General features: G+C 39.5%; 786 protein-coding genes, 11 tRNA genes, 2 other RNA genes, 1 pseudogene and 1 riboswitch (1 of these 801 running past the window's edge). Of the genes and pseudogenes, 517 read left to right on the top strand and 283 right to left on the bottom strand.

The annotated features are described in order from the left end of the window. Positions 1-186: 186 nt before the first annotated feature. The 3 genes from nagX (at position 187) to AC27JP_RS04545 (ending at position 6,030) form a co-directional block, all read left to right on the top strand. On the top strand, positions 187-1,350 hold the full coding sequence (gene nagX, locus AC27JP_RS04555) for a transmembrane glucosamine N-acetyltransferase NagX (protein WP_487112491.1): 1,164 nt from the start codon (positions 187-189) through the stop codon (positions 1,348-1,350). A gap of 256 nt (positions 1,351-1,606) precedes the next feature. Beyond that, on the top strand, positions 1,607-2,824 hold the full coding sequence (locus AC27JP_RS04550) for an efflux RND transporter periplasmic adaptor subunit (protein WP_487112489.1): 1,218 nt from the start codon (positions 1,607-1,609) through the stop codon (positions 2,822-2,824). A 2-nt stretch (positions 2,825-2,826) separates the two neighbouring features. Beyond that, on the top strand, positions 2,827-6,030 hold the full coding sequence (locus tag AC27JP_RS04545; protein WP_487112487.1) for an efflux RND transporter permease subunit: 3,204 nt from the start codon (positions 2,827-2,829) through the stop codon (positions 6,028-6,030). A 111-nt stretch (positions 6,031-6,141) separates the two neighbouring features. Here the strand turns inward: AC27JP_RS04545 and AC27JP_RS04540 are convergent, their stop codons facing one another. Beyond that, positions 6,142-6,981 (bottom strand): 2OG-Fe(II) oxygenase family protein, encoded by an 840-nt coding sequence (locus tag AC27JP_RS04540; RefSeq protein WP_487112485.1) that lies wholly within the window; start codon positions 6,979-6,981, stop codon positions 6,142-6,144. A gap of 171 nt (positions 6,982-7,152) precedes the next feature. Between AC27JP_RS04540 and AC27JP_RS04535 the strand changes: the two genes are divergently transcribed. Both AC27JP_RS04535 and AC27JP_RS04530 read left to right on the top strand, forming a co-directional pair. Next, on the top strand, positions 7,153-7,440 hold the full coding sequence (locus tag AC27JP_RS04535) for a hypothetical protein (protein ID WP_487112483.1): 288 nt from the start codon (positions 7,153-7,155) through the stop codon (positions 7,438-7,440). A 280-nt stretch (positions 7,441-7,720) separates the two neighbouring features. Then, positions 7,721-10,276 carry a sensor domain-containing phosphodiesterase gene (locus tag AC27JP_RS04530; RefSeq protein ID WP_487112481.1) on the top strand — a complete coding sequence of 852 codons (2,556 nt, stop codon included), beginning with the start codon at positions 7,721-7,723 and terminating at the stop codon, positions 10,274-10,276. A gap of 135 nt (positions 10,277-10,411) precedes the next feature. Here AC27JP_RS04530 and putA read toward each other — a convergent pair whose 3' ends face one another. Continuing rightward, positions 10,412-14,236 (bottom strand): bifunctional proline dehydrogenase/L-glutamate gamma-semialdehyde dehydrogenase PutA, encoded by a 3,825-nt coding sequence (putA, locus tag AC27JP_RS04525; protein ID WP_487112479.1) that lies wholly within the window; start codon positions 14,234-14,236, stop codon positions 10,412-10,414. A gap of 152 nt (positions 14,237-14,388) precedes the next feature. On the opposite strand from putA, the gene AC27JP_RS04520 reads away from it, so the two are divergent. The 5 genes from AC27JP_RS04520 to AC27JP_RS04500 all read left to right on the top strand — a co-directional run bounded on the left by AC27JP_RS04520 (position 14,389) and on the right by AC27JP_RS04500 (position 20,314). Beyond that, positions 14,389-14,871 carry a winged helix-turn-helix transcriptional regulator gene (locus tag AC27JP_RS04520; RefSeq protein ID WP_487112477.1) on the top strand — a complete coding sequence of 161 codons (483 nt, stop codon included), beginning with the start codon at positions 14,389-14,391 and terminating at the stop codon, positions 14,869-14,871. Positions 14,872-15,051: 180 nt separating this feature from the next. Beyond that, complete coding sequence (locus tag AC27JP_RS04515) at positions 15,052-16,743, top strand: M28 family metallopeptidase (protein WP_487112475.1); 1,692 nt, start codon at positions 15,052-15,054, stop codon at positions 16,741-16,743. 71 nt (positions 16,744-16,814) lie between these two features. Beyond that, positions 16,815-17,657, top strand: coding sequence for an HDOD domain-containing protein (locus AC27JP_RS04510; protein WP_487113455.1), 843 nt, complete (start codon positions 16,815-16,817; stop codon positions 17,655-17,657). A gap of 229 nt (positions 17,658-17,886) precedes the next feature. Next, entirely contained in the window at positions 17,887-19,311 is a 1,425-nt protein-coding gene (locus tag AC27JP_RS04505; protein WP_487112473.1) for a sodium-dependent transporter, read from the top strand. 109 nt (positions 19,312-19,420) lie between these two features. After that, positions 19,421-20,314 (top strand): class I SAM-dependent methyltransferase, encoded by an 894-nt coding sequence (locus AC27JP_RS04500; RefSeq protein WP_487112471.1) that lies wholly within the window; start codon positions 19,421-19,423, stop codon positions 20,312-20,314. Between the two features lie 71 nt (positions 20,315-20,385). Here AC27JP_RS04500 and AC27JP_RS04495 read toward each other — a convergent pair whose 3' ends face one another. Together AC27JP_RS04495 and AC27JP_RS04490 are read right to left on the bottom strand one after the other, a co-directional pair. Continuing rightward, on the bottom strand, positions 20,386-21,000 hold the full coding sequence (locus AC27JP_RS04495; protein ID WP_487112469.1) for a LysE family translocator: 615 nt from the start codon (positions 20,998-21,000) through the stop codon (positions 20,386-20,388). Between the two features lie 16 nt (positions 21,001-21,016). After that, positions 21,017-21,868: a DNA ligase gene (locus tag AC27JP_RS04490; protein WP_487112467.1), complete on the bottom strand. Its 852-nt coding sequence runs from the start codon at positions 21,866-21,868 to the stop codon at positions 21,017-21,019. A 181-nt stretch (positions 21,869-22,049) separates the two neighbouring features. On the opposite strand from AC27JP_RS04490, the gene AC27JP_RS04485 reads away from it, so the two are divergent. Further along, complete coding sequence (locus AC27JP_RS04485) at positions 22,050-22,562, top strand: hypothetical protein (RefSeq protein ID WP_487112465.1); 513 nt, start codon at positions 22,050-22,052, stop codon at positions 22,560-22,562. A gap of 145 nt (positions 22,563-22,707) precedes the next feature. Further along, the gene (locus tag AC27JP_RS04480) at positions 22,708-22,947 is read left to right on the top strand and encodes a PGPGW domain-containing protein (RefSeq protein WP_487112463.1); all 240 of its coding nucleotides are present in this window, start codon (positions 22,708-22,710) and stop codon (positions 22,945-22,947) included. Positions 22,948-23,018: 71 nt separating this feature from the next. Here the strand turns inward: AC27JP_RS04480 and AC27JP_RS04475 are convergent, their stop codons facing one another. After that, the gene (locus tag AC27JP_RS04475) at positions 23,019-23,729 is read right to left on the bottom strand and encodes a DUF3581 family protein (RefSeq protein ID WP_487112462.1); all 711 of its coding nucleotides are present in this window, start codon (positions 23,727-23,729) and stop codon (positions 23,019-23,021) included. A 132-nt stretch (positions 23,730-23,861) separates the two neighbouring features. Continuing rightward, positions 23,862-24,173: a GIY-YIG nuclease family protein gene (locus tag AC27JP_RS04470; protein WP_487112460.1), complete on the bottom strand. Its 312-nt coding sequence runs from the start codon at positions 24,171-24,173 to the stop codon at positions 23,862-23,864. A gap of 133 nt (positions 24,174-24,306) precedes the next feature. On the opposite strand from AC27JP_RS04470, the gene AC27JP_RS04465 reads away from it, so the two are divergent. Both AC27JP_RS04465 and AC27JP_RS04460 read left to right on the top strand, forming a co-directional pair. Beyond that, positions 24,307-25,107 (top strand): DUF2797 domain-containing protein, encoded by an 801-nt coding sequence (locus AC27JP_RS04465; RefSeq protein ID WP_487113453.1) that lies wholly within the window; start codon positions 24,307-24,309, stop codon positions 25,105-25,107. Positions 25,108-25,308: 201 nt separating this feature from the next. Then, on the top strand, positions 25,309-26,154 hold the full coding sequence (locus tag AC27JP_RS04460) for an HDOD domain-containing protein (RefSeq protein ID WP_487112458.1): 846 nt from the start codon (positions 25,309-25,311) through the stop codon (positions 26,152-26,154). Between the two features lie 37 nt (positions 26,155-26,191). Here the strand turns inward: AC27JP_RS04460 and AC27JP_RS04455 are convergent, their stop codons facing one another. From AC27JP_RS04455 to AC27JP_RS04445, 3 genes are read right to left on the bottom strand one after another with little or no spacing between them, the layout of a single operon-like run. After that, positions 26,192-27,244 (bottom strand): 2-oxoacid:ferredoxin oxidoreductase subunit beta, encoded by a 1,053-nt coding sequence (locus tag AC27JP_RS04455; protein ID WP_487112456.1) that lies wholly within the window; start codon positions 27,242-27,244, stop codon positions 26,192-26,194. Positions 27,245-27,255: 11 nt separating this feature from the next. Further along, positions 27,256-29,115 (bottom strand): 2-oxoacid:acceptor oxidoreductase subunit alpha, encoded by a 1,860-nt coding sequence (locus AC27JP_RS04450; RefSeq protein ID WP_487112454.1) that lies wholly within the window; start codon positions 29,113-29,115, stop codon positions 27,256-27,258. Continuing rightward, a complete protein-coding gene (locus AC27JP_RS04445) occupies positions 29,112-30,902 on the bottom strand; it encodes an FAD-dependent oxidoreductase (RefSeq protein WP_487112452.1) in 1,791 nt (596 codons plus the stop codon). Before AC27JP_RS04445 ends, AC27JP_RS04450 begins: the two co-directional genes overlap by 4 nt. Before the next feature lie 312 nt (positions 30,903-31,214). On the opposite strand from AC27JP_RS04445, the gene glnK reads away from it, so the two are divergent. The 3 genes from glnK (at position 31,215) to AC27JP_RS04430 (ending at position 33,957) form a co-directional block, all read left to right on the top strand. Next, complete coding sequence (gene glnK / locus AC27JP_RS04440; RefSeq protein WP_487112450.1) at positions 31,215-31,553, top strand: P-II family nitrogen regulator; 339 nt, start codon at positions 31,215-31,217, stop codon at positions 31,551-31,553. 10 nt (positions 31,554-31,563) lie between these two features. Beyond that, positions 31,564-32,829, top strand: a complete 1,266-nt coding sequence (locus AC27JP_RS04435) for an ammonium transporter (protein WP_487112448.1) — start codon at positions 31,564-31,566, stop codon at positions 32,827-32,829. Between the two features lie 204 nt (positions 32,830-33,033). Next, positions 33,034-33,957 carry a Dyp-type peroxidase gene (locus tag AC27JP_RS04430; protein ID WP_487112446.1) on the top strand — a complete coding sequence of 308 codons (924 nt, stop codon included), beginning with the start codon at positions 33,034-33,036 and terminating at the stop codon, positions 33,955-33,957. 32 nt (positions 33,958-33,989) lie between these two features. Here the strand turns inward: AC27JP_RS04430 and argR are convergent, their stop codons facing one another. After that, complete coding sequence (argR, locus tag AC27JP_RS04425) at positions 33,990-34,463, bottom strand: transcriptional regulator ArgR (RefSeq protein ID WP_487113451.1); 474 nt, start codon at positions 34,461-34,463, stop codon at positions 33,990-33,992. Between the two features lie 193 nt (positions 34,464-34,656). Here argR and mdh point away from each other — a divergent pair, with 193 nt between their 5' ends. From mdh to lpxC, 24 genes are all read left to right on the top strand, one after another. Continuing rightward, positions 34,657-35,592 (top strand): malate dehydrogenase, encoded by a 936-nt coding sequence (gene mdh, locus AC27JP_RS04420; protein ID WP_487112444.1) that lies wholly within the window; start codon positions 34,657-34,659, stop codon positions 35,590-35,592. A 127-nt stretch (positions 35,593-35,719) separates the two neighbouring features. Next, the gene (locus AC27JP_RS04415) at positions 35,720-36,271 is read left to right on the top strand and encodes a hypothetical protein (RefSeq protein WP_487112442.1); all 552 of its coding nucleotides are present in this window, start codon (positions 35,720-35,722) and stop codon (positions 36,269-36,271) included. A gap of 204 nt (positions 36,272-36,475) precedes the next feature. Beyond that, on the top strand, positions 36,476-37,348 hold the full coding sequence (locus tag AC27JP_RS04410) for a collagenase (RefSeq protein WP_487112440.1): 873 nt from the start codon (positions 36,476-36,478) through the stop codon (positions 37,346-37,348). Between the two features lie 70 nt (positions 37,349-37,418). Next, a complete protein-coding gene (locus AC27JP_RS04405) occupies positions 37,419-37,898 on the top strand; it encodes a YcxB family protein (RefSeq protein ID WP_487112438.1) in 480 nt (159 codons plus the stop codon). A 279-nt stretch (positions 37,899-38,177) separates the two neighbouring features. Beyond that, positions 38,178-38,738, top strand: a complete 561-nt coding sequence (locus tag AC27JP_RS04400; RefSeq protein ID WP_487112436.1) for a PA domain-containing protein — start codon at positions 38,178-38,180, stop codon at positions 38,736-38,738. A gap of 199 nt (positions 38,739-38,937) precedes the next feature. Then, positions 38,938-39,951: a Fe(3+) ABC transporter substrate-binding protein gene (locus tag AC27JP_RS04395; RefSeq protein WP_487112434.1), complete on the top strand. Its 1,014-nt coding sequence runs from the start codon at positions 38,938-38,940 to the stop codon at positions 39,949-39,951. Between the two features lie 36 nt (positions 39,952-39,987). Then, positions 39,988-41,616: an ABC transporter permease gene (locus tag AC27JP_RS04390; protein WP_487112432.1), complete on the top strand. Its 1,629-nt coding sequence runs from the start codon at positions 39,988-39,990 to the stop codon at positions 41,614-41,616. Further along, positions 41,613-42,719, top strand: a complete 1,107-nt coding sequence (locus AC27JP_RS04385) for an ABC transporter ATP-binding protein (protein ID WP_487112430.1) — start codon at positions 41,613-41,615, stop codon at positions 42,717-42,719. Before AC27JP_RS04390 ends, AC27JP_RS04385 begins: the two co-directional genes overlap by 4 nt. 285 nt (positions 42,720-43,004) lie before the next feature. Further along, positions 43,005-43,463, top strand: coding sequence for a division/cell wall cluster transcriptional repressor MraZ (gene mraZ, locus AC27JP_RS04380; RefSeq protein ID WP_487112428.1), 459 nt, complete (start codon positions 43,005-43,007; stop codon positions 43,461-43,463). 50 nt (positions 43,464-43,513) lie between these two features. After that, positions 43,514-44,455: a 16S rRNA (cytosine(1402)-N(4))-methyltransferase RsmH gene (gene rsmH, locus AC27JP_RS04375; RefSeq protein ID WP_487112426.1), complete on the top strand. Its 942-nt coding sequence runs from the start codon at positions 43,514-43,516 to the stop codon at positions 44,453-44,455. A gap of 15 nt (positions 44,456-44,470) precedes the next feature. Next, positions 44,471-44,785, top strand: coding sequence for a cell division protein FtsL (ftsL, locus tag AC27JP_RS04370; RefSeq protein ID WP_487112424.1), 315 nt, complete (start codon positions 44,471-44,473; stop codon positions 44,783-44,785). Between the two features lie 21 nt (positions 44,786-44,806). After that, complete coding sequence (locus AC27JP_RS04365) at positions 44,807-46,564, top strand: peptidoglycan D,D-transpeptidase FtsI family protein (RefSeq protein ID WP_487112422.1); 1,758 nt, start codon at positions 44,807-44,809, stop codon at positions 46,562-46,564. Further along, positions 46,557-48,176 (top strand): UDP-N-acetylmuramoyl-L-alanyl-D-glutamate--2,6-diaminopimelate ligase, encoded by a 1,620-nt coding sequence (locus AC27JP_RS04360; protein ID WP_487112420.1) that lies wholly within the window; start codon positions 46,557-46,559, stop codon positions 48,174-48,176. Before AC27JP_RS04365 ends, AC27JP_RS04360 begins: the two co-directional genes overlap by 8 nt. Beyond that, a complete protein-coding gene (locus AC27JP_RS04355) occupies positions 48,173-49,573 on the top strand; it encodes a UDP-N-acetylmuramoyl-tripeptide--D-alanyl-D-alanine ligase (protein ID WP_487112418.1) in 1,401 nt (466 codons plus the stop codon). The genes AC27JP_RS04360 and AC27JP_RS04355 overlap by 4 nt, the downstream gene beginning before the upstream one ends. After that, a complete protein-coding gene (gene mraY, locus AC27JP_RS04350; RefSeq protein WP_487112416.1) occupies positions 49,573-50,655 on the top strand; it encodes a phospho-N-acetylmuramoyl-pentapeptide-transferase in 1,083 nt (360 codons plus the stop codon). Before AC27JP_RS04355 ends, mraY begins: the two co-directional genes overlap by 1 nt. 64 nt (positions 50,656-50,719) lie before the next feature. Further along, entirely contained in the window at positions 50,720-52,111 is a 1,392-nt protein-coding gene (murD, locus tag AC27JP_RS04345; protein ID WP_487112414.1) for a UDP-N-acetylmuramoyl-L-alanine--D-glutamate ligase, read from the top strand. Next, a complete protein-coding gene (gene ftsW, locus AC27JP_RS04340) occupies positions 52,111-53,361 on the top strand; it encodes a cell division protein FtsW (RefSeq protein WP_487112412.1) in 1,251 nt (416 codons plus the stop codon). Before murD ends, ftsW begins: the two co-directional genes overlap by 1 nt. Before the next feature lie 16 nt (positions 53,362-53,377). Further along, the gene (gene murG / locus AC27JP_RS04335; protein WP_487113449.1) at positions 53,378-54,472 is read left to right on the top strand and encodes an undecaprenyldiphospho-muramoylpentapeptide beta-N-acetylglucosaminyltransferase; all 1,095 of its coding nucleotides are present in this window, start codon (positions 53,378-53,380) and stop codon (positions 54,470-54,472) included. Positions 54,473-54,501: 29 nt separating this feature from the next. After that, positions 54,502-55,941: a UDP-N-acetylmuramate--L-alanine ligase gene (murC, locus tag AC27JP_RS04330; protein ID WP_487113447.1), complete on the top strand. Its 1,440-nt coding sequence runs from the start codon at positions 54,502-54,504 to the stop codon at positions 55,939-55,941. Then, on the top strand, positions 55,938-56,873 hold the full coding sequence (locus AC27JP_RS04325) for a D-alanine--D-alanine ligase (RefSeq protein WP_487112410.1): 936 nt from the start codon (positions 55,938-55,940) through the stop codon (positions 56,871-56,873). The genes murC and AC27JP_RS04325 overlap by 4 nt, the downstream gene beginning before the upstream one ends. Positions 56,874-56,875: 2 nt before the next feature. Next, the gene (locus AC27JP_RS04320; protein WP_487112408.1) at positions 56,876-57,655 is read left to right on the top strand and encodes a cell division protein FtsQ/DivIB; all 780 of its coding nucleotides are present in this window, start codon (positions 56,876-56,878) and stop codon (positions 57,653-57,655) included. A gap of 5 nt (positions 57,656-57,660) precedes the next feature. Beyond that, positions 57,661-58,896, top strand: a complete 1,236-nt coding sequence (gene ftsA, locus AC27JP_RS04315; RefSeq protein ID WP_487112406.1) for a cell division protein FtsA — start codon at positions 57,661-57,663, stop codon at positions 58,894-58,896. 78 nt (positions 58,897-58,974) lie between these two features. Continuing rightward, positions 58,975-60,138: a cell division protein FtsZ gene (gene ftsZ, locus AC27JP_RS04310; protein WP_487112404.1), complete on the top strand. Its 1,164-nt coding sequence runs from the start codon at positions 58,975-58,977 to the stop codon at positions 60,136-60,138. A 136-nt stretch (positions 60,139-60,274) separates the two neighbouring features. Next, positions 60,275-61,192 (top strand): UDP-3-O-acyl-N-acetylglucosamine deacetylase, encoded by a 918-nt coding sequence (lpxC, locus tag AC27JP_RS04305; RefSeq protein ID WP_487112402.1) that lies wholly within the window; start codon positions 60,275-60,277, stop codon positions 61,190-61,192. A 125-nt stretch (positions 61,193-61,317) separates the two neighbouring features. Here lpxC and AC27JP_RS04300 read toward each other — a convergent pair whose 3' ends face one another. Continuing rightward, positions 61,318-61,779 (bottom strand): DUF721 domain-containing protein, encoded by a 462-nt coding sequence (locus tag AC27JP_RS04300; protein ID WP_487112400.1) that lies wholly within the window; start codon positions 61,777-61,779, stop codon positions 61,318-61,320. 77 nt (positions 61,780-61,856) lie between these two features. Here AC27JP_RS04300 and AC27JP_RS04295 point away from each other — a divergent pair, with 77 nt between their 5' ends. The 3 genes from AC27JP_RS04295 to mutT all read left to right on the top strand — a co-directional run bounded on the left by AC27JP_RS04295 (position 61,857) and on the right by mutT (position 66,051). After that, on the top strand, positions 61,857-62,711 hold the full coding sequence (locus AC27JP_RS04295; protein ID WP_487112398.1) for a M23 family metallopeptidase: 855 nt from the start codon (positions 61,857-61,859) through the stop codon (positions 62,709-62,711). Positions 62,712-62,837: 126 nt separating this feature from the next. Further along, on the top strand, positions 62,838-65,516 hold the full coding sequence (gene secA / locus AC27JP_RS04290) for a preprotein translocase subunit SecA (protein WP_487112396.1): 2,679 nt from the start codon (positions 62,838-62,840) through the stop codon (positions 65,514-65,516). Between the two features lie 136 nt (positions 65,517-65,652). Further along, on the top strand, positions 65,653-66,051 hold the full coding sequence (gene mutT / locus AC27JP_RS04285; RefSeq protein WP_487112394.1) for an 8-oxo-dGTP diphosphatase MutT: 399 nt from the start codon (positions 65,653-65,655) through the stop codon (positions 66,049-66,051). A 41-nt stretch (positions 66,052-66,092) separates the two neighbouring features. Here the strand turns inward: mutT and yacG are convergent, their stop codons facing one another. The 9 genes from yacG to AC27JP_RS04240 all read right to left on the bottom strand — a co-directional run bounded on the left by yacG (position 66,093) and on the right by AC27JP_RS04240 (position 74,532). Then, entirely contained in the window at positions 66,093-66,329 is a 237-nt protein-coding gene (gene yacG / locus AC27JP_RS04280) for a DNA gyrase inhibitor YacG (protein WP_487112392.1), read from the bottom strand. A gap of 72 nt (positions 66,330-66,401) precedes the next feature. Continuing rightward, positions 66,402-67,148, bottom strand: a complete 747-nt coding sequence (zapD, locus tag AC27JP_RS04275) for a cell division protein ZapD (RefSeq protein ID WP_487112390.1) — start codon at positions 67,146-67,148, stop codon at positions 66,402-66,404. A gap of 91 nt (positions 67,149-67,239) precedes the next feature. After that, a complete protein-coding gene (coaE, locus tag AC27JP_RS04270) occupies positions 67,240-67,845 on the bottom strand; it encodes a dephospho-CoA kinase (protein ID WP_487112388.1) in 606 nt (201 codons plus the stop codon). A 35-nt stretch (positions 67,846-67,880) separates the two neighbouring features. Beyond that, positions 67,881-68,762: a prepilin peptidase gene (locus tag AC27JP_RS04265; RefSeq protein ID WP_487112386.1), complete on the bottom strand. Its 882-nt coding sequence runs from the start codon at positions 68,760-68,762 to the stop codon at positions 67,881-67,883. Between the two features lie 131 nt (positions 68,763-68,893). After that, entirely contained in the window at positions 68,894-70,150 is a 1,257-nt protein-coding gene (locus AC27JP_RS04260) for a type II secretion system F family protein (protein ID WP_487112384.1), read from the bottom strand. Positions 70,151-70,326: 176 nt separating this feature from the next. Continuing rightward, a complete protein-coding gene (pilB, locus tag AC27JP_RS04255; RefSeq protein ID WP_487112383.1) occupies positions 70,327-72,033 on the bottom strand; it encodes a type IV-A pilus assembly ATPase PilB in 1,707 nt (568 codons plus the stop codon). 110 nt (positions 72,034-72,143) lie between these two features. After that, a complete protein-coding gene (locus AC27JP_RS04250; protein ID WP_487112381.1) occupies positions 72,144-72,623 on the bottom strand; it encodes a pilin in 480 nt (159 codons plus the stop codon). Between the two features lie 499 nt (positions 72,624-73,122). Beyond that, on the bottom strand, positions 73,123-74,010 hold the full coding sequence (gene nadC / locus AC27JP_RS04245; protein WP_487112379.1) for a carboxylating nicotinate-nucleotide diphosphorylase: 888 nt from the start codon (positions 74,008-74,010) through the stop codon (positions 73,123-73,125). Then, entirely contained in the window at positions 74,011-74,532 is a 522-nt protein-coding gene (locus AC27JP_RS04240) for a retropepsin-like aspartic protease family protein (RefSeq protein WP_487112377.1), read from the bottom strand. 71 nt (positions 74,533-74,603) lie between these two features. On the opposite strand from AC27JP_RS04240, the gene ampD reads away from it, so the two are divergent. From ampD to AC27JP_RS04200, 8 genes are all read left to right on the top strand, one after another. Beyond that, a complete protein-coding gene (gene ampD, locus AC27JP_RS04235) occupies positions 74,604-75,200 on the top strand; it encodes a 1,6-anhydro-N-acetylmuramyl-L-alanine amidase AmpD (RefSeq protein WP_487112375.1) in 597 nt (198 codons plus the stop codon). Between the two features lie 57 nt (positions 75,201-75,257). Next, positions 75,258-76,136, top strand: a complete 879-nt coding sequence (gene ampE / locus AC27JP_RS04230; protein ID WP_487112373.1) for a beta-lactamase regulator AmpE — start codon at positions 75,258-75,260, stop codon at positions 76,134-76,136. A gap of 467 nt (positions 76,137-76,603) precedes the next feature. Next, positions 76,604-77,380 carry a pyruvate dehydrogenase complex transcriptional repressor PdhR gene (pdhR, locus tag AC27JP_RS04225; RefSeq protein WP_487112371.1) on the top strand — a complete coding sequence of 259 codons (777 nt, stop codon included), beginning with the start codon at positions 76,604-76,606 and terminating at the stop codon, positions 77,378-77,380. A 106-nt stretch (positions 77,381-77,486) separates the two neighbouring features. Then, positions 77,487-80,162, top strand: a complete 2,676-nt coding sequence (aceE, locus tag AC27JP_RS04220; RefSeq protein WP_487112369.1) for a pyruvate dehydrogenase (acetyl-transferring), homodimeric type — start codon at positions 77,487-77,489, stop codon at positions 80,160-80,162. 18 nt (positions 80,163-80,180) lie between these two features. Continuing rightward, complete coding sequence (gene aceF, locus AC27JP_RS04215) at positions 80,181-81,839, top strand: dihydrolipoyllysine-residue acetyltransferase (RefSeq protein ID WP_487112367.1); 1,659 nt, start codon at positions 80,181-80,183, stop codon at positions 81,837-81,839. Between the two features lie 261 nt (positions 81,840-82,100). Continuing rightward, entirely contained in the window at positions 82,101-83,531 is a 1,431-nt protein-coding gene (gene lpdA, locus AC27JP_RS04210; protein WP_487112366.1) for a dihydrolipoyl dehydrogenase, read from the top strand. 301 nt (positions 83,532-83,832) lie between these two features. Continuing rightward, complete coding sequence (locus tag AC27JP_RS04205; RefSeq protein ID WP_487112364.1) at positions 83,833-84,564, top strand: hypothetical protein; 732 nt, start codon at positions 83,833-83,835, stop codon at positions 84,562-84,564. 152 nt (positions 84,565-84,716) lie between these two features. Beyond that, positions 84,717-85,058: a hypothetical protein gene (locus AC27JP_RS04200; RefSeq protein WP_487112363.1), complete on the top strand. Its 342-nt coding sequence runs from the start codon at positions 84,717-84,719 to the stop codon at positions 85,056-85,058. Between the two features lie 109 nt (positions 85,059-85,167). Here AC27JP_RS04200 and AC27JP_RS04195 read toward each other — a convergent pair whose 3' ends face one another. Then, positions 85,168-87,975, bottom strand: a complete 2,808-nt coding sequence (locus AC27JP_RS04195) for a bifunctional aconitate hydratase 2/2-methylisocitrate dehydratase (protein ID WP_487112361.1) — start codon at positions 87,973-87,975, stop codon at positions 85,168-85,170. Positions 87,976-88,400: 425 nt separating this feature from the next. Here AC27JP_RS04195 and acnB point away from each other — a divergent pair, with 425 nt between their 5' ends. Next, positions 88,401-90,992, top strand: coding sequence for a bifunctional aconitate hydratase 2/2-methylisocitrate dehydratase (acnB, locus tag AC27JP_RS04190; protein WP_487112359.1), 2,592 nt, complete (start codon positions 88,401-88,403; stop codon positions 90,990-90,992). Between the two features lie 306 nt (positions 90,993-91,298). On the opposite strand, the gene AC27JP_RS04185 is transcribed toward acnB, so the two are convergent. Together AC27JP_RS04185 and AC27JP_RS04180 are read right to left on the bottom strand one after the other, a co-directional pair. Continuing rightward, positions 91,299-91,898: a hypothetical protein gene (locus AC27JP_RS04185; protein ID WP_487112357.1), complete on the bottom strand. Its 600-nt coding sequence runs from the start codon at positions 91,896-91,898 to the stop codon at positions 91,299-91,301. Between the two features lie 235 nt (positions 91,899-92,133). Next, positions 92,134-92,799: a substrate-binding periplasmic protein gene (locus tag AC27JP_RS04180; RefSeq protein ID WP_487112355.1), complete on the bottom strand. Its 666-nt coding sequence runs from the start codon at positions 92,797-92,799 to the stop codon at positions 92,134-92,136. Positions 92,800-93,425: 626 nt separating this feature from the next. Between AC27JP_RS04180 and AC27JP_RS04175 the strand changes: the two genes are divergently transcribed. The 4 genes from AC27JP_RS04175 to AC27JP_RS04160 all read left to right on the top strand — a co-directional run bounded on the left by AC27JP_RS04175 (position 93,426) and on the right by AC27JP_RS04160 (position 99,643). After that, a complete protein-coding gene (locus AC27JP_RS04175) occupies positions 93,426-93,806 on the top strand; it encodes a YacL family protein (RefSeq protein ID WP_487112353.1) in 381 nt (126 codons plus the stop codon). A 150-nt stretch (positions 93,807-93,956) separates the two neighbouring features. Next, positions 93,957-95,225: an efflux RND transporter periplasmic adaptor subunit gene (locus AC27JP_RS04170; RefSeq protein WP_487112351.1), complete on the top strand. Its 1,269-nt coding sequence runs from the start codon at positions 93,957-93,959 to the stop codon at positions 95,223-95,225. Then, the gene (locus tag AC27JP_RS04165; RefSeq protein WP_487112349.1) at positions 95,225-98,380 is read left to right on the top strand and encodes an efflux RND transporter permease subunit; all 3,156 of its coding nucleotides are present in this window, start codon (positions 95,225-95,227) and stop codon (positions 98,378-98,380) included. Before AC27JP_RS04170 ends, AC27JP_RS04165 begins: the two co-directional genes overlap by 1 nt. Positions 98,381-98,569: 189 nt before the next feature. Further along, on the top strand, positions 98,570-99,643 hold the full coding sequence (locus tag AC27JP_RS04160) for a WD40/YVTN/BNR-like repeat-containing protein (protein WP_487112347.1): 1,074 nt from the start codon (positions 98,570-98,572) through the stop codon (positions 99,641-99,643). Between the two features lie 2 nt (positions 99,644-99,645). Here the strand turns inward: AC27JP_RS04160 and AC27JP_RS04155 are convergent, their stop codons facing one another. From AC27JP_RS04155 to rapA, 3 genes are all read right to left on the bottom strand, one after another. Next, on the bottom strand, positions 99,646-100,686 hold the full coding sequence (locus tag AC27JP_RS04155) for a DUF3530 family protein (RefSeq protein WP_487112345.1): 1,041 nt from the start codon (positions 100,684-100,686) through the stop codon (positions 99,646-99,648). Positions 100,687-100,914: 228 nt separating this feature from the next. Next, positions 100,915-101,598, bottom strand: a complete 684-nt coding sequence (gene rluA / locus AC27JP_RS04150) for a bifunctional tRNA pseudouridine(32) synthase/23S rRNA pseudouridine(746) synthase RluA (RefSeq protein ID WP_487112343.1) — start codon at positions 101,596-101,598, stop codon at positions 100,915-100,917. Between the two features lie 24 nt (positions 101,599-101,622). Continuing rightward, entirely contained in the window at positions 101,623-104,535 is a 2,913-nt protein-coding gene (gene rapA, locus AC27JP_RS04145) for an RNA polymerase-associated protein RapA (protein WP_487112341.1), read from the bottom strand. A 518-nt stretch (positions 104,536-105,053) separates the two neighbouring features. Here rapA and AC27JP_RS04140 point away from each other — a divergent pair. Further along, positions 105,054-106,433, top strand: coding sequence for a PhoH family protein (locus AC27JP_RS04140; protein WP_487112339.1), 1,380 nt, complete (start codon positions 105,054-105,056; stop codon positions 106,431-106,433). A gap of 183 nt (positions 106,434-106,616) precedes the next feature. Next, positions 106,617-109,895, top strand: a complete 3,279-nt coding sequence (locus AC27JP_RS04135) for an ATP-binding protein (RefSeq protein ID WP_487112337.1) — start codon at positions 106,617-106,619, stop codon at positions 109,893-109,895. A 7-nt stretch (positions 109,896-109,902) separates the two neighbouring features. Here AC27JP_RS04135 and AC27JP_RS04130 read toward each other — a convergent pair whose 3' ends face one another. After that, on the bottom strand, positions 109,903-110,862 hold the full coding sequence (locus AC27JP_RS04130) for a hypothetical protein (protein ID WP_487112335.1): 960 nt from the start codon (positions 110,860-110,862) through the stop codon (positions 109,903-109,905). 154 nt (positions 110,863-111,016) lie between these two features. On the opposite strand from AC27JP_RS04130, the gene AC27JP_RS04125 reads away from it, so the two are divergent. After that, positions 111,017-112,795, top strand: coding sequence for an acyl-CoA dehydrogenase C-terminal domain-containing protein (locus tag AC27JP_RS04125; RefSeq protein WP_487112333.1), 1,779 nt, complete (start codon positions 111,017-111,019; stop codon positions 112,793-112,795). Between the two features lie 315 nt (positions 112,796-113,110). Next, positions 113,111-113,839, top strand: coding sequence for a response regulator transcription factor (locus AC27JP_RS04120; protein WP_487112331.1), 729 nt, complete (start codon positions 113,111-113,113; stop codon positions 113,837-113,839). A 400-nt stretch (positions 113,840-114,239) separates the two neighbouring features. Here AC27JP_RS04120 and AC27JP_RS04115 read toward each other — a convergent pair whose 3' ends face one another. Further along, the gene (locus AC27JP_RS04115; protein ID WP_487112329.1) at positions 114,240-114,899 is read right to left on the bottom strand and encodes a hypothetical protein; all 660 of its coding nucleotides are present in this window, start codon (positions 114,897-114,899) and stop codon (positions 114,240-114,242) included. Positions 114,900-115,406: 507 nt separating this feature from the next. On the opposite strand from AC27JP_RS04115, the gene AC27JP_RS04110 reads away from it, so the two are divergent. The 7 genes from AC27JP_RS04110 (at position 115,407) to AC27JP_RS04080 (ending at position 120,143) form a co-directional block, all read left to right on the top strand. Further along, positions 115,407-116,702 carry a hypothetical protein gene (locus AC27JP_RS04110; RefSeq protein WP_487112327.1) on the top strand — a complete coding sequence of 432 codons (1,296 nt, stop codon included), beginning with the start codon at positions 115,407-115,409 and terminating at the stop codon, positions 116,700-116,702. Continuing rightward, a complete protein-coding gene (locus AC27JP_RS04105; RefSeq protein WP_487112325.1) occupies positions 116,702-117,454 on the top strand; it encodes an MlaA family lipoprotein in 753 nt (250 codons plus the stop codon). Before AC27JP_RS04110 ends, AC27JP_RS04105 begins: the two co-directional genes overlap by 1 nt. A gap of 79 nt (positions 117,455-117,533) precedes the next feature. Further along, positions 117,534-118,286, top strand: a complete 753-nt coding sequence (locus tag AC27JP_RS04100; protein WP_487112324.1) for a MipA/OmpV family protein — start codon at positions 117,534-117,536, stop codon at positions 118,284-118,286. Positions 118,287-118,387: 101 nt separating this feature from the next. After that, positions 118,388-118,669: a hypothetical protein gene (locus AC27JP_RS04095; RefSeq protein WP_487112322.1), complete on the top strand. Its 282-nt coding sequence runs from the start codon at positions 118,388-118,390 to the stop codon at positions 118,667-118,669. Positions 118,670-118,824: 155 nt separating this feature from the next. After that, a complete protein-coding gene (locus AC27JP_RS04090; protein ID WP_487112320.1) occupies positions 118,825-119,598 on the top strand; it encodes a 1-acylglycerol-3-phosphate O-acyltransferase in 774 nt (257 codons plus the stop codon). Continuing rightward, complete coding sequence (gene rraB, locus AC27JP_RS04085; protein ID WP_487112318.1) at positions 119,598-119,948, top strand: ribonuclease E inhibitor RraB; 351 nt, start codon at positions 119,598-119,600, stop codon at positions 119,946-119,948. The genes AC27JP_RS04090 and rraB overlap by 1 nt, the downstream gene beginning before the upstream one ends. Positions 119,949-119,984: 36 nt before the next feature. After that, a complete protein-coding gene (locus AC27JP_RS04080; protein WP_487112316.1) occupies positions 119,985-120,143 on the top strand; it encodes a hypothetical protein in 159 nt (52 codons plus the stop codon). 504 nt (positions 120,144-120,647) lie between these two features. Here AC27JP_RS04080 and AC27JP_RS04075 read toward each other — a convergent pair. Together AC27JP_RS04075 and AC27JP_RS04070 are read right to left on the bottom strand one after the other, a co-directional pair. After that, complete coding sequence (locus tag AC27JP_RS04075) at positions 120,648-123,746, bottom strand: efflux RND transporter permease subunit (RefSeq protein WP_487112314.1); 3,099 nt, start codon at positions 123,744-123,746, stop codon at positions 120,648-120,650. Further along, positions 123,743-124,885: an efflux RND transporter periplasmic adaptor subunit gene (locus AC27JP_RS04070; RefSeq protein ID WP_487112312.1), complete on the bottom strand. Its 1,143-nt coding sequence runs from the start codon at positions 124,883-124,885 to the stop codon at positions 123,743-123,745. The genes AC27JP_RS04075 and AC27JP_RS04070 overlap by 4 nt, the downstream gene beginning before the upstream one ends. A gap of 325 nt (positions 124,886-125,210) precedes the next feature. On the opposite strand from AC27JP_RS04070, the gene AC27JP_RS04065 reads away from it, so the two are divergent. Continuing rightward, the gene (locus tag AC27JP_RS04065) at positions 125,211-125,819 is read left to right on the top strand and encodes a TetR/AcrR family transcriptional regulator (protein ID WP_487112310.1); all 609 of its coding nucleotides are present in this window, start codon (positions 125,211-125,213) and stop codon (positions 125,817-125,819) included. A gap of 12 nt (positions 125,820-125,831) precedes the next feature. Here AC27JP_RS04065 and AC27JP_RS04060 read toward each other — a convergent pair whose 3' ends face one another. Next, on the bottom strand, positions 125,832-126,848 hold the full coding sequence (locus tag AC27JP_RS04060; RefSeq protein ID WP_487112308.1) for a LacI family DNA-binding transcriptional regulator: 1,017 nt from the start codon (positions 126,846-126,848) through the stop codon (positions 125,832-125,834). A 216-nt stretch (positions 126,849-127,064) separates the two neighbouring features. Here AC27JP_RS04060 and pgi (AC27JP_RS04055) point away from each other — a divergent pair, with 216 nt between their 5' ends. From pgi (AC27JP_RS04055) to AC27JP_RS04005, 11 genes are all read left to right on the top strand, one after another. Then, entirely contained in the window at positions 127,065-128,705 is a 1,641-nt protein-coding gene (gene pgi / locus AC27JP_RS04055) for a glucose-6-phosphate isomerase (RefSeq protein WP_487112306.1), read from the top strand. A 348-nt stretch (positions 128,706-129,053) separates the two neighbouring features. Then, positions 129,054-131,645, top strand: coding sequence for a TonB-dependent receptor (locus AC27JP_RS04050; protein WP_487112304.1), 2,592 nt, complete (start codon positions 129,054-129,056; stop codon positions 131,643-131,645). Positions 131,646-131,781: 136 nt separating this feature from the next. Then, entirely contained in the window at positions 131,782-133,353 is a 1,572-nt protein-coding gene (locus AC27JP_RS04045) for a tryptophan halogenase family protein (protein WP_487112302.1), read from the top strand. Between the two features lie 9 nt (positions 133,354-133,362). Next, entirely contained in the window at positions 133,363-134,913 is a 1,551-nt protein-coding gene (locus AC27JP_RS04040) for a tryptophan halogenase family protein (RefSeq protein ID WP_487112300.1), read from the top strand. 19 nt (positions 134,914-134,932) lie between these two features. Further along, positions 134,933-135,628 carry a SapC family protein gene (locus AC27JP_RS04035; protein WP_487112298.1) on the top strand — a complete coding sequence of 232 codons (696 nt, stop codon included), beginning with the start codon at positions 134,933-134,935 and terminating at the stop codon, positions 135,626-135,628. Positions 135,629-135,710: 82 nt separating this feature from the next. Next, entirely contained in the window at positions 135,711-138,383 is a 2,673-nt protein-coding gene (locus AC27JP_RS04030) for a family 20 glycosylhydrolase (protein WP_487112296.1), read from the top strand. A gap of 181 nt (positions 138,384-138,564) precedes the next feature. Continuing rightward, positions 138,565-139,464 carry an N-acetylglucosamine kinase gene (gene nagK, locus AC27JP_RS04025; protein WP_487112294.1) on the top strand — a complete coding sequence of 300 codons (900 nt, stop codon included), beginning with the start codon at positions 138,565-138,567 and terminating at the stop codon, positions 139,462-139,464. A 92-nt stretch (positions 139,465-139,556) separates the two neighbouring features. After that, positions 139,557-140,570, top strand: coding sequence for a glucosamine-6-phosphate deaminase NagB-II (gene nagB-II, locus AC27JP_RS04020; protein WP_487112292.1), 1,014 nt, complete (start codon positions 139,557-139,559; stop codon positions 140,568-140,570). Further along, positions 140,570-141,718, top strand: a complete 1,149-nt coding sequence (nagA, locus tag AC27JP_RS04015; protein WP_487112290.1) for an N-acetylglucosamine-6-phosphate deacetylase — start codon at positions 140,570-140,572, stop codon at positions 141,716-141,718. Before nagB-II ends, nagA begins: the two co-directional genes overlap by 1 nt. Positions 141,719-141,778: 60 nt before the next feature. After that, positions 141,779-143,086 carry a sugar MFS transporter gene (locus tag AC27JP_RS04010; RefSeq protein WP_487113445.1) on the top strand — a complete coding sequence of 436 codons (1,308 nt, stop codon included), beginning with the start codon at positions 141,779-141,781 and terminating at the stop codon, positions 143,084-143,086. A gap of 224 nt (positions 143,087-143,310) precedes the next feature. Beyond that, on the top strand, positions 143,311-143,532 hold the full coding sequence (locus AC27JP_RS04005) for a TIGR02922 family protein (RefSeq protein WP_487112288.1): 222 nt from the start codon (positions 143,311-143,313) through the stop codon (positions 143,530-143,532). 98 nt (positions 143,533-143,630) lie between these two features. Here the strand turns inward: AC27JP_RS04005 and ccmE are convergent, their stop codons facing one another. The 5 genes from ccmE to ccmA are packed head-to-tail and all read right to left on the bottom strand — an operon-like array spanning position 143,631 to position 146,509. Continuing rightward, on the bottom strand, positions 143,631-144,143 hold the full coding sequence (gene ccmE, locus AC27JP_RS04000; RefSeq protein ID WP_487112286.1) for a cytochrome c maturation protein CcmE: 513 nt from the start codon (positions 144,141-144,143) through the stop codon (positions 143,631-143,633). Positions 144,144-144,161: 18 nt separating this feature from the next. After that, complete coding sequence (gene ccmD, locus AC27JP_RS03995) at positions 144,162-144,392, bottom strand: heme exporter protein CcmD (RefSeq protein WP_487112284.1); 231 nt, start codon at positions 144,390-144,392, stop codon at positions 144,162-144,164. Beyond that, positions 144,382-145,137, bottom strand: coding sequence for a heme ABC transporter permease (locus AC27JP_RS03990; RefSeq protein ID WP_487113443.1), 756 nt, complete (start codon positions 145,135-145,137; stop codon positions 144,382-144,384). Before AC27JP_RS03990 ends, ccmD begins: the two co-directional genes overlap by 11 nt. Positions 145,138-145,141: 4 nt before the next feature. Continuing rightward, on the bottom strand, positions 145,142-145,825 hold the full coding sequence (ccmB, locus tag AC27JP_RS03985; protein WP_487112282.1) for a heme exporter protein CcmB: 684 nt from the start codon (positions 145,823-145,825) through the stop codon (positions 145,142-145,144). A gap of 12 nt (positions 145,826-145,837) precedes the next feature. Continuing rightward, the gene (gene ccmA, locus AC27JP_RS03980) at positions 145,838-146,509 is read right to left on the bottom strand and encodes a cytochrome c biogenesis heme-transporting ATPase CcmA (protein WP_487112280.1); all 672 of its coding nucleotides are present in this window, start codon (positions 146,507-146,509) and stop codon (positions 145,838-145,840) included. A gap of 360 nt (positions 146,510-146,869) precedes the next feature. Between ccmA and AC27JP_RS03975 the strand changes: the two genes are divergently transcribed. Together AC27JP_RS03975 and hemH are read left to right on the top strand one after the other, a co-directional pair. Then, on the top strand, positions 146,870-147,421 hold the full coding sequence (locus AC27JP_RS03975) for a glutathione peroxidase (RefSeq protein ID WP_487112279.1): 552 nt from the start codon (positions 146,870-146,872) through the stop codon (positions 147,419-147,421). Between the two features lie 9 nt (positions 147,422-147,430). Then, positions 147,431-148,450, top strand: coding sequence for a ferrochelatase (hemH, locus tag AC27JP_RS03970; RefSeq protein WP_487112277.1), 1,020 nt, complete (start codon positions 147,431-147,433; stop codon positions 148,448-148,450). A 115-nt stretch (positions 148,451-148,565) separates the two neighbouring features. Here hemH and AC27JP_RS03965 read toward each other — a convergent pair whose 3' ends face one another. From AC27JP_RS03965 to pepA, 4 genes are all read right to left on the bottom strand, one after another. Beyond that, positions 148,566-148,775: a cold-shock protein gene (locus AC27JP_RS03965; RefSeq protein WP_487112275.1), complete on the bottom strand. Its 210-nt coding sequence runs from the start codon at positions 148,773-148,775 to the stop codon at positions 148,566-148,568. 308 nt (positions 148,776-149,083) lie between these two features. Next, positions 149,084-151,954, bottom strand: coding sequence for a valine--tRNA ligase (locus tag AC27JP_RS03960; RefSeq protein WP_487112273.1), 2,871 nt, complete (start codon positions 151,952-151,954; stop codon positions 149,084-149,086). A gap of 22 nt (positions 151,955-151,976) precedes the next feature. Beyond that, the gene (locus AC27JP_RS03955) at positions 151,977-152,453 is read right to left on the bottom strand and encodes a DNA polymerase III subunit chi (RefSeq protein WP_487112271.1); all 477 of its coding nucleotides are present in this window, start codon (positions 152,451-152,453) and stop codon (positions 151,977-151,979) included. A 31-nt stretch (positions 152,454-152,484) separates the two neighbouring features. Next, a complete protein-coding gene (gene pepA, locus AC27JP_RS03950) occupies positions 152,485-153,990 on the bottom strand; it encodes a leucyl aminopeptidase (RefSeq protein ID WP_487112269.1) in 1,506 nt (501 codons plus the stop codon). Positions 153,991-154,244: 254 nt separating this feature from the next. Here pepA and lptF point away from each other — a divergent pair, with 254 nt between their 5' ends. Together lptF and lptG are read left to right on the top strand one after the other, a co-directional pair. Next, entirely contained in the window at positions 154,245-155,378 is a 1,134-nt protein-coding gene (lptF, locus tag AC27JP_RS03945) for an LPS export ABC transporter permease LptF (RefSeq protein ID WP_487112267.1), read from the top strand. After that, positions 155,378-156,445 carry an LPS export ABC transporter permease LptG gene (lptG, locus tag AC27JP_RS03940; protein WP_487112265.1) on the top strand — a complete coding sequence of 356 codons (1,068 nt, stop codon included), beginning with the start codon at positions 155,378-155,380 and terminating at the stop codon, positions 156,443-156,445. Before lptF ends, lptG begins: the two co-directional genes overlap by 1 nt. A gap of 28 nt (positions 156,446-156,473) precedes the next feature. Here lptG and AC27JP_RS03935 read toward each other — a convergent pair whose 3' ends face one another. Beyond that, the gene (locus AC27JP_RS03935; protein WP_487112263.1) at positions 156,474-156,974 is read right to left on the bottom strand and encodes an RDD family protein; all 501 of its coding nucleotides are present in this window, start codon (positions 156,972-156,974) and stop codon (positions 156,474-156,476) included. A gap of 157 nt (positions 156,975-157,131) precedes the next feature. On the opposite strand from AC27JP_RS03935, the gene AC27JP_RS03930 reads away from it, so the two are divergent. From AC27JP_RS03930 to AC27JP_RS03920, 3 genes are all read left to right on the top strand, one after another. Then, positions 157,132-157,542, top strand: a complete 411-nt coding sequence (locus AC27JP_RS03930) for a hypothetical protein (RefSeq protein ID WP_487112261.1) — start codon at positions 157,132-157,134, stop codon at positions 157,540-157,542. A gap of 114 nt (positions 157,543-157,656) precedes the next feature. After that, positions 157,657-157,741: transfer RNA gene (locus AC27JP_RS03925), tRNA-Leu, on the top strand. Between the two features lie 467 nt (positions 157,742-158,208). Beyond that, positions 158,209-158,691: a hypothetical protein gene (locus AC27JP_RS03920; RefSeq protein ID WP_487112259.1), complete on the top strand. Its 483-nt coding sequence runs from the start codon at positions 158,209-158,211 to the stop codon at positions 158,689-158,691. A 331-nt stretch (positions 158,692-159,022) separates the two neighbouring features. On the opposite strand, the gene AC27JP_RS03915 is transcribed toward AC27JP_RS03920, so the two are convergent. After that, positions 159,023-159,406: a hypothetical protein gene (locus AC27JP_RS03915; protein WP_487112257.1), complete on the bottom strand. Its 384-nt coding sequence runs from the start codon at positions 159,404-159,406 to the stop codon at positions 159,023-159,025. A 224-nt stretch (positions 159,407-159,630) separates the two neighbouring features. On the opposite strand from AC27JP_RS03915, the gene AC27JP_RS03910 reads away from it, so the two are divergent. Continuing rightward, positions 159,631-160,521, top strand: coding sequence for a helix-turn-helix transcriptional regulator (locus tag AC27JP_RS03910; protein WP_487112255.1), 891 nt, complete (start codon positions 159,631-159,633; stop codon positions 160,519-160,521). Here AC27JP_RS03910 and AC27JP_RS03905 read toward each other — a convergent pair. Next, on the bottom strand, positions 160,518-161,294 hold the full coding sequence (locus AC27JP_RS03905; protein WP_487112253.1) for a hypothetical protein: 777 nt from the start codon (positions 161,292-161,294) through the stop codon (positions 160,518-160,520). The genes AC27JP_RS03910 and AC27JP_RS03905 overlap by 4 nt on opposite strands. A gap of 31 nt (positions 161,295-161,325) precedes the next feature. Further along, positions 161,326-161,850: a hypothetical protein gene (locus AC27JP_RS03900; RefSeq protein WP_487112251.1), complete on the bottom strand. Its 525-nt coding sequence runs from the start codon at positions 161,848-161,850 to the stop codon at positions 161,326-161,328. Positions 161,851-162,132: 282 nt separating this feature from the next. Between AC27JP_RS03900 and AC27JP_RS03895 the strand changes: the two genes are divergently transcribed. Next, positions 162,133-162,789 (top strand): hypothetical protein, encoded by a 657-nt coding sequence (locus AC27JP_RS03895; RefSeq protein ID WP_487112250.1) that lies wholly within the window; start codon positions 162,133-162,135, stop codon positions 162,787-162,789. A 76-nt stretch (positions 162,790-162,865) separates the two neighbouring features. Here AC27JP_RS03895 and AC27JP_RS03890 read toward each other — a convergent pair whose 3' ends face one another. The 5 genes from AC27JP_RS03890 to AC27JP_RS03870 all read right to left on the bottom strand — a co-directional run bounded on the left by AC27JP_RS03890 (position 162,866) and on the right by AC27JP_RS03870 (position 166,383). Continuing rightward, positions 162,866-163,396 (bottom strand): hypothetical protein, encoded by a 531-nt coding sequence (locus AC27JP_RS03890; protein WP_487112248.1) that lies wholly within the window; start codon positions 163,394-163,396, stop codon positions 162,866-162,868. 494 nt (positions 163,397-163,890) lie between these two features. Next, positions 163,891-164,400, bottom strand: coding sequence for a hypothetical protein (locus AC27JP_RS03885; protein WP_487112246.1), 510 nt, complete (start codon positions 164,398-164,400; stop codon positions 163,891-163,893). Positions 164,401-164,425: 25 nt separating this feature from the next. Beyond that, positions 164,426-164,734: a YkvA family protein gene (locus tag AC27JP_RS03880; protein WP_487112245.1), complete on the bottom strand. Its 309-nt coding sequence runs from the start codon at positions 164,732-164,734 to the stop codon at positions 164,426-164,428. After that, positions 164,735-165,094 carry a hypothetical protein gene (locus AC27JP_RS03875; RefSeq protein ID WP_487112243.1) on the bottom strand — a complete coding sequence of 120 codons (360 nt, stop codon included), beginning with the start codon at positions 165,092-165,094 and terminating at the stop codon, positions 164,735-164,737. Positions 165,095-165,186: 92 nt separating this feature from the next. After that, complete coding sequence (locus AC27JP_RS03870) at positions 165,187-166,383, bottom strand: tyrosine-type recombinase/integrase (protein WP_487112241.1); 1,197 nt, start codon at positions 166,381-166,383, stop codon at positions 165,187-165,189. 193 nt (positions 166,384-166,576) lie between these two features. Between AC27JP_RS03870 and AC27JP_RS03865 the strand changes: the two genes are divergently transcribed. Then, positions 166,577-166,867 carry a hypothetical protein gene (locus AC27JP_RS03865; protein WP_487112239.1) on the top strand — a complete coding sequence of 97 codons (291 nt, stop codon included), beginning with the start codon at positions 166,577-166,579 and terminating at the stop codon, positions 166,865-166,867. Between the two features lie 120 nt (positions 166,868-166,987). Further along, positions 166,988-168,163, top strand: coding sequence for a phospholipase D family protein (locus AC27JP_RS03860; protein ID WP_487112237.1), 1,176 nt, complete (start codon positions 166,988-166,990; stop codon positions 168,161-168,163). A 47-nt stretch (positions 168,164-168,210) separates the two neighbouring features. Here AC27JP_RS03860 and AC27JP_RS03855 read toward each other — a convergent pair whose 3' ends face one another. The 5 genes from AC27JP_RS03855 to AC27JP_RS03835 form a co-directional block, all read right to left on the bottom strand. After that, entirely contained in the window at positions 168,211-169,848 is a 1,638-nt protein-coding gene (locus AC27JP_RS03855) for an Eco57I restriction-modification methylase domain-containing protein (RefSeq protein WP_487112235.1), read from the bottom strand. Between the two features lie 150 nt (positions 169,849-169,998). Next, a complete protein-coding gene (locus AC27JP_RS03850; RefSeq protein WP_487112233.1) occupies positions 169,999-170,346 on the bottom strand; it encodes a hypothetical protein in 348 nt (115 codons plus the stop codon). A 135-nt stretch (positions 170,347-170,481) separates the two neighbouring features. Then, positions 170,482-172,437 carry a DUF927 domain-containing protein gene (locus AC27JP_RS03845; protein ID WP_487112232.1) on the bottom strand — a complete coding sequence of 652 codons (1,956 nt, stop codon included), beginning with the start codon at positions 172,435-172,437 and terminating at the stop codon, positions 170,482-170,484. Further along, on the bottom strand, positions 172,434-172,694 hold the full coding sequence (locus AC27JP_RS03840; protein ID WP_487112230.1) for a helix-turn-helix transcriptional regulator: 261 nt from the start codon (positions 172,692-172,694) through the stop codon (positions 172,434-172,436). The genes AC27JP_RS03845 and AC27JP_RS03840 overlap by 4 nt, the downstream gene beginning before the upstream one ends. 261 nt (positions 172,695-172,955) lie before the next feature. Continuing rightward, on the bottom strand, positions 172,956-174,107 hold the full coding sequence (locus AC27JP_RS03835; RefSeq protein WP_487112228.1) for a tyrosine-type recombinase/integrase: 1,152 nt from the start codon (positions 174,105-174,107) through the stop codon (positions 172,956-172,958). A 949-nt stretch (positions 174,108-175,056) separates the two neighbouring features. Here AC27JP_RS03835 and AC27JP_RS03830 point away from each other — a divergent pair. The 9 genes from AC27JP_RS03830 (at position 175,057) to AC27JP_RS03790 (ending at position 186,777) form a co-directional block, all read left to right on the top strand. Next, complete coding sequence (locus AC27JP_RS03830; RefSeq protein ID WP_487112226.1) at positions 175,057-175,983, top strand: AraC family transcriptional regulator; 927 nt, start codon at positions 175,057-175,059, stop codon at positions 175,981-175,983. A 133-nt stretch (positions 175,984-176,116) separates the two neighbouring features. Further along, positions 176,117-176,614: a YHS domain-containing (seleno)protein gene (locus AC27JP_RS03825; protein ID WP_487112224.1), complete on the top strand. Its 498-nt coding sequence runs from the start codon at positions 176,117-176,119 to the stop codon at positions 176,612-176,614. Between the two features lie 70 nt (positions 176,615-176,684). Beyond that, the gene (locus tag AC27JP_RS03820; protein WP_487112222.1) at positions 176,685-177,083 is read left to right on the top strand and encodes an MAPEG family protein; all 399 of its coding nucleotides are present in this window, start codon (positions 176,685-176,687) and stop codon (positions 177,081-177,083) included. Positions 177,084-177,315: 232 nt separating this feature from the next. After that, complete coding sequence (locus AC27JP_RS03815) at positions 177,316-179,544, top strand: tetratricopeptide repeat protein (protein ID WP_487112220.1); 2,229 nt, start codon at positions 177,316-177,318, stop codon at positions 179,542-179,544. Between the two features lie 979 nt (positions 179,545-180,523). Beyond that, on the top strand, positions 180,524-183,097 hold the full coding sequence (locus tag AC27JP_RS03810) for a M9 family metallopeptidase (protein ID WP_487112218.1): 2,574 nt from the start codon (positions 180,524-180,526) through the stop codon (positions 183,095-183,097). A 186-nt stretch (positions 183,098-183,283) separates the two neighbouring features. Then, complete coding sequence (locus AC27JP_RS03805) at positions 183,284-184,552, top strand: hypothetical protein (RefSeq protein WP_487112217.1); 1,269 nt, start codon at positions 183,284-183,286, stop codon at positions 184,550-184,552. A gap of 31 nt (positions 184,553-184,583) precedes the next feature. Further along, positions 184,584-185,624, top strand: a complete 1,041-nt coding sequence (locus AC27JP_RS03800; RefSeq protein ID WP_487112215.1) for a hypothetical protein — start codon at positions 184,584-184,586, stop codon at positions 185,622-185,624. A 32-nt stretch (positions 185,625-185,656) separates the two neighbouring features. Further along, entirely contained in the window at positions 185,657-186,091 is a 435-nt protein-coding gene (locus AC27JP_RS03795; protein ID WP_487112213.1) for a hypothetical protein, read from the top strand. A gap of 53 nt (positions 186,092-186,144) precedes the next feature. Next, entirely contained in the window at positions 186,145-186,777 is a 633-nt protein-coding gene (locus AC27JP_RS03790; protein ID WP_487112211.1) for an N-acetylmuramoyl-L-alanine amidase, read from the top strand. 12 nt (positions 186,778-186,789) lie between these two features. Here AC27JP_RS03790 and thiE read toward each other — a convergent pair whose 3' ends face one another. From thiE to thiC, 5 genes are read right to left on the bottom strand one after another with little or no spacing between them, the layout of a single operon-like run. After that, positions 186,790-188,388 carry a thiamine phosphate synthase gene (gene thiE / locus AC27JP_RS03785; RefSeq protein ID WP_487112209.1) on the bottom strand — a complete coding sequence of 533 codons (1,599 nt, stop codon included), beginning with the start codon at positions 188,386-188,388 and terminating at the stop codon, positions 186,790-186,792. Then, on the bottom strand, positions 188,388-189,191 hold the full coding sequence (locus AC27JP_RS03780) for a thiazole synthase (protein WP_487112207.1): 804 nt from the start codon (positions 189,189-189,191) through the stop codon (positions 188,388-188,390). The genes thiE and AC27JP_RS03780 overlap by 1 nt, the downstream gene beginning before the upstream one ends. 3 nt (positions 189,192-189,194) lie before the next feature. After that, positions 189,195-189,413, bottom strand: coding sequence for a sulfur carrier protein ThiS (gene thiS, locus AC27JP_RS03775; protein ID WP_487112205.1), 219 nt, complete (start codon positions 189,411-189,413; stop codon positions 189,195-189,197). 3 nt (positions 189,414-189,416) lie between these two features. Continuing rightward, the gene (gene thiO, locus AC27JP_RS03770; RefSeq protein ID WP_487112203.1) at positions 189,417-190,619 is read right to left on the bottom strand and encodes a glycine oxidase ThiO; all 1,203 of its coding nucleotides are present in this window, start codon (positions 190,617-190,619) and stop codon (positions 189,417-189,419) included. 17 nt (positions 190,620-190,636) lie between these two features. Continuing rightward, positions 190,637-192,595, bottom strand: a complete 1,959-nt coding sequence (thiC, locus tag AC27JP_RS03765; protein ID WP_487112201.1) for a phosphomethylpyrimidine synthase ThiC — start codon at positions 192,593-192,595, stop codon at positions 190,637-190,639. A 95-nt stretch (positions 192,596-192,690) separates the two neighbouring features. Continuing rightward, a riboswitch (TPP riboswitch) is annotated at positions 192,691-192,789 on the bottom strand. 177 nt (positions 192,790-192,966) lie between these two features. Between thiC and AC27JP_RS03760 the strand changes: the two genes are divergently transcribed. The 5 genes from AC27JP_RS03760 (at position 192,967) to AC27JP_RS03740 (ending at position 197,285) form a co-directional block, all read left to right on the top strand. Beyond that, on the top strand, positions 192,967-193,515 hold the full coding sequence (locus tag AC27JP_RS03760) for an RNA polymerase sigma factor (protein WP_487112199.1): 549 nt from the start codon (positions 192,967-192,969) through the stop codon (positions 193,513-193,515). Positions 193,516-193,527: 12 nt separating this feature from the next. Beyond that, a complete protein-coding gene (locus AC27JP_RS03755) occupies positions 193,528-194,010 on the top strand; it encodes a hypothetical protein (protein ID WP_487112197.1) in 483 nt (160 codons plus the stop codon). Positions 194,011-194,021: 11 nt separating this feature from the next. Continuing rightward, complete coding sequence (locus tag AC27JP_RS03750; protein ID WP_487112195.1) at positions 194,022-194,915, top strand: PDZ domain-containing protein; 894 nt, start codon at positions 194,022-194,024, stop codon at positions 194,913-194,915. Positions 194,916-195,105: 190 nt separating this feature from the next. Beyond that, positions 195,106-196,092 carry a PDZ domain-containing protein gene (locus tag AC27JP_RS03745; RefSeq protein WP_487112193.1) on the top strand — a complete coding sequence of 329 codons (987 nt, stop codon included), beginning with the start codon at positions 195,106-195,108 and terminating at the stop codon, positions 196,090-196,092. 215 nt (positions 196,093-196,307) lie between these two features. Continuing rightward, positions 196,308-197,285: a tetratricopeptide repeat protein gene (locus AC27JP_RS03740; RefSeq protein ID WP_487112191.1), complete on the top strand. Its 978-nt coding sequence runs from the start codon at positions 196,308-196,310 to the stop codon at positions 197,283-197,285. Between the two features lie 88 nt (positions 197,286-197,373). On the opposite strand, the gene AC27JP_RS03735 is transcribed toward AC27JP_RS03740, so the two are convergent. Next, on the bottom strand, positions 197,374-198,765 hold the full coding sequence (locus AC27JP_RS03735; protein ID WP_487112189.1) for a sigma-54-dependent transcriptional regulator: 1,392 nt from the start codon (positions 198,763-198,765) through the stop codon (positions 197,374-197,376). A 3-nt stretch (positions 198,766-198,768) separates the two neighbouring features. Continuing rightward, complete coding sequence (locus AC27JP_RS03730) at positions 198,769-200,079, bottom strand: HD domain-containing phosphohydrolase (protein WP_487112187.1); 1,311 nt, start codon at positions 200,077-200,079, stop codon at positions 198,769-198,771. Between the two features lie 248 nt (positions 200,080-200,327). Between AC27JP_RS03730 and AC27JP_RS03725 the strand changes: the two genes are divergently transcribed. Beyond that, positions 200,328-200,867, top strand: a complete 540-nt coding sequence (locus tag AC27JP_RS03725; RefSeq protein WP_487112185.1) for a heme NO-binding domain-containing protein — start codon at positions 200,328-200,330, stop codon at positions 200,865-200,867. Continuing rightward, the gene (locus AC27JP_RS03720) at positions 200,843-202,336 is read left to right on the top strand and encodes a sensor histidine kinase (RefSeq protein ID WP_487112183.1); all 1,494 of its coding nucleotides are present in this window, start codon (positions 200,843-200,845) and stop codon (positions 202,334-202,336) included. Before AC27JP_RS03725 ends, AC27JP_RS03720 begins: the two co-directional genes overlap by 25 nt. 3 nt (positions 202,337-202,339) lie before the next feature. Here the strand turns inward: AC27JP_RS03720 and AC27JP_RS03715 are convergent, their stop codons facing one another. Next, positions 202,340-203,170, bottom strand: coding sequence for a hypothetical protein (locus tag AC27JP_RS03715; RefSeq protein ID WP_487112181.1), 831 nt, complete (start codon positions 203,168-203,170; stop codon positions 202,340-202,342). Between the two features lie 288 nt (positions 203,171-203,458). On the opposite strand from AC27JP_RS03715, the gene AC27JP_RS03710 reads away from it, so the two are divergent. The 8 genes from AC27JP_RS03710 (at position 203,459) to bamJ (ending at position 217,700) form a co-directional block, all read left to right on the top strand. Beyond that, entirely contained in the window at positions 203,459-204,244 is a 786-nt protein-coding gene (locus AC27JP_RS03710) for a DUF1194 domain-containing protein (RefSeq protein ID WP_487112180.1), read from the top strand. After that, positions 204,241-204,678: a hypothetical protein gene (locus tag AC27JP_RS03705; protein ID WP_487112178.1), complete on the top strand. Its 438-nt coding sequence runs from the start codon at positions 204,241-204,243 to the stop codon at positions 204,676-204,678. The genes AC27JP_RS03710 and AC27JP_RS03705 overlap by 4 nt, the downstream gene beginning before the upstream one ends. A 159-nt stretch (positions 204,679-204,837) precedes the next feature. Continuing rightward, positions 204,838-205,731: a mechanosensitive ion channel family protein gene (locus tag AC27JP_RS03700; RefSeq protein WP_487112176.1), complete on the top strand. Its 894-nt coding sequence runs from the start codon at positions 204,838-204,840 to the stop codon at positions 205,729-205,731. 19 nt (positions 205,732-205,750) lie between these two features. Further along, positions 205,751-206,455, top strand: coding sequence for a pseudouridine synthase (locus tag AC27JP_RS03695; RefSeq protein WP_487112174.1), 705 nt, complete (start codon positions 205,751-205,753; stop codon positions 206,453-206,455). Positions 206,456-206,878: 423 nt separating this feature from the next. Further along, positions 206,879-208,942 carry a winged helix-turn-helix domain-containing protein gene (locus AC27JP_RS03690; RefSeq protein ID WP_487112172.1) on the top strand — a complete coding sequence of 688 codons (2,064 nt, stop codon included), beginning with the start codon at positions 206,879-206,881 and terminating at the stop codon, positions 208,940-208,942. 650 nt (positions 208,943-209,592) lie between these two features. Beyond that, positions 209,593-213,417, top strand: a complete 3,825-nt coding sequence (locus AC27JP_RS03685; RefSeq protein ID WP_487112170.1) for a S8 family serine peptidase — start codon at positions 209,593-209,595, stop codon at positions 213,415-213,417. Between the two features lie 61 nt (positions 213,418-213,478). Beyond that, complete coding sequence (locus tag AC27JP_RS03680) at positions 213,479-217,063, top strand: S8 family serine peptidase (protein ID WP_487112168.1); 3,585 nt, start codon at positions 213,479-213,481, stop codon at positions 217,061-217,063. A gap of 163 nt (positions 217,064-217,226) precedes the next feature. Continuing rightward, positions 217,227-217,700 (top strand): BamJ family beta-barrel-assembly machinery protein, encoded by a 474-nt coding sequence (gene bamJ / locus AC27JP_RS03675; RefSeq protein ID WP_487112166.1) that lies wholly within the window; start codon positions 217,227-217,229, stop codon positions 217,698-217,700. A 67-nt stretch (positions 217,701-217,767) separates the two neighbouring features. On the opposite strand, the gene AC27JP_RS03670 is transcribed toward bamJ, so the two are convergent. The 3 genes from AC27JP_RS03670 to AC27JP_RS03660 form a co-directional block, all read right to left on the bottom strand. Then, the gene (locus tag AC27JP_RS03670) at positions 217,768-219,141 is read right to left on the bottom strand and encodes a sigma 54-interacting transcriptional regulator (protein WP_487112164.1); all 1,374 of its coding nucleotides are present in this window, start codon (positions 219,139-219,141) and stop codon (positions 217,768-217,770) included. 68 nt (positions 219,142-219,209) lie between these two features. After that, positions 219,210-219,767 carry a hypothetical protein gene (locus tag AC27JP_RS03665; protein WP_487112162.1) on the bottom strand — a complete coding sequence of 186 codons (558 nt, stop codon included), beginning with the start codon at positions 219,765-219,767 and terminating at the stop codon, positions 219,210-219,212. After that, positions 219,767-221,275, bottom strand: a complete 1,509-nt coding sequence (locus AC27JP_RS03660; protein WP_487112160.1) for a HAMP domain-containing sensor histidine kinase — start codon at positions 221,273-221,275, stop codon at positions 219,767-219,769. Before AC27JP_RS03660 ends, AC27JP_RS03665 begins: the two co-directional genes overlap by 1 nt. Positions 221,276-221,637: 362 nt before the next feature. On the opposite strand from AC27JP_RS03660, the gene AC27JP_RS03655 reads away from it, so the two are divergent. From AC27JP_RS03655 to AC27JP_RS03620, 8 genes are all read left to right on the top strand, one after another. After that, entirely contained in the window at positions 221,638-221,940 is a 303-nt protein-coding gene (locus AC27JP_RS03655) for an EF-hand domain-containing protein (RefSeq protein ID WP_487112158.1), read from the top strand. Positions 221,941-222,042: 102 nt separating this feature from the next. After that, positions 222,043-222,393, top strand: a complete 351-nt coding sequence (locus AC27JP_RS03650; protein ID WP_487112157.1) for a hypothetical protein — start codon at positions 222,043-222,045, stop codon at positions 222,391-222,393. A 61-nt stretch (positions 222,394-222,454) separates the two neighbouring features. Continuing rightward, a complete protein-coding gene (locus AC27JP_RS03645) occupies positions 222,455-223,066 on the top strand; it encodes a fumarylacetoacetate hydrolase family protein (protein ID WP_487112156.1) in 612 nt (203 codons plus the stop codon). Positions 223,067-223,159: 93 nt separating this feature from the next. Beyond that, positions 223,160-223,387: a glutaredoxin family protein gene (locus AC27JP_RS03640; protein WP_487112154.1), complete on the top strand. Its 228-nt coding sequence runs from the start codon at positions 223,160-223,162 to the stop codon at positions 223,385-223,387. Between the two features lie 129 nt (positions 223,388-223,516). Further along, positions 223,517-225,382: a diguanylate cyclase gene (locus AC27JP_RS03635; RefSeq protein ID WP_487112152.1), complete on the top strand. Its 1,866-nt coding sequence runs from the start codon at positions 223,517-223,519 to the stop codon at positions 225,380-225,382. 100 nt (positions 225,383-225,482) lie between these two features. Continuing rightward, positions 225,483-226,607, top strand: coding sequence for a hypothetical protein (locus AC27JP_RS03630; RefSeq protein WP_487112150.1), 1,125 nt, complete (start codon positions 225,483-225,485; stop codon positions 226,605-226,607). Between the two features lie 42 nt (positions 226,608-226,649). After that, positions 226,650-228,770, top strand: coding sequence for a 5-histidylcysteine sulfoxide synthase (gene ovoA / locus AC27JP_RS03625; protein ID WP_487112148.1), 2,121 nt, complete (start codon positions 226,650-226,652; stop codon positions 228,768-228,770). 19 nt (positions 228,771-228,789) lie between these two features. Beyond that, positions 228,790-229,944, top strand: a complete 1,155-nt coding sequence (locus AC27JP_RS03620) for a pyridoxal phosphate-dependent aminotransferase (RefSeq protein WP_487112146.1) — start codon at positions 228,790-228,792, stop codon at positions 229,942-229,944. Positions 229,945-229,972: 28 nt separating this feature from the next. On the opposite strand, the gene trhA is transcribed toward AC27JP_RS03620, so the two are convergent. Next, positions 229,973-230,608: a PAQR family membrane homeostasis protein TrhA gene (trhA, locus tag AC27JP_RS03615; protein ID WP_487112144.1), complete on the bottom strand. Its 636-nt coding sequence runs from the start codon at positions 230,606-230,608 to the stop codon at positions 229,973-229,975. A gap of 249 nt (positions 230,609-230,857) precedes the next feature. Then, positions 230,858-231,076 carry an EF-hand domain-containing protein gene (locus AC27JP_RS03610; protein WP_077286225.1) on the bottom strand — a complete coding sequence of 73 codons (219 nt, stop codon included), beginning with the start codon at positions 231,074-231,076 and terminating at the stop codon, positions 230,858-230,860. Between the two features lie 453 nt (positions 231,077-231,529). Between AC27JP_RS03610 and AC27JP_RS03605 the strand changes: the two genes are divergently transcribed. Then, complete coding sequence (locus AC27JP_RS03605; protein ID WP_487112142.1) at positions 231,530-234,622, top strand: TonB-dependent receptor; 3,093 nt, start codon at positions 231,530-231,532, stop codon at positions 234,620-234,622. A 106-nt stretch (positions 234,623-234,728) separates the two neighbouring features. Here the strand turns inward: AC27JP_RS03605 and AC27JP_RS03600 are convergent, their stop codons facing one another. After that, the gene (locus AC27JP_RS03600; protein ID WP_487112140.1) at positions 234,729-235,400 is read right to left on the bottom strand and encodes a hypothetical protein; all 672 of its coding nucleotides are present in this window, start codon (positions 235,398-235,400) and stop codon (positions 234,729-234,731) included. 126 nt (positions 235,401-235,526) lie between these two features. Here AC27JP_RS03600 and AC27JP_RS03595 point away from each other — a divergent pair, with 126 nt between their 5' ends. The 10 genes from AC27JP_RS03595 (at position 235,527) to ribBA (ending at position 245,716) form a co-directional block, all read left to right on the top strand. After that, the gene (locus tag AC27JP_RS03595) at positions 235,527-236,978 is read left to right on the top strand and encodes an alpha/beta fold hydrolase (protein ID WP_487112138.1); all 1,452 of its coding nucleotides are present in this window, start codon (positions 235,527-235,529) and stop codon (positions 236,976-236,978) included. A gap of 33 nt (positions 236,979-237,011) precedes the next feature. Beyond that, positions 237,012-237,758 carry an ABC transporter ATP-binding protein gene (locus AC27JP_RS03590; RefSeq protein WP_487112137.1) on the top strand — a complete coding sequence of 249 codons (747 nt, stop codon included), beginning with the start codon at positions 237,012-237,014 and terminating at the stop codon, positions 237,756-237,758. After that, a complete protein-coding gene (locus AC27JP_RS03585) occupies positions 237,755-238,918 on the top strand; it encodes an ABC transporter permease (protein WP_487112135.1) in 1,164 nt (387 codons plus the stop codon). Before AC27JP_RS03590 ends, AC27JP_RS03585 begins: the two co-directional genes overlap by 4 nt. A 40-nt stretch (positions 238,919-238,958) precedes the next feature. Continuing rightward, positions 238,959-239,555 carry an RNA polymerase sigma factor gene (locus tag AC27JP_RS03580; protein WP_487112133.1) on the top strand — a complete coding sequence of 199 codons (597 nt, stop codon included), beginning with the start codon at positions 238,959-238,961 and terminating at the stop codon, positions 239,553-239,555. Continuing rightward, complete coding sequence (locus AC27JP_RS03575; protein ID WP_487112131.1) at positions 239,552-240,223, top strand: hypothetical protein; 672 nt, start codon at positions 239,552-239,554, stop codon at positions 240,221-240,223. Before AC27JP_RS03580 ends, AC27JP_RS03575 begins: the two co-directional genes overlap by 4 nt. Before the next feature lie 313 nt (positions 240,224-240,536). After that, positions 240,537-241,793, top strand: coding sequence for a serine hydroxymethyltransferase (gene glyA, locus AC27JP_RS03570; protein WP_487112129.1), 1,257 nt, complete (start codon positions 240,537-240,539; stop codon positions 241,791-241,793). Between the two features lie 460 nt (positions 241,794-242,253). Next, positions 242,254-242,709, top strand: a complete 456-nt coding sequence (gene nrdR, locus AC27JP_RS03565; RefSeq protein WP_487112127.1) for a transcriptional regulator NrdR — start codon at positions 242,254-242,256, stop codon at positions 242,707-242,709. Between the two features lie 33 nt (positions 242,710-242,742). Further along, entirely contained in the window at positions 242,743-243,870 is a 1,128-nt protein-coding gene (ribD, locus tag AC27JP_RS03560; RefSeq protein ID WP_487112125.1) for a bifunctional diaminohydroxyphosphoribosylaminopyrimidine deaminase/5-amino-6-(5-phosphoribosylamino)uracil reductase RibD, read from the top strand. Positions 243,871-243,936: 66 nt separating this feature from the next. Then, complete coding sequence (locus AC27JP_RS03555; protein WP_487112123.1) at positions 243,937-244,596, top strand: riboflavin synthase; 660 nt, start codon at positions 243,937-243,939, stop codon at positions 244,594-244,596. Between the two features lie 10 nt (positions 244,597-244,606). Then, on the top strand, positions 244,607-245,716 hold the full coding sequence (gene ribBA, locus AC27JP_RS03550) for a bifunctional 3,4-dihydroxy-2-butanone-4-phosphate synthase/GTP cyclohydrolase II (RefSeq protein WP_487112121.1): 1,110 nt from the start codon (positions 244,607-244,609) through the stop codon (positions 245,714-245,716). 299 nt (positions 245,717-246,015) lie between these two features. Here the strand turns inward: ribBA and dxs are convergent, their stop codons facing one another. Genes dxs through xseB form a run of 3 tightly spaced genes read right to left on the bottom strand, consistent with a single transcriptional unit; the run spans position 246,016 to position 249,056 of the window. Continuing rightward, complete coding sequence (gene dxs / locus AC27JP_RS03545; protein ID WP_487112119.1) at positions 246,016-247,896, bottom strand: 1-deoxy-D-xylulose-5-phosphate synthase; 1,881 nt, start codon at positions 247,894-247,896, stop codon at positions 246,016-246,018. 22 nt (positions 247,897-247,918) lie between these two features. Then, positions 247,919-248,809: a (2E,6E)-farnesyl diphosphate synthase gene (ispA, locus tag AC27JP_RS03540; protein WP_487112117.1), complete on the bottom strand. Its 891-nt coding sequence runs from the start codon at positions 248,807-248,809 to the stop codon at positions 247,919-247,921. Next, positions 248,802-249,056: an exodeoxyribonuclease VII small subunit gene (xseB, locus tag AC27JP_RS03535; protein ID WP_487112115.1), complete on the bottom strand. Its 255-nt coding sequence runs from the start codon at positions 249,054-249,056 to the stop codon at positions 248,802-248,804. Before xseB ends, ispA begins: the two co-directional genes overlap by 8 nt. 234 nt (positions 249,057-249,290) lie before the next feature. Here xseB and pomA point away from each other — a divergent pair, with 234 nt between their 5' ends. The 3 genes from pomA (at position 249,291) to thiI (ending at position 252,584) form a co-directional block, all read left to right on the top strand. After that, positions 249,291-250,055, top strand: coding sequence for a flagellar motor protein PomA (pomA, locus tag AC27JP_RS03530; RefSeq protein WP_487112113.1), 765 nt, complete (start codon positions 249,291-249,293; stop codon positions 250,053-250,055). Positions 250,056-250,064: 9 nt separating this feature from the next. Then, positions 250,065-251,009, top strand: coding sequence for a flagellar motor protein MotB (locus tag AC27JP_RS03525; protein WP_487113441.1), 945 nt, complete (start codon positions 250,065-250,067; stop codon positions 251,007-251,009). 120 nt (positions 251,010-251,129) lie between these two features. Next, positions 251,130-252,584, top strand: a complete 1,455-nt coding sequence (gene thiI / locus AC27JP_RS03520) for a tRNA uracil 4-sulfurtransferase ThiI (RefSeq protein WP_487112111.1) — start codon at positions 251,130-251,132, stop codon at positions 252,582-252,584. Between the two features lie 63 nt (positions 252,585-252,647). Here the strand turns inward: thiI and AC27JP_RS03515 are convergent, their stop codons facing one another. Beyond that, the gene (locus tag AC27JP_RS03515; protein WP_487112109.1) at positions 252,648-253,547 is read right to left on the bottom strand and encodes a ketopantoate reductase family protein; all 900 of its coding nucleotides are present in this window, start codon (positions 253,545-253,547) and stop codon (positions 252,648-252,650) included. Positions 253,548-253,552: 5 nt separating this feature from the next. Further along, positions 253,553-253,912: a VanZ family protein gene (locus AC27JP_RS03510; RefSeq protein WP_487112107.1), complete on the bottom strand. Its 360-nt coding sequence runs from the start codon at positions 253,910-253,912 to the stop codon at positions 253,553-253,555. 207 nt (positions 253,913-254,119) lie between these two features. Here AC27JP_RS03510 and AC27JP_RS03505 point away from each other — a divergent pair, with 207 nt between their 5' ends. Further along, on the top strand, positions 254,120-254,602 hold the full coding sequence (locus AC27JP_RS03505) for a YajQ family cyclic di-GMP-binding protein (RefSeq protein ID WP_487112105.1): 483 nt from the start codon (positions 254,120-254,122) through the stop codon (positions 254,600-254,602). A 267-nt stretch (positions 254,603-254,869) separates the two neighbouring features. After that, positions 254,870-256,216, top strand: coding sequence for a sodium-dependent transporter (locus AC27JP_RS03500; protein WP_487112103.1), 1,347 nt, complete (start codon positions 254,870-254,872; stop codon positions 256,214-256,216). A 262-nt stretch (positions 256,217-256,478) separates the two neighbouring features. On the opposite strand, the gene AC27JP_RS03495 is transcribed toward AC27JP_RS03500, so the two are convergent. Both AC27JP_RS03495 and AC27JP_RS03490 read right to left on the bottom strand, forming a co-directional pair. Then, a complete protein-coding gene (locus AC27JP_RS03495) occupies positions 256,479-257,183 on the bottom strand; it encodes a TIGR01621 family pseudouridine synthase (RefSeq protein ID WP_487112101.1) in 705 nt (234 codons plus the stop codon). Next, complete coding sequence (locus AC27JP_RS03490) at positions 257,183-258,541, bottom strand: Na+/H+ antiporter NhaC family protein (protein ID WP_487112099.1); 1,359 nt, start codon at positions 258,539-258,541, stop codon at positions 257,183-257,185. Before AC27JP_RS03490 ends, AC27JP_RS03495 begins: the two co-directional genes overlap by 1 nt. Before the next feature lie 346 nt (positions 258,542-258,887). Here AC27JP_RS03490 and gshA point away from each other — a divergent pair, with 346 nt between their 5' ends. Together gshA and AC27JP_RS03480 are read left to right on the top strand one after the other, a co-directional pair. Then, a complete protein-coding gene (gshA, locus tag AC27JP_RS03485) occupies positions 258,888-260,456 on the top strand; it encodes a glutamate--cysteine ligase (protein WP_487112097.1) in 1,569 nt (522 codons plus the stop codon). A gap of 577 nt (positions 260,457-261,033) precedes the next feature. Beyond that, on the top strand, positions 261,034-261,657 hold the full coding sequence (locus AC27JP_RS03480; RefSeq protein ID WP_487112095.1) for a transglycosylase SLT domain-containing protein: 624 nt from the start codon (positions 261,034-261,036) through the stop codon (positions 261,655-261,657). A gap of 822 nt (positions 261,658-262,479) precedes the next feature. Here AC27JP_RS03480 and AC27JP_RS03475 read toward each other — a convergent pair. The 3 genes from AC27JP_RS03475 to AC27JP_RS03465 form a co-directional block, all read right to left on the bottom strand. Further along, on the bottom strand, positions 262,480-263,763 hold the full coding sequence (locus AC27JP_RS03475; RefSeq protein ID WP_487112093.1) for an HlyC/CorC family transporter: 1,284 nt from the start codon (positions 263,761-263,763) through the stop codon (positions 262,480-262,482). A gap of 79 nt (positions 263,764-263,842) precedes the next feature. Then, entirely contained in the window at positions 263,843-264,643 is an 801-nt protein-coding gene (locus tag AC27JP_RS03470; RefSeq protein ID WP_487112091.1) for a cytochrome C assembly family protein, read from the bottom strand. Positions 264,644-264,748: 105 nt separating this feature from the next. Further along, positions 264,749-265,831, bottom strand: a complete 1,083-nt coding sequence (locus AC27JP_RS03465; RefSeq protein WP_487112089.1) for an SO_0444 family Cu/Zn efflux transporter — start codon at positions 265,829-265,831, stop codon at positions 264,749-264,751. Positions 265,832-266,039: 208 nt separating this feature from the next. Between AC27JP_RS03465 and ffh the strand changes: the two genes are divergently transcribed. From ffh to AC27JP_RS03415, 10 genes are all read left to right on the top strand, one after another. Then, complete coding sequence (gene ffh, locus AC27JP_RS03460; protein WP_487112087.1) at positions 266,040-267,437, top strand: signal recognition particle protein; 1,398 nt, start codon at positions 266,040-266,042, stop codon at positions 267,435-267,437. Between the two features lie 353 nt (positions 267,438-267,790). After that, positions 267,791-268,039, top strand: coding sequence for a 30S ribosomal protein S16 (rpsP, locus tag AC27JP_RS03455; RefSeq protein ID WP_085298228.1), 249 nt, complete (start codon positions 267,791-267,793; stop codon positions 268,037-268,039). 28 nt (positions 268,040-268,067) lie between these two features. Beyond that, entirely contained in the window at positions 268,068-268,598 is a 531-nt protein-coding gene (rimM, locus tag AC27JP_RS03450) for a ribosome maturation factor RimM (RefSeq protein WP_487112085.1), read from the top strand. A 43-nt stretch (positions 268,599-268,641) separates the two neighbouring features. Continuing rightward, positions 268,642-269,427, top strand: coding sequence for a tRNA (guanosine(37)-N1)-methyltransferase TrmD (gene trmD / locus AC27JP_RS03445; protein WP_487113439.1), 786 nt, complete (start codon positions 268,642-268,644; stop codon positions 269,425-269,427). A gap of 12 nt (positions 269,428-269,439) precedes the next feature. Continuing rightward, positions 269,440-269,793, top strand: a complete 354-nt coding sequence (gene rplS, locus AC27JP_RS03440; RefSeq protein ID WP_487112083.1) for a 50S ribosomal protein L19 — start codon at positions 269,440-269,442, stop codon at positions 269,791-269,793. A 312-nt stretch (positions 269,794-270,105) separates the two neighbouring features. After that, a complete protein-coding gene (locus tag AC27JP_RS03435; RefSeq protein WP_487112081.1) occupies positions 270,106-270,741 on the top strand; it encodes a PEP-CTERM sorting domain-containing protein in 636 nt (211 codons plus the stop codon). A gap of 281 nt (positions 270,742-271,022) precedes the next feature. After that, positions 271,023-272,966, top strand: a complete 1,944-nt coding sequence (gene acs, locus AC27JP_RS03430) for an acetate--CoA ligase (RefSeq protein ID WP_487112079.1) — start codon at positions 271,023-271,025, stop codon at positions 272,964-272,966. A 357-nt stretch (positions 272,967-273,323) separates the two neighbouring features. Continuing rightward, positions 273,324-274,394, top strand: coding sequence for a 3-deoxy-7-phosphoheptulonate synthase (locus AC27JP_RS03425; RefSeq protein ID WP_487113437.1), 1,071 nt, complete (start codon positions 273,324-273,326; stop codon positions 274,392-274,394). A gap of 15 nt (positions 274,395-274,409) precedes the next feature. After that, positions 274,410-275,552 carry a bifunctional chorismate mutase/prephenate dehydrogenase gene (gene tyrA / locus AC27JP_RS03420; protein ID WP_487112077.1) on the top strand — a complete coding sequence of 381 codons (1,143 nt, stop codon included), beginning with the start codon at positions 274,410-274,412 and terminating at the stop codon, positions 275,550-275,552. 22 nt (positions 275,553-275,574) lie between these two features. Further along, positions 275,575-276,051, top strand: coding sequence for a thioredoxin family protein (locus tag AC27JP_RS03415; RefSeq protein ID WP_487112075.1), 477 nt, complete (start codon positions 275,575-275,577; stop codon positions 276,049-276,051). 164 nt (positions 276,052-276,215) lie between these two features. On the opposite strand, the gene AC27JP_RS03410 is transcribed toward AC27JP_RS03415, so the two are convergent. The 5 genes from AC27JP_RS03410 to AC27JP_RS03390 form a co-directional block, all read right to left on the bottom strand. Next, positions 276,216-276,887, bottom strand: a complete 672-nt coding sequence (locus tag AC27JP_RS03410; protein ID WP_487113436.1) for a TSCPD domain-containing protein — start codon at positions 276,885-276,887, stop codon at positions 276,216-276,218. 53 nt (positions 276,888-276,940) lie between these two features. Beyond that, positions 276,941-279,130, bottom strand: coding sequence for an adenosylcobalamin-dependent ribonucleoside-diphosphate reductase (locus AC27JP_RS03405; protein ID WP_487112073.1), 2,190 nt, complete (start codon positions 279,128-279,130; stop codon positions 276,941-276,943). Positions 279,131-279,571: 441 nt separating this feature from the next. Next, a complete protein-coding gene (locus AC27JP_RS03400) occupies positions 279,572-281,092 on the bottom strand; it encodes a methyl-accepting chemotaxis protein (RefSeq protein WP_487112071.1) in 1,521 nt (506 codons plus the stop codon). Positions 281,093-281,180: 88 nt separating this feature from the next. Beyond that, the gene (locus AC27JP_RS03395) at positions 281,181-281,777 is read right to left on the bottom strand and encodes a hypothetical protein (RefSeq protein WP_487112069.1); all 597 of its coding nucleotides are present in this window, start codon (positions 281,775-281,777) and stop codon (positions 281,181-281,183) included. Between the two features lie 86 nt (positions 281,778-281,863). Further along, a complete protein-coding gene (locus AC27JP_RS03390; protein WP_487112067.1) occupies positions 281,864-282,613 on the bottom strand; it encodes an AsmA family protein in 750 nt (249 codons plus the stop codon). Between the two features lie 229 nt (positions 282,614-282,842). On the opposite strand from AC27JP_RS03390, the gene AC27JP_RS03385 reads away from it, so the two are divergent. The 4 genes from AC27JP_RS03385 (at position 282,843) to AC27JP_RS03370 (ending at position 288,302) form a co-directional block, all read left to right on the top strand. After that, complete coding sequence (locus tag AC27JP_RS03385) at positions 282,843-283,901, top strand: efflux RND transporter periplasmic adaptor subunit (protein WP_487112065.1); 1,059 nt, start codon at positions 282,843-282,845, stop codon at positions 283,899-283,901. Beyond that, positions 283,898-286,993, top strand: a complete 3,096-nt coding sequence (locus AC27JP_RS03380) for an efflux RND transporter permease subunit (protein WP_487112063.1) — start codon at positions 283,898-283,900, stop codon at positions 286,991-286,993. The genes AC27JP_RS03385 and AC27JP_RS03380 overlap by 4 nt, the downstream gene beginning before the upstream one ends. Before the next feature lie 317 nt (positions 286,994-287,310). Then, a complete protein-coding gene (locus tag AC27JP_RS03375) occupies positions 287,311-287,712 on the top strand; it encodes a hypothetical protein (protein ID WP_487112061.1) in 402 nt (133 codons plus the stop codon). 134 nt (positions 287,713-287,846) lie between these two features. Continuing rightward, on the top strand, positions 287,847-288,302 hold the full coding sequence (locus AC27JP_RS03370) for a hypothetical protein (protein ID WP_487112059.1): 456 nt from the start codon (positions 287,847-287,849) through the stop codon (positions 288,300-288,302). A 56-nt stretch (positions 288,303-288,358) separates the two neighbouring features. On the opposite strand, the gene pheA is transcribed toward AC27JP_RS03370, so the two are convergent. The 3 genes from pheA to AC27JP_RS03355 form a co-directional block, all read right to left on the bottom strand. After that, positions 288,359-289,537 carry a prephenate dehydratase gene (pheA, locus tag AC27JP_RS03365; protein WP_487112057.1) on the bottom strand — a complete coding sequence of 393 codons (1,179 nt, stop codon included), beginning with the start codon at positions 289,535-289,537 and terminating at the stop codon, positions 288,359-288,361. Between the two features lie 339 nt (positions 289,538-289,876). Continuing rightward, positions 289,877-290,260 (bottom strand): MAPEG family protein, encoded by a 384-nt coding sequence (locus AC27JP_RS03360; protein WP_487112055.1) that lies wholly within the window; start codon positions 290,258-290,260, stop codon positions 289,877-289,879. Positions 290,261-290,289: 29 nt separating this feature from the next. Then, positions 290,290-292,725, bottom strand: coding sequence for a penicillin acylase family protein (locus AC27JP_RS03355; RefSeq protein ID WP_487112053.1), 2,436 nt, complete (start codon positions 292,723-292,725; stop codon positions 290,290-290,292). Positions 292,726-292,905: 180 nt separating this feature from the next. Here AC27JP_RS03355 and AC27JP_RS03350 point away from each other — a divergent pair, with 180 nt between their 5' ends. From AC27JP_RS03350 to msrQ, 8 genes are all read left to right on the top strand, one after another. Continuing rightward, positions 292,906-294,204 carry an aminotransferase class V-fold PLP-dependent enzyme gene (locus AC27JP_RS03350; protein ID WP_487112051.1) on the top strand — a complete coding sequence of 433 codons (1,299 nt, stop codon included), beginning with the start codon at positions 292,906-292,908 and terminating at the stop codon, positions 294,202-294,204. Positions 294,205-294,208: 4 nt separating this feature from the next. Continuing rightward, positions 294,209-294,823, top strand: a complete 615-nt coding sequence (locus AC27JP_RS03345) for a nucleotidyltransferase family protein (RefSeq protein ID WP_487112049.1) — start codon at positions 294,209-294,211, stop codon at positions 294,821-294,823. Between the two features lie 52 nt (positions 294,824-294,875). After that, positions 294,876-295,346, top strand: coding sequence for a (2Fe-2S)-binding protein (locus AC27JP_RS03340; RefSeq protein WP_487113434.1), 471 nt, complete (start codon positions 294,876-294,878; stop codon positions 295,344-295,346). 2 nt (positions 295,347-295,348) lie between these two features. After that, entirely contained in the window at positions 295,349-297,604 is a 2,256-nt protein-coding gene (locus AC27JP_RS03335; protein WP_487112047.1) for a xanthine dehydrogenase family protein molybdopterin-binding subunit, read from the top strand. Positions 297,605-297,736: 132 nt separating this feature from the next. Beyond that, the gene (locus tag AC27JP_RS03330; RefSeq protein WP_487112045.1) at positions 297,737-298,288 is read left to right on the top strand and encodes a DUF2058 domain-containing protein; all 552 of its coding nucleotides are present in this window, start codon (positions 297,737-297,739) and stop codon (positions 298,286-298,288) included. Between the two features lie 52 nt (positions 298,289-298,340). Beyond that, a complete protein-coding gene (locus AC27JP_RS03325; protein WP_487112043.1) occupies positions 298,341-298,703 on the top strand; it encodes a glutaredoxin family protein in 363 nt (120 codons plus the stop codon). A 97-nt stretch (positions 298,704-298,800) separates the two neighbouring features. Further along, on the top strand, positions 298,801-299,805 hold the full coding sequence (gene msrP, locus AC27JP_RS03320) for a protein-methionine-sulfoxide reductase catalytic subunit MsrP (protein ID WP_487112041.1): 1,005 nt from the start codon (positions 298,801-298,803) through the stop codon (positions 299,803-299,805). After that, entirely contained in the window at positions 299,805-300,446 is a 642-nt protein-coding gene (gene msrQ, locus AC27JP_RS03315; protein ID WP_487112039.1) for a protein-methionine-sulfoxide reductase heme-binding subunit MsrQ, read from the top strand. The genes msrP and msrQ overlap by 1 nt, the downstream gene beginning before the upstream one ends. Before the next feature lie 107 nt (positions 300,447-300,553). Here the strand turns inward: msrQ and AC27JP_RS03310 are convergent, their stop codons facing one another. After that, positions 300,554-300,835 (bottom strand): peptidylprolyl isomerase, encoded by a 282-nt coding sequence (locus AC27JP_RS03310; protein ID WP_487112037.1) that lies wholly within the window; start codon positions 300,833-300,835, stop codon positions 300,554-300,556. Between the two features lie 413 nt (positions 300,836-301,248). Between AC27JP_RS03310 and AC27JP_RS03305 the strand changes: the two genes are divergently transcribed. The 3 genes from AC27JP_RS03305 to AC27JP_RS03295 are packed head-to-tail and all read left to right on the top strand — an operon-like array spanning position 301,249 to position 303,442. Further along, positions 301,249-301,800 (top strand): RNA polymerase sigma factor, encoded by a 552-nt coding sequence (locus AC27JP_RS03305; protein ID WP_487112035.1) that lies wholly within the window; start codon positions 301,249-301,251, stop codon positions 301,798-301,800. Further along, entirely contained in the window at positions 301,790-302,494 is a 705-nt protein-coding gene (locus AC27JP_RS03300) for a hypothetical protein (RefSeq protein ID WP_487112033.1), read from the top strand. The genes AC27JP_RS03305 and AC27JP_RS03300 overlap by 11 nt, the downstream gene beginning before the upstream one ends. Before the next feature lie 3 nt (positions 302,495-302,497). Then, the gene (locus tag AC27JP_RS03295) at positions 302,498-303,442 is read left to right on the top strand and encodes a hypothetical protein (RefSeq protein ID WP_487112031.1); all 945 of its coding nucleotides are present in this window, start codon (positions 302,498-302,500) and stop codon (positions 303,440-303,442) included. 126 nt (positions 303,443-303,568) lie between these two features. On the opposite strand, the gene AC27JP_RS03290 is transcribed toward AC27JP_RS03295, so the two are convergent. From AC27JP_RS03290 to AC27JP_RS03270, 5 genes are all read right to left on the bottom strand, one after another. Further along, on the bottom strand, positions 303,569-304,066 hold the full coding sequence (locus AC27JP_RS03290) for a hypothetical protein (protein ID WP_487112029.1): 498 nt from the start codon (positions 304,064-304,066) through the stop codon (positions 303,569-303,571). Positions 304,067-304,456: 390 nt separating this feature from the next. Then, positions 304,457-306,637 carry a malate synthase G gene (locus tag AC27JP_RS03285; RefSeq protein WP_487112027.1) on the bottom strand — a complete coding sequence of 727 codons (2,181 nt, stop codon included), beginning with the start codon at positions 306,635-306,637 and terminating at the stop codon, positions 304,457-304,459. Positions 306,638-307,026: 389 nt separating this feature from the next. Then, entirely contained in the window at positions 307,027-307,740 is a 714-nt protein-coding gene (locus tag AC27JP_RS03280; RefSeq protein WP_487112025.1) for an LrgB family protein, read from the bottom strand. Positions 307,741-307,751: 11 nt separating this feature from the next. After that, complete coding sequence (locus AC27JP_RS03275) at positions 307,752-308,120, bottom strand: CidA/LrgA family protein (protein ID WP_487112023.1); 369 nt, start codon at positions 308,118-308,120, stop codon at positions 307,752-307,754. 24 nt (positions 308,121-308,144) lie between these two features. Next, entirely contained in the window at positions 308,145-309,080 is a 936-nt protein-coding gene (locus AC27JP_RS03270; protein WP_487112021.1) for a LysR family transcriptional regulator, read from the bottom strand. Between the two features lie 341 nt (positions 309,081-309,421). Here AC27JP_RS03270 and AC27JP_RS03265 point away from each other — a divergent pair, with 341 nt between their 5' ends. After that, complete coding sequence (locus AC27JP_RS03265; protein ID WP_487112019.1) at positions 309,422-311,017, top strand: isocitrate lyase; 1,596 nt, start codon at positions 309,422-309,424, stop codon at positions 311,015-311,017. A gap of 122 nt (positions 311,018-311,139) precedes the next feature. Here the strand turns inward: AC27JP_RS03265 and AC27JP_RS03260 are convergent, their stop codons facing one another. The 9 genes from AC27JP_RS03260 to tkt form a co-directional block, all read right to left on the bottom strand. Continuing rightward, positions 311,140-312,582, bottom strand: coding sequence for a PepSY-associated TM helix domain-containing protein (locus AC27JP_RS03260; protein ID WP_487112017.1), 1,443 nt, complete (start codon positions 312,580-312,582; stop codon positions 311,140-311,142). A 13-nt stretch (positions 312,583-312,595) separates the two neighbouring features. Next, positions 312,596-313,165, bottom strand: coding sequence for a hypothetical protein (locus tag AC27JP_RS03255; RefSeq protein WP_487112015.1), 570 nt, complete (start codon positions 313,163-313,165; stop codon positions 312,596-312,598). Positions 313,166-313,172: 7 nt separating this feature from the next. Further along, positions 313,173-315,308 carry a TonB-dependent siderophore receptor gene (locus tag AC27JP_RS03250; protein ID WP_487112013.1) on the bottom strand — a complete coding sequence of 712 codons (2,136 nt, stop codon included), beginning with the start codon at positions 315,306-315,308 and terminating at the stop codon, positions 313,173-313,175. A gap of 463 nt (positions 315,309-315,771) precedes the next feature. After that, entirely contained in the window at positions 315,772-316,551 is a 780-nt protein-coding gene (locus AC27JP_RS03245) for a DUF481 domain-containing protein (RefSeq protein WP_487112011.1), read from the bottom strand. Beyond that, positions 316,541-317,371 (bottom strand): mechanosensitive ion channel domain-containing protein, encoded by an 831-nt coding sequence (locus tag AC27JP_RS03240; protein WP_487112009.1) that lies wholly within the window; start codon positions 317,369-317,371, stop codon positions 316,541-316,543. The genes AC27JP_RS03245 and AC27JP_RS03240 overlap by 11 nt, the downstream gene beginning before the upstream one ends. Before the next feature lie 168 nt (positions 317,372-317,539). Next, a complete protein-coding gene (gene fba / locus AC27JP_RS03235) occupies positions 317,540-318,604 on the bottom strand; it encodes a class II fructose-bisphosphate aldolase (protein WP_487112007.1) in 1,065 nt (354 codons plus the stop codon). A 416-nt stretch (positions 318,605-319,020) separates the two neighbouring features. Continuing rightward, on the bottom strand, positions 319,021-320,199 hold the full coding sequence (locus tag AC27JP_RS03230) for a phosphoglycerate kinase (protein ID WP_487112005.1): 1,179 nt from the start codon (positions 320,197-320,199) through the stop codon (positions 319,021-319,023). A gap of 67 nt (positions 320,200-320,266) precedes the next feature. Then, positions 320,267-321,280, bottom strand: coding sequence for an erythrose-4-phosphate dehydrogenase (epd, locus tag AC27JP_RS03225; protein WP_487112003.1), 1,014 nt, complete (start codon positions 321,278-321,280; stop codon positions 320,267-320,269). A 178-nt stretch (positions 321,281-321,458) separates the two neighbouring features. Continuing rightward, positions 321,459-323,444 carry a transketolase gene (gene tkt, locus AC27JP_RS03220; protein ID WP_487112001.1) on the bottom strand — a complete coding sequence of 662 codons (1,986 nt, stop codon included), beginning with the start codon at positions 323,442-323,444 and terminating at the stop codon, positions 321,459-321,461. 298 nt (positions 323,445-323,742) lie between these two features. Between tkt and AC27JP_RS03215 the strand changes: the two genes are divergently transcribed. Next, a complete protein-coding gene (locus AC27JP_RS03215) occupies positions 323,743-323,892 on the top strand; it encodes a hypothetical protein (protein WP_487111999.1) in 150 nt (49 codons plus the stop codon). A gap of 125 nt (positions 323,893-324,017) precedes the next feature. On the opposite strand, the gene AC27JP_RS03210 is transcribed toward AC27JP_RS03215, so the two are convergent. Then, positions 324,018-324,093: transfer RNA gene (locus AC27JP_RS03210), tRNA-Arg, on the bottom strand. Positions 324,094-324,182: 89 nt separating this feature from the next. Continuing rightward, complete coding sequence (locus AC27JP_RS03205) at positions 324,183-325,328, bottom strand: flagella assembly protein FlgT (protein WP_487111997.1); 1,146 nt, start codon at positions 325,326-325,328, stop codon at positions 324,183-324,185. Positions 325,329-325,552: 224 nt separating this feature from the next. On the opposite strand from AC27JP_RS03205, the gene AC27JP_RS03200 reads away from it, so the two are divergent. Together AC27JP_RS03200 and AC27JP_RS03195 are read left to right on the top strand one after the other, a co-directional pair. Beyond that, the gene (locus AC27JP_RS03200; RefSeq protein WP_487111995.1) at positions 325,553-326,200 is read left to right on the top strand and encodes a FlgO family outer membrane protein; all 648 of its coding nucleotides are present in this window, start codon (positions 325,553-325,555) and stop codon (positions 326,198-326,200) included. 31 nt (positions 326,201-326,231) lie between these two features. Then, on the top strand, positions 326,232-326,696 hold the full coding sequence (locus tag AC27JP_RS03195; RefSeq protein ID WP_487111994.1) for an LPP20 family lipoprotein: 465 nt from the start codon (positions 326,232-326,234) through the stop codon (positions 326,694-326,696). Positions 326,697-326,845: 149 nt separating this feature from the next. On the opposite strand, the gene AC27JP_RS03190 is transcribed toward AC27JP_RS03195, so the two are convergent. The 3 genes from AC27JP_RS03190 to flgA form a co-directional block, all read right to left on the bottom strand. Beyond that, positions 326,846-327,277, bottom strand: coding sequence for a flagella synthesis protein FlgN (locus AC27JP_RS03190; RefSeq protein WP_487111993.1), 432 nt, complete (start codon positions 327,275-327,277; stop codon positions 326,846-326,848). A gap of 24 nt (positions 327,278-327,301) precedes the next feature. Beyond that, the gene (flgM, locus tag AC27JP_RS03185; RefSeq protein ID WP_487111992.1) at positions 327,302-327,616 is read right to left on the bottom strand and encodes a flagellar biosynthesis anti-sigma factor FlgM; all 315 of its coding nucleotides are present in this window, start codon (positions 327,614-327,616) and stop codon (positions 327,302-327,304) included. Positions 327,617-327,690: 74 nt separating this feature from the next. Then, a complete protein-coding gene (flgA, locus tag AC27JP_RS03180; protein WP_487111991.1) occupies positions 327,691-328,383 on the bottom strand; it encodes a flagellar basal body P-ring formation chaperone FlgA in 693 nt (230 codons plus the stop codon). 167 nt (positions 328,384-328,550) lie between these two features. Between flgA and AC27JP_RS03175 the strand changes: the two genes are divergently transcribed. From AC27JP_RS03175 to AC27JP_RS03060, 24 genes are all read left to right on the top strand, one after another. Beyond that, a complete protein-coding gene (locus AC27JP_RS03175) occupies positions 328,551-329,486 on the top strand; it encodes a chemotaxis protein (RefSeq protein WP_487111990.1) in 936 nt (311 codons plus the stop codon). 37 nt (positions 329,487-329,523) lie between these two features. After that, positions 329,524-330,354 (top strand): CheR family methyltransferase, encoded by an 831-nt coding sequence (locus AC27JP_RS03170; RefSeq protein WP_487111989.1) that lies wholly within the window; start codon positions 329,524-329,526, stop codon positions 330,352-330,354. Positions 330,355-330,417: 63 nt separating this feature from the next. Then, the gene (gene flgB, locus AC27JP_RS03165; RefSeq protein ID WP_487111988.1) at positions 330,418-330,816 is read left to right on the top strand and encodes a flagellar basal body rod protein FlgB; all 399 of its coding nucleotides are present in this window, start codon (positions 330,418-330,420) and stop codon (positions 330,814-330,816) included. A 2-nt stretch (positions 330,817-330,818) separates the two neighbouring features. Then, on the top strand, positions 330,819-331,238 hold the full coding sequence (gene flgC / locus AC27JP_RS03160; RefSeq protein ID WP_487111987.1) for a flagellar basal body rod protein FlgC: 420 nt from the start codon (positions 330,819-330,821) through the stop codon (positions 331,236-331,238). A gap of 19 nt (positions 331,239-331,257) precedes the next feature. Next, positions 331,258-331,944 carry a flagellar hook assembly protein FlgD gene (locus AC27JP_RS03155; protein ID WP_487111986.1) on the top strand — a complete coding sequence of 229 codons (687 nt, stop codon included), beginning with the start codon at positions 331,258-331,260 and terminating at the stop codon, positions 331,942-331,944. Between the two features lie 29 nt (positions 331,945-331,973). Next, positions 331,974-333,347: a flagellar hook protein FlgE gene (gene flgE, locus AC27JP_RS03150; RefSeq protein WP_487111985.1), complete on the top strand. Its 1,374-nt coding sequence runs from the start codon at positions 331,974-331,976 to the stop codon at positions 333,345-333,347. Positions 333,348-333,530: 183 nt separating this feature from the next. Beyond that, positions 333,531-334,274 carry a flagellar basal-body rod protein FlgF gene (gene flgF / locus AC27JP_RS03145; RefSeq protein ID WP_487111984.1) on the top strand — a complete coding sequence of 248 codons (744 nt, stop codon included), beginning with the start codon at positions 333,531-333,533 and terminating at the stop codon, positions 334,272-334,274. 22 nt (positions 334,275-334,296) lie between these two features. After that, positions 334,297-335,085: a flagellar basal-body rod protein FlgG gene (gene flgG / locus AC27JP_RS03140; protein WP_487111983.1), complete on the top strand. Its 789-nt coding sequence runs from the start codon at positions 334,297-334,299 to the stop codon at positions 335,083-335,085. Positions 335,086-335,101: 16 nt separating this feature from the next. Continuing rightward, a complete protein-coding gene (gene flgH, locus AC27JP_RS03135; protein WP_487113432.1) occupies positions 335,102-335,809 on the top strand; it encodes a flagellar basal body L-ring protein FlgH in 708 nt (235 codons plus the stop codon). An 11-nt stretch (positions 335,810-335,820) separates the two neighbouring features. Further along, complete coding sequence (locus AC27JP_RS03130) at positions 335,821-336,915, top strand: flagellar basal body P-ring protein FlgI (protein ID WP_487113430.1); 1,095 nt, start codon at positions 335,821-335,823, stop codon at positions 336,913-336,915. A gap of 19 nt (positions 336,916-336,934) precedes the next feature. Continuing rightward, a complete protein-coding gene (flgJ, locus tag AC27JP_RS03125; RefSeq protein ID WP_487111982.1) occupies positions 336,935-337,927 on the top strand; it encodes a flagellar assembly peptidoglycan hydrolase FlgJ in 993 nt (330 codons plus the stop codon). Between the two features lie 53 nt (positions 337,928-337,980). Further along, a complete protein-coding gene (gene flgK / locus AC27JP_RS03120; protein WP_487111981.1) occupies positions 337,981-339,978 on the top strand; it encodes a flagellar hook-associated protein FlgK in 1,998 nt (665 codons plus the stop codon). Positions 339,979-339,989: 11 nt separating this feature from the next. Continuing rightward, on the top strand, positions 339,990-341,195 hold the full coding sequence (gene flgL, locus AC27JP_RS03115) for a flagellar hook-associated protein FlgL (RefSeq protein ID WP_487111980.1): 1,206 nt from the start codon (positions 339,990-339,992) through the stop codon (positions 341,193-341,195). A gap of 135 nt (positions 341,196-341,330) precedes the next feature. Then, a complete protein-coding gene (locus AC27JP_RS03110) occupies positions 341,331-342,149 on the top strand; it encodes a flagellin N-terminal helical domain-containing protein (RefSeq protein WP_487111979.1) in 819 nt (272 codons plus the stop codon). Between the two features lie 253 nt (positions 342,150-342,402). After that, a complete protein-coding gene (locus tag AC27JP_RS03105) occupies positions 342,403-343,218 on the top strand; it encodes a flagellin N-terminal helical domain-containing protein (RefSeq protein ID WP_487111978.1) in 816 nt (271 codons plus the stop codon). 84 nt (positions 343,219-343,302) lie between these two features. Then, positions 343,303-343,767, top strand: a complete 465-nt coding sequence (locus AC27JP_RS03100; protein ID WP_487111977.1) for a flagellar protein FlaG — start codon at positions 343,303-343,305, stop codon at positions 343,765-343,767. A 28-nt stretch (positions 343,768-343,795) separates the two neighbouring features. Then, positions 343,796-345,154 carry a flagellar filament capping protein FliD gene (gene fliD / locus AC27JP_RS03095; RefSeq protein ID WP_487111976.1) on the top strand — a complete coding sequence of 453 codons (1,359 nt, stop codon included), beginning with the start codon at positions 343,796-343,798 and terminating at the stop codon, positions 345,152-345,154. A gap of 39 nt (positions 345,155-345,193) precedes the next feature. Further along, the gene (gene fliS, locus AC27JP_RS03090) at positions 345,194-345,628 is read left to right on the top strand and encodes a flagellar export chaperone FliS (RefSeq protein ID WP_487111975.1); all 435 of its coding nucleotides are present in this window, start codon (positions 345,194-345,196) and stop codon (positions 345,626-345,628) included. A gap of 1 nt (position 345,629) precedes the next feature. Beyond that, positions 345,630-345,947, top strand: a complete 318-nt coding sequence (locus AC27JP_RS03085) for a hypothetical protein (protein WP_487111974.1) — start codon at positions 345,630-345,632, stop codon at positions 345,945-345,947. Positions 345,948-346,008: 61 nt separating this feature from the next. Further along, complete coding sequence (locus AC27JP_RS03080) at positions 346,009-346,995, top strand: NAD-dependent 4,6-dehydratase LegB (protein WP_487111973.1); 987 nt, start codon at positions 346,009-346,011, stop codon at positions 346,993-346,995. 23 nt (positions 346,996-347,018) lie between these two features. Beyond that, positions 347,019-348,182: a UDP-N-acetylglucosamine 2-epimerase gene (gene neuC, locus AC27JP_RS03075; protein WP_487111972.1), complete on the top strand. Its 1,164-nt coding sequence runs from the start codon at positions 347,019-347,021 to the stop codon at positions 348,180-348,182. A 21-nt stretch (positions 348,183-348,203) separates the two neighbouring features. Continuing rightward, complete coding sequence (gene neuB / locus AC27JP_RS03070; RefSeq protein WP_487113428.1) at positions 348,204-349,286, top strand: N-acetylneuraminate synthase; 1,083 nt, start codon at positions 348,204-348,206, stop codon at positions 349,284-349,286. Between the two features lie 106 nt (positions 349,287-349,392). Beyond that, positions 349,393-350,454, top strand: coding sequence for a nucleotidyltransferase family protein (locus AC27JP_RS03065; protein ID WP_487111971.1), 1,062 nt, complete (start codon positions 349,393-349,395; stop codon positions 350,452-350,454). Then, positions 350,447-351,175 (top strand): acylneuraminate cytidylyltransferase family protein, encoded by a 729-nt coding sequence (locus tag AC27JP_RS03060; protein WP_487111970.1) that lies wholly within the window; start codon positions 350,447-350,449, stop codon positions 351,173-351,175. Before AC27JP_RS03065 ends, AC27JP_RS03060 begins: the two co-directional genes overlap by 8 nt. A 66-nt stretch (positions 351,176-351,241) precedes the next feature. Here AC27JP_RS03060 and AC27JP_RS03055 read toward each other — a convergent pair whose 3' ends face one another. Genes AC27JP_RS03055 through AC27JP_RS03040 form a run of 4 tightly spaced genes read right to left on the bottom strand, consistent with a single transcriptional unit; the run spans position 351,242 to position 356,569 of the window. Continuing rightward, on the bottom strand, positions 351,242-353,725 hold the full coding sequence (locus AC27JP_RS03055) for a 6-hydroxymethylpterin diphosphokinase MptE-like protein (protein WP_487111969.1): 2,484 nt from the start codon (positions 353,723-353,725) through the stop codon (positions 351,242-351,244). 10 nt (positions 353,726-353,735) lie between these two features. Further along, complete coding sequence (locus AC27JP_RS03050; protein WP_487111968.1) at positions 353,736-355,334, bottom strand: B12-binding domain-containing radical SAM protein; 1,599 nt, start codon at positions 355,332-355,334, stop codon at positions 353,736-353,738. A gap of 1 nt (position 355,335) precedes the next feature. Continuing rightward, positions 355,336-356,361: a 6-hydroxymethylpterin diphosphokinase MptE-like protein gene (locus AC27JP_RS03045; RefSeq protein WP_487111967.1), complete on the bottom strand. Its 1,026-nt coding sequence runs from the start codon at positions 356,359-356,361 to the stop codon at positions 355,336-355,338. Positions 356,362-356,392: 31 nt separating this feature from the next. Further along, on the bottom strand, positions 356,393-356,569 hold the full coding sequence (locus tag AC27JP_RS03040) for a hypothetical protein (RefSeq protein WP_487111966.1): 177 nt from the start codon (positions 356,567-356,569) through the stop codon (positions 356,393-356,395). A gap of 260 nt (positions 356,570-356,829) precedes the next feature. Between AC27JP_RS03040 and AC27JP_RS03035 the strand changes: the two genes are divergently transcribed. From AC27JP_RS03035 to AC27JP_RS02875, 33 genes are all read left to right on the top strand, one after another. Continuing rightward, positions 356,830-358,308 carry a sigma-54 interaction domain-containing protein gene (locus tag AC27JP_RS03035; protein WP_487111965.1) on the top strand — a complete coding sequence of 493 codons (1,479 nt, stop codon included), beginning with the start codon at positions 356,830-356,832 and terminating at the stop codon, positions 358,306-358,308. Positions 358,309-358,534: 226 nt separating this feature from the next. Continuing rightward, positions 358,535-359,731, top strand: a complete 1,197-nt coding sequence (locus AC27JP_RS03030) for a sensor histidine kinase (protein WP_487111964.1) — start codon at positions 358,535-358,537, stop codon at positions 359,729-359,731. Beyond that, a complete protein-coding gene (locus AC27JP_RS03025) occupies positions 359,731-361,071 on the top strand; it encodes a sigma-54-dependent transcriptional regulator (protein ID WP_487111963.1) in 1,341 nt (446 codons plus the stop codon). Before AC27JP_RS03030 ends, AC27JP_RS03025 begins: the two co-directional genes overlap by 1 nt. Before the next feature lie 255 nt (positions 361,072-361,326). After that, entirely contained in the window at positions 361,327-361,668 is a 342-nt protein-coding gene (gene fliE, locus AC27JP_RS03020; protein ID WP_487111962.1) for a flagellar hook-basal body complex protein FliE, read from the top strand. Positions 361,669-361,721: 53 nt separating this feature from the next. Beyond that, on the top strand, positions 361,722-363,452 hold the full coding sequence (gene fliF / locus AC27JP_RS03015) for a flagellar basal-body MS-ring/collar protein FliF (RefSeq protein WP_487111961.1): 1,731 nt from the start codon (positions 361,722-361,724) through the stop codon (positions 363,450-363,452). Beyond that, positions 363,445-364,500, top strand: coding sequence for a flagellar motor switch protein FliG (gene fliG / locus AC27JP_RS03010; protein WP_487111960.1), 1,056 nt, complete (start codon positions 363,445-363,447; stop codon positions 364,498-364,500). The genes fliF and fliG overlap by 8 nt, the downstream gene beginning before the upstream one ends. Positions 364,501-364,538: 38 nt before the next feature. After that, a complete protein-coding gene (gene fliH / locus AC27JP_RS03005) occupies positions 364,539-365,336 on the top strand; it encodes a flagellar assembly protein FliH (protein WP_487111959.1) in 798 nt (265 codons plus the stop codon). Between the two features lie 29 nt (positions 365,337-365,365). Further along, positions 365,366-366,730 (top strand): flagellar protein export ATPase FliI, encoded by a 1,365-nt coding sequence (fliI, locus tag AC27JP_RS03000; protein WP_487111958.1) that lies wholly within the window; start codon positions 365,366-365,368, stop codon positions 366,728-366,730. A 15-nt stretch (positions 366,731-366,745) separates the two neighbouring features. Next, entirely contained in the window at positions 366,746-367,180 is a 435-nt protein-coding gene (gene fliJ / locus AC27JP_RS02995; protein WP_487111957.1) for a flagellar export protein FliJ, read from the top strand. A 119-nt stretch (positions 367,181-367,299) separates the two neighbouring features. Continuing rightward, positions 367,300-369,285: a flagellar hook-length control protein FliK gene (locus AC27JP_RS02990; RefSeq protein ID WP_487111956.1), complete on the top strand. Its 1,986-nt coding sequence runs from the start codon at positions 367,300-367,302 to the stop codon at positions 369,283-369,285. 79 nt (positions 369,286-369,364) lie between these two features. Further along, on the top strand, positions 369,365-369,904 hold the full coding sequence (gene fliL / locus AC27JP_RS02985; protein WP_487111955.1) for a flagellar basal body-associated protein FliL: 540 nt from the start codon (positions 369,365-369,367) through the stop codon (positions 369,902-369,904). A 47-nt stretch (positions 369,905-369,951) separates the two neighbouring features. Further along, entirely contained in the window at positions 369,952-371,013 is a 1,062-nt protein-coding gene (gene fliM, locus AC27JP_RS02980; RefSeq protein WP_487111954.1) for a flagellar motor switch protein FliM, read from the top strand. Between the two features lie 121 nt (positions 371,014-371,134). Continuing rightward, positions 371,135-371,527 (top strand): flagellar motor switch protein FliN, encoded by a 393-nt coding sequence (gene fliN, locus AC27JP_RS02975; RefSeq protein ID WP_487111953.1) that lies wholly within the window; start codon positions 371,135-371,137, stop codon positions 371,525-371,527. 6 nt (positions 371,528-371,533) lie between these two features. Then, positions 371,534-372,001, top strand: coding sequence for a flagellar biosynthetic protein FliO (gene fliO, locus AC27JP_RS02970; protein WP_487111952.1), 468 nt, complete (start codon positions 371,534-371,536; stop codon positions 371,999-372,001). Continuing rightward, complete coding sequence (gene fliP / locus AC27JP_RS02965; RefSeq protein WP_487111951.1) at positions 371,985-372,782, top strand: flagellar type III secretion system pore protein FliP; 798 nt, start codon at positions 371,985-371,987, stop codon at positions 372,780-372,782. The genes fliO and fliP overlap by 17 nt, the downstream gene beginning before the upstream one ends. After that, positions 372,782-373,051 carry a flagellar biosynthesis protein FliQ gene (gene fliQ, locus AC27JP_RS02960; RefSeq protein ID WP_487111950.1) on the top strand — a complete coding sequence of 90 codons (270 nt, stop codon included), beginning with the start codon at positions 372,782-372,784 and terminating at the stop codon, positions 373,049-373,051. The genes fliP and fliQ overlap by 1 nt, the downstream gene beginning before the upstream one ends. Before the next feature lies 1 nt (position 373,052). Next, positions 373,053-373,838: a flagellar biosynthetic protein FliR gene (gene fliR / locus AC27JP_RS02955; RefSeq protein WP_487111949.1), complete on the top strand. Its 786-nt coding sequence runs from the start codon at positions 373,053-373,055 to the stop codon at positions 373,836-373,838. Beyond that, positions 373,838-374,968, top strand: a complete 1,131-nt coding sequence (gene flhB, locus AC27JP_RS02950; RefSeq protein WP_487111948.1) for a flagellar biosynthesis protein FlhB — start codon at positions 373,838-373,840, stop codon at positions 374,966-374,968. The genes fliR and flhB overlap by 1 nt, the downstream gene beginning before the upstream one ends. Before the next feature lie 145 nt (positions 374,969-375,113). Beyond that, the gene (gene flhA / locus AC27JP_RS02945; RefSeq protein ID WP_487111947.1) at positions 375,114-377,216 is read left to right on the top strand and encodes a flagellar biosynthesis protein FlhA; all 2,103 of its coding nucleotides are present in this window, start codon (positions 375,114-375,116) and stop codon (positions 377,214-377,216) included. Positions 377,217-377,262: 46 nt separating this feature from the next. Continuing rightward, entirely contained in the window at positions 377,263-378,816 is a 1,554-nt protein-coding gene (flhF, locus tag AC27JP_RS02940) for a flagellar biosynthesis GTPase FlhF (RefSeq protein ID WP_487111946.1), read from the top strand. Between the two features lie 42 nt (positions 378,817-378,858). Then, complete coding sequence (locus AC27JP_RS02935) at positions 378,859-379,701, top strand: MinD/ParA family protein (RefSeq protein WP_487111945.1); 843 nt, start codon at positions 378,859-378,861, stop codon at positions 379,699-379,701. Positions 379,702-379,723: 22 nt separating this feature from the next. Beyond that, positions 379,724-380,437 (top strand): RNA polymerase sigma factor FliA, encoded by a 714-nt coding sequence (locus AC27JP_RS02930; RefSeq protein WP_487111944.1) that lies wholly within the window; start codon positions 379,724-379,726, stop codon positions 380,435-380,437. A 51-nt stretch (positions 380,438-380,488) separates the two neighbouring features. After that, positions 380,489-380,872, top strand: a complete 384-nt coding sequence (gene cheY, locus AC27JP_RS02925; protein WP_487111943.1) for a chemotaxis response regulator CheY — start codon at positions 380,489-380,491, stop codon at positions 380,870-380,872. A 30-nt stretch (positions 380,873-380,902) separates the two neighbouring features. Further along, the gene (locus AC27JP_RS02920; protein WP_487111942.1) at positions 380,903-381,646 is read left to right on the top strand and encodes a protein phosphatase CheZ; all 744 of its coding nucleotides are present in this window, start codon (positions 380,903-380,905) and stop codon (positions 381,644-381,646) included. A gap of 13 nt (positions 381,647-381,659) precedes the next feature. Further along, positions 381,660-383,777: a chemotaxis protein CheA gene (locus tag AC27JP_RS02915; protein ID WP_487111941.1), complete on the top strand. Its 2,118-nt coding sequence runs from the start codon at positions 381,660-381,662 to the stop codon at positions 383,775-383,777. 31 nt (positions 383,778-383,808) lie between these two features. Continuing rightward, entirely contained in the window at positions 383,809-384,936 is a 1,128-nt protein-coding gene (locus tag AC27JP_RS02910) for a protein-glutamate methylesterase/protein-glutamine glutaminase (RefSeq protein ID WP_487111940.1), read from the top strand. Then, positions 384,929-385,675, top strand: coding sequence for a flagellar motor protein (locus tag AC27JP_RS02905; RefSeq protein ID WP_487111939.1), 747 nt, complete (start codon positions 384,929-384,931; stop codon positions 385,673-385,675). The genes AC27JP_RS02910 and AC27JP_RS02905 overlap by 8 nt, the downstream gene beginning before the upstream one ends. Then, positions 385,672-386,661, top strand: coding sequence for a flagellar motor protein MotB (locus tag AC27JP_RS02900; RefSeq protein ID WP_487111938.1), 990 nt, complete (start codon positions 385,672-385,674; stop codon positions 386,659-386,661). Before AC27JP_RS02905 ends, AC27JP_RS02900 begins: the two co-directional genes overlap by 4 nt. 15 nt (positions 386,662-386,676) lie before the next feature. After that, the gene (locus tag AC27JP_RS02895; protein ID WP_487111937.1) at positions 386,677-387,453 is read left to right on the top strand and encodes a ParA family protein; all 777 of its coding nucleotides are present in this window, start codon (positions 386,677-386,679) and stop codon (positions 387,451-387,453) included. Positions 387,454-387,457: 4 nt separating this feature from the next. Then, positions 387,458-388,243 (top strand): chemotaxis protein CheW, encoded by a 786-nt coding sequence (locus AC27JP_RS02890; RefSeq protein WP_487111936.1) that lies wholly within the window; start codon positions 387,458-387,460, stop codon positions 388,241-388,243. An 86-nt stretch (positions 388,244-388,329) separates the two neighbouring features. Further along, entirely contained in the window at positions 388,330-388,821 is a 492-nt protein-coding gene (locus AC27JP_RS02885) for a chemotaxis protein CheW (RefSeq protein ID WP_487111935.1), read from the top strand. A gap of 62 nt (positions 388,822-388,883) precedes the next feature. Further along, complete coding sequence (locus AC27JP_RS02880) at positions 388,884-389,354, top strand: DUF2802 domain-containing protein (protein ID WP_487111934.1); 471 nt, start codon at positions 388,884-388,886, stop codon at positions 389,352-389,354. Positions 389,355-389,521: 167 nt separating this feature from the next. Beyond that, entirely contained in the window at positions 389,522-390,319 is a 798-nt protein-coding gene (locus tag AC27JP_RS02875; RefSeq protein ID WP_487111933.1) for an MlaA family lipoprotein, read from the top strand. A 29-nt stretch (positions 390,320-390,348) separates the two neighbouring features. On the opposite strand, the gene AC27JP_RS02870 is transcribed toward AC27JP_RS02875, so the two are convergent. After that, positions 390,349-390,657 carry a DUF6170 family protein gene (locus AC27JP_RS02870; protein ID WP_487111932.1) on the bottom strand — a complete coding sequence of 103 codons (309 nt, stop codon included), beginning with the start codon at positions 390,655-390,657 and terminating at the stop codon, positions 390,349-390,351. Positions 390,658-390,958: 301 nt separating this feature from the next. Between AC27JP_RS02870 and ribH the strand changes: the two genes are divergently transcribed. The 4 genes from ribH to AC27JP_RS02850 are packed head-to-tail and all read left to right on the top strand — an operon-like array spanning position 390,959 to position 393,316. After that, a complete protein-coding gene (ribH, locus tag AC27JP_RS02865) occupies positions 390,959-391,423 on the top strand; it encodes a 6,7-dimethyl-8-ribityllumazine synthase (RefSeq protein ID WP_487111931.1) in 465 nt (154 codons plus the stop codon). Between the two features lie 12 nt (positions 391,424-391,435). Further along, positions 391,436-391,852, top strand: a complete 417-nt coding sequence (gene nusB, locus AC27JP_RS02860) for a transcription antitermination factor NusB (protein WP_487111930.1) — start codon at positions 391,436-391,438, stop codon at positions 391,850-391,852. 18 nt (positions 391,853-391,870) lie between these two features. Further along, on the top strand, positions 391,871-392,842 hold the full coding sequence (gene thiL / locus AC27JP_RS02855) for a thiamine-phosphate kinase (protein ID WP_487111929.1): 972 nt from the start codon (positions 391,871-391,873) through the stop codon (positions 392,840-392,842). A 3-nt stretch (positions 392,843-392,845) separates the two neighbouring features. Beyond that, positions 392,846-393,316 (top strand): phosphatidylglycerophosphatase A family protein, encoded by a 471-nt coding sequence (locus tag AC27JP_RS02850; protein WP_487111928.1) that lies wholly within the window; start codon positions 392,846-392,848, stop codon positions 393,314-393,316. A 260-nt stretch (positions 393,317-393,576) separates the two neighbouring features. Here the strand turns inward: AC27JP_RS02850 and serA are convergent, their stop codons facing one another. From serA to AC27JP_RS02830, 4 genes are all read right to left on the bottom strand, one after another. Then, positions 393,577-394,806: a phosphoglycerate dehydrogenase gene (serA, locus tag AC27JP_RS02845; RefSeq protein ID WP_487111927.1), complete on the bottom strand. Its 1,230-nt coding sequence runs from the start codon at positions 394,804-394,806 to the stop codon at positions 393,577-393,579. A gap of 98 nt (positions 394,807-394,904) precedes the next feature. After that, on the bottom strand, positions 394,905-395,561 hold the full coding sequence (gene rpiA, locus AC27JP_RS02840; protein ID WP_487113426.1) for a ribose-5-phosphate isomerase RpiA: 657 nt from the start codon (positions 395,559-395,561) through the stop codon (positions 394,905-394,907). A gap of 178 nt (positions 395,562-395,739) precedes the next feature. After that, positions 395,740-396,345, bottom strand: a complete 606-nt coding sequence (locus AC27JP_RS02835; RefSeq protein ID WP_487111926.1) for a 5-formyltetrahydrofolate cyclo-ligase — start codon at positions 396,343-396,345, stop codon at positions 395,740-395,742. A gap of 209 nt (positions 396,346-396,554) precedes the next feature. Continuing rightward, positions 396,555-397,997, bottom strand: coding sequence for a peptide MFS transporter (locus AC27JP_RS02830; RefSeq protein WP_487111925.1), 1,443 nt, complete (start codon positions 397,995-397,997; stop codon positions 396,555-396,557). Between the two features lie 352 nt (positions 397,998-398,349). Here AC27JP_RS02830 and AC27JP_RS02825 point away from each other — a divergent pair, with 352 nt between their 5' ends. The 41 genes from AC27JP_RS02825 (at position 398,350) to rfbB (ending at position 446,867) form a co-directional block, all read left to right on the top strand. Next, positions 398,350-401,067: an SLBB domain-containing protein gene (locus AC27JP_RS02825; RefSeq protein WP_487111924.1), complete on the top strand. Its 2,718-nt coding sequence runs from the start codon at positions 398,350-398,352 to the stop codon at positions 401,065-401,067. Positions 401,068-401,136: 69 nt separating this feature from the next. Next, a complete protein-coding gene (gene tviB, locus AC27JP_RS02820; RefSeq protein WP_487111923.1) occupies positions 401,137-402,417 on the top strand; it encodes a Vi polysaccharide biosynthesis UDP-N-acetylglucosamine C-6 dehydrogenase TviB in 1,281 nt (426 codons plus the stop codon). 92 nt (positions 402,418-402,509) lie between these two features. Beyond that, positions 402,510-403,547: an NAD-dependent epimerase/dehydratase family protein gene (locus tag AC27JP_RS02815; RefSeq protein ID WP_487111922.1), complete on the top strand. Its 1,038-nt coding sequence runs from the start codon at positions 402,510-402,512 to the stop codon at positions 403,545-403,547. A 235-nt stretch (positions 403,548-403,782) separates the two neighbouring features. Further along, on the top strand, positions 403,783-404,844 hold the full coding sequence (locus AC27JP_RS02810) for a Wzz/FepE/Etk N-terminal domain-containing protein (RefSeq protein WP_487111921.1): 1,062 nt from the start codon (positions 403,783-403,785) through the stop codon (positions 404,842-404,844). Between the two features lie 13 nt (positions 404,845-404,857). Continuing rightward, complete coding sequence (wecA, locus tag AC27JP_RS02805) at positions 404,858-405,886, top strand: UDP-N-acetylglucosamine--undecaprenyl-phosphate N-acetylglucosaminephosphotransferase (protein ID WP_487111920.1); 1,029 nt, start codon at positions 404,858-404,860, stop codon at positions 405,884-405,886. A 208-nt stretch (positions 405,887-406,094) separates the two neighbouring features. Next, on the top strand, positions 406,095-407,213 hold the full coding sequence (gene wecB / locus AC27JP_RS02800; protein WP_487111919.1) for a non-hydrolyzing UDP-N-acetylglucosamine 2-epimerase: 1,119 nt from the start codon (positions 406,095-406,097) through the stop codon (positions 407,211-407,213). A gap of 26 nt (positions 407,214-407,239) precedes the next feature. Further along, positions 407,240-408,508: a UDP-N-acetyl-D-mannosamine dehydrogenase gene (gene wecC / locus AC27JP_RS02795; protein WP_487111918.1), complete on the top strand. Its 1,269-nt coding sequence runs from the start codon at positions 407,240-407,242 to the stop codon at positions 408,506-408,508. Between the two features lie 37 nt (positions 408,509-408,545). Then, positions 408,546-409,559 carry a UDP-N-acetylglucosamine 4,6-dehydratase (inverting) gene (pseB, locus tag AC27JP_RS02790; protein WP_487111917.1) on the top strand — a complete coding sequence of 338 codons (1,014 nt, stop codon included), beginning with the start codon at positions 408,546-408,548 and terminating at the stop codon, positions 409,557-409,559. Positions 409,560-409,567: 8 nt separating this feature from the next. Next, on the top strand, positions 409,568-410,728 hold the full coding sequence (gene pseC, locus AC27JP_RS02785) for a UDP-4-amino-4,6-dideoxy-N-acetyl-beta-L-altrosamine transaminase (RefSeq protein ID WP_487111916.1): 1,161 nt from the start codon (positions 409,568-409,570) through the stop codon (positions 410,726-410,728). Further along, positions 410,725-411,399, top strand: a complete 675-nt coding sequence (gene pseF / locus AC27JP_RS02780) for a pseudaminic acid cytidylyltransferase (RefSeq protein ID WP_487111915.1) — start codon at positions 410,725-410,727, stop codon at positions 411,397-411,399. Before pseC ends, pseF begins: the two co-directional genes overlap by 4 nt. 11 nt (positions 411,400-411,410) lie before the next feature. Further along, positions 411,411-412,517: a UDP-2,4-diacetamido-2,4,6-trideoxy-beta-L-altropyranose hydrolase gene (pseG, locus tag AC27JP_RS02775; RefSeq protein WP_487111914.1), complete on the top strand. Its 1,107-nt coding sequence runs from the start codon at positions 411,411-411,413 to the stop codon at positions 412,515-412,517. Further along, positions 412,510-413,154 carry a formyl transferase gene (locus tag AC27JP_RS02770; protein ID WP_487111913.1) on the top strand — a complete coding sequence of 215 codons (645 nt, stop codon included), beginning with the start codon at positions 412,510-412,512 and terminating at the stop codon, positions 413,152-413,154. The genes pseG and AC27JP_RS02770 overlap by 8 nt, the downstream gene beginning before the upstream one ends. Positions 413,155-413,176: 22 nt before the next feature. After that, positions 413,177-414,118 carry a hypothetical protein gene (locus AC27JP_RS02765; RefSeq protein ID WP_487111912.1) on the top strand — a complete coding sequence of 314 codons (942 nt, stop codon included), beginning with the start codon at positions 413,177-413,179 and terminating at the stop codon, positions 414,116-414,118. A gap of 14 nt (positions 414,119-414,132) precedes the next feature. Further along, entirely contained in the window at positions 414,133-415,182 is a 1,050-nt protein-coding gene (pseI, locus tag AC27JP_RS02760; protein ID WP_487111911.1) for a pseudaminic acid synthase, read from the top strand. Next, complete coding sequence (locus AC27JP_RS02755; protein WP_487111910.1) at positions 415,179-415,847, top strand: PIG-L deacetylase family protein; 669 nt, start codon at positions 415,179-415,181, stop codon at positions 415,845-415,847. The genes pseI and AC27JP_RS02755 overlap by 4 nt, the downstream gene beginning before the upstream one ends. A gap of 206 nt (positions 415,848-416,053) precedes the next feature. Continuing rightward, the gene (locus AC27JP_RS02750; protein ID WP_487111909.1) at positions 416,054-417,373 is read left to right on the top strand and encodes a BFO_1060 family glycosyltransferase; all 1,320 of its coding nucleotides are present in this window, start codon (positions 416,054-416,056) and stop codon (positions 417,371-417,373) included. 91 nt (positions 417,374-417,464) lie between these two features. Next, positions 417,465-418,970 carry an oligosaccharide flippase family protein gene (locus AC27JP_RS02745; RefSeq protein ID WP_487111908.1) on the top strand — a complete coding sequence of 502 codons (1,506 nt, stop codon included), beginning with the start codon at positions 417,465-417,467 and terminating at the stop codon, positions 418,968-418,970. A 42-nt stretch (positions 418,971-419,012) separates the two neighbouring features. Next, complete coding sequence (locus tag AC27JP_RS02740) at positions 419,013-420,725, top strand: hypothetical protein (RefSeq protein WP_487111907.1); 1,713 nt, start codon at positions 419,013-419,015, stop codon at positions 420,723-420,725. 1 nt (position 420,726) lies between these two features. Beyond that, positions 420,727-421,587, top strand: a complete 861-nt coding sequence (locus AC27JP_RS02735) for a nitroreductase family protein (protein ID WP_487111906.1) — start codon at positions 420,727-420,729, stop codon at positions 421,585-421,587. Between the two features lie 13 nt (positions 421,588-421,600). Then, positions 421,601-423,499 (top strand): asparagine synthase (glutamine-hydrolyzing), encoded by a 1,899-nt coding sequence (asnB, locus tag AC27JP_RS02730; protein ID WP_487111905.1) that lies wholly within the window; start codon positions 421,601-421,603, stop codon positions 423,497-423,499. Positions 423,500-423,503: 4 nt separating this feature from the next. After that, a complete protein-coding gene (locus tag AC27JP_RS02725; protein WP_487111904.1) occupies positions 423,504-424,706 on the top strand; it encodes a glycosyltransferase family protein in 1,203 nt (400 codons plus the stop codon). A 10-nt stretch (positions 424,707-424,716) separates the two neighbouring features. Then, positions 424,717-425,904 (top strand): O-antigen ligase family protein, encoded by a 1,188-nt coding sequence (locus tag AC27JP_RS02720; RefSeq protein ID WP_487111903.1) that lies wholly within the window; start codon positions 424,717-424,719, stop codon positions 425,902-425,904. 10 nt (positions 425,905-425,914) lie between these two features. Continuing rightward, the gene (locus AC27JP_RS02715) at positions 425,915-427,054 is read left to right on the top strand and encodes a glycosyltransferase family 4 protein (protein WP_487111902.1); all 1,140 of its coding nucleotides are present in this window, start codon (positions 425,915-425,917) and stop codon (positions 427,052-427,054) included. Further along, positions 427,047-427,520, top strand: coding sequence for an acyltransferase (locus AC27JP_RS02710; protein WP_487111901.1), 474 nt, complete (start codon positions 427,047-427,049; stop codon positions 427,518-427,520). The genes AC27JP_RS02715 and AC27JP_RS02710 overlap by 8 nt, the downstream gene beginning before the upstream one ends. Positions 427,521-427,575: 55 nt before the next feature. After that, entirely contained in the window at positions 427,576-429,696 is a 2,121-nt protein-coding gene (locus tag AC27JP_RS02705) for a bi-domain-containing oxidoreductase (protein WP_487111900.1), read from the top strand. A gap of 99 nt (positions 429,697-429,795) precedes the next feature. Next, complete coding sequence (locus AC27JP_RS02700) at positions 429,796-431,451, top strand: heparinase II/III family protein (RefSeq protein WP_487111899.1); 1,656 nt, start codon at positions 429,796-429,798, stop codon at positions 431,449-431,451. Between the two features lies 1 nt (position 431,452). Then, positions 431,453-432,664, top strand: a complete 1,212-nt coding sequence (locus AC27JP_RS02695) for a glycosyltransferase family 4 protein (RefSeq protein WP_487111898.1) — start codon at positions 431,453-431,455, stop codon at positions 432,662-432,664. A 94-nt stretch (positions 432,665-432,758) separates the two neighbouring features. Then, positions 432,759-433,664 carry a UTP--glucose-1-phosphate uridylyltransferase GalU gene (gene galU / locus AC27JP_RS02690; RefSeq protein ID WP_487111897.1) on the top strand — a complete coding sequence of 302 codons (906 nt, stop codon included), beginning with the start codon at positions 432,759-432,761 and terminating at the stop codon, positions 433,662-433,664. Positions 433,665-433,791: 127 nt separating this feature from the next. Then, complete coding sequence (gene mntA, locus AC27JP_RS02685) at positions 433,792-434,175, top strand: type VII toxin-antitoxin system MntA family adenylyltransferase antitoxin (protein ID WP_487111896.1); 384 nt, start codon at positions 433,792-433,794, stop codon at positions 434,173-434,175. A 112-nt stretch (positions 434,176-434,287) separates the two neighbouring features. Next, entirely contained in the window at positions 434,288-434,506 is a 219-nt protein-coding gene (hepT, locus tag AC27JP_RS02680) for a type VII toxin-antitoxin system HepT family RNase toxin (RefSeq protein WP_487111895.1), read from the top strand. A gap of 77 nt (positions 434,507-434,583) precedes the next feature. Continuing rightward, a complete protein-coding gene (pgi, locus tag AC27JP_RS02675) occupies positions 434,584-436,236 on the top strand; it encodes a glucose-6-phosphate isomerase (protein WP_487111894.1) in 1,653 nt (550 codons plus the stop codon). Between the two features lie 130 nt (positions 436,237-436,366). Further along, positions 436,367-437,266 (top strand): sulfate adenylyltransferase subunit CysD, encoded by a 900-nt coding sequence (gene cysD / locus AC27JP_RS02670; protein ID WP_487111893.1) that lies wholly within the window; start codon positions 436,367-436,369, stop codon positions 437,264-437,266. Positions 437,267-437,356: 90 nt separating this feature from the next. Next, positions 437,357-438,763 carry a sulfate adenylyltransferase subunit CysN gene (gene cysN / locus AC27JP_RS02665; RefSeq protein ID WP_487111892.1) on the top strand — a complete coding sequence of 469 codons (1,407 nt, stop codon included), beginning with the start codon at positions 437,357-437,359 and terminating at the stop codon, positions 438,761-438,763. 39 nt (positions 438,764-438,802) lie between these two features. After that, complete coding sequence (locus AC27JP_RS02660; RefSeq protein WP_487111891.1) at positions 438,803-440,533, top strand: SLC13 family permease; 1,731 nt, start codon at positions 438,803-438,805, stop codon at positions 440,531-440,533. A 133-nt stretch (positions 440,534-440,666) separates the two neighbouring features. After that, the gene (gene cysC / locus AC27JP_RS02655; RefSeq protein WP_487111890.1) at positions 440,667-441,266 is read left to right on the top strand and encodes an adenylyl-sulfate kinase; all 600 of its coding nucleotides are present in this window, start codon (positions 440,667-440,669) and stop codon (positions 441,264-441,266) included. Positions 441,267-441,335: 69 nt separating this feature from the next. After that, positions 441,336-442,292 carry a DHH family phosphoesterase gene (locus AC27JP_RS02650; RefSeq protein ID WP_487111889.1) on the top strand — a complete coding sequence of 319 codons (957 nt, stop codon included), beginning with the start codon at positions 441,336-441,338 and terminating at the stop codon, positions 442,290-442,292. Between the two features lie 73 nt (positions 442,293-442,365). Next, positions 442,366-443,379: a UDP-glucose 4-epimerase GalE gene (gene galE, locus AC27JP_RS02645; RefSeq protein WP_487111888.1), complete on the top strand. Its 1,014-nt coding sequence runs from the start codon at positions 442,366-442,368 to the stop codon at positions 443,377-443,379. Positions 443,380-443,417: 38 nt separating this feature from the next. Then, positions 443,418-444,296 carry a glucose-1-phosphate thymidylyltransferase RfbA gene (rfbA, locus tag AC27JP_RS02640; RefSeq protein ID WP_487111887.1) on the top strand — a complete coding sequence of 293 codons (879 nt, stop codon included), beginning with the start codon at positions 443,418-443,420 and terminating at the stop codon, positions 444,294-444,296. Continuing rightward, the gene (gene rfbC, locus AC27JP_RS02635) at positions 444,296-444,844 is read left to right on the top strand and encodes a dTDP-4-dehydrorhamnose 3,5-epimerase (protein WP_487111886.1); all 549 of its coding nucleotides are present in this window, start codon (positions 444,296-444,298) and stop codon (positions 444,842-444,844) included. The genes rfbA and rfbC overlap by 1 nt, the downstream gene beginning before the upstream one ends. Positions 444,845-444,861: 17 nt before the next feature. Then, the gene (rfbD, locus tag AC27JP_RS02630) at positions 444,862-445,743 is read left to right on the top strand and encodes a dTDP-4-dehydrorhamnose reductase (RefSeq protein WP_487111885.1); all 882 of its coding nucleotides are present in this window, start codon (positions 444,862-444,864) and stop codon (positions 445,741-445,743) included. Positions 445,744-445,766: 23 nt separating this feature from the next. Beyond that, positions 445,767-446,867 (top strand): dTDP-glucose 4,6-dehydratase, encoded by a 1,101-nt coding sequence (gene rfbB / locus AC27JP_RS02625; RefSeq protein WP_487111884.1) that lies wholly within the window; start codon positions 445,767-445,769, stop codon positions 446,865-446,867. Positions 446,868-447,232: 365 nt separating this feature from the next. Here the strand turns inward: rfbB and AC27JP_RS02620 are convergent, their stop codons facing one another. Beyond that, positions 447,233-448,456, bottom strand: coding sequence for an EAL and HDOD domain-containing protein (locus AC27JP_RS02620; RefSeq protein ID WP_487111883.1), 1,224 nt, complete (start codon positions 448,454-448,456; stop codon positions 447,233-447,235). Between the two features lie 233 nt (positions 448,457-448,689). Here AC27JP_RS02620 and putP point away from each other — a divergent pair, with 233 nt between their 5' ends. Continuing rightward, positions 448,690-450,171 carry a sodium/proline symporter PutP gene (gene putP / locus AC27JP_RS02615; protein ID WP_487111882.1) on the top strand — a complete coding sequence of 494 codons (1,482 nt, stop codon included), beginning with the start codon at positions 448,690-448,692 and terminating at the stop codon, positions 450,169-450,171. Between the two features lie 143 nt (positions 450,172-450,314). On the opposite strand, the gene AC27JP_RS02610 is transcribed toward putP, so the two are convergent. The 8 genes from AC27JP_RS02610 to AC27JP_RS02575 form a co-directional block, all read right to left on the bottom strand. Beyond that, positions 450,315-451,028, bottom strand: a complete 714-nt coding sequence (locus AC27JP_RS02610; protein WP_487111881.1) for a DUF3379 family protein — start codon at positions 451,026-451,028, stop codon at positions 450,315-450,317. Beyond that, on the bottom strand, positions 451,021-451,587 hold the full coding sequence (locus AC27JP_RS02605) for a sigma-70 family RNA polymerase sigma factor (protein WP_487113424.1): 567 nt from the start codon (positions 451,585-451,587) through the stop codon (positions 451,021-451,023). Before AC27JP_RS02605 ends, AC27JP_RS02610 begins: the two co-directional genes overlap by 8 nt. A gap of 193 nt (positions 451,588-451,780) precedes the next feature. After that, positions 451,781-453,457 (bottom strand): BatD family protein, encoded by a 1,677-nt coding sequence (locus AC27JP_RS02600; protein WP_487111880.1) that lies wholly within the window; start codon positions 453,455-453,457, stop codon positions 451,781-451,783. Further along, a complete protein-coding gene (locus AC27JP_RS02595; protein ID WP_487111879.1) occupies positions 453,451-455,328 on the bottom strand; it encodes a vWA domain-containing protein in 1,878 nt (625 codons plus the stop codon). Before AC27JP_RS02595 ends, AC27JP_RS02600 begins: the two co-directional genes overlap by 7 nt. 1 nt (position 455,329) lies before the next feature. Continuing rightward, on the bottom strand, positions 455,330-456,349 hold the full coding sequence (locus AC27JP_RS02590) for a vWA domain-containing protein (protein ID WP_487111878.1): 1,020 nt from the start codon (positions 456,347-456,349) through the stop codon (positions 455,330-455,332). After that, positions 456,346-456,915, bottom strand: a complete 570-nt coding sequence (locus AC27JP_RS02585) for a DUF4381 domain-containing protein (protein WP_487111877.1) — start codon at positions 456,913-456,915, stop codon at positions 456,346-456,348. The genes AC27JP_RS02590 and AC27JP_RS02585 overlap by 4 nt, the downstream gene beginning before the upstream one ends. Further along, the gene (locus AC27JP_RS02580; RefSeq protein ID WP_487111876.1) at positions 456,903-457,907 is read right to left on the bottom strand and encodes a DUF58 domain-containing protein; all 1,005 of its coding nucleotides are present in this window, start codon (positions 457,905-457,907) and stop codon (positions 456,903-456,905) included. Before AC27JP_RS02580 ends, AC27JP_RS02585 begins: the two co-directional genes overlap by 13 nt. A gap of 12 nt (positions 457,908-457,919) precedes the next feature. Then, positions 457,920-458,876: an AAA family ATPase gene (locus AC27JP_RS02575; protein ID WP_487111875.1), complete on the bottom strand. Its 957-nt coding sequence runs from the start codon at positions 458,874-458,876 to the stop codon at positions 457,920-457,922. A gap of 251 nt (positions 458,877-459,127) precedes the next feature. Here AC27JP_RS02575 and fadI point away from each other — a divergent pair, with 251 nt between their 5' ends. The 3 genes from fadI to AC27JP_RS02560 all read left to right on the top strand — a co-directional run bounded on the left by fadI (position 459,128) and on the right by AC27JP_RS02560 (position 462,985). Further along, entirely contained in the window at positions 459,128-460,435 is a 1,308-nt protein-coding gene (gene fadI / locus AC27JP_RS02570) for an acetyl-CoA C-acyltransferase FadI (protein ID WP_487111874.1), read from the top strand. Next, positions 460,435-462,579 carry a fatty acid oxidation complex subunit alpha FadJ gene (fadJ, locus tag AC27JP_RS02565; protein WP_487111873.1) on the top strand — a complete coding sequence of 715 codons (2,145 nt, stop codon included), beginning with the start codon at positions 460,435-460,437 and terminating at the stop codon, positions 462,577-462,579. Before fadI ends, fadJ begins: the two co-directional genes overlap by 1 nt. Positions 462,580-462,787: 208 nt before the next feature. Then, on the top strand, positions 462,788-462,985 hold the full coding sequence (locus AC27JP_RS02560; protein ID WP_487111872.1) for a hypothetical protein: 198 nt from the start codon (positions 462,788-462,790) through the stop codon (positions 462,983-462,985). 230 nt (positions 462,986-463,215) lie between these two features. On the opposite strand, the gene AC27JP_RS02555 is transcribed toward AC27JP_RS02560, so the two are convergent. From AC27JP_RS02555 to AC27JP_RS02545, 3 genes are all read right to left on the bottom strand, one after another. Next, complete coding sequence (locus AC27JP_RS02555; protein ID WP_487111871.1) at positions 463,216-463,527, bottom strand: hypothetical protein; 312 nt, start codon at positions 463,525-463,527, stop codon at positions 463,216-463,218. A 142-nt stretch (positions 463,528-463,669) separates the two neighbouring features. Further along, positions 463,670-468,184: an EAL domain-containing protein gene (locus AC27JP_RS02550; protein WP_487111870.1), complete on the bottom strand. Its 4,515-nt coding sequence runs from the start codon at positions 468,182-468,184 to the stop codon at positions 463,670-463,672. A 266-nt stretch (positions 468,185-468,450) separates the two neighbouring features. Continuing rightward, positions 468,451-471,243 (bottom strand): insulinase family protein, encoded by a 2,793-nt coding sequence (locus AC27JP_RS02545; protein ID WP_487111869.1) that lies wholly within the window; start codon positions 471,241-471,243, stop codon positions 468,451-468,453. Between the two features lie 186 nt (positions 471,244-471,429). On the opposite strand from AC27JP_RS02545, the gene sixA reads away from it, so the two are divergent. Beyond that, positions 471,430-471,906 carry a phosphohistidine phosphatase SixA gene (gene sixA, locus AC27JP_RS02540; protein ID WP_487111868.1) on the top strand — a complete coding sequence of 159 codons (477 nt, stop codon included), beginning with the start codon at positions 471,430-471,432 and terminating at the stop codon, positions 471,904-471,906. Positions 471,907-471,933: 27 nt separating this feature from the next. Here sixA and smrB read toward each other — a convergent pair whose 3' ends face one another. Then, complete coding sequence (gene smrB, locus AC27JP_RS02535; RefSeq protein ID WP_487111867.1) at positions 471,934-472,476, bottom strand: endonuclease SmrB; 543 nt, start codon at positions 472,474-472,476, stop codon at positions 471,934-471,936. 95 nt (positions 472,477-472,571) lie between these two features. On the opposite strand from smrB, the gene prmB reads away from it, so the two are divergent. The 4 genes from prmB to AC27JP_RS02515 all read left to right on the top strand — a co-directional run bounded on the left by prmB (position 472,572) and on the right by AC27JP_RS02515 (position 476,913). Continuing rightward, complete coding sequence (prmB, locus tag AC27JP_RS02530) at positions 472,572-473,501, top strand: 50S ribosomal protein L3 N(5)-glutamine methyltransferase (RefSeq protein ID WP_487111866.1); 930 nt, start codon at positions 472,572-472,574, stop codon at positions 473,499-473,501. 61 nt (positions 473,502-473,562) lie between these two features. After that, positions 473,563-474,654, top strand: coding sequence for a chorismate synthase (gene aroC / locus AC27JP_RS02525; protein WP_487111865.1), 1,092 nt, complete (start codon positions 473,563-473,565; stop codon positions 474,652-474,654). A 56-nt stretch (positions 474,655-474,710) separates the two neighbouring features. Further along, complete coding sequence (locus AC27JP_RS02520; protein ID WP_487111864.1) at positions 474,711-475,880, top strand: MFS transporter; 1,170 nt, start codon at positions 474,711-474,713, stop codon at positions 475,878-475,880. A gap of 22 nt (positions 475,881-475,902) precedes the next feature. Further along, positions 475,903-476,913, top strand: a complete 1,011-nt coding sequence (locus AC27JP_RS02515) for an FAD:protein FMN transferase (RefSeq protein ID WP_487111863.1) — start codon at positions 475,903-475,905, stop codon at positions 476,911-476,913. Positions 476,914-477,021: 108 nt separating this feature from the next. Here the strand turns inward: AC27JP_RS02515 and AC27JP_RS02510 are convergent, their stop codons facing one another. The 3 genes from AC27JP_RS02510 to AC27JP_RS02500 are packed head-to-tail and all read right to left on the bottom strand — an operon-like array spanning position 477,022 to position 482,370. Next, the gene (locus AC27JP_RS02510) at positions 477,022-478,620 is read right to left on the bottom strand and encodes a hypothetical protein (RefSeq protein WP_487111862.1); all 1,599 of its coding nucleotides are present in this window, start codon (positions 478,618-478,620) and stop codon (positions 477,022-477,024) included. Positions 478,621-478,642: 22 nt separating this feature from the next. Beyond that, positions 478,643-481,078: a LamG domain-containing protein gene (locus AC27JP_RS02505; RefSeq protein WP_487111861.1), complete on the bottom strand. Its 2,436-nt coding sequence runs from the start codon at positions 481,076-481,078 to the stop codon at positions 478,643-478,645. Beyond that, the gene (locus tag AC27JP_RS02500; RefSeq protein ID WP_487111860.1) at positions 481,078-482,370 is read right to left on the bottom strand and encodes a hypothetical protein; all 1,293 of its coding nucleotides are present in this window, start codon (positions 482,368-482,370) and stop codon (positions 481,078-481,080) included. The genes AC27JP_RS02505 and AC27JP_RS02500 overlap by 1 nt, the downstream gene beginning before the upstream one ends. A 398-nt stretch (positions 482,371-482,768) precedes the next feature. Between AC27JP_RS02500 and AC27JP_RS02495 the strand changes: the two genes are divergently transcribed. From AC27JP_RS02495 to AC27JP_RS02425, 15 genes are all read left to right on the top strand, one after another. After that, entirely contained in the window at positions 482,769-485,462 is a 2,694-nt protein-coding gene (locus AC27JP_RS02495; RefSeq protein WP_487111859.1) for an HzsA-related protein, read from the top strand. After that, positions 485,462-486,250, top strand: a complete 789-nt coding sequence (locus tag AC27JP_RS02490; protein WP_487111858.1) for an SH3 domain-containing protein — start codon at positions 485,462-485,464, stop codon at positions 486,248-486,250. Before AC27JP_RS02495 ends, AC27JP_RS02490 begins: the two co-directional genes overlap by 1 nt. Continuing rightward, positions 486,220-486,891 carry an outer membrane beta-barrel domain-containing protein gene (locus AC27JP_RS02485; RefSeq protein ID WP_487111857.1) on the top strand — a complete coding sequence of 224 codons (672 nt, stop codon included), beginning with the start codon at positions 486,220-486,222 and terminating at the stop codon, positions 486,889-486,891. The genes AC27JP_RS02490 and AC27JP_RS02485 overlap by 31 nt, the downstream gene beginning before the upstream one ends. A 46-nt stretch (positions 486,892-486,937) precedes the next feature. After that, the gene (locus AC27JP_RS02480; RefSeq protein WP_487111856.1) at positions 486,938-487,474 is read left to right on the top strand and encodes a TlpA family protein disulfide reductase; all 537 of its coding nucleotides are present in this window, start codon (positions 486,938-486,940) and stop codon (positions 487,472-487,474) included. A gap of 2 nt (positions 487,475-487,476) precedes the next feature. Then, the gene (locus AC27JP_RS02475; RefSeq protein ID WP_487111855.1) at positions 487,477-487,773 is read left to right on the top strand and encodes a DUF4266 domain-containing protein; all 297 of its coding nucleotides are present in this window, start codon (positions 487,477-487,479) and stop codon (positions 487,771-487,773) included. Continuing rightward, on the top strand, positions 487,760-488,905 hold the full coding sequence (locus AC27JP_RS02470; protein ID WP_487111854.1) for a DUF3570 domain-containing protein: 1,146 nt from the start codon (positions 487,760-487,762) through the stop codon (positions 488,903-488,905). The genes AC27JP_RS02475 and AC27JP_RS02470 overlap by 14 nt, the downstream gene beginning before the upstream one ends. Positions 488,906-488,952: 47 nt before the next feature. Next, positions 488,953-489,522 (top strand): AraC family transcriptional regulator, encoded by a 570-nt coding sequence (locus AC27JP_RS02465; RefSeq protein ID WP_487111853.1) that lies wholly within the window; start codon positions 488,953-488,955, stop codon positions 489,520-489,522. A gap of 26 nt (positions 489,523-489,548) precedes the next feature. Continuing rightward, positions 489,549-491,801, top strand: a complete 2,253-nt coding sequence (locus AC27JP_RS02460) for a tetratricopeptide repeat protein (protein ID WP_487111852.1) — start codon at positions 489,549-489,551, stop codon at positions 491,799-491,801. After that, positions 491,801-495,004, top strand: coding sequence for a tetratricopeptide repeat protein (locus AC27JP_RS02455; RefSeq protein ID WP_487111851.1), 3,204 nt, complete (start codon positions 491,801-491,803; stop codon positions 495,002-495,004). The genes AC27JP_RS02460 and AC27JP_RS02455 overlap by 1 nt, the downstream gene beginning before the upstream one ends. Positions 495,005-495,068: 64 nt before the next feature. Beyond that, the gene (locus AC27JP_RS02450; RefSeq protein WP_487111850.1) at positions 495,069-495,788 is read left to right on the top strand and encodes a tetratricopeptide repeat protein; all 720 of its coding nucleotides are present in this window, start codon (positions 495,069-495,071) and stop codon (positions 495,786-495,788) included. A gap of 10 nt (positions 495,789-495,798) precedes the next feature. After that, a complete protein-coding gene (locus AC27JP_RS02445; protein ID WP_487111849.1) occupies positions 495,799-496,128 on the top strand; it encodes a hypothetical protein in 330 nt (109 codons plus the stop codon). A gap of 87 nt (positions 496,129-496,215) precedes the next feature. Beyond that, positions 496,216-496,917, top strand: coding sequence for a MotA/TolQ/ExbB proton channel family protein (locus AC27JP_RS02440; RefSeq protein ID WP_487111848.1), 702 nt, complete (start codon positions 496,216-496,218; stop codon positions 496,915-496,917). A 4-nt stretch (positions 496,918-496,921) separates the two neighbouring features. Continuing rightward, positions 496,922-497,482: a biopolymer transporter ExbD gene (locus AC27JP_RS02435; RefSeq protein WP_487111847.1), complete on the top strand. Its 561-nt coding sequence runs from the start codon at positions 496,922-496,924 to the stop codon at positions 497,480-497,482. Beyond that, positions 497,482-498,042, top strand: coding sequence for an ExbD/TolR family protein (locus tag AC27JP_RS02430; protein WP_487111846.1), 561 nt, complete (start codon positions 497,482-497,484; stop codon positions 498,040-498,042). Before AC27JP_RS02435 ends, AC27JP_RS02430 begins: the two co-directional genes overlap by 1 nt. Positions 498,043-498,045: 3 nt before the next feature. Then, positions 498,046-499,035 carry an AgmX/PglI C-terminal domain-containing protein gene (locus tag AC27JP_RS02425; protein ID WP_487111845.1) on the top strand — a complete coding sequence of 330 codons (990 nt, stop codon included), beginning with the start codon at positions 498,046-498,048 and terminating at the stop codon, positions 499,033-499,035. Positions 499,036-499,143: 108 nt separating this feature from the next. Here the strand turns inward: AC27JP_RS02425 and lipA are convergent, their stop codons facing one another. The 13 genes from lipA to leuS all read right to left on the bottom strand — a co-directional run bounded on the left by lipA (position 499,144) and on the right by leuS (position 512,829). After that, positions 499,144-500,112 (bottom strand): lipoyl synthase, encoded by a 969-nt coding sequence (gene lipA, locus AC27JP_RS02420; RefSeq protein WP_487111844.1) that lies wholly within the window; start codon positions 500,110-500,112, stop codon positions 499,144-499,146. Next, positions 500,102-500,761 (bottom strand): lipoyl(octanoyl) transferase LipB, encoded by a 660-nt coding sequence (lipB, locus tag AC27JP_RS02415; RefSeq protein WP_487111843.1) that lies wholly within the window; start codon positions 500,759-500,761, stop codon positions 500,102-500,104. Before lipB ends, lipA begins: the two co-directional genes overlap by 11 nt. Positions 500,762-500,836: 75 nt before the next feature. Then, complete coding sequence (ybeD, locus tag AC27JP_RS02410) at positions 500,837-501,100, bottom strand: DUF493 family protein YbeD (protein ID WP_487111842.1); 264 nt, start codon at positions 501,098-501,100, stop codon at positions 500,837-500,839. Positions 501,101-501,429: 329 nt separating this feature from the next. Then, a complete protein-coding gene (locus AC27JP_RS02405; RefSeq protein WP_487111841.1) occupies positions 501,430-502,617 on the bottom strand; it encodes a serine hydrolase in 1,188 nt (395 codons plus the stop codon). Between the two features lie 209 nt (positions 502,618-502,826). Continuing rightward, the gene (locus AC27JP_RS02400) at positions 502,827-503,789 is read right to left on the bottom strand and encodes a septal ring lytic transglycosylase RlpA family protein (RefSeq protein ID WP_487111840.1); all 963 of its coding nucleotides are present in this window, start codon (positions 503,787-503,789) and stop codon (positions 502,827-502,829) included. Between the two features lie 28 nt (positions 503,790-503,817). Then, positions 503,818-504,933 (bottom strand): rod shape-determining protein RodA, encoded by a 1,116-nt coding sequence (gene rodA / locus AC27JP_RS02395; RefSeq protein ID WP_487111839.1) that lies wholly within the window; start codon positions 504,931-504,933, stop codon positions 503,818-503,820. Next, a complete protein-coding gene (gene mrdA, locus AC27JP_RS02390; RefSeq protein ID WP_487111838.1) occupies positions 504,933-506,936 on the bottom strand; it encodes a penicillin-binding protein 2 in 2,004 nt (667 codons plus the stop codon). The genes rodA and mrdA overlap by 1 nt, the downstream gene beginning before the upstream one ends. A gap of 3 nt (positions 506,937-506,939) precedes the next feature. Further along, complete coding sequence (gene rlmH, locus AC27JP_RS02385) at positions 506,940-507,410, bottom strand: 23S rRNA (pseudouridine(1915)-N(3))-methyltransferase RlmH (protein WP_487111837.1); 471 nt, start codon at positions 507,408-507,410, stop codon at positions 506,940-506,942. A gap of 11 nt (positions 507,411-507,421) precedes the next feature. Then, on the bottom strand, positions 507,422-507,739 hold the full coding sequence (rsfS, locus tag AC27JP_RS02380; protein WP_487111836.1) for a ribosome silencing factor: 318 nt from the start codon (positions 507,737-507,739) through the stop codon (positions 507,422-507,424). A gap of 120 nt (positions 507,740-507,859) precedes the next feature. Next, positions 507,860-508,519, bottom strand: coding sequence for a nicotinate-nucleotide adenylyltransferase (gene nadD / locus AC27JP_RS02375; RefSeq protein WP_487111835.1), 660 nt, complete (start codon positions 508,517-508,519; stop codon positions 507,860-507,862). Continuing rightward, complete coding sequence (holA, locus tag AC27JP_RS02370) at positions 508,506-509,549, bottom strand: DNA polymerase III subunit delta (protein WP_487111834.1); 1,044 nt, start codon at positions 509,547-509,549, stop codon at positions 508,506-508,508. The genes nadD and holA overlap by 14 nt, the downstream gene beginning before the upstream one ends. Positions 509,550-509,582: 33 nt before the next feature. Continuing rightward, positions 509,583-510,089 (bottom strand): LPS-assembly lipoprotein LptE, encoded by a 507-nt coding sequence (locus AC27JP_RS02365; protein ID WP_487111833.1) that lies wholly within the window; start codon positions 510,087-510,089, stop codon positions 509,583-509,585. 145 nt (positions 510,090-510,234) lie between these two features. Beyond that, positions 510,235-512,829 carry a leucine--tRNA ligase gene (leuS, locus tag AC27JP_RS02360; RefSeq protein WP_487111832.1) on the bottom strand — a complete coding sequence of 865 codons (2,595 nt, stop codon included), beginning with the start codon at positions 512,827-512,829 and terminating at the stop codon, positions 510,235-510,237. 319 nt (positions 512,830-513,148) lie between these two features. On the opposite strand from leuS, the gene AC27JP_RS02355 reads away from it, so the two are divergent. The 20 genes from AC27JP_RS02355 to AC27JP_RS02260 all read left to right on the top strand — a co-directional run bounded on the left by AC27JP_RS02355 (position 513,149) and on the right by AC27JP_RS02260 (position 539,011). Next, on the top strand, positions 513,149-513,634 hold the full coding sequence (locus AC27JP_RS02355) for a zinc ribbon-containing protein (RefSeq protein WP_487111831.1): 486 nt from the start codon (positions 513,149-513,151) through the stop codon (positions 513,632-513,634). Between the two features lie 120 nt (positions 513,635-513,754). Then, a complete protein-coding gene (locus AC27JP_RS02350) occupies positions 513,755-516,145 on the top strand; it encodes an AAA family ATPase (protein WP_487111830.1) in 2,391 nt (796 codons plus the stop codon). Between the two features lie 621 nt (positions 516,146-516,766). After that, positions 516,767-517,252, top strand: a complete 486-nt coding sequence (gene ndhC, locus AC27JP_RS02345; RefSeq protein WP_487111829.1) for an NADH-quinone oxidoreductase subunit A — start codon at positions 516,767-516,769, stop codon at positions 517,250-517,252. 38 nt (positions 517,253-517,290) lie between these two features. Further along, on the top strand, positions 517,291-517,890 hold the full coding sequence (locus AC27JP_RS02340) for a NuoB/complex I 20 kDa subunit family protein (protein WP_487113422.1): 600 nt from the start codon (positions 517,291-517,293) through the stop codon (positions 517,888-517,890). A 120-nt stretch (positions 517,891-518,010) separates the two neighbouring features. After that, positions 518,011-519,768 carry an NADH-quinone oxidoreductase subunit C/D gene (gene nuoC, locus AC27JP_RS02335; RefSeq protein ID WP_487113420.1) on the top strand — a complete coding sequence of 586 codons (1,758 nt, stop codon included), beginning with the start codon at positions 518,011-518,013 and terminating at the stop codon, positions 519,766-519,768. Positions 519,769-519,848: 80 nt separating this feature from the next. Next, positions 519,849-520,367, top strand: coding sequence for an NADH-quinone oxidoreductase subunit NuoE (gene nuoE / locus AC27JP_RS02330; RefSeq protein ID WP_487111828.1), 519 nt, complete (start codon positions 519,849-519,851; stop codon positions 520,365-520,367). Next, positions 520,367-521,770, top strand: coding sequence for an NADH-quinone oxidoreductase subunit NuoF (nuoF, locus tag AC27JP_RS02325; RefSeq protein WP_487111827.1), 1,404 nt, complete (start codon positions 520,367-520,369; stop codon positions 521,768-521,770). Before nuoE ends, nuoF begins: the two co-directional genes overlap by 1 nt. 1 nt (position 521,771) lies before the next feature. After that, the gene (nuoG, locus tag AC27JP_RS02320; protein WP_487111826.1) at positions 521,772-524,762 is read left to right on the top strand and encodes an NADH-quinone oxidoreductase subunit NuoG; all 2,991 of its coding nucleotides are present in this window, start codon (positions 521,772-521,774) and stop codon (positions 524,760-524,762) included. Continuing rightward, positions 524,752-525,726 carry an NADH-quinone oxidoreductase subunit NuoH gene (nuoH, locus tag AC27JP_RS02315; RefSeq protein ID WP_487111825.1) on the top strand — a complete coding sequence of 325 codons (975 nt, stop codon included), beginning with the start codon at positions 524,752-524,754 and terminating at the stop codon, positions 525,724-525,726. The genes nuoG and nuoH overlap by 11 nt, the downstream gene beginning before the upstream one ends. Beyond that, complete coding sequence (nuoI, locus tag AC27JP_RS02310; RefSeq protein ID WP_487111824.1) at positions 525,726-526,271, top strand: NADH-quinone oxidoreductase subunit NuoI; 546 nt, start codon at positions 525,726-525,728, stop codon at positions 526,269-526,271. Before nuoH ends, nuoI begins: the two co-directional genes overlap by 1 nt. A 51-nt stretch (positions 526,272-526,322) precedes the next feature. Next, positions 526,323-526,853 carry an NADH-quinone oxidoreductase subunit J gene (gene nuoJ, locus AC27JP_RS02305; RefSeq protein ID WP_487111823.1) on the top strand — a complete coding sequence of 177 codons (531 nt, stop codon included), beginning with the start codon at positions 526,323-526,325 and terminating at the stop codon, positions 526,851-526,853. Next, the gene (gene nuoK, locus AC27JP_RS02300; protein WP_487111822.1) at positions 526,850-527,158 is read left to right on the top strand and encodes an NADH-quinone oxidoreductase subunit NuoK; all 309 of its coding nucleotides are present in this window, start codon (positions 526,850-526,852) and stop codon (positions 527,156-527,158) included. The genes nuoJ and nuoK overlap by 4 nt, the downstream gene beginning before the upstream one ends. A gap of 3 nt (positions 527,159-527,161) precedes the next feature. Further along, entirely contained in the window at positions 527,162-529,045 is a 1,884-nt protein-coding gene (nuoL, locus tag AC27JP_RS02295; RefSeq protein WP_487111821.1) for an NADH-quinone oxidoreductase subunit L, read from the top strand. After that, a complete protein-coding gene (locus AC27JP_RS02290) occupies positions 529,042-530,472 on the top strand; it encodes a complex I subunit 4 family protein (RefSeq protein WP_487111820.1) in 1,431 nt (476 codons plus the stop codon). Before nuoL ends, AC27JP_RS02290 begins: the two co-directional genes overlap by 4 nt. Positions 530,473-530,476: 4 nt before the next feature. After that, a complete protein-coding gene (locus AC27JP_RS02285; RefSeq protein WP_487111819.1) occupies positions 530,477-531,976 on the top strand; it encodes an NADH-quinone oxidoreductase subunit N in 1,500 nt (499 codons plus the stop codon). Positions 531,977-532,160: 184 nt separating this feature from the next. Beyond that, the gene (locus tag AC27JP_RS02280) at positions 532,161-532,982 is read left to right on the top strand and encodes a DUF4097 family beta strand repeat-containing protein (protein ID WP_487111818.1); all 822 of its coding nucleotides are present in this window, start codon (positions 532,161-532,163) and stop codon (positions 532,980-532,982) included. Between the two features lie 389 nt (positions 532,983-533,371). Continuing rightward, positions 533,372-535,138, top strand: coding sequence for a DEAD/DEAH box helicase (locus AC27JP_RS02275; RefSeq protein WP_487111817.1), 1,767 nt, complete (start codon positions 533,372-533,374; stop codon positions 535,136-535,138). Between the two features lie 370 nt (positions 535,139-535,508). Then, a complete protein-coding gene (hppD, locus tag AC27JP_RS02270) occupies positions 535,509-536,552 on the top strand; it encodes a 4-hydroxyphenylpyruvate dioxygenase (protein WP_487111816.1) in 1,044 nt (347 codons plus the stop codon). A 617-nt stretch (positions 536,553-537,169) separates the two neighbouring features. Next, entirely contained in the window at positions 537,170-537,937 is a 768-nt protein-coding gene (locus AC27JP_RS02265; protein WP_487111815.1) for a hypothetical protein, read from the top strand. Between the two features lie 123 nt (positions 537,938-538,060). Next, on the top strand, positions 538,061-539,011 hold the full coding sequence (locus AC27JP_RS02260) for a hypothetical protein (RefSeq protein ID WP_487111814.1): 951 nt from the start codon (positions 538,061-538,063) through the stop codon (positions 539,009-539,011). A gap of 371 nt (positions 539,012-539,382) precedes the next feature. Here the strand turns inward: AC27JP_RS02260 and suhB are convergent, their stop codons facing one another. Next, a complete protein-coding gene (gene suhB / locus AC27JP_RS02255) occupies positions 539,383-540,186 on the bottom strand; it encodes an inositol-1-monophosphatase (protein ID WP_487111813.1) in 804 nt (267 codons plus the stop codon). A gap of 398 nt (positions 540,187-540,584) precedes the next feature. Here suhB and trmJ point away from each other — a divergent pair, with 398 nt between their 5' ends. The 11 genes from trmJ to AC27JP_RS02200 all read left to right on the top strand — a co-directional run bounded on the left by trmJ (position 540,585) and on the right by AC27JP_RS02200 (position 551,593). Continuing rightward, on the top strand, positions 540,585-541,334 hold the full coding sequence (gene trmJ, locus AC27JP_RS02250; protein WP_487113418.1) for a tRNA (cytosine(32)/uridine(32)-2'-O)-methyltransferase TrmJ: 750 nt from the start codon (positions 540,585-540,587) through the stop codon (positions 541,332-541,334). Between the two features lie 66 nt (positions 541,335-541,400). Then, entirely contained in the window at positions 541,401-542,210 is an 810-nt protein-coding gene (cysE, locus tag AC27JP_RS02245; protein WP_487111812.1) for a serine O-acetyltransferase, read from the top strand. A gap of 160 nt (positions 542,211-542,370) precedes the next feature. Then, positions 542,371-542,880 (top strand): Fe-S cluster assembly transcriptional regulator IscR, encoded by a 510-nt coding sequence (gene iscR, locus AC27JP_RS02240; protein WP_487111811.1) that lies wholly within the window; start codon positions 542,371-542,373, stop codon positions 542,878-542,880. 29 nt (positions 542,881-542,909) lie between these two features. Beyond that, positions 542,910-544,124 (top strand): IscS subfamily cysteine desulfurase, encoded by a 1,215-nt coding sequence (locus tag AC27JP_RS02235; RefSeq protein WP_487111810.1) that lies wholly within the window; start codon positions 542,910-542,912, stop codon positions 544,122-544,124. Positions 544,125-544,143: 19 nt separating this feature from the next. Further along, a complete protein-coding gene (gene iscU, locus AC27JP_RS02230; RefSeq protein ID WP_487111809.1) occupies positions 544,144-544,527 on the top strand; it encodes a Fe-S cluster assembly scaffold IscU in 384 nt (127 codons plus the stop codon). 14 nt (positions 544,528-544,541) lie between these two features. Further along, entirely contained in the window at positions 544,542-544,865 is a 324-nt protein-coding gene (iscA, locus tag AC27JP_RS02225) for an iron-sulfur cluster assembly protein IscA (RefSeq protein ID WP_487111808.1), read from the top strand. A gap of 27 nt (positions 544,866-544,892) precedes the next feature. Next, positions 544,893-545,420 (top strand): co-chaperone HscB, encoded by a 528-nt coding sequence (gene hscB, locus AC27JP_RS02220; protein WP_487111807.1) that lies wholly within the window; start codon positions 544,893-544,895, stop codon positions 545,418-545,420. Between the two features lie 129 nt (positions 545,421-545,549). Beyond that, positions 545,550-547,424 carry a Fe-S protein assembly chaperone HscA gene (hscA, locus tag AC27JP_RS02215; RefSeq protein ID WP_487111806.1) on the top strand — a complete coding sequence of 625 codons (1,875 nt, stop codon included), beginning with the start codon at positions 545,550-545,552 and terminating at the stop codon, positions 547,422-547,424. 4 nt (positions 547,425-547,428) lie between these two features. Further along, a complete protein-coding gene (fdx, locus tag AC27JP_RS02210; RefSeq protein ID WP_487111805.1) occupies positions 547,429-547,767 on the top strand; it encodes an ISC system 2Fe-2S type ferredoxin in 339 nt (112 codons plus the stop codon). A gap of 446 nt (positions 547,768-548,213) precedes the next feature. Then, positions 548,214-549,458 carry an HlyD family secretion protein gene (locus AC27JP_RS02205; RefSeq protein WP_487111804.1) on the top strand — a complete coding sequence of 415 codons (1,245 nt, stop codon included), beginning with the start codon at positions 548,214-548,216 and terminating at the stop codon, positions 549,456-549,458. Next, positions 549,458-551,593: a peptidase domain-containing ABC transporter gene (locus tag AC27JP_RS02200; RefSeq protein ID WP_487111803.1), complete on the top strand. Its 2,136-nt coding sequence runs from the start codon at positions 549,458-549,460 to the stop codon at positions 551,591-551,593. Before AC27JP_RS02205 ends, AC27JP_RS02200 begins: the two co-directional genes overlap by 1 nt. 152 nt (positions 551,594-551,745) lie before the next feature. On the opposite strand, the gene AC27JP_RS02195 is transcribed toward AC27JP_RS02200, so the two are convergent. From AC27JP_RS02195 to AC27JP_RS02185, 3 genes are all read right to left on the bottom strand, one after another. Then, on the bottom strand, positions 551,746-551,970 hold the full coding sequence (locus AC27JP_RS02195; RefSeq protein WP_487111802.1) for a hypothetical protein: 225 nt from the start codon (positions 551,968-551,970) through the stop codon (positions 551,746-551,748). A 266-nt stretch (positions 551,971-552,236) separates the two neighbouring features. Continuing rightward, on the bottom strand, positions 552,237-552,458 hold the full coding sequence (locus tag AC27JP_RS02190) for a hypothetical protein (protein WP_487111801.1): 222 nt from the start codon (positions 552,456-552,458) through the stop codon (positions 552,237-552,239). 280 nt (positions 552,459-552,738) lie between these two features. Continuing rightward, the gene (locus AC27JP_RS02185) at positions 552,739-552,984 is read right to left on the bottom strand and encodes a hypothetical protein (RefSeq protein WP_487111800.1); all 246 of its coding nucleotides are present in this window, start codon (positions 552,982-552,984) and stop codon (positions 552,739-552,741) included. A gap of 195 nt (positions 552,985-553,179) precedes the next feature. Here AC27JP_RS02185 and AC27JP_RS02180 point away from each other — a divergent pair, with 195 nt between their 5' ends. The 3 genes from AC27JP_RS02180 to AC27JP_RS02170 all read left to right on the top strand — a co-directional run bounded on the left by AC27JP_RS02180 (position 553,180) and on the right by AC27JP_RS02170 (position 559,557). Continuing rightward, positions 553,180-554,397, top strand: a complete 1,218-nt coding sequence (locus AC27JP_RS02180; RefSeq protein WP_487111799.1) for a lanthionine synthetase C family protein — start codon at positions 553,180-553,182, stop codon at positions 554,395-554,397. A gap of 15 nt (positions 554,398-554,412) precedes the next feature. Further along, positions 554,413-557,559: a lantibiotic dehydratase gene (locus AC27JP_RS02175; RefSeq protein WP_487111798.1), complete on the top strand. Its 3,147-nt coding sequence runs from the start codon at positions 554,413-554,415 to the stop codon at positions 557,557-557,559. Positions 557,560-558,102: 543 nt separating this feature from the next. Continuing rightward, positions 558,103-559,557: an MBL fold metallo-hydrolase gene (locus AC27JP_RS02170; protein ID WP_487111797.1), complete on the top strand. Its 1,455-nt coding sequence runs from the start codon at positions 558,103-558,105 to the stop codon at positions 559,555-559,557. Positions 559,558-559,565: 8 nt separating this feature from the next. Here the strand turns inward: AC27JP_RS02170 and AC27JP_RS02165 are convergent, their stop codons facing one another. The 5 genes from AC27JP_RS02165 to AC27JP_RS02145 form a co-directional block, all read right to left on the bottom strand. Beyond that, the gene (locus AC27JP_RS02165) at positions 559,566-561,419 is read right to left on the bottom strand and encodes a winged helix-turn-helix domain-containing protein (RefSeq protein WP_487111796.1); all 1,854 of its coding nucleotides are present in this window, start codon (positions 561,417-561,419) and stop codon (positions 559,566-559,568) included. A gap of 306 nt (positions 561,420-561,725) precedes the next feature. Continuing rightward, on the bottom strand, positions 561,726-562,376 hold the full coding sequence (locus tag AC27JP_RS02160; protein WP_487111795.1) for a CatA-like O-acetyltransferase: 651 nt from the start codon (positions 562,374-562,376) through the stop codon (positions 561,726-561,728). A gap of 213 nt (positions 562,377-562,589) precedes the next feature. Then, on the bottom strand, positions 562,590-563,510 hold the full coding sequence (locus AC27JP_RS02155) for a TIGR02285 family protein (protein ID WP_487111794.1): 921 nt from the start codon (positions 563,508-563,510) through the stop codon (positions 562,590-562,592). A gap of 89 nt (positions 563,511-563,599) precedes the next feature. Beyond that, positions 563,600-564,565 carry a sensor domain-containing diguanylate cyclase gene (locus AC27JP_RS02150; protein ID WP_487111793.1) on the bottom strand — a complete coding sequence of 322 codons (966 nt, stop codon included), beginning with the start codon at positions 564,563-564,565 and terminating at the stop codon, positions 563,600-563,602. A gap of 414 nt (positions 564,566-564,979) precedes the next feature. Further along, positions 564,980-565,936 carry a sensor domain-containing diguanylate cyclase gene (locus AC27JP_RS02145; protein ID WP_487111792.1) on the bottom strand — a complete coding sequence of 319 codons (957 nt, stop codon included), beginning with the start codon at positions 565,934-565,936 and terminating at the stop codon, positions 564,980-564,982. Between the two features lie 196 nt (positions 565,937-566,132). Here AC27JP_RS02145 and AC27JP_RS02140 point away from each other — a divergent pair, with 196 nt between their 5' ends. From AC27JP_RS02140 to AC27JP_RS02130, 3 genes are all read left to right on the top strand, one after another. Further along, complete coding sequence (locus AC27JP_RS02140) at positions 566,133-566,483, top strand: YciI family protein (protein ID WP_487111791.1); 351 nt, start codon at positions 566,133-566,135, stop codon at positions 566,481-566,483. A gap of 71 nt (positions 566,484-566,554) precedes the next feature. Beyond that, a complete protein-coding gene (locus AC27JP_RS02135) occupies positions 566,555-567,772 on the top strand; it encodes an RNA polymerase sigma factor (RefSeq protein WP_487111790.1) in 1,218 nt (405 codons plus the stop codon). Between the two features lie 182 nt (positions 567,773-567,954). After that, positions 567,955-570,492: an acylase gene (locus AC27JP_RS02130; RefSeq protein ID WP_487111789.1), complete on the top strand. Its 2,538-nt coding sequence runs from the start codon at positions 567,955-567,957 to the stop codon at positions 570,490-570,492. A 62-nt stretch (positions 570,493-570,554) separates the two neighbouring features. On the opposite strand, the gene AC27JP_RS02125 is transcribed toward AC27JP_RS02130, so the two are convergent. Then, the gene (locus AC27JP_RS02125; RefSeq protein WP_487111788.1) at positions 570,555-571,169 is read right to left on the bottom strand and encodes an MlaC/ttg2D family ABC transporter substrate-binding protein; all 615 of its coding nucleotides are present in this window, start codon (positions 571,167-571,169) and stop codon (positions 570,555-570,557) included. A gap of 150 nt (positions 571,170-571,319) precedes the next feature. Then, positions 571,320-571,904 carry a TetR/AcrR family transcriptional regulator gene (locus tag AC27JP_RS02120; RefSeq protein WP_487111787.1) on the bottom strand — a complete coding sequence of 195 codons (585 nt, stop codon included), beginning with the start codon at positions 571,902-571,904 and terminating at the stop codon, positions 571,320-571,322. A gap of 546 nt (positions 571,905-572,450) precedes the next feature. Here AC27JP_RS02120 and AC27JP_RS02115 point away from each other — a divergent pair. The 6 genes from AC27JP_RS02115 to AC27JP_RS02090 all read left to right on the top strand — a co-directional run bounded on the left by AC27JP_RS02115 (position 572,451) and on the right by AC27JP_RS02090 (position 579,585). Continuing rightward, on the top strand, positions 572,451-573,383 hold the full coding sequence (locus AC27JP_RS02115; RefSeq protein ID WP_487111786.1) for an aldo/keto reductase: 933 nt from the start codon (positions 572,451-572,453) through the stop codon (positions 573,381-573,383). Between the two features lie 170 nt (positions 573,384-573,553). Then, entirely contained in the window at positions 573,554-573,964 is a 411-nt protein-coding gene (locus tag AC27JP_RS02110; RefSeq protein WP_487111785.1) for a hypothetical protein, read from the top strand. A 213-nt stretch (positions 573,965-574,177) separates the two neighbouring features. Continuing rightward, the gene (locus AC27JP_RS02105; RefSeq protein ID WP_487111784.1) at positions 574,178-574,954 is read left to right on the top strand and encodes a TetR/AcrR family transcriptional regulator; all 777 of its coding nucleotides are present in this window, start codon (positions 574,178-574,180) and stop codon (positions 574,952-574,954) included. Positions 574,955-575,155: 201 nt separating this feature from the next. Beyond that, positions 575,156-577,507 (top strand): efflux RND transporter permease subunit, encoded by a 2,352-nt coding sequence (locus tag AC27JP_RS02100; RefSeq protein ID WP_487111783.1) that lies wholly within the window; start codon positions 575,156-575,158, stop codon positions 577,505-577,507. A gap of 20 nt (positions 577,508-577,527) precedes the next feature. Next, positions 577,528-578,340, top strand: a complete 813-nt coding sequence (locus tag AC27JP_RS02095; protein ID WP_487111782.1) for an outer membrane lipoprotein-sorting protein — start codon at positions 577,528-577,530, stop codon at positions 578,338-578,340. A 6-nt stretch (positions 578,341-578,346) separates the two neighbouring features. Further along, the gene (locus tag AC27JP_RS02090) at positions 578,347-579,585 is read left to right on the top strand and encodes a hypothetical protein (RefSeq protein WP_487111781.1); all 1,239 of its coding nucleotides are present in this window, start codon (positions 578,347-578,349) and stop codon (positions 579,583-579,585) included. Between the two features lie 90 nt (positions 579,586-579,675). On the opposite strand, the gene AC27JP_RS02085 is transcribed toward AC27JP_RS02090, so the two are convergent. Then, positions 579,676-581,169 carry a peptide MFS transporter gene (locus AC27JP_RS02085; protein WP_487111780.1) on the bottom strand — a complete coding sequence of 498 codons (1,494 nt, stop codon included), beginning with the start codon at positions 581,167-581,169 and terminating at the stop codon, positions 579,676-579,678. Between the two features lie 382 nt (positions 581,170-581,551). On the opposite strand from AC27JP_RS02085, the gene AC27JP_RS02080 reads away from it, so the two are divergent. Then, complete coding sequence (locus AC27JP_RS02080; RefSeq protein WP_487111779.1) at positions 581,552-583,288, top strand: winged helix-turn-helix domain-containing protein; 1,737 nt, start codon at positions 581,552-581,554, stop codon at positions 583,286-583,288. A gap of 74 nt (positions 583,289-583,362) precedes the next feature. On the opposite strand, the gene AC27JP_RS02075 is transcribed toward AC27JP_RS02080, so the two are convergent. Then, on the bottom strand, positions 583,363-584,673 hold the full coding sequence (locus AC27JP_RS02075) for a M24 family metallopeptidase (RefSeq protein ID WP_487111778.1): 1,311 nt from the start codon (positions 584,671-584,673) through the stop codon (positions 583,363-583,365). 284 nt (positions 584,674-584,957) lie between these two features. Here AC27JP_RS02075 and ggt point away from each other — a divergent pair, with 284 nt between their 5' ends. The 4 genes from ggt to AC27JP_RS02055 all read left to right on the top strand — a co-directional run bounded on the left by ggt (position 584,958) and on the right by AC27JP_RS02055 (position 588,222). Continuing rightward, a complete protein-coding gene (gene ggt / locus AC27JP_RS02070; RefSeq protein ID WP_487111777.1) occupies positions 584,958-586,712 on the top strand; it encodes a gamma-glutamyltransferase in 1,755 nt (584 codons plus the stop codon). Between the two features lie 137 nt (positions 586,713-586,849). Then, on the top strand, positions 586,850-587,101 hold the full coding sequence (locus AC27JP_RS02065) for a hypothetical protein (RefSeq protein WP_487111776.1): 252 nt from the start codon (positions 586,850-586,852) through the stop codon (positions 587,099-587,101). 136 nt (positions 587,102-587,237) lie between these two features. After that, positions 587,238-587,714: a hypothetical protein gene (locus AC27JP_RS02060; protein ID WP_487111775.1), complete on the top strand. Its 477-nt coding sequence runs from the start codon at positions 587,238-587,240 to the stop codon at positions 587,712-587,714. 103 nt (positions 587,715-587,817) lie between these two features. After that, positions 587,818-588,222 carry a hypothetical protein gene (locus AC27JP_RS02055; RefSeq protein WP_487111774.1) on the top strand — a complete coding sequence of 135 codons (405 nt, stop codon included), beginning with the start codon at positions 587,818-587,820 and terminating at the stop codon, positions 588,220-588,222. 88 nt (positions 588,223-588,310) lie between these two features. Here the strand turns inward: AC27JP_RS02055 and AC27JP_RS02050 are convergent, their stop codons facing one another. From AC27JP_RS02050 to AC27JP_RS02025, 6 genes are all read right to left on the bottom strand, one after another. Then, positions 588,311-589,168, bottom strand: coding sequence for a CPBP family intramembrane glutamic endopeptidase (locus AC27JP_RS02050; RefSeq protein WP_487111773.1), 858 nt, complete (start codon positions 589,166-589,168; stop codon positions 588,311-588,313). A 323-nt stretch (positions 589,169-589,491) separates the two neighbouring features. Beyond that, positions 589,492-589,824, bottom strand: coding sequence for a PBPRA1643 family SWIM/SEC-C metal-binding motif protein (locus AC27JP_RS02045; RefSeq protein ID WP_487111772.1), 333 nt, complete (start codon positions 589,822-589,824; stop codon positions 589,492-589,494). Between the two features lie 151 nt (positions 589,825-589,975). After that, the gene (locus AC27JP_RS02040; protein ID WP_487111771.1) at positions 589,976-591,388 is read right to left on the bottom strand and encodes an alpha-amylase family protein; all 1,413 of its coding nucleotides are present in this window, start codon (positions 591,386-591,388) and stop codon (positions 589,976-589,978) included. Positions 591,389-591,725: 337 nt separating this feature from the next. Beyond that, entirely contained in the window at positions 591,726-592,328 is a 603-nt protein-coding gene (locus tag AC27JP_RS02035) for a PilZ domain-containing protein (protein WP_487111770.1), read from the bottom strand. 22 nt (positions 592,329-592,350) lie between these two features. Next, positions 592,351-592,965 carry a TetR/AcrR family transcriptional regulator gene (locus tag AC27JP_RS02030; protein ID WP_487111769.1) on the bottom strand — a complete coding sequence of 205 codons (615 nt, stop codon included), beginning with the start codon at positions 592,963-592,965 and terminating at the stop codon, positions 592,351-592,353. Then, on the bottom strand, positions 592,965-594,191 hold the full coding sequence (locus AC27JP_RS02025; protein WP_487111768.1) for a threonine/serine exporter family protein: 1,227 nt from the start codon (positions 594,189-594,191) through the stop codon (positions 592,965-592,967). The genes AC27JP_RS02030 and AC27JP_RS02025 overlap by 1 nt, the downstream gene beginning before the upstream one ends. A gap of 226 nt (positions 594,192-594,417) precedes the next feature. Between AC27JP_RS02025 and AC27JP_RS02020 the strand changes: the two genes are divergently transcribed. Next, on the top strand, positions 594,418-594,591 hold the full coding sequence (locus AC27JP_RS02020; RefSeq protein WP_487111767.1) for a hypothetical protein: 174 nt from the start codon (positions 594,418-594,420) through the stop codon (positions 594,589-594,591). A gap of 19 nt (positions 594,592-594,610) precedes the next feature. On the opposite strand, the gene AC27JP_RS02015 is transcribed toward AC27JP_RS02020, so the two are convergent. Beyond that, positions 594,611-595,375: an NRDE family protein gene (locus AC27JP_RS02015; protein ID WP_487111766.1), complete on the bottom strand. Its 765-nt coding sequence runs from the start codon at positions 595,373-595,375 to the stop codon at positions 594,611-594,613. A gap of 148 nt (positions 595,376-595,523) precedes the next feature. Here AC27JP_RS02015 and AC27JP_RS02010 point away from each other — a divergent pair, with 148 nt between their 5' ends. After that, entirely contained in the window at positions 595,524-596,294 is a 771-nt protein-coding gene (locus AC27JP_RS02010) for a class II aldolase/adducin family protein (RefSeq protein ID WP_487111765.1), read from the top strand. A 58-nt stretch (positions 596,295-596,352) separates the two neighbouring features. Beyond that, complete coding sequence (locus tag AC27JP_RS02005; RefSeq protein ID WP_487111764.1) at positions 596,353-597,537, top strand: mandelate racemase/muconate lactonizing enzyme family protein; 1,185 nt, start codon at positions 596,353-596,355, stop codon at positions 597,535-597,537. 94 nt (positions 597,538-597,631) lie between these two features. Here AC27JP_RS02005 and AC27JP_RS02000 read toward each other — a convergent pair whose 3' ends face one another. From AC27JP_RS02000 to AC27JP_RS01985, 4 genes are all read right to left on the bottom strand, one after another. Next, complete coding sequence (locus tag AC27JP_RS02000) at positions 597,632-598,090, bottom strand: Lrp/AsnC family transcriptional regulator (protein WP_487111763.1); 459 nt, start codon at positions 598,088-598,090, stop codon at positions 597,632-597,634. 83 nt (positions 598,091-598,173) lie between these two features. Then, a complete protein-coding gene (locus AC27JP_RS01995) occupies positions 598,174-599,178 on the bottom strand; it encodes a diguanylate cyclase domain-containing protein (RefSeq protein WP_487111762.1) in 1,005 nt (334 codons plus the stop codon). Between the two features lie 72 nt (positions 599,179-599,250). Continuing rightward, entirely contained in the window at positions 599,251-600,126 is an 876-nt protein-coding gene (locus AC27JP_RS01990; protein ID WP_487111761.1) for an amidohydrolase family protein, read from the bottom strand. Between the two features lie 5 nt (positions 600,127-600,131). Beyond that, the gene (locus AC27JP_RS01985; protein ID WP_487111760.1) at positions 600,132-600,857 is read right to left on the bottom strand and encodes an SDR family NAD(P)-dependent oxidoreductase; all 726 of its coding nucleotides are present in this window, start codon (positions 600,855-600,857) and stop codon (positions 600,132-600,134) included. Positions 600,858-601,114: 257 nt separating this feature from the next. On the opposite strand from AC27JP_RS01985, the gene AC27JP_RS01980 reads away from it, so the two are divergent. Continuing rightward, positions 601,115-601,543 (top strand): hypothetical protein, encoded by a 429-nt coding sequence (locus tag AC27JP_RS01980; RefSeq protein WP_487111759.1) that lies wholly within the window; start codon positions 601,115-601,117, stop codon positions 601,541-601,543. 674 nt (positions 601,544-602,217) lie between these two features. After that, a complete protein-coding gene (locus AC27JP_RS01975; protein ID WP_487111758.1) occupies positions 602,218-602,619 on the top strand; it encodes a MerC domain-containing protein in 402 nt (133 codons plus the stop codon). A gap of 149 nt (positions 602,620-602,768) precedes the next feature. Here the strand turns inward: AC27JP_RS01975 and AC27JP_RS01970 are convergent, their stop codons facing one another. Beyond that, on the bottom strand, positions 602,769-604,298 hold the full coding sequence (locus AC27JP_RS01970; protein WP_487111757.1) for a dipeptidase: 1,530 nt from the start codon (positions 604,296-604,298) through the stop codon (positions 602,769-602,771). 656 nt (positions 604,299-604,954) lie between these two features. Between AC27JP_RS01970 and AC27JP_RS01965 the strand changes: the two genes are divergently transcribed. Both AC27JP_RS01965 and AC27JP_RS01960 read left to right on the top strand, forming a co-directional pair. Beyond that, on the top strand, positions 604,955-606,046 hold the full coding sequence (locus tag AC27JP_RS01965; RefSeq protein WP_487111756.1) for an efflux RND transporter periplasmic adaptor subunit: 1,092 nt from the start codon (positions 604,955-604,957) through the stop codon (positions 606,044-606,046). Between the two features lie 8 nt (positions 606,047-606,054). After that, a complete protein-coding gene (locus tag AC27JP_RS01960; RefSeq protein WP_487111755.1) occupies positions 606,055-609,198 on the top strand; it encodes an efflux RND transporter permease subunit in 3,144 nt (1,047 codons plus the stop codon). A gap of 105 nt (positions 609,199-609,303) precedes the next feature. Here AC27JP_RS01960 and AC27JP_RS01955 read toward each other — a convergent pair whose 3' ends face one another. The 6 genes from AC27JP_RS01955 to AC27JP_RS01930 all read right to left on the bottom strand — a co-directional run bounded on the left by AC27JP_RS01955 (position 609,304) and on the right by AC27JP_RS01930 (position 615,237). After that, on the bottom strand, positions 609,304-610,284 hold the full coding sequence (locus tag AC27JP_RS01955) for a helix-turn-helix domain-containing protein (RefSeq protein ID WP_487111754.1): 981 nt from the start codon (positions 610,282-610,284) through the stop codon (positions 609,304-609,306). 255 nt (positions 610,285-610,539) lie between these two features. Continuing rightward, a complete protein-coding gene (gene soxR, locus AC27JP_RS01950) occupies positions 610,540-611,007 on the bottom strand; it encodes a redox-sensitive transcriptional activator SoxR (RefSeq protein ID WP_487111753.1) in 468 nt (155 codons plus the stop codon). A 94-nt stretch (positions 611,008-611,101) separates the two neighbouring features. Beyond that, on the bottom strand, positions 611,102-611,908 hold the full coding sequence (locus tag AC27JP_RS01945; protein ID WP_487111752.1) for a DUF4198 domain-containing protein: 807 nt from the start codon (positions 611,906-611,908) through the stop codon (positions 611,102-611,104). 8 nt (positions 611,909-611,916) lie between these two features. Then, positions 611,917-612,450, bottom strand: coding sequence for a DUF2271 domain-containing protein (locus AC27JP_RS01940; RefSeq protein ID WP_487111751.1), 534 nt, complete (start codon positions 612,448-612,450; stop codon positions 611,917-611,919). Positions 612,451-612,468: 18 nt separating this feature from the next. After that, positions 612,469-613,068, bottom strand: coding sequence for a PepSY-associated TM helix domain-containing protein (locus AC27JP_RS01935; RefSeq protein WP_487111750.1), 600 nt, complete (start codon positions 613,066-613,068; stop codon positions 612,469-612,471). A 99-nt stretch (positions 613,069-613,167) separates the two neighbouring features. Beyond that, positions 613,168-615,237 (bottom strand): TonB-dependent siderophore receptor, encoded by a 2,070-nt coding sequence (locus AC27JP_RS01930; protein ID WP_487111749.1) that lies wholly within the window; start codon positions 615,235-615,237, stop codon positions 613,168-613,170. Between the two features lie 336 nt (positions 615,238-615,573). Between AC27JP_RS01930 and AC27JP_RS01925 the strand changes: the two genes are divergently transcribed. Then, positions 615,574-615,954, top strand: coding sequence for a VOC family protein (locus AC27JP_RS01925; RefSeq protein ID WP_487111748.1), 381 nt, complete (start codon positions 615,574-615,576; stop codon positions 615,952-615,954). A 37-nt stretch (positions 615,955-615,991) separates the two neighbouring features. Here the strand turns inward: AC27JP_RS01925 and AC27JP_RS01920 are convergent, their stop codons facing one another. The 3 genes from AC27JP_RS01920 to AC27JP_RS01910 form a co-directional block, all read right to left on the bottom strand. Further along, a complete protein-coding gene (locus AC27JP_RS01920; RefSeq protein WP_487111747.1) occupies positions 615,992-617,083 on the bottom strand; it encodes a PepSY-associated TM helix domain-containing protein in 1,092 nt (363 codons plus the stop codon). An 88-nt stretch (positions 617,084-617,171) separates the two neighbouring features. Then, complete coding sequence (locus tag AC27JP_RS01915; RefSeq protein WP_487111746.1) at positions 617,172-619,304, bottom strand: TonB-dependent receptor; 2,133 nt, start codon at positions 619,302-619,304, stop codon at positions 617,172-617,174. Positions 619,305-619,597: 293 nt separating this feature from the next. Beyond that, positions 619,598-621,661 (bottom strand): TonB-dependent receptor plug domain-containing protein, encoded by a 2,064-nt coding sequence (locus AC27JP_RS01910; protein WP_487111745.1) that lies wholly within the window; start codon positions 621,659-621,661, stop codon positions 619,598-619,600. Between the two features lie 221 nt (positions 621,662-621,882). On the opposite strand from AC27JP_RS01910, the gene AC27JP_RS01905 reads away from it, so the two are divergent. Next, positions 621,883-623,541 (top strand): methyl-accepting chemotaxis protein, encoded by a 1,659-nt coding sequence (locus AC27JP_RS01905; protein ID WP_487111744.1) that lies wholly within the window; start codon positions 621,883-621,885, stop codon positions 623,539-623,541. Between the two features lie 92 nt (positions 623,542-623,633). On the opposite strand, the gene AC27JP_RS01900 is transcribed toward AC27JP_RS01905, so the two are convergent. The 7 genes from AC27JP_RS01900 to AC27JP_RS01870 form a co-directional block, all read right to left on the bottom strand. Further along, entirely contained in the window at positions 623,634-624,602 is a 969-nt protein-coding gene (locus tag AC27JP_RS01900; RefSeq protein WP_487113416.1) for a dihydrodipicolinate synthase family protein, read from the bottom strand. A 452-nt stretch (positions 624,603-625,054) separates the two neighbouring features. Continuing rightward, on the bottom strand, positions 625,055-625,825 hold the full coding sequence (locus AC27JP_RS01895; protein WP_487111743.1) for a substrate-binding periplasmic protein: 771 nt from the start codon (positions 625,823-625,825) through the stop codon (positions 625,055-625,057). A 73-nt stretch (positions 625,826-625,898) separates the two neighbouring features. Beyond that, positions 625,899-627,257: a sensor histidine kinase gene (locus AC27JP_RS01890; RefSeq protein WP_487111742.1), complete on the bottom strand. Its 1,359-nt coding sequence runs from the start codon at positions 627,255-627,257 to the stop codon at positions 625,899-625,901. A gap of 1 nt (position 627,258) precedes the next feature. Then, positions 627,259-627,918 carry a response regulator gene (locus AC27JP_RS01885; protein WP_487113414.1) on the bottom strand — a complete coding sequence of 220 codons (660 nt, stop codon included), beginning with the start codon at positions 627,916-627,918 and terminating at the stop codon, positions 627,259-627,261. Positions 627,919-627,920: 2 nt separating this feature from the next. Then, the gene (locus AC27JP_RS01880; protein ID WP_487111741.1) at positions 627,921-630,956 is read right to left on the bottom strand and encodes an efflux RND transporter permease subunit; all 3,036 of its coding nucleotides are present in this window, start codon (positions 630,954-630,956) and stop codon (positions 627,921-627,923) included. Positions 630,957-630,965: 9 nt separating this feature from the next. Then, positions 630,966-632,084, bottom strand: a complete 1,119-nt coding sequence (locus AC27JP_RS01875) for an efflux RND transporter periplasmic adaptor subunit (protein ID WP_487111740.1) — start codon at positions 632,082-632,084, stop codon at positions 630,966-630,968. Beyond that, a complete protein-coding gene (locus AC27JP_RS01870; protein ID WP_487111739.1) occupies positions 632,074-632,829 on the bottom strand; it encodes a MipA/OmpV family protein in 756 nt (251 codons plus the stop codon). The genes AC27JP_RS01875 and AC27JP_RS01870 overlap by 11 nt, the downstream gene beginning before the upstream one ends. A gap of 572 nt (positions 632,830-633,401) precedes the next feature. Here AC27JP_RS01870 and AC27JP_RS01865 point away from each other — a divergent pair. Continuing rightward, entirely contained in the window at positions 633,402-634,082 is a 681-nt protein-coding gene (locus tag AC27JP_RS01865) for a hypothetical protein (RefSeq protein ID WP_487111738.1), read from the top strand. 74 nt (positions 634,083-634,156) lie between these two features. On the opposite strand, the gene AC27JP_RS01860 is transcribed toward AC27JP_RS01865, so the two are convergent. After that, a complete protein-coding gene (locus tag AC27JP_RS01860) occupies positions 634,157-635,170 on the bottom strand; it encodes a phage integrase (protein ID WP_487111737.1) in 1,014 nt (337 codons plus the stop codon). Between the two features lie 23 nt (positions 635,171-635,193). Further along, entirely contained in the window at positions 635,194-635,685 is a 492-nt protein-coding gene (locus AC27JP_RS01855) for a hypothetical protein (protein ID WP_487111736.1), read from the bottom strand. Between the two features lie 317 nt (positions 635,686-636,002). Here AC27JP_RS01855 and AC27JP_RS01850 point away from each other — a divergent pair, with 317 nt between their 5' ends. Further along, positions 636,003-636,200: a hypothetical protein gene (locus AC27JP_RS01850; protein ID WP_487111735.1), complete on the top strand. Its 198-nt coding sequence runs from the start codon at positions 636,003-636,005 to the stop codon at positions 636,198-636,200. A 71-nt stretch (positions 636,201-636,271) separates the two neighbouring features. Here the strand turns inward: AC27JP_RS01850 and AC27JP_RS01845 are convergent, their stop codons facing one another. Beyond that, the gene (locus AC27JP_RS01845) at positions 636,272-636,997 is read right to left on the bottom strand and encodes a hypothetical protein (protein ID WP_487111734.1); all 726 of its coding nucleotides are present in this window, start codon (positions 636,995-636,997) and stop codon (positions 636,272-636,274) included. A 254-nt stretch (positions 636,998-637,251) separates the two neighbouring features. Between AC27JP_RS01845 and AC27JP_RS01840 the strand changes: the two genes are divergently transcribed. The 16 genes from AC27JP_RS01840 to AC27JP_RS01765 all read left to right on the top strand — a co-directional run bounded on the left by AC27JP_RS01840 (position 637,252) and on the right by AC27JP_RS01765 (position 648,029). Further along, on the top strand, positions 637,252-637,443 hold the full coding sequence (locus AC27JP_RS01840; protein WP_487111733.1) for a hypothetical protein: 192 nt from the start codon (positions 637,252-637,254) through the stop codon (positions 637,441-637,443). Between the two features lie 448 nt (positions 637,444-637,891). Beyond that, positions 637,892-638,149, top strand: coding sequence for a hypothetical protein (locus tag AC27JP_RS01835; RefSeq protein ID WP_487111732.1), 258 nt, complete (start codon positions 637,892-637,894; stop codon positions 638,147-638,149). 218 nt (positions 638,150-638,367) lie between these two features. Beyond that, on the top strand, positions 638,368-640,230 hold the full coding sequence (locus tag AC27JP_RS01830) for an ATP-dependent nuclease (protein WP_487111731.1): 1,863 nt from the start codon (positions 638,368-638,370) through the stop codon (positions 640,228-640,230). 124 nt (positions 640,231-640,354) lie between these two features. After that, a complete protein-coding gene (locus AC27JP_RS01825; RefSeq protein WP_487111730.1) occupies positions 640,355-641,062 on the top strand; it encodes a hypothetical protein in 708 nt (235 codons plus the stop codon). Between the two features lie 113 nt (positions 641,063-641,175). Continuing rightward, positions 641,176-642,132, top strand: coding sequence for a hypothetical protein (locus tag AC27JP_RS01820; protein WP_487111729.1), 957 nt, complete (start codon positions 641,176-641,178; stop codon positions 642,130-642,132). 634 nt (positions 642,133-642,766) lie between these two features. After that, on the top strand, positions 642,767-642,991 hold the full coding sequence (locus AC27JP_RS01815; RefSeq protein ID WP_487111728.1) for a hypothetical protein: 225 nt from the start codon (positions 642,767-642,769) through the stop codon (positions 642,989-642,991). A 115-nt stretch (positions 642,992-643,106) separates the two neighbouring features. Then, a complete protein-coding gene (locus AC27JP_RS01810) occupies positions 643,107-643,442 on the top strand; it encodes a hypothetical protein (protein WP_487111727.1) in 336 nt (111 codons plus the stop codon). Between the two features lie 123 nt (positions 643,443-643,565). Continuing rightward, positions 643,566-643,730 carry a hypothetical protein gene (locus tag AC27JP_RS01805; protein WP_487111726.1) on the top strand — a complete coding sequence of 55 codons (165 nt, stop codon included), beginning with the start codon at positions 643,566-643,568 and terminating at the stop codon, positions 643,728-643,730. 313 nt (positions 643,731-644,043) lie between these two features. Beyond that, positions 644,044-644,391 carry a hypothetical protein gene (locus AC27JP_RS01800; protein ID WP_487111725.1) on the top strand — a complete coding sequence of 116 codons (348 nt, stop codon included), beginning with the start codon at positions 644,044-644,046 and terminating at the stop codon, positions 644,389-644,391. 128 nt (positions 644,392-644,519) lie between these two features. Then, entirely contained in the window at positions 644,520-644,843 is a 324-nt protein-coding gene (locus AC27JP_RS01795; protein ID WP_487111724.1) for a hypothetical protein, read from the top strand. 119 nt (positions 644,844-644,962) lie between these two features. After that, a complete protein-coding gene (locus AC27JP_RS01790; protein WP_487111723.1) occupies positions 644,963-645,403 on the top strand; it encodes a hypothetical protein in 441 nt (146 codons plus the stop codon). Between the two features lie 114 nt (positions 645,404-645,517). Next, positions 645,518-645,853 (top strand): hypothetical protein, encoded by a 336-nt coding sequence (locus AC27JP_RS01785; RefSeq protein WP_487111722.1) that lies wholly within the window; start codon positions 645,518-645,520, stop codon positions 645,851-645,853. A 123-nt stretch (positions 645,854-645,976) separates the two neighbouring features. Further along, positions 645,977-646,306, top strand: a complete 330-nt coding sequence (locus AC27JP_RS01780) for a hypothetical protein (protein ID WP_487111721.1) — start codon at positions 645,977-645,979, stop codon at positions 646,304-646,306. A gap of 124 nt (positions 646,307-646,430) precedes the next feature. Then, positions 646,431-646,769, top strand: coding sequence for a hypothetical protein (locus AC27JP_RS01775; RefSeq protein WP_487111720.1), 339 nt, complete (start codon positions 646,431-646,433; stop codon positions 646,767-646,769). Positions 646,770-646,879: 110 nt separating this feature from the next. Then, positions 646,880-647,209, top strand: coding sequence for a hypothetical protein (locus tag AC27JP_RS01770; RefSeq protein WP_487111719.1), 330 nt, complete (start codon positions 646,880-646,882; stop codon positions 647,207-647,209). A 601-nt stretch (positions 647,210-647,810) separates the two neighbouring features. Further along, complete coding sequence (locus tag AC27JP_RS01765; RefSeq protein ID WP_487111718.1) at positions 647,811-648,029, top strand: DUF7661 family protein; 219 nt, start codon at positions 647,811-647,813, stop codon at positions 648,027-648,029. 322 nt (positions 648,030-648,351) lie between these two features. Here AC27JP_RS01765 and ssrA read toward each other — a convergent pair. Further along, positions 648,352-648,702, bottom strand: a transfer-messenger RNA (tmRNA) gene (gene ssrA / locus AC27JP_RS01760). Between the two features lie 106 nt (positions 648,703-648,808). Next, on the bottom strand, positions 648,809-649,300 hold the full coding sequence (smpB, locus tag AC27JP_RS01755; protein WP_487111717.1) for an SsrA-binding protein SmpB: 492 nt from the start codon (positions 649,298-649,300) through the stop codon (positions 648,809-648,811). 151 nt (positions 649,301-649,451) lie between these two features. On the opposite strand from smpB, the gene AC27JP_RS01750 reads away from it, so the two are divergent. Continuing rightward, positions 649,452-649,883 (top strand): SRPBCC family protein, encoded by a 432-nt coding sequence (locus AC27JP_RS01750; RefSeq protein WP_487111716.1) that lies wholly within the window; start codon positions 649,452-649,454, stop codon positions 649,881-649,883. Between the two features lie 60 nt (positions 649,884-649,943). Next, positions 649,944-650,324, top strand: coding sequence for an RnfH family protein (locus AC27JP_RS01745; RefSeq protein WP_487111715.1), 381 nt, complete (start codon positions 649,944-649,946; stop codon positions 650,322-650,324). A gap of 81 nt (positions 650,325-650,405) precedes the next feature. Here the strand turns inward: AC27JP_RS01745 and AC27JP_RS01740 are convergent, their stop codons facing one another. From AC27JP_RS01740 to nadK, 3 genes are all read right to left on the bottom strand, one after another. Beyond that, positions 650,406-650,753, bottom strand: coding sequence for an outer membrane protein assembly factor BamE (locus AC27JP_RS01740; RefSeq protein WP_487111714.1), 348 nt, complete (start codon positions 650,751-650,753; stop codon positions 650,406-650,408). Positions 650,754-650,858: 105 nt separating this feature from the next. Continuing rightward, positions 650,859-652,523: a DNA repair protein RecN gene (gene recN / locus AC27JP_RS01735; protein ID WP_487111713.1), complete on the bottom strand. Its 1,665-nt coding sequence runs from the start codon at positions 652,521-652,523 to the stop codon at positions 650,859-650,861. Between the two features lie 173 nt (positions 652,524-652,696). Next, positions 652,697-653,578, bottom strand: coding sequence for an NAD(+) kinase (gene nadK / locus AC27JP_RS01730; protein WP_487111712.1), 882 nt, complete (start codon positions 653,576-653,578; stop codon positions 652,697-652,699). Positions 653,579-653,761: 183 nt separating this feature from the next. On the opposite strand from nadK, the gene grpE reads away from it, so the two are divergent. From grpE to AC27JP_RS01710, 4 genes are all read left to right on the top strand, one after another. Next, a complete protein-coding gene (grpE, locus tag AC27JP_RS01725; protein WP_487111711.1) occupies positions 653,762-654,397 on the top strand; it encodes a nucleotide exchange factor GrpE in 636 nt (211 codons plus the stop codon). 231 nt (positions 654,398-654,628) lie between these two features. After that, positions 654,629-656,557: a molecular chaperone DnaK gene (gene dnaK / locus AC27JP_RS01720; protein ID WP_487111710.1), complete on the top strand. Its 1,929-nt coding sequence runs from the start codon at positions 654,629-654,631 to the stop codon at positions 656,555-656,557. A gap of 330 nt (positions 656,558-656,887) precedes the next feature. Next, positions 656,888-658,027: a molecular chaperone DnaJ gene (gene dnaJ / locus AC27JP_RS01715; RefSeq protein ID WP_487111709.1), complete on the top strand. Its 1,140-nt coding sequence runs from the start codon at positions 656,888-656,890 to the stop codon at positions 658,025-658,027. Positions 658,028-658,389: 362 nt separating this feature from the next. Then, entirely contained in the window at positions 658,390-659,061 is a 672-nt protein-coding gene (locus AC27JP_RS01710) for a hypothetical protein (RefSeq protein ID WP_487111708.1), read from the top strand. Between the two features lie 65 nt (positions 659,062-659,126). Here the strand turns inward: AC27JP_RS01710 and AC27JP_RS01705 are convergent, their stop codons facing one another. Next, positions 659,127-659,597, bottom strand: coding sequence for an Lrp/AsnC family transcriptional regulator (locus AC27JP_RS01705; protein WP_487111707.1), 471 nt, complete (start codon positions 659,595-659,597; stop codon positions 659,127-659,129). A gap of 245 nt (positions 659,598-659,842) precedes the next feature. Between AC27JP_RS01705 and nhaA the strand changes: the two genes are divergently transcribed. From nhaA to AC27JP_RS01680, 5 genes are all read left to right on the top strand, one after another. After that, positions 659,843-661,039, top strand: coding sequence for a Na+/H+ antiporter NhaA (gene nhaA, locus AC27JP_RS01700; protein ID WP_487111706.1), 1,197 nt, complete (start codon positions 659,843-659,845; stop codon positions 661,037-661,039). 59 nt (positions 661,040-661,098) lie between these two features. Beyond that, the gene (locus AC27JP_RS01695) at positions 661,099-661,971 is read left to right on the top strand and encodes a prohibitin family protein (protein WP_487111705.1); all 873 of its coding nucleotides are present in this window, start codon (positions 661,099-661,101) and stop codon (positions 661,969-661,971) included. Positions 661,972-662,219: 248 nt separating this feature from the next. Beyond that, positions 662,220-662,807: an elongation factor P hydroxylase gene (locus AC27JP_RS01690; RefSeq protein ID WP_487111704.1), complete on the top strand. Its 588-nt coding sequence runs from the start codon at positions 662,220-662,222 to the stop codon at positions 662,805-662,807. A gap of 23 nt (positions 662,808-662,830) precedes the next feature. After that, positions 662,831-663,964: an ATP-NAD kinase family protein gene (locus AC27JP_RS01685; protein WP_487111703.1), complete on the top strand. Its 1,134-nt coding sequence runs from the start codon at positions 662,831-662,833 to the stop codon at positions 663,962-663,964. A gap of 95 nt (positions 663,965-664,059) precedes the next feature. Further along, entirely contained in the window at positions 664,060-664,332 is a 273-nt protein-coding gene (locus tag AC27JP_RS01680) for a YfcL family protein (protein WP_487111702.1), read from the top strand. Between the two features lie 15 nt (positions 664,333-664,347). On the opposite strand, the gene mnmC is transcribed toward AC27JP_RS01680, so the two are convergent. After that, positions 664,348-666,351, bottom strand: a complete 2,004-nt coding sequence (gene mnmC, locus AC27JP_RS01675) for a bifunctional tRNA (5-methylaminomethyl-2-thiouridine)(34)-methyltransferase MnmC2/FAD-dependent 5-carboxymethylaminomethyl-2-thiouridine(34) oxidoreductase MnmC1 (RefSeq protein WP_487111701.1) — start codon at positions 666,349-666,351, stop codon at positions 664,348-664,350. A gap of 179 nt (positions 666,352-666,530) precedes the next feature. On the opposite strand from mnmC, the gene fabB reads away from it, so the two are divergent. Further along, the gene (gene fabB, locus AC27JP_RS01670) at positions 666,531-667,742 is read left to right on the top strand and encodes a beta-ketoacyl-ACP synthase I (RefSeq protein WP_487111700.1); all 1,212 of its coding nucleotides are present in this window, start codon (positions 666,531-666,533) and stop codon (positions 667,740-667,742) included. A 301-nt stretch (positions 667,743-668,043) separates the two neighbouring features. Here fabB and AC27JP_RS01665 read toward each other — a convergent pair whose 3' ends face one another. Continuing rightward, positions 668,044-669,102 carry an NAD(P)/FAD-dependent oxidoreductase gene (locus AC27JP_RS01665; protein ID WP_487111699.1) on the bottom strand — a complete coding sequence of 353 codons (1,059 nt, stop codon included), beginning with the start codon at positions 669,100-669,102 and terminating at the stop codon, positions 668,044-668,046. Between the two features lie 113 nt (positions 669,103-669,215). Here AC27JP_RS01665 and AC27JP_RS01660 point away from each other — a divergent pair, with 113 nt between their 5' ends. The 11 genes from AC27JP_RS01660 (at position 669,216) to purF (ending at position 682,780) form a co-directional block, all read left to right on the top strand. Further along, a complete protein-coding gene (locus AC27JP_RS01660; protein ID WP_487111698.1) occupies positions 669,216-670,109 on the top strand; it encodes a LysR family transcriptional regulator in 894 nt (297 codons plus the stop codon). A gap of 116 nt (positions 670,110-670,225) precedes the next feature. Continuing rightward, entirely contained in the window at positions 670,226-670,615 is a 390-nt protein-coding gene (locus AC27JP_RS01655) for a 5-carboxymethyl-2-hydroxymuconate Delta-isomerase (RefSeq protein WP_487079469.1), read from the top strand. A 44-nt stretch (positions 670,616-670,659) separates the two neighbouring features. Further along, positions 670,660-671,787, top strand: coding sequence for a 4-phosphoerythronate dehydrogenase (locus AC27JP_RS01650; RefSeq protein WP_487111697.1), 1,128 nt, complete (start codon positions 670,660-670,662; stop codon positions 671,785-671,787). A gap of 14 nt (positions 671,788-671,801) precedes the next feature. Continuing rightward, positions 671,802-672,827, top strand: a complete 1,026-nt coding sequence (locus tag AC27JP_RS01645; protein WP_487111696.1) for an aspartate-semialdehyde dehydrogenase — start codon at positions 671,802-671,804, stop codon at positions 672,825-672,827. A 276-nt stretch (positions 672,828-673,103) separates the two neighbouring features. Further along, complete coding sequence (locus tag AC27JP_RS01640) at positions 673,104-676,655, top strand: FimV/HubP family polar landmark protein (RefSeq protein ID WP_487111695.1); 3,552 nt, start codon at positions 673,104-673,106, stop codon at positions 676,653-676,655. A gap of 302 nt (positions 676,656-676,957) precedes the next feature. Then, entirely contained in the window at positions 676,958-677,740 is a 783-nt protein-coding gene (gene truA / locus AC27JP_RS01635) for a tRNA pseudouridine(38-40) synthase TruA (RefSeq protein ID WP_487111694.1), read from the top strand. A gap of 158 nt (positions 677,741-677,898) precedes the next feature. After that, positions 677,899-678,756, top strand: a complete 858-nt coding sequence (accD, locus tag AC27JP_RS01630; protein ID WP_487111693.1) for an acetyl-CoA carboxylase, carboxyltransferase subunit beta — start codon at positions 677,899-677,901, stop codon at positions 678,754-678,756. Positions 678,757-678,766: 10 nt separating this feature from the next. Next, complete coding sequence (gene folC, locus AC27JP_RS01625; RefSeq protein WP_487111692.1) at positions 678,767-680,041, top strand: bifunctional tetrahydrofolate synthase/dihydrofolate synthase; 1,275 nt, start codon at positions 678,767-678,769, stop codon at positions 680,039-680,041. 18 nt (positions 680,042-680,059) lie between these two features. Further along, complete coding sequence (locus AC27JP_RS01620) at positions 680,060-680,683, top strand: SPOR domain-containing protein (RefSeq protein ID WP_487111691.1); 624 nt, start codon at positions 680,060-680,062, stop codon at positions 680,681-680,683. Between the two features lie 71 nt (positions 680,684-680,754). Next, the gene (locus AC27JP_RS01615; protein WP_487111690.1) at positions 680,755-681,237 is read left to right on the top strand and encodes a CvpA family protein; all 483 of its coding nucleotides are present in this window, start codon (positions 680,755-680,757) and stop codon (positions 681,235-681,237) included. Between the two features lie 25 nt (positions 681,238-681,262). Further along, positions 681,263-682,780 carry an amidophosphoribosyltransferase gene (gene purF / locus AC27JP_RS01610; RefSeq protein WP_487111689.1) on the top strand — a complete coding sequence of 506 codons (1,518 nt, stop codon included), beginning with the start codon at positions 681,263-681,265 and terminating at the stop codon, positions 682,778-682,780. Between the two features lie 185 nt (positions 682,781-682,965). Here purF and AC27JP_RS01605 read toward each other — a convergent pair whose 3' ends face one another. Further along, a complete protein-coding gene (locus tag AC27JP_RS01605) occupies positions 682,966-683,565 on the bottom strand; it encodes a Yip1 family protein (RefSeq protein ID WP_487111688.1) in 600 nt (199 codons plus the stop codon). 213 nt (positions 683,566-683,778) lie between these two features. Beyond that, positions 683,779-684,060, bottom strand: coding sequence for a hypothetical protein (locus AC27JP_RS01600; RefSeq protein WP_487111687.1), 282 nt, complete (start codon positions 684,058-684,060; stop codon positions 683,779-683,781). 180 nt (positions 684,061-684,240) lie between these two features. Here AC27JP_RS01600 and miaE point away from each other — a divergent pair, with 180 nt between their 5' ends. Together miaE and AC27JP_RS01590 are read left to right on the top strand one after the other, a co-directional pair. After that, positions 684,241-685,020 carry a tRNA isopentenyl-2-thiomethyl-A-37 hydroxylase MiaE gene (miaE, locus tag AC27JP_RS01595; RefSeq protein WP_487111686.1) on the top strand — a complete coding sequence of 260 codons (780 nt, stop codon included), beginning with the start codon at positions 684,241-684,243 and terminating at the stop codon, positions 685,018-685,020. Between the two features lie 168 nt (positions 685,021-685,188). Beyond that, positions 685,189-687,075, top strand: coding sequence for a DUF885 domain-containing protein (locus AC27JP_RS01590; RefSeq protein ID WP_487111685.1), 1,887 nt, complete (start codon positions 685,189-685,191; stop codon positions 687,073-687,075). A gap of 185 nt (positions 687,076-687,260) precedes the next feature. Here AC27JP_RS01590 and lpxH read toward each other — a convergent pair whose 3' ends face one another. Both lpxH and AC27JP_RS01580 read right to left on the bottom strand, forming a co-directional pair. Next, positions 687,261-688,019 (bottom strand): UDP-2,3-diacylglucosamine diphosphatase, encoded by a 759-nt coding sequence (gene lpxH, locus AC27JP_RS01585; RefSeq protein WP_487111684.1) that lies wholly within the window; start codon positions 688,017-688,019, stop codon positions 687,261-687,263. 24 nt (positions 688,020-688,043) lie between these two features. After that, positions 688,044-688,535 (bottom strand): peptidylprolyl isomerase, encoded by a 492-nt coding sequence (locus tag AC27JP_RS01580; RefSeq protein WP_487111683.1) that lies wholly within the window; start codon positions 688,533-688,535, stop codon positions 688,044-688,046. Positions 688,536-688,748: 213 nt separating this feature from the next. On the opposite strand from AC27JP_RS01580, the gene cysS reads away from it, so the two are divergent. Then, positions 688,749-690,131, top strand: a complete 1,383-nt coding sequence (gene cysS, locus AC27JP_RS01575) for a cysteine--tRNA ligase (protein ID WP_487111682.1) — start codon at positions 688,749-688,751, stop codon at positions 690,129-690,131. 86 nt (positions 690,132-690,217) lie between these two features. On the opposite strand, the gene folD is transcribed toward cysS, so the two are convergent. Continuing rightward, complete coding sequence (gene folD / locus AC27JP_RS01570) at positions 690,218-691,072, bottom strand: bifunctional methylenetetrahydrofolate dehydrogenase/methenyltetrahydrofolate cyclohydrolase FolD (RefSeq protein WP_487111681.1); 855 nt, start codon at positions 691,070-691,072, stop codon at positions 690,218-690,220. Positions 691,073-691,349: 277 nt separating this feature from the next. On the opposite strand from folD, the gene AC27JP_RS01565 reads away from it, so the two are divergent. The 14 genes from AC27JP_RS01565 (at position 691,350) to AC27JP_RS01500 (ending at position 705,840) form a co-directional block, all read left to right on the top strand. Then, positions 691,350-691,426: transfer RNA gene (locus AC27JP_RS01565), tRNA-Pro, on the top strand. Between the two features lie 171 nt (positions 691,427-691,597). Further along, a tRNA-Arg gene (locus AC27JP_RS01560) sits at positions 691,598-691,674 on the top strand. A 7-nt stretch (positions 691,675-691,681) separates the two neighbouring features. Further along, positions 691,682-691,757 (top strand) — tRNA-His (locus AC27JP_RS01555). Positions 691,758-691,787: 30 nt separating this feature from the next. Further along, positions 691,788-691,864, top strand: a tRNA-Pro gene (locus AC27JP_RS01550). 278 nt (positions 691,865-692,142) lie between these two features. Then, a complete protein-coding gene (tig, locus tag AC27JP_RS01545; protein ID WP_487111680.1) occupies positions 692,143-693,450 on the top strand; it encodes a trigger factor in 1,308 nt (435 codons plus the stop codon). 127 nt (positions 693,451-693,577) lie between these two features. Beyond that, on the top strand, positions 693,578-694,177 hold the full coding sequence (gene clpP, locus AC27JP_RS01540) for an ATP-dependent Clp endopeptidase proteolytic subunit ClpP (protein WP_487113412.1): 600 nt from the start codon (positions 693,578-693,580) through the stop codon (positions 694,175-694,177). Between the two features lie 105 nt (positions 694,178-694,282). After that, complete coding sequence (gene clpX, locus AC27JP_RS01535; protein ID WP_487111679.1) at positions 694,283-695,560, top strand: ATP-dependent protease ATP-binding subunit ClpX; 1,278 nt, start codon at positions 694,283-694,285, stop codon at positions 695,558-695,560. A 146-nt stretch (positions 695,561-695,706) separates the two neighbouring features. Continuing rightward, positions 695,707-698,055, top strand: a complete 2,349-nt coding sequence (lon, locus tag AC27JP_RS01530) for an endopeptidase La (protein WP_487111678.1) — start codon at positions 695,707-695,709, stop codon at positions 698,053-698,055. Positions 698,056-698,346: 291 nt separating this feature from the next. Next, complete coding sequence (gene hupB / locus AC27JP_RS01525) at positions 698,347-698,619, top strand: nucleoid-associated protein HU-beta (protein WP_085299093.1); 273 nt, start codon at positions 698,347-698,349, stop codon at positions 698,617-698,619. Between the two features lie 442 nt (positions 698,620-699,061). Continuing rightward, positions 699,062-700,321, top strand: a complete 1,260-nt coding sequence (gene ccmI, locus AC27JP_RS01520; protein ID WP_487111677.1) for a c-type cytochrome biogenesis protein CcmI — start codon at positions 699,062-699,064, stop codon at positions 700,319-700,321. 153 nt (positions 700,322-700,474) lie between these two features. Continuing rightward, positions 700,475-702,460: a heme lyase CcmF/NrfE family subunit gene (locus AC27JP_RS01515; RefSeq protein ID WP_487111676.1), complete on the top strand. Its 1,986-nt coding sequence runs from the start codon at positions 700,475-700,477 to the stop codon at positions 702,458-702,460. 4 nt (positions 702,461-702,464) lie between these two features. Beyond that, positions 702,465-703,016, top strand: coding sequence for a DsbE family thiol:disulfide interchange protein (locus AC27JP_RS01510; protein ID WP_487111675.1), 552 nt, complete (start codon positions 702,465-702,467; stop codon positions 703,014-703,016). Between the two features lies 1 nt (position 703,017). Further along, positions 703,018-703,527, top strand: coding sequence for a cytochrome c-type biogenesis protein (locus AC27JP_RS01505; RefSeq protein ID WP_487111674.1), 510 nt, complete (start codon positions 703,018-703,020; stop codon positions 703,525-703,527). Between the two features lie 402 nt (positions 703,528-703,929). Then, positions 703,930-705,840 carry a SurA N-terminal domain-containing protein gene (locus AC27JP_RS01500; RefSeq protein ID WP_487111673.1) on the top strand — a complete coding sequence of 637 codons (1,911 nt, stop codon included), beginning with the start codon at positions 703,930-703,932 and terminating at the stop codon, positions 705,838-705,840. Positions 705,841-706,099: 259 nt separating this feature from the next. Here AC27JP_RS01500 and AC27JP_RS01495 read toward each other — a convergent pair whose 3' ends face one another. Genes AC27JP_RS01495 through pspF form a run of 6 tightly spaced genes read right to left on the bottom strand, consistent with a single transcriptional unit; the run spans position 706,100 to position 712,515 of the window. Then, positions 706,100-706,885 carry a peptide ABC transporter ATP-binding protein gene (locus AC27JP_RS01495; protein WP_487111672.1) on the bottom strand — a complete coding sequence of 262 codons (786 nt, stop codon included), beginning with the start codon at positions 706,883-706,885 and terminating at the stop codon, positions 706,100-706,102. Then, positions 706,882-707,874 (bottom strand): peptide ABC transporter ATP-binding protein, encoded by a 993-nt coding sequence (locus tag AC27JP_RS01490; protein WP_487111671.1) that lies wholly within the window; start codon positions 707,872-707,874, stop codon positions 706,882-706,884. Before AC27JP_RS01490 ends, AC27JP_RS01495 begins: the two co-directional genes overlap by 4 nt. After that, on the bottom strand, positions 707,874-708,767 hold the full coding sequence (locus AC27JP_RS01485) for an ABC transporter permease subunit (protein WP_487111670.1): 894 nt from the start codon (positions 708,765-708,767) through the stop codon (positions 707,874-707,876). Before AC27JP_RS01485 ends, AC27JP_RS01490 begins: the two co-directional genes overlap by 1 nt. Then, the gene (locus AC27JP_RS01480) at positions 708,757-709,806 is read right to left on the bottom strand and encodes an ABC transporter permease (RefSeq protein ID WP_487111669.1); all 1,050 of its coding nucleotides are present in this window, start codon (positions 709,804-709,806) and stop codon (positions 708,757-708,759) included. Before AC27JP_RS01480 ends, AC27JP_RS01485 begins: the two co-directional genes overlap by 11 nt. Next, entirely contained in the window at positions 709,787-711,400 is a 1,614-nt protein-coding gene (locus AC27JP_RS01475) for an ABC transporter substrate-binding protein (RefSeq protein ID WP_487111668.1), read from the bottom strand. The genes AC27JP_RS01480 and AC27JP_RS01475 overlap by 20 nt, the downstream gene beginning before the upstream one ends. 8 nt (positions 711,401-711,408) lie before the next feature. Further along, complete coding sequence (gene pspF, locus AC27JP_RS01470; protein ID WP_487111667.1) at positions 711,409-712,515, bottom strand: phage shock protein operon transcriptional activator; 1,107 nt, start codon at positions 712,513-712,515, stop codon at positions 711,409-711,411. A gap of 191 nt (positions 712,516-712,706) precedes the next feature. On the opposite strand from pspF, the gene pspA reads away from it, so the two are divergent. The 28 genes from pspA to AC27JP_RS01330 all read left to right on the top strand — a co-directional run bounded on the left by pspA (position 712,707) and on the right by AC27JP_RS01330 (position 748,891). Next, positions 712,707-713,378, top strand: a complete 672-nt coding sequence (gene pspA, locus AC27JP_RS01465; RefSeq protein ID WP_487113410.1) for a phage shock protein PspA — start codon at positions 712,707-712,709, stop codon at positions 713,376-713,378. A 53-nt stretch (positions 713,379-713,431) separates the two neighbouring features. Beyond that, complete coding sequence (gene pspB / locus AC27JP_RS01460; protein WP_487079532.1) at positions 713,432-713,659, top strand: envelope stress response membrane protein PspB; 228 nt, start codon at positions 713,432-713,434, stop codon at positions 713,657-713,659. After that, on the top strand, positions 713,656-714,132 hold the full coding sequence (gene pspC, locus AC27JP_RS01455) for an envelope stress response membrane protein PspC (RefSeq protein ID WP_487111666.1): 477 nt from the start codon (positions 713,656-713,658) through the stop codon (positions 714,130-714,132). The genes pspB and pspC overlap by 4 nt, the downstream gene beginning before the upstream one ends. Before the next feature lie 275 nt (positions 714,133-714,407). Beyond that, entirely contained in the window at positions 714,408-715,838 is a 1,431-nt protein-coding gene (locus AC27JP_RS01450) for a YcjX family GTP-binding protein (protein WP_487111665.1), read from the top strand. Then, the gene (locus AC27JP_RS01445; protein WP_487111664.1) at positions 715,835-716,851 is read left to right on the top strand and encodes a YcjF family protein; all 1,017 of its coding nucleotides are present in this window, start codon (positions 715,835-715,837) and stop codon (positions 716,849-716,851) included. The genes AC27JP_RS01450 and AC27JP_RS01445 overlap by 4 nt, the downstream gene beginning before the upstream one ends. Positions 716,852-717,053: 202 nt before the next feature. After that, positions 717,054-717,866, top strand: a complete 813-nt coding sequence (gene phhA, locus AC27JP_RS01440) for a phenylalanine 4-monooxygenase (RefSeq protein WP_487111663.1) — start codon at positions 717,054-717,056, stop codon at positions 717,864-717,866. 9 nt (positions 717,867-717,875) lie between these two features. After that, complete coding sequence (locus tag AC27JP_RS01435; protein ID WP_487111662.1) at positions 717,876-718,214, top strand: 4a-hydroxytetrahydrobiopterin dehydratase; 339 nt, start codon at positions 717,876-717,878, stop codon at positions 718,212-718,214. 111 nt (positions 718,215-718,325) lie between these two features. Then, positions 718,326-719,876, top strand: coding sequence for a transcriptional regulator TyrR (gene tyrR / locus AC27JP_RS01430; RefSeq protein WP_487111661.1), 1,551 nt, complete (start codon positions 718,326-718,328; stop codon positions 719,874-719,876). Between the two features lie 50 nt (positions 719,877-719,926). Continuing rightward, positions 719,927-720,568: a maleylacetoacetate isomerase gene (maiA, locus tag AC27JP_RS01425; RefSeq protein ID WP_487111660.1), complete on the top strand. Its 642-nt coding sequence runs from the start codon at positions 719,927-719,929 to the stop codon at positions 720,566-720,568. 65 nt (positions 720,569-720,633) lie between these two features. After that, a complete protein-coding gene (locus AC27JP_RS01420; protein ID WP_487111659.1) occupies positions 720,634-721,494 on the top strand; it encodes a DUF3014 domain-containing protein in 861 nt (286 codons plus the stop codon). A gap of 15 nt (positions 721,495-721,509) precedes the next feature. Next, positions 721,510-722,094, top strand: a complete 585-nt coding sequence (locus AC27JP_RS01415) for a 1-acyl-sn-glycerol-3-phosphate acyltransferase (protein ID WP_487111658.1) — start codon at positions 721,510-721,512, stop codon at positions 722,092-722,094. 89 nt (positions 722,095-722,183) lie between these two features. Continuing rightward, positions 722,184-722,280, top strand: an RNA gene (gene ffs, locus AC27JP_RS01410) — signal recognition particle sRNA small type. 612 nt (positions 722,281-722,892) lie between these two features. Then, positions 722,893-723,456 (top strand): Pvc16 family protein, encoded by a 564-nt coding sequence (locus tag AC27JP_RS01405; protein WP_487111657.1) that lies wholly within the window; start codon positions 722,893-722,895, stop codon positions 723,454-723,456. Then, positions 723,453-724,190: a hypothetical protein gene (locus AC27JP_RS01400; protein WP_487111656.1), complete on the top strand. Its 738-nt coding sequence runs from the start codon at positions 723,453-723,455 to the stop codon at positions 724,188-724,190. The genes AC27JP_RS01405 and AC27JP_RS01400 overlap by 4 nt, the downstream gene beginning before the upstream one ends. A 115-nt stretch (positions 724,191-724,305) precedes the next feature. Continuing rightward, positions 724,306-725,793 carry a phage tail sheath family protein gene (locus AC27JP_RS01395; protein ID WP_487111655.1) on the top strand — a complete coding sequence of 496 codons (1,488 nt, stop codon included), beginning with the start codon at positions 724,306-724,308 and terminating at the stop codon, positions 725,791-725,793. Positions 725,794-725,836: 43 nt separating this feature from the next. Next, positions 725,837-726,271: a phage tail protein gene (locus AC27JP_RS01390; protein ID WP_487111654.1), complete on the top strand. Its 435-nt coding sequence runs from the start codon at positions 725,837-725,839 to the stop codon at positions 726,269-726,271. Positions 726,272-726,284: 13 nt separating this feature from the next. After that, positions 726,285-726,725 (top strand): phage tail protein, encoded by a 441-nt coding sequence (locus AC27JP_RS01385; protein ID WP_487111653.1) that lies wholly within the window; start codon positions 726,285-726,287, stop codon positions 726,723-726,725. A gap of 13 nt (positions 726,726-726,738) precedes the next feature. After that, positions 726,739-726,906 carry a DUF5908 family protein gene (locus AC27JP_RS01380; protein ID WP_487111652.1) on the top strand — a complete coding sequence of 56 codons (168 nt, stop codon included), beginning with the start codon at positions 726,739-726,741 and terminating at the stop codon, positions 726,904-726,906. Positions 726,907-726,924: 18 nt separating this feature from the next. Continuing rightward, entirely contained in the window at positions 726,925-727,605 is a 681-nt protein-coding gene (locus tag AC27JP_RS01375) for a CIS tube protein (protein ID WP_487111651.1), read from the top strand. Next, the gene (gene vgrG, locus AC27JP_RS01370) at positions 727,602-729,338 is read left to right on the top strand and encodes a type VI secretion system tip protein VgrG (protein WP_487111650.1); all 1,737 of its coding nucleotides are present in this window, start codon (positions 727,602-727,604) and stop codon (positions 729,336-729,338) included. The genes AC27JP_RS01375 and vgrG overlap by 4 nt, the downstream gene beginning before the upstream one ends. Before the next feature lie 23 nt (positions 729,339-729,361). After that, positions 729,362-729,655: a PAAR domain-containing protein gene (locus tag AC27JP_RS01365; protein ID WP_487111649.1), complete on the top strand. Its 294-nt coding sequence runs from the start codon at positions 729,362-729,364 to the stop codon at positions 729,653-729,655. A gap of 3 nt (positions 729,656-729,658) precedes the next feature. Beyond that, positions 729,659-730,066, top strand: coding sequence for a GPW/gp25 family protein (locus tag AC27JP_RS01360; protein WP_487111648.1), 408 nt, complete (start codon positions 729,659-729,661; stop codon positions 730,064-730,066). Beyond that, a complete protein-coding gene (locus AC27JP_RS01355) occupies positions 730,063-733,731 on the top strand; it encodes a hypothetical protein (RefSeq protein WP_487111647.1) in 3,669 nt (1,222 codons plus the stop codon). Before AC27JP_RS01360 ends, AC27JP_RS01355 begins: the two co-directional genes overlap by 4 nt. Beyond that, complete coding sequence (locus tag AC27JP_RS01350) at positions 733,731-737,093, top strand: hypothetical protein (RefSeq protein WP_487111646.1); 3,363 nt, start codon at positions 733,731-733,733, stop codon at positions 737,091-737,093. The genes AC27JP_RS01355 and AC27JP_RS01350 overlap by 1 nt, the downstream gene beginning before the upstream one ends. A gap of 100 nt (positions 737,094-737,193) precedes the next feature. After that, positions 737,194-740,505 carry a carboxypeptidase-like regulatory domain-containing protein gene (locus AC27JP_RS01345; RefSeq protein WP_487111645.1) on the top strand — a complete coding sequence of 1,104 codons (3,312 nt, stop codon included), beginning with the start codon at positions 737,194-737,196 and terminating at the stop codon, positions 740,503-740,505. 15 nt (positions 740,506-740,520) lie between these two features. After that, the gene (locus tag AC27JP_RS01340; protein ID WP_487111644.1) at positions 740,521-741,948 is read left to right on the top strand and encodes a contractile injection system tape measure protein; all 1,428 of its coding nucleotides are present in this window, start codon (positions 740,521-740,523) and stop codon (positions 741,946-741,948) included. Positions 741,949-741,950: 2 nt separating this feature from the next. Next, positions 741,951-747,470: an eCIS core domain-containing protein gene (locus AC27JP_RS01335; RefSeq protein ID WP_487111643.1), complete on the top strand. Its 5,520-nt coding sequence runs from the start codon at positions 741,951-741,953 to the stop codon at positions 747,468-747,470. Between the two features lie 32 nt (positions 747,471-747,502). Continuing rightward, positions 747,503-748,891, top strand: a complete 1,389-nt coding sequence (locus tag AC27JP_RS01330) for an ATP-binding protein (protein ID WP_487111642.1) — start codon at positions 747,503-747,505, stop codon at positions 748,889-748,891. Between the two features lie 167 nt (positions 748,892-749,058). On the opposite strand, the gene AC27JP_RS01325 is transcribed toward AC27JP_RS01330, so the two are convergent. The 3 genes from AC27JP_RS01325 to AC27JP_RS01315 all read right to left on the bottom strand — a co-directional run bounded on the left by AC27JP_RS01325 (position 749,059) and on the right by AC27JP_RS01315 (position 750,835). Continuing rightward, on the bottom strand, positions 749,059-749,319 hold the full coding sequence (locus AC27JP_RS01325) for a late competence development ComFB family protein (RefSeq protein ID WP_487111641.1): 261 nt from the start codon (positions 749,317-749,319) through the stop codon (positions 749,059-749,061). A gap of 119 nt (positions 749,320-749,438) precedes the next feature. Further along, complete coding sequence (gene priC, locus AC27JP_RS01320) at positions 749,439-750,065, bottom strand: primosomal replication protein PriC (RefSeq protein ID WP_487111640.1); 627 nt, start codon at positions 750,063-750,065, stop codon at positions 749,439-749,441. Continuing rightward, a complete protein-coding gene (locus AC27JP_RS01315) occupies positions 750,053-750,835 on the bottom strand; it encodes a sulfite exporter TauE/SafE family protein (protein WP_487111639.1) in 783 nt (260 codons plus the stop codon). Before AC27JP_RS01315 ends, priC begins: the two co-directional genes overlap by 13 nt. 618 nt (positions 750,836-751,453) lie before the next feature. Between AC27JP_RS01315 and AC27JP_RS01310 the strand changes: the two genes are divergently transcribed. Together AC27JP_RS01310 and AC27JP_RS01305 are read left to right on the top strand one after the other, a co-directional pair. Further along, positions 751,454-754,297, top strand: coding sequence for a TonB-dependent receptor domain-containing protein (locus AC27JP_RS01310; protein WP_487111638.1), 2,844 nt, complete (start codon positions 751,454-751,456; stop codon positions 754,295-754,297). 628 nt (positions 754,298-754,925) lie between these two features. Then, a complete protein-coding gene (locus AC27JP_RS01305) occupies positions 754,926-757,748 on the top strand; it encodes a TonB-dependent receptor (protein ID WP_487111637.1) in 2,823 nt (940 codons plus the stop codon). A gap of 285 nt (positions 757,749-758,033) precedes the next feature. On the opposite strand, the gene AC27JP_RS01300 is transcribed toward AC27JP_RS01305, so the two are convergent. Further along, positions 758,034-758,315 (bottom strand): hypothetical protein, encoded by a 282-nt coding sequence (locus AC27JP_RS01300; protein ID WP_487111636.1) that lies wholly within the window; start codon positions 758,313-758,315, stop codon positions 758,034-758,036. 418 nt (positions 758,316-758,733) lie between these two features. Here AC27JP_RS01300 and AC27JP_RS01295 point away from each other — a divergent pair, with 418 nt between their 5' ends. The 16 genes from AC27JP_RS01295 (at position 758,734) to AC27JP_RS01220 (ending at position 775,507) form a co-directional block, all read left to right on the top strand. Continuing rightward, positions 758,734-760,005, top strand: coding sequence for a class I SAM-dependent methyltransferase (locus AC27JP_RS01295; protein WP_487111635.1), 1,272 nt, complete (start codon positions 758,734-758,736; stop codon positions 760,003-760,005). A gap of 608 nt (positions 760,006-760,613) precedes the next feature. After that, positions 760,614-763,229: a TonB-dependent receptor plug domain-containing protein gene (locus tag AC27JP_RS01290; protein ID WP_487111634.1), complete on the top strand. Its 2,616-nt coding sequence runs from the start codon at positions 760,614-760,616 to the stop codon at positions 763,227-763,229. A gap of 596 nt (positions 763,230-763,825) precedes the next feature. After that, complete coding sequence (locus AC27JP_RS01285) at positions 763,826-764,605, top strand: DUF3450 domain-containing protein (protein WP_487111633.1); 780 nt, start codon at positions 763,826-763,828, stop codon at positions 764,603-764,605. After that, positions 764,605-765,948: a MotA/TolQ/ExbB proton channel family protein gene (locus AC27JP_RS01280; protein WP_487111632.1), complete on the top strand. Its 1,344-nt coding sequence runs from the start codon at positions 764,605-764,607 to the stop codon at positions 765,946-765,948. Before AC27JP_RS01285 ends, AC27JP_RS01280 begins: the two co-directional genes overlap by 1 nt. Continuing rightward, positions 765,948-766,472, top strand: a complete 525-nt coding sequence (locus AC27JP_RS01275; RefSeq protein ID WP_487079566.1) for a MotA/TolQ/ExbB proton channel family protein — start codon at positions 765,948-765,950, stop codon at positions 766,470-766,472. Before AC27JP_RS01280 ends, AC27JP_RS01275 begins: the two co-directional genes overlap by 1 nt. Before the next feature lie 12 nt (positions 766,473-766,484). Then, positions 766,485-766,886, top strand: a complete 402-nt coding sequence (locus AC27JP_RS01270) for an ExbD/TolR family protein (RefSeq protein WP_077285343.1) — start codon at positions 766,485-766,487, stop codon at positions 766,884-766,886. 3 nt (positions 766,887-766,889) lie between these two features. Continuing rightward, positions 766,890-767,507: an energy transducer TonB gene (locus tag AC27JP_RS01265; protein ID WP_487111631.1), complete on the top strand. Its 618-nt coding sequence runs from the start codon at positions 766,890-766,892 to the stop codon at positions 767,505-767,507. Between the two features lie 2 nt (positions 767,508-767,509). Continuing rightward, positions 767,510-768,769: a tetratricopeptide repeat protein gene (locus AC27JP_RS01260; RefSeq protein WP_487111630.1), complete on the top strand. Its 1,260-nt coding sequence runs from the start codon at positions 767,510-767,512 to the stop codon at positions 768,767-768,769. Positions 768,770-768,940: 171 nt separating this feature from the next. Further along, complete coding sequence (locus tag AC27JP_RS01255) at positions 768,941-769,063, top strand: hypothetical protein (RefSeq protein ID WP_487111629.1); 123 nt, start codon at positions 768,941-768,943, stop codon at positions 769,061-769,063. A 21-nt stretch (positions 769,064-769,084) separates the two neighbouring features. Further along, positions 769,085-769,468 (top strand): response regulator, encoded by a 384-nt coding sequence (locus tag AC27JP_RS01250; RefSeq protein WP_487111628.1) that lies wholly within the window; start codon positions 769,085-769,087, stop codon positions 769,466-769,468. Between the two features lie 54 nt (positions 769,469-769,522). Further along, positions 769,523-770,068 (top strand): adenine phosphoribosyltransferase, encoded by a 546-nt coding sequence (apt, locus tag AC27JP_RS01245; protein WP_487111627.1) that lies wholly within the window; start codon positions 769,523-769,525, stop codon positions 770,066-770,068. A 9-nt stretch (positions 770,069-770,077) separates the two neighbouring features. After that, positions 770,078-772,369, top strand: coding sequence for a DNA polymerase III subunit gamma/tau (dnaX, locus tag AC27JP_RS01240; RefSeq protein ID WP_487111626.1), 2,292 nt, complete (start codon positions 770,078-770,080; stop codon positions 772,367-772,369). Between the two features lie 63 nt (positions 772,370-772,432). Further along, positions 772,433-772,762, top strand: coding sequence for a YbaB/EbfC family nucleoid-associated protein (locus tag AC27JP_RS01235; protein WP_487113408.1), 330 nt, complete (start codon positions 772,433-772,435; stop codon positions 772,760-772,762). Positions 772,763-772,877: 115 nt separating this feature from the next. Continuing rightward, complete coding sequence (locus AC27JP_RS01230; protein WP_487111625.1) at positions 772,878-773,495, top strand: DsbA family protein; 618 nt, start codon at positions 772,878-772,880, stop codon at positions 773,493-773,495. Between the two features lie 476 nt (positions 773,496-773,971). Beyond that, positions 773,972-775,042, top strand: coding sequence for a beta-ketoacyl-ACP synthase 3 (locus AC27JP_RS01225; protein ID WP_487111624.1), 1,071 nt, complete (start codon positions 773,972-773,974; stop codon positions 775,040-775,042). Positions 775,043-775,117: 75 nt separating this feature from the next. Further along, positions 775,118-775,507 (top strand): acyl-CoA thioesterase, encoded by a 390-nt coding sequence (locus tag AC27JP_RS01220; protein ID WP_487111623.1) that lies wholly within the window; start codon positions 775,118-775,120, stop codon positions 775,505-775,507. A gap of 80 nt (positions 775,508-775,587) precedes the next feature. On the opposite strand, the gene AC27JP_RS01215 is transcribed toward AC27JP_RS01220, so the two are convergent. The 6 genes from AC27JP_RS01215 to AC27JP_RS01190 form a co-directional block, all read right to left on the bottom strand. Beyond that, positions 775,588-775,827 carry a hypothetical protein gene (locus tag AC27JP_RS01215; RefSeq protein WP_487111622.1) on the bottom strand — a complete coding sequence of 80 codons (240 nt, stop codon included), beginning with the start codon at positions 775,825-775,827 and terminating at the stop codon, positions 775,588-775,590. 144 nt (positions 775,828-775,971) lie between these two features. Next, positions 775,972-776,259, bottom strand: coding sequence for a hypothetical protein (locus AC27JP_RS01210; RefSeq protein WP_487111621.1), 288 nt, complete (start codon positions 776,257-776,259; stop codon positions 775,972-775,974). A gap of 147 nt (positions 776,260-776,406) precedes the next feature. After that, complete coding sequence (locus AC27JP_RS01205; protein ID WP_487111620.1) at positions 776,407-776,601, bottom strand: hypothetical protein; 195 nt, start codon at positions 776,599-776,601, stop codon at positions 776,407-776,409. A 44-nt stretch (positions 776,602-776,645) separates the two neighbouring features. Then, complete coding sequence (locus AC27JP_RS01200; RefSeq protein ID WP_487111619.1) at positions 776,646-776,888, bottom strand: hypothetical protein; 243 nt, start codon at positions 776,886-776,888, stop codon at positions 776,646-776,648. Positions 776,889-776,972: 84 nt separating this feature from the next. Further along, positions 776,973-777,947 carry a methylenetetrahydrofolate reductase gene (locus tag AC27JP_RS01195; RefSeq protein WP_487113406.1) on the bottom strand — a complete coding sequence of 325 codons (975 nt, stop codon included), beginning with the start codon at positions 777,945-777,947 and terminating at the stop codon, positions 776,973-776,975. Positions 777,948-778,105: 158 nt separating this feature from the next. Beyond that, complete coding sequence (locus tag AC27JP_RS01190) at positions 778,106-779,065, bottom strand: tRNA-dihydrouridine synthase (RefSeq protein WP_487111618.1); 960 nt, start codon at positions 779,063-779,065, stop codon at positions 778,106-778,108. 146 nt (positions 779,066-779,211) lie between these two features. On the opposite strand from AC27JP_RS01190, the gene AC27JP_RS01185 reads away from it, so the two are divergent. The 3 genes from AC27JP_RS01185 (at position 779,212) to AC27JP_RS01175 (ending at position 780,795) form a co-directional block, all read left to right on the top strand. Beyond that, a complete protein-coding gene (locus tag AC27JP_RS01185; RefSeq protein WP_487111617.1) occupies positions 779,212-779,619 on the top strand; it encodes an HvfA family oxazolone/thioamide-modified RiPP metallophore in 408 nt (135 codons plus the stop codon). Positions 779,620-779,736: 117 nt separating this feature from the next. After that, positions 779,737-780,402 (top strand): SDR family oxidoreductase, encoded by a 666-nt coding sequence (locus tag AC27JP_RS01180; RefSeq protein WP_487111616.1) that lies wholly within the window; start codon positions 779,737-779,739, stop codon positions 780,400-780,402. A 21-nt stretch (positions 780,403-780,423) separates the two neighbouring features. Beyond that, the gene (locus AC27JP_RS01175) at positions 780,424-780,795 is read left to right on the top strand and encodes an MGMT family protein (protein WP_487111615.1); all 372 of its coding nucleotides are present in this window, start codon (positions 780,424-780,426) and stop codon (positions 780,793-780,795) included. A gap of 59 nt (positions 780,796-780,854) precedes the next feature. Here the strand turns inward: AC27JP_RS01175 and kynA are convergent, their stop codons facing one another. The 9 genes from kynA to AC27JP_RS01130 all read right to left on the bottom strand — a co-directional run bounded on the left by kynA (position 780,855) and on the right by AC27JP_RS01130 (position 790,037). After that, positions 780,855-781,766 carry a tryptophan 2,3-dioxygenase gene (gene kynA / locus AC27JP_RS01170; RefSeq protein ID WP_487111614.1) on the bottom strand — a complete coding sequence of 304 codons (912 nt, stop codon included), beginning with the start codon at positions 781,764-781,766 and terminating at the stop codon, positions 780,855-780,857. A gap of 4 nt (positions 781,767-781,770) precedes the next feature. Beyond that, the gene (locus AC27JP_RS01165; protein WP_487111613.1) at positions 781,771-783,159 is read right to left on the bottom strand and encodes an FAD-dependent oxidoreductase; all 1,389 of its coding nucleotides are present in this window, start codon (positions 783,157-783,159) and stop codon (positions 781,771-781,773) included. Then, positions 783,159-784,439 (bottom strand): kynureninase, encoded by a 1,281-nt coding sequence (gene kynU, locus AC27JP_RS01160; RefSeq protein WP_487111612.1) that lies wholly within the window; start codon positions 784,437-784,439, stop codon positions 783,159-783,161. Before kynU ends, AC27JP_RS01165 begins: the two co-directional genes overlap by 1 nt. Positions 784,440-784,502: 63 nt before the next feature. Beyond that, positions 784,503-785,351, bottom strand: a complete 849-nt coding sequence (locus AC27JP_RS01155) for a cyclase family protein (RefSeq protein WP_487111611.1) — start codon at positions 785,349-785,351, stop codon at positions 784,503-784,505. Between the two features lie 58 nt (positions 785,352-785,409). Next, positions 785,410-786,420, bottom strand: a complete 1,011-nt coding sequence (locus tag AC27JP_RS01150; RefSeq protein WP_487111610.1) for an amidohydrolase family protein — start codon at positions 786,418-786,420, stop codon at positions 785,410-785,412. 21 nt (positions 786,421-786,441) lie between these two features. Continuing rightward, positions 786,442-787,017, bottom strand: coding sequence for a 3-hydroxyanthranilate 3,4-dioxygenase (locus tag AC27JP_RS01145; protein ID WP_487111609.1), 576 nt, complete (start codon positions 787,015-787,017; stop codon positions 786,442-786,444). 2 nt (positions 787,018-787,019) lie between these two features. Continuing rightward, positions 787,020-787,460: a RidA family protein gene (locus AC27JP_RS01140; RefSeq protein WP_487111608.1), complete on the bottom strand. Its 441-nt coding sequence runs from the start codon at positions 787,458-787,460 to the stop codon at positions 787,020-787,022. A 335-nt stretch (positions 787,461-787,795) separates the two neighbouring features. Then, a complete protein-coding gene (locus AC27JP_RS01135) occupies positions 787,796-789,238 on the bottom strand; it encodes an aldehyde dehydrogenase (protein WP_487111607.1) in 1,443 nt (480 codons plus the stop codon). Between the two features lie 10 nt (positions 789,239-789,248). Then, complete coding sequence (locus tag AC27JP_RS01130) at positions 789,249-790,037, bottom strand: SDR family oxidoreductase (protein ID WP_487079614.1); 789 nt, start codon at positions 790,035-790,037, stop codon at positions 789,249-789,251. A 573-nt stretch (positions 790,038-790,610) separates the two neighbouring features. Here AC27JP_RS01130 and AC27JP_RS01125 point away from each other — a divergent pair. Beyond that, complete coding sequence (locus AC27JP_RS01125) at positions 790,611-791,945, top strand: amidohydrolase (RefSeq protein ID WP_487111606.1); 1,335 nt, start codon at positions 790,611-790,613, stop codon at positions 791,943-791,945. 105 nt (positions 791,946-792,050) lie between these two features. Here AC27JP_RS01125 and AC27JP_RS01120 read toward each other — a convergent pair whose 3' ends face one another. From AC27JP_RS01120 to tpx, 3 genes are all read right to left on the bottom strand, one after another. Beyond that, positions 792,051-792,827 carry a substrate-binding periplasmic protein gene (locus AC27JP_RS01120; protein WP_487111605.1) on the bottom strand — a complete coding sequence of 259 codons (777 nt, stop codon included), beginning with the start codon at positions 792,825-792,827 and terminating at the stop codon, positions 792,051-792,053. Positions 792,828-793,030: 203 nt separating this feature from the next. Then, positions 793,031-793,498, bottom strand: a complete 468-nt coding sequence (locus AC27JP_RS01115) for an Hsp20 family protein (RefSeq protein WP_487111604.1) — start codon at positions 793,496-793,498, stop codon at positions 793,031-793,033. Between the two features lie 331 nt (positions 793,499-793,829). Then, positions 793,830-794,477 (bottom strand): thiol peroxidase, encoded by a 648-nt coding sequence (tpx, locus tag AC27JP_RS01110; RefSeq protein WP_487111603.1) that lies wholly within the window; start codon positions 794,475-794,477, stop codon positions 793,830-793,832. A 214-nt stretch (positions 794,478-794,691) separates the two neighbouring features. Here tpx and AC27JP_RS01105 point away from each other — a divergent pair, with 214 nt between their 5' ends. Both AC27JP_RS01105 and AC27JP_RS01100 read left to right on the top strand, forming a co-directional pair. Continuing rightward, positions 794,692-795,801: a response regulator gene (locus AC27JP_RS01105; protein ID WP_487111602.1), complete on the top strand. Its 1,110-nt coding sequence runs from the start codon at positions 794,692-794,694 to the stop codon at positions 795,799-795,801. A 2-nt stretch (positions 795,802-795,803) separates the two neighbouring features. Beyond that, positions 795,804-796,766: a GGDEF domain-containing protein gene (locus AC27JP_RS01100; RefSeq protein ID WP_487111601.1), complete on the top strand. Its 963-nt coding sequence runs from the start codon at positions 795,804-795,806 to the stop codon at positions 796,764-796,766. 76 nt (positions 796,767-796,842) lie between these two features. Here the strand turns inward: AC27JP_RS01100 and AC27JP_RS01095 are convergent, their stop codons facing one another. The 13 genes from AC27JP_RS01095 to AC27JP_RS01035 form a co-directional block, all read right to left on the bottom strand. Beyond that, a complete protein-coding gene (locus AC27JP_RS01095; protein ID WP_487111600.1) occupies positions 796,843-797,208 on the bottom strand; it encodes a VanZ family protein in 366 nt (121 codons plus the stop codon). Next, on the bottom strand, positions 797,205-798,872 hold the full coding sequence (locus tag AC27JP_RS01090) for an amidohydrolase (protein WP_487111599.1): 1,668 nt from the start codon (positions 798,870-798,872) through the stop codon (positions 797,205-797,207). Before AC27JP_RS01090 ends, AC27JP_RS01095 begins: the two co-directional genes overlap by 4 nt. A gap of 137 nt (positions 798,873-799,009) precedes the next feature. Beyond that, the gene (locus AC27JP_RS01085) at positions 799,010-800,224 is read right to left on the bottom strand and encodes an ABC transporter permease (RefSeq protein ID WP_487111598.1); all 1,215 of its coding nucleotides are present in this window, start codon (positions 800,222-800,224) and stop codon (positions 799,010-799,012) included. A gap of 12 nt (positions 800,225-800,236) precedes the next feature. After that, complete coding sequence (locus AC27JP_RS01080) at positions 800,237-801,547, bottom strand: ABC transporter permease (protein WP_487111597.1); 1,311 nt, start codon at positions 801,545-801,547, stop codon at positions 800,237-800,239. A 31-nt stretch (positions 801,548-801,578) separates the two neighbouring features. Continuing rightward, entirely contained in the window at positions 801,579-802,280 is a 702-nt protein-coding gene (locus tag AC27JP_RS01075) for an ABC transporter ATP-binding protein (RefSeq protein WP_487111596.1), read from the bottom strand. 86 nt (positions 802,281-802,366) lie between these two features. Then, complete coding sequence (locus AC27JP_RS01070) at positions 802,367-803,644, bottom strand: efflux RND transporter periplasmic adaptor subunit (protein ID WP_487111595.1); 1,278 nt, start codon at positions 803,642-803,644, stop codon at positions 802,367-802,369. 312 nt (positions 803,645-803,956) lie between these two features. Next, positions 803,957-805,495 carry an apolipoprotein N-acyltransferase gene (lnt, locus tag AC27JP_RS01065; RefSeq protein WP_487111594.1) on the bottom strand — a complete coding sequence of 513 codons (1,539 nt, stop codon included), beginning with the start codon at positions 805,493-805,495 and terminating at the stop codon, positions 803,957-803,959. 21 nt (positions 805,496-805,516) lie between these two features. Further along, on the bottom strand, positions 805,517-806,395 hold the full coding sequence (locus AC27JP_RS01060) for a CorC family transporter (protein ID WP_487111593.1): 879 nt from the start codon (positions 806,393-806,395) through the stop codon (positions 805,517-805,519). 175 nt (positions 806,396-806,570) lie between these two features. Next, positions 806,571-807,044 carry an rRNA maturation RNase YbeY gene (gene ybeY, locus AC27JP_RS01055; protein WP_487111592.1) on the bottom strand — a complete coding sequence of 158 codons (474 nt, stop codon included), beginning with the start codon at positions 807,042-807,044 and terminating at the stop codon, positions 806,571-806,573. Further along, the gene (locus AC27JP_RS01050; RefSeq protein WP_487111591.1) at positions 807,034-808,110 is read right to left on the bottom strand and encodes a PhoH family protein; all 1,077 of its coding nucleotides are present in this window, start codon (positions 808,108-808,110) and stop codon (positions 807,034-807,036) included. The genes ybeY and AC27JP_RS01050 overlap by 11 nt, the downstream gene beginning before the upstream one ends. A 72-nt stretch (positions 808,111-808,182) precedes the next feature. After that, complete coding sequence (gene miaB, locus AC27JP_RS01045; RefSeq protein ID WP_487111590.1) at positions 808,183-809,640, bottom strand: tRNA (N6-isopentenyl adenosine(37)-C2)-methylthiotransferase MiaB; 1,458 nt, start codon at positions 809,638-809,640, stop codon at positions 808,183-808,185. 132 nt (positions 809,641-809,772) lie between these two features. Beyond that, positions 809,773-812,433, bottom strand: a complete 2,661-nt coding sequence (locus tag AC27JP_RS01040; protein WP_487111589.1) for a triple tyrosine motif-containing protein — start codon at positions 812,431-812,433, stop codon at positions 809,773-809,775. 166 nt (positions 812,434-812,599) lie between these two features. Beyond that, a complete protein-coding gene (locus AC27JP_RS01035; RefSeq protein WP_487111588.1) occupies positions 812,600-813,049 on the bottom strand; it encodes a hypothetical protein in 450 nt (149 codons plus the stop codon). A gap of 119 nt (positions 813,050-813,168) precedes the next feature. Here AC27JP_RS01035 and AC27JP_RS01030 point away from each other — a divergent pair, with 119 nt between their 5' ends. Both AC27JP_RS01030 and AC27JP_RS01025 read left to right on the top strand, forming a co-directional pair. Beyond that, positions 813,169-813,822: a 2OG-Fe(II) oxygenase family protein gene (locus AC27JP_RS01030; RefSeq protein WP_487111587.1), complete on the top strand. Its 654-nt coding sequence runs from the start codon at positions 813,169-813,171 to the stop codon at positions 813,820-813,822. A 30-nt stretch (positions 813,823-813,852) separates the two neighbouring features. Beyond that, positions 813,853-815,019, top strand: a complete 1,167-nt coding sequence (locus AC27JP_RS01025; protein WP_487111586.1) for an FAD-dependent oxidoreductase — start codon at positions 813,853-813,855, stop codon at positions 815,017-815,019. Positions 815,020-815,193: 174 nt separating this feature from the next. Here the strand turns inward: AC27JP_RS01025 and AC27JP_RS01020 are convergent. The 9 genes from AC27JP_RS01020 to AC27JP_RS00980 form a co-directional block, all read right to left on the bottom strand. Continuing rightward, positions 815,194-815,278, bottom strand: a tRNA-Leu gene (locus AC27JP_RS01020). A gap of 54 nt (positions 815,279-815,332) precedes the next feature. Then, positions 815,333-815,407: transfer RNA gene (locus tag AC27JP_RS01015), tRNA-Gln, on the bottom strand. A gap of 69 nt (positions 815,408-815,476) precedes the next feature. After that, positions 815,477-815,551: transfer RNA gene (locus tag AC27JP_RS01010), tRNA-Gln, on the bottom strand. 52 nt (positions 815,552-815,603) lie between these two features. Then, positions 815,604-815,688: transfer RNA gene (locus tag AC27JP_RS01005), tRNA-Leu, on the bottom strand. Positions 815,689-815,713: 25 nt separating this feature from the next. Further along, positions 815,714-815,790 (bottom strand) — tRNA-Met (locus tag AC27JP_RS01000). A 205-nt stretch (positions 815,791-815,995) separates the two neighbouring features. Further along, the gene (locus AC27JP_RS00995) at positions 815,996-816,349 is read right to left on the bottom strand and encodes a DUF3718 domain-containing protein (RefSeq protein WP_487111585.1); all 354 of its coding nucleotides are present in this window, start codon (positions 816,347-816,349) and stop codon (positions 815,996-815,998) included. 280 nt (positions 816,350-816,629) lie between these two features. Next, a complete protein-coding gene (gene ychF / locus AC27JP_RS00990) occupies positions 816,630-817,721 on the bottom strand; it encodes a redox-regulated ATPase YchF (RefSeq protein ID WP_487111584.1) in 1,092 nt (363 codons plus the stop codon). A gap of 32 nt (positions 817,722-817,753) precedes the next feature. Further along, entirely contained in the window at positions 817,754-818,338 is a 585-nt protein-coding gene (pth, locus tag AC27JP_RS00985; RefSeq protein WP_487111583.1) for an aminoacyl-tRNA hydrolase, read from the bottom strand. A 127-nt stretch (positions 818,339-818,465) separates the two neighbouring features. After that, positions 818,466-819,095, bottom strand: a complete 630-nt coding sequence (locus AC27JP_RS00980) for a 50S ribosomal protein L25/general stress protein Ctc (RefSeq protein ID WP_487111582.1) — start codon at positions 819,093-819,095, stop codon at positions 818,466-818,468. 430 nt (positions 819,096-819,525) lie between these two features. On the opposite strand from AC27JP_RS00980, the gene AC27JP_RS00975 reads away from it, so the two are divergent. From AC27JP_RS00975 to AC27JP_RS00955, 5 genes are all read left to right on the top strand, one after another. Continuing rightward, positions 819,526-820,995: a NarK family nitrate/nitrite MFS transporter gene (locus AC27JP_RS00975; protein WP_487111581.1), complete on the top strand. Its 1,470-nt coding sequence runs from the start codon at positions 819,526-819,528 to the stop codon at positions 820,993-820,995. Further along, entirely contained in the window at positions 820,964-822,844 is a 1,881-nt protein-coding gene (locus AC27JP_RS00970) for a bifunctional protein-serine/threonine kinase/phosphatase (RefSeq protein ID WP_487111580.1), read from the top strand. Before AC27JP_RS00975 ends, AC27JP_RS00970 begins: the two co-directional genes overlap by 32 nt. 183 nt (positions 822,845-823,027) lie before the next feature. Further along, positions 823,028-825,646, top strand: a complete 2,619-nt coding sequence (gene nirB, locus AC27JP_RS00965) for a nitrite reductase large subunit NirB (protein WP_487111579.1) — start codon at positions 823,028-823,030, stop codon at positions 825,644-825,646. A 10-nt stretch (positions 825,647-825,656) separates the two neighbouring features. After that, complete coding sequence (gene nirD / locus AC27JP_RS00960; protein ID WP_487111578.1) at positions 825,657-826,049, top strand: nitrite reductase small subunit NirD; 393 nt, start codon at positions 825,657-825,659, stop codon at positions 826,047-826,049. A 114-nt stretch (positions 826,050-826,163) separates the two neighbouring features. After that, entirely contained in the window at positions 826,164-828,887 is a 2,724-nt protein-coding gene (locus AC27JP_RS00955; protein ID WP_487111577.1) for a nitrate reductase, read from the top strand. Between the two features lie 86 nt (positions 828,888-828,973). Here the strand turns inward: AC27JP_RS00955 and AC27JP_RS00950 are convergent, their stop codons facing one another. The 3 genes from AC27JP_RS00950 to lolB form a co-directional block, all read right to left on the bottom strand. Beyond that, complete coding sequence (locus AC27JP_RS00950) at positions 828,974-829,921, bottom strand: ribose-phosphate pyrophosphokinase (protein ID WP_487079910.1); 948 nt, start codon at positions 829,919-829,921, stop codon at positions 828,974-828,976. Positions 829,922-830,043: 122 nt separating this feature from the next. Next, positions 830,044-830,910, bottom strand: coding sequence for a 4-(cytidine 5'-diphospho)-2-C-methyl-D-erythritol kinase (gene ispE, locus AC27JP_RS00945; protein ID WP_487111576.1), 867 nt, complete (start codon positions 830,908-830,910; stop codon positions 830,044-830,046). A gap of 10 nt (positions 830,911-830,920) precedes the next feature. Next, positions 830,921-831,535, bottom strand: a complete 615-nt coding sequence (lolB, locus tag AC27JP_RS00940; RefSeq protein WP_487111575.1) for a lipoprotein insertase outer membrane protein LolB — start codon at positions 831,533-831,535, stop codon at positions 830,921-830,923. A 256-nt stretch (positions 831,536-831,791) separates the two neighbouring features. Between lolB and hemA the strand changes: the two genes are divergently transcribed. From hemA to kdsA, 7 genes are all read left to right on the top strand, one after another. Further along, entirely contained in the window at positions 831,792-833,060 is a 1,269-nt protein-coding gene (gene hemA / locus AC27JP_RS00935; protein WP_487111574.1) for a glutamyl-tRNA reductase, read from the top strand. Between the two features lie 179 nt (positions 833,061-833,239). Continuing rightward, positions 833,240-834,328, top strand: a complete 1,089-nt coding sequence (gene prfA / locus AC27JP_RS00930) for a peptide chain release factor 1 (protein ID WP_487111573.1) — start codon at positions 833,240-833,242, stop codon at positions 834,326-834,328. A 50-nt stretch (positions 834,329-834,378) separates the two neighbouring features. Then, on the top strand, positions 834,379-835,221 hold the full coding sequence (gene prmC, locus AC27JP_RS00925) for a peptide chain release factor N(5)-glutamine methyltransferase (RefSeq protein WP_487113404.1): 843 nt from the start codon (positions 834,379-834,381) through the stop codon (positions 835,219-835,221). Positions 835,222-835,258: 37 nt separating this feature from the next. Then, positions 835,259-835,633, top strand: a complete 375-nt coding sequence (locus AC27JP_RS00920) for a SirB2 family protein (protein WP_487111572.1) — start codon at positions 835,259-835,261, stop codon at positions 835,631-835,633. A 38-nt stretch (positions 835,634-835,671) separates the two neighbouring features. Then, the gene (locus AC27JP_RS00915) at positions 835,672-836,472 is read left to right on the top strand and encodes a tetratricopeptide repeat protein (RefSeq protein ID WP_487111571.1); all 801 of its coding nucleotides are present in this window, start codon (positions 835,672-835,674) and stop codon (positions 836,470-836,472) included. Positions 836,473-836,547: 75 nt separating this feature from the next. Continuing rightward, positions 836,548-837,810 carry a DUF819 family protein gene (locus AC27JP_RS00910; protein ID WP_487111570.1) on the top strand — a complete coding sequence of 421 codons (1,263 nt, stop codon included), beginning with the start codon at positions 836,548-836,550 and terminating at the stop codon, positions 837,808-837,810. 56 nt (positions 837,811-837,866) lie between these two features. Continuing rightward, entirely contained in the window at positions 837,867-838,709 is an 843-nt protein-coding gene (gene kdsA / locus AC27JP_RS00905) for a 3-deoxy-8-phosphooctulonate synthase (RefSeq protein ID WP_487111569.1), read from the top strand. A 121-nt stretch (positions 838,710-838,830) separates the two neighbouring features. Here the strand turns inward: kdsA and AC27JP_RS00900 are convergent, their stop codons facing one another. Beyond that, positions 838,831-840,165: a dicarboxylate/amino acid:cation symporter gene (locus tag AC27JP_RS00900; protein ID WP_487111568.1), complete on the bottom strand. Its 1,335-nt coding sequence runs from the start codon at positions 840,163-840,165 to the stop codon at positions 838,831-838,833. Between the two features lie 182 nt (positions 840,166-840,347). Here AC27JP_RS00900 and AC27JP_RS00895 point away from each other — a divergent pair, with 182 nt between their 5' ends. Next, on the top strand, positions 840,348-842,573 hold the full coding sequence (locus tag AC27JP_RS00895) for a beta strand repeat-containing protein (protein ID WP_487111567.1): 2,226 nt from the start codon (positions 840,348-840,350) through the stop codon (positions 842,571-842,573). A gap of 134 nt (positions 842,574-842,707) precedes the next feature. On the opposite strand, the gene AC27JP_RS00890 is transcribed toward AC27JP_RS00895, so the two are convergent. Further along, positions 842,708-843,814 carry an arginase family protein gene (locus AC27JP_RS00890; protein WP_487111566.1) on the bottom strand — a complete coding sequence of 369 codons (1,107 nt, stop codon included), beginning with the start codon at positions 843,812-843,814 and terminating at the stop codon, positions 842,708-842,710. A 400-nt stretch (positions 843,815-844,214) separates the two neighbouring features. On the opposite strand from AC27JP_RS00890, the gene topA reads away from it, so the two are divergent. After that, positions 844,215-846,890, top strand: coding sequence for a type I DNA topoisomerase (topA, locus tag AC27JP_RS00885; protein ID WP_487111565.1), 2,676 nt, complete (start codon positions 844,215-844,217; stop codon positions 846,888-846,890). A gap of 231 nt (positions 846,891-847,121) precedes the next feature. Here the strand turns inward: topA and AC27JP_RS00880 are convergent, their stop codons facing one another. Together AC27JP_RS00880 and AC27JP_RS00875 are read right to left on the bottom strand one after the other, a co-directional pair. Next, positions 847,122-847,502, bottom strand: coding sequence for a ribosome recycling factor family protein (locus AC27JP_RS00880; protein ID WP_487111564.1), 381 nt, complete (start codon positions 847,500-847,502; stop codon positions 847,122-847,124). Between the two features lie 60 nt (positions 847,503-847,562). Further along, on the bottom strand, positions 847,563-848,327 hold the full coding sequence (locus AC27JP_RS00875) for a hypothetical protein (RefSeq protein WP_487111563.1): 765 nt from the start codon (positions 848,325-848,327) through the stop codon (positions 847,563-847,565). A gap of 265 nt (positions 848,328-848,592) precedes the next feature. Between AC27JP_RS00875 and cysB the strand changes: the two genes are divergently transcribed. Next, entirely contained in the window at positions 848,593-849,567 is a 975-nt protein-coding gene (gene cysB / locus AC27JP_RS00870; protein WP_487111562.1) for an HTH-type transcriptional regulator CysB, read from the top strand. 87 nt (positions 849,568-849,654) lie between these two features. Here the strand turns inward: cysB and AC27JP_RS00865 are convergent, their stop codons facing one another. The 3 genes from AC27JP_RS00865 to pabB all read right to left on the bottom strand — a co-directional run bounded on the left by AC27JP_RS00865 (position 849,655) and on the right by pabB (position 853,201). Next, positions 849,655-851,031, bottom strand: coding sequence for an L-serine ammonia-lyase (locus tag AC27JP_RS00865; protein ID WP_487111561.1), 1,377 nt, complete (start codon positions 851,029-851,031; stop codon positions 849,655-849,657). A 140-nt stretch (positions 851,032-851,171) separates the two neighbouring features. Next, positions 851,172-851,741, bottom strand: a complete 570-nt coding sequence (locus AC27JP_RS00860; RefSeq protein ID WP_487111560.1) for a CoA pyrophosphatase — start codon at positions 851,739-851,741, stop codon at positions 851,172-851,174. Positions 851,742-851,794: 53 nt separating this feature from the next. Then, entirely contained in the window at positions 851,795-853,201 is a 1,407-nt protein-coding gene (gene pabB, locus AC27JP_RS00855; RefSeq protein ID WP_487111559.1) for an aminodeoxychorismate synthase component I, read from the bottom strand. A 209-nt stretch (positions 853,202-853,410) separates the two neighbouring features. Here pabB and AC27JP_RS00850 point away from each other — a divergent pair, with 209 nt between their 5' ends. Together AC27JP_RS00850 and AC27JP_RS00845 are read left to right on the top strand one after the other, a co-directional pair. Next, positions 853,411-854,937 (top strand): fumarate hydratase, encoded by a 1,527-nt coding sequence (locus AC27JP_RS00850; protein WP_487111558.1) that lies wholly within the window; start codon positions 853,411-853,413, stop codon positions 854,935-854,937. 212 nt (positions 854,938-855,149) lie between these two features. Then, positions 855,150-857,186: a S9 family peptidase gene (locus AC27JP_RS00845; RefSeq protein ID WP_487111557.1), complete on the top strand. Its 2,037-nt coding sequence runs from the start codon at positions 855,150-855,152 to the stop codon at positions 857,184-857,186. 374 nt (positions 857,187-857,560) lie between these two features. On the opposite strand, the gene AC27JP_RS00840 is transcribed toward AC27JP_RS00845, so the two are convergent. Beyond that, complete coding sequence (locus tag AC27JP_RS00840) at positions 857,561-859,042, bottom strand: hypothetical protein (protein WP_487111556.1); 1,482 nt, start codon at positions 859,040-859,042, stop codon at positions 857,561-857,563. A 157-nt stretch (positions 859,043-859,199) separates the two neighbouring features. On the opposite strand from AC27JP_RS00840, the gene AC27JP_RS00835 reads away from it, so the two are divergent. Beyond that, positions 859,200-859,424 carry a TIGR02922 family protein gene (locus AC27JP_RS00835; RefSeq protein ID WP_487111555.1) on the top strand — a complete coding sequence of 75 codons (225 nt, stop codon included), beginning with the start codon at positions 859,200-859,202 and terminating at the stop codon, positions 859,422-859,424. A gap of 68 nt (positions 859,425-859,492) precedes the next feature. Then, positions 859,493-860,935, top strand: coding sequence for a DNA recombination protein RmuC (locus AC27JP_RS00830; RefSeq protein WP_487111554.1), 1,443 nt, complete (start codon positions 859,493-859,495; stop codon positions 860,933-860,935). A 13-nt stretch (positions 860,936-860,948) separates the two neighbouring features. Here AC27JP_RS00830 and AC27JP_RS00825 read toward each other — a convergent pair whose 3' ends face one another. After that, a complete protein-coding gene (locus AC27JP_RS00825; RefSeq protein ID WP_487111553.1) occupies positions 860,949-862,070 on the bottom strand; it encodes a GGDEF domain-containing protein in 1,122 nt (373 codons plus the stop codon). 175 nt (positions 862,071-862,245) lie between these two features. On the opposite strand from AC27JP_RS00825, the gene AC27JP_RS00820 reads away from it, so the two are divergent. Next, positions 862,246-863,436 (top strand): GGDEF domain-containing protein, encoded by a 1,191-nt coding sequence (locus tag AC27JP_RS00820; protein ID WP_487111552.1) that lies wholly within the window; start codon positions 862,246-862,248, stop codon positions 863,434-863,436. A 78-nt stretch (positions 863,437-863,514) separates the two neighbouring features. Here AC27JP_RS00820 and AC27JP_RS00815 read toward each other — a convergent pair whose 3' ends face one another. Further along, positions 863,515-864,852, bottom strand: a complete 1,338-nt coding sequence (locus tag AC27JP_RS00815; RefSeq protein WP_487111551.1) for a sodium-dependent transporter — start codon at positions 864,850-864,852, stop codon at positions 863,515-863,517. A 455-nt stretch (positions 864,853-865,307) separates the two neighbouring features. Here AC27JP_RS00815 and AC27JP_RS00810 point away from each other — a divergent pair, with 455 nt between their 5' ends. The 4 genes from AC27JP_RS00810 to AC27JP_RS00795 all read left to right on the top strand — a co-directional run bounded on the left by AC27JP_RS00810 (position 865,308) and on the right by AC27JP_RS00795 (position 868,544). Further along, complete coding sequence (locus tag AC27JP_RS00810; protein ID WP_487113402.1) at positions 865,308-865,958, top strand: MBL fold metallo-hydrolase; 651 nt, start codon at positions 865,308-865,310, stop codon at positions 865,956-865,958. A 53-nt stretch (positions 865,959-866,011) separates the two neighbouring features. Continuing rightward, positions 866,012-866,869, top strand: coding sequence for an ion transporter (locus AC27JP_RS00805; RefSeq protein WP_487111550.1), 858 nt, complete (start codon positions 866,012-866,014; stop codon positions 866,867-866,869). 325 nt (positions 866,870-867,194) lie between these two features. Beyond that, positions 867,195-867,641, top strand: a complete 447-nt coding sequence (locus AC27JP_RS00800; protein WP_487111549.1) for a hypothetical protein — start codon at positions 867,195-867,197, stop codon at positions 867,639-867,641. 180 nt (positions 867,642-867,821) lie between these two features. Further along, a complete protein-coding gene (locus AC27JP_RS00795; protein ID WP_487111548.1) occupies positions 867,822-868,544 on the top strand; it encodes a winged helix-turn-helix domain-containing protein in 723 nt (240 codons plus the stop codon). Between the two features lie 260 nt (positions 868,545-868,804). Here the strand turns inward: AC27JP_RS00795 and AC27JP_RS00790 are convergent, their stop codons facing one another. Further along, positions 868,805-869,692: a hypothetical protein gene (locus tag AC27JP_RS00790; protein WP_487111547.1), complete on the bottom strand. Its 888-nt coding sequence runs from the start codon at positions 869,690-869,692 to the stop codon at positions 868,805-868,807. A gap of 191 nt (positions 869,693-869,883) precedes the next feature. Here AC27JP_RS00790 and AC27JP_RS00785 point away from each other — a divergent pair, with 191 nt between their 5' ends. The 5 genes from AC27JP_RS00785 to AC27JP_RS00765 all read left to right on the top strand — a co-directional run bounded on the left by AC27JP_RS00785 (position 869,884) and on the right by AC27JP_RS00765 (position 876,720). Continuing rightward, positions 869,884-870,630: a flagellar basal body L-ring protein FlgH gene (locus tag AC27JP_RS00785; RefSeq protein ID WP_487111546.1), complete on the top strand. Its 747-nt coding sequence runs from the start codon at positions 869,884-869,886 to the stop codon at positions 870,628-870,630. 8 nt (positions 870,631-870,638) lie between these two features. Next, positions 870,639-871,835 (top strand): flagellar assembly protein T N-terminal domain-containing protein, encoded by a 1,197-nt coding sequence (locus AC27JP_RS00780; RefSeq protein WP_487111545.1) that lies wholly within the window; start codon positions 870,639-870,641, stop codon positions 871,833-871,835. A 95-nt stretch (positions 871,836-871,930) separates the two neighbouring features. Continuing rightward, the gene (locus tag AC27JP_RS00775; protein ID WP_487111544.1) at positions 871,931-873,268 is read left to right on the top strand and encodes a hypothetical protein; all 1,338 of its coding nucleotides are present in this window, start codon (positions 871,931-871,933) and stop codon (positions 873,266-873,268) included. Between the two features lie 43 nt (positions 873,269-873,311). Next, positions 873,312-873,767 (top strand): hypothetical protein, encoded by a 456-nt coding sequence (locus AC27JP_RS00770; protein WP_487111543.1) that lies wholly within the window; start codon positions 873,312-873,314, stop codon positions 873,765-873,767. A 124-nt stretch (positions 873,768-873,891) separates the two neighbouring features. After that, positions 873,892-876,720 (top strand): response regulator, encoded by a 2,829-nt coding sequence (locus AC27JP_RS00765; RefSeq protein WP_487111542.1) that lies wholly within the window; start codon positions 873,892-873,894, stop codon positions 876,718-876,720. Positions 876,721-876,737: 17 nt separating this feature from the next. Here AC27JP_RS00765 and AC27JP_RS00760 read toward each other — a convergent pair whose 3' ends face one another. The 6 genes from AC27JP_RS00760 to ygjK all read right to left on the bottom strand — a co-directional run bounded on the left by AC27JP_RS00760 (position 876,738) and on the right by ygjK (position 882,049). Then, positions 876,738-876,890 carry a helix-turn-helix transcriptional regulator gene (locus AC27JP_RS00760; protein WP_487113400.1) on the bottom strand — a complete coding sequence of 51 codons (153 nt, stop codon included), beginning with the start codon at positions 876,888-876,890 and terminating at the stop codon, positions 876,738-876,740. Between the two features lie 55 nt (positions 876,891-876,945). Beyond that, a complete protein-coding gene (locus AC27JP_RS00755) occupies positions 876,946-877,404 on the bottom strand; it encodes a hypothetical protein (protein WP_487111541.1) in 459 nt (152 codons plus the stop codon). A 281-nt stretch (positions 877,405-877,685) separates the two neighbouring features. Then, positions 877,686-878,231, bottom strand: a complete 546-nt coding sequence (locus AC27JP_RS00750) for a DUF1697 domain-containing protein (protein WP_487111540.1) — start codon at positions 878,229-878,231, stop codon at positions 877,686-877,688. A 39-nt stretch (positions 878,232-878,270) separates the two neighbouring features. After that, a complete protein-coding gene (locus AC27JP_RS00745) occupies positions 878,271-878,588 on the bottom strand; it encodes an Mpo1-like protein (protein ID WP_487111539.1) in 318 nt (105 codons plus the stop codon). Positions 878,589-878,599: 11 nt separating this feature from the next. Continuing rightward, positions 878,600-879,226, bottom strand: a complete 627-nt coding sequence (locus tag AC27JP_RS00740; protein WP_487111538.1) for a LysE family translocator — start codon at positions 879,224-879,226, stop codon at positions 878,600-878,602. Positions 879,227-879,523: 297 nt separating this feature from the next. After that, the gene (gene ygjK, locus AC27JP_RS00735) at positions 879,524-882,049 is read right to left on the bottom strand and encodes an alpha-glucosidase (RefSeq protein WP_487111537.1); all 2,526 of its coding nucleotides are present in this window, start codon (positions 882,047-882,049) and stop codon (positions 879,524-879,526) included. 478 nt (positions 882,050-882,527) lie between these two features. Between ygjK and AC27JP_RS00730 the strand changes: the two genes are divergently transcribed. From AC27JP_RS00730 to AC27JP_RS00690, 9 genes are all read left to right on the top strand, one after another. Beyond that, on the top strand, positions 882,528-883,784 hold the full coding sequence (locus AC27JP_RS00730; RefSeq protein WP_487111536.1) for an efflux RND transporter periplasmic adaptor subunit: 1,257 nt from the start codon (positions 882,528-882,530) through the stop codon (positions 883,782-883,784). Between the two features lie 9 nt (positions 883,785-883,793). After that, the gene (locus AC27JP_RS00725; RefSeq protein WP_487111535.1) at positions 883,794-884,522 is read left to right on the top strand and encodes an ABC transporter ATP-binding protein; all 729 of its coding nucleotides are present in this window, start codon (positions 883,794-883,796) and stop codon (positions 884,520-884,522) included. 25 nt (positions 884,523-884,547) lie between these two features. Further along, positions 884,548-887,043, top strand: coding sequence for an FtsX-like permease family protein (locus AC27JP_RS00720; RefSeq protein ID WP_487111534.1), 2,496 nt, complete (start codon positions 884,548-884,550; stop codon positions 887,041-887,043). A 135-nt stretch (positions 887,044-887,178) separates the two neighbouring features. Beyond that, positions 887,179-888,552 (top strand): sigma-54-dependent transcriptional regulator, encoded by a 1,374-nt coding sequence (locus AC27JP_RS00715; protein WP_487111533.1) that lies wholly within the window; start codon positions 887,179-887,181, stop codon positions 888,550-888,552. 19 nt (positions 888,553-888,571) lie between these two features. Next, the gene (locus AC27JP_RS00710; protein ID WP_487111532.1) at positions 888,572-889,912 is read left to right on the top strand and encodes a sensor histidine kinase; all 1,341 of its coding nucleotides are present in this window, start codon (positions 888,572-888,574) and stop codon (positions 889,910-889,912) included. Positions 889,913-890,208: 296 nt separating this feature from the next. Beyond that, the gene (locus tag AC27JP_RS00705; RefSeq protein ID WP_487111531.1) at positions 890,209-890,493 is read left to right on the top strand and encodes a DUF3667 domain-containing protein; all 285 of its coding nucleotides are present in this window, start codon (positions 890,209-890,211) and stop codon (positions 890,491-890,493) included. 8 nt (positions 890,494-890,501) lie between these two features. Then, positions 890,502-890,789: a hypothetical protein gene (locus tag AC27JP_RS00700; protein WP_487111530.1), complete on the top strand. Its 288-nt coding sequence runs from the start codon at positions 890,502-890,504 to the stop codon at positions 890,787-890,789. Positions 890,790-891,355: 566 nt separating this feature from the next. Continuing rightward, positions 891,356-893,536, top strand: coding sequence for an OsmC domain/YcaO domain-containing protein (locus AC27JP_RS00695; RefSeq protein ID WP_487111529.1), 2,181 nt, complete (start codon positions 891,356-891,358; stop codon positions 893,534-893,536). A 181-nt stretch (positions 893,537-893,717) separates the two neighbouring features. Continuing rightward, a complete protein-coding gene (locus AC27JP_RS00690; protein WP_487111528.1) occupies positions 893,718-894,149 on the top strand; it encodes a hypothetical protein in 432 nt (143 codons plus the stop codon). Positions 894,150-894,348: 199 nt separating this feature from the next. Here AC27JP_RS00690 and AC27JP_RS00685 read toward each other — a convergent pair whose 3' ends face one another. Then, on the bottom strand, positions 894,349-895,161 hold the full coding sequence (locus AC27JP_RS00685) for an enoyl-CoA hydratase/isomerase family protein (protein WP_487111527.1): 813 nt from the start codon (positions 895,159-895,161) through the stop codon (positions 894,349-894,351). Positions 895,162-895,306: 145 nt separating this feature from the next. On the opposite strand from AC27JP_RS00685, the gene AC27JP_RS00680 reads away from it, so the two are divergent. The 4 genes from AC27JP_RS00680 (at position 895,307) to AC27JP_RS00665 (ending at position 898,827) form a co-directional block, all read left to right on the top strand. After that, entirely contained in the window at positions 895,307-896,257 is a 951-nt protein-coding gene (locus AC27JP_RS00680; protein ID WP_487113398.1) for a LysR family transcriptional regulator, read from the top strand. A 522-nt stretch (positions 896,258-896,779) separates the two neighbouring features. Then, on the top strand, positions 896,780-897,247 hold the full coding sequence (locus AC27JP_RS00675) for a hypothetical protein (protein ID WP_487111526.1): 468 nt from the start codon (positions 896,780-896,782) through the stop codon (positions 897,245-897,247). Positions 897,248-897,343: 96 nt separating this feature from the next. Beyond that, on the top strand, positions 897,344-898,141 hold the full coding sequence (locus tag AC27JP_RS00670) for a hypothetical protein (RefSeq protein WP_487111525.1): 798 nt from the start codon (positions 897,344-897,346) through the stop codon (positions 898,139-898,141). A gap of 122 nt (positions 898,142-898,263) precedes the next feature. Continuing rightward, positions 898,264-898,827, top strand: coding sequence for a dihydrofolate reductase family protein (locus AC27JP_RS00665; protein WP_487111524.1), 564 nt, complete (start codon positions 898,264-898,266; stop codon positions 898,825-898,827). A 191-nt stretch (positions 898,828-899,018) separates the two neighbouring features. On the opposite strand, the gene AC27JP_RS00660 is transcribed toward AC27JP_RS00665, so the two are convergent. Continuing rightward, entirely contained in the window at positions 899,019-900,341 is a 1,323-nt protein-coding gene (locus AC27JP_RS00660; RefSeq protein WP_487111523.1) for a hypothetical protein, read from the bottom strand. Between the two features lie 506 nt (positions 900,342-900,847). Between AC27JP_RS00660 and AC27JP_RS00655 the strand changes: the two genes are divergently transcribed. Then, positions 900,848-902,584 carry a nitrilase-related carbon-nitrogen hydrolase gene (locus AC27JP_RS00655; RefSeq protein WP_487111522.1) on the top strand — a complete coding sequence of 579 codons (1,737 nt, stop codon included), beginning with the start codon at positions 900,848-900,850 and terminating at the stop codon, positions 902,582-902,584. Between the two features lie 243 nt (positions 902,585-902,827). Here AC27JP_RS00655 and AC27JP_RS00650 read toward each other — a convergent pair whose 3' ends face one another. After that, positions 902,828-903,625 (bottom strand): DUF2989 domain-containing protein, encoded by a 798-nt coding sequence (locus AC27JP_RS00650; RefSeq protein WP_487111521.1) that lies wholly within the window; start codon positions 903,623-903,625, stop codon positions 902,828-902,830. A 312-nt stretch (positions 903,626-903,937) separates the two neighbouring features. On the opposite strand from AC27JP_RS00650, the gene AC27JP_RS00645 reads away from it, so the two are divergent. Further along, positions 903,938-904,294 carry a hypothetical protein gene (locus tag AC27JP_RS00645; protein ID WP_487111520.1) on the top strand — a complete coding sequence of 119 codons (357 nt, stop codon included), beginning with the start codon at positions 903,938-903,940 and terminating at the stop codon, positions 904,292-904,294. Between the two features lie 298 nt (positions 904,295-904,592). Here the strand turns inward: AC27JP_RS00645 and AC27JP_RS00640 are convergent, their stop codons facing one another. Further along, positions 904,593-906,077 (bottom strand): cytochrome c peroxidase, encoded by a 1,485-nt coding sequence (locus AC27JP_RS00640; RefSeq protein WP_487111519.1) that lies wholly within the window; start codon positions 906,075-906,077, stop codon positions 904,593-904,595. 299 nt (positions 906,078-906,376) lie between these two features. Beyond that, entirely contained in the window at positions 906,377-906,931 is a 555-nt protein-coding gene (gene ubiT / locus AC27JP_RS00635) for a ubiquinone anaerobic biosynthesis accessory factor UbiT (protein ID WP_487111518.1), read from the bottom strand. 233 nt (positions 906,932-907,164) lie between these two features. Between ubiT and ubiU the strand changes: the two genes are divergently transcribed. From ubiU to AC27JP_RS00615, 4 genes are all read left to right on the top strand, one after another. Beyond that, positions 907,165-908,160 carry a ubiquinone anaerobic biosynthesis protein UbiU gene (ubiU, locus tag AC27JP_RS00630; protein ID WP_487111517.1) on the top strand — a complete coding sequence of 332 codons (996 nt, stop codon included), beginning with the start codon at positions 907,165-907,167 and terminating at the stop codon, positions 908,158-908,160. Between the two features lie 22 nt (positions 908,161-908,182). Continuing rightward, a complete protein-coding gene (locus AC27JP_RS00625; RefSeq protein ID WP_487111515.1) occupies positions 908,183-909,064 on the top strand; it encodes a U32 family peptidase in 882 nt (293 codons plus the stop codon). 74 nt (positions 909,065-909,138) lie between these two features. Beyond that, the gene (locus AC27JP_RS00620) at positions 909,139-910,284 is read left to right on the top strand and encodes a JmjC domain-containing protein (RefSeq protein WP_487111514.1); all 1,146 of its coding nucleotides are present in this window, start codon (positions 909,139-909,141) and stop codon (positions 910,282-910,284) included. Positions 910,285-910,372: 88 nt separating this feature from the next. Beyond that, positions 910,373-911,062 (top strand): pseudouridine synthase, encoded by a 690-nt coding sequence (locus tag AC27JP_RS00615; RefSeq protein ID WP_487111513.1) that lies wholly within the window; start codon positions 910,373-910,375, stop codon positions 911,060-911,062. Positions 911,063-911,083: 21 nt separating this feature from the next. Here the strand turns inward: AC27JP_RS00615 and bla are convergent, their stop codons facing one another. Continuing rightward, entirely contained in the window at positions 911,084-911,881 is a 798-nt protein-coding gene (gene bla / locus AC27JP_RS00610; protein WP_487111512.1) for a subclass B1 metallo-beta-lactamase, read from the bottom strand. 381 nt (positions 911,882-912,262) lie between these two features. On the opposite strand from bla, the gene AC27JP_RS00605 reads away from it, so the two are divergent. Continuing rightward, positions 912,263-912,553, top strand: coding sequence for a hypothetical protein (locus tag AC27JP_RS00605; RefSeq protein WP_487111511.1), 291 nt, complete (start codon positions 912,263-912,265; stop codon positions 912,551-912,553). A 62-nt stretch (positions 912,554-912,615) separates the two neighbouring features. Here AC27JP_RS00605 and AC27JP_RS00600 read toward each other — a convergent pair whose 3' ends face one another. The 5 genes from AC27JP_RS00600 to mfd all read right to left on the bottom strand — a co-directional run bounded on the left by AC27JP_RS00600 (position 912,616) and on the right by mfd (position 919,798). Then, on the bottom strand, positions 912,616-913,326 hold the full coding sequence (locus AC27JP_RS00600; RefSeq protein WP_487111509.1) for a substrate-binding periplasmic protein: 711 nt from the start codon (positions 913,324-913,326) through the stop codon (positions 912,616-912,618). Positions 913,327-913,484: 158 nt separating this feature from the next. Next, positions 913,485-914,234 carry a substrate-binding periplasmic protein gene (locus tag AC27JP_RS00595; protein WP_487111508.1) on the bottom strand — a complete coding sequence of 250 codons (750 nt, stop codon included), beginning with the start codon at positions 914,232-914,234 and terminating at the stop codon, positions 913,485-913,487. Positions 914,235-914,270: 36 nt separating this feature from the next. Further along, a complete protein-coding gene (locus AC27JP_RS00590; RefSeq protein ID WP_487111507.1) occupies positions 914,271-914,561 on the bottom strand; it encodes a DUF1244 domain-containing protein in 291 nt (96 codons plus the stop codon). Between the two features lie 42 nt (positions 914,562-914,603). Beyond that, complete coding sequence (locus tag AC27JP_RS00585) at positions 914,604-916,145, bottom strand: CsiV family protein (protein ID WP_487111506.1); 1,542 nt, start codon at positions 916,143-916,145, stop codon at positions 914,604-914,606. 137 nt (positions 916,146-916,282) lie between these two features. Then, positions 916,283-919,798, bottom strand: coding sequence for a transcription-repair coupling factor (gene mfd, locus AC27JP_RS00580; RefSeq protein WP_487111504.1), 3,516 nt, complete (start codon positions 919,796-919,798; stop codon positions 916,283-916,285). 300 nt (positions 919,799-920,098) lie between these two features. On the opposite strand from mfd, the pseudogene AC27JP_RS00575 reads away from it, so the two are divergent. The 3 genes and pseudogenes from AC27JP_RS00575 to AC27JP_RS00565 all read left to right on the top strand — a co-directional run. Beyond that, a pseudogene (locus tag AC27JP_RS00575) lies at positions 920,099-920,548 on the top strand (YehS family protein); the annotation flags it as partial. A 335-nt stretch (positions 920,549-920,883) separates the two neighbouring features. Further along, positions 920,884-921,348 carry a hypothetical protein gene (locus tag AC27JP_RS00570; protein WP_487111503.1) on the top strand — a complete coding sequence of 155 codons (465 nt, stop codon included), beginning with the start codon at positions 920,884-920,886 and terminating at the stop codon, positions 921,346-921,348. A 153-nt stretch (positions 921,349-921,501) separates the two neighbouring features. After that, on the top strand, positions 921,502-922,488 hold the full coding sequence (locus AC27JP_RS00565; RefSeq protein WP_487111501.1) for a YeiH family protein: 987 nt from the start codon (positions 921,502-921,504) through the stop codon (positions 922,486-922,488). Here AC27JP_RS00565 and AC27JP_RS00560 read toward each other — a convergent pair. Further along, a protein-coding gene (locus AC27JP_RS00560) for a PA4780 family RIO1-like protein kinase (protein WP_487111499.1) crosses the window boundary here: on the bottom strand, positions 922,485-922,746 show its 3' end. 605 nt of this gene lie beyond the right edge of the window; 262 of the gene's 867 nt are visible here — the last part of the coding sequence; the start codon falls outside the window, past its right edge — the gene reads right to left on this strand; it ends in the stop codon at positions 922,485-922,487. The genes AC27JP_RS00565 and AC27JP_RS00560 overlap by 4 nt on opposite strands.

The raw sequence follows: 922,746 nt of genomic DNA, 5'->3' as shown, positions 1-922,746 counted from the left end.
CTTTTTGGTACAAGCGCTTAAGCTTTTTAATTCATAACAAATTGTAACGGCTAGCGGCAAGTGAGGGGATTTTGCTTATTTGCTATTCAAGATATTAATGATTATTATAATTCAAACAGAAATGACAGCGCTGTCTTTCTCTTGGGGATCTCTAGTGCTGTTTTAAATGGAGTATTGTTAAGCCTGATGAATATTAATGATAAAACGGTAAGTCAGCACAGCGGTGGCTATGAAAACAGTAAACCAGCAAGAATACTTTCTGTCGATGCTTTGCGTGGCTTTGACATGATTTGGATTCTTGGTGCAGAAGGAATTTTTGCTGCGCTATTTGTTGTTACCGGGTGGTCATGGCTGCATACGCTATCACTGCAAATGCAGCATTCTGTCTGGCATGGTATTACTGCCTATGATCTAATCTTTCCATTATTTATTTTTCTAGCTGGTGTTAGTCTTGGCATCAGTGCTAAGCCGATTATTCAGTACCCACCGGACAAAAGAACAGCAATGCTTATCAGTAGTATCAGGCGTTTATGCTTACTGATCTTACTCGGAATAGTATACAATCATGGTTGGGGAACAGGTATACCCGTACAAGTTGACGAAATACGTTTTGCCAGTGTGCTTGGACGTATTGCTATTGCTTGGTTTGTCGCGGCAATGCTGTGCTGGTATGTCAGTGAGAAAGGCCAGTGGTTGATTGCTGGCACTATCTTAGTAGGTTACTGGCTATTACTTGCTGGCGTCGAAATTTCCGGTTTTGGTGCTGGTGACTATAGTACTAGCGGCGCATTAAATGCCTGGTTTGATATGAAATTCCTGCCGGGGGTAAGTTATCAAAATTTAGCAATTGACCCTGAAGGTGTATTGTCAAACATTGCCTCTATCGTCAATGCTCTCGCTGGAGTATTTGTTGGCCGTATGATGATACGTCACGCGTCTGATCCGTTAATGCTGATGCAACGTATAGTGATATTTGCTGTTATCTGCTTAGCTGTGGGCTTTGCTTGGCACTTAACTTTTCCAATTAATAAAACCTTATGGACCAGCTCTTTTGTTTTAGTTACCGTTGGCTACAGTAGTTTACTGTTAGTGATTTTTTATTACCTTTTTGATGTTTTAAAGCTAACAAAGTGTGCGACATTTTTTGCGGTGATTGGCTGTAACTCAATTATCATTTATTTGGCAACTAGCATTATTAATTGGCAGTACATTAGTAAAAGCTTATTTGGTGGTGTGATTATGCACTTCGACAATGGCTGGAGCATGCTACTAGAGCTCTTTTGTATCGTGTTTTTACAATGGTTATGTCTATATTGGCTATATCGACGAAAAATATTTATAAAAGTTTAACTTTTTAGTGAAAAAAACTAACTTGTAATAAAAGTCACATTTATTTTGTGGCTTTTTTATTTTGCGAATAAAAATATTTTAATTTAACTTGTTGTTATGTAGGGTTTTTTAATTGTTTTTGTGCTGTGGTTACAAAACGGCGCGGATATTGTAACAAGCATTTACAACTTTGTTAGTTTTTGTAGTCGATGATTTCTGTATCCTGTCTGCAATATACTAATTATTATAAAAATTTATACATTGTGAGGACATTATAGTGACACGGAAAAAACAGATATTCATACCTATTGTCATTTTAATTGCAGGTTTTTTGATGTTTATGCTTTTTTCAAGTATGAAAAAACCGCCTGAGGAAAAAGAAGAAGTTGATAATACGCCAATTGTTGCTGTTGAGCCGATTTCTGTTGTGCCAATGACATTACAAGTTGAATCTTATGGTGTTGTTAAACCTAAATATGAAACTGAGCTTGTCGCACAAGTTAATGGCCAGATTGTTGAATTGTCAGAAACTTTTGTCCGTGGTGGCTTTGTTAAAAAAGGGCAATTATTAGCACGTATTGATCCTAATGATTATGAAGCGGCATTAATTGATGCTGAAGCCAATATGGCATCAGCCCGAGCGGCACTTGAAACAGAACGCGCACAAGGTCGAGTAGCAGAGCAAGAATGGAAACGCATTACAAATACCTCTCCTACAGAGTTAAGTTTACGTAAACCTCAGTTGGCACAAGAACTTGCCCGTGTAAAAGCCGCGCAAGCATCAGTGTTAAGAGCTAAACGTAATTTAGAGCGCACACAACTTAGAGCACCTTATGACGCTATGATCGAAAGCCGCAATGTTGGTTTAGGTTCTTTTGTTGCTATGGGCAGTATGGTTGGTAAATTATTAAGTACATCAATTGCTGAGGTGCGTCTGCCGGTTGCTGATAACCAACTTGAATTTTTGGTTGCGCAAGGTGACGGTGCAGCGGTTAATTTAATTGGTACTTTTGCCGGTAGTGAAATGATTTGGCCTGCGAAAATCGTCAGAAGTGAAGGTGTAATCGATAGTAAAAGTCGCATGAGTTATCTTGTTGCTGAAGTTCATGACCCATACGCACTTGTTGAGCGTAAAAATGAAACGCCAGTGCGTTTTGGCTCTTATGTTACCGCAAAAATTTTAGGCTTAGAAATTGCCCAGGCAACAAGTATTCCACGTCACTTAGTCGATAATAATCGTGTTGCAATTATGGATAGTGACTCTAAGCTGCATTACGCAAAAATTGATATTGTCCGTCAAGAGGGGAGAAATGTTATTGTTTCGAATGGCCTTGCTGATGGCGATCAACTGATTGTTTCTGCACTTGATTACCCTATTGATGGTATGAAGTTAGCGTTAATAGGTGACAAGCAAGAAGAAAGTGAAGAAGAACAAGTTGATAATGCTGACGGTGACACGCAAGTAGCGTTAATTGACAGCGATTCAGGAGAATAGTTATGACAACTGTTGCCCCAGAAAAAAAAGCTGAAATAGATCATACAATTGACACTAATAAAGGCTTAATTGCCTGGTTTGCTCGTAATAGTGTTGCTGCAAATTTATTAATGATTTTTATTTTAGTGGGTGGTTTTTTAACCATTCAAACCATTAATAAGCAGATGTTCCCGCAAGTTAAAATTAATTGGATTTCTTATGCTGCGCCTTACCCAGGTGCGGCACCACAAGAAGTGGAAGAAGGCATTACTATTAAAATTGAAGAGGCTTTGGAAACCGTTCAAGGTCTTAAACGAGTTATTACCTATTCTAATCGCGGCTATTCTAATGGCTGGTTTGAAGTTGAATTAGACTATGATCCACAAGTGGTCTTAGAGGAAGTCAAATCGGCAATTGATTCGATATCGAGTTTCCCGGATGGCATGGAACGGATAAAAATTGAACGTGAAAAGTTTCGTCAAGAAGTTATGTACATTAGTTTGTATGGTGACTTAACTAATGGTGAGCTGAAGGAGTTAGGTCGAAAGGTTCATAATGAAATTCAACAATTACCGCTGATTAATATCTCAGAATTATTCACCGGTTTAGATTATGAAATATCAGTAGAAGTAAGCAAAGATAAGCTTCGTGAATATGGTTTGAGTTTTAATGACATTGCTAAGGCAGTGCGCAGTTATTCACGTAACATGTCTGCGGGACAAATTCGTGCTGAAAATGGCTATATCAACCTTCGTGTTGAAAATCAGGCCTATCGTGGTCATGAATTTGAGCAAATTCCCGTGGTAACGTTAGAAGATGGTACACGTATCCTGTTAGGCGAAGTGGCAACCATAGTTGATGGCTTTGAAGAGGGCCTACAATATTCTAAATTCAATGGCAAAAATTCAGTCACTTTATTTATTGGTGCGGCTGATAACCAAAGCATTACCAATATAGCTGAAGTTGTTAAACAATACGTAGAGAAAAAAGCAGACGTTTTACCAACCGGTGTTAAATTAGAAACTTGGGTAGATATGACTTACTACCTTGAGGGTCGCTTAAACATGATGGTAGACAACATGAAAAGTGGTGCAGTATTGGTATTCTTGATGCTAGCGCTATTTTTACGTGTTCGTTTGGCGTTTTGGGTGATGATGGGCTTACCAGTATGTTTCTTAGGTACGTTGTTATTTATGCCTTTGGAATTTATCAATGTAACTATCAATGTTATTAGCTTATTTGCCTTTATTTTAGTGTTAGGTATCGTGGTTGATGATGCGATTGTGATGGGGGAAAGTGCCCATGATGAAATTGAAGAGCATGGTCACACTACCGATAATGTTATTCGTGGTGTCAAGCGTGTAGCTATGCCGGCAACCTTCGGTGTTTTAACCACTATAGCGGTGTTTTTGCCTTTCCTTTTTGGTGAAGGTCCATCTTCTGCATTTGGTAAAGCCATTGGTTCTGTGGTGATCCTTTGTTTAATTTTCTCGTTAATTGAATCGAAGCTAATACTTCCGGCGCATTTAGTAAAAATGAAAATTAAAGAATTTAATCCTAAAAACCCTTTAGACAGATTAAGGGCATGGGTTGATACCAATTTAAAAGTATTTATTGAGAAAGTATATCGCCCATCATTAGCCTTGTTCCTTGAGTATCGCTACGGGGTATTGATGTTCTTTATTAGTTTAATGCTAATTAGTGCCGGGTTATTTGCAGGTGGCTTTGTGCGCTTTGTTGGTCAGCCGAAAATTCCACATGACTTCCCTAGAGTAACAGTGGAAATGAATGTTGATGCCTCAGAAAAAGCAACTTTAGATACCTTACTAAATATTCAGGGTGTGATTAATCGTATAGATAAAGATATTGAAGTTAAATATGGCAATTCAATGATTTCAGATATGCAGGTTGATTTACGCAGCAGAACCAGTGGCCAGTTGATGGTGAAATTGGTTGTTCCTGAGCAAAGACCTATTAATACCTTTGAGCTTGCTGATATGTGGCGTGAAGCTATTCCCAATTATCCAGGAGTTAAGTCATTAACCATTGGCGATAACCTGTTTGGTGGTGGCAGAGATGATGGTGATATTGCCTTTAGATTAGAGAGTAAAGATGACGCTGATTTATTAGCGGCGGCGAAAGAATTAAAGGCTAAATTAAATTCATTAAAAGGCATTGGTGATGTCAATGATAGCCGTCAAACTAGTGCCAAGGAAGTGCAGTTTGAGTTAAAACCATTAGCATATAGTCTAGATCTAAGTTTAGCGGAAATTGCCTCACAAGTGAGCTACAGCTTTTATGGTTTAGAAGCTCAACGTATTCTTCGTGACAGCGAAGAAATCAAGGTTATGGTACGTTATCCGCTTGAGCAACGAAGCTCTGTAGGGCATGTTGATGATGTTATGATTAAAGCGCCTAATGGTGCAGAGTTACCACTGTCGGAACTTGCCGTGATTACCTTACAAGAAGGTGTTACTCGTATTCGTCGCGAAAATGGTAACCGTACTATTAATGTTTGGGCGAGCGTTGATGCTGAGCAGGTAGAACCTTTTAAAGTGGCTAAAGATATTCGCGATAATTTTATTCCAGAGTTATTGAGAAAATTCCCACAAGTGAAAAGTGAAGTGTCGGGTAGCATTCAAGAAGAAATGGAAAGTGCAAATGACCAATTACGTGACTTTGTTATTTCATCTTTAATTATCTTTTCGTTACTAGCGATTCCATTAAAGTCATACTCACAAGCGACCATGATTATGGTGGTAATTCCATTCGGTATTATCGGTGCGGTATTAGGGCACTTTATCTTAGGTATGGACTTAAGCGCCTTGTCTGTGATGGGGATATTAGCTGCTGCAGGTGTTGTCGTTAACGACTCCTTAGTGATGGTAGATTATGTTAATAATGCACGAAAACGTGGTGAACGATTGAAAGATGCAGTCATGCATGCCGGTACTAAGCGTTTTAGAGCGATTATGTTGACTTCAATTACTACCTTTATCGGCTTAGTACCAATCATCTTCTTTGAAGTGAGCGCACAGGCAAAAATAGTTATTCCAATGGCGGTGTCATTATCTTTTGGTGTGCTATTCGCAACAATTGTGACTTTGGTGCTTATTCCGTGTCTATATTTGATTATTGAAGATATTAAGTCGTTATTTAGACGGAAAAAGAAAGTGCAACAGTTAGAAACTGTAGAGTTAGATAAACTTAAAGTGGAAACATTGTAAGTTAATCACTAACGAGTATTTGCCAAATGACAAAAAAGCCATCACATTGTGATGGCTTTTTTAGTAGTTTAATATGACCTGATACTATCTATTCTCAAGTGGTCACTTAGGTTATTTAACCCCAAGTTCTCTTAACCTTTCTAATAGGTAACTTTCTTGTGTATGTTTTTCAGAAAGTACCACTTCGTTTCGTGGGTGCAGGAAAAGTGGTAATGAAATACGTGACTTACCTGAATTTGCCCCTGTTGGGTTAATAACGCGATGACTAGTTGAAGGGAAGTAGCCTTGTGAAGCCTCTTGCAGCATATCGCCAATGTTGATAATCAAGCTACCAAAATCACAAGGCACATCGGCCCACGCACCATTTTGTTGTTGCACTTGCAAACCTGGCTCGTTGGCCGCGGGTAATATTGTCAGCAAATTTATATCTTCATGGGCGGCAGCGCGAATTGCACCTGGCTCTTCGGTACCATCGAATGGCGGATAGTGCAGCACTCTCAATAAGGTGTTAGGGGTATCCATAATCATATTCGAAAGTGGCTCAGAATAGTGCTTAGCTACGTCTGCAGGGCTGTGTTTTTCAACCCAGTCTAGCAATTCGCTGGCTAAATCAGAGGCCATTTTATAATAATTAAGAATATCTTCTTTTAGTTGTTGAGGAATGCGGCCCCAAGGGTAAATGTGATAATACTCTTTAATGTCTTTCTTGGTGTGCCCTTTCGCTGTTTCCGAAATTTCAGGGGCAAAATAGCCATCTTGCTTTTCTGGATCAAAGGCGAATTTTTGCTTTTCATCATGAGTAAAAAACTGATACCAGTCTTGATATATTTTCTCGACTAATGACTGTTCAATGGGGTGATTCGTTAGTACGCCAAACCCGGTATTTCGTAAACTTTCAACAAATTTTTGTGGTGCGTCACTGGCACGATAATCAACAACTTGTACTTGCATAATTTTCCCCTTATACAAAATCTTAATGATTAAACTTTATTTTTACGTATTATATACCCAAACTAAAGGGAAGTGGATGATAACAATAATCTACACGGCAAAGTCTGCTGCAATGGCATAAAGTCGTTTCCTACAATAACCATTAATTTTTTAGCAATATAAGTGAAGTAAATGATGAAACAATTAGCTTTGATAGTTTCCGGGGTATTATTTTTTTCAGGTTGTAGTTCCAATAATAATATTTGTGAAGATGCGACACTTGCTGCCGAGCAAGTACAACAATGTCAGTCGCTACATAAGCAAATCATTAATGCTAAAAATAAGCCGTTAATTCGTACCGAATTAGAGCGTAGGTATCAACAGGACTGTATAGATATTCGCTTTTATCGTGATGATAAACAGGCTGGTGTTTGTGGTAATAAAGCCGAGGTTGCTGATGCGCAAAAGCTGATTAATTAGCGCCTAATTCAATGTGATCAATCGCACAGTCTAGTTCTATATTTTCGAATCGCGGAATATTTCAAAATTTACATTGAATTTATTTTCGGTTATTAAGGTAACACTTTAGAAGTAATTGCTTTACTTCTAAAGTGTTAAGTGAGAAGTTAAGTCGGCAGCTAATGGGCTCGTTTAGCGACAATTTTAATTTGTTTCGTTACTGTGCCGTCTTTATAGATACGTCTTGCGTTGCGCTTATTGACTGCTTTATAAAATTAAAATGTGCTGTATGGTGGAAAATTTGAAGGATCCTTTAGAATCAACAACGAATGCAGAGTTAGCGAAAGAATCTATTGCATTGCTGAGTAAGTATCAGAAACTTCAAGATCGCTATACGGCATTATTAAAGCTTAACCAATTATCTTCTGATTGTGCCAATCTCGATACTTTTTTTACCCAAGTTCACCATTCCATAGCCTCTATCATGAGTGCGAATAATTTTTATATCGTTTTATATGACCAAACTATGGCGACATTAGATCTGGTTTATCATGTTGATGAAAATGACGAGATGGAAAAGCGCAAATACCCGATGAGCCAGTTTAAAGGTTCAATGACCTCGTATGTTATTGAAACTGGCAAAGCACTTTTAGCAACACCAGAAGTTATCTCAAAATTAGAGCAAGAGCAGAAAATAAAAGCTATTGGCACTGCTGGTATTGACTGGTTGGGTGTGCCTTTGATGCATGACGGTTTTGTGATTGGTGTGATGGCGGTGCAAAGTTATTCAGCGGCCACGCGCTATCAAGAGTCCGAGTGTGACTTGCTGGCGTTTACTGCCCAGCACATTGTCACCGCATTGACACGGGTGCAAGATAGAGAGCGGTTAAAAACGGCGGTTGATGCCCGAACACGAGAATTGATGCAACAAATACGTGATCGAGAAAAAGCTGAGTTACTGCAAGAGTCGCTGTACCGTATTTCTGAATTAACCAATGATCCCAATCTGGACATTGAAACCTTTTACAATATGGTCCACAACATTATTGGCCAGTTGATTAACGCCGAAAATTTTTACATTGCGAAATATAATAGCGTTAATGATGAAATATATTTTGCTTATTATTTAGATCAATCTCCTGATCATATTGTAAAGGCATTTGAGCCACGTAAGGCTGGAAAAGGGCTGACAGAATTAGTATTAAAAAGCGCTGAAACGGTTTTGCTTGATAGAGCTGAAATGCTGAAACTGTATCACGAAAATAAAGTCGCTAAGCCGCAAACTGATGTGGTGTCCTGGTTAGGTGTGCCATTAATTCATTCTGGTGAAGTTTTGGGGGCCATGGTATTACAAAGCTATCAGCGCTCAATATCTTTTACTGAACAAGATGCCGAGCTACTACGCTTTGTCTCCCGCCACGTTGCTTCGGCCTTGAAACGCAGAGAAATAGCCGATTATGAACGTAAAGCCCATGAATTATTGGAACACCAAGTTAAGTTAAGAACCGTTGCCCTTGAAGACGAGATAAAGCAACGTAAAGAAGCAGAAGAAAAGCTTAAGCACGCCGCTTCCCACGACATATTAACTGGCCTACCTAACCGTGCTGTTTTTACCGATTTATTAAATCATGCCATTGCTTGCAATAAGCGTCGGCCTGAATTGAAATTTGCCATACTATTCCTAGATTTAGACCGATTTAAGATGGTTAACGATAGTTTAGGCCACCATGCCGGTGATAGTTTATTAAAAGAAATAGCGCTCGCCCTAGTGGAAATGGTTAGAGACAAAGATACTGTCGCGCGACTCGGTGGTGATGAGTTTGTCATTTTAGTTGAAGACTTAGAAAATAGTGAAGAAGCCTACGATATTGCCAAACGCATTACCGAATTATTATCCTCACCTTTTATCATTGAAAACCAACCTGTTTTTATCGGTACCAGTATCGGTGTTTTATTTAACAATGAGCGCTACGATAGTGCCGATACTATGCTTAGAGATGCTGACATTGCCATGTATCATGCCAAAGATAAGGGCAAAGGGCGATATGAAGTCTTTGATTCGAGCATGCATAAGAAAGTGCAAAATGCTTTGTTACTGGAAGCTGATATTCGCGAAGCCATCGATAACCGAGAGTTTGAACCTTACTTCCAACCGATAGTGCAAATGGTTGGTGAAAAAATTATTGGCTTTGAAGCCTTGGCGCGCTGGAAAAGTACTAAGCGAGGTTTAGTGTTTCCGAATGACTTTATTCCGTTAGCAGAAGAGACTAACTTAGTCATGGCAATTGATATGCAGATTTTAGAAAAGTCTTGCCGGCAATTAAAAATTTGGCAACAGCGCCTCGGCTTAGACCATCTTTACGTTAGTTGTAATCTGTACTGTAATCACTTCTTTAGCTTAAGTTTACCGCAAGATATTCAGAATATTATTGATAAAACCGGTGTGCAGCCCCATCAAATTCGAGTCGAGTTAACTGAACGTGCCTTGTTGGAAAATAATGATGTTGTGCTGAAGAATATGCGCAGCTTAAAAAAAATGGGCGTGAAGATATTACTCGATGACTTTGGCACCGGCTATTCAAGCTTAAGTTATTTGCATCGTTTTCCAATGGACGTGCTAAAAATAGATAGATCTTTTATTGAAAATGTTCATGAAAAGGGCAACCATCAAGCGATTATCAAAACCATTATTGATTTAGCGGCTAATTTAAATATGGCCACGGTTGGTGAAGGCATTGAAAATAAGGCTGATGCTGAATTGTTAACCGAAATGGGCTGTATTTACGGTCAAGGGTATTATTATTTTAGGCCGTTGCCTGGTGTTGAAATAGAAAAATTTTTGCCCAGTAACTGTTAGCTGTTTCCTGCTTGCACTTGAGTTAACATCAAACCCACTCCGCAGACGTTTTGTTAAAAGATAATTTAGTGCTAAAAAAACCACCAATATGCTTACAAAGATGGTTTTTTATGGTTTATTTCAGGTCAGAAATTATTAACCAACATTTGATTCCATGGTCATCAGTGAGGCGTTACCGCCGGCGGCCGTGGTGTCAACAGTGACTGTTTTTTCTGTCACCATGCGTTCAAATAAGCTTTTGTTTGTGTAAGCGGTGATCAGTGGCAATATTGCCCCCTTTCTTGCGGCGATAGTTTCGCCAATCAACTTCTTCAGTGGACTTGCATTATCAATCACTGCACCTGCTAATGCCGGTACATTAAGTAATGTTGGTAAGTTGCCTAAAGTTACAACCTGAAAAACGCTTGCAGGTAAACCAGCTTGCGTTAACAAGTTGGCAATCGCATTAGTTTCTGTCAGGTATTGCTTATCGACTAAAGCGATCACACAATTTCCAGCACTTAATGCCGATACAACCGACATCATCCAAAATTCAAATGGCGTATCGCTACAACGAACACAAGCCAAAGTACCACGAGATTCTAAATGGAGAATATTTGATTCACCTGTTGGCCCAGGCAATATTGTTGGCGCTGCTAAATGTTTTTCTATCAGCAATAATTGTGCACGTAAAGCCGTTAAGGTTGTTGATAACTCGCCTTCTTGAGCAACAACAGCCTTGTTGGTTGCAAGCTGTGCTAACAATTGGCGGATAATTGATACTTTAGTATTTAAAGAGGTGAAGCTCCATTTTACTTCGGCACTTTTGGCTTTGCGTGCTTGTTGCTCAACAGCGTTGCTATTAGATGCCGCTTCTGCAATATCAGCATTCAACGTGGCTTGCATATCGTCTGATAAGGCCACATCTGCAATGGTAACTTTGTCTTTAACTAAACGTGTTAAATACATTGGTCCACCTGCTTTCGGCCCCGTTCCTGATAAGCCACGACCACCAAAAGGTTGTACACCAACAACAGCGCCAATCATATTACGATTAACATAAACGTTACCAGCGCGTGAGCGTGCCGCCAAATAACGGCTTTTTTCTTCGATGCGAGTATGAATACCCATAGTTAAACCAAAGCCGGTGCCATTAATTTGCTCAATAACATTTTCGAGCTGATCAGCACGGTAGCGAACAACATGGACAACAGGGCCAAATACTTCTTTTTTCAGTACTGATAAATCACTGATTTCATATAGTCTAGGTACGAAAAAGTTATGTTGTTCTTCACCAATACTGCTATCGAGTGTTGGTGCTTTACAGGCATAATGTAAGCGGCCATTATTTTGTAAGTAATCAACATGTTCGTTTAAAGCGCCAAGGGCTTTTTTATCAATAACTGGGCCAACATCTGTACCTAAAAAGGCTGGGTCGCCAAGGTGTAGTTCCTGCATTGCGCCTTTGATCATGGTGATGATTTTATCAGCAACATCTTCTTGCACGAATAGTACTCGTAATGCGGAACAACGTTGTCCGGCACTTTGAAAGCCTGAGGCAACAACATCATCTACCACTTGCTCTGGTAATGCCGTTGAGTCAACAATCATACAGTTTTGGCCGCCGGTTTCGGCAATCAGTGGCACTGGATCACCTGTTCGTTCGGCAAGTTTTTGAGAAATCCAGCTGCCAGTTTCAGTCGAGCCAGTGAACATAATGGCTTGAATACGCTCATCAGGCACTATGGTTTGGCCAACTTTACTACCACGGGCAATAACTGGTTCTACAACGCTGTTTGGTAATCCGCACTCGTGCATAATTTCAATGGTACGTAAGGCCACTAAGCTGGTTTGCTCTGCTGGTTTTGCCACTACGGTATTACCGGCAACTATGGCTGCTGACACTTGCCCTAAGAAAATAGCGAGTGGGAAGTTCCAAGGACTAATACAAAGTACCACGCCTCGAGACTCTAAACTGCCATCGGCTAAAAGTTCTTCTGCACGAGCGGCATAATAACGACAAAAATCTACCGCTTCTCGTACTTCTGCAACACCGTCAGGAATAGTTTTTCCGGCTTCTTTGGTACAAAGGGCAATTAATTCATCACGATGAGTTTCTAATGCATCAGCAGTTTTTAGCAAAATTGCGGCACGTTCAGCCACCGGAGTTGCTGACCAGCTAATAAAGGCATTATTCGCGCGCTCAACAATGGCTTGCATTTCGGTTTCATCAGCATGTTTGATATAACCAATTACTTCGTTAAAGTTTGCCGGGTTTGTAACTGCTTGTGCGCCTTCAACCGCCGTTGATTGGGATGCTTTTTCGAACCAAGTCGTAATGTTAGTTCGCATTGCCGTTAATTCATCAATGGTTGTTAAATCAATACCTTTTGAGTTTACTCGGCCAACATTATGTTCGTGTTGGTATATTTCAATTGATTGTGGGATCTGCGGGTTGTATTTATTCCGCCACGCTTGCACAGTTTCAACAGGGTCAGTCAATAATGACTCTACCGGAATGTTTTCATCAACAATATTGTTAACAAATGAGCTATTCGCACCATTTTCAAGTAAGCGACGAACTAAGTAAGCCAGTAAATCTGAGTGTTCGCCAACTGGGGCGTAAACACGACACTGAGCGCCTTTGCCAGTGACAACTTGGTCGTATAATGATTCACCCATGCCATGTAAACGTTGGAATTCGTAGCCTTGAACATCGCCAGCAATTTCTAGAATAGTGGCAACGGTATAAGCATTGTGTGTGGCAAACTGTGGAAAAATACTGTCGCGATATGCTAGTAGTTTTTTCGCACAAGCTTGATAAGAAACGTCTGTTGACGGTTTACGAGAGAATACTGGAAAGTCATGATAACCTTCCACTTGTGCTTCTTTGATTTCGCTATCCCAGTAGGCTCCTTTCACTAAACGCACCATCATTTGGCGACCTGCTTGCAATGTTAAATCGCGTACCCATTCGATAACGTCAATACCACGCTTTTGATAAGCTTGTACTGCAATACCAAAACCATTCCAACCATCAAGATCTTTATCTAAGAATACCGCTTCGATTATATCTAAAGAAATATCTAAGCGATCGGCTTCTTCGGCGTCAACCGTAAAGCCAATATTATAGGCTTTTGCTGCCAGTGCTAATTCTTTCAAACGTGGAATGAGTTCTTCAATGACGCGTTCACGGTGTGAGAATTCGTAACGCGGGTGAATAGCCGATAACTTGATAGAAATCCCAGGGCTTTTTTCTGGCCCTTTACCTTTGGCAGCAACACCGATGGCGTCAATGGCATTCATATAGCTGTTAAAATAACGGTCGGCATCAGGCATAGTACGCGCACCTTCACCTAGCATATCGTATGAGTAAGTGTAGCCTTTTGCTTCGACATCAATGGCACGTTCAATAGCACCGTTAATGGTGTGTCCCATAACAAATTGAGTACCCATGATTTTCATGGCATAACGCACAGCTTTACGAATAACCGGCTCACCTAAGCGACCCACGGTTTTCTTAAGTAAGCCAAACTGGTTTTGCTTATTGCTGTCAGTATAGTTAACTAATTTACCTGTTAGTAATAAGCCCCAAGATGATGCGTTAACGAATAACGAGTCACTATTACCTATGTGTGAACTCCAGTCACCTTCGGCTAACTTGTCACGAATTAAGTCGTCAGCCGTTAATTTATCTGGCACGCGTAGCAAGGCTTCTGCCAAACACATCAGTACCACACCTTCTTCGGTAGAAAGTGAGAATTCATTAAGCAAAGCATCAACGCCACCTTTACCTACTTGATCCTTGCGAATATTAACCACTAAGTTACGGGCATATTCCCAAGCACGAGATTTAGCATCTACGCTGATTTCGGCAATAGGCAGCAATTTTTCTAGTATAGTATTTTCGTCTGCGCGGTAATTATCACGAATGGTTTGACGTATTGTGCTGACATTATTAAGTGTGCCGTTAAATAGCATAGTAACTCCTCGTTTGGTTCGGTTAAGTTGCTTTTTATATTCAATATTAGCTGCGCATTTTAATGATAATTCAACAGAATGTGTTGGCGTTTTTGCGGTTTTTGCGGTAATTTATTCTGTATTTAGTTCTTTTTGCCATAAAAAATACCGCCATGAATAATGATAAAGTAAGAAGTTTAGACCGAATTGATTTAACTATTTTAGACGTTTTGCAAAAAAATGGTCGAATTTCAAACAGTGAATTATCTAAAAAAGTTAATTTAAGTGCTAGTCCATGTTTAGAGCGTGTTAAACGTCTTGAGCAAGATGGTTATATTGAACGTTATGGTGCATTTTTAAACGCCAGCAAATTAAAGTACGGTATGTCGGCATTCATTCAAGTGACACTAGACCGAACAACGGCGGACATTTTTAATGATTTTCGCGAGCAAGTGATTAAAATTAAAGAAGTTGCCGAATGTCATATGGTGGCGGGCGGATTTGATTATTTACTGCAGCTGCGTTTTGAAGATATGGAAGCATTTAGAAAATTGTTAGGAATGATTGTCGAACTGCCAGGCGTGTCGCAAACACATACCTATATGGTGATGGAGCATATTAAGCGTTACTCCGGTGTTCCTATCTTTGAAAAATAAGTTCTTGTGATGCAAAGTTATGGCAACATTTTGTTAACTATCACTTTATTGTATATCGCTAGGTAAGCTAGTTTTTTATGTTTACACTCGATATAGTGTTGAAGAGCTTGGCTGTTGACTATTCTGAAATTTGAGTACGCTTTCAGTCAAATATAAAAATAATACCTTCAAGAGAAAGCCATGAGATTTCCGCTTATTAAAACGGCCAAATTGTTTACCTTATTTACCATTACCACTATGGCACTGTTTGCATGCAATAAGCAGCAAACTATTGGGCAACAGCAGGTTGAAGAAATACCTAGTCAAGTTAACGCTGAGAATATTAAAGCCCATATAGAGTTTTTGGCGGATGACACTTTACAGGGCCGAGATACTGGTAGTAACGGTTATCAAATCGCCGCCAATTATGTGCAATCATACTTTAAGCAGCTAGGGCTTATACCATTGGGCGAAAATGTCGCTGTTGAGCCGCGAGGTTTTGAACAACAAGTTACATTAAGAAAAAGCTATTTAATCGACGGCTCTGCAGTAGCAACAATTCATGGCATAAACGGTGATGCTGAATTGACTTATGGCAAAGAATTTCTCATGTCAGGTTCAAGCTTGCGACAAGATACGAGCATAACAGCGCCAACCGTGTTTGTCGGTTATGGCGTGATCTCCGATGAATTTGGTTACAACGATTATCAAAATCTTGATGTTAAAGGCAAAATTGTCGTGGCGTTATCTGGTCGGCCTGACGATTTACCGTCAGAGGAAGGAGCTCATATTGGCTCTGGAGCCGAAAAAAGTCGTCATGCGGCTGAACGTGGGGCGGTAGGTTTTATTACCGTTCATACGCCAAAGCGCGAGAAAGTTCGAAGCTTTGAAAAATCAGCTCAGTATGCCAATACTCCTAGTTTAAGTTGGTTAACAAAAGACGGCACTCCGTTTGGTAAACACCCAGAAATTGTTGCCGGTGCTTATATTCAACATGAAGCCGCAAAAACCTTATTTGCCAGTGCGCTAACAGAGCTTAACGACATTTTTATCGCTGATGATAACAATAGTGTCATTAAAGGCTTTGATTTACCGCATAAAGTGACCTTGAAAAACCGCTCTCGTCATGAGCAGGTTTCTAGCCCGAATATTATTGCCGCCATTGAAGGTAGTGATGAACAGCTGAAAAATGAATATGTGGTTTTCAGCGCGCATTTAGATCACATTGGTATCAGTGAGCACAAAGATGAAGCTGATACGATTAACAATGGCGCGTTAGATAACGCCTCGGGTGTCGCCATTTTACTTGAAACGGCACGTTTGCTTGCTGAAATGCCGATTAAGCCCAAACGCTCCGTATTGTTTGTTGTGGTGACAGGGGAAGAAAAGGGCTTATTAGGCTCTAGTTATTTCGCCAATAACCCTACCGTTCCTGTGACCCAGCTGGTTGCTAACGTCAATTTAGATATGCCATTGATTTTATATCCCTTTGCGGATGTGATCGCGTTTGGTTCAACCCATTCAACCATGGGAGACATTGTTGAAACGGCGGCGAAGAAAATTGATATAGAATTGAGTGAAGATCCGATGCCAGAGCAAGCACTTTTCACCCGCAGCGACCATTACAGTTTTGTTAAGGCAGGAATTCCGTCGGTATTCTTAATGACCGGCTTTAAATCGACAGATGAAAATATTGATGGCGGTGCAATTTTTGGCGACTTCTTAAAAAATCATTACCATCAACATAGCGATGAAATAACTTTGCCAATAAATTATGCGGCAGCAGCAAATTTTGCCTTGGTGAATATGATGATTGGTATAGAAATCGCTAACCAATCGGCACGACCAAAATGGCATGACGGTGACTTTTTTGGTTTAACTTTTGCGCAATAACAAGAGTTAAGCTTTATTTTTTGCATACAGCAAGTGGTAATTTCACTTTTAAATAAGGATGGTTAGAATTGATGAATGCTCACGAATATGCCATGCAGGCCAACGGTTCTTTTGCGTTGCCAGATGCGTGCTTTAAAGTAAAAGCTTTGATGGAAAATGATAATTCCACGATTGAAGATTTTGCCAATGTCATCAGTGTCGATCCTTCGATGACCTCGCGTTTATTGCAAATTGCCAATAGTGCGATTTATAGTTTTCCGGGTGAAATCAGTACCATTTCGCGAGCAATTACGATTATAGGTACACAAGCTATCTACAATATGATGCTGGTTGATGTTGCCGCGACGGCATTTAAACACTTCTCCAACCAATCAATAGATTTAAAACGGTTTTGGCATATGAGCGTTTTTTGCGGCTTAGCAACCAAGAACTTGGCGATAACCTCAGGTATTCGAGATATTGAACGCTTGTTTGTTGCTGGCTTATTGCAAAATTTTGGTGAGCTTATTGTTGCTAAAATTTCCCCTTCGCTTGCCAAAGAGTGTGAAGGCTACGGAGAAACTTTGCTACCTTGGCAGTTACAACAACAAGTGTTGGGCTTTACTTATACCGATGTGTCGGCTGAATTATTAAAAATTTGGCAAATTCCAGAAAAAATAATTTTACCGATTCGTCATTATAATAATGCGCAAAGTATTCAAATAAATAAAGACGTTAAGGTTTTGTATTTGGCATCACGGCTGGCATTGGTGGAATGTCATCCAGATGTTTTTAGTTATGATGATACGGTTGATGCCAAGCTGTGTCAGTCTTTAAACATTACCACCAGTGATCTTGAAGATGCGGCAGATTTTGCCAAAATTGAAGCGGAAAATATTCTTAATATTATGAATGCGACATTTTATGTCCAATAAATATTTCGCTAATCGTGATAGAGAAAACACTGCAATAATTTATATACACTTTGCTTCGTATTAAGCCATAGCAAAACAAGACATTAATAAAAAAGCCTGCTAGCATCAGTCAGCGTTTGTATTAGTGAAACGCGAATAAATGGGCATTTTATAGCGAAACGAATAAGTTTAGCTATAACACAAAACTAACAATTATTAGCCCAGCAAAAAATTACAATGAAGGACATTTATGAGTACAGAAAGAGAACATTTTAGTTCCCGCTTAGGGTTTATTTTGGCTGCTGCTGGCTCAGCGGTTGGTATTGGTAATCTGGTAGGGTTTCCCGTTAATGCCGCCAAAAATGGTGGTGGCGCATTTTTATTAATGTATGCTCTTTTTGTTTTCTTGATTTGTTTGCCGGTAATGATTGCCGAAATGGCAGTTGGTCGCAAAACAGAGAAAGAACCTGTTGGTGCTTATAAAACCTTAAGTGGTGGCAGCAAATCGTGGGGAGCTGCTGGCTTTCTCGGCGTGTTAACTCCGTTTATGATTGCCGTTTTCTATATGGTATTAACGGTATGGATATTTGGCTACATCGCCTTAACCTTGACTGGTAATCTAGATTATTTGGCAAGCAGCAATGGTTTTGGTGAATTTGTTAATAGTCCGTATTTATTTGCCGCCATGTTTGTGGTTGCGGGCATAATTAACTTTATTCTGGTCGCTGGTGTAAAAGATGGCATTGAGCGGGCATCGAAAATTTTAATGCCAACGTTGTTTGTTATGCTACTGATCATGGTGGCTTATGTCTTAACCTTAGATAATGCAATTTCTGGGGTAAAATTCTTTTTAATTCCTGACGTATCTAAGCTTACCCCTGCCGTGATAAATGGTGCGCTATCTCAGGCCTTTTTCTCGCTGTCGTTAGGGATGGGGATATTAATTACCTACGGCTCATATATTAACCGTAAGACGGATATCGTCGGTTCAGCAAAGCTTGTTGCGATTACGGATACTGCCGTTGCATTTACTGCCGGTCTAATGATATTACCAGCGGTATTCTCATTTAATCCGAACGTTGATCCTGCTCAATTAAGTGATAGTTCAGTTTCCTTAATTTTTACATTTTTACCTAAAATATTTTTAGCGTTACAAACATCGATTGGCTATATCGGCGCGAGTGCGGTTGCGGCCTTTTTCTTCATTTTAGTGTTTTTTGCAGCAATTACTTCCTTAGTATCAATTTTGGAAGTGCCAGTTTCCTATTTAGTGACGGAAAAGAAACACAGCCGTAAAAAAGCCTTATCAATATTATTAATGACAGCTGGTATATTGACTGTTTTTGCTACGTTATCGTTTGGTATGGTGTCTTTCTTTACTGAGTTTACTTCCTATGCTGGCGGTGTGCGTTCGTTTTTTGATGTGGTTTACGATATTTTCTACGATACTATTTTGCCACTCAATGGTTTCTTGCTGTGTGTGTTTGTTAGCTACCGTTGGAAGAAACATCAGCTTTCAGAAGAGTTAGCCTTAGGTAATGAAAACTATAAAGGCTCTTGGGTAGAAAAATACATTAACTTTTCGTTAGGTACCTTTATTCCGGTGATCGTCTTTGGTATTTTTGTGAATACGGTGGCGCAGAAATTTTTTGCTTATAGTATTTTTGGCTTCTAAGCCATAGCCCATACGCTTTATTTGATTGCGATAAAGCAATTTAAATAAACCCGAAAGCCGGATAATTTGTTATTATCCGGCTTTCTTTTTTTGTTAGACAGCTTTTCTTATGATTGAGTTTATTCAAACACCTGACTTTACTGAAAGCCAACGTTTATTTCATGGCCGTGGTCACGCCTATCCTGATTTGTCGCACGTCAATGTCGACTGGCTAGCTCCGGTAATTTTAATTACTTTATATCAAGAAGTTGAAGCGCAGTGGCTGGCTGAACAAGTTGAAAAATTACGGACACTAACCGATCAGTGCCAGTCGATTCAAGTGCAATATCGTTGCCGAAAATTTGCTCCTTGTGAATTGCTGTGGGGAGAGAATATTAGCAACTTGCAGGTGATTGAACATGGATTAAAATATCATATTAGCTTAGGTAAGGCGCAAAATTCTGGGTTATTTCTCGATATGCGCAATGGCCGAGAATGGGTTCAGCAGCGCAGCGAAAACAAACGGGTGTTAAATTTATTTTCTTATACCTGTGCATTTTCTGTTGCTGCTCTTGCAGGTGGCGCTAGTAAAGTTGTCAATATTGATATGAGTAAAAGCTCATTGGCTAAAGGCCGTGAAAACCATCGTTTGAATCAGCAAGATTTAACAAAGGTGATTTTTGAAGGTGTTGATATTTTTAAATCTTATGGTCGACTTAAAAAGCATGGTCCTTATCAGCTGTTGGTGTCTGATCCGCCGTCATTTCAAAAAGGCAGTGTTGATATTGCCAGAGATTACAAAAAAATTATTCGACGTTTACCTGATTTAATGTCTGAAAATGGCGATGTATTATTGTGTTTAAACTCACCAGATTTAGACGAAGCATTCTTGCTAAATGAAGTGGCAGCAGAATGCCCAGAATGCGTTTTTCAGTATCAGCTTGATACACCTGAGGTATTTAAAGAGGCGGAGCAAGGTAAGGGTTTAAAATGTTTATACTTTATTTATAAGCCTACTGAATAAACAAATTGAACGAATATAGAGTTCTTCTACATTAAGTTCAATTTGTGTCGTTATTGAACGATAAACTTGTTCTAATTCAGTACTACGCGGGCGGCAAGCAATATTAGAAAGCTTCCCGTTATTTTGTCCACTATATGACTATTGGCTTTTAATTTTTCCAAAATAGGGCCTCGAGACATAGTGTAGGCGATAATTACATACCACAGCATATCGATAAGGCCGACGGTGCCGGTCATAATCGCTTTTTGCTGCCAACCAGCATTAGCATCCACAAACTGGCTAAACAGTGCTAAGAAAAATATTGCCAATTTAGGGTTTAAAAATGCAATCAGAAAGCCATCACGCCAGCCATTAATTGTTGGGTCTAGCACATCACTTTTGTTAGCAAATTGAATGTTCTGCTTTTTGCTCATTAGTGCCTTTATACCTAGATATAAAAGAAATGCCGCTCCTGCATATTTGATTGCATTAAATAACATTGGTGATTGGACAATTAACACACCTATGCCCGTTGCCGTAATTGCCGCATACAAAGCCACGCCAATGCCATGACTAATTGCTGTACTATAACCTTGAGTAGCACCGCCATTTAAGGTGTTTTTGATCACTAATGCCAAACTTGGGCCGGGTGAAAGCGCCCCTAAAATGCAAATAACTACCAGCGATAGCCATAAATGAAATTCCATAATTTAATCTTAAACCTTAATGTTGTTCTTTAATGCGAAGAAAGCTGGCAAATCTTGGCACACCTCGTTGCGTTTTACCAATGTATTTGTAGGTTATTACACTGCCAATTTTAGGTGGTTGTTTGCGTTGTTGATCGGAAAAGCCACTGCCAATTTTAAATAGTATGCCTTCAGGCGTTTTTACTTTGATTGCGCCAAGTAAGCCTTGATATTTGCCTTTCCCCGGCATGTGAGCAATCACTTCTGCTTCGGCATCTTGATGTTTCTTTAGTTTTAAGAGATTTCTACTACGACCGCTTTGATAAAGTGCAGAGCCAAGGTGCAGCATCAAACCTTCGCCATTATTGTCAACAACTTGATTTAATAGTGCGTATAAGCTTTTAGTGTTTGCTATTTTTTGTTGTTTTATCATGCTTAGATGTTGCGATTTTGTTGCCTGAATGACTTGCTCCATCAGGTGTATTCGCTCAGTAAAGTTCGTTTTTTGATGTGGTAAATCAAACACCATAAGTTTGAGTTTTCGCCAGCATTCGCCATTTGACCTGGTAGTTCGAACACAAGCGCTAATTTGTTCGAACTTTGCTCTGGCACTCCATAATTCACCATCTAACGCGATTTTCGGCCAATTTTCAGTGAACCAAAGCGGCGGAGACAGCAAGTTGCCACTGCGAGTTAATAATTGCTGACCATTCCAATAACCTCTAACACCATCAAGTTTCTCACTGACCCAATATTGCTCTATAGCAACCGGCTTTTGATAATGGCTGGCGAGTTGTAATTTAGGCTTTTGTTGAGCAAGTGCGTAAGGCAAATAGCAAAGTAATAATGCGGTCGTTATCGCATATCGTTTGATGGCTGATTGAAACATCCGTGTTCCTAACAAAATTGAGCGTTACTCCATTATAGACGTTTTTCAATATTGTGAGATATGGCAGTTCTATAGCGTTAAATTGACCTTACTTTAAGGCTAAAATAATTGTTGGGGTCGAATTTTCTTCAATGTTGACTACACTGTTTGCATTCAACCTGAATTCAATGGACGATATCAGATGAAACGATTATTAGGTGTCAGTATTATTTTGCTGCTGTTAATGCATTCAATGCCTGTTATCGCGGCTAAAAAGCATTGTCAGAGTTACCGACAAAAACTCGACAATATTCAATCACAACAGCGGCAAGGAAACTCGCTCAAGCGTAGCAATAGTTTGGCTAAAAAAGAGAAAAAAGCCCGCGATACTTGGTGGCGCTGTGAAACTGGAAAATTAAAACCTAAGTCTAAAAAGAAGAAAGTTAAGCTTAAATCTAAGAAAAAACCAAGTAAAAAATACTATAAAACCGATAAAAAGCAGCATAGTAAACTGGCTAAAACCCTAGTGCCATTTGCCAATAGTAAAGCTATTGTTGTCAAGGCCAAGTATCAAGGTGAAAAACTTCAGGCATGGTTAAAGTACTATCGGCCAGAGAAAAAGTGTGCGCGACCTAAATCGACACAAATATTTGCCGCATGTGTTGAAGATAAGCGTCGTCAACAAGGTGAATTTGAAGAAAGTTATTTAAGATAAATGCCCGATATCTAGCAAAATTGACCAATTTAAGAGAACGGGCTTAACTAGGGATGTTATATCTCTTTGTAAATAAAGAATATTTTAGTTGGAATAACTATTGCTTTTGATCGCTATTATTATAAATAGTAAAAAAGAGTGCGATATGCGAGAAAAATTAAAACGAACAACGCTAACAATATTAGGCTTTTTATGTCTTTTAATTGGTTGCGTTTTTATTTTGTTACCAGGCCCGGCGGTGATATTTATTCCCTTAGGGTTAGCGCTGTTAAGTATGGAGTACGCTTGGGCTAAGAATTGGTTGAGAACAAGTCAGCGATATTTTCGACAAGCGGCGGTGAAAGCTGATGATGGTTTACGCTGGTTAGGAAGAAAATTGCGTTGATAGGACAACTTTTTGCCGTCACAACGGGTAATTTTTTGATTACCCGTTTAGATACTGATGACGGCATTAATTTATTTTGCTAAATATAATGCTTTTTTGTCGTTGTATTGCGCCACTATAGTGTCAATTGTTGCTTGACAATAATCTCGTAAGCCGCTGAGCAACATGAACTTCTTGCCATGACCAATCACTTTCCCTTGAGACACTAAATCGAATGATAAACAGGCATTACCGCGTTTACCTTCGATATCTAATGTTGTTGAGGATAACTCTAATGCCACTTCTTGAAATTCAGTACTATCTAAATGGATAGACATGCTCTCATACATGATCATTGGGCGCGCAGGGTTGATCATGACATTATTTTCCTTCATTAAGCCAACCAGAATATGCGGAAATGTATGGCCTGAAAATTCGACATAGGCACGCGTTAATGCTTCAATTGCTTGGCTGTTTTTAGTGTGTTCACCAGCAACCGTCATACGTAAATATTCTTTTTGCTTGTCGTCGATGATACTTGCCGACGAGGTAATATCATTTGGAAAATTTAAAGCGATACCATCGGTAACCATACCGGAAAAAGTAAAACTCATTTCCTGATGCAAACCAGCACGTTCTAATACTAATGAAAAGAGTAAATCGCCAGGTACACAAAAGCGCTTCGCATTGATATCGTGTAATGGATTAAAGTCATCGGCAATTTGTTTAGCGAAGTCACTCGCTTGTTGGCGGGTAAAGCTAATTTTATTATCAGAAATACTGCAATAATTCTCTAAGAACATAGGTATTTGTCTTCATTAATAGCGGTTGAAATCGGCGCCATTCTAACAGTATGCTTAAGCAAAATCGAAATTTATTGTCATTTAATAGACAAAGCAGACCAGTAAAATCAAGGGCTTTAAGCGAACAGCTGTTTAGTTTTTTCGTTCTTGCATTTCGGTATAAGTGCCAACCAATTGCTCTTTTTTAGCTTTAGTAAGTTTCTTAAGTTGGTATTCACGGCGGCTGGCTTCTTGTCTGTTAAGTTGAGGCTCTGAGTACACCAAGCGAACCGGACGGCGAACACGTGTGTATTTTGCGCCTTTCTTATTGCACTCATTGTGTTCGATTACACGTCGTTCGAGTGAGGTTGTGATGCCACCATATAGGCTATTATCTGCACAACGGAGTAAGTATACGTACCACATAATCAATTTAACTTTAGAGTAAACTACACCTTCTATCATCGCAATTTTTCTTGGTTTATTCGAGATAAAATTAAATTAGTGCTAGCTGAGCTAATATGATTTTTATATCATGAACGGCTAAATAATGATGGGTTGAATTATGCAACAAATAGAAACTGGTGCGCTACGAAAAATGCGTGCGCAATTATCCGCTGATGGCACTGTGCAGTATCGTATGGTGATAGGTGAGCAAGAAGTTGAACTTAATTCACTTATTGGTAAGCAAATATCCTTGCATTATAGTGGTCATATCGATTGTCAGCATTGTGGTAAAAAAACCAAAAAAAGCTATTCTCAAGGGTATTGTTTTCCATGCATGCAAAAACTTGCACAATGCGACATGTGTATTATGAAGCCAGAAACTTGCCATTACGACAAAGGTACTTGTCGTGAGCCGGAATGGGGAGAAAGTAATTGCTTTATTCCGCATTATGTTTATTTGGCCAATACTTCAGGTTTAAAAGTGGGGATTACCCGCCATAGTCAAATTCCAACCCGTTGGATTGATCAGGGGGCCACTCAAGCATTGCCTATTTTTAAAGTAAGCACTCGCTTACAGTCAGGGTTGGTTGAAATAGCTTTGGCGGAGTTTATTGCTGATAAAACTAATTGGCGAGCTATGTTAAAAGGTAGTGCAGATGCCGTAGATTTAAAAGCTATTGCTGAAGAGTTGAAGCCAAAAATCGCCGAAAAACTAGCAAGCTTAGCGCTGACATACGGTGAAGGTGCCATTGAAGAATTAGATCAAGAGGTTGTTGATTTACATTTTCCGGTGCAAGAGTATTTAACAAAAATATCGTCATTTAATTTTGATAAAACAGCTGAGGTTTCTGGCCTATTATTAGGTATTAAGGGGCAGTATTTAATTTTCGACTCCGGGGTGATTAATATCCGCAAATTTACCTCTTATCATGTAAGTTTGCAGATTAATTAATTAATTCATCTATATTTAGGTGGAGTAGGCTAACTTAATATTGCTGATTTCAGTGGATTTTTTACCACGTCAAGTTAACCTATAGCCAGTGTGACAAAGGTTTTTGCGCTTCAAGGTTACGATATATTGAAATCGGTAATTAAAATTTAACGAACCATAAAATCTGCGGACAAACGACGGTGCTATGGTAGGAATAAAATAATGAATATAAATGACTATGCAGAACAGGCCAGCGATATTTTTGTGCTTTCCGACTCTTTTGTTCGTATTAAAGAACTGATTGATGATGAAAGCTCAACCATTGACGATATCGCCGATGTTATTTTATTAGATCCTGCCCTAGCGGGTACTATTTTGAAGTTGGCGAATAGCTCGTTTTTTAATTACCCTGGAAAAATTGATACTGTGTCTAAAGCTGTGCTGGTGCTAGGGATAACAGAAGTTTATAACCTAGTAATTGCTTTTTTCACCAGTAAAGCCTTTAACAAGCTAACCGCGGAGCAAGATTATTTAGATAATTTTTGGTGCAAAAGTGTCGATTGTGCACTGATAATTAAATTTATTGGCGTTAAGTTAGCTATTCCTAATGCTGAACGGTTATTTATTTTAGGCTTGTTGCATAATTTGGGTGAATTAGTGGTTCAACAATTATCGCCAGAGAAAGTTTATGCCGCCAATATGATTTCCAGCTCGGAGTTACCTTGGCATAGGCAAAATGCCGTTCTGGGATTTAGCTTCGGTGATTGTGCTGCTGAATTGTTAAAACAATGGCAGTTACCATTTACAATTATTGAGCCTATTCGTAATCAAGATAATGATGACTTTGAGTTTAGTAGTGACGAAAGTAAATTATTATATCTCGCTAAACGTATTATGTTGACGAACTATGATTGTAAGTCTCATCCTGTGGAATTGTTGTTGAATGAAAACGCTTTACAACAGTTGCCTATTGACCAAAATATGTTGCAGGGCGCGAGTAATTTTTGTGATCTCGAGCGCTTAAGTATTTTGGCAATATTAAACCCAAGTTCAGCGATGATTTATTAAACCTTGTCAGATAAGCGAAATTTTACCTGTCGATAAGTTAGCGAAAGCTATCATTAATACTGGCTAGCACTCTATTCCCCGGACAAAGTAGGTCTTGGTTTAATTGATTTAATGGCGTATCTGACGAGTTATTAATGTCATGAAAGCTTTCGCCATTGGGGTCTAAATAAAACAGCCCGGTTAAAATTTCTCCCTGTTGTTTATGGTGTTCAATGTCATTAATCGCTTTCATGGCATTCTGGGTATCATAGTCCGCCTGCAATTTATGAATGCGCATTAATGAACCGTCGTGCAAGCAAACATCTTCACACACTCCTGCTTGGCAATCGCTGGTGATCTCTGTTTTGACCGGAATAAAATCAGTTATTGCTGCGGTCGTTATGTGTTCATGGACATAATCGTAAGAGCGGGTTGAACCGGCATGATTATTAAAGGTTACACAAGGTGATACGATATCTAAAAAGGCAAAACCTTGATGGCTAATTGCTGCCTTAATCAATGGCACTAGCTGTTTTTTATCTCCTGAAAAGCTACGGGCGACAAATGTTGCGCCTAACTGCAATGCCATCACACACAAATCGATATCAGTAAATAGACTTAATTCACCGGTTTTGTTGGTAACACCTTTGTCGGCTGTTGCCGCTAGCTGGCCTTTGGTTAAACCATATACGCCGTTGTTAGCAACCATATAAAGCATATTAAGCTGCCGCCTGACAACATGGGCAAATTGCCCTAAACCGATGGAAGCACTATCACCGTCCCCCGACATAGCTAAATAGGTTAAATCTCGATTAGCCAGGTTTGCTCCTGTTGTTACCGACGGCATACGGCCGTGCACAGAGTTAAAACCGTGGGCTTTATTAAGAAAGTAGTTTGGGGCTTTTGACGAGCAGCCAATGCCTGACATTTTAGCCACTTGGTGTGGTGGCAAAGATAATTCAAAACAGGCTTGAACTATGGCTGAAGTAATAGCGTCATGACCACAACCGGCGCATAACGTTGATAAAGCGCCTTCGTAATCGCGATAGGTTAAGCCTAAATCATTGACGGGTAAACGCGGGTGATGAAATTTTGATTTTTGGTAACTCATGTTAAAACTCCTTAGCCGGTTTTAGTGACAGATGATTGCGTTGCAAAATGTTCGAGGACATTATTAACGACAAATGAGCTTGTTAATGGCAGACCATCAAAGTTTGCAATGGCGTTGAGCTTTTCTGGAGCAATAGATAACTCGTTGCTGAGCAGTGTTCGCATTTGGCTGTCGCGATTTTGTTCAATAACAAAAATGTCTTGGTGATCATTAATGAAGTCGACAATTGCATCATTAAATGGGAATGCTTTGATACGCATGGTGTCAACGGATAAACCATGATCTTTTAATTGTTGTATGGCTTCAGGTATGGCATGACTGCTAGTGCCAAAAAATATTAAGCCTATTTTCGCTCGACTTTTCGATTGCACTATCTCAGCAGCTGGCAGCAAGTTCACCGCATGAGCAAATTTTTTCGTTAATCGCTGCATATTATCTACGTAATCAGCAGACTTTTCGGTGTAGCCAGCATATCGGTTTCGAGAAGTGCCACGGGTGAAAAATGCGCCTTTATCAGGGTGGGTTCCGGGCAATGTTCGATAACATATGCCGTCGTTATCGACATCAAGATACCGGCCATACTCATCCAATTCATCTAATTGCTGAGCAGAAAGTACTTTACCTAGCTGGTAACTTTGCTGATCATCCCAGGTAAATTCGGCAGTTAAGTGATCATTCATGCCTAAATCTAAATCACTCATGATAATAACTGGCGTTTGTAGTTGATCTGCCAGATCAAATGCCTGAGCAGACATGGTGAAGCATTCAAAAGGGTCTTGTGGAAATAATAGTACTTGTTTGGTATCACCATGCGAGGCGTAGGCACAAGCTAAAATGTCTGATTGTTGAGTACGGGTGGGCATGCCCGTTGATGGACCAGCACGTTGCACGTTTACAAGCACCATGGGAATTTCCGCAAAATATGCTAGGCCTAAAAACTCAGTCATTAAGGAAATGCCCGGGCCACTGGTGGCGGTAAAAGCTCGCGCGCCGTTCCAGCTAGCGCCAATGGCGATACCAATAGCGGCCAATTCATCTTCCGCTTGTACTAGCGCATAATTTTTTTTGCCGGTGGCGGGATCGATTCTCAGCCGAGCACAATAGCTGGCAAACTTTTCTACCACGGATGTTGATGGCGTAATGGGATACCAACCGACAACTGTTGCACCGCCATAAACCGCTCCAAGTGCCGTGGCAGTATTGCCATCAACCATAATGCGATTATTGATTAATTTTCGACGCTCTACTTTTATTGTTAATGGACATTGAAAATGCTGGTGAGCGTATTGATAGCCTAATTCTAGGGCATAGATATTGGGGGTAATTAACTTGTCTTTACCGCGAAATTGTTCAGTCACTAAGGTTTTCAAAACATCAAAATCAATATGCAGCAACGCCGCAAGTGCACCGACATAGATCACATTTTTAAAAAGCTGGCGTTGGCGTGGATCTTGATATTCTTTTTGGCAAATGGCGGAAATAGGAATGGCAAGGTAGTGAATATCATCGCGAATTTCACTTTCCTGCAGAGCACGAGAAGAGTCGTACAGTAAAAAGCCGCCACTGGTTACGCTGTCAATGTCGTCTGCTAAGCTTTGGGCATTCATAGCAACAACTATTTCAGAGCGACCGCCGCGCCTTGCTAGGAAATTATTTTCGTTAATCCTGACTTCATACCAAGTCGGCATACCCTGAATGTTGGACGGAAAAATATTTTTTGCACTGACTGGAATGCCCATACGAATAATTGCTTTGGCAAACATATTGTTGGCACTTGCTGAGCCAGTGCCATTGGTATTGGCAAAACGGACGACAAAGTCATTGACGCTGTGACAAGTATTAGGCAGCGAGGTTACAGATATTTGGCTCATTTTATGGTTGCTCCAATATTGTCGATGGTTAGCTTTTTCATGTCCCATGCACCAGTGGGGCAGCGCTCTGCACATAGGCCACAATGTAAGCAAACATCTTCGTCTTTGATCATAATGCGGCCGGTTTTTAATGCCGGCGATATCAATAACTCTTGTTGTGGGTTAATTTCTTTCACACGAAGCTTTTCTAATATTTGCTCAGCGTCATTTTGCGTATTCTCATCAACGTCAACAAAGTTGATACAGTCCATTGGACAGATGTCATCACATGCCGAGCATTCAATACAGGTTTTTTCGTTAAATACAGTATGGACATCACAGTTCAAGCAGCGATGGGCTTCTTCTAATGCCAGTTTTTCATCGAAGCCTAACTCTACTTCGGTATTCAATTGCTTTACCGCCTCTTCCCAGGCGATATGCGGTACCTGATTACGTTGCTCGTGGCTAATGGCACTTTGATAACTCCAGTCATGAATGCCCATTTTTTGGCTGATCAGGTTAAAGCCTACTTCAGGTCGTTCTTGCTGAGTATTTTTACCTTGGCAAAATAAATCGATGGAGATTGCGGCTTGATGGCCATTGGCAACGGCACTAATAATATTTTCCGGCCCAAATGCTGCATCGCCACCAAAAAATACCTGAGGCAATGTAGATTGCAGTGTTTGCTTATTAAGTGCGGGTTGTTGCCATTTGTTAAATTTGATGCCGATATCACGCTCAATCCAAGGGAATGCGGTGTCTTGACCTACCGCGACTAAGACTAAATCACATTCAACTAATATAGTTTCGCCAGTCGGGAGTAAAGTTCTTTTACCTTGCTTGTCATAGCTTGAAGTCACTTTTTCAAATAGCACACCAATGAATTTACCGTCAGTCATCACATATTCAATTGGGGTATGATCAGCTTTAATGGTGATACCTTCTGCTTGCGCATCTTCTTTTTCCCAAGGGGATGCTTTCATGGCATCAAAACTTGAACGAACCAGCACAGTTACTTCATTGGCACCGAGTCTTTTTGCTGTTCGACAACAGTCCATTGCCGTATTGCCGCCACCTAGTACCACCACACGTTTTGGCGCTTTTTCGGTATGCTTGAAGCTAACATTGGACAACCAATTGATACCAATTTCGATATGGCTAGCAGCTAAGTCATGGCCCTGAATTTCTAACCAACGGCCCGATGGCGCGCCGGTACCAATAAAAATGGCATCAAATTTAGCTTGCAGCAGCTTTTCTAAACTTGATATTTCTTCACCAAAGTGGCATTCAACGCCCATTTTTAGAATGTAATCGAGTTCTTCGTCTAATACCGATTCAGGTAATCTAAAGGCGGGTATTTGGCTACGCATCATGCCACCGGCTTTTGCATCACGTTCATATACCACCACTTCATACCCCAACGGCAGTAAATCTCTTGCTACTGTTAAAGAAGCTGGGCCAGCACCAATCAAGGCGATGCGTTTGCCGTTTTTTTGCTGTGGAATGGCTGGTAAGTACGAATAAATGTCTTCTTTGTAATCGCTGGCGACCCGCTTTAAACGACAGATGGCGACGGGCTCATTTTCAACGCGAGTGCGTCGACAAGCCGGCTCACAGGGTCGATCACAAACTCGGCCTAATACGCCCGGAAAAACATTCGATTGCCAGTTAATCATATAGGCATCGGTATAGCGTTTTTCTGCGATTAAACGAATGTATTCAGGGACAGGGGTATGAGCAGGGCAAGCGTGCTGACAATCGACGACTTTTAAGAAGTGCTGGTATGAAGAAGTATCGGTGTTTTTCAATAGCTTATTCCTTAGCAGTAACCTGATTAAATAATCTACACCCAAAGCGGAGGCAGTTAAACACTTTTCGTTATTTAATAAATAATTTTTTTAATACTAGGGCGCTTGTCAGTGTGGTGATTTGCTAAGTAGCCGAATGCTAGGTTTGTTCTCACTGAACTTGCACCAGCAGTTAACAAGCGCGGCGCTTTACGCACTGCAATGGTGCGACACTAATTTCATAGAATGCATTATCTTACTGTTTTAAAAGATTAAATTGTTTTGGCACAAGGATTGATACCTAGTATTCAAGACATAAATAAGGATTAAAAAATGAAATTAGTCAGCGCAATAATAAAGCCTTTTAAACTTGATGATGTCAGAGAAGCGATTTCTGAGATTGGTGTCGAAGGTTTAACTGTCAGTGAAGTCAAAGGATTTGGCCGCCAAAAAGGCCATACCGAGTTATATCGTGGTGCAGAATATCAAGTAGATTTTCTACCAAAAGTAAAACTTGAAATTGCCGTCAATGATGACGTTGTTCAACGACTTGTTGAAGCGATTAGCCAAGCAGCCTATACCGGAAAAATTGGTGACGGCAAAATCTTTGTTTATGACCTTGAGCAAGCCGTGCGTATTCGTACCGGCGAGCAAGATGTAGAAGCGATTTAGGAGCAGCACGATGGAACAAAATATTTTTCAACTTCAATACGCCATGGACACATTTTATTTCTTGATTTGTGGTGCCTTAGTGATGTGGATGGCTGCGGGTTTCTCTATGCTTGAGGCTGGTTTAGTTCGCGCTAAAAATACCACAGAAATATTAACTAAAAATGTCGCGCTATATGCGATTTCTTGCATGATGTATTTAGTTATTGGTTACGACATTATGTACGGCGGCGGCATGTTTTTATCAGGCATTGAAACAGTAGACCCTGCTAAAGTATTAGCTGATTTCTCGGCGCGAGAAGATGGTTTTACAGGGGCAGCAATATACTCAGCCGCTTCAGATTTCTTTTTCCAAGTGGTCTTTGTGGCTACCGCGATGTCGATTGTTTCTGGCGCGGTGGCTGAACGCATGAAGTTATGGGCATTTCTCGCTTTTGCTGTGGTATTAACTGCGGTTATTTATCCGATGGAAGGCAGCTGGACCTGGGGTGGTAATGCCGTATTTGGCTTGTATACCTTAAGTGACTTAGGCTTTTCTGATTTTGCCGGTTCAGGCATTGTGCATATGGCCGGTGCTGCAGCGGCATTAGCGGGGGTATTACTGCTAGGTGCCCGAAAAGGTAAGTACGGTGCTGATGGCCGAGTAAATGCAATTCCCGGTGCTAATTTACCGATGGCAACCTTAGGGACATTTATTTTATGGATGGGCTGGTTTGGTTTTAATGGCGGCTCAGTGTTAAAGCTTGGTGATATTGCCAGTTCTCATTCTGTCGCTATGGTGTTTCTCAATACCAACGCAGCGGCGGCGGCGGGCGCTGTATCGGCACTGATATTAGCCAAACTGCTATTTAAAAAGGCAGACTTAACCATGGCATTAAATGGTGCGCTGGCGGGGTTAGTGGCAATTACAGCTGAGCCGTCAACGCCGACGCCAATGCAAGCTACCTTGTTTGGCGCGATTGCTGGTATCGTGGTGGTGTTCTCAATTATCAGTTTAGATAAGTTGAAAATTGATGATCCTGTTGGCGCCATTTCAGTGCATGGTGTTGTTGGCTTACTAGGATTATTATTGGTGCCGTTAACAAATGATGCATCAAGCTTAACTGGGCAACTAATTGGTGCCGCAACCATATTTATTTGGGTGTTTTCTACTAGCTTGATTGTCTGGTTTGCTTTGAAGCAGCTGATAGGTATTCGAGTGAGTTCTGAAGAAGAGTATGAAGGTGTCGATAAGTCAGATTGCGGTATGGAAGCCTATCCAGAGTTCACGCGCGGCTAGTTGAAGGTAGAAATTATATCGCGTCGAGCGAATAGATGATCAGAACACCAAGGTAGCTTTACCTTGGTGTTTTATTTTGATATTTCCCAGATAATGTCGGCGTAGATCAAGCTCGCTGAAATAATTCGTAAAGTTTTACTGTTATCATTAATAAAATGTGTAAAATTACCTTATTAATTTAGATGTTTATAAACGGATAACTTTATGGCTAGAGAGCAATTTGGTGTGTGTGCCGAGCCCAGCCTTCACGGATACTATTTATTATTTAATGCTTTGGATGATAAAAATTCATTTATTCGGCAGGCGTTATCACGCTTACCGGCACTATTTGATAAATATGCCGATCGTTTTTCAGAAGCTAATCTTGCTGGTGTTATCGCCATAGGGACTAATTATTGGGATGAAATTTACCCGAAAGGTCGGCCAAAACACTTAAGAGCATTTCCTGAAATGGCGGTAGATGACCGTGTTGCACCGGTTTGTAATTACGATATCTATATCGAAATTCGCAGTGATCGAGGTGATGTTAACCATATTGTTGCCACGAAAGTTTGCGAATTGTTAGCCGACAGCGTTGAATTGGTTGAACAAGTTCGAGCATTTCGCTTTTTAGATGGTCGAGATCTAACGGGGTTTGTCGATGGTACGGAAAATCCACAAGGACATCATCGCCGCCGAGTTGCACTAATAAATGAAGAACAAGATGCTGAATTTTCTTCCGGTAGTTATCTGCATATTCAGCGTTATCGTCATAATTTAAATTTATGGAATTCTTTAGAAGTAAAAGACCAAGAAGATGTTTTTGCCCGTACTAAGGTTAATAACGAAGAATACTCGGAAGAGAATAAAGCACCAACCTCACATATTAAACGAGTAAACTTGAAAGACAGTGAAGGCAAGAGTATTGAAATATTGCGTCAAAGCATGCCGTATGGTGATATGAAGTTGCAGGGGCTATTTTTTGTTTCCTATTGCCATTCTCCTGAGCCTTTTGAGTTAATGCTGGCAAGTATGATTGTTGGTGACGGCCATGGTCATAGCGACCATATGTTGAAGTATACCCAAGCTGAAACAGGCGCGGCCTTTTTTGTTCCTAGCTTGAATATTCTGGCGGAACTGGGAGAGTAATTTTTTAGTTTGTGTTTTTTTAACCTAAGCTTTTAGCTTAGGTTTTTTAAGAACAGCTCTTCAAGCTTAATGATGGTTAGTTTAATTTGAGTCACATCTGTTGGCGCGATGAAAATAGTATCATCACCAGCAATAGTGCCGAGTACACCATCACTTTTACTTAAGCTATCGAGCAAACGCGCGATTAATTGCGCCGCGCCCGGGCTAGTGCGAATAATGATCATGACATCATTGTGTTCTATATCTAATACCAGTTGCTTAAGTGGACTCTTTGCCGTTGGCATACCTAGTTCTGCCGGTAAACAATAAACCATTTCTTGGCGAGCGTTACGGGTGCGCACCGCGCCAAACTTACTTAACATGCGTGATACTTTAGATTGACTAATATTTTCAAAACCTTGAGATTTTAAGGCATCGGCAATATCACCTTGCGAGCTAAACTGCTCTTGCTTTAATAGGTCTTTAAAGGCTTGTACTAAGGCTTCTTGTTTTTGTTGTCCGCTCATCATGATCCGCTATTTTATAAATATATTTGTCGAGAATTATTGACTTGTAATACCTAAGTATTATTTCACAATTTCCATTATACGTTATCCTTATAAGCCAATACAGATGAATAATCATTGTTTTTTGGCCACTTATACTATATCTTTTGGCCAACAAAATATTACGTAATTACTCAAATTTCGGAGACATCAAATGAAAGTTGCTGTGCTAGGCGCTGCTGGTGGTATCGGCCAAGCGTTATCTTTACTATTAAAAACTCAATTACCTGCCGGTTCTGAATTATCTTTATATGACGTTGCACCAGTTGTTCCGGGTGTTGCTGTTGATTTATCACACATCCCTACTGCCGTTAAAGTTGCAGGTTTTGGTGCTGATGATTTAGCTGCTGCGCTTTCAGGTGCTGATATTGTAATTATCCCAGCGGGCATGCCACGTAAACCAGGTATGGATCGTGCTGACTTATTCGCTGTTAATGCGGGTATTATCAAAACGCTAGCAGAAGGCATAGTTGCAAATTGTCCGAAAGCGTTAGTGGGTATTATTACTAACCCAGTAAACGGCACGGTACCAATTGTTGCTGAAGTATTTAAGAAAGCCGGTACTTACGACAAAAACCGTGTGTTTGGTGTAACAACGCTTGATGTTATCCGTAGTGAAGCATTTATCGCCGAATTAAAAGGCATGGATGTAAACGATGTTAAAATTCCAGTGATTGGTGGCCATTCAGGTACCACAATTTTACCACTTCTTTCACAAGTTGAAGGTGCGACATTCTCTGATGAAGAAGTTGCAGCATTAACGCCACGCATTCAAAATGCTGGTACTGAAGTAGTAAATGCTAAAGCTGGCGGCGGCTCTGCAACACTATCAATGGGGGCAGCTGCTGCTCGTTTTTGTTTATCTTTAGTTAAAGGTTTACAAGGTGAAGACGTTGTAGATTACGCATACGTAGAAGTTGAAGGCGGCGATGCACCTTACTTCGCTCATCCTGTGCGTTTAGGCGTTAATGGTATTGCGGAAGTATTACCATACGGTGAGTTAAGTGCATTTGAGCAACAAGCAAAAAATGACATGTTAGCGACATTAAAAGCAGATATCCAAGAAGGTGTTGATTTTATCAACGGCTAATCTTGTTAATATTTTGCTTAAAAAACCGCGTTTATCGCGGTTTTTTATTGCCTGAAATTCATCTACGGCATTGCTATATTCTTGTGAATGGTCAAAATATACAAAGAAGTATTTAGAAGGAAATTAAATGAGTAAGCCCAATAAGCGTAAATGGCTATTAATACGTGAAAACTTTGTATTTCAAATTAAATTGATGCTAGATGCCGTGCGCGACTTATTACTGAGCCCGGTGGCAATTATTTGCACTGTGCTTGATTTAATTAAAGGAAACCATGTTGGTAATGGCTATTTTCAACGCTTAATGAACCTAGGTCATCAGAGCGACCATTGGCTGAATTTATTTGGTGATCTTCCTGAGGGTCTAGATACAAACCAAGCAAATGCAGTGGCTGCTGAGCAAAATAAGCAGGCTGGTAACGTAAACAATAAAACCAGCGGTGAGGTTGATAAAAATGTTGATAATTTGTTTTTAAAAGTCGAAGCCTTATTGGTTGAACAACACCAAAATGGCGAGTTGACCATAGCGGCGAAACAAAAGCTTAACCATTATTTTGAAAAAATACTTTCTCGCAATAAAACCAGTTCAGACAACGATGATATGCAGCCAGCAGATGCGTTGACAAACGACCTTGAAACCTCAGCTACTACGACCAATTTTATTGATGAAAAACATCAGTAACTTTTATTCCCGTTAACATTAAGTATGATTTGCTAAGCACCATATTTGCATTGCTAGACAACATTGCTTTATTCATTGCAAGTCCGGCTTTTTTGTTGCTTTTCATTGATGATTTTATATATTATATTGTATGCAATTTATTTTAATAAGGATAATAAGTTGAATATTAAAAACCATCAAAGGAAAGTTCAAAAGTTAATACTCTTGAGCACTTTTACTTCATTGTTGGCCTATGGCGGTGGAGAAAATTCAGTTGACGAGCTTGCGGCTGTTACAGACGTGTTGACACAATCGACTGAATGTAACGAAACCATAGTGATCCGCTCACAATCACTTGATAAAGCGCAATTAGACTCAGCCTGTATGTTGTTAATTGCTCAAGAGGATAAATTTCATCAAGTTTTTAACACGAGAGGCAAGCCAGTTGCAGATGACAACAATGTAAAAATGAGAGCTAATATTTATTCCAGCCGCGATGAATTCGTAAAATATGCGACTGCACATTTTAATATGCCGACTGACAATGGTGGCATGTATTTAGAAGGTTACCCCGATAAAGCCAATAACCAAGCCGAATTTGTTGCTTATGAACGCTCAGGAAAAATTTGGAATTTAAAGCATGAATATATTCATTATTTAGATGGTCGTTTTAATAAATATGGCGATTATTGTAATGGTTTGCATGACGATCACGCTGGGCCAGAGTTTTGTCCCACGCCAAACTTAGCTTATCCGCATATTGTTTGGTGGGCTGAAGGTTTAGGTGAGTATTTGGCCTGGGGTGATAATAACCCTAAAGCTATAGCATTGGCGAAAGACAACAGCTTTGCCTTAAGTGAATTATTTAATACCAGTAGTAATGAAAATACCGGCTCAGATCGGGTTTACCGCTGGGGCTATTTAGCGGTACGTTTTATGATGGAGCAACATCGTGATTTAATTGATGAGATGCTGGTGCATATTCGTCGTGGTAATTGGCAAGCTTACCAAAGGTTGATAAAAAGTTGGGGCACAAGACTAGACGGTGAGTTTAGTACTTGGTTAGCAACATTAAACATAGCTGAAAAGAGTCAATAGTATTTATCAATGGTTATGGGTAAAATGCTACTAACCTTAATTGATCAAAAATGTTGTTGTAGCACTTCTTATGCAAAATATACCAGAGCCGTTAAATTATCAATCAACCTTTATTTTGGATAAGTCACATTTTACTGAATGTTATGAAGAATCTGTTGTGCCACAGCCTTTTTCATCACTTTACCTAAAAGCGTTAGTAATGCTGATAATAGGGGCAGGCTTAGTGCTTTTCTCCGACATTAATCCTTACGCGGCGTGGTTTATCTTTTCACTTGGTATTTTAGAGGCTGTAAGCACCTACTATCGTAAACCTTGGTGGGTGATGCGGCAAATGCTAAGTAAGGTGGCAAAGGCAGAAGTTACCATCGAAGTGACTGACGAATATATTCGAACACATTCCTTCTATAACGACAACAAAATGTATTATTGTGATATCGATAGCATAGTGGCAACTGAAAAAGGTTGGTTGATCAGCCATAAGTCAGGGCGACATTACATAGCAAATCGCTGCTTAACTGAGCAGGTAAAGCGATTTTTACAAGCTAAATGATGAATACTTAGTCAATTACTTATCAATTTAGGGTATATTTTTTCTCAAAAAATCCCTGTAACCACGTATTTGTTCTAATTTTAGTCATTAAAACAACACCTTAAATTTAATTATTGTTTATTCGTTTTCGAGGTTTATTTTCAGGCAAATATGTACCAGAATGATCTTAGTTACATATGTAAATGAAATTAACAAATAATTAAAATAAATAATAATTGTCATCCACGTTTAACAATAAAAAATAATAATTAACGTGCGGCTGTTTACTAGGTGAAAAACGTGAAAAACGTGAAAAAGTTACAACTGGGAATAATGATGGTGCTTTTAGCACCATGTCTGCTATTACAAGCACTCGAGTTAAATACCATAGGTGTTCAACCACACCTTATCTTACAAAAGAATGCTGCGGATGGAGAGCGTACCTTTATTAGCAACTTTCAAGGTGAGCCCAACTGGAGAAGACCACCGAAAAATATTGCTGGTCACTTACTTAGCAAGCAAGGAAATGTGACTGCACAAGTGGTGCTAGCTGAAAATTATCAGACCGATATTAGCACCAAAAAGAATAAGTATTGTCGAGAACCATTTGCCAAGGGCACTTTTAATGGCGAAATAGTTATTTGTCAACAAAGTGATAATTCGGTAAATGCTATTGCGGAGAACCTAAAGCAAGCAGGCGCTGCCGGCATGATTATCCAAGCCACGTCATTAGAAAATATCGAAAGTAATACCGTAGAAGCAATACCTAGTATCAGTTTGAATTTAGATGCTTATTTTTTGTTGAAAAATTGGGTTAAATTCAGCGAGCCAGGTACTGCTATTGCGACTATTGGCGATTAATCACCACTATATCAATAACAATTTATTTGAAGCTGCGAGTAGCGGCAGCTTTATTAAATTTATGCGTTGATTTGCCTTAAATCAAAGTTAAATGAGAATAATTCTCAAAAACCTTGACAGTCACATTTATCTTCATTAGTCTGGCGGAAAATTTAGTTATTCAAATTATTCCATTTTCTGAATTATTTAGGCGGGCTTCATGTTAAATAAAATCTGTTTTTCTTTTCTTGTTTTACTAGCGTTATTCACGACAAGTTATCATGTATCGGCAAGTGAAGAAGTTAATGTTTACTCGTACCGCCAACCGTTTTTAGTTAAACCGCTTTTCGATAAATTTACGAAAGAAACGGGTATTAAAGTCAATGTTGTTTTTGCAAAAAAAGGCATGGCTGAACGACTAACTCGTGAAGGGGAATACAGCCCAGCAGATATCTTATTGACCACAGATATTAGCCGTTTAATTGAATTGCAAGATAAAGGTTTGCTCCAAGCCGCTACATCGGCTGAGATGACATCAGCTATTCCTAAGCAATTTAAAGCTTCTGATGATACTTGGTACGCGTTAACAACTCGTGTTCGTAACATCTACTCGGCCAAGCGATTAGGAAAAATAGACTTTAGCTATGAAGATTTAGCCGATAAAAAGTGGCAAGGAAAAATTTGTACACGTAGCGGTAAACACCCATACAATGTTGCCTTAGTCGCATCAATGATCGCTGAACATGGTGAAGCTAAAACATTAACTTGGTTAAAACAAGTGAAAGCGAATTTAGCCCGTAAACCTCAAGGTAGTGACCGCGCACAGGTTCAAGCAATTCATCAAAAATTATGTGATTTATCTTTAGGTAATAGTTATTACTTTGGCAATATGCTTAAAGATGAGAAGCAAAAAGTTTGGGCTGATGCTGTTTATATTAATTTCCCTAATCAAAGTAATCGCGGTGCCCACGTTAATATTTCAGGCATGGGGATGGCAAAATACGCGCCGAACAAAGTGAATGCTTTAGCGTTAATGAATTTCTTGGTGTCAGAGCCGGCACAGAAAATGTATGCTGAAACTAACATGGAATATCCGGTACGCCCGGGTGTCAAACCGTCTAAGTTAGTTGCCTCTTGGGGCGAGTTCAAAGCAGATAACCTATCGCTAGAAACGATTGCGATGCAACGCAAAGCGGCATTGGCATTATTAGACAAAGCAAAATTTGATTTATAGTTTGCTCGCTTGATAGATGAAAAAAGTTAGTTTGTTGTGATCACAGGTAATAAAAGCACCAGCTGGAAAATTTCTAGCTGGTTTTTTGCATTAGCACTAATGATACCTGTGCTAGTGATGATTGTTGCTGGCATTAATGCTTCTACTGATTTGTTTTTGCATTTATGGTCAACCGTATTGCCTGAATACATTAGCAATACCTTATTGCTGGGTATATTGGTCGCTATATTATCGTTAGGTTTTGGAGTTCCCGCCGCGGCATTAATCAGTCAAACCAATATCGTTATGGCCAAGCAACTACGGTGGCTGCTGATGCTACCGTTGGCAATGCCAGCTTACCTTGTTGCTTACCTTTACACGGATTTATTTGATTATGCTGGGCCTGTGCAAAGAGCTTTGCGTGCTTGTTTTGGTTGGCAAACTCCTAATGATTATTACTTTTTTGATATAAGAACCTTAGGCGGTGCAGCTGTTGTTATTGCGTTAGTGCTTTTTCCTTACGTATACATGTTAACCCGTACCGCATTTGAAAGTCAGGATAGAAACTTATTACGGGCAAGTCGTTTACTTGGCTGTACAGAAAAACAAAGTTTTTACCAAATTGCCCTGCCTTTAGCACGCCCTGCTATTGCCGTATCGCTAACCTTAGTGGTGATGGAGACATTGGCTGACTTTGCCACCGTGCAATACTTTGCCGTGAATACCTTAACGACGGCGATTTATGATACTTGGTTAGGTTATGGCGATTTTGCTGCTGCCAATGCGTTAGCCAGTATGCTGATGTTATTAGTGTTATTTGTGGTGGTGGCAGAACAAAAAGCTCGGGCAGGGCAGCGTCACCAATCAAGCCGACCTAATACCGAGCAAGAGTTAAAAACCCTTTCTATGCCACAACAAGTTATGGCCAGTATGTTTTGTTGGGCTTTAGTTGTCGCAGGCTTTTTGCTACCTTTGGCGTTATTGATTGTTATGGCCGTTGATTATGCCGATTACTCGCAGTTTCTGAGTTTAGTTGATACCGGTAAGAACAGTATCAAAGTTGCTGTTTATAGTGCAACTATTGCCACTTTGATCGCACTTTTCTTGGCGCTATTTCATCGCTTACATCATAGTAAATGGCGTATGATGCCCTTGCATGTCTCTGGCTTTGGCTATGCAATTCCGGGCACAGTGCTAGCGATGGCAATGCTTGCGACCTTTGGGCCTTTAGATCATATCATTAATGATGTGGCTAAATATTTTGACTTTAAAGCACCGGGTTTAATTTTATCAGGTACTGTCTTCGCCATTATATTTGCATATGTGGTCAGGTTTTCAGCCATTGCCAATGGTACAATCTCGGCAGGTGTTGGGCAAATTCCGAAGTCGTTAGATTTAGCACCGGCAAGTTTAGGCACTAAACTGTTGCCAATGGTATTACGTGTACATCTACCCTTGTTAAGGTCATCAATACTGGTCGCTTGGTTGTTAGTTTTTGTAGAAGCGATGAAAGAGTTACCTGCGGTATTGTTACTGAGGCCCTTTAACTTTGAAACCTTAAGTACACAAATATACCAACTTATTTCAGATGAAAGGTTAGAGCAAGGCGCGTTAGGGGCAATTTTAATTGTACTGTTTGGCTTGTTACCCATTATTTTTCTTAATCGCCAAAAGGATAGCAAGTGAACGAACTGGTCAAAATTGACAATTTAGCAGTTGAATTGCAAAACAAAGCCATTTTATCTGATGTTAAATTGTCATTGAATAAAGGCGAAATACTAGGACTCGTTGGCCCTAGCGGTTGCGGTAAAACCACTTTACTTAATACCTTAGCGGGTTTTATTGAACAATCGGATGGTGAAATCTCTATTCAACGTGAAAGCCAGCCGGCAATCATCATTTCTCAGCAAAGCATGCTACCAGCAGAGCAACGTAACATCGGCATGATTTTCCAAGATTATGCGCTATTTCCGCATTTATCTGTTGGCGAAAATATTTGTTTTGGTATTAAGAAGCTTGAAAAGTCGGAGCAACAAAGTCGATGTCAGGAATTGTTGAACTTACTTGAATTAACTGAGCTTGCTGAACGATATCCTCATCAACTATCTGGTGGACAACAGCAACGCGTTGCTATTGCTCGTGCGTTAGCACCACAGCCCAGTTTATTATTGCTTGATGAACCCTTTTCCAATATTGATGCAAGATTGCGTCATGAACTAATGATAGAAATTAGGCAGTTGTTAAAGCGTTTGAATATGACGGCTATTTTTGTCACTCACAATAAAGATGAAGTCTTCACTTTTGCCGATAAAATCGCCGTGATGCATCAAGGAAAAGTCTTACAAGTTGGTGCACCAGCGTTAGTTTGCCAACAACCCAATAGCTGGCAAGTGGCAGACTTTTTGCAATTAGGCAGTTGGTTGCCGGTAGAAGCCATCGCCATTGAAAATGACTGGAAACTGAAATCAAATATTGGCTCGTTAACAAACAAAGCGATTAGTAATTTCGATGAGTTAACTAGGGAGCAAGCCGAACATAGCAGCGCTCGTTATCAATTATTAGTTAAGCCCAACAACATTACCTTATGTTCTGAGCAAGCCAATAATGTTATTATTGAACATATTGGTGTTACTGAGCAGGGCTATCATTATATGTTAAATAGTCTTGAGCAATCCTCAGCGCTGTCATTTTTACAATTGAGTTTTTACAGCCAACAATTGTTTAGTGTCGGTACGGAATTGTCGATCAAGCTGAAAGGCGAGCAATTTCTTTTATATTCTGTTGATTAATTCCACAAAAAGACAAGATCCTGCGCCACTGTCGCTAATTTGTGACAGATAAATAACTTATGGTACGAAGAATCTTTAAATTTTCAGTCAAATTTGGGTATTAGATCCACAAAAGCCCACAAATTCATTAACTTCCTCCCGAGCCTTTATTTTATAGGCGATCAGCGTGATCAATTTGCGAAAACTTTGCTTGACATAAGTTTGCTTTACTCACTAAACTGTATCAATGTGGGGAAAAGTGGGAAATAGTGGATCAACTGAGATCTAAAAACACTAAAACGGAATATGTATAGAGGCGCAAGCGCAATAACGCTCGATAGTAAAAATCGAATAACGATACCTACGCGGTATCGCGAGGAGCTTATTGCCGATTGCCAAGGAAAAATGGTCTGTACGGTTGATATTCAACATCCGTGTTTATTGTTATATCCACTACCCGAATGGGAAGAAATAGAGTTAAAACTGTGTAATTTGTCGAGTATGAATCCACAAGAAAGACTATTGCAGCAAGTATTGCTCGGTAATGCTTCCGATTGTGAAGTTGATAAAAGTGGTCGTTTATTAATTAACGGGCCATTACGTCAACACGCAGGACTTGAAAAAAGCTTAATGCTAGTCGGGCAATTGCGAAAATTTGAAATTTGGAGCGAAAGTGCTTGGCAAGCTCAAATGCAGCAAGGCATAGCAAAAATTCAGTCAGGTGAAATTGAACTGACTGAGCGCTTACTCGATTTATCATTGTAATAAATCAGTGAATGACATTAATAAAAACCAATTGGCGTTAACAAAATCTAATGCAACAAGATAAATCACATATTTCAGTATTGCTTGAAGAGTCGATCACCGGTTTGGCGATAAAGCCCGATGGTGTTTATATCGATTGTACCTTTGGTCGTGGCGGGCATTCGGGATTAATCTTGGATAATTTAGGGCCAAATGGCCGTTTAATCGCTATTGATAGAGATCCTACGGCAATTGCTGCGGCAGAAAAGTATGCCGATGACGATAGATTCATTATTGAGCATTTTGGCTTTGCGGATTTACAGGCAATTGTTGAAAAACATCAATTGCTAGAAAGAGTTGACGGCATACTTCTAGATCTGGGGGTTTCATCGCCACAATTAGATGAAGCTGAGCGTGGCTTTAGCTTTATGAAAGATGGTCCGCTAGATATGCGTATGGATACCAGTAGCGGACAAACTGCGGCACAATGGCTGGCCGTCGCGGATGTGGAAGATATAACTTGGGTACTGCGCACTTTTGGTGAAGAAAAGCACGCTTGGCGAATTGCCAATGCCATTGTTGATAGCCGTGAAGAGAGCCCGTTAACTAGAACAGGCCAATTGGCACAACTGATTAAGAAAACCGCGCCACAGCGAGAAATTAAAAAACACCCAGCAACGCGCAGCTTTCAAGCGATTCGTATGTATATCAACAGCGAACTAGAGCAAATTGAAAAAGCATTAGCTGCATCGCTTAACGTGTTAAAAGCAGGTGGCCGTTTAACCGTGATCAGTTTTCATTCGCTTGAAGACCGTTTAGTGAAGCAATTTATGAAAAAGCATTCGCAAGCGAAAAAAGTGCCACGTGGATTACCTATCAGTGAAGAAGAATTAAACAAAGGCAAGAGCTTGGCTTTAGTCGGTAAAAAGTTGAAACCAACTAAAAATGAAGTTGAAGAGAATGTGCGTTCTCGTAGCTCAGTTTTAAGAGTTGCAGAGAGATTAGCACGCTAGTAATGGTGCCATAGAATGACAACCAAGAAAGTTGTGTTAGCACTAGACATATGGCACGACATTCAGCGCCATTTACTGATTTACGGTATTTTACTTTTAGTTGTTGCTTCAGCATTTTCGGTGATTTATTTCACCCATTTAAACCGACAAACAACCAGTAAAATAGAAGTGTTGTTAACAGAACGAGACGCGTTGGAAAATGAATGGCGTAACTTGTTATTAGAGCAAAATAGTTTAGCAGAGCATAGTGCGATAGAAAGTAGAGCCGAGAAGCAACTTAATATGGCGCGGCCGGATGCAAGTTCGGAAATTGTTATTAAATTACCATGATTTATTACCAAGAGTAGAGTAGTGAAGAAATCAACACAATATAACCCAAATACAGTAGCATGGCGTTTTTACGTTGTGTTAGCTGCGGTTGTGTTGATTTATGCTGGGCTAATGGCTCGTACAGCATATATCCAAGTGATTGAACCCGATATGTTGAAAAAGCAGGGGGACAACCGATCGCTGCGTACCAATACTAAAACCGTGCAACGAGGCTCTATTGTGGACCGAAATGGTCATGAACTTGCGATAAGTGTGCCGGTGGAAACGGTTTGGGCCGATCCTAAAATTATTTTTGAAAGCAATGCACTGAGCATGGATAAACATTGGCAAGCATTGGCTGATGTGCTGGGTCAAAACGTTAATAAATTAAAAGTCAGAGTGACAAAGAATCCGCGTAAACGTTTCGTTTATATCGAACGAAAAGTTGCGCCTGCTATGGCTAACTATATTCGAGAGTTAAAAATTCCCGGTATCCATTTGCGTAAGGAATCTAAGCGCTTTTATCCTACCGGCGAAATAAGCTCACACATAGTTGGCTTTACCAATGTTGATGACAAAGGCATTGAGGGCGTTGAGCGTGTTTACGACCAATTATTGACCGGTGAAAACGGCGAAAAAAAATATCGTAAGGATGCTAAAGGTCGAAAAATTGAAATACTTTCCGTTAAAGAAGCAACGCAACCAAAAGATATTACGCTGAGTATTGATCAGCGTATTCAAGCGTTAGCTTACAGTGAGTTAAAAGGTGCGGTGAAAGCGTTCAAGGCTACGTCAGGCTCAGCAGTTGTCACTGATGTTAATACCGGTGAAGTGTTGGCGCTAGTTAATAGCCCTTCATATAACCCAAATAATAGAACAGGTGTCGCGATTCATCGTTTTCGCAATCGGGCGATTACCGATATTTATGAACCCGGTTCGACAATGAAACCGTTAACGGTATTGACGGCATTGGAATTTGGCAGTGTAGAAAAAGACAGTATTGTTGATACCTATCCGGGTTGGATGCGCTTGGGTGGCAGTCGCGTTTCAGATCCTAGATATTTGGGCAAAATTACCTTACCTGAATTGTTAGTGCACTCATCAAACATGGGTACAACAAAACTTGCACTATCGGTACCGAAAGATTATTTGATCGATAAGTTTTTTGATGCCGGCTTTTCTGAAGACACTGGCACTGGTTTAGTGGGTGAAAGCTCAGGCATGATGCATGATAGATCGCGTTGGTCAAAGTTTGAACTAGCAACATTGTCATGGGGACATGGCGTGGCCATTACCCCTATTCAGTTAGCGCGCTTTTACTCCACGCTAGGTAATGGTGGCATTAAAAAGCCATTAACTATTTTAAAACAAGATCAACAAGGGCTAGCGAACGAAGACCATGAGCGGATTTTTTCCACTGAGCATAGTCAAAATGTCGTAGAAATGCTGGAACATGTGGTGAATGAACAATATACCGTTGCGAAAGTGGATGGTTATCGTGTCGGTGGTAAAAGTGGTACCGCGATTAAAGCTTTTGCTGGCGGTTATGGTAATGACTATGTTGGCTTGTTTGCAGGCGTAGCGCCTATTTCTGATCCCGCAATAGCTGTGGTGGTGGTGATTGATGATCCCGGAGGGGATCTCTATCATGGCGGTGAAGTGGCCGCGCCGGTATTTTCCCGAATAATGAAAGGGGCACTGCGGCTACTGAATGTTCCACCTGATGCAAATGCTAGTATTACCGCACTGCAAGCAGAGCCTAAAATTGAGAAATCCCTTAAGGAGCGTGACCATGTCTGATCACGCTTTACGCGTTTATAATCGCCCAACAATATTGGCCGCAATAGAGGCGGTTTTATTGCTAGGGAAAATTACCCTAACGGCCCAAGATCGCGCTGAGTTTCAGCACAGATTTGCGGGTAAAGCTTGCGCTAATTTAGTTAATGATACCCGTGCTATAGAAACTGGAGATGTATTCTGCGCGGTTATTGGCACTGTGCGTGATGGTCGAACGTTTATCGAGCAAGGCATCGCAGAAAATTGCGCCATGGTGCTGCAAGAAACGCCTAATAAAACAGAGCACGGACAATTAAACTGGCTAGCTCGTGTTGGCGAACAATCAGTTCCTGTGCTTTCTTATTACCAACTTAATGAGCAATTGTTTTCTGTCGCGAAAGCATTTTATGGCATGCCGCAAGAAAAACTAAATATTATTGGTATTACCGGCACAAATGGCAAAACCAGTACCAGTCAAATCATTGCTAATTTACTCGATCAATGTCAGCGAGATTGTACCGTTATTGGCACCACAGGCGCGGGTAAGTTAGCGCAGCTGCAAGCTATTGAAAACACCACCCCAGGTGCAACACAGTTGCAACAGTTACTCGCGCAATTTGCTGAACAATCAATAACTGATGTCGCCATGGAAGTCTCCTCGCATGCGCTATCGCAAAAACGAGTCACCGCTGAGCTATTTAACATTGCGGTTTATACCAATTTAAGCCGTGATCACCTCGATTATCATCACACTATGTCAGCTTACGCTGATGCTAAATATGCCATATTTTCAAATGCGGCTGAGCAAGTGGCCGTGCTAAATGGTGATGATCAACAAGCAAAAATATGGCTGGAAAACTGGCCAAGTACACAACCTTTTATTGTTTACGGACGTAATAGCGATATTGGTCAATATTCACGTTTTGTACAAGCTCAAGATATTCGCCATCGTGCTGATGGTGTCAGTTTTGAGTTATGTACTGAGCAAGGGCAATGTCAAATTGACAGTCAACTGTTGGGTGATTTTAACGTTGAAAACTTGTTGGCGGCCATTGCTGTGTTGCTTGTAGAGAATATTACGCTTGATACTGTAGCCCACGCTGTCCGTAATTTGTCACCCATTATTGGCCGAATGGAGGCATTTGCGAGTGCCGGTAAACCAACGGCTGTAGTTGACTACGCTCATACACCTGATGCTTTGTCGAGTGCACTTGATGCTTGTCGGTTACATTGTCACGGTAAACTTTGGGTCGTTTTTGGCTGTGGTGGTGATCGCGATACCGGAAAACGTGCGCTAATGGCTGAGATTGCTGAACGTAAAGCTGATCAAATAATTATTACCAACGATAACCCCCGTACAGAAAACCCCGAGGCAATTGCACAAGCAATTTTAGCGGGTTTATCAACCACGGATAATACGCAAAAAATATTAGACAGAGAGCAAGCGGTGCTGACAGCATTAACACAAGCTGGCACTAATGACCTAGTGCTGTGTGCCGGTAAAGGCCATGAAGATTACATTATTTTCGGTAATAAAAAACATCATTACGATGAACGCGCGGTTGTGGGTTCCTTTTACGCTCCATCTCGTTCAAGTTCAGCGACTCATTCTGCTAAGAAAGAGGAAAGGTTATGATCCCATTAACGTTAAATGAACTTGCTCAAGCAAGCAATGGTCAGTTAGTTGGTAAAGATCAAACCATCAATGCGATTAGTACCGACAGTCGTGCCTTGAACGCTGGCGATGTCTTTTTAGCGTTGAAAGGGCCAAACTTCGATGGCCACAAATTTGTTAAGCAGGCGAGTCAACTTGGTTGCAGTGCTGTTATTGTTCAGCAATTAACGGATGACCTTGGTATTGCGCAGATCCTCGTTGAAGACAGCCATAAAGCCTTAGGTCAAATTGGCGCGTATGTGAAAAGTAAAGTAGCACCAAAAACTGTTGCCATTACCGGCAGTAGCGGTAAAACAACCGTAAAAGAAATGGTTGCTGCTATTTTGGGGCGTTTAGGCAATGTGTTAGCAACTCAAGGTAACTTCAATAATGACATTGGTGTGCCACTCACCTTATTGCGTTTAGAGCACAAGCATGATTTTGCTGTGGTGGAATTGGGGGCTAACCATATTGGTGAAATTGCTTACACTTCAGCACTAGTGAAGCCTGATGTTGCCATAATCAATAATATTGCCGCTGCTCACCTTGAAGGGTTCGGTGATTTATGCGGTGTGGCACGGGCAAAGGGTGAAATTTTTCAAGGTTTAATTGCTGGTGGTGTTGCGGTTTATAATCAAGACAGCCAATGGGCGCATAAATGGCAATGGCGTTTAGCGGATAAACAAGTACGACGCTTTTCATCGCAAGGTTCGGCAGACTGTTACAGTCACGAAGAAGTTTTAGATGATAATGGCTGTGCCAGCTTTAAGCTAGCAACGAATAAAGGCAGTACATACATCGAACTAACAGTGCCTGGCCATCATAATGTTTGTAATGCCGTTGCTGCCGCCACTATCGCGTTAGAGTTTGGCGCCAGTTTAGATGATATCCGTTTAGGTTTAGCGGAAATGGCACCAGTAAAAGGGCGCTTGAATTTACATCAACTAAATAACAATACCAAACTAATTGATGACACTTACAACGCAAATGTTGAATCGATTAATGCTGCCTCAGATTTACTTGCCAGTTACCCGGGCAGACGTGTGTTGATTTTGGGCGATATGGGCGAGTTGGGTAGTGACGCTCGTCGTTACCATCAAGAAGTTGGTGAGCATGCGAAAGCTCAAGGTATTGATGATTTATTAACGCTAGGCGTGTTAAGTCAAAGTACCTCTGATGCTTTTTATCACGGTAAAGATACACCTGCTCAACATTTTAGTATTAGAGAGAAATTATTGTCCCGATTAACAGAATTGCTTCAAGGTGAAGCTCAACAAATTACCATTTTAGTTAAAGGTTCGCGCAGTGCTCATATGGAATACGTAGTGGCTGATATTATTAATTGGCAAAGCAGCCAAACTACGCAGGAGCAAGCATAATGTTACTTTGGTTAGGTGAGTATCTCACTCAGTACTTTTCATTTTTCAACGTATTTTCATATTTAACTTTTCGGGCCATTGTTTCGACTTTAACCGCGTTGGCAATATCATTGTATTTTGGCCCTAAGTTGATCCGTGCATTGCAAAGAATGCAAATTGGTCAAACGGTGCGTGATGATGGTCCAGAAAGTCATTTATCAAAGTCAGGCACGCCAACCATGGGCGGAATATTAATTCTCGCTTCTATTGTTACTAGTGTGCTGCTGTGGGCGGACTTAAGTAATACCTATGTTTGGGTGGTGCTATTTGTCGTCGTGAGTTTCGGTTTGATAGGCTTTGTTGATGATTATCGTAAAGTTATTCGCAAAGACTCAAATGGCTTAATTGCTCGTTGGAAATATTTTTGGCAAACGGTTGCAGGCTTAGCAACAGCGATATTTTTATATCAGTTTTCCCAAAGCCCTGAAGAAACTACCTTGCTAATTCCATTTATTAAAAATGTTTTACCGCAGTTAGGCTTGCTATATATCGGCTTAGTGTATTTTGTCATCGTGGGTACCAGTAATGCCGTGAACCTTACCGATGGTTTAGATGGTTTGGCGATAGTACCAACCATTATGGTTGCTGGTGCTTTTGCTGTATTTGCTTATATGACAGGTAATGCCGTTTTTTCTGATTACTTACACATTCCACATATTGCTCTAGCCAGTGAGTTAGTGGTGGTGTGTACCGCTATTGTTGGTGCTGGACTTGGTTTCCTATGGTTTAACACATATCCAGCACAAGTATTTATGGGTGATGTTGGATCATTGGCATTAGGGGCGGCATTAGGCGTAATTGCGGTACTTGTTCGCCAAGAGTTGGTGCTTTTCATTATGGGCGGAGTTTTTGTGATGGAAACCCTGTCGGTTATTTTACAAGTGGGTTCGTACAAGTTACGTGGCCAACGAATTTTTCGTATGGCACCGATACATCATCATTACGAATTGAAAGGCTGGCCGGAGCCAAGAGTGATTGTCCGTTTTTGGATCATTTCATTGGTGCTAGTTTTGATTGGTTTAGCAACATTGAAGTTGCGTTAGTAAAAATAAATATCGAGCATCAATATGGCTCTTAACATTAGAATAAAAAGGTAAAAATAGACGCGTGAATAATCAATTGCAACAGTCGGTAACGACGCAATTTGACAATAAAAAAGTGGTGATCTTGGGGATTGGGATTACTGGCTTATCGTGCGCGCGTTTTTTGCATCGTCATCATATCGCATTTGCTGTAAATGATAGCCGTGACATGCCTATTTCTCCTGGTGACTTTAAACATCAATTTGCTGATAACACTTTAATTTTAGGGCGATGGGATCAGAAATTGATTGCGCAAGCGGATGTCTTAATCGTTAGCCCGGGCATAGATATTACTGATGCGGTGATTAATGATGCCATTACAGATGAATGTGATGTTATTGGCGATATTGAATTATTTTGCCGATTAACTAAAACACCAATTCTTGCGGTGACCGGCTCAAATGGTAAATCAACTGTGGTGTCTATGTTGAACCATGTTGGCAATACCTTAGGCTACAAAGTGCAGTTGGGCGGCAATATTGGCCTACCTGTGTTAGATCAAATTGAACAAGCGGCAGATTTTATTGTTTTAGAGTTGTCAAGTTTTCAGTTAGAAACCGTGACCAGCATGGCGGCGTTGTCGGCAACGGTATTGAATATTAGTGATGATCATTTAGATCGTCATAAAACCATAGAAAACTATGCTGCGATTAAGCAAGGTATTTATCGCCATTGTCAAACGGCTATTTACAACCGAGACGATGCCGCAACAATACCGTCGTCGGCTTATGCCGAGAGCGCGCAGTTAAGCTTTGGTAGTGATCAGCCCAGTGCCGGACAGTTTGGACTTGGCATTATCAAGGGTGAAAGTCAGTTAATGTTCGGGGACTCTACGTTAATTGCAATGAAAATGATGCCACTGCAGGGTATTCACAATGCCCTAAATTACTTGGCAGTATTAGCGTTAGGCAAAGGTGCTGGTTGGAATTTACAAGCGATGTTGTCGAGCTTACAGACTTTTAAAGGTCTTGCTCATCGTTGTGAAGTGATTGAAAGCCAAGATGGTATCTGTTGGGTTAATGACTCAAAAGCAACCAATGTTGGTGCAACATTAGCCGCCATTGAAGGTTTAGCACCAACATTAGCCAATAATAAGTTAATTTTAATTGCTGGCGGTGATGGCAAAGGTGCAGACTTTTCACCACTGACAAAAGCGTTGACAGAACAAGTAGAGCATCTGATCACCTTAGGTAAAGATGGCCGTGCGATTGGTCATTTACGCTTACCCAGTCAGCAAGCAAAAACCACTCATGTTGACAGTTTAGCGGAAGCGGTTAAGTTAGCACGTCAATACGCTAACCAAGGCGATATGGTGTTGTTATCGCCGGCGTGCGCCAGTTTGGATATGTTTGCAAATTATGTTGAACGTGGTGTGGTATTTATTAAGTCGGTACTGTTAGCTAAGGAGCATAAATAATGTCTGCTTCTTTTGCTAATTTATCGCAATGGTCATTACCGACATGGTTGAAAATGGAGTCATCATCTGTTTCAACTTTCGATCGTAGTTATCTGATCCTTGCGTTAAGTATGTATATGATTGGCCTAGTGATGGTGGCAAGTTCGTCAATGCCAGTGGCGGAACGATTATTCGATAATCCATTTCATTTTGTCGTTCGCCATATGATTTATATCTGTTTAAGTATTGGCATTGCCGGAATAGCGCTGCAAATTCCGATGAGCCGTTGGCATCAATATAGTGGCAATTTATTACTGTTAGGCATTGTTTTGCTTGTGGTGGTGTTACTGATTGGCCGCACGGTTAATGGTTCAACACGTTGGATTGTTCTTGGCCCAATTACTGTGCAAGCCGCTGAGCCGGCAAAACTCTTTTTCTTTTGTTACTTATCGGCTTACTTAGTAAGGCGCCGTGATGAAGTGATGGAAAACATTAAAGGTTTTGCTAAACCTTTGGTTGTTTTTGGTGTGTTAGGTGGACTGTTATTAATGCAGCCTGATTTAGGCACCATAATTGTCATGTTCGTCACCACCTTTGGTTTGTTGTTTTTAGCTGGAGCTAAATTATGGCAATTTATCGCTATTGCCGGTGTCGGAATTAGCTTGTTGTCGATGTTAGCGTATTTTTCACCGTATCGTTGGGCGCGAGTTACTGGCTTTTTAGATCCATGGAAAGACCCTTTTGGCAGTGGCTATCAATTAACGCAGTCATTAATGGCCTATGGCCGTGGTGAATCTTTTGGCCAAGGCTTAGGCAACAGCGTTCAAAAACTTGAGTATTTACCAGAAGCTCATACTGATTTTGTTATGGCAGTATTAGCAGAGGAGTTTGGCTTTGTTGGTATTAGCGTCATTTTATTACTGAGTATGGCCTTAGTTTTTAAAGCACTATTGTTAGGTCGAAAAGCGGTTAACCAAGAGAAATATTTTGAAGGCTTTTTCGCTTATGCAATAGGTATTTGGTTATGTTTCCAAGCCGCAGTGAATATTGGCGCAAGCGCTGGCATAGTGCCTACTAAAGGCTTAACCATGCCATTAATAAGTTATGGTGGTAGCTCCATGATCATCATGACTATTGCCGTAGTTATTCTTATCCGTATCGATCATGAAATTAGGCTGCAAAGCATCCAAGCAACAAGCAGAAGCAGTGGCGTTAAAAAGAAAGTTAGAAAAGTGAAAAAGAATAATGTAAAGGAGGGCGAAAATGACTGAACAAGTAAATAGTGCAATAAGTCATGCAGTAAAACGTCCGACTATTTTAGTGATGGCAGGTGGCACCGGCGGCCATATTTTCCCAGGCATCGCTGTAGCAGAAGAGCTAGTAAAAAAAGGCTGGAAAGTACATTGGCTAGGTACCGCTGAGCGTATGGAAGCGGAAATAGTGCCTAAGCAAGGTTATCCCATCTCATTTATTAATATTGCCGGAATTCGCAATAAAGGTTGGCAGACTTGGTTAAAAACACCATTTAAAATACTGCAATCTGTGATGCAATCGATCCGCGTTTTACGCGCCGTTAAACCCGATGTGGTTTTAGGCATGGGCGGTTATGCTAGCGCGCCGGGTGGTGTTGCTGCTTGGCTATTACGTATTCCTTTAGTCTTGCATGAGCAAAACGCGGTAGCGGGCATGAGTAATCGTTTTTTATCTCATATTGCCACTAAAACCTTAAGTGCATTTCCTGGCGCTTTTAGCGAGCGCGTGACCCCGAATGTTGTCGGTAATCCATTACGTAGTGACATTATCGCCATTGAAAAAGTGGTGCCAGAGCAACCAGCCACCAGCAAAAAAGTACTCGTGGTCGGTGGCAGTTTAGGTGCAAAGGTTCTAAATGACGTGGTACCGCAGGCGATGAAGCAAATTAAAGTGCAAAGTATCGATGTTTGGCACCAAACTGGTGGTGGTAATGAACAGGCGGTATTAACCAGTTATCAAGATTTTGGTTTACCAGAAGAAAAAGTAAAGGTTACCGAGTTCATTGATGATATGGCCAGCGCTTATCAGTGGGCAGATGTAGTAATTTGCCGAGCGGGTGCATTAACGGTATCAGAATTAGCAATGGCAGCAAAGCCAGCGATATTCGTGCCTTTACCCCATGCTGTTGATGACCACCAAACTAAAAATGCTATGTATTTAGTCTCCTGTGGTGCGGCAAAATTAATTGCCCAGAAAGAATTTAACGGTACAACTTTAGGACAAATGCTAAACAGCTTGTTTATTTCAGACAAAGTCGTGCAGCAAATGTCAAAGGCCGCCCATAATGCTGCGCATGCAGATGCAACAAGTCAAGTTGCCCAAAGCTGTATCGAGGTTGCCGAATTATGAGTAAGAGTATGACATCAGATAAAAGTAATATGAAAACACCGACAAATAGCTATAACCGAGTGCCAGAAATGCGTCGGGTAAAAACCATACATTTTGTTGGCATTGGTGGTGCGGGTATGGGCGGTATCGCAGAAGTATTACTCAATGAAGGCTATCAAATTACCGGCTCTGATATTGGTGAAAACCAAGTGGTGAAAAGACTAACGGCGTTAGGGGCGAAAGTAACCATAGGTCATCAGCAAAATAATGTTGATGGCGCTAGTGTTATCGTGGTTTCAACCGCGATTGATAGTGAAAACCCCGAGTTGATTGCCGCCAATGAAAAAAGAATTCCGGTGGTACGTCGTGCCGAAATGTTAGCTGAGCTGATGCGTTTTCGACACGGCATCGCGATAGCAGGTACGCATGGAAAAACTACGACAACTAGCTTAATTGCCAGTATTTTTGCTCAAGCAAACTTAGATCCAACCTTTGTTATTGGTGGCTTGCTTAATAGTGCCGGCACCAATGCTCGTTTGGGCAGTAGCCGTTATTTAATTGCTGAAGCCGATGAAAGTGATGCGTCTTTCTTGCATCTACAACCTATGGTTGCCGTGATCACCAATATCGACGAAGACCATATGGAAACTTATCAAGGTGACTTTGAAAAACTTAAAGATACCTATATCGAGTTTTTACATAATCTACCGTTTTATGGTTTAGCCGTAGTTTGTTTAGATAACCCTGTGGTACGGGAAATTTTGCCACGTATTGGCCGACAAGTGATCACTTATGGTTTCTGTGAAGATGCGGATGTAAGAGCAAGCCAATATCAGCAAAGCGCTGGCATGAGTTCATTTGTTGTCGAACGTAAAGACGCAGCGCCATTAAAACTTAGTGTTAATTTGCCAGGTGAACATAATGTACTAAATGCTTTGGCAGGCGTGGCTGTAGCAATCGATGAAGGTGTCGAAGATCACGCTATTCAACAAGCTTTACAAGGCTTTGCCGGTATTGGTCGTCGTTTTGAGAAATTAGCAACATTAAGCACAGAGCAAGGTGAAATGTTACTTGTTGATGATTATGGTCATCATCCAACAGAAGTTAAAGCCACTATTGATGCGATGCGTAATGGTTGGCCAGAAAAAAGATTGGCGATGGTTTTTCAACCTCATCGTTACTCGCGTACGCGCGACCTTTATGAAGATTTCGTAGAAGTACTGTCAGAAGTAGATTGCTTGTTTTTATTGGATGTTTACGCTGCAGGCGAGACGCCAATTGCTAATGCTGATAGTAAAAGCTTAGCGCGTAGTATTCGCCTGCGCGGTCAAATTGAGCCTATTTATGTTAGTGATAGTAATAAATTAGCAGAGTTAATGGCGGCACAGTTACAAGACGGTGACATGGTTATTACCCAAGGCGCAGGTAATATTGGCGCGATAGCGCGTAGCTTAGTTAGTGATGAAAAATTAATGGTGGCAAAATCATGAAACCGTTAATGAAGCAAAAATTGGCCGTATTATATGGCGGAACATCAGCTGAGCGTGAAGTGTCGCTTAACTCCGGTAAAGCCATTGCTAATGGTTTAGAGCAGGCGGGTTTTAATGTTCAGCTTATTGATACCCAAGATTACTGCTTAAGTGACTTAGCAACCTTAGACATTGACCGAGTTTTTATTGCCTTGCATGGTCGAGGCGGTGAAGACGGCTGTGTGCAAGGTGCACTGCAGTATATGAATATTCCTTATACTGGCTCTGATGTTTTAGGCTCAGCGTTATCTATGGATAAAATTCGTAGTAAGCAGGTTTTTCAAGCGATGAACTTGCCTACTGCGCCGTTTGCCATAGTTAATAAAGCAGAATATCAGCGTCAAGATGCCGAGCAGATATTGCAACAGCTTGGTTCCGTGGTGATGGTAAAACCTGCTAATGAAGGCTCAAGTATTGGCATGTCTAAAGCAGAGAATGCTGATGCCTTGCATAACGCCTTGATTGAGGCCTTTAATTACGACCAACAAATATTGGTAGAGGCTTGGATACAAGGGCCTGAATATACCGTGGCAATTTTGGGGCAAACCCCTATGCCGGTTATTCATATGGAAACGCCACATGTTTTTTATGATTATGATGCAAAATATAAATCGACCAGCACCCAATATCATTGTCCATGCCACTTATCTGCTGATGAGGAAGCGGAATTGCAATCCATAGCATTAAAAGCCTTTAACGCCACAGGAGCAAAAGGTTGGGGACGAGTTGATGTTATGCGTAATGTGCAAGGACAGTGGCAGCTATTGGAAGTGAATACGGTTCCGGGGATGACAGAAACATCACTAGTACCCAAAGCGGCGAAAGTACACGGTTTGAGTTTTAGTGAGCTGGTAACAAAAATTGTTGAAATTAGCGCAGCAGGTAACGCGTAAAGATGGCAAAGGCAATTAAGCAGCAACTTCCCTTAGTGGAAGAGACAGAAAAACTACACTGGACCTTTTGGTTGGGTGTAGCGTTTTTTGTTGCGGTAATTGTTGCAATATTGTCATTTAGCATTTTTCTTAATAAACGTTTAAGTGCTGAAGAAAGTGCGCCAGTTACTGCTATCGCAATTGCAGGGGAAATGCCGTATACCACACGCGCTGATATTGAGAATGCCATTGAGCAAGTCAATTTAGGCAATTTTTTTAATTTAGATGTCAATGATGTACAGGAAAAGGTCGCGAAACTACCTTGGGTATATTCAGTTTCAGTAAGAAAAAAATGGCCAGACGAATTAAAAATTTATGTTGTTGATCAAAAGCCTATTGCCCATTGGAATGGTGATTTTCTGATTAACGAAAACGGCAACGCCTTTCAAGCAGATATTACTCGTTTGGGTAATAAGTTGCCGGCATTTTTTGGCCCAGAAGGCAGTGAAAAACTAGCCTTAGAGAATTTTGAAAATTTAAATAAATTACTCGATTTTAGTCAACTAGCAATCGAAGAGTTAGTACTAACAGAGCGCTTTGCATGGCAGTTAACATTGGATGATGGCGTTACCATTAATTTGGGCCGCGATAGTCGTGTTGAACGAATACAGCGCTTTATGGATGTATATTCGCAAATAAAATTAAATAAAAAAGCAGGGCAACAAGTTGATTATGTTGACCTGAGATACGATACCGGCTTAGCCGTTGGTTGGAAAACCGTAAATAACAAAGAAAGAGTTTAGCGTTAATGTCAAAAATAACTGAAAGAAATTTAGTGGTTGGCTTAGATATTGGAACTTCAAAAATTTCAGTAGCCGTAGGTGAGATCACCCCCGACAATCAACTCAGTATCGTTGGTGTTGGCAATCAACCTGCCCGAGGCATGGATAAAGGCGGCGTTAATGACTTGAACTTGGTTATTCAATCAATTCAACGGGCAATCAACGAAGCAGAGTTGATGGCCGATTGTCATATAACCTCGGTGTACTTAGGCATTTCAGGTAAGCATATTAGTTGTCAGAACGAAAATGGCATGGTGCCAATTAATGACAAAGAAGTGCTACAGGATGATGTTGATAACGTTATTCATACTGCCCGCTCGGTGCCTATTTCTGCTGAACGTCGCATGCTACATGTGTTGCCGCAAGAATATAGTATTGACTGTCAAGACGGCATTAAAAGCCCTATTGGCATGTCAGGTGTACGAATGGAAGCAAAAGTTCATATTGTTACCTGTGCTAATGATATGGCGAAAAACATTGTCAAATGTGTTGAGCGCTGTGATCTAAAAGCGGACCAGCTGATTTTCTCGGCATTAGCATCAAGTTATGCGGTGTTAACTGATGATGAAAAGGAGCTTGGCATTTGTGTGGTTGATATGGGTGCAGGCACTATGGATATCTCAGTATTTACTGGTGGTGCACTGCGTCATACCGCAGTGATCCCTGTGGCTGGTAATCAAGTGACTAGTGATATTGCGAAAATATTTCGCACGCCATTAAGTCACGCGGAAGACATTAAAGTGCAATACGCCTGTGCGCTGCGTCAAATGGTTAGTATGGAAGAGAATATTGAAGTACCAAGCGTTGGTGGACGCCCTGCACGTTCTATGTCTCGACATACTTTAGCTGAAGTGGTTGAACCTAGATATCATGAATTGTTTGAATTAGTGCAAGAAGAGTTACGTGAATGTGGCTTAGAAGATCAAATTGCCGCAGGTTATGTCTTAACCGGTGGTACAGCGAAAATGGAAGGGGTAGTGGAATTTGCCGAAGAAGTCTTCCAAATGCCAGTTCGAGTCGCGCAACCTACAGATGTTTGTGGATTAAAAGAATATGTTAACGATCCAACATATTCAACGGTTGTTGGTTTATTGCATTACGGCATGCAAGCGAACTTACAACAAAATAACGAGCAAAAGAAAAGTGAATCAGTCGGTAGTATTGGCTCACGGGTTTTAGCTTGGTTTAAAGGTGAATTTTAATTAATTGCATCGGCAGTTAATTGGAAGTAATGAAAGAGTTTTGGTGGAACAAAACGTATTAAAAATCGGAGAAATAAAATGTTTGAATTAATGGAAGACCATAACGAAGAAGCTGTCATCAAGGTGATTGGTGTTGGTGGCGGTGGTGGCAATGCTGTAGAGCACATGGTTTCACAAACCATCGAAGGTGTTGAATTTATTACCGCAAATACTGACTCACAGGCGCTACGTAATTCAGCGGCTAATGTCACTTTGCAATTGGGCCATGATGTTACAAAAGGCTTAGGGGCAGGGGCCAATCCAGAAATTGGTCGTCGCAGTGCTGAAGAAGACAGAGAAACCATTAAAGAAACCCTGCAAGGTGCAGACATGATCTTTATCGCCGCAGGCATGGGTGGAGGTACTGGTACAGGTGCAGCACCTGTTGTTGCGGAAGTTGCGAAAGAAATGGGTATTTTAACAGTTGCCGTTGTCACTAAGCCATTTCCATTTGAAGGTAAAAAACGCATGAACTATGCCGATCAAGGTATTGAGTTCTTATCGAAAAGTGTTGATTCACTGATCACCATTCCAAATGAAAAACTATTAAAAGTTTTAGGCCCAGGCACGAGTTTACTGGATGCGTTTAAAGCGGCAAATAATGTTTTATTAGGTGCAGTGCAAGGTATTGCGGAACTTATTACCCGCCCAGGACTCATAAATGTGGATTTCGCCGATGTTAGAACGGTAATGTCTGAAATGGGCACGGCAATGATGGGCTCTGGTCTTGCATCAGGTCCTGATCGCGCGGAAGAAGCGGCAGAAGCGGCTATTTCAAGTCCACTACTTGAAGATGTAGATCTTGCAGGTGCTCGTGGTATTTTAGTTAATATCACCGCCGGTATGGATATCAGTATTGATGAATTCGAAACGGTTGGTAATGCGGTTAAAGCGTTTTCTTCAGAAAATGCCACTGTGGTTGTTGGTGCGGTTATTGACCCTGAAATGACAGAAGATTTACGAGTAACGGTTGTTGCTACCGGTATTGGTGCTGAACGTAAGCCTGATATTACCTTAGTTAATCCGGCGCCAGTGGCTGAGCCACAAGTGGTTGGTGGTGATTATGTACCAAGTGCGCAACCAGAAGTGAAGGCTAACCCTGTCACTATGCCGGAAGCGAATGCCCAAGTACAAAAAGTGGCGGCGACTGAACTTGATGACTATTTAGATATCCCAGCATTTTTGCGTAAACAAGCGGACTAATACTTGCTTGCTAAGTTAGTAACTTAGGTAATAAATGTTGAACTTTTGATTTTGTTAGGCTTTTTTGCTATATTACGCCTCCACTTAATTCCGGTGGCTGTTAATAGAGTGGAATATAGGCTTAAGAAGGCTATTTATGATTAAACAACGTACGATTAAAGAAAGTGTCTCTGCCATTGGTGTAGGGTTACATAAAGGTGAAAAGGTGCAGATCACTCTCCGTCCTGCGCCTGCTAACACTGGTATTATTTTTCGCCGAGTTGATTTAGACCCTGTTGTCGATATTCCAGCGACTCCAGAAGCGGTTGGCGAAACAACTTTATGTACATGTTTAGTGAATGAGCAAGGTGTTCAGATTTCCACCGTCGAACACTTGCTTTCTGCTGTTGCAGGTTTAGGAATTGACAACCTAGTTGTTGAGGTTGATTCACCTGAGATTCCAATTATGGATGGCAGTGCTTTACCGTTTGTCTATTTAATTCAATCGGTTGGCATTGAAACATCAAATGTTGCTAAGCGTTTTTTACGTATAACTAAAGCGATTCGTATCGAAGAAGGTGATAAGTGGGCCGAATTGAAACCTTATGAAGGTTTTCGGGTTAATTTTGCCATTGAATTTGAGCATCCTGTGATCGCTAATACTTGCCAAACTATGAGTATGGACCTTTCAAGCTGTTCTTTTATTAAAGAAATTAGTCGCGCCCGCACTTTTGGTTTTATGAAAGATATCGAATTTTTACGTTCTCATAATCTTGCCTTAGGTGGAAGTTTAGAAAATGCGATTGTTTTAGATGAATATCGTATGCTGAACAAAGATGACTTACGTTACGATGACGAATTTGTTAAACATAAAATTCTTGATGCCATTGGTGATTTATACATGGGCGGTGTCAGCATTTTAGGCGAGCTAAATGCCTTTAAATCTGGGCATGGTTTAAATAACATGTTACTTCGTGAAGTATTTAAACAAACGGAGTCTTGGGAATGGGTGACGTATGAAGATACCGTTGAATCACCGATCCAATTTCAAGAGTTGAGCGCAACGCCATTTTAATTTAATGCTTATTAATTAGCTTCTATAAAGCCAATCATATGATTGGCTTTTTTGTTTTTAAAGGGATGAAAATTTTCAGCAAACGCTACTTATTCAGAGTTCTGGCTACTTATTCAGAGTTCTGGCTACTTATTAGCGTGAGCAGCTAACCTCTCTAATTTTTTACGTAAACTCTCTGGTGCATTTTTCGCAACTTCTAATAACTGTGCCGCGGTTTTCTTTGAAATAGTGGAGTTGTTCGCTTCTGGTAACACAGTTTTTGCGGGTATTTTAGTGCGATAAGGCGTCACTTTAATCTCAATTTGATTAAATTGATTTTCGGTAACTTGCGTCAACTCTCGACAAATATTCATGCGCTCAAATTGCAACCTTTGGCTCCATACCGCAGAATTTACCTCAATAACTAAGGACTTCCCTTTAAAATTGGCTATTTTCCAGACATCTTCTGGCAGGTCGGGGCATATTTGTCGTACAATGTCCGACAATATGGTTAAAGAGTTGGTTTTTGCTGCTATTTGTGCCAAAGTGCCTGACGTTGAATTAAACAGGGCTGACATATCTGTAGGTATTTTTGATTTACGTGCCATAAGTCAGCTCTTGAACAAACGATGAATAAGATATGAGTTTAACACTACTATACCGCGGAAAAAATGTTAGATTTTCAATGAAGCTAAATAAACTTCATTGGCTGTCAGCGTTGGCCGTATTTGCACTGGTTTCCGGCTTTATTGTCCATTTAGTCGCTTCCTCAGATGATATTCCCGCAAGCCCTGCTAGTCAGTTTGCTAGTTTACCTAATTTAGAACACCCGATTGTTAATACTGAACAGGTAACCGCAGTTACGATGAAATTGGCTGAATTACAAAGCCAAGTTCTGCGTTTGAATGCCTTGGGTGACCGGTTAGCGGAAGATGCTAGTATTCCGGACAATGAATTTAATTTTGAACGATTACCACCGAGCGGTGGCCCTATGATTCAAAGTGAAACTGTGCCGCAAAAAAACTTAGCAGAACTGCTGTTAAATATCTCCGAACTCGAATATTCATTAGCTCATGAAGAAAAACAGTTAAAAATGCTTGAATCTATCACTTTGGGTCACCATATAGAGAATACGCGTTATTTGTCTGGTCGACCAATAACCAAAGGTTGGCTATCGTCATATTACGGCACGCGCAAAGACCCTTTTAGTGGTAAGCCCGCAATGCATAAGGGTGTTGATTTTGCTGGTAGTGAAAATGCTAATATTATTGCTACCGCATCAGGTGTTGTTAGTTGGGCGGGTGATCGTTATGGTTACGGACAGTTAATCGAAATAAATCATGGTGATGGTTTGAAAACTCGCTATGGTCATAATAAAGAACTGACGGTTTCAGTTGGTGATGTTGTCACCAAAGGTCAAGTTATTGCGAAAATGGGCAGCACAGGGCGCTCAACCGGCCCTCATGTGCATTACGAGATTTTACGTAATAATACTCAAATTGACCCAATGAAATACGTATATAGAAAAGCAAAAAAATAGAATTAGTTCGAATTTCAGTTGTTTAAAATACAACTGCGATTACAATGCTAGGCAACTTTATGTGATCGGTCCCACCGGTCATTTTATTTTCAGCGGAAGATTATCTTCTCAATATGGTTTAACACGATGTTTGTAAAGTTAATGACAAAACTGTTTGGTAGTCGAAATGATCGATTACTTAAACAAATGCGCAAAGAAGTACAAAAAATTAATGCTCTAGAACCGGTTTTTGAAGCGTTAAATGACGAAGAATTAAAAGCGAAAACCACTGAGTTTAAAGAACGTTTAGAGCAAGGTGAAACGCTTGATGCTATTTTACCTGAAGCCTTTGCAGTGGTTCGTGAAGCGAGTAAACGTGTCTTTGATATGCGTCATTTTGACGTACAAATGATCGGCGGTATGGTACTTAATTCTGGCAAAATTGCCGAAATGCGTACCGGTGAAGGTAAAACCTTAACGGCGACATTACCATCATACTTAAATGCCTTAACAGGCAAAGGCGTGCATGTTATTACCGTGAACGATTACTTAGCAACGCGTGATGCTGATTGGAGTCGACCATTATTTGAATTTTTAGGTATGACAGTTGGTTGTAATATTGCCGGTATGGCGCCAGGTGATAAGCAAGCTGCTTATAACTCAGATATTACTTATGGTACCAACAATGAGTTTGGTTTTGATTACCTACGCGACAATATGGCGTTTTCTCCGGAAGAAAGAGCACAAAAGCCATTAAACTTTGCTGTTATTGATGAAGTTGATTCGATATTAATCGACGAAGCACGTACACCACTGATTATTTCAGGCCAAGCCGAAGATAGCTCAGAACTTTACCGAAATATTAATCTTGTTGTGCCAACACTAGAGCAACAGGAAGAAGAAGATAAAGAAGGTGAAGAAAGTACTGGTGACTTCACTGTCGATGAAAAAGCCAAACAAATATATTTAACCGAACGTGGTCAAGTTCGCATTGAAGAAATCATGCTGGAAAAAGGCTTGATGCAGCAAGGAGATTCACTGTTTTCTGCCGCCAATATCACCTTGCTTCATCATGTTATGGCAGCACTACGTGCCCATAAATTATTCCAAAAAGACGTTGATTATATTGTTAAGGATGGCGAAATTGTCATTGTTGATGAGCATACTGGTCGTACGATGGAAGGTCGTCGTTGGTCAGAAGGTTTGCACCAAGCTGTGGAAGCGAAAGAAGGTGTCGATATTCAAAATGAAAACCAAACTCTTGCTTCAATAACGTTCCAAAACTTTTTCCGTATTTACGAAAAACTGTCGGGCATGACAGGTACAGCAGATACTGAAGCGTTTGAGTTTAACCATATTTATGGTTTAGAAACCGTGGTTATTCCAACCAATCAACCTATGGTACGTAAAGACTTACCTGATTTGATTTATTTAACTGCTGAAGAAAAGTTTGAAGCGATTTTAGAGGATATTAAAGATTGTGTTGAACGTGGTCAGCCAGTATTAGTCGGTACTATTAGTATTGAAACGTCTGAATTTTTATCGTCATTTTTGAAAAAATCAAAAATTAAACACAAAGTACTTAATGCTAAATTTCATCAACAAGAAGCTGAAATTGTTGCTGATGCTGGTAAAGTTGGTGCGGTAACTATTGCGACTAACATGGCGGGTCGTGGTACCGATATCGTACTTGGCGGTAACTTAGGAGCTATGTTGGCAAAGCTTGATAATCCAAGCGATGAGCAAATTGAAAAATTAAAAGCGTCATGGCAAGAAGAGCACAATAAAGTATTGGAGCTAGGTGGTTTACATATTGTTGCCACCGAGCGCCATGAATCTCGTCGTATAGATAACCAATTACGTGGTCGTTCTGGTCGTCAAGGTGATGCGGGTTCAACGCGCTTCTATCTGTCAATGGAAGACGGCTTAATGCGTATTTTTGCTTCTGAGCGTATTACTAATATGATGCGTAAATTGGGCATGGAACGCGGTGAAGCGATTGAGCACCCTTGGGTGACTAAAAGCATTGAAAATGCGCAACGTAAAGTTGAAGGTCGTAACTTTGATATTCGTAAACAACTATTAGAATTTGACGATGTATCAAATGATCAACGTAAAGTTATCTATGAGCAACGTAATGAGTTGATGGACGAAGCTGATATTGCTGATGTAATTAAAGCGATCCGTGCTGATGTCGTAAATGGCTTAATTGATCAGCATATTCCACCACAATCTTTGGAAGAAATGTGGGACGTTGAAGGCCTAGAAGAACGTCTTAAAGGTGAATTAACCATTGAACTACCGATAGCTAAGTGGTTAGAAGAAGATACTAAGTTACACGAAGAAACTTTACGTGAAAAAATTGCTGAGCAAGTTGAAGCAAGCTATAGCGCGAAAGAAGAAATGGTTGGTGCTGAGGTGTTACGTCAATTCGAAAAAGCGGTAATGTTACAAAGCTTAGATTCGCATTGGAAAGAGCATTTAGCGGCTATGGATCATTTGCGTCAGGGTATTCACTTACGTGGTTACGCACAGAAAAACCCTAAGCAAGAATATAAGCGTGAATCATTTGAATTGTTCTCTGAATTACTTGAGAACTTAAAATATGATGTTGTCGGCATTTTAAGTAAAGTGCAAATTAAAGCAGAATCTGATGTTGAAGCGGTTGAAGAACAACATAGAAAAGCTGACGAAGCACCAAAAGAGTTTAAGCATGAATCTGCTTCAGCGCCTGAGCAAGCCGCTATGCCTCGTGTTGGTCGCAATGAGCCTTGTCCATGTGGCTCAGGGAAGAAATATAAGCAATGTCACGGTAAATTAAGCTAATATATGCCGAACGACCGTTGTTAATAAATGCCAGTCTATTGACTGGCATTTTTATGTTCAGAAATCTCATAGAGATCTTATTTTTCGAGGCATTAGTGCTCGTTAATAAACAACAAAATTAATTAAGGTTTTTATAATGACTAAAACTGTTCATGTTGCTGTAGGTGTTATTAAACAGGAAAATAAGTTTTTCCTCACCAAACGACTTGCTGATAGCCATCAAGGCGGTAAGTGGGAGTTTCCAGGCGGTAAGGTAGAGGCTGGTGAAACGGTGCACGAGGCGCTTTATCGCGAGTTAAAAGAAGAAGTTGCCATTGATACACTCACTTGTACACCATTAATGCAAATCAATCACGATTACGGCGACAAAAAAGTATTATTGGACGTATTTGTTGTTGATAACTTTACCGGCCAAGCAAGCGCCTTAGAAGGCCAGCAAGAGGGATGGTTTACTTTAGCTGAATTTGTGGACTTACAATTCCCAGCAGCAAATCAAGCCATTATTGAAGAATTACAGCAGCGTTACCCAAGTTAGGTAAGGATTTACATTGTAACGGTAACGCTAATGCAAGAAAGCTATTCAGGTTCAACAAAAAACTTATTGTGTTGCAGGAATTGATCTTCTAATGCATCTAACATTTCTTCATTTAATTCGACCGCACCTTGTATCGGTTGGCTAATTTTATGATTTTCATCTGCCCAATCGCCAACATCAATTAACTGGCAACGTTTACTACAAAATGGACGGTGTTGACTTGCTTCCTGCCAAATCACTTCATTTTTACAGGTTGGGCAAGGGACTTTTAAGGTCATATCAATAACTGCTATGAGAAATAGTTAACACTATTATAAGAAAATTATCGGCTAGCGGCTAGTCGTTTGCTATTAACAGCGAGCCAGTTGAAATGTTATTGCCTGTTTAGCGTATTTTCTCCCAGACTCCTCACAGGGCAGCATAAAGCGAATTGAATAACGAAAGCGGTTACCACTAATGGTAGGATAGCAGGCTACACCACATGGGACTTTTATGCGTAATAAAATCAAACCTTCACCGCTATCTTGATAAAAACCACTTTCGGATGCGATAGTTTCAAATTTAGCCCGTTGGCGCACAAATCGTAAAATCAATTTAAGCGCGTCGTTTATCTGTTGTAAGTGAGCAAGCCATTGCTGGCATTCTTGTTCGACTTGCTTTGTTGGTTGGTTAAGCCAAAATTGCAGTTGAGGTAAATCAAAGTGTGAGTTTCCACCTTGGATGGCGAAACGTTGTTTAAGTCCGATCAGAAATTTATCGTCTTTAAGTTTTAACCAATGTGGAGAGGCTTTCTTGAGCTGGCTAGATAAGGCAACCGTGTTGCTTAAATTCTCTTCAATGACTGCACTGTCAACATCAGGGATTTGTGACCAAATGACAAGATTTTGCTCAAGCTTTTCTAGATCTTTTATCATATCGCCACGAATGTCATTGCGCTCTAAGGTATCAAGAATAGCAAAAATCGATGAAAAGAAGGTATTGTGACTGGTAACAATACTATGCTGTAAACAATCCGATGTTTGAGTGAATAGTTGCTCAAGTTTCAAATAGTTACGTATACGCTCGTTGAGCGGATGTTCATATAGTATTGAAGTCATTAGCTAGCAAAATTGATGATAATGTCTTTATAGTAACCATAGCAAACTAAAATGGCGAATTTTTTATCAAAAACACGAATTTATCGATTATTTAGTTTTGACAATAGTTGAGATATTGTTGATTTAATTGCATAACTTGTTGGTGAATTTCGTCTAGACTGGCATTGTTATTGTCGATAATATCATTGGCAAAACTGCTCCGCTCTTGTCGTGACATTTGGCTGGCAATGATACGTTGAACTTCTTCACTTGAACTTGGGTCTCTTGCTATGGTTCTTGCAATCTGAGTTGGTTGGTCAATATCAATGACCAAAACGCGGTTAACGAGTTTATGTAAACCGTTTTCCAGCAAAAGAGGTGCAACGAGAATACAATATTCACTACGGGCTGTGGCAAGCTGACTAACCATCTCTTGGCGTATTAACGGATGCAGTAAGTTATTTAACCACTGTTTATCATCAGGGTTGCTAAAAATGCGGGTCCTTAATTTTGCTCTGTCTAGTTGTCCTTGCTGAGTGATATAGTCAGCACCGAAATGCATCTCAATTGCTGCTAATGCAGCACTGTCTGGTTCTACTACTTCTCTAGCAACGACATCGGCGTCGATAATATCAATACCTAATTTGGCAAATATATTACTGATGGTTGTTTTGCCGCTACCGATACCACCGGTTAAGCCTATAATATATTTAGACATACATTGCTTCTCTACGAAAAAATCTGCTTATGTTATTACAGATAACTTAAATACCAAGCCCAGATGCCATTGCCCCACAGTAACGTGATCCAGCCGGCAATCGCTAAATAAGGACCAAAAGGAATTGCTTGTTCACGTTGATGATTTTTAAACACCATCATACTGATCCCTATAATTGCGCCAACAGCTGATGCCATTAATATCAGCAAAGGGAGTAATTGCCAGCCTATCCATGCGCCAAACACGGCAACTAGTTTGAAATCACCATGTCCCATGCCTTCCTTACCAGTAAGTAATTTGAATAGCCAAAACACGCTAAATAAACTCATATAGCCAGCCACTGCACCAATTACTGAATCGCTGAGCGGTACTATGGCACCATCAATATTGACCAATAAACCAAGCCATAGTAGTGGAAGTGTGATCTGATCTGGCAACAACATATGATCAAAATCTATCAAAGTTAAGCAAATGAGCCCCCATGTTAATATCAAAAGAAACAGCGTGGTATACGTAACACCATAGTGCGCCGCAATAACGGCACTTAGAATTGCTGTCGCTGATTCAACTAAGGGATAGCGAAACGATATTTTTGCGCGGCACTGGCTACATTTTCCACGTAAAACTAGCCAACTAATTACCGGGATATTTTCATAGAAGCGAATTTTGTGCTGACATGAAGGACAACTTGAACTAGGTTTCGAAAGTGTCATTACCTCTTCAGCCTTGTCAGTATTGTTTTTTGCTAATTCATCAGCTAAAAATTCACGGCACTCTCTTTTCCAACCTTGTTCAAGCATTTTGGGAAAACGATAAATAACCACATTGAGAAAGCTGCCGATCATTAAAGAAAAAACAAAAGTAACACCAAAGAAAAATGTTTGGTTATTGTTCATTAAGGAGATGAAATCAGTCAAAAGAAAAGCCTTGATAATTAATGTGAGTTAGTTCCGCCTCTACTTAGGCAGCTTATGCTATTTTATCGCATTAAAAAACGATGGCCAGCATCGTTTTTTAATTTCAAGTCAATTATGCTAATAACGACATACTATACAACTTGGCCAATTTGGAATATCGGTAAATACATCGCAATAATTAAACCACCAATTACTACGCCGAGTACAGCCATTATCATAGGCTCTAACAAGGTTGTTAAATTGTCTACTGCGTTGTCGACTTCTTGTTCATAAACCGTCGCCACCTTTGACAGCATATCATCAACCGCACCTGACTCTTCTCCAATAGCCACCATTTGAATAACCATATCAGGAAATATCGCACAATTCCGCATGGCTAAATTCATTTGCATACCCGAGGTGACTTCAGCACGAATTTCTAAAATGGCATCACGAAAAACGGCATTGCCAGAAGCGCCTGCAGCAGATTCTAATGCATCAGGAAGCGGTACACCAGCAGCAAAAGTAGTTGATAAAGTTCTAGCATAACGAGCAACCGCAGCTTTTTTCAAAACATCGCCAACAACGGGAATTTTTAATATTTTTTTGTCGACACTATCGCGAAAACTTAAGTTGTTCATATGTGCTTTTTTAAATAAATAGCCAGCGAGAAATATTCCTGCTAAACCAAAGTACCAGTAGGCTTGCATAAATTCAGAAATAGTAATCACTAATTGCGTAAATGCCGGCAGTTCCGCGCCAAAGCTGTTGAAGATATCTTGAAAGACTGGCACCACAAAAATTAACAAAATAGCAGTCACAATGAAAGCGACTACAAGCACTGAAATAGGGTAGGTCATAGCTTTTTTAATTTTTGCTTTTAATGCTTCGGCTTTTTCTTTATAGGTGGCAACACGATCGTAAATAGTTTCTAATGCACCTGATTGTTCGCCGGAGTTGACCAAATCGCAATACAAATCATCAAAATAGGCTGGATGCTCACGTAAGCACTCAGATAAGGGGATACCGGATTGTAATTTATTGCCTATAGTGCCTAATAACTTTTGCATATTGCCATTATTATGGCCGGAGCCTATCATTTCAATAGTTTGCACTAAAGGCACGCCCGCACCTAACATAGTTGCTATTTGGCGAGTTACAACGGCAATATCGGCTGGTAGAATTTTCTTATCGCCACCTAAACCAAATAATGGCCTGGCTTTTTTACTAATCTTACCTGGTGTGATGCCCTGTTTACGTAATTGAGCTTTTAACTCTAGCATGCTGGTGGCATTCAGTTCACCACCAACCTTTTTCCCCTTACGATTTAGCCCTTGCCACTTATAGACATCAAGTGCTTTAACTTTACTTTTTTTGTCTTTGGTTTTTAGTGTGGAAGAAACAGCCATTTGTTCACCCTAATTTTATAGTATATTAATATTGTTAGTGTTATTGGTGAGTTCTGTCTAAATATCGATATTACACTTAGCTTATATCTATTCTCTTAGCTTGGCAATTTTACTGAATATCTTTGTAGTCAGGTTTATTGAAATCTCAAGTTGCCTTATTGACGTTAATTTTAGGGTTAGGCGTTTGTTACACGATTAATTTCTTCTAGGCTCGTTACCCCTAATGCAGCTTTTTCTAAACCTGATTGGCGCAAATTGTTGTAACCCTCTTTTTGACACTGTGCCGCGATATCAAGTGAGTTAGCACCACTCATAATTAAATTAGCGGTTGTTTCGCTAATCTTAATTACTTCATAAACACCTACCCGACCTTTATAACCACCGGTACAGAGATCACAACCGACAGGTTTGTATAAGGTGATATCATTAATTTGTTCTGGTAAGAAGCCCTGTTGTAATAGCTCACTTTCAGGAATAACTTCTTTTTCTTTACATTGAATGCACAGTCTACGCGCTAATCGTTGTGCGATGATGATAGTAACTGAACTAGCAACGTTATAGGAAGGAACACCCATATTCAATAAACGAGTCAGTGTTTCGGCTGCGGAATTGGTATGAAGTGTTGATAATACTAAGTGACCAGTTTGCGCAGCCTTAATTGCTATTTCGGCGGTTTCTAAGTCTCGAATCTCACCCACCATAACAATATCCGGATCTTGACGTAAAAATGAACGCAAAGCGCTGGGGAAGGTTAAGCCAGCTTTGGTGTTAATTTGTACTTGGTTGATGCCTTCTAAGTTTATCTCTACTGGGTCTTCCGCCGTTGAAATGTTACGTTCGTCGGTGTTTAAAATATTTAAGCCCGTATAAAGAGAAACGGTTTTACCTGAGCCTGTCGGCCCTGTCACTAATATCATACCTTGTGGTTGGGCAAGGGCGTCCATATAAATTTGTTTTTGTTCAGGTGCGTAACCTAACATGTCAATGCCTAGCATGGCACTTGAAGAATCAAGAATACGCATAACTATTTTTTCACCCCACATAGTCGGTAGGGTACTGACACGAAAATCGATAGACTTCTTTTTAGACAAAGCAAGTTTTATACGGCCATCTTGCGGCACTCGTCGCTCTGCAATATCAAGCTTAGACATCACTTTTAAGCGCGCCGCCATACGCGAGGACAAGGCGACAGGAGGTTTAGCAACTTCAGTGAGTATGCCGTCAATGCGAAAACGGATACGGTAAGACTTTTCATAAGGTTCGAAATGTAAGTCTGATGCACCTTTACGGATGGCATCGAGTAATATTTTGTTGATATAGACAACGATTGGCGCATCTTCTTTATCGCCACCACCAACATCATCCTCTTCTTTACGCTCTTCTTGTACATCAATGCCTGCTAATTCTTCTGCATCCATATCCGATATGTCAAGAGCATCACTGTCTTCTTCCAATATTTTTTCAATGCAAGTTGCTAGAGCTCTTTCGTTGGCAAGAACTAACTCTGTAGAAAAACCGGTATTGAATTGAATTTCTTCTAAGGCGTCTAAATTTGTCGGATCTGACATGGCAACGAATAACACTTTGCCACGTAAGAACAATGGCAAGGCATTGTGCTTGCGCACCAGCTTTTCGTTGCGGACACCGTCGGGAATTAGAGATATATCGAAATTAGTTAAATCGATTAATGGGTAGCCAAAACTTTTGGAGAGAATGTCAGCAATGCTTTCTGCATTTAAGCCTTTATCTTCAACCAAAAATTGAACGAATGGTTTTTTTTGGCTAAGGAAGTCAGCACTAATTTGTTCAATATGCTCAATCGAAACAAGTTGGTGTCTTGAGAGGGCAGATAAAACGCTAGATTGCTGGTGAAGTCCTTTCATAACACCTTGGTGTGAATAATATTTATTGAATAAACTAAGTGTAACCTAATTTTTATTAGAAAAACAAAAAAAGCTCCTATAAGGAGCCTTTTTGTTTTTCTAGTGCATCATTAACAAAGATTTACACCCGCACAGCTGCCGCCTTGGTCCCACGTGATTGCTGAACCTACTACCGTACCAGTTAATATATAAGTGTATGCTGTTGCTCCATCATCTCCAAACTCTGCTTCTGAAGTTGCTGTAATAGTAATTAAAGCTGCAGCTCCCGCAATAGCAACTGTATCTACAGCATCACCATTTGCCCATCCATTATCAGCACCATCATTGCCATCCGCCGTAGTATGGCAGTTCCCAGCTGCTCCGCCGTTAGTTTGTACGCAGACTTCTACGGCAGTTTTTGCTGGAGTTGTTGCTAGAACAATTTCAGAAAACTCTGCTCGTTGCGCATAAGTATTATAAGCCGGTAATGCCACTGCTGCTAAAATACCGATAATCGCTACTACGATCATCAATTCAATAAGGGTAAAACCTTCAGCTTTTTTCTTCATAGTTAAGTTTTGTAATGTCTTTTTCATAATTTGTAATTCCATACATTATTACGGGGGCTGAATTGATACTGCGACAAAATTTGCCAAATGTAAAACATTGTGTCGATTTTTTTTTATTTTTTTAGACTTTTTTTACAAATTCGATGACTTTTTCACTATTTAACAAAATATTAACCCTAAGTTCCCGTTATGGTTAGAGTTAAGTATAACCTGGTCTCGGGATAAAAAAATGCTACAGCAGTGCTATTAAAACCTATTTCTACGTTGTTCAAGTTGCCAATAACACGTTATTGGACACACTAATACCTTGAACGAGACATAAATACCACTACTGTAGATTGAGTGTTGATAATGCTTTGAAGATAGTTATTTTTTTCATTCTCATTATCCCGAGTTCGGGTTATATACAAAGAATGTAGGGTTAAATAGCTTGTTAGTTATGGGCTTGGATGTGTAATTTAGATTATCTTGAGAAATGTATATGGGCACTTAAGGTTATTGTGCCCGTAACAAAGTCCTGTGTCTTAATTGACTATATTTTTTAAACAAAACGCATTGATAAATCAACGGCATTTACGTGTTTGGTAAGTGCGCCCACTGAGATGAAATCAACCCCAGATTTTGCGTAATCCTTCAGGGTGTTTAAAGTCATATTGCCTGATACTTCTAACTTGGTTTTGCCTTGAGAAATTTCAGCGGTGAGTTTTACCGCTTGTTCGATCATCTCAGTAGTAAAATTGTCTAGCATAATGATGTCACTACCGGCATTTAATGCTTGCGTTAATTCATCGATATTTTCAACTTCAACTTCAACGGTTTTATCGCCATGGTTAATACGTGCGGTGCTAATGGCCTTTTCAATACCGCCACAGGCGGCAATATGATTTTCTTTAATTAAAAAAGCATCAAATAAGCCAATTCTATGGTTAACGCCGCCACCGCATGTTACTGCGTACTTTTGTGCACTTCTAAGGCCGGGAATGGTTTTTCTAGTATCGAGTAATTTAGTTGCCGTACCTTCAAGATGCTTAACATAGGTGCTAGTGACAGTTGCTGTGCCGGAAAGGCTTTGTAAAAAGTTTAAGGCGGTGCGCTCACCAGTTAATAAAATTCGAGCATTGCCTGATAACTCAAATAGTGTGGTATTGGCCTTTACGGTTTGACCATCGTTAACAAACCAAGTTATTTTGGTCTCAGCTTGGTAGATGTCGTCCAGCTGTTTAAAAACTTCACTGACCCAAGCGACACCACAAATAACACATTCATCACGGCTAATAATATTAGCAACGGCTTGATTTTCAACAGGGATTAATTCTGCGGTGATATCGCTGCTATTCGCCAATTCGTCGTAGTTATTAACGCCTAAGTCTTCGCATAAGGCCCATGTGATGGTTTTGGTGATATCGTTCTGTAGTGATACTGGTAACATCTAAAATTGCTCTCGTAAAATAAGTTGCTTTCCGGTTTGGCGGAATTCTACTCTTTTTAAGGCGCTCATGCCCAATAGAATTTCATCTGCATCCATACTCGGATTAATATGTGCCGCGACATTATACAGGTAGATATTACCAATGCGTAATTCATTTATCGTCGTTTGGTATACCGAGATACTGCCATTTGCTGTTTGAACGCGATACTTGTTGCCCGCTTGCAATGATAATTTGTCTGCAATATGTGCTGGAACCGAAACTTGTGTGGCGCCGGTATCGAGTAAAAAAGTGACTTTAGTATCATTAATTGCACCTGTGGTGACATAATGTCCTTGACGATTTTGCTGTAAGATAACTTCGGCTTTACCATTACTTTGTAATGATACTTGAGGGTCTTGATTCGGATTGTATTGGCCGTCTAGTAGATCTTGAAAAACAAAAACTAATAAAGCGATACCAATAAACCAGGCTATCCATACAAAGCTTTTGCCAAAACTTGTGCTGACGTCTTTATTACTCATATTGGTCCAAATATTAGGTTAACAGCTTGTTCTAGTACGAACTTTACTATGTAATAGCTTAACAATAAATAATGAGTGAACTATTGTTGTCAATTATGCAAAGCCAACAGAAAAATTTTCCCAAGTTAGCCATTGAAAATGGTTGGCTGAAGAATACTGAAATTCAAAAGTCTAGTCATTTTGAGCCGAGAAATGCTGGGGATACTGTTAGTTTATTGGTTGTGCATAATATCTCACTACCCCCTGGGCAGTTTGGTGGTAACCACATTACTGATTTTTTTCTCGGTAATTTAGATCCCTCAGTAGACCCATTTTTTGAAACTATATATAAAGTGCGAGTATCCGCACATTGTCTAATAAGGCGTGATGGCCAGATTATTCAATATGTATCCTTTGATGATAAAGCCTGGCATGCTGGCGTATCGGCATATAAAGGCCGAACACATTGTAATGATTTTTCAATTGGGATAGAGCTGGAAGGAACGGATGATATTCCCTATACTATAGAACAATATCAGCAACTTAGTGCCTTAACTAATCAGTTAATGATTTCTTATCCAGAGTTAAAGGGTAATATTACTGGTCATTGTGATATTGCGCCAGAGCGTAAAACAGATCCTGGGCCATCATTTGATTGGTCGTACTTTCGTAAATTTATTGCGAAATAGAGTTTAGATAACACTTTATTTCTATTTTTTATTTTAATCTATGTTGGATAAAGAAATATGAGCTTAATTAGTTTATTGATTGCCCTAGTTGCCGAGCGCTATTTATCTTCAAGCACTTGGCAGTTCAATACCTTCTATCAAAGATACCTTGGTGCTATTAAACAAACTAAAGTATTTGCTGACTTTCGCCGCTCGATTGGCATGTCATATGCTGTTATTTTTCTTCCCGTTTTGGCTTGCTATTTCTTAATGGCGGAAATTGACAATGTCCTTTTACATTTAATCGCCTCAACATTAATTTTAATTGTTTGTTTTGGTTGTATGAAAACCCGCGAGGCATACAAAAGCTATTTGGTGTCAGCGTTTAAAGGTGAAATGACCAGCTGTGAGTTACACCATATGCAATTACATCAAGATAAGAATATAGCCAACATGGGTTTTGGACAAACGCTAGTGTGGCTAAATTATCGTTATTTTATCGCAGTAATGCTGTTTTTCGTTTTGTTTGGTGCTGCAGGTGCACTTTTTTATCGTTTATTAACGACGGTAAATGAATATGGCAATAACTCAGAAAAGCAAACTGAGGAGTCAAATGACACTGTTGCTGAAGTTGATGACGCGCAACAAGATGTCAGCCAAGCGAATCAGCAACTATTATTTTGGGTTGATTGGTTACCTGTGCGCTTAGTTGCTTTTGGTTATATGTTTGTTGGCCACTTTTCGAAAGCCATGCCGGTGTGGTTAGAAAACTTATTTGAATTTGAAAAAGCGCCAAGTAAAGTATTGATCGCGGTTGCTGAAAAGTCAGAAGATTTTATGGTTGATGCTGATGATTGCACCTTAGAGCCGTGTTTATTGGTTAAACTGGCTAAACGTACATTACTGTTATTTCTCGTGGTTATTTCAGTACTCATTTTAACCGGTATTATTAACTAGTTAATATTTCTTACGGCCTATGTTTTGCTGGCGAATATAGGCTGCTGAGTTAAAGTAAAGAATTACACGACTAGCAGGTAATATTTTACATTCGCTGTTGTCTTTTTTCTTAAATTGATGAAAGACAACGGTTGAGTGATTAAAGCTCGTATAACTTCACCCCTTAGTTAATTTCCATTTATTAAATTTAAGCTGTTAGTTCGCTTAACATGATCAGCTATTGCTAAGTTTACCTTTTACATCAATGTATCTCTTTCACTTTATTCATTTCCAACAATTTAATTCAATATAGAAAGGCATTTATCGTTGTCTTTTCTGTTCAAAAATCGACCGTTAGTTTACAACGCTGGTACTATTTGCTACATTATGACTCGTTATTTTAATTGGTCAGACCAATTTACCAGTTGAATGTTTGGTAAGTTGCAATGAATTTAGATACAAAATATCTGAATATTAAAGGGTTTTAAATGTCTATTCCGAGTATTAAAAAGCCGGTAAAACAAGCTAAGTTGTCTGATGTTATTCAGTCTCAGCTTGAGACGATGATCCTAGAAGGTAGTTTAAAGCCTGGGCAAAAACTGCCTGCTGAACGTGAGCTGGCCAAACAATTTGATGTTTCTCGCCCGTCATTACGTGAAGCTATCCAAAAATTAGAAGCAAAAAATCTGGTAACGCGACGCCAAGGTGGTGGCACTTACGTCAATGAAAATATTCTCGGTGGTTTATCCGATCCATTGTTTGCCTTGATGGCGAATAACAATGAATCACAATTTGATTTATTGGAATTTCGTCACGGTATTGAAGGTATGTCTGCTTATTATGCTGCTATGCGGGGTACACAAGCCGATTTTGATGAAATTCAGCGCAAGCATGACAATATTGGTAGTGCTCAACTGGAAGAAAACTATCGTATTGAAGCGGAAGCCGTTTTTGAGTTTTACCTAGCTATTTGTGCGGCCAGCCATAATGGCGTGATTTTGCAATTGGCCAATAGCATGGCACCGCTATTAATTGACAATATTGAACAGAATTTAACGATATTGGCAAAACGCCCCGATGTGTTTAGCCAAATATCAGATTATCGTACTCGCTTAATGAGTGCGATTATCAGTGGCAAACCTCAAATCGCTTGGGGCGCTAGCCATCGACATTTAGCCTTTATTGAAGAGGTGTTATTGAAAATGTCACAAGAAAATAGTCGTATGGAGCGTTCCATGCGACGAATGAAACAAGCAAAATTTTAGAATTTTTGAACATTTAAAACGAGTTGAGGATATCTGAGAAAAAGCGGCTATCTTTAAACCAACAATATTAACTAACTTAAACATAACAATTGGAGACTAAGTAATTATGTCTGAGCTCCCAAATTTAGATATTGATTCATTGGAAACCCAAGAGTGGTTAGAATCAATGGATTCTATTCTGGAAAATGAAGGTCCAGATCGCGCACACTTTATTTTAGAAAAATTGATTGATCGCGCTCGTCGCAGTGGTACGCATTTACCGTTCGATGCAAAAACAGCTTATGTAAATACTATTCCTCCAGGGCAAGAGCCACACATGCCAGCTGACCAAACCATTGAAGCGCGTATTCGTGCCGCAATTCGTTGGAATGCGCTAGTTTTAGTACTTCGTGCTTCGAAAAAAGACTTAGAGCTGGGCGGTCATATCGGTAGTTTTGCTTCTTCTGCAATGTTATATGATGTTGGTTTTAACCATTTCTTTAAAGCGGCTTCAGAAAAAGATGGCGGCGACTTTATTTTCTCACAAGGTCATATTGCTCCAGGTATTTATGCTCGTGCATTTATGGAAGGTCGTCTAACTGAGTCGCAAATGGATAACTTCCGTCAAGAATGTGATGGTGAAGGTTTATCTTCTTATCCACATCCGCATTTGATGCAAGACTTTTGGCAATTCCCGACAGTTTCAATGGGCTTAGGTCCACTACAAGCTATTTATACTGCACGTTTCCTGAAATACTTAACTGATCGTGGTATTAAAGATTGTTCAGGCCAACGTGTTTACTGTTACTTAGGTGACGGCGAAACAGATGAGCCAGAATCATTGGGTGCTATTGGTTTAGCGTCTCGTGAAGGTTTAGACAACTTAACATTCGTTATCAACTGTAACTTGCAACGTTTAGACGGCCCAGTTCGTGGTAATGGCAAAATTATTCAAGAACTTGAAGGTACATTCCGTGGCGCTGGCTGGGAAGTTGTTAAGGTTATTTGGGGTTCATACTGGGATGCACTAATTGCTCGTGACACTTCAGGTAAACTTTTACAATTGATGGAAGAAACGGTTGATGGTGAATACCAAAACTGTAAAGCGAAAGGTGGTAAGTACACGCGTGAAAACTTCTTCAATAAGTACCCTGAAACTGCGGCACTTGTGGCGAATATGTCAGACGAAGATATTTACCGCTTAAACCGTGGTGGTCATGATCCTGTTAAAGTTTATGCGGCATATAAAAAAGCGCAAGAAACTAAAGGTCGCCCAACAGTTATTTTAGCTAAAACCGTAAAAGGTTTTGGTTTAGGTGCCTCAGGTGAAGCACTTAACATTGCACACAATGTTAAGAAAATGGATGTTGAATCAATTAAGCATTACCGTGATCGTTTTAATATGCCAATTAGCGATGATGAAATTGCTGACTTACCATTCTACAAGTTCCCTGAAGACAGCGAAGAGTTTAAATACTTAAAAGCACGTCGTGAAGCATTAGGTGGTTCATTACCAGCTCGTCGCGAACAGGCAGAAGAGAGCTTAGAAATTCCACCATTAAAAGCTTTTGATGCTATTTTGAAAGGCTCTGGCGAACGTGAAGTTTCATCAACAATGACGTTTGTTCGTGTATTAAATGCCTTATTAAAAGATAAGAAAATTGGTAAGCGCATTGTGCCAATTATTCCTGATGAAGCACGTACCTTTGGTATGGAAGGTTTATTCCGTCAAGTGGGTATTTACGCTAACGAAGGACAAAAATACGTTCCTCAAGATGCTGACCAAGTGGCTTACTACCGTGAAGACAAAAAAGGCCAAGTACTACAAGAAGGTATTAACGAACTAGGCGCTATGGCGTCTTGGGTTGCTTCAGGTACTTCTTACTCAACCTGTAATGCGACAACTATTCCTTTCTACATTTACTACTCAATGTTTGGTTTCCAACGCGTTGGTGACTTAGCATGGGCAGCGGGCGACAGCCAAGCACGTGGCTTCTTATTAGGTGCTACGGCAGGTCGTACCACGCTAAACGGTGAAGGTTTACAACATCAAGATGGTCATTCACATGTGCAAGCGGGTTTAATTCCTAACTGTGTTACTTACGACCCAACCTACGGTTATGAAGTTGCGGTTATCGTGCGAGATGGTTTGCGCCGTATGTATGAAAATAATGAAAATATTTTCTACTACTTAACCTTAATGAACGAAAGCTACCAACACCCAGCAATACCTGACAATAAAGACGTTGCTGATGAAATTATCAAAGGTATTTACAAGCTTGAAACAGTGACAGCGAAAAAAGCGCAAGCTAATGTGCAATTAATGGGCTCAGGTACTATTTTAGAAAAAGTACGTGAAGCAGCACAAATTCTAAGCGCTGATTACGGTATTTCAAGTGACGTTTATTCAGTAACTTCATTCAATGAATTAGCACGTGACGGACAAGATGTAACACGTTGGAATATGCTTCACCCTGAAAGCAAGCCAAAGCAAGCTTATATTTCTACAGTAATTACTAAAGAAAATGGTCCTGCAATTGCAGCAACCGATTACATTAAAAACTATTCAGACCAAGTTCGTGCCTACATTGACACAGAATACCGTTGTTTAGGTACTGATGGTTTTGGTCGTAGTGATAGCCGCGCGAATTTACGTACTCACTTTGAAGTGAATGCTGCTTATGTTGTGGTAGCTGCGTTATTTGAATTGGCGAACCGTGGTGATGTTGAACGTTCAGTGGTTTCTGAAGCCATTAAACGCTTCAATATTGACACTGAAAAACTTAACCCACTTTACGCATAAGCGGTACGGAGAATTATTATGTCAGATAGTCAAAAAATTCTAGTCCCTGATGTTGGTGGCGAAGAAGTTGAAATTATTGAAATTTGTTTTGCAGTGGGTGACTCACTTGAAGCGGATGAAGGTATATTAACGGTTGAAACTGATAAGGCGTCAATGGATATTCCAGCACCTTTTGCTGGCACATTGAGTGCATTATTAGTCAGTGTTGGTGACAAGATTAAAGAAGGTGACGTCATTGCCGAAATGACACCTGCTGGTGAAGCAGCAAGTGCAGAGACTGTTCCTGAAGAAGACGTTGTTGAAGCTCCGGCGCCAGTGGTTGAAGAAGCACCAGTCGCTGCTGAACCAGCACCTGTTGCCGCAGTTGCAACCGCAAGTGCTGTAATCGACGTTGCTGTACCAGACATTGGTGAAGACGGCGAAGTTGATGTTATCGATGTGCTTGTTGCCGTTGGTGATGTAATTGAAGCAGAAGACGGCTTAATCACCTTAGAAACTGATAAAGCAACCATGGATGTGCCTTCTTCACATGCGGGTACGGTTAAAGAAGTGCTTATCAATGTTGGTGATAAAGTTAAACAAGGCTCATTGGTGATCAAGCTTGAAACCTCAAGTGGCGCACCGGTTGAAGTTGCTGCACCAGCCGCTGAAAAAGTTGTTGAAGCGCCAAAAGCTGCGCCAGCGCCGGCTGCTAAGAAATCAGCGCCGGTACCGCATCATCCACAAGCCGGTAAAGTTTCGTCATCGGGCAGTATCTATACGTCACCGTCAATTCGTCGTTTAGCTCGCGAATTTGGGGTTGATTTAACGCTAGTGAAAGGCACAGGCAATAAAGGTCGCATTTTAAAAGAAGACGTGCAGTCATATGTTAAGTATGAACTTTCTCGTCCGAAAGCGAATGCAGGCAGTTCAGTTGCTGCTGGTGAAGGTGGTTTACAGGTTGTTAGTGCGAAAGCGATTGATTTCTCCAAGTTTGGTGAAATTGAAACTAAAGCACTTACCCGTATTCAGAAAATTTCTGGACCATTCTTGCACCGTAACTGGGTAACGATTCCACATGTTACGCAATTTGACGAAGCTGACATCACAAATGTTGAAGCTTTCCGTAAAGAACAGAATGTTATTTGTGAAAAGAAAAAGTTAGGGTTTAAAATTACGCCACTGGTGTTTATTTTAAAAGCTGCGGCTGATGCATTACGTGAGTTCCCAACGTTTAACTCAAGCTTGAGCGAAGATGGTGAAAGCCTAATTTTGAAGAAGTACATCCACATTGGTGTCGCGGTTGATACACCAAATGGCCTGGTTGTACCGGTCGTACGTGATGTAGATAAAAAAGGTATTCATCAATTATCTCGCGAGCTGTTAGAAATCAGTATTAAAGCGCGTGACGGTAAATTGAAAGCAGCTGATATGCAAGGTGGCTGTTTTACCATTTCTAGTTTAGGTGGCATTGGTGGTACAGCGTTTACGCCGATTGTTAATGCGCCAGAAGTGGCTATTTTAGGTGTTTCAAAGTCTGAAATGAAACCTAAGTGGAATGGGACAGACTTTGAGCCTAAGCTTATGTTGCCATTATCAATGTCTTACGACCATCGTGTAATTGACGGCGCATTGGCAGCACGCTTTACTGTGCATCTATCAAATGTCATGAGCGATATTAGAACACTGATATTATAGTTAAACATAATTTGATATCTATCAGCGTTAAGTAGTAATAAGTGGGTAAAATGAAAGTTGTTTAGTTAATTTTCATTTTCGCCTACTTTTCGCTATTAATTGCTGATTAAAAGATAGCGATCCTTGTGCGGTTTAAGTAAAATTGCCGCCAAGACATATACAAAAAAGTGTTGAAAATGCTTGCGGTTAAACCCGTTTAACATCATTCAGCAAATATAGGCTGGCATAACCAGCAATAAATACATCAATTTTGAGGTTAGCATGAGTAACGATATTAAAACTCAAGTAGTAGTTTTAGGTGCGGGTCCTGGTGGCTATTCAGCAGCATTTCGCGCAGCAGATTTAGGTTTAGACGTAGTATTAGTTGAAAGCCGTGAAACGCTTGGTGGCGTTTGTTTAAACGTAGGTTGTATCCCTTCAAAAGCACTATTACATGTTGCTAAAGTGATTGATGATGCGGCAGCAATGGCGTCTCATGGTGTTACTTTTGGCGCACCTCAAATTGATTTAGATAAAATTCGTGACTGGAAAGAAAGCGTAATTGGCCAATTAACCGGTGGTTTAGGCGGTATGTCTAAAGCTCGTAAAGTTAAAACTGTGACAGGTTACGGTAAATTCACTTCTGATAAAACTATCGAAGTTGAAGGCGCAGACGGTAAAACAACCATTACTTTTGATAACGCTATTATTGCTGCGGGTTCTTCTGTAATCGACTTACCATTCATTCCAAATGACGACCCACGTGTTATTGACTCAACTGGCGCATTAGAACTTAAAGATGTACCGGAAGAAATGTTAGTGCTTGGTGGCGGCATCATTGGTTTAGAAATGGGTACTGTATACTCAGCACTAGGTTCAAACGTATCTGTTGTTGAATTTGCAGACCAACTAGTACCAGCTGCTGATAAAGATATTGTTAAAATTTACAACAACTACAACAAGAAAAAGTTCAACATTATGTTGTCGACTAAAGTTGTAGCAGTTGAAGCAAAAGATGACGGCTTATACGTTACTTTTGAAGGTAAAAAAGCACCAGCAGAGCAAGTACGTTACGACAAAATTTTAGTTGCTGTTGGCCGTAAGCCAAATGGTCACTTAGTTGCTGCTGACAAAGCTGGCGTAAATGTTGATGAGCGTGGTTTCATCAATGTAACTAACGAGCTTCGTACTAATGTACCTCACATCTTCGCTATTGGTGATGTTGTTGGTCAACCTATGCTTGCGCATAAAGCGGTACATGAAGCACATTGTGCAGCTGAAGTTATCGCTGGCAAGAAACATGTATTTGACCCACGTTGTATTCCTTCAATTGCTTATACTGATCCAGAAATGGCTTGGGTTGGTGTTACTGAGCGTGAAGCAAAAGAGCAAGGTTTAAACATTGAAGTTGCTAACTTCCCGTGGGCTGCTTCTGGTCGTGCAATTGCCTCTGCGCGTACTGAAGGTAAAACTAAGATGATCTTCGAAAAAGAAACTGGTCGTGTTCTTGGTGGTGCTATCGTAGGTATTAACGCTGGCGAAATGCTTGGTGAAATCTGTTTAGCCGTTGAAATGGGCGCAGATGCTGAAGATGTTGGTTTAACTATTCATGCTCACCCAACATTAAATGAATCAATCGGCTTGGCGGCAGAAATCTTTGAAGGTTCAATTACTGATTTACCAAATGCTAAAGCCGTTAAAAAGAAAAAGTAATTTCTATTTTAGCTAACGTTTTACGTTAACTTGTTAAAAAGCCAGCTAATTTGCTGGTTTTTTTATGCATAAAATTTTTGTTATAATTCTCTACTAATTATCTCTTTTCAAAAAAATGAGATGTGTTCAAAATTTAATCTCACTTTGCTATCGGCTATTTATCAATTCTTTATCATTTCTTTGCTATGTCTAGGCTCCCCCCTTGTAGGAATATTATTTCTAGCGCTAAGTTAAACAAGCTTACTTAATAAAATATTTTTTGAGTGGCTTGTAATAAACATAATTTAAAAGGAATAATAAAATGTTAAAAACAACTTTCTCAGCAATTACTGCTCTATTAGTGTCAAGTGTATCATTGGCGAATGAAGTAGTGGCAAACCCAGCGTGGGATTTAGATCGTTTAGACCAAACGACAACGTCGCTAGATGGACAATATGTAAAACCACCGGTGAATACTGAATGTAAAACCCTACATGTGGTGACTCTTGAAAATGATACCCCGGCATTAGAGACACTGCTTCAAACTGCTCTGCATAGCTGTGTGGGTTTGCAATATCATTTTGTTGGAACTAACGGGGCGTCAATTTCTATGCTTAGCAATAAACTTGATGAAATAGCAAGTTCTGCACCAACGGGTGATGTCGTATTAGTGAGGTTAGCAAGCTCTTATAATAGCAGTTTCAATAGTAGCGTAGATAATCTATGGAATTCAGGCAAAATGGTTGTTGTTACTGCGGGGGCACAGAATGGAAATTCTTGTAACTATTCTCCTCAATCTGCCAGTGGTGTATATGTTATAGGTGATACTTTAATCAATGACATGAAAGTTAGTAACTCAAACTATGGCTCATGTATTGATGCCTATGCTCCTGCTAGTTTTGAGGGCGCTGGGGCTGCAAATACTGCGGCGACAATGGCAAATTGTGGTGCTGCAACAGGTGTAATAGACCCAACTTACATGCGAGGTCAAATGACAGCAAAGGGCACTACCAATACGGGCATTACTATTGTGAACAATACTTGGTGTCGTTAGTCATTCATTGATTTAATCAACTCTCCCACTTTTTAAGGCCAGCTAAACAGCTGGCTTTTTTCAAATTGACGATAGGAAACAACACCTTTGTAAAGCTATACTTGCTATCATTCGTGACAGTAGCTTCATTTTTGCTTAATAAGGAAATTCGAATGGTAAGAAAATTAATCTGCTTAGGGTTTGTGCTGACCTTGGCCGCATGTGCTAGTAATGTGAAAACCGTTAATGGCGCTTCACAATGGGATTTTGATCATCAAGTGCAGTTTAAGCAAACTGATTTGAAAAATGGCAATTACCACCTGCAAGTTATTGCTAAGCAAGATACCGAGTTTAGTAAACTTGCCACTTTCTTAATGCGTAGGTCTTTACGTATCTGTAAAAGTTATGGTTTTAAAATTGAAGTGTTAAAAGGCGTTGAACGCTTTGATGATAAGTTGTCATTCCCAAATATGATCATGCCATCGCTATCTGCCAATATTGAATGCCCGCATTAATAGTATTTTTAGTCTCAAATAAAAAAGGCGACTTATTTAAAATAAGTCGCCTTTTTCCTGTCTAACTTTCATTTAAAAAGCAGGCGTTTCCTACTTGATAAAATGGTTATTATACCACTTTAACGGGTACTGCTTGAGCGGTGTACTTAGTGGTCATCTCTTCTGTAGGAGGAGTAAACTTAGTTAGGTCGATACCTTCAACTGCACTCTTGTATTCGTCCATAGTCGGGAAACGACCTAGAACAGTTGAAAGCACAACTAAAGGAGTAGAACCCAGTAGTGACTCACCTTTTTTCTCTGCAGTATCAGCGACAACACGACCTTGGAATAAACGCGTTGAAGTAGCAATAACCGTATCACCAGGTTCAGCTTTTTCTTGGTTACCCATGCATAAGTTACAGCCTGGACGTTCAAGATACATGATGTTTTCGTACTTAGTACGTGCTTCGCCTTTCGGTTTAGCATCGTCAAACTCAAAGCCTGAGTACTTAGTCAGAATATCCCAATCACCTTCAGCTTTTAATTCATCAACAATGTTATACGTTGGTGGAGCTATAACAAGTGGTGCTTTAAATGATACGCTACCGTTTTGCTTTTCAATGTTACGTAACATTTGTGCGATGATTTGCATGTCACCTTTGTGTACCATACAAGAACCAACGAAACCTAAGTCTACCGGCTTGTCGTTGTAGTATGAAACTGGGCGAATAACATCATGGGTGTAACGCTTAGATACGTCATCGTTATTGACATCAGGATCAGCAATCATTGGCTCTTCAATTGCGTCAAGATCTACAACAACTTCTGCGTAGTACTTAGCCGCATCATCTGGTGCTAGTGCAGGTTCAGTGCCTGATTTAACTTCTTCGATACGTTTGTCAGCTAAAGCAATTAGGCCTGCTAAGGTACCGGCTGCGTTTTCCATACCTTTGTTGATCATGATTTGAATACGGCTCTTAGCCAATTCAATAGACTTGATCAATGTTTCATCGTTAGAAATACAAATTGAAGCTTTTGCTTTCATTTCTGCAGACCAATCAGTGAAAGTAAAGGCTTGATCAGCCATTAATGTACCGATATGAACTTCGATAATACGACCTTGGAAAACGTTCTCGCCACCAAACTGCTTAAGCATTTGCGCTTGCGTTGAGTGCACAACATCACGGAAATCCATGTGGCCTTTCATGTTACCTTTAAAGGTAACTTTAACGGACTCAGGGATTGGCATTGCTGATTCACCAGTCGCAAGTGCGATAGCAACCGTACCTGAATCGGCACCAAAGGCGACACCTTTTGACATACGGGTATGTGAGTCACCACCAATAATAATAGCGCGGTCATCAATGGTGATGTCATTCAATACTTTATGAATAACGTCAGTCATTGAATGGTAAACACCTTTTGGATCACGTGCGGTGATTAAACCAAACTTGTTCATGAATGCCATTAATTTAGGGATATTTGCTTGCGCTTTGCTATCCCAAACTGATGCTGTGTGACAACCGGATTGGTAAGCACCATCAACAATTGGAGAAATAGTAGAAGCAGCCATGGCTTCTAATTCCTGACATGTCATAGGGCCAGTGGTATCTTGTGAACCAACAATGTTTACTTTAACACGAACGTTTGAACCGGCATGTAAAGGCGAGTCAGATACAACACCAACCGCGTTACGGTTAAATATTTTCTCTACCGCTGTTAAGCCTTGACCTGCATGTGAAATTTCTTTTGAAGCTGCATATACATTTGCAGGTTTTACACCTAAAGCTTCTGCAGCAAATGTTTGTAGTTTCTTACCGAAGGTAACGGCGTACGAGCCACCTGCTTTCATGAACTCTTGTTTTTGCGGAGTAAATGCAGAAGAAACGTCAACGAGTTCTTTGTCACCGTTGTATAGCTTCTGTGCTTTTGTGTCGATAGTTAATACTGTACCTGTTGCTACAGAGTAAGCTTCTTCTAGAACTGCATCACCGTTTTCATCAACTACCGTGTTACCGTTAGCATCGACTTTCTTAACCCAGTTTTTAAGGTCAAGACCAATACCACCAGTAACATCAACCGTGGTTAAGAAGATAGGAGCGATACCGTTAGTACCTGCTACAACTGGCGCAATGTTAATGAATGGAACGTAAGGACTTGCTTGCTTACCGGCCCAAAGTGCTACGTTATTTACACCTGACATACGAGAAGAACCAACACCCATAGTACCTTTTTCAGCGATAAGCATGACTTTCGCGTTAGGGTGCTTAGCTTGTAGCGCTTGAATTTCTTGTTGCGCTTCTGGTGTGATCATACATTGGCCGTGTAATTCACGGTCAGCACGTGAGTGAGCTTGATGACCAGGAGATAATAAGTCAGTAGAGATATCACCTTCACCAGCAATGTAAGTTACAACATCAATTTTTTCCGCAATATCAGGTAATTTAGTGAAAAATTCTGCTTGTGCGTAGCTTTCTAAAAGATCTTTGGCAACGGTATTACCTGCTTTGAAAGCGTCTTCAAGGCGAGCTGTGTCAGCGTCGTATAAGAATACTTGAGTTTTTAACACGTCAGAAGCTTGTGTCGCTAAATTAACGTCGTTACCTAATGCTAGGTCAAGTAGTACTTCAATTGAAGGGCCACCTTTCATGTGTGAAAGTAATTCAAAAGCAAAGGTAGGAGTGATTTCTGCAACAACTTCATTTGCTAAAATAATTTCTTTTAAGAAGGCAGCTTTAACACCAGCAGCACTAGTTGTACCCGGAAGTGTGTTGTAGATGAAGAAATTTAACGAATCAGCACGGTGCTCGTTTGCTTGATCTTTAATTTGCTCGATGATTTCAGTTAATAATTCGGCACTATCAATTGGTTTAGGCGCTAAACCTAGGTCATTTTTACGACTTTCAATTTCTGCGATGTAATCTGTATAAAGGCTCATTTGACACTCACTTTAACGATAAAATACTAACAACAAAGTCATTAGCCAGGATAAATATTGGCGCTATTTTACCTGATTTTAAAGCTACTATGAATCATTTGATTAAATAAACAGTATTCACATGATTTATACCCGATAGATGTTTTAATTATGTTGCTCATATAATGAGCGAGTCGAAATATTCATTGGCGATAATTGATTTTAAACATCGATAATTATCTGCATTTCTGGTCTATGCTTAGTTATAAAAATTGTGATTCACTCTAATCAATTAGTCGTATATCAATTGATTTACTCATTCGAGTATAATTTTACCTAACTTTTTAGTCTCAAATACCTAGCCTATTTTATTTACATGGACCTAAAAAAGAATGGTGGAATGTATTAGATAAGGTTAGTTATCACTAATAACAGAGGTGAACATCGTGCTGCAAAATTATCGTAAACATATAGAAGAACGCGCCGCAGAAGGTATTGTACCTAAGCCATTAGATGCAGAACAAACTGCCGCTTTAGTTGAATTGGTTAAAAACCCACCGGCAGGTGAAGAAGTATTGTTAGTTGATTTATTAACTAATCGTGTGCCTGCGGGCGTTGATGATGCTGCGTATGTTAAAGCGGGATTCTTAGCTGCGGTAGCAAAAGGTGAAACTAGTTCAGCTATTTTATCGGCTGAAAAAGCCACGGAATTACTCGGCACTATGTTAGGTGGCTATAACATTCAACCTATGATTGACTTACTAGACAACGCAGCGCTTTCAGCAATCGCCGCTAAAGGTCTGTCAAATACCTTACTTATGTTTGATGCCTTTTATGATGTTAAAGAAAAAGCAGAAGCGGGTAATGTAGCGGCGAAACAAGTTATGCAATCTTGGGCAAACGCAGAGTGGTTTACCTCAAAAGAGAAAGTTGCGGAAAAAATCACTGTTAAAGTATTTAAGGTAACCGGTGAAACTAACACTGACGATTTATCACCAGCACCCGATGCATGGTCTCGTCCTGATATTCCATTACACGCGAAAGCCATGCTTAAAATTGAACGTGATGGTATTAACCCTGATGAAGATGGTGTTGTTGGCCCCATCAAACAAATTGAAGCGCTGCAAGAAGACGGCATTCCACTAGCTTATGTTGGCGATGTAGTTGGTACAGGTTCTTCTCGTAAATCTGCAACTAATTCTGTTTTATGGTTTATGGGGGAAGATATTCCTTGTATTCCTAACAAGCGCAGTGGTGGTGTTTGCTTAGGTGGCAAAATCGCGCCAATTTTCTACAACACTATGGAAGACTCAGGTGCATTACCGATTGAGTTAGATGTACAAAAAATGCATATGGGTGATGTTATTGATATTTATCCATACGAAGGTGTAGTTAAAAATTCGGCGGGTGAAGTAATTTCTGAATTTGAACTTAGCCCAGTGCTATTAGATGAAGTGCGTGCGGGGGGGCGTATTCCACTGATCATAGGTCGAGGCTTAACTAGTCGTGCACGTGAAGCATTAGGGCTAAAAGCGACTGATTTATTTGCGAGCCCAGTTGCCCCAGAAGCTTCTACGAAAGGATTTACTTTAGCGCAGAAAATGGTGGGTAAAGCTTGTGGTATTGACGGTGTTCGTGCGGGTCAATACTGTGAACCTAAAATGACCACAGTTGGCTCTCAAGATACTACCGGTCCTATGACTCGTGACGAATTGAAAGATTTAGCCTGTTTAGGTTTTTCTGCTGATTTAACTATGCAGTCTTTCTGTCATACCTCAGCTTATCCTAAGCCTGTTGATGTTATTACTCATCATACCTTGCCTGATTTTATGATGAATCGCGGTGGTGTTTCACTTCGGCCTGGTGATGGTGTAATTCATTCTTGGTTAAACCGTATGTTATTGCCAGATACCGTTGGTACTGGTGGTGATTCACATACTCGTTTCCCGTTAGGTATTTCTTTTCCTGCTGGCTCTGGTTTAGTTGCATTTGCCGCAGCGACAGGAGTTATGCCACTTGATATGCCTGAATCAGTTTTAGTGCGTTTTAAAGGTGAAATGCAACCAGGTATCACCTTACGTGATTTAGTGCACGCTATCCCTTATTACGCTATTAATAACGGTTTATTAACGGTTGAGAAAGCGGGGAAAGTTAATGAGTTTTCAGGTCGTGTATTAGAAATTGAAGGTCTTAAAGGCTTAACAGTTGAACAAGCATTTGAGCTTTCTGATGCTTCGGCTGAGCGCTCTGCCGCAGGTTGTACCATTAAACTTGAAGAAGAAGCGGTTAAAGAATACTTAACCTCTAACATTGTCATGCTTAAGTGGATGATCAGTGAAGGTTACGGTGATGTTCGCACTATTACCCGTCGTATTAACGGTATGCAAGCATGGCTAGCTAACCCTTCGTTAATGGCAGCTGATGCTGATGCAGAATATGCTCATGTTATTGAAATTGATTTAGCCGACATTAAGGAGCCAATTGTTTGTTGCCCTAATGATCCTGATGATGCGAAATTATTGTCTGAGGTGGCTGGCGTTGCAGTTGATGAAGTCTTTATTGGTTCATGTATGACTAATATTGGCCATTTCCGCGCCGCAGGTAAGTTAATTGACGGTTTCGGCGGTTCGCTACCAACTCGCATGTGGGTGACACCACCGACTAAAATGGATAGTGCACAACTGAAAGATGAAGGTTATTTTAATATTTATGGTAAAGCTGGCGCTCGTGTAGAAACCCCAGGTTGTTCATTGTGTATGGGCAATCAAGCACGGGTAGGTGATAATACTACCGTACTGTCTACTTCAACTCGTAACTTCCCTAATCGTTTAGGTAATGGTGCAAATGTTTATTTAACCTCAGCTGAGCTGGCTGGGGTTGGTGCTATCTTAGGTAAACTGCCTTCGCCTGCTGAGTACATGGAATATGCATCGAAAATTGATGCCACAGCAGCTGATACCTACCGTTATTTGAACTTTGATAAAATGGATGAGTACACAACAAAAGCAGAGAGCGTAATCTTACAAGTAGAAGCTTAATTTGAAAATTTCTAGTCGCTTGTTGAAAAAATAACGTCGTTAGAAGTGCTCAGTTGGCTGCTAATATAAGCAATTAAGCTGCGCGCTTCTTCCCTGTTCTTTATCCACCTAGCTTAAAGAAAGTATTCAAATATATTCTTCAATGCCATTTTTAGTGGCATTTTTATGTTCTGGACTGTGCATGTTAAGGCTTATCTCAATGGTTTTCTCTTTTGAACTATTAGTGATATCTTAGCGCTTTGATTAAAAGTCAGTTTTTACTTCTGATTAAAACTAGAACCTATATCCAGTTAGGCAGTATCATAATTACTTACCCAGCTTGGCTTTTACTTTTTTCATGTGTTCTCGAAAGCTTTTATCAAACTTAGATTCACCACAATTAAAGTGCTGAGTTGAAGATCCTTCACTGAGTCCGTAAACACTCATATCTTGGGTTATAGAGCAGGTACCATCATCACCTTTAGTAATGGCGATTCCTGAGCCCATATTTTTGGTATTTTTTTCGCGTTCTTTTTCTTCATCTTTTAACGGGACAGAATGAGGTACCGTTTTAGGTTTGCTATTAAAGACTGACGGCGGTTGGTAGCTTTGATATGAGCTATCAGTCGGTGCGTTGGCACTGCTATTAAGCTTACTGCGTAATCTTTGAAGCTGTGTAAAGCTATCTAATTTCTTTTTTGGCGCTAGCGGTAAAGGGGTTGGCAACGATTCTTTGGGCTGAGATGGTGTTGGTGGCGGCGTCTTTTCTGCTGTATTACTTTTTTCATTGTCAGGTTTTGTTACAGGTAATGGCGGCACTATTTTCTTTGTGGTCTCTTGCGTTTCTTTTGGTTCCGGTACTTTTTCTAAAATCTTATTTTGCAGCAATTGTTCTCGCGCAGGTTGTTTATTCGACTCTTTTGTCACAAGTGATTCCACTTTTGGCGCGTGATATAAAAAACTTTTAATGGCTTCTGTTTTTTTGGGGGGAAGTTTTAGTGGTGTCGTTGCTTGAGTTAAGACAATAACAATGACAATTATTAAGTGGATTAATAATGAAAAAATGACTGCTGTGTAAGTTCCGTTTCGCACAAATATGATATAAATAAACTTCTTATAGGTAGTAGATAGACGCTGTAATGGCTGGGAAGTTCAAATGAAATTAGTTACTTTTCTTGGTGTTGCTAATTATCTTTTGCATCTCGCCATTATCAAATAGCGCTTGTAAGGAATGAGATAAGTTTGTGATTTCTGTTGCTAGTGGGGATCTCTTGGAAATAGCAATGTAAGAGCCGACTCCTTTGTCATAGGAAAATTTTGCTAATTTAATTCCGGCTGAATAGACATTTTTATCCACTAAAGGGGTGATGGATTCTTCACGCTCTAAAAAAGTATCGATACGTCCTTTTAACAGCATGTCGATCAGCTGTTGATGGGTCGTTAAGGGGATTTTGCTGATTTGTGTGTCGTGATCAAATTTATCAAAATATGACGCACCACGTAATACGCCTATTCTTAAAGGCTGCAAATCTTCATAGTTATCTAAAACTATGTCATTACTGGTGCGTATGTAAAACCGTAACGGTAAGTGTTGTATTTTAATTGGTGGAGTAAGGTAAGTTATAAACTCTTCTCGTAAAGCTGTTTTTCTTACCGCAATAATCATATCTGCTTGGCCAGCTTGCATTAGAGAAAAACAACGCGCAATGGGGCAGTAAACAAAGTGAGCTTTTTTGCCTGCTTTAGCCGCTAGTGCTTTGCCAATTTCAATGTTTTCACCAACAAACTCACCATCGACAATGTCTGAAAATGGCGGTTCAATATGCATTGCTATGTTTATAGTCGGCTCTTCATTCGCAATAATTATTGGTGAAAATGCCATAAGAGTATAAAAAATAGCGTTAATAAATTTTTTAATAACTAAGGCCTCGTGCTATATCAAAGGTCAGATGGCTTTGAAAACAAAAAATGTAAACTTGCCGCAGCTATTTTATCAGTTTTACGCTTTAGTCTCGTGATAAAACACTACGATTTGCTACAATTAGGTTAGGGGCTGTTGATCTTTCAGTTTATAACTCTGTTGCATTTGAAAAAGCTGACTATCAAGGCACTTAATGTAAAATCTGGTTATTCCAAATGCACATTAAGTACAGGTTATTAGTTCTAAACATAACCTAAGTATCTACATCCATGTAGGCAACACTGAGAGGCAATTTTTCACGGCAACCCTAAGGGCTATGACTAATTTTCAGCCTAACTTCGTTGAAAAACGTTAAAGTAGCACAACTACATTGCACGTTTTTCGCCTTGTTATCTTTAAAATTAGTCGATAGCAGAAACAAAAATGAAAGATCAACAGCCCCTGGCATTATCTAAATATATAAATGTCTCTAATTAATATAGTAGATTTTCAAGGATAGGGCTTTCTATCGCATTTTTCAGTATGAGGTATTTATGGAATATCAATTTATCGACGATCCTATTACGGGCACTGCAATAGCCCGATTTTCACTTGAGCACGAAGTTATTGGTCCATGGCTAGAGGTTGAAGTGGGCACCAACCCAACTAAGTTAGCGCAGCTATTATCAGCTATGAATGATATTGAGCATGATAAACAATCTGAAATTACTATTACCGGTAGCGAATATAGTGTTAGTTTTAGCCGAGGCGACGTTACCGTGCAAACCAATGCCAGTATGAATGGGGTTGAGGTGTTACCTGAGGCGCTAACCGATGAAAATATTGATTTTGACCAACAAGACTCATCTTCCTGTGGCAGTGAAGACTTTCGTGAGCTGCTGCTATCGTGGGCAAAGTTTGTACAAAAATACTAAAATTAAAGATTAATGAGTAGTTAGTAATATTTACAATTATTTACTGGCTTAACACTTGGTTAATAACTGTTGCTAAGCTACTATATTTCTTATGTTTTGGCATTTAGCCAAGTTAGTAAAAAATCAAAAAATATTCATAGAGAATAAATCATGAGTTCCGCATCAGAGAATAATAATAAAAAAGCCCGACGTATGATCCCATTACGTTATGTCTTGACCCCAATTGCCATCATCTTAATCGCTGTTGTTGGTTTAATTATTGTGGCGGCTTTAGCACCGAAACCCGCTAAAAAGCCTGCCATTATAAAAGCCCCTCTGGTTGAAGTGCAAAGCATTGAAAGACAAGATATTCGCTTTACAATCGCTAGTCAGGGTAGTGTTTCTCCACGCACCCAAACAAATTTGGTCTCTGAGGTATCAGGACAAATTACCTCGGTAAATGACAAATTCAATGTCGGTGGTTTTTTCCAAAAAGGGGAAGTGCTACTGAGCATTGATGACATCAGCTATCGTGTTGGTTTATTGCAAGCCCAATCAAGGCTTGATGCCGCAAAAGCGGTATTAGTTGAAGAGCAAGCGCGAAAAGAACAAGCAGAAGATGAGTGGCTATTAACCGGAAAGACCCTATCTGAAGCGCCAGTACTTGCGTTACGCTTACCACAATTACAAAAAGCTAAAGCTGATGTGAAAGCGGCTGAAGCCGATGTGATTGACGCTGAGGTGAAACTTGCCCGTACTCAAATACGAGCACCGTATGATGCCATGATCAAAGAGAAGCAAGTTGAAATTGGACAATATGTTTCGACAGGCTCTACGCTAGCGATGACATTTGCGGTTGATTATGCGGAAGTCAGACTACCTATTAAGCAACGCGATGTTGAATTTTTGAACTTACCTAAAATTAATCAATTAGAAAGCAGCGGCTCGAAAGTGGATATTTTTTATCAATTAATGGGGGCACAGCACCAGTGGCAATCGAATTTAACGCGCTATGAAGGTGAAGTTGATAGTCGCAGTCGAGTGCATTATGTTATTGCTCAAGTTGATGATCCCTACAGTGTTTTATCAACCAGTGAACACCATGAATTACGCATCGGTACTTTTGTTAATGCCAGTATTTCCGGCAAATTAGTAACTGATATCGTCGCCATACCTCGTGATGCTCTGCACGGCGCCAATAAACTTTATTTGGTGGATGATAATAATAAGCTTCATATTCAAGAAATTAGTGTTTTACGTAACGATGCCGACTTTGTTTACAGTCATGATACGTTTGCATTAGGACATAGATTAATTACCACACAAATGGAAACGCCTGTTGAAGGCATGACTTTGCGTATTGTTGGTGAAGAAATAAATGACCCAGCAGCTGAAATCGCAAGTCAACCAGAGTTAGCAGAGACGCAAGGTGAAGACTAATGCGAGAATATAACGCTCCTGCCAATGAGGAAAAATTAACCGGTATTATTGCTTGGTTTACCCATAATAGTGTGGCCGCAAACTTGTTAATGGTCTTCATTTTAGTTGCAGGCTATTTTTCCTATCAGGGCATTAATAAAAAAATGTTTCCTGAATTTAACCCTAACAGCATTCAGGTGATGGTACCGCACTTAGGGGCGGCGCCTGAAGAAGTTGAGCAATCAGTAATTCTTAAAGTGGAAGAATCACTGGAAGATATTGAAGGTATCAAACGCATAACCGCAACCGCCCAAGAGGGCATTGGCATAGTGACGATAGAGCTGCAATCGGGCTACTCAATGTCAGAAAAGCTTGATGAAGTACAAATGCAAGTTGATGCCATTACCACCTTTCCTGAACAAACTGAAAAGCCCATTATTAGTAAACAGGAATTTAAAGGTCAGGTAATGTGGCTGTCGGTTAGCGGTTCAATGGATAGGCGTGCTAGGCAAGTTATGGCGCAAAATATTCGTGATGAAGTTATGGCCTTACCTAGCGTTAATAGCGCTGATATTGTCGGTAGTCGTGACTATGAAATTAGTATCGAAGTTTCAGAAGAAAAATTACAACAATATCAACTTACCTTTGATGAAATTACACAAGCAGTAAGAAGTTCTTCCGTTGACTTAGCTGGCGGCACGATAAAAACTCGTGGTGGCGACATTTTATTGCGCGCTGAGGGACAAGCGTATACCGGCCAAGAGTATGGTGATTTAGTATTAAGAACTGATAGCAATGGTACTCGGCTGTTATTGGCTGACGTTGCTAATGTTAAAGATGGTTTTGTTGAACAGGAAGACTTTGCAACTTTTGATGATGAAAACACGTCAAGTATCATGGTGCAATCAACCGGTGATCAAAATGATCTGGAAATTGCGGCGCAAGTGCGCAGTTATGTTGATGAAAAAAATGATCAACTGCCTGAAGGGGCAAAATTAACGGTTTGGGGCGACAGCTCGTATTATCTTTCAGAACGTCTCGACATGATGATCAACAATATGTTGATGGGGGCTTCATTAGTCTTTATCGTGTTAACGCTTTTCTTGAGGATCAAAATTGCCTTTTGGGTAATGTTAGGTATTCCCATTAGCTTTTTCGGTGCGTTATTAATGATGCCACTGCTCGGTGAGTGGTCGGTATCTATCAATATGTTAAGCCTTTTTGCTTTTATTATGGTGCTGGGGATTGTCGTAGACGATGCCATCGTTATTGGCGAAAGTGCCTATGCCGAAATAGAGCAATACGGTCATTCTCGCGACAATATTATTCGTGGCACTTTACGCGTAGCTATGCCGGCAACATTTGGTGTACTCACCACCATTGCCGCATTTACTCCTTTGTTATTTATTGATGCTAGTTTTGCTGCTTTTTTTCGGGCAATTTCGATTGTAGTCAGCTTTTGTTTGGTGTTTTCACTGATCGAATCTAAATGGATTTTACCTGCCCATTTAGCGCATATGAAATATGTTCCTTTAGTCGAGGAAAAAGCTAACTTTTTAGAGCGTTTTCAAATGCGTTTTAAAGAAAAGTTAGATAACTTTATTCATTCAGTATACAAGCCATATCTGGAAAAAGCCTTGGTTGCTCGCTATAACACTATGGCGGCATTTATCGCGATTTTAATTTTATCTATTGGCTTAATTGTCGGCTCATTTGTCAAACTTGAAGTTTTTCCGAATATCCCCAGTGATTTTATTCAAGGCAATATTACTATGGTTGATGGCTCTGCAGCGCATCAGCGTAATAAAGCTATTGAAAAGGTTAAGCAGGCAATTGAAACCGTTTCGCAGCAGAATAAGTTTAATGGCGTTAATTTTGTTAAACATGAAATGATTTTTACCAATGGCAATACCAGCGCTAGTGTACTTTTAGAGTTAGTAAAACCGGATCAGCGCGAGTTGAACGCCTATGAAATTGAAAAGTTATGGCGTGATGAAATAGGTGAAATTCCAGGAACTAAGGAATTACGCTTTTTTGCTGGTACTAATGCTGGCGGCGGTGCAGCAATAGAATTTCAATTGACTGGAAAAAATGATGTTGAACTAGAAGCCGCCGCGGAAGCGATTCAAGCCCAGCTTAACAGCTATGATGGTGTCTATGATGTGCGACATTCTTTCAGTCGAGGCAGTCAAGAAATCAAACTTAGTATTAAGCCTGAAGCTGAAGTGCTAGGTTTGAATTTGTCGAGTTTGGCGAAACAAGTACGACAAGCCTTCTATGGCGATGAAGCTCAGCGCATTCAGCGTGGTCGTGATGAATTGAAAGTGATGGTGCGTTACCCTGAGTCGAGTCGTTTATCGGTATCTGATTTGGAAGATATGTGGATTCGAACACCGAATGGCGAACAAGTACCATTTTATCAAGTAGCGAATATAGAAATTGGTCAAGGCTTTTCAACCATAACCCGCATTAATCAAAAACGTTCAATCACTATTTCTGCCGATATTGATAGTGAAAAAGTTGAATCGCGTAAAATCGTGACAGAAATGAATGAGACTTACTTGCCGGAAATTTTGGCCGATTATCCAAGTGTGCAATATGGCATTGAAGGCGCAAGTAAGGATCAAGCTGACTTTCTTTCTCAACTTGGCTTTGCAGCAATCGGTGCTTTGTTTTTAATTTACGGTTTAATCGCTATACCGACTAAGTCTTATAGTCAGCCGTTAGTGATCATGTCAGTTATTCCGTTTGGTATTATTGGCGCTATTATCGGTCACTGGTTACTTGGCAGAACCATTAATATGATGTCGATGTTTGGTTTTATCGCGTTAACGGGCGTTGTGGTGAATGATAGTTTGATCATGGTCGACTTTATCAATAAAGCAAAAGGCTCAGGCATGCGTATGATTGATATTGTTAGCCAAGCCGGCACTCAACGCTTTAGAGCTATTCTGTTAACCTCTCTAACGACCTTTTTTGGTATCTTCCCATTGTATTTTGAAGGAAGTTTGCAAGCACAGTTTATTATTCCAATGGCCATTTCATTAGGTTTTGGTATTGTATTTGCGACGGTGATCACCTTGTTTTTGATTCCAGCCCTGTATCTTATTAAAGAAGATATCGCTAATTTATTTAGACGGCGTCAGGCACAGAACATAGAGCCGACTCACTATTAGTGACTTAATATAATTGGGTGATTAAACTGGCTAAATTCAAAGCGCCGCTTGCAACATGACTTAGTGTTGCAAGCGGCGCTTTTTTATTGCTAAGGTGATGAAAAACACCATACAGGTTTAGTGCTTGATAATATTATTAAAAATCGTAATAGTAAGCGTAGATATTCAGCGCAATTAATGAAGGCCTTAATGTTAAGTCGAACCATCAAAATTTTTTCTTATAGACAGCTATTATTATTACTTTTAGCCAGTTTTTCATTTTTATCGACGGCCGAAATTGAAGCAAAGTGGCAACGGGTAGATATCAACAAGAAGGTATCTCTACGAGGCAGTGCTGTCAGCGGCAATGCCTTGTGGGTTAGCGGCAGTAATAATAGCGTTTTCGTCAGCCAAGACAATGGTATTACTTGGGCAGAACGCTCGGTAAAAGCGTCACCGAAAACCGACTTTCGTGATATTGCTTTGTTTGATAAAAACACTGCCATTGTTATGGGGGCAGGTGAAGGTAGTCAATCAGTTTTATATAAAACAACTGACGCCGGCAAAACCTGGCAAGTATTGAAACAAAATAAAGACGCCAAAGGTTTTTATGACTCGATTGCCTTCTGGGATGAGCAGAGGGGCTTATTGCTAGGTGATCCTGTTGATGGTTTTTACCTGGTTGAAAAAACTCAAGATGGTGGCAAAACTTGGCGGCGTATTGCTAAAACGAAGTTACCAATCATGTATGATAAAGAGGCCGCTTTTGCAGCCAGTGGTAATACTATTATTACTGGAGAAAATGGTAAGGCATGGCTGACTACCGGTGGCTTTTCCGCCTCGGTATATTACAGTGAAGATTTTGGTGAGAACTGGCAAAGACAAGCTGTGCCTTTATTTGATGATACGCAAACCGCCGGAGGTTATGGTTTAGCACTAAATCATGAGCAACAAGTATTTGTTTTAGGCGGCGATTATCAGCAAAGGTCAACTCGCTATAACAATATTGCGACCTTTATCAAGGAAACGTGGCAGCGAGTTGCTGCCAAACAACGGGGGCTACGTACGGCCATGAGCTGTCTTAATGAGACTTGCATTGCAACCGGAAAAACCGGCAGTGACATCTCTATTGATGGCGGTAAAACCTGGCAAGCATTTGACGATAAAAACGCCGCTGAGGGGAGTCGTGGCTTTTACACTCTAGCCAGCGGCAAAGACGTCATCCTCGCGGCTGGTGTCGATGGTAAAGTTGCTGTTTATCTTAAACCTCAACAACATAGATAGTTTTACCAGCCGATAGATTTAAGCCAACCTATTATTTCTCGGGTTAGTGAATGCTTTGGATAGTAAGCGGTCACTTGGTTGCTGAGCTGTTTTTGCCGAAAGTAGACTTTCATTTCATTTTTAGCGCGATCTTTCCTGTTTTTGGCATTAGCTAGTACCAAGTGATGGTCACGCTTTAAATATAAATCGAATACCGGGTAGTCAGAAATAGCCACTTGCTCAGCGAGTGTGGCATTTTCAGTTATGGTTGGCATGTAACTACTCAACATGATTATGGCACTTGGTGGCTCTATTAGCTTACTTTGCACCATGTCGACCATTAAGGCGGCATGTTGTCCTTCGGCTATCGTTATAATAGCTCCAGGATAATTTTTTGCTTTCTTGTTAAGCTCAGTCACAATTGCCGATAATGTTTGCTTATAGTCAGTCAAGCTTGTTTTATCTTGCTCTAAACGCTCTTCTGCAGTTAATGCTCGTGACGGATAGTTTTCTAGCTGGTGCGGCGGATGTAAAGTAAGAATAGTCCATCCATGCTCGGGCATATTCTGACGAATTTGCTTAATGGCGCTTGGACTAGCGGCACTTTGTTGCCAGTCGGGAATTAACATTATCACGCCTTTATTGATTGCGGTCTTATGTTTATCCGTCAAGATAAGAAATTCATCAGTACCAACTAACATAGCGTCAACATTATCGTTTTTAATATAATGCTTTATATCTTGCTGTTGCTGCTTAAAGGCGTCTACCGGCGCGTTTATTATACGTTTAGTTTGCTTTTCTTCAGTGGCTTCTGTGCTAGTGTTAGCTTCGTTGTCAGCAACATTTTTGTCGCTTGTTTTGTTCTCATTTTCGTTAATATTGCTTGAGTTTTCAGTGGCTGATTTCTCATTGTTTGTTTTAGCCGCGTCACTTTCAATTACTGGTTTTTCAGTGTTAGCTGCTTTTTCTTGCTCAGCGGCGATTGCTGCTGTGAAGAGAAAGTTAAGGGTCAGGCAACAGACGATTATGATTGAATTTGACGTCGTTCGAGAAAGTGCAAACAAATTGAGAGTCCTTAGGATAAATTAATACATAACCTGAACTTGGAATAATGAAAACATAACTATTTCAAAGTATTATCAACGCTGAAACAACGTAGAAATAGGTTTTAATAGCGCTGCTTCAGCATTTTGCTTATCTCGAGCTCAGGTTACATAGCAAGATTTTCTATTGTAACTATTTTATCGACGAGAATCTTGTTTGCTTTAGCATCTACTCCCAAGTGAGGTTAGTTAATCAAATGGGCAGGCTTTTGAAAAGGTTAATACTTGTTGTGAAATCGGATGGCTAACTTCTAACATTTCAGCATGCAGTTGCAAGCGATTACTGACGGTTAATGCTTGTGCATGCGCATAAAGGCGATCACCTAAGATAGGGTGGCCTAGTGCCAGCATATGCACTCTTAGTTGATGAGAACGTCCAGTAACAGGAGTAAGTTCTACTAAAGTGGTTGTTTGGCCATCTATGTTGTCGCGATAATCGAGCACCTTGTAATGGGTGAGTGCCTTTTTGCCGTGCTCATAGTCGACTTTTTGTTTTGGGCGATTAGGCCAATCACAAATAAGAGGTTTTTCTACAGAGCCCGCTTTATCAGATACTTTGCCAAAAACGCGGGCAATATACCGCTTTTTTGTTAAACGCTTTTCAAACTGTCGGCTGATATCAACATGAGCGGGTTTGTTTAATGCCATTAAAATAATACCTGACGTTGCCATATCTAAACGATGAACCACAGTCGCAGTTGGTAGCACTTTCATGACTCGGTTTTGCAGGCAATCTTGATGTTCAGGCAAGCGCCCAGGTACCGTGAGCAAACCACTTGGTTTATTAAGCACAACCAAGTCATTATCTTGATAAATAATATCAAGATACGGTGACATGGGCGGCTGATAAATAAAGTCTGGGTTAGCACTCATTTCAATAGATCCTTAATTCATTTGCTATTGGCTAACGACGATTAAACGAATCGCTTCAAACTTAATTAGTGCTTTTTCAATATATTCCGCTAAAGCAGATTTTTGCATGCTAATAAAGTCAATTTCTTGTTGGCGGACGCTTGGGTTAATTGCTTTTAGCGCCGTTAAACGTTGATGCTCTTCATCCATTGCCGTTTGCATACTTTGCAGTGCTTTTTGTTGAATAGTACTCACTTGTTGTTCGGCGTGCGCTTCGGCTTTAGTAACCAGCGGAGTAACTTGGCTTTTCAGTGCTTTAACCAACTGTAATGCCACCTGTTTTTTCACTGGAGACAATTGTTGATCTAATACAGCTTCACTGACTTTATCGGCCAAGTCATTGCCACTTTTGTCAACCAAAATTCGAATAGGTGTGGTTGGCAAGTAACGGCCAAGTTGTAAGTTACTCGGTGCAATGGCTTCTAAAGTAAAGATACATTCGAGGAAAAAAGTGCCCGCTGGTAATGCGGGGTTTTTCAAAAGTCCAATGCTGGCATTGCCGATTTCATCGGAAAGCACTAAGTCCATGGCGCCGCGCACCATAGGATGATCCCAAGTGATAAGCTGATAATTCTCACATGCTAAGGCGGTATGGCGATTAAAGGTGATGGTGGTGCCATCTTCTGGTAAGCACGGAAAGTTGCCGGTCAGCATATGTTCACTAGGTTGCAGGGCAATAGAGTTATCAGCTTTATCGTCTTGTTGAATACCAAAGACATCTAAAATTTGAAACATAAACTGTGGTAAGTGAATTTGTTGATCAAGTTTTTCGATTTTCTCAACTAAGGCATCAGCTCGACCTTGGCCAGAGGAGTGCAGTTCAAGTAGTTTATCACGGCCTGACTCTAAATCTTGTTTGATTGCTATGTGTCTTTCGTGACTTTGGTTGATAAGTTGCTCTGCCTCAGCAGACTCCCAATTAGCACTGAGTGCTAATTCAAACAGTTTTTCGCCAAAGGATTGATAAACCGCGTGGCCGGTAATACAAGTATGCTCAAACGCATTCAGGGCATGTTTATACCACTTAAATAATAAGCTTTGTGGTGAATCTTCAAAGAAAGGTACGTGTAATCGAATAGTTTCTGACTGACCAATACGGTCTAAGCGACCAATGCGCTGTTCAAGTAAATCTGGATTGCTCGGTAAATCGAATAATACTAAGTGGTGAGCAAATTGGAAATTACGTCCTTCACTACCAATTTCTGAACACAATAATACTTGTGCGCTGTCTTCATCTTGTGCAAAGTAAGCTGCTGCACGGTCACGTTCAAAAATACTTAATCCTTCATGGAATACTGCCGCGCGAATACCTTCTTTAACACGTAGCGCAGTCTCTAAGTCGATAGCGGTTTGCGCATGAGCACATATCACTAATACTTTTTCTTTTTTAAGCGATTGCAGTAAATCAATTAAGTAGTCGACACGTGGGTCAATATCATACCAATCTTCATGGCTGTCTAAAGAAAACAATGTTTCTGGCGTGAATAGTAATTTAGCTTGCTTGGTGGTTTTTAAGTCTTCAGCCGTACCAGACAATAATAATTCGTTAATAGATGTTTGGTAGGCTTCAGGCATAGCAAGAGCCGTGGCATGCAGTTCACGCTTTGGGAAACCTTTAATGGTATTACGACTGTTACGGAATAAAATACGGCCTGTGCCGTGACGATCTAATAATTGCGATAAAATGTGCTGGCGGGCGCTGTTTTGTTTCGCTTGGTCTGTTTGATTTATATCGACGATATGTTCGCTAACGTCCGCCTCTTTTAGTAAAACGGTTAAGGTGTTAATTTGCTCTGGCGTTACCGCTTCATTGGCCACTAAAGTGTTCGCGGCATCAGCAACTTCGGTGTAATGCTGTTCTTCTTCGGTAAACTTTTGGTAATCGAAGAAGCGATCTGGGTCAAGCAGTCGTAAACGAGCAAAGTGACCTTCATGGCCAAGTTGATCTGGCGTGGCGGTTAGTAGCAGTACCCCTGGAATAGTTTGTGCTAGTTGTTCAATGCACTGGTATTCAATACTGGCGTTATCTTGTTGCCAATTTAAATGGTGCGCTTCGTCTACCACCATTAAATCCCATTCTTCTGCAATTAAGGCTTCGTACCAATTTGGATTTTTTGTCACAAATCCTAAGTTAACTAGTACCAATTGCTCGGAACTAAATGGATTATCATATTCACCGTTATTTGAGGTTTCTTGACAACGACTTTCATCAAAAATACTAAACTGCAAATTAAAGCGGCGTAACATTTCCACTAACCATTGATGCATTAATGATTCTGGCACAATAATAAGCACACGTTTGGCACGGCCGGTAACTAGTTGCTGGTGAATGATTAAGCCAGCTTCAATGGTTTTACCTAAACCGACTTCATCGGCTAATAAAACTCGCGGTGCAAAGCGGCTGCCGACTTCTTCGGCGATATATAATTGGTGTGGTATTAAGCTAACGCGACCGCCGCTTAAGCCCATTAAATCTGATTGTTGCTGACTAAATTGGTGGTGTAAACAGTCTTTACGCAGGCGGAACCAATCTAAGCGATCGATTTGGCCATTTAATAATCGGTCGTGTGGTTTATTAAATTTAATGAAATGATCTATCATCACTTCTTTTAATGAGCAGGCTTCACCTGTGTCTTGTCGAATACCGTGGTAAGTCAGTAAGTTGTTTGATTCTTCAAAAGACTCAACATTAAGTAACCAACCTTCATGGCTTGGTATGTTGTCGCCTTCGTTAAATATTACTCGGGTCAGTGGGGCATTATCGATGGCATATTGCCTAGCATCACCAGTAGCAGTAAAGACGATAGTAACAAAGCGACCTTCGACAGCGGTTACTGTCCCTAGTCCTTGATCTGACTCACTATCACTAATCCAGCGTTGTCCAGGGTAAAATGACATAGAAAAACTCCAACTTAATAGCTTGCGCTATAAATACACGACCAAAAAAAGGGCGCTATAGTACCGTTAATCATAGAAGCGATCATTAAATAAATCCGAAAAACGTGACTTTTTTTGCTTAAAAATAACAGATTGGAGTTTGGGAGAATTTGCTCAGGAGAGCTAATTAGCATAACTACCTACAATGTCATAAATTAATCTAGATAAAAAGCTCTTTTTTATCAAATAAAAAATTGAAATTTTAGACGATAAAGTCACTTGCTTGCGGTTAGATAAACTGTCAAAGTGGAAGAGAATACTAAGTGGCTTAATTCACATTATCCATTGGTATGAGTTTGTGTTGTCAGGATTGCTAGCACAAACGACTTTACTGCACTAACAAGTAGTAAAAAGAAATAAAATTGTTTTGGTTAGATGAGTTATCAACTTTTAGTGGTTTCTGGCAGCATGTGCTTTAGTGATTACTTTATTGAAGCTAAGTGTGCTGTGGAACCTTCAACTTGGTAAAGGATTTTCATATGACAGCAGAAAAAATAATTTACGTTTTAGACACCAATATCTTATTACACGAACCCTTCGCTTTTCTCTCTTTCAAAGAGCATGATGTTGTCGTTCCGATGACAGTATTAGAAGAATTAGACTCAATAAAAGACCGCAATAAAGACGTTAGCAGAGACGCCAGAGTGGCAATACGGGCATTAGAAGATACCTTAGCAAATGCTTCTCCTGAAGAGGTGCTTGCCGGTGTTAAGTTACCGGAAAATGATGAACAGCATCCCAGTGGTTGTTTATCTATCTTCAATGATTACGCACTCGATGAAGATAAAGTCAAACTCTCTTTCAATGAAAATGATAATCGCATCATCAGTACCGCTATTTATCTGCAAACCGAAAAGCCACAAAACAAAGTGGTATTAGTAACCAAAGATATTAATATGCGCTTAAAGGCAAAGGGGGCAGGTTTAGCCTTTGTTGAAGATTATCGTACTGATCAGTTGATAGATGATATTCAATTTTTAACCAAAGGTTATCATCAATTTGATGGTGATTTTTGGCAACATGTTAATGAGTGTGAAAGCGAAACCGAAGGCCGAACCACCACGCATTATATTAAACGAGATTTACTGCCCAGCAGCTATATGAATGAATACTTTATTGATGAGGGCGAGCACTTTGCCGGTAAAGTCACGGGTTGGGACGAAGAGAACTTAGCGATAACTGATTTAAGCCGTGAACGTTTAATGTCAAAACAAGCTTGGGGTATTCACCCAAAAAATATTTACCAAGGCATGGCAATGGATGCCTTACTCGACCCAAATATTGATTTAGTGATCCTTACGGGGCCGGCTGGTTGCGGTAAAACCCTGCTGGCGTTGGCATCGGCATTAGAGCAAGTAATAGAGCGTGGTTTGTATGATAAAATTATTGTCACACGCAGTACACCAGAAATAGCTGAGTCTATTGGCTTTTTACCTGGCACAGAAGAAGAGAAAATGGCGCCTTGGCTCGCTGCTATTACCGACTCGCTGGAAGTATTACATAAACAAGACGAAAATATGCATGGCAGTCTTAATTATATTATGGACAAGGCTAATATTCAGTTTAAGTCTGTTAACTTTATGCGCGGTCGTAGTATTCAAAATGCCTTAGTGTTGCTCGATGAATGCCAAAACCTGACCGCGTCACAGCTAAAAACCATCATTACACGGTGTGGCGAAGGCACTAAATTGGTGTGTTCAGGCAATTTAGCGCAAATTGATAGCAATTATTTGACCGCAGTAACTTCAGGTCTCACCTACATTGTGGAAAGATTTAAAGACTTTCCCGGTAGCGCCACCATTAACCTTAACGGTGTTGTTCGAAGCCGCTTAGCATCATTTGCTGAAGAAAATTTATAACCTGTAAATATCTAGATGATATTAGCCGTATACATAGGTTAATATCATCGGGTATCATTTCTGCACTATTTAGGTTGTTAACGTTAGTGAAAATTAGCGTTAACAACATGAATATATCAATAATAAGGCATAAGCCAATTTGCTTAATTTTCCATAATAATAACGTATAAGCTGGGCGCGATCGTGTTTACTGAAGGTTCAAAAGAACAACTATTTCAACGATATAATAAATCTGTTATGGCAGTTTTTGCTACTATTATGCTGTTGACTTTTATTGTGACCTTTTATCGCTTTTATTTGGCTCGTTTAGTGCAAAATGACAATAGGATCACTGAATTATCAGCGCAAGCGGCGCAATTAAATAGCCGCTTAACCCGTACCGTTGAAACCTTAACGGGTATGAGGGAATTGGCGGAATATTATTTACAGTTTCCCGAAGAATTACCCAGTAAAATGCCTGAGTTACGACAAGATGGTAACTACTTTTATCTTAATAAATCGAGACAAAGCCTAGCGAATCAATCTCGTATACTGTCCGGTAATATTACCGGTATTGGCAGAATTTCCAACTTTAATTCGTCATTCAAAAAAGAGCTGATCATGGCAAATGCCCTGACCCCGGCATTTGTTACCGCGCAAGAATCTATCTCAGAAGCCAACTGGCTATATTATATTTCAATGCGCCGTTTCGTAAATTTATATCCTTGGGTGTCACGCAGTGTTTGGCAATATAGTGATCAAAGCTTAACCAATAGTTTGATGTTGAAGATTCAGACCGCAAAACATAGAGATGATAAGTTTTGGTCACGACCTTATGTAGATTCTGCAGGTAAAGGACTAAATGCGGCGCTGGGCATGGGGGTATATTTAAATAACGACATGCTGGGTGCTGTGCTTATCGATATTAATACCGCAGGTTTATATGACTATCTTCCTAAAGTGCTCGATGATGACCACGGCTATATTATTGTTGATAAGCACAGCCATGTCTTGCTACATAAGAAAAATGATAATTTGACCTTAAGCACCCGCACAGCATTTAGCGAAACGGCGCCAGAGCGATTAAATCAATTAAGCTATCAATCCTTGCTTGATATTGAGCCTAGCTCAGAAATTGGTGATTGGGTATTACAAAGACAAATGTTACCGGTAAACGACTGGGTGCTATTGGAATACCAAAAGAAGTCGAACTTTTATGCTGCAATAAATTATCGTTTTCTCGCCATATTTGCCGGGTTATTTATCGGTTTGTTAACCTTGTTAGTGATTATTTACTATGTGACCCACCGCACGTTTATAACCCCTTCGAAACAATTTATTAGTCATATTGAAAATTGTTCTGCGGGCGACCCGGGTAAAATTAAGCCGCCGGATGAATGGCGTCATTGGTTTAAAATTGTTGAAGATTTATTTGGTGAAAATCGTAGTTTATTTCAGCGCTTGAAAGATCAAAACATCGAACTGGATTTAAGAGTAAAAGAAAAAACGCAGGCATTGCTTAACAAAAGTGAACAGCAGCAACGAGATTATGCCTTGTTACGTTCGGTAATGGACGCGATTCCTGATTATATTTTTTTCAATGATCAACAAGGGCATTTGATTGGTTGTAATCAAGCGGTTGAAAAGCTGTTATTGCAAAAAGAAGTTGATGTTTTAGGCCGTAACATCAAAAGCTTTATTGCTCAAGCATTGGGGGATGTTGTCTCAGACAGTATCTATGCCAATACCCAAGTCATGATTGAAAAAGTTGAGCAACAAACGATTTCGACAATAAACGACACCTATGAGGTTTATCGAGCGCCATTTTTTGGTGAGGAAAGCCTAGCTTTAGGTAATATTATTTTAATTCGAAATGTTAGCCAGCAATATGAAATTAACCAAGCATTGCAGCGAGCGAAAAACCAAGCAGAGCAGGCTAACAAAATAAAGAGTCAATTTTTGGCCAATATGAGTCATGAAATTCGTACCCCTATCAATGCAATTCAGGGGATGTGTTTTCTATTGCAGCAAAGTCAGTTAAATAAAGTTCAAGAGCAATATTTATCAAATGCCGAAATGGCATCTAAGAGCTTACTATTTCTTGTTGATGAACTATTAGACTCGGCAAAAGTTGAGTCGGGTAATATGTCAATTCATCTCGACAACGCAGAAATTGAGGAGATTGTTTCTCAAGCGATCAATCTAAACATTTCTTCAATCCGAGATAAAAAATTATCTTTTAATGTTTCTATTGATAGCGCAGTGCCATTGCGATTAAACACCGATAGTATGCGCTTAGTACAAGTTTTGAGTAACTTGCTCAATAATGCGATTAAGTTTACTGAACAAGGACAAATTGACTTATCTGTGAGTGTGGAAGCTGGCGTTGGTAATGCTGAAAACTCAAGCCAGAGCAGAATTTTATTTGCGGTAAAAGATACTGGAATAGGTATTGATAAGTCCAAACAAGCCAGTTTGTTTGAAGCCTTTAAACAAGCAGATGAGTCAATGACTCGGGAGTATGGTGGCACAGGTTTAGGCTTGTCTATTTGTCAGCATATTGCGCAATTACTCCATGGTGAGATAAGTATTGAAAGCGAGTTAGGTGCTGGTGCTGAATTTACCTTAGCAATACCCTTGGCATACGCCACAGGTAGTGCAATGTTTCCCGATGGCATACAGTCGCTTAGGCAGGTCTTAGCGAACTATTCGTTGGTGAGTTTTGCTGTTGCTATTCCGGCAAGTTTACAGCAAAACTTGCACGACATTGAGCAAAATATTATTGCGATAGAAAACATTAAAGAACTGAAACCGCTAAGTGAAAATTCTAATAGCATATTGTTGCTTGATAGCTCACATATCCAGCATGGTTTTAGTGAGCATGATATGGAGATAATTAGCCGAAGCGTTGCTATTGTTGCCTTATGTCAGCCAATTTCTAGCGCGATCTCTAAACAACTGCTTGCTCAGTTTAGCAACTATAATATTCCGTATTTACTCCTAGAATTGCCGCTGTACCGTCAGGCTATAGTGAAAATAGCGCAAGAAGTTAATAAATTACCATTAATTACCAAACATCAAGAACATGCTCCAGTTACAGCTCAGCCAGAAGCATCGTTAGCGGCTATGCGAATATTACTGGTGGAAGATAACTTGGTGAATCAATTGGTGGCAATTAAGCTGCTAGAGTCAATGCAAGTTAAGGTTATTGTCGCCAATAATGGTCAAGAAGCATTAAATATTTTGTCTCAGGAAAAAGTAGATTTGGTGCTGATGGATATTCAGATGCCAGTGATGGATGGTTTAACCGCAACTCAACATATTCGTGCCCAGCAACAATTTAATGACTTGCCTATATTGGCCATGACAGCACACGCGCGTGAAGAGGATAAGCAGCAGTGTTTAGCGGCGGGAATGAATTTACATTTAGCTAAGCCTATTACCCTAAAAGTGCTACGAGATAGTATTTTGTCAGTTATTTAATAAAATATTATGACTCTGAGTTAGCAAAAAAGGGCTCGGCATAATAGCGACCATTACGTATGGCAAATTCAGACTCGGCTGATATTTCACCGACATTCATCAATGCCGGTCCGGTTGGCTCAGCTAAAACATATTGCAGTCCATCAACATCAATGGTCAATTCATCGCCCTGAGCGGGCATATTAATCGCCAGTAATGCATGGTTGTCGATAAAGACGAGCATCATTTTAATGCGTGGCATTAACGATCTAAAAATGGCGGCAGTTAATGTCACTTTGCTGTCACAGTCACCTTGGTTCTCCCATAATGTTCTTAACGGAGGGTTAAAGCCTGCGCCACTGGAGGATACTCTAGATTCTAAGGTTGCATATGGAATATTTTGCACAAAGCCCAGTACATAGTTACTGACTTTACGGACGTTTTGTATTGAAACTCTATCAAGGATAAGTGGCTTTAAAGGTTTAAAATCAAGCACGGATTCTTTTGCAATACGTGCATGATCTGGTTTAATCGCCAAACTACGATCATAAGACCTAAATTGCTGATAAAAATTATTGTGTAAATATTCTTGCAGCAAATCTTTTTCAAGTTTTCCAATACTTTGAAAAGCCTGATCAAGCGCTTTTTGATCTTGGCTTTTTAGCTCAATTTGCATTTCATCGCCTGCGCCTAGAAACGAAACATGTACGCCGGCTGTTTTTTGTTGACTGAGTGATTTCTTAATACCTTGGTCAACATACTTTTTGGCATGGCTGGCTTTATAAGCTTTAAAATTTCTGAAACGATCAAATAATAGTTGTTTTTCAATGGCAAAACTTAACGATTGCATTTGTTGATTTTGATCTTGCCACTGATAACTAAATTGCACGGTATTATCGACAGTTTCTTTAGTAAAACTAAGTTGTTTGGCTGACAACGAACCATGACAAAATAAAACTAAAATAGTAGACGCAGCAATAAATTTCACAACAAACCTTATAACTCAAATGCTCACAGCACAAGCTTACTTTAAATTTTACTTGCATGCGAATTTCTAGTTAGCACTTTACTTTTACTGTGTTTAATATATATTCAAACAACTGTTTTAATTATTTGTTTCAATCGTGCGTTCGGAGAAGATGATGGCTGACTATCAAGTGCCCTTAAGAGATATGAGTTTTTTATTGTATGACGTATTTAAGGCTGACCAACTTTGGCAGTCATTACCTACTTTGGCAGAACGCGTTGATAAGGAAACCGCGGAAGCTATTTTGCAAGAGTGCGCAAAAATAGCCGAGCAAGAAATTGCCCCGTTATCACGTAATGGTGATGAAGTAGGTGTCAGCTTTGACGACGGCAGAGTTTCCACGGCACCCGGTTATAAACAAGCTTTTGACACTTACGTTCAAGGTGGCTGGACATCATTAGGTGGCGAACCTGAATTTGGTGGTATGGGTATGCCTAAAATGCTTACCGCTTTTCATGAAGAAATGCTCTGTTCTGCGGACATTTCCTTTTCATTGTACCCAGGCTTAACTGCGGGTGCTGGCTTATCGTTAGCCAAGCATGGCAGCGAGGAGCTAAAAAATCGTTACTTAACTCGCATGTATGCAGGGGACTGGAGTGCGACTATGTGTTTAACAGAGTCACATGCAGGTACAGATCTTGGCATGATCAGAACCAAGGCAGTTCCCCAAGAAGATGGCAGTTATTTAGTGACCGGAACGAAAATATTTATCACCGCTGGTGAACATGACTTAACCGACAATATTGTACATTTGGTGTTGGCGAAATTACCAGATGCACCCGCCGGGCCTCGCGGAATATCACTATTCTTAGTGCCAAAATTCCTAGTGAATGAAGATGAGTCTTTAGGTGAGTTTAACCATGTAAGTTGTGGCTCAATAGAACACAAGATGGGGATTCATGCCTCCGCCACTTGTGTGATGAATTTTGATAGTGCAAAAGGCTACTTAGTTGGTGAACTAAACAAAGGCCTTGCCTGCATGTTTACTATGATGAATTTTGAGCGCATAGGTGTTGGTATTCAAGGGCTAGGTGCTGCGGTACGTTCGTATCAAAATGCGTTGGAATATGCAAAAGATAGAATACAAGGACGCTCGCTTACTGGCGTGAAGTCACCTGATGCTCAGGCAGACTCATTAATGGTGCATGGTGATGTTCGTCGAATGTTATTAAATATGAAAGCGATGAATGAAGGTTCACGTGCGCTTTCTACCTATATTGCGATGCAACTTGATATTGCCACCTATGGCAGCGGTGAAGCGCAACAAAAAGCGGAGCAGTTAGTGGCATTAATGACGCCGATAGCGAAAGCGTTTTTTACCGATTTAGGTTTTGAAAGTACCGTCGCTGGACAGCAAATTTTTGGTGGTCATGGATACGTGCGTGAATGGGGTCAAGAACAATTGGTGCGTGATACTCGTATTTCGCAAATTTATGAAGGCACCAACGGTGTGCAAGCTATGGATTTAATGGCGCGAAAAGTGGCTGGCAGTAAAGGGCAATTAGTCAGTGTATTTATCGACGAAGTAGAAAATTATATTTCGCAATGTACATCAAAACAGATGCAAGAGTTTATTCAACCGTTAGCGAGTGCAACCGCTGATTTAGCAAAATTGACGCAAGATATATTAGCTTCGGCGCAAAGTAATCCTGAAGAATTAGGTTGTGCTGCTAACGATTACTTGCAGGTGTTTGGTTATACCGCAATGGCATTTGTTTGGGCGAAAATGGCCGAAGTTTCATTTGCTGCCGATGAAAGCAGTGCATTTCATCAAAGTAAACTTCATACCGCACGTTACTTTTATGCTCGATTGTTACCACGATGTAACTCGCTAATAGCCTCAGCAAAAGCAGGTAGCCAAGCAATGTTTGATATGTCAGAGGAGTTATTTTAAGCGTCTTGCCTAATTTTTCTTCGAACGAGCCAATTCGGTAAAATGAATTGGCTTTTTTTTGCAAAAAAACAGGTAGAAAAGTTTATTACAGGGTAAAATTTACCGAACAGCTCGTTTGGTTGCGCTCTTCATAAAAGTCATTGATACAACAAACTAAATTCTCTAGGTCAATAGCGTTTACCCATCCTAAATCAAGGTCTTTTGTATGTCGGTTACATAATGTTACTGTGGTAGCAACATTATCATACCTTATTGTAGCTGTTAGACATTTATACTTTGCAAATCGGACTTGCCAATTTTTTTGTGGAATAGATTATGTTTGGTTTGAAAAAAGAAACACCTGTTGAAAGCAATATGAAAAAGATATTGCTTATCGAAGACGATCGTATGGTCTCGAATTTAATTAAATCCTTTTTAGAAAAATCTAACTTTATCGTGCATCAAGTCTTTCGTGGTGATTTAGCGCGAGATGCAATTGGTCAATTTAAACCCGATTTGGTGATTTTAGATATTGGGTTACCTAAGTTAGATGGTTTTCACGTTTGTCATGAACTTAGAGAAGTATATGATGAGCCGATTATTGTGTTAACGGCACGTGAAACCGATGAAGAACAAATCAGTGCCTTCAAGTTAGGTGCCGATGATTTTATTACTAAACCTGTGTCGCCGAATGTACTAAAAGTGCGACTTGATGCCATGTTACGCCGCAAGCCCGCGAAAGAAGAACGGCCATTACATGCCATTAGGGTTGGCAATATTGCTTTATATCCACAAGCCAATAAATGTGAAATTGATGGGCGACCAATTCGGTTAAGCTCATTTGAATTTCAGTTGCTAGCCTTGTTGTTACGTAACGTTGGTCGAGTAATGACCCGAGACGCAATATATAATGTACTGTTAAATCGTGAATATAATGGTGTTGAGCGCACGGTTGATGTTCGGATTTCAAAACTACGTGATAAATTAATCAATGACGGCATGCAATGCGCCCGCATAGAAACGGTGTGGGGCAAAGGCTATATCTTAAATGAAACTGCCGGTTAAGCGAAAAGTACTGTAGCGATTACTTTGGTGCAACTGACAAGTGATAGATTAAAAAAGGCCAATTTTATTGGCCTTTTCTGTTTTTACTCCCACGCTAATAGTTGGTCATTGAAGATCAACAGCTTCTAGGGTCTGTTGATCTTTCAGTTTATAACTCTGTTGACCTTGAAAAACTGGCTATCAAGGCACTTAATGTAAAATTTGGTTGTTCCAAATGCACATTTAGTAACACTGAGAGGCAGTTTTTCAAGGCAACTCGAAGAGCTATGACTAATTTTCAACCTAACCTCGTTGAAAAACGTTAAAGTAGAGCAACTACATTGCACATTTTTCGTCTTGTTATCTTTAAAATTAGTCTATAGCAGAGGCAAAAATGAAAGGTCAACAGACCCTATTAATACTAAAATGAGTAGGTTGTACCAATGAGAGCCATTTTCTGGGCTTTTTCTTCTCGCAATAACGTGTTGTTTTTTTCGCTGGTTAAATGGCTTGTTGTTACGGCACCAATTAAACTCCAATGATTTGATAAATCAAAGCTGCCAATAAGTCCAATAGTTGCACTGGTTGATTGTTCATTGTTAGCAGTGTAAACCGCAGGTTGTAGCCGCGACTCTATATTAATAAAGCTTGGGGTTGATTTAATACTTTCAATACTGGCGGTGACCGATATATCAAAGCGGCCTTTATTGACAACACTATAGGCACTATGCAAAAACGCTTTGAAACTATGTTGGTTAATATTGCTTGCTCGGCTATAACCGGTTTCGGTACGAAATCGGCCGAATTGATATAATTCATGTTGAGATAAAGTTAACGCTAATAGCTGCTTAGATAGCAATGTGGCATGATGATTTGATAGTACGTAATTATTTTTTAAACTGTACAAGCCAGTTTGAAATCTTAAGTCTATTTTTTGCTGTAAATGCTTCATCTCATCAATGGCAAATAGCTCTTCTAGCTGCTGGTTATTGCTAGCACCATTAATACTTAAAGATGCATTTTCAATTGTCGATAGTTCCGATTCTTTAAAAGAACTTAACGTCGGGGGGAAACGAGGCATTTGCCTTGTTGCCTTGTCTAATATTGTTTTAGAAGCATTGCTTGCAAACGATGGCTGTTGCGCATAGCTCATACCGCTACATAGAATTAGTAGAAACAGTATGCTGTAACATAAGCTGAAGGCTGAAACCGATCTCATATTATCCCCTTTACGTACTAAATTTACCTTAAGGCAAGTTTGAAAACTGCGTAAAAATTGGTGTGGATGCGCTTGTTATTATTTTCGCGCGATAATTTAACTATAGACAATGAATTGCTCGCCGCGAGAAAAAATAATTATTTTTCCGTTTCCGTATTAATTTAGATGCTTTTATTGCTGTAGAGGCTAGAATGTTAATTATCTTTAAAAAAGCTAAAACTCTTTAAATTTCATGGGCTATTATAGTTTTTATCGTTAGTCCATGATGAGCTTTGGAGTTAACAGCATTAACAGAGAATGTATGTGAGTCTATAAGAACCTTGTCTCTGTGCATCTAAATTTAAGTAATGATTGTTAAGGAGAATATGAGTGCGTTTTGTCACTGTTGTATTGGTTACTTTGCTTGCTGCGTGTAGCAATATCCCCCAACCTGAAGTTGTTACCAAACCTGTTTGTGATTTAGCCTATTCTCGCTATCAAGCGACGGTTACTGGATATTGTCAGGAGCCGAAAGCTGATTTATTAGCGTCAGTTCCGCTGATCAACAAGAGCATCACGATAAAGCCTTTAGCACAAATTCCTGAGGTGTTTTGGTTCAATAAGAAAATGAATTATTCGTTATTGAAGCAAGACGTTACCGCGCCACTTATTTTTGTTATTGCTGGTACTGGTGCAGGCTTTGACAGTGCTAAGATGATCAACTTACAAAAGAATTTTTATCAGCAGGGTTATCATGTTATTTCTCTGTCTTCACCGACTTTTGCTAATTTTATCGTTAATTCGAACAACACTAAATATATGCCGGGTAACTTATCCCACGACGCGGAAGAGTTGTACGATGTCATGGAGTTGGTTTGGCAACAAGTGCAAAACGAAGAGCAAGTCAGCGCTTCTTCATTTGCAATTACCGGCTATAGTTTAGGTGGCGCGCACTCAGCATTTGTTTCGTTACTTGACGAAGAGAGAAAAGTGTTTAATTTTGAAAAGGTTTTGCTCATTAACCCACCTGTGAGTTTATACAACTCCGTGAGTATTTTAGATCAATACTTTGACTTACGTAGCAATCGACAAGCGGCAATCGCGATGTTTGATGAAATATTTGCCCGTTTTTCTGATGGTTATGCCGCGCAAGAATCTTCGAATTTTGATCAAGACTCAATTTTTAGTTTATTTAAAAATGCACATTTAACTGAAGCGGAATTAAAGCTCTTAATTGGCGCATCATTTAGAATGTCATCATCTGATATGATATTTGCGTTAGATGCTAGTTTTAATAGCGGTGCAATCACCTATAAAAATCATGATATTGATAAGTTTGAAAGTTTAACTCACTCAATGCAGCGCGCCAGCGATATTACTTTTGTCAATTATTTTGAAGGCGCGATGTTACCGCGAGCGCAGTTGGAAAATGCCAACATCACCAAAGACGACCTCATTCATCGCTATAGTTTATACGCCATTGAAGATTACTTGAAAACTGCAGATAAAATTCACTTAGTCACCAATAGTGATGACATTATTTTGGCTCCTGGTGAGGTCGATTATTTACAAACGTTATTTGCTGAACGCGCGAAGATATTTGCTCGTGGTGGTCACTGCGGCAACATGGACAGAATCAGCTTTGTTGACCATGTAAATGCTACGTTTAGCCCAGGAGTGCAGTAATGTCAGTACTAAAAATTCAATGTAGTAAAGCGGGCTGTATTTTATTGGCTTGCTTATTAATGGCTTGTTCGGCCGTGCCTAAGCTTGAAAAGGATGCAGTAAGCCCGAAAGTCCCGCTACCTAACGAGCAAGATCTAGGGTTAATGAACGCGTATGCTGATCCTTGGGAAGGTTTTAACCGTCGGATGTATTATTTCAATGCTAAAGCGGATAAGTATGTGTTGTTACCAGTAGTCGCTGGCTACAAAAAAGTCACTCCTGACTTTATTGAAACAGGTATAAGTAACTTCTTCAATAATTTAGGTGAAATTCCAACCTTTATAAATTCGCTATTACAATTGAAAATAGCGGTTGCCGGTGAAACCTTCGGACGTTTTGCGCTTAATTCAACGGTTGGCTTAGCGGGCCTTTTTGATGTGGCAACACCGGCTGGTTTAGTTGAGCAAAATGAAGACTTTGGCCAAACATTAGGCTATTGGGGAGTCGATACAGGTCCTTACTTAGTGCTACCGCTATTGGGGCCATCGTCATTACGTGATGCCACAGGTTTGGTTTTTGATAGCCTCGCCTATCAGCAAGCGGTTGATGAACTCGGCATGAAAGCAGATGAAGAGTTATTTTTATCACTGTTACAAAGTATTGATGCCAGAGCGTCATTGCCATTTAGGTATTACGCTTCAGGATCCGCATTTGAATATGAAAATTTACGCTTACTTTATATGAAATATCGCGAAATTCAGATTGCACGTTAATCTTGCCGTCATATCTTTACGTATAATAAATTTATCGTAGCGGTGTTTTGTCATAACAACAATTAGGATGATGTTTACAATGAAAATTTCTTTACTCGCGTTAGCACTTTTTTCTGGTTCGTCACTAGCAGCTAGCATTAATGACGTTAACCGATTACCCGATACCGGAGCACAGGCTAAAAAAGGCCTACATGGCCAAGTGGGATTAGCCGTTGCCAGTCTACCTGAGTTTGTTGGTAGCGATGAAAGCAAAAGTGCGGTTTTGCCAGTAATCAATGTTCAATACAACGATAGGTTTTATTTCAAGTTTAACCGTTTAGGTGCATGGTTTTATAAAAATGACAACGGTTTTCGTTTTGGCGGCGTAGTGACAAGTCATAGTGGTTATGACAAAGAAGATCTTAAAAATAGTGAACTAGCGCAAACCTGGGGTGATCGTGATGCCTCTATTATGGCGGGGCTCAATGTCGCTTATCGCTACAAAAAGCTTAATCTTGACGCTGGCTATGTTACAGATGTTTCTGATAATGCGGATGGCGCTAAATTTTATGCCAGTGCCAACTACACCATATTTGCAGATAGGCAAAAAACGTTAACATTAAATGCCCGTATTGAACGCTTAGACAAAGATATGGTCGGTTATTATTACGGTATGGATGATGCCACGGTTAATGCGACTATAGGTGTTATTGGTACCTATAAACTATCGAAAAACTGGGCTGCCATTGCCGCGTTAACGGCAACGAGTTTAGGCGATGAAATATCTGATAGTGTTATCGCTACAGATGATAAAACTAATGTCGCATTACTTGGTGTGGTATATAACTTTTAGCCTAAGGTCTGTTGATCTTTTAGCCCGTAGCAGCAACTAAAATGAAAGATCAACAGACTCTATTACGGCAAGTTTTTCAATTCATAAAAAATAGGGTCAATATGCATATCGATAAAGCTAAAAAAAGAATAGCAAAGTTAGTTAAAGCAGGCTTTAAGGGCTACCCTCAAATAACGATTGTTTATTTTGGTAAAAATGCTGATTGTGCAACGCAGGTCGCTGTTCAGTTTATGTTAGACGAAGCGGCTGAAGTTCAGGAACAGCGCTTTACTAGCGACACTGAAGCGAGAGACTGTGAGGTGATACAAACGACTTTAGTGAAAATTATTGAACGGGCTAATGTTAACTCTGTGATCGAAGCGGCTGGTGTTTCGGCTCTATAGCCTTGTCGTCTATATCTTTTCTGCAAATTTAGCGTCGCCGTATTGATTTGCCAATGCGTTTGAAACGAATAGACAACAAAAAGCTCGCGTGTAGATTTAGCTATTTGTGAATTTAAAGGTATAATCACGCCTCATAAATTTTCTAGGACTGCCTTTTGTTAGCTGTTATTCGTATTATCTTGATGACTATTGCCTTAATCATCATCTCTATTTGCTCTTGTTTGTATTGTTTAATTCGCCCATTTCATCGTGACAATGTGCACCATACTGCAAAATATATGGGCAAAGTTTCAAAGCTCTTAGGGTTAGAGGTTGAGGTTCGCATTCCTGATTCAGTGAAAGATATTGGTCCGGTTGTTTATATTTGTAATCATCAAAATAGTTATGATATTTTCACGGTGAGTGGCGCGGTGCAGCCCGGCACGGTTAGTGTTGGCAAAAAGAGCTTAAAGTGGATCCCGTTTTTTGGTCAAATGTATTGGTTAACGGGTAATATTCTTATTGATCGCAATAATAAAAATAAAGCCATGAATACCATAGATATGACGGCAAGAAAAATCCGAGAGAAAAAATTATCGGTTTGGCTTTTTCCGGAAGGTACACGCAGCTATGGTCGCGGATTGTTACCCTTTAAAACCGGAGCGTTTCGTACCGCGGTAAAAGCCGAAGTGCCGATTGTACCTATCTGTGCCAGTAACACCCATAAGACAATTAATTTAAATCGGTGGAACAATGGCAAAATGATTATTGAGCTTTTGGAGCCGGTTAATATTTCAGTTGATGATCGAGATAAAGTTAGAGCTATTGCTAACCAAACTCGTGCCAAAATGGCAGTGAAGCTTGAAGAGCTTAATAAAGAAACCGGCCATGAAATTGTCATGCCAAAAGATAAAAAGTCAAATGAAGAACAACCGAGTGAGATAAAATAATGATAGATGAAGAATTGCAGCAGTGGCAAGAGCATACCGAGCAATTAATTGCCGCATTAATTGAAGATGGTACCAATGAAGAAGTTCATCATACTATTGAGCATCATTTTTCTAGTGTTGATTTTGAGGTGTTAGAAAAGGCTGCTGTTTCAGCATTTAAGATGGGCTTTGAAATTGAAGAGCCAGAAGAAGCTGAGCTAGAAACCGGTGAGAAAGTATTCGCTTTTGATATCGTCACAGAGCAAGCATTAGACTTTGATATTATTTTTGAAGAAACAAAAATCATGTTTGAATTAGCAAAACAATGTAAAGTTGATTATGATGGTTGGGGAACATATTTCGAAGAATAATTGAGCAACTAAATAAATATTAAAGTAGGTTACCCGATGGAATGGTTAGAAACGTTATTAAGACCCGAAACATTATCACTATTGATCCCCATTGTTGCCATTGTCGGTGCTTTCGCAATCGCAGGGCTAAAGGCCCATCATCGGCATCAAGAGCGGATTGAAAAAATTAAGAGTGGTTTTAATCCTGACTCATAAAAAAACGCAAAGTGGTAACACTTTGCGTTTTTTTATGTTCAGGCCGTTCTTAGCCATCCTTAGCTTCACGGCATTAGTGTATCCATGCACGTCGATGAACGTTCAGTTTTTTGTTCCAGACAAAAACTAAGTACCTGCACCCATGCAGGCAATGTTATGGTTCCATGGACGGAAAAGAATGACGATGTTCAGGCCGTTCTTAGTCATCCATAGCTTCACGGCATTAGTGCATCCATGCACGTCGATGAACGGTCAGTTTTTTTGTTCCAGACAAAAACTAAGTGCCTGCATCCATGCAGGCAATGTCATGGTTCCATGGATGGAAAAGAATGACGATGTTCAGGCCGTTCGTAGCCATCCATAGCTTCACGGCATTAGTGTATCCATGCACGTCGATGAACGGTCAGTTTTTTTGTTCCAGACAAAAACTAAGTACCTGCATCCATGCAGGCAATGTCATGGTGTTATCAATGTCAAAGAATGAAACGATTAACTAGCTCTACGTTAGCCATTCGATAACGCCAACGGTGCTTGCTTGGTGAGTTCAAATGCATTACGTTGGCTAAATAGTGAAAATGCTGCTGGTACAAAGATAAACGACAATATTGTGGTTAATACGGTACCGCCAGCAACAGCAACAGCAAATGGTGGCCAAAAGCCTCCACCCGCTAAAATTAATGGCAAGAAACCACCAACAGTGGTGATCGTTGTTGAACTTATATGGCGAGCACAGCTTTGCACACAGCGTATAATTTCTTTACTATCCCCTTGTACCGCTTTTTCATTCATTTTTAATTCAGCAATGATCACTATCGCGGCATTTATTGCTAAGCCCATTAAACCGAGCAAACCAATAATAACGGTAAATCCGAACGGGTAATCAAAAATATAAATGCTTAATAATCCTAAACCAATTGATTGAAATGCAGATAAAAAGATAATGGCGCTCAAGCGAAATGAGTTAAACGACAAAACCACAACGGTTAATAATAAGGTCATGATTAAACCAACACTAGCGAGTAATTTCCCGACCGCTTTATTTCGCTCTGCCGACTCACCACCTAGCTCAAGTTGATAGCCAGTTGGCAATTGATAATTCGCTTCTGCCATTTTTTCTTTAACGCGATTAAGAACGACTGATGGTAATACGCCAGCCCTAATATAAGCTTCTATTACGTTTACCCTGACGCCATTACGATGTGGAATAGCACCACGGCTTGCTTTTACTTCTAAATTGGCAATTGCTGTCAGTGGGATGGCTTGGTTGCCATTGGGGTTAATAATATTAATGCTTTCTAGCGCAGCTAAATCGTCGCGTTTATCATTGCCTATTCTTACTCGCACCGGAATTGATTCGGTTGACTCGATAATTGAACCATCGCGCTTGCCGGATAATGTGGTGTTGAGTTGCGCGGCCACTTGTACTAACGACAAACCGGCTAAATTCGCTTCTGCTTCGTTAATCTCTATCCATACTTTTGGTGTGCCGGGTTGCAGTGTTGAGCGACTGTGAGTGACATCCTCTGTTTGCGCCATAAAAGCACGAATGTCGTCACCAATAGTTTTTAAACGATCTAAATTTGGCCCATATACACGTAGTTCAACGGGTGCGTTAAATGGCGGGCCTTGCTCTAATTTTCTGACCAGAATTTGTGCCGTTGGTATCATGTCATCGAGGGCTATTTGAATTTCTGGGATCAGACGATTAGCGTCTTGAAAGCTGTCAGCCGTTACCATCGCCTGGCTATAGTATTGCGCGCCATCTTTTGATGGAATTAAATTGTAATAAAAAGATGGAGCATTCTTGCCGATAAACCAATGCACTGATTTAATGCCGTCAAGTTGCTCTAAATATGCGGTAAGTTCAGCACTGGTGCGTTCAGTATTTACAATGCTACTTTGCGCGGGTAAAAATAATTCAATTTGGAACATATCTCGATCTGAGGCCGGAAAAAACTGCTCAGAAAGTTGTTTTGCGGCAATAAAGCCAAACAGTGGTATACAAAAAACTAAAGCGATCACGGTTTTTCTGTGCTTGAGTGACCAAGTTAACACAGTGATAAACCACTGATTAAGCGCCGGAATGGTGATGCCGTGCTGATACCAACGATTTTCTCCATGGCTATTTTTACTAATGAAGCGTCCGGCTAAGCCCGCAACTATGGTATGAGAAATAATATAAGAGCCAAACAATGAAAAAATAACGCTAAGTGCTATGCCGCCAACAAACTCACCAGCAGGACCTGGCATGAGTACAATTGGCATAAAGGCCAATACCGTGGTTAATGTTGAGCCAAGTAACGGTAACCAAAGGTGATTGACCGCATTTGACACCGCATCAAGCCGACGCTGGCCATTTTCTCGGTTAGTTTTTATGGTGTCAGCCATCACTATGGCATTATCGACCATAATTCCTAAGGCAACGACTAAACCTGTTACCGACATTTGATGAATAGGTAAACCATAAAAATTCATCACAGATAAGGTAAACAAAACTGTCAGTGGCAAGGAAAGCGCAACAATTATTGCCGCTTGCCAACCTAAGGTGATCAGTAACACAACCGCGATGATAGCAAAGCCTACCGCGATATTGCTGACTAAGTCACTTAGGCGTGTTTGTGTATAGCTACTTTGATCAAAAATAACGTCTAAGGATATGTTGCTTGGTAAGGTTTTGGCAAACGCCGTCAGTTCTTTTTCAACCGAAGCACTCCATTGATCGATACGTAAGTTAGGTAGCATTCGTGTTGCAACCACCACCGCTTGCTTGTTATGAACCATAGCAATTTCAGTGGGAGGATAATTAACCGTTTTAACAACCTCAGCAATATCACCTAAGCGCAGTAAATTGCCATTTTCGTCTGATTTTATTGAAATATTACTGATGCGCTCAGTATTGTTTAGCGCACCGGTTAATTCAATTTGCATTTGGTTAAATTGATTGGTTAATTGACCAGCCGATACTTTGGCATCGGCACTGCCGATTGACTGAGAGATTTCCTGTGCCGAAAGGTTGAGTTGACTGGCGATAAGTGGGTCAATTTCTACCAACACTTCTTCAACTCCGCGACCAAAAATATTAACAATATCGGTACCGTGCACAAGTTTTAGTTGGTTTTGTAATTCATTAGCATATCGGCCCAACATCGCCATGTTTTCGGTGCCATCACCTTGCCAATTAAGCGAGATAATTTGCGTATAAGCGTAACCACGATCATCCTCCAAAATCGGTGTTAATGTGCCGGTTGGAAAGCTAGGATTTAAATCGTTGAGTAAGTCTCGCACTCGCGACCAGATTGGCTTTGTGTCAGTAATTTCATCTTGTAATTGTACTTTTACAATTGAAATTCCCGGCCTAGAGGTTGAGGTCAATAAGTTAATTTCGGGCAGCTTTCGTAACTTTTGCTCAATTTTTTCACTGATGAGCACTTCTACACGTTCAGCACTAGCACCGGGAAATTGAGTGATAACACTGGCTACGCGGTTGGTGATCCTAGGGTCTTCTGTACGAGGTAAATTAGTTAGTGCGCCTAAACCGGCGACAATTAGTAGCACAATAACCAATGACATTAATCGGCCATTTTTGACAAAAGAACGGATCATAATTCATTGCCTGCTTTAGCGGTTTGATTATTACCGACTGGTGCTTTTTTTACTATTTGCCCTGGTACATAACGATGTACGCCGGCAACAATGACTTGCTGCGGTGTTAAAGGTAAGCCCGTAATATAAACGGCATCGAGCGTAGAATATTTTACCTCAACTGTTGTGGCCTTAATGGCAAACAAGTTGTTTGAGTCCTGACTCACTTGAAATATATTCCACTGGCCACGGATGCCGTCGGTTAACGCTGCTAATGGTAGCCAAAATCCCATTTGATTTACTCGTTGAAGAATTTTTACTTTTGCTAATTGGCCGTTGTAGAAAGCTGATTGGCTAGCAACGGCTAAACGTAATTCAACCGTGCGACTGATTTGGTTAACTTGTTTACCAATAACCAGCACTTCAGCTGAAATGTCCTGTTGGCCAAGCTCAACATTAAGTATTTGGCCAATGGCTAATTCGCGAGCCACTTTCACTGGTACACCGACAGATATTTCGTGGTGAGCTTGTTTGAATAACTCAAAGGCTGTTTGATTAGCGCTGAATATTTCACCTTCGGCAACAGAGCGTGTGCTTACCACTGCATCAAATGGAGCATGCAGTTGTGCTTTTGAAATTTGATAGTTAATTGTGGATTTATTAGCTTGCTGGCGAGAGAGATCGGCGTTAATCACTTTCTTTTCGGTTTCTAATTCATCTAAGGTTTGTTTCGAACTATAACCCTTGGTATTTAACTCATTAATACGAGCTAAGTTTAAGCGATTTAACTCAGCTTGTGCGTTCAATTGACGAATACTGGCATCAATTTCCTGTAATTTTATCGCCAGCAATTCGGTATTAAACTCGGCCAGTAATTGGCCTTTTTTTACTAAATCACCACTGTCAACATACACTTTTTCAACTTTACCACTGTATTCGAAACTAAGTGAAGCGAGCTGTTTACTAACCACCTTACCAATATATTCTCGCGATACTTGATAAAACTCACTCGGTGATATTGTTTGAATATCAGCACTTTGATGATAATTGCCGTTTTGCTCAGTAACATCATCTGATTTTGAGCAAGCGCTAAGCAAAGCAGCAGCAAAAAAGAGGCTAACAACTGAAAATGGTGATTTAGCACGTTGAAATGTAGACACGAAATAAGCCTTAAAATAAAAACTATTAACTAGACTGTTGAGTCTAGTTTAATCAAACTAGACTGTCCAGTTCATTTTGTTGTATGTTATAATGCAATTGTAAATTTTTATGTACTAATTCAAGCTAAGGTTTGCTTATCGTTTATTGCTCATTCATTGGAAAAGATATTGTTGAAGATAGGAATTAGTTGTTGTTAGCCGCAATTAGTTTGTATTATGCAATTATGCGGTAAGTGAATTTTTTAACAGGCATAATTTGCTACAAGTGATGTAGTCTTTGTTTGAATTAATTTTAGTATTTTAATTGATAGTGGTGAGCGGTTGTATGGTAAATGTTCGAAGTAAAAGTGAAAGTAAAAGAAAACAAATACTAGATGCCGCTACGATACTTTTCACCGAGCAAGGTTATAGTTCAACCAGCATGGATTTGATAGCGAAAAATGCTAACGTCTCAAAACAAACGGTATATAGTCACTTTGGCAACAAAGATGAATTATTTGCTGCGTCGATAAAACAAAAGTGCGACTCCTATCATATGACAGAGATTTCTGTTGCCGATGCCAGTGAGCCTGCGGAAATATTGTTTGTTCTAGCCAAACGTTTTTTGGCGATGTTAACTTCCAAAGAAGCTATAGCTATACATAAAATTTGTGCATATGAATCTAAATCGTACCCGCAACTGTCTGAGTTATTTTACCAAGAAGGCCCTGAGCGTATTGCCAATAAAGTTGCGCAGTTAATGGCTGATTTTCATAATAAAAATCAGCTTAATATCCCTGAGCCAAAATTTGCAGCATTACAGTTTTTAAATATGGCGAAAGGGGAATGTTGGATGCGGGTTGAGTTTAATACCAAAAAGCAAATATCGGAAGCTGAGGTCGATAGCTATTTACGCTCGAGTATCGCCATGTTTATTAAGGGATACTCGATATAATTACAGCAAGGCTTATGATGCTGCTGCGGTTGAGTCGCGCACCACTAGTTTAGGCGTATATAGTTGAGTTTCTTGGTTAACTTTTTGCTTACGAGAGCGGGCAATAAGTAAATTGGCGGCATCTTCGGCAATTTTTTGATTCGGTTGATCTGCTGTGGTTAATGTTGGCCAAGTTTGACGTGAGAACGGACTGTTTTCAAACCCCGTTATCGATAATTGCTCTGGAATAGACATACCCATTAAGCGTGAGGCAAATAGTGCCCCCGCCGCTATTTCATCATTACAGGAAAATATTGCGCTGGGTTTTTCTGCTCTGCTAAGCAAGTCTTTGGCACCATTGACGCCAGATTCAAAAGAATATTCACCATTAATAATAAGTGATTCGTCTATCATTATGGCATTATCTGCTAATGCTTGTTTATAGCCTCTAAGACGTTCCACGGTGGATCTATGCTCAGCTTCACCCGCAATAAACCCTATGGTTTTATGACCTAAATCGATTAGATGTTGAGTGATGCTATGTGCCGCAGCGTGGTCGTTAACCATAATACAAGGGGCAATTTCATCTGGGGCAATATCGCCTGAAACAATTCTAACAACCTCGATATCAAGGTCTATCATTTGCTGTACAAAATCAGGTTGCTCTGAAAATGGTGGTGTTAGCACTAAGCCGGCAATGCGTGAATGTTTAACCATTTGGGTGATTTCGTCGAGTAGGTTATCAGCCTTGGCATCACAAGGGTGAATGAGCAGTTCAAAGCCTTGCTTTTTGCACGCCGACAAAATGCCATTTTGCATATCGATGACGTAGTAGGCATTTGGGTTGTCGTAAATGAAGGCAACACTAAATGATTTAGTCCCTGCTAAGTTTCTCGCGGCTAAATTCGGCTGATAGTTTAGTTCCTCTACAACCGCCATAACTTTTTCACGAGTCGGCTGTCGTACTGAAGGTTCATTATTCATGACGCGAGATACAGTCTTTATCGAAACGCCTGCTTGTTTGGCTACATCATTAATGGTTGCTTTCATTTGAAGGTAAAGCCTTAATTTGTTCTTTTCAAAAAATTCATTATTGCGCATAAGAGTATTGTTTCTCTTGGCAGTCAGCAACCTTAATCGTGAATTTTTAATCTAAAAGTTATCTGTAGTTCGAAAGGTCGCTGAAATATTTAATAATTGACAGCGCTGTCATTTGTTAATAAAGTGCAATCAATAATTCAATCTTTGTTCGTTTAGAGGATAAAAATGTCGAGTCGCCAATTATTAACTAGCTGGAAGAAATTAGCTAAACATGCTGATGATATGAAATCACAGCACATGAATGATTTATTTGCTAAAGATGAACAGCGTTTTGAAAAGTTCTCAGTTCAATTGCCAAATATGCTGCTCGATTATTCAAAAAATCTCATTGATAGCGAAACAAAACAAAGCCTTATTGAACTAGCCAAAGAGTGTGAGTTAGAAAGTTGGCGCAATAAAATGTTTGTCGGCGAAAAAATAAATAAAACTGAAGATAGGGCCGTTTTACATACCGCATTGCGTGGCTCAGTGGATAAAGAGCTAATTTTAGATGGTAAAAATATTAGTCAGCAAGTGAATGAACAATTAGAAAAAATGGCATTATTTGTCGAGCAAGTTAGGCAAGGTCGCTGGCTTGGCTACTCAGGTAAACGTATCACAGATATTGTCAATATCGGTGTTGGTGGCTCTAATTTAGGCCCACAAATGGTGACCGAAGCATTAAAGCACTACAGTGATAATTGCGTCAATGTTCACTATGTTTCAAATGTTGATGGTGCTCAGATTGCGGAAATTTTACGTCCCCTTGAGCCAGAAAAAGTGCTGTTTATTGTTTCCAGTAAAACCTTTACCACCACTGAAACTATGACCAATGCCAAAACGGCGATTAACTGGTTAACGGCAGCATCTTTCGATGAAAAGGCTGTCGCTAAACACTTTGTCGCTGTTACCGCTAATACCGCTAATGCGATGTCATTTGGTATTAAACAAGAAAATGTTTTTGATATGTGGGACTGGGTTGGTGGCCGGTTTTCATTATGGTCGGCAATTGGTTTAGCCATAGCATTAGACTTAGGATTTGATAAATTTAAACAGCTATTAGCCGGCGCAAACTCGATGGATAGCCATTTTCTTTCGGCACCATTAGAGCAAAACATGCCAGTGATTATGGCACTGCTCAGTGTTTGGAATACCACTTTTTTAGGGGCCAAATCTCAAGCCATTTTACCTTATGATCAAACTTTGCATATGTTGGCGGCATATTTGCAACAAGCGGAAATGGAAAGTAATGGTAAGTCTGTAACTTGGGACGGCGAAGAAATTAATTATCCAACAGTGCCATCAATTTGGGGAGAGCTGGGTATTAATGGCCAGCATGCCTTTTACCAATATTTACACCAAAGTAATAATGTGGTTCCCGCCGATTTTATTGGCTCAGTTGCCAGTGTTACGCCAGTTAAGGGGCATCATGAAACCCTTATGGCTAATTTCTTTGCGCAAACGCAGGCATTAATGACCGGCGTTGATGAACAGCAAGTTCGAGAAGATTTAACGGCAAAGGGAAGGTCGGTAGATTATGTCGATAAAGTTGCACCACATAAGGTTCATAAAGGTAATCGGCCAACCAACACTTTACTACTTAAGCGTATTGACCCACATAACCTAGGACAACTCATTGCTTTGTATGAGCATAAAATTTTTGTACAAGGCATTATTTTACAAATTTGTTCTTTTGATCAGTGGGGAGTAGAGCTTGGCAAGGGCTTAGCCGCTAATATTCAACAAGAATTGGAAAGCAAAACTCTCTCCGATAACCATGACTGTTCAACTAGGCAGTTGATGAATTATTACCTCGCAGCTCAATGACAATAAAATTTTTTAAAGTGTAGGAGGTTAATAGCCTCCTTTTTTATGCACTTTTATCGAATAGTTACGCAGTTTCTATTGTTTTATTCATTTTTTGTGAATACTAAATTACTATTTATGCTTATTTTTAAGTAAATGATTATGAAAAAAATAAAATTTAATTTCTTTATTATCAAATGATTAGTGAAAAACCATAGATTAATTTGTAATCAACTGTAGCCAAAATGAAAATTATTGTGTAAGGTTTTAGTTAGCCAATGACAACGCTGTCATGAATTAAAGACAGCGCTGTCTTCAACAAGGTTATACAAAATAACTACTATATAAAACGTGTGTAAGGGAAAGTCGATGTCATCTAAAACATTTAAAAAAGGCGTGTTGGCGAGCAGTATCGCTATGGTTCTTGCTGGTGGTGCTTCACCATTTGCAATGGCTGCAGAAGATAATGCCGCTAACGCCGAGCAAGAAGTAGAACGAATTCAAGTTACCGGTATTCGCGGCTCACTTAAAGAGGCGCTCAACCAAAAACGCTTTGCTGATGCGGTTGTAGACTCCATTTCAGCTGAAGACATTGGTAAATTCCCTGACCGCAATATTGCTGAATCACTACAAAGAATTCCAGGTGTGAGCATTGTTCGAAGTTTTGCTGGTGAAGGTGGTGATGTTTCTATCCGTGGTACCAACTCAGAGCTAACTCAAGTTAGCATGAATGGTAATTATGTTGCTTCAACAGGTTGGTTTTCTCAACAAGCAGCAAAGCGCTCGTTTGATATGGACTTATTACCACCAGAGCTAGTTGCTGGTGTTGATGTTTATAAATCACCAACAGCAACTCTTGATGAAGGTGGCGTAGGCGGTACAGTGGTCGTGCGCACTCGTAAGCCTCTAGAATTAGACGCAAACACGCTATTTCTATCTGCTGAATATCAAGACAATAGTATTGCTGATGAAAATGGCCAAGGCTTTACTGGCATGTATAGCTGGAAGAACAATGATGAAAACTTTGGTATTTTGGCTGCCTTATCAACATTAGAAACTATAGGTCGTGCTCACAAAGCTGAAAACTATATGGATGATGGCTGGGCCGGTGCTGGTATTGCGGAGTTTGCACAAACCCGTGAACGTGATGCAATTGATTTAACACTTCAGTATGCGCCATCTGATTCACTATCGATGAACTTACACTACTTTCATGTGGATTTAGATGCCGCAAACAGTAACCAAAACTATTTGATTATTGCTGGAACTCAACCAGTAGAGTATGTCGATGCTGATGGCGTAACTCAACCAGGCTTTAATGATAGAGTTACTGGTGCAACAAGTTTTGGGCCTAATAATGGTTTTGCCTTAAATGGTAATTATGCAGGTGCGCCGTTTGATGATCAAAACACTCGTAATGCTAAAATGGATACCGAAGTATTAGCCTATGAAATAGAGTATAGCGCTGATGCTTATACGGTTAATGCCAAAATAGGTACTACCGAAGCAACGGGTGGTGACGGTGGTAACTACAATGCTGGTTGGGTTTCAAGTAATAGCGATCTTTCAATTGATTTTGATATGACGGGTAATGGGGCAATGTTATTGTCACCAAATGGCACTGATGCTAGTGATCACTCAGAGTACATTTTGAATAATGGTGCTGTTACTGCTGGCTTCCGTAAAGATGAAGAAACTTTTGCTCAAGTTGACTTTAACTTTGATGTTGACTGGGGACCTGTTTCGAATTTTAAAACCGGTGTTAAATTACGTGACCATGAATTTACCAGCTACTCAAATGCCTGGACGTTTGATGATAGTTTAACTACTGGCATTACTAAAGCATCATTTGCCGACGGCCACTTTAACCACTCTGGCGTTGGTTTGTTAGCGGGTTCACCAACCAATATTGCACGAGTAAGTGGTGACAAATTACGTGCTCATTACAATGCACATAAAACAGGTGAAAGTTTAAATACATCAAGCTATGGTGTTATTAAAGAAGATATTTTTGCCATGTATGTACAAGGTGATTTCAGTGGTGATGATTATCGAGGTAACTTAGGTTTACGTTATGTTGCTACCGATACTTCAGCTGATTATTATGGCTATATCGATACCACAAGAATTGAAACAGAAAAAAGTGACTATAGTGATTGGTTACCAAGCTTTAACTTAGCATTAAACCTAACTGACAATGTTATTTTACGTATGTCAGCAGCTAAAGTTATTAGTCGTCCTAATTACACCTTCTTAAACCCAGCGGCTAATATTCCGTCTTCTAATTCGGGAGCAGCATCAATAAATATTACTCGTGGTAGTATTAAGCTTGACCCATATCGTGCAACACAGGCCGATATTGGCTTGGAATGGTACTTTAATGACGAATCTTTGTTATCAGCAACCTTGTTTAATAAAGATATCCGCTCATTTATAGTCCCTGGTGCCAATGAAAGTAGAATACAGGCGAATGGTACTACCTATATTGTTAGTGAGCCAGGTCAAGGTCTTGGCGGTGAACTCCAAGGTGTTGAAGCTCAATATCAACAACAGATGGGTGAGTTTGGCTGGTCTGCAAACGTAACTTATACCGAAGGCTTTGGCTTACAAGAAGAAAATGATGCCATCGTTGAGAAGCCACTATCTGGTTTATCAAAGCTTAGTTATAACCTAAGTGCTTACTTTGAAAATGATATGTTCTCAACACGTGCCGCATATACCTACCGTGATAGCTTTATTTCGCCTTCTACTGGTATTGGTGGTGACACAAACTGGGATTCTTACGGCATTTTTGATATGAATGCTACATGGCATGCCACTGAAAACTTAGATGTGAGTATTGAAGGTACGAACTTATTCAATGAAACAACAACGCAACGATTTGGTGAAGGTTACACCGCAATGCGTTTAGCAGCAGATAATGGTCGTAATATCTTCTTGAAAGTTTCATATCGTTTATAAGCTGTAACCTTAAACTTGGAAGGGAACTCTCCCTCCCTTTCAAGTTTATTTTAACCTCAAATTAATTAAACTCTTTCCTCAATTGAATCGTTTTGCTATAGCTAATGTTTGATTCACCGTACTATGAGAAAATAAAATGACCGCAACAAATGATCATATCCTTATTATCGGTGGTGGCACTGCAGGTTGGTTAAGTGCTGCAATACTAGCTAAAAGCCTCAATAGTAAATTGCAGGAAGGTGTTCAAGTTACCTTAGTCGAATCGCCTGATATTCCAATTTTGGGAGTTGGTGAGGGAACTTGGCCAAACTTAAGAGCAACACTGCGTAAAATTGGCGTTAGTGAAACTGACTTTATTCGTGAATGTGATGCGACGTTTAAACAAGGTGCTGAATTTGTTAATTGGACAAAGTCAGCAAATGAGAATGAACAATCAAGCTACTATCACCCGCTAAGTACCGTTAGCCATTCATCTTATGACTTTAACCTCGCGCCATACTGGTTAATGCAAGATAAAGATTCCCGAAAACCTTATGACAGAGCTGTTGCTTCACAAGCCAGGCTATGTGATGCCGGGAAGGCTCCTAAACAAATTGTTATGGCAGAATACAGCGCCGCTCAAGAATATGCTTATCACCTCAATGCGAATAAATTTGCCCACTTTTTAAAACAACATTGTATAAACAAGCTAGGTGTCAAATTTGTCAGTGCCAATGTGACCAAAATAGTGCGAGATGAAGATGACTTTGTGTCTTTAGTTGAAACTGATCATGAGTCAGAAAAAACAATATCCGCTGATTTTTTCATCGACTGTAGTGGTGCTAAAGGTTTGATCATCAAGCAAACCTATAATATCGATTGGCACGACATAAGCGATGTTATCTTCAATGACACCGCGTTAGCTGTGCAAGTTCCTTATAAAGATAATCAAAACGCAATTAAAACCCACACAGTTGCGACAGCGCAAACTGCTGGCTGGATATGGGATATTGGTTTGCAAGAGCGTCGAGGTGTAGGGCATGTTTATAGCAGTAAATATATCGATGAAAGCCAAGCAAGAAAACAACTTATTGATTATATAGGCAGTGATTATTCAGAAGATCTTAGTATTAGAAAAATAAAGCTAAATCATGGTTACCATAAAAAGTTTTGGCATAAAAACACGGTTGCTATCGGAATGTCTGCAGGGTTTGTTGAACCTTTAGAAGCGTCGGCTATTTATTTGTTTGATGCCGCTGCAAATATGTTAGCAGCACAGTTTCCACGTACTCGTGAGCAAATGTCTTATGTTGAAGAAAAATTTAACCAACATTTTACTATGCGCATGGAAAGAACGGTGGAATTTATTAAATTACATTATTGTGTTTCGCAACGTCGAGATAGTGATTATTGGATAGACAACTGTGACGCCAAAAGTATTCCATCGCATTTAGCTCAACGATTAAACTTTTGGAAAACACAGCCTCCAACAAAGTATGATTTCGATAATGCATGGGAACCTTTTAATTTGGATAGCTACCTATATGTGCTTTATGGCATGAATTTTACAACGGATATTAGCCAACATAGTGCTACTTATAGTGACTCTGTTAAAGCGACAGAAATGTTTGGCCGTATTGACAAAGCGAGCAGCATGCTAATTGATAAATTACCTGAGCAACGAGAACTTATTAACCAAGTTTTACAGCATGGTTTTAACAAGGTGTAGAGGCAGTAAATGAATAGTATTATAAACCAAGTGGTTATTGTTGGTGGTGGCACTGCTGGCTGGTTAACTGCAGCAAAATTAGCTAAAAAGTTAAACAGCTCTGCGGCTGATTCTGTGCAGGTTACCTTAATTGAGTCTCCAGATATTCCAACAATTGGTGTTGGTGAAGGAACTTGGCCAACCATGCGAAAAACATTGGCCGAGTTAGATATTGATGAAGCAGAATTTATGCGTTTTTGTTTTGCGTCATTTAAGCAAGCAACAAAGTTTGTCAATTGGAAGGATACACCTCAATCAAATAAGCCAAACCACTATTATCATTTATTTAGTAGTATTGTTGGTGCTGACGAGTTTAATTTGAGTCCATATTGGTCAATGTCGGACCAAAGCACAACTTATGCAGATTTTATTAGTCCGCAAGCTGCTATTTGCCAACAGGGCTTAGCTCCGAAGAGTATGACAAATCGAGCCTATGAAGGCCTTGTTAACTATGCGTATCACCTAGATGCAGGTAAATTCTCCGAGTTTTTAAAAGAACTATCTTGTAACAAATTTGGCGTGAATTATCTCAGTGCGAATGTCACTAAAGTTAATGTGAATGAGCAAGGCGATATTCATGCGGTTGAAACTGATAGCGCAGGAGTGATATCAGGAGACTTCTTTGTTGATTGCTCAGGCTTTAAGTGTCTGTTACTGGGGGAAACCTATGGTATTAAATTTAAGTCGATAAAAGACACCTTATTTACCGATAACGCTATCGCAATGCAAGTGCCTTATTTATCTGACGAGCAAGATATAAATAGTGCCACCATTTCAACCGCGCAAAGCGCTGGTTGGACATGGGATATTGGCTTAGCTAACCGCCGTGGAACTGGCTACGTTTATTGCTCCGACTTTATTAGCCATGATGAAGCTGAAGCAACATTAAGAGCATACGTTGGCCCACAAGCTGAACAGTTATCAGCGCGTAGAATAAAAATGAATTGTGGTTACCGAGAAAAATTCTGGCACCGAAATTGTGTAGCTATCGGCTTATCTGCTGCGTTTGTTGAGCCGTTAGAAGCGTCAGCTATCTTTCTTATTGAAGCCTCAGCGAATATGCTCTGTGATCAATTTCCACGCCATCGCAGTTTATTGCCTATGGTGGAGAAAAAGTTCAACGACTCATTTACTTATCGATGGGAAAAAACGATTGATTTTATCAAGTTGCACTACTTTTTATCAAATCGTACAGAAGACTTCTGGCAGGCAAATAAAGTTTTAACATCGGTGCCAGAACGATTACAAGAGCAAGTCGAAAACTGGCGATACCAGCCCATTAGTCAATATGATTTTACTCATGTGTATGAGCCATTTTTACAAGACAGTTACCAGTATGTATTGCATGGCATGGGATTCCCACAGCAGCTTGATTATAACGCGTCGTCATTTACTCAAAAAATAATGGCAGATAATATTGCGCAAAAAAATCAAAAAATAACTCAGCAATTGTTGACCCAGCTACCTACTAATAGGGCTTTAATTGAGCAGCTGAAGAACCACAACTTCCAAGCCATTTAACAATTTTTAAGGATAAAGCATGTCTAATTTTCAAGCGTTGAATAGTAATCAACATAAAAATATAAAAATAAAAGTCGATAATAGTTATGCTCACGCAGCGAATTCACATGTTGTACCGCTATCGGTATTTGAGTTGACCCAAGCGCAAGCCGATTACCCTATTGTTTTTATTAAAGACGCTAAAACAGGTCAATTTCATTTGGTAGCGTTAGTCGGGCTAACGCCGAATGAAAATTTATTTACTAATTCTGAACACTGGCAAGCGGAATATATTCCAACGCAACTGCAAGGTTACCCGTTAGCGCTAATGCCAGCGTCAGATGGTGAAGATAAACAAATTGTTGCGATAGATCTTGACGCAAAATCTGTGACAGAAACAGACGGTGAATCATTGTTTGTAAACGCTGGTCAACAGTCAGAATTTCTGGCTAATAAAATTGACTTGATGTCAAAATTCAATGCACAAATGCCAGCTACTCAACAATTTATTAAGTTACTGGTCAGCAATGAGTTAGTTTCGCCACAGGCACTAACGGTTAAAAGCAATCAAGGTACAGAGGTTAACTTAACAGGGCTGTATATTGTTGATGAAAGTAAACTTAATGCGTTGGCATCTGAGGCATTTGACGCAATAAAGAAAGATAACTTTCTTGCACCTATCTACGCTTGCATTTTTTCACTGCAACGCATTTCAAGATTAATCAATTTGACGTGAAGCTCAATATAAATTTATTGGCATAGCCTGTTTTCTTGCTATGCCTCGCTAACATTGACTATGGGAATACCTGAGAGTAATTATGTCTAAAAAATCAATTACGCTAACATTTTTGGCGATATTAACGGTTAGCGCTTGTGGAAAAAATACTACAAGCAGCCAAAACGCTAACAGTGAAGTTCGCGGAAAAAATAGTGAAAATACACAATTAAGCGTAGCCAGTGATATCAGAAATATCGCTGACAATTTGCAAATTAGGCATCGACTTGTCACGAATATTCCTAGTGACAAATGCAAACAAGAAATTGCTGGTGGTAAATGCTTTGAGGTGGAACTGGCATTAACGGCAAAACAAGCAATTACTACTAACGATTGGCAAATACACTTTAGTCAAGTTGCTCCAATTCAATCTTATGAAAGTATGGAATTTAGTGTTAAGCACATTAACGGTGATTTACACCAAATATCACTAACGGAGAACTTTAGTGGCTTTGCCGAAAATGAGACTAAATATTTACTTTATCGTGCGATGTCCGTCTCATTATCAGAATCAGATGCTATTCCCAATTATATTGTTAGTGTCACCAATGCCAGCAATAAACAACAAGGCATTAAACCACAAGTCATAAAAAGTACCATGGCGAGCATTGATGCAGAAACAGGTTTGGAAACCTTAGATTTTGTAGTGCCTTATACTGATATTGAAAAGCAATTTAAAAGTAGTGCCAATGACAACACGCAATGGATAAATGCTGCTCAACTTTATCAACGTAATCTTAAGTTAGGTGAAGAATTAGTTGATGTCAGCGATAAGATCATTCCAACGCCGAAGCAGATGATTGTCGACAGCCATGCTCAAACGCTAGATCTCAGCCAAGGTATTAATGTTAGCTATAATGAGCTGGCACCAAATACAGTTGCAGCAGCTTTAACGCGCTTGGCACGTTTGGGGGTTAAGCAAAACCCATCAGGTATTAGCACAACATTATCAGTAGTAGCTGATAGCACTAAGTTATTGGGCAGCTATCGATTAAATATTTCTAATCAAACAATAGAAATTATTGGTGTTGATAGCGCTGGTGTTTTTAACGGCTTGCAGTCTCTTGCCAGTTTATTAATGCCAAACAATCTTAATGTAGCGCAAGTACGAGTTGATGATGAACCTCATTATCAGTTTCGTGGTTTATTAGTTGATGTTGCTCGTAATTTTCACTCAAAAGCTTTTATCTTACGTTTACTCGAGCAAATGGCAGCTTATAAACTTAATAAATTGCATCTGCATTTAGGGGATGATGAAGGTTGGCGATTAGAAATCCCATCACTGCCAGAATTAACTCAAGTCAGCTCGAATCGTTGTTTTGATTTACAAGACGAGGTTTGTTTACAGCCACAGTTGGGGGCTGGTGTTGATCATCAAAGTAATGTTAATGGTTATTATAGTGTTGCTGATTATCAGGAAATATTACGAGCGGCAAGTGCTAGACATATTCAGGTGATCCCATCACTTGATATGCCAGGCCATTCAAGGGCTGCAATTAAAGCCATGACAGCTCGAAGTAAAAAATATGCGCTGGCGGAAAATGAAGAAAAAGCGCAACAATTTAATTTGTATGATCCACTAGACACTACTCAATATTCGTCAGTGCAATTTTATAACGACAACACCATTAATGTTTGCTTAGAGTCGTCATATGCCTTTGTGCACGAAGTGATGACACAAGTGAAAAAAATACATGCTGATGCTGAGCAACCGTTAACGCGCTATCACATCGGGGCTGACGAAACGGCTGGTGCTTGGATTGATTCACCTGCTTGTGAAGCTTTTGTCGCCAATAATACTCATGGTGTAACTAGTATGAGTGAATTAGGTGCATACTTTATTGAGCGTGTTGCCAGCATTCTTTCTGATTTAGATATTGAAACCGCAGGTTGGAGTGATGGTTTGTCCCATACTCGCAAAGAGAAGATGCCAGCCATTGTGCAATCAAATGCTTGGGATGTCTTGTTTAACGGCGGCCATGAAAAAGTGCACGAGTTAACAAATAGAGATTGGCAAGTGGTTATTTCTAGCCCAGATGTTTTATATTTTGATTTCCCATACGAGGCGGACCCAAAAGAACACGGCTACTATTGGGCATCACGTCATAGTAATACTGAAAAAGTGTTTCAGTTTATGCCTGATAATTTACCCGTACATGCGGAAATTTGGCTAAATCGAGAAGATAATCCTTATATTGCCGATGATAGTAGCAGTCAATTAGCGGTGGGGAAAAAATTCTATGGTATTCAAGGCCAGCTATGGAGTGAAAATACCCGCACAGACACCATGGCAGAATATAAAATATTTCCAAGGTTGTACGCTTTGGCGGAAAGGGCGTGGCATAAAGCCGACTGGGCGGTGCCCTATAATTACCAAGGCGCTAAATATAGTCAGCATACTAATGCCTTTGATGACAGTCGCAAACTTAAACGTGATGAGCAATGGCGCACTTTTGCCAATACGATTGGGCAAAAAGCGTTAGCAAAGTTAGAGAGTGCAGAAGTCTTTTATCGCTTACCGAATGTTGGCGCTAAAATAGTCGATGGTGAACTAAAGGCAAATATTGCTTTCCCAGGCTTAGGAATTGAATACCAAGAAGCTGGCGGCGAATGGCAGAATTATCAAAAACCAATAAAAGTTAACGGTGATGTTCGGGTGAGAAGTCGTTCTTTTGATGGAAAGCGTCGTTCGAAAACTAGCATGGTAAAGCAATAAATACTTTTATTTCATATGTTTACTGTCTAGCTTTAGGGACGTTGCGAGAAAGTACAAAAATAAAGTAAAAAATAAATGACAACGCTGTCATTTTTGATTAAGATTAATACAGATAAAACTTTGTCCGTTAGTAAAAAGCATACTTTTGTGAAGGATGAAATGGTGTAAATATGAGGCCGAGATGCTAAGTAGCGATGACAATAACAACATGTTTTTAGGTATTGATGGAGGTGGTAGCAAGTGTAAAGCTATCCTGATGTCGGCTGAAAATAAAATTCTTGGAACGGGCCTTTCTGGCCCAGGGAATCCATTACATGGTTTTGAACAAGCAACTCATTCGATTGTGACATCCGCTAAGTTGGCTTTGGCTGACGCTAATATTCCTGAGTCATCATTGGGCAATATTGTTGCTGGTGTTGGTCTTGCCGGCGTTAATTTACCGGTATTATTTCAGCAAATGAATAACTGGCAGCACCCATTTAAAGCCATGCATTTAGCAACGGATTTATTAATCGCCTGTTTAGGTGCCCATCAAGGCGCGGATGGTGCGGTTATCATTTCAGGCACAGGTTCTTGTGGTTTTTCTTATGTTGATGGTGAAGAGTATATTGTTGGTGCTCACGGCTTTCCTCATGGTGACAAAGGCAGTGGCGCTTGGTTTGGTCTGCAAGCTGCAAAGCAAGTTTTATTATCATTAGATGGCTTAATCGCAACGAGCTCGCTAAATGATAAGTTACTTAGTTTACTTGAAGTCAATACTGAAGTTGAACTTGTTGAAGCCATAGCAGGTAAACCTGCCGCTTTTTATGCCCGTATGGCGAACTTAGTTTTTGATGCAGCTGAACAAGGTGATGCCTTGGCATTAGCCATTGTTCAAGAAGGCGCAAGTTATATCGATAACGTTGCTAAGCAATTGTCTAAACGTTGCCCGCCTCGTCTTTCTTTGATTGGCGGTTTAACGCCAAGGCTTTTGCCTTGGTTGGCAGAGGACGTACAAAAAAGTTTATCGCCGCCATTAACGCCGCCAGAAGTTGGTGCGGTTTTTTATGCCAAGCAACAAGTTGCAAAAAGTAATATTTAGCGGCGAAGTTGCTTAAAATTTCACACTATATTGTCAGTGTTATTATCAAAAGGCCTGACAATATAAATAATAGGTTCAATTAAGGTAGCACTATGACACAAGCTAATGTCACTCAAACCATTATGGAAAAAGAAGCCAAACAGGCGCCGGTAGTGGTTGAAAATCAGCTAAAAGCTAATCAGGCATTAGCCAATACTATCGGTAAAAATTTACGTCAGTTAGATCCTAAAATGGTGATGATAATTGGTCGTGGCTCTTCAGATCATGCCGGGGTATTCGGTAAATATTTAATTGAGATAGAAGCTGGTGTACCAACCTTTGCTGCCGCGCCGTCAGTATCGAGTGTTTACGGTAAACAACTGAAACTCGCACAGGCATTAGTGATTGTTATTTCTCAATCTGGTCGCAGCCCCGACATTATTGCTCAGGCTGAAATGGCAAAAGCAGCAGGCGCGTACTGTGTTGCTTTAGTCAACGATGAAACGTCACCGCTTGCCGATATTGTTGATGATGTTTTACCTCTTAAAGCGGGCGCGGAAATATCTGTCGCAGCAACCAAAAGCTACTTAGCAACCTTATCAGCATTGTTGCAACTTACCGCTTACTGGACCGAAAACACTGAATTAATCGCTGCATTAGAAGCACTGCCAGCTGCGATGCAAGCCATCATTGAAACACCTGCACAGTTAACGTCAGAATCTATTGCTGAGGTTAAAAATATGGTGGTGCTAGGTCGTGGCTTAGGTTATGCCATCAGCAAAGAAATGGCATTGAAATTAAAAGAAGTTAGCAGTATTCATGCTGAGTCATTTTCCAGTGCCGAATTTTTGCATGGGCCAGTGACACTCGTTGAGCAAGGTTTAGCGATTTTAGATTGCCAAGTGAATGATGAAAGTGCCAGTGCCCATAGTGAGCAAATTGAAGAAATGTTATCCCGTGGTGCAGATGTGGTTTCTTTAAAGCAAACCGATGCTAGCGTACACCCTAGGTTAGCCCCATTAGTAGTCTTACAACGGTTTTATTTAGATGTTGCCGATGTTGCGGTATCGAGAGGGTTTAACCCGGATGAGCCCAAAGGTCTTAAGAAAGTAACACGGACAGTATAATGGCTATCAGTAGAGTTCTTACACAACGCTTATTTGATGGAAAAAGCTATCAAGATAATAAAGTCATCATCATTGATGATGGTACCATCATAGGTTTTGATGATGAGGTAAGTAACTTTAGTGAACAAGTTTCTGGTTTAGTTGTACCGGGCTTTATTGATTTACAAGTTAATGGCGGTGGCGGTGTCTTATTTAATTCGACACCAACATTAGCTGGCATTAAAACTATTATGGCGGCGCACGTTAAGTATGGCACCACCGCTATGTTACCTACACTGATCACCGATACGGTCAGTGTTATGGCAAAAGCAGCTGATGCTGTTGCTAGTGCAATAGCCAATAATGAGCCAGGTATTCTCGGTATTCATTTTGAAGGTCCGCATTTATCTGTTGCCAAAAAAGGTGCCCATAGCGAACAATTTATTCGCGATATTAGCGATGAAGAGTGGCACGTACTCGAGCGCAAAGATATTGGCAAAATATTAGTAACTTTGGCACCTGAGACGGTAAAGACTACTGATATCAAACGTATGGTAGCGGCAGGAATTGAAGTTTGCATCGGCCATAGTAATGCAAGCTATCAGCAAGCACAGATGGCAATTGAAGCAGGAGCGTCAGGCTTTACTCATCTGTTTAATGCCATGTCGCCGTTACAAGGAAGAGAGCCGGGCGTAACGGGTTGTGCCTTATTTAATGACAGTGCCGCATGTGGCTTGATAGTTGATGGTCAGCACGTTGATTATGTTAGCTGTCAGTTCGCTTTAAAAAGCAAACCCACAGGTAAAATATATTTAGTGACAGATGCAATGCCACCTGTTGGCACGAGTGAGCAGGAGTTTGCGTTTTTTGACCGTCATGTTTATTTGGCTGACGGAAAGCTTACCTCCAGCACTGGAGAATTAGCAGGCTCAGTGCTTGATATGGCAACAGCGGTTAGTAATGCACATAGGCACTTAAAGCTACCTTTAGATGAAGCTCTGCGTATGGCATCTAGCTATCCCACGAACTACATTAAAGATCAGCAAAGAGGGCAACTTGTTATCGGAAAACAAGCTGACTTTGTTGAACTTGATGATGATCTAAAAGTGCAGTCTACATGGATTGCGGGACAATGCTGTTATAAAAGTCAGCATGCTTTGAAAAATTAACGTATAAATATCAACTGATAAAGTAATAATTATAATAAAGACAATGAGGAAATTATGGAAATGACAATGACAGAGCAACGACGTAGTAGCGTCTTACCCATGGCCATTATTGGCATTTTATTTTTTATTTTTGGCTTTGTCACTTGGCTAAATGGTTCATTAATTCCTTTTTTGAAAGTGATCTGTGAACTAAACGAGTTTCAAGCGTTATTTGTTACCTTCGCATTTTATATCGCCTACACCTTTATGGCATTGCCAATGTCATACGTGTTGAAAAAAACCGGTTATAAAAATGGTATGGCGTTAGGTTTAGCTATTATGGCGGTTGGCGCGTTATTGCATATTCCAGCGGCACTAAGCGCAAACTTTTTATTTTTCTTAGTAGGACTATTTGTTCTGGCAACTGGCTTAACGATATTACAAACTGCGTCAAACCCTTATATTGTCCATATTGGTCCGAAAGAAAGTGCCGCGATGCGCATTAGTATTATGGGGTTAATCAATAAAAGTGCTGGTGTTATTGTGCCGATAGTTTTTACGGTATTAATTTTATCAGGCATGGGGGATTTTTCTGAAAGCTATTTAGCGACATTAGATGAAGTCAGCAAAGCAGAAAAGCTAGCCGAGTTATCGGGTCGTCTTGTGCAACCATATATTATTATCGCGGTAATTTTATTCGCCTTAATTGCTTTAGTGAAATTTTCAGCACTACCAGAATTGAATTTTGAAAGCGAAGTTGAGAGTGGCGCAGATGAGAAAACCAGCATAACCCAGTACCCACAAATTATACTTGGTGCTATTGCACTATTTGCTTACGTTGGCGTTGAAGTGATTGCTGGCGATACCATTGGTTTATATGGTGCCTCATTGTCTGTGCCTAACTTTTCAGGGCTAACGTCATACACTATGGTGTTTATGGTCGTGGGCTATATTATCGGTGTGACTTGTATTCCAAAATACATTTCACAAGAGAAAGCATTAATTGGCTCAGCCATAGCAGGTTCGATTTGTATTTTGGGCGTGATGTTTTCATCAACAGAATCTACCTTAATAGCAGATATTATTTGGGGCTGGAGTGGCATTCAAGTGTTACCTGACACTGTTACCTTTGTCGCACTGATGGGCTTAGCACATGCATTAGTTTGGCCGTCAATTTGGCCACTAGCATTAGACGGATTAGGCAAGTTTACCGCTCAGGGCTCTGCATTGTTGATTATGGGAATTTCTGGTGGGGCAATTTTGCCACTAATATTTGGCAAGTTGTCTTTATGGCTAGACAGTACTCAGCTTGCTTATGTTGTTGGCTTACCCTGCTATTTGTTTATTTTGTTTTATGCCTTAAAAGGGCATAAATTAAGAAGCTGGTAAGGTGGTGAGCTAAAATCAAGTTCCCTTGATTAGCTGTGCTAAAACTAAGTTATTTACGCGCCATGATTGCATTTTGAGTCATATCAAACTGCAATCGATTCGTGCTTATATTTACTGCATTTTGCTTCACTTTGCCAGCTACATTAAGTAATATGCGCTTTTCGATTTTAATATGAAGTAGCAGTTATTTGCCCAATAAGTGAATAGTCTGATTTGTTAAAGTTATGAACGACGTTACATGTCAAAAAGTCACTATCATTTATTATAGTGATACTTCGTTGGAGCTATTGCACGCGGTTGAAACATTTCCAAAAGCTAAGAATGGCAGAGTTATTATTCCTGAGTCATTTAAAGTAGGGAAGTCTATTGTTGCGGTATGTGAAGGGGAAGTGAGTATTCTCAATAGAGTGGGTGAGCGAATTACCGCGATAGAAAAGTCCGCCTAATTAGTCGGTTATTTATTGTTCAAATGAAGATTATTCTAAAAAACGCGAATGAAGCTTATTGATTCGCGTTTTTTTATGGCTAAGAAAAAAGTGTTGCTCTAAAGCTCATCTTTTAGCTGAGCCTTACTGTATTGAGGCTTAACATGCTTTTCACCTTTATCATCGGCAAGTTCTTTTGGCATATAGTTTTCGTCATGCTTAGCTAACACCTCACTGGCTTCAATCATATTGCCATGAACAAGCGTACCGTTAGCAACAATGCCTTGTCCTTCACGAAATAAGTCAGGCAAAATACCATCATAAGTGACAGTTACCGTTGGATCTGACTCTGAAAAAGCAATTGGCATTCTCATGTCGGCTAATTTGAAACTAACGTTTAAGCTATCAGGATCACGATGAACACTGCCAGGTACCACTAAACCACCTATGCGTAATCGTTGGCCATTAATCGCTTTGATACCGGTATCTTCCTTACCGTTGTAGATTTCTGATGGCTTATAGAATAAATCGATGTTTTGGCTTAACGCATATAAAACTAAGCCAGCGACAGCACCTAAGCCAATAATAATAGAAGATACGATAGTTAATCGTTTTTTACGACGGGGATTCATATTTTAACCTCTTAAGTTTTATGACTGTTCAGCACTAGGCTGGCTTTGCGCTTTTTGTTGCTCAGCGGCCTGGCGTAATTTCGTTTCACGCTTTTGACGTTGAACGATTTGCTGTTTAATTTTTTTATGGCTATTAATGCTAGCAAACACTAACAAGGCTAATGCTGAGATACTAACACCGTATGATAACCAAACATAAAAACCATAACCGCCCATATCAAAAAAGGCGCTGATACTATCAAATTGCATGCGACTTCTCCTCAGTTATAACTAATTCACGTACCCAAGGGCGCATGCTATTGCGGTTTAATATTTCGGTACGGAAACGAATACATATTAAAGCGGTTACCAAAAAGGCAAAGCCTAAAAAGCAAATCAAAAATGGCCAGAACATATCTGCGGTCATGGCTGGTTTACCTAATTTGCTCACCGTGGCACCTTGATGCAGAGTGTTCCACCATTCCACCGAATACTTGATGATGGGCAAATTGATGACCCCAACTAAGGCTAGAATACCAGCCGCTTTACCCGCCAAGCTTTTGTCTTCAAAAGCATTATGTAAAGCAATTACGCCTAAGTATAAAAATAACAAAATTAATTCTGAGGTTAAGCGTGCGTCCCAAATCCACCATGTGCCCCACATAGGTTTTCCCCACGCAGCACCGGTAACTAAGGCGATAAAAGTGAATGTAGCCCCGATAGGAGCCATGGCTGCGGCAGATGCATCGGCCAGTTTTAATTGCCAAACTAAGCCCGACAAGGCGGCAATTGCCATACCCAAATAAATACCCATCGACAACATGGCCGCGGGTACATGTAAATAAAATATTCTAAAGGTATCACCTTGCTGGTAATCCGCTGGCGCAAATAATAATGCCCAAACAAGACCGACAGATAAAAAGGTGAACGCTAAGCGAGAGCACCAAGGTAATATTTTACCGGCAAAATGATAGCTAATTTCTGGGTTTGCGTAAGGGTGTAGCCATTTCCACATCATATTAATTTGTACTCACTTTTAGTGCTGCGCTAACAGCAAAAGGGGCCAAGGTTAACGAACCAAAAAATATTGCTGCGATTATAGCAAGCTGGCCGTTATAAGGTAAGTTCATTGCAGCAGTATCAATGGCACTTGTGGCAAAAATAAGGACTGGAATGTAAAGCGGAAGCACCAGTAGGCTTAATAATACGCCACCTTTTTTAATGCCAACGGTTAAGGCTACGCCGATAGCGCCGAGTAAACTAAGCACAGGAGTGCCTAACAATAAGGTTAACATCAGCGCCCCGTAACTGCTTTCATGCAAGTGCAGTAATACGGCTAGTAGTGGTGCAATTAAAATTAGCGGTAAGCCTGTAAGTAACCAATGGGCGAAAATTTTTGCAATAACCAGAATGAAAACAGGATGTGGGCTGAGTAGCATTTGCTCCAGCGAGCCGTCCGCATGATCTGATTTAAATAATCTATCGAGTGATAATAAGGTAGATAATAACGCGGCAACCCAAATGATGCCGGGGGCAATCCGTGATAGTGTTGTGCTTTCCGGCCCTATGCCTAAAGGAAAAAGTGACACAACAATAATGAAAAATAGTAATGGATTAATGATGTCATCACGATGACGAAATGCAATCATCAAGTCTCTTTTTACGATGAGAGAAAATGCTGCGCGATATGAAAGTTGTGTCATGAACGATTAACCCTAATAAAAACGATAAGCTAAAGTGACTTTTTTTACTCGCTCAGCGGGTAAGGATAAATCTTGGTGGGTGGTGAGAATAACACAACCGCCATTGTCAGCATGTTGGAGAAATAATTGCTCTAGTTTTTCCACACCTAATTTATCAATAGCAGTAAAAGGTTCATCTAAAATCCATACTTTATGCTGGCTTTGCCATAAACGTGCTAATGAAATTCGGCGATGTTGGCCAGCGCTTAAATGTGAAGCTAAGGCGTCTTCAAAGCCCAGCAAGTTAACTTCTGCTAGCGTCTGTTCCGCGCAATCGGCATTTAACCCATGCAATGCGAGATTAAACTCCAAATTTTCTTGCGCGGTCATTTCCCCCTTTACGCCAGGCAAATGGCCTAAGTAGAGTAAATTTTGATGAAAGGCCTCTCGTTGTTTGGCAATGGCTTTATCTTGAAAGTAAATCGCGCCGTCGTAAGGTTGCGATAAGCCAGCCAGTATCCGTAACAAGCTAGTTTTACCTGCGCCATTTGGTCCTTCAACTTGCACGATATCACCGGCAGAAATAGTAACATCAAGTGCCTCAAACAATACTCGTTCTTCACGAATACAGGTAAGGCCACGAGCACTTAATAAGGTTTTGGTGCTATTGGCTGTTGTTGCTATTTCTGCGTTTAAATTCGACAAACTTATCCACTTAACTGATGTATTGCGATATGGGGTGATAATAGCCTAATAAAAGCGAGCACGATTTGACTTATGTCACTATATTTTGACTTTGTTCGTATTAAGCAATGGCTATAATACTATATCATCGAATAAAGGCTAGTCTTTCCCGTTGAATGAAAATTGATAAGGAAACCAATAAGCTAATCTAAGGTAATGATAATTAGCCTAATTATTACGTTTCTAGAGATTTTACTACACGCTTGTGGGTGGGTAAATGCTAGGGAAATTCCTTTGTCGCTTAATTTGCGATAATATGTCGCGACAAACTGTTTAACATCAATTGGCATCATTAGCGCAATTGAGATCCTAAGGAAATTCATGAAATTTTTGCTGTCAATCGCGCTTATGGCGCTGATAACATTTAATAGTTATGCAAAAGAAGATGCCGATGCAAAGCAATGCTTGTCATTTATGCAACATAATGAAAAGAAATTGCATGCTAGTGAAGTACTTGACCTTTGTCAGTTAACGGCGGGTAAGGCAATGTTAATTGTTAATACGGCCAGTCATTGCGGTTTCACGCCGCAATTTACCGCACTTGAAGCATTACACAAAGAATATAAAGATAAAGGTCTAGTGGTTATTGGTTTTCCTTCGGATGATTTTTTCCAAGAAGAAGACGATGAAAAAGATACTGCCGATATTTGCTTTGTAAATTATGGCGTTACTTTCACTATGTTATCTCCGGTGCATGTCTGGGGCAGCAATGCGCATCCGATATTTAAAAAGCTTGCTGATAAAACCACCGCGCCAAAATGGAATTTCTATAAATACTTGGTGAGTGCTGATGGAAAAACCATTAAGCATTTCAATAGCCGAGTAACACCAGATTCAGAAGTTTTTGTTAGCGCCGTTAACACTATGTTGTAGAGAAAGTTTATGTCAAGGTACGTTGGAAGAAGTAAGAAAATTCACGACTGCACCGCAAAAACCGGTGTGTTATTAACTAATTTAGGTACACCTGATAGTCCTACCGCAGGTGCCTTACGCCGCTATTTGCGTGAGTTTTTATCAGATCCTCGTGTGGTGGAAATACCGCGTTTAGTTTGGTTAGTGATATTACACGGCATTATTTTACGTGTGCGACCGAAAAAATCCGCCAAGTTATATCAAAGCATCTGGACCGAGCAAGGTTCACCATTACTGGTTATTAGCCAACAGCAAAAAGCCAAAGTTGAAAAAGTACTGAGCGAAAAATATGGTGATAAGGTGCTGGTTGATGTCGCTATGCGTTATGGTAATCCGTCAATTGATCATGCCTTGGAAAATTTTCAAGAGCAAGGCGTCAACAATATCGTGGTGTTGCCTTTGTATCCGCAATATGGCGGGCCAACAACCGGCTCAACCTTTGATGCAGTAGTGAACAAAATTAAGACTTGGCGCTGGATCCCGAGCATCCACTTTCAAAGTGGTTATCATGACCAACCCTTATATATTAAAGCGCTTGCTGCCAGCATCAATAAGCACATTCAAGCTCACGGTAAGCCCGACAAACTAGTGTTCTCGTATCATGGTATGCCAAAGTACTTTCTAGAGCAGGGTGACCCGTATTATTGTTTTAGCCATAAAACCACTCGCTTAGTGGTTGCAGAGCTGGGTTTAGCTGAAGATGATTATGTGATGACCTTTCAATCGCGTTTTGGTAAAGCAGAATGGCTTAAGCCTTATACCGATGAAACGCTGGCAACCTTGGCGCAAGAGGGCAATAAACATGTGGCGATAATAAGCCCGGCATTTAGTGCCGATTGTTTAGAAACGCTGGAAGAGCTTGTGCATGAAAACCGAGAGGTTTTTGTTTGTGCTGGCGGAGAGGAATACCATTATATTCCGGCGTTAAATGACGATGATATGCACATAGCTGCCATGGTGGAGCTCATTGAACCGCATATAAATAAGTAAATTAACCCGAGCTCAGGTTAAGTAGTTTGTTGCAGTAGAAACAAAAAAACGAAACCTAGGTTTCGTTTTTTTATGTCATCTTTAGCCAGTGCTAAAGATAAGGTTACATTCTAAATTAAGATGCAACTACGTTTTCAGCTTCAGGACCTTTTTGGCCTTGTTTTACGCTGAAAGTTACCGCTTGACCGTCAGTCAAAGTGCGGAAACCGTCACCAGAGATTGCGCTGAAGTGAACAAACACGTCAGGACCATTCTCTTGCTCGATGAAACCAAATCCTTTTGATTCGTTAAAAAATTTTACTTTACCAGTTACTGTATCAGACATACCAACATTTCTCGCAGGTCAAAAATTAAAGTTTAGCCAAAACGGCCATATACGGAGTAAATGCCCTCTACCTAAAGTACAGACAGAGAAAGGTTTCCAGTAACACATATTAAAGCGTCTAGGCTGACCTAAAAGTCTAATGACTCGAAGATCTCTCCTTCTCCCGAAACGCAAAAACTCAACGCGAAAACATGTTACCACAATAAAAATTAGGAATCTCTAAAAAAAATGAAGATTACTTTACTTTTTTATGACAAAAAAAAGCCAGCTAAGATGCTGGCTTTTAAGACGTTTTTTTAACAAATCGCTTACATTTCTGCTATTTGCGCTTTCTGGTCAACCATTTTAGCTAAGGTAGATTCGGCTTCAGCGAGTTTTGATTTTTCTTTATTGATGACAGCTTCAGGTGCTTTGCCAACAAAGTTCTCGTTGTTAAGCTTGCCACGAACACGGTCAGCATCTTTGCTTAATTTCTCAATCGCCTTATCTAAGCGTGCTAATTCCGCTGCTTTATCTATTAATCCTGCCATCGGTATTAACACAGATAATTCACCAACGACAGCCGTAGCAGATGCTGGGCCATTGTCATCGTCTGCTAATACCGTGATGTTTTCGAGTTTTGCTAGAGCACTGATAAATTGTTCATTTTCAGATAAACGACGTTGATCGTCAGCATTGACGTTTTTCAGCAACACCGGTAATGGCTTGCTCGGTGAAATATCCATTTCGCCACGAATATTACGAATAGCAACAATGAACTGTTTTACCCACTCTAAATCATCAATGGCTTGCTGATCACAGTTACCTTCATTAAATTGTGGGAAGGCTTGCACCATAATTGAATCACCATTTTTACTAAAGTCACTCAACGGCTGTACGCGCTGCCAAATGGTTTCAGTGATGAATGGCATAATAGGGTGCATTAAACGTAATAAAGCTTCTAATATATTGACTAAGGTATGACGTGTACCGCGTTGTTGCGCTTCATTGCCTTTAAATAGTACTGGCTTGGTTAATTCTAAGTACCAATCACAGAATTGATTCCAAGTGAACTCATAAAGCGCTTGTGAAGCAAGGTCAAAACGGAAAGAGTCAAACGCTTCATGCACAGTTTTTATTGTTTGTTCAAACTGGCCAATAATCCAACGGTCAGCTAGTGAAAATTCCATTTCACCGACTTTTTCGTCAGCAGAACTACGACCACAGTCAAATTCTTCGGTGTTCATTAATACGTAGCGGCTAGCATTCCATAACTTGTTAGTAAAGTTACGGTAACCTTCCAGACGTTTCATGTCCCAGCTAATATCACGACCTGTGGTCGCTACTGAGGTTAAGGTAAAACGCAGGGCATCTGTGCCATGTGCTTCAATACCGTTTGGATATTCTTTCTTAGTTAGCTTGGTAATTTTAGCCGCCAACTTAGGCTGCATCATGTTACCAGTGCGCTTTTCTAGTAAGTCTTCAAGAGAAATACCATCAATCATATCGAGTGGGTCAACAACATTACCTTTTGACTTACTCATTTTGTCGCCATTTTCATCGCGAATAAGACCGGTCATGTAGATTTTCTTAAAGGGTATTTGTGCTTTGCCGTTTTCATCTTTGTTGAAATGCATGGTCATCATGATCATACGAGCAACCCAGAAGAAAATAATGTCAAAACCCGTAACCAGTACGTCGGTTGGGTGGAAGGTTTTTAAATCTTCAGTCTCTTTTGGCCAACCTAAAGTAGAGAATGTCCATAGTGCTGATGAGAACCAAGTATCAAGCACATCATCATCTTGGCGTAACTTTATATCATCGGCAATTGCGTTTTTCGCTCGCACTTCTGCTTCTGTACGACCAACATAGACTTTGCCATTTTCATCATACCAAGCTGGAATGCGATGTCCCCACCAAAGTTGGCGAGAAATACACCAGTCTTGAACGTCTTTCATCCATGAGAAATATAAGTTTTCGTATTGTTTAGGTACAAATTCTATTTGACCATCTTTAACAGCATCAACCGCTGGGCCGGCGAGTTTTTCGACACGCACATACCATTGATCAGTTAAAAGTGGCTCGATAATTACACCAGAGCGATCGCCATAAGGGGCAACTAAATCATGGTCTTTAACTTCAACTAATAAACCTAATTCATCAAATTTAGCAACGATAGCTTTACGAGCAACAAAGCGGTCCATACCCGCGAACTCGCTTGGCAATTCTGTACTATAAGCGCTAGAAGCTTCACCTTTAGTGTCATAAACTTCTGCAGCAGCTAATACTGCGGCGTCTTTATCGAAGATGTTGATTTGCGGTAATTGATGGCGTTTGCCAACCTCATTATCGTTAAAGTCATGCGCCGGAGTAATTTTCACACAGCCGGTGCCTTTTTCCATATCGGCATGTTCATCGCCAACAATGGGAATTAAACGATTTACTAGCGGCAGTAAAACATGTTGGCCAATTAAGTCTTTGTAACGAGGATCTTCAGGGTTAACCGCGACACCAGTATCACCTAACATGGTTTCTGGACGCGTTGTCGCAACAACTAAATAATCATGACCTTCCGCTGTTTTCGCCCCGTCAGCTAATGGATAACGTAAGTGCCACATGTGGCCTTTTTTATCTTTATTTTCGACTTCTAAATCAGAAATCGCGGTATGAAATTTTGGATCCCAGTTAACTAAGCGTTTGCCACGGTAAATTAAGTCATCCTCAAATAAGCGTACAAACACTTCTTGTACCGCTTCAGACATGCCTTCATCCATAGTGAAACGTTCGCGAGACCAATCAATCGAGTTACCTAACCGGCGCATTTGCTTACCGATAGTGCCGCCTGATTCTTCTTTCCACTGCCAGATTTTATCGATGAAGCCTTCACGGCCGTAGTCATGACGGGTTTTATCTTCTTCTGCGGCAATTTTACGTTCTACCACCATTTGAGTTGCGATACCGGCATGGTCGCAACCTGTTTGCCATAAGGTATTTTTACCTTGCATACGTTGGTAGCGAATTAAGGTATCCATAATGGTTTGTTGAAAAGCATGCCCCATATGCAAACTACCGGTAACATTAGGTGGTGGTATTGCAATGCTGTAGCTGTCGCCTTCGCCAGTTGGGCTAAAGTAACCTTGTTCTTCCCAGCTTTTATACAGGGATTGTTCAATATTTGCGGGGCTAAATGTTTTTTCCATCAGATTTTCCGTCAGAAGATTTTTAACTGGTTGTATCGATAGGTTGTGGCGCGCTAGCCACTTGGTGAGCTACATTGAAATTCCATTGGCGACAAGTACGAAAACGGTTTCGAGCTTGTTCTTTTAGGGTTTCATCAGCAGGCACAAAGTCTATCAGATGTGAAAATTGGTTAGCGAAGTTGGGTACCTCGCTAGTTAAATTGATCAAAACCGCGCGGCGGTTGGTCGGTTGCTGCCAACTAATTTCGACAGCTGCACCTTGTTTTGGGCCTTCACCGATAAGGTTGTGTGGCACAAAACTGTCAGGATCAAAGGCCCATAACATTTCGTCGATAATGTGAGCACTTTCCTGATCTTGAGTATAAATAAATACTCGCTGATTTTGGCGGTAAAAATAGGCGGCTTGCAAGCAAGCATAGTGCAAGTGTAGCTGCTGTTCAGCTACACCTGTTACTTTGCTTTGTTCTTCAATGCTGTAAAACATTGCTTGGGTTTGCATGACGTTATTCCGCGTAGTAATTTAGTAAAGACTATTCGCCTTGTTCAGCGCCAGAACGATTTAATAAAAATTGCGTTAACATACTAACAGGACGACCGGTAGAGCCTTTGTTTTTACCGCCACGCCATGCTGTTCCTGCAATATCTAAATGCGCCCAGTGATATTTCTTGGTAAATTTAGATAAGAAACATGCTGCGGTAATCGTTCCCGCCTCTTTGCCGCCCAAATTGGTAAAATCAGCAAATGGGCTTTCAAGTTGTTCTTGATAGTCATCCCATAACGGCATACGCCAAGCTCTGTCACCACTTTGATCTGAAGCATTTAATAGCTCGTGGGCTAGCGGATTATGGCTACTGAGTAAACCTGTTGCGTGTGCTCCTAAAGCAACAACACAAGCACCGGTTAAGGTGGCTACATCAATAACAAGCTCAGGGTCAAAGCGTTCAACATAAGTTAATGCATCACACAATACTAAACGGCCTTCGGCATCAGTATTCAATACTTCAACTGTTTGCCCTGACATCGTAGTTAAAATGTCGCCCGGGCGATATGCATTACTGCTTGGCATGTTTTCACAGCCAGCTAAAACGCCAATCACATTGATTGGTAAATCAAGCTCTGCAAGCGCATGCATAGCACCTAATACACCAGCAGCACCGCCCATGTCATATTTCATTTCATCCATGCCTGCGCCTGGTTTTAATGAAATACCGCCACTGTCAAAAGTTAAACCTTTGCCGACTAATACTAGCGGTTTTGAATCATCACCAGCGCCATTATATTTAATAATGCTCATTAGCGATTCATTGACTGAGCCACGACCTACGGCTAAATATGAACCCATACCGAGTTCTTCCATTTCTTTCTCGTCAACAACTTGAGTGGTTACCTTGTCGTAATCGTTATCAAGAATTTGCGCTTGTTCCGCTAAATAGGCTGGATTACAAATGTTTGGCGGCATATTCGCGACGTTCTTACAGGTAGTAATACCTTCAGAAACGGCTAAACCATGACTAATCGCACGTTCACCAATCGGAAGTTCACGACGAGTAGGGACATTAAAAACTATTTTACGTAACGGGCGACGCGGCTCTTCTTTACGGGTTTTTAAACTGTTAAAGCTGTATAAACAGTCTTGCGTTGCTTCAATAGCTTGACGCACTTTCCAATAAGTATCGCGACCTTTAACATGAAGTTCAGATAAGAAACATACCGCTTCCATTGAACCGGTTTCATTTAAGGTATTTATAGTTTTACTGATAATTTGGCGATATTGGCGTTCATCTAGCTCACGCTCTTTACCACAGCCAACGAGCAAAACGCGTTCACTAAGAATGTTAGGTACATGATGCAAAAGCAGCATTTGCCCTGACTTGCCTTCTAGATCACCGCGACGCAGTAAATTGCTGATGTAGCCTTCACTAATTTCGTCTAGTTGCTCAGCGATAGCCGACAAACGACGTGGCTCGAAAACACCGACGACAATACAGGCGCTGCGTTGCTTTTCTGGACTGCCACTTTTTACACTGAACTCCATGAGGTCTCCTAATTTTTGACTCAAATGTGTATATTTTATTGAAAATATACTATTTAGCTTGCTAAAAACAGTAAATAATCGCTAAGCTTGCTTTTAAATGTATTCGGCTAAAGGCTATAATTATAACCGGATTGCACAGCATTACCCGAGAAGCTTACATTTAATTTAATGCTAAAAATGACAAGTTTACTGAAAAAATGGCTGTATGTCAGAAAAAAACCATGTTTTATAGAAAGTTTTTATAGGATCACTTTGTGATTATATTTCGTTATTTGCTCAAAGAAGTGGCTAAAACCCAGCTTGCCGTATTTCTCGTCATTATGACGATATTTATCAGCAATAAATTCGTTCGCGTGCTTGATGATGCATCAGAAGGCGGTATTCCGGGCCATTTAGTGATGACATTTATTGGTTTGAAAATTCCCGATCTGGCTGGGATGATTTTACCTTTAAGCTTTTTCCTTGGTGTTTTATTGGCCTATGGTCGTATTTACGCAGAAAACGAAATGACAGTGCTTCATGCCTGTGGCGTTAGCGAATGGTATGTGGTGCGCGTGACCTTAATTCTAGGTTTTGTTACTGCCATGATTACCGGTATGTTTACGTTGTATCTATCGCCAATGGCGGCCGAATATGAATATCAAATCAAAGAGCAAATAGCGGCAGACTCTGGCTTAAGTTCATTAATCGCGGGACGATTTCAAACTACCGGAAATAAAAAAGCCGTGGTGTTTATTCATGAAAAAAATCGCCAAGATAACACCTTTGAAAAAGTATTTGTTGCCCAGTTGCCTGACAAAGACCAGCCTAACGCTAGTGTTATAGATTCAAGCTTAGTGTATGCGCAAAACGGTCAAGTGGTTGAAGAAGACAGCGGCACGCAACGCTTAATATTGTCTGAAGGTACGCGCTATCAAAATGATATTGAAAATAAGCAATTTCGCCAAGTGGCTTTCGATAAATACTACATTCAAATTCAAGATCAAAAAGTTGCACATAAAAGACGTAAGTTAAGTGCAATACCAACGGCTGAGCTTTTTCAAGAAACAACTGTGGAGGCTAGCGCCGAAAGTCAGTGGCGGATCGCCTTTCCATTGGCCTGTATTATTATGACGTTAGTAGCCGTACCTTTAAGTGTGGTGAATCCGCGCCAAGGCAAGTTTGGTAAAATGCTGCCAGCATTATTGCTATTTCTGAGCTACTTCTTGCTATTAACCGCTATTCGTTCGGGTATTGAAAAAGGCACAGTGCCGCAACTAGTTGGGTTATGGCCCGTTCACCTGATAGTGCTGATCTTAGGTACCAGTTTACTGGTGAAAAGTCGAAAAAGTGGCAAAAAATTAAAAGCACTACTGCCAAGTAAAACGAAAAATAGGGCGGCTGTGTAATGCGTATATTAGATCTCTATATTGGCCGTGTTATCGCTTCAACAACTTTTTTGACACTATCTGTATTTGTCAGCTTAAGTAGCATTATTAAATTTGTTGAGCAAATGAAGTCAGTTGGAAAAGGCAACTATGACCTTGCCCATGCTGCGCTTTATGTACTTTATGCAATTCCACAAGATGTTTCATTGTTCTTTCCTATGTCTGCCTTGATAGGCGGCTTAATTGGTATGGGCATGATGGCAAGTAACAGTGAGCTGGTGGTGATGCAAGCAGCAGGCCTATCTCGCCTCGACATTATTAAATCGGTAATGAAGTCAGCATTGTTGTTGATTGTGGTAAGTATGGCTGTCGGTGAATGGTTGGCACCGCAAGGTGAAGCGGCTGCAAGGCAAGTGCGTGCGCAAGCTATTTCAGGGGGCAGTTTAATTTCCTCTACGGGTGGAACATGGGCGAAAGACGGTGATTATTTTGTTCATATCGGCGAAGTGCAAGACCAAGGTTCGTTAAAAAATATTCAAATTTATCGCTTTAATGACCAGCTTAAATTATCTAGTTGGGTTTCGGCAAGCAGTGCCGTCTATCAAAAAGAATCGTGGCAATTACGCGATGTTGTGGAAACCATCATAACTGAGAAAGAAATTACCAAAGAAAGCCAGCCATTAATGTCTTGGACTTCAACGTTAACGCCGGATAAGTTAGGTGTAGTAACGGTTAAGCCGGAATCATTGTCATTGCGAGGCTTAAACGATTATTTAGATTATCTTGATGCAAATAAACAAGATCCAAGTCGTTACCTATTGGCGTTTTGGCGTAAAATTGCTCAACCCATTACCTTAGCTGTGATGTTATTAGTGGCGCTTTCGTTTATTTTTGGCCCATTACGTTCGGTTTCTATGGGGGCTAGAATTATGATGGGTGTGGCGACAGGAATATTGTTCTTTATTGTTAATGAGGTTTTGGGCTCATTGAGTTTGGTATATCAGCTACCAGCAATATTTGGCGCTTTTATGCCGAGTATTATATTTGTTACCGTGGCACTTTACTTTTTGAAAAAACGCGCCAGTTAACAGCGCGTTTTGGTTGTTAAAATTTCAATTACAATCTGCCGCGATTAGCCTCTAAAGTTAGTAAAACTACTTCGGTGTTAGTTAAGCGGTCTTGTAAACTCAGTTTGTTTTTTCTATCAAATAAAACGGTAAAATTACCTAAACCTAATAGCGTAGGTAGCAATCGTTTAACACCTGTGGTCTTGCTTATTTTGCTACCATCTTGGTTTTGCACACGTAAACGCCAAGCTTTCATCCCTAACGTTTGCCCGCTTTTTGACCAAAACCAAACAAAGAAAAAGGAAATCCATCCTAGCATCCAAAATATATTGGGCCACTTTAACCAAAATGTATTCTCAATGGTGTCACTCAAGTGCTGATAACCTTGCATTCCGAATACTTCAAAGTATACAAACATATAAATGATTAAAAATGAAGCCGCACCAGCGGTCATGCCGACAGCAATAGCGATTAAGCAATCATATAGCCAAGAGGCAATACGGCGGCGAAATCCTGCGCGAGGAAATGTTTCATGAGTAGTAGCAGACATAAGCAATTCATTGAAAAAATTTGCGCTAGTGTAGCAAAACACATATAAAAGTATAAGTGACAAGCTATATTTCAATCACATTCAATTTTTGACGCTAACTTCGGCTAAGATTCATCGCCAAATAAGCGAGAGGTTAAAACGACAGGGAGGTGTAACCATGACCATATTTTCCCCGCATGGAACCTTGGATATTGCGATAGATAACAACTTAATTCTTATTGAGGCGCAAGGTCCTTGGAATATTGAATATTTAGACCACTTACACGCGCAGCTCATTATTGCCGTTTCTAAAGTTGATCTTGATAATTACGCGATACTAATTACCCCAAAAGGTGAAGCCATCAGTGTCGAAGCTGGTTTGGAATATCATTTAAACTTTATTCGCCAAGGCAATACCAAAGCCGTGGCACTAAACTTGGCTTATTGCACAACCTCTTTATTAACAGAAAGTTTATTTACCAAATTATATCGGGCTGCAGGCATCAAACATGCGTTTTTTGATAATGGCTTTGATGCACGAATGTGGCTAGAAAAGCAATTGGAACCCATACAAGTAAATGCAATGTGAATAAATAACCATCAGTCGGGCGATATTCACAGAAAAACTATTGCTAAGCCTGAGTTTTTTCGTATAATGCCTGCCTCTTCATTGATGTTTGACATTAGTTGAAGTCACTGTGTCGCCGGAGTGGTGGAATTGGTAGACACGACGGATTCAAAATCCGTTGCTTTCGAGCGTGACGGTTCAAGTCCGTCCTCCGGTACCATTTCTTGATAATGCTAGATTTATCAATGCTTATAAACCGACATTACGTCGGTTTTTTTGTGCCTGAAATTCAGTGTTAGGTTCATATCCTGTATTGCGTCTGGGTAATTTCTGGGTAGATATGCGTCTACCTCTGTCCAATAACAACTACCTACAGCTAATTTAGCCTTACCAACTTCAACATAACTAATAACATGAACACTCTAGGTCTTTAGGTGTGTGTTTTTCGAATAAGGGCTGTCTTAGGTCTCCTCCCTGTCTTTAGCTGTCATAACCAATCTATTACTTGTAAAGTTCAAAGATAAATATTTTTGAGCAACTCAGTGAGCAGAAAAGTCATGATAGAGATATCTATTGACGGGGAAGATTTTAGTAGTAGAATAAAATTCACTAGTTTGACGACTAGTAAACAGCGTCCTGACGGACATACATTCAAGGGCTGAACGCCCAGTAGATAAGGTGGAAACCATGTCAAAAAATAATATAGATTCAATATTCTCATCTTTAGAAACCCAAGCAAATGCACTAAATGCTGCATCTGAATCAGCTAATAGCACTATTAAAGACACTGAAAAAAAATTAGTTTCTTTGAATATAGGTATAGATATTTGGTACCCAATAGCTTTGCATAAATCTGATGCTAAGGGTGGAATAGGACTTGATCAAACTACTGAGTATTTTGCAGATCTTCTTGGTTTTGCAAGAGTTGAAGGGAAGTGGTGTTTTGCTGTAAAAAAAGTAAAACGTGCATCTGGTTTTTTTGAAGGGGATTCTAGTTGTCATTTTGAAAATGAATATGAAGAATCTAGTCCTGTAGCTTTGCTTAAGCAATCAAGAAATTTGCGAGTTAGCGCATTAGAAGTCATCCCTGATTTCCTAGAGCAGATACTTGATCATGTTACTCAGAAAGTTGAAAAGCTAACGGATGTTTCTGAGAAGTTGAATAGCTAAAGTAAAAAATAAAAGCAGTTAAATGAATATTAAAGCTAACCCATTACGGGTTAGCTTTTTAGTTTCTGCTACTTAGAAAAATAACCACCACACACCAATAGCAAAACCAAATAATGTGATTTTAGGTGGTAACTCTAATAGTGCTCCCACAATAAATGTGACAACAACAAAAATGATAAAACTTAATAATAGCGATAACATAGTTACCCCACACACTTAACGAGAAATAAAAGTAAAAATGCCGCAGCTATAGCTGTTTTTGGATTATCTACTGCTTTGATCAAGGCAAGAACAAGAGCGACAAATAAACCAAAATAAATAAGCGTATCCATTACTCATTAGCTTCAACTGGGGCTTCAATTTCTTCATCTTTAGCAATAACCATGCTGACGGTTAACAACCCTACAACACCAACAATTAGCGCAAAAAGGTGACTTGGTTTGAATGAACCATCAAACATGAACCATATAGATACACCTATGAAACCTAATGATGGTAACCCACCAAGTAAAACCGACGTATTGTAGAGCTTTCCATCAGTTGGCCTTTTAAATATTGCGGCTAGAGTTGCGGCCATACCTATAGCAAAACAAAACCCAAAGAAGAAATACCCTAAGTTGCCTTTTCCAAGTTCAGTGATCGCTACAAAGCCGAAGTAGCCTGATAACACTAGTGCGCTTAATGCTGCTAAATACCTTTTTGTACTGTCTTTCATTATGAATATTCCTTTTTAGTTTTTGCTCAGGTAAAAGAGCGAGTTATTGAAATTGTAACTATCTACCTCGACAGGTGATGTCGAGTTGGTGTGAATAGTTGAAAGTAAATTGAAACGCTTGGTACGCCTTATCTGGCTGATAACAAAAGCGTTAGCTTGATGGCTTGAATTGAGTAAATATTTATTCTTTCTCGACATGCCCTTGCAGGCGCAACAGATAAAATATGTGGATGCATACTCACGATACTCTTGCCAAGCGGCTAGGACTGATTCTTACCCGATTAAATATGGGTGAACGATTAGTACTAGAAACTTTGTCTCAAGATTACGGGGTGTCGGTTCGAACATTACACCGAGACCTAAATGAAAGGTTAGGCTACTTGCCAATACAGCGTACTGGTTCAACCTACTACTTAAACCCTAGATACTTAGGCAGAAGTAGTAAGTCAGACATTAAGCCTGTGCTTGATATGTTAGGATTGTCTAAAATATTTCCTGCCTATGATGCGCTATCATTCAGCAGGCTATCAAATAATGAAGTACCACCTTTTTTGTTTCGTGATATGAAAGTTGAAGATGTTTCTAACTACCAAGCTACTTTCAAATCACTGACATTAGCAATCCAGAACCTTCAAATAGTAAGCTTTACATATAAGCAACAGCAGTATCAAAAAGTAAGCCCCTATCGCTTGGTAAACGATAGAGGTTGGTGGTATTTGGCTGCACTACACAATGAAATGCTCAAATCGTTCAAAGTAGCGAACATAAGTGAAGTAGTGGTAAAACAGCTAAACTTCACTCGTAGCAAGAGCTTTGATAGTGAAATAACAAGTTCGTCCATGCTTTGGTTAACTGACAAACCTATTGAAGTAGTACTGAAAATAGACGGTGCTATCGCTAGTCATTTCAGCAATACGTCATTACTACCAGAACAACAATTACTAAAAGTGCTTGATGATGACAGCTTGCTAGTTACTTCAACCATCACAGATAAAAAGCAAATTATACCAATACTTAAATACTGGTTACCCGATATCGAAATATTATCGCCAAGTGAGTTAAAGCAGTCGCTAGTCTACGAATTACAGTTTTCAATTGATCAGCTGTCACGCTAACTAGCTAAACTTTCTTTTGTTTCCATATTCTTTTTTAAAGTTTCTAAGGCTTGATTTACCATTTGATCAATTTGATCATTGAATTCTGAGAAATCATATCTATTTGTGTTCACTACACCAGAGTCAAATGTTTTTAAAGTTTCTTTATGTATGCGGCGTCCGCAGTATTTCGCAAGTTTGATTATGTTCTCATTAAGTAAATTTTCAACCGTAGACTTTAGCTCTACTTGCATTTTTTCGGTGCCATCAGAGAAAATGTTTTTTAGTAATTCATCATCATTGCTTAACCCCTCAAGCCCTGATATTGCCTTGGTTCTGTACTCATTCGAAATTGTGAGTAAGCTATCTAATTTATGCCTACCTGTAAGCTCATAGGCAAAAACAGGATCAATAGAAGCAAACTCTAAAAGGGATAATTCAAAAGGTTGAAGCAATCGGTTTTCAATATCAGCTTTTTGATTATCAACTATATTTCGAAAGTGATTAATCGTTAATTGGACTTGCTCTTTTGGTAATTCATCTACATTAAATGGAATACCTTTTTCTTTTAATCTTCCACCATAATATAGCCAATATTGTCTAGCTATTTCCTTTGCATCGAACATTGATGAAAATATTGAATGTTTAATTTCTAGTAATAAATAGAGTGTCTTTCTAGCACTGGCTTTTTTATCAACTTTTGCCCGATAGAAATAGCTACTGCTGCTAAACATAGCAGTTATTAACACCCCTAAAAGTACTGCTGAAATTTTACTGTTTAAAAATTGCTCCATACAAATCACTCCTTAATTTATCTTATTTATTTTAAGCGTTAATTTTTATTTCAATACAACTTGAAGAAATGCCAAGTGTTTTTGCAATACCTGCTTTTGCTTCATCAATAGTAAGCGGAGTTACTTCGTTGACTTCTTCAATAAGCTCATTAGGGAAAGGCTTCCAATTTAAATCATCTATTTTAAAGTTGAGGTTATTTTCTAATTCAGAAATATTCATATAGGCTACTGGATTTCTATTACCAGTCCATGCATCAGGAAAGCTAACCTTAGCGTATTCACTAAACTTTACTAAATAGCGCTGTGAATCTTCGGAATTTTTCTTTTTAACTTTAACTACTTCTAATCCTCTACCGATAACAAATGCTTCACCTACTTTTATTGATAAATCGCTAGGGAAATTTTGAGCTAAAGTTTTACTCTTAGTACATACAATATAGTCACATTTAGATAATGCCCTATAATTTGCACGCCAATACCCAGAGCCACCTTCGCTAAACATAGTCTCTAGTGATTTTGTGGCTTTACTAGTAAAAACCATAACAGTGTTTTTCATTACATCCCCTTATGCATAAATATCAACTTTAGATAATGTTATATATTAAACACGATAAAAGCAACATAAGTTTATGATAAACTTATGTTGATGGGTTGGCTGTAACACAAAAAATCAATTGTCCAAGTAATGATAATCGTTTAAGAATCCTTGTCGGTTAACACTTTTTTCAATTGCTAAATACAGTGTAACAATGCAGTATTTAAATAAGTAAAAATGCAGATGATATGACTTAATATCCAGTTGTTATTTTTCAACAATCATCCTTAGGGTAGCTTAAAAATGAATAAGAAAATAATTGAAATAACTCAAGATGCAGCATGTGTAATTGAGAATTTTGATACAAATGCTGTTGGTTTTTTTACTGGTAATGTTAATACTTGTCTTGTATATATTATAGAAGCTGATCGAGGAACCTTAGCCATTCATGACTCAGGTCAGCTTTGTTTAGAAGGAATGGTAAAGTTCACTAAAAGTTATGGTGATATAAAATCTGTTACAGTTGCATTTGGAAATGAATTAAATACAACGAATCAAGGTCGCTTTCCAAAATTCATATCGTTGATTGGGTATAATCGAAAAATAAATAAGGTAGTATCACCATATTCTATCTTTTCATTAGTGTATGAAATTAATAAAGAGCCTGAAGTTTATAATAATACAATTCCCAGTAATGTAGCCGAAATTACTAATAAGGCAGTACGACAAGTTATAGTCGAGTTAAACAATAACTTTCTTCCAATTAACTCTCAATCATTACCTTTAGATGTGCAATATCAAAACGGACAATACTGTAATTCCACTCAGTTACTGTATTCACTTGATGAAATGCTACTGACCTTGAAAGAGCAAGTTAAGTACTTTGAAATAAACTTGAGTTTTCTAATAAAAGGGCACATGCAAGGATTATATAAACTCCCGTCAAATTTAGTAAGATGATGTATTATATTAAATTTTTTATAAAAAAGCCGTAGTTGAAATAACTACGGCCTTTAACTTTTACGCTGCCTATATATTAAAAACAGTTTTGCAAATCAAACCTAAATCGAGAAACAAACCAATTACCCATAGTTCCAACTTCATCACATCTGCCATGCTCATCGTTTAATCCAATAGAAGCTATTAAACAACCGATGATGAATGGTAAATCCGATGCATTAATATCGTTATCTTCAACATACCGAATCAGAAGAGAATAAAAATCAGGTGGTGTACTTGTTATGCCATCATTACACATATCCATCGTAGGAAAAGAGCCATCTAACCAATGTCCTTTAGTAGTTAAATCAAACTCTTCATAATCAAAAAATGATCCTATATAGTCATGCATCAGATCTACATAGTCCTCTTCATTATCTGGTAGAATATTACTTTTCGTTGCATCTTTAGGGTATGGGATTAGCACTCCCCCTTGAAAATTGATGCAACCAAAATCAATGAGATTAAAGTCTGGACTGGAGTAGTTTGCGACGATTCCGCAATACAACTGTAATGCATTAACGATTTGAATGTTTTGGTCAATTGTATTTGTTGTGTCTGTAGACATTTTAAATGTTCCTATTTTAAATAATATAAGAACCTTTAACTCCACTTGGATAGTGGTTAGAACTAAATGAGGCGTTATAATCTGCGATTAGACTATATGTACTCAATGAGCAGGGTGTTGATGAATATCAACGACGACATGATAAATTCAAAAAATATTAAAAGCAACTCTTTTTAAAAAATAAAAACAACGGATGCTGAATCCGTTGCGTCACAGTAATAGCTAATCTAGTTAAACCCTTTAGTACCAACACTTACAGAGTAAAATAAAAATAAAGAAAACCGTAGCTGACAACAACTACGGTCTTCCTCCGTTCTTTTGCAGTCAATTTTAGGTTACCTCAACAGTAAACCATCAATTTCCACATAACTAACTAAGTCAAACACAGTAAAGTACAACCGCTCAGAGCTGAACGTTAGTTGCATAATGACTTTCTTTTAAAATCTTCTAGGTGGTGCTAGTGCAGGGGTTACAGTATGAAGTGGTTTGATGAACTATTTAGCAGAAGCTTTAGCCAGTAGTTGATCTCTTACGCTCTCATAATTGCTTGGGATCATATGTAAATACTGTGATTTTTCTGTTGAAACTATCAGATTGATATCCTTTGAACGTAAAACCGCAGCAAGAAAGGAAGAGTTATTGGCGCTAGCTCCTTTAAATACTGATTTTAACACCGTAGATTTGAACGGTTTGTCAGTTACTTGAACATTCAAAACATCAACAATTGCAGTAACAGATAGCCATTCTTTTGAGTGCAGTCCTCCGCCATCGTTACCAGTAAGTTTAAGTTCAAGCTTCCCTGTATCTATACAAGTTGCTAAGGTAAAAGTAACAAAACCACGATTTTTGGTACTTAACTTTGCTGCCTTGCCATCGACTAATACAATATGAGTTTCGACATTAGAAGCTGTTTCTGTGACAACAGTGTTATTACTTTCGGTTGAAGCTGTCGTTGTTGATTCTGGTGTAGTTTTTTTATCATTAGTTTTCTTTTTAGTCGCCATAAATTTTCTCCTAAGTCGGCTAATGTTAAAGTTGGTTAAACAGGTTTTTTGCTTGTTTTTTATGATGAGATTTCATTTGTGTCTGTAACGATGCTAACGCGGCTGCAAGTACGCTAAGATCATCAGCTAAGCCAGATGCAGGAATGAAATCAGGAATGGTGTCTACAGGTGTAATAAGGTAAATAAGTGCAGAAATAGCTAAGGTCTTAGCCCACAATGGTGTATCACCATCAAGTATTAAGGCGTAGAGTAGTAACGCGCTTTCAATGAGTTTCTTAAAGCCTTTTATCTGTTTAAATTTACCCCAAGTTTTATCGTGAGATAGCTTAGGCATTTACGTCACCTTAGATGAAGTAGGCAGTTCAAATGCTACAGGAGCAATAAGATAAACGCCGTTACCTTGATCATTGGTTATAGATAATTTGACGACGTAATCTGCTGATAGATATTCTTCATATTCAGGGTTTGTATGTGCGAATTCTATTTGGTGTTGAATTTCGTCATCAAGAAATAGCAACGAATCGTTAATATCATTTTCTGTAATTACAATGATCATGGATGGATACTCTTGCCAAAACGTTTTAGCACTTTCTTGATCTCCAAATGGCTCGATAAGATGTGCTAACAATACTTGCTTGACTGGTTTTGGCAGTGAAATATCTTTTTCACTAGGCCAGTGATTGATTAGTTGCATAAATTTCTCCGTATAGAAACTAAAAAAGCCAATACCCGAAAGGTATTGGCTTGATTTAACATTGAAGTGATATATGGATAAAAAGGGGGTAGTTACTGAGTACTTTCTAGTAAATACTCCATACTTTCCGAGGTCTGCCGTTGACGCTCAATACTTAGCTTGGCGTACCGCATAGTGCTTTGTATGCTCTTATGGTTGAGTAATTCTTGTACAGAGCGAATGTCAGCATGTGTTTGATTTGCATGGCTTAAAAGGTTGGAAGCAATAGAATGCCTAGCCGTATGGAATACTACTTCATTAGGGTTCTCAATACCTGCACGTTCTTTGATTAAACTAAAAGCCCATCGGCTAGCACAAACAGGTTTGTTTTTTTTAGTGCCAGCAAAAATGAATTCATTGCCTGCAACTTTAGGAATATCATCCAAAATCGCCATCATCATATCTGTTAAATAAATAATGTGCGGTGTACCATTTTTGGTTTGATCAATGGTGAGTGTACGTTGCTGATAGTTAATATCTTCCCATTTACGAAAGCGCATTTCAGATGCTCGACAACCTGTGAGAAACAACATTGCGATATAAGCACCGCTTGGTTTGTGATGGTAAGCTAACGACTCTTTGATAATGCGTCGTACTTCATCAACAGAGCAAAAGCGAGTTCGCATATTATTTTCAGGTAGTTGAGACACCCTAGACGCAACATTAGGTATATCAAGTAAGCGTTCAGCTAAAGCGCCTATTGTTTTAACTAATGCAATAACTCGGTTGCATGTTGCTGGTTTGTATTTTGATTTACCATTAACTTCAACCATCATTTGGTTTTGAATATCTTGCACATCTATCGCTTTTAACTTGTCATAAGGAATAGTAGAAATACCAACACAAAACCTTTTGAATCGTTGAGCATCATCTTTCCATGACTTCTTACGCTTTTGTGCTAACGGCATGTATGTTTGGTGAAAGAAATCTCCAACAGTAGGCATACCAAGATAACCATCACGCTTAGTTTTTGGGTTGATACCTTCGGCAATCTGTACCTTGTGCTTTTTGGCAATATTGCGAGCAGAAGTAACATCTAAATCAGGAAAGCGACCTAACGTGATAGCGTGTTTTCTACCTTCCATGGTGTAGCGTAACATCCAGCGCTTGTTGCCTGATTTGCCAGACAAACACTTAAGACCAATGATTTCAGTATCTGCATACTCACATTCAGTACTTTTTGATTCTACAGGATTGGCAGGTAATGCTTTGATACTGGCATTAGTGAATTTGAATTTTTTCTTTTTCATATAAATCTCGATTAATTTGGTTGTAACCAAGGTATTGATATATAGGTATAATTCTTATTCAGACATGATTAACCTGCAGATAACTTCAATTTAATATTGACACATTTAAACTTTGATACTATATTTACCTGCAGATAGCTTCGGTCTAGGCTGGAGTTTACTTCAATTTAATTGGTTTGTGATGGAGAAATATATGAATGAGACTTTAAAGTCAGATGGCGATGAGCTGCCTACAACTGTATTGACGGTGTTACAAGAAATAGATGTAGATAGCTTTATACAGTTTGAATCTATTTTCAGAAAAGTTCGAAATAGTTATCAAGCAGGTAATAATCTAAACAATTATGAAGGTGACAATTGGAAGGTTTTTTTTGAATATATTAATTTAATCTTTCTTGTTTTTCGTCTGTATTGGGCTTATTCAATCGTTGAATATTTGATGCTCTATGTTTTTAATTTTCAATTTTGCTCGCTGCTAATTTGAAAGTTCTCTAAGTTTTATCTGTAGATATCTTCAATCTAAATTGAAATGGTATCCCTAATCTGTATAATTTTTGGAACCTTTGGTGAAAATTGAGGGTTCATATTTTAATAAGGTGTAAGAATGAGAGTAATCAAACAATCCTTTCAGGGGATAAAATCAAATCCAGAATTTATCGTTGATGTATTTAGACTACTCAATGAAAACGACTTGAAAGAGCTTCTTTTGATAAGCTCTGCATACATCAGAACAACTGGCGTTAAGCGATTGGAAGATGTAATAGATCTCAGCTCGTTTAAGTCTAAAGTTGCATTTGTAGGTGTAAATAACCAAAGTTCAAGTATTCAAGGGGTATCTTCTTTACTCTCAGAAAATTTTGAAACTTTTATTGTTAACACTAATAGGCGAGATAGAATTTTTCATCCTAAGTTATATTTGGCTAAAGGTAAAAATAGAGCAGTTCTAATTACTGGCTCTGCTAACTTAACTGGCCAAGGGCTAACTAAGAACTTTGAGCATGTTATTGCTATAGAATTTGATTTAAATGTTGATGCTGAAAAAGAAGAAATAGATAAACTAGAAGAAATTCTTTTAGATTTACCTGATACATACCCAGAAAATGTCATCTTAAGTTGTGACGAAATACTTGATGACCTTTTAGTGAAAGGTAAACTTGAAAATGAGATGGTATTTAAGCACTCGGCTGAGACAAAAGGAATGTCTGAGAAAGAAGAAAGTGATGGACATGTTATAAGCATGCCTCCGCCTCCTAAACTTTCAAATATTGCTCTAAATAGTGAAGAAGAAGTTGAAGTAGAGAAGGAAAATGAGGGTTTACATTCAGAGATTGGTTCAGGGGTTCTAGTATGGAAAAAAAATAAATTATCCAAGTCAGATGCCCAAATTTCAGGTGGAAGGAGTACAAATGTAAAAGGCTATATGACAATGGGAAATAAGTCTTTTCGTCGAACCCCTGATGGTAGATTAGTAGATAATAAAACTTACATGAAAGATGAAGTTTTTGGTGATTTGTCTTGGGCAGAAAATCCTGCTATTGAAAGAAAAGAAGTATTTGCTCATTTTGAGCTTTGGTTAGACGGTGAGTTTATCGAAAAAAAATTGCTTATGATTTCAGATAAAGAATCTAGAGATCCTAAGCATCATGGTGGCGAAGATCAAAAACAACCTACTACAGCTTTGCATGTTTGTGGTTTTGGGGATGTATTCCAAAGAGTTTTAGGAAAAGACCTAACCTTGTTCAAACTAGATACTAATAACTATAGAATTGAAGTCGTCTAATCTTAGGTAATTGAATCGAGGAGAGAAGCTCCTTCGATTCAATTAAATCATTCTTCTCTTTGTCTTCTAATTCGTAACCGTTGCCAATCACCAATAAGGGCTTTGACTGTAGAATCATCAACAGAGACACCATTTAAAGACTCTAAGATATGCTTACCTTGTGAATATAAAATTTCTTCAATAGGTTCATTATTGAGAAATCTAGAATTTAAATGTTCAAGGTCAAAATTTATTTTTGGTACAGGGACATATAGTTTTCGAATTTCAGAAGGCACAAGCTCTAAAACACCACCACCATAATGTCTTCCTTCAAGCTCAGCAAAAATCGCTGTAATCGGATTGACAAAACAATAAGAAAATAAATCTGAACTGCACCAATCTTTCTTGATAGTCATTCTATAAGCAGTATCTGTTGTGTATGCCTCAAGCTCATTATGAATTACTCGTGGAATATGGTGAGATCGTTTTAGCATACCAATATCGGTGGCATAAACAGAAGGTACTGTGTACCAAGGCTCTCTGATTCGACATTTATAACGAGTATGTAGTTCCAGACTCTCTCCTAACTTAATATAATCTTGTACCTTTGCTGGTAATGAATCGAACTGTTCTGTCAAATAAACGAAATTACAAGCTAAGCCAGACTTTGCATTTTTATTATGTTGTTCTGAATCATAAATAACTCCTTTACAGTGATTACTTTTACCAAACATAGGTGAACAATACTCTTGAAGTTGGTATTCTTCTGCTACAGTATCAGACACTAAGAAAAAGCTATTGGCACCAGTAACTATTCCAACAGCTACTGTAGCAATATCGTCAAATTTATAAACGTCAGGAGATTTAAGCAACTCCTTCAAAAGTGCAATGGTAGAATCTGAGAGAAAGCTAATAGTCCATTTGTTTTCAAGTAATGGCAAAGGAACCATGCGAGCTGAATTATATAACTCTTCGGGATCTTGTTTTGTAAAGTCGTAACCATTGGTTTCTTGAATCCCCAATCCTTCGCAAATTTCATTTGGATCCGATTTTTTCTCTGCGAAGATAATAACAGCACCTTGAAGTGTACCTTCAAACCAGATGTCTTTAGGATCAAAGATAACTATTTTCTTACATTTGTCTAAGAGAAACTTTCTAAGTGGTGCTGCATGCATTACATGAAAAATTTCGGAAGGAATTACCATTCCAAGTCGCCCACCAGAATTAAGCATTTCGATTGAGGCTATAATAAAAGGAACCCATGCATTTGTATGCTTAGTGAACTTCAGTTCGTTTCTATCAAATAACTGCTTTGAATACGCCTGATCTTCTTCTTCGAGAAACTGATATCTAATAAACGGAGGGTTGCCGACTACTGCATCAAACTTTAGTTCTGTAGGGTGGTTTATAGCTAATTCTAAGAAATCTTTCCTTTCAACATTGACGGTACTTTGTAAATCTAGCTTAATTGACAAACTTTCAGCTTTCGCTGCTTCTTCAACATTACGTTCAACAGCTAGAAAAGTCTTAAAATCGACTTTCTGGCTTTTAAGTGCGCGAATAAATACACCATCTCCACAACTCGGCTCTAATATTGTATTTGGTGAGTTGGATCCTACCCATCTAGTAATGAATTCCGCGAGAGCCAATGGGGTATAATACCCACCTCTTAGCTTTTGTTCTGTTTGATTTATTTTAAATTTCAAATGCTTAATTCTTATTAGTATGAGGGATTTTAAATTTGGAAGGAATTTTACCTCGGCTAGGCACTTTTAACCAATTTTTTTGACATAAATAAAAAGCCCAAGACGATTAACCTTGGGCTTAGTTTGTTATTACCAGAATGAAATAAGCTTCTATTTTGGTCTAGGAGCAACACGTCTTTTAGGCTTATTACTACCAGAACTTCCGAGTGATGCTTTTTCTGGATCCGCATTAACTAAAAGCCAGTCATCTAGAAAGTGATCTAATAGCTGTGGATTTTCTTTAAGCATCTTACGTAGAAGGTGAGCTGTCTTAACATTAATCCTGAAATCTTGAACTCCGCATCCTAGTATTATTGCAGGCTTTCTTCCATCCTCATCAAAATAGCCAAAGCAAACATCTGTACTGTATTGTTCTGAATTCTGCATTTGACCTCGGTAGTAATTACCAACGTATGGATCAGGTGTCTCGAAATCTCGGTCTGTGCGTTCGTAAGTCATAATTTTTCTCTCCTAAATCTAGTCTACTGAAATCTGATAGGGGAAATCGGGGTTTAGATCGAAACCCCTATACAGAGCAGTAGTTACAATAAATGTTGGTTGAATTGAATAGGGCATGAAGTGGGGCTTCTACAACTATTCAGGGGGCAAGCTTGATTTTGATTTGTGTATTTTACGTTTGAGTATTGGTGCGTTGTCGTTCTCATCGTAGTCACAGGGATCAAGCTCAACTTTTGGTTTAGCGTTACCTTGTTTGATAATTCGTTCAGAAATAACAATTTCATCACCATCAAGCATGTCATCAATTAGCTCTGATGTTATTTCACCTTCGATATCCTCATCGTCTTCTAACCAATCTTCGATAAAACGATAGTCGATACAGAAAAAATACTGCCGCTTACGAATGGTTGGTATCATCACACGATATTGAAGCTTGCCATTGTCATACCTAAGTACGCCAAGTTCTTTCAATCGATTAGCGACTTGACTAGGAGTAACATTTTCGCAAAGGTCACGAAATTTATCAGGTAGAATCACAATGTGTGTACCTTGGAAGCGATAACCATCAACAACACTCTTGACCTTATCATCGGTAGAATCAGGCAATTTATGAAAATTAGCTCGAATCCAATCTTTCAAGCGGTCAATTGCTCTATCTAAGTCAGACTTGCCCATTTCAATATTGACTAACCAGCGTTTGATCATAAATACAATAGCATCAGTGATTTCATCTTCTGACCAAGGTATAAGCTCTAATTCAGCAGCCAATAGACCAGCGGTAAGAGCAAGTGAAAAACGCCTGATAACTCGTCGCTGAATGCTATTTTTTGCATACTCAGCCAGAAGCTCAACACTATCTTCCCATCGTTCACGAACCCCTTCTTCTAATTCAGCCTTTGTATCAAAACCATCAAGTAACCCTTGAATGAATAGAGGTGCTAAATGACCACCATTTTCAGTACAAGCATCTTTGAAGTTTTCGATACGTTGAGCTGTTTCAGCTAATGTTTCGTGCTTTAGTGCCATGTGGCAAGGTTCAATTAAAAGGCTTGGCATACGAGCAAGTAAACCTGCATTTAGTACTTCATTACTTTGACGAACCTTATCCTCAATTGACAATTCGCCTGTACTGATACCAAATACGGATGCCTTATGTTGCTTAGCTTTGTTAAGGTTAGAAGTCATTCGACTTGTACCAGAGCCAGAAAGCAGTTTGTAAAGTGCAGAGCTTATTTTGCTATGCTTAAAAGCCCCTAGTTCGTCTAAACAGACGCCCATTCCAGAGCGTTCAGACAACAAAGCTTCTAGACCATTAGCAGTAGAAGACCAAGAGTTAATGTATGAGTCTTTTGAACCATCACCAGGTTCAGAGCCTGAGCCAATAACGGAAGCTGTTGCTTGTGCTATGGTGCTTTTTCCTGATCCTGATGGACCAAATATATGAATTAAGCCACCTTCTAGCCCCATGAGTTCAGCTAAAGAAGATGCCAATCCCATAAAAATTGCAAACTTAAGTGGGTCAGTTACACATTGGTCGATCACTTCACGATTGTATGACTTTAAAGTACCTTGAACTGTTAAGCCTTCGGGCGGTTTACCCTGACGAGAGCGGTAACAAAATGCGGTGTTATTTTGTATCTCAGCTTCGCCTTTGATAATGGTTTCACCGTAGGCATAAGCTAAATATTCATCAATAAAGCCAGTACGTTCAATGATAAATTGATCTGTTAGCTTAAGTTGACTGCATTGCTGTAAATAACGCTTAAAGTCATTAACTCGATTGGTAGGTATATTAATTCCTTGGTCGGCTAAATCGGCCAATACGGAAGTAAAACCACTAAATATTTTCTTCGAATCAATAGTGATAATAACCTTCTTACCGTGAACGATTGCTTCAAAGACTAAGCCGTTATGACTTAAACCATCAACAGAACGAGTTCTGTGAATTGGCTGTAAAATACAATCACAAAATACGTTCATGTTATTTTGATTGTCAGCCATTAGCATATTGTCGTTGAAGGTATAAACCCCCGCAGGCTGTGGAGCCTGCTCATTTATTGCTGGATTTGAGTTTGAGTGAGTAAGGTTCATTTTTCTTGCACCTCGTTAAAGGCTTGAAGCTGTGTTTCTAACCAAGTGTCTAGCTGTAATCTAGAGTAGCGAATACATCGACTGCTCATTTTTACGAAAGGTATTAATTCTAACCCTCTCTTATAGCACCTATTCTTAGCGAGGAAAGATGGCGATACATTTAAGTATTCTGCTGCTTGTTGTTCGGTTAGCCATGTGTGGCGGTTAATTTTGACCTCAGTTTTCGGGTCGTATTGTATGAAGTGTTGACCATTCATATTTATTTCCAATTATTAGGCAAAAAGCCGTGTTAATTGGGGATGTAAAATGCTCATACATGGCAATTTCCTCTAAATCCTTCCTAATCTACTGAGTTGTAAATTACCCCTTATCACTAAGGACACGTGTTTTCATATCTGCTCCCAATTACATACAGATAGTTACTCTTCTTGTGGAATTTATATAGGTAGACAATGGTTAAATAAATCTAACGTAATAGGTTAGGTTTATCTGTCATTTTGCATTTAATGAATTTAGCTTTAAAAGCTAAGTTGTGAAGCCAAATCGTTATTGATTTGACGAAGTTTATTGTTTGAGATACTTGAGTAGACCAACGTACTGCTAAGGGTCTTATGATTGAGGGCAGTCATCAATTGATAAATGCTAACCCCACGTTCTAAAGCTAAAAAACTATAGCTGTGGCGTAGTAGATGAACACCAGCGATAGGTAATCCTGCATTTTTACAGACTCTAGCCATAACACGGCTCGGATCTGACATACGAGATTGCATATCAACACCTCTAAAAACCCGACCTTGGGTACCGTATTTTGCAATCTGGTGCTCTAGAATAGCTTTGGCCTTATCAGATAAGCTGACATATTGACCAGTACCGTTCTTATCAACAGAAATTAAAATTGTACTTAGTTTGGCATCGTAGTTTTCAAGTCTTAAATCACGAGTAGCTGAACTACGTGTTCCACATAACACCATAAAACGAATGATATTTGCGGCTTCAATATTTGCTTCATTATCTAATTCAGCAAAGAAGCGGTTCAACTCATCAAGATCAAAATACTTACGCTTTTTCTGTAGCTCAGCAAAGGATTTTATTCCGCTAGCTGGCGACTTAGTCAGCACTTCTAACTTATTAACTGCATATGTAAACAAAGCTTTTAATAATGCTAGATGACGATTAGCCGTTGCAGGTGTTAACTCTTCTTTCTTTAAAGCGTGATATTTCTCAATATGAGCACTAGTAATCGAACCGATTTGCTTTGTTGCGAATACTGGTGCCAAGTGCAACCGATACTTACTCTCATCAGCATTAGAAGAAACTTTTTTATCTTTCTTTTCTGCGTAATATAAAGCAAATAACTCAGAAAAAAGCATCTCAGCTTTTTTCCGTGTTGCATTTGGATTCTCACCTTTATAGATAGCTGCTCGTAACTCATTAGCCCAAATTCTTGCTTCTTGAACAGTAAAAGTATCACTGTCGCCAAGCCGTTCTTTGAACCGTTGTTTACGAAAGCACATGATAAAGTAATACATCTGCTTACCTGTTGGATATTGAATCAAACAAAGACCATTCTCATTACGATCGCGGTATTCAACTTGTTTCTTGCCAATGGGTAGACTATCACTGCGAATCTTTCTCAGAGTATCTCGGTTAAAATTAATAACCTTACTCATCTCAAATTTTCCAGTTCCAAATTGTTAAAGAGTTTCGTTTAAATAATCATTCTTAGATAAACGTTTAGCCCTAAGGACTGGTTGCTATATTACAGATGAAAAATTAAAAGTAAACCGCTCTTGTGGTATAACTCGTTGTAATTTATGGTGTTTTAACGTTAATTCAAACAAGAGTGGAAATTAAGAAACTGGTTAAGGGTATCGCGTCCATGGGAAACCAGTTTTTATTGGATGAATTCAAACAGAAGATAGAAAAAAATTATTTTTAAATAAATTTAAATAAAAGTTGCTTTGCTTAATAAATGTACGGGAATTTGAGGTTGTAGAAATAGTGCATGCTATAAATTTGCAACTGGCTCTATATTAAACAGCACAATTTAAGAAGTAATTAGTGATAAAGGTGATTAATAATTGGGGGTGTTTTAAAAAGACCGTAAGACCGTGGTTGCTTTTCTAAAGCTACATATTTATAGGGCTTTGATTTTAAAGGTGTATCTGGGTAAGCTCTGGGAATATAAGCGTATATTTTGGTCTATTTATGGCTATAAATGAGAAATAGATGCTTGAATAACTGTCTACTTATAGCTATGGTTATCTATGTAGGTATTTGATTTTGTTAGATATTCAAAATCCGTTGCTTTCGAGCGTGACGGTTCAAGTCCGTCCTCCGGTACCATTTCAATCGTCAATTGATTGAAAACATAAACCAGCTTTTTAGCTGGTTTTTTTGTGCCTAAAACTTACTATTTATATTTCCCAATTTTCCTAAAAAGTCATGTCGTCCCTACGTAGCTGCACACTCAAAGTCTATTTTCTGTTTTTCCAAAAGTGCCATACAAGAGTGTTTTTCTGAACGATGTGTAATCTTCACATAGCGTATAGGGCTTGATTAAATAATACACTACTATACGATTTGTACCATTATTTGGTACTTATTGAGTGTTTTGTTGTGGATCTTCTTGATGATATTTTTAACACCTTAAACTTGAAAGGTGCTTTATATTTTCGTACTAACTTTACTGCGCCATGGGGGACAACTGTGCCAGAGTATGAAAATGCCGCACGCTTTCACTTAGTTATCCAAGGTCGTTGCTATGTTCAAGTAGCGAAACAAACGACCGTTGAACTCAATGCAGGTGACTTAATCTTAATTCCACGCGGAGTTTCGCATATTGTTTCTCATTCAGCATGCGAGTCAGCACCTCCTTTAGAGCAAGTGTTAATCGATGTTGGCTACACTGGTGATGGTGTATTAACGGTGGGAGATGGTGATCTAAATTCGACGACACAGATGGTTTGCGGGCACTTTTCTTTTCGATCACAAGCAGAACACCCTATTTTAGAAGCTTTACCTACGTACTTAGTCACGTCCACTGCAATGCGAGCACAATATCCGCTACTTGATGAGATACTTAGAATGATCACACGGCGAGTCTATGATGAGCAGCTAGGAGCGGCCGCGTCCGTAACACGGCTTTCTGAAATTGTATTTATTGAATTAATTCGCTCCTGTATTGGTCAACAGTCTGAATTAACCAATATACTAGAAGCATTTCATGACCCACAAATCAGTCAGTCACTTAGTCTTATTCATGCTGAGCACGCTCTGCCTTGGACAGTGGAAAGTTTGGCGTCAAAGGTGGCAATGTCAAGAAGCCGGTTTGCCAATCGATTTAGCTCGTTAATGGGCACGGGACCTATGGCCTATTTATCAAACTGGCGCTTGCAAAAAGCGTTAGCTTTGCTCGATACTTCACAGCTAAGTGTGCAGCAAATTGCTGATAAAAGTGGTTACCAATCTCCATCTGCATTCGCTCGCGCATTTTCCGGAAAATTTGGCGCATCACCCAGTGATTATCGTCGACAAACGCTATAAAAAAGTGAATTACTATACGTATCGTATCGCAATGTGTGCAGATAGTGCGTACTTTATGTTGTTATATTGATAAGTCGTATTGTTTTTTCCACTATTGATTTCGAGATAAATAATCAATCAATAGGAAATAATCATGACTAAATTAACGTATAAGAAAGACAGTATTGCTGTCGCCGTTTTACTAATATCTAGCTCATTTACCAATGCTGTTTATGCAGCCGATGAACATAATGTTGTTCCGGGATTAACTGCAGTTGGAATGCCTTTAGGTTTGCACGGTGTTGACCCCGTAGCTTTTATAAAGATAGGTAACAGAATTTCTGGCTCTGCCACTTTTACTGAAACTTACGACAACGTTGCGTACTATTTTTCCAGTGAAGAGAATAAAAATGCTTTTAAGGAAAATCCAAGTCGATATGTTCCGCAAAACGGTGGCTTTTGTACCTTTGGTGTATCAGTAGGCAAAAAGTTTAATGGTAACCCACAATTTGCGGCGGTAAAAAACGGTAAGCTTTATGTATTCTTAAATGAAGATATCTTTAAGTTATTTCAGAAAGATCAAGATGGCACCATTTTGAAAGCATCGCAACAATGGAAAAAAATTGAGCACATTGCGGCGATAAGCCTATAGCAAGTCTATTGGCGTTTATTAAATAAACGCCAATTTTTTCATTATCTATTTTTTCTTGGAGCGAATTTTTATGCAAACAGCTTATTATTATTTAGTACTTAGCGGCATGTTGACCATCTTATTATGGACACCCTATATTCTTTCTCGTATGGTAACTTGGGGCTTGCCCGGTTTTTTAAATAGTTATCCGAAAGATATGCCTGAACCACCCGAATGGGCAAAGCGTGCCCAACGTGTTCACTTAAACATGGTAGAAACAATGCCTGCGTTTATAGCCGTAGTATTAGGCTCTGGCTATTTAGTGGCGGATACCGCAGGAAATACAATAGGAGAGTGGGCGGCGATATTTTTCTTTGCTCGAGTAGTTCATGCAATTGTGTTTAGTTTAGCTATTCCTTATTTACGAACGCCGACTTATTTAGTTTCTTGGGCAGCAATTTTAGTGATTGGGGCACAGGCGGTTATGTAGTGAAGTATGGCTAGTTGCTGCTAAGTTAAAGTGACTAGCCATAATTTGGCTGGTGTAATAATGGACAGGTACCGAAAGCTATAATCCCACCATATTAATAATTTGTTAATGTTTAACGCTATGATTAACGTCTTAATTTTGTATACTTGCATTATCTTAATAGTAATTCCTTGGTTCTTATTCGATTGAGGATATGCGATAGGTATTTTTAGGTTTCTTGCAAGGAAGTTCATTGGAAGCATTTTTAGCACAATTAAGGCAGCGACAAGTATTTAAGGTAGCAACCATTTATGCTGTTTCGGCGTGGCCGCTAATTCAAATTGCTGATTTGGCAGTGCCAGCATTAGGCCTGCCTGATAGTGTGATGACCTTGCTGTTGAAGATTTTCATTTTTGGTTTCCCAGTAAGTTTAATTTTTGCTTGGTTGTTTAACTTTACCAGTCAAGGTATTGTGCGAGCAGAAGAATCTGACGCGTCAATTGATGGTAGTCGTAGCCAAGTAAATTTAAGAACAACCATTACCGTTGCCGGTAGTTTAGCTTTGGCGTTAGCGGTGACTTTGCTTAGCCAAGTGTTTTTTTCTGATCCACAAGTTGCCATTGAACCTAGCGGCTCACCTGAAAAAGTGCCGCAAATTAAAGCGACATTAGCGAAAGAAAATAGTAAAGAGTCAATCGCTATTTTACCCTTTGTTGCCTTAAGTTCTGATCCTGAAGATGAATACTTTGCCGATGGTATGGTTGAAGAGCTATTGAATTTATTAGCAAAAAACTCCGAGCTACAAGTGGCCGCAAGAACATCTTCCTTTGCTTATAAAAATGTCACGAAGAAAACCATACCAGAAATTGGTCGCGAACTTGGCGTAAAAACTATTTTAGAAGGCAGTATTCGCAAGAATGACACCACCAATAAAATACGTGTTACGGCACAGTTAATTAACGTTGCTTCTGGGGAGCATATTTGGTCTGAGACTTATGATCGCGAATACCGTGACGTTTTCCAAATTCAAGATGAAATTGCTAATGCCGTGGTAGATAAATTGAAAGTGACGTTGTTAGGGCAAGCAAAGGTTAGCAATCACGAAAAAGGTACCCATAGTATTGATGCTATGGTGGCCTATGGGAAAGGGCAAAAGGAATTATCTCATCGTACCGCCGCTTCACTGACAAAAGCGTTATCGCATTTTAATGCTGCTGTTGATGCTGATAGTGAATATGCCAGAGCTTATGTTGGCATCGCCAATGCAAATATTTTATTAGCGCTTTACGGAACACTGCCAAAGGAAGAGGCAAATAAAAGTGCCCAAGGTGCAATAGATAAGGCGCTGGCATTGGCACCAGAACTTGCGGACGCTCATGCCTCGCAAGGTTTATTGTTAAGTAATATCGATAATGAGCAGGCTGAATTATCGTTTAAAAAAGCCATTGGCTTAAACCCTAATTATGCCATGACCTATATGTGGTATGGCTCACTGCACCGAAATCGTGGCGATATTGCTGGCGCACATCAGCTTTTTGAACAGGCTTTTGAGCTTGACCCGCAATCGCCAGTTGCTGCTTATAATGTTGCTTGGTGCTATTACCAAGAAGGTAACGAAAGCAAAGCAATGATGCTATTTTCGCAAATTATTGCTAACGATCCGTATTACCCTGGTGCCTACAACTTAGCCGGCGATATTTTAAAAACTCGCGGTCGGCTTGATGAATCTCTAGAAATGTACGAACGCGCCTTGCAAGTTGATGCCGGGAATAAAGGTGCAATTAAAGGGCTGCTTTGGGCAAATATGGATATGAACAACCAAAGCGATACTGAGCAATGGTTTAGCTATTTAAGTAATCATGCAAACTTATTTTCAGACGCAGACGTAACTTTGCTTCAGGCGCGTTTTGCTGCCAGTAAAGGTGACACTGAGCAAGCAATTTCGCTATTAGAGCAAGTAAAATTAGACGATTCTAGTCCAGGCATGGGTTTATATATTACCGGTGAAATAGCTTTTTACCGTAAAAATTATGCCCAAGCAATTACTGCCTTTGAACAATTACAAGCTAATAAAAATGGTGGTAGTAATTACTTTTATCACTTAGTTGATGGCCAAGCAGCATTACATTTATCTTATGCCTATCAGCAAATAGAGCAGTCAGAGAAAGCAGAAGCATTGATCAATGACTTTGAGCAGTATTTATTGCAACTTATTTCAAGCAGCAGCAACAAGCCTGAAATCTTTTATAATATGACCTTAGTAAAAGCCCTACAAAATGATGAAAACGAAGCGTTTAGCTTTTTTCAAAGTGCTATTGATGCCGGTTGGGTACAAGCGTGGAAAGTAGAGGTTGAACCGATACTTGCAAAAATAACCAGAACTCAGCGCTTTAGTCAAATGTTAGGCGGTGTTAGTGCTCGGCTTGAAAATATGAAGTCTCGGGTTAAAGAACAGGGTAGTTTTTTATTGGTTGAAAATTAAACCGTTTCAAAGCACTTAATTACATATTTCCCTTGCTCTGTTAGCACCATGTTTACTGGCATTACAATTTTTAATGCTAGGGTCTGTTGACCTTTTATTTTTGCCTCTGCTATAGACTAATTTTAAAGGTAACAAGACGAAAAATGTGCAATGTAGTTGCTCTACTTTAACGTTTTTCAACGAGGTTAGGTTGAAAATTAGTCATAGCTCTTCGAGTTGCCTTGAAAAACTGCCTCTTGGTGTTACTAAATGTGCATTTGGAACAACCAAATTTTACATTAAGTGCCTTGATAGCCATCTTTTCAAGGTCAACAGAGTTATAAACTGAAAGATCAACTGCTAGGGTCTGTTGACCTTTCATTTTTGCCTCTGCTATAGACTAATTTTAAAGATAACAAGACGAAAAATGTGCAATGTAGTTGCTCTACTTTAACGTTTTTCAACGAGGTTAGGTTGAAAATTAGTCATAGCTCTTCGAGTTGCCTTGAAAAACTGCCTCTCTGTGTTACTAAATGTGCATTTGGAACAACCAAATTTTACATTAAGTGCCTTGATAGCCATCTTTTCAAGGTCAACAGAGTTATAAACTGAAAGATCAACAGACCCTAATATAAAAGCCTAGTTCTCACACTATAACTAATTGTTTTTATGCTAAATAGTTATTTCTTAGTTCACTTTGTTCTTTCCGCTTGTACATATGTTTTATTTCTTTAATTATCTTCTCTCTTAACAAAAGCTTAACAAAAGTGTCATCTTCACATGTTGAATAAATACCCGCCAATCAGCACTTTATATCGCTAAGATAACTTGACTGAATATATTGTATACAATATAAATCTATTGTGTTTAAAAAATGCACGTTGAATTTTTCTTAATTTTTAATTGGTTATAACAAATCACTTGGCCATTAAGCTGAACTCATCAGTGCAATAAATCGAATAAATAACTAAAACGCACAATTAATTTGAAGGGAAGTAAGATGAAACTAACGAGTCTATTTTTAGCATTATCAGCAACCATGGTTGTTAATAATGCTCTAGCAAGTACAGCGAACAATGATGCTGATAGGGTACATGATCATAAACCAAGTATCGTAACCGACGTTGAAGTCGACATTCGAGATCAAGATGTCTCAGCCCGCGATCAAAGCACACCACAAACCACATTAAAAAACGCTGTGGAGAAAAGTTTATCTTTTAGTCCTAGCATGAGTTTAGCGGCGGCTAGTACTTGTGTTAGTACCGCAGATTTAGCTGCGGTTTCAGGTTCAGCCCGCGCTAACTTAATGAAATCTGAAACCGAATATCAGTGCTATGAAGATAATATTTGGTCTACCGAAACCGCCAATATGCAGGCACTCTTCAATGAAAGTGCCATGATTGCTATTGCCAATGAAGCAACCACACTTGCGACGGCTTACAATGGTACAACAGCAAATAATTTACGTTACTTTCTGACCTATTTGCGTGCAGGTCGATGGACCCAAGAGCAGGCGGCCAATACAGCCATTATTGGCAGTTACAGTTCAGCTGTTAATACGGCAATTGTTACTTTTTTGAATGCATTGGCTGCTAACGAAAACTATTATAGTACTGATGAAAGCCATGCTTTTTTAGCGAAAGAAGCGATGATTTTAATGTATACCACTGACGCCGCTGATCGATATCGCTACTTGCCGCAGGTGATTGGTTTATTAGAACGTTATCAAAAAGAATGGGGGGCAAATGCTCAAAATTGGTTTACTAAATCATTAATTTATATTTATCGTGCAAAAGATGATGCCGCGTTTATCAATGCCGTACAAGCTGATCAAAGTCTTATTAATGCGATGGATCAGTTCCTAAAAAACAATACTTCTATGATAGGTCATGCGCAGGAAGCGCAATTTAATGATGTCGCTTCAGAGTTTGGTCGTATGCTGAAATACAGTGGCCAAACGCTAACACAGGCACGAAATGATATCAGAGACTTTTTAGCCCGTACCGATATGACTGGCACTGCTTCAAAGTCTTGGTTTAAAGTGATCAACCAAGTTAATTATTATGAACCTAATAACTGTAGTTTTTATAGCACCTGTAATTACAAAACTGAGTTAGAAGCGGCAATACTCCCTATCACACACTCTTGTAGTGCTTCATTAAGAATTCGAGCGCAAGAACTCACTAATGCTCAGCTTAATGAAGTTTGTGATGAACTTGCGGTGCGAGAAAGTTATTTTCATGAAAAATTAAATACTAACAATACACCTGTTGCTGATGACAACAACTCGACATTAGAGTTAGTTATTTATAATAATACCGATCAATATAAGCGTTTTTCTTATAATATTTTCGGTAACAGTGTTGATAATGGCGGCCAATACTTAGAAGGTGACCCGGCTGTTGTCGGCAATATTCCGCGCTTTTTTGCACATGAAGCTGCGTGGTTGCTACCGGAATTTAAAGTTTGGAACCTAAATCATGAATATGTTCATTATCTAGATGGCCGCTTCAACACTTATGGTGATTTTAGAGATTTCAATGCCCATGACTCGGTATGGTGGGGGGAAGGAATAGCAGAGTACATTGCCAAGAAAAACTTTGACGATGATGCTATCGCTGAAGCGCGTAAAAATACTTATAAATTAAGCGAATTATTCCGTACTAATTACAATGATCATGATTCTACACGCATCTATAACTGGGGCTACCTAGCGGTACGCTTTATGTTTGAGGAGCAAGCAGGTTATGTTGATAGCATCTTGTCAGAGCTAAGAGTAGGAAACTTTACAAACTACAACACTATTTTAAACAACATCGGCACTAGCTTAGATGCTCAGTTTGCCACTTGGTTACAAACGGTAGAAAGCACTGAAGATACTGTTGTTGTGCCTGGTGATAATGTCTTGACCAACGGCCAAACGGTCACCATTAGTTCTGATGGCACAGAAACACCAACCTATAGTTTTGATATTCCGGTGAATGCCAGCGATTTGATTATTCAATCATCAGGTGGAACTGGGGATGTTGATCTGTATGTTAAAGCAGGCAGTGAAGCTACGGTAAATAACTGGGATTATCGACCATACCAAGGCGGTAACAATGAAACGGTTAATGTTGCTGCGCCTCAACAAGGTATTTGGTACGTAATGGGTAATCCATACGGAAATCGCGTATTTGATAATGTCAATTTAACGGTGAGTTGGACAGCCGATACAGGCACTGGTGGCGGTGGTACAGGCGATGCCAATGCCTGTGATACTCAATCTGCAATTACTCGAGGTAACTTAGAAGACAACCAAGCTGTATGTTTGGGAAGTCAAACAATTTACATGGCGATTTATGTTGCTAGTGGCCAAAGTACATTAACGATTTCTACTCAAGGTGGCAATGGCGATGCCAGTATTTATCAGTCAGCTGCAGGTTGGCCTAGTAGTAATAATTACCAAAACAGCGCGTTAACCAGTGGTACGAGTGAAGAAAACCTGATTATTAGCAACCCTAGTTCAGGTTGGCATTATTTGATGGTGACAGGGCAACAAACCGGGACACAGTTAGTTGCTGATTTTGAGTAATATCGATATTTGTTAATTCAATTATAAGTTAACGATGTCAAAACAATAAAAGCGAAAGGCCCAAAAAATAATTTTGGGCCTTTTTTTCTTCGCCAGATAATCGCCTCTGTATGAAGTCAAAAAGTTGTTTTGTATGAAAAATGTACTAATCTCTATAGGTATAAAACGACATGGAGGTTGCAGTGCATGGATGAAAAGCAATCACAAAATCAACAACAAATCTCCTCTGCTGAAATATTAAATCGCTTGGCGAGAGAGCAAATAGCAAGCAACGCTTCTTGGCATACACGTGTTTTTTTATTGCCAGTGTCTGCACAATTTTTCTCGATGATTTTACTTGTCTTGCTAACTATTATTTATTTATCTGCAAGTTATAGTAACGATAATGGCTCGTGTAATGATGAGTGTCAGAAAGATTCGTCAATATTCCAACAAGGAATTATCGTCAATGGACAAACGTTAAATATTGAGCTGCTGGAATATGAATTAAATAAAGTTGTTACCCCTGAGGAAATAACAAAGACTCGAGATGTGCTTGATAAAAAATTCTCTGCTGTTAAGGAGTCATTATTACAAGGGCGTTTGGCAGCGGCTAAGGTTAGCGAGCAAGTATTATCACAACGCTTGGCTAAGCAATTTTTACCGAGTATTGCAGGGGCTATGAGCTTAATTGCTAAAAATCCAAACCTTGATGCTGTGCAGCAGTTATACCCTGCAGGATCAATTTTTGGCCTACTTGATGATGTGGTTACTAATAATGAAATCCCCGAACTAACGAGTAAAGCCTTCTTACAAGAGCAGACGGGTACTGAAGAATTTCGAGAAATGTATGCATTAGTCAAACTGCAGCATGAAAGAGAACATCAGTACATAGCTCAAGTGGAGGAGTATATTGCATCTATGGATGCGTATATGTCATTTGAGTGGCTTAATCGCTTGCCTTGGCTGGTTCAGTTGATATTTTGGACTTGGTTTGGTGTGTTAATTAATAACATTGTTTGGTTAATTCGTTTGACCAAAAACCGCAAAGAGGAATCTGACTTAGCCTACACATCTGAAGTTTATGTCATGCTTTTCCCTCGTTTAGTGATTGCGCCATTTATTAGCATAATTTTCTTAGCAATGATTTCTTCAGGCATGGCAAGTTTCGATATTAGTAACTTAAATAACCTGCCGGCATTTCTAGTGGCTGCATTTTTTCTTGGCTTTATGTCTGAGTCGATCACATTAAGAATACGGCAATTTTTCAATAAACTACTTGATTCTGTCGAGACCAATAAACAACCAAAACTCGCTTTAGCTGATATTGAGCCAACCCCTAGTTTCAAGCCGATAGCAAATACTTCTCTGGGGAATCTTGAAACCAACATGCGTGGCTTGGTTAACAACGACATTAGCGTCAGTAATATTCGTAATCAGGTCATCAAAAAAGCGCATTTAGATAGTAAGGAATGATAGTGAACAAGCGATCATGGAGAGTAGTCATATGAAAAAAAATACACCATGTTTAGCAATGCTGCTGATATCTGCTTTGGCATTAAGTGGCTGTGTGGCAAATAAAGAAATGACACAGGTAACTGACCATTTACAGCAGTCAAATAAACATGCTCAGGAAGTTATTGAGCAATTGAGTATTAAAGACAAGGCAATGACAGATTTGGTCAATGACCGTAATAGCCAGATAAAACAATTGATGACGGCGCAGGTGAAACAGCAATATTTCTCAAGCCTAGCAAGTTTAAGGCTAGCAATAATCGAGGTTAATGCTGAAATAGATAAGGCTTTTGAAAATACCAAACAAGCATGTCTTAAAGCCGTAGCGAATGAGTCAAAAAATTTAAGCACACTGGTCAATGAAGCGGAACAACAAGCGGCAGCGTTGCATTCAGAAACTCTGAAGTTTCCTAGCGACAAGGTACTTGAGTTGCAAGCCGCTAAGGCCGCTGCCGACTATTTTGGCCGGCTAAATTCTTTCAACACTATTGAGGGGAAAGCCAAAGGAGAGTGCAATGAAAAACTTAGCATAGAAAAGGACAATGCAAGGAAAAAAGTTGATGAATTTCAAAGCACACAAACTGCAAATTTAGCACAAGTGAAAGCACGTAAAGTTAGCGAGATCTCTACCACAAAATTCATTGTAATTAATCATAGTAACGAACATTTTGATGCTTTATTGGCGTGGACTCGTGAAAACGAAACTGCTCACAACAATACTATGATGTATTTGCAAACCAATAACATTCTTTCGCCGGAAGGGGTTTTAGCCAGTGCCATAAAAAGCTTTGGTAAAGGGGCTATTGCCGTGGTTATTGGTAAAGATGTCGTAGCGCCTAGCGCAACAGATATTGTGAATTCAGGCACCGCGCTGATTGAAGGGTTAACTAAGCCCAGTAAAGCAGAGTTTGATAGTAGGTTACTCGAGGCAAAACAGGGCTTAGTAAAGATCAAAGGCGATATTAGCACTAAGTTAAAAGATATTGTCCAGAGCTCAGTGCTGACGGTATTAAGAATAAAAGCGGATAAATAATAGTGACGTAATGATTAATTGGGAGAACCGCTATGAAAGCAAATGAAGAACTGTTTAATGCCTATGTTAGCGAAGAATTTAGGAAATCAGCTGATGAAACCAAACAGGCGTTAGATAACAAGATTAATAGTTATATTACTGAATTTCGTAATCACCTCGATGGTTTAGTTGCAGAGGTAGAAAAGAATGATTATGCCGGACAATTTCAACAAGAGGCTGATTTAGTGATTAAGCAAGCACAAGCGGCGGCGAAGCAAGTAGAAAGCATCGCAGAGATTATTACCGAATTAGAAAAAAAAGCACCGGCATTAACCGAACAAGTGAACAAATTAAAGCAAGCCAATAGTGCTTTAAAAATGGAACTTGATGGCATACATGATAAAGCGAATGCTTTTGGTAGCAATGTTGGCAAGTTTGTCGCAACGGGTGTTAAACAGGTGGTAACGGGAGGCTTACCTATTTTTTGATTAAGTCGTTTTATTAAACTCATTTTCAGGCAAACAGGTTAAGGGAAATTATTATGCGTCCAGAATATATTGTTGTTCATACCGCCGCTTTTAATGGCAATAATTGTGATCGAGACATGATCGACCGATGGCACAAAGATAGAAATTGGTCAGGGATTGGCTATCATTTTGTTATTTTAAATGATAAACACCGCAGTAAGGCTGATGGCACGATTGAAAATGGTCGAGCAACCAATAAAGCTGGCGCTCATGCCCTAGGTTTAAATAGCCGCTCATTAGGTATTTGCTGCATAGGGCATGGTGATATCAATGACTTTACACCAGCACAATATGAAAGCTTATATCAACTAGTCAGGCAATTAATGGCGGAATATGCTATTCCCGTTAATAAAGTGATAGGTCATCGGGAGCTAAACATACTGGCGGATAATGAGGTAATATCCTCTCGTTATCGCACCAGTAAATCTTGTCCGGGTCATAAAATAGATATGGACTTTATTCGAGAGCAACTGCCTAGTAGTCTTGAAAGTGATGAGGGTACAATGCCTGAAATTGCAGCCGAGTCCCGATTAGCCATGACTAATGCCATCGCCGTTTTACAACAACATCGCGAACAGTTTCCAAATGCGCAAGACGAGCTTGATGAGTTTATTCATCACCCTGAGATTATTGCCATTACACAGTAAATTATCTCAACGCTAACCTAGTGCTGCTTGCATGGCCCTAGCCGCGACAATGGGTTGCTCAGCTTGGATTATTGCCGTTACTACAGCCACCGCACTAACGCCGGTATCCCATACCTGAGTTAAACGTTGCTGATTGATACCGCCGATGGCAACAACGGGAAAGTTTTTGGCTAAGCTCAATATATGCGTTAAGTTGTTTAAGCCTTGAATTTGTCCTGTCATATCCTTAGTTTTGGTGGAAAATATCGCGCCAACAGCAAGGTAAGAAGGCTGTAATTGTTGTGCTAAAAGAAATTCATAGCAGCCATGAGTACTAATGCCTAAGCGTAAACCGGCATCAGCAATAGCGGCTAAGTCGGCATCTGCTAAATCTTCTTGGCCAATATGGACACCATAGGCACCATGTTTAATTGCCAGCTGCCAATAGTCATTAATAAATAATCGGCATGAGTAATTCTTTGCTAAAGCCACGGCTTTTTCGATGATGGCACCAAGCTCTTTATTACTTTTATTTTTAATGCGTAATTGGATAATTTTAATGTTTAATGGCAATAAGCGCTCTAACCACTTGATTGAATCGATGACCGGATATAAACCAAGTCGCTCATGTTCTACTAAATTTAACGCGGCAAAGGCTGGTAAGTGTTGGTATTTATCGTTAAGTGGAGCGATTACTGCTGGAAAGTACTTACTGTCATTCGGCCAAGTGCTTTGCTCGAACGCACCATAGTAGCTATTAGCCACGGCTTTATTTGTTGAAACCGCACTTCTTACTTGTTGCTGTTGTTGTGAGAAGGTTAAACCTTGATTTATATAGGCCTTAGTTAAGGTGAAAGCGTCTCTTAGCAAATAATCGTAGGCGAGAAAACTGGCAAGGGCACTGGCAAAACTACAGCCGCCACCATGGCTATGGCTAGTCTCGATATAAGCAGATTGTAGTTGGTAGCTTTGCAAGTCATTATTCGCTAATTTCTGCACACACTTATCAAGGCAGTATTTCCTGACACTGTTGGTATTACTTATGTCATTTTGATGACCGCCTTTAACGATCACAGCATTGCAGCCTAAGCTTATTATTTTTTCACTTATCGTTATATTGTTGTCGTTTCCGGTGTCGCTATTGATAAGTTTGCTGAGCTGCTTGGCCTCAATAAGATTGGGAGTAATAACGTCTAGCAACGGCATTAATGGCAGTAATGCCTCGGCAGGAATGTTAGATAAACTGCCGCCAACACTGGCTTGGCCAACAGGATCATAAACCACGATTAAGTCTGCTATTTGCTGTTTCAGCTCTGACAGTAAACTCACCAGCCAATTAATTTGGGCTGTGTTGGCAATTAAGCCGATTTTTATCGCGCGTGGCGGTTTATCAAAACGTAGCGCCTGTGCTTGCTCTGCTAATATTGCTATCTCGGTAGGATTTATCGATAAAAGTTTAGTTGAATTTTGTACGGTATTGGCGGTAATTAAATGACAAACTTCAACATCAAGGCGATGGCCTGTTTTTATATCTGCCGCAATGCCAGCACCTCCCGAGCAGTCGGCACCAGAAATGGTCCAAAGAATAGGTTTAGGATTTTTAGCTGTTATTTTCGTTTCTGACTTTATCATTAGTTATGCTCAGGCTGGTGCCAAAATGGTGTGTCTAAGGTTGGCGTACTCGGATGAGCGGTTTGGCGCTCTGGCATAGTGCCGGCGATATAAGCATTTTCTCCAGCTGAAATAGCGCTAGCAAATGCTTTCGCCATTAATACCGGATTGTCGGCAAGTGCAACTGCACTATTAAGTAAAACACCATCAAAGCCCATTTCCATTGCAATACAGGCATCAGAAGGCTTGCCGATACCGGCATCTAAAATCAAGGTTGTGTTGGGGAGTCGTGAGCGAATACAGGCCAAATTATAAGGGTTCATCAGCCCTTTACCTGTGCCAATGGGGGATGCCCATGGCATGATAACTTGGCAGCCAAGGGCGCATAAACGCTGACAAATGACTAAATCATCAGTGCAATAAGGTAGTACTTTAAAACCATCGGCGAGCAGTTGCTCGGTAGCAATAAGCAGCTCGACAGGGTCAGGTTGTAAGTTGTAGTCATCACCGATCACTTCCAGTTTTATCCAATCGGTTTGAAACAACTCTCGGCTCATTTTTGCTAAGGTGATAGCTTCTTTTGCCGTTTTACAGCCAGCGGTATTAGGCAGTAGAAAGCTTTGACTTTGTTTGACGGTATCCTGAATATAGCGCCAAATATTCTCACCCGATTGCTCAAGTGGATTCTGTCGTTTGAGCGATAAAGTCACTACTTGTGAGCCACTGGCAAGTATTGCCTGTTTCATCACTTCTGGTGATGGATATAGCGCTGAGCCGATCAGTAATCGGCTGTTAAGCTGTTGACCATAAATAGTTAAAGACATGCGTTAGCCTCCAACAATAGGAAATAGCAGATCAATACTGTCGTTACTTTTTAGTTCAGTATTGGCGTAATCATCTTTGCCAATAAAATCACCATTTAGCGCTAAAGCAAAACTTTGCTGTAACTGGTTTTCAGGTAGTGCTGTTTTGAGTGCGACATGGATGCTTGTTGGTTCTGAACAATCAGCTAACTCTACAGCTTCGCCATTAATGTAAATTTTCATTTTTTATCTCGCTAATCTTATCTTGCTAGTTTTATCTAAGCTGGGCACGGTTGTTTGGCTGATAGGCAGTAAATGTGAGTATTGATAACTTGCTGGTGCTTTATTTTGCTCGAACATTAAATTATCGACATGCTCTAGCACTTGCGACAGCACGACAGGGGCAATTAAAAAACCATGACGGTATAAACCATTGACTTGTATTAAGCCGTTTTGGCAAAGTATTTTTGCTTGATTATCATTAAAGGCAGGGCGAAGTTTACTAATATGCTGGCGAATATTTGCTTCAGCAAAGCCTGGGTGAACACTATATGCCGCGCTGAGTAACTCCATTGCCGAGCGCACTGTCATTGGCGCGGTATCGTCACTTTCAATTTCCGTTGCGCCAACGACAAAGTGTCCTTTACCTTTTGGCACAATATAAAGCTGGTACCTTGGGTGCATCAATCTGACCGGTCTTGAAATATTGACTTCAGGGGCAAAAAGTTGAAAAAGCTCGCCCCTAACAGCACGTAAATCATTAAGCTCTGCAGTGTTTTTGCTACTTGTTTGTGATGACTTTTTAGCGCCAACACCTCGGCAATCAATCATTAAATCAAATGACAGATTAACTTTTTTCTTATTTTTAGTCAGGTAAGTCACCTTACTTTTCTCTGCTGCGGTTCTTGGCGTTATTTCAACCACTTCTGTTTGGCTATGCCAATTAACACCTTCGTCAATTAACTGCTTTTGCAAAGCTATTAGTAACTTTCTATTACCGATTTGCCCTTCTTCTGGCAAATACAAGGCTTGTGAAAATCGCCGCGCGAGTTCAGGTTCAAGCATTGATAATTGCTGACGGTTTAATTGTTGTTGCTGATGTTGACGGTAATTATTGGCTAAGAAGCGCGTTAAACGATGATAGTCACCCATATCTTGTTCATGACTGACCACTAACGAGCCTGTTTGTTGGTAAAAGTTATAGCCTGATAACGACTTCAGCAGTGCCGGCCACAGTGATAATGACGCAAAGCCCATCTCAACAATGTTTGCTGGGCTGTGCATGGCTTCACCGAGTGGCGTTAATAATCCAGCGGCCGCATAAGCGGCACTTTCATGGCCATTTTTATGGTCTTTGTCGAACAGAGTCACCTGATAGCCTTGGCGATTTAACGACAAAGCTAACAAGCGACCCATTAAGCCCGCACCAATAATTGCGACTATCGGCATATTTATCTCTGCCTGAGTTATTTGGTTAAGGACTTATCAAGGCGTTGATAAATTTCGCTACCACTGGCCTTAAACTCGGCTGATTTTTCAGCCATGCCTTGAGTTGAGATCGCTACGGTTTCATCGAGTAACTTTATTTCGATGACTTGTTCATCATTTGCTCCATCAGTTAATCCTGCAGCGTAGTCCCGCACTTCTTGAGATATTTTCATGGAACAAAATTTAGGACCACACATTGAGCAGAAATGGGCAACTTTACCCGACTCTTGCGGCAGCGTCTCATCATGATAAGTTCGAGCACGCTCAGGATCTAAACCGATATTGAATTGATCGTACCAACGAAACTCAAAACGTGCTTTTGACATAGCATTGTCACGAATTTGTGCGCCGGGATGCCCCTTGGCTAAATCACCGGCATGGGCAGCAATTTTGTAGGTCATTAAACCTTCTTTAACATCTTCTTTGTTCGGCAACCCTAAATGTTCTTTTGGTGTTACATAACAGAGCATGGCACAACCATACCAGCCAATATTGGCAGCTCCTATGCCCGAAGTGATATGATCATAACCGGGAGCAATATCTGTTGTTAAAGGTCCTAAAGTATAAAAGGGCGCTTCACCACAATGTTTCAGTTGCTCAGTCATATTCTTCTGCACCATATGTAAAGGCACATGTCCTGGGCCTTCGATGATGGTTTGTACATCGTGTTGCCAAGCAATTTTGGTTAATTCACCTAAGGTTTTTAATTCAGAAAATTGTGCCTCATCATTGGCATCGGCTACTGAGCCTGGGCGTAAACCATCACCTAAGGAAAATGAAACATCGTAGGCTTTGAGAATTTCGCAAATATCTTCAAAATGTGTGTAAAGGAAGTTTTCTTTATGGTGTGCTAAACACCATTTCGCCATAATCGAACCGCCTCGAGAGACAATACCTGTAACTCGTTTCGCGGTCATTGGCACATAACGCAACAGCACGCCAGCATGAATGGTGAAGTAATCCACCCCTTGCTCTGCTTGTTCGATTAAGGTGTCGCGAAAAATTTCCCAGGTGAGATCTTCGGCGATGCCGTTGACTTTTTCTAAGGCTTGATAAATCGGTACTGTGCCAATAGGGACAGGAGAGTTGCGGATGATCCACTCGCGGGTTTCATGAATATAACGACCCGTGGAAAGATCCATGACAGTATCTGCGCCCCATTTTGTTGACCATACTAGCTTTTCGACTTCTTCTTCAATTGAAGAGGTGACGGCAGAATTACCAATATTAGCGTTCACTTTGATCAAAAAGTTTCGGCCGATGATCATAGGCTCTGATTCAGGGTGATTGATATTAGCAGGAATAATGGCTCTACCACGGGCCACTTCTTCTCGAACAAATTCTGCGGTAATTTGCTCAGGGATATTAGCGCCAAATGACTGCCCTTGATGCTGTTGCAGCAAAATTTCATCTTGTACTTCTTGGCGTTTTAAGTTTTCGCGTATCGCGATATATTCCATTTCTGGGGTGATGATGCCTTGGCGAGCATAGTGCATTTGGGTGACATTTTTACCGGCTTTGGCTTTACGTACGGTAGGAAGGTGCTCAAAACGAATATGATCTAGGCCTTCATCCGCCAAGCGTTGTTGACTATAGCTAGAGCTTTTACCGGATAAAAACTCTACATCGCCGCGCGCTTCAATCCAGTTGTCGCGCAAACGGGGAATACCTTGATGAACATCGATTTCAATGGCGTCATCGGTATAGAAACCTGACGTATCATAAACGCACAACGGTGCATTTTTTTCATAAACGGCATTATCTTTGGTACCACTAACTAAGGTATCGGAAAGTGATATCTCGCGCATGCCGACACGAATATCGTGAATTTCTCCTGGCACATAAACTTTCTTGGAATTTGGAAATGATTGATCGGCAACATTTTTTAAAAACTCTGCTGCTTGCTCGCGACGCTCGCGTCTAGAAATTGAACTCATGGTCTCTCACCTGTTTTTATTAAATAAAAGTTAGGCGGAGCTATATTGGGGTAGTAACGAGGAGAAGGATTAATAGCAAATAGTTACTGAGCTATTAAAGCTGCTCACTTGTTCCCTTCGCAGATGTTAATCTAATCAGGTTCTACGGATCCCGCTTTCGCGATCTCAGCCCTATGGCACTCCGACAAGTCAATACGTTTAGTTAAGCTAAACGAGGCTAAATTCTAACTTGCGAGTTGCTTGTTTTGCAATGACTTTTTAAAGGAAGGTGTAGATACATTTTTAGAGATAACAAACTATTTTAAAAAGATTAAAAATATCTGTCACAATATGCCTACTTAGTGCATCTTAAAAATAAAACCAAGGATTTTATGAAGAAGGAAGGCTTTGGCCAATCGCTTACTCAATTTGAGTTTGTAGCACTAACAAAAGGTAAACGTCATGGATTTGATGCAGCATACAAACTTTATGCAGATCACGTTTATTCTTTAGCGTTGCACATTCTTGGTGATAAAGACGCCGCTTGCGATATTCTTCAACAGGCTTTTGAAACCTTACTTATAAAAGTTTCTCAAGTGAAAAAAACGGCATCACTTGGGGCTTGGCTAAAACGTATTACGATAAATGCTTGTATGGGATACTTTAGAAAAACAGCTAAAACAAATAATAGTATAAATGCCGAAGAGGCATATGAAATGTTATCAGAGCCACATTACATTCAAGAAACAAGCTTTAAAGATGAGCGGCAAGTATTAGACTACTTGGCTAAGTTACCTAGCATTCAGCGCTCTGTAGTTTACTATTGCGCAATACACGGTTTAAAGCATAATGAAATTGCGCCAAGTTTAGGTATAGAAGAAGCTAATAGCCGACAACTTTATCGCCGAGCACTGCGGCAATTAAAATCATGGTTGCAATAATTGAGAATTATTATGAATGATGATAAATCAATAACAGAACATAAGCATACCGAATGGAAAGTTCATAAAGCTCCTGATTTTTCAAATGAAATCTGGTTACGCCATCAAAATAAAAAGCAAAAAACATGGCTAACAATGGCGGCAAGTGTTGCACTATTTTCTTTTGGTACTTGGTTTGTTCATTTCGAAATGAATGCAAATTCACAAAACGAAAGTTGGGCTAACGTAAGTACGCTTAGTATATCTTCAGAACAGGTTGTATTAGCAAAAAACTCTGAACTTGAGCAAAAACTAGCACAAGTATCGCAAAATATCTTATCTAACCAACAACAATTAGTCATGAATAATTGGTATGACGAATTGGCGATGGTTGATTTCTCGATAGAGCAACAAAATAAGCAAAATTTTGATGAAAAGCTCTGGAGTATAAGAAGCGATATTTTAATTCGAATGATTGATTTTTATCGTCAGCCTATTGATGTTTACGAAATATAACAAGGTAAAGCATGCGAATTAAGTATTTATCGATATTATTCATTGCATTTCCAATTACAGCAAATGAGTTTAAATCACCGCAAGCGCAACGTATTGCTGAACAAATGTCACAAGTTATCGCGCAAAAAGTTCAAGAGATTGCAGCGTTGGAACAGGAAATGGGCGTAAAGGATGTACAAATACATTTAACACAGCTTCAGCAATATAGCAGTGGACGTTTTGGCATTACTTTATCTGCTAACTCCCCTGGCTTGGTTATATCGGTAACACCGAATAGTCATGCCGACAATATTGGTATCCAAAGTGGAGATCAAATTATCTCGGTAAATGGTACTGAAGTAGCGAGTAATTTAAAGTCTGCACTGGCAGTACTTCAGTACGTAAAAAGTGAAACAAACATTGAAATTGAGCTAAAGCGCAGTGGAGAGTTAATAGTCTTAAATGGCACGCTCACAGCAAAATTAATTCCTGCTTGGACTTTTAGCACTCAGGCACAAGAGTTTGATTGGCCATCAATAACCGCTGCTAGTGGTAATGAAAAAGAGACAAATAAGCAAGAGTGTGGGCAAGTTAAACTTGGTTTTCGTATAGAGTCAGGATACACAACTCGATCATTAAAAACTGTCGTTGTTGTAGAAGCAATCGACGACGTTAAAGTAGAAAATCCACTCGATAAAAACTATTTAAAAATACCTGTTGGATACCATAAGTTAACGGTGCATCGAAAGATACATCACTTTGATAAAAACCGCACTGAGTCTGCAGAGCTCAATATTCGAATAGACGCTGACACCTCATATTTTTTGGCGTATCGCAGCGATACCTTATTTTCTAGTAGTTATACACTAAAGTACGCTGAGCAACCGGTGATCTGGAAAGTAAAACAGCAAAAATGTGAGATGTAATTCTCATCATCTTTGTTTAAATAAAAGGAAATTATTGCTCAATTTGCTTCACATAAATGAAAGTAGATGAAGAAAAAATGACTACTTGATAATTAAAGTAAGCAATAGTTTGAATTCATTTGTCACAAAAAACGGTTTAGACACGTCTTAGTAAAAACAGGCAAGTGAATTAATTAAAGAGGGAGTTTAAGTGGGCTTATTTAATATTAAAAACATAGTTCTATCTTTAGCATTTTTGCAATGTGCGGCAGTACAAAGTGAAGCATTAACTAATCAATTTAAGTCTGAAAAATCTTATCAAGTTGCTAATCAGTTACAGCGAACAATAAATGATAATCTACAACAAATTATTGATCTGGAAGCCGCTGCCGGTGGCGATGTTTCAAAATTAGATTACGCCTTGTTACAAGAGTCACAAAGTAGCCACCAACGTTTTGGCGCTGTACTTTCAACCACGACTAATGGCTTAGTTTTATCAGTAACACCGAATAGTCCTGCAAGTAAATTAGGTTTAGAAAGTGGTGATGTTATTGTTAATGTAAACAATTTGTCGTTAGAAAAAAGCAATATTAATACATTAATTGAGAAACATTATTTAGAAAATAATCACACCATATCTATTAAAGTACTTCGAGATAATAGGGGGCGGAATTTATCAGGAGAACTAAGTTCATTGGTAACGCCAGCATGGACATTATCTGTTGATAATATTAATCAAGATAAGTTGCTAGCTAGTAATGTCGATCAGCAAGAACCTGACGGTCAATGTGGCCGAATTATTGTTGGCAAATTTATGCCGCGAGAAGAAGGCGATATTACCCAAAGAAACGCTGTTTTTATCAGAGAAATTGACGGTGTTAAACAACGGCTCTGGGCATCTGGACAAGGCTCAGTAGTAGGTCTAACCAGCGTTTCAACATCAGGACCTAATAAGACCCGATTTAAATTAAAACCGGGTCAGCATAGAATTTCTGTCTCTCCTAGGAATGCATATCTACAAGGAGACAATCCACGAGATTATACAAATATCCGTTTTAGTGATGAGCGGGAGTTCTCTATTAATATCGAAGCAAACACGACTTATTATTTAGTTTACGACACGAGAAAAAATAGTGAATATTCAAAAACCAATATCCCTGTGATATGGCAAACCAAATCTCAAAAGTGTCAACTTTAATATAGCGATTTGTTGGTTAATCGCCCAAAGAAAATAGTTCTATTTCGTGTTACTAAGTGTCTAAAACAGAAATAACGTGTTAGCTATATATCTAGCGAGATATTTTCCCTATTAACTACGGCATCAGGAATATACCGGACTTGTATATGTCAGCATATTTAAAAAAGTTATCAACCAGCGGTGGAACTGCTAATAAAACTAGAAGGAAATAAGTTATGAAATACGTTGTAAAAATAATCTTTATTGGGTTCAGTTTTGTGTTTACTTTGTCGGCCTTGGCATCAGAAGGAACAATACCTCGTAATGATTTTTCAGCAGAATTAACAGAATTGATCTCTGAAAGTGTAGAGGTAAATCCAGATCATATTTGTGTCAATGAAAATTGTCAGCGATTATTCAAAAAAATAAAAAAATATGCAAACTGGGGTAACCCAGAAGCACAAGTCTTAGTTGGGGCTGCTTATTTATCAGGCAATGGATTAGAGAAGAATGACAAATTAGCAGTAAGAAACCTACGCAAGGCTGTATTATCTGGTTCGAATCGAGCTCGTTGGATGATGTCATATTTGTATAAACATGGAATTGGTATTGATAAAGATTTGAGTAAATCAGAGCGTTTGTTAAGTAAAGCAGCGGAATACAAATATCCGCCAGCTTTATTTCAGAAGGCTGTTGAAACGATTAACTTTGAAACTAAAAATAATGAAGATGCTGTATCTATGTTAACTGTCGCAGCAAATAAAAAACATAAAGCATCAATGTACCTATTGGCTAAAATGTACCAGCACGGTATCGGCACTTCTATGGAACTGTTGGAAAGTACTAAATTGTATAAAAAACTAGCTTTTTCTGGTTACCGAGATAGCCATCAGCAGTTAAAGTCTGTTTTACAGGGAGCGAAAGAAGGCCAAAAAGATTCAGCAGAAATACTATCTCTTTCCTCTGACATTGAAAGAATTCAAGTGATTGGGCAGAAGTGGGATATGGAGTTAGCTTTAGAGTATAAAGTTGAAAAAATGTCGAAAAGCAATATTTATGATGGAAAAAGCTTTGGTAGCCATTTACGCGGCCGTACGTGCTTAAATTCAAGCTCTAAGTGTATAAGCATAACTGGTGAAGATATTGATGGCTTTATGAGAGATGTCATGTTAGATGTCGCAAAAACTCACGCTATGTCTATATCTAGCAGGTAATGGTATACCAATACTTCATAAAGTTTTGATTAAACTTCTCCGCTAACAATCATCCTGCGATAGGTAACTGTTAGCATACTGTGTTTATCTAGTTCCACTTTTGCATTTTACGGTAAATCGTCGAAGGGTTAACTTCGAGTAATGCCGCTGCTTTGGTGATATTGCCATCACATTGCGCTATTGCATGTTCAATGGCATTTTTTTCAACCTGTTCAAGTGGAATAATCGTACCGTTACTTGCGGTAGTAATTGGGCGCGCGTCATACTGCGTTTCTATGCGCTGATGATTGGTCGTAATTGAATCATTAATCGTTAATTGCTCTGCGAGCAATGGTTGCAGCATAGCCAAGGTGACTTCTTGGCCAGAATTCATAATACAAACACTATGAATGGTGTTCTCTAGCTGCCTAACATTACCAGGCCAAGCGTAAGCTAGGATAAAGCTTGTGGCATCTTGAGCAAATGCGCTAAAGGTTTTTTGTTGTTGTTGATTATACTTAGCTAAAAAGTGCTTAGCGATAAGTAAGGCGTCTTGCTCGCGCTCACGCAGTGGCGGTAAATTCAATGGGATGACATTGAGGCGATAGTATAAATCTTCTCTAAATTCACCTTGGTTTACCGCTTCACTTAATTTTATTGAAGAGGCGGCAATAATTTGCGCGTCAAATTTAATCAGTTTGCTATCGCCTAACGCGGTATATTCGCGCTCTTGTATCACCCGTAATAGTTTGGCTTGCAACGACATAGGCAAGGTTGTGACTTCGTCTAAGAAAATAGTGCCACCATTGCTTTGAGAAAATAAACCTTCTTGGTCACTAACCGCGCCGGTAAAGGCACCTTTTTTATGGCCATAAAGTTGTGATTCGATTAGGGTTTCAGAAAAGTTAGCACAGTTTACAGCGATAAACTTTCCTTCTCGTTTACAACCTGATTCATGACAGGCTTTGGCAACCAACTCTTTACCGGTACCCGTTTCACCATGAATATAAATAGGCACATTAGCACCCGCAGCAATGGATATTTGCTCAATCAACTGCTTGATCTTAGTACTTTCACCAATAATAGATTGGCTTAATTGATTTTTAGCTGGTGATGAATTTTTACTGGTAATAGTGTCTTGTACCAGCATGACTAATTCGGAGTTCTTCCATGGCTTAGAAATAAATTTTTCAATTATTGCTTGATTAAAACCAGCAGAAACTGAATCAAAATCTTCATAGGCACTAAGCATGATACGTTTGGTATCAGGCCAAAGTTTTTTAACGGTTGATAATAATTTATCACCGGTGATATCAGGCATTCGTTGATCTGAAATCACTAATACCGGCTGGTTGTCTTTAATAAATTCAAGTGCTAAACGAGGCGATGAAAATGCTTCGATACGAATATCAATGCGCATCAATGTGCGCTTTAATGCCGCGAGAATTTCTTGTTCGTCATCCACTATGACCATTAAAGGCCGATTATCAGTGATGTCCATTATTTAGTATTCTCCATCTTCACTTTCGGGTTCATTTTCATTGGGACTTTTATGCAACACGTAAGCGACAATTACTTTTGCTGAATGTTCTTGGTGTTTGATCAAGCTATCGATATGACCTTGTGAAAGCACTGTTTTTTCATTAAGTAATTTATGGTGTTCGTGGTTTAAAATGTCTTGCGCTAGGACCATGCCAGGAACAAGTTCACCGGTGCTTTTTGCTATTTCAAAACTTTCTGTTGCTTGTGGTGTGGAAAGCATAGCGATAAATTGGCTAAATATTTTCCGATCAAATAGGCTACCTAAACTCTTTTTCATCACTATGATGGCTTCTTGTGGCGTGATGCATTGCGCTGTTATTTTACCTGATACCAATAAATCAAAGTGAATAGCTATGGCTAAAATACGCGAGGTAACCGGAATGTCATCATGGCTAAGGTGCATTGGTATACCTGAGCCATCAACATGTTCGTATATGTGACGGACTATTTTTGCACAAGGGGCTAATGATGCTACTGTGCTTAATATATCGGCACTCTCCTGAGGGAATTTCATCCAGGCCAATTTTTCTTGAGCCGTCATTTGGTGCCAAGGTTGAGTGATCAGTGCCGGTGGTAAACTATTAATGCCGATACGGTAAAATAAGGCCGCCAAATAGATATGAACGCGATGAGGCTCTTTTAATCCCATACGACGAGCCAGCATTTTACTTTGTTGAGCAACTCTAAAGGTGTGGCCTGAGGTATCTTGAGTTTGCATGGCAACTAAATTAGCACTTAATTGCAGAAGGTCATTATTGAGCTCCGATTGTTGTTGCTTTTGATTAACCACACTTTCATGATGTGACTGCATAAAGCGAGTCACCTTTTTCATTGAGATCTGATTTGCTGAAAGTCGTTGATTATCTAATTTGAGGTTCTTTACAATCGATAGTTTTTGATTTTCTAGCTTAATTTCATTGATTAAGTTGGCTAATGTTGCTTTTAGTTCTTTATTATCCCAGGGCTTGTTTAAGTAAGCCGAAATCTTGCCATCATTAATTGCTTGTTTTGCAAGCTCAGTGTCGGCATATCCAGTCAGTACCACCCGTTTACTTCTACTATTGATTTTTACAATATGAGTTAAAAATTCCGCGCCATTGAGCTTAGGCATTTTCATATCGGAAATAACGATTTGTGTCGGCGTGCTTTGAAAAAACGCAATTGCCGATTGTGCATCAGTAAAGGCGTGCACTTGATAATCTTTGCGCAGCACGCGTTGCAGGGCGTTAAGTACTTCTTGCTCATCATCCAACAGTAAAACTGACGGTAACATGTCTTAATCCTAAAAAAATATAGTTAAAGATGAATTAGTTGCATAAACTCATGCTAGCATTATAGTTAACTATACCCAAGCTACTTGAATATGCAATTTCAGAGTTAAACTAGAAAATCAGAGTAATGCGTAGTACGAAGATAATGGATATTTTCGGTAGTTGTTCTTGCATTACTCTAATATCCCACATCAATGTGGGAACCTGATCAAGTAGGTATATACGTGAATTTTTTAAGGGATTTTGATTAATGAAAGGTGCTATTTTTACTGGCTTTGCTGAATATGTTGAAAAAGAGTATGGTTTAACGGCTTGGTTGAAAACCCTTGATAGTTGTGAATTGGCTTCAAATGGCGAATATTTGGCAACTGAGCTATACGATGATGCAGAATTTAAATTATTGGCCGATACCTTAGGCGCAATTATTGGTTTCGACAGAGAGCATATATTTAGGGGGTTTGGCGAACACTTTTTCCCAGCCTTAATGTCGGTAGGTTTAGCCCATGTTAAAGAAATAGATAACCTGTTTGACTTTATGCGAGCGGTTGACAGTGTTATTCATATTGAAGTGCAAAAGAGTGATCCATTAGCCTATACCCCGACACTTTTGTACGATCAACCACAAGAGAATGTTCTTGTGGTTAGATACTTGTCGCACCGCCAAATGTGCCATTTTGCTGAAGGTTTAATTTTTGGTGCCGCCGCACACTTTAAGCAAAAGGTTAGCATTCATCAAACTAAGTGTTTATGCAAAGGAGATGAGCATTGCCTGATTCGGGTCGAGATTTAAACGTTACATTGGAAGAAAAAGTTGTCTTGTTAGAAAAGGCGTTAATACGTGAGCGCAATGCGAAAAAAAAGCTAGAAGCTAAGTTAGATCAAAAAGCAGCAGTAGCGCTGTATGACAACAAAGAGTTTTTCGATTCCTACGAAAAAGCGACCAACCGACAAGTGCAGCTGCAATTTTTAGCTAGCCTTACGCAAGAGCTGCTGTTAGATAAAAATATTGATGATTCTTTTCAACAATTTTCGGAAAATGTTGCAACGCTATTAGATGCCTGCCCTGTAGTTGTTATGCGCATTAATCATGATATGCATAATGCGATGTGGTCATTAACCAGCAAGGGTAACAAATGGCAACCAATAGCGTGGCACAGTGATTATGAGTCGTTTATAGAATCAATGCTATCTGCCAAAGAGTCGAGCTGGCATCGTTTAGAACATAAAAATCAAACATATAGTACTGAAGTTTCAAAGCTATTCAGCCATGATATCTTGCTATATTTACTGGTCAAAGTAAGCAATAAAGAACGTCGATTAATATTACTCGATATTAGCCATTTTTGTTATAGCGATGATTTTAAACAAACGTTGAATATTGCCGCGCAACAGTTTACGGCGGCAATAAAGCGTCGTATGACCAAAATTGAACTCGCCTATAATTATAAAGACTTGCGTAATACCGTTGATGAACTGAAGTCTACTCAACAGCAATTAGCACATAGTGAGAAAATGAGTTCACTTGGGCAATTGGCGGCAGGTGTTGCCCATGAAATTAATAACCCAATAGGTTATATATCCAGTAATTTAGACGTTCTTAAAGATTATATTGAAATTTATGCTGAGGCTTTTGCGGGTTTGCCAGAAGAACTATTGCTGAACTTAAATAATGCTAAAGAGCTGACATATGCTCGCGAAGATGTTGAAGAATTACTTGGCTCCTGCATCATAGGGGTTGAACGCGTTACTGAGATAGTCGCTAGCCTAAAAACTTTTTCGAGAAAGGAGCAAGACGAATTTACCTCAATAACAATCAATGATGTTATTGAAAGTGCATTAAAAATTGTCTGGAATAAACTTAAATATGATCATGAGATTATTCGAGATATGTCTGCTGATTTACCTGATATTCAAGGAAACTTTGGCCAATTACAGCAAGTTTTTGTCAATTTGTTTGTTAACGCCGCTCAAGCGATGGACGATAGTGGTGTTCTTAAGATTGAAAGCCAACGTATTGAAAGCTATGTTGAAGTTAAGGTACATGATACTGGCTGTGGCATGGATGAAGCCGTTATTCGGCACTTGTTTGAACCGTTTTATACCACTAAAGATGAAAGCGAAGGTACGGGCTTAGGCTTGTCGGTTTCATACGCTATTATCGAAAAGCATAATGCACTGATAAGCGTAAACTCAGAGCCTGATCAAGGCTGTACGTTTACGCTTAAATTTCCCATAGCACTTGCTGATGCTAACCCTTAAAAATTATAATTTAGCGATAATGTTTTTTGGGTTATAGATATGAAAAATATCATAGCGACTTGTTGCTAGGTTGTGTTGCTCTGGTGTTCTAAAGGAAATGGAAACCTCGATATCACTGCCGTTTAGCTCTGATTTTTTATCACAATATAGCATAGCGCTGATGGGATAAATTCCTTTGTTTAGCTCTAATGACCCCGTTAATACTTGCTCTGATTCGAAACGCGTCATTAGGTGAATTTTTCGATCAATGACACGTTTATTGTTCATATCTATACGGGCATAGCATGAACTGATTTTTGCCATTACATCATCATTTGCTTTCACCGCCTGATTTTTAACATAAAACTCTACCCCGACTTGTAGACGACCTTTTTTTCTGTTTGGAAAAAGGCCATTAAGGCGATACATGCTTTTACTTGGCTGACTGATGCCGTAACTTTTATGGCTTGATAATGAAAAACGCGTTTCGTTCATCACAAATGAGCCTACATCATTGCTAAAAGCTGCTTGTTCGATGCTTGAAGGTAGTGGATATACGCGCGTGATCCAGCCTGGAAATAAGTCTGCTTTGCTTACTGCTTGCGCTAAAACTTCATTACTACCAACATGGTACGGGTTTAATGTTCTCAGTATCTCTAGTTCATCTTCTGCTTGGGCTAATAACAGCTGCTTATCATCCAATTGCGCATGAAATGCTTTAGCCTTTTTCCATTGTAGGGCAGCGAAGCCAGCTAAAGATAAGGTAATAATAATCAGAATTGTCACTCTAATTAAAGACTCAGTAAATGAAGTAGTTCGGCGACTATACCTTTCTTTCCTATAATAACCACTCATAACACTCTCCTCACACTATTTATAATCTCGATGTTAATACGGTTAATGATTGCAAATGCTTTGCCATTTATTATTTCTTTTAATTTCATATGTTTATATATATTGACATCAATGTTTACTGATCTTGCTTTGCAAATTGCAACAGCGGTAAATGCATTTTGCGAAGAAAAGAAAAGGTGAATATGTAACTTTTTGATAATAAAGATAAAAAAAGTAGGCAGGAAAACTGCAATAGTTTTCGCTGAGAAATTTAAAGAATAAATATTTGTTAACTGTGAGGAGAAATGTATGCGAATAAATTCTTTGAAGGTAGCCATTGCCGCTATCTTGTTGTCGACGAGTAGCGCTGCATACAGTGTCACTCAAGTTGATATTGAATTGCAGCTGTTGCTTGATATTTCTGGCAGTATTAATACCTCTGAATATGACTTACAACTTCAAGGTTACCAAGCCGCTTTTGAAAGTAATAATGTCCAAAATGCCATTATCAACGGCACGGAAGGGCAAATAGCCGTGCAACTCATTATGTGGTCTGGGCCCAATCAACAAAGTGTCATGATTGACTGGACCCTAGTTGATAGTGCCAGTAGCGCAGATACTTTAGCGGCGAGTATTGGTGCTATTGCTCGTCCTTTTTCTGGCTGGACTGCAATAGGGGAAGCTGTTGAGTACGCTTATCCGTTGTTTGAAAATAATGGTTTCGAAGGTTTTGAGCAAATTATCGATATCTCTGGTGATGGCACTAATAATTCTGGTGTAGCGCCAGGTGTAGCGACTAGCAATGCCATTGCTGACGGCGTGGATACCATCAACGGCATTGTTATCACCACCAACCAGAATGTTGTTGATCAATACTTAGATGAAGTGATCGCCGGTGAAAGTCCATTTTTGTTAGCTCCGGGAAATTTTGATGATTTTCAAACCGCAATTGAAAATAAGATTGCTGCTGAAATAGAAGGCTCAAGACCTAGTGGCGCGGTGGCTGTCCCTGAGCCAGGAACATTAGGGCTATTTGCTATACCAGCATTATTTATGTGTTTTAGAAAGCGTGCTATTGAGGAGAAAATATCATGAGATTATTTAATTTAATTACCCTGTGTTTCGTTTTACTTTCCAGTGCGGCTGATGCAGCGACAAATAAACATTTTGTCTTTGATTTTGGCGTTATTCGTCATAATGATGTTGGTGAACCAATTGCTTTTGAAAAAACTACCCAGATCCCAATTGTTAATGGTGTTGAAACAACATTGTATGGCTTAGTCGTCACCAGCGACGGTGATGAGCAGTTTAATTTAAACTCAGTGCATATTGTGCCGATACACAATGAGCGCGGTAATTTGAAAAAAGTGATGGGTAAAGCGATGGTGATTCAAAAGCGCGGCGCAATTTTTATGCGCACTGACTTTGATGACTTGCCGGGTGATTATCAAATGGAAATTTATATTGATAACGAATTACGCCATACCATAGATTATAAATTGGCAGATATATCTTTAGCTAAACGCTAGTGACTTTTTCCTCACTGAGCCGGACAGGGATGTCCAACTCTTTTAATAAACTCATCATTTTTAAGTTTTTGCTTAAATAGCATTAAAAAATTGTTAATTTCATCGTTAATTCCTTAATATCACTATCAAGACAACTAACACTTGAAATGGAATTAATTTATGGCTGAATCTAGCAGTGAAAATACCACCGAGCAAGTCGCAAAAACCTTAGACCCGGCTAATTTATTAAAAGATGAACTTGACCAAGTCAGTCATTTTTATAATGTCATCGTTGAATTTTTTACCAACTACAGTTTTCAACTGGTTGGTGCTTTTATTATTTTTATTATCGGTTATATGTTTGCCGGAAAAATAGCTAAGTTAGTTTTACGTTTATGTGAACGACATAAATTAGATGTAACTTTAAGCCGGTTTTTAGCTAACACCAGTAAAATGCTTATTGTAGTGATGATCACTATTATCGCACTTGGCAAGTTAGGTATAAGTGTTACGCCATTTATTGCTGCTATTGGTGCCATTTCATTAGGTGCAGGTTTAGCACTACAAGGCTTATTAGCAAACTACGCCGCCGGCTTTAATATCATCATAATTCGTCCTTTTGTGGTTGGTGATACTATTACCGTGCAAGGCGTAACAGGGTTAGTAAAAGAAGTATTACTTGCGTACACCATATTGTCGGATGAAGACAATGTCGAAATTACTATCCCGAATAAACACATTGTCGGTGAAGTACTGCATAATTCTAAGCATGACTCATTGTTAGAGCTAAGCGTTGGCATTGACTACAATGAAAATCCACTGGAAGTTGTTGCTATGCTTGAAGACGTTATTGGCAAGCTGGATATTGTTAGTGAAGCGCGTAAGCCACAAATAGGTATTGATGCCTTTGCTGACAGTGCCATTAACATTGCCGTGCGTTTATGGACACCAACGTCGCACCTATACAGCGCGAAATACAAAGCCTATAAAGAAATATATTTAGCGCTTGAGCGTGAAAATATTAAAATACCATTCCCACAACGCGATGTTCATCTTATTAAAGAAGCAGGTTAAGCCATAGTTCTATCGCATTATGGCGCTTAATACAGCACGCCTAGATCGTTTTCTAGCTCAACATTGTCAGATAAGTCGCCGTAATGTGCGGCTTATGCTGGCGCAGCATCGTGTTGTAGTAGACGGCAACATTGCTCTTCGCATCGATGAAATTATTGATAGCTTTAGTCATATCGCTATCGATGGCCAAGTCGTACAAGAAAACTCTGCTCATTATGTTATGTTGCACAAGCCAGTTGGTGTGGTGTGTGCAACGAAAGACGCCATACATAAAACCGTTGTCGATTTGCTGGAACTCCCCTACAAAGAGCAATTGCATATCGTTGGCCGCTTGGATTTAAATAGTTCAGGATTGGTACTGTTAACTAATGATAGTCGTTGGTCTGAGCGACTCACGCAACCAGAGCGTAAAGTCAGTAAGCGATATTTAGTCACCCTTAAAAACAAGCTAACTCTTGATTACATTGACGCTTTTGCTAGCGGCATGTATTTTTCATATGAAGATATAATCACTAAACCTGCCAAGTTAACTATTCTTTCGGATTTTCAAGCTGAAGTTGAATTGACCGAAGGGCGTTATCACCAAATTAAGCGTATGTTTGGCCGATTTCGTAATCCTGTCATTGCTTTACATCGAAGTGCTATTGGCTGTTTATTGTTAGACCCGCAACTGTCAATTGGTGACAGCCGTGTGTTAACAGCTGAAGAAGTGGCGAGTATTTGACGCTCAGCTCACTGTTTTTCTTAAAATGCTTATGTGTATAATTAGAGTGTAAATAGCCTTGTTTATTTGAACTTTGTACAAGAAATCAGAGGCAAATTGGTGTGATGTTAATGTTATGTTATCAAGTTATTACGTTTTGCTAATATAAACTAGCCTAATGATATGTAAGTAAAAAATAGTTTAATTTTTATTTTTATGCTCAGTGCCCAATCAACAATGGCCTATATTACTGTTTATCGTATATTAATATTTCTTGGTCGACTTTACCTTGATTTAAATGGTGATAATGCGTATTGTTTTCACTAAATTGAAACATCTTCAGCTTAATTTTTATAGATTCAATATTCGAGACTATTTCCTATATTTGTCTTCATTAGTACAGAAGATAGCGAAAAATTAATTTACGATTAACTATAAGTGTTTATGAATAATAGCCATTATCAAATTGGTCAATGTGTTTTAGATTGTCAAACTCAAAGTTTGAGCCGTAATGGTGAAGTTTATAAATTATCAGCCAAAGTGTTTGAGTTATTAAAGTTGTTCTTAAATAGCGCTGAGTATGTTGTTAGTCGTGAAGAAGCGATAGAGCAAATATGGTTGGGTAATGAGGGCGTTGGGCAACGAGGTTTTACCAATGCGATTTGGACGCTGCGCAAAGCCTTTAAAGAGTTAGGCGAAGATAATGATAATCATGATGTTTTTATTACTTTGCCTAAGGTTGGTTATCAACTTAATTTAGCGATTACCCCAATATCTAACTCGGCTAAAGGCAAGAAATTAACAACTGTCTATATCGCGGCGGCACTGATAATTTTTACTATAGTTATCGCTATTGTTTTTACTATAAACTTCTCGTCACCAGAAGTTTCAATTCAACCTCCTACTTCGGTCGAACATGAACATAAAAATATAACCACCTATGAAGGAATTGAAGAGCATCCGGCTGTTTCACATAATGGTCAATATGTTGCCTTTCAATGGCATAGAAGTTCTAATAATAGCGGTTTATATATTCAAGATTTGAGAGCTGAAGAGACGCCATTGCATCAAATTTCGTCGGGGAGGCACCTTGAAGCTTCGCCTGCATGGTCAGAAAGCGATGAGTCACTCGCTTATATTCGCATAACAAAAAGTGGCAGCTGCCAAGTTCGAGTAAGGCATTTAGTGACCAATAGTGACATTTTGATCGATGAAGGCTGTTACTACATACCTTATCGCCGAGTTCTTGATTGGTCTGATGAGAATGAGCTTATTTATTCTAAGAAGCTTGCATCCGGTGCGGCATTATTTCGTTATAATTTTGTCAGTAAAGATATTGAGCAATATACCTTTCCTGATGGTGATGAAATAGATTTTGCTCCTAGATATAACCCTAAGACCGCCGCAATAACGTTTATTAGAGAAAAAAGTTCACAAAAATTTGATGTGCTATTTCAAGAAAATGGCCTGCCGATTAAAAGTATACTTCAGAACAAAGTGACGATAATTGATATTGATTGGGATGTAACACACGATGATATCTATGTTAACTATGCTGAAAATAGTAAATTTTTCATTAAGAAAATCTCATTAATAGACCAGCAAGAAACAATGGTCAGTAACCGTGGTTTACCAAGCAACATTTCCTTAAATATTGATAGTGGACAGTTGCTATATGCCAATCATATTTCTAAAGAGTATATAGCACAAGTGGCCCTAGCAGATGGTAAAATTAAGCGCAGAATATCTTCATCGTCTAGAGATATGTATGGAAGATTATCTGTGCAAGACAATAAGATATTATTCTTGTCAAACCGCAGTGGCAATTGGTCGCTGTGGTCAAACAACGGCATAAGAAGCACCAATTTAACAAAAGGTTTAGGTAATGCAACCGTACCGGCATTAGCACCAGACGGGAAACAATTTGCCGTGAGCCTGCGTTCTGACCAGAGCAAAAAATCGCAATTGTATATTGGCGAATTAGGCATGAGTAATTTGCAGGTTGTTGATACAAAAGGACTTGAGCCTGACAATCTGAGTTGGTCTCGAGATAGCAAAGTTGTATACTTTTATGTTGGTCACAAAAAAGCCTCTGGCATGTATCAAATTGAATTAGCTACCGGCGCCATCAAGCAATTATCAAATACCGGTGAACATTATTTAATTGAAGGAGAAGATCACCAGCTATATGTTTCCCGTTTGAATGTTAATGGTATCTGGCGATTGGATCCCGAGAAAAAAGCAGTGGTGCTAGTAAGTGATAAACTTGCTGCCGCAGATTATGGTGCTTTCTACTGGCAACAAGGGGGCATATATTATTTAAATAGAACAGAGAGTGAAGATGAAATTGTTCATTTATCGTTAGATGGACAAGAAGAGGTGATTCTATCATTTGCTGCAAACTCTATTCGAAAATTTTTCGGCATTTCGCCAGGACCCGAGCAAACTACATTAGTGACACTTAAACTGAGTAATGAATCTGACATTTATAAAGTTAATATTTTCTAAGTCAATATTGCTAAGTTGAATCATCAATAACTATCAAATTATTTATTCAAATCTATTATTTTTAATTAACTGACCTGAGCTCGGGATAAGCAAAATGCGTCAGCCGCGCTATTAAAGCCTATTTCTATGTTGTTCAAGTTGCCAATAACTCGTTATTGGGCGCACTTAAACGCCTTGAACTAGACGTAAATATCACTACTGTCGATTAAGTGTTGATAATATTTTGAAGTAGTTATGTTTTTCATTCTCATTATCCCGAGTTCAGGCTAACTATTTTCCTCAATATCCGTTATTTACATTGAATAAACATGCATTTTCTCGTCGTTTTCTTTCAGCTTTCATTATTTTTTGTGTCTTTTCCTTATCTTTTTAACATTTGGAATAGTCATTTTTATTTATTTTGGCTTGTCTCAAGCTGTTGAATAAAAAGAGATTAGATGTTTTTTTGATGTTGATTGATAAGGTTTTGATATTAATTTGAACAATATTAGAGTTTTCAGGCATTGCGCACTTTCACTGACTAAATTAGTAATGGTGCAACGTTATTTAACTAGCTCTTTACAGAATAACTAAGTCAAGGATTTAAGCACCGGAGAGTGTTGTAAAGAGTAATAAATAATCATATATAAAAATTATAGGATACCTTTGTCATGAGATTCAAAAAAAATGCTATTGCCATCTGCGTTGGTAGTGCACTAATTCTAGGGAATGCCGTTGCACAAACACAAACCGACAGTCGTTCAGTATTTGGGCAACAAGAACAAACAACAGCTCAATATGTTATTTATTTAAAAGATGACGCGGCGTTAAAAAATCACGTTAAGGGTAAGCATAACTACGGTGTAGAGAAAGAAAAAATTACCGTTAAGCAAAATGCACTGTTTGCACAAATTCAAGCATTAGATCCAATGGCAAAAATAGTCACGCGTTCGAGTATGCTGGCCAATTTTATGACGATATCAATGTCACCGGAATATGCTGAAAAATTAGTTCAACTTGATGGTGTGCAAAGTGTAAGAAAAATCACAACTAGTAAAAGTATTACGGTACCAACCGCTTCAGTATCATCAACAATGATAAATAGCGATGAAGCAAGTACTGTAGAAATGATGACGCCATATACTGACAGTGAAACTGCAGGTGAAGGTATTGACGTTGCGATTATTTCAACGGGCATAGATTATACTTTAGCGATATTTGGAGGTAGTGGTGAATATGGGGAAGATAATGACCCAGAAACACCACCTGCTGCTGGTAGTTATTTAGACGCCTTAGAAAATGGCGCACTAAGTCCATCAACACCTGAAATACCAGATGACCCAGAGACAGAAGAAGATGAGTATGTTGCCGCTGTTGAAGGTTATGACGGTTTCCCTACGGAAGTTGTTGTCGGCGGTCGAGACTTTGCCAGTGAAAACTGGGGCGAAGATGGCAACCCGATTGATCAAAACTATAATGGTACGCACTACAGCGGTGTGGAATATAAGACAGGAGAGGGAACTGAGATTGCCAGTATTGTTCATCAGTTGGCTCCAGGCGCTAGGCTACATGCCTATAAAGTAAGCAATATAATGCCTTACAGCTGGGATGAAACCCAATATGACATCACTTTACCTGAGCACACTCAGGTTATTGCAGCATTAGAACATGCTTTAGATCCAAATCAAGATGGCGATACCAGTGACCATCTTGATATTGCATTACTAGACTCTGCTGGTGCGGCAGGTTTTTTTGATGGCACGGCCATTGGTGGCTCTGGTGCTATGCTCGGTATTAAATATATGCTCGATGCAGCTGCGGCGCAAGGATTAACCATTGTCACTCATGCTGGCACGGCTGGTGCGCATGGTTTACAAGGTGGTGAAGTTGAAAATAGAAATAGACACTGGATTTCTACTGAAGGTAGTGTTACCTCAGCACTAACCATAGGTTCAGTCATTAACTCTGATGATGGTGAATCGATTTATGCTGCTCCTTGGTCTCCAATGGGCCCTGTGCGTGGTAGTAAAGCATTGAAACCAGAAATTGTTAGTTTTGCTGACAATCAAACTGTGGCAAGAATTAGTTCCCCAGTTGCAGATGACAGCGTGTTAGGACTTCGTACGGATGCTCTTTCAGCTGCTGCTCGTATTGCGGCGGCAGCGGCAGTTATAAAAAGTGCTAACCCAGCGCTAGGCCCTGTAGAAATAAAAGCTTTATTGGCAAATACCGCATCTCATGAAGGTATATTAGATAAAGCTGCCGGTGCTGAGGCCGAGTTGATCTTAGTTGGTCATGGTGTTGAAAATGTTGACGCGGCGATCAATTCTCCAGTGGTTATTTGGGATAAATCAAGTTATCAGCCGTATGTGCAATTTGGTGCCCATGAGGTCGCTGCCGAAAAGAGTGTAATTAAAAATATTACTATTCGTAACCTGTCGGATTCAGCGCAGACATACCAAATAAGCTTTAATATGACCGGGGAAAAATCAAGCTATGAAGCATTAACGATTAATATGCCTGAAAGCGTTAGTGTACCAGCTAATCAGTCAGTTGATATTGCTGTTGAAATAACGATTGATGGCACAAAATTACCGGAATGGCCATTGCAATCGGCTGAAGACTTTACCGATGAAAACTTAAAAGCAACAGAATTAAACGGTTATTTAACCTTTACTGCGGATGAGAAACCTGAAATTAATCTTGGTTGGATGCTTAAAGCGCGCAATGAAACCACGATAGAAAAGCAAGTTTTTAGTGAAAGCTATCCGATCATTGGGTCTTGGCCTGAACCCAATACCGACCTAGATTGGGCAAGAGCGCAATATGAAGACAACGAGTGGGGCGGTACTCAGTATGCTGCAAAAACATCGACTTTTATTAATGAATCATTAACGCCAACGACTTTTGAAGCTTACCCATTAATTATCAATAAACGTTATGTCGAAGTCGAAAATGCTAACAGTGGTGGCCACTTAATTCGTGGTGCTGGCGGTGGTGTTTATGATGATGCTCGCTGTGAAATTAGCGGTAAAAAGATGACGGTTGCGGTTAGCTTAGTTAATCCTGCTGATGTTTCCTTATCTAATTACATGGACAAAATTGGTGCGCCAATATTCTTTTATGAGTTACTTCGTGAAGCTGATGTGATCGCAAATGGCTGGAATGAAAGTTTTACCGAAACGGGCTATTGGGATGACAGTGAAAGGTTTGCTCAGCCATTTGTGCAAATAAATAATGATGGTCAACCTGCAACTTTTTACGTCGATTATTCAATAGCGTATGACTACACTAACCCTGAAGGACGTTATAAGGAGTCTATATTACCAACGCGCTTCTCAAGCAATGGCACTAATATTGTTTCTGAGGTGTGTTTAGAAGAGCTTTATCATCATGATATAGATTCGGTAGAAGATTTTGACCAAAATTTCGGTCTTATTGTTGAAACAGATCGCGACGTAAGTTCGGAGTCAGGTGAAGGTTTGCCGCAATTTAACCCAATGAAAGGCGGCTTCTACAGCTCTGGTATGCAATGTTTTGATAGCATGTTTGGGCCAGTATGTGCTGATGTAACATTAGACTATTCTGCCAAAGTTGGTTTTGCCACGATTGATGATGAAAACCCTGAGGTAAGTGCTGATTATAGCCATATTTATACTGCTCAATCGAATGAGGAGGTCAGGATTGCCGCAGCAAAGTTTGACAACGGAATTGAAGGTCAGATTCCTGAATTTATGGTGATCAGTACTTCCGATAATTTTTATGAAACCGGTGATGTTTCAACGTTAGATGATGATGATAAAACAATTGCTGATGTTAAGGCTGACCAATCGTTTTCAGTTGACGAAGGTGCAGAAGAAGGCACTATTATTGGCACATTGAAGCTAGATACTGCAGGCTTTTTTGCCGATACGGACAGACATGGCATTGAACATACTTTAGATATTGTTGACCCACTTCCTGGAACTCCGTTTGCTATTAATCAAGAAACCCATGAATTATATGTTATAAATTCTGCTGCTCTTGATTATGAACAAAATAGTCAACTTCAGTTTAAAGTGAATGCTAGTTACGGTAACGATACGGGAACTCCACAAGTTGTGACTGTTAACTTGAATAATGTCAATGACCAAGCGCCAGAAGTCATGCCTGATGCGCTAGCTGCTATCCCAGCAACCAATGTTGTGTTAGAAGAAGATAGCATGGACTTTAGCATTGATTTTGCTGGGGTCTTTGTTGAAACCGAAGGAGAAGCTTTAACTTACAGCGTAACTGGTTCAGGTTTCTCTGCCTTATCTGTTACTGGCACAACCATACAAGGTAGTGTAACAGCAGCCGGTAATTATCAAGTTACAGTAACAGCTTCTGATGGTATTAATGAGGTTAGTGCTGATATTCCGGTAACCGTAACGGAAGCAGAAAAAGACTCTTCAAGTGGCAGTATCGGGATGTTTGCATTTTTAACCAGCTTATTAATGTTCCGTCGTCGTAAGTAATCACTTACCCAAGTAAGGAAGCTCGCTTCGGGCTTCCTTCTTCATATTTGTAGGATTTACCATGAATTTTAAAGTTTCTTATCTTGCTGCACTTATTGGTGGTGCATTGAGTGTTAATGCTTTTGCAGCTTCAGATGATGCAGCAAATGTTCACCAAATTATTCCAGGTAAGGAAAAAGTTAAATTAGCTCATGCTAATAAAGTTAGAAATGACTCTATGTATTATGTTGTTTTAAAAGATAAAAGCTTATCTGACTATAAAGGCGAGTTATTAAATTATGCTGCGACGAGTATTAAAACCGTTAATGCCAAGTCAAGTAATAAAACCGCAAAAGGTCTGTTGAATGTGAATTCAGCAGCGAGTAAAAGCTATTCGGCTTATTTACAGCAAAAGCAAGATAGCTTTATTAGCTCAGCGAGCAAAATATTAAAACGTCAGGTTAAAGCAAAGCACAGCTATAAAATTGTGTTAAATGCCATGGCAGTTGAATTAACATCAAGTGAAGCAAGTGTGCTGGCCAAACAAGCTGATGTTGAGCGTGTTGAAAAAATTGGCTTGCACTATATTAGTAGTGATACTGGGCCTGAGTTTATTGGCGCTAAAAGTGTTTGGTCTGGCGTTGGTGAGCATATCGGTACACAAGGTGAAGGCGTGGTAATGGGGATTTTTGATACCGGTATCAATGCCACTCACCCGTCATTTGCCGACATAGGCGGTGATGGTTACGATCATAGTAACCCGTTTGGCGAAGGCAATTACTTAGGTGATTGCTTAGTTCTTGATAAATTTTGTAATGATAAGTTAATCGGTATTATCAGTTATCCTGAATTATTAGCATTGCGTGAAGATATTGTTGATGACCAATATGACGATATTGCTGAGAAAGTGACCATAGGGTATGACTTTCAAGGTCATGGTACGCACGTTGCCTCAACAGCTGCGGGTAATATCGTTAAAGATGTTAGTTACTATCTATCGGTGACGGATGATGAAGGTACCATCACGGGCGAAAGTGATTTTGTTTTTGAACAAATTAGTGGCGTTGCGCCACACGCCAATATTGTTGCCTATCAAGTTTGTGGTGACACAGGTAGTTGTTACCCAGAACTCACCGTGAGAGCGATAGAGCATGCGATAGAAAATGGCATTCAGGTGATTAACTATTCGGTTGGTGGTTCTGCAGTAGACCCATGGGAATCAACGGATGCATCAGCATTTCTAAATGCTCGAAATGCCGGGTTACATGTTGCTGTTGCCGCGGGTAATAGTGGCCCAGATGCCTCTACTTTGGGCGCACCAGGAAACTCACCTTGGGTAACTACAGTGGCAGCTTATAGCCATAACCGTAGCTTTTCAGATGTTAGTTTAGATAGCTTTAGCGGCGGTGAGTCACAGCCAACAAATGCTATTGTTGGTAAAGGGGCAACTCAAGCATTTACTGGCAAAGTTGTTCGAGCGGAAGATTATGGTGATGCACAATGTTTAACACCATTTGCTGAAAATACTTTTGCCGGTGAAATTGTCGTTTGTGAAAGGGGCTCTATCGCACGAGTTCGTAAAGGCTTAAATGTTAAAGAAGGTGGTGCCGGCGGTCTTATTTTAATGAACGTCAGTGCTGATGCTAATAGCCTTCATGCGGATAGTCACTTATTGCCTGCAATCAATATTGATATGGAATCTGGTGAGAGTTTAACCGCGTGGTTAGCCTCGGGCGCAGATCATACCGCCACTATTTCAGCATCAGAGTTAGTAAAAGATGATAGTTTGGGAGATATCGCCGGTTGGTTTACGTCGCGTGGTCCTAATGCTCCTTATTTAAACATTTTTTCTCCAGATATTGCTGCGCCAGGTGTTAGCGTTTACGCTGCCTTTGCTGAAGATAAGCCGTTTTCTGTCGAAGAGGATGGCGTGCCATATAGCACCTTGGACGGTACGTCGATGGCTAGTCCACATGTTGCTGGTGCACTTGCGCTTGTGCATGCAACACACCCAGATTGGACACCGGCAGAGGTGCAGGCGGCAATTATGTCGACCGCATCACAACTAACCTATAAAGATGATGACGGTGACGGTATTACCGAACGTTCTAACTTCTTTGATCAAGGTGCCGGTAGTATTCGCGTTAATAAAGCTATTAATGCTGGCTTATTGCTTGATATCTCTAATCAGGCTTATGCTGATGCTTCACCGTCAGAAGGGGGCGATCCTGCAACACTTAACACGACATCTGTTGTGCAACAAAACTGTACCGCAAGCTGTAGTTGGACTCGTACCGTTGAAGCGGTGAAAGATAGTAGCTGGACAGCAAGCTTTGAATACTTAAATGCCGGTTTCGCCATGGAAGTAAGCCCAGCAAGTTTCAGTTTAAAAGCCGGAGAAACACAGGAGTTAACCATTACGGCAACCGCCAATATTGAACTAGTCGATGAATGGGTTCACGGCTACATCAACTTAGAAAATGCTGATGAAAGTATGAGTGATACCCACTTACAAGCGACCATAGCGTTTACTGCTGGTGATGTTATTGACGAAGTCACTGCTGAAATCAATAATGTTAACGATACCATTACGATTACAGATATTGTGACTTCTGGTAGTACAGATTTACAAGCAAAAGGTTTTGGCTTTTACAAAGCGAGCGTTTTTTCCGGTACTGCTATAGGTAGTGCGGAAGGGTTAGAGCAAGACTCGCCAGGTCTATACCAAGATAACTTGTACACTCAGCTACTAACGGTCAAACCGTACACTAAGCGTGTTATTGTTGAGGTAACAGAAACAACATCTCCTGATGTTGATTTGTATGTTGGCATTGACACTGACGGTGATGGTTTGCCAAGTCTCAGTGAAGTTTATAACAGTTTAGTTTGTCTAAGTGGCAACTTTGATTCCGAAGAGCGCTGTGTTATTGAAACGCCTACCGCCGGTAATTATTGGATTTTTGCCCACAATTATACTGGCACTGAAGTTGGCCAGCCAGATGACGTGACCTTAGAAATAGCGCAAATAGCTTATACTGAAGCAGCGTCGTTTGATATTGATGCGCCAACCGAGGTTGCCCAAGGAGAAGCGTTTGATGTTGAGATGAGCATTAATGGTTACCTAGATGGCAGTGAACTCTCCGCGCTAGCGGAAGGAGAAAGCTATTACGGTTTACTAGAACTAGGTTCGTCAACAATCTTTAAACGCAATATTGGTGCAACATTAATGCGTATCACGGGCACAGCCAATGAAATCATTAATACCGCGCCGTCAGTTAATGAAGAAATCGCTGATCTTGAACTGCAATTGAGTTCAACAGGGTCAGTTGCCATTTCTGTTGATTTAACTAATATTTTTGCCGATGCAGAAGAAGACAGCTTAACTTATACTGTCAGTGGTGTTGATGGACTAACGATTACTGATATGACCTTGTCTGGCACAATTACTGCGGCTGGCGAGTATACCGTTACGGTAACGGCAAATGACGGTGCTTTAACAACCAGTACATCTTTTGCTATTAGTGTTGAGGCGGCTCCTACACCGACTCCAACACCGACGCCAACCCCAACCCCAACGACATCATCCGGTGGTGGTAGCATGGGTGGTGTGTTGTTTGCACTATTAGCTACACTGGCTTGGTGTCGTCGGTTAGCCATTAGTAAATAACTTTCTCTTGTTAAAATGTCAAAGCCCGCATAATGCGGGCTTTTTATTTATGCTGAAAATAGCCAGCAAAGAAAATAGGACATTAGCTAAAGTATGAGCAATCACGTATGATTTATCGGTAACTTACCCTTATATACATACATTTAAAGAGGATGGAAAAAACGTGACTAAGTATATTGTGCTGCTCATAGTATTGGGCTTAATTATTAGCTTTTTTGTACGTAATAATGCCAATCGTGAAGCAGCTAAAGTCAATGCAGTAAAAGCGGCTGAATTTTTACAAAACAATAAACAGGTCGAAGGGGTTGTTGAAACTGATTCAGGCTTGCAGTTGCAAGTGTTGACTGCCGGTGATGGCGATATCCACCCAAAAGCCAGTTCAAAAGTAAAAGTACATTATCATGGCACATTACTTGACGGTACGGTTTTTGATAGTTCGGTCGAAAGAAATGAACCGATTAGTTTTGGCTTAAATCAAGTGATTAAAGGTTGGACCGAAGGTCTACAGTTAATGGTTGTTGGTGAGAAAACACGATTATTTATCCCCGCAGAGCTAGGTTATGGCAATAATGCTGCGGGTAAAATTCCACCAGGCTCATTACTTATTTTTGATGTTGAGCTACTGGCAATTAATTAATCTACGCTCCATGACTAATCAAGTCATGGAGCTTTTATCAATAAGTTAATAAGGCTTATATACCTGTTTAGCCATCTCGAAAGGCTTCTGCCGTTAAGTGGTGTCGGTTGAGTAGTTTATAGAACTCGGTTCTATTTCGTTGTGCTATTTTTGCTGCTTGAGAAACATTGCCGGCGGTAATTTTTAACAGCTTGGCTAAATAATCACGTTCAAACTTGTCTCTTGCTTGCACAAAAGATGGCAGGATAGTGGTTTTATCACGCAGCGCATTTTTCACTAACATTTCGCTGATTAATGGCTCGGTTGATAATGCCACCGTTTGTTCAACAACATTTTGTAATTGCCTGATGTTTCCGGGCCAAGTTGCACTGATCAAAATTTCCATCGCTTCTTGGGAAAAACCCGAAATATTGGCATGAGATTTCTCAGTCGATTTCGATAAGAAATATTGAGCCAATAACGGAATATCTTCTCTACGTTCGGATAACGGCGGTAATTCTAGCTCAACGACATTAAGTCGGTAATATAAATCTTCCCTAAAGGTTTTATCAATAATCGCTTGTTGTAAGTTTTTATGGGTGGCAGAAATGATTCTGACATCAACTTTAACCGATTGGGTACTGCCCACCGGCCTAACTTCACGCTCTTGTAAAGCCCTGAGTAGCTTGACTTGAAAGCTCATGGGCATGTCGCCAATTTCATCTAGAAATAATGTCCCACCGTCAGTCGCTTGAAATAAGCCAATATGACTTTTTTCAGCACCAGTAAAAGCCCCTTTGGTATGACCAAACAATTCAGACTCTAATAATTGCTCGGGAATAGCGGCACAATTTATCGCAGTAAACTTCTGAGCAGAACGGGGACTAGCCAAATGAATTGCTTTTGCCAATAGCTCTTTACCTGTGCCACTTTGGCTATGAATTAATAGGCTAAAGTCGCTTTTAGCCACTTGTTTACTTTGCTGTAGCAGAGACTCCATAATTGTACTGCGGCTGATAATTTTATCGCGCCATTGATTATCGGCCTGGTTATGGTTTAGCTCAGCTGGCTGCAAGCGAATGGCTTGCTGGACAACTTCTAATAATTCTTTGCTTTCAAAAGGTTTAGTTAAAAAACTAAATACTCCTTGCTTAGTGGCATTAATCGCATCCGGTATTGTGCCGTGCGCGGTCATGATAATTACCGGAATATGCGGATGCCTTGCTCGAATTTGCTCGAATAATGCCATACCGTCCATGCCTTCCATTTTTAAGTCGCTGATCACGAGTTGTGGGTGAAAGCTCTCTAACCTTCCTAATGCGATTTTGGCATTTTTTGCCGACTCAACGTGGTAGCCTGCGGCCGATAGGCGAATACCCAGCAAACGTAATAAACTTGGATCATCATCTACAATGAGAATTTTGCTGGTGCTGTCTTCTGCTGCTGGACTTGGGGTATTCATTGTTTAATCTCGATAGTAAAATAAATGTTTGGCTTTGCATTCTTTATGCAAACACCGGTAAAAATGAACTATTGCTCGCGCTTGTCTATGGCTTGATCAATTTTTTTAAGTTGAATAATGGTTTGTTCAAGCGTTGCAATTTGTTCGAGTAATACTTGTTGTTGCTTCACGGCTAATTTGTTTTGTTCTTGTTGTTGTAAAAGCAAGCGATTATGCATCAGTAATCGTTGGTTGAGTTGGTCGTGTAATAAAGTAATAAAGGCTTGCTCACTCGGGTTAATGTGCGCAAATGCGGCATTATTTCCCTCCGCTTTCATCTGATTAAGCAAAGCCTTAGCGTTAAAACTATTGTAAATAGGTGATTTAGGTAAGCTGTAAAGTAACAGCAATTTAATTTGGCTATCATAGTCATTTGTTTCGGGTTGCTGGGCTATGGTTGCCATTTTGTTTTGTAGTTTTTCAACCTCTTCGATTAGCTCAAATTCAGTGAATTGCTGTAAAGCAAGATAGTATTCGCCATAACTGGTGTTTGGTTGTTCATGTTTAGCGATAAGCTGGCAACCAGAAAGTAGTAAAATACTACTCAAGAGGAAAGCCAGCATAGAAAAGTCATGATTAATAAACATTAACCTTGCTCCTGTTGTTCAAAAGCGCGGGGTAGGGTTATTCTAATTTTAGTACCCATTTGCTGCTGATGATTTGTTAATAGTTCAATATGGCCATTGAGTCTGAGGATGAGTTCTTTGACTATGGTTAAGCCTAAGCCACTGCCTTTTACTAAGCTATCAATTGGTGGCGGCCCTTGGAAAAAAGCATCAAATATTTTATGTTGATTTTCTTCACTGATGCCAATGCCTTGATCGCTTATTGTCAGCTGTAGTTGCTCGTCAATAAGAACTGCCGAAATGCTTATTAGTCCTTCATTTGGCGAGTACTTTATGGCGTTAGACAATAAGTTATCGATGATCACCGCCACTTGTTTGCGGTTACTCATGACAACAATATTATTATGTTTAAGCTCTAGCTGAATTTTCTTACGCTTTATATCTAGCGTCCGCTCCGAAAGTACCTGGGTTACTGTGTCATCAATGACAATCTTTTCAGAATCTTGCAAGCTAGTTGAGTCGAGTACAATATTAAAATCGAGCAAGTCTTCAATGTGCTTTTGTAAACGAAATACGCTGTTTTTAATGATATGAGAGATTTCTTGTTGCTCAGCATTTAACTCACCAACACTGTGATCATAGAGTAATTCGGTACCTTCTCTGATTGCCGCTAATGGCGTTTTCAATTCGTGAGATATATGTCTAATAAAGCTAGATTTTTGCAACTCAAGTGCGTGTAGCCGGGTGCGCATGTTTTCTAATGCTTGTGCTATTTCTTGTATTTCAGGAGAGCCTGCTAATTGTATTTCTCTATCAAAATGTCCTTGCTGTAAACGTAAAATATTTTTAGTCAGTATTTTTAGTGGTGTGGTAATGAGATAAATAAACAATGTCGCAATTATTAGGCTTATCGGAATGATGACTAAGCTTTGTATCATGATATCGCGAGTCGCTTGAGCGGCTTGTTTGATATTATTGATATGCTGTGTGTTTAGTGCATTGCTGCGCTGATTAATTTGCTCGTAAATTGTGGTAAGGCGATTAAATTTCTGCTGAATAGGCTGAAGAATATCGTCATCATTAGGCGATTTTTTTTCTGCATTGGGTATTGTCGTTTCAACAATATCTGTTACCGTTTTTGCATAGCGATTGGCTAATTGTTGTAATTCGGCATCGCTACTGGCAGTGATCAATTGCTGTGTTATTAGAAGAAGTTGTTGGCTCTGTTCGAGATAGCTTCCTGCCAGAGCAAGATCTCTTAACACTAAGTATTGTGCGGCATTACGCTCCATTTTTATTTGGCTACTTTTTAATAACTGTTGATTATCGAGCAACTTAGTTACATCGAGAATAGCCCCTTCACTTTCTTGCGCTAAGGTATTCACTTGCGAAGCACCAAACAATAACGCCAATACCAGCGGAATAGCAACCAAGCTAAAGCCCAATAAGGTTAACGATTTTATCGACAGATTTAGTGTCGGTACGCGTTTTTTTCGCTGTTGAGCACGTTGAGTTTTATTTGTTTTCACGTTTGAGCTTTTGCCATCTTTTAATTCGCTTAGGTACGGTATTAGTGTTAGCTAAATTCTCCTAAAAAACAATAGTGTCTCTATTTGGATACAGATATCGTATTGGGTTTTTAGGTTGTTAAGTATTTGATTTTAAATTTAAAAATTTGATTTTCATCTGTGTGTTCATCAAGTATAAATATCTTTTTAATTATACTGTTGCTGATTGGCTACAGTAAAATATCTCATCAGCCATTAAAGCTGTTTTATATCAATAGCTTGCAATGTTGGTACAGCATGTGCAATGCCAACATCGTAATGTGGCACTTGCCATTGTAGGCATATTTATTGATGTGCTGTTAATTAACTAGAAGGATTCAAACATGAATAATATTAGCTTAAAGAAACTCTCAATTACTGTTGTTGTTGCATCATTAGCATCAAACATCGTATTTGCTAACAATGACATCAGTACAGTGTTGACGAAAGTAGAAAAACCATCTTCATTTGCTAAATTGATCAGCAAATATGATAGCGACAAAAGTAATACCTTAAGTGCTAAGGAACTAGCAAATAATGACAAGCTAAGTAAGGATTTCGCTAAAGTTGATGTTAATGGCGATAAACAAATTAGCGAGAAAGAGTTTAATAATTATCTTGAAAGCATGAAAAAATCGCTATCGTAACTATGTCGCTTGCTGGTTAACAGCTCCCTTTTTTGCCGACTGTCAGCATTCGTTCCCAGCTAAGCAGTCGGCCTTTTTATACTGAAATTTAAGGCCCCCAACATGAATAATCAGTCTACCCCAGAAACCTTGTCTCGCTACGTGCAAATTGATAAATGGATTTTTGAAGTGAAAGCCGTGCGTGCAATACGCGTTGATGACTTTGGCAAACCTTACTCTGCTATTGCCAATTTTACTCTTAATGGCAACAGTGCTTATATCGACGGTTTGTTAACGCGAGAAGAAGATGATTTTACTCGTGAAGATTACCAAACCTTTGTTAAAATGTCGCAACAATTAGAAGTGAAAAGTGTTAATTTCGACCGTTTTAAGCAACGTCGTAGAGTTTCGGATACGGTAAAAGTAACGCCGATAAATAGTCAAAAACCAGAATTGAAATTGGTAAAAGCATAGCAAGGTATCGAGTTTAGTTGATATAATATTAGCGGGTATAATTATTTGAAAGGGCTGTCAAATGAACTCGATTAAAGTCGATGCAGGCTATATGACTCCATCTAAAATTGTTTGTGTAGGAAGAAATTATGCCGAGCATATCAGTGAATTAGGGAATGAAGTTCCTGATAATATGGTGTTGTTTATAAAATCGAACGCCGCGATAGGAAAACAATTGTTGGCCTATCACCAAGAAGCTTTGCATTATGAAGCAGAACTTTGTTTTTTGTATCAGCAAGGAGGCTTTTTTGCTGTCGCAATTGGTTTAGATTTAACCAAAAGAGCTTTGCAATCTCAATTGAAAACTGATGGATTACCATGGGAGCGGGCAAAAGCTTTCACTGGCTCAGCACTGTTTAGTGACTTTGTTTCGATCGAGTCAGCAAAAGAAAATTTTACTATCGAGCTTGATGTTAATGGTCAGCGTCGACAAACTGGCTCAGTCGCTATGATGCTACACTCTCCGCAACAAATTTTAGCTGAAGTTTTGTCGTTCATTGACTTAGAAGACGGTGATATTGTTATGACAGGCACACCTTCAGGTGTTGGTGAGGTTGTCGCTGGCGATGTTTTTCACGGGCGGGTACTGCAAGCTGATACGATATTAGTTAGCCAAGAATGGCAGGCAAAGTAATACTAGCGTGGAATTATTCTTATTTTGCATTATTGCTCGAAACATAAATATGAGAGAATGAGATTATTAATCACTAAATAAAGTTTTTCAATTATGAAACGCGTTATCCTCTATACCATGAATAATTGTCCCCACTGCCAGACGGCAAAACGCTACCTCGAACAAGAAAAAATTCCTTTTCGGTTATGTAATGTTAAAACCCCAGCAGGGCAAAAAGAGTTTTCAAAATTAAATATGCGTGGTGTGCCGGTCTTGAAAATTGCTGACCAAATTCTTAAGGGATTTAGTGTTAAAGATTTTAATCGCCTCTACAAGGCTTAAGTAAAGCCACTGATTTAACTGACAATAAAAAGTTGAATTATAAAAGCGTGTTTGATTTTTAGTCGTTTATTTGTTTTTTTTATGTTAGCGTAATGTAAAGGATAAACCGATATAAGCCGCGGGCGTGAAATGAGGCAAGCTTTACTAGTTTATTGTACAATTTTCATTCTTCTTTTTATTAGTTATTCCGTTGATGTTATAGCAGATGACACGGTTGACCTAAGCCAAATGGATAGCGAAATATATCTTCAACCTTGGCATTCCTATCAAAAAATCCTTGGCATGCAATCTGCTGCTGAATCCTATGATGAAACCCAGTATCTTTGGTGGCTAGTGCGTAAAGCGCAAGCTGAAAACCTGATCTATTTTTATGATGATTTGAACAACACGGTTAAGCAAGCTATTAGTTTAGTGACCGTTAATACACCATTGGCGATACAAGCTCGTTTAAACTTGTACCAGGGACTTGTTCATCGACGCCAAGGGCATTATTCATTGTCAGAAGAAGTGCTGGCTAAATCTCTAATGCAAGCGAAGAAAGTCAAATTAAGCCGCTTATATGTTTATACTAAACAAGAGCTTGCCTATACCAAAACCTTAACTGAATTATTCGAAACCTCGCTAGTTGATATTCAAGAAGCTTATGTTGAAGCCTTTGCATTAAAGGATCAGTTTTTAATCGCGTCAATTAACGAAACTTACGGCGCTATATATGGCTATTTAGATGATTATGAAAAGTCAATTGAATACTATCAACGAGCCTTAGAGGTTTATAAATATTTAAATTACCCTGCGCATATTGCTGAAGCCATATATGGTTTAGCGTCCACCTATCGATATTGGAAAAAGTATGATCTAGCGATTGATTATTTTCAAAAATATCAACAGCAAATTTCTTACACGCCAAACTCGAATATTAGTTTTTTTTCAGCTTATGGCTTGGGAATGACCTATGCAGAAATGGGCGATTGCCGACGAGCGATAACAACCATAGATAGAGCCCTTAAGTTGCAAGGTTTGGTTGACTATAATGCCGAATTATATAAACGTAAGGCTAGCTGTTTGATTGATTTAGGCCAGCTAGATAAAGCTGAAAAAGCCCTTTTTAATGCCGCTAGTGAGTTTTCAAAAGTGCCAGATATCATGGGTACGGCTTGGCAATTAGAAGTAATTAAAATTTCGGGTGAGTTGGCTCATGCAAGAGGTGATTACGACTTGGGCTACAAAATGCTTGAGCAATATTATCGTCAATATACGGAATTATTATTGAAAAACTCTTCTGAGCGGTTATTAAAAGTTCGGGCGGGTTTAGAAGTTGAACGCCAACAGATCACGCAAGCGTTGGAAAAAAAACGTTCAGAAGTGGATCTGTTAGAGATTGAAAAACGTAACAATGCTAATGCACAACAAATCTATTTTAATATTTTCATTATTTGTATGGTGCTAGTTGTTTTAGCTGTGATGGTGGTGCAATATCGCAATAATCAAAAAATGCACAGATTAACCATTAAAGACCCGCTGTCAGACTTATTTAATCGACGATATATTTTTAATAATTTAAGTAAAATTATTAACAGTAGTAATCTTGAAAAAATAGAGCTCGTAGTGGTATTGATTGATATCGATAACTTTAAAGAAGTTAATGATAAATACGGCCACCCTGTTGGCGACGCAGTGATATGTAAGATTGCCGACCTCGGAAAACAAGTGTTTCGTCAAGGTGATGCTTTTGGTCGAATTGGTGGTGAAGAGTTTTTATGCATCTTGCCTCGAACCAACCTTAGCGAAGCAATCAAAGTTGCGGAGCGATTTCTTACCTTAGTTAATCAAACCAGTATGATACCTGGCCATCAAGAAACCGTGACCGTTAGCATTGGCATTGCCAGCCTGTCTCAACAATGTAACGATGAAAAGCAGCTGTATATCAATGCAGATAAAGCACTTTACCAAGCAAAACACTTAGGTAAAAATCAAATACATGTATTTCAATCTTAAAGTGTCTTTTGTTCGTATAGTTAGAAATTAAAAAGATAATTTAAAGGTCAGTTATTATTCTCAAGCATATAAAATATCAACAAATTAAAATTTATCGCCAATGACAAAATTAAATAAGCTTGCGGAAAGTGTGCTTGCTAGCTTACAGAACTATATATTTAAGCGGGGTTATCGACCCGTTATACATTTTGAATTAGAAGGCTGTTATCAAAAGCCAAGCAATTTGTCTGTCGATTATCGCCAAATTAATCGACATTTAACTGAGTTGGGAATTGATGGTCAAGTTGTCGCTGAGTATTGGAGTAATCAATGGGAATATGTTTCACTTTTTAATGGCCAAAGCCCATTAAAAGAAGCGCAAAATCTTAATAGGGCGCTGTATTTCTTACCAAAACTTTTTGCAGCACAGGGAGTTAGAAAAACATTAATTAAACCGGTTATTTGGGCGGGAGATAATGGCAAACTGGCGTTAGGCTGTGAAAATATTTTCAGTGGTGATCAGCGCGCTGTGCATATTCCCAATGCGGTACAAATTAATGTCAGCCTGCAGGATCTCAGTGGACAAAATTTACTTGTTGCCGGAGATCTTGCCGAACGTTTACAGCAACGACTTTTACAAACCAGCTTAGCGGCGTGTTTAATTTATTTACCTGAAGAAGATGCTTTTGAACGCTTAGCCTTAAAGTCTAAATATGGTTTGGCAGCAGAGCTATGTTCTCCGGTTGATATTTCTGGTGGTCATCAAGGTAGTATTGCGCTTTATCGAGATATCGGTAAGCACAACCAAAAAATGGGCGTAGAGCCACTACTTTATGATGATAAAAATAATGTTCTACTCAGCGAAGAAAATTGGCACAAAACAGCTCGTATTGAGCACAGATTAGGTGCCTCAAGTGAACAATATAATCCGTATTTAAATGTGATTTATACGCTACTTAATATTATCGATACTATTGATAGCGAGAAAGATGATGACGTGAATGAGAGCCGCGATATAGAGCATCAAGGCTTTGGCCAGTTACCGAAATCGTTGCATGATCAACATGGCGTAGCGGGAGCAGTAACGCTATTTGCTAATAATCAATGGTTTAGTCAAACCATTGATAAGGTGCTATCTGATGATAGCGACAACTTAATGGATGAAAATGGCTTGGAAGTGACTAAGGGGAAGTTATTACAGCAATATTACTTAAAGCTGTTTCGGCCGGCTGATATTGTTATTTAATTCAGCCGTGGCAATATTTTAATCAAGATAAAGAATAAGTTAATGAAGAATAATATGATAAGTCAATTGAGCACACCGTCACTTAATGGCAGCTCGGTAGTGGATAAACGCCAAGAACTGATTAGCTATTTTAAAAATACTTGGTCAACCTATGAGTCGCTATTTTCATTGCTCAATCATGATGATGCGTATTTTTTGAAACCAGAGCGATTACGCCACCCATTAATTTTCTATTTCGGCCACACAGCGACGTTTTATATAAATAAGCTTATTTTAGGCAAGTACATTAACCAGCGAGTAAATAGCCGATTAGAAGCTATTTGTGCGGTGGGCGTTGATGAAATGAGCTGGGATGATCTTAACAGTGAACATTATGATTGGCCAAGTGTTGATGAAGTACGCCATTATCGAAATGAGGTCTACGATTTAGTTTTAAATCTTATTGAGCATATGGAACTAACACTGCCTATTAGCCAAGACTCGCTTGCCTGGATTATTTTGATGGGCTGTGAGCATGAACGTATCCATCTGGAAACATCATCAGTCATTATGCGCATGTTACCACTGCGTTGGCTGACAGAAACCCAAGCTTGGCAAGCATGTGATGAATCGTCTACTGCCGCCGACAACAGTCTGATTTCAGTACCCGCGCAAACAGTTTCACTAGGCAAAAAAGCTCAAGATCAAACTTTTGGTTGGGACAATGAGTACGGTCATTTAGCTGTTGAAGTAACAGATTTTAAAGCCAGTAAGTACTTAGTCTCAAACCAAGAATTTTTAACCTTTGTTGAAGCTGGTGGATATCGCCATAAGCAATTTTGGTGTCAGGAAGGCCAAGCATGGCTGCAATTTAGCAAAGCTGAGATGCCACGTTTTTGGCGTGATGAAAATGGTCAATATTTGCAGCGCAATTTATGCCGTGAGATACCGCTGCCACTCGACTGGCCTGTTGAGGTGAATTATTTAGAAGCTAAAGCATTCTGTCAGTGGCGAGAAAGCAAAAGTGATAGTTACATTCGTTTGCCGACAGAAGCTGAATGGTATTGTTTAAGAGAAAATGTAATAGGTGAGCAAAGTCAGTGGCGAGATGCACCTGGCAATGTTGCTTTGGCCTATCACGCCTCTTCTTGCCCTATTAATCGTTTTAAACACGGTGAATTTTTTGATGTTATCGGTAATGTCTGGCAATGGACAGAATCGTCAATTGATGGCTTTCCAGGCTTTACAGTTCACCCCTTGTATGATGACTTTTCAACACCAACTTTTGATGGCAAACATAATTTGATCAAGGGAGGCTCTTGGATCTCAACAGGCAATGAAACCTTGGCTTCTTCTCGTTACGCCTTTCGTCGACACTTTTTTCAGCATGCCGGCTTTCGCTATATCGAAAGTAAGCATGCTGAAATAGCACAGGCAACAGTCAATGAGTTCGAAACAGATAAGCAAATTTGCCAACAGCTAGACTGCTACTTCGGTACATCTCCTTTGCCCTATGAAGATTATGGGCAGCAAATTGTGACACATATTAAAGCCTTGTTAACGAGTCATGTTACTCAAAGGAAGCGGCTATTGAATTTAGGTTGTAGTGTTGGACGAGTTGCTTTTGAGCTTAGTGATACTTTTGCCCATATTGATGCGGTAGATTTTTCAGCGCGAACAATTCAACACGGCGTGCAATTGCAAGCTGGCGGTAATGTTAGATACACGAAAGCTATTGAAGGCGATATTTGTCAATATAATGAATTTAAACTTACTGATGTTGTGCAAAATGCCAACGCCAATCACATTTTATTTAGCCAAGGTGATGGTTGCAATCTTAAGGAAGTCTTTCAAGACTACGAGGTGATTTTTGTTCAGCATGCACTAGAGAAAAGTTATGATCCCGCACAGTTATTACAAAACGTAGTGAGTCGATTAAAGCCATCGGGTTTGTTAATTATTCTTTCTGATTATCATTATCAAACCGAGCATACTGATAAAGCTAAATGGCTAAGTGGTATAAAAGTTAATGGCGAGAATCTATTTGCCTTAGAGGCACTAACGAACCGACTTCCCCCTCAATTTGAGCTTATTCAACAAGATGAGTTATACCGAGTAATTTCCAACTCTGCACGGAGTTTTGTGGTTGATAAGTGCCAAATGACCGCTTGGCGCATGAAGTAGTTTTTCGTTAGGGAATATTATGAAATCGTCATCACCTAGTTCACTAGTAGAATACGCGCTACCGGCTCATATTGCTTTTAGTCGAGAGTTAGCCCCTCATACAAAACACAATATTAGTGATTCTACAGGGCAGGCGTTAACGTTGGCACAACTGTGTGAATATTCTAATCGTGATATAACTCAAACTCGATTGCAATATGCTCCTATTCAAGGTGATATCAAGCTACGGGCAGAGATTATTAAATTTCATCAAGGGTTAAATTCCCATCAGCAAAACCTTAACGCTGACCATGCCATCACCTTTTCAGGAGCGCAAGAAGCGTTATCAGCAATTTATCAAAGTGTATTGCGACCAGGTGATGAAGTCATGGTGGTGACACCGAGTTATCCATCGTTAGTTATTATGGCAAAGTCACTTGGTGCTAAGGTGAGGGAAATCAAATTACAACCCAATAAAGCTTGGCAAATTAACATCGAAGACTTTACTAGTGTGATCAATAGCAAGACGCGTTTAATCGTTTTAAACTCACCACATAACCCAACCGGCAGTGTTATCGACAGCACGTTAGCAGAGCAAATATTGCAACTGGCTAAAAAATATCAGTGTTATTTATTAAGTGATGATGTTTCGCAAGCGAGTCATTATGGCAGCATTAATATTGCGCACCGCTACTTAGATTATCAGAACAGTATTGTAGTGGGTGTAATGTCGAAGAGCTTTGGTTTAGCTGGTATTCGTATTGGCTGGGCAGTGACGCCTAATAAAGCACTTTTGGAAAATATCATGGCGATTAAATCGCGGAATTCCATATGTTGCTCGGTAACGGATGAGCATTTAGCACTGATCGCGCTAGAAAACAAAGAGCTAATATTAGCGGAAAACAACAGAGTTATTGTTGAAAATATTGCCTTATTTACAGCCTTTGTCAGTCAATTTTCTGAGCATTTGAGCTGGTGCCCACCGCAAGGCGGAATTTTAGCCTTAGTGGAGGTTAAGAATATTCACTCTATAACAGATTGGTCGACAGCATTAGCTAAAAACACTGGTATTTTAGCTTTACCAAGTAAACTGTTTGGCCTGTCAGGTAATTACTTTCGATTGGGGTTAGGGCAAAAAAACCTTTGTCAAATACTCAGTAAGTTTGGTGAATACTTATCAGCCGATAGGGCATAAGCGGGTTAAAGACTGATGCGATGCTGAACTATAAAACGTAAAACAACATCATAAAGAAATGGCAGATAGCAGCAACTAAGACAAAGACATGCCATATTGCATGGCTATATTTTTTGTCTTTTTGCACGTAAAAAATGGTGCCTAGTGCGTAAATTAAGCCGCCGAGTGCAAGTAGTGCTATGCCTTCAGTTGCCAGTTGAGCATTGATCTTGTTTATTATCGTTAGTGAAATAAAGCCCATACCTAAATACGTAGCTAGCGATAACTTTTTATATTTATTACCAAATTTTATTTTAAATACTATGCCTAGCAAGGCAATGCCCCAGATAATGGCTAGCATTATCATGCCGACATCATCTGCCAATGTCACTAACATTAACGGCGTGTAGGTGCCGGCAATTAATAAATAAATCGCACAATGATCGAGCAGTTTAAATAGCTTTTTCGCTTTATCGTTCAGTAGTGCGTGATAAAGCGTCGAGGCACTAAAAAGCAAGATCAAACTTGTGCCATAAATGGCAAAGCTTGTCACTTTCAATATATCATTTTGCAGCCAAGCGAGTGTGATCAGCAGCGTTAAACCCGCAACACTCAATAATGTTGCTAGGCCATGGCTAATAGCATTAACGATTTCTTCTGATAAATCATAACTTTGACTTTGCACGCACAATTTCCTAATAATTTCAGCGTACACGTGTACGCTATTGCATGTTAACAAATTCAGTTTGAGAGTGCTAGTGGTCATACCTTGTCAACAAACCCTAAGGTACGAATAAAATAACTGTCTGGAAAATGTGAAGTTTTAAGGAGGAGTAGATGTAAATATACCGCAAGGGTGCTATGTGCTAGGGGAAAGTAATAAAAAAGAAGTATGCGCGCTTATACGCAAGTGCTATAAGCGCAAAAATTTATATTAAAGTGCTAGGTCAATAACCATCTCACGTAATTCATCTTTAGAGATTGAATTGTCATGGTTTTTATCAAAACGATTGAAAATGGTTTCGCACATGCGAATGCCTTTATCTTGTAGCAAACAGTCAATCAATTCGACAAATTCACTTCTATTGATTACGCCATCTTTGTCTTCATCAAACACTTCAAATAGTTCATCAACCCACTGATTTAATTCCATCAGTTATCCTCTTCTTGGCGAAATATATCTACTAATGACTTTATCGTTATTTTAGCAATATGTGAATGATTAATTATGTTATTTCATTTATTTGCACATTATTTCAGCACAGGTGCATATTTTATGGCTTAGATTGGCAACGTGCAACATCTTAATATTTCAGCACCAAGTCACTAACAACTCGATTGAGCCAAGAGCGATTTTATCACTAAATCCCTGATTATTGTTTTTGGTAAAAACACCTGCTTTCAGCACTCTTGGTAACAATTCCTACATAAGTTGTTGAATAAATTACTTATTCAATTAGTTTCTAATAGTTAATTAAATGTTACTTGAATGTTGTAATTGTCTATATTATATTCAGTGCCGATATATTGTATACAATATATCGGGTTGTCAATAAAATTAATAAATAATGATGAGTGCATTGCAATGCGCCAGAAGGGATTAACAATGTCAAAAAGAATAAAAAATGGCTTTGGGCCAAGAAAATCGTTAGCAGCAATAGCGGTAAGTACGGCTATTTTGCTTTCGTCACCTGCCGCTATGGCGGCAAGTGACGTTTATGGTCAAGCTCGAGGAACAATTGTTTCGTCTGGTGTTGATCTTGCAAATGTTACTGTTGTTTTAAAGCATGAGAGCAAAGGTATTAGCCGTAAAGTGACCACGAACTCTATCGGTGAATTTACATTAAAGGGCTTACCCGTTGGTAGGTATACCGCAACTATTTCAAAAGCAGGTTATCAAACTGCGGAAGTAACGGGTTTAACGATCACATTGGGTCAAACATCCGATCTTGGAAGTATTTCACTGGGCGATGATTCTATTGAGGTAATCGAGATCCGAGGTAGTGAGGTCGCCAAAATAGATTTGGAAAGTTCACAACAGGGGGTTGTTTTCAGCGCTTCAGAATTGGCCTTATTACCAATCGGTGAAGACCTTTCTTCTGTTGCTGTATTAGCTCCAGGCAATAGCATGGGGGCAAGCGGAATTTTTGATGGTATTGATGGCTCTGATGGTCGCTTAGTTAGTTCTGCAGGGGGCTCTGTTGCAGAGAATGGCTACTATTTAAATGGTTTTAATATTACTGATATTCGTTACAACGCGATTATTTCTGATTTTGCTTGGGAGGCTGTTGATCAAATTAATGTTATTAATGGTGGTATTCCAGCGCAGTACGGGCGTACCGTTGGTGGTGTTACTAATATGGTTGCGAAATCTGGAGCTAATGAGTTTTCATTTGGTGGCAAATTTGACTGGCAACCCAGTAGTTTAGGCGGTACTCGCCCAGACTTTAACTATGTTAAAACAGGTGGCGACGAATGGACAAACCATTATCGCAACTCTGAAAATAAAGTTGATAAAAAAGAACTTTCACTGTGGGCAAGTGGTGCATTAGTCGAAGATACGGCATTTTTCTACGTTTTATATGCGCCGTCGAATAATCAAGATGAATGGGCTGATGCTGGCACAGGCACAACTGAGTTCACAGAGCGAGAAGTAGAAAAAGACAACCTATTTGTTAACCTTGATTGGCAAGTCTTTGACGATCACGCGGTTAATTTTGTTTATATGGACAACCAACGTGAATCGACAAGTCACGATTATTTCTGGTCTCCTGTTACCGGTAAAGGCGATCTAAAAGCGGCAGACGTTGCAAATTTAGACCGCACAATTGAAACCGATAACAAAGTTTACATTTTTAGCTACAACGGCTATATAACTGATGATTTATCTGTTTCTGCTAGTTTGGGCAGAATGGAAACCATTAACGATCAACGTAGTGGTACACCTGATCAATTTTGGGTAGAAGATCGCCGTGGTGGCACCAAGTTAGTGACCAATACAGTAGGAATTTACAGTAATTATAGTGAAGATACACGTGATAGCTTACGAGTAGACTTTGAGTGGGATATTACTGAGAATCACACCTTATCCTTTGGTTACGAGCAGGATGATACTAACTCGAAAACGACTGGTCGAGGCCATGGCCCAGACGGACAACAATTTTCACGTTCACGTGTATATAATGCAGCAACGGAACGTACACGTTGGTGTACTGGCGGAAATTCGTGTGTAGACGGCAGTTTTACTATGCCTGTTGGCGATTATTATTATTCACGCCAATTTGATAAAGATGCAGATTTTGATGGTGAGTTTTCAGCTTATTATATTCAAGATACCTGGCAAGTAACCGAGCAGTTAGTGGCCACCCTTGGTGTGCGCAATGAAGCTTTTGCCAATACCACAAGTAATGGCGAAAAATGGATCGATATTGATAATCAGCTCGCCCCTAGACTTTCACTTAATTATGATATTTTAGGTGATGGTACTCAAAAAGTATTTTTCAACTATGGTCGTTACTATCAACCGGTTGCAGCACGAGTTAGTGAGCGTTTTGTTTCGCCTGAAACGGACGTACATTCATTTAGCCAAGTACTAAGTTTTGATGAAAATACCGGAGCCTTAACAACAGGTCCGGTTGAAGGTTATCAAGTTGTCGGTAATGGCGAAGTGCGTGACGGTGCAATCTTTGCTGATGCAGACCTTGACCCTATGTATTTAGATGGCTACAACTTAGGTTATGAAATTGTTGTCGATGACAATTGGGTGCTTGGACTAACAGCAACCTACCGTGATCTAAAAGTATCGATTGAAGACTCACAAGTTGATGGTTTTGCGGGTGAAAATGGCTGGGGAGTTTTACAATGGTGTGCCGATCAAAATAAAGATTGCTCTGGCTTTGAAAGTGTTGCTGGCCAAGTGTGGAACGGTGGTTCGGCAAGATTTATTAACCCAGGAACTGATTTAACTATTTGGGAAGACTTTAATGGCGATGGTACTTTAACGAAGGAAACTATTGATGCATCTTACTTAGGCTATCCGAAGGCTAAACGTAAATACAAGGCGCTTACATTTAGTTTTGATGGTGATGTTACCGAAGAGTTTCATATTGCCGGTTCATATACATGGAGCCGCTCTGAAGGTAATACCGAAGGTCTAGTGCGTTCGGACAACGAACAACGCGATCCGGGTTGGACACGTTCATTTGATGAGCCACAAATTGTTGAAGATGGCTACGGTCGTTTACCTAATGACCGTCCGCATAATTTCAAGCTTTGGGGTACCTATCAGATCACAGAAGATGTTATTGCTTCGTTTAATTACAACATTGTCTCAGGTGCACCGGTAAATCACTTTGGTTATCACGAAGACTTACCAGGTTGGGGGGCAGAGTATTTTAGGAAAGATGACCAAGCTGTTCCTCGTGGCACGGCTGGCAGAATGGAAAGTGTTCAAACGTTAAGCCTTGGCTTGAATTACTTTACGGACATATTCGATGGCCAAGCGTTATTCAGCTTGCAAGTTGATAACCCATTCGGTTGGGACAGTGTGACAAGTGTCAGACAAATAGGCGAAACCGCATCAGTACAGGATTTAGCTGACGATGATGCCATTACTGCTAATGATGATGCTTTGTGGAATACACCGAAAGGCTGGCAAGCCCCACGAAGCGTTCGTTTATCAGTTCGTTATGATTTTTAGATTGGTTTTCAACGAGAAACTATAATCTGTCGAAGTCAAAGCCGCTAACTCTCCCTAGCGGCTTTTTTTATGTGTAAATTTTTTCTGAATTAAATCAGTTAAAGCCTTACAGTATTTTCGATTTTTCTTGACGAACAGGGCAATATTCTATGGGTTCAACGATGCCATTTTTCTCGGTGTTATAGCACTCGCCAAGTAATGAGCAATAGCAAACTTTTAGCGTTAAATAGAAGCGTTCGTCGTTAAGTTTTTGCCAAAATGTTTGGTTTTCTTTTGCTAAGGCAAATGTTAAAAATTTAGTTTTTTCTTGGCCGGGAATTATGCTGTTAATTAATGGGCTCGTGATATATATCCCTTCAGTATCTACTTTGTTTTCTCTAATATTTTCTTTTACCCGGTTAAAATATTCTGTTGCTTCTGCTTCGCAACACGCTCGATAAAACTCTGATAAGCTGGCATAACTTTTTCCCTGATATTTATAGTCAACACGTTTGATGATGGCCGGGCCGACACCAGCATTTTTAAGTGTTAGGGTTAACTCTTGCTTTCTCAGTTCATTGTCCCAATTGCCACTGGTGAACTGCACTAAAGGCAAGGTCATGGCTTTGACTTGTCGTTCTGCAGCGTCAGCTTGGAGGTAAGTGGCATAAAATGAAGCCGCCGAAATTAAAATTGCGCATAAGGCGATTATTAAATTCAGCTTTTCACCACTTATGCCGGTTTTGCTATCGCCATCTTTTTCAGTTTGTTGAGCTTGTTCTGTGTTAACGTCGTTCATAAAAAAACCTATATTTTTCTTAATTATCAGGCGATTAAATTATAATTGTATTTTATTTTAGAAAAACTGTAATAAATTCGAAAGTGCCGAGACTATACAAGCAACATTATCATTAGGAAGGATAAAATGAAAATAACTTGGAAGAAGGTGTTGGCATTTGGGCTGTTGACTTTCATGCAACAAGCATTGGCAAGTGAGACAAAAAATGAAAACTTAACACTAGAAAATTGTCACTTAGGTGAAATACGTGCGCAAGTACAATGTGGGAAATTACAGGTACCTGAAAACTACCAACAGGCAAATGGTAATAAAATTTCGATTAATTTTGCCGTGTTACCGGCGATTGACAATAGTGAAAATAAAGCGCCGTTAATGTTTTTAGCCGGAGGTCCAGGCCAAGCCGCCGTTGAATTGGCTACCGGCTTAAACCGAGTATTTCACGAAGTAAGAAAAACCCGTGACATTATCTTAGTCGACCAACGTGGCACGGGCGAAAGTAGTGCCTTGGAGTGTGAATTTGACGCGGTTGAAAATGTTTATTCTGCTTTAGCTAGTGAGATGAATGCTCAAGAAGTTAAAGATTGTGTTGCTCAGTTTAAAGGTGATGTAAGGCAATATAATTCAGAAAATGCCATTAGAGATTTTGATGGTATTCGAGCGGCGCTTGGCCATGACAAAATAAATATTTATGGTGGCTCATATGGTACGCGTGCCGGCTTAGTGTATATGCGCATGTTCCCTGACTCGCTTGCCAGTGTTGTACTTGACAGTGTTGGCCCAATAGAAGTGCCAATTGGCATGTTTGGCCAAAGTGGCGCGCGTTCTTTCAATCTTCTGCTGGAAAACTGCAAAAATAGCACATCATGCCATCAAGCTTTTCCAAATTTGGCTGAAGAGTTTCAAGCGGTAAAATCGCGTTTGGCGGAAAAACCAGTGACACTCGATATTTTGCATCCGCGTCTAGGTACACCGACTAAGTTTGTTCTTGATGCTACTAAGTTTACTGGCAACTTGCGTTTTCAGTTATATGGTATGGAAGGTCGCTCTATGGTGCCTTTAGTTATCCATCAGGCGTATTTAGAGAACTATCAACCGTTACTTGGACTGATGGCTCGTACAGAAGATGAGCAACTGGTTTATACCGGATTACTGTTTAATATTGTTTGTAATGAAGACATGCCGAGACTCACCTCTGAGGTTAAAAAGGCTGACGGAGAAAATAACTTTGATGGCACCGACAGCCAATTTGCCTGGGAAATGGTTTGCCCATTTTTTCCGGAATATCGCCCTAGTGAAGATTTTTACCAAAGTGTCACTGCCGATATACCCACGTTAATATTATCAGGGAATTTAGACCCAGTAACGCCACCAAGTAACGGTGAATATTCTGCGAAAACTTTACCCAATAGCCATCATATTGTGGTTGAAAATGCTTCTCATACGGTGGCGATGAGTACCTGCGCAAATGTCATTATTAATGAGTTCTTAACTAAGAAAGATCCTAAATCACTAGACGAGTCTTGTCTTGAAGACGTTCCACAAGAGACATTTATGACCAGTGTTAATGGTATTCAATAAAGCAGGTACAGCGACAAGGGAAAGGAAATAAAAATGATTGAAGTTAATAACTTACATAAAAGCTTTATTGATAAGAAACACACAGTTAAAGCACTTGATGGTTTATCTTTTACCGCGAAAGATGGTGAAATTACGGGTATTTTGGGGCCCAATGGCGCAGGAAAAACCACCTGTTTGCGCACCCTTTATGGTTTACTGTCTGCTGATGAAGGCTATGCGACCATTGACGGCATTAAAGTCACAGAAGAGCCTTTGTTGGCGCGCGCTAAACTTGGTATTTTTCCAGATAAATTCGGCTTATATGAACGTTTAACGGCTTATGAGCAAATTGACTATTTTGCCAGTATTCATGGCATGTCAGGTAAGACAAAAAAACAAGCCATTGAACAAGTGATTGCTGATTTGGAGTTAGGCGATCTGGCACATCGTAAAACGGTTGGGTTTTCTCAAGGGCAGCGCATGAAAGTGACGTTAGCTCAATCATTAGTTCATCAACCGAAAAACTTTGTCCTTGATGAGCCTACTCGAGGCTTAGATGTTATGAGTACGCGAATATTGCGCAACCATTTAGCCAAATTTAAAGCCAAAGGGCACTGTATTTTGTTCTCTTCTCATGTCATGCAAGAGGTTGCGGCGCTATGTGATCGAGTGATTATTGTGGCTAATGGCAAACTTGCTGCACAGGGTACGCCACAAGAGCTTTGTGATTTAGCAGGAGAAAGCCATTTAGAAGAAGCGTTTGTAAAACTAATTGGCTCGGATGAGGGAGTAGCAGCATGATCCAGTTTAAGGCATTATTACTTAAAGAATATAAAGAAGCCTTTCGTGATAAACGCGCCTTAATGGTGGCGTTGATGATGGCATTTATGGCACCCGTTATGATAATGGTGATGTCAAAAATAATTATCGAAAAAGCGATTGATGAACCTCCTGTCTATATCAAATTTAGTGGTGCAGAGTACGCCCCTAAATTGATTACTCACTTAGCCGAGCAAAACCTTTTAAGCTTCTCTGACGCTCCTCAAGACGATAAAGCAATTTGGGATGAGCGTAATATTGTCATCGACATTCCACAAGACTATGCGAAAAATATGGCGGAAGGGAAAACCATTAAGGTGCACTTAAAAGCCGACTTTAATGATAAGGCGGTAGGGACGCCAGTTCGTCGAATTAATAATGCTGTGCGGGAATTTTCATTATCAATTGGTTATAAGCGTTTGCTATTGCGTGGTGTTGATATTCGCTTACTCAACGCAGTAAAAGTGGTTGAACAAGATACCGCAAAACCTGATGCAACATTTGTTATGATTTCGATGATGATGGGCTTATACATGATGATGGCGGCCTTTATGTCAGGACTTTCAGTTGCTATCGATTCCAGCGCTGGCGAACGTGAACGTAATGTCCTTGAAATGCTGTTGTGCCAGCCGGTGAGTACCATGAAAATTGTTTTGGCTAAGCTCTGTAGTGCTTCAACGATTTCTATTATTGGCGTGACTATGGTATTAGTGTTGACGTCAATTTCCGTTGGCTTTGTTGATTTAACTAAGATAGGCGCGACGTTTAGCTTAGGCGTTCCTAAAGCATTAACGTTATTATTCTTACTGTTACCTATTTGCTTCTTTGCCACCGCATGTCAGCTGTTTTTAGCCTTTCAAACCAAGAGTTTTAAAGAGGCGCAGTCAACCGTTAACATGATTATTGCCATACCTGCCTTTGTACCTGTTGCTTTAATGTTGATGGATGATCGTCCGCAGTGGTTAGATTGGTTACCTATTGCCGGACAGTCGTTAATTATGGAAGATATTTTCAAAGGCGTTGAGGTCAATTGGCTGGCAATGTTAACAACCAGTGGCGTGACGATCGCTATTACCATTGTATTAGTCACTATGTTGGCTAATAAGCTGAAATCTGAAAAAGTGGTTATGGCGTTAAGTTAAGCCTACATTAAGAAAAAGTAATGATTACCAAACTATTATCATGTTAAATTCTATGCCAATGAAAAGCTCAGCGCCTTATGAAAAAGTATTCACTCGTAAGCAAACTGAAAGCAAGGATAGTAGTTTGGATCATCAAGTCATTTTTCGTCAATGGTTGCAGGAGTATGAAAAGCTTCTTCGCCATATTATCATGGGCTTTGAAGCAAAACCGGCGATTCAAGATGAATTGTTTCAGGAAATCGCTTTAAATATTTGGCGTGCACTGCCCAAGTTTAGGCAGGAATCTAGCGCTAAAACATTTGTTGCGCGTATTGCCCATAACGTTCTTGCCACGCACGTTGCTAAAGCTATTAAAACGATCAAAACAGATAGTAACATCAGTGATATTAGTACTGATGAAGAAACTGAAGATAGTCAACGAACCCCATACCAAGAGTTAGATCAACAGCAACGACAGCAACGGCTGACCAGTGCTATTCGTAAATTAAAACTTGAACAACAACAAGTTATTACCTTGGCCTTAGAAGGCATGAGTTACCAAGAGATTGCTGATGTTTTAGCAATCAGCAGTAATTTAGTGGGTGTTAGGTTACAACGTGCAAAGGCTGCGTTGATGCAGATGCTGGAGGCCGAATGAACAAAGAAATAAAGCCAAATAATGCGATTGTTGAAGGTGAACAGCAAGCGGATTTACAAGCAAAAAATGAAACGCAAGCAACTGAACTTAAAAATGATGACGAGCAATTAACCGTTTTTGATGATGCATGGGCGGAATTGAGTCAAGACTGGCAAGCGCAACCAACACCGAAAACAGACATCAATGCATTAGTAAAACGTACTCGGCGAAGAACACGTGGCGCTAAGCTTTGCTTTGCCTTGAATATAATCGCGACACTAGGTTTACTCTTGGTGTTTCTATATGGTGTTTTTGATGGTCAGTTGGGGGACCCTGTAAACACCTATCTTGGTTTAGGTGGCCTGATATCACTCATTTTTGTTTATTTTGAAACTAAATTGCGCCTAGCGACCTGGTCACAATTATGTGATAGCCCAGAAAAAGCTATCGATAACGCTATTGCCGGCAGTGAATCTTCAATGAAATATCTGTGGATCACAAAAATTTCCTTTCTACCTTTTTTGCCGTTGGTGAATTGGTTTGTTTATACCGTAGGGCAAAGCAGTGAAAAACCACTATTGACGGCATTCCTAATAGCAAATGGTTTTATGTTAGCTATGTATCTTGTTGTGGAATACCTGCATAGAAAACGCAAGAAAGAATATCTGCAGTTATTGTCAATGAAATAATTATAAAAAACCATAAAAATGATATTGTGCGAATTATATTTTGTATTATGATTATTTTGTTGTTTTAAATTTGTTGTTTTTGTGTTTTTAAGACAGTATATTAGTCTAGGTGACTATTTGATGGTTTCGTTAAAAGCTTTTATCGCTAACCTCAAAGCATAATTGATTGCAAAATGAACTAAAAGAGCGTGGTTTTATCGTATACAACCCATACAAGTTCAGGCAGAATATGCCGCAATTATTTTTGACCTTGCTAATGTTGAAACAACAGAAAGCCAATTATTGCCGCTGGCAAACTATTTGAGGAAATAACATGTTTACACGTGAAATGAATATTGCTGATTTTGATCCAGAACTTTATCAAGCAATGAGCAATGAAGTTGTTCGTCAAGAAGAGCATATTGAACTCATCGCTTCAGAAAATTACTGTAGCCCACGTGTACTCGAAGCTCAAGGTTCACAGTTAACCAATAAATATGCCGAAGGCTACCCAGGCAAGCGTTACTATGGTGGTTGTGAATACGTTGATGTTGCAGAGCAATTAGCGATTGACCGCGCAAAAGAATTATTTGGTGCTACGTACGCAAACGTGCAACCACATGCAGGTTCACAAGCCAATGCAGCAGTATTTCAAGCGTTAGTTACACCTGGCGGTAAAGTGTTAGGTATGAGCTTAGCTCATGGTGGTCACTTAACACATGGTTCACATGTAAACTTTTCAGGTAAGTCTTACGAAGCTATTCAATACGGTTTACACCCAGAAACTGGTGATATTGATTATGCTGAACTAGAGCGTTTAGCCATTGAACACAAGCCTGAAATGATCATCGGTGGTTTCTCTGCGTTTTCTGGTGTTGTTGACTGGGCTCGTATGCGTGAAATTGCAGATAAAGTTGGCGCTTATTTCTTCGTTGATATGGCGCACGTTGCTGGTTTAGTTGCAGCAGGTCTTTATCCTAACCCGGTACCACATGCACACGTAGTCACAACCACAACCCATAAAACATTAGCAGGCCCACGTGGCGGCCTAATTGTTTCTGGTTGTGATGACGAAGCTATCTACAAAAAATTAAACAGTGCGGTATTCCCTGGTGGCCAAGGTGGCCCACTAATGCACATTATCGCGGCAAAAGCTGTAGCGTTTAAAGAAGCATTAGCGCCAGAATTTAAAGCGTACCAACAAAATGTATTAGACAATGCCAAAGCTATGGTGGCGGTATTACAAGAGCGTGGCTATAAAGTAGTTTCAAACGGTACTGAAAACCACTTATTACTACTTGATTTAATTGATAAAGATATTACAGGTAAAGATGCAGATGCAGCCTTAGGCCGTGCGCATATCACAGTGAATAAAAACTCTGTGCCGAACGATCCACGTTCACCATTTGTTACTTCGGGCTTACGTTTAGGTACCCCTGCCATCACTCGTCGTGGTTTTGGTACTGAAGAAACACGCACAATTACTGCATGGATCTGTGATATTTTAGACGATATCAATAACGAAGAAACAATTGCCAAAGTACAAGCAGGCGTTAAAGAACTTTGTGCTCGCTTCCCTGTTTATAAGTAATTCTACTTATGGATGAGCGAAGTAAATATTACTTTGCTGTATTAAAATAGCTTTTTAAAAATGGCCACTTTGTGGCCATTTTTTTATATACGCATGCCACTTGAATATGCAGAATTCAACAAGTCGAAAAAGGGGCAGCACCAAGGCATTGATTGAATAGAATGGTTGTTCCATTGTAAAAATTAATAACGCCGGAGCTGGCCCTTTATCGCCTTGCCTTGCGAGAGCTAAGCTAGAAAATCAGTTCAGTGTTACAGCACTTAGTAAGAGAATAATCATTACCTGCATGCGGCGCCTTACTCTGATTTCCTAGCTTAACTCTGAAACTGCATCTTCAAATGGTTTGGGTATAAGTAAGTTAATTTCATATTCCTGTTAAGATTTTTAGCTTAATGAACGGTTTTCAATTAAAATGCTGGTAATTAAATTACTCATGACTAGTTAACGACGGAACTCATCAATGTATTGTCCTTTTTGCTCAGCCACCGATACTAAAGTTATCGACTCTCGTTTAGTGTCCGACGGCCATCAGGTGCGCCGTCGTCGCGAATGCTTAGCTTGTCATGAAAGATATACAACGTTTGAAAGTGCCGAGCTAGTTATGCCTCGCATTATTAAGCGTGACGGCTCACGAGAACCTTTTAACGAAGATAAAATGCGCAACGGTTTAGTACGTGCGCTAGAGAAAAGACCGGTTAGCACCGAAGAAATGGAATTATCGATCAATAAGTTAAAATCTAAATTGCGTGCAACAGGCGAACGAGAAGTTTCCAGTGAGCTGTTAGGCACCATTATTATGGAACAACTTAAGAGCTTAGACAAAGTCGCTTATATTCGTTTTGCTTCGGTATATCGCTCGTTTGAAGATATTAAAGAGTTTGGTGAAGAAATAGCCCGTTTGGGCGACGACGAATAACGTAAATTAGGTCATTTCATACTAGGTGCCCACGTGAAACAATTTTCTGCCGAAGACCATCAATTTATGCAACGCGCTATAGCACTGGCTAAGCGCGGCCACTTTACCACATCGCCGAACCCAAGAGTTGGCTGTGTGTTGGTGTTAAATGGTGAAATAGTTGGAGAAGGTTTTCATCAAAAAGCCGGCGAAGGCCATGCCGAAGTTAATGCTTTAAAGCAAGCTGGTGATAAAGCCAAAGGTGCTACTGCCTATGTCACGTTAGAGCCATGTAGCCATTATGGCTTAACGCCACCATGTGCAGAAGCATTAATTAAGGCTCAAGTTGGCCATGTTATTGCCGCTATGGTTGACCCAAACCCGAAAGTGTCGGGTCGAGGTTTAGAAATTTTACAAGCTGCCGGCATTACAACGCAATTTGGCTTATTAGGGCAAGACGCCCGCGCACTGAATCCTGGTTTTATCCATTTAATGACCACCAAATTACCCTATGTGCGCTGTAAACTGGCGGCAAGTTTAGACGGTAAAACCGCCATGGCCAGCGGCGAAAGTCAGTGGATAACTGCTAATGAAGCGAGAACTGACGTGCAACGATTACGCGCACAAAGCTGCGGCATCATTTGTGGTGCGGATTCAGTTATTTTTGATGATGCAAAAATGAACGTGCGCTGGCAGTCACTTGGTGAGCTTAAAAACACGTATCCAGAAAGCGAGGTTAGGCAGCCAGTACGTATTATTATTGATAGTCGTAACCGTTTAACACCTGAGCTGGCGATATTTCAACAGCCGGGTAAAATATTAATCATTCGACATGCCATTGAAAATAGCCAAGATTGGCCGCACTTTGTAGAACAGGTACAAATTCCACAGGCGGCTAATAGAAAACATATCGACCTACAATTACTGTTAGCATATTTGGGCAAGCAGGGACTAAATGATATTTTAATTGAATCAGGTGCACAGCTGAGTGGTGCCTTTATCGAGCAAAATTTAGTTGATGAATTAGTGCTATATCAAGCCGCGAAATTGATGGGTAGTGACGGTAAAGGTTTAGTCAACATGCCAGCAATAGAGAAACTTTCTGATGCGAAAGCGCTTGATATTATCGATATGCGCATGGTGGGACAAGATATTAGAATAACGGCAAAATTTTACCGTTAAATACATTAGCAAATAGTAACGACCATAATAACCGCGACAACTATTGAAATATAGGTTAACGAGAAAATGTTTACAGGAATTATAGAAGCAGTAGGGCGTTTAAGGGCGATTAATAGCTCAGGTGATGGTGCACGTGTCACTATTGAAACCGGCGTATTAGATTTATCAGATGTTAAGTTGGGTGACTCAATCGCCACTAATGGTATTTGTTTGACGGTTGTTGCAGTTGATAATTCAAGCTTTAGTGCTGATGTTTCCAGTGAAACTTTAACCCGTACTGGCCTAGCGCATTATCAGATCGGTGATAATGTAAACCTTGAAAAGGCGATGTTGCCAACCACACGATTTGGCGGCCATATGGTGTCGGGCCATGTCGACGCCGTGAGTGAAATTACCAGTATCGAACATAAAGGTAATAGCATTGACTATTGGCTAACTATGCCTGCAGAGCTTGCAGCATATATTGCGGAAAAAGGCTCTGTCACAATTGATGGCACCAGCTTAACGGTTAATAGCTTAACGGCTGATAAATTTCGCTTAACCATAGTGCCGCATACCACACAACAAACAATTATCAGTAAATACCAAGTTGGCACTAAAGTTAACTTAGAAGTTGATTTAATTGCCCGCTATATAGAAAGATTACTTACCAAGCAAAGCTCTGACCAACAAGAACCGTCAGGGGTTACGCATGCGCTGTTAGCGCGTAGTGGTTTTATTAAATAAAGAGGTTGTCATGAATTTACACACGCCACAAGAGATTATCGACGATATAGCTCAAGGCAAAATGGTCATCTTAATGGATGATGAAGATCGCGAAAATGAAGGTGACTTCATTATGGCTGCAGAAAAAGTAACGCCTGAGGCGATCAACTTTATGGCAACGCATGGTCGTGGTCTTATTTGCATGCCAATGTCAGCGGAGCGCTGTGAAGTTTTAAAATTACCATTAATGGTTGATAAGAATGACGCACAGTTTACCACCAACTTTACCGTTTCTATTGAAGCCGCAGAAGGCGTTACCACAGGTATTTCTGCAGCCGACCGAGCGACAACAGTGCTAGCGGCGGTGGCGAAAGATGCTGATCATAATTCGATTGTGCAACCAGGCCATATTTTTCCACTAATCGCGAAAGATGGTGGGGTATTAAATCGTGCGGGGCACACTGAAGCAGGTGTTGATTTAGCGCGCTTAGCTGGTCTTGAAGCCGCGGCTGTTATCGTGGAGATCCTAAATGAAGATGGCACTATGGCGCGTCGTCCTGATCTAGAAATTATAGCCGAAAAGCACGGCGTAAAAATGGGCACCATTGCCGATTTAATAGAATATCGCAACGCCAATGAAACCACCATTGAGCGTGTTTCTCAGTGTAAACTGCCAACCGCTTTTGGTGACTTTGATTTAACAGTATTTAAAGACACTATTGACGGCCAAGCACACTTTGCCTTAACGAAAGGCGAGATTAATGCTGATGAGCCAACGTTAGTGCGTGTGCACTTAGAAAACACTTTTAGAGATTTATTATTTAGCCAACGTGAAAGTGTCGCCAAATGGCCTATGGCTAACGCGCTAGAAAAAATAGGCAAAGAAGGTGGTGTGTTAGTGCTACTAGGTAAGCATGAGTCACCATTAGAGCTGATCGCCCAAGTAGAAAAATATGCCAAACTAGATGCTGGCGAAACCGTGAAAGAAGTGAAACGTCACGTTGGCTCACGCAATGTTGGTGTTGGCTCGCAAATACTGGCTAACTTAGGTGTTAGCAAGATGCGCTTATTAAGCTCACAGACTAAATATCATTCATTGTCAGGTTTTGGTTTAGAAGTGGTGGAATATATCGCTGAATAATCGATTATTGATGCTTTAAATATAGTCACTTTTTCATATCGACAGATATGGAAGTCTTAATGTCGAGAAGCCAAGGATGGCTATGAACGACTAGGTGACCGTGACATACTGTACATACACGCTCCTTTGCATCCATGCAACCGCGACATACCGTACATCTTGTACATACACGCTCCTTTGCATCCATGCAACCGCGACATACCGTACATCCTGTACATAAAAAAAGCGATTTGAATGACTTCAAATCGCTTTTTCGTTTTAAGATATTTATTAAATTAAGGCTTAAATCAAGACGTGTACTAAGCAATAAACTGAGTAATTTTATCTACGATACCTTTACCATCTAAGCCAAGTTCTTGATGGATTTCAGCTTGTGTGCCGTGTTTAATAAAATTATCTGGTAAGCCAATATTGAGAATTTTCTTCATTATGCCTTGGCTGAGAACATACTCATTAACCCCTGAGCCTGCGCCGCCTGCAATGGCATTATCTTCCACTGTCACAATGACATCATGCTGTGCACAAAGCTCGTTGATAAGTGCTTGATCTAGTGGCTTGACGAAACGCATATCAACTAAAGTTGCATTCAATGTTTCTGCAGCTAATTTTGCTTCAGCTAAGGTAGTACCGAAGTTAAGTATCGCAACCTTACTTGCTGGAGCGGTTTCAGCTATTACACGAATACGCTTGCCTTTACCCACTTCAATGGTTTCATTAATTGCCGGTAAGGTTGCGCCATTGCCGCTACCACGAGGGTAACGAACCGCAGCTGGTGCATTTAATTGATAACCGGTATTTAGCATAAGTTGACATTCACGCTCGTCAGATGGAGCCATGATGGTAAGGTTTGGAATGCAACGCATAAAGCTTAAATCGAATGAGCCTTGATGGGTTGGACCATCAGCGCCAACAATGCCAGCGCGATCAATGGCAAATAATACCGGTAAGTTTTGAATGGCAACATCATGAATGAATTGATCATAACCACGTTGTAAGAAACTTGAGTATATTGCTACAACAGGCTTACGACCACCAATTGCTAATCCCGCAGCAAATGTAACCGCATGCTGTTCAGCGATAGCAACATCAAAATATTGTTGGGGAAAGCGTTGGCTAAATTCAACCATGCCAGAGCCTTCACGCATGGCTGGCGTTATTGCAGCAAGTTTATTGTCTTGTTCGGCAGTTTTGCATAACCAGTCACCAAATATTGCTGAATAGGTTGGCAAACTTGGCGCACTTTTCGGCAGCGTGGTTTCGGTGTGATCAAATTTTGGAACCGCATGGTACTTGATCGGGTCTTGTTCAGCTTGTTGGTAACCTTTGCCCTTTTTAGTGGCAATATGCAGTAATTGTGGACCTTTAAGGTTACGCATATTGGAAATGGTATCAACTAAACCGTCAACATCGTGACCATCAATTGGGCCAATGTAATTAAAGCCAAGTTCTTCGAAGAAGGTGCTGGGTACCACCATGCCTTTGAGGTGTTCTTCGGCGCGACTGGCTAATTCTTTGATCGGCGGAATATTTTTAAGTATGCGCTTACTACCTTCACGAATACCGGTATAAAGGCTTCCCGAAAGCATTTTTGCTAAATGGTTGTTTAACGCACCAACGTTTTCTGAAATTGACATTTCGTTATCATTTAAAATGACTAACATGTCTTTATTAATATCACCGGCATGATTTAACGCTTCAAATGCCATTCCTGCGGTCATGGCACCGTCACCAATAACAGCAACGACTTTACGGTTTTTCGCTTCTTTCTCTGCGGCAACAGCCATACCTAGTGCAGCAGAAATAGAGGTGCTTGAATGACCAACGCTTAATACGTCGTATTCACTTTCTTCTCGCCATGGAAATGGATGAAGGCCGTCTTTTTGACGTATGGTGTGTAACTGATCACGCCTGCCGGTTAATATTTTGTGTGGGTATGCTTGATGACCAACATCCCAAATTAAGTGATCAAATGGTGTGTTATAGACGTAGTGCAGAGCGACGGTTAATTCGATGGTGCCTAAACCTGAGGCAAAGTGGCCACTACTTTTACTTACCGAATTTAATAAGTAACGTCTTAATTCTTCACTGGTTTGTGCTAATTGCTTTTGATCTAATTTACGTAAGTCATCAGGGGTATTGATGTTGGCCAGTAAAGGATATTCAGTCAGGTTTATAGTCATATTATTCTATTTAATTTAAATATTAATGTTTGCGATTGATTATGAAAGTCGCAAAATCGGATAAATTCTGTGTATTGTAGGGCAAAGTGGCTAAAGCTTGAAGCGCTTGTTGATATAAGTTGTCAGCTTTTTCTTGTGCACCTTGCAAACCGAGCAATGCTGGGTAAGTACTTTTTTCCGCCGCTAGGTCCGACCCAGCCGGCTTGCCAAGCTCTTCTTCGGTTGAGGTGATGTCGATAATATCATCACGCACTTGGTACGCTAAGCCCACTAGTTTTGCATAGCGAGATAGTTGCTCTTTATCCTTTTTCGTTGCCTCAGTACTGCATTCGGCAGCCATCATTACCGACGCTTCTAATAATGCCCCGGTTTTTAAAGAATGCAATGTTTCTAATGCATCAAGCGAAATCGCTTTGCCTGTTGCCGCTAAATCTAATGCTTGACCACCACACATTCCTTGATAGCCGCTGGCGTTAACCAAATGGCGAAGTAACTCAATGCGTTTGGGGGCGACTTCCTCTGAGAATTCATGATTGGCAATAATATCAAAAGCTAAGGTTTGCAGGCTATCACCGGCCAGAATAGCAGTCGCTTCATCAAAGGCTTTGTGGCAAGTGGGCTGTCCTCGACGTAAATCATCATCGTCCATTGCCGGTAGATCATCATGCAATAATGAGTAGGCGTGAATGCACTCTAATGCCGCGGCAACGCCATCGATGTCACTTTGTTTAGCATTTAGTGATTCGCCGGTAATATAGGCAAGATAGGGACGCATGCGTTTGCCGCCAATGAGTAAGCCATAGCGCATGGCGGCATGCAGTTTTTCATCATTAATAGGTAAACTTTCAAGTTTATCAATTAAGTAATTGTCAATGCGCGTTTGCACAACGGCAATATCTGTTAGTTTAGTCACTATTATTATTCTCGTCAGTGATAAACGTTGCTAACTGAGCTTTGCCATTTTTTTCCAATAGTATATTGATTTGTTGTTCAGCGCCTTGTAGCTTTTCTTGGTTGTGCTGGCTTAAATGTAAACCACGTTCGAATAAACTCATTGAGTCTTCAAGGTTAAGGTCACCTTGTTCTAAATTTTGCACTATGGTTTCCAATTCAGCTAAGGATTCTTCGAAGCTTAAATTCTCTATTTTTTTTCTTGCCATGGACTTTTTTTAGCCTGATATGAACTCTAGGCGCAAACTTACCTTAGCTGGGGCGCTGGGTCAATTAATGATGAATTAAAGCCAGATAGTAAAATATTGCTAACTGCTTCTTAAGTTATTGACAATATGGGCGATAATACAGGTATAAGTAAAAATATAAGTATTCGCCTAACACCTATTCATCAGGTATTATCAACTTAGCGAGTATATCTAGAGAATTTATCGGAGGCATTTGTGGATTTAGCAACGCTATTGGGAATGGTTGGAGCTATTGGCTTTATTGTAATGGCAATGGTGTTAGGTGGCGACATCAATATGTTCGTCGATACCCAATCGATACTGATTGTTTTTTGTGGTTCAATCTTCGTGGTGCTTTCTAATTATAATATGGGGCAGTTTTTCACTATCGGAAAAATTGCCGGAAAAGCGTTTTTATTCAAAATTGAACAACCTGATGAGCTGATTGAAAAATCAGTTGAAATGGCTGACGCAGCACGTAAAGGTGGCTTTCTTGCGTTAGAAGAAGCCGAAATCTCCAATGCCTTTATGCAAAAAGGCGTCGACATGCTGGTTGATGGTCATGATGCCGATGTTGTGCGTGGTACCTTACAAAAAGATATTACCTTAACCAGTGAACGTCATGAAACTGGCATTGGTATGATGATGGGACTCGCCGATGTTGCGCCAGCAATGGGTATGATAGGTACCTTGATTGGTCTAGTTGCCATGCTGTCAAACATGGATGATCCGAAAGCGATTGGCCCAGCAATGGCGGTGGCACTTTTAACAACTTTATATGGTGCATTTTTAGCTAACGTTATTGCCATACCTATCGCCAATAAACTTAAGCTGCGTTTGAATGAAGAGAAAATGAATCAACAGCTTATTCTTGATGCCGTATTAGGGATTCAAGATGGTCAAAACCCTCGTGTTATTGAAGGCTTGTTGAAAAACTATCTTGCGGAAAGTAAGCGTACCATTAGTACCACCGAAGAGTAGCGGGAGTAAATTATGGAAGAAGAATGTAAATGTCCCCCCCCAGGGCTACCCGCATGGATGGGGACATTCGCTGATCTCATGTCATTATTGATGTGTTTCTTTGTCTTACTTTTGTCATTCTCGGAAATGGATGTCTTAAAGTTTAAGCAAATTGCCGGTTCGATGAAGTTTGCTTTTGGTGTGCAAAATAAAATTGAAGTAAAGGACATTCCTAAAGGTACCAGTATTATCGCTCAGGAGTTTCGCCCGGGTAAACCTGAGCCGACACCGATTGAAGTGATCCAGCAGCAAACCATGGAAATGACTCAGCAAATGCTGGAATTCCAAGCGGGTGATGAAACCTCTGCTGGTGGTCGACAAGAACAACGTGGCACGGAGCGCGGTGGTCAATCACAAAGTACCGCTGATGAAATGTCGGCGCAAGCGATGCAAAAAGCTAAAGAAGAGTTGGAGCAAGCGTCACAAGAGCAGGTAAATGAGTTAGTTAAGAAAATTGCAGAACAACTTGAACAACAAATTCAAGACGGTGCTATTGAGCTGGAATCCTTAGGCCAACAAGTGATTATTCGCATTCGTGAGAATGGTTCATTTCCATCGGGTTCGGCATTTTTGCAGCCGCAATTTAAACCTATCATGCGTGATATTGGCTTGCTATTAAATACCGTACCGGGAGAGATTATGATTTCGGGCAATACCGACAATCAAGGTATAAACTCTGAGTTATTTACTTCAAACTGGGATTTATCAAGTAAACGTGCGGTGGCTATTGCTCATGAAATTATTAAAGTGCCGGGGTTTGATCAATCGCGTTTATTGGTTGTTGGCCATGCGGATACTAGGCCGTTAGTACCGAATACTAATCGTTTAAATCGCAGAAGAAATCGTCGTGTAGAAATTGCCATTAATCAAGGTAAAGCAAAGGAAACTGAGCCGGTATCTATTAGGCAAGAATAAAAAAGTTAATAACGTTTTGTTGCTAAAAATAAGGAGTACAAATGATGTACTCCTTTTTTTATGGCTGTACTAGATTTTAGTGTATAATGCGCGCCATTCTATTTATGGGTGTTATTATCGATGAAATTTATTGTTAAGTTACAGGCTGAAATTACCATTAAAAGCCGTCCGGTGCGTAAGCGTTTTACTAAGATCTTAGAGTCAAATGTGAAAAATGTTTTACGTCGTGTTGATGAACAAGTTACAACGCGAATGAACTGGGACAATATTGAAGTTAATACTGCGAATAACACGCCAGAAAACCGTTTAAAGTTAATCAATACCTTAAAGTCGATTCCTGGTATTCCACTATTTATTGAAGTGCAGCAAACCAATTTTACAGACTTGCATGATATCTATGAAAAAACTTTAGCTGTTCATGCTAAAACTATAGAAAATAAAAGCTTTTGTGTGCGAGTTAAGCGTACCGGTACCCATGACTTTAATTCTATTAAGGTTGAACAATATGTTGGTGGTGGTTTAAATCAACAGGTCGAATCGGCACGAGTTAAATTATCTAAGCCTGATGTAACGGTGCATTTAGAAATTAAAAACGAAAACTTATTTATTGTTACCGAGCGCCATCAAGGGATGGGCGGTTTCCCAATTGCTACACAAGAAGATGTTTTGTCATTAATGTCAGGTGGTTTTGATTCCGGAGTTGCTAGTTATCAAATGATCAAGAAGGGGGCTCGTACTCATTACTGTTTCTTTAACTTAGGTGGTGCAGCGCACGAAGTGGGCGTTAAGCAAGTTAGTCATTATCTATGGGACAAGTACGGTGCGTCACATAGAGTGAAGTTTTTTGCTGTCGATTTTGAGCCCGTTGTCGCTGAAATATTAGAAAATATTGAAAATGGTCAAATGGGAGTCGTGCTTAAACGCATGATGATGCGGGCGGCAGCGAAAGTTGCTGAGAAAATGGGCATTCAAGCGTTAATAACTGGTGAAGCGTTAGGGCAAGTATCGAGCCAAACTCTAACTAACTTAAATGTTATTGATCGCGTAACTGAAACATTAATTTTGCGACCATTAGCTGCTTACGATAAACAAGATATTATTGATATTGCCCGTAAAATTGGCACCGAAGATTTTGCCAAAACTATCCCAGAATATTGCGGTGTAATTTCTAAAAAGCCGACGGTAAAAGCCGTGTTATCTAAGGTTGAAGCAGAAGAAGCAAATTTTGATTTTTCAATTTTAGATAAAGTCGTTGAAGAAACTCGAGTTTTTGATATTCGTGATATTGGTAAAGACAGCGAGGAAGAAATTCATGCGGTTGATACGTTAGACAATATTCCAAAAAATTCAGTGCTATTAGATATTCGTAGCCCAGAAGAAGAAGATGAAAACCCGTTGGAAATTAATGGTGTTGAAATACAGCATATCCCTTTTTATAAGTTAGCAACGCAATTTGGCGACTTAGATAAAACGAAAGATTACTTATTGTATTGTGACCAAGGGGTAATGAGTAAGTTACAGGCACTTTACTTATTGGGGGCAGGCTTTACGAATGTTAAAGTTTATCGTCCTTAATATTTCGGTTTAAGATTACAGTATCAAAGGCCTTTATTATTAAAGGCCTTTTTAGTATTCAGGTTATAAATTTTCCAATGCCCTAACTTGCTGGAGTAACTTTTCATTTTCCGGCATTACCATATCGTTTTTTTCTGCTAAATTAACCACATAGCCATTGATATAATCTATTTCCGTGCGTCTGTTAAGGAGAATATCACTACGCATTGAAGAACAGTTGTTTGCGGTTTTTTCTGCCACCGCTAATACCTGTGATTTTAATTCATTGAACTCGAATGTGCAGTCGTCGAGTTGCGCAACCATTACTATTTCTTTGAGTAAGCTGTCGACTAACGGCTTGTACTTAGCATCAAGTATTTGGCCATTATCAATATTATATATCGCAGTAATTGGATTGATAACACAATTAATCGCTAGCTTGAGCCATTGCTTTGTTTTGATATTGTCAGTTAAGGTCAGTGTCGGTAGTGCTTCAGACAATACCTTGAACGTTTTTCGTGATAAATCGGCCGTTGGTTGTTGGCTTATCGAGCCGAAATCACTATGCCCAAGCCCAGTATGTTGAATGTGAAAAGGGCTAATAACTTTACTACCATGGGTGGTTAATAACAGATAGCAAGGTTGTGATAATGGCTTAAATAAGTCAAAACTTATCATGCCATTATGGCAAAAAACTATGATGCAGCTGGCATTAAGTTGTGGGGATAACTTTTTTAATGCCAACTCGATATGATAAGACTTTACACAAATTAGCACCATATCAGCACTGTTTATTGTTTTATTTGTCGCGAATGTTAGTGACCGACTTATTGTTTGGCCATTAATATCAGTAAAAAGAGTTTCAGAAGGCGGAGACTTGGCACGTGCTGAACACAATAAGCTAACCTGATTACTAGGCGCTTTAGTTAATTGCTGATACCAAAGTAAACCGATAGCCCCTTGCCCAACGATAACAATATTCATTGTGGTTACCGAATACTTGAACGATTTCGATACATCAGAATTGACCACCTAATAATACCAAATAAGGTAATACCGATGAGATCAGAGAAAAAATCATTAAACTCACCGTTTCTAAAGCCTAAATAATATTGCCCAAGCTCAGTTAATGCCCCATAAAAAGCAACCGTTAGCATAGTATTAATCAGTGGCAGTTTTAAAATGCTGTGCAGCACCCAAGTGAGAATGAAAAAACTGATAATGTGGCCAATAGAGTCAATTTCTGTACTGCGAAAAACGAGGCGTTGAAAATCGTTTGAGCTAAAATAAAGAGCAAAAAACAGTGCGATAATTAGAGCGAGAATTGATAAATGATAGCGACTTTTCATTAAATTGTAGGCTGTTATATTTTGCTAGCTTTAAGTGAGCTTTATCATAGCAGGGCTAAATGAGTAAAACTATCTATCTTCGGTTGTTGAATTCGCCTATTTTGGGCATGACGAATAGTGTTGCGGACTAATTTGTGCCGATGAATATTGGTATTGCAAACAGAAATTGATAATATATCGCTAATTTTTGCAAGAATGAGATTTATTATGCCTTCAATGGATATTGTTTCCGAAATAAATTTGGAAGAAGTTAGAAACGCTACTGACAATGCGACTCGCGAGTTATCCACACGTTTTGATTTTCGTGGTGTAGACGCTAGTTTTACCTGGAAAAGTCCAGCCGTGACCATGAAAGGTGATGCTGATAGTCGCTTAAAGCAAATGGCAGATATGTTGCGAGCTCAATTAGCAAAAAGAAATATTGATGCCAAAGCTTTAACCTTAGGTAGCATTGAAAGTTCAGGGCGAAATTTTAGCCAAGTGGTAACCTTTAAAGAAGGTATAGAGCAACCCGTTGCAAAAAAAGTGGTTAAGTTGATTAAAGACAGCAAATTAAAAGTGCAAGCGTCCATTCAAGGTGAGCAAGTGCGTGTTACTGGCAAGAAGCGTGATGACTTACAAGCGGTGATGAAGTTAGTGCGAGAAGCTGAACTAGAGCAGTCATTTCAATTTAATAACTTTAGAGATTAGTTTTCTGCGCTATTTATGATGCTGTTATGTGATGGCTGACTAATTTGAAAAGAGGCTTAGTGCCTCTTTTTTTGATCTTTGTGGTGGGGCAATAAAGTTATTGTTTTCGCACATTACCTTGCCTGTAATTTCGGCAGTAATTAAATCTTTACGGTTAGAATTTCTCCAAAACTGCCCTACGAGAAGATTTTTCGCAATAAACGCTGTTTTTTTGTCAGTAGTTTAAGTAGATTAAGCTTCATCCCAATAATAATAAGATGGTTTTAGATGGCTGCTTCGAGAGGTGCGTTTAGTTCACGCATAGGTTTTATCATGGCTGCTGCAGGCTCTGCAGTAGGATTAGGCAATATATGGGGCTTTCCCACCCAAACAGCGAGTAATGGTGGGGCTGCTTTCGTGCTGGTCTATCTTGTGCTCGCATTTTGTTTAGCATACCCCGCTTTTATGGCTGAGTTGCTGATTGGTCGATATGGCCAAGCGAATGCTGTGACGTCATTACAAAAAATTTCTCGCACGCTTTTTCATAAGCGGTTTGCCTTTGTTGTCGGTTTTGGCGGTATTATTTGTGCGGCGTTAATTTTAAGTTTTTACGGTATTTTAGCTGGTTGGATGATGTCTTATGCCGTTGAACCATTTGCACGTATGCTCGGCATGGACTCAGCCGCTGATTGGGTGATCACGCAATCATTACAGCGCAATTTATTATTCTGTGCCTTATTTATGTTCTTAACCATTTTCATCATTCGCCGTGGTGTTGAAGAAGGGATTGAGAAATGGTCAAAACGCTTAATGCCGTTGTTGATCTTTTTGCTGCTGGGGTTAATTTCCTATGTCATGACTTTGAAAGGCGCAAGAGAAGGCGTTAATGCTTACTTAAACCCAGATATTAGCCGCGTATTGGAACCTGATTTATTGATTAGCGCCCTAGGGCAAGCGTTCTTTTCGTTGTCGTTAGGCACCAGTGTTATGGTGATATACGGTTCATATATTTCGAAAAAGGAAAACTTAGTCACTTTAGGGGCGCAAGTAACCTTAATTGATGTTTCAATCGCCTTTTTAGCTGGTTTGTTAATTATTCCGGCCATGTACGTTGCACAGGCACAAGGGGTGGCTATTTTTGCTGAAGATGGCAGCTTAATTTCCGGTTCGAGTTTAGTTTTTGCCGTTTTACCTAGCCTGTTTAATAGTATGGGTAGCATAGGTTTATATGTTGCATTTGCCTTCTTTATTCTGATGTCGGTTGCGGCATTAACATCGTCAATCTCCATGCTTGAAGGGCCAGTATCATTTGCCGTTGAGCGCCATAATATTGAACGTAAAAAAGTCACCACCTATATTGGCATCGGTATTTTTGTGCTCAGTGCCATCATTATTGCCAATATTAGTTTTATGCTTGATTTTGTTGCGATTCTGGCAACGCAATATGGTCAACCTATCATTGCTATGTTGTGTTGTATTTTTGTCGGTTGGATTTGGTTTCGCAATGATATTTTGACTGAGCTAAGAGAAGGTAATGATATGGTTGAGCATTCATTATTTTGGAAAATTTGGCCTTGGTACACTAAATTTGTTTGTCCAACTGCGATTGGTATTGTGTTCTGGCATTCATTGTAAGAGCATCGATTGTTATTGTCGTAACAGGGAGCCATTGGCTCCCTTTTTCTATACAGGCCTCTTCCAAACGTCCAGTCTTTCAAGGTATTAGTGCTTCTCGGTAAATGCTCCACACATTACCCTTATAATTTACACCCTTGCAGGCAATATCGCCGATGTATGCTCGCTCAATGCCATTCATGGTATCACGACATTAGTATCTCCAAATATGTCGACGCTTAAGGGCGTGCTTGAGCCATTTGTTAAGGTTAACTTGTAAATATTAAATTTTTGGCCAAGATTGCTGCCAAGGTGGTGTGATTTTTTCGATAGCATGGATACTTGATGTTGTTAAGAACTCATTACCTTGGCTTGGGGCATGGCAATACCGGTAGTGCTGATTGTTGAAATAGAATGCCAAAGCGAAGGCGTGCAAATAACCGCGATCGCTATCACTATTGGTATTATATAAAGGGTCACCTAAAATAGGCACGCCAACACTGTTTAACGCGACTCGAATTTGATGGGTTTTTCCTGAATGAGGTTTGACTAGATACAAGCGCCTTTTCGGAGCAATACTAAAAGATAGGAATTGGCTAATGGCAGGATTGTTTAGTGTTCGTACTAGCTTCCACATACCTCGACGACTTTTCTCCATATCGCCTTTAATCAGGCCTTGTTTCTTTTTTGGTTTACCGTCAGCAATGGCGAGATAAAATTTTTCTATTTGATGTTGTTCAAATAACTGCTGAAACGCTCTGGCACTGTTAATATTTTTAGCAAATATCATTAGGCCAGAGGTCATTTTATCTAATCTATGTACTGGATAAAGCGTTACTAGGTTTAATTGCTCTGTCGCAAAACGCTTAACTTGAGAGTAAAAACCATAACCAGGCTCATCCTCGTCATGAAAATTAATATTTGCAGGTTTTTCGACCACGAGAAAGTCTTCTTGGTGGTCGATAACTTTAATAGCCATATTTGACATTAAAAGTTTAAGCCAATGGCGATATAAGCCACTATGGTGAGTACCGCGCCGACTAAAGCATAAGGTAGTTGGGTTTTTACGTGTTCGAAGTGATCACAACCACTGGCGATTGATGCAACCACTGTGGTGTCAGAAATGGGTGAGGCATGGTCACCAAAAATACCACCGCCAAGCACTGCAGCCACTAAAAACTCTATTGGTAAACCACTTTGCTGAGCAATAGGTACTGCAATAGGGATTAATATGGCAAAGGTGCCCCAAGATGTACCGGTCGCAAAGGCCATAATAGCGGCAGCAATAAATAGAATAGGCGCCATTAAAAACAATGGCACTTCAACATTGATCAATTGGCTAACGTAAAGCCCTGTTCCAAGTGCTTTTATTGCATCACCAAAGGCAAAAGATAGTACTAATATCGCAACCACAGGTGACATATGTTTAATGCCGCTAAAGGCGGCTTTAATTATATTATTAAATGACATTAGCTTGTGGGCTGCCACTAATATCACCAAGATAATCAGAGCAGCGATTACTGACCAAAATACTGAAAAAGCGCCTGAGCCGCGGCGAATATCACCATCGCCAGTAAACCAAAGTAACACAAAAGTGCCAATTAGTAGTGCTAACATAGGTAGCCACATTATTTTGGCTGGCGCGATTTGATCAACAGTTGTTTTATTTTCTGTATTGACGAGTGACTCTGCATCTTTCATTGGGCCAAACACTTTGCCACTAAAGGCGGTGTAATAAGCCATGACTACGGCAATTATTGCGTAAACATTGTAGCCTATTGTGCCTATTAGAATTCCGACCGGATCATCAAATGAATAGCCATCGAGTAAGCCAAGTACGTATGCCCCCCAGCCATTAATCAAAAATAAAATACTAACAGGGGCACAAGTTGAGTCAACTAAGTAGGCCAGCCGTGCTCGGCTTAATTTGTGATGATCAAATAATTTTTGGCTCGCCATGCCGGCCGTAAACATACTGAGGTTGGTATCAGTAAAAATAGTCGTACCAATAACGGTCGGTAATATGCTTGCTTGGCGACTATTTTTCACTAAATTTAATGATGCTAAGTGATTGATAAAGCCGTTCACAGCACCCGATTGGTTCATTAAAGTGACCAATGCTCCGATCAATAAACTAAAGCTAATAATATAAACATTGCCAAGAGATGAGAATACATCACCAATGCCAAAAAATGTCCCGGATAAACCGTCTATCGGGTTGCCGTTTACTATCATTAAATGACATAGCATTACACCACATAATAAGGCGAACAGAGCATTTTTTCGCCAAATAGCAATGATGATAGCAACAAGGGGGGGAAGTAAACTAAAAATGCTGTCTTGCATAGCAAACCTTTATTATTTTTTTGCTCACTTTACCGTAAGCTAGGTCAATAAGAAACTGAATATGCCGGTAAATAAATGAAGTTCAGGGTAAAGAGCAAAGAAATATTTATCAATTCTTTCAGGTCATTATTGTGGCGCAGATATTTTAAAGTGAAGTGTGATGTATTATTTCGCTAAGGCCACGATGGTTTTATAGCTGAATTACACTATTTTGACATGTTTGCTTATACTTTATTTGTTTGACCTAGCGCATATTTACATAATAATAAATCATTGTAGACATTGAAAAATTAACTTTCACCCTTAAATAGCTCTTACTAACTGGCGTATCGCATCAGGAATTATTTTGACATTATCATTAAACGAATATATCGCAGCTTTTAGTTATGAAGAACATTTAACCTCTTTAAGCAAAATTGGTCGTGGTATAGAACGTGAAGCACTGAGAGTGCTACCTCAGGGACGATTATCTGAACGTGCGCATAGTGAAAAATTAGGATCGGCACTAACACACCCTAATATAACTACAGACTATTCTGAAACCTTATTGGAATTTATTACCCCAGTAAGTTATGCTCCTGAAACGGCAATAGCACAACTTGAAGATGTGCAAAAGTACACCTTGAGCCAGCTTGATGGTGAAGTTTTATGGCCAATGAGTATGCCGTGTTTTGTTGAAGACGATGATAAAATCCCTTTGGCGCAATATGGCAAATCGAATATTGGTAAAATGAAAACTGTCTATCGACAAGGCTTGAAAAATCGTTATGGCAGCATGATGCAGGTGATTTCCGGCATTCATTTTAATTTTTCTTTTCCTAAAAGTTTTTGGCAATCGTTGCAAACCATTGAAAAAAACCAAGCGCCGCTTGATGATTATATTTCAGAAAAATATTTTGCGCTGTTAAGAAACTATAAACGCTTCTGCTGGTTAATTCCTTATTTGTACGGTAGTTCCCCTGCAATTTGTGGTTCATTTTTGCAAAATAAAGCCACGAACTTACCATTTAAAAAAACCGAAAAAGGTTATATGTATCTTGAATATGCAACGTCTTTACGGATGAGTGATTTGGGGTATACCAACAGTGAGCAGTCATCACTACAAATTTGTTATAACAACCTTTCTGGTTATTTAGATGGGGTCAGAAATGCGATAAATTTGCCGTCGAATAAGTTTGCAGAAATCGGTATTAAAGTTGATGGTAAATATCAGCAACTAAACAGTAATGTTTTGCAAATTGAAAATGAATTATACGCACCTGTTAGACCTAAATGTGTCGCTAAACCAAATGAGAAACCCTCAGAAGCTCTTAAGAATAGAGGCGTTGAGTACATTGAAGTTAGAGCGTTAGATGTAAATCCTTTTTCTGCTACCGGGATTAGCGTAGAACAAATTCGATTTTTAGATATTTTTCTAACCTTTTGCTTGTTTGAATCCAGCCCTGAATTAACCTGTAGTGAACAAGCGACCTGTGAGAAAAATATGGACGCAGTTGTGGTACGAGGGCGCGATCCACAATTGTTAATACAAGACCATACGACTGATAAATCTATCGCTCAATGGGGTACGGAAATTTTTGCCAAATTAGCCGATGTTGCGAACTTATTAGATCAAGCAAACAACAGTCACTTGTACCGTCAAGCATTAGCAACAGAATCTGAAAAGATTAATAACCCTGAATTGACCCCTTCAGCACAAATACTGGCTAAGGTGGTTAATGAAAATCAATCACTAACTCAAATCGCGTTAAGTAATGGTGTTGACTATAAAAAACAATTGCTTGCCAATGATTATCAAGAGTTCAGTGAGCAATATTTTGCTGATACTGTCACTGATTCACTCAATAAACAGAGCGAAATAGAAATGGCAGACACGGTTGATTTTGATACTTTTATAAGCGACTACTTTGCGTAAAACCCTATATTCTTTGCTCTAGTTAATGTCACTAATTCATTTCATAAGAGACGGACAAAAAAAAGCGCGTTAGGGCAACGCGCTGCAAATAATAAGAAAGCAGTCCAGGGAGGTTTTGCTTTCAAAGTATTCGACAACGTTTATTTTTAATAGTTCATTTTTTGTTCGCTTTTATTTGCTTTATTTTTTCTTTTCTTAAAAAGCTAATTTAAACAGCTAATTAGAGTGTTTGATTTGCTTATCTCTAAAGCTAACATCTATTCGTAGAAAAACGAATTGAGAATTTTAGGCAAAAAAAAGCACATTTATCATAAAATAAATGCGCTATAACATAAAAACACTATAGGGGAAAAACTCTCTCATTAACTAAGAGTGGGTAAAATTGAATTGGTTCAAAAAAGTTTGCTTTATTTATAGTGAAAGTAAATATCCTTATATAAAACTCTTTGCTGCCGTGCGTCCGCAAACACAGTTAAATAAAAAAATTTTGTGAAAGTGTAATAAATTGCGACATTTACCTGCAAATTTTTAATTATTCTGGCATGATATTATCATCAAAAACTAATTCCTCGTGTTCATGACATTTTATAAAACACTGCTTATTTCAATGCTTGCCTGCTTAACATTATCAAGCTGTGCGACCAGTCCACCGAAAAACCCTGAAAATTTGTGTGAAATATTTAGAGAGCATCGTGATTGGTACTTTGCAGCTAAAGATGCCAGAGAACGTTGGGGTGTCCCTATTCATGTGCCAATGAGCATGATGTACCAAGAAAGCTCATTTAAAGCTGACGCCTTGCCACCAAGAGATTATTTACTTGGCTTTATTCCGTGGGGACGAGTGAGTACGGCCTACGGATATTCACAAGCTAAAACCATGACTTGGGATGATTACATTAGAGAAACAGATAATTCTGGTGCGGATCGTGATGATTTTGAAGATGCCATTGATTTTATGGGATGGTTCATTTTTAAAACTCAAAAAATTAATAAAGTTTCTAAATGGGACGCATACAGCCAATATCTCAATTATCATGAGGGTTGGGGCGGCTTTAAGCGCAAAACCTATAAGAAGAAGGCTTGGCTAGTAAAAGTTGCTCGTAAAGTCGATAATCGCGCGAAACGTTATGGTAGCCAATTAAAAAGCTGCGAAGAAGAATTGGACCATGGTTGGTTGTGGCGTTTGTTTTTTGGCGGCTAGTCGACTGAAAGAATCAGTGCTTAGATTTTAATTACAACAAATGAAAATATAATGTTCAAATAGAGTTATGTCACTATGATAGTACTAACTCTATTTTTCAAGCCACTGCAATTCTTTGCTATCACCCTAAATGCCATGAGAGTGGTGCTTTCTTATCATCTACCTATATGAAGTGTTAATATTCCGGTTACTAAAACTATCATCTTTTTGAGATTGCGCTGAAAAGTATATCAGTTCTCGCAATGAGCTATTTTTGCGATTTTGTTTGCTTTCGTATTAATAAAGGCACCGGATTTTTGCGGCGATTATATTTTCGCGGCTAATAAATAATCACTGCATACTTCCTGCCAAATGAGTGAGTTTTTGTATTATTTTTAAGCAATTCTAGTGGTGGTAAGGGCTAGAAAATAGTCAAAAATTATTTATAAAAAAACTTCATATTTTTGCGAAAAATTGTTTGCAAAATACAAAGCCTAGTACCGATAGGGCTTGCATTTGTTATCCACAGAAATTGTGGAAACTTGATCCTTAGATCTAAACCTGTGTATAACTTTGTTATTAACTTTCAATGATTAATGTTCTATCCACAAAATAGACTAACTATGAGGTTATATGGAATAAATAAGGGGCATTGAATATAATGGTGAGCTTGCACTATCTAATAGCTTTAGTGGCTGAGCTGGTGCTGTATTACCGGTAAAGATCTTAAAAAAGGCTTAAGATCTTTCTAATGCGTGTTGCTGAACTTCTGCTGTGAAATTATTTTTATGGCTAGCAGAAAGCACGGAAAATTTACTGCTAATTTCCAGTGCTTATTCTGTATTACGCTTCTGAGGTTTCGCCGTCGTAAAGGTCGGGTAAGATCCTAACGGTTTTGATCATATTATCTTTTACTTCGATAATTTCGAGTGGATAGCCAGAAATGCGAACACTTAAGTTTGCTTCGGGAATATCTTCTAAATATTCTAAAATTAGGCCATTGATTGTTTTAGGGCCATCGGTGGGGAAGTTCCAAGTCATTTCCTTATTTACATCCCGCACTGTCGCGCTGCCATCAACCAAATAACTGCCATCAGGCTGAATATTAACTTCATCACTGGTTGTTGGCGTCATTGTGGTGGTGAAATCACCGACAATTTCTTCAAGAATGTCTTCTAGTGTCACTAGGCCTTGAATATCACCATATTCATCAACAACAAGCCCCAAGCGCTCTTTTGCTCGTTGAAACTTAAGTAATTGAACATTGAGCGGTGTGCCTTCAGGTATGAAATAAAGCTCACGTACCGCGCGTAGCAGTGTTGCTTTAGTAAATTGGCTTTTAGAGACTAATCGCAAGGCATCACGCATATGAACGTAACCAACGACATCATCAATATTGTCTCGATATAACAAAACACGAGTGTGATTTGATTGTGTCAGCTGTTTTTGAATACGCTTCCAATCTTCATTGATATCAATACCTACCAATTCATTGCGTGGGATCATGATATCTTCAACGGTGACTTTTTCTAAATCCAAAATGCCGACAAGCATGTCTTGATCACGCGATTCCAACATCGCAGATGATTCATTAACAACTGTGCGTAATTCTTCTGAGCTTAAACTATGTTGCTCACGTTGCTCAGAGCTAATACCTAGCATTGCTAAAATGCCATTAGTGATCCAGTTTACGGCAACCACTATCGGTAAGAGCAGTTTTAACAATAGCGTTAAGATTAATGAACTTGGGAACGCAACTTTTTCAGGATAAAGGGCAGCTAACGTTTTCGGTGTGATCTCGGCAAAAATTAAGATCACTAATGTTAATAATAAACCGGCATAGAAAACACCAGTATCACCGTAAAGGCGCTGAGCTATTATCCCGGTGATCAATGTAGCAAAGATATTAACTAGGTTATTGCCTATAAGGATCAAACCAATAAGCTTATCGGGTTTAGCAAGTAGTTTACTTACGCGTTTAGCACCACGATGACTCTGCTTTTCCAAGTGCTTTAATCGATAACGATTAATAGACATCATGCCGGTTTCAGAGCCAGAAAAGTAAGCAGATATGAAAATTAGTATGCCAAGAATGACAAATAGCATATCTGTTGAGATATTATCCAAAAAGGGGGCCTTATTTAAATTGAACTAAGTCGCTAAATGGCGACAATTAACTGTAATAAAGTAACTTATACCTTAAAATTTATAATAAGAGAAACTCTTTCACAAATCGGCTGCCAAAATAGGCCAAAGTTAAAATGAATGTCGCAATTACCGTTAAAAATAGCACGCGTTGGCCGCGCCAACCTTGTTTGAAGTGTCCCCATAACGTAATAAAATATAGGCTACAGGCAAGTAGAGATAAAATAGTTTTATGGGCATTTTCTTTTGAAATCATACCATCGAGAAATACAAAGCCTAGCACTTGGCTTGCAAACAAACACACACTGCCAACTAACAAAATACTAAAGAGTTGTCGCTCTACTTGCATCAGTGGTGGTAGTTGGTTGACGGCTTGTAAATTCTTACTTTTAAGTTTCATATTAATATAGGCCACTTGAAAGGCATATAAAGTGGCGATAACCAGTATACAATAAGCGATTAAGGCTAAGGTAACATGGCTTAATACCGCTAACTTATCAGCGACAATTTCCATATTGCCAATTGGCGACATAAATATCATACCTAGTTGCCAAAGGCCGGCAAAGCCGTAAATAACCGGTAACAGTAAGTTGACTTTAAAACGCAAAGCGACGGTTGAAATCACTAAAGTAATAATCAAACTTACCAGTGATACCACGTTCGGCAATGAAAAGTTTAAGTGGTTTGCTGACAATAAAAAATGACTATTGCTTAAGGCATGGAAAATAATCGCTAAGCAGGCAAAAATTAAAGTAATGACCAAATTTGGCCCTTTCGGGTGAAATAGTCGGGATAAAATGGATAATGTTGCGATGCTATAACAGACAAAGGCAGTAAATGAACTGATACTTGAAAATTCCACAAAAAGCTCCGAAAAAATTAAAAACTGTCCATAAGTTAACTAACATAGCTAGTTATTGCTGGATTCTAGCAGAATAAAAGCCAGACTCCACAACTAAGATTAACTTTATATAAAACGTTTACGTAAAGGTTTTATTGATAAAAATACTAACAACCCTGTACACGCTAAACCAAACCAGTAAGGCAGTAGTTCGTGGCTATGCTGCATTTGTTGGCTAATATCTATCATAAAATAACCTAGCCCCCAATCTAATAGCAATCCAAAAGCAATCGCTGAAATGGCAATGCCAAGCAAATATTTAATTAATACGGCAGAGCCCATTTCATTTTTTATCACCCCTAACGTCGAGATATTTGTTGCTGGGCCTGCCATCATAAATACTAGAGCGGTACCTGGGGAAATACCGGCCAAAATAAAGCCCGCAGCGATAGGTGTTGAGGCGGTTGCACAAATGTACATAGGTATCGACATGGCGATCATCACTAACATCGCGCCGAGACCACTGCCGTAGCTCAGTAAAAACGAAGCCGGAACAAAAGTTCGTACTATGGTGGCAAACAATAGTCCAACAAGTAACCATTTTATCAAATCATCGATTAGCTGTGTGGCACTATAACGAATCCCCGCCGTGGTTTTCGCTATCAGTGAAGTGTTTTTTTCTTCTACTTTATTCGCACAACATGATGTTGTTTCTTGCTCTGCTTGTTCTGGCGCTTTTTCTACCGCTTTGCTTGCACAGCAGCTAGTTGTATTAGCCTTACGAGTAGGTAGCTTTTCATCATTGTTAACTGATGCTACTAATATGCCGGTAAATATTGCTGATAGTATTGCAGTAATGGGGCGGTAAATCGCTAAAACTGGCCCTAATAAAGCGTAAGAAACTGAAACTGAATCAACACCGGTTTCAGGCGTGGCGACTAAAAATGCCGAAGTGGCTGGCGCTGAGGCACCTGAACGACGTAGTTCTGTTGCCACAGGAATAACGCCGCAAGAGCACAAAGGTAATGGTGCGCCAATTAAAGCGGCTTTTACAATGGCTTTATTACCATGCCCCAAATGACGACTCAAAATTTTGCTGGGCACCCAAGCTTTCATTAAACCGGCTATCAATAAGCCAAGTATTAACCAAGGGCTTGCTTCAGCGCTGAGTTGTAATAAATTGTCAAAAAATAGAACCAAGGTACTCACGTTTATTCCAAAAAAGTGACGTAATTAACAGCAGTTTATCATAGTTTTTTTATTGAATATTGATCTGTATACCCGCTTTTTTGCTTTCTTTACTATTGCTTTATTAAATAATGTCATTATCTTAAAAACATAACTTCTACTTTCGCTAATTATTTGTACGGGTATAATAGAGACAATTATTCGCGCTAAGCTATTACTAGAGTCATCCATGTTTGAAAATCTTTCCGATCGTTTAACGAAAACACTAAAAAATATCAGTGGTCGTGGCCGCCTAACTGAAGACAATATCAAAGATACTTTACGTGAAGTCAGAATGGCATTGTTAGAAGCTGACGTGGCTTTGCCGGTTATTCGTGAATTCATTGCCAAAGTAAAAGAAAGCGCTGTTGGCCAAGACGTCTCGAAAAGTTTAACGCCAGGACAAGTGTTCGTAAAAATAGTGCAAAAAGAACTCGAAACGGCGATGGGGGAGGTTAATGAGGCGCTTGATTTAAAAGCAACTCCTCCGGCTGTTGTGTTAATGGCGGGTTTACAAGGTGCGGGTAAAACCACCTCAGTTGCAAAATTAGCGAAATTTTTAACGGAACGTGAAAAGAAAAAAGTATTAGTGGTCAGTGCCGATGTTTATCGTCCCGCCGCCATAAAGCAGCTAGAAACCTTAGCGAACGAAATTAATGTTGGCTTTTTCCCAAGTGATATTAAACAAAAGCCAATTGATATTGCTAATGCCGCAATTGATCACGCTAAGAAAAACTTCTTTGATGTGCTAATTGTTGATACCGCCGGTCGTTTACATATTGACGGTGACATGATGGCGGAAATTCAAGAGCTGCATTCCGCAATTAACCCAATTGAAACACTATTTACTGTCGATGCTATGACAGGTCAAGATGCCGCGAATACCGCAAAGGCATTTAATGACGCTTTACCATTAACCGGTGTTATTTTAACAAAAACCGACGGTGATGCTCGTGGTGGTGCTGCCTTATCTATTCGCCACATTACTGGCAAACCGATTAAGTTTATGGGGGTCGGTGAAAAAATTGAGGCATTAGAGCCGTTTCATCCAGACCGCATCGCTTCGCGTATATTGGGTATGGGCGATGTGCTCTCTTTAATCGAAGAAGTTGAGCAAAAGGTTGATCGCAAGCAAGCCGAGAAGTTAGCGAAGAAAGTTAAAAGCGGTAAAGGTTTTGATTTAGAAGATTTTCGCGACCAACTTGTGCAAATGAAAAGCATGGGTGGCATGATGGGCTTAATGGACAAGTTACCTGGTATGGGCAATATGTCTGAACAAGTGAAAGGTCAGATGGATGATAAAGTCACCATTCGCATGGAGGCTATGATTAATTCCATGACCCCAGCAGAACGTCAACGACCTGATATTATCAAAGGCTCACGCAAACGTCGTATCGCGGCAGGCTCGGGTACGCAAATTCAAGATGTAAATAAATTGTTGAAACAATTTACTCAAATGCAAAAAATGATGAAAAAAATGTCTGGCAAGGGCGGCATGAAGAAAATGATGCGTTCAATGAAAGGCATGATGCCTCCAGGTGGCGGCATGGGCGGTGGCGGAATGGGCGGCGGTATGTTTGGCCGCTAAGCCAGTGAGCTATACAAAGTTATCAATTAAAAAAGCAGCTTCAGCTGCTTTTTTAATGGTTGTTAATTAAGAATCCCCCGGTAAACGTAACTAAATATAAGCTTACTCAACCAGCGATACCCGTGCAGAGGTTAGTTGGTTAATCCATATTGAGGGAAGCTTTATATCTAATCTCTATGCGATGAAAAAATAAGCTAATGAAAAAACGCTAATATCAAATAATTTATCATAACGAGAGTTAATAAGGTTGATTTGTTGGTCAAAAAGCGTAGAATACGCGAGCTTTTCTGTCGCTTGGTCGATAGGAAATGTCTGGAAAATTCGTTTTAACACTTAAATTAATAGAGGACGATATGGTTACCATTCGTTTAGCTCGTGGCGGCGCTAAGAAGCGTCCATTCTATCAGGTTGTTGTTGCAGATAGCCGTAACTCTCGCGATGGTCGTTTCATCGAGAAAGTTGGTTTCTTCAACCCTACAGCGCAAGGTCAAGCAGAAGCATTACGCTTAGACCTAGACCGTATCAACCATTGGGTTGGTCAAGGTGCAACTGTATCTGATCGTGTGGCCAAATTAGTTAAAGATGCTCAAAAAGCAGCTTAATTAATCTGGTAGGTTTTAGGAGTTATTTGTGGAAGTTATTGGTAAAGAAGTCACCTTAGGTAAAGTAGGCGCAGTTTACGGTATCAAAGGTTGGTTGAAGATTCATTCATTCACAGATGATCAAGAAGCCATACTCGACTATTTCCCTTGGTCGTTAAAATTAGGGAATAACATACAATCAGTAGAAATTACCGATTGGCGTAAACATAACAATGGTCTTGTTGTTAAAGTTGCTGGTATTGATGATCGTGACATAGCTCAAAAGCTTGTAGGATCAGAAATATTTGTTAACGAAGACGTGCTAGCGGAATTGCCTGATGGCGATTTTTATTGGCGCGACCTTTTAGGCATGACAGTTGTTACCGACAAAGGTTACGACCTAGGTCAGGTTTCCGATATTATGGAGACTGGCGCTAACGATGTACTGGTTGTGAAAGCTAATTTAAAAGATGGCTTTGGTAAAAAAGAAAGGTTAATTCCTTACTTAATGGACCAAGTTATTCTTTCTGTTAGTAAAGAAAATAAACAAATTTGTGTTGACTGGGACCCAGGTTTCTAACTTGAGTAAGTGTGTATCAACAAACGATCTTAGCAATAAGAAATTGTGGATAGGGGTGATAAGCCTTTTTCCCGAAATGTTTGAAGCAATTACTGAGTATGGGGTGACAGGCCGAGCGATTCGTAATGGCTTAATTGAGTTCCACAAGTGGAACCCAAGAGACTTTACTCATGATAAACATCGCACAGTGGACGACCGACCTTACGGCGGCGGCCCTGGCATGCTTATGATGGTACAACCGTTACGTGATGCGATTCAAGCTGCAAGAAAAGCTGCAGAACTTGAAGGTGTCAAAGCTAAGGTAATTTATTTGTCGCCGCAAGGACGAAAATTGGACCAAGCTGGTGTACGCGAATTATCACAACATAATGGCTTGATATTTATCGCAGGACGTTATGAAGGTATAGACGAGCGATTAATTACATCTGAAATAGATGAAGAATGGTCGGTCGGAGATTACGTGTTAAGTGGTGGGGAACTACCTGCTATGAACGTAATCGATGCCGTAGCACGCTTTGTGCCCGGAGTATTAGGACATCAACAGTCAGCTGAACAGGATTCATTTTCTGACGGTTTATTAGATTGTCCACATTACACTAGGCCAGAGGTAATGGAAGTTTCAGAAAACGAAACACTGTCCGTACCTAAAGTGCTATTAAGTGGTAATCACGAACATGTAAGGCAATGGCGCCAATATCAGTCTTTAGAAAGAACATGGACTAGAAGACCAGAATTATTAACTAACCTAGCTCTGACAGCGGAACAGCAAAAAATGTTAACAGCCATAAAAGCTGATAATAAAAATACTGTTGATGACTGTGAACCCTAGGAAGAAGGTATTATGAGTAATATTATTAAACAGCTTGAAGCTGAGCAAATGAAGCAAGATGTACCGGCATATGCACCAGGTGATACTGTTGTGGTACAAGTAAAAGTTACAGAAGGTGATAAATCACGTCTTCAAGCATTTGAAGGTGTTGTTATCGCTGTTAAAAACCGCGGCATCAATTCTGCATTCACTGTTCGTAAAATTTCGAACGGTGTTGGTGTTGAACGTGTATTCCAGACACATAGCCCAATCGTTGACTCAATTGAAGTCAAACGTCGCGGTGATGTACGTCAAGCTAAGCTTTACTATCTTCGTGAGCGTTCAGGTCGTTCTGCACGTATCAAAGAGAAGTTGGCAAAAAGATAATCTTTCTTTAATTAGAAGATTCCTTAAAAGCTTGAGAAAAACCTGTGTGGGCAACCACACAGGTTTTTTTGTGTGCGTTGCATATAAAATTAAGCTTTACAATGTGGTAATACCAGATTATAAAGCCATGTTAATAAAGATAAAAATTTTCATATTATTGAAAAATTCATTGCTTATGTAACAAAATGTGTGTAGATTTGTAAGTGAAATGTTAATGGAATAGTCATTTCTTATATATATAAATTTATTTAATAATAATAACTAGTTAGAGGAATTCCATTAATGCGCTATCTCTTTTGTTTACAGCTAATAATGACTTCTTTCGTCATGGCTAATCCGGTATTCGCTTCGTTAATTGAACGTGATTATTCTGGTGTTATAGGTGGTATAACTTATGATTCTGAAAGTAATTATGAGTGGCTCGATTTATCATTTACCCGCTCAATGAGTTTAAGTGAATATCAAGACTATTTAGCTGTGCTAGATGACAGTTGGATGTTTGCAAGTAGTGACAAGGTGAGTGATTTATTTAGCCATTTTGATCTTACTGGTGAAATAAATGTTGATTACGGAATAGCAAATCCCGGCTCAGGCTACGCATATTATAGTTCTCCCGAAACTGTTTTCATTGATTTAGTGAATGATCTAACCATGTTAGGCGAGTCTATGAGTTTAGGCTCTAACTTTTATGGTGTTAAAGGTTTTACTAGTGATCAAGTTGGTGCTAATTACGAGCAATATATGGCTTATTATAGTAAAAGCCAGACTATTGGAGTCGTGTCATTAGGTGATTATATTAGAACGCCTAGTGGGAAAAGTATTCAATCATTTTTTACTTATCGAGAAGCACTTCCGGTAGTCGCCCCTGTCGATCTTCCTGAACCAGCAACGCTGGGCATGTTAGCTTTGATGTTATGCTTTTTTAGTTTGCGAAAAAATAACAACTAATGCATCATATGCGTTATAAAAAGCCTCAAAATAAACTGAGGCTTTTTTATTGCTGAAAGCTAGAATGACAGCGTTGTCAATTTTCTTTTTGCATGCTATGGTTATGCAATCATTACATTAAATTGATATAAATAATTCATTAATATTCGACTTTAGTGGTGTATTCCAATGTTGAAACTTAGGCTATGATGTTGGTAACTTAAAAATAGAGCAATAGTTGAGCGAAGCAATAGCTTTGCCTATCAACAAGTCATTAGATATTAGGAAATCAAGGATTAAGCATGCAAGAATTGAAAAGCCGTTATCCAGTACTCGAGCAGGCAAAAGCTCACACTTACATTGATTCAGCGACTTATGATGCAATGTACAAGCAATCGATTGAACAACCCGAAACATTTTGGGCAGAGCAAGCTGATAAGTTCCTCGATTGGTATAAGCCTTGGGATAGTGTCACTGATGTTGATCTTAAATCTGCCGATATTAAGTGGTTTGCTGGTGGTAAATTAAATGTCAGTTATAACTGTATTGATCGCCACCTTGTCAATAAAGCGAACGATACTGCGATAATTTGGGAAGGTGACGACCCAAGTGAAGCCAAGAACATTACCTATCAAGAATTGCATGATCATGTTTGTCGTTTTGCTAACTTGTTAAAAGTTCGTGGCGTTAAAAAAGGTGATCGGGTTTGTATTTACATGCCAATGATCCCTGAGGTTGGTTATGCCATGCTAGCTTGTGCTCGCATTGGCGCCGTACATTCGGTTGTTTTTGGCGGTTTTTCTACCGAGTCAATTCGAGCCCGTGTTGCTGATGCCGACTGCCAAGTGGTGATTACTGCTGATGAAAGCCTACGTGGTGGCCGTGTCATTCCTCTAAAAGCCAATGTTGATGCCGCGATCATTGAATGCCCGAATGTACATTCTGTTATTGTTGTACAGCGCACCGGTGGTGATGTTGCATGGAACGATAAAATTGATGTCAACTATCGACAAGAAATTGCTAAGCTTCCGGCGGCCTGTGAGCCAGAAGTAATGGATGCTGAAGATCCATTATTTATTCTTTATACTTCGGGCTCTACGGGGACGCCTAAAGGGGTGCTACATACCTGTGGTGGCTATTCGCTTTACGCTGCCATGACCCATAAATATGTTTTCGATTATAAAGACGGTGAAATTTATTGGTGTACCGCTGATGCGGGTTGGATCACTGGCCACTCTTATATTTTTTACGGCCCATTAGCTAATGGTGCCACGACACTGGTTTTTGAAGGTGTACCGACTTACCCTGATGCCGGCCGATTTTGGCAAGTTTGTGATAAACACCAAGTGAATGTATTTTATACCGCACCAACCGCTATCCGTGCACTGATGAGTGTCGGCGATAGTTATGTAGAAAAAGCGGATCTTTCATCACTTAGAATACTGGGTACCGTAGGTGAGCCGATTAATCCTGAAGCGTGGCACTGGTATTATGAAGTGATCGGAAAAAGTAACTGTCCAATTGTTGATACCTGGTGGCAAACCGAAACTGGTGGTATTTTAATTACTTCACTACCGGGTGCTGTTGATATGAAGCCTGGCGCTGCAGGAAAGCCATTTTTTGGCGTTAAACCGGCACTATTTGATAAAGATGGCAATACCCTTGAAGGCGAGAATCAGGGTCTATTGATGATGACTGGCAGTTGGCCAGGGCAATTACGCTCCGTTTATGGTGATCATGACCGCTTTTATCAAACCTATTTAAGCCAATACCCAGGTAATTATTTTACCGGCGATGGTGCAAAACGTGATGAAGATGGCTTTTACTGGATCACTGGCCGTGTTGATGATGTACTTAATGTTTCAGGTCATCGCTTAGGTACGGCTGAAATAGAAAGTGCCTTAGTATTGCACCCTGCGGTTGCTGAAGCGGCAGTTGTGGGTTATCCACATGAAATTAAGGGCCAAGGGGTTTATGCTTACGTTACGCTAATGAGCAGTGCCACTGAGTCAGATGAATTGTTAACGGAATTGACGGAGTTTGTCGCTAAAGAATTAGGACGATTCGCTAAGCCTGATTATATTCAATATGCACCTGGGCTACCAAAAACCCGTTCGGGTAAAATAATGCGTCGTATTTTACGTAAAATTGCTGAAAATGATTTAGACACTTTAGGTGACACGTCGACTTTAGCAGAGCCTGCCGTGGTTGAACATCTGGTAAGTAACCGTATTGTGCATAGTTAAGTTAATGCCATAGATTCACTTTCATCAGTGATGGAGGTAAAAAGCGCCATGTGGCGCTTTTTTTATGGCAAAAATTTAACCATAGGGGCTATACGTCAGTAAATTATCGGTGTAAGATATTTGGTACAAAATCAGTAAAGTTTAATTTACATATGGAATCTTTAACAAATGCACCATCTGCACTATCGATATTATTACCTTCCATACTTTAGCTAGTCGTTCGCCTAGCACCTATCTTAGCGGTAGAAGATAACTGCTAAACAGCAGAAAACTTATTAAAAAATACTATATTTATTACTCTATATTCAGGAAAGCATCATGTCAGAACATACTTTAACTGCCTCAGCACAAACAGCTGTGCCTAAGAGCAGACTTAACGATATTCACGTTAATGCCGAGGAAATATTAATAACGCCCGAGGCGTTGCGTGAAGAGCTACCTTTATCGGAAACAGGTCGAGTTTTTGTTAAAGAGGCGCGAAATATCATTGCCAATATTATCCATAAAAAAGACCATCGCTTACTAGTGATCACTGGCCCTTGTTCGGTACATGATGTTGAAGCCGCCAAAGCTTATGCTCGACAATTAAAAACACTGCATGATAAGTATCAAGGCAGTATGTACATAGTGATGCGGGTTTACTTTGAAAAGCCGCGTACCACAGTTGGTTGGAAGGGCCTGATTAACGACCCTGACATGAATGGTTCATTTGATGTTGAAAGTGGTTTACGTAAAGCGCGTGAATTACTCATCTACTTAACCGAGCTGGGTTTACCATTAGCGACCGAAGCCCTCGACCCTATTAGTCCACAATATTTGGCAGAGCTGTTTAGCTGGTCGGCTATTGGTGCACGTACCACAGAATCGCAAACCCATCGTGAAATGGCCAGTGGTTTATCAATGCCGATAGGCTTTAAAAATGGTACTAATGGTGGTTTAGATGTAGCGATTAATGCATTACAGTCAGCTGCATCATCGCATCGTTTTATGGGTATCAACCGTCAGGGCCAAGTCGCGCTAATTAAAACTTCAGGCAATCCTGACGGCCATGTCATTTTACGTGGCGGTAAACAACCTAACTATGACTCGGTGAATGTTGCATTATGCGAGCAAGAACTTGCCAAGCAGGGCTTAGTTCCGGGAATAGTTGTTGATTGCTCGCACGGTAATTCTAATAAAGACTATCGTCGTCAGCCTTTAGTGGCAGATAATGTTTTCAATCAAATTTGTGAAGGCAATAAATCTATCATAGGTATTATGTTAGAGAGTAATATAAAGGCAGGAAATCAAAGTGCTGAATTACCGTTTGAGCAACTTGACTATGGCGTTTCTGTTACCGATGCCTGTATTGATTTTGCCACCACTGAAGAACTTATTTCCGCCGCAAGTAATAAGCTTGAATTAGCATTAAAGCAACGGATTAACTAGGACGACATAATAATAATGAGCGATAAATCTACATTTGATCAGCAACTAGGGGTATTACGTGATGAAATTGATGATATTGATAGCCAATTGGTGGCGTTATTAGCTAAACGCCGTGCGGTTACCACTAAGGTTGGTTTATTGAAAAGTGAAGTCGGCATGCCTATTTTTGCGCCTGATCGCGAAGCCAAGTTACTTAAAGTGCGTCGTCAACAAGCCATTGAAGCCGGTCTTTCGCCAGAGCTAATTGAAGATATTTTGCGACGCTTAATGCAAGACTCTTATCTTAGTCAAGATGCCAGTGGCTATCGCTGTGTGAAGCCAGATTGTAAAAAGGTTGTGGTCATTGGTGGGCAAGGGCAATTAGGCAGTATTTTTGTCGATTTATTTACTCGTTCTAATTATCAAGTGCAGGTATTAGAGCAAGCTGATTGGCCAAATAGCGCTAGTATTTTGGCTGATACTAGCCTTGTTATCGTCGCTGTACCAATACGTTTAACGGCAATGATCATTCAAAAGCTTAGCCAGTTGCCTGACGATTGTATTCTGGCAGATATCACCAGTATTAAAGAGTCGCCTCTATATGAAATGATGAAAATACATTCGGGACCTGTACTCGGTTTACACCCAATGTTTGGGCCAGATGTTACGGGTTTAGTAAAACAAACCATTATTGCTTGCGATGGCCGTTTTCCTGAACACTATCATTGGCTATTGGAGCAATTTCAAGTTTGGGGGGCAAAAATCTACCCGGTTGAGGCACATGATCACGACCAAGCCATGTCGATGGTACAAGTGATGCGACATTTCTCGACCATTGCTTATGGTTATCATTTAATGACGGAGGGAGCTGATATTGCTCAGTTAGTGGAAATGAGTTCACCGATTTATCGTTTAGAGTTGATTATGGTTGGGCGTTTATTCGCACAAGATCCAGTACTTTATACTGATATTATTTTTGCCAATCAAGATAACATTGCTATGATGAAGCGCTTCGCATATCGTTTTCTAGAATTGCTAGAAGATGTGCAATTAAATGATAAAGATGCCTTTACTACAATGTTTTCGCAAGTTGCTGATTGGTTTGGTGATTATGCTGATATTTTCTTGCAAGAGAGTAAAGCCATGTTAGTAAAAGCTGAACAATTAAAAAAACACTAACTATCACCTAACAAGGAACGAAATGAGAATTTTTGCCGTTATTGTATTAAGTATTACCCTGTTAACTTTGCTGTCAGCCTGTGCCAATAGTCATATTGAAAAAGCATCGATGGCTATTGGTGAAGTCAGCCAAGCAAAGTTATTCGCCAAGCATAAATCTTTTCAACAAAGTTATCAGGCTTTTAGCTTGTCTGAAAGTGATTTAGTTGACGTTAAGGCTTGGCCAAATGATTTACATGTTGATGTTTATTTTGGCACTTGGTGTCACGACAGTCAGCGTGAGGTGCCCCGATTTTTAAAGATAATTGCTGAAAACACCGCGCTATCAAATCGTTTAATTGGCCTTGATTATGAAAAGTCTGAACCAAATGGTGGCGCTAAAAGTCATAATATTAAATACACTCCAACCTTTGTGGTTTACCAAAACAACAAAGAAATTGGTCGTATCATAGAACGCCCTAAAGTGTCATTGGCGGCAGATATTTCAGCAATGCTGTAAATATTTCACCTAATTATCGCTATTAACTCATTATCCCGAGTTCAGGTTAATTTAGAGAGAAAAATCGCAGATGAGAAAACTCAGTGCGATTTTTTTGTATTTAAACGGCTACTCAGAGGTGTTGTGTTGTCAATCTTAGTGCCGCTGAACTCATAGTCACACTCTTAGCCGCACTTTGAGTCGCCACAGTTTAAGCAAGTGGAACAACCATCGAGCAAGACTACTGATTTTTGATGACACTTATTACAACTGCTTGCCGTGGCTGGAAAGTTAAGGTTATGGCTTTCTTCTTCACTCATTGCCGCTTGCTGCTTTTGTTTTAAGTAAGCTTGTTGATGGGTATCAATTTCACTTTTGGGTAACATGTCTAGAGTTTTTAAATGGGTCTCTATAACATGGCCAATATCAGCAACCACTGAGGGCATAAAAATACCTGTGCCACGCTGGTAATAACCACCTTTAGGATCAAACACTGCTTTTAATTCTTCAACCAAAAATGTGCAATCGCCACCTTTGCGAAATACCGCTGAAATTACTCGCGTAAGAGCAACAATCCATGAATAGAATTCCATGTTTTTCGAGTTAACAAAGACTTCAAATGGCCGTCTCACTTCTTGCTCGGTACCTTGATTCAATAAAATATCGTTAATGGTAATATATAAGGCATGGTCTGACACTGGTGGTTTTATTTTATAGGTCGAACCGACCAACATTTCGGGACGTTGGGTTTTTTCGGTTAAATTCATGGTTTCGTGCTGATCATTTTTGGCTGTTACTGCAACCTCAGGCTTTGATTTTACTTTTGCAGCAGTAATATTTTGGCTAATTTCTTTCATCACTGTTTCTTCCAATATTTACGTTTATGATATGGCTCATTGGCGATCTTGGCTTAAAGCTTACCGTAGTAGCCTTCTTTTAAGGCGTCGTGTAAATTCGCCGCGGTATGCACTTCGCCGTCGTAACGGATCTCTTCATTACCTTTTGCGGTGATAGTGCTGCCATCAGCTAAGGTAAATTCATAGTCCACTTTTTCTAAATCAGTTTCTTTGACTAGAACTCCTTGATGAACTTCTGGGTTAAAACGAAACGTCGTACAGCCTTTTAAGCCCTTATCGTAGGCATACAGGTAAATATTTTTGAATTTTTCGTAATCAAAATCTGTTGGAATATTAATGGTTTTTGAAATAGAAGAATCAATCCAAACTTGCGCTGCTGCTTGTATATCAACATGTTCTTCAGGGCTAATGCTGTCGCTGACAATAAAGTAATCGGGCAGCTTATTATCACCTTCGCTGTCATATGGCTGGGCATTTGGGTTAATCATTTCGCGATAAGCCAATAATTCATAACTGGAAACTGCAACCGACTCTTTCGACTTTTTGCCTTCACGAATAATATTGCGATGATATTCATGAGCGAAACTTGGCTCTATGCCATTGGAAACATTATTACCTAAACTGAGTGCCAGTGTGCCCGTAGGTGCAATTGAAGTATGGTGAGTAAATCGAGCGCCAACTTTTGCCAATTGCTTAATTAACTCAGGTTGTTCTTGTGCAATTCTTTGCATATAACGACTGTATTTAGCATGTAAAACCGAGCCTTTAATACTATCACCGAGTTTAATGCCATCTTTGACCATTTCAGGACGCTTATTAAGCATGGCTTGGTCAACGGTGAAGCTTTGCATCAGTATTGGCGCCGGGCCCTTTTCTTTTGCCAAGGTCAAAGCTTCTTGCCAACCGGTAATGGCTAAGACTTTTGATACTTCTTCGGTAAAGGCGATTGCTTCAGGACTATTGTACGGCATTTTTAGCATAGTTAACGCCGAGCCTAAGCCGAGATAGCCCATGCCATGGCGGCGTTTATTTTGAATTTCTAAACGTTGCTCTTCCAACGGCAAACCATTTATTTCTACTACGTTATCTAACATACGGGTGAAAACTTTGGTGACTTCCTTAAATTTTTCCCAATCAAATTCAGCTTGTGCCGAAAATGGCTGCTGAACAAATTTCACTAAGTTAATTGAGCCCAATAGGCAGGCGCCGTGTGGCGGTAATATTTGTTCACCACATGGGTTGCTGGCACGGAGCTTTTCACAAAACCAATTGTTATTCATTTCATTGGCGTGATCGATCAGTAAAAACCCAGGCTCTGCGTAATCAAAGGTGTTGCTCATAATCATATCCCAAAGTCGTTGCGCTGGCATACGGCTATAAATTTTACAAGCGATTTGCCCTTGCTCATTTAGGATATAATCATGACTTTTAATAAAATCAGTTTGATAGTGATTGTCTTTAAATAACACCACTGAGCTATCGGTTAAGTCGATATTGTCTGAGTCGACTTCTTTTTGAGTTAGTGGAAAATTTAACGGCCAGTCTTGGTTATTTTTAACGGCATTGATAAAGTCGTCACTGATCAACAACGATAAATTAAATTGCCGTAAACGGCCATCTTCACGTTTGGCTAAAATAAACTCTTTAACATCTGGATGAGAGATGTCGAACACGCCCATTTGTGCGCCGCGTCGACCGCCGGCTGAGCTAACGGTAAAACACATTTTGTCGTAAATATCCATAAACGACATTGGGCCTGATGTCGTTGCACCTGCACCGGCAACATAAGCGCCGCTAGGCCTTAACGTTGAAAACTCATAGCCAATGCCACAGCCGGCTTTTAAGGTTAACCCTGCTTGATGTACGCGGCTGAGAATACCTGTCATTGAATCTTCAATGGTGCCTGATACCGTGCAGTTAATGGTTGACGTTGCCGGTTTAAATTTTTCAGCGCCGGCATTGGAGATAATACGTCCAGCTGGATAAGCACCAGACTGCAACGCCCAAATAAACTTCTTTTGCCATTTTTGGCGGTCTTTAGTTTCTATTGCGGCTAATGCGCTGGCAATGCGCGTGAAGGTGTCAGTTACTGATGCTTCTTGGTTGTTACCATGGCGGTCTTTTAGTCGATACTTTTTATCCCAAATATCGTGCGAAGCGGCTTGTAAGGGTAAGCCGTAATTTAACGGCTCTGAGGCTTTTTTTGCAGAGGCATTTTTTGATTTTATTTCAAGCTCAGTCATAGTAGTTTCATATTTATTGTTAGTCGAAAAGAGTAACGATAATATAAAATTTTAAACTTCTCACAAGTAGGTTTTCTATATATTGCGATCTAAATCAATATTGAGCACAATATGTGGTGTTTTGGTTTTTTTAGCTTGAAAGTGATTTTAATCAATCGCAGAGCTGGGAATCTAAGTAATTAAACTCACTGACCAGGTCACTAAGTTACATTTATGATGTTTGGCACGAGGTTTTTGTATTGTTGGCCATGAAATGGCAATAAATAAGATAGTTGAGAAATGTGCTCTGAATATATTTCAGCGTGTTTATGTTCTTAAAAGTGTGTTAGTTGAATAGCTATTTTAAGCGGTATTGATAGTTAGCATTTAGAGCCCTTGATCTTTTAACGTTGAATTGACTATAAAAGATCAAAAGCTCGGGCTGTTATTGCTTTGCAATCATTACTTTTTGGGTGGCACGAAGGTACTGGCGACATTAGTAATGTCGTTGATACTGGTTGACAATATAGTCATTTCTTCAGTAACGATATCGGTTTGTGCCCAGGTTCGTTCAATCGCTTGTTGCACATCTTCGACATGCTCATTTATGGTTGTGGATGTGACGCTTTGTTGCTCAGTCGCGGTGGCTATTTGATTGGCAACATCAGTGACGTTTTGCACACGCTCAACAACATCAGCAATTTTTTGATTTGAGCTTTCGGCAATATCCACACAAAGCTGTGCTTCATCTTTGTTTTTCAACATTAAAGCAACCCATTGCTCTATCGTTTCTAACATCACGGATAGACGTTGGTGAATTTTTTCTGCGGAGTCTTGTGTGCGTGAAGATAAATTGCGCACTTCATCAGCAACAACGGCAAAGCCTCGTCCATGCTCGCCTGCGCGCGCGGCTTCAATCGCGGCATTTAGCGCTAACAAGTTGGTTTGATCAGCAATGGATTGAATTTCTTCCATCAAGCCACTGACATTATTGGCAGATTGGGTAAGGCTGTCGGCGGAAGATGACGCTTCATCGATATCATTTGCCAAGGCTTTAATTTTATCTGTGGTTGAGAAAATACCTTGCTGAGCCTGTTCACATTGTGAAAAGGTTTCATCTAAATCACCAGCAGCGGTAGCAACATTTGCGGAGATTTCAGTGGTGGTGGTTTGCATCTCACGCATTGCATGGCTTAATTGTTCTACAGCACCTTGCTGGTTGGTAAGGTTTTCACGAGTGCTGCTTATACCTTCACTAACATTAGTCATCACCGCAGCTATTGGCTTTGCGGTATCCAATGTTCTTTCAATGATGGCGCGCAATTTTGTTTTTAACATCGCGAAGTTAAAATCAAAAATACTGGCAGTGCCATTACCAAAATAAACTTTTCGAGAAGGGGAGTCGAACATTGATTGCATACGCTGTGCACGTCTGGCGGTCGGTATAATGTCTTGCCAAAACACTGCGACAGGAGTGGCAGCACATAAGGCCGCAAAAATTGAATGATATAAGCCAAAATGAGTAAAAATAAAATACTGAGCGATAGCACTGATGATCAGCAAAAAAGCGAATTTATGGTTTTTAGAAATCTCTAAGTTTGCCCAGGCTTTATTCTGACTAATGGCTTGATAAATGCTGCTGGCACGAGCCACTAATGCTGGCTTTGCCAGTGTTGCTATAGTTTGGTAGCCAATAACTTTTTCGTCTTGATATTGCGGTGTAATAAAAGCATCTAACCAGACATCTTGATTATTGTTGTTTTTGAATTGGATCAGCCCTTGCCAAGAAAAACCTTTTGCTAAGGTCTGACTAATTTCTTCAATAATGCTTTTAGGCAAATCCGGATGGAAGTAATTTTGCTGTTTTTCACCGTTAGAATTTAACGGGTCAATACCTAATGCGTCGGCAAATGCTGGATTAATATAATTATAATTACCGTGAGTATCAGTAATGCTAATAAGTTGTTGGGTGGACGAAGCCATATCATTCCTCGACTAACGTTTTGGGCACAATGAAACCTTTCAAGTTTGCCCACGACTACTGCTGAAAGGTAAAGTTAGTTGCTTGAGATTAAAATTTTATCGCAATACCGACCGATATTGTACTATCGATCCAAAGTGAATCTTCAAAATTAGCACCGCAAATATCTTGGCTACAGAACAGGTTGTCATCCTCATCAATTAAGCTGGCATAGGCACGTAGTTCGGTCACTATCGCCATATTGTTGGAGAACTCGTAACGAGTGCCAAAAGAAATACTTGCTGAAGGATAGAGTTCTTCACCGCCATGTTCAGCATCAAAATATGCGCCACCTAAGCCTAAACTCATGGTAGTTACATAGTTTTGCTGACGAAACAGTGCGACACCATTGAAATGTGCATAGGTAACGTCTAGCGAGCTTTTAATCGCGTTTTCGCCAGTAAAGTCATGACTCACACGATTCAGTAATACTTGCCCTTGACCATTAACATCTGCTTGCCAAGCAAGACCTATGGCGATATTGCTACCGGAATCAACACTAATGTCATTGTTATCAGATGCAACGAGATCAGAGCTAAACATTTGACCGGCCATAACACTGACTTCAAATTGATTTGCAGACACGGTGCTAGCTAAAATAAAACTACAAACTACTGCAGAAGGTTTTAAAAAAGTGCTTACTTTCATTACAACATGTCCTTGGTGTTATTTTATGTGCTCAACGTTGCTGTTACGATAAACAACGCTGAGCTGACATATGAAAAAGGGCGAGATTAGCCAAATAGCTCAGTGAGTTTTTTCTTGGCTTTTTCTTTTAATTTATCTTTCGCACCATCCATTAATTTTTTCTTTTGTGTTGCTTTTGCTTGCTTCCAAATTTTTGACAATGCCTGCTTAGCAATTTCGCTACCTAATTGGCTTGCCGGCAAGCCAGCATCACCACCAACATTATTTAAGGTAATATCAGGTAAGGTAGCACTGTGTTCTTTATTACCAAACGCGGTTAAATCTACTGTTAATGCCGTACCTGCTAAAACTATTTTGCTCACTTTAATTTTCGGTTCATCAGCAGTACTGCTAGGCGCTTGTTCTTTATCGGCAGTTTGGTTATCACCTTTAGGTGTATTGCGTTCGATAGCATCTAAAATGTCTTGAATATTTGAACCACCGTCTTGTGTTATTTGCACAAAAGCTTCCGGTGATTTTATCACAATTGCGTCAATTATAATCGGTGATGAAGTTAGGCTTTCTAGGTTAATGTCGAGGGTAACTTCACCTAATGAAAAAGCATTAGGTTGGCTGTATGTTTTTGGATTGGCTAAATTAATACCTAAAATACTACCAGCACCGCTGGTCAGCTTAATATCAACAGCTTTTACTGTTACGGCTTGTTCTGTTACTTGCGTACCGACAGTTTCAATTTGGCTTTTAATATAATCATTGAGTGAGCCACCAGCTAAAAACCACAGGGCACCACCACTAACTAGTAACAATACGACGATAATTGAGGCAATAATTTTCACGAGTTCAGTCCTTAAAATGTAAAAAATGATGCAATACCAATAGTTGGTATTCGTCATTTGGTATGTTTGAGTATAAAGTTAAATTATATCTTAATAATCACAAAGTTATTTATTTTTCTATTTTGCGACCAAAGCCTTAAATCCTACGCTAAGCTGTATCGAGCACTTAGAGTATCTACGTTATAGTAATAGGATTGAAATTTTTCGCAAATTTAGAGAGTTTTTATTTATGTCTTCTGCTATTAGTCGTCGTTTGCCGTTGTTATTACTTGTTGGTGTTTTAATTGCACTGGTTGTTTATCTGCAATGGCCAGAATCAGCAACAACAAAAGAAAAACATCAGCGTATTGTTTCGGTGAAAACCGCCGTTATTGCACAAGCAGAATTTAAAGACTCTGTAGAGGCAATAGGCACTTCACGCGCCAATGAGCAAGTGTTCATTACCAGTAAATATTCAGACTTAGTTGATGAAGTTTTTTTTCAAGATGGCGATACGGTTAAAAAAGGCGAAGTATTAGTGCGGCTAAATAGCCGAGAAGAAGCCACTAAAGTAAAAGAGTTAGAGGCGAACTTGGCAGAATCCGTCGCGCAACTGAATCGTTTCCAAGATCTCTTCATCAAAAAGGCGACCTCGAAATCGATTGTCGATCAACAAGAGGCAAAAACTAAAGCGATTTCTGCCCAATTACTCAATGCAAAAATAAAGCTTAATGACTTAACCATTAAAGCGCCATTTTCTGGCGTGTTGGGTTTTCGTGAAATTAGCCTAGGTGCGTTAATTGATGTCGGTGATGTGATCACCAGTTTAGATGACCTAAGCATCATTAAGGTCGACTTTTCCGTGCCTGAGCGTTACTTAACCACGGTTATGGTTGGTCAACCGATTGACGCGACAAATATTGCCTATAAAGAACAGAAGTTTACAGGCAAGGTAACCTCTATTGATTCACGTGTTGATAGCGTGACTCGAACCTTAAAAGTGCGAGCAGAAATACCTAACCGCGATCATAAACTGCGCGCAGGTATGCTATTGAATATCGAAATTATTCGTAATATTGAACAAGTTTTACAAGTGCCAGAAAGTGCGGTGATCCCGATTGAAGATGAGCATTTTGTCTTTGTTGTCGAGGCAGGCAAAGCAGTAAAAACAAAACTGGATATTGGTCGTCGTTATCGTGGTTTTGTTGAAGTGCTTGGTGGGGTTGGTGTCGGTACAGAAGTGGTGATAGAAGGGGCGTTAAAGTTACGCGATGGTAGCTCAGTTAGCGTATTGGGGGATAAAGCGTGATTTTATCTGATATCTCAGTAAAACGTCCGGTATTTGCCACCGTTATCAACCTGTTGTTGATCACTTTTGGTATTGTCGCCTTTATGACCTTGCCGCTACGTGAATACCCTGATATTGATCCGCCAGTCGTCAGCATCAATACCACCTATCCTGGCGCTTCCGCGGCGATTGTTGAAAGTAAAATCACCCAATTGCTTGAAGATAGAATTAGCGGCATTGAGGGGGTTAAGTCAATTAATTCTAACAGCCGCGTTGGTCGTTCTAATATCTCGATTGAATTTGAACTCGACCGTGATATTGATTCGGCAACCAACGATGTTCGTGACCGTATTTCTCGTGCTTTGAATAATTTGCCGGAACAAGCAGATCCGCCAGAAGTTTTTAAAGCCAATGACGATGAAAGTGCGATTGTTTGGTTTGTATTGCAAAGCGACACTATGAGCACATTGCAATTAACCGATTATGCCGAACGTTATATTGTTGACCGCTTTTCGGTGGTTGATGGCGTTGCTCGTGTACGTGTCGGTGGCGGCAGAACATATGCCATGAAGGTATTGTTGAACCGCAAAGCCATGGCGGCACGTGGTGTCACTGTGAGTGATATTGAACAAACCTTGCGCGCTGAAAACGTTGAATTGCCAGCAGGTAAAGTGGAATCTATTGATCGTGATTTCTCGATTCGAGTTGAGCGTAGTTATTTAACTGAGGATGATTTTTCCACTATGGTGGTGGCGCGTAATGATGATAAATCGCTAGTCTATCTTGGCGATGTTGCTCATGTTGCTATGGCTGCGGAAGACGAAGAAAACATGTTCCGTGGTAATGGTAAGAATATGGTTGGCTTAGGCATAATCAAGCAGTCAAAAGCCAATACCCTTGAAGTGGTTAAAGCTGCGCGTAAAGAGATGATGTCAATACGTGGTGGTTTGCCGCTAGGTACGACCATTACCAATAGTTATGATTCATCAGTATTTATTCAAGGCTCTATTGATGAGGTATACAGAACGTTGGGCATCGCCATGATCATGGTGGTGCTAGTTATTTTCTTATTTTTGGGCAATGTTAGCGCGACCCTTATTCCTGCCGTTACCGTCCCCGTAGCACTTATTGGCTCGATGATGGTGTTGTCATGGCTGGGTTTTTCAATAAATTTACTGACTTTATTAGCGTTAGTGCTGGCAATAGGTTTAGTGGTTGATGATGCGATTGTGGTACTTGAAAATATTTATCGTCGTATCGAGCGAGGACAAACACCGTTAATGGCCGCTTATGAAGGCGGGCGAGAAGTTGCCTTTGCCGTTATTGCCACTACCTTAGTTTTAGTCGCGGTATTTGTGCCGTTAATATTTTTGTCAGGCAATGTTGGCCGTTTATTTACCGAGTTTGCTATCGCTATTGCGGCGGCTGTGGTGTTTTCTAGTATTACGGCATTATCGCTAACGCCGATGATGTGCTCAAAAATGTTGAAGCATCGAGAGCGCAGTTCGTCTTTCGGTCAAACGCTCGATAAAGGTTTTGCTAAATTGGAAGCTGGTTATGCTCGTTCGTTAAAAACCAGCATCCACCAACCTTTAATGATTTTTATCGTGGTAATTTTATCGCTATTTGCGGTTTATAGCTTATTTACTCAGTTGCCGTCTGAATATACCCCGAAAGAAGACCGGGGGAATTTCTTCGTGATGATGCGAGGTGCAGAAGGGGCAAGTTATGAGAATAACGTCAAAAACATGCAGCAAATCGAAGAAAAGTTATTAGCTCATCAACGCAGTGGTGAGCTTGATCGAGTAATAGTGCGAGTGCCAGGTTTTGGTGGCTCTGGTGGTATTGCCATTGTCGGCATGCCAGCATGGGATGAACGTGCGATCAACACTTTTGATTTTATCAAAAAAATGAATGGCGAATTATCGCAAGTTACTGATGTTCGTGCTTTTGCCATGATGCGACGAGGGCTAAGTGGTGGTGGCTCAGTATCGCCAGTTGCCTTTGTTTTACAAGGCAATACCTATGAAGAATTAGCGAAATGGCGTGATATTATTATTGCCAAAGCACAGGAAAACCCTAACCTTCATAGCATCGACAGCGACTATAAAGAAACTTACCCACAACTGTTAGTTAAAATTGACCATAACCGCGCTTTTGATTTAGGGGTAACTGTGGGTGATATTGGTCGCACACTAGAAACCATGTTAGGGCAGCGCCGTGTGACTAACTTTGTCGAGCGTGGTGAAGAATATTATGTGGTGGTGCGTGGTGAAAAATCAGACTTTTCAAATCCGAAGGATATCGACAATATTTTTGTTCGCTCCAGTATCAGTGATGAGCTAGTACCATTATCAAACCTGATCACTATTGAAGAGAATGCCACTTCTTCGCGACTTAATCGCTTTAATCGCCTGCGCAGTGTCACTATTAGTGCCAATTTGGCAGCAGGTTATCCGTTAGGAGATGCGTTGGACTATCTAAATAGTGCCGTTGCCGAACATTTACCACAAGAAGCTCAGGTGGCCTACAAAGGGCAGTCGCAGTTATTACAAGAGTCAGGTAATTCCATTGCTTTTATTTTTGTTTTGGCGTTAGTGATCACATACTTAGTACTGTCGGCTCAATTTGAAAGTTTTATTCATCCGTTTGTTATTATGTTAACGGTACCATTAGCATTAGTTGGAGCGTTGGCCGGTCTAAAACTTATGGGCATGAGCCTCAATATCTATAGCCAGATTGGTATCGTGATGTTAATTGGCTTAGCGGCAAAAAATGGTATTTTAATTGTTGAGTTTGCCAACCAATTACGTGACAAGGGTATTGCCTTTGAAGAAGCACTTATTTCGGCGGCTACTCAACGCTTACGTCCGATAGTGATGACAACATTTACCACAGTGACCAGCGCAATTCCTCTCGTGTTGGCAATAGGCCCAGGCGCTGAAAGTCGTATGGTGATTGGGGTGGTTATTTTTGCTGGCGTATCACTTGCCAGTATATTTACGTTGTTTGTAGTACCTGGCGCATATTACTGGCTGTGCCGTCATACCGGTTCACCACAAGCGATAGCTCAGAAAATTGAGCAACAACAATTGCAAGCGAACAGAGATTAGTAAAAGCGAAAACGCTTAATTCTATAAGGTTACATTGTTAAAAGGCCCATATAATCGTGATGTTTATATGGGCTTTTATCTATTCAACAGCATAAATCATCTTTCTTTAGCCTAGTGTTTAGGTAAACGCTGTAAGTACTTATTTTTACGATAATTAAACGGAAATTAATTACATATCAACCATGCTTTCTAGCGCCTTCCTAACGTAAACAATTACTTGTTATGTTCATTTGTGTATAAAAAACAGACGTCTTGATTAAAAAACATACTTGGGATATAAAGTAAGAAAATAATAATAATAAATTTGGAGAATACTGGTGTTTGAGGTAAATAAAAAATTATGGTCCTTTAATTTCGGTTGTTTAATTGCTGGCTCGTTAATTTGGTTGGTCCATATTGGTAATTTGGCACCGGTACCTAGCATACTCCATCCTCATACTGACTTTATTCTTGATTATTATCCGGGTTCAATCACCGCAATAAGTGCTTTTTTTGTTAGTTTAGTTTTACTGCTATTTATGCGTAAAGGTTTTAAATTGTGTGCTAGCGAACACACCTTTTGGTTGTTGTTGCCAACCTTGTGTTTTATTACCTTAACCTTATTGATTGCTCAGTTTATGCTTTCGGCCATCATGTTTGCCGCGATACCGACATTATGTGTGTTAACGTTTAGTGCTGTTATTTTTCGTGTTAGGGGTCGAAGAAAGGTCACTATCTAATGATACTTTCTGCAATTAGGTTATTTGGCTGTGTTTAATGATCATAATGATGATCTGAAATAAGGCCTGTTGTGGCTAAATTTGTTTTACTTGTGATATATAGCATTTTTATATTAAAGCGGGCATAAAACCAAATGAATAAACTCTCAAAAACGATTTTATTAGCATTAGCATGTTTCTTTTTATTTGTTGGTATTAAGACTTCTTTTGACACTAAGCCTTATGCTGAGCTGACAGATTTACAAGAGTATAATGGCGTTATCCACAAGCTGCATTGTCCTTATAAGGGCGCCGCCGCATTATCATTAAAAGATTCCGAATTGACTTTCAACTTGAGTGTTAAGTTTCGGGCTGATTATTGTAGCGAAGATGACTCGCAACCGTTGTTAGGTAAAGAGGTACAATTAACCGCCCGTCAAGTTAATGGTGATTTTTATCAGGTTTATGAAATAAAAACATCAGAGCAAGTCATATTAACGCCGCAAGAAATTGAAGCGGATCAGGGCAGTTCAACATTTGGTGTGTTCTTTCTAGCGTTTTTGATTATTGCCTTTGTTGCTTATAAAAGTCGTAAAAAGAAAGTGAGTTAAAGTATTTAATTAAAAAAGGGCAGTTTAACTGCCCTTTTAAAGTTCAACATATTCGATTAATCAAGTGCACTGCTGGGCACGTTAGTTGGGCTAATATGTTCAATAGGGTAACAACCCAGTACTTTTATAAAGTTAGTTTGTTCGGTAATTTGGCTGATGGCTTCTTGTAACGTTAAATGTTTTAAATTAGCTTCGACATCGATATAGAACATTTCTTCCCAAGGGCGCCCTTGAATTGGTCTAGATTCAAGCTTACACATGTTAATTCCTTTGTTTTTCAACACTAGTAAGCATTCAACCAAGGCGCCTGGTTTTTGTCCTGTTGCTATTACTAAAGTTGTTTTTGCCGGAATTTGCTCAGCAACATCAACAGGCTTGCGGGCCACTAAAATAAAACGGCTGTGATTTTCACTTTGGTTAGCGATAGACTTTTCTAACGCTTGCAATTGATACAGGTTTCCACCTTCTTCACTGCCAATGACGGCAACACTATCATCTTGTAATTCATAAACTTGTGCCATGGCGTCGGCGGTACTTTCACAATATTCAATGCGTATATCACTTTGCTTATCAAGGAAGTTGCTACACTGGGTAAAGGGCTGGCCGTGTGCATAGATAGTTTTAATTTTGTTGAGGGTAGTATTCACGGCGGTAAGTAAACAGTGCTCAATAGGTTGCGTTATTTCACCAACAATTGAGAGGTTAGTGTGTTGAAGCACATCGTAAACCTCATTGATACTGCCTGAGCTGGTATTTTCAATCGGCAATACGCCGTAATCAACACTGCCCGATTCCACTTGCTGCATAATTTCAGCGAAACTTTGACAGCCACTTTCAATAATTTTTTCTGCACGACGAGAAAAGTAACGATGACTTGCAAGATAGCTATACGAGCCTTTATCGCCAAGAAAGGCAACACTGACGGTGGGTTCTTGTATATTTGGGTTTGCCAAGGTTTGTAAATATGCTTGTTGGTTTAATACCGAGTCTTCAATAATGGTTTGGAAAATACTGGTAACGTAATGCGCGTCAAGACCTAGCTTTTTACCTTGGGTAATTAATCGAATAAGCAGCTCTTGCTCTCGCTGTTGGTCACGTACCGGGCGAACTTGATGTGCCTTACTTTTAGCAACGTTGAGGGTTAGTGCGCGGCGTTCAGCGAAAAGTGTTAACAATTGCTGATCAAGCTGGGTAATTTTTTCACGTATCTTGTTCAAGTCTAATGCTTCGTTCACCGTGTTTTCCTACTATCGTTGTTATGAGTTGAATCACTGCAATTTTGCGTTTTAGTTAGATCATTACTTATTTTATTTATTGGTTATCATTACTGGACACGCTAAAACTAAAAAACCTCCGCAAGGAGGTTTTTATTAAATGCCAAAACCTAAAGCGCGCTCAGAATACTGAGAGAATAAACGCGATAAAGAAAAAAGTAGGTTTTGTCGTTTGCATAGGCTTACTTTAGCTATCCTGTGGCAATACTTCAACCGTTTCTTTATAGCTATTTAGCTAAAGGTAACAAAAATCGCTATTAAGGCTTTTTAGCCAGTATTGAAGTCGCGCCAACTATTCGATTACATACACTGATAGATGATAGTAAATGAACTGATAATGCCCACGGCCCATATGAGTGAACGTATAGTGCCAAGGTTAATTAAATAAGCGATGTTATAAAAGACACGCGCCACAACATGTGTAATAGCCAGTTGCTCAATCAATGCACCGGTATTATGTGTGGCAATAGCCAATAATATTGCTGGCGCAAAAATAGTTAAAGACTCGAAAGCATTTTGATGTGCCGCTAACGCTCGAGCACCAAACCCAGTTAGTTGTGCTTGCTGACTACGAGGATGGTTATTGTTGTAGCCGTTCAGTTTATGCATAGCGATAGCCACCGGGACTTTAGCTAGGAAAGGTAAAAGAGCGGCAATAAATAAACAAATAATTAAGGTGGTCATAATAATTCCTGTGTTTTAACTAAAGTAAGTTAATAGCTAAGTAATGTCAGTGTGTATTTACTTGGGCCGGGTAAGAAACTCGATGCCTCGCCTTTAACCCAATTTTCATGACCAAGGCCATAATACGGACTCCATGGATGCCCCGACTGGCTAGTTGGCATGTGGAAAATGCCACGCTCTTCATGTCCTGGCGATACCACCATACGTTCAGATGCGCCAAAAGACTTGCCTTGCACTCTTGGCATATAACTATCCCCGGCTAATTCAACTTCTGGCATATCTAGCCAACGACCAATAAATGGCACGGCGCGACTCAATGGATGTTGAATTTTAGCAAGATTTTGTTTGCCCCAGGTCGCGTTTGCTAATGACGAAGATTCAGTCATATCGGCAAGGGTTTTCTCTAAGGTATCTTCAAATAACGCCGACCAAGTGTCATGGCCACGCCAAAGGAAATTCTCTGGTTGTTGGTTAACGAGTTGCCATAACGGTGTTTCTATCTGGTGACGTATGGTGTGAAAGCTGTAATCTTCATCAAGCTTGGTCATATTTTCATTAAAAATGTCGAACAGTTGATCTCTAAGGTTTAAGCGGAAGTTTCGTACTAAACGATAGGCAACGGATTCCGTACTTGCTGATAGGTTATCTGTGGCAATAATGCTTTTAGCTTCTTGCCAGTCACTATGCTTGGCCAGCAGTTCATCCGTTAATACCTTATTGAGAAGAAATTCTTGCCAGCGTAACAAAAAGTTAGCTTTGTCGTCTAAAGCAATATCGAGTAATGCTTGTTCATCGAAGCTGCTTTTTGCGTCAAGATTTTGTTTTATTTGTGAAGAACGAGCACCTAGGGCGTAGCCACCGTTGCCAACTTTAGCCAGCATATCGCCACCAACAACCCTGGAGTTTGCCGTCCATAGACGAGCATTCTCAGGATTTATCACTTTTGGGTGTTCGCTTGCAGGTAACAATCCTTGCCATTGATGTTCACCATTAGCCCAAGATGTCGGCGTTTCACCAAATGACTTACTGCGCTGTGGAATGGGGCCCATAATGGTCCAGCCGATATTACCTTGCTTATCGCCGACCATTAAGTTTTGTGCTGGAATGCCTGCGCGAGCGGCAATGGCAAAAGCTTGCTCAACATTGCTGGCGGTTTCTAATTCGGAAATCGCCATATTGACTGCCGCTTTATCGTGGGCAATCCAGCGATAGGCCAGTAAATTTCCTTGGCTATCTTTGCCAATAACCGGACCCCAAATGGTATCCATTACCGTAATATTGACTGCGTCTTGGCCTTTAACGGCGATAATTTGCTTGCGTTTTAAAAATGCTTGATAACCGTCGGGCGTCAAATATTGGCTATTATCGGCATTAGTTTCTAATACGATAACATCACTCCAATCGCCATAACTGTTAGTGAAACCCCAAGCAATATGGCCATTACTGCCAACAATGATATTAGGTGTGCCGGGTAATGTTGCCCCTGTGACGGTTACCGACTGATTATCGCTGGTTTGATATTGAAAAGAGGCTCTAAACCAAGTGTTGGGAACGCGAATACCTAAGTGCATATCATTGGCGACAATGGCACTACCGGTTGTGCTGATTTTGCCGCCAACCGCCCAGTTATTTGAGCCAGGGAATTCTTCACTCTGACTCGACTGCGCTCTGGTTAACACCTCGGGCATTAATATTTTATTGACCGTGTTAAATAGTTCAGCTGGCGCTAATGCCGCAATCTCTTCACTAGAGGCAGATGGCCAAGGCGCTGCAGGTAAAGGTGATGGTGAAAATTGACTACCATCGATAGCGGCGTCCCAACGGCTGCCTTTAGGGTTAAGGAAATCAAAAACCTCAGGACTAAGCACTGATTTTAATAAACCTAAGGTGCGTTCTCGTTTACCGTCTTGATATTGTAAGTCGATGTACATACTCAACACTGATAATATCGTGTCTTCTTCTTGCCATTCGACCGGCTCTTGCCTAAGTAATAAGTACTCAAAAGGTGGGGCCTGTAGGTATTTTAGCCCTTGATTAACACCACGGGTATAGGCTTTGAGGAGCTTAATGTCTGCTTTAGGTAATTGCTTGACGATAGCCATAGCACGTTCGCGAAAACGATGGCGCCGAATGTCGCTGTCGTAGTCAATTGCTGCCTCACCGAATAAGCTGGCTAACTCACCCGCTGAATTTCTACGTAAGAGATCCATTTGGAAAAAACGTTCTTGTGCGTGTACGAAACCAGTAGCGACGGCAGTGTCTAAGCGATTTTTCGCTGTTATCGTTACTACACCATTTACGTCACGTTCCACGGTTGCCGTTGCAGATAAGCCAAATAGTGTTTGTTTACCTTCTAATTTCGGTAGTGCGCTGTCGATTTGGCTATATACCCAAGTTGCTAATGTTGCCATGAGAAAAATCAGGACAAAAATAAAGCCGATGAAGATATTTTTAGAATGTTTCATTTGATGTTAGCAGCTGACAAAAACGATACTCTAGAGTACCTGAAAAATGTAGCAGTTTGAATCGCGAAATTATATTAAGTTATTCGCTTAACCATTAATTTTTATTTACATTTCTCTGATTGCGATTTGAAAAAGCAATTGCTAGTTTTGTAAAATACCTTCTTTAAAGTGGCGAATTTGATGTCTACGATCAGCCCCTGGAAAAATGACTTTCCAATATTTTCGATAAATGCTCATCCAAACTTATGTTATTTAGATAGTGCAGCAACCTGTTTAACGCCCAAACATGTAGCTGAAGCTATATATTATTATCAGTGTTTTTCACACGCTAATAGCCACAAAAGCCTGTATCAATTGAGCGCCAATGCCACGGAATTGGTTGAACAAGCAAGAGAGAAGGTGGCGAACTTTATTGGTGCTGCAGAAGGCGACGGTGTTGTTTTTACGGCAAGTAGTACTGAATCGATTAATTTAGTTGCTGCGAGTTTCGTTCAAGAGCGCTTAACCAAGCAAAGTAACATTATTATTGGTGCAGCAGAGCATCATGCTAATTTATTACCTTGGCAAGCCCTTTGTCAGCGCGTTGGCGCAAATTTACGTGTCGCGCCAATTACCTCGCAAGGACTGATTGACGTTGCGGCATTAGCTAAGTTGATTGATAGCGATACGGTGTTAATTGCCGTTAACCATGTTTCAAATGTCTTAGGGGTAATTAACCCGATTAAAAAAATTACTGAGGTTGCTCAGCAAAAAAATGTTCCAGTATTAGTGGACGGTGCACAAGGGGGGCGCTATGGCCCGGTTAAATTTTCTGAATTAGATTGTGATTTTTATGTATTTTCTGCACATAAAATGTATGGGGCAACAGGCTGTGGTGTGCTGGTTTGTAAAAAAGATTATGTAGAGCAAATGTCACCTTATCAATTGGGCGCTGGCATTGTTCAATCAGTAAGTTATCAAGAAACGGTATTTACGCATGGACCACTTAAATTTGAACCTGGTTCGCATAATGTCGCGGGTATAGTTGGTTTAGTTGAAGCAATAGATTATCTAAACGATATTACTTGGTCTGAAATTACTGCCCATATCGATGCTCTGAGCGCTTATTTATTCGAACAATTACGTGAATTACCTTACATTAACCCGCTGGTTTTTTGGCCGAATAATGAGTTTAACAGTAACAGTGTCTCGGATGTTGTGCAGTGTCCGTCAATATTTAGCTTCACCATGGCAGGGGTTTCTTGCCAAGATGTTGCTAGTTTCTTAGATGATAGTGAAATTGCTTTGCGTGCGGGTCAACAATGCGTTGCACCTCTCCATCAAAGTTTAGAACTTCCGGCAAGTTTGAGGGTATCACTAGGGCTATATAATGGCTTTGAAGATATTGATAGGTTGATAGCTGGCGTTAAAAATTTACATCAACTATTCCAAGAGCCGACAATATTTGAGGTGACAAATAACAATCAAGATGTAAAGTAAGGGCATGAGTTCAAACGTTGCCATTATTGTTTTAGCGGCTGGTCAGTCATCGCGACTAGGCCAGATGAAGCAATTATTGCCGATAAATAATAAAAGTTTGCTCGAAACACAACTAGAGCATGCTTTGGCAATTACCAATAATGTTTACTGCGTGCTTGGCTACCAAGCCGAGCAGCTGCAATCTTGTATTGATCATTTACCGATCGTGACTATTATTAATAGCGATTGGTTAACAGGTATGGGGTCATCAATTGCGGCAGGTGTTAAGGCCTTAACACCTGATATTAATGCAGTAATGATAGTTTTAGTTGACCAATGGCAATTAACGACGTCTGATCTAGCGCAACACTTTGGTTATTGGCAAAGTAAGCCAAGTGATATTATCGTTGCTCAAGATAACCTGGTTCCAACAAAAAGCAATAATATTGGTCCTCCGGTGATATTTCCACGCTACTTTTTTAGCGAATTATCTCAGTTAACTGGCGAACAAGGTGCAAAGCCGCTATTACACAAATATCAGCATGTATTGTTAAAAGTCCCTTTAGCTAATGCATTTATTGATGTTGATACACCTGAGCAATTAATAACAATGAATAAAATGCTCAAAGCTCAATCATAAATTAATGCTATATCGTGAAGGCGATACGGCGAACCAAGAAGGAATTAAAGACATGATCACCTTAAGCGTTAACGGTAAAGCCCATCAATTTAATGATGATGGCGATATGCCCTTGTTATGGGCGTTGAGGGATATTTTAAAATATAGCGGTACTAAATACGGCTGTGGTAAAGGATTATGTGGTGCATGCACTGTGCATGTTGATGGCCAACCTATTCGTTCTTGTGTGACCCCCGTTTCATTAATCGCAGATAAAAAAATTACAACGATAGAAGGGCTTTCTGAGCACGGAGAACACCCAGTTCAGCAAGCGTGGCAAAGCTTAAATGTGCCGCAATGTGGTTATTGTCAATCAGGACAAATCATGTCGGCCGTGGCGCTATTAGAGCAAAATGCTAAACCGAATGATCAAGATATTGAGCTTGCCATGAGCGGCAATATTTGTCGCTGTGGAACGTACCAACGCATTAAACAAGCCATTCATTTAGCTGCAGATTTAGCCACTGAAGTGAAAGGAAGCTAACCATGAAACAGATTGAAAATGTTAGCCGTCGTGGCTTTTTGAAAAAACTTGGTATGAGTTCTACTGCGTTAGTTTTAGGCGTGCAATTACCGTCTATGCTAACTATCCCTAAAGCACTGGCAGGGGTTACTGGCTCTGACAAGTTCGCTCCAAATGTTTATGTACAAATAGCTAGCGATAATATTGTCAGTATTGTTGTTCACCGTTCAGAAATGGGCCAGGGCATTCGTACCAGTATCCCTATGATAGTTGCCGATGAACTCGGTGCCGATTGGGAAAAAATAGATATTATTCAAGGTTTGGGCGATAAAAAATACGGTAGCCAAAATACCGATGGCTCCCGCTCGGTGAGACGTTTTTATCAGCCGTTAAGAGAGGCCGGTGCCTCCGCTCGTATGATGTTACAGCAAGCCGCCGCGCAACAGTGGCAAGTCGATATAAACGAAACTAAGGCTGACAATAATTTTATTGTTCATGAAAAGTCTGGACGAAAATTATCATTTGGTAGTTTAGTTGCGGCTGCTAGCACTATGGCGATACCTGAAGCATCAACATTGTTATTAAAACCTAACAAAGATTTTAAATTTATTGGTAAATCTGATATTGCTTTGGTGGATGGGGGCAAAATCGCCACTGGTGCCACCACATTTGGTTTTGATGTTGAATTAGACAATATGCAGTATGCGGTTATTGCTCGTCCACCGGTGCTAGCCGCAAAAGTTAAATCATTTAACGGCGAAGCGGCCAAAGCCATTAGTGGTGTGATTGATGTCGTGCAAATGCCTGATTTGGAAGAGCCAGCGGTGTTTAAACCTCTTGGTGGCGTTGCGGTTATTGCAACAAATACTTGGGCGGCAATTAAAGGTCGAGAAGCGTTAGATATTCAGTGGCATGAAAGTGAACATCAAACATACAATAGCGAAACTTATAAACAAGCATTGGCGAAAAGTTGTGATAACCCTGAGAAGGTATTGCGTAGCAAAGGTGATGTCAATAAAGCGTTATCAGATGCCAAGCAAGTGCTTAAAGCCGCTTATTATGTGCCTGAGTTAATTCATGTGCCAATGGAGCCACCTGCCGCGACAGCATATTTTCATGATGGTATTTTTGATATTTGGGCCTGTACGCAAACACCACAATCCTCGCAAGGTACTGTTGCACAAATTACCGGTGTTGCGGCTGAGAATGTAAATATTAATGTGACCTTGTTAGGTGGCGGTTTTGGCCGAAAATCTAAGCCTGATTTTGTTGTTGAAGCGGCAATTCTGGCTAAGCAATTAAATGTTCCGATCAAAGTTATGTGGACGCGCGAAGATGAAATTCAAAATGGCTATTATCATGCGGTAAGCTATCAAAAACTGGCCGCAGGTATTGATGACAATGGCAATATCAGCGCATGGCAGCACCATGTAGCAGAGCCGCCTATTGGCGCCACCTTTAGCAAAGGAGCAGATGTAATTGGCTCTGAAGCTAATTTAGGTTTAATTGATATGCCATTTGATATTGCCAATGTTAGTTGTGCTGCGGGTAAAGCGCCCGCGCATACCCGCATTGGTTGGATGCGCTCAGTAACCAATATTAATCACGCTTTTGCAGTAAGTTCGTTTGCCGATGAAATAGCGCAGGCAAAAGGACAAGATAGTAAGTTGCACTTATTGTCATTGATTGGTGCTGATCGAAAAATTGATTTATCAAAAGAAAATGCTAAATACGGCAACTATGGTGAAACACTTGATAAGTTTCCGGTTGATACTGCGCGTATGAAAACTGTGATTGAAAAAGCGGCTGATATGGCCAAGTGGGGGCGAAAATTACCTAAAGGGCACGGACTTGGCATCGCTATGCACAGAAGCTTTGTTAGTTATGTTGCATGTGTGGTTGAAGTTTCTGAAAATAGTGATGGCAAAATAAAAGTACATGATGTTTGGATGGCGGTTGATTGCGGCTTAGCGGTCAACCCAGAACGTATTCGCTCACAAATGGAAGGGGCGGCTATTTTCGGACTATCACTAACTTTTTATAGCGAATTAACCGCAAAAGATGGTGTTATCGAACAGAATAACTTTGATGGTTACCAAATCGCTCGATACGCAGATGCGCCAACGACTCATGTTGAAATAATTAACAGTGATGCTGCGCCTGGTGGTGTTGGCGAGCCTGGTGTTCCGCCAATTGCCCCTGCACTTTGTAATGCAATTTTTAGTGCGACAGGTAAACGTTATCGAGAATTACCACTAAAACAATATGGCATTGTTTAAAAAAACATAGCAGTTTTTTATATTTATCATTTAAAAGCAGCAAGTTATGCTGCTTTTTTATTGCTTGCTGTAAATTGGTAAATGAACTGATAAAATAGCGCCATTATCGATATTAAGACCATAGGAAAATAGATGGCCTCATTACAAGATCAATTGCTAAAGGCGGGTTTAACCACGAAGCAAAAAGCTCGACAAGCCAATAGTGACAAGCGAAAAAAAAATAAGCAAAAGCGCAGCGGCGTAGCCGTTGACGCGAGTTTACAAGAACAAGTGAAAAAAGAATTAGAATTAGCAAAACAAGAAAAACTTGCCCGCGATATAGCGTTAAATGATGAGAAGAAATCGGCATTAGCAGCGAAAGAGCAGCAGTTGAGAATTAGCCAAATTTTACAACACCATCAAATTACTAACGTTAATGGTGAAGCGGAATATAACTATACTTTTAATAACAAAATTAAAAAACTCTTCATTGACGAGGTTACTCATAAAGCGTTGGTTAATGGTCGGTTAGCCCTTTGTGGCAGCGGTGAGCATACCTACATTGTGACTGCGGAAACGGCTGAAAAAGTTGCTAGTTTAGATGAACAAGTTATTTTAGTGCAGAACACTAAGCTGGAAGCTGAAACCAGCGATGAAGATGATCCCTACGCTGAGTTTCAAATACCTGATGACTTAATGTGGTAACAACGTTTTACACCACGCTATTTATTTTATAAACAAGTGAGAAAAATTTTTTATGTTTTTAATCCGTTGGCCGATTGGCCGTTTAATTTTGTTGTTAAATTTTATTTTTTCACCGCGTGCTCCTAAACGTGATGCACAACTACAAACAGAAGTTGACGCTAGTACGGCACATTTAAGTTTGTATCAATTGCCAGCGTGCCCATTTTGTGTAAAAACACGACGTGCAATGAAACGCTTTGGCTTAAATATTGAACTACGCAATATTAATCAGCAAGCCGCTTATCGTGATGAGTTGATCCGTGAAGGCGGTAAAAGAACCGTGCCTTGTCTTAAGATTACTAATGAAGATCAGTCGGTTACTTGGATGTATGAATCGGGCGATATTATTAATTATTTAGCTAAGTTTTCTCGGTAAGTGCGATTCTTCTTGAGTTTTTATGCTTAATGAAGAATTTTTTTAGCTCTAATGAGGTCTATTTATCGGTAGGTATTTAGGCCAATTAGAGGTAAAGATGTTAATTAGAACAAAAAAAAGCTCCCAATTATCAGAACAACAAGTTACAGATGAAAGTCTTTATCATTCCCGTCGCAGTGTTTTAAAACAGCTTGGTTACCTTGGTGCTGGAAGTTTATTGGCGCAATCAGCAAATGCCGGCCCGTTAGATTTTTTTAGCAGTAAAAAAGATGTCGTGTTTCAACAACAAGCATTAACATTTAAACAAGCTAGTAAAACTAGTGAAATACTTACCCCAGAAGCTAAAATTACTTCCCATAACAATTTTTATGAATTTGGTACCGGTAAAGGGGACCCGGTTGAAAATGCGCAAGAATTTAAGGTCGACCCTTGGCAGTTAAAAATCTCGGGTGAAGTGGATAAGCCGTATACCTTAGACTACGATGATCTATTCAAAAGTTTTCCACTTGAAGAGCGTATTTACCGCTTACGTTGTGTTGAAGCTTGGTCAATGGTGATCCCTTGGATCGGCTTTCCTTTAGCTGATCTCATTAAAAAAGCAGCGCCGAATTCTCGAGCAAAATATGTCGCCTTTGAAACCTTATATGATCCTGAGCAAATGCCAGGGCAAAAGAGTCGCCGTATCGGCGGAGGCATAAAATATCCTTACGTTGAAGGACTACGTATTGATGAAGCCATGAATCCGTTAACTTTAATGAGTGTTGGTCTATACGGTAAAACACTACCAGCACAAAATGGCGCCCCTATTCGTTTAGTTGTGCCATGGAAGTACGGCTTTAAAAGTATTAAATCAATTGTTGGCATTAAGCTCGTAGAGAAGCAACCACCAACAACCTGGAATATATTAGCGGCGCGAGAATATGGTTTTTATGCCAATGTTAACCCTGAAGTTGATCACCCACGCTGGAGTCAAGCAAGTGAAAGACGACTAACTACCGGAGGGCTGCTTGCGCGCAATCGAATTGCGACTTTGCCATTTAACGGCTATGGCGAAGAGGTTGCTCAGATGTATAAAAACATGGATTTAAGGAAGTATTATTAATGAGTACCACAACGGTGAACAACATCAGTTTTAAACAGGTATTTTTAAGCAATAGAGTGCTATTACTTAAAATTGCCATTCATTTACTGTCGTTTTTACCGTTACTGGCTCTTTATATTTTAGCTTTTGATGATCAATTGGGGGCCGATCCGGTAAAAGAAGTCATTCATTTTACCGGCATTGGAGCTTTCAATTTATTGCTGATTTCTTTGTTGTTAACGCCATTGGCAAGAAAATATCGTCAAGGTTACCTATTGCAAACCAGACGTTTGTTGGGGTTGTATAGTTTTACCTATGCGCTGATGCATTTATTAAGCTTTCTGGCGTTTGAAGTACAGTTTGATTTTACCCTATTCTTAGATGAGATTATTGAAAGACCCTATATTACCGTTGGCATGATGGCGCTGTTGATACTTTGCTCTTTAGCAGTTACTTCTATCACAGCATTGAAACGGAAAATGGGTAAAAGTTGGCAACGATTGCATAACTGGGTTTATGGCGCGAGTTTACTCATTGCCTTGCATTTTCTTTGGTCGGTAAAATCCGATATTATTGAGCCGGGAATTTATATTGTCATCACGGTATTTTTATTAAGTTTACGGCGCGACAAATTTAAACGCTGGTTTAAGTCAAAATATTAAAAAAGCGCAAGCATTGAGCTTTCGCTTTTTATTATCAAGAAATAAGTATTTCAGGGACTATACTCGTTGATTGAAAGTCGTGTTCTTCTTTCAATTAAAGCTAATTATTATTCGCTACGAGCAGTCACTTCAACTAAGTGATAACCAAACTGGGTTTTTACTGGCCCTTGTACTTTATTTAGCTCTGCACTAAAAACCACTTGATCAAATTCCTCTACCATTTGACCTCGACCAAAAGAGCCTAATGCTCCACCTTGCATTTTTGATGGGCAACTCGAATGTTCTTTAGCTATGACGGTAAATTCTTCCCCTGCTTCAATTTTTTGTTTTAGTGTTAGACATTGCTCTTCAGTGTCTACCAAGATGTGACGTGCTGACGCTCTTAACATTGTAATTCCTTATTACTTATTGTTATTCCGGTCTTTGGACTGTACCGTATTTATTATTGAAAATAAAATAGTTAACCTGAACTTGGGATAATGAGAATGAAAAACATAACTATTTCAAAGCACTATCAGCACTCAATCGACAGTGGTGGTATTTATGTCTTATTCAAGGCGTTTAAGTGTGTCTAGTAACGAGTTATTGGCAACTTGAACAAGGTAGAAATAGGCTTTAATAGCGCTGCTGTAGCATTTTGCTTATCACGGGCTCAGGTTAATTAATACCACAGTCATTTGGGTGTTGAATGAAAAGTTTAATTTGCCACGTTAAAAAATTAATTATTTTCAAACTATTTTTCAATGAGTAACTACCTTACTTATAAGAGAGTGAGCTAACTTAATAAAAACAAGGACACTGCGTGTTTGAACGAAGTGATGAAACGCTGGTGAAACAAGCGCTGAAGGGGAAGAAATCGGCCTGGGTAACACTAGTAAAACGTTATGAGAAAAACTTGTATAACTACACCTTACGTATGGTGAGTAATCCTGATGATGCATTAGATTTGATGCAAGACGTTTTTATGGCGGTTTTTCGTAATCTTGCATCATTTCGCGGTGATAGCCCGTTCAAAGGATGGATGTTTAAAATTGCTCATTATCGCTGTATTGAGTTTTATCGTCGAAAGAAACCGACACAATCACTCGATGAGATGCCTGAGCAAGAGGAGCACGCGAGCGATGTCTGTCCGGAAGCGCAGTTATTTAATGGGCAGCAGGCAAACATGTTAAATCATGCCATGCAGCTATTGCCGATTAATCAGAAGTTAGTAGTTGAATTGAAATTTTTTCAACATTGCACCTTTGATGATATAGCGCAACAACTCGGAATTTCAGTGAATACAGCAAAATCACGTTTGTACAGTGCGCTAGATAAATTAAAGGGGCATTTGGAGCTAGAACATGTCAAATAATAAAGAGTTACAGCAAGAAGAGAAATTTGCTAACTGGCTTGATGGTAAGTCGAATGATTATGCCGTAGAAGAGAGCTCTACTTGGCAACAGCGCAAAGATACCGCGCACTTTATTGAGCATCAAGTGGCATTGTCGTCTGAAGTTGATGTGCCATCATGGGATCGAACTAGTGGTTTTCATAGTGATAAAGTAGCGTTTTGGCAATGGCGAGGTCTGCCGGTAGTCTCCATGGCTTTTTCACTGTTTGCTATGGCGTTAGTACTATTTAACGTCGAGTTAGTGGTGCAGGATGACGGTGTATTGGTTAGTTTTTCAGGAACTAGTGTTGAACAACAAGATAAAAAAATGGCCAAGTTAGTCGATGAAAAATTGAAAGGTTTTGCTCAAGAGCAACAAGTCATTCTGGCAAATTATGCCGCAGACATTAAAGTGCAACAACAAGACAGCAATTTACAATTGGCAAGTTATATTATCGGTGCATCACGACAAGAGCGTAAGGAAGATATTGCTGATTTCATACAATATATTAACGCCCAGCGAAAAGATGAACTATTAGATCAAAAAATTAAATATCAACAGCTTGAACAAGCGATTAAGTACAACAACGCATCTCAACGCGAAAATATTAACGGTTTTGGACTGAATCAAAATGAGCACAAAACTAGACCTGCCAATTGGACTTCTGAGGAGTAGAACATGAACACATTAGGTAAATTTTCATCGGTAATGGTTTTACCTTGTTTATTCGTTACAGGTGCAGGGGGGGCAGCTGAACAGAATAATGCACAATATCAAGATATGTATAAACAGCTGTCAATTATGAGTGATATTATCAAATCATCCGTTTCTGATAAATCGACGAATCAACGCTCAAAAATCAACAGCATTCAAAGTACTTATTTACGTGGTCAAGGTGTTGTTTTTACCATTAGCTCTGCAGCCAGCAACCGCCAATGGGGTAATTACAATTTTAATTTCTCTATGCCTGAAATGCCTGAGATGCCAGTTGCTCCAATATCACCGACAGTAAATGATGATTTTGAAGAAAATTACGACATTAATATTAATGAAACGGTAAGCCAAGCACTGGAATCAGCTGCTGTTGGATACGAAAGAGTGATGGAAGTTTTTGAACACAATCGTGAAAAAATGCGTGAATTAAGAGAAGAACAACGTAACTTAGCCTATAGCTTAAAGGATGTAGAGCGTGAAAAGCGTGATTTAAATTATCAGCTTTCACGTGCTAGCGATGAACGTAAAAAAGAGCTGAAAGAAGAGCTTAGTAAGCTTGCTGAACAAGAAGAAAAATTAAGAACTAATAAACGAAAATTAGCACAACAAAGTAGTAAAGTTGCTGCCGAGCAAAAAGCCAAACAAGCAGAAAAGGCAAAGGAACGGGTTAGCTATTATCAACAGCTAACGGCTAGCTTTACTGAAACCTTGTGCTTATATGGCAACGGCTTAAGAGCATTACCGAAAGATGAGCATGTAAGTGTTATTTTTAAATCTGCTGGTGAGAAGGCCGGACGCCGATATAAAGATAGTATTCTGGTATTTAGTAAAAAAGATATTGCTAATTGCTCAGCAGATAAAATTGATGCTTCCAGTTTAATGAAAAAAGGCCAAGCTTATCAGTTTTAACTAGTGCTGTGAGTGATTTGCTGTATGGAAACTATCAGCAATAAAAGCACAATATTAAAAAAGCCGCGTATGCGGCTTTTTTATGTCAGCGAGCGGTCAACGATTAAAAACTCACCAACAGTTATATTATTTTTTACTCGCAATGCAATTGCCAATATTACTAGTTAAATGCACTTTTCTTTGCTGGCTTTTATCACTTTCTTTGTTAATTACAGTACTAGCTGAAGAAAACTCGAAGATAGACAGTATTTGTTGTAATTTATCATTGAATTTAGCGGCAAATTCAAAAATTGCATTTTTCTTTTGAAATTTATTAGGTGCAATATGAGCGAAATCCGCAACTTGAATGCCTTGCATAGGTTGACGCGAGATATTTGAAAATGAAGGTATGCTAATCTTTTCGTTTTCAGCAAATATTTCGCTGGTAATACTTGGATAAGCATAGCTATAGGTAATGCTATTAGCGCTACTATTCATTGCTATGCTGTGGCTACTAGTTTTTATCAGTGTAACTTGCTGCGCTGATTTAATTTCAACCTCTGGTGTCGCATACGATAGCGAACCACATAATCCAGTGATAACAAAAATAGAGCTAACTAAACTAATTTTAGCTGGTCTGTTCATTTTGCATTCCTCATCAAATATCTATCCTAGATCTTTCCTTGATATGATCATTGTACCATTATGTTACAAATCAATATAGACTGGAATTTATTTTTGCGCGACAACAACAAGATAAAGCGCCTATTTTTTCCGACCAATAACAAACTAAAGTAAATAATCTGCACCTAAAGCGCTGCGGGTACCTCTATTGAACAGATAAATGTAGTGGTCAATAAATAAACAGCGCATCTTCATGAGAACTGCTTATTTGAAAATAAATTTCATTTAATTTAAATATATTTTTACAATCTAATTACGGTATTTAACTAACTACTGAACTACAAACAATAGAAAAGATCATTAAATGGCTCATTAATGATCTTTATACCGCAACAGGCTTGTCAGTACTGGTTAGTTAGCTTTAAATTGTATGCGGTTAGCATGTAATAATGGTTCAGTATAACCATTTGGCTGCTCATGACCTTGAAATACTAAAGCTAGTGCTGTTTGAAAGGCAATGTTGTCATTAAAATTGTCTGTCATTGCTTGATAATGAGGGTCCGATTGGTTTTGTTGATCAACTACCTTCGCCATTTTTTTCAAGCTCGTTAGTACCTGTTCAGCAGTACAAATTTTGTGTTGCAACCAATTTGCCATATGTTGACTGGAAATACGCAATGTCGCGCGATCTTCCATTAAGCCAACATCGTTGATATCAGGTACTTTTGAACAGCCAACACCTTGATCAATCCAACGCACGACATAACCCAAAATACCTTGTGAATTGTTATCCAGCTCTGCCGTGATCTCATCTTCACTCCAGTGCGGATATTCTGCCAAAGGAATAGTTAAAATATCATCGACACTAGCCGGTGTTCGGTTTTTCAATTGTTGCTGTAAGCTAAAGACATCAATTTTATGATAATGCAAAGCGTGTAATGTTGCCGCGGTGGGTGAAGGCACCCAAGCGGTATTAGCCCCCGCTTCTACATGGTTAATTTTTGTTGCCAGCATGTTTGCCATTTGGTCGGGAACCGGCCACATGCCTTTGCCGATTTGAGCTTTACCACTAAAGCCACAGGCTAAGCCAACGTCCACATTATTATCTTCGTAGGCTGAAATCCATTTGGTCAGTTTAATATCGGCTTTTCTTGCCATAGGGCCAGCTAGCATTGAGGTGTGAATTTCATCACCCGTTCTGTCTAAAAAGCCAGTATTGATAAATACCACGCGTTCTTTTGCCGCATACACACAAGCTTTTAAGTTAATGCTAGTGCGACGCTCTTCATCCATAATGCCCATTTTTATTGTGTTGCGCGATAATGATAAAAGATCTTCTACACGATCAAATAATTCATTGGCAAAGGCGACTTCTTCCGGCCCATGCATTTTAGGTTTCACGATGTAAATAGAGCCGGATTGACTATTTTTAATCTGAATGGGCGAGGCTGCTATTGGACGTATATCGTGCAGAGCGATCAAGGAAGTGATCACCGCATCCATAATACCTTCAGGAATTTCATCGCCTTTTTGAGTAATGATAGCGTTGTTTGTCATTAAATGGCCAACATTACGAACAAACATCAAGCTTCTGCTTTTTACATTAAACATTTCGCCGTTGAGTGCTTGGTAGTGCTTATTTTGCTGCATTTTGCGAGTAACACTATTTCCCGCTTTTTCAAATGTTTCTGATAACGTGCCTTGATTAAGTCCCAGCCAGTTTTGATAAGCTACAACTTTGTCATCCGCATCGACAGCTGCGACTGAATCTTCACAATCCATAATGGTGGTTAACGCAGATTCGATACTAATGTCGCTTATGCCCGCAGCATCGGTTTTTGCAATTGCACTATTAGCATTAAATTCAATCGCAAACAGTAGTCCATGATGTTTGAATAAAAGCTCAGTCGGTGACTCAGTTGTTCCGTTAAAGCCATTAAGTAAAGCCGGGGTTTTTAGGTGAACTTGTTGACCACTCTGTAACGTAACAATCAGAGCATCGTCAACAATTTGGTATTTTTCTGCGTCTTTATGTGAACCAGTGCTAAGCGGTATGGTTTGATCTAAAAAATCTCGTGCAAAGGCAACAACCTTAGCTCCTCTGGTGGGGTTATAGCTAGTCGACCTTTCTGCCCCATTATCTTCGTCAATAACATCTGAGCCATACAGAGCATCGTATAAGCTGCCCCAACGTGCATTTACTGCATTGAGCGCAAAACGAGCGTTCATTACTGGCACCACAAGTTGCGGGCCAGCCATTGTTGCTAATTCATCATCCACTTGGCTAGTTGAAATGGTAAAGTCTGGCACTTCAGGTGCTAAGTAACCTATTTCCTTTAGAAATTTTTTATAATCAGAAAATTCAAAACTTTCGCCTTGGTGCGTTAGATGGTATTGATTAATCTTTTCTTGTAAATTCTGGCGGTTTACTAATAAAGAGTTGTTCTTTGGACTTAAATCACTTACAAGCTCTGAAAAACCTAACCAAAATTTTTCTGAATTGATATCAGTGCCAGGCAACACACTTGATTCTATAAAGTCATAAAGGTTTTGCGCAACTTGCATATTGGCAATTGAAATTCTTTTCGTCATAGGGCACCTGTTGGAAAGTTGTCAAGAAAGTTTTCATGTGTTTAACGCCAGTTGAACACGATTATTTGCAATGTTAGAAGATTGGCGGGTTGATGCAATAGCAACAAATATAGATTTGACATGATAATTTTAAATACATCGCTTTATTAAAAAAATATTTCTCCTTAATTGTTTGTTTAGTAAGAATAAAGTTTAATTATACAAGATGATTTCATTCTCTTTATTCATGTTATTGTTTATTGTTATTTTTGGTATTCATATTGTGAATTATTGTTGGCAGTTCAAAACTGCATAGTTACTTGTTTGTCGAGTGAAATGACAAAGGAAATAAAGTTAAAAGCTGTTGCTTGAGATTTATAGCGGAAAATTTTGCTGAGGCAACATGATGGCTATAGCAAAGTTGTTAAAAACGTAATGATAAATGGACTAATGGTAGCGGTAATTACCGCCGAGACAATCAGTGCTAATGAGCTAAATGCTGCATGTTCATAACTAATATTACTCATAATTGAAGTGCCAATAGCGTGACTGGCGGCTCCAATCGCTAACCCTTGTGCTTTTGGTGACGTAACTTTTATAAAGGTTAACCAGCGTGGCCCAACAATTGCGCCAAAAAAGCCAGCAAGAATGATAGCAAATGCGGTAATGGCAACATTACCGTTAAGCTGCTCAACAATAGCGATAGCGATGGGGGTCGTGACAGATTTATGTGACAGTGCCACCGCAATAGCGTAATCACCAACGAATAGCATAGTAATGAGAAAACTACTGATTATTGCGATTAATGTGCCAATAAATAACACAAAAACAATGCTTTTCCATTGCCGCTTGATGGTTTCTAAATGCTGATACAAGGGAAAGCCAAGGGCAACAACGGCAGGTTCGAGTAAAGCGTTCAGTGCCCAAGAGTTTTCAAAGTAATTTTCAAAACTGATATTTTGCCACGATAAAACAGCAATGGCCGTTAAAATGGTAATGAGCATTGGCTGCAGCCAGATGGCATTTAACTTACGCTGTAATAGCGCAATTAACTGATAAAAGCTTATGGTAGCAAAGACCGTTAAGGCTGCATAAAGTGGCTCTTGGTATAACGTTGCTATCATAAACTTATCCGTTACTTGTTAGATGCTTCATGTCGTTGATAAAGCACTCCTACGGCAGTAAGTAATATAAATGTCGTGGTAAAGGTAATGGCAACGATGGCAAGACCATGTTGTTTGATTAATTCAAGATGATTGATGATACCAACCCCCGCGGGAACAAAACATACTCCCATATGCTTGATGCTCCATACTACACTAGCTTTAATTTTATCAGCATCAAATAGGCGAAAATGAAGTGTCAGGGTAAATAGAATTAATCCATATAAGCTACCAGGTAATATAGGAGCAAAATAGGCCAATAACCGGCCGATAACAACACAAGTTGTCAAGGCAAATATGCTATATAGCACATTGATAAGTTCAGTTTTATTGATGCTCACACCTATGTTAACTCCTTAGTAAACCTAACTTTGGTTAGCTGCTTCTATGACTAACTGTCGAAACCAAATATGGCTAGCATCGTGATGTAATAAAGGACTCCAGATCATTTTCAGTTCAATATCAGGAATGTCGAAAGGTGGCTTAACTATGGTGTAATTACTATCAGATTTATGAATTAACGCTGCCCGAGTTGGTAAGGTAGCAATTAATTCATCTTCAAGGGCTAATTGCATGGCGACGTGGTAGTTACGGGTGAAAACTTTGATATCGCGTTTTTTCCCCAATCGCGCTAGCGCTTCATCAACCCAACCTAACTTTTGAACATCTTTAGGGTCCATACCAACGCCGACACCAAAACCGGTTTTAGACACCCAAACATGTTTCGCTGATAAATAAGTATTGAGGTTAAACTTTGAAACCACAGGGTTATCTGCACTTAGTAGGCAAGAGAATGAGTCACGCCAAATTGTTTTTTGATGAAATGATTGCGGTAATTCATCAAAGCGGTTGATGGCCATATCAATTTTACCCGCTTCAACATCGTGAAATGTCACGTCGCTGGGGGTCATGATGTCAATTGTTACATTGGGGGCAATTTGATTAATACGCTTTAACAATCTAGGCAGTAGGGTTGATGCGGCATAATCACTGGCCATAATGCGAAAAACCCGCTGGCTATTTTGTTCATTGAACTCTTCTTCGCCCTGCAATGCTTCTTCCAGTTCTAATAGAATTTTTCGTATAGCGGGGGCTAACGCTCTTGCTCTTTCTGTTGGCACCATACCATCAGATGTGCGCACTAATATTGGATCATTAAATAAGGTACGTAACCGTTTTAAGCCATTACTCATTGCCGGTTGCGTTATGTTTAACTGGCTTGCTGCACGAGTAACATTTTTTTCTCTTAATAAGACATCAAGATAAATTAGCAAGTTTAAATCAATTTTTGAGATATTCATAAAATTAATAATCTAGAACAAAAATATAATTTAGATATATGTCATGGCTTATAGTGATAATCAAGTAAAATTAACTAAAAAATAAATATATTTCATTTATTAAAAATTAATGTGATGGTGATTTTGTTTTGTTAGTTATTGAATGTTAAGTATTATTCGAGTTGTTACTTTAGAGTTATTGCACCAATATGTATTTTGTGAATGATGATGATAATCAATATATATTTTATAAATGTTTGTTGGGGGGAGTAGTATTTATGTTGTTCGATGTGACAGCTTACAAGGGCCGTTACATTATCAAAATATAACTAGGGTCAGTGTCGACTTACGGAGAAAGTGTTATGTCAAATTATCAAAGTGCAATTGAAGCGGTTCAAGCAATAAAAGCAAAAGCTGGCGACTCTTGGGATGCCATCAACCCAGAATCTGTAGCCCGTATGCGAGTGCAAAATAAATTTAAAACTGGTTTAGAAATTGCGCAATATACCGCTGATATTATGCGTGCAGACATGGCTGAGTTTGATGAAGACAAAACAAAATATACACAGTCTCTAGGTTGTTGGCATGGTTTTGTTGGTCAACAAAAACTGATCTCAATTAAAAAGCATTTTGGTTCAACAAAACGTCGTTACTTATACTTATCTGGTTGGATGGTTGCAGCACTACGTAGTGAGTTTGGTCCGCTTCCAGATCAATCAATGCATGAAAAAACAAGCGTAGCGTCTCTCGTTGAAGAGTTATACACTTTCCTTCGCCAAGCCGATGCACGTGAATTAGGTGGCCTTTTCCGTGCTTTAGATAAAGCAAATGAAGCAGGTGATACGGCATCAGCAGCTGACCTTCAGTCTCAAATTGATAACTACCAAACACATGTGGTGCCAATTATTGCTGATATTGATGCTGGTTTTGGTAATGCCGAAGCGACTTACCTAATGGCAAAACAGATGATTGAAGCGGGTGCATGTGCACTTCAAATTGAAAACCAAGTAGCAGATGAAAAACAATGTGGTCATCAAGATGGCAAAGTTACCGTCCCTCATGCTGACTTCCATGCGAAAATTAGAGCATTACGCCACGCATTTTTAGAGCTAGGTATCGATAACGGTATTATTGTATCGCGCACTGACTCTGAAGGTGCAGGCCTTACTAAAGAAATTGCTGTCGTTAAAGAGCCGGGTGATCAAGGCGATCAATATAACTCGTTTCTTGATGTTGAAGAAATTGATGTTTCAGAAATGCGTGAAGGCGATGTATGTCTAAATCGTGATGGTAAACTTGTTCGTCCTAAGCGTTTACCTTCTGGCTTATACCAGTTTAGAGAAGGCACAGGACCTGAGCGTTGTGTATTTGATAGTATTGAAGCGATTAAAGCTGGTGCTGATTTGCTTTGGATTGAAACCGCAACACCAAACGTTGCCGATATTGCCGCGATGATGAATGAGGTTCGTAAAGAAATTCCTGACGCTAAGTTAGTATATAACAATAGCCCGTCATTCAACTGGACGCTGAATTTCCGTCAGCAGGCATACGATGCCATGGTTGACGCTGGAGAAGACGTATCTGCTTATGTTCGTGAAGATTTAATGAACGCAGACTATGATGATTCTGAACTATCAGCTAAAGCAGATGAGCGAGTTCGTACCTTCCAAGCTGATGCAGCACGTGAAGCGAATATTTTCCATCATTTAATTACCTTACCGACTTACCATACAACAGCGTTGTCGGTTGATAACTTAGCGAAAGAGTATTTTGGTGACAAAGCTATGCTGGGTTATGTTGAAGGTGTGCAACGTAAAGAAATTCGTCAAGGAATTGCCTGTGTTAAACATCAAAACATGTCTGGCTCTGATATTGGTGATGATCACAAAGAATACTTTGCCGGTGAAAATGCGTTAAAAGCTGGCGGTGCAAAGAACACCTCTAACCAATTTGGTTAAGTAAAAGTTTATTTAAAGCTAATGTTTTGAGAATTAGCTTTATAACTAAACCCAACCGAAGCAAAAAGCACTGTATTAACAGTGTTTTTTTTATTTGGTCATTTGGCAACTTTAAAAGTTTGTTAATTTAAAGCCTTAACATCATTACGTTTTAACTTTCGACTGTGTATTACCATTAAAATAACATAGAGCAGAATGCAGATGTTAATGGTGGTTATTGCAGGTATTAATATTAGTTTGCCGTAACTTAAGCCATAAACTGCTAACGTTGCGAGTAAAACGGTAATTGTAGCAATAACTAAACTATAGCGGATTTTAGTAACACTTTTGCGCAACCAAGAGGCAATAAGGCTAGCACTTAATGTCAGCCAGAAGCTCCAATGAGCAGAAAGATCAAACCATACCGTTATCATTAACGCACTTGCAAGCGCAAAGGGCGTGCCATAAACAAAACCCGCCCAAAGATAATTAATATTATCCACTCTGCCGCGTTTGTTTAACCACATATTGATACCAGAGACACTGATATAAGTTAACGCTAGGCCAAGGATAAGGTAAATGACTTTAACGGCCAAGTTCCCGAAATGACCAAAGTGCAAGCGGTAGACAGAATAAACCGCTTGCCGCCCGATAGGTCCATTTGCCATCCCTTGTTGACCAATATACTTTCCGTCGGCATGAAACTGATATATTTCCGAGTAAATTAAGCGTTGTGGTATGGTTGCGGCTATTTCGATAAATTGCTTCTCGCTGCCGATATTCTGCACGACAAGATAAATAGGTGTCGCCTGTTTATCGACAATTGCCATGTTTGTTAAACTTTGCTCAACGTTAAGTGCTGGCGCGTTGCTAATAATAGGTTCTTCGCCATAAATGTCGGCGATTAATGCTTCACGATCATTGTCATAAAAAGCACTTGCGGCTATCAATACAAGAATTGAAACTAAGCCAAAAAAAGCCCCTGTTATTGCAATCATAGCGTGAAATGGCAAGCCCCAAACCGATAGTCTATTGTGCAAGTCAACCTGTTGTTTTTGGCCCGTACCGCCCCAGTTTAAGGTAAAAGCATCTTTAAATATTCTGCTATGGGTAAGTACGCCTGAAATAATCAAGTGTGCTAATAAAATACCAAAAAAGCTAACAATGGCTAAACCTAAAGTTTTAGGTAAATGCAGTTGGATATGAAGCTCTTGTAACATTTCGGTCCATGGCTTTTTAATGCTATCGCCTAAGGTACCGTCTTGATTTAACCACCATTCTTGTTCGCCATCAGATAAATGTGCGCGAGGGACTTCTGCCGTCGGCAGTACCACATAAACCGATTTTTCTGGCACGGACACTTGCGTCAAATATTCCTGATATGCCTTACTGATACTACTCGGTGATAATTCATTATATTCCGCAACATTTGGCTGTTCCCAGCGTTCAAACTCTGGATAAAATACTGCTAAGCTACCCGTTAGACAGATAAGGTACATGATTGCCCCTGCAGCTAAGCCAATAGCTGAATGGGCATCAAACATTTTTTTTACTATGACTTTTTTTAAATTTAATTTTTTCATCATAATCCATTCACCACTACAGCGTGAATATTCCTCCGAGCATGATTGCACAGGCAAGTGACATAACTAATGACGTTCTTAAAAGCTTGGCCGTTGTTGATAGCCAAATACTGGCAAGCGCCCAAAACATTGGAAAAGCCAATGCTGAAAAAGCCAACTGCATAGTTAATGATTCTATGAACAGTCGCGCTAGTGTCATGGTAAGTAGCACACCACTTAAGCCGCATAAAACAAATAGTGCTAAGGTGTAATAGAGTAGTTTTACTTTTTTCTTGCGGCTCCATGGTGCACTAGGGGCTGCATTTCGAAAGGGTAACATTTGTTTTTGTGTTACTTTTTTTGTGAAAAAAATTAACAGCCATGCTTGAATGGTTAGCATGCAGAGAAAATAAATACTGCCGAACTCTGTGCCAGATACGTAAATACATAGGGCACAGGACGATATAAGTAATAGCAAAGAAGCCAATAGTTTGAGCTTTTTTGTTGTTGGTTGGCGCCAGTTTCGCCATAGCAAAAAAATACCGGCACTGCATAACAGCAGTGCGGTAAGTTCACTAATAAAAGGAAGGGACAATAAATTAGTCATTTGCTGGCTAAAAGTTGTAACTTACGCGGCCGACAATAGTGCGTTCTTCACCCGGGAAGCAATCACCGCGCCCTAAGCAAGTTGCAAAATAGTTTTTGTCCGTTAAATTACGAATGTTAAGTGCGAAATCCCATTGATTTACTTCATAACCTAGCATTAAGTCGGTTAATGTATAAGAAGGCGTGCGGTAGGTATCTGTGCCATCATAACTTTCGCCTGAATAGCGCATACCAAAGCCTGATTTAAAACCTTTAAATTTTCCTGAAGGTTTATAGCTTAACCAAGCGGATGCTTGCTTTTCAGGAACGCTGTCAAGCTTAAAACCGTCGGCACTTTCAGTATCGAGCTTAGACGCGTTTAGTTCTAAGCTAAAATTACCAAAAGAGCTTAAGCTTTCAAATTCAATTCCGTTAATTTTTGCTTTGCCACTTTGTTGCTCAAATTCTTGTGGATTACTGTTAGGATCCGATAAATTTGTTTGTTCAATATCGAACCAAGCTAAAGTGAAGAAACCGTCAAATGTGGTCGGCACATACTTAACGCCCAGCTCTAATTGCTCACCACGCTGCGGCTTAAGTAGTTTTCCTTGGCCATTATCACCAATAACAGGCTCAAAGGACTCTGCGTAGTTTATGTATGGAGAAATGCCATTTGTAAATTTATAAATAACACCGGCGCTAAGGCTGACTTCTGAGTCTGACTGGCTCTCGCCAGAGGTTTTACTTTTACTATCATCATAACGAGCGCCTACGGTAATTGACCATAAATCGATATCTATCTGATCACTAACATAAAAGCCAATATCAGTAGAGGTTGTTTCTGGGTTTTCTGTGTAATACGGCGCTAAAAGCGCATCGACATCGATATCAACATATTGAGGGTCGAATAGATTAACCCACAAAGAATCACCTAAGGTACTGTCCGGTAAGCCGGTAGAAAAATCTAAACCAGGCGCAAAAGCGTAATATCCCGCTGTGCCGGTGGTAACGTCTTGATATTGCGTGCCTATGAGTATTTTATGTTCAATATTACCTGTCGAGAATTCACCAAGCAGGCGCATATCAATCACTTTTTGCTCTGATGTGGCATCATTACGGTAGAAGGTTCTTGGTACGGTACCGTTCTTATATAAACTGCCATCAGCGTTATAAATGTAGCGGTTACCAGCACCTAAAAAACTCGTCCATGCTTGTTGGTAATCGGCACTGGCATCGGTATAACGGGCGTTCGCCGATAATTGCCAATAATCGTTAATGTCGTGTTTTGCCATTAAGGTAACAGCAAGCGTTTCGGCATCATATTTATTGAAGCTCGGTAGCCCTAAATATGTATCGCTAGTAATTTTTTTACCGTTTGGTGCTGGCAATAACGTGCCTTGTAATGGCAGGAATTGAGCACCAGTATCACTTTCTGTATCGGTGTAATTTATGAGCATTGTGACTTCTGTTTCATCACTTGCTAGCCAAGTAATTGATGGTGCGAAGACTTTACTTTTATCTTCAACATGGTTAACTTGCGTATCACTGTCTCGAACGACCGAAACTAAACGGTACAGCCAGCTTTCATTGCTGCCGATAGTTCCAGTTGAATCAATAGCAATTTCTTTGCGGTTAAAGTTTCCTGCTTCAATAATAACTTGGTGAGCAGACTCTGCTTTTGGTGTTTTACTGACCACATTAACAAGGCCGCCAGGTGACCCTTTCCCATATAGCACTGAAGCAGGACCTTTTAGTATTTCGACTTGTTCTAAGGTAAAAATGTCAGGGCGAGTATTATTGTAATTGCCAAATAGCGACTGCAAGCTATCTTGATATTGTGGAACATTTAGGCCACGAACTTTAATCCAGTCTCCCCGCGTCGCAAAGCCATAGGTTTGACCGGCAACACCAGCAGAGTATGTGAAGGTGTCGTCGAGGGTTAATGCACCTTTATCAATTATTTGTGAAAGGTCTTCAATGCTGACTGAACGGGCAACATCCATGATAGGGGTATCAGACTTTGTTGCTGAGTAATGGCTAAGTTTGCCATAAACTTCGATTCGTTCAATGCTGTCAAAGGCTAGCTCGTCATCTGCATTGACAGCAAAAGCCGAGCATGTTGATAAAATGGCTAAAGTCAGCGGGGTACGATAAAAGTTAAACACTGTAGGTTCCTTTAAAAAGTGCAATTTAATTCTAAATGAGAGTGATTCGTATTATTGATCGTGTTATTAGAGGGCGCAAGATATTTATTGTCCAAAGGTATAAAAAATTAATTAATTCAGAGAAATGCAATAAATAGAGCGATTAGATGGCAGTAGCATTTTACTGATAGATGGGCTCTTCTAGTTAACTTGAGTCCGGGGTAAGTAAAATGTTACGGCAGTACTATTAAAGTCTATTTCTACGTTGTTGAGGCTGCCAATAACTCGTTATTGCGCACACTTAAACGCCTTGAACTAGATATAAATACCACTACTGTCGATTGAGTGTTGATAATGCTTTGAAATAGTTATGTTTTGTCTCGGTGGCTAGCTAATTGATATTAGGCTATAGGGGCTGGAAAATTAAAAAGCCAGCAAATGCAGCTGGCTTTTAAAATAATATGACTAAAATTAAGATTTACATTTAGAAGCTGTAGACTAAGGTCATCGCTGTTTCTGTGTTGGTATTTTCTTTATCGTCTTCAACTTCGGTGTTGTAATCAACAATGAAACTAAATTTAAGTTGCAGCGTTTCAATTAACTTAGTAGTAATTGAAGTTTCTGCTTTATAGGTGCTATTTTCACCGCTTTTTGGTGAATACTTAGCAACCAACAATTGCTTAAACTCAACATGCTCATTAATCTGGCGCTTATATAATGCTTGCGCTTGAACGATAAAGGCATTTTTAGTTTCTTCGTCTTGAGTCTCAGATTGGCGTAAAACATCACGTTTAAAACCTGGACCAATATCTGCATCTAAGGTTGCTTTTTCAGTTTCAAACCAACGACGACCCCAACCTGCTGAGATTGAGCTTTGGTTTTCAAAGCTACTAAAACGGTTATCTTCGTATGAAGCATTAGCGTAGATATAGTTTGGACTTGTTGAATCTAAGGTGTAGTTAGTTTGACCAACCAAAGTCCATTTTTGATCGCTGGTTTCAAAATGATCATCGCCATTTTCGTCTGTGGTCTCTGTTTTTTTCACCAACATGTCAAATTGGCCTGTGCTTTTCCAAGCGCCTTCTTCGTAGCCTAAGTCAAAACCGGCTTTAATATCACCACTTTTGGTATCACCAGATTTAAAAAGCATACCTAATTCAGCTGAAGCAGTATACGGAGACTTCTCCTCGGGTGTTGTTGCTTCTTCGGCGATAGTTGCAAATGATACACAACATAATGCGGCTGATATTAACTTATGACTCATTGTTTTCCTCTTTATTCATATGAATAGATAATTGTGGGAATGGGATTTCGATTCCTTCGTTGTCCAATTCAGTTTTAATTTTTTGTAATAAATCGAAGTAAGTTGGCCAGTAATCAGCAGATTTTACCCAAGGTCGTACTACGAAATTAACGCTATTGTCTGCAAGCTCTGAAACACCAACGGTGACATCTTGCTCTTTTAAAACACGCTCATCTGCACTGACTAAATCAAGTAAAGTTGCTTTAGTTTTTGCAAGGTCGGCATCATAACTCACCCCAATAACCAAATCTATTCTTCTTGTTGGTTTAGTTGAATAATTTGTAATAGTACCGCTAGTTATAGAGCCGTTAGGGATAATGACGGTTTTATTATCACCGGTTCTTAGTTGTGTAGAAAATATTAGAATTTCTTCAACAATACCTGAAACTCCTGATACCTCGATGAAATCGCCTGATTTAAATGGTTTGAAGACGATAAGTAAGACACCAGAAGCGAAATTAGATAACGAACCTTGTAAGGCTAAACCTATTGCTAAACCGGCAGCACCAACAATGGCAACAAGCGATGAAGTGTTAAAGCCTAAATGTGAAACAGCAACAACAATAACGATAAAAAACAGCATGCCGTAAAGTAAGCTACTGATAAAAGAAATGATGGCGTCATCCATTCCTTTGTGGCGCATTACTTTAATTACGCCGCCGCGGATCATGTTAGCAACAAATTTACCGATAAAGATAATGGCCAATGCAACTAATAAATTAATTGCGAAATCTAACAGCATTTGTTGGTTATCGACAAACCAGTTTTGAATTGTTTCCATTGTTTACCCCAAGCAATGTTTATAAAGGGCAAATTATAATGAAGTGATGATTAAATATCATTAAATTGTTAACAAATTAAGCAATTATATTAACAACTATGTCAAAAAATTATGGTAGCAACATAAAAAAGGCGACCATAGGCCGCCTTTGCTGCTTATTTTTATTGTTTATTTGATCAATGCGTCTAGCTTGCCAGAAGAATATTGCATAAACATATTGTCTAACGACACTGGCTTGATATTGGCTGCATGGCCTACGGTACCAAAAGCTTCATAGCGAGCTTTACAAATATCGTACATTGCTTGCGTTGACGCCTTTAGGAATTTACGAGGGTCAAATTCACTTGGGTTTTCAGCCAAGAAACGACGCACAGCACCTGTTGATGCTAAACGTAAATCGGTGTCGATATTAATTTTACGAACACCATTTTTAATGCCTTCTTGAATTTGCTCGACAGGCACACCATAAGTTTCAGGGATTTTACCACCGAACTCGTTAATAACGGCTAGCCAATCTTGCGGTACAGAAGAAGAACCGTGCATTACTAGGTGTGTATTAGGAATACGGTTATGTATCGCTTTAATGCGATCAATGGCCAAAATGTCGCCTGTCGGTGGACGAGTAAATTTATAAGCGCCGTGTGAAGTACCACAAGCAATTGCTAGGGCATCGACTTGGGTTTTTTGCACGAAGTCAGCCGCTTCTTCAGGATCCGTCAGCATTTGATCCATGGTAAGTTTACCTTCAGCGCCAATACCATCTTCTTCACCAGCTTCACCTGTTTCTAAAGAACCTAAACAACCTAATTCACCCTCTACAGAAACACCACAAGCATGAGCCATATCAACAGTGCGACGGGTTACATCAACATTGTATTCATAGCTAGACGGTGTTTTTCCATCATCCATTAATGAGCCGTCCATCATTACCGATGAAAAACCTAATTGGATAGAACGCTGACAAACGCTCGGAGAGGTACCGTGATCTTGGTGCATAACCACAGGGATATGTGGGAATTCTTCAATAGCAGCTAGAATTAAGTGGCGTAAAAATGGCGCACCGGCATAGGCTCTTGCACCGGCAGAACCCTGTAAAATTACTGGGCTATTGGTGTCGTTAGCGGCAAGCATGATAGCTCTAACTTGTTCTAAATTGTTAACGTTAAAGGCAGGGATACCGTAACCATTTTCGGCGGCATGATCTAACATTTGGCGCATAGAAACTAAAGCCATGAACTAACTCCTGTGATTGTAAATAGTAACAAAATGGGGTTTAAGAAGTTTCATTGTGAAACTTAACACTTTCGTACCGTAATTATATCAGAAGGATTTAAAAAAATGCACTAGAAAAAAATCATCAATCTTGCTGAAAAGTATAAAATTTTACATTGCTATAAGTTTTGTTTTTTAATTACGTAAATTTTAGCTTTTTGTTAACGAAAATTAGCTGTTATGTTTGTATATTTATGTAATTTTACTACGAATTTGCTAGCAGGTGGCGGAAATATTTTTGTCGTTAATTTGTGCTTATTTTCGTTAGAGTCTCGGTAGTAATAAAAAACGCCGACGAAGCAATAAGCTAAGTCAGCGTTTTGTAAATAACTTGAGATAAAGCCGGGTGAATTTATGCGACTTTATACGCTATTCGGTTATGTATTTGCACGAGCTTCTAAAATTTCTACCGCTGGCAATTTTTTGCCTTCTAAAAACTCTAGGAAAGCGCCACCACCTGTTGAGATATAAGAAACTTTATCAGCAATATTATACTTATCGACAGCGGCTAAGGTATCGCCACCACCAGCAATCGAAAAGGCACTGCTGTCAGCAATCGCTTGGGCAATTATCTCAGTACCTTTGCCGAATTGATCAAATTCAAATACGCCAACTGGGCCGTTCCAAACAATAGTACCAGCATTGGCAATAATATCTGCTAAGGCTTTTGCGCTATCAGGGCCAATATCGAAAATCATATCGCCATCGTCCACATCGCTAACATTTTTCAAGGTGGCGACTGCCGTTTCAGAGAATTCTTGTCCGACAACAACATCACTTGGCACGGGGATCGAGCCATTATTAGCTTTTGCTTGTTGAGTTAAACGTTTTGCTTCAGCAACTAGATCGGCCTCAAATAATGATTTACCAACATTATGACCTTCTGCAGCGATAAAGGTATTGGCAATGCCGCCGCCAACAACCAATTGATCAACAATGCCAGCTAAAGATTCTAGTACGGTTAGTTTAGTTGAAACTTTCGAACCACCAACAATGGCAACTAACGGACGAGCAGGGTTATCAAGTGCTTTAGATAAGGCAGCTAGTTCACCAGCGAGTAAAGGTCCTGCACATGCCGTTGGCGCGTATTTGGCGACACCATGAGTACTTGCTTGAGCTCTGTGTGCTGTACCAAATGCATCCATAACGAAAATGTCACATAATGCCGCTAACTTTTGCGATAAAGCATCATCATTCTTCTTTTCGCCAATGTTAAAGCGGATGTTTTCAAAGATAACCAGCTCACCGGCTTTAGCCTCAACGCCGTCAAGGTAATCTTTAACTAATCGAACTGGCGCATTCAATGCCGCAGCTAAGTAGTCAGCTACAGGTTGTAATGAAAATTCCTCATTGTATTCGCCTTCAGTTGGACGGCCTAAATGCGACATCACCATCACTTTCGCACCAGCTTCTAATGCAATTTTCAGTGTTGGTAGGGCTGCTCTTAAGCGAGCATCTGAGGTGATCTTGCCATTTTTAACGGGGACATTTAAATCTTCACGAATTAATACACGTTGATTTTCTAGTGCTAAATCGGTCATTTTAATTACAGACATGCTGAGTTCCTGTGGGTAAAAGTTTAACGGTTAGGTAAATATATTTGATTACTATATAAGGTCTTATTTAATTTGCTAGCGCCATTGCGTTGGCGGTATCGAGCATACGATTAGCAAAGCCCCATTCGTTGTCGCACCAAATGAGCAATTTCACTAATCGTTTATGACTAACACGTGTTTGATTGCCATCAACAATGCATGAGTGTGGGTCGTGATTAAAGTCGATAGAAACCAGTGGCTCTGTGGTATAGCCTAAAATGCCAGCCAGCCCATTGTTTTGCGCGTGTAAAATTGCTTGGTTAATATCCTCAATCGTAACATCACTAGACAAGGTTAGGCTTAAATCCATTGCTGTAACATTGATAGTGGGTACTCGCACCGCTATCGCCTCAAAGCGACCAGCGAATTTAGGCAAAATGCGCTCTATGCCTGCCGCTAGTTTAGTATCAACGGGGATAATTGATTGACTTGCAGCACGCGTGCGACGTAAATCCGTATGGTAAGCGTCAATAACTTGTTGATCATGCATTGATGAATGAATCGTTGTAATAGCACCACTTTCGACGCCAAAGGCTTTATCCAATACTTGAATGACTGGAACAACACAATTTGTGGTGCAAGAGCCATTAGAAACCACTTTTTCAGCCGATGTTAATTGCTGATGATTAATACCATAAATAATTGTTGCATCAAGATCATGGGCACCAGGGTGTGAAAATAGAACTTTCTTTGCACCTTGCTTGATATGTAACTGACCATCCGCTTGATTGCCGAATTTTCCGGTACAGTCAATAACAAGATCAATATTTAATTGTTGCCAAGGGAGGGCGGTAATTTCAGTTTCATGACTCAATGCGACTTCGTCACCGGCAATAAAAAGTTTACCTTGGCTTTGCTCTACCGCAAATGGGAAACGGCCATGAGTTGAGTCATATTTTAATAAATGTGCGATGCCTTCGGGTTCAGCAAGTTCATTAATAGCAACCAATTTAAATTCACTTGTTCTGGCGTTTTCGTAAAGAGCGCGAGCGACATTTCGCCCGATCCTTCCAAAGCCATTTATTGCTATATTAATTGCCATGAGTTCCCGAATAGGTTGTTGGGATAGTTAAGTGACATAGCGCTTTGAACTTACTGATAAGATTTTGGATTACTCAAAAATATTAGCTATGTCTTGCTTAAAAATCTGTAATAAATGAAATAGCCAGCCAAACGACGCTTAACTGGCTATTAATTTTATTAGCTTACATGTTAGAAAGTTACGTTAAGTTGTTGACCGTGTTAACAACATTTTCTACCGTAAAGCCAAAGTGTTCTAGCAATACATTGCCAGGTGCAGACTCTCCAAAAGTTGTCATACCAACAACTTTACCGCCGAATCCGACATATTTGTACCAGAAGTCAGTATGCGCTGCTTCAATTGCAACACGTTTGGTTACTGAGCTAGGCAATACCGATTCTTGGTAGTCGCTGTCTTGCGCATCAAAGATGTTAGTAGAAGGCATAGAAACGACACGAACATGGTCACCTAATCTTTCTGCAGCTTTTAATGCTAATGAAACTTCAGAGCCTGTGGCAATTAAAATAACTTCTGGTGTACCAACACTGTCTTTTAAGATGTAACCACCTTTAGCAATGTCAGCCACCTGTGCGGCGCTACGACTTAGTGCCGGTAAGCCTTGGCGTGAGAAAACTAATGACGTTGGTGCGTTTTGACGCTCAACAGCATTTTTCCATGAAACGGCTGATTCAGTCGCATCCGCTGGACGCCATGTTACCATATTTGGTGTCGTACGTAGGTTAGTTAGTTGTTCAATAGGCTGATGGGTAGGACCATCTTCACCTTGACCGATTGAATCATGAGTATAAACAAAAATGTTTTGAATACCCATTAATGCTGACATACGAACCGCGTTACGTGCGTATTCCATAAACATCATGAAAGTTGCGCCGTAATTAATGAAACCACCATGTAGTGAAATACCATTCATGATGCCACTCATACCAAATTCACGTACACCGTAAAAAATGTAGTTACCGGCGGCATCGTCTTGAATACCTTTTGAACCAGACCAAAGCGTTAAGTTTGAACCGGCTAAATCGGCTGAGCCACCTAATAACTCAGGTAGTATTTTACCAAAGGTTTCAATGGTATTTTGTGAGGCTTTACGAGAAGCAACATTTTCAGCTTTTTCTTGGCATTCTAAAATGTAAGCGTTAGCTTTTTCTTCGAATTCTGCTGGTAAATCACCTTTAATAACGCGACGTTCGTATTCCGCGGCTAATGCTGGGTGTGCAGCTTGGTATGCGGCAAACTTTTCATTCCAATTGCTTTGCGCTGAATCACCTTTTTCTTTTTGATCCCAATCGGCATAAACATCAGCGGGAATGTCAAATGGTGCATGTGGCCAGTTAAGGAATTCTCGTGCCGCGGCAATTTCTTCATCACCTAATGGTGCACCGTGACAGTCATGTGTACCTGACTTATTTGGTGAGCCAAAACCGATAACGGTTTTACAACAGATCATTGTTGGCTTATCGGTAACAGCTTTTGCTGCTTCAATCGCCGCTGCAACAGCAGCACTGTCATGACCGTCAACATCACTGATCACATGCCAGCCGTATGCTTCAAAACGAGCAGGCGTATTGTCGGTAAACCAACCTTCAACATGACCGTCAATTGAAATACCATTATCATCCCAAAATGCAATTAGCTTGCCTAAGCCTAAAGTACCGGCCAATGAACAGGCTTCATGTGAAATACCTTCCATTAAACAACCGTCACCTAAAAACACATAAGTGTTATGGTCAACAATGTTATGACCTTCACGGTTAAATTGTGCCGCTAATGTTTTTTCAGCAATTGCCATACCTACTGCATTAGAAACACCTGCACCTAAAGGGCCTGTGGTTGTTTCTACACCCGGAGTGTAACCGTATTCTGGGTGACCAGGAGTTTTTGAGTGCAATTGACGGAAGTTTTGCAATTCGTTGATTGGCAAGTCGTAGCCGGTTAAGTGTAATAGTGAGTAGATCAACATTGAACCGTGGCCGTTAGACAAAATAAAACGATCGCGATCGGCCCATTGTGGATCGGTTGGGTTATGCTTTAAGAAATCACGCCATAAAACTTCAGCGATATCTGCCATGCCCATAGGGGCTCCAGGGTGTCCTGATTTAGCTTTTTGCACGGCATCCATGCTTAAAACTCGAATTGCATTGGCCAGTTGTTGACGCGACGGCATATTTGCTCCAATAAGTGTAAAATTTGAAAGGATGAAAATTGCGCTTATTTTCGCCTAGAGTGGCCCTTGACTGCAAATTTAATTAGCACTTTTCTATGATTTTTTTTCTCTTAGATATATTTCTCTACAAAGTAATGAGCCCGATAGAAAAGCTGTTTGGCAATTATATTAAGACAAAATAAAAAAAAGGTTAAAAATTATAAGCTAAGCGTTGAATTTGAAATCAAGATCCTATAATGTTGATTGGTTGTATGTACAAATAAGAATAAAAAGATATAACCTGAAACAGGATTGAGTCATGAACAGGTCGTCATCAAGAGGAGTTAAGCTGACCACTGTAGTACTCGCTGTTGTAATATTAGCCGTATCAGCGATGTTGAGTAATAGCTCAGCTGCGGATGACAAGGAAGTTAAAATAGAACAAACAAATGATGAACTTAGCAATTAAGTTCAGTTAAAATGATAAACCTCGCAATAGCGAGGTTTTTTTATGTCAGCACTAAAGCCGCATTAACCTATTTGAAGCTTGTGAAAAGATCATTAATTCATTGATTACCTAAAAAGGTAACTTAATGGCGTCCCCACCAGGACTCGAACCTGGAGTAGCAGCTTAGGAGGCCGCAGTTTTATCCAGTTAAACTATGAGGACAAAATGAAAGTTATCTAACTCTGTCATTATTTTATTTATATGCAGAAAAATCAATAGATAACTTTATCAATCATGCCTTCGAAGCGCGGTTAATATCGAACCGCCAAATCATTAATTTGAATATTGTCCATAATATGCTGTTCAGTCGTTGTTGCTCTAGCATTGTCGTTGGTCACTTCGTTTACAACCACCTTGTATGGACTGATGTTAAATCCTGGGTAAGACTTGTTATCGTCACTAATAAAATGATTAAAGTGTAACAATGAAAACTCATCACCGACTTTCACACCATGCTTTTTACCCAAATTAAAGGTAATACTGTTGCCTGCAACTTGCACTATTTTGCCTTGAGTTGGCTGGCACATCATATTTTCATCGATATCTGTCACCATATTGTCAATGGTTTGGCTAATTTGCAGGCCGTATTCACTTTGCCAAAAGTTTTGACTGGCCACATCAATTTGCTGACGCTTGTTAAACTGCCACGGCGCAGAGCTTTGGTATTGCTTGTCGAGAATTTTTTCACCGGTGGCGCCGTCATAAATATATAGGGCAATATTAAAATGCCGCTGATATATATTGTCTTGCCAAAACTGCCAGGAGTTGTTCTCGTGCTCTGCCATCGAAATGTCTTGGATTTCCGAAAATAGCACATATTGGCTATCTGTCATGCTAGCCAACGACATAGTTAAACTTTTTAGTTGTTCCATTGCTAAACTTTGATTAAGTCTAGAAAATTCTGTTTTGGTTTGTAGTGCTAATTTTGTATCGAGATAAATCGCATTTTTTTGAATTTTATTGGCTAGCTGTTTTACTAACGCTTTATCTAGTTGATAAACGTTACCTATGTTAGCTTGTTCACGATGCAAAATGTTGCTGCGTGTTAATAGCATTGATTTTCTATAATCAGCAGCAAAGCATTTTTGTTCTTGAGGAAAAATGTCAGCTCGAATCGTCACCGTTACCAAATTGTCAGTATAGTTTTCACTTATAAGCTCAAATGAATTAACGCTACCGCTGGCGCGAATATTAATTTCATTTTGGGTTAGCAAACCATTGACGACCTGTTGAACACTTGAAACTGATGCTCCGGCCACTAATAATGCCTTTCGAAGAGCATTTTGCATGGCTCTATTTTTTGCGGCTTTGCTATCATCATTCTTAATTGTTGCGGTACCTTGGGATTCATACCATTGACCAAAGCTAGCACTGCTGTAGCATGCGATACTTATCATTAAGCAATGCAGCACTAAATTATGTCTTAGCCGTTTCAGCTTTAGTGGACTACGGCATAATAATTTTAAATACATAAATATCTCATTTCTAACGGAGTTCGGTTTCTGCAATGAAATATGCATGTTCTATGCCTATTTCATTAACTAGAAAAATTGGCGCGAATCGTGCTTTGAATTTAATACTATTATCAATACGAATTTATGCATTAATTGAGGAGAGCCCAATGAAAAATTGGCTTTTAGCAATACTATTACCAAGTGTTATCTCTTGTTCTGTGATGGACAATCAAGATGACTTTTATCGTTCTTCATATAACGATAAACAAGAAATTGACAGTTTTGAATTACCTCGACATGCAATTAATGACGTGGTTAAAGGGTTAGCCTATCAAATGCTTGAAAGCAGTTCGTTTGTGAATCCCAAAACCCCAATAGCGATAGCATCATTTGTTGATTTGAAAAACTTAGAGTCGACGAATTGGCTAGGGAATCAGCTGTCAGAAAGCTTTGTTCATGAAATGCAGCGTCATGGTTTAGTAGTAATTGACTTTAAAACAACGGGCCATATTCGTGTCACTGCCGATGGCGATTATGTTTTTAGTCGTGATTGGAAAGAGTTACCAGAACGCCAGATAATTGACTATGTTGTGACAGGCACAATGATGGAGCAAGAAGAAGGGATTTTAGTTAATGCCCGTATGATAGGTATGCAATCTCGTGTTGTTGTTGCCACTGCGCAATCTTTTATTCCGTCTTGGGTGATGGGTGACGATTTTAATCGCAATGAAAATGTAAAAATGAAAGATGGCATGATTATCAGAGATAGTGCCATGTTACTCGAAGATGCTCGTGCTGTTGCAATTCAACAGTAGTTATCAGTCAATTGAATAATATAGGTATAATATGAATACTTTACTGAAACGCACGATTACATTATTGGCGATATTAGTGCTAACTGCCTGTTCATCTTTTTATGATAAGCATATTGAATGGCAATCAGTAAAACCTGAAAGTTTTCCGGTGTTATCGGCAATCGGGCAGGCGCCAATTAGTTTACAAAAGTCAGATCACAAAACCCAGCGTATGCTGATGGCAATAAATGCCTCTAAAATTGCCGCTTATGCAGAATTAGCAGAGCAAGTTTATGGTCAAACCATTGATGGTAAAACAACCATGTCTAACTTAATTGTCGATAACCAAAAACTTAAAACCTCAGTTCAGGGCATTATTCGTGGTGCCAAAGTGGTCAAAAGTTACCCGGTTGGCGACACTTATACAACGGAATTGAGTTTAGACTTTAAAGATGTTTATCAACTCTATAGTGCTTCATCTAATAAACAAGAAATTAAGAATATTTCTTACTACTAAACCACTCACGATAAATGTCAGATAAAAGAAAACCAGCAAGCGCTGGTTTTTTATGTTCAGGTCGTTCTTCTTAGCCATTTATGGATGCACAGCATTAATGCATGTCGATGAAGGGGAATTCTTACAATGACGATCTACCAACAGTGAACTTAAGCTTTGATACCTAAGCTACTAAGTCCGCCCGATGTTTTGCCTTTATTATCATAGGTCATCGATGATTTGTTATGACTTTCTAATAATGATGTTTTCATGCGCTCAACTGAAAGTTGTGATTGATGAATAATCAAACCGTTAGTTTTGTTTTGTTTTTGACAACGTTGCAAAATAGCTTTGATATCAGCCAGCTCATCTGAAAAGCTTCCTGCTAATTTCTCTTGTTTAAATTCAAAGCTTTGACCAATGGCGTTGTCAGTATTTTGAATCGCGACCAGTAAACTATTTTTTTCTGCGGTTATTTCTATTAATGCATCAGGGTTTTGCTGTTGTAAAATGTCTTTTTCTGTCGTTAATAACGCCTCTAATTGCGTCAATTGCGATAATTGTTGAGAAACCAATTGTTGCGGCGTTATTTTATCAGACACTTTTTACTCCATTAGGGCTAGAGATTAGCCGAGTTCAAATTCGAAATTAGCAATACTTGCAGCAAGTTTTTCTGGATTTATTTTATAATCACCGGAAGCAATGGCACTTTTTAACTCGTCAATTTTCTTCTGATTTACTACCGGTGAATCACCCGCTTTTTTTTGTAATTCATTCAATTGCTTTGCCTGTGGAGTGATAGATACAGAGTCGCGAGAGGCTAATTTAGCTTGTTGTGATGCATTCGCACTTTCACTGACTTGTTGTTTGGTCTGCACTTGTTGTTCAAGTTTTTGCTTTACTTGATTAGTGTTATTCAAGTTGTTGATATTTATCGCCATTATTAAATCCTACGTACAATCGTAATTGGTTTCTAACCTTTTATCGGCAAAATAATAGAAAACTTAAGTGCTTATTATAAATTAATTACCACTTGGTTAATAGCGTTAACTTGGCCGCGAACTATGCGTCCAGACTTATCATTTTTTACAGAAATAATATCGCCTAAACTGCCGTCACGCATTGCCGTGCCGGAAGATTTTATTTCAAAACCTGATGATTTAGCTACGATGCTTACGGGTTGTCCCTTACAAACAAAGCAGGTGTTTTTGTTGGTAATTGCACTACCTTTTGATAGGTTTCTTTTAACTCGTGCACCGGTCACTATCGTCGGTTCACTAAGCACTGTACCTCTTATTTGAGCGCTGTCTTTAAATACAACTTCCATATTTGAATTATCAAGTAGTGTGCCCTTAGTTATCCGTAAACTAGTCACTAAAATCGGCACTATGGTTTGAATTTTTACTGGTACAAATAAATGCCATGGTTTTTCATCCGAGCAAACAATTTTAACATTTACATTCCTACCATTATGTTTTTCAGGTATATTTGCCGTTAAAGGAGATAGGCAAGCTTGCAATGCGATCCTTGGATCGATTTGCGATACTTCAATTAGCAGTTTTCCCTGTGTTGGCACAGTGATGTGTTTTTCAACCGAGGACTTAATAAAATTAGTTAAATAATCACGATCAAAAACCATGGCATTAGCAGTATTAAGTATTGCCAAGTAGCTAAGGGTAATTTTTACTAATATCTTTAATTTACTCATAAATTTTTTGATCTGGCTGCTAGGGAAATAAAAATACTCGTCTATGCTTAACTAAATAGATTTTAGTACGATTTGTGTCAATAAACTTACGCTATCGTTTTATTAAGGTAATACTATCAAGAATTATGCCTTTGTTGTATTTTCATGGGCATTCCTAAGAGGTTTTTATGGCAGGTATATTAGATTCAGTAAATCAGCGCACGCAATTGGTTGGTCAAAACCGTTTAGAATTGTTGCTGTTTAAACTTATTGGCAGACAGCGCTTTGGAATAAACGTATTTAAAGTGCGTGAAGTTATGCCGTGCCCAAGGCTGACCTTGTTACCAAGGCAAGATAAATTTATCAAAGGGGTTGCTCACATTCGTGGCCAAACTATTTCAGTGATTGATCTTAGTAAAGCAACAGGTGGCCCTGAAATCGTTCAAACGGATGACAGTTTTGTTATCATTGCCGAATATAATCGCAGTGTGCAAGGCTTTCTCGTTGCGGGAGTTGAGCGCATTGTGACCCTTAGCTGGAAAGATATTATGCCACCGCCGGAAGGTACAGGTAAATCAAGCTATCTGACCGCTGTTACGGAAATCGACAAGGAAATGGTTTCAATCCTTGATGTTGAAAAAATTCTTAATGAAATTAGTCCTATTTCAACAGAGCTGAGTGAAGGTGTTGCCGATGAATCCGTAGGTGAAGAAGTGGGTGATCGAGTAATTATGATTGCTGATGATTCAACGGTAGCACGTAATCAGGTTAAGCGGGCGCTTGAACCATTAGGCTTGAATATGTTGTTGGCTAAAAATGGCCAAGACGCACTTAATCAATTAGAAGCGATCGCTGAGCAATGCAACACGTCAATTACCGAAAAAGTTGCTTTATTAATTTCTGATATTGAAATGCCAGAAATGGATGGTTATACCTTGACTGCAGAAATTAAGCAAAATGAGCGCATGAGAGATGTGCCGGTTATTTTACATACCTCATTGAGTGGTGTTTTTAACAATGCCATGGTTGAGAAAGTAGGGGCCGAAGATTTTATTCCAAAATTTCATCCAGATGAATTAGCAACGGCTGTTAAGAAGTGGCTAAAGCATGATGAAGTTTCTTAATGTTTTATAACGATTAAATTTAGGCGGATTATAACTAGTGTCAACTAAACAACTCGATGATAAGAGTTATCAGCAGTTTAGAACTTTTCTAGAGCAGCAATGCGGCATTGTTTTGGGTGAAAGTAAACAGTATTTGGTGAAAAGCCGATTAGCACCTTTGATGGCAAAATTTGACGTTGCGTCTCTCTCTGATTTAGTGGCGCAAACCCTAAATCCGACTAAGCGGCAATTAAGGGCCGCTGTTATTGATGCCATGACCACCAATGAAACCTTATGGTTTCGAGACGAATATCCATTTGAATTATTAAAAAAACGCTTGTTACCTGAATTTAAAGGGCAGCGCACACCATTAAAAGTGTGGTCGGCCGCCAGTTCTTCCGGACAAGAGCCTTATTCAATTGCCATGGCAATATACGAATATCAACAAAGTAATCCCGGTGCTTTTCCGGGGGGCGTTCAAATTATTGGCACTGATATTTCAAATACCATGTTAGAGCATTGTAAATATGCTCATTATGACAGCCTAGCATTATCTAGAGGTTTATCTTTGGAACGTAAGCGTCAATTTTTTGAAGCTGGCGACAATGGTATGTTGAAAATAAAAAGCGTTATTAAAAACATGGTGAGTTTTCGGCAATTAAATTTACTGAATAGTTATAGTTTAATGGGCCGATTTGATTTAGTGTTTTGCCGTAATGTCTTGATTTATTTCTCTCCAGAGCTTAAGACTCAAATCATCTCCCAAATTCACGGCACCTTAAATAATGGTCGTTATTTATTTCTTGGTGCTTCAGAATCCCTCTCTGGTATCAGTCAAGATTTTAATATGATCCGCTGTAATCCTGGCATTGTTTACCAAAAAAAATAGCACACTCTCAAGCTCTGGCATAAATATTGAATAAATACCTCCACTACTTTGGAGGTATTTTTTATGGCGATTAGTTTTGAAAAAGCATTTGGACTTCACCCGCAAGGGTTGCAAGTACGTGCTCAGCGAGCGGAGATCATTGCGAGTAATATTGCTAACGCCGATACACCAGGCTATAAGGCAAAAGGAATGGATTTTAAAGCCGCATTAGCCCAAGCATCTTCAAAGCAACAAACCGGTATGACCCGCACCAATGAAAAACATTTTGATGTTCGCATGGAACTCAATAATGGCGTGGGATATAGAGTGCCTGATCAACCTGATACGGGAGATGGCAATACAGTTGATGTACAAGTGGAACGAAACTTGTATCTAGAAAACTCTATGGAATATCAAGCTAGCCTACAATTTCTTAACGGTAAGATTAAGGGCTTGAAAAAAGCTATCACTGGAGGGCAGTAATAATGAGCCTATTTAATGTATTTTCTATTTCTGGTACGGGAATGAGCGCACAATCAGTGCGTTTGAATACCACGGCCAGTAATATCGCTAACGCCGATAGTGTCAGCAGTAGTGTTGATAAAGCTTATCGGGCACGCCATCCAGTTTTTGCCGCCGAGATGCAAAAAGCTGCCGCTGGACAGAATGAATCGGTTGGTGTACAGGTGCTTGGTGTGGTGGAAAGTGATAAGCCACTAAATGTGGAATATGCCCCTGATCATCCGATGGCTGATGGCGAAGGTTATATCTACAAGCCAAATGTAAATGTTATTGAAGAAATGACTAACATGATATCGGCATCACGTTCATACCAAACTAATGTGCAATTGGCTGAGTCGGCAAAAAATATGCTGAACAAAACGCTCACGCTTGGTCAACGTTAAATTTATATAGGAATTTAAAATGGAAACAGTATCTGGTTCTAGTCCCTTAGATAATATTCGTTGGCAGCAAGAAACAACGCCAGAAGCGGATGAAAACCGCGGCATGTTAACGCAGGAAGACTTTTTTGCCTTACTGACTCAAGAGTTGTCGCATCAAGACCCAACCAAGCCAGTTGAGAACAATGAAATGATCTCGCAAATGACAGCATTCTCAACCACAGATGGTGTATCAGAGCTAAACGAGCAATTTACTAGTTTTGCCGCATCTATGTCTTCTAGCCAAGCATTACAGGCTTCGTCTCTTGTGGGTCGCAGTGTCTTAGTTGAAGATAATGTTTTTGGCATGGAAGAAGGAGAAGAAGTTAAAGGTAAGTTAGTTACCGATAAACCCGCAACTAATGTCAATATTTATGTTGAAAACGTTGCAGGGGAAATTGTACAAACTGTTCCCGTTGGTAGTGTTGATGCCGGTGAGTTTACCTTTACTTGGGATGGACAAGGTGCTGACGGAGAACCTGCTCCAGAAGGCGCTTATCGTTTTCGTGTTGCCGGCCTAGTTGACGGTGAAGCAAATGAGTTGCAAGCGATGACCTATCGAAAAGTAGACAGTGTCACTTTAGCAGGAGCGGGTGGTAATATTTTATTAAATCTTAATGGTGGCAGCACGATGAAATTGTCGGATGTTGTTGAAGTAACCCAAGGTTAAATTAACAGAATTTTTTACGAGGTGAATTTATGTCATTTAATATCGCACTGAGCGGATTAAACGCCGCTCAAAAAGACTTGGATGTTACATCCAATAACATTGCAAACGTCAACACTACTGGCTTTAAAGAATCACGAGCTGAATTTGTTGATGTTTATGCGGCATCTTTGTTAGCGTCAGGCAAAACTAAAGTCGGTGACGGTGTTTTGACGGCTGACGTTGCTCAACAGTTTCAACAAGGTAGTATTCAGTTTACTAATAATGCCCTTGATTTAGCGATTACGGGTAATGGCTTTTTTGCCACGGTACCAGAAATTGATAGCTTAGAGACTTCGTACACACGAGCAGGTCAATTTAAGTTAAATGATAGCAATTTCGTGGTGAATTCAGCTGGTGAGCACTTATTAGGTTTTCCTGTAAATGCTGATGGTACCTCTGCTTCAGTGAGTTTAAGTACCGCCGAGCCTATTCGTATTCCAACCGCATCTGGTGCGCCACAACAATCATCAGAAGTTGATATTCGTATGAATTTACCGGCAGGGGATTCATATATAGCAACAGCACCGGGTAACTTTGACCCTGATGATCCACTAACTTTTAACCATTCAACGTCGGTTACTATTTTTGACTCTTTAGGTGATAGTCACGTTATGACATATTATTTTGTTAAAGATGACCCGGCAGTGAACCCGAATGAATGGATGATGTTTGCTGCAGTAGATGGCAACCCTATTGATTTAGAAGATCCCGCAGGTGGTGGCACTAACCCTGTCGGAGGGACTGTATCTGGTCCTTTATCCCCTACAGGTGTTACCGGGGCAAGATTGATATTTGATGCTTCTGGTGACTTTATAGATCAAGTCCCTACTTTGGCAAATGGTGGTATTATAACGAGAGATTTTACTAATCATTTACCTAATGGTGCAGATACAACTCAAACTGTACAATTGGATTTTAATTTAGATCCAAATGGGCCAAATGCCAATGAACCAACACAATTTGCCTCAAACTTTGAAGTCACATCATTAGAGCAAGACGGATTAGCGGTTGGTCGTTTAACTGGTATTGATATTGGCACTGATGGTTTGGTAAGAGCAACCTATAGCAACGGTACGTCAGAGCCTTTATCACGTATTGCTATGGTTAACTTTGCTAATGAACAAGGGTTGACGCAAATCGGTAATACCGGTTGGAAAGAAAGTATTACTTCTGGTGAAGCATTGGCGGGTGAAGGTGGCTCTGGAACCTTTGGTACCATTAATTCTTCAGCACTCGAGCAATCGAATGTTAACTTAACCTCAGAATTGATTGACTTAATTTCAGCACAACGAAATTTCCAAGCCAACTCGAGAGCATTAGAAGTTGATAATCAGTTAAACCAAACGATATTGCAAATTCGCTAAAGCGTTAATTGACTTAAAACATTAAAAACCAGGTTGACCTTAAGTTTGCCTGGTTTTTTCGTATACCCCAGGCGACAAAGCTTAAATAGCCCCTTCTATATTGCCAATACCTAGCGTATTTATGCTTTGGCATTTTAATTGCATTCTTCATGTTAATTGAAATTATATTGTCTGGAATTCATTATGGATAAGATGCTGTACATCGCTATGAGCGGTGCAAAACAAAATATGCATGCCTTATCAGTAACAGCTAATAACCTTGCCAATGCTAAAACGACAGGCTTTAAGGCCGATCTAGCGAACGCTCGCACAATGCAAGCCTTTGGTGAAGGCTTGCCAACGCGTGTATTTTCGATGATGGAAAGATCAGGCCAAAACTTTGACAGTGGTGCCTTTCTTACCACAGGCAGAGATCTCGACCTAGCGATTCAAGGACAGGGTTGGCTTACAGTGCAAACTCAAGATGGTAGTGAAGCATATACTCGTAATGGTCAATTAAAACTAAATGATAACGGTGCATTAGAAACCTCAAGCGGCAACTTAGTTATTGGTGAAAATGGTCCAATATTCTTACCGTTACCCGTTAACAATATCGATATTTCAGCGGATGGAACCATTATGGTTCAACCTGAAGGAGCGCCGAGTTCAGTTCAGGAGGAAGTTGGACGCATTAAGTTGGTCAATCCTGACAATCGGTTCTTAGAAAAAGGCAATGATGGCTTATTTCGTCGCAAAGATGGCAATAATGAACCGGCCGATGTCACAGTAAAGGTCGCCAATGGTGCGATAGAGTCAAGCAATGTAAACCCTATTGGTGAAATGACCGATATGATCGCGCTGCAGCGTCAGTTTGAAATGCAGTTAAAAATGATGAAAACCGCCGAAGAAGTGGATGCAAGTGCAGCTTCACTATTACGCGCGTTCTAAATAAATTTTCTCGAGGTGATGTATGAACCCAGCATTATGGATCAGTAAAACAGGCTTAGACGCGCAAACAAAAGAAATTGCCGTTATTTCAAATAACCTAGCCAATGCCAGCACGGTCGGTTTTAAGAAAAGCCGCGCAGTATTTGAAGATTTACTTTATCAAAATATTAACCAACCGGGTGGTCGTTCGGCGCAAGATACGGAAATGCCTTCAGGATTAATGCTAGGTGCGGGTACTAAAGTGGTCGCAACACAAAAGATTCATACCCAAGGGGATATGTTAAACACAGATAATGCCTTAGATCTCATGATCCAAGGTGAAGGTATGTTTGAAATTTTAATGCCTGATGGCTCATCGGCCTATTCACGTAATGGTCAATTTACCTTAGATGAAGAGGGTAATATGGTTACCCCCGGAGCAGGCTATTTATTACAACCGCAGGTGACCGTGCCTGAAGATGCATTGAGCATTATAGTGTCACAAGATGGTGAAGTGTCAGTTACCCTGCAAGGGCAAGCAGAGCCGTCGGTTGTTGGACAAATTAATACGACTAACTTTGTTAACCCGACTGGATTAGAACCTATAGGTCAGAACTTATATGTTGAAACGGCTGTTAGTGGTGCACCTCAGGAGGGGGTTCCCGGTTTAGAAGGTTTCGGCATGATAGTGCAAGGGGCATTAGAAACCTCGAATGTTAATACCACCGAAGAGTTAGTCAACCTGATTGAAAGTCAACGAGTATACGAAATGAACTCAAAAGTTATTTCTGCTGTTGACCAAATGCTTAGTTACATTAATCAGCAGTTATAACGTTAGGGGACGTATGATGAATACGAAACAATCTACACAAAAAGTTAGCTTATTAGTGGTAAGTATACTTACGTTATTGCTTAGTGGCTGTGCCAGTGTTGAACAAGCAAAAACGCTGCCTGATGATCCTGATTTTGCACCTATTTTGCCGGAAATGAATGATGAGCCCTTAGTGCCTACGGGGTCATTATTTAAAGTAAATTATGTCAACAATATCTATTCAGATTCAAAAGCCCATCGAGTTGGCGATATTATTTCAGTGATTTTAAGTGAAAGTACACAGGCACAGAAAAATGCGAAAACTGAGCTTAAAAAGGAAAATAGTGCCACGCTGAACCCAATTACTGGCTTTGGTGGTACTCCAGTCAATATTAAGAATAAATCTATTCAATTTGGTTATGACCAAGAGTCAGACTTTAAAGGTGACTCAAAAGCTAATCAAGGCAATAGCCTATCAGGTAATATTTCTGTGCATGTTTTGAGAGTTTTGCCTAATGGCAATTTGATGATCCGTGGTGAAAAGTGGATGACATTAAACAACGGCGATGAATATATTCGTTTGACCGGCATTATTCGCTCTCAAGATATCAGTTCAAGCAATACGATTACTTCCAGTAAAGTGGCTAATGCACGTATTCAGTATGCCGGCACAGGAACTTTTGCTGATGTGCAAGAGCAAGGTTGGCTATCGAAATTTTTCAGTAGTTCATGGTGGCCTCTGTAGGGGATTATATGATGAAAAAATATATTTATGGCCTGTGTTGCCTAGTATTATTGGTTTTTTTTCCAGAAACAAATGCACAAAGAATAAAAGACTTAGCCGATGTTGCAGGGGTACGTAGTAACCAATTAATTGGTTATGGTCTTGTGGTAGGTTTACCAGGCACTGGCGAGCAAAGCCCATTTACTGAACAAAGTTTTAAAACCATGTTAAGTAACTTTGGCATTACTATGCCAACCAATTTAAAACCAAAAATTAAAAATGTTGCCGCTGTTGCCGTACATGCTGAGCTACCTGCTTTTGCAAAACCCGGACAAAAAATTGATATTACCGTTTCTTCTATGGGCAGCGCGCAAAGCTTACGTGGTGGTACTTTACTGCAAACCATATTAATGGGGCTTGACGGGAATGCTTATGCGGTTGCTCAAGGCAGCCTTGTTGTTAGTGGCTTGGGTGCTGAAGGGCTAGATGGTTCTAAAGTTATTGCCAATACCCCTACGGTTGGTCGTATTGCCAACGGTGCTATGGTGGAACGTGAAGTTATTTCACCGTTTACCTCAGGTGATTACATTACCTTTAATTTACACAATGCTGATTTTACTACCGCGAAACGTTTGTCAGACACCATTAACAACTTAATTGCCGGTTCTGCTCGGGCTGTTGACGCTGCTTCGGTCAAGGTCACCGCACCTAGAGATGCTGCCGATCGAGTTAGTTTTTTAGCGACCTTGGAAAACTTAGAATTTGAACCCGGTTCGCCATCAGCAAAAATTATTGTTAATTCACGAACTGGAACCATTGTTATTGGAGCCGAAGTACGCTTATTGCCGGCAGCGATCACCCATGGTGGCATTACGGTAACCATCAATGAGACAGAAAATGTTTCTCAACCGAATGCCTTTGCCGAAGGTGAAACGGTTGCCACGAATCAATCTATTATCGATGTTAATCAAGATGACTCTCGTATGTTTGTCTTTGATCCTGGAGTCACGCTAGATGCATTAGTGCGCGCTATTAACCAAGTTGGCGCAGGACCGGGAGATGTGATGGCGATTCTAGAAGCGTTAGATCAAGCTGGCGCATTACGTGGAAATTTGATCATTATTTAATGAACATTAGGCCCTGATTATGACAACACGCATTGCTGACGCTCAAAACTTTTTAGATATTAATGGCCTAAACTCGATTCGCCAAGGGGCGAAGTCAGATGATAAAGCCAGCAAAGAAGTTGCTTTAGAACAAGCTGCAAAACAGTTTGAAGCTATATTTATGCAAATGTTAATGAAAAGCATGCGTAAAGCTCAAGCTGTGTTGGAATCAGATAGCCCATTCAATTCAGAATCAACCAAATTTTATCGTGATATGCATGATCAACAAATGTCATTAGAATTATCTAACAATGGTTCGCTAGGTCTTTCCGAGCTCATTGTCCGTCAACTTGGTGGTGATAGTGAGAACTTTACGCCACATAATATTTTGCGTTCTGACGGTAATTTAGATAGTCGCGGTAATGTTCGAGTTAATCAATCAATATTGTTAAACCCAAATCGGCTAGTCAATGAACCGACAGCAAAGCAAGATCCTGAACAGGATCGTCAAACAAATGGCTCTGCTATTGCACAAATGGCTAATCAATTGCAAAGCCCAGCTTTTGAGCAACCTAAAGATTTTGTCAGTGCGTTAACGGCAGATGCCAAACGCGTACAAGAAAAGATCAATGTGCCATTTGAAGTTGTAATTGCTCAAGCTGCGTTAGAAACCGGCTGGGGCCAAAAGGTTATCAAAACAGAGACAGGCACAAGTTCTAACAACCTTTTTAATATCAAGGCAGATAGTCGTTGGGCTGGGGACAAAACTCATAAAGAAACCTTAGAATTTGAAAATGGCGCTATGGTGAAAAAACGTGAACCATTCAGGGTTTATGATTCTATTGGTCAAAGTGTTAATGATTACGTGAATTTACTCACAGGTAGCGAGCGTTATCAAGGCGCACTAGAAAAATCTGAAAATGTGGAACAATTTCTGCATGGCCTACAGAGTGCTGGTTATGCTACCGACCCAAATTATGCCAAAAAGATAATGGCGACCCTTCGGACAGTAACTGGCTTATTAAACAAATAGCTTTAGCGGTAATTTTATCGTTGAAATATAAGGTTACTGTAGGAGTTTAGGTCATGTCGATTAATCTGTATCAAACTGGGGTGAGTGGTTTATTAGCTGCACAGCAACAGTTAGCAGTTACAGGGCATAATATTGCTAACGTTAATACCGAAGGTTATAACCGACAAAGGGCTGAACAAGGCGCTTCAACGGGCATAGTCAATGGTGGTAACTACATTGGCGCTGGTACTTATGTTCAAGACATAACTCGCATTTATGATCAATTCTCTCACAAAGAACAATTACTGAGTCAAAGTAACCTTGGTAATGCCGACTCCCTCAGTATTAACCTAAACCAGCTAAATGAAATTATGACCTTTTCTGGTAATGCCATTGGCGATTCAATCGAACGTTTTTACCAAGCGATGAATGGCATTGCTGATAATCCTAGTGATCTTGGTTTACGCAGTATTGCTCTTAGTCAGGCCGAGATACTTGCTAGCGATTTTAATACCTTAAATGCTAATTTTGATCAATTAGAGAAATCGACTAACGGTGAAATTGAACAAATAGCCAGTAAAATTTCCCAAATATCCTATGAAATTGCAAAAATTAATGATCAAGTATTACAAAACAAAGACCTAACTGTCGCAGGTCAGCCTAATGATTTATTAGATAAGCGCGATCAGTTAGTTGGTCAACTTGGAGAGTATACCTCAGTTAATACTATTCAAGACGCTAATGGCGTAATGACCGTAATGATAGGCAGTGGTGCGACACTAGTTGCCGGTATCACTCCGTTAACTGTTACCGTTAAAGCGGGTGATCCCGATCCATTACAAACTGAATTACAGCTGAATAGCCCAAATGGTTCGGTAGCACTTGATGCCACGAAGCTCGGCGGCTCAATTGCTGCGAAGTTAGAATATCGCGATGAGCACTTGTTAAACGCTCGTAATGAAATCAACCGATTAGCCATGGCGATTTCTGAAACGTTAAATCAAGCGCAATCTCAAGGTTTAGATCTTGATGGCCAGCAAGGTCGCGATCTTTTTACTGATATTAATAGCACAAGTTTACAGGCCTCGCGTGTCCTAGAACATAATACCAATACTGGAACTTTGGATGCTAATGTCAGTATAAGCGATGTTTCTTTGATACCAACAGATGAGTTTGAAATCAAGTTTGATGGTACAGACTACATCATGACCAATAAAACGGATGGCTCAGCGACAAATTTAGGTGCCCCTGGTGCTGGCACATACACAACCGCATTTGGTTTTGAGTTTAATGAAGCGGCTGGTGTGCCAAATACCGATGATACTTTTACTATTCGGCCGACAGAAAATAGTGCGTCATTAATGAAAGTAACGTTAACCGATGGTAAGGGTATAGCCGCTAGTGCGGCAGTTGGGGTTAATGCTGATGAAAATAATGTTAGTGATGGCGCAGTCAATATTATCAATGTTACCGATCCCGTTACCGCAAGAACTTATACCGAAGGAACAAATGCTCAGATCACGGTTGACGTCTATGAAAGTGCCCCCGGCACCTTTGATTACCGAGTTTATGATGCGGCTAATCCGCCACCCGCGCCAACATTAGCCGCAGGAAGTTTCGCTGCCGGTGCGTCAGCAATCATCGATATGCCACCTGCGCCAGCGACAGCAGCTTTTCAAATTGAGATAACCGGCTCCCCTGTTGGTCAAGGAGCATTAGCTCGTGAAAAATTTACGGTTTCAGATGTCTTTGGGCCAGGTAACGGCAGCAATGCCGCTTTTATTGCTACTACGCAAGAGCAAGCGATTATTGGCGACAGCAACCAGACATTTAGTCAAAGTTTAGCGATAACAACGGCTGACATCGGCTCGAAAGCTAGTTCTGCAGAGTTAGTCGCTAATACCGCGGAAGCACTATTTACTCAAGCATATAATCGTAACCAATCCACTTCAGGTGTCAATTTAGATGAGGAAGCTGCCAATATGATTAAGTTTCAGCAAGCATACCAAGCTTCATCTCGTATTATTTCAGTTGCCAATACTATTTTTGACACCTTATTAGCGGCGGTTTAAGAGGAAATATTATGAGAGTTTCGACAGCACAATTTTATTTTCAAAATAGTCAACAATTGACCAATAAGCAGTCAAGTGTCAATGATCAAATTAATTATTTGTCGAGTGGCAAAAGAGTCATTACCGCTAAAGATGATGCGGTAGCGTATGGCACGCTTGCTGGTTATAAGGATGAGTTGGCAAATATTGAAAAATATCAACGCAATATAACTCAAGCGGAAAACAGAAACTCTCTGCAAGATATTTCATTTGGAAATGCAGAGAACTTGATGCAAGAACTTAAGCAAATTTTTACGCAAGCTAACAACGGTACTTTGTCGAGTGATGATCTTGCTTCTCTTGCTGAACAAGCAAAAAACTCTCAATCTCAGTTATTAGACATTGCTAATACTAAAGATGAAACCGGTGGTTATATTTTTGCGGGCTTTCAAACACATAAAGAGCCTTTTTCTTTACAGTTAGATAATACTGTTACCTACCAAGGTGACAGCGGTGTAAGGGAGCTACAAATTGCAAAAAATGTCACCGTAGCAACGAATCAAGCAGGCGATACAGCTTTTGTAAATATTCCAAACACGATTGGTGATTTTAGTGCTAACTATGTCACTAATACTTCGGGCTTCAGTGTTAATAACGCCATTATTACTGACCCTAGTAGTTATGATTCCGTTACCAATCCGCCAGACTACAAGTTTTTATTCAGTGCTCCTAGCGATCTTACGGTGACCGACGGTAATGGTGCCGTTGTTGTGCCAACCGCACCATATACCGCTGGGCAAACCATTGCCTTTAACGGTGTTGAAGTACAACTAAGTGGCAACCCATTGCCGGGTGATGAAGTGGATATCACGCCTGAGCAAAATATTAATATTTTTAATACTATAAAAAGTGCCATTGATTGGATGGCATCCGGCAGTAATCCTGCAAATCCATTACAACATGGAGTTGATTACGCCGAGATATTATCTCAGCTAGATCAAGGTCTAAATCACATGACTAGTCGTCGTAGTGAAGCAGGTATTCGCCTGCAGCTAATTGATAGCCAAGAAAATAACCATGCAGACGCTGAACTGGTGCTTGCCTCTGGACAATCGAATATTGAAGATTTGGATTTTGCTAAAGCCGTCGCGACATTTGAACAATCGAAAGTCGCATTACAGGCTGCACAGCAGAGTTTTGTGCAGGTAAAAGATTTAAGTTTATTTAACTTTATATAACTTTCTTTAAATTCAAATCGATTTTGGCACGTCATGTGCATTATTAGATTTGTGTCAAAAAATTAGAAATGTGGTTCCAAACATGTGTTGTTATCAGCAATAGAGCCACACCCTAACACTTAGGAGATGATAGCAATGGCTTTAGTCGTAAATAGTAATATCGCATCGTTAAATGCGCAACGTAACTTGGGTGGTTCTACCAATGATTTGCAAACTAACTTTGAACGTTTATCTTCAGGTAAACGAATAAATAGTGCAAAGGATGATGCTGCTGGTTTGCAGATATCTAGTCGTTTGACAGCTCAAATCAATGGCTTAAATCAAGCAGCACGAAATGCTAATGATGGTATTTCTTTGTCGCAAACAGCTGAAGGAGCGTTAGATGAATATACGAACGCTTTACAGCGTATGCGTACTTTGTCAGTACAATCATTGAATGGTTCAAATAGTGATGCAGATAGATTGGCACTAGATGCCGAATTTACAGAACTGGAAACCGAGTTGACGCGTATTTCAACCGATACAGGATTTGCCGGTGAAAAATTACTTAATGGTACATATACCTCGAAGTTTTTCCAAGTAGGTGCTGATGCTGGTCAGAAAATTGAAGTTAGCATAGGGCAAAATTTTGCCGCAGCTTCGACAATTTCAACCGTTGGTATTTCAGCCGCCAGTCAAGCTTCTCGTGCACTTGGAAAAATAGATAGTGCATTGGCATTAGTGACAAGTACACGTGCCGATTTAGGTGCTAAACAAAACCGTTTTGCTTCTGTTATTCGAAGCAATGACAATACGGCACAGAACTTATCTGCATCTCGTTCACGTATTCAAGATACTGACTATGCTGCAGAAAGTGCTGATTTAGCAAGAAGTACTGTATTGCAGCAAGCATCTAGCTCTATGTTAGCGCAAGCAAATCAACAACCACAAATAGCTCTATCATTACTACAGTAATTTTGTCGTAATAAAGTTATAGTTATATTAAAAAAGCCTCTTCGGAGGCTTTTTGCTTATCTATTAATAAAAATAAAAAAACATTTAATACAATTGCTTAACTGTTTTATTGTTGATTAGTCATAAAATAAATAAAAAAAAGCTAAAGTAAAATATTTGATGTCCGATAAAGGTTTCAAGAAGCATTTATCGATTATGAATAACCGCTTCGTAAATTAACAAATTTTAAGGGCATATACCCGGGAGCATTATCATGGCTTTAGTCGTAAATAGTAATATCGCATCATTGAATTCACAACGTCAATTAGCTAGTTCAACTAATAGCTTAGCGACTAATTTTGAACGTTTATCTTCTGGTAAACGTATCAATAGCGCTAAAGATGACGCTGCAGGTCTGCAAATATCTAGCCGCTTAACTGCGCAAATAAATGGCCTTGATCAAGCATCTCGTAACGCCAATGATGGCATTTCATTAGCTCAAACAGCTGAAGGTGCATTAGATGAATATAGTAATACGCTACAACGTATGCGTACCCTATCTGTGCAATCATTAAATGGTTCGAATAGTGATGCTGACCGTACAGCACTTAACGCCGAATTTTCAGAGCTAGAATTAGAATTAACACGTATCTCTACAGATACTGGTTTCGCTGGCGAAAATTTATTAGATGGTAGTTATACCGGTAAGTTTTTCCAAGTGGGTGCTGATGCTGGTCAACGTATTGAAATTAGCATAGGTCAAAACTTTGCAGCAGCTTCAGTGCTATCAACTGTTGGTATTTCAGCAGCAAGCCAAGCTTCTCGAGCGTTGGGTAAAATTGATACTGCTTTAGCAACAATTAACAGCACACGTGCTGATTTAGGTGCGAAACAAAACCGTTTTGCTTCGGTTGTTCGTAGTAACGATAATACGGCACAAAACCTTTCTGCATCTCGTTCTCGTATCGAAGATACTGATTATGCAGCAGAAAGTGCAGCGTTAGCGCGTAGTACGGTATTGCAACAAGCATCAAGCTCAATGTTGGCACAAGCAAATCAACAACCACAAATTGCCTTATCACTACTATAATAGTTTCAGTAGTGTTATTGACATTAAAATGGCACTCTAGTTGAGTGTCATTTTTGTTTTAAAATTTATAATTTGGAGGTTTGTATGAGTACGCAAATTAATGCAGCGCAAAATAACTTTGCAAATCAAGCGGCAGAACTTAACACTCCCACTACAAAAAAAACTCAACAAGACATTGAAGAACAAGTAAGTAAGACCGCAATTGAATCAGAGCACTTGGAAGCACAACTTAAGTCATTAGAAGAGCAACAGTTAGTCGCTAATAATTTGTTAGACACTGAAGAAAAGTTAAGTGAGCAAGAAAAAACGTTAGTTATCGACCAAGCGCTTGAAGTCATATCAGATTTTATGCAGCTATCATTGCGCAATATAAATTTTCAACAAGATGATGTCAGTGATAAAACAGTTATTAAGTTTTTTGATGCTGAAAGCAAAGAGCTTATAAAGCAATTTCCATCAGAAGAGGTGTTAGAGATTGCCCAAAAAATAGTGGCACTTCGTCAGGATGTTGGAGAGAAAACTGGCATATTTCTTGAAGAAAAGGTTTAAGTATATTTAGAGCACATTAGGAGGCCAAATGAATATTACATCTGCAGGAATTGGCTCAGGACTTGATCTTGAATCTATTATAACGGCATTTGTAACTGCCGAATCAGTGCCTACGGAAATAAGGTTACAGGAAAAAGAAGAGCGCATTACGGCAGAGCTTTCTGGTTTAGGTACCTTCAAATCTGCGTTGTCATCTTTCCAAACCGTCGCAGATAAATTAAGCTCTACAGATGATTTTAATGAACAAATTATTGATGTTGGTAATGATGATATCTCTGTCACGACCAATGGTTTCGCAAGTAACGGTACATTTGAAATTAATGTTTTGCAGTTGGCAGAAGCAACACGTATTCAAACGCCTGACTTTGCTAATTCGACCACGACTGTGGGCACCGGTACATTAACTTTTTCCGCTGGCTCAGATACTTTTGATGTCGCGATTGATGCTGCGGACGATCTGTCGACTATTCGTGATAAAATTAATGCTGAAAGCGCTAATTTTGGTGTTACTGCATCTTTAGTGAATAGTGATTCTGGCACTTACTTAAGTTACACATCTAACAGTACTGGTACCGCTAATGAACTATCTGTCACAACGTCTGATGTTGCCCTTGATAATTTAGCGACCAATGCAACCGTAACAAGAAACGCTCAAGATGCCATTATTGAGATAGATGGCAGTGGCAACACGGTTACCAGCTCGAGTAATGAGTTTAAAAATACCATCGAAGATGTGACCATTGTTGTAAATCAAGTGAGCGCTTCAGGCGCAGCGACTTTAGGGATTTCACAAAACACTGAGGTAGCGACAGAATTAGTTAATGAGTTTGTTACTGCTTTTAACACGCTTGCAGATAGTATGGATGTTTTAGCTTCTCCAAAATTTGGTAAACTAGCATTTGATTCTGATTTACGCTCTATTAAAGGGCAACTTAATGATATATTAACCAACTCAGTTAGCGGACTGTCAGGAGATATTCAATCACTCAATGATATTGGTGTAGCATTTGATAAGTATGGCAAACTTGAGATCTCAACGGTTGGAATTGGTACTTTAGATAGTGGGGTCGAAACCCTTGCTAAAGTGGTTGAGAATAATTTAGATGAAGTTGGCCAACTTTTTGCTTCTACTGATGGTATCGTCAGTCAATTGACGTCGCTAATAGATAATTATAGCGACAGTGACGGTACCTTGACACAAAGACAAGACGATCTGAGTGAAGATTTATCAGGAATTAGTGATGAATACGATGACTTAGAAGCGCGTTTAAGAAATTATGAAGATACATTGAGAAAGCGATTTTCCTTTCTCGACTCTACTGTAGCGGGTTACAATGCGACAGCTGATTGGTTGAAAACTGCATTGCAACCAGTTTCAAGTGAGTAGTATTTTCTTCTTATGTAACTAATCGGTAGGAGTGAAGTTATGAGACAGAATTTAAAAGCTTATAAGCAAGTAAATGTAAACAGTAGTTTATTAGAGTCAAATCCACATCAAATTATTTTGATGATGTTTGATGGCATGCTGCAGGGAATTGCAGTAGCTAAAGGAGCAATTGAACGTAAAGACCTTGAACTTAAATCTCAGTCAATTACTAAAGCGATAAATATTCTTGAAGCTTTGCGCCAATCACTAGACTTTGATAGCCAGCCTGAAATTTCGAAAAATTTTGATATTATGTACTGTTATTGTATTGATAGGCTTGCAGATATTAGTGTCTCTTTAGATGTTGCCGCTTTTTCAGAGGTTGTTGAGATGATTAAGCCAATTAGAGATGCATGGTTTGCCATGCCAGAAAATAGCAAGCAAGAAGGTCTGTCGTTATTAGCGGAAAAAAATAAGCTAGCCGAAGGCGCTTAACTTGGCATTCAAGCGTTTAACAAGCCAAATAAATGACTTGTCTGAGCAAGTTGAAACCTTAATATTGGAGGGGGATGAAGAACAATGCCCCGCTCTTTTAGCTCAGCGACAAGAATTATTGGAAGAGCTTAGCGCGTTAATGTTGAGTAAGAATACTTCTTTTTCGCAAGACTACCAAAGTTTTTTAATGAGCATTCAATCACGAGATGAACGTGCAATTGAGCTCATCGCAGAAAGTAAAACTAAAATCATTTTAGAAAGTAGCAATCAAAAAAAGCGCAACAATGCTTTAAATGTTTATCATAAATTTAGTGAGTGATTACATCATGGTGAATCAATGATATTATCGCAAAACTTACTGATTTATTAGGTTTATTTTTATGCTTAAAAAGCGAGTATTAGTTACTGGCGCAGATGGCTTTATTGGTTCTCATCTTGTAGAACTGCTGTTAGCAAACAATTACCAAGTAACAGCTTTAGTGCAATATAATTCTTTTAACTTTTGGGGCTGGTTAGAAGATGTTCCAAATCATAATAATTTAAATATTATTAGTGGTGATATTCGTGACCCACATTTTTGTCAAAAGATAATGCAAAATATCGACATTGTATTTCATTTGGCGGCTTTAATTGCTATTCCTTATTCATACAACGCGCCTCAGAGTTATGTTGCAACTAATGTTACTGGTACACTTAACCTTTGTCAGGCAGCATTAGATAATCAGATCAGTAGATTTGTTCACACTTCCACCAGCGAAGTATACGGAACAGCGCAATATGTGCCAATTGACGAAGAGCACCCTTTACAAGCCCAATCACCATATAGCGCGTCAAAAATTGGCGCGGATGCAATGGCTATGAGCTTTTACAACGCCTTTAATTTACCGTTAAGCATTGCGCGTCCGTTTAATACTTATGGCCCAAGGCAGTCTGCTCGGGCGATTATTCCAACCATTATTAGTCAAATCGCCAATGGTGAAAAACAAATAAAACTCGGTGATCTATCACCAACACGTGATTTTAATTATGTGACGGATACATGTCGTGGGTTCCTAGCTATTGCCGAAAGTAAAAGAGCGATTGGTGAAGTCGTCAATATCGGTTCAAATTTTGAAATTAGTATGGCGGACACCTTAAACTTAATTAAAGATATCATGAATAGTGACGTTGAGTTTATTAGTGATGAACAAAGAATTCGGCCTGAAAAATCGGAAGTGTTTCGTCTTTGGTGTGATAACCAAAAAATTAAAGAGCTGACCGATTTTGAGCTAAAAATCACTATTAAAGAAGGTTTAAGTAAAACGGTTGATTGGTTTGTAAAACCTGAAAACCTGAGCAAGTATAAGCACAGTATTTATAATGTTTAAATTCCTATTTAAGGCAATATAAGATGAGGAATATCGCAGTTTTTACTGGAACTCGTGCTGAGTACAGTCTGTTATATTATCTGCTCAAATTTTTACAGCAAGATTCAAATATTAATTTACAGCTTTTTGTTGGCGGAACACACTTATCTTATAAGTATGGTTATACAATTGAACAAATTATTGATGACGGCTTTACTGTTACTGAAAAGCTAGACTTCCTTGCTTCTAAAAATAGAGTAAATGACATTAGTGCGTCTCTATCTTTAGCAATTAGTTTAAGTAGCTATGCAATAACAAAGCATTCACCTGATATCATTGTTCTGCTGGGAGATAGATATGAGGCACTTGGTATTGCACAAGCTGCAATGATTAATAGGGTGCCGATTGCTCATATTCATGGTGGTGAAATTACCGAAGGTGCTATTGATGATGTGATCAGACATGCTATCACTAAAATGTCTCATATACATTTTACGGCAACAGAAGCATATCGTAATAGAGTTATTCAGCTAGGAGAGTTTCCTGATAGGGTTTTTAATGTTGGAGCTCCAGGGATAGATAGTATTAAACGTATTAAACTTTTATCAAGAAATGAAATGCAGAATGTTTTCAATGATAAGCTAAATAAACCGTTTTTTTTGGTTACATATCATCCGGTAACATTATCAAACTCTGGAATGGTAGATGATTTGAAATGTTTGTTGTCAGTATTACGAACGTTTGAAGATTATCAAATTATTTTGACTTACCCTAATGCCGATGATTTTGGGCAAGAAATTATTAATTACATTGAAAAGTATGCACAAGAGCAGCCAGATCAAGTGTTCTTAGTGAAAAGCTTAGGGCAGTTACGCTATCTATCGGCTATGAAGTATGCAGAGGCTGTTATTGGCAATACATCAAGTGGGATAATTGAGGCTCCATCATTTAATGTACCTACAGTGAATATTGGTGACAGGCAGAAAGGGAGGCTTGCGAGTAATAGTGTCATTCAGTGTCCAGCTGATGCTGAAAATATAACCAAAGCCATTAATAAAGCCCTATCCAAAGAGTTTAAAAATTCTCTCAAATTTGAGCGCAATCCATATGGTAACGGAGGAGCCTCAGAGCAAATATACCGTAAGCTGAAGAATTTTAACTTGAAAAATATAATCCAAAAAAAATTCTTTAATATACCTGTCAATTGAAACTTAAATGAGGTAGATGTGATTGCGACGTTAATTATTGCTGAGGCTGGTGTTAATCATAATGGTCAATTGGATATCGCCTACCAATTGGTTGATGCGGCAGTTGAAGCTGGCGTAGATATTATAAAGTTTCAAACATTCAAAGCAGAAAAATTAGTCACTCAGTATGCTAAGCAAGCGCAGTATCAATCTACCAATACAGAAAAAGACGAATCACAGTACGCTATGCTTAAAAAGTTAGAGTTGACTTTTGAAGAGCATATGTTGGTGTATAAGTACTGTCAGCAGAAAGGCATTGAGTACTTGTCGACAGCATTTGATGAAGATAGTTTGTATTTCTTGGTCAATGACATAGGTTTGAAGCTATTGAAAATCCCTTCAGGAGAAATAACGAATGCGCCATTAGTGTTAGCGCATGCCTATACTGGTTTGCATCTAATAGTCTCAACGGGAATGGCAACATTAGAAGAGATAAAATTAGCATTAGGGGTTATTGCTTTTGGGCTTTTGAACCGTTCTACACGAGAAAATGCGCCAAGTATAAACGCGTTTAAAGCAGCATATGACTCCGTTGAAGGAAAAAAGTTATTAGCTGATAAAGTATCATTACTGCATTGTACCACTGAGTATCCAGCACCATACGAAGAAGTTAATCTCAATGCAATAGAGCTTATGAAAGATGAGTTTAACTTACCCACAGGTTATTCTGATCATACCGAAGGCATTTTAATTCCTCCTATTGCCGTTGCTAAAGGTGCGGTTATTGTAGAAAAACATTTTACCTTAAACCGTAAAATGAAGGGACCAGATCATAAGGCTTCAATAGAACCCGAAGAATTAAGCCAAATGGTTAAAGACATAAGGTTGGTGGAACTTGTGCTTGGCTGTAAAAATAAATCCCCAACTGTTAGTGAGCGTAAAAACATACCTGTCGCGAGAAAAAGTATTGTCGCAAGTAAATCAATTGAAAAGGGGAAGTTTTTTACCACTGATAATTTAACAGTGTTAAGGCCTGGTAGTGGTGTTTCACCGATGAACTACTTTGATTTAATAGGGCGCAAAGCAAATAAAGATTATAAAAGTGGCGACCTAATTATGCTTTAGTTAGCTTTATTGGCGTAATAATTGTATTAAAAATTATATTAGTTATGAATGGGCACTTAATTAAGCAGTATTATAGTTGCACATTCTGAACATTTGGGAGCATAGTATGGGGCATAAGTGGCAAGAAATTCTTGTATCGCCTGATACCTCAATGGAAGAAACGATTTCTGTCATTGATAAAGGGGCACTTAAACTTGCGTTAGTTGTTGATAGTGCTTGTCAATTACTTGGCGTAGTTACCGATGGTGACATTAGAAGGGCACTGATCAAACATTTGAGCATGAGCTCAGAAATTCAAAATGTTATGCATAAGACACCGTTAGTTGCCCCCCCAAATACATCACGTTCCAAATTACTAAATATGATGAATGCAAAAGGTTTAACAGCTATTCCTATTTTGGAGAAGGGGAAAGTTATTGGCCTTGAGACGTTGCAAAAAGTTATGGATGCCAAGCGTTATGATAATCCGGTATTTTTAATGGCTGGAGGTTTTGGAACTCGGCTAAAACCCTTAACGGATAATTGCCCTAAACCATTGCTAAAACTAGGTGACAAGCCGATATTAGAAACTATCTTGGAAAATTTTATCAGCTCTGGTTTTCATCAATTTTATATATCAACGCATTACATGCCTGAGGCGATAAGAGAACATTTTGGTGACGGCAGTAAGTGGGGAGTTGATATTTATTATACTCATGAAAAAATGCCACTAGGAACAGGTGGAAGCTTAGGGTTATTACCTTCTAACCTACCAGACCTACCAGTAATTATGATGAATGGCGATGTGCTTACAAAAATTGATTTTGAACTACTGCTAGAGTACCACAATCTGCATCAACCAATATGTACTATGTGTGTTAGAGAAGATGAATACCAAGTACCTTACGGTGTTGTTGAGGCGAATGAAAATAGAATTACTAGCTTAGTGGAAAAGCCTGTTCATAAATATTTTATAAATGCGGGGGTTTATGTTGTAAGTAGAGGTATGGTTAAATCTGTTCGGCAGAACCAGCGCATTGATATGACTGAACTAATTGAAAATTCAATAGCTCGTGATGATTATGTTGCCATGTTTCCTGTTCATGAATATTGGTTAGATATAGGTAAAATGGTCGATTTTTATCAAGCTCAAAAAGATGTTATGCAAGGTGGTAGGTTTGATGGCTGATTTAGTAAATCATAGTAAAGGTGCGCGTATATTAGCCATCATTCCAGCGCGAGCAGGGAGTAAAAGACTACCGGGGAAAAATAGTAAACTATTATTTAGTAAGCCTTTGATTGAGTGGACAATAGAGGCGGCGCAGAAGTGTCAATACTTGACTGACATTATTGTTAGTACAGATAGTGAAGAAATAGCTCAAATAGCTAGAAATTGTGGGGTCCCTGTACCATTTATGAGACCAGCAGAGTTTTCTGGAGATAAAGCAACAGCGATAGATGTTATTGAGCATACAGTTAGTTACTTGCAAAGCCGAAAAAAGCACTATGACTACATTATTTGGTTACAACCTACTTCCCCCTTACGAACAGAACAAGATATTAATGGCGCAGTGAAAATGATATTGGATCGGCAAGCAGATGCCGTGATTAGCGTTTGTGAATGTGATCATTCACCATTGTGGAGTAATACACTAGATGAAAATGCGAGCATGGATAATTTTTTGTCTTCATACGTAAGAGAAAACCCACGTAGTCAAGCTCTTCCTGATTACTACCGGTTAAATGGCGCTATTTATATTGCTCGAATTGAAAATCTTTTACAGGCAAAGAGTTTTTTTCTAAATAAGAACGTTTTTGCTTATAAAATGGATAAAGAGTCATCAATTGATATAGATAACCATTTGGATTTTAAACTTGCTGAATTGCTACTGGCCGATAGTCATAGTTAGGTTATGTGATATTAGCATCGAACGGTAAAATTTTAAATTTATTGAACAACTCGATGCTAAATGTGTTTAGACAACGTCCTTAATTTTTTCCAAATATAAATTTGCTTGGCTATGCGTGCTATCGCTAGCTAGAACAACCTCAAACGCTAATTTCGCGGCATCGAATGCGCCGATATCAAAATAAAAAATACCTAAATTGCTCCATATATAAGAATCTTTAGGGTGAGTTTGGATAAACTCTGTATAGCAATCAATTGCTTTGTCCTGTTCATTCAACAGTTGCAGTAATTTAGCGTATTGTGGAATATAAACACTAGCAATATTAGTGAGCTTGTGCAGACATGCTTTTGCGAGGTCATAATTTTCTACTTTGAATGCAATTGCGGCAATTTGCTGCAATTCATCTTCCAAAATGTCTTCATTTGCTAGTAATTCGAAATTAGCGAGAGCATCAGTCTCGTTATTTGCGGCGGTGAAGTAATATGCCTGACATAGATGATACAGGGACTTAGCATCATCCTTGTTTTGCATATGTAACTTTAAACTCTGTGCCAGCGTTTTTAACGCGTCGACATTTTTTTGATGAAACAAGGTGATTATTTTTCGCCTGACACCGTGTAATGACGCCTCATTTTTAGTGCGAGCCAAATGACGAGTATCTTCATTGGCTATAATTTCATCAAACTGTGTCTCAAAGTGGTCGAATTGCTGTTGTATTGACTGTGAAAGCGTATTTTTAAGCATAGGCCTATTGTTAAGCCAATGTTTTGCTCGTCCAGGTGTTTTGTCATTTTGCCATTGTTTTATTAAGGTAGGTATATCGGCACTCGTTTTCTGTTCTTCTATGCGATTGAGTATTCTTATTTTTGTTTCTTCGAGAAGAGCTAGCAAAACTTTGCAGGTATCGATATATGCTTGGTAAAATAGTCGGCCAGTTTCTTCAAGCTTGCTATCAGACCACTCTTCAGAAGAGTCTGTTTGTGCTGAGACAATAAATTTATCTACACCGAAATTTTTAACGAATTTTGTCGATTTTTTATATTTGGTATTGAGGATTTTCTCTATTTTGTCCATCTGAATTTTATATTTGAAATTCTCACTTTCTTTACCTTGTTCAGAAAAAAGTTGGCTATTAGCCTCAAGAGCTTCTTGCGCAAGTCGATTTATTTTCTTTATATCCGACAAGGTTTTTTCTACATTCTTGAGCACCTTATTATAGTCTTGTACGACGGCATTGCTTTTTTTATTGGGAATGAGTAGATTTATTTTTTTATCGAATAAGCAGGCTTCATCTGTAAAAGAAAGTGCTTCGGTAGGAATATGATTTATATGTTCAACTTTAGCGGCATTTTCAGACAGGTTATATATATTGATGTTTAACTTACTGGCCCTTAAGGCTTCATTCGCTATACCTTCAGCAGCTTGTTCAAAAACTATCAGTGTCTCTACTGTTTTTCCCGCATACGTCTCTACCCATTTACCTGTTTGACCAAGTGTGGGGCCCACTTTTGCCTCATTACTACCTGATGCATGGGTAACGCCTTTTTCTGAAAAACATAAATCAACACCAGAAAGTAATATATTGCTAAAGCCAAAATCAATTGCGGCTTTAAGCGCGGTATTGGTCACGGTTGGGCCGCAGGAAATTAAATTATTTTCATCTTCCTTTACATCCCATGGGTATCGGCGATCCATGTAAACGTTTTTTCCCTGCCATTGAGCCAGTAATAATGGTGTGACGTTATTGCTATGGAGAAATAGTACGGAATTGGGAAATAGTAACTGCTCTTTGGAGACATCAAAGCTAATTTCAAAGGGATCTACTGAAACAACTATGTTTGGTGTAATGCCTATTTGAAGTAGTTTTTTAGCAATTCGAGATACCGCAATAATAACGACATGCTGGTGATTTTCTTTTAGCCATTTGATACTTTCATCAAGCGAAGGTCCTCCCGCAAGTATTATGCAGGTCTCTGATGCAAACTGGTTCTTAAGCACTGATGCCGGTGTGTTATTTTCACAGATGTTTTTAAGTTGCGTGCTCATAAAAGGGGATACGGCGAGAGTTGCACGGGTGAAAAAACGTAAGCTTTGAAAGTCCTGCTCAAATGATAATATTGCGCTGTTATAGGCGGGCAAATAGGAATCGATAGCCGCTAGAGATTTAATATACTTACAATTATCTTTATATAAATATAGCTCTATTCCAAACTCAGCTGCTTTATCTTGCCATTGGTCAATGGCACAAATATCAATATTTTCGGGTAAATCTGAAATATCAAATTTACTCTCAAGTAACTTAATAACGTGTGGCAGCTCAATAAAAAGATAGCGGGTATCAGCAGGGGACTCTTGTTGCCGTATGTAATCGAGCAATAAGCCAGAATCAGTGCCAAGTACGATATAAAAGCTATTTTCTTTTGCTAATTTCTCTTTATATAGTCTTTTAAAAATAGAAGCCGATGGCTCTTTTATAAAGGCGTTACGATTGATGGAATATAAATACTCTTCATTGAATGAAGATAATAAAAAGCTTTCGTTTACGTCCATAGTTTACTCATTATTTTACAGCGAGTTGCTCAATGTTTTTAACAGGAATAGCCAGTGGGCCGGCTTTTCTTAAAGGCTTAAGGTTAAATGTTACTTTCGGAATAGCAATTTGATTCGTCAATGTCTGTGCATCACCCCAATGTTTTTCTGATTGATCTAGTAATCTAAGATCTTTCAAATAGACAATTTGTTGCAAACCTAGTAGTTGTAACGCGGAGAACTCATGGGAGATAACGGCTGTAATTTTACTCGCATCACCTAAATCCATAATGTAAGCTTCAAGATCGCCATTATATTGCTCTAAAATGGAATCTTTGTATTGGTAATACCATTCTGATCCTGGGTAGGGTGTTGCAAAGTGTGGTTTTGCAGTTATCCCTAATTTACTTAATGCATTTACCGTATTTCTAACGCTTTCAAAGCTTTCTTCAGGAAATCCTATAATGATGTTAGGTATAGGCTTAATTCCAGATGCCATGCATGTAGCGATGCTATTAAAGTTCTTTCTAGCATTAGAGCCTTTGCCTAAGTTTTTTAGTATCTTTGGATCAAATGATTCTAATCCATAGACTAAATGGGTACAGCCTGCTTCATGCATTAATTTTAAAGTTTCAGGGCGATGCAGTCCAGCATGACTTGTTCCGTTCCAATGCACTCCTTTACAGTTTTCGTCGTGTGCTATTCCTTTTTGGCGACATGTGGGTTGAAGACCTGCTTCAATCCACTTCTTGCATAATTCTTTTAGCCAAGTTCCTTTACTCGCCACATCCATTGTCATAAGATTTTCATCAATAAATGCCGCAAAATCAATATCGTAAGTGTCATGTAAATGTTTTACCATAGTTACGATGTAATCGGCACTGTGATAGCGAATGTTACGACCATAGGTAAAGACCACATCATTATCTCCGTCCTCATTGGGTTCGATCAGCATGTCTCCTGTTGTGCCCAAATGCCAACAATATTTACAGGTTAAGCCACAGCCAAAACTACCATTGATATCCATTCGCCTTTTTGAGGTAAATGACTCTTCACTAAACAGTGATGCCGAGTTTTCAAAATATATATCAAGTGGAAATAGTTCCCAAGCTGGCCATGGAAGCTCATCGAGGTCATGAATATTTGGTCTAACATTTGTTAAATGTGATTTGCCGTCTTTATCACGGTAAATAACCCCTAATATTGAGGAGAAGTCATAATTTTTATTATCTATGGAATTCAGGACTGCTGGAAATGTTTTGAAGGATTCACCTATACATCCAACATCAATCTCGGGTAGCCATTTAAATATTTCATGTGGCATGCTTGTTAAAAACCCACCTCCAGCAATAATAGTAGCGTTTGGTGCAGCCTTACTGATTAATTTACAAGCTTTTTTAATATAATTGTATGTCGTTGTTAGACCACCAATACATATAGCATCCCAATCATCTGCTTGACAGACTTCGGTAATGGTATCAATGGAAAGGCGCCACGCGTTTGCGTCATATACTTGTACTAAATGCCCTTTCTTAATTGCGATTGCTGCTAACAAAGCGATACCATATGGAATATGTCTTGGGACATCTTCCTCTCGAACAACTGGATTAATAAATAAAATTTTGGCCATTTTATCTTTCCCTAGTTATAAATTCATTTAGTGTTTTACAGGGTAAATTGTCGCTATAAAGTGTGCCTGCTTCAGAGCAATTGATAGTCTCACCCATTGACTTTTCTAACAGTTGAAGGAAATTTCGTCGATACCAATAATAGGTAGGATCTGTATAAAATACTTCATCAGTTTGAGGAAAGGTGAACTTAGCAAACAACTCGTCTAGTTTGGTTTTGCTGTCTACAAATTCTTGCAGTTCATAGTATGTTTGGGTCATTTCTATTGGTGTATCAAGATGGTACCCCAAATCCATTCCAGTCAATGCGATCTTAGGGATTTTTAATACCGCGTTGGCAAAAACCCAGGCAGCAGTACCGACAGTCCCGCCAGTATTCATGCAAGAAAGTTTGTTAATGTTAAATAACTGACGAGTTAAACTATTCTTATTTGATGGCTCATCTACAATAGGGTTCCACCAATACATGTCGAAACCAGCTTCAATAGCTCTTTTGACTACATTTTTAGGTGCAGATGAACATATAATAAGCTTGATTTTTGGAGCATATTTATTTATTAGTTTAATGTTTTCAATATTTTCTTTTATTGAATTATTCCTAAACTCTACATCGAGATCTTGCCGAGAAAAATAGTCATCATTTTGACTATTCTCTTCAAAATCATTGTCTCCAAACCAACGAACAATACGGGTGGGATGAGGATCAAGCGTAACTACATAATCAGGAATAATGTTATTTTTTAAACACTTTACAAGCGAACCATCAATAGCAATTGTCGCGCCTTGATAATTTGACTCTTTAATTTTTTTGAGAACATCGTATTTGTGCAAACTAGGTCCTGCGCTAATAACGATTGCTTCTTGTTGCTTTAAAGCATCAAGTGAAGAGAGATTTTTAAAACTTTTATGGCAGAATTGGCGATTATGTTGGGCATTAGTAATCAAATCATTACTGTGCCACTTCTTTCCAATGTCGGTTATTTTTTCTACAACGTTTGTGAACGAAGTGTTTAATTCTTTTTCTTGCATTATGGCGCCTGAATGTTTTGTATACGCAAATTTATTCATCATCGCCTGACCAAGTTAGGTCAGTGCGTTCAACATAAACCATACTGCCGCCAATAGAATTTAACGCTGCTTTTTTAAATTCATCTTGCAATGTACCAGCTTCATTATTCTCTGTATTTGCTTCAACCTGCTTCTTCGGAGTGAAATTGCCTTTTAATAAATTACTCATGAGTTATCTCGCTATTATATTACTTTGATATTATCTAATTAGAACTAGGCTCTATTGATACACTTTAAGCACTAATCATGCCGCAACCTAAGTAGATATCTTTTTTGAGTTAATAAATGCTACGTTAGGCATATTAGCATTTAAGGGCAGAAATTAATAAGTCAATTATATGACATGCTAGCGTCAATTTTTTGTTGATAATTTAATTGAGCAAGTTAATATGGCGTAACTTAAAATATTAAAAGAATTATCAGGGAATTATGCAAGGGCAAAAACACATTCTAGTAGTTGATAACGACGCGGCAAGGCGTCAGCAAATAGAAACCGTTTTAGCATTTGTCGGCGAACACTTTTATGTTTTTGCAGAAGATGAATTAGATAAGCATCTTGCTGAAGTATCGAATATATTGACGGTTATTTTTTGTGGTGATATTTCCACTAAAATGCAAGAAACCATAAAATCACACCCTACTTGTCCTTTTATTTTTCATGATATTGTTGATAAGAGCTTAATTAAAGGTTTTGCCAATATCGTTGGTGAGTTATCAACACCACTAAATTATGCACAATTAACCGAACTAATTCACCATAGCCACCAATACCATAATAATTTACCGTCAAAGCGCAATGTCAGCGGTCCGAATCCACTGTTTCGCTCATTAGTTGGTACCAGTGAGCCAATGCAACAAGTACGCTTTTTAATAGAACAAGTGGCAAGCACAGCTGCCAATGTTTTAATTTTAGGTGAATCCGGCACTGGTAAGGAAGTGGTAGCCCGTAATATTCATAACTTATCTGATCGCCATAAAGCACCATTTGTACCAGTTAACTGTGGCGCTATTCCGCCCGATTTACTGGAAAGTGAATTGTTTGGTCATGAGAAAGGTGCATTTACTGGTGCGATCTCAACGCGAAAAGGCCGCTTTGAAATGGCGGAGGGTGGAACACTTTTTCTTGATGAAATAGGTGATATGCCACAGCCAATGCAAGTCAAGTTATTGCGAGTACTGCAAGAGCGTACATTTGAACGTGTTGGTGGCGCCAAAAGTATTAAGGCTAATGTACGTATTGTGGCTGCGACTCATCAACATTTAGAGGAAATGATAAAAACTAATCAATTTCGTGAAGATTTATATTATCGTTTGAATGTTTTTCCGATTGAAACACCGGCACTTAGAGAACGCAAAGAAGACATACCGTTATTATTACAAGAGCTTATTTCTCGTTTTTCTGCAGAGCAAGGTCAAACGGTACGATTTACCGATAAAGCAATTGAGTCTCTGCAAGAGCACCCATGGGCGGGTAATGTTCGCGAGTTATCAAACTTAATTGAACGTATGATTATTATGTTTGCAGAGCAGGTGGTAAATGTTGGGCAGTTGCCATTGAAATATCGTCATATTGACGTTGAAGAATATCAGCCTGAGTACCCTGAAGAGTTGCAAGAGCGTGAAGCTATTAATGAATTGTTTTCTGGCTTTGATTATGATGAAGAAGATGACGACATTGAACAAGCCGCAGCTTTCACTGAGCAAAATAGTGCCGGTAATCAGGTTGATGTACTGCCTCATGACGGATTAAATTTAAAAGAGTATTTGGCCGAACTTGAAGTGTCTTTGATTAATCAAGCTTTAGATAAAAATGACTGGGTGGTTGCACGTTCAGCTGAACTACTCGGCATGCGTCGAACGACATTAGTTGAAAAAATGCGCAAGTATAGTTTGCAAAAAGAGAGTTAGTCATTACCAAAATATTTTAATATTTATCTTTTTAGACGGGAAATAATTAGGTAAATGTTCCGCCTGCTACTGAGCTAACTCTTTTATTTCATACCACGAATCAGCCATTTTATTGACAGCCTAAATCACTACAAAAAACTCTATTATCTGTTGAATTTTAAGGGATTAATTGTTTGGCATAATTAATGCTTTATCTGAGTGTTACTCGTTACTCAGGTAAAACATTATGGCATTAGCTTTTTCTACAACAAACCGTTCATCCACAGCAAGCTCGGTGCTGACTCGGGCGTTTACTTCGCTCAATGATGATAATTTACACCAAGAAAAAACGATCTGTTTAGAAAAAGAAAGTTTCCCTGGTGAATTGATGCTTTTACGTCAACAGAACCAACAAAATCAGCAAGTCATTGATGTGATGCCAACCGGAATGATCATGCTCGATGGTAATGGCATTGTTGTCAAAATGAATCATATGGCGCAGCAATTACTTGATGAGCCCATTTTAGGGCAAGCATGGTATGAGGTGATTAAGCGTTCATTTAAACCAAGAGCAGATGATTGGCATGAAGTTTCTTTAAATGATGGTCGACGAGTAAAGCTAGAAATCACCGCTCTTGGCGATCAACCAGGTCAACTGATCATGATAACTGACTTGACCGAAACTCGCTTACTACAAGATAAATTGGGACAATTACAACGTTTGTCATCATTGGGTCGTATGGTGTCCAAACTTGCCCATCAAATTAGAACTCCGCTCTCTGCCGCTATGTTATATGGTGCGAATTTACGCAATAAAAAGCTGACAGAAACGGCTCGTGAAAGTTTTCAAGATAAATTAGTTTCACGACTGCAAGATTTAGAACAACAGGTTAACGATATGCTGCTATTTGCTAAAAGTGGTAAACAAGCCGTCGTCGAACCTGTAAATGTTAATCAGCTGATTGAACATGCCAAGCAAGCGCTTGAGCCACAAACCATTCAGGCGGGAGCAAAAGTTAATCTACATTTTTGCAAACAAGGCTGTGAGATATTAGGCAATGTCAATGCCTTATCTGGTGCCATTCAAAACCTCATCCATAATAGCTTAGCGGTAATCAAATCAGCTGCGGTGATTGATATCAGTGCCTATTGTAAAGATGAACATGCCTACATCAGCGTTCGTGATAATGGTCCCGGCATTGGCGCAGAACTCGCGGATAAAATTTTTGAACCCTTTTATACCTCACGTAGCCAAGGCACCGGCTTAGGACTCGCGGTTGTTAAGTCAGTAACTAATGCCCATCAAGGGCAAGTGCGTTTGCTTAGCCAACCTGGAGAAGGGGCACATTTTTGTCTAAAAATTCCTAAATTAATGAAGAATCAACCTATGTCAGGCACCGACAAGCCTGATAGCGAAACCATTTGTGCTGAAGGAGTACTGTAATGAGTTCAAGTAAAATCATGGTGGTAGAAGATGATGCTGGTTTACGAGAAGCACTTGTTGATACGTTACTATTGGCTGGCTACCAATGTTTTCCGGTTGAATCTGGTGAAGAAGCATTAGTGCAATTAAAGTCTAATTCGGTCGACTTGGTGGTAAGTGATGTGCAAATGGGCGGTATGTCCGGACTTTCATTGCTAAAAAGTATTCGTCACGGTTACCCGAAATTACCGGTATTAATTATGACGGCTTACGGCACCATAGACGATGCAGTGCAGGCTATGAAGGACGGTGCTTGTAATTATATGGCTAAGCCTTTTGCGCCTGAAGTTCTACTTAATATGGTCAATCAATATGTGCCACTAGAATTACAAGACGCTTGTGAACCAGTTGCTGAAGATGCAACCAGTGTCCAATTACTTACACTTGCGAAAAAAGTCGCCAGTACTGAAGCATCCGTTATGGTGCTGGGGCCTAGCGGCTCAGGTAAAGAAGTTTTAGCGCAATATATTCATAAATACTCGCCGCGCAGTCAACAACCTTTTGTCGCGATTAACTGTGCCGCCATCCCCGAAAATATGCTGGAAGCCACTTTGTTCGGTTATGAAAAAGGTGCCTTTACCGGGGCAATTCAGGCATGTCCAGGTAAGTTTGAACAAGCTCAAGGCGGAACAATTTTATTAGATGAAATTACCGAAATGGACCTTGGCTTACAAGCGAAAATATTGCGAGTATTGCAGGAAAGAGAAGTTGAACGCTTGGGTGGACGCAAAACGATTAACTTAGATGTTCGAGTGATCGCCACCAGTAATAGAGACTTAAAAGAGGCGGTTAGTGAGGGGATCTTTCGCGAAGATTTATATTATCGCCTAAATGTTTTTCCGTTAACTTGGTTACCATTAAATCAACGTCGTGATGATATTGTACCATTGGCCCAGCATTTGATTGCTCGCATCTGCCAAAAAGACGGTAATGTCATTCCAGAGTTGACCTCAGCTGCACGCAGTAAATTGTTTGCTTACGATTGGCCAGGTAATGTACGTGAACTGGATAACGTAGTACAACGAGCGCTTATTTTGCAAAGTGAGCGCTGTATAGATGCAGGTGATCTACTTATTGAAAACTTTGAACCTCCGAAAGCGCAAGATACTGCAATGCCAGCAGCCAAAGATGACAAGTTAGGTAGCGAGCTTAAATTACAAGAACATCAAATTATTTTAGATACCTTACATGCTTGTCGAGGTAGTCGTAAGGATGTTGCAGAGCGCTTAGGTATCAGCCCTCGAACTTTACGTTATAAAATTGCTCGAATGCGTGACAGTGGTATCCAAATTCCACTTTAGCTGTACTTTTCAGTTTTAGTTAACCATACCCGCGAAGATTTTAATCATGGCATAAAAAACAACCTGAAATAGGTTGTTTTTTTGTTTGCTTTTTATAACATTTATTAAATCGTTTGTTATTGATTTTTATGCTGTTATTAAGTGATTTTAAGTGGGTTATGGATGTAACTTACTGCGTTTTCCTCCCTTGGCACTATGCTTGCTTTATCCATTAATAATATTAGGTAACAAGAAATTGACGCAAGTGAGTTAATTATGGATATCAAAAGCAATTCTCTATACGCCCAAATGCAAAGCATGTCGATGGAAGCCATGGGTAATCGCTTACCTATCGGTGAAAGTGCCATGGGTACACCTGCGGTTAGCAAAGCGGGTAGCGATTTCGGCAGCCTGCTAAAAGATGCTGTTAATACCGTTAATGATTTACAAAAAGACACAGGTGCAAAGCGTACAGCCTTTGAAATGGGTGATCGCAGTGTTACACTTGCCGACACTATGATTGCGGCGTCAAAATCAGGTATTGCCTTTGATGCAACCGTTCAGGTTCGTAATAAGTTTGTTGAAGCTTATAAAGAAATTATGAGTATGCCGGTATAGCTGCTCAGTTGTTAATTGAAAAAAATAAAACAAACGTTTTGCGGAGAAAGTAAGTGGCAGATTCAACAGACAACACAGGAATTATGCTGGCAGATGGCAACAATGACTTAGTTGCTAATGACAGTGCAGACAGTGTCGTTGGCGAACAAAAGTCAGGTTTAGCAGGAGCTATGGGCAATGTTGACTTTTTGCGTCAAATTACCATCGTTATGGCATTGGCAATATGTCTTGCCATCGCTATTTTTGTCATTATGTGGGCGAATCAGCCTGAATACCGTATTTTAGCTAAATTACCAACAGAACAACTTATCAAAACCATGGATACGCTTGATGCCAATGGTTATAAAGATGCTTATCACCAAGAAAATAATACCATTTCGGTACAAACTGACGAATACCAAGCCATTAAATTAATGTTAGCGCGTGAAGGGTTAGGAGAAAGCCCAACAGAAGGCGCTGAGATCATCATGCAAGACATGGGTTTTGGTGTTAGTCAACGTCTTGAAACTGAACGATTAAAGCATTCACGCGAGCAACAATTAGCGCGTACTATTGAAGAATTACAAAGTATATCGCGTGCTCGTGTACTGCTAGCTATTCCACGTGAAAATGTTTTTGCTAAACGCGCCAAAAATCCATCGGCCACGGTTGTGTTGACCATGCAACGAGGTCGTTTATTATCAGAAGAAGAAGTCGACTCTGTGGTTGATATTGTTGGCTCTGCCGTGCAAGGCTTAACACCGAACCGAGTGACAGTAACAGATCAGAATGGTCGCTTACTTAATTCCGGCTCACAAGATTCCGTATCGTCTCGTTCACGTAAAGAATTTGAAATTGAGCAAAAACGTGAAAAAGAATACATGGATAAAATCGATTCGATTTTGATCCCTGTGGTTGGTTTAGGTAATTATACCGCGCAAGTTGATGTCGCGATGGACTTTACCAATACCGAGGAAACACAACGTCGTTATAATCCTGACTTACCCGCACTTCGCAGTGAAATGAAAGTTGAGGATAACACCATAGGTGGATTATTGGGGGGGATTCCAGGAGCACTTAGCAATCAACCGCCACTTGAAAGCAATATTCCAGAAAATGCCACGGGTAGTGCGCAACAACAAACCATGCCAGGTCGTAAGCATACTGAGTCAACCCGCAATTATGAATTAGATGAAGCGATTAGTTATACCAAACAGCAAACTGGGGTTATTCATCGCATCAGTGTCTCTGTTGCCTTAGATTATTTGCCCGGTGTTAATGCCGACGGTGAATCAACACCAACGCCACGCTCAGTGCAAGAAATGGCTAATATTCGCCGTTTACTCCAAGGCAGTATCGGTTTCGAATTGCAACGGGGTGACTCGCTTGAAGTGGTGACTTTACCTTTTTTACGTGCTGATGTTGGCGAAGTTGAGAAACTGCCAATGTGGCAAGAGCCGTGGTTTATGAAAATGTTAAAGTTAGTGATGGGGGCATTAGTCATCATTATCTTAATTTTAGCGGTAGTTCGCCCAATGTTGAAACGCTTGATTTATCCCGATCAAACCCCGAATGATTACGGTGATAAGTCATTAGACAGTCATATTGATTTAGGCGATGAAACCATGGACATGCTAACATCAGATTTTGATGCTGGTGCTGTTGGTTTTGCTCCCGATGGTAGTTTACAGTTACCTGATTTACACCGTGACGAAGATGTCTTGAAAGCGGTGCGTGCCTTAGTGGCAAATGAACCAGAGTTATCGTCTCAAGTAGTTAAAAGTTGGTTAAGCGAAGATGAGTGATGAAACCCAAGAAATAGCAGAGATCCCCGCGGCTTCTGGATTTGATGTCAATAAACTTGATGGTGCTGAAAAAGCGGCAATTTTGTTATTGAGTCTTTCTGAAGAAGATGCTGCGCAAATACTGAAGCACTTGGAGCCGAAACAAGTGCAGCAAGTGGGTATGATCATGGCGGCAATGGAAGATTTTACTCAGCAAAAAATTACTGCGGTGCATAAACAGTTTATTAATGAAATTCAAAACTTTTCAACAATAGGTTTCCAAAGTGAAGAATTTGTTCGTAAAGCACTTACCGCGGCATTAGGTGAAGATAAAGCCGGCAATTTGATTGATCAAATTGTGATGGGCAGCGGGGCGAAAGGTCTTGATTCGTTAAAATGGATGGACTCAAAGCAAGTTGCTAATATTATTCGAAATGAACATCCGCAAATTCAGACTATTGTTCTGTCATATTTAGAGCCTGAGCAATCGGCAGAAATTATGACGCAATTCGCCGATAAAGTGCGTTTAGATTTAATGATGCGTATTGCTAACTTAGAAGAAGTGCAACCTGCAGCCTTGCAAGAATTAAATGAAATTATGGAGAAACAGTTTGCTGGTCAAGCTGGCGCGCAAGCTGCGAAAATGGGCGGCTTGAAAGCTGCTGCCGATATCATGAACTATTTAGATACCAATGTAGAAGGTGTGCTAATGGACTCAATTCGTGAGCATGACGAAGAAATGAGTCAGCAAATTCAAGACCTGATGTTTGTCTTTGAAAACCTTGCCGATGTGGATGATCGTGGTATTCAGGCTATCTTAAGAGAAGTACAGCAAGATGCCTTAATGAAAGCGATCAAAGGTACTGATGAGGCCTTGAAAGAGAAAATTATGACGAATATGTCAAAACGTGCTGCTGAAATGCTGGCGGATGATCTTGAAGCCATGGGACCAGTGCGTATTAGTGAAGTAGAAGCTGCCCAAAAAGAAATTCTATCTGTTGCTCGCCGACTATCTGACTCTGGTGAAATCATGCTAGGTGGTGCCGGAGGTGGTGATGAATTCTTATAAGCCGAATAAAATAAGGCATTATTTATGAAGCTTTTATCATGAAACAACTGCACCCAAATAATAATATCTCAATGACCACTGAAGAGATTGATAATCTTGATAAATGGTCATTGCCTGATGTTGAATCTAGCGCTGTAGAGGAAGATGACGGTAAAACTAATGCGATGGGTAAGTCTCGTCGCTGGCGTTATGAACCACCCGAAGAAAGCGAAATAGCAGAGCCGGTGCCATTAACGGCGGAAGAAATCGAAGAAATTCGACAAGCGGCTTATGATGAGGGTTTTAACCAAGGTAAAGAAGACGGCTTTGCTAAAGGTTTTGATGAAGGTAAAGAAGCTGGTCATCAAGAGGGGCTCTCTGCAGGACATGAAGAAGGTGTCAATAATGGTTTAGCGGAAGGTCGAGAAACCAGCGAGCAGCAAATTGCTGCCATGCAAACCTTGTTAGAACAACTACACCAGCCATTAGCAAATGTTGAAAAAAATGTTGAAGCGCAATTATTGCAACTTGTGGTGCAATTAACGGAAGCGGTGACTAAGCACGAAGCAAAAACTAACCCCGACATTTTATTATCGGCAATCGGCGAAGGTATCAAAGCGCTTCCCGGACAAGAGTCACAAATACAAATCTTACTTAACCCGCAAGACATAAAATTGGTTGAGCAGCAATTTGGTGCTGGACATATTCAAGAGCAAGGCTGGCGCTTATTAGCGGCGCCGCAATTACCCGTGGGTAGCTGTCAAATTGAAAATAGCACTTCTAATATAGATCTCAATATTAAATCTCGCTTGAACGAGGTGTTGGAATCTTTTTTGCAAGAAGCTTTGCATCAATAAATTTCTACTAAAAGCGTCAAAAACTTTCTATGGTTGATATAAACCGCATTACCGAGCGTTTAAAAAGCTGCGAACAGCATATCCATCCCCACCGAATTTCCGTGGCGGGTCGCTTAGTGCGTGTTGTTGGGCTAACGCTTGAAGCGGTAGGCGTTAAAGCACATGTCGGTAGTCAATGTTTGGTTGAAACGGCCCACGGTGATCTAATTGCTGAAGTGGTCGGTTTTGCACAAGACATCACCTTTCTAATGCCCGAGCAAAGTCTTCAAGGGGTGCTGCCAGGTGCACGCGTTGTGCCGTTGTCAACGAAAGTTCGCTTGCCGTTATCAATGGATTTACTAGGTCGTGTGGTTGACGGTGTTGGCAAGCCTCTTGATGGTAAAGGACCAATCAAGGCTACTGAAAGTTATCAATATGACAGTAAGCCTATTAATCCACTTTCACGTCGTGCCATCACTGAACCATTAGATGTTGGCGTGCGCTCAATTAACAGTTTCCTAACGGTAGGAATTGGCCAACGTATGGGGCTTTTTGCTGGCTCAGGTGTTGGTAAAAGTGTTTTACTTGGCATGATGACCAGAGGTACAACGGCTGATGTAATTGTGGTGGGGTTAGTTGGTGAGCGTGGCCGAGAAGTTAAAGAATTTATTGAAGAAATTTTAGGTGAAGAAGGACGTAAACGGTCAGTGGTTATTGCCGCTCCTGCAGATAATTCACCATTGATGCGCTTGAAAGGTTGTGAAACAGCGGTACAAATTAGTGAATACTTTCGCGACCAAGGGTTAAATGTACTCTTGCTTATTGACTCAATTACTCGTTATGCCCAAGCGCAACGTGAAATAGCACTTGCCGTTGGTGAGCCCCCCGCAACAAAGGGCTATCCACCTTCAGTATTTTCTAAGTTACCGCAATTAGTTGAGCGAGCGGGTAATGGTGGAGATGGTCAAGGTTCAATTACCGCCTTCTTTACTGTATTAACCGAAGGCGATGATTTACAAGATCCCATTGCCGATGCTGCGCGAGCTATTTTAGATGGTCATATTGTTTTATCACGGAATTTGGCTGATGCTGGCCATTATCCAGCTGTTGATATTGAAGGTTCAATCAGTCGTGTGATGCCAATGGTAACTAGTGAAGAGCATCAACAGCTTTCAAGGCAACTACGACAGGTTTATTCTCTATATCAAGAAAATAAAGATCTAATTTCTATTGGTGCTTATAGCCGAGGCACTGACCCGCGTATTGATCAGGCGATAGATTTACAACCAGTGCTCCAATTTTTCTTACAACAGAAAATGTTAGAAGTGATCCCTTACGATCAAAGCTTAGCGCAATTGCAGGAAATTTTGGCCGCTGCACAAGCTCACGCACAAAAAAATCAACCAGCACAATAACAAGGAATTTTAATAATGAAGCAGTTAAATACCTTGTATAAATTTGAACTTGATAAAGAACAAAAAGCAGCGCAAGCGCTACAAGCCGCAGAGCTAGACTATCAGCAAAATAAAGAACGACTAAAAAGCGTTAGTGATTACCGTCTCGAATATATGCGTCGACTCAATCAACGCTCTCAGGAAGGTATTGACAGTGCGACCTATAGTCACTTTCATGCCTTTATTGCTAAGTTGGATAATGCCGCACAGCAAGTAAAAGTTGCAGCTCATCAAGCTAAAGCGTTAGTTGATACACGAAAAAAGCAATGGTTAGAGCAGCGTAAAAAGATCCAGGCGGTTGAGTTGTTACGTGATAAAAAGCTTGCAGCGCTGCAACTTGCTGCCAACAAACAAGAACAAAAAATGTTTGATGAAATCGCCACCCAGCAATTTGTTCGACGTAATCGTTAATAACCTATATTTAGCGATAGGAATTTTAACTTAAGATAGTGGAATAAAATTTGCTTGATTTAACTATGCAGTGGTAAGCCAAGTGGCTTATCAATAATAAATTTTGAAAAAGGTTGGTTATGTCTTCGTTAAACTTACTCTCTGTTGGAACTAGCCAAGGTGCTGATATAAAAGGAAATGGTTCCGAAAAGGCAATTGATAGAAAAACAACGGAAAGCTCTTTTTCTGATATTGTTGAACGCCATAGCCAAGACCAAAAAGCGTCGTCTTCTAATGAAAATGTCAAAGCCAGCGGCAATAGTGAACCTCGCTCTAAAAACGAGCCGGCAGAGCCACAGCCGATACTTGATCCGAAAAAAGATACGACAGATAAAGAAAAAATTGGTGTCATCGGCAAAAAAAAAGGCGATGAGCATACTTTACCAGTACCAATTGAACCGGCAGTTGATGACATAGAAAATGGTAAAGGTGGCGGCGATGTCCATATCTTACCTGTAATTAGCTTGACTGCAGAAAAAAACAGTCAAACTAATACAAACCAAGCGGATAGTCATATCGCTAAGGGAACTGCACCCGCCAATACTTTGTCAGCGCTGGATGCTGGCAGTACTGAACAACAGCCGACAGAATCAAGTCATGATGATGCGGTTGATTTATTAAACATGTTAAATGGTGCGCAAAAATTATTAAGCAAAGTTGATGGTGAAGAGGCGCAACATGATGTTAACAAAGAGCAGGCTCAGCAAAAACTGACGAAAGAACAAGCATTAACATCTGAGCCGTTATTAAAGTCAGATAATGCTAGTGCGGGTGCCAAGGAGCAGGAGCAAGTTAGCCAAAAAAATTCAGAAGGCATTAAGCTGGAGCCGCAGGCCAATACTGAAAATAATCGCGCTGCTGCTAAGTCAGTTGATGCTGTTGCTAAGCCAATTGATTTAGCCGAACAGAATAAAGCTGAGCAAATTGCCAAGGAGCAAGCTCAGAGTCCTGAAAGTAATAGGGTGGTCAATCTCACAAGTAATGAAGCAAGTAAGAAAGTTAATGTTGAGTTGGATAAATTGCCAAATGATGCGCGGGCCCAAGCGGAAATAAAATCTGAACAAGGGAATGCTGGCGAGGAAGAGCAAGAACCCTCTAGCAAAAATGAATCGTCTGAGCGTCAATTCGTAGCTAGTAAAGGGCAGTCTGAGAATCAAAAGTCTACAAGTATAGAAAGTAAAGCACAGGTAAGCGTCAGCGCAGAAAAAGATGCGCAAATGGCTAACCAAACACCTTCACAGTCATCACTAAAGCAATCTTCTGAAAATAATGAATCAGTAAGTGATGTACGTCAGCAACGAGCAATAAATCAAAGCACTGCCAGTGTTGTAACGGCAACAACAAAAGAGCAAGCGAATCCTGCGGCGTTTAATGGTAACAATAGTGCGAGCACCGATGACAGTTTAGCGGCTAAAACAGGGCAAGCTGAAGAAGAAAGCAAGATGAGTACTGAAAAGCCTGCAATTGTTTCGGAACGTGCAGCATCAATGGTCAACCAAACCATTGAAGCGCAGGCTAATCGTCCCGCGATGAATGCCGCTGAAATAGCGATGCAACAAGAGCAAAGCTTTGAAAGTGTGATGAGTAAGCTAACGAGCAACACGGTGCAATCTCAAAAATCAATTACCACACTTAATACGGAAACTATTGCAATTTATCGCAAGGATTTCGCAGATGCCGTGAAAGATAAAGTCATGGTGATGATTAATCAAAAAATTCAACAAGTCGAAATACAGCTTGATCCGCCAGAAATGGGTAATGTTCATGTGCGAGTTAATTTGCAGAATGAACAAGCCGCAGTGCAATTTGTTGTACAAAACCAACAGGCAAAAGAAGCATTAGAGCAGAATATGGGCAAACTGCGAGATATGTTAGCAGAAAATGGCGTCGATGTTGGTGATGCCAATATTGAGCAGCGCCAGCCAGGAGAGCAGTCACAATCTGCTTCTGGAGAAGCAGGAAGTCAATCTGGAAACAATAACGCAGAGCAAGAGCTTGATGAAAATCAACGGCATGGTCAAAATGTGGTTAAAGCTTCGTCAACTGGTGTTGATTACTACGCATAAATGACGAAACTCGTTGGATTCATCGCTATTCGAGGATATAGTTCAATTATTAATATAAAAATTTTTCAAGGTAGAAACCATGGCAGATGAAAATGAACTTGAATTAGATAATTCTGGTAAGAAAAAGAAGCTCATTATTATTATCACAATTGTCGCTATTCTAGCCATAGGTGGCGGGGCCGCTGCATTTTTTATGATGGGTGGTGAAGAGGAAGTAACGCAAGCTGAAATTGATGCCGCGCTAGATTCAACGTCTGATGAGCAAATGGAAGTGGCGACAGAGGCAAGTGCTGAAACTGGCTCTGCCTTATATGTTCCTATGCCAAGGCCATTTCGTTTTAATGTACCTGGCGCTGCCCGCGATCGATTTGTTGAAATTCGTGTACAGTTGCTTGTACGTGGCGCCGACAATGAAGAAGCAGCTAAAAAACATGTGCCGCTTATTGAAAGCACCTTATTGGCAGTGTTTTCACAGTCAAATGCCGATGATTTAGCCACCAGTGCTGGTAAAACATCGTTAAAGCAAAAGTCGTTGGCAGAAGTACATAAAATTATGAAAGAAGTGGAAGGCAGCAAGGTTGTTGAAAAAGTGTTATTTACTGGCTTTGTAATGCAATAAATAATAGTTGCATACCTACATGTTAATTTAGATAAAGAGACTATCGAGTGAGTGACTTATTATCCCAAGACGAAATTGATGCGCTATTGCATGGTGTTGATGATGTTGAAGAAGAGGAAGTAGAAGAAGACTTCTCCCAAGCAGAAGGTACTTCCGACTATGACTTTTCTTCACAGGATCGTATCGTTCGTGGTCGAATGCCGACACTGGAAATGGTTAACGAGCGTTTCGCACGTCATATGCGTATTAGTCTTTTTAACATGATGCGTCGTACGGCAGAAGTGTCGATTAATGGTATTCAAATGATTAAGTTTGGTGAGTACGTACATACCTTGTTCGTACCAACTAGCTTGAATATGGTGCGTTTTAGACCACTAAAAGGCACTGCATTAATTACCATGGAAGCACGGCTAGTCTTTATTCTAGTTGATAACTTTTTTGGTGGCGATGGTCGTTATCACGCCAAAATTGAAGGTCGCGAGTTTACCCCAACGGAACGCCGCATTGTTCAAATGCTGCTAAAAATTATCTTTGAAGATTATAAAGAAGCTTGGTCGCCGGTGATGGATGTATCATTTGAGTACCTTGATTCTGAAGTGAACCCGTCCATGGCAAATATTGTCAGCCCTACAGAAGTGGTGGTTATCAGTTCTTTTCATATTGAATTAGATGGTGGTGGTGGTGATTTCCATGTGGCGCTACCTTACTCGATGCTGGAGCCTATTCGCGAGTTGTTAGATGCCGGTGTACAAAGTGACAAAGAAGATACTGACATGCGCTGGTCGAAAGCATTGCGTGATGAAATCATGGATGTACCGGTAGAACTATCGACTAAATTCTTAGAGGTTGATTTACCTTTACAGCAAATCATGGATTTTAAAGCTGGCGATATTATTCCGATTGAAATGCCTGATCATATAACAGTACTGATTGAAAACTTACCATCGTTTAGAGCTAAGTTAGGTCGTAGCCGAGACAATTTAGCGTTGAAAATAGAGTCAAAAATTAAACGCCCTGAGTCAGTGAAGTCAGAATTGACCATATTGACTAAAGGCGGCAAACGCTTAGACAGCGACGCTGAACTTCATCTATTAGAAGATGATTTATAAAGCGAGCTTATAAAAATGAATCAATGTGGTGTAAAAATCGCATAGTTGAACATAGAGCAAAAAAATACTGAGTAATGTGGTTAATTTGACGTTACTGATTTGAAAATTGAGGCAGAAAAGCATGAGCACAGAAAACGAAGATGATTTAGGCATGTGGGATGAAGCGATGGACGAACAAGCCGCCGCTGAAGCAGCCGAAACTGTCGAATTGGAAGACCTACAAGAAGATAATGAACCGATCACTGGCGAAGAAAAGCGCAAGTTAGATGCGATTCTTGATATCCCGGTCACTATCTCAATGGAAGTTGGTCGTAGTAACATTAGCATTCGTAATTTATTGCAGTTGAATCAAGGCTCAGTGGTAGAACTTGACCGAGTTGCTGGTGAAGCGCTTGACGTTTTAGTGAATGGAACCTTAATTGCCCATGGTGAAGTGGTGGTGGTTAATGACAAATTTGGTATTCGTTTAACTGACGTTATTAGCCAAGTAGAACGTATTAAAAAGTTAAAATAACCGAAAATGAAAAAATTACTGATACTCATTAGCTTATGGTTTGTGAATTTAGCATATGCTAATGCGGCAGAAGTGCTTGATGCTGAAGTGGTTCAGCCAGTTGAAGTTGGTAAACATGTAACGGCGAATATGGATGCCATGAGCATGATCTTATCGTTAGTGATGGTTTTAGTGGTGATTGTCATTAGCGCGATTATTTTAAAACGTTTTCAGGGAGTTCAGCACAACCTTAGCGGCCTTAAAGTTGTGACCAGTTTACACCTTGGCGCGAAAGAGAAATTAGTGGTTGTGCAAAGTGGCGATAAGCAATTATTGCTAGGCGTTACCGCGCAACAAATTACTTTATTAGAAACACTCGACAAACCAATAGTCAATGGCCAAGAAAAGTCGCTAGACTTTGCCCAATCTATCGCAAAATTCCTGCAACAAAAGTCTGTAAAAAACTATGAGCAACAAAATGATAAACAAGAATAAAAATTCATTATTATCGTCGAAAAAAATCGTAACTTTAGTGGTTACGATTTTGTCGTTTTTATTGCTCAGTAATTATAGTTTGGCAGCCGATGATTTATCATTATCGGCATTAAAGCTAACTACTAATCCTGACGGCTCACAAGAATATTCTGTAACACTACAAATTTTAATTTTCATGACCGCGCTGAGCTTTATTCCGGCTGCGGTTATTATGATGACATCGTTTACCCGTATCGTTGTAGTTATGGCTATATTACGGCAAGCATTTGGTTTGCAACAAACACCATCAAATCAGGTGATTATTGGTATTACTTTGTTTATGACTTTGTTCATTATGACGCCAGTTTATAACGAAATAAACGATCGAGCCATTCAACCCTATTTGCAAGAGCAATTAACCTCAGTTGAAGCGATTGATAAGGCAAAAGTGCCCCTGCGTGCATTTATGTTAGAGCAAACTCGAATAAAAGATTTAGATACCTTGGCGAGCATGGCGGGCATTGAGCAAGTTGATCAGCCAACAGATTTACCAATGACAGTGATTATCCCGGCATTTGTGATTAGTGAACTAAAAACCGCTTTTCAAATTGGCTTTATGCTATTTATTCCATTTTTGATTATTGACTTAGTAGTAGCGAGTATCTTGATGGCCATGGGGATGATGATGCTATCCCCGATGATAGTTTCATTGCCGTTTAAATTAATGTTATTTGTGCTGATTGATGGTTGGAATCTAGTGATAGGTACTATTGCTACCAGCTATGGTATGGGAGCCGTGTAATGGGTCCTGAAGTCTTTGTTGATATTCTAAGAGACGCCTTGTTTTTAGTGATTGTGCTGGTGAGTGCCGTCATAGTTCCCAGCCTTATTGTGGGCTTAATTGTTGCGGTGTTTCAAGCAGCCACCTCGATAAATGAACAAACCTTAAGTTTCTTACCACGACTCATTGTGACCTTATTAGCACTAATTTTAGGGGGGCATTGGTTAGTACAAAAACTGATGGATTATACCATTCGTTTGATTGGTAGTATTCCTAGCGTGGTCAGCTAGCATGGAGTTTACCGAGTCAGTTATTAATCAGTCGATGGCTGATTTTTTGCTGCCACTCACCCGTATTTCTGCCATGGTGATGGCTATGATAGGCCTTGGTGCTAAATCAATACCTGGTCGGGTTAAACTGTTTTTTTGTCTTGCCGTTACCGTTGCTGTGATGCCTGCTTTGCCGCCAGCTAAAGTCGGTAATATGTTTTCTTTCGCCACTGCTTTGCTCATTGGTGAGCAAATGGTGATCGGTATAATGCTAGGTTTTGTCACTGTTATGGTGGTGAATACATTTACTTTGGCCGGACAAATTATAGCCATGCAAACCGGTTTAGGTTTTGCGTCATTAGTTGATCCTGCTAGTGGTACTAATGTTCCCGCAGTGGGCCAGTTCTTTTTGATTTTATCTTCGTTGCTATTTTGGGCGATGGATGGACATCTTGCCTATTTGCAATTTGTTGTTGCCAGCTTTGATACCATTCCGATACCGGCAACAGAGTTTTCAAGCGTTAAGTTCAAAGAAATTGCTGAGTGGGGTAGTTGGATGTTCGCCACGGCATTATCGCTTGCAATAGCACCATTAACGGCAATGTTACTGATTAACTTTTCATTTGGTATCATGACTCGAGCAGCACCTCAGTTAAATATTTTTGCCATTGGCTTTCCTATTACTATGTGTGCTGGCTTGCTAATTATGTGGCTAACTATGGGCAATTTTTATAATCATTTTGTTATGCAGTGGCAACGAGCGTTAGATTTTAGTTGTTATTTGATTGACTGTGGAGCTGCTCCGTAATGGCTGAATCAGATAGTGGTGAAAAAACCGAAGAACCGACGGCGAAAAAGCTTTCCGAGGCCAGAAAAAAAGGTCAAATAGCGCGTTCGAAAGACTTAGGTACCATGTTTGTTTTAGTTGGCAGTGCCGCGGCTTTGCTGTTGATGGGAAATTCGCTGGTTGCTGAAATGTCAAGAATGATGAAGCGGATGTTTAGTTTGAATCGCCGGGAAACTATGGACGTTCATGCGCTATTTCAAGTTGTTAGTGACAGTGTCTCATCAATTATGGTGCCATTTCTTTGGATCCATATCATTATTGTTTTTGCTGCTTTTGTTGGCAATATATTACTCGGTGGTATGAGTTTCTCCTGGGAAGCGATGGCGCCAAAAGCCAGCAAACTATCACCACTGGCCGGATTTAAACGCATGTTTGGTGTGCAAGCTTATGTTGAGCTGATTAAGTCTATCTTAAAATTTTTTGTGGTATTTATTTCGGCTTATTTATTACTGAGTACCTTGTTTGGGCAAATTATTAATTTAAGTACCGAAAATATTCCCCATAATTTTTCTCATGCCGTTTCACTTTTGCTATGGATGTTTTTAGCACTTGCATTGTCTATCGGTATAATTGTTATTATCGATGCGCCTTATCAAGTGTGGAATCATAATCGACAACTGAAAATGTCTAAGCAAGAAATTAAAGATGAAATGAAAAATTCTGAAGGAAGCCCTGAAACCAAAGGTCGGGTTAGGCGGGTACAGTATGAAATGTCACAACGACGTATGATGCAAGAAATTCCTAATTCAGATGTGGTGATTACCAATCCAACCCATTATTCCGTGGCACTTAAATATGATGCTGAAGTAGGCGGGGCACCCGTGTTAGTTGCTAAAGGTATTGATGAAATGGCGTTGCATATTCGTACCATTGCCAAAGAACATAATATTGAAATTATCGCGTCGCCTGCGCTTGCCCGCTCATTATATTATACCGCCGAGCCAAATGAAGAAATTCCAGAACAGTTATTTGCGGCGGTAGCACAAATACTTGCCTTTATTTTTCAGCTTAATGCTCACAAAAAAGGCAAAGCGAGAAGGCCAAAACCAGTTGCGAAAAGCTTACCTATTCCTGATGATTTTCGTTATTAGCGCTTAAAATCGAAATTTTGCATATCAAAAGCTAAATATAATATCGATGATTGTATGAAATTTGTGCGATTGAACTTGTATAACTTTGAGCTGGTCTGATAATTGCTTTTTCGTATCATCTGTCAAAATACTATCATTAGAGCTCATGCAATTAGCAGCGACATTTAACCATTTAAAAAAACAAAAATTCAAGGTCTTTTCCGGCTTAGGTACGCCATTTCTAGTGATGGCAGCACTCGGTATGGTAATTTTACCAATGCCGGCGTTTTTACTCGATATTCTATTTTCTTTTAATATCGCCTTGTCATTAGTAGTGTTACTTATCACGGTTTATACCCTTAAGCCGCTTGAATTTGGTTCTTTTCCAGCCGTTTTACTAATTGCTACTATCTTACGTTTAGCGCTTAATGTGGCGAGTACCCGGGTCGTGTTACTAGAAGGCCATAAAGGCCCCGAGGCTGCGGGACAGGTTATTGAGGCTTTTGGCTCTGTGGTTATTGGCGGTAATTATGCCGTTGGCTTAGTGGTTTTCGCCATTTTAATTATTATTAATTTTGTTGTTGTCACTAAAGGTGCAGGACGTATTGCTGAAGTAACTGCACGATTTACCTTAGATGCCATGCCTGGTAAACAAATGGCAATCGATGCCGATTTAAATGCTGGTTTTATTACCGCAGATCAAGCCCGAGAACGACGTATTGAAGTGACCAGTGAAGCCGATTTTTACGGTTCAATGGATGGTGCTAGTAAATTCGTTAAAGGCGATGCCATTGCCGGTATTTTAATTTTATTTATCAATATTATTGGTGGCTTGATTATTGGCATGGTGCAGCATGACTTGACCTTTGATAGTGCGGTAGAAATATACACCATACTGACCATTGGTGATGGCTTAGTTGCACAAATTCCAGGGCTGTTATTATCTGTTGGCACGGCCATCGTGGTAACCCGTCAAAACACCTCTCAAGACATGGGCGATCAAGTTAACAGCCAGCTTGGTCAAGAAAAGTCATTGTATATTGCCGCTGGTGTGATGTTTGTGATGGGGGTTGTACCTGGCATGCCACACGTGGCATTTTTGATTTTTGCGGTATTGATCGCCGGTATTGCGTTTTTTGGTGCTAAATATAAGGCCGCCAAAGCTTTACAAATGGCAGAGCAATCTCAAGCAGCCGATGTTGAAACACAACAACAAGAAGCAGAAGTCAAAGATTTAGGTTGGGATGATGTCAATCACGTAGATATTATTGGCCTGGAAATTGGTTATCGCTTGATCCCATTAGTTGATAAAGCGCAAGGTGGTGAACTGCTAAATCGCATTAAAGGTGTCCGTAAAAAATTATCTCAAGAATTTGGTTTTTTAGTGCCAGCAGTGCACATTCGAGATAATTTAGATTTAGACCCAAACACTTACCAAATATCATTAATGGGTGTAACGATTGGCGAAGCTGAAATTCGCCATGACCATGAATTAGCGATAAATCCAGGACAGGTGTTTGGTAAACTTGATGGTATTGCCACACAAGACCCCGCGTTTGGTTTAGATGCTGTCTGGATCAAACAAGAGCAGCGTGAACATGCACAATCTTTGGGTTATACCGTGGTAGATGCTGCAACGGTATTGGCCACTCATCTTAGCCAAATTTTGACCAACAATGCCTCGCAGTTACTTGGTCACGAAGAAGTACAAAACTTACTGGATATGCTTGCCAAGAGTTACCCTAAACTGATTGAAGGTTTGATCCCCGATGTTTTATCTTTGGGCACTATCGTAAAAGTATTACAAAACTTGATGAATGAAGGCGTTGCTGTTCGAGATATGCGTAGCATCACTCAGACCTTAGTAGAGTACGGTCCTAAGAGCCAAGACCCTGAAGTGTTAACCGCTGCCGTGCGAATTACCCTGCGTAAATTTATTGTCCAAGAACTTGTTGGCCCTGCGGCTGAAGTGCCTGTCATAACTTTGTCACCAGAGTTGGAACAGATGTTGCACCAGTCAATGCAAATGGCTGGAGACGATGGCGCGGGTATAGAGCCAGGCTTAGCAGAAAGATTACAGAAATCATTGACCGACGGGGCACAACAGCAAGAAATGGCTGGTGATACGCCAATTTTATTAACGTCAGGTATTTTGCGTTCTGTGCTGGCTAAGTTTGTTAAATATACCATTCCTGGATTACGAGTAATTTCTTATCAGGAAATACCCGATGATAAGCAAATTAAAATTGTTAGCGCTATCGGCCAGTAAAAAAGATACTTCAAAGTAAGCTGTACTGAAATATAAGGGGTTGGCGGTGAAAATTAGACGTTATGTAGCAAAAGACATGAGAAGCGCACTAGCACAAATTAAAGAAGAGTTAGGTGCGGATGCAGTTATTATGTCAAATAAAAAAATTGCTGAAGGTGTCGAATTAATGGCGGCAGTTGATTACAACCAAAGTGTCAAGCCAGCCACAACTGAGACTACTGAAAACCAAGACCAGGCGAATACCTCGGTGAGCAATCGAGTTGACGTGACTCAAGACACGGTCGCGTTGACAAGCCATAGCCAAACATCAGAGCAAACAGCCGAAGTACCCGCAGATAGCTTAGCAGCATTGTTAAATCGTCAAGTGCAGCAAAATGGTTATGATAAAGCACCAGCGACGACGGCATTTGATAGCCAAATTGCTAATTCATCAACGCAGCTTAATCGTCCGGTAGAAAAACAAACGGCTGCAGAGCCGCAAGATATTGAGCAGCAATTTAAGGACTTTACCGCACGTTTAGAGCAATCAAGTGTCAATGATGGCCCTAACAGTGTTTCCACTTTGCCAAATCAGCAACAAAGCAAAGAATTTAGCACTCCTGCCACTGATGATTACGCTGCTAATACGTCAACAAGTAGTTTTACTCAGCCTCAAAATCAGCGACAAGTTAATAATGCTGAATTTGAACAAATGCAAAAAGAAATGTCTTCTATCCGTCAATTACTTGAGCATCAAATGTCAGGATTAATGTGGCAAGATATGGCACAAAAAGACCCGATGCGCGCGGTATTGGTTAACCGATTAATGGCCATGGGATTAAGTGAGCAAATTGCTGATCAGGTGGCGGGTTATATTCCTGCAAACACCCATGAAGACGATGCATGGCAACAAGCCAAGCAAGTGATTTCGCAACAACTTAATACCACTAATAATGATATTATTCAACGCGGTGGTGTTGTCTCTCTTGTTGGGCCAACTGGTGTAGGAAAAACCACTACTATTGCTAAATTAGCCGCACGCTTTGCTCAGCTGCATGGCGCTGAACAAGTGGTATTGATTTCAACCGATAGTTACCGTATTGCCGGATTTGAGCAATTATCTACTTATGGTCGAATTATTGGTTGCCAAGTTAAACTTGCCAAAGATGGTAATGAACTGGATAGCTTATTACAGCAATTTTCGCAGAAAAAGTTGATCTTGATCGATACTGCGGGAATGGGGCAAAGAGATATGCGTTTAAGCGAGCATTTAACTACCTTAATCGCTAATGCTCGTGTTAGAATTCGTAACTACTTAGTTTTATCTGCAAATACTCAACCGCGAGTAATGCAAGAAAATGTTGAGCGTTTTAAACGTATACCGTTAGCAGGCTGTATTTATACTAAACTCGATGAAAGCCTTAGTGTTGGTGAAATTATCTCAACCTCATTGCAAAACGGCTTAGCTGTTGGCTATCTTACTGATGGACAAAGAGTTCCAGAAGATATTAAAGTTGCAAATGCTGAAAAATTAGTTACGCTTGCAGATAGAATGGCAATGAAAACTCAACCTGCTTCAACTGCTTCATGGCGAACACCGGTAGCAGCAGTCACAGTATAGCGGTCTTGACAGACGGCGAAGTTATATAGAGAAGTTACATAGATGATAGATCAAGCGAGTGGCTTAAGAAAAATGCAAGATTCCCAACAAATAAAAGTCATAGCCGTTTCTGGTGGTAAAGGTGGTGTTGGTAAAACCAACGTGTCACTAAATACCTCGATCTCTTTAGCAAAATTAGGTAAACGAGTATTAGTGCTCGACGCTGATTTAGGTCTTGCTAATGTTGATGTGATGTTAGGCTTACGTGTACAACGCAACTTATCACATGTTTTATCGGGTGAATGTGAACTCGACGACATTATTATTAAAGGCCCTGGCGGGATAAATATTATTCCGGCAACCTCAGGCACGCAATCTATGGTTGATCTAACGCCATCAGAACATGCTGGTCTTATTCGTGCCTTTAGTGATATGCATGCCAAATTTGATATCCTTATCGTTGATACCGCTGCTGGCATTTCCGACATGGTGTTAAGCTTCTGTCGCGCCTCACAAGACGTCTTGTTAGTGGTGTGTGATGAACCAACCTCAATTACTGATTGTTATGCTTTAATGAAATTATTAAGCCGTGATCACGGTTTGTTTAAGTTTAAAGTAGTTGCCAACATGGTACGTAGTCCAAAAGAAGGTCAGCAGTTATTTGCCAAGCTTTCAAAAGTTACCGATAGGTTTTTAGATGTAGCACTTGAACTTGTCGCTGTTATCCCCTTTGATGAAAATATTCGTAAATCTGTACGCAAACAACAGGCAATTGTTGAAGCATTTCCTGACTCACCTGCTTCAATCGGCTTTAAATCTCTTGCCAAAAATTTGATAAGTTGGCCGGTTCCTCAACAGCCTTCGGGACATTTAGAGTTCTTTATCGAGCAATTATTAGAACATTAACCAGGAAAGCGAGTGCGTTAGAGTGGTAAAATTACATGCTTATAGTGTTGATAAATCTGCTTTGTTGGAACAGCATACTGTTTTAGTAAAGCGCATTGCCTACCATTTACTTGCCCGTTTACCCGCCAGTGTTATTGTTGATGACCTTATACAATCTGGCATGATTGGACTGCTTGAAGCTTCAAATAATTTTGATAATAGCAAAGGCGCTAGTTTTGAAACCTTTGCTGGTATTCGAATTCGTGGTGCTATGCTAGACGAAATTCGCCGTGGTGACTGGGTACCGCGCTCGGTTCATAAAAATAGCCGCATGATCAGCGAAGCCATTAAAAACTTAGAAGCAGAATATGGTCGTGATGTTACAGATGCTGAAGTGTCTGAAAAACTTGAAATTTCACTAAATGAATACCATCATATGCTTAATGAAGTAAGTTCAGGTAAAATATTAGGCATTGAAGATTTAGGTGTAAGTGAAGACGCTCTTGATATGGCTGATAGTCACTGTCAAGATGATCCATACGCCAGTATTGAACATAGTGTTTTTAAAAAGTCTTTAGCTGAATGTATTTCTACTTTACCCGAGCGAGAAGCTTTAGTACTGTCACTATATTATGATGAAGAATTAAACCTTAGGGAAATAGGTCAAGTACTTGATGTAAGTGAGTCAAGAGTTAGCCAAATACATAGCCAGGCGATGCATAGATTAAAAGCTCGTATGCAATCATGGCAAAGTTAAGTAGAATAGACGTATTGTTAGAATTTTTAAATGTTCTCACCGGAGGGTGCCTTGGATAAAAATATGAAAGTACTTGTTGTTGACGATTTTTCAACGATGAGACGAATAATCAAAAATTTGTTACGTGACTTAGGTTTCACTAATATTTCAGAAGCTGATGACGGTAGTACTGCCTTACCTATGTTAAAGGAAGGTGACTACGAATTTGTTGTTACTGACTGGAACATGCCGGGTATGCAAGGGATTGATTTACTTAAAGCAATAAGAGCAGATGCGAAATTGTCTCATATTCCGGTATTAATGGTGACGGCGGAAGCGAAGAAAGAACAAATAGTAATGGCGGCACAAGCCGGCGTTAATGGTTACATTGTTAAACCGTTTACGGCAGCAACCTTAAATACCAAGCTTGATAAAATTTTTGAACGTCTTGGTTAATCATTAATATTTGCTACGCAAGGGCGTCACATGACTGTTAATACGAGTGTCAATGTTTCATTGGAACAAGCTAAGTTATTGGTTGAATATTTAGAATCTGACCAACAAGATAAAGCTAATGAACTTATCGCAGAAATTCAAAATCCGATTAATTCTGAATTGTTTGCTGAAATCGGCAAACTTACGCGTCAGTTACATGATTCCTTGAATAACTTTCAAGTGGATACCCGCTTGAACGATCTTGCAACGGCTGATATTCCTGATGCCAAAGAAAGGCTGAATTTTGTGATTAGTCGCACTGAAGAAGCGGCAAATAAAACCATGGACGCTGTAGAGTCTATTTTTCCTGTTGTTGATACTATTCAACAGCAAATTAGTACGGTAAATCCGTTATGGCAAAAACTTATGCATAACGACCTTGATGTTGGCGAATTTAAAGCCTTATGTCGAGATATCGATATCTTACTAAAGACCACCGAAAAAGAGACGGGTCATATGCACAGCTTAATGACTGACGTTTTAATGGCGCAAGATTTCCAAGATCTTACTGGCCAAGTTATCCGTAAAGTTATTGATTTAGTCCATGAAGTTGAAGAAAGCTTGATTAATATGTTAACAGCTTTTGGTATTTCCTCTGAAGAAGCAAAAACTGCTCATTTGCCGAAAGTCGGCGAAAATTTAGTTGAAGGCCCAATTGTTAATACTGAAAATCGTACCGATGTTGTCTCGGATCAAGATGACGTTGATGACTTATTATCAAGTTTAGGTTTTTAATAGGAGTTACTGGATGTCATTTGAACAAGATGAAGAAATTCTTCAGGATTTTTTAATCGAAGCTGGAGAAATACTTGAGAGCTTGTCGGAACAATTAGTTGAACTTGAAAATGATCCTGATAATGCCGATTTATTAAATGCTATTTTTAGAGGTTTTCATACCGTTAAAGGCGGTGCCGGTTTTCTGTCACTAACCGAACTGGTTGATGCTTGTCACGGTGCGGAGAATGTTTTTGATACCTTAAGAAATAATCAACGCGCAGTAACCTCTGAATTAATGGATGTTATTTTGCAAGCACTTGACACCATTAACGAAATGTTTGCTCAAGTACAAAATCAACAACCTCTTACCACTGCCGATCCCGAATTGTTAGCTGAGTTACATCGCTTATCTGAACCAGAAGGTGAAGAAACGGCGGTCGCGGAAGCAGCTCCTGAGCCTATTGCAGAACCTGACGTTGTTGAAACAAGTTCAGCTAGTGCTTCCAATGATGAAATGACGGAAGATGAATTTGAGCGCTTACTTGATGAATTGCATGGTGGTGGTTCTCCGAGTGCCGCTCCTGTTCAAACTCAAGCACCAGTCGCAACCAATGTAAATAGTGATGATATCTCAGATGACGAGTTTGAATCGCTGCTAGATGAATTACACGGGCAAGGCGCATTTTCACCTGCCGTTGCAACGACAGAAAGTAAAACCGTCACGTCGAGCTCTTCTGATGAAATAAATGATGATGAGTTTGAGTCATTATTAGATGAATTGCACGGCAAAGGCAAAGCACCTAAACCACCAACGCCTGCACCAGCAACACAAAATACTAAACCTGTTGTTAAAGCTGTCTCTAAGCCGGCTCCTGTAGCGGCTAAAGCGCCAGCAAAACCTGCCGCGAGTAAAGCTAAACCGACACCAGATAAAAAATCAGCACCAGCCGCTTCTCAAGGTGAAACCACGGTTCGTGTTGATACGAAACGGTTAGATCAAATTATGAATATGGTCGGCGAGTTAGTCTTGGTGCGAAATCGTCTTACCAGCTTAGGTATGACCAAAGAAGATGAAGAGTTAACAAAGGCGGTATCAAATTTAGATGCGGTCACCACGGATTTGCAAGGTGCGGTAATGAAAACCCGCATGCAGCCAATTAAGAAAGTTTTTGGTCGTTTCCCGCGTGTTGTCCGTGATTTAGCTCGTAGTTTGAATAAAGAAATCAAATTAATCCTAGAAGGTGAAGAAACCGATCTAGATAAAAACCTTGTTGAGGCATTGGCAGATCCATTAGTGCATTTAGTGCGAAATTCTGTCGATCACGGTATTGAAGATCCAGCAAAACGCGAAGCCGCAGGTAAGCCGCGTGAAGGTGTTGTTGTACTTTCAGCCTCACAAGAAGGTGATCATATTCTATTGACCATTCGTGATGATGGCGCAGGTATGAATGCTGAAAAACTAAAAGAAATCGCCATAGAACGCGGTGTGCTAGATGCTGATGCTGCCGCTCGCATGCCAGATAAAGAAGCGTTTAGTTTGATATTCGCACCGGGATTTTCTACTAAAACAGAAATTTCTGAAGTGTCTGGCCGTGGTGTGGGCATGGATGTGGTTAAAACTAAAATTACACAACTCAATGGCACGGTAAATATAGACTCAGAGATGGGTGTCGGTACGGTTCTTGAAATTAAAGTGCCATTAACTTTAGCTATTCTACCGACCTTAATGGTAGTTGTTGGCAAGCAAACCTTTGCCTTACCATTGGCCGGGGTTAATGAAATTTTCCATCTTGATTTAACTAATACCAATGTTGTTGATGGGCAATTAACTATTATTGTTCGAGAAAAAGCTATTCCATTATTTTACTTAGATCAGTGGTTAGTGAGAGATTACGTCGATAAGCCGCGTGATCGTGGTCATGTGGTTATTGTGCAATTAGGTAACCAACAAATTGGTTTTGTTGTCGATAGCTTGATTGGGCAGGAAGAAGTGGTTATCAAACCATTAGACAGGTTATTACATGGTACACCGGGTATGGCAGGCGCTACTATTACCAGTGATGGTGGTATTGCTTTAATCGTTGATGTGCCTAATATGTTGAAATATTACGCGAAGAAATCGATAGTGAATAAAAAGTTACATTCATAATCGCGTGCTCAAGATAGGAAAGATATTGTAAATGTCCTTTAAAGTGTTGGTGGTTGATGACTCCAGTTTTTTTCGACGCCGAGTTACGGATATTCTCAATAAAGATCCAGATCTTGAAGTCATTGATGTCGCGATTAATGGTATTGACGCTGTAGATAAGGCGATTGCATTAAAGCCTGATGTTATTACCATGGATATCGAGATGCCATTATTAAATGGCATTGAAGCGGTAAAACAGATAATGGCTAAGGCACCCACCGCTATTATCATGTTTTCTTCGTTAACGCATGCCGGTGCAAAAGCTACGTTAGAAGCGTTAGATGCTGGTGCATTAGATTTTTTACCAAAAAAATTCAATGAAATTGCCAAAAACACTGAAGATGCTGGTAGCTTGTTACGCCAACGCGTATTGCAGCTAGCTCGAAAAAAATCAGGAAGACTCCCGCGAATTTCAACATTTCGTTCACGTGCGCGTAGCGACAGCTCAGCTAAACCTTCAACATCTGCTACGTTGGCAACCCCTTCTTCATCTATACGTAGCGAGCGAGCTAGCGCAAGCATTAAAAAAAGTTCAGGTAAACAGTACAAATTATTGGCGATCGGTACCTCAACCGGCGGACCCGTGGCACTGCAAAAGGTCTTGACTCAGCTACCAAAAGACTTTCCGTTACCTATTATTATGGTGCAGCATATGCCGGCCGCATTTACTTTGGCATTTGCTAATCGATTGAATACCTTATGTAAAATTGAAGTAAAGCAAGCTGAGGCGGGCGATATACTTAAGCCAGGTTGTGCCTACTTAGCACCTGGCGGCAAACAAATGGTTATTGATGGTACAGAAAATGCAGCGAAACTAAGAATACTTGAAGACGATTCAGAGAGAATTGCTTTTAAGCCAAGTGTTGATATTAGTTTTGGTTCTGCTGCTAAGGTGTTTGGTGGCAATGTATTGGGTGTTATTCTAACTGGAATGGGTGCAGATGGCCGTGATGGTTCACGGTTGTTAAAAAATAAAGGTGCAACCATTTGGGCGCAAGATGAAGAATCATGTGTGGTTTATGGTATGCCGCAAGCGGTAACTGCCGCCGGAATATCAGAACTTTCTTTGGCTATTGAAAGCTTTCCATCTGCAATCCTTAAGGAAATACAGCATGGATAAACTGAGTATATCGGGATTGATTATTGCCATTTTGGCGATTTATCTCGGTTTTATAATTGATGGCGGGGCCATAATCTCGTTATTGGAATTACCAGCATTTATTATTGTCTTTGGCGGCACGATTGGCGCCGTGATGTTACAGTCATCACAAGGACAATTTTTCCACGCGATGTCATTATTGAAATGGATCGTTATCCCGCCTAAATATGATGTTGAACAAGGTATAGAGTCAATTGTAGATTGGGCTGATAAAGCTCGAGAATTAGGTTTCTTATCACTTGAACATATTGCCGAAGAAGAAAACGACTTTTATATCAATAAAGGGCTAAACCTACTCGTTGATGGGGTAGAAGTGGAGAATTTACGAGTATCTCTAGAGCTTGATTTAGATTTGTATCGCGAACATAACTTGCGTTCGGCGCATGTCTTTGAATCTATGGGGGGCTACAGTCCAACCATAGGTATTCTTGGTGCCGTACTTGGTTTAATCCATGCAATGTCTAATCTTGCCGACCCACAATTATTAGGCCAAGGCATTGCGACAGCATTTGTTGCCACCATATACGGCGTTGGCTTTGCTAACCTCATTTATTTGCCTATAGCCAATAAAATTAAAGCCATTGTTCATCAACAAACCATGTATCGTGAAATGATGACTGAGGGCTTAGTTGCCATTGCTTTAGCTGAAAACCCTCATGCTATTGAGAATAAACTGTCGGCGTTTCGGTTAGAGCAATGAATCGATTACGCGCCCGGCGTCACTCGGTAGAGCATGACAATGTTGAACGTTGGCTGGTATCTTATGCTGATTACATGACTTTGCTTTTTGCGCTATTTGTTGTGCTTTATGCCATGGCAATGGTTAATGAAGAGCCTTTTGAAACGGCGACGGAATCCATTGGCCGAGTTTTTCAAGCGAATGAAGAGCAACCTAAAAATCTTGGTCATGGCGATGATATACTGCCGGTCAATAGTTCAAAAACCAATAAACGCTTATTTGGTAATGGTATTTTAGATGTTGCAGGGCCAGAGTTAGTTGAAGGCGAAGTGACATTATCTAATGTTTCTGACGCGCAAGTGGGAACAACATTAACCTCTTTAGAAAAAGAGTTGCATGAAGCGTTATACGAGTTAGTCGAGTCAGGGTACGCTCAATTACAAGTAGATGGCGACTGGCTTGAGATTGAATTAAATAGTGGCCTATTGTTCCCTAGTGGTTCATCTTCGCCAACCAATGCCGCTAAGGATATTTTATCGGTTATTTATCAAGTTATCGCCAGTACAACGAATTATATCCGGGTAAGAGGCTATACTGATAATCAGCCGATAGCGACGGAAATATTTTCTTCAAATTGGGAATTATCGGTTTTTAGAGCAACGGCAATATTACGCGTTTTGGAACAGTTAACTTTGAATCCAGCTCGCATGGCGATAGAAGGTTATGGTCAATATTACCCGAGTGCTGACAATCGAACGCAAACAGGTCGAGCGAAAAATCGACGTGTTGTCATTGCCATTTCCAAATATGGCTTGGAAAAAGCTAACTTATTAGCGACACCAACAATTTCGGTGAAAGATGTAGAAGCGATTAAGCAGGTTGATATCGACAATAATGCTGAAGAAGAAATTCGTATTATTCGGCTTGAAAATGGCGGCATTCGTATTACCACGCGTGAAGATGACACGAGTAACGATAGTAATACGGCGCCCCAAGAAGATAATTAACAATAGGATATTCCATTGGTAGTCTGGACAGTTGCAAACCAAAAAGGTGGTGTAGGTAAAACTACGTCTACGATTTCCTTAGCCGGGTTGTTGGCAGAAAAAGGCCATCGGGTATTGTTGGTTGATACTGACCCTCATGCTTCACTGAGTTATTATTTTGGTATCGAATCAGAAGATTTAGATTTAAGTGTTTATGATTTGTTTCTTCAAGTTTCGACTAAAGAACAAATCATGCAAAGTTTGTGTCCTACCCATTACGATAATATTGATATACTTCCCGCGACCATGGGCCTTGCCACACTCGATCGTTCCTTAGGCAATAAAGGTGGTATGGGCTTAGTGTTGAAAAAAGCGATGGAAAAAATTGCTGATGAATATGACTATGTGCTCATTGATTGCCCGCCCATTTTAGGCGTACTTATGGTAAATGCTTTGGCGGCATGTGAACGGATTATCGTGCCGGTTCAAACTGAATTTTTAGCATTGAAAGGCCTAGACCGCATGATGAAAACCCTTGATATCATGCAAGGAGAGCAAAGCCAACCGTTTAAATATACCATAGTGCCGACCATGTTTGATAAACGGACTAAAGCATCATTAATGACCTATCGAAAACTGCAAGAATTATATGGCGATGCTGTTTGGCCGGGAGTTGTGCCAATAGACACTAATTTTCGCAATGCCAGTGTTGCTCAAAAAGTACCGTCTGATTATGCTGCAAGTTCTCGTGGTATCATTGCTTATCGCAATCTATTAAAATATTTAGTTCATTTAAAGTCAGTGAGTAAGTAAATCAATGTCAAAGTCTTTAGCAGCCAGCAAACAATTGATGCAGACCTATTTGTCAGAGCTGCTGACCGAAGAGGCGGCCGAGACAAAGTCAGTGCCAGTAAAAGAAAAGCAAGCACAGCCCATTGAACAGTTACTTAATCAAGTCAGTTTACCTAATGTCGCCGATGAAAAGCCGCTTGCAAAAAGCAGAACAAGTGTTGACAAGAGTTCGATAGCAAAGAGTCCGGAAAAGCCAGCGGCGATACCCGCAAAAACTAACGATAGCGCCGAACAGAGTATAGGTAAAATTACGACTCATAAAAGTGTTGGCGGCATAGAAGCTAAAGCGGACAAGGGTTATCGCCAAGGTGCTTTTCAGGCAATGTTTTTTGACGTTGCGGGCTTAACCGTTGCCGTGCCTTTGATTGAACTAGGTGGCATTCATAACCATGATAAAACCACAGCATTAATGGGCAAGCCTGATTGGTTTAAAGGGGTTATGCTACACCGAGATGAAAAAGTTAACGTGGTTGATACCGCACGTTGGGTGATGCCAGAGAAGTGCAACGAAGAACTTATTTCCTCGTTAAACTACCAATATATCATTATGTTAAATGATTCATCTTGGGGTTTGACGGCAGAGCGATTGGTCGATACAGTGACCTTACAGCAAGAAGATGTCAAATGGTTAGACTCGCCAAGTAAACGCCCTTGGTTAGCCGGTTTAGTTAAAGATCGCATGTGTGTATTATTAGATGTCGATTCACTAATTAAGTTATTGGAAAAAGGCGTAAATATTACCCAAGAATAATTGATGAATTTAAACTTGTCAGTATACTTAGAAGGTAAGTGTTTTAGTCACCGAACAGAATATAAAAATTGAAAGAGGCCAGCAGTATGTCTGATGAAAGACGCAACGCAAATGAAAGTGATACCAATGATGAAGTGCTGCAGTGGGTAACATTTAAACTCGATAGTGAGACCTACGGTATTAACGTAATGCAAGTACAAGAAGTGTTACGCTATACGGAAATTGCCCCTGTTCCAGGCGCTCCAACTTATGTTATGGGGATTATCAATTTACGTGGCAATGTTGTTACCGTTATTGATACTCGCGCTAGATTTGGTCTTGAGGCTGCTGAAGTTACAGATAATACTCGCATTGTTATTATTGAAGCGGAAAAACAAGTTATTGGTATTTTAGTCGACAGTGTTGCTGAGGTCGTTTACTTAAAAGCGTCTGAAATCGATATTGCACCAAATGTTGGTAATGACGAAAGCGCGAAATATATTCAAGGCGTTTCAAACCGAGAAGGCGAGCTATTGATTTTAGTTGATCTAAATAAACTGCTTTCTGATGATGAATGGGATGAGCTAAAACAATTCTAGGTTTTACCATTAAGTCTTTGTTTTTTTTAGACTTGATAGCGTGAATTGTTCTCTAATATTCTATGGAAAATATACCTGCAAACTTGATCAGTGTCGTCGCCTTTTCTTTAGTCATGTTAGTTGCATTGCTGTTATTAGCGTTGAAAAATCGATTATCTAAACAAATTGAAGATTTAACGCTTAAAACCCAAAGCCAAGAGCTATTGCTGATGGAGCTGCAAACGCTTTTGGCGCAAGCTCAAACACAGTTAACGCAAATTCAACATCAGTGTACTGAATCTCAGTTAGAAAATGAGCAAGTTACTAAGCAGCTTGAACACCGTATAAAGTCAACTCAAGAGCAATTTGGTACACAAATTCAAACTATTGAACAATTATTACATCAGCAACCTGAAGATAAGCTATATTCGCGAGCACAAAAATTAGTTGAGCTAGGTGCGGATATAGAAGAAATTATGCGTGAGTGTGATATTCCGCGCCCTGAAGCTGAAATGTTACTGGCAGTACATCGGCAACAATCCTCAAAAAATTAGTTTCACCGTGTCGTTATCTATATCTTGCTTTTAGCAAGTTGTCATTCAGTCTACTTCGCCGAATTTACATTTTTTATACAAGTTCTTAATGTCAGCGGTTAATAGTCCATGGTAAACTGACTTTGCGGATACCAATAATGCAATCGTTAAAGTTCAAGGACTTTGTAGTGAATACAATAAGAAAAACAATTTTGAATATTAAGAATCGTCAATCGTTTATGGTTGTAATATTGACCATATTACTAAGCGCTTGTTCTTCAACGCCGTCAACAGAGCAGGGCGTTTCCGATCCAAAAGATCCATTAGAGTCAATTAACCGACCATTTTGGACTTTTACTTGGGACTATGCCGATAAGTATGTGCTAAAGCCTGCCTCAGAAGGTTACGTCGAGTACATGCCGACAGAATTGCGCTCTGGCGTTCACAATATGGCGCTCAATTTAAATGAGCCGTCGACTATTATTAACAATTTACTGCAAGCAAAATTTACCGATGCGGCAAAAACCACAGGGCGGTTTGTCCTAAACTCAACAATAGGTTTGTTAGGTTTTTTCGATCCGGCGAGTGATTTTGGTTGGGAGCGAAGCCAAGAAGAGTTTGGTGAAGTACTGGGTAGTTATGGTGTTGGCGATGGTCCTTATTTGGTGATACCTGCTTTGGGGCCATCGTCAGTGCGAGAAGAAGTTGGTGATTTTGTTGACCGTTACTATTGGCCTTTAGCAGTGATTGATTTTTGGCCTAACCTCGTGCGTGCGGGAGTTTTAGGATTAGAGGCCAGAGCGTCGTTGGCCGATCAAGAAGCTATTTTAAATGATTCCATTGATCCGTATGAATTTGTTAAAAATGCTTATTTTCAAAATATGCAATATAAGGTTTATGATGGTAATCCGCCGATTGAGGTGGATGCCGAAGAAGAAGAAGATATTGATGCCTATCTTGAAGAGTTAGATGAAATTGAGCCGTAGGGCTTAATTTAAAACAGAAAAAAGCGAACTTAATGTTCGCTTTTTTTATATTGGTTAATCGCGCTATGCAGATGCTTTATAGTGAAATGCAGCATAATTGGTCGTAGCAAAATGAAATAAGCAATCAAAACAACTGTTATCGATATTACAATGGCGAGGCCTTGCAAATTAGCAATAAAAAGAAATGGTGGTATCAGTAGCATCAGTTTAATGATATTTAAGAGGAATTTTTCTGGCGCAGAAAGTTTAGTTTGTGCCAACGCTAAGATAGTTTGGCGCTGCTGCATGCTATAGGGCATTAACTGTGGAATTTTATTAGACGAAAAGTAAATGGTCATAACGGGTAATGAATTCGAGTAGATAGTTTTTGCCTATCATACAAAAATGGCGGGGTAAGTGCTACGCACATGCCTGATAAAGCACGTAATTCACTGGTATTAAATATAAACAGGTGTTCAAGTCACAGGCCTTTGTAAGATTTAGCTATTATAAACTCGATAATTATCAAGCCGATAAATAGTTCTGTTAATAATTAATCGGTAAACCTGACCACTTATACTAGAAAAATGTTAAAAGAGTTCCTCAGTCGCCTGCAATTTGGTAGAATTGCCGCAATTTTTATCAGCAGGTGATTTTTAAATGAATGTCGTAGAAGCTAACTTTGATGCAACCGGTAAGAAATTTGCCATCGTCGTTTCACGTTTTAACAGTTTTGTTGTTGACAGTTTACTTGAAGGCGCAATTGACGCCCTTAAACGCCATGGTAATGTTGCCGATAATGATATTACCGTAATTCGTGTGCCTGGCGCATATGAACTGCCAGTGGCGGCGAAGAAAATTGCAGCTAAAGGAGGTTACGACGGTATCATCGCCATAGGTGCGGTAATTCGTGGTGGCACACCGCATTTTGATTTTGTTGCCGGAGAGTGTAATAAAGGTTTAGCGCAAGTAGCTATGGAATATACCATGCCGGTTGCTTTTGGCGTTATTACTACCGACACTATTGAGCAAGCTATTGACCGTGCTGGCCTTAAAGTTGGCAATAAAGGCGGAGAAGCAGCCTTAAGTGCATTAGAAATGGTTAATGTATTAGATAAGTTATAACAGGAAATATTTGTGAAACCATCACCTAGAAGAAAGGCCAGAGAATTAGCTGTACAAGCAGTATATTCATGGCAACTAAGCCAAAATGATATTGCTGAAGTTGAAGCAAATTTTTTGGCAGATAATAGCGCTCGCCGTTTTGATATCGCCTACTTTCAGCAATTATTTCGTGGCGTATCGGCACAAGTTGGTAGTCTTGATGAAAAAATTTCTCCACATGTCGATCGACCGCTTGATGATGTTGACCATGTTGAAAAAGCCATTTTACGTGTTGCGGTATTTGAGTTAACTGACTGCAATGATGTGCCTTATCGTGTGATTATTAATGAAGCGATTGAGCTGGCGAAATCATTTGCCGCTGACGATAGCCATAAGTTTGTTAATGGCGTACTAGATAAAGTTGTTAAACTCGTTCGTCCGAACGAGTAGCAATAAACTGATTAAACTATGAAAGAGTTTGAATTGATCAAGCGCTTCTTTACCGAGCAAGCGATTAAACGTAAAGACGTTTTACTTGGTATTGGTGATGATTGTGCATTAATTAGCCCGTCTGAGCGACAAAATATTGCCGTAACTACAGATACGCTAGTTGCCGGTGTACATTTTCCGAATGAAACCAGTGCTAGAGCCATAGGCCATAAATCGATTGCGGTAAATTTATCTGATTTGGCTGCCATGGGAGCAGAGCCAACCTGGATTTCCTTAGCCATTACTATGCCGGAGATTGATACTCAATGGATTGAAGAGTTCTGTGCTGGTGTTTTTGAGTTATGTGAATTTTATAATGTCCAGCTTATTGGTGGTGATACCACACAAGGGCCACTCAGTATTACCGTAACGGCTCAAGGGCTAACACCAATTGATAAACATATCACTCGCTCGGGGGCAAAAGCAGGTGATTGGCTTTATGTTACTGGTGAAATTGGTGATGCTGCTCTGGCGTTAAAAGGTATTAATAATGAAGTTAGCATTGCCAAAGAATATCTTGAATCTATTCGACATAGTTTAGACTTTCCACGACCGAGAATTTTAGCAGGCCAAGCATTACGTGAGTATGCAAGTGCGGCAATTGACCTTTCAGACGGCTTAATTTCAGATCTCGGCCATATTTGTGCAGCATCAAAAGTTGGCGCCAATATCGTGCTGGAAGATTTGCCAATTTCTAATGCTTTACGCGATACCGTTGGTATGGAAGAAGCGTTTGAAATCGCCTTAGTGGGTGGTGATGATTATGAGTTGTTGTTTACCGTATCGGAAGATAACAGAGTTGGTATGGAAACGGCCTTAGCAAACAGTGGCAATACTATTACTTGTATCGGTCAACTTAACGGTAGCGAAAAAATTACCACGACGTTGGACAGCAAAGCGGTAGCCATTAATGCTAAAAGCTTTGAACACTTCTCGCCGAGTAACGACTAGTAAATGGCAGTATCAACGGCAAACTTCAAACTTTCCAATCCTATTCATTTCTTAGCCTTAGGGTTTGGTAGCGGTTTGGCACCAAAAGCCCCCGGAACTTTTGGCACCTTAGCGGCAATACCTGTTTTCTTCTTAGCGTTAAATTTAGATAATCTATATTATTTATTGTTATTGCTAATAATGAGTGTTGCAGGGGTGTATATTTGCGGAAAAGCCGCAAAAGATGCCGGTGTTCATGATCACGGTGCAATTGTTTGGGATGAGATTGTTGGCTTTATGATCACTATGTATTTGATACCAGTAAATTGGTTAACGGTACTGGTTGGTTTTGCCTTATTTCGTTTTTTTGATATTTTAAAGCCTTGGCCTATTTCTTACTTAGATAAAAATTGTCATGGTGGTTTAGGTATCATGCTCGACGATATTGTTGCGGGTATTGCTGCCTGGGCTTGTATGATGTTGTTATTTTATTAAGCTGAAAGGCAATTATTTTCGTTGTTAAGTTTGACGGTGAAATATCGATAAAAAGCCAAAGATGTTATCTTTGGCTTTTTTATGCTCAGGACGAACGGTATGTCATGATGCCGTGAATGGCAATGAATGACGATGTCCAGGCCGTTCTTAGCCATCAATGGTTTCACGGCATTAGCCAACCATGCACGTCGACGAATGATATGTCTGGTGCTATTGATGGCAAAGAATGACGATGCTCAATAGTTATTACTGTGTCGACCTTAGTGAAGTAGCCTTGCTCGCAAAGTTGCATCAATTTGCTTTAATTCTTTTAACGCTAATTCACTGTTTTCTGCTTCAATGTCGATCACCACATAACCAATTTGATCATCCGTTTGTAAATATTGCGCGGCAATATTGATATTATGATGGGCAAAGGCTTGGTTAATTTGCGTTAACACGCCTGGTTGATTGCGGTGAATGTGTAATAAGCGGCTTGTACCCGTATGTTCAGGCAGTGACACTTCAGGAAAGTTAACTGCGGATAAGGTTGAGCCATTATCCGAATATTTAGCCAGTTTGCTTGCCACTTCAAGGCCGATATTTTCTTGTGCCTCTTTGGTACTGCCACCGATATGCGGCGTTAAAATCACGTTATCAAATTCTCTTAGCGGGCTAATAAATTCTTCGTCATTGCCTTTTGGCTCCACTGGGAATACGTCAATTGCTGCACCCGCGACCTTTTTATTTGCTAAGGCTTCTGATAACGCATCGATATCAACAACGGTCCCTCGTGAGGCATTAATAAATATAACGCCATTTTTCATTACTTCAAACTCTGCAACACCCATCATGTTTTTAGTTTGTGGTGTTTCTGGCACATGCAAGCTAATAATATCGGCTTCTTTTAATAATGCCGTTAGCGTTGACGCTTGACTTGCATTCCCTAATGGCAGTTTAGTTTCGATATCGTAAAATCGCACTCTCATGCCTAAAGTTTCCGCTAATATGCCTAGTTGCGTGCCAATATGACCATAACCAATAATGCCGAGTGTTTTGCCGCGTGCTTCCACTGAGCCAACAGCTGATTTGTTCCAAATACCACGATGGGCTTGAGCACTTTTTTCAGGAATGCCACGTAGTAATAATAATATTTCACCTAAAACTAATTCGGCAACAGAGCGGGTATTTGAAAATGGTGCATTAAAAACCGGGATACCAAATGATTGTGCCGCTACTTTATCAACCTGATTAGTACCAATACAGAAACAGCCGATAGCAACTAACTTTTTAGCGTGACTCAAGACATTTTTATTGAGATCTGTGCGAGAGCGAATACCGATGAAGTGAACATCGGCAATCTTTTTGATCAACTCTGCTTCTGAAAGTGAGGTTTTAAGGTATTCAATATTGGAATAGCCTTTGGCTTTCAATTCTTCCAATGCGCTTTGGTGCACACCTTCTAGAAGTAATATCTTAATTTTTTCTTTCGCTAATGAAATGTTGCTCATGATAGTTAGACTTCTCTCGATCAAATATTTATTTGTTAAAATAAGTTTTTAGATGGCTAGATTTCTAAACTATCATATAGTGTATAAACTCTAAAGGGTTATTTTACTATTTTTGCGCCGTCGTTAGTGCCGATAATTAGTACGTTTGCTGCTCGATTTGCGAATAAACCATTAGTAACAACACCTACAATGGCATTGATGCTATTTTCAAGCGCTATAGGATCGATTATTTCTAAGTTATGCACATCGAGAATGACGTTGCCATTATCCGTTACAACCCCAGTGCGATATGCTGGATCACCACCTAATTTCACTAATTCTCTTGCAACATAGCTCCGTGCCATTGGGATAACTTCCACAGGCAGAGGAAAGCGTCCCAGTACCGGTACTTGCTTAGTTTCATCAGCAATACAAACAAAGGTTTTTGCAACGGCAGCAACAATTTTTTCTCTAGTGAGCGCTGCGCCACCACCTTTAATCATATGCAGGTGAGAATTTACTTCATCTGCACCATCAACATAAACATCAATGCCATCAACATTATTTAAGTCAAAGACTTCAATGCCGTGTGACTTTAAACGTTCAGTTGATGCTTCAGAGCTGGATACGGCACCGACAATTTTGTTTTTGATTGTTGCTAGGGCATCGATAAAATGATTGACCGTTGAACCCGTGCCAACACCAACAATGGTATCTGCTTCAACATATTCTAAGCCTTTAATGGCTGCGGCTTTTTTCATTTCATCTTGAGTCATCATAAAAGTTCTCGTAAAAATTGCGGTTTAATTTTAACTTAGCGGCACTGGAGGGCGAATAAATAATCTCAGTGTCGGGCTAAGTTTTTGTGTTAGCACATTATAGCAATAGGCACAGATTGATGTCATAGCCATTTGTCGCTTTCAACGATTAAGTTGTGCGAATTTGTAGTTTAGGTTAGCGAAATTTATGATGTTGGCTTGGGGTAAGTACTTCAGGTAAGGGGATATCCCAATCTTCGCAAGGGAGTAGGTCAACTTGTTGACAGTCATGAGCGATACCAAGAGGGTAAGGCTTAGCACTTTTATTTGTTTGAAAATTTTGATGCCAGGCATTTAATGTACGGTCATAAAAGCCACCCCCCATGCCTAACCGGTTACCTTCTTTGTCAAATGCAACTAATGGTGTGCAAATAACATCTAAATACTTAGGTAAAATTATTGCTGTTATATCGAGTTTAGGCTCAGCAATACCATACTGATTCTTTACCATAGGCGAATCGCTAGTATATTTGAGAAAAAGTAAATGACCTTTAGCAAACGGATGTATAACTGGGAGATAAACATTTTTGTTGTGCTGCCAACACCAATCAATTAACGGTTGAGTATCGAGCTCTCCGTCATTAGTTAAGTAAAGTGCGATATGTTGTGCATGTTTTATTTTGCTGTCAGTCGAGAAATATTTAAGTAACGCTAATGCGGCACTATTTTGTTGCTCTTTCGATAACTCAAGTCTTTGTTGCCTAATTTTCTGGCGAATTTGGGCTCTATTTGAATTTTTCACACTAAGTGGCCTAATAGGAAGAGGACAATTTATTCAAAGCTGATTACGTTTTGCTAAGTTATAACAAAACCGTGATATTAAGGCGAGAATATTAATTTGCTACAAGATGCTTATTGAACGGTTAGGAAAGAAAAAGGGTAATAACCTAAGTTATTACCCGATATATTTTTTTAAAAAGCGTAAGCTATATATTTAAACGTAAATAACTATTATTGCTTCTCAGAAATGGCTTCGTGCGTACCTGTTACCGCAATTTCTTCTTCAATTTTAGCTTCAAGATCATGGCTTTCATCACCTTCAGCACCATGCATCCATTCAACCAATTTGTTTGAAGCTAGGAAAATGATCACTGCAGTGATTAGTGCGCCTAAGCCAACACCTAAGAAGATATTACCTGCGTTAGCTACTTGCTCTTCACCTTCGCCAACAAACTGGCCAATGAAAGCAGCAAGTTTATTTGATAAAGCAGTAAAGAAGAACCAAACACCCATTAATAATGAGGTGAATTTAACTGGCGCTAGTTTTGACACTAATGAAAGGCCGATTGGTGATAAACATAACTCACCTAAAGTATGGAAAAGGTAGGCAAATACTAGGAATAGCATACTGACTTTAATTGTTACATCGCCACCTTGAACCATAGTTGCCCATAACATAACGAAGAAACCTAATGCTAAAAACACCATAGCTAAAGCAAACTTCACCGGTGATGTTGGTTCTTTAGAGCCCATTTTAACCCAAACTGAGGCAATAACAGGCGCAAGCATAATAATGAACATAGCATTTAAAGATTGGAACCAAGTGGCTGGCACTTCAAAGCCCATGATATTACGATCAGTAAATTGTGATGCATAGATGTTAAATAGTCCGCCGGCTTGTTCAAAACCTGCCCAGAAGATTACCGAGAACACACTCATGATCAAAATAACTTTTGTGCGGTCTTTTTCTTCTTTTGATAACGCGCGATTTTTTAATTCGTTTTGAGCTTCTTTAATTTTATGAGCTGAAGGAGTGACACCAATATCGCCTAAGTAATTTTTTGCTAGTGTTAGTTGTAATGCTAAACCGATTAACATACCACAACCTGCAGCAATGAAACCGTAGTGCCAGTTAACTTCTTCACCTAAATAACCAACAATTAACGGTGATAAGAAAGCACCTAAGTTGATACCCATATAGAAGATGGTGAAGGCAGCGTCACGGCGATGGTCACCATCTTCGTATAATTCACCCACTAAGCTAGATACGTTAGCTTTGAATAAACCGTTACCACAACAGATCAAGAACAAACCGATGTAGAATACCGTTTCTTCCATACCGACGATCATTGACTTAGGAATACCTAAGGTGAAATAACCAGCCGAGAATAAAATACCACCATAAATAATCGCTTTACGTTGGCCAATAAAGTTATCGGCTAACCAACCACCGATCATCGGGGTTAAGTATACGGCCATGGTAAAAGTACCATACAAACCGAGTGCTTCACCTGTAGTCCAGCCAAAACCGCCATCATCCACTGCTGCTACTAAATAAAGTACCAATAAGGCGCGCATGCCGTAATAACCGAATCGTTCCCACATTTCCGTACCGAAAAGGAGAAAAAGCCCCTTCGGATGTCCGAGTAATGTGCCTGCTGTTGGTTTAGTCATTGAAATTTCCTTTAAAAGATGCCCGAAGTCATAATTATTATTATTTGATTGCATTCTTAACTAAATGCACTAATTTGCCGAGCAATATTGTATAAAATTGGTTAGTCAGCCCGTTTTATACCTTTGCTAGCATAGAAAGGCAAGTGTATAGAGGGAATCTCTAATGAAAGGGTTGTCAATTGCTTACTTTTTATTATTTTCTATCATGATTTTGCTAATTATTCGAAATTAAAACAGCAAAGAAAAAGTTGCTTTAATCACCGTACAGTTACTGATAAACTCCACGCTGTTTAGATTTTATCTTAATTAGATAGAAGTAATGTATCGTATATATAGGAAGAAATACGCGAAAATGAGCAATTTTATTCGTCAACTGGCAACCCTTCTAGTCTTTTATACACTCTCTTTTAGCTCAACATCGGCTCAAATTAGTGCACAACAGATTGAGCAATTTAAAAGTCTTCCTAAGTCTCAACAACAAGTGCTAGCACAAAGCATGGGTGTAGATTTAGATGAAGTCTTAGGGCAAATATCAGGTTCAACCCAGCAAACTCAATTATCAACGACACCGGTAATGCCGCGACAAGAGGCTGCTAGAGAATCGCTTGAGGAAGAGCAAGAATCTTTTTCATTTGAAGCAGACGAACAATTATTTAAACCACTAGAGCGCTTTGGTGTCGATGTTTTTGCTAATGCGCCAAGTACATTTACGCCAACAATGGATATTGCAATCCCTGAACAATACATATTGGGTGTCGGCGATCAATTATCGATTCAAATCTATGGTAAAGAAAATGCTGAATATACGCTGCCAGTAACCCGTGAAGGCACTATATTAATCCCTAATGTTGGACCGATTAAAATCGCAGGTTTAGCCTTTGCTGAAATGAAATTGTTTCTTGCTGAACGCATTAAACAACGCATTATTGGTGTTAATGTTGTAGTTAGTTTAGCAGAATTACGCTCTATGCGTGTATTTGTGCTTGGTGATGCCTATAAACCAGGTCCTTATACGTTAAGTTCACTGTCTTCTGTTACTCATGCTATTTTTGCGGCGGGTGGCATTAGTGATATTGGCTCGCTTCGAAATATTGAAGTTAAGCGCGCCGGCAAATTAATTCAAAAAGTCGACTTGTACGATTTATTAATTCACGGTGATTCATCAAACGATATTCTTTTACAGTCTGGCGATGTGGTTTTTATTCCGACGCAAGGTAAAACTGCATCAGTACTTGGTGAAGTTAGGCGTCCGGCAATTTACGAATTGCAAGAAGGTGATGACTTTAATCGAGTATTAGAAATGGCGGGTGGTTTATTGCCGTCGGCATTTCCTCAATCAACTATGGTGGAACGTTATAACACTCGTAGTTTACGTAGCATTGTTAACCTAGATTTGACTCAGCAAGATGCGCTTCAGCAAAACGTGAAAAACGGCGATTATATTCGGGTATTGAAAAGCTCAGGCATGTATGAGAAATCAATCACGGTTATTGGTGCGGTGACACGCCCTGGCAAGTATCAATGGCAAAAGGACATTAGAGTTACAGATCTGCTGCCAAGCCTTGATTCACATATATTACCTTATGCAGATTTAAACTATGGCTTAATTGTCCGACAGGTAGATAAAGCGAGAAATATTGATGTATTGCAATTTAGTTTAGCTAGAGCGCTTGAGCATCCGACATCAAGTGAAAATGTTATATTAACAGCAAACGATAAGTTACTGATTTTTTCTAATGTTGTTAAACATGTTGATGAAAAAATATCATTGGATGAGTTAGCTTACACACAAGAGCAGCTCTTTGCGAAAGAACGTGAGCAAGCTAAGGTTTCCTTTAACGAAAAGTCATTCTGGGAGAAATATGGTGGAAAGTCTTCACAATTTGATGTCGCTCCAGATGAAGATGCGGAAACTGCGCGATTAATTAACCAGTCTTTGGTTCAAATCACTGGTGGTGAGCTTGAAGGAAAATTGGAAGTTAGGGATATGGCGCTATTTTCTCGTCAGCGCTTGCTTATGCCAGTGTTAAGAAAACTACGTCAACAAGGAGCATCAGGGCAGCCTATTAGGTTAGTTGAAGTCGATGGACAAGTTAAGTTCCCAGGTATTTATCCATTGGCTAGGGATGCTATGGTAAGCGATTTAATTGCCGCAGCTGGCGGCGTGAATGAATCAGCTTATCTGCAACGTGCAGAAGTTACTCGCAATAACCTTGATTCAGATGGAGCTAGTAAAGTTTCGATTAATGTTGACTTAAAAAAAGCACTCGAAGGTGGAGAAGAGTTTGATATTGCGTTGAAAAGCAAAGATCGTTTAAATATTCATAAAATTCCCGCTTGGAGCGAAAATCATGTTGTAGAACTGCGAGGTGAATTTGTTTTCCCTGGTAAATATACTATTAGCCGTGGTGAAACTTTAGCTGATTTGATTATTAAAGCGGGTGGCTTAACACAATACGCTCACCCCGATGGTTCGGTATTTACGCGTAAGAAATTGCAAGAATTAGAACAGCAAAACTTGTTTAAATTGGCAGGTGATTTACGTATCGAAATGGCGTCAAAGTCGTTAACTGAAAAAGGTACTTCTACGTCTTATGATGATGCACAAAAATTACTTGCTGATATAACAAATTTACAGCCTGTTGGTCGTTTGGTTATAGATTTACCGAAAATAATTGCCTCAAGCAGTGATGAAATTTTACTTGAAGGTGGCGATGTACTTTATGTGCCAACGAAAAAGAACTCAATTAATGTTATCGGTCAGGTTCAAGTTGGTTCGTCGCATTTGTTTAATCGCACAATGACGGCAGAGGATTATATTGCGCAAAGTGGTGGTGTGAAAAAACGTGCCGATGAAGAGCGTATATATATCATTTCAGCAAGCGGCAGTATTAAAATGATTGAAGAGAGTAACTGGTTTGCGGGTACTGCAGATACCTCATTAAAACCAGGTGATACGATAGTAGTGCCGCTTGATTCTGAATATATGAATGACTTAACGTTATGGTCGACGGCAACACAAATCATTTACAATGCGGCCGTCGCAGTGGCAGCTATAAATGGTATATAAGTTTAATATCAAATTAGTAAAAGAAAAATAATGAATTTCACCAACTAGTGGAACTAAGGGAATGAGAACATGATACGTGATTTAAATGATGCAAATATTGCCATTATAGGCTTGGGCTATGTTGGGTTGCCACTCGCTGTAGAGTTTGGCAAGAAATATCAAACCTTAGGTTTTGATATTAATCAAGCACGTATTACTGAGCTAAAAGGTGGCAAAGATAGCACCTTAGAAGTAAGCGATGAAGAACTCGCGACAACCACTAGATTGGATTATTCATGCACTGTCGATGAATTAAAGAGCGCAAATGTTTATATCGTGACTGTGCCAACACCAATAGATAATCATAAACAGCCTGACTTAACTCCTTTGATTAAAGCCAGCGAAATGCTAGGTAAAGTGGTCAGTAAAGGGGATATTATTGTTTATGAGTCCACTGTCTACCCCGGAGCGACCGAAGAAGCCTGTATTCCTGTTGTTGAAAAAGTTTCTGGGTTAACTTTCAATGAAGACTTTTATGCCGGTTATTCACCAGAGCGAATTAACCCCGGGGACAAAGAGCATCGGGTTACTAATATTTTAAAAGTAACATCAGGGTCGACACCCGAAATTGCGACTATTGTTGACGATCTCTATCGTTCAATCATCATTGCCGGCACGCATAAAGCCAGTTCTATCAAGGTAGCAGAAGCGGCTAAAGTCATCGAAAACACACAACGAGATGTCAATATAGCGCTGATTAACGAACTTTCTATTATTTTCAATAAACTTGATATTGATACCTTAGAAGTGTTAGAGGCGGCAGGTACTAAATGGAATTTTTTACCATTTCGCCCGGGATTAGTTGGCGGTCACTGTATCGGTGTTGATCCCTATTATTTAACTCATAAAGCGCAATCTGTAGGTTATCACCCGGAAATGATCTTGGCAGGACGTCGCTTAAATGATGGTATGGGTGCGTATGTAGTATCGCAATTAGTAAAAAATATGCTTCATAAGCGAATTCAGGTTGAAGGTGCAAATGTCTTAGTCATGGGCTTAACCTTTAAAGAAAATTGTCCAGATCTTCGTAATACTAAAATCGTCGATGTGGTCAGTGAATTAAAAGAATATAATATGCACGTGGATATTACTGATCCTTGGTGCTCAAACGAGGAAGCAGAGCATGAATATGGCTTAAGTTTAATTCAAGAACCTAAATCAAATCATTATGATGCGATTATTTTAGCGGTATCACATAATGAGTTTAAAGCGTTAGGCGTGGATAATATCCGAGCTTTAGGTAAAGAAAGCCATGTGCTTTATGATTTAAAATATATCCTACCAAAAGAATCAGTCGATATGCGTTTGTAATTGTTCAGGTAACACCTCGTTATAAAGGTTTCAAAAAGTTGGCTGTTAAAAATTAAAAACAGTCAGTATTTAAAAAAGATTATGGAAATATAATGTCTCGCTATGATGAAGTAAAAAAGGAACTTAAACACTCACCAAAAGTATGGCTAGTTACTGGAGTTGCTGGGTTTATCGGCTCTAACTTGTTGGAGACATTGCTATTGCTTGATCAAAAAGTTGTGGGCTTAGACAATTTCGCGACGGGTCACCAACACAATTTAGATGAAGTAAAGTCAGAAGTATCAACGAAACAGTGGCAAAACTTCACCTTTGTTAAGGGGGATATTCGTAACTTTGAAGATTGCCAAAAAGCGCTGAGCTTGGATGGCGTCGGCGTAGATTATGTCTTACATCAAGCGGCACTTGGCTCAGTTCCTCGTTCTATTGCAGATCCAATATTAACTAACTCGGCGAATATTACCGGTTTTGTTAATATGTTAACCGCGGCTAAAGACATTAAAGTTAAAAGCTTTGTTTATGCGGCATCAAGTTCAACATATGGTGACCATCCAGCTTTACCCAAAGTGGAAGAAAACATAGGTAAGCCGTTATCCCCATATGCAGTAACTAAATATGTGAATGAACTTTATGCTGATGTTTTTCATAAAACCTACGGATTAAATGCAACTGGGTTACGTTATTTCAATGTTTTTGGTAAACGGCAAGATCCTAATGGTGCTTATGCAGCTGTAATACCTAAATGGACTGCGGCTATGATTGATAATCAAGACTTATTTATCAATGGTGATGGTGAAACTAGCCGAGATTTTTGCTTTGTTGAAAATGCTGTTCAAGTGAACATATTAGCAGCTGTTGCAGAAGAACAAGGAAAGAACCAAGTCTACAACGTCGCACTTGGCGATAGAACAACACTGAATGAGTTATTTTCAAGCCTAGTCTCTGCACTAGCTAAGAACGATGTTCATTATGATAAAAGTTCAATATATCGCGAATTTAGAGCTGGCGATGTACGTCACTCTCAGGCTGATATTTCAAAAGCTAAGGATTTACTCGGTTACCAACCTGAATTTCGCATTCAACAAGGCATTGATAAAGCTATGCCTTGGTACATAGGTTTTCTATCTAAATAATTTTATTATAAATATTTAATTGGAGAAGGAATGTCATTTTCAATTTCAAAAAGTAAATAGTAAACATAGATGCAGAATATTGTTACCACCGTTATTGTTCTTTACAGCACTATTCGTACTCTTTATAATGAATCGCCATTTCGTATGTGGTGCGTCAGTAATTGAAAATGAGAAAATATTCTTTATCAGAAACTGTCCTTTATCGGGTACTCTTGAATAAAATATAAGTGAAATTGTGGATAAAAATATAAATCAAGCAAATATTGACTCTTCTGCACTAAATGACGAAGTTCAAAAACACCCTCAATTTCTAGCTATCTCTCCTGAAATGCTCGTGAAAAATAATTCACATGACGATGAAATTGACTTAGTTGAACTATGGCTTGCCATATGGTCAGGTAAGATATTAATTGTAGCTATTACATTTATATTTGCAGTCTTATCAATAATATATGCCATTAATCAACCTAATATTTATAAAGCTTCTACATTATTAGCGCCTGCTAGTGAGCAAGGTGGCGCAGGTGGTTTAGCTAAAATGGCAGGTCAATTTGGCAGTTTAGCAAGTCTTGCAGGAATTAATTTTGGCGGTGGTGGCACCAATAAAACAGGTCTAGCGCTAGAGGTTTTAAAATCGCGGATATTTATTGAAAAATTCATTACTAAATATCAGTTATTAGTGCCATTGATGGCAGCAAAAAATTGGGACGCCAACACCAATACGTTGATTTTAAATGAAGAACTTTATAATGCCAAAAGCAAATCATGGTTAAGAGAAGTGAAAACAGGTGAAGCGCCAGAGCCATCACCATGGCAGTCATTTAAAGCATTTACAGGGAGGTTGTCTGTTTCAACGGATAAGGAAACTGGAATGATTACAATCACAATTGAGCATTACTCGCCTGAAATAGCTAAACAGTGGTTAGTTTGGCTAGTTGCTGAAATTAATAACACCATGCGAGATCAAGACAGGGCAGAAGCACAACGTAGTGTCGAATTTTTAACTGAAAAACTGCAGGAAACGCAATTGGCCGACATGCAAACCGTGTTTTATCAGCTAATTGAAGAGCAAACGAAAACCATTATGTTAGCAGAAGTATCTCAAGAGTATGTACTCAAGACTATTGACCCAGCTAATGCTCCTGACGAAAAAGCTAAACCAAAGCGGGCACTTATTGTAGTACTAGGTACAATGCTTGGTGGTATATTGTCGGTGCTAATTGTTTTAGTTCGTTATTTCGCTAACAATGCTAACTCGTCTAAAAATATTGTATCAGAACAAAGCCTAGGTAAATAGGAGTTTAATTAGGATGATTATTACTGCCCTTACTGCGTTTCTAAGTGCGTTTATGGCTATTAAATTGTTTAAACCGATAGCTGTTGATGTAGGGCTGGTTGATAAACCGGACGCTCGAAAACACCATGAGGGGCAAATACCATTAATTGGTGGTATTTCAATATTTGCAGCTGTGCTAGCTGCGAGTTTACTGTGGCTACCTAATACTTTAGAGCTTCGCATGTACCTAATTGCTTCAGCGATGATGGTTTTTATTGGTGCGTTAGATGATAAGTATGATCTCCGTGTACGTATTCGTATCGTCGGACAAATTATTATTGCCAGCTTAATGATATATGGTGTTGGTGGTTATATATCTAACTTAGGTAATTTGTTTAGCTTTGGTAATATCAACTTAGGACCTTTTGGTATTATTTTTACCTATGTAGCTATTATTGTAGTGATTAATGCCTATAACATGGTCGATGGTATTGATGGGCTAATAGGCAGCTTAAGTTTAAATACTTTTACCGCTATCGCATTGTTATTTTTAATGAGCGGCAATCATGGATATTTGAGCTATCCGTTAATATTGGCAACCGCTACATTACCTTATCTCATGTATAATCTAGGTTTTTTCAAAAAATTTACTAAGAAAATATTTATGGGTGATGCTGGAAGTATGTTTATCGGGCTTAGTGTTATTTGGCTTTTAAGTATGGGCACGCAAGGTGCAAACGCATCATTTAGGCCTGTTACTGCTTTGTGGATTTGTGCTGTACCATTAATGGATATGCTGGCAATAGTTATGCGCCGTTATAGAAAAGGCAAATCGCCATTTAAACCTGACCGTGATCACTTACACCATATATTGCAACGTGCTGGCTTAAGCTCAAGACAAACATTAATCGTTATCTCTGTATTTTCGGTATTAATGTCAGTAATTGGGCTAATAGGTGAATATTTTCAAGTGGCGGAAAGTATCGAGTTAATATTATTTATATTAGTTTTTGTGCTTTATAACAGGTACGCTCGCCATTTTAGTTGGAAGTATAATGAGTAGTCGATTCTAATGGTGAAAACTTGAATTAAAGAACGGTGTTATGAATGTTTGTTTAAAGTTAATAGCTTATAGTACGTTAGTGCTATGTGAGTGCATTAAGTAATGTCTCTAATGGGATTTTTTGCCTTGGGGTGAAAAAGCACCTTCACTATAGTGTTAAGAAAATTCGAAGATTTCCTAGTTAATTATTTAGATTGAAGAACATAAAATGAATAGAAAACGTATTTTAACAGTATTTGGTACACGACCTGAAGCTATAAAAATGGCACCCGTTGTTCATGCATTAGCGGTAGATGAACGCTTTGAAGCTAAAGTGTGCGTTACCGCTCAGCATCGTGAAATGTTAGATCAAGTGCTTGAGTTATTTGAAATAACGCCTGATTACGATTTGAATTTGATGAAGCCAGGTCAAGACTTAACAGATATTACTAGTGGCATATTGCAAGGCTTAAAGCCAGTTCTTGAAGAGTTCAAACCGGATCATGTTTTAGTGCACGGTGATACAGCGACCACACTTTCAACAACGTTATCTGCGTACTATCAACAAGTTAAAGTCGGTCATGTTGAAGCCGGTTTACGTACCGGTAATGTATATTCACCTTGGCCAGAAGAGGGCAACCGTAAGTTAACCGGTGCCATTGCCGATTTACACTTTGCTCCTACTGAAACGTCAAAGCAAAATTTATTAGCCGAAAATATCGACCCTGAAAAAATCATAGTCACCGGTAATACGGTTATCGATGCGTTACTTGATGTCATTGAAAAGCTCGAAACTAATGTTGAATTTAAATCGTCATTGCAGGCAAAGTTTGATTTTCTTGATGAAAATAAACGCCTTGTGCTGATCACCGGGCATCGCCGTGAAAGTTTTGGTGGTGGTTTTGAGCGTATCTGTGAGGCGATTTCACAAATGGCAACAGCATTTCCAGACGTTGAGTTTGTTTACCCGATGCACCTGAACCCTAATGTACGTGAGCCCGTTAATCGACTCCTTGCTGATTTGAACAATGTATTCCTTATTGAACCATTAGATTATTTACCTTTTGTGTATTTAATGAATAAGTCGTATGTGCTGTTAACTGATTCAGGTGGGATACAAGAAGAAGCGCCATCGCTTGGTAAGCCTGTATTGGTTATGCGCGATACCACTGAACGCCCTGAAGCAGTAGAAGCTGGAACGGTTAAACTAGTCGGTACCAGTGTCGATGTTATCGTACGTGAATTATCAACATTGTTATTGAATGATGACGCATATGAAGCTATGAGCTTTGCACACAACCCCTATGGGGACGGCAATGCGTGCGCCCGAATTCTTGATTCCTTATAAATTTAAATATTAGAAAAGTAATTATTATGTCATTTGAAACAATTTCAGTTATTGGGCTTGGGTATATTGGTTTACCCACTGCGGCTATGTTTGCATCTCGTAAGAAAAACGTCATTGGTATTGATGTTAATCAGGAAGCGGTGGACACTATAAATAGAGGTGAAATTCATATCGTAGAGCCAGAGCTTGATATGTTGGTGCATGCCGCTGTTACTCAGGGGTTTTTAAAAGCGATGACAAAGCCAGAACCTGCAGATGCTTTTTTAATTGCCGTACCAACACCATTTTTGCCAATAGAACGCGATGGAGATATTCCTCAACCAGATTTAAAATATATTGAGGCAGCATCAAAGGCTATTGCTCCAGTATTAAAAGCGGGTGATTTAGTTATACTTGAGTCAACTTCACCTGTAGGTGCGACGGAAAAAATGGCTGAATGGTTAGCAGAAGCAAGAACAGACTTAAGTTTTCCTCAAACACAAGGAGAATTATCTGACATTCGTATTGCACATTGCCCTGAACGAGTACTTCCAGGTCATGTTGTAAGAGAACTTGTTGAAAACGATAGAGTTATAGGCGGCATGACTAATCAGTGTTCAGAAGCAGCAATTGAACTTTATAAAATTTTTGTTCAAGGTGAGTGTGTAGTTACTAATGCTCGCACTGCGGAAATGGCAAAACTTACAGAAAATAGTTGCCGTGATGTGCAAATAGCATTTGCCAACGAGTTGTCAGTAATTTGTGATAAATTAGATATAGATGTGTGGGAGCTTATCTCATTAGCAAATCGCCATCCACGCATTAATATTTTACAACCTGGTCCAGGTGTTGGCGGGCACTGTATCGCTGTTGATCCATGGTTTATTGTATCTAAAACTCCTGACGAAGCTAAAATCATTCACACGGCACGCTTGGTAAATGATGCTAAACCTAAGTGGGTTATAAATAAAGTGAAACTGGCGGTAGCAGACTTTTTGCAGGCTAACCCAGAAAAAACAGCAAAAGAAGTAACTATTGCTTGTTATGGCTTAGCGTTTAAGCCTGATATCGATGACCTACGTGAAAGCCCCGCGCGTGATATTACGATTGATATCGCAGAAATGCATGCAGGAAAGGTATTAGCAGTAGAGCCAAATATTCAAGAATTACCAAAGAACTTTACCAATATAGAATTAATAGAGTTTGAGTTGGCTTTAAATAAAGCCGATATACAAGTAATGCTAGTCGACCATAAAGAATTTAAAGTGGGAACAAAAGTACCAGGATTAGTAATCGATACCAAGGGTATTTGGTAAGTTTGTTCTTTAGTTATAAATAGGTTTGGATTTAAATATGTTAAATAATAAAGTGGTGTTAATCACAGGTGGTACTGGTTCTTTTGGTAAAAAATTTATTGAGACAATTTTAGATAGATACCCAGATGTAAAGAAAATTATCATTTACTCTCGAGATGAGTTGAAGCAATCAATTATCAAGCAAAAGTATCCGGTTTACGACTATCCGCAATTGCGCTTTTTTATTGGTGATGTGCGCGATAAAGAGCGTATGACACAGGCTTGCGAAGGGGTAGATGTTATAATTCACGCTGCAGCAATTAAGCAAGTAGATACAGCTGAATACAACCCAACTGAGTGTATTAGAACTAACGTAGATGGCGCTGAAAATGTTATTCACGCTGCTTTAGCGTGTGGCGTTGAAGATGTAGTTGCACTTTCTACTGATAAAGCTTGTGCTCCGATTAACTTATACGGAGCAACAAAATTAGCTTCAGACAAACTTTTTGCTGCAGCAAACAATATCCGTGGTTCGAAAGATATTAAGTTTAGTGTTGTACGTTACGGTAATGTAATGGGCTCTCGAGGCTCTGTGATTCCTTTCTTTATCGATAAAAAGAAAGAGGGCATGTTACCTATTACGCACGAAGAAATGACTCGCTTTAATATCTCGCTGCAAGATGGCGTTAATATGGTGATGTACGCGATAGAGAATCATATTGGTGGGGAAATATTTGTTCCTAAAATACCATCTTACAAAATTACCGATATTGCGACCGCTATTGCTCCTGATTGTGAAACTCGCATTGTTGGTATTCGCCCTGGTGAAAAATTACACGAAGAAATGATCACCGATACGGATTCACTAAATACCATTGATTTAGGCCGTTACTATGCAATTTTACCTTCGGTGTCATTTATGCACACAGAAGAAGATTTCATAAAGCATCATAATGCGGTAAAAGTTCCTTTTGGTTTTAAGTATAACTCAGGCACAAATACTGAGTGGGAAACGATAGACTCATTGAGAGCTTTAATTGTTGAACACGTAGACCCAAACTTTGAAGTGTAACTAGACCTATGATCCCTTACGGTAAACAAGATATAACGCAAGCAGATATTGACGCTGTTATTAGAGTATTAAAATCAGATTTTTTAACGCAGGGCCCGCAAGTGCCTTTATTTGAAAGCAAAATAAAGGAGGCTGTTGAGGCTGAATACGCGCTTGCAGTTAACTCTGCAACGTCAGCGTTACATATTGCTTGTTTAGCGCTAGGGGTCGGTAAAGGCGATGTTGTTTGGACTACGCCAATCACATTTGTCGCATCGGCAAACTGTGCTTTATATTGTGGCGCAGATGTCGATTTTGTCGATATTAGCCCTGAAACATATAACTTAAGCCCTAAAAATCTTGAGCAAAAACTATCATATGCTAAGCAGAATAACTTACCCTTACCCAAGGTGGTTATTCCTGTTCACCTATGTGGTCAACCGTGTGAAATGGAAGAAATTCATAAACTAAGTTTAGAATATGGTTTTTCAATTATTGAAGATGCTTCTCATGCTATTGGTGGTAAATATAAAGGTCAACCTGTAGGTAACTGTGTATATAGTGATATTACTGTGTTCAGTTTTCATCCAGTAAAAATTGTAACAACTGCCGAAGGTGGTGTAGCTACTACAAATAATGCTACATTAGCCAAAAAAATGGATTTGTTAAGAAGCCACGGAGTAACTAGAGATCCAAGCCTAATGACAGAAGAAAGTCATGGTGGTTGGTATTATCAGCAGATAGATCTTGGCTTTAATTATAGAATGACAGAAATGCAAGCTGCGCTTGGTGTAAGTCAGATGTCCAGGTTACACGATTTTGTTGCTAAGAGAAATGACTTAGCCAAACGTTATGACTCGCTATTAAGTGACCTTCCTATAGTAACTCCAAAGCAGATTCCTGATTCTTATTCAGGGCGACATTTATATGTTATTAAATTGAAAGTAAGTGAAATTCAGAAATCTCATCGAGCGGTTTTTGAGGAATTAAGGAATCAAGGTATCGGGGTTAATCTTCATTATATTCCTGTTCACCTTCAACCCTATTATCAAGATTTAGGTTTCAATACCGGAGATTTTGATGAAGCCGAGTCATATTATCAGAAGGCAATCAGCATTCCATTATTTCATACAATGACACATGAACAGCAAGATGCAGTTATTGAAGCCCTGAAGGTTGTTCTATTGTGAATGTTGCAATAATTCCAGCCCGTGGTGGAAGCAAAAGAATACCTCGAAAAAATATTAAAGAGTTTTGTGGCAAACCTATGATCGGGTACTCAATTTTGGCCGCGAAAGAGTCTGGTTGTTTTGAACGGATAATTGTTTCAACAGACGATAGTGAAATTGCTGATGTAGCTAAATCGTATGGAGCAGAAGTCCCATTTATACGGCCAGCAGATGTTTCCGATGACTATGCAACTACTATTGATGTAATTCAACATGCTATTAAAGAGCTTCGATTACCTTCTGATTCAAATATATGTTGTTTATACGCTACTGCACCTTTTGTTACTGCTGACAGCCTAAGAAAGGGGTTAGAGTTAGTGAATGAAGAAGGTGTTGATTATGCGTTTAGCGCGACAGAATATACGTTCCCAATTCAGCGTGCTTTTCGTTTAAACGAGCAGCAGCGTGTTGAAATGTTTCAGCCGGAGTATTTTAATACTCGTTCACAGGACTTAGAGCAAGCTTACCATGATGCAGGGCAATTTTATTGGGGTAAATGCCCAGCTTATCTAGCTGGAATCCCATTTTTTTCCGAAAAGTCTAAGCCTGTATTATTACCATTGTCAAGGGTTCAGGATATAGATACACCTGCTGAATGGGACAGAGCAGAATTGATGTTTAAGTTACTTTAACTTTTAAGTATATGAATAGAGTTAATATCATGCGGAATATAGTTTTCAGAGTCGACTCATCATTTGGTATAGGAACTGGACACGTTATGAGGTGTCTAACTCTTGCCAAGTCTATTGCTAAAGAAATTGAAGGTAATATTTATTTCTTCACTAAGAACTTAGAGGGAAACATAAACGCGCAGATAATCTCTGCTGGTTTCACCTTAGTCGAAATGAAGTCAACTGGGCAACAAACCGAAAATGGCTTACTTCAATGTCAATGGTTGGGCTCTTCGCAAGAATCCGATGCACTGGAATTTTTAATATTGTTAAAAGCAAATGGAATTTCTTATGTTGACTACTTGATCATAGACCATTACGGCATAGATAAAGATTGGCAGAATATTGTAAAACCTTTTACAGGTAAAACACTTGTTATTGATGATTTAGGTGATCGCGAGCATAATTGCGATTTTTTGCTCGATCAAACCTTTAATTGTTCACGTGACAAATATAGCCAGTTAACAGCTGAAAATTGTACGTTACTTCTTGGAACTCGATATGCTCTGCTTAGAGATGAGTTTATAGTTGGCTCCGAAGAAATAAGAAGGTCTAGAAAATTAATAAAAGGTAATACAATACTTGTGATGTTTGGTGGGACAGATCCCAAAAACTTAACTTTACAAGCACTACAGATAATTTCAGAACGAACAGATGTCGATAACGTTAATGTGATTGTAGGAGCTTCCGCTTTACACTTAAAGTCTATAAAAAACTACAGTTATCGTAATGACAAAATACACTTGCATGTTTCCCCGCCTAATATAGCTGAATTGATGCTCAATGCTACCTTGGCAGTAGGTGCTGCTGGTACTACTTCTTGGGAGCGCTGTGCAACAGGGTTACCTGCGGTGGTGGTCATTGAAGCTGAAAATCAGCAAAGAATAGCACAGGAACTAGAAAAGGCAGGCGTTATAACTAGGCTACAACAAGAAGAGATGACGGGCTTATTAAATGAGAAAGTTGACGAATGGCTAAAGCCTGAGTTTATAGAGTGTTTATTATCCGATAAGTTTTTGGATATTTGCGATGCATACGGAAGTAGAAGGGTAGTTAAAAAGGTATTCGATTATGTTTAAAGCTGTTTCTGTATTGGTTGATAATGACTCTTGGATTTTACCTTACGCGAAGAGCTTGGTTTCTTCATTAAACGGTATTGGCTGTAATAGTGTGCTTTGCCGACATCAAGATGAAGTACCCGATGGTGATGTCTGTTTTATGCTTGGCTGTACTAGAATAGTTCAAGAGCAAGTGCTCAAGAAAAACAAGTATAACATGGTTGTTCATGAAAGTGATTTACCTCAAGGTAAAGGCTTCGCTCCAGTAGCGTGGCAAATATTAGAAGAGAAAAACCAAATTCCAGTCTGTTTAATTGAAGCTGCTGCAGATGTTGATGCTGGAGATATTTGGATACAGGATTCGATTAAACTAGATGGGACTGAACTTAATTCTGAGTGGCGTAAGAAACAGGGCGAGATAAGTGTAAAAATGGCACTAAAGTTTATAACAAGTTTTGAAAAGCTGACGCCAATTAAGCAATCAGGAAACTCTACGTTTTACCCTAGAAGAACCCCTCAAAATAGTGAGTTAAATATTTCGAAGAGTATCGAAGACCAATTTAATCTCATTAGAGTTGTTGACAATAAAAATTATCCTGCTTTTTTTATATTCAATGGGGTTAAATATAAATTGGCTATAGAAAAAGTAATAGATTAAGACTTCAAAGAAGGATTCGAAAATGAGTGGATACATAAGTTTAAAAGAAAGTGAGTTCAAGCTTTTTTTGCAAGAACGAGGAATTGAAACGACTGGAGATTTAAGTCTTTGTAAAAAAGTATCAAAAATCAAACCTATTACCGAAGCATCTCAAGACGATGTCGCCTTTTGTAGGTTCGATGATGCACGTGGCATGGCTTATATAAAAAACACCGAAGCAACTTTGATTTTTATTCCTCTTAATTTAAAAGGCAACTTTTCTGATGAGGGCAAATTATACTTACCCTGTGAAACTCCAAGGTTAGAAATCTTACGATTTATTTCCTCGTTTTGGAAAGAGTCAGATGAAGGATACAACTATAAAGGTAATCCTTGCATACACCCCTCAGCAATTATCGAGGACGGAGTTAAAATAGGCCCTTTTACAGTAATTGGTTCTGGAGTTCATATAAAGAAAGGTTGTCAAATTGGAGCTAATTGCCATATCGAGAATGCCACTGTAGGTGAGAACACTTTAATTGGAAGTAGTGTGACAATTGGTGGCTCAGGTTTTGGATTTGAGGATGATGAGATAACCGGTGAAGTGATACATTTCCCACATATTGGAAGAGTTCTTATTGGAAAAAGTGTTTCTATCGGTTCAAGTACATGTGTTGATCGAGGCTCAATAGGTGATACTGTGATCGGTGACAATACTAAAGTTGATAATTTAGTACATATTGCACATAACGTCAAAATTGGCATTAATTGTAAAGTTATAGCGCTTGCTATGATTGGAGGAAGTGTGAACATCGGTGATAGCTGTTGGATCTCACCAGCTTCTGCAATTCGTGATTGGAGGAATATAGGTAATAAATCACTAGTTGGCCTAGGCGCAGTAGTAACAAAAGATGTTGATGAAGGCGAAGTGGTAGTTGGTAACCCAGCTAAACCAATGGCACGAACAAATAATAGATATAAGTAACTTTAGGATTTTAAATGACAATAACCATAGCCGAGACACCAATAGGTAGAAACCATAAGCCTTTTATTATTGCTGAGATGTCAGGCAATCATAACAACTCTTTAGAGAGAGCACTTGAGCTTGTTGATGCAGCCGCGAGTGCAGGGGTTGATGCTTTAAAAATTCAAACAGCGACGCCTGATGGCTTAACTCTAAATCTACAGAGCGATGACTTTACAATTAATGATAAGAGTAGCTTATGGAATGGACGAACACTATATGACTTATATAAAGAAGCAGTGACTCCTTGGGAATGGCATAAGCCATTGTTTGACAGGTGTAAGGAGCTTGGTCTTATTGCGTTTAGTTCACCTTTCGAGCTAGATGCAGTCGACTTTCTTGAGGAGTTAAATGTTCCTTGCTATAAAATAGCTTCTTTTGAGTTAGTAGATCTCCCACTAATTAAAAAAGCCGCTGCAACAGGTAAACCAATTATAATGTCGACAGGTATGGCAAATGTATCAGAGATTGAAGATGCAGTTAATGCAGCTAGGTCAGTTGGTAATGACCAGATTATTCTTCTCAAATGTACATCAAGCTACCCTGCGTCGCCAAAAGATACTAATTTAAAAACTATAAAACACCTCGGGGAACTTTTTGGTACAGAGGTTGGTTTATCAGATCATACTATGGGCGTAGGTGGTGCATGCGCATCTGTTGCGTTTGGGGCGTCAGTTATAGAAAAGCATTTTACTCTTTCAAGAGATGAAGGTGGAGTCGACAGTGCATTCTCTCTTGAGCCACATGAGCTTAAGTCTTTAGTTGTAGAAACAGAGAGAGCATGGCAAGCTCTTGGGGATGTAAGCTATGGTCAAGGAATGGCTGAAAGCAAATCGAAAATTTTCCGTCGCTCTCTTTATATTTGCAAAGACTTAGAGCCTGGTGACAAGCTTACTGAAGAAAATTTGAGAATAATTCGTCCCGGCTTTGGTATGGAACCAAAATATTATGATGTTGTATTAGGACGTAAAGTAAATAGCAAATTACGAAAGGGAACACGCATGCAGTGGGACTTTATCGGATGATGAGTGTGCTAGTAGTAGCTGCTCATGCCGACGATGAAACGCTAGGGTGTGGTGGCACGATTGCTCGTCACGTAGACAATGGTGATCATGTCACCATTATTTTCATGACAGATGGTGTGGCTTCAAGAGACAATATAGTAAGTGGTGGCGAAGAGGATCGGAGCTCAGCTGCACATGACGCCATGAATATACTTGGAGTACAAGATGTTCGTCAACTGTCCTTTCCTGATAACAAGATGGATAGTCTTCCTTTACTTGAAATAGTAAAGGAAATTGAAGTGATTATAAAGGAAGTGAAACCATCAACTGTTTACACTCACTTTGCCCATGATCTAAATGTTGATCACAGAGTAACTCATAATGCGGTGATGACAGCTTGTCGTCCACAACCTTGGTGTAGTGTGAAAAGTATTCTTTCATTTGAAGTGCTTTCTAGTACCGAGTGGAACTCACCATCTCAACCCGCGTTTATACCTCAGTACTTTGTAGATATTTCAGATTACTGGAATAAAAAATTCAAGGCGTTGAAGTGTTATGATGAAGAGATGAGAGAATTTCCTCATAGTAGGAGCTACGAATGTATTGAAGCTCAGGCTACATATAGAGGTGCAACTCATGGGGTTGGTAAAGCTGAAGCTTTTTTTGTAGAGCGAATAGTACGATAGTTAACTCATGCTGTTACAGTTTTTAATATCGAATATGCCGCTTGAAAAAGTCAATATTTTTAATATTCAAAATATAAACGTTATGAGAAAGTTGTTGCTTGAATTTTCTATATTTAAAATAGAATATCTTAGATAGATTTCTCTAACAAGAAGTCATAGCGTGAGCAAGTTGTAGAATAGAAATCCTGTGAAATTTCGGGATTACATTGATTAAAATTGAAAGAATAAAACTTAAAGTACCAATGAAAAATATAGATGTATTAAACCTAGAGTGGCCAGGAAATGAACGAGATGTCCATGCCGTTGCTCCGATAATTTTGGAGTTAAGGAAAAGAGGTTTTTTGTGTGTAACAGGAGATGTTTTTTCTTACCAGCTATATCTCTTGTATTATCGACCAAGGGTTTTATTAATCTCTAATTTTCAAGGTGCGGTTATTAATCATGACTTATGTACAATTGCGCATAACCTTGGGATTAAGGTTATCTCTTTAATTGCTGAAGGGAATGTTAGAGAAAGTGCAATAGCGCAAATGACATGGGGTAACAACAAAGCCCGAGAGGTCTACTTTGATAAACTTCTATTGTGGTCAAGTAGATCTGAAAACTTTATACATGAATATTATCCTGAATTAAAGGGTAAGACAAAAGTTACAGGAAATGTTGCTGCGGATAGGTATAAGAGACTTAACTTTACGAGTAAGCAAGAATTTTTAGATAAAGAGTTCCCTAGTTTTAGCGCATCTAAGGTAGTTGGTCTTGCAGGGTGGGGCTTTGACAGAATCCATGAAACGAGTTTTTTTCAGGGGAATAAAGAAGCTATATTAAAGAACTCTTCTTTAGAGCAGGTATTACGACATCGTTCCGATTTTATAGAACTTAAAGCTTTTTATAATAAAATAATTAAAGACAACCCTACAGTTATTTTTATTTTACGACCTCATCCAGGGCTTACAGAAGAAAAATATAATGAATTTTTGGGGCTTGATAAATATCCAAATATTTATTATTCCCAGCCAAGAGAGTGCAGGTATTCTATTTCAGATTTAATTTCGGTTTCTGACTTATGGGGGGGATATGAAACAACAACCTGTTTGGAAGCGTGGTTGCTAGATAAGCAAACATTTCTAGTTAATCCTAGTGGTGGTGACTTTATACGAGATATCACTGCAGAGGGGAGTTATATTGTTTCTACTTATCAAAAGCTTGATGAATTAGTGTCGTCAAATAAAAAAGCCGAAGATATTATTCTAAATAGCACTCAGATAAAATTAAGAAAAGAAAGCATCATTGAAGGTGTGATTGGATTTAATGATGGGGAAAGTTATTTACGAGCTACAACTGAAGTTGAAGATGCATTAAACTGCACGACTAAGCCTAAATATAATGTGGGTGATGTAATTTTGAAGCTTAATCCAGTTAACTTCATTAAAAATATCTTGAGAAATATAAATGCACTAAATCGCCTCAGAGGGCTCAGAGAGGTTGATAATAGCCAAGTTGAGAAAGCTTTGTTGATGTATAAATGATCTTACGCCCCCTTACTTAATTTGATAGGTAAATTTAATTACGGTCTACTAAAAGTCTTGAACTTGATCGGAATAACTTTATATAACATATATGAAAAACAATGAAAGTGTCCATGGTGGTGGTCATCTTAAAAAATACTTAAAGCACACTCCTTGGTATTTGTTAAGTAGTCTAACGACTAAAGCTATGGGATTTTTACTAATTCCGCTGCTAACCAATTACTTGTCACCTATCGAATATGGAACTCTTTCTACTGTCGAGGCAATAGGGCGTGTTTTACCAATATTTATTGCCCTGTATCTCGACTCTGCTTTTAATCGTTTTTATTTTAAAGAAAAAGCTGTATCGCAAGAGAGGGTTTCCAAGCTTTATAGTACTCATTTTTGGTTTATTGTTTTTTGGGGGACTTTAATCGGAGGGGGGGCTTTTTACATTTTCCCATTGGTACTACGTGATTTATCAGAAGTCTCTAGCATAATTATATTTGTGCTCATAATCACGCAACTTTTTAACCAATTAGCTGTAATGGTTACCATGATTTGGAATGCTAATTTATTAGCTAAAAAGCTAGCGATTTTTCAAGTTATTATGTCATTCATTGCTGTTTTTCTTACATGGTATCTTCTGACTGTGGAAAGCTTAGGTTGGGAGTCTAGGCTTTATGCTTTAGGTCTTGTATCCGTAGTTCAATTAGCAATACTTCTTTATATAGCAATTAAAAACTCTTGGTTAACGCTGTCATTTAATAAAGAAATTCTTCTTCGTAGTTTAAAGTTTTCAATTCCACTTCTGCCCAACATTGCTGCAGGGTGGATAGCCTTATCATCAGATCGCTTAATACTCGCCTATTTTGGGAAAGTAGACCAAGTAGGTTTGTATTCCGTAGCGGCACAAATAGCTATTTTAATGTATGTTTTCAATGATGCAATCACTAAAGTACAAACTCCAGTAGCGATGTCAGGATTAACGGATGATAAAACCGTGGCAAAGCGAAAAATGGCGAGCTTTCTAGTTGGTTACTTCACTTTGATTTCCATGGTTTACTGTTTACTTGTATTGTTCAGTAGAGAAATTTTATATTACTTTACTGCAGACTCTTTTCATGATGCCTACGTGATCGTTATGATTCTAGGAGGGGTGTATTTTGCAAGTGGAGTATATCGTGTTTTCACAAATATCATATCTTTTCATAATGCAACATGGATAATTTCAATTGCTGCGTTTATTCAAGCAATAGTAAATATTGTACTTAATTTTATATTTATTCCACATTTTGGGATGTATGCAGCTGCTTTAAGTACGTTATTGAGTATGCTCGCGTATACATTTTGGTTATACTACAGGGCTCAAAAATTAGATCGGATAGAGTTTGATAAACAGGCAGTTGTAAAGATATTGATATTAGTTATGTCTCTAATTTTATCTAGCTTAGCTATTGATACGTATTTTGTGGTTGGAATTGAGTTATTTCTTTTCAAAGCTCTAATTTTTATTCTTTTTTTCGTTACATTAGTATCATTGAAATCAAGTTATAAAATTAAAATGCAATTTGTTTCTTTAATTAATTCAGCTGTAATTAAAAGCAAAATTAAATGAAAGACAGCGTAATTGTTAATTAAGTTAAATAAAGGCAATTTAATGAATCGCGAAATCTTGATTTATTTATTTGAGGCGTATAGACGTGAGTTCCTTTCAGAGGATGGCTCACTATTTGACAGGACAGTCTCTAGTGCTTTAGTTGGACAGTATCATTATGGTAGCTTTATCTTATGTGCAGTTTTGGCTCATAACGAAAGCCCTAGCGAATCTCTAAGAGAAGACATCAGATCAGTTTTTTTATTTTTGAATCGACATATAGATAAGCCAGTCGTAAAATCTAGCATTGATTTCAATATTGAATCAATTTGCTTAGCACATTGGGTTTGTGACGAACCTTCATTAAAGAAGATATTAGCTAAAGAGTTGATAGGATATTTAACTCTACTGGAGCTAGATATTAAAGCTCATGCGACAGATTATTACTTGCTTAGATATTTTAATGTGAAGTATTTAAATAAATATTTAGGCTGTGAAATTGAAATCAATGAAAAAGTAAAAGATGTAATAGAATCTATTAAATTGTCTAAAGGGGTTTTATTTGATAGTTATGTTCACGGAAACGGAATACCTGATTTAACTTATCATTGCAGGAATCTGCAATTGCTTCAGTTGTGCATCAGCATACTAGGTGAAGAAGGGTTTTCTTGCGCAGTACAGAAAGGGTTTCAATTTCTCGATCAAATCTCCAGTGATTCAACCCATCTTGGAGTGTATGGCCGTTCACCTGAAACAGCATACGGTTACTCTTCATTATTGTTGAGTTTAAGCTTCTACAAAGAGTCGCGTAATCACATAAGTTTTAAATCTATCTCTCAAGTAATTTTGGAGCGCTTTTTTACTGCGAATTTTAAAGATATTGAGATAAGTATAGGTGGAAAAAAAGCTAATCAAAATAGATGTGGCTATGACTCTTATATGTATCCTATTGTATACAAGCTATTTACATTATCTAGATGTATGTTGGCAACGGAACTAAAGGCGAAAGTCCAGATTGAGCGGATTGAAAGCCCTAAAACTAATAACCAAATATTTATCGAGGTAGATTCGGGGGTCGGGGTAGTTAAGTGGAAAGAAAATTTTATGCTCTTTAATGCTAAAGGTCATCAATACTCCCAATTAAGGCCGAATGATTCTCGTTATTTTCCTTGCATTCCATATGTTCTAGAAATTGGAGGGGAGTGGCAAGCACCCCTTGTGCCATATCAGTCACCTTGTAAATTACCTGAAGAAAATTTTTTAATAAAAATTAAACGACTTATTCAAGGGAAATTGACGAGGTTTAAATATAAAACAGATTACTTAGGTTACCACCCTGTTTTTATAAATAGTAAAAGAAAATTTGTTGTTAGTGGTAATGAATCAATTGATGTTAAGGCGGGAGAGATTCATGCGGAATCTAGTCAAATTATTATTAGAAACACATGGGGATCGATAATACAGGCAGTGTTTTGCCGTGAAAAGCTAAAAGGTATTAAGGTTTCCTATAAGTTAGCAATCAAAAATGAGCGAGTTGAGAATCACTATAACTTGAATCAGGCTTGTAACGTAGAATATTGTGTTAGAGTAAATGTTATGGATAATGTCAGTTTTAAAGGGCAAGAGCTTTATCTAAATAAAAAAAAGTTGATGTCCTACTCTTTACCAGTTAATAAAATGACAAGTTGTAAAGTTTATCAATGTACAGGTGGATGGGTAAAAATAGTTACTTTTTCTTTTGTTGGGTTAACACGAAAATTTATTGCGACATATTAATATGAACAAATTAAAAAAAATTATAAAAGGTTTGTTAGACTCTGTTAAGTTTAAAACATCAAACCCATTTCGTTTCCATCTTTCTGCTATTAAAGAGCTTGATAGTGTGTCTGATGATTATTTGATAGTTAAACTTAAACATGAAGCTCATTTGCTAGAGAAGAATATAAAAAACCATTACAAAGAAAATCATGGAAAAATACGCAGAGATTATGTAAGAAAATTAATCTCTGAATGTGAAAATAGAAGTTTACGAGAAGATGAAATCATCAACTGGAGTAAACGAGTAGTTAGTCAATATGGGGTATGGGAATCTAAGAAAAAGCCAGTGGTTACTTTAGGGGGGGAATTCCTAACTGCAGGGCATCCTTTAAGTGTTCCGTCTGTTCGATTTTGGGATGAAAGAAAGCCAAGCAAAGAGTTAATAATCGACTGTGTCAAAGCGGCTCAACTTGCTCCTGCATCATGCAATCGGCAAGCTTTTAAAGTTATTGTTTTGGAAAATAAACAGCCTAAAACTAAAGGCTCTAGCGCATTGAATTCTAGTATGTTCGATGCTACTGCTTATAGAGTTTTCATATATTATAATAGGAATAATTATACTGAAAAGTACTCAGCAGCTATAGATGTAGGTATGTTTTCTCAAAACTTCATTTTAGAGGCAAAAAAAAATGGTATGGGATGTTGTTGCTGTTATGCAAGTGAACATTTAGAGAAATCCCAGAAAGAATATCTCAATAAGTTTAACCTAGGTAATGAGTATTATTGCCTACTATCTATTTTAGTCGGTTACCCAAATGAGGTTGTGTCAAAACCTCCAAGAGTGTCGGCAGAGAAACTAATCAAATTTTATACGCGTTAATAAGGATTACATTGTGTGTGGTATTACTGGTTTTATTTCCAATGGCGGACAAGTTTCTGGAAATAAGTATTATAAGGCGCATCTTACGACAGCACATCGTGGCCCTGATGATGAGGGCTTTTTCTACATAAAAGGCGACAGAAGTGTATATTCTAAAGGTGACGATACATCTCCAGATTTTGAAGAGCTTCCTCATATAATTGAATCTGGAGCATTAGATTTAATCTTAGGTCATCGTAGATTGAGTATAATAGATCTCTCCTCAGCAGGACATCAACCTTTTAACTTGGGTGAACACATTGTTGTTTATAATGGTGAAATTTATAATTACTTAGAGCTAAAAAAAGAGCTTGAAGAACTTGGTGTTAGTTTTAATACCTCAACCGATACAGAAGTATTTCTTGCCGCCTTTATATTCTGGGGAGATGAGGCGTTTAAAAAGTTTAATGGGATGTGGGCTGCTGTAATTTATAACTCACGTACCAAAGAAACTACTTTTACAAGGGATAGGTTTGGGGTTAAACCATTTTATTATTTGCTCGATGAAGAAGGGGTGTATTTTTCGTCCGAGATTAAGTTTTTTAGAGAACTTAAGGATTTAAGCGAAATAGATGAAGAAGCCGTTTATCAGTATTTAAGATATAGTGAAACAGACTTTTCTGAAAATACGATGTTTAAAAAAGTTAAACAATTACAGCCTGGTTTTTGTGCAACTGTTTCGAATGGACAGGTTAATAAAAAAGAGTATTGGGGGGATTCTGATTTAACTAATTTAAATAAAAGTCTCAACTCAGTTGAAAGTGTCTTAAAAAGTTCAATAGATATACGGTTAAGGTCTGATGTAACTGTAGGCTCACTTCTTAGTGGAGGGATTGATTCCTCATTGATTGTTGGCATGATAAATGATTCTCATGGACTTTCTAAATTTAATTCTTATTCAGCTGTGTTCGAAGAAGAGAAATATTCAGAGAAAAAGTATATTGAAAAAACTGCTGAGCTACTTAACTTTAGTCCAAAATACATCTACCCTAAAGCAAATGATTTAACTAAGTATGTGAATGAATTAATTTATATTCAAGAGCTCCCTTTTAGAAGCCTTTCTGTTTTATCTCAATACCTAATTTATAAAGATGTTGCAGAGACTGGCGATGTTAAAGTTCTACTTAATGGTCAAGGTGCTGATGAAATATTTTCAGGTTATACAGAACATTATTTCTCATATTTTGTAGATTTATTTAAAAGGTTTAAGTTCTTCGCGCTTGCTAAAGAGTTTATTGCTTTTAAGGAATATAAATCATTATCTTGGAAAGCATCAGTTTCTGTTACTGTTAAATCACTCTTAACCAAGCAATTTGAACGTACAGATAAGTATGGGATTTTTAATAGGAAGTTTAAAAGAAATCGAAGTAAGAAACCTTTCAGAAGCGAGTTGAAAAATAAGCTTTACTCAAATCTGAATTTTAGTGCTTTGCGGGAGTATCTTCGTTATGAAGATAGAAATTCAATGCGCTTCTCGCTTGAATCGAGGTTACCGTTTCTTGATTTTCGTTTGGTGCAATCTGCTTTCTCTTTAAGCCCAGATGATTATATTGTTAATGGCGTGACGAAGGTTCAGTTGCGAGAGATTGGAAAAAGTAAGCTTGCAGAAGAAGTTCGCTTAAGGAGGGACAAGACTGGCTTTGTTTCACCTCAAGAGCTTTGGCAAAAAAATGAATTGAAATTAGAACTCGATAATTGCTTTGATGTTATTCAAAAAGAAGGTTTGTTTGATTTTATTGAAAAAGATGCTGTAGTTTCTTTGTACCAAGAATATAAAAAAGGTATTTCCAATGACTGGGCTGTGATATGGCGAATCTACTGTCTTTATAAGTGGAAGAAAATTTGGATAGAGAAGGTCGAAGTGGGACTTTAAGCAAATGAACGAAAGTATAATTCTAATTGCCCATAAATTTCCTCCTTTTAGTGGGGTAGGAGCTAATCGATGGGCGCATATCTCTCGAGAGCTTGGAATGCTAGGCGTTAATGTTCATGTATTAACTGTAGATAGGGGGGATGTCCCGTTTATTCACGAAAACGTTAAAGTACATAGAGTTTCATCTGACCCTTTTTATAAATTAATAGGGCTGAAGTTTAGAAGTAGATTTTTATCTTCGAGTATTGCTTTTGTCGTTGAAAAATTTCGGACATTGTTTTGGTATGATGATGAAGCTCAATATTGGGGGCGTTATTTACTTCCTAAAATTAGGGCGTTAGTGCAACAAAATGATGTGAAAACCGTTATAGCAACAGGGCATCCTTTTCAAGCTAATCGTTGGGCTGCAGTTGCAAAAGAAGATTTAGGAGATGAAATAAGGCTAATTCAGGATATTAGAGATCCTTGGGCTCATAACCCTTTTAAAAAGTACTTATTTGAGTGGCAATGTCGTCAAGTCAAAATGTGGCAGAAAGAGGCTTTGTCGGCGGCTGATGTTAATGTCTTTGTAACTCAAGGGCTGCAAAAATTGATTACGCCAGACTCTAAGAGTTCTTCTGTGATAGAGAATGGGCATAGCTTTGAATGTGTTCGTCAGTTAGATAATGAAAGAAGCAATAATGAAATTATCGTCCATGCAGGGACTCTAGCTAATGGTCGTGATTTAATAGCTGAGCCCTTTTTTAAGCTATGCCTTAGCGAACCAGAGATATTGCGTGGTAAGACAGTTCACTTTTATGGCAGGGTTTCACTGTGGTTACTTAGAAAGTATAAAGATTTATTTACTAGTAAGTTATTCTTTTTACATCAACCTGTTGCTCAGGCTGAATTATCAAAAATATATGCTAAATCAGTTTTTGCTTTACAGTTTAATGCTGCCGAATATAGCTACTTGGTTTCAACTAAAATATACGAACACCCTGCTTTAGGCCTACCAACTTTGAGCATCAATTGTGGTGGTGAAATTGAAGACATGATTTTAAAAAATAATTTAGGGGTGTCTTGTCGTCCTCAAATAGGCCCATTAAAAAATGCTATTAAAGAAATATTCGATAATAAATTTAGCGATGATTTAAGCGTGTATGCGGACAAAGCAAGCTTTAAAGCGAGGGCGCGTGACTACCTTAATTTAATTGAGAATAGGTAACGTTATACTTGTGAAAATTTTGAGTCCTTCAGTGCATATAAAACTTAGTTATTTAGTTGTAATATTTGGCTTTCTCTCTGTTTATTTATCTCAAGTTTTATATCAATTCTTCCCCGTAATTAAGTTGCCGATGTTACTCATTTTTATCATGGGAACATTGATATTAATTGCGGTGAGGAAATCTAGCGTAGAAGTAAAAGTATTTTTTAGTTTTAGCTTAACTGCAAGCAGTCTCTTGGTTTTTGGGGGGCTTTCTGGCTCGGAAGATCCAATTAGTAACTTATCTAAAATGTTCTTTTACTTTAGTATTATTCAAGGGTTGTTTTTTTCATATTATTTTGAGTTTTACAAGAAGCTTCTTAAGTACTTTGTCGTTATCAATTTATTCGCAATGCTGTATGAGTTTTTAACTCTAAGCTATATATTAGAGCCAACATCGGATTTAGATGTATTTATTGGCCGAGCAAAAGGGTTTATTTCTTATTCAAAAGAAGCTGGTTCATTCATATTATTATTTACCATTTTGTTTGTAAAAGACTTAAAGATGAAATGGTTTCCTGTTTTATTATTCTCTTCTATTTTAACTGGTTCTCGTTTAGCTATTTTAGGTGTTTTTGCAGCGATAGTGATTGAAACTATTGCAAGGACAGAAATCAAAAGCAGATTATCTCTTAAAGCTATAGTGGCGTCTGCAGTATTTGTTTTAGTAATCTCATTGGGGCTTTATTTTTATTATATATCCGAGCAATCAGAAATTATCGTTAATCGTTTATCTGGGGCGTTAGATACTGGTCATTCAAGTAATCTGGAGAGGGTTAACTTTTGGATTCAGCATTTAGCTGCTTATAATGACTTTACATGGTGGGGAATGATATTAGGTGAGCCAGGGCGTGCAACAGGCATTGTAGGGAATGGAGCTGAAAGCGCTTATTTAAACCTTTTGACTGATGGTGGAATAATAGCACTATCAGTTTATTTGGGGGGCATTTTTCTATTGTTTATTCTAAGAGGGCCAAGCATTAGTTGGCTTTTTATTTTATTGCTTCTTGTCCTTTCAATGCAAATTTCAAGAGTTAATATCGGCTTTTTGGATGGCACAATGTTTTGGGCTTACTTCTGGTATTTATTTCAAGAGAAACATTTAAAAAAGAGAAAGACGTTAAATAATACGCCGTCTGATTTTAAAGTTTATACATAAAGAGAAATTAGTGAAAGTAGCAATTATATATAGAGTAGTCCAAGGTTGGCGAACTCCTGTATTTGAAAAATTAAAAGATGAGAACGAATTTAAGCTATTTTATGGCTGTGATTTTGAGGGGACTAAGGTTATCAGCTCTAAAGGCCCTTATAGCTTTGAGTCAAAAAGGCTGTTCTCAATACCAATAGCTTTAAAGAAAAAGGCTGGAAATATGCTACTCCCGTTTTCTCCTTTTCTTTTATTTGAGTTAATAAAATATAATCCAGACGTTGTTTTGTGTGAAGGTGCGTCCAATTTTTTAAATAATATTTCTGTCTTCGTATACTGTAAGCTTTTTGGAAAGTCTATGGTTCAATGGGGACTCGGAGAAATTAGAGGTAGAAAAAAGAGTGCGTTTAGAAAGATTTTAGAGCCATTAATTGTACCAATTGAAAAAAGAGCCGATGCGATAGTCTCTTATAGCTCTATTGGGGCAAAATATTATGAAGACATTGGTGTAGATAAAAAGAATATTTTTATTGCTGTAAATGTTGTTGATACGGAAAAGCGTTTAAATGAGATAAAAGAGTTTCATGAGAGTGGTAAGCAACAATTGGTGGCTGGGGACAATAAGTTTAAAGTTTTATTTGTTGGAGCTATAGAACCAAATAAAAATATAGAAATGCTGATTAAGGCATTTTGCAAGCTTTATCGGACTTTCCCTGATACTGAACTACACATTGTAGGCAGTGGCTCTCATATAGGTGTATTAGAGCGGATTGTTATAGAAGAGAAAATAGCAGAGGCGGTTACCTTCCATGGTCGTGTTGAGGGACCTTTAGTAAACATCGTGTTTGATAAAGATGTTTTTGTTATGCCCGGTTTGGGAGGGTTGGCAGTTTCAGATATGCTATGTCATGGAATTCCTGTAATTTGTAGTGTTGGAGATGGTTGCGAACTTGATCTAATAAATGAGTTTAATGGCATTGTCGATGATGAGCTGAATGAAGAACTACTTTTAAAATATTTAACTATGTTAAAAAGTTCGCCTGGCTTGCTGAATGAAATGAAAGAGTCAGCAAAGAAAACAGTATTAACACATAATATTGATAATTATGTAAATCAGATTAATGCAGCGTTAAAGCATGCGGTTAAGGAAAAACATGTTTAAAAGACTTATATGGTGGGGTGGCACCTATTTCAGAGTAACACTCGGGCGCATAAAGAAGGCTAATATTGCGATAGGGAATAGCTGTTACATTGCGGGTGGCTCTTTCTTTTCTGCTGGTAGGGATATCAGTATTGGCGATAGAACTTATATTGGTCGAAATGCGGCATTATCTTGCCATTTAAATATTGGAGATGATGTTTTAATCGCTTCAAATGTATCTTTTGTGGGGGGAGATCATCGTATTGATTATATAGCGACCCCAATGAGCCAGTCGGGCAGAGATGAAATTAAGCTGATTACAGTAAAGTCCAATGTGTGGATTGGGCATGGAGCTATTATCATGCATGGTGTAACGATTAATGCGGGTAGTGTAGTTGCTGCAGGCTCTGTAGTAACAAAGGATGTACCGGAAAATGGTATTGTGGGCGGGAATCCTGCTAAATTGATACGCTTTAGAAAGTTTTAGTACTCTCGAATCTATAATTAAATAACAATTTTAATATCCCGTGGAATAATTATCTATGAAACAAATTCTTCAAAACATAGCTAACGGCGAGACACAGTTAGTTGAAGTCCCATGTCCTCAAAATAAAAAAGGGCAGTTATTAATATCAACAACTAAATCTTTAGTTTCTGTTGGCACTGAGCGTATGTTGATTGATTTTGGTAAATCAGGTTGGATTCAAAAAGCTCGTTCACAACCAGATAAAGTTAAGATGGTTCTAGGCAAGGTGAAAACTGATGGTTTAATACCTACCATTGATGCCGTGCGTTCTAAATTAGATCAACCCCTACCCCTTGGATATTGCAATGTAGGTATTGTGCAAGATAATGGGAGTACTGCATTTGAGGTTGGCTCTCGTGTTATTTCAAATGGTAATCATGCTGAAGTAGTTCGCGTACCTAAAAATTTATGTGCTGCTATACCAGATAATGTTGATGATGAAAGTGCGGCCTTCACTGTACTTGCTGCTATAGCAATGCAAGGTGTTCGTATTGCTAACCCGACCATTGGTGAAACTGTTGTAGTTACAGGCTTAGGTTTAATAGGGCTTATAACTGTTCAACTTTTAAGAGCAAACGGTTGTCGTGTACTTGGTATTGATTTTGACTCATCAAAATGTGCTATGGCACGTGAGTTTGGTGCAGAAACGGTTGATTTATCACAAGGTGAAGATGCCATAGCTAAAGCAAATGCCTTTTCTCGAGGCCAAGGTGTTGATGCTGTTATTATAACGGCTTCTACAAAAAGTAATGATCCTGTTAGCCATGGCGCAAATATGTGTCGCCAACGTGGCCGTATTGTTTTAGTTGGTGTTGTTGGCTTAGAGCTTTCTCGTGCAGATTTTTATGAAAAAGAAATTTCATTTCAAGTTTCATGTTCATATGGCCCTGGTCGTTATGATACAGAGTATGAAGAAAAGGGAAATGATTACCCTTTAGGTTTTGTTCGTTGGACAGAGCAGCGTAACTTTGAAGCCGTTCTTGATTTAATGTCTTCAGGTGCTTTGAATATGAAACCATTGATCAGCCATCGATTTGAAATCGATGATGCGATCAATGCATATAAATGCTTAGATGATCATTCGTCGTTGGGAATTTTATTAAATTACCCTGCTAATGCTGATGAATTGTTAACAAAAAAACTTGTTGGTATTCGTGATGTAGAACCATACAGTGCACAAGATGCTGTATGTGGTTTTATTGGTGGTGGTAACTATGCTTCTCGTGTATTAATTCCAGCCTTTAAAGAAGCAGGGGCAAAACTTGATACTTTGCTCACCAGTGGTGGTGTTAGTGCTGTACATCATGGTAAGAAGAATGATTTTGCTAATGCTTCAACTGATATTACACAATTGCTTGATAATAAAGCCGTTAATACCACTGTCATTGCTACCCAGCACAATTTGCATGCTGAGCAAGTTATCCAATCAATTAATGCCGGTAAAAATGTATTTGTAGAAAAACCATTAGCGTTAACACATATTGAGTTAGATGCTATAGAGGCTGCTTATAATGAACAAAATGGAAAATGCAGAGTGATGGTTGGTTATAATCGTCGTTTTGCACCACATGTCATAAAAATGAAAGCCTTGCTTGCAAATGTTTCAGAGCCAAAAGCTTTTATTATGACGATGAATGCAGGGGCTATTCCAAGTGATCATTGGACACAAGATGCTGAAGTTGGCGGTGGTCGTATTATTGGCGAAGCATGTCATTATATTGACCTAATGCGTTTTTTAGTTGGCAGTGAAATAACTGGATTTACGGCTACATGCATGGGCAAAGCTGATGGTGTTGAAATTACTGAAGACAAAGCATCAATTACGTTATCCTTTAAAGACGGTTCGTTTGGCACTATAAATTATCTAGCAAATGGCGGTAAAGCGTTCGCTAAAGAACGTATTGAAGTGTTTGCTAACGATGGTGTTCTGCAATTAGATAACTTTAGAAAACTTATAGGCTATGACTGGAAGGGCTTCAGTAAAGATAAGCTAATGAGCCAAGATAAAGGTCAAGCTAATTGTTCTAAGGCTTTTATTGACTCCATTTCTAAAGGTGAGCCTTCTCCTATTTCATTTGAAGAGATTATGGAAGTTGCTCGTTGTTCTGTTAATATTGCAGAGTCGCTGAGAAAATAAAGTTTCTTTAGTGTTTTTAATATAGGGACTTAGTTTTAACTATGTCCCTTTTTTGTTTTTATGAAATCAACTAGCACACAACTTATTAATGGCTTATTAATGGCAAAGTTATCACTTTATTTTCACACCTTAAAATATCTTAAATTTACGCAAGTTTATCATCGTATTTTAAAACGATTCTCTCACCCTAAAGTCCACCCAGTTGCTGGAGTACCCGCTCCAATGAAAGGAAGATGGATTCATAAGGAAATTTATCAACAAAAATTTCTGACTGAAACTGACGTTGTATTTTTGAATTATCAAGGGAAAGTTAATAGCAAAAATGACTGGAATAATGATAAAGAGGAAAAATTATGGCTTTACAATTTGCATTATTTTGACGATCTCAATTCATTAGGTAGTAACTCACGTAAATCTTTACAGCAACATTGGATAAACAAGTGGATTGATGAAAACCCTGCATCTAGTGGTGGCAATGGTTGGGAAGCCTACACATTATCATTGAGAATAGTAAATTGGACTAAAGCTTTTTTATCCGGTCTAGAAACTAACGATAAAATATTAAATAGCTTAGCCCAACAAGCTGATTTTTTATCTCAAGATCTAGAAAAACACTTATTAGGAAATCATTACTTTGTTAATTTAAAAGCATTACTGTTTGCTGGTTGTTATTTACAAGGTAAAGAAGCTGATAAGTGGTTAGCGCTAGGGTTAAAAGATTTTGAAAAAGAGCTAAAAGAGCAAGTGCTAAGTGACGGTGGCAGTTTTGAGTTAACACCTATGTATCACGCAATTATGCTTACTGATCTACTAGACCTGTATAATTTATTTACCGCATTTCCAGCGCGTGTGCCTAAGAATATGGTTGAACTTACTAAACAAACGATTATAAAAATGTTCGGTTGGCTAGAAATAATGAGTCTAGGTGACGATAAGGTAAGTTTCTTTAATGACTCTGCTTTTGGTATTGCACCTGAAAATAATATTCTTAGAGAGTATGCGGCTAAACTCGGCTTTAAAATAAAACAATTAGAAGCTCCAGTAGAAAAGTTAGCTGTTCATAATCTACAGAACTCCGGCTATGTTTCAGTTAAGTCATCAAATATGAGCTTAATTGCGGATCTTGCTCCTGTCGGGCCAAGTTATATTCCAGGGCATGCACATGCAGACTCCTTATCTTTTGAGTTATCGTTGGGTGATTCACGAGTCTTTGTTAACTCGGGTACTTCATTGTACGGAATGAGTGATGAGCGTTTACGACAAAGAGGTACTTCTGCTCATAATACAGTGGAAATAAATACTAAAAACTCGTCAGAGGTGTGGAGCGGCTTTAGAGTGGCCCGTCGCGCTACTATTGGAAATCGAGTTGTTGGCAACGTATCACAAGATCAAAAAGTTCAGTTTTCTGCCGCTCATAACGGCTATAAAAAACAGGGTATGGACTGTATTCACCATCGTGTTTGGAATGTATCACTTACTAATTGTGTTATTGATGATGTCTTAAAAGGGAGTTTTAATTCAGCTATTGGGTATTTGCATCTTCACCCTGATGTTGAGGTTATTTCGACTGAGGAACGCAGGTGTATTTTATTAGCAAATGATTATGAAATTGAGCTTGAAGTGGCGGGCGCTAAATTGGCTGTTGAAAAGTCAACTTGGCACCCTGAATTCGGTATTGTAAAGCCCTCAAAGAAGCTACTATTGCAATTTACCAACTCTAAAGTGACTTTTAAAATTAATTGGAAAAAGCTTTGATATGCACATTTTATTTTTAACTGATAACTTCCCACCTGAAGGTAATGCTCCAGCTACTCGAACATATGAACATGCGAGAGAGTGGGTAAAGCTAGGCCATAAGGTTACCATTATTACTGGTGCGCCAAACTTTCCTGAAGGTAAAGTATTTAATGGTTTCAGTAATAGCTGGTATTCAAAGTCAACATTAGATGGCATTGAAGTACGTAGAGTGAAGACTTATATAACTGCTAATGAAGGCTTTGCTAAGCGAATATTAGATTTTATGTCTTTTATGGTAACTAGCTTTTTTGCTGGTTTGTTTGTTAAAAAGCCAGATGTTATTGTCGGCACTTCCCCTCAGTTTTTCACAGCAGTAAGTGCTTGGGCGTTATCTGCTGTTAGGTTCAAACCTTTTATATTCGAATTGCGAGATATCTGGCCTGCTTCAATCACGGCGGTTGGTGCTATGGGGCGCTCATTACCTATTCGAATTCTTGAAAAAATAGAAATGTTTCTTTATCGAAGAGCCGATAAAATTATTTCAGTTACCCATAGTTTTAAGTCTGAACTCATTGAGCGTGGTGTTGATGGCGGGAAAATTGACGTGGTGTTAAATGGCGTAGACCTATCGAAGTATGAACCAGCTCTTAATAAAGATGAAGTATTTTCTGAGCAATACGATTTATCTGATAAATTCGTTGTAGGGTATGTAGGTACTCACGGTTTAGCACATTCATTAGATAAAATAGTCGAAGCTGCAGAGTTACTAACGGATTTAGATGATGTTCGAATTTTATTCGCAGGTGGTGGTGCTGCAAAGGCTGACGTTGAGAAACTTGTTAAAGGCAAGGGGCTATCAAATGTCGTATTGATCCCAAGGCAACAAAAAGAGTTAATGCCCAAGCTATGGAGTTTATGTGATATTTCGCTAATCAGTTTAAAAGATACAGAGCTATTTAAAACGGTAATACCTTCTAAAATATTTGAATCGATGGGAATGGGACTTCCGATGATTATGACTTCACCAATCGGTGAAGCTACAAAAATATTGGAAAACACTCAGTCAGGCGTTATTGTTAAACCTGAGTCTCCTGAAGAGGTTGCTAGAGTTGTTCGACAGTTATATAACGATCGGAATAGACTAGAAAGCATAGCACTGAATAGTTGTAAAGCAGCGAAGGAGTATGATCGTAAGCAACAGGCGAAGTTAATGCTAGATAAACTTAAGTAATTGGCTTAAATTATACACCATTCGGTATCTAAGTTAGTTTATGCTATTAATAATTATATAATGCAATAAGTCTGCGAGCTCAATAAGGATGATAATGAGAAATAAAATAACAAAAGCGGTAATACCGGTAGCTGGCTTAGGTACACGAATGTTACCAGCGACGAAAGCAATTCCAAAAGAAATGCTGCCAATCGTTGACAAGCCGCTTATCCAGTACATCGTTAATGAGTGTATTGCTGCGGATATTAAAGAGATTGTTTTAGTTACGCATTCGTCAAAAAATGCTATTGAAAATCATTTTGATAAATCGTTTGAGCTTGAGACCACGTTAGAGAAGCGTGTTAAGCGTCAGTTGTTAGATGAAATTCAAGCGATTTGCCCTAAAGATGTTACCATTTTGCATGTCCGTCAAGGTGAGGCAAAGGGGCTTGGTCATGCCGTTTTGAAGGCGCGGCCTATCATAGGCAATGAACCTTTCGTGGTAGTGTTACCTGATGTCATTTTAGATGAAGCTTCTGCGGATTTAAAAACAGAAAATTTATCGGCGATGTTAACACGATATAATGAAGTGGGCGGCTATAGTCAAATTATGGTTGAGCCTGTACCTATGGAGCAGGTCAGTAGTTATGGTGTGGTAGATTGTGGAGGTAATGAACTTGCCCCTGGTGAATCAAAAACCATGACCGCAATAGTTGAAAAACCTGCTGTTGAAGATGCACCTTCTAATTTAGCGGTAGTTGGTCGTTATGTACTTTCAGAAAAAATTTGGGATTTATTAAAAATAACTCCTCCTGGCGCTGGTGACGAAATCCAGTTAACTGATGCTATTGCGATGTTGATGGAACGAGAAACTGTTGAAGCGTTTCATATGTCAGGTAAATCGCATGATTGTGGCTCTAAGCTAGGTTACATGAAAGCTAATGTCGAGTATGGGCTACGCCACCCTGAGTTAGCTGAGGAGTTTTCAACTTATTTAAAGCAATTAGAGCTATCAGTTTAAAGCTGTCAGCTTTCAGTAAAAAAACAAAAAGCTATCATATCATCAGAAAAATATTGTGCTGCAATAACGCTTATAAGGTAAAGTAAGGTTATTGCAGTTATATTATCGCTGAGCATAGGTTGGTTATTTGAACATTAATTCAATTAATTTAGTTAATTTGGTAAAAGAATACTTTCCTAGTGTTAAGTTGGTGTATTTATTTGGTTCTTACGCTAGTGATCAAACTCATGCTGCAAGTGATATTGATCTTGCTATTTTACCTGCAAATAAACTTTCGCCAGTAACTCGTTGGGAGATTCAGCAGTTAATGGCAGAGCAGTTGAATGGCGATGTTGACTTGGTTGATCTATTATCGGCTTCCACGGTGATGCAAAAAGAGATTATTAGTAAAGGTACTTGCTTGTACAGTATTGACAATGAACTTGAATCATTTGAGATGCAGGTTATGTCAATGTATCAGCATTTAAATGACGAACGTGCCGATTTATTAACTGAGTTTATGAGTAAATAATAATGGATGATGTTTTAGTTAATAAGTTGTCAACAATTTCTCGCTGTTTAGTAAGAATAAAGCTTGTGAAGTATCAATTGATCTCGCGAATTATTTAAATAAGAAAAATGGTTTGGGCATACCACAGAGTAGCCGAGATAGTTTTCAGTTGTTATTTACGGCAGGGTTGTTGTCTGAGGGCATTGCTTCGAATATGAAAAAAATGATTGGTTTGAGAAACATTGCGGTCCATGATTATCAACAACTGAATATTGCCATTGTACAGTCAGTAGTAACAAAGCATTTAATAGATTTTGAACAATTTATAGAAGAAATTAAACGTCACTCGTAAGTAAAAACAAGCTTCAAATCGTTGCCGTATAGTTATGCTATTTAAGCAATCATTGCTAAAAGAATTATAAAAACACTATGGATATTGAATTTTTCACAAAACTCGCAACTCACGTGTCATCACGTAGCCTTTTTTCATTATTTGAAGATAAAGGGCGTAGTGATAAATATTCTTTGTCTGCAGCGGCTTTGCATTTAGATTATGCTAAGCAAAATATTACTGATAATGAATTTGATGCCTTATTTTCCATAGCTGAACAAGCGAAACTTTCTAGTAAAATATCTGCCCAGTTTTCAGGTGAAAAACTAAATAATACCGAACAACGTGCTGTACTGCATACCGTTTTGAGGGCCCCTGATGCCGCTAAATTTGATGTTTTAGGGGGGCAAGCCCAGAATGTTATCGACACAGAAGCTAAAATGGCAACCATTGTTGATGATGTTCAATCCGGTGAAGTGCGTTCTGTTACTGGTGATAAATTTACCGATATTTTAGTTATCGGGATTGGTGGCTCTTACTATGGCGTTAAAGTCGCGCTTTCGGCATTAGTTCCGTATCATCAACAAGGCTTGAAAGCGCATGTATTAGCCAATGTTGATGGTGATGCCGCACAGGAAAAATTTAACAAACTTAACCCCGCGACAACACTTGTTGTTGTGATATCTAAAACTTTTACTACCCAAGAAACCTTACTAAATGCCACAATTGTCAAACAGTGGATGCTGAAGTCGTCGATCGTCAACAACAATACTTCAACAGATATTATTAGCCAGCATTGGTATGCGGTAAGCACTAATATTGAAGCGGCGACTAAATTTGGCATCAAACAAGAAAATATTCTCCCAATGTGGGATTGGGTTGGTGGTCGTTTCTCATTATGGTCGGCGGTTGGTTTACCTTTGGCATTGGTGATTGGTAATAAGCATTTTGGTGATTTGAAAGCAGGTGCTTATGAAATGGACGAGCATTTTAAGCAAGCTCCATTTAAGCAAAATATGCCAGTGATTATGGCCTTGTTAGGCATTTGGAACCGTAATGGCTTAGGTTATCCCAGTTTAGCTATTTTACCTTATAACCATGCATTAAGGGCATTGCCTGGTTATTTACAGCAAACGGATATGGAAAGTAATGGTAAGTCAGTAACGAATAAGGGCGAAGCACTTAATTATTTAACCGCTCCAGTGGTGTTTGGTCAAGAAGGTACCAATGGCCAACATGCTTTTATGCAGCTTATGCATCAAAGTGCTGACATTATTCCAACCGACTTTATTTTGTCGCTGGCTCCTACCAGTCAATTTATAGCAAACCATGATGCGCTAGTGGCTAATTGCTTTGCTCAAAGTGAAGCCTTAATGCAAGGCAAGACATTAGCTCAGGCCAAAGATGAATTGCTAGCATCTGGCGTTAATGAAGCTGAAGCTAATAGACTGGCAAGCCACAAAACCATGAAAGGTAATACCCCCAGTAATACCATTTTAATGGAGCAGCTAGATCCTAAATCGTTAGGGGCATTATTGGCTTTATATGAACATAAAATATTTGTTCAAGGGGTCATATGGGGAGTAAACTCTTACGATCAGTGGGGAGTAGAATTGGGTAAGCAGCTTGGTAAAGAAGTACTGAACGTTATGGCTCAGCCCATGGCTGATATTGAAAGCCAAACATTATCCTCTTCATCATTATCACTTATTCGCCGCTATAAGAATAACCTCGAAAACGCTTCAAGTTAGACAGTTACCTACAGTCTCGTTTTATTTTTATATCTTTTTGGTATAAACAAGCTTTTACTTATATGGATAATGCTTGGTTGCTGTGGCATGATATTTAGCAATATTATGTTACCACTATTAGTGAACAGCCATGCATTTAACACATTTACAAAAGCTTGAAGCCGAATCTATTCATATCATTCGTGAAGTCGCAGCTGAATTTGATAACCCTGTCATGCTTTACTCGGTAGGGAAAGATTCAGCCGTACTATTACATTTAGCACGAAAGGCTTTTGCGCCAGGAAAAATTCCTTTTCCTCTGCTGCATGTTGATACCACATGGAAATTCAAAGAAATGATTGAATTTCGTGATCAAATGGCAAAAGAGCACGGCTTCGATTTATTAGTGCATAAAAATCCAGAAGGCGTTGCTATGGATATCAACCCTTTTGTCCATGGCAGTGCCAAACATACTGATATCATGAAAACTCAAGGTTTAAAGCAGGCTTTAGATCAATACGGTTTTGATGCCGCATTTGGTGGAGCTCGTCGTGATGAAGAAAAGTCACGTGCGAAAGAGCGAGTTTATTCTTTTCGCGATAAAAATCATCGCTGGGATCCGAAAAGTCAACGTCCAGAGCTTTGGAATGTTTACAACGGAAAAGTTAATAAAGGCGAAAGTATTCGAGTTTTCCCATTGTCTAACTGGACCGAATTAGACATTTGGCAATATATCTACCTAGAAAACATTCAAATTGTACCCTTATATTTAGCTGAAAAGCGCCCGGTAGTTGAGCGTGATGGCACATTAATTATGGTTGATGATGACCGTATGCCAATTGCTGAGGATGAAGAAGTACAAATGAAAAGTGTCCGCTTTAGAACCTTAGGCTGTTATCCATTAACAGGCGCGGTTGAATCTACTGCGACAACATTACCTGAAATTATTCAAGAAATGCTATTAACAAAAACCTCTGAACGACAGGGGCGTGTTATTGATCATGACTCTGCTGGTTCAATGGAGAAAAAGAAAATGGAAGGTTATTTTTAACTTTACAGTTTTCTTTATGAAATTTAGTTTTTGATTTTAGTCTTTTAATTTATCGGCAATGTGTCGAGTAGAAATTCCCAAGGAAACAACATGAGTCAGCAAACAGACTTACTTGAAACCGATATTGAAGCTTATTTAAAGCAGCATGAAAATAAAGAAATGGTGCGCTTTTTTACTTGCGGTAGCGTAGATGACGGCAAAAGTACCTTAATCGGTCGTTTACTACATGATTCTAAGATGATCTTTGAAGATCAACTTGCTGCGATTGAAAATGACAGTAAAAAGTCTGGCACCACAGGCGAAGCCGTCGACTTAGCCTTATTGGTTGACGGTTTACAATCAGAGCGAGAACAGGGCATCACCATTGATGTTGCTTATCGTTATTTTGCTACCGACAAGCGCAAATTTATTATTGCTGACACCCCAGGTCATGAACAATACACCCGTAATATGGCAACAGGCGCTTCAACCTGTGATTTAGCGATTATTTTGATTGATGCCCGTCACGGCGTGCAAGTACAAACCCGCCGCCATTCCTTTATTTGTTCACTGCTAGGTGTTAAGCATGTGTTAGTGGCGGTAAATAAAATGGACTTGGTTGATTATAGCCAAGAACGTTATCAAGACATCAAGAAAGAATATCGAAAATTTGTTGATGATTTAGCGTTTGACGATGTGCGCTTTGTGCCAATTTCAGCGCTTAATGGTGATAATGTCGTTGAAGAAAGTGTCAACATGCCTTGGTATCCGGGCGCGACTATGATGAAATTATTAAATACTATCAAAGTTGATGATCAAAAAGATTTCACTCAATTTCGTCTACAAGTGCAATATGTTAATCGCCCTAATCTGGACTTTAGAGGTTTTGCTGGCACGGTTGGCTCAGGCCATATTCGTGTTGGAGATGAAATTGTTGCCTTACCTTCAGGTAAAGCGAGCACAGTAAAATCTATTGTTACCTTTGACGGTGAGCTTGAACGGGCGGACCAAGGTATGGCAATAACGCTGACCTTAGAAGATGAAATTGATATTAGCCGCGGTGAAATGATCATCAAAAAGGGCAATTCTCCTATTTCCGCAAAAGAGCTAAACGCTACTGTGGTTTGGATGCATGATGATGAATTAGAGCCAGGCCGAGAATATTACATTAAGCATGGCAGTAAATTAACTACAGCACATGCAATAAATATTGACCATCGCATTGATGTTAATACATTAGAAAAATTTACTGTTGACCAGTTAGCGTTAAACGAAATTGGCTCGGTTAATTTTGCCGCATCCGAGGCGTTGCACTTTGATGCTTACAGTTCAAATAAAGCCACAGGCGCATTTATCATAATTGATCGACTAAGCAATATTACGGTTGGTGCCGGTATGATAAATAGTGCACTAGAAGAACAGCAAGAACATCAATATTCAGAGTTTGAAAAAGAACTCAACATTCTTGTTCGTAAGCATTTTCCTCATTGGGGCGCTCGCGATTTAATGAAGAAATAGTCTTTTCACTGTTTCTTCATTATAGATTGCTCATTGATTATGATGCTTTGGACTCAATGGTTATTTGTTGCTATTTTTTTGATAACGCTGCTCGCTCTGGTTCGTTATCCTAACCAACCTGAGCGAGTGTTTGGCAGTGCAACTTTAACCTGTTTGGCATTTTCCTTTGTTTCTTCCGATGAAATTTTACTGAACGCCGTTAATCCCGGGCTAGTAACGTTATTGTTGTTAGTTTTATGCTCATTTGCTTATGAACGCACCAGTGTTTTGCGCAGAGTGTCATCGTTAATGTTAAGCGGTAATGTGAAAACCGCAAGCATTCGAACTTTAGTGTTTACGGCGTTAAGCTCTGCGTTTATTAGCAATACAGCTGTTGTCGCGACCTTGATATCAACGGTTAAAAAAAACACCTTAATTAATCCTGGCAAGTTACTTTTACCCTTATCCTTTGCCGCTATTTTAGGCGGAACGCTAACCTTAATTGGCACGTCGACAAATCTTATCGTCAATTCACTCTGGATAGAACAAGGGCACCTAAGCCTAAGCTTTTTTGAATTTAGCTTAGTTGGCGGTATTGCGTTAATTGTTTGCTTGGGGATTATATTGGTTAGGCAAAGTAGCTTAGCAGATATGCAAGGGGAGCAGCTACACGCCAAAGCTTATCTGGTAGAAGCTGAAGTGAACAACCGTTCTAAACTTGTTGGTAAGAGTATTGAAGATAATGGTTTACGTAACTTAGACTCTTTATTTTTGGTGGAACTGATTCGTGATGGTCGATTGATTTCACCGGTTGCTCCCGATGAAATTATTCAAAAACAAGACCGACTTATTTTTAGTGGTGATATTAGTAAAGTACTTGTTTTACAACAATTCGACGGCTTAAGTTTATTTGCAGAGCAAGATGGCTTATTGCGAGAAAACTTGACGGAAGTGCTCATTAAACCTGACTCTGCGGTTGTTGGGAAAACCTTAAAAACTGCGGGCTTTCGAGCCCGGTTTGACGCCGCTGTTGTTGCCATTCACCGTGAAGGTATGGCTCTTTCTGGTAAGCTTGGCGACATCAAGATTCAGGCTGGTGATTTTTTAGTGTTGGCGGTTGGTAATGACTTTAGTGCGAGAACCAATTTAAGTAAGAATTTTTTCATTTTGTCTGGCCATACGCCCGACAGCATGCTTTCTGGCTGGCGAGACACATTAACCATTTTCGGCTTTGTTATTGCTATTGTAATTACCTTTTTTACTGCCATTAGTTTACTGTCGAGCTTAATGTTTTATATTGCGATTTTAATTTTGACAGGCTGTTTAACGGTTAATGAAATAAAAAGACGCTTTCCGATTGAAATATGGCTTATTGTACTTGGTGCATTAACACTGGCCCAAGCTTTTGAAAATAGCGGTGTTGCGACGCTTTTTGCTGGCCAGATAGAATATCTGTTGGCGGGGAAAAGTGCCTTGATTGCTATGGTGGTTATTTTTTTTATTACCTTGTTGTTGACTGAAGTGATCACCAATAGTGCCGCTGCGGCGCTAATTTTTCCTATTGCCTATAATATCGCCATTGGTTTAGGGGTAAATCCATTGCCATTAGTGATGGCGGTCGCTTTTGCCGCGAGTGGCAGCTTTATTAGCCCATACGGCTATCAAACCAATATTATGGTCTTTAATGCGGGCAATTATAAACTTGCTGATTTTATTAAGTTTGGCTGGCCTATTACTCTGGCTTATAGCTTGGTTGTGCTTACTTTATTACCGCTGTTTTTTTCGTTTTAAGACCATAATCAAAAATTAGCCTAGTCATTGAACTAACGATTTCATTTGTCATATGATGTCGTCAACACGGTAAAGGTAATATTGCCGTTAATTTAGCTAACAGCAATAACTTTTCTAATAATATTGAGAACTTATGAAAACTGAAAATACAGTCTGGCATACAACACAGATAGATAAACAGCAAAGAGCTGAGCTTAAGCAGCAAAAGCCTTGTTTGTTATGGTATACCGGCCTTAGCGGCTCTGGAAAGTCAACCATTGCCAATGCGGTTGACAGTTTACTTTTTCAACGTGCCTGCCACAGTTATTTACTTGATGGTGATAATGTTCGTCACGGTTTAAATGGTGATTTAGGTTTTAGCGATCACGACAGAATTGAAAATATTCGTCGCATCAGTGAAGTCGCTAAACTTTTTGTCGATGCAGGCTTGATCGTTTCTACAGCATTTATTTCACCATTTCGTGCCGATAGAGCGTTAGCAAAGAGTAAAATAGCGGATGCTGAGTTTATTGAAGTTTTTATTGATACCCCGATTGAGATCTGTGAACAACGAGATCCAAAAGGCTTATATAAATTAGCGCGAGCAGGTGAGATAAAAGACTTTACCGGTATAGACTCTGCTTACGAGGCTCCGGAGCAAGCAAGTATTCATATTAATACCGCAGACAAAACTGTTGAGCAATGCGCACAGCAAGTGGTCAACTATCTGATCGAGCATCAAATTATTCAATAGCTATTTATGATTGCTTGAATAATTCACTTATTAATGAAGTAGAGTAGTACATTTTCTCGGGAGCTATTTATGCATTATGATGTTTTCAATGGTGATGCGGACGGTATTATTGCCTTGTTGCAATTGCGGCTTAGTGAGCCAAAAGAGTCAATATTAATCACGGGTGTTAAACGGGACATTCAGTTATTGCAGCGGGTAGCATGTGCTCACGCAAGCTCGGTTACCGTACTCGATATTTCGATGGAGAAAAATGCTGAGCCACTTGCAGCATTATTGCACAATAACGTGGAAGTATTTTATGTTGATCATCATCGCAGCGGCGACATTCCCGATGTTGAAAACCTAACCGCAATTATAGATACCGATGCCAATACCTGTACCAGCTTATTGGTAAATCAATATTTAGCTGGCAAATATGTTTTATGGGCAATCGTTGCTGCCTATGGTGATAATATGCTGCTAGCAGCGGAAAAGCTCGCAAAACAACAAGGCTTATCGCTAAGTGAGCAAGCGCAATTAAAAGCATTAGGAACTTATATAAATTATAACGGCTACGGCAGTAAAATTGCTGATTTACATATTGCTCCCGATGACTTGTTTAAAAAGCTGCTTTCTTACCCAAACCCGTTCACGCTAATTGCAGAGCCTAACTCCATTTTTTCAACATTGGAAAAAGCTTATTTAGCGGATATGAACCAAGCTGAACATGGCACCATATTGCATGACAGTGAGGTGTTGAAAATAGTGGCGCTTGATAATGCGCCGTGGTCAAGACGAGTCAGTGGTGTATTTGGCAATGCCTTAGCAAATCAATCGCCGACTAAAGCCCATGCTGTACTAACAGTAAATGCCGATGATAGTTATTTGGTGAGTTTACGTGCACCGTTGCATGATAAAAAAGGTGCTGGCGATCTTTGTGTGCAATTTCCAACTGGCGGCGGTCGAGCTGCCGCGGCAGGTATTAATAAGTTACCGCGAGAAAAGCTTGGTAAGTTCATTGAGTTAGTGTCAAAATATTATCGATAGTCATATCACTCTATTTTGTTTTACTATAGTCAAAATAGAGTGAGGTCGATAAATATATTATAAGGACTTATACATGAGCTTGTTGATCACCGGTGGCACAGGTTATATCGGAAGTCATACCGTTGTTGAGCTTTTAGCGTTAGATAAAGATATTATTATCCTTGATAACTTATCTAATTCATCTACCTTAGTGCTAGAGCGTATTACTCAAATTACCGGTAAGTCGGTAACTTTTATCAAAGCTGATATTTGTGATCGCCAAGCGCTAAATGATGTCTTCACACAGCATGATATTGAAGCGGTTGTGCACTTTGCCGGTTTAAAAGCGGTTGGTGAGTCAAATACTATTCCGCTTAGCTATTATCATAACAATGTTTCTGGCTCTGTTACGCTATTTCAAGTGATGGCAGAGCATGACGTTAAAAATTTAGTCTTTAGCTCTTCTGCAACTGTATATGGTGAAAATAACCCGTCACCACTCGTTGAGAGCATGCCAACTTCAGCAACTAACCCTTATGGTCAAACTAAGCTGATGATTGAAAATATTCTTTTCGATCTGGCTAACAGTGATGAAGAGTGGTCTATCGCTTGTTTACGTTACTTTAATCCTATTGGTGCTCATGAGTCTGGCTTGATCGGTGAAAATCCTAATGGTACCCCAAATAATTTACTCCCTTATGTTGCACAGGTAGCTGTTGGTCGTTTAGCTCAATTACAAGTGTTTGGAGATGATTACGACACGGCAGATGGTACCGGCGTGCGCGATTATATTCATGTGGTTGATTTAGCTCAAGGGCATGTCAAAGCGCTGGAAAAACTCAGTAATATTAAAGGTTGCACACCGATAAACTTAGGTACAGGTAACGGCACTTCGGTATTGGAAATAGTAGGTAGCTTTAAAGAAATTTCTGGCCGAGATATCCCCTACAAAATCGTGCCGCGTCGGGCTGGTGATATCGCCACGGTTTATGCGGATGCAAGCATTGCTAACTCTTTGCTTGAGTGGCAAGCACAACGAGACTTGTCAGCCATGATTGAAGATACATGGCGTTGGCAGTCACAAAACCCAAATGGTTTTGAAGAATAGTTTATAGCGATATTTTGCTGAAAAAATAGGAGATTTGGATGCACAAAGGAATAATTTTGGCAGGGGGAAGTGGTACTCGCTTATACCCATTAACAAAAGTAGTAAGTAAGCAGTTAATGCCGGTTTATGATAAGCCGATGGTTTATTATCCACTTGCTACATTAATGCAGGCAGGTATCAGAGAAATCCTCATTATTTCGACACCTGAAGAAATTCATCGCTTTGAAGACTTGTTAGGCAATGGTGAAAACTTTGGCGTTTCAATTTCCTATAAAGAACAACCTAGTCCCGACGGTTTAGCACAGGCCTTTATTTTGGCAGAAGAATTCCTCGCGGGCTCTGCAGCCGCTTTAGTGCTTGGTGACAACATGTTTTACGGACATGATTTAGTGAAGTCATTGAAAAATGCCAATGAGCAGCAAGCTGGCGGAACGGTATTTGGTTATCACGTCTCTAATCCGCGCTCATATGGTGTGGTTGAGTTTGATGCTGGCGGTACCGCAATTTCAATTGAAGAAAAACCACAACAGCCTAAATCAAATTACGCTGTGCCTGGCTTGTATTTTTTTGATTCACGAGTAGTGGAATATGCAAAAAGCGTTAAACCGTCGGCTCGTGGCGAATTAGAAATCACCGATGTTATCGACCAATATCTGCAAGCGGGTGAGTTGAAAGTGGAGATTATGGGGCGTGGCACTGCTTGGCTTGATACCGGTACCCATGACGATTTATTAGCGGCAGCGCAATTTATTTCTACTATTGATAAACGTCAGGGCTTAAAAGTTAATTGTCCTGAAGAAGTCGCATTTCGCAATGGCTGGTTAAGTGAAGAAAAGCTGCGTGAAATTGCACAGCCGCTGCGCAAAAGTGGTTATGGTGAATATTTATTGAAGTTAATTGAAGAGCGTGTTTTTTAATGAAAACTATTGCAACAGCCATTCCTGACGTCAAAATTATTGAACCGCAAGTTTTTGGTGATGAACGTGGTTTCTTTATGGAAACTTTCCGTGTTGATGAGTTTAATAAAACATGTGCTGAACGAACATTTGTTCAAGACAACCATAGCAAATCAAGCCATGGCATTTTGCGGGGCCTGCATTATCAACTTGAAAATACTCAAGGTAAACTTGTCAGGGTAACATCAGGTGAAGTTTATGACGTCGCGGTAGATATGCGTAAGTCTTCTGCCACTTATGGTCAACATGTTGGTGTTGTACTCTCTGGTGAAAATAAGCGCCAATTATGGGTGCCTGAAGGCTTTGCTCATGGTTTTTATGTGATGAGCGAATCAGCAGAATTCGTTTATAAATGCACTGATTATTATGCGCCAGAGCATGAAGTGTCATTGCTATGGAATGACCCGACATTGAATATTCAATGGCCGCTTGTTGATGGTGAAAAACCATCGTTATCTGCCAAAGATGATGTCGGTTTGTTGTTTAAAGATGCTCCTGCGTTTAAATAGGTATAGATATAAACTCAATGAAAATATTGGTTATTGGAAAGTCTGGTCAGCTAGCGTGGGAGTTGAGTCAACTTTCAACAGCTAAACATGACATTGTTTGTTTAGGTCGAGATGATGTTGATATTAATAGTATCACGTCAATATCAGCTGCTTTAGCAAAATATAGTGCTAATGCGGTGATTAATGCCTCGGCCTATACGGCGGTAGATAATGCTGAATCAGATGTTGAAAATGCTTATGCACTTAATGCAATCGCTGTCGGCAACCTTGCCCGCGCCTGCAAAGAATTGGCAATTCCATTTGTGCATATATCAACAGACTTTGTTTTTCACGGTGACAAAGGGACTCCGTACTTACCTAATGATGACATTAAGCCGTTAGGCGTTTATGGGGCAAGTAAAGCGGAAGGTGAAAAGCTGATAAATGAGATTTACCCTCAAAGCAGCACTATTATTCGTACGTCTTGGGTTTATTCAACACACGGTAATAATTTCGTCAAAACCATGCTGAAGTTAATGGCGGCTAAGCCTGAACTTGGCATTATCAGTGATCAAATTGGTTCGCCGACTTATGCGAAAGGCTTAGCTCAAGCATGTTTACTAAGTATAGAGAATAACTTAGTCGGTACACATCATTATACTGATACTGGTGTCGCCAGTTGGTTTGACTTTGCCGTTGCCATTCAAAACATTGCCATTGATCTAGGTTTATTAAATAAAAAAATTCCTATTAAACCTATTACCACTGCGCAGTATCCAACACCTGCACAGCGGCCACATTATAGCGTACTGGATAAATCGAGTATGGCAGACGCCTTGCCAGAGCTTTCATTACGACACTGGCAAGCACAATTACAAGAAATGATGACAACATTAAGCGCTGAAAAGCTTTCGAGTTAACGACAAGAATATTAGAGATTATTATGAAAAAGTTATTAGTTACCGGTGGTGCAGGTTTTATCGGCGCAAATTTTGTACATTATTGGATGGAACAGTATCCAACGGATAAAGTGGTAGTATTAGATGCCTTAACCTATGCAGGGAATATTGCTAATTTAGAACAAGTTAAAGATCAGGATAACTTTACTTTTATCCATGGTGATATTTGTGATCAAGCGCTGGTAGAAACATTACTTGTCGAGCACGGTATTGATACTTTGGTGCATTTTGCGGCTGAGTCACATGTTGACCGTTCTATCACCGGACCTGATGCCTTTATTGAAACGAATATCATCGGCACTTATAGCTTGCTTAAAGCGGCAAAAAAAGTATGGCTAGATGGTGAAACTGTTTTGGAAAATCACCGTTTTCATCATGTATCAACCGATGAGGTTTATGGTACTTTATCGGCAACAGATCCTGCTTTTACTGAGGATACCGCCTACGCGCCTAATTCTCCTTACTCTGCCAGTAAAGCGGCCAGTGATCACTTAGTGCGTGCTTATCATCACACCTTTGGCTTAAATGTGACTACCAGTAACTGCTCAAATAATTATGGTCCGTTCCATTTTCCAGAAAAACTTATCCCTTTAGTGATCACCAATATCTTGCATGAAAAAGCGCTACCTATTTATGGTGATGGCCAACAAATACGAGATTGGCTCTATGTAGAAGATCATGCCTATGGCATTGACCTCGTTTTGCAAAAAGGCTGTGTTGGCGAAAACTATAATATCGGTGGTAATAATGAGTGGGCTAATATTGATATTGTTAAAAGCATTGCTAAATTAGTTGAGCAAGAATTTGCAAATAATACTGATCTAATCAAACGCTTTCCCAATGCCAAGGCGGCGATAGCGCAAAATACGGAATCATTGATCACTTATGTTAAAGACAGACCTGGTCATGATCGCCGTTACGCTATTGATGCGACTAAAACAAATAATGAACTGGGTTATACGCCGAAAGAAAGCTTTGATACCGGTATTGCAAAAACGGTTGCTTGGTATTTGAATAATGAAGCGTGGTGGCAAAGTGTCATGGATGGCTCATATCAAAACTGGATTGCTGAGCAATACTGTTAGATAGAAGTTGTAACGCCTGATATATCTTATTTTTAACAAAATGAAAAAAGCCTAATTAACATTAGGCTTTTTTATTATCAATATATTTTCACTATTGACTAGGGGCTGCTGATCTTTGTTTATTAATTCAGCTGAGAATTAAAGTTGCCTTAATTAAGGCGAAAATGGTGCAATTTAGTCATCTAAATCAGTCACTTTTAACGCAAAGTAAGGCAATTTTAGACTCAGCCCTCTGGGCAATGACTATTTTTAACGCTAGCAGCATTAGAATTTCACTTATTTGGAACAACCAAACATCGTTCATTCTGCTTTGCTAACATTAAAAATCACCTACTGCTGAAAATATAAACAAAGAACAACAGCCCCTAGTAGTTAGTAGCATTAGATTGCTCATCAGCCCATGCGATAGCTTGATTGTAATTACGAACGATTTTTGATTTTTCGACACCAAGTTTTTCCATGACAATATTGGTTTTATGCCATTCAGCGTGTTCAATTAACTCAACTAATTTGATCAGTGCTGCCATAACGCCTTTGCGTGTTAACAAGGTATCTTTGATTTCTTGTGCTAACGGCAGTTTTGCTAAAATACTTTCGAGATCTTCATCAACAATTGCATCAATTAATGAGAGTAAGCCGGTAAGAAAGGCAATAGATGTATCTAGAGGTGAGTTAACTTGCTCAGCAGCCAACTCGCAGAACTTGGCACGGGTCATTGCTGAGTTGATCAATTCCGATGGCTTATCTGGGTTTACGTTGGAAGCAAACATTAAACCAAGAAAACGCTTTAGTTCACCAGAGCCTAATATTACTAATGCCTGCTTTATGGTGGATATTTCGTTCCGTCGTCTAAATATTGGCGAATTAGCATAGCGTAATAGTTTATAAGAAAGTGTAACGTCACGCTCAAAAACTGAGGTGATACTGGCTAAATCTAAATCTGGCTTAGAGGTTTCGTAAAGTAGCTCTGCCATGGCCATTTGTGAAGGTGATAAGTTCTTAGTTTTAACCATTTCAGGCTTAGCAAAAAAGAAGCCTTGGAATAACTCAAAGCCGAGCTCTAAGGCTTGGTTATATTCTTCATAAGTTTCGACTTTTTCAGCCAGTAATTTTATATGAGGAAACTCAGATATTGCGCTTTTAACTTCTCTAATTGTCTCGACCGGCATGTCTTGCCAGTCAATTTTGATTATTTGAATAAAAGGATAAAAATGTCGCCAAACGGGTTGGTGAATATAATCATCTAAGGCGATGGTATAGTTTTTTTTATGTAAGTCTTGGCAAATTTCTAGCAGCTTTTTACCTGGTTTGACAGTTTCGAGAATTTCAATAACCACTTCGTCAGAGGTTAGTGTTTCAGGGTAACCTTTACTTAAGGTTTCTAAGGTAAAATTGATAAAAGCAGGTTTATTACCGGTAAATTCACTCAGCCCAACATTGAAGTTGCTGGCTTCAATCATTTTCGTGGTTGCTTCATCAGCATCAATTTCTGGGAAAACGTTATCTATGCTATCGCGAAATAATAATTCGTAGGCAAACAGCTTTTTATCTCTATCTAATATCGGTTGCCTAGCAGCATAAAAATACATAAGAATTCCTGATAATCCGATTATTATTATTAACTTTGTTATTTTAGTTAGTATTATTGTACGACAAAATCATATTGCACGCTTTTATAACTTATTTATAACACAATTAAATAGCAATACTCACGAAAAAACATGGTAATCCTCTATTAACTCGGCATATTATCCGTACCAAGCTTAATTTAATAGTATATTGCTGTTTAATTAACCATTTTTTAGTTGTAGCGGAGGTCAAATTGGCGGTCGGAACGATAATATCATTAGCGTTATATTTTATAGTTATGTTAGGAATAGGCTTGTATGCTTATCGAAAATCAACCAGTGATGCCGCTGGTTTTATGTTAGGTGGTCGGAGTTTAAGCCCTTCAGTGACTGCCTTATCTGCTGGCGCATCTGATATGAGTGGTTGGATGTTAATGGGTGTGCCTGGCGCTATGTATTTGACCGGGATGAGCAGTGCTTGGATATCTATCGGTTTGATTATTGGCGCGTACATGAACTACCTTATTGTGGCACCGAGATTACGAACTTATACTGAAGTTGCCAACGACTCTATCACTTTACCAGACTTCTTTGAAAATCGATTTGCTGATCATTCACATACGCTGCGTATCGCCTCTTCACTTGTTATTATTTTATTTTTTACTCTTTACACCTCATCGGGCATTGTCGCCGGCGGTAAGCTATTTGAAAGCTCATTTGGTTTAAGTTATGAAGCTGGCTTATATATCACAGCGGGTGTTGTGGTGTTATATACCTTATTTGGCGGCTTTTTAGCGGTGAGCCTGACTGACTTTGTGCAAGGCTGCATCATGTTTATCGCCTTGGTATTAGTACCTATTGTGGTGATAAATGATGTTGGCGGTACAGACGCAATGTTTAGCAGCATTGAACAGGTAAACCCTGAATTGCTGAACTTATTTAGTGGCGTTAGTCTTGTTGCAATAATATCGGCCATGGCGTGGGGACTCGGTTATTTTGGCCAGCCGCATATTATTGTGCGCTTTATGGCTATTCGTTCGGTTGAAGATTTACCAACAGCGCGAAAAATTGGTATGAGCTGGATGATAGTATCGCTGTTTGGTGCCATGGCAACAGGCTTTGCTGGTGTTGCATATGTTGCTAAAACAGGTGTCCCACTTGATGATGCGGAAACTATTTTTATTCTGTTATCACAAGTGTTATTTCATCCGCTTATTGCGGGCTTTTTATTGGCCGCTATTCTTGCGGCTATTATGAGTACCATTTCATCGCAATTATTGGTGACCTCTAGTTCATTAACTGGCGACTTTTATCAGGCATTTTTAAACAAAGAAGCTACCGACAAACAATTGGTTTTTGTTGGACGTTTATCGGTTGCGGCTGTCGCACTTGTGGCGGTGTTTTTAGCCTACGATAGAAACAGTTCAATTTTATCTTTAGTCAGTAACGCTTGGGCAGGATTTGGTGCCGCCTTTGGTCCATTAGTCATCTTTAGTTTATATTGGAAAAAAATGACGCAACAAGGGGCCCTTGCGGGCATGTTAACCGGCGCTATTACGGTATTAATTTGGATCTATGCGCCAATAACAATTAACGGTCAGTCTTTAAGCTCGGTAATGTATGAAATTGTGCCAGGCTTTATTATGGCAAGTATGGCAATTATGGTCGTAAGCCGAATAACCGCTAAAGAGCAGCCAGCGTTAGAAGCTATGTTTGAGCAAGTTGTAAAACGTTAAATATTTACTAAGTAAATTAGGTTGGCTAAATGGTAATGACTATTTAGTTAGCCAAACGCTTCATTCGGATAATTAAGCGAATAAAAAAGTCGTTAATGCAGCATTAACGACTTTTCATTTATATTATCAGGTTTATTTTACAGCTAAATAGACCAAGTAATGTTGTTATTGATGCGGTCCTGCCACTGATTTAACGGCTCGTTCTTGTCACCAACGACAATAACATTAGAGTGATTAAAGTTTAACGAACGGCCTTCTAATGCTTCGTTAGCAAACTTAGCATTAAATTCAATTTCATCATCATTAGGTACGATAAAAACGTTTACCGGACTTGATTTACCTTGGAAAACTAAATGCAGGCTTTTACTGCCATCAAAACGGCAATAATCTGCAAAAATAAGGGTACCAAAAGTACTATCAAAGCTGCCCTTAAATGACGCCATTTTATCGTTCAGCGACGCTAAAGTCACATTAGCTTGATCCGCATTTGAAAAATAGGATGCTTCATGATTTACATGGGCAATTGCGTAGTCACCTAAGTTTTTATAGGTGCTGGAAAACATCATAAAATTGACGGTTAAGCCTAAAACGAAGGCAACAGATGCTGCCATAGCCAAACGCACGCGGGTTTTACTCTGCTGCTGTTGGTGACTCGCTAAGGTTTGACGAAGAATTAATTTGTTGTATAAGTCATCAGGCACTGGAACATTCATTGCTTGGGCTATTTTTTCATCTAATGCTTCAATTTCATTAACGAATTTTTGTTTTGCTGGGTCGCTTTTTATAGCTTCATTCATTGCCTCATCACGGGCATTTGGATCTGCTAATATACTGCGTCTAATATGCAAATCATCCATTGTGTAGACCTCTTAATTTTGGCTCGTCGTCTACGGCCTCTTTCAATTGATTTCTTGCGCGAAATAATCGTGTCATTACGGTGTTTTTATTTAACGACAACATTTTCGCAATTTCTTCACCACTAAAGCCACCAATAACTTGTAATACTAGCGGCTCTCGGTATTCTTCTGGCATCTGTGCTATTTTTTCACGCAGCCATTGATTTTCAATTTCTTGCTCATTACTGGTGGCTTTCACATCCGTAATGGTTGCTTCTTCGTATTCGCTCATTTCGAAGCGCTTACGCTCAAATCGACGGGCATTTTCTCGACGAAGAATGGTAATTAACCACGACTTCGCTGCTTTTTCGTCTTTCAACGAGTCAAGCGCGCGCCATGCACGTAAAAATGTTTCTTGCACTAAATCTTCGGCTACATGCTTATCGTGGCATAACCAGTATGCATATCGATATAAATCAGCATGTAACGCTTTAACCAGCGCTTCGTATCTAACTTGTTTTGTCGCCATGTTGTAAGAGACCTGAGGCTTTGTCATTTTATTTCGGGCTAATGCAAATATTTTAGATAAGGTAACTATAGCGTGAATTACTTATTGATAGTTAACAGAAATAACACTTAATTATAGTAATGTTGTGATTTGCTACAAAAAATACAGCTGTATTGTTAGGTTATAGAAACATGAAAAACAAAAAAGAGCTTGTTAATGTAAGCTCTTTTAAAACTAATGTTTGGGCTTTAGCTATAAATTTTAGCTAGGGGTTTATTGCCATGGTACTAATATCGGCTTGCTCATTTCTTGTCCGATGAATATCTTGAATTGCCTTCAATAGCCTTTCGCCATGCCATTGTCCTGGTGCCTTGCCATAATAACTTTGCTGCAGTTCAACTATCGCAGCAGAAAGTGGCTGATGATTAAAGTAACTATGCAGTGCGTCTAGCGTCGTTAACGCCTTAGATTGACGTTTATCATTATTTCGAGAAGATGCCCAAGGGACCAATAGTGCTAATGCCGTTTCGCCATCGTTTTGTTTACAGGCCGCCATTAATTCAAGGTAGGCGTTGTTGGTACTTGTCTTTGGTTTTTGCTGGACCTTTTTCTGGCCAGTTGCCCGCTTAGCAGAAATAAACCAAGCTAATAAGGTTAACAACCAAATTGGTAAAAACAGCCACGGCCAAAGCGAACTCTTTTGAACAACAACCGTTTGGTTAACAGGTGTCGCAGAAGTAGGGCGCTCAGTTTCAATGTCAGGTAATGGTGTTACCGGTGTTTGAACAAGATCCGGGTTTGGTAATATGGTTATTTTTTGCCCAGAAATTTTGGCGACTTCCGCTTTGTTTGTTACTGTGTTCCACCAAGGAATCGCAATTTCAGGTAATTGGTATTCGCCAGGCTGGCTCGCGACTATGGCAAAGTTAACGACTTTCTGGCTGACTAAGCGTTCATTATTTAAACCGGTATGCAGTTCATCTTGGTCTGGGTATACTTTCAAGCCTTTTGGTACTGTCATTATTAGTTTTGGCAACTGCTCTTCGGAAAGACCGGCTGCTGTTAAGGTGATGGTGCGCGTGATAGGCTCGCCAACTTTAAATTGCGCTGATTCGGGTTGCCACTCTTGATGTAACGCTAATAATTCACTTGGTAGCCAAGTACCTGATACTTGCTCAGGAATGGCTTTAACCGTTAAGGTAATGTCATCACCAATAACACTGACCGGTTTTGTCTCGGCAAAGCTTAAAAAATTTGAACGCCGAGACGACGGCATAATGATCTCACCCGAAAAAACGGGAGATTGCAGTACTACCTTGCCACTTTGCTGCGGGCTAATGGCATATATGCGCTCAATAATTCGGTAGCGTTTACCATTAATGATATTTTCTGACTCTTTGTCTTTGCCAATTTGTAATATATTGGCGCCCGCTAGTGTTGGCTCAGTTAAACTACCGCGCTTTAGCTCGGTGGCAAAGTGTAACCTGACTTTTAGCGTCACTTGTTGCTGTACGTAAATATCGCTTGCCGATACTTCTGTAGTAATAAATAAATCTTGTTGCGTAGAAGCTGGTAAGTCAGTCGCGGCAACGGCTTTTACGGTTATTGGTTGGCTTGCTTGCCCATCAATATTGAATGACGGGATAATTAACTCACCTGCTTTACGTGGAATTAATACCGTTGTCCAAGTGGTCGTGCGGGTGGTATTGAAATTTATCATGCTGGTTTGCGAGCTTACCGATGTTCGACCAACAATGAAGTCTTGCAATAACGCCGAAGTGTCTAGGGCATTGTTGTCAATATTATCGTCCGCTACGACAGTTAAAATTAGCGATTCATTGACCACTACCGGGTTTTTGTCAACAGAAGCCGTAACTGTGGTTAACGCATAGCTATTAAGTGATATTAAAATAAAACATAATGAAAAAATAACCTTTACCACTTTTTCTTAACTCCTATATTTCTGCGGTCTTGACGACGTTTCTGGTATTCCAACTGCATTTTATTACGCAGCAACATGTACGGATCGTCAGTAACTTTGTTCAGCAATTGTTGATGTTTTTGCTCGGTTTCTTTAGCAAGTTGTTCTGCGGCTAATTGCGCTTGAGCACTTTGCTCGGTTTCAGACTCTTCACCTTCTTCAGCAGCTTTGGCTTGTTGCTCAGCTGACTCTTGTTCTGTTTCTGAACTTTGCTGATTATTTTGTTCTTGCTGTTGCTCAGCGCTTTGCTCATCGCTTGGTTGTCCTTGTTGATCTTTATTTTCTTGTGATTCAGAACTTTGTTCGGAGCTCTGCTGATCTTGAGCGCTATCTTGATTGTCGCTGTCTTGGCTGTCACTTTCTTGATTCTGACCGTCTTGGTTTTCGCCTTGTTGGTCTTGATCCTGCTGCTCACCTTGCTGATCTTCACTTTCTTGGCTTTCGTCACCAGATTGTTGATTTTGTTGTTCTTGCTGTTTCTTAAGCTGTTCAAGAAGTTCTTTATTGGCTTTAGCATCTGCAAGCTTGGGATCTTTTTCCAACGCTTTATTGTAGGCATCAATGGCTTCATCCATACGTTGCAATTTTGCTAAAGCGTTACCTTGGTTATATAAAGATTCAGCACTATCAACTTGCTGATAAGCAGCTAATGCTTGTTCGTAATCTCCGGCCTTATAATGCGAGCTACCTTGCCACAAAGGGCTCTTAAATTGCTCTGCGGCTTGCTGAAATTCTTGCTGCTTGAAGTGCTCTTGCCCTTGTTGATCTTTAGTTTTCCAAAGATCTTGCCAAATGTCGGCATGAGCCTTTTCATTAGGAAGCAGAATTAAAGCAAATGGTAGCGTAACTAACAAGGCACCACGTCTAAAATAACTCAATACCAAGGGTAAAATGAGCAGTAATAAATATGGCCCGAATTCTTGCCATTGATCGCCAGTATTTTCACTTTCAGTGCTTCTATCGGAATCAGCAACAAAGGGCTTAAAAGTCAGTTTTTCAATATCGCTATTATCATGCGATAACGTGACATAGTTACCACTACCGCGCTGAGCAACCCCTTGCAATGCCGCCTCGGTTAATTTCGGGACGATAATTGCGCCATTGTCGTCTTTCATTAACTCGCCATCAGTGAGTTTAATAGGGGCACCGGTTTTCGTGCCAATACCTAAAATATTGAGCCGATAAGGGTGTTCACGTGACCATTGTGTTAAGTCTTGAATATCAACATTATCAATGCCATCAGTGAACCAATAGATATCACCATCGTTATGTCCGGCATTTACTAACATTTCATGCGCTAGCGTTAGTGCGGCAAGCGGGTTGCTACCCAATTCGGGCATTAGCTCAGGACTTAGTGAGGGGAGTAGTAATTTAATATTATTAACATCATCAGTTAGCGGGCTAATACTAAATGCGTCACCAGCATAAGCAATAAGGCCAATTTCGCCTTCGTTAATACCATCAAGTAAATCTATGGCTTTGTATCGAGCGCGTGTTAAACGATTTGGCGTTACATCGGTGGCATACATGGAATATGACATATCCATGATGAGCACTGAGCCTTGGGCTACTTGATATACTGGCTGTGGCAGTTTTTGCCAACTAGGACCTGCCATGGCAATGATCGATATTAAACCAATAAAGAAAGGTAAGGCTAGAGAGCTCGATTTTGCCTTATTGTTGCCTTCAACTAGCACTTTAGCTAAATGTGGCGGTATTAGGTTTTGCCAACCCGATTGTTTAATTCGATTTCTTTTTAATAGCAAAATCATCAGTACTAAAACAATAAGTGCCAGTAGCCAAAAAGGGCGAATAAAGTGAAATTCTTCCATGCTACTTATTCTCCTCTTTATTGGTTGATTTACGCAAAGAAAATTGACTGTTGATTAACGAATTAGCTAGTAAAGCCATTAAGCTGATCAGTAGCGCCAAACCTAAAGGCCAATAAAATAAAGCCGTTAATGGTCGCATTTGTTGTTGCTCTTGCTCAACAGGCTCTAAGTTATCCAGCAATTGATAAATTTGGCTCATGTCTTCACTGGCGCGGGCGCGAAAATACCTGCCCCCGGTTGCATCGGCTAAATGTTGCAGTGATTTTTCATCAAGTTCGCTTGACGGGTTAACGCGTCGAGCACCAAATAGCGAGTTTTGCACCATAACATCAGCGCCGATACCAATGGAATAAATGGTGATGTCTTTGGCTACAGCCAGTTCAAGCGCTTGTTCTGGCGTGATTTTTCCAGCAGTATTTTGTCCGTCAGTTAATAGTAATAAAACTCGGTTAGAGTTTTTCTTTTCGTCAAAGCGTTTAACGGCAAGGGCAATAGCGTCGCCAATGGCCGTTTGTTTACCGACTAAGCCCAGCACTGTTTCATCTAACATTTGCTGTACAGTTTTTCTGTCAAAGGTCATTGGTGTTTGCATATAAGCGTCATCACCAAACAGTATTAAACCTAATCGGTCGCCCGTGCGGCGCTCAATAAAGTCACCTAACAGAACTTTTAGCATGTCCAATCGGTTGACGGTTCTGCCGTTTAGACTCATATCTTCTACTTGCATACTGCCGGATAAATCAACCGCTATCATCATTTCGCGACCTTCGGTTGGCACATTAACCGCTTCACCTAACCATTGCGGTTGCGTGCAGGCTAAGACAAGTAATGCCCAAACTATGCTTAAGGTTGCTAATGACGCTTTTTTCTTATGCGGTGTAAACTCCGGCGCTTGAATGCCCTTGATTAATGTTGGCATTTTAAGTGGTGATGCTTGAACTTGCTTTTTCGCGGGCAGCCAATAAACAATTAATGGTAGTGGCAGGGCCACTAAAACCCAGATAAATTCAAAATGAATCATACTTGCCCTCCGATATTTTCGGAGGCTAGTGCCATTGTTTTTTTATTTGCAGCTACGGTGTTATTCGTTGTTGAGTTGCTAAAAGATTCAGCAGCCACCGGCGGTAATGCCTGAGTAAGCCATAATTTTGCGGCCTCGACAAAGTCTCTTGTTTCTTTTTCCTTTGCGGTTAACTCTGCCGTTGAATGTTCGGCACTTTGATAGACGTTGTTAAAAACGTTTGCACTCAGTTGTTGAAACTTTTCTTGGTGTTTAGCTGGGAGTGTTGCCGTTAAAAATGTTTTTAAATTATCACCAGACAAATGGGCAACTTGTGCCCGTGGAAAGTATTGTAATAACGCCCATTTCACGCTGTTGAGCACGGCGGTAGTATCGCTAGCAATAGCTAACTGTTTTAAGGCTGTTTTTTGTGCTTTACGTTGGTTGATAAATTGGCGGAGTTTTAGCCCAGAAAAAATCAGTAATGCTAAAATGAGTAATGCCAGTAACCACCATCCCGGTGCTAGCGGGTAGTTATGTATGTCTGCAGGTAAATGAATGTCTTTTAATTGTGCTAACGGATCCATGAAGCTACTCCGCGATGTAATTGTGTTTCTAGTGCTTCGCTGGCACAAAAATGCAGTAAGCGGGCACCCGCTTTCGTTAATTTATGCTCGGTTGACTCACTCAGTGCGATAGCTTGTTGGTGGTATTTTTCTGCCAACTTTTTATCACCGAGTACTAATTGTTGTCGTTCTTGACCGTCGGTAACGGCAACGGTAATTTTTTGTTTACTTGTTGGTAATTGTTGCTCTAACGGATCGCTGATCAAACACACTACAAGCTCGCAGTGGCGAGAAACATTGGCAAGGTGGCGCACCGCTTCATCAGTTAAGTGGAAAGCATCGGTGATCAAATAAACCAAGCTGCCAGGCTTTGCGAGTTGTCTAATACGCGCGCAGTTTTGCTCAAAGGCAATGGTGGCACTTTGCTTTGTCGTAAGTTCGTTTGTGCTTAGCACACTTTTTGCGTGCGTTTTTACTAAGGTATGTAGGTAATGTAATACCCCTTGTTGACGACTACGAGGTTTGAGTTCACTGTGCTGATGTTGGTTAAAGACAATACCGCCGATACGATCGCCTCGAGACTTGGCATGCCAAGCAACAAGAGCGGCGACATGGGCTGCCTGCACTGATTTAAACAATAACTGGCTGCCAAAATGCATGTTTTCGCTTAAATCGGTGGCAATAAGTACTGGTCGCTCAATTTCTTCACGAAATAATTTGGTATGAGTTTTACCCGTACGGGCTGTAACGCGCCAGTCGATAGCACGAATATCATCACCATTTTGATAATGGCGCACTTCGTCAAACTCCATGCCACGACCTTTACTGCGGGCAAGGTAGTTACCAGACATTTTACCGTGCAAACTTTTCCCCGCCGCGAGATTAATAAGCGAACTCTTACTTTGGTAACGAATTAACTCTTCAATCGTTATTTCGATACCATTACTGAGTAGCTCATCAAGAAGGTCTTGCGTCGAGTTTTGTTGTTTTGAATTATTTTGACTAAACCACATAAGAATAACGCATTAAGCAACAGCAACTAAACTAAGTAAACGGTCAAGCAATTGGTTACTGCTAATACCTTCTGCTTCTGCTTGATAAGTCATCAATATTCTATGACGTAAGACATTATGAAATACTGCTTGTACGTCTTCTGGGCTAACGAAGTCGCGGTTGTTTAACCAAGCGCGAGCACGAGCACAGCGGTCAAGTGCGATAGTGGCACGTGGACTAGCACCATATGCTAACCATTGTTTGAGTTTATCGTCATATTTTTCTGGCGTACGAGTCGCCATGATTAAATCAACAATATAGTTTTCGACAGCGGGCGCCATATGAATTTGCATCACTGCTTTACGCGCAGCAAAAATATCGCTTTGGCTGATTTCTTTTACTGCCGGCTTTTCTATTTTTAGTGCTTCACCCCGGTTTAACTTTAAAATTTCTAGTTCCGCTGTGGCATCTGGATAATCAATTTCAAGGTGCATTAAAAAGCGGTCTAGCTGGGCTTCGGGCAGCGGGTATGTGCCTTCTTGCTCCAATGGGTTTTGTGTTGCCATCACTAAAAATAACTCAGGCAGCGGATAGGTTTTTCTACCGACGGTTATTTGGCCTTCCGCCATGGCTTCTAAAAGGGCTGATTGCACTTTAGCGGGCGCTCGGTTGATTTCGTCGGCGAGCACTAAGTTGCGAAATAATGGTCCTGATTGAAAAACAAAACTACCATCTTCTGGGCGATAAATATCGGTACCAGTTAAATCCGCTGGCAACAAGTCAGGGGTAAATTGAACACGGTGAAAGTCAGCTTCTAGTCCTTCTGCTAAGGCATTGACGGCACGAGTCTTTGCTAAGCCAGGAGGACCTTCTACAATTAAGTGGCCATTGGCCAGCAAGGCAATAAGTAAATTTTCTACTAATGCCGGTTGTCCGATAATTTGAGAAGTTAAATGTTCTTGCAAAGAGGAAAAGTGTTCAATAGCCATAATTCAATATTCTTATTGTTTATAAATTTAACGTTAGTGGGTCAGACCTTCTAATTGATATAAGGTTCATGTGAAAAAAAACAACCGTATTAAGTTAATTCTAAAGAAATTTCTTTAGGTTTTTAAGCGCTTGGAAATATTTTGTTTAAATTTTGATAGCTAATCATTGAATTATTTTAATATGTCGTTAGAATTATTATAAAACCAAAGAGGTCTGACCTCTTGAGTATTGCAACAAAATGGAAACAAAAATGACAAAATCAAAACTAATAACAGGAAGTGGGGAGCGTATTGCAGTTGTTGCTGGTTTACGTACACCGTTTGCTAAGCAAGCAACGGCTTTTCATGGTGTCCCAGCCGTAGATTTAGGTAAAATTGTGGTAAACGAGTTGCTGAAAAAGCATGATGTTGACCCGCAAATTATTGACCAGCTCATCTTTGGCCAAGTTGTGCAAATGCCTGAAGCACCAAATATTGCCCGTGAAATAGTGCTAGGTACTGGCATGAATGTTCATACTGATGCTTACAGCGTTTCAAGAGCCTGTGCGACAAGTTTCCAATCAACAGTGAATGTTGTTGAATCTATTATGGCCGGTTTTGTTGATGTTGGTGTCGCCGGTGGTGCTGACTCATCATCTGTTGCTCCTATTGGTGTTTCTAAGAAGTTTGCCCGCACCTTACTCGATTTAAGTAAAGCACGCTCTTTCGGCGCAAAAATGTCATTAATTCGCAAATTAAGCTTTAAAGATATTTTGCCGGTGCCGCCAGCAGTTGCTGAGTATTCTACGGGATTGTCTATGGGACAAACCGCTGAGCAAATGGCAAAAACTCATGGTATTACTCGTGAAGAACAAGATGCATTAGCTCATCGCTCTCATACTCTTGCGACGAAAAATTGGCAAGCTGGTAACTTAGATGGCGAGGTGATGACCGCACACAGCGAACCTTATAAATCGTTTATTTCAAAAGATAATTGTATTCGTGAAAATTCAGAGTTAGCAAGTTACGCGAAATTACGCCCAGTGTTTGACCGTAAACACGGTACAGTAACTGCCGCAACTAGTACGCCATTAACCGATGGTGCTTCCGCTATTTTATTAATGCGTGAAGGACGAGCAAAAGAATTAGGTTATAAACCGTTAGGCTATATTCGCAGCTATGGCTTTGCCGCAATTGATGTCTGGGAAGACATGTTGATGGGGCCAAGTTTTGCTTCACCTATCGCCTTAAAACGTGCTGGTATGAACTTAGCTGATTTAGACTTAATTGAAATGCATGAAGCATTTGCAGCGCAAGCACTGGCGAACGTAAAAATGTTTGGTAGTAATAAATTTGCGCAAACACACCTTGGACAAGATAAAGCCATTGGTGAAATTGATATGGACAAGTTTAACGTGATGGGCGGTTCGTTGGCATATGGTCACCCATTTGCGGCAACCGGTACGCGTTTAATTGTACAAACATTAAATGAATTAAATCGCCGTGGTGGTGGTACAGGCTTAACAACGGCTTGTGCGGCCGGTGGCTTAGGCGCAGCTATGATTGTGGAGACAGACTAATGACTGATGTAACAATGCAAGAGAACACAAGTACCTTTAGTTTGGCACGTCAAGAAAATGGCATCGCACATTTGATCATGGACGTTAAAGGCGACTCCATGAATACTTTAAAAGCTGAGTTTGCTGAAGAAATTGCCACAATATTAAAAGAAATTCGTGAAGACAAGGCAATAAAAGGCCTCGTATTGGTGAGCGGCAAAGCAGACTCTTTTGTTGCTGGCGCTGACGTTCATATGCTCGCGAAATGTACTTCGGCAGCAGAAGCCACAGCGCTATCTCGCCAAGGGCAAATGATTTTCGATCAATTAGAAAATTTATCAATTCCGGTTGTTGCTGCTGTACATGGCGCCTGTTTAGGCGGTGGTTTAGAGCTAGCGATGGCCTGTCATGGCCGGGTATGTAGTGACAGTGGAAAAACTGCTTTAGGCTTACCAGAAGTACAATTGGGTTTATTACCTGGCGGTGGCGGTACGCAGCGTCTTCCGAAACTCGTAGGTATACAAAAGTCATTGGACATGATGCTAACTGGTAAACAGTTACGTGCTAAACAAGCATTAAAAGCCGGTTTAGTTAACGATGTGGTACCTAATAGCATTTTAATTGCAACTGCTGAAAAACTGGCACTTTCAGGTAAAGTAAAACCTAAAGCACGTAAATTATCTTTTATGGATAAGATGCTCGAGGGCAACCGTTTAGGCCGTGGTATTTTGTTTAGCCAAGCAACTAAAATGGTGCTAGGTAAAACTAAAGGTAATTATCCTGCCCCTCTTAAAATTATTGACTGTATTCGTACTGGTGCTGAACAAGCACCTTCGAAAGGCTACCAAGTCGAAGCAGAGCACTTTGGTCAATTAGTGATGAGTGATGTTTCTGCTCAGCTTAGACAAATATTCTTTGCAACGACTGATATGAAAAAAGAGCAGGGCGTTGAAGGTGTTGAGCCAGCTACCATCGATAATGTTGCGGTACTTGGTGGCGGTTTGATGGGCGGTGGTATTGCTTTTGTTACGGCAACCAAAGCCAAATTACCCGTGCGCATTAAAGATATTTCACAGCAAGGTATTAGCCATGCATTGAAATATGGTTATGACTTATTGAACAAAAAAGTTAAACGTCGTTTTATGCGCCATAGTGAAATGCAAAATCAACTGGCAAACATAACGGGCACTACCGAGTTTAACGGCTTTAGTAATGTTGATATTGCCGTTGAAGCGGTATTTGAAGATTTAACGTTAAAACAAAATATGGTGGCAGATATTGAAAGTCATTGTAAAGAAAGCACAATTTTTGCCAGCAATACTTCAAGCTTACCGATCGGACAAATTGCTGAAAAAGCGCAACGACCAGAAAATGTTATTGGCTTACATTACTTTTCTCCGGTTGACAAAATGCCGTTGGCAGAAATTATTGCTCATGATAAAACCTCAGATCAAACTATTTCAACAACCGTAGCCTTTGCTAAGAAGCAAGGAAAAACACCGATTGTTGTGAAAGACAAAGCCGGTTTTTATGTGAATCGTATTTTAGCGCCGTACATGAATGAAGCAGCCATGTTGCTACTTGAAGGTTGTTCAATTGAAGCGCTTGATAAAGCTATGGTGAAATTTGGTTTCCCTGTGGGGCCTATGCAATTGTTAGATGAAGTTGGCATTGATGTTGGCTCTAAAATAGGTCCAATTTTGCAGGCTGAACTAGGTGAGCGCTTTGCACCTCCAGCTGCTTTTTCAAAACTGATTGATGACGGCCGTTTAGGTAAGAAAGTTAAGAAAGGTTTCTATCAATATAATACTAAGAGCAAAAAGAAGTTGGTTGATGAAAGCGTTTATACCTTGCTTGGATTACAAGCGAGCAATAAATCAGTTTCTGAGGCACAAGTTGAACGCTGTGTTTACATGATGCTTAATGAAGCCGCGCGTTGTCTTGATGAAGACATAATTCGCAATGCTCGTGATGGCGATATTGGAGCCATATTTGGCATTGGTTTCCCACCATTCCTAGGTGGCCCGTTCAATTATATCGACAAAATTGGTGCTGCAACTTTGGTGAGTAAATTAACCCAATGGCAAGCTGAGTTTGGTGAACGATTCGCACCATGTGATGCCTTAGTGAAATTGGCCGAACAAGGTGAAAGTTATTACTGTTAACGCAAGAGGTCTGTACGGCATGTGTTTGCCGTAGAGTAGGAAAGTAATCGTATCTTAAAGGGGCAATTAGTTGCCTCTTTTTTGTGTTTTAAAAGCTGATTTTTGAAGAAAATGTTTTGAATAAATACTCTAATGTTGCTAGAATTTGCGCGTTTAGTCGTCGTTATATTTTTTCATGATAATTTTTCGAAGTAGGTAAAGTGTGGTTTTGTCACTTATAGCAATATTTTCTGTGGTATTTTCTGTATTTTTTTATTGCCAAGCAATGAGTAACGGCTTAGGCGCTAAGCGATGGGCAACTGCTGGATTAGTATTTGGCCCGCTGGTATGGCCGATGTTCTGTATGAAGAAACGCGTAAAGACCTATCAGCGTTTTGGTTTTGATTGCTTATTTTTTTCTGCTTAGACAATTTAGCTTTCCTTGCATTTTACAGGCTGTGTGGCGCTGTAATATAAAAACGCTAACTTCCTTGTAGCGAAGTATCCATCTCTCTTTTCAAGCTCTTAAAGCGATTTATAGAGCTTAATTCCACCACGTACTCGCAGGCATCTCTTTAATTTCGATACTTGCTGCAATAGCATTTTCTTTTGCATCATTAATAAATAAAGATTTAATTAAATTAATCATAGTGCCTCCTAGATGCGAACTTGGCTACGTTTTGTACCGATGCGAACTTGGCTGCGTTTTGTGCCAATCTCTTCAATAGATAATTCTTGGCTGTTAATTCTAACCTGGCTGCGTTTTGTTCCTATACGAACTTGGCTGCGCTTTGTACCAATCTCTTCAATAGTCAATTCTTGGCTGTCAATTCTAACCTGGCTGCGTTTTGTTCCTATTCGGACTTGACTGCGCTTTGTACCGCTTTCTTCGGTAACGAGAGTGTTTGTATCAGCTGTTACTGTTGGAGTAGCAGACATTGCTAAAGATAAAATTAGTGAACTAAGCATGTTATTTCCTTGTTAATGTTATTGTTTTAAATTCAACAAGAATAAAGCGAAAATTGTGCCATATGTTTAAAGCCTTTGTTTATAAGGCTTTAAACCTAGTATTTATCATTATATTTTTGTGTCATAAAATCGACACTGGTGATTAGATGGTGTTTTTACCAAATGAGGTGGATTTATTGGTGATTTGAAAGGACAGTAAATATTTTTGAAAGTCGTTCTCGGGTAACGGTTTACTATAAAGGTAGCCTTGAAGTTGTTCGCAGCGCAGCCCAGATAGAAAGCTCAGCTGCTGATTAGTTTCAACCCCTTCTGCGACAACCTCCATGCCTAAGTTATGGGCAATAGTGACAATGGTTGCCACCATATTTCGACCTTGCTCCGAGGTCTCTATATCATCAACAAAGGCCTTATCAATTTTTAAAGTGTTGAGCGGAAATTTCTTTAAATAGGCCAAAGACGAATAACCGGTACCGAAGTCATCGAGTGATAAATGAATACCCATGGCACGAATTTGTAGCATGGTATCAATGGCTTTTTGTGGTGAGTCCATTACGGTACCTTCGGTGATCTCAAGCTCTAGGTATTTTGCTGGTAACTCGCTTTCTTTTAATGTGCTGGCGATCATGGCAACTAAATTAGGTTGTGTAAATTGAACCGCGGATAAGTTAACGGCAATGCGTCCTTCAAACAGTCCAGCATCAACCCATTTTTTGGTGGCAAAACAGGCTTTACGCAAGACAATTTCACCAATATCAATTATTTGCCCCGTTTCTTCTGAAACCGGAATAAATACTACCGGACTGATAATGCCTTTACTTGGAGTCTCAAAGCGCACTAGGGCTTCCATACCGGCAATTTTGCCCGTCGCTATTTCAATTTTCGGTTGGTAAAAAACCGAGAAAAAATCTTCTTTTAGGCCATGTCGAATAAGGCTTTCAATTTGTAAGCGTTTAACGGCGGTTTTATTCATCGAATCGCTGAAAAATTGATATTTATTGCCGCCAGAATTTTTTGCATGATACATCGCCGTATCAGCATTTTTTAATAACTCTTGTGGGCTGACACCGTCCTCAGGATAAAGCACAATACCAATACTGCTATATAATACAATTTCTTGACTCTTGAGTTTTAACGGTAATGCAATCGAGTCTAAAACTTGTTTTGCTATTGATGTAATTGTATGAATATCATTGGTATTTTCGACAATTAAACTGAATTCATCGCCACCGAGCCGGTAGACACTATCTTGGTTTCTACCTAAGCTTCTAATACGTTCCGCAACCTTACATAGCAAAACATCACCTACTTCATGACCTAGTGAGTCATTGACTTTTTTGAAGTTATCTAAATCAAAAACTAAAAGGGCATGAGGGATTTTATTTTTTACTAAACGTTGTTGGTTGGCTTGAAAATATGAACGATTAGGAAGTCCGGTCAAAGTATCAGAGTTAGCCAGCTTTCTTAATTCTGCTTCAGTTTGTTTGCGTTTTGTTATATCTGAAAAAACACCAACAAAGTGTGAAATATTACCAGTTTCATCTTTAATGATATCTATGTTCAAATCGGTTAAATAAAGCTCACCATTGTCTCTAATACTTTCTATTTCGCCATGCCAGCTACCCTTGGTGATCAAATGTCTTTTAACATTTTGATTAAAGCTTTCTGGATATTGTTCAAATTTAAGGAAGCTGCCACGCATTTGTAATTTAGTTTTACCGGTAATGCGTTGAAAGGCTTTATTTACATCAACGACAGTAAATTGACGATCATAAATAACAATCGCGTCTGAAATGTTTTCTATACACTTGGCAAACAATTTTAGACGCTCATCGGCACGTTTGATTTGGCTGATATCTTTTAACGTTCCCGTCATACGCGAGGGTTTGTTTTTTTCATCACGCTCAACAATTTTGCCGCGATCGAGCACCCAAATCCATTTATCATCTTTGTCTTTGACACGATAGGTTGCTTCAAAGTGCTGGCTACTATCTTCGAAGTGCTGATTTAGTGCTTCTCTTACTCTGGGAATATCTTGCTGGTGGATATTGGTTTGATCGGCGCCAACATTGCGCTTGCCATCTTGCGGGAACTCCAAAATTCCCCAAATATTAGAACGATATATTTTGCCTTTCTTAATATTCCAATCCCACATTTCGTCGCCACTGCCCCATAGCGATAACTTTAAACGTTCTTCGCTTAATTTTATTTGTAAGTGGTATAGGCGCTTATGACGTACTTGTTGAAGAATATAGGCGATGACTAAAAGCGTGAAAAGGCTGTAAACTAAAATTGCACTTCGAGATAGCCACCAAGGTGGCATAATCGCAATATTGAGACTTTTAATTTCGCTTTCTTGTTTGCTTTGTAAATCATAGGCCTGGACTTCAAAAGTATAATCACCAGGGCTCAAATTTGTATAGGTAGCACGTAAATTATTCTTACCTGCATCTATCCAATCATCCTCTAAACCAGTTAATCGGTATCGGTACTTTAAATGACTAATCAAGTTGACATTTGGAGTTACAAATTCAATGCTAAATGGAGATTGGTCATGGCTCAAATTCAATAGGTCAAGAGAGTTAGGTGCTTTATTTAGAGTAAATGTTTCTTTGTTTTTATTTGATACGAAATTTGAAATGCCTACTTCCTTATTAGCAATTAAAATACTCGTTAGGTATGGAGAGGAAATGCTTTGCTTAATCTTCAATAAATTTCTTGGTATAAATGAATGGAAGCCATTGATTCCGCCAAAGTAAATGGTATCGTTTGAGGTTAATATGGCGCTATCACTAATGAATTCATTTGTATCGATTAATAAATCTTTATTAAATGATTTTACGGCTTTTGTGTTGGGGTTTATTATATTAATGCCCCTATTGGTTGAAATCCAAGCATTTTCCTGATTATCTATAATGATATCAGCTATAAAATTATTACTAAGGAGGTTACTCTCATTAATAATAGAAATTAATTTTGATTTTTTATTGTAAAGAGCAATTCCCTGTCCACGCGAACCAAACCAAATCCAATTTTGAGACAAGCCGATATTTGAAATACTTCCAAATTGCAAATCTTTAGGGATGTTAGAGATAACGTTAGAAAACTCGTTTGTTGATATTGTGTAGTATAAAATTTTATTTTCTGGTGTCGATAACCAAATTTTGCCATTGTTGTCGTACTCAATAGCGGTAAAGCTATTTAGTATATCTTGTGAGTGCTCTTTGAGTTGGCTTGATTTTAAGTCGAATGACGTCAATATTTTCTTTTCGTTGATAAACCACATTTTTCCATCAGCTAGAATCAAATTACTAAAATCATTATGGGTTGATTTGATTTCCCATTCAGAATGTAAGTTCAATTCCTCTGTAACTGGTTGATAATAATATAAACTACCTGGTTCTGAAGGGGTGGCAGGCTCAGTTTTCAACCAAAAGTTGTCATTTCTATCTACGAGTAAATGTGAAATAGGCTTATTGTTTCTTATATTTGCTTGACTAATATGCCCATTGCTATCGATTTTATTAAGTTTACCATCGTCGGTAGTAAACCATGTCGTACCATCTGATGTTTCTGCGAATGCGTATACAGCTTGCCCAGGGTTTTCATAGTTAAATAAACCATGGCTTATTCTCAACTGAAGTTGGTTGTACGTACTTATTCCTCCACCATTAGTACCTAGCCATACTTTTTGTGCCTTATCCTTAAATACTTTTAGAACTAAATTGAAAGATAATGCATTTTTATGAGCTGTGGACTGATATGAGCTAACTTCCCCTGTCAAAGTATTAATACTGTTCAAGCCATTTAGTGTTCCTAACCAAATCGCCGAATCATTAATTTGTTCTAGCGAGCGAACTTTATTTGAAAGTATATTTAAACTCATATCAGCACTATTTTCCTCATAGTGCTTAACGATGTCATAATCCTGCGAAATAATAAAAAGGCCGTTGTTGGTACCTAACCAATATTGGTTATCAATGAACTTTAAGTCGTAAAGCGCACTTGCATTGAGTTTAAGGTTCCACTTGTTTTGATTATTTAAGGATACAACAGAAGACATTGTACTATTGGTTAAAAATATGCCTTTGTCATATGTACCTAACCAATAATTACCTTTTTTATCTTGAAAGATGGTTTTAATTTCTTTTAGTGCGTCTTCATAGCCGCGAAAGCGAATACGATTGAAGTTGTCATTTTCTGAATCAAATTTATGTAACCCTTCTTTGCTGGATACCCATATATTATTTTGTTGATCTTGGTAAATATCCCAAATTTCATTGTCTTTTAGTGAATTGTTATCATTATCTTGATGGAGGAAATTATCAAAATTATCGAGCGATTCATTGTAACGGCTTAAGCCCTCATTTGTGCCGACCCAGAGAATATTATCTTTGTCGATAAAAAGCTTACGAATGAAGTTATCAGCAATGGAGTTTTTGTCAGCACTGTTATGGCGGTAATAAACAAAGTTTTTACCGTCATAACGGTTTAAGCCGTCTTGCGTTGCTATCCAAATAAAACCGTTTTTATCTTGAGTAATATCATAAACGTAGCTTTGAGATAATCCTTCAGCAATTGATAAGCGTTCAAATTTAAGTGGTATCTGATTAACATTATTAGAAAAGGCATAAGCATGATTAAATAGAGATAATGCCACTGAGCATAAAAAAAATGTATGAAAAATTAAAAACTTGGAAAGTATTTTATTTTTGAAAAAAGATAAAAGCACTAATGTAACCTTATGGTAGTGAACTCCACATCCGTATTAAGAACATTTAACAGATATGCCAGATATTTTTGTTTTTTTTGGATGTCACACCCCATTAAAAATGATGCTGGGAGTTAAGTCAATCACTAGCGCCCGTTATGTTGCGGCTAAATACCAGTATTGAATCAGTGACATTTATCACTTTATCGGCAATGTTAGTATTTTCTTTGGCATTTTTTTAACAGAAATTCACTGTTGCCATTGGTTGATGAGCTTTTTGCCATTTCTGATAACTGGCTGTCATTGTCATAACTTAATAGCGATAAGCGGTCATCTGTCGTTGCACCGGTGAAGTGGTTTTGAACAAATGTTGAGATATCTGTTATTGAAAGACTTTTAATTATTTCAATTAATTGCTGCTTCTGAGTGAAGGATGCTTCATTGTTGCAAATTGCCGCCCAGTAGCGCTGACTTTTGATCCTTAAATTTGTATCTTTTTCCTGTAATTGGCCGGCAAGACCTAGTTGTAGGTGTTGCCAGTGCTCTTTTGGCAAGTTTTTAATGTAATCATTAATTCTACTAATAAAGTCATTCATCGCTTCTGTTAATGCCGCTGCATCGGTATGAGGTGACTGAATATAAAAGGCAATGCCGGGATAACGATTTATCGGAATAAAACCGACCCCAACTAAATAACCGTATTGCTTTTCAGTACGCATTTCTTGGAAGAAAATAGGCGATAGCAATTGATTGGTCAGCATAGTTAACGCGACTGTTTGTAAGTCTTTGTTCGGCATCGGGTAATAAAGTACGGCGGCATGGTCATGCTCAGGCAAATTTATTGGCATAGTTATTTGTTGTTGATCTTTTAGATCAAGGCAAGGGATTTTTACTTGGTTGTCTTGTGATAAATATTTGCCAAATTCTTGCTTAATGCTATTAATCATACTTTCAGCTGAACTCTTTACCCAATTACCATGAATTAGTGCTTCTATCGCAACATCTTTAAATAATTGCTGAATAAAGTGTTTAAAGTGTTGAAAAGTTATTTTTTCTAGTGCTGAAATAAGAGTTTTACTGCTTGGGCTTTTAGGCTGCATTGCTGAACTCAGGGCAGCAAATAGCTGTGAAATTGATTTACTGCTTTCACCATTTTTCCAATGGCCGATGAGCTGTTGTTTAAATAACTCAAACTTTTCTTGGCAAAAATCACAACTTAATAAGTTAGCTAATAGTAAGGGCAACAACTGCTCTTGTTTGCTGCTAATACCTGATAATTGTAATGTCATGCCTCCCTGGTGAGAATATAAGTGATAGTGAATGCCAGCTAACTCTGCATCATAGTGCTCTTCGACAACGGCATCGCTATAGATATCAATGAAGAGACGCGTCATGGCAATGTTTTCTGCACTTTCAATGACCTTAGGTGCGTCTATTAATAGGTAAATATAACCTTTAGGAGTATTAAAGCTAATGTCATGTTTAAACCAAACATTTAAACCATCTTGTTGATAGATATTTTCTGGTGGCGATAGCGGATCATCTTGCTTGTGTTGATAAGCAATAAGCTTTGGTTGTGCGACGATATAATTATTTTCAGTGGGTAACGACAGTTCTGCTACTTTGCCTGCACTTTGCCAGTTGCTAATTTGCTCAGGTAAAATGTCGTTAACAGTGTAAGGTACTTGATACCATTGACTGATCTGCGGATCTGCTTCATCAATTTCAGGACTCAAGGTGATAATACGGACATTCGCTGCGACCATATAATCAAGCAACTTATTAAGTACTGTCGCATTTAAGCCATCCATAACATAATCACCGAAAATGTAGTCTTGTTCCGGATAATGCTGCATATTAATAACCAGCTGGCTGACAGAGTCTAGTGGTGACAGCTTTTCTTGATAGGAAAAAGATAATTCAGCAAGTGCTTTTTTCTCTCGGTAATATTGCTTATTCAACGGTGTTTGTTTTAACAACGCTAAATAAGAAAACACGATACTGACTATCGAGTTTATGTGTTTTTCACCAAGATCAGATAGCGAAATATTAATATTAAAATCTTTGAAATTTGAACCATTTATCCCTGAGCCTGCGGTTAGCGCTAACGCCCATTGCTTACTTTTTAATAGTGATAAAATACTACCTGGGCCTTCATGGCCAATTAAATAGGCGAGAATAGCTTCAGGCTTATGGCGGTAATATTGGTCGATACTCGGCATGGCAAAGCTAATGATCAATTGCTTATCATTTTTTACCGAGCATACTTTTATCCATTTTTGTTGATGTTCGACCTGATAGAGTGGCTGCTTTATCGGCGGCTTAGCGATACCATTGGATTTTACTTTGGCAAAATGATTTTCAGCGAAACTTTCTAACTGTGAAAATGATTGTGGCCCTTCTAAAACTAAGGTCATCCAATGAGCTTGGTAATTTTTTTCAAAGAAATTTTGAACTTCATCACGTAAATTATAGCCGGGTTTATCGGCTAAGGTTTCACTGCTACCAACGGAGAATTTGGCGAAAGGGTGTTGTTGATTAATGGTTTCTTTATGAACGTCATACAAGCGACGAATGTCATCTTTAAGTTTGAGTTTGAACTCAGCGTCAATATTCTTACGCTCTTTATTAACAAACTCTGCAGAAAGTAAGGGAGCAGTAAAAAATTCACCAAAGCGTTCAATTGCGCCAGCAAAATGTTGTTGGCCAATATCAAAGAAAAAACAAGTATGTTCAGTGGCCGTCCAAGCGTTATTGCTACCACCGTGCTCATTGATAAACTTTTGATATTCACTACCGTCAGGGTACTTTTCGGTACCAAGAAATAGCATGTGTTCTAAAAAGTGTGCTAAACCTTGTCGATGTTCTGGGTCGTCAAAGTGCCCGGTATTAACAGCTAAAGCAGCGGCAGACTTATTACTATCAGGATTATGAACTAGTAATACTCGTAAGCCGTTCTCTAATGTTATAGCTTGGTATTCTTTAGCGTCATTCGGACTTTTTTTCACAATGGCTCCTGTAAAACCACATTTAACATGTCATTTCACTATAGCTAGAATGTTATTTTTATTATCTTTCTAAATTACCCTAAGGAATAAGGTGAGTCCATTTTATTCTTAACGGATGTTATAAAAAGATAGACAATTCCTTTACTATAGCCGCAAATAATAAAGTTCGTTTAAATTAAGGTAGTTATGCAAATTTTCATTATGCGTCATGGTCAAGCAGAGCCAATTGCACCATCTGATGCGTTAAGACCATTAACCACTAATGGCATTAATGAAGCAAAAATTTCTGGGCAATGGTTAGCAGAAAATCAGCACCAGTTTGATTGCATCTTTGTTAGTCCTTATTTACGAGCGCAACAAACAGCAGATTCGGTGATTGAACAGTTATCAGGTGAGCAAAACCGAAAAACCTTAAGCTTTATTACCCCAGAAGACAGTGCCAAAGAAGTGCATGACTATATTGATGCCGTTTGTAGCGTCGAGCAATATCAAAAAATATTATTAGTTTCGCATATGCCATTGGTGAGTTATTTAGTGGCAGAGCTAACGTTTGACAATACCATGCCGATATTTCAAACCGCCTCGGTTGCGCTAATAGATTATCATCTTGAAAAAATGCAGGGTGAGTTTGTTACCTTAGTTTCGCCAAATGATATTTGTTAGCGTCTTTTATCAAAAGCCCAACTTAAATTAGTCGCGAATAAACTTATCTTTCAATTCCACCAAAACCAGTAACGCGCCGTTACCGCCCCATTCTAACGGTGCTTGGTGAAAGGCCATAACATCGGGGTGTTGCACTAACCAGTGCGGCACTTTGTTTTTTAGCACTCTGCCACCTAAGCCATGAACGATACAAACACATTGTGCGTGTTCTTTTTGGCAAGCAGCCAATAAGGCAGCAATTTCTCGCTTTGATTGTTGTTGGTCAAGGCCGTGTAAGTCTAATATGAGGTCGGGTGCATATTGTCCTCGGCGTAGGTTTTTAGCTTCAAAACTATCAACCCCTTCGCGAACATACTTTACTGGCCCTTGGCTATTTAGATCGGGTTCGAATTCATCAGAGAAATGAAATTCAGCCACAATCTTTTTATCTTTTTGCCCTGTGAACGTCGTTTTCTGCTTGCTGGTTCTTTTAGCGGGGTGTACTCTGTCCTGCACCATAGGTTTTATCTTACCTATAGCATCTTTGAACAATTTTTTTTCTTCCGCGTTAAGTGCGTCTTTAAATTTCATTGGCGAAGTCTAAAAACATCGACGAACAATAACAAGTGAAAGTATAATATTGACATGAAAATAATTACCGCAATTAAGAAACATTAGAGGCATACGTGGATAAAATAGATTTTGCTGAAGTGAGCGAGCAATTACATACCATAGCTGACTACGTGCGTTTTGGCGCCAGCCAATTTAATCAAGCAGAATTATATTTTGGCCATGGAACTAATAATGCATGGGATGAAGCGATAACGTTAGTGATGTTTCAATTGTCTTTGCCAAATGATACGGCAACTGAATTGATGCAATGTCGATTAGTACGGCAAGAAAAACAGGCAATCTTACACTTGTTTGAGCGTCGAATCATCGAAGGCTTACCGGCAGCTTATTTAACCAATCAAGCGACGTTTTGTGGCTTACCGTTTTATGTTGATGAGCGAGTGTTAGTGCCGCGTTCTCCAATTGGTGAATTAATTGAGAACAAGTTCTCGGGTTTAGTTAGTTCTTCGCCTAATCGTATTTTAGATTTATGTACTGGCAGTGGTTGTATTGCCATTGCGTGTGCGATGAATTTTCCAGATGCCGAAGTTGACGCTGTAGACTTATCGATTGATGCACTAAATGTTGCGCAAATTAATATTGAAGGTCATGGTTTAGCAGAACAAGTTATTCCAATTCAATCTGATGTTTTTTCTGGGGTTGAAGGGCAAAGCTATGATTTAATAGTGACAAATCCTCCTTATGTTGATCAAGAAGATGTTGACGCTTTACCGCAAGAATTTCTGCATGAACCGGAAATGGGCTTAGGTAGCGGTTTTGACGGTTTAGATATTACGCGCCAAATATTGGCACAAGCGGCAAGTCATTTAAATGATCATGGTGTACTTATTTGTGAAGTGGGTAATTCACAGGTGCACTTAACGGCGGCGTTTCCGAATGTGCCATTTCAGTGGTTAACATTTGAACGTGGTGGTCATGGTGTTTTTCGTTTAACTAAGGCACAGCTTGAGCAACATCAGCAGGAATTTTCTAGCAACGAATAAAATGTCCGCCAATACTTTAGTTGGCGGTTTAGCGCAATAATATTTACGGATCAAGATCATTATGTCAGGCAATACTTTTGGTAAGTTATTTACGGTTACTTCATTCGGAGAAAGCCATGGATTAGGTTTAGGCGCCATTATTGACGGTTGTCCTCCGGGCATTGAACTCAGTGAAGCTGATTTACAACATGATCTTGACCGACGCCGACCAGGTACTTCTCGTTTTACTACCGCGCGCCGTGAAGCCGACGAAGTGAAAATTATGTCTGGCGTTTTTGAAGGTAAAACCACAGGTACACCCATTGGTCTGCTGATTGAAAATACCGACCAACGCTCGCAAGACTATGGCAATATCGCCAATACCTTCCGCCCTGGTCATGCCGATTATACCTATTGGCAAAAATATGGCATTCGTGACTATCGTGGTGGTGGCCGTTCTTCTGCCCGTGAAACAGCGATGCGTGTTGCCGCCGGAGCGGTTGCTAAAAAATATCTACAGCAAAAATTCGGTATTAACATTCAAGCTTGTGTGACACAAATAGGTGATGTTTGTGCGGAAAATATTGATTGGAATATTGTTGAAGAGAACCCATTTTTCTTCCCTGATGCAAATAAACTTGAGCAATTAGACGAACTACTACGCGGTATTATGCGAGAGAAAGATTCTATTGGCGCCAAGCTGACTGTCGTGGCTAATAATGTCCCTGTCGGCTTAGGTGAGCCGATATTTGATCGTTTAGATGCCGACATTGCTCATGCCTTAATGGGCATTAATGCCGTTAAAGCGGTGGAAGTAGGTGACGGTTTTGCGGTTGTTAATCAAAAAGGTTCAGAGCATCGAGATGAGCTAACACCTGAGGGCTTTGAGTCAAATCATGCTGGTGGTGTACTCGGCGGCATTTCTTCAGGCCAACCTATTGTTGCCTCTATTGCTCTTAAGCCAACATCAAGTATTGGTGTTAGTGGTAAAACTGTTGATCTTGAAGGCCAACCAGCTGATATTATTACTAAAGGTCGACATGACCCTTGTGTTGGTATTCGCGCCGTGCCAATTGCTGAAGCTATGTTAGCACTCACTTTGATGGATCATTACTTAAGACATCGAGCGCAAAATGCCGATGTGGTTTGTCAAACGCCCGATATTGAAGCTTAAATATCAAATAGCTAGGTAAACTTATCTAGCTATAAATTTCAACGGAAACCCAATTAGTGGCTTCAAAACAATTCGTTCGTCTGTCATCGAACTATTTTTGGTACTTCGGCATTTTAGGTTTAGTGGTACCTTTCTTATCAGTATTTCTTGATGCCAGAGGGTTTAATTCTCTTGAAATCGGCGAAATACTTGCGGTTATCACGGCGACTAAAATCGTCGCACCAACATTATGGGCGCACCTTGCTGATAAGTCAGGTCAGCAACTTACCATAGTAAAAGTTGGTGCATTATTATCCTTGCTCTGTTTTAGCTTAATCATTTGGACCGTTAGTTACTGGCCTCTAATGTTTAGCTTAGCCATGTTCAGTTTGTTCTGGACGTCGATACAGCCTCAAATTGAGGTGATGACGCTAAGCTCAATTCGAAAAAGTGCTAAGATATATGCGCGCATACGTCTTTGGGGCAGCATTGGCTTTATTATTGTTGCTATACTCGGTGGTGAATTAATTGAGCGCTACTCCGCTGAGGCCTTTAGTTATATCGGCATTATTATTCTTGCCGGGCTCTTTTTTTCTACATTAATGAGCCGTCAGCCGAGAATAAAAAAGCTTACTCAAACTGATAATGTTTCTATTAAAGATAAAGTGTTTAATGGTAATTTTTTATTGTTCTTTTTTGCTGGCTTAATGCTGCAAATGAGCTTTGGCCCGTATTATGTATTTTTCGCCTTATATCTACAAAACCTAGACTATAGTGGTTTTCTCATCGGTATATTTATTGCGATAGGTGTGATTGCCGAAGTTGGCATTTTCATTTTTGCCGGTCTTTTCTTTAAAAGTTTTTCACTAAAAGCCTTGATCAGTGCCAGTATATTGCTGACGGCATTGCGCTGGTACATTGTTGGCCATTTTGCCGATAGTGATATGGCTTTGGCCTTGTCACAACTTATTCACGCATTAAGTTTCGGTTTATACCATAGCGCTAGTATTGCCTTTATTCAGCAGCATTTTAATGCCAATCAGCAAAGTCGCGGACAAGCGATTTATATTGGTGGTGTTTATGGCCTTGGTGGCGCGATAGGGGCTTATGTTGCCGGTATTTTATGGCAAGATGGTCTTGGTGCTATGATGACCTTTGATTTTGCTGCACTTACCGCATTGATAGGCGGTATCTTGGCTTTGTTCTTACGAAAAAGTGCCAAAAGCAGACCGGCCGTTGCCCGTTAACTTTTAATTAAGAGTAGATAATATGCGTTTTTTTCCTCGAATTTTCAATGCGGCATTAATGCTATTATTTTTTAGCAATTATGCTAACGCCCAATGGTATCAGCATAGTTTTAAAGTGATGGGCACCCAAGCTCATGTGGAATTTTGGCTGCCACTGACAGATGTAAAAACAGCTAGTAAAGCTAGCGAACAAGCACGGGCAAATAAAATTATTATCGCCGTTGAAGATGAAATGCGCCGTATAGATCGTGAAATGAGCCCGTATAAACCTGACAGTGAGTTATCAAAGGTTAATCGTTTAGCGCCGAAAGATCCGGTGCAAATCTCATCTGAGTTATTTGATTTACTTACCAAAGCAGAAGAAATATCTCAGCAAAGTAACGGTGCTTTCGATGTTACCTACGCGTCTGTGGGTTATCATTACGATTATCGTTTGAGACAAAAACCTGATCAGCAGACAATTGAACAGTCACTTGCCGCCATAGATCATACTGGCATTGTGCTTAATAAAACTGAGCAAACCATTTTCTTTAAACACCCGAAAATTAAAATAGATTTAGGCGGTATTGCTAAAGGTTACGCGGTTAAAAATTGTTTAGCCATATTGGCCTCGGCAGGTATAAAACATGCCTTAGTTAGTGCCGGTGGTGATACCGGCTTATTAGGCGATCGTAACGGTCGACCTTGGCTGGTAGGTATTAAACATCCGCGAGCGAATGACAAAACTGCGGTTCATTTACCGCTCAGTGATGAAGCCATTTCTACCTCGGGTGACTATGAACGTTACTTTATTGAAGATGACGTGCGTTATCATCATATTATTAACCCGAAAACTGGCAAGTCAGCGCAGCAAGTGGTTAGTGTTTCTGTGATAGGGCGAGATCCAACCTATGTTGATGCTTTATCGACAACGCTTTTTGTTTTGGGCTTAGAGCAAGGTATGGCGTATATTAATAACTTACCTAACTATGAAGCCATTATTATTGATAATCAGCAAAAGCTACATTTCTCACTCGGTTTACAACAGAACTAAAAATTACCAGCGACAGCATTTCATTTTAAGTACCGAGCAACAAAAAAAGCACCTTGATAGGTGCTTTTTTATTAGCGCTAATGGCATGCTATAAACTAGCTATTAAGCTTAAACTTGATTAATAGTGTTAGTTACTATTGGTTGAAACGCGGTCAAACTGTCGAGTAAGGTGTTATTACCTAAACCTTGACCAGGTACCATACCAGTAAAGCTGCCTTGTTCACCATGTAAAGCTAAATAGTTCAGTAACACCGTTTCTACTAGCAAGTTGACATTGTTTGCCGACGGCGCTGAACTGGTGTCTACAGAAGCATCAGGTCGCATAAAACCGATTTGTTGACGCATTGCCATTTGGTTGTCGTCAGCGCCATTGAGTTGCGGCCGACCATTGGGGTTATAGACTAAAAAGAATGATGCACCAGTAGATGAGTTATCACCGGTCCATTCGCCTTTACCTCGACCTTCGACTGAGTCATCAATACGGCCATTACTGGCGACAGAGCCATCACTGAAAACATACATCATTAATGGTTTGTTGCGTCTAGCGGCATATTCAAGACAAGCGCCCATGCATCGGCCGGCACGTAAATCTCTAAGCTCGCCCGTTGCACGTTCGCCGGTGTGGTAATCAAAGCCGCCCATAGTGACAGTACCAGCACCGGAAAAACCATTAACCACCAGCTTCATGATAGAAGAGGTTTTACTAAACTCACTTTCGCCATCAAATTCTGCCAGAGAGAAGATACCGGCTGGGCCAACAATATCAGGATCCAGTAGCGGGTTGAGGGTGCTAGGATCGCCAAAACGATCGGCTAAATCGGCACTTTTAACATAACCACAATTAACTAAATCTTTAATAACATCATCACGCGTGACTTGAGTATTTACGCGTGCTAGTTTTTGTGCGCTCACCCGTTGAATACTTTCCATCACCGCAACCGCATCACTTTGTGACAATAGACTAAATAAATCACCAACGTCGACTAATCCGGTAACATCAGTAGGGCGATCAATTTTTGTTGGTCGCTTACTTAAATCAATAAAGCGACTCGGTGCCATTGAGTTGCCACCTGAGTCTGTATTTCTTGAACCAGCTAAAGGCATTAATGAGCCATCGGCTCCCGCTGCAGCAATAGCATACATAGGGTTATGCGGATTATTACTGGTATCATTATCTGAACGACTTGGAATGACAGCACCGTTAATTCTACTGCGAGTATCCGCAGAGGTTTTTTCTAAAATTCCGCGTAAAAATGCGGAATCGGAATGAAAGGCTAGCCCCAATTCGGTATTGATAAAATCCGATTGTCCGACCTCAGGGTTAGCAATCGACGGTGCCATATCACCCGGTAAGCCGAGCTTGTTGTAGCCACCGGTAGAAAGAAAGTCGAGTTGCCCGCCAGCGCCACCGACTAAGACATTTGAGCCAGCAATATTTGCTCCACCGGCTAAATCAAATGAAATAAAGGGAATTTTTCCAGCCCCTTGAACATTAATGCCACATGACGCTCTCAGTGCTTCAAGATCCGGTGATAACGTTGCATGAGCATTATTGGGGTTGGCGAACATACTAAATAACGACGCACCAGCAACAACGCCAGCGCCTTTTCTTAGCCCCGAAGAAATAAAGTCACGACGACTCACCGGGCGGCTATGATCAGAAAATAATAACGGCGCATCTGGATGATAATGTTTAGCTTTTTTCATAATAATTTCCTAGATATCTAGCCTATTGAACCAAAGTGACAGCACTGGCTAACACGGCAGCACAGCTTGATTTTGCAATGGTACGGGTGCGTTCTGCATCACAGTTACTACTGCAAATAGCTAAACGATCAATAAGATTATTTAATTCGTTGCTGACACTGGTTTTAGTTGGTTGACTAGCAACATCAAGTGGCATTAATTGTGCGAGTAAAGGGTCGATAAACAATGTGCGTTGACTAATTGCAAGCGCAATACTCGGCTCAGTGGTGAAATCAATATTAGGAAACCAATTATTGCGTATACTTGTGTCTTCAATCGCACTATCACAATAGGCAATCGCTAGTTGCGTTATCGCCATTTGCTGGGCAGAAATATAGGTTTCAATATTGCTGATACTCGGCAGTTGTCGTTGCACCAGCTGATAAACACTGAGTACCTTACTTTGCTCCTGCGATACCCCCGTTAATTGACTCATGCTGGCGTGAATTTCAGCAAAGTTTCGAATGCCAATATCAGCACTTTCTGTTTCAGCGGGCAACTCAGCGGTTACCACTAAATCTCCCTCAACTTTAACATTGCTATGCTCACCTAAGCGTTCAAATGATAAGAAAAACTCATCTTGCTCAGCTCCTTTTTCAATCGCAATAATAGTACCTAAGTCTGATAGTAATAGCGGTTCGTTTAGTGACTCTTCACTAGATACAGTGCGACTGAGGTTAGCATAGACCTGGCTTTGAGCGCTTTCTTTGCCATTTATGCCTAGGTTCAAGCCTTCAATTGCGACGGCGCTTGGCAATTTTTGTTGGTCTAAATTAACCACCGACGGTTGACTAAATAAGTAGCTGTAATTATCAAACTCGCTGATTTCAAGCATGACATAGGTATTGGGCAAATCAATTAAGTCGCCAATAGAAAATAATAAGTAGTAACGCTCACCGACACCCACGTCAAAATTTTGCTGAATTTGTTCGGCGGTCATTGCTTTGTTAAACATAGCGAGTAAACGAATATTACCTTGCCAGATATGATTGTTTGACGCTTCTCGGCCCAGAATTAAGGCAAAGCTGCTATCCCAAGAGGCCAAAGGTGCAATTTCTTGATCTACAACTTCAATAAGCTTGCCATTAACATAAAGCTTGCGACCTTCAGTGGCATTGTAGGTTAGCACGACATGTTGCAAAGTCGCTTGCAGTACTTCATCAGCATCAGGCGTACTCAAGGCCGGTTCACCGTTGAGTGAGGTGGCTTGATTACGCAACATAAAGTCATAATTATATTGGCTTTGACCTAAGGTAAAGTTTCGTTCATTGTCACCGGCAGAATAGCTAACAATGCGCGCAGGACCTTCTTGGGTTACATTGGCTGGCGTTAACCAAGCTTCTAGTGAAAATTCACCAGTGGCGGTAATTAAATCGTGCAGCTTTTTACTGTTAGCTGTGCTCGCTTGCGCTTTACCGTTATTGAAAATCACCCCGCCGCTGCCGAGCCATTCAATGTCGCCTGTTAGCGTTAAGTTGGCCGCAGGACTGATACCTGATGTGTCATAGGCAATATTGCCATTACCGGTTTTAAATTGATAAAGCGCTATGGTATCGCTTTCAAAGCGACCACCGTTTGAAGCGACAATACCGTCGGTTAGCCTCAAGGCTTTTGATATCACCATTTCTTCGTCAACTTGGTCAACCGGTATCTGCTCACTGAATGCTTGTATTCCGGCTAGCATAGTATTGCTATTGGCTTGGCAATCACTCCAGCAATTGTGAAACTCGCTGCCTAATCGCACAACTAGTCGTGATAATTCCGCTTGGTCTAAGTTAATTACGCGTTGTGCCGCTTGATAGGCAATATCGATATCATCGCTGGCAAAAAACGGTGATTGTGCTGAACTTGCGGTTTCACTATGACACGTCGAACAATATTGACTAACAATAGGGTAAACATGTGTGCCAAATAAATTAGCGCTGTCAGGAAAGTTTCGGCTACTACCGGGCTCTCGGATAATTGGTGCCGTCAGTTCAATGGTGGTTGCGGTACTGATACGATCATCTGACCAAAGTTTTATCCATTGGGTCATGGTATCGGCACAAGCTTGATCGCTGTCTAACCAACAATTATGTCCGCTGGCGACTTTTGTCACTAAGCGAGATTGTGCCGGTGTTGATAAATCAACGAGGGTGGTTGTTGCGGCGTAGGCCAAGTTAACATCGTCAAAACGGGCAAAATAAGGCGCTTGATCATCAACTTTGTGACAAGCACCACAACGATCACTGGTGGCAACATTATCAAATAAAGCAGTTTTATATTTTTGAATATCTTCGGTTTGTGGAGCTGGGCCGGCGTAGGTGCTATTCGGCGTATCAACTTGCACAGGTGGTTGGCTTTCTACTTCACTGTCACCACAAGCAGTTAAATAACTTACCAGCAATAAACAGGAAAATAATTTGAGTTTATTCATCATTACTCTCCCATACAGTAATTGCCGATTTCAGCAAAAACTTGTTTTAATTGATAGCCATTTTCTTTAAACGAACTGGTTGTTGTCGCTATTTGTGCTAAATCAGTGTTACTTTCGGCGTCGCGTAAACAGACATTATTAAATACTTTTTTGACCTGACATTGGGCAAAAGCCTGACTGTTAGCAAGCTCTTCTCCTAATGATTTCATGCCACTGCCTTGGCCACTCAGGGCAGGATCCCAGCCTAAGCGACGGTTGTCACCGTGACGCCAATAATTGATCCACTGATCATTTGGAGTTTCAAAGCCAAAAGGGAAGGTAGTATTGTTATTAAAGTATTTTGCTTGCACACGTGAGCCGGTAACCGCATCCGTTGTGCCATCTTGGTTATAGGCAATATTTCCTGCTTCGGCTGCGGGATCGCTGTCGCCATTAAAGTCGTAGTCGTAATAAGCAAATGCTTGGGCAAGTGGGTCCATGCCGCTGTGACAGGCTAAGCAATTATTTAAAAATAGGCGGCTATCACCACCTGGGCTGCGACTCACGTCCTGACGAATTCGATCCGGTGGTAAGGTATTGTCTTTAATCGGCTCAAGGTCGGTACATAAGTGATTCATCAAGGTAAACCTGAGCATAGCGCGATTAGTGCCTAAGTAAAAAAATGCTTTCGCTGCCGCTCGGCTGGTTAATACGCCTGCTGTTGCTGCTTCTGGTAAACCATTCAAGCTTGATTGTGGCACTTGCACCAGATCAGTTGATAAATCGAGTGCTCGGTCTTCTATCGCGATATAGTGATCATTATTATTATTGCTGTAGGAAGGGAGTCCTAAGTCATTTCTGCCGACATAAGTCACATTCGCTTGTAATATCTGTCGAAAGTCGACATCGTCTCGAACCATGCCGATAACCGTGGCACTGTAATCATTGAGCGGAAAAAAAATATCTTGCTCTTTATTGGTCCAAGGCGTGGAAAATAATTTTAATGTTGTGTTATAAAAATGTTTCGATTCCATCGCGACGTAAGCCGCTTCAACTTTTTTTCCATCAACTAACAATGCTTCCATTCTGGTTAAAGTTTCAGCATCAGCAGGCACTCCAGCGATACGATCATGAAGACGTTTTGCTTGCTCTAATGTCCCAGCATAAGTGAATGGTGATGTGAATAAAAATGCAAAACAAACACTTGATATTAATAGCGTTCTTTTTTGTAAAACCGCTTTATCAATCAGCGAAAACAACCTTTCACTGTAATTGCCGATACTGCTTGGAATGACGTTACAAAGTAACACCTTCATACAGCCTCCTTGAAGATGTTGAGTAGAAAAAATATTCGAAAATATCCATGATTTGCACAGCTGTTTTGTCTATTTTTTGATCAAAATTAAGTGTGCTTTTTTAGGTATACGTTATTTCACAATAAAAATATACCGTTTTATTTAATAAAAAATAACTGTTGTATTTAGTACTAAGGTTGTAGTACTTTGTATCCGAAATGTAATTATGTAAAAAATACTGACAGTGGTCAACCTCTTTTTGGTTGAAATTTGTTCAAGTCTAGTGTGTTGATTTAATTGATTTACTTACATGAAAATGTGTTTTAAATCACTTTTTTGCTCGTTTTAGCTTAGTTTTTTCATAGTTACTTGGTTATTTAACATTATCGTTATTGGCGAAAAATCACTCGGGAAGTAGCATGAATCCGAATAAAAGTTTTAGCGGACTTGCTTTTGTTGTCTTTCTCACGGCAGGTTGCAATTCAGACAGTTCGCTAAGCGAAGAAAATACAGATCCAGTATTGGAAGAGTACCCGGTCGTATATATTGAACGCAGCTTAGATACCGATCCAGCTGAAGAAATTAACCAACCGGTAAGCTTGCCGCTTTTTGAGCCAACTAGGTTTAATCCTGGCGCAAAGTTGAATTTAAAAGCTAACGCCACACCCGAAGCCATTGTTGTTGATTTAACCGCTAACCTTTTCTCAGTCGCCGATAGCGAAGAAGCCAGTGAACCCTTGATTGATATTCGCGATTTATCGGTATCTCCAGATGGCCAAGAGTTTTTAGTGTCAATTCGGGCACCAGAACTTGAGGATGCTGACGAAGACGAACAACCCAAGTGGAATATTTGGCGTTATCAGCAAAGCACTAAACGGTTATCTCGTGTCATTAGCAATGAGGTTATTGCCGAACAAGGTGATGACCTCATGGCGTCATTTTTAGCCGATGGTCGAATTATTTTCGCTTCAAACCGCCAGCGTACATCTCGCGCTATTTTGCTAGATGAAGGCAAACCACAGTATACGGCAAATAATGAACGCACTGATCTTGCAACATTAAATATTCATGTTATGCAGGCGGACGGCTCTGATATTGAACAACTGACCTTTAATTTGAGTCACGACTTTTACCCGTTAGTGTTACAAGATGGTCATATCCTATATAGTCGCTGGGATGCCATGGGCGGAAACAATCAAATTAATTTATATCGTATGCGTCCTGATGGTACGGAAAATCAGTTGCTTTACGGTTGGCACTCACATCAATTAGCACTTGAAACAGAAAATGTTGATATTGAGTTTACTAAGCCGCAACAATTACCGGATGGCAGAATATTATTATTGTTAAATGGCGATGAAGAAACTAATTTTCAGAAACGTCCTGTTATTATCAACCTTGACGATTTTACTGACCAATTTCAAGCGATAGCGGCTAACAATCCAGTGGCAGATAATGCGCTATCCGATCTTTTTGATCGTGAAGTAGCTGACTATAACTTTTCTGAAACCTTGTCGCCGGCTGGGCGTATTAATCACTTATTTCCATTACCTGATACTAGCCAGCGTTATTTAGTCAGTTGGGATTTATGTCGGGTGATTATCGAGCAAGAAACTCGCGCTTGTGGGCAATTAACCAGTGAACAGTTGGCACAAGATAACCTTGAACAAGCGACGCCATTTTATGAACTCTGGCTATTTAATCAAAGTGATAATACGCAACAGCTAGTTGCGACAACGACACAAGGCAATATATTAACAGAAGCTATTGTTATGCAAGAAGCGGAGCAAAAACCTGAGTTTCTTGCTGATAAAGTTATTGGCAGCGGCCTTGATGCCGATTTAGCAAATCAACAGGCAGGCGCCATCCATATTCGCAGTGTCTATGACTTTGACGGTATTGATCTAAGTCCGCAAGGTTTAGCGCAAACCATGGATCCAACGCAAACGATTGCTGAGCAAAGGCCAGCGCGCTTTTTACGTTTAGTTCGTGGTGTGCCTATGCCGCCTGAAGAAGTAAAAGATTTAGATAATACCGATTTTGGCCGCAGCCGAGCACAATTGATGCGAGAAATTTTAGGTTATAGTGCCATTCAGCCCGATGGTTCGGTTAAGGTAAAAGTGCCGGCAAACGTGCCGTTCGCCTTAAGTGTTTTAGATCGCAATGGCCAGCGTATTGGTGGTCGCCACCGTCAATGGTTAACAGTTAAGCCAGGGGAAACCATGGAATGTCATGGTTGCCACACTGGCGATAGCGAATTGCCGCACGGCAGAATTTCAGCGCAAGCGCCGAGTATTAATGCTGGCGCTGTCTCAGAGGGGGTTGCATTTCCAAATACCAATCCACAAATGTTACCGAAATTCTCACAAACCATGGCTGAAACGGTAGAAACAGTGCTGGGCTTGCCGGCATTAAGTAGCGATTTAGTCTATCAAGATATTTGGAGCGATCCCGCAACGGCGACATTAAATCCAGCGCTAAATATCAGTTATCAAAACATCACTACAACTAAGCCTAATGGTAGTGAGTGCTTTACTAACTGGACCGCGTATTGTCGGATACAAGTTAATTACACTGAGCACTTGCAACCACTGTGGCTAAAATCACGTTTGGTTTTTGATGAAGTTACCAATGAACAAATTCAAGATAATACCTGTACTAGCTGCCACAGTATTTTAGACACCGACAGTGTTGCGCAAGTTCCGGCGGGGCAATTAGACCTAACCGCTAGCGCATCAACAGATGAGCCGGCTCATTTAACTAGCTATCGTGAGCTATTTTTTGCCGATGTTGAGCAAGAGCTGGTGGAAGGTATTCTAGTTGACCGACAAGTTCCGCTGTTAGATGGCAATGGCGATCCGGTTTATGTTCGAGACGCTGATGGCAATTTGGTATTAGATGAGAATGGCCAACCAATCCCTGTTATGACTACTGTTGACGTTGCAAATATTTTGTCGACCAATGGTGCGCAAGCAAGTAGTCGTTTTTTTCAGGTGCTCAATAGTGACATACATCAGAATATGTTAACGGCTGACGAGCAAAGGTTGATCAGCGAATGGCTTGATATTGGTGCTCAGTATTACAACACACCATTTTATCAGGTGGAGCAATAATGATGTTATTTAGCAACACTGGTCGTGGTATAAAGCCGTTTTTATTAGCCGTGATTATGGTGTGCTTTAATGGTTTTGTCAGTGCCCAAGAAAGTAATAATGAGATAGTAGCGCCGGCATTAAGTCCGAGCATTGTTATTGAAGTCCCTTATATTGAATTGCGCTCTGGGCCGGGCCGAGGTTATCCCATTACGCAAGTTATAGAGCAAGGGGAGAGTGTTTTTGTACTAGTTAAGCGGACCGCTTGGTTTAAAGTGCAAGACAAGCGTGGCAATCAAGGTTGGTTCCATCAAGATAGCTTATTAAACTTTAGCTTTAAGCAACAGCCCGTTATTTCAGCACAACAAACTAACGACGACTATTTATCTCGTATTTGGGAAATTGGCGTTGGTTATGGTGAGTTTGAGCAAGCTGATTTTTATCGTTTAAGTTTATCTTATGCTTTTAGTCCGGTGATCAGCACGGAGTTACAAATCGGTAAAGCGATTGGCAGTGTCTCTGATAATGAAATAGCGGAATTGATGCTAGTTGCGCAACCTTTGCCTGAACTTAGCGTTATTCCTTACTTCGCGGTTGGTGCGGGGGCGATTAGAACCACACCACATAGTGTACTTGCGGATGCACAAGACAGAAACAATACCCTGATCAGCAGTGCTGTTGGGTTTAAATATTACCTAGCGCGTAACTTTTTATTACGTGCTGAATATAAATACTCATTAGTGTTAACTGATCGAGATGATAATGAAGGGGTTCGTACATGGACACTAGGTTTCAGCGTATTTCTATAATGGCAAACATTAAACAATGGCGAAGTTTGCGAACATTTGCCTTAGCACTGATATTGGTAAGTCCGGCGCAAAATATTTTCGCGGCAGAAACTGAAATAAAGCCCAATGTTGAGCGACGAGAAGTTTTAGAAGACTTACTTGATAGTGAGAATTTTGAAGTAGGTATTAAAGTTGGCTTGATCAGTATTGAAGACTTTGAAACCAGCACTTTAGTGTCAGGCCATCTTGCCTATCATATTAGTGAAGACTTTTACTTTAAAGCGCAATATTCCCAGGCAGATGCTGGCACAACAAGTTTTGAAAAACTCTCTAATACCTCGCCGCTACTAACAGATGATGAACGTGAGTTAAGTTATTACGGCTTAAATATTGGCTATAACTTATTTCCCGGTGAAATTTTCTTAAGTGATAACTGGGCATTCAATAGTGTGTTTTCTGTCGAGCTTGGTGCAGGCAGTACAGAATTTGCTGGTGATGATCAATTCACGGTTAATTTTGCCACTAATTTTCGAGTTTTCGCCAACGACTGGATCGCATGGGATATCGGTATTAGTGATCATATTTTTGACACCCGCGTTACCGGCGAAGCAAAAACAACACACAATTTAAGTTTGACTACTGGTGTCTCATTTTACTTTTAAACAACTTTTTCATTTTCAGATTGATGTAAATAAATAGGGCGATAGCATGACATTACAAGCCAAACCAGCAACACATAAGCATATTAATAGCAGAAGTTTATTTATTGCGGCGCTATTTTCAATGGCTACTTTATTTAGTGGTGCAAGCCAAGCACTAAATTTAGGTGACAATGCGCCTGATTTTACTTTAAAAAGCATGTCAGGTAAGAATCTGAACCTTACCGAGCAACGTGGCAATATTATCGTGATTAACTTTTGGGCGTCATGGTGTGGTCCTTGTCGCACGGAAATGCCAATACTGCAAGAGTTTCATGATCAATACCAAGATCTGGGGGTGGCCGTGTGGGGGGTGAATGTTGAGCAAGAAAACCAAGCTGGCCTTGATTACATTCAAGAGCTAGGTGTTGATTTCCCAATTTTCTTCGATGCCAGCAATGAAATATCGGCAGCTTATAATGTTGAGGCAATGCCAACCACAGTGATTATTGACCGCCACGGTAAGGTGCGTTCAGTATTTCGTGGCTACCAAAAAGGCTATGAAAAGAAATATGCCAAAGTTATTAAACAGTTGATCAGAGAATAATCATGCTAAGCACTAATTACTCATTGAGCCATCAGCACTTGCTAAGACAATCGATAAAGAAAGCTTCGCGAGCATTGAGTTATATCGGGGTTTTCTGCTGTTTTATGCTCTTGACCGGTTGCGCGCAAATGGGCGTTAAGCCTTGGGTAAAGCCTTATGAGCGTCAAAATTTAGCGGATCCTATTATGTCATCAAACCGTCATGGTATTGCCAATCGACATATTGCCCATGTTTATGAAGCAAGAGAATCTGGTCGTGGCGCTGAAGGCTCTGGCGGAGGTGGTTGTGGTTGTAATTAATAAAAATCTGAGCCGCTTTTTAATTGCGCTTGTTGCTTTACTTGCCTTGAATACCCATGCGGCAGTGCTTGAAAAAGATAAAGCGGATGTTTTATATCACAGCTATCAAGGTGGTGGTATGTCCATCGATGGCCCAGCCGTGTTAGTGCGCAAAAAAGCCAGTGAATCCATTGCCGTGTCAGCCTATTATTATGTTGATACTATTTCGTCCGCCTCGGTTGATGTTATGAGTACGGCCAGTCCTTATTCCGAAGAACGGAAAGAATTTCAACTCGGTGCTGAATATTTACATGACAAAACCTTGATGGCAGTTACTATCGGGCAAAGCGATGAAAGTGATTACTTAGCTAAATCGGTTGCGTTTAATATTTCTCATGACACCTTTGGCGACTTAACCACAGTCAGTTTTGGCTTAGTGGTTGGCGATAATGAAATTAAGCGCAACGGCGATGACAACTTTCTAGAGAATAGTGAGCAATACCGTATTCGTGCCGGTATCAACCAAATATTAACCCGAAACTTAACCGCAGGTATCAATGTTGAAGCCGTGGCGGATGAAGGTTATTTAAATAATCCGTACCGTACTGTGCGATTTGTTGATGCCAGCAACGCTGCAGGTGTCAGTTATCAGTCTGAGGTTTACCCCAATACTCGCAATTCATTTGCGGTAAAGCTTTCGTCGAGTTATTACTTGCCTTATCGCGCGGCATTATTTGCCCATTATCGCTATTTTACTGACAGTTGGGATATTAACTCGCAAGACTTCGAATTGCTGTATCGACAACCTTTCGGCGACAGTTTTGAAGTGGAGTTTAAAGCCCGTTATTACCAGCAAACTGCGGCAAACTTTTACAGTGATTTGTTCCCGCATCGTGATGCACAAAACTATTTAGCCCGTGATAAAGAGCTGAGTGATTTTGATGATTTAACCTTAGGAATGGGAGTCACTTATAAAATTCCCAATAGCTTTTCACCTAATGATTGGCAGTCTGATCTGACTTTGCAGTGGGATCACATACGTTTTAATTACAATGATTTTCGCAACCCTAATGCCGAAGGCGGTGTTGGCGCTGAACCATTTTATGCGTTTTCAGCCAACGTGATACGTGCCTTTATTAGTGTTTATTTTTAGTTCTAATGAGTAAACAAAAGCTCTTCAGCATTATTTTAGGAAGCCAAATGAAAAAAATAGTTACCGCAATTTATAGCCTAGTGCTTATTTCCTTCTCAACAGTGCTGTTTGTTGCTCAAAGCAATGCTCAAGACACTAGCATTACTAAAGGTGTTGTTATGCAAAAAAATAACGGGATTACCAGTGAACTAGAAGATATTAAACAGCAAGTACTAGAGCTTAATCGTGAGCTGTTTATTTTAGAAGAAGATTTACTGTTTCCGGCGAGTACACAAATAGCGGTTTTTGTTTCTGTTGATATTGGTAAATTTTTTACCTTAGACAGTGTTGAACTCAAAATTGATGATGAAGATGTTGCCGGTTTTTTATATACCGAACGACAACGAAAAGCACTGGAAGAAGGTGGTATTCAAGGCTTGTATCAGGGCAATTTGAAAAAAGGTCCGCACCAGCTAACGGCGATTTTTATCGGTTATGACAATGAAAAAAGACCCGTTAAGCGCGCAGCTAATTATCAATTTGTCAAAGAAGATGATGCCATCATGCTGGAACTTAGAATTGAAGACCAAACGCAAGATTACCGTGCAAAAGTGGTTGTTGAGGAATGGTTACTGTAAGCCGTGTTGCTAACAGACTTAAGTATATGACAATGATTTTTGGAAATAAAAAAATACTGGCGACGGGTATTTCAGCGGCTGTTAAAAATAACACAAAAGGCATGAATGCGCTGTTATCAATCGCACTGTTAGCTTGCTGTAATTTTGCCCATGCGCTTACCAGTGTTGAAAGCGAAATCACACCATCCGCAGTGGCTAAAATTGCAGTTATCGCCGAAATCCAAAATCAGCACAGCACTAGCCATGAATATTCATTTCAAATAGCCCAGCCAGAAAAATTAGCGAAAAAACTTTATCGCAAAGCTTTATTTCATTATTTTCAAGGGCAACCTGAATTAGCTCTGCGTCAACTAACTTATAATAAAGCCCGCTTAGCGGTTGTTGACGATAATGCCTTATTGTTTGAGGCAGGGTTGCAGGTGTCGTTAGGCTTATATCGTCAAGCTGAAATAAACTTAACGGTGATCACCGAAAAACTGTCAAATAACGCTGCACAAATATCCACATCTAACGATGAAGGAATGTCGATTAATGCTGGAGAGCGTTTTGATTATTTTGCTTCTCAAGATCTGTTAGCCGTTGCACTTTTACAGCTCGCAGAACAGCAAATTAACCAGCAACAGCAAGTTAAAGCTCAGCTAACATTAGCTAAGCTTAATCATTTACCTGACGGATATTACCAGCAATACCATATTTTAAGCCAGCTAGCCTATTGGCCACAGCCAGCGCAGTTGGCGCTTGAAATACCAATGGCAAGCGAAGTCGTGAAACACAAGCAAGCTGATGCTTATATTTTGCTTAATATGGCCTTGTTAGCTATTGAACAACAAGATATTGAAAGTGCTGAGCAGACATTACTGACGTTAAAACGAATGAGTTGGCAAGCTCCGCAAAGAAGTTTTTGGCAGCAATTGTTCGCCAGTGATGATTCGACCAAGTTACAAAGCACAGCTGGATATGAGCAACAATCATTACAAGATTATGCCAGTCTACTTTTAGCACAACTTTATGTTGAGCAAGAGCAGTTTTCGCTCGCGTATAAAGAGTTGGCGAACTTTCCACAAGATAGTCCTTTTACTGAGCAAGCGTTATTCTTGTTTGCTTATGCCAGTTTAAAGACTCAACATTATCCTGAATCAGAAGCCATCTTTAGCTTATTGTCTACACGTTACCCGAGCAGTTACCTCGGTTGGCAAGCGGATGTGTTATTAGCACGTCAGTATTTAGTGCAACGGGAGCTTGATACCGCGCTTAGACAATATTTGCAATTGGAAACTAAGTATCAAGAGCAACTGCTGAGCTTGACGCAATTTGAGCAACAAATCATTGCTAGCCCGATAGCCATCACCGGAAGTAGCTTAAGTGACGATAACGCACTTGATTCTGTTTGGTGGCAAAAAGCGCTGGCAAGCGTTAAGTTGACAGGTCAGTTTGGCAAGGCCAATGAACTAGCCAAGCTGAATAACCAAATAGCCAAGCAACAACAGCAAGTACAATGGTCAAATTATGCCATTGAGCTCAACGAAGCTCGGCAGAAAAAAATTATTGCTCAGCAACAAGCAAAAAATTATCAAGCAAGTATTGCGCAGTTGCAAAATCGTCGAAATCAACTCGACAATAAACTGGCCGAAGTAGCCCAGCATACTGATGCCAAAGTGTTTGCTGTAGGCCAGCAAAAACAGTTATTACAGCGCATTACTACCAGTAAAAGCGTAATTGACGCAATGACAACAAGCCCATCTTATCAAAACAAAGTCCGTAAATATCAACAACGATTAACACGTGTTGAAGGTGTGTTGGCTTGGCAATTACAGCAAGAATTTCCTCAACGTTTGTGGCAGCATCAAACACAATTGCAGCAATTAGATAAATCACTGACCCAGCTACAGCAACAAATGCAACAAGTGACAGCGATACAGCAGTTAGCCAACAAGAGCAATGAAGCTCCCGCTAACACCTTAGCTGGCGAAAGTATTGTTGATGATAAAAGCCTAGTCAGTAAAACTGGCATAGATTTACCGACATTGAAGTACAGACAACAAAAAATTGCCCATCAGCATGCCCAATTAACGCAAGCGGCAACAGCACTGGGTAATTTAACCGATAGAAATATTCAAGCAGAGCTGTTGGCATTTGTCGCAGAACAACGCCAAAGTCTCAACTATTATTTGCATCATAGCCGCCGCGCGATGGCAAAAATACTGGAAGAATTGAAAAAGGTCGATATTGCCGGCAATAACGGTTTATCTGATAGTGACAACATAGGAGCTGATGAATAATGCCTATTGTTACCACTATGTCAGAAAATGTGCTTAAGTCAGCAATGAACAAAAACAAAGTGAAATTTGCTAAAGTAAGCAGCATATATTGCCTGGCGCTTGCTTTAGCCGGCTGTCAGTTATTACCTGATCAGGAAAGCACTAGTGAGCCAGACGTTAATCAAGAGATCATAAAACGTGCAAGCTTAGCTGATTTAGCAAAATCAATTCAACAAGCAAACGAAGCTAATAAGCTAGCACAAAGTGCAATTCAGCAAAGATTACCTAAGCAAGTTCGCAGTGCGAAGCTTGCCGAAATTTATCAAGCCATGCTTTCACTTGAGCCAGATGCTAATGTGCGCGCGCAAATTAATTACCGTTTGGTAGAGTTAGATACAGAATATTTTCAAGAATTTGGTTTGACGGAGCTTGACGCTAACAGCTCTAAAGAGCTTTTAACTAAATTGATCAGCGACTATCAAAGTTTACTTGAGCGCTATCCGAATCGTCCGGAAAATGAAAACCTCTATTATCAACTGGCCAAAGCTTATGATTTGCAAGGTGACTTAACAAAAAGCTTATCGACCACTCAGCAGCTTATTACCTTATACCCACAAACTCAGCATCTGGCTGAACTGGCGTTTCGACAAGCGGAAATTTATTACAGTCAACAAGATTACCGCAAGGCGTTGCTGGCATATCAGCAAGTATTAGCGGCAGCGCATAATAAAAAGTACCGTTTAAATAGCCTTTATATGTCAGGTTGGTCGCTATTTAAAGCTAATGAGCTGGCTTTAGCCGATCAAAAGTTTATTGCGGTTTTATCTGAGCTGATTCGAGAGCAGTTAGTCATCACTGCCTCACAACAGCGTTTTGTTAACAAATTCCAAAAGCTTGATGGTGATGAAATAGAAAAAGTTAACGGTAATGATTTTGATCAGTTGAGTGCGTCGAAACAAAGCTTGGTCAGTGACACCTTACGAATTTTAACCATCTCTTTGAGTCAGCAACAACAAGTACAAAGTTTGATTGCACTATTTGATAGTTATCAACCACTGACGGAAGAAAATCAGCATGTTGTGGCACTTGAACATGTTTTATTTCAAGAGCTTGCTTCATTTTTAATTGAAAAGAAACTTGAACATGATGCCGAGCTAACCTACCAAGCCTATATTGAGCGTAAACCAAACAGTATTTGGTCAACACGCTTTAGCCTGGCATTAATTGCTATGGCAAAAAAACGTGGTGATCACCCAAAAGTGAGACGTTTACAACAAAGTTATGTTGAACACTATGGTCTTAAAGGTGACTTTTGGCAGCAGGCCAGCGCAGAGCAACAGCAAGAGGTTATTCCTTCGTTATTGACCTTTAGCCAGCAGCACAGCCGCCGCTTATATGCCAAGGCTCAAGACACTAGTTCAGCAGAGGAAAAAATTATTGCCTTTGCTGAAGCAGCCAATTGGCAAGGTGATTACCTCAATATTATTCAATTTACCGGCAATGCCTATCCACAACTGTTAGTAGTAGAAAGCCTAGATATAATTGCTGAACAGTCATTATTTGCCGATGCCAGCTTTCAGGCTCAAGATTATCAGCAAGCCTTAAAAAGTTATCAAAACTTGGCGTACGGCATAGCTAATGATAATCAACAAGCGCCGATGAGTGATGAACAAAGAACGAAACATGCCGAAATAAAACATCTCGCTGCCTATGCGAGTACGCTGACAATACGAAAATTACTCAGTACAGTTGAACCGTCGGCGCAGGCCACTTTATTGCAGCAAAGGGCAAAGTTGGATCGGGCTTTTATTGAAAATTACCCCGCAGATGATCGGGCAAAGGTATTGGCAAGTCAGGCTGCGCAATATTCTTTTGCCGATGCCGATGCCGATTTTGATAGCGTTTATTTTTACAGTGATTTTATCTTAACTAGTTACGGTATTTCTGCAGCTAGAGGCGAAAATCTTAGTTCGACAATAGCGGCGTTGGATGCTTCAGCATTTAAGCAAGCTCAAATAGCGAGTCAGCTAAAAGCGGATAGTTTTTATCAGCAACAGCAATATTCATCAGCAGAGAAAAGCTACTTGCTAGCCTTACTTTTTATTAATAAAAAACAAGATAAAAACAAAGTTAAAGAATTTAATGAGTTAATCGCCAGTAGCATTTATCAGCAAGGACAAGCCGTTCAAGAGAGTCAGCCGCAATTAGCGGTAGAGCATTGGTTGCGCTTAGGTAAAGTTACGCCACAAGCAAGTTATCGGGTTAATGCTGAGTTTGATGCCGCAAATTTATTGTTGAAAAATCAACATTGGCCTAAAGCTATTTCGGTATTGTTGGCATTTCAACAACGCTTTCCTGAGCATGAATATGCCAGCAGCATCCCGGCGAAGTTGGCCGACAGTTATCAGCATTTAGCACAATATGATCGCGCCGCTGAGCAGTTAATTATCATGCAAAAAAGTGCGGATTCAACCGAGTTAAAGCGCGAATTACAATACAGTATTGCGGAGAATTACCTGAAAGCGGATGATCTGCAAAAAGCTATTGTTCATTTTCGCAGTTATGCCCACAGTTACCCTGAGCCTTTTAGCATTGCTCAAGAAGTGCGCTTTAAAATGTCGGAATTTTATCGCCAAACCCAAGAGCCTAATAAACGCTATTTTTGGTACCGTAAACTATTAGCGGCCCATAAAGCCAGTGTCGTTAATCAGCCAAATGCTGATATTGAATTAAGGGTACAGCAGCGCTCAACCTATTTGGCATCAGTATCTGCTTATGAACTAGGACAGGCGCATCAGCAAAGTTTTAATAACACTAAATTAACCTTGCCACTGAATAAAAGTTTAAAGCGTAAGCAAAAATCATTAAAACAAGCGGTGAGTTATTACCAACAGGTATTTAGTTTTGCTTTGGCTGATTTTGTTCCTAAGGCTAATTATCAATTAGCCAATATGTACCAAATGTTGGCGGCTGATGTGATGGCGTCACAATTACCGAAAGACCTCGACGAGTTGGCTGCAGAAGAGTACAACATTTTGTTGGAAGAGCTCGCATATCCCTTTGAAGAAAAAGCCATTGAGCTCTATAGCAGTAACGCAGAGCGAGCGTGGCAGGGACTCTACGACGATTGGATAAAGAAAAGCTTTGCGGCACTAGCGATATTAGAGCCAGCCAAATTTGATAAATCAGAAAAGCAACCAGAGGTTATTTATGCGTTATTTTAATCGCTGTTTGGCAAGTCATAAGTTTTATTTAGCGATACTTTTCCTGATGCTATCAGGTTGCACAATGTTAGACAATAACAGCGTCAGTGAATCGGATGAAACTGCTAATAGCGCTGAGCAGCAAGCTGAATTGAAAAAAATAGCAAAAGCCTTAGTGGACGAAACTGAAGTAGAGGCTTTTTCAGATACAAAGGCCGATGGTTCAACGGCAGATGAAACTAGGCTAGACAGTGAATTTCCAGCAACAGCGCAGAGTATTGAATATGCACGCCAGCAGCAGCAAGTGCAAGAAACTACCGCCGCAGATGTTAAAGGGTTGTATCAACAGGGACTTGCGGCTATGACTGAAAAAAATTGGCAGCACGCTGAGCAGTTGTTTACGCAGGTAATTGCGCTGAATCCCGAGCTTGCCGGTAGTTATTTAAATCAAGCGATAATTGCGCAGAACACCCAGCAGCAAGTGCTAGCACAGGCAAAAATTAACCAAGCACTTAAAGTCAGTCCACTTAATCCTTATGCTCATAACCTTAATGGGGTATTAGCGCGTGAGCGGGGTGACTTTTCTTCAGCAGAGCAAAGCTACTTGCAGGCCCTTAAAAGTTTGCCTAATTACGCCGATGCTCACTTAAATCTAGCCATATTATCTGAGCTCTACCAAGGCAAGTTAGCCTTGGCACAGCAGCATTATCAAGCGTATTTGTTAATTCATCAGGACGATAAGCAAGTGCAACGTTGGTTGGCAGGCCTGACATTAAAATTAGCTCAAAATAGCTCAGGAGAATAAGGTGATTATTATGACTAGATTTAACGTGTTGTTAGGTACCTTATCACTCGCTTTAGTTTGTTTTGCGGCGCAAGCGCAACAAGCACCGAAAGTAGAAGGTAAAAAAGTAACCAGTAAAAATACCCCCGCAACTTATGTGATTGAAACGCAGGTGCAAGGCTCGCAAGAGCAGCCAAAAGTTATTTATATCACACCGTGGCAAGAGTTAAATTCGACCTTGAACATTGAGGAGCATGAATTAAGAATTCGATTACCTGCGTTATCACCAGTTAACCCGAAAGTATTTAGAGACAATGTGAATAGCTACTATCAACAGCAAAAAAGTAGCAATAAAGAATAGTAACAAACGACAAAAATTACCCTATAAGCCCACTTAGTAAGTAGATGCACTATCTGCTTTAGTAGTAATAAAGTAAGGATTTACAACATGTTTGACATCATCATAGGTTTTCTACAAGACGGCGGGGCATTTATTTTCCCAATTGCCTTAGTGTTAGTGGTTGGTTTAGCGATCACTTTAGAGCGTTGGTTGTTTCTAACGAAAACGCTAAAAGCAAATAAAAAGGCCTTACTCGCCATTCAACCAGCGTTGAAATCCGGTCAGTTACATAAAATTAGCGAAGCGGCAGACAATAATGACGCTCCGGTATTACAAGTACTTCAGGCGGGGATCAATCGAGTGTCGCAAACCAGACGTCGTGAAGATGTTGAATATGCCATGGAAGAAACCTTAATGGAGCATATGCTAGGCCTAGAAAAACGTACGCCGTTTCTAGCAACTTTAGCCAACATTGCCACCTTGTTAGGTTTATTAGGTACCATTATGGGCTTGATTGCGGCGTTCTCTGCGGTTGCTAGTGCTGACCCTGCGGAAAAAGCTAACCTGTTATCTGCCAGTATCTCGGTAGCGATGAACACCACAGCCTTTGGCTTGATCACAGCGATTCCGTTGATTTTGTTTCATACCGGTTTACAAAGTAAAACTATGTCGATTATTGATTCATTGGAAATGTCAGGGCGCAAGTTATTGAATGCGTTGGCAAGTCAAGCAACCAATCAAATGATGGAAGAGTCATCAACCGCGAGTAAATCAGCTGAGCAACAGCCAGTAGCGAATAGTCGAGGGTAAGGCAATGAGACGCCTTCGTCGCCCACCTCAACAAGAGGCCGAGCTTGATATCACTTCATTTATGAACTTGATGATAGTACTTGTGCCGGTACTGTTGCTGAGTTTAGTGTTCTCGCAAGTCAGAATACTTAACCTGCAACTACCAATTAGCGCTGAAAGCAATGCGGCAAATCCAGATGAGAAGCCCAAACGCTTAGAATTAGTGATTGATAGCCAAGGTATGCTGCTCAATTATCCGAGCGGAATTTTGCTGAAGAGCTTTAGCGCAACTGCGGTTGCAGATAACAGTACAACTGTTGCGACAAGTGCATACGATTTTCCTGCGTTATCTTTATATTTGCAAGATCTGAAATTGACCTTTCAGCAACAGAACATTGAGAAAAAAGACATTGTTATCTTACTTAGTCAAGAAATTGATTATCAGACCATAGTATCGGCAATGGACACAGTACGTTCTTTTAAAGCTGTTGTTGCAGCCAGTGTTGTTGATGCAGAACTTTTTCCTGAAATATCTTTAGGTGATGCGCCGAGTGCTCTGCCAGAAGTTACGGAGGCGACGCCCTAATGAAACAATCATTACGAGCAAAACGTTTAGCTCGCCACCATAAACGTCTCGGTGCGGCAAGCAAGCTAAACCTAGTTTCCTTGATGGATATTTTTACCATTCTGGTGTTCTTCTTAATTGTGAATCAGTCGGAAGTACGGGTATTACAAAATTCAGAAAAGCTTAATTTACCGGTTTCTGTAGCTGATCAACTGCCGAGTGAAAATATTGTTGTTGCCGTTTTTGATAATCGTGTCATGGTGCAAGAACGTGCCGTTTGGCAAAAAAGTGCTGATAGCAAAGAAATAGCATTAACAGCAGCTGATATTGACGCTTTGATGGCAGCGTTAAAAACCGAATTGAATTATCAAGCGGCAAAGCGACCGGAATTGACCGAGTTAGAGCAAGAAAATGGTCGCGCCGTGACGATTTTGGGTGACGCCAATATTGAGTATCAAATACTCAAGCAAATAATGACCGTATGTGCCGAAGCGAACTTTCGCAATATGTCGTTGGCGGTTGAACAAGTGGCAGCGAATAAAGCCGCGAGCGCAAATGTCAGCAGTACAGGGGAGGGCTAAATAGTGACTCATGCAAATTTAACTATGTCGCCATTAACCCAGGGAATTGGTGGAAACGCTCAAGCAATATCTTTAGATTTTTTGACTAATAGTAGCCAAGATAAAAAATTCTATAATATTTTATTGGCGTTAATTGCGCTTTATTTTGTTGTCGCTGTTGTCGTGCCTTTTATTGAACGTATTGAAGTACCTCGAGAAATCAAGGAACAAGTACCGGCACAGTTAACACGTATTGTTATCGAGAAAAAACAGTTGCCGCCACCTGAGCCGATAACGCCAAAACCACCAGAAGAAAAGGTGGTAGAGCCGCCAGAGCCGAAAAAAGTTCCAAAGCCAAAACCTAAAAAAGTTGCCGTAGAAAAGCCGGTAAATAAGCGTCAAGCTGCAAAGCAAAAAGCGCAATCTTCGGGCTTAGCGGCGATGAAAGATGAATTACTGGCGATGCGGGAGGTGCTAGAAATAAAACCGAATGCGAGTAAGCAATTACAAAAAAATGATGTTAACCAAACACAGGTTAAACGTAAATTACTTGCTGCTAAGGTTAATCAGCAAAGTAGTGCTTTAGCCAATGCCAAAGTTAGCCAAACGGTAGCGAGTGATGAGCTAAGCACACATAACACGCAAACCATTCGGTTGTCAGATGAAGAAGTATTGGCAAGCGGCGAAGGCGAAGAGCAATATGCTGATAGCCAAAGCCTAGATAATGTTCGTTCGGAAATGAAGCTAAGACAAACCTTAGAAGCGAGCAAAGCTCGACTTTATGCCTTATATAACCGAGCGCTACGCAAAGATCCGTTATTAAAAGGGAAAGTGGTCTTTAATATTGAAATTCAGCCAAGTGGCGCTATCAGCCAAGTTGTTATAGAGTCGAGTGAATTGGAAAACGCCAAGTTGGAAAGACAGTTATTGGTGATCCTACGTTCGATAGACTTTGGCGCGGAAGATGTACCACTGATGACAACAGTATGGGCGATAGAGTTTTTACCGCGCTAGCTTTAATTAAATAGATTTAAATAAAGAGCATTAGCAACAAAAAAGCTAGAAGGTAATCTTCTAGCTTTTTTATTTAAGACAAGTGGAGCTTTGCCTATTAAATAAATACTACTTCACTTCTTCACCAGCCGCTTGTTTATCGGCATGGTAGCTTGAGCGCACTAACGGACCACATGCGGCGTGATCAAAGCCCATTTTATCGGCTTCACGTTTAAACATGTCAAAATCGTCAGGATGAACGTAACGCTCAACCGGCAAGTGATGCTTACTTGGTTGTAAGTATTGACCAATGGTTAACATGGTTACGCCATGAGCACGTAAATCACGCATTACTTGTAGAATTTCTTCGTTAGTTTCACCTAAACCTACCATTAAGCCTGATTTAGTTGGTACGCTTGGGTTAGCTTCACCAAACTTTTTCAATAAATCTAAAGACCATTGATAGTTGGCGCCAGGACGAGCCTTAGTATATAAGCGCGGTGCAGTTTCCAGGTTATGGTTAAATACCCCTGGAGGATTTTTATTTAAAATTTCTAGCGCACGATCCATACGACCACGGAAATCAGGTACTAAAATTTCAACTTTAGTATGTGGTGAATGTTCAGCAATCTCGGTAATACAGTCAGCAAATTGTTGTGCACCACCGTCACGTAAGTCATCACGATCAACTGAGGTGATCACAACATATTTTAACTTCATGTCTTTCAGAGTTAACGCTAACTTGCGGGGTTCATCTTTATCTGCTTGCAATGGACGACCATGGCCAACATCACAAAACGGGCAACGGCGAGTACAAATATCACCTAAGATCATAAAGGTCGCTGTGCCGTGATTAAAGCACTCAGATAAGTTAGGGCATGATGCTTCTTCACACACTGAATGCAAATCATGCTTACGTAATGCCGCTTTGATGCCATCAATACGTTCGGAGCTTTTTGGTAACTTAATACGCAACCAGTCAGGCTTTCTCAGCATTGTTTTTCGCTCAGAGGTGACAACCTTAATAGGGATGTGCGCCATTTTATCGGCGTCACGTAATTTAGTGCCTGGAGTAATGCGTGATGATTTAGTGGTCATGTACTGTTTCCAATCCCGTTTGATAAGATAAATTTTCGGTCTGCAATAATTCACTTAAGTGTTTAACCAGTGAATCACCTGCTTGCTCTACAGAAGTTGGGCCTTGTAGATCAATTGTTTGTATCATTTCTAAGCCTTGATAACCGCAAGGGTTAATGCGTTGAAATGGTGATAAATCCATGTTGACGTTCAGTGCTAGGCCGTGAAAAGAACAGCCTTTGCGGACACGTAATCCTAATGAGGCAATTTTTTTATCGTTCACATAGACACCTGGCGCATCAGGCTTTGCCTTCGCCTCTATGCCAAAGTCTGCCATTGACGCGACGATACCATTTTCAATCAAGGTAACAAGTTCTCTCACGCCCATTTTTCGACGACGCAAATTAATCATAAAATAAATAACTTGCTGGCCAGGACCGTGATATGTCACTTGTCCGCCTCTATCCACTTTAACTACCGGAATATCGCCTGGCATTAGTAGATGTTCGTCTTTACCGGCCTGTCCTTGAGTAAATACTGGCGGGTGCTCTACGAGCCAAAGTTCGTCAGCGGTATTTTCATCTCGATTATCGGTGAAATTTTGCATGGCATGCCAAACATCGACATAATCGATGCTATTCAGTTGCCGAATAATCAATGTGTTTTTCAAAATATATCTCTATAAATTTTGTTGAGTGTATTATATCCAAATAATAATTGGATTACACCGGACAAGAAGTAGGGATTAAAGAACGTAGCGTACTTGCTCAATGGCATTAAGCGTTTTGTATATTTTTTCAATATGCTCTTTACTTGTTACGGTTACCGCTATGGAAATAGAATGATAATTGCCTTTTGAACTGGGCTTTATTTTCGGTACATAATCGCCCGGAGTGTGCTTTTGCAACTCGCCAATAACAAGATCCGGTAGTTCGTCACAAGCAACGCCCATGACTTTAAAATTTAGTACCGTTGGGAATTCTAATAATTCATCAAACTTAGTTTTCATTTATTTTCTCTTACGCTGTTCAACACCAGTACGTTACCGGTTGTTTAATGGATTTAACTGTTAAAGTTAATAATCGTAACGACTGCATGTTTAAATTGGCGATATTTTAACACTATTTCTGCTAAATGTGATCAGTCGTCGTTAATTTGCTTGTGGCTATGCGCTATTAAATGAGGGGAGTTTATCTAAAATCAATGTTTGATCATGGTTTTATTCGTGTTTATTTACCATTAAATAAATTTGAGTGATGGCGAGTTATTCGTGATAAAAACAAAAAACTCAGCCATGGCTGAGTTTTCAATTATCGCTTAATGATCTTTACGTAGTACTTAGTTGGCAAACTGTAATTTTACATAATCCATTAACTTATTGAACATGCTACCTTCTTGTACTTCTTGTAACGTAACAAGTGGGTACTGAGCAATGTCTTCACCATCGAGTTGTAAGAACAATTTACCAACAACCGCACCTTTTTGAAGTGGCGCTGTTAGTTGCTGGTCTAGTTCAAAGTTAGCTTGCAAGTTCTTACGTTGGCCACGAGGAATAGTGATAGGGGTATCTACCATAATACCTAAGTCAACTTCTTTGCTATCGCCCATCCAAATACGGTTACTAACAAATTTTTCACCCGCTTTGTATGGAGTATAGGTTTCAAAAAAACGGAAACCATAATTGAGTAACTTTTTGCTTTCTACTTTACGTGCACGTTCGCTATCAGTGCCCATAACCACGCTGACTAAGCGCATATCACCTTTAGTTGCTGACGTCACCAAACTGTAGCCAGCTTGTGAAGTATGGCCAGTTTTTAAGCCATCAACATTCATACTTTTATCCCACAACAAGCTGTTACGATTATATTGTTTGATGTTGTTGTAGCTGAAGGATTTTTGGCTGTAGAGTTTGTATTCATTTGGCACGTCGCGAATAAGTGCTACCGCTAGTGTTGCCATATCGCGTGCTGTGGTTTTATGTTCTTTACTGTCAAGACCATGACTATTTTCAAAATAGCTACTGTGCATGCCTAATTGCTCGGCATGAGCATTCATTAATTGCGCGAACGCGTCTTCGCTACCGGCAATGTGCTCGGCCATAGCAACACATGCGTCATTACCTGAGGCAACAATAATACCTTGGTTTAGCAAACTAACGGGTACTTCTGTGCCCACTTCAATAAACATTTTTGATGAATCGGGGAAATTTTTCGCCCAAGCTTTTTCACTAATTTTTACTGCATCATCATTACTAATGTTACCACTATCAAGCTCTTTACCTATGATGTAGCTGGTCATCATTTTGGTTAAACTTGCTGGCGCAAGTAAGATATCGGCATTACTTTCAGCGATCACTTTACCAGTGGTGTAATCAATTAAAATATGACCTTTAGCATTTACTTCCGGTGCTGAAGGGATGATAGTTTGTGCATGAGCAAGAGAGCAAACACTTAATAAAACAGAACCGAAAAATGTCAGTAATTTAGTTGGTTTTCTTGTCGCTCTACTAGCTTGAATCTGGGGCATAATTGTCCTGTAACGCTATTATTTAATGGAAATTATAAAAATTTTACGCAGTATAACATTTTTCATTTTGAATTCTATTGGCCTAAGCCATCAAATTGTTACAGTTGATGAGCTTTAGTCATGATTGAAAATATTCATGACTAAAATGCTACTGCGTTAGTGACAAAATTTAACTGACCAGCCTAACTTGTTCCCATTACATTAAGTGATTAATTCAACTTACGGATAAATGCATTAGGATAGCCATTATCTTTAATCGATAACAACAAGTTTGTTATTTCATCACGCTGTTTTATCGGACCGATCAAAACACGAAAAATTCCATTTATTTGTTCTAACTGGGTATTTTCTTGGTGCCGCTTAGCTAATGCGTTTGCGAGCTTGTCAGCTTGAGTGTGACTTTTGCTAGCAAATACCTGGATATAATGAGGATGAGAATTGCCATTGTTTGCTGTTAAGCTAGCCGAAGGAAGAGCGGCAGGTTTGTTAACGTCAGCTGTTGTCTTTGTATCGGTTGCGATATTTTCGTTTACTGAAGCTAACGCAGGGGTTAACGGCAATGATGGCTTAGTGGCTGTTTTAATTTTTGTTACCGAGGAATTTATGCTGTTGCCATTAAGCTTTGCTAAGCCATTGGCTGAAAAGTCAGTAATGGCAGTAATCGTGACATTGGCGGTACCAGTTTTTAGCATATCTAGCTTATATGCGGCGCTGTAAGATAAGTCGATGATACGGCTTTGATGAAAAGGGCCTCGGTCATTTACTCGCACAATAACGCTCAGGTTATTATCATTATTAACCACTTTAAGGTAAGTCGGTAATGGCAAGTTTTTGTGAGCCGCGCTCATGGCGTACATATCGTAAATTTCACCGTTAGAGGTTAAATGGCCATGAAATTTTCGACCGTACCAAGAAGCAATACCAGATTCAGTGAAATTTTTTGCTGATTTTAAAACTTGATAATGTTTACCACGCACTTGGTAGTTTTTGTTACCGCCACGGCTATGCGCTTCAGCGCGTGGTGTTGCATCATGAAGCTCACTGCTATTGGGTAATCTACTAGGTTTGCTATCATGCTTTTGCTGATACCGGCCTGTGCCTGTGCTACAGGCCGATATCAGACAAACAATGGTGATTATGACTAAGCTGCTTTTTATTTTTATAATTGTCATATCAACTGTTTACACTCGTTTAGGGGAATTATGCATGAAATCGTCTGTGTGTACTTATAGCCATTAGCATGCCAAAACCTGCCATTAATGTCACCATAGAGGTGCCACCGTAACTCACTAATGGTAAAGGTACACCGACCACAGGTAATAAGCCAGAAACCATACCAATGTTGACAAAAACATAAACAAAAAAGGTTAAGGTTAGGCTCCCCGCTAACAACTTAGTGAAGGCATGTTGAGCATTCACTGCAATCCACAAACCTCGCATAACAATCGCTAGGTAGACGGTTAACAAAAGCCCGACACCAACTAAGCCAAACTCTTCACTAAATACCGCAAAGATAAAGTCAGTATGACGTTCAGGTAAAAACTCTAATTGTGACTGAGTGCCTTGCAACCAACCTTTACCTTGAATACCACCGGAACCGATAGCTATTTTAGATTGAATAATATGGTAACCCGAGCCAAGAGGATCTTGCTCAGGATTTAGGAATGTCAGCACCCGTTGTTTTTGATAAGGCTTCATCAAGAACATCCACAATATTGGTGCAAATGCGGACGCCATTGCCGCACAGGTACCGATTAACTTCCAACTTGCGCCGGCGAGAAAGATCACGAAAATACCTGAGCTGGCGATAAGCAACGAGGTACCTAAATCCGGTTGTTTAGCTATGAGTAATGTTGGCATGAGTACTAAAATGAAGGCGATTAGTATTTTAGAAATTCTTGTTGGTAGATCGTATTGACTGACATACCAAGCGATCATGATAGGAACAACAAGTTTCATTATTTCTGATGGCTGGAATTTAGTGAAACCTAGATCTAACCAGCGCTGTGCGCCTTTACCAACGTGACCGAAAAGTAAAACTGCGGTTAATAGCATCAGTCCTAAAACAAAAACGGGCACTGCCCATTTTCGATAAGATAATGGTGGAATCTGCGCGACAATAAACATTACAAACAGGGCAACACCAACACGTTTAGCATGACGTATTATCATGGCGCTTTCTTGCCCACCGGCACTATAAACGACAAAAAGTCCCAGTGTCATTAATACTAAAATACCGGTTAATAAAGGTAAATCAATGTGCAGTCGTTGCCACAACGTCCGTTGCTTTTGCTGATCTTGTCCGGTACTGCGCACTAGTGAGTTCCCATATTTTGGTTCGAGTTTTGCTTTGGTTTTGAGTTGATATCTTGATGATAGACATTGCTGTGTAAGGCATGTTTACTGCTGTCTTTACTGATAATTTTTCTATCACCAAAATATTGATCCATGATTTGGCGTGCTACGGGAGCCGCGTTTGCGCCACCACCACCTTTGGCAACGTTCTCAATTGCAACGGCAACCACTATTTCTGGATTCTCATAGGGAGCAAAAGCGATAAACATCGCGTTGTCACGTTTATTTTCTTGTACTTTAGTTGCATCGTATTTTTCATCTTGTGCAATATTAGCGGTTTGTGCTGAACCGGTTTTACCGGCAGCATCATATTTACTGCCTTTAAAGGCGGTATAACCAGTAGCACCGACTTTTTGTACCGTGTTGTGTAAGCCGTCCAACACTATGTCCCAACTATTTTGATTCGAAAGAATAATTGGTGGTTTTTCATCAACTTGATATTCGGTAATTAGCTGCTCTTGTTTGCTTGGCTGGTCTGAATTAACTATAACTTCCTTAGTTGCCTTTAATAAGTGAGGCACCTTGATCTCGCCCTTATTAACTAAAATAGATATCGCCTGTGATAGCTGCAAGGGGGTCACTGTCCAATAGCTTTGACCAATTCCGACCGATAGCGTTTCACCGGTATACCAGTTCTGATTGTAGCGCGCTCTTTTCCATTCAACACTGGGCATAATAGCGCGACTTTCTTCATGAATATCGATGCCGGTATGCTCACCGAAACCGAATTTTTCCATCATTTTGCTTATGCGGGTAATGCCGAGTTTATAAGCTAAATCGTAATAATAGACATTACAAGATTGTTCTAATGATTTCGTTAAATTGACTTTGCCATGACCCCATTTTTTCCAGTCACGTCTTTTAGTTTCTATACCAGGTAATTGATAAAAGCCTGGATCATAAATTTCCGTTTCTGGTGTAATAATGCCGGCTTCTAAACCGGTAAGAGCCAGTAACGGTTTTATGGTTGAAGCGGGTGGATAACCTTGTACGGCGCGGTTAAGCAAAGGTTTATTACTTTTAGGATCTAAGAGTTTTTTATATTTTTTACTGCTGATACCGTGAACAAAAAGGTTACCATCAAAGCTTGGATTTGAGTACATAGCGAGTACACCACCATCTCTTGGGTCAATGGCAACAACGGCGCCACGCTTGCCTGAAAGGGCGCGTTTGGCAATCATTTGTAGTTCGATATCTAAGGTTAAGGTTAGGTCTTTACCGGGAATAGGCGGAGTAAAATCTAAAGTACGAATAACCCGTCCTTGGTTGTTAATTTCAACTTCTTGATGGCCAATGGTGCCATGCAAAATATCTTGGTAATACCGCTCTAATCCTAACTTGCCAATATTACGTGTTGCCGCGTAGTTTTCTGCGAGACCTTTTTCTTCAAGTTTAATGGAATCTCGGCGATTAATACGCGCCACATAACCTAAGGAGTGCGTTGTTAAGTCAGCAAAGGGATAGTAACGCTTCAATCGCGCATCAATAAAAAAGCCGGGAAACTTGTGTTGGTTGACAGAAAATAATGACACCTGCTGATCGCTTAAACGTGAATAAAGTTCTATTGGTTTAAAGCGTCGTTTACTTTTTAAAGCTTTTAATAGTTTGTTTTGTTTTTCTTGGCTGATGTCTAGCAGTTGGCTAACTTCTAATAAACTTTTTTTAATATCTTTAACTTGCTCAGGAATGACTTCTAAGCTGTATACCGGTTTGTTATCGGCTAGCAAGACACCATTGCGATCGTAAATTAGCCCTCTATTTGGCGCAACAGGCAACAGTTTGATGCGGTTAGAATTTGAACGCGTTTGATATTTTTGGTAAGAATTGACTTCTAAGTCATAAATATTACTGAACAGTATTAACGATAATATCAAGACACCAATAAAGGTAATAAAAGTTCGACGTGCGAAGAGATTGGCTTCAGCACTATGGTTTCTGATGGCAACACGTTTTTTAGCTGCCATAACTTACTCGCGATGATAAGGATGATTGTTATTAATTGACCAGGCTCGATATAGACTTTCGGCAACAACAATACGAACCATAGGGTGTGGTAATGTTAACGGAGACAATGACCACTTTTGCTCTGAAGCTGCAATACAAGCTGGCGCTAAGCCTTCTGGGCCGCCAACTAATAATGCCACATCTCGGCTATCAACATGCCAACGCTCAAGTTGCTTTGCAACATCAGGTGTTGTCCAAGGTTTTCCTTCGACTTCCAATGTCACGATGCGATTACCTTTCGGAATAGCCGCAAGCATTTGCTCACCTTCTTTTTCCAAAATACGAGCAATATCGGCATTCTTGCCACGTTTACCTGGGGTAATTTCCACTAAGTGAAAACTCATATCTCGTGGAAAGCGACGACAATATTCACTAAAACCTTGGCTAACCCAAGCTGGCATTTTATTGCCTACTGCATATAAGGTAATGCGCATTGTTGTTTAGATTATTCCCACAGCTGTTCTAGTTGGTAACGGTCACGAATTTCATCGGTCATAACATGAACAATAACATCACCTAAATCGACTAAAGACCATTCACCAACGTCAGTGCCTTCAACACCTAAGGCTTCAATACCAGCAGCACGACACTCGATGGTTAGCGATTGGGCAATGGAAATAACATGACGTTTTGAGTTACCAGAACAAACTAGCATGTAGTCGGCGAAACTTGATTTCTTCGACACGTCTAAAGTGACAATGTCGCGGCCTTTCATGTCTTCGATTTTTTCGGTAACAAAAGTAATTAGATCTGAGCTTTGCAAGTGTTGTATCTCTATTAAAAACAATAATCGGCGATAATAACATTAATTTGGTTGTCAGTTAACCGTGTTATGTTAACAGTGGCGAGTTTTTTAGCTAAGCAAGACTTTTAATGGTAGGAATTAACGGTAAAGTTGCTGTTGCTCTATATACTCAGAGACTTCTTGGTTGACGAATTGACCATAATCTTGGCGATTTTTTATTTTATTTCGAATTTGAGTTGAAGAAATATCAACCGCAGAGCAGTCATGAAGAATTATTTTCCCGAATGCATGTGTTTCTAACTCAGCGATGTCATGAACTATGTGTGAGTGCAGTGCAGGGCTAATACTAGCTTCCAGTTCTTGATGTGAATAACCTGGTCGAATGTTCACCACTAAATGACATAAGGTAAGAATTTGCTGCCAGCGCTGCCAGTGCGTAAAAGATAATAATGAGTCCATACCCATCATGAAATGCAAACGGGCAGTAGGGTGCTCAGCTTTAAGTTCAAGTAAAGTATCAACGGTATATGAGTGTGTGTTGCGTTCAAGCTCGCGAGTATCAAGATTAAATAACGGATGATGATTACAAACTAATGCTGCCATGGCGCTTCGTTGTATAGCAGTAGCATGAGTGTTATTTTTATGTGGTGGAATATGTGCAGGGAGCAATGAAACTTGTTTTGCCCCTAACCAAAGTGCAGTTTCTTCGGCGGGTAGCGTATGACCATAGTGAATGGGATCAAAAGTGCCACCTAATATCAGGACAATTTCATTTTTATTACGTTTAATTATACTCATAATCTAAACTAAATTTTTTACTAAATTGTCCGTGATATAAGCTAATTAAGACATCACTCAGTAAAATATAAGGGTTAAAATCACTGCTGGTTTTACTGAGTAAATCAACTTGAGCTAATCTAGCAAGAGCTTGTTCGACATTTTCTAAACTCATATGTGTTAAGGCATGTTGGTATAAAGGCTTCTTTTTATCCCAAATTCTATATTGCTTAAAAAGTTCGTTGAGATTACTGCCTTGGCTCAGTTGCGTTAACATAGCATGCAATTGATTAATTTCTTTGTGGACAAACCAAACCAATTGGCCAAAAGCGCTACCGTCGTGTTGCAGCTGATCTAACATGGCAATGCATTTTTTTAAGTCACCTATCAGTAAAGTATCAATTAACTGGAATGGGTTAAACTTGGCCTGCTTAATTACCAGCTTTTCTGCTTCTTCAAAACCAATAGTTTGTTGACCAAATAAAATAGCAAGTTTTTGTAACTCTTGCGATAAAGCTGATAAGTTGCCTTCGAAAAGCTCCGCCATTAATTCGATAACTTCAGGTTGCAATACTAGCTGCAATTGTTTTGCTTGGTTGGCTAGCCATTGCTTGAGTTGCTTACCTTCAATATCGTACAAAGGCAAGAAGCAGCCCGCTGCTTCTAAGCTTTTAAACCATTTACGTTTCTGCGTTGGTGCATCAAGTTTGGGTCCATAAAATATCAGCTGAATATCTTGATGCAGCATAGTGAGCAATTGCGTGACGGCTTTGGCGCCATTATCGCCAATTTTACCATTAACAAATTCGACTTCGATAATCCGTAAAGACGAAAATAAACTCATCGATTGATATTCTTGGAATAACTCATCCCAATTAAACTTATCATCAATGCTAAAGCGAATTATTTCATCAAAACCTTGTTGTTTTGCAGAGTTTTTAATTTTATTAAGCGCATCATTCTTTTGCCAAGGCTCGTCACCAAACACCAACCAAACAGGCTTAAAACCTTGTTTAAGCGTATTGTCGAGTTGATTATGATAGATGCGCATATTAACTGCTTGTGATTAAGTTAGATTGAGAAGTTATAGCTGAATACTGGCCATGTCACGCAGAATTTTAGTTGCGGCTTCTTGGCGCATTTCGCGTAACATTAGTGATAATTCACGACTTTTCGCTAAGGCAATATCTGGGTCGTCTTGATAGTCGCGGTTCAATTCAAAGTTAAAATTTTGAATATCTTTACCTGGAATAAGTATCTGGTAACGTACGGTGTAAATGAGTTCATACTCGGCAACTTGGCCATTGGGAAATACAGATAAGGTGCGGCGATCTAGATTGTCTTGCAAAATCCGCATTTGTGGAATGGGTTTGCTGCTTTGTTTCACTAAATTAACATCATTAATGGTTAAATGTTGCTTAACCAGCCGGGTTAATTCGCCAAATTTATCAACGGAACTAAACTCAATGGTTTGTAACTCAGGAGCTAATAAATAATTACCACGCAGTTGAAAACCACAACCATTTAGCATGATAGACAATAGGCTAAATGCAATAAAGATACTGACTTGGCGAATTATTGATTGAGTCATAAATTGTTCACTTATTCATATAGGTAAGGTAAAAGTAAAATGCACAATAGTTAATAAGTCGCTAAGGTGTGATGTTAAACTTAGCAACTTATTGTTAGTGAGTCATGATTTTTCTCGCCATGACTCACTGAGCTGCAGCTTTCGCTTAATTGGCGACAATATTTAATAGCTTACCAGGTACGTAAATAACTTTGCGTACCGTTTTGCCATCAGTGAATCGGCTAACATTTTCATCAGCAAAGCCCATGGCTTCTACTGCTTCTTTTGTTGCGTCGGCAGCTACGGTTATTTTTGCACGAACTTTACCATTAACTTGTACTATGATTAGTTTTTCATCTTCAACCAGCGCACTTTCATCAAGGGTTGGCCATAGTGTTTCTTCAACTGAATTACCATCGCCTACCATGTTCCACAAGTGGTGGCTTAAGTGCGGTACGATTGGCGTTAACATTAATACCACAGCTCGAATGGCTTCATGCAAGACAACGCGATCTTCAGCACTGTCCATACTGGCTTTACTTAAGTGGTTCATTAATTCCATTATCGCAGCAATAGCTGTGTTAAAGGTATTACGACGACCAATGTCATCGCTAACTTTTGCGATGGTTTTATGTAATTCACGACGTAAAGTTTTTTGTGCTGAATTTAGTGTTAACCCTTCAATGCTTGGTGCTGTTTTAGAAACCTCACCTAGTTCTGTAAAGTCGAAGACTAACTTCCACACGCGTTTTAAGAAACGATGTGCACCTTCAACACCTGAGTCAGACCATTCTAATGTTTGCTCTGGTGGTGAAGTAAACATGATAAATAAACGCACAGTATCAGCACCGTATAAATCGATAACTTCTTGTGGGTCGATACCATTGTTTTTTGATTTAGACATTTTGCTCATACCAGCAGAAATAACGGGTTCGCCGTCTAACTTGCTCACTGCTGAAGTGATATGGCCTTTTTCATTACGCTCAACTTCTACATCTGTTGGTGCAATCCAATCTTGTGCGCCATTGTCTGCTTCGCGGTAATAGGTATCGGCTAACACCATGCCTTGGCATAATAAGCTTTTAAAGGGTTCGCTTGACTCAACTAAGCCAACATCACGCAATAATTTATGGAAAAAACGTGCGTAAAGTAAATGTAAAATAGCATGTTCAATACCACCTATGTACTGATCAACCGGTAGCCAGTAATTGGCTTTGGCCGGATCTAACATTTGTGTGTCATCACTTGGTGAACAGTAACGTGCGTAGTACCACGATGATTCCATAAAGGTATCGAACGTATCGGTTTCGCGGAACGCTTCTTCACCATTGAATGTGGTTTTAGCCCATTCAGGATTGTTTTTAATCGGTGAATTAACACCGTCCATTACCACGTCTTCTGGTAATTCAACCGGTAATTGGTCAGCTGGCACAGGCACAGATTCGCCGTTAGCTAAATTCAACATTGGAATAGGTGTACCCCAATAACGCTGACGTGAGACACCCCAGTCACGTAATCGGTAATTTACCGTCACTTTTCCTTTGTTTTCTGCGACAAGTTTATCTGATATGGCTTTAAAAGCGTCGTTAAAGTTTAAACCGTCGAATTCGCCAGAGTTAACTAAGTTGTTCTTTTCTGTGATTGCCGCTTTGCTAATATCATCTCCTTCACTGGCAGCGATAACTTGCTTGATTTCTAAACCGTATTTAGTGGCAAATTCATAGTCACGTTGGTCATGACCTGGCACTGACATTACCGCGCCTGAGCCGTAATCCATTAGTACAAAGTTTGCTGCCCATACTGGTACTATTTCACCGGTAAGTGGGTGAATTGCTTTTAAGCCAGTATCAACGCCTTTTTTCTCCATTGTCGCCATATCGGCTTCAGTAGATTTACTATTGGCTTTACATTCTTCAATGAATGCCGCTAATTCAGCATTGTTTTCAGCCGCATTTATCGCTAACGGGTGCTGTGCTGCTAAAGCAACATAAGTGACGCCCATTAAGGTATCTGGGCGAGTAGTGTAAATGTCGAAGCTTTCAGTTGAATCAGCCACTTGGAAAGTCATCTCAACACCTTCAGAGCGACCAATCCAGTTACGTTGCATGGTTTTAACTTGTTCAGGCCAATCAGTTAATTGGTCTAAGTCATTAATTAATTCTTCAGCATAATCGGTGATTTTAATAAACCACTGTGGAATTTCTTTACGTTCGACGATAGCGCCTGAACGCCAGCCGCGACCATCAATCACTTGTTCATTGGCTAAAACGGTTTGATCAACAGGATCCCAGTTAACCGTGGCATTCTTTTTGTATACTAAGCCTTTTTCGTAAAGCTGAGTGAAGAACCATTGTTCCCAACGGTAATAATCTTTTTTGCACGTCGCTAATTCACGACTCCAGTCATAACCAAAACCTAATGACTTTAATTGATTGCGCATGTAATCAATATTTTCATAAGTCCATTTTGCTGGCGCAGAATTATTTTTAATGGCGGCATTTTCAGCTGGCAAACCAAACGCATCCCAACCCATAGGTTGCATAACGTTTTTGCCTTGCATACGTTGGTAGCGAGAAATAACATCCCCTAGGCTGTAGTTACGCACATGGCCCATGTGGAGGCGACCGCTTGGGTATGGAAACATTGCCAAACAATAAAACTTTTCTTTTCCAGGTTTTTCTTCAGCTTTGAAGGTATTGTTATCGGTCCAGAATTTTTGAACTTCGGCTTCAATTGATTGGGGGTTGTAAATGGATTCCATTAAGATTTCTCAAACACGCTAAAAATAAGATATTCAATCTGCCGTCATCAGCGAATTTAGTTGCATAAAATTCGTTGCTAATGAGTGAAATTGAAGTGATAAAAATAATCCCGATAGGATACCTTATCTCAAGCATTAGCGACAAGTTAAAGCGAACTAAAGCTGAAGTTTTTTTATAAAAATAGCAAGAACTATGCTTTTAAGCGGGAAGTTGTGTTTAATCGCAAGTTTTAATGCCGATATATGAACTATAATAACTATGTTGATAGTCACTTCTAAAATTTATTTATGCAATGAACCTAGATAATTGGGAGGCGATATGAAAGAGCAACAATCTCGTATTCAGGCGGTTTATCAAAAAATTCAAACTTGGTTAGATGAAACTAATCAGCACGAAATGCGCTCAATTGTTGAATTAATTACCCAAATTAAATCGATATTGATCGCCGCAGAACAGATCCCCGAACAACAGGTTAAGCAATTTATTGAAAACTTGAAATATGATCTTAATGAGTTTTATCAGCAATCCCAGTCAGAGATTAAACATTCAATTTATTTAGAGTTATTGAATGAGAATGTTTGGGCAACACTGGCGCAAATCACCGATAAATCGCAAGTTGAATGGACCGAACTGGTTGATGATTTTCAGCATCAAGGTCAATATCATGTTGGCGACTACGTTGGTTTTGGTCAACTAAAATGCCAGCAATGCCAACACAGTGTTGTTTACAGTCATGCCAATGTTATTGTTGAATGCATAGAATGTGGTGGCAAGGAATTTCAACGTATCAGTCTAACACCGTAATAATTCAACTAATATTGATATTGTTTTTGCTCAAAGCCATCATCTCACTGTACACTATATTCAATTATTCTGTATCAAAGCATCAGCTTGATATTAACGTCCATTTCCGAGAGATCTTCTATGACAACAGTGTCTACAAGTGTACGACTTAAACCATGCCAATTAACCGCAAAATTAACGGTAGATCAATTTGCAAGTAACACTCCGACATCAGAAATAGAGCAAGTTTTCATCGGTCATGAACGGGCGAAAGAGGCGTTAAATTTCGGACTGTCAATGGATGCTCCTGGCTTTAATGTTTACGCTATGGGAGAACATGGCACTGGGCGACAAACCTTAATTAAGCAAATGTTAGCAGCCACTGCGAATCAAGAGCCTACCCCACAAGAATGGTGTTACATCAATAATTTTGATGATCCTAATTCTCCTCATAAGTTATACGTGAGTCCAGGCGACGGTAAGCAATTACTAACGCGAATGAATACCTTTATTGATGAGTTGATGGATCTATTTCCTGAAATTTTTGATAACCCAGGTTACCAAAGACAAAAAGCCGCCATTGACCGAGAATTTAATCAAAAGTATGACGAAGCCATTGCTGATGTAGAAGAAACCGCATTAAAAAATGAAGTGGTACTTTATGAAGAAAATGGTGAAATAGGTTTTTCGCCATTGGTTGACGGCAAGCCATTAAACGATAAAGAGTTCGCAAATTTAAATGAGCCAAAACGCGCCGAGTTTTATATTTTATTGGCTAAATTGGAAGATTTCCTCTCAGAACAGTTAATTGAACTGCCGCAATGGAAACGTATTTCATCGGATAAGCTGCGTAAGCTTAAGCATGAAACCGCAGAAAATAGCATTCGACCGTTCTTAAAAGAGCTTGAGCATGAATTTGCCAGTAATATTGGCGTATTAAAATATCTATCGAAAGTGAAAGCACATGTCGTTGACGCGGTATTGGAAATTCTTGTCGATGAAAGTAGCGAAGCATCCAGCGACAAAGATATGCGTAAGTTGATGGTTGAGCGCTTTTTGCCTAACTTATTGGTCGCCCGCAAAGCGGATGAAGGGGCGCCGGTTATTTATGAACAAAATCCAACCTTTCAAAATTTGTTTGGTCATGTTGATTTTGCCAGTTTTCAAGGTAGCAGTTATACCAGTTATCGTTTGATCCGAGCCGGTGCCTTACATAAAGCGAATGGCGGTTATTTGCTGCTAGAAGCGGATAAACTCTTAACTCAGCCTTTAGTTTGGGCACGTTTAAAATTGGCGTTAAAGTCACAGCAAATTACCATCGAAAATCCGTACTCTGAATATAGCCAACCCGGCGCATTTAGCTTACAACCGGAAAAAATTCCGCTAAAAGTGAAAGTGATTTTGCTTGGCGATCCTGAAATTTATTATACTTTGCAAGACTATGATCAAGAATTTACTGAGTTATTTCGCGTGCTGGCCGACTTTGATCGCCATCTTGAAAAAAGCCATGAAAACTTAAATGATTACGCAAATTTGATCCGTCAACGAGCCTATCGTAATAACTACCCGGAAGTTACCGATGAAGCGGTTTTGGAACTGGTAAAATATGCCTTGCGACGCGCTGAACACCAGCAGAAAATTTCAGCCAATATTGTGCAAGTGAACGACTTACTTGATGAAGCTTACTATCTTTGGAAACTATCGGATGGCAACAATGGCTTATGTGGTAAACACGTAGAGATGGCACTAGCGGCTAAACAACGTCGCACAGGCAGAATGAGTGAAGCTTGGTTGGAAGAAATTAAAGAGCGACAGTTATTGATTGACACTGATGGTGAGAAAGTCGGTAATATCAATGGCTTAACTGTGCTAGAAATTGGTGATAGTGTTTTTGGCACACCTGCGCGTATTACCGCGACTGTATATGCGGGTAGCCAAGGAGTTACTGATATTGAGCGTGAAGTAGACTTAGGTAAATCCATTCATTCTAAAGGTGTGTTGATTTTAACCGGCTATTTGGGCCATAAATATGGTCAGGATTTTCCTGTTTCTATTTCGGCCAATATCGCTATTGAACAATCTTATGGTCATATTGACGGCGATAGTGCGTCAATGGCGGAACTGTGTGCCTTGATTTCCGCTATTGCTCACTTACCGATAAACCAAGGAATTGCCATAACAGGTTCAATGAATCAGCATGGTGAGGTGCAATCAATTGGTGGCGTAAATGAGAAAATAGAGGGCTTTTATCGTCTTTGTAAAGATAAAGGGTTAACCGGTAAACAAGGGGTAATTATCCCGAAAACTAATATGATCAACCTGATGTTAGCGCCAGAAGTTATTGAGGCAGTGGAAAATGGTACGTTTGCTATTTATGCCGTGGAAAATATTGACCAGGCGATAGAAGTTTTAATGGCACAACCTGCTGGCGAAATTAGTCGAACTGGGCGCTATCCGAGAAAATCTATTCATGGGCTAGTTTTAGATAAATTGTCAGCCTTTTCTGATTTACTTAACGGCGCTGAAGAGTAATTAACTAAATTTACTAGCGCTTAAAAATTTCTTTTCAAAAAAATAAACACGGCAAGCGCCGTGTTTATTGCTTTCTGTTAACCATGAACAGCTAAAATGCCAATAATCGCTTAAAAAACAAGCATTATTTAAATTCTTTTCTATACTGAAATTGTTAGTCATATTTTTCAATTTATCTTTTTTGCAATAAATACTCGCAAAAGGGCGGGTTGAATGAATGACTGGATTCATGTTGATAAGCAGATTGCAATATCAACGATGAATAGTGAACTATAGGTGCTATCTCAGTAGAATTAATGAAGAGAGAAAGTTAGCGAAAGCGAAATAACAATAATAAGTCAATGCAGCGAGCTAATGTTACCGAGCGTAATGAATAGCTCCCTATAAGGTTAGGAAGTTAACCGACCCAAATTATGATTTTTTGATCGAACCGTTGTGATCTTAATTGTTATTTTCTCTGAATATCGAGCAAACGATATTTTAAATCTCTCATTTACTCTCCTATACGCCCCTAAAACGTAAATGTTGTTGTGTGTTCGTTTGCAGAAAATTGTTTTTTATATCGATAAGTTCGCTGTCTGTCGGTTTGTAGTTTTTAGTGATAACTATAAGTGGGGCGTTGTGGAATCATCAGATCAAATAGCTCAAGTTTGGCCAATCGCGGCTTACTTTATCATCTTAGCAGGTATGCTCATTGTCATGATGCTACTGTCGCACTTCCTCGGGTCCAAAGGTAAACAACGGGCAAAAAACACCCCTTATGAATCTGGCATAATTTCTGTTTCCAACAACAAAACCCGTTTTACTAATCACTTCTTTTTATACGCTATTTTCTTCGTTATTTTTGATTTAGAAACTATTTACTTGTTCGCTTGGGTGATCGCATTTGATGAGGTTGGTTGGGCTGGCTTTATTGAAGCGAGTGTATTTATCACCATTTTATTGGCGGCGTTAATTTACTTAATACGCATTGGTGCGTTGGAATTGAAAAAACGTCATCAACCTTTTCGACAAGCGCAATTACAACGAATGCAACATGCAGAGACTGGCTCGCAGCAAAAAACAATTGAAAACAGTCTCTTTGAGCAAAATAAAGGAAGTTTGTAATGGAGTGGTCATTAACCAAAGCGAAGCTAGATGAAGCCATGAGTCAGGTGAAAGGGGTTTCGGAAGAAGAGTTAAAGCGAAACGTTTTTATGGCTAAGCTTGATGACATGGTGAATTGGGGGCGTAAGAACTCGATTTGGCCGTTTAATTTTGGTTTAAGTTGTTGCTATGTCGAAATGGCAACCAGTTTTACCTCACGTCACGACATAGCACGCTTTGGCGCGGAAGTTATTCGCGCAACCCCAAGACAAGCAGACCTAATGGTGATTTCTGGTACCTGCTTTAGAAAAATGGCACCCGTTATTCAGCACCTGTATGAACAATTACTAGAGCCGCGCTGGATTATTTCTATGGGCTCATGTGCTAATTCCGGCGGAATGTATGACATTTATAGCGTAGTGCAAGGGGTTGATAAGTTTATTCCTGTTGACGTTTATGTGCCTGGTTGTCCACCGCGCCCAGAAGCATTGTTGGAAGCGCTATTATTACTGCAAACCAATATTGAACATCAACCTAGACCTTTAAGCTGGGTGGTAGGGGAGCAAAATGTTAGCGAAATAGCTAAGCCGTCATTACGTGATATTAAACACGAGCAACGTATTCAGGTGACAAATTTAGATCCGCCGGATCAAGTGTAAAGTGGAATAACATTTAGATTATAAAAAACAGATAACGTAAACCTTAATAATAAAAATTTTTAGTGGTATAGGACGTCGAGAGTGGCACAAGTAGATATTAAAGCGAGTAAAGATTGGCAAATGCATCAGGCAGTACCTTTGCTTGATGAAATTATTGCCATTTCGCCAGAGCTAAAATTACAGCCGGTAACTGCTATTGAAAATATTGTTGATGATATTCCGTCATTTTGGTTGGATAAAAACCAGTTAATTAAGTTGATGCAGGTATTAAGGCATCAACTCGATAAGCCTTTTGATATGTGCTTTGATATTACTGCCATTGATGAAAGTGAAAAACAATACAAGTCGTCATTATCTCAAGCGTTCACCGTTAGTTATCACTTACGTTCATATCAAAGAAATCAAGATATTCGTATTAAGGTTGCTCTTTCCTCTAATGATAAATCATTAGAAAGTGTTTGCAGTTTCTGGCCAAACGCCAATTGGTACGAACGTGAAGTGTGGGATATGTTCGGCATTGTCTTTGATAACCATCCCTATTTAACCCGTATTTTAATGCCCAATACCTGGCAAGGGCATCCATTACTGAAAACTCATCCGGCGCGCGCAACAGAAATGGATCCTTTTACCTTACCGCCGTATCAACAAGATAAGGAGCAAGCTGCCTTGCAATTTGATCCCGAAGCGTGGGGCATGAAGCGACAAAGTAAAGATAGCGATTTCATGTTCTTAAACTTGGGCCCAAATCATCCGAGTGTGCATGGCGCATTTCGCATTGTGTTGCAAATGGAAGGAGAGGAAATCGTCGATTGTGTGCCTGATATTGGCTATCACCATCGTGGTGCCGAGAAAATGGGTGAGCGGCAATCTTGGCATAGTTACATTCCTTACACAGATCGTATCGACTATCTCGGCGGCGTGATGAATAATTTTCCTTATGTGATGGCGGTTGAAAAACTTGCCGGCATTCAAGTGCCTGATCGCGCGAAAGTGATTCGTATTATGACCTCTGAGATGTTTCGCATTCTCAGTCACTTATTGTTTTATGGCACATTTGCTCAAGATATCGGCGCACTTTCGCCAATTTTTTATATGTTTATCGATCGTGAAAAGTTGTTTGGCATTATTGAAGCTTTTACTGGGGCGCGTATGCACCCAAGCTGGTTTCGCATTGGTGGTGTTGCACAAGATCTGCCAAAAGGCTGGGACAGCTTAGTACGTGACTATGTTAACTACTTGCCGAAACGTCTTGATGAGTACGAAAAAATGGTCATGCAAAACGCTATTTTGAAACAACGTACGGTAGGTATTGGTGCCTATTCTAGCCAAGAAGCGATTGATTGGGGCATTACTGGTCCGGGTTTGCGAGCCACTGGCTATTCGTGGGACATGCGTAAACAACGCCCCTACAGTGGATACGATCAATTTGATTTTGAAGTGCCGCTTGGTCACAACGGTGATTGTTATGATCGTTGTCGAGTGCGGGTTGAAGAAATGCGGCAAAGTATTCGTATTATTGAACAATGCTTAAACAATATGCCGGAAGGCCCTTATAAAGCAGAGCATCCGCAAACCACGCCGCCATTGAAAGATCGCACCATGCGAGATATCGATACCCTTATCCCGCATTTTCTTAATGTTTCATGGGGGCCGGTTATTCCGGCTGGCGAAGTTTCTGTCAGTGTCGAGGCAACCAAAGGCATTATGGGTTATCACTTGATCAGTGACGGTAGCACCATGAGCTATCGCACACGAATTCGTACCCCTAGTTTCGCCCATTTGCAAATGTTGCCGTTAATTAGTCGTGGCCAAATGGTGGCAGATCTTATTGCAACATTGGGCAGTGTTGATTATGTGATGGCAGACGTTGACCGATGAAAGGACAACATGAAAACGGAAAAAGTAAATAACATAAATTTTGCTATTGACGATGACTAGCAGCAAACAAAGAGATAGTTATGGAAACAATCGAGACAATTACTATTGATTATCAACATTACCTAACGGCAGAAGAAATTGCGGCCATTGAGCACGAGGCCAGTATTATGGAAACCCGTGAAGCAGCAGGTATTGAAGCGCTGAAAGTTGTGCAAGCGCATCGAGGCTGGGTGAGTGATGATAGTCTATATGCCATTAGTGATTTGTTGGCGATGCCAGTTGCGCAACTCGAAGGCGTCGCGACCTTCTATAACTTAATTTACCGACAAGCGGTTGGTGAACATGTAATTCATCTTTGCGACAGCATTGCGTGTCATTTAACTGATATGAACAATGTCCTGTTGGCCATTAAGCAACATTTACAAATTGATTACGGCCAAACCACTGCCGATGGTAAATTTACTTTATTGTCTAACGCCTGCTTGGGGGGCTGTGATAAAGCTCCTGTGATGATGATTGGTGAGCAACATTACGAAAACTTAACACCAGCAAGCGCCATTACCATATTGCAGCAACTTGCTAACAAGGAGCTGAACTGATGAAAGAGGCCTTTGTTTCAAGTAGTACTCGTCCACTCACTGAATGGGTTAACTTACAGCAACCGTTGGGATTCGCTGATTACTGCCAACATGGTGGTTATCAAGGGGCAAAAAATGCTGTTTTACAGCGTACCCCCAATGAAGTTTTAGAAATAGTTAAAAGCTCAGGATTAAAAGGACGAGGAGGGGCGGGTTTTCCCACAGGAATGAAATGGAGTTTCGTCCCTATGTTTGCTGATGATGACGAAAATGCGCCTGATAATAAATATTTAGTCGCAAATGCTGATGAAATGGAACCTGGTACTTTTAAAGATCGACTACTGCTTGAAGGCATTCCACATCAATTAGTGGAAGCTATGATTATCGCTGGTTACACCATAGGTGCAAATAAAGCTTATATTTTTCTGCGCGGAGAATACCATTTAGCTGCCAAGCGTTTGCAGCAGGCAATTGATGAAGCTTACGAAAATAATTGGCTAGGAGAGAATATTCAGGGTAGTCGCTATTCACTAGACTTATACGTTCATTGCAGTGCGGGTCGTTATATTTGTGGTGAAGAAACCGCGTTAATTAATGCCCTTGAAGGCAAACGCGCTAACCCTCGTGCCAAGCCACCATTTCCACAAGTTGCCGGACTATTTGGCAAGCCAACTATCGTCAATAATGTCGAAACCCTATCTAATTTACCGCATATTTTAAAAAATGGTGTTGACTGGTTTCAAGCGATAGCGCCAAACAGTGATGCTGGTAGCAAAATTTATGGCGCTTGCGGGCGAGTGAAAACACCAGGTTTGTGGGAACTACCTATGGGACCAACCTTGCGTGAAGTGTTATTTCAACATGCTGGCGGTATGCAAGACGGTTTAAAGTTTCGGGGTTTATTACCCGGTGGGGCATCGACTGACTTTCTTGTTGATGAACATTTAGATACGCCGATGGATTACGACTCTATTGCTAAGGTTGGCAGTCGTTTAGGTACCGGCGGCTTGATTGTCCTTGATGACAAAAATTGCCCTGTCGCTATGGTGCTCAATTTAATGCGCTTTTTTGCGCAAGAGTCTTGTGGTTGGTGTACACCTTGTCGTGATGGCACGCCCTGGGCGGTAGAAGTATTAACGCGCATAGAAAATGGCCATGGCAAAATAGCCGATTTAGATACCCTTAACAAACTATGTGACTTTATGTGGATTGGTAAAACTCATTGTGCGCTAGCCCCTGGTGCTGTTGAGCCACTAAGAAGTGCTCTGAAATATTTTCATGACGATTTTCAACAGCATATTGACCAAGGCTGTTGTCGCTATAATCCTGAAGGATTAGCTAAACGCACGCAAGTAGCTATGGCTAATGGCTCAAGCACTGCACAGCAAGTTAGCTCAAGCGAATATGGGCAGGGAGGCCAATAACATGAATAAAAATACCGTGACTATTTTTATTGATGATCAGCCTTATCAAGTTAGTAGCGAAGATAATTTGCTGGCGGGGGTGTTATCGCAAAAATTAAACTTACCTTATTTTTGTTGGCATCCATCAATGGGCTCAGTTGGTGCCTGTCGGCAATGTGCTGTGACACAATTTCAAGATGAAAATGACCAAAGAGGCCGATTGGTGATGGCGTGTACAACACCAGTAACCGATGGTATGCGTATTAGCATCAATAACCCTTATGCAAGTGAGTTTCGTGAACAAATAATTGCTGCCATGATGACCAATCATCCTCATGATTGTCCGGTTTGTGCTGAAGGCGGTGAGTGTCACTTACAAGATATGACGGTGATGACAGGACATAGTGCCCGTGAGTATCAAGGCACAAAACGAACCTTTACTAATCAATATTTAGGTGAGCTCGTTGGTCATGAAATGAATCGTTGTATCACCTGTTATCGTTGTACGCGGTTTTATAATGACTATGCCGGCGGTAAAGACTTTGGCGTTTATGGCTCTAAAAACCAAGTGTATTTTGGTCGTCAAAGTGACGGCGCCTTAGAAAGTGAATTTAGTGGTAACTTAGTGGAAGTGTGCCCAACGGGTGTTTTTACCAATAAGGTTTTTTCTGCTCACTATACTCGTAAGTGGGATTTACAATCAGCTCCTTCAGTGTGCAGCCATTGTTCGGTAGGGTGCAATATTAGTATTGGCGAGCGTTATGGTTCAGTTCGCCGAGTAATGAACCGATATAATTCAGAGTTAAACGGTTATTTTCTTTGTGATCGTGGCCGCTTTGGTATTGGCTTTGTTAATGGTCAGCAGCGGATCCAGCATGTCAAAGGTATAGCTCAGCAATCGCCATTGCAACTATCAAAGCTTGATGTTGCGAAAGCATTTTCACATTTTAGATTAAAAAGTTTTATTGGTATTGGCTCTGCTCGGGCGTCTCTTGAAGCAAATTTTTATTTAAAAAGCATTGTTGGCGATAGCAATTTTTCTGCGGGCTATAACAATAGTGAAATGTGTGTTGCCGCGCAGCATGCTCGTATTCTAGAGTTTGCTACACCTGCCAGTTTGGCGGAAATAGAAACTAGTGATTTTGTGTTCATTGTTGGCGAAGATATTACCCAAACAGCTCCAAGAATGGCACTTTCGGTACGACAGGCACTGCGCAATGCCGCGATTGAAAAAGCCTCATCAATCGGCATTCCATCGTGGCAAGACAGTGCTGTAAGAACCGTCGGCGGTAACTTATTGTCACCATTATTTTCCTTACACAGCACCACAACAAAACTCGATGATGTTGCAGAGCAAGCACTATTATTGCCGGTTGAGCGTATCTCTTTGTGTTTACGATTATTGGAAAAATTTATACGACTTGGCGATATCGAAGAAGTTGAGCAACAGCTTAGTGAAATTTTTGCGAGAGAAGATGAAGGGCTTGAGCTATTAAGTGCAGCAGAACAAAACTTTATTACTGCTGTTTATCGAGGGCTTAGTCATGCTAAGCAGCCGCTAATTATTTCAGGCACCAGTTTAATCAATGCTCAACTCTTGGAAAATATTGCGCAATTAATGCGGTGTATTGAGCAGCAAAGTGAAATGAGCAAAAGTGGCGGTGGCCAAGCTAAGCTAATTATAGTGCCACCTGCGAGCAATAGTGTTGGCTTGCTCTCGTTACTTGATGAACATTCGTTATCGATTGAACAGATATTGGTTAGGTTAAATCAATCAGACGCCAATATCGACGGGATAATTCTTCTAGAACAAGAGCTTTCAAACTGTTCAGCAAATCAGATACAAACATTACGCGCAAGTGTAGACAACATCATAGTGCTTGATCATAGCGAGAATAGATTGACTGAACTTGCCGATATTGTCTTACCTGTTGCCGCAGTGAGTGAAGGAGATGGCCATTACATTAATTACCAAGGTCGAGTCCAAAAATTTACACAAGTACACCCACCAATATTACCAATACAAGAAAGTTGGCGCTGGCTCGACAATATTGCAGACACCTTAGGTGTAAAAATTATTGCTAATGACCAAGTGAGCACTGTGCCTAAACAGGAAAGTTGTCAATCTCTTGGGCAATTACATCAATTTTTTAATCAACATTTTTCCCTTTGGTCAGCATTAATCAAAGGTCTAGATAACTCCAAGGTTGAAAAGCCCATTGCGAGAATGCCTCATCGAGCAAGCGGTAGAACGTCGCAGATGGCTAATATTAGTGTACATGAGAGGAAAACCACGCAAAAACTTGATGATGTGTATCGTTTCTCGATGGAAGGTTCATCGCTTAAACAGAGCAATGAATTGCCTTTTGTTTGGGCGCCGGGTTGGAATTCAAATCAAGCGATAGGCCAATATCAAGAGCAGATAAACGGGCCTTTATTGCAGCAAGCGCAAGCACAATTTATCAGTGGTTCATCGGCGTTTAGTAAATGTTCGCGATGGCGTTCAACGACACCTGAAAAAAGTAGTCAGGTATCAAATCAAGCGTGTTCTAACTTAAGTTATGTGCAACAAAAAAATATCTATATCGATGAATGGCAAGCGGCGATGACGCCAGAATTTCAGATGCTTAAACAAAGTAATCAACTTTTTATTAATAGTGACACTGCCGTCAAATTGGCGGTAACCCCTCGACAATGGTGCAAAGTGGTATTTTCTGCCACCAATGAAAAAATGCAGTTAGCCAGCCAAACGGTGATTTGCCAAGTACAAGTGTTAGCTAACTTATCGAAGTCGTTAGTTTTTGGCAATTTTCCTCTTTGCCAGTCTTTAAGCCAGCAACTTGAAATGAAGATAATGGCCGCTGGCGATCAAGAGATTACGGATTATTTAAGCCAATACAATGATGCAATATTAGCCGCTGAAGAAAGCAAAAAGGCAGTATTAGCGAGGCTTAAACAAAACGATCAATTTATTCCCATTCGACTAGTTTCAGGAGGGTTGAATGATGCCTGAAATGCTATGGAAGTTATTTGAAATCACCATCATTATTGCTTTACTGATCCCTATGGCGGCAATGCTAGTTTGGGTTGAGCGCAGAATGATTGGTATTTGGCAAGATCGCCACGGGCCTAACCGTGTGGGACCGTTTGGTATTTTACAATCTTTCGCTGACTTATTAAAAATTCTCGGCAAGGAAGATTGGATCCCACCCTTTAGCGACCGTCTAGTCTTTACCTTAGCACCAATCATAGGTGCCATTTGTGTGTTAATGAGCTTTGCTGTCGTGCCATTTTCTCCTGATATTGGTGTTTCTGACTTAAATATTGGTTTGCTATTTTTCCTCGCCATGGCATCGCTAGCGGTATATAGCGTGGTGCTGGCGGGTTGGGCTTCAAATTCTAAGTATGCTTTGCTAGGAGGTATGAGAGCAGCAGCACAAACCGTAAGTTATGAAGTTTTTATGGGGTTGTCTGTGATGGGCGTAGTGTTGTTAACGGGGACATTTAATTTACGAGAAATAGTGTTAGCTCAGGCTGATGGCTGGTTAATTCAGTCACAATTTGTTGGTTTTTTTATCTTTTTAGTGGCTGGCATTGCAGAAAGTCATCGTTTGCCATTCGATTTGCCTGAAGCGGAAACAGAATTGACCGCAGGCTTTCATACTGAGTACTCAGGGTTAAAATTTGCATTGTTTTTTCTTGGTGAGTATTTAGGTGTAACGCTGATTTCGGCAATGTCAGTGGTACTGTTTTTTGGTGGTTGGTTAATGCCAGAGCCATTATCTGCTTGGCTACCGCCTCTGGTTTGGTTTGTCTTGAAAGTAATGTGCTTTGTAATGTTCTTTGTGCTGTTGAGAACGTCATTACCTAGGCCGCGTTTTGACCAACTGTTGAAATTTGGCTGGATGGTGATGTTGCCACTGGCCTTAGTAAACTTAATAGCCACTGCGTTACTACGTTTAACGGGAGTGCTGTAATGAGCAAAATATCGTTAAAGAATTCGCTATTGATCAGTCAATTGAGAACCATGTGGTTGGTACTTAAACATACCTTTACCAAAGCCGATACCGTGCAATATCCAGAGCAAAAACCTTACCTAGCACCACGTTATCGAGGTCGTATTGTCTTAACTCGCGACCCTAGTGGTGAAGAGCGTTGTGTCGCCTGTAATTTGTGCGCAGTGGCCTGTCCGGTCGATTGTATCGCTTTACAACAAGTGGTTGATGACGATGGGCGCAAAAGAGCAGACTTTTTTCGTATCAACTTTTCTCGGTGCATTTTATGTGGCTTTTGTGAAGAAGCGTGTCCAACTTATGCCATTCAATTAACGCCAGATGTTGAGCTCGCTGAATATGATCGACAAAACCTCGTTTATGAAAAAGAACATTTGTTGATTAATGGACCGGGAAAATATCCTGATTACAGTTTTTATCAACAGTCAGGCATTGTTATTGCCGGCAAGGGGAAAGGTGAAGCTGAGCAGGAAAGGCCACCAATTGACGTTAAAGGATTAATGCCATGAGTCGTATCAATAAGAATTTACATTACCGTCATAAGTATGGGGAGGAGCATTATGCTTGCTAGTTTAGCAACAATTGATAGTTTGTTTTACCTTGCTGCTGCGGTGGCTGTAATTGCCAGTTTAAAAGTGGTAACTGGTAATAATACCGTCCATGCTTTGTTGTATCTGGTGGTGTCTCTACTTGCCGTGGCGGTGTGCTTTTATTTAATGGGGGCTCCGTTTGCCGCCGGCTTAGAAGTTATTGTTTATGCTGGTGCAATACTGGTGCTGTTTGTTTTTGCAGTTTTGATGTTTGGTTTAGGTAAAGACGAAACTGCTAATGCGCCGCAGAGTAAAAGTGTCGCGAATATGTTTGGTGCTATGTTATTGGCGTTTGCTTTACTTATTGAATTGGTTGTTATTATCAATAATGGCCAAATGCAACAAACATTGCAGGCTAATGTGGTCAGTTCAAAAGCTGTCGGCATTATGCTGTATGGCCCTTATTTACTGGCTGTGGAAATCGCCTCTTTCTTATTACTTGCTGGATTACTCGCTGGTTATCATTACGCAAAACCTGAAGTACAAGGGAGCCAGTTATGACCACTATCCCATTATTTCATGTGCTTATATTGTCGAGTTTACTTTTCTCTATTGGTTTTATCGGTGTTGTCGCGAGAAAAAACACGCTATTCATTTTAATGAGCCTAGAGGTGATGCTTAATGCTGTTGGTGTAGCGTTTATTGGCGCAGGTAGCGTGTGGCAACAAGCAGACGGGCAAGTGATGTTCATTTTGATTTTGACCTTAGCTGCCGCTGAAGTGGCCGTAGGGTTAGCGTTACTGATACGTATGCAAAAGAAATATCGCTGTTTAGATATCGATGTACTTAATGAGATGAGGGGATAAATCGTGCTATTAGCCAGCTTACCTTTTTATCCTTTAGTTAGTTTTTTATTACTTATTACTTTTTCCAAACGCTTGTCATGGCAAGTGGCCAGTTTTATTAGTGTTGGTGCTATGGGGCTTACGGCTTTAGTGAGCGCTTTATTAGTGCTGGAATTGTCAGCAAGTCAAAGTCAATTTATCAGCGTTAATTTATGGCATTGGTTTAATTTAATTAGTTCGCAAGGGGTTGCTGAGGTCAATGTCAGTTTTTATCTTGATGGCCTTTCTGCGGTTATGATCAGTGTTGTAAGTGGTGTTGGCTTTTTGATTCATTTATTTGCTGCCGCTTATATGAAAGATGATGCAAACTTTGCCCGCTTTATGGCTTATATGAACTTGTTTATCGTTGCCATGCTGATATTAGTTTTAGCCGACAACTTAGTACTACTGTATTTAGGCTGGGAAGGTGTTGGTTTGTGTAGTTTCTTGTTGATTGGTTTTTGGTATCAAGAAAAAAACAACGTTTTAGCGGCAAGAAAAGCCTTTATTGTTACCCGTATTGGTGACACTTCAATGGCGATAGGCTTGTTCTTACTTTTTAGTAGTTTTGGGCAATTAAATATTGAAGAAATAACTGCTTTGATTCAGCAAATAAGCCTGTCTGACGCTAGCTTTAGTGAACAACAATTATCGAATATTTACTGGATTGCCTTATTGTTACTCGGCGGTGCTGTCGGGAAATCGGCTCAACTCCCACTACAAACTTGGCTACCCGATGCCATGGCTGGGCCAACACCGGTTAGTGCACTAATTCATGCCGCCACTATGGTCACTGCCGGTGTTTACTTAATTGCTCGTATGCACGGTGTTTTTGTTTTTGCACCCGAAGTGATGAGTTACGTTGCTTGGCTCGGTGCTATTACGTTGTTGTTAGCTGGCTTTGCGGCACTAGCACAAACGGATATTAAACGGGTATTGGCATACTCAACCATGAGTCAAATCGGCTATATGATGCTGGCGCTGGGAGCCGGAGCTTGGTCGGCAGGGGTTTTTCATTTAATGACCCATGCATTTTTTAAAGCACTACTTTTTTTAACTGCTGGCGCGGTTATTTTAGCGCTACATCATCAGCAAAATCTTTTTAAGATGGGCGGATTATTAAAACGCCTACCGTTTGAAAGTGCACTATTTGTTGTCGGTTTAATTTGTTTGATGGCGCTGCCGGGGACTTCCGGTTTCTTTTCCAAAGAAGCAATCATAGCGCAGCTGTGGCCGTCAGATACTGCGGGGCCAGCATTATGGTGGTGCGCGATCATTGGCGCATTAGTTACCAGTATTTATAGTTGCCGATTATTCTTTTTAGCATTTCTGGGACGAGAACGTTTCACTGAAAACCTTGATATTGAGCAAGCGACTGTAATGCGCACTGCTTTGGTAATATTGGCGTTATTATCATTGTTTGGAGGGTTAATTTCTCTTGACCTTAATCAGGTTTTTGAAAGGGCTAAGTTAATTGAGATGACGGTGACGGGTGAACCGGCATGGCTGCATACGGTTGCTATTGCTACACCATTTATTGGTATTATATTTTCGTGGTTTTATTTTAAAAACTATCGTCTAGCTTCCAATCAACCTATTGAAATAAAGGCCAGCGAGCATAGTTTCGCTATTTTTTGTCGCAATGGTTTAGGTTTTGATAGCCTTTATAGCGCTTTATTGGTGAAACCTTATCAACTACTTGCCAAGTTAAATCGTGGTGATTTAGTTGACCAAACCATAATGTCGACTGCTTGGTATGTTGGCTTATGGCATGACGTATTGGCAGTAATACAAAACGGTAGTTTACGTTGGTATTTGGCGGCATTTGGTCTGTCGATATTCGTGTTAGTAGGAGTGAGTATCTTATGACACTAACTTTTATCATGTTGGCGTTGCTTGTGGCGGGGGCTTTTGCTTGGTTGCTGGAAGAGCAATGGCAAGGTTGTGCAAAGTGGCTGGCGCTGACGGTAATTGCCCTATTGGCGACAGTATTCACTATTTTTGTTGTTAGCTATGACAGTAGCTTTGAGACACTGCAAGTATTAACACGGGTGAGTTGGATTCAAACTTTTAGTGTTGAATACAGCATTGCACTAGACCAACTTAGCATAGTGCTAATTGCCTTGACTTGGTTGTTAGCGATTATTTGCGTTTTGGTATCATGGCGAGAAATCAAGCACAAAGCTGGCTTTTATTATTTTAATTTATTAGCAACCATAGCTGGCATTATCGGGGTTTTTGTCGCTGTTGATATGTTTTTGTTCTTTTTCTTTTGGGAGGTCATGTTACTACCTATGACCGCCATCATTGCGATATGGGGTCATGAAAATCGTCATTTTGCCGCAATAAAATTTTTCATCTTTACACAGCTGAGTAGTTTGTTAATGTTAGTGGCGATTATTGCTACCGGTTATTTTCACCTGCTGAAAACCGGCGAACTAAGTTTTTACTACCTTGACTGGCTAGCGCTAGATATGCCTCTTTCCATGACTCAATATTTGATGTTGGGCTTTTTTATTGCTTTTGCGGTTAAGTTACCTTCGGTGCCTGTGCATAGTTGGTTACCCGACGCCCATACTCAAGCGCCAACTGCGGGCAGTGTCCTGTTGGCAGGTGTACTATTAAAGACTGGGGCTTATGGCCTTATTCGCTTTGTTATCTTTCTATTTCCACAAGCCAGTGCACAATTTGCGCCTATTGCCGCAACGTTAGCTGTGATCAGTATTATTTACGGTGCGAAAATGGCTTTTGCTCAACAAGATTTTAAACGTTTGGTGGCTTACAGCAGTATTAGTCATATGGGCTTTGTTATGTTGGCATTATTTGCCTTTAACACTATCGCTTATCAAGGGGCAATTATTACTATGATTGCCCATGGCTTGAGCAGTGCTGCACTGTTCTCAATGGCAGGGATGATTTATCAACGTATTCATAGCCGTAACTTAGCTGATATGGGTGGTTTTTGGCAAAGTGCACCACGCATGGGCGGTTTTGCTTTAGCGTTTGCCGGAGCTGCATTTGGCTTACCTGGTTTAGCCAATTTTATCGGCGAATTCTTTAGTCTAGTTGGGGTATTTCAAGTGATGCCAGTATTTGCGGTTATTGCGGCCTTTGGGCTTATAGGCTCAGCCATTTATGGCATGGTGCTATTTCAATCTAGCTTTCAGGGGCAGGCTAAACAAGAAATTGTCGATTTAGGGCATAGAGAGCTAGTTATTTGTGGCTCGCTATTTTTAATGCTGTTGGCAATAGGTTTGTATCCGAACTTATTACTTAAATTTTCATTTGGAGTGTGAGGCGATGCTATTATCAACTGCTCATTCACAAGCTTCACTTAATGTAGAAATCATTCAAGCCATTTTACCACAGTTGATTATTGCGTTTGGCATTACCTTGGCGTTATTACTGGTAGCATGGCGACGTTCGCAACGCACCATAGCATTATTTACTGGCGCGGTTATCTTGGTTGCGCTGATTGCAAACATGAGTTTATTAGTCACTCAACCAACCGCCGTGACACAATTATTAAAAGTTGATGGCTACAGTACTTTTTCCTTTAGTTTAGTGCTGATATCAGCGCTGGTTTCTTTGCAGATGAGTCATCAATTCTTAAAAGCACATATTGAGGTGCACGATGAATATTATCTGCTATTGATGTTATTAGTGCTTGGGGCTGGCGTATTAGTGACAAGCAACCACTTCGCTAGCCTATTTCTAGGCTTTGAACTGCTGAGTATTAGTTTGGTTGGCCTAGTGGGCTATCACCGTGAAAGCCATTATAGCGTTGAAAGTGGCTTTAAATATTTAGTGCTAAGTGCGACAGCATCGAGCTTTATGTTATTGGGAATTGCCTTTATTTATAGTGTGGCGGGCAATATGAGCTTTGATGCGAACTTGCCAAACCCGATATATCACCAACAGAACTTACGTTTGTTTTTTGAGTTAGGCATTTTACTTTTTATTTCTGGCATTGCCTTTAAGCTTTCGTTGGCACCATTTCATTTTTGGACGCCTGATGTTTATCAGGGGGCACCGACGCCGGTAACTTTGCTGATGGCGACGGTCTCAAAAGTGGCAATGTTTGTGGTATTCGTTAAATGTATCGTGGCGCAGAACTATATGTTGCATAGCAATGTGCAATTGTTATTAATGATATTAGCTATTGCTTCGATGCTGTTAGGTAATGTGCTGGCATTGAAGCAACAAAACTTAAAACGGCTTATTGGTTATTCATCTATTGCGCACATGGGATATTTGCTGATCGTGGTGATTGTAATATCAAATGAAAGTTTAGCGTTTACTTGGCAAAGTGTATTGTTTTACTTGAGTGCTTATGTTGTCGCCAATATTTCGATATTTATGGTGATGGCGTCATTGCAGTCACAATGTTTGGGGAGTGAGAAACAATTATCTCATTTTAAGGAAGACCTGCTACTGAGCGATTTAAAAGGACTATTTTGGCGATCAAAAAGTCAGGCATTTCTTGTTATTCTTGCGGTATTGAGCTTAGCAGGCATTCCATTAACCATGGGCTTTATCGGTAAGTTTTATATTTTAAGTCAAGCAACAATTGGCCATGCTTGGTGGCTAATTATTAGCTTAATTGTCGGTAGTGGTATTGGCTTAGCGTACTACTTACCAATTATTTTTACCTTATTTTACTCAGATGATGATGCTCAAGAAGGTGCTAAACAGCATAGAAGCCCAATCTTAGAGCGCATACTTGTTTATAGCTTTATTGTTATTGGATTGGTACTGGGAATTTTTCCGGATGTGCTTAGCCAATTTATGATTTTGTGAGCAAAGTTAAATAATTTTTACTAATAAATTGTTTATTTCGCCAAATTATAGAGATTTGACTTTGTTGTTTTTGTGTCTATTTTGTTAAGTCTTTGATTATAAAAAGTTTGTTTTGTTGGCGTGATTTTTGTTTAATCTTGTTAAGAAAATAAAAATAATTGTGTTTTAACAAGGAAATAGACCAATGAAATTAACTTCATCATTACTTTTTGCCACTAGCGCAGCATTCTTAAGCGGTTGTATTGTTGTTGCCAATCCTTCACATGCAAACCATCATAGTCAACAAGAGCTACATATTGATGCTGCGACATTAACGGCTTTCGACGTTGAAGCGGGGGCGGGATCTTTGGTTATTTCTGGCTCTGATCATGTTTCTGAAATTAGAGTCGTTGCCGATATTTATACTGATAAGCGCAACAGTGATAATTATCAACTGGAGTTAAGTGAATCAGGAAAAACGGCATTTTTAGTGTCAAAAATGAAAAGTACCAGTGGTTTTTGGCAAGGTGACTCTCCGCATATTGACCTGAAAATTACCGTACCAAGTCATATGATGTTAACTCTTGATGATGGCTCTGGTGCAATTAGCATCAGTAATATTGACGGCGCGGTTGATGTTAGAGACGGCTCAGGCGAACTTACCGTTAAAGGCATTAAAAGTGATGTGACGATTAATGATGGCTCTGGCGGCTTATATGTTAGTGAGGTTGTTGGTAATGTCACTATTGTTGACGGCTCTGGTAGCATCGAATTAAGCGAGATTGACGGTAATGTCGATATTGATGACGGCTCAGGCAGTATCTATGCAAAAGAGATATCGGGTAGCGCGATATTTGAAGATGGCTCTGGCGATTTAACCGTTAGGAAAGTTGATGGTGTGGTTACTATTGATGATGGCTCAGGTGATATAGACGTTGAGCAAGCCGGTGGCTTAAAAATATTGGATAGCGGCTCAGGTGGTTTACGAGTGAAAAAAGTCAAGGGCGGTTTTGAAATTGATAGCTAAGTGCGGTTGAACTAAAGTTACTAACCTAGCAAAAAAATCACTGTGATTATTTTGTGCCATAATTTGTATTAAACCGTAAAACAGCCTTTTTTGTAATGAAAAGGCTGTTTTTGCCATTAAATTGCATGAAAATGGCTTTAATGCTTGTATAAAGAACAAGCATCTGTATAATGCGCGCCTCTGTGATTGCGATGCGAATTTATTCTGTAAATGACTTTAATCACGGAAAATTTAAATGAGTGGGGTATATCCGCCCAATAGACTTGCCCAGTTAACTGTTCAACGTTAACGTACCGAATGTGCCTTAAGTCTTCCTGGTGGTTTCCTCGTATATGTACGTAGGAATTTTGGCGTTTTGCCGGTTTCTACCATGAGAAGACAAAATTTATATGACTGATCTTAACAATGCCTCTGTAGGCTTTGACACCCTTGGTTTGCCTGAAAACTTAGTATCTGCTGTAAAAGCACTAGGTTTTGAATCATCTACTGCAATTCAAGCACAAACAATTCCTCCATTATTGGCAGGTAAAGATGTACTTGGTGAAGCACAAACAGGTACCGGAAAAACTGCAGCATTTGGCTTGCCTGCATTGGCAAAAATTGATGTTACTTTACGTAAGCCACAATTAATGGTGTTAGCACCAACACGTGAACTAGCGATTCAAGTTGCAGAAGCAATTGAAACTTTTGCTAAAGATATGAAAGGACTTCGTGTAGCTACTTTATACGGTGGTCAATCTTACCAACCACAATTTCAGCAGTTAGAACGTGGTGCACAGGTTGTTGTTGGCACACCTGGTCGTTTAATGGATCACTTACGTCGTAAAAGCTTGAAGTTAGCTAACTTATCATTTTGTGTGCTTGATGAAGCTGATGAAATGTTAAACATGGGCTTTTTAGAAGATATTGAGTGGATCCTTGAACATTTACCAAAAGAAACTCAAATGGCATTGTTTTCAGCAACTATGCCTCCGCAAATTCGCAAAGTCGCCAATCGCTTTTTGAAAGAGCCTGAGCATATTAAAGTTGCTGCAGTGAAAAAAGCAAAAGCTAATATTACCCAATACGCATGGAAAGTTAGCGGCATTAATAAAATGACTGCTTTAGAGCGTATTGCAGAAACCGTTGATTATGATGCCATGATCATTTTCGTGCGTACTCGTAATGATACTATCGAGGTTGCAGAAAAATTAGAGCGTGCTGGCTATGCATCTGTTGCTTTAAATGGTGATATGAACCAAGCGCAGCGTGAACGCACAGTTGATCAACTTAAATCAGGCGTTTCATCAATTCTTGTTGCTACTGATGTTGTTGCTCGTGGTTTAGATATTCCACGTATTTCATTAGTTATTAACTATGATTTACCAGGCGATAACGAAGCATATGTTCACCGTATCGGTCGTACAGGTCGTGCTGGCCGTAGTGGTACGTCAATTTCATTTGTTCGCCCTCGTGAAATGTACTCATTACGTCATTATGAGCGTTTGACTTCGGGTAAGGTTGAAATGTACGACCTACCAAATATTCAAGAAATTGGTAAAGCACGTATTGAACGCACTCGCAATGAACTATCTAGCGTTGTTGCTGATAAAGAATTAACGGCAATGCGTGAAATTATTGAAGCAATGGCCAATGAGTCTGAGCTTTCAATGACTGATTTAGCTGCAGCTTTACTTTACCAAAAGCAGTTAAAGCAACCGCTTCAACCGAAAGAAGATCCTAAGCCTCGTCGTGAAGCGCGTGAGCGAAATGATCGCGATGGTCGTGGCCGTAACGACAGTCGTAGTGGTCGTAATGAACGCGGACGCAATGAAAACCGTGCTGAACGTGCACCGCGTAAAGCAAAAGTAGCGCGTTCTGACGTTGATTGGCAAACATACCGCCTAGAAGTAGGTAAAGAGCATGGCGCACGCCCTGGTGATATCGTTGGCGCAATCGCTAATGAAATATCATTAGACAGCAGCTACATTGGCGCTATCAACTTACATGACAAGCATAGTTTCGTGCAGTTACCAAAAGGTATGCCTGATAAGTCATTTAAGCAATTAAAGCGTGTACGTGTTCGTCGTCAAGCATTAGAAATCACGGTTTCTGATAGCCAAGCGGCTCCTGCAGAGCGCTCATCTCGTCCACGTAAAGAACAACGTACTAACTAGTTTTTACGTAAATAATTTGCTAAAAACGCCAACTCTTAACTAGAGTTGGCGTTTTTTTATGACTAGCACTTTCTATTGTTTAAGTGCAAAAGCTCGCAGGCTCAGCAAAGATAGCTAATTCAATAGAACTTAACTTAACGCTTTTAATGGGGCTTATCTGAGCGATTCTTTGTGGTGAAAAATAGCTGTAAATAAATTGTTACATCGCTGAGCGCTGCCTTATATAGGCTGGATCAGAGTCGCTTAAAATTTACCTGATTTATACGTAAAAATAGTTTTACGCCGCAAAAATTGTCGGTTTCTTCATTCACTTCCTCTACAAAGAATTCGCGGTAATAATCGCTCTATTGCTAGAGCGAGAGAATTAACTATGACAGAAGTAACAAACCCACTTAATTTACGTGGTATCGAATTTATTGAATATGCGTCACCAGATTCAGACTTTATGGAAAATGCGTTTTATGGTTTTGGTTTTTCTAAAACTAAAAAATTCAAAGGTCGTGATATTGACTACTTTAATCAAAACGATATCCACTTTTTCTTAAACAATGAACAAGCAGGTTTTTCTCGCGAATTTGCGAAAAGCCATGGCCCGGCTATTTGTTCAATGGGCTGGCGTGTTGAAGATGCCGAATTTGCTTTTGAGCAAGCGGTAGCGCGTGGTGCAAAATCAGCACAAGATGCCGAGAATAAATTACCTTACCCAGCTATTTTCGGTATCGGTGACAGTTTAATCTACTTTATTGATAAGTTCGGCGCTAAAGGTTCAATCTATCAAGATGACTGTGAAGATATTGCGGAGCCAGTTATTGTTAAAGACAAAGGCTTCTTAGCAGTTGATCACCTTACCAACAATGTCTATCAAGGTACTATGGAACACTGGGCAGACTTCTACAAAGGCGTGTTTGGTTTTACTGATGTTCGCTACTTTGATATCAAAGGTGAGAAATCAGCACTAATTTCATATGCGCTACAGTCACCTTGTGGCACTTTCTGTATTCCAATCAATGAAGGTAAAGGCAAGAAGAATAACCAAATTGATGAATATTTAGATGAGTATAACGGCCCAGGCGTACAGCATTTAGCGTTTATTACTGATGACTTACTTGGTTCGTTAGACCAACTAGATAAGAATATCATCGATACCTTAAATATCGTGCCTGAATACTACGATGATGTATTTGATCGTATTCCATGGGTAAAAGAAGATCCACAGCGTATTCGTGATCACCAAGTACTAGTTGATAGTCAAAAAGAAAACTCTTACTTATTGCAAATTTTCACAAAGAATATCTTTGGTCCTATCTTTATTGAAATGATCCAACGAGTTGATGATAAAGGTTTTGGTGAAGGTAACTTTACGGCGCTATTTAAATCGATTGAATTGAACCAGATGGAGCGTGGTGTGCTTTAGCAATAACACGCTATAACCGACTTAGGGAGCCAGCATTTGCTGGCTTTTTTAGCTTCATGTTTTTGAACATGACTCCATAGCCTCAAGTAAGCGTAATATTTTGACGAATTATCCCTGTGATGTTTCTTAAGATCTTCGGCACGTTTTAACGTCATTGTGAAAACATGGCTGAGAGGTGCTCATTGGCAATGAGCAGTTACTAGAGAATCGCTTGGCTGCAACAAAATTTCTAATAAGTAACTATTGGTGGTATTCATTTTTGAATTGTTAACGGTCACTTTGTGCGCATTGGAGACATTAACTTTAAATATTTTTCCATACATTTTCTAATGAATTGGCAGTTATCCTAAACCGTGTCATTTTCTTTTGCGTGGGAGTATGTATAATTTTTCCCATATGTGTATCTATACAGTTGAAGTGAATTCCTTGTTTCTGCCAATAAAAAGTAATATTTCTCAATTTCAAGCAAAGCGGTTTTACATATGCCACCCTAATCTATTGATGTATTTGGTATATTTCAGTATTGTTATGAAAAATAAATTTGAAAGAAGGAAATAATCCTTATTTAAACAAGGATTATTTCCTCTTAAGTAAGCTGTTGTACCCTGAGGTAGAGAATGCAATTAGAGGGAAATTTTAAGGGATACTTCGAATCAGTAATGGCAGAGATGGAATCAGCTGCTAGTCCTGAGGACGGGTGTGAAGAAACACGTAAAGAATTAGCTGAAGCTCTAAACAATATAGTGTGGGGGCTTGATGGAACAAGGATAATATCTAAACGACCAGAAGATAAATCGGTGTTTATTTTCTCTAAACTGTTTAAACCGTTATCTGAACTTGTTACTAATTTGGAAGCCTTGGAAAACATATCAGTCTATTCAGCCAGTTTCCCATATTCAAGGCAAAATATTTCACGTCTTGATTATCTTAAATATCATATTGAAAATTATTTGAATGAACTATATATCCTTAAAAATCGCTTAATTGCATATTTAACGACGCTAGAAAGAGCATATCGTAAATCAGGTAATATTGATCAGATTAAATGTGCATTTGAACCACTATATAAGAATGTATCTTCATCATTTGAAGGTTACGTGAATATTCGTGGAGCCCATGTTCATCAAAATAGATATACCGATGAAGAGATAGATAGGCTTTCAACCTTGAGCGTATTGACCCTATCACAAGATGAAAACTTTAGGTCGGTGATTAAACCGCTTTTCATAACTGAGTATAAAAAGGTAAGAAAAAAATGGGTTGGAAAGATGCAAAGCGATATTCATACCTTGCATAAAATTTTGTCTGAATATTTTCGTGTCGTGAGTAGTGTGTTGGTCAATAACGGAAAAATTATATATCCAACTAATGTAATGTGGGTATAACAAGTTGCTGCAACGGACTCGTCAAACTGTCACTTTTTTTGCCAAAACCCGCAAAAAAGTGACAGTTCAACTCACCGCTGAGCAAGGCGTTATGTGTATAGTAATAATGGAATATATAGCAATATGAGTTTGATCCAAACCGTTTTACGTTCTCTATATAAAAACAAAAAGTATGGTGAACTCTCATCCTTATACGAGCTTTTCGATGAGAAATTAGGTGAAGCTATTGCATCACAATTGAGTACTGAGTTGGATTTATATAATGCGAAATGTGCTTTTGAAAGAATATACGTAGATTTTCAATGGGTCGATAAAATCCCCCTTGCTTCTTTCGTTAAACAACAAAAAGACATAAATGGGAACATCATTACTAATAAAACTGAGATTGGTGATTTGTTTATTCAGTATAGGCATACCAATGCATATGGTAATGAAGTTAAATCAGGCGTCCATCAGTACTCTCATCGTTCTCTAGTCATTCAGGCAAAATTGGCTTTTGAGAAGAATCCAATTGTTCCTATTGGGAGGATTAGTAAAAATAAATGCAATTCCACAAGTAAGGAGCTTAAATTACTTGAGGACTGGCCTGAGTTTGATCTATATGAAACTTCACGGAGTTCTGAACCTCTAGCAAAAAATATAACTGTATCAAAAGGAAGTGACCCTTTTGCTTTTTATGGCGGATTTACTAACTCCTGTAAGTCATGGTCATTCGGCATCGCAAAAAATGGACAAGTATGCCGTGATAGTTTCGAGGATGTAGTTTTAAAGTTGGCTAAAGGTAACATCGGTAAAGAAATAAAGACTGATAGTGCATGGGAAACGATTTCTTCTGAAATAACTAAAACATGTAAAAATAGAAAACTACCCCCGTCGATTGCAACGGGTATAGAGTCTAGAAACAAACAAACTCGTGTGGATGGTGGCATTCTTTATTCATTTCCTAGCCCGCTATTCAATAGTATTTCTAGGATGTACGACAAATTCATTTCTTTGTTTATTAGGAAAAAAATACTTGTTCTAACTATAGATAGGGTTAGCTATGAAGGTGAAAAAATGGAACTTCATAGATAAAGTAGTTTAAAAATCACACATAACAAGTGATTATGGTTAGTTTTCAATACAAAATCTAATTCATCTAACTTAATTAGCAGTAATAGCTAATGTCTTCTCTGTGGCATTAGTTAGCATTTCAAAATGACTTGCAATGGGCAACTATGAGCTTGTTGCCGCCTATTGATATAGCACAATCCTATTATTAACAATTGTCAGTTCCGTCTGAGCTAGTGCATTTCCAATATCGACCCTTGATGACTCCTACCATTACCTCTCTCTGTAAAATCGTCATTTAAAGTAAGGCTAAAATTAAGATGAATTCTTATTTTACAGGCATAAAAAAAGCGCCTATAGGCGCTTTTAAATAGTGATGCGTAATCAGCAGTTAATTACTTGCTAAGTGCTTCACCTAAATGAGGGCGAATATCTTTTAAGATTTCTTTTGCTAAGCGTGGGCTACTTGCCACAATGTTACCAGAATTGCTGTGATTATGACCGCCAACAAAATCAGTAACTAAGCCACCAGCTTCAATCACCATTAGTTCACCGGCAGCGGTATCCCAAGGCTTCAAACCAATTTCAAAGTAACCATCAACACGACCAGCGGCGACGTATGCTAAATCTAGTGCCGCAGAGCCAGCACGACGCATATCAGATGTTTTACCGAATAAGGTTTTAAACATGTCGAAATAAGCATTGGTGTGTTGCTTATGTTTGAATGGGAAACCTGTTGCTAAAATAGCACCTTTAAGTTCTTTTGATTGTTTTACGCGAATACGGAAACCGTTAAGTTGAGCGCCTTTACCACGACTCGCTGTGAATAACTCACCACGAATAGGATCGTAAATAACTGATTGGTCCAACTTACCTTTAACTTTTAAGGCAATTGAAACGGCAAAATGAGGAATACCTTTAATAAAGTTACTGGTACCATCTAGAGGATCAATAATCCATTGGTAGTCACTGTCTTTACCTTCGATTAAACCGCATTCTTCACCAATGATGGTGTGATTTGGGTAAGATTTTTGTATCGTTTCTACGATAGCTAGTTCAGCACTTATATCAACATTAGTAACGAAGTCGTTAGTACCCTTAGATTCAATCTCAATCTTATCTACTTGTTCAAAAGCGCGCAAAATTACTTTGCCCGCAGCACGTGCAGAACGCACGGCAATATTTAGCATCGGATGCATTATCGACTACCCTATATGTTGTAAAATGTCATAAACAGCTATGTAAAAGAACGAAATTAACTTCAGTGTAAGTAAGCCTGAAATTAAGCGCGCAGAGTATAGCAAAATAAATATGCTTTGGCGACACTGTTATTTAACCTAAGTTAAATTCATTCTCTAATGGTGATTAAGTTATAGCGCAGTGGTCAAAACTTTCCTTATTTTCACGCTACTTATAAGTAAATGGACTAATCCATATTGATAAACACTAGCAAACAAATATAAAAGGCGTGATTTTTTCTCAGTACAAGGATAATGTTCTGTGGTAACATTATCGACAATTTTAGCCATCTAGATAGGTAGCAATAGTCGTAAATTGCCGCCTAAAAATTAAGTAAGTGTAGATAATGTCAGATTCTTTGTTAAGTAAAGTACGTATTGTTCTCGTTAATACCTCAGATTGTCGTAATATTGGCTCAGCCGCTCGAGCGATGAAAACAATGGGCTTAAGTGAACTTGTTTTGGTTGACCCGATTGAAATGCCAAACGGTCAAGCGCAAGCATTAGCTGCTGGCGCAACCGATGTATTAAAAAACGCCAAAGTTGTTGCTACGCTTGAAGAGGCGATTAGTGATTGTGGTTTAGTTGTTGGCACTAGTGCACGTTCACGTACTTTACCTTGGCCAATGCTTGAGCCGCGCGGTTGTGGTGAAAAGATGATTGCAGAAGCACAAGAGTATCCTGTTGCTTTGGTATTCGGTCGAGAAAGTAGTGGTTTAACTAATGACGAATTACAGCTATGTCATTTTCATGTGCAAATTCCAGCGAATCCAGAATATAGCTCATTGAATTTGGCCATGGCAGTGCAAACATTAAGTTATGAAATTCGCACTAGCTTTTTGGCACATGAACAACAAGCGTTTACTTTAAGTGAAGATGAAGAATATCCAGTGGTTGATGAAACTGAGCGCTTTTATCAGCACTTTGAAGATGCATTAAAGGCAACAGGCTTTATTGTGCCTAGTCACCCGGGGTTAGTCTTAACTAAGCTGCGCAGATTGTTTAACCGTGCACGACCCGATGTTAAAGAATTGAAAATGATGCGTGGTATTTTGGCCTCTGTTGAACGCGCTGCCAAAGCCTCGAAAATAGAAGAAAAAGCTGATTAATTATAGTCGCCGGTGTAAATAGATAGTAAGCCTGCGGCTAGAAAACCAAGAATTAAGGAAAGTGGTATGTTTAGCCGCATGAAAGAAGATATTGCCAGTGTGTTTGACCGAGACCCAGCTGCACGTAATGTATTTGAAGTCTTAACTAATTACCCGGGCTTGCATGCAATATGGTTTCATCGCTTAAGCCATAAGCTATGGAAAAACAATTGGAAGTGGCTGGCACGCAGTTTATCTACGTTTTCTCGTTGGTTAACCGGTATTGAAATTCACCCCGGTGCAACCGTCGGTCGTCGATTCTTTATCGACCATGGTATGGGGGTGGTTATCGGCGGCACGGCAGAAATAGGTGATGATGTTACCCTTTATCAAGGTGTAACCTTAGGTGGTACGAGCTGGAATGCTGGTAAACGTCATCCAACACTTAAAGATAATGTTGTTGTTGGTGCTGGCGCAAAAATATTAGGCCCTATTACCATAGGTAGCCATGGTAAAGTCGGCTCTAACTCAGTGGTTGTCAAAGATGTACCAGACAATGCCACGGCGGTTGGTATTCCAGGACGTATTGTAAACGCTAATAAAGATAACGACACCGCCGAAAATCGTGAAAAAGTCGCCAAGAAATATGGTTTTGATGCCTATGCTGTAGCAGAAGACAATCCGGATCCGGTTGCTAAGGCAATTGGGCGAGTGTTAGATCATATGCATTTAATGGACAACAAAGTTTCTGACTTATGCCGTGAAGTTAACCAACTTGGTGGTGAAGTTTGTCAGGAAGCTTTACCCGAATTACGTGTTGGCGAATTTGATGAAGATGAGAAAGCCGCGGCGAAGCGACGAGAAACTGCCGCTGAGTCTTTCGACCCAACAATATAGTTTTATAATCCCTGCTTATGGGCATTATAGGTTCAAATTTTGCCCTTTTTATTGACTAATTTTTTATCCCTAGTAGAATACTTGAGTAAATCACTCGGGTATTTAGTTGACTATTTTACAAGGTTATGTAAAATGCGCAGCAAATTGATAGGGGTAATAAATGAAACTGACGTCTAAAGGGCGCTATGCTGTAACTGCGATGCTAGATGTAGCTATTCATGCTGCTACTGGTCCTGTTCCCCTAGCTGATATTTCCGAACGCCAAGGCATCTCGCTTTCATATTTAGAGCAACTTTTTTCACGCCTAAGAAAACATGGACTCGTTAACAGTATTCGTGGCCCCGGTGGCGGTTATCGCTTAGGTAAATGCTCAGCACAAATCGCTGTCGCAGATGTAATCAACGCGGTTGATGAAAGCATCAATGCTACTAAATGTGGTGGTAAAGGCAACTGCCAAGATGGCCAACAATGTTTAACCCATTATTTATGGTCAGATTTAAGCGATAGAATCGAAGAATTTTTAAGTAGCATTTCACTTGCCGAGCTCGTCGAGCAACGAAATGTAAAATTAGTCTCTCAACGCCAAGATCAAGCCAGCGCAAAAGCGAAAAAGGCTCAGTCGTTAGAAACACTAATTACCACCCGCAACATTATGAACGACTGGCATTAATTGCCTGTTCAATTGGAGATTATTAATCAATGAAGCTTCCTATTTATTTTGATTACTCGGCAACAACACCAGTAGATAAGCGTGTTGCTGAAAAAATGATGCAGTACATGACTACTGATGGTTTTTATGGCAACCCAGCATCACGTTCACACAAGTTTGGTTGGCAGGCTGAAGAAGCGGTTGATATCGCTCGTAACCAAGTGGCTGACTTGATTAATGCTGACCCGCGTGAAATCGTTATTACCTCAGGGGCAACTGAATCAAATAACCTTGCTATTAAAGGCGCAGCAAACTTTTACAGCAAAAAAGGTAAGCACATTATTACCTGTAAAACTGAGCATAAAGCCGTTTTAGATACTTGTCGTGAATTAGAACGTCAAGGTTTTGAGGTTACCTACCTAGATCCTGAAGCTAATGGCTTAATTGATTTAAACAAATTGAATGATGCCATTCGTGAAGACACCATTTTAGTTAGTATTATGCATGTCAATAACGAAATTGGTGTTATTCAAGACATCGCCGAAATTGGCGAAATGTGTCGTGCGCGTAAAATTATTTTCCACGTTGATGCCGCGCAAAGTGCCGGTAAAATCAAAATTGACTTACAGCACTTAAAAGTTGACTTAATGTCGTTTTCAGCACACAAAATTTACGGTCCTAAAGGTATTGGTGCACTTTACGTTCGTCGTAAGCCTCGTATTCGCCTTGAAGCGCAAATGCACGGTGGTGGTCATGAGCGTGGTATGCGCAGCGGTACATTAGCAACTCACCAAATCGTTGGTATGGGTGAAGCCTTTAGAATCGCGAAAGAAGAATTAGAACAAGACGAAGCACACGTAACGAAAATGCGTGATCGCTTATGGGCTGGCCTAAACGATATGGAGCAAGTCTTCATTAACGGTGATGCGGATAAACGTTACCCAGGTAACTTAAATGTTAGCTTCAACTTTGTTGAAGGCGAATCATTAATAATGGCATTAAAAGACTTAGCCGTATCATCAGGCTCTGCATGTACATCAGCAAGTTTAGAGCCGTCATACGTATTGCGTGCACTTGGTTTAAACGATGAAATGGCGCACAGCTCAATTCGTTTTAGCTTTGGTCGCTTCACTACAGAAGAAGAAATTGACTTCGCCATTGACCTGATTAAAAAGTCAATTGGCCATTTACGTGACATGTCACCGCTTTGGGAAATGTTCAAAGACGGTATTGATTTAGACTCAATAGAGTGGGCTGCACACTAGCAGTTCAAGGAGAATTATTATGGCTTATAGCGAAAAAGTAATCGATCATTATGAAAATCCGCGTAACGTTGGTTCATTAGATAAAAATGACCCACAAGTAGCAACAGGTATGGTTGGCGCACCGGCATGTGGTGACGTAATGAAGCTTCAACTTAAAATTACTGATGAAGGCATTATTGAAGATGCGAAATTCAAAACTTACGGTTGTGGCTCAGCCATAGCTTCAAGTTCATTGGTAACCGAGTGGGTTAAAGGTAAGTCTATCGACGAAGCAGCAGAAATTAAAAATACTGCTATCGCTGAAGAACTTGCTTTACCACCGGTAAAAATTCACTGCTCAATTTTGGCGGAAGATGCCATTAAAGCGGCAATTGAAGATTACCGTACTAAGAACAACGATTAGTCTGGAGACATACTATGAGCGTAACGATGACTGCTGCTGCTGCAGACAGGGTAAAATCGTTTATCGATAACCGAGGCAAGGGCCTTGGTTTACGATTAGGTATAAAAACAACGGGCTGTTCAGGGCTCGCTTATGTACTTGAGTTTGTTGACGAACTAAATGAAGATGATGAAATGTTTGCTATCGAAGGTGTTAACATCATCATTGATGGCAAAAGCTTAGTCTACCTTGATGGTATCGAGCTTGATTTCGTTAAAGAAGGTTTAAACGAAGGTTTCAAATTCACCAATCCAAACGCGAAAGGCGAATGTGGTTGTGGTGAAAGCTTTAATGTTTAGTGAACTCACTTATTCACTGGAGTTGTTGTGAATTATTTTCAATTGTTTGGTTTAGAGTGTCAATTTTCCCTTGATCTTGCAAACCTATCAACAATTTATCAGACACTACAAAAACAAGTACACCCAGACCGTTTTGCTCATGCTTCAAGTCAAGACCAGTTAATTGCTGTGCAACGATCGACAGAAATTAATGACGCCTACCAAACGCTGAAAAACCCATTATTACGCGCGCAATACATGCTAGAATTGCGCGGCGTTGACATGCCTGACGAGCAAGCTACAGTTGGTGATGTCACGTTTTTAATGCGCCAAATGGAGCTACGAGAATTATTGGCGGAAATCAAATTTTCCGACGATACTGATGCCGCCATTTTTGCCGCCTCGCAAGTGTTTGAAAGCGAATTTGAACAACTTTTTAGTCAATTGCAAATGCAATTGGCTGAGAATAGTGATGAAGCAAATGTTTTAGCTTGTGACAATGTCAGGAAGCTTAAGTTTTATCAAAAACTACAAGTAGAACTTGATAGACTTGAAGACGCATTATTAGACGACTAGTTCTTGTTTAGGTAAATAGACAACTAGTGTCGAACTATTTAAAAGCTATTAACGGCCTTTACTGTAAAAATGGTGGAGTTGAGTTGTTAATAGTCAATCAGTAACATTATTATCTAACGAGCTATCATCATGGCATTATTACAAATTGCGGAACCGGGACAAAGCACGGTTCCTCACGATCATCGATTAGCCGCAGGCATTGACCTAGGTACCACTAATTCACTTATCGCAAGCGTTAAAAGTGGCTTAGCCGAAACGATTACTGATGAGGATGGTCAAGACATTCTTCCTTCTGTGGTTAGTTATCAAAATAATGGTATCTTGGTGGGAAATAACGCTAAAGCACTAGCGGTTAGTGACCCTGAAAATACTATCGTATCAGCAAAACGTTTAATTGGTCGTTCGAAAGCGGATATCACCGCTAAATATGCTTCTTTGCCCTATACCTTTTGCGGTAACGAGAACCACCCTGCGATTGTGACGCGTAGCGGCGAAGTGAATCCGGTGCAAGTGTCAGCACAAATTCTTAAAACCTTAGCCCAGCGTGCAGAACTTTCCTTAGGTGGCGAGTTAACGGGTGTGGTTATCACTGTGCCGGCTTATTTTGATGATGCTCAGCGTCACAGTACCAAAGATGCGGCAAAATTGGCTGGTGTTAATGTTCTACGCTTGCTAAATGAGCCGACAGCGGCAGCGGTTGCTTATGGTTTAGATACCAAACATGAAGGTAAACAAGAAGGGGTTGTCGCGGTTTATGATTTAGGCGGTGGCACCTTTGATATTTCGATTTTACGCTTAAATAAAGGCGTATTTGAAGTATTAGCTACCGGTGGTGATTCTGCCCTTGGTGGCGATGATTTTGATGAAGCCATAGTTGAGCATTTAATTGCTAAAGCGGGCTTAGTACGTCCATTGTCACCTTCAATGGAACGACAATTAACCCAACAAGCCTGTTTTGCTAAAGAACAACTTTCAAATTATGACAATGTTGATGTGTCGTTAACGCTTGAAACATCAGAGCAATGGTCTGACAGTTTAACTCGTAGTGATTTCGAGCAACTGATAGCGCCACTGGTTAAGAAAACCTTACGCGCCTGTCGACGTGCGGTGAAAGACGCCGAGTTAGCCATAGCGGATGTGATTGAAGTTGTTATGGTGGGTGGCTCTACCCGTGTGCCTTTTGTGCGCACTGAGGTAGAGAAATTCTTTGCTAAAAAACCGTTAACCTCTATTGACCCAGATAAAGTTGTTGCTATCGGCGCAGCTATTCAAGCAGATATATTAGCGGGCAATAAGCCTGATAGCGATATGCTACTACTTGATGTTACGCCATTGTCATTAGGCTTGGAAACTATGGGGGGATTAGTCGAAAAAGTGATCCCTCGTAATACCACGATCCCTGTTGCTAAGGCGCAAGAGTTTACCACCTTTAAAGATGGTCAAACCGCTATGGCAGTACATGTATTACAAGGTGAGCGCGAACTCGTTGATGACTGTCGCTCGTTAGCACGATTTGAATTACGTGGTATTCCTGCCATGACCGCAGGTGCGGCGCATATTCGGGTAACTTTTAAAGTCGACGCAGACGGCTTACTCGAAGTATCAGCAATGGAAAAATCGACCGGTGTTGAGGCAAGTATTACCGTTAAACCAAGCTTTGGCCTGGAAGAGCATGAAATTACTAGCATGTTGAAAGACTCAATGGAAAATGCTGAGCAAGACATGCAAGCCAGAATGTTGAAAGAACAACAAGTTGAAGCATCAAGGGTGATTGAGTCTATTCAAGCAGCATTAGCTGTTGATAGTCACTTATTAAACGAAGCTGAAATAGCAGAAATAGAAAGTAATATTTCTGCACTGGCAAAAACAAGCCAAACAGGAAATGCTGCTGACGTTGAAGCCGCATTAGAAACATTAAATAACAGTACCGCCGCTTTTGCTGAGCGTAGAATGGATTCGTCTATTAGAACAGCATTATCTGGCCACTCAGTAGACGAGGTTTAGTCAAATGCCACAAATAATATTTTTACCTAACGAAGAACTTTGCCCTGAAGGTGCAGTAGTACAAGCGGAAAAAGGCGAAAGCGTTTTAGACGTTGCCCTTAAAAATGATATTGGTGTTGAGCATGCTTGTGAAAAAGTTTGCGCTTGTACCACTTGCCATATGATCATTCGTGAAGGTTTTGATTCAATTGAAGAAAGTGATGAACTTGAAGATGATATGCTAGATAAAGCATGGGGCTTAGAGCCTGAATCACGCTTAGGTTGTCAGGCAATCGTTCAAGATGAAGACTTAGTGGTAGAAATTCCAAAATATACTGTGAATATGGTGTCTGAAAATCATTAACTAATTCAAAGCTTATTGATTATAAAAGATCAATCTATATTTCCTTTAAAATAGTCTATAGAAGCGCAGGGATTTAGCTATGCGAGATTCTTGACAATTACCGTAGCTAGTTGCGTATTCTTCCGTATTTAACGGAGCACAATATCCAGTCATTGATTGACAAAGGTCGGTCCCGATGTAGGTTTATTACCTCTAGTACCTTTTTCTTCAATGTTTGGTGTTACATCTTTAAATAGTTTTGTTCATTTTTATTAAGTTGTAATATATTACAACTTAATGCATTAGTTCCATTTTCGCTCTTCTCAGTATGTATTAATTAAGTATAAATATATCAATTATTTCTTTATAAAATATCATTGTTTTATCAATATCTTAATTATATTATTTAACTATCACTCTAATCTCATGTTAGGATTAATTAGGTATACACAAAATAATAATTACTTATGGAAAACCTGTTTAGACAAGAAGTCATAGAGAAAAAAAAATATAGATTAGAAGGAGCTATTAGTTTAATTCAGCCACCTGTATTCAAATTTTTAACTGCAATTATTTTATTGGTTGTTATTATCAGTCTAATTTTCCTCTCTCTCGGTTCTTATACCCGAAAAGAAAAAGTCAGTGGTGTATTACAGCCTAACACTGGGCTTATCAAGCTAGCTGCTCCGCAGTCAGGTATTATCAGTAAGCTTATGGTGAAGGAAGGGCAAACTGTTAAAAAAGGGCAGACGTTGCTAAGGGTAACTTCTGAAAAATATGGCAGTGAAGGCTTTGAACTCAACCAGTCTCTTATTAATCAATATCAATTTCAGTTAAATAGCTTGGAATATCAATTAACTCAGCAAAAATTGCAGAACAAGCTGCAAATTGATGAATTGAATAATAACCGGATTAATTTTGATAAAAGGCTAGGTCAGCTGGATGTTCAAAATGGAATTTTTAAGAAGCGTATTGAAATCAATAATAAAATAGTTACTCAAATTTCAACTTTAGCAGACACAGGTTATATATCTGAACTTGAATTAAAAAGGCAAAATGATACTTTGCTGTCCTTACAGCAACAATCATCATCTATACAATCAGAAAAATTAGCATTAGCAAATCAAGTAGCGCAGCTAGACAGTCAGTTAATACAAGTCCCGATAGAGCAAGAAAAAATAATTATTCAACTAGAAACACAGATTGAAGAGATTAAGGTACAGCTCGCTTCAGTAAAGCAGCAGCGACTGGGAGAGCTTATATCCCCAGTTGATGGGGTTGTTTCGGGCTTGCTCATCAAGCAAGGGAAAAGCATAAACAATAGCCAAAATTTGTTAAGTATTTTACCTAGTGACAGTGTTATGCAAGCGATTATTTATGTACCCACAGCCGCATTTGGCTTTATCGAAAAAGGGCAACAAACGCGTATTCGTTATCATGCTTTTCCTTATGAAAAGTTTGGCATTTATGAAGGAAGAGTTGCTGAAATCAGTGCTAACGTCATTTTACCCAGTGAAACGGATATGCCGGACATTATTTCTCAACCTTCATATCGAGTTGTCATTGTATTAGATACTGATCTTATAAAAGCCTACGGTAGGAATATCCCATTGAAATCGGGGATGCGACTTGATGCCGACATCACTATAGAGGAACGTTCTTTACTACGCTGGCTATTTGATCCTGTATTTAGTATAGAAGGGCGACTTTAATGACTATTGAATCAAGTAATATTACAGATAAATTACAATTTTGGTCCCAAAAACGACTTTCCATCATTATTCAGTCTGAGGCTGCCGAATGTGGTTTGGCATGTCTTGCCATGGTTGCTGATTATCATGGCTATAAAACTGATTTGGTATCAATGCGTCGGAAGTTTAATCTGTCTTTAGGTGGTGCCACTTTGCATGATATTATGCAATTTGCGCAATCGCTGCATTTAACTTCTCGACCTCTTCGTATTGAACTTAGTGACTTAAAAAACTTGCAAACTCCTTGCATTTTGCACTGGAACCTTAATCATTTTGTTGTCTTAAAATCAGCTAATGATACATCTATTGTTATCCACGATCCTGCCTATGGGGAAAAGCGCTTGAAAATGGCCGAAGTATCAGGGCACTTCACGGGTATCGCTTTGGAGTTAATACCCACAGAAGAATTTGAAAAAAGGGAAGCAAAGCCCAGTTTGAAGTTCTCTGATTTTTGGAGCAAGATCACAGGACTAAAAAAATCACTTTTATTGGTTTTCACCTTATCTATTTTACTTCAAATCTTTGTCCTAGCCAGTCCCTATTATATGCAGCTGGTTATTGATGACGTTATATTAACCGGAGATACCTCATTGCTAACAGTGTTGGCTGTAGGATTCTTTTTGGTTTTGTTATTTGAAATTGCTACTAATGCGTTACGAGGGCTGACTTTACTGCATTTCGGTAATTTAATGAATGTTCAACTTGGTGCTAACCTCTTTCATCATTTAATTCGTCTGCCAATGGAGTATTTTGAAAAACGCCATATGGGAGATATTGTTTCTCGCTTTGGCTCATTGCAGCAAATACGCCAGTTACTGACAACCGGGATCACGGAAACTATTATTGATGGCATCATGGCTGTGGTCACGCTTGCTATGATATTTTTCTATAGCGCAGAGCTATCGATTGTTGTACTGATTGCTGTTTTCCTTTATGCCTTAATTCGTTACTCCACCTATCAATCTTTTCGCAATATTACTGAACAGGAAATTAGCGCTAGGGCTGAAGAGAACAGTAACTTCATGGAATCTATTAGAGGCATTCAAGCTATCAAGTTATTTGGCTCTGAAGCGAAAAGAGAGGGACAATGGCAAAATCGCTATGCCAATACGATTAACCAGAGTATACGCTTGGGTAACTTTCAACTGAGCTTTGCTGCGGTAAATCGCTTACTTTTTGGCCTAGAAAATATTGTTGTTATTTACTTAGCTGCAAAATTGGTCATTAGTGGTGGATTTAGTACCGGTATGCTGTTTGCTTTTATGGCTTACAAGCAACAATTTATGGGAAAAATGGCAAGCTTAATTGAAAAACTTATAGAATTCAAAATGTTAAGTTTGCATTTTGAACGGTTGGCTGATATTGCCTTGACGGACAAAGAGCTGTTACAGCCTGAAAGTTATAAAAAACATGAAATAGGTGGTGCAATAACACTGAAAAATATTTCATTTTCCTACAGTGATGCGACACCTAAGGTTATAAACTGTTTAAGTTTGGAAATTAAAGCGGGAGAATCAGTGGCTATTACTGGTCCATCTGGTTGTGGTAAATCAACTTTGTTGAAACTAATGCTTGGATTAAACGCCCCTCAGCAAGGAGATATACTGATTGATAATATTCCATTAAGTCAATTGGGTAACTGTCAATATCGTCAGCAAATTGCTGCAGTCATGCAAAATGACGAATTACTATCGGGTTCTGTTGCCGACAACATAGCGTTTTTTGATACCTCAATAGATATGGAAAGAGTGATCTATTGTGCAGAACTTTCCGCGATCCATGATGATATAAGCAACATGCCGATGGGCTATGATAGCTTAATTGGTGATATGGGTTCTAGCCTGTCAGGAGGACAAAAACAGCGGGTTATTTTGGCTAGGGCACTATACAAGAACCCCAAAATACTGTTTATGGATGAAGCAACTAGCCATTTAGATACAAACCTTGAAGCTGATATTAACGAAGCGATTAAACGCCTAGATATTACCCGAGTGATTATTGCGCATAGAAAGGAAACTATAGCTTCGGCAGATAGAGAGGTTAAATTATCTGATTATTTTATCTCTGTTAATAAGATAGGAGAAGTAAAGGCATAATAAATTTTATTAGCTTGTACTCTAAATCGATAAACATGCATTTAATTCGAATCACTAAAAAGCCAATTGCACAGGCGAGAGGCTTTTTAGTGATAACTTCTTTTCAGTTTAACTTAGGTAATTTATTTTGAACTATTTAAATAGTGAATTTATTAAGGACAATTACCTGTAAAAGGGCCACAGTTAGCGAAAGTTGCAGTGCAGTCAGCACTATTATTACAAAACTCAGGATCTGAGTGGCACCAATCTGTTTCTATTGTATAACAGGGATCACTTGCTCCATATCCACCGCCTATATTTGGTGTCGCGTCAGCAGGGATTGCTTGAGCATCTTTAGAAAGGTTTTTTAGTTTTTTCTTATTAAGTTGTAATTTCATTAATATAGTCCTTTGTTCCGTTTAATGATTGATTGTACAATAAGTGCACATTTCAAGATTTTCACTTATTTTCTTTAATGTCAATAGTTTAATGTTTTTTTAATTTATCGAGTTTACTGGACGGATTTGGTCAAAAGCAGTTGAGTTTTTCTAAAGACACACGCGGAGCGCTTTTGATTAACTTCAGGCAAACACTTTTAAATAAAATAGAGTAACTATAGATTTATAAAAGGGAGTAATGACTCCCTTGGCTTAAATATAAATATTTACATGCAAGTATTTGTAATAGTGCACTGACCGCCAGCAGAATCACACCCACAAGAACCAGTGGTATCGCATGTCCAATCACGAGTGATTATTGTTTCTGTTGGACAAGAGGTTGAACCTAGTGGACCGCCTCCTGCAACATTAGGAGTCATATCACTTGGTAAAACTTGCGCATCTAGAGAAAGGTTTTTTAGTTTTTTCTTATTAAGTTGTAATTTCATTAATCTAATTCCTTTATTCCATTTAATGATTAGTTGTGCAAAATAGCACATAATTAAATTACTTATATTAATATTAATGTCAATAACTTAAATTGATCATGGCTGATATTTAGTACTTATTTATGCTCGGAATGAGTTGCGGACAAGTGTCTGTCTTTAGTCATAGAGTATAAAAAGAAGAGGCTTAATAAAAGTTGATTTATATAATAGATAGTTACGCTTTGTAAAAGGGACTAGATGCCCCTATATACTAATTGTGTTGAGTAGTGGTTGGACAATGCTAACAAACACCTGAAACGCATTTACCTGAATGTCCGCATAAATAGGAATAATCACAATCATCAAACCCGCTGTTATTACAGAATTGATCACTGTTACAGCCATGAAATGTTTCTTCTAAGTCTGAAGTACAGCCAGCCCAATCAGTAAAAGCCCCTGCACCAATTTGAGGGGTTGCGTTTAGGGGGAGCAGTTTGGCATCTTTCGATAGGTTTTTTAATTTTTTCTTATTAAGTTGTAATTTCATTAATATATTCCTTTGTTCCGTTTAATGAATGAAGTGTGTAAAAAACACACAGTAAAGCTATCAATAAATTTAATATTGTCAAGGGATTATAATTATTTTATTGCAATGTGGTTTTATTTTGGTAGTTTATTGGACCGAGTGTTTTTTGCTGCTGCCTGGTAGAAAATTTAATGGAGTTTGTCGTGGAAAGGGAATATGTCGAATCAAATAGAAATATCTGTAGCCCAACAACAAAAAATTAAAAGCCTTCTTAGTATCTTAACCTCAGTTATCCAGAGTAACTCTAATAATACAAAAAACTTGGGGTTACTTAGTGGTTTATCTGGTGAATTGCTATTTTTGTGGCATGTCAGTAAATATGATGATCAATTAGTAAATGAAGGAGTTTTTAATGAAAAGCTCCATTTTTTACAAGATAACTTGTCGGAAGCTGCATCAAAATTTAATCTCAGTGGTGGCTTGAGTGGTCTAGGTTGGTTTTTGGAGTATATAAATCAATCTCAGGGGGATAATTACGAACCGGAGTTTTGTGAAGAAATCGATGACATTTTATTAAGCACCCTTGATATCGAAAATTGGTATGGCGAAATAGAAATGGTGTTGGGGTTAGCTGGTTTGGCAATTTATGGTGCAAGGAGGCAGTTAAGATCTGATCAAACGTTATTTTTTGAAAAACTGATCAGCCATTTTGAAAGTCTTGCTATTCAGGTGAGTAACACTACATTGACCTGGCAGCAACCCAAATATTCAGTTTATCGTTTAGATAAGAAAAATATTGAAAAACCTGAATATAACTTAGGGCTAGCACATGGTGTGCCAGGCATTATTGCCGCAATACTACCAGCTTTAAATATACCAACTTTGTATACCCGTACTAAAATTCTCTTAATTCAAAGTTGTGACTGGCTGTTACAGCAACAGTTAAATACAAGTGAAAGACAGAGCTATTTTTCTTCATCAACTGACGGGAAGCACTATTCTCGTTTAGGCTGGTGCTATGGTGACTTGACTATTGCCCTGACATTGCATCGAGTCGGCAAAGCGTTGGAGTTGCCTTCATATATGGTGCATGCTAGAGAAATCAGTCTACATAGTGCTTTAAGAAATGAATTTAATGGCCTGGTTAATGATGCTGGACTATGTCATGGCAGTGCTGGTTTAGCCCTGATTTTTCAGTTGCTCTACAAGGAGATGGCTTTGGAAGAGTTACAACAAGCTTCAGAGAAGTGGCTGGAATTTACACTTAAACTTTACGATGAAAAAGGAATTGAAGGCCTCTATAAGTTATCTGGCTCTGACAAAACTTTCAGTGAGTGTACAGGGTTTTTGGAAGGCTATGCAGGCATAGGTTTGTGCTTACTAAGTGCTTATAGCGGCGAAAGCGATTGGACAGACTGTTTGTTTTTGTCGTAGGTTTAAGGAAAAAACATGTTTAAAACAAAAATTAAAAATGAAGATTTCTTTGTCATTAGAACACCGAGAATGCCTATAAATGGCCTACTGTCATTAGATTCAGATAAGGAAAAAACTAGGCGACAAATATTAAGCTGGATAGAAAAAACAGAAGTTGTTGAAGCACTCTACTTAGCAACGCCATCTTTGATGGAACGTATTGATTACTGGAAAAAAAAGCCAGACTCTAAACAAGGTAAAAAAGTAGAGCAGGCTCTTTTGAAGTATATGATACGAATGGGATCACGGCCTACGCCTTTTGGATTATTTTCGGGAATTCATTTAGGGAAAATAACTACAGAGACTAAATTGAATAGTGATGCTCTTGAAAAAGACACTCGAAAAACACGTTTAGATATGTTTTATCTTTCTGCGGTAAAAGAGCAATTATTAAAGTCGGATATTCGCAGTGATAACTTAAAATATTACCCTAACCCGTCTTATTACATAGTTGCAGAGCAATGCCGTTATATCGAAACATATCAGTCAAATAAAAGTCGTCAATACAGGTTGAGTGCTATAGAAAGAGATGAATATTTTGATTTTTTGTTAGTGTCGGCTAAAAAAGGGTTGAGTTTTCATGCGTTGGTTAAAGTTTTTATCGAGCTGTATAATGAAACAGAGCAAGATGACGTTGAAGCATATGTACAGCAACTTATTGATGAATCAATCTTAATAGCTGATATTCCTTTGCCTCTTACCGGTGAGGCTCCCGATAGCGCATTACTCAAGTCGCTTTACCAAATCAATGAAAAAACAACAGCGGATCATCTTAGTACTGCGCTTCTCCAGCTTGAAAAATTGGATCAAGAAAAAGGCGCTGAGATTAGTAACTATAAAAATATATTAGAGCACCTTAAGCAACTGCCGACGAAAGCAGATGAAAGCAAACTTTTTCAAGCTGATATTTACCGAAGTTTTAAGTACTGTGACTTAAGCCAAGATGAAATTTCACGATTGTTAAAGCAATTGGTTTTACTTAAAGGTTTAGGGCATGAAGATACGGATATTTTTAGGGATTTTATTTCTAAGTTCAATGCCCGTTACGAAGGGCAATTTGTACCACTGGATAAGTTACTTGATGATGAATCGGGTATTAGTTTTTCGAACGAAACAGGATATGAGTCGCCATTACTAGCAGGATTAAATTTGGCTAGAAGTCATGGTCAAACAGCGATAGCTCCGAAAGTTTCAGTATTAGAAGGCCTTGCTACAAGAGCAATAACGCTGCCTGAAAATAGAAATAAGCAGATAATTCATTTAAAAAGTAAAGAACTTAAAACACACCTCAACGGCCATTCGCTAGATGCAAACTTACCTGCATCTTTTGCTGCAATGGTTTCCCTCTATCAAGATGAAAAACAAAACTCACTGGTTAAATTTAATGGTTGTTATGGCCCTTCAGCGGCAAATTTACTCGGAAGGTTTTGCCATCTCGATAGTGACTTGGAAAGGAAGGTTAAAGAGCATTTAGCAAGGGAAGAGGAACTATCACCTGATGTTATATTTGCTGAAATAGTTCATATGCCAGAAGGGAGGCCTGGCAATGTAATAGCCAGACCACACCTTAGAAAGCATGAAATTGTGTTTATGGCTGATTCGAGTTTGGATTTGAACTATCAAATTCCTGTAAGTGATCTGTACGTTTGGGTTGAAGGAAGGCAAGTAAAACTTTGGTCTAAGCGCTTGAAAAAACAAATTATACCTAGGTTGTCATCAGCACATAATTACTCTTCGCGCAGTCTGAGTATATATAAATTTTTAAGCATGATTCAAAGGCAATCTGGCATGGTTCCTGGATTTTCGATGCCAGCCAGCCAGGCACAAGCACGCTTTGTTCCTCGTATTATGTTGGATAATTTGATACTTTCTGAAAAAATGTGGCGAATTCCACGAAAGGAACTTGAAGCAGTCATTAAAAATTCAGACATTGAACATGCTAAATTAGCTGCGCTGCAAGAAAAATATCAAATGGATGATGTAGTTTCTTATGCAGTGAGTGATAACGTGTTGCAACTTAATATCCGAAATCCTCAAATGCTGGAAATCTTGTTGGCTGAAACCAAGGGGCGGTTTGATGTTGAATTGAAAGAGGTACTGACAACTCATTACGAAACTCCAGTTAAAGCGGATAACGGTGAATACTTTACCAATGAATTGATTATTCCTTTTTTTAATGAAGAAGCCAAAAAGCATCAAACCTTCAAGGAAAATCCTCAAGCTAATATTGAAGCTAAACCTATAAAACGTAGATTTTCTCCCGGCTCTGAGTGGTTAAGCTTGAAACTCTACTCAGGTAATTCGTCCGTTGAAACAATTCTTGCAGAAAAGCTCTTACCATTGATTGAGGCTTCTAATGTCTATTTTAATAAATGGTTTTTTATTCGTTATGGCGATCCAGATTGGCATCTAAGGTTACGTTTTAATGGTGAACCAGACAAGCTGTATGGACAGTTCCTTCCCAAATTAAATAAGCTTCTCGAGCCTATGGTTGAAAATGGTGAAATCCATAAAATAGAATTGTTTACCTATGAGAGAGAGGTTGAACGCTATGGCGGTCCAGCTTCAATGGCCTTGGCTGAATCTTTGTTTATGCTTGATAGTCAATTGATAGCTAAGGCAGCCCAATTAATTCAGCTATATGGTGAGGACATTAGATGGAGAATCACCTTATTAGTTACTGATAAGTTACTGTCTTTATTTAAATATACTGACGAAGAAAAGCTTACCTTAATTTCTCAGTTGAGAGCTGGTTTTGGTAAAGAATTTAATGAAAGTAGTATATTGAGAAAGCAACTCGGTAATCGATATCGAGAGATAGAGGAGGTATTGAGAGATGATGCAGATAAGTATAATTTAGTTAATTTAGAAAGCTTGTCAGCTAGTCAAAAAGATGTTTTTCCTTTGATTGAGAGATGGCAGCAGGAAGCAGTACCTTATGTGCAATCTATTATGGCAATGTATCAAGAAGGTGAAGGACTTAATTGTTCAAAAGATACATTACTTGGTTCTATCTTGCATATGCATAACAACCGTATGTTTAAAGCATATGGTAGAGAGCAAGAACTTGTAATGCATGACTTTTTAAGGCGGGTATACTTTTCAAAGGGGAAAGGAAAATAAAAATTATTTTATCCTAAAGTGAACATACCATCAATATAGTGTCTGAAAATCACTGATAGTAGTTCAGAACGTTAAATTAATAATATTTTAAAAAGGGTAATAACAGAAATGTTATTACCCTTTTTTCGTTTTTAGCTAAGATTGCTGAAATTGCCTCCAGTCTTAAGTTTTTAAATTAGAGCCTTTAATTTTTAGATTATCTTCTAAATTAGCGGAATTTAAAAATAGGTTTTCTCTAGGGTCAATTTGGATAGAACGTAGTGTCGCTCGTTTCAAATATCTGATGTTTGCTATTATGAAGACAATGTAATTATCAATTTATAAGCATAAATAATTTGCCATATTGAGTGTTTATAATCGAGTTATACCTTTCTTTAGTATTGCTTTTAATTTTATTTATTTAAATCCAATTCAAATATTTTCCTTTTAAAACAGTTATGTACTTCTATCGTAAATCTATTGTCACAGATAATATTTTTTTAATAAGACCTTTAAGGATGATTTTCATATTGTGCCATTAATTTTTAATTAAGGAGTTATTTGATGAACGTTACCCTTGCACGTTATTTATCCATACTTGCATTTATTTGCATGACATTATCAATTACCACGATACCAAAGGTTGGGGCCGGAGAGGTCGAAGACTTTGTTGCCAAACTCAAGACACACTATCAAAAAGCACCATCACTTGAAGTTTTCTCATTAAACTATCACTACTTAGGCGGAGGGGATCCCTATCAATCTTGGGACTATCAAGTACCGAATAGGTACACAGCAATAAGAATGGTTGAAATCGACCTAATTAAAAAGCATTTTATAGAAAACGATATCCATCACTTTTCGGGGGGGCGAAGATTCGACCGGATCCAATTTCAGAATGATACTGAAAGTTTTTTCTATGACAGAAACGGTCTCGCTTTAGGTAAACGCGTTATTAAACAAAGTATGGACAGTTTTGAGGAAATCAAAGGCTTTATTTTCATGAATATCGATTTTCTAGCGGTAACTCCACTACTTGAAGAGAATAATGTTTCGGCAACTATTAAACTGCGTCAAAACAATAAATTGAAACAAACAATCCTCAGACACAAAATTTCTGATGATCGTGTGATCGATTATGTTTTCAGTGATAGTCCGTTACAGCTTGTTTCGATTAACAATAAATCAGCGCAAAAAAAATATCGATATAGTGACTATCAAACGGTTAATGGCATCAACTTTGCCCATTCTATTCTTAAATATTATGATGGTGACACCAGACCAAGCTTTATCCATAGTATCGATCAGTTAAATATTCTTGATAAAATTGAACCGACTAGACTGCAAGTACCGAAAGAGTTTGGCCCCATAATCCCCGAAAGTGACAGAACTTTAGTATCAAAAGAAATTGCCGATGATCTTTATCTTGTTACTGACGATTCCGCATGGCGTAACAGTTTATTTAAAGTCAATGGTGATGAAATAACGGTTTTTGGTGCTGCGGTTAGTAAAGAATTGGCAGAGGAGACCATTAAACTGATTCTTACCCAATTTCCAAATAAAAAAATCACCTCGGTTTATGTTACCCATCCGCACGGTGATCATATTGCTGGCCTTTTGGCCTATGCGAAAAAAGGCATTGTAGTCCGCGCAGATGCCTATAGCATAGAAGCTATCAAAGCATACCCTCATTTTTCAAACGAGATTGCTATGTTTAAGTTTGAAACAATTGAACATAATGAACTGGTTGATGGTGTACGCTTTTATGTATTGGAAAATACTCACGCTAAACGGGAAAGTTTTGCTTATTTCAAGGCTAGTGGCATTATTTATCAAGCTGATTTACTTGAAGTAGCTTTCGACAATACCATTGCGAAGGTCATCCCAAACACGACCAAAACTTTTATCGATTTTGTTCGACGTAAGCAGCTTAACTTTAATCGAATTGTTGGCCATCATCGCAATAACAATATTACGGTGGAAGTGATGAACAAAGCCTATGCTGGCTATATTATGTAAACGCGTCTTTAGTGCTTAGGTGCAAGTAGGTTTGTTTCATTTGTACTGCGCCAATAGGCAGTCGCATTTTCGTTAATGTATTGCGAATAAAAGTCACAGTTTACTGCTTGCTTACATAGTAGTAACGCTGCATCTAAGCTCAGTGAATTATCTCCTGCTAATTGTGCTTGTTCGAAGGTACGCTGAGCATGGCTGATCATTTGATTGGTTTGTTGCTCAGCTTGCGCCATTAAAGCTTTTAAGTAAGAATTATTGGCATTGTCTACGGTTACCGTATCAATTAACGCTTGGGCATCAATAAGTCTATTTTGCATTAGGTAGTTTTGCATTAACTGTTTTCGGCTAGACTGTGCAGCCCAATGTTCAGGTGTTGCCGTGGTAAGTTTTAGCACTTGTTTCAGGTGAGGTTCTTTTTCTGATGACGCTTGAGCGAAAGCTGCATAACGATAAAATATTTTAGCAAGATGATACGTAGGTAACTGATAAGCAATTATTTTATTCTCTGCTTGTTGTAAATAAAGATACTTATCATCATCTTTTTGGTAATCATGTGCCAACACACCTAAATAAATAAGCGCTTCTATTTCACCCACTTTATTTTTGGCAGCATAAGCTAGCTGTGCAGATTTTAGTAAACTCGCTTTAATAGCGGGATAATTTTTCTGCTGATGATCTAGCCAAGATTGGTAATACCAAGCATGTGCTAAATACTTTAAATCATTTGTTTTTTCAAATTGTACCCTGGCCAATTTAAGCTTCTGTGAACTTAAATCATACAATTTTTTTCTTGTTAATATTTTGCTCTGATAAAGTAATGCTCTGCCAACATGTTGCAACTTATTTTGAGATTGAGCAAGGCTGATTAGTTTATCGGCCATCACCATCGCTTTTTCTAGTTCACCAGTTTTGAAATAAAACACGCTCAGTTTTCGTAGGATTATAAGGTCGTTAGGTGAGTTTTTATGAGCTATGGATAGTCTAGCCTGTTTAAGTTCAAGTGACTGAGGTTTACTAATAAAGTCATAGATAACCTGCTGTTTTAAATGCAATTGCATTTGCTCAATAACATCTTTTCTTGATGAACCTGATAGTTGGCCGGGCCAATCTGAAAAATGACCTGTTACTGTAAAGTCGATATAGTTTTTTTGCTTATGAGTACGAATTTTACCGGTTAAGACATAAGGATGCATATTCGACAATTTGGGGTATTCAACCGCCATTGAATCTTCAAACTGCTCAGTGTTAAGGTGAGTTAGTTCGGTGAAATCAAAGTCGCTATTGTCTTCAAGCATAACACCTTCAATGATAGTGTTTTTATGCTGCGGGTTGGATTTATCATCAAGGTTAGTCATTGGAATATAAGCCAGCTTAATCACCCGGTCTGACTCTTTTTGCGATAACTCATTCTGAAAATAATAGGCACTTACAATAACAAAAATAATAATAGTGAATACGGCAAGTTGCCAAAATGGTTGCTTTTGAGTGGTTACGGAAAGTGACGATTGTTGGGATGAATTAACGACGCTGTGTATAGATGGACTGTCTAGTACGTTATGATTTTCAAGCGTAATGTTTTCGGTGTTTAGCTGCCATTGATAGCCTCGCTTTGGAAACGTTTTAATAGCGTCATTGCCAAACATACTTCTTAAGTGGTTAATATTTTGAAAAACAACTTGCTCAGATACTATTTTGTCTTGCCAAACATGAGAAAGAATATCGTCTTTATTTAAAACCGTATCAGCTTTTTCAAGCAATAAGGCTAATACTTTGGCTTCAGTATGACGGATGGCTGTGGCTTCGCCTTTATTTGTTAGTAGTAAACTATCACTATCAAATACAAATTCATTAAACCTATAACGCATTGTTTTATTGTCTAATTTACTTTTTTATTATTTCTATATATTAACTGATTGGTACTAAAAGAGTATCGTTATTCGGCAAAATATTCCTTAAGGTTTAATGGAGAAAGTTGAGGGATGAAAATTGATTTTTAGCACTTATAACAAGCTACTTGTTATCGCTTTTTTTTGGGAAAAAATAGAGGGAGCCATTCATCATGCCGGTATAGCTTGAGTTTTTAATTGGCCAATATTTTAGTTGTTTTTAATTCAGTTTCATTACATTGGCATCAGCACGATAAATTAAAAACTTATTACGGGAACCCGCAATTATACTAAGGTTAAGCTTTTCATATGTACTGTAAAGCTTTGCTCATACTTGGCGATATCTATGGCATCAGCAATAGCGTGATGAAGTTCAATTGATACCGGCATAGTAATCTTTTCATTTGTCGTATCTATTTTGCCAAAGACAATTCTAGGTATATCGAAAAAGCCGGCCCCTTTTGCATGCTTATAACTGGTAAAACTGAGCCATGGCGTTATCGAATAAAATATCTGGTAATCTTTATTTTCAACAACGGCTAATGGCTCTGCGTTTAAAGATGCATCGACAAGTTTGCTGTTAGTATCAATAAACATGGTTAAACTTTCGTGATGTTCCATATTGCAAAAGTTGAATATACCGTCAGCATTGGCAACCGTTGCCGAAGGCTCTACACAATTGATTAAGTAAGGTTTGTTTTGCTTGTTTAGTCTTATTCTGAAAGCGTCAACATTGTTACAGGCACGGCTTGATAAGTACATTAAGACTAAAAAAGGCGACAATTGATGACTTTTAGCAAACTGATAAGCCGTAGTGATATCTAGAGAAAAGCAAATATTAAAATTAGGATCTGGAAAGTCCTTATAAAAGTTAAAATGGTTTTTTCTATCCCAACGGGCAATATCAATTGTTGTGCGAGTGGTCTCAACGGTCATTTTAAGTGCTCACCTAGTGTTAAATAATTTATTTAATAATCTATAAGTGCTCAGGATTGAACATAAGTATTGTCTGAGCATTATAACTAAATCAATGAGATATGATTGTTTAGTTTTTTTGTCTACTATGGAGTGGACTAAGTTGAATAAAGTTTTGCTCATAGATACTAATCATCTGATTAGCACCATAAAACAGCAATATAATATCTCTGGTTAGTTATTTAAAAAGACATCTTTATAAAAGTTTTGAAATGTAGCTTTATTGCTTTCTTCAGGCCACCAGCGATTGATTATTTCGATAAAGTTTTGTTGTTGTCGTTGTTGTGATAAAACGACATTTACCCGCTCAATAACAGACCTTCCCCATGCATTTCTAGTGCAAGCAACGCTACCTAACGTGTAGTCTTCAACCCCATCAATAGAGAGTATTTTAAATGGGGTATTTTTACTAAATTCTTGCGTTTGATAAAAGGTTAATTCGAAAGGATAGGCGAAAGTAAAATCTATACGATCTCTTTCTAGTAATTTAAATAATGTGGTATTGTCTTCAACACTTATTTGGACATGGGTATCAAGAGCTTTCTGGCGTTGTAAAAATTCGTCAATATAGGGTCCATAAGAACGCCCTTTAATAATTGCGAATGTTGCTCGACTTTCCGTGATCAGTTGTTCTAAATTAACCGGCTCTTTTAGCTGCAGTGATTGCGCAAGGTTACTTTTTATTGCAATGCGTATTGAAGGTGTGATGGTTGCTGCAATGGAGAAGTAGGCAAGCTCTTTTCTTGCTTCAGTAACGAAAAGTAAAGGGTGGCAAACATTTTTGCCTTTTTTCATATCTTCAAACAGTTTATCTAGTGAGCTAGTGCTGTATTTGTGCTGATAGTGAGGCATGTTTGATATTAAATATTCGCGAATGCCATCAATGTAACCTTGGCCTTTGTTCGCTCCTCTCATAATTGAAGCAGGAGGCCTATGATCTGTTTGCCAATAAATAATGTTGTCGGTGGTTATTGATTGGCTATTTTCTTGTGCGAGCGCCAAAGCACAGCTTGTTATGCCTATAAACACAAGTAGGCCAGTGATAAGTTGACTTAAAAACTTGGTGTTTTCAATGTGAAACATAAATACAGCCATCGCCTTTTTCTGTTTGGTGCTATTACACATTCTTAAATTAATCTTTAGCGTTATTTGTTAATTATTTCACGCGGTGCACTAGCTGTTTTCTATTCATACTTAGATCGTTTGTTGCGGTACATTCGCTTATCTGCCTTTGCGATAATTTTTTCTATATCTATCGTAAGTAAGCTTTGATATGCAAGCGTGACCGCACCCCAGCTAAAGTTTACATTAAATGTCGACTTTCTTTTATTAATAAGACTCTTCAGTCGGTCATTAATTATTGTCAATTCATCTGCATGCTCCAGACAAATAATGGCCAAGAACTCGTCTCCGCCGAAGCGAGCGGTAATATCTGTGTTTCTTAAGCTTTCTTTTAATGCATGGGCAAATGTTTTTATTGCTTCATCACCGCACTGGTGTCCAAATTTATCATTTATGCTTTTTAGTTCATCAAGATCATAGTAGCAAATGGCAACGGCTTCTTTATGGCGATGTGCTAGCTTTAAACGTGCAGGGACTATTGTATTAAATCCTCGGCGATTTAGTAGACCCGTTAAATCATCATGTATCGATAATTGTTCAATACGTAGATTTTGCTCAAGTAGTGTTAACTCTCTTTCGACCATTTCTTTGAAGTGTCGGATTAGGCGATGATATCTATCATCATAGTCAGTGATTGCAAAATCCATAACGCAAATGGTGCCAAACACTTTGCCATTGGGCCAATACAAAGGGAAACCTAAATAGGAATTAAACTTGTCGTTAGACACTTCTGGGTTTGAATGCCACTCTGCAAGTTGGGTGGCGTTATTGACGTATAGCGGTTTATTTTCTTCAACAACTTTACGACAAAATATGTTGGTTTCTGTCGGAATGACTCCGCCAGCAGGGTAGGGGTTTTGTTCTGATTGATTGGCGACAACAACTTGGTAACCTTTCTGAGTCATTTGAACGATAAAGCCGGCTGGCGTATGACACAGTTCAGCCATTAAATTAACTAATTCTTGCCAAATAAGCAGTGTTTCTTGGGCGGCTTCTTGCTCAAGAAACCAATTTTCCACTGAATACATAATAGTATTTTTTCCAATCTACTATAAAGGTCTTATTATATGATTTCTTACTTTCAAGCGATATTGGACGATTGTATAGCATCACTTTAATACTAGTTGCTAAACACTGATTAATGTAGCGCATTAGTAAATAATATTAAAAATTGATAAATTTTGTAAAACTAGTCGTTGGCTTAGTTTATCTGTTCTTGTTCTGCTGATACGGAGCTTTGTGTTTCTATTGTCATCGACAACTACGATTAACTTGCCGTTAAATCAGCGCTGTATCGGTTTTATTTTATTGCTATTTATTAACTAGACGCGATGAGTTCTATTATAGTAGTAGGGGGATAAAAATAAGGTTAGCTCAGCTAAGGCTCAGTAAAGTGCAATTAGGTTAAGTTCCCGTAATGTATTTATTTTGTGAAAAGCATACTATGTTTTATTTTTATTGTGATACATCTTGGCATCAGCATCATTTAGCAAAAGATCTATACTGGTATGTTTTTTTTGATCGTATGTCACAATGCCGTGTGCAAATGATATTTGATAAGGGAGATCTAGATGTTTAGTTACTGAAATAAGGTTATTTGCAAACCTTTTAATCGCTTGTTCCGCTTCCGCTTTTATTGTGTCTGTTAATAATACGACAAACTCGTCACCACCAAACCTTGCACAGACATCAGACACTCTGAAAGTATTTTTCATTTGCTCTGCAAATATTTTAAGCACTTGATCACCAACAACATGACCAAAATTATCATTAAAAAATTTAAAGTGATTCAAATCAAAATAAACAAGATGGCATAAACCATCTTGCCGAGCAGCCATATCAAGACAGTGCTGCCCTAGGCGTTTAAAACCTCTACGGTTAGTAATATTGGTGAGTTCATCCATAGTGGCCAATTGTTGCGACATGAATTCATCGGTTACCATAGCGGCTAAGTCCGTTAATGCTGAAATGTCATCAGGGGTCAATGTTCTGACTTTAGTATCGATAATGCATAATGTGCCAATTTTATCACCTGATGGTGCCATGATTGGGTGACCCGCATAAAAGCGAATATGAGGTTCGTTGATTACTAAAGGATTGTCCAAAAATCTTTTATCTTGGCAGGTGTCTTCAACAATAAAGGTTTGATCTGTGTGTATAGTATGGCCGCAAAAAGAAATGTTTCTTGGCGTTTCTTTTACTGATAGTCCGACGGAAGATTTAAACCACTGTCGTTCTTTATCAACTAAGCTAACTAAGGCAATAGGGACATTGAATAGTCGCTTGGCTAAACGAGTAATACGATCAAAGCGCTCCTCAGGGTCGGTATCTAAAACCCTAAGAGAGTGCAAGGATGCTAATCTACATTGTTCATCTTTTGTTGGAGTAGGCGCAAGCATCGATGAATATACCAATTTTAGTCATTTCATAAGTATAGTGCTAAATTTTCAATAAAGGGAAATACGTGTGATTATTGTTCTCAGAAAAATAATCATATGCTTTGTCGGTTTTTCTCTATGTTGTGCGTTTACTTAATAGCTACGAAGAATTCTCTAGCTAAATTTATTAAAAATTAACTTTTAAAGGAATATACAGATGCAATTTTTATGTTTAATTTATGAAGATGAAACCTTAGGGGCAAGTAGAAATGACGCTGAAAATGGTGAAATATACCAGCAATATATGACGTTTACCGAACAAGTGAAAACTAATGGTAATTTGGTTGCTGGTGATGCATTAATGCCAACGGATACAGCAACAACGGTTCGAATTCGAAATAATGATACCTTGATAACCGATGGGCCATTCGCTGAAACTAAAGAGCAACTTGGTGGCTACTATTTATTGGAATGTGCATCGTTAGATGAAGCCATTAAGTTAGCGGCAAAAATACCATCAGCTAAATTCGGCAGTATTGAAGTTAGACCTATTATGGTTTTTGAGTAAGCGACTGCTGAAAGTAACAGGGCTAGCACGGTTGCCAGTTCTGTTACTTTACCTAATCAAATGAACTCCTGATGACTGACAATTTTCTAGCTAAAAAAATTAAAACTTGTTACCCACAAGCATTAGCCAAGCTTATTTTTCGCTACCAAGATGTGATGTTAGCCGAAGACTTGCTTCATGAAGCAATAACAAAAGCGCTCGTTCATTGGCGAAAAAATATGCCTAGCAATGGTGTTGCTTGGTTAATTAAGGTAGCGAAAAATCAATTTATCGATCAACAACGAAAATTAAGCCGTTTTTCTGGGATAGATGCGATTAGTGAGCCGAGTTACCAATGTGATCTTAGTGAGCAAGCGCTATTAGCTAGCTATAAAGATGATTTACTGCGATTAATTTTTACTTGCTGTCATCCTGCTTTGAATATGCAAACACAAATCACCTTAACGCTAAAGCATGTTTTGGGTTTATCAGTGCTTGATATTTCCAATGCATTGGTGCAAAAAGAAAAAACAATAGAGCAGAGGTTAACCAGAGCAAAAAGAAAAATATCACAAGCAAAAATTTTATATCAAATACCCAGCGAGCAAGAGTGGCCTGTAAGAATTGATGCTGTTTTAAAGGTGATTTATCTCTATTTTAATGAGGGCTATTTTACCAGCCAAAGGGAAAAACTTGTTGATGCTTGGGTCTGTAAATCGGCCATACGTTTAGGCCGTATGTTACATGAATGTGTGCGAGAAAATGCAGAAGTTATTGGCCTACTCGCGTTATTGTTGCATCAAAGCGCCCGCTTCCCAGCTCGTATTAATGAAAATAATCAATTGGTTGTTTTGGAAGAGCAAAACCGCAGCCTATGGCAGAAAACAGAAATAAATGAGGCGAATATTTTGGTTGAAAAGGCGCTGTTAATTGGTGGTGGAACGCCTTACGCGATACAGGCGGCAATTGCGGCGCTACATAATAATGCCACTAGCTTTGATGCAACAGATTGGCAGCAAATATATGCCTTATATCTTAAATTATTAGTCTTACAAGATAATCCGGTTATTGAGCTTAATGCCGAAGTTGCTCGAGCTAAATTTACCAGTAACGCTGTGGCAATTTTGCGGATAGAAAATTTGCAACCTAAGTTAAAACATTATCGTCATTATCACACCTGTTTAGCGGGGTTATATTTGCAAGAAAGTGAGCGAGAAAAGGCGAGTTTTCATTACCACAATGCTCTTAAATTCAGCCAAAATAGTGTCGAAGTTGAGTTTATTTTGCAACAGATAGAGCGCTGTCGTTAAATTAAAATTTAAGCAACTCTTTCAATTTGTTCAAGGTTTAACAATCATCACGGTGGTATTTATTTATGAGTAAAAACGCATGAATAAATAATTGTTTGAGCTTGATAGTTTATTGTGCAAACATAGTTGTTATAAGGATATTTACACATTATAAAAATAATTAAATAAAGAGGGAGTTTGTTTTGAGTTATTCGATCAAAAGCGCAATAAAACCAATTTCGATCATTAGTCTAGTGACTATTTTATCAGCATGTGGCGGCGGTGATTATACCTACCTTGGTGCCCCTGAACCTGCACCAGAGCCCGTTACTCCTACTCCTGTTCAACCAACACCAGTACCTTCATTTGATAGTGACGGTGTGCTATCGGCAGATATTCGTTGGACAGATTACGGTGTACCACATATAACGGCTGACAATCTGGAAAGTATGTCTTATGGCGTGGGCTATGCCTTTGCTAAAGACAATATCTGTATTTTAGCCGACCAAATTATTAAATATAATTCGCAACGAGCAAAATATTTAGGGCCAGATAAAGTACTCGCCTCTGGAGACTCTGAGCACTTAATTAATGATTTTGGTTTTCTAACTTTAGGCATTAGAGAGCATGCAGAAAATAATATCAATTCATTGTCTGCTAATAGCCAAGCTTTGTTATCAGGTTACGCCCAAGGGTATAACAAATATTTAGCAGACACCGGCGTTGAAAATATCGATGTCGCCTGTGCCAATATGCCATGGGTTCAACCTATCACCAGCCTTGATATTTTAACTTATACGTTGGGTATCGCTTTATTACCGGGCTCGGCAAACTTCCTTGGCCCTATGTTTATCGCTGCTCCAACTGGTGCAAGTGCCTTACCTTATCCAGCTAGTGACATTACCGCCAGCAGTTATCAGCTAAAATCTAATCCTGTGATTGCTGTACCAGAAATAAACCCTGGTGATACCGGCTCAAACGGCTGGGGACTAGGTAAAGACAAAACAGAAAACGGTATGGGGATGGTGTTGGCAAATCCTCATTTCCCTCATACGGGCAACCTACGTTTTTGGCAATTTCATATTACCATTCCTGAGCATTTAAATGTGATGGGTGGCTCACTTATGGGTATGCCGGGAGTCGTGAATATTGGTTTTAATGAAAATGTTGCTTGGACTCATACGTTTTCGGCAGCGGAGCATTTTGTCGTTTACCAGTTAACACTAAACCCAGATGATCCAACCCAGATGTCACAAGTTATTGATGGCTCTAATCGTTTAATTACCAGTAAAGAGCTTGTTATTGATGTTGCAGTAGCGCCAGGGCAAACCATTAAACTGGCAAAAATGAGCTACTCCACACATCAAGGGCCTATGATCGTTGTTCCTGGCAATTTTGAGTGGGGCCCAGGCGGCAGTGCATTTGCCATTAAAGATGTGAATTTGGGCAATGTTGATATTATTGATCACTGGTTGGCGATGAACTTAGCTGGCAATATTGATGAGTTTAAGCAAGCATTTCAAGATTACGATGGCGTAATTTTTAATAACACTATGTCGGCCGATGCAGCAGGCAATGTTTATTATATTGACGATTCGCCGGTACCGAATTTAACCGATGCGGCTATTACAGAGTTAACCACCAACCCGATACTTATCGGTGCTAAACAAGCTGCTGGTTTCACACTTTTACCAGGCTTTTTATCGGCTTTCGATTTTGAACGAGCAGTACCTTATGAAAATGCTCCGAAATATTCAGGAACCGATTATGTACAAAATTCTAATGACAGCTTTTGGCTTACCAATCTTAATGCGCCAATAACTGGGGTTTCTCCGTTATATGGTCAAGTGGATAATCAACAGTCTTTACGTTCACGTATGGCGCATAAGCTTCTTGCCGACAGTGCCGGAAGTGACGGTTTATTTAACCCGCAGGAAGTTGAACAGGCGTTATTTAATAATCGTAGTTATTTAGCTGAAGATATACTGTCAGAGTTGTTAGCAATTTGCCAAGCTCAAGGGGATACTCCAGTGAGTGTTGGCGCAGAAAATGTTGATATTAGTAATGGCTGTTCGGCCTTAGCACTATGGGATGGTACGTTGAATGCTACTAGTAGCTCGGCGCATTTATTTAGAGAATTTGCATTTTTGTTTGACAAAAATCCACAATGGCAACAAAGCTTTAACGCAGAGAATGCGGCAACAACGCCAAATGGTTTAGTGGACAATGCAGTAACACTAGAGCAGTTTGCTCAAGCTATTCTCAATATTGAGTCTGCTGGCCTTGCTTTAGATGCAACACTTGGTACTGTGCAGTTTGTTGAGCGCAGTTTACCTGATGGCAGTGCGACCGGAGTGAAAATTCCTTGGGCTGGGGCTCACAATATAGAGGGGGGCTTTAATGTCTTTAGTCCACTAACTATCAATGATGGTACGGTAATACCACGTCATACTTATGCCCCACAAAATAGCGATTCAGAACTGAGTGCGGAAGGTGCTGGCTATCATATTAATAGTGGTAGTAGTTGGATGTCGATAGTGAACTTTACTGAAGACGGTCCAGTTGCAAGAGGACTATTGAGTTACTCACAATCTGCTGCATACGGTAATGAGCATAGCTTAGATCAAACCATGTTATATTCACAGCAGCCACAATTAAGGCCGTTACGATTTACCGAGGCCGATATTGAAGCGAATAAGGTGACTGAAATGACCATTAGTTCAGATACAAGTGCTAATTAACCGTCAGAGAAAAACAAAAAAGCCAGCATAAAGCTGGCTTTTTTATTGGTAAAGTTCGACTATTATTTGCTAATAGATGCCAACTCTACGGTGACTTGATCTACACCTAAGTCTGAAATTTTACGATTAAATTCAGCCTGTTTACTGCTGATTAATGAAATGCCTTCTACGATCATATCGTATGCTTTCCATTGTTTTGATTTTTTATCCTTGCGCATCTGAAAGGTAATTTTAATATCAGGCTTGCCAGCATCAACAATCTTTACATCAACAGAGGCTGATTTTGCTTTTGGCTTTAGTTTCGCTTCCGGCTCAAACAATACTTTCTGGTTATGATACTGGGTTAGCGCGTTAGCATAGGTGCGAACTAAATAAGAGCGCATAGCCGTAACAAACTTAGCGCGTTGCTCTTTGGTTGTTTTTCTTAAGTGTTTGCCTAATATTTTAAATGCCGCGTATTGATAGTCTACCGATGGCATTAATTCTTCTTCAACGATGTCTCGCATTAATTCAGGAAATTTCTCTAATGCATCTTGATTGTTTGCGATACGAGCAAAAAGCTTATTACCTGTTACTTCTATGACCTGATAGGGAGACGCTGATGCCGCAGTTGTAGCGGCAAAACTGTTTTGTACAAAGCTAGTGAGTAATACCATCAGTATTAGGAGCTTTTTCATGATGATCCTTGCGAGATAAAAGTTAAATTATAGTGAATATTTCAATTATTGCGCATTATACATACCGACCGCGCGGTATGTAAATGCCATTATGCAGTAAGATAGACGATAAAGTGTTAAGAATTGTTACTGAGTAAAAGCGTTTATGGGTTATTGCTTTAACGCTTGTAAGTATCGGCAAAGCTCTTTAATCACTTTATCAAAGAGTTCTTTATTTAAAGAACTTTTGCTTAAGCTTGAAGAGCCGTGGAAAGTTGAAACAATAAAGTAAGCGATTTGACTAAAATCGAGATCGGCTTTTAATTGCCTACTGACTCGAGATAAATTGGTCGCAATTAATAAATTTAATTGCTGTTGCATGGCCAATATCCTGATCCTAAAACCTTCATCAACACCCGACATTTCTTGGCAAAGGTTATTTAGAGGACAGCCACAAACAACTTCATCACAACTCATTTCTTTTGACATTGAAGTGAAAAAGTCGCAAAGGCCTTGAATTGGATCTTCAGATTCTACTGGCGGTTGCCATAAAGCAATAAATGATGGTGCATAAACTTCTTCAAACACCGCATAACCTAATTCCATTTTATTAGAAAAATGATGATATAGGGCGCCTTTTGATATTTCACAACGCGCTAAAATACAAGATAAACTGGTGGCAGTGAAACCATTTTTGTGGATTTCATCGGCACTAATTTCTAATATTTTTTGACGTGTTTGTTCAGCGTCTCTCATGCGTTCATCTCTAAATCTTTTACTGCTTTATACTTCAAGTTTAACCGACCGCTGGGTCGGTTGCAAAGACAATATAGGTAAAAATTGCGTAACTTTTTGTCATTTGTTCAGTATCGAGCTTAGGTAATTTTAACCTAGCGGTATAGATTTGACGGCTAGTGTTGCCATCAAGTTCATTATATTTACATGCGACGTCAAGGGGGAAGTGAGAAAGTTAGCCAGTTTGGTTGAGCAGATAAAAAATTCTGCACCGCCTGAAGGATGCGGCCAAAAGTCCTGTTGGTTTGTAGCCCGCACTATGTTGGTAGTTAGCGTGAGCAGGGCGCGATTAAAACGCTTATAACTCGAACAAAATTTAACCGCGAAAGAGCAACGGCCCTTAGGCGTATCTTTGTCTTTAAACGAAGCGTTCGGTAGGAAATAATTGCACATACCTGCTCAAGTTCATCGCAAAATGTTAGCCAACTAACGCAAAATTAGTCTTTGTATTGGCGATATCTAAAAAGCTTACTTACATTCAAATTAGGCTTGTCAGTGAGTATTGTTATGAAAATAGATAAAGCAAAGCGGAATTTAATAAAGTTTCTACCACTAGTAGGGCTTAGCTTAGGCCTAAAACCAGATCATCTATGGGCGGCGAGTAACACTAATTTATCTTTGTCAAAAATTCCTAGCTCAGGTGAGTCTATTTTTCCTATTGGCATGGGAACCTGGATCACATTTAATGTCGGCAATGACCATTTTCTACGAGAACAGCGCACTAAAGTATTAAAAGCCTTCTTTGAGCTTGGTGGGCAGATGATAGATTCGTCACCTATGTATGCATCTGCCGAGCAGGTGCTTGGCCACTGTTTAACAAATATAAATAATGATAAAAGTTTATTTTCAGCAACCAAAACTTGGACATCTTCTTCGGCAACAGCGAAGCAACAATTTGAAAACTCTTTGAGATTTTGGCGACAAAAGCAAATTGATCTATTACAAGTTCATAATTTGGTCTCGTGGCAAAATCATTTAGCGTATTTACAGGAACTAAAGCAACAAAAGCTCATTCGCTATATTGGTGTTACTACCTCTCATGGCAGACGGCATGCTGAGCTGGAAAAGATACTAAAAAGTCAAAAGCTCGACTTTGTTCAGCTGACATATAATATTCTCGATCGTGATGCTGAAAAAAGACTTTTACCCTTAGCTCAAGAGCAGGGGGTTGGTGTTATTGCAAACCGGCCATTTCAGGGGGGAAGTTTGATATCGCGTGTTCAACGATATCCATTACCACCTTGGGCTGATAGTTTGGGAATATACAATTGGCCGCAGTACTTACTTAGGTTTATTCTGTCGCATTCAGCAATTACCTGTGCAATACCGGCAACAAGCCAAGTCCCTCATATGATTGAGAACATGGCGGCAATTAATGATGTGCCACTACCTTCTATAGCAAATCGCGATAAAATGATTGAATATTTTCAGAGCCTATAATGGCCGATATATTCAGTTATTCACTCAATGATTTTTTACTCTTCTCACCAGAAGTTTACTGGCGGTTAATTCAATCACACCTTAATAGCCTAGCATGGTGGCCGTTAGCTATAGAAATTTCTAGTTTAATGTTTCTAGTAATATCAATGAAGTATTGCAAGCAAGTGTTTGTGTCATTATTTCTAATCCTAATATGGCTTATATTAGCTTGGTTTTTTTATCTAGAAAAATATGCTGAAATCAATACCTTTTCGGTATTCATTGGTTATGCTTGTTTACTGCAAGTGTTGATGCTTTTGCTTAATATTTGCGGCTCTAAAAAGTATGATTTTTCTAACAACGCTCACCAGCATTCGCTACATTTAGTTGCCTTGCTACTGGTCATTTCTCTTCCCGTTATGAGTTATTTTCTCTTTGATTTTTGGCAAGCAGGTATTGTGGCCGTTATGCCAATACCAACATTTTTATTAACTATGCTATTACTCGCTAATTACACTCGAATTTGGCGTTTTTTGCTATTTATTATCCCTAGTTTAATATTGCTCATTGAGCTATTAACGCTAATGCAGGTGATGAAATAAAAGTCCAGGGTAGTATTTACTAAAAATACCGATAGTTAAGAACAATTAATGGTTTGCGATTTGGAATTTTACTCTTGGCAATAGATTCCTATTCGTGATTCATTCCATTTAGCTTCTAGTTATTTACTTCCTTTTTAGAACACATCGAATATTCTTTTCAGCTTGATATACTTATTGACAAATTTTTATAATAATTTATTATAAATTTAGTTAATGACGAATCGTCACATTGATATGACCCCAAGAATTTTAGATGAGCGTAGCTTAAAGGCTCGTGAACAAGACATAATAGACGCAACAATTGTGTTGATTGAAAAGCATGGTGTAGAAAATATTACCATGGACAAAGTGGTCGCTGCTGTTTCCTATTCAAAAGGAACGGTTTATAAGCATTTTTCTGGCAAAGAAGACTTACTTTTAGCGATTGGCAATCAAGCGATTACCATTATGCTAGACCTATTTAGTCGTGCGGCTCAGTATCAAGGTTGCGCGAGAGAGCGCATGATATTGTTAAATGTTTCATATTTAATCTATGCGATATTGCATCCAGCATTATTTAAAAGCGTGCAATGTGCTAAAAGCCCTAATGTTTATGGCAAATGCAGTACTAAAAGATTGCAGGAACAAGAACAGTTAGAATTAAAAGTCATGGGCACAACATTTGGAATTGTCGAAGATGCCGTTGCTAATAACGAGTTTAATCCCCCTAAGCATATGACGCTTCAGCAAATTTGCTTTGCAACATGGTCACAGGCTTTTGGTGTTATTTCTGTGCTATCTTCAGAAGTTGAGCAATGTTCTGGTAGCACAGGTTTATTGGTTGAAAGAGAGTTGTTTAATCAAACAAACCTACTGTTAGATGGTCTTCAATGGACACCATTATCAGTTGAAAAGGAATATGCGCAAGCATTAAAAGAGGCATTGAAAGTCACATTTCCCGGTGAACTTGCGCTATTGAAATCGATGGGCCGAGAGTTTAATTTTAGTTGAACCAATCGATAATATTATCATTACTAAATGAAGTTGTAAGTTTTTGAAATTTAGTTTGTTAAAAGTTTTTATAAACGGTGTTTTTTGCCGTTTTTTTATAAGGTTATAGTGACGTTTCGTCATTATAACCCGTGTTTTTAATCGGTGTTCACACCGTTTTTTTTAAAGTAAATAGTGACGATTCGTCATAATGGAGAGACTATGAAAAATAAGCTATTTGGCTTTTTCGAAAAACACCCAATTTGGGTGATTCTCGTTAGCCTATCAATTGCCTTTTTTGCTGCGTCGGGTGCACAAAATCTGGTATTTAAAAGTGACTATAGGGTGTTTTTTGGTGAAGATAATCCGCAACTTGTTGCTTACGAGTCGATGCAAAAAGTATATAGCAAGAGTGATAACGTATCCTTTGTTGTGGTGCCCAAAGACGGCAATGTTTTTACGGTTGAGCATTTAGAGGCATTAAAGACCCTAACGAAAAAAAGTTGGCAAGTTCCATATTCTACACGAGTCGATTCTGTAACAAACTTCCAGCATAGCTATGCTGAAGAAGATGACATGATAGTTGAAGACTTAGTGATGAATACCAGTCGATTAACAGCCAAAGATCTGGAAAGGATCAAAAATATTGCTATCAATGAACCACTGCTGGTTAATAAAATTATTTCACCGCAAGCGCATGTCTCAGTTGTTAATGTTAGTGTGCAGTTTCCTGCGTTAGATCCGACATCAGAAGTTGCAGAAGTGAGTAGCTTTGTTAAAAACATGGCGGCTGAATTTTTACAAGATAACCCAGGTACTGTAATTCATTTGTCGGGCATGGTCATGATGAACGGCGCTTTTACTGAAGCTGCGATGGGTGATAGTGCAACACTTGTTCCCTTAATGTTCCTTATTGTTATTGTTTTTATTGGCTTATTACTGCGTACTATTTCTGGCACATTTGCCACTGTCATTGTGATTATTTTAAGTATTGCAAGCACAATGGGAATAGCCGGCTGGTTAGGGTTTTATTTGACTGGGCCTTCCTCATCAGCGCCGACCATGATCTTAACGTTAGCGGTAGCTGATTGTATCCATATATTATCTTCAATGTTCTATGAAATGCGCCAAGGCAGCGATAAAAAGTCGGCAATCATGAAAAGCTTGAAGCTTAATCTACAACCCATTTTTATTACCAGTATTACCACAGCAATTGGCTTTTTAAGTATGAACTTTTCTGATTCGCCACCCTTTCATGATTTAGGTAACTTAGTGGCGATGGGAGTTATGTTAGCGTTTGTTTTTTCTATTACAATATTCCCGGCACTATTGGCGGTTTTACCGATTAAAGTTAAGTCTGTTCCAGTAGGTAAAAATGACAATATGTCAAAACTGGCAAGTTTTGTTATTGCTAAAAGAAAGCTGCTTTTACCGCTAACAAGTGTTGTTATTATTGCATCAACTTTGTTCATTCCAAAAAATGAACTCAATGATGACTTTGTTAAGTATTTCGATACTTCAATTCCTTACCGTGTTGCAACCGACTTTATGCAATCACATTTATCCGGCATGACTTTATTAGAAATATCGGTGAAAACAGGCATTTCAAGTGGTATTAATAACCCGCAATATTTACGTAACCTAGCTGATTTTAGTGATTGGTTACGTCAACAGCCTGAAACAGATCATGTGAATACGATTACTGATACGTTAATGCGTTTAAATAAAAACATGCATGGCGATGATCCAAGCTGGTATAAGCTCCCCACCGATCAGGAAATGGCCGCACAATACCTATTGCTCTATGAAATGTCTTTACCGTACGGACTGGACTTAAATAATCAACTTAATGTTGATAAGTCATCAGCAAAACTTGTCGCAACCTTTAAGAATTTGACCAGTAATGAATTAGTTGAGCTAGAGCAACGTATCAATACTTGGTTTGCCAATAATACTGAGCGATATCAAGTTGATATTGCAAGCCCTAGCTTAATGTTTGCCCATATTGGCCAGCGCAGTATTAACAGCATGCTAATTGGCACGACACTCGCCTTATTACTGATTTCTGTCATTTTAGGTGTGGCACTAAAAAGCTGGCGTTATGGCGCGATTAGCTTATTGCCTAATTTAATTCCTGCTGGTGTAGCGTTCGGTATTTGGGGACTAATTGAAGGTCAGGTTGGTATGAGCATTTCCGTGGTTATTGGTATGACGCTAGGTATCGTGGTAGATGATACGGTGCATTTCTTAAGTAAATATTTACATGCTCGTCGAGAAAAACAAGCAGACGCCAAAACTGCTGTTCATTACGCATTTGGTCATGTTGGTAGCGCCCTTTGGACAACAACATTTGTACTAGCGGCAGGTTTTATCGTGTTAGCCCAGTCATCGTTTAGCTTAAATGCTGATATGGGATTAATGACTGCTATCACCATTGTTATCGCTTTAGTGGTTGACTTCCTTTTCTTGCCGCCGCTGTTAATCGCCTTGGACAAAAAACAAAAGTTAACCGTTAACAATACCGAGCAAGGTGCGTTATCAAACGAATTAGCCACCAGCAATTCAGCTACTTAATAAAAATTTGGAGAACACTTATGTTAAATAAAAAAACAGCGATGGGAGTTTTTACTAGCCTAGCACTGGCAATAACATCAAATCACGCTATAGCAGAAACGATTATCGATCAAAGCAGTGAACAGCGTGGTTTAGCGATATCGCAAGAAGCAAAATCACGTGATATTGGCTGGGTTGATAATGTCTCAGACATGGTTATGACGCTTCGTAATAAACAAGGCCAAGAGAGTATCCGTGAAATTAAAACCAAAACATTAGAGCTACTTGATGACGGAGATAAGAGTTTAACTATTTTTAACAAGCCAAGAGATGTTAAAGGTACCTCATTTTTAAGCTTTTCTCATCCAGTAGGGAATGATGACCAATGGTTATATTTACCGTCGTTAAAGCGAGTAAAGCGCATATCTTCTAGAAATAAGTCCGGTCCATTTATGGGCTCTGAATTTTCATTTGAAGATTTAAGCTCATTTGAAATTGAAAAATATCGCTATAACTATTTAGGTGAAGAAACAATTAATGGTCTTGCGAGTTTTATGGTTGAGCAATTTCCTGCTGATGAAAACTCTGGCTATACGCGACGTATCGTTTGGTTAGACAAGGTTGAATACAGGGTACAAAAAATTGATTTTTACGACCGAAAAAATTCATTATTGAAAACGCTAACTTATAAAAATTACAAACAATACTTGAGTCAATATTGGCGGGCTGACTCAGCTGAAATGATCAATCACCAAAGTGGTAAAAGCACTGAATTGCAGTGGCACAATTATGCCTTTAAAACCGGTTTAGTTGATGCTGATTTCAACAGAAACACCTTAAAACGTGCACGATAATTAGCGATGAAAATTGTTCATAAAATAAAACAGCTGCCTTTGATGGTTGCGCTGGCCGTTAATATTGCCGTGCAGCCATTGGCTGTTGCTGATGAATTTGAGCTTTCAGGTAAGGTTGGCTTTGAACAACGTTACTTTGAACAACAAGGTCAATATTCACAGCAATTGTCAGATAGCCAAGCGTCAGCTTTTGTTGAACCAGAGTTTTATTGGGGCTGGAACGATGGCTACAGTAGCGTAACGTTTAAACCTTATTATCGCCAAGATGAGTTTGATGATGAACGAAGTCATGGCGATATTCGTGAATTGTCATACATATATGCAGATACTGATTGGGAGTTAAGGGCTGGTATTCGTCGGGAGTTTTGGGGTGTTACGGAGTTTCAACACTTAGTGGACGTACTTAACCAAACTGATGGTGTTGAAGATTCAGATGGCGAAGACAAACTTGGACAACTCATGTTAAATCTTTCTTTAGTGCGAGATTGGGGGATCCTCGATATATATTTGCTGCCCGGCTTTAGAGAGCGCACGTTTGTTGGCCAAAAAAGTCGTTTACGTGGCGCTGCGGTCGTTGACCCTGATGATGTCAGTTATCAATCTTCAGCGAAAGATAAGCACCTAGATGTTGCACTGCGTTGGAGCCGAACAATTGGTGACTTTGATATGGGCGGTTATTGGTTTCATGGTACTAACCGAGATCCATTATTAATGTTGTCAGCTGATACTGGTGCAGAAAAAACACCGGTTTTAAAGCAATACTATAATCAAATGGATCAGTTTGGCCTTGATGTTCAAGCAACGCTAGGTGATTGGCTATGGAAGTTTGAAACGATTTATCGCACTACAGATGATGATGATTTTTTAGCGGCACAAGCAGGGCTTGAGTATACCTATGTTGGCGTTTTTGATAGCAATGCTGACCTTGGTTTATTGCTAGAATATGGCTGGGACTCGCGCGGAGAGGGCGACGAAAACTCGCCAGGAGCTAATATTCAAAATGACATCTTTTTGGGGAGTCGTTTAGCATTCAATGACATGCAAAGCAGTGAAATGCTCGTAGGCTTAGGGGCTGATGTCGAGCATAGTGCGTTTAGTTTTATTGTTGAAGCGAATCGACGTTTTGGCGTGAGTGTTAAAGTGAGTATAGATGTCAGATTAATGCAAAGTAGTGCACAAAATGACGCTCTATATAGTCTTAACGCCGATGACCATTTGCAGCTGGCGGTAGAGTATTATTTTTAATGGCTATCCATAGCCCAAGTTGACTAACAAAGAGAGTTGCTTACGCAGCTCTCTTTGCTTTTTATGCTTACTTATAAAATGCCGTTATGGCTATTTAACACCGTGCATTAGCTTATTTATTTGTGGTCCAATAATAAATAAAAATGCGCCACCTAGGGTGAGTAGCCAAAAGCTAAATGAAAATCCGGTAAGGGCTGAGGCGACCGTCATACCGGTTTCGCCACTCATTGAACCTGCCAATATCCCTGAAAAGTTATTGCCAATTGCAGTACTTAAAAACCAACCACCAAAAGCAAAGCCAGCCAGAGAAGCGGGTACTAACTTACTAACCATGGATAAACCAATAGGTGACAAGCATAATTCGCCTATAGTGTGTAAAACGTAGCAAGCCGCTAATGGCCAAATTGGGATCATGTTATTGGCATCGAGTAAGTTTTCTAGCGCATACACTAACACTAGAAAGCCAAGTCCTGTGCCTAATAGTCCTAAGGCAAATTTACGTGGAATGCTCGGCTCTACTTTTTTCTTATGCATGAATAGCCAAAGGGCAGAAACGAGTGGCGCAAAAATGAGTATTGCCACTGAGTTAACTGATTGAAACCAAGCTATTTTAAACTCAATTGCTTCAGTTATATTCCTATCAACAATGTTTTGCGCCAAAAAAGTGAACGAGCTGCCAGCTTGTTCAAAAAACATAAAAAATATCACGTTGAACAGGAACATTATTAAGCAAGCAATAACGCGTTCGAAAGCGACTTTTCCGTCACCTTTAGCCTGTTTTAATAACAATATGGCTAAACCAACAAAGAGTACAAATAGAATCCATGCCAGCACTTGTGCACCCGCATAAGTCATTAAAATATAAACAGGGACAATGGACGCTACCGCCCCAAGAACAACCGTGACTAGATTTTTAGTCCTCAATGGTGTTTTCTCAACCGTGCCGATACCTTTTAATTGCCGACGACCAATATAAAACCAAACATAGCTGATCAACATGCCGACACCCGCCGCGCCAAAAACGGCTTTGTAGTTATTCATCATTGGCGTATCGGTTAGCGTACTGGCAAGCCATTGAGTAATAATAGGTGAAACCATAGCACCGGCATTAATACCCATGTAGAAAATACTAAAGCCGCTGTCACGGCGATGATCATCTACCGCATAGATTTTACCCACTAAGTTTGAAATATTCGGCTTGAATAAACCGTTACCAACAATAACCGTGGCTAAGCCAATCATAAAAAAGGTTTCATTGGGTAGCATAATTAAGAATAAACCTGCGCCCATGATCACCGCGCCGACTAATATAGAATGCTGTGAGCCAATAACTTTGTCAGCAATATAACCACCGAAAATTGCACTGGCATAAACTAACGCTAAATATGCGCCATAAGTATTTGACGCAAAAGACTGCCCTGATGCATCACCATTAAAAAACTGGGCAACAATGTAAAGCGTTAATGCCCAGCGAATACCGTAAAAAGCAAAACGCTCCCAAAACTCTGCCATGAATAGCATCCACAGTGGTTTAGGATGCCCCCATAAGTTTTCAAACTCCGGTAGTGCTTGTGTAGAAGCCATAATTCCTTCCTTAATTTATATACCAACCAAACTAGCCAAATGAACTTTTTAAATGGCCTAAATTTCTAATAACATCGTTGCTTTCAATCCCAATAGCCTGCTATTGCTCAATCAAGCGCCTTGCTATTAAATATTTATTCTCATTAAAAATTGCTCCCTTAGTTAATTTGATTGGTATTAATTTTATTTGTTGTCATATCAGCTTACGCTTTTGGTTTTTTGCTACTTGAAGTTAAGGTGAAGCAGGCTAAAAGATTTGGTGAAGCTTTGGTGAAGGTGGCTGTAATTCAGTGAAAAACGGCGAATAAATGCAGAGAATCGTTGCACTTTAGTGAAAAGGCGATAAATTAACGGGTACAATTCCATACTGATAAATCGTTTAGTGGCTGATAATTATAACAATACAACTCGCTACATAATTGACGACCTGAACTTAGATGTTCTTCGTGGTGAATTAACTCGCCATGATAAAGTGATCACTTTACCAAAGTTAAGTTACGAATTACTTGTTGCCTTAGCGCAAGCGGCTCCGGCACTATTAAGCCAAGAAGAGTTGATGTTTGCCGTTTGGCCCGATCGTGTTATCGGTGATGAAACCTTAAAACAACGAGTAAAGCTTTTAAGAAAGTCGTTGGGAGATGACGCGTCAGCCCCAACTTATATTGAAGCAGTGCGTGGCCGAGGTTATCGGCTGATTCCCGCGGTAAAGTGCGAATGCGTTGTTCGCCGCCCGCCATCGGTGATGCTAGATTTAAGCGCCAACGACAGGTTTCCAAGTCTGAGTGAAAACCAGTTTGGAACCTTATGGCGACGCATTTCATTGTTAGGATTAATTGTATTTATCGTCGCACTCATTAGTATTGTTTCAACGTCAATATTGATGAATGGTGTCAATCAAAATGAAAGTTCAGCGGTAGGTGATAAACCACCAGCTTCGCTTGCAACAAATAACACTAGCAAAACAAATAGTGTTGAAGATATTCGCGTGACTAAAGCGATGCGCTTTTATACGCGTGGAAGAGATTATTATCATAGGTATCGCAAACAAGATAACGATATTGCCATCGACTTTTTTATCAAAGCCATCAATGAAGACAAGGAGTTTTCGCTCGCTTACGCCGCGCTTAGTCAGGCATATAGCCAGAAATATTTTCAGTTTTCAGGCCAAGAGCATGATAAACAGCTTGCCATTGATAATGCCTACCAAGCACTCAGTTATAACAATAACTCTGCCGCCGCATACAAGGCCTTAGGCACCGCATATTATGTTGCTGGTTGGTTGTCCAAGAGCATAAAAACCTTGCATAGAGGCCTGGTCATAGAAGCTAATGAAATTGAAATTATGATTAATCTTGCCTTTACTTATTCAGAGCAAGGCGAATTAGCGACGGCATTGCAATGGCATAAAAAAATATTACGGCTTGCACCTGAACATGCACTGGCGATGGAGCACACTGGCTTAACACTCGCGCGTGCAAAACAATATAAGTTAGCAGAGGTTTGGTATCAAAAAGCCTTGAGCCTGCAGCCAGATTACTTGTTAACGACTTATCATTTAGCGCAATTAGCTATCGCGCAAAAAGACTACCATAAAGCTTCAACATTTGTTGGCACTGCGCAGGGCAGCAACAGCAAACAAGCCCTATTTTTACAAACACAGGCAGATATTGCCTATTTTCAAGGCGATATTGCGGCTGCTCAACCTTTGTATCAACAAGCTGCTGACTTAACGCCAGAAGCATTTTATTCAAGAGCTAAATTATTGGCAAATTTGTTAGCTAAGCCACTAAACCCGGTAACTGTGACTAATGCAGCGAACAATAGGCAAACATTATTATTAACTGTTGAACAAGCAAGTATTGCCGGATTAAAAGCCAAGCAGCAGCAAGGCAGTGAACAGGCCGAGCTAAGTTTGTTATTGGCGGAGGTTTATAGCGCTAAATCCGATTATAACTTAGCGATGCGTTATTTGACGCAAGCCATTGAACAGGGCTACCAACTTGACTATCGAGTATATCAAGCACCGTTATTTGCGGGCTTGCGTGAGCAAGAAATTTTTCAACGTTTAAGTGCACAAAGCAAAGAAGCTATCGAAGTTGATAGCTTCTTTCAGCAATAGCGTAATAATCAGCACAATAACCTTGTATTTTTAAGTTTACTAAGCGTTTACTGCGGGTTGAGTTTAAGCATGGCTTATACCGTATCTAGTTTGACTAGCTTACCAATTGGCTCGTCTAATGAGCTAGGTGGCATAGTAAACCACTGCGGGCCATTTTTAGTCATGTAAATACAATCTTCTAGTCGTACACCAAATTCACCTTGAATATAAATTCCCGGCTCATTTGAAAAGCACATACCTGGTTTTAATATTTCAGTTTCACCGTGAACAAAGTTAACACTTTCATGACCTTCCATACCAATACCGTGACCTGTTCTGTGCGAAAGCCCTGGTAATTTGTAACCTGGGCCAAAGCCTTTTGTTTGATATGATTTGCGCACGGCGTCATCAACTGAACCTGCTTGCACGCCAAGTTTTGCTTGTTCAAAAGCCACTTGTTGACCTTGTCTTACGGTTTGCCAAACCTCACGTTGTCGTTTGCTTGGCTCACCGAAAACAAAAGTACGGCTAATATCTGATTGGTAGCCGTGCACATTACAACCACAATCCATTAGTACGATGGAACCTTCGGTTAAGGTTTGTTTTTGTTTAGTGCCGTGTGGATATGCGCTAGCTTGGTTAAATAGCGCCATATTCCATGCGCCTTTGCCACCTAGCTGAGTTTGAGCGTTTTTCATGAGTGACTTCACATCACCTTGGCTCATGCCTAACGTTAATTTTGACCAAACATCGGCATAAGCGAGTAAAGTGACTTCGTTAGCTTTATGCATTAATTCAAGTTCGTGCTGGCTTTTATACATACGACAGCCACGAGTTACAGGTTCGGCACTTACGTGTTGCATGTTGGTAAGCTCAGCCATTAAGCCGCTTAAAACAAAATAGCGCACTGAATTTTCAAAGGCAACTTTACCTTTTTTAATACCGGCGTCAGCTAATATTTGTTTGATCAGTGCAAATGGGCTTTCATGTTCTTGCCATACGCGAATGTCGTCACTTACCGCCAAACTTTCACGCACACTTGGCTCTTCAAAAAATGGACAAACCACGGCAACGCTGCCTTCTCTAGGAATAACCACTGCCGTTAAGCGCTCGCTACGCCACCATTGTATGCCAGAGAAATAATCCATTGCTGCGCCGGGTTCAAGCACTAGTGCGGCAATATCAAGTTGCTGCATTAATTTTTGCGCTTTGGCGATACGTTGCAGTCTTTCTGCTTTGCTAATCGGTTTTACTGAACCCGTAATGGGTACTAATTTTTTTGTTGTGTTTTTAGCTTGGTTTTCATTGTCGACGTGGTTGCTGCCGGCAATAGCTGTTCCTGCAAAACTAAGGGAGGCTAAGCTTGCACCGCTGGCTTTTAAAAAGGCTCTTCTGGTTATATTCATTTGTCATCCTGCTTTAGCTATCAAGATAAATTTGGCAATAGCTTGAACGAGTTAAATTTTAATGGCTTCACGCTAGCGGTTTTTTAATGGTCGAGCAAGCCATTACCGATAAATTGTTGGCTAATTACGGTGAAAAGGTAAAAATTGAAATTAGGTGCAAGTTGTATGACGCGACTTAACCTAAAAACTGGGCATATCAGCGAGTATTTTTTGTACATCGTTAAGCGTCGTGTTATCAATAATGTTCAGCAATAATTTTAGGCTTTGAGTGAGAATAATAAAATATGATAAAGCACAGCACGTTTTCGCGAATCAGTCGCGCTGTTTTCAAATATAGTATCCTTGTTTCTTCGGCGGTTATGTTGCAAGTTCACGCCAATGCCGACCGAGTGACCGGCAAAACCCATGCTACCCGTTCAGAAGTTATTGCTGCCAATGGCATGGTGGCAACTAGCCAACCGTTAGCCACACAAATTGGTTTGCAAGTGCTGAAAGATGGCGGCAATGCCATTGATGCTGCTATTGCTGCTAATGCCGCGCTTGGCTTAATGGAACCAACTGGCAACGGTATTGGCGGTGACTTATACGCGATTATTTGGCATGCAAAAACTCAAAAGCTTTATGGCCTTAATGGTAGTGGTCGTTCGCCTCAATCACTCACCTTTCAAAAACTTAAAATTGAACTTGAAGCATTAGATCGCAAGAACATTCCCCCTTACGGCATGTTACCAATTTCTGTGCCGGGCACGGTTGATGGCTGGTTTGAAATGCACGATAAATTTGGCAAAATGCCAATGAAAAAGGTGCTAGCACCTGCTATCGATTATGCCAATAACGGTTTTCCTGTTAGCGAACTTATTGCATATTATTGGGATAGAAGCGTTCCAAGATTGTCGCCACAGCCGGGTAGTTTTAAAGATACCTTTACCATTAATGGCAAAGCGCCGCGTAAAGGTCAAATATTTAAAAACCCTGAACTGGGCAATACCTTGTCGTTAATTGCACAGCAAGGCCGAGAAGCGTTTTATCAAGGTGAAATAGCCAAAAAAATTGATAGCTTTATGAAAGCCAATGGCGGTTATATTACTCGTGAAGATCTCGCTAGCCATACTTCTACTTGGGTTGAACCTGTTTCAACCAATTATCGTGGCTACGATGTTTTTGAACTTCCACCTAATGGCCAAGGTATTGCCGCGTTGCAAATACTCAATATGTTAGAGCCATACAACTTATCCGAGATGGGCTTTTTGTCAGAGCAAACGCTGCATGTGATGACAGAAGCGAAAAAATTAGCCTTTGAAGACCGAGCTAAGTTTTATGCTGATACTGACTTTTATGATGTACCGCTTACCGGATTAATTGATAAAAAATATGCCATGGAGCGTAAAAAACTGATTGGTGAACGCGCAGCTAAGCGTGTTGATGCGGGTAATCCGGCTATGTATCAAGGCGACACTATATACTTAACTACGGCGGATAAAGACGGCAACATGGTCTCACTTATTCAAAGTAACTACCGAGGTATGGGCTCAGGTGTAGTAGTGCCGGGGTTAGGTTTTGTTTTTCAAGACCGTGGTCAATTGTTCTCTATGGATGCAACACATGCTAATGCTTATCAACCGAATAAACGTCCGTTTCATACTATTATCCCAGCCTTCGTGATGAAAGACGGTAAGCCCTTTGTTAGTTTTGGTTTAATGGGCGGCGCTATGCAGCCACAAGGGCATGTACAAATTGTCACTAACATTATTGATTTTGGTATGAACCTGCAAGAAGCGGGCGATGCCACACGCTGGCAGCATTATGGTTCAACAGAGCCGACCGAAGCTAATGGCAAAACTTTAGTTGATGGCGGTCGATTGGTTATTGAATCTGACATTCCTTACCAAACAGTGCGCGGCTTAATGCAACGTGGCCATAAAGTTGGTTTTGATATGGGCGGCTATGGTGGCTATCAAGCGATTATGTGGGACGATAAAGAAAAAGTGTATTATGGCGCCTCTGAATCAAGAAAAGACGGACAAGCCGCTGGATATTAAGCACGAATTTTAACGTTAACTACTGCTGATTATTTACAATATTTGTTATGCTGTTGCCAACTGATTTACTAAGTCAGTTGGCTTTTTTATATCTGTAAGAAACAGAAATTCAAATACTGGAAGTAAGAAAATAGCTGATGGCAAAACCCAATAAAAAAGGCCCAACTAAAACCGTTGATATATTTTGCATCGGCTGCAATACGATATTATTTAAGTATCGCAAAGGTGGTAAGGGCGCATTAGTAAAAAGCTTTAAAGAACGTATTAGCCAGGACTACACCACAGTGCCATGTATTTGCCCCAAATGCCAAAAACCATTTGCCCGTGAAACCCTGATTCGTGGTTTACCTGCTTATAAGTTTATTGGTGGTAAGGTTTGGTTTAAGTAGTGGAGTATTCTTAAGCCTATACTAGAAAAGTTATAGGGTTTATAAGGCTTTAAGTTTATGACATATTAATTAAATAAATATTTTGGAACGAGCTGTATTATGAAAATATTCTTTTTCCTCTCAAAGGAGAACTCATTTGACTCTAATTGATGTTTTGGATTCAGCAGTGAAAATAGGTTTGGGGGCAGCAATAGGTGCTATATCTAGTTTCTATACACTAAAGAGAACACAAGTTTTTGAGGTAAATAAACGGAAGGAAGATTCATTTAATAAATTACTCGATGAAAGGAAAATTGCTTATATTGAATTTTCCTCTTTGTCACATACATTAATCCAAAAATATGAATACCAGTGGTGTGATGCTTCGGGTGAAGATTATCAAAGTTATCTTTTGTTATACAGTAAAGTGCAAATATTATCTCCAGATATTATTCGTTCTGCAATGGGTGAAGCATTTAATGCAGTTACGGTATTCATATCGTCTAACAAACAGATAGCTAACCAAGATACTGAAACTAGTGAACATCAAGACAGATTAATGTATAACTCTCGTGAAAAATTATCTATATTCCAAAAGTATGCTCAATTAGATGTTACTCAAGTTTATACGTAACCAAAATCATGATAAGTCTCTTTGTAGGGCAGTAGCTTTCCAATTGCTAATTTTGGATTACTAATCTACTGCTTTCATTCAGTCTTAGATAAAGTGGGGAAATATGAAACTATTACTAATATTATCACTATTGTCATCATCAGTATTTGCCGCTAAACCCGACTTAAATACCTTTTCCGAATCTTTGGATTATGCGCAAGTCACTAAAGTGCTTGCTACACAAAAGTCTAACGGTACTTGGTGTTTTGGCACCTCTGTTAAGCACAATGATCAAGGCTGGGATCATTACGCTGATGCTTGGGAAGTTATCGATTTAGATGGCAATAAACTTGGTTATCGGCAACTGCATCACCCACATGATCATGAGCAGCCGTTTACTCGTAGCCAATGTAATATAGACATACCGACAGATATTTCTCAGGTGATAGTTCGAGCCAAATGCAATCAGCATGGTTATGGCGGTAAAGCTATGGTTGTTGACCTGAGTAAAAGTCAGCGTAGTCATTGAGTTTAATACTATTGAGCCATTGGTATTGAAAATAATAAACGCGACGGTAAAGTCGCGTTTTGATAAATAAGAAAGAAGATATCGCTAATTATTCAGTTATCAGCTTTTGTTTTCCAAACTCTTTATGGCCTTTCTTCCAAAAGTACACTGCGACAATTGCGGTGATAATAGCGACTATAATACCAAACTCGTCGATGTACCAAGCTGATTTTTCATGCTCTAGGGTTAATGGCGTAAAGACTTTCTGCATAAATACATTCCAACTCATGTGGAATATTACCGCCGTCCATAAACTGTTCGTTTTGTATCTCAGGTAAGTCATGATCATTGAGGCACTGGTTAACGCTAAGGTAAAAACAATGAGTTGATAATAGAGAGGAGTGACACTGTTGCCGTATAAGCCAGTAATGATCAGGGGCCAGTGCCAGCTTGACCAGATAACACCACTGACTAAAGCAACACCGGTAAATGACATAAATGAAGAGAGCTCTTTAACAAGCAATCCTCGCCATGCAATTTCTTCACCCAAAACTGAAGGTAGCGCTAACATAAAAGAAACAGTGGCGGTAAATAGCAATTGAAAAAGGATCAGATTCCAGTCAGCCCAGCTTTCTAAGTTGTATTTTTCCTTTTTCTCTAAAACAAACTCTGCGTTATACCAAGTGCCGAAATCACAAAACCAAATGATTGAATAGGATAATGTGATAATAGCTAGCGGCAGCAAGTAACTTTGCCATTGATATTTCCAACTTCCCCATGCCCAACCTAAGCCGGAAATTGTACGCTTTCTAATTATGCAGGTTAAAATTGCGGCAAGACCGGCTGACATCATCAATGGTGAGGCGCTTTCTGTTCTAAATATCAGCCAATAGCCTATGATATATAGCACTATGGTAAGGCAAAAGAACAGCAATAGCGTTATGGTGGAATTGCGTGTAATTTTCAATTGATAAATCCTTTTTAATTATTATTTTAAAACCGAGTATTGCAGGAATGTGATAATTTCACTTTTTATTAAGAGTGAACACAGCAAATAGAATGCCATTTGAAAAGTACTTTAAAAACAATTGTTTATTATTTGCTATATGTTAGTTTATGTCAGCATTACTATTTATTAGCGATAAGTAATGCTTTTAGTGGTTATTTCGACTATGTAGTTTGTGTTTACTGCACTCAATAAAAAACGCGACGGTAAAGTCGCGTTTTTTGTTTAATGACAGAACATATTTCCCTGTTTGTCATCGCTGATTTTCTGAATTTAGAGAATTGTTAAGCGCAGCACTTTTTGTACTTTTTACCACTACCACATGAACAAGGATCATTTCGGTTCGGCGTTTTCTCAAATGTGGTGGTGCTTGGTTTGTTTAAGATAGCGTTCAATTCATTAATATCTTCATCGGCATTGCTATCAACTGTAATATCAGCAAAGAGTTGATGTTCGGCTACTAGTGCTTCTACTTCTTGCAGTCGTTCATTATTTGCAACCACTAAGGTTAACGGATGCTTTTCTGTGCCAAGCTTAACAACGCGCTTAGTATTGTAACCTGACTTTACATGGTTGACTCGGGTGTGAATACGCCCTTTGTAATACAGATCGTGCATGATGAACTCCGCTCATTGAATACCTAGTTTTAGCGCGGCAGTATAACGTAAAAAGTAAAATAGTCGACTGTTGAGTTACTTCATTTCGATATGGCTAAAATATGCAGTGGGACTTTAACAAGATTAAAGTCCCACTGCGCTGATAGTTTGGCTATTCCATTAACCACATTCTCGCTTTACGACCGGGTAAGTAGAACTTGTGCCACTGGCTGTTAATGTTTTGCACGTCAATACCTTCAACAACATCACGGTAGTTTTTATACCACCACAAGTTATGCTCGGCGGTGTTCACCCAAACGTCTTGACCACTGTCACACTTGTTAATACCAACCACACCAATGTGATCACGTTTGAATAAAATAATGCAGTCGTTAAAGTTCATCACCTGCATGCCATGACCTTGTGCGGCATTGTGAAATTTAACCATTCCAGCAACATCTGAGCGTTTATATAAATCGACCCAGCGACTACCGTCATTACTTTCGTTATGATCTGAGTAGATCATTGGTGTACCACCATCGCGCCCTAAAATGTAGGCATTGGCTAAGGTTTCGTCGGTGGCATTAAGAATTTGGTATCTAAAGCCGTCGTTACTTGGAATATCATGGGTGATTGAAAAGGTGACCGCTTTGTCGCCCGCTAATGCTTGGCCGTATGCACCAGGGTCAACAAGCTGATTCATTGAACCACCAAAGCCTAATGCGCCGCGCAGGGAAGCGAATAACGGAAAGTCGTAAGCGTCATGGCCGGTGTCATTTAAATAAGGCGCTAGAAAGCTGTCATAACTGTTGTCGCCAGCACCGCCTGAAGTAATGATTTCACCAAAAACGTGTACACCATTTTTTATGTCGTTATTAAATACGGCATTAATATGATAGTTACTCATGTGCTTGGCAGCATCAACACGAAAGCCAGTAACACCAATGGTTTTTAAGGCTTGTAAGTAAGCTTGTTGTTGTGAAACCACCCAGTTGTTTGGGTCTAAGTCCGGTAAGCCAACATCGCCATCGCCACCACATAAACGCCAATATTGTACGTGGCCGGGATTACCCCAGTCAGTAATACAACCGGCAGGGTGAAAATCTCCCGCACCTAAATTACCTTGTTGTAAATCGCCGAAAAGTTTAATTGAGTTATAGTAGCTGGCGTTCGCTGCATACTCAGCCAATACTTCGCTACCCGGGTAATTTAAGTCTGAACGTTTATACGACTCGTTTGCCATATGATTAAATACGATATCAGCATAAGTTTCTACGCCTTTGGCTTTAAGGGCATTAACCATATCTTTAAAGTCGTTGGTATCTCCAAGCGGACTATGAATGAGTCGAATGTCTTGTGGCTGATAGCGAGCCCACCATTCGTTGCCTGACGACTTGTAAGCGGGAGAAACAAGTACTTTCTTGTAACCTAAATCTGCAATTTCTTGTGCTTTAGCGGCAACGTCGTCGTAGGTCCAGTTAAATGCGTGCAATATGGTATCGGCCGCTGAGTATTGGCTAAAGAGTAGGGTGCCGGCTAGTGCCGTTGCTTGTGTTACTTTTTTTAAGGTGGTTTTTAGTTTCATGCTTTCCTCGTTTGCTGCTAGTTAGGTTTTTATGCTTGTCGTTATTTTTATTAGTTTGCTTTTGAGTGAAATGTTTCTGTTTTGTTAACAGAACTGAGCATGAATTGAGCATAAATTAAGCATCGAAAATTAACTAGATAGCTGCATACGTATTCATATCATAGGTATGCAAAATAGTGCTTTGTCTATATTTGGCAGAAAAACGTTAACTGTAGCAGTTAATTAGCCGTGGTTTGAAAATGCGCGTGGTGCTCTGAGTTAAGCTAAAGGTAAGTTGTAAGTTGTTGTGCTGATAGGCTTTAGGTGAGTTGTTCTCACTCACCTGAATTATCTGTAGCTAGTTTTTATCTTGGTTTCGTTGTTGGGCAAGTGCTTGCAATTGTTTTGATTGCTGGTGCAAGCTATTTCGAACTAGCGCTTCACGATCTTCTTCACGAATATGGTGGAAGATAACTTTGTGCTGTATTTGCTCTTCAGTTTGCTCGATAGCGACTATTTCACCAATACAGTAAACCGCACTATTTTCTTCGGCAAAAAACAGTTTTAACTTTAAGTGATCACCCAAGTTAAAGTTTGCATCGCTCGTTTGAAAAATAATACCACCACCACCAAATTTCACTGCTTGATAGCGTTCATTTGTGCTGTCTTGTTGGCTAAGAATATAGCCGACCAGTAAATCCATTTTTTGTGCTTGGTGGTTTAAGTATTCCATTAATTGGCTAGCAACACCGGCGACAGCTTGCAGAGGACGTAAGGCACTTTGGTCTAAGGTATTTATTTCTGAGGCAATTTTAAATGGTGTTGGCATATCATTTAAAAATTGCTCATAACTAGGTAAGTGCTCTGAGTTTAAAGCCAGGGCATTAATATTAAAGCGATAATTAATGGAGAAGAATTCATCAAATTGCGCTAGTTTTGTTTTATCTTCAGATGTTGCCATGTTTGCTTACCTTAATTAGTGTTTACGACTTATTTACGCGATTGTTGACAAGAAAAACATTGACCGCACATTCACACATTTCATCAATTTGACTTGCCTGTGCATAAATTCCGTCAATAACTAAACGCGCAATGCCATGTAATGTTGCCCAAGAAACCTGCGCCAGTCGTAAGGTGTTTTCGTCAGCGTTAATTATGCCTTGTTCTTGCCAAAGTGTCGTCATTTCTACTTGATAGTTGAAACTGGCATAGGCAATACTTTTCAAGGTGTCAGTACTGTTATTTTCTTTCCAGATAACGCGACCAAACATCAGTTCATAAAGCGATGGGTTTTCTGTGGCAAAACCAATGTAGGCATGAACAAAATTTCGATACTTGTCTTCATTAGACACATTCTCTGTTGAGAATATTTCACTGGATAATTGGTGCCAGCGCTCAAACCCTTGTTGAGCAATGGCGCAAAGTAAATCATTCTTATCGGTGAAGTGATGGTAGGCGGCAGTACGCGACACGCCAATACGTTCAGCGAGTTTGCGCAATGACAAGTTTTCAATACCCGCTTCAGCCACCATGTCACTGGCATTAATGATCAACGACTTGCGTAGATCACCATGGTGGTATTTGGTTTTGCTGACCATTACAGGGTTTTTCTCGAAGGCAAGGCAACATTGGCAAAGATTAAACCAGCCACTAATGACATGAAAATTAAGAAGGCTTGTGAGCCAATATCAGTAGCATTGAGCATGGTTTGCCCTGAAACCGCATGGTTCAAACCAATGTAAACCTTACTCCCAGGTACCAATACCACTAAGCCCAGCAATTTCACCACGCTTGATGGTAACTTCATGATGCGAGAAAAAATATTACTATAAATGCCCAAAGCGAAAGCACCAACAAATGCGCCTAGGGCAATGCCTAAATATTCCGCGCCAATCATGCTGGCGCCAAAGGCGACATAACCTGAAATAATGCCCCATGGAGCATCTTTTTTACGACATCGAAACAAAATAACTAGGCTAATTGATAAAGTCGTTACTGCTGCCCAAACCGTCCAATCCGGCGTGTGTGGCGGCTCAACAAAAGCCACATCACCCCAGAGCATTTTTCCTAGTGCAATACCTAGCACACCGCCAAAGTAAATTTTAAATAGGATCATAACCGCATCCATGATCCTTGCCGTGCCTGACATTAAATTACGCGCGGCGAGTTCAGAGAGTGCCAGTGTTAATGCCAAGCCGGGTATAAAAGCTATGATGCTTGATAATATTACCAGTGGCACGTTAATACTGGGGTCAATTAACGCAATGGCTGAGGCCAAAAATGCTGATGTTAGTGCTGAAATTGGCTCTAACATGTCGGTAACACGTTTCGAACGTTCAGCCCAAAAAGTAAATAAACAGACCATCATACCTAACAATGTTGACCAAAATACGTCATGCCAACTGGTTTGCATCAACATGGCAAAAGCACCGCTTGAGGCACCAAAGGCAAGGAAGGTTAAATAACGTCCATAAGGATTCGGCTTATTTGCAATCTCATCTAAGCGCTCTATCGATTCTGCTAAGGTTCTTTGACCCGATGTTAATTCATCAACAAGTTCGTCGGCACGTGCTAGTGAGCCTAAATCGAGATCGCCGGGAGCAACCCGAAGAATATGATTATAATCTTGGTTCTCATGATCTTGTGATAGCACAAAGGTTAATGAGGTTGGGGTAATAACAAACGAGCCAAATAAGCCTAAACTTTCAGAAACGTTAGTTAAATGTGCTTCAAGTCGGTAAGCGGGTGTACCAAATTTATGTAAGGCCTTGCCTAAACGAATTATAAATCGACGTTTATCGATAAAATTGTCAGTACATGTCATGGCAATAGAGTTCAGTTTGTTTGCAATTTTTTCTATGGTAAATGATTAATTTTAAAATGAAAGCACAGAAGTAAATTCTTAATAAAATTTCTGTTAAATGCAGATAATTTATTCGTTTCTCGTACAATTTACGGATGCCATTATTATCGGTATGATGCGGTAATAGTAAGTTGTTCAATTGATGATTCAATTTGGCATCATGCACTTTATAAGGACAGTAAATTTTATGACATTATTGATTATTTTACTTTGTGTATTTGGCGCCGTTGCCCTGATGGTAATACTCGGTCAGCGTTTTGGTAAACCCATGGAAGTAGAGCAACAGCAGAAATACTCTAAAATACTTTGGGTGGTGGTTTTTATTGCCATTATCGGTGCCATTATTCGTGAGATGTTGTAACGGTGCGACATAACAATACTCACTTTATGTCAGCTTGGCTGAAGTGAAATTGGTTCTGGTTTTCTACGTTCCCTTGAGGGTTGTAGTTGCGCTCGTAAACTTCAATATCTCCTGACGTCGTTTGTAATATGATAGCGGTTGAACGGGTGCCGTAGTCAGGAGAAATAATAAAAATACTGCTCAGCAATGATTCTAGTTCGGCGCTTAATCCCGTGTCAGGTAAGTGTTGTTCTTTGGCTGTTTCTTGATTTTTCATCAGTGAAAAAAGTTGCTCTAGGTTAACTGACTCACTAACGATAGTGTTTTCCAGCGCTTTAATCCCCAATGCCATTTTTGGCCAAATATCGTCAAGGGCCCCATTACAAATACTGTGAAAGCCTGGTGTTAGCGTGACAAACTTTTTATTGACGCTGTCAAAGGCTTGTAAATTATTTAACTGACCAAATACCAAATTGAAATCGTTATATTGATGTGACTCTTTTGTCAGTTTTTGTTGGATGCTTTGCTCAGATGATGTTAGCGCTTGTACGACTAAGTCACCGCGTGAACGTTTTGTGGTATCAAAATGGGCTGGCCGACGAAAGTTAGTTAAGGCAGAAAATTTACCGCTAGGGCTTAGTCCAAGCCAAGTACCGCCCGCTTGTAAGTCCTTACCCGCCAGTATATTTTGTGTTGACCAGTGGTGCATTTTCTCGGTTGGTCTTTGATGGAATTCGTCACGATTGGCACAAATGATCACTGGGTAGTCAGGGTGTTGTTCAATGGCAATAAATAAAATGCACATAATTTACCTTTTTTGATCTAAGTAAGAATATCTGGTGCTTTAACTCAGCTTCATCATAGGATATGTTTGTAGCACAAATATCATCCATCTTATCAAATATTTTGAATAGCAATGTTTAACGACGAAAAGGAATAGCTAGTTAAAGCCGATGTTAGAGCTACCCGTTATTGATTTAAAAAATAAAGTATCAGCACAAGAATGGCAACTTAGAGTCGATTTAGCGGCATGTTATCGCTTAATTGCCTTGCACGGTTGGGATGACTTAATTTATACCCATGTTTCAGTGCGAATTCCCGGTACCGAGCACGTACTGATCAATGCCTTTGGCTTAAGGTTTGATGAAATTACCGCCTCGAATTTAGTCAAAATTGATATGGCAGGCAATATTGTTGATGCTGATAGCCCGTTTGAGTTCAACCCGGCCGGTTTTACTATTCATAGCGCCATTCATGAAGTTCGCCATGATGACATTTGTGCTTTACATGTGCATTGCAATGAAGCCATTGCGGTGGCGAGTTTAAAAGAAGGGCTGTTACCTATCAGTCAGTATTCTATGTTCGCCTTGGCCTCGATGAGTTATCACGACTATGAAGGGCTGGCGGTTAATGATGAAGAAAAGCAGCGTTTGCAACAAGATTTAGGTGATAAAAACTTTATGTTGCTACGTAATCATGGCGCGTTAACTATGGGCAAAACCGTCGGTGATGCCTTTATGCATATGTACGATTTAATCCGCGCTTGCCAAATTCAAGTGCAGGTGATGTCGACAGGTATGGAACCGATATTGGTTGAGCAAAGCATTGTTGATGGCATTAAAGCGCAAGCCAACATTGTTCATACCGGATTAACCGGCGGCCAAAAGGCCTGGCCTGCGATGTTACGCAGGGTATACAAAGATGACCCAAGCTTTGCTTTGTAGACTCAAGAAAATTAGTGCAAGCAGATAAATTAAAAAATAAGAAGTTAAAGAGAAAATAATGAAAGTTACTCATGTAGAAATTTTTGATATTGAATGCCCAAAACGTCCGGGTTGGAATCCAGTATTTATTCGTGTGCATACCGATGAAGGTATTACTGGCGTTGGTGAGGCAGGTCTTGCTTATGACTGGGGACACAGTGCGGCAGCAGCGATGCTAAAAGAAATTAGCGAAGCGGTATTAATTGGCTTTAATCCATTTAATACCGAATTGCTTTGGTCACGTATGTTGCGAGAAAGCTTTTGGGGCTTAGGTGGTGGGCCGGTTTTATATTCTGCAATGAGCGCGATAGATACTGCTTTATGGGATATTAAAGGCAAAGCGTTAGGGTTACCGGTTTATCAATTATTAGGCGGTAAAACCAATGACAAGTTACGCACTTATGCTAGTCAGTTGCAGTTTGATTGGGATGAACAAGTTAATAAGTTGATTGAGCCCGCGCAATATGCAGAAGCGGCGTTAAAAGCGGTGGCACAAGGTTACGATGCGGTAAAAGTTGATCCTATTGTTTATAACCAAGATGGCAGTTCGTCCTTTGATCGCACAAAGCTTTTCACTCCGAAACAAATGCGCTTATTTGGTAATCGCTTAGGTGCTATTCGTGATGCTGTTGGCGAAGATGTTGATATTATTTTTGAATCACACTCACTAATGGGGGCGGCATCGGCAATTCAAATGGGCAAAGTGATTGAAGAAGTCGGTTGTATGTTCTACGAAGAGCCAGTGAATTACTTGAATTCTGCGGTACATAAAAAAGTGGCGGATAATGTTAATGTACCTATTGCTGGTGGTGAGCGTCTTTATCACCGTTGGGATGCTAGGCCATACTTTGAAGATCAAAGCATTGATGTTCTACAGCCGGATATTGGTTTATGTGGCGGTTTTACTGAAGCGAAGAAAGTCTGTGATTATGCTGATGTTTACGATATTCGTATTCAAGCCCATGTATGCGGCGGCCCTGTGGCTACGGCTGCGTCATTACATTTAGAAACTGCTATTCCAAACTTTTTAATTCATGAGCATCATACTTATGCGATTAAAGATTGGAACCGTGAACTATGTATTCAAGACCCACAACCAGAAAACGGCTTCTTCCAAGCACCAGACACACCGGGTATCGGTATAGAGCTAAATGATGATGTGGTGAAACGTTCACCTAATGTGACAGTCAATGCGCTGAAATAGGCTTTGTTAGAACGATATTTAGATGATTTGATCAGGGAGTTTATACTCCCTTTTTCTTGTTGGCTTAAGTAAGGTTTTTGGTGCTCGAGTGGAGTTAAATATAGTCAATCGGCAAAGCGGTGGTGTATTTAATTTCTTCCATGGCAAAACTTGAACTAATGTCAGCAAAACTTGCTCGGGTAATTAAACGTTTGTAAAAGTGGTCGTAAGCTTTCATGTCTGGCACGGCGACGCGTAACAGGTAATCAACTTCGCCACTCATACGGTAAAATTCGATAATTTCTGGAAAATCTTCCGCGACCTTTCTAAATTCGCTTAGCCATTTAGGGTTATGTTGATTGGTTTTGATGGTGACAAATACCGTTAAACCGACATTAAGTTTTTCAGGATCAGCGAGTGCAACTCGCCCTTTAATGATGCCATTTTTCTCCATGGCTTGAATACGGCGCCAACATGGCGTGGTTGATAAGCCAACTTGATCAGCGACATCGCTAACTGACGCGGTGCAGTCGAGTTGCAATATTTTCAGTATTTTTTTATCGAATGCATCCATAGTGAAATAGTTTTCTTTTTATTAGCGATAATAGATAAATATTTTGCGGTAAATCACGTTATATGGCGAGAACTATTTTGTTCTCAGGCAAGTTTTTTTGTTTTGCTCTGGTACATATCGGCGTCTGCAGAAGCCAATAGGGCTTTCATGGTTTTGCCGTTATCAGGGTAAGTCGCAATACCTATACTTGCGGTAACAGAAACCGTGACGCCACTGCATTGCATAGGTGTCTCTATAACATCTAGTAGTTTTTGTTTAATCTTATCGTCGTTAATTTTTTTGTTCATGACAATAACAAATTCATCACCACCGATCCTTGCCACTGTATCGGTTTCGCGCACCACAGCTTTTACGTGTTTTGCGATATTTGTAAGCACAGCATCACCACATTGGTGGCCGTAGTTATCATTAATGGGTTTAAATTTATCAAGATCAAAATATATTAGGCTAAACTGTGACTCGTTTCTATCCGCCTGTGCTATTTGGTATTTAATGCGTTCGGTTAATAAATTTCTATTGGCACACTCAGTTAACTGGTCATAAAGGGCTAATTTTTTTAACTGTTGTTCTTGGGCTATTTTTTCTGCTAATAATGCTTTAGTTTCTAATATGTTGGCAACGTGACGTAGCTCACTTTCTACAATGAGTTTAAGTTGCCCGAGCATTTTATTTAACGGCTCAGAGTAGTTTGTTGGTTTAGTATCTATCACGCAGAATGAACCGAATAGCGAGCCATTTGGCCAATATAGTGGATAACCTAAATAGGATCTGACTGGGCCGTCAGAAACTGGGGGTGCACAAGCCCATTCTTCATCGGCTTGAGCATTGTTAACATAGAGCTTGTCGTTGGTTTCAACAATACGCCGACAAAAACTTTTGATATCCCAAGGCCAACTGGCATTTACTCTCAAAAAATTATCATCGTTTTCACTGGTTGCAACGACATTGAAAGTTTCTTGTCGGTATTGAACAATTACGCCACTGGCGGCATCAAATAGCTCGGCCATCATATTAACAAGTTGCTGCCATTTGCTAATATCTAAGCCTTCTATTGGATGTTCGATGATACAATTTTCAATATTTATCATATATACGTCACTTATAACCTAGTTTGATGACATTGCTATTACGCAGAATACCTAAAGACTAAAGTATCAGAATTAATCTTGTTGGTTAAATTTATAAAAGTCATAGGCATTGTTATAACAAAGTTTGGCTAAATCATTTTTACTGTACTGCAAATTAATAAGGTTTAACCAAGTTTGTTGATACTGACTATGCCATAAACTTAATGGAAAATTACTGGCCAGCATCACTCTAGATATACCAAAACTAGCAATACATAGTGCAATAATATTTTCTTGCCACTGCCTAGAGTATTGCCTATCCGCCATTTCATAACCAGAGCATTTAATATAAACATTATTAAATTGACTTAACTTTTTAATATTTTCTTGCCAGCATAGCGAATTGTTTTTTGCTTTTTCAAGTTTAAGTGGCGGCCAACCTGCGTGATTTATGCAGTAAATTAGCGCTGGCGTTGCTGAAATAATCTCGACCAATCGATTAATCACTTTGCCATTTTCAAGCGACAGTTGTAACTCAAAGCTGAGCTTTCGCTCTGCAAGTTGCTGCAAGTTATACTCACTATTTTTGTCATTAAGTATGGTTAGCGCGTCATCATCTAAGATATGGCGAATACCGACAACACTTTGATAACTTAATAACTTGTCGAGTTGCTGTGAAAACATTTTAGGGTCTAAGGTAATGTCGAGACTAGCAACCGAACGGAAATTTCCTTGGCAATTTTGCTCTAACCATTGAATTTCACGCCAGGGTTGCTGATTATCAAATCCCGCTTCAATATGAACATAACCGGCTAACTTTAGTGGCGATGCAAGATGAAGATCTTGCTCAACAAAGTTTTTTGCAATAACAGACTTATCAGGCCAAAAGGGCGGGTTTGCCGCTTTTAACCAGTGATATTGACCTTTATTTAGATCGAATAAATGTAAATGAGGATCGATTATTTTCATAATGGCTATTGTGCGGTATAACCGCCATCGATCACTTGTAAGCTGCCAGTGATAAATTTTGCTTTATCAGACGCGAGAAAGTACACCAACTCCGCGACTTCTTCTGCTTGCCCGAGTCTTCCTAATGGTTGTAATGCCGCTTCCTCAGCATGTACTTCCGCTTTATTAGCGCCAGACTTTTCACAATAGTTATTAATGGCTTGATGATAGAGTGGCGTTTCGATAGTACCAGGACATACGGCATTGGCACGAATGTTAAACTGTGCATAGTCAAGCGCGGTTGTTTTTGCCATTGAAGCTAACGCTGCTTTACTGAGGTTGTAGGCAAAGGAATTATGTTTGGCGATTAATGCTTGATCTGATGCCATCAAAATAATGGCACCATTTTGTTGTTTCTTCATGATTGGTAATACTGATTTTACGGCCGCGTATGCGCCTTTAACATTGATGTTAAAAACACGTTCTAAATCAGCTTCACTGGTATTTTCGATAGAGCCAGAAAAATGAATACCGGCGTTAGAGACTAATACATCGATAGTGCCTTGTTGAGCAATACCATCGATAATCTGACTGACTTCAGTCACCTTAGTGATATCGCATTGGCAAAACTCACCATATGTTGACGGTGAAATATCTAAATTAAATACCTGATATTGCTTGGCTAAAAATAACTTAACTATGCTTAAGCCAATGCCTGAACTACCACCGGTAACAACACATACTTTCTTCATAACATGAACACTTTAATGATTTTGGTAAATAATATCCTGTACTGATACGAACGGCTATAGCAATTGTGTTTCGTATAGCATGATTACTTACTATCAGCTTATTCAATTGGATAAAAATTGCAATTTGGCTTAAATTCAATGAATAAGTTGTTGAAATTAATCGGTCTATTTTGAGCGAATAGTTAATTATCGATTTATGCAACAATAATAATCAGTTTGTGGGTTTGCTACGCCATGGTATTTAAGAGGTATTCAAATTGAAGAATTTGAAAGAAAAATTAAAATTTTATTACATCATGAGTGTGTTTAGTGTGCTATTTGCCTTACTTGGCTTTAGCTACAATGCATGGCGGATGGAAGTTAGTGAAGAAAATAATAATGTTCGTACCGCAGCGTTTGAAGTGCTTTCTCATTTAGGAGAATTAGAGCATATTATTTTATCGGCACATTATGATAACGATATTATTGAAGGTAATCCCAGAAAGGGTTGGGTTAAGGTCGGCTTAGTGGTCGACTTGAGCGCTTTAATTGCGCCAAATGTTGCTGAAAAAGCGCTAGTGATTAAAGCGACATGGGCCGACTCATGGCATTTAATGAAAACAGAAGAAGACGTGGTTACTGAACTGGTCAGTAATATAGATGATACCCGTATGGCAATAAAAATGGTCTTAAAGGAAATGAGTTAACTTTTCAGTTTCTTTAATAATGTTGCTAGCATGTTTAGTTTTCATGTAGCAGATGGGGGGAGGTGTTAATTGTTATTCGCGCCTAGGGGCTGTTGATCTTTGTTTATTAATTCAGCTGAGAATTAAAATTGCCTTAATTAAGACGAAAATGGTGCAATTTAGTCATCTAAATCAGTCATTTTCAACGCAAAGTAAGGCAATTTTAGACTCAGCCCTTTGGGCAATGACTATTTTTAACGTTAGCAGCATTAGAACCTCACTTATTTGGAACAACCAAACATCGTTCATTCTGCTTTGCTAACGTTAAAAATAACCTATTGCTGAAAATATAAACAAAGTTCAACAGCCCCTAGCCCAATCAAGAAAACTCACTAAAGAAATAGACTGAAAGACGATACTTTTTAATTAGGTTTACGTGTATATCGTCACGCTTAGTAAAAATTTCCTAATCTCCGGTAATACATGCGCTTAGGTGTATGCGCAGTAACAATATGGCATTTCATTCGAAATTAGCTATACCTGCAAAATATTTCCCTAACTTAATAAAACGGGTGGTGTCGTATCGTTTTTACAAATAGAATGTTATGTTGTATCATATCTTTTAGTCGGTAAGGCTACCGTAATAATAAAGCATTTGATTAAGCAATTAAGTGCCCATCAATAGGACAATTTCGATGAATGAACTTCAAAAACCAGCAGATAAAATAGCGATCGGTTTATCTGTTTTATGCGCCGTACACTGCTTTGCCACACCTATGCTAATTGTTTTAATACCTGCTTTTGCTAGTTTGCCACTGGGATCTGAGTCATTGCACTTTTGGATGGTAGTAGGCGTGCTACCAATAAGCTTGTTTTCATTAACGCTTGGCTGTAAAAAGCATCGAAAATTTCACGTTGCTTCAATAGGTTTAATTGGGCTGGCATTGATGGTTATTGCTGTTGCAGGTGAGGCGATAGGGTTTGGTGAAGTTATGGAAAAAGCACTAACGCTATCGGGAGCGTTACTCATTGCTTTAGCTCACTTTTGGAACTATCGATTATGTCAGCATGATAGTCATTCGTGTGAGTGCCATTAATAAGGTGCGATTACTTGCTTTGCAAGTTTTTAGCGCCGTATTTTAATGATTCAAAACTGCGCCAGTTAATAGCCTAGCTAGAGCGGCTTTAAAAATAATGACTATGAACACCTAGGTTAAATAACCTAAGGTGTTCATAGTAAGTTTAGCTATCTGGCTAGTTCAATTAATACTGCGGTATACATTCTTAAATTTAAAACAAATTGTTCCATGGTGATAAATTCATGCTCTGAATGGCCGGTGTACTCAGTATTTGGCATCGAAGGGCCAAAACTTACCGCATTGGGGAATAAACGTGAGTTTGTACCACCACCAATTGCAATAGGTTTAGCATCTTTAATACCAGTAAAATGGCTAAATACCGATAATAAAGTGTCCACATGTGGCGCATCTTTTTGAATAAATGGGTCGCCAATATAATGTTCTAGCTCAGTCACATTAGCATCAAATTTGTTGTTCCAATTGACTACCGCTTGATGAATTTCATCGCTAAGTTGCTGTTTGCTTTTGCCTTGTGGACGGCGCAGGTTAATATTTAATTCTATGCTGTCATCGTGTTGTTTAATCACCGTTGGAGCAACTGTCATTGGTCCCATAAAATCATCTTGATAAGCGATATTACCGAATTTTTTTCCTTCTAAACCTAGGCCAATATTATCATTAATGAAGTTAACTAATGTACCAGGGCCATTGTTTACCCAACGCGTTCTTGAAAGTAAATCGGCTAAGTAAGGAATGGCATTAACACCGTCAGCAGGTTTTGAAGAATGTGCTGATTTTCCTAAAGCACTAATGGTCAAGGTGCTGTCTTTGAGTTCGAGATCAAAATTAACCCCTTTATAGCCGCGTGCTTTTCGCATCAATCGTTGTAACAATACGATATTGGCATTTTCGATCGTCACGCTGGCGTCTTCAGGAATTTGGCTACCAAAAAAGCCGCCACTGAACTCACTGATATAAGGAGAGATAGTTGGCAGCGTTTTTTTGTTAAAAGCTAATTTAATGGTGCCATAACCTTTTTCGGCAGTAACTACAGGGTATTCGGCATCAATGGTGATGTTAGTTTGTGGTAATTCATGAGTTTTTATATAAGCTTTTAAAGGCTCCCAGTCAGATTCTTCAGCCATATAAACATAGAGTTCAATACGCTTATTAAGGGTAATGCCTTGGTCTTTTATTGCCTTCATTGCATAAAGCGCCGTGGAGATGGGCCCCTTGTCATCTTCAGTACCACGGCCAATTAATCGACCAGGCTCTGTCGTGGTATCAAGTTCAAAAGGTGACTTTTTCCATTTGGCAGGATTAACCGGTTGCACGTCGCCATGGGTAATAATGCCGACTCGCTCTTGTTGGTTTCCCAAACCAATAACTACCACATAACCATCATCGTTATAATCTAAACCTAATGCTTGTGCTTGCTTTTTCAACTCGGCTTTAAAGGCAATATGCGCTGGATTATCATTGGCTGAAATACCGTCTATTGCTAAGGTGTTGTACTTAACGAGTTCACGTAAGCTATCAACCATATCTGTTTGGTAAGTCGAAACGGCGTAATCGGCCGTTGTTTTTGCAACCTGACTAATTGTATTACTTTTTGCGTTCGCGGCACCGTAAGGAGCCAAAGATAAAAGTGCTGTGCTTATTAGCGCAGATGATAGTAATGAGCGTGGTTTAAACAAGGTGTACTCCTGTATTTTTGTTATAACGGCCTGAATGCATAGTGGTAAATTTATATTATCCTAAGTTAATTATCGGTAATAGACACAAATAGTTATCTTATCGTCCTATACAGTTTGTTATTTTGCTAAGTTAATATCTTGATAGCTCACCGTTTCGACCACTATTGCTAATAATGGTTTGCTTTTATTTCTTAAAAAGAACAGCCACGACTACTTTTACATTAAAAGCATCAGCGATGACGTAAATTAGGGATCTTTGAAAGTGATTAAAAAATAATAGAATTATATGAAAAATAACCATTAAATTTTATGCTTAAGCAGTGTTACAATAATAACCCTACAAAACTGAAGGTAAACGACAGGCGAACATTCGCTAATATCGACCTTGAACTATACTTAGTTGCATTAAAAATGGCTTATTCGGGTTATTTAGTTAAATATTTTGAAATTTATAATTAACTTGATGATGTTTGAAATTTGATCTGTGTTAGCGCTTTCTGATACTAGGTAACTTATACAATAGTGTTGTAGATAGAAAATATTTTGAAATTATTTATTGACCTCAACTATGGTTGAGGTCTTATCCTGTGAAAAAATTTAACACAGGAATGTCGTGGGCATGGAATCGCGACGATATATTAAATTAGGAATCCTTTATGAAATTAATCCCATGGCTTAGCGTTGTTGTTATTGTCTCTGCTTCTGTAGGCGGACTCTTTTACTACAAAGAATCATTATCTACTAATCAGCAAGTACAATCTGGCCCAGAGCCTAGCGCGAAAGTACAAGCCTTTCGTGCTCAAAATGCTAGCTATCAAAAACAATTGTCAGTGATCGGAGAAGGGCAAGCAGTAAAATATATTGCTTTAAAAAATGAGCTTGCTGGCAAAGTGACGAAATTAAATATTGCTTCAGGTGATACGGTTAAAAAAGGCCAAGTACTACTTGAATTAGAACATACCGAAGAGCTTGCTTCATTGGCGTCTGCTCGAGCGAACAAAACCTTAAAGAAGCAAACGTTAACGCGCTATCAAGAACTAGCAAAAGAAAAGCGTATCAGTAAAGAGAATGTTGATGTAGCCGAAGCTGAATATCGCATTGCTATCGCAGATATTGCCCGTTTAGAAGCGGTAATAGCGAAAAAAATCATTGTTGCGCCATTTGACGCCAACATAGGTATTCACAACATTAGTGTTGGCCAATTTCTTGATAGCAATACCGAGATTACCGACTTAATTGGACTTGATGATTATATTTGGGTTGATTTTAAAGTACCGCAAATTTACCCGCAATTAGCAATCAATAGCACGGTGGAAGTGACCACGTCAGGTGCTTCTTCATTGGTCGGCGTAAGTAGTCAAGCGGTGATCATGTCGGTTGAACCTTTGTTAACGCAGGACTCTCGCCAATTAAAGTATCGCGCAAAAGTACTAACCTCTGAGCTTAATGTTAAGCCTAACCAGTTAGTAAAAGTTGCCGTGCCTATTATGGCCGAGCAATCGGTTATCGTGGTGCCAAGTTTAGCGATTGTTCGCGATCAATTAGGTGAATATGTTTTTAAATTAGTGAAAGACGATAAAGGTGATTATCGCGCAAGTCGTGAGAAGGTTGTTTTAGGCGACCGTGTTAACGAGCAAGTGATCGTTAACGAAGGCTTAAGTTTAGATGAGTTGATTGCGGCGAAAGGGGCATTTAAATTGCGCCAAGGGCTAAAAACTCGTTTTGATAGTGAAAATATGGGCGGATAGGATTAGTCATGATAAAAGAACTATCTTCCCCGAGTCGTTTTATGGACATATTTGTTCGTAAACCCGTAGTATCGACTGTGTTGTCGGTCTTTATTTGTTTGGTTGGTTTATGGGCCGTTAATGCTATTTCAGTGCTGCAATTTCCAAAAATTGAAGGGGCATCATTGGAAATAACCACTACTTACACTGGCGCTTCTGCTGATGTAGTAAAAGGTTTTGTTACCGACCCCATTGAGCGTGTTGCTTCTACCGTGCCAGGTGTTGATTTTGTCGAATCAAGTACCGGCTCAGGGCAAAGTAAAGTCACCGCTTGGCTTAAACTGAACCAAAACAGTACCAGTGCATTAGCAGAGCTAAATACTCGCCTTAACCAAATAAAGTTTGAACTGCCAACGGGTGCAGAAGACCCGTTTGTAACGGTAAGAAGAACCGATAGACCATTTGCCGTATTTTATCTTAATGTTGTTGCTGAAGGCTCAACCTTAGCGCAAATTACTGATTATCTAACCCGCGAAATTAACCCGATTATTAATAATATTGAGGGTGTACAAAAGGTAGGTATTGAAGGAGCTAGAACACCGGCAATGCGAGTGTGGCTTGATGCGGATCGATTAAATATTTTTAATGTTAGCGCCGATGAAGCTTATCAAGCGTTGGCAAATAATAACCGTATTTCTACGCTGGGCTATGCGGAAAACTCCCGTCAAAAAATTGATATTATTGCTAATACTCAAATGTCATCGGTGAGTGAATTTGAGCAATTGATCATTAAGCAAAGCGATGACACCTTAGTATATTTGAAAGATGTTGCTCGTGTTGAATACAGCGCAGAAGAAGCTAATGCTACCGCTCGTTTCAACGGTAAAGATACCGTTTATATTTCAGTGTGGCCGTTACCTGGAGCTAATGAAATTTCAATAGGTGACAAGCTTTATAAAGTGCTTGACGAAATTAATGCTGATTCGCCAGAGTTGAAAATAGATATTGCCTATGACGGCACGCTATATATGCGTGATGCCTTGCAAGAAATTGTCACAACATTAATGGAAACTATCGTGTTAGTAGGGATTGTTGTTGTGTTATTGATGGGCTCATTTAGAGCAGCATTGGTGCCATTAATTACTATCCCAATTTCTATTTTAGGCGCGATTGCCTCAATTTGGTTAATGGGTTTTAGCTTAAATCTACTAACCGTGTTAGCCATTGTTTTATCCGTTGGCTTAGTGGTGGATGATGCTATTGTTGTGGTTGAAAATGTTGCCCGACATATGCGTGCTGGCGTTCCTCGCGTACAAGCGGCCTTAATGAGCTCTCGACAATTGCTAGTGCCCATTATTTCCATGACCTTAACCTTAGCGGTGGTTTACGCACCGATTGGCTTTTTGTCGGGTTTAACTGGCGTTCTATTTAAAGAGTTTGCTTTCACCTTAGCCATTGCCGTGATTATTTCGGGTATTGTCGCGATAACTTTATCGCCTATTATGAGTGCTTACGTATCAAGTGAAGGTGGTAAAGAAAGTAAATTAACCGTAAAAGTTAACCACGCTTTTGAACACTTGCAGAATTTTTATGGTCGTTTGCTAAAAAGAACCTTTAATTGGCAAGGGCAGTTATTCTTTCTTGCCTTAATCGTTGCACTATTGATTGTGCCTTTCTATTTAATGTCGGCAAAAGAACTTGCACCGATTGAAGATCAAAGTAGTGTTTTTATTGTCGTACAATCGCCACCTGATGCATCACTAGAATACAATGAAAAAAATGTTGAAAGTGTTGCTGATGCGCTATTGGAAACCGAAGGCAGCAAGGAGTTGTGGCAAATCGTATTAAGTAGCGGCGGTTTTGGTGGTCTTGAATTTGAAGGTAACGACAAACGCGAAAAAAGCATACAAGCTATGTTGCCAGAAGTTTATGGCCGTTTAACGAATTCTGAAGGCTTAGATCTACTACCTATTTTGCCTTCGCCATTACCGACTGCAGGGCAGTTTGATGTTGAGTTAGTGGTGAAGTCTTCAGCGCCATACAGCGAAATGAAGTCTTATGCAGATCAATTGGTTGGCGCTGCGTTTCAAAGTGGACAGTTTCTTTACGCGGATACCGATTTGAAAATCGATTTACCACAAATTGAATTAAAACTTGATCGCGAGAAAATTGCTGACTTAGGCATGAATGTGTCGTTAGTAAGTAGCCAATTGTCGACGTATCTTTCAAGCAACTATGTTAACCGCTTCGATGCTAATGGTAAGGCCTATCGGGTTATTCCAATGGTGGCTGACAACATCACGGCGCAACCAGAAAAAATCTTAGACTTAACGGTTAAAACACCGTCTGGTGCTTTGATCCCTGTGTCGGCATTTACTGAAATTAAGTATCGTACGGTACCGAGAACCTTAGGATCGTTTGGCCAACAAAACTCTTTTAGAATTTATGGTGGTATTTTACCTGGCGTAACAAAAGAGCAAGCCTTGCAAACCTTGGAAGCGGCGGCCGCTAATGTGTTACCACATAACTATAATCTCGATTATGCTGGTGAATCACGACAAATTCGAACTGAAGGTAATAGTTTAATTACCGTGATGGGCATTTCTTTGATGATCGTTTTCTTGGTCTTAGCTATTCAATTTAATAGCTATCGTGACCCACTGGTTATTTTGCTTGGTTGTGTGCCATTAGCTTTATCAGGCGCATTATTACTGCCGTTTTTAGAATTAACGACGATCAATATTTATTCGCAAATTGGTTTAGTTACTCTAGTTGGCTTGATTGCTAAAAATGGTATTTTAATTGTTGAGTTTGCTAACCATTTACAAGAAGAAGGTAAGTGTAAGTTTGATGCTGTGATTGAATCGGCAACGACACGTTTGCGACCGATATTAATGACCACGGCAGCGACGATACTAGGTCACTTCCCATTAGTATTAGTGACTGGCGCGGGTGCCGAAGCGCGAAATAGTATTGGTATTATTCTAGTGGCAGGTATGGCTATTGGTACTTTCTTTACCTTGTTTGTTTTACCGGTATTTTACTTATGGTTGGCAGAAAATCGTAGTGCCTGTACAACACATGAACTGGCGCAGGAGTCCGTTGATAGTGAAACGAAAGAGCAAGTTCATGTGAGTGATACTGAAGTTAAACAGCCGTTGAAGAGCGCTTAACTTTTCATTTGCGTATGATGAAATTAAAACCGAAAAGTGGTGATGCTTTTCGGTTTTTTTATCAGTAAAACAAATTTGTCTAGCTGATAAATTTATACCTTGTTATCAAGCGTCTTCTTTATTTAATAATTCCATTAGCCCAACCAGTGCTACGAATAGAACAGCTCCAACAGGCCAGACAATCCAAGTTACTCCCCAATCCATAGTCCATAAGCTCCAGCCAAGATATATAGCGGTTAGCAAAGGCCAGTAGAATGTTGCGAGTTTTTCAGCTCGTTTTGTACGCTGACTTTTTTCTGTCTCTAAAAAACTATCTTTCAGGATATTGTTGTATGCATCGTACTTAGCAGAGACAGGTGCCACAATATATATTCCTATCGCTATCATAAGGAGCAGTACATTTAGCATCATTAACACTATATCTGTACCATTGGAGAACAGGCTAACAAGCATCAGAGGTACGAAACTGACAATGAACATGAATATACCTACTGATAATCTTCGATTATAGCTCACTCTAAATTTTTGTAATTTTTCTTTGAAAACGCTGTGCACGCCGTAGGCTAACTCAAATTCTTCGTGATCGATCACAGCGATGTCGCTTTCATATTGGTTAGTTTTAATAAAAAAGCTTATGGCGATGGAAACCATCACTAAAATACTGACAACACCTAGCGCCGCTGCGATATCACCTGTCATATTTAACCGATTCGTTTCAGCCATTGCTAAAAAGAAAAACAGTGGCATCACTGAACAGACACAAAGAACAACTCCCTTAGTGACTAAGCCTGACACTTCCATCTTATTATCAACATATTTTTTCGCTTGTTCTAAGCTAACTTGAAAAACATTGGCTTCTTTACTTTCATCGCAGGAGTTAAATGCTTCATTTTCATCCTTCAGCAAAAAGTCAGTTGAAACCTCAAAAATTTCCGCTAATCTAATTATCCTATTTAAATCGGGTATGCTATTAGTGCTCTCCCATTTAGAAACTGATTGACGTGAAATATTCATTTTTTCAGCTAGTTCTTCCTGTGACCAGCCAAACTGCTTCCTTAATCTGATAATCTTTTCTGCCAATATCATAAGGGTCATTCCTTTATTAGTAATTGAGCTGCAAGCATAGAAAAGCAGATAGTTGCAAACTAGCAAGTCAGGTTGTTATTTTGTCAACCAGCGGTTGCAATTAAGCTATGTAACTAAATTTTAATACTTTTTATTGCTAACAAGTTAACTTTTATTTTAAGTCCCTGCTAAAAGCAATCGCGTGAACTGAGGTGAAATTGCCCGTTTTCAGCCAAATCCCACTATCTTATAGCTCAACCTTTATTCGTATTTTCATTAAGCTTGCTCAATATCAACATCATCAGGTTTGAGGTGTGGGCCAGGGCCTAAGTCTGCTAAAGTGTCGTACGGGTTTGCTAATCGACAGCGTTCAATTGATAAACAACCACAGCCAATACAACTGTCTAAGTTATCGCGTAGAGCGATGAGCTGGTTAATACGCTCGTCTAATTCATGGTGCCATTGCTTTGATAGTCGGCTCCAATCATCTAAGGTGACGGTTTTATTATCAGGAATGGTGGCTAATGCCGCTTTAATTTCTTTTAACTGTACACCTGATTTCTGAGCTATTTTTATCACAGATATTTTTCGCAGCACATCGCGAGAGAAACGACGATGATTACTGCTATTTCTGTGCGAGCAAATAAGGCCTTTATTTTCGTAAAAATGAATGGAAGAAATGGATACGCCACTGCGCTTGGAAACTTCACCAATGGAGAGTTCTTCTTTAGGTTTTCTTTGCATACTCGTTAACCTCAATATTGGTTTAGGTTAAGTAGTATAACAAAAAAGGCTACTGATTAAGGTAGCCTTTTAAACATTTAATGTGCTGGTTAATTTATTGTAATTGCGCTTCAAAGGTTAAGAAAATTCCACCATGCTCTTTATCAGCTAAAGCTTTGTTTTTAGCTTCTTGCTGGAATTCGGCAATCAGTAAATAGCGACCTGCTTGAGCGGGCGTAAATGTTATTTCGCCTTTGTTATTGCTGGTTAGTTTTAAGACCTTAGGATCGTTACGGTAACGAACACCTTCACGGATAACTTCAACTTCAACCCCTGCTTGAGCCTTGCCATGATAGGTAAATGCGAAAGTCGCAGGCTCTTGTTCAACAATTTCTGATGGGTGAGTAATGGGTAATAACTCTAAAAATTTGCCATCAATACCATAATTTTCCGTAGGGTTGTTCATGGTGATGTAAGTTTCTATACGAGTTAAGCCAAAAGTGGTTTGTAAATTACTGGCATTGCTTGGGGCTAAGGTTTTTAATTCTAGCTTATTGGCACGAGCACGCTTGCGTTTGTCGCCAACTTTATAACTAGAAAAATAGCTAGGGCTGGCATTGCTGGTGATTTTGTATGTGCCATTCTCCTTGACAAAATAGTCGGCTACTGACTTTCTATGCGCTTTGTATGTTGAAGACGGCCGCGCTTTCTTGCCTGAAGGCGTTAATATACTTAACGGGTCAATACTAAGCGCTTTATCAACATTAAATACTTCATTGGATGCGGTTGCGTCGACGGCAATCCACTCTCCTTGCTCTGACGATAAAGTGTAGTGGCTTGGTAATAACCAACGTGAATGTGCGCTAGCTTGGCTGCTAATAGCGACCGCAAGACAAAACAAGAGTGATTTTTTAATATTCATTTGTGCTCCTAAGGATTAATACTAAAGGTGATTTCGCCAGTTTCAGCGGTTTCTTTCAGGGTGAACTTTTGTGGTGATTGGTTTAAGTCAAATTTTTGCTTAAGTAAGGCGCGGCCACCTTTTTCTCGTACGACTTCAATGAATAGGGTGTAGCTACCATCACTAAGAGCGTGCTGCTTATCGTCGTTAAGTTTGAATGACAATGGAAAGCTGCCAGCGGCATGAGTTGCCGAGGTGATTGCATCGACAAGTTCTGCATCTTTTCGACCAACGTTACGCCACCAGCGACGAATGTCTTTTAGCCATTTGGGCTCTTTACGCCAAAGCAGTAATGTTCTGACTGACTTTCTTTTGCTATTTTCTATCCAAGCAGCGACGTAAGGTGGGTGATACTCCCCTTGTTGTTGTTTAAGCTCTAGTTGCAAAGCAAGTGTGCCGGAATGGTTTTCGTATGCTTGTGATGATTGTGAAACTGCAAATAATAACAGGATAAAAATTAGTAAAATTGCTTTAATGGCTCGACGTGAAAATAGAGTATTCATCAGATTTATCAAGTTCCTTTAGGCTAAGTAAGTAATGCTGACAATGGCGAGTATTGTGCTGCCAATGCTTAGCAATAGTGTGCGACGAAAGCGCTTTTGCGGCATGGCCAATATGAAGCCAGTGATGGCGAAAATAATGAAAAGTATGCTGGACAAGTCGATGATCCAGCTCCAAAAATTGCTGGTATTTCGGCCTTTATGTAAATCATTTAACACTGCCCACCAACCGTAATGGGTTTGTTCGAAAAAGGCCTCACCAGTTTCAAGGTCAACAGCAATACTAGTGCTCATTCCTGCTTGCTTGATGCTGTAAAATAGCTCTCCTGACATTAGCTCTGGTGTGATATTTTGTAATGATATCGAAAATGCTTTTTCGATATTGGTAGCTAATTTTTGTTGCTGTGCTTTAGTTATATGGCTTTCAGAACTGAGCTGCTCAGAAATACCTTCAATCTTGTGTTCTTTTTCAATAACTTTGGCTTGGTGATCGTTAAACCATTCAGGGTGATTAAGGGTGATGCCAGTGATCGAGAAAAAAAGTAATAGCGTCAGTAATGCCATGGAAACGTAAACATGTATTACACGTGCTAAGTTTAGTGTTTTCTTTGAAGGTTTCATGCCGAGCACTTTTTATTAATTTATCAGGATGTTGTTAACTAACGGTTCAAAATTAACGGCGCATAGCAATGCCTATACGCCGAATTTGTCTTTTAAAAATTAAAACGCTAGCTGTGCGGCAACACGAAAACTAATACCATCTGCAGCGGTAACATTGTTTGTTCCGCCACCAATTAAATATTTTTTATCTAATAAGTTATTAATATTGAAACGTAGGTTTAGTTCGTGGTTGTTTACATCCATTTGGTAAGTCGCACCAACGTCAATACGGGTGTAGGCATCCTTTTTAATGGTGTTTTCGCTATCTGCAAATCGTGAACTTTCATAAAATGCACCGGCATTAAAGGCAAGTTGTTCTGTGACTTCATAACGTGACCATAACGCGGCAGACCATTCTGGTACGTCAATCGGAGTTTTACCTTGGTAGTTTTCGTCTTTTTCGTAGGTAGCGTCGATATTAATCAACGATGACATAACAAATAATTTATCGTTAATTGCCCCTTGTGCGCCCAGTTCAAAGCCTTTATGGCGTTGTTCACCTGCTTGAGTTGTGCGAGTGTCGTAATCTGGGTTGTCGATGTTTTCGGTTATTAATTTACCTGTTTTGCTAATGTCAAAAATAGCGCCACTGAGTAATAGCCTGTCATCAACAAGTTGCCATTTTATGCCAATTTCACTTTGCTTAGACTCCATCGCGTCTAACTTCATGCCAAAGTTGATATCAGTTTCTTCGTTTAGGGTGTCACTTGATTGCGGCTCGAAACCTTCGGTGTAGCTGTAATAAATTGTACCTTGCTCTGATGGGTGATAAAGCACACCAAACTTAGGTAAAAAAGACTCGTTGTCGGCGCCTTCTTTATTTTGTTTGTCGTAACGACCACCGAATGAAAATTGCCAGTTATCGTTAACTGTGACTAAATCTTGTAAATACACACCATAGTAGTCATATTCGCTGATATATAGGCTGTCATCATCTTGGTAATTTACGTCTGGCTTTGCGGGCTCGTTTTGACCTGCCGCATAAGTAATGGCATCGCTTTTAACTCTTAACTGCCCATAATAATAATCTAAAGAGTTTGCCCCTATTAATAACTGATGTTCGACACCTGCAAATTCGAATTCACCGATAAAGTCGACAAATTTGGTGGTGAATTGCCAGTCATCAAAACGGTCGTAAGGTTTAGAGGTGTACTCTTCGCCTTCGACGAAATCTGATGGTTTTTTCGGGGCCGATTCAAAACGTTGTCGTTCAAATGTTTGTTTGTTGTAGCCAACAGTTACACGCCAATAATCATTGATATTGTAATTAATATCAGCGCCATAGTTTTCAACATCGATATCAGTAAACGCCCAAGACATATCTCGTATGGTTTTACGATCGCCTATGATATTGCCATTATCGTCTAACCATGCGCCAGTATCTAAGCCAGCTTTGTCGTTGGTATAGTCGTAATGTACTCGTAGTGATAAATCATTTGAAACGTCATAATCAACAACAAGCGCACCTAAAAAACGGTCTCGCTCACGTTGCTTGCCATTTTGATATTCCCTTTGGTAAGTAACATCTTGTTTTACTAAGTTACTGCGATATCTCAATGTTTCCTCGTCATTTAATGCACCGCCAGCATCTAGCGTGAAACGTGTGGAACCTTCTTGGTCAGTGTCTGCGCCAATATTAAATAGTGTTTTCGCGGTTGGTTTTTTCGTGACCATATTCACTAAACCACCGGGACCAGATTGGCCATACAAAATACTTGAAGGGCCTTTTATGACCTCAACACTTTCTAAGGTTTCAATGGGTTGTTGGTAATGTGACCAATGCTGATGACCATCGCGCAAGTAACCGTTTGATGAGCTTAATTCAAAGCCTCTAAGTTTAAATACTTCGCGGTTACGCTGTTTTGAGCCTGCTGATAGGCTAGCGTCATTGGTTAGTACTTCACCTAAAGTTGTTGCTAATTGCTCTTCAACTATGGTTCTTGGAATTACCGTAACCGATTGGGCAGTTTCAAGCAGTGACGCGTCGGTACGCATGGCACCTTTAGCTTCGTCAACTTTGTAATCATTAAAATAACTTCCGGTAACTTCAATAACTTCTATCGAATTGCTGTCGGCATAGGCTAATGGCATGGTCATAGATATCGCCAAAAACAGCGGTGAGTACTTCATGTTAATCTCCAAATTATCAACTAGTGTGGTCGGGGGAAATGCAGCGAGCATTAAAAAATAAGAGAATGATAATGAGAGTGATTATCATTTGCAATATAAATATTGGATAATCTAAATAAAAAAACCGAATAGCTGATAATTGAAGCAGATCAGGCTGCGATAAAAAGCTTAGTGCTTAAATCTCCTAAGTTATGCCAAATTGCTATTGTGTTCTTAGCGGATTATCGGGCATGCTGAGCGCCATAGCTTTGCGAATGTGAAGATAAATGAGTTTACTTAATCGCTACATTGATTGATGTAGGCTTCTAATGCAGTTTTTACTAAAAGGGAAATTAAATGTTTAGTCATATCATGATAGGTGCAAACGATGTCGCGACTTCAAAAGTATTTTACGATGCTATTTTAGGCGAACTAGGTCATAAGCCCGGTGTAATGGATGAAAAAGGTCGTTGTTTTTATTTCACCGATACCGGTGTTTTCGCTATCACTAAGCCAATTAACGGTGAAGAAGCTTGCAACGGCAATGGCAGTACTATTGGTTTTGCCGCCAGCTCACCTGAGCAAGCTGATGCTTGGCATGCCGCAGGCACTGCAAATGGTGGTGTAGCGTGCGAAGACGCGCCAGGCGTACGTGAAGGTACTATTGGTCAGCTTTATCTAGCCTATCTTCGTGATCCGTCAGGAAACAAGGTTTGCGCATTGCACCGCATTGCTTAACAGGTAAATCAGTCAAATAATCTAATTGTGGCTAGTTTTAAATACTAGTCACTTTTTTTTGCCAACGGTTAACGACTAGATAAATACCTGAAACTACAAAAAAACTCGGTAATAAACTCAGTAAAAGCCATAAAAGCTTAATTGGCTCGCCGATAAACTCGCCAATATGAAATTTGTATTTAAAATTCCAAACCTGCGTGGCTAAACTTGCCTTACTGGCATCAAAGCTTGCTAAGTGTTTTCCTGTACTTGCATCGGCCCAACTCCAACTATAGGCATGGCTTTCATTTGGCATTTTTATTCTGAGCTTAAGCGGCTCTTCATCATTTAACGGCAAGTAACTACGGTAAATAACACCCTTAGGTAGAGCACTCTTGGCACTTTTATGTGCCTTATCCAAATTAAGATAATCTTTGTTCTTGGTTGGAATGTGCTGATAATTAGCAGTTTCAACTTTACTGAAAGTGAGCAGTTCGACTATTTGCTTTGTTGTTGCTTGCCATTGAAATGCCATGCCAGAAAAAGCAATCAATATTAGAGGGATACAAGAGAAAACGCCTACTACAGTATGTAGTTGGTAAAAAAGTATTTTTGGCTTGCTATGCCATTTTATTTTTAGCCGTTTTAAGCGTTTTTTGGGTTTTATCCATAAATAAAAGCCGAGCAGTAACTCAATGATCAGCGCTAAGCTGGCAATTGACATCCATACTTTTAACGGTGTTTCATTTGTTTTAGTTTTATAAACTAACCAGCGGTGCCAAGACATAACGAAACCATAAAAGGTATCGTAGAAACTATGCTCAAGTACAACCTCGCCAGTATAAGGATTGATATTAAGGTATTTATTATTTGTTAACCTAACAGACCAGACATGATTTGGGTTTTCGGCATGCTCAATAAGTTTGATTTTAACGTCGGGAGCTAGTTCTATTTTCTCAATTATTTTTGATAATGTCAGCGGCTTTGGTTGGCTTTCATCAAATTTTACTTGCCAGAGTTCGGGATTTAAAAAGGCCTGAATATCTTTAGCATAAAGTAATAAAGAGCCTGAAATGCTTAAACTTAATAAGAATAAAGCGCAGGTTAAAGCTAACATACAGTGTATGCGTCTAAGCCATATTTTTATCACGGTACTGAACCTAATGAAATTTTTGGAATGTTTAATTAAGTAAAGCCGTGTGCAAGCTTTACTTAATTAATGGCGCGAATAATGACGGTTAGAATTGATAGTTCATGCCGACATTAACTGTTGTACCTAAGCCTTTAACGTTGTAGCCGTTATAGGTATAAGCTTGAGACTTAGCAGGGAAATAATCTTGGTTAAATAAGTTCTCTACACCAATGAATGCTGACCACGCAGTGTTTAATGTGTAATTAGCACTTAAATTTACAATATTATAGCTGTCGATAGGGCCCTTATCACCAACGTACTTTCCGTCAACCTGATCGAATTTTTTTCGGTCACTAACATGTAAGTAAGTCATTGAAACAGAGGCACCGTCTAATGGTTGCCAATTAATATTGATGGTACCTTTAGGAGCGCTTATTTGTTTTGCGCCAAGGTAAATATCATTAGCGGTATCTTTTCCTTCAATCCAAGCATAAGTGGCTGAAATGTCGAGCTCTGGTGAAACGTTGTAGTGTACTAGTGCTTCATAACCGTATATTTCTTGAGGAGCTCTTACTGGTAAATACACACCTGTTGCTGGATCGTATTTATTGGTTGTACCAAGTTCTGAAGTACTACGATAGGCTGAAAACTCAAAATGCACATTATCAACATCAGATACAAAGCCTATTTCGTAATTATCGATAATCGATGCTTCGGTTTGAATTAAACTAATATCGGTTACCGTTGCAGTACGTAATAGTCTCCCTATATCCGAAATATCAGCACCTTGTGAATAATTAGCAAACGGTTGAAAAGCTTCCATCATGTTATAACGAATACCAAAGTTATAGGTGGTTGCGCGATAATTTAAGGTATCGCCTTTTACATCAACAGGAATTGAACAAGTTTCTGCTGATACGCAAAGTTTCAATGTGCTGTAGTCATCTACCGCTAAGTCAATTTCTTCTCGTCGAATACCAGCTTTAATGATCAAATCGTCTTTATAAACCCATTTACTCTGTAGAAAGCCTGCTAGGTTATCCATATCCATTTCAGGAACCCATTTACGTCCGTCTACTAAAGGCTGCGAGGTAACATCATTTAGCGCATCAATCCCGTAAATAAATGTGGCGTCAATATTCTCCCATTCAAATTGGCTGTTAAGCGTTACACGTAAGCCTTTTTTATCCGACTTTATTAATGATTGACCACCTTCATAGCCCTCGCTAGGATTGGCTAATGACGGAGAGAAGAAAAATATATTCTTAATTTTTTGTGTGTATGCATCGATAACAATTTGTGTGTTTTCAAATAATACCTCATCGGTATACTTGAGCATTAAATTATCGTTTTTAGGGCCTTGAGGAACTCCTGGTTTAATAGTGCCTGTTGGCGCTTCTATTGCGTAAGTCTTTACTCCAGAGTTTACACTGCCAATAACATCAACTAAGTGACTTTTTTGTTCAGAACGATAGTGATTGTAGGTCAATTGGAATGACTTATCTTCATCAAGTTGATAGCCAAATTTCGAAAAATAGTTTTGTACTTTTGCATCAGAAAGGCCATAAATCAGACCTTGTACGTCGCCTTCAGCGTCACGTTGAACACCATTTTCTTCATAGCTAGCGTTAAGTACATAGCTAAAGTTATCGATACTGCCATTTATTGAACCTTCAATGCGCTGGCCTGCGCTATCTTCAAATTTAACTGCACTAAATCGGCTCGACAAGCTCACATGGCCATTTACCTCACCATTGTCATTTGCACGTTTGGTGATGTAGTTAATAATACCGCCAGCCGCGCCATTGCCGTATATAGATGTGGCACCTTTGATGACTTCTATACGCTCAATAACACTTGCATCCAAAGTTCTGATGCCTAAAGTGCCATTTCTCAGTGGCGTTGACTGTGGTACACCGTCAATCATTACTAGTGGCGATCGTCCCCTTAAGGTTTGGCTTGAGTTACTGGAAGAGCCTGTACTTGGCGCTAAGCCCGGCACAAGGGCGGCCAGTAAAGATTGTAATTCAGGGGAGATTTTTAACTGAGCTTCAATTTGTTTGCGATTAATAATCGTGATAGTGGCTGGGACCTCATCGATACTTTCAATAATACGACTGCCAGTTACGACTATGCGCTCAATGTTTTCATTATCGTTTTTTTCGGTTGTATTGATGACTTGGGCGTTGACACTTTGCGAAATTAATAGGGCGAGTAAGGTTAGTTTGGTTTTTAGCATTTTCAATCCATTTGATACGGTGCATAATAAAATCGGCAAGATCTTAATGTTAATCATTATCATTTGCAATTATTGTTTTTAATATTAAGAAAATAACTTGATTTAAGTCATTATTATTAAAGTGTGTTGGCGGCTTTTTCAGGAGAATCAGCGTTAGGGGAGGTAAAGCTATTAGCTATGAGCGAGTAATGTGTTGCTTTATTTGTAGTTTTAGGCGGTTAATTTCGGACTAAATCGTTAACCGTGATTGTGTTATTACAATCACGGTTAACTTTCTTTGTTTTAGCTGCGGGTTAAAATGTCATTTTCAAGCCAATCGAAGCAAAAGGCTCTAGACCTTTTTCTCCTTCAATTTTGTAATCAGCTAAGGTTTCATTGCCATCAGGTGCATAATAATAACCTGAGAAATTGTCGCTACCTAAAGCGTTCAATAATGCAAAACTCCACTCTGCTTTTTGCCCCATAATCGAGGTTTTGTAGTTCGCTTGAATATCGAGTCGGTGATAAATAGGCAAGGTTTTCGAATTTAACTCGCCGTAAACGGGTAAATAGAATCCGTCATGATCAGGGTTGTCACGCAATGCGGTAATAGGTGTGTATTTTTGACCACTTCGAATAGATAACTTAACACCGAAATCCCAACGTTCATTGAACTGATAATTTGCCACTAAATTTGCCAGTAGCGGGGTATCTAAATAGTATTCTGTGGTGGTATTGGTGTAAGTGTCGGTTCTATCACTTTTCGACCAACTAATAGAGGCCCAGCCGTACCAGCCATCTTGTGTGTCGCGTTTAATTAGCCATTCAATACCTTTTGCCGTACCAGTTAAATCATTGCTGTAATGTAAGTCACTATTAGGATCATCATCATCAAGTGAGCGTGCTAAATCACCCAAATCTTTGTAGTAAACATCAACAGATGTTTGCCAAATATCAGACAATTGATAAGTGACATTAATGCCATAATGTTTAGCCTTAGGTGACTTTAATTTTGGGTTACCAATTTTACGTAATACAGTGTCTAAATCAGGAAAGCGGCTATAAGTTCCTGCTTTTGCAGATAAGGTTAAATCAGGTGTTACAAACCAGCTTAGTGCCGCACGTGGATGAACAAAATTTTGCTCAACATAGTCGTTGTATTCAGCTCTTACGCCCAGCTCTAACTGCCAATTTTTATCAAATTGCCAAATGTCATTAATGTAGAGCGCGTAATTATTCGCTTTAAGTTTATCAGTATCTTGCGTGCGTTCACCTTTCTTACTTTCACAGTCTTGTTCATGGTCAGTACAATAATAAATAATGGCGTCGTAACTGTAATCACTGGTTTCAGAGTCCCAATCAAGGCCGGTAATTAATTTATGATCGCTGAATAAGTTCAGCTGATAACTAAAGCGTGTGCTGTATTTATCAGTATCGACATTAATATATTGTCCTTGCCCATAAGATTGCTCCGACTTTTCATTAGTATGACTTGCATTTAACTGAAACAGTTGCTCATTATCACCAAAGTACTGCCAAGAAATTCCTTGGGTATCAAAACCTTGTTTAATTTCCAAGTCGCCAATGGTATCTGGGTCTACGCGACCTTGTTCTGATGCTTTCGATATGTTTATACCGCCTTTATCATTGGCACCGGTTAGGTTGAAGGTAAGCTTATGGTTATCGCCAATTAACCATTGATATTTCGCCTGATAATCGTCACTTACTGGCGCTTTATAAATGGTGTAGCCTTCATCTTCTTCCTCTTCATCAATAAATAAATGGATCAAGCTGCGACGATATGAGACATAAAACGCTTGGTCGTCACTAACGCCGCCCTCAGTCATAAAACCAGCTTTTAGCATACTAAAGTCAACGGTTGTTGATAGTTCCTGATTACGAGGGTCACGCAGTTTTACATCAAAAACACCACCGGTTGCATTACCGTATCGGCTATCAAACGCGGCAGGGTGCAGGGCAAAGTCTCGAACAACATTTTCATTGAAAATACTGTCACCAAATAAATGGAAGACGTAAGTCACCGGCATATCATCTATATAAAAGGCATTATCATCCGGTGAAGAGCCTCTAATCGCAGGTTCTCCGCCGTCATCTCCACCTGCGTATACAACCCCAGGTAAACTATAAACAGCACCCAGTGGGTCATGATCTAAGCCAGCAATTTTTAAAAGCTTTTCTGTTTCTAATGTTACTTCACTGTTGGCTTGATTACGTTTGCCGTTTACTTCAATAACTTCTATGGCATCTTGTTGTGGTTTTTCTAAGTCAGAGGCGAATAGTGGAGTTGTGGTCAAAATTGAGCATACCGAAACTGCTATTGAGCTTTTTCCTATGCTAGCGTAAACGTGCTTAGTCATCGTGCATCCTATCGTTAATGAATCGTCGCGCTATTCTCGGTTATTTCAGCTGTTAAATTCAGTAACGCAAAAGTAGGATAATTGTTTGTTTTTTGTCAGAAACTGTAAGTCGTTTGCGGATTAGTTTTGCATGAAGGTATATAGGTTGAAATGCAATAGCGAGAGTTAAGGTCTATTACTGACAATGTTGTATTTACATTATCTTTATAGGCTATTTTACTATGTTAAATTTATTTACTCGCGCAACCGTACAAACCCGATTGTTAATTGGCTTTGGCGCGGTAATCATCATGATGGTTGTTATTACCATTGTTGGCATTAATAGCGTTAACGCCATTGATAAGTCGATGACAGTGATCACCGATGTTAACTCTGTTAAACAACGTTACGCGATAAATTTCCGTGGCAGTGTGCACGACAGAGCCATTGCAATTCGTGACGTAGTATTAGTACAACAGCCTAGTGAACTTCAACAAACACTAAAAGATATTGCTCGTTTAGAGGCTTTTTATAATGAATCACGAGTACCACTTGAGCAGTTAATGAGCCAAGGTTCAACGCCAAATGAAGAAAGTATTTTAAGTTTAATTAAAGGCGTTGAAAATAAAACTATGCCGTTAGTTAAGCAAGTCATTCGCGAAGTGCAACAAGGGAATAAACAACGAGCAGAGCAATTGTTATTGGCTTCTGTTCGACCGGCATTTGTTGAATGGTTAGCGGCAATTAATCAGTTTATTGATTACCAAGAAGTAGAAAATCAACAAGCAACAAAAATGGTACGAGAAACAGCCGCTAGTTTTGAAGGTGTGATGTTGGCGTTAACTGGTATCGCATTTCTGATCAGTGGCGTTATTGTTTATCGTATTGCCAAAGGTTTAAGAATTTCTCTTGATGGTGAACCAAGCGAAGTGGCAAGTTTATTATCAAAAGTTGCCGAAGGTGATTTAACACAAAATATCGATGTACGTTATGAGAATAGCGTGTTGTTTTCACTAAAGAAAACTCAAAACCAGTTAAGCTCAACGGTAGCCAATATTGCTGGTGCATCAAAAGAGATTAATGGTCAAATAGATATTGTTTCTACAGGCTCTGCTGATGTACTTGCGTTAGTACAGCAGCAACGTGAATACACAGCGCTGGCGACAGCAAATTTGAACGACATGCGCGAAAAAACTTATACCGTGTCAGAACTACTAGTACAAACGGAACAAAACTCATCACAAACCTTAAGCTCGTGCACCTCGGGCAGTCAGTCAGTAAATGCCACTGCTGCTGAAATTGAAAAAGTATTGAACACCGTTAGCAGTGCATTGGAAAAGCTGCAAATGCTTGAGCAGCGCACTAAAGATATTAGTGGCATTATTTCAGTGATCAGCGGTATATCAGACCAAACTAACTTACTTGCTTTGAACGCGGCGATTGAAGCGGCACGGGCTGGAGAATCAGGCCGAGGTTTTGCCGTTGTTGCCGATGAAGTAAGAACCTTAGCGCAAAGTACTGGCACAGCAACTTCTGAAATTGAAGCTATGTTAACCGAAATCACCAAAGAAACCGCTGACTCTGTGGTTGCTATGGAGTCAACACTGCCTAAAATTGAAAAAGGCTTAGCGCTAGGTGTTGATTCCGCAGAATTACTTAAAGCCATTGAAAACCAAGCAAATGATTCCTTGTTAAATGTGCGCCAAGTGGTTGATGCGTCTAAAGAGCAAATACTTGCCATTGATGAACTCTACGAAGGGATGAAAAGTGTTGCTGATATGGCCGATTCTTCCACGAGTTCGTTAGAGAAAAACAATGACGTTGCGAATAACCTTGACGCATTAGCGAATAACCTCAAAGAGCAAATTGCTTACTTTAAAGTTAATGCAGTCAGTTCATAAGCTTAAGTTGTAAAACCTAACTTGAGTTGACCGTTACAGACAAAAAAAGCTCCGTAAAAACGGAGCTTTTTCTTTTTGAATGTTTGAAAGAATTAGCCTATTAAATCCAGAGCTTCAAGTCTTTCTTTTGCTAGAGTATATCTTGAACGAACATCATCAATTTGCTGTTGGGTTAACTTCTTACCAAGAGTACGAAGCCCTCCTTCAGCATCATTATGATGAATGCCAAATGCATACTTAAGATATTCCATAAGTAGTGGTTGAGCATCCAAGTACGATATAGAGTTCATAGCCTGAGAAATTTTATTTGCCTCAGCCCATTCGCCATTATTAACATACTCCTGCATAGAAACACTCGCTTTAGGGAATATACAACCTACGCCTGTAATTCCACCGCATGCGCCAGCAAGTCCTGCATGTACAGTTACCGTGTCAACACCTGCCAAGATTTTTAAATCTTTATTCTCTAACATCAGCGTTTCAATAGTTGAAACATCTGTAGTCGATATTTTAAGAGCAGCTACTTCAGGTAGAACAGCAAGTCTTCTAAGAATATCTGTTGAAAGTGCATGATATCCAGCTGCATCAGGGTTGTTATAAGGCATAATTGTTACGCCTGCTTCTTTTGCCGTTGTTGCAGAAAGTGCATAGTACGCATACATTTCTTCATCAGAAGGAGCTTCTTTAGTTTTTGGTGGCATCACCATTACGGTGTCTACACCTACCATTGCTAGTTCTTTAACGATTTTGGCAAGTTCTTCTTTAGTCTCTGCCGCAGCGCCACTGATCAACGGGACATTGTATTCTTTAGCAACTTCAGAAAGGGCTTTAAGTAAAGAAAGACGCTGTTCAGAGCTTAGGTAGCTATTCTCACCTAGGGTACCAGAGCCGACAAGCCCACCCATTCTGCTTCCGCCTTTTCCTTGAACTTTTAAAATATCTGCAGCGTATTTTTTTGTTGCATCAAAGTCAATTTCAACGGCACCAGATTCTGACTCTTTAAGCCATGTAAATACGGCTGGCATAACCGTATATCGCCAATCTGTACTATTTGTTTCCATCATATTTTCTCTTGTTAAAGTAGTATTGTATACATTATACCAAATAAATTGCATAAGTTAAATTACCTTTGGAAAAGCAGGAGGTAATTTGGGTTACACCCTCAAGGCGTTTTACATGGCAAACTTCATTTGCTCCCTAAACTCATCATTTTTCTCTTAATTTCAGATGTATTCAATCATCATACTTTCATTCACCTTAGTGTTGAAACAAAATAGTCTCTAGCCCAAAAGTTTTCTCCATTGAAGTTGCGCTGCCTACCTCTATATTTTTATTGCCCGCTTTTTTATTAAACGGCATATTAGTGTAAACGCAGCGTATGCTGTCTATTTATTAGCGTGATCTCTAGGGCTACAATCAGCAGAGAATACATGTTCTCTACGACCTAAAATTGGTTTTATGCTAGTGAGTTGTCCTAAAGCTTGTTCAGACACTGGAATAGTGTGAAGAGGTTTTATTTCTGCTTAGCGCTCAAAGGTTGTCGAGCATTATTGAGGTACTCATCAACTTTACCGCTTGTCTGTAAACGCTTGAGACCTTTGTTAAATAAAGTGAGTAATTGCTTATTTTTTGGGTTCTTGGCGAAAAGTAAATGATATGCGGCGACCCGAACAGGTTTCGGGTGGTGGGTAATTTGTTGAATTTGTTCAGGAGAGAAGTGCGCTTTTAAACTGGCATAACCACCATCTTTAGCATAAATAAATACTTGAATTCGCCCTTTAAGTAGCATGCCAAAACTCTGTTGTTCTTGAGGAACTCGTTGAATCGACAATAAGCCTTGCTTTTCCGCCTGATCAAATTCATCTCCATAAATATAATTAGCGGTGGCACCTATATTTATGTCTGTTAAATCGTCTACGTTATTCCAATCAAACTCGGTTGTTTTCAAATGAAAGAAAACCCACTCCCCACTGTAAATAGGATCGCTAAACAAAAAGCCTTGTTCTCTTGCCCTCGTTTTAACCCAGCCGACCGAGGCGTCCCATTTACCATTACCTACGCTTTGATATGCTCGAGCCCATGGAAAAAATCCCCACTCTACATTAATGTTTTCTATGGCAAATGCTTCAGTCACAATTCGAGAGCCAGCGCCGTAATGGGGTAAATTTATTGAATGATAGGGCAGCCATTCACCATTGGTAATTCGAACAGATTCTTGCGCATGGCTATGCATTGTGCTCAAAAGAAGTAGAAGAAAAATAATTTTGATAAGGCGATTACTCATTAAATTACCTACATTTTTCACATATGTTTTATTACTTTAGTCTAGTGCTTATCGTCCTGTTGTTGATAATTAATTATTCATAAAATTTTACGGTGAATTTTGCTCCACCTAAACTTGAATTATTATCAACGGTAATGGTGGCATGGTAATGACTAATCAACTCTTTAGTGATTGCTAAGCCTAAACCGCTGCCATTGCGGTTAGATTGGTTTTCGCGCCAAAAACGTTCAAATATTTGCTGATGAAATTCTTCAGGTATGCCATCACCAGAATCTTCAACTATGATTGCCTGGTCGATAATTGATACCTTAATTTTGGCACCTGTTGGCGTGTGCTTAATGGCATTTTCAAGCAAATTTTTAACGATTACGGTTAGTTCTCCTTCATCAACATGTGCGGTGCTTAGGTCGTTTTCGCCAATAAGCTCTAGCTCTTGGTTTTTATCAATTGCCATAGGTGCTATATGTGAGCACACACTCTTTACCACGTCAGTGAGTTTTATTGCGTCGTGATGTGTAATACTCATGTTTTGTGCGCGTGACAAATCAAGCAGTTGCTCAACAATTCGTGAAATAAATTGGGTATCGTTGACTAACTCATTTTTAATAGCGGAAGAGGGAATTTTCAACTCTAAACGATTTAACAATATTGTTAATGGTGTACGAAGTTCGTGAGCGGCGTCAGCAATAAATCGTTTTTGTTGCTCAAAGCTGTCTTCAACTCGGTCAAGTGCATCGTTCATGGCGTTAGCTATGGGAGATAGCTCGCTCGGTACATTTTCTACGTCAATGCGCTTGTGTAAATCTTCAGGTTTTATATGTTTAATTTGTTGTGTTAAACGACTCGAGGGTTTGATAATAAGTTTGATGGCAATAACGCTGACAGATAAAAAAACAATAAAAGTCATGATGATAACGGCGGTTGCTACATCAACTATGCTGGGCTCTACCGCTTCATTAGCAAGTTGAGCGAGTAAATCACTGCGCGCGACATCAAAATAATATTGGCTACCCGCTAATTCAACTTCTCTTCGATAAACGCTGGTATTGCTATTTGGCACGTTGTAATAATTCTGTGGAATATCTATCGTAATACCATTAAAAATGGCACCTTGCATTCCTTTAGGCGCTGAAAGTAACGCTATTTTTTGAGTATCAACGTTAACGAGTCGGTAGCCTAAATTGGAAAAAAGAGCATCAAATCCCCATTTCATTACTACTTCAGAATCATCAAGTTTAATGATACCTGAGTCATCAACATAAAGGGATGAGGCCATTTCTTTGGTTAAACCATGCATGTTACTTTCAACCGTTATTTGAGCGTATCGCTCAGAGAAAGATAGAAAGATAACCAGTAGCAAACCAAATAAAATAGTGCCTGATGAAACAAAGTAGACCAGCAACTTGAAGGCAATAGATTGCCGAGGTATCACCTTACTTAAAAAGATAACCAACTCCTCGTATGGTTGAAATAACAGGCGTAGCACCAGCTTCAGCGAGTTTTTTTCGTACCCTATGCACTGCAACTTGCAGAGCATTATCTGTTAACGTATAACCGTCTTGATAAACCATATCTTCTAAAGACTCCTTTGATACGGTAAGGCCTAAGTTCCACATAAAGTACTCTAAAATGGCTACTTCTGTTTTTCCTAAAATTACATTATTACCATTTACCGTGACGGACTTGGCGATAATATCGATATTGATATTACCTGCTTCAAGTTTAGTGTTAGAAAGCTCGTTTGGCCGCCTAAGCAAGGCACGCAATCGGGCAATTAGTTCATCAATAGCAAAGGGTTTTATTAGATAATCATCTGCGCCATGATCTAAGCCCTTAATGCGATCTTGAACTCCACCTCTGGCGGTTAAAATTAGCACTGGCACCATGTTACCGGTGCGACGTAAATTTTTGAGTACCTCAATACCGTCAATATCAGGCAGGCCTAAATCCAGAATAATGGCCGTGTAACTGCTTTGTTGTAAATATAGCTTTAATTCACCGCCGCTTCTGGCAATATCTGATAAGTAGCCTTGTTGTGCAAGTGCCTCTTGAATGAATTCAGCCAATTCACCATTGTCTTCTGTGATTAACACTCTCAAATTTTATTCCCTCTGATCTTGTCTGCATTTAAGGTTAATGTTAAACACGCAGGTAAAACAATTAACGTTAAAATTGTTGACGTAACTAGGCCGCCGATGATGGTCCATGCCATGGGAGGCCATAATGGGCTTGATGGCGATGTTAACGGGATCATCCCTATAATGGTAGTACAAGCGGTTAATAGCACTGGGCGAAACCGCTCTTTAGTTGCTAGCTCTATGGCAGTGCTAAGCGGGGCATTGTCTTCTTTAATTTTTACCAATACCGTATCAATTAATATGATGGCGGTATTCACCACTATACCGGTTAGCGCTAAAAGCCCAAGTACTGACATAAAACCAAAGTTAACGCCAACTATAGCTAAAGTCGGCTTTACACCTATCATAGCAAGTGGAATGGTTAGCATAATTAGCCCTGAAATTCTAAAGGAGTTAAATTGCAATATTAACGCTGAAAACAATAAAATAGCGCCTATAGGCAAGGTTTTTAGCAAAGCATCATTTGAGCTTGATGTTTCTTCAGCTTCACCACCTAACTCTAGCGTTATTTGATATTGCTCAGCAATTTTGTTTAGCTTTGACAATATGCTTTCGATGACACTTGCTGCTTCAACACCTTGCTTTACATCGGCTTTAATTATATTGCTATTAAAGCCTTTCCAGCGCATTAGTCGTGGCGCTTCGCCGGTAAAACGTTGTTGGGCAAATAAGCTCAACGGAAATGTTTGCCCTTGATGGTTCATCACCACAGTATTCATAATGTAATTACTATCAACGTGGTTGATGTTTTGGTTCTCACGCAGCAACACTGGCGTTGATTCCCGCTCTTGCGGTATTTCAGTCACATTAATACCTGTGGTTCGCCATGAAATAACGTTTGATAATTCTGAACGCTTTATGCCCGCATTTTGTAAATTAAGCTCATTAATCTCAAATTCCAATGTTGGTTTGCCGACTATGTAACCCCTGCGTGTATCAGTAGTGTTGTGGTGATTGTTGACTAAGCTAAATATTGCTTCTGACGCTGCTAGCAGTTGCTTACGGTTATCACCTAATACTCTTATTTCAATTGGCGCTTCAATAGGCGGACCTTGACCAATTTCTCGTGCATGTACCCGAGTGGATGTAAATTGCTTAGCGAACGTTTGATTTAACTGTTCAACAATGTCTGGAATTAATTCATTGGAGCTTGTTTCAAAAACAATTCTAGCCACATGAGGATTATGAGGTGCTGGGTTTAAATTATAGTAAAATGACGGGCCTGAATTACCCACAAAGCTAATAATATTGGTTATGTTATCGTTTTGTTTTAACAAGTGCTCAACTTGCTTTGTGGTTTGTAAGCTTGCTTCGTGGCTTAAACCAAAGCTGCCTTCAATATCAATATAGGCCTGATTTCGGCTTGATTTAGGAAAGAATTCTCCGCCTTGTTGTTCTGAGCCCATAAATGACAGCAGAACCAAGCCAATAAATAGCAAAATCGTCAGCTTAGGTTGGCGTGTACCTAGCTTAGCTAACCCTTTACCTAAACGATTGAATTTGGCTGAACTGCCACCTTCTTTAAAGGTTGCTAAGTTATTGGTGATTGCCGGTAGCAGTGCCAATGAATATAAATAACTTATCACAATGGCGATAATAACGATCACTGGGATCATGCGAATAAAATCTGCAACATTACCTTCAGACAATAGCATAGGAACAAATGCCGCTATGGTAGTGAAAGTTGAGGTGGCAAGTGGTCGATATAATTCCTTAATCGCTTTTTGAGAAGCCGCAATATTACTCAAACCTTGCTGTCGATACCGAGAAATTAACTCTGACATCACAATGGAATTGTCAACCATAAGCCCTAAGCTGATCACTAAACCGGCAATCGACATTTGATGCAAAACGCCACCATAAATACCAAAAATAGCAATTGCAGAAAGTGCAATGGCGGGAATAGTTAAAGTAACCACAAAGGCGACTTTTTTTGACATCAACAAAAACAGCACTAAACCAACACCAATGCTACTGTAGAAAAGCGATAGGGCAAGGTCGTTTCGACGCTTTTCAGTCCACTCTGGCTGAAAGAAAACCGGTTTAATTACGTAGTCACTTTGTTGCTGATTAAACGCATCAATTTTCGCTATCAAGGCATCGCCAAAGTCGGTAACCCGTATGGTATTTGGAGGCACAACAAGGGTTAAGCCAATGCTTTTTTTACCATTAAGCCAGAAGCTTGTTTGCTCAATAGCTGGCGGAGCTTTGCGCACCTTTGTAATATCTTTCAGCGTAACGATTTTATTATCAGCAGTGGCTATTTCAACCGCTTTCAATTTTTCAATGTTGTCGATGCGGGTAAGCGAGGCAATATTGCTTTGATAGAGCTGGCCTTTTAACACACCTATGTTTCTTAACGAGTTGGCCTCTGCAATTTGGCTAGTAATATTCTCAGGTGAAATACCTAGCTCTAGCATAGATGCTTGCGAATAAAGTACCTCTATTTGTTCGCCCGGGTCACCGAGCAGTTCTATTTTTCGTACCGCAGCTAATTTATATAATTCGTCTCGAATGAATAGCGCGTAGTGTCGTGCTTCCGACAAAGGCTTGTTAGTTTCTATTGTAAGTACAACCCCAGCCGTGTCTTGAATACGATCATCGAGTGATAATTCAGAAACTAAGTGACCATATTTTGATTGTGCCTCAGAAACTTTTTCACGTACTCGTTGCCAAGCTAATTCAGTATCGTAAATGGTTTCCTCTAATTCAATATCGACAATGGCGGTGCCATCAGACGCTTCAGAAGACACTCTGTCTATGCCATCAACACTTGCCAGTAAGCGCTCAAATGGCTGCACTATGGTGTCTTCGATAGCTTTTGCCGACATACCTGGCGCAATAATGGTGACATTTCCATTACGGTAAGGAAAAAAGGGGTCTTCTTGCTCGCTAATATTAAACCAAGTAAATAGGCCAACTAGGCTGATAATTATCACTAAGCCAAAAATTAGGCGCTCTTGTAAAAACCAAAACTTATGAGGTTGCTGCATAGTTGGCACCTAAAATTGGTATAAATTGACAGGTAACGACACTTCATTACCGATTAATATTTTGCTATCAGCGGCTAGGTTTGCGGTGATCAGAATAAAGTTATTGTTCATCGCTAAAATTGACACGGGAATGTGACTAAGATTGTCAGCAGCTTTAATAACGTAAGGAGTGTTATCAGCACCATAACGTATAGCGCGATAATCAACTTCATAAGCCAAAACACTTGCACCGACGTAATTTAATATTACACGCAGGCCAACCAATTCAGGCGCTGATGAAGCGAGTTCAAAGGTAATGTTATGTAGTCTGATGCCATCTTCAGTAGGCAGCGCTTTCTCTACAACGGTAGCGCTTAGCACTTCGCCAGTAGCGGGTATCGATATTTGGTAGATTTTGCCTAACTTAATAGCAACCGCTGTGGTTTCAGGTATCAAAAAACTGACTTTTTGCCTGTGCGTTGACTCAAACCGAAACACCGCTTCGCCGGGGCTAACAAAATCACCTTCGCGCTTATAAATTGTTGCGACAATACCATCGCTTTTCGCTTTAATTGCTGTGTCGGAAAACTCATTTTTAGCTTGAGCTACCATAGCTTGCGCTTCATTTTTAGCTTGCGTGGCAATGTTATGATCACGTTTAGCCTCATCAAGTAACTGTTGAGCGATAAGTTTTTTTTCAAACAGCGTATTATTTCGTGCCAGTGTTTGTTGGCTAAGTGATAACTCGGCTTGGCTTTTCTTTAATACCGCGTTAGCTTGGTCGAGTTTTTCAGCCAAAATGGGCGAATAAAGTTTAGCGATAAGCTGGCCAGACTTTACACTTTGTCCTTCTTTGGCATCTAACTGTATTATTTTTCCAGACTCAAAAATTGTTTCATTGTATGAGTGAATGCCTTTGACAATACCATGAAATTGTAATGCTTTTTTATATGACGTTTGCTCAAGCGATACAGTATCTAGCTTTGCTGCGATGTTAGATATTTTCACATGCGTGTTGCTTGGCTCAGTAAGCGGCACACTCGCCGTTATATTTTTGTCATCACTACAGGCCGATAATGCGAGCAACATGGCTAGCATTATCGAGTAAAAAAGAAATGATGATTGCGTGTAGTGCTTATTAAAAAACATACATATAACCAAGAATTAGGTTGGCACTACCCGAAGCATCAATTAACGGGCTATCTTTAATTTCACTGCCGTATGCAGTGTAAGACACATACGTAATAAAGTTGTGATGCTGGCCAACACGCCAGTTCGCCTGAACACCTATTTCAGCGTTAGTGGTTGCTTCGCCAATATACAGTGCGCGGCTTTGCGTAACTTCGTTTGCGCGAACACCGTAGTAATAATCAACAATGTCTTCGCTTTGTCTTGTCAATGTTAGGTAAGGTTTTATGCTGTAAGTTTTAAAGTTATAGGATTTTGAATACGTTAAGCTAAATTCATTACCTTTATGCTCATTTGTTGCATCAGTAATAAATTGTGCTGAAAAGTCACCAAAGTCTGTTTCATAATCTACCGATAACCCAACATCAAAAGAGCCTGAACGATCTTCCATGCCAAGAAATATATCGCTGTCATCTTCCTCAAAACCATCAAACCTTAGTTGGCCGGTAAAACTTAATGTTAGGTCGCTCATTTCAGCTAGCTTGTAACTAAAATTCGGGCCAAGTAACTGGAAATTTTCTGTTTGATAGTAAATCACCGGAACCGGCGTAACTTCGTTACTCACATCTATGTAACCTTGGTCACTAATCACTGCGCCTAAACCTAAGCCCCAACGACTTTCCGGTTTTTCAGCTAGTGCCGCTGTGCTAGCGGTAAGCGCAATCGCACTAAGTAACAAAGTACCAACGAATTTATTCGACATCATATGTTCTACTCCAATAAGGTTTTGGATTGTTATATTGTTCAGAATGTCGCCATTATGCAGGGGGATACTTTCTCGAAACTTACAGTACTAAAACCAAGTAAGGAATTTTGTAAGGTTCCAGTAAGAAAAAAGAGCTGTTAAAGGATTGGTTAATTTTAGGTACAAAAAAACCGCAATTAAGCGGTTTTTCTATGATAAACGATTGTTTGTTTATGCCAAATCTAAAAGTTACTAGGTATAACTAATGGATTAAAAACGGTCTTTATTTTGGTGGAGCGGGGGGGGGGATCGAACCTATTCTAATGAATTAAAAACAACAACTTATAAATATAACAATAAGTTAACGTTAAAGTGCGTTAGCAAATATCACTGTTTATTAATCCGAGGTGGACAAAAGGTGGACACTAGATTTTATGCTAATTTTCAATGTTTCTAGTAACTGCATATATAGCAATACTTAAGATTGATCCTATACTGCTCTTTGTAATGAGCAACCAACAGCATGGAAAGTGAAAAGCATTTTGATAATTTACTAAATATGCATTTATTTAAATGGAATTACAGGTCCTAAAGTGATGAGTGAACTAAAGTCGCCCAATGAATATATTACGAAATGTCTTGCTTGTAAGGAGCAAATAGAAATAGGTGCTACCGTGTGTAAGCACTGTAATTCATTTCAGAACTGGCGTAGGTATGTATCTTTTAGTTCAAATGTGTTGGCACTGTTAGTGGCGCTTCTATCAATAGGGACAGTTCTTTTTTCGACTATAAATGATGCAACATCAAAATCCGAAATTGTACTGCAAATAACTAAATATCCAGATATTAAATTTCAGATGATGGGTTCGACTGTTGATGGAAGTATTCATGAACTTACAGGTAAATATTACTTATTGGTTAATCCTATTATGATGAATTTAGGAAAGCGACCAGGGGCAGTGATAAGTGTAGAAGCTTTAGTCAACTTTAATGGCCTTATAATAAAAGGAGAGGTTGACTTACTTGAGCAAGTTGCTTCATTACGAGTAAGTGATTATCGTTTATCTACGATCGAAATCCCTCTATTAGTAGATAAAATAGACTCACTTCCAACTAGTTTCGAGTGGGAATACAATCGGAAACCAGAACCTATTTTGGATCTTTCAATATCTGATGTGAAATTATTCTTTAATGTAGTGAGTAGTGACGGTGTAGTTGATAAAAAACGCTTCGATTTTGGTTCGGCTGTAAAAAAAATCTATCCATTTAAGTAAAATGTTTTTATGTAACAATATTTAGCACTTGATAAACTGTTATCTGTATTTTTGATATTCTAGTAAATGATATCTTAATCATTATCAGAACTTAGCGGATTTAGCTTAATCGCATCAGCTAAATGAGTTTTACTAAAGTGTGAGTACTTCATCGTGTCGCTAATATTGGCATGACCAAGTATTTGCTGAAGTACCAAAATATTACCGCCATTTATCATGAAATGACTTGCGAACGTATGCCTGAGAACATGGCTGCATTGCCCTTTAGGCAGTTGAATGCCTGTACGTTCTAAAGCCTTTCTAAAAGCACCAATGCAATTTTTGAATAACCTACCTTTTCCACTTGGAATTTCTTCTGCAAGTTTCTCATCAATAGGAATCGTTCTATTTTTTCCACCTTTAGTGTTTATGTATGTGATTTGATTGTGAGCGACTTGCCTCTCGGTTAGGCTTTCAGCTTCACCCCAACGAGCACCGGTAGATAACGCTATTTTGGTAACCATATAAGCATCATTATTTCTGGATTTTTTTAACTCCTCCAATAACACTGGAATTTCATCAGGTGTTAGAAAACCCATTTCAGGTTGCTTATATTTTAACGCTCTGACATTTTGAATTGGGTTCGTAATGATTTCGTTTAACCGAATAAGCTCATTAAACATAGCATTTAAATAAGTTTGCTCATTATTTACTGTTTTAATAGATACTGTTTCGAGTCGTGAAGCGCGGTATTCAGTCCATATAGCAGGAGTTAATTTTCTAACAATGGGATTATTCATTTTTTCACACATCGCTTTCATTTTTGCCAAGCGCTTAGTGATATCAGTTAAGCTTTTTCCATGTAACTTATGCCATAGTTCTATCAGCTCTAATAGACGTCGATTGTCGTCTGGGTCAGGTTCCCAGTCTTTAATGTTCTTAAGCTCAGTATTCCAATAATCTTTAAACCTTATTGCTTCATTACGCGTTAAAAATTCGCCACGTTTACGCGCCCCATGTTTTCCTCCTGGGCGAATATCAACGTAGTATGGTTTTTCATTATTTGATGTACGCCAAATACCATCTTGTACTTTCTTAATTTTCTGCATAAGTATTACTTAATCAAAATATATTAATTACTGCCTAATGATATTGATGGTGGAGCGTTTTGTTCTCTCCATAGCTTTTCAAATTTTTCAGCTTCAGTATACCTATCATCTAAACAGGTAGAGAAAGTTTGTGTTGATTTTGGTTTTTTGCATTCTTTTGGTAGTTGATAGTAGTCAAGCCAAGCCTGCTGCTTTTCACCTGTAAATAACCCCTTAATTCCAACTTCGGAAATAGTTGAGTCATAACTATCATATATAATAGGCTTCTTACTTTTCTTAACCTTTTTTTTACTACTCACATACTTTTTAGTTTTGTTAGATTGATTGTTTTTTCTTTTTCGGCAATCTTGATATTCCTTATGCAGTCTACGCTCTGCGTTTCTACCGCCTTCACTTGAATGACTTCGCATAGCACTTTGCATGCTTTTTAATGCATTCCATTCATATTGGCACTTTGAACCGGCAAACGATGGGAAACTGAAAACAACGAATAGAAGAAGGGTGAACTTGTACATATGTATCTTTATGTCCTTATAGAGATTGTGTGACATATAATACACATTCTTACAGTAAGGCTCATTATTATTTAGAGAAAAATTGCTCAATATTTGAATAATATTTTGTAAGATATGTCTGAAAATCACTGTAAATGGTACTGTATAGACGTTTTTTTACGCAAAAAAATTGCGTCACAGTATATATTCGTTATACTCAACACGTTCTAGTTTTTCATGCAGTTATTATTTCTACGGTGATTTGTTATAGCTTTAACAACAGTCCGTTTTAATATTGATGAATTAGAGAAAATTTTAACGGAATGGAAAAGGATCTCATGAAGAGAAAAAATAAAACAATTAAAGTGCTTTTTACATTATTAGCAATATCAGGCGTAGCAGTAGCAGTCGACCATCAAAAACAGCACAATCCTAAAAATGAAGTAATTGTCGGCAATGACCTTGGTTCTTTCAAACCACCTAAACCAAACGACAGCATATTAGATAAGCTTAAAGGTTTTTTGAAACCAGCCTAGTTTTATTATTACAGAACTAAAAAAGCACTAATAAATTAGTGCTTTTTTTATGCCTAAATTTCGTAAAATAACTATGCTACAATTTTACAGTTCAATGCTTTAGCTATTTTCTTATGGTAAAAGTAAGTTGAATCCAGCTCGGTACAGCCGCCAATATCTTTCAATATTTCAGAAGCCATTATTGAAAATTTTTCTTCATTTGTAATATGAAATGACAAAGCATAGGCATTTAATAAAGTGCGCTTTATTCTTGTACTCATCCCAATTTGATTAAAAAATTCCATTTCTTTAGAGGTTAGCAGGTCTTTTTTTGTATTATTATATTTTGCTTCTTTTAGTCGCTCAATGGCGACTTCAAGCGCGTTTATTTTTGAATACTTATCAGCTTCAATTACTTTTAATCGAGCTAAATGGTATTGCCAAGTAATTTGAGTAGCTAAGGATAATTTATCTACTTTAAGATTCTCATATCCCATTACAGCGTCATCAATGCTTTCCCTGACCATTATTACGCTTTTTTTACTCATATCTTCAATGTCATGAATATCGTCCCATGCGTCAATAATTTTTGAAATAAATTTGTGTTGAATATCAAATTTTTGCTCTTGATTAAATTCAGCTTCTTTAAATGTTTTTTTGAACTTATTTTCAGCTTCATTTTGAAATATTAAGAGAAGGACAATTATAGCTAGCACTAATACATGTTTACCCCACACAACAATTTTTGCACCAAAAGCTTCCAAAGAAAAGCCTGATGGTTGCTCAGGGCCTGATGGGTCTTGTGATTGAGTTGTCATATCAAATTATTCCACTTCATTATTATTATTTTATTGCAAGACATAATATGTCTTATTTGTTAATTAATCACTAAAAAAATGTAAAAAATGAGAAAGTAATTAATTCGAAGGGAGTATTAATTACTTGTACATATGTATCTTTATGTCCCTATAGAGATTATGTGACATATAATACACATTTATTGTCTTAGGTCATTGTGAATTTTTAAACAATACATTAAAGTTATCAACATCATAAGGAATAAGGAACTGATATGGAAATCAACTCAAGCGTTAATATTAACTCACAAAGCGTTCAAAAAAATACAGTAAACCCTAGTGAGCAAACAAGTCAAAGCACTGAAAAACTACCAAGCCAAGCGCAAGACACGGTGAATATTTCTGAAGAAGCCCAAACTTTATTTAATCAGGGCGGAGGCCACCCAACAAGACCAGTGAAGAAATGATAACGCTAGAGCTTGGGCATTTTATTGCCAAGTTCTATCTCGTAGCATACATATTTTGTTTTGTACTAAGTTACAAAAATGTACAAGAAAATAAATCTAACTTCATTATAATCATGCTAGCTATCGCTACGTGTATTTTTAATCAGTACATAAATACAACGGGCGACTTTTATACATTTTATTTAGTGATGGCCAGTACTTGTGCAAATGTAATATTAACGTCAGTTGGCCTACATGTTTTCTTTACGATAAAGCATTCTAGATCAACATTATGGTTATATTTAATATATTTCCTGATAGCCATTAGCTATATGATTATTCATAGAGTTAGGGTGATAATTTATGAAAGTGACGAGCCGATATTATGGTTTATTAATGCTCATTCGGCTTTTACTTTGTCACTGTATATTTTGAGCATTTGTATTTTTATTTATGGATGTAACATTAAATGGAAGGTGCAGTTTGGGCGTTTATCGTCATAGTGTTAATGGTTCTGTTCAAGGCATTAAAACTTGAAAAAACAGAAACGGTTTATTACGAAAAACAGCTATTAAAACGCTATTTAGAAATAAAGAAAATTAATCCAAACGTACGAGTAAAATATTTAAAAGAGTGGGAAGTATCAGTAATAGAAGCACTAGAGGATAAGAACAAAAAACGCGTATTAAAAATAGTGAAATTAGATAGCTTTTCTCGCACTAGATAAAGCCAATTAGTTTTTCAATTATCACTGTGTAATGTCTTGTAATGGATATTTTTTCAGTGCTAAGTATCCTGTTTTCCAAATACATATAGCTAATTATTTGAAGTATAAAATGTATTTCAGTATTGCTATGTAAAATTAAATTTAAGAAGAGGAAATTGTCCTGCTTTAAACAAGGATTATTTTCTCATAATAAGCTGTTATTCATTTTAAGGAGCAATATGCCTTTCCCGATAGAGTTAAATACTACCATTCAAAGTCACAATGGTAATTTCAATAGAGAAATTACCATAAGAAGTGGTTTAACTGTATTAATTGGTCCAAATGGTAGTGGTAAGACGCACTTACTTCGTGCTATCAAAATTGCAATGCCTCAACATGTCCAAGGTAAAAAAGTAAGGTTTATATCAGCCGGCCGTATGGGAATGCTTGAACAAAGCCGTTCAGATTATGATGGCCATAGAGGAGGACATATTTTATATGACAATGCTAGTTTTGGTTCTAAAAGTGATGTTAATAGACGGCATGATATTGAAACCTTAAATGGTGATTTTCAAACGTTATCTGAAAGAGCCGATATTCTAGTTAAGGTTCAAGAGCGTCTTAAAAAATTGTTTAAAAGAGACCTTATTATTGAGTGGGATGCAGGCACTTTAAAGGTGGTGTTTGCGCGATTAGATACAGAAAGTGCTCCGTATTCATCCGGTCGAGAAGCATCAGGGTTACTTCATTTAGTTGGTTTGTTGGCGGCATTATATGATGATGATGTTGGTGCGCTAATGCTGGATGAACCAGAAGTTTCATTACATCCTCAACTGCAAGCATTTCTGCTTAATGAGATTGTTTCTGCTGCTGGGGATCACTTAGAGAATGGCTTTAAAAAAATAATAGTTATGGCTACCCATTCTACTGAAATGTTGAAGGTGCTGAAGTGTGATGACTTATTATCTTTAGTATTTTGCCATGATTTAGAAACTGCTCCTGTTCAAATACCTACCGATTCTGGTGTACTTCAAAATAGAAAAGTTCAGGCATTGGTGGCGCGGTTAGGGCAGGAACATAAACTATCATTATTTTGTAGAAAGCCTCTATTAGTTGAGGGACCGTCAGATGCTCTTATTTGTAGTTTTTTATCGCAAAAATTGGAATTGCACCTAGAAGCATCTGGCTCTCAGATATTACCCGTAATTGGTACAGGGCAAATGCCTGTAGTGTCAAAATTCATGAAGCTATTAGGAAAAACTCCAGTTGTTTTGGCTGATGCGGATGCTTTTGCTGATGGTCTTGAGTTAAGTAACTATTTTCTTAATGGGTGTTTAGTAGCTGATCAACAAGCTGCTACTGCAGGTTCTGCATCAGCGATAGCAATGGCGAACTCTGCCTATAATGATTTTTGTCAGTTAGTAAATGCTCATTGGGATGATGTATCGACTATTTCTTCAAATCATCCATATTGGGTAAATAAAGGGGATGGTGAAGAAGCTCAAGCAAAACGAAGGGCTGTTTTTTGTACTTTATTCGAGAGTGATGAAAGTGTGTTGGCTGAGCTATCACCCAATAGGGTTTGGGTTACGATAAAGCAGCGGTTAGAAGCTGTATTGAGTTTATTAGAGTTGGCTGGTTGCTTTATTCTTCGACGAGGTGCTATAGAGTCCTATTATCAATCTTCGGATATATTTACATCAGAAGGAAAACCGAGCGCAGCAGTAGAAGAAATCGAACATTTAGATAGTCTTACTTCTTCTCATTTAGAGGCACTATTACCCGAAATGACAAGGTGCATAAAATTTGCGTCATTAGGTGAAAAAATTAATGAAGCTGAGTCATTAAGAGATGTATTGCTATCTATTGCTGCACCAGCAATGGCAAAACTTAATACAGGCTCTAATACTCAGGAAATGAAAATCCTCTGCAAAACCATTCTAAGAGAAAAGTCTGAGTTATTTGATTTGGTTGTAGAAGATGAACAGTTAATGATTGCTATGAAGAGTAATATTTTAAACGTTGAAGGCTTTCCCATAACTCTTGAAAAGGGGGATGACGTAGTAAGTAAAATTGAGAGTGGCTTGCAATCAAATGCATAATAATGCACTTAAACGGAAATAAAGTAGTGGGTTAGTTTTTGCTTCACTACACATTTTAACCCGCTATTTTCGTCCGCTTAGTGCGGCGTTATATGATTTTCAAACATGGAGTTAAATTCAAATTATGGCAACAATTAGGTTAGCAATTATCGAGCAAATGAAAAAACAGTTTGATCAAACAATTTTTTCACGACATATGTTTAAAGTGGAAGCTAATAAATCTGAAAATGTTTTGAATATAAAGTTTAAGGGAAAGGAAGATTATAGCTTTACACTTAAAGAAGTCACACCGCTTAAACAGAACAGGTTTAAGTTTGTCACTATTGAATCCCCTGGACAAATATCAAATGAAACTGAATATTTTGATCATGAAAACCTAAATAATGCCCAAAGTAGAGCCTATCAATGGGCTCATCGTATTCAAGAAGATTATAAAATAGCAGTACCGGATGAAAGTGACTTGGAGAGCTTTCGTGAAGAGTTTTTGAAAAACTTTGAAAACCAAGGCATAGATAATTCTCACTTTTCACAAGAAGAGCAGGATTCTGTTACTGAAAAAATGAAAATTTTTGAGAAAAAACTAGAAGAGTTATACAAAGATAAAGAAGCAACAAGTCAACAATTAAGTACGATGCGTCAGCAAATTGATATACTTAAAAAGAGTGTAGAGATACTTGATAAAAGAACTTGGTTGTCAGCTGCTTGTAATCGGATTTTTGATATTTATAAAGAAGTAAAAGGTGCTAAAAATGAGGTGTCAGGACTCATTGGTGAAATGAACAAATTACTTCCATCACCTGAGCCAGAAGTAGCCGAAGAAGTAAGTGAATAAATCATCTAATAAGTCATTAAAGCTGGACAATAAACAGTTGGTTTTTACCCCTTCGTTTTAGCCAGCACTTTTCTCTTGGTTAAAGTTATACATTTCATCAAGGAGTTTAAATTTTGCAAACACCAATTTACAAGTTTATGGAACGCGAATGGGCAGAAAAATTAGTAAATAATGGTTTGATTCGCTTATCTTCGGCAAGGACGTATCATGATGAAGCTTTATATGGTGAAGAGATCGGTGACTCTACTGAAGGTGAGATCGAGGTGTATTCTTATATAGATAACCAAAATCAACCATTTGAGCATAACCACGTAACGAAATCATTAATAGGGAGTGATGTAAATAATTTAAGTATTGAAAACTCGGTAGGTTGTTTGAAATATGATTGCAGTCATGATTACATTTATTGTGCATCTAAATTATTTAGCGTTCCATTGATGAGGCGTTTTTCAAAAAACTTCGGTAAAAAATATAATGTATGTGTAAAAATCACTCACTATAAAGAGTTTTTTCAGCTTATAACATCTAAGCTAAAAGAACGAGGTTATTCATCAAATTTTGTAACAACAGCAATATGCTCATATCGTACTAAGAAACAATTAAGGTTTGACGAGAAAAATAAACATCATCCATTACTATATAAGCCGTTTAAGCATGAACATCAGCATGAAGTTAGAAGTATATGGGAAATAGAAGATGCACCTTTACATATAGATCTTGAAATACCAGATTTAGGTAAATATGCCAAGATTTATTACTGGGATAAACCTACATTGCCGGATAGTTACCTCGATATTGCTAGAGTAGAAAATTTTAATTTTAAAGAGGATTCAATAGAGTTAGATGGCCATGTGTTTGGAAATTGTACGGCGGAACAATCTAATTTTCATTTTAATGGGAATCATCCCACTATAATGTGGGATGTAAAAACTGACAATTCAAAACTGATATTGGGCGCTTCAGCTAGAAGAACTGTTGATTATTTAAGACACTTACATGAATCTGGCTACGGTAAAGAAGCTGTAAATGATGTAATTAATTATATCAATGGTACAAGAGAAACGTTGTAATAGTATTATTGTGAGTTTTGTTTTTTAAATAACTTTTTTATTTTTAGTATTTCCTTTTGATTCAATTTCGCAACTGGTAATAATTTCGTCGGTTATTGCTGTTGCCATTGTTGAGATTTTTACACCTTCCGTTGGTTCCATTAATTTTAATTGAATCAGCGTAAACAACCCTTCGGTTACCAATACGGGGGTAAAGTATTTTTCTTGTTTTTGACAGCCCTTGTTTTTAAAGGCCTATAAAGAACCTAAATAGTTTGTTTTTTAAAAGCTGCCTTTAAGGATGAATAAAAGGACGTTTTTTTGGAGGGCTGGTGTTCAGTTGAAACTTTTATATTACCTATTTCTAAATGATGTTTTTCTCATGTTACTGAGAATTCTCAGTAATACATATCGACCAGTACTGTATTTTTTTTAAGTCTTTGAAATCATTCTGATTAGCGCGTTTCTTCTCGGAGAGGATTACTTAGACTTCTCACTAATATTCTTAATTTCATGTGTTTAATAGTAATAAAAGTATAATAAGGTTATGAAATTTAAAGGTATTGAGTTATTTTATTCAATAATAAAGTAGATGGGAATTACTGAGACGTCTACATAATAAGCTGTTATATGCAAAAAAAAAGGATTTATGCACATGAATATCAATGCAACAATTATCGGTCAGTTAGTTTTCTTTTCTATATTTATCGTTGGACCTTTAAGTTATTACTTAGGTAAACGTAAAACTTCTACACCTAAAATAGCTACATTGGTAGGTGTTTTATTATGTATCGTGCCTCCACTTAATATTGTTTACATAATTGTTTTAATGCTAAAAAATGACGTTGTTTCAAACCCAAAGATTGAAACTTCGGTGTGATTTGCATATAACAAGCAAATTAACAGGATAAATAACAGTTGGTTTTGCTCCTGCGTCGCTATTTTAACCAACTATCATTTGCCCATTATTTGGGCGTTATATCTACGGAGACGTAATGAAATTATCAATTCTTATATTTTTTTTATCGTTTACTTTATTAAGTGAAGTAAAAGCTACCAGCTACTCTCACACAAACTTAATACAAAAAATTGTAACAATACCGTCTGGTACAGACAAAGATTACATAACCTTAAAGGGCTTTAGTTCCGCAGGAAGTTGCTTGAATGCGAATGGCCTCGTTGTTGCAAAGTTTTCAGAAAATTATAACCGTATATTTTCTTTAGCTTTAGCTGCAAAATTGGCTGGTAAAGAAGTGCGTTTAGTTGTTGACGATACCATAAAAAACAGTGAAGGTTTTTGTTTAGTTAAAGCATTGGCGATTGAGTATTAAGTAGATATAACAAGCTGTTCAAGCGGGACAAATAACAGTTGGCTTTTGCTCGTTCCTTGCTTATTTTAGCCAACTACAATTTGCCCCTTAACAGGGCGTTATATTTTTATCGAGGTCTTCAATATGAAAAAAGGTTATGCGTTAATCTTTGCATTATTATTTTCTGGTTATAGTCAAGCAAGCGATGTAAATCCTGCAAAAATCACTCAAGTTCTGGCTGGGCCCTCTTATGGTAATCAAGTTCTTTTAACGGTAAGTCCTACTCCCTCTAACTTACCAAGTTGCTAAAATAATCAGTGGTACAGTTATGTCTTTGATGGGAGTACTGAATCTGGAAAAATAACCTTAAGCTTAGCTTTGTCGGCATATGCAGCGAATAAAAATGTCTGGTTAGGTGGAACCGGTACTTGCACGTTAAGAGGAGGAGTCGAAGATTTGAAACATATTGTTGTAAAGTAAAGCGAATAAAAAATATAACAAGCTGTTCAAGCGGGACAAATAAAGCTTGGCTTTTGTCGCTTCGCTCAAAATTTTAGCCAAGCTAATTATTTGCCCCTTAGTTGTGCGTTATACGTTTCAATAAATTAGCATGGAGCTCTAAGTGAATAAATTTTTATCTGTTTTAATGTTAACACTTTCTTTTTCTGCAACTTCAGGTGAGTACACAGGGAAATCATCAATAAACTGGATTTCCAGTATTAAAGGCAACTCATTTGTTATATCAGGCAACTGGGAGAATAAGGAGGGGTGTAGCATTATGACCCAAGGGATTTGGTACATTAAATCTGAAACTGACGATCCTGAAGAGGTTAAGGCAATGTATAGCATGGCATTATCAGCTTACATGGCAGGTAAAACGATTGAGCTATACTCATACAGCTGCTCGAGCGGAGGTACTATAGGACGTCCTATGGCAAGAAGCATGTATCTTCCTTCTCGGAGTGGATAAAACGTATAACAAGTCATTCAAAAGGACAAAAAACAATTGGTTTTTGCTCCTTCGTCGCATATTTTAACCAACTATTATTAGCCTCTTAATGAGGCGTTATATTTATTGTGCGATCTACAAGGATAATTATGAATAAAATTAAATTATGTATATTTCCATTAAGTGTTCTCTTTTCTGTGAATACATTTGCTTCCGCAGATTGCATTGGAGTCCCTAGTGCAGTGAAAATGGGAGAATATGGCAACCAAGAAAGTTATGTAATCGTAAGGGTAAATGGTAAAGATTATCGACTTGGTGTTGCGACAGATGACAATACAAAAATCAGAGTGTCAATAGCTCACTCAGCTTTAATAGCAGATAAAGAAGTTAAGTTGCGTTTTTGGGGTGAAGAATCATGTGATTCTGCATCCGCTAATGGAACTATTCCTAATTCATTTCAACTTATAAAATAAATATAACAAGCTGTTCAAACGGGACAAATAACAATTGGCTTGTTCCGCTTTGCATCACATTTTAGCCAACTACAATTTGCCCCTTAACAGGGCGTTAGCAGCCTAAAAGGAATTTAGCTTTGTATCACTTTAAAAAGAAACTGTGGAATTTAGGCGCAGCAATATTTTGGTTTGGTATTTTAATTACAGTCATTATCTATTCATTAGGCTTTCTATTAAGTAGCGCATGCTCTAAAGATGAATATGAAGAGCTTTTTTCTCCGAATGGTGAATTACGAGCTGTTGTTATGATGAGTGGTTGTGGCGGATTTTCTAGCCCTCAAACTCAAATATATGTCGAGCGAGTGAAAAATAAATCATTATCGCCATTCTCTTTAAAAACTACGGATACGCTAATCCGTTTAGATGGAAAACCAAAGGCTATAAATTATAAAATTGCCTGGAAAGGCAATAATGAATTTATCATTTCAAATTTTGATTTTGCGAAAATGATGGAATTTAAAAATCAATCTTGGGGTACGGAATTACCAAGAATCTATTTCGAAGTAAACGGCAGCTAACAAGCAATTCAAGCGGGACTTTTTACAGTTTGCTCGGTTCCGCTTCGCTACACAATTTTAGCAAACCATTAAAAAGCCTCTTAATTGGGCGTTATATTACTATATGGAGGGTATATGAAAATTTTTAGATTACTAATTGTAATGTTTTTTATGTTTGGGGCCATGTCAGTCTATGCTGGATGGAGTTCTTCTAGCAAGGTTTTAGAAACTTATGCTCACACCGCACATGGCGGCTATGGAGTTTTTCGACTAGAAAATATGAACACTAACCCAAGTAACTGTACAAGCCCAGGCTACTATGTTGTTAGCAAAGAAAATAACCCTGTATTTGAAGAAATATATTCTTTGCTTCTAGCTGCCCATATGTCGGGTAAAAAAGTTCAAGTTTGGATCTCAGGATGTAGTCCACATAATCATATGAATATCCATCATGCACGTATTGTTCAGTAATATAACAAGTCGTTTTAAAGAACAACAAAAAGTTGGCTTTTGCTCCTTCGTCGCTAATTTTAGCCAACAATTTTTTGCCTATTAACTAGGCGTTATAACTTTTCCCAAACTAGGATTGAACTAATGAAAATAGCTATCGTACTTCTGAGCCTATTTAGCACATCAATATTTGCGGGCGATATAGCTTTTGGGACCTTAAAAGCTATCAAAGTATACGACTACCCTTCGAGTAAAGTGACAAAACTATATTTCTCAGATGATGCAACATTTAAGCTTGTTGAGGAATGCGATGGTATCGCTAACATTACGCATAGTTTGCATTCAGAAATGGCATTAAATCAAATGATGAGCATCGCACTTGCAGGATACATGTCTGGAAAAAAGATTAGAGCTAACTCTTCTGGAGATACCTGTGAGTTAGATTTTCTTGCTATACAAGAGTCTCGATTTTAGTTATAACAAGCTGTTCAAGTGGGACTACTAAAGTTTGGCTCGTTTCGCTGCGCTCACAATTTTAGCCAAACAATAAACGCCTATTAGCTTGGCGTTATATTTTTCAAATTTGAAAGGAGTTTTTATGAACCTAAAACCATTAGTGTTTTTTGCTGGGGTTATGGTACAGAATGTTGTTTTTGCCCAAACAGTTCACTGGACAGGAAGTGTCCAAAAAGTTAGCGTTTCAAGCGATAAAATAAATATTTTCATAACTGGAGCTACAGCCCCTAGTAATGGCTCAGCTTGGAGTTGCACTAGTAATATTGTGATGGTGGGCCATCTAAACGACACTATTCCTACTTCTATGAAGTACACTGCAGCTATGGAAGCGTATAAGTCAGGTGTAACAGTCCGCATAGGCGTTGACGGCAATGGAACAGATTGCACTTTAAAATATATAACCTTAAACCCCAAAATATAACAAGCCATTCAAGCAGGACAAATAACAGTTGGCTATTTGCTCCTTCGTCGCTTATTTTAATCCATTGTTTTTTGCCTCTTAGTGAGTGTTATATTTTATGGTGACTGTCAATGAAAAAATTATTAATATTGTTGTTATTACTTTCAACACATACTCAAGCCGCGAACTATAAAGATTCACACGGATTGAAAGTGCAATTGATCTCTGCATGGTCAAGCAGTGGGAACCTTCTAATTCAAACCAACCCTAAACATTCAATTGAAGGTGTTAATTGTACTGATGATTACTGGTTAGAACTGGAAAAAAATTCTCCTGGGTATGACACTTTATTATCCTTATTATTAACCGCTCAATCAGCTGATAAAGCTATAACAATAAGAGCTATTGATGATAATAATTCTAAATTTTGTCGACTAGAGAGAGTTATCATTAATAAGTAAAATATAATAAGTCGTTTAAAAGGACAAAAAGTTGTTGGCTTTTGCTCCTTCGTCGCTAATTTTAGTCAACAACTTTTTGCCTCTTAACGAGGCGTTATACATTTAATCTAGGAATGAGTTTTATATGAAACATATCATGTTGCTTTTGTTTTTTTTATCTGGTGCTACATTGGGAGGGACACCACCCTTTGAAGGGTGTAAGGCCGCAAATCTTGCGTGTGCAGGTGAGATCGATAGAATATATTTGCACCCAAATGGAAGCGTTAAAGTTCCACCACCCGTAGGTTCTAATCTAAGTGATATGTCTTGTTCATTAAGCGAGGGGGTATACCTTACAATTAAGCGCAATCACCCCCACTTTAAAGAAATGTATAGTATGTTATTAACGGCTCATGCATCTTCTAAAAAAATGTATCTTCGGTACGTTAAAGACTCCCCTGATTGTGAGGTGTGGTACACGGTTATTTATTAGTTTCAACAATGTATAACAAGCCATTCAAGGAGGACTTTTAACAGTTGGTTAGGTTCCACTTCGTTTCACATTTTTACCAGCTATCAAAAGTCTTTTAATGGGGCGTTATGTCTCTAGGAGGTTTCTGTTGTGATTTTCAGGTTCAATGTATTTGGCAAACGGATGTCAGTTCATAAAAAAAATGATGAATGGCAATTATTTAATGAATCAAATACAGGTATTCGCGCGCGAGTCTACGATGTTGTTATTCCATCTGATCTAGAGTCTGTTGAGCTTGGAACCTACCTCGATGATATATATCATGAGTATTCATCTGAAAAGCATCCTAATGTTATAGAAATAGATTAGAGTTATTGCCGCATAACAAAAATAATTCAAACTGGAAAAATAACAGGCCGTTAGATAATTTAAGTTTAATTTTTGTGAGCAAAGTACAGTTATTTAAATTTGATAGCTCTAAAGGTCAGTAGGAAGTAAAATTAGAAGTGTGGTACTTTAAATATTAAGTATTTGTATGTGTCTGATAGCAAAAGATAAATTTTGGCACGTTCGGGTGAATTCGAAACTCTGCCCTATATTTCAAAAGACTATATTTTTTATTTTTGGTGGACTAAAAGTGGACGAGAAATAAAAAAGCCCCTACAACCATTTGATTGTAAAGGCTATTGTGTGGTGGAGCGGGGGGGAATCGAACCCCCGTCCAAAAAACCTACATCCTCGGTACTACATGCTTAGTCGATTATTTATTTAACCAATTGGACGCCAATCGACAGGCTTCGTCATGGTGAGCTTAATACTATTTCGCGGTTCAGCCTTAAGCGTGCTTCCCTCGCTATCCTACTTGGGGTGACCATCGATCCTCTAAACAATAGGAGAGTTTATGAGGCGATGGCTAGCCTTAAGCGGCTAGTGCGAACGTTTCGTCGTTTGCAATTATAGTTTTGCGGCTTTTTACCAGGCCAACCGCCCCTGGGCATGCACCTTGGGTTTCGTGAATCTTGTCGAATCCTAGATCCGCCCCAAAGTTCTTACATTTTCATTATAAGCTAAAATAGCCTATAAAGCGCATTGTACAACGCTTAACTTAAATAGACAACGTGGTATTTTTTAACCACTTAGTGAATAAACTAGCGTTCTAAGTTTTTATTTTTCATTAAGCGACCTTTATCAACCGCCCATTCACGGTCTTTAATGTCGGCACGCTTGTCGTGATCTTTCTTACCTTTACCGAGATAAAACTCTAATTTCACCCAGCAGGCTTTCCAATACATTGCGGTAGCAATGAGTGAGTAGCCGTCACGCTCAACGGCGCCACATAAACGGTCTAATTCTCGACGGTTCAATAACAGCTTGCGTGAACGGTTTGGATCACACACTACGTGGCTTGATGCTGCATTAAGTGGCATGATTTCAGCACCAACTAAATAGGCTTCACGGTCTTTAATAAAAACATAGCAGTCAGATATGTTGACTTTACCACTGCGTATACTTTTAATTTCCCAACCTTGCAAACTCATACCGGCTTCAAATTTGTCGGTTAAGTTATAGTTGTGACGAGCTTTTTTGTTCAGCGCTATGGTGTTGCTATTCGATGATTTTGATTTTTTCTTCTTTGCCATTTTAATTCCATTCATGTTTGCCAAAATAGATAGCAAGCGCGTTATTATACGGAGAATTTGTGCTATTTAAACGGCTTATTTATCATTTTCGACTTTAATGCGTTTTTTAAAGACATTTGCTATGATAGCGCGGTTGAGAATTGGAGGGTGAATGCCAAACATAAGTCGTAGTGCATTAGTGATGCACAGTGTAGAAGATATGTATCATTTAATTAATGATGTGCTTTCTTACCCTAAGTTTTTACCGGATTGTAGTGATAGTAAAATTATTGCCCAAGATGATAGTTCAATGACCGCAGCGTTATTAGTTTCCAAAGGTGGTTTAAAGAAGTGGTTTACTACTGAAAATACTTTGATTAGTAATCAAGAAGTTAAAATGAGTTTAGTAGATGGACCTTTTAAGCAGTTAGTAGGTGGTTGGCAATTAAAAGCTTTATCTGATGAAGCATGCAAGATTGAACTGAACTTAGATTATGAGTTTTCTAACAAAATGTTCGATTTGGCCTTTGGTAGAATATTTAACAATTTAGCGAATAATATGGTGCATGCTTTTACTCAGCGAGCAAAAGAAGTGTACGGCTAGAAAAGTTGAAGTTGTTAGTAAAAGTGTAATTCGACAAATTTTATAAATATTGAGTTTAGTATGAGCGAAGACGTTATGAATGAAGAAAGTGTTGCAGTTGCGCAGTTTGCCATTGAAGTTGTTTATGGTACGCCAACACGTCAAGAAATAATTGCTTGCACTATTGCGCCTGATACCACGGTTGAACAGGCAATTCTCAGTTCAGGCATTATTGAAGATTTTCCTGAAATTGATTTAGCCGTAAATAATGTTGGTATTTGGAACCGAGCGGCTAAATTAAAAGATATAGTAAAAGATTTAGACCGTATTGAAATTTATCGTCCATTGATTGCTGATCCGAAAGAAGTGCGCAAGCGCAGAGCGGAAAAAGCGAAAGAAGAAGGGCGTGCCGATAAAATTACCGGTGGCCGAGTTGATCCAAGAAGAGCAAAATCGAATTAAGTTTTTCTGTTTTCATAAAAAAGCCAGCTGTTTAAATTAGCTGGCTTTTTTAATACTAAGTACGTTGGCTAATGATTGTAATTAATTAATCATAGGTACGTAGTAGCTTTCTGGTAATTCGAAATCACCTTCGGCATTGACAATTTTGTTGTCTTCAAAGGTAATCGTAAATTTCTTTTCTGCATTATATTCTTCGTTTCTACCTGATTTAAAGCGGTAAACGTAATGCCAAATGTTTTTATTAAAGGCGTCTTCTACAACGGGACTACCTAATACAAACTTAACTTGCTCTTTTGTCATACCAATTTGAAGTTTGTCGATGTCTTTTTGTTCCAAGTAGTTACCTTGTGGGATATCGATGCGATAAACCCAGCTTGAACAGGCAGAAACAGATAGGGCGATAACAATAGCTAATACTCGAAACAACATGGTAATTATATTTATCCTTTTTAGTTTGAACGGGGATAATAGCGAAGCGGGCTAAGAGATACAAAATTATTTTTCGTTTATTTTGCCCGCTTGAAAATATTTGCTTTATCCGGCAAGTAATTCTTGCGCATTAGCCAGACTATTCTCGGTAATTTTATCACCGGCGAGTAAACGGGCAATTTCTTGGACGCGGCCATCGCTAGAAAGTTCCGTTACTGTGGTTTCGGTATGCTCGCCATCAGTTAACTTAGCAACAAATAACTGCTGATGGCCTTTACTGGCAACTTGTGGCAGGTGAGTTACACAAATAACTTGGGTTTTTTTAGCAAGCTGCTGTAGCTTTGCGCCAACCATAGCGGCGGTTGGGCCGCTGATACCAACATCAACTTCATCGAAAATTAAACTTGGTGTGATCACTTTGTCGGCTAGGATAACTTGCATGGCCAAGCTAATGCGCGAAAGTTCGCCACCTGAGGCAACCTTGTTCATGGCTTCAAGTGCTTGTCCTGGGTTTAAGCTGGCAAGGTAATTGACATGATCGAGTCCGTTGGTCGACATTGTTTGTTCTTTATTTTGACATACGTCGATGAAAAACTGGCCGTGTGGCATGTTTAATTCAGCCATGCTGTTGGTGATCATTTTGCTAAGTTTGGTTGCTGCTTTTGTTCTTGAAGCTGATAATACTTGAGCGGCGTCTTGATATTTTTGTTTCGCTGCTTCTATATCATCATTAATTTGATCTAAGCGGCTTTCGTCAGAGCTAAATAATTGTAACTCTTGTAATAGTTGCTGGTGAAAGTTTGCAAGTGCTTCGGGCGCTACTTGATGTTTTTTCGCTAGTTGCACTGCCGTTGAGTAACGCTCTTCAATTAAGGTGTATGCTTGTGGGTCTAACTCTAGGCTTTCGTAATAATGCTTTATTTCCTGACTGGCATCTTCAACTTGAATCAGTGAGTCATTAAGTTGTTCAGCTATAGCTTTTAATGCTGGGTCAAAGTTGCCTAATGACGCAATTTGTTCAGCGCTTTGTCGTAAACCGTCAACAACGTTAAATTGCTCATTTTCCGATAATTGCTGCACCGCAATTAATGTTTCGTTAAGAATATGCTGGCCATTGCTTTGACGTTTGTAGTCGGTTTCTAAACTTTCGAACTCGTCAACTTGTAAAGAGAACTCATTCAATTCATTTACTTGATATTGCAATAGCTGTTGTTTGGCTTCACGCTGTAATTTACTTTCTTGTAAATGCTTAGCTTCTTGGCTTAGTTCACGCCATTGGTGAAAGTAGTATTTTACATCATCAAGTAAGTGTTGATGTTTTGCATAGGCGTCGAGTATGTTGCGTTGCTCGCTCGCTTTTACAATTAGTTGATGATCATGCTGACCATGAATGTTAATTAGCAGCTGACCAATTTCTTTCAGTTGCGCTAATGGTACTTGGCTGCCGTTAATATAGGCCTTCGAGCGACCTTCAGCGGAAATTACCCGACGAAGAATACATTCATTATCCAGCAACATATCATTTTTTTTCAGCCACTTTTGTGCCGATTTATTTTTGGTTGTGTCGAAGGTGGCAGCAAGCTCTGCTTTGGCACAATTTGGACGAACAACATTAGTGACAGCTCTGTCGCCTAAACAAAGTCCGAGGGCATCAATGGCAATGGACTTACCTGCACCGGTTTCGCCGGTGATGGTAGTCATACCTTGTTGCCAGTCAATGTCTAGCGAGCGCACTATGGCAAAGTTTTGAATGTTGAGTTGTAATAACATAGTCAGTCCTAGTTTCGTTAGCTGCAGCTTGATTGAGCAGTGAAGCTGTTTTAACGACGATAAATACAAAAAAACCAGATACTGTTAATTTATACAGTATCTGGTTTTTTTTCAAGCAATGTTTGTACTTTTATTTTCAAGCCCCGTTTATTCAGGGCTGCAAGCGCGACTGACTAATAGAGTTTATTACCCCAGCTTAATTTATTTCGTAAAACATTAAAGTAGTCATGATCAAGCGGATGAATTAATCGCAAGGTAAATTCGCTTTTCTTGATGATAACTTCATCACCCGGCATCACGGCTAAAATAACGTGACCGTCGCAGCTAACTTGTAAGTTCTCATAGTTTTCATTGGCAAGTTTTAGTTTTATTTCACTGTTACCGTCAACGACAATTGGCCGACTGGTCAGGGTATGCGGAAACATAGGCACTAATGACAGAGCATTTAAATTTGGCGTTAATATAGGACCGCCTGCCGACATTGAGTAGGCGGTTGAGCCGGTTGGAGTTGATACAATTAAGCCATCTGAGCGTTGACTAAACATAAAGCTGCCATCAATATAAACTTCAAACTCTATCATGTTAGCGACTTTACCGGCATGCAATACCGCTTCATTTACCGCGCTATTCGAGCTTTTAAGTTTACCGTGACGATACACTTCCGCTTCGATGATAAAGCGTTGTTCGCAGCGAGACTCACCATTTAAAATGGCTTCAAGTGGTGCCACTAAATCATCGGGAGATAAGTCGGTTAAAAAGCCTAAGTTGCCACGGTTCACGCCTAAAACACCAATGTCATAGCAGGAAAGTACCCGAGCCGCGCCAAGCATATAGCCGTCACCACCCACTACTATCGCGAGGTCGGCTTGTTCACCTATTTCAGTCAATGTGGCAACAGCAATATCTTCAAGTTTAATTGATGGTGCAACTGAACTTTCTATCAGCACTTGGTAACCTTGCGCAGATAAATAGCGATGTAAAGTTTCAATGGTTGAACTGGCACCGTCGTGATGAGGTTTACCAATTAAGCCCACCGTTTTGTATAATTGACTCATTCTTGAGATAAAACCGTAATAAAATAGGCGACTAAGGGCAGTTTCGCGCTATTTTACTCAGTTGTAAAGTTGACTTTTTCTTAAATGATTCACTTTTGTGCTTGAATCATAAAAACAAGTCCCCATAATTAGCGGTATTGTGTTTTACCAACTTTGAAAATTAAAGATACTTTGGAGTTTTTCATGGCCAACGAGTCAACAGAAAATAAAAGTGCTGAAGAAATTGCAGCAGATGAACTAGCAGCAGAAATAATTGAACAAGCTGAAGAGCAAGTTGAAGAGCAACATGAGCACGCTCATGAAGTTGTTAGTGAAGAGCAAGAAAAAATTAATGAGCTTGAACTTGCTTTAGCTGCGGCAAAAGCTACGGTATCAGATCAAAAAGATTCTGTTATTCGTGCTAAAGCCGAAGTTGACAATGTTCGCCGTCGTGCCGCACAAGATGTTGAAAAGGCGCGTAAATTCGCTTTAGAAAAATTTGCCGGTGAAATGTTAGCAACCGTTGATAACTTAGAGCGTGCTTTGCAAAACATTGATAAAGATGACGAAAACAACAAAGGCATCATTGAAGGCATTGAGTTAACTTACCAAGGTTTATTAGCGTCTTTAGAGAAATTTGCTATTAAAGCGATTGACCCACAAGACCAACCATTCAACCCTGAATTACATCAAGCGATGTCAATGCAAGAAGTTGAAGGTGTTGCTGCAAATACCGTTATTGCGGTAATGCAAAAAGGTTATGAATTAAATGGTCGTTTAATTCGTCCTGCGATGGTGATGGTGTCAAAAGCTAAGCCAAGTGTTGATACAACGGCGTAAATTGTCTTTACACTTGTATAAAAACCAGGCAAGTGTCTGGTTTTTTTATGTCTTTTTTCTATTAACAACAAGAATGGTTAGAGCGTTATAAAGAGTGGCAGAAATAAAAATTAACATTTTTTAGTTTTTTTCGATGAAAATAGTTGAAAAAACTTTTTCCTGCCCCCACTAACTGTTCATCGATAGATTTAATCTTTATTTTTAACATATAAGTATTCGGAGATCCTCAAGATGGGCAAAATTATTGGTATTGACCTAGGGACAACAAACTCTTGTGTTGCTGTACTAGACGGCGACAGTGTTCGTGTAATTGAAAACGCAGAAGGCGATCGTACAACTCCTTCAATCATTGCGTATACAGAAGAAGGTGAAACGTTAGTTGGTCAGCCAGCTAAACGTCAATCAGTAACTAACCCTAAAAACACTTTATTCGCTATCAAGCGTTTAATTGGTCGTCGTTTTGAAGATGAAGAAGTTCAACGCGATATCGAAATTATGCCGTTTGGTATCACTAAAGCTGATAACGGTGATGCTTGGGTTACAGCACGTGATAAAAACGTTGCTCCACCACAAGTTTCAGCTGAAGTTTTAGCTAAAATGAAAAAAACTGCCGAAGACTACTTAGGTGAAACTATCACTGAAGCAGTAATCACAGTTCCTGCATACTTTAACGATTCACAACGTCAAGCAACTAAAGATGCTGGTCGTATTGCCGGTCTTGATGTGAAGCGTATCATCAACGAACCAACAGCTGCGGCACTTGCTTACGGTATGGACAAGCAAGAAGGCGATAAAGTTGTTGCGGTATACGATTTAGGTGGTGGTACTTTTGATATCTCTATCATCGAAATTGATGAAGTTGAAGGCGAGCACACATTTGAAGTACTTGCGACAAACGGTGACACGCACTTAGGTGGTGAAGATTTTGATAACCGTTTAATCAACTACCTAGTAGCTGAATTCAAGAAAGATCAAGGCATGGATTTAACAACAGATCCATTAGCTATGCAACGTTTGAAAGAAGCGGCAGAGAAAGCGAAATGTGAACTTTCTTCAGCACAACAAACAGATGTTAACTTACCTTACATCACAGCTGATGGCAGCGGTCCTAAGCACATGAACATCAAAGTGACTCGTGCTAAGTTAGAATCTTTAGTTGAAGATATGGTTAAAGCGACTTTAGAGCCGCTTAAACAAGCACTTAAAGATGCTGACCTTTCAGTAAGCGACGTAAACGACGTTATCTTGGTTGGTGGTCAAACACGTATGCCTATGGTTCAAAAAGCCGTTACTGATTTCTTCGGCAAAGAACCACGTAAAGATGTTAACCCTGATGAAGCAGTAGCTTCTGGTGCAGCGGTACAAGCGGGCGTACTTTCTGGTGATGTAACAGACGTGCTTTTATTAGACGTTACACCATTATCATTAGGTATTGAGACTATGGGCGGCGTGATGACGAAAGTTATCGATAAAAACACCACTATCCCAACTAAGCAATCTCAAACGTTCTCAACAGCTGACGATAACCAAGCTGCGGTAACGGTTCATGTTGTGCAAGGTGAGCGTAAGCAAGCTTCTGCGAATAAATCTTTAGGTCAATTTAACCTTGAAGGTATCGACCCAGCACCACGTGGTACGCCACAAATCGAAGTAACTTTCGATATCGATGCTGATGGTATCTTGCATGTAACGGCTAAAGATAAGAACACAGGTAAAGAGCAAAAAATTACCATTAAAGCTTCTTCTGGTTTATCAGATGATGAAGTAGAACAAATGGTACGTGACGCTGAAGCAAATGCTGACGAAGATGCGAAATTTGAAGAGCTTGTACAAGCTCGTAATCAAGCTGATGGCATGGTTCACGCAACACGTAAGCAAATTGAAGAAGCAGGTGAAGAATTTGCTGGTGAAGATAAAGAAAAACTTGAAGCAGCATTAACTGAACTTGAAGCTGCTGTTAAGGGCGATAGCAAAGAAGAAATCGATGCTAAATCACAAGCCGTTATCGAAGCTTCAGCTAAGTTAATGGAAATTGCTCAAGCGAAAGCTCAAGCAGAAGGTGGCGCGCCTGAAGGTGCAGCACCAGAAGCTGATTCATCAGCACCAGCTGGCGATGATGTTGTAGACGCTGAGTTTGAAGAAGTTAAAGACGACAAGTAGTCATTAATTATTGAATTGTCTACTGTCGCGCTCGATGGCGACGTTGGACATGCTCACATACACTTGTATGCTCTGCGTGTCCGCCTTGCTCTAGAACGCTACAGCGACAATTAAAATAATTAAACATTTGTTGTTTATATAGAAAATGAAAGCGTCGATAATTATCGGCGCTTTGCTTTATCAAATGAAAGTGTAAAGCAGAAATGAAATTTAATTATTAATTGATATTAATTTGCTTAGATTTTTAAGGTTTTAAACTAAAAGTTAAAACAACGAACAAGAAATTAAACAAATTAGTATCCATAAATTTGAAGTAAAGAAATTAAACCTATGTCAAAACGCGATTATTATGAAGTGCTAGGTGTATCAAAAGATGCATCTGAGCGTGATATCAAAAAAGCTTACAAACGTTTAGCGATGAAGTTTCACCCTGATAGAACAAAAGGTGATAAATCAAAAGAAGAACAGTTTAAAGAAGTTAAAGAAGCTTATGAAATCTTAAATGACGATCAAAAACGTGCCGCGTATGATCAATACGGCCATGCTGCTTTTGAACAAGGCGGACATGGTGGCGGTGGTTTTGGCGGTGGTCAAGACTTCGGCGATGCCTTTGGTGATATATTTGGTGACATTTTTGGCGGCGGTGGCCGTGGTCGCGGTGGCCAATCTCGTCAACGTCGTGGTTCAGACTTACGTTACAACCTTGACCTTAGTCTTGAAGATGCCGTTAAAGGTAAAACTTTAGAAATTAAAGTACCAACTTATGTTAGTTGTGAACCATGTGACGGCAGTGGCGCTAAGAAAGGCACCAGTGCAAAAACTTGTTCAACTTGTCATGGTCATGGTCAAGTGCAAATGCGTCAAGGCTTGTTTGCGGTACAACAAACCTGTCCAACCTGTTCTGGTAAAGGCAAGGTTATTTCAAGCCCATGTACTTCATGTCGTGGTCAAGGCCGTGTTGAGAAAACAAAAACCTTATCAGTTAAAATTCCACCAGGTGTTGATACCGGTGACAGAATTCGCTTATCGGGTGAAGGCGAAGCGGGAGAACATGGCGCACCAGCAGGTGATCTATATGTTCAAGCCAATGTAAAAGAACATAAAATATTTGTCCGTGATGAAAACCATTTATATTGTGAAGTGCCAATTAGCTTTACTACCGCGGCGTTAGGTGGCGAAATTGAAGTGCCAACACTTGAAGGCAAGGTAAAACTGAAAATACCAAAAGAAACGCAAACAGGTAAAATGTTCCGCTTGCGTGGCAAAGGTGTTAAATCAGTACGTAGCCATTCAACCGGCGATTTGATGTGTAAAGTTGTGATTGAAACTCCGGTAAGTTTATCGGGCGATCAAGCGGATTTATTACGTCAGTTAGAAGAAAAAATGGGTAAAAGCAACAGTAAACATAGCCCGAAAGAAACCGGCTTTTTTGACGGTGTGAAAAAATTCTTCGATGATCTTAAAAGCTAAGTCAATTCGATAAATAAATTATTATAAAAATCCCGTACTATGCGGGATTTTTTATATTTGGAAAGACCTAACTATTTTAGCTTTCAAGGCATTAGTCATGCCTGCATGTTGATGAATGCTATACCGTAATCATCTAGTCGCTCATAGCTATTCATGGCTCCACGGCATTAAAATTTCTCTGACTGTTGGTGTGAAATATTGGTGATGTTTAGCTCGCTTAAGCACGCCGTCGCCGAGCTATATTTCAACTTAGGTTAAACCTGTAATTCATTAAAATATTAGTGCGCTTTAAAGCGCTTATGGTTTAGTAATTCTGGTACAATTGCTCTGTATTTATAAATTTTTTATGAGAGTTATATTGAATGAAAGCTTTGATTGTTTCTTTGTTAATTACATGCACTAGTTTTATCAGCTTGGCAGAGTCTGCCCCAGAAGAGTTGCCACCGCTTGACCCTGCCTATGTTGGCGTTCACGGTATGGTGTTAATGAATAATGCTTCGACAATTTTTGCTTATCATTTGCCGCTTTATCATAAGCCCCATGATGTGCAATTACTGTATAAACTGGATGTAAAAAATATTGCATTGGTGCATTTAGTGCGCGATAACGACATGGTAACGATTAAGCCAAAACCATTTAACTTACAACGCTTGATGCGTGGTGAAAAGGTGGCTTTGGAAGCAGATATTTATATCGGACATTTTGAACGAGATGGCATGCTCGTTTATAAAAATATGACCTTAAATTTTGCCGAGCAACTTTATATGCGTAAATTGGACGATGTTAAACCGTCAAGTAATCAACAAGAATATGATGTTGTTTCGTATCGAAAAAGTAATCGAATTTATATTCACCGGTTACAACAGGCGCCAAGTTTCGATCATATAATTCACATTGATGTCAATGCTGGTTGTTTAACAAAATTTAATACTTCTTCACCGGTACCAAAACGTACTGAGCTGCAATACAAGTTTCTTAATTGCGGCACCATGAAGCCTTTTTACTTTGAAACTGAAGACTTTAAGCAGCATTAGTGTCAATATTTATTTAGTGTAAAAAGAGCTGTATATCAGCTCTTTTTTTGTTGGCGCTGAAAGTGTTACTCTTCATCAAAGTTAGGTAAGACGCCACTGCGGCTATGTTCAAAAATAAGCGAAGTTTCTACCGTTGTTACTTCTTCTCGAGAGGTAATCGCATTAAAAACAAACTGACGTAAGTGTTCACTATCTTTAACAGACATATGAATGAAGTAATCATAACTGCCACCCATATGATACAAGCTAATAATTTCAGGAAGCTTAAGTAAATCATCTCTGAGTTCATTAACGATTAATTCAGAATAGGGCTGTAATTTAATCGCCGCAATCGCTTCAATGTTACCGCCAATACTCTTAAAGTTAATATCAATGAAAGCATTGTTAATCACATCATTGTTCTTCATGCGTTTAACACGCTCTAAACAGGTTGATGGTGCAATGCCTATTTGCGCCGCAAGTTCTTTATTGGTGATATCCGCATCTTTATATAGCAGGGTTAAAATCCGTAAATCTATATCATCTAGTTTTTTCATTAATACGTTGCCTTTGGCGAAACCTAATTAGCGATTGTTATCTTTGATAAATACTACACTTATTAAATCCAACATTGCCAGATAATTTGTTATGAATATGAATTATTTTCGATATTTATATCTGTTTCCGAATTTTCATCATTTTTGCAAACAATAACAAATTGATAGCGCAGAAGTTTGTAAAATCACTCAAGGTGACATATTATGTCGAAAGTTGATCGACAAAATAACTAAAAAGAGAACAAATGATTATTAAAAGTATTAATGACTTCCTAAAATTAGAAGCAGCAAGTGGTATTATACTTATGTTTGCTGCAGTTGCCGCGATGATTATTGCAAACTCTCCGTTAGTGCCTTATTACGATATGTTGCTAGGTGTGCCAGTACAAGTTGCCGTTGGCAGTTTTGAAATTGCTAAGCCATTATTACTCTGGATTAATGATGGCTTAATGGCGTTATTTTTCTTTTTAGTGGGATTAGAGCTAAAAAGAGAATTTTTAGAAGGGGACTTATCACAGCCAGGACAAATTATGCTACCGGCTATTGGTGCTTTTGGTGGTATGTTAGTTCCAGCCTTGTGCTATGTGGCATTTAACTATGACGATCCAGAAGCAATTAATGGCTGGGCTATTCCAACTGCTACCGATATTGCTTTTGCACTCGGTATTTTGTCAGTTATTGGCAGTAAGGTGCCGTTGCAACTTAAAGTCTTTTTAACCTCGTTAGCGATATTTGATGATTTAGGGGCGATTATTGTGATTGCCTTGTTCTATACCGATCAACTTTCTATGCTGTCGTTAATATTCTCAGCCGTTGTTCTGACCATTTTATTTATCATGAATAATCGTAATGTAACGAGCACAGCACCTTATATTTTCTTGGGTATTGTTTTGTGGGTTGCCGTATTAAAGTCAGGCGTACATGCAACGTTAGCAGGAGTTGTGTTGGCATTCTTTATTCCAATAAAAGGTAAAGAAGATGAACCTTCACCATTAAAATCACTTGAGCATAATTTACATTCGCTGGTGGCTTTTATTATTTTGCCGGTATTTGCCTTTGCCAACGCCGGAATAAGTTTTGCTGGTATTGGTGTTGAAGAAGTTATGGCGCCAGTGCCACTAGGTATTATTGTTGGTTTAATTGTCGGTAAGCAACTTGGTGTATTTGGCTTTTGTTTTATTGCAATAAAGCTAGGCTTTGCACAATTGCCTACGAATGTTAGTTGGCGCTTGCTATACGGCGTTGCCATTTTATGTGGTGTAGGTTTCACCATGAGTTTATTTATTGGTTCTTTGGCGTTTAATCAAGGAGATAGCAGCAATATAGTGTTTCAAGACCGATTAGGTATCGTGATTGGCTCATTAATTTCAGGTGTTTTAGGTTACTTCGTCATTAAAGGTGGTGTGGAAAAATTGTCAAAAGACGGTGCTACAAACGCGTAACTACCTGATAGGAATTGGGTAGATAAGAATAAAAATATGTCATTAAAATAAAAGGAATAATGATGAATGTTGAAAAATTAAATGTCCCGATGAAGTCGATTGCGGTTGTTGTTGCCGTGGTCATTTCTGGCTTTGGCTCTGTTTATACCGTTAATGAAGGCCATATTGGTATTGTTAAGCGCTTTAGCGAGGCAAAAGAGCAAGTTAATCCGGGACTGCACTTTAAAGTTCCCTTTATTGATAGCGTTGAAGAAATAGAAGTACGTACCCGTAAAAATGAAGAAAAAATGGCATCGAGTACGAAAGAGCAAATGCCAGTGACGATTAGCGTATCGGTTAACTGGACGGTTGATAAAGCCGCTGCACTAGATTTGTTTAGACAATATGGTGGTTTATCACAGTTTGAAAGTCGCATTTTAGACCCTCGTTTTCGTTCGGCAACCAAAGATGTTATTCCACAGTATGATGCGGAAAAATTGATCCAAGACCGAGCCGGTGCTATTCAAGCAATTGAAGCCAACTTTATTGAAGAAATGAAAGAGTTTCCGGTCACTGTTGATAATATTCAAATTGAAAATATTAAATTACCAGCGAAATATTTAACTTCAATTGAAACTAAGCAAACGGAGAAAAACTTAGCCGATGCGGAAAAGCATAAATTAGCAAGACAAAACCTTGAAGCGCAGCGCGATGTTAACACGGCAAAAGCAAAAGCTGACGGTATTAAGCTAGTCGCCATTGCCGAGGCTGAATCTATCCGTATTAAAGGTTTAGCGGAAGCTGAGGCAATTACGGCAAAAGCCAAAGCATTAGGTAATAATCCGTTGATTGTGAAACTAACCGAAGCGCAAAACTGGGACGGTAAATTACCCGCGACAGTGCTAGGTAACGGGAATATGCCGATTTTGGATATGAGAAGTGTTAAAAATTAGACTGTAGGATGGTACTTTTTTTAAAAACGGCGATGTAACAATCGCCGTTTTATTTACAGGAAGTAGCGTGCAACGCGAGTGCATGGATGCACAGGAGCCTATATGTTTAGGATAAACGGTATTTAGTGAGTATTCCCATCTTCAACTGGGACGGGTATATATGGATGTAACCGAACGACGATGTTAGAATAGCGGCAATTTTTGTAGTGAGATATAACTCGCTAATTAGTAGGTGTATTGTTGGGACTATGATGTCGTTTGAAGCCGTTAAAACAGTTGCAGTAGAGCATCACTATCAAGATTTTATTCACCTTTTTGATAGCACATTTTTTGAAGAATATAATACCCGCTTAGTTAAAGGCGGTGATGAGCCAATATACTTGCCTGCTAGTGAAACCTGTCAATATAACCAAATAGTGTTTGCTCATGGCTATTATGCCAGTGCTTTGCATGAGGTCTCGCACTGGTGTTTAGCGGGCACTGCTAGACGTAAATTGGAAGACTTTGGCTATTGGTATGTGCCGGACGGTCGAGATCAGCAACAGCAGCTTGCTTTTGAAAAAGTTGAAATTAAACCACAGGCAATTGAGTGGGCACTGTGTGTGGCTGCTGGAAAAGATTTTGATGTTTCAACGGATAATTTATCGGGTACAGGCCAAACTGATCGTTTTGCTTTTAAAGCCAAAGTTTATCAACAGGTATGTCGTTATTTAAATGTTGGTTTTCCAAAAGATGCCGAAACTTTAATTCAGGTGCTAGCAAAACATTACCAGCGCCCTTGGCCTTTAACATCAGAATATTTTCACTACACAGCAGACGCTGTTGAAATATGTTAACAAGAATAATATGAGAAAACTCAATGCAAAAGTTTAACTTAGGTTTAGTGATCAACCCAATTGCCGGTATTGGTGGCAGTGTTGCCTTAAAAGGTAGTGACGGAGAAGGCGTGGCGGAGCAAGCCGTAGCACTGGGAGCAACAGCGAAATCTAATGCTCGAGCCGCATTAGCCTTGGAGATACTGTTACCTTATAAAGATAATATCATTATCAATACGGTTTCAGGCAATATGGGTGAAAGTACGGCAAGAGCATTGGGCTTTACAACTAAGGTGATCCACCAAGTTGAACATGAAACCACCAATGAGCGTGATACTGAGCAGGCCGTTAGCAAATTAATCACTGAAGATATTGATTTGCTGTTATTTGCAGGTGGCGATGGTACCGCTCGCAATGTATGTCATATCGTCGCTGATAAATTTCCAGTATTGGGTATTCCTGCAGGCTGTAAAATTCATTCAGGTGTTTATGCCATTACGCCAAAGGCAGCCGGTCGGGTAGTAGAGTTAATGATTACAAATCAATTAGTCAGCTTAACCGATGCTGATGTAATGGACATTGATGAAAGCTTATTTCGACAAGGCATTGTCAAAGCGAAACGTTATGGTGAAATGCAAGTACCATCAGAGCTGCGCTATATTCAAGCAGTAAAGTCAGGTGGTAAAGAATCTGATGAATTAGTTTTACAAGATATCGCCGCTGATATTATTTCAAAAATGGATGATGAGCTATTTATTATTGGCTCGGGCTCTACGACAGCGTTTGTGATGGAAGAGTTAGCACTGGAAAACACTTTGCTTGGCGTTGATGCTGTTGCTCAGCAAGAGCTCATTGCCAATGACCTAACAGAGCCACAATTATGGCAGTTAATTCAGCCTTATTCACAGGGCGATATAAAACTTGTTATCACCTTAATTGGCGGCCAAGGGCATATTTTTGGCCGTGGCAATCAACAGCTAAGCCCAAGAGTTATTCGTGCTATCGGTAAAGAGAATATTCTTATCATCGCCACTAAAACTAAGTTGAATGCTTTAGACGCAAGGCCATTAATTGCGGATACCGGCGATAGTGCGCTTGATATTGAATTGTCGGGCTATTTACCGGTTATTACCGGTTACAATGACCAAGTATTGTATCCTGTGACTAGCCCGCAGTAGTGCCTGAAAAAATATTTAACCCTTTTAAGATTAAAAGATATTGAGAACAGGCTCAAACATTGTCTGGTTGAGCTGAAATGATTTTGGAATTAAAAATGCAATTTGAAAACCTTACCGCCTTATATCACTATTTGGATGAACAAGTATCACAAGACATAAGTGCGGATGAACTTTTTGCTGGCAGTTACTTGCGTGGCTTTATTAGTTTAGCCGGCAGTGAGTTTGGTGATGAATCACAAGCGTTGACGCAAGCCTTGGCTGATAATATTAGTGAAAAACTGCAGGCTGCCCGCACAGAACTTAGCCCACAAGACCGACAAATAGTGCAAGACTATTGGCAGCAATTAAATACTGCCTTTAGCGCGTAAAATTACCTAGCAGCCTTAGTCGAATTTTCTGCGAATAATATCACGAATAACAAAACGGTTAGGTGCAAGGTTAAATAGCTGCTCATTATTGAGTGGATACGGCGTGCCGCAAATATCGGCTACTAAAATATCTGCCAATAATGGCGCGGTGCATAAACCACGCGCACCTAAACCTGTCACCATATAAAGGTTTTCGATAACTGGCGCTTGTTGATGATAGCGCCAGCGTTTGTCTTTGCTTAAATGGCCATATGTTGTTTTGTGAGCATCAAGGTCTGGCATAGCACCTACCATCGGCAGGTGGTCAGGTGTCATGCAACGTAAGCGTGCTTTGCTACTGACAATGTCACTAGCTTGCCATTGGCTTAACCCGGGCAAACATTTCTCCAGCATATCAAGATTGAACTTATCTTCTTCCGGCTTAGCGTCGGTATCAAAATTGTTTTTCTGAAAAGTCGCACCGATGCAATGTAAGTTGTTATTAGCCGGTGTTAAATAGCCTTTATGGCAAATCACCGTTGATAAGTTTTTGACTTCATTATTGCTTGCCATGCTGGTCACTTGCCCGCGCACTGAAGTTAAGGGCAATTGCTCAATGGTATTTAACGGAATACCTTGTGCGCCGCCACAGTAAACTAACACGCTGGCTTTAAAGTTTTCCGTTGTGCTATGTAATAACCATTTGCCATCCGGTTGCTGGCTAATTTTTTCAATTTTAATACCGGTTTCAATGCGTAATCTATTGGTCGACTCTGCCGCCTTAAATATCGCTTTAACGAGTTGGGCAGGTGCTATCCAGCCCGCTTTTGGAAAGAATAGTCCGCCGTGCGCTAATGAAATTCCTGCCAGTTTACTGGCTTGTTTTTTATCAACACTATGAATTAAACTCTCAGGCCAAACCTTTGAATTGGCAATATGTTGTTGACGTAACTCTAGTGCTGGTTTGTATGAGATTTCTAATAAACCACACCAGTCGTGATCAAAACTAAAATCTTGTTTGAAAATACTTTGATAATGACTGACCGCATGCTCAAAGGCGTGTTGATAAAATAAACTTATGTCGTCGGCCTGTTGATGAATAAGCGGATACAAGGCGCCAATATTATTGCTTGATGCCCCTTGAGCAACACTGAAGTCTTGGCAATAAACCGTTACCTTAACGCCACTTTTTGTTAGCGCATAGGCCGCACAGGCCGAAGCAATACCACCACCAATAATACTGACATGCTGCGGTTTGGCGATTAAAGGCCGTTGTTGATAGCCTTTTCCTGATTGCGGATTTTGTTGAAAGACACCCGCTAACATTTCACTTTTTTTGCCATCAGCAAGACGTTTTTCGACCCGAAAACCTGCTGAAATGAGCTGGCGCTTAACTTTCCCTGAGACAGTAAAGGTGGCGATTGTCGCTTGCTCTTTAGACAGCCGTGTTATTTGCTCAAATAGCGCGGGTTGCCACATCTCTGGGTTTTTCGCCGGTGAAAAACCATCAAGAAACCAGGCATCAACAATTGCCATATGCCTGTGATGTGTCTGCGTTGCGAGAGTCGATAATCCTAGTGTGGCATCGTCAAATATTAATTGTAATGATACGGCGCCATCGAGAAACGAAAGCGTTGCTTCACCGCTTGGGTTTTCTGGATATTGCTCAATAAGTTGCTGACTAAACTCGTTCAGCTCTGGCAATATTTTTAATGATTGAATAAGTTGGCTTTTTGATAACGGGTATTTTTCGACACTGATGAAGTGCAAAGTGCTTTTTTTATTGTTAACTGCACTTTCATGCTGTAATTGTTGAAAAATGGTTAGCGTCAGCAAAAAATTTAAACCGGTACCAAAACCGGTTTCGGCGATAACAAATTTGCCGGTGTTATTAGCTAGTCGGGCTTTAATATTATTGCCACTAATAAAAACGCATTCACTTTGTTTTGTGCCTTGTTCGGTATCAAAATAGATGTCGTCAAACTGCGTTGAATACGGAGAACCGTCTTTTTGGAAGCTAATTTTTGTTTGTTCAGTCACTTTTTTACAATCTTCTTACTTGTTGTTAGGCACAAAAAAAGGTTATTTTACCGCGTATTATTGAGCTCTGTCATAAAAACGTAAAAATTCAGTGTACAAGTGTACGCTGGACAGACCAGTATAGGGGGCAAAAGTCTGTATGATACGCCCAGATTTTTTAATTGAATATGGTTATTTAAATGAAACGTGTAGTTATCACCGGATTAGGTATTGTATCAAGTATTGGTAATGATGCAGAAGAAGTATTGTCGTCATTGCAAACAGGACGTTCAGGTATTACTAATGCAGAAAGCTTTGCTGAGAAAGGTTTACGCAGCCAAGTTTGGGGCAAGCCTGAGATTGAAGTGAAAGAGCATATTGACCGTAAAGCGCTACGCTTTATGGGTGAAGCTTCGGCTTACGCATACATAGCCATGGATCAAGCAATTAAAGATTCAAAACTAACGCCTGAGCAAGTGTCGAATTTCCGTACAGGTATTGTTGCTGGCTCTGGTGGTGCGTCATCAGAAAACGTGGTTAATTCTGCAGACACACTTCGTGAGAAAGGTGTTAAGCGTGTTGGTCCTTATGCGGTACCAAAAACTATGTCGAGCACCATTTCAGCGTGTTTAGCAACACCATTTAAAATTTTAGGTGTTAACTACTCAATTAGTTCTGCTTGTGCAACTAGTGCTCATTGTATTGGACATGCCGCTGAGTTAATTCAGTTAGGTAAGCAAGATGTAGTATTTGCCGGTGGTGGTGAAGAAGTGCACTGGTCATTAGCTATGATGTTTGATGGCATGGGCGCGTTATCGTCTAAATACAATGAAACACCTGAACAAGCTTCACGTACATATGATGCTGACCGTGATGGTTTCGTTATTTCTGGCGGCGGCGGTATGGTTGTTGTTGAAGAACTAGAACATGCCTTAGCACGTGGCGCACATATTTACGCTGAAATTGTTGGCTATGGCGCAACATCTGACGGTTACGACATGGTTGCTCCAAGTGGTGAAGGCGCTATTCGTTGTATGCAACAAGCCATGCACGGTGTTGAAGGTAAAGTTGATTACTTGAACACGCACGGTACATCGACTCCAGTAGGTGATGTTAAAGAGCTTGGCGCTATTCAAGCGGTATTTGGTGATGATTCTCCAGCAATTAGTGCAACAAAAGCCATGACAGGTCACGCCTTAGGCGCAGCAGGTGTGCATGAAGCAATTTACTCATTGCTAATGATGGAACATAACTTTGTTGCTCCTTCAATTAATATTAATACTTTAGATGAGCAAGCTGAAGGTTTAGACATAGTTACTGAAAAACGTGATGCTGAACTAAATTTAGTAATGTCAAATAGCTTTGGTTTTGGCGGCACTAACGCAACTTTGCTTATGCAAAAATATAAATAATATTTAAGTTGGTATTATTTAAGAAAAAGCCGCTAATTTAGCGGCTTTTTTATGTTCAGGGTGAACGGTCAGCTTTTTTGTTCAAGACAAAAGTTAAGTACCTACATCCCTGTAGGCAATGGCGCGATCATATGGATGTGAAAGAGCGCCGATGTTCAGGCCTTTCTCAGACATACTGTTGTATCAGGCATTAGTGCATTCATGCACGTTAGGTTATTTGTTCCAGACATCACCTAAATACCTGCGTCCATGCAGGGAATGGGTGCGACCCGATGATTTTTCTCGTTAACATATGTAGCTTTTACTTTGCAAATTCATTGTAAGTTTTGCTAATAAATAAATCCTTTTGTTTGATGTTAACGAGCGCTTTCCATGTTGATACCATAAACGGAAATTGCACCACACCAGTTTTTTGCCCTGTAGGTACCAGTGCAATAAAAGGATTACGTTTATAGGCTTTATTTGATCTACCCTCGAGTTGTTTGGCAATGTTTTGTGCTAAATACTTGCCTTGCTCTAATGCTAAATAGCCTAGCTTTGCTTCACCGACATCAGCAATATCGCCAATGGCATAAAAATTATTTTGCTTTGTTACCGCTAAATTTTCATTAACTACCACGAGTCCTCGGTCATTAAGGATATGAGCAAAGTTTTTTGTTAAGAAATCATTATTGGGTATTGTTCCGGTAGCGCTATAAGCAATACCTGGTGTAATTGATTTACCGCTGTTTTTGTCAATATAAGCATTATCTTTTTCTTGATAAAAGCAATTAAGCTCTACGTTTACGCCAGCTGCGGTTAATTGTTTTAGCGCTTTGGTTTGTGCTTTTTTCTTGAAGCCATCCAATAATGTGCTGCCCTTATGAGCCAATGTTAAGTTGATATGAGGCATGGCTGAAGCAATTTCACCTGCTAATTCGACACCTACGACCCCACCACCGATAATAAGTACGTGAGAAGCGGCTTTTAATTTTTTGTGTTGATCACTAAGTTCATTAGTGCGCTCTGATAAGGAAATAGCGTGGGATGACTTAGCCAAAGGTAAACTTGGGTAACGTGAACCTGATGCAATAACGACTTTATCGAAAGTAATGCTTGTGCCATTTTCTAAAACTGCTGACGTTTCCTTTAATTCTTTAACGCCACTTTGTATAAATGAGCCAGTAAGAATGTCATGGTAATATCTTCGTGATTTACCGTTATTCATTTGTGGTGCAGCAACATCTCTTAATACGGCGTAGGTGACTTCAAAATAATCCTTTCTATCAACTAAAGTTGTTTTTACCCCTTGTTTCTCTAATTTTTGTGCGGTTGCAACGCCGGCGAACCCGCCACCTATGATCAGTACTTGTGTATTCATTATTAATTTCTCATTCAGTATTTAGCTATGTGACATATGATAGGGTGTTGCGATATTGCTGTTAATGAGCGAATATAAAACTCAGGTGTGCATATTTGCAACGAGGTGTGGTTATGGAAAAGTGGACAGAAATAAGAACAGCTTATCGGTTGGCAAAGCTGGGAACCTTAGCTGCAACAGCAATTGACCTTGGTATACATCGCTCGACAGTGATGCGACATATCGATGCTCTAGAGGCCAGCCTGCAACTAAAATTATTTCAAAGAAACGATAAAGGCTATATTGCTACGGAAGCCGGTTTAGAAATTATGCGCTTAGGTGAAATAACTGATATTCAATTTGGTCAATTTGCCAAGCGAGCAAAAAATAAAGAAGAAGTGCTAGAAGGCACGCTAACAATAACTTGTGTTAGTGAGTTATCTCAGTTGCTATTCCCAACTATTGCAGAGTATCAAAGGCTTTATCCGAACGTTAGTATTAATATTATTGGTGACACAAGAAAATTTAATCTTGAATATGGTGAAGCAGATATTGCAATACGTACAGGTGTAAAGCCGGAAACCTTAGATAACATTGTTATGCCATTTGCTAATATTGAGTTGACACTTTGTGTGCATCAAAAATATATTTCACGTTTTGGCCTGCCAACAAAAGAAAACCTATCTGAGCATAAGTTTCTTGCTTTAGCGGAGAGGCTTGAACATTTACCATGGAATGAGTGGATATATCATCATATTTCTAGTCGTAATATTGTTGTGACAAGCTCCACTCAGCAAGTTTTAAGTTATGCATTACATAATGGCTGTGGAATAGGGGTAAGCTCTAGAAGTTTTGTTGAAAGTCATAACGAGTTAGTTGAAATTGTGATGGATGAAAATTGGCAGGTATGTACGTGGTTATTAGTGCACCGAGATATTATCAATATTCCAAAAGTGAGAAAATTTATTGATTTACTGAAGGTCCATAAGTCAATTAGTCCTGAATCACTATTTTTTAACACTCTCTAACTTTACGATATCAATAAATTTCACCCGAATGCCCTAACCATCATAGTCTAAAGTATTAGAAAATAGCCTAAATAACCGTTTTAGCTATATTCTTTTTATTAGTGATGTTCGCTACAATGCCATATCTAGTTATTGATTTTATCTACGAGCTTCCTTTGCCACATTGTATTATTGAGTATTCAAAAAAAATTACCGCGAATTTACCGGTAGAGCAGCTAATGCATGCTGTTTATAAAGGTGCGAATCAAAGTGAATTGTTTGCCGCGAGTGATATCAAAGTAAGAGCATGTGCATTTGATGACTTTTATCTTCCTGGCTCAGAACAAGTATTTGTTCATGTAAATTTGAAAATCCTTTCGGGGCGAGATTTGTCGCAACGTAAAAGCCTTAGTGCAAGTGTTAGTAACCAACTTGAACGCTTAGGTATTGAAGATGCAGCGATTACTGTCGAAGTGACTAATATTGAGAAAGAAAGCTACGCGAAGAAATTAACCTTAACGTCTTAGGGATTGAGTAGCCGTATTATTTTAATAAATTTTGGAAGAAAATTTTGAATATTTTTTATGATGAAAATATGCCATTTGCGGCAGAGTTTTTTCAGGATATTGGTGAGCTGACGGCATTTTCAGGCAGAACACTGACCGCAAACGATGTTGCTAATGCTGATGCGTTATTGGTTCGCTCTATCACTAAAGTAAATCAGGCATTACTTAATGATAATAAGCAACTTAGTTTTGTCGGCACTGCCACTATAGGTGTTGATCATATTGATCAAAATTACTTAAAACAGCGACAGGTTAGTTTTCATTCAGCACCCGGTTGTAATGCCGTTTCAGTTGCTGAGTATGTGTTAAGTTCAATGGTGATTTTAGCTGAACGTTATTTACTTAATTTAACAAGCATGACAGTAGGCATTGTCGGAGCGGGCAATACCGGCTCACGCTTGAGCGAGAAATTAACCGCACTAAATATTAAGCATGTATTGTGTGACCCATTATTGGCTGAAGATGATAATGATAAGCGAGAATTTGTGCCGCTTGAGCAAGCGCTTAGCTGCGATATTGTTTCGCTGCATGTGCCGTTAACTCGTGAAGGTCAACATTCAACTTATCACTTACTTGATGCAAAGCGTTTAGCCCAATTAAATGAAAATCAAATACTTATAAATGCCTGCCGCGGGGAAGTTATTGACAATCAGGCTCTGCTAGCAATGAAACAATCAGGGCATCAATTAAAATTGGTGTTAGATGTTTGGGAAGCAGAGCCAAATATTCTCTTGCCATTAATTGAGCATTGTGAAATTACCACGGCACACATTGCTGGTTATAGCTTAGAAGGAAAAGCTCGTGGTACAGAAATGCTGTATCGGGCATTATGTCAACAGTTAGATATTTTACCAAATAAACGCCTGGAAGACTTTTTACCGGCACCGTCGATTGAATATGTCGAAATAAAGCAAGCGTTTGACGAAATACTACTAAACCAGATGGTAAAAATGGTATACGATGTTCGCCGTGACGATGCTATTTTCCGTCAACAAATTAAAACTCAAGGATTTGACCATATTCGCAAAACCTACCCGACTCGCCGGGAGTTTTCGTCTGTTATGGTTGGCTTGAATAACGCGTTAAGCACAGATGCGCCACATCAGCTTGGCTTCAGTAAAAAACTTGCATAAAAAGAGAGAGGAACATGGCACAGAAATTTGATATTTGCGTACTGGGTGCAACAGGATTAGTTGGCAAAACCATTATTGAAATACTTGAACAACGCGATTTTCCTATTAATAAGCTCTATCCGCTAGCTAGTGCTCGTTCTGCCGGCGAGTTTATTGAATTCAATGGTGAAAATGTTGAAGTATTAGACGCTGATAATTTTGATTGGAGCCTTGCTCAAATAGGTTTCTTTTCTGCAGGCGGCGCAATATCAGCAAAATATGCGCCTATTGCCGGTGATGCAGGCTGTATTGTTATTGATAACACCTCAGAGTTTCGTTACGAAGCCGATATTCCATTAGTGGTGCCAGAAGTTAATCCTCATGCACTTGCTGAATATCGTAACCGTAATATTATCGCTAACCCGAACTGTTCTACCATTCAAATGATGATGGCGTTAAAGCCAATTTATGATGCAGTCGGTATTTCACGCGTTAATGTGAGCACTTATCAGTCTGTTTCTGGTGGTGGTAAAGCTGCCATGGATGAGTTAGCAAAACAAACTGCTGACCTGTTATGTGGTAAACCTGTGGAGTCTAAAAACTTCCCTCGCCAAATAGCATTTAATGTTATTCCGCAAATTGATGTATTTCTTGAAAATGGTTACACCAAAGAAGAAATGAAAATGGTGTGGGAAACTAAGAAAATATTGGGTGATGAAAACGTACTTGTTAACCCGACAGCTGTGCGTGTTCCGGTATTTTTTGGCCATGGTGAATCACTGCATATCGAAACTAATTCTCCTATTTCGGCAGAAGAAGTGAAAGAGTTGTTAAGCCAAGCGCCAGGATTAGTTGTTTGCCATAACGATGAAGACTTCCCGACACAAATTGGTGATGCCAGCGGTAAAGACGAAACTTTCGTTGGCCGTATTCGTGAAGATATAAGCCACAATAGTGGCATTAATATGTGGATCGTTGCTGACAATGTCCGTAAAGGTGCTGCAACAAACAGCATTCAAATTGCTGAATTATTAATTAAAGAACATCTTTCTGAGTACTAAGTTAGTTAAGTTACCGATTTACTAAAGAAAATTGAAAACCCGTCGTTATAGTAAGCGACGGGTTTTTTTATATTTGGCGTGATATATATCTTTAGTTAAATTAACGATAATATATCAAGCATACGATGATTTATTATCGAAAATAAATTACACAACGGACATTAACTCTAAGTTCTAAAAGCATTTATTCATAATTGGAATAATCTTTGCTTTAAAATCTCCTGACTTGGAGCCGCCAATCTATTGGCGAAACATTATTATAAATAGGAAATCTTGATGCAAAGATTGTTACGTCTGTGCCTATGGCAGGCACTTATTATTAGCATTAGCTGTTTTAGCTTGCCTATTTCCGCTGAGGAAGGCGGTATCAGAATTCGCGGCCCTAAAGCAACAGACGCCTTTCCCTATGACCGCTACGGCCCCATTATTGCAAAAGATACTTTGTGGAATATAGCCCTTAAAGTTCGTCCAGATCCTCGATTGTCAGTTTATCAAGTAATGCAAGCGTTATATGAAAGTAACCCAGAGGCATTTAAAGACAATAACTTGAACCATATGATCAATGGTCAGTATCTAAAGATCCCACCTATTGAGGTGATGCGGGCCATTGATACGGCTAATGCTCAGCAAAAGTCGCGTAGTGATGATAAAGCTTGGCAGAAAAAAGTGGTTAAAGTTGTGGCTAAAAAAGCTCAGCCACCAGAAGAAATGTCGGTGAAGAAAAAAGATTTAGAAGCGGCTAAATCAGAGATCAATGTTCAGTTAAAAGCCATTGACACCACTCAGCAAGAAAGATTGACCACTATTCAAAATGATGTTTTAGACTCTATAGATGGCTTACAAAGTTTATTAAAAGAGAATGAAGCGCTACGCCAACGCCTTTCTAGCTTTAACGACCAACTGGGCGTAATGCAAAATGAAGTGGCGAAAGGCAAAGAAATAAAAATGCAGATGGACGATATGATCGCGCTGCAACAAGAGCTATTGGCAAAAGCGGAAGCTAGAGAACAAGCACTTTTGTTAGAAAAGCAAAAAGCCGAGTTAGAAGAAAGCGGTTTTATGTCAAGCACTTGGTTTATTGTGCTGATGGCGACATTACCGGCAATTTTAGTATTAACCTTGCTAGCTGCTATTTTAAGACGTAAATCGAGCAAAGAAACTCCGATTAAAGATACCCCAGTGACGAAGAAAGACGCAGCTGAGGCGGCGCCAAAACAAACAGAACAAGTTGAAGAGCCTGATGCCTTAGATAGTGAACTTTCGCTTGATGATGAATTATCACTTGATGGTGAGCTTTCACTTGATGATGAGTTATCTATTGACCTGTCAGAAACTGATGAAGAACACGATGATCTATTTTCGGATGATTTAGATTCATTAGATGATGAGTTACTTGATGATGATGTTATTCAATTAGATGATGATTTAGACGAGCTTGATGATTTGGAAGATATCTCATTAGACGATGATATTGAAACCATTTCATTGGATGGTGATGACATTGATGAAATCGTTGAAGATGAACCGTTAGAAGGCGGGGAATTAGCGCAAGGAGACTTAGATTCATTACTTGAAGGTCTTGATACCGAGGAAGCTGATAGCGACGTTGTTGATGAATTAGTTGGCGGTGTGGTTGAGCAGGGAGCTTTAGACAGCTTATTGAGTGAAGATGAGCTTGAAGAAGAGATAGTAGAAGAAAATGCCGTTGTTAACGATCCTGATGATATAGATGCATTATTAGAAGCGGCTAATGAAGAGGTTGTTAGCGAAGATGCCAACACTGAGCTTTCAGATCCTGATGACATTGACGCCTTGTTGGATACTATTGAATCTGATTCGCCAGCATTAGAAGAAATTGCAACAATTAATGAACAAGCCGCAGATGAAAACATAGCCCAAGATATTTCTGATCCTGATGATATTGATGCGTTGTTGGATGCCGTTGGCGCTGATACGGCGGAAGCTGAAGCGCCAGCAGAAGATATGAGCCAAGAAGTATCTGACCCTGGCGATATTGATGCCTTACTAGATGCGATAGGTACTGATACGGCGGAAGCTGAAGCGCCAGCAGAGGATATGAGTCAAGAAGTTTCAGACCCTGACGATGTTGATGCATTATTGGATGCGATAGGTACTGATACGCCAGAAGCCCAAGCGCCAGCAGAAGATATGAGTCAAGAAGTTTCAGATCCTGATGATATTGATGCCTTACTGGATGCGATAGGTACTGATACGCCGGAAGCTGAAGCACCAGCAGAAGATATGAGCCAAGAAGTATCTGACCCCGATGATATTGATGCCTTACTGGATGCGATTGGCACTGATACGCCAGAAGCCCAAGCGCCAGCAGAAGATATGAGCCAAGAAGTATCTGACCCTGACGATATTGATGCCTTACTGGATGCAATAGGTACTGATACACCAGAAGCCCAAGCGTCAGCAGAAGATATGAGCCAAGAAGTTTCAGATCCTGACGATATTGATGCCTTACTGGATGCGATTGGCACTGATACACCAGAAGCTAAAGCGCCAGCAGAAGATATGAACCAAGAGGTATCGGATCCTGACGATATTGATGCCTTACTGGATGCGATAGGTACTGATACGCCAGATGCCCAAGCGCCAACAGAAGATATGAGCGAGGAAATTTCAGACCCTGATGATATTGACGCATTATTAAATGCAATGGCTGGTGACGAACATCAGCCCGCCGCGGTAAATGACAACGTCGTTGACAGCAGTGATTCAAAAGAGAAGTCTTCTAGTTCAGCAACCGATGTTGAAGCTGCAACCAATGAAAATATTGAGCTTATTAATAATTTTTCAGATGAATATGTTCAATCATTTTTAGATAGCGATTTTAGCGAGCTACTTGCTGAGTCGGTAAGTGAAGAATCCGCTGAGCCAGCTGTTGAAGAGAATTTGGCTAAAGAAATGACCTTGCCAGGCTCTAGCCCAGAAGATAGCGTTGAAATTGAACCTGACAATAACACCGATGACATTTCTGATGATTTTGATATTGACGCTTTAATTGATGAAGTAAATCAACCTGAGTCGGCAAAAGATGACATTCAGTTAGATATTGGTGATGAACTCCTTGATACTGAATTGTCAGATGACAGTACATCCGTTGAAAGCACATCGTTTATTGATGATGACACGTTGCAAGACTTGTCAGCTGATTTTGATGAATCAACTTTAACGCAACTGCTCAATGATGAGAAAGATGCTGATGCCATGGTTGAGCTATCGCCAGACTTTACCGATAGCAATGTTTTAGCTGATTTATTAGCTGACGATGATGGCACAACTAGAGTAGTAGAAGATAATAATAATGCTGCTGAAGTTGACGATATTAAAGAGTTGGACAACTTAGATTTTGATGATCTATTAGCCAATATTGAAGAAGAAGCCAGTTCGTCATCAACGGATGAATTTGAGTTAAGTGATAATTTTGATATCGGTGATGAGATTGAATTAAGCTCTGAAAATGACGTTGTCGAAGATGGCGACGCAGAAAATAACAGCGAAGACTTTATTTCGGTTGATTCCTTATTATCAGATAGTTTATTAGACGGTGCGCCTACAGAGCCTTATGAAAAAATGAATATCGATGTTGGGCTTGGTGAGTTTCCTGAGTTTGCCGGAAATATTACTGAAGAAGATATGGACGACGATGATAATGGTATGGCAGCTAAATTAGATTTAGCTAAAGTCTATATTGAAATCGGAGATACAGAAAATGCGGAAGTTATTTTGCAAGATGTGGTTAAACAAGGTGATGCCCAACAGCAGTTTGACGCTCAGCAATTGTTAGATAATTTATAACACATCTAAGTGCTTACCGAAAAAAGGCTGCAATTTGCAGCCTTTTTATGTTCAGGCCTTTCTCAAACATCCTGTCTTTCAAGGCATTAAGGCTTCCATACCTGTCAATAAAGGGTATTCATATGGCGTTTAGTTATTTATGCTTGCACGGCATTCAAGCGTCCTTGCTTGTCGATGTGAAAGAAGGTCGATATAGCTATGGATTAATGTCGGCGATATTACTTTTACATATTCTTAAATAGTGGCTTGGCAATAAAGCGTAAAATCATGGATAATGCGCAGCCTTAGCTGTGGAGAAGAAAATGCGTTACGCTTTAGGTATAGAATATGATGGTAGTAAATACCATGGTTGGCAAAGACAGAAAAATGCGGTCAGTGTACAAGAAAAATTAGAGCAAGCCCTATCCAAAATTGCCAATGAGCCGATTGAGGTGATTTGTGCGGGCCGAACTGATACTGGGGTCAATGCCACCAACCAAATTATTCATTTTGATACCGATAAAGTGCGCAAAGATGTCGCTTGGACACTTGGGGTAAATACCAACTTACCTCAAGATATCGCCGTTGCTTGGGTGAAAGAAGTTAATGAAGACTTTCACGCGAGATTTAGTGCAACGGCAAGACGTTACCGTTATATCATCAATAACAATCGTCTACGTTCGGCAATTTTAAGCTCTGGCATTAGCTTTTGTCACTACCCATTGAATGAAAACTTAATGCATCAGGCCGCTCAATATTTGGTTGGTCGTCACGACTTTACTTCATTTAGAACCGTGCATTGTCAATCGCATTCACCTATTCGTACCTTGTATCACTGCAATGTTTCTCGCCAAGGCGAATTTATTATCATTGATGTTAGAGGTAATGCATTTCTACATCATATGGTACGAAATATTGCTGGAAGTTTAATGAGGATTGGCCAGGAACTAGAGTCGGTAAGTTGGCTTAAAGAAGTGCTAGAAGCAAAAAATCGCTGCGTGGCGGGTATGACGGCACCATCTGCAGGTTTATACTTTGTTGATGTTGATTATCCTGAGGAGTTTGGTATTCCAAAGCGTAGCCCCGGACCGTTGTTTTTACTATAATCCGTTAAAATTAAGAAAACAGACCAGTTTTTCCTATAATTGTGTAGGTAATCTGTGGTTTAATTCATCGTTATATTTGTAATTAGCAAAATTTTTATATTTAGTGGTTGTATTTTAAACAATTATTAAATTTTTCGTGCATAGGCAAAAGAAATATTATGAGCTGGATAGAAAAAATTCTCCCAAAAGCAAAGTCGACACAGAAAAAGAACATCCCAGAAGGTGTTTGGAGTAAGTGTACTAGCTGTAACGCGGTTCTATATAAAGTTGAGTTAGATCGACAAATGTCGGTTTGTCCTAAATGTGATCATCATATGCGTATTTCTGCGCGTAAACGTATTGATGGCTTCCTTGACCAAGGTGAACGTCTTGAACTTGGTGAAGAGTTTGAAGCGCAAGATATTCTTAAGTTTAAAGATTCTAAGCGTTATAAAGACAGAATTTCAGCAGCACAAAAAAATACCGGTGAAAAAGACGCCTTAGTCGTGATGAAAGGTGAATTACACGGGATGCCAGTTGTTGCAGCAGCATTTGAGTTCTCATTTTTAGGTGGCTCAATGGCTTCAGTTGTAGGAGCACGCTTCGTTAAAGGTGTTGAATATTGTTTAGAACACGACTTACCCTTTGTTTGTTTCTCAGCAAGTGGTGGCGCACGAATGCAAGAAGCGCTTTTCTCATTAATGCAAATGGCAAAAACCAGTGCTGCGCTCGCTAAAATGAGTGAAAAAGGTTTACCTTATGTTTCGGTATTAACCGATCCTACTATGGGCGGTGTATCGGCAAGTTTAGCTATGCTAGGTGACATTAATGTGGCTGAGCCGAAAGCGTTAATTGGTTTTGCTGGCCCGCGCGTTATTGAGCAAACGGTACGTGAAAAATTACCTGAAGGCTTCCAACGCAGTGAATTCTTAAAAGAAAAGGGCGCTATCGACTTGATTGTTGATCGTCGCGAAATGCGTAGTACTTTGGCACGTATGCTTGCCAAATTTATGGGACAAGATAGCCCAGCTGCATAACGGTAAATTCATGTCAAAAATTACTCAAAGCCATTCAGTGAAGAAAAGCCTCACTGAGTGGCTTTCTTATTTAGAAAATATTCATAGTGTCGAGATCGACTTAGGTTTACAGCGCATAGCAAAAGTTGCCGAACGCTTAAATATTTCATTTCCAAATTCTAAAGTTGTCACTGTTGCTGGCACTAATGGCAAAGGTACAACTTGTGCATTTTTAGAAAATGCATTGCTCGGACAAAATAAAACTTGTGCAGTGTATTCATCTCCTCATATTGCGCGCTTTAATGAACGATTACGTGTTAATCGCAGTGATATTGATGATAATGCTTTGGTGACGGCATTTGAGCGAATAGAGCATGCTAGAGCTGATATCTCGCTAACATATTATGAATATACTACCTTAGCGGCCTTTTTGATTTTGATGAATAAAGCACCGGATGTGATTATTCTTGAGGTTGGTTTAGGCGGCCGGTTAGATGCGACTAATATTATTAGTGCTGACATAGCGGTAATAACGACGATTGATTTAGACCATCAAGCATTTTTGGGTGACACGCGCGAAGCGATAGGATTCGAAAAAGCAGGGATTATGAGGTTGAATGCGCCAGTTGTCATTGGTGATACTGATCCGCCACAATCTTTAGCTGCATATGCAAGTAATATCGGTGCAATACCTTATTTTCGTCAACAAAGCTTTACTGTTGAAGAAAGTGAGAATGATTCATGGTGCTGGCGCTATAGTGAAACTGAGTTTTCTGAACTTGGCAATTGTTATATCCCTCAAGACAATGTTGCCACGGCACTTATGGTATTAGCGCTGCTAACAAAACCACTATCACTGCAGCTTAGCGGTAATTTTATTAATCAGGTGATTAACCAAACTAAAGTTCCTGGACGCCTTGAAAAATTTCATGATAATTGTGACATTATTCTCGATGTTGGCCACAACCCGCAAGCTGCGCGCTATTTAGCGCAACAATTACAGAAAATGAAATATAATAATGTTTCGGCGGTGATAGGCATGTTGTCTGATAAAGATATTGAAAATACCTTAGCGCCGCTCATTACTTCAGTCGATCATTGGTATATTGGCACTCTAGATGTTCCAAGAGGCTGCCAGGCAAAAAAATTAGCAGAATATATACAATTAGACACTGCTAAGATGAATTGCTTTGACAATGTCTCTCAGGCATTTAAAATGGCAAAACAAAATGCAAAAGCAACTGATCTTGTTCTGGTTTTCGGCTCTTTTTATACGGTTGCTGAAATAAGACATTTATTAGTTTAGTAAAACTTGGAGTTTAGTTTGTCGACACCGTTTCAAAATCGTTTAGTGGGCACCATTATTGTTGCCGCTGTTGCTATTATCTTTCTACCCGATGTGCTTGATGGCGACAAAAAAACCTATCAAGACAACTTTGAAACCATACCTCCGGTTCCTGAAGTAGACTTTCCGGCCGCAAATAAAGAGTTTCCAAAAGATAGGCTAGCCAACTTACCAAAAGAAAATATTTCATCAGAAATTGCCGTTGATGAGTCGAGCAGTATTGACCCGTCGCAGCTATTAAAAGATAACGGGGTCGCAGTAAACACCTTAGCAAAAGATACTAATTTTTCTGCCACTAAAAGTGACACCACTAAACCACAAAAAGAAATTAAAAAGCCGCCAAGTAAAGCGATTGTAAAGCAAGCATGGGCAATACAATTAGGTAGTTTTCGACATCAAAATAATGTTGACGATTTAGTCAACAAGCTAACTAAAAATGGCTACACAGTATTTACAAAACCGATCAAAACAAAAAATGGTAAGTTGACCAAAGTTTTTGTTGGCCCTGAGTTGATAAAATCATCATTGGATAAAAAGCTCCCAGCACTTAAAAAGTTGACAAATGTGCAAGGAAAAGTTGCCCGTTTTTATCCAACTAAATAGCAAAATTATTAGCAAACTCTATTGGCCTTCTGATAGAATGCGCGCCTCTAATCAATGAGAACATTCGATTTATGGTTTGGATAGATTATGCCATTTTGGCTGTTATTGGCATTTCAGCTTTAATTAGCTTAGTGCGAGGTTTCGTTAAGGAGGCTGTTTCCTTAATTGTTTGGATCAGTGCTTTTTTCGTCGCTAGTAGCTTTTATGTTAATTTGTCGACACTCCTGACTAATATTTCCGATCAACTTTTACGCAACGCCGCCTCTATTGCCATTTTATTTATCACCACCTTAATTTTAGGTGCGCTAGTAAACTATATTATTGGTCAGCTCGTCAGTCGAACGGGCTTGTCAGGTACAGATAGAGTGTTAGGTATTGTTTTTGGTGCACTGCGAGGTGTACTAATTTCTTCCGCGGTATTATTTTTTATGGATGCCTTTACCCCTGCTTCTTCCAGCGCATGGTGGCAAAGTTCTCAATTGATTCCAGAATTTACATTAATAGTTGAATGGTTTTTTGAGTATCTCAAACAATCATCAAGTTTTTTAACTTAAACTTAGTTCGTCGGAGAGTAAGTTCATGTGTGGTATTGTAGGTATTGTTGGTAAATCACCTGTTGGTCAAGAGTTGTATGATGGATTAACGGTGTTACAACATCGTGGCCAAGATGCAGCTGGTATTGTGACTATTCACGATAATACGTTTAGATTGCGTAAAGGTAATGGTTTGGTGAAAGACGTATTTCATACGCGCCATATGTTACGTTTACAAGGCAATATTGGCATCGGCCATATTCGCTACCCAACAGCAGGAACGTCGAGTTCTTCAGAGGCACAACCATTTTATGCAAACTCGCCATTTGGTATCGCCTTAGCCCACAACGGAAATTTAACCAATGCGGAAGAGTTAAAGTTATGGTTAAACACTGAAGCGCGCCGCCACGTTAATACCACCTCAGATTCAGAGCTACTGCTTAATATTTTAGGTCATGAGTTACAAAACTCAGATCAGCTTGCCCTTGATCCTAGTGATATCTTTACCGCAGTGAGCAATGTTCATAAACGTGTTCGAGGTGCTTATGCTACCGTAGCCTTAATTATTGGTTATGGTATGGTGGCATTTCGTGACCCTAACGGTATTCGTCCACTAGTGTTTGGTAAGCGTGAAACCGAAGCTGGCGTTGAATATATGGTAGCTTCAGAATCAGTGGCACTCGATGCCAATGAATTTGAATTTGTTCGTGATGTTGCTCCAGGTGAAGCGATTTTCTTTTCTGAATCTGGTCAAATCCATAGCCAGCAGTGTGCTGAAAACCCGACTTTCCACCCTTGCATTTTTGAATACGTTTATTTTGCCCGCCCAGATTCAACAATCGATAAAATCTCGGTTTATGGTTCACGTGTTGAAATGGGGAAAAAGCTCGGCGATAAAATTGCAAAAGATTGGGAAGATATAGATATCGACGTGGTTATTCCAATCCCTGAAACTTCATGTGATACCGCCCTTGAAATTGCTCGTCACTTAGATATTCCTTACCGTCAGGGGTTTGTTAAAAATCGCTACATTGGCCGCACATTTATTATGCCAGGCCAAGAACAACGTAAAAAGTCTGTGCGTCGCAAGTTAAATGCGATTGCTGCGGAATTTGTTGGTAAAAATGTTTTACTTGTTGATGACTCTATTGTACGTGGCACAACGTCAGGACAAATTATCGAAATGGCTCGTGCTGCTGGTGCGAAGAAAGTTTACTTTGCTTCTGCTGCACCAGAAATACGCTTCCCAAATGTTTATGGTATTGATATGCCAAGTGCTAATGAGTTAATAGCTCATGGACGTGAACTTGACGATATTTGTCAGTTAATTGGTGCGGATAAGCTAATTTACCAAACTTTGGACGATTTAGTCGCTGCAGTTTCAACGGCAAATCCCGATATTACTGAATTTGAGACCTCAGTGTTTAATGGCGAATATGTAACGCAAGATATCGACCAAAGTTACTTAGAGCGACTTGATGCACTGCGTAATAATGCAACCAAAGATATGTCGGATAAGAATGCAGATTCAATTCTAGATATGCATAACGAAGGTGCTGAATAGTTAGCTGATTTGTATAATGCCCATCCACAAAAAAGCCCGCTATAAAGCGGGCTTTTTTGTTCTAGATAAACGAAATGACGTTTCACATGGCCGTTCATAGCCATCAATGTCTTCACGGCATTAAAGCATCCTTGCTTGTCGATACAAAATAGCGTCGATTTTTCGCTGTCATTAATAAATATTACCTAGCTAACGTACTCAACGCCTAAGCCCATATTAAAGACAATGGCACTAGCAGCCATAAGTGCAACTATGAGTACCAAGCCACAAGTGACCACTGAGCTTGAGTAAATAAAGCCTTTTTCTTCTGGAATATTCATCATAATTGGTACACCAGAATATAATAGATAGACCGAATAGCTTAGCGCGGCTAAACCAGCTAGTACAACAAACCAAAGTACTGGAAATAATGCTGTTAAGCCTACCATTAATAACGGTGTCGCGGCATATGCGGCTAATTCTAATGACTGAGTAAAGTCGGGTGTTGAATCAAATGTTTTTGCCATCCATTGAATAAGTGCCGCTAAAGCAAATACACCGAAAATTAAGCCTGCATACATAGCAATAGACATAAACAGTGCGTTAGATTCTGTCAGTTTAATTGGATCGCCAGCACCAATGGTCCAACCGATATGCGCTGCGGCATAATAACCACAAATAGCTGGAATTAATGCAATTGTTAAAATATGCACCATTGAATACATTAAACTCTCGTGACGCTTTTCGATGGTTTGCCATTCTTTTTTAGGTGCAGTATAAAGCCCCCAGATATGATTTAAGATCATGTTATATACCTCTCTCTGTCCCCAAAAGTAATGCAGATATAAGTAAAATTCTGCGACCTTGCGTTTATTCAGCATTTTCTAATTTTTATTGCTGATATTATAGTTATGTAAGATGGCGAGGGATTCGTCAAGAGTTGTTTGATATTTCGGCGTAAATAGTTTTTTTTTAGCCATCTATCAGTCTGATACGGCAAAAATTCTAATAAAATGTGATCAACATACTTTTATACGAACGATTTTCATGATCTCAATTTCAAAACCTGCAACGGTTTCATTAGCAGGGTAATAGGTAATATTGACTTGCTGTTTTTGTAATGACTTATATAGCTTTTTACGTCGATATTTGAATGGCACATCAACACCTTCTATCATGATGGTGTTAAGAAACCATTCGTCATCTTCACGTTGAACATGAGAAACAACGGTTTGCTGCTCACTATGAGTGAGTTCGTGGTGTTTATCTGTTAAGGTTTTAGCGTCAGCTTTTTTGCTCATAGTTTTTAATCTTAATATCCAACAGTGCATATGAAGTTGCATTACTAGACTTGTCATCATAGCAAATTGTGAAGTTTTATTTTGGCTAATTGTTTTTTAATTGCAAATAATCAAAGCCGCTAAAATTGAGTATGATAAAATTATTGTTAAGATATAATTTAAAACAAAGAATCTGATTGCATGTCGTTCGAAAATCTATTATCACCAATTAAGTCATTCCTAAAGTGTGAAACCCCTCAAGCATGGATTGACGAAGCAAAGAAAAAAGAAAATCTGGATATTATTCTTATCGACCATCTTATTTGTGAGTTAAAAGCAGCGCAATCAGCAATGTTTTTGATCCGAAAATATGCGGTAGATAAAGCCAGTGGTGATGCCTTGCTCGAATGGTTGAGACCATTTGAAACCCTAATTTATAAGCGTGAGGGCGATTGGCGCACATTAGCGACAAAAAATAAATTAACTAAATCAGTTATTCCAAAAGCAGACTCTCCCTATGGCCAAAGTTTGATTGATAAAATGGTGTTATTGATCAAAGAAGAGCTGCATCACTTTTACCAAGTATTGGAAATTATGGATGAATACGGTATTGAGTATCGCAGTATCACGCCATGTCGTTATGCTAAAGGCCTGCTTAGGCATGTGAAAACTTTTGAACCTGACGCATTAATCGATAAATTAATTATCGGCGCCTACATTGAAGCCCGTTCATGTGAGCGTTTTGCTGTGTTAGCCCCGCATGTTGATAAACGTTTAGGGGATTTTTATATTTCCTTATTGCGCTCTGAAGCGCGTCACTATCAAGACTACTTAACATTAGCGAAAGAAATTGCGGGCCCAGAACATTACGATAAAGTTGATGGCCGTATTGCCTATTTCGCAGAACTTGAAGCAAGTTTAATAACAAGCCCAGATAACGATTTTAAATTTCACAGTGGTGTTCCGACAAAGTTGGCTTAAGCAATTTTGATAACCGCTATGCGTTATTGAGCAATATTAGGTAACAAATTATTAATAGCTTTGCATAATGTTGTTAATTTATTTCCTAAAGCGATAGTATGCTTGTACGCGCTGCAAGGTACTATGCTGCCATGCGCTACCGATTAATATAATAATAAGGAAAATATAATGCGCTCTATGATTGCATTGGTTGGAGCTGTGGCGTGTCTATCTGCCTGCCAACCTAATAGTTCAACGCCCACTTCGACTACTGAGCCAACAGCGGCTCAAGCATCAGCAACGAAAACGGTTCAAGAAAATAATTTGAGTGAAACTGAACGTTTAAATGAATGGTTTGCCGCTAAGTACGAAGAGCAATTGCAAAGTAGTCCAATCATGTTGACGTTTTTGGGTCGCAAGGAAAAATATGACCAAATAAACGATATGACAGAAGCGTTTGAGAAAAAACAGCTGGCGTGGCAAGCGCAAACCGTTGAAGATTTGAAGTCAAATTTTGATTACAACAAGTTAAGCTCGGAAGCGAAAATTTCTTATGACATTTGGCTTTATCAATATGAACAAGCTAAAGCCGGAGAAAAATTTAATAAGAATGGTTATATCTTCACGCAGTTTAACGGCATTCAAGCCTTTGCAGCACAATTTTTAATTAACTTTCATCGAGTTGATGAGTTAAGTGATATGCAGGCTTACATCAAGCGTATAGGTGGCATTAGTACTGCAATTGACCAGTTATTGGTAAGAGCAAAAGAAAATGCTGCCGCTGGCACCCGTCCTCCAAGATTTGCCTATGAAGGTGTGATTGAACAATCAGGCAATCTTATTGCTGGCATACCTTTTTCAGATGCAGAAGGCGCCACTGATTCGCCACTTTGGATGGATGTACAACGAAAAATTAAAGGGTTAGTTGATGCTGAAAAAATTACGGCAGAACAAGCTGAAACCTTAAAGTCAGAGGCAAAAGCTCAGTTAATGAAAGCTTTCTTGCCGAGTTATCAAGCGTTAATTTCTTGGTTTGAAAGTGATATAGAAAATACTGTTAGCAACCCAACAGGGGTTTCTACACAAAAAAATGGTCAGGCGTTTTATGATCATATGATTGGTGTTTCAACCACCACAGAACTACCTGCCGCAGAAATTCATGATATCGGTGTTAAAGAGGTTGCTCGTATTACTAATGAAATGATTGCCATTAAAGACCGCGTTGGTTTTGAAGGTGATTTACAGGCATTTTTTAATTTTATTAAAACCGACGAACAATTTTTCTATCCTAATACCGATGAAGGGCGTCAAGGTTATATCACAGATACTGAAGCCTACTTAGCTGTGATCAACGAACAATTACCTGAGTATTTCGGCATTTTACCTAAAGCTGATTTGGTGGTTAAGCGTGTTGAAGCATTTAGAGAACAAGACGGCGCCGCTCAGCACTATAATCCAGGTACGCCAGATGGCAGTCGTCCAGGTGTTTATTACGCGCACTTATCTGATATGTCTTCAATGCCAAAAAATGAAATGGAAGGCGTTGCCTATCATGAAGGTAGCCCGGGCCATCATATGCAAATCTCTATTGCGCAAGAGCTAACATCAGTACCACAATTTAGAACGCAAGCAAACTTTACTGCCTATAGTGAAGGTTGGGGTTTATATGCTGAGCTACTAGCAAAAGAAATGGGGGCATATAAAAATGATTTTTCTGATTTTGGTCGCTTAGTCAATGAAATGTGGCGTGCGGTGCGTTTAGTGGTAGATACCGGCCTTCATAGCCAAGGTTGGACCGAAGAGCAAGCCGTTGCTTACTTTAAAGAAAAAACACCAATTGCTGAAGAGGCTATTATCTCTGAAGTTCGTCGTTACTTGGTATTACCGGGTCAAGCGACAGCTTACAAAATTGGTATGTTAAAAATTATTGAACTGAGAGAAAATGCTAAGCAGGCATTAGGTGACCGATTCGATATTCGAGGCTTTCACGATACCGTATTAGGTGGCGGCGCTATGCCATTGGCTATTCTTGAACGACGTGTAAATGACTGGGTAGCGAGCCAAATGGCTAAGTAACAAGTAATTTACGCTATCTTGTATATGAAAATGCCTAAACGAGAGTTTAGGCATTTTTTATATTCGGCCTCTTTCAGGCATTCTGGCTTTCAAGGTGTTAGTGCATCTCGGTAATTACTGCTGCATTACCCTAGTAACTACTATTCATGTTGGAACATGCATGTCGGCGAATAGTCAGTTTTTGTTTATTGCAATGGGCGATTCAACAATTCCATTGAATCGGGTGTCACTTTCAACCATGCCCCTTGTTCGTACCAGTCACCGAGTACTATGCGCTGTGCAGCTTGGTTATTTGCCGAAACATGGTGCACGTATGGGCGGTGGGTATGACCATGGATCAGTATTTGACTCTGATATTGCTCTAAACAAAGAGTAACTTCAGACTCAGTGACATCCATAATTTCTTGTGACTTCATTGCGGTTGCTGACGCGCTTTTACTGCGATAGTTACTGGCAATTTTTCGTCGTACAAACAAGGGCAAACTTTTAATGATAGCTTGCCACCACCAACTGCGAGACTTTTTACGAAATGCTTGATAACCAAGATCACGAGTACATAATGTATCACCATGCATGATCACTACAGGTTTACCGTATAAGTCAATTAAAGTGATTTCAGGTAAAAGCAGCATACCGCTTTGCTTAGCGAAACGTTTGCCAAGCAGAAAATCACGGTTGCCATGAATAAAGTAAACTTTACAGCCAAGCTCAGAAAGGGCTTTTATCGCTTGAGATATTTCTAAGATGAACGAACTGTCGTCGTCATCACCGACCCAATATTCGAAGAGGTCGCCTAAAATATATAAAGCCTGAGCTTTCGGGGCATCGTTTTGTAAAAATGACAAAAAACAGGCCGTAATGTCAGGCCTGTTTTGTGCGAGGTGTAAATCAGCAATAAAGTAAGTTAATGCCGAGCCCACCTGTGACGCAGAGATTTCGCTCATAGAATTTACGTGAGTAATTAAAAATTACGCGACGATTGTTTCTTCAATTAAAATTTCTTCTTTTGGCACGTCGTCATGGAAGCCCATACGGCCCGTGTCAACTAAAGTCATTTTATCGACAATGTCCATGCCTTCAACAACTTTAGCAAACACACAGTAGCCCCAACCGTGCATGTCTTCACTCTTAAAGTTAAGGAAGTCGTTATCAACTAGGTTGATGAAAAACTGTGCTGATGCTGAATGTGGGTCTTGCGTACGTGCCATGGCTAATGTGCCACGTGCGTTGCTTAAACCATTGTTAGCTTCGTTTTGAATGCTAGCGCGGGTGTCTTTTTCGCCCATACCTGAAGCAAAACCGCCACCTTGTGCCATAAAACCTTTAATTACACGGTGAAAAATAGTGCCATTGTAGAAACCATCTTCTGCGTACTGTTGAAAGTTTTTTGCTGTAATAGGAGCGTTATCAAAATCTAATTCAATTTTAATATCGCCTAATGTTGTTTTAAATGTGATCATTTGTCGGTTCTCATAAAGATAAAATAAATTAATTGCGCGAATTGTAACTTAATCATTGAAATATTTCTCGGCAAAATTTAGCGCTTTATATTCAGTAAAGTGAGCCAAGCTAATGATTCATCGCAATACTTGCGGTACAATTGCGCAAACTTTGCTGATCGCAAGGTTTAAATTTTATTACGCATTCATATTAGATAGGAAAAAATTGCCGTTATGTTACAGATTTATAATACCTTAAGCCGGAAAAAAGAAGTTTTTAAACCAATCACTTCCAACAAGGTAGGTTTGTACGTTTGCGGTATTACTATTTATGATCGTTGCCATATTGGCCATGCAAGAACCTATGTCGCGTTCGATATTATTGCTCGATACTTTAAGTACTTAGGTTATGATTTAATGCATGTTAGAAATATTACCGATGTTGATGACAAAATTATCAAGCGCGCCAATGAAAATGGTGAAAGTTGTGAAGCGTTAACGTTACGTATGACCGAGCAAATGTATCAAGACTTTGATGACCTAAACATTATGCGTCCTGATATTGCGCCGACAGTGACTGGTCATATGGATGAAATTATTGCTTTGGTAGAGCGTCTTATTGAGCGCAACCATGCTTACGTTGCTACTAACGGTGATGTCATGTTTGATGTCAGTAGTTATAAAAATTATGGCCAATTAAGTTTGCAGAATTTAGATATGCTACAAGCGGGTTCCCGTGTTGATGTTGATGAAGCCAAACGTAGTCCATTAGACTTTGTGTTATGGAAAATGGCTAAGCCAGATGAGCCTAGCTGGGATTCACCATGGGGCAAAGGTCGCCCAGGTTGGCATATAGAATGTTCTGCGATGAACAGCAAACATTTAGGTGAACACTTTGATATTCATGGTGGTGGCTCAGATTTACAATTCCCACATCATGAGAATGAGATTGCACAATCCTGTTGTGCCTATGATACGCCATATGTAAATTACTGGATGCATGGCGGCATGGTACAAGTGAATAAAGAAAAAATGTCAAAGTCGCTCAATAACTTTTTTACTTTGCGTAGTGTGCTTGACGAGTACGATGCTGAATCTGTGCGTTTCTTTTTGACTTCAAGTCATTACCGCAGCCAGTTAAATTATTCACAAGATAATTTGACGCAAGCGCGTGCAAGCCTTGAGCGAATTTACACGGCATTACGTGATGTAACGCCAATTGAAGTTGCTTTAGCAGGTAATGAATATGTTCAACGCTTTGAAAAAGCCATGAATGATGACTTCAATTGCCCGGAAGCTATGCCAGTATTATTTGAACTGGCAAAAGAAATTAACCGCATCAAAGCGACTGATATTGAAGAAGCAGGGAAGTTAGCCTTTGTCTTAGTCTCACTTGGTGAAGTTTTAGGTATTGCACAAAATTCACCGGAAGACTTTTTACAAGGCGGCAGTGCGGATACAGACGAAGCTGCAGAAATTGAAGCGCTAATTGTGCAGCGCAATGAAGCGCGCGCAAATAAAGATTGGGCAATGGCAGATGATGCTCGTGATAAGCTAGCGGCTATGAATGTAATTCTAGAAGACAGTGCCGGTAAAACGACTTGGCGAAAAGCGTAAGTTTTCGACTGTTAGTTTGAAAAGAAAAAGCCAGTATCTTAGATACTGGCTTTTTTAATGTGGTCATTCAGTTGAAATGTTTGCTATTAGCTATGAAATTCTTCACAGGCAATTAAAGTATTTTCCATTAGGCTGGCGACTGTCATTGGGCCTACGCCACCAGGCACTGGTGTTATATGGCTGGCACTTTCTTTGGCCTTAGCAAAGCCAACATCACCAACAAGTTTGCCACTATCTAAGCGATTAATACCGACATCAATAATAATCGCGCCTTCTTTAACCCATTCACCAGGAATAAACTCAGGTTTACCAACCGCAACCACTAACAGATCGGCATTACGTACTTTATTTTCTAAATCTTTGGTAAATCTATGTGTGGTGGTTACTGTACAGCCGGCAAGTAACAACTCTAAGGTCATAGGTCGACCAACAATATTAGAAGCGCCAACAACAACCGCCTCTAAACCATATGGTGACACACCCGTTGATTCAATCAGCTCCATAATACCTTTAGGAGTACATGGGCGAAGACCAGGTTGACGTAAGGCAAGTTTGCCAACATTGTTAGGGTGAAAACCATCAACATCTTTTTTAGGGTTAATATGCTCAATAATTAAGTTGGCATCTAATCCTTCAGGTAAAGGCAATTGCACCAGAATGCCATCTATCGCATCATCATTATTTAGCTCATCAATCAGGTGAAATAAATCATCTTGAGACGTACTTGGCGGTAAGTCATATGAACGGGAAACAAAGCCGACTTCTTCACAGGCTTTTCGCTTGCTACCAACATAAACTTGCGATGCAGGATCTGAGCCTACTAAAATTACCGCTAAACCAGGAGCACGCAACCCCCTATCTACACGTTGTTGTACTTTATCTTTAATAGAATGGCGTAGTTGCTGAGCGATCAACTTACCGTCAATAAGAGTTGCAGTCATAATTCTTCACATAAGGCTAAAAAACGCCGCTATTTTCGCATATAAGAATAATGATTTGTAGACAATAAGTGCACGACAGGTCGAAATATTAGTTTCATGGTATAAAAAGCCCAATTTACAGGGAATTTTCACATTATTGATTTATATTAGTGCTATTTTAACCAAGCTGCTGTAAAAGTGAGCGAACAAACATTTTTTTATAAAAAATGTTTGACGCGCCACATGCAACTAGGTAATATCCGCACCCGTTGAGAAGGCAAGCTTTTTCAACATATGTCGGTGATTAGCGCAGCTTGGTAGCGCACTTGGTTTGGGTCCAAGGGGTCGCAAGTTCGAATCTTGCATCACCGACCACTTTTTCTTTTTAATAACTTCGCGTTGTTTAAAAGGGAAGTATCGGTTTGGGTGTCATTAAGTTCAGTCGCAAGTTTGAATTTTGCATCACAACCACTTTTTTACATTTATATGTGGAAAAGGAATAAACTTTATATATAGTAGAGTTTATTCAGCATCTGTAGGTAATGTGCGCCCTTAGCTCAGCTGGATAGAGCAACGCCCTTCTAAGGCGTGGGTCGTAGGTTCGAATCCTACAGGGCGTGCCATACAGTGGTGGCTATAGCTCAGTTGGTAGAGCCCCGGATTGTGATTCCGGTTGTCGTGGGTTCAAGTCCCATTAGCCACCCCATTCTTTGTATGGATAGCAATAAAAGTATATCGGTGATTAGCGCAGCTTGGTAGCGCACTTGGTTTGGGTCCAAGGGGTCGCAAGTTCGAATCTTGCATCACCGACCACTTTCTTTCAAAAAAATCTTTAAAATAAACCTCTTAATATCAAAATAACGCTTTCTAGAATAATTTTTTTAATTTATTTTCGTTCTATACTCGACTCTTGTTTCAAGCACCGCTATAATTTCGCGTCATTATTTTAATCTGAACATCTTTATTCGGATTTTCCGAGCTTTGTTGGTAAATGCTGGCAGGCTGAAAATATTACTTTTTGATAAAGTAGTATTGAATATATTAGATGCGTTATAAAAAGCGTGCTTACGCTAAGTTTTTGAGGTAATTAAATGCAAGTTTCAGTTGAGACTACAGAAGGTTTGGGACGTCGTATTTCGATTTCAGTTCCTGCCGAAACAGTAGATGTTGAAGTTAAAAATCGTCTTCGCCATATCGCCAAGACCCAACGTATCAATGGTTTCCGTCCAGGTAAAGTGCCACCATCAGTTATTCAAAAGCGTTACGGTCAGTCAGTACGCCAAGAAGTGGCGGGTGAATTAATGCAACGTAACTTTGTAGATGCGATTGTTGCTGAAAAATTGAACCCTGCAGGTCGCCCTGAATTTGTTGCTAAAAGCAATGAAGATGGCAAAGCGCTTGAGTTTGAAGCAACGTTTGAAGTATACCCTGAAGTTGCTTTAAAAGATCTAGATAAAATTGCTGTAGAACGTCCAGCGGTTGAAGTGACTGATAAAGATTTGGACGAAATGTTCGAAACTTTACAAAATCAACACAAAACGTGGAAAGAAAACAAGCGTAAAACTAAGAAAGGCGACAAGCTAACAATCGATTTCTCTGGCCGTGTTGACGGTGAAGACTTTGAAGGTGGCAAAGCTGAAGGTTTTGAACTTGAGCTTGGTTCTGGCCGCATGATCCCAGGATTTGAAAAAGAAATCACGGGCATGAAAGTAGGTGAAGAGAAAACTATCACTGTTACTTTCCCAGAAGATTACCATGCTGAAAACCTTAAAGGTAAAGACGCTGAGTTTGATATCGTTGTTCACAAAACTGAAGGTCCAGTATTGCCAGCAGTTGATGAAGAATTTGCCAAGTTATTCGGTGTAGAAGAAGGTGGTGTTGAAGCACTTCGTGAAGAAGTTGGCAAAAACATGGCACGTGAACTTAACCAAGCTGTTAAAGCGAAAGTTAAAGAGCAAGTTATTGAAGGTTTACTTGAAGTTAGCGAATTAGACATCCCAGCTGCGCTAGTTGCACAAGAAATTGAAGTGTTACGTAAGCAAGCGATGCAACGCTTTGCTGGCCAAATGGACCCTAACAACTTACCTGAATTACCAGCTGAAATGTTCGAAGAACAAGCTAAGCGTCGTGTTAAAACAGGCTTACTGTTAGGTGAAGTGATCAAAGTTAACGAATTGAAAGTTGACGAAGCGAAAGTAACTGAGCTTATTGAGTCAGCAGCTTCAGCTTATGAAGACCCTGCAGAAGTGATTGAGTACTACAAAACTAACAAAGAACTTGCACAACAAATGCAAAATGTTGCATTAGAAGAGCAAGCGGTTGAGTTGTTACTTGAAAGCGCGAAAGTTAAAGACAAAAAAGCAAGTTTCAAAGATATCATGAATCCTGAAGGTAAATAGACCTTTTCGATTGACATTCTGTTGAGCAATCGCTTAAATGGCTTATATGGGGACATATGAGCCATTTTTTTATTAAAAGGAAAGTTAGTTGTTTACTTCTCACAATAATTCTCACGATTTAACTAGTATTACCGAAAGTGCTTTAGTACCTATGGTTGTTGAACAAACCGCAAAAGGCGAGCGCTCGTACGATATTTATTCAAGACTATTAAAAGAACGCGTTATTTTCCTATGTGGTCAAGTTGAAGACCATATGGCCAACTTAATTGTTGCCCAAATGTTGTTTTTAGAGTCAGAAAGCCCTGATAAAGATATTTACCTATATATTAACTCGCCTGGTGGCTCTGTTACTGCAGGTATGGCTATCTACGATACCATGAAATTTATTAAACCTAATGTTAGTACCGTTTGTATTGGTCAAGCAGCGAGCATGGGAGCATTTCTGTTGTCTGGTGGCGAAAAAGGTAAGCGCTATTGTTTACCAAATGCGCGTGTGATGATCCATCAGCCTTTAGGTGGTTTCCAAGGGCAAGCATCGGATTTTGAAATTCATGCCAAAGAAATTTTATATATTAAAGAAAAACTTAACGGTTTAATGGCTGAGCACACTGGCCAGCCATTAGAGAAAGTATCTGAAGATACTGACCGTGATAATTTCTTAAGTGCGGAAAGTGCGGTTGAATATGGCTTAGTTGATGCCATATTAGAACAAAGAATCGATAAATAACGGTCTTCTTTGTTATTCGCGTTGTTATTTACGCGATTTGTGAAATACTAATTACTATTAGTTTTAAAAATAGTTTGTAAAAATTTAAAATATTAGAGGTACCGTATGACCGATATGAAAACAGGTGACGGTGATGACGGTAAGTTACTGTATTGCTCATTCTGTGGTAAAAGCCAGCATGAAGTACGAAAGTTAATTGCAGGCCCTTCAGTCTTTGTTTGTGATGAATGTGTCGAGTTATGCAATGACATTATTCGTGAAGAAATTAAAGAAATTGCGCCTAAGCAAGACAAAGAAAGCTTACCAACGCCAATTGAAATTCGTGAAAGCTTAGATGATTATGTTATCGGGCAAGAGCATGCTAAGAAAGTTCTCGCGGTAGCGGTTTATAACCATTACAAACGTTTGCGTAATGGTGACTCCCATAATGGTGTTGAGTTAAGTAAAAGTAATATCCTACTTATTGGCCCAACCGGTAGTGGTAAAACGCTATTGGCGCAAACATTAGCACGTTTACTTGATGTGCCGTTTACCATGGCGGATGCAACAACGTTAACTGAAGCGGGTTATGTTGGTGAAGATGTTGAAAACATTATTCAGAAGTTATTGCAAAAATGTGATTACGACGTAGATAAAGCCCAACGTGGTATTGTTTACATTGATGAAATCGACAAGATTTCGCGTAAGTCTGATAATCCGTCTATCACTCGCGATGTTTCAGGTGAAGGTGTTCAACAAGCATTATTGAAGTTGATTGAAGGCACCATTGCTTCTGTACCGCCACAGGGTGGTCGTAAACATCCTCAGCAAGAGTTCCTACAGGTTGATACCTCTAAGATCCTATTTATCTGTGGTGGCGCCTTTGCTGGTCTTGATAAAGTGGTTGAACAACGTTGTCATACCGGAACAGGCATTGGCTTTGGTGCCACGGTTCGTGGTAAAGAAGATGAAAAAACTTTAACGCAACGCTTTAAAGATGTCGAACCTGAAGATCTAGTTAAATATGGTTTGATCCCTGAGTTTATTGGTCGTCTACCTGTAGTAGCTACCTTGACTGAATTGGATGAAGAAGCCCTTATTCAGATCCTTCAAGAGCCTAAAAATGCTTTAACTAAGCAGTTTACTGCGCTTTTTGATATGGAAGAGGTTGAACTTGAGTTTAGAGAAGATGCCCTGAAGGCAATTGCTCATAAAGCTATGGTGCGAAAAACTGGTGCCCGTGGTTTACGCTCAATTGTTGAAGGCGTGCTGCTCGAAACCATGTACGAACTGCCGTCAATGGAAAATGCCACTAAAGTTGTGGTTGATGAAACGGTTATCAAAGGTGAATCTAACCCAATTATTATTTATGAAACGCAGCAAGATAAAGCGTCTTCAGAATAAAAATATAAAGTAGAAAAATAAAAAGTGGCGTTGGTCTTTATGATTAACGTCACTTTTTTTTATTCATCTGTTGAAAGTATTGGCAAATGCCCCATATACAAATACATATCCTTATCACATCATAGTATTCATCAAGAGAGTAACCAATGACTAAAGAGTTATCTGGCGTAGTTGAAATTCCCGTATTAGCCTTACGTGATGTTGTTGTCTATCCGCAAATGGTCATTCCATTATTTGTTGGTCGCGAAAAGTCGATTCGCTGTTTAGATATTGCTAATGAGAACGACAAACAAATTTTCTTAGTGGCACAAAAAGATGCCGCAGTTGATGATCCGACCCAAGATGACCTGTATAAAACGGGGACCATCGCCACTATTTTGCAAATGCTTAAATTGCCTGACGGTACCGTTAAAGTATTGGTTGAAGGTTCGCGCCGAGCAAGTATCACCGAATTTATTGAAACCGACGAATACTTTACTGCCAATGCCAGTTATTTAAGTATTGAAGGTGAGCCTGACGATAGCACTGAAGTTTTAATACGTTCAGCTATTTCTCAATTTGAAGGTTACGTTAAGCTTAATAAAAAAATTCCACCAGAAGTATTAACCTCGGTTTCAGGTATTGATGATGCCGAACAATTGGCAGATACCATGGCTGCACATATGCCTTTAAAACTGGTTGATAAGCAAAAAGTATTAGAAATCACTCATGTTTCAGAGCGCCTAGAGTACTTAATGGCGCTGATGGAAGGTGAAATTGACTTATTGCAAGTTGAGAAAAAAATTCGTACCCGCGTTAAAAAGCAAATGGAAAAAAGTCAACGTGAGTATTATTTGAATGAGCAAATGAAAGCCATTCAAAAAGAGTTAGGTGATGATGAAGAAGGGGCAAACGAAGCTGAGCAGATAGAAAAGCAAATTGATGAAGCTCAAATGCCGAAAGAAGCAAAAGAAAAAACACTCACTGAATTAAAAAAATTGAAAATGATGTCGCCAATGTCGGCAGAAGCAACGGTTGTGCGCAGTTATATTGACTGGATGCTGAGTGTTCCTTGGAAAAAACGTAGTAAATTAAAGCGTAATCTAAGCCTTGCACAAGATGTTCTTGATCAAGACCACTACGGTTTAGATAAAGTCAAAGAACGCATTTTAGAGTACTTGGCGGTGCAACAGCGTGTTAGCCAACTAAAAGGGCCTATTTTATGTTTAGTTGGCCCTCCAGGCGTTGGTAAAACCTCGTTAGGGCAATCTATTGCTAAATCAACCGGTCGTAAATATGTTCGTATGGCATTAGGCGGGGTACGTGATGAAGCGGAGATCCGTGGTCATAGAAGAACCTATATTGGTTCATTGCCGGGTAAGTTGATCCAGAAAATTGCCAAAGTTGGCGTTAAGAACCCGTTATTTTTACTTGATGAAATCGATAAAATGGCATCGGACATGCGTGGCGATCCTGCCTCTGCACTTTTAGAAGTGTTAGATCCAGAGCAAAACAGCAGTTTCAATGATCATTATCTAGAAGTAGATTATGACTTATCTGATGTTATGTTTGTGGCAACGTCTAACAGCATGGATATTCCAGGGCCATTGCTTGACCGTATGGAAGTTATTCGTTTGTCAGGTTATACCGAAGATGAAAAACTCAATATTGCTAAAAGTCATTTATTAGAAAAGCAAATTGAACGTAATGGCTTAAAGAGTAAAGAAATAGAAATTGAAGATAGCGCAATCATTGGCATTATTCGTTATTACACCCGTGAAGCGGGTGTACGTGCGCTTGAACGAGAAATTTCTAAACTATGCCGTAAAGCGGTTAAGTCTATCCTACTCGAGAAAGATTTGAAGAAAGTTGTTATAAACCAAGATAATCTTGCAGAGTTTTTAGGTGTACAACGTTTTGATTATGGCAAAGCGGACGATGAGAATCGTGTCGGACTAGTTACCGGTTTAGCCTGGACACAAGTTGGTGGTGAATTACTTACCATTGAAACCGCTTCTGTACCTGGTAAAGGCAAACTAAGCTATACCGGCTCCCTTGGCGACGTAATGCAAGAATCCATTCAAGCCGCGATGACGGTTGTACGAAGTCGCACCGAGAAACTACGTATCAACGATGACTTTTATGAAAAGCGCGATATCCATGTTCATGTACCAGAAGGAGCAACGCCGAAAGATGGGCCAAGTGCGGGTATTGGTATGGCGACAGCATTAGTGTCGAGCTTAACCGGTAATCCGGTTAAAGCGGATGTTGCTATGACAGGTGAAATTACCTTACGTGGTGAAGTACTTGCCATTGGTGGTTTAAAGGAAAAATTACTAGCCGCTCATCGAGGTGGCATTAAAACTGTGGTAATTCCGCATGAAAATGAACGCGATTTAAAAGAAATTCCGGACAATGTGAAGGCGGATTTAGCCATTCATCCGGTTAAGTGGATCGATGAAGTGCTGAAAATTGCCTTGGAGCACCCAGTTGAAAAGTGGCAGTTAGACGGCTAAATGAGTGGAAAAACGACACTTTTTGCCGAAAAACTAAAAAAAATAGCAAAAAAATTGAAAAAAATGCAATTAACGCTTTTCAAACGCTGAAACTATGGTAAGTTAATGACGCTGATAACGCTAGAGCCCCTATTCATAAGGGGTCTAGTAGAGATAAAAATAATTATCAATATTTTTAGTTTTCTTTAACTCAGTGCTTGATGTTCAAAATGAAGCTTGCTATAAAAGTTTCTGCAGGACGCTTAAAACAAAAGATAGCGCTGAATAATAACAATTGAAGGGGAATACACTGTGAATAAATCTCAATTAATCGAGAAAATTGCTGCTGGTGCTGACATTTCTAAAGCTGCGGCTGGCCGTGCGTTAGATTCATTTATCGAAGCAGTTACTGAAGAGTTAAAAGGCGGCGAACAAGTTGCACTAGTTGGTTTTGGTACTTTCTCAGTACGTGACCGTGCAGCACGCACTGGCCGTAACCCACAAACTGGCGCGACAATTGAAATCGCAGCAGCTAAAATCCCATCTTTCAAAGCTGGTAAAGCGCTTAAAGATGCATGTAACTAATCATTAGCTTTTGCTAAAGATTATGTATTAAGCCGCTTTTTAGCGGCTTAATTGTTTTTAGCCTTTCGTGTCTTCCTCAATTCCACTCCTTACATTAATAAAATTACATGTGACTTTAATCATATTTAGTAATTTTGACCTTGGTCAAGCTTTCCTTTGAAGCAGAGCAACAGACGTTAGCACAACAACATTTTAATGTTATATTAACGCCAACGTTTTCAGTTACTGTCGACCGAATTAGGTAATAAAACTGTTAGTATTTGAAAGTAATGATATTTCCTTGTCTAAGGTAAGTATTATTACAATGTATAGCTAGGCAAAACATCGCAGAGTTGTTAATCTTGCTGCTTTTAAGTTGGCAGCTTTTGCTAAACAGAGTTATTTGTTTCGACAGAAGTATAGAAGCGTTTTATTTGATAATCATAGGTGTAAACTAATTAATATGACTACATTCTGGCTGGCAATCCTATTCTTAATAGTGATTGCATTACTTATTGTCTGGCGAATTTTTACTACTCCTAAAAATACTATTGGTGCAGAAAATACCAATATTCGTCAAGAAACAAACGTCACGCTTTACCACGAACATTTAGCTAACTTAGAAAATGATTTAGCTGAAGGTAGTATTGAGCAAGACAGTTACACGCAGCTAAAAGCTGAATTAGATAAAACGCTTGTGCAAGATGTTGATCCAAACGAGAAGCAAGTGACACAACAGCAGCAGCGCTCATTGCTTTGGCCTATTGCGATTGCTGCAGCAATTGTCAGCTTTAGTTTTTATACCTATATGACCTTAGGCGCCTATCCACAATTGAGTGCACCGGTCGCATCACAAGAAAGTCCTCATGGTGAAATACCGCCTGAGCAAATGTTAGCGATGCAGTTAAAGCAGTTAAAGCGCGAAGTAAAGGATGACCCAAGTAATTCACAAGCGTGGTTTAGTTTAGGTCAGGCTTATATTTCTGCTGGTGAATTTGATAATGCCATTAATGCTTTTGATACTGTAATAGGGCAAGTTGGCGAACATGCTGAATTGCTTGGCCCGAAAGCTCAAGCAATGTACTACAAAAATGAGCAAAGAATAAATTCAGATATTCAAATGGTGATAGATAAGGCGCTAGCACTTGACGCTTTAGACGCGTCGACCAATATTTTGTTAGGCATGGATAGCTTTAGTAATCGCGAGTTTGCCAAAGCGGTTAAATATTGGGAAACGGTATTAAATAGCGGTCGCCCTGGCATTAGCACGCAAGCATTAGCCAGCGCTGTTGAAGAAGCAAAAAATCAATTACGCCTCAGTACTGAAATGGCCTCTACTGGTGAAATGAATGCCAGTGTTGATGGCACGCAACCGCAACTAGTCGTTGACGTTGCTTTGGCAGAAAATGTCCAAGAAGCACTGATGGGTAGCGAAGATAAAACGGTATTTATTTATGCTATTGCGGCAAATGGTCCTCGAATGCCATTAGCGGCGGTAAAAATCAAAGCGAGTGATTTGCCAACGCGTATTGTTTTGGATGATGCGCAAGCCATGACGCCGCAAATGAAGTTGAGCAGTGTTGAACGGGTCAATGTTTATGCGGTTGTGTCAATGCAAGGTAGTGTAGGCATTAAGCCGGGTGACTTTAAAGCCGAGCTACTTGATATCGCAACAATGCAAAAAGATGCGGTAACTATGAAGATATCCACTCAGGTGCAATGATAATATTAAATTGGCAATATGACGAAAACTTGATTTAAGTAACATTTTCGACATCACAAGTTAGACAATATTTGATTTGGAATTAGTAGTCGCTAAGCAAAATCGGCTAAACTTAGCGCTATAATGTTTTAACATTGATTTACAGGAATTATCATGATCCCAGAGCTCGGCCATTTCGCCCTTATTATCGGATTAGCGTTTGCGTTATGTTTAAGCATCGTGCCGTTAATTGGAGTAGCGCAAAATAACCAACAACTGATAAACAGTGCAAAACCTTTGAGTTTTGGCTTGTTTTTATTTTTAACCATTAGTATTTGTTTATTGGGCTATAGTTTCACGGTTGATGATTTCTCAGTTAAATATATTGCCAATCATTCAAACAGCTTATTACCATATTATTTTAAGATAAGTGCAGTATGGGGCGGCCATGAAGGCTCAATGCTGTTTTGGGTGTTCGCGTTAACTGGCTGGACCTTTGCCGTTGGTGTATTTAGCAAGCAGTTAGAACGAGAGTTTGTTGCACGCGTATTAGCTGTGATGGGCATGATAGCAGTTGGCTTTATTTTATTTACCTTATTAACTTCTAATCCTTTTGAACGCTTGTTGCCAAATTTTCCAATGGAAGGGCGAGACTTAAATCCATTATTGCAAGATATTGGCTTAATTATTCATCCGCCAATGTTGTATATGGGCTATGTCGGCTTCTCTGTTGCTTTTGCCTTTGCTATTGCGGCTTTAATGTCGGGTAAAATGGATGCCGCATGGGCTCGTTGGTCGCGTCCTTGGACTGTTGCCGCTTGGTCTTTCTTATCGGTTGGTATCGCATTAGGTAGCTGGTGGGCTTACTATGAACTTGGTTGGGGCGGCTGGTGGTTTTGGGATCCAGTAGAAAACGTTTCATTTATGCCTTGGCTTGCGGGAACGGCATTAATTCATGCACTTGCGGTAACTGAGCAACGTAATACCTTTAAACATTGGACCTTGCTACTGGCAATATTCACCTTTTCATTGAATTTACTTGGCGCTTTCTTAGTGCGTTCAGGGGTGATCACCTCTGTGCATTCATTTGCCGTTGACCCTGGGCGAGGTTTTTATCTTTTAGCCTTGTTGGCGCTAGCGGTAGGCGGTTCTCTGACTCTTTATGCGTTCAGAGCAACCAACGTAAGCAGTCCAAGTCGCTTTACCATGTACTCGCGTGAAAATACCATTTTGATCGCCATGTCTATCCTCATTACTGCAACCGTCACTATTTTATTGGGGACCTTGTATCCGTTGATCATTGATGCCATGGGCATGGGGAAAATTTCAGTTGGTGCGCCTTATTTTAACGCGGTATTTATTCCTATGATGATAGCGTTATTTATCTTTATGGGCATAGGACCACTTATTCGTTGGAAGAAAGCCCGTAAAGGCGAGTTATCTAAACATCTGAACCTAATTTCGATCTTTAGTGTTTTGTTTGGTGCAGCATGGCCATTCTTGTTTGGTGGCGAGTTTAACTTTATGGTGTTCGTTGGCATGACATTAGGCTGCTGGATAGTGTTAGCGGTATTAAAAGACGTATTCAACAATGCTAAACAAGCTGATGGTAGTTGGCAGTTCTCTGCGGTACCGCTTAACCATATTGGTATGGCGGTTGCTCATGCGGGTATTGCTATTACCGTTATCGGCGTGACTATGGTTTCTTCTTATGAGAAGGAAGTTAATGTCAGAATGTCTCCGGGAGAGTCTGTTGATTTATCGGGTTACACCATAGAATTTGCCGGCACTAAAAATGTTGTAGGTCCTAACTACAAAGCAATACAAGGGCAAATTAATGTTTCATTAGATGGTGAATTTGTCACCTTGTTGAAACCGGAACAACGTACTTATGTAGTACAAACTATGGGTATGACCGAAGCCGGTATTCATACCACGTTAATGCGTGATATTTATGTTGCTTTAGGTGATCCGTTAGGACAAAATTCTTGGTCGATGCGTTTGTATTATAAACCTTTTATTGTTTGGATTTGGTTAGGTGGCTTCTTTATGGCCCTAGGCGGATTTTTAGCAATTTTAAGTAAGCGCTATCGTAAACGTGTTTTAGCAACCCAACAAAAGCAACGTCAAGTTAACCCTAGCGTATTACAAGAGGCATAAATTAGTGAAAAGTATTATTCGTTTTATTCCATTAATTTTATTTGTGCTACTGGGCGTATTGTTATATCGAGGTTTATTTTTAAACCCGCAGGCGATGCCGTCAGCGATGATTGGCAAACCCTTACCTGATTTTTCATTGCCGATGTTAAAGGCCACAGATAAGCAAGTGGGCCGCACAGATTTAGAGGGTAACATTGTTTTACTTAATGTTTGGGCAACATGGTGTATTCAGTGTAAATATGAGCACCCTTATTTACTTAATATTTCTCGTAACCCACGTGTGAAGTTGTATGGCCTCAATTTCACTGACGAGCATAGCTCAGCAATACGGTGGTTAAAAGAGTATGAAGACCCGTATGTATTTTCTATTTTTGATGAGCAAGGTGCTTTAGGTTTAGATATTGGCGTTTTTGGTGCGCCGGAAACGTTTGTTATCGATCATACCGGTATTATTCGTAAACGCTTTGCTGGGCCGATTAACGATATGGTGTGGAAGAAAGAGTTCTTACCATTAATCGAAACTATCGAAGCTGAAATGGCTCAGGGAGCTTCTTAACATGCAATTAAGCGCAACGAAAAATATCACTGGTTTATCTAAATTGCTATATATGGTGGTCAGCGGATTGCTATTAAGTGTTTTATGGTTAAGCAGTGCAACTGCTGGGCCTGTTGAAACTTTCCAATTTAAAGATGAAGCTACTAAATTGCGCTTTCAGCTGTTATCAAAAGAGCTACGCTGCCCCAAGTGTCAAAATCAAAATCTCGCAGATTCAAACTCTAAAATAGCCGTAGATTTAAGAAAGAACCTTTATAATTTATTGCAAGAAGGTAAAAGCGACCAAGAGATTATTGATTTTATGGTCTATCGCTACGGTGACTTTGTCTTATATCGTCCACAATTGAAAAAACAAACTTATATTCTTTGGTTTGGTCCGATAGCCATTATCTTAGGGTTTGCGATAGGTTTGGTTTTTGTGCTACGTAAACGTAGTAAAAGCAAAGCAAACGAAGCGAATCTATCCACTGAAGAACAAGCAAATTTAGATGATATTTTAAATAAAAAATAACAACTAATTTTAGCTACTTAATACCAGCTAACGTTTTAATATGAAATACTAAGAGTAAACCTTATTTAATATGGTTTACTCTTTTTTTATTTGAAAAAAGAATTTGTGCTGGTTCGTGAAGAATATACATTCGAGCCCACCAAATGCTAGTTATTTGACCATTATTTCGCCACGATAGTAAAAGAGTTTCATTTTGATTATTATTGGGCTAACATGCCCGTTCAAATTGCGACTTTAAACTCTGCAATATAGCAAAACAGCGAAGTTAAGCTCCATGATAATTTTAGCAAGTCACGGTGTTTTAACATGAATGTTTTCTATATAAAGGGACGATAGCGGCATATAAATGCTGCACATTAAAGTCGCTCGGAAAGTACAACTCCCTCGTGTAAAGAGATAAAGATGTTAGAAGATATTCGAGAAAGCTCTCAAGGATTAACCGCTAAGATTATTCTTGGTTTTATTATTTTAACCTTTGCCGTTGCTGGTATTGGTAGTTACACCAACTCTGTCGACACTTCAGTGGCTGATGTTAATGGTGAAAAAATATCGCAAGATGAATTTAATAAAGCCTATCAAGCTCAGCGTAACCGTATGGCACAACAATTTGGTGATATGTTTGAAACGCTTTCGGCTGATGCAAGTTACATGAGTAATTTTCGTCAAGGGGTGTTGGACAACCTAATTAATCAAAAATTGGTTGATCAAAATTCTGAAGCATTAGCTATTCGCGTTGCGGATGAAAGAATTAAAGATACTATTCGTAATATGCCTGAATTCCAAGTTGACGGTGTATTTGATAACAACCGCTATTTAGCGATGATCAACCAAGCTGGCTTTTATCAATCGTCAGACTTTCGCGATTACTTACGTGTTGAAATGACCCGTCGTCAATTAACCCAAGCTTTAGTCGCGAGCGAATTTAGTTTACCTTATCAAAAAGACATGTTTACCGCGTTGCAAAATCAACAACGTGATATACGTTTTGCCACGATCAGCGCTGAGCAGTTTAAAGCTGATATTGAGTTAACTGATGAAGAAGTTAATCAGTATTATTTAGCAAATCAGTCTCGTTTTGAAAATCAAGAAAAAGTAAAAGTTAACTACATTACCTTAGACGTAAACGATATTGCCGCAACTGTTGCATTAACGGATGCCGATGTAGAAAGCTATTATCAAGACAACATTAGTCGTTACCGTGAAGACGAACAACGTCGAGTTGCGCATATTTTAGTGGAGTTTGGTGAAGACGAAGAGAAAGCTAAAGCAAGTGCTGAAGCATTATTGGCTAAAGTAAATGCCGGTGAAGACTTTGCGACCCTTGCCAAAGAAAACTCAGCAGACACCTTTAGTGGTGAAAATGGCGGTGACTTAGATTGGATAGAAGCCGGTGTGATGGATGAAGCTTTTGATGAAGCGGCATTCGCCTTAACGGATGTTGGTAGCGTTAGTGATATTGTTAAAACTGAATTTGGTTTTCACATCATTAAGCTGACTGACTATAAAGCCGAAAAAGTTCAAAGCTTAAGTGACGTAAGAACAGCACTAGTAGCACAAGCTAAAAGTGAAAAAGCGCAAGATAAGTTCTTTGAACTTCAACAAGAAGTGGCGCGTTTAAGTTTCGAATTTCCTGACAGTTTAGAAGACGCCGCGGGTGCCATCAATGCAACCGTTAAAACTTCTGATTGGTTGGCTCGTGGTGGCGTAAATGCTGAACCTTTCAGTGGTAATAAAACCATTGAAGCCGCGTTCTCAGATATCGTGCTTAATGAACAGTTAAACTCTGACATTATCGAAGTGAATGATAATTTAGCGATTGTGTTACGTTTAAATCAATACCAAGAAGCGAACGTTAAGCCACTTGCTGAAGTTAGCGCGCAAATTAAAGATGTTTTAATTGCGGAAAAAGCTTCGGAAAAAGCACAAACAGTTGCTGATGAATTGTTGGTAGCGTTTAAGTCGGGTACCGACATTACTGAGCAATTAGCAGCAATGGGCGCGACGATGGAAGTTAAAACAGCGGTTGCCCGTGTGGGCAGTGGTTTAGATGCTAGCTTGGCACGAGAAGCGTTTAAATTGCCTCGTCCAAGTGAAGGTAGCGTTTCTGCGGCAACGGTGAATTTAAGCAACGGCGATTTAGCGGTTGTCGAAGTGCAAGCCGTTAATGTTGGCGAAGTTAAAGATTCACCGAACTTGTCTCAACAACTAACCCAGCAATTAGCACAAGCGGCTTATTTAGGTTACGTTGAGTCATTGAAAACGGATGCAGAAATCATTCGTCGTGAAGTTGCAGCACCGGCTTCGCAATATTAGTTTAATTGCTATACGCACAGTCATAACTTAACATTAAAAAACCAGCTTAACGGCTGGTTTTTTGTTTTTAACGGCTGAGCGTTATGTTGCCAATCGAGCTTATTACTTAGCCTGAAGTTGGGTTACTTAAGGTTTGGCGTTTTAATCACTCGATAAAGATTAAAGGGCTAGCTAGTGTCGCAATAGCAGCAGCACTGGTTGTTGAGCAAATACCTTCAGAGATATTCCCTATTAATGTTAGTGTGCTAGTCCGCAGTGATCAGTGGTGCAACAATTGAAAGTGTTGGCTCATAATTAATTTTTTCGTGTATTTATGCTTAGGTCGCTGTAATACTTCTCTAGTTTTTCCTGCTTCTAATACTTCACCTTTACACAGCACTAACATTTCATCACTAAAATGCCTAACAATACCGAGATTGTGAGAGATTAAAATAAAGGCAAGCCCCATTTGTTGCTGTAAATCTAACAATAAATTGATCATTTGCGAGCGCAAAGAGGGATCAAGTGATGCAAGCGCTTCATCAAGAATAATAACCTGTGGCTTTAAAATAATGGCTCGTGCTAGTGAAATACGTTGTTTTTGGCCGCCAGAGAACATGTGTGGATAAAAACTCATGTGGTCTGCTAACAAGCCCACCTTCTGCAATGTTTCTCTGATTAATTGATGTCGCTGTGGTTCATCTAAATCAGTATTTAATTGCAATGGTTCGTCTAGTAATTGCTCTATGGTTAAACTTGGATTTAATGTTGTGCCAGAGTCCTGAAAAATCATCCGTACATGCTGGCAGCGCTGTTTAAAGTTACCTGGCTCTAGTGTTTGACCGTTTAGGCGAATATGCCCAGTAGAAGGTAATTCTGCGCCAACCAATAATTTAGCCAACGTTGACTTACCTGAGCCAGTTTCACCAACAATTGCCAAGGTTTTATGAGCCATAACATCAAACGACAATGGTGCTAATGCCGCAACACTTTTTCGATTCAGCCAATAATTCTTATCTTTATAACTTTTGCTGAGATTGATTACTTGTAATAACACTTTGCTCACGAGTAATTATCCTTCAATGGAAAGTGGCAGCTAACTTGCTGACCATGAAAGTTCTTGATTTTTGGGGCATGAACACATTTTTGTTGTGCTCTTGGGCAGCGTGGCCCTAATCGGCAACCAATCGGTAAATGTTGCAAAATAGGAATACTACCCGGTAAAGTCATCAGTCGTGATTTACTTGGTATTTGCATGTTTGCTTTCGGACTACTGTCGACAAGTGCGCGCGTATAGGGGTGGTATGGTTGGTTAAATATTTGTGCTGTTGTACCCGCCTCAACAAATTGGCCGCTGTACATCACGGTAATGGAGTTTGTCCAATGGGTAACATTTTCTAAGTCGTGGCTGATCAGTAATATCGACATGTTTTTAAGCTGATTGAGGCTAGCAAGTAAACGAAAAATTTGCCCTTGATTGGTACTTTCCATTGCTGCTGTTGGCTCATCAGCGATAAGGAGAATGGGGCGTCTGGCGAGTGCCATAGCAATCATCACGCGTTGACACAAGGCATCGGTTAATTGGTGAGGAAAACTTTTAACACAGATGTCGTGCTGCTTAATGCCAACTTTATGCAGCAAGGTAATTGCCGCTTGTTTTCGTTGTTGCTTCTTTTGCCAAAAAAAACCACTTAGTTGCTCAGCATCAACGGCTTCTTCTAATTGTTCGCCGATAGTGGTTGTAGGGTCTAAACATGCCATCGGCTCTTGAAATATCATCGCAACATCTTTGGAGATTATTGCTTTGCGTTCATCTGGCGATAAGCGCATTAAATCGTGACCACGCCAGTGAAAACGGTCAGCATCGACTTTCCACTTATCGTCCAGTACCCCAACGATAGCTTGAGCTAATAACGACTTTCCTGAGCCTGATTCGCCCACTAAACCGCGTACTTCCCCTTCCTTCATGGTTAAGTTCACGCGGTCAACCGCTAGTATTGGACTAGTCGTTGTTTGGAGCTCTATTGAAAGGTTGCGAATATCAATTAAGTTCATTAGTTTTCCTTGCGCACTTTCAGGGCATGGCGCATACCTTCACCGACTAAGTTGGTTGCAATAACTGAAAATAAAATCGCTAAGCCAGGTAAGTAGACAGTCCAAGGGGCTATATAAAATAAGTCAAGGCCATTGGCTAACATGGCCCCCCATTCCGGCATAGGAATGGGTGCACCTAAGCCAAGAAAACCAAGGGCGGCAATATCTAGAATTGCTGCTGATTGTGCTAAGGTTGCTTGACTGATCAGCTTTTCAACAATATTTGGAAAGATAGAATAACGGAGAATTCGAATTGGGCTGGCGCCATCGAGACGAGATGCCAAGACATAATCTTTAGTAAATTCTTCTTTTACTGCGTTACGGGTGATATGGACAAATTGTGGGATTAACACCATGATAATAGCCCACAAAGTATTTTCTAAACCTGGTCCAAGTATCGCAACAATGACAATTGCTAACAGTAACGACGGGATTGACAAAATCACATCAAGAAAATGATTAAGAACACTAGACTTTACGCCTTTAGTTAACGCAGAAATCGAGCCGATAATAACGCCGATTACCAGAGATACGATAACCACGATAATACTCAAACCAAAAGTTAACGATGTACCGTGTATAAGACGTGACAGCATATCTCGGCCAAGATTGTCGGTTCCCAAGAGAAAGCTAACATTACCGTCGTTATTCCACGCAGGTGGCAGTAATAAACTATCTAAATGGTTTTCCACGGGGGAGTATGGAGTAATTAAGTTTGATAATATCGCCAGAGCAATGAGAAAGAGAAAACAACCAAAACCAATGACCACCACAGGCGGCTGTTTAAAGTTATGCCATAGTTGCATTAACGGTGTGGGAAATTCCTCTTCTTGATATATTTTATCACGCGCCATGACGAGGCTCCCGAGCTAAAGGGTTAAGTGCAGCATAAACAAAATCAATAATGATATGAACAATAAAGATAAAAGTAGAAAGTACAATTAGGCCACCTTGAATGGCGGTATAATCGCGTTGATAAATACTCTCAATTAACCATCGCCCGATGCCAGGCCAACTAAAAATCACTTCGGTTACCATAGCAATTGTTACTAAGTTGGCAAACTGTAAACCAACATCACGAATAACTTTAATAACCGCGTTACGCATAGCGTGGCGATAAATTATTTGCCAAAAGGTTAATCCTTTTGCATTGGCGGCTTTGATGTAATGGGTATCTAAAACTTCCAGCATCGCCGTTCGTGCTAAACGCATAAATATTGTTGCTGGAGCAAGGGCAACGACGATTACCGGTAAAATAAGGTGGCGGGTTGCGTCAATAAATGCCTGCCATTTATAAGGGCTGTCACTTAATAGTATATCAACCAGTTGCAAACCAGTGACATGTTTTATTTCAAATAAAAGACTAATTTGCCCAGCAGACGGCAGCCAACCTAGTTGTATTGAAAAGACTAAGATAGCCAGTATTCCTAACCAAAAAACCGGCACAGAATAACCAATCATGGCAATAGCTAGAATAATATTGTCCGCCGCTTTTCGATGATAAATAGCAGCAATAAAACCGATAGGAATACCAAAAAACATTGCGACCATCAGCGCGACAACCGTTAGCTCTATGGTCGCAGGTAAGCGATTGAATATTTCCGTAGCAACCGGTAAATGGCTGGTCATTGAATAGCCCATATCACCATGAAATAAGTGGCTGACATAGCTAAAATACTGAGTTAAGAAACCGGCCTGATGTTGATATTGTTTTGATAATACTGCTAATTGCTCTGGAGTCGCGTTAATTTGTCCGGTTAAATTGATTAATTGCTCACCTGGAAATAAAAAGCTTAAGCTAAAAGATAGTATTGTTAGCAATAACATAGTGAAAAAGAACAAATTAAGCCGACGCAGGGTGAAAATAATCATATTAGTTTTTTGTAACCCCATTGAAGTCAATACCGCCGATGGAGCGTAGCAGCTGACCGTTTACTGAATTTGCTCGTGCTTGATATCTTTTGGAGTGGGCAATAGGAATCAAGGGCACTTCTTCGTTAATCAGTTTTAGTGCTTTTGAATAAAAAGCTTTGCGAGTATTGATATTGTCAGTTTGCAAGGCACTTTGGAGCAGTTGATCAAATTCTTGATTACACCAAAATGTTCTATTACTGCCGGTAATTGCCGAGGTGCAGCTGAGTAATGTTGAGAAAAAATTGTCAGGATCAGGGTGATCTGCGGACCAGCCAAGTAAAACACTCTGGTGTTCACCTTGGGATATCTTACGTAAAAAGGTTGACCACTCATAATCGGAAATTATATCAACCTTGACGCCTATTTTTTGCAAATCGGCTTGAATTAGCTTAGCCATGGTTATCGCATCTGGGTTATAGGCTCGTTGTACTGGCATTGCCCATAAGTTCATTGAAAAACCGTCTTCATAGCCGGCTTGCGCTAGCAAGCTTTGCGCTTTAGAAATTGAATATTCTTGGCTTTTAATTGTCTCATCATAAGCCCACGACGAATTTGGGATCAGGCCATTAGCCATATCGGCTTGTCCGGTATAAACGGTTTCAAGAATCGCTTGCTTATTAATGGCGTAAGATAATGCTTTTCTCACCAATGGATTATCAAATGGCGGCTTAGTGGTATTAAAGCCAATATAACCGACATTGAATGAGGTGACAGATTCCAAGGTCAGGCCAGGGTGTTGCTTGATTTTTTCATGGGCGATAGGGTAAGCAATCACATCGCACTCCCCAGCTAATAACTTAGTTAATCGCCCGGTATCTCTGGGGGTAATGTCAAAAACCAGCTGTTTAAGTTGTGACAGCTCCTTCCAAAATTTTGTGTGTGGCTCGTAGCGAATAAATGCACCTGAACTGTATTGTTTAAACTTAAATGGGCCGGTGCCAATAGGCAGCATGTCAATTTCTGGCATGGCGTTACGCTCGACTAATTCCTGAGCATATTCCTGCGATAATATAACCGCAGAGTTACCGCCAATATTTGCAAGAAATGAGCTGTCGGGGTGCGTTAATCTAAAGCGTACAGTGTGCTCGTTAATCTTTTCGACACTATCGATCAAATCTGGCAATTGTGCATTTTGAAAGAATGGGTATTTGCCACCAGAAACTGAGTGATATTCGTTGTCGGGGTCGATCATGCGATTAAAGCTAAACAATACGTCGTCGGCGTTGAGGGTTCGTGTTGGAATAAAGTAGGCGGTTTCATGAAAGTGAACATCTTTTCTTAGATAAAATGTCACCATTTTGCCGTCACGGGTAACATGCCATGATTTAGCGATTGCCGGAATAATCGAATTATCGATTGGATTAAATTCAATTAAGCGATTGTACAATTGGTTAGACGTTGCATCGATTGTGGTACCTGAAGTAACCAGTTGTGGATTGAAGCTTTCAGGCGTGCCTTCACTACAATAAATAATACTTTTTTCACTTAATAGAAGTGTTTCATTGGTATCGCAACCAAAAAGTGTTGAAAGCGCGACTAACGACAAAAAGCATGTGAATTTCGAATAGGTCATAGTGAGTTTTATTCTTCTTCAGCACCACTTGAATCAAGCAGGTTATATTTTTTTAAGTAACCTCTTAATTGATGATAGGTTAATTCAAGTGCATCTGCGGTTTTCTTTTGATTATATTGGCAATTCGCTAATGCTGACTTGATCAAATCGACTTCATAGTTCTGCGATAAATTCTTTAATGAAATTGGAAACTCTAGGCTGGCAGTTAACGGTTTAATGGCTTGCTCAACATTAATTGGCGCAGCGGTGGTAACATTATTATCGGTATCAGCTGCGCTGGGCACTGGCGCTGTGACAATGCGATCTTGCGTTTTAACACGTTTTGACGGTCGGTAAGGAGACTCAAATGGGTCGATAACCAATTCATGCACCGGCAGATGTGGATTGTTACAGCGGTAAACACTGCGCTCAACTACGTTCTTAAGCTCACGTATGTTACCTGGCCAGTGGTATTCCAATAGCGCTCGTTTAGCTTTTTCAGTAAAACCACTAAATAATTCAAACTCTAATTCTCGTGCCATGGTAATGGCGAAGTGCTCAGCAAGCACTAATATATCGTCTAAGCGCTCACGCAATGGCGGTAAAGTAATAACGTCGAAGGCGAGTCTATCGAGTAAATCTGCACGAAACTCACCAGATTCGGCCATAGAGGGGAGATCTTCATTGGTTGCCGCAACCAATCGAGCGTTAGTCTTAATGGTTCTAGAGCCACCAACACGTTCAAATTCGCCGTACTCGACTACTCTTAATAGTTTTTCTTGAATTAAACCTGAGGTATTAGCGATTTCATCGAGAAACAAAGTGCCATTGTCAGCACGTTCAAATCGGCCTTCGTGGCGTTTACTTGCGCCGGTAAAGGCACCGCTATCATAACCAAAAAGTTCACTTTCCAGTAAATTCTCATTTAAGGCGGCACAATTTAGCTTTAAATAACTTTGATCCCAACGTTTTGATAAATAGTGTAAACGTGCCGCGACCAACTCTTTACCTGTGCCACGTTCACCAATAATGAGCACAGGTTTACTTAATGGGGCAATCTGTGAAATTTGCTCGAGTACTTCTAAAAAACTGTTGGATTGACCAATGAGATTGTCTTGCTGGTTAAAACGTGCCATTTACTGACCTAATAATTGGTTTATTTCACTAACAAATAGTGTATTTTATTACTAACTGATAGAGAAGTCTTTTTTTAATTAATAATAAATTCATATATATCAAGTGATTAAATGTTTTCTTAAACTTGGCTCAGAACATGAATAGTAAATTACAAGACAATTTAAGCAAACTATTGAACGAGGAAGTAATTATGGGTGTTTTTTCAAGATTCACAGATATCATTAATTCTAATATCAACAACTTATTAGATAAAGCAGAAGACCCTGCAAAAATGGTGCGCTTGATCATACAAGAAATGGAAGACACGTTAGTGGAAGTTCGTTCTTCATCGGCGAAAACGTTAGCGGATAAAAAAGAGTTAGCGCGCCAAGCGAGTCGATTTGAAACTGATGCGACGCAATGGCAAGAAAAAGCGGAGTTAGCGTTAAGTAAAGGTCGTGATGACTTAGCACGTGCTGCGTTAATGGAAAAGAAAAAGTGTGTTGAAGGTGCTGAAGCCTTGCGCGATGAGCTAACGCATGTTGATGGACACATTTCTAAACTACAAGATGAAATATCACAATTGCAGGAAAAGCTCGCTGATGCTAAAACTCGTCAAAAAGCAATTATCATGCGTGAGAAAACGGCGAGTTCACGATTAAAAGTGAAAAAGAATATTGATAGTGAGCGCGTAAATGATGCCTTAAGTCGCTTTGACCGCTATGAACGAAAAATTGATGATATTGAAGCACAGGTTGAATCGTATGATATGGGCAGTAAATCATTAGCAGATGAAATTGCTGATTTAGCGTCAGATGAAAAAATTGATGATGAATTAGCTGATTTGAAAGCTAAAATGAAATCTGATAAAAAAAATAAGTAATCATACGTTAACAGCATATGCCTTGAATTAGGTGCCAATTAAGGAGAAGTATTGTGGAAGAGATTATTATCGCTCCAGTCATTATATTTATGATAGTAGTAGCACCTATTTGGTTGATATTACATTACCGAAGTAAACGTCAAATTAGCCAAGGTTTCAGCGAAGAAGAGTATATTCAACTGTCTGAATTATCCGAGTTAGCAGATAAAATGGCCGATAGAATTAAAACGTTAGAAGCTATTTTGGATGCGGAAACTCCTGAATGGAGAAATAAAGTATGACCAATAAATGCCGAGGTGAGTTATATCGAAATACGAGCCAAGGAAAGTTAGCTGGAGTTTGCGCAGGCATTGCAGATTACTTTGGCTGGGAAACTTGGTTAGTACGTATTTTAGTAGTTTCAGGCGTGTTGTTAGGAATGGGTTGGTTTATTGTTATTTATATTGCCGCTTGGTTTATTTTAGATAAAAAGCCTGGTAGCGCCGTTAATGCAAAGCGCAATGCGCAGAGAAACCAAAATAGACACCATTCAGCGACGCAAGAGCATGCGCCACAGCAGCAAAGTGAAAATGAAGCCTTTGCGAATGAGTCGATTAAAGTGAAATCGCGCATCTGGCAAGCAGGAGAGCCTCCTAAGCAAGCGTTTCATGATATTCGACGCAAGTTTAAAACACTAGAACGTGAATTGAGAGTGATTGAACGCTATGTAACTTCGCCTGAATTTACCGTGTCACGGGAAATCAATAAACTGTAAGAAAAAGCGGCTTAGCCGCTTTTTTTATTAAACCAAACTTTCTGATACACACTATCTACTCGTATGCATTTTAATATATGGCGTTAACATTGTTCAGTATTAATGATGAAGTTTAACACTTTGGTAACTAAAAGATTAATGGATAAAGTTCTGTAACCTCATCAGAAAAACCGCTACCATCAAAGCACGTATTATTTCCTTAGATGAAAATTAGCGTACACATTTTCTTGTGGTTAACAGCTAGTTAATTCTACAAACCAATATAGCAGCTAGTCATGGCCCTCATTAATAAAATACAGTTAGAAAAATTAAAACAAAAAGCGAATGACTTGCTTAATCGATCTATTGATCAGCATGTAACATTAGCCGTAACAGGGCTCAGCCGTAGTGGCAAAACAGCCTTTATTACCTCAATGGTTAATCAATTACTCAATGAAGGTAGTAACTCACAGTTAAGCTTTTTCAATGTCGTGCATCAGGGCCGCTATATTGCAGCTAAACGAGTGCCACAAAGACATTTGCATATTCCAAGGTTTGAATATGACGGTGCAATGAATGCGCTTTGTCAGTCACCGGCGAAATGGCCAGAGCCGACAAACGGCATTAGTGAGTTACGAATTGCTATTCGTTATCAACCTAAAGAATCCTTACTCAAATATGCTACTGAATCAGCAACATTATATTTAGATATAACCGATTACCCTGGTGAATGGTTACTCGATTTACCTATGTTATCGCAGACTTATGAACAATGGTCACAGCAAATGGCTGCATTGTTAAAACAGTCTCCTCGCGCTGAGCATGCCCAAGGATTTCTCGATAAACTGCAAAGCTTTGATCCCTTTGCACCAGTGGACGAGAATGTGCTGGCACAATTGGCCCAAGAATATACCCAACTGTTGTTGCATTACCGCCATAATCTAGGGCTTTCCGTTATTCAACCTGGGCGCTTCATTCTACCGGGGGAGTTGGAAGATGCTCCGATTTTACAATTTTTCCCTTTTGTCGGGTTTGATAGTATCGACGGTAATGACTATCAAAACGCTAAAGACGATTGTTATATAGGTATGTTACGCGCTCGCTATATCGAATATAAAGAGCGAGTAATTCGTCGTTTTTATAAGGAACATTTTGTCAATTTTGATCGACAAATTGTGCTTGCAGATTGCTTAACACCGTTAAATAATGGCCCCGATAGCTTTTCTGATCTACAAAATGCTATGGCGATGATCATGAAGAGCTTCCAGTACGGTCAATCAAGTTTATTGTCTCGGTTGTTTTCACCGAAAATAGATCGCTTGTTATTTGCAGCCACCAAGGCAGATCATGTCACGCCAGAGCAGCATCAAAATCTAGTTTCTTTGTTAAACAAGTTAGTGTATCAAACTAAACAAACATTGAATTTTGATACCATTAAAATGAAAACATTGGCATTAGCATCGGTTAAAGCAACAAAAGTGGGCAAAAGCCAGTATCAAGGTAAGAATATACCTGTGATACAAGGCAGGCAGTTGGTTAATGATAAAAAAATCACGCTGTTTCCTGGAACTGTGCCAAGCACAATTCCTAAAGCTGATTATTGGCAACAGCAAGCTTTCAACTACATCACCTTTGCGCCCGCTGACTCGGCTAACCACGATGAATGTTTAAGCCATTTACGCATGGATCAAGTATTACAGTTTCTGCTTGGGGATAAATTAAAATGAGCGAACCTAAAGAGAAGTATCAACAACAAATATTGTTTGACGAAGTTGAACTGACAGAAAGCCCAATCAAGGCAAATACCCCACAAATAATTGTTGATGATCGTGATTGGTTAATCGACGAACAGTTAGAGTCCAGCGTCGAAAATATGGTTACTGAGCCTAAAAAGCCTCGCTGGCTGTGGCGGGGTATTGCCGCGCTATTTACCAGTTTAGTGGTGATTGAAACCGTACAGTTTTTTATTGCCGGTTTTAATCAGTCGCCAATTGTTGCTGGTTTATATGGCGCCTTACTCGCTGGCTTGTCAGTGGTTTGTGGACGCACAGTCTGGCGAGAATTTTCTGGGTTGCGACAATTTAGGCATCAGCAAGAGTTACAGCAACAAGCTCATGATATTAGCAATGATGACAGTAAAGTTTCTGCGGCGAACTTTTGTGAAATGCTTACCAAGCGGTTACCAAGCGATTTAGCTGAACACGATCACAGTAAGTGGCATGAACTGGATATTGAAGAGTTTAATGAAGCTGAAATTTTGCAGCTTTATTCGCGTAATGTTTTATCGCAAGTTGACCAAAAAGCGCTGGCTGAAATTGCTAAATTTTCAACAGAGTCAGTTGTACTCGTCGCCTTAAGCCCTATTGCTGTTATTGATATGTTGATCATGTTGTGGCGAAACCTGCGCTTGGTTAATAAAATCGCATCACTATACGGCTTAAAATTAGGTTATTGGAGTCGAGTCAAGCTAATTAAACAGGTCATATTTAATATGGCTTACGCGGGAGCGAGTGAATTAGTCGCTGATTTAGGCGCTGATTTACTGGGTGCAGAACTTTTAGGAAAACTATCTGCCCGCATGGCTCAAGGGCTAGGTGCCGGTATGTTAACGGCAAGATTAGGTTTAAAGGCTATGCATATGTGCCGTCCGATCCCATTTGCCGAGGAGGCGCCTAAGCTTGGCCAAGTTCGACAAAAAATTGTTAATCAGGTACAAGCATTAATCGTATCAAAGCGCTAATATCATGAAATATTTGTAAAAAAAGACAAATGTACATTCTTATGTAACACAAATTTTACACTCTTAAATTCTGCTTAAAAAATAGCCGATTTGAAAGTCGTGCTTTTTCTACCCTTGTTGCCTTAATATTGAGGCAACAAAATTAGCTCAACAATATCAAAATAACATTAAGAATAAATTGATATTAAGATAAGGTTAGAAAATGGCAAAGGCGACTAAATACGTTTCCAAAGTGGCAGATGAACAAGGCATTATTGCTTGGACTGCCGAAGAAAATAAGGTTTGGCAAGAGCTGTTGGCGCGTCAATTATCAACAGTTAAAGATACTGCCTGTGATGAGTTTTTAGAGGGCTTAGAAAAATTAAACCTGCCTTTAAATAGAATTCCACAACTTGAAGAAGTTAGTGATGTTTTAAGGGCAGAAACAGGCTGGAGCTGTGAGCCGGTGCCAGCATTGATTGGCTTCGGTGAGTTTTTCCGTTTACTTTCTGAAAAGAAATTCCCTGTTGCTACTTTCATTCGTTCACGAGAAGAGTTCGATTATTTGCAAGAACCTGATATTTTTCACGAAATATATGGCCATTGTCCGCTATTAACCAATTCGTCATTTGCTGACTACACTCAAGCTTACGGAAAAATGGGTTTAAATGCATCGAAAGAAGATAGAGTGTTTTTAGCCCGACTGTACTGGTTCACTGTTGAGTTTGGTTTGCTCGATACACCAAAAGGTTTACGTGTGTATGGTGGGGGAATTTTATCTTCTCCGAGTGAAACTGAGTATGCACTAAATGATAAAAATGTTGAGCGAAAACCTCTCGATGTTCTCGATGTTCTGAGAACACAATATCGTATTGATATTCTTCAGCCAATTTACTTTATGTTATCGAAAGTGAGTGACCTTGATAATATTCGCAAATTAGAGGTAGAAGAGATAATGGAATTGGTCGAACAGGCGCGAGAAATTGGACTACATCCACCAAAATTTGAATTAAAAACAACATCAAAAGCAAGTTAAGGAAATTTTATGAGTGCCGAATTATCAAATCAACAATGTGAAGCATGTCAAGTTGATGCCCCTAAGGTAAGTGACGATGAGTTAGCGAGTTTATTAGCGCAGATACCTGATTGGGTACCGGAAGTTAATAACGGTGTTATGATGTTAGAGCGCGTTTATAAATTTAAAAATTATAAGTTAGCTTGGGCGTTTGCTAATAAAGTTTCGGAGTTGGCTGAAGAAGAATTTCATCATCCTGCCGTTTTATTAGAGTGGGGCAAGGTTAAAGTTACTTGGTGGACCCACGCAATAAAAGGGCTCCATAAGAACGACTTTATCTGCGCAGCAAAAACTGACCAGCTTCTGTAATGTTTGCTTACAAGAATAAATACTAGCCTCCTATTACAGGGGGCTTTTTTTTGTTGTAAAAATTAGTTTACAATAGGGGATTGAAAATAGCAGTTTGTATGAGGTTAGGGGATGCGTTTAGAAATAGGTTGCCAAGACCGAGTTGGTATAGCACAAAATGTTTTGGCAATATTTGTTGAGCGTGGCATTGATTTACGCGGTATTGAGTTAAAACAGCCTGGTAAGATCTTTATTAATATTCCAGATTTGGAGTTTTCAGAGCTGCAAGATTTTATGCCACAACTGAGATTGATTGATGGGGTTGTTGATGTAAAAACCACTCCATACATGCCGTCTGAGCGTGAGAAAAATGAATTTGAAACCTTAGTCAAAACATTTCCTGACCCTTTTATTTCGGTTGATACCAAAGGCCAAATTCGCATGGTCAATAATATTGCCGCACAAATAATGTGTGACTCACTTGAGAATATTATTGATGAACATGTAAGTAACTGGTTAAAAGGCTTTAATTTTACCCGTTGGCTTGATGGCGATGAAGTGTTAGCACAAACTCGTCGTATTAAATTTCAAGATGACGACTTTGTCGCTGATATTATTCCAATTCATGTTGCCGAAGGCGGTGAAGCTCAAGTACTGGCCGGAGCGGTATTGATCCTTAAATCTGAAGCCAGATTAGGCCAACAAATTAGTGCCTTTAAAAAAGCCAATGACAATAATTTTGCTGGCATTCAAGCTAACAGCAGCACAATGCGTAAAGTGTTACGTGAAGCAAAACGTATGGCACTGCTTGATTCTTCGATGCTGATTGTGGGTGAAACTGGCACCGGTAAAGAGTTATTAGCACGGGCTTGTCACAGTGCCAGCGATAGAGCAGATAAGCCATTTATGACCTTAAGTTGTGCCGCCTTACCTGACGATGCTGCTGAAACTGAGTTGTTTGGCTCAGGGGCTACCGGTGAGCTAAATAGTAAAAAAGGTATTTTTGAATCAGCTGATGGAGGCACGATTTTCTTTGATGAAGTCGGGGAAATGTCGCCGAAGTTGCAAACCAAAGTGTTGCGGGTCATTCAAGATGGAACGTTTCGCCGCATTGATGATGAAAAAGAAATTAAAGTTAATGTTCGTATTATAAGTTCTACCAACCGAGATCTACTTAATATGGTCTCCATAGGGGAGTTTCGAGAAGATTTGTATTATCGCTTAAATGTCCTTGGTTTAAATATTCCATCGCTAAGAGAACGTCGCGCAGATATTGTGCCGCTGGCGGAACTTTTTGTTGCCAAGTTTGGTCAACGTATAGGCAAAGCGCATATTTCTTTTGATAATGAATGTCTTGAGTTTATTGAGCATTACCCATGGCCAGGCAATGTCAGGCAATTAGAAAATGTGCTTATTCGTGCGGTATCCTTAATTGAGGGTAACGTTATTATGACTTCTCATCTACAGTTACCTGCATACACAAGAGAGCATGGTTACTTAGAGCAAGACTTTGAAGGGACACTTGATGCAGCGGTTAAAAATTTTGAAGCTGATTTATTACGTAAGCTTTACCCTGCATACCCGAGCACACGACAATTAGCGAAGAAATTAGGCTTAAGTCATACCGCGATAGCGAATAAATTGCGTGATTACGATATTAATAAAAAAACGGTCAAAATATAAATAGAGCTTTGACTTTTCCCTATTATTAGAATTATTTTTGAGAATTTATCATGAAACTATATGGTTATTGGCGCTCCTCAGCGGCTTATCGCGTTAGAATTGCGATGCATTTAAAAGGTTTGTCATTTGAGTCGATTGCAGTGCATTTGGTTAAAGATGGTGGACAACAACACCAAGATGCCTATGTTGAGCTAAATCCTGCGCACTTAGTACCAACCTATGTTGATGAAGACGTAACATTAAACCAGTCGTTAGCCATTATTGATTATCTAGACGAAAAATATCCCGCTGTTGCCATTTACCCAGCAGATATCGTTATGAAGGCTAAAGTTAAAGCTATGGCGCTTGATGTTGCTTGTGAAATTCATCCAGTGAATAACTTACGTGTTCAGCAGTATTTAGCTAATAACTTAGCAATTGAAGAGCAAGAAAAGTTGGCATGGAGCCATCATTGGATGAACTTAGGCTTTGCGGCAATAGAAAAACAGCTTGAAACCAATGCTGGTAAATTTTGTTTTGGCGATAATGTCACCATGGCCGATATTTGCTTAGTACCACAAGTATATAATGCCAATAGGTTTAATCTTGATATGAGTGCTTATCCTCATATTGTTCGAGTGGTGAATAATTGCAATGAATTACCTGCATTTATTGCCGCACTTCCAGAAAATCAAGCAGATGCGCAACGGTAAAACGCCAATATAGAAAAGGCGGTCATTGTATAGGTTGTCCTTATTCACTGAATATAAAGGTTATTATGTCAATACAAAATACAGAACAAAAACAAACACCTTGGGCAGTTATCGCGGTAATTATCGCTGCGATAATTACATTCGTGGTTTATTATTATGTTTTTGGCGTTGAGGAAAAAAATGATACAACACCGCCGGTAACTATTGAAGAACCCGCACCGGAGCCGGAAATTGAAGTCATTCCTGAGCCACTTGAGCTTGATGTTATTGAACCTGAAGTTGAGCCAGAAATCGAAGAGGTTGTTGAGCTCGAGCCTGAAATAATACTACCGAGCTTAGATGAAAGCGATTCATGGTTCAGTGATAAATTATCTAACCTAACTTGGCGTAAAGAGTTATTAAAATTAATCATTACCGACGATATGATCCGTCGCTTTGTGGTTTTTACTGATAATTTTAGCCAAGGTACCTTAGCCTATGAACATGCACCTATAATTGCTCCAAACACTAAATTTTCGGCAACAGAAGAAAAGTCACCGCAAGGGCTTAAATGGCACTGGGATGAAAGTAATACTCGCCGATTTAGTTTATATGTCGATTTACTACGCTCGATGGATAGTGAAATGCTGGTGCAATGGTATGTCGAATTAAAACCTTTAATTGATCAAGCTTATCAAGAGTTAGGCTACCCCGATGATGAATTTGGTGACGTACTGCAAGAAGCGATTACTAAAGTGCTAGATATGGAAATCCCAAAAACTTTACCAGAATTAGACCGCCCAAGTGTCATGTATAAGTATAAAGATGAGTCGTTAGAATCGTTAGATGATGCAGAAAAACTATTACTACGTTTAGGCAAAGAAAACTTACTGGTGATTAAATCAGTTATGTTAGAAATTAATGAAAAGCTTGCTCGCGCTCGCTAAGACTGAATTAGCTGTATGAATGAACCGATATTAGCCGATTGTATTCCAACCCGTAAATATGGCGTATTACACTTTTTGGCTAAAAAAATTTTGGGTTGGTGTGGTTGGTTAATTAAAGGGAACTTGCCGGCACAGCCTAAGTTTATTCTGGCGGTTGCCCCGCATACTTCAAACTGGGATTTTTTTGTCGGTATTGCGGCGATGTTTAGTTTGCAGCTTAAGGTTTCTTTTTTAGGCAAAGCGAGTATATTTCGTTGGCCAGTTAAATCAATATTGACGGCTATCGGCGGGATTGCTGTTGACCGAAAACATAGTCATGGCGTTGTCGGGCAAATAGTACAAGAAATAAAGCATAATGATCAGTTTATTTTAGGGCTAGCACCGGAAGGTACACGCAGTAAAACCACTGAATGGAAGACAGGTTTTTTGCATATCGCGAAGCAAGCCGAAGTACCTGTTGTGCCAGTTAGCCTCGATTTCGTTAAAAAGGAAATATACTTTCATCCTGCGATATATGTTTCAGGCGATATTTCGCAAGAGTTAGTTGAATTTAAGCAAGTCTTTGCCAATGTTTGTGCAAAAAATCCGCAAGCGGTTTAATTTTATTAACTAGCGCTTGCAACTGGCCATGCTATTAGCGATAATTCGCGCGCTTTAAGGGAATTCCTTAATCGCATCTATGGTGACCCTTTCGGTCCCTTCGCAATGATACTCTGTGAACTCGGCCAGGTCCGGAAGGAAGCAACCGCAGCAGACGACTCATGTGCCGGAGTGTGGCTGATTGGGTTGCCACCCAAATATTCTTATATAATATTAATCAATAACTTACACCTAATAAAGCCAAGCTAATTAGCTAGTGCTACGATTGGTGCTACATTAAGTTAGGTTATATTCTTCAGTGTATTATTAGCTCTCACTGCCAAATGTCATCATCACCATTACAATGCCGCTCTAACACCAAGTGAACCATAGAAATAGTATTATCTTGAATACAAATTTGTCGCCAAATATAGTTGTTCACTACTCTAATCCCCCATAATAAGATCTTAAATTAAATAATGTCTTTGACGTCATCAGCATTGTTATTTTAAGTATTTGAACTCTATTAACATTTATCCTATTTTTATCAAATAAGTGCGCAATACAGCGGCACGACTCGATTTGACAGATTTTTATTCATTTACTATACCTAACTTGTTAGTTAAGTCGGAACCAGTCGTGCGAAGGACATGCCGTAGTTTCAATTAACCCCTCTTCGCGTTCCTTTTGAAAGTTTCAATAAAAATTACTCATTCACATCTAGTGGAGGGTGGCTAAAGTGTTTTCTACGAAAATTGATGCTATTTTCACTGCAATTCTGGCTTACTTGCCGGTGCCAAATGCTGTCTGGATATTCCAATGATAGATGAAGCAATGGAGTATATACGTCGTGAGGTACGAGATTATCTCGGCATTGCAGATAATGAAGCCTCTGTTGGCCACATTCATGAATTAAAAGATACGCTGACTACACCGGGTTTACGTATTGGTTTAGTTAACTTAAGTGAAGAAAGTGCATTACGAAATTCTAATCATGTTGTGCGTAATAACGCTGGTCAGGTGGAATATAAGGAGCCTCCTGTTTATGTTAATTGTTGGTTGCTGTTTGGCTTTGATTTCTCCGACTATGGTACTAGCCTGTTGCGTTTGTCACAAACGGTTGAACACTTTCAAAATAAACGCTTTTTTGATCAAAATAATGAAGGTGTTGGTAATCCATTCCCAGCAACGATTGAACGTTTGATTTTTGATATGCATAGCGCTGATTTTGAACAACTGAACCATTTATGGGGGATTATGGGAGGGACTTATTTCCCCTCAGTTATGTATAAAATGCGGCTATTGAGAGTGCAAGCTGACGTCACTGTTTCTGGGCCTGAAATTACCCACCTTGAAGTCAATACAAGGTTTAAAGCACAATGAGCTTTCAGCGACAATACCTACCTTTGTTTTCTATTCGAGTACTGAATAATAGTACTGGCAATGCGATTGTTGGTGCGATGCTTAAAGCGAGCAATCAAACACAAAAGACTCTGAATAATCATCACTTGCTTGCTAAATCACGAGACTACGGCTTAGATGTGTTTTATAGCACCAATCCACAAGTAAGTAATGCTCTTTTGGGGCCCATCACCAGTGTCAAAAAACTAGATTTTGAATTACACCTCAGCGCCTCATTTTATAGTGAGTACTTACCTGATTTAGATGGCAGTACAGGTAAACAATTACATCTGCAAAACCTCAATGCGAGTGGTGCGGTTGTTTTAGCGAACAACACATCGTTGAGTCAGGGCAGCGTTATTTCAGCCATTGATGCGGTGAAAGTGCAACCGTTACGTTTTGAAGTACGTATGAATATTGACGGGGCGGCAACAGAAATTCAAGTCAGCAAACAATTTGATCCAGCGGCAATTGTTACATTGCCAGTAGCGGTTATTGGGAATGAGGTACAACTAGAGTTAGATTTAACTGAGTTGTCGGCAGGGCATTACCGCTTGGCGACAGACAGCCAAGTGAACCAATACAGTCATGTATTACTAGATAATGAGTTAGCCAGTGCAAGAGCTATGGGCTTGATCAGCGTTCATCTTGATCAACTACAAACGAATGCTCCAGCAAATGGCTATCAATTTGAGGCAAGGTTTGACCCCCGTTGAAATATAACTCATAGCAAAAGCCATTATTGGCTGATTGCGATAAGACTTAGAGTTTGAAAACGGTGGTAAAAAATGTATTAACGCCTGAGCGTTAAATGGAAAATAAGGAACAATTATGGCTTTATATAAAACCCCGGGTGTTTATATTGAAGAGATATCTAAGTTTCCGCCAGCTGTCGCAGCTGTTGAAACCGCCATTCCTGCATTTATTGGCTTTACACAACAAGCGTTGGACGAAAAAGGACAAACTCTCAGTAACATACCTACGCGAATAACGTCTTTACTTGAATATGAGCAGCTATTTGGCACTGCGCCTAATCAGGCTTTTAGTGTTGCCGTCACTCAACGGCAAATTACTTCTTCCGGTAAAATTATTCAAACCAGCGTCGCATATAATGGTACACCTCCTCGCATACCTGACTACATGTTGTACTACAGTATGCAGTTGTTTTTTGCCAATGGTGGAGGCCCTTGTTACATAGTGTCGGTGGGTGATACCAGTGCAACAAATTATAGTGTCGGCCTGTTTACCACGGCTATAACACGCTTGGAGGAATACGATGAACCTACCTTATATGTATTCCCAGATGCCTGCTCACATAGGGCGTCAAATATAGCTGATGATAGTAATGTTGGTGATATTGTCGATGCCGCGATGCAAAGTTGTGCCAAGCTACAAGATCGCTTTGTTATTGCTGATGTGCGCAATGCTATTGCTGGTGGCACAGACACTAATGCCGAAGTTACCACGGCATTTAGAGATGAGGTGCTGGCAGATAAAGATATTGTTAAATATGGTTCAACATATTTCCCTTACCTTGATACCAGTATTAGTTTTTTGACTTCGGATGATGACATTACGGTGGCGTCTCACACCTTAATTAATATCGCTGACGACGGCGCAGTTAGTAGCGGTGCCGGCACAATTGCAGCCGATACCGCGATAAGTGATACAACCATCATTAATGCCCAAACCGAAGTGTATAACGCGGTGGGGGCATTTATTCGTAGTAATGCCAAAGTTACTTTGCCACCTAGTGGTGGAATTGCTGGCGTGTACGCCAGAGTGGATGCCAGTAGAGGTGTTTGGAAAGCGCCAGCTAATGTTGGCTTGGCTATGGTTGATAAACCCGCAGTAACGGTAACCAATGATTTAAATGATGGCCTCAATGTTGACGCAACTTCAGGTAAATCGGTTAATGCCATTCGATCTTTTACCGGAAAAGGAGTGCTGGTATGGGGAGCTAGAACACTGGCAGGAAATGATAACGAGTGGCGCTATGTTCCCGTACGACGCTTTTTTAACTTTGTTGAAGAGTCAGTAAAAAAAGCAACCTCGGCCTTTGTCTTCGAACCTAATGACGCCAACACTTGGGCGAAAGTTCGTGCCATGATTGAGAATTTTTTAACGCTACAATGGCGAGAAGGGGCATTGGCAGGAGCAAAACCCGAAGATGCGTTTTACGTGTTGGTTGGCTTAAACCAAACCATGTCAGCAGATGACATATTGAATGGTTATATGATTGTCGAAATTGGCATGGCTGCCGTTCGGCCCGCTGAATTCATCGTACTTAGGTTCTCACATAAAATGCAGGAATCATAAGTGGCTTGGTTCTAGATACTATTATTAGCGAAAAGGAAAGATTATGGCTGACAGATATCCCATACCTAAATTCCACTTTTTGTGTGAGTGGGGGGGGCAATCCATTTCATTTTCAGAAGTCAGTGGTTTGGATGTCGAAACGGAAGTCATTGAGTACCGTGATGGCGCCAGTCCTGAATATCACAAAACCAAAATGCCGGGCATGCAAAAGTTTAGCAATGTCACATTAAAGCGCGGTGTATTTAAGTCTGATAATGACTATTACGCTTGGTACAACACAGTGAGTTTAAACACCATAGAGCGAAGAGATGTCATCATTAGCTTGCTTAACGAGCAGCATGAACCTGTGATGGTGTGGAAAATTAAGCATGCGTGGCCGACCAAAATTCAATCCACTGATTTGAAAGCAGATGGTAATGAAGTGGCTATCGAATCAATAGAATTGGTGCATGAAGGCTTAGTGATCCAAAACGAATAACAGGATTGGTTAAATGGCTGCTTATTATCCCCCGGTAGGGTTTCACTTCCGGGTTGAGTTTGATGTGCAAGGGGCTAGTGATGCGGATATTCGTTTTCGCGAAGTTTCTGGGCTGAACATGGAGCTAGAAGAAGAAACCGTGGTGGAAGGCGGTGAAAATCGCTTTGTCCAAAAACTACCTGTGCGTGCCAAGTACCCTGACTTAGTACTTAAGCGTGGTTTGTTAACTAATTCTGCGGTTAGTAAGTGGTGTGTTGCCGCGATTCAAGAATTGGATATTCAACCTACTACAGTGTGGGTGACACTGCTCAACGAACAACATCAGTCACTACAAACCTATACCTTTGTTAATGCTTGGCCGAAAAAATGGCAAGTCACTGACTTTAATGCTGAAAGCAGCGAACTGGTGATTGAATCACTGGAGCTGGCTTACCAATATTTCAAAATGCAATAAGGGGAATGAGAAAATGCCAATTGTGATTGATGAACTGATAGTGACCGCAAAAGTCATGCAATCGCCAAGCCGTGAAGCTGATAGTCAAAGTCGCGGGCGCGATAGTTTTGAAAAAGAAGCGTTAATTCAAGAATGTGTCGAGCAGGTCTTGCGCCAATTGGATCGCAAACAAGAGCGATAATCAAGGGAGAATTAAACAGTGTCAGATGGAATGCTAGACAAACTAAAAATTATCCCATTTTTGGATGCGCAAAGTGTACAAGCCAGTTTACCCGCAGGCCCACCTTTTATCGCCCAGTTCAACCCTGAGACATTCAGTATTAAAAATGATGTTCAGCTTAATACCGAACAATCGGCACAAGGAGCAAATGGTGCAGAAGCGAAGCAGGTCAGTGTTGAAGCACGAGAATTTAATTATGATTTTTTACTTGATGGCACGGGCGCTTCCGGGCCCGCACTAGATGTTTTTGCTGCCATAGAATTGTTTAAATTGACCACAGGTTTTACCGGCGAATCACACCGGAATCGATTCCTTGTATTGCAGTGGGGCTTATTTGTAGTGACCTGTGTATTGAAAAGTTTCAATATTAACTATAAGTTGTTTCGTGCCAATGGTACTCCGTTAAGAGCGATAATCTCGGCGACATTCCAAGAGCATAAGTCTCTGGAATTACAAGGCTTAATTAATAATTTAATGTCGCCTGATGTCACCCATCTGCACGAAGTAAAGGGCTCAGAGCACTTGGCCTATTTATGTTATCAAAAATACAAAGACGCAAGCTATTATTACCAAGTTGCTAAAAGCAATGGCCTGAATACTGTGCGGGTTATTGCACCGTCAAGTGAGTTGTTATTCCCTCCTGTTAAGGAACAGTCATGAGTGAATTACGTCAGGCTGACTCAACCGATCTCTCTACCTTCAGCATTGAAGTAGACGGTGTGCCTTTACCTAGCAATTATCAAATTGAATTTATTGATATACGGCGCTCTACTAATCATATTGCCAGCGCTGATATTGGCTTTATTGATGGTGATCCAGCTGATCAAAGATTTGAATTAAGCAGCTCTGAGCAAATGCGGCCAGGAGGCAAGGTTGAAATACGCTTGGGCTATAACCACAGCGATAGTTCTGTTTTTGTTGGCGTGTTGTTGAGGCAACAAATCAAAGTGAATCGTCAAGGTAAAAGTCGCTTATTAATTTTTTGCAAAGATGCTGCTTTTGTTATGGCGCAAAGCTACAAATCGGCATATTTTGAAGAACTTAGTGACAGCGATTTAATTGAACGTTTAATTGCTGAATATGGTTTGCAGGCGGATATAGCGCCAACCTCGGTGACTCATAAAGAAATTACGCAGTTTCGACAACTTGACTGGGATTTGATGGTACGTCGAGCAGAGCAAAACGGCTTATATTGTGCGACTGATGACGGTGTTTTGCGAGTTCAAGCTCCTATTAATAATGCGTCTAAGTATGAATTGAGCTTTGGTGAAAATGTTATTGATCTTGACTTACAAATGGATGCTCGCTTTCAATACGCAAGCACCAAGAGTGTCGGCTGGTCAGCCGCTGAGCAACAGTCTACTGAATATCAAGGAGTAACTACCTCAGTGGCGGCTCCCGGTAATATTTCATTAGCGGAGTTAGCCGAAGCTGCGGGAGATCAAGAACTGATCCAGCCCGCCGACGGCAGTGTTTCTGCTCAGTTATTACAGCAATGGGCCGATGCTTCAAAGACCAAGCAAAGTCTCGCTAAAGTCTTAGGGACCATTACCACTCAAGGGATTGCTGGGATAAAAATTGGTGATTGGGTCAACTTGAAAGGTTTTAGTGAACGTTTTGATGGCTTGGCTTGGGTTGGAGGATTAGGGCACTCGCTAAGTGCAGGAAACTGGCTAACAACCGTGCAATTGGGGCTACCTCCACGCTGGCATCAACCTTCTGATGAGTCACTTACCCCTCCACTTAAAAGTTTAGAGTCAAGTATCTCTGGCTTGCATATCGGGGTCGTTACCCAGTTAGCAGAAGATCCTGATAGTGAAGATAGAGTACAAGTGAAATTGCCGATATTAGGAGAACAACAATCTGGCGTTTGGACACGCATGAGCACGTTAGACGCAGGCAATGGTCGTGGGTGGGTGGTTAGGCCTGAAATAGGTGATGAGGTGATTGTCGGCTTTATTGATAATGACGCAAATCAGGCAATTTTATTAGGTGCTTTACACAGTAGTGCAAATCCGTCGCCAGTTGAAGCCAGTGATGATAATCATGAAAAGGGCTGGGTAACTCGTTCAGGTATGCAGTTAATTTTTGATGACGACAAAGTCAGCGTTAACTTGGAAACCCCCAGCGGTAATATCGTCCAACTTAACGAAGATGAAGGTTCAATTGTGATTAAAGATCAAAATGACAATGAGTGGCTGATGGACAGTAATGGCATAAAACTGACCTCAAACAGCAATATTGCTATTGAAACTAGTGCTGATGTTGCTCTAAAAGGTAGCAATGTCACAATTGAAGCCAATGCTAGTTTGTCGCTAAAAGGCAGTGGCGAAGCAAATTTGGAAAGTAGTGGTAATACGGTAGTCAAAGGTGCATTAGTGCAGATTAATTAAGTTACAAGGAGCAAAGTTACGCCATGAAACCCGCGGCCAGAATTACTGATAATCATGTATGTCCGATGATGAACCCAGGGCCTGTGCCACATGTTGGCGGACCCATTTTACCACCGGGGGCACCAACAGTATTGATAGGTGGATTACCGGCAGCAAAAGTCGGCGATATGGCGGTTTGCTCTGGACCACCAGATTCAATTGTCGCGGGATCTGGGACGGTATTCATTGCTGGTGCACCTGCCGCTCGGATGGGAGACTCGACCGCTCATGGAGGTAGCATTGTTGGGGGGGATCCAACCGTGTTAATTGGAGGCTGAATAATGACTCAACTGGATAAAATAATTGGCCGAGGTTGGAGTTTTCCACCTCAGTTTGAATTAGCCAAAGGTGAAGTGAGAATGACTACAGGGGTTGAAGATATTCACAATAGCCTGTATATCATTTTTACCACCACTTTAGGTGAAAGAATTATGCAGCCCAAGTTCGGTTGTAGCTTAGAAAGCATGCTGATGGAGCCCATGAATACAGCTACCTTAGCCTATATTCGCAATTTGCTCGAAATTGCAATCTTGTATCATGAACCTAGAATTGATGCAGAAAATATTCAGCTGGACGTTAACCCTAGCGAAGGTATGTTACATATCAAGGTGCAATATTTTATTCGTGGCAGTAACTCTAGATTTAACTTTGTCCATCCTTTCTATCTGCAAGAAGGAAGTGGTCAATGAGCACATCCTGTCAAAGCAATAACCCCTTGCAACGTAATGGCTCTGATCAAATTAGCAGACAGCTAGCTGCTTTATCGGCCGATTATTTTCAAGTGGATGAACGTTCTTTGGCAGATTTTATTTTATTTGCTCAAGCTTATAGCAAAAATATTCGTTTTTATGGCGAAGGTGCCAGTAGTGATAGCAGTTGGCAAACATTTTTTGAAGGCGATCCTAGCGTACCACTAGCAACAATCGCTAACTTGCCATATCAGGAGTTTTTAGATTTTAACCAAAGCTTACGCCGATTTTTGCAACAAGGAACCAATCTTAGTAAAGCTGAGCTAGCACAGTATTTTGCTTTGCAGTTACATCTTCCGTTGTTATTACTGAACGAACTCGGCACAAATTTACAATTACTAAATGAGCATGAAACCATTGCCAGAAAAGTTAATCAGTGGGCATTACGCCAAGTGCAGGAGTCGGTTTTATTATTACGCGGTTTTATGCTTGGCGCAGTATCAGCCCCTGTTAGTGGCTTTAATGACTCCCCCTTAGATAGCAATATTTTGCTGGTTAATGCTGACAACACCAGTGAGTTGCTATTATTGCCGCGTAAAATTGTTGAACGTATCGGTACAAATAATTGGGATGAATTAGCAGAAAAAATATTTCAGCAGTTTACCTTGTTAGATTCAGCTTCTCTTAGCGCCGTGAGTGCTCTGCCAAGCCCTTACCAACAAGCGACTGATAGCTATCAGCAGATATATGACGCCTTAAACTACAACTTGTTAAGCGGGGCCATTGAAGATTTAATTACCGCAACAAAAGTGATTGCTGAACAAGCTAAACTGGCTTTACAAGAGGTGCTGTTACGAGATGATCATACGCCGCATTACGGCTTATGGTTAAGTTTCTTAAAACTGTATCAAAAGCCTCAAGCGTTGCTTAATCAATTTACCCAACGGCATTTAGACTTCTATTACCGAGACGTTTTACAAATAGCTCCGCAAGCTCAACAACAAGAACGTGTCGCCTTAACGTTCGAACTCGCTAAGAAAATTACCGAGCACAAGCTGTCTGCTGGAGTTCAATTTAAAGGCGGGAAAGATGATGACGGTGTTGAACGTTTATATCAATTGGAAAGAGATTTTGTTATCAATCGCGGGGCAATCACCCAACTAAAAGCATTTCACACCGAGCTAGTTGCCAACCAAGTCATTCCGTACGCGGCCAGTAAAGTCGACTCACTTGATGGCATAGCGCTTGAATTAGATAAAGAGTCGCCAGAGTTTTCGGCATTTGGACCCTCACATTCAGCGAGTTTGGCAAACATAGGCTTTGCTGTTGCAGACCAACAATTATTACTTTCTGATGGCCAGCGCACCATCAACATAAATGTGAATTTGTCTAACTCGCTAAATATACCCGTTGCGTCATTGTTTAAAGCTTTTTTAACGATTGAAGAAGGTTGGTTAACGCTAAGTTCTAGTCAGTTGCAAGTGAGCAAAACCGCCAACCAGTTGCAGTTTCTTATTCAACTCGACGGCGATCAAGAAGCAATAACCGCCTATTCACCAGATGTTCATGGCAATAATTTTGTTACTAAGCTGCCAGTGTTAATAATTGAGCTTGATGCAAGCTCTGGTTATTTTTCACAGCTAAATAGCGTGCGCTTTGCGAGTATCGATTTATCCGTTACTGTGCTGGGCTCGAGGAATTTTTCCTTAAGCAATGATTTTGGCATTTTAGATACTAGTAAACCGTTTAATCCTTTTGGTGCTCAAGCCAAAAAAAATAGTCATTTTATTGTTGGCGGTGGTGAGCTCTTTGCTAAGCCGTTAGAGTTTTTAGAACTAAAACCTGTCTGGCAAGAACAAATTGGCTTAAACAGTCACTTTTTAGCCGGTGTTAATGGTTTTAGCGTGAGTTGTAATGTCGAGGTACTACAACAAGGAAAATGGCAGAACTTAGGGATAAATGAGCTGCAACCTTTCTTTATTCATGCCTCAGATGAGGAAAGTAAAAGTGCGTTTTTCCTTCTCATTATTTATCTACTGTCGATTGGCGTTAAGGTTGAGGATTTTTATGACGGCAACCTGAGCTTTACCATGCGGGTTTTCGCCGCTATGTTTGGTCAAGGTCTAAAAATATCGGCACCCGAAACTTTGAGCGAGCCATCTCAAGATCTCTTTCAAGAAAATAGTAAGTCAGGCTTTGTTAGGTTTACCCTAAATGACGATTTTGGCCACCTTATTTATCCTAATGAACTGGCTTTGTCGGTGATGGGAAAATCGGACGGCTTTACGCATAACTTAAATGCAGATTATCAATATGATTCAGAAGGTTTACCTAAATTACCTTTTACGCCACTGATCTCTGAATTGCTAGTGAATTACCAAAGCGAGACGCATGCGCCTGAGCAGCTTTTCCATGTTTATCCCTTTGGCGTTAAACAATTAACAAGTGTTCAATATTTACTTCCGCAATTTAATAATCAAGGCGAGTTATATATTGGTTTGGAAAATCTAAAGCCCCCTCAGTCAATTGCGATGTTATTTGAAGGAGTCGACGGTAGTAGCAACCCGTTAAAAAATCCAACGCAATTGCACTGGCATTACCTTGTTGGTGATGATTGGATTGGTATCGATAAAAATCAAGTAAGTGATAATAGTTACGCCTTGTCAGGTTCGGGCATTATCAGTTTTGAGCTACCGTCATCCGCTAACACAGAGCATGCAATATTGCCTAGTGGTTTGCATTGGTTGCGTTTGTCTGTGGTAAACGATATTGATGCGGTTGTGGACTTATTAGCGGTACACACACAGGCTGCTATGGCGGTTATGGTTGACAATAATAATGCTGAAAACGTCCTAAACAAACCCTTACCCGCTGCTAGCATAAGTAAGTTATTAATACCGGATACTGCTGTTAAATCAATTACTCAGCCACTTCCTGCCATTGACGGCAAACCCGCAGAGGCAACTGATAGTTACGACAGACGAGTTAGCGAGCGACTGCGCCATAAAGATAGAGCAGTGGCAGTTTGGGATTATGAGCAATTGGTTTTACAGCACTTTCCCGAGGTGTATCAGGTTCGTTGCTTGAATCACACCGAGTTGTGCCGCAATGAACAAAATTTGATCACCGCTGAAAATGGCTTAAAGCCTGGCTCGGTGCTAGTTGTGCCTATTCCATTTATTGACCCTGAATCAGCAGCTGATCCTCATCGACCTTATAATCGAAGCCAAACTCTAGCGGCAATAGACAAGTTCTTACGCACTCGCTTATCGCCATTTGTTTTTCTTGAAGTGCAAAACCCACAAATAGAAGAAATTAAACTGCAATTTGATGTTGCGTTTATGCCTGATGTCATCGATAGCGGTTTTCATAGTAGCTTGCTCAATCAGGCCTTAAATCAATACCTGATGCCGTGGGCCTATGCGGGAAATGGCAGTGTTAGTTTTGGTGGTCAGTGGCATAAATCAAGCTTAATTAATTTTATTGAAGAACAACCTTATGTTGATTTTGTTAAAGATGTTTTGATGTTACATCGCACAGACATTAACAGTTCAGATAATAGTTGGTTATTACAGGATAAAACCACAATTACCGCCAGCACCGCACATTCAATTTTAGTTTCTCATGCGCAGCATCGAATTGAACTCTATGTTGGAGGTGCGTAATGGACGATAAAATTATCTTTAAAAACTTACATTTAGATGACGCGCAAGACTTTGCTCAGTTACGTATGCTTGGCATGAACTATATAAGGCAATTAAGTGCGGTTGAATGGACCGACCATAATCTTCATGATCCGGGTATCACGACTCTGGAAATACTTAGCTATGCACTAACTGATTTGGCTTATAGAACCTCATTTAGCACTGAAGACTTGCTGACTCAAGAGAGTGGTTTTATCAGTGAACCATCGCTTTCAAGCTTTTATCCAGCGCAACAAGCTCTCACGACCACACCGCTTACTCAGCTAGATTATCGCAAATTATTATTGAAAATTGACGGCATTAGAAATGCTTGGTTAACGCCTTTAATCGCTGGTGATCAAGATAGCTCTGAACTAGCCGTTTATATTGACTATGCGAAAACAGCGCTTAGTTTGGATGAACTGAATATTATCGGTCAAACTAACGCTAAGTTGCATATTAATGGTTTATATCAGGTGTGGTTGGAGCTTGAAGCTGACTCTGAATTTGGCAGCTTAAATGAAACCGCTTTACCTATCACACTGAAAAGTCTGCCGTTTAAAGGTTACACCGGACAAGTGTTATTACTCAACGACAATACCGGCAATAGTCATATCTGGGCAAACAGAGTGATAGCCGCCGAAGAGCCTATCACGGTTGCGCTTTCAATAGTCAATGACCACGAAGCTGAAGTTAATATTTTGCACGATACACTGGCTTTACCTACGCTTAAGTTAGTGCTGGATAAAGATGTCGATGATAGCGTCACGCCAGCAGATTGGCACCAGCTGTTTTTTTCAGATGTCGAGCAACTTTTAGCTAGTTTTATTAGCAAGCAAAGCTTAATTAAATCTTTGCTTGCTAAAGCTCAATGTGCCCTGCAGGAAAACCGAAATCTGTGTGAAGATTATAAATCTGTCAGTACCATTTCAGCCGATTATGTCGCGGTATGCGCAGACATAGAAGTTGCCGGCGCGGCAGATTTAGAAAAAGTACAAGCACAAGTGTATTTTGCTATAGAGCAATACCTTAATCCGCCAATTAATTTTTATAGTTTGAATGAGTTACTTGAGCAGAAACACAGTACCGACAGTATATTCAATGGTCCATATATTAATCATCAATTGCAACATCAAGGACAAACGATTTTTAACAAACCAGGTTTTGTGCTTGATGAAGAGTTAGAAGCCAGTGAGCTGCGCAAAGTTATTTATAGTTCGGATATCATTAATGAGTTGATGGATATCGATGATGTTGTTGCGGTTAAATCGATTCTGTTGCGCAAATATGATGCTCAGGGCCACGCCGTGGGGGACAGTGATGCTTGGTGTTTACCGATACGGACAGGGCATCAACCTGTGCTGGCCATTAAGCACTGTAAAATACTATTTTTTAAACAAGCGGTGCCTTTTATTGCACAACAAGCAGAATTTCAAGCGACCTTAAGGCATTTACGCGCAACGGCGATAAAACAAGCTTACACAGGTATTGAAGAAGCGCTTACTATTCCTATCGGAACTGATAGAGAAATAACAAAGCATTTTCCGATACAACACGATTTTCCACAAACTTACCAAATTGGCGAAGCGGGCTTGCAGGCTAATGCCTCGGCAGAGCGAATTGCTCAGGCACGACAATTCAAAGCTTACTTATTGTTTTTTGAACAAATGTTAGCCGATTACTTGGCGCAACTTGGTAATGTATCCAAATTATTCTCATTAGACGAGACACTTAAATACAGCTACTTCAGTCAGAATATCACTAACATTAATGGTTGTTTAGGTGAGTTTGCTGATGAATTTTATCTTGATAAAACGCTATTTGCTGACCCTGATAAGCGCAATATGTTACGAGAAGATGAGCAGGAATTTCATCGCCGTCGCAATCGTTTATTAGACCACTTGCTGGCGCGTTTTGCTGAACAATTTAATGACTATGTCATGATGATGTATCAACAAAGTGGTGACACGTTAAAAACCAATGACGAATTAATAAAAGATAAAGTGTCGTTTTTACGTATGCAACCGGTACTAAGCCGTGAACGTAACCGAGCTTTTAATTATCGTCCGAAAGACCTAGCTCAGGTGTGGGACTCTGACAATGTTTCAGGGTTGGAAAAGCGCACGGCCAAATTGGCTGGTATGGAAAGTTTTGCGCGTCGCAATTTATCTTGTCAGGACTTTTTCAGTATCTTGTTTGATACCCGCAAAACCGGTGATGAATTTAGAATCGAAATAAAAGACCCTGAACAGCACTTGCTGTTTAAATCAACGCAACTTTATTTAACTCGTGCCGAGGCGATGGCCGGTGCCTTGATTATTTACCCGCACTTGCTAGACGCTAATGTGTTTAGCATATCAGCCATAGCAGAAAATGAGTTTCGCTATCAAATGCATTTTGATGTCGTAACTTTTACCCATGACGAAACTTTCCTCACTGAAGCTGATGCTCAAGCCAGCATTGATAGCGTTATAGCGCGCCATGAAGAGGTGCTTGCTGCTGCCTCAGGAGAAGAATTAGAAGGGGAGCCAGATCACCCTTTTATCGTGCTGTTTGATACCCGAGAATATGGCTGTGATTACCGAGTTGAGATAAAAGATCCCGGACAATATATTTTATTTAAGTCAAGAGAGTTATACAGCACTCGTACTCAGGCAATTGAGCAAGCGAAAGAGCTATTTGTTGCAGTACCAGAGCGAAAAAACTATCAAATAGATGATAGTGGCGGGGCTGGCACTGTGTTTTACCGGTTAAGTTTTGCCGGGGTAACACTGACCCATGACGTATTATTTGACACCGTAGCAGATGCAACACATTCGATTGAACGGGTGATTGCTCGTTATTATGAAGTGTTGGAAGGTTTAAAATGTAATAACGAAGGAATGTATTTAATTGAACACTTGTTACTGCGACCAAGGCGTGCAAACGCTCGCTTACTTGATGTTTGTCTTCACCCCGAAAAAGCAAGCTGTGGTGATGAAGATCCCTATTCGTTTAGGGCGTCAGTTATTTTACCTTACTGGCCGCAACGTTTTCAGAGCCTAAGTTATCGTCGCTTCCTAGAAAACAGTTTGCGTGAACAAGCCCCTGCCCATGTGCATTTAAAAATATGCTGGATTGATCATACGCAAATGGCAGTGTTCGAGGTGCGTTTGCAAGCCTGGTTGCATGCTCTAGCAACAGAAGAGTTTGACAGTGAGTTACTCAACCAAACTCAGAACGATTTGATCGACATCCTAGAACAGTTAAAAACCGTCTTCCCAACGGCACGGTTGCATGACTGTCGTGATGATGACGATGGGCAACCTGTGCTTCTTGGTAGCACAAACTTAGGAACAGTATAAAACGGCCTTATAAAAAGCGGTAATAGGGTCATTGAATTTGGCGTAATTAACATAACCATTTGCGCGAAATTATGCGCAGATGATAAGGCTGGATAGCAAAATGCAAACATTTTATCCCGTATTTGAAAGCGGTCAGGTGTTAACTTCCTCTCATTTGAACCAGTTAACCGTATGGCTTAATGAGCAACAATTGATGACGCGTAGTAAGTTGTTTGGTATTGGCGTGGTGTGCGGATTACAGGTCATAAAACGAGCTGTTGCGCAAATAGAAATAACCTCGGGTGTTGCTGTTACCTCACTGGGGCACCTTATTCTGCAAGAGCAAAATAAGCTCTATAGCCAATATCGAGATTTTCAGCTGCCAGTATCAGAAGTACTTGAAGACAATAATCTCGTTGACGAAGTTGTTGTATCAAAGAGTTTACTGCCAATTGAAGATATCGCCATGTGGGAATTGCTCACTGACGATTATCAAACCGCACCGGGCACGCCTGTTCCACAGCCACTTAATGCCGAGTTTTGTGAAAATAAAGTGGTGTTATTGTTAGTTGAAGCAAGCGTTGAATCGACAAAAAACTGTGATCTTAATAACTGTGCAGATAAGGGCGGCAAGCAAATATTTACCTTACGCACTTTGTTGATTGATGAAAGTGATGCTTTGCAACTTTGGCAGTTGGAAACGGCAGACTCCAGTGTTTTACAACCACAAGATCAACATTGGCAGCAGCAACAAGTAAATTTAACTCCATTGGCGATTCAGAAATTAAGCGTCAGCGCCAATGGTACCGAAAGTTTAGAGCAACTTCGCGCTTTAACTCGAAACAAAGTGGCGGATGGCTGGGCACAGTTGTCTAACAAGCTTGAAGCGAGTTACCAAAATTATGCTTACTTGCTAGGTGAACGTTTTTCCAGTGATGAATTTCCCAATGGCCCTTGGTTTGGCATCGACCCAAGATTACCAGTACAACCGGCGAGTATCGAACGTTTATTAACTGATATTCATGCCTATGATCGGCTCAAAGATGCGGTGGCATCTTACAATGAATTTATTGATGCCGCTTGTCAGTTGGACGGTTTATGTTGTGCTAATGAAAATCGCTTTGCCTTTCACGTTCTGCTTGGTAAACCACAAACCGCAGAGCGCTGCCAGAATATTAGCTCAGATGAGCCACTCGATATTGATTTTAATATCGGCGCTCAGATAACGTCAAATGTGCTTCGCCATCCTTTTTATCCGGGCATGCAATTGAAAGGACAGCATAAGCTTGCAATGCGCGTTAGTGATTTGTTTTACCGCAGTTGGTTGCTGTTTAAACGTTATTATTTGGACGACTTGCTTGGAGCAGACTTACGCATTACCCCGAGCACCTTGCAAGGGGAGCTATCAAATAAAGCCATTCCTTACTATTTACGTTTTAACGCTATGGATGACTTACACCGTAACTGGCATCCGTCGGCCACCCGTTGTCAGCAGCTCGCTAAAGTGCATGGCTACGGCTTACATCAGTCTAATGTTCACCCGATGAGCTTGAGCTTAGATAACAAAGATTTTTATCGCATCGAGGGCTTACTCGCAAAACCGCTTGGGCAAGTTATTGCTGAGCTGAAAGTACAAAAACAGCAATTAGGTTTGAGTTTTGGTGTTGAGCCAGTGTTTCTGCCGGTAGAAGCGTTAAAATCGGATGCAGAAAAAGCAGCTATTTTAGCGCTATTGCAAGAAAATCAAACGCTGTTACGGTTATTTAAATGTAAGTTGTCAGATATCGACATGATCTTTTTGTTAGTGATAGCGATTTTATTTCAACTTCTGTTAGCCATCATGTATGCACTTGCTAGGCTCTCCAATACCGCGACGCTTTCAATGTTGGGCCAAACTGTTGCAGATGCTTCTGATGCTGAGCGTGCAGCTGCTGGCGTTCAATCTAAGCGCACATTTAAGCACAACATGCTACGTGGTGATGCTCAAGTTATGGCTTATATGAGCAACGCCTATAGCGACACGATTCAAGTCATTGCCGACGGCGATATAAAATCCAACGATGTATCTGACTTATTGCTAAAGCAAGTCAGAAAAGGCAACTTAGCATCAGTTGATTTACTGACCGCATTGGAAGACGAAGGAGATGCTAATGGTGATGTTGGCTTACTTTATCAGAAAGTAAAAGCCGTGCCTGATGGTAGTTTGTATGATCGTGTCAGTAATGAATTGAAGGGCAGCTCTGCTCAAGCAATAGAGCAAAATTACCAAACTGTGCGCATGTTAGCACAAACAGAGAAATTACTTACTCGGAGCTCGGTTAATAGTGTTGCTGAGTTTGACTTTGAAGCTTTCGATACCGAGCTTAGTGGTTTAAATGATGCTTATCGAGAATTTGAAAAAACAGCTGTTGACGATACCGATGAAAGTAATATGGTCTTTCGTAGCGCCATCACCAGCAATATTGGTAACTTAAGTACTTTAGGTACCAGTGCTTTATTATCAAATATTACCGGGGAGTTTCAAACACGAGTTAAAAATATTCTTGATGAATTTATCTTCGATGGTTACAGCCGCCGCCACCCAGGAATAGAACACTTATGCGGTGTACCAAAAGGTGGCACTTTAGTGCTGGCCTACACTCATAAATCACAACTTCAAGATTATCAGAAAAAACTACAAACAAGTGATGTAAGTAATATCAAGGATATTGGCGCTGTGATGGCGGCGATTAACTTACCGCGTGCAGACTTTATTGCCCGTACTGAAAGTTTGATGATGGCAACCGGAGAGCGTGATTTGAAAGTGGCAGATACGCTGGCCCGTTTTATGAAAAATAGCAATATTGGCACTAGTGATAAAGCAAACGATGAAGCTATAGCAGCGGCCGGTAACAGAGCTGATAATCTGCCAAACCTTGATGACATTCAAGAAACGCTAGCTGAGCAAAACACCATGAAGGCATTTGCCATTGAGGCAAATTTTCAACGACTAGAGCTTAAACGGGTGATTGATGATAAAGACCCGCTAAATGACTTTGTTGTGGTCGCTGATTTTTGTTTACCAACTTATTGTTGTGACAGTGATTGCTCAGATTTGGACTTTGTGCCGAAAGCTCCCACTCAACCCTCGCCGACACCCTCAAAAGTGAGAGTTTCGGGCACTATTGTTAGTCGCTCAAGAGAGTTTGGTGGTAGGACCGAGCCCATTACTCATGCAAAATTAGAAGTATTCAATCAAGAGGAACAAGTAATTAATGTCAAAATGGTGAGAGGAACATTTTTATTTAGTGTTGTGCCTGGAAAGTATCGCGTGCTTGCCTCTGCCCCGGGCTTTAACAGTAAAGAAGAAATGGTCACTATTAAAAGTAAAATGCTGCAGGGGATTGAAATTGAACTCGCAGCTGCGAAAGGGAAAAGCGGGCTTAAGGGGTAAAATAAGGGGCATATTTTGCAACATTATGTGCGACAGGCAAAGTTTGATCTTAGTTGCGGGCAAGAGCATGCAGATGTTAGTGCGCGTCAGCAATGGCAAAAGGTGTTTTTACAGCATATTGTCCCGTTAATTGCTCAAGCCCTTAGTCAATGGCAAGAAGAACAAGCTAATGGTTCTCAACCTGACTTTAGCCGTTATCATTTAGCCGTAAGTAAGCTCATTTTAGATATCGGGGATTTTCCTCTAGGCGATTTTAATGGTGGGGGGGCTAGTGAGTTGTCGGTTTCTTTTCAACAAGAACTATTGGTCAAACATTTTAAACGCCAAATAGATGAACAACTAATCGATAATCCTGGGCAAGTTTATTCACTACCAAACTGGCAGCATAAATGCTATTCACACTTTTTACTAAAAGGCTATTGGCCGTCTGGCAGTGCTTTTTCTAAGATTTCGCAAGTAGAAGAATTTTATCAACAAGTCGATAATCAAGCACTTAAGCAGATTTTTAAAACACTAGCAAAGTATCGTTATCGTGCTGATCTTTGGTCTCGAATCGCTTATCAACATAACAAAAAATTTATTGAGTATTTAGCCAAGCAATGGCTAAGCGCCGAACAGTTTTTTCAGCTACAAGAACTGACCAATAAATACCTAATAGGAACATCATTTTATCCGGTGTCTACGTTGTTATTTGCTGTACTTGTTAAAGCGTCAAGTAAAGCCAGCGAAACCTCTGTTGCCAATTTTTCAGTAGAATTAGCAACACTCGAAACACTGCTAAAAACCATGTCTGTTGAGGGGAATAATAACCGCCAACTAAAAGTCTTGCTTAACGCTGTGCAGGCATCAGCTAAGCCAGAAGTTGACGATAGTTTTGACTTAGCAGATGCTATTGACTCGACTTCCTCATTACAAGGTGATGAACAGGAAAAAAATGCGATAGAAAGTACCTTAGTATCTCAAGCTGGAGTGATCTTATTACATCCATTTTTGACTGATTTATTTAGTCAATGTGGCTGGTTAAAAGCAAAACAGTTTGTTAGCCAACAAGCTCAATTCGATGCCATGTATGCGCTTCATTATGCCGTTACTGGCTCCTGCTCTGCTCAAGAAAATGAACTACTAGTGTACAAATTTTTGCTGGGAATACCGTTATTAGCACCAGTACCTAGGAAAATAATACTTAACGATGAGATAAAAAAACAAATCGATGGTTTGTTGTTGGCAGTAATTCAACATTGGTCGGCATTAAAAAACACCTCTATTGATGGTTTGCGTCAGAGCTTTTTACAACGTGCTGGCAGTATACAAGCGCTTGATGAAGGCTATCGCTTAACCGTAGAAAAGCAGTCAATTGATATATTACTTGAACGTCTACCTTGGACATATAACTTGATTGTTCTGCCTTGGCTCAAACAGCCTATTTTTGTCAGTTGGGCCTAGTCATGAGTGCTAAAGTTGCGGCCTTAAAAAAAACCTCAAAACATAGCAGTAGCAATGCTAACCCACAGCATAGTTGGCAAGCGCAGGCTTGTCATCAAGCAAGGCCATTTTTCCCACAGGCTGTGCAAGCTAAAATCAAAATTGGGCAGGCAAAAGATCCTTACGAACGCCAAGCTGATCAGGTTGCTGACGGTGTTGTTGCAGGGAAAACCAACTTAGCTGCTAATGTTGATTTAGCGGCCAACGATCTGGAACAAGCTAAGCCTCTAGCACCAAAGGCAGTAGCCGACGAGAAACTTCAGCGACAAAACCACGAACAAAAAGACCTTGAATTGCAAGCAAAAGAACAGCCGGAAGAAAGTCTTCAGGCTAAAGCTAATGAGGGACAACAGCTACAAGCTAAAAGTGAGGACGAAGAGGAAACATTGCAGGCGCAAGCAAAGCCGGACGAAAATTTACAGGCTAAAGTTAAGGAGGAAAAACGGCTACAAGCTAAAGGTGAGGACGAAGAGGAAACATTGCAGGCGCAAGCAAAGTCAGATGAAAACTTCCAAGCTAAGATGAAAGAAAAGGCGCTAAAGCCTCAGCAGGTTGAAAATGCAGAAGAGCAAGAGCTTCAAGCAAAACAAGATGATGAACAGAACATTCAAATGAAAGTACTAGAACGTAAAGTTAAAACCGAAAACCCTGAGCAGGCATTTCAACAAGCTCGCAGCCAATCTGGTAATGCCATGGAAAATCAAGTACAGGCAAAAATGGAGCGGGCATTTAATGTTGATTTTAGTGGTGTGCGTATTCATACCGATCAAGCGGCGGTAGCCCTTAACCAACAATTAGGCGCCAGAGCCTTAACCAATGATCAAGACATATATTTTAATCAAAACCAGTTTCGTCCTAACAGCCGTTCAGGATTGCATTTATTAGCACACGAGCTGACACATACTTTGCAGCAAAAACGCGCAAATATCGGCTCGAAAGCGGTTCAAGCTAAATTATCGGATGACATACAAGAAGACGGTTATCAAATTCGCCCAGAATTATTAGAAGCGCTAAGACATGCTCGCAGCCAAATCGGTTTAGTCAATGCCAAGCAAAAAAATGACCAAGGATTTCGTCAAGGTTTTGAACGACTACTAGCGTTTTTTAATAAAGCTTTTGGTGGAGAGCTGCCAATTAATGAAGAGGTGATCAAAAAAGTCAGTTTATACCCAGATAAAGACGGAAACCTTAAAGATGCCTTACCGAGCTGGTGCGGTATTTTTGTGTGGTGGTCACTTAAGCAAGGTGGTGTGCCTATTCCCGATTGGAAATTAGGCCACAGCGTGATGGCTTTTTTGCAGGCAAGACCAAAAGGACAATTACCCCGCAAAGGCGATATTGCCTATCGCATGCCGTTTCAGCACTTTGCTATTGTTTCAGGTGTCAAAGTTGACAGTGCTGGCAATGTCGCGCAAGTGGCAACCATCAACGGTAATACCGCCGGACAAGATAATTTAGGTGGGCAAATTGAAGAGCAGTGGGATCCGGTTAATCGTTGGTTAGGCTTTTTTGATCCGGTCGCCAAACTTGATATGCCAGAAGTCACTTTGGTTCATACTGGCTTAAGTCCTGACTTGGACGAGATACCAAAGGCCGAACAACAGCCGGCAGAAAGCCAGAACAAAGCAACAGCTGTAACAGAAAATGATATTCCCGATACCGAGCCCAATCCAGCAGACCAAACTACAGCAGAAGCTGTTACTGAGATATCACCAGAAGAAAATGTGACGTTGGAGCTACCGGATATTCCCCCCGCACCGCTAATGGAAGTGATGGCTGCTATCGAACCGCTTGATATGGCAGGTAGCTCTGATCAAGCGGTGGCTAGCGTTGCTAAAGCTAAACCGTCTCAACTGGCTCAAGATGGTGACAAACTAGGGCAGGCGGTTAGTAAAAAGCTGGTTCAGGAGCAGCAACAAGAAGTCACAGATGCGCCAAAGTTACAGGTTAAATTGGCTGGTAATGTAACGGAAGGTATCACACCAGCAGACCAATTGATGCCATCGTCAGCAGACATTACTGACGGTAAAACTGCTGCTGATCCGGAAAAATTAACCATTGACCCTCATCAAAATCATGGTGATGCACCTTCTAATAAAGCTAACGAACAGCAACTTGAAAAACAAAGTAAAAGCGATAGCTTTTTGGATTGGCTAAAGAACAATATGCGCAATTTTTTAAATAGCGTGCGCACCACAGACAATAACCTCAATACCAGTGCCGGAGCCAAGCAAAAAGTCTCATTGCAGGGCAGTGCCGATCCAAATCGTATGGCGAGTCAAAAGGAGGATGCCGGTGGCAAGTTAAGAGGTAAGAGAGACGAAGTCACGGGACAATTTACCAGCAACCCTGGGCAAAGTAATATTCAGGCTAAATCGGTGAACGAAGATAAGTCAGTCGCGATGGCGGTTGTTCCGCCAGAGCCGGTAGCGACTGAGGCGTCACAACATGCGGATGATTATGCCAACGCAGAATTGCCTGAGGCGGTGAGAAAAAAAGCCGATGAAAACCTTAGTCAAAGCATGCAAAAAAACCTTAATAAAGCGGATCAAGATGCGCAGTCAGCAGCACAAACTAAGCAGAAGGAAAAAAATGCTGAAATAGCTAAGGCCGAAAAAGAAACACAAACGCTAAATAATAAAGCTGATGCTGAACAAAGAACTCAGGTTATTGATAACCGAAAAAAAGTCTCTGATCAGCAAAAACTCGGCATTAAAGACGCTTTCGATAAAGTGAAAGCTTTTGATCATGATGCAGGTAAGGAACAGGTTGAAAATAAAAAGTCCATAGATGACAAAGTAAAAACCTCTCAAGAACAAGCTGATACTGAGTTAGAGAAAGGCGAAAAAGAAGCGGAAGAAAAGAAAAAGTCAGGTGAGAAAGAGGCAGCAGAAAAAAAAGCTCAACTGGACAAGGAGCAAAAAAAGGAAAGTTGGTGGGATAGGGTTAAAAGTGCGGTTAAGAGTGCGGTTAAAGCGCTAACATCGGCAATCGATAAAATTTTTAATGCCATACGCTCAGCGGTTAAAACTATTATCGAAAAGGCTAAAAATGCGGCCATTGGTTTGATTAATGCCGCGAGAAATTTTGTTGTTGATAAACTCAATAAGTTTCGTGATTGGGCAAAAAACCAAGTTAACAAATATCTTGGCGAGGCGTTTCCTGGGCTTGCTGCCAAGATCAATGGTGCTATTGATTCTGTGGTTGATACTGCCATAGCGGGCGTTAACATGGTGGCTGATGGCGCAATAGCTGCGGTTGAAGCGGTCGCTAATGCATTAGCTGTTGCACTAGACAGAATACTGGAAGCATTTCAAGCAGGCTTAAAAGCTGCCGTTGAAATTATTGGCGCCGTGCTCACTGGCGATTTTCTTGAAGCGCTGAAAATAGCGATTCGAGCAGGTTGTGAAATTGCCGGCATTGATTCAAAACCCATTTTTGATTTCTTCGAAAAAGCCGGTAACCAATTAGTCTCTATTTTAAAAAGCCCCGGGAAGTTTTTTAATAACTTGGTCACGGCCGTTGGTATGGGCGTGCGCAGCTTTGTTAAAAACATCAAACAACATTTAATCAAGGGGTTAATTGAATGGTTAACGGGCGCTATGTCGTCGGTGCCGATAACTTTACCGGAGAAATTTGACCTAAAAGGTATTATCGATCTGGTATTACAAATTTTGGGCTTAACTTATGCCAACATTAAAGCTCGGATTATTAAAAAGTACCCCAAAGCCGAAAAAGTTTTTGCTGCAGTTGAAAAAGGTGTCGAAATAGTACGCCTGTTAGTAACCGAGGGCCCCATTGCACTATGGAAGATGATCAAACAAAGTCTGGCTAACCTGAAAGAAATGGTGATGGGGGCGATTCGTAACTTTGTTATCACCACAGTAGTGAAAGAAGCCGTAACTTGGCTGTTGGGTTTACTTAATCCTGCTGGTGCTTTGGTAAAAATTCTTAAATTGTTATTTGATTTAGTCATGTTTTTTGTTGAACGTTTTCAGCAAATAAAAGACTTTGTCTTGTCGGTTTATGGCGCCATTAGTTCACTGGCTGCTGGGGTGTTAGGTAAAGCGGCCAAGGCTGTTGAAAACGCAATGGCGCGAAGCTTGCCTGTTGTTATTGGTTTGTTGGCATCTTTGGCGGGTCTTGGTGGCATAGGTAAGACTGTGACTGGCATTATTAAAAAAGTGACCACACCCATCAATAAAGTTATTGATAAGGTAATAGACACGGTAGTGAAGTTTGCTAAAAAACTGTTAGGTAAAGGGAAGGGGGTTGCGAAAAAGATCAAGGATAAATTGACTAAGTGGTGGAAGGTTAAAAAGGGCTTTACCGCTGAAGATGGCGCTAGTCACAGTCTGTTTTTCAAAGGAGAAGGCAAGGGCGCTAAATTAACAATGCGCAGTGAAGAACAACCCTATCAAAGTTTTATTAACTCATTAGATGAAAGCAGTTTTACTGCCAAGCAAAAGCCTCATTTAGCAAAAGCTAAGTTAGTTGCGGCAGAAATAGACGCAAAACGTAAGGAGCCGCTGAGTGGCAGTAGCAAAGAGGAAAAAGCGAAACAATCAGACTTAAAGCAAAAAGCGTTGGGTAAGTTGTTGGTTAAATTGGGGCAGTCTACCAAGTTTTTATTTACCGAGGTACCGAACTGGAAAAAGCCGACTTATGGCGGCGTAAACTCTGCCGGTTTTGGTACTAGCATGAATATTGACATATTGACCAAAAAAGGTCCTGGTTGGAAAGATGGTTCAGCGCCAAGTCAGGCAGCCCAAACGACCTATGATGTGTTAAATACTCGGCGTCAGTCTGGCGGTGCAAGCTTTTATATCCGCGGGCATTTGCTAAACGATAACGTGGGCGGACCGGGTAAGTGGTTTAATATGACGCCACTTTCTAGAGAAGGGAATCATCAACATGAGTCGCAAATAGAAAGTTACATCAAAGCAGGTTTCAATTCAGGGGCTATTATGCGCTATAAAGTGGTGCCTCAATATGGTGGGCAATCGGGAGGCGCAGCACTTAAACAGGCGTTAAAGGCGAAATATCCAACCCAAGAAACATCATACAATAAAATAATTGATGCCGAACAAAATGTGCCGAAAGGTCTGCAAGTTGAAGCGGCTAGGATGAAGAAAAAAGGTGCTAAATTTGCAGATGTTGAAAGTAAAGCTTTTACCATCTTGAATCCAATACAGCGTAGCGCCGACAAATACTTTTTAGCTGATTCACCAAAAGTCGTGGCAATTGATATTAATACCCTTACCAGTAGTCAGGCCTTGATTAATCAAGGTCACGGTGACATTACTCCACAAGCAACTGCTATATTTAAGGCAGTGCAGGCTAGACGTAATAACAAGCAGATACTTACAAAAATTGGCTCGTATAAAACTTTGGCTGACGAGGCTGCTAAATATGGTGGCAGCTTTTCTGGCGAAGACGCTAAGGGCTGGAACACCCAAGGTTATGTGGTGTTAAAAACTTAATGATGACCTGATAAGTTAAATGGGATAATAGAATGGATGGAAATTTGCCTGACTCAAAGGTTGCGACCAATGCTAATAATCTTAGTCATGCATTTGATTATTTAAAGCAGGTGCTTGATGCGCGTATTCGTTTGCATCTTGCAAAGGAGTCAGAGGTTGAAGAACTTGAATTGCCCGGCTTAGCCTTTTTTGAAGATGGCTCTGCTTTTGCTGAATTTATTCATCAGCATCAACCCAGTTTTGATGAATATATTGTGTTATTACTGTCGATGGTTAGTCATATTCAACCTAGCTTGTTGGATAATATATTTCGGAATGCCTTGTTAAATCATACTTCTTCTGCAGATTTTATTGGCACTGAATTTGGTGGCACACGGGATAACGAAAATCAACTTTTTCAAGCGACTGGCGAAACTGCTCTTTATATTTTAGCGGGCAACGACCTTAATCATCGATTTCATGTACAACAAATTCTCAGTAACGAGCACTGGTTTGCGCAGCAAAATATTCTTAAGCTGGCACCGGCGAAATCTGGCCAAGCTATTTGTAGCGGCCGTTTGTTAATGAATACCGATATGATTGAACGCTTTACGCTGGGTAAAGTGAGCCGCCCTAAATTTAGTAATGACTTTCCTGCTCAGGAAATTCAGACTGAGTTACTGTGGCAAGACTTAGTTCTACACCCAGATGTTATTGAACGGATAAAAGATATTAAGGTCTGGGTTCAGCATCATCACACCTTGATGGATGATTGGCAAATGGCCGCGAAATTTAAACCAGGTTATCGGGCATTGTTTTACGGCCCGCCGGGTACAGGGAAAACCCTTACCGCAACCTTGTTAGGTAAATATACCGAACGTAGTGTTTTTCGGATTGACCTCTCTACCGTGGTTTCAAAGTATATCGGTGAAACTGAGAAGAACCTAGCCGCTTTATTTGATAAGGCGAAAAATAAAGAGTGGATACTATTTTTCGATGAGGCCGATGCTTTATTTGGTAAACGCACCGGCATAAAGGATGCCCATGACCGATTTGCTAATCAGGAAGTTTCGTACCTTTTACAGAAAGTAGAAGAGTTTGACGGTTTAGTGATCTTGGCATCAAATCTAAAAGCCAATATGGATGATGCTTTTTTACGTCGTTTTAACGCTGTGATCTCCTTCCCATTTCCTGACAAAAATGAACGGGAAAAAATTTGGCATTTGAGTTTTCCAAACCAAGTTAGTTTTGACCGAAAGGAGAATATCGCTGAGTTATTAGCGGCATATGAATTAGCGGGGGGAGCGATAATTAACGTGGTGCATTATGCCTGTTTAAAGGCTCTTTCACGCGGGCAACAAAAAATTTTACATTACCAAGACTTGTTAAGCGGCATTCAGCTGGAAATGGAAAAATCCGGTAAGGTATTTAAGGTGCTATAAAAGAAGATTTTGGTAAGTGTGGTTTCTGGTTATTTGGGCTGCTTTAGATGATTGACGTAGGTGTGGAACATTGGTAAAAATTATAATTGCTGTGCATTTTTCTGGTAAAGCCTAGTATAAAAAATACTAAGCTTTACCTGTAGTGATGAAGCTACTCAACAATTTGATTAAGTATTTTCTTTCATAAATTCAAGCGCTTTAGCAACAGCGACTTTAACATTATTTTCCATCTCAAATCTTTCTGAGGCGGGTAAATAGAATGCCATATCAACTTCATGGCGAATATAACGTGTAGGGAGTTGATTTAAAACGACACAAACTAAGTCGGCAATAAATTCAGTGTCATATTTTTCTTCTAATTTTAGAGTGGTAAAATGTTGCGATACTAAGTTTTCATAATAGTTATGAATATCATCAGAAATTTTCATTGGCATGACTCTTAAGTTATAAATATTTTATTAAGCGTATTGTTAGGGTACTGAAAACTGCAAACTTTTTCATCTGTTAAGTTGAGTTTATACCAAGAAAGTAAAAGTTATGGTATTGATCAGAATTTTTTAGTTTGTGCTATCTCTCTTTCTAATTTAGAAATTGCCTGTCGACAGCGTCCTAAACGTTGGTGTAACGCTAAAATTTCTTCAGAAAGTCGGGCACTTTGTTTAGCAGTTGCCTGTTGACGTTGTTGCTCCCTTTCTTGAACCATAACTAATAATCGGCGTTCAAACTCAACTGTTTCTTCAAGTTTTTTGTGTAAATTATGGCTTGATTGCATCACGGCTTGGGCTGCTTTTTTGTATCGTTGTGCTTTTATCGCCGCTAGACGCTGATCGGCTTCTTTATGTATAGTTTGATTTGAATTCAAGGCAGTCCGTAGGGCTGATATTTGTTGCTCTATAATTTGTAGTCTATTGTGTGCCAGAGCGTTTTTTTGGGCACTTAATAATCGCGCAAGTTCATAGGTTTTACTTTTTATCTCCATTACGTAAGGAACAAAAAGATCACTATGTGTTGAAAATAAGGCTTCAGAGAAAATATCATTATCTTGAATTATACGGTGTGATTTTGAGTGCTTGTTTGCTTCATCAATTTCTGCTGCTTGAATTGCAAGTTGCTCAAGTATCGTTTGAATTTTTGTAATTGCTAGCTGCATATCAGACCTATTTAATTTAGCCAAGCTTGGTAGCTAAGATTGGCAGACATTGCAATTACAACGGTGATGAATACCGGACGAATAAATTTACTACCAAACTTAATCGCCCAATGAGCACCAACCCAAGCACCGAGCATAATAAATATTCCCATAGAGATACCAAGTGCAAAGTTGACGTGGCCGAGATATATGAAAGTTAATAAGCTGCAAAAGTTACTAACAAAGTTGGTAAAGCGTGCTAAGCCGCAACTTAGTAAAATATCAATTTTATATAAAATGCTCGACGAACTGACCCAGAAGGCTCCAGTGCCGGGCCCCGCTAAACCGTCATAAAATCCAAGAATAATTCCCTGTACCACTTGCTTGATTTTAATTTTAGGGGTTTTTGTTGGTAAGCCGTGCTCATCATGTGTTGATGATTTCGTCATTAAGGTATAAATCGCCGTTAATATGATTAAAACGGGGATGTATTTATCCAAAAATTCGACAGAAAGAAAGTTAACAATAATAGTACCGGTAATAGCACCTATGGCTGTTGCAACGATAGCCCACAACCAATACTTAGGGTTAAATAATTTTTTTCGATAAAAAGCAAATGAAGCCGTGCATGAACCAAAGGAAGCTGCCAGTTTATTTGTGCCTAGTGCCACATGGGGCGGTAAACCAGAAGTGAGTAATGTCGGAACCGTAAGCATGCCGCCTCCGCCGGCAATTGCATCTATTAGCCCAGCAATAAAACCAACACTGCATAAAGTTATCCATAAACTTAAATCTAGGGCAGGATCAAAAAACATAAAACTCATGTACTAAAAATTAAAAGTTAATTATATCACAATGAAGTATTGATTTTATGGACATTTTTCAGACACCTTTTTGTGGTAAGAAATAATTTGACATGATTTACACATTTGAATGTGTTGCTAAAATTTTCAAGCAAGATGGTTTTTGTTTTGTTGTTGTTGATTAATAAGTATTTTTCCATCAAAACAGTTTATGTCATTGCGTGTGTGGAAAAATTGAATAAATATAACCTATTGGTTTTTATTGATTTTGTTTTTTGTAATTGTTTCAGTCGTTAAAGCTGTAGATTGTTGTGAGAGAAATGTGTAACTGATGTTTTTTTACTTTAAGTATTGATTAATAAGGTTAATTTTGTTTTTTCTTACTATTTATTTTTAAAAGTGTAAGTGTAATGTTTCATAAGGTTATAAATTGAAATATTTGTCATTTTTTTATCTATGCCTCGGCGCATAGTATGTCTCTAAATCGTTGCTTAGTCTCACTTTACTTTTAGCTACAAATTGTATTGCTATCGGTAACCGTATTACTACAAGCGGTGAAGTCAACAAGACAAATTAATAGTCTTGAATTTTAGAACATGAACATCACGAAAGTGATGCAGGGAGAATAACATGTATAGTAAAAGCAAAATTTCAAAATCTATAAAACTGGCATTGATGTTTAGTGCCAGTTCTGCACTCGCTACTATGCCAAGCTTTTCTGTTGTGGCCGAAGAAGCTGCAGATGAAGTAGAACGAATCGAAGTTACGGGCTCGCGTATTAAACGTACTGATATGGAAACACCAGTTCCGGTTACTGTAATCGGGCGAAGTGATATCTTAGAAATGGGTGCAATTAATGTTGCCGACGTCTTAAATACAAGTCCTGTTGCTGTTGCTGGTTCAGATCAGTCTAATACCTCGTTTACTAACTCTAGTGTAGGTTTAAACACGACGGCGTTACGTAACCTTCAAGAAGAGCGTACGTTAGTTTTAGTTAATGGTCGTCGATTTGTTTCTGGTGTTTCACCGTCGGTTGGTTACGCTGTGGATTTAAATGCTATTCCGGCAGCGATGATTGAACGGATTGAAATACTAAAAAGTGCATCATCTGCTATCTACGGTACTGATGCGGTAGCGGGTGTTATTAACATTATTACGCGCAAAGATTTTGAAGGTGTAGAGCTTAATGTTCAAACCGGTATTTCTGATGAAAGTGATCGTGAGAAGTACGCAATTAACGTAACTGCTGGTAATACATGGGATACTGGTAGTGTCACTATGGCATTCGGCTATGATGAAGATAAGGGGCTTAAATCGTCAGATCGTGATTTTTCAGCAGTTGATAGAGCAATAATTCTTGATGATAACGGAAACGAGGTTATTGGAGACGTATTCTCATCTTTCCCTCCTCAAGGTCGTATAGGAAGTACTGGCAGTGGCTATAATGGCGATGGTACGCCTTTCGACGGTGATGCAGGCTTTGATGGCGATCGATTTAACCGAGCCGCATTTCGTCAGCTAGTTACTCCATTGGAACGTAAATATGTTGCAATGAATTTTAATCAAGAAATTGGCGATGATATTAATTTCTTTACAGAAATGAACTGGAATTCAACAAAAACCAACGATTCTACAATTGAACCATATGCACTTACGGTTCATGACGATATTTGGTTTAATGATCGTGGTGGTAATGGTGGTATGAGCGTTATGTCACCGTTATTACCTGATTTATTAAGAGACAATTTAATTGCTGATGGTGTAACTGATCTCAACGAAGTTGGCTTTCGCCGTCGTATGGTTGAATTTGGACCACGCTCAACAGACTTAGAAAGATCTACTATTCGAGTAGCTTCTGGCTTTGATTGGAATATTGATGATAATTGGAATTTGAACACTTACTTCAGCTGGGGTCAAACAGACCAAACACAGCAAAATGGTGGACAAGTAAATGTTGAACGAGCAGCTTATGCACTAGACGTTGAAGAAGCCGCAGATGGTTCATTACAGTGTGTGGATGAACTTGCAAGATTGCAAGGATGTGTGCCATTGGATATGTTCGGTGCAGGCACTATCTCAGACGCAGCGGTAGCCTATGTTAAGGCGCCAGCTAAAGTTGCAGGTCGAGTTGAGCAATTTGTTTTTGCTGCTTCCGTTACCGGTGAGTTACCATTTGAAATGTCAGGTGGTAATGTTGGTGTTGCATTTGGTGCAGAGCATAGATTAGAAAAAGGAGCATTTAGCCCAGGTGATTTGGCCCAAACTGGTGCGTCATCTACTAATAAATCTGATGCAACCAATGGTTCTTTTTATAGTAATGATATCTTCGCAGAAGCAATCCTTCCGGTAACTGATGAATTTGAAGTTGATTTAGCTGTTCGTTTTTCAGACCATGAAATTGTTGGTGAGGCTACCACGTGGAATGTTGGTTTGCAGTATCAACCTACTGATGAATTAATGTTTAGAGCATCAGCTGCTACGGCAATTCGAAATCCAAATGTAGCTGATTTGTTTGGTGGACGCGGTGAAACATTTGCTGGTGTAACTGATCCTTGTAATGGCATTACAGCAGCCTCTACTTCTCAAGAAGCTATAAATTGTTTATCAATTCCAACTATTGCTGCCCGTGTAGCTGCAAACGGCGCATTTGAGCTTACTCAAATAGAAGCACAAAGTACTGGCGGAACAATTGGCGGTAGCCCTGATATTCAAGAAGAAACAGCTGATACATGGAGTGTAGGTGCTGTATGGCAGATTATGGATGGCTTATCCATGACTGTGGATTATTATGATATCTCTATTGAAGATGCAATTGATACAACCAGTCGTACAACAGTTTTAAATCGTTGTTTTGCAGTGTCATCTGCAGAGTTCTCTGCAACTTGTAATGGCGCGACAGTTCGTGATGCTAACGGAGCCTTAACTGAAGTAGATTCTGGAACCAGTAATGAGAATAATATCGAAACCTCAGGTGTTGATATTGAGTTTAATTACACCGCAGAATTTGGACCTGGTACATTTAAAGCTGATTTAATTTGGAACCATACACGCGAATGGGTACAAACTGCAATTGAAGATGGAAGTTCGGTCGACTTTGCTGGCGAAGTACTGAACCCAGATAATAGAGCAAATTTAAACTTAAATTATGCTCTGGAAGATATTTCATTTTCTTGGAGAATACGTTACTGGGATCAATCAGTAGATTCAGTTGAAGGCGACAACTTTAACTTTACAGATTTTGAACCATTAGTTGAATCAAATGTATACCCATCTATGGTATATCATGATATTTCTGCAAATTATCACATGACTGATAATACAGAATTGAGCTTTAATGTGCGTAACTTATTTGATAAGCAACCTCCATTTGCTGGACAAGGGCATGATAAAGGCGGTACAGGTATAAATACTGTATCTGAAGCATTTGATGTTACCGGTCGTTATTTCCAAGCGAGTGTAACAACTAAATTCTAGTTTTTAGTTCGAAACACCAACAAAAAGCCAGCTTATGCTGGCTTTTTTTATGCTTTGTGTTTTAAATCTAATTGTCAAATTTAAAACACAAAGAAAACTAGTGATCGCTCTTAATAAATATAATTACGATATAGTTAAATTGTTTTCAATTGTTTACAGTTCATTTTAGCGTCTTTTTAAGTCTTTGTTTATATTCGGCTATATACTTTTTTTAGATCTGGTATGTGTTTTGTTTTTTTGTTACAAATGTATCTTTTAAATAATGTTTAATATGTAGTCTAAAATTAAGTTGTTGTTTTTGTTTGTTTTATTTTTTTTGTTATTTTTGGGATATTGGCAATATATTGGGGTTGAAGATTTGTTGTGCAGTTTGTAAATTTTCATGCGTCCCTGTAATTATTTTAACTCTATGTATATAAAGGTTTTTTTTGTTGTTTTTGCAAAGCTTTATTTGTCTGTATCTAGCTAGTGTTGTCAAAATGTAACTCTTTGTATTGACCCGTTAACAATTTTAAGTTTAATATCTTACCCGACAGATCCGGTTTTTGACCGAAATAATAAAACAACAAGGCAATATAGCCTTGATTTTAAACACTAGAATCACGAAAGTGGTCCAGGGAGTAAATATATGTATAGCAATAGCAAAACTGCTAAAGCTGTCCGTCTTGCCATGATGTTTGGTGCAGGCGCAGCTGCAACTATTTCGACTCAAGCATTTTCTGCTGAAGAATCAGCTGAAGATGTTGAGCGAATAGAAGTTACAGGTTCACGTATTAAACGTGCAGATATGGAAGGTGCTAACCCTGTCCAAGTTATCACACGTCAAGACTTGGTTACATCAGGTATCACTAATATGGGTGATATTCTTCAAGAAATTCCATCAGTTGCTGGTGCAGCAACTAACACCGCAATTAATAACGGTGGCTCAGGTGCTATCCGTGTTTCATTACGTGGTTTAGGTTCACCTCGTACACTAGTACTTTTAAATGGTCGCCGTATGGTTGCCTCGGGAACTGGTGCTAATAGTTCTGTTGATTTAAGTACCATCCCAACGGCAATTGTTAAACGGGTTGAAGTATTAAAGGATGGCGCATCAGCCATTTATGGTTCAGATGCTATTGGTGGTGTTGTTAACATTATTACTCGTGATGACTTCGAAGGTTTTGAATTTAATGCGGGTTACGATATCGGCACTGAAGAGTGGGATGGTGAAACAAAACATCTTGACTTAACTATCGGCTTTTCTGGCGACAAAGGTAATGCTGTTGTTAACGCATATTATGTGCAACAAGGGGCTCAATGGTCTGGTGACCGTGATTGGTCAAAATTTGATTATTCGAAAGATCCTGAAACAGGTGAGTTAATTCCAGGTGGCTCTTCGGCTCCACCATGGGGACGTTACAACGGTATTGATGGTGAAGTGAATGGAGAAGAGTGTAGTTCATTTACTCACGGTGCAGCAAATGGTCCAGGACAATCTGATCCTTCTAATCCAGCAAATGCTACTGGTTATGATTGTTGGGATTGGGACAAAGATACATATAACTTTGCTCCAGCGAACTATCATTTAACACCGCAAGAACGTTATGGTATTTATGCATCTGGTTCATATGAAATAACAGACACTACTCGTGTATTTACAGAATTGAGCTTTAACCGTCGTACATCGAAGACTAAGTTAGCGCCATTACCATTAGCTCCACTTGCTTTCTTTGGTTGGACTGATGCGACTTATTCAGCCGATAACTATTATAATCAACAATTTGGCCCGAAAGACGTAAATGGCGACTCAGTAGATATTGCTGATTGGCGCCGTCGTATGGTTGAAACTGGCGGTCGTGATTCACAATTCCGCATTGAAACTGTACGTGCTATGTTCGGTATAGATGGTGAATTTGAAAATGGTTGGGGCTGGGAAGCAAGCTATATTTTCGGACGCAATGACTCAGCAACACAAGGTGCTGGTGGTGTAAACTTCGAAAAAGTTAGCTTGGCTGTAGGTCCTTCATTTATGGATGACCAAGGTAATGTAGTTTGTGGTACTGTAGATGATCCAATTGCTGGTTGTGTATCATTAAACACCTTTGGTACTCCAGGTACAGATAATGAAATCTCTCAAGAGATGATGGATTATATCTTATTTGAAGCTCATGATGTTGGTTCTAATGAACAACAAATCATGTCTGCAAGTATTTTCGGCGATGCATTTGAGTTACCAGCTGGTACTGTTGGTTTTGCAGCAGGTATTGAACATCGTGAAGAAAAGGGGGCTGATTACCCAGATGCATTAATAGCATTAGGTATCACTTCCGGTTCATCACGTACATCAACAGTAGGTAGCTACGAAGTTGATGAAGCATTTGTTGAAGCAAATATTCCATTATTAAGTGGAGTTGCTGGTGCAGAAGTGTTGGAAGTTGATGTAGCTGTTCGTTACTCTGACTACAATACATTTGGTGATACTACTAATCATAAAGTTGGTGTTCGCTGGGTACCGTTTGACGGTTTAATGGTTCGAGGTACATCATCTACTGCGTTCCGTGCGCCTTCTACATCTGATTTGTTTGCTGGTTCTTCAGATAACAGTCCTGAAGTAGTAGATCCATGTAATACTAATCCTACGGCGTTCTGTATTGCTGATGGTGTTCCTGCAGCAGGTTTTGAACCTATTGGTGATCAATTATCCTCTACTCGTGGTGGTAACACAGAATTACAACCAGAAGAAGCTGATATTTTTACTGCAGGTATCGTATATAGCCCAGACTTTGTTGAAGGTTTATCATTAACTTTAGATTACTGGGATATTGAAATTACTGATGCTATCAGTACTTTAGGTGAGCAGTTAATTTTAGATAGTTGTGCTGCGACAGGTGAACACTGTGACAAAATTACTCGTTTTGGCGCAGATAGCCCATTGTACGGTAACTCTATCGACATCGATGACCGCACAACAAACGTTGGTGGTGTAGAGTCATCAGGTTATGATTTCAATGTTCGCTATACTACTGATATTGAAGGTGGCACATTAACTTTCAACGTTGATACTACTTATTACGATACGTATGATATTACGCAAGCAAATGGCGATGTAATTGAAAATGCTGGCTATTTCTACCGTAATAGTGGTGACGGTAACTTCCCAGAATGGAAAACTAATGCAGATGTTCGTTACTCAAGTGATGATTGGTCAGCAGCATGGTCTATTCGTTATATTGGTGAAGTTGATGAGCCGTTTGATTCAACGTCAGGTTTCCGTACAATCGATTCTCAAACTGTGCATGATGCGCGCTTTAGCTACTTCATGGACAACATGACGGCTACTATTGGTCTGAACAATATATTTGATGAAGATCCACCGTATGCTGATACTGGTTTCAACGATAATACTGACCCTCGTACGTATAACACAACAGGACGTCACGTATATGTAACTTTAGGTTTATCTTTCTAAGATAAGTTTAAATTACAATTAAGTAGATAAAGGCCATTGAGTTTTGCTCAATGGCCTTTTATTTATTTTGTACTTAGTTTTAGTTTATGTTTATGTTAATTGAGCCTGAGTGTTTTTGTAGCGGCAAAGTATTCGCAAACTAATGTTGTTCTAAAGTTATTAAATTTTGACATCAGAGGGAGGTTGATAGGGCAAGTAAAGTGTAGGGAAGTATGTTTATCATTTAAAGTGCGTACAATAAAAAAGCCGCCAGAAAGGAGGCTTCAAAAGTTTATGCTTATATAATTAAATTGAAGAGCCTGCACTAGTCTGGCCTTTACTTTCTTGTGACCTTAGTGCTTCTTGATTTCTCCTTCTAACTTCGTCTGACATTTCTTTCGTCATACAGGTACGTTTTTTACGGTGACTACCAGTCGTAGCTTTATATTCGCAAACCATATTTTTATCTTTAGCCATTTTTGCATATTTTGCATCGTTTTCTTGTGACTTTTCAGCATAGCCAGGCTGTGATGAGCTGCAAGCTGCAAGCAATACTGCTAGAGATATCAGTGACAATTTTTTAAACATATTGTGCTCCTTTTATATTAAATTTATTTTATTCACTATTTTTTGCTTTTAAATAAAGTCGAGCATTTTATTAAAACGCTCGCAAATAGTTTCAAAGTTTACAGTTAGCTATTATTGTTAAGTTCTGAAAGGTGAAATCAGGCAAAGAAGTGAATGTGTTCTGAGTTCTTATTAGAAAATTTTTCATTATTTGCAACAGTTGAAAGCTAAATGTAGTCAACATGTCTAATATATTGCAATATCGAATAAATAATCCCATAGCTAAAATCCCCACCATATTCCTTTACTTAATTTAGCTTATCATCGACCACATTATGTTGTATATAACAATATTGCAACAATGTATTCGATATATTTATACAAATGCCTCAGTAATGTTATGCTAATTATTCATAATGTTTACGGTAATAATGCTTAAATGGATAATAGTTATTTGAAAAATGTAAGAGATCAATACGAAAATTACCCGTACCCCCATCGAGATCCGAATGATGAAGATGTTCGTTTGCTAGAAATCGGCATTGAACGTTTAGAACTAATTAATTTTTATTGTTTTAAAGGTAAAAGTGATTTTAATAATTTTAGGGTTTTAATCGCTGGTGGAGGAACGGGGGATTCAACTATATTCTTAGCTGAACAACTAAAATATAAGAATGCTGAAGTTTGGTATGTAGATATTAGTGAAGCATCTATGATTATCGCAAAAGCAAGAGCCAAAAGAAGAAACTTGAATAATATTAACTGGTTGCATGGATCTTTGTTGTCACTTGGAGAAAGTATAGGTAAATTTGATTACATAAGTTGTACAGGGGTTTTGCATCATTTAAGTGATCCATTAAAGGGTCTTAAAAGACTAAAAACGCTGTTGAAAGAGTCAGGAGCATTAGGACTCATGGTTTATGGAGAATATGGTCGTACTGGCGTATATCAAATGCAAAAGTTATTGAAAATGGTAAATCAAAATGAAAGCTCATTACCTTGTAAAATCGAGAATACAAAAAAACTGCTAGCGAATCTACCTGAAACTAACTGGTTTATGTACAACCAAAAAATACTAGTCGATCATAGAAATGGGAATGATAGCGGCTTAGTAGATTTATTATTACATGAGCAAGATTGTGCTTTTAACATTGTAGAGGTTTTTGACCTGCTTGAAAGTTCACAATTGAACTTGGTTGAGTTTACCGATGTAGGTATGAGAATGTCGTATCGACCAGAACAACACCTTACTGATGAAGCTATGCTTAAAACTGTAAAAATGCGGCCATTAAAGGAACAATACGCTATTTCAGAACTAATTGTAGGAGCTTTTAAAAAGCATGAGTTTTATGCTTCTAATGACACTAATTCTATAGCTAGTTTTTATGACTTGGACAATATACCGTTTTTTTTTCCTGCTGACCGTTATAAAAACTTAGGTGGAGAATTAGCAGAAGCTATTTTAAAAAATCAGAATAAGACTATATCAATGAAGCATCATACAGGCTTTGAGTTTGATATTAATGCAACCCAATTGAATTATTTATTGTTTAAAAATATTAATGACCAAAATACGCTGTTGGCGATATTTGATGCTATTAGACTTGAGTTAAAGGACAAAAATTTAACAAATAAAAAACTATTAGCTCATTTTTCTTCGTGTTTTAGGCAGTTTCAGCAATTAGATTGGCTATTACTTCGAAGTATTTGATCCTTTATTTGTCTTTATCTTTAACATTTTGTCTTGTAATTGGTCATTACCATAATAATGGGGCAATTCTTTTTACAAAAGATGCTTATAATTCTTGATTTAAATAGATATGCAAGTACATTTCAAATTGTTGTAACAAATTACTTTGTAAATTTAGTGTTGACATTTTTTTTTGCTTTATTCATATGAAATGTAAGGTGTTATTTTTTAATGGTATTCTAAATTTACTAAGTAAATTGTGGAGCTTCTGTTCTGTAGATGAAAAAAATATACTGTTAACTAATTGTATTTTATGTGTTTTTACTTTTCTGTAAGTGCCCTGTAACACTTGGGTTGCTTCTTGTTACATTTTTATCTACTTTGAACTCTTAGTTATTAACTTTTTTTTTATCTTATTGTTTTTAATGTTTTTTTATTTTTATTTTTAATTCCATATTTCTCTTAAAATTATCCTTCTTTGACCCATTTACAAAGCCACGTTTATTATCTTGTCAGTTTTTTCTGAACATGTGTTCAAAAAATTGAAAGGCAAAATAGCCTTAAAAAAATAATATTAAAACAAGATATTAAAACAAAAATGAGGGTCTTCATTGAACCCGGGAGCAAATATGTTAAATAGAAGTAAAGCAGCCAATGCTGTGCGTCTTGCCATGGTTTTAGGTGCAAGTTCTGCAGTAATTTCAACACCTGTATTTTCAGCGGACGAAGCAGCAAAAGGTGTAGAGCGTATTGAAGTGACTGGTTCTCGCATTAAGCGTGCGGATATGGAAACAGCTAGCCCTGTAACCGTTATCGACTCTTCTGCAATTTTAGCCACTGGTGCAACATCGATTGACGGCGTGTTACAAAGCATGACATCAGCTGGTGGTGCCATGACTAATCCAGGTATCAATAATGGCTCAGGTGGTAATGCGCGAGTTAATTTACGCGGTTTGGGCTCGGCTCGTACTTTGGTGCTTGTTAATGGTCGCCGTATGATTGCTTCGGGTACTGGTGCAGCTTCTTCTGTTGACTTAAATACTATTCCTGTGTCTATGATCCAACGTATTGAAGTACTTAAAGATGGCGCTTCCGCCGTATACGGTACTGATGCGGTAGCGGGTGTTGTTAACGTTATTTTAAAACGTGATTACGACGGTTTTGAAATGAATGTTCAAACCGGCATGTCAGGTCAAGGTGATGCTGATGAGTCTAGCATTGATTTTACTTTAGGCGGTTCATCAGATAAGGGCAATGTGGTAGTTGGTTTGCAATATACTGACCGTGGTGAAGCTAGCCAAGCAGATCGTGACTTTTCTGATTGTCCAATTGCTGAAGGTGATGATGGCCTATATTGTGCTGGTAGTGTATACGCTGAGGGTGGCCATATTTGGGGAGATACTGCCGACTTAAGTGGTCGTAACGGTGAATACCATGATTTTGATTATGATAGCGAAAATAATGATCGTTATAACTATGCAGAAGATAGTTACTTATTCACCCCAATGCAACGCTTAAACTTAACCGTAAACGGAAGTTATGAGTTAACTGATGATTTAATGTTTTTTGCCGAAGCTATGTACACTAAGCGCTGGTCTGAACAGCAGATGGCGCCGCAGCCTATTTGGAACAGCGAAGCATGGGTTTACGACTCATCTTGGATGAACCCTGAATTGTTAGCTCATGGTATTGTCGATGGCGAGGAACTGGATTATGGCCGTCGTATGACAGATACCGGTACTCGTGACTTTTCACAAGTAGTAGATACAGTAAGAATTGTATTAGGTTTAGAAGGAGAGTTCGAAAACGGCTTTATGTGGGATATGTCATATAACAAAGGTCGTAATGATTCTGTTGATAAATTATCAAACTTGCACAATATTGGCGCTATCAATGATGCGGTACAAAATCAAGAGTTTGACCCATTCACTCAATCTTCATGGACAGGCGATTCAATTTCTCCATATATCTACACTGAGTTAAATTCTGGTGGTAGTGAAATGGATATCTTTGCCGCATCTTTATCTGGCGAGTTAATGGAAGTGCCAGCTGGTGTTATTGGTTTTGCAGCAGGGTATGAGCATCGTTTAGAATCTGCTTACTATACACCTGACTCATTAACCGCACAGGGTATGGCCAACGATCCTCGTGTTGAACCTACATCAGGTTCATTTAATGTTAATGAAGCATACCTTGAGTTAGCGATTCCATTGTTAGATGGTATGGCGTTTGCGGAGCATGTCGAATTAAGTGCCGCTATGCGTTATTTTGACTACAACACTTTTGGTGATGACAATACTTGGAAACTAGGCTTAACTTGGAAAATTAATGATCAAGTGATGCTGCGTGGTGTTGCCTCTACTGCCTTTAGAGCGCCGACAGTTGATGAATTATTTGGTGGTGAATCACCGTCTTTTGAACAAATTACTCATGATGCATCAAGTCACAGTCAAGCAGAAGTTACCGTTGGTGGTAACGCATTATTGACGCCAGAAGAAGCCGATATCATGACCTTAGGGGTAGTATTAGAGCCTGATTTTATTCCTGGTTTATCTTTAACGGTTGACTATTACGATATTGAAATTTCAAACGCAATTGGTTCAGTTGACAATAACTATATCGCTAACCTTTGTATGGGTGATGATGGCAGCAAAATCAATACTAGTTCTGCTGTCTGTCAGTCAGCAGATATCTCATTAGACGGTACTGGTCGTATTTCATTCAATAATGGTTTACAAAATATTGGTGGTCAATCAACCGCGGGTTATGACATCAATGCAACCTACGTTTTTGAAACTGCGGGCTTAGATTGGCGTGTAAGTTTAGACACTTCGATTCTAGATCACTTCGAAGAGTCTGACCAAGATCGTAACATCATAGAGTACACAGGATTTGTAACTTCTGGTAGTGGTGCGTATGCTGACATTAAATCTAATTTAACCGTTAATGTTAAAGGTGATAGTTGGGAAGCAACCTACGAGGGACGTTATATTGATGGTATGGATTCATTATCTTGTGATGAAGATCCTTCAGCGTGTTACGCACCTACTGTAGGTTCAGTGGTTTATCATGATTTATCAGGTGCTTACTTCTTAAATGAAAGTGTAACTTTGTCAGGTGGTGTTAATAACTTATTAGATAAACAACCTCCGTATTACTCAGGTAATAATGACTCAAATACTGACCCGTATACTTATGATGTTTTAGGTCGCTATTTCTTTGTTAAAGCGAATGTGAAGTTTTAATTCGTTATTTGTTGAATAAAAAAAGCCAGTCACAAGACTGGTTTTTTTGTTTCTAGTTATATTCACGCTGGCTCCAATATAGGCATGAGCTAATGCCTTCGCAAAAGCAAGCTGAGGGGGAAAGCGTAAAATTAGCCGAGAACTTCATGTTGGCTGTGTGTCTATATGTAATAAAATTCTCAATTATTCACAGTATTACTTAACACCGGTATTATCTAAAATTGATTATTAAGTCGTCGTTTTTAGCTTTTTCCCTCGCTATTTTGTAATTATTATTGACTTACTACGAAAGAGTTAGTAAAACATACTCAGCATATATTTTTACAATTAAGAGGAATGTTTGTAATAGCGTCAATTAACTCTATTATTCTTTATAACTTGAATAGAGTGTTCAATTCTCGTTACAAAAAAGTTTTTTTATCCCATTAAGGGTAAAATAGACTGTCTTTTTAATGTACTTAGTTGACAGCTCGGCTGTCGTCTGGGAATATTGCATGGTTTTATTCTAGAGAAATTAAAACTTAAAATGGCAGATTATTAAATTTGCGTTAACAATAAGCTTGTTATCAAAATTCAATAGCAATTGGTTGGGAACTATGTCCAAATTAAGCAAGAAAAGCCTAATCGCTTCGACGATTATTGGCGCACTAGCATTTTCAGCGAGTAATATCGCTGCAGCAGATGCTTTAACAGATCTACAAAAAGCAGAAGCTCAAATTTTTAAAGCTTCAAGTAAATCACAAAGCAAAATTGACAATATTTACGAGCAAACTCAAGAGCTATTAGCTGAGTACCGTAACACTGTTGATGAAGCTGACGTACTTAAAGGCTACAACGATCATGTTCAACTTATGGTTGATGATCAAAAAGCCAATATCAAATCATTAGAAGATCAAATTGCGGGTATCGATAAAACCAAGCAAGGTGTTGTACCATTAATGTACAAAATGATTGATACCTTAGAAAAGTTTGTTGATCTTGATGTTCCGATGAACATCGAAGCACGTAAAGAGCGTATTGCTGGTTTACGTGACGTAATGGGCGATTCAGACGTATCTGTTTCTGAACAATTTCGTTTAGTACTTGAAGCCTATGAAATTGAAGCAAACTACGGCACGGTTTTCGCAGCTTACCAAGCTGAATTAGACCTTGGTGATCGTATGGTTACTGCTGATTTCCTTCATATGGGACGTATTTCATTTGTTGCTCAATCTCTTGACATGAAAAATGCTTGGGTTTGGAACAATGAACAACGTGCATGGGAAGCTTTAGGTGACGAATACTTGAAACCAGTTACTGATGCTATTCGCATGGCTCGTAATCAATTACCAAAAGATTTAACTAAGTTACCAGTATTTGCAGCAGGAGCAAAATAATGAAAAAAGTTATTAATTTTGTATTACTTGCTGCTTCTATGGCAGTGGCAACTTCAGCATCAGCAAATCAATTAGATGACTTGTTAAAACAAGTTAAAGCTGATCGTATCTCTGAAGCTAAACTTGATAAAAAGCGTGAAGCTGAGTTTATGTCGGCTCGCTCTGACAAGCAATCTTTGTTGAATAAAGCTAAAAAAGAACTAGCGGATCAAAGAGCTCGTAATACTCGTTTAACTAAAGAGTATGCTGCTAATGAAATTACCCTAGCGCAAAAAGCCGTTGAATTAGACAATGCTAAAGGTACTTTAGGGGAAATGTTCGGTGTTAGTCGTGCTGCAGCAGCTAATGCTTACGGTGCTATTGCAACGTCAATTGTATCTGCTGAATACCCGGGTCGTGGTGCAGCGTTAGATGTGATTGCTAACTCAAAAGCCATTCCAGAATTAGAACAACTTGAAGAGTTATGGTTTGCATTGCAAACTGAGATGACACAATCAGGTGAAATTTCTAATTTTACTACTGAAGTAACTAACTTAGACGGTTCAAAGTCAACAGAGTCTGTGACTCGTATTGGTGCCTTTAACTTAGTTTCTGACAACGGTTACTTAACTTATAATGACGAAGTAGAACAAGTTCAACCGCTAGCTAAGCAACCTGCAGGTTATATAGCAGGAACTGCATCGTCATTCTTTGGCGAAACATCTGGTTACTCTCCTTTATACGTTGACCCTTCACGTGGTGCTATCTTAACGCTTGAAACCCGTAAGAAAACCTTAATGGAATTCTATCATGAAGGTAAAGAAGTAGGTTATGCAATCACAGTTCTATTAATTATTGGTTGTTTAATCGCTTTAGAACGTATGATTGTTCTTGGTGGCATGAGTGCGAAAATAAGTGCTCAAGAGAAAAACCTTGATCAACCGAACGAAAACAACCCACTTGGTCGTTTATTAAAAGTTTACTTTGATAATAAATCAGTTGATGCTGAAACACTTGAGCTGAAATTAGACGAAGCAATATTACGTGAAACACCTAAAGTTGACCGCGGTATTAACTTAATCAAAATGTTCGCAGCTATTGCACCTCTAATGGGTCTGTTAGGTACGGTTATCGGTATGATCATGACCTTCCAAACGATTACATTATTCGGTACAGGTGACCCGAAAATTATGGCGGGCAACATCTCATTAGCGCTTGTTACAACGGCACTAGGTTTGATTTGTGCACTACCTCTTATCTTAGTTCATAGTATTGTGGCTAGTAAGAGTAAATCTGTATTACAAAAATTAGACGAGCAAAGTGCTGGCTTAATCGCTGCAATTGCAGAGAAGGAGTCTAAATAATGTTATTCCTGATAGAGCTTTGGGAATCTGTCAGGAGTTTTATTGCGACTGGTGGTGACGTATTGTACGTTGTTGCCTTCGCACTCTTATTGATGTGGATAATGATGATAGAGCGTTATTGGTTCTTATCAAAAGTATATCCAAAAATGAAAGACGATATAGTCGGACGTTGGGATGCGAGAGAAGACACAACTTCTTGGTATGCACATCGAATTAGAGATACTTGGATCTCCGAAGCGACAGAACTACTAGAGCAACGTATGCTCACAATTAGAACCTTAGTGGCAATGTGTCCACTTATTGGACTACTTGGGACCGTAACCGGCATGATCGGTGTGTTTGAAGTTATGGCACAACAAGGTACAGGTAATCCGCGTCTGATGGCGTCTGGTATATCAATGGCAACAATCCCGACAATGGCGGGTATGGTTGCAGCATTATCAGGGGTGTTTTTCAGTTCAAGGTTAGACGCTAAAGTTAAACTAGCAAAGGCTAAACTGGTTGACAGTTTACCTCATCACTAGAGAGATATTCGAATGGCACGTAAACGTATTCGTGAAGACGAAGAAGCAGCAATAGATATGACACCGATGCTAGACATCGTATTCATTATGTTGATCTTCTTCATCGTTACTACTTCTTTTGTAAAAGAAGCTGGTATTGAAGTTAATAAGCCAAAGGCGGCAAACCAATCTAAACAAAAGTCAGCTAACATCTTTATTGCAGTTAAAGATAACGGAGAAATTTGGTTAGATAAACGTCGTGTTGATGTTGAACGCGTAGCGGCTAACATTGAAAAACTATTGGCTGAGCAACCAACTGATGTCGTCATCATTCAAGCAGATAAAGACGCTAAACATGGTGTCGTTGTTAAAGTGATGGATGCAATCAAAGAAGCGGGCATAGACAGAATTTCTATTGCTGCAGCTAAGGGGTAGTCTATGGTTCGCTTTTTAGTATCTATACTACTAGGCGCCGCAGTAACTTTTGCTTTGTTTTCTTTTATGGCATTTCTTGTTTCTAGCGGTGATAGAAGTAAAGAAGAGCAACTAGAAAACATCGTTGTAGAAGTTAACACGACGCCACCTAAGTCAGCTGCTGAACGCCGTCAACGTGTTCCGCCGCCGCCACCGCCGCCGCCTAAGACGCCGCCTAAGCCTCAAGCTCCAGAGCCTGAGACTAATAGTGATTCAGGTGGATTAACGTTTAATATGCCTGGCGTGCAGTTAGCTGGCGCTAATGCAGGTATTTCTGCACCTGGTGCAGGTTTCGGTCGAGATGGTGATGCCACACCTATTGTGCGTATTGAGCCTAAATACCCAATACAGGCTGCTCGTGATGGTAAAGAAGGTTGGGTTAAACTTTCATTTACTATTAACGAAATTGGCGGTGTTGAGGATGTTAAGGTTATCGAAGCTCAACCTAAACGTATTTTTGACAAAGAAGCTAAGCGTGCACTACGTAAGTGGAAGTACAAGCCGAAAGTTGTTGATGGTAAAGCCATGAAACAACCAGGTTTGACAGTGCAACTTGATTTCAAAATGGACGCGGGGAATTAATAATGAATAAGATTTTTTCATCTTTACTGTTAATTGTTTCAGTTGTTCTAGTTCAGTTACCTATTGCTGCAGATGTATCTGCAGCTGGTGCTGAAAAGTCAGAAAAGCCAAAGCGTAAAACACAACTTGTCGGTCCGAGTGTCGGTAAAAAAGTAGGGAAAGCTTTCGAAGCTTATTCTGCTGATGATATTCCTGGTGCGTTAACTATTCTTTTGGATATTGACGCTAAAAAAGACTATGACAAGGCTTATGTTGCGCGCTTTATTGCTGTCATGTATGCCACTATGGGTAATGAAGAAGCGAAAGCGATTCAATATCTTAAAGTTGCAGTTGCTCCTGATATCCTTAATGAAGTTGATCATGGTGAAGCGATAAAGTTGTTGGCCGATTTGCAGATGCAAACCAAAGATTATAAAGGTGCGTTAGTTAATTATAAAGCCTGGATGGACTTTACTGGTAAATCTGACGGCGATACCTGGACTAAGATAGCAAATGCTCATTATGCGCTGAAACAATTAGATAAAATGATTGTTCCTGCTGATAATGCTATCGCAGCTTATGGTGATAAGCACAACAAAAATCCATATATTTTAAAAGTTACTTCATATTATGAAAGTAAAAAATATAAGGATGCTGTTAAAACGCTTGAAACCGTTATTCAGATTTTCCCAGAAGATAAAACTTGGTGGACACAACTTGGCATGTTTTATTTGCTAGTTGAAGATTATAAAAAGGGTTTAGCTACATTAGATCTGGCTTATAAACAAGGTTTTCTGGTTAAAGAATCTGAAATTAAAACCTTAGCAAGTTTATATGCACAAAATGAAGTGCCATATAAATCAGCTTTGTTGTTAGAAAAGCATATTGATTCTGGCTTAGTAAAACGCGATGATAAGAATTTAGCTTCTTTAGCTAATGCTTGGCATGCAGCCCAGCATATTGATAAAGCAGCTAAATATTATGGCGAATTAGCTAAAATGACAAATCTTGCTAAGCATTATAGCAAGCAAGGCATGTTACTAAAGCAAGATGAGCAATTTAAACCTGCTATTGTAGCTTTAAACAAAGCGCTAGAGCTTGGGGTGAAAAATGAAGGTAAACTGCATATGAGCATTGCAGAGTCACACTTTTATTTGGAACAATACAAGCAAGCTTACAAAGCAATTAATTTAGCCATGAAAGATCCTAAGACCCGTAAGTCGGCGAAAGGATGGGTTAGCTTTATTAAAGATACAGCACAGCGTAAAAAAGTTTCTATTTAATTATTATCGCTATGCAATTAAAAACCAGCCTATAGGCTGGTTTTTTTATATATAAAATAAGGAGTTGAGTGAGTAAACTTTAAAGGAACTTGATCTAGATCAAATAAAGCTATGCTTTTTAGAGTTTTTAATCTACAATCCGCGCGTTATTTTATTGTAGGATCATTACTCATGTCAGAAGAAAACTTTAAAGATTGCTCGTCAAAACGTCATTTATTCGCCGCAGTATTAGCTATGTTCGCCGCACCTTTGTTGCCAATGTTAGCAGGCTGGTTTACAGTACTAGCAAATTAAAATAGCTATATTTCTTACATAATGAATATCCTTGTAGTAGACGACAAGCAAGCAATATTGACCAGCCTAGATGCATTGTTAACGGCACACGGCTATTATGTCGATACCGCTTGTAACGGCCTAGATGCATCCGAAAAGTCGCAAAATAAAATTTACGACTTACTGATCATTGACCATCTCATGCCGATTATGAATGGTATTCAGTTAGTTAAAAAACTTCGTCAAATTAAAGAGTATGTTGCTACTCCGATAATTTTTATGACGACGCAAGGTCAAGATTCTGTACAAGCAGAATGTGATAGCGCTTTGTTTTCGGCATTAATTGATAAACCAATTAATGAAGATGAATTGTTAAGTTTGATTGAAAGTCATCAAAGTTCAAATACCCGCTACCTGTCACTATAAATTTAGGGTGAATTGCTTTATTCTGTAGCTAGAATTTATTTTAACTTTTAGAACATGACAGAAACACAAATCAATACACTTAAATCTGCAATACACACGATTCCCGATTACCCAAAAGCCGGCATTTTATTTAGAGATGTCACGGGTATACTCGATGATGCTGAGGCGTTCAAACATACCATCGACATCTTAGCCGATAAATATAAAAATGGTGGTTACACCAAAATTGTCGGCACTGAAGCGCGTGGTTTTTTATTTGGGGCTCCCTTAGCGTTAGCTATGGGCTTGGGTTTTGTACCTGTGCGAAAGCCAGGGAAATTACCTCGAGCAACTTTTGCCCAAGACTATCAACTTGAATATGGTCATGATACTTTGGAAATTCATCAAGATGCATTAACAAAAGACGATAATGTTTTAATTATCGATGATTTGCTAGCAACGGGTGGCACTATCGAAGCAACAACTAAGCTGATACGACGCTTAGGCGCAAATGTCAGTGATGCGGCATTTGTAATTTCATTACCGGATTTAGGTGGTGAAACCAAGCTTGAGAGCATGGACCTATCTGTATTTTCTTTATTGCAATATGCTGGAGATTAAGGCTGAAAAATGAGTTATCAGGTTTTAGCAAGAAAATGGCGTCCTAAGTCCTTTAATGAATTGATGGGCCAAGAGCATGTTGTCACTGTTTTAGTCAATGCACTAACTCAGCAAAGATTGCATCATGCATACTTATTTACCGGCACTCGTGGTGTTGGTAAAACAACCATAGCTAGAATTTTTGCTAAAAGCCTGAACTGTTTACAAGGAGTGACAGCCAAGCCTTGTGGAACATGCGATGCCTGTGTTGATATTGATCAGGGAAATTTTGTTGATTTACTTGAAATTGACGCCGCCTCAAGAACTAAGGTTGATGATACTCGTGAGATATTAGACAACGTTCAATATGCACCGACAAGAGGGCGCTATAAAGTCTACTTAATTGATGAAGTGCATATGTTGTCACGCAGTAGTTTCAATGCACTGCTGAAAACCTTGGAAGAGCCGCCCGAACACGTTAAATTTATCTTGGCAACAACCGATCCGCAAAAGCTACCGGTTACTGTGCTGTCTCGATGCTTACAGTTTCATTTAAAAGCGCTAACGATTAAACAAATTAGTGACAAAATTAGTGAAATCCTAAGCAACGAAGCAGTTAGTTACGATGATGATGCCATTGCGTTGTTAGCGAAAGCTGCAAGGGGCAGTATGCGTGATTGCCTTAGTTTGACGGATCAAAGCATTGCTCAAGGGAATGGTGCAATCAATCGAAATGATGTTCAACAAATGCTAGGTGGTGTTGATCGAGATTGGGTGTACAAGATTGTTATTGCCTTGTTAAAGCAAGACGCTCAAGCATTAATGCACCTTTCATTAGAAATTGCCTCATATGCCCCTAGTTATAGCCGCCTAACAGCAGAGCTTATTCAGCTATTGCATCAAATAGCGATGGCACAAGTTGTCGAAACAAATTTTAGCTTGTCTACCGAATATCAGAGCATGCTTAAACATTTTTGCCAGTTTATGTCGCCTGAAGACGTGCAACTTTATTATCAAATAGTGTTAAGTGCCCGCAAAGACTTGCCGTACGCAGACGATGAACAAGCAGCATTTGATATGATGCTGTTGAGGTTACTGGCATTTAAACCCGTTGCTAATAATCTGCAATTAGTCACAGCTAATGTAGATAATATCGGTGAAGCTAACCATGTCAGTAAACAATTGGACAATGTGCAATTCCCGGTAGAAGCGGTAGAGCAAAAAACACAAATTGAAAGTGTTCAACCACAAGTAGCTAGCTCATCAGCAGAGCCAAATGAACCGACCAATAGCCCTTTGTTAAAAGATGAGCATCAAGTAGAGCAAACATCTGTCACCGACGATATAAGTCTTGCAGAAAAAACTGTTGATGAAACCTTTGCAGGGGACACCACGCTTGAGGAGAATATTGATAATATTCGAACTCAAGACGCTAACCAAAAAACTGAACAGTCGACTGAGTTTGATGCACTAAGCCATGAAATGTTAGCGATTGAACAGCAAGCCGAAGTTTTGCGTGAAAATTCAGCGGAAATAGAGAAGAGTCGTGAACAGCTCACCGGTGGCCATGACAATAGGAATATCGATACAAGCGTAAGTGAAAGTAAGGTTGAAGTGGCTGATGTCGAACAGCATCAAGCAGAGGTCGCTACTGAGACAGCTGGAAACCATACCACCGCATTTGAATCGCCAGTTGCTGCTGCTATTGCAACTAGAAACATGTTACGAAGTCGCAAAAAGTCTTTGGAGGATGGTGAAAAAAAGCCTAGTGACGCGAATGTGCGTCAGCCTCAAAGTTCGGTTGGCGACACTGTTGATAACGCGACAGCGCTGCAGAGCGATGTAAAGCAAGATCAGGTCAATGTGCCAGCATTATCAACATTGCCTGAGCAGCCCTATAGTGAAGATATTATTGACCCAGCGACGATAAAAAAAGCCAATCAAGTCGATAAATGGGCACACATGATTGATAGCATGTCTTTGATTGCGCGATTACGCCAATTAGCGATACATGCGACAATTGATGAAACATCTACGGATGAGTTGTTGATCCTGCAACTCGATCAATCGATAAAGCATTTAAATAGTGATGCAGCTCACAAACAGCTCGAGCAGCGTATTTCTGAGTACTTACAACGAAAAGTGACTGTAGAATTAAATATAGTTGAAAAGACGGTTGCTGATCCATATCAGATCCAATCCGATATTAATAGCAAGCGCTACGAGTATGCAAAGCAAGTGTTAGCGGAAGATGATGTTGTCATTGCATTACAGGAACAATTTCAAGCTGAGCTTGATCAAGAAACTATTGTAGCGCGTTAATCGTTACTTGAATTTTAAGCCGTTAACTACTATCTTTGGCGGCATATTACTTTTGGAGTGAAAATTATGATGAAAGGTGGCATGGGCAACTTAATGAAGCAAGCCCAACAAATGCAAGCTAAAATGGCTAAAGCTCAAGAAGAGCTTGCTAATATGGAAGTCACGGGTGAGTCAGGTGCTGGCATGGTTAAAGTCACCATGACAGGCAACCATAATGTTCGTCGTGTAGCTATCGACGATAGCCTTATGGAAGATGATAAGGACATGCTAGAAGACTTAATTGCTGCAGCGATGAATGATGCTGTGCGTCGTGTTGAAGAGCAAAATAAAGAAAAAATGGGTGCTTTAACGGGCGGTATGCAAATGCCTCCTGGGATGAAAATGCCGTTTTAAGTTTTTAAGCTTTTAACCGTATAAACCCAGTTTTACTGGGTTTTTTATTGGGTAATTTTTATCTATTTCATATCTATAGTGTTGAAGTGTAAATTTAATGTCGGCGGGGTTTTATATGAAAGCAAAATTATACTATGTCTATGATCCCATGTGCAGTTGGTGCTGGGGTTATGCACCAATTTGGAAAAGGCTTGCAGAAGAGCTGAGTAACTTGGTCGATATTCAGTATTGTTTAGGTGGCTTAGCTGAAGATACAGAGCAAATCATGACTGATGAGATGCAACAATTTCTACAACAAACTTGGCAAAAAATATCACAACAACTAGGTACCAAGTTCAATTTTGATTTTTGGCAAGTTTGCCAGCCAAGGCGCTCTACCTATCCCGCTTGCCGAGCTGCCCTGATTGCACGTCAGCATAATAAAGAAGCAGAAATGTTGACTGCGATACAGCATGCGTATTACTTGCAAGCTAGAAATCCATCTAATAGCGATGTCCTTTCAGAAATAGCGGCAGATATTGGCCTTAATGTTAGTCATTTTATTGAACAATTAACTAGTGAAAAACTACAGAGACAGTTAGTTGATGAAGTTGATATGGCGAGAGCATTGCCGATTCGAGGCTTTCCGTCTTTAGTGTTGTTTCACAATAATCAATATCTGGCCATTGCAATTGATTATAAAAACTGGCAAAGCAGCTTTGATAGCATAATAGATAAAATAGAACTCAACTAGGGTCTATTGAGCTTTCAGTTTACAACTCTGTTGCTCTTGAAAAATATGGCTATCAAGGCACTTAATGTAAAATCTGCTTGTTCCAAATGCATATTAAGTACAGGTTATCAGTTCCAAACATAACCTAAGTACCTAAATCCATGTAGGCAACACACAGAGACAATTTTTCAAGGCAACTCAAAGAGCTATGACTAATTTTCAACCTAACGTTGTTGAAAAACGTTAAAGTAGAACAACTACATTGCACATTTTTCGTCTTGTTATCTTTAAAATTAGTCTATAGCAGAGACAAAAACGAAAGAACAACAGACCCTAATATTGTGATTAAAACAGATAATCCTTTAGTTTTAACGTCAAATGGGTGATAAAAATGGGTGTATGCCGATAAAAACAGATATTTTGTAGTATCATGAAAATATTAATAGAAATTTGTTTTACTCGCTTAGTCGCGAGAATTTTTGTGATAAAGGTTAAATATGACATTTGCAGCGATTACAGGCTGGGGTAAGTGCTTACCGCCAGCGACATTAACTAATGATGATTTAGCAACATTTCTTGAAACCGATGATGAGTGGATCACCACTCGTACCGGAATGAAAGAAAGGCGAATTTCTCATGTCACGGTTAGTGAATTAGCTCATATTGCTTGTGCTCGAGCATTAGCTGCGGCAGGTAAGAATGCTCAAGATGTCGAGTTAATAGTCTTTGGTAGTACTACTTTCGATGAACTTTGCCCAAACGCGGCATCGAATGTTCAGCGCTTACTTGGGGCAGAAAATGCCGCTTGTATGGATGTTAGTACGGCATGTACTGGCGGCATGTATAGCTTAAGTGTGGCAACGGCTATGATTAAGAGTGGGGTGGTAAAATCTGCTTTGGTTATTGGCGCTGAAACTATATCACCTATTATGGACTGGAATAATCGAGATGTAGCTGTGTTGTTTGGTGATGGTGCAGCAGCATTATACTTAGAACACAGTGATGAAGAGTCTGGCGTTATTTCTGAAGCTTTAGGTTGTTATGGCGAGTCACGAGATATCCTATCTGTCGAAGGATGGGGCATGAAATATGCCAATAAGGGACGTATTTTAGGGCAAAGCAACTGGGCGTTTTTAGGTCAAGAAATCTTTAAAAAGGCCGTAGCCGGTATGGCACAAGCATGTGATAAAGCACTTGATAAAGCACAATTAAATGCTGAGCAAGTTAAAAGTGTTGTACCTCATCAAGCGAATCTTCGTATTATTGATACCTTAGTTAAGCGCTTGAAAGTAGAAAAAGAAAAAGTATTCGTCAACATACACAAATATGGCAATATGTCGGCGGCGACGACATTGGTGGCCTTTGTTGAAGCCATTGAAGAAAGTTTCATTGCGAAAAACTCTTATGTATTACTTCCTGCTTTTGGTGGTGGTTTAACCTGGAGTGCTCATGTTGTGAAGTGGGGCGATCGAACTCATGCTTTGGCAACAACAGATATTGATTTACCCGAATGTGAAAAAACGGGATTAGAGTTAGTAAGTGAGATAATTAACGCCAAGTCACACTAAGTTAATTCAGCAGTGTGTTATATAACGCTGAGCTAACCTAATTCTTGTTAGCTCTTTTTTAATGTAAGGACAACTATGCGATTTTTATCTCGTCGGCTAATTTTACCTAATGATTTAAACTATGCTAACTCACTGTTTGGGGGGCGTGCACTGGCATGGATAGATGAAGAAGCTGCCATTTATGCGATATGCCAACTTGAAACAAAAAGTTTAGTCACTAAGCATATTGGCGCGATTAATTTTGAGTCCCCTGCGTTACAAGGTGATGTAGTTGAGTTTGGCTTATCCACCAAAGCCGTAGGACGCAGTTCAATTACTATCACTTGTGTAATGCGAAATAAAGTGACAAAAAAAACCATATGTTTAGCTGATGATATTGTATTTGTTCAGGTTGACCCTGAAACTAAACAACCTATTCCGCACGGAAAAACTTTGGCATCGTTAACCGATCCATTTCAAGAGTAATTTGTTTTTTGCTTGTAGTGAAGTAAACGAAGAACTCAATAGCGTTAATAATTAAGTTCTTCGATAGTATTAAAAGTACTTTAAGGAGCTGAATAGCCTTTATTTTGCGGGAAGAATAGTGTTGAAAATTTTTGTTTTATTCGAGCTCTAATTTGTTTAGATAGCCCTAAAGTAAACAATAAAGTGGATAAACTAAAAACTATGCTAATAGTTTTAACAAGTTTAGCACCAGAAAATAGCATTAAAATTAACATCAGCACTGTGTAAGTAAACCCTAACGCAGCAATACATAGGAACAACCCTTGAAGTTCTTTTTTCATTCTTTGACTCCTTATTTACTTTAGCTTAGCAAACCTTTTAGTTGGGCACTAGTACAAATATTTCTATAAATGTTACTAAGTTTTGCATTATCAAAGAATCAGAATGTAAACAGTATATTGGCTAGGAGCTGTATTTTTTACTTATTAATTACCGCAACTTATGCCATTGCCTTGACCATTAACACCAAGGACTTTATTTGCTCCGTCTATCATAAAGGTGAGTTGGCAATAATTTCCGGCTAATTTTTCTGCGCTAGCGTAATGAAACTGGATAACTTTGTTACCATCTTCAAGCTTGAGAAAGCTTGCTGGCGTACCATACTCAGCGATTAAGCTACCTAAAGATTCTCCTTGCCAATGGGCAACTTTAGGCTTTGATGAACATGAACACAATAGAATTATAATGATAAAACTTACAGCAATGTTTTTCATCAATAGACCTCATAATATACGGGTAATTAGTATTGCGTTGATTATAAAGTGAACAATGTCTAAATGTAAAATATGTGTCTAAATGTTAGGGGCGGGAAATATTAGGCATGTGTGCAGTAAAATGAACAAGCTGTAGTTAGGTGTTTGTTATTCATCGACTTCGTCAATCAGGAATTGTTGATAGTCAGCAACAGCAAAATAACGTATTGATTTTTTTAAGGTGACTTTTTTGGCAATAAGTTGCTTATGACAATAAATTTTAACGACTTGCTTATCGCCATTTTTATCGGTTTCATATTCATGTTGAGAGTTTTTACGCAAATTATCAAACTCTGTTCTCATGATTAGCTTCATGCATCCCTCGCAGATATTATAGAAAACTTAGACTAAAGCTTATTAATTTCTTTCTGTACGTTGTAACCTTCTTCAGTGACGATTTTTTCCAACACTTGTACCCGTTCTTCTAGTGTTTTTAGTTGTTTTTTCATGGCAATCGCCTGCTCATCACTTTGGCTATTGTGATTTAGCGTTCGCTCCTTAAACTCTAAATGCTTCTTGTACATATCATACATAACGCCAAAACCAACAGAAATAAAGACAATAGCTACAACCATCGCAGTACCAGACATATTCTTTCCTCTTAAAATTGTTTATTTATAAGCGCTTTAATGCCTTAAAGCATAGCCGATCTTTAAGGCAAATTAAATGACTAGCTAAATCGTATTCAGGCTGTTGAGTTCTTGTTTTGCTAAATAATTATCCATTGTTGAACGTAATAACTTGTACAGTAAGATAGAACCATCAATCTCTTCTTTACGGTTGGTTAAACTTTCAATGTTTAAGCCGAGCGGTAAATTATAAGGCAAAACAGCATCTAATATTTGCACTAAGGTATTGCTACAAATTCGAATTGATTCATACAGTGGTTTTTGTGCATTCAAAATACGTAAACTGGTTGCTTCAGGTACACTAACCCCAAGCCATTCAATAAATTCTAAAGTTTTCTTACTTCCGCAAGGGGAGAAGGTTAAAATAATGCGCTGTGGCTTTAAGCCTTGCTGCTGACACTCAATTGCGTATCGCGTTAACATATCTATGGTTGCTTGCGCGTTATAAATAGCTTGAGATATGAAAAAATTACAACCTTGCTGATGTTTTTCAATTAATTTATCGTGTTCATTTTTTTTACTTGCATGACGCTCCGCAATGGTAATTCCACCAATAAAAAAATCATTTTCATTTGCTACTAAGGTTTTATAAGCATCGCCTAACGGCAGGCTGACATTATTTCGTTGCGATGGGCTGCCAACCAGCACAATATCGCGTACACCATATTCTTGCCAAGCCTGATTTGCCCAGTGATTAAAATCATCACCATTTGATTGCACAACACTTTTATACGTAATAACAGGTCTGGATGACTTTTTGTTTAAAAGTGAAGAGTAGAGCCTAGGATCATGAGTTGACTTGAAAGGGAAAGGACGTGGCTGCGAGGTGCGAGAGTCCTCATTTTGAATGTCATAAACAATCAAGCCGTCAAAGTCGATATCACTGACTCGTTCAAGTAATTTATCGGCAATTGCAGATACTTGTTCGATTGGCGTATCACTTTTGGGTGGCGTTGTACCAATAAAATATACACCACGGTTTACGTCATTATAGCGTGCTCTTAACTCTGAACCATTCATCACTTTTATTACTTCTTATTTACGTAGTTGATTGCCTGTTAATAATTATCTTACCGTGTTGCATGATAAAAAGCTGCGCTAGTTTCATACTAATTTTTTCTACATTATGCTGTTACAATTCGGCTGATTTTAGCCAGATCATCAATAGAGCTTTGTTATCAATACTCGCGGTCAGCTATCAAGTCTATTTGGTGAAGAATTTCGTCTTTATTTTTTAATAGCTTTATGGCATTAAAAAGTAAGTTTGCTTGTGGGTATTGTAGTTTTAGATAGCGTAACCACTGCTTTAAACGGCTTGAAAAATAAAAGCTTTTATCACCTTTTAACTCCAAATGACTATAGTGCTTTAACAGTGAACTTAGCTCAAGCCAAGGCATAGGCAGTTCATCAAACTTAATGACGTTAGCTAAATTTGGTAATGCTAAAGCACCGCGTCCAAGCATGATATTTGATGTTTGGCTTTGCGTGATACAGTTGTCGGCATCACTTTTACTCCAAATTTCACCATTGGCAAATACTTCAATATTATATTTTTCTTTTACCTGGCCAATAAAGTGCCAATAGGCGGGAGGTCGATAACCGTCTTGCTTAGTACGAGCGTGGATAGTTAACTGATTGGCATTAGCTGTCTCAATGGCGCTAACAATTTCATCTAATTTTGATGCATCAGTAAAACCAAGCCTGATTTTAGCTGACAAGGTGTTCTCAAAACCAATTGCGCAGCGTATCGCCTTAATTATTTGATAAATTTGCTCGGGATCGTTAAGAAGAATTGCACCACCTTTACTTTTATTGACGGCTTTTGCCGGGCAACCAAAGTTTACATCGATGCCGTGTGAGCCCATTTCTAAAGCGCGAACGGCATTTTCTGCCATCCATTTTGGCTCTTGCCCCAGCAATTGTAGGCGCAAAGGTGTGCCGCTTTTGGTTGCGCAACCATTTTCTAGTTCGGGGCAAATTCGTCGAAAAACATGTTTAGGTATTAATGAGTCAACCACCCGAACAAACTCTGTGATACAAAAATCATAATGGTTTAAAGAAGTCAGCAAATGACGCATAAGTTCATCGGCAACACCTTCCATCGGCGCGAGTATTATTTTTTTTACTTGAGGTTTCATGAAGATAACGATAGGCTCAATTAAGTTGTGGAAAATAAAAAAGATAAATTCACAACGCTTGAAATTTATTTACACCCTGTATGGTCTTTGTAAATAGCTATACTTATAGATGTAGTGTCAAATTGAAAAATTAAAAGGAAAACATAATGAAATTAATCAAAAAATCTTCAATTGCAGCTTTGTTAGGCTTGTTTGCATTAACTGTAGCGGCAACTATGCCAGCTAAAGCGGAAACTAATCCATTTGCTGTGCAAGATGTAATGACTATTGTATCTGCTGATGACCATAAAAAAGGTAAGTGTGGTGAAGGCAAATGTGGTGAAGGTAAAGCCAAAGCCAAAGGTAAATGTGGCGAAGGCAAATGTGGTGAAGGTAAAGCTAAAGCCAAAGGCAAGTGTGGTGAAGGCAAGTGCGGTGAAGGTAAAGCTAAAGCCAAAGGTAAGTGTGGCGAAGGCAAATGCGGTGAAGGTAAAGCTAAAGCCAAAGGTAAGTGTGGCGAAGGCAAATGTGGTGAAGGTAAGAAAAAAGGTAAAGAAGGTAAGTGTGGCGAATAAGGCCGTAGCTTAAGCAAAATTCTTATTGATATTGCAGATAAAAACCACTTCACTTGAAGTGGTTTTTTAGTTTTAATGCTAAGCAATAGTAACCTAGCTAATTTTAAGGATATTTATATGAGCAATAATGTTGTGATCACTGGCGCTAATCGCGGTATTGGTTTAGCTATGGCAAAGCATTTTAAGCTACAAGGGGACAATGTTTTTGCCCTTTGTCGACAAACGAGTAACGAGCTCGATAAATTGAATGTTAATGTGATTGAGCAAATTGATGTTGCCACAGAATCAGGTATTAATAATATGGTTGCGGCACTGCAAGATATCGCTATAGATGTTTTAGTTTGCAATGCCGGTATTTTGCGTGATGAAGGCCTCAAGAGCTTAAATTTGAATACTATACGAGAGCAATTTGAAGTAAACGCCATTGCACCATTAAATATTGTTGCTCAACTGCAAAGTCAATTACGCAACGGTGCAAAAGTTGCTTTAATCACCTCAAGAATGGGCTCTATCGCCGACAACAGTTCGGGAGGTCGTTATGGCTACCGCATGTCAAAAGCAGCTTTAAACGCCGCCGCAATGTCCCTAAAGCATGATCTGGCGAGTAAAGAAGTCTCTGTTGGCATTTATCATCCCGGCTATGTACAAACCGATATGGTTAATTACGGTGGTGATATAAGTGCCAGCGAATCAGCGGCACGATTAGTAAATTTAATTAATCAGTTAACTATGGCTGAAAGTGGCGTATTTAAACATTCAAACGGTGAAGTATTACCTTGGTAATTGCTAAAAATGGTAAGTGAAATGAGTGACTGCAGCAGCCAATATAATGCAAAGCATATTAAAATTTGGCAAACGGTACAGGCAATACCTATCGGGAAAATAGCTTGTTACGGCCAAATTGCTGATCTCGCTGGTTTACCAGGTCGAGCAAGACTCGTTGGCAAAGCGCTAGGATCTGTTCCTAAGGATGGCTGGCGAGGGCAAGATGTACCTTGGTATCGGGTGCTAAATTCGCAAGGGAAGATTTCATTTCCACTGGGCAGCGAGCATTTTGAGCGTCAGAAAAACTTATTACAAGACGAACAGGTGGTGGTTATTGGCGCACGAGTTAAATTAAAAGAATTTCAGTGGCAACCTGACTTAGCTGAATTATTATTTGTTTTAGAGCATTAATATTTTGCATTTAACCAAAGCACCATAGCTATTCGGCAAAGGTGCTTTGTAATCACGAGTTATAAATGTGTTCGCACTTCAAATAACTCTGGAAAAAAACTGACATCTAAGGCTTTTTTCAAAAAGCCTACACCGGATGAACCACCGGTTCCTTGTTTGTAACCGATAATACGCTGCACTGTGTACATATGCTTAAAACGCCATTGCTGAAAGGCATCTTCAATATCGACCAACTTTTCTGCTAATTCATAAAGCTCAAAATAGGTATCAGGTTGCTGATAAACATTTAGCCAAGCAGCCAGCACAGAATCATTACGTTGATACGGCTGAGTAACATCGCGTTGTTTTACACTATCATCTATAGCAAAACCCGCATTAGCGAGGGCGATAATCACTTCATCATAAAGGCTATTTTGGTTTAGCAACCGGCTTAATTCTCGGTGTGCATTTGAGTTGGTTTTGTGTATGTTGAGCATATCGGCATTTTTATTACCTAATAAAAATTCTAATTTGCGATAGCCATATGATTGAAATCCTGAAGAGCGTCCTAAATCATCACGAAACTTTAAATAATCGCTTGGCGTTAATGTTGACAAAATATTCCAAGATTGTGTCAATTGGAGAAAAATTTGTTTTACTCGGGCAATGACTTTAAAAGCGGGTCCAAAATTAGCTGACTTTATATGCTCTAGCGCTCGCTGTAACTCATGACCGGCAAGTTTTAACCATAGTTCGCTACTTTGATGAATGACGATAAAAAGCATTTCATCATGTTCATTACTTATTGGTTTTTGCGCCGATAAAATTTGTTCTAACTGTAAGTAATCGCCATAAGACATTTCATCGTCAAAGTCTTGATGAATACCATCTTCTAATGGTCGATAATTTTCACTATCAGCACTCGTCTTCGTATGAAAAGGGCAACCGCTACTTTTACTTTCTTGCCCTTGTTTTAAAGTATCTTTAGTCATGAATTTAATCCTTATTCTTAAATGCAGCTTCGGCAAGTTGTTGCAGCTTTTGATAAACAAACTCTTCCTGCCAACAGGCTTCAATATCAGGTATTCGCATGATCTGTTGCATTATTTTTTGTTGAATATCGCCAATGGCTAACGCTTCTGAATAGGGCAATAAAGGTGAAAAAGTCACCATGGAATAAAGTGGTGTCCATAGTGTTGGATGACGTTGATGAAATTCCGCTTCTATTCTTTTTTGTAATAAAAATGCCGGTCGACCTGAATGCTCGCTCATTTCAATAAAATTACGCTGCGCTAAAGTGGTTATCGCATCGGCATTAATTTTACGGGCCGCTTGATAGGCAGGAAAAATTTTCGACCAATCATGATGATGTTCAGTGATTAATTCGTTTAATACCCGACAATCTTCAAAGCCGCAATTCATGCCTTGACCATAAAATGGCACCATGGCGTGAGCAGCGTCACCAATTAACGCGACTTTATTATTGATCACCCAAGGATCGACATTGACTAAAAATAGCGGACTAGCCGTTTTTGCCATAAATTCATCGATAGGATTTTCTAGTAATACCATAGCATCAGCAAAGTTACTTTCAAAAAAATCTATAACATCACTGCGTTGCGTTAAAGATGAAAATGATACTTGGCCCTGATAATCGAGGAAAAGTGTGCAGGTAAATGTGCCATCTGGGTTTGGTAATGCAATTAGCATAAAGTCTTTTCGTGGCCAAATATGCAGGGCATCTTTGTCCATTTTAAAAGAGCCGTCTTCATTAGCTGGAATATGTAATTCGATGTAGCTTTGCGGCATATAGGTTTGGCTATAGCTAAAACGTGGCGTTTCTTGTGCTAAACGACGAACCTTGGAATATGCACCATCGGCACCGAAAAGAATATCACCATTAACTTTATGAGTTGAGTGGTCGTGACTAAAGCTTGCTTGTGCACTTTTAAAGTCAACATCAATTAGGCGTTGTTCGAATGCGATATTTATTAGTGGCTCTTGCTCTGCTAAATCAAGCAGCTGTTCGTTGATGCCTGAACGTGAAACAGACCAAATTGCCTGTTCGTCTTTCCCATATGCTTGCTCAGAAATCGTACCATCAATAGCATGTATTACCCGCTTTTTCATGGCGATAGCATTTTGCTTTACTTGTGTTGCGATACCGACGGACTCCAACGCTAACCAGCCGCGATCGGAAAGGGCAATATTAATCGACTTGCCTTGATAAATATTATGAGTTCTAGAGTCAGGTCGCGATTCAAGTAAGTTAACTTGATGGCCATGTCGAGCCAAAATAACCGCGAGTAATGTGCCAACCGGACCTGCACCGGCGATGGTTATTGTTTCCGGCGCTTTCTGTTTAATTATTGTTTCATCAGTCATCAGATGCACTCCTTTAAAATTCTGACAAAATGATAAACATCTTGAAAACTATTATATAAAGGTACAGGGGCTACGCGAATCACATTGGGCTCGCGCCAATCTGTGGTTACACCATTTGCTTCCAAAGCGTTATACATGGCTTTGCCGTCTAGCCCAGCAACATTAACCATTAACGATAATTGACAACCTCGCTCATTTGCTTTTGTTGGGGTAATAACACGAATTTTATCACCTAATTCTTCGGCGATAAGGTCGAGTAAGTATTGGGTTAGCTTAAGTGATTTCTCCCGTAAAACCGACATACCTCCCGCAAGCTTAATGGTATCGAAAGAGCCTCGCACTGCCGCTAGCGATAAAACCGGCGGATTGGATAATTGCCAACCTTCTGCACTTGCAATGGGCTTGAAGGTATTTTCCATTTTAAAACGGCTAGCTTTATCATGTCCCCACCAGCCGGCAAGGCGATTCAATGCGGTATTTTCAACATGCTTTTGATGAATGAAACAACCTGCTACTGAACCTGCGCCGCTATTAAGATATTTATAGCTACACCAACAGGCAAAGTCGACTTGCCAGTCATGTAGCGATAATTCGATATTACCAGCAGCATGTGCAAGGTCAAAACCTACCTTGATGCCTTTTGCGTGAGCGGCTTCAGTAATGCGCTTCATATCCAACACTTGACCAGTATAATATTGCACACCTGGCAGCAAAATTAGGGCGATTTCATCGCCGTGATTTTCTAATATTTGCCATAAATCATCATAGTTAAGTAACTCTTCACCCGCGCGAGGAGTCCAAAGTAAAAGGTTGTCATCGACGTTTTTATTATGATGTTTTAGTTGTGATTCAACCGCGTAATGATCCGATGGAAACGCATGATCTTCAATAAGAATTTTACTGCGCTGTGCTGTAGGTTGATAAAAGCTTGCCATCATAAAATGTAAGTTAGCGGTTAATGAATTCATCATCACAACTTCTTTTGCTTGTGCTCCGACAATTTCTGCGGCTTGCTCTGTGAGGAATTCATGGTAAGGCATCCATGGAAAGTCACCTTCAAAATGGCCCTTAACGCCACGTTGTTGCCATGCATCAAGTAACTCTATTACCGCCTCACGAGCAAGTTTAGGTTGTAGCCCCAATGAATTGCCAGTGAAGTAGTATTCGTTATTGCCCGACGCTTGTTTTGGAATAGAAAAATGCTCGCGCATATGGGCGAGAGGGTCGGCTTTATCTAATGCGGTTGCATAGCTTAAGGTATTAATTTTATTGTCTAACATATTATTCTTGCTCTTATTGATGTTTATTTTTTCATTTCGCATGGTATTTAGGTGCCGAGTGAATCATCCGCCAACAACGGCATTTGCTTCATAGAGCATAGGTCTACTGGGGGCAGCATCATTAACAAACGCGGGCGTTTGTAAATTAGCGAAATAAAAACCGTCAGCTATTGCGTTATCGATATAGGCCATTTCAGTAATGGTTTTGTTGATTAAACTGTTTGGATTTGGCTGATGGGCGCCCTCAGTAACTTGCCAAAATAAATGATGGCAGGTGAGTAATCCGTCATCATCGAGTCTATCTAGCGATGGAATATCTAAAATTAAATGTTCTACGCCGCGTTCGTTGAGGTATAAAACGGCTTCTCGAGTAAAAAATGCCGGTTGATTGTTGGCATTATAATTTTCTTGGCATTTAGTTAAGGTATTTGGCAAGGTTCTAATTACGACGCACTGTAATTGCTCATTACTATAAACAGACAATTGTTGCTCAAGTTGTTGGTGGTTAACCACCAAGTCATCGGTATTGAAATTCGGGCTATATTCATCATTGCAAGTCATTGCCGGTATGGGCGTTACAGATATTAATGCACAGGGCATTAATGGCGGTAATTCAAGCGATGAGATTTTAAGGGCAAGGGCACTACTTGCATCACAAATATGAGCGATAGTTTCGGTGTGAGTACCATTACAATGTGGGTTGAGGGTGAGCTCGTTAACATTGCAACTTCCCCCTTGCTCAGTATCGCCAATAAAACCGCCTGCTTGCATTGGTGTTGCTAGCGCCGGTGTTGCAGCAAAATGGTTTGGTTGCTGCTCAGCATTGTTAAAGTGAACGTCAATAGCTAAAGAATGCGCGAAGTCCGTATTAACATTAAAGCACTGTTTGCCTAGGGTGATAGTGGTTAACATCGAAACCTCTTTATACGTATTTTCAAACTTATTCGCCGTGCCATTATTGATAGCATGCTCATAGAAACTGCTCCTTAGTTAGACCTAACCAATTGAGCGCGCTGCCATGTAATAATTTGGCCTTAATATCATCGCTAAAAGTGCTTTCTTCGATAAGTTTACCGGGACTCAGTTCGCCGAGAGGAAAGGGGTAATCAGTGCCGAGGGCAATATTATTTGGCCCCATTAAATCGACTAAATATTTCAATGCCAATGGATCATGCACCAGTGAATCTAGGTAAATTTGCGATAAAAAATCACGTGGATTAATGGAACAATCAACGGCGCAAAGATCGGGACGAACATTAAAGCCATGTTCAATTCTTCCAATCGTGGCAGGAAATGAGCCACCGCCATGAGCAAAGGCGATTTTTAGCTTAGGTAAGCGTTGCAATACGCCGCCAAATATCATTGAACATATCGCTAAGCTTGACTCTGCTGGCATGCCGACTAACCACGGTAGCCAATACTTAGGCATTTTTTCTTTTGCCATCATATCCCAAGGGTGAACAAAAACTGCCGCGCCAAGATCTTGCGCCGCTTCAAAAATCGGGAAAAGTTGTTCGTGATCTAAATTCCAGTCATTAATATGAGAGCCTATTTGAATGCCTGCTAAGCCAATATCTTTTACGCAACGCTCCAATTCTTTGATGGCTAAGTCTGGCGCTTGCATTGGCACGGTACCTAAGCCAACAAAGCGTTTGGGATGATCAGCAACAATACCTGCGATATGGTCATTTAAGTATTTTGCTAAGTCTAAGGTATCATTAGGTTTGGCCCAATAATTAAACATCACAGGAACAGTAGAAAGCACCTGCACATCAACATTATGTTGCTGACAATCTTGCAGGCGTATTTTAGGATCCCAGCAATTGTGCTCAATTTCCCGGAAGAATTTATCGTCAACCATCATACGGGCACAGCCGCATTTGTGATGTTCTAAGCTGACAAAACCACCATAGCCGTACTTTTCCCGTAAATTGGGCCAAGTTTTTGGTAAAATGTGGGTGTGGATATCAATTTTTAACATATGTTATTGCTCCGCCCGTCACTATGGTTTTGTTGTGATGAAACCGCACTTTTTACACTGGCAGTTTTCAGTTTTACTATAAAAATTATTAAAGACGATAGGTAAATCAGTTTCGATATTGTCTAAACAAAATTGCTGGTTATACAGTGGCGTTTTACATTGCTGACAAAACCAAAATAGTGCATCTTGCTGTCCTGGAGCTCGTTTTTGCTCAACCACTAAACCAACACTGTTTTCAAAGCGTTGTGGGGAATGCAAAACCTTAGGGGGTAAAAGAAAAATTTCGCCAGCTTTAATGGGAATGTCAATGAAATCAACGGCCTGAGTCGCATGTTGTGCTGATTTTTCACATAACTGTGGGTAGCAATCTTGTTCATCGCTATTAACGATGCTGAGCACCATTTCTCCTTCTAATTGATAAAAAAGTTCTGGCGTTTCATTGTAATGAAAGTCGGTGCGATTATTTGGACCACCCACTACCATAACAATGTAATCATCTTGTTCGAATATCTGCTTATTACAAACCGGTGGTTTGAGTTGCTCTCGGTGATCGTCAATCCACTGTTGCAAGTTAAATGGCATGGCAAAGTTAAGCATGACTAAGCTCCTTTTGAATTATCTGTAGAGGGCAGTGCCGCGATACATTTCAATTCAATTGCAATTGGGGTTGGCAGTTTATTAATTTCGACTGTGGTACGACACGGCATGTTTTCTGAAAAGTATTCTGCATAAATGCGATTGTAGGTGGCAAAATCATCTTTCATATTGGTGAGGAAAACTGTGACATCCACTAAGTCCATCCAGTCAGCTCCTGCGGCGGCTAAAATAGTACTGATATTTTGAAAAACGCTGTGACATTGAGCTGCAATATCATAACTAACAATTTCACCATCTTGGTTTAATTCAACGCCCGGGATGTCAGAGCTGCCAGCTTGACGGGGGCCTACGCCAGATAAAAATAGTAAATTGCCAACTTGGCGAGCATGTGGATATAAGCCAACTGGTTTAGGGGCTTGTTCAGCGTTAAATATTCCAGACATAAATTTTTCCATTTTAATTATTATTTGTTATGTGTGTTTTGTCAGTTTTTTAATACTTTGCCGTGAAGGTTCATCGAATAGGATTATATCGATGATCTACGCTCTAGCTATTGCGCTGAATCGCTACGGATAACTAGCTAACGGAGGTTCTTAACGTGCAAAAATTAAGTGCAGTTAAAATGCATAAACAACATCAACTGCCATTACTACAGTTTAGTTCAATAAGAAAAGGTAGGAGATCAGATCAAGGTCCACTTGCAGCCTAATACGCTGGCAAATATCGCTCCTGATGATTTAAATTTGCAACAAACTTGATTCATATTTCAGCCATATCGCTAATATTTAATACAAACATTTTTACTTTCGCTAAAAAATCGCATCGCTTCAAGGCCACCTTCACGGCCTAAGCCTGAGCGATTCATACCACCAAAAGGTGTACGTAAATCTCTTAGTAACCAACAGTTAACCCAAACAATGCCCGTGTTTACTTGTTCGGCTAATTGGTGTGCACGAGGTAAATTGTTGGTCCATATGGTAGCCGCTAAGCCATAATCACTGTCGTTGGCTAATGTCAGCGCCTCTTCATCGGTATCGAATGCTTGTAGAGTGATCATTGGACCAAAAATTTCTTCTTGGTTGCATGTCGCTTGGTTATCTAAATTTTCAATAACCGTTGGCTGTAAAAAGTAACCTTGTTGGCATCGTCCAGATAACTGAACTTGCTCGCCGCCAGCTAGTACTCGGCCTCCTTGAGTTTTAGCAAGCTCAATATAAGCGAGTATCTTTTCTAAGTGAGTTTTTGAAACTAGCGCGCCCATTTTACTTTCGTTGAGTAAAGGATCGCTTGGTATTAACGCTTTAGCTTTAGCAACGAGTGCTTGTTTAAACTTTTCATATATCGGCCGCTCAATATACAGCCTTGACGCGCATAAACAGATTTGCCCTTGATTAGCGAAACTGGCTCGAAAGACTTGTTCGACTGTGTTGTCAAAATCACAATCAGCAAATATTAACGCTGGGTTTTTTCCGCCAAGTTCAAGTGAAAGTTTTTTAAATGTTGGGGCTAATAGGTTAGCAATGGCTGCACCTGTGGCGGTGCCGCCAGTAAAAGATATCGCCTTAACGTCTTGGTGTTGGCAAATGGCTTGGCCAACGTTGGCCCCCTTGCCATGAAGGATATTCAACACGCCATTAGGTAAGCCAACCTTTTGGCATATTTCACCTAGTAAAGCCGCGGTCTTAGGTGTTACCTCTGACGGCTTAGCAATAACACAATTTCCGGCGGCTAATGCTGGTGCAATTTTCCAGGTAAATAGATAAAGCGGTAAATTCCACGGTGAAATACAGCCGACGATGCCAATAGGTTGGCGTAAAGTGTAATTTATAGCGGTACCGGCCATGGCATGAGATTCACTGGCAAATTGTGAACATGCGTGGGCAAAAAATTTAAAGTTACTGGCGGCTCGTGGAATATCAACTTCACGAGCTAATGCTACCGGCTTACCATTGTCAGTTGCTTCAGCAATGGCTAATTCGTCAATGCGATTTTCAATTTCTTGGGCGATAGCACTAAGGATATCGGCGCGTTGCTCCAAAGGCATGGTTTGCCATGCTGGTAGAGCTTTTCTAGCCGCAGCCACGGCAAGTTCAACATCTGAATGATCACTATCAGGAATTTTGCCATAAACCATACCTGTTGCTGGTTCCATGTTATCGAGATAGCGCAAAGCTTGTGGAGCTTGGTATTGGCCGTTGATAAAATTTGCAATAATATCCATCAAAATATTCCTATAAGCAGCTTGTGCGGCCACCATCAACAGGTAGGTTAATACCGGTAATATAACCCGCAGCAGGTGAAGCTAGGAAAGCCGCTGCGGCAGCAAATTCCTCAGGAGCCGCAAATCGACGCATGGGGATTTGCGCTTTTTCATTAATGGTTGCTTGTTCGATAGAGATATCTTGCTTTTTTGCCTTGCCAGCAATTATGGCATCTAAACGAGCGGTTGCTGTGGCGCCCGGCAAGACATTGTTGACGGTGATACCGAATGGACCTAACTCGTTTGCTAAGGTTTTTGCCCAGCTCGCAACGGCACCACGTATGGTATTTGATACACCTAAACCTGGGATGGGTTGTTTCACCGAGGTTGAAATAACATTAATAATTCTACCGAATTGATTCTTTTTCATCGCAGGCAATAGCGCTTGTACCAAATGATGATTGGTAACTAGGTGTAAATTAAAGGCGTCAATAAAGGCACTAACATCGCTAGAATTTGCTGGACCTGGGGCTGGGCCACCGGTGTTGTTAATTAAAATATCATAGCCGCCATTTTTAGCGACATCAGCAAGAATAGTTTGTTTAACTTGCTCAGGGTTTGAGAAGTCAGCAATTAAAATTTGATGATTTTGTCCTTGAGCGCAACAAAGCTCTTGTTTGACGTCTGCTAGTTTTTCTTGATTACGAGAAAATAGCGTTACGCTGGCGCCTAAGCTGGCAAGTTCCATGGCACATGCGCGGCCAATGCCTTGACTACTGCCACAGACTAACGCGCGTTTAGCGGTAAAATTAATATCCATTACTGACCTTTTATTATATTTTTAAGCTTAAATTGTGCATCGAAAATCAGCTAATACTTGTGCAAAAAATTAATCTGTTATCAGGCTAATTCAATAAACAATTTAAGTTGTCATTTTTTTGTAAGGACTTTTTTAGCACAATAAAAAATTTAATGTCAGCAAAATTTTGCCAAAAATTGTGCAAAATTGTTGGCTAACTGTCATCTTTAATTGCCGCTGATAATTTGTTCGTAAGTTGCGGTAAAAAAAATCTTATTCCCGAGTTTCATAAATCAAGAAGTAAGCAGAAAGAATTGAAATGGGTATGTTAGTTAAGCTAATTGACGGTTACATGCCCATTTTGCGGTAAGTTTAAACAAAAACAGTTAGTACAATTTTTTGTCTTATTTAAAGTAAAAATTAGTCACTAACTAGTGCCGAATGAAAGTGGACTGTCGCTAAAAGTGTGTTGCGTATCGAAAATAACAAGACATTAATTATTAGCCTAGGTAGAGTAAGTTGACAAAATAATAATTAAACACGCCATGACATTTAGACAAAAATTGTCTATTTAAGGTGAAAATGGAGTCGCAGATGAACCGTAAACCTCTTTCAATTTTAATCGCAGCAGCGTTGACCTTAGGATCGCTATCAAATGCCTTTGCCTTCGAAAAGCAAACAGCCAGCGATATTGCCAATGATTATCACCAGCACTTAGCGCCATTATGGGATCATTTTCATCAAAACCCTGAATTGTCGTTAATGGAAACGAAAACAGCTAAACGGTTAGCGAAAGAATTGCGTGCGGTTGGTTTTGAAGTGACTGAAAAAGTTGGCAGCACCGGCATTGTCGCGCTAATGAAAAACGGTGATGGTCCTATGGTTATGGTGCGTGCCGATATGGATGGTTTACCGGTTGTTGAGCAATCAGGTTTAGCAAATGCTTCAAAAGTTAAAATGAAAGACTGGAATGGTGAAACGGTAGGGGTAATGCATGCTTGTGGTCATGATGTTCATATTACCAGTTTAGTGGGTACCGCCCGTTATATGGCTGAAAATAAAGATAAATGGTCAGGCACTTTGATGTTAATTGGCCAGCCTGCAGAAGAAAGGGGCCCAGGCGCATCAGCTATGATGGCAGATAATATATGGCAGCGTTTTGGTCAACCTGACTATGCTTTCGCTTTTCATGTTAGTGCTAATACCGAAGCCGGTAAAGTCGTTGTTGATGAAGGCTCTCCGTATGCTGGCGCTGATACGGTTGATATTACGGTACATGGCATTGGCGCTCATGGCGCATCACCGCATCAAGGGAAAGACCCTATCGTTATTGGTGCGCAAATTGTTAATAACTTACAAACCATCATTAGTCGAGAATTAGCCCCGCGCTATGCTGGTGTTATTACCGTTGGCGCCTTTCATGCGGGCACAAAACACAATATTATTTCCGATGAAGCTAAGCTGCAGCTGACTGTGCGTAGTTTAACACCAAAAGTTCGAGAGCAACTGTTATCTGCTATAAAGCGTATTGCTATTGGTACGGCGCGTACGGCGGGTATGCCGGAAGATAAATTGCCAGAAGTTGTGGTCAGTGAATTTTCTTTTCCACCGACCTTTAATGATCAAAAATTGGCGAAACGTTTAAAAGGCGTGCTAAGTGAAAAAATGGGGATAGATGCCTTGCTTGAGCCTGCTGAAACTGGCATGGGCGCAGAAGATTTTGGCTTTTTTACCACTGAGCCTTATATTCCCAGTGTCTATTTCAAAGTCGGTGGCACACCTAAAGCTGATTTTGAACGTGCGGCTGCCGGTGGTGCTCAGGTACCCAGTCATCATAGCCCACAATTTAAAATCAGCCCAGAGCCAGCAATTAAATCGGGTGTTGAAGCAACCGTTCATGCGCTGTTAGATATTATGGCGAATAAATAACGTTATTTGGATAAGTAGGTAAAGGGATTTATCTACTTTTAATGCGAATGCTGTATTTGGGGAGGCCTATTCCTAGTGCAGGACATAAAGGTTTAAAGGCATCTCTTATGGGTTAATAAGGTTTACCATGCTTCGTTGCCATTTCTCTTTGATGGCCGAGTAGACACCTTGTTGCTCTAATTTCTTCATTGTGTTTTTTAGCGACTTAACTATGGCTTTATCTGTTGTTAAGCTACAGGCGAAATAAAAGTCTAGTGTCAGCTCCTTCAACATAAAAACACCTTTATATTTTGATGCTTCGGCAGAATTTTTAACTCTGTTTTTAAGTAGGTCATCATTGAGTACAACCAAATCTATTTGCCGACTAGGTATTTCCAGTAACTTTAATAATGAGTCGTAATTATTCATCACATAAAGGTTTTCGTTTTCTACAAAACCTTTTGAAATCAGAAAATGATGGGTAACATCATCTTTAATCACCGCCGTTTTATAATTTTTAGCTTGTGCTAAGTTCTCAACGGTAATGTTACTTTTACTTAAAGCATAAAGTGAAATCGTACTATTAGTAATATGGCCAACCCATTGAAATAGCGGTTTTCGATTGGGAATGTAAGCTAAAGAGTAAATGCAGGTATTTTTAACGTGTAATGCTCTATTATACGAATGTGACCAAGGGTGTGCTTCTATGCTGTATTCAATTTCTGTCGCTGTTAGCGTGGCATTAATAATTTCCGTTGATAAACCACCAATAGCCTTTTCGGTAACAATCTGAAAAGGTGCTAAATGCTCGGTTACTATATTTATTTTTGCAGTATAAGCCTTGCTACAAAAGCATAGGGAAATGATAACAACCCCAAGTACCTGCTTATGAATGATAGGCATTTTAGTAATAAACCCTTTTGTACTAATCGATAAACTTGAGTTCAGCATTTTATTACTATAATAGCAAATTGAAGATTTATGAATAGCAGATGATTTTACCAGCAGTATTGTTTTAAAATAAAACGGTATTGGCGTTTTTATAAAAAAGCCCAGTCAAAGACTGGGCAAAAAAACATAAGGGAGAAACTAGTCTAAAATAGCAGTTAACTTGCTACCTCTGAGTCGTCTTGTTGCAATAAGCTTTTACCGTTAATGGCAATTTTTCTTGGTTTTAAAGCTTCAGGAATTTCTCTCTCTAAATCTATATGTAATAAACCGTGCTCCATAAAAGCGCCAATAACTTTTACATGATCGCCTAACTGGAATTTGCGTTCAAAGTTACGTTCGGCAATGCCTTGGTGTAAAAACTTACGTTCTGCTTTGTTGACGTTGCCTGCTTTTGTGCCGGTAACAACTAAGGTATTTTGTTTGGATTCTATTTCCAGTTCTTCTTCCGCAAACCCTGCAATGGCCATGGTGATGCGATATTGATCTTCTGCCAATAACTCGACGTTATATGGAGGGTAAGAAGACTGTTTGTCTGCTCTTGAAGCTTTGTCGATTAATCCTGCTAAGTGATCAAATCCGATAAATGAGCGGTAAAGTGGGCTAAAATCTGTAGATGTACGCATAATTCATATCCTAATTTTAATTAAGCAATATGTTGTCTCTTTAAATATCTTTCGGATGCTAAAACCAGCTTATGCTGCGAATTATTACACCTGAAATTTAATATTCTCAGAGTTTAATTGTGCCTTTCAATATTGAACAGGCGGTTAATGTAGACCCTATCGGCGACTACAATATTAAAGATGGGATTGAAGGTTTTATTTTCAAGGGAAATGTGAAATTTATTTTTTCTTTATTGGTGGTTTTTCAGGTAATTCTTTGATATGTAAGTTTTTTATTTATTTGAAAAACTGGTGCTTAACACCAGTTTCTATTTTTTAGTCAGAAAAAATGTTATTCAGATGACTCGTTCGTTGTCTCTTTTACCGGCTTAGTCGCATGACTTAGTGATTTCAGTTTTGCTAAGGCAGTATCATAATCAGGGTGTTGAGATATGTTGCCAACCAATTCTTTATAAGCGATTTTTCCTTCAACATCGATGATAAAAATCGCCCGAGTTAACAAGCCCATATCTTTAATTAATAAGCCATACTTTTGGCCAAAATCACGCCAAACGGCGTCAGATAAAACCTTGATACTATCCACTTTTTCTGTTTTACAAAAACGTTTTTGGGCGAAAGGCAGATCATTGCTAATGGTCAACATAACGACATCTGCGGGTAGGTTAGCTACTTCTTCATTAAAACGTTTGGTTTGTATTGAACAAACGCCGGTATCTAAACTTGGCACCACAGAAATTAACACATGTTTATCATTAAATTCACTCAAGGTTACCGGCGCAAATGATTCGGTGACAACTTTAAAGTTTGGCGCACTTTCTCCAAGCTTAACTTGTGTTCCAAGTAAGGTGACATACTTTTTCCCTGCCATCACTAAATTGGTGGTTTCTGTTAAATTGGGCGAGACAGTTTCAGCAGCAGCGGAGAATATGATTAATGCACTAAGCGTGGAAATTAATGGTAATTTGAAAAGTTTCATCATTTGGTCATTTAACTAAGGTAAAATATTGATCAAGCTTACCTTTGCCTAAGAAAAAATGCGAATAAAACGTGTTTTATTTTCAAAAGCTATCTATTGTTTATTATAATGTAATAACAGTTTTACCGTGTTTACCGTGCATATGTATTTGCGAATATACCTTGCTGAGTAATTTGATTTAGCTAATTTTTAATAGCAACTTAGGGTTCTTTCCTTTATGCCAACATCTTTGTTAATTTGTGATGATTCCAATATGGCGCGCAAACAAGTGGCGCGCTCGCTTCCCGACGGATGGGATGTCGATATAACCTTTGCTAAAAATGGCGTTGAAGGAATAACCGCAATTAAAGAAGGAAAAGGGGACGTACTATTACTTGATTTGAATATGCCAGAGATGGATGGCTATCAAGTGCTAGAAGCCATTCTAAAACAAGACCTGCCAACGCTGGTTGTGGTTATTTCTGGCGATATTCAGCCAGAAGCCCACGAACGGGTTAAAAGTCTTGGGGCTTTAGATTTCATTAAAAAGCCGGTTGATAAAACTAAGCTGACTGAAATACTACGAGCTTATGGTGTTTTTAATAAAGACGATTTAAAGCCAAGTGTAGCTGTTGCACCTCAACCCATTATTGAGCAGAGTCACTCTGACAATCATATTGAATTGCCGCCTGTTGTTGAAAATGTTTCTAAAGGCATTGATACCTTCGAGAGGCCTGCAGAATCAACGATTGAGCTTGATAGTGACATGCGTGATTGTTACCAAGAAATTGCGAACGTTGCGATGGGGCAAGCCGGTGATTTACTGGCGCGTTTACTCGATGTTTTCGTTTTATTGCCGATTCCGAATGTTAACTTAATTGAAGTCAGTGAGTTAACCATGGCGCTTTCTGATGTTGAGTCAAAAGAAAAAACCTCTGGCATTTGCCAAGGTTTTATTGGCGCGGGTATTTCAGGCGAAGCGCTATTAATTCTTAACGATTCTAGTTTTAAAGATGTTGCGTCCTTGATGAATTACCATCATGAACTTGATAATAATGTTGAATTAGAACTACTGATGGATATGGCTAATTTATTGATTGGTGCGTGTTTAAGTGGCATATCGACGCAACTTGATATGTCTTTTAGTCAGGGGCACCCTGTGGTGTTAGGTCAACATCGAAAAATTTCCGAACTGATTGCCACCAATACTAATAAATGGAAAAAAACTCTCGCCATTGAAATAAGTTATAGCATTGAAAATTACCCAATAAAATGTGACTTGTTGCTTTTATTTACTGAAGAGTCAGTAACCACGCTTAATAATAAAATTGCTTACTTATTGGATTAATCATGTCAGTACAAACAGATCAGTTAAATGAATTACATTGGTTGATGGAAATGCTGCATACCATCGACGTAGGCTTAGTGGTACTTGATAGAGATTATAGTATCCAGATATGGAATGGCTTTATGGAAAACCACAGTGGATTGTTACCACGAGAGGTGAAAGATAAAGTGCTATTTGAGCTGTTCGATGAAATACCAGAAGACTGGTTTCGTCGTAAAGCAGAGTCAGTATTTTTATTAAAAAATAAGGCGTTCACTATATGGGAACAAAGACCTTATGTATTCAAATTTAATAACTACCGACCAATAACGGGTACTGCGGACTTTATGTACCAAAACACCACGTTTATTCCGCTAATGTCGGCAACAGGTGAGGTCAGTCATTTATGCTTGCTGGTTTATGATGTAACCGATAATGCCATTCACAAGAAAGAATTGGAAAAAGTAAATGCCGATTTAGCGATCCTTAGCCAAACAGACGGTTTGACAAAATTATTTAATCGTAATCATTGGCAACAGTGTATTGAAGCTGAATTCAAGCGCTATACTCGCAGCCAGCATTCTAGTAGTTTAGTGATGCTAGATATTGATCATTTTAAAAAGGTTAATGATAGCTATGGCCATTTAGTTGGCGATGATGTTATTCGACACTTAGCCAAGTTGATCCGTGAGCAAGTACGCGAAACTGATGTTACTGGACGTTATGGTGGCGAAGAATTTGTCATTCTATTGGCTGATACTCACATTGAAGATGCAGTGGTTTTTGCAGAACGTCTGCGCAAAACGGTAGAAGACTCTGTGGTTATCTATAATGATATTGAAATTAAATATACCGTGAGCTTAGGTATCGCAGAAGTAGAGCCCACCTTTAAGTCGGTATCGCAGTGGCTTGAATACGTTGATAATGCCTTGTATCAGTCGAAAGAAAATGGCCGTAACAGAGTAACTATTCATCAGCAGTCTTAAATAAACATAGTAAATAAAAAAGCCCGAAAGGGCTTTTTTTAATAATGCTAAAAAAACTGAACTGGAGAATGTTTTGTTAGTGACGAGCCTGTTTTGCAATAGACCAGTGTATACCTTGAGCAATTAGTATTGCTATTAGCACTCCGCCAGCGTTGGCTAGCATATCTAACCATTCACCATAGCGGTTAACATAGGGTTGAATTAGCTCGATTAAGCCACTCCAAGCGATAAATACTAATGCCAAAGTGAGCCAGTATTTAGGCTTTCGAATTGCCGTTGGCAGCATTAACGCGCAATATGAAATAAAATGATGGGTTTTGTCACTGCCAGGCACTGCTGGTAGTTGATCAGCCGGAAATAGCGAAACAATGGTGATCAGTGCTAAAACTATTAGGGTAATGCTCTGCCAAAACCGGTTGATAAAGTTTATTAATGAGATCATTTCGCTTTCTTATAAACTAATTTGCCATTAACCCAAGTTTTATCAACTGAAATTTGCCAAATATCTTGCTCTGGAATATCAAACAGGTTCTGTTCTAGTAAAACAAAATCAGCTTTTTTACCTTTAGCTAAACTGCCAATAATGTTTTCTTGATGACCAGAATAAGCGGCGTCAACGGTAAAACTTCTAAAGGCTTCCAGTGCGGTCATTTTTTCCTCTGCAAACCAGCCACCTTGCGGGCTATTGCTATGATCTTGACGCGTTATAGAGGCATGTAAACCATAAAAAGGATTTGGCGATTCAACAGGGAAATCCGAACCTGCAGCAATAATCGCGTTAGCGTTTAGTAATTTTCTCCAGGCATAAGCACCAAGTATTCTTTCTTCGCCCAGTCTATCTTGCGCCATATTCTTATCGCTGGTTGCGTGTGTTGCTTGCATTGAGGCGATAATATCAAGCTTGGCAAAGCGTGGAATATCTTTTAGGCGCAGCACTTGCGCATGCTCAACACGGTGGCGTAAATGCGGTGTGTTAGTTGTTTTTATTTGTTGTTCATAAGTATCCAGTACTAGTTTGTTGGCATTATCACCTATTGCGTGGCTATTGACTTGAAAGCCTTGTTTCATAGAAGTATTCACCAACAGCTCAAATTCTTCTGGGGTGTTCAGTAGTAAGCCTTTATGACCGGGGTGATCTGAATAATCTTCAATTAACGCGGCGCCGCGACTTCCTAAGGCGCCATCGGCTTGAATTTTTACGCTGTTAAAAGTCAGCATGTCATCATGACTTTGATATTGGCCATTCGCTAAGGTTTGCTGCCAATTTTCTGAGGGTAAATACAACATGGCATTAATGCGAATACTCATGGCACCTGCTTGGCTGAGCTCTTTAAATGCCGTTAAATTATTGCTGTCGATACCGGCATCATGAACACTGGTGAGGCCATAACTGGCCAGAGAGTCCATAGCTTTAACTAGCACTTGCTTTTGCTGTTTGATGGTTAATGGTGCAATGCTGTTATCAATTAACGCCATGGCATTATCGATAAAGATACCGGTAGGTTGACCATTTTTATCTTTAAGTATCTCGCCACCTTCAGGTGATTTGGTTGAAGCTGTGATGCCCGCTAATGCCATGGCTTTTGAATTGGCCCAGCCTGCATGGCCGTCGACGCGTTTTAGCCAAACCGGTTGGTTGGGAAATAGCTTATCTAAACTTTTTGCACTAGGAAATGTGTTACTTGGCCATTGTGTTTGGTTCCAACCTCGACCTTGTATCCAAGTTAATCCGGCGTTTGCTTTAGCATAGTTTAGTGTTTTATTTACAGCATCTTGCTCTGAAGAACTGTTAACTAAATCCGCGCGTAATAAGCTTAAACCGTAACTTAAAATATGACCATGGGCGTCAATTAAGCCAGGGATTAAGGTTTTTCCCTGGCCATCAACAACCGTTAATTCATTTGTTGTAGGAAGTGCCTCAGTCGCTAAATACAGTTTATCAATTTTGTCATCGGTAAATTGAATTGCGGCAAACGTTTTTAGCTTATCGTCGTTAATGGTATAACCCTGAATGTTCTTGATAAGTGTGGTTTCTGCGAACACTAATGTTGGGCTTAACGTTGCTAAAAGTAGCGTGTTTTTAATGGTGGTTGCCAAGCGAGTCATGATACTTCCTTCAAATATTCCTTTTTATTGTTGGCAAATACTAGCATGAAAAATAATGAGTTTTTTATCTTTTTAGTTATAAGAACTAAAAGCTAAAAAAGGGCCCGAAGGCCCTGTTCAAAAATTGCTTAGTTTTATTAAATAGTTCTAGTTGCGGTCGCTGGCGCTATCAAGGCTGCTTTTCTGGCGGGGTAAAGTACTGCTAATTGACCAACAATAAATAGCGCAACTACGCCAAACATTACTAACTGGAAGCTTATTGGTGACAAATTAAAGGTATTTACTAGCCACATATTAAGTGCAACGGCGCCTACGCAACCGATGACATTACCTATGGTAGAGATAATGAAATTTTCCATCATAAAGTAACGCATTATTTGGCCTTTGGTAGCACCAAGGGCTCGGCGCGTTCCGATTTGCTTGGTGCGGCGATTGATACTAAAAATAGCGAGGCCAACAATACCAAAGCCTGTAATTAACGTTAGAGTAATTACAACAGTGGTTAATATTTTATTAGTAGCGTTATGCTGACGGTAACTACGTTCACGCGTTTCTTCAATTGTACGTACGCGGCGAATAATTCGCTCTTTGTCACTTTCTGCTAAGGCTTTTTCAATCACCGGCATTAACTCATCACGGCGTCCTTCTTCCGTACGGATAAAGTAATAACCACCTTTAGATTCGCGGTGAAATGGCACTAACATGCTGCGTTCGACGCCATTCCAACCATTCCATGGTGCTTGTAATGCTTTGATAACACCAATAATTTGCATCGGTTGAGTTTGTGAAATATATACGGTTTTGCCGACTGCAGACTGCCAATCATCTGGGAATAAATTTTCAGCAAAGGCTTGGGTAATAATCGTTTTCGCTGGCCAGGTTGATTGACCGTCTTTACGTATTTCAATATCTTCTTGAGTAAAGTTAGCACCAGCAATAAGTTCTAATCCCATGGTATTTATTGCATGTTCATCAACCATATAAATGGCGGTGCCAACTGCGTCTTTATCTTCACCTGGTTCGTGCTGCAGTGCCATTGACCACCCACTACTACTGAGCGGTATCGCATTGATTTGTATGGCGTCAAGCACACCTGGGGTGTTACGTATCATGTGCAAGTCAGTTTGTAAGTGCGATATAATATTATAGTCTTGGCCAAATATAGTATTGGTTAAATAAAAGGTATTAGCTTCGTCTAAACCGCTTTCACGTTGCATTTGTTGCTGGCGATCTTGGATCATAAAAATGGCATTGACCATAATAGTCATGGTTAGTGCTATTTGTAATGCAATGAGCAAGGCGCCAATTTTATTTCGCGCTAAAGCGCGGATAATAAGTCCTGTTTCTAACATAATGAATTCCTATTACTGGCTTTTTAATTGTTGTGCGGGCTGAATATTGCAGGCGCGCCAAGTGGGGTATAGACCGGCTAATATGGTTGAAACTAAAGCTAATACAACGGCTAAAACTGCCATATTGGTATCTAAACTGGCTAAGCCCTGCATGTAGTCGCCATAAAGCCCTTCAACACCTTTTAGCCCTAAATATGCCAGTAATAAACCGAGCATGCCGCCCAAGATGCCAATACAGGCAGATTCGACAATATATTGGCTAAATAAGGTTGCTTTGCTGGCACCTAAGGCTTGGCGTAAACCAATTTCAGACGCTTTACCTAAGAATTTAGCCAGCAATAGTCCAACGGTATTTAGTAAACAAACGATCAAGAACATAAATGACATAGCCATCATCATTTGCGCATCATCGGCAACCACTTCTTGAACTTCCAACCACTGCATAACATTGTTTAGACGGTTGTCGAGCGGGCGTTGAAAGCGGCCAAACTGTTTTTGTTCTTCGACATAGGCATTAAGAAATTGCAGATAATCTTCTTTTTCTTGCTCGGTTTTCAGCTCAACCCAAAACTGGGTCCAAATACATTCAGAGGCTAGAAACGCTTTAAAGCCATCGCCAGTTGGTTTCCAACAATTGGTGTTGCCTGAACGTGATATTTTTTCATCTTCAATTAAATGAAAAGGAACAAAAATATCTTCCGATTCGTTAAATGCACCTGTGGTGATATCATAAAAACGTGGCTTAGGTTGCCAGTTGTCAATAACTCCAACCACACGGAACATATTGCCTTCGAGCTTAATAGATTTACCTACCGAGTCGGCACCGCCGAAAAGTTTGTCGTTAGTTTCTTTACTTAACACCACAACATACTCTTTACTTTCATCCGCTTGATTTGACCAACCGCTTCCGTAAATAAAGGGGACGTTAAACATAGGGAAAAAATCAGCGGAGTTTGCACGGCCATTAACAATCAGCGGCAGCATTTCAGGATCTTCAGGCTCAATAACGCCGAATGCTTGTGCCTGCACGTTTTGGCGAAAGGCTTTTTGCGCGCGCATTAAGTTTGTTGAGTCGGTAAAGGTTAATTGATCCGGTGGGTTTAGGCCATCATCAAAGGGATCATTAGCATCCCAACTGTCGAGTTGGACATAATAGAGTTGCTCGCTTTTTTCAGGGATCGGGTTGGCTGACATTAAATAATTAACCGTAACTGTGGTCATTGCAGCACCGATACCTAAACCAATAGCGCATACCATTAATAGGCTTAAGCCCCAATGGCGAACTATGCTGATCCAAGCAAGTCGTAAGTAATAACTAAACATAAATTTATCCTTGTTCTTGTTGGATTATTCGTTAAGCAATGGCTTGATTGGCGGTTGAGGCAACAATTTCTAACTCACTAACGCGCCCATCCTTAACTTGAATGGTACGTTTGGCACGCTGCGCTAATTCGGCGTCATGGGTCACCATTATTATTGTTGTGCCTTGCTGGTTAATTTCTTCAAGTAAGCTCATCACGCCTTTAGCCATTTCTGAGTCTAAGTTTCCGGTTGGCTCATCGGCTAATAAAAAGCGAGGATCGGTTGCTAATGCTCTTGCTATTGCAACACGTTGCTGTTGTCCACCGGATAATTGACTGGGTAAGTGCTTCATGCGAGATGCTAGTCCAACACGTTCAAGGTTTTCTTCGATGCGGCGTTTACGTTCTTTGGCATTGAAGCCACGATAGCGTAGCGGTACGTCAACATTATCATATAGGTTGAGATCTGGAATTAAATTAAAGCTTTGAAAAATAAAGCCAATTTTTTGGTTTCTCATCCGAGAGCGACCATTGTCATTTAATTTACCGACATCTTCACCGTCCAGTAAGAATTCTCCGTTGGTGTAAGTTTCAAGCAGTCCTGCGATGTTAAGAAAAGTGGTTTTCCCCGAGCCTGAAGGGCCGGTTACACTGACAAAGTCCCCTTCATTTACCTGTAAGCAAAAATCGCGGAGGGCGTGTGTTTGAATATCAGCGGTTTGAAATATTTTATTGATGTTTTTCATTACTAGCATGATGAATTCCCCTGTATCTGATGAACAGTTGACTGCTCTTTAATTATTTCTGCGTTAGTGATTAATTTAGTTGGCGCTATGGTCGATTAGTCGCTGAGTAATACTTGTTCGGCGGCATTAAAGGTGTCGGTGCCAGAGATAATGATTTGGTCTCCCACTTTTAAGCCTTGTAATATCTCGACATGGCTTAAGCTGCGAGCGCCGGTGGTAATTGGTGTTTTTTCTGCGAGACCATTAACGACTTTATAGGCAAAGCGGCCACCACTGCTGTCTAAGAATTGCCCGCGTTGCACTTGTAATACGTTTTCTTTGTACTCAAGAATAATTTGCGTGTTTAAACGTTGGTTTTGGCGTAGCTTTTTTGGAATATCGTTAGTGAAACGCACTCGCCCAGTAACCTGATTATTCAGTATTTCGGGGGAAATTGTTACTAAGCGAGCACGAAAGGGCTGCTGCTCAAATTGAATATTGACCTCCATACCTATCGCCAAATCATCGGCGTAGCTTTCCGGTATTTCAATTTCAACTTCGAACTGCGATAGGTCAACTATAGTTAAAATAGCTTGGTTTTTACTTAAAAAGGTTTTGTTATCTGTGCTTAAGTTGCCGACAATGCCGTTCACGGGTGAGGCGATATTTAGCCCGTCTACTTGGCGTTGTAGCTCTTTAACTAATAAAGTTTGCCGTCTGATATCAAGTAATAAAGATTTGCTGTCAAAGTCTAAACTTTCTGCATTAAGCGCCGCGTCTTGTATGGCATGTTTATGCTGTAAATTAGCTTGTTCTAACTCGTCTTGTGCTTTCTCGTAATCGATTTGGCTAATGGCACTTTTTTCATAACCGAGATCGGCACGGCGTTTTTCTCTATCGGCGGTAACAAGCTTTACATTGGCTAAATCAACGGCTTTTTGGTCAATCAGGCGCTGTTTTTTAGCTTGAATGTTTTGCCGTTCAAAACTTGATTGTAAGCTTTCTAAGCTCGCTTGCTGTTGGAAAAGCTGGCTGTTTAATTCTGGACTTTCAAGCTTGGCAATAACTTGCCCTTGTTTAACTTCGTGACCGGCTTCGATCAATAAAGTAATGGTACCGTCTGCCGGGCTGTATACCGTTGGGCTGACGGCTGCAACAACCCGTCCTAATACTGAAATATCTCGGGTGAAATCCCCTTGTGTAATAGTCGCTAACCTAACCCGTTCAAGTGAGATTGACTGCTGTGCTTTGCTCCAACGAGATGCTGCTGGCGCGACTTGCCAAATCAAACTTACAACAACTACGCTGGCTAAAGTAATGATTGCCCAACGCTTTTTCGGCGATGTTTTTATTTCTATTTTACTATCTTGTTCACTGGTATCTTTAATCGACATGACTTTCCCCCCGAATGTCAATATCAGTATCTTGTGCTTAGCAAAGCCATTTGCTGAGACATACTGACATAAACTTAAGTCGTATCTAATGAGGAAAAGGTTTAAAAAGAATGCGATTAATTCTTATTATCTTAAGGTTGAATAATAAGGAACAAGGCAAATTGTTAGTGTTTTAGTCTCTTGCAAGGCGTTTTGGCTATAAAAATTTTATCGAAAATATTTGTATGAATAACATTAAAAGAGCTAGCTGAGTCAATTTGATGACACAAAGCGCTATAGATTAGCGCTTTATATTTGTGGCTAAGAAAGTAGCTAAGATCTACACTGCCATCGACGTATGAGTGCCATCATTAGCAATAATAAAGGTATAGCGAAGTCAATTATGCGGGTATAGCGTGCGTATGGCGTCAGGCCTTTAACCAGTGGTACTTGAGTGCTGAGCACGGCTTCTTCAAATTGTGGGATTTTCGTTATTATCTCGCCCTGGTGGTTAACAACGGCCGTGATACCGTTGTTGGTGGCACGCAGAAATGGTCGGCCAAATTCAAGTGCACGCATTCGAACAATTTCTAAATGCTGATGTGGCCCGTGAGAGTTACCAAACCATGCGTCATTACTTACGGTAAGTAGTAAGTCGGTTTGATTAGAAAAATTAGCACTGAGCTGCTCTGCAAAAGCAACTTCAAAACAAATGAGTGGTAATAAGTGGTAACCATTGGCGATAAGATTATTTTGCTGGTAATCACCGCGACTAAAAGAAGACATAGGTAAATTGAAAAGTGGTGCTATTGGCCTTAACCAATCGGCAAAAGGAATGAATTCCCCTATCGGCAAAAGGTGATTCTTGGAATAGCGATTGCTATTGTTATATTGGTAGCTGCCTAGCTGATCTTCTTGGCTGTATTTACCAAGCACAATTAAATTATTGTAGTAATGTTGGTTATTGATATCGTAATCGATAATACCGGAAATTATCGCACTGTTATTGAGTAGTGCAGAGCTTTGAGCTAGTTCAAGAAAGTCTTGTGCTTGAGTGCTCGGTTCAGCAGCGGTAATGGCTGATTCTGGCCAAATAACAATATCTGCGGGATAACTTTTTCGGGTAAGATCTAAATATTTCAGCATAGTTGGCCAAGTTTGCTCTGGCGACCATTTTAGCTCTTGTTTAATATTGCCTTGAACAATAGCGGTTGTTACTGACTGTCCTGTCGAAGTTACCCATGTCGTTTTATTCAAGATTAATGTGAAGATAACCGTAGTAATAATTAATGCGCTATGAAAATAACGTTGTTTATTTTTGACGATATATACCAGCGCGATGCTCAGTAGTATGACTAAGGCACTAAGACCTTTCTCGCCAATAACGGGGGCAAAACCGGCTAACGGACCATCAATTTGACTGTAGCCTAAAGTTAGCCAAGGAAAGCCGGTTAAGAATACGCCGCGTAAAAATTCAGCCAGTAGCCAAATAGGCAGAAGCAGCCATAAATTAAGTTGCTTATTGACGGAAAATCGAGCGGCTAGATAACAAGCAAGTGTCAAGAATAAAGCTAAATACATACAAAGCATTAGCATTAATAATAGGGAAACCGGTAATGGTAGACCACCGAACTGGTCGATGCTGACATGAACCCAGCTAATGCCGGCAGCAAACCAGCCAGAGGCAAAAATAAAGCCTTGTTTTGCCGCTGCTTTAGGCGATTTTCCTTGCAGTGTAAATAGCCATAGTGGCAAGATCACCGCAATTAAGCCAAAGTAAGAGAAAGGTGCGTAGCAGAACACTAAGCACATTCCTAATAGCAAACTCAGACCATTTTCTTTGCTGGTTATATTGCTTTTAAACCGAGACATTAACGTGTTCAGCATAAGGTATTAGTCAACGATTTTACCTGTGACTTCATGCTCTTTAGGGATAGTGACTTGTAAAGTTTGAATACGGCGACTATCAGCAGCAGTTACTTTAAATACCACTTTATTAATCGTTACTTTTTCACCTTTTTTAGGCATATGGCCAAAGTGCTGTAATACAATGCCACCTATGGTATCGGCATCACTTTCATTAAATTGTAGGTCAAAGTAACTATTAAAGTCAGGGATGTCAGTGAGAGATTTCACTTGATAGACTTGGCCTGCTAAGTGTTTGATATCTTCTTCAATGGCATCATCGGTTTCATCTTCAATTTCACCAACTATGAGTTCGAGAATGTCTTCGATGGTAACAACTCCAGAGACACCGCCGTATTCATCAACAACAATCGCCATATGGTAGCGTTGCTGGCGAAATTCTTTTAATAGCGGATCAACCTTTTTACTTTCAGGCACGATTATCGCGGGGCGAATAACTTGTCCTAAAGTAAACTCTTCTTTGACTTGCTTGAAACCATAAGCGAGTAAGTCTTTTGCTAGTAAGATCCCTTCAATATGATCAATATCTTCATTGATGACAGGGAACCTTGAATGGCCTGATTCGACAATGATTGGCAATGATTTCTCAAGTGCGTCGTTGATGTCTAATGTCACCATTTGTGAGCGAGGGATCATAATATCGCGTACACGCATATCTGATACTTCGAGTACACCTTCAATCATTTGCTTGATTTCAGGGTTAATAAGTTCGCGGTCTTCGGCATCGTTTAATACGCCTACTAACTCTTCTTTATTTCTCGGCTCTCCTGTAAATACTTGCACAATCTTATCCAAGATAGATTTATTAGTAGAACCGTTACTAGAATGGGGGTGGTCGTCGCTCATAGAGCTTTGTTATTTCCTTGTTGTTCGCATTGTTAATGCTAAAAGAGTTGGTTAGTTTGTAACCGATTTTTAATTATTTCAAGTAATATATGATGATTTTCTTACTCAGTTACAAATTAACTGAGGTAAATCAATATTACGGTGCTCTGTTTTATTGCAAGAGAATCAATGATTTTTAATGATTCACATCGTACGGCGCGGGAAATCCCAACGCAATAATTATTTTAGTTTCTAATGCTTCCATTTCATCAGCTTCGTCATCTTCAATATGATCATAGCCTAATAAGTGCAGGCAACCATGAACGACCATGTGAGCCCAATGTGCCGTGAGAGTTTTCTTCTGTTCCACAGCCTCTTGTTCAACTACTGGTGCGCAAATAATGAGGTCGCCGAGTAAATCTAGTTCAATGCCTTCGGGTACTTCAAAGGGAAAAGACAAAACATTGGTTGGTTTATCTTTACCACGATATTGGCAATTTAATTGCTGACTTTCTTGCTCATCAACGAGCCTAATGGTTAGCTCAAATGGTTTTTCATATTCTGTTAATGCCGCTTCAAGCCAATGTTGAAAATCTTCTTGGCTCGGTAAATTTTTATTGTCGCAAGCTATTTGTAAATCTAACACAATACGATGCTTGCTACTTTTCATTTGAACCTTCACTAAGGCTATTTGTAGCACGGGCAAGTTCATCAGCTTTGCGTTGTTGTTTTTCGTTTTTTAAACGATTTTCTTTCTGTTCGAAAGCATCGTAGGCATCAACAATACGCGCAACCACAGGATGACGCACAACATCTTTTGATTGAAAAAAGTTAAAACTAACACCAGGAATGTCTGCCAACACTTCAATGGCATGGCGTAAACCTGATTTTTGTCCACGTGGTAAATCAACTTGCGTGATATCGCCGGTAATAACGGCTCTTGAGTTAAAACCAATACGGGTTAAAAACATTTTCATTTGTTCAACGGTGGTATTTTGGCTTTCATCGAGGATAATAAAGGCGTCGTTTAAGGTTCTACCGCGCATATAAGCTAATGGCGCTACTTCAATAACATTGCGCTCAATCAGCTTTTCAACTTTTTCAAAGCCCAGCATCTCAAATAGTGCATCGTATAAAGGGCGTAAGTAAGGGTCGACTTTTTGTGACAAATCTCCAGGAAGAAAACCTAGTTTTTCACCAGCTTCGACTGCTGGGCGAGTCAGTAATATTCGTCTAATTTCTTGACGCTCTAATGCGTCAACTGCACAGGCAACGGCTAAATATGTTTTGCCTGTTCCGGCAACACCAACACCGAAGCTAATGTCATTGGTAATAATATTTTGTACGTAACTTTGTTGATTTTCATTACGAGGTTTTATAATGCCACGTTTAGTTTTTATCGTTAGCATATCGTCATATTTTGCATCTAATTTACTGGTTTCGACTTCTAATGTGCCAGCGTCAAGAATGGCTAAATGTACCATTTCAGCAGTGATGTCTTTTGATTTACCCTTAACAATTTCGGTTTCTAAGTATAAATTTATCAAAAGTTTTTTAACGGCTTCACAATTGATAACTTTTCCCATGACCTTAAATTCATGGCTTCTATAGCTAATTTCAACACCCATTCGACGTTCGATGGTTTTTAGGTTGTCATCCATTGCGCCACATAAGTTAGCTAGGCGATTATTGTCAGCCGGAGAAAGCTCGAAATTAATGCTGGTATTTTTGCTCAAAAGTAATTCCTGATATGTGTAACCTTGATTGCAAACGGTAAATAAGTGGATTATTCACCGTTGCCATCTTCGTTAAGGGATATAGGTTGCGACACCTAATTCATCGGCTGGTCTTTCACCTACGGTAACTTCACCGGCTTGGTGATGGCTATTAGCCAAAATATCAGCTGGTGAGTGCGCTATTCTCAAGCCCATTTCACTTTCTTGGCGGACTAGCTCACCACGTAGTGAGTTGGCATAAACGTCGGTGATTTTTACGTCAACAAATTGGCCTATGACTGAATGAGGTGCAACAAAGTTTACGATACGGTTGTTCTCGGTACGGCCACGTAGTTCCATCGGGTTTTTCTTCGATGGTCCTTCAACTAAAATACGCTGCTCGGTATTAAGCATTTGGCGAGCAATACGCAATGCTTGTTGACTAATGCGGTCTTGCAATATTTGCAAACGCTGTTTTTTAACATCGTCACTAATATCGTCAACCATATCTGCTGCAGGCGTACCTGGACGAGCGCTATAAATAAAGCTGAAGCTTAAATCAAAATCAACTGCTTTGATCAAGTTCATGGTAGCTTCAAAATCAGCATCAGTTTCACCTGGGAAGCCAATAATAAAGTCAGATGACATGCAAATATCTGGACGTGCTTTTTTCAATTTACGAATTTGAGACTTATATTCGATTGCCGTATGGCCACGCTTCATTTGCGTTAAAATACGGTCTGAGCCACTTTGTACTGGAAGGTGTAAATGGCTGACTAGCTCAGGTACATCAGCATAAACATCAATGATGTCGTCAGTAAATTCAATTGGGTGAGAAGTGGTATATCGAATACGATCAATGCCATCAATAGTGGCAATTAAGCGTAATAATTCTGAGAAACGACAAATGCTGCCATCATGCGAGTCACCACGGTAGCCATTAACGTTTTGTCCTAATAAGTTTACTTCACGAACACCTTGCTCAGCTAATTGTGCTATTTCATATAATACGTCATCAAGCGGGCGACTAACTTCTTCACCACGAGTGTACGGTACTACGCAGAAGGTACAATACTTACTACAACCTTCCATAATAGATACAAATGCTGTTGCCCCTTCGGCTTTAGGCTCTGGCAAACGGTCAAACTTTTCAATTTCTGGGAAGCTAACATCAACCACCGAACTTTTAGTGCCAGTAACTTGTTGGATCATTTCAGGTAAGCGGTGCAAGGTTTGTGGACCGAATACCATATCGACATAAGGAGCACGTTGACGAATAGCGTCACCTTCTTGCGAAGCAACACAGCCACCAACCCCGATAACAAGATCTGGATTATCAGCTTTAAGGTTTTTCCAACGGCCTAACTGATGAAATACTTTTTCTTGGGCCTTTTCGCGAATTGAACAAGTATTTAGCAAAATCACATCAGCGTCTTCCGCTTCTTCGGCTAACTCAAACCCGTGGGTAGAGTCTAAAAGTTCCGCCATCTTCTGCGAGTCATACTCGTTCATTTGACAGCCCCAAGTTTTGATGTATAGCTTTTTACTCATTTATTCACGCCTAATCTTTTCTATGAAATTGATTCTAGTTTTTGCTAGAGAATTTAAGGAGGCGTATTTTACTCTTTCTTTGCCTTTGATGCTAGCTTAGAAAATAGTGATGAGAAAATACGCGTTGGGAGGTTAGGATATTTTCATTAAAGGGATAGAAATGATTATTTCACTGCCGTGTTCTTGGTTATCATAAGTGTGAAATGTAGCATTAAATTTATTGGCTATCTGGCGAATATAGTACATCGCCATGTCAAAATTAATTTTACTATTAAACTGAGCGAAGCTTTGCTCATTATCGGTAATTTTTAACCAAATTTTTTCATTCGATTCATTAACGTGAATTGCAAATTTACCACCATTGCCGTTGTTAATTGCCGCCAATATCGCTTCGTATATGATACGGTAAATAGCCGTTTGAATAGTGTAATCAATTTTCTCACAGGCGATATCAAGTTGCACAGAAACAAGTACATGGTATTGCTGATGAAAGTAATCAGCTAAATATGGTAGCGCTACCGTTAATGAACTACCTGATAAACAACTAGGCTCAGAATTGTTGTGCTGAGTTTTAAGTTCTGTAAGGCATTCACTTATCAGAGCAAGAGCTTCATGTTCATTGTTAGTATTGGTTTGTTCTTTCCCATCAAGCTGTTGAACGTTAGCTTGGTGAGTCATTAAATTTTGTACCTTTCCCAATTTTCGGCGAATTATGGAGGTAGACTTACCGTGAGTTTTAATTTCTTCATCTAACAGCTGATGAATATGACTAATCGATCGACTGCGCAGGTATAAAAGCCAAAGCGTTAACAAGACGATGACTATTATTAATACGGTGTAGATTATTCTAATGTTGGGATGCCAATACCAAGGATAGGCAACACTAATATCCGCATAGGCTTTAAAGCTGCTCCACTGTCCTAAACTGTTCGTGCCCATAATCTCGATATGATAATCACCTGGAGATAAACCGGTCAAGGTTAACTGGTTACCGTTAATATCATGCCATTGGCCATCATTAATCTGATATTTAAATTGCTTTTCTTGCCCAGGTCTAAAGTCTAGGCTGGCGAGTTCTAATGTCACGACATCGTTAGGGGAGTCTATTTCTATGGTATCACTTAGTAGCCGAGCTTTTCCTGAGGCGATTGTTTTACTGATATATATTTTGGCATCTAACGTGTTTTCGATGGATAGTGGAACCTCTACTACACCACCATAATGGCCGACATATACTTTGCCATTAAGTAGTACCGGCTTTTTTGTAAAAGTATATTGTTCTGTATTGGCAACCATTTTTAATTGATATGTATCAGGATTAAGTCGATATAAACCTGGCCGACCAGATATCCAAATCTCACCTTTAATAAAACTCATGTAGCCAAAGCTTATATTTTTTGCAAAGTGTGATAGGAGTTCGCCCTGAAAGTTGAATACAAAGAAGCCATCACCTCTGGTTGTAACAAAGACTTTGTTTTTATACTCAAGCAAAGAGATGACTTTATTTTCACCAAAATTATTTATATCTGTTATTGAGTTCGTTTCTGTGTTGACAATGTTAATGCCAGCAGGGGTTGCTATCCATAACTTATTATTAGGCAGGGGTAGTACATCAATTGTCTCACTTGAACTCAGCCTTTCTCCTTTAATATGGTATTCGACTTTTCTGTTTAATATGTTGTATTTTATTACACCACTGGCATTAGTTGCCAAATATAACGCACCATCTTTATATTTCATATTGAGTAGTAATTTATTGTTATCCGGAAATTCAACTCGAAATAATTTATTAGTATCGGTATTGTAGTGCCATAATCCATCAAATGTAGCTATGTAGATAATTTTCCCGTCGGAGTATAAGTCAGTAATTATTTTACCATCAGCACTAAATCGTTTATTAATATCATCGAGTAATAAACCATTATCTTGAGGTAGTACACCTAATCCACCACCGTAACTGCCAAGAATCAATTGACCTTCATGGGCTGTCAACGCAATAGCATTAATCGCGACGTCAAATATTTTAGGTATGCTCTTCGTAGTAGATGGAATGACTTGTTTAACGCCGTGATTAGATAATACCCATAGAACTCCTGTGCTGTCGTGAAATAATTTTTCAACGAAAACAGGTTCAATATTGGGATAATTATGTGAAAGTTGGTTTAAGTCGCTTAATTGGTATTGATTAATATTTCCTATTTTATCAACAGAAAAAGCACTAAGCATATTATATGAAGATGTTAATGAAGTAATAGGAGTATTGACCGTTATGCTATGCCGTTCACCGGCATCTGAGAGCGTAATTAGTTGCTTATCTTTTGCAATAATTAATGTTGAATTGGACGCTGACATAGCGGTGATTTTTCCTACTTCTAACTCAACTAAACTGTCATTGACTATTTTGAATACACCTTCTGGTGTTGAAATATACACATTTTTATCTGTGCTTTGCATGTGCTTAATATAGATATCATTAGCTAATACCTGGGTTTTTTGTGATTTTGGGTCAATCTTGTATAAGGTGTTTGGGGCGTTTAGATAATATTGGCCATTATGTTCTATAACGTTATATATGCTATTACGATGGATATTTATAGCTAAACGCTTTGCATTACCATTGGTGGTATCAAATAACCACAATTGGTGGGTTTCTGTTGCTAATAGTAATTTGTCATTGTTGACTAAATGAATATCGTTAATCCAATTAAACACCAGCGGCCAGTTTTTATTATTGCTATTAATCGTTATATTATTTTCACTGTCGTGTCTGATTAAGCCATTTGGTGTTGCCAACCAAATAAATCCTTTATTATCTTGAACTATTGCGCTGCTATTAATGAATTGATTGTCTATGCCTTGCGCGGCAGTTTGACCGGCAAAACAGCTAAAAGATAAGGTAAGAAATGAAAAAACTGTAAATCTCTTAGCTGTGTTTATAATAGAAAAAATACTATATGGCTTAAGTAATGCTTGCTGGTGCTTCTTTAGGTGGATGACGCTCTTCACCACATGCTGCATAAACATTTGGAACCTGGTCATTAAGCTCGGGCTTTTGTACCAAGAGGTAGGTTGGCTTTCTAGGAGAGCTCTCTCTCTGCTTATTTGCCCATGCTTCACGCACTTTATCTGCATGTTCTTTTCCATATTTTACTTCAAAAGCAGTGGCGAGCATATCGACACCAAAATCGTCCATCACCATGATGGCGTTATCATGGTAGCCACTTGTGCTGTCAAAATCTATATCTACGGTTAAAATCTTATCGTTAGGTAATACTAAATCTGCTTTTAACTTTGCTACAACTGCTCGATCTTCATGGGCTTTAAGCTGACTTAAGTTAGGTTTTTCAGACAGGTCATAAACTAAATTAATATCTTTAGCAATGCGTTTTTCTTTTCTTAATGCTGACATAATGATTTCCTTTTATTAATTGTCTTTTTGTTTAATTATTTTTTTTGCAGCTTTTTGATTATAGCGAAGATAAATGTTAATGGTAGTGCTAATGACATTATTTATTAGGTGGTGCCTCAATGCAATGGGTTGAAAATTTAGAAAAAAATGGCTTTGTGCAAATTGATAATTTTTTGCCTGATAGTCAAGCCGTACAATTAAAGAATGCAATTATTAAGAACAATCATTTCAAAAAGTGGAATTTGTTAACATCGCCATATGGTCCATTGAGTAATATAAAGGATAGAATTTCAACAAATACGATTGATAAATCTAGACACGCACAAGCACTAAGGGCTTGCAAGCGCCGACAGTTTTCATTTTCCTTTTATCGTTCAAGTAATAAACATGCGAAACAGCATGGCCAGTCAGTGCTACATCAAAATATTGGCAATAAGGTGGTGAGCCAATTAAAGGCACATGGATTGATAGAAGGACGGTTACAAGATTCATTTTTTGCAGCATTTAAAAAAGGTCAATTTATTAGCTATCACACCGACGGCAGTGCAGGAAAATACGCCTTTATTTACCAATTATCACAAGGTTGGCAGAAAAAATTTGGTGGTCAATTGGAATTATATCCAAGGAAAATAAAATTTTTCAAAAAATTGTTAGAGCCTAAGTTTAATAGCTTAGCTATTTTAAAGTTGTCACACCCAATGCCGCACAGTGTTAAGGTTTTGCAAAACCCTGCACATAAACATCGAATTACCGTCTCAGGTTGGGTAGAATAAAGCGATGTTCGTCAAAGTATTAGTCTTGATATGAAGCAATTTGATTGTGTTATTGTTGGTGGAGGAATGGTCGGAGCGGCCAGTGCCTTATCATTGGCTGAATTAGGTTTAAAAGTTGCCGTCATAGAGCGCAGCGAGCCATTGCCATACGAGCCTGAGCAAACTTATGACTTAAGGGTTTCTGCAATTTCTTTGGCCTCTGAGCAATTATTAAGGCAATTAGGGGCTTGGCAGCAGCTACAGCAATGGCGAATGTGCCCGTATAAACGTTTAGCTGTTTGGGAATGTGAACAATCCTATACTGAGTTTAATGCAAAAAATATTGTGCAATCCCATCTAGGGCATATTATCGAAAATAGGTTAATTCAACTTGCTCTTTGGCAGGGAATTCAACAACACCTTAATATCAAATTATTTTGCCCTGAATCATTAGTTAGTCTTGAACAATTTACAACACATGCAAAGCTGACATTATCTTCGCAGGTGATAGAGGCTAAGCTTGTTATTGCGGCTGATGGTGCCAATTCGCAAGTGAGAAAGTTAATGAATATTGGTACAACGGGATGGGATTATGCCCAATCAGCGATGTTGATCAATGTCAAAACTGAAAAACCCCAGCAAGATATAACATGGCAGCAGTATTTTCAGACCGGTCCTCTTGCTATGTTACCTATGCCTGGTAATAGCGCATCGCTGGTGTGGTATCATGAAAAAGATGAAATTAATCGCTTATGCTCTTTATCCAATAGGAATTTACAGGGAGAAATTCAGCAGCACTTTCCCACGAAATTGGGCAAAGTTGAAGTGGTGGCAAAAGCCGCTTTTTCGTTGACTCGTCGACATGCAAATCAATACATTAAAGGGCGCACTATATTACTGGGAGATGCTGCCCATACCATTAATCCAATGGCCGGGCAGGGGGTTAACTTGGGCTTTAAAGACGTGAAAGCACTACAAAGTGTACTTGCTGAAGCGATCGGCAACGGCGAGTCATGGTATAGCTCGTCGGTGCTTGCTAGATACGAGAAAAAACGTCGAAAAGATAACTTACTAATGATGACGACCATGGATGCATTGTATTTGTCGTTTGGGCATGTTTCACCCATTGCAAAATTGGCGCGTAACGCTGCTCTATCTGTTGTCAACAAAATACCCAGTATAAAAAATAAAGCACTAGCCTATGCTTGCGGTATTTGATTACTGCCCCAAAAAAATCATTTAACGCCCGTTGTTGGCTATTATCGACAAGTAAGAGCGGTATGGATAAAGGGTTTGTGTTGCTTGATAACGCGCAATGAGACTAAATAATCTAATCGTTAGTTTTATAGAGAACTAGTGAATATAAATTTAGAAATAAAAAAGGATTTGAAATGGTACGGGAGGAGAGACTTGAACTCTCACATCTTGCGATACTGGAACCTAAATCCAGCGCGTCTACCAATTCCGCCACTCCCGCATTTTAAGGTAGTCTTCTCAATATAATTTGAGAGTGAAATCAATCAAAAGAAAGTGGCTGGGGTATGAGGATTTGAACCTCAGAATGACGGGATCAAAACCCGCTGCCTTACCGCTTGGCTATACCCCAACTGGATACTTTTAGATTAAAGTGAGTAACATTGATGAACTTTCGAATAATACTGAGAATAAAAGAAAGTGGCTGGGGTATGAGGATTTGAACCTCAGAATGACGGGATCAAAACCCGCTGCCTTACCGCTTGGCTATACCCCAGCAATGTACTTACTTTCGTAACTATTCATTTGCATGATAAGTTACATTGAAATGGTACGGGGTGAGAGACTTGAACTCTCACATCTTGCGATACTGGAACCTAAATCCAGCGCGTCTACCAATTCCGCCAACCCCGCATTTCAATTCTTACTTTGAGAGAAGTGGTGGCTACACCGGGATTTGAACCTGGGACCCCATCATTATGAGTGATGTGCTCTAACCAGCTGAGCTATGTAGCCTTTCCATCTTGCCTCTCAGCAAGTGGCGCGTATTATGCAAATCTCATTGAGCTACGTCAACCGTTTTTTATCAAAAAAATGAGACTTTTTGATTGTTTGGCTAATCACTGTGCAAATCGTTGGATATCTGCACAAAATGGTAGAGAGTGGTTAAATAGCTCATTAGATAAGTTACCCAATGAGCTTTATCAAAATAACTCTAAAGTTACTTAATACGTTGCTTGGCTACTTTTGCCAAATGGGCAGAACTTTCAGTAACCGCAGCTAAGTTTTCAGTGACGATTTTTACTGGTAATTTGCCAATTACATATTCTCCAACATCTAGAGCATTAGATGCGGCAGCAAAAACCAAAAGATTTTGACCATTACATTGAATATTGTCGAAAATTGAGCGTATTTTAAGTTTGCTTGATTTTAAATATTTACGTAAACGTTTTTTATCATTAATGGAAACATATTCACATATGCGTAAAGACATGCTGTCTTCGTAAGCTAAGCTTTGTGGTGCATATGATAGAGCTGTAGCGAGAACGAGAGAGGTAATAAGAGAAGTTTTCATAGTATTCCTAGAATATTGATATTGTTGTAATAGCAAGTTTAATCAGAAAAATGGACTTTGCCAGTTTTGTTGGCAAACATTAAATATTTTCCAAGTAAACTTACTTGTTCATCTTAATCTAGTCCCCTAAGAGAAAATAGTTTTATTTAGAGTTTAGTTCGCTGGTTCGACCTTCTGCTATTAAAAATATTTATTTAAGAAAGTTATATCTGTAGACAATAAAAACCAGCAAATAAAAAAGAGAGCCTTAGCTCTCTTTTTTATTTGTCGCTATAATCAATTAAACATTAAACCTAAAGTGAACGACATCACCATCTTTCACTAAGTAGTCTTTGCCTTCTAAACGCCACTTACCGGCTTCTTTAGCACCTGACTCACCATTAAATGTGATGAAATCGTCATAAGCGACAACCTCTGCGCGAATAAAGCCTTTTTCAAAATCGGTATGAATTACGCCAGCGGCTTGTGGTGCGGTAGCGTTTTGCTTAACAGTCCATGCACGCACTTCCTTTACACCCGCGGTGAAGTAAGTTTGTAAATGCAATAAACCGTAGCCAGAATTAATCACACGATTCAAGCCTGGTTCTTCTAAGCCCATTTCCGCCATAAACTCTTCACGGTCTTCATCATCCATTTCAGATAATTCGCCTTCAATTTCGGCACAAACAGCGACAACAACCGCGTTTTCTTTTTCTGCAATAGCGCGTACTACATCTAAATAAGGGTTGTTTTCAAAGCCGTCGTCGTTGACATTGGCAATGTACATGGTTGGCTTAATCGTTAAAAAGTTAAGGTAAGCAACGGCTGCTTTTTCTTCTTTAGTTAATTCTAAAGAGCGAATCATTTCACCGTCTTCAACGTGTTTTAATATTTTTTCTAATACCGGGATTTCAAACTTAGCATCTTTGTCACCGCCTTTTGCTCTTTTCGCTTGGCGTTGAATAGCGCGCTCTGCTGTGTCCATGTCAGCTAAAGCTAATTCAGTATTGATAACATCGATATCTTCAGCAGGGTCAATTTTATTGGCAACATGAATAATATTGTCATTCTCAAAACAGCGTACCACATGGCCAATGGCGTCGGTTTCACGAATGTTTGCTAAGAATTTATTACCTAAGCCTTCACCTTTTGACGCACCCGCTACCAGGCCTGCAATATCAACAAACTCCATAGTTGTTGGTAGTACACGTTCAGGGTTAACAATTTTTGCTAGCTTATCTAAGCGAGGATCTGGTACTGGCACTACGCCGGTATTAGGTTCAATTGTACAAAATGGAAAGTTAGCAGCTTCAATACCTGCTTTAGTTAATGCATTGAAAAGTGTTGATTTCCCGACGTTGGGCAAGCCAACAATACCACATTTAAATCCCATGATGATTACCTATAATGTTGTCGCAATATACGTTATTGCGCTTTAAAAGAATGTAGACGATTTTGAGCTTTTTTAATATCGTCTTTTTGCCAAATTTCAAAACAGCGCACAGCTTCGTCTATTGCTTGGTCAATTAAGTTTTGTTCGTTGGCAGGTGCTTTACCAAGCACATGCCCAGTGACGCGATCGCGATGACCTGGATGATCAATACCTATGCGTAACCGATAAAATTCTTTATTATTTGCCATACGTGAAATAATATCACGTAAGCCATTGTGTCCACCGTGACCACCACCTTGCTTGATTTTACAAACGCCAGGCAACATATCAAGTTCATCGTGTGCAACAAGGATATTCTCAACAGGAATACGGAAAAAGTTAGCTAAAGGTGCTACTGCTTGTCCACTTCGGTTCATAAAAGTTGTCGGTATTAATAGGTGGACAACTTGCCCCGCAATTAACCCTTTACCGTAGAGGCCGGAATATTTTTTTTCTGGCTTTAATGAAATGTTGTAACGGGATGCTAGTTCTTGAACGAACCAATCACCGGCATTATGACGGGTTCTACTGTATTCAGAACCGGGATTTCCTAAGCCGACTACCAATTGAATCGTCATCTAATTGATTACTCTCGTTATTCAAACTTTAAGGTTGATAAATTCAAGTGCATTTAAAACTAAAAAGCTTAAAGGGCATGTTAAAAACATTTCCCTTTAAGCTTGTTCATCAAGAGTAAGTTAAAAATTACTCAGCTGAAGCTTCTTCTGGTGCTGCTTCTTCTTCGCTATCATCATCACTTGAACCTTTAGGTGCATTCAATGAAGCAACGGCTTGGTCATGGCTTTCGCCTTTTGCAAGTTCGTCAGATGTAACGCCTTTCGGTAACGCAACGTCTGATAAATGCAATGTTTGACCAACTTCTAAGTTAGCAACATCAACTTCGATGAACTCAGGAATGTCAGCAGGTAAACAAGTTACTGCAATTTCATTCACGTGGTGAGCAATTTTGCCACCTTTTTTCTCTGCAGCTTCTTCGTTAATGAAGTGAACTGGAGCGTTAACGTGAACAACGTGTGTAGCGTCAACACGTAAGAAATCTAAGTGCATTACAAGTTGCTTGTACGGGTGACGTTGCATGTCTTTTAAAAGACACTCAACAGGCTTGCCGTCAACATTTAATGTTAAAACGTGAGAGTAAAAAGCTTCTTCTTGTTGTGCACGGTAAACCGTTTTGTGCTCAAGTGTTAAAGAAACTGGCTCTTGGCCTTCACCGTATAAAATCGCCGGGATTTTGTTCGCGTGACGTAGGCGGCGGCTCGCACCTTTCCCTAAATCTGTACGTACTTCTGCATCCAACGTAAATAAATCAGTCATGGTTAATATCCATTATATAAATAATTAAAAGTTGTTGTTTTTTGCGACCAAAAACAACCTGTTTCCGTAATTTAAAAAATGATAAAAATATTAAGTAAATTTATCTTTAGTTAAAAAAGGCGCCGCATAATAACACTCCGACAAGACGAGATCCAATCATTATCGATAAATTTACTGCAAATTATAGCTTTTACCTATTTGCTCAACCTAGGTATTTAGACTTTGCGCAATGTTTGCTAGCTTGGTACTGCACTTCAAATGTGCAACGAGCACTATTAAGGTGACACAATTGTTATTTCATCTTTACGATTTAGCTTTGTTGTTTTCTTTAAGTTTATGATTTTTAATGTATAAGGTTTTATTTTCTGATGCTGGTATTAAGTTTGCTGAGTGATGTACAGATTTATTAAATTTTTTAAGGATAAACTGCATGGTAGAGCAAGCTGGGATTAAAATTTTTTCATTTGTCGGTAAAATGAAAGTGTTGCATTTAAGTTGGATGGCGTTCTTTATTACCTTCGCAGTATGGTTTAACCATGCGCCATTACTTTCTGTTATTGCCGATAGCCTGAACTTATCAGCGTCCGAAATTAAAACCTTGCTGTTATTAAATGTTGCACTGACCATTCCGGCACGCGTCATCATTGGCATGTTAACCGACAAATATGGTCCTCGGCTTGTTTATGCCTTATTGCTTGCACTTTGTAGTATTCCTTGTTTTATGTTTGCCGTTGCATCTGATTTTGAACAAGCCGCTTTATCACGGTTCTTACTTGGTTTTATTGGTGCTGGTTTTGTCATTGGTATACGTATGGTCAGCGAGTGGTTTCCGGCCAATGAACTTGGCACTGCTGAGGGAATTTATGGCGGTTGGGGCAATTTTGGCTCGGCAGCGGCCGCTATGTTACTTCCTAGTTTAGCGCTACTTTTCGGTGGTGAAAATGGTTGGCGTTACGCCGTAGCATTAACTGGCATGATGAGTTTAATCTTTAGTGTTATTTGGTATCTCAATGTTAAAGATACCCCACAGGGTTCAACCTACTTCAAACCAAGAAATAGTGGCGCTATGTTGGTGACTAGCCGAAATGATTTTTTTCTGTTGGTCTTAATGAAAATACCTATGTATGGTGCATTAGCATTACTGACTTGGAAATTATCACCTACCGGTGTGAGTTTACTTTCAGAGCAAAGTGCAATTTTGGTTTATTTGGCGTTGTTTGTGCTTTTTGTGGCTGAGTTAATACAAACTTATAAAGTGAATGCTAAGGTTTTTCAATCGACAATACCGACAGCACAACAATATAAATTTAAGCAAGTTGCGGTGTTGAATGTTTTATATTTTGCCACATTTGGCTCTGAGCTTGCTGTCGTTTCTATGTTGCCGCTATTTTTCGCCGAAACCTTTGCTTTAGACATGGTATTTGCTGCTATGTTGGCTTCAACATATGCCTTTATGAACTTAATGTCACGCCCTGGAGGAGGTTGGTTAAGCGATAAATATGGTCGTAAGAAAACCTTACTAATTTTAACTGCGGGCTTGGCACTAGGCTACTTTGCTATGTCGATGATTTCTGCATCTTGGCCATTAGCTTTAGCGGTGATAGCGGCAATGTTATGCTCGTTCTTTGTTCAGGCCGGAGAAGGGGCGGTGTTTGCTGCTGTGCCATTAATTAAACGCAGTTTAACCGGCCAAATTGCCGGCATGACTGGTGCTTACGGTAATGTAGGGGCGGTAGTTTACCTAACCGTGTTAACCTTTGTTCCTTACAGCCAATTCTTTTTGGTTATTGCGGCAACCGCTGTACTCGGATTTGTTGCGCTACTCTTTATGGAAGAGCCTAAAGGCAGTATCGCTGAAGTGCATGAAGATGGCACGGTTGAACTCATTAATGTCGGCTAAAGCCATGATTAATACCAAAGCAGATAAGTCACAAAAAAATACAACTAGCGAAGAAAGTGTAGCGCAAGGCGATGAGGCCGCTGTGTTGGAGGCTGTCATTGGTGGCACATCTAAAAGTGGTCATAAACCTAAAAACCAAGATGCCTTTGCTGCATTGCAACCGGATCCGATTGAGCGAGAAGTAAAAGGTATTGCTATCGCCATTGCCGATGGCGTTTCAAGTGCCAGTCATGCGGCACAAGCCGCACAACTTTCTGTGACACAATTTATTCAGGAGTACTATGCAACTGCTGCATCTTGGTCGACTGAAAAGTCTGCTGCTAAGGTCTTAAAAAGTTTAAACCAGTGGTTATTCACTCAGGGCAGCAAAACTAATGAGAATGACTTTGAAGATGAAAAAAATACTCAGCAATGGTTAAGCACATTTACTGCCTTAATTATTAAGTCATGTCGAGCCTATATTTTTCATGTTGGCGACACCCGTGTCGCAAAATATAGTCGCCAAGAATTTAGCGCGAGTAAAGGTGATGAATATAGTATAGTTACTCGCGATCACAGCCAAAAGCATGGACTAGGCGGCAGTATACTGACCAGAGCTTTAGGTGCCGATAGTCATTTAAAAGTTGACCAATATCTGTTGGCCATTAATGCTGGCGATATTTTTATCCTGACCAGTGATGGTGTGCATCAGCATTTGTCGAAAGCACAGCTGATAAAAGTCTTAGCGTCACTTCCAGTTAAACCCAATAAAGCTATGCTTGAACAAGCGAGCTCAGAAATTACCGAACAAGCTATTGCGGCGGGAAGCCAAGACAATGTCAGCTGCGTACTAGTTTATATTCGTAGTGTGCCTAAGCGAAATTTGGCAGAAATTCAGCAAGAGCTGCTATCTCAGGTTATTCCGCCTGCATTGCAGGTAGGCCAAAAGCTTGATGGCTATCACGTAAAAAAAATATTACATGCTAGTGTGCGTTCACATTTATATTTAGTTGAACATGCCGAACACGAGCAGCCGTTAGTATTAAAAGTGCCATCGGTGAACTTTATTGATGATGCTATTTATATTCAGGGCTTTCTAAGAGAGGGGTGGGTAGGAGAGCGCATTAAGCATGGCAATGTTATGCGTGTTATTGCTGCCCAAAGCAATCGAAAATCTTTATATCATGTCTGCCAGTTTATAGATGGCCAGCCATTAAGTGAATGGATGCATGACAACCCAAGTCCAAGCATTGCACAAGTACGTGATATTGTTAGCCAAATCATCAGTGCGCTGCGTGCCTTTCAACGCTTAGATTTAGTGCATAGAGATTTAAAGCCTGACAACATCATGATTAACTCGTCAGGGAAAATTACCCTTATTGATTACGGTACTGTGCTGATAGCCGCGCAAGATGAAAGCATAAATTCACTGCCCGAAACGGTACCGCTGGGAACACTAAATTACATTGCACCCGAAACATTGTTGACTATGCATGCTGATCACCAAAGTGATTTATTTTCACTCGGCGTTATCTGCTATGAGTTACTATCGGGTGCACTACCATATAAGCCTATGGCATCTAGTCATAGCAAGGTAAAAGACTATCCATTATGGCAATATCGTAGCATTAGAGAATATCGCCGTGATTTACCGTTATGGTTAGACTTAGCTTTGAAAAAGTCATTGCAAGCGGATCCTAGAGATCGCTATCAAGCCTATTCTGAATTTTTCGCAGATTTAAACAAGCCCAATATTGATGTTTTACAAGCATATCAAAACTTGCCGCTGGTAAAGCGTTATCCGGTACAATTTTGGCAAGCTATAGCGTTTATATTATTTTTCGCGCTACTTATGGCGCTTGCTTTTTAAAATCTCGACTCACTAATAAAAAAACATGCTGCACAGCACTGGTGCGATTGCATCATCAAGCTAGTGCACTAGTTCGCGTTTTGTCTTGATGGAAACTTTTAATCATTGATTTATAGGATAAAAATTAACTGGCACTTGCTTTGCAAACTCTCTGTTTAAGTTGAGTGAAGCGAAGATGAGAGCATGAATAGAGATAATCAGGAAGTTGAAAAAACAAAAGTTGTTGTTATTGGCAATGGCATGGTTGGTCATCACTTTGTTGAACAACTGGTTGAGTTAGGCGCAAAAGAGAAAAATATAGAGATAACAGTACTCTCAGCTGAATCGAGATTGGCATACGATCGGGTTCACCTCTCGGAATATTTTTCAGGTAAGTCTGCCGAAGACTTAGCCATGACCAATGATAAAATTTATCAAGCATGGCAAGTTAACTTTGCTGTTAATGCTAAAGTCACCAATATCAACAAAGCTAAGCGTGTTGTTGAAACCGAGCAAGGACAGCAATATCACTATGACAAGTTAGTGTTAGCTACTGGCTCTTATCCCTTTGTGCCACCTATCCCCGGTAAAGAACAAGCGCATTGCTTAGTTTATCGAACTATCGATGATTTAGAAGCAATAAAAGCCAGCGCTGTAGTCAGTAAAGTTGGTGTTGTTATTGGTGGTGGTTTATTGGGCTTGGAAGCGGCAAATGCTTTAAAACAGTTAGGTTTGAAAACCCATGTGGTTGAATTTGCGCCACAGCTAATGGCGGTGCAAATTGATGCCGGCGCGGGACGGTTGCTAAAAGCTAAAATTAATGAACTTGGCGTTGAAGTGCATACCTCAAAAGCAACCAATGAAATTATCGCTGGTGACAACTGCCGCTATAAATTGTGTTTTAGTGACGGTAGTGAATTAGAAACTGATGTGATTTTGTTTTCAGCAGGTATTCGTCCTTATGATCAATTAGCGCGCAACTTTGACATTGATGTTGGTGAACGTGGCGGCATTGTTATTGATAATCAATGTCAAACGTCAGTGGCAAATATCTATGCCATTGGTGAATGTGCCTTATGGAACAACTTTATCTTTGGCTTGGTTGCGCCAGGGTATGCCATGGCCAAAGTGGCGGCGCAGAATATTTTAGGGCAAAACACTGAATTTACTGGTGCAGATATGAGTACCAAGTTGAAATTAATGGGCGTTGATGTTGGCTCTATTGGCGATGCCCATGCAAAAACCTCTGGGGCACTTTGCTATACCTACGAGAATCAAGCAAGCGGTGTTTATAAGAAATTAGTGGTTAATGCTGAGAAAACCCTGCTACTTGGCGCGGTGTTAATTGGTGATACCAGTGAATATGACACGCTTTTACAATATATGCTTAATGGCATCGATTTGCCTGAGTCGCCAGAATCATTAATTTTACCTATGGCAGCTGAGCAACCGGCTTTAGGTGTTGATGCCTTACCTGACAGTGCGACAATTTGTTCTTGTCATAATGTTACTAAAGGCGACATTGTTAGCGCAATTGATAACGGCGCGTGTACGGTGGGAGAGATAAAAAGTTGTACCAAAGCTAGTTCTGGTTGTGGCGGTTGTGCGGCATTAGTGAAAAATGTTACTGACAGCTTGTTAGAGCAACGCGGCGTTGAAGTGAAAAAGGATATCTGTGAGCATTTTGCTTATTCACGCCGAGAGCTGTTTGATATTGTTAAAGTTGAAAAAATCAGAGAGTTTGAGCAGTTATTATCGTCTCATGGTCAAGGCTTGGGCTGTGAAGTTTGTAAGCCATTAGCCGCGTCTATTTTTGCCTCTGTTTGGAATGATTATATTTTAGAAAAGCCTCATGTCGGCCTACAAGATACCAATGACACCTACCTCGCCAATATGCAAAAAGATGGCAGCTATTCCGTCGTGCCTCGTATTGCTGGCGGAGAAATTACCCCAGATAAATTGATTGTGTTAGGTGAAGTGGCAAAAAAATATAACTTGTACACCAAAATAACCGGTGGTCAACGTGTCGATTTATTTGGTGCCCGCGTTGAACAGTTGCCGACTATTTGGCAAGAATTAATTGCTGCAGGCTTTGAAACCGGTCACGCCTACGGAAAGTCACTTCGAACGGTAAAATCTTGTGTCGGCTCTAGCTGGTGTCGATACGGAGTTCAAGACAGTGTGAGCATGGCAATACGCTTAGAGAATCGTTACAAAGGCTTGCGTGCTCCTCATAAAGTTAAGCTTGCCGTTTCGGGGTGCACCCGAGAGTGTGCTGAAGCTCAAAGTAAAGATATCGGTGTTATCGCAACGGATAAAGGTTGGAACCTTTATGTATGTGGTAATGGTGGCATGAAGCCACGTCACGGGGATTTATTCGCCACTGATTTAGATGATGAAACTCTGATCAAGTATATTGATAGAGTGTTGATGTTTTATGTTAATACTGGCGATAGATTACAGCGCACTTCCGTTTGGATGGACAACTTAGAGGGAGGCCTCAGTTATCTACAACAAGTGGTTATTGATGACAGTTTGCAGCTTGCTAAGGAACTTGAAGCGCAAATGCTTAGTATTGTCGATAGTTATCAATGCGAGTGGAAAACCACACTTGCCGATCCTCAAGCATTAAAGCGTTTTAAACCTTTTGTTAATTCCGAGAAAGCCGATGCTCATATTCAGTTTGTTGAAGAACGTCAACAAATTCGACCCGCTTATCAACATGAGCGTATTGCGGTAAATACTAAGCAACCGGCACCGAAGACAGCTAGCTCAAATGAAATTGAACCCGCGAAAAGCTCAAGCGTTGCTGAACCGGCATAAGGAGATAAAGATGTCATTAAAAACAACAGTAAAACCAGCAAACGCAGTCGATGAGCAACAATGGCAAACTGTCTGCCAATTGGAAGACTTAGTTGCACACTCCGGTGTCTGTGCGCTGCTTGAGCAAAACCATGATGCGGCAGTTACGGATGAACAAGTGGCTATTTTTCACTTACCTAATACTGAGCAGCAAGTTTTTGCCATAGGTAATTATGATCCTATCGGGCAAGCGAATGTGCTCTATCGCGGTATTGTTGGCAGTGTAGGTGACGATCTTGTTGTTGCATCGCCGCTGTTCAAACAGCATTTTTCATTACAAACCGGTCAATGTTTACAGGAAGACGTACAGGTAAAAAAATATCCAGTTCGTATTTTAGATAAACAAATTCAATTACTTGTTTAACCGTTTATAACAGCATTTTACCGATGTTATTAGTCATGTCAGTAATAAGTCATTTATAACATTGTTTTGATATAGGAGGCGTTGCTTGAGGGCGATGCACCATAGGGGATAATTGTGCCGCAGGATAAAATTATTGAAAGTACTTGTGCCTACTGTGGGGTAGGTTGTGGCGTCGATATTACCAAGCAAGGAAATAAGGCGACAAAACTGCAAGCCAGTGTTGATCATCCGGCAAATTTTGGTCGCCTTTGTGTAAAAGGTACTAATCTTCTTAATACACTCGATGTTAGCGGGCGTTTACATGCGCCTGAAGTTAATGGAGAAACCGTGTCCTGGCCTGAGGCGATTAAACAAGTTGCTAGTGGCTTTGCTGACACTATTAAGAAGTATGGTAAGAACTCAGTGGCATTTTATGTTTCCGGGCAACTATTAACAGAAGATTATTACCTCGCCAATAAGCTGATGAAGGGCTATATCGGCTCAGGTAATATCGATACTAATTCACGGCTTTGCATGTCATCAGCAGTTGCGGCTTATAAGCGTAGCTTTGGTGAAGATGTGGTGCCATGTAATTATCGCGATTTGGAAAGTACTGAATTGTTGTTGATCACTGGCTCAAATGCGGCATGGACACACCCCGTCTTGTTTCAACGTATCGAAAGAGCACGGAAAATTAATCCGAAGATGAAGTTAGTGGTTATTGACCCAAGGGCGACAGCAACTAGTGAATCTTCAGATTATCACCTTGCGATAAAGCCGGGCACCGATGCGGCATTTTTTAATGGCTTGCTAAGCTATCTTTCGTTATATGGCGGACTTGATGATAACTATATAGCACAGCACACAGAAGGGATTGATGACGCATTAGACGTGGCTAAGCGGTGGCCGATTGAACGTGTGGCGGCATACTGTGATATTAAACTCAGCCAACTGGTGCAAGTGTATCGATTGTTTTCTCAAAGCAGTTCAGCCATTACACTGTATTCAATGGGCATTAACCAATCAAGCAGCGGTGTTGATAAATGCCAAAGTATTATTAATTGTCATTTAGCCAGTGGTAAAATAGCCCAGCAGGGCAGTGGCCCATTTTCAATCACCGGGCAACCTAATGCCATGGGAGGAAGAGAGGTTGGTGGTTTAGCGAATCAACTAACCGCTCATCTTGATATTGAAAAAGCAGAACACCGTGACTACGTGCAAAGCTATTGGCAATCTCCCACCATGGTGGAAACTGCCGGTAAAAGTGCGATAGCTATGTTTGACGCCATTGAGCGTGGCGAAATTAAAGCGGTGTGGATCATGGCAACGAACCCGCTGGTGAGCTTGCCTGAGCGTGATAAAGTTGAGCGCGCGCTAGCCAAATGCCCACTGGTTGTGGTGTCTGATTGTGTTGCTGAGAATGACACGCTTGCCTTTGCCGATATTAAGTTGCCGGCAACGCCTTGGTTGGAAAAAAATGGTACGGTAACTAATTCAGAACGTCGTATCTCTCGACAACGAGCTGTGCAAACAGCCTACGGCGAGGCTCGTCATGATTGGCAAGTAATTGCTGATGTTGCTATTGCCATGGGCTTTAGTGGTTTTGATTATCAAGATGTCAGTGAAATATTTACCGAGTTTGCTGGCTTAACCGGAATAAATCAGCAGTCAAAGCGATTATTTGATATTTCTGGCTTAGCTCATTTATCCAAGAAAGCTTACGACGAGCTTAAACCTATACAGTGGCCAGTGAATAAAGAGTTTCCTGATGGTTGTTCACGGGTATTTGAAAATGGCGGTTTTGCGACAACAACTAAAAAAGCTCAATTGTATGCCGTTGAACCTCAGTTACCAAAGTTAGTCACCACTAAACAGTTTCCATTTAACTTAAACAGTGGTCGTTTGCGGGATCATTGGCATAGCATGACCCGGACCAGCTTGTCAGCTGAATTAACCCAGCATACCACTAAGCCTTTTCTGTGCATTAATCATCATGATATGGCACGGCTTAATGTAGCTGAGGGCGATGTTGTTGCAGTAACATCGGCCAGTTCTGGCTCTAAACCTATACTCGTGCCGGTTAAAGTTGATGATGGTTTACGAGCAAAAGAGTGTTTTATGCCAATACATTGGAACAAACAGTTTGCTTCTGATGCCAATATCAGTCGTTTATACCCAAGTATTGTCGATAAGCTGTCTGGTCAACCGGAAAGCAAACAAGTGCCAATTGCCATCAGCAAAACACAGTTTACTCAGTTTGTTGATTGTCATATCAGTAAGTCATTACTATCCAAAGTCAATTTTGAGCCAGCATTGAAAGGTATGAGTTTTTGGCTGAAAAATAATAATGACTATGGTGTACAGTTAAATTTTGCCAATGAAACGGCAATAGCTGATGTATTGCAGTGGTGCCAAAGGCTGGTTGAAATTCAGCTTAAGCTCAGTGACAAAAGCAATATTGAGTGGTTAAGCTTTGGCGATAATACTAGGAACCATATTATTTTATTAGCTGATAAAAAGTTACTATTGGTGTGCAATGTCTCATCTCAATGGCTTGAAGTTGAAGATGCTTGGATTCAACATTTATTTGCCAAAACAGCATTAGCGTTTAGCGATATACAAGCATTGTTGTTGGGTCAGGCAAGTAGTGAGTTTAGTCTTGGTAAGCAAGTTTGCTCATGTTTTAATGTCGCTGAGAATAGCATTGTTGACGAAATAAAGGCTGGTGTTAATACGGTGGAAGCACTAGGGAATAAGTTAAAGTGTGGCACTAATTGTGGTTCGTGTAAGCCTGAGCTGGCGCAATTAATAACACAGCATAGTGCTGATATGGCCGCTGAAATAACAGAAGTTGTATAAGGCGGATTATTTTCAATGGTTTTTTGATATTAAAAAAGCACCCTAAGGTGCTTTTTTTGCGCTGTTTATGAATGAACTAGGTTTGATTAAGCATCAAACATAGCTGAGATAGACTCTTCGTTACAAACACGGCGAATGGCTTCAGACAACATACCACTTAAGGTAAGTTGGCGAACATTGCCTAGCGCTTTAATTTCTTTTGACAGTGGAATTGAGTCAGTCACTACCACTTCATCAATAACTGAATTTTTTAGGTTTTCAGCAGCGTTGCCTGAAAGTACCGGGTGAGTTGCATAAGCGAATACACGTTTTGCACCGTGATCTTTTAATGCTTCAGCAGCTTTTGCCAAGGTACCGCCAGTATCAATCATGTCGTCAACGATGAAACAATCACGACCTTTAACATCACCAATAATATGCATAACTTGTGCAACGTTAGCTTTAGGGCGACGTTTGTCGATAATGGCTAAGTCAGCGTCATCTAATAATTTTGCGACTGCACGTGCACGTACAACACCGCCAATATCAGGTGAAACAACAACTGGGTTTTCAATGTTTCTATCTAACATGTCTTCTAGCAAGATAGGCGTACCGAACACGTTATCTACTGGAACATCAAAGAAACCTTGAATTTGCTCTGCGTGTAAATCAACCGTAAGAACACGGTCAACACCAACACTTGATAAGAAGTCAGCAACAACTTTTGCTGTAATTGGTACACGAGCACTACGAACGCGACGATCTTGACGAGCGTAACCAAAGTAAGGCATAACAGCAGTAATACGTCCAGCAGATGCACGGCGTAGCGCATCGATCATGACGATTAGTTCCATTAAGTTATCATTGGTAGGCGCACATGTTGATTGAATAATAAAAACATCCGCGCCGCGCACGTTTTCAGTAATTTCAACACTAATTTCACCATCACTAAAACTACCGACCTTGGCTTCGCCTAAGGTGATATATAGGCGATTAGCAATTTGTTTGGCCAGTTCAGGGGTGGCGTTACCCGCAAAAATTTTCATGTCAGGCACTGTCAGTTCCTCAGAAACTTTTGACATTAACATTACAATACTGAATTAAACGATGAGTTAAATATCAGCAAATTATTTTGATTTCGCCAGTATTAGTGGCAATTTAGGTGAATAAATTCACCTTAGCTTAATTGTTTTTCAATCGCCGAAATCGCATTGTGCAAGGGCGATTGATTTAAGCCTTTTGCAACGAAAGACTCAATGCCCTCGGGCAATAAAGACTGTACGTGGCGTGCCTCATTTTCAGCACTAAAACGTGAGAAAATACACGCACCAGTTCCAGTCATTTGAGACGGCGCGTATTCTATCAACCAACTCAGTAGCTTGGCAACCTCAGGGTAGTGTTTTATTACCCAAGTTTGACAATCATTATGATAATTTTCTATGTCGGCATCGCTGTATCGTATAGCTGGTGTATCTCTGGTTAAATCTGCGGCGGTAAAAACACTTTGTGTAGAAATGCTGCAATCAGGTTTTGAGACTAAATACCAATAAGTTTTTGGCGCAGCGGGCGTCAGCTGCTCACCAATACCTTGAGCAAAGGCGGCAAAACCATGGACAAAAATAGGCACGTCGGCGCCAAGTTTTACGCCAAGTGCGGCTAGTTCCTCAATTGACAGTTGGCTATTCCATAATGCATTTAATGCCAATAAAACTGTTGCTGCATCAGAAGAGCCACCACCTAATCCTCCGCCCATTGGCAGTACTTTTTCAAGTTTTATTTCCGCTCCCTGTTGGCATTGGGTGTGCTGTTGTAATAGCTTTGCGGCTTTAACTATGATGTTGTCATGATTTTCCACACCAGGAATTGGCGTTAAAAGTGATATAGCGCAATTTTTCGTTGCCCTGATATGTAAAGTATCACTGTGATCTAGAAATTGAAAAACGGTTTCCAATTGGTGGTAGCCATTATCCAACCGGCCAACAATATGTAAAAAAAGGTTTAACTTTGCCGGTGCAGGAAAAGAATGAAATGCTTGAGCGTTCACGAATACCTCGTCAAATTTTCCATGAATGAATAACAATTTTTATACGCAAGTCGTTTTGCTTAATAGTGAATTGCTTCGCTAATTGAAATGGGCCGATATGATGATATTTACTGTAATTGATATGCCAATTTTGATTATTGTAGTTACTGGTTAATGTTAATGGTAAACGCGTAACCTCATGATAAATAATTTCATCTGCAGGCAAGTACGCTATGCCTTTTAGCCAATTATTCATGGCTCTGGTCGGTAAATTCAAGCCCGTGAGTTGATATATCAGCTGGTCTAAGTCTTGGGTTTGATAGTTTTCACCGTCAACTTCTAAATAAAAGCTATTGTCTTGGCGAGTTAATTCTAATACTTGAATGCCAAATACGGTAGATAGATTCAGTGTTTCAGCATTGTTCGTTGCATCTTTTTGCCAATGTAGAGTGGCACTTTGCCTTTCTTTGCCAGATATAAAGGCGATTTTTCCTGAAATTGTCCAGCTATCTAGGGAACTCATTTGCTGAATTCGGCTGGTACTGTCTTGCCCTAACTGGCGGTTATCGACTGGTTGGTCTTTAATACTGCTACAAGCACTTATAATCGTGATAAATAGTAACGTAATGAATGACTTGTTAAGCATGGCTTTCCTAGCGTCGTTGGCATAAAACGAAATAAACAATAAATCTATTCAATTATATAAATAGCTTGCTTTCAATTTAATGTGATCTTTCGTAAAATTATCGCGATTTTTTGTCGCAGATCATAGGTTTTTTTTATTATCTGGCTGATAATAGGGTCAATTAGTTATTGCTGGCTTATAATTAGCTTTTAGATAACTAATCTTTCGCAGCAAAATTTGCTTGCCATAGAAATTTAATTGGATTCACTATATTCATATGTCGATAGTTGCAGTAGGTATCAATCATAAAACCGCTCCGGTTGCTGTTAGGGAAAAAATTTCATTTAACCCTGACAACTTGAGCACTGCGTTACAAGAACTGGTTAACTCCGTGGAATGTAAAGAAGCAGCGATTTTATCTACCTGTAATAGAACTGAATTGTATTTAGTACAAGAAGGTGAGGTGGCTTTAACACAAGAACGTTTAGTACGTTGGTTAGAGCAACATCACAATGTTCCCGCGTCGACTATTACCCCAAGCTTGTATTGGCACCAAGATCAACAGGCCGTTAATCATATGATGCGTGTCGCTTGTGGCTTAGACTCTTTAGTCTTGGGGGAGCCGCAAATATTGGGGCAAATGAAACAAGCCTACAACCAAGCTAAAGCGGCCGGTTCTATGGAATTGATCATGGACCGACTTTTTCAGCGTACTTTTGGTGTTGCAAAACAAGTTCGTACTGATACCGAAATAGGGGCAAGCGCTGTTTCAGTTGCTTTTGCCGCCGTTAATTTAGCAAAACATATTTTTGCCAGTTTAGACAAAGCACGTGTATTGCTTGTTGGTGCTGGGGAAACCATTGAATTAGTGGCTAAGCATTTATATGAAAATAATGTCGGTCATATTACCGTGGCTAATCGTACGCTAAGTCGCGCGGAAAATATGGCAAAGCAATTCGGTGCTGATGTCATCACCTTAGCCCAAATTCCGGAAATGATGGCAAATGCCGATATCGTCATTAGTTCGACGGGCAGTACTTTACCTATTATCGGTAAAGGCATGGTAGAAAAGGCATTAACGAAAAGAAAGCATCGCCCGATGTTTATGGTGGATTTAGCCGTGCCACGTGATATTGAAGAACAAGTTTCTGATTTAGAAGATGTGTTTCTTTATACCGTTGATGATTTGCAAAGTATTATTGCAAAAAACCTAGAAAATCGTCGTAAAGAAGCGGTATTGGCAGAAGGCATAGTGTCAGATCAATCTTCTAGCTTTATGTCATGGCTGCGCGGTTTAAATACCCAAGATACGGTGATTTCTTATCGTAAACAATGTTTAGATAATCGTGACCAACTGCTCGAAAAAGCCATGCAGCAACTAGCGGCCAATAAAAAGCCTGAAGCGGTGATCGCTGAACTTGCCACTAAACTCACCAATAAATTTATGCATGCGCCAACCAGTGCTATTCAATCAGCGGCACAAGGTGGCGAGTTGGATAGATTAGTTTATCTGCGTGATATTTTTGATATCGACCACCAAAAATAACCGTCGTCATTATCCATTAGCTATTACTGTTTTAGCACTGCTCAGCCGTTGAAACTGATAGCTAAGCTCTTTATACTGCCCGCGTATTTGCCTACTTTAAGAAATTACTGCTATTTACCTGCTGAGTCGAATATAATGCGCGGGTAATTCATCAATTATTGACTATATAAGATCATTTAATGAATAAATCTGTTTATCAAAAACTTGAGATACTTGTAGAGCGCTTTGAAGAAGTTCAAGCCTTGTTGTCTGATCCTGAGACCATTGCCGATCAAGAAAAGTTTCAAGCCTTATCGAAAGAATTCTCCCAGTTAGAAGTGGTGACGTCTGCATTCCACGCCTTTCAAGAAGCCGAAGATGACTTTGCCACCGCAGAAGAAATGCTTAAGGATGATGATCCTGATATGCGTGAAATGGCGCAAGAAGAATTCAAAGCAGCGAAAAAAGCGGTAGAAAAAATGACCGACGAGCTGCAAATTTTATTGTTGCCACGTGATCCAAAAGACGACAATAACTGTTTTGTTGAAATTCGCGCAGGTGCCGGTGGTGACGAAGCCGCTATTTTTGCTGGTGATTTATTCCGCATGTACAGCCGCTATGCCGAAAAGCAAGGTTGGCGAGTCGAATTAATGAACTCCAACGAAAGTGAGCAAGGTGGTTTCAAAGAAATCGTCGCTAAAGTTAATGGTGAAGGTGTTTACGGGCAAATGAAATATGAGTCAGGCGGTCACCGCGTGCAGCGTGTACCGGAAACTGAATCGCAAGGCCGTGTTCATACGTCAGCTTGTACGGTTGTGGTAATGCCAGAAATTCCTGAGTCACAAGCCATTGAAATCAATAAAGCTGATTTAAAAGTTGATACTTTCCGTGCCTCTGGTGCTGGTGGTCAGCACGTTAACAAAACCGATTCAGCAATTCGTATTACTCATATTCCAACCGGGGTAGTTGTTGAGTGTCAAGATCAACGTTCGCAACACAAAAACCGTGCGCAGGCAATGTCGGTGTTACAAGCAAGATTACAACAAGCTGAAGATGAAAAACGTCGCAGTGAAGAAGAGTCTTCTCGTCGTAACTTAGTGGCCAGTGGTGATCGTTCTGAACGTATTCGTACCTATAACTTCCCACAAGGTCGCATGAGTGATCATCGCATTAACCTGACGCTTTATCGTTTGAATGAGATTATGGAAGGCAACTTGCAGTTGGTATTAGAGCCAATAATGCAGGAGAGTCAGGCTGACTTATTAGCTGAGCTTGCTGAGCAAAACTAGTGTCTGAACTCGCAGTAGCGCAATTGTTATCGGTTGAACAACTCTCAACGATGACCATTGCGCAGTTAATCTCATATGGACAACAACATCTTTCGCCGATATCTGATAGTGCTAAGTTAGATGTTGAGCTATTAATCTGTTTTGCTATAAATAAGTCAACAACCTATTTGTTGACTTGGCCAGAGCAAACTTTGTCCAAAGCGCAAACAAAACATTTTGCTGCGTTGTTATTGCGCCGTATTGACGGCGAACCAATTGCCTACATTTTGAAAACCCGTGAGTTTTGGTCTTTGGCGTTGCAAGTTTCTCCTGCGACCCTAATTCCACGTCCTGATACTGAAGTACTCGTTGAGCTAGTGTTAAATAATCATCAAGACAATAAATTAACCTGCTTAGATTTAGGCACCGGCACGGGAGCAATAGCACTTGCCTTAGCGTCAGAGCAACCTTCATGGCAAATAGATGCGGTTGATTACAGTGATGAAGCTGTCATTCTTGCCCAGCACAATGCAAAAAATTTAGCATTAAACCAGGTGAATATTTTTCAAAGTGACTGGTTTAACAATATTGAACAGGGTAAGCGATACGACGTAATAGTCAGTAATCCGCCTTATATTGATGAAGATGATAAACACCTGAGTGAAGGGGATGTGCGCTTTGAGCCTAAATCGGCGTTAGTTGCCCAAGACAAGGGCTTATCAGATATTAAGCTTATTGCCGCCCAAGCTAGGCATTACTTTAACGCCATCGGCTATTTTTATGTCGAGCATGGTTTTGAGCAAACTCAAACAGTGCAAGAGATTTTGCGTGAATTTGGCTATCAAAAAATAGCAACGGTTAAAGATTACAATGGCAATGATAGAATAACCTCAGGCTGTTTTATCAAAAATTAACAACATAAAATAAATATAAAAATAAATGGAGAACACCGTGCTTAAACATTTACATATGACAGTGGCTGCAATCAGTATTTTACTTTTTACTTTTCGCTTCGCGTTAGCATTAGTTAATTCGGAAAAGTTAAACTTGAAGTTTTTAAAAATTGCCCCACATATTATCGATACTTTGCTATTAGGTTTAGGTATAGCATTATCAATAAAATTGGCCTTGAACCCTGCTGAACAGCTCTGGTTGGCGGAAAAATTATTTGCTGTTGTCGCTTACATATTTACCGGTTATTACACGTTAAAGTTGGCCCGTAATCGTGCCATGCAAATTATTGGTTTCCTAGGCGCTATGGGCTGGGTAATGCTGATTGTGCGTATTGCCATGAGTAAAGAAACGGTATTTTTAGCTGGGCTTTAAGGCATTAAGAAATAGATTAGCGTATTAAAAGAGAATTCATGAACGAGTTGTTGTTGTCAGAAATAAAATCTGAACAAAATGAACCATTACAAACTTTTTTACTGTTAGAAGAATATATCTTTGGGGTAAATCAAAGTGATATTGATGAACTGAGTGATTTAGTGACTTGGTGTCAGAATGAAACGAGTAAAGTTAAAGAGCCGATAGAACGGGCAGAAGTATTAATTAATGCCTTGTTTGTTGATCAACTTTTTATCGATAAGCAACACGCCGTTTGGCCAATAATTTCGCACCAATTACCATCAGCATTAAGTCATAAGTTAATTTCACCTACCTTAAAGGCGGTGTTAATAGCTCATGTTGCCAATGCTTGTGAGTGCAAAGCGGATATTGTTTTTGTACCAGAAAAAGCCATGATCAGAATTATTTGTGATGATAGCTACGCCATTATATTTGACCCCGTCACAGGCGAGTCTCTTAATTGGCATGAGTTAGACGCGCGAATGAGTGAAATTTCAGGCGACCCATTTGAGATACAAATGGATGTGATGAAACAGGAAAGTTTAGTGCTTGAACATATTACTAGCCTCAAGGCCGCCTTTATTCGTGAACAGGCTTATGACAATGCCTTGAAATGTGTTGATATGTTATTGGCGTTAAACCCAAATGATCCGTTTGAACGTCGTGATCGTGGTTATTTACTACATCAACTTGATTGTTTTAAAGTGGCTTACGACGATTATCAGTATTTTGTTGAGCAATGTCCGAAAGATCCCGCCGCTCAATTATTGAAACTACAGCTAGATAAAATTTCAATTTCAGATACGATATTGCACTAATAAAAACTTAACAATGATCTGTTAGAAAAAGAATAAATAGCAATAGCTTAAGTTATAAAATTAAAAGGATAACTAATGCAAGATACAGTTGTGGCGAATGCGCCATTAATCACTAACGATGCTACCGTACTCGGTATTTTGGCGCTTATTTTAGGTTTTGTTTTTTATACTTCCAACAGCAGTAATGCCGCTTGTCGTTCATTTTATAAATACGTTCCGGCATTGTTAATGTGTTATTTATTACCTTCGTTATTAAATACCTTCGGTATTGTCAGCTCTGATGTTAGCCAAGTAGACGAAGTGGCCAAGTATTATTTATTACCCGCCTGTTTGGTGCTGCTAACTTTAAGTATCGACATTAAAGCGATTGTTGGTTTAGGTAGCAAAGCGGTCATTATGTTTTTAACCGGCACCGTTGGCGTCATTATTGGTGGCCCTTTGGCCTTGCTGATTGTTTCTGCTGTTTGGCCAGAATTAATTGGTGTGTCAGGCCCTGACGCTGTATGGCGTGGCATGGCTGCTTTGGCAGGTAGTTGGATTGGCGGTGGCGCTAATATGCTTGCCATGAAAGAAATTTACGGCGCGGACGGCAAAATTTTCACTATTATGGTCACGGTAGATATCGTGGTCGCCAATATTTGGATGGCGGGACTACTCTACATGGCCGCTAATCACAAACGTATTGATGCTAAAAATGGTGCCGATACTTCAAGTATCGACAGATTAGTTGAAAAAGTTGAAGCGCATACGAAAGCTAATGCTAAAAACCCCGAATTGAAAGATTACATGCTGATTTTGGCGGTTGGACTAGGGGCCGCGGGTTTTGCTCATCTCGCCGCTGACTATCTAGTGCCATTTTTCCAAGCCAACTTCCCTGAATTAAAGAAGTTCAGCTTACATAGCAAACTATTTTGGATTATCGTATTGGTAACGACTATTGGTTTAGCATTGTCGTTTACTAAAGTTAGAAAGCTAGAATCTGTTGGTGCGTCAAAGGTTGGTAGTAGTTTTTTATATGTCTTAGTGGCAACTATAGGCTTGCACATGGACATTACACAAATTGTTGAAGCGCCTAAGTACATGGTGATTGGTTTAATTTGGATGGCAGTGCACGTGATATTGTTATTTGCTGTTGGCAGGTTTATTAAAGCGCCAGTATTTTATTTAGCCGTGGGCAGTAAAGCGAATATTGGTGGCGCGGCATCGGCTCCTGTTATCGCTTCTGCATTCCACCCATCTCTTGCGCCTGTTGGTGTGCTGTTAGCTGTACTCGGTTATGCTTTAGGCACTTATATGGCATGGCTATGCGGCCAGTTATTAAGAATTGTGGGTAGTTAAAGTCACCATTAATAGTGGGCTAAATTTTTAGCCCCAAGATAATTTTGGAAAATATTATGTCGAAGCAATTAATTTCACTTGGCGATATTGATATCGCAAATGATAAACCGTTTGTGCTATTTGGTGGTATGAACGTTCTTGAGTCACGTGATTTAGCAATGACCATTGCTGAGCATTATGTTGAAGTGACACAAAAGCTAAATATCCCTTATGTATTTAAAGCATCATTTGATAAAGCTAATCGCTCTTCTGTTAGCTCGTATCGTGGCCCTGGGTTAGATGAAGGCCTAAAGATTTTTCAAGAAATAAAGTCGACCTTTAATGTGCCGATTATTACCGATGTACATGAAACTTTTCAGGCGGCACCTGTTGCTGAAGTTGCTGACATCATTCAGTTGCCGGCTTTTCTTGCCCGTCAAACTGACTTAGTAGTCGCTATGGCAAAAACGGGCGCTATTATTAATGTTAAAAAACCACAATTTCTAGCAGCACATGAAATGCGCCATATTATTAATAAGTTTGGTGAAGCGGGTAATGAAAATATTATTCTTTGTGAGCGTGGCAGCTGCTTTGGGTACAATAATTTAATTGTAGATATGCTAGCAATGGACGAGATGAAAAACTATGCGCCAGTTATGTTCGACGCGACCCATGCTTTGCAGCAACCTGGTGGTCGTGCAGACTCTGCGGATGGTCGACGCGCGCAAGCAGCACAGCTAGCACGTAGTGGTATGGCAATAGGTATTGCCGGTTTGTTTATTGAATCTCACCCTGACCCATTAACAGCCAAGTGTGATGGTCCTTGCGCCTTACCTTTAGATAAACTAGAGCCATACTTGGCGCAAATGAAAGCGTTAGATGATTTAGTGAAAGGATTTGAACCGCTAATCACAGGCTAATATAACGACTAAATTGATTAAAATAAAAGAGCGCTAATTAGCGCTCTTTTTTTATATTAGTTATGTCGATAACATAAATTTAAGGAATCGACAGAACAATTACAATGTGAAGGGTTAACTTTTATCTAATGTGATGGAAGTCGATATTTTCAATACTCTTACCGGCATTTTCATCATTAAATACGCTTTCATCAAATTGCTCTTCTGATTTTCCAACAATCACGGTAACCATGCTATCGCCAGTGACATTGACTGCGGTGCGTGTCATATCCAATAAACGATCGACACCGATGATCAGTGCGATACCCTCTACCGGTAAGCCTACTTGCTCTAACACCATAGCTAACATAATTAAGCCAACACCAGGAACACCGGCAGTACCAATAGACGCTAATGTTGCTGTTAATATTACCATCAAGTAGTCAGCAAGCGTTAAGTCTTGGCTAAATACTTGGGCGATAAATACCGTCGCAACACCTTGCATTATCGCTGTGCCATCCATATTAATGGTGGCGCCTAATGGTACGGTAAATGAAGCTATTGAGTTTTTAACGCCCATTTTTTTGGTTGTTGTTTCTAATGTGATCGGTAAGGTTGCATTACTACTTGAGGTTGAAAAAGCAAAAATGGCAGTATCTCGCATTTTCTTCAAGAAAATTAGTGGGTTTAAACCCGTTAATAGTTTAAGTAATGTTGGATAGGTAACAAACGCGTGTAGTACCAGTGCAAAAACTACCACAAGGAAATATTTTATTAAATTGCCGAAGGTACTTAAGGACACGTCAGTAAACAGTCCTGCTAATAAACAAAATACGCCATAAGGAGCAATGTTCATCAATATTGTGACCAAACGCATGATCACTTCACTCATATCTTCAAAAAGTGATGCAATACGCTCACCGGCTTTACCAGATAAAGCAATGGCGATACCAAACAATAAAGCAAAAATAATCACTTGTAGCATATTGCCTTTAGCAAAAGCAGCAAATGGATTACTTGGGAACATTTGAATAATAACTTGTGCGAGTGACGGGGCTTCACGACTAGTAAAAGTTGTTCCTGCCGTCATATTCACCCCTTCACCAGGACTGATCAGTAAGGCTAAGGTCATGGCAAAACTAATGGCGATGGCTGTGGTTAACAAATATAAGCCAATCGCTTTACCACCAATTCGGCCAAGTTTTGTGGTGTCTTTCAACGAACAGGTACCACAAATTAGTGAAACAAAAACTAATGGCACAACGAGCATTTGCAAGCTCGAAATGAATATTTGTCCACCAACCTCAAATACTCCATCAACTAAAAATCCCCGTAATGAAAGATCAAAGAGATATAAGGGAATAACGGCATCAGAGCCATCAGGCATTAACCATTGTAATATTGTGCCAACCAGGATACCGGCAACCATGCCGGTAACTATTCGGGTGGTTAAACTTGCTTGCTTTTTTTCGGTCATATTATTCTAGTTTTATTAAGCGATATCGTATTATGTTGTTGCTGCGAGCAGAAATCAAATGATTAGCGAATATTGCTAAGTACAATGAAATTATGTTTTTTTTGCTAATCACTGACCTTTTTAGAAAAATTCGGTTAAGATGGGATTAGTTGATGATAAAAATTACCAGGGAGATGCTTTTTATGGCGCTACTTCAACGCTTTAGTTTTGTTTTACTGTTTGCAGCTTTACTCAGTTTAGTCGGGTGTGGAGGCAGTAGTGGTGGCTTTGACGATTCCACTGATGATGGTGATGCTACGACTCCTGACGCGATAACGATTTCACTCGTTATTTCTGATGAAAATTTAGCTCAAGCGACACCTCAAACTCTAACAGCTACTGTAATGCAGGGAGCAACGGCTCTATCCGGTAAGCTGGTAACTTTTTCAATAGACAATGCCGATTTGGCGAGCTTTGCTACTGATGTAAGCACTGATAGCACTGATTCTGACGGGCAGGCTGTTATCACATTATTAGCTGGTGCTAGTAGCGGTGATGGTTTGATCACCGCATCGGTTGACGGTATCGATTCAAATTCGGTTACTTTTAAAAGTGCAGGTGATGGCGACGCTATTGGCGCACCAGTTGCTAGTGCTATTAGTTTATTTGCCAGCAGCCAACAAATTGCCTCTAGTGGTAGTGACGAAGTGGCATTAACCACAATTGCAAAAGATGATAATAACAACCTTGTTGCAGGCGTAACGGTTGCTTTTAGTGCCACTTCGGGACAAATCGAAGTGGTTAATGCGGTTACTGGCGCTGATGGTCAAGCTACTGCGATACTTAAAACTAATAGTGAGCCGACAAACCGTGTTATCACGGTTACATCTCAAAGTGGTCAAGTCACTGATACTGTTAATATTCAAGTAGCAGGAACCACCATCAACTTGACTGGCTCATCATCATTAGCCATTAATGATGAGAATAGCTTTTTTATCCAAGTGCTAAATTCTGATAGTGAAGGTATTTCGGGCATCACGGTTGATTTATCACTTTCAGGTACAGCCAGTGGCAATGTTGCAAATATAACCCTGCCAAGCTCAGTGACGACAGATAGCTCGGGACAAGCCAGCTTCTCTGTTATTGGTACAACGGATGGTAGTAATACTATTATTGCCAGTGCAGTGGGGGCGACAGTTTCACATGATGTTTCTGTGCAAGGGGATTCTTTCCTATTTAGTAGTTTTAGCAATGGTGCGCAATCAGTAGACCCTGAAGTAAGTAGTTTACCTGATGTATTGCTTTCCAATAGTGCAGAGATCGAGGTTACTTGGACTCAATCTAATGTACCTGTTGCTGACGGCACAGCGGTAAGCTTTACCTCAACACGAGGAACTGTAGTACAAAGTTCGGCTACAACGGTAGACGGGAAAGTCACCGCTACCATCAGTTCTACCAACGCAGGTAAGGCACTTGTTATTGTGACTGGAACAGATGGCTCGGTTTCGCTTAACAATCAGTTGGAATTTGAATTTGTTGCTGAAACAGCAAGTACTATTGCTGCGCAGGCATCACCGAGCTCAATAGCGCCGAATGGTGATACTTCAACTATTTCAGTTATCGTAAAAGATATTAATGGCAACTTGGTGAAAGGTAAAACCATTGAGTTTGCCTTAACAGACACCAATGGCGGTTCAATTTTACCGGCAACAGCCGTCACGGATAGTAACGGCAGTGCAAGTACAGTATATACCTCGAACTCGGTATCGGCGCAAGATGGAGTGTCAATAACAGCAACGGTGCAAGAAGATACTAGCTTAACTGATACCGTGACCTTAACTGTGGCGGAAAGAGAGTTGTTTATTGCCTTAGGTACAGGTAACGAATTAGTTGAAGTCGATACTACAACCTATAATAAGCAATACTCAGTATTTGTTACCGACGTTGACTCAACACCGAGAGAAAATGTTGTACTAACGGTTTCTGCGGTGCCGAAAAGCTATTACAAAGGTGAGTGGGTTGCGGTTTTAGATGACAGTGGTGAGTTTGCTAGATGGACCGCTGGCTACACAACGATTTGCTCTAATGAAGATTTAAATGTTGATGGCGTACTCGATGTTGGTGAAGACATTAATGGCAGTGGCACTTTAACACCAGGAAATGTTGTGTCAGCTTCAGGAGAAGTAACAACTGATGCACAAGGCCGAGCGATTATAGATATTTTATATGCGCAAAGTTTCGCGCTATGGGTAGATGTCGACTTAATTGTCAGTGCCAAGGTCGCTGGTACTGAAAGCTTTTCTCATACCATTTTTAATTTACCGGTACTAGGCGCTGATGTTTCAAATGAAGACGTTGCACCGCCAACATCAGGGATTGGTGGTGACGGGCCATTTGGTGTGATCGGTGACTGTACTGTTGTTGATTAAAGTTAGCTTGATTTTGTAAATTAAAAGCCGCTCCAATGAGCGGCTTTTTTATTTTTTCTATTTTGATTAAGTGAGTAAGTTGACGAAATCATGACTTTCAACTTTAAATCTCTACCAGCATAATAATTGAAAAACTACTTATTGATTTCTTCAATTAAGAAAGCTGAAATTTCTGCGCCAGCTTTAAGGGTTCTGTCACGGCTTTCTGCACCTAAACCGGTACTATCGGTAAAAGGGGCTATTTCCATCATATCGGCACCGGTAATAGGGCATTGCGCAGCCACAGCACGTAATATCTTCATTGCTTCGTTAGGGGATAACCCATCTGGCTCAGGTGTACCCGTTGCAGCGGCATAGGTCTCGTCAAGCGCGTCGATATCAAAACTGACATAGACTTCATCAATATTATCCGCTTTTAACTGTGCTACAATTTTTTCAATAACGGCATCAACTCCTTGCTCTTTTACTTCGTGAGCCCAATGTTGTTTAACACCAAAGGTACCTTCCCAATGTGATTTAGGTTTGCCACTTGAGCGAATACCCACTTGTATTAAGTCTTTGTTTTCAGTTAGATCATCTAAAATATGCGTACACCACGAGCCAAAACATAAATCTATGCCTAAACGCTCAACCAGCAAATCAGTGTGGGCGTCAAAGTGGACAATTGCCGCGCGTTTCCCTTGTTGTTTTTTAGCTTGTAAGTAGGCTTTAGTTAACGGATAACTTACAGAATGGTCGCCACCAATACCAAAAATACCTTTATTTGGAAATTCAGCATAAAAGTCATGTAAGACATCTTCAGTAATGGTTAATGGGCTAACCGCAAATGCGCTTTCTGGGTTTTGGTATAAGGCTTTACGACAGTTTACTAACGTTGCTTCATTTAGATACTTATCATGTAATAAGTGCGGAATAACGCGGACATCACCTAAATCAAAGGCAGTTAAATTCGGGTATTGCTCCAATAATGTCGAGCGAACAAATAATGGCCCCCAGTTAGCGCCGCGTAAAATGCCGCCACCACAATCAGAAGCTACACCTAATATTACCGCTTTGCCTGACTCCGGCAAAGTGTCAACACTTGCTTGCCAAAGCGCGTCAATATTGTCTGCTTGACCAAAGAGGGCATTATGCAACTGTGCTTTACGTTCTTTGGCGGTATTGACCGTAAATACGCCATTGCCTGGCGGGCATAAACATTGAGTGATTTTGTTTTTAAACGTTGACCATGAAGTTGTCATGTATATTCTCTTCCTAGTAAAAGGTATTGAAATTCACTTAAATGAACGCAAACTACCTGGAGTGATTGTAAAAAATTGTCTTTGCGGGCGAGAAACTAAAGTTATTTAAGCTTTAGCCCTTAAGTTTTTATAAAAAGTCGATTATGATGGCGCCGAAAAATTCGTATCATTATAGCTAAAAGTAGTAAAAAGGCATATATATAAAAAATTATTGCTTGTCAGCTTGCTAAATTACAGATATATCTAATAGTAATTTTAGTCTCAAACTTAATTTTACGTCTCAGCTTTATTCTCTAAGGTTATTTTTACTTGATATTTTGCTCGCGCAATATTTAGTAGTAGAGTGCAGAAGTCTGTGACGAGACTGACGATGGTCAGCTTAGTAGGAATATAGAATAATATGGCAAAATCTCTGGTAATTGTGGAATCGCCAGCCAAAGCGAAAACAATTAACAAGTACCTTGGTAAAGATTTTATTGTAAAATCGAGTGTAGGTCATGTGCGTGATCTACCACACGGCAGTACAGGTAAAAAAGTCGCCGCTAAATCTCCCGCTGAAGTACGTAAAATGGCGCCGGCAGCCAAAGCTAAATATAAGCAAAAACGCGATAAATTAGCGCTAGTAAATCGTATGGGAATTGACCCAGACAACGACTGGCAAGCTAATTATCAGGTGCTGCCAGGCAAAGAAAAAGTGGTTAGTGAATTAACTAAACTTGCCAGCACAGCTGACACTATCTATCTCGCAACCGATTTGGATAGAGAGGGAGAAGCGATTGCGTGGCACTTAAAAGAACTTATTGGTGGCGATGACGATAAGTTTAAGCGCGTGGTCTTTAATGAAATAACTGAAAATGCTATTCAACAAGCATTCTCAACCCCAGGTGAGTTAAGCATGCCGGGTGTTAACGCCCAACAGGCTCGGCGCTTTCTTGACCGCGTAGTGGGCTTTATGGTCAGTCCATTGTTGTGGAAAAAAGTGGCTCGTGGCTTGTCGGCAGGACGAGTACAATCCGTCGCGGTTAAACTTGTGGTGGAAAAAGAGCGCGAAATTAAAGCGTTTGATCCGCAAGAATTTTGGGAAGTTAGTGCGGAAACTAAAACCTCATCAGGTACTGATTTCGTTTTGGATGTTACCCATGAAAACGGCAAAGTATTTAAGCCTACCAATGAAGCTGACACCAATAAAGCGCTATCGGTATTAAAATCTTCTAAATATAGTGTTGCTAAACGTGAAGATAAACCTTCGAAAAGTACCCCGTCAGCACCGTTTATTACCTCGACATTGCAACAAGCGGCAAGTACTAAATTAGGCTTTGGTGTTAAGCGCACCATGGGGCTTGCACAACGTTTGTATGAAGCCGGTCATATTACTTATATGCGTACCGACTCGACCAATTTAAGTAAAGACGCTGTTGATGCATGTCGTGGCTATATTAGTGATAATTTTGGTGATAACTATTTGCCAGAAAAAGCAAAAATATACAGTAGTAAGGGCAACGCGCAAGAAGCGCATGAGGCTATTCGTCCATCAAACGTTAAGCTTGAAGCCGCATTTTTGAATGACGTTGATGCTGATGCTAAGAAATTATATGAATTAATATGGCGTCAATTTGTTGCCTGTCAAATGACTGCTGCCCGTTACACGGTTAGTACCATTACAGTATCGGCGTCTGAGTTTGATTTAAAAGCGAAAGGGCGTGTTATGCAATTTGATGGTTGGACACGCGTTCACCCACAATTGTCGAAAGGTGATGACAAGCATTTACCGGATTTAGCGGTAGGTGAAGTGTTAACTTTAGATAAATTAGACCCGTCCCAACATTTTACTAAACCACCAGCGCGTTTTGGTGAGGCATCGTTAGTAAAGGAATTAGAAAAACGTTCTATTGGTCGCCCGTCCACTTATGCGTCAATTATTTCAACCATTCAAGATCGCGGTTATGTACGTTTAGATAAGAAACGCTTTTACGCAGAAAAAATGGGTGAAATTGTTACTGATAGTTTATCTGAAAGCTTTAAAAACCTGATGAACTATGACTTTACCGCAAATATGGAACAAGAGCTTGATGAAGTTGCGGATGGCAAAACTAACTGGAAAGACGTATTAAACGAATTCTACAAGAACTTTACTGAACAATTATCGTTAGCTGATAAACCTTCTGAAGAAGGGGGGATGCGCAATAATGAACCTATCGTTACCGATATTGATTGTCCAACCTGTAGCCGTAAAATGGGCATTAGAACCGGCTCTACTGGCGTTTTCTTAGGTTGTACTGGCTATGCGTTACCACCAAAAGAACGCTGCACAACCACCATGAATTTAACGCCGGGTGAAGAAGCGGTTAGTGTTTTAGCGGAAGATCAAGAAACAGAAGCATTACGGGCTATGCATCGTTGTCGTAAATGTAGCACGGCGATGGACAGTTACTTAATCGATGAAACTCGTAAACTGCATGTTTGTGGTAATAACCCGGTTTGTGATGGCCTTGAATTAGAGAAAGGTGAGTTCAAACTTAAAGGTTATGACGGCCCCATACTTGAGTGCGATCGTTGTGAATCTGAAATGGAGCTTAAATCAGGTCGTTTTGGTAAGTACTTTGACTGTACTAACAGTGAGTGTAAAAACACCCGTAAGTTATTAGCTAGCGGTGAAGCTGCGCCACCAAAAGAAGATCCTGTGCAATTGCCAGAATTGCCTTGTGAAAAATCAGAGGCGCATTTCGTGTTACGTGATGGTGCTGCTGGGATATTTTTAGCAGCAAATACTTTCCCTCGCTCGCGGGAAACACGGGCACCGAAAGTAGCTGAATTAGCACGTTTTCGCGATAGAATTTCAGAGAAGTTCTATTATCTTGCCGATGCACCTGATAAAGATCCAGAAGGTAATTTAGCGGTTGTGCGCTATAGCCGTAAAACTAAGTCGCAATATGTGATGACAGAAGTTGAAGGTAAAGCAACTGGATGGAATGCTAAATATATTGACGGTAAATGGGTTGAGGAATTAGCGAAGAAAAAAGCGCCCAAGGCTAAGGCGAAAGCTAAGCCAAAAGCGAAAGTTAAGAAAACAGCTTAACTAAATCTTAACCTGAAGAAATTAAAAAAAGCGCTCTATGAGCGCTTTTTTTATGCACTAGATGTACGCTATATCGCGGCTGCATGGATGCACAGGAGCGTCTATCTCCAGGGTAATGGGTATGGCAGGATTGCGGAGATGCAAAGGAGTGCTGTATTTAGGACAAGAGGGGGGCGCGGTTGCAGGTGGATAGGTATCTCGATGTTATTAGCGGCTGTTGATTAAATCAAATTACTCGTCAAACTCTATCTTATCGATAACTCTTCTTGCTTCCGCGATAGTACAGTCGGTACGCTGCATAAGCTCTGTGACTGTTATACCTGGTTTTTTTAGTGCTATGCTTACCAGCATATCAAAACCTAAATTTTTGCGTTGTTTAGAAAGGTGAGTCGCTAACCATTGCCAACTGGGTTCCTCACTTGCTTCTATGGCAGCTATCGTAGCTTCAAGTTGCTCAAATGTGGCTTTGAGTTGCCAATTACGTGATCGACCAATACGATTGACTTCACAGCCTTGTTCGCGCATCAGGGCTTTAATTGCATAAGCTTTTAATACCCGGCGTAAAAAAGAGGGTAAGGTGATGTAGGGGATGTGGTTTTTGGGGGTCTTCATGATCTGAAAATCCAAAATAAAAGCCAGCAATTTTGCTGGCTTATTTTCGTAAAATTTAACTTACCACTTTTTCTTAGGTTGAAATAATAAGTCTAAATCATCCTCTTCCGCTTTGGCTTTTTTAGCAGCATCTTTGGCGTTGGTATTTTTTAATGAAGAGGTTATTTCTTCCAAAGTTGTTTCAATTTCAGCGCGCTTAGCTTGGCAATAATCTGTTTGTACTGGGCTTTCTGATATTGTTTGCAAGGCCTTTTCAAAATATTGTCGTGCCGAGCCTAACATCTCTTTTTGATGAGCCATGTTGCCACGTTTTTGTAAACTTTCTACGCCAATTTTTAGTTGCATCGCAGATAGTTTAAGATCTTCTTGAGTAAAGGTTTGCGCATCCAAGTTACCTTTGGTTTGTTCTGATTTTAGTGTTGCACGTAATTTTTTGATGCATTGTAAAATGCCGACCAAGTGCTGTTCATTATCAGGTAAGGTAAAATGTTGTTCTCCTGCAGAGGCTGAGTTATTGCCTTTACTGGCATTAACTCGTGCCTCCATTTCTTGTACGCGCTTAGCCAATGCCTTGTTCTCCGGCATGATTTGTACCATAGTTTTAGCGGCATTCAGGCTGCGATTATTCAGTATCTCAATTAATAATGGATTGTTAGGCAAATTAGCTAAACTTAAAATTAGCTCTTCTGTTTCATCAATAATAGCTTTTTGTTTGGCGACCTTGGCACGTTTTTCTTGTTCTAATTTTTCTTTATGCTGTTGTATTGCGTTGACTACCACGACAATGATAATTAAAGCGATAATTAAAGCGATGATAATGCCCATGTTTAATTCTCTATTTTAAAAAATATAAATTACTAGTGTAGCAGTCTACAAAAATTGTTAGGTGAAGCAAAGGAGAAAGCAGTTTCTTTTCATATATTAACAACAAAGTAACATTTGGTTTTTCGCGTTTATAGGTAAATATCTTGGCAAATTATTGTGAAAATTACTATTTTGTGGATTAATTGTACAAAATCTAAAAAATAATATGGAATAAATTTTCATTTAAGTATATATTTTTCGAATAAGAAAATTCCGAATTATAATTATGAAGCTGCAGCAACTCCGTTATATCGTCGAAGTATTGAACAATAATTTAAACGTTTCCGCTACCGCAGAAAGTTTATTCACCTCTCAACCTGGTATCAGTAAGCAAGTTAGAATGCTTGAAGATGAATTAGGTATTCAAATTTTTGGCCGAAGTGGCAAACATTTGACCCATGTAACCTCTGCTGGTAACGAAGTGATCAATATTGCTACCGAGATATTATCTAAAGTTGAAGCGATAAAAGCAGTTGCTCGCGAACACACCCAGCCTGATGAAGGCAAGTTGCGTATAGCTACGACTCATACCCAAGCGCGTTATGCTTTACCTGAAGTGATTCAGGGCTTTATGAAGAAGTATTCAAAAGTCTCATTGCATATGTACCAAGGAACGCCGTCGCAAATTAGTGATGCGTCGAGTAAAGGTGAAGCAGATTTTGCAATTGCGACAGAGTCGTTGCATTTGTATAACGATTTGGTGATGCTGCCTTGTTATCATTGGAACCGCAGTATTATTGTTAAGCCGGATCATCCACTAGCAAATAAAACCAATATTACCATTGAAGATATCGCTAAATATTCTTTAGTGACCTATGTTTTTGGTTTTACTGGGCGTTCCGAATTAGATGCAGCGTTTAGTGAAATTGGTGTTGAACCTAAAATAGCTTTTACCGCAACAGATGCTGATGTGATCAAAACTTATGTACGCTTGGGTGTAGGTGTTGGCGTTATTGCCAGCATGGCGATGGACCCAGATATTGACGACGATTTAGTCACCATTGACGCGAGCCATTTATTTACGCCAAGCACCACCAAAATCGGCTTTAGACGCGGTACATTCTTACGCGGTTATATGTTTGATTTTATCGAACGCTTTGCACCGCACTTGAATCGCGACTTAGTTACTAGAGCGATTTTGTTAAAGAATAATGCGGAAATTGATGAAATGTTTGCCAACATTAAATTGCCAACGCGTTAGAGCTGAAAAGTTTAACCAATAAAAAAAGCCGTATTCATTTAATACGGCTTTTTTGTTTTTGCAATATCATGAATTAATTTTTAGTGATTAACACTCAATGATATTAACCGCTAAACCACCACGTGAGGTTTCTTTATATTTCGTTTTCATATCATTACCGGTATCCCACATGGTTTTGATAACTTTATCTAATGAAACCTTTTGTTTGCCGGTGCCGCGCAAAGCCAGACGAGAGGCGTTAATTGCTTTTACCGAGCCCATCGCGTTGCGTTCAATACAAGGCACCTGAACTAAACCGCCGACAGGATCACAGGTAAGGCCTAGGTTATGTTCCATACCAATTTCAGCAGCATTTTCTACTTGCACTGGTGAGCCGCCCATAATCTCAGTTAACGCGCCAGCAGCCATAGAGCAGGCAACGCCGACTTCTGCCTGACAGCCACCTTCCGCGCCTGAAATCGTTGCGTTGGTTTTATATAAAATACCAATGGCAGCAGCGGTTAATAGATAACGTATACAGTCGTCATCTGTGACGGGTTTAATAAATTTATCGTAGTAACATAAAACTGCAGGAATAATGCCCGCAGCGCCATTGGTTGGTGCGGTAACTACACGGCTACCAGCGGCATTTTCTTCATTTACTGCTAAGGCAAAGAGATTAACCCAGTCCATTGCGGCAAGTGGATCGGTGTTTTTTTCGACATTAAGCGCGCGGTGCAATGCCGGAGCGCGGCGAATGACTTTTAAACCCCCCGGTAAAATACCTTCGGTAACCATGCCACGATCAACACTCGCTTTCATTGCGTGCCAAATATCCAGTAAGCCTTGACGAATATTAACTTCATCTTGCAGACATTTTTCATTGTCCATCATGATAGTGCTGATACTTAAGCCTTTCTCATTGGCCAACTGTAGTAATTCGTCAGCGCTACTAAAGCGATGTGGGCGGTTAATGTTGCTATGGGTTGAAAGCGCTTTATTTTTTTCCTTTTCAAAGTCGCAGTCTTTAACAATAAAGCCACCACCTATTGAGTAGTAGGTTTCTTCGAATATTACCTCATCGCCACTATAAGCGAATATGGTCATGGCATTGGCATGAGCCGGTAAGGTTTTACGACGATGGTAAATAATGGCGTTAGATTTTGGAAAATCAATGAGCTGTTGCATATTCAGATTGATTTTTTCACTGGCAACAACGTCAGCCAAGGTTGATTCGATTGAATCAACTGGAATCGTTTCAGGACTTTGTCCGGTAAGGCCTAAAATTACTGCTTTGCCTGTACCATGACCGACACCGGTTTGACCTAGTGAGCCAAATAGTTCACATTTTACTCGGTCGGTTTGGCTTAGTTTATCTTCAGCAATTAGGTTTTCAACAAATAACTTTGCTGCTTTCATTGGGCCAACGGTATGAGAACTGGAAGGACCAATTCCTATTGAAAACATATCAAATACACTAATCATAAATAAACCTGAATATATATTGTTAAATATAAGTGAAAGTAAAATTTTGTTCGGTGATTGTAGCTGAAAGCTTTCAGCATGCAAAACAAAATATTGTCGCAAATAGTATAATTATAGTGGCTAAGTCAATGTGTCACTGTTTAATTTAGTATGACGCTTAGATCATGTAAAATTGCTGCGGTTGCGCCCCAAATATTGTAATTTTGATAAGGCATAAAGTGCACGTGATGACTTTTACCCTTATGGTAAAATGGCACTTTGATATGATGTTCACGCAATAAAAAATGCGATAAAGGAACATGAAAGACCTCGGCGACTTCGTTGTCATCAAATTGATAGTTATCACTTTTTCTGGCGAAGGCAACAATGGGCGTTATCTCATAACCTGATATGGTTTGGTAGGACTTTAATTGGCCAAGCACCTGAATATTCTCGGGTTTCAAACCTATTTCTTCTTCGGTTTCACGTAAGGCGGTGGCGATAATATTTTGATCGCTAGGCTCAACTTTACCGCCGGGAAAACTAATTTGTCCGGGATGATGGGTTAAGTGGCTTGCTCGTTTGGTTAGCAGTATTTCAAGCTGACCGTGGCTAATAACAATTGGAATTAATACCGCGGCACTTTTGAGTTTATGAGGGGAGCGAAATTTATGTGTTGAAACCGGTAATAATTGCATTTGAAAGCGTTGGACAAATTCATCTTTAGTCATACATCACCTTCAACGTTTAAAAGCATTACTACGCTTTATTCGACACTAGTATATTATTCTGCGTTTAATTTACTTAACACTGGCAGTATTTTATTTACTTTATCGTAAGTTTCTTGGTATTCACTGTCAACATCTGAATCGGCAACTAAACCGCCGCCAGCCCAGCAATATATTTGCTTATCGTGACATATTAAGGTTCTGATGGTAATGCTGGTGTCCATTTTTCCACAAGCGGAAAGATAGCCAATAGAGCCACAATAAACACTGCGTTGATTTGGCTCTAGTTCTTCAATGATATCCATGGCACGAATTTTTGGTGCGCCAGTAATTGAGCCGCCGGGAAATGCGGCGCGTAACAAATCGCTGCCGTCATACTCTGGTAATATTTCGCCTTCAACTGTGCTAACTAAATGGTGCACCGCAGGAAAACTTTCAATATTGAAAATTGATGGCACCTTTACCGTACCTGCACGGCAAACCCTGCTGATGTCGTTACGCAACAAATCAACAATCATTAAGTTTTCCGCCTTATCTTTGCTAGCATGTTTCAGTTCGTCGGCATTTGCTTGATCAATTATGGCGTCATCACTGCGCGGACGCGTGCCTTTAATGGGCTTACTTTGTACTTTATTGTCGGTAAGTTGTAAAAAGCGCTCAGGTGAAATACTTAAAATGGCACTATCTTGAAAGCGCAAGAAAGCTGAGAAAGGCGCTTTGTTCTCCTGACGTAGAGCACAATACGCCTGATATTCGCTGCCGGTATAATTAGCGGTAAAGCGTTGGGCTAAGTTAATTTGGTAACAGTCTCCAGAAATTAGGTAGTCTTGTACTTGATTGAATTTGTCACGATACTCAGCCGGTTGCATGTTGGATTGCCAAGCGGAGCTTAACTGGAAGCTTTCTTGAGTATTGAGCTTTTTCGTTATTGCTTTAGCAAAGAAATCAGTGATCTGTGTGCGCTTTTCATCTTCACATACTAGCCAAAACGAATGAGTATGCTTATCAAATATAATCGCTTGTTGGTAGATACCTACTGCCATTTCAGGAATATCGATATCCTTATGATTTTGTTGCTCTATAACTTCAAAACGTTTACCTAGGTCGTAGGCAAAGTAACCAACACTGCCGCCTTTAAACGGCAATTGACTATGCTTAATGTTAATTGAAGAAAATAATGCTGCTTGCTCATTTTTAATGAGTAATAGTGGATCTGCTTGGCTTTGATAATGTTGATTCTTGCAACAATCGCTCACGGTAGTGGTGTTGCCGTAGGTTGTTAAGGTAATACTGGGTTGCCAAACTATAATGTCATAACGGCTGTCAACATGTTCACTATCAGATGAGTCTAACCACATTGCCCAAGGTTGGAGCTCAATAACGGAAAAAAGCATTTCGCTATCGAAGGTTAGTTCAAGTTGCAGGCGTTGGGCTGACAGAGTTTTAGTTGAATTTGTTGGCAAAGTATTCTCACACAATTTTGCACTAGATAATTCAATCAAAAATGACTGAAAGACCATGAAATTAAGCATTAATTAGTTATCTAAGGTCATTATATTAGACCATTTGATACTGGTAGCTATGTAATAAGCAAGGTATGATATCGGCAAATTTATAACTTTCAACTATAGATTGAATATCTCTCGCTGATCTTCATATAAAAGAGACCGTTATGGCAATTATAAAACAACAAGATTTAATCGAAAGCGTTGCAGATGCGCTGCAGTACATTTCTTACTATCATCCCCTTGATTTTATTCAGGCACTTGAACAGGCATATCACAAAGAAGAGAGTCAGGCGGCTAAAGATGCAATAGCACAAATTCTGATTAATTCACGCATGTCGGCACATGGCAAACGACCTATCTGTCAAGATACTGGAATTGTCACTTGTTTCGTCAAAGTGGGTATGGCTGTGCAGTGGGATAACACTGATCTGACCGTGCAACAAATGGTTGATGAGGGAACTCGTCGTGCGTATTTAAATCCAGATAACCCATTACGAGCGTCAATTGTTGCCGACCCGGCTGGCAAACGACTTAATACTAAAGACAATACGCCATCGGTTGTTCATATTGATATGGTACCAGGTGATCATATTGAAGTGATGATTGCGGCTAAAGGCGGAGGTAGTGAAAATAAATCGAAAATGGTGATGTTAAACCCAAGTGATTCTATTGCTGATTGGGTGGTGAAAACGTTACCAACTATGGGCGCAGGTTGGTGTCCGCCGGGCATGCTTGGCATAGGCATTGGTGGTACGGCTGAAAAAGCGGGTGTATTGGCAAAAGAAAGCTTAATGGACCCAGTCAACATTCAAGAACTAATTGATCGTGGCCCTGAAAATGCTGAAGAAGAGTTACGATTAGAAATTTACGACCGTGTTAACAAGCTCGGCATTGGTGCTCAAGGCTTAGGCGGTTTAACAACGGTTGTTGATATTAAAATAAACTCAGTACCAACCCATGCGGCATCAAAGCCTGTGGTGATGATCCCTAACTGTGCGGCAACTCGTCATGTGCATTTCCACCTTGATGGCTCAGGTCCAGCAGATTTAACACCGCCGAAGCTAGAAGATTGGCCAGAAATCACTTGGGAAGTGGGCGAAAATGTTCGCCGTGTCAATGTTGATGAATTATCAAAAACAGATATCAGCGAATGGAAAACCGGTGAAACGGTATTGCTTAGCGGCACTATTTTAACGGGTCGTGATGCCGCCCATAAACGTATTCAAGATATGTTAGCAGCCGGACAAGAGTTACCTGTCGATTTTACCGATAAATTTATTTATTACGTTGGCCCAGTTGACGCTATTGGTGATGAAGCTGTAGGTCCAGCTGGCCCGACAACAGCAACCCGCATGGATAAATTCACTGAAATGATGCTGGCTGAAACAGGCTTGTTAGGCACTATCGGTAAAGCCGAACGCGGCCCTGCAACAGTTGAGTGTATTAAAAACCATAAGTCGGTTTATTTAATGGCTGTAGGTGGCGCAGCTTACCTGGTATCTAAAGCGATTAAGAAAGCGAAAGTGGTTGCCTTTGAAGATATGGGAATGGAAGCAATCTACGAATTTGAAGTAGAAGATATGCCAGTAACCGTTGCTGTTGATAGCTTAGGTGAATCAGCACATGTTACCGGACCTGCTATTTGGCAAGCCAAAATTGAAGAACTTGATAGCAAGTTAAAAGGCGCATAGCTTTTAATTGATTAAAACGCCCATATAGGGCGTTTTTTTATGTACAGGATGTACGGTATGTCGCGGTCACATGGATGTGAAAGAGCGTGTATGTACAGGAACAATAGTCAATTTTTCTGTTTCAGAGAGAAGCTAATTGTCTACATTTATATAGGCACTGCCATGCTGTTAAGCTGGCAAGAAGTGATAAGAAAAAGTATAAGTAGGATGTTATGAGTAAAAAAATAACCAATTTAAGTGCATTCGCAACATTGGCACTGGCAGGTGTAGCAAATATTACACTAGCTGCAGAGCAAAATACCTTAGATGTAACGGCGTTAACTGAGTTTAATCAAATTCATGATTTTGTTGTTTCTCCACAAGCTGATAGTTTCATCTATCGTTTAAAAAAAGGCATTCGTTCTGACGACAACCATCTTTACCTACAAAATGTTAGCTCAAATCAGGTGCAGCAATTAACCAGCAATAAAAGTGGTGAAAGCAATGTGATTTATGCACAGGACGGTAAAAGCATTTACTTTCTGTCTTCACGTAGTGGTAGCTCTCAAATTTGGCAATTACCACTCACCGGTGGTGAAGCACAGCAATTATCAGCACTGCCTTTGGGTATCAGTGGTTTCCAAATGTCTCGAGATGGACAACGATTTGCACTTGAATTAACTGTGATGCCTGGTTGTGAAACTATGCAATGTACCCTTGATGCACAAGCAGCAGATGCAAAGAAAAAATACAATGTTAGAGCTTACGACCAATTAATGGTACGTCATTGGGATACATGGAACACTGACTATAAGTCACATTTATTTATTGCGGATAGAGCTGAACATGGCGCTTTTACCCAAGCTACGGATTTAATGCCGACATGGCAAGGAGACATTGCTGGTGCAGGTGAGGTAAGTTTTCACCCAGATGGTACGCTTTTAAGTTTTTCTGCGAAATTGCCAAGCAAAGACCAAGCTTGGAATACTAACTTTGATATTTTTGAAGTAAATCTAGCGAATAGAAAGCTTAATAATTTAACTGCAGAAAATAGCGCTTGGGATGCCAAACCGGTTTATTCTCCTAACGGTAGATACTTAGCGTACAAAGCAATGTCTGTTCCAGGTTATGAATCAGACAAGTTTACGGTCATGATCCGAGATGGCCAAACCGGTAAAACTCGCGCGGTAGCTAAACAATGGGATCGTTCGGTCAGTGAATTAGTCTTTGCAGATGACAATCGCACTTTGTATGTTACGGCCAATGATGTTGGTCAAAAAAGTATTTTTGAAATAAACCCAGAGTTTGGCGATGTTCGCACAGTTTATAGTGATGGCACTGCTGGTAAAATTGCTGTTACTGCTGATAAAGTCTTTTTTACCCGCCATGCACTTGCTGCACCGACTGATATTTTTGCTATTGACCGAGATGGTTATCAATTAAAGCAATTAACGCAAGTGAATAAAGATAAATTAGCTAATATTACTTTAGCTGATTTTGAGCAATTCAGTTTTAAAGGTTGGAATGATGAAGAGGTACACGGATATTGGTTAAAGCCTGCCAATTATCAAACGGGCAGTAAATATCCAATCGCCTTTTTAGTGCATGGTGGCCCACAGGGCAGCTTTGGTAACATGTTTCATTACCGATGGAATGCGCAACTTTGGGCGGCGCAAGGCTACGCAGTTGTGATGATCGACTTTCATGGTTCAATTGGCTACGGTCAGAAATTTACTGATTCAATCGCCCGTGACTGGGGTGGTAAACCGTTAGAAGATTTACAAAAAGGTTTTGCTGCTATTACCAAGCAACAGCCATGGATGGATGCCGGTAATGCCTGCGCACTAGGCGCATCGTACGGTGGTTACATGATGAACTGGATCCAAGGTAATTGGCAAGATGGCTTTAACTGTATTGTAAATCATGCTGGCTTATATGATATGCCAAGCTTTTACGGTTCAACGGAAGAGCTTTGGTTTCCAGAACATGATATGGGCGGACCGGTTTGGGAAGGTAGTGAAGACTACAATAAATATAACCCAGCAGCTTTTGTAAAAGAATGGCGCACGCCTATGTTAGTGATCCAAGGTGAGTTAGATTATCGCGTACCTTATGCGCAAAGCTTAGGGGCTTTTACCGCCTTACAACGTCAAAATATTCCCAGCCGATTAGTGATGTTCCCAGACGAAGATCATCATATTCGTAATCCTGACAACTTAAAGGTTTGGTATCAAGAAGTGTTTAACTGGATGAATAAATATCTTAAATAAGGTTGTTTAACCTGAGCTCGGGATAAGCAAAATGCTACAGCAGCACTATTAAAGCCTATTTCTACGTTGTTCAAGTTACCAATAACTCGTTATTGGGCACACTTAAACGCCTTGAATTAGACATAAATACCACTACTGTAGATTGGGGGTTGATAATGCTTTGAAATAGTTATGTTTTCATCCTCATCATCCCAAGTTCAGGTTATTTAGGCGTCAGTTGAGAAGCTAAATTATATAAAACGGTAATTCAAGTCATTGAATTACCGTTTTTATTTTGTCAGGCAGAAAGTAGCATAGTGGCTCTATGGCTTTTCTTTGCAATGCTGAGGCGTTAGCTCAAGTATCTGCATGAGCAGGCAACGTTAACTGGCTGCTTAGCCAGTGCATAGCTGCCAATTAATGCCATCGGTACTACATTCTTTGATGTAAGTGTAATCTGCTTGGTAGGTTAGGCGCTGCCAACTCCCATCGCTAAACTTATCAGTTTGCACTCGAGTGGCTTTGCTGTCATCGGTAATGCGCTTATGCCACTCTGACACTTCGATAACGACTTCGTCATCGAATCGATAGGGCAATTGTTTTAAATGAGCAATTAACTCGCTGTGATCAAGTTCAGACGCTTTCTCTGCCAAAGACTGCCAATGGCTCAAACTATCAAACTCTGCTAAATCACTATTAATCGTGAAATTAGCGTAATAGTGGATGTTTGATTCTTGATAGCTAACCGAATAATACTTAGTGCTGCCATTGCCAAAGCTTTGGTTATTACAAGCTGCAAAGCTAGGCGCTGTAGTATTAGGGCTGCTATTTGATAATTGGTATTCGATGCCATTTTCAATAAATGTTGCAGACTCACTATTTGAGCAGATATATTGTGCACCGCCGGTGTGGCTATAAATATCTTTTTGTAGGCTTAAGCTGCCATTGTTCCAGGTTGAAACACTTTCTTCTCGATCATAAATTACCCGTTCAACCGTCTTAAGATCATCGTTGAGCTTTACTGTTTTCGAACTATGGCCATTAGGTAGAAAAACTATGCTATGGCGATACCAAGCCTCAGGGAAAGCGTTATCTTGATCGGCAGGCTCACCTTGATAAACCTCTACTCTTATTTCGTCTGCTGTTGTGAACTCTGCGTCAAGAGACAACTTGTGGCTATAGGCGGCTTTTAGCCCGGTGACAATACTTTGTGCTGCTTGATATGCCGTTGCATTATCTGTGGCAATAAAGTCGGCGTAAATAGCGTCAGCAGAGATGTTGTAATGGCTAACAAGGTTTCTAATAACAGCGTCTATTTCTGTGGCTAATTCTGCCCGTAAGGTATGATTTTCCTTGAGTGTTTGACAACTTTGTACGAATTGACTACTTGCTGAGACTTTATTTTCTAGCTGTTGCCATAATACGGTGGTTAACGGTGAGATATGAAGTAAATCAGTATCACTTATCGGGGCCAATAATGGTGGCTTTGACATTTGATAGGCTTCGGTGACTTCGCCTAATTCCTCATCTATTGCGCCAACAGGAACATCAACATAAAGCGTTGCGTATGCCAAACAGTCTTTTTGCTCGTCATTGAGCTCTAAAGTATAGTTTCCTGCATCAGTAGAAATCGCTGATGGTTCACTATTGTCATGTTGTTTATTACCATTGATATCAAGCCATACCTTGGCGCCAGAAACATAACCATCAATAACTTTGCCGTTAAATTCCTGTGTTGTTGTCACTGTAGTCGCTGGTGGAGTGACCGGAGCAGGTGCTTGAGTAGCCGTTTCTTTAGTCGATGAGCCACCGCCACATGCGGTCATGAATACTGTTGTTGGGAGAATTAAATATCGACAAATTTTTTGTTGTAGCATTACTTATCCTTAAGTAGAGGGAATGGTTTTTTAACAAATATTTTACATTTCAGGTTTTGTCGAGTCAACTTAAGTCTCTGAATAGATAATTAATTTTTTGCATTATTTTATTTAAGACTACACTATATAAATACTAAAAAAATTGTAGAAAGCTAACATGGATGAAAACCAACTTGATAAAAGTAGTGAAGTAGAAGGGCGTCTTGTCACTATTATTTTCTATAGTGATGTCTCACTAGAGCTTATGCATGAAGTGCATACTTTTCCACAAAGTAAAACCGGCCGAGTTGTGATACCAGACAGCTTTAAAGTTGATAAATCTATCGTTGCTGTTTGTGATGGTGATGTCTCTATTTTAAATAAAGTCGGCGACAGAACTTAAAAGTTATTAACCTCATCAATAAATTATGCTCTAATAACTGTTAATATTTACAGTGTCTGGCGTTTTTTATGAATTCAACTTTTCCGCTAACTTGGTTAACTTTAGACAATACACCGATATTGCTTGCTACCTCTATCGTTTTGCTGCTCTTCTTGTTTGTTGTGATTTTTTTATTATTTCGAAAATTAACCGCTAATCAACAAGCAGTATTGGCCCAGCAAGAGCTGTTGCAGCAACTAGTAGAAAAAGTAAATCTTAGCTACGAAGTTAGTGGCAATAATCAACAACAGCTGCAACAGCAACTCAATATTAATCATCAAAATTTAGCCAACCAACAAAGTGAATTAAAAGCTTATTTTCAGCAACAAATTGCTGACTTTAAATTAAAGTTATTACGCCAACACGGTGAGCAAGGGGAAAAGCAAGCTCAGTTACTGCATAGCCATAGTGAACAGCTTAAAGCAACATTGCATGAACATCATGTTAGCTTTAACAGTAACCAGGTGAAGTCACTAGAGCAGCTGATTAATCAATTAACAACTATGACCAAGTTGGGTCGTGAAGAAATGGCTAAGTCGTTACATTTGGCCAGTGAACAAATGACTAAACGTATTGATGAACTTACCATTTCTACCGACAACAGACTAAAAGATATTAGTGGTCAGGTAGAAAAACGTTTAGCGGACGGTTTTGAAAAAACCACGAAAACCTTTAATGATATTTTACAACGCTTAGCGCTCATTGATGACGCGCAGAAAAAAATTACTGAGCTTTCCAGTAATGTTGTTAGCTTGCAGGAAGTGTTATCAGATAAACGTTCACGAGGTGCATTTGGTGAGGTGCAGCTTAATTCTCTGATTCGAAATGTTTTACCTGAGCAGCATTTCGCTATTCAACACACCTTGTCTAACGGTAAAATTGCCGACTGCATTTTATTTTTGCCAGAGCCGACTGGCAATGTTGTGGTGGATTCTAAATTTCCGTTAGAGAGCTACAAGAAAATGGCTGATAATAGCTTAGGTGAATTTGACCGTAAAGCGGCAGAGCGCCAATTCAAGCTCGATATTAAAAAGCATATTAATGATATTAGTGATAAATATCTGATTGAAAAAGAAACCGCTGATGGTGCTGTGATGTTTATTCCTGCCGAAGCTATTTTCGCTGAAATTCACGCCCATCAAAGTGACTTGGTGGAGTATGCGAATAAAAAGCGTGTTTGGCTGGCATCGCCAACCACGTTAATGGCGATTTTAACTACGGCACGATCGGTACTAAAAGATGAGGCAACACGCAAACAAATACATGTAATTCAAGCGCACTTATCACATCTTGCTGCTGACTTTTCTCGTTTTAAAGGGCGTTTTGCTAACCTTGCTAAGCATATTGACCAAGCGGCAACTGATGTAAAACAAATTCATACATCAGCAGATAAAATTAGCAGTCGCTTTGAAAAAATAGAGCAAGTTGAAATTAACTCGGAAGAACAAGATACGGCATTAATAAGTGATTAATTTTTTGTCGTAACTAGGAGCTACCAACGGCACTATTATAGTTTACTACTCTATTTCGCCCGGTAAGTTTTGCTTGGTATAGCGCTTTATCGGCACAGTTTAGTAGCGTTTTTAAGTCGCTATGGCCTGCATCTGCTGACTCTGGGTCAGAGGAATGATTGCAGGCTAAGCCAAAACTAACCGTGCAGTTAAAGCTTTTTTCACCAATCACAGAAACTTTGTGTGCTTTTATGGTATTACGGATTAAGTTTGCCCGTTGATTTGCTTCTTCTAACTGGGTATTGGCCATGATCATTGCGAATTCTTCACCACCAATGCGAGCAAATAAGTCCTTTGGCCGACAAAAGCTGCTGATCAATTTGCTCACTTCAACTAAACAAAGATCACCGGCACAGTGACCATATTGATCATTAATGTTTTTGAAATAATCAAAATCAAGCAAACAGATGGTTAAAGGTTGCTGTTGGTGGTTACTGTTGTTAACTAGCGCTTCCCCTTGTTCGAAGAAATAGCGTCGATTAGCGATGCCGGTAAGAGAATCTGTGGTTGCTTGTAGAATAAGTTTTTTCTCATTGCGCTCAATTTCATTGGTAAATAAGGTCATAACAATAACGACTTCGAGCATATTAACAAAAACTACTGATTGGTAAATAGCTTGGTTTAATACTGAGCTAAGAGTTATTAAGGGTGTAACATTTACGGTATTTTGGCAGTAAAAAAATAAAAATATAGCGATAGTGCTGAGGGTTATTTTCTCCGCTTTTTCATTGAGCTCGAATAACAGAAATGCGCCGGTGGGGACAAGGAAGTAATATAAATGAAACCCTGATGCATTAGTGACATAAACATTTGTACAAACAAAAATATGCAGCATTAAGACACAGAAAAACCAAGTTTTAGCGCCACGTTGGGCACGATAATAATGAAAGCGTAAGGTGACTAAATAGCTCAGGGTGAATAGGGTATTTAGCAGAGCAACTAAAGGGTGTTCAATAATAAAAATGTAGCACAGCGTATAGAGCGCGGAAACAATTGTGGAAAATATGACGATAAAATTTAACGTACGAATTCTATTCGCACTGGCAAAAGCTTGCGATTCAGTGCCGATATCTAATATATTTCGCAGTAAAGACATATTGTTACTTTTTTTGTTATGTTTTTTAATAGTATAGTTGCGTGATACTTAAGGCTTTAAGCCCACACAGTGTTGCGTTTTATTATACAGAGTTAACGTCAGTTTTCATTGCGATTATTGGGGTTAAAAAGGTAGGTAAGGTCGAATTGGTCGACATTTTTATGTGGAGTTACGCTTGATTCAGTTTTTCAGCGGCCTAAAACATAGGTTTATTAGCTTAATTGTTTTCTTTATTGCATTTTGGTTGTTGGCTGAGTTTCAATCTGTTTGGTTGGCAAAAATTAATCTTATTGAACAAGTGCTTTACGGTTTACTTGTTATCACTATTGTTTTATCAAGTTATTTTAATCGCAGTCGTTTAGCTATCAGCGCTACGTTATTGCTAATATTCTATTTGAACCTGTCTAATATTTTACCTTGGAGTAAAACGTTATTTGTCAATGACCAATGGCTAACGCTATCTTTAGCTGCGATATTTGCGCTACTGAGTTTAGTGAAAGATCGTGGTTTGTTGTCGATACATGGCCTATATCGAGCGATATTAATAGCTAGTGTCGCATTGGCGAGTTTTTATTGGTTGGATATTCAAACGGATGTTTTAGCTAAGTTAACAAGCTTTTCTATATTGGCTCCTTGGCTTAAATATGTTGGCTTAGAACTACCATTGTTGTTGTGTGGTCTAGTGTTATTGTGGCAAATATTGCGAGAGAAAAGCTTAGTTAGCACTGCGCTGCTAACAAGCACTGTTATTTGGTTAGGGCATTACTATCAGTATATTCTGCTACCTTGGAGCGTTTTACTGACGTTAATGACGCTGCATTATCTTTGTATTGTCTTGGTCGATTCCTACCTTTTCGCTTACCGAGACGAACTTACTAGTTTACCGTCGCGCCGAGCCCTGAACCAATTAGCGTTATCGTTGGGGCGAAAATACACTGTGGCAATGCTTGATATTGATCATTTTAAAAAATTTAATGATACCTATGGTCATGATATTGGCGATCAAGTGTTAAAATTAGTGGCAAGTAAATTGGCGCAAGTGAAAGGTGGCGGCAAAGTTTTTCGTTATGGCGGAGAAGAGTTCACTATTGTCTTTTCAGGTAAAACACCTGAGCAAGCACTACCTTTATTAGAAGCGGTTAGGCAAGCGGTTGAAGATTATAAAATTGTTATTCGCCAAGCGCAGCGGAAAAGCAAAAAAGCCAGAGCGAATAAGAAAAACACTAATGCTAAAACTGTAAGTGTCACTATCTCTATTGGCTTAGCGGCAAGAGCGAGTAAATTGAGTTTTGAGCAAACATTGAAGTTGGCCGATCAGGCCTTATATCGCGCTAAAAAAGCGGGTCGAAATCAAGTGAGCACGTAAGGGCTCAACCACTTTCATAAAATAAAAAAGCCAATGACATCTATCATTGGCTTTTTAGATTAACGCTAAGGAATACTGCTAATTTAAAATCGCGACATTAACAAACACTACAGTTAACAATAACGGACAAACAAAGCGTAAGTAATTGCCCCATATCGGTAGCCACTTTCTGCCTTGCTGTAGTGAAACATCACGTAATTTGTTGCCACGTTTCCATAACCAACCAACAACAATAAAGTAGAACAAACAACTTAATGGCTGCAAAATAGTGGTTAGTACTTGTATTACCACGCCAAACAAACTGTCAAAGAAGGCAATTAATATCATACTGGCGCTCAATACTATGCCTGATACTAACCAAGTTGCTTTTGAGCGGCTAAAGTTTTTATCTTCAACTAAGTAAGCAACGGGGACTTCTGTCGATGAAATGGTTGAAGTCAATGCGGCAATGGATAACAAGGAGAAAAAGCTAATCGCCACTATCATGCCGACTGTGCCCATAGAGTTAAATAATTCAGGTAAAATATTAAAAATTAATTGGCCTTCACCGATTAATTGATCCCCTTGAAAAACTTGTTGCCCGGCTTCTTGGGCGACATATAGCGCAGGGATAATTAATAAACCCGCCATAAAGGCAATAAAAGTATCGAGTGCGGTAATAGATATCGCCAATTTTCCGATATCTCGATCTTTTTTCATGTACGAGCCATAGACCATCATGCCGCCAACCCCGATAGACAACGAGAAGAAGGCTTGCCCCATGGCAGAAATAATTAACTTAGGGTTCGTTACTTGTGTAAAGTCAGGTATTAAATAAGTTTTTAGACCTTGCTCAGCACCAGGTTGTTGTAAAATATAAATGATTAAGCCAATTAGCATAATAAGCAGCACTGGCATTAAACGCGCTGACCATTTCTCAATGCCGGCATTAACACCTTGGTGAATAATAGCCGCGCCTAATAAAATAAACAGTGGCGTAAACATTAAGTTTCTTTGCGTACTTGAGGTCGCTAGCCATTGTGAAAGATCATGATGACCCAATAGCTCAAAGAGTGGTGATAGGGCGTGCGATAACATCCAACCAGCCACTATGGTGTAGAAACTTAACATCATAATTGCGCCACTTAAACCAATGAGTCCGGCGTATTTTCCAAGCTTAGGTGCGGTATCACGACAGGCATCTTGTAATGCTGAAACGGGGTTTTTTTGTGCTTGGTTCCCAATATAAACTTCAGCATATAAGGCGGGAAGTGCTAATAAAACCGTAACAATGAGGTAAACGAATAAAAATGCACCGCCACCATTGTTTGCCGCTTGTGTGGGAAAGCCCCAAATATTACCTAAACCAATTGCTGAACCTGCAGCGGCGAGAACAAAACCTATTCTCGAATGAAATGAATCTCTAATAGTGCTCATAAATGATAATTATTATTGTTGTTAATACTTTGGTTCGAGCTTACCTAGATCACACTCGTTAGCAAAGTGTTTTTACCAATTTGTTTTTGATAAGTTTATGTTTTTGTAAATTTACGCAATTATTTTACGCTCGATATTACGAGAATATGGCTTGTAATATGGCAATTGAACCTTATATTACTATGTAACCTGAGCTCGGGATAAACTAAATGTTACAGCAGCGCTATTAACGCCTATTTCTACATTGTTCAAGTTGCCAATAACTCGTTGGCACGCTTGAACGCCTTAAACTAGACATAAATACCACTACTGTCGAATTGGGTGTTGATAATGCATTGAAATAATTGTGTTTTTAATTTTTATTATCCAAAGTTCAGGCTGTGTACTTAAAACTCATTACTTTTATTGTGTAATGCGTTGTTTTTATATTAGCTAATGAGATTAATGCCTGTATGTTGCAATATCAGATCATCCCCGTTACGCCATTTCAGCAAAATTGCACCTTGTTTTGGTGCCAACAAACTAAAGAAGCTGTGGTGATTGATCCCGGTGGAGATATCGAATTAATTCAAGCGGCGATTGAACAACAGCAATTAACTTTAGTGAAAGTGCTACTAACCCATGCCCATATTGATCATGCTGGCGCGACACAAAGTGTTGCTAATTTTTATAATGTTCCAATTGAAGGACCTCATCAAGAAGATCAATTTTGGATAGACTTAATTCCCGAACAAAAAGCACGTTTTGGTTTTGAACATGCTGACACATTTAGCACCGACCGTTGGTTAAACCAAGGCGATAAAGTTCACTTTGGCAATATAGAACTTGAGGTTTACTTTTGCCCAGGCCACACCCCAGGGCATGTCGTTTTTTATCATGCGGCGTCAAAACTTGCCCAGGTTGGTGATGTTCTTTTTCACGGTTCAATTGGTCGTACTGACTTTCCACGTGGCGATCATGCAAGGTTAATTAGTTCTATTCGTGAAAACTTATTTCCCTTGGGAGATGATGTACAATTTATCCCTGGACATGGCCAGATGAGTACCTTTGGCGCAGAGCGAAAAAGTAACCCTCATGTCAGTGATTATGCTGTCGGTGTAAAGTAAAAGCCTATTTGTCATTAATTAATTAACCCAATAAATTTAAAGAGCTAATTGAAATGTCTTCATTTGTTTATCAAGCACAAAGTCGATTAAAAAAAATAGATTCCAGTCCTATTTTCCAGTGGTCGGTTATAACGGTTATTGTTATTTCAGCGTTACTTATTGGCGCTAAAACTCATGATTTACCCGAGCAAGTTGTTAGTTTACTTGGCTTCTTAGATAGTGCTATTACGGTGTTTTTTGTGATAGAAATCACTATTCGTTTTATTGCCTGTAAAGACAAAAAGTCCTTTTTCAAAAGTGGCTGGAATGTGTTTGATACCATTATCGTGATTGGCAGCTTAATACCGACAGGAGGCTCAGGCGTACTGTTGGCGCGTTTATTACGGGTATTTAGAGTGCTACGTTTAGTTTCTATGGTGCCAGAGCTGCGGTTGTTAATTAATGCCTTAATAAAAGCCATACCTCGTATGGGCTATATTGCTTTACTAATGTTTGTTATTTTCTATATCTACGCGGCTATTGGCAGCATTTTATTCCATCAAATAAATGAAGTCTTGTGGGGTGATGTTTCCATTTCTATGTTGACACTTTTCCGCGTCGCGACATTTGAAGATTGGACCGATGTTATGTACGAAACCATGGCGGTGCATCCGATCAGTTGGATTTATTACTTAACCTTTATTTTCCTGACCGCATTTATCTTCTTGAATATGATGGTAGGGACAATTTTAGAAGTGATGGGGCAAGAGCATGAAAACTTCCGCGCTGAAGCTCACGGTGAAAGTGCTGAAGGTGGCGAGCCTGCGAGTCGTGCGCAAATAGAAAAACTTGAGCAAGAGCTCAGTGAAATTAAGGCGCTATTGATTGCTAAACAGCCAATTGACAACGCGAGTGAGAAAATGACGTCATAGTATAAAGCAGAGGCAAAGTCTTGCCGATTGCATAGGTTATTAACATATAAGCAATACCATAGTGAAATAGAAAAGAGCTAATCATGGATTAGCTCTTTTTTTGTCTCAAAAATAAGAAAAGACAATTTGTACCAGCTCAAAAAACAAACAAATATAGCTTTGCGTTCACTAATCAGGTTATTTTTTTGCGGCAATATCGGCAGTTATTAATAAACCTGTAGCATCTTTACAGTTCTTTACGTTTACTGACATTAAAAGAATTAAAATAGTCTGCAAATTGCATTTGATTCGTTGAGTGAAAAATTTTTATTTCAAGGAATACTAAATGAACATTACATCAATTAATAACCCAGCGGTTCATGCTTCATCGTTTAATGATGCCAACAAGGTTAACGCGCCTTTAACTAATGAGCCATTATCTCAGGAAGCAGCGCCAGCAGTACAAACCAACATCAGTAATGAAGCGAAAATAGGAAATTTTTTAGCAAATTTAAATCCTGCGCAGCAAGCGGAAGTTGAAGATTTTTTAAGTGAAGTTCATCAACAAAAGGCAAGTGGAACATTTGATGCTGAGGCAATGACTAAACAGGCACCAAATGCCATTGCTGGCTTGTCTTCAATGTTAGGTGTTTCTACTGAGGGCTTGTTGAGTCATATACCTACAGAAGCAGTGCCAGATATACAACTCAATGAAGTGGCTCAGGCTAATTCACCTGCCATTAATGCCTATATGGCTGTGTCACCACAGAGCCAGCGTGTGGCAAGTGCATAAGTGTTTCATTGCATCGAAGCGGCAAGGAGTTGCCGCTAGTGTGCAACTCTTTGCCGTAGATTGGGGGAGCGCTATGTATTTGAAAATAACTCTGCCGAAAAATACGGATAAATATGACGACTAGTCAAAACTCTCATGGATGATAGTTGTAAATGATAATTAAAAAAGGGTTACTGTTTAATGAGAAAAACAATATTGCTAGTTGTCAGTGATAATAATCTGTCAGCAAAGGCCACATTAGAATTAACCAATGACGGCTTTGATGTCACTATCAGCCGTGATGGAATGAATGTGTTTTTGCAAGAATCTACCGCAGATTATCATTTGATTTTACTCGATATTTCAATTCCGAAACTGTTCGGCTTTGAATTGCTTAAGCGTTTTAAAGACAGCAAGTTAACGCCGATTATTATGCTATCAAATCGTGAAGACTTTTATGATCGCTTATATGCTTTTGAAATTGGCGCCGATGAATATTTAGCCAGTAACTTAGATGAACGTGAACGTAGAGCGAGAATTAATGCCATCATGCGGCGAAGTAATCACGTTTTACTAAAACCCAAACGACAGACATTAGACGTAAATAATATTTCTCTATGCTTAGCTACTCGTGAAGCTTATTGTGGTGACGATACCCTTGAACTTACTGGCTTGGAGTTTGAAGTCTTGCATTGTTTAATGGCAAATGCCGGAAAAATAATGGCAAAGGAAGATATTAGCATGCAGGCATTGGGTCGAACGATTTCTTATTATGATCGCAGCATCTATGTTCATATTAGTAATATTCGTCGTAAACTAGCAAAATGCTTACAACAGCAAAGCCAAATGAGTGTGATTAAAACGATTCGCGGTGGCGGCTACGTTTTTTTACAAGAGTCTTTAATGCAAATGTCTGCACGTTAATTTTTATTACTCTATCTGCTGGCGTAAGTTTTTATGTCAGCAAATGAACCGTACTTTTAATCTCATTGACTAGTTTCATGTATTAATAGCCATTAAGTTCGGCTTATTTACCAGTGTAAAATCCTATCAAGATATTCTGCACTAGGCGATATGGAATATTATCTGTGACGAGTATTCTCGTGGCAAAAGTTTATTGAACAAATGTTGACGACATTGAAAGGACGTTGATTACTTATCTGTTAATCATGGTATTGGTCAAACTAACGATAGCTGGGTGCTGGCTTTGATGAATTCGTTGGGGTGTCATCGGCACTGAACAATAACTCGCTAAAGTTAAAATTAGTTATCTTATCACTTATCGATGTACCGCTCATATATTCTATTGCCAAATCTGCAGCCGAAAAGGCCAAACCAACAGTGCCACCGTATAGAAAACCACCACCAAGTTTTGCTGCAGCTTCGATAGTATCCCCAGTTGAGCTTTGATAAATACTTGAAAGCAGTGGGATGTGTTGAAGGATATTAACGGTATCAAATCCGTCGGTTAAATCTATACCATTATCACCAAAAGAGTAGTCAGCAAGCTGTGTCAATATTGAACTTTGCTCAGCCACGGCAGTTACCGCATTACTCAAGCTTGAACCTGTTGTCGAGTCACTACTCATTGTCGATGGTGTTGGGGTGATAAAAGAGCTAAATAAATTACTTTGTAAATTTGTTAATAGTGATGATTGTAAGCTTTCTAATGACGCGTCAGATGTTGATACTAACTGTGAAAGTATGTCTGAGCCATCACCATCGCTGAGTGCTGATAAACCCAATGTTGACAATAAGCCGCTTTGCATGCTGGCCATACTATCTGCATTAAGGACTAAATTTTCAGAAAACTGTTGAATATTTGCGGTTACATCAACCACATCATTGGTTTGACTGGCGACAGTTTCAATTGCAGGTTCTTCAGTAGTTTCACTTGCTTGATTTAGTAAGTTACTAAAGCTATTTGAAAAATCAAAATTAGCCAATTGCTCAATAGAGTTCTGTGCCCAATCACCGAAATCATCAGCGACACTGGCGAAGGTGTTTGTGGTATTCGACAGGTTTGTTGTCGTGCTTGGAACAATATCTGACTGTAAGTTTAATGCGTTCATATTCAGCGTTGTCGCTATAAATAAATTTATTCACATAAACTATTGTTGGTGGCTGAGTTTAAAGTAGCAAGTAGCTTTACACTTCATTACATAATTAATATTTCTTTAGTTTTATTTAAAAAAACTGTAGATAAATCTATCTGCTAGGATGAAATAATAAAGTATGGTTTTATTTTGACTCACCCTATTATATGTATAACAAAATTTATCAAACTCTGGTTATTGCCATAGTGCTTCAAGCGTGCAGTAGCAATGCTACGCTTGATGAACAAGTGGTTGCAGATGCGCCCAGTAACCCTAAAGTTAGCCAACGACCGATAACAACAAAACCTAAAGAAATTATGCGTGGTGAATCGGCTTTTCGTCCGATTAGAAGTACGCAAGTTGAGCAAGTGAAATCACCATCAGGTTCACTTTTTTCACCTACCAAAGCGGTTGGCTTGTATCAGCCAAGCAGCCATTATCTAGTAGGCGATATGATCCTTGTTCGCTTGGAAGAAAAAACCTCTGCGACTAAGTCATTAAATTATCAAACCGATAAGTCAGGTAGTTTTGCCCTCGAACCTGTGACTTTGAACTTGGGGTCAGTGAATGTCGGTAATAATGATTTAAGTGCGGATTATGAACAGGAAAAAGAGTTTGATAGTTCGGCGCAAACAAAACAAAAGAACTTTTTAAAAGGCGACATTACTGTTTATGTTTGGGAAGTGATGAGCAATGGCAATTTAATTGTCGCTGGTGAAAAATGGATCACCCTAAATAAAGGCGAAGAATATATTCGTTTTTCCGGTGAAATACGGGTTGAAGATATAGCCTTAGATAACACCATTAGCTCGGTTAAAGTTGGTAATGCGCGGATAGAGTTTAGTGGCAAAGGTGATATGCAGGAAAACCAATCACCTTCTTTGCTAAGTAAACTTTTTGGCATTATAGATTAAACATCATTATGTTAATTCAAACCGCTAAAGCCAGAAGCTTTAAAATATTAATGGGTATAGTTGCCCTTGCTTTTATTAGCTTTACCAGCAAAGCGCAATGGTATCAGGGCAGTGCACAAGTTCGCGTCGGCAATTTTGATTTTGCCGAAAAACGCACTATGGCAATCAAACGAGCAATAGCGAATGCATCCCTATTGACCAGTAGTTTTGTCAGCGCTGAAAATGTCTCATTGGACGGTTTACTCATTAGCAGTAAAACGGTATTGAGAAGTGAAAACCGCATTCGTCGAGTCGAAATCATTAATGAATCAATTGATGACGACATTCTTTCCGTCACTGTCAAAGTTGATATTGATATTTTTAATGACTGTGATGTCGAACAACAGCTTAAGAAGTCTTTAATTGTTGCTCAGCTACCTTTACTTAAACAGACTCAAGCCGCCCCGGGTGGCTTGTTCGATTTAGGAGAGCAAATATCTAAACGCTTTAAACAGCAGCTGCTTTCAGAGCCCAGCATCGCGAAAATTGAATTATTAAATCAATCGCTGACCAGTTCAGAGTCATTAGACATTGATTCAAACTATCTTGGTAAAACTGCTCGTTATTTAGCTAACTTGCACGGCAGTCAATTCATTCTGTTTGGTTATATTCGAGATGTTAGTTTATTTGAGCAAGTTAAAGACAACTTGCTAATTGATGATATTAATGTTCGGAGAAACTTTACGCTTAATGTGTATTTATACGATGCGCTGAGAAGCAGAGTTTTATTGGAAAAAAGCTATCATCAAGAAGCAAATTGGCCATTTGAAGATGCCTATGTTGTCGATACTAACGGTAGTTTATTTTGGCGCAGTGACTTTGGTCGTATGATGTTAAATACCGTCAACAGTGCCGTTACTGATATTAATGATAGTTTAGAGTGCCAGCCAAGTATTGCCCAAATCGTGAGTAAAGAAAATAGCCAAGTCATCATCAATAATGGTCTGCAGCATGGTGTCAAACTTGGTGATGTTTTTGAATTGTCGAAGCTTAGGTTAATAGATGAGCCTAGCGGCACTATTTTACCGGCTCTTAATCAAGACCACTTACGTCGCTTACATGTCATTCAAGTTGATAGTCATAGCGCCACGTTAACTAGTGATAGCGTCAGTGTTATTGGCAGCAGCCAATTACTCGATTTGGTAACCCTAGTGAATTCTTCGTGAGCATATTTAAAATTTAAGCCGTGCTGCTATAGGTAATAGTGGCAAGTAACGGCTTAGTTCTTTAGTTTTTTGTTGTAAATTTTATTGGAGTTTTAATGTTTAGCTATTTACGCGCCACAACTTTGGCGACTATTTTTATTATACAAGGCTGTGGCTCAAGCAGTTCGTCTGAATCAGAAACCGAGCAACCGGATACAGAATATCAGTTTACACTCACGGCGAGTTACACTAATGCTTGTGGTAGCCAAATTCCTGTCACTGAAGTTAATTTGCTGCTGCAAGACGACAGCTGGCAAACATTACAGAGTTATAGCGCGGACAGTAATGGCCAAATTTCTTTCACAACAACATCACAGTATATTAATTATACTATTGTAGCCAAGGACGTTGATGATGATGAAGAAATAGCAGGATTAGATATCGCTAGCTTTTATCATAGTTTGGCGAACAATGAATACCAATATTCATCCCCTTTTGAGCCTAATGAGTTGAGTCAGGAGTGTCAGTGCATTAGTCAAGATCTGGTTTTACGCCACAGAAGTTTTGCTAGCATCACGCAAGCAGCAAGTTCGTTATCTTATCAGTCTCTAACAAGTATCGATGATCAGACAACTCAATTTAACCAAGTGGAAGCTTGTAGGGAAAGTGATAGTGACTGGCCAATGGCAACATTTATGGTTTCAGGTGTTGATGGTGATGGCATTGCTATCGGTGCAGGGGACTTTTTAGCGGATTTTGATAGTAATGACGAAGGCACTTGGCAGCTCGCCGCAGTTGAGGTTGCTACCAGTGAAGCGCTAGCGGAACAACATGATAGTTTTTCACATGTTCAGCGATTTTCTTCGGGACAACATTTTCATACTGAAGTCGCACAAGATGCGGCACAGACATTGGTTTTTGACGATCATAGTTATACCAGTGAAAGTGAGTACTTTAGTGAGTCTGTGCAATTACTGCGACTGACGGATAGTGTCTTCGGCAGTTCTCGTTATGAAAGTTTGCACCAAAAAATATCCACCCGTACGCAAGATGTTTTTGATGTTGAAGCTATTAAGTCTGCTCCTGAACTTGATGATAGTTATTACAGTGAAATTTCCAGTGATGGTAGCTATGACTATAGTGCGGTAAGTAATTACCCAATGGCGATAATTGCGTTTGATTATATTGCTTATGCTCCGACCACAGAGCAACTGATCCCAGTAAAGTGGACTTCCTATGGTCAAGCGTCAGGGCTGTTAGCGAGCAGCGTTAATTTACCTGGCTATGAAGATATTATTAATCAGGATAATGATGTCTATAACACCCAAGTCACGTTATTACGTAGCTTAGAAAGTGATGACTATCAAGATTACCTTAATTTTCATCAAGGTATCGACAGCACTAACTTTGATCACGATTTACTGCGTTACAAGCTGACATTAACCTTAAATTAAGCAGAAGTTAAAAATCAGTAACTTGCTAATAAGAGCATAAATTATGCGAACTCGTGATAAATTAATCTATTTGTTCTTTAGTTCTTGGATATTTATTTCCTTGCCACTGACTGCGCGCGCTCCTTCGATAGGTGAGCTGTCATCGCTTAATGGCAACATGTCAGCTTTATTTGAACTGACGAAACAGGTTCGGCACAGTATTTTGCAGGATAATTTCATCAGTGTCAGTCGCTCTGCAAAGAAGATTGTTCAACAAAGCAAAACACCTGGGCATGTCATGGCGCAGCTAGTTGAACAATTAGGCGTCGATGTTATGCGTTACAAAGAATTTGAAACATCAATGTACTTTCAAGCGCAAAATTTAATGTTGGCAGCAGAACAAAAAAATGGTCAAGAAACCGTGGTGCAATACCGCAAATTACTTACCTTGTGCCGTGCTTGTCATACCGCCTTTGAAAAAGAGTTCGCTATCGAAGTTAACCATAAACTTGACCCTTAAACACCATTTCAACACGCAAATGTTAAGCAATCGTATATTCAGCATTGAGAGAAGAATTGCAAAATGCTATAACTAGGTTTCTCATTATAATAATAAGAAACCTGCGTGTTTTAAGGTGTTATCGTTGGCTATTGCCGGTCGAGTTTTTCTCTTGTTTATCTTCCTTTCGTTCAGTCTTTTACCGGCTTGCTTTGCCGTAAATACTCAAAACCTCGGACAAAGATTATTAGTCATTGAAAATATGCTTGATAAAAAACAAGCACTGCAAGAAGTTACCTTATTATTGCAAAATAAAGCACTGCTACCACTTGATAAATTATCTGTTTTAACGGCGCAAGGGCGTTTGTATCAGCAATTAGGCATGCTAGATAATGCCATTGAAAGTGCGGTTTTAGAGCAAGAATTAGCTAAGAACAACAAATTTGCCCAGCTGGAAGCTGATGCACATAAAAGAATTGGAGTTTATGCCTATTATAAAGGTAATAACAGCTTAGCATTAACATCATATCAACAAGCACTGAACTATTACTTATCTATTAACGAACCCATAGCTCAAGCAAATTTACATAACAATATTGCTTTGGTTTATGGCGCGATGGGCAAGCTTGAAGAGGCGTTATCTAGCTATCAGCAGGCAGAGCCTTTGTATCAGCAATATGGCAGTGTTATTGATAAAATTGACATTCAATATAATATCGCCATATTTCATTTACAATTAAAGCGTTTTGATACAGCAATAGCCATGTTCAAAGACGTTATTGAACAGCGTACTGAAATTTCCGATGAGCAAGGTTTGGCAATGGCCTATGGCGATTTAGGCTCATCATATAAATATGCTGGCGATTATCCGCAAGCGTTACTTTATATGACTCGCTCACTGGATTATCACCGTAAAAATGGTGATGACTATAATGCTGCTAGCATTTTGCATAACCTTGCTGAATTAAATAATTATCTTAACAATACCGCTCAGGCGATTGCGTATGCCATTGAGGGAGTCGCTAAAAGCAGAGCGCAAGGCCATGATAAGGCCTATGTTGGCAGTTTATATAGTTTAGCTAAAGCCTACTTTCTTCAAGAGAAGTTTGATTTAGCGTTAACGCAACTGGAACTATCGAATGAACTGGCAAATAAGATGTTATACAAAGAACAAGTAAAACATAATTTATCACTGCAATCACTTATCTTCGCTGCTCAAAAGCAAACCTTAAAAGCGGTAGCGAGCCATCAGCAGTTTCTACATGCCCATATTGAAATGGCAAACGATGAGTTAAATAGCAAATTGGCTCAGTTTGACTCTGAGCAATTGATACAACAAGTTGATCAACTCAAACAGCAAAAGCGTTTGCAAGTGCTTGAAATGGAACGTTCCGAGCAGGAACGAAATTTCATTATCATCGTGGTTTTTGGCGCTTTGTTGATTGCTTTTTTAATTGCTCGAAGAGATATTGAACGCCGCTCCACCCAGGCACTAGAGTCAAAGGTGAAACAAAGAACCAATGAACTCGAGTATTTAATGCAAGAATTGCAAAATGCCAATAATATCAAAAGCCAGTTTCTCGCAAATATGAGTCATGAGATCAGAACCCCGTTAACCACAGTTATTGGCCAAGCGGAAGCGATCATAAGTGGTGATGTAGATGATGAATTTATTAGTAAAGAAGTTGAAATTATTCATGGCAACAGTCTGCATTTGTTAGAGTTGACCAACAATATTTTAGATTTAAGTAAAATTGAAGCCAATAAAATTGAGCTTGAATTACAAGCGCAAAACCTGCATGAAATATTGCAAGAGTTAGCTAATATGTTCACCTTGCAAGCAACGTCGAAAGGACTGACTTTTGAAATTGTTCATAGCCTAGCGTCGCCATTTATCATTGAAATTGATGGTTTTCGGGTAAAGCAAATTCTAATAAACCTGTGTTCAAACGCCATTAAATTTACCTCGAAAGGTCATGTTGAGTTAAAAATCAGCCAAAGTGAAGGCCGATTAGATTTTAAAATTACCGATAGTGGCATTGGTATGAGTAGTTCACAGCTACATCACCTATTTGAAAGTTTTACTCAAGGTGATAGTAGTATCAGCCGTCGTTTTGGCGGTACCGGACTTGGTTTATGTTTGTCAGATCAACTTGCTAAAATTATGGGGGCGACCATAGAGGTTGAGAGTGAGTTAAATCAAGGCAGTGTTTTTGTTTTTAGTTTGCCGTGCTCGATAAATACCGATAGTGATGTCATTGAAAGCAAAATTGTCGCTAATGATGCAGACAACAATGCCGTACCAGAACAGCTGCAAGGCACAATTTTATTGGCCGATGATCATAACGATAACCGGCGCTTAATTTCCCGACTGTTAGCATCATTGGGTTTAGACGTGATCACCGCGTGTAATGGTCGTGAAGCGGTGATGTTATGTGAACAGCATGAACCCAAGTTAATTCTTATGGATATTCAAATGCCTGAAATGGATGGTATTGAAGCATTTAAAATACTTCGACAAAAAGGCAATGAAACCCCAGTTTATGCGCTGACGGCAAATGCTATGTCGCATGAAATTGAACATTATTTATCGCTTGGTTTTAATGGTCATTTATCAAAACCCATTGAGCGACAAATATTTGTGCCGACAATCGCTAAGTATTACGAAGGTGATATCTCAACTGAAAAAGCCAATAACAATTTTAATAATGTGGCGATGGCAGATTTAGTCGAAGAATTTAAGTCTAATTTAGTTTTAGAGCAGCAAGATCTGATATTACATATTAATAATGACGACTTAGAAAAGCTCGCTAGGCTTTCCCATCGAATTGCCGGCGCGGCACAAATGTTTGGTTTTGCTGATTTATCAAAATATGCCTTACAGTTAGAAATAGCAATTAAGAAGAATCAAACTAAAATAGTCAATGCTCATGCCCAAGACCTACTTAATGAGATTGACCAAGTGCTTTGGTAAATGTTTGCCCAATTGATTTATTGATATTGAAATACGCTATCTAACGGCACATTAAAATACTCGGCAATTTTAAATGCTACTTCCAAAGAAGGTGAGTATTTGTCTTTCTCAATGGCGACTATTGTTTGTCGCGATACGCCAACGACATTAGCCAACATTTGTTGGGTCATCTCGTCAGCGTCAAAACGCAGGCGGCGGATATTATTGCTAATTCGTTTTGCCACACTAAAACCCTCTACGGTAATAGAATACTTGTGTTGAAAACTTTATGATTTCAGCGCTTAAGGCGCCAAAAATAATGATATTAATGAGTACATACTCACTTGGTAAATTAAGCGCATCTACCAAGCCTTGGCTCATCACAGGGAAAAGCAAATGTAGTACCGCAGTAATGGTGGTAAAACTTAAAATAAAATAAGCATTTTGGCTGCCAATAAGTGATATTTGCTTGTCTCGTTCGTCTTCATCGTAATTAGCATTTTTATTGTCAATAATGGCGATAACAATATGATGTAAAATCTCTAAAACTATGGTCATGACCACCACAGTTAATAGCGCTGACTGCATACTGCTTGTTGTTAAGCTATTTTGCTGTGCCGACCAATAAAGTTCAGAAAAATAATTAAACCAAATATACAAGGTTATCGCTAACGACACCCAAATACTGCGTTCTTTATAAGACATATCTATCCCTTATGTTGTATTTTTACTGCCAATAGGTTCTTACAATAGTTAATTTTCATGTATGAAATTTTTGACATAATGTAATAATATTTCGACTATAGTAGGACTTGCCAGGTAAGTCAAATATTTTTTACATTGTGTATTGTATTTTTAACTTTGCTACGGTGATTATTGCAAGCTAATTAGCTTGTGTGGAAGAGAGATGAGCTGATATTAAAGCGTTTTATTGACAGTTTAATATTAAAGTCTGGCGGGTAGGGCTCTGAAGCTATGCACTAGTGCTAATAAGTGCTTGCCATCGCAAGTAACTTATCAACTGTTTTCAAATTGCGTGCAGTGGCACTAACGTTTAGTTTTTTCTCTATCTGGCTGTGGGTTAATTTGGAACGACCAAAACCGTCTTCACAGTGCAAGTAAAGCACTTGGTCAATAATATCCATGCGCTCATTAGCTTTTAGGTAAGGGCTCAATAATTCAATTGAATTACTTGGTACTTCCGACAGAAAACAGAGCAATATTTTGCTACCGTCTTGGGCAAGATTGATATCGTTAAAAGGTAAGTTATTTCTGGCATTTTCTAGGGCTTCTGGCGTGAGTACAAATATTGGCACCTCAAACTGGTATTTTGCCCAAATAGCCTTATTTATTTGCTTGGCAATATCGCTACATTGACTTTCATTACTGGTAAACATTAGGTTGCCACTTTGAATATAACTTTGCACATTGCTCAATGAAGTTTGCTGATATAAGGCCCGTAAATCAGCCATTTTAATAATTTTTTGGCCCGCGACATTTATGCCGCGTAATAAAGAAATATATACTGCCATGGTTTTAAACCTTACATTCAATTTGATAAAAATAGTGGATTAAATCTTTACTTTGCCCGTTAAAATGTCTTTATACATTACCCAGTCGCCAAGTAGGCTATACCAAGGGTAAGTAAAAGTGGCAGGTTTGTTTTTTTCAAAGAAAAAGTGTCCAAGCCAAGCAAAGCCATAGCCCATTAATGGTAAAGTCCACAGCAGTATCCAAGCTGAACTAAGCAGAATGTAAACCAGCATAAAAATGATTAAACTAGAGCCAATAAAATGTAACCTTCTACAGATAAGGTTTTGATGTTGGCTTAAATAAAATGGATAAAAAGACTTAAAGGTTTTGTATTTTTTGGTTGGAAAGTCTGTCATTTCAAAATGCCTCAATTAATTTTACTGCTAAGTACTTTCAGGCCCATTAACACCATAGCACCACCCAGTAGACGATCTATCCAATGTCCCAATTGTTGGAACTTACCATTGATACTCGGGCGAGAAAGTAAAAGTACAACCGTTGAAAACCAAAGTAATTGCAATACCATCATCCAAACGCCAAAAATAAACAAGTGTAGTGTCGGCAAATTTGGAGAAAGTACAACAGTAAATAGCGCGACGAAATATATCGGCGCTTTTGGATTCAGCGCATTGCAGAAAAAGCCTTTAGAAACAGCTTTTAAGCTTGAATACTTTGTCACCTTTTTTTGTTCAGTAAGGTTAGTTTTAGCTTTCGCCTTAATTCCTTGTACACCCAAATAAATTAAGTAGCAGCCACCAACAATTTTTATCGCCCATAAAGCGGTTGTAGAACTAGCAATAACAGCGGCAAGGCCAAGTGCAGAATACAATATATGCACCGACAGCCCTAAGGCAATACCAACACTGACCATAAAGCCTGCTTTTTTACCATTAACTAATGTTTGTTGCGATACCAAAACAAAGTCAGGACCAGGAGAAGCCGCGGCCAATAAGTGTATCGAGGTGATTATCAAAAGCCCTTGAAATAAGTCCATAATTAATCTCTTAATCATTAGTGGCAAGCCACAAAAAGTAGTGTTTAGGTTAACATCGCTAAAATTCACCTGCAAATACCGTAGAATAATAAATTTGTTGTTCTAATGTGCAATTAATGTCGGCTTTGTTATTGACTTTTAAACTGCGTGAGGTTAGGTTAAGTCGCTGAAATTAATAGTTAAATAATTTGTTTTAAGCGCTTGGTGCTGTCTGGGGTTTATGCCTTAAAAAGTAAAACAGATTTAGTTGCTTGCAATGCTTGTACTGTCTTTATCTATCACATTCATACCTGTCGACTATAAATCTTGGTAAAGCATTAATAAATGGCCAGCACTCCAACTGAAGTTTGTTGCTCCTTGTTCTGCACCTGTTTCCGGGTTGTAATTTTCACGAATGGCACCGTTTGCTGTTAAGCCTTTAGCGTTTTGATAAAGTTTATCGTTAAGCATATGTGCCTGCTTATCGTAGCCATAATTTTTTAAGGCGCGAATACCAAAATAAAATTGATCTAACCACACTCGACCACGCCAATAAATATTAGCGTCATAGGCAGGGTTCGACTTTGCTGCGGTACCTAAAGGAATAAAGCTATTGAACTCTTCTTCGTTTAGCATAACTTGAATGACTTGTTGTGCTTTGTCATTGTCGGCTATATTCGCCCAAAGTGGACTCCAACCTTCTGGCCCTTTACCTCTAGCTACTAATAAAGTGCCTGCACAGGGGGCTAGCTCCGTGTTATTACTCGCGGATGTTAATGTTGTGGAAATTTTTCTATCATAGTAATAACCCGATTCTTGATCGAAAAAACATTGATTGATGCGCGTTGACAGCTGCTTTGCTTGCTGTTGAAAAAGTTTTTCGTCATGAGGTTTGTTGAGCAGTTTTGCCATTTTAGCTAATAGTGTTTTTTCTTGTGCTAAATAGGTGTTTAGTTCTACCGACTCTTGATCAATAGAAAAGCCTAACAATTGCCCAGAATTTGCTCTGTTTTCAAAAAACCTTACTTGCCAATCTTGTCTTGCCTTTTTAATATTACCGCTATAATTTTCGTTGGCGTAGTTTTGTAATTGTTTTGGATTAATAAAGCCAAATCGAGCTGCATTGTCCATCCCAGATTCCCAAGCGCTACCGTGCTGAACGCCAGGATCTATAGCATTGTATCTGCCGTCAGCTAATACTAACTCATAATCTTTTATACCCTTGCATTGATACCAATAATTTTCGGAGCTTTTGCAGTTTTTTAGTGCGATTTGTATTTGAGGTGTTAACTGATTTACAGCGTTTTTATACTGAACATTGAAAAGCATATTGCCATTTTCATCGTTATGATATCTATGCTTAGTGGCGCCGTACTCAATTAAGCCATTTTTGTTATGATCTCTATTACGGTACCACCATTGATGATAGGCAATTAATTTGGGATACATTTTTGCTATAAAATTGCTATCTTTAGTTGCTAGATAAACTTGCCATACCGCCCAACTTGCTAATGGCGGTTTAGTATTTCTTTCATTCCAATTACCACCATCACCGTCTCTTACTGAATCTTTATTATAAAAAATAGCATCGACAATCATGCCATGATCTTGCGGTCGTATTGAATCGTTAGGCTGTACTTGATAATCAAACATGGCGTGAATATTATTCTTTGCCAATTGAGGGGCAACGGTTGCCATTGCCGCAGCGTGTTTCCAACTATCCCAAGCCCAAGTGCCATTAAACCAACGGGCAGTAACCGACGGGGTAACGCTGTCATGTCGTAAATTCCCTGCAGCACTACGCCAATTACCTATTAGTGTTTCAATAGCTTTAATCGCGATACGCTTAGTCTGCTGATTAATGTTTTTTGCATTGCGACCTTGCAGAGCACTCTTGAGATAACCTTGCCAGCGCAATTCATTTTGTCTAATGAAAGCTTCTGGCTTATCAAGTACATCTTTAATCGTTTCATCTGCGGCACTTGCTTCATCATTGTTATGAAAATAGCTTTGTACGGTGTAAATTGAGGTTGTTTTTTGAGCTGGAATTATAACCTTTGCTTTGCTTGAGTAGTGTATCTGTTGTTGAGAAAGCTTAGTGTCAGTATAAATAGAGCGAGCAATATTATACTGAGATGAGTCACTAGTTAATATATGCCATGGTGAGCGAACCTTGGAGAAATTTATATTTACACCATTGGTCGTTACTCGTAGCTGACGGTGCCAATCGGGTAACGCTTCTAAAACACTTTTCTTATCATCCCACTTTTTTAGTAACTTTCCTTGCCAGTTTAACGTTAAATTCAGCGCTTTATTGCTACCATTTACAAACTGAGTTTTTATTAATGCACTGCGATTTGAAACAAAGTGCAATGATAACGTCACGACTAACTGCTCAAATTCATATTGCTGAACGAGTGCGCCGGGTTTGGAGTAGAAGCTTTTCTTGGCGTCAGACCAGTGAAGTGCTAGGCCTGTACTTTGAGTGGTAATGGTCAGTTGCTCCAAGTTTTTGGCAATAAATAGTCCATATTCTTGTGCGATAACCATAGGACCTGTGAATCCTCCCAAACTCTCTTCACTGGCGGGAAGTAAAAAGCCGTGCCAAGAGCCTAAGTCAAACAAAGGGTTATATTTTTGATTTTCGTAACTATCGTAATCTTTGTGGCTATCAGGGTCGCCAGTACGATCAATTAGATTGTGGAATTCAGAATGTTGGGCACGGTTTATCGAAACATTAATCGAATTACTATTTTGTTGGCTATTAGCTAAAGAAGAAAATAACAAACAAAATGTTACCGCCGTTGAAAGTAGCCACCGCTCAATAGTCTTTAGTTTATTCACACTTAATATACCCAGTTGAAATTTATTATTTTTGCACTTAGTTAAACTTTATCTTAATTTTTGTATATTTTATACCTTGGCGTTTTTGATATAAATAATGTGAAGCTGTGTGTTTAATTGGCTTAGGCCAATCATTGATGTAATGCAGGTTTAAGGTTAAAAGTTTGCTGGCGAAACAACGGACGAATTTATAAGCAATCATCTGGTGTCGATTGCAAAGCAATTTTTAATAGTCATTTTCAAGTACAACCTTCTATTCATCATTACTTACATTGGCGAACTTTCTAGCCGCTATCGGCAAAATCTCGAAATCGAAATTATAAGTCAAATGTGTCGTCTCGATATCGAGACGATACATTATGATCTTATTATGAACTTTATTTAACTTTTTGATATTTATGGTTTTTAATTTTTTGGCTTTGCATTTGCAAACTAAGCATTAGTTAACCTATTTAAACATGTATGAGTCAGCCTAATTATGGATATCATTCGTTCAAAACAGAAAAAAGTCATATCAAAAAGCGCAGTTAATATTGTTATTTTGCTGCTACTGGCCATGGCAATATTTGTCTGGGTGCTTACTCGAGGTGAAGGGGCTCATATCGTCAGTAAAAACACCTTAATGCTAGGTAAAGTTCAACAAGGTGATTTTAACGTGTCAGTACGTGGTATTGGAGTTTTAGCGCCGAAAGATATTCGTTGGGTGTCGACATCTGTTTCAGGCCGGGTTGAACGTATTTTAATTAAAGCGGGTGCTCAAGTTAAAGCTGGAGATTTGTTATTAGAATTAAGTAATCCTGAACTAGTTCAGCGCTGGGAGGAGAGTAAGTGGGAGCTAGAAGAAATGGAAGCGGAAATTATTGCTGAACAAGTTTCACTTGAGTCTCAGCTACTTGATCGAGAAGCCGCGGTGATTAATGAACGACTAAATCATGAAAGAGCACTTTTGACTTTAAATGCTCAGCAAAAGCTTCTTGATCAAAGTATCGTGGCGGTTTCACAGATTGACCATGCAGAAGTAAAAATTGAAGTGGTACAAATAAAGGAACGCTGGCAACTAGAAATTAAGCGTTTGAAGAAAGGACAAGAAAACCTTGTTGCGCAACGAAAAGCGTCGCAAGCAAGGCTTAATAGAATGAAGCGTATTGTTGAAAGAGCGGAGCAGCAAGTTGCTAATTTAAAAGTTAAAGCAACGATGGACAGCTTAGTGCAAGAAATGCCGATTGAATTAGGTCAGCAAATCAATACCGGTGCTAACTTAGCTAAATTGGCCAGTAATGGACTTTTTATTGCTGAGCTACGAGTGCCGGAGAAACAAGTCAACGATGTTGCTATTGGGCAAACAGTTGAAATCGATACTAGAAGTAGTGTCGTTAAAGGGGTTGTTGAGCGTATAGATCCGACCGTAATCAACGGGCAAGTGCAAATTGATGTTGCATTGGTCGGAGATTTACCAAGTGAGGCAAGGCCGGATTTAACGGTTGAAGGTATCATCGAAATAGCAAATATAGAAAAAGCACTTTTTGTGAAACGACCTATGTTCTCGAAAAGTTTTAGCGAAGAGGATGTGTACTTACTTGATGATGAAGGAGATTTGGCGCAGTTGAAAACGGTACAGTTTGGCCAAGTTTCAAATAAATATATTGAAATAAAATCAGGACTTAAAGCCGGTGAAAGTATTGTTGTATCAGATACTTCAGATTGGCAAGGGTTTGCAAGCATTAGCCTTAATTAGGAGAGAAGCATGGAAAATGATAATAATAAAAAGCTATTGGTAGAACTACTCGATGTAAAGAAAATGTTTTTTACTGATGAAGTTGAAACTCACGCATTGAACAATATTAATTTGCAAATAGCCCAGGGAGAGTATTTGTCGATTACCGGCCCGTCGGGTTGTGGCAAGTCGACCTTATTGTCTTTATTGGGCCTGCTTGATACCGCTACCAGTGGCCAATATCAGCTTGCAGGTCATGAGGCGTCTAGTCTAGATAGAGATGAAAGAGCAAAAATCCGTAATAAAGAAATAGGGTTTATTTTTCAGGCGTTTAACTTGATTAGTGATTTAAGTGTCGCAGAAAATATTGAGCTGCCGTTAACTTATCGTGATGATATTACCAAAGAGCAGCGTGAAGCTATGGTTAGATCTTCATTAGAGCGGGTTGATATGGTGCATCGTGCCAGTCATTTTCCATCGCAATTATCCGGTGGACAACAACAGCGAGTTGCCGTTGCAAGAGCAATAGCGGGAAATCCGTCAATTATATTAGCCGATGAACCAACCGGTAATTTAGATTCGAAAAATGCCCAAATGGTGATGACTTTACTTGACCAATTACATCAGGAAGGTGCCACTATTTGCATGGTAACTCATGATCCTCAATCTGCTGCTCGAGCCGAGCGCATAATTGACGTTTTTGATGGCAAGATTGTTTCAGACCAACGCAGTAAAAGTACGCAAGCAATTGCGGTATAACACACTTAGTTAAAAGGATATCTCTATGTCTGTTGCAATAGATATTAAATATGCCGCTCGGCTGTTATTTAAAAAGCCAGCTTTTACTGCCTTAACCGTATTAATTGTTGCGGTTGGGTTAGGGCTCACCTTGTACACCTATTCATTACTGAATAACTTAGTCTTTAAGCCACTTGTAGTTGATGGTGAACGGCCTGTTATCGCGCTCGAAGCACAGTTTGACTATAGTCATTTATCAAGGCGAGCTGCCGACCCTTATCACCTTTTACGGGCATATAATGAACTTGATATGCTCGATGAATTTGGTTTTTATGAAGATTACACCGCTCTGGTTGGCGGTAGTCATTCGAGTGCTGATAAAAAAGCAAAAATGTATAATGCGACATTTGCCAGTTGGAATATTTTTGAATTTGCAGGTGTTCAACCTATATATGGCCGCGGTTTTAAAGAGCAAGATTTAGATACTGGCGCTGAACCCGTGATAATCTTAAGTTATAAGGTTTGGCAGAGTTACTTTGCGGGTGATGAAAGAGTTATTGACACTATGGTACCTGTTGATGCTGTGCCAACGCGTATTATTGGTGTTATGCCAGCCGGTTTTTCTTTTCCCGTTTCTGCTGAAATCTGGCTGCCATTAACCCGAGCTGAAATATCACCAACAGAGCAATCTCGTGCAAGCTTATATGCGTTTGGTTACTTAAAAGCTAATGTTTCAATGGCCCGTCTGCAATTGGCACTAGATGATATAAGTAAAGATATAATTAAAAATTTGCCGGAAGACTTATCTTGGCGAGCGGGTAACAATGGTAAATATTTGGTTGCTCTGCCATTTAAAGAAGCCGGTATTATGCAGTATTACACCATTTTCATTGCCATGTTTGTTGTTACCTTTTTAATTCTGCTTTTAGCTTGTATTAATGTTGCCAATTTACTGCTAGCGCGGGTCAATGAAAGATATAAAGAAATTGCCATTCGAGTTGCTTTAGGGGTACCGCGTAAACGTCTAATTCTACAGATGTTGTGGGAGAGTATCTTTATATGTAGTGTTGGTGGCTTTTTGGCGGTATTACTTGCTATCTGGGGCTTAGATATCAGTAATAGTGTTTTTGATAGTACTTATGCGGTCAATAACTTAAAGCCATTTTGGTGGCAAGTATCAATAGATAGCAATAGTATTATAGTGCTAATTATCACGGTTATTGCAATGATCTTAGTCACAGGCTTTATTCCAGCTCGACGAGCGTTATCAGGAGATTTTAATGCGGTGTTGCGCGATGGTACCCGTGGCGCTCTTGGAAAGAAAGCTGCAACAGCGAGTCAAGCCTTAGTTATTTCTGAAATCTTACTGTCATGTGTGGTGTTAATCATGGCAACAATTATCTTATCAACGAGCTATGCAGCAAGTAAGGCTGATTACGGTGTTGAAACTGAAAATAGATTAACGGCAAGGTTGCAATTACCACCGATAAATTATGACGTAAGGTATGACACCGAGCATGAAGAAGCTGACCGTTTAAAGCGTACAACATTTTATTACAAGCTAAAGGCAGAGTTGGAACAACAGGTAAATATAGAATCGGTTGCCTTTATGACTCAGTTTCCAGGCACTGGTGGTGGTACCAGTCACTTTGAAATAGAAGGACGAGCAGCGCCAGTTTACAACGAGAACCCTTATAGTAATAATGAAGTTGTTGGTAAAGACTCATGGCGCGCGGTCGGTATGAAAATTATTGAGGGCCGTGATTTTGACCACCGAGATGTGGGTATGGAGGTGCGTAGCATTATTATTAATGAGTCGATTGCTCGTGACTTTTTTCCTGATGGCGATGCTATTGGTAAAAGGGTGCGTAGATCAGGCAGAAACCGAGTAGGTGATTGGAATACCATTATTGGTGTTGTTTCAGACACCTTTCATGGCACAACAATGGACTCTTCAAGTGCGTCTTATAATTCTTATCACTTAATGGACTCCTTTGGCTTACCCAATGTGGGTATTGCGATACATTATACCGGTACAGAGCAGCGCACACGTGAGGTATTACTTGATGCTGTTGATAAAGTTGATGGTGATGTTGGAGTTTATCATCTGCAGAGTTATGACAGTATGATCAAACAGCCGATGTTATTGGTTTCAGCAGTCAGTAAAGTGTTTTTACTGTGTGGTATTATTGCAGTTTTTCTCGCGGCTAGTGGCATATATGCGGTTGCTTCAAATAGCATTTTACAACGTACCCAAGAAATTGGCGTAAGACGTGCGCTTGGCTCTTCAGATAGTAAAATTATGCGTTTGTTTATGAAACAAGCGAGTAAACAGCTAATTTTAGGGTTAATTGTTGGCATTGGTTGCTCAATTGCTTTAGTTAAATATATGTCTGAAACTATGATTATTAACATGAATAGCTATTTTATAAGCTTGTTTGGTGTGCCGATAATGATTGTTGCAATTGTTATGTTTGCCACCTTTATACCGACGCGAAAAGTGGTACAAATGGAGCCAAGTGAGGCGCTTCATCATGATTAATTTTGAGATGAACTTCAGGATAATATCTTTAAAATTATAGCGTTAAATAGTAAATGCTTTGAAAGAAGCAGAAATAATGTCAGCACTTTGCTAAGCTAAGCGCGGTGCTGACATTTAATGGAGTATTTTGCCTGCATGAAACCAACAAGTCCCTCGATTTTAATTGCTGATGATGATGCACGAATCATTACAGCATTGAAGTTGCTTTTAAAATCTGAACATTACCAAGTTGTTACGGCGAGTTCTCCAGAAGAGTTTTTACGTATTCTTAAGCAGAAAGACTTTTCAGTGGCATTGATTGACCTAAATTATCAAAGTGATACCACTTCTGGACGGGAAGGTTTGCAATTAATAGCTGACATTAAAGCCATTGATGAGCAACTACCAATAGTAGTGATGACGGGATACAGCAGTGTTGATATCGCGGTTGAAGCGATGAAGCTAGGTGCGGCAGACTTTGTGCAAAAACCTTGGGGTAATGATCGCTTATTGGCAATTTTGCAAACGCAAGTACAAATGCACCTGATGGCTAAGCAGAGCGATAGGCTCGCGCAAGAAAATAGCTTGCTAAGAAAGCAACTGTCGGCAGCAAACACGACGATTGTCGCTGAATCTAAAGCTATGAACCAAGTTCTGGCACAGTTAAATAAACTTGCCCAAAGTGAAATGAGCATTCTACTAACGGGGGAGAATGGCACAGGTAAGAGTTTGTTGGCAGAGTATATTCATCTGCAGTCCGCTAGGCAGAACAGGCCTCTTATTTCGGTTAATATGGGCGCAATTACTGAATCATTATTCGAAAGTGAGATGTTTGGCCATGTCAAAGGCGCATTTACTGATGCGAAAGAAAATCGCATTGGCCGGTTTGAGCTGGCAGAAAATGGTACGATATTCCTTGATGAAATTGCCAATGTTTCACTTGCACAACAAGCAAAGTTGCTACGAGTGTTAGAAGAGCACCAATTTGAAAAAGTAGGGAGTTCGAAAACTCAACAAGTAGATGTGCGGTTAATTTCAGCGACCAATGCCAATTTACCGGAATTCATTGAGACCGGACGTTTTCGTCAAGACTTGTTATATCGTCTTAATACCGTTGAAATTAAAGTTCCGGCATTACGGGAACGAAGCGCTGATATCTTACCGTTAGCACAACAGTTTTTAAGTCAATTTTCTGAGAAATATCGCTTAGCATTGCCTGAAATTGATAATGACGCTAAGCAAGCTATGTTAGCGTATCAGTGGCCAGGAAATATTCGAGAGTTAGGTCATATGATGGAAAAGGCCATTTTCTTAAGCCAGAACAATATCATTAATGCGCAAGATTTAGGCTTAAGTCCGAAAGAAAATTATCGAGACTTTGATATCGAAAATGCGAGTTTAGATGCGATTGAGAAGCATATTATTAGTCAGCGCTTAGCGCGTTTTGAACATAATGGTCATGATACGGCGGAATCTTTAGGCTTGAGTCGTAGTTCTTATTATCGACGTTTAGAAAAACACAATATGTAAAACTAGGCAACTGAATGAAATGAAAGCTTCTACAAAGCTAACGACACATGAAAATAAGCTACTCTATCTCGCGTTATTCATTGGACTAGTACCGACAGTCTGTTTATTCGTGGCGCTGTTTTTTTTGTCTTTTTCAGTCGCTGCAAAAGTATTACTGATGTTTTTTTTATTAGTCATGGTGACCTATGGCGCTTTTGCGATACGGCAAAAAGTTGTTTTTCAGCTTAGAACCTCAACCAACCTGATGGAGTCAATGAGCTATGGCGATCATTCTGTTCGGGCAAGGGAAAGCAGTGCTGATGGAGTGCTAGGCGAATATAATCACATGTTTAATAAACTTTCGGTGTCACTTGCAGAGCAGCGTTTGCATAGTAAGGAGCATCAAATTTTGCTAAATAAAGTTATTACGCAAATTGATGTTGCGGTTATTGCTGTTGATGACAAATCAGGGATCACCTTAATGAATCCTAATGCTGAAAAGCTATTTCGTTGTCGATTTGAAGAAGTAGAAAACTGGCCAGTCAGTCGCTTAGGATTACAGAATGTTGTTGCGGGTGAACATCGTAAAGTAGTCGAATTTGAAATCGAGCATGGTAAGAAAAAAGTTTATATTTATACTGATGAATATTATGAAAAAGGCGTTAAACATAAACTGGTTTTTATTACCGATATTCAACATATATTGCGTGATGAAGAGTATCTTGTTTGGCAAAAACTCTTACGGGTATTAAGCCATGAAATTAACAACTCGCTGGCGCCAATTGCCTCAATTAGCGAAACACTTGCTCGCTTACTAAAACAGCCTGTGGATGCCGAACATTTTGAACAGGAATTAAAAGCAGATGTTCAAGAGGGATTAAGTGTTATAACGGAGCGTTCTAATTCATTGAATAACTTTATTAAGCGTTACCAAGAGCTTACTAAGTTGCCTTTACCAGATAAAAAACTGTTTAATTTAGCTGTGTTGATTAAAGCAATTGTCGCTCTTTTTCATGAGAACACAATATCAAGCAGTGGCCCTGATTTAATGGTGTACGGTGATGAAGATCAAATACAGCAAGTGCTGGTTAACTTAGTTAAAAATGCCGTTCAGGCGATAGAAAAATATAGTGAAAGTGCTTTAGCAATAACATGGGATAAATACGACAACGACGTTAACATTAAAGTTGTCGATCAAGGTACAGGGATTAGCAATTTAGATAATATTTTTGTGCCATTTTATACCACCAAAGAAGAAGGCAGTGGCATTGGCCTAGTGCTTAGTAGACAAATAATCAATAATCACGGTGGTGATTTAACCCTAGCAAACCGTACCGATAGGCAAGGCGTAGAGGCAACAATAATTTTACCCGCTACATAATTGTTTTTGATGTTGTTATCAAAATAAAGCGGCTGAAGCTGCTTTATTTTCCCCCCTAATTCAAACCGTACTCTTTATAATGAAATTTTAACGATTATAGCAACAAGCACTTTGTTGTTTTGATTGCTATAGGAATGGATAGTTTAATCAGTTAAGAAAATTAGCTCAGCTTTATTGATTATCTGGCGTTGAAGGTTGATATGTAGGTTATCGACAAAAAGAGGAAGTTTAAAATTATCTTTACTCTTGTGGGTGTAGTCGCTAATGTCTTGTAAAAAACAGTGTTGTTAATCAAAATGGATTTTTCAAATCAACCCGACTGCCTTAATTGTGGCAGCACACTTGATACTGACTTTTGCGGTCATTGCGGACAGAAAAAAGTACAGCGTATTACCTTCAAAAATTTATTGCTGTTAATTCAACGTGGCACGTTAGAGCTACGCTCTCCGCTATTAAACACTATTGTTGGTTTAACTTTAAGGCCAGCGCAGACCTGTAGAGAATATCTCGATGGCAGGCGTATTCATTATTTTAATCCTGCAAAATATGCTTTTTGGTTAGTACTTTCTCTATGGTCTTAGCGTCGTTTTTGAATGTGAATATGGTTGAAGCGAGTATTGAGACTTTCACGCCTGAAAATGTAGCATCCGAGAGTTTTAATGCTATTAAAGGCATGTTGCAAAATAGTTTGGTCTATTTCTTTTTTATTACTGCGTTTTTAATGGCTCTTGCATCAAAGTTAGCCTTTAGGAAAGCAAAGTATAATGTTTTTGAGCTTTATGTGGTTTATTTGCTGTTAAATGGCCACTTAACTTTTTTATCTATTGCCCTTTTGGCTGTTGGCCAATACAACAACCTTTATACCCAAACCGCTTGAAAATGCAGGATTCAGCAAGTCGAAAAAGGGTTAGCACCAAGACATTGATTGAAAGGAATGGTTGTTCCATTGTAAAAATCAATAACGCCGGAGATGACCCTTTATCGCCTTGCCCTGCGGGAGCTAAGCTAGAAAAACAGTGCAGCGTTGCATCACTTGATAAGGGAATAACCATTACCTGCGTGCCGTGCCTTGCTCTGATTTCCTAGCTTAACTCTGAAACTGCATTTTCAAGTGGCTTGGGTATATAGCCAAATTGGCTTAGTGACCATGTCGATTGTCTATCCGGCAATTGTGATTGCGCGCATATACCTTCCTCAAAAGTCATCCGCATATGTTAAATCGTTCGTCGCAACTATTTTCGGTTTCTTTTTTGCAAGTACCGTTTTGGGTTTCGTCGCTGGATTTACCACTGGGTTTTTAGGGCTATAAAGTAAGATTAGGTTTGCAACGCTTAGCTCAATGGCTATTTTCTAAATTAATCCAAGACTATTGGCGAGAAAAACACGATAATTAGCAACATTGAATTATTTTGCTGTAATGGCAGTTATACGTGGACCCTGTTAATGGAAATCAAAGTTAATTTTCTCGACAATTTAAAAGTTGAAGCTAAGTTTGACGACTTTACTGTCGTTGCCGACCAACCCATTCGTTATAAAGGCGATGGCTCTGCGCCAGGGCCTTTTGATTATTTTCTAGCTTCTTCAGCCATGTGTGCCGCATACTTTGTTAAGGTTTATTGTAATTCCCGTGATATTCCGACAGAAAATATTCGCTTGTCACAAAACAATATTGTTGACCCTGAAAACCGTTACAACCAAATTTTTCAAATTCAGGTGGAGTTACCGGAAAGTGTTTCTGAAAAAGATCGCTTAGGCATTATGCGCTCTATTGACCGCTGTACGGTGAAAAAAGTGGTACAAACCGGGCCTGAGTTTAAAGTTGATATTGTTGAAAACTTAGAAGAAGACGCACAAGCCATGTTAATGGGGCAGTCTGACAATGAGACTAGCACCTTTATTTTAGGCAAAGACTTACCGTTGGAAGAAACCATTGCCAATATGACAGCGCTATTGGCTGATCTTGGTATGAAAATCGAAATCGCATCATGGCGTAATATTGTGCCAACTGTATGGTCATTGCATATTCGTGATGCGGCATCGCCAATGTGTTTTACAAACGGAAAAGGCGCAACTAAAGAAAGTGCCTTATGTTCCGCACTAGGCGAATTTATTGAACGCTTAAACTGTAACTTCTTTTATAACGACCAATTTTTAGGGCAAGAAATTGCTAATAGTGACTTTGTTCATTATCCAAGTGAAAAATGGTTTAAACCCAATGAAAATGACGAATTGCCGACAGGTATTTTAGATGACTACTGTTTAGCTATTTATAATCCTGACGATGAATTACGTGGCTCGCATTTAACAGATACCAACTCCGGCAATGTTGAACGCGGTATTTGCGCGATCCCATATCAGCGCCATTCTGACGGCGAAACAGTGTACTTTCCGTCAAACTTGATCGAAAACTTATTCTTAAGTAATGGTATGAGCGCGGGTAATAACTTAGCCGAAGCGCAAGTACAATGTTTGTCTGAAATATTCGAACGTGCAGTTAAACGTCAAATCATTGAACAAGAGATTGTGCTACCTGACGTACCTAAAAGCGTTTTGGAAAAATACCCAAGCATATTAGCCGGTATTGATGCCCTTGAAGAGCAAGGTTTCCCTGTTGTGGTGAAAGACGCATCATTAGGCGGGCAATTCCCTGTAATGTGTGTAACCTTAATGAACCCTAGAACCGGCGGTGTATTTGCCTCGTTCGGCGCACATCCAAGTTTTGAAGTGGCATTAGAACGTAGCTTAACTGAATTACTGCAAGGTCGTAGTTTTGAAGGTTTAAATGACGTACCACGCCCTACATTTAATAGTATGGCGGTTACTGAGCCGGAAAATTTTGTTGAGCACTTTATTGATTCAACCGGGGTTATTTCATGGCGATTCTTTAGCTCACAGCATGATTATGAGTTTTGTGAATGGGACTTCTCAGGCACTAACGAAGAAGAAAATGCTAGCCTATTAGCCATTATGGAAAGTTTAGGCAAAGAAGTGTACATTGCGGTTTTTGATCAGCTTGGCGCAACTGCTTGTCGTATGTTAGTACCTGATTATTCTGAAGTGTATCCCGTTGAAGATTTAATTTGGGATAACACCAATAAAGCCTTAAATTACCGTGCCGACATCTTAAACCTACATATTTTAGATGACGACGCGTTAGAAAGCTTAGTAACACGTTTAGAAGATAGCCAACTCGATAATTACATTGATATTCGCACCTTAATTGGTATTGAATTTGATGAAAATACCGTTTGGGGGCAACTAACCATTCTTGAATTAAAAATTCTTATTTATTTAGCTTTGGGTGCATTAGAAGATGCAATTGAGTTAGTTGAAGAGTTTTTACAGTTTAACGATAACACCGTTGCTCGTGGCTTATTCTATCAAGCCATGCATGCCGTGCTAGAAGTTGAGCTAGATGAAGAGATGGAACTTGAACATTTCATTGATAATTTTAACCGCATGTTTGGTAAAGCCTTGATGGAAAATGTTGTTGGTTCAATTACCGGTGAAGTTAAATTCTATGGTTTAACCAAAACCAGTATGAACCTTGAAGGATTAGACAAACATCAGCGTTTAATTGAAAGCTACAAGAAGCTTCATCAAGCGCGAGCTAAAGCTCAGTAGCGTGGTTAAAGGTAAGCTAGTTCTAGCATTGCAGAGCTAGCTTTCTATGTTATAAAAGGTCTTGGCAAAAGGTTAACTACCGAAAATTAAAACAGAAAAAGCTAAGGAGTTTGTTATTAAGTCATTGTTTCAAATAGCGTCATTTTTTGTATTGTTAGGGGTTAGTACCCTCTATGGTTTTTTGTCGTTAACCACGGAAATGGGCTTAGCGATATTAGCGGGTGCATTAGGTTTAGCATTTTCAAATATTGATAAAATATCAAAGTTTAAAGGTGCAGGTTTTGAAGCGGAAATGAACATGGTACACACCATGTTGGAAAACCAAACTGAACCAACACTAGAGCAAAAAGAACAAGCAAAATCGCAAGCTGAGCTGAGCCATGACGAGAATTGTATTCTCGTATGTTTACTGCAAGAAGGTTATACCTGGCGTTATGCCAATACTATTTCAGCAGAAACCGGTATTAGCCAAACCCAAACCGGCGCCTATCTTCACGCGTTAATGGCCAGAGGTATTACTAAAAATGGTAAAGGTAGAAATGGCGAAATATGGTCGATAACGGCACTAGGCAAAAGCGTTCAACAGCAATATTTATTAAAAGCAAAAAGTTAATAAAATAGAATCTAATTTGCTTTGTGGCTTGTGCTTAGTCTCTCATATTTTATCGGGCACCATTTAACTTACTCATCGTACATTTGATAAGGTCGGCAGTTAGCCTGAAATAGGTTTTACTATTGCCTGCTGGTGAACCTATGTTGCTAAACATAAATAATGGCAACTGATTTGCTGCAGTTGCCATTATGCTTTAACGCTATTTTGCCAGCTCTGTGGCAGTATCTACGAAAATGCCTTGCATATCTTTTGCTTCTCTTTCTGTTTGGCCACCATGTTTAAGAAAAGCAGCAATAATGGTTTGGGTTTTTTCTTCTTTTGCTCGCTCAAGGAAATATCGCAACTCAAGTTCAGTGCCGACAGCTTCATCTTTTATGGAAGTGGCGATTATTTCTTTGTACATCACAATATCTCGCACTTCCCAACCCGCAACGATTGATAATAGTTGTGTTAAGAATGCCTCTAACTCTGCTTTAGGAATGAACTGAGTAATGATATTTAATGACTCAGCTTGTTGGGCAGTAAAATCAGCCCCAGTTAGCAATGCTTGAAGTGCTTTACCTTTTCCTAAACGACGAGCAAATTGCACTGCACCTTGGCCACCCGTTGGAATATTGATATATAGTTCTGGTTGCGCAAAAGCAGAGTTTTCAGTGCCATAAGCTAAGTCACACGCCATCACAAATTCATTACCACCGCCACGAGCGACACCATCAACTACGGCAATAGAAAGCTGTTTCATTGCTTTGATATTAGCGATCATATGATTGAACTCAATTGATGCTGCTTGTCCGCCAGAAGTACCGTTAATTACATTAAGGTCTAAGTGAGCAATAAAAAACTGGTCATGAAATGATTTAAAAACAACAGCTTTAGTCTTGCGGTCATCTTTTAATGACAGAATGAAGGCATTCAGCTCGTTAATTAAATCAATCGTTAAAATATTCACCGGTGGATTTTTAATTACAACTGTAGCCACGCCTTCTTCTTGGGTTATCATTAATTTATTCATAATCATTTTCCTCTTAAGCTTATAAGTGTAGCGACAATTTTTGCGTCACTTCGAATTTACCTAGCTATTTTATGACTAGAATAGATGCTTAAAAACAAGGTAAAGTGAACTATACTGATTCCAAATAGGAACCAATGAGATGAGTATGGATCTTGCTAGCCGATTATTACTGTTACTTGAAGTGTCAGAATTAGGTAGCTTTGCGAAAGTATCAGAGCACAGAAATGTCAACAGGTCTGCCATTTCCAAGCAAATTAGCAAGCTTGAACAAGAGCTTGGCGTACATTTATTAAACAGGACTACGCGTTCATTGTCATTAACCGCCGCGGGTTCTGAAATGATAAACCAAGCAAAGCAGTTGAGATCGTTACTTAATAACTCAAAACGCTTGGCAGAAAACTATCACAGTGAGCCTAGGGGAGAACTCAAAATTTCCAGCTCTACATTGTTTGGTCGTCAATATGTGCAGAAGGCTATTTTGAGGTTTCAACGGCAGTACCCAGATATTCGTATCGAGTTGCTGTTGGAAGATAGGTTGGTCGATTTAGTGGGAGAAGGCTTTGACATAGGGTTTCGTGTTGGCAAACCAAAAGAATCTAACCTAATTTCTAAACAAATTGCCAGAAACAGACTATTAATTGTTGCCGCACCAGCATTTATTGAAAAACATGGAGAACCGAAGACAATCCCAAAGCTAGAAAGTTTGCCAGCTGTAGTGTATTCGGCTCAGGGGTTATTGATTGATAAAGCTAAATATCGTGACAGCGCTGGAAATGAGGCATTTATTCAGCTCAATAGCGCTTATAAGGTTAATGAAGTTGAAATGCTGATCAATACTGCTTTAGCGGGAGAGATGTTCACGATAACGACGGCGCAAATGATTGAGAATGAAGTGTTAGAGGGTAAACTTGTGCCTATTATGACCCACATTAATTTGGCGGACTACGGAACATTTTATGCCGTGTATCCTCATCGAAATTCCCCGTTGAAAACCAAATTATTTATTGAAACTCTTAAAGAAGTGGTGGGTGATAAGGTACCTATTTGGGAGACTAAAATTCCAGGGTTTAATAAAATGTATGGTAACGAAGCTTGAAGTAATTATCAGAATAACTTGATAATTTTATTTTCTCAGAAGCTAAATTTTCAAATGGATGTTTAGCCAGAAAAGTTACTGTTAGCCTTTGAATGCCTAGGTAACTCCGAACCGAAAGCTGTCGTTAGCTAAGTGTATAAGGATAGTGAACAGTTTGTATTTTAAGCAATATCATTGGCGTTTCTATCTAAAGAGCTCAAAGTACCAGATGAATACGAGCAGATAACATGTGTATATTTGCAACAAATTTAATTCGCTTATTACTAAGAAGTCTCAGCAATGCAAAACATAAGCTGAAAGACAATAAGTCACTAAAAATAAATAGATAAGTATCAACAAAGTGAAGTGTAATTGGTGAGAATTCTCACTAGTTACGAGCTTTTCCCCATGGAATTACCTCAATGTTAATTTAACAAATTGAATTTATTGTAATGTCTGCTAACTTATTGAATATCGAGGTAGACGTTATTACTGAGACGTCTACATAATAAGTTGTTAGGTTCATAAAGGAGGATGAGCAATATGACAGATAGATTAAATAAGGATGAATTGAATAGTGATTTGGTTGCAAAATATCTTGCAAAGCAAATAGCAGAAACAGATTCTGAAAATAGGCTAATTAAAAAAGTTAGTGCATATACTGCTTTGATTGCTGCATTTGCTACCCTTCTAGGGGCCGCAACTTCTGTTATTTCAGCTAACAGTGCTAACAATACAGCAGAAGGTATGCGAGAGCTTCTTGACGCTAAGAAAAGTTCGGAATTTAGAATTGCACGCCGTGAGGAAAACACTGCGTTACTAAATTTACATTGTAAACCTATGCTTATTGTTGAGGCCGATTCTATTTGGGAAACTTACAAAAGTTGTATAACCAGAGAGACAGGGTTGCAAAGCTTTGATTGGGGAACAGCAAAAATTTCAGACAAAGCTCGGCTAATATGCGGGCAAGAATCAAAATCTTGTGATAAACAAAGCTTACTAGCCAATTAAGCGGGACAAAAAACAGTTTGCTGTTTTTTCAAACCTCAATATTTTCGCAAACAATTTTTTGCCCACTGTTAGGGCGTTATGTTAAGGGAGCCACCAATGACAAAGTTTGAAGGCACGACATTATTTCTTTCTATAATTGCAATCCTTATAAGCCTATCTAGCGCAGTATATACTGGCTTTCTAAGTGAGAAATTATCTAGTAGTGATTACAAAGCGAAGGAAAATGTAAAAGCAGATACAGCGAAGTTATTGTCTGCCTTGAGAAGTCTGATGCATAAAGGCGCACTTTCATCTCAAACAAAAGATGAAGTAGACATTACACATGAAAAAAATGCTATTTCTGAGTTTACTCTAAGCCAAACAGGGCTTGCATACTACGCCTGGGTTGATGAAAAAAGCTCTGAAGCAAATGAAGAAGGAAGGGAAGGGGAGTCTTGGAGGGTATTTTTTCTATATCTTGCTGATCTTTCAAACGCCAACCATGCTTATTCGGCAGCTAAACGAGCAGCCGATGTTGAAATTTTGTTTGATCAATTGACAGAAGAGGACATTAGTAGAATATCTGAATTTAACTCAGACTTGATTACCGCTATTGCAAATAATTCAAAAAATCGAGATGGTAACATAGTAATTAAAGCATTCTTTAATATACAGTCAGATTTGCAGGAAGAAAGATCAAGCGGTGTTATTGAGGCGAAACTGCGCTATCTTAAAAGCATCGGAATAGAAGACCCTAATATAGATCTGTTTCTAGTTATTATGGATGGCGATGACAATGTTGATGCCGCAAAGTCTGCGATTGACGCGGGTGCTGATGTTAATATAACTGACAGAGAAATACTTAATAAATATAAGGAGGAACTAGAAGGTTTTGACCCTATTATCAACAGGTAACAAGTCATTCAAAAAGACAAAAAGTAGTTGGTTTATTCTCCTTTGTCGCTTATTTTAACCAACTATTTTTAGTCTCTTAATGAGGTGTTACAAGTAATCTCTAATTGTGAGGAAAATCAACTATGAAGTGTTCCGTTTATATTGCAACAAGTGCCGATGGCTATATAGCAACACTTGATGGTAGTGTTGAGTGGTTGCATAGCGCAGGAAATCCCGAAGCGGATATGAGTAATAACCCTGATATGGGGTTTAATGATTTTATCGTCTCAATTGACTGTATGATCATGGGGCGCAAGTGTATGGATGCCATTTCTAGTTTCAACTTAACTCCTGAGCAATGGCCATATGGCAACGCCAAGATCTATGTGTTAAGTAATTCAGTAACAGAGCCACCTGAAAATTTACGTGGCAAAGTTGAAATGTATTCTGGTGATATAACAAAGCTAATCAGCCAACTTGAAAATAACGGTTATAAGCATGCTTATGTTGATGGTGGCACAACAATTACGGCTTTTATCAACCTACAACTTATCAATGAAATGACAATTACCAAAGCGCCAATCATTTTGGGTAATGGCATTCCCCTTTTTGGTGAAATCAATAATAGTATTAAGTTAGCAAATTCAGAGGCTATCGCATTTTCAAATGACTTTATTCAAGAGAAGTACACTGTAAATTACTTATAACAAGCTATGCAAATGGGACTTTTTACCGTTGGTTAATTTAAATAAATTCCAGGATTTGTGCTTTTCAGGCTAAGTTTGCTATCGATTTTGAGAACATCACCAATGCTCAAAGCTGCAACGCAACTTTGAGCATTTGCGTGATATGCTTGATATCAAAACGATGTAATAAGCTGTTTAAGTTAACCCTTTATTCAATCGCTGCCCATGGGCTCTTGCGGCGCTGAGGAGGGTGAGGGAGTGTTATACCAATCCCACAATTTCTCTATAATTTTAATAATTAAGTAAACAACAGTGACCACAACCGCAACCATCACCATGGCTTTTATCGCGATTGTTAGCACTTTAGCAATCAAGACTAAAACCACAATCACCACCCAACCTTCAGGACCAAAAATAACCATAAGTCCAATTATCAGCGCGACTACTAGAAGTAATACGATTAAAAATATGACGATTTTCCAAACCCATTTGGTAAATTCGCATATTTTTTCAATAATGCCGCTACCAGAAAGGAATGCTGTAGTCGGGTCTTCTAAGCCTTGCCGCATAAAAGCCAAATCGTCCAAAAGGCCACTGTTTTGCACCATATTGTCTAACGTGGCGGTTATATTTTTGCTGATACCACTTTGATTTAAAATGGTAATGGCTCCTTGAAAGGCTTCTAGACTTTTTGATGCTTCACCTAATAAAAGATTGGTTCCCTTAATCAAGGTGCTGGCTTCTGCATTTATTGCAGAGGAGCTCAGCGGTTGAAAATATGGAGAAGAAGCGCCAAGGCGGTTGGCCATTAAACCAAAAACATCGCGGGTGCCTGAAATAAATCTATCCAAATCTCCGGTGGCTTTACAGGAGTCTATCGCATCTACTATTACTTCGTAGGAAGTGCTACCTGCAGGTGTTTCAATGCTAAGGTCACATTTACCTGTATCCCAATCATAGCTGTCTTTAGTGGGGGTTACCGGTGCCACAATGCAGACCACGAGTGAATTTTCGGTTACCATTGACACCGGCAATCGCATACCACCGAGCCGGACGATATTTCGCGAAGCAACTGTGTCAAAGCCTTTACCCCAAACGGTCACTATCATCCCCATTTTTAAGCTTTTTAATTGCTGACCCTTTTTCGGGCAGCAAAAGTCTTGCCCGGGCGGGGTTGTCGTTATTTCCGTAATTTCAGGCGTAGTGTGGGGAACGCAGCAATTGTCTTTAACTGTGCTCATGTTAGCTATTTTATGCGCAGAGCCGAGCATTCGAGTATGAAATAAAGAACTGGTTATTGGAGCGTTTAGATCTAATTTTACACCTAGGCTATCAAGGGCTGCTTTGCCGATTGGAGAATCAAGTTTTTTTCTTATCTCAGGATGCTCTAAAACTTCTTTGATTGGAGCAAAAAGAGATTCAGGTGCATAGCCAACACCATTGGAAAATGCATCGTTAAGAGTATTGCGGGCCGGTTTGTAGTCCACGGCTAAATGAAACAAACTTTCAATAGTTGGATCCTTTTGAGTTGTCATATTAATATCCTAATTATCAATAGTGAATGTTTGCTTAACACAAAATTAAGGCGTGGGATGCGTCAGCAGTATGACAATTTACAGAAACTAAATTGGCGGTAGATATTGCAAAAAAGGAAAAAACTACACAGCTTTCTTTATCTATTTAACTTAGTAAATCAACTGTAATGTTTAGGATGAGATTAGCTGAAAATGGCTAAATGGCAAATTTTCACCGGCATTTGCAGAACGCCAAAATAATGGTTCTGTAAAGTCATTTGAATAGGGCTAACGCGGTTAAGTAGGTTTTGATTTACATCTTACTATAGCAAGCTTAGCTCTTATCTGGTTTGCGGTGATTAACATTTTTTATCAGCAATAAAATATTAGCGATTAATCAAAACAACCCTTACTTAATGACGTCGAAATACATTAAAATAATGCTCACTTGTACTATCTAGATCGATAAAGCGTATTGCGCTTTTTACGATATTCAAACAGCTATAAAATACTAGGAAAAATAACTCATGCGCATTGCCGTTACTCAGTTTGCTACATCTTTAAATTCTCAAGAAAATCTAGCAACTTGTATTCGCATGATAGACGAGGCCTCAGTGTGTGAGCCTACGCTAATCGTTCTGCCTGAATATTGTAATACTTTGCCTTGGTACGTTGACCATAATCAGGCCTGGGAAAATGCCTTAGCTGAAAACGGTTGCTTTTTACAAGGCATCGCGGAGCAGGCGAAAAAGTATCATTGCTACATTGTGCTCGGTGTGACATTAAGACGAGATCTTATCCGTGACCACCAAGACGGCCAAATTAAATCTAACATTAGTGTCACTTCATGTTTATTTTCACCACAAGGTGAGCTTATACAACAAGTAGATAAACAAACCTTGATCGGGCATGAAAATGACTTTTTTACTCGTGCCTGTGAAAAGTCTGATGTCGCAACAACTCCTTTGGCTAAGCTTGGCTTATTAATTGGAGGTGACATAATTACCTTTGATGCTGCACGTGAGCACGCCTTAGCAGGTGCACAATTATTGTGCCATTCAACCAGTTCGTTCGCATTAGATCAAAGCCATTTAAATGGCCCAACCCGAGCATGCGAAAACAAAATATTTTTCGCTTCAGCCAATAAAGTTGGTGCGCTTGTTCCGCAGCAACAAAATTCAGTTATTGCATCACCTAGTTTGATTGCTGAAGAACATCTTGTCGGAATGGGTCACAGCCAAATAGTTTCCCCGAACGGTAAAGTGCTAGCGAGAATGGCTAATAATGATGAAGGTTTTGTTTTTGCAGATATTAACTTGGCTGAATCTACTCATAAATTGCGAGCTGATGGCACTGATATTATTGAGCAGCGTCGCCCTGAGCTTTATTTGCAGAAAGCTGTAACGACAATACAATTAGCCAATGCTGAATTAGATAACAGCGTGCCAGAAACTGCCAATGTCGCGATATTTGCAACGTATAAGTCTAATGAACAGGCCATAGAAGATGTTTGTCATTATATTGAAAATAATCTTAGCGATATTATTCAATTACCTGAATTATTCTTTCTTTCGGATAAAACACTCACCCAAAATGCGCAGCAATTAGTTGCAATAGAAAGTTTGTGCGAGCAGTTGGTTAGCCAAATTAGTGCTATGTTAAGACCATTTCAATATGTTTGCACAAGTTTAATACTTGAAGGTGTACATCAAGCGGTATTGATCAGTGAAAATGGTATATTGGCAAGGCAACAGCAATTGCACTTTTGTCAACGGTATCAATGGACTGCGCTAGGTAATGAGATCAATATTGTTGAACTAGCATTAGAGCAAGGCAATATTAAACTGGCTATGTTAACCGCCGACGATGCCAATGTTCCTGAATTAGTTAATGTCGTGGCTGCAAATGGTATTCAGTTAATGTTAGTGCCGTTTGATATTCAAGAGCCGTGTGAAGTTGAATATAGCTTGTTGTCACGCGCTGCTGAAAATAGAATTTGTATTGTTGCCGCGACTCGTGAGAAAAGTTTTGCTAATGATTTATCTTTTGCTAATCGTAATGACAATAATAAAAATAAAGTAAAATCTCATAAATCCACTGGCTTGATCGCCAATTTAAATAAAAATTTCGATTTGCTAAATCCTTGGGGAACAAGAAAGTTGGATGACTACATCAATAAACCTCTGGTTAAAAATCAACACGGAAAAATCACTAAAGCCTTGGTTTACCCAATTGCGGCATGCAATAAATATTTTGCTGACTAAAAAGCCGCGTCGTTGAGTTGAACGTTACACTAATAGATATTTAGGCAATTAAAGAAAGCATCCAAGTAACACTCTTTTTTTGACGTTTGATAACGCTCTTTTTATTTGAACCATTTTTTGCAATTCAATACGCTTGAATAACCGGCATCGGATTGTCTAGTGCCGGTATTTTTCTGGTAATAAAAAACCTTTAGGATTTTCACGTTAGGCTGTTTACTTACTCCGCGCATACGATGCTCTGCGTTATGGTCGATAATTTCCAGCTTCAATTTCTTCTATTATTTTCTCGGCCAGTTCATCTAATTTGCTTTTACGTAACCGATTTTGATTGGCAAATTTATCTAAGCCTTGATCAGATATATTTGAATACTCAGGTGAAAATAACTGTAGTACTTTCATCCAAATATAGGCGTTTTCATATTGTTTAAGCTTAAGATAAGAGCCCGAAATAGATTGCATTATTTCAACACTAAATTCGATATTACGCAGCGGATATGTCAGTGAGTTCATAAAAAATCGAACAGATTTTCGTACGTTTGATTTTTGGTAAATCGTGCCTAATAAATATTGCCCGCCCATAGATTTCATACTGTCGCTGGTTTCCAATGCAATCAGTTTGGCTTTTGCCTCCATATTGTTATAACGATTCCATTGAATATACAGAAAACCAGGGTAATCAGAGTGTTTTGTTTGTTCGGTAATTTCAGATACTTTTTGGTTCGCAAGTCGCAAATTTCTTAAGCGTTTGTCTTTTGTTTCTTTGTTCTTGATGTAATGCACGTCCAAAAATGGTTCGATACAGTGTGCATAATTTTCGTAAGCGAGTAATAAGTAGTATAACGGACGCTCTTTTTCTGATTGCTTTGCCAAACTATTTTGTGCAATTAAATGTTTGTGCTCTTTCAGGCAATAGTTGTCAGGCGTTAGCTCTATACATATTTTCGACTTAGCATCGCATTGCCCGGTATCTGACTGAGCAGTGCTTTCTTCATTTGAACATGCAAAAAGTAGGCATGCGAGTAATGTTATTACTATTCTCATTTTTCTCATCCAAATTGAGCTGCTTCTATCATGAAAATCACCAGAAGTGCTGGTTATCATTACGGTATTAATTCAATTGCTAGTCTTTAGTGGTATTAGTTTATAAACCGCTATTGATAACATTAGGTTAGCAATGTCGCTTTATTAATATAGGTTAATTTCAGTTTAAAGTGGTAAAAGCTTCGCTAAAAACCCTGCACTAGATCAAAGTCCCAAATAATAATGTCTGTAAAATCTTTCTTAACATAAGCCCTGTTACGCATAATGTTTTCAAGTTGTTGAAAGGGCACCTATGCCATTTAGAGAGATTTTATGCTGTATTTATATTTAGGTTATATTTTTGCCCAGTCATATGCGGTTACCGAAAAGCTCGTTACGGAAAGTATTTCACCAATTGCGATGTTTTTCTCAATTGTCGTTTTTATTATTTGGTCAACATTTCCGGTGGCAGGGTATTTATTTGGTAGGGCATTTAAAGCCAAAGGTAACTTGAATAATAAAGCGCTATTGGCGAGTGGTTTTGCTTTAGGTTTTGTCGAAAATATTTTATTTCACTTCAACATTTTACCGTACGGCTCGGAAAGCGCAGGGACATTTATCGTATTTGGTTTATCGTTTGGCTTGGCATTTGTTTACATAGCTAAGCCGTTGCAGTTGGTTCGCCAGTAGTTTTTATTTTGTTAGTTTAATTAGGTGTTGGTTTAATTGTGTGGGCAAGGACGTTTGCTATGCCTAAGTTACCCCCTCTTATATCTAAAAACCGCTTTAGGCTCAGGACTACCGTTCAATTTCATTTATTGAGCGCTCACTTTGAGCCTAAAATTGACATCAAGTATTAATTATAGTTGCTAAAAAAATAGACTAAGAAGTATCTACACAATACCCATAGATACAACGAAAGCATCAGCCTCATAAAACCGACCAGTTCAGCAAAGCCGTTACACATAATTATATTAATTTAATTAACTTAATTCACAAAAGGGTCACTAAACTTCTTGTCAGTTAAAAGTGATTCATCAGATAGTGTTTTTAAGAAACTAACTAGTGCGGATTTTTCCTCTTCACTAAAGTTATAACTAACTGGAGAGCCTTCTTGCCTTTCACGAAGTATGCGAGATAACGTAGGATGATCTTGAATACCTGTACTGTAGTGTTCTACAACTTCTTCTAATGTGGCAAAACGGCCATCATGCATATAAGGAGTACTCTCAAAAATATTGATCAGCGTAGGTATTTTGAATTTGCCTTCATGGTTTGGATCGCCTGTAGTTTCAAACACACCTAAGTCATCACCTGACTCAGCGTTTATACCGTTATTGCTTGCACTGGTGAGTGCTTCGTCAATAAAGGGTCCGACAAAGGCTTCTGTGGTGTGACAACCTGCACAAGGGGGAATGTCTCCTCGAAAATTCATGAATAAACTTTTCCCTAAGTTTTCTTCATCTGTAAATCCCACAAATGGTTCAAAGGGAGAATTAACTGCTTCTCGATGACGAGCGTATTTTGAGTCAACACTTACCATAGATCTAATAAATTGTGCCATTGCAAGGCTTATACGATCAACGGTTATCATCTCATCACCAAATGCAGCTTGAAATAAAGCAGGATAGTAATCTAGATTTGAAACTTTTTCTTCTAATTCTGATAAAGTTAATCCCATTTCAATTGGGTCTTGAATAGGCATTAATACCTGTTGCTCTAATGTATCGGCTCGTTCGTCCCAGAAAAACTTACCACTATCATAAAATCGAGCATTAGCCAAAGTCATTGAATGCCGCCTAGTAAACTCTCCTTCAAACCCTTCACTAAATTTACGATCATCTGTAAACCCTAAAGACTGCTTGTGGCAAGATCCGCAAGAAATACTATTATTTGCACTTAATTGAGTTTCATAAAACAACACTCTACCTAAAGTAGCCTCGGCATTAGTAACAGGATTATGCAGAGGAGTATTATCTATGCTGCTAGCAGATACTTGAAAGCCAAACTCTTCTGGAAAGAAGTTATTCAATAAATGCTCAGGTAACTCGATATCTGCGTAATTAAAGTATTCATTTGGTAAATTGGGCATTCTGCTAACTTGAGGTTCCCATTTTTCGGGGTCGTTAGGAAACGCATCCGAGTTGTCACCAACGCCATCGCCATCTGTGTCTGTCGTTTCTGTTGGATCGTTAGGAAAGGCATCCGAGTTATCACCAACGCCATCGCCATCTGTGTCTGTCGTTTCTGTTGGATCACTAGGAAACGCATCCGAGTTATCGCCAACGCCATCGTCATCTGTGTCTGTCGTTTCTGTTGGATCGCTAGGAAATGCATCTGAGATATCACCAACACCATCGCCATCTGTGTCAATAACTATAGGTGCACTATCACTTTCAGAGTCATCGTTTCCATTGGAGCCGCCACAAGCTGATAAAGTTACTAATAAAAAAGCAATATAAATATGTTGCATACCATCTCGATAAATTTTTTTACTTGTCAACCAGCATAAATGAATTTAAGTAAAGTATCGTAAAGGTAATGCAAAGAAAGGTAAGTTGCTTCAAAAACTCAAATACGTTCTAGTAATTTTGGTTCTAAATTTATACAACTAATGACCGCTTTGGTGGCAAAGCGGACTATATATTAAGTAAAGTTTGTGCCTAAATTAGGATCGCTTTACAAGATTAGTAACCGTTGCAGAACACCAAAATTACATTTTCTGTCACAGTGCCCATTTTACTGCGCTCTAAACTTACTATTGCCTTTTGCTTAAACCAGCACGCCGTGCTTAATTTCTTGTTGGGTTTGTTCAACCACATCGGCCAGTATATTAATAATTTTATGTACGCTACTGGGCAGTTGGTCAACATCAACGGCGTCGATTAGGTTTTTCACTTCTAAACCTAGTTCGGTATCGCCTTCAATGTGCAAGCGGCGCTGGAAAAATAAGGTGTCTGGGTCTTGTTTGCGGCCAGCAATTAGTAACAAATAATCACCTGAAGCACAAAAGCTTACATCTTCTTCAATGGCTAGCTGTGGCGCTGCCATAATAAGTTGGTCTTGATCAAAGCTTAACCACCAATGTAGATCAATATCGGTAATAGATATTTTTAGCCATTTGTCGGTTAAAAATTCAAAATCACCATCTTCAATTGCTTCTTTAAATACTGAATGTAGCGCGGGCAGCAGCAGCTTTTTTTGTGCGCTAAACGGCACTAAGCGCAGGCTAGGTTTTAGTATTTTAGGCAGTAACGAAAGTGCGCGACTTCGCACACTAAACGGTAAGTTTTGTAAGTTAACTCGTTCAGTAATTTGATTAATCAAGGTAAATTCCACTCGCTAAAGAGTGACTTATATCAACCCGTCACCACTTTAGGTTTTACTCATTTAAATTATGAGCAATAGGTTAGCACGCAGATGTCCATGCTTTTATGAAACAGATCAAGTTAACAAGTAAATATGTACTTGAAGTAATATCGGTATAGTTAATTTATATCAAATAATCTCTGACTGAACCTAGGTACACTCCCAACAAAATAAATTTTGGTTTGGATAATATGGAACTTTTGTGTCCTGCGGGTAATTTACCTGCGCTAAAAACAGCGATTGATAACGGTGCTGATGCGGTTTATATCGGTATGAAAGATGATACCAATGCGCGTCATTTTGCGGGTCTTAACTTTAATGATGGCAAGTTGGCTAAAGGTGCAGATTATGTGCACGACCATGGTAAAAAACTTCATGTTGCCATTAATACTTTTGCTCACCCTGACGGTGAACAGCGCTGGCGTAAAGCGGTTGATAATGCCGTAGCTATTGGCACTGATGCCTTAATTATTGCTGATTTGGGCGTGCTTGATTACGCCGCGACTAAATACCCTGATGTTGAGCGCCATGTGTCAGTGCAAGCGTCAACAACCAACTTAGAAGCAATAAAGTTTTTCAAAAACAACTTTGACGTTGAACGTGTGGTTTTGCCACGGGTATTGTCAGTACAACAAGTTCGTCAATTAGCCAAAACCAGCCCAGTAAAGTTAGAAGTATTTGCCTTTGGTAGCTTGTGTATTATGTCAGAAGGACGTTGTTATTTGTCTTCTTACATGACAGGTGAATCGCCAAATACGGCGGGTGCCTGTTCTCCAGCTAAATATGTTCGTTGGCAAGAAACGGATAAAGGCTTAGAAAGCCGTTTAAATAACGTGCTGATTGATCGCTACCAAAGTGATGAAAACGCCGGTTATCCAACCTTATGTAAAGGCCGCTTTGAAGTGGATGACAATGTTTATCATGCCTTAGAAGAGCCAACCAGTTTAAACACCTTAGAGCTTATTCCTGAGTTAGTAAAAATGGGCATTGCTTCAGTGAAAATTGAAGGACGTCAGCGCAGCCCCGCTTATGTTGAACAGGTAGCGAAAACGTGGCGCATGGCGTTAGACCGTTTTGCCGAAAACCCAGACGCTTATGATGTTGAACAGGCTTGGATGAATACCTTATCAAACCTTTCTGAAGGTAGCCAAACCACGTTGGGCGCATATCACCGTAAATGGCAATAAATATTAATAGTTGGAAATGAATATGAAATTTTCTCTTGGTCCTAGTTTGTTTTTTTGGCCAAAAAACGATGTTGAAGCTTATTATCAGCAAGCATTAAATAGCAAAGCCGATATTATTTATTTAGGTGAAACGGTTTGTTCTAAGCGTCGTGAATTGCGAGCAAAAGACTGGATTAATCTTGCCAAAGAACTTAACAGTAATAGCGATAAACAAATTGTGTTATCGACTATGGCGCTGTTGGAATCGCCAGCGGAAATTCAAACCATGCGCCGATTATGCGGCAATGGTGAACTGCTTATTGAAGCGAATGATTTAAGTGCCGTGCAAATGATGCACGAGCTAAATTTACCTTTTGTCGCAGGCCCAGCAATTAACTGCTACAACATCGCGACCTTAAAAGTATTGCTTCGACAAGGCATGAGCCGCTGGGTAATGCCAGTAGAAGTTTCTGGTGATTGGCTGAAAACTTTGCTGCAACAAGCAGAGGAAGAGAATATTCGAGACCAGTTCGAATGCGAAGTATTTTCTTGGGGCTATATGCCGCTTGCTTATTCAGCGCGTTGCTTTACCGCTCGTTCGGAAGATAGACCAAAAGACGATTGTAAATATTGCTGCATTAAATACCCAGAAGGGCGAAAAATGAATAGCCGAGAAGGTGAGCGCATGTTCATTTTAAACGGCATTCAAACCATGTCAGGTTACCAATATAACTTAGTTAACGAAGTGCCAGAAATGGCAAACATTGGCGTTGATATTGCCCGTATTAGCGCTGATAACGACAAAGCATTTACCATGCTTGACCGCTTTGCTAATCAGCTCGTTAACCCTGAAAAATACCCGCTTGACGGCGTGGAAGAATGTAATGGCTACTGGCATAAAATTGCTGGCATGTCAGTCGCGTAAACCACCATACAGATACAAAGCTGCCAATAATATGATGTTAATTGGTATGAATGAGAACATAAAAGGTTATTAATATGGTCCAGTTAAATGCTGATGAATTCAACCAAGAACATTTTTTACGTGAATATTGGCAGAAAAAACCTGTGGTTATCCGCCAAGGCTTTAAACATTTTCAAGACCCAATTAGCGCTGATGAAATTGCCGGGCTCGCCTGTGCAGAAGAAGTTGAATCTCGCTTAGTTTATAAAAAAGGTGAACAATGGCAGGCAGAATTTGGCCCATTTGAATCTTACGAGCACTTAGGTGATAAAAACTGGTCGCTGGTTGTGCAAGCTCTCGATAACTGGTCAGAAGAAGCGGCACAAATGATAGAACCATTTCGTTTTCTTCCGCATTGGCGCTTAGATGACTTAATGGTCAGTTTTGCAACCCCTGGCGGTGGTGTAGGGCCACATATTGATTGGTACGACGTATTTATCTGCCAAGGCTCAGGTAAACGTAACTGGCGTGTTGGTGATAAAGGCCAACATCGTGAGTTTGCAGCACACGCCGCACTTTTACATGTTGAACCTTTCGAAGCCATTATTGATGTTGAGTTGGAGTCAGGTGATATTTTATATATTCCACCAGGTTTCCCGCATGAAGGTATAACTTTGGAAACAAGTTTAAGTTTTTCAGTGGGCTTTCGCACTAATTCAGCGGTGAGTTTACTCAGTGGTTTTGCCGATCATTTAATTGATAACGAGCAAGGTGGTCAACTAATTACCGACCCAGAACGGCAAGCGACTGCACACAGCGGCGCAATTGATTCGAATGATTTTGCAAAAATAAAACAGCAGTTAACATCGTTAACCGACAATGATGAAATGCTGCGTGACTTTATTGGCGCTTTTTACACTCAAGCTAAACACGAATTAGACTTGCAGCCTGATCTTGATTTAATTGCCGATGACGATATTAAAGTCGCCATTGCCGAGCATAATTTAATGCGTTTAGGTGGCGTGAAAGCCTTTTACTTTCCTGAAACGTTAACGGAAGGTATTTGCTACATTGATGGCAATAAAGTTGAGTTTTCGCCTGCTATTGCCAATATCGTTCAGCTAATGTGTGATCAGGTTGTCATTACGCAAGAGCAATTACAACCGTGGATTAACAGCAGCGATTTTATCGCTTTTGTTTCAGAACAGCTAAGCGCAGGCTACTGGTATTTTGCCTGCTGATAGTTTGGGTATAATCTTGCTAAAATAATTTAAATGGCGATAATAGCGTCGCCTTTATTTTATTACCCTGTTAGCGACATCATTTCTTATGCGACTCGATAAATTTATTTGTAAAAGTACCGAACTTACCCGCTCAGAAGCCAAAAAAGTGCTCAAAATGGGTAAAGTGCGAGTCAATGATGAAGTCATTAAAGACCCTCGCACACAGGTGCATGAAAATAATTCTATTACTATTGAAGGGCAACAATTAACGGCTCGCAGTTCTCGATATATTTTACTGCATAAACCCGTCGATACTATCTGTTCAAATGTTGATGAAATGTACCCATCTTTACTGCATTTAATTGATGTTGATAGAGTGTTTGATATGCACATTGCTGGGCGTTTAGATGCTGATACCACAGGCCTAGTATTGGTTACCGATGATGGCCGTTGGTCGCACAATATTATTTCGCCGAAAAAACAGTGTGAAAAAGTTTATCGTGTTTGGCTACGTAACCCACTAAAGGACGATACTGAGCAGAAGTTTATTGAAGGCGTACAACTGCAAGGTGAAGACGGTTTAACCCGTCCGGCTAAGCTCGAAAAAATTGATGAACAAGAAGTACTGTTAACCATAACTGAAGGTAAATACCATCAAGTTAAACGCATGTTCGCTGCTGTTGGTAACAAGGTTGTTGGTTTGCATCGTGAACAAATTGGGCCTATAAAGCTGGCCGACATACCGTTAGGCGAGTGGCGTTATTTAACGCAAAGCGAAGTTGAGGCGTTTTTATAGTCCTTGCTGTTAACTAAGATTTTATTTCGCTGATTTATTATCTACATTGGCTTTTACAGCTAAAGTTTGTGTGTGAGTTAATAGCTCAGTATTACCTATTTTTCCATGGCCAGGCAGTACTCGTTTAACTGTCGGGTAGTTATTGATGAGCTTCTGCATTGAATGTGGCCACTTTTCGATATCAGCATCACCGGTATAACCTAAACTTTTACTGTTTAAGCTTTTAACAAAGCAACCTCCAAACAGAAATTTATGCTCAGGTAACCAAACCACGATATTATCACTTGAATGGCCAGGGCCGGGATAAAAAACCTCAATTGCACCTTCTGCAACGGTTTGCTTTTCCGCTTTATTATCGCTGGACAATAAGTGATATTTAGCTGCTTGTTTACTATCAGCTGTTAGTAATTGGTTAGTTGCCTCGCTGGCATAAGTATCAATGGCTATGTTATTCAGATACGAAATACCACCCGCTCGATCGTCATGAAAGTGCGTGGAAATGCTGCTTTTTAGTGTAAATCCTTGACTAGCAATCCAAGCTACTAAGGCCTTTGTGTCAGCATCTGTCCACGGGGTATCAATAATATAAGCATTCTTCCCTTGAACAACAATTAAACCGTTGGCAGGCACCATGCCATAATTCTCAACTTCCTTATATGAAACATGCTGAAAAACGTTAGTCGCTATCGGAGTTATCGTGAGTTGAGTTTTTTGCTGAGCAGTATTTGCTGAATTATTGGCATTGGCACAGTTTGAAGAAAGCAATAAAGGAACGATTAAGCAAAATGCGAATATTTGGCTGAACGTTTTGTTGAGCATGGGAGTTTTCCAAGTAAAGGTTATTCAATAGCCAAGGGGCTTTTGATCTTTCATTTTTGTCTCTGCTATAGACTAATTTTAAAGGTAACAAGACGAAAGACGTGCAATGTAGTTGTTCTACTTTAACGTTTTTCAACGAAGTTAGCTTGAAAGTTAGTCATAGCTCCTCGAGTTGCCTTGATAGTCATTTTTTCAAGAGCAACAGAGTTATAAACTGAAAGATCAACAGACCCTGCAAGAGGCTAATTTCTTGTCGAGAATATTATCAAAGTATTTTGTTTTTGAGTGAAAAATCAGCAAAAAATAATTAAACTTTTTATTACAACTGCCGATTTAATGAACAGTGAATCACTATTTTAAGCATTTGAAAGAGAAAAATTAATGGACGTTTTAGCTGAATTATTGCCACCTAGTTATACTGCGAAAGCTGAGCCATCAGCAAGAGATAGTCGTCGGCACCAGCAGCAAGAAAAAAAACAGCAGAATGAGCCCGAGCCGGAGTTGAAGTCGGACCAAGAAACGATAAAAATTACTGCGAACCCTTTACCTGAAACTGAGCGTCGTAATGGCGAAGACCGTCGTCAACAGCGAATGAATAGAGGACGCTGGTTAGAATCTCGTGCCCGCAATGATCGCCGGGCAAAAGAGTCTGCAATTTTCGTTAAAGTTTAAAAAACATATTACATTAAAGGCGCGATAAAATTAGCTAAATTACCAAGGTTCTCATTATTATTCTATCCTGTGATCTGGTTAAAATTGTACTTTGCTAGAATGGAGGAAAATGTTCCATTGCCTTTTAACTTCCTAATGGCTTTAGTTATTTTTTTGAATTCATGCTCTGTCACCGCGGGCGAAAATACACAATGAATATTGTTATTGTTGAGTGGAACTATGCTATCGAAAGGTGTTAGATTAAAAAACGCCGCCTCCGCTTTGGCACTAACAAATGCATCACTTTTACCTTTTCGGTAGGCCAAATAGCTTTGCTCAGCACTTAAGTTTCTAATGACCTTAGTTGAAGGTGACTGTGTTTTACTTTCCAGTTCAGGGTAAACATAGCCTAAAGTTAATCCAAGTGTCAGGCTTTTGTTTGCTTCAAATTGCTCGAGAGATTTGATGTTTAATCGGTTAATTAATACGTCTGGGTTATGGTAAATAGGTTCGCTCCAGCGTAATTTATTAGAACTATACCAATTTGGATTTGCCACACAGTTCATATCAACTAAGTCGCTGACTAATGCCTGTTCTAAACGCTTACGCGGAATGGGTAACATTTCAATTTTAGCATCTATCTCAGCCGCAATTGCGTGGGTTATATCAAATAAAATTCCACTTATTGGTCTATTATCGAGATCAAAAAATAATTGTGGTGGAATATTCTGCAAGTAATATGACGAGGTTAAAATACGGTGTTTTGCCTGTGCAGCAAATATGGGTAATAACAATGCGCTAGCCAATATTAGGCATTTACAGAAATTTATTAAAATTTTCATTAATAATACAACATCTTAAATCATTATTAGTGCATCTATTCTATCAATATAGCTGGTGCGCATTTGTACAAAATTGTAACAGAAATGTTACTGGGATCTCGGGCTTGTGCTTAGTGTGGTTTAATTACCGGCAGATATTTGTATTTAGTTAAAACCTTTTCTATTTCTCCTGATGCTTTTAAAATATCAATGGCATTATTTATCCGCTTCACTGTCACTTCATTCATGCTAGGGGCAAACACACAATGTATATTGTTGTCGTTTAAGACAATGACCGAGTCTTCAATTTCCTTGTTAAAGTATGATGCTTCAACGGATGCACTAATAAAGCCTGCTACTCTATTTTTTCGATACTTTTTAAAACTTTCGTCAGGAGAAACGCTGGTTACTTGTATTATATTTTTATTTTTAACGTGAGTAACTATTTCAGGGTAGATATAGCCCAGGGTTGTGCCTATTTTCAAATTGTCATAGTTTGATAGCTCAGTTATTGATGTCATGCTTTTTCGATTGATTAAAATATCAGGGTTCTTATAAAGTACATGGCTCCAGCGTAAGCTTTCAAGTGTATACCACTTAGGGTTCGAGACGCAGTGCATATCAATGATATTTTTAACTAACGATTGGGTAATGCGCTTACGTGGAATAGGCAATAATTCAAGTTTTACGCCTAATTGCTTGGCAATAGCGTGCGTTATATCGTAAAGAATGCCACTTGTCGGTCGGCCGTTATCATCAAAAAATAATTGCGGCGCGATATTTTGTCGATAATAGGATGTACGAAGGTATTGCTGATTTGCATAAGAAAAATCAGCAAACAATAGCAATATAATTACTACGATACTATTAAGTTTAATCACTAGTTAATACCTTCGTATAATTCTAGAAGTGCTGTATTATTTTTTAGGGTTCAGCTCATTATACTTTGCCATTTGTTCGTCAGTGGCGGGCAGTTGGTGTTTCTCTTTCCACTCACTATAAGGCATGCCGTAAACTTGCTCACGAGCAGTATCAATATCGACATCGACACCAAGTTTTTCTGCTTCAACAACGGTCCATTTTGAAAAGCAATTACGACAAAAACCCGCTAAATTCATTAATTCAATATTCTGTACGTCTTTACGACTATCTAAATGTGCTAATAAACGACGAAATACCGCCGCTTGAATTTCAATTTCTTTATCCATAATATCCTCTAAATATGGTTAACTTTTACCTAAAAAAATGTTTTATTTATCTTGCTCAGGTTTTGGTTTTTTGTAAGGTCTAATTTGCACGATCATGCCCATGTAGGGATGATCGAAATAATGCACTTCACCACTAATTACGCGCCGATCTTGCTTAAAACGGATGGCTTTAGCTTGCACAGGTGCTTTCGATACGACATTGCTATTTATTGCACTTGTTGGTGCGCCACCGGCTAATTGTGCTGTGGCAAGTTCCGCTAAATTTTTATCCAAAATATTAAAGTCGGCAGTAATAAATAAGTAATGCTTTAAATGAACATTAAAGAAGCCATTAAGAAACCAATCTTGTACGGGAGGGATTGGTACGGCTTGCTCTTCAACTACCAACCTTGTCTTAATGTCGGTTTCTAACGATAAGTCATCACTTTCAATAGCGCTAAGTAATTGCTCAGTGTCTTCGGTAACCGTTGATATTTGCTCAACTATTCGAGCAATACGTGCCTGTTTAGCTTGCGCTAGCAATAGACCTTGGTTATCGAGCATTGGCTTGTCAGCAGGTGAGAGTTCAGCAGAATTCTCTTGGTTATCGTCATAGGTAAGGGCAGCATGTAGTTTATTCTGCTGTGCTTGGTACTTTGCCACTTGCTTTTGATAGTCAGCGGCGAAATTATCGCCGGCGTAAACTTTCACTGGGATCGATTGTTTTTTAGGCCGAGCAACTTGACGCCAGCCCATGTGCAATAACGGTCGGAAATTTTTGCTGTATCTTAGGTCTGTTATAATGTCACCAAGCTTTAATGATTCTTTACTGAGTAAATGTGTGCTGTTATTGTCAATATTTTCAGGGGCATTGATTAATAAAGGCATTTTGTCGACAGTAAAGCCATTGTAAGCAAAGCTCGCATCGTTGGCTTTGAGTTCTGCAAAATGTACTTCGTCAATTCGACAGAGTATTATAGGTGAGCGGCGTTGTGCTGATGTTGGCGCAACTTTTGCTGTGTAGTTAAAAGTTAAACGGTTAAACTCTTCATCGGCAGCAACTACTAAAGCTTGTATCTCAGCACGCTTTTCATCGGAAAGCTCAGTCGTCAATGGCGTTGCTAATGAGTTATTAGCGGCATTGTTATTTTGCGAAGCCAAGGTCTCTGTTGCTGTTTCTCCTGTTGAAGTACCATCGCTAAAACTATTTGTCGTACTAAATTCATTTAGTGCTGATGATTCAGCGACAAGCGGCGGCATTTGAGCTATTTCCGCTAGCGATTTTTCAGAGAATAGCGCTGGTAGCTTAGCATTTTGAGTCACTAAGTCAGGCTTGTATTGTGGTGAGTCACAGCTTGGTAATAACTGTTTTAAACTAGCAATATCAGGATTTAAATAGCGCGCAAGTAAATCAGTGCTGCGGCGATATTTCGGTAACTCACTGCTATCAGGAAAGCTTTCTTTTAATTGGCTTTTATCGCCTAATTGACTAAATAGAATGACTTCAACGTCGAACCATCGGTCGTTACTTTTATTAGAGGCTGCGTTAACCGATAACGGTAACAGGGCAGTGATGGCACAAAGTAAAAATTGCTTAAATTTCATTCAAGTTCCAGTTGTTAGTATCCGTTATCGGCGATGATAATGGCGATGTTACCATCGGATAATAGCAAAAGTTGATCAATACTTAAATTATCAATCATTTACCTTTTGCCATAGGTTTTTCTTATTTTGACGACCAGTTAGCTGTCTGCTCGTAAATGGTTCGCGAGTTCATTGAGCATGGTTGTTATTAAAACAAAGCGTGTTTTTGCATCTTCACTTGCTTGTTTAAATTTAAGCTTACTGCCACCCTCCATTTTATAAATTTTAGGTTGCTGCTGAATCAAGGTCATGATGAACATAGGATCAACTTTGGTGTCGCTACTAAATTCAATTGTACCGCCGGCAGGCCCTGCATCAATGCGTGAAATGCCAATTTTTTCTGCTTTTAGTTTAAGTTTAGCAATGTGGACTAAGTTCTTTGCCGGTTGTGGTAGTAAACCAAACCGATCGATTAACTCAACTTGCATATCGTCTAAGGCTTGTTTGGTTTTGCAGCTGGCAATTCGTTTGTATAAACTTAAGCGTAGGCTGACATCGAAAATGTAGTCATCAGGAAGTAGTGCAGGTACGCGTAAATCAACTTCCGTTTGCGTTTTCATCACTTGCTCAAGTGATAATTGTTTACCGTCTTTAAGTGCTGCAACGGCGGCGTCAAGCATTTCCATATAAAGGCTAAAGCCGACTTGGCTCATAGAGCCACTTTGATCTTCACCTAATAACTCGCCAGCACCACGAATTTCTAAATCGTGAGTGGCTAGAGTGAAACCAGCACCTAAATCTTCCAGTGAGGCTATCGCTTCAAGACGTTTTTTGGCATCTTTGGTCATGCGCTTTTCGTGTGGCGTTAGTAAGTAGGCGTAGGCTTGATGATGCGAGCGACCGACACGCCCACGTAGCTGATGCAATTGTGCCAAGCCTAAACGATCAGCACGATCCATAATAATGGTGTTGGCACTTGGTACATCGATGCCGGTTTCAATAATGGTGGTACAAACCAGTACATTGTAGCGTTGGTGGTAAAAGTCACTCATGATGCGCTCAAGCTCACGCTCGCGCATTTGCCCGTGGGCGGTGATAATTTTTGCTTCTGGCAATAATGCTTGAATATCGGCGGCGGTTTTATCTATGGTATCGACATTGTTATGTAAGAAATAGACCTGACCACCACGCAGTATTTCACGCAATATTGATTCTCGGATCAGCGGCTCATCGCGTTCTCTGACAAAGGTTTTTACCGCTAAGCGCTTGGCAGGAGGTGTGGCAATAATCGATAAATCGCGCATACCACCCATGGCCATATTTAAAGTACGTGGGATAGGTGTTGCGGTTAAGGTGAGAATATCGACATTTGAGCGCAGTTGTTTGATTTTTTCTTTTTGCTTAACACCGAAGCGATGTTCTTCATCAACCACCAATAAACCCAAATCTTTATATTTAATAGTATTTTGCAATAATTTATGGGTACCAATCAAAATATCAATTTGTCCAGATTCAACATCTTTAATGACTTGATTTTGTTCTTTAGTAGTTTTAAATCGCGACAGTACTTCAATACTGATCGGCCAATTGGCAAAACGATCGCGGAAGTTTTCGTAGTGTTGTTGTGCTAATAGTGTCGTTGGTACTAATATCGCCACTTGTTTACCGTCGTTGACTGCAACAAATGCTGCTCGCATTGCCACTTCAGTTTTACCAAAACCAACATCACCACAGACAAGTCGGTCCATGGCTTGTGGCGACAACATATCGCTGAGCACGGCATTTATGGCTTGTTCTTGATCTAAGGTTTCCTCAAAGCCAAAGCTGTCGGCAAAAGCGCGGTAATCACTTTTGTCACGTTTAAATGTGTGGCCATGATTACTGGCACGTTTGGCATATATATCGAGAAGTTCAGCAGCAACGTCACGAACTTTTTCTGCGGCCTTTTGTTTCGCCTTACTCCAAGTATCGTTACCGAGTTTATGTAGTGGTGCATGTTCTGCGTCAGTGCCGGAATAGCGGCTAATTAAATGTAATGACGCAACCGGAACATAGAGCTTAGCTTCACTGGCATAGTTTAACACCAAAAACTCTGTGGTTATGCCGCCGTTTTCTATGGTTTGTAATCCCATATAGCGGCCAATCCCATGTTCGATATGAACAACGGGCTGACCTATGCTCAATTCCGCTAAGTTTTTAAATATTGCGTCGTTTTGAATATCTTGTTGTTTGTTGCGACGACGCGTTTGGCGAACAATATCTCCTAATAGCTCGGCTTCGGTCACTAAGGCAATGGCATTTTTCTTTGCGCTGCCTTTTGCTTGAAAAATAAAGCCAGCACTTAAGGCATTGACTGTTATACCAAGTGTACTGTCACTGTTGACAAAATCTTCGATACTATCGAAATTAGCAGGCGTGATATTGTTACGATGCAGTAATTCTAAAACACTTTCCCGACGACCTTGACTCTCAGCAACAAATAACAATTTTGCTGGTGTTTCTTTGCTGGCTATAAAGTTATTTAATAGCTCGAATGGCTGCTTTAATTTATGATCTATGGTTAAGTCAGGTAAGGGTTTTACATCAAACTGTACCTGCGAGGTTTTAACTTCTTCATCAAGCTCAGTTGGTTTTAAGTTGATGCGGTCAAAGGGCTTTAATGCGCTGTATAATTCTTCAACATTGAGAAATAATTGTTGAGGCGGCAATAGTGGACGGGTCGGATCATAACGTCGGTCTTCATAACGGTATTCAATGTCGGTCCAATAATGAGCGACTGCTTTATCGATATCACCACTAACAATAACTAAGGTATTTTCTGACAGATAATCGCATAAGGTATTTGATTGCTGGAAAAATAGCGGTAAATAATACTCGATGCCTGCGGGCATAATGCCACTACTGACTTGATGGTAAATGGATTCTTTGTCTATGGTACTAGTAAATTGTTCGCGGTACTGGCTGCGAAATAAGTTAATACCGTCGCTATCGGTTGGAAACTCATGAGCAGGTAATAAATCAATACCGTTTACTTTCTCACTTGAGCGTTGATTTTCTGGATCAAATAAACGAATTTCATCAATTTCATCATCAAAAAAGTCTAAACGAAATGGGGTTTTGCTACCCATAGGAAATAAATCAAGAATTGCACCGCGGGCAGAAAATTCACCGTGTTCCATGACTTGGTCAACATTACGATAACCACTTGCTTCTAGCTCTTGTCGTAATTGATGTAAGTCCTTTTTATCGCCTTTTTGAATAATTAGGCTATTCGCTTCTAAATATTGTTTTGGCGCTAAGCGTTGCATCAGCGTAGTTACTGGCACAATAACGATGCCTTTTTTCATACGCGATAATTGGTACAAAGTGGCTAAACGCTGAGAAATAATGTCTTGATGCGGAGAAAAGGTATCGTAAGGTAAGGTTTCCCAGTCAGGAAATAGGCAAATAGATAACTGCTGTTGTTGATTTAAGCTCGTTAGTTCTTGCTCTATACGTAATGCTGATGGCGTGTCATGAGTTAATAATAGAATCGGTTGTTCAGCCGATAAGGCACCGTGAAAAATGGCCAAGCTGGCACTACTGCCGGGTAGGTTTTGCCAAACTTTTTTATCAGCATTTTTACCACGACTTTTTGCTAAAACAGGATTGAATAGATTAACGTTTTTGCTCATGACTGCTCTTATATATTTCTTGGAAATTTGATCACTGTGTCGGAAAATAGCGTCGCGTGTACAGTATAATTTGCGCGTATCTTAGCATGAGTTTTCATGAAGTTTTAGCGGCTAAATGTATTCTCAATTCTTTCGATAGATATTTCACGACTAATTAGTTGTGACAACTAAAGATATCACTATTTAAAGCATGTATAATATTGGGCAATTAAATTACCGTATTTTTGCTGCTATTTACCGATATAAAAAGGGTTCATAGTTGCAGTAGCCAGCAGTTTTGTTGGTTTTCTGGAGAAGTTTGTGACTAATAACGATGTTTTACGCCGCCTGAGATATACTTTTAACTTTAATGATCAAAAGGTTATTGCCATATTTGCCTCGGGTGATTTAACCGTGACTCGTGACCAAATTAGCAATTGGTTAAAAAAAGAAGAAGATCCGGCTTATATAAATTGCCCAGATACGACTTTTGCTGCATTTTTAAATGGCTTTATTAATGAACGTCGTGGCAAAAAAGAGGGTGAACCGGCAAAAGCTGAAAAGCGATTAAATAATAATATTATTTTAACTAAACTTAAAATTGCCTTTAATTTAAAAGCTGAAGATATTATCGAGATGCTAGCGTCAGTTGACTTTCGCTTGAATAAACCAGAATTAAGTGCCTTTTCTCGTAAGCCTGATCATAAAAACTATCGTGAATGTAAAGATCAAGTATTGCGCAACTTTTTACAAGGTGTTGATAAAAAGTTTCATGTTCAACGTCGAGCGAAAGAACAAGTTAAAGGCCAGACAGTTGTCGAAAGTAAAGATAAGCTGGAAAAAGTTTTAGAAAACAAGAACTATAACTCGGCTAAACCTAAGGCAAGCAAGATTTATGTTAACCCGAATAAAAGCAAAGTTGAGCGTAAGCCTGGCGAACGTAAGGTGTTAAAACTGAAACCAAAAGATATTTGGGGAGAATAGTTTTAATTAGCAAATTTAGGTGTTTGTGCTATAAATGTCATATGTTTCTCGCTCCAATTGCATTAGGTATTTTGTAGAGGTTTGGATACATTCTTAACAATAAAAATAATAAGGAAGAATTTATGTCTGAAAACAGCGCATCAGAAAACAAACAAGCCCCTGAAATTGTTGCTATTCCAAGTTGGTTTAAAGTTGCAGCAATTTTAGCCTTGGTATGGAATTTACTCGGTGTGATGGCGTTTGTTGGCCAAATGATGATGACGCCGGAAATGATTGCTGAGTTACCACAAGCTGAACAAGACTTATATGCCGCTACGCCACTTTGGGCCATTGCTGCCTTTGCTGTTGCGGTATTTGCTGGCGCCTTAGGAAGCCTGGCATTGTTAATGAAGAAAAGTATTTGCTATCAATTGTTTGTTGCCTCATTTTTTGGGGTGATAGTGCAAATGTTTCATTCCTTTTTTATCAGTAATTCGTTTGAAGTTTATGGGCCAGGTGGCACTATAATGCCGATTATGGTTGTGGTTATAGCCCTTGTTTTAGTGCGTTTTGCCGCTAAAGGTATTAATAATAAGTGGTTTAGTTAACGAATTAATCTTCGATGGTGTAAATTACGTTAGAAGCCTGCAATTGCAGGTTTTTTTATATTTAAGCTCTAGAAAAACAATAATATTGTCATCACTAGTGATACAATTTATCGATACCTTTTATGAACATTATTTTTACGGTTTAACCAATAAATGCTGGCAAATTTGAAAGCTAAATTACTGGGGACAATATTGTGCGCGGTAATAGCTATGGTCGCGGCAATCATTGCTACTCGTTATCAAGCACCCATTATGCTATTCGCGTTATTGCTTGGTTTAAGTGCTCACGCTTTTTACCGTAATAAAAATGTTCAACCAGGCGTCAATTTTTGCTCTCGGGAGTTGCTGCGCTTTTGTGTTGGTTTATTGGGAGTACGTATTGCGTTTGCTGATATTGTTTCTCTGGGCATTACTCCGCCACTAATTGTTATGTTCAGCATGGCATTAACCATAGTTTTTGGTGTGTTGTTTGCTCGCTTACTCGGTTTACCTAAAACCTTTGGCGTGCTTTCTGGTGGCGCGGTCGCTGTTTGTGGTGTTTCTGCCGCCGCCGCTATTTCAACTGTACTACCTAAAGATAAATCACAAGAAAAGTACTTTGCTCTTACGGTGATAGGTATTACCACCTTTAGTACCTTATCAATGATTTTTTATCCTATTCTGGCGGGCTATTTAGGCTTTTCTGATGAGTTGGCAGGCGTATTTATCGGCGGGGCAATTCACGATGTAGCACAAGTTGTTGGGGCTGGTTATACCATTTCACCGGCAGCGGGTGATGTCGCAACTTATATAAAACTGTTAAGAGTCGCGCTACTAATGCCTATTGTGATGCTAGTATTTTTTGCCTTTAAAGAACGTGACAGTAAAATGAGCGGCGGTGTTAGTGCCTTTATTCCCGGTTTTTTAATACTATTTTTTGTTTTAGCTTTTTTAAAGAATATTGGCGTAATGCCGGTCTGGTTAATTGAGATTATTCGCGCTTTATCGAGTAATTTACTTGTGGTGGCAATTGCCGCCATTGGCGTCAAAACATCGCTAAAACAAGTTGTTTCAGTGGGATGGCGCCCAGTATTATTAATGGGCACCGAAACGTTATTTTTAGCAAGCTTGATTATTGGCAGTATTTTGTTTTTTTATTAATATTCGCTATCAACAGCGTTAGCTTCACTGATACGCTCAATTCTTGCTTGCTCTTCAGCGAATGCCGCTTTAATTTCTTCTAATACGGTATCAACATCTGCACTGGCCGAACTTTCTTTGAATAAACCGGTAAGTGTTGATTCTGGTGTTAATTCACCACGTTCAAACAGCGCCCACATTTCTTCGGCATATTTACTTTGCTTTAAGGCTGGGCTGAATTGGCCGTAGTAATTGGTCATATTGGTTACATCACGTTTA

This window comes from Colwellia sp. SU-HH01172 (assembly GCF_057553355.1).
Note: the sequence above shows the minus strand (reverse complement) of the source record. Positions and strands in the feature narration are given on the sequence as shown.

What these genes read in the sequence shown, in the direction of transcription:
- nagX (WP_487112491.1), top strand. Translation starts at nt 187, where the DNA reads ATGAATATTAATGATAAAACGGTAAGTCAGCACAGCGGTGGCTATGAA.
- AC27JP_RS04545 (WP_487112487.1), top strand. Translation starts at nt 2,827, where the DNA reads ATGACAACTGTTGCCCCAGAAAAAAAAGCTGAAATAGATCATACAATT.
- AC27JP_RS04540 (WP_487112485.1), bottom strand. Translation starts at nt 6,981, where the DNA reads ATGCAAGTACAAGTTGTTGATTATCGTGCCAGTGACGCACCACAAAAA.
- AC27JP_RS04535 (WP_487112483.1), top strand. Translation starts at nt 7,153, where the DNA reads ATGATGAAACAATTAGCTTTGATAGTTTCCGGGGTATTATTTTTTTCA.
- putA (WP_487112479.1), bottom strand. Translation starts at nt 14,236, where the DNA reads ATGCTATTTAACGGCACACTTAATAATGTCAGCACAATACGTCAAACC.
- AC27JP_RS04520 (WP_487112477.1), top strand. Translation starts at nt 14,389, where the DNA reads ATGAATAATGATAAAGTAAGAAGTTTAGACCGAATTGATTTAACTATT.
- AC27JP_RS04515 (WP_487112475.1), top strand. Translation starts at nt 15,052, where the DNA reads ATGAGATTTCCGCTTATTAAAACGGCCAAATTGTTTACCTTATTTACC.
- AC27JP_RS04510 (WP_487113455.1), top strand. Translation starts at nt 16,815, where the DNA reads ATGAATGCTCACGAATATGCCATGCAGGCCAACGGTTCTTTTGCGTTG.
- AC27JP_RS04505 (WP_487112473.1), top strand. Translation starts at nt 17,887, where the DNA reads ATGAGTACAGAAAGAGAACATTTTAGTTCCCGCTTAGGGTTTATTTTG.
- AC27JP_RS04500 (WP_487112471.1), top strand. Translation starts at nt 19,421, where the DNA reads ATGATTGAGTTTATTCAAACACCTGACTTTACTGAAAGCCAACGTTTA.
- AC27JP_RS04495 (WP_487112469.1), bottom strand. Translation starts at nt 21,000, where the DNA reads ATGGAATTTCATTTATGGCTATCGCTGGTAGTTATTTGCATTTTAGGG.
- AC27JP_RS04490 (WP_487112467.1), bottom strand. Translation starts at nt 21,868, where the DNA reads ATGTTTCAATCAGCCATCAAACGATATGCGATAACGACCGCATTATTA.
- AC27JP_RS04485 (WP_487112465.1), top strand. Translation starts at nt 22,050, where the DNA reads ATGAAACGATTATTAGGTGTCAGTATTATTTTGCTGCTGTTAATGCAT.
- AC27JP_RS04480 (WP_487112463.1), top strand. Translation starts at nt 22,708, where the DNA reads ATGCGAGAAAAATTAAAACGAACAACGCTAACAATATTAGGCTTTTTA.
- AC27JP_RS04475 (WP_487112462.1), bottom strand. Translation starts at nt 23,729, where the DNA reads ATGTTCTTAGAGAATTATTGCAGTATTTCTGATAATAAAATTAGCTTT.
- AC27JP_RS04470 (WP_487112460.1), bottom strand. Translation starts at nt 24,173, where the DNA reads ATGATAGAAGGTGTAGTTTACTCTAAAGTTAAATTGATTATGTGGTAC.
- AC27JP_RS04465 (WP_487113453.1), top strand. Translation starts at nt 24,307, where the DNA reads ATGCGTGCGCAATTATCCGCTGATGGCACTGTGCAGTATCGTATGGTG.
- AC27JP_RS04460 (WP_487112458.1), top strand. Translation starts at nt 25,309, where the DNA reads ATGAATATAAATGACTATGCAGAACAGGCCAGCGATATTTTTGTGCTT.
- AC27JP_RS04455 (WP_487112456.1), bottom strand. Translation starts at nt 27,244, where the DNA reads ATGAGTTACCAAAAATCAAAATTTCATCACCCGCGTTTACCCGTCAAT.
- AC27JP_RS04450 (WP_487112454.1), bottom strand. Translation starts at nt 29,115, where the DNA reads ATGAGCCAAATATCTGTAACCTCGCTGCCTAATACTTGTCACAGCGTC.
- glnK (WP_487112450.1), top strand. Translation starts at nt 31,215, where the DNA reads ATGAAATTAGTCAGCGCAATAATAAAGCCTTTTAAACTTGATGATGTC.
- AC27JP_RS04435 (WP_487112448.1), top strand. Translation starts at nt 31,564, where the DNA reads ATGGAACAAAATATTTTTCAACTTCAATACGCCATGGACACATTTTAT.
- AC27JP_RS04430 (WP_487112446.1), top strand. Translation starts at nt 33,034, where the DNA reads ATGGCTAGAGAGCAATTTGGTGTGTGTGCCGAGCCCAGCCTTCACGGA.
- argR (WP_487113451.1), bottom strand. Translation starts at nt 34,463, where the DNA reads ATGAGCGGACAACAAAAACAAGAAGCCTTAGTACAAGCCTTTAAAGAC.
- mdh (WP_487112444.1), top strand. Translation starts at nt 34,657, where the DNA reads ATGAAAGTTGCTGTGCTAGGCGCTGCTGGTGGTATCGGCCAAGCGTTA.
- AC27JP_RS04415 (WP_487112442.1), top strand. Translation starts at nt 35,720, where the DNA reads ATGAGTAAGCCCAATAAGCGTAAATGGCTATTAATACGTGAAAACTTT.
- AC27JP_RS04405 (WP_487112438.1), top strand. Translation starts at nt 37,419, where the DNA reads ATGCAAAATATACCAGAGCCGTTAAATTATCAATCAACCTTTATTTTG.
- AC27JP_RS04395 (WP_487112434.1), top strand. Translation starts at nt 38,938, where the DNA reads ATGTTAAATAAAATCTGTTTTTCTTTTCTTGTTTTACTAGCGTTATTC.
- mraZ (WP_487112428.1), top strand. Translation starts at nt 43,005, where the DNA reads ATGTATAGAGGCGCAAGCGCAATAACGCTCGATAGTAAAAATCGAATA.
- rsmH (WP_487112426.1), top strand. Translation starts at nt 43,514, where the DNA reads ATGCAACAAGATAAATCACATATTTCAGTATTGCTTGAAGAGTCGATC.
- ftsL (WP_487112424.1), top strand. Translation starts at nt 44,471, where the DNA reads ATGACAACCAAGAAAGTTGTGTTAGCACTAGACATATGGCACGACATT.
- AC27JP_RS04360 (WP_487112420.1), top strand. Translation starts at nt 46,557, where the DNA reads ATGTCTGATCACGCTTTACGCGTTTATAATCGCCCAACAATATTGGCC.
- AC27JP_RS04355 (WP_487112418.1), top strand. Translation starts at nt 48,173, where the DNA reads ATGATCCCATTAACGTTAAATGAACTTGCTCAAGCAAGCAATGGTCAG.
- mraY (WP_487112416.1), top strand. Translation starts at nt 49,573, where the DNA reads ATGTTACTTTGGTTAGGTGAGTATCTCACTCAGTACTTTTCATTTTTC.
- ftsW (WP_487112412.1), top strand. Translation starts at nt 52,111, where the DNA reads ATGTCTGCTTCTTTTGCTAATTTATCGCAATGGTCATTACCGACATGG.
- murC (WP_487113447.1), top strand. Translation starts at nt 54,502, where the DNA reads ATGAAAACACCGACAAATAGCTATAACCGAGTGCCAGAAATGCGTCGG.
- AC27JP_RS04325 (WP_487112410.1), top strand. Translation starts at nt 55,938, where the DNA reads ATGAAACCGTTAATGAAGCAAAAATTGGCCGTATTATATGGCGGAACA.
- AC27JP_RS04320 (WP_487112408.1), top strand. Translation starts at nt 56,876, where the DNA reads ATGGCAAAGGCAATTAAGCAGCAACTTCCCTTAGTGGAAGAGACAGAA.
- ftsA (WP_487112406.1), top strand. Translation starts at nt 57,661, where the DNA reads ATGTCAAAAATAACTGAAAGAAATTTAGTGGTTGGCTTAGATATTGGA.
- ftsZ (WP_487112404.1), top strand. Translation starts at nt 58,975, where the DNA reads ATGTTTGAATTAATGGAAGACCATAACGAAGAAGCTGTCATCAAGGTG.
- lpxC (WP_487112402.1), top strand. Translation starts at nt 60,275, where the DNA reads ATGATTAAACAACGTACGATTAAAGAAAGTGTCTCTGCCATTGGTGTA.
- AC27JP_RS04300 (WP_487112400.1), bottom strand. Translation starts at nt 61,779, where the DNA reads ATGGCACGTAAATCAAAAATACCTACAGATATGTCAGCCCTGTTTAAT.
- AC27JP_RS04295 (WP_487112398.1), top strand. Translation starts at nt 61,857, where the DNA reads ATGAAGCTAAATAAACTTCATTGGCTGTCAGCGTTGGCCGTATTTGCA.
- secA (WP_487112396.1), top strand. Translation starts at nt 62,838, where the DNA reads ATGTTTGTAAAGTTAATGACAAAACTGTTTGGTAGTCGAAATGATCGA.
- mutT (WP_487112394.1), top strand. Translation starts at nt 65,653, where the DNA reads ATGACTAAAACTGTTCATGTTGCTGTAGGTGTTATTAAACAGGAAAAT.
- yacG (WP_487112392.1), bottom strand. Translation starts at nt 66,329, where the DNA reads ATGACCTTAAAAGTCCCTTGCCCAACCTGTAAAAATGAAGTGATTTGG.
- zapD (WP_487112390.1), bottom strand. Translation starts at nt 67,148, where the DNA reads ATGACTTCAATACTATATGAACATCCGCTCAACGAGCGTATACGTAAC.
- coaE (WP_487112388.1), bottom strand. Translation starts at nt 67,845, where the DNA reads ATGTCTAAATATATTATAGGCTTAACCGGTGGTATCGGTAGCGGCAAA.
- AC27JP_RS04260 (WP_487112384.1), bottom strand. Translation starts at nt 70,150, where the DNA reads ATGGCTGTTTCTTCCACACTAAAAACCAAAGACAAAAAAAGTAAAGTT.
- pilB (WP_487112383.1), bottom strand. Translation starts at nt 72,033, where the DNA reads ATGAAAGGACTTCACCAGCAATCTAGCGTTTTATCTGCCCTCTCAAGA.
- AC27JP_RS04250 (WP_487112381.1), bottom strand. Translation starts at nt 72,623, where the DNA reads ATGGAATTACAAATTATGAAAAAGACATTACAAAACTTAACTATGAAG.
- nadC (WP_487112379.1), bottom strand. Translation starts at nt 74,010, where the DNA reads ATGTTACCAGTATCACTACAGAACGATATCACCAAAACCATCACATGG.
- AC27JP_RS04240 (WP_487112377.1), bottom strand. Translation starts at nt 74,532, where the DNA reads ATGAGTAATAAAGACGTCAGCACAAGTTTTGGCAAAAGCTTTGTATGG.
- ampD (WP_487112375.1), top strand. Translation starts at nt 74,604, where the DNA reads ATGAGTGAACTATTGTTGTCAATTATGCAAAGCCAACAGAAAAATTTT.
- ampE (WP_487112373.1), top strand. Translation starts at nt 75,258, where the DNA reads ATGAGCTTAATTAGTTTATTGATTGCCCTAGTTGCCGAGCGCTATTTA.
- pdhR (WP_487112371.1), top strand. Translation starts at nt 76,604, where the DNA reads ATGTCTATTCCGAGTATTAAAAAGCCGGTAAAACAAGCTAAGTTGTCT.
- aceE (WP_487112369.1), top strand. Translation starts at nt 77,487, where the DNA reads ATGTCTGAGCTCCCAAATTTAGATATTGATTCATTGGAAACCCAAGAG.
- aceF (WP_487112367.1), top strand. Translation starts at nt 80,181, where the DNA reads ATGTCAGATAGTCAAAAAATTCTAGTCCCTGATGTTGGTGGCGAAGAA.
- lpdA (WP_487112366.1), top strand. Translation starts at nt 82,101, where the DNA reads ATGAGTAACGATATTAAAACTCAAGTAGTAGTTTTAGGTGCGGGTCCT.
- AC27JP_RS04205 (WP_487112364.1), top strand. Translation starts at nt 83,833, where the DNA reads ATGTTAAAAACAACTTTCTCAGCAATTACTGCTCTATTAGTGTCAAGT.
- AC27JP_RS04200 (WP_487112363.1), top strand. Translation starts at nt 84,717, where the DNA reads ATGGTAAGAAAATTAATCTGCTTAGGGTTTGTGCTGACCTTGGCCGCA.
- AC27JP_RS04195 (WP_487112361.1), bottom strand. Translation starts at nt 87,975, where the DNA reads ATGAGCCTTTATACAGATTACATCGCAGAAATTGAAAGTCGTAAAAAT.
- AC27JP_RS04180 (WP_487112355.1), bottom strand. Translation starts at nt 92,799, where the DNA reads ATGCATATTGAACCGCCATTTTCAGACATTGTCGATGGTGAGTTTGTT.
- AC27JP_RS04175 (WP_487112353.1), top strand. Translation starts at nt 93,426, where the DNA reads ATGGAATATCAATTTATCGACGATCCTATTACGGGCACTGCAATAGCC.
- AC27JP_RS04170 (WP_487112351.1), top strand. Translation starts at nt 93,957, where the DNA reads ATGAGTTCCGCATCAGAGAATAATAATAAAAAAGCCCGACGTATGATC.
- AC27JP_RS04165 (WP_487112349.1), top strand. Translation starts at nt 95,225, where the DNA reads ATGCGAGAATATAACGCTCCTGCCAATGAGGAAAAATTAACCGGTATT.
- AC27JP_RS04160 (WP_487112347.1), top strand. Translation starts at nt 98,570, where the DNA reads ATGTTAAGTCGAACCATCAAAATTTTTTCTTATAGACAGCTATTATTA.
- rluA (WP_487112343.1), bottom strand. Translation starts at nt 101,598, where the DNA reads ATGAGTGCTAACCCAGACTTTATTTATCAGCCGCCCATGTCACCGTAT.
- rapA (WP_487112341.1), bottom strand. Translation starts at nt 104,535, where the DNA reads ATGTCATTTTACCCTGGACAACGCTGGATTAGTGATAGTGAGTCAGAT.
- AC27JP_RS04140 (WP_487112339.1), top strand. Translation starts at nt 105,054, where the DNA reads ATGACAGCAGAAAAAATAATTTACGTTTTAGACACCAATATCTTATTA.
- AC27JP_RS04125 (WP_487112333.1), top strand. Translation starts at nt 111,017, where the DNA reads ATGGCTGACTATCAAGTGCCCTTAAGAGATATGAGTTTTTTATTGTAT.
- AC27JP_RS04120 (WP_487112331.1), top strand. Translation starts at nt 113,111, where the DNA reads ATGTTTGGTTTGAAAAAAGAAACACCTGTTGAAAGCAATATGAAAAAG.
- AC27JP_RS04115 (WP_487112329.1), bottom strand. Translation starts at nt 114,899, where the DNA reads ATGCCTCGTTTCCCCCCGACGTTAAGTTCTTTTAAAGAATCGGAACTA.
- AC27JP_RS04105 (WP_487112325.1), top strand. Translation starts at nt 116,702, where the DNA reads ATGTCAGTACTAAAAATTCAATGTAGTAAAGCGGGCTGTATTTTATTG.
- AC27JP_RS04100 (WP_487112324.1), top strand. Translation starts at nt 117,534, where the DNA reads ATGAAAATTTCTTTACTCGCGTTAGCACTTTTTTCTGGTTCGTCACTA.
- AC27JP_RS04095 (WP_487112322.1), top strand. Translation starts at nt 118,388, where the DNA reads ATGCATATCGATAAAGCTAAAAAAAGAATAGCAAAGTTAGTTAAAGCA.
- rraB (WP_487112318.1), top strand. Translation starts at nt 119,598, where the DNA reads ATGATAGATGAAGAATTGCAGCAGTGGCAAGAGCATACCGAGCAATTA.
- AC27JP_RS04080 (WP_487112316.1), top strand. Translation starts at nt 119,985, where the DNA reads ATGGAATGGTTAGAAACGTTATTAAGACCCGAAACATTATCACTATTG.
- AC27JP_RS04075 (WP_487112314.1), bottom strand. Translation starts at nt 123,746, where the DNA reads ATGATCCGTTCTTTTGTCAAAAATGGCCGATTAATGTCATTGGTTATT.
- AC27JP_RS04065 (WP_487112310.1), top strand. Translation starts at nt 125,211, where the DNA reads ATGGTAAATGTTCGAAGTAAAAGTGAAAGTAAAAGAAAACAAATACTA.
- AC27JP_RS04060 (WP_487112308.1), bottom strand. Translation starts at nt 126,848, where the DNA reads ATGAAAGCAACCATTAATGATGTAGCCAAACAAGCAGGCGTTTCGATA.
- pgi (WP_487112306.1), top strand. Translation starts at nt 127,065, where the DNA reads ATGTCGAGTCGCCAATTATTAACTAGCTGGAAGAAATTAGCTAAACAT.
- AC27JP_RS04050 (WP_487112304.1), top strand. Translation starts at nt 129,054, where the DNA reads ATGTCATCTAAAACATTTAAAAAAGGCGTGTTGGCGAGCAGTATCGCT.
- AC27JP_RS04045 (WP_487112302.1), top strand. Translation starts at nt 131,782, where the DNA reads ATGACCGCAACAAATGATCATATCCTTATTATCGGTGGTGGCACTGCA.
- AC27JP_RS04040 (WP_487112300.1), top strand. Translation starts at nt 133,363, where the DNA reads ATGAATAGTATTATAAACCAAGTGGTTATTGTTGGTGGTGGCACTGCT.
- AC27JP_RS04035 (WP_487112298.1), top strand. Translation starts at nt 134,933, where the DNA reads ATGTCTAATTTTCAAGCGTTGAATAGTAATCAACATAAAAATATAAAA.
- AC27JP_RS04030 (WP_487112296.1), top strand. Translation starts at nt 135,711, where the DNA reads ATGTCTAAAAAATCAATTACGCTAACATTTTTGGCGATATTAACGGTT.
- nagK (WP_487112294.1), top strand. Translation starts at nt 138,565, where the DNA reads ATGCTAAGTAGCGATGACAATAACAACATGTTTTTAGGTATTGATGGA.
- nagB-II (WP_487112292.1), top strand. Translation starts at nt 139,557, where the DNA reads ATGACACAAGCTAATGTCACTCAAACCATTATGGAAAAAGAAGCCAAA.
- nagA (WP_487112290.1), top strand. Translation starts at nt 140,570, where the DNA reads ATGGCTATCAGTAGAGTTCTTACACAACGCTTATTTGATGGAAAAAGC.
- AC27JP_RS04010 (WP_487113445.1), top strand. Translation starts at nt 141,779, where the DNA reads ATGACAATGACAGAGCAACGACGTAGTAGCGTCTTACCCATGGCCATT.
- AC27JP_RS04005 (WP_487112288.1), top strand. Translation starts at nt 143,311, where the DNA reads ATGAACGACGTTACATGTCAAAAAGTCACTATCATTTATTATAGTGAT.
- ccmE (WP_487112286.1), bottom strand. Translation starts at nt 144,143, where the DNA reads ATGAATCCCCGTCGTAAAAAACGATTAACTATCGTATCTTCTATTATT.
- ccmD (WP_487112284.1), bottom strand. Translation starts at nt 144,392, where the DNA reads ATGCAATTTGATAGTATCAGCGCCTTTTTTGATATGGGCGGTTATGGT.
- AC27JP_RS03990 (WP_487113443.1), bottom strand. Translation starts at nt 145,137, where the DNA reads ATGTGGAAATGGCTACACCCTTACGCAAACCCAGAAATTAGCTATCAT.
- ccmB (WP_487112282.1), bottom strand. Translation starts at nt 145,825, where the DNA reads ATGACACAACTTTCATATCGCGCAGCATTTTCTCTCATCGTAAAAAGA.
- AC27JP_RS03975 (WP_487112279.1), top strand. Translation starts at nt 146,870, where the DNA reads ATGAAATTTTTGCTGTCAATCGCGCTTATGGCGCTGATAACATTTAAT.
- hemH (WP_487112277.1), top strand. Translation starts at nt 147,431, where the DNA reads ATGTCAAGGTACGTTGGAAGAAGTAAGAAAATTCACGACTGCACCGCA.
- AC27JP_RS03965 (WP_487112275.1), bottom strand. Translation starts at nt 148,775, where the DNA reads ATGTCTGATACAGTAACTGGTAAAGTAAAATTTTTTAACGAATCAAAA.
- AC27JP_RS03960 (WP_487112273.1), bottom strand. Translation starts at nt 151,954, where the DNA reads ATGGAAAAAACATTTAGCCCCGCAAATATTGAACAATCCCTGTATAAA.
- AC27JP_RS03955 (WP_487112271.1), bottom strand. Translation starts at nt 152,453, where the DNA reads ATGCAAACCCAAGCAATGTTTTACAGCATTGAAGAACAAAGCAAAGTA.
- pepA (WP_487112269.1), bottom strand. Translation starts at nt 153,990, where the DNA reads ATGGAGTTCAGTGTAAAAAGTGGCAGTCCAGAAAAGCAACGCAGCGCC.
- lptG (WP_487112265.1), top strand. Translation starts at nt 155,378, where the DNA reads ATGCGTATATTAGATCTCTATATTGGCCGTGTTATCGCTTCAACAACT.
- AC27JP_RS03935 (WP_487112263.1), bottom strand. Translation starts at nt 156,974, where the DNA reads ATGTCTGCTACTACTCATGAAACATTTCCTCGCGCAGGATTTCGCCGC.
- AC27JP_RS03930 (WP_487112261.1), top strand. Translation starts at nt 157,132, where the DNA reads ATGACCATATTTTCCCCGCATGGAACCTTGGATATTGCGATAGATAAC.
- AC27JP_RS03920 (WP_487112259.1), top strand. Translation starts at nt 158,209, where the DNA reads ATGTCAAAAAATAATATAGATTCAATATTCTCATCTTTAGAAACCCAA.
- AC27JP_RS03915 (WP_487112257.1), bottom strand. Translation starts at nt 159,406, where the DNA reads ATGAAAGACAGTACAAAAAGGTATTTAGCAGCATTAAGCGCACTAGTG.
- AC27JP_RS03910 (WP_487112255.1), top strand. Translation starts at nt 159,631, where the DNA reads ATGTGGATGCATACTCACGATACTCTTGCCAAGCGGCTAGGACTGATT.
- AC27JP_RS03905 (WP_487112253.1), bottom strand. Translation starts at nt 161,294, where the DNA reads ATGGAGCAATTTTTAAACAGTAAAATTTCAGCAGTACTTTTAGGGGTG.
- AC27JP_RS03900 (WP_487112251.1), bottom strand. Translation starts at nt 161,850, where the DNA reads ATGAAAAACACTGTTATGGTTTTTACTAGTAAAGCCACAAAATCACTA.
- AC27JP_RS03895 (WP_487112250.1), top strand. Translation starts at nt 162,133, where the DNA reads ATGAATAAGAAAATAATTGAAATAACTCAAGATGCAGCATGTGTAATT.
- AC27JP_RS03890 (WP_487112248.1), bottom strand. Translation starts at nt 163,396, where the DNA reads ATGTCTACAGACACAACAAATACAATTGACCAAAACATTCAAATCGTT.
- AC27JP_RS03885 (WP_487112246.1), bottom strand. Translation starts at nt 164,400, where the DNA reads ATGGCGACTAAAAAGAAAACTAATGATAAAAAAACTACACCAGAATCA.
- AC27JP_RS03880 (WP_487112245.1), bottom strand. Translation starts at nt 164,734, where the DNA reads ATGCCTAAGCTATCTCACGATAAAACTTGGGGTAAATTTAAACAGATA.
- AC27JP_RS03875 (WP_487112243.1), bottom strand. Translation starts at nt 165,094, where the DNA reads ATGCAACTAATCAATCACTGGCCTAGTGAAAAAGATATTTCACTGCCA.
- AC27JP_RS03870 (WP_487112241.1), bottom strand. Translation starts at nt 166,383, where the DNA reads ATGAAAAAGAAAAAATTCAAATTCACTAATGCCAGTATCAAAGCATTA.
- AC27JP_RS03865 (WP_487112239.1), top strand. Translation starts at nt 166,577, where the DNA reads ATGAATGAGACTTTAAAGTCAGATGGCGATGAGCTGCCTACAACTGTA.
- AC27JP_RS03860 (WP_487112237.1), top strand. Translation starts at nt 166,988, where the DNA reads ATGAGAGTAATCAAACAATCCTTTCAGGGGATAAAATCAAATCCAGAA.
- AC27JP_RS03850 (WP_487112233.1), bottom strand. Translation starts at nt 170,346, where the DNA reads ATGACTTACGAACGCACAGACCGAGATTTCGAGACACCTGATCCATAC.
- AC27JP_RS03845 (WP_487112232.1), bottom strand. Translation starts at nt 172,437, where the DNA reads ATGAACCTTACTCACTCAAACTCAAATCCAGCAATAAATGAGCAGGCT.
- AC27JP_RS03840 (WP_487112230.1), bottom strand. Translation starts at nt 172,694, where the DNA reads ATGAATGGTCAACACTTCATACAATACGACCCGAAAACTGAGGTCAAA.
- AC27JP_RS03835 (WP_487112228.1), bottom strand. Translation starts at nt 174,107, where the DNA reads ATGAGTAAGGTTATTAATTTTAACCGAGATACTCTGAGAAAGATTCGC.
- AC27JP_RS03825 (WP_487112224.1), top strand. Translation starts at nt 176,117, where the DNA reads ATGACTAAATTAACGTATAAGAAAGACAGTATTGCTGTCGCCGTTTTA.
- AC27JP_RS03820 (WP_487112222.1), top strand. Translation starts at nt 176,685, where the DNA reads ATGCAAACAGCTTATTATTATTTAGTACTTAGCGGCATGTTGACCATC.
- AC27JP_RS03810 (WP_487112218.1), top strand. Translation starts at nt 180,524, where the DNA reads ATGAAACTAACGAGTCTATTTTTAGCATTATCAGCAACCATGGTTGTT.
- AC27JP_RS03805 (WP_487112217.1), top strand. Translation starts at nt 183,284, where the DNA reads ATGGATGAAAAGCAATCACAAAATCAACAACAAATCTCCTCTGCTGAA.
- AC27JP_RS03800 (WP_487112215.1), top strand. Translation starts at nt 184,584, where the DNA reads ATGAAAAAAAATACACCATGTTTAGCAATGCTGCTGATATCTGCTTTG.
- AC27JP_RS03795 (WP_487112213.1), top strand. Translation starts at nt 185,657, where the DNA reads ATGAAAGCAAATGAAGAACTGTTTAATGCCTATGTTAGCGAAGAATTT.
- AC27JP_RS03790 (WP_487112211.1), top strand. Translation starts at nt 186,145, where the DNA reads ATGCGTCCAGAATATATTGTTGTTCATACCGCCGCTTTTAATGGCAAT.
- thiE (WP_487112209.1), bottom strand. Translation starts at nt 188,388, where the DNA reads ATGATAAAGTCAGAAACGAAAATAACAGCTAAAAATCCTAAACCTATT.
- AC27JP_RS03780 (WP_487112207.1), bottom strand. Translation starts at nt 189,191, where the DNA reads ATGTCTTTAACTATTTATGGTCAACAGCTTAACAGCCGATTACTGATC.
- thiS (WP_487112205.1), bottom strand. Translation starts at nt 189,413, where the DNA reads ATGAAAATTTACATTAATGGCGAAGCTGTAGAGTTAGCTGATTGTTCA.
- thiO (WP_487112203.1), bottom strand. Translation starts at nt 190,619, where the DNA reads ATGCCGATAGTCGCAATTATTGGTGCGGGCTTAATGGGTCGCTTGTTA.
- thiC (WP_487112201.1), bottom strand. Translation starts at nt 192,595, where the DNA reads ATGAGTTCAATTTCTAGACGCGAGCGTCGCGAGCAAGCAGCAGAGTTT.
- AC27JP_RS03760 (WP_487112199.1), top strand. Translation starts at nt 192,967, where the DNA reads ATGAAGAAGGAAGGCTTTGGCCAATCGCTTACTCAATTTGAGTTTGTA.
- AC27JP_RS03755 (WP_487112197.1), top strand. Translation starts at nt 193,528, where the DNA reads ATGAATGATGATAAATCAATAACAGAACATAAGCATACCGAATGGAAA.
- AC27JP_RS03750 (WP_487112195.1), top strand. Translation starts at nt 194,022, where the DNA reads ATGCGAATTAAGTATTTATCGATATTATTCATTGCATTTCCAATTACA.
- AC27JP_RS03740 (WP_487112191.1), top strand. Translation starts at nt 196,308, where the DNA reads ATGAAATACGTTGTAAAAATAATCTTTATTGGGTTCAGTTTTGTGTTT.
- AC27JP_RS03735 (WP_487112189.1), bottom strand. Translation starts at nt 198,765, where the DNA reads ATGGACATCACTGATAATCGGCCTTTAATGGTCATAGTGGATGACGAA.
- AC27JP_RS03730 (WP_487112187.1), bottom strand. Translation starts at nt 200,079, where the DNA reads ATGTTACCGTCAGTTTTACTGTTGGATGATGAGCAAGAAGTACTTAAC.
- AC27JP_RS03725 (WP_487112185.1), top strand. Translation starts at nt 200,328, where the DNA reads ATGAAAGGTGCTATTTTTACTGGCTTTGCTGAATATGTTGAAAAAGAG.
- AC27JP_RS03715 (WP_487112181.1), bottom strand. Translation starts at nt 203,170, where the DNA reads ATGAGTGGTTATTATAGGAAAGAAAGGTATAGTCGCCGAACTACTTCA.
- AC27JP_RS03710 (WP_487112180.1), top strand. Translation starts at nt 203,459, where the DNA reads ATGCGAATAAATTCTTTGAAGGTAGCCATTGCCGCTATCTTGTTGTCG.
- AC27JP_RS03705 (WP_487112178.1), top strand. Translation starts at nt 204,241, where the DNA reads ATGAGATTATTTAATTTAATTACCCTGTGTTTCGTTTTACTTTCCAGT.
- AC27JP_RS03700 (WP_487112176.1), top strand. Translation starts at nt 204,838, where the DNA reads ATGGCTGAATCTAGCAGTGAAAATACCACCGAGCAAGTCGCAAAAACC.
- AC27JP_RS03695 (WP_487112174.1), top strand. Translation starts at nt 205,751, where the DNA reads ATGGCGCTTAATACAGCACGCCTAGATCGTTTTCTAGCTCAACATTGT.
- AC27JP_RS03690 (WP_487112172.1), top strand. Translation starts at nt 206,879, where the DNA reads ATGAATAATAGCCATTATCAAATTGGTCAATGTGTTTTAGATTGTCAA.
- AC27JP_RS03685 (WP_487112170.1), top strand. Translation starts at nt 209,593, where the DNA reads ATGAGATTCAAAAAAAATGCTATTGCCATCTGCGTTGGTAGTGCACTA.
- AC27JP_RS03680 (WP_487112168.1), top strand. Translation starts at nt 213,479, where the DNA reads ATGAATTTTAAAGTTTCTTATCTTGCTGCACTTATTGGTGGTGCATTG.
- AC27JP_RS03670 (WP_487112164.1), bottom strand. Translation starts at nt 219,141, where the DNA reads ATGAATACCCCAAGTCCAGCAGCAGAAGACAGCACCAGCAAAATTCTC.
- AC27JP_RS03665 (WP_487112162.1), bottom strand. Translation starts at nt 219,767, where the DNA reads ATGTTTATTAATCATGACTTTTCTATGCTGGCTTTCCTCTTGAGTAGT.
- AC27JP_RS03655 (WP_487112158.1), top strand. Translation starts at nt 221,638, where the DNA reads ATGAATAATATTAGCTTAAAGAAACTCTCAATTACTGTTGTTGTTGCA.
- AC27JP_RS03650 (WP_487112157.1), top strand. Translation starts at nt 222,043, where the DNA reads ATGAATAATCAGTCTACCCCAGAAACCTTGTCTCGCTACGTGCAAATT.
- AC27JP_RS03645 (WP_487112156.1), top strand. Translation starts at nt 222,455, where the DNA reads ATGAACTCGATTAAAGTCGATGCAGGCTATATGACTCCATCTAAAATT.
- AC27JP_RS03640 (WP_487112154.1), top strand. Translation starts at nt 223,160, where the DNA reads ATGAAACGCGTTATCCTCTATACCATGAATAATTGTCCCCACTGCCAG.
- AC27JP_RS03635 (WP_487112152.1), top strand. Translation starts at nt 223,517, where the DNA reads ATGAGGCAAGCTTTACTAGTTTATTGTACAATTTTCATTCTTCTTTTT.
- AC27JP_RS03630 (WP_487112150.1), top strand. Translation starts at nt 225,483, where the DNA reads ATGACAAAATTAAATAAGCTTGCGGAAAGTGTGCTTGCTAGCTTACAG.
- ovoA (WP_487112148.1), top strand. Translation starts at nt 226,650, where the DNA reads ATGAAGAATAATATGATAAGTCAATTGAGCACACCGTCACTTAATGGC.
- AC27JP_RS03620 (WP_487112146.1), top strand. Translation starts at nt 228,790, where the DNA reads ATGAAATCGTCATCACCTAGTTCACTAGTAGAATACGCGCTACCGGCT.
- AC27JP_RS03610 (WP_077286225.1), bottom strand. Translation starts at nt 231,076, where the DNA reads ATGGAATTAAATCAGTGGGTTGATGAACTATTTGAAGTGTTTGATGAA.
- AC27JP_RS03605 (WP_487112142.1), top strand. Translation starts at nt 231,530, where the DNA reads ATGTCAAAAAGAATAAAAAATGGCTTTGGGCCAAGAAAATCGTTAGCA.
- AC27JP_RS03600 (WP_487112140.1), bottom strand. Translation starts at nt 235,400, where the DNA reads ATGAACGACGTTAACACAGAACAAGCTCAACAAACTGAAAAAGATGGC.
- AC27JP_RS03595 (WP_487112138.1), top strand. Translation starts at nt 235,527, where the DNA reads ATGAAAATAACTTGGAAGAAGGTGTTGGCATTTGGGCTGTTGACTTTC.
- AC27JP_RS03590 (WP_487112137.1), top strand. Translation starts at nt 237,012, where the DNA reads ATGATTGAAGTTAATAACTTACATAAAAGCTTTATTGATAAGAAACAC.
- AC27JP_RS03585 (WP_487112135.1), top strand. Translation starts at nt 237,755, where the DNA reads ATGATCCAGTTTAAGGCATTATTACTTAAAGAATATAAAGAAGCCTTT.
- AC27JP_RS03580 (WP_487112133.1), top strand. Translation starts at nt 238,959, where the DNA reads ATGTTAAATTCTATGCCAATGAAAAGCTCAGCGCCTTATGAAAAAGTA.
- AC27JP_RS03575 (WP_487112131.1), top strand. Translation starts at nt 239,552, where the DNA reads ATGAACAAAGAAATAAAGCCAAATAATGCGATTGTTGAAGGTGAACAG.
- glyA (WP_487112129.1), top strand. Translation starts at nt 240,537, where the DNA reads ATGTTTACACGTGAAATGAATATTGCTGATTTTGATCCAGAACTTTAT.
- nrdR (WP_487112127.1), top strand. Translation starts at nt 242,254, where the DNA reads ATGTATTGTCCTTTTTGCTCAGCCACCGATACTAAAGTTATCGACTCT.
- AC27JP_RS03555 (WP_487112123.1), top strand. Translation starts at nt 243,937, where the DNA reads ATGTTTACAGGAATTATAGAAGCAGTAGGGCGTTTAAGGGCGATTAAT.
- ribBA (WP_487112121.1), top strand. Translation starts at nt 244,607, where the DNA reads ATGAATTTACACACGCCACAAGAGATTATCGACGATATAGCTCAAGGC.
- dxs (WP_487112119.1), bottom strand. Translation starts at nt 247,896, where the DNA reads ATGACTATAAACCTGACTGAATATCCTTTACTGGCCAACATCAATACC.
- xseB (WP_487112115.1), bottom strand. Translation starts at nt 249,056, where the DNA reads ATGGCAAGAAAAAAAATAGAGAATTTAAGCTTCGAAGAATCCTTAGCT.
- thiI (WP_487112111.1), top strand. Translation starts at nt 251,130, where the DNA reads ATGAAATTTATTGTTAAGTTACAGGCTGAAATTACCATTAAAAGCCGT.
- AC27JP_RS03515 (WP_487112109.1), bottom strand. Translation starts at nt 253,547, where the DNA reads ATGAATATTGTTATCGTTGGGCAAGGGGCTATCGGTTTACTTTGGTAT.
- AC27JP_RS03510 (WP_487112107.1), bottom strand. Translation starts at nt 253,912, where the DNA reads ATGAAAAGTCGCTATCATTTATCAATTCTCGCTCTAATTATCGCACTG.
- AC27JP_RS03505 (WP_487112105.1), top strand. Translation starts at nt 254,120, where the DNA reads ATGCCTTCAATGGATATTGTTTCCGAAATAAATTTGGAAGAAGTTAGA.
- AC27JP_RS03500 (WP_487112103.1), top strand. Translation starts at nt 254,870, where the DNA reads ATGGCTGCTTCGAGAGGTGCGTTTAGTTCACGCATAGGTTTTATCATG.
- AC27JP_RS03495 (WP_487112101.1), bottom strand. Translation starts at nt 257,183, where the DNA reads ATGTCAAATATGGCTATTAAAGTTATCGACCACCAAGAAGACTTTCTC.
- AC27JP_RS03490 (WP_487112099.1), bottom strand. Translation starts at nt 258,541, where the DNA reads ATGCAAGACAGCATTTTTAGTTTACTTCCCCCCCTTGTTGCTATCATC.
- AC27JP_RS03480 (WP_487112095.1), top strand. Translation starts at nt 261,034, where the DNA reads ATGACATTTTATAAAACACTGCTTATTTCAATGCTTGCCTGCTTAACA.
- ffh (WP_487112087.1), top strand. Translation starts at nt 266,040, where the DNA reads ATGTTTGAAAATCTTTCCGATCGTTTAACGAAAACACTAAAAAATATC.
- rpsP (WP_085298228.1), top strand. Translation starts at nt 267,791, where the DNA reads ATGGTTACCATTCGTTTAGCTCGTGGCGGCGCTAAGAAGCGTCCATTC.
- rplS (WP_487112083.1), top strand. Translation starts at nt 269,440, where the DNA reads ATGAGTAATATTATTAAACAGCTTGAAGCTGAGCAAATGAAGCAAGAT.
- AC27JP_RS03435 (WP_487112081.1), top strand. Translation starts at nt 270,106, where the DNA reads ATGACTTCTTTCGTCATGGCTAATCCGGTATTCGCTTCGTTAATTGAA.
- acs (WP_487112079.1), top strand. Translation starts at nt 271,023, where the DNA reads ATGCAAGAATTGAAAAGCCGTTATCCAGTACTCGAGCAGGCAAAAGCT.
- tyrA (WP_487112077.1), top strand. Translation starts at nt 274,410, where the DNA reads ATGAGCGATAAATCTACATTTGATCAGCAACTAGGGGTATTACGTGAT.
- AC27JP_RS03415 (WP_487112075.1), top strand. Translation starts at nt 275,575, where the DNA reads ATGAGAATTTTTGCCGTTATTGTATTAAGTATTACCCTGTTAACTTTG.
- AC27JP_RS03410 (WP_487113436.1), bottom strand. Translation starts at nt 276,887, where the DNA reads ATGAAAGAAATTAGCCAAAATATTACTGCTGCAAAAGTAAAATCAAAG.
- AC27JP_RS03405 (WP_487112073.1), bottom strand. Translation starts at nt 279,130, where the DNA reads ATGACTGAGCTTGAAATAAAATCAAAAAATGCCTCTGCAAAAAAAGCC.
- AC27JP_RS03400 (WP_487112071.1), bottom strand. Translation starts at nt 281,092, where the DNA reads ATGGCTTCGTCCACCCAACAACTTATTAGCATTACTGATACTCACGGT.
- AC27JP_RS03395 (WP_487112069.1), bottom strand. Translation starts at nt 281,777, where the DNA reads ATGAAAGTAAGCACTTTTTTAAAACCTTCTGCAGTAGTTTGTAGTTTT.
- AC27JP_RS03385 (WP_487112065.1), top strand. Translation starts at nt 282,843, where the DNA reads ATGTCTTCTGCTATTAGTCGTCGTTTGCCGTTGTTATTACTTGTTGGT.
- AC27JP_RS03370 (WP_487112059.1), top strand. Translation starts at nt 287,847, where the DNA reads ATGAATAAACTCTCAAAAACGATTTTATTAGCATTAGCATGTTTCTTT.
- AC27JP_RS03360 (WP_487112055.1), bottom strand. Translation starts at nt 290,260, where the DNA reads ATGACCACCTTAATTATTTGTTTATTTATTGCCGCTCTTTTACCTTTC.
- AC27JP_RS03355 (WP_487112053.1), bottom strand. Translation starts at nt 292,725, where the DNA reads ATGAAACATTCTAAAAATATCTTCATCGGCTTTATTTTTGTCCTGATT.
- AC27JP_RS03350 (WP_487112051.1), top strand. Translation starts at nt 292,906, where the DNA reads ATGTCTACGATCAGCCCCTGGAAAAATGACTTTCCAATATTTTCGATA.
- AC27JP_RS03345 (WP_487112049.1), top strand. Translation starts at nt 294,209, where the DNA reads ATGAGTTCAAACGTTGCCATTATTGTTTTAGCGGCTGGTCAGTCATCG.
- AC27JP_RS03340 (WP_487113434.1), top strand. Translation starts at nt 294,876, where the DNA reads ATGATCACCTTAAGCGTTAACGGTAAAGCCCATCAATTTAATGATGAT.
- AC27JP_RS03335 (WP_487112047.1), top strand. Translation starts at nt 295,349, where the DNA reads ATGAAACAGATTGAAAATGTTAGCCGTCGTGGCTTTTTGAAAAAACTT.
- AC27JP_RS03330 (WP_487112045.1), top strand. Translation starts at nt 297,737, where the DNA reads ATGGCCTCATTACAAGATCAATTGCTAAAGGCGGGTTTAACCACGAAG.
- AC27JP_RS03325 (WP_487112043.1), top strand. Translation starts at nt 298,341, where the DNA reads ATGTTTTTAATCCGTTGGCCGATTGGCCGTTTAATTTTGTTGTTAAAT.
- msrP (WP_487112041.1), top strand. Translation starts at nt 298,801, where the DNA reads ATGTTAATTAGAACAAAAAAAAGCTCCCAATTATCAGAACAACAAGTT.
- msrQ (WP_487112039.1), top strand. Translation starts at nt 299,805, where the DNA reads ATGAGTACCACAACGGTGAACAACATCAGTTTTAAACAGGTATTTTTA.
- AC27JP_RS03310 (WP_487112037.1), bottom strand. Translation starts at nt 300,835, where the DNA reads ATGTTAAGAGCGTCAGCACGTCACATCTTGGTAGACACTGAAGAGCAA.
- AC27JP_RS03300 (WP_487112033.1), top strand. Translation starts at nt 301,790, where the DNA reads ATGTCAAATAATAAAGAGTTACAGCAAGAAGAGAAATTTGCTAACTGG.
- AC27JP_RS03295 (WP_487112031.1), top strand. Translation starts at nt 302,498, where the DNA reads ATGAACACATTAGGTAAATTTTCATCGGTAATGGTTTTACCTTGTTTA.
- AC27JP_RS03290 (WP_487112029.1), bottom strand. Translation starts at nt 304,066, where the DNA reads ATGAACAGACCAGCTAAAATTAGTTTAGTTAGCTCTATTTTTGTTATC.
- AC27JP_RS03285 (WP_487112027.1), bottom strand. Translation starts at nt 306,637, where the DNA reads ATGACGAAAAGAATTTCAATTGCCAATATGCAAGTTGCGCAAAACCTT.
- AC27JP_RS03280 (WP_487112025.1), bottom strand. Translation starts at nt 307,740, where the DNA reads ATGATAGCAACGTTATACCAAGAGCCACTTTATGCAGCCTTAACGGTC.
- AC27JP_RS03270 (WP_487112021.1), bottom strand. Translation starts at nt 309,080, where the DNA reads ATGAATATCTCAAAAATTGATTTAAACTTGCTAATTTATCTTGATGTC.
- AC27JP_RS03265 (WP_487112019.1), top strand. Translation starts at nt 309,422, where the DNA reads ATGTCAAATTATCAAAGTGCAATTGAAGCGGTTCAAGCAATAAAAGCA.
- AC27JP_RS03260 (WP_487112017.1), bottom strand. Translation starts at nt 312,582, where the DNA reads ATGATGAAAAAATTAAATTTAAAAAAAGTCATAGTAAAAAAAATGTTT.
- AC27JP_RS03255 (WP_487112015.1), bottom strand. Translation starts at nt 313,165, where the DNA reads ATGACTAATTTATTGTCCCTTCCTTTTATTAGTGAACTTACCGCACTG.
- AC27JP_RS03245 (WP_487112011.1), bottom strand. Translation starts at nt 316,551, where the DNA reads ATGAGTCATAAGTTAATATCAGCCGCATTATGTTGTGTATCATTTGCA.
- AC27JP_RS03240 (WP_487112009.1), bottom strand. Translation starts at nt 317,371, where the DNA reads ATGGAAACAATTCAAAACTGGTTTGTCGATAACCAACAAATGCTGTTA.
- fba (WP_487112007.1), bottom strand. Translation starts at nt 318,604, where the DNA reads ATGGCTTTAGTTTCTATGCGCCAAATGTTAGATCATGCCGCCGAAAAT.
- AC27JP_RS03230 (WP_487112005.1), bottom strand. Translation starts at nt 320,199, where the DNA reads ATGTCTGTAATTAAAATGACCGATTTAGCACTAGAAAATCAACGTGTA.
- epd (WP_487112003.1), bottom strand. Translation starts at nt 321,280, where the DNA reads ATGGCAATTAATATAGCAATAAATGGCTTTGGAAGGATCGGGCGAAAT.
- tkt (WP_487112001.1), bottom strand. Translation starts at nt 323,444, where the DNA reads ATGCCGTCGCGTCAACAACTGGCCAATGCAATTCGAGTTTTAAGCATG.
- AC27JP_RS03215 (WP_487111999.1), top strand. Translation starts at nt 323,743, where the DNA reads ATGAACAGGTCGTCATCAAGAGGAGTTAAGCTGACCACTGTAGTACTC.
- AC27JP_RS03205 (WP_487111997.1), bottom strand. Translation starts at nt 325,328, where the DNA reads ATGATAAGTATCGCATGCTACAGCAGTGCTAGCTTTGGTCAATGGTAT.
- AC27JP_RS03200 (WP_487111995.1), top strand. Translation starts at nt 325,553, where the DNA reads ATGAAAAATTGGCTTTTAGCAATACTATTACCAAGTGTTATCTCTTGT.
- AC27JP_RS03195 (WP_487111994.1), top strand. Translation starts at nt 326,232, where the DNA reads ATGAATACTTTACTGAAACGCACGATTACATTATTGGCGATATTAGTG.
- flgM (WP_487111992.1), bottom strand. Translation starts at nt 327,616, where the DNA reads ATGGCGATAAATATCAACAACTTGAATAACACTAATCAAGTAAAGCAA.
- flgA (WP_487111991.1), bottom strand. Translation starts at nt 328,383, where the DNA reads ATGAGTAAATTAAAGATATTAGTAAAAATTACCCTTAGCTACTTGGCA.
- AC27JP_RS03175 (WP_487111990.1), top strand. Translation starts at nt 328,551, where the DNA reads ATGGCAGGTATATTAGATTCAGTAAATCAGCGCACGCAATTGGTTGGT.
- flgB (WP_487111988.1), top strand. Translation starts at nt 330,418, where the DNA reads ATGGCGATTAGTTTTGAAAAAGCATTTGGACTTCACCCGCAAGGGTTG.
- flgC (WP_487111987.1), top strand. Translation starts at nt 330,819, where the DNA reads ATGAGCCTATTTAATGTATTTTCTATTTCTGGTACGGGAATGAGCGCA.
- AC27JP_RS03155 (WP_487111986.1), top strand. Translation starts at nt 331,258, where the DNA reads ATGGAAACAGTATCTGGTTCTAGTCCCTTAGATAATATTCGTTGGCAG.
- flgE (WP_487111985.1), top strand. Translation starts at nt 331,974, where the DNA reads ATGTCATTTAATATCGCACTGAGCGGATTAAACGCCGCTCAAAAAGAC.
- flgF (WP_487111984.1), top strand. Translation starts at nt 333,531, where the DNA reads ATGGATAAGATGCTGTACATCGCTATGAGCGGTGCAAAACAAAATATG.
- flgG (WP_487111983.1), top strand. Translation starts at nt 334,297, where the DNA reads ATGAACCCAGCATTATGGATCAGTAAAACAGGCTTAGACGCGCAAACA.
- flgH (WP_487113432.1), top strand. Translation starts at nt 335,102, where the DNA reads ATGAATACGAAACAATCTACACAAAAAGTTAGCTTATTAGTGGTAAGT.
- AC27JP_RS03130 (WP_487113430.1), top strand. Translation starts at nt 335,821, where the DNA reads ATGAAAAAATATATTTATGGCCTGTGTTGCCTAGTATTATTGGTTTTT.
- flgJ (WP_487111982.1), top strand. Translation starts at nt 336,935, where the DNA reads ATGACAACACGCATTGCTGACGCTCAAAACTTTTTAGATATTAATGGC.
- flgK (WP_487111981.1), top strand. Translation starts at nt 337,981, where the DNA reads ATGTCGATTAATCTGTATCAAACTGGGGTGAGTGGTTTATTAGCTGCA.
- flgL (WP_487111980.1), top strand. Translation starts at nt 339,990, where the DNA reads ATGAGAGTTTCGACAGCACAATTTTATTTTCAAAATAGTCAACAATTG.
- AC27JP_RS03110 (WP_487111979.1), top strand. Translation starts at nt 341,331, where the DNA reads ATGGCTTTAGTCGTAAATAGTAATATCGCATCGTTAAATGCGCAACGT.
- AC27JP_RS03105 (WP_487111978.1), top strand. Translation starts at nt 342,403, where the DNA reads ATGGCTTTAGTCGTAAATAGTAATATCGCATCATTGAATTCACAACGT.
- AC27JP_RS03100 (WP_487111977.1), top strand. Translation starts at nt 343,303, where the DNA reads ATGAGTACGCAAATTAATGCAGCGCAAAATAACTTTGCAAATCAAGCG.
- fliD (WP_487111976.1), top strand. Translation starts at nt 343,796, where the DNA reads ATGAATATTACATCTGCAGGAATTGGCTCAGGACTTGATCTTGAATCT.
- fliS (WP_487111975.1), top strand. Translation starts at nt 345,194, where the DNA reads ATGAGACAGAATTTAAAAGCTTATAAGCAAGTAAATGTAAACAGTAGT.
- AC27JP_RS03080 (WP_487111973.1), top strand. Translation starts at nt 346,009, where the DNA reads ATGCTTAAAAAGCGAGTATTAGTTACTGGCGCAGATGGCTTTATTGGT.
- neuC (WP_487111972.1), top strand. Translation starts at nt 347,019, where the DNA reads ATGAGGAATATCGCAGTTTTTACTGGAACTCGTGCTGAGTACAGTCTG.
- AC27JP_RS03065 (WP_487111971.1), top strand. Translation starts at nt 349,393, where the DNA reads ATGGGGCATAAGTGGCAAGAAATTCTTGTATCGCCTGATACCTCAATG.
- AC27JP_RS03060 (WP_487111970.1), top strand. Translation starts at nt 350,447, where the DNA reads ATGGCTGATTTAGTAAATCATAGTAAAGGTGCGCGTATATTAGCCATC.
- AC27JP_RS03055 (WP_487111969.1), bottom strand. Translation starts at nt 353,725, where the DNA reads ATGGACGTAAACGAAAGCTTTTTATTATCTTCATTCAATGAAGAGTAT.
- AC27JP_RS03050 (WP_487111968.1), bottom strand. Translation starts at nt 355,334, where the DNA reads ATGGCCAAAATTTTATTTATTAATCCAGTTGTTCGAGAGGAAGATGTC.
- AC27JP_RS03045 (WP_487111967.1), bottom strand. Translation starts at nt 356,361, where the DNA reads ATGCAAGAAAAAGAATTAAACACTTCGTTCACAAACGTTGTAGAAAAA.
- AC27JP_RS03040 (WP_487111966.1), bottom strand. Translation starts at nt 356,569, where the DNA reads ATGAGTAATTTATTAAAAGGCAATTTCACTCCGAAGAAGCAGGTTGAA.
- AC27JP_RS03035 (WP_487111965.1), top strand. Translation starts at nt 356,830, where the DNA reads ATGCAAGGGCAAAAACACATTCTAGTAGTTGATAACGACGCGGCAAGG.
- AC27JP_RS03030 (WP_487111964.1), top strand. Translation starts at nt 358,535, where the DNA reads ATGGCATTAGCTTTTTCTACAACAAACCGTTCATCCACAGCAAGCTCG.
- AC27JP_RS03025 (WP_487111963.1), top strand. Translation starts at nt 359,731, where the DNA reads ATGAGTTCAAGTAAAATCATGGTGGTAGAAGATGATGCTGGTTTACGA.
- fliE (WP_487111962.1), top strand. Translation starts at nt 361,327, where the DNA reads ATGGATATCAAAAGCAATTCTCTATACGCCCAAATGCAAAGCATGTCG.
- fliG (WP_487111960.1), top strand. Translation starts at nt 363,445, where the DNA reads ATGAGTGATGAAACCCAAGAAATAGCAGAGATCCCCGCGGCTTCTGGA.
- fliH (WP_487111959.1), top strand. Translation starts at nt 364,539, where the DNA reads ATGAAACAACTGCACCCAAATAATAATATCTCAATGACCACTGAAGAG.
- fliI (WP_487111958.1), top strand. Translation starts at nt 365,366, where the DNA reads ATGGTTGATATAAACCGCATTACCGAGCGTTTAAAAAGCTGCGAACAG.
- fliJ (WP_487111957.1), top strand. Translation starts at nt 366,746, where the DNA reads ATGAAGCAGTTAAATACCTTGTATAAATTTGAACTTGATAAAGAACAA.
- AC27JP_RS02990 (WP_487111956.1), top strand. Translation starts at nt 367,300, where the DNA reads ATGTCTTCGTTAAACTTACTCTCTGTTGGAACTAGCCAAGGTGCTGAT.
- fliL (WP_487111955.1), top strand. Translation starts at nt 369,365, where the DNA reads ATGGCAGATGAAAATGAACTTGAATTAGATAATTCTGGTAAGAAAAAG.
- fliN (WP_487111953.1), top strand. Translation starts at nt 371,135, where the DNA reads ATGAGCACAGAAAACGAAGATGATTTAGGCATGTGGGATGAAGCGATG.
- fliO (WP_487111952.1), top strand. Translation starts at nt 371,534, where the DNA reads ATGAAAAAATTACTGATACTCATTAGCTTATGGTTTGTGAATTTAGCA.
- fliP (WP_487111951.1), top strand. Translation starts at nt 371,985, where the DNA reads ATGATAAACAAGAATAAAAATTCATTATTATCGTCGAAAAAAATCGTA.
- fliQ (WP_487111950.1), top strand. Translation starts at nt 372,782, where the DNA reads ATGGGTCCTGAAGTCTTTGTTGATATTCTAAGAGACGCCTTGTTTTTA.
- fliR (WP_487111949.1), top strand. Translation starts at nt 373,053, where the DNA reads ATGGAGTTTACCGAGTCAGTTATTAATCAGTCGATGGCTGATTTTTTG.
- flhB (WP_487111948.1), top strand. Translation starts at nt 373,838, where the DNA reads ATGGCTGAATCAGATAGTGGTGAAAAAACCGAAGAACCGACGGCGAAA.
- flhA (WP_487111947.1), top strand. Translation starts at nt 375,114, where the DNA reads ATGCAATTAGCAGCGACATTTAACCATTTAAAAAAACAAAAATTCAAG.
- AC27JP_RS02935 (WP_487111945.1), top strand. Translation starts at nt 378,859, where the DNA reads ATGATAGATCAAGCGAGTGGCTTAAGAAAAATGCAAGATTCCCAACAA.
- AC27JP_RS02920 (WP_487111942.1), top strand. Translation starts at nt 380,903, where the DNA reads ATGACTGTTAATACGAGTGTCAATGTTTCATTGGAACAAGCTAAGTTA.
- AC27JP_RS02915 (WP_487111941.1), top strand. Translation starts at nt 381,660, where the DNA reads ATGTCATTTGAACAAGATGAAGAAATTCTTCAGGATTTTTTAATCGAA.
- AC27JP_RS02910 (WP_487111940.1), top strand. Translation starts at nt 383,809, where the DNA reads ATGTCCTTTAAAGTGTTGGTGGTTGATGACTCCAGTTTTTTTCGACGC.
- AC27JP_RS02905 (WP_487111939.1), top strand. Translation starts at nt 384,929, where the DNA reads ATGGATAAACTGAGTATATCGGGATTGATTATTGCCATTTTGGCGATT.
- AC27JP_RS02900 (WP_487111938.1), top strand. Translation starts at nt 385,672, where the DNA reads ATGAATCGATTACGCGCCCGGCGTCACTCGGTAGAGCATGACAATGTT.
- AC27JP_RS02890 (WP_487111936.1), top strand. Translation starts at nt 387,458, where the DNA reads ATGTCAAAGTCTTTAGCAGCCAGCAAACAATTGATGCAGACCTATTTG.
- AC27JP_RS02885 (WP_487111935.1), top strand. Translation starts at nt 388,330, where the DNA reads ATGTCTGATGAAAGACGCAACGCAAATGAAAGTGATACCAATGATGAA.
- AC27JP_RS02880 (WP_487111934.1), top strand. Translation starts at nt 388,884, where the DNA reads ATGGAAAATATACCTGCAAACTTGATCAGTGTCGTCGCCTTTTCTTTA.
- AC27JP_RS02870 (WP_487111932.1), bottom strand. Translation starts at nt 390,657, where the DNA reads ATGACCATTTACTTTTCGTCTAATAAAATTCCACAGTTAATGCCCTAT.
- ribH (WP_487111931.1), top strand. Translation starts at nt 390,959, where the DNA reads ATGAATGTCGTAGAAGCTAACTTTGATGCAACCGGTAAGAAATTTGCC.
- thiL (WP_487111929.1), top strand. Translation starts at nt 391,871, where the DNA reads ATGAAAGAGTTTGAATTGATCAAGCGCTTCTTTACCGAGCAAGCGATT.
- AC27JP_RS02850 (WP_487111928.1), top strand. Translation starts at nt 392,846, where the DNA reads ATGGCAGTATCAACGGCAAACTTCAAACTTTCCAATCCTATTCATTTC.
- serA (WP_487111927.1), bottom strand. Translation starts at nt 394,806, where the DNA reads ATGAGCAACATTTCATTAGCGAAAGAAAAAATTAAGATATTACTTCTA.
- rpiA (WP_487113426.1), bottom strand. Translation starts at nt 395,561, where the DNA reads ATGACTCAAGATGAAATGAAAAAAGCCGCAGCCATTAAAGGCTTAGAA.
- AC27JP_RS02830 (WP_487111925.1), bottom strand. Translation starts at nt 397,997, where the DNA reads ATGACTAAACCAACAGCAGGCACATTACTCGGACATCCGAAGGGGCTT.
- AC27JP_RS02825 (WP_487111924.1), top strand. Translation starts at nt 398,350, where the DNA reads ATGAGCAATTTTATTCGTCAACTGGCAACCCTTCTAGTCTTTTATACA.
- tviB (WP_487111923.1), top strand. Translation starts at nt 401,137, where the DNA reads ATGATACGTGATTTAAATGATGCAAATATTGCCATTATAGGCTTGGGC.
- AC27JP_RS02815 (WP_487111922.1), top strand. Translation starts at nt 402,510, where the DNA reads ATGTCTCGCTATGATGAAGTAAAAAAGGAACTTAAACACTCACCAAAA.
- wecA (WP_487111920.1), top strand. Translation starts at nt 404,858, where the DNA reads ATGATTATTACTGCCCTTACTGCGTTTCTAAGTGCGTTTATGGCTATT.
- wecB (WP_487111919.1), top strand. Translation starts at nt 406,095, where the DNA reads ATGAATAGAAAACGTATTTTAACAGTATTTGGTACACGACCTGAAGCT.
- wecC (WP_487111918.1), top strand. Translation starts at nt 407,240, where the DNA reads ATGTCATTTGAAACAATTTCAGTTATTGGGCTTGGGTATATTGGTTTA.
- pseB (WP_487111917.1), top strand. Translation starts at nt 408,546, where the DNA reads ATGTTAAATAATAAAGTGGTGTTAATCACAGGTGGTACTGGTTCTTTT.
- pseC (WP_487111916.1), top strand. Translation starts at nt 409,568, where the DNA reads ATGATCCCTTACGGTAAACAAGATATAACGCAAGCAGATATTGACGCT.
- pseG (WP_487111914.1), top strand. Translation starts at nt 411,411, where the DNA reads ATGAATAGAGTTAATATCATGCGGAATATAGTTTTCAGAGTCGACTCA.
- AC27JP_RS02770 (WP_487111913.1), top strand. Translation starts at nt 412,510, where the DNA reads ATGTTTAAAGCTGTTTCTGTATTGGTTGATAATGACTCTTGGATTTTA.
- AC27JP_RS02765 (WP_487111912.1), top strand. Translation starts at nt 413,177, where the DNA reads ATGAGTGGATACATAAGTTTAAAAGAAAGTGAGTTCAAGCTTTTTTTG.
- pseI (WP_487111911.1), top strand. Translation starts at nt 414,133, where the DNA reads ATGACAATAACCATAGCCGAGACACCAATAGGTAGAAACCATAAGCCT.
- AC27JP_RS02755 (WP_487111910.1), top strand. Translation starts at nt 415,179, where the DNA reads ATGATGAGTGTGCTAGTAGTAGCTGCTCATGCCGACGATGAAACGCTA.
- AC27JP_RS02745 (WP_487111908.1), top strand. Translation starts at nt 417,465, where the DNA reads ATGAAAAACAATGAAAGTGTCCATGGTGGTGGTCATCTTAAAAAATAC.
- AC27JP_RS02740 (WP_487111907.1), top strand. Translation starts at nt 419,013, where the DNA reads ATGAATCGCGAAATCTTGATTTATTTATTTGAGGCGTATAGACGTGAG.
- AC27JP_RS02735 (WP_487111906.1), top strand. Translation starts at nt 420,727, where the DNA reads ATGAACAAATTAAAAAAAATTATAAAAGGTTTGTTAGACTCTGTTAAG.
- AC27JP_RS02725 (WP_487111904.1), top strand. Translation starts at nt 423,504, where the DNA reads ATGAACGAAAGTATAATTCTAATTGCCCATAAATTTCCTCCTTTTAGT.
- AC27JP_RS02710 (WP_487111901.1), top strand. Translation starts at nt 427,047, where the DNA reads ATGTTTAAAAGACTTATATGGTGGGGTGGCACCTATTTCAGAGTAACA.
- AC27JP_RS02705 (WP_487111900.1), top strand. Translation starts at nt 427,576, where the DNA reads ATGAAACAAATTCTTCAAAACATAGCTAACGGCGAGACACAGTTAGTT.
- AC27JP_RS02700 (WP_487111899.1), top strand. Translation starts at nt 429,796, where the DNA reads ATGGCAAAGTTATCACTTTATTTTCACACCTTAAAATATCTTAAATTT.
- AC27JP_RS02695 (WP_487111898.1), top strand. Translation starts at nt 431,453, where the DNA reads ATGCACATTTTATTTTTAACTGATAACTTCCCACCTGAAGGTAATGCT.
- galU (WP_487111897.1), top strand. Translation starts at nt 432,759, where the DNA reads ATGAGAAATAAAATAACAAAAGCGGTAATACCGGTAGCTGGCTTAGGT.
- pgi (WP_487111894.1), top strand. Translation starts at nt 434,584, where the DNA reads ATGGATATTGAATTTTTCACAAAACTCGCAACTCACGTGTCATCACGT.
- cysD (WP_487111893.1), top strand. Translation starts at nt 436,367, where the DNA reads ATGCATTTAACACATTTACAAAAGCTTGAAGCCGAATCTATTCATATC.
- cysN (WP_487111892.1), top strand. Translation starts at nt 437,357, where the DNA reads ATGAGTCAGCAAACAGACTTACTTGAAACCGATATTGAAGCTTATTTA.
- AC27JP_RS02660 (WP_487111891.1), top strand. Translation starts at nt 438,803, where the DNA reads ATGATGCTTTGGACTCAATGGTTATTTGTTGCTATTTTTTTGATAACG.
- cysC (WP_487111890.1), top strand. Translation starts at nt 440,667, where the DNA reads ATGAAAACTGAAAATACAGTCTGGCATACAACACAGATAGATAAACAG.
- AC27JP_RS02650 (WP_487111889.1), top strand. Translation starts at nt 441,336, where the DNA reads ATGCATTATGATGTTTTCAATGGTGATGCGGACGGTATTATTGCCTTG.
- galE (WP_487111888.1), top strand. Translation starts at nt 442,366, where the DNA reads ATGAGCTTGTTGATCACCGGTGGCACAGGTTATATCGGAAGTCATACC.
- rfbA (WP_487111887.1), top strand. Translation starts at nt 443,418, where the DNA reads ATGCACAAAGGAATAATTTTGGCAGGGGGAAGTGGTACTCGCTTATAC.
- rfbC (WP_487111886.1), top strand. Translation starts at nt 444,296, where the DNA reads ATGAAAACTATTGCAACAGCCATTCCTGACGTCAAAATTATTGAACCG.
- rfbD (WP_487111885.1), top strand. Translation starts at nt 444,862, where the DNA reads ATGAAAATATTGGTTATTGGAAAGTCTGGTCAGCTAGCGTGGGAGTTG.
- rfbB (WP_487111884.1), top strand. Translation starts at nt 445,767, where the DNA reads ATGAAAAAGTTATTAGTTACCGGTGGTGCAGGTTTTATCGGCGCAAAT.
- AC27JP_RS02620 (WP_487111883.1), bottom strand. Translation starts at nt 448,456, where the DNA reads ATGTATTTTTATGCTGCTAGGCAACCGATATTAGATAGAGATAAAAAG.
- AC27JP_RS02610 (WP_487111881.1), bottom strand. Translation starts at nt 451,028, where the DNA reads ATGGATGATTTGCATATTAGACGCAGTATATTAGCAGATCCAAATGCC.
- AC27JP_RS02595 (WP_487111879.1), bottom strand. Translation starts at nt 455,328, where the DNA reads ATGGAAGAATTTCACTTTATTCGCCCTTTTTGGCTACTGGCACTTATT.
- AC27JP_RS02590 (WP_487111878.1), bottom strand. Translation starts at nt 456,349, where the DNA reads ATGATTCATTTTGAATTTATCTGGGTTTTAGTGGCCCTGCCACTACCA.
- AC27JP_RS02585 (WP_487111877.1), bottom strand. Translation starts at nt 456,915, where the DNA reads ATGGATCCGTTAGCACAATTAAAAGACATTCATTTACCTGCAGACATA.
- AC27JP_RS02580 (WP_487111876.1), bottom strand. Translation starts at nt 457,907, where the DNA reads ATGTGGTTTAGTCAAAATAATTCAAAACAACAAAACTCGACGCAAGAC.
- AC27JP_RS02575 (WP_487111875.1), bottom strand. Translation starts at nt 458,876, where the DNA reads ATGGCTATTGAACACTTTTCCTCTTTGCAAGAACATTTAACTTCTCAA.
- fadI (WP_487111874.1), top strand. Translation starts at nt 459,128, where the DNA reads ATGACAAAATCAAAACTAATAACAGGAAGTGGGGAGCGTATTGCAGTT.
- fadJ (WP_487111873.1), top strand. Translation starts at nt 460,435, where the DNA reads ATGACTGATGTAACAATGCAAGAGAACACAAGTACCTTTAGTTTGGCA.
- AC27JP_RS02555 (WP_487111871.1), bottom strand. Translation starts at nt 463,527, where the DNA reads ATGCTTAGTTCACTAATTTTATCTTTAGCAATGTCTGCTACTCCAACA.
- sixA (WP_487111868.1), top strand. Translation starts at nt 471,430, where the DNA reads ATGCAAATTTTCATTATGCGTCATGGTCAAGCAGAGCCAATTGCACCA.
- smrB (WP_487111867.1), bottom strand. Translation starts at nt 472,476, where the DNA reads ATGAAATTTAAAGACGCACTTAACGCGGAAGAAAAAAAATTGTTCAAA.
- aroC (WP_487111865.1), top strand. Translation starts at nt 473,563, where the DNA reads ATGTCAGGCAATACTTTTGGTAAGTTATTTACGGTTACTTCATTCGGA.
- AC27JP_RS02515 (WP_487111863.1), top strand. Translation starts at nt 475,903, where the DNA reads ATGCGTTTTTTTCCTCGAATTTTCAATGCGGCATTAATGCTATTATTT.
- AC27JP_RS02510 (WP_487111862.1), bottom strand. Translation starts at nt 478,620, where the DNA reads ATGAAAAAAGCTAAACATTATCATCCAGATGCGCCGTTATTATTTTCT.
- AC27JP_RS02505 (WP_487111861.1), bottom strand. Translation starts at nt 481,078, where the DNA reads ATGATGAATAAACTCAAATTATTTTCCTGTTTATTGCTGGTAAGTTAT.
- AC27JP_RS02500 (WP_487111860.1), bottom strand. Translation starts at nt 482,370, where the DNA reads ATGAAGGTGTTACTTTGTAACGTCATTCCAAGCAGTATCGGCAATTAC.
- AC27JP_RS02495 (WP_487111859.1), top strand. Translation starts at nt 482,769, where the DNA reads ATGAATCCGAATAAAAGTTTTAGCGGACTTGCTTTTGTTGTCTTTCTC.
- AC27JP_RS02490 (WP_487111858.1), top strand. Translation starts at nt 485,462, where the DNA reads ATGATGTTATTTAGCAACACTGGTCGTGGTATAAAGCCGTTTTTATTA.
- AC27JP_RS02485 (WP_487111857.1), top strand. Translation starts at nt 486,220, where the DNA reads ATGGACACTAGGTTTCAGCGTATTTCTATAATGGCAAACATTAAACAA.
- AC27JP_RS02480 (WP_487111856.1), top strand. Translation starts at nt 486,938, where the DNA reads ATGACATTACAAGCCAAACCAGCAACACATAAGCATATTAATAGCAGA.
- AC27JP_RS02475 (WP_487111855.1), top strand. Translation starts at nt 487,477, where the DNA reads ATGCTAAGCACTAATTACTCATTGAGCCATCAGCACTTGCTAAGACAA.
- AC27JP_RS02465 (WP_487111853.1), top strand. Translation starts at nt 488,953, where the DNA reads ATGAAAAAAATAGTTACCGCAATTTATAGCCTAGTGCTTATTTCCTTC.
- AC27JP_RS02460 (WP_487111852.1), top strand. Translation starts at nt 489,549, where the DNA reads ATGACAATGATTTTTGGAAATAAAAAAATACTGGCGACGGGTATTTCA.
- AC27JP_RS02455 (WP_487111851.1), top strand. Translation starts at nt 491,801, where the DNA reads ATGCCTATTGTTACCACTATGTCAGAAAATGTGCTTAAGTCAGCAATG.
- AC27JP_RS02450 (WP_487111850.1), top strand. Translation starts at nt 495,069, where the DNA reads ATGTTAGACAATAACAGCGTCAGTGAATCGGATGAAACTGCTAATAGC.
- AC27JP_RS02445 (WP_487111849.1), top strand. Translation starts at nt 495,799, where the DNA reads ATGACTAGATTTAACGTGTTGTTAGGTACCTTATCACTCGCTTTAGTT.
- AC27JP_RS02440 (WP_487111848.1), top strand. Translation starts at nt 496,216, where the DNA reads ATGTTTGACATCATCATAGGTTTTCTACAAGACGGCGGGGCATTTATT.
- AC27JP_RS02435 (WP_487111847.1), top strand. Translation starts at nt 496,922, where the DNA reads ATGAGACGCCTTCGTCGCCCACCTCAACAAGAGGCCGAGCTTGATATC.
- AC27JP_RS02430 (WP_487111846.1), top strand. Translation starts at nt 497,482, where the DNA reads ATGAAACAATCATTACGAGCAAAACGTTTAGCTCGCCACCATAAACGT.
- lipA (WP_487111844.1), bottom strand. Translation starts at nt 500,112, where the DNA reads ATGACCACTAAATCATCACGCATTACTCCAGGCACTAAATTACGTGAC.
- ybeD (WP_487111842.1), bottom strand. Translation starts at nt 501,100, where the DNA reads ATGAAAACTAAGTTTGATGAATTATTAGAATTCCCAACGGTACTAAAT.
- AC27JP_RS02405 (WP_487111841.1), bottom strand. Translation starts at nt 502,617, where the DNA reads ATGCCCCAGATTCAAGCTAGTAGAGCGACAAGAAAACCAACTAAATTA.
- AC27JP_RS02400 (WP_487111840.1), bottom strand. Translation starts at nt 503,789, where the DNA reads ATGACAATTATAAAAATAAAAAGCAGCTTAGTCATAATCACCATTGTT.
- mrdA (WP_487111838.1), bottom strand. Translation starts at nt 506,936, where the DNA reads ATGGCAGCTAAAAAACGTGTTGCCATCAGAAACCATAGTGCTGAAGCC.
- rlmH (WP_487111837.1), bottom strand. Translation starts at nt 507,410, where the DNA reads ATGCGCATTACCTTATATGCAGTAGGCAATAAAATGCCAGCTTGGGTT.
- nadD (WP_487111835.1), bottom strand. Translation starts at nt 508,519, where the DNA reads ATGAGTATAATTAAACGTAATAAAAATGAAATTGTCCTGATATTAGGT.
- holA (WP_487111834.1), bottom strand. Translation starts at nt 509,549, where the DNA reads ATGCGCATCTATCATAATCAACTCGACAATACGCTTAAACAAGGTTTT.
- AC27JP_RS02365 (WP_487111833.1), bottom strand. Translation starts at nt 510,089, where the DNA reads ATGACTCAATCAATAATTCGCCAAGTCAGTATCTTTATTGCATTTAGC.
- leuS (WP_487111832.1), bottom strand. Translation starts at nt 512,829, where the DNA reads ATGGAATCCATTTACAACCCCCAATCAATTGAAGCCGAAGTTCAAAAA.
- AC27JP_RS02355 (WP_487111831.1), top strand. Translation starts at nt 513,149, where the DNA reads ATGAAAGAGCAACAATCTCGTATTCAGGCGGTTTATCAAAAAATTCAA.
- AC27JP_RS02350 (WP_487111830.1), top strand. Translation starts at nt 513,755, where the DNA reads ATGACAACAGTGTCTACAAGTGTACGACTTAAACCATGCCAATTAACC.
- AC27JP_RS02340 (WP_487113422.1), top strand. Translation starts at nt 517,291, where the DNA reads ATGAGTCAGGTGAAAGGGGTTTCGGAAGAAGAGTTAAAGCGAAACGTT.
- nuoC (WP_487113420.1), top strand. Translation starts at nt 518,011, where the DNA reads ATGCATCAGGCAGTACCTTTGCTTGATGAAATTATTGCCATTTCGCCA.
- nuoE (WP_487111828.1), top strand. Translation starts at nt 519,849, where the DNA reads ATGGAAACAATCGAGACAATTACTATTGATTATCAACATTACCTAACG.
- nuoF (WP_487111827.1), top strand. Translation starts at nt 520,367, where the DNA reads ATGAAAGAGGCCTTTGTTTCAAGTAGTACTCGTCCACTCACTGAATGG.
- nuoG (WP_487111826.1), top strand. Translation starts at nt 521,772, where the DNA reads ATGAATAAAAATACCGTGACTATTTTTATTGATGATCAGCCTTATCAA.
- nuoH (WP_487111825.1), top strand. Translation starts at nt 524,752, where the DNA reads ATGATGCCTGAAATGCTATGGAAGTTATTTGAAATCACCATCATTATT.
- nuoI (WP_487111824.1), top strand. Translation starts at nt 525,726, where the DNA reads ATGAGCAAAATATCGTTAAAGAATTCGCTATTGATCAGTCAATTGAGA.
- nuoJ (WP_487111823.1), top strand. Translation starts at nt 526,323, where the DNA reads ATGCTTGCTAGTTTAGCAACAATTGATAGTTTGTTTTACCTTGCTGCT.
- nuoK (WP_487111822.1), top strand. Translation starts at nt 526,850, where the DNA reads ATGACCACTATCCCATTATTTCATGTGCTTATATTGTCGAGTTTACTT.
- AC27JP_RS02290 (WP_487111820.1), top strand. Translation starts at nt 529,042, where the DNA reads ATGACACTAACTTTTATCATGTTGGCGTTGCTTGTGGCGGGGGCTTTT.
- AC27JP_RS02285 (WP_487111819.1), top strand. Translation starts at nt 530,477, where the DNA reads ATGCTATTATCAACTGCTCATTCACAAGCTTCACTTAATGTAGAAATC.
- AC27JP_RS02280 (WP_487111818.1), top strand. Translation starts at nt 532,161, where the DNA reads ATGAAATTAACTTCATCATTACTTTTTGCCACTAGCGCAGCATTCTTA.
- AC27JP_RS02275 (WP_487111817.1), top strand. Translation starts at nt 533,372, where the DNA reads ATGACTGATCTTAACAATGCCTCTGTAGGCTTTGACACCCTTGGTTTG.
- hppD (WP_487111816.1), top strand. Translation starts at nt 535,509, where the DNA reads ATGACAGAAGTAACAAACCCACTTAATTTACGTGGTATCGAATTTATT.
- AC27JP_RS02265 (WP_487111815.1), top strand. Translation starts at nt 537,170, where the DNA reads ATGCAATTAGAGGGAAATTTTAAGGGATACTTCGAATCAGTAATGGCA.
- AC27JP_RS02260 (WP_487111814.1), top strand. Translation starts at nt 538,061, where the DNA reads ATGAGTTTGATCCAAACCGTTTTACGTTCTCTATATAAAAACAAAAAG.
- suhB (WP_487111813.1), bottom strand. Translation starts at nt 540,186, where the DNA reads ATGCATCCGATGCTAAATATTGCCGTGCGTTCTGCACGTGCTGCGGGC.
- cysE (WP_487111812.1), top strand. Translation starts at nt 541,401, where the DNA reads ATGTTTAGCCGCATGAAAGAAGATATTGCCAGTGTGTTTGACCGAGAC.
- iscR (WP_487111811.1), top strand. Translation starts at nt 542,371, where the DNA reads ATGAAACTGACGTCTAAAGGGCGCTATGCTGTAACTGCGATGCTAGAT.
- AC27JP_RS02235 (WP_487111810.1), top strand. Translation starts at nt 542,910, where the DNA reads ATGAAGCTTCCTATTTATTTTGATTACTCGGCAACAACACCAGTAGAT.
- iscU (WP_487111809.1), top strand. Translation starts at nt 544,144, where the DNA reads ATGGCTTATAGCGAAAAAGTAATCGATCATTATGAAAATCCGCGTAAC.
- iscA (WP_487111808.1), top strand. Translation starts at nt 544,542, where the DNA reads ATGAGCGTAACGATGACTGCTGCTGCTGCAGACAGGGTAAAATCGTTT.
- hscA (WP_487111806.1), top strand. Translation starts at nt 545,550, where the DNA reads ATGGCATTATTACAAATTGCGGAACCGGGACAAAGCACGGTTCCTCAC.
- fdx (WP_487111805.1), top strand. Translation starts at nt 547,429, where the DNA reads ATGCCACAAATAATATTTTTACCTAACGAAGAACTTTGCCCTGAAGGT.
- AC27JP_RS02205 (WP_487111804.1), top strand. Translation starts at nt 548,214, where the DNA reads ATGGAAAACCTGTTTAGACAAGAAGTCATAGAGAAAAAAAAATATAGA.
- AC27JP_RS02200 (WP_487111803.1), top strand. Translation starts at nt 549,458, where the DNA reads ATGACTATTGAATCAAGTAATATTACAGATAAATTACAATTTTGGTCC.
- AC27JP_RS02195 (WP_487111802.1), bottom strand. Translation starts at nt 551,970, where the DNA reads ATGAAATTACAACTTAATAAGAAAAAACTAAAAAACCTTTCTAAAGAT.
- AC27JP_RS02190 (WP_487111801.1), bottom strand. Translation starts at nt 552,458, where the DNA reads ATGAAATTACAACTTAATAAGAAAAAACTAAAAAACCTTTCTCTAGAT.
- AC27JP_RS02185 (WP_487111800.1), bottom strand. Translation starts at nt 552,984, where the DNA reads ATGAAATTACAACTTAATAAGAAAAAATTAAAAAACCTATCGAAAGAT.
- AC27JP_RS02180 (WP_487111799.1), top strand. Translation starts at nt 553,180, where the DNA reads ATGTCGAATCAAATAGAAATATCTGTAGCCCAACAACAAAAAATTAAA.
- AC27JP_RS02175 (WP_487111798.1), top strand. Translation starts at nt 554,413, where the DNA reads ATGTTTAAAACAAAAATTAAAAATGAAGATTTCTTTGTCATTAGAACA.
- AC27JP_RS02170 (WP_487111797.1), top strand. Translation starts at nt 558,103, where the DNA reads ATGAACGTTACCCTTGCACGTTATTTATCCATACTTGCATTTATTTGC.
- AC27JP_RS02165 (WP_487111796.1), bottom strand. Translation starts at nt 561,419, where the DNA reads ATGCGTTATAGGTTTAATGAATTTGTATTTGATAGTGATAGTTTACTA.
- AC27JP_RS02160 (WP_487111795.1), bottom strand. Translation starts at nt 562,376, where the DNA reads ATGACCGTTGAGACCACTCGCACAACAATTGATATTGCCCGTTGGGAT.
- AC27JP_RS02155 (WP_487111794.1), bottom strand. Translation starts at nt 563,510, where the DNA reads ATGGCTGTATTTATGTTTCACATTGAAAACACCAAGTTTTTAAGTCAA.
- AC27JP_RS02150 (WP_487111793.1), bottom strand. Translation starts at nt 564,565, where the DNA reads ATGTATTCAGTGGAAAATTGGTTTCTTGAGCAAGAAGCCGCCCAAGAA.
- AC27JP_RS02145 (WP_487111792.1), bottom strand. Translation starts at nt 565,936, where the DNA reads ATGCTTGCGCCTACTCCAACAAAAGATGAACAATGTAGATTAGCATCC.
- AC27JP_RS02140 (WP_487111791.1), top strand. Translation starts at nt 566,133, where the DNA reads ATGCAATTTTTATGTTTAATTTATGAAGATGAAACCTTAGGGGCAAGT.
- AC27JP_RS02135 (WP_487111790.1), top strand. Translation starts at nt 566,555, where the DNA reads ATGACTGACAATTTTCTAGCTAAAAAAATTAAAACTTGTTACCCACAA.
- AC27JP_RS02125 (WP_487111788.1), bottom strand. Translation starts at nt 571,169, where the DNA reads ATGAAAAAGCTCCTAATACTGATGGTATTACTCACTAGCTTTGTACAA.
- AC27JP_RS02120 (WP_487111787.1), bottom strand. Translation starts at nt 571,904, where the DNA reads ATGAGAGACGCTGAACAAACACGTCAAAAAATATTAGAAATTAGTGCC.
- AC27JP_RS02115 (WP_487111786.1), top strand. Translation starts at nt 572,451, where the DNA reads ATGAAAATAGATAAAGCAAAGCGGAATTTAATAAAGTTTCTACCACTA.
- AC27JP_RS02105 (WP_487111784.1), top strand. Translation starts at nt 574,178, where the DNA reads ATGACGAATCGTCACATTGATATGACCCCAAGAATTTTAGATGAGCGT.
- AC27JP_RS02100 (WP_487111783.1), top strand. Translation starts at nt 575,156, where the DNA reads ATGAAAAATAAGCTATTTGGCTTTTTCGAAAAACACCCAATTTGGGTG.
- AC27JP_RS02095 (WP_487111782.1), top strand. Translation starts at nt 577,528, where the DNA reads ATGTTAAATAAAAAAACAGCGATGGGAGTTTTTACTAGCCTAGCACTG.
- AC27JP_RS02090 (WP_487111781.1), top strand. Translation starts at nt 578,347, where the DNA reads ATGAAAATTGTTCATAAAATAAAACAGCTGCCTTTGATGGTTGCGCTG.
- AC27JP_RS02085 (WP_487111780.1), bottom strand. Translation starts at nt 581,169, where the DNA reads ATGGCTTCTACACAAGCACTACCGGAGTTTGAAAACTTATGGGGGCAT.
- AC27JP_RS02075 (WP_487111778.1), bottom strand. Translation starts at nt 584,673, where the DNA reads ATGAATATAACCAGAAGAGCCTTTTTAAAAGCCAGCGGTGCAAGCTTA.
- ggt (WP_487111777.1), top strand. Translation starts at nt 584,958, where the DNA reads ATGATAAAGCACAGCACGTTTTCGCGAATCAGTCGCGCTGTTTTCAAA.
- AC27JP_RS02065 (WP_487111776.1), top strand. Translation starts at nt 586,850, where the DNA reads ATGGCAAAACCCAATAAAAAAGGCCCAACTAAAACCGTTGATATATTT.
- AC27JP_RS02055 (WP_487111774.1), top strand. Translation starts at nt 587,818, where the DNA reads ATGAAACTATTACTAATATTATCACTATTGTCATCATCAGTATTTGCC.
- AC27JP_RS02045 (WP_487111772.1), bottom strand. Translation starts at nt 589,824, where the DNA reads ATGCACGATCTGTATTACAAAGGGCGTATTCACACCCGAGTCAACCAT.
- AC27JP_RS02040 (WP_487111771.1), bottom strand. Translation starts at nt 591,388, where the DNA reads ATGAAACTAAAAACCACCTTAAAAAAAGTAACACAAGCAACGGCACTA.
- AC27JP_RS02035 (WP_487111770.1), bottom strand. Translation starts at nt 592,328, where the DNA reads ATGGCAACATCTGAAGATAAAACAAAACTAGCGCAATTTGATGAATTC.
- AC27JP_RS02030 (WP_487111769.1), bottom strand. Translation starts at nt 592,965, where the DNA reads ATGGTCAGCAAAACCAAATACCACCATGGTGATCTACGCAAGTCGTTG.
- AC27JP_RS02025 (WP_487111768.1), bottom strand. Translation starts at nt 594,191, where the DNA reads ATGACATGTACTGACAATTTTATCGATAAACGTCGATTTATAATTCGT.
- AC27JP_RS02020 (WP_487111767.1), top strand. Translation starts at nt 594,418, where the DNA reads ATGACATTATTGATTATTTTACTTTGTGTATTTGGCGCCGTTGCCCTG.
- AC27JP_RS02015 (WP_487111766.1), bottom strand. Translation starts at nt 595,375, where the DNA reads ATGTGCATTTTATTTATTGCCATTGAACAACACCCTGACTACCCAGTG.
- AC27JP_RS02010 (WP_487111765.1), top strand. Translation starts at nt 595,524, where the DNA reads ATGTTAGAGCTACCCGTTATTGATTTAAAAAATAAAGTATCAGCACAA.
- AC27JP_RS02005 (WP_487111764.1), top strand. Translation starts at nt 596,353, where the DNA reads ATGAAAGTTACTCATGTAGAAATTTTTGATATTGAATGCCCAAAACGT.
- AC27JP_RS02000 (WP_487111763.1), bottom strand. Translation starts at nt 598,090, where the DNA reads ATGGATGCATTCGATAAAAAAATACTGAAAATATTGCAACTCGACTGC.
- AC27JP_RS01995 (WP_487111762.1), bottom strand. Translation starts at nt 599,178, where the DNA reads ATGATAAATATTGAAAATTGTATCATCGAACATCCAATAGAAGGCTTA.
- AC27JP_RS01990 (WP_487111761.1), bottom strand. Translation starts at nt 600,126, where the DNA reads ATGAAAATAATCGATCCTCATTTACATTTATTCGATCTAAATAAAGGT.
- AC27JP_RS01985 (WP_487111760.1), bottom strand. Translation starts at nt 600,857, where the DNA reads ATGAAGAAAGTATGTGTTGTTACCGGTGGTAGTTCAGGCATTGGCTTA.
- AC27JP_RS01975 (WP_487111758.1), top strand. Translation starts at nt 602,218, where the DNA reads ATGAATGAACTTCAAAAACCAGCAGATAAAATAGCGATCGGTTTATCT.
- AC27JP_RS01965 (WP_487111756.1), top strand. Translation starts at nt 604,955, where the DNA reads ATGAAATTAATCCCATGGCTTAGCGTTGTTGTTATTGTCTCTGCTTCT.
- AC27JP_RS01960 (WP_487111755.1), top strand. Translation starts at nt 606,055, where the DNA reads ATGATAAAAGAACTATCTTCCCCGAGTCGTTTTATGGACATATTTGTT.
- AC27JP_RS01955 (WP_487111754.1), bottom strand. Translation starts at nt 610,284, where the DNA reads ATGATATTGGCAGAAAAGATTATCAGATTAAGGAAGCAGTTTGGCTGG.
- soxR (WP_487111753.1), bottom strand. Translation starts at nt 611,007, where the DNA reads ATGCAAAGAAAACCTAAAGAAGAACTCTCCATTGGTGAAGTTTCCAAG.
- AC27JP_RS01945 (WP_487111752.1), bottom strand. Translation starts at nt 611,908, where the DNA reads ATGAATATTAAAAAATCACTCTTGTTTTGTCTTGCGGTCGCTATTAGC.
- AC27JP_RS01940 (WP_487111751.1), bottom strand. Translation starts at nt 612,450, where the DNA reads ATGAATACTCTATTTTCACGTCGAGCCATTAAAGCAATTTTACTAATT.
- AC27JP_RS01935 (WP_487111750.1), bottom strand. Translation starts at nt 613,068, where the DNA reads ATGAAACCTTCAAAGAAAACACTAAACTTAGCACGTGTAATACATGTT.
- AC27JP_RS01930 (WP_487111749.1), bottom strand. Translation starts at nt 615,237, where the DNA reads ATGAAGTACTCACCGCTGTTTTTGGCGATATCTATGACCATGCCATTA.
- AC27JP_RS01925 (WP_487111748.1), top strand. Translation starts at nt 615,574, where the DNA reads ATGTTTAGTCATATCATGATAGGTGCAAACGATGTCGCGACTTCAAAA.
- AC27JP_RS01915 (WP_487111746.1), bottom strand. Translation starts at nt 619,304, where the DNA reads ATGCTAAAAACCAAACTAACCTTACTCGCCCTATTAATTTCGCAAAGT.
- AC27JP_RS01910 (WP_487111745.1), bottom strand. Translation starts at nt 621,661, where the DNA reads ATGACTAAGCACGTTTACGCTAGCATAGGAAAAAGCTCAATAGCAGTT.
- AC27JP_RS01905 (WP_487111744.1), top strand. Translation starts at nt 621,883, where the DNA reads ATGTTAAATTTATTTACTCGCGCAACCGTACAAACCCGATTGTTAATT.
- AC27JP_RS01900 (WP_487113416.1), bottom strand. Translation starts at nt 624,602, where the DNA reads ATGGAAACAAATAGTACAGATTGGCGATATACGGTTATGCCAGCCGTA.
- AC27JP_RS01895 (WP_487111743.1), bottom strand. Translation starts at nt 625,825, where the DNA reads ATGAGTAATCGCCTTATCAAAATTATTTTTCTTCTACTTCTTTTGAGC.
- AC27JP_RS01880 (WP_487111741.1), bottom strand. Translation starts at nt 630,956, where the DNA reads ATGCAGCAACCTCATAAGTTTTGGTTTTTACAAGAGCGCCTAATTTTT.
- AC27JP_RS01875 (WP_487111740.1), bottom strand. Translation starts at nt 632,084, where the DNA reads ATGTTTTTTAATAAGCACTACACGCAATCATCATTTCTTTTTTACTCG.
- AC27JP_RS01870 (WP_487111739.1), bottom strand. Translation starts at nt 632,829, where the DNA reads ATGATGTCGAATAAATTCGTTGGTACTTTGTTACTTAGTGCGATTGCG.
- AC27JP_RS01860 (WP_487111737.1), bottom strand. Translation starts at nt 635,170, where the DNA reads ATGCAGAAAATTAAGAAAGTACAAGATGGTATTTGGCGTACATCAAAT.
- AC27JP_RS01855 (WP_487111736.1), bottom strand. Translation starts at nt 635,685, where the DNA reads ATGTACAAGTTCACCCTTCTTCTATTCGTTGTTTTCAGTTTCCCATCG.
- AC27JP_RS01850 (WP_487111735.1), top strand. Translation starts at nt 636,003, where the DNA reads ATGAAGAGAAAAAATAAAACAATTAAAGTGCTTTTTACATTATTAGCA.
- AC27JP_RS01845 (WP_487111734.1), bottom strand. Translation starts at nt 636,997, where the DNA reads ATGACAACTCAATCACAAGACCCATCAGGCCCTGAGCAACCATCAGGC.
- AC27JP_RS01840 (WP_487111733.1), top strand. Translation starts at nt 637,252, where the DNA reads ATGGAAATCAACTCAAGCGTTAATATTAACTCACAAAGCGTTCAAAAA.
- AC27JP_RS01835 (WP_487111732.1), top strand. Translation starts at nt 637,892, where the DNA reads ATGGAAGGTGCAGTTTGGGCGTTTATCGTCATAGTGTTAATGGTTCTG.
- AC27JP_RS01830 (WP_487111731.1), top strand. Translation starts at nt 638,368, where the DNA reads ATGCCTTTCCCGATAGAGTTAAATACTACCATTCAAAGTCACAATGGT.
- AC27JP_RS01825 (WP_487111730.1), top strand. Translation starts at nt 640,355, where the DNA reads ATGGCAACAATTAGGTTAGCAATTATCGAGCAAATGAAAAAACAGTTT.
- AC27JP_RS01815 (WP_487111728.1), top strand. Translation starts at nt 642,767, where the DNA reads ATGAATATCAATGCAACAATTATCGGTCAGTTAGTTTTCTTTTCTATA.
- AC27JP_RS01810 (WP_487111727.1), top strand. Translation starts at nt 643,107, where the DNA reads ATGAAATTATCAATTCTTATATTTTTTTTATCGTTTACTTTATTAAGT.
- AC27JP_RS01805 (WP_487111726.1), top strand. Translation starts at nt 643,566, where the DNA reads ATGAAAAAAGGTTATGCGTTAATCTTTGCATTATTATTTTCTGGTTAT.
- AC27JP_RS01795 (WP_487111724.1), top strand. Translation starts at nt 644,520, where the DNA reads ATGAATAAAATTAAATTATGTATATTTCCATTAAGTGTTCTCTTTTCT.
- AC27JP_RS01785 (WP_487111722.1), top strand. Translation starts at nt 645,518, where the DNA reads ATGAAAATTTTTAGATTACTAATTGTAATGTTTTTTATGTTTGGGGCC.
- AC27JP_RS01780 (WP_487111721.1), top strand. Translation starts at nt 645,977, where the DNA reads ATGAAAATAGCTATCGTACTTCTGAGCCTATTTAGCACATCAATATTT.
- AC27JP_RS01775 (WP_487111720.1), top strand. Translation starts at nt 646,431, where the DNA reads ATGAACCTAAAACCATTAGTGTTTTTTGCTGGGGTTATGGTACAGAAT.
- AC27JP_RS01770 (WP_487111719.1), top strand. Translation starts at nt 646,880, where the DNA reads ATGAAAAAATTATTAATATTGTTGTTATTACTTTCAACACATACTCAA.
- smpB (WP_487111717.1), bottom strand. Translation starts at nt 649,300, where the DNA reads ATGGCAAAGAAGAAAAAATCAAAATCATCGAATAGCAACACCATAGCG.
- AC27JP_RS01750 (WP_487111716.1), top strand. Translation starts at nt 649,452, where the DNA reads ATGCCAAACATAAGTCGTAGTGCATTAGTGATGCACAGTGTAGAAGAT.
- AC27JP_RS01745 (WP_487111715.1), top strand. Translation starts at nt 649,944, where the DNA reads ATGAGCGAAGACGTTATGAATGAAGAAAGTGTTGCAGTTGCGCAGTTT.
- AC27JP_RS01740 (WP_487111714.1), bottom strand. Translation starts at nt 650,753, where the DNA reads ATGTTGTTTCGAGTATTAGCTATTGTTATCGCCCTATCTGTTTCTGCC.
- recN (WP_487111713.1), bottom strand. Translation starts at nt 652,523, where the DNA reads ATGTTATTACAACTCAACATTCAAAACTTTGCCATAGTGCGCTCGCTA.
- nadK (WP_487111712.1), bottom strand. Translation starts at nt 653,578, where the DNA reads ATGAGTCAATTATACAAAACGGTGGGCTTAATTGGTAAACCTCATCAC.
- grpE (WP_487111711.1), top strand. Translation starts at nt 653,762, where the DNA reads ATGGCCAACGAGTCAACAGAAAATAAAAGTGCTGAAGAAATTGCAGCA.
- dnaK (WP_487111710.1), top strand. Translation starts at nt 654,629, where the DNA reads ATGGGCAAAATTATTGGTATTGACCTAGGGACAACAAACTCTTGTGTT.
- dnaJ (WP_487111709.1), top strand. Translation starts at nt 656,888, where the DNA reads ATGTCAAAACGCGATTATTATGAAGTGCTAGGTGTATCAAAAGATGCA.
- AC27JP_RS01710 (WP_487111708.1), top strand. Translation starts at nt 658,390, where the DNA reads ATGAAAGCTTTGATTGTTTCTTTGTTAATTACATGCACTAGTTTTATC.
- AC27JP_RS01705 (WP_487111707.1), bottom strand. Translation starts at nt 659,597, where the DNA reads ATGAAAAAACTAGATGATATAGATTTACGGATTTTAACCCTGCTATAT.
- nhaA (WP_487111706.1), top strand. Translation starts at nt 659,843, where the DNA reads ATGATTATTAAAAGTATTAATGACTTCCTAAAATTAGAAGCAGCAAGT.
- AC27JP_RS01695 (WP_487111705.1), top strand. Translation starts at nt 661,099, where the DNA reads ATGATGAATGTTGAAAAATTAAATGTCCCGATGAAGTCGATTGCGGTT.
- AC27JP_RS01690 (WP_487111704.1), top strand. Translation starts at nt 662,220, where the DNA reads ATGATGTCGTTTGAAGCCGTTAAAACAGTTGCAGTAGAGCATCACTAT.
- AC27JP_RS01685 (WP_487111703.1), top strand. Translation starts at nt 662,831, where the DNA reads ATGCAAAAGTTTAACTTAGGTTTAGTGATCAACCCAATTGCCGGTATT.
- AC27JP_RS01680 (WP_487111702.1), top strand. Translation starts at nt 664,060, where the DNA reads ATGCAATTTGAAAACCTTACCGCCTTATATCACTATTTGGATGAACAA.
- fabB (WP_487111700.1), top strand. Translation starts at nt 666,531, where the DNA reads ATGAAACGTGTAGTTATCACCGGATTAGGTATTGTATCAAGTATTGGT.
- AC27JP_RS01665 (WP_487111699.1), bottom strand. Translation starts at nt 669,102, where the DNA reads ATGAATACACAAGTACTGATCATAGGTGGCGGGTTCGCCGGCGTTGCA.
- AC27JP_RS01660 (WP_487111698.1), top strand. Translation starts at nt 669,216, where the DNA reads ATGGAAAAGTGGACAGAAATAAGAACAGCTTATCGGTTGGCAAAGCTG.
- AC27JP_RS01655 (WP_487079469.1), top strand. Translation starts at nt 670,226, where the DNA reads ATGCCATATCTAGTTATTGATTTTATCTACGAGCTTCCTTTGCCACAT.
- AC27JP_RS01645 (WP_487111696.1), top strand. Translation starts at nt 671,802, where the DNA reads ATGGCACAGAAATTTGATATTTGCGTACTGGGTGCAACAGGATTAGTT.
- AC27JP_RS01640 (WP_487111695.1), top strand. Translation starts at nt 673,104, where the DNA reads ATGCAAAGATTGTTACGTCTGTGCCTATGGCAGGCACTTATTATTAGC.
- truA (WP_487111694.1), top strand. Translation starts at nt 676,958, where the DNA reads ATGCGTTACGCTTTAGGTATAGAATATGATGGTAGTAAATACCATGGT.
- accD (WP_487111693.1), top strand. Translation starts at nt 677,899, where the DNA reads ATGAGCTGGATAGAAAAAATTCTCCCAAAAGCAAAGTCGACACAGAAA.
- folC (WP_487111692.1), top strand. Translation starts at nt 678,767, where the DNA reads ATGTCAAAAATTACTCAAAGCCATTCAGTGAAGAAAAGCCTCACTGAG.
- AC27JP_RS01615 (WP_487111690.1), top strand. Translation starts at nt 680,755, where the DNA reads ATGGTTTGGATAGATTATGCCATTTTGGCTGTTATTGGCATTTCAGCT.
- purF (WP_487111689.1), top strand. Translation starts at nt 681,263, where the DNA reads ATGTGTGGTATTGTAGGTATTGTTGGTAAATCACCTGTTGGTCAAGAG.
- AC27JP_RS01605 (WP_487111688.1), bottom strand. Translation starts at nt 683,565, where the DNA reads ATGATCTTAAATCATATCTGGGGGCTTTATACTGCACCTAAAAAAGAA.
- AC27JP_RS01600 (WP_487111687.1), bottom strand. Translation starts at nt 684,060, where the DNA reads ATGAGCAAAAAAGCTGACGCTAAAACCTTAACAGATAAACACCACGAA.
- miaE (WP_487111686.1), top strand. Translation starts at nt 684,241, where the DNA reads ATGTCGTTCGAAAATCTATTATCACCAATTAAGTCATTCCTAAAGTGT.
- AC27JP_RS01590 (WP_487111685.1), top strand. Translation starts at nt 685,189, where the DNA reads ATGCGCTCTATGATTGCATTGGTTGGAGCTGTGGCGTGTCTATCTGCC.
- lpxH (WP_487111684.1), bottom strand. Translation starts at nt 688,019, where the DNA reads ATGAGCGAAATCTCTGCGTCACAGGTGGGCTCGGCATTAACTTACTTT.
- AC27JP_RS01580 (WP_487111683.1), bottom strand. Translation starts at nt 688,535, where the DNA reads ATGATCACATTTAAAACAACATTAGGCGATATTAAAATTGAATTAGAT.
- cysS (WP_487111682.1), top strand. Translation starts at nt 688,749, where the DNA reads ATGTTACAGATTTATAATACCTTAAGCCGGAAAAAAGAAGTTTTTAAA.
- folD (WP_487111681.1), bottom strand. Translation starts at nt 691,072, where the DNA reads ATGACTGCAACTCTTATTGACGGTAAGTTGATCGCTCAGCAACTACGC.
- tig (WP_487111680.1), top strand. Translation starts at nt 692,143, where the DNA reads ATGCAAGTTTCAGTTGAGACTACAGAAGGTTTGGGACGTCGTATTTCG.
- clpX (WP_487111679.1), top strand. Translation starts at nt 694,283, where the DNA reads ATGACCGATATGAAAACAGGTGACGGTGATGACGGTAAGTTACTGTAT.
- lon (WP_487111678.1), top strand. Translation starts at nt 695,707, where the DNA reads ATGACTAAAGAGTTATCTGGCGTAGTTGAAATTCCCGTATTAGCCTTA.
- ccmI (WP_487111677.1), top strand. Translation starts at nt 699,062, where the DNA reads ATGACTACATTCTGGCTGGCAATCCTATTCTTAATAGTGATTGCATTA.
- AC27JP_RS01515 (WP_487111676.1), top strand. Translation starts at nt 700,475, where the DNA reads ATGATCCCAGAGCTCGGCCATTTCGCCCTTATTATCGGATTAGCGTTT.
- AC27JP_RS01505 (WP_487111674.1), top strand. Translation starts at nt 703,018, where the DNA reads ATGCAATTAAGCGCAACGAAAAATATCACTGGTTTATCTAAATTGCTA.
- AC27JP_RS01500 (WP_487111673.1), top strand. Translation starts at nt 703,930, where the DNA reads ATGTTAGAAGATATTCGAGAAAGCTCTCAAGGATTAACCGCTAAGATT.
- AC27JP_RS01490 (WP_487111671.1), bottom strand. Translation starts at nt 707,874, where the DNA reads ATGAACTTAATTGATATTCGCAACCTTTCAATAGAGCTCCAAACAACG.
- AC27JP_RS01485 (WP_487111670.1), bottom strand. Translation starts at nt 708,767, where the DNA reads ATGGCGCGTGATAAAATATATCAAGAAGAGGAATTTCCCACACCGTTA.
- AC27JP_RS01480 (WP_487111669.1), bottom strand. Translation starts at nt 709,806, where the DNA reads ATGGGGTTACAAAAAACTAATATGATTATTTTCACCCTGCGTCGGCTT.
- AC27JP_RS01475 (WP_487111668.1), bottom strand. Translation starts at nt 711,400, where the DNA reads ATGACCTATTCGAAATTCACATGCTTTTTGTCGTTAGTCGCGCTTTCA.
- pspF (WP_487111667.1), bottom strand. Translation starts at nt 712,515, where the DNA reads ATGGCACGTTTTAACCAGCAAGACAATCTCATTGGTCAATCCAACAGT.
- pspA (WP_487113410.1), top strand. Translation starts at nt 712,707, where the DNA reads ATGGGTGTTTTTTCAAGATTCACAGATATCATTAATTCTAATATCAAC.
- pspC (WP_487111666.1), top strand. Translation starts at nt 713,656, where the DNA reads ATGACCAATAAATGCCGAGGTGAGTTATATCGAAATACGAGCCAAGGA.
- AC27JP_RS01450 (WP_487111665.1), top strand. Translation starts at nt 714,408, where the DNA reads ATGGCCCTCATTAATAAAATACAGTTAGAAAAATTAAAACAAAAAGCG.
- AC27JP_RS01445 (WP_487111664.1), top strand. Translation starts at nt 715,835, where the DNA reads ATGAGCGAACCTAAAGAGAAGTATCAACAACAAATATTGTTTGACGAA.
- phhA (WP_487111663.1), top strand. Translation starts at nt 717,054, where the DNA reads ATGGCAAAGGCGACTAAATACGTTTCCAAAGTGGCAGATGAACAAGGC.
- AC27JP_RS01435 (WP_487111662.1), top strand. Translation starts at nt 717,876, where the DNA reads ATGAGTGCCGAATTATCAAATCAACAATGTGAAGCATGTCAAGTTGAT.
- tyrR (WP_487111661.1), top strand. Translation starts at nt 718,326, where the DNA reads ATGCGTTTAGAAATAGGTTGCCAAGACCGAGTTGGTATAGCACAAAAT.
- maiA (WP_487111660.1), top strand. Translation starts at nt 719,927, where the DNA reads ATGAAACTATATGGTTATTGGCGCTCCTCAGCGGCTTATCGCGTTAGA.
- AC27JP_RS01420 (WP_487111659.1), top strand. Translation starts at nt 720,634, where the DNA reads ATGTCAATACAAAATACAGAACAAAAACAAACACCTTGGGCAGTTATC.
- AC27JP_RS01415 (WP_487111658.1), top strand. Translation starts at nt 721,510, where the DNA reads ATGAATGAACCGATATTAGCCGATTGTATTCCAACCCGTAAATATGGC.
- AC27JP_RS01405 (WP_487111657.1), top strand. Translation starts at nt 722,893, where the DNA reads ATGATAGATGAAGCAATGGAGTATATACGTCGTGAGGTACGAGATTAT.
- AC27JP_RS01400 (WP_487111656.1), top strand. Translation starts at nt 723,453, where the DNA reads ATGAGCTTTCAGCGACAATACCTACCTTTGTTTTCTATTCGAGTACTG.
- AC27JP_RS01395 (WP_487111655.1), top strand. Translation starts at nt 724,306, where the DNA reads ATGGCTTTATATAAAACCCCGGGTGTTTATATTGAAGAGATATCTAAG.
- AC27JP_RS01390 (WP_487111654.1), top strand. Translation starts at nt 725,837, where the DNA reads ATGGCTGACAGATATCCCATACCTAAATTCCACTTTTTGTGTGAGTGG.
- AC27JP_RS01385 (WP_487111653.1), top strand. Translation starts at nt 726,285, where the DNA reads ATGGCTGCTTATTATCCCCCGGTAGGGTTTCACTTCCGGGTTGAGTTT.
- AC27JP_RS01380 (WP_487111652.1), top strand. Translation starts at nt 726,739, where the DNA reads ATGCCAATTGTGATTGATGAACTGATAGTGACCGCAAAAGTCATGCAA.
- vgrG (WP_487111650.1), top strand. Translation starts at nt 727,602, where the DNA reads ATGAGTGAATTACGTCAGGCTGACTCAACCGATCTCTCTACCTTCAGC.
- AC27JP_RS01365 (WP_487111649.1), top strand. Translation starts at nt 729,362, where the DNA reads ATGAAACCCGCGGCCAGAATTACTGATAATCATGTATGTCCGATGATG.
- AC27JP_RS01360 (WP_487111648.1), top strand. Translation starts at nt 729,659, where the DNA reads ATGACTCAACTGGATAAAATAATTGGCCGAGGTTGGAGTTTTCCACCT.
- AC27JP_RS01355 (WP_487111647.1), top strand. Translation starts at nt 730,063, where the DNA reads ATGAGCACATCCTGTCAAAGCAATAACCCCTTGCAACGTAATGGCTCT.
- AC27JP_RS01350 (WP_487111646.1), top strand. Translation starts at nt 733,731, where the DNA reads ATGGACGATAAAATTATCTTTAAAAACTTACATTTAGATGACGCGCAA.
- AC27JP_RS01345 (WP_487111645.1), top strand. Translation starts at nt 737,194, where the DNA reads ATGCAAACATTTTATCCCGTATTTGAAAGCGGTCAGGTGTTAACTTCC.
- AC27JP_RS01335 (WP_487111643.1), top strand. Translation starts at nt 741,951, where the DNA reads ATGAGTGCTAAAGTTGCGGCCTTAAAAAAAACCTCAAAACATAGCAGT.
- AC27JP_RS01330 (WP_487111642.1), top strand. Translation starts at nt 747,503, where the DNA reads ATGGATGGAAATTTGCCTGACTCAAAGGTTGCGACCAATGCTAATAAT.
- AC27JP_RS01325 (WP_487111641.1), bottom strand. Translation starts at nt 749,319, where the DNA reads ATGAAAATTTCTGATGATATTCATAACTATTATGAAAACTTAGTATCG.
- AC27JP_RS01315 (WP_487111639.1), bottom strand. Translation starts at nt 750,835, where the DNA reads ATGTTTTTTGATCCTGCCCTAGATTTAAGTTTATGGATAACTTTATGC.
- AC27JP_RS01310 (WP_487111638.1), top strand. Translation starts at nt 751,454, where the DNA reads ATGTATAGTAAAAGCAAAATTTCAAAATCTATAAAACTGGCATTGATG.
- AC27JP_RS01305 (WP_487111637.1), top strand. Translation starts at nt 754,926, where the DNA reads ATGTATAGCAATAGCAAAACTGCTAAAGCTGTCCGTCTTGCCATGATG.
- AC27JP_RS01300 (WP_487111636.1), bottom strand. Translation starts at nt 758,315, where the DNA reads ATGTTTAAAAAATTGTCACTGATATCTCTAGCAGTATTGCTTGCAGCT.
- AC27JP_RS01295 (WP_487111635.1), top strand. Translation starts at nt 758,734, where the DNA reads ATGGATAATAGTTATTTGAAAAATGTAAGAGATCAATACGAAAATTAC.
- AC27JP_RS01290 (WP_487111634.1), top strand. Translation starts at nt 760,614, where the DNA reads ATGTTAAATAGAAGTAAAGCAGCCAATGCTGTGCGTCTTGCCATGGTT.
- AC27JP_RS01285 (WP_487111633.1), top strand. Translation starts at nt 763,826, where the DNA reads ATGTCCAAATTAAGCAAGAAAAGCCTAATCGCTTCGACGATTATTGGC.
- AC27JP_RS01280 (WP_487111632.1), top strand. Translation starts at nt 764,605, where the DNA reads ATGAAAAAAGTTATTAATTTTGTATTACTTGCTGCTTCTATGGCAGTG.
- AC27JP_RS01275 (WP_487079566.1), top strand. Translation starts at nt 765,948, where the DNA reads ATGTTATTCCTGATAGAGCTTTGGGAATCTGTCAGGAGTTTTATTGCG.
- AC27JP_RS01270 (WP_077285343.1), top strand. Translation starts at nt 766,485, where the DNA reads ATGGCACGTAAACGTATTCGTGAAGACGAAGAAGCAGCAATAGATATG.
- AC27JP_RS01265 (WP_487111631.1), top strand. Translation starts at nt 766,890, where the DNA reads ATGGTTCGCTTTTTAGTATCTATACTACTAGGCGCCGCAGTAACTTTT.
- AC27JP_RS01260 (WP_487111630.1), top strand. Translation starts at nt 767,510, where the DNA reads ATGAATAAGATTTTTTCATCTTTACTGTTAATTGTTTCAGTTGTTCTA.
- AC27JP_RS01255 (WP_487111629.1), top strand. Translation starts at nt 768,941, where the DNA reads ATGTCAGAAGAAAACTTTAAAGATTGCTCGTCAAAACGTCATTTATTC.
- AC27JP_RS01250 (WP_487111628.1), top strand. Translation starts at nt 769,085, where the DNA reads ATGAATATCCTTGTAGTAGACGACAAGCAAGCAATATTGACCAGCCTA.
- apt (WP_487111627.1), top strand. Translation starts at nt 769,523, where the DNA reads ATGACAGAAACACAAATCAATACACTTAAATCTGCAATACACACGATT.
- dnaX (WP_487111626.1), top strand. Translation starts at nt 770,078, where the DNA reads ATGAGTTATCAGGTTTTAGCAAGAAAATGGCGTCCTAAGTCCTTTAAT.
- AC27JP_RS01230 (WP_487111625.1), top strand. Translation starts at nt 772,878, where the DNA reads ATGAAAGCAAAATTATACTATGTCTATGATCCCATGTGCAGTTGGTGC.
- AC27JP_RS01225 (WP_487111624.1), top strand. Translation starts at nt 773,972, where the DNA reads ATGACATTTGCAGCGATTACAGGCTGGGGTAAGTGCTTACCGCCAGCG.
- AC27JP_RS01220 (WP_487111623.1), top strand. Translation starts at nt 775,118, where the DNA reads ATGCGATTTTTATCTCGTCGGCTAATTTTACCTAATGATTTAAACTAT.
- AC27JP_RS01215 (WP_487111622.1), bottom strand. Translation starts at nt 775,827, where the DNA reads ATGAAAAAAGAACTTCAAGGGTTGTTCCTATGTATTGCTGCGTTAGGG.
- AC27JP_RS01210 (WP_487111621.1), bottom strand. Translation starts at nt 776,259, where the DNA reads ATGAAAAACATTGCTGTAAGTTTTATCATTATAATTCTATTGTGTTCA.
- AC27JP_RS01205 (WP_487111620.1), bottom strand. Translation starts at nt 776,601, where the DNA reads ATGAGAACAGAGTTTGATAATTTGCGTAAAAACTCTCAACATGAATAT.
- AC27JP_RS01200 (WP_487111619.1), bottom strand. Translation starts at nt 776,888, where the DNA reads ATGTCTGGTACTGCGATGGTTGTAGCTATTGTCTTTATTTCTGTTGGT.
- AC27JP_RS01195 (WP_487113406.1), bottom strand. Translation starts at nt 777,947, where the DNA reads ATGAATGGTTCAGAGTTAAGAGCACGCTATAATGACGTAAACCGTGGT.
- AC27JP_RS01190 (WP_487111618.1), bottom strand. Translation starts at nt 779,065, where the DNA reads ATGAAACCTCAAGTAAAAAAAATAATACTCGCGCCGATGGAAGGTGTT.
- AC27JP_RS01185 (WP_487111617.1), top strand. Translation starts at nt 779,212, where the DNA reads ATGAAATTAATCAAAAAATCTTCAATTGCAGCTTTGTTAGGCTTGTTT.
- AC27JP_RS01180 (WP_487111616.1), top strand. Translation starts at nt 779,737, where the DNA reads ATGAGCAATAATGTTGTGATCACTGGCGCTAATCGCGGTATTGGTTTA.
- AC27JP_RS01175 (WP_487111615.1), top strand. Translation starts at nt 780,424, where the DNA reads ATGAGTGACTGCAGCAGCCAATATAATGCAAAGCATATTAAAATTTGG.
- kynA (WP_487111614.1), bottom strand. Translation starts at nt 781,766, where the DNA reads ATGACTAAAGATACTTTAAAACAAGGGCAAGAAAGTAAAAGTAGCGGT.
- AC27JP_RS01165 (WP_487111613.1), bottom strand. Translation starts at nt 783,159, where the DNA reads ATGACTGATGAAACAATAATTAAACAGAAAGCGCCGGAAACAATAACC.
- kynU (WP_487111612.1), bottom strand. Translation starts at nt 784,439, where the DNA reads ATGTTAGACAATAAAATTAATACCTTAAGCTATGCAACCGCATTAGAT.
- AC27JP_RS01155 (WP_487111611.1), bottom strand. Translation starts at nt 785,351, where the DNA reads ATGTTAACCACTATCACCCTAGGCAAACAGTGCTTTAATGTTAATACG.
- AC27JP_RS01150 (WP_487111610.1), bottom strand. Translation starts at nt 786,420, where the DNA reads ATGTTAAAAATTGATATCCACACCCACATTTTACCAAAAACTTGGCCC.
- AC27JP_RS01145 (WP_487111609.1), bottom strand. Translation starts at nt 787,017, where the DNA reads ATGCTTAACTTTGCCATGCCATTTAACTTGCAACAGTGGATTGACGAT.
- AC27JP_RS01140 (WP_487111608.1), bottom strand. Translation starts at nt 787,460, where the DNA reads ATGTCTGGAATATTTAACGCTGAACAAGCCCCTAAACCAGTTGGCTTA.
- AC27JP_RS01135 (WP_487111607.1), bottom strand. Translation starts at nt 789,238, where the DNA reads ATGGATATTATTGCAAATTTTATCAACGGCCAATACCAAGCTCCACAA.
- AC27JP_RS01130 (WP_487079614.1), bottom strand. Translation starts at nt 790,037, where the DNA reads ATGGATATTAATTTTACCGCTAAACGCGCGTTAGTCTGTGGCAGTAGT.
- AC27JP_RS01125 (WP_487111606.1), top strand. Translation starts at nt 790,611, where the DNA reads ATGAACCGTAAACCTCTTTCAATTTTAATCGCAGCAGCGTTGACCTTA.
- AC27JP_RS01120 (WP_487111605.1), bottom strand. Translation starts at nt 792,827, where the DNA reads ATGCCTATCATTCATAAGCAGGTACTTGGGGTTGTTATCATTTCCCTA.
- AC27JP_RS01115 (WP_487111604.1), bottom strand. Translation starts at nt 793,498, where the DNA reads ATGCGTACATCTACAGATTTTAGCCCACTTTACCGCTCATTTATCGGA.
- tpx (WP_487111603.1), bottom strand. Translation starts at nt 794,477, where the DNA reads ATGATGAAACTTTTCAAATTACCATTAATTTCCACGCTTAGTGCATTA.
- AC27JP_RS01105 (WP_487111602.1), top strand. Translation starts at nt 794,692, where the DNA reads ATGCCAACATCTTTGTTAATTTGTGATGATTCCAATATGGCGCGCAAA.
- AC27JP_RS01100 (WP_487111601.1), top strand. Translation starts at nt 795,804, where the DNA reads ATGTCAGTACAAACAGATCAGTTAAATGAATTACATTGGTTGATGGAA.
- AC27JP_RS01095 (WP_487111600.1), bottom strand. Translation starts at nt 797,208, where the DNA reads ATGATCTCATTAATAAACTTTATCAACCGGTTTTGGCAGAGCATTACC.
- AC27JP_RS01090 (WP_487111599.1), bottom strand. Translation starts at nt 798,872, where the DNA reads ATGACTCGCTTGGCAACCACCATTAAAAACACGCTACTTTTAGCAACG.
- AC27JP_RS01085 (WP_487111598.1), bottom strand. Translation starts at nt 800,224, where the DNA reads ATGTTAGAAACAGGACTTATTATCCGCGCTTTAGCGCGAAATAAAATT.
- AC27JP_RS01080 (WP_487111597.1), bottom strand. Translation starts at nt 801,547, where the DNA reads ATGTTTAGTTATTACTTACGACTTGCTTGGATCAGCATAGTTCGCCAT.
- AC27JP_RS01075 (WP_487111596.1), bottom strand. Translation starts at nt 802,280, where the DNA reads ATGCTAGTAATGAAAAACATCAATAAAATATTTCAAACCGCTGATATT.
- AC27JP_RS01070 (WP_487111595.1), bottom strand. Translation starts at nt 803,644, where the DNA reads ATGTCGATTAAAGATACCAGTGAACAAGATAGTAAAATAGAAATAAAA.
- lnt (WP_487111594.1), bottom strand. Translation starts at nt 805,495, where the DNA reads ATGTCTCGGTTTAAAAGCAATATAACCAGCAAAGAAAATGGTCTGAGT.
- AC27JP_RS01060 (WP_487111593.1), bottom strand. Translation starts at nt 806,395, where the DNA reads ATGAGCGACGACCACCCCCATTCTAGTAACGGTTCTACTAATAAATCT.
- ybeY (WP_487111592.1), bottom strand. Translation starts at nt 807,044, where the DNA reads ATGAAAAGTAGCAAGCATCGTATTGTGTTAGATTTACAAATAGCTTGC.
- miaB (WP_487111590.1), bottom strand. Translation starts at nt 809,640, where the DNA reads ATGAGTAAAAAGCTATACATCAAAACTTGGGGCTGTCAAATGAACGAG.
- AC27JP_RS01035 (WP_487111588.1), bottom strand. Translation starts at nt 813,049, where the DNA reads ATGTCAGCATTAAGAAAAGAAAAACGCATTGCTAAAGATATTAATTTA.
- AC27JP_RS01030 (WP_487111587.1), top strand. Translation starts at nt 813,169, where the DNA reads ATGCAATGGGTTGAAAATTTAGAAAAAAATGGCTTTGTGCAAATTGAT.
- AC27JP_RS01025 (WP_487111586.1), top strand. Translation starts at nt 813,853, where the DNA reads ATGAAGCAATTTGATTGTGTTATTGTTGGTGGAGGAATGGTCGGAGCG.
- AC27JP_RS00995 (WP_487111585.1), bottom strand. Translation starts at nt 816,349, where the DNA reads ATGAAAACTTCTCTTATTACCTCTCTCGTTCTCGCTACAGCTCTATCA.
- ychF (WP_487111584.1), bottom strand. Translation starts at nt 817,721, where the DNA reads ATGGGATTTAAATGTGGTATTGTTGGCTTGCCCAACGTCGGGAAATCA.
- pth (WP_487111583.1), bottom strand. Translation starts at nt 818,338, where the DNA reads ATGACGATTCAATTGGTAGTCGGCTTAGGAAATCCCGGTTCTGAATAC.
- AC27JP_RS00980 (WP_487111582.1), bottom strand. Translation starts at nt 819,095, where the DNA reads ATGACTGATTTATTTACGTTGGATGCAGAAGTACGTACAGATTTAGGG.
- AC27JP_RS00975 (WP_487111581.1), top strand. Translation starts at nt 819,526, where the DNA reads ATGGTAGAGCAAGCTGGGATTAAAATTTTTTCATTTGTCGGTAAAATG.
- AC27JP_RS00970 (WP_487111580.1), top strand. Translation starts at nt 820,964, where the DNA reads ATGGCACGGTTGAACTCATTAATGTCGGCTAAAGCCATGATTAATACC.
- nirB (WP_487111579.1), top strand. Translation starts at nt 823,028, where the DNA reads ATGAATAGAGATAATCAGGAAGTTGAAAAAACAAAAGTTGTTGTTATT.
- nirD (WP_487111578.1), top strand. Translation starts at nt 825,657, where the DNA reads ATGTCATTAAAAACAACAGTAAAACCAGCAAACGCAGTCGATGAGCAA.
- lolB (WP_487111575.1), bottom strand. Translation starts at nt 831,535, where the DNA reads ATGCTTAACAAGTCATTCATTACGTTACTATTTATCACGATTATAAGT.
- hemA (WP_487111574.1), top strand. Translation starts at nt 831,792, where the DNA reads ATGTCGATAGTTGCAGTAGGTATCAATCATAAAACCGCTCCGGTTGCT.
- prfA (WP_487111573.1), top strand. Translation starts at nt 833,240, where the DNA reads ATGAATAAATCTGTTTATCAAAAACTTGAGATACTTGTAGAGCGCTTT.
- prmC (WP_487113404.1), top strand. Translation starts at nt 834,379, where the DNA reads ATGACCATTGCGCAGTTAATCTCATATGGACAACAACATCTTTCGCCG.
- AC27JP_RS00915 (WP_487111571.1), top strand. Translation starts at nt 835,672, where the DNA reads ATGAACGAGTTGTTGTTGTCAGAAATAAAATCTGAACAAAATGAACCA.
- AC27JP_RS00910 (WP_487111570.1), top strand. Translation starts at nt 836,548, where the DNA reads ATGCAAGATACAGTTGTGGCGAATGCGCCATTAATCACTAACGATGCT.
- kdsA (WP_487111569.1), top strand. Translation starts at nt 837,867, where the DNA reads ATGTCGAAGCAATTAATTTCACTTGGCGATATTGATATCGCAAATGAT.
- AC27JP_RS00900 (WP_487111568.1), bottom strand. Translation starts at nt 840,165, where the DNA reads ATGACCGAAAAAAAGCAAGCAAGTTTAACCACCCGAATAGTTACCGGC.
- AC27JP_RS00895 (WP_487111567.1), top strand. Translation starts at nt 840,348, where the DNA reads ATGGCGCTACTTCAACGCTTTAGTTTTGTTTTACTGTTTGCAGCTTTA.
- AC27JP_RS00890 (WP_487111566.1), bottom strand. Translation starts at nt 843,814, where the DNA reads ATGACAACTTCATGGTCAACGTTTAAAAACAAAATCACTCAATGTTTA.
- topA (WP_487111565.1), top strand. Translation starts at nt 844,215, where the DNA reads ATGGCAAAATCTCTGGTAATTGTGGAATCGCCAGCCAAAGCGAAAACA.
- AC27JP_RS00880 (WP_487111564.1), bottom strand. Translation starts at nt 847,502, where the DNA reads ATGAAGACCCCCAAAAACCACATCCCCTACATCACCTTACCCTCTTTT.
- AC27JP_RS00875 (WP_487111563.1), bottom strand. Translation starts at nt 848,327, where the DNA reads ATGGGCATTATCATCGCTTTAATTATCGCTTTAATTATCATTGTCGTG.
- cysB (WP_487111562.1), top strand. Translation starts at nt 848,593, where the DNA reads ATGAAGCTGCAGCAACTCCGTTATATCGTCGAAGTATTGAACAATAAT.
- AC27JP_RS00865 (WP_487111561.1), bottom strand. Translation starts at nt 851,031, where the DNA reads ATGATTAGTGTATTTGATATGTTTTCAATAGGAATTGGTCCTTCCAGT.
- AC27JP_RS00860 (WP_487111560.1), bottom strand. Translation starts at nt 851,741, where the DNA reads ATGACTAAAGATGAATTTGTCCAACGCTTTCAAATGCAATTATTACCG.
- AC27JP_RS00850 (WP_487111558.1), top strand. Translation starts at nt 853,411, where the DNA reads ATGGCAATTATAAAACAACAAGATTTAATCGAAAGCGTTGCAGATGCG.
- AC27JP_RS00845 (WP_487111557.1), top strand. Translation starts at nt 855,150, where the DNA reads ATGAGTAAAAAAATAACCAATTTAAGTGCATTCGCAACATTGGCACTG.
- AC27JP_RS00840 (WP_487111556.1), bottom strand. Translation starts at nt 859,042, where the DNA reads ATGCTACAACAAAAAATTTGTCGATATTTAATTCTCCCAACAACAGTA.
- AC27JP_RS00835 (WP_487111555.1), top strand. Translation starts at nt 859,200, where the DNA reads ATGGATGAAAACCAACTTGATAAAAGTAGTGAAGTAGAAGGGCGTCTT.
- AC27JP_RS00830 (WP_487111554.1), top strand. Translation starts at nt 859,493, where the DNA reads ATGAATTCAACTTTTCCGCTAACTTGGTTAACTTTAGACAATACACCG.
- AC27JP_RS00825 (WP_487111553.1), bottom strand. Translation starts at nt 862,070, where the DNA reads ATGTCTTTACTGCGAAATATATTAGATATCGGCACTGAATCGCAAGCT.
- AC27JP_RS00815 (WP_487111551.1), bottom strand. Translation starts at nt 864,852, where the DNA reads ATGAGCACTATTAGAGATTCATTTCATTCGAGAATAGGTTTTGTTCTC.
- AC27JP_RS00805 (WP_487111550.1), top strand. Translation starts at nt 866,012, where the DNA reads ATGTCTTCATTTGTTTATCAAGCACAAAGTCGATTAAAAAAAATAGAT.
- AC27JP_RS00800 (WP_487111549.1), top strand. Translation starts at nt 867,195, where the DNA reads ATGAACATTACATCAATTAATAACCCAGCGGTTCATGCTTCATCGTTT.
- AC27JP_RS00795 (WP_487111548.1), top strand. Translation starts at nt 867,822, where the DNA reads ATGAGAAAAACAATATTGCTAGTTGTCAGTGATAATAATCTGTCAGCA.
- AC27JP_RS00790 (WP_487111547.1), bottom strand. Translation starts at nt 869,692, where the DNA reads ATGAACGCATTAAACTTACAGTCAGATATTGTTCCAAGCACGACAACA.
- AC27JP_RS00785 (WP_487111546.1), top strand. Translation starts at nt 869,884, where the DNA reads ATGTATAACAAAATTTATCAAACTCTGGTTATTGCCATAGTGCTTCAA.
- AC27JP_RS00780 (WP_487111545.1), top strand. Translation starts at nt 870,639, where the DNA reads ATGTTAATTCAAACCGCTAAAGCCAGAAGCTTTAAAATATTAATGGGT.
- AC27JP_RS00775 (WP_487111544.1), top strand. Translation starts at nt 871,931, where the DNA reads ATGTTTAGCTATTTACGCGCCACAACTTTGGCGACTATTTTTATTATA.
- AC27JP_RS00770 (WP_487111543.1), top strand. Translation starts at nt 873,312, where the DNA reads ATGCGAACTCGTGATAAATTAATCTATTTGTTCTTTAGTTCTTGGATA.
- AC27JP_RS00760 (WP_487113400.1), bottom strand. Translation starts at nt 876,890, where the DNA reads ATGACCCAACAAATGTTGGCTAATGTCGTTGGCGTATCGCGACAAACA.
- AC27JP_RS00755 (WP_487111541.1), bottom strand. Translation starts at nt 877,404, where the DNA reads ATGTCTTATAAAGAACGCAGTATTTGGGTGTCGTTAGCGATAACCTTG.
- AC27JP_RS00750 (WP_487111540.1), bottom strand. Translation starts at nt 878,231, where the DNA reads ATGGCAGTATATATTTCTTTATTACGCGGCATAAATGTCGCGGGCCAA.
- AC27JP_RS00745 (WP_487111539.1), bottom strand. Translation starts at nt 878,588, where the DNA reads ATGACAGACTTTCCAACCAAAAAATACAAAACCTTTAAGTCTTTTTAT.
- AC27JP_RS00740 (WP_487111538.1), bottom strand. Translation starts at nt 879,226, where the DNA reads ATGGACTTATTTCAAGGGCTTTTGATAATCACCTCGATACACTTATTG.
- AC27JP_RS00730 (WP_487111536.1), top strand. Translation starts at nt 882,528, where the DNA reads ATGGATATCATTCGTTCAAAACAGAAAAAAGTCATATCAAAAAGCGCA.
- AC27JP_RS00725 (WP_487111535.1), top strand. Translation starts at nt 883,794, where the DNA reads ATGGAAAATGATAATAATAAAAAGCTATTGGTAGAACTACTCGATGTA.
- AC27JP_RS00720 (WP_487111534.1), top strand. Translation starts at nt 884,548, where the DNA reads ATGTCTGTTGCAATAGATATTAAATATGCCGCTCGGCTGTTATTTAAA.
- AC27JP_RS00715 (WP_487111533.1), top strand. Translation starts at nt 887,179, where the DNA reads ATGAAACCAACAAGTCCCTCGATTTTAATTGCTGATGATGATGCACGA.
- AC27JP_RS00710 (WP_487111532.1), top strand. Translation starts at nt 888,572, where the DNA reads ATGAAAGCTTCTACAAAGCTAACGACACATGAAAATAAGCTACTCTAT.
- AC27JP_RS00705 (WP_487111531.1), top strand. Translation starts at nt 890,209, where the DNA reads ATGGATTTTTCAAATCAACCCGACTGCCTTAATTGTGGCAGCACACTT.
- AC27JP_RS00695 (WP_487111529.1), top strand. Translation starts at nt 891,356, where the DNA reads ATGGAAATCAAAGTTAATTTTCTCGACAATTTAAAAGTTGAAGCTAAG.
- AC27JP_RS00685 (WP_487111527.1), bottom strand. Translation starts at nt 895,161, where the DNA reads ATGAATAAATTAATGATAACCCAAGAAGAAGGCGTGGCTACAGTTGTA.
- AC27JP_RS00680 (WP_487113398.1), top strand. Translation starts at nt 895,307, where the DNA reads ATGGATCTTGCTAGCCGATTATTACTGTTACTTGAAGTGTCAGAATTA.
- AC27JP_RS00675 (WP_487111526.1), top strand. Translation starts at nt 896,780, where the DNA reads ATGACAGATAGATTAAATAAGGATGAATTGAATAGTGATTTGGTTGCA.
- AC27JP_RS00670 (WP_487111525.1), top strand. Translation starts at nt 897,344, where the DNA reads ATGACAAAGTTTGAAGGCACGACATTATTTCTTTCTATAATTGCAATC.
- AC27JP_RS00665 (WP_487111524.1), top strand. Translation starts at nt 898,264, where the DNA reads ATGAAGTGTTCCGTTTATATTGCAACAAGTGCCGATGGCTATATAGCA.
- AC27JP_RS00660 (WP_487111523.1), bottom strand. Translation starts at nt 900,341, where the DNA reads ATGACAACTCAAAAGGATCCAACTATTGAAAGTTTGTTTCATTTAGCC.
- AC27JP_RS00655 (WP_487111522.1), top strand. Translation starts at nt 900,848, where the DNA reads ATGCGCATTGCCGTTACTCAGTTTGCTACATCTTTAAATTCTCAAGAA.
- AC27JP_RS00650 (WP_487111521.1), bottom strand. Translation starts at nt 903,625, where the DNA reads ATGAGAATAGTAATAACATTACTCGCATGCCTACTTTTTGCATGTTCA.
- AC27JP_RS00645 (WP_487111520.1), top strand. Translation starts at nt 903,938, where the DNA reads ATGCTGTATTTATATTTAGGTTATATTTTTGCCCAGTCATATGCGGTT.
- AC27JP_RS00640 (WP_487111519.1), bottom strand. Translation starts at nt 906,077, where the DNA reads ATGCAACATATTTATATTGCTTTTTTATTAGTAACTTTATCAGCTTGT.
- ubiU (WP_487111517.1), top strand. Translation starts at nt 907,165, where the DNA reads ATGGAACTTTTGTGTCCTGCGGGTAATTTACCTGCGCTAAAAACAGCG.
- AC27JP_RS00625 (WP_487111515.1), top strand. Translation starts at nt 908,183, where the DNA reads ATGAAATTTTCTCTTGGTCCTAGTTTGTTTTTTTGGCCAAAAAACGAT.
- AC27JP_RS00620 (WP_487111514.1), top strand. Translation starts at nt 909,139, where the DNA reads ATGGTCCAGTTAAATGCTGATGAATTCAACCAAGAACATTTTTTACGT.
- AC27JP_RS00615 (WP_487111513.1), top strand. Translation starts at nt 910,373, where the DNA reads ATGCGACTCGATAAATTTATTTGTAAAAGTACCGAACTTACCCGCTCA.
- bla (WP_487111512.1), bottom strand. Translation starts at nt 911,881, where the DNA reads ATGCTCAACAAAACGTTCAGCCAAATATTCGCATTTTGCTTAATCGTT.
- AC27JP_RS00605 (WP_487111511.1), top strand. Translation starts at nt 912,263, where the DNA reads ATGGACGTTTTAGCTGAATTATTGCCACCTAGTTATACTGCGAAAGCT.
- AC27JP_RS00590 (WP_487111507.1), bottom strand. Translation starts at nt 914,561, where the DNA reads ATGGATAAAGAAATTGAAATTCAAGCGGCGGTATTTCGTCGTTTATTA.
- AC27JP_RS00585 (WP_487111506.1), bottom strand. Translation starts at nt 916,145, where the DNA reads ATGAAATTTAAGCAATTTTTACTTTGTGCCATCACTGCCCTGTTACCG.
- mfd (WP_487111504.1), bottom strand. Translation starts at nt 919,798, where the DNA reads ATGAGCAAAAACGTTAATCTATTCAATCCTGTTTTAGCAAAAAGTCGT.
- AC27JP_RS00570 (WP_487111503.1), top strand. Translation starts at nt 920,884, where the DNA reads ATGTCTGAAAACAGCGCATCAGAAAACAAACAAGCCCCTGAAATTGTT.
- AC27JP_RS00565 (WP_487111501.1), top strand. Translation starts at nt 921,502, where the DNA reads ATGCTGGCAAATTTGAAAGCTAAATTACTGGGGACAATATTGTGCGCG.